Consider the following 839,732-nt stretch of genomic DNA (forward strand, 5'->3'; position numbering starts at 1 on the left):
CAACGCCCCAAACGCCAGCTGATGTGGGTAGCTCTGAAAGAAGAACCTGCCCTTTCGTTTCTCCCGACTGCATCATGTGTTTGAAATTGCCGTAGTGCTTGAAATCCTGCACCTGTGCGATGGCAGCCGAAGCCGCTAAAGCCATTGTGGCGATCAGTATTGAAAATGTATGACGCATGATAAGTCCGAGAGATGACTGAAATAATTGAATTGTCGCGTAAATCATGGCATCACCATAGTTGAAACGGATCACTCAGTACTTGGAACGATCAAAACGTTGGCAATCCCATCGAACGCACCAACAAAGCTCAAACCGCGCCGGTGTATTCTCCGCGAGCGGGATAGTCTTTATTAATCGAATAGTCGATCGCCAGCATGAGATCTCTAAAAGATGGACGGGCAAACGGCATGGTTTGCACGGCACCGTAGTAGAGCGTCTGATCGGGACGGATCAAAAACAATCCTGGCTCAATGAAGATGGCTGGTTCTTCAACACCCGCCGAGGTTAACCCTCTTCCAGTCGAGAGATACAAACCCCAAGCACGCGCACTCGCCAGTGAGAGGTCATACCCAAACCGCAGTTCAGGCATCGCTACCCTGTTAGCCATCTCGCGTGCTCTGCCTTCGTCGTCTGACGAGATCGCGATCACATTCACACCGCGCTCTTTCAATTGAGGTAACAAGACACCAAGGTCTTTTAGATACGTGACGCACAAGGGGCAATGCAGACCTCTGAAAAACACCACTAGGGTAAAAGTCTTGGGCTGATCCTTCGCCAAGCTAAATGGACCGTGATCGAGTGTGGGTAGCTCTAGGTTGGGGACGGCTTGACGTGGAATAAGCATTGATGGCTCCTGATTTAAGCGCATAAAGAATATGACAGCGTACAATCTAACGGTCCACCACGCTAGGAGGCAGATGTCATGACATGCATAAAGATTTTAAATTTTCTAAAAAAAGCATTGATATGCCAAATTTTAATCTTGCCGATCATGTCCGCAGCGTTTGGATTGCCTATTCTGGTTGTTGGTCACAAAAATCCAGATAGTGATGCGATTTTTTCAGCAATTTCACTCGCGTATCTGAAGTCACAGCAAGGACAGCCCTCACTTGCGATTGCATTGGGCAAGCCAAACCCAGAGACACAATTTGCATTAGATTTTTTCAAATTAAAAGCGCCAGAGGTCATGCTCAACGTGGCGAATCGAAAAGTCATTCTGGTTGACCACAATACATATACTCAGGCACCCGATGATATCAAGCAGGCAGAAATTGTAGGAATTATTGATCACCATAGTCTCGGTGACATATCAACGGATGAGCCCATAGAAGTGCTCATCAAGCCCGTTGGCTGTACCAACACAATCATCTGGCAACTTTACCAACAAGCAGGGATACCCATACCGCCCTCTATTGCCGGTGTCATGTTGACGGCAATCCTCTCAGATACCTTGGCTTTTCGGTCACCCACCTCAACCGAATCAGATGAGATTGCCGCCAAGAGCCTCGCATCGATTGCAGGCGTCGAAGATATCCAACGGTATGCTCAACAAATGTTTTTGGCTGGCGAAGTGGATTTAAAAACAGCATCCATTGACAGTTTGCTGCAAAGAGATTTTAAGAATTTTGAGATGAGTGGCAATAAGGTAGGTATCGCGCAGTTGTCTGCATTCAACTTTGAACTTCTGAAAAAGCGCAAAAAGGACTTTTACGAAGAGATGCAACAATTGCTGAACCAGCAAGGATATAAAGCGATCGTACTCATGCTGACAGACGTTCAATCCATGGGGTCTGAAGTCGTCTTAGCAGGCGCATATCAAGCTGATATTGCGAAAGCATTTAAGCTTGAATTAAACAACCACTCAGGGTGGGCTGCCGGCGTCATGAGCAGAAAGAAACAAGTCGTCCCATTAATGGAAAAGGTTTTCAAAAATAAATAACGACTTTCCTCTGATCTTTAGAGCGACTTTGATGTTACTTAATGATACGCAGAACCTTGACGTCGATTGCCATCGCAACCAAAACTCCAATGTAGACCTCGCCGATGATTTCGACCGTCGTTTTTTCATTCACTGGTTCCGCTGGCCACTCAGAGTGATCAATATCGACACGAATTTCCCCAGTACCATCGCTAAAAGCATACTTGTCGCCACCAATTTTTCGAATGATGTTACCCCTAAGAGTGACCTGCAGAGCATCAACTGGATTCCGCAAAATATCAGCAACAGTCATCGGATAATCAGACGCATTACCTGGTCCTTGAAAAGCACTGCTCGGTGCGGACGAACCCGTATATTGAGCCATGGCTGAGCTCGCTGCCAAGCTGACGCCAATTGATAATAATGCTGAGACAATGAATTTGCTTTTCATAAAATCTTCCTCGATTGAAACAAGAGATCCCTCAAATACATCCTAACATGTACCATAGTACAAGCTTAATTTAGGTGTTGAGTTCAAAAATGAAGTGCAATAAGGTAGGTATCGAAATTTGTCAGCATTGAACTTTGAGCTTTTCACAGAACGTAAAAGGGATTTTTACGAGGAGATGCAAAAACCACTCAGGGTGGGCTGCCGGCGTCATGAGCAGAAAGAAACAAGTCGTACCATTACTAAAAATGGTTTTTAAAAATATAACGACTTGCCTCTGATCTTTAGAGCGAATTTATGTTACTTGATGACGCGGAGGACCTTGACGTCGATTTCCGTCGGACTCATAAATTCAACGTCGACCTTGCCGATAATTTCAACCGTCGTTTTTTCATTCACTGCTTCTGCTGGCCACTCAGAGTGGTCAATATCGACACGAATTTCCCCAGTACCATCGCTAAAAACATACTTGTCGCCACCAATTTTTCGAATGATGTTACCCCTGAGAGTGACCCGCAGATCATCAACCGGAGTCCGCAAAATATTAGCAACAGTCATCGGCTGATCAGACGCGCTACCTGGTCCTTGAAACCCACCGCGCGATGCGGACGAACCCGTATATTGAGCCATGGCTGAGCTCGCTGCCAAGGTGACGCCAATTGACAATAATGCTGCAACAATGAATTTGCTTTTCATAATATCTTCCTCGATTGAAATAAGTGATCCCTCAAAATACATCCTAACAAGTGCCATAGTACAAGCTTAATATAAGTCTAAAAAACAGCTTTTTTCTGATCAAATCTTACGAATTACGACATTTTCAAAAAATCTTTTCTTTTAATGTCTTCAATCAAATGAACAATATCATCAACCAAAACAAATGGCCGGAACTCAACGAAGGTGATCCACTTGCAGATGCTGTCATTGCTGATTGGCTCAAGGCTTCGCCTGAGGGAAAAAATTGGTTACTTGAAGGAATAAGAAATGGCGCACACTCGATTCCTCAAGCCCCGGCCTCTTATCATGCTTTGCTCAGTGAAGCTGAAGATTTCTTAAGGGTCACTTCTTTTCTGGATCTTGCGCCGATGCCTTATCTGTATGCAAGTCCAATGTGGATCAGCGTATCCATGGGACCCGGTGCCCTGCTGCATACCTATACAGATCCTAACATAGCCAATATATTGGTTCAGAGTGGAAAACTTGTGAATGAAGCCGCGTCTAGACGTTTGTCTGAAACACAATTATGGCTCCTTAAGCTTTTACAAGCTGACGCGTGGCAAATAGGAGGCGCAGGCTATGTTCATACCCTGCAAGTTCGACTGATTCATGCCAAAGTGCGGGCGAGCATGAAAAAAAAGACGCCACATCACAACGACAGCCCGCCAATTGATCAGCGTCAAATGGTACATACGTGGTTGGGTTTTGCAATGGTCTCACCAAGCGCTCTTGAACGTCTTGGCATTGAATGGACCGCGGAGGAAAAGACCCATGTCGCTGCGCTCTGGCAAATTGTCGGAAAACTCCTGGGAATACCGTCAAGAATCATGACTGAACTTACACGTGACGGTTGTGCAGAATATTGGCTAAAAAATTTCAATCTGGCTCCGCCCTATCCTGATGAAAATGCGCGGGTACTGACTCGATCGATGTTAGAGGCCTTGGGTCAACGTATGTCTGTGGCGCTGAAACTTCCCAAAGATATTGCGATCGCGCTGATGCACGGCTTTGCCCGGCATATTCATGGTGAGGCCTTAGCGGATGCGTTCGGCGCTTCGGATGCATCACTTTCTGCGCTGATACCTACCTACGTCGATGCCAATCGCTATCACATGCAAAAACTTAGACAAGATGAGAGCTACAGACAATCTTTCATGAATCAGTCATCCATGCAGATCAAGGCAATTTGTGCCCAAATAGACGGATCGGCAGCCTATCAGCAGGACTAACTGACGACACCCGTTACAAGCCAGTCACGCCTCACGTCAACAAGCGATCTAACAAATACTTACGTAACGTCATTTGATTGAAAAAAGCTAATTTGTAATCAAAATAATAGTAAAACGCCTGATAATCTTAACAATAGAAATTCAATTCAAGAAAATCGGATTTAAATCATGTCACCAAAAATACTGATCGTAGAGGATGAGGATGATTTTAGAGACGGCATGGTTGAGCTTTTAAAACTTGAAAACTTTGACGCGATTGGTGTCGGGAGTATTGAAGAATATCTTGAGTGGACCAAGCAGAATCAATATGATATTTTGATTTTGGATAGAAATCTATCTGATGGCGATGGGTTGGATATCTTGAAAAAGTATCATAAACAATCTGAGGCGATCTCAATAGTCTTGAGCTGCATGGGTCAGCCACAAGATCGAATTTTAGGGATGAGTGTTGATGCTGACTACTATTTAGTCAAACCCTTTCCAAGCGACGAATTGCTAGCAATATTGCATCGTATCAAGCGCAGACAAAGCACGGCTCAATCGACAGAAGCTGAAGTCTGGCAATTGAATGTAGTCAAATGGGCACTGAAAACACCAAATAGACTAGAAATAGCACTGACAAAAAATGAGTTTGCATTATTAAATTGTTTTATCAATCAGTCTGGTCAAGTCATTACGCGTGACGCAGTCGTCAACGGACTAGGATTTAACCCCACTACTTACGATAACCGGCGACTAGAGGTGATGCTGCGTCGCTTGAGAAAAAAATCGAAGATGCTGGTGTGGTCAAGTTTCCGCTTCAAACGGTTTATGGTGTTGGATTAGTATTTAATGGCGTCATGAAGGCATCTCACTAAAGGCCTTCCCTTTCTAGGGTCTTAGCGCTTGGGAAATCTTATCAATAGATGTTTCTGGGAACCAGGCAATAAACTCAGCACCCTTGTCTAAGTCACTGATCAGTTGAATTTCACCACCATAAAACTCCATCACTTTCTTTACAAAGGACAGGCCTAGACCATAGCCTGTTTTATTTTTGTCAGACTGAACCTTCATAAATTCATCGAAAATTGCGTTGTGATTGAATGGGTCAATACCAATGCCTGAGTCTTTAATTGAAATTCCCACCTTGTTATTTTCTAAAAATATTCTAATCAGAATCTTTGACTGTGGGTCAGAGTACTTGCAGGCATTGTCTATAATATTTAGCACAACAACCTCAAGCATTTTTTCATCAATCACCAATGTTGAGACTTGTTTTGGCGATGCATATGTAAAGATATGATTGGGATGGTAGGCTTTACATTTCTCGATAACCTCCTCAAGCCATGTATCTAGTTGAATGATTTGCGGTCTATCTGTGTCGATCTGACTCTCGAGTCGGTCACCTTGAAGCCAGCGATCAAAGAGCAATGCCAGTCTATGTGTGGCGGAACTGATAATCGATAGTCTTTTTTTGTAAGAGTCACCCTCTATTTGACGACTGAGCAAGGCTATCTGGTTTTCGATGATGCCTAACGGGTTCCTGAATTCGTGTGAGATCTGCGATCCAAAGCGTACGTATTGCTCACGTAGTTTTTTCTCTCTTTCAAGCATTATTTTTAAATCATTGGTTCGATTGAATACTTGTCGCTCAAGTCTTTCTTCTGAATCACGAAGTGTTTGCACAAGAGTATTTTGCGAATACGAGACTTCTCGTTGTGCACACTCCCTTAAAGATATTTCGTGTTGAATTCGGCTTGCTAAAGCAAAGGATAACAACAACATCTCAATCGCCGAGGAGATTTGTAATACATAAGAGGTAAACCAATTGGTGGGGATGAGGTCAAGCTGACGCAGACTTGCCAAGAAACCTCCAACACACAAGGTGCCAAAAGAGATTAAATAAAACTTCGCGCTGTATTGACCCGCTTGATAGGCTCGCGCCCCAGCATATAAAACCATCACAATGACGGGCATCACAATAATGGGAAAAACTTGAAAGATCACGTTTTTCAATTTGTCGCTAAAGATCGTTGATACAACAATCGCTGCATATGCAAAGAGTACGATCACTAAAATATTAAAAACCTGGTTTACGCTTGGTTGTTCTTTTTTTGTATTTAAAAATTTAGTTGAAAAGATCAAGGCCATTGCCGTACCGAGAGTCAACATCACGATCTGTGAAATTTGATCCCAGTGAGGTGAATTCGGCCAAAGGAAGAGTCGTCCATAGCCGTTACCAGAAAAAATTCCAAGTCCAAAAAGTATCGCGAACGCGGAGTAATACAAATAGGTGCGATCTTTTAAGTAAAGAAAGATGAGAAAGTTAAAAGCTGCAAGTATTCCCAACCCTCCGTAATAAAAAGCTTGAATCAGCGTATCTGTTTGTATGTACCTATCAAAGACAGACTGTTCCCATAACTTCAACGGGACGCTCAAATTTTGCTTTGAATCGATGCGTAAGTAATAGTCTTTGGCAGTACTCTCAAGCACAACTGGAAAGGCGTAGTACCGATAAAAGACACCTCTTGTGTCCACAGGCCTCAGATTACCCGTTCGAATGACCTCGCCTTGAGGTGAGTAAAAGTTTATATGATCGAGTCCGAAATAAGGGATTTCTAAAATCCAGTTCGTTGAGTGAAGTTGCTGGCCAGACAGAGCGATTTTGATCCAGTACACAGAAGAGCTAAAACCAAAATTAAATTCCTCACCCCAATTAGAATCTTGCTTAAATTTCTCTTGATACTCAGGCAAGAGAATTTCTTGATAACTGAGATTGCCCGTTGGGTCAATCAACACGCTCGTGTAAGTAGTAGGACTTAATGGGCTTGCCTCTCGAGCGTCAGGTTGACTCAAACCTAAGCACTGAAGCCCAAAAAATATGAAGAGGCCATAGAATGCCCTCAAGAAAAATTTCTTAAACATCATTTTTATACAAGACAATTTTATGTTGCTCCACTGATACTGCCATCTCCTCAGGAAGCGATTGACCAACACCCTTCCAGATAGCGCTATTTAGCGCTACAAACGAGACCAAAGCACCCCCAGCAATCACTATGCATAGAAATCCTACTGAGGTTTTTTTCGTATTAGTTGTCATAGAAGCAGCTCTATCATTTAAAATCGTCTATACATAGTGCGTGCCATCAAAAATAAAAATTCTTTTCTGAGATATTTTACCTATGCTAAATCATTCAACCCCGCAAAATCCTCAGCGTCGTCTCACTTTGAAATTTCTGGTGGGCTCGCCTGCAATGGTGTTAATGCCCTCATTTATGTTAATGAGCTGTGGTGGTGAATCAAGCAGCTCCAATACCCCCGGCTTTCAATATGTATCGAATGCGGAAGAGTCTGCAGCGATCGCACTTTCGATGGCAATGTTAGCCAACAGTGAAAAAACATATGGGGTTGGTGGTGTAATTATTGAAAACTCCACTGGAAAAGTGATTAAGGCAATGCCCAATAGAGTGGTTCAAACACTTGGAGCAAATATTGGGTGATGTCAAACCGATCCTACACCAATGACCCTACTGCGCACGGCGAAGTTCAATTGGTTACTTGGTACTATGCCAATGCGCAAGCATTAGGTCTACCCCAACCGAATCAATTAACGATCGTATCCTCATTGGATCCATGCGCCATGTGTGCGGGAACGTTGATTACTGCTGGATTTAATGTTGCTGTCGTTGCTTACGATACAGTAGCGGGCATTAACTGGAATACTGATTTTACTTTTCTGGGTCAACCTCCTGCGTTACGCTCCAAACTGCTCAATCAATTTGGCTATTATGGAGTCGCGAATAGTACGCCCCCTCGCTCCTATGTTGGGGCAGCCTTTCAGATTCTGTGGTGAGTGCCCCGACTGCCAATGGGTGCTTAACGACGTTTACCGACAGCAGCACTAGCGTTAGAGATTCAATCGCTGGCAATGGCTTGGATCCAACAAACCCTGACGGTCAATTGCCCATGAGCAATCCGTTGTTGAATGCGGAACTTAAAAGTGCCTACCAGTTGCTTTGGCCTGATGCATTCTCAGTCAGTCTGCCATACTATCGAGCACCAACGACAGAACTCAAGCAGTACCTTGAAAATCTGATCAGCCAATCGCCGGGCGCAAGAAATGCTGTTGCCTTTGTTGACTATTATGGAAATTTGCTGATGGCAAGTGCTGACCGGTTTGATATCAGCCCCATCCAAACGGCCATGATGACGGTCATACAAAATTATTCAAAACTACTTTTTAATCTTGTGAATAATCCGCTGGTAAGTTCTTCGGCCGTACAAGGTCTCACGAATCCAAAATTTGGAACATTTATCTACTTATTTGCTCCCGATGGCAATGACACCACTACGTTAAAAGATATGGGCGCCTTTGGATCAAGTTTGGCGGGAAGTATTCCTGTGCCTGAGCCAAGCAATCTACAGTATTACGATGATCCAAATAACAATATCATCGGCCTAAGAGATCTGATTGCTGGGATGCCTCCGATTTATAGACTCGGTTACACCATTAACCCCCAGCAAGTCTGGGAATTCTGGCCAGTTTAGTACCAAAGCTTTTTTGGTTTGTTATCTCATAATCTGAAAGGGGGTTGCCAATCTAAAGCCTGTATCATCATCGAAATAAAACGGTAACTCGGCCATTGGTCCGTAGTCTCTGCGGATTGTTTTACGAAGAGGCGTGATTCCAGGACCCCAAGACCCTCCGCGGACAATTCGATTTGGCCCGGTTAATGGATTGGGATATGAGGCTTCGGTCCATTCCCAAAGTAAGCCGCCTTGATCACAGGTGCCGTAATAGCTTGCTGAATTATAAGTTTGGTCAATTGAAGAACAGTAAGCCCCTACCGGAGTCAACACACCAGCCTCATTTCCTATATAGACATTTTGGAAATTAGCCGCTGGTGCGAGTGGATTGTTTGAAGCCAAGTCAATTCGGGGTGGTTTATCGCTTTTTGCCGGATAATTCCAGTAAAGATTAACACCGCCTTTTGAGGGATCGTAATAAGCAGCTTTGTACCACTCATCTTCCGATGGAATAAAAAATTGTGCATCTTGATTGCGAGCAACAGCCCCCTGCTCTTGATAATTCACTAAAGTATATGCACCAGTTTCAGTTGACGCTCCCCTCAATGCTCCGTTGTGCATCCAATTTGCAAAGCGGGCGGCATCAAACCAAGTCACCCATGGGATGGGCCGATCGCCACTGCGCTGGCCCCAGCCAGTAGAAGTATCAACCGTATATTGATAGGGGTCGCCATCCGTTCCTGCTCCAGTGCGTTGAATTAAGACGCCAGAATCCTCACCTATGTCACCCATTTCATCCTTATAGAGGCCTTTAATCACCGGATTAGGTGGCACAGTTGCAACTGCATTTAAAAAAGCAACATACTGAGTAATGGTCACCTTGTACTTACCCATATTAAATGCATTGTTAACGGCGCCATAGCCCGTTGCTGGATCCGCTGCATTTCCTGGGTGTTCGACAGGAATAGTTTCGATGGACACTAGAGGTGCGGCGGCGATCGCATGGGGGGCAACGAAACCAAGCGCGAATGCAAGTACGGTTGCAGCCAAACTAAGAAAAGCTATTTTTTTAAACATGATTGATCTTCACTTACTTGAAGTTGCTATACGAAAACCGGTATCGTCGTCGTCATAAATCGGCTCATAATCACGCGGACCAAATTTAGAGACGTTGATAATACCCAGGCTCCAAGAACCGCCGCGCATTCCACGCGTAATGGGATTGTCGTCATAGCCGGTATACACTGCATCATTCCATTCCCACATCAAGCCGGCTTGATCATAGGTGCCGTAATAGCTTGAGCTAGCTGTATACGCACCAACAGGCGTAATTCTATTTTTTTCCAAGGATAAAGGACTATTGTAATTGGCAGAATTAGCGCCACCGATGGGCGCTTCTGAGGTAGGCACTTCATCATATCTTGTTGGGTATTTCCAATATTTATTCATACCCGGTTTTGTTGGGTCGTAATACGCAGCTTTGTACCATTCATCTTCCGACGGAATCCACCAACGTGCACCAGCATTTTTGGTGAACACTCCACTCGTGGCGTAGTTCAACGTGTAAGCACCTGTTTCTGTGCTAGAGGAAGCGGTGGCCCCATTGTGAAGCCAGTTTGCAAAACGCGCCGCAGAAAACCATGAGATATTTAAGATGGCTCGCTTGCTGGAACTTGCTCCCAAAGAAGCATCTACCTTTTCGGTATAAACATATGGTTGTTCAGAAGTGCCTGATCCGGTTCGTGCAATGAGTCCGGTGGTCGAGACATAGGATTTCGTCTTCCCCATGTCACGATTCCATAAACTAATGATCGCCTCTTTGTCGGTGACTGCGGCGACGGCATTTAGGAAGGTAACGTATTGACTGACCGTAGACTCATACTTACCAATAGCATATTGATCGTTCACAGCGCCAAAGCCGGTATCGGTATCAGCAGGATTACCGGGATCCCCAACATTGACTGTTTCGATACAAATCAAACCAAAACACGTGTTAACGCTTTGGGCGGCCGTTCCGCTTCCGGAGGGACTAGAATCAGAGCAGCTTGCCAAAAAAGGAGCTACACAAACAATAAAGGCTAGACTCACTAGCCCCCTAAACCGGCGACTCAATTGCATAACAACTCCATTTCAAGCCAATCAATTAGCAGTCTACATATGCCTAAAAAAACTACTGTAACAGATTCAGAGACGCGTTAATTCTGACGAATACTTACATTTAATACTCAATCGTCCTAAGCGCAATATTCCAGTATAGGGTTGTCATAGAATAAAAAATCTATAATTGAAAGCTAAGAGCATATTTAATTCAAGCTTCATTATCATTTGATACTGTAGCGGATAAATCTTTTCTATTTTCCATATTCAATCACAGCCGACATGATTAATCCAGCACTTAAAAAAAATTATTTTTCTCGCATTGGATTTCTTGCGCTGGTGATCACCGTTCTATCAGCATGTTCAGATGGTGGCAGAGAACAGACAGGGACTGCATATGAACTCAATATCGCCCATGTCAACGACACACACTCCAATATTCGTTCGCCAGATACCCAAGAACTATTGATAGATGGTCAGAGGGTATATTCTCCATTAGGGGGATTTAGTCAGCTCATTACTCTGTTTAAATCATTAGAGGGAACCAATAATCTTCTAAAACTACATACGGGTGATGCAATTACGGGCACGTATTTCTATCAACTTTACTAAGGAAAGACAGATGCCATTGCAATGAACCATATTTGTTTTGATGCATTTGTTCCGGGCAACCATGAGTTTGATTTTGGCGACTCAGGGCTGAAAAAGTTTCTAGACTTTTTAGCGATCAACCCGTCTAAATGTAATACTCCCGTTCTCGCTGCAAATATTCAACCCGGAAACACTCCGCCTCCAGCTTCGCCCTTGATCAGCAGAACTGATGGATCACCCTACTTTCTTCCCTACATCATTAAGACCATTGGCGGAGTGAAGGTGGGTCTTTTTGGTATAGATGTGGTTGGTAAAACTAAAAATGCCTCAAAACCAAATGCCTCGACTGTGTTTGAAGATGAAGCCACGGCCGCACAAAGAACGATTGATCAATTAAAAGCTCAAGGTGTTAAGCACATTGTGATGATGTCCCATATTGGCTATGAAAATGATCTCATCATCGCAGCAAAACTCACTGACGTAGACGTCATTCTTGGCGGGGACTCACACACCTTTTTAGGTGAATACTCACCCGTTGTCAGAAAAACACCGTCCGGCAAATACCCTACCGTGGTCACTAATAAATCGGGTGAACCAGTATGTATTGGTCAAGCATGGGAGTACACCAAAGTATTTGCTCGAATGAATATTAAATTTAATGGTGACGGTTCCGTTCTATCGTGTAGTGGTACTGCGTCAGTCATTGTTGGAAACACTTTTTACGCTGACAGAGCATTAACAAAAAAATTATCAACTGATGCAAACACTGCTGTTATAGAAAGACTCAGGACTGTCGCGGAAGTTGCTATGGCCACTGAAGATATTGCCTTTGAAAGTGAAATACTGCCCTTTAATCAGCAATATGATCAAGATACCCTTGCTCCTATTGGTACCCTAAAAGGGAATCAATCGCTTTGCTTAATCCGCGTTCCCGGAACCTCTAACCGCGGGGGAGCAATATGTGATTCGGTGGTCAATAAGGCCAGCGGCAGTGATATTGCTCAAGTGGTGGCGGAGGGCTACCGCAAAGCTGCTGAGTCAGCCTCGGATCCTTTTGTGGCTGATTTTGCGCTGACGAATGCAGGTGGCGTCCGTAAACAACTTGAAACTGACGGAACAACAGATCGAACCATAAGGATGGAAGACGTATTTACCATTCAACCCTTTCCAAATGAGCTGATCGTGATCAATATTAGCGGTGCAGAAATGAAAATGGCTCTTGAACAAGGTGTACAAAATTGGAAAGACCAACAAAATTCGGATGGGTCACACCCGTATGCGAGTGGTATTAGATGGGATCTTGATTTAACCAAACCCTTTGGCAGTAGATTTTCTAATTTAATGGTAAAAAACCATTCGACAGAGATCTGGTCTCCTTTAGTGAGCGACACGACTTACAAACTGGTCACCACAGACTACCTAAGGGATGGCTCAGAAAACTTCACAGTATTTAAAGATCTTTGCCTTTCAGCAGGAAGCACAAAATGCCTGCCGCTTGGGGGTATTTACGCAGCAGATAGCTTGGCTCACTACATCAAATCAATCGCGCCGGCCACGTTAAGCCTTCCAGCGTGTGGAGACTACTCTCACCAATCCGTTATCAAAGCGGATAGCTCTGCATTAGCACTATGCCAGCAATGAAGTGTCAACAAAAACCTACCTTCACCCGCTTTAGCTCATCCCTAAAGGCCATCAACTGTGCATAAAAACACCACACCACATAAATTCCTTTCAGTGATTGCACTCGCCGTCATCCTCTCCGCATGCGGAGGCAGTGGAGATCGCACGGAGCCAAAAGCCACGCTCAATGGTGGACTAGATTGCTTTGCTACAGGAGCAACAGTGGCTAATACAACGGAGGGAAGCGGCATCGCCCTGTTCTTTAATTCTTTACTGTATCCAAGCAATACCAATACCAGCACCCCTTGGACTTTTTTACTGCCCGCAGCACTCAATTTCACCAGCACCCCTAGTTACAACTACACGACCTGTACAGATAAATACGCAACAATTGTTGATACTGTTGTGGAACAGGATCGCAACAAAAGTGGCACCTACAGCGATGGCAGCACATTCAGCTATACCGCACTCAGGACAGCGATTGCTTCAAGCACTGCAAATTTTGTCGGGTTAGATAATTTTTATTATGCAGCCAAAGATCTTGGCTTGCCCAATCCAACCGGACTGACTGCATCTGCTTTTAAAACTGCTTTAGAAAATAAATGTAATGGTACGGTCACTGGAAACAATATATTGACGACCGGCTTATGCCCTAACAGCACCTTCATGAATGACTTTTTATGGAGAGCAAATGGACTATTTACAAATAATGGAAGTGCCAGCTTTGTCGGCGTTGTGCCAACCAGAGCGAGAGATGCTACCAGCCCCAATTACGCAACAAATCCTGGCTTGACTTGGACACGCGGCTATCTTCTAAACAAATATTCAAACCAAGCTAACGGGACACCACTACATACCGCTATTTTTGATGCGGGCAGCAGTGGAACGCGGATCTCCTTTTACGAGGTCACCCCTGGCAGTAAAGCAAGTATTGTTCTAAAAGGTTCGGTTGACTATGATGACAGTGGTATTAATGACTTTATGAGCGACAAGGGCACTATTGACATATCTGACCCCGCCTTTGGCGGACAGTTGCCAAATGGCTGCACCGGAACATCAAACCTAGGTCAAGAACAAGTCGGCCCATGCGTACTTCAGCCTCTTCTAGATTACGTAACAACCCAATTAGAGGGCATAGATGCCAGCAGCGTAAAGATTGAACTCTTTGCAACAGCCGGTATGCGCACTGAAGAAATTAAAAATGGAGGGGCTTTTACTGCCGCTCAAATTACTAATTTTTATGACAACATTATGAAACCCTATGTCAGTAACACTCCGCTGAGTGGTGGGGTCATTTACAGCAATGTCGGCGATTTCAAGACCATCAATGGCAATAGCGAAGAAGGTGTTTGGTCGTGGATTAACTTAAATGATGTTTTTTACGACACATTTGAAACTCAAGGTCGTTGCGGCAATGCGCCTATCGGTAACTTTGAGGTAGGTGGTTCCTCAATGCAAGTCGCCTTTCCGGTTGCAGATAATTCTATTGTGAGTGACGCAGATAATATTTATCAGATCAATATCAATGGCTGTGCCATCAAGGTTTATAGCAAAACCTTCTTGGGACTTGGTGCGGATGATGCGAGAAAGTATATGCGGGCATACAACTACTAAATCTTAGTTTCTGAATGAAAATGATCCGATAAAACCAGACAGGTCAAATCCTTGAACTTGCCTGACCGATCATGACATCAGTCAATACAAATTTATATTCGCTTTTTAAGTGCTGAAGTAAGACGGTCCAGTCCAGGGCTGTACCCTCTTTGTGGTACACAAGCGCGAATGATAAATAATTCATCCGTTTGAGTTGCCCGGCTTAAAGCTGAATACAACTCATCTTCTGTATTGCATAACAAGCCAACACCGACCCCAAAAGCCCTAGGCAGCTCCTCTGATCGTAAGGACGGAATATTGTTGAAGGGGCCGTCCGCCATGGGTCTTTGTGTGCCATATCCCGCATTATCAACAACGATCACAATCGGCTTGACCCCGTGAAATGCTGCGCTCAGCACCTCCAAACCCGTCATTAAAAATGCACCGTCCCCAACAAGGACCAGGGGTCTACGCGTGGGATCTGCTTTTGCAGCGCCTAAGGCCGCAGGTACGGCATATCCCATGGTGGCATAGTAGGCACTTGCCAGCATCAATGATTGGGCCGGCAATTCAACCGAACCAAAGAGACAATCACCTGGATCAACGAGGAGACGAATTTTTTCATTTAGAAAAGAGGCGATGCACTCCATCAATCTTTCAACAGACAGTTCCTTACCCTGAACGACCGTATAAGAAAATTGTTTGGGTGCGACCTGTCCATACTCCCGATAACCCGCATCAGAAGCCGCCTTGATCAGAGCCGGCAAAAAGGCCCAAAGAGGCACATCCTGATATGTGTGAAAGCCAATGTTGACATGCGTATCGGTACACTCAATCACTTGCCCTCTATCCAGATGATCCGTAAATCCGCCCATGACTAAATCAGCATACAAAACACCAAATGAAATCAGTGGCTTGGCATTCTCGACCTTCTGAACAACCGTCTCTGCACTGACTGCACCCATATAGACACCCAAGGCTAGCGGATGCGTTTCAGGCATGACACCCTTAGATAAGGAGGTAGTGGCCATAGGGACTTCAAAATTTTCCGCAAATGCCACTAATTCCTTTTGAAGGCCCCTTCTTACGGCCATGACGCCAGCGATTGCAACCGCATCTCCGGCACCTACCAGTAGTTCAAGCGCTTCAGACACGGCAAGCTCAAGACGTTTTGGGTGTACTTTCGGCAACTCGATAAGTAAATCAGCATCTCTATCGAGAACAGGGACATCAACCATATCTCGAGGAATCTCAATATACCCAGGTCGTTGGGTCGCAATCATTTCGGCAAGAACCCGATCGATTTCTTGTGTAATGGTTAAAGGATTTGTCAAAACAGCTTGAGCAATCGTGACATCCTTAAATACCTCAAGCTGGGTATCGAAATTTTTAACCTTGTGGTGAATCAAAGGATCACCCTTTCTCTCAGCTAACCCAGGCGCTCCACTCACAATCAGAAGCGGGACGTTTTCAGCCCAAGCCCCTGCAGATGCATTCACGACTTTAAACCCCCCAACCGAATAGGTCACTGCACAGACACCGAAGCCACGCAGTCGCGCATATGCCTCTGCTGCAAATGCACCACCCTGCTCGTCGGCCGTTACCAAGATTGGAAACCCTTGATGCGAAAGACGATCAAATAGTTTTAAGGCAAAGTCTCCAACAATACCAAAGCCTTCGTCTACGCCGAGTTGTTTAAAACGGCGAATGAGAAACTCTGGAATCGTTGTCATGTTAGGTGAGTGCATAGATGATGAACCTTTTGTTGCAATCTAGCATCAACCTTATCTTGTTTCTAATCTCAGTAATTTACCACCAGCAACGACCTGCTTTGTTTGCACCAAGTCCAACTTCAGACCGTTGGATTCACCCTCTAACCAAAGGCCTAGATTATTATCATTCGGATTAACCCTGCACGGCACAGTTTCACATGAGAGGTAAGTCCAAAAATTAATGCTGCCACCATATTCCTCGGCCTTTATCTTTGCAACAAACCAACGTTTAGGGTCGGCAGAAGGTACTTGAACCCAAATAGTTTGAAACGTCGGGAGCTCGAAGTATCCATTTGGTAATTTTGAGAGTGGGGTTGGAGAAAGTACGCCTGAATTAGAAAAGCCCCTGCCGAAATGGCGGGCTCTTGGTGCATCAAGGTAAAGCTTCCCATCAAAATCTCTTAGGTAATCGATCGGTTCAGAGCTAATATTGGCTGGCTTGTTAGCAAGTGGCCTATCGTTTTCTAGATAAATCGCTGCGATCGGAACACCCAACACATTAACAACATTATTGGGTGTCGCACCTGCCCCTTGGTCATTATGGTAGTAACGGGCCTCGAGTCGCTCATTAAGTGTGGGCACTTTACAAAATGTCTCAATGTAGCTTCTAGCTCCATCCGATGAGCCTGGGGCATACCAACCAACAATCGCAGGAAAATCCCGGCGACCACGATCCTCGCTTTGCTTGCACTCACGCTTCTGTAAGTTACCCGTTAACGTGGTATCGAGCCCTGCAAATGCATCAAAGTAACCACCTCCCGCACCAGCCGTGCGTGTTGTAGTTTCGTACTTGGAAATCATATCGACTTGCTGAGCTGTAAATTTCTTTTTAGCATCACTGTACGCAGTTGCGAAAGAAGTAAAATCGCTAGGTAGAGCATAAGTATTTTGATGATCCGACTGATATTTACTTAAAATCGCATATCAGTAGTGTCCCAACGTTTGCACGCCAAGAGCTTGTAAGTTAATGATTTTATTGCCTAATTCGGTCATTTTGTCTGGTCTCGATTTCAACTTTGATTTCGAGCAGACTGAGGGTTGTTCGCGACTTCTCGCGGGGAACCCTCATGCACCAAGGCAAACTCGTTTTCTCGCAGATCATGATGCATCTGCCACTGACAACTTTTCGGCGTTGCGTCGCCGCGCATCGAGGCGATCACAAGGTCAAGGACTTTACCTGCTTGGATCAGTTTCTCGCGATGGCCTTTGCTCAATTGACATATCGGGAGTCGCTTCGCGACATCGAAGTCAATCTTCGCGCACAGGCCAAGCGTCTTTACCACATGGGATTTCGTTGTGCGACGCTGTCTCGCAATACGCTGGCCAATGCGAACGCGACGCGTCCTTGGCAGATCTATGCCGATTACGCTCAGCATCTGATTGGGATTGCGAGGCCGCTTTATATCGACGAGCCTCTCGGTATCGATTTGGACGCAACGGTTTATGCGTTCGATGCGACTACGATCGATCTGTGCCTGTCGATGTATCCGTGGGCACCGTTTCGTCGAGCCAAGGGCGCGATCAAACTCCACACGCTGCTCGACCTGCGGGGCGCAATCCCAAGCTTTATCAGCATTACGGACGGCAAGACGCACGAGGTCAACGTGCTGGACGATCTTATTATCGAGCCAGGGGCATTCTATTTGCTGGATCGCGGCTACCTCGACTACCAACGGCTTTATGCCATTCATCAATCGCAAGCGTTCTTTGTCACGCGAGCCAAGTCCAACACAAAGTTTCAGCGGCGATACTCCCAACCAGTCGATCGCGCGAACACACAAATCATATGCGATCAGACCGGCGTGCTCACCGTCTACTACACCGCCAAAGAGTATCCGCAAGTGATTCGTCGCGTTGTAGCCAAAGACGAGAATGGCAAACGCTTGACCTTTCTGACCAACAACTTTGCGCTCAGCCCCGAGATGATTGCCGCACTCTATCGACAGCGATGGCAGGTCGAGTTGTTCTTCAAATGGATCAAGCAACACCTTCGAATCAAGACCTTTCTGGGTACCAGCGAGAACGCAGTCAAGACGCAAATTTGGATCGCGGTCTGCACTTACGTGCTGATCGCGATACTCAAAAAACGTTTGAAACTGCCCAACAGTCTTCACGAAATTTTACAAATCCTGAGTTTGACTATGTTTGAAACAACACCAATAAATCAACTACTTAACCCGCCCCACGAAAATTCAAGTATCGATTTCGAGCAAAATCAGCTTGATCTCCTATGAGAAACGTTGGGACACTACTGATATTTTTTGTATGTCTTTTTTTGCATGTCTTTTGTTCGCCCTAAAGGTACAAAACGCTACAGCATCTAATACATGTTTGACATACCGCTCGTTTGACATACCGCTCTAAGATTAACGCATAGCGAGCTTCTTTTTCATTTAAGGAGTCTACGTATTGAAACTTCAGCAACTTGAGTACTGATGCTGCTTAAGCAGGAACTGGATATCCTTTTGTTGCAACGCACCAATAACAGAATTGAATATTTTTCTACAAGACACCAAAGTTCAGGAACCAAAAGTATGGCCTGACTGTCAGAGCCAGTGAAGATCAGCTGATCTGGTTTTTCATCCACCCCATTTGTTCTTAGGATCGAGAGGTTCAGCAATGCAAAAGATGCTCAAGCTTTCCGCCTTCGTGGCGATCGTTCTCACAAGCGGGTGTGTCGCGGTAGCCCCGGGTCAGCCCAGGTACACCACCTATGGGGGAGGTGGTTACTACGGTGGCGCGACCGTCTACACGCCACCGCCTGTGCGAGTCTATCGCCCCGTCTACTATTCTCCTCCTCCTACGAGAGTCGTCGTGGTGCGAGACCGGCCTTACCATTCCAAGCCGTACCACAGGCCGTATCACCGGCCATATGGTCACGGCAATAACTAAAGTTTTATATTTGCATCATTGATAACTTTTTGCCACCGTACAAATTCAGATTGAATGTAAGCACCAAATTCAGTGGGTGAGTCTCCAACTGGATTGACGCCCAGCGAGGCGAGTGTTTTTTTCACATCTGGATCTTGTAATGCTTTGACGACACTTTGATTCAGGCGCGCTATACGCTCTGAAGATGTTTTAGCTGGCACTGCCATACCGAACCAGTTTGTAACGTTAAAACCAGCAATCGTTTCAGCCACGGTCGGAACATCCGGTAAAACATCTAAGCGTTGAAGACCCGTTGTGGCGACAGCGCGTAATTTTCCTGATTTAACGTGTGGCAAACCAATCGCAACAGCTTCAAAGGTTAATTGCACCTGTCCCGCTATTAAATCATTGACGCTTGGCGCGCTTCCCTTGTAGGGAATATGGGTCATTTTGATACCCGCAGTCGAGGCGAACATTTCAGCTGCCATATGGGGAAGGCCACCATTACCGCTAGAAGAAAAGTTTGTTTTCCCAGGGTTAGCCTTTGCATAGGCGATCAACTCAGTAACAGTCTTGATAGGTAATGCGGCATTCACGTAAAGCATAAAACCAGACGATGCGACTTGTGTGACAGGAGCGAAGTCTTTAGCGACGTTGTAGGGTAAGTCTTTTACCAGTGCAGGGGTGATACTGAAATTACCCATCGTACCCATGAAGACGGTATGGCCATCAGGCTCAGCGCGTGCAACGGATTGCATGCCGATCACACCGCCTGCGCCAGCTTTGTTTTCAATGACGACAGGTTGACCAAGATCAGCGGACATCTTGGGCGCCATGACACGCGCAATGGTGTCGATTGCCCCTCCAGGAGGGAAGCCAATCACAATATTCACAGAACGGTTCGGATAGGTCTGCGCTGCCACGATTCCTGTCACGCAGAGGCTTCCCAAAGCACAGGCAAATGAAACGAGCTTTCGGCGGCTGATTGAAATTTTAAATAAATGAGTCATTGGTAGTCCTCTCTGTTGTCTTGGAGTGTTCTGTCGGCGGATCTTCGATCACTGCTCTTGGCGAGTAAAATCGCGACATTATTATTAGTATTTCTTGAATAGTAGTATATTTTGATTGGATGACAATAAATAATTATTTGGAGTGTGGCATGACGTCAAACGTTGAGGTCTACGCCGGAACGGCTGGTCATTCTGCTTGGTTTAGCAATGACCTGGGACAGACATGGATCCATCCCAACAGTCATTCGGGGATGTATTTGGAGGCGCGTGTTTGGAGCTTTAGTAGTCACCCGAGTAACCCCAATGTTCTGTATGCAGGAACCGATATGGGTTTATTTCGTTGGGATGAACGTACAACGCGCTGGACACATTTACCATCTCCGATGAGCGATATTTGGGCGCTCATTCAAGATCCTGAAGATGAAAATATTTTGTATGCAGGTACGCGTCCTGCAGGGTTTTATCGTTCAGCCAATGGTGGACAGACTTGGGAGCATTTATCATCGCCAGGTATTCAGACATTTTCTGAAATCAATATGGGACCCACTCGGGTCACTCAAATGCTGTTTGATCCGATTGATCGTGACACGCTATGGGCTGTGGTCGAGATCGGTGGCGTTTACCGTAGTCAAGATAGAGGAAACTCTTGGGAACTTAAGACCGAGGGACTTGTTTCCGCTGATATGCACGGTATTGCAATCGTTCATGACACAGTGGGAAATAAAATTTTATATGCCACTACAAACCGAGGATTACATCGAAGCACTAATAATGGAGAGAGTTGGCTTTTTATTGAATTGAATTCACCTTGGCAGTATGTACGCGGGATTGTTGTTCGTCCGGACTCTGACGCAGTCCTTTTCCTGACCAATGGAAATGGCCCTCCTGGTAATACTGGAACTTTATGGCGAAGTCAGGATTATGGTTTTACGTGGAATCGGGTCAATTTACCCGGCGTGCTGAATAGTACCCCTTGGTCTGTCGTGACGCATCCAGACAATCCGATGCTGCTCTTTACATATACTAATCTTGGTCAAGTTTTTCGTAGCAATGATGGTGGTGAGAATTGGGTTCGTTTGCCTCATGAGTTTGGAGAATTAAGAGCGATGCATTGGAGGCCAATTACTTATGGTACTGATAGGCCGGCGCACTCCATTACCGTAAGGCCCCCTGTCGTTGTGACTGCTTAGTACGCATTTAATAAAAATTTCAAATTGGAGATATTCTTGGATCAAAAATTACGCTTTCCTGTTTTGAGTTCAGAACAGATGACCGAGCGACAGAGAGAAGTGGCAGACGCAATTGCTGGAGGACCTCGAGGGGGTATTCGCGGTCCATTTTTAGCGTTGATCCATCATCCCGACTTGGCCAATTGTGTGCAGCAACTTGGTGAGCATTTGCGTTACGGTGCGAAGATCGCGCCTGCGCACATTGAGCTGATCGTTTTAACTGTGGCGCGATACTGGAGTAGTCAGTATGAATGGTTTGCGCACGAACGTATTGCCCGTAATACAACAGATCTTGAGGACAGTATTATTAAGGCGCTTGCATTAGGCGAAACACCGAAAGAGATGTCAGAAGAGCAAAGTGTGCTGCATGCGCTCGCACAGCAATGCTTGACGCAAGGCAGTCCCAGCGATGATATTTATGAGCGTGCGATTGAATTTTTTGGACGCCCTGGCGTTTTAGATGCTATTGCACTGACGGGTTACTACAGCATGATAGCGATGGTTTTAAATACCGCAAAAATTCCATTGCCGGATGGAACTCCAATACCTCTTAAACCTATCTCAAAGTGAAGGTAACATGACGATCTCACAATCTTCCTTAGCTCATCAACCGCAGTCCCTCAAAGGGCGCTCAATCCGAGTGGGTTTGATGGTTCCGATCAATAATACGACCATGGAAGGCGAGATGCTTGGTTGGTTGCCGGCGGGCTCAACGGTACGTACTCTGCGTATCCCCCGTGGTAAGGGGTTGTTGACCCAAGAAACCTTACCCGCCTATAAAGAGGCAGCGATTGAGTTGGCGAAACAGTTTAATGAAGAGCCTGTCGATGTGATAGCGTATGGTTGTACCGCAGCTGGTTTTATTTTAGGTCCCAAAGGAGATTCTGAAATTGCACAAAAGCTGTCGGAGACAACGGGCAAGCCCGTCGTGACAACTGCTAGATCAATGGTGCTTGCTTTGCAGGCGATTGGCGCACAAAAAATCTCATTGCTCACACCCTATCAAGATGATGTCAATGTTCGATTACGCGCGTTTTTAAAATCTGGTGATATCGCGGTTGAGAACTTTGATAGTTTTTATGCCGCAGATGTGGTGGCATTGGGTCAAATCACCGAGGCGCAAGTCGATCATCGCGCGCAGCCTTTGTGTCAGGGTAATGTGGATGCGATGTTTATTGCTTGCTCGCAACTACCAACGTTGAATGTCGTCGCGCCTTTGACCCATGCATGGGGAAAGCCGGTTCTTTCCTCTATCCAAGTCACTGCACAGTACGCACTCGACGCTGTGAACGCGAGTTCTGCAAGCTGACGATATCGGTTTGACTGCGACTCGGCTGCATACCTTAGCCGAGTGCTCTAGCAGGAAGTGCTACGACATGTTGACTGGCTGCAATTTTGGTGTTGATGGCTGATGCTGCATCAACGACTTGTGATGCGTGTTCTTGAAAAGACGAGAGCTGAATCACAGTGTCTGAAGCTGTCAACGCTAGGCTTCCGAGAACTTCACCCTCGCGGTTAAAAAGCGGGGCGGCAATAGATATGATTCCGGGGTTATAGTCCCCTAGACTCGTTGAGTAGCCGCTTTGTCGGATTTTTTTGAGCATAATTTTAAACGTGTCCCAATCATTCCCGAGTCCAACGGCACCGATGGGCTCTGAATGGCGTGCATAAAGAATACGTAACTGATGCATCGGTAAGTGCGCCAAGATGCATTTGGCTGAAGCACCCGCCACAAGAGGGCGACGCTGTCCTCTATTAAATAAACCTGCTGGTGCATCCCTGCCACGTGCTTGTTGGACGCACATGATTGAGTCACTGAACAGAATGCAGAGAAGTGAGCTGTGTCCAGTGTCATGGGTCAGTCGTTGTGCGATCGGCGAACCTGCAAGATAGACGGGATCACTTTCCCGAGAGACTCGGTCGAGTTCCATGATGCGCGGGCCAAGGACGTATGAACCATTGGCCACGCGGGCGAGATAACCCGCGGTGTGTAAAACCTTTAGATAGCGATAGCAGGTTGAGGCAGGCGCACCGATATGATGCATGAGGTCTTCGGACGACCATACTGGACGATCGGTCGTAAAGACTTCAAGTAAGCCCAACATTTTTTCCAAACTACTCATAAGTCAATATCCAATCAATTGGCGAATCATAGTCTGTAAGTTTATAAATATTTCTCGTATTTATAGACAAATTGATGTTTAGAATACAGAATGTCATATGAAAATACAAAAAGGCGATGCAAGCAGATGTCGCTGAACTCATCCAACCAATGATCGGAGATAAGAGCATGAACAACAAGACAACATTCAACCTTTCAATCAAGACCTGTGTCATGGCGATCGGTGCCATCTCGGTGATGCTGTCCGGTGCGTTTAGTGCTTCTCATGCACAAGCGACATGGCCCACTAAGTCAATTCGTGTTGTTGTTCCTTTTGCGCCAGGATCATTCACGGATACTGCAGCCAGAACAGTGGGGGCCGAGTTGTCCAAGCAGCTTGGTCAGACTATTATTGTTGAAAACAAAGGTGGGGCAGGAAGTACTTTAGGGACTGACATCGTCGCCAAGTCAGCGCCAGATGGATATACCTTTTTAGTCACGGATAATTCTTTTGCTGTCTCCGCGGCACTTTATTCAAAACTGCCCTACCAACCTAAAGAGATCGCGCAAGTATCTCTAATCGCAGAAGGACCTGCCGTATTGGTCGGACGTCCGACACTCCCAACTAAAACACTGAAAGAAACAATGGCTTTCGCGCAAGCCAATCCAGGAAAGCTGACTTTTGGTTCTGGCGGTCAAGGTTCCTCTGCGCATCTGGCGATGGAAGCTTTTCTCATGCAAAACAATGCTCAACTCGTGCATGTTCCCTTTAAAGGCATTGCTGCAGCAATGGTAGATGTGGCAGCTGGGCGTCTTGATATCGCAATCGGAAGTGCTGGATCCACCTCTGCTTACATTAAAGACAACAGATTATTAGGGCTTGCTGTCAGCGGCGATAAGCGTCATCCTAATATGCCTGATGTGCCGACCTTTGCAGAAGCTGGGTTTCCTGGCTACAAGATGATGTATTGGTTTGGCATGATGGCGCCAGCAGGAACGCCGGCAGCTGTGATGGCACGCATGCAAAAAGAAATTGCCATCGCCGTGGCCTCACCAAAAGTCCAATCGGTTTTTAATTCTGCGGGTGTGATGCCTGTTTCGACGACTTCTGCCGTGTTTACTGAACTCGTCCAAAGTGAAATTAAGTTGTGGAAAGACGTCATCGTGCGCGCAAAAATCACAGTCGAATAATTTCAATACGGAAAATTAAAATGGAAAATAATTTAAAGCGTCGACTTGCTGCTGGGGAGGTTTCTCTCTGTATGGGCCTGAGACAGGCTCGGACAGTTGATATCGGGCCTCTAGTGGGAGCAGCGGGTTTTGACTGTCTGTATGTTGACATGGAACACAGTCCGATCGGTTTTGAAGCGACTTCCGCTATTTGCATTACTGCTATGACTTACGGGGTGACGCCGCTCGTGCGCGTGCCAGGTCATTTAGGGCAAGATATTTCTCGCGCCTTGGATGGCGGCGCACAAGGGGTGATTCTTCCTCACGTTAATACGGCTGCTCAGGCTGCTGAAATCGTTTCCTATGCAAAGTATCCGCCTCTGGGGCATCGTTCTGTGATGGGTGCCGGTCCGGCTACAGCGTATCGGTCGATGCCTTTAGCGAAAGTGAACGAATCAGGTAATGCCGATAATCTTGTGGTGATTATGCTTGAAACACCTGAGGGCATCGCGAATGCCGAGGCGATTGCCTCAGTGCCGGGTGTGGATATGTTGTTGATCGGTTCGAATGATCTGTGCACTGAAATGGGCATTCCCGGTCAGTTAAGGCATCCACAATTATTGGCTGCGTATCAGACCGTTGCACAGGCCTGTAAAAAACATGGGATTGCAATGGGAATCGGCGGTATCAGAGGTGATGCAGAGTTGCAGACTCAGCTGATCGAGCTTGGTGCCAAATTTCTAATTGCAGGCAGCGACACCACATATCTCGCTGCTGCCGCGAGCAAGGATGCCGCATCCTTGAGAGAGCTGATTGCTGGGTTGAAAAAGTAGTACTGTTTTCTAATTGGAGATTTAGACGTGTCTTTTGATTTAAACGAAAAAGTAGCATTTACCGCGCCTGCGAATGCCTGTGATTCACATTTTCATGTATTTGGACCAGCAGAAAAATATCCCTATGGATCGGATCAATTGCGCTATGCACCACCCCATGCGCCCTTGTCCGAATATCTCAAACTGGCAAAGCATCTCGGCTTAACGCGCTATGTGTTTGTTCAGCCGAGTGCTTACGGGCGTGATAACAGTTGCATGTTGGATGCAATGAAAGAAGTGGGGTTGCAGGCTTGTCGAGGCATTGTTGATATTGATGAAGATGCTCCCGACTCAATGTTGGCCGAAATGGACAAACTAGGTGTGCGTGGTGTGCGCATCAATTACAGTCCCATCCACCCATTTGAGCCCGGTTTATCTAAAAAAATGCAGCCGCGAATTGAAAAGATTGCAGCACGTTGCAAAGAACTCGGTTGGCATCTCGATTTTCTCTTGCCGGGTTGGTTGACGACGGAGATGATCCCTTTTATGAAAACGCTGACGATCCCGTTTTCGATGGCGCACATGGGCATGAACTTAGCCAAAGACGGGCTAGAGACCGATGGTTTCAAAGCGCTACTGGATCTGGTCAATCACGGCGATCGTTTGGCCTACGTTAAATTTACAGGTACGTATCGCATGTCAAAAGTGCCTCATTTCACTGATGCGGATCCGATGGCGACAGCATTAATCCAGGCAGCGCCTGATCGTTTAATCTGGGGAAGTGATTATCCCCACCTGTCCTTCGATGAGCACAGTTCAGTTGAGCTGTTTAATTTGTTGGCACGTTGGACGGACGATGCGAACGTTCGCAAGCTGATTCTGTCTGATAATCCAGCGCGATTGTTCGGCTTTTAATTGCCCCCAGTCGGTTGTGCCGCCCCGTGTTGTGGTGGTACGTGAGCGTCTTCGCGGGTCGTAACCAGATCGACGTAGACCCGATCATGGTCGCCATTAGCGTTGATGCACTGCAGCAAACTGCCTGAGCGCACTGAATATGGGTTCAGGCAACTCAAACCCCTGAAAGATTTGAAATTATCCGGGTTCGAAACTCTCACAATCCGGACAGAACTATTGGGTTTTTCAAGATAAAACCATTTCACAAGAGGTATCCTTGAACTAATTTCTAAAATATTGGAGATGGTATTCAATGAATTTCACATTTAATCCCGCAGAGGAACAGTTGCGCACCGAAGTGCGTGCGTTTCTAGTTGAGCATTTCACGGATCACGTGCGGGCTGAAAATGCTGCCGGTAAGCGAGGGGAGGGTTGGGGCGAAGCCATCCGCGACTTCTTTGAAAAGGTCAATCAAAAGCGCTGGTTTGCCTGGAGTTGGCCGACCGAGTTTGGTGGCGGTGGGGGCGACAGAACAGCCCAGTTTGTCATCGAAGAAGAGTTTTATCGCTACACCGGTATTACGCTTGGGGGTGGAACGGGCGCGCCCTCTATCTTGATGTTTGGTACTGCCGCTCAGAAAGAAGAGTTTGTACCGCGCTCGATTAAGCGTGAAATTATTTTTTGCCAAGGTTATAGCGAACCGGGCTGTGGCACAGACCTCGCAGGTATCCGTTGTCGTGCCAAGCGTGTCGGCGACAAGTACATCATTACAGGTCAAAAAATCTATACGACGAACGCGCAGAATGCGACGCATATCTATTTGATGGTGCGCACGGATCCGGAGTCCGTGCGTCATCGCGGCTTATCGATTTTGCTTGTTCCCATGGGGATGCCCGGCATGACGGTGCGTCCGCTTTGGACAGTGCAAAACGATCCGCCTGCGCCTTTTGGTACAACCTATGGAGAAGAGCGTACCAACGAGGTGTTCTTTGATGATGTTGAGGTCCCTGTTACGTGTCTGCTAGGCGATGAGGGCGGAGGCTGGGAGGTCGCTAGGCGCGGCTTGAATCTGGATCGCGTCGGTGCTTGGCGTTACTTGATTTCGGTCATGCGTGACGAAGATATCGTCAATTGGTTGCACACTGAGGGAGAGCTTCAGGATACCTTGCGTGATGACCCACAGGTGCGCGACAAGATCGCTGAAATGTGGACCGAGGCCGAGGTGTGTCGTTTGATGACAATGCGCAGCATCAGTATCGAGCAGCATGGCGGAAAATTTACGTATGAGGGCTCCGCTGAAAAAGTATTCGCACCTGAGCATAGTGTGCGCGCGACTGAAGCCTATAGTCAGATCTTGGGACCGTTTGCACAGCTGATGCAAGGCTCTCCGGACGCGATCGAAAAAGGTATTTTTGCCCACAATATTCTTGGTGCGTATCAGTCGACCATCAATCACGGGAGTGTGCAGGTGATGCGCGATCAGGTCGCCCGCATCGGTCTTGGTTTGCCGCGTGCCGCAAAATAATAAAGAGACAGGTGATTAAAAAATGGATATTTTGCTTGATGATCAAGAAGTACAGATCCGGGATGCTGCTGCTGAATTCTTAGCGGGCGAGTGCACGCCTGCGCTCGTACGTCAGGTTGAAACTGGCGCAGTGCAATACTCTCCAGAGTTGTGGTCAAAATTTGCAGAGAATGGCTGGTTACAGTTGTGCCTGTCGCATCAAGCGGGTGGCGAGGCGCTTGCTTTGCCTTACCTTGGTTTGCTGTTTGAGGTGGCTGGTTATCATATCGCTCCGATTCCGCTGCATGCAACGATGGTGCCTGCGATGATCATTGATCGCTATGGCCGCCCTGAACAGGTGGCGATGTTGCAAGCTGTGATTGCAGGTGAGTTGATCTTGAGTCATGCGGTCGCCGAGCAGACAGGACGCTGGTCAATCGATGAGATCGCGCTGCAGGGTCGTATCGAAGGTCATGAACTGGTGTTGAACGGATATAAAAATTTTGTTGGTAGTTATCGGGCGTCTCAGCAATGCATGGTGATTTATCGCGATGCGAGTGCGCCTCATCAACTCGGTGTGGTGCTGGTTCCTACGGAGACTAAGGGTCTGAGTAGTGAAGCTTTGATATCGATGGCTAAGGACGGCGAGTCAAAAGTTCAGTTTAATGCTGTGCGAGTACCTCTTGCCGCGCGCATCGGCAATGCTGATTCAGGCAATCTCATCGCAAGAGAATTGATGGACCTGTCCTCTGTTCTGTATGCTTCAATGATTGCAGGTGCTGCCCGTCGAACACTCGATATGGCGGTTGCGCATGCCAAGCAACGAGAAGCTTTTGGTCAGCCGATTGGAGCATTTCAGGCGATTCAACATTTGTGCGCAAATATGATGAATGCCATCGATGGCACTACCATGCTCTCTCGCGAAGCACTGTGGCGCATGCAAGAAAACCTCCCCTATCAGGTCAATGTCGCGCAGGCGAAATCTTTTGGCAATGAACAGTGCATGATGGTGGTACGTTCTGCTCAGCAGATTCACGGTGGTATGGGCTTTATCCGTGATTTTGATCTCAATCTTTGGTATCGACGCGTTGGTTCCTGGAGCCTGCGCGGAGGCACGTCTGCGGAGCATCGTAAAACGATTGCGGCTGCGTTGATTGATCAGCCTCAAAAAGTCCGAATCGGCGTCATTCCAACAACCTAAGAGCCTCCATTTGATAGAAATCCGCAATCTTGAAACCTTTGTTTGGGTAGCAACACTGCGGAGTTTTCGTGCAGCGGCGCAAAAACTCAATACGACACAACCTGCAATTTCTCAGCGCATCGCTTCACTAGAGACGACGCTCGGAGTCAAACTGTTAGAGCGCAATACTCGAGGCGTAGCGTTGACAGCCAAGGGTGGCGAGTTACTTGCACATGCTCAGGGCATGTTGAACTTAAAGCAGGAAATGTTGGATGCTGCGCACAGCAGCAAGAGCATTGCGGGTCAGGTTCGAATAGGCGTGTCGGAGACGATCGTACAAACTTGGCTACCTCGTTATCTTGAGGAAGTTCACGCTCGTTATCCTGATCTGAGCGTGGAACTCGAGGTCGATACATCTCCGGTGTTGCGCGAGCAAGTGATCTCTCATCATTTGAATGTGGCCTTTTTAATGGGGCCCGTGTTGGCTCCGAGTGTCAAGAATATCTCTCTTTGTCAATATCCATTGGCTTGGCTGGCCAGTCCTAAGTTGGGATTACACCATGCGCCAGTCACGCTTATCCAGATTGGCGCACGTCCCGTCATTACCTATCCTGCAACAAGTCAGCCGCATCATTTCGTCAGAGATTTATTGACTGACTCAGGTATTCATTCGCCGCGTATGTACGGCAGTGCTTCGCTTTCTGTTGTTGTACGGATGACCTTAGATGCGATCGGCGTTGCAGTCATCACCCCTGTATTTTTGCAGGAAGAAATTCGCACAGGAAGCTTGTGTCTTTTGGATGTCTCAGGCGTTGTGTTGCCAGATCTGACGTTTACCGCATCGTGGTGTCGTGGTCCCGATGAGCATATCGCAGCTATTCTTGCCAAGCTTGCTCAGCAGGTCGCTGGAGATCATTCAGGAGGTTGATGACTTCGGCGGTTTGGTGATAAATTTATTTTATCAGTCCTGATTGGAAAGCACGATTGGACAGGCGGTGATGACTAACGTCGAATAGAAGCTCCCGATTTTGCTTCTAGAGGCTTGTATGCTGCCGTCGCAACAGATTCGTCAACACATCCGCCAGGGCATCTTTACTCAGCCAACTGCAGGCGCTGCGCCTGGTTTTGTTCAAGCCAATCTGGTTGTCTTGCCCAAATCCTTAGCTGCCGATTTTCTGCTGTTTTGTCAACGTAATCCTAAACCCTGCCCACTACTATCGGTCTCTGATCCGGGTTGTACATTTTTCCCGGGCTATGGGGAAGATCTCGATATACGCACAGATGTCCCACGCTATAGAGTATGGCGTAATGGGGAGTTGCACGATGAGGTCACGAACGTGTCGTCATACTGGCGTGAAGATTTAGTGAGTTTTGCGATTGGATGCTCTTTCTCATTTGAAGAGGCACTAGTCGCTGAAGGTCTGGACGTGCGCCATATCTCCTGTGCTTCCAATGTTCCTATGTACCGGACCAATATTGCCACGCAATCCGCTGGGCCCTTTCACGGTCCTTTGGTCGTTTCAATGCGGCCATTTAAACCCGCTGATGCTATTCGTGCGATTCAGTTGACTTCAAAATTTCCTTCAGTGCATGGGGCGCCTGTCCATTTGGGTGATGCTTCACTGATTGGAATCGATGATTTAAATAAACCTGATTATGGCGACCCGGTTGAAGTGCGTGGTGGAGAGATACCGGTTTTTTGGGCTTGCGGCGTGACGCCACAGGCTGTATTAATGGCATCAAAACCTGAATTCTGCATTACGCATTCACCCGGGTACATGTTAGTGACAGACAAGTTTAATACTCAATTAGCCATCATTTAAAAATTTAAGGCAGTTGAAAACTGTGTCGATTGCATGCGGGAGATCGACACAGGCTCTACACCCCGTTATCTAGGAGACTCACTTATGAAGAAGATAATGCTTGCAGCGCTGAGCGCTGCTGTATTGATGACGACTAACGCAGTTGCGCAAGAGCTTCCACGCACCCAGCTAAAAATTGTCGGTGGTTTAAGCAATCTCACAGCATATAAAGATTTTGAACAGCCCTTTTGGACTAAGACGATTCCTGAATTATCTAAAGGACGTGTGACAGCTGAAATTCAGGGTTTTAACCAAATGGGTTTAAAAGGCCCAGAGTTGATGCGTCTGATTGGTCAAGGTGTGATTGAGTTTGGCACAGCGACTTTGTCTTATTTTGCCAGTGATAATCCAATTAACGAAGCGATCGATCTGCCAGGTTTAGCCCCAGATGTGAAGACCGCGCGTGAAATCACAAATCTATTCGAGCCTGTTTATGCCAAACTTTATGGTGGCAATAGCAACGTTAAGATTCTTGGCCTGTCTCCATATCCTGCTCAAGTCATTTTTTGTAATGCACCGATCAAAGACCTCGGCGACTTAAAGGGATTGAAAGTTCGCACAAGCAGTCGAACACAGGCCGAGTTTGTGCAAGCGCTGGGCGGTACAAGCGTCACGATTGCTTTTGGTGAAGTCGTGCCAGCATTGCAAAACAAAGTTGTGAACTGTGCGATTACGGGTTCACTTTCAGGTTACTCGGCCAAATGGTACGAAGTCTCAACACATTTGCTCGCGTTGCCAATTAACTGGAATCAGCAAATCCATGCAGTGAATCAAAAGGCGTGGGACAAGATTGATCCAAAGGTTCAGGCATTCTTGCAAACAAACATCAATAGTTTGATGAATACGATGTGGAGTGCTGCCAATGAGCAGACTGAGCAGGGTTACGCTTGTAATACAGGCAAAGCAAGCTGCCCATTTGAAGTAAAGGGCAAGATGACTCTGGTCACGCCTTCTGCTGCGGATAAAGCGATGCTTGATAAGCTACTCGTGGATGTGATTTTGCCGAAATGGGCGGCACGTTGTTCCGCTCAGTGCGTAGCTGATTTCAATGCGACCATTGGTAAAAAGTTGAATGTCGTAGCAAAGAAATAAGAGACTCACCATGGACACTCAACAGACGTCAGGACTCTCGTGTGCGCATCGCATTTCTCGTTGGGGAGTGTGGGGAGGGGGCATTCTGACGCTGTTGAGTGCAGGTTTAGTGTGCTTTGATGTCATCGTCAGAAAGCTTTTCTCCATTTCTATTGGAGGTGCGGATGAGCTTTCTGGGTACGCCTTTGCGATTAGCACCACATGGTCATTTGCATTGGTTGTTCTCGAGCGTGCGAATGTCCGTGTAGATGTTTTCTACCAGCATTTTTCTGTTCGAATCGCAGCGTTTCTCGACTGGTTGTCCCTTGTTGCATTGGCTGTATTTTTAACAATGTTGACGCGTTATGCGTATGAGGTGGTCGCGACTTCTTGGATGCAAAGTTCGACTGCCAACACGCCATTAGCCACGCCATTGTGGCTGCCACAGGGTTTGTGGTTCATGGGTCTGGCTTGGATGGTCGTGGTATTGGCGTTGATGCTTGAGCGCGCCAGTCGCGCACTTGTCACGGGTGATTATCGGATGGTGAACAAAATGGCGGGCGCACGCTTGTCACAAGAAGAAGCGAAAGAAGAAGCGATTGCTGGAAAGCGTCGTGTGATGGAGGATCGTGCATCATGATTGCAACTGCCTTGACAATCCTACTGGTTTTAATTGGTCTGAGTATTCCTGTCGGCGCGGCGCTTGGGGTACTTGGGATCGCGCTTGATCAAATATTTTCGATGCTGCCACTGTCACGAGCAATGGGTGAATTGGCCTGGACAACGAATACGGAATTTTTGCTTGTCGCGATTCCTTTGTTCATTTTGCTCGGAGAGCTTTTGCTTCGCGCGGGGTTTGCAGAGCGTATGTACTCATCACTGAGTCTATGGCTCTCATGGCTGCCCGGTGGCTTAATGCATGCAAATATTGGCGCTTCAGCGTTGTTTGCAGCGACTTCTGGTTCGAGTGTTGCCACTGCTGCAACGGTTGGCACAGTCGCGTTGCCTCAAATCGCAAAGCGTGGGTATAACGAATCACTTTTCTTAGGCAGTATTGCTGCAGGAGGAACGTTGGGGATTTTGATTCCTCCGTCAATCAACCTAGTGATCTATGGTGTGTTGACCAACTCTTCGGTGCCTAAGCTCTATCTTGCAGGAATTTTGCCAGGACTGTTACTTGCAGGCCTATTCATGCTGACGATTATTCTGGCTTGTATGTACAAGCCAGCTTGGGGTGGTGAGCGTATCCATGCAAGTTGGTCAGAGCGTTTGAAATCATTGGTGCACCTCGTGCCACCGATGGGAATATTTTTGTTGGTGGTGGGTTCAATTTATGCGGGTGTTGCGACGCCAACGGAAGCCGCAGCATTAGGTGTGCTGGGTGCGATGTTTTTGGCTGCGGCCTATCGTCGTCTGACTATCGCGATGGTGCGCGAATCTCTTGAAAATACAATGCGTTCTTCAGCCATGATTATGCTGATCGTCGTGGGCGCTAGTTTTTTAAATTTTGTGATGTCTGCAACCGGATTGACTACTGCGTTGACTAATGCAATTACCGAATTAGGTTTTTCGCCTTATGTCATGCTTTTCCTTTTAATTGTTTTTTATCTTGTACTAGGTTGCTTTATGGAAACCCTGTCCATGATGATTACGACAATACCAATCGTTGCTCCGGTGATGATAGCGCTTGGTTTTGATCCAATATGGCTAGGTATCATCATTATTGTTTTGGTTGAGGCTGCACTCATTACACCGCCCGTTGGCTTAAATCTGTTTGTTGTCCAAAGCCTTCGCACCAGTGGTTCGATGACGCCTGTGATTGTTGGTTCTATCCCGTTTGTCATGGCGATGATGTTATTGCTTTTGTTGCTCGCACTCTTTCCTGCTCTGGCACTTTGGTTGCCGAAGTTGTTCGCGATTTAGAGTGTTGAACGCTTGAAATTTATAAAAATTTTTCGGAAATACTATGGAATTAAATTTTGATCTTTTGGTACTTAACGGATCTAAACAATCAATCTCGATCGATATACATCAAATGGTCATCGCAGGATGGGCAGGGCGTGATCATGTTGCAATCGAGCATCATATTGAGGAGTTGGCTGCGATTGGTGTCCCCCGGCCAAGTTCTGTTCCGCTTTTTTATCGTGTCGCCAGTCAGACGTTATCTCAAGCTTCAATGATCGAAGTGGTTGGGCAAGAGAGTTCTGGCGAGGTTGAGGTATTTGTCTTTACCCATCAAGGTGAGTTGCTGCTTTCTCTGACATCCGACCATACGGATCGTGGGCTGGAGACGGTGAGCGTCGCCTTATCGAAACAGGTGTGCACCAAGCCAGTCGGCTCAGAAGCATGGCGTTTTCAAGATGTTGCAGCGCACTGGGATCAATTAAGGATTGAGTCTTACATCACTGAGGATGGTAAGCGGGTCCAATATCAATCCGGTCTCTTGTCTGCATTACTGCATCCTATAGATTTGATTGCGCGCTATGTCAAAAGTGAGATATTGTCAGCAGGAGTGGCGATGAGTTGCGGGACTGTTGGCACACAAGGTGCGATTCGTCCCGCTGCTCATTTTGAGATGCGTCTGATCGATCCTGTGTTGAATCGATCGCTCACGCATCATTATGATGTTGAGAACTTGCCCAAAGTAAGCTAAGTCCCTTATTGTGCTTACTCAGGTTTGATCCCGGCAGTCTGAATTGTTTTGCTCCATTTCTTGATTTCATTATCAAGAAATGCTGCAAATTCTTCGGGTGACATGGCGACAGGCTCTTGTCCAGCTTTGTTCATCATTTCGATCACTTGAGGATCTTTCAAGACCTTGTTGAGCTGAGCGTTCGCTTGTTTGACAGCTTCGGGTGGCGTGCCTTTGGGGGCAACAACGCCTGACCATGAATATGCTTCATAGTCTTTGACCCCAGCGGAGGCGATCGTTGGGAGGTCCGGAAAAAACACGGACGGCTCAGGATTGCCGACCGCGAGCGCGCGTACCCGACCTGACTTGATAAAGGGAATCGCGGAGGTTGAGTCGGCAAACATCAGTTGTACCTGGCCGCCTACGAGATCTTGCATGGCAGGGGAGCTTCCTTTGTAGGGAATGTGCTGCATCTTGACGCCCGTCAGGCTCGCGAAGAGCTCGCCTGCCAAGTGTGTGCCACCACCCGTGCCTGCTGAGCTATAGGACAGCTTGTTAGGATTGGCTTTTGCATAGGCAATGAGTTCTTGCACAGACTTGACTGGCAAAGAGGGGTGAACGACCAAAACGATTGGATAGCGCGCACCCATCCCGACGGGTACGAAGTCTTTTTGAATATCATAGGGGAGTTTAGTGTTTAAGCTTGGCAGCACCGCGTGGTGGATGGCAGCAAAAAAGAAATGATAGCCATCGGACGGTGCTTTGGCAGCTGTTTGAGCACCCACAATGCCGCCAGCACCCGCTTTATTGTCAATGACGGCCGGCGTTGACCAGTTTTTGGCCATTGCTTGCGTAGTCATTCTGGCGGTGGTGTCAACTGGGCCGCCTGGAGGAAAGGGCACGATAAACGTGACGGCCTTGTCGGGCCAGGTGGTTTGCGCCTGAGCTTGAGCCATTCCAATCGAGGTGAAACCAGCGAATGTTAGAGCACAGAGGTTAAAGAAATAGCCGAAGCGGCATGATGTGCGCATAGAGGTCCTTTTTAGAAATAAACTTGATTAATGGATATGAATATAACTTAGGCTTTAACGACCGTCATTCTGTTATTTCCCTTGAATCATAAAGCTGCTAAATTAAATAAAATTTTCTTTTCTTTCCTCCAACTTCCAGGAATGCTCCATGATCACTAGACTTAAATTTCTCGGTGCTGGCTTAGCTGCCGCGGCTTCTCTCGTATTTTCTCCAGTTTGGGCACAAGCCGCTCCTGATCTTGGGACGCCCACTTTACCCGCTCCAGGCTTTAAAAAACTGAAAGTCGGCGAGATGGAAGTGATTGCCTTAAATGATGGTATCGGACGTCGTACTTTAGTGGCGGAGTTTGTCAAAAATGCGCCCTTTGAAGAAGTAAAAGCCTTGCTTGCTTCGCAAAACTTACCGACCCACTATATCGATGTGCCTTTCACACCCTTTTTAGTCGTGAATGGAAATCAGCGTTATTTGATGGATACGGGCTTTGCCAATAACGGTGGACCTACGACGGGTAAGCTGATCGAGAACATGGCTGCGGCCGGTTACAAGCCTGAGGATATAAACAATGTCGTGATTAGTCATTTCCATGGAGACCATATCAACGGTTTACTCTTTAAAGATGGCACGCTCGTATATCCTAACGCCAAGGTGCATGTGCCTGCGAGCGAGTATGCGTTTTGGATGGATAAAGACCGTATGGAAAAAGCACCTGCCGGCTTGAAGGGTGCGATGACCAATGCGCAACGCGTATTCAACAAAATCCCCGTAGACCGCTTGGTCAAGTTTGAAGCCGGTTCTGAGGTGGCGCCAGGCATCACCTCGGTTGCCGCTTTCGGTCACACGCCAGGTCATTCACTTTTCACAGTGAAATCTGGCGGTCAGTCTTTTATTTATGTTGCAGACTTGACGAACGTGCCTGAGTTATTTGCGCGCAATCCTGACTGGGCTGTGACGTTTGATATGGATCCTGAAATGGCACGTCAAACGCGTCGCAAAATTTTTGACATGATCGTCAAAGAAAAGATGATGGCGGGTGGTTTCCATTTTCCCTTCCCTGCGATGGGCACCATCACACCTTCTGGTAATGGCTATCAGTTCAATCCGATGAAGTAAATGGAGTTTTGTCCGCTCAAGCGTCTTACAATCGTCAAATATGACATCTTGGGCGGGCATCAACCATGAAATTTTTGAATAGTCGATGGGCAGTATTGTTGTGGTTCGGCATTGCGACCAAAGGACTTTTCGCTGTGGGTTTGCTTTTGAGCGTATCTGCAGTCACTGCTCAAACGACTAGCTTTGATGCCTGTGTGAAGGAGTTGCGCCAATCGGTCGTTTCTCAAGGTATTCAAGGGGCGGTGTTTGATCGCGCGATGAAGGGGGTCGAGTCCGATCCTGATGTACTGAAGGCTTTTTCTTTTCAGCCTGAGTTCAGAACAGCAATTTGGGATTATCTTGCAGGTCTTGTGGATCAAGAGCGCGTGGAGGATGGGCGTGCCAAGCTCAAAGAATGGTCCAAAGTTTTAGCCGAAGCTGAGAAAAAATATGGGGTTGATCGCAATGTGATTGTCGCAGTCTGGGGTGTGGAGTCCAATTATGGACGCATCCAGGGCAAGCGCGAGATCGTGCGTTCTCTAACAACCTTAATTTGTGCGGACAAGAGGCAAGCATTTTTCAGAGGTGAGTTGCTCGCGACGTTGCGAATTTTGCAAAGTGGAGATATTGCACCAGAATTACTCGTGGGCTCTTGGGCGGGTGCGTTTGGTCAAACGCAGTTTATGCCGACGACATATCAACGACTGGCTGTTGATTTTGATGGTGATGGTCGCCGCGATATTGTGGGATCCGTCCCAGACGCTCTGGGTTCCACTGCAAATTTTTTGCAAAAAGCCGGTTGGGTTGCAGGTCAGCCTTGGGGTGTGGAGGTCAGGCTGCCGGCTAATTATTCCGGACCTTCGGGACGGCGCACCAAACAGTCTTTGGCGCAGTGGAAAAGTTTGGGCATTGAGCCGTTGAAAAACACAGGTAAGGCTGGACAAGTCACGAGTATTTCTAATTTGCCTGAGACGACACAGGCCGCACTTCTGCTTCCGGCAGGTGCTCAAGGTCCCGCATTTTTAGTGTTACGAAATTTTGATGCCATCTATAGCTACAACGCTGCGGAGTCCTATGCGCTAGCTATCGCGCACTTAAGTGATCGACTGCGCGGTGGTGGTATGTTTCAAACGGCATGGCCCACGGATGATCCAGGAACCAGTCGAGCTGAACGACGCCAAATTCAACAGGCATTGTTAGACCGCGGTTATGACATTGGTGAAGTTGATGGCTTAATCGGTGCGAAAAGCCGAGAGGCGATCAGCGCCTTTCAAAAGTCCAAGGGTATGACCGTCAATGGTCGTGCGGGGCAGCAAGTGTTGAAGGCGCTGCGTTAAAGGGCACCGATGTTAGTCACGCTCGTAGGCCTGGCCTTTTTATTTGGTTTGATACTCAAACGCGTGGGCTTGCCACCGATGGTGGGATTTTTGCTCGCGGGTTTTGTTTTTAACCTCTCGGGCTTTGAGGCGCCCGAAGGGTTGAGCATGATTTCGCAGCTTGGCGTGACCTTATTGCTGTTTTCAATTGGCCTGAAACTCGATTTCAAAAGCTTTGCGAACAACGAAATCTGGGGAGTTTCGTTCGCCCACATGATCGTTTCGACTTTGTTTTACGCGGGCGTATTATGGCTCGGTCAGACGTTAATTCCCTCAACGATATTTGACATTTCTCCAGCGGTCATCGTGCTAGTGGCATTTACTTTGTCATTTTCAAGTACTGTTTATGCCGTCAAAGTTCTTGAGGATCGTGACGATATGCGTGCCTTTTATGGGAAGGTCGCGATTGGAATATTGATCATGCAAGATATTTTTGCCGTCATTTTTCTAACGGTGAGTGAGGCGAAATATCCATCGGTCTGGGCGTTGTCGCTGTTGTTATTACCCGTGATTCGTAAAATTTTATTTAAGTTACTCGATGCGGCAGGACATGGTGAATTATTAGTACTGAGCGGACTATTTTTTGCGCTTGGTGCAGGGTTTGAGTATTTTGTTTCGATTGGTATCAAAGGTGATTTAGGTGCTTTGGTGTTTGGCGCTTTGTTAGCCAGTCATCCCAAAGCAAGCGATTTATCAAAGTCGCTCTTTAGTTTTAAAGAATTGATGCTGGTCGGGTTTTTTCTATCGATCGGTATGCAAGGACTGCCAACCCCCACGATTATTTTTGTTTCATTGTTCTTGTGTGCTCTGCTGCCATTTAAAACTTTTATCTACTACTTGATACTCGAATTTTTTGGCCTACGCGCGCGGACGTCTTTATTTGTATCCCTCAATCTAGCCACTTATTCCGAATTCGCCTTGATCGTGGCGGCTCTATGCGTGATGAAGGGATGGTTGCCTGTCGATTGGCTCATCATCATGGCGATTTGTGTGAGTTTTAGTTTCGCCTTGGCAGCACCCTTTTCGATGAGATCCGAAAATCTCTACAAACGCTATAAAAGATTTTGGAATTCTTTTCAAAAACCTGTGCACCATCCGCGAGATCAATTGATTCAGACGGGTGAGGCTCGTGTGCTCGTGATCGGGATGGGTCGTGTTGGATGCGGTGCCTATGACAATCTCTGTTCATATTTTGATCAAAAAATCATCGGTATCGAACATGATACTCAGCGCGTGAAACAACAAGGCAATGCAGGGAGAAATGTGGTGTACGGGGATGCGACCGACTCGGATTTTTGGAGCAAACTCAAAACAGGTACGACGCTAGAGATGATTATTCTGGCGATGCCTAACCACCGCAGCAATATTTATGCGGCCCACCAAATTGTCGGTAGTGCGCTAAGTTGCAAAATCGTTGCCATCGCTAAGTTCGAGAGTGAGGTTGACGAGCTTGCAGCCTTGGGTGTTCCATCGTTCAATATTTACTCCGAAGCAGGTTCTAGTTTAGCTAAACATGCGTTGGATGCGCTGCAAGATCGAGTCCGAGCGTAGTTTGTTGTCGAAAAGCATCGACTTTTAGGACTTGAATTGGATTGACCATCGATCTGCAAGGTGCGGTCAGGGTTTTGGAGTTTAATGAAGACAATTGCTGTCAATCCGCTCTCTTTTTTTGTTTCATCGCTGCTCACATGACCACTTCGCTCAAACCTCGACCTCATTCACTCGGTGAATTATTCAATACGTTCAGTATGCTCGCGATTCAGGGATTTGGTGGTGTCCTTGCTTTTATCGAGCGTGAGCTTGTCGATAAAAAGAAATGGATGACGCGTGAGGAGTTTGTCGAGGAATGGGCGATTGCCCGCGCAATGCCTGGCCCTCCAGCGCTCAATCTTTGCATCATGGTTGGCGCTAAATATTTCGGCTGGCGTGGGGCGCTGGTTTCTTTGGCGGGTATGTTTATGTACCCAACGATATTGATTTTGACGTTGGCGATTGCGTATGCACACTTCGGCAATCAGCCTAAGGTCGTCGATGCGCTACGTGGAATGGGTGCCGTCGCGGCCGGTATGATCGGTGCGACAGGGCTTAAGTTGTTGTCTGCGCTTAAAACCAATCCATTGGGTGTAAAAGTGTGTGCAGCACTCGTGATCTTGAGTTTTGTGGGTATCGCAATTTTGCAATGGCGGTTGTTGTATGTACTAATCGTACTAGGCGGCATTGGTTATGTTCTTGCTTTCTTAAAGCTCAAGGAGCAAGCATGAACGAGACCCTCACGCTCGCCATGCTGTGGACTGACTGGTTCAATTTATTCAAGCATTTCGCTTCGATATCGATCGCGTCAGTGGGTGGTCCCCTAGTGCTCCTGCCTGAAATCTATCATTTTCTTGTGGATAAGCAAAGCTGGTTGACCGATGCGCAGTTCAGCGCTTCGGTCGTGATTGCGCAGGCATCACCTGGACCGAATGTGATGTTCGTCGCATTGATGGGATGGAACATCGGCCTGAATGCGGGCGGTTTTGGCTGGGCCGCTTTTGCTGCATTGATTTGTATGGCAGGCATTTTGTTACCGAGCTCAGTGTTGATTTTCTTTACCGCCCGCTGGGTACAAAAACATCAAGAGCTTCGTGCTGTGCGTGCCTTTAAATTGGGGCTCAGTCCTGTTGTCATTTCTATGATGGTGGCCGCCGGGTGGCTATTGGCGACGGCGAATACGGAGGGTGTACGTGACTGGCCGATCTGGTTATTGGCGGCGGTTACCGCCTTTATCGTTTATCGTACCAAGATACATATGTTGTTGCTGCTTGCTATCGGTGCAGCGTTGGGTGCGAGTGGCTTGTTGGCGGGTTTTTGACTCCAAGGATACCAAGCAATAAAAAATCCGGACGTGCTCTTCTGAGCAAGTCCGGAAATTAAACGTGTATTTTTTAGACTGTTTAGTTGACTTCGAGCAACTCGACATCAAAGACGAGTGTGGCGTTGGGTGGAATCACGCCACCTGCGCCGCGCGCGCCATAGCCCATTTCGGGAGGGATGATCAGGGTGCGTTTGCCACCGATTTTCATGCCCGCTACGCCTTCGTCCCAGCCGCGGATGACATGACCGGCACCGAGAGGAAAATCAAACGGATCGCCGCGATCACGCGAACTGTCGAACTTAGCACCTTTGTTTTCAGGTGCTGTGGCCTCATGGAGCCAGCCTGTGTAGTGCACAGTGACGTGCGCACCTTTTGTGGCTTCTGTGCCGCTACCAGCAGCGACTTCAATGATTTCGAGTGAACTCATATTGTTTCCTATAGGATGAAAATCAAGCCGCGCTTAGCACGACAGGGGGTTTAGGGGTTTTGACGCGTAAGCGGTGCCAGAGTAGTCCAACGGTAAAGAGACCAAAGACGCCATGGACTAACCAGACTCCAATGCTGAATGAAAGCTTGCCGCTGATAATCCAGCCTTGGGAAATATTGATCAGGTTTAAATAAAGCATCGCAATCAAGCCCGCGATCAGCAGGTCACCGGAGCGTCCCATGCGGGGATTGACGGCACCAAGCGGGATCGCCATCAACGCGAGACTCAGTGCTGCGAGAGGAACGGCCAGGCGCCACATAAGCTGCCCGTAGGAAGCGGGAACCTTGTCCGTGAGGAGTAATTCGGTTGGGCGTGAACGGCGACTTTCTAGTGTTCGCTCGCGAGCGGTTTCCAGAGATTTTCCGCCGTCTTTACTTTCGATTCGAGCGCCGAAGGCGTCAAATTTTGAGAGTCGCATTTCAGGCGCTCCCGGTTTGATGTCGTAACGCTGTCCAGGCCCTAAGACAAGAAACTTGTCGCCATTCGCCTCGATGGCGGTATCGGCCGAAGAGGCCGTGATGAGCGTTAACCAGTCGGGATCGATGATGCGCATAAAAACTTGACCGAGGGGCCCATCGGGCACGCTAGGGCTTTCGACAAAAAAGACGCGGGCACCGCCTTCTGTTTCGAGAAACTGTCCAGGGGTAATTTTGGAGAGATCAGAACGCAACTCGAAATGGGCTCGGTACTCGCCGATCTGTCGATTTGCCCAAGGTGTGCCAAACAAGGTGAGTGAAGCGATCAGGACTGCGACGGGAATGGCCACGCGCATCACAGGATTGATCCAGTTTAGGAGCGAGAGGCCACTTGAAAACCACACCACCATCTCAGACTCCCTGAAATTGCGGGTAATGGTGGTGAGGACACCGATAAAAATCGAAACGGCCAAAATGATAGGAAGGGCGGCGATCGTGGTGAATGCGGCCAAACCAATCACGACATCCGCGCCAATGCGGCCCGCGGCGGCCTCTCCAAGCAGGCGTACCAATATGACGCTCAGCCATACAACAACGAGCGTCGACAGAACGACGCTGAAGTGGTTGGTGATTTCGGAGACGACGGAACGTTTAAATAAGGACATTGTGCGCGATGCAGTGTTGCATCAAAAAATGGTGCGGCGCAAACAACGCCGACACCATGAATTTAGCACAATGAGACTATCTAGACGCACGCTTTAAGTTCTAGGCGTTGGGTAGGCTGTCAATCAACTGGATCATCCGTTTACGCATCTCTGCATCTGGCAAGCGACCGATACCACCGGCCATGTTGTCAATCATGTTCGAGACGCGACTGGTCGCGGGTGTGATGCAGGTGACAGTGGGATGGCTAGCGACAAATTTCAAGAAAAACTGGGCCCAGGTTGTGGCATCGAACTCTTTGGCCCACTCTGGGACGGTTTGACCTTTGACGCGACTCCAGAGCCGGGTGCGACCAAAGGGAGCGTAGCAGAGCACGGCGATCCCGCGCTCTTGGGCCAGTGGCAAAATGGTTTTTTCAGCAAATAAATCATCGATGGCGTAGTTGGTGCCGATGAAGTCGATTTTTTGCGTACGCATGGTTTCGATCAAGCTGTCGTATTGATTGCTAAACGTCGTCGTCACCCCGAGATAGCGAATTCGGCCTTTTTCCTTGGCTTCGCGCAAAATAGGAAGTTGCGTCTGAACGTCTCCCATATTGTGGATTTGGATAAGATCGATGACGGGTTTGCCAATACGTTTGAAAGACGCTTCGAGTTGCGCACGTGCGGCGTTCGCATCGGCTGCGCCACCGCCACGAGGCGCGACGTTGAGTTTGGTCGCCCAAAATAATTTTGGAGCAATACCCAAGTCCTGCGCGATCTTGCCTGCGACTTCTTCGGAGGTACCATAGCTCGGGGCGGTATCAAAAACGGTGCCGCCAAGCTCAACCATTTTCGCTATGACATTTTTTAGAGCCTCGCGGTCCTCGGAGCTTGCGACTTGCGCGAACGTTGCCGAACTGCCAAGACCGATGATGGGTAGGCGTTGACCGCTCGAGGGAATGGCCCGTGTCAAGAGAGGACTACTCGTAGCCAATGCTTGTGCCCAAGCATTGGGTAATGCTGTGGTGCTGGCAGCTGCTAAAGCGGTTTGAAGCCAGGTTCGACGGTTCATCGTGCGAGTCTCCTAAAAAGATGCTTTAAAGTTTTAAGTCAGGGGTGACCGACTCACTGCGTTTGGCTTGCGTATAGCCAAGCCAAAGGCCCAGGCTCATCCAAACCACGGCGAGGGGCACGGCAAACCAGGCGAGACCTGCGAGCCCCATTCCCAGTCGCCCCAACAGCCCTTCGGTTTGAGAGCCAAGGGCATCACCACTCCGATATACAAAAGTATCGATGAAAGCTTTGGCTTTATAACGTTCGGCGCGTGGTACGGTTGTGAAAAGGGTTTCGCGAGCCGGGCGCATGATGCCACGTTGCACGGCGCGAAAAGCAGACTCAAAAGCAATGAGCGCGGCGAGCGATCCCAGTACAGCTAAACCGATAAAGCCAAAAGCAACAGTGATGGGTAGAAGTGCAAGCGTCAAGGCAATGCCGAAGCGCTTGATCAGATGGCTTGTGAGAAAGGCTTGCAGGACAAAGGTCGCGGCCTGGGTGTAGAGATCAATACGCGCGAACGCCGCGGTCCTCGTGTCGGTATCGAGCGCTAAGGCTGCAACCATTTGCAGTCGCGTGAAATAAAGCAAGGTCGCGACAATCGCCAAAATCAGTACATACGCCGCGATACCAAGCAGATAAGGTGAGCGGATCACCGCTGTAAAGCCTTCCCAGGCGCTGCCACCGATAATGGCACGCTCGGGGTCTAGCTCTGCAGTCTGTGTGACTGAGGCTTCATCGCTCTGGTTACTTGTCTCGACTTGGACCTTTAAATGAGTCAACCACCACGCACTCGCCACTGCGCACAACAAAAAACCAGCAGCGATCAGGAGCAGCAAAGGCGTGCCATAGGGTTTGGCCAGCATACTCGCGAGCCATGGCCCAAACATCGCACCGAGTGTGCCTCCAAGAGAAATGGCGGCAAAGAGACGCTGGCTCTGTTCTTTTGTAAAGCGGTCGGTCATCAATGCCCAAAAAAGCATCGTGGCGAAAAGATTAAAGACGCTGAACCATACGTAAAAAACCTGACCGCTCCAAAGCCCGATGTGTGCTGGCGCCAAGGTCAGTAGTGCATAAAAACAAAGGAGTCCAAAGGCAAAGAAAGAGTAAGTCGTGGTGATAAAGACCAATCGACGATAACGGCTTACCAGCAAACCAAAGAGCGGATTGACAAGTAAGGTCACCACCAGGGTTGCCATAAAGAGCCAGCGGATAGCCTCGATGCCACGCTGCATCCCCAAGGCTTCGCGTGCGGGTCTGACGACCATCAACGCGCTCAAAATGAAGAAAAAAAACAAGCCTGCCACCAGTGTGGGCAGCAACTCTTGTCGTTTGATATTGGTGAACGTCTGCAGCAGGCTGGTCATAGGGCAAGGAATTCAGATACTCGGCATCATCTTAATGAGTAATATTTGTTTTTTGTGTATTTGTTGTTCTTTAATCTCATCTGGACATTGAAAACAACACTAAATATAAGTTTGTTTTCAGTGTGTTTCATGACAGAGATAAAATAAAGCATCGCTAGGGTGTGTTGTCTTAGCTATTTTTGTTCCGTTTTTGAGAGAAATACCGTGCCACTGCTCCCAACTGTTGACCGTGAAGAGGTCCATCAACGTCAGATCGTCATGAAAGCCTATCGAAGATCAGATGGCTTGTATGACATCGAGGGTCGAGTGGTAGATACTAAAACTGAGCCTTTTCTATCGCCTTTAGCTCAGGCAGAGCGAAAACCAGGTGAGCCGGTCCACGATATCTGGGTGCGACTGGTCATCGATGAGTGGTTTGAAATTAAAGATGTGGCGGCGAGCTCTGATTCGACACCTTTTGTAGTATGTACCTATGCGCCACCCTCACTCCAAGCGCTGATTGGCTTAAAAATCGGTGCGGGCTGGTCCAAGTTGGTCAGAGAAAAACTCAAAGGTGCTGCTTGCTGCACGCATATGATGGAGTTGCTCGGACCCATGGCGACAACGGCCTATCAGGCCTTGTGGCCTATTACCAGCAAGCGACCGCAAGCGTTGGATGCTAATGGACGCCCAATCAAAATTGATAGTTGTTTTGCCTACGGCAGCGACAGGGAAATCGTGGCGAAATTGTGGCCCGAGCATTACACAGGACCCAAGGTCACAGCGCTTTGATACGACCCTGTTGGTAGAGCCGATGTGACAAGCACGAACCCTAAAACTTGTCACGCTATACTCGAAGCAGAAAATTAAAGGCATCTTGCGATGTCGAGACTCAATGACGGAGATGAGTGATGCGTTCTTTGCTGTTTGTGCCCGCCGATAGTCCACGCAAGCTGGAAAAGTCCTTGCAAAGCGGGTCAGATGTGCTGATTTTTGATTTGGAAGACGCAGTTTCTCCGTCCCGTAAACAAGAAGGCCGAGTGGAGTTGGTCAAATTTTTGACTGAGCTCAAACGCGCTGGCCTCAAGACTCCCGAGCTTTATGTGCGCGTCAATGCATTGACGACAGGCATGACACTGGCGGATTTGGCTGCGGTGATGCCTTGTCGCCCGGATGGCGTGGTCTTGCCCAAATCGACGGGCGCGCGCGATCTCAGTCTTTTGTCCGCTTATCTAGAGGCGTTTGAACACTTATATCCGCTTGAGTCCCCTGATACTCGGACATCGATTATTGCGATTGTGACGGAGACGGCTGATTCGCTTGCCGGGTTGAATGAGTATCGAGGAGCGACCCCGCGACTTGCCGGCATGATGTGGGGCGCGGAAGACCTCTCGGGTGATATTGGCGCGTTGACCAACAAAGAAGAAGGCTCCTCTGAATGGACCTCGCCCTTTAGTCTGGTGCGTTCGCTCTGTCTGTTTGCCGCCTCTGCCGCGGGCGTACCGGCCATCGATACCGTTCCCACGGATATTCACAACATGGAGGCTTTGAAGCGCGAAACACGCATGGCGTATCGCGATGGTTTTTCTGCCAAGGCGGCGATTCATCCTGGCCAGGTGCCGGTGATCAACGAGGCGATGACGCCCGATGCTGCAACACAAGAGTGGGCGGCGCGCGTGATTGCGGCATTCGCGGCCAGTGCAAGCGTCGGTGTCGCGACGATGGATGGAAAGATGTTGGATACACCGCATTTGCGCCTTGCTAAAAAAATTATCGCCGCAGCGCAGCTGGCCTAAAGGATAGATCGACATGACGAAAATAGTTGGTCCTTTGGATGGTATTCGTGTCATCGACATGACCTCGATTTTGATGGGGCCTTATGCAGCTCAATTGATGGGCGACATGGGGGCGGACGTGATCAAAGTCGAGTCTCCGCAAGGCGATATGGTGCGCGATGTCGGACCGATGTTGCATCCGCGGATGGGTTCTCTCTATTTGCATGTTAATCGTAGTAAGCGTGGCATGGTGCTCGATGTTAAAAAGCCCGAAGGTCTGGAGGCGATCAAAAAGCTCATCGCCACGGCTGATATCTTGCTCTATAACGTACGACCCCAGGCAATGGCACGGCTCGGCTTGAGTTATGAGGTCGTGAGTGCCATCAATCCCCGAATTTTGTATGCAGGTACTTTTGGTTTTGGTCAGGACGGACCTTATGCGCATAAGCCGGCTTTTGATGATTTGATTCAGGGTGCCATTGGTTTGCCCTCGTTAATCATGCAAGCGGGTTCAGATGTGCCGCGCTATGTGCCCTCCAATCTAGTGGATCGGACGGTGGGCTTGTACGCCACCTCTTCGTTGTGTGCTGCGCTCTACCATCGTGAAAAAACAGGACGTGGTCAGCGCATCGATATTCCGATGTTTGAAACAATGATTAGTCATTTACTGAGTGATCATATTGGTGGGAAAACCTTCGATCCGCAATTTGGACCACCTGGTTATCCACGCTTGTTGGCGTCAGAGCGCCGTCCTTATAAAACGTCTGATGGCTATGTCTGTGCCGTCATTTATAACGATAAACAGTGGGCATCATTTTTCAGCGCGATTGGTCGATCGGAAATATTTGAAAATGACCCACGTTTTAAAAACCTGAGCATTCGCACGCAGCATATCAATGATCTTCAAGGCTTGGTCGCTAAAATTTTTCTGGAGCGCACGACCCAAGCATGGCTGGACTTGCTTGAAAAGGCAGATATTCCCACTATGCCGTTGCATGACCTCGAGACCATTTTCGAAGATCCTCATCTTGAAGCGATTAACTTTTTTCAATGGGAAGACCATCCCTCTGAGGGTCGTATTCGTCGCGTGGATGTACCGACCACTTGGTCGGACAGTCAGCCCCAGGCGGGACGGCCTGCACCGATGCTGGGACAGCATAGCGAAGAAATTTTACGTGAGTTGGGTTATGACGAAGAGTCAATCGTTGCCTTGATCCGCGAGGGTGTCACACAGACTGCGTGAGTCCAAAAGCAACATCTTGGAGCTAGAGCTGGTTTCAATATGATGGCGACTCCATTTTGCTGTCTGGATTTAAACAAATGAGGAAGTGATCATGGATTTTTCTTTTTCACAAGAACAGCAGACGATCCGCGAAGCGATCAATAAAATCTGTGAACAGTTTGATGATCAGTATTGGCTGGAAAAGGATCGCCATGGTGGCTTTCCTGTCGAGTTGCATCAGGCGCTGGCCAAAGACGGTTGGTTAGGGATTTGCATCCCTGAGCAATATGGGGGGTCAGGTCTGGGGATCACCGAAGCGACCATCATGATGCAGGCCATCAGCGAGTCGGGTGCAGGCATGACCGGTGCCTCGGCTGTGCATATGAATATTTTTGGTTTGAATCCTGTCGTACAGTTCGCCACCGAAGAACAGAAAATGCGTATGCTGCCGCCCTTGGTCGCAGGTCGTGAGCGTGCATGTTTTGCGGTAACCGAACCTAACACGGGACTCAACACAACGCAGCTCAAGGTTAAAGCGGAGCGCAACGGAGATCACTATGTGTTGAGCGGTACTAAGGTGTGGATTTCAACGGCGCAGATCGCTGAGAAAATGTTGATCTTGGCGCGCACAACTCCTCTAGAAGAATGCACAAAACATACCGATGGTTTGAGTCTGTTTTATACCGATCTTGATCGCAATTTCGTGCGTGTGCATGAGATTGAAAAAATGGGTCGTAAAGCCGTGGATTCAAACGAGTTGTTTATCGATGGCTTGAAAGTCCCCGTCGAAGATCGCATTGGCGAGGAGGGCAAAGGCTTTCATTACATCATGCACGGGATGAATGCTGAGCGGATCTTGATCGCTGCTGAAGGGGTTGGGTTAGGGCGCGTGGCACTCAAGCGTGCGACGGCTTATGCCAAGGAAAGAATCGTTTTTGACCGTCCGATTGGGATGAATCAAGGGATTCAGCATCCACTGGCTGCGAACTGGATGGAGCTTGAAGCCGCGAATCTGATGGTCTTTCATGCAGCGTCGCTGTTTGATAAGGGCGAATCATGCGGTGCGCAGGCCAATGCAGCGAAATATTTGGCGGGCGAAGCCGGGTTTAATGCCTGTCAGCAAGCGGTCATGACGCACGGTGGATTTGGTTACGCCAAGGAATATCACGTAGAGCGCTATTTACGCGAGGTTTTGATTACGCGCATCGCACCGGTGAGTCCACAGTTGGTGTTGTGTTTTATCGCCGAGCGAGTGCTAGGCTTACCTAAGTCCTATTAGGAGGGTGTGATGGCTGGTTTGTATTACGAAGAGTTTGAAGTGGGGCAGGTGTTTAAGCATGCGATGACGCGCACGGTCACAGAAATGGACAACGTGCTGTTTTCAACGTTGACGATGAATCCGCAACCACTGCATCTGGATGCTGAGTTTGCGTCTAAAACAGAATTCGGTCGTATCTTGGTCAATAGCTTGTTTACCTTGGGTCTCGTGATTGGGATCTCGGTGGGCGAAACCACGCTAGGCACGACCATTGCCAATCTTGGCATGACGGATACACGCTTTCCAAGTCCCGTGTTTTATGGCGATACGATCCATGTGGAGACCACAATTGTGTCCAAGCGTCTAAGCAAGTCGCGCACGGATGCGGGCATTGTGGAGTTTGAACATCGGGGGATTAATCAACGCGGAGAGATTGTGTGTCTCTGCCGCCGTTCTGGATTTATGAAGTGCCAACCGGTTTGATGCAGTGCAAAATCTTTTGATTCAGACCTTTAGGCAACGCTGATGTGGCAATTAGGCTCAAGGCTGCAGTTGCCTGATGCCAAAATGGCATTGGTGGTGTTGTTGATTTGTTTTGTCTTCAACATGCTTGGGCGCGGGATCGGCGATACCTATGTGACGTTTCTGTTGCCGCTTGAGACGGAGTTTGGGTGGAGTCGCTCTGAGCTTTCAAGCGTCTACAGCATTTACATGTTAGCCAACGGGTTGTCGGCTCCTTTTGTCGGTGTACTGTTTGATCGCTGGGGTCCACGCGTGGTCTACCTGCTGGGTGTCGCCAGCTTAGGTTTAGGTTGTTTTTTAGCGGGTCATTTGACGCATCTCTGGCAGTTTCATTTGTGTATTGGGGTAGCGGGTGGAATTGGCATCTCAGCGATCGGTATGGTCCCGTCCGCCAGTTTGATTAGCCGATGGTTTCCAAACAGCACCAGCACCGCGATCGGGATTGCGTATGCGGGCTTTGGTGCCGGAACGCTTGTCTTGGTGCCCTTTGCGCAATATTTGAATCAAGCTGTGGGTTGGCGTGATGCCTATCAAGTGATGGGTGGCAGCTTGCTCCTTGCTTTGCCAATCGTCATGTTGCTGCCTTGGCGCGTGATCCGTACAGGATATGGAGCACGCGATAAAAAGAGTCAAAGTCAACGTGCTGTAGATATTTCATCTTCGAGGACAACAGGACCTGCCCAACCAAAGTCTTCACCCCTACGTGCAGCGTTGCGACACTCTGGCTTCTGGGGCTTGGCGCAGGCCTTCTTTTTTACCTCGGTGGTGGTCTATACCGTCTTGGTGCAGATGATTGCTTATTTGGTATCAACCGGCTTCACCCCGATCGAGGCCGCCAGCGCGTTTGGGTTTGCGGGTATGTTGTCTGTCCTGGGGGTCGGTTCAGCGGGACGCTTGGCGGATGTATTGGGCCCGAGGCGCACCGCGACACTCTCGTTTATGTGCACGACACTCGGCTTGGCAAGTTTGTTGGCATTAAGCTACTTTCCCTCCCACTGGTTTTTGATGTCGTTTGTGGTGTTCTTTGGGATTGCGCAGGGAGCGAGGGGCCCCATTATTTCTGGCCTGTGCTCCAAGCTTTTCCCGGGGCCCGGTTTGGCCACAATTTATGGGGTGACCTATACCTGTATGTCGGTTGGAGCCGCCTCTGGTGCCATGCTGTCAGGTCTTTTATATGACTGGACGGGGGGTTATCAGGCGAGCATCATTTTTTCTATGTTAAACGTCATTTTGGCGGTTTCGCCTTTTTGGGTTTATCGGGAACTCAGAAAATTTGGATGAGTTATGAACATGATCAAATCACTTTGGATATTGTTGCTGTCAGTCAGCGCAGCCTTTTTTACGTTGCCTGCGCAGAGTACCGCCCTTAGCGATGCGCTCAATGGTGGTCAGCATGTGTTGATGATTCGACATGCTGATGCCCCCGGCTTTAGTGATCCACCTAATTTAAAAATTGGCGACTGTTCAACACAACGAAATTTGGGAGATCTTGGTCGCAAGCAGGCCCAAGCCTTGGGCGTCTGGCTAAAACAGCAAGGGATCGACTCGGCTGACGTCTTGAGCAGTCCCTGGTGCCGTTGCGTGGATACAGCGACCTTGCTTGCAAAAGGCCCGGTGACGATCGCGCCGGCACTCGGTTCGTTTTTTCGGAACATGAGCGATTCAGAACAACAGACGGTGGCGCTGAGAACCTTATTGGCGCAGCGTCTAAAGTCTTCAGCCAATACGGCCAAACCTAACAAACCCTTGATCCTGGTGACGCACCAGGTAAATATTTCAGCGTATGCAGGTGAAGCTGTGGGTCAAGGAGGTGTGATGCTAGTCAAGGTCGATGCGCGTGGGCACTATGTTTCCCATCAGGTGATTCCAACGCCAACGTTTTAATTGAGTCCAACCAAGCGCAGTCGAGTCTAATTGCGGCGATAATATCGATTGTTTTGAGCCAGTATTAAGGGGCAGGGTCGGCATGACCGAGCAAACAATCTATTTATGGAAAGCTTTTTTTCTAGGCATCGTAGAGGGCATCACCGAGTTTTTGCCTATCTCCAGTACGGGTCATTTGATTCTCTTTGGTAACTGGATCAGCTTTGAGTCAAACGAGGCCAAGGTTTTTGAGGTCGTGATTCAGTTAGGCTCAATCTTGGCAGTGGTGTGGATTTTTCGTCATCGCTTGTTTCAGATGGTGCGCGGCACGATGCGCCTTGAGCCCGTCGAGGTCGCCTTTACGCGCAATTTATTGATTGCTTTTTTGCCCTCAGCCATTATTGGTCTGTTATTTATTAAGGCCATCAAGGCGTTATTTTTTCATCCTGGGGTTGTCGTGGTGACCTTAGTGCTGGGTGGGCTGATTATGCTTTGGGTGGAGCGCCGCCGCCCCGCCAACAGTGCTCAGGCACCTGCGAATCAAGTGCAAACGCTTGAAAAAATTACCTGGAAACAAGCGTTGATTGTGGGCTGTGCGCAATGTCTCGCCATGGTGCCAGGTACTTCTCGCTCAGGCGCCACCATCATTGCCGGCATGCTGTCGGGCATTCAGCGAAAGACCGCGACCGAGTTTTCTTTCTTTCTGGCCATCCCAACGATGCTGGCGGCGGCCGTCTACGATTTTTATAAACATGCGCATTTGCTCACACAACAAGATCTCTTGGCGATTGCGGTGGGGTTTGTGAGTGCGTTTGTATGCGGGTTGGTGGTGGTGCGCGCCATTCTTGTGTTTGTCTCTCGACACACCTATCGGGCATTTGCGTGGTACCGCATCGCGCTGGGTCTCGTGGTGGGCGCGTGGTTGTGGTTATAAGTCCTGAGGCATTTAGTTTTAGTTCAAGTTCAAATTTAAATTTAATATTTTGAAAATAATAAAGGAGATTGAGAATGCGTTTATTTAGCTATGTAGATCAGAACAATCAAAAACGTGTAGGTGGACTCAAAGCAGCAGATTCGCAAGAGTTCGTGGATTTGGCTGCAACCGATGCCACGTTACCCAAGAGTTTGCTGGAAATCATTGCGACGCCCGGTGCGATGGGTCGTGCGCAGCAAGCCCTTAAAAGCGCGTCTGCAGCGGTGCAAGCCCTCAAGGGTGTACGTTTCATTCCTTTGATTGATCGTCCAAGTAAAATTGTATGTCTGGGGTTGAACTACGCCGATCACGCTGCTGAAGGCGGTCACGCGCGTCCTGAGAACCCAAGCTTTTTTATGCGTGGACCCAGCTCAATGGTGGGTCACCTAGAGCCGATGATTCGTCCTAAAGTATCCGATAAGTTTGACTACGAAGCTGAGCTTGCTTTTGTTGTGGGTAAGACCGCTCGTCATCTTACCGCCGCAAATGCGCTTGAATATGTTGCCGGATATAGCGTATTCAACGATGGAAGCTTGCGCGACTATCAACGTAAATCGACTCAGTGGACAATTGGTAAAAACTTTGACGCCACAGGTGGTTTTGGGCCTTGGCTCGTTACGCCAGACGAACTGCCTCCCGGTGCTGACGGCTTGCGCATTCAGTCTCGACTGAACGGTCAGATTATGCAAGATGCCAACACCAAGAGCTTTCTATGGGGTGTGGTGGAGACATTGGTGCTGATTACCGAATGTATGACGCTTGAGCCAGGTGATGTCGTGATTACAGGTACCCCCGCAGGTGTAGGCTATGCGAGAAAGCCGCCTGTGTTTATGAAGCATGGCGATACGATTGAAGTCGAAATCGAAGGCGTTGGTTTGCTGAGCAATCCTATTGTTGACGAAAAATAAAAGGGGTTGCTTGCGCTTCGTACTTCAAGCCGCTATTTGCGTCTAAAAGTATAGCGATCAAAAAAGGAGACACCGAGGTGTCTCCTTTATACGTGCGCCTATTACGCTTGGCTTTTAGACCACACCTTGTTCTTGGAACTTGGCGATTTCTTCGGCCGAATAGCCAACTTCTGACAGAACCTCTTGGGTATGCTCACCCCATTGAGGCGCAGTGGTCACCACATCGGCAGGGGTACGGCTCAAGGTTGCAGGCTGGGTGATAAAGCCTTTTTCATTGCCTGCTTTGTCTTTGACCATTTTTGAGATGTTTGCTTGTTTGATGTGCTTGTCTGCAAACATCTGGGGCACGTTATAGACAGGACCGGCAGGCACGCCTGCATTGTTGAGGGCTTCAACCCAATATTCGACGGTATTGTTTTTAAAGACTTCACTCAACAGCTTATTGCAGCGTGTGCGATTCACGGTACGGGTTTTTTCGTTTGCAAAGTCAGGGTCGGCGATCCACTCTGTTTTTTGCACCAGTTCGCATAACCTAACCCAGTTGCCTTGGCCTGAGGCGCCAAGGTTAAAGGCGCCATCGCTTGCCTCAAACAAGCCCATGGGCGTAGAAGTAGGGTGATCGTTACCTGCTTGACCGGCGACATCACCCTCATTGAGGTAACGCGCGGCTTGAAAGTCCATCATCGCGATTTGGGCGTGCAGGAGCGAGGCATGCACCCATTGGCCCTTGCCTGAGCGCTCACGCTCCAGCAACGCCGTCAGGATACCGATGCCGGCGTATAGTCCTGCACTCATGTCAGCCACGGCGAGACCCGCACGAACGGGGCCTTGGCCTGGAATGCCCGTCACGGACATCAGACCACCCATGCCTTGCATGATCTGGTCAAAGCCTGGGCGTGATGCATAAGGGCCTTCTTGGCCAAAACCTGAGATGCTCGCCAAAATAATGCGAGGATTGATCTTGGCTAAAGACTCGTAATCGATACCGAGTTTCTTTTTAATGTCGGGGCGCCAGTTTTCCACCACGACGTCTGCGGTTTTGACGAGACGCATCATGATTTCCAGTGCGCCAGGTTTTTTTAAATTGAGGGTCATCGCCCGCTTGTTGCGGTTGAGGTTTTGAAAATCTCCTCCTTCACGATTGCCGGCAAACATCCCTTCGTTGGGGTCGACGCCTTTGGGAGGCTCGATACGAATGACATCCGCGCCGAAGTCGGCCAGCAGACGAACACAGTTCGGACCTGCGCGCACGCGCGACATATCGAGGACACGAAGATTGGAGAGCGCGGACGAAGCCTGGATTTTAGACATGGTTTTTTTAGGTTTTGAAAAGGACTGCCTGTTTTATATGTTGCTTTGAGAATTATTGCAAGAGATACTAGGCGGGTTAAAAATATAATGACAACAATGACCTAAAAGGATTGATATGGCTGAGTTATTGATTACCAAAAATGCAGCGGTTGGAACCATTACAATTTCCAATCCCACCAAAATGAATGCAATGTCTGTTCAGATGTGGGTAGATTTGCCTAAAGCAATTCGTGCCTTTGATGCGGATCCTGAGGTTCGCGTGATCGTCATTACGGGCCAGGGCGAAAAGTCTTTCGTATCGGGCGCGGATATTTCTCAGTTCGATACCTTGCGTAGCTCACCCCAAACGCAAAAAGACTACGATGACGCGGTAGCGGATTCGATGATTGCACCCCTTAAATGTTCCAAGCCCATCATTGCAAAAATTCGTGGTTTTTGTTTTGGTGGTGGATTGGGTCTAGCTGCCGCATGTGATATTCGGATCTGTTCGGATTACTCAACGTTCAGAATGCCAGCTGCACGTCTGGGTTTGGGATATGGACATACGGGTATCAAACGCTTCGTGGATGTGATTGGTTTGGCCAACGCCACAGATATTTTTGTGACTGCACGCCGCTTTGATGCCGCTGATGCTTTGCGCATGGGTTTCGTATCGCGAGTGTGTTCGGTTGAGCAAATCGATGACGTTGTCGCTCAGTACACTCAGGCGATTGCTGAAAACGCACCTCTTACCGTCGCAGCGAGTAAGTTCATCGTTCGTACGGTCTGCGCCCATTCTGCTGAGCAGGATCTCGCGCGCGCCGAGGAAATGGTCAAAATCTGTTTCGCCAGCGAGGACTTCAAGGAAGGGCGCACCGCTTTTATGGAAAAGCGGCCGGCCCAATTCAAAGGTCGTTGAGCAACCCGCCAGCGCCGATCAGGCCTAGTTTCTTTTTGGAAATTGCACTAACAAGATCGCGACACCATCAGCGCCCGCGCTGATGGTGGGTGCGGCTTGGTCCGGCGCGACAAAGACCAGCGACCGTTCGAATGCTTGCTGCCCGTTGATTTGACATTGACCGCGCATCACGAGCCAGTATTGACCTCGACCGGTGGAGGGGGCGGGACCGCTGATGGACGCCTCACCAGTGGTCTGAAACAGGGTGGACAGCAGACCGTCGTCCTCGGGTGCCACGATCATCTGCGTTAAAACGCCCTCGATCTGCTTGGGACCGTCGACATCGCCGATCAGAGCCGGAATCGCACCAAGGCCATGACGGTAGGCTTTGGTACGTCCTTTGAGTGCCTCTCGATGCTCGGGCATCCAGCGCGCACCAGGATCCCAGCCATTACGCAGCGTGTAGTATTCAATGCCGGTGTGGTCGGCATGAATCGGCGCATAGGGTGTAAAAGCCATGGCGTAATGGACCGTCAAGCCTTCTATAGGCTTGATTCCGAACTTGCCTTCGCCGGAGATGAAAACTTGAAATTGATCGGCTTGGTGATAGTGGCCGGGAATCATAGTGTTGGCGCCTTGCTTAACGAGAAAGGCAATCGGTTCGAGCGGCGGCGGAAAAGCCTCGGGTGTGCGAGCGGGCAGGCCTTTTGCGCGCCGTTCGACGGAATTAATGCCGACATACGATGAGATCCACGTATCCGTGCCGTTGGGTAAACGGTAGTGGTGGCGTTCGTTAAGTGCCTGCTCTTGCGTGACAACAGTTGTCATGTTTGAAAGATCTCCGACATGAATATTTAAAAAGTTTGCGCCGTGAGGCGAAAGCTTTCTGGAATCGCAACGGGTCGCTGAGATGCGCGGTTGACGCAGACATGGACGAACTGACCTTGTGCGGCCGCCTCGTCAGACTCGTCATTAAAGACGGCGACTTCGTAAGCGATCGAGCTGCGACCCATGCGACCGACGCGCACGCCTACTTGAATGGTTCCGGGTGAGGATACTTGACGAAAATACCGACACTCTGAAGCGACCACGAGCGTTTGATATTCACCTGCCAAGACCGAACGCATAGCATGGTGCATCAGAAAGCCATCGACCGCTGTGTCAAAAAATGAGTAGTAATGGGCATTGTTGATATGACCATAGGAGTCGTTATCCGCCCAACGCAGAGTGATCATTTCAAAAAAATTGAAATCGTTTTTTGAATAAGGGCCAATTCGTTGCGTATCAGGAGTTTGTTCGCTCATTGCCATGTTCTAAAGTCGTCAATTAAGTGGGACGGTATCTCGTGGAGATCATGCACAGCGCGAGAAACACGCTTAAACCCAAGCCCCAAGAAAGCCAAAGCACATTCGATCCCCATTCGGTCAGTGCGAGGCCAAATAAAAATGGCGCAGCGGCCTGCGCGAACTTAGAGGGCATCATCAGCCAGCCTTGTCGTTGTCCATAGCCCTTTGTACCAAAAATTGAGAGCGGCAGGGTGCCTCTGGCAATGATCAGAATGCCATTTCCAATACCATGCAACACGACGAAAGCCATCGCGAAGGGGACGCCAAAGACGAGCAGCAGAGCCCCGCCAATCGGGTGGGTAAGCGCGGCCAGTCGCGTGCTGACCAGTGGGTGCCATCGCCGCATAAAAAAGAAGTCGATGAGTCGGCCGAGTACCTGAGAGGGGCCCACCAACGCGCCGATGGTAAAGGCTAAGGCCAGAGGGACGCCCATGCCCTCCAGCATCCGAGGCATGTGAATCATCAAGCCCATGCCGACAAAAGCGTTGGCGGCAAAGACAAATGCCAGTAGAAAGGCGGTGTATTTGCTGGGAATTGGGGTAGGCTCTGTTGGTGTGGGTGCCGCGGATACGGCAGCAGAGACCTCTTGTTTGGCGGTCTCTGCCTTTAGAGCAAGTTCGGCGCTTGGGCTGAGCGGACTGGGCAAAAGGGCATTGAGGGGCAAACCGACCAATATATGGATACAGGCCCAAAACCAGCAGACGCCACTCCAGCCAAATTTGGATTCGACGTGAACGGAAACCGTCCACGCCACAAGGCTGGCAAAGCCGGCAATGAGCGTCACGCCGGTAATCGGGTTGCGCGAGCTTTTGCCAAAAAGGCGCACAATGGCCGAAAAAGCGACTTCTAATAGTCCAGTCGCCATACCGAGCCCAAGGACTGCGTAGCCCAAGAGGACGCTCCACATCCCCTCGGCAAAGCCAAGAAAGGTCAAACCTAAAGCGAAGATCAGATTGGACAGCATCAGAACGGGGCGGCCGCCAAAGCGATCCACCATCTTGCCTGCCAGAGGACCTGCCAGGGCGGATACGCCTAAGGCAATGGAGAAGCCTGCGAACAGGATGGCAGGGGCGAGTCCGAGATCTCGGCTGGCGGGGATTGCGATGACGGCGGGGAGATAATGCGCGCCGGCGCTTGCAATCACTTGAGCCGCGCCAGTGACGGTGACGGCGCGATAGATGCGGGAGGACATGCGGTTGTTTTGTCTGTCTCAGGGTTATTTTTACTTATTATCCACTTTAAATGACTTTTTAATTCTCCGCCAAGGCGAGGTTGTGCGATTGGGTGCCAAGCTTTAAGCTAAGGTAACCCTTTTTTTCTGCGAGCCCCCCATGAGTCGTCAACAAGCCATTGATTTAGCCACTGCCTACTTTGATCAGGGACAGTTTCAGTCCACCCTCGAGCGCCGGGTCGCCATTCCAACGGAAAGTCAGGAGCCAGGAAAAATTCCAGTGCTGACCTCCTATCTCACTGAAGAGCTGTCGCCTCTGTTGGTGAAGCTTGGCTTCGCTTGCAAAATCGTACCGAATCCCATTGAGGGCGGCGCACCCTTTTTAGTCGCGAGTCGTACTGAGCCCGAGGCAAACTTTACGGTGCTGACCTACGGGCATGGTGACGTGGTGCGCGGCTATGCACCGCAATGGAACGAAGGGCTGACTCCTTGGACCTTGAGTATTCGCGGTGACCGCTGGTATGGACGTGGCACGGCAGATAACAAGGGTCAGCACACCATCAACCTCGCCGCGCTCGAGCAAGTCATCACCGCGCGTCAGGGCAAGCTGGGCTACAACGTGACTTTACTGATCGAAATGGGTGAGGAAATGGGTTCGCCTGGTTTGCGTGAAATGTGCGCGCTACACGGTGATTTGCTCAAGGCCGATTTATTTCTCGCTTCGGATGGTCCGCGTGTCTCTGCCTCGCGCCCAACACTGTTCCTCGGTTCCCGTGGCGCCTTCAATTTTGAATTACGCTTGAATGTGCGTGAGGGTGCTCACCACTCCGGCAACTGGGGCGGTTTGCTGAAAAACCCGGGGATCCGTCTGGCGCATGCGATCGCCTCGATGGTCGATCCAAAAGGTCGGATTTTGGTGCCAAAATTGTTGCCTAGTTCCCTGCCAGACAATGTCCGTCGTGCTTTGGCCAATATCCAAGTTGGGGGTGGCCCAAATGACCCAGAGATCGATCCTGATTGGGCTGAGCCTGGTCTGACGCCGACTGAACGTGTTTTTGCCTGGAATACGTTTGAAACCTTGGCCTTTAAAACGGGTAATCCCGACGCCCCTGTCAATGCGATCCCAGGTTATGCCGTCGCCTTCTGTCAGTTGCGTTACGTCGTAGGCAGTGACAACGCAAACTTTTTGAAGCACATCCGTGACCACCTTGATGCGCATGGTTTTACCGATGTCGAGGCCAAGCCTAGTCGTGGCGAAGCAGCCGAAGCTACACGCCTCGATCCTGATAACGCTTGGGTGAAAATGGCTGCGGCTTCTATCACCCAGACCACGGGCAAAGAAGTTGATGTGCTGCCAAACCTTGGTGGTACTTTGCCAAACGATGCGTTTTCGAAAATACTGGCGCTCCCAACTGTCTGGGTACCGCATTCCTATGCGGCTTGTTCGCAGCACGCTCCGAACGAACACATGCTCGGTTCGGTGGCGCGTGAGTCCTTGCAGTTGATGGCAGGCTTGTTTTGGGATCTGGGTGACAAGGGCGCCAAGATCGCAGCGTGAGAGGTTATCGCAATCGCACCGCAGGTTTCAATCTATCAGGAGTTGTAAAAAATGAGCACACAGTTTGATTTGCTGATTAAAAATGCCCTCGTGATCGACGGCACTGGTGCAGACCGCTTTAAGGGCGATATCGGCATTAATGGTGACCGCATCGCCAAAATTGGTGATCTTGCGGGTTGCACAGGTAAGCAGGAAATCGATTTAAAGGGGCAAGTTGCCGCACCAGGTTTTATCGATGCGCATACCCATGATGATCGTATGATGCTGTCGAGTCCCGAGATGACGCCAAAGGTCAGCCAAGGTGTGACCACGATCATCGGGGGTAATTGCGGTGTTTCATTGGCGCCAATGCCTCGTCCTATTCCAGATCCCGTGACGCCGCCCCTTAACTTGCTCGATGATGAAGGGCATTGGTTTAAATATCGCAGCTTTACTGAATATCTGGACGCGTTACGCGCCGAACCTACAACGACGAATCGCGCGATGCTCGTGGGCCATACGACCTTGCGTGTCGCGACCATGGATGATTTAGAAAAGCCCGCGACGCCCGCTCAAATCGATCAAATGCGAGAGCTTGTGGTCGAAGCCATGCAGGCCGGCGCAATCGGTGTCTCGACAGGTTTGTTTTACGAGCCTGCGGTCGCGGCACCGACCGAGGAAGTCATCGAGATTTGTCGTCCTTTGAAAGAATATAACGGCTTGTATTGCACGCATATGCGCGATGAAGCCGACGGTGTGATGGACTCCCTCGAAGAGACCTTTCGCATCGGTCGCGAAGTCGGTGTGCCGGTGGTGATTTCTCACCACAAAGTCATTGGCGCTAAAAATTATGGACGCTCGGATGAGACGCTTGAGTTCATTCGCAAGAGCATGGCCAAACAGCCGATTTGTCTGGACTGTTATCCCTATGCGGCAGGTTCGACCGTCTTGTCGATGAGCCGTGCCGAGAACTCCGCGCGCGTCATCGTCACGTGGTCGAAAACTTTACCTGAATACGCAGGACAGGATCTCGACAAGATCGCCGAAAAAATGGGTGTGACGCTAGCCGAAGCGGTCGAGCGACTCTTGCCTGCCGGTGCGATTTATTTCCGTATGGACGAGGGCGATGTCCAGAAAATTATGCAGTTCGGTCCCACCATGATTGGTTCGGATGGTCTGCCACACGATACTTCGCCGCATCCGCGCTTGTGGTCAACGTTTCCTCGTGTGCTCGGTCACTACCGACGCGGTCTGGGTTTGTTCACGCTTGAAACAGCAGTACACAAGATGACGGGTCTGACAGCCGTGAACTTTGGCTTGACGGATCGCGGGGTCTTGAAAGAAGGCGCCTTCGCAGACTTGACCTTGTTTAACGAAGAAACTGTCGACGAAGTCGCGACGTATGACAACCCGATTGCCATGGCGCGCGGGATCAATACGGTGATTGTCAATGGTGCGGTGGTGTGGGATCAGGGCAAGGCCACTGGAGCAAGACCCGGTCGTGTGCTATCTCGCCCAGTTATTTAAAACACTCTAGGACACCACGCATGACCACGCTGCTGCCAACACTCGATCAAGCTCAACTTGCCAGGGCGATCAGCTTACTCGACGAGGAGTGGTTGCAGCATGATCCTGATCTTGGTCCTGTAATGCCCTTGGTGCTCGGCCGAGGTGTCGGACAGGATTGGCACAAAGCCGGCACTTTTCGGCATCACTTGATTGGCGTGACGCGAACGTTGACCTTGTGGCAGCAGCCTAAACATGTGCGTCAGCTTGGGCTCTTGCACAGCGTGTATGGAAACGCGCACGTCGATCTCATGAAGTTCGATCCAAAAAGCGAACGGGGTCGCTTGCAAGAAGCGGTCGGTGAGGATGCTGAGCGACTGATCTATTTGTTTTGTGTGATGTCGCGTACCGAATTTTTGGGTGAGTTATTTAAAGGTAATCTCAAGGCAGATGGTAGTCTGACCATCACGCTTCACGGCGCGCCTTTTGTGTTGCCCGCCCGCGATGTCGCGGCTTTCATTGTCGTGAGCATGGCCGATATTTGCGAGCAATGGTATAGCTGGCAAGATGATATCTACATGGGTTATCCGGACTACAAGCCACAACCTGCTCAACAACACTGGGCAGCCGCCTTGTGGCCGGGTCCGATGCGACCCACGACATATCGCTGGGGACAGATTTCACGCTTAGGCAATTTTCTTCAACAGCCTGAGTTAAAAAATCAGTTACCACAGCCTCCCGTATTTGATCATGGCAGACAAGTGATGGCACCTGGTGACGAAGCGGCGGCTGCGGCTTTGTATTGGTCGGTGATGCAACAAAGCCAACCACTGATGTCTCCAACTGCGACGGCGGCGGTACTCGAGCAGGCGATTAAACTCAATCCTTGGGTCGCTGAGCCCTATATGGTGTTGTCACAACTCCATATGACTGAGCGCAACTTTGATTTGGGTCGTCAGTATGCCGAAGCGGGCGTGCAAACCGCAGCTTGCTGGGGCAACTCTTGGGATAAACGTATTGGCTGGGATGGCTGGATGTCTTGGGGCAGGGTGTTGTTGCAATCAGCTCAAAAGCTTCAGTGGCCTGAGACGCTCAATAAGCTCAATAACGTGGCGTTGACGCCGGAGCTGTAGTGAATTTGTCTAGCTGGCATTAAAGCTCAACGATTTGCGCAGAGCCATTCATAATGGGTTTGCATAAAATTTTGTAGCCATCACTATCAAAGCCGGGCGCAGTCAGGTGTAAGGACCGCGCTTGTTCTATGGTCGGGACACTGCCCAGATAAAACCAGTTTTTGACGACATGAATTTGTATTTCGTCGTCCAAGCGTTCGATCAGTCCTATCGCGCCTGAGTAGGGCCAACAGATCACGCGACTTTGCGACAAACTCTCCAACAGTCGCGCGCGATGTGCAGTGAGAGTTTCTTGACCATGACAGGCGCCGGCGCAGCGCTTGAGCATCGCGCGAAAACAGGGTCGATCTCCAGAGAGTTTTTCTAGTCCGAGCACACTCAAGCAAAGTTGTTTCTCATCCGCGATGTTCTTCAGTGCTGCGATCGCGGCGTGTCGACTCGCATACAAACCATATAGATCAGACGTATTTGAAAAATCGATTTTATTGGAGTAAACCACCTCAGGTTGATCGCCTTGAACTCTGAGCGAACACATTTGACGTGTGCGACGTAACTTTTGATTAAAGAGAGGCTGTTGTTCTTTGATCAATCTGGCTTCGAGCAGGAGCGCGCCGATTTCACCCGTCGTACGAAGATAGGTAATTTTTTCCGTCTGTTTCAACATGCGGGCTTCATCGGCAGTGCGCAGATGCGACATGACGCGCGCGCGGATGTTGATACTTTTTCCGATATACAAGGGCAGATCACCCATGGCACCATGAAAAATATAAACACCCGGTGTTGTTGGTAAGTCCTCAATACTCTCACGTAAGTGAGTAGGATATTCGTAGTCAAGCGTGGTATCAAAGCTTGCGCGCCGCGTCACACGTTTCATGATGCGGCGTGCATCTAGGCGGACACGTAGCTCAGCGCCAGCGCCTCTGCGACACGAATGCCATCGACACCTGCGGATAGAATACCGCCGGCATAGCCTGCACCCTCTCCCGCGGGATAGAGGCCTTTGACGTTGAGGCTTTGGAAGTCTGTGCCGCGCGTCATACGCAGTGGGGACGAGGTCCGGGTTTCAACGCCGGTCAATATTGCATCGTGCATCGAAAAGCCTTTGATTTGCTTTTCAAACGCGGGAATGGCTTCGCGGATCGCGTCGATGGCATAGGCAGGAAGGCTAGTCGCTAAATCGGTCAGATGAACGCCAGGCTTATAGGACGGGATCACACTACCGAGTTCAGTGGAGGCGCGACCCATTAAAAAATCACCAACAAGTTGGCCTGGAGCTTCGTAGTTGCTACCACCCAAGATATAGGCGTGGGATTCGATTTGCCGTTGAAAGTCGAGACCTGCGAGAGGCCCGCCGGGATAGTCCGCGGGCGTGATACCCACCACAATACCCGCATTGGCATTGCGCTCATTGCGCGAGTATTGACTCATGCCATTGGTGACGACACGATTGGTTTCGGAAGTCGCTGCGACGACGGTGCCGCCGGGGCACATACAAAAGCTGTAGACGGCGCGACCATTGTTGGCGTGATGCACGAGTTTGTAGTCCGCAGCACCGATCAGCTTGTTGCCTGCATTGGGGCCGAGCCTTGCTCGATCAATCAATGATTGAGGATGTTCGATGCGAAAACCCACTGAGAACGGTTTGGCTTCCATGAAGACACCGGCGTCGTGGAGGACTTTAAAGGTGTCGCGGGCACTGTGTCCGAGGGCGACGATCACATGGTCAGCGGCAAGCGTTTCACCGCTTTCAAGCTGGACCGCCCGAATCTGCTGATGCGCGATCTCAAACCCCACCACTTTTTGGGAAAAGCGAATTTCGCCACCCAACGCGATAATTTCTTCGCGCATTTTTTCAACCACACCAACCAGGCGAAAGGTGCCGATATGCGGCTTGGCGACGTAGAGAATTTCTTCGGGAGCGCCTGCTTTGACAAACTCCCGGATGACTTTACGACCATAAAACTTTGGATCTTTGATCTGACTGTAAAGCTTGCCATCTGAGAACGTGCCCGCACCACCTTCACCGAATTGCACGTTTGACTCAGGATTCAAAATATTTTTTCGCCAGAGTTTCCAGGTGTCCTGAGTGCGTTCACGGACGGCTTTACCGCGTTCTAACACAATGGGTTTTAACCCCATCTGCGCCAATAATAAGGCGGCAAAGATCCCGCATGGGCCAAAACCGATCACGACGGGTCTGGGCCGAGTTCGTTGTGTGTCTCGCTCTACGCGTGCGACGAATTTGTAATCGGTGTCGGGTGTTGGGCTGATGTGCGGATCACCGCGAAATTTTTTTAACAGTACCTCTGGCACTGTGACCTTGGCATCAATCGTATAAATAAAGGTGAGGGCATTTTTTTTACGTGCGTCGTAGCTACGTTTAAAAATATCAAACGATAATAATTGTTCGGTCGTGATGCCGAGCCGTTCGATCACCGCGGCACGCAAGGCGTCTTCGGTGTGTTCGAGCGGAAGGCGGAGTTCGGTAATGTGAATCATAAAATATCGTCGGTGTGCTGCCCAAGCTTGGGGCTGGTCGCCATCGTATCAGGACTCAAAAAATGCGGGCTCAATGGGGTCGGCAGCGCGGATAGTACCTCACCATGACTGGTTTTTAGTTGTCGCTTAAAGACACCACGCTCTTGAAAGTGTTTGTCTTGTGTCGCTTGTTCGAGCGATACGATTTCAGCGACACAGACATCCTGGCCCTCAAAGAGAGCCATCCAGTGCGCGGCGGGGTGTGCTGCAAGGATGCGAGCGATGCTGGCTTTGACAAGGGCGGGTTGCTCGAGGTGAGTGAGCTCGGATGCCCCGATGAGCTCTAGAAAACGTCGCCAAAACTTGTCCTCTAGGGGCGCCGCTGACAGGTATCGATGATCGGAGGTTTGGTAGATCTGATAGCGTGGGCTACCGCCCGTTAAAAGTTCGTCACCCGCTTTGGGCCACTGGTTTGCGGCCCAGCCATGCCCAAGACCCCAATACATGAGCGGAAATAAGTTGTCGGCCATCGAGACATCCAAATGACAACCTTGCCCGGTGAGGTCACGCTGTCGTAAACCCAGCAAAATATTCATCACCGCTGGGTAGGCGCCCGCGGCGAGGTCCGCGACCAATACCGGCGGGACTTGGGGGGCGCCGTCCGCGCCAGCACCGAGTCCGACCATACCGGTTTTGGCTTGATAGTTCATATCATGGGCTGCGATTTGAGCATAAGGGCCTGTTTGACCAAAACCGGTGATCGAACAATAGACAAGCTTCGGATTCAAGGCGTGTACCTGCTCAAAGCCAAGGCCTAGGCGATCCATCACGCCCGGACGGAATTGCTCGACAATGACGTCCGCTTCGCGGATCAGCGCTTCTATTTTTTCGCGCGTGCTTGGATCCTTGAGGTTGGCGATAATGGATTTTTTGCCACGATTGAGCAAAGAAAAGTTGACGCTATCCTCGCCGAGCTTAGGTAGGTAGGCACGCATATCGTCGCCCTCGGAGCGTTCGATTTTGATGACGTCGGCACCGGCATCGGCCAAAATCAAGGTGCACATGGGACCAGGCAGCAGCGTGCTGAAATCAAGAATTTTTACGCCTTTGAGGGGTTGCATCGTGCACGGACCTGATTAGAGTTGGACAGAGACTGAGCCAATGCCGTCAAATTGGGCGACGACAAGATCCCCCGCTTGCGCGGCAGGTACGCCCGACCAACTGCCTGTGGTCACCACGGCACCGGCAGGTAGGGTTTGGCCACCAGATGTCGCATGCTGAACCCATGCTGGGATCACCCAGCGCGGATCCTGCATCGAGTGTGTGCCCACAAACTCCAGAGGTGCTTGCTCGCCAATTTTGACGGTACAGCGTTGTTTGGACCAGTCACGGCGTGCTTCTTGTTCGCCATAAGGTTGCCATTGTCCGATGACCAAGACACCGTGTGACTGCATGTCCGCGAGTTTGAGTAAAGCCTCGGTATCGATACCCTGTTGCCAACGGGAGTCGACCACCTCAATTGTGACCGTAAAAGCTTCGATCAATGCGTGACCTTGCTCTTGTGTCATGGCGCTTGCTTGCGCAGGCGTGACGGCATGCTTTGTTTTGAACCCGATCTCAATTTCGATCAGGCGAAGGTTGAACGGGTGGGCGCCCGCCTGAGCGGGACTTTTCAACATCCCTGTGTCTAACAGCGCCGTATTTAAAATCTCGGCGGTTCGAGAAGGACCGCCAGACTTCCAGTGCCGAGAAATCGGTGTCTGTTGAGGGGCCAACGCAGCGAGGATGATGTCTTGAACGGCCAGGGCCTCAGAGACGCTGTGCAATTGGCCTGCAAAAGGGCTGGCATCGGCCGGAGTCTGCGTGCGGCGAGCTGTCAGCAGGGTTTGAGCAATTACGTCGATCTGTGGGTTTGTCATGAAAATTCACTTAAGAGTTGGTTATGAAGGATAATCCAGAACTTCCCGTTACTTACTTTACTCACGTTACTCCCGTTATGACGCCTTTGCGTCAGACCGAACTTTAAGACGACTTATGGCCCTGCGCGCGACAATTTACAAAGCTGAGCTCAATGTGGCGGATTCGGACCGTCATTATTACGAGAGCCATGCCCTCACGTTGGCCCGTCATCCCTCTGAAACTGACGAAAGGATGATGGTACGCCTCTTGGCGTTCGCCTTGAATGCCCATGAGGATCTGGTCTTTACCAAAGGGATCAGCGATGCGGATGAGCCGGATCTCTGGCAAAAAGACCTCACCGGCGCCATCGATCTCTGGATCGAGGTGGGTCAGCCAGACGAACGTCGCATTTTAAAGGCCTGCGGACGCGCCACCAAAGTGGTGATTTATTGCTACGGCGGACACACCAGCAAAATCTGGTGGGACTCTGTTCAAAATAAGCTCGCCCGCACGCGAAATCTCAACGTGGTTTGTTTGCCCGCAGAGCAAACGAAAGAACTCGCGAACTGGGCTGAGCGCACAATGACGGTACACGTCAATATCCAGGATAGCGAGCTCTTTGTTTCTTCGGAAAAAGGCCAGATCACGCTTGAGCAGCAGATCTGGCGCTAACCCTACACACCCATCTGGGTAGCGAGATCCCGTATGTCCTTGGCCACGATATCAAAGTCATGGGCCGCGACTAGATTGGTTTTCTGCTCTGGACCGTGCTCGGTCGGACGTGGCCAAAACGCGGTCTTGAGTCCGACATTGCGGGCCGCAAGCAGGTCATCGTTGTGGGCGGCACACATCATCACCTCGCCGGGTTCAAGTTGCAGCGCCGCACAGACACCCAGATAGGATTGTGGCTGAGGTTTATAACAATGAAACACCTCGGTGGACAGATTCAAGTCCCAGGGTAAACCTGTGTATTTGGCGATGTCGGTCAGCAAGGAAATATTGCCGTTCGACAGCGGCGCGATGATGTATTTGCTTTTGAGACGCGTCAGACCACCCACCGCATCGGGCCAGCCGTCGAGTCTGTGCCAGACTTTGTTGACATACACGCGCTGGGCTTCGGTCATCGCATCAAAACCAAATTCCTTGATGAGGACTTCGAGTGATTCGCGATGTAAAACATCGAGAATCGTCCAAGGTCGCTTGCCGCTTCGTACGGCTTCCATCGAGGGCTGGTACATGCCACGCCATTTGACGGCAAAGGCTGTCCAGTCGGCTTGAAAGCCATTTTCCTGACCCCAGCGGGTCAAATCTCGGGTGATGCTGCCGCGCCAATCGACCACGGAGCCGAACGTGTCGAACACCATGGCTTTGACAGTGGTTGTGAGTGAGGACATCGTCTGTGCTCCCTGGCTTACATGACAGCGGACAAGCCGCCATCCAGATTCACGCTACTACCCGTGACGTAGCTGCCGCCCTCGGAGGCCAAAAAGGTCACGACATTGGCGACCTCTTCGGCGCGGCCGACACGTCCCAGCGGAATGGTTTTACCCATGGTTTCGTACATTTGTTCGACAGGGATACCGGCTTTTTCGGCTTTGCGCTCGTGCTGTCCGGCGCGGATCAAGCCGATACAGACACTATTGACCAAGATATTGTGGGGGGCGAATTCTTTTGACAGGGCTTTGGTCATCGCCAGACCCGCTGCACGCGTGACCGTCGTGGGCATAGATTTTTCTTTGGGCTGTTTGGCGCCGATATTGGTCACGTTGATGATGCGACCCCAGTTGTTTTTTTTCATCTCTGGAATGGCCAGGCGGGTCAAACGGATCGCGGCGAATAGTTTCAAATCAAAGTCGGCCTGCCATTTTTCATCCGTGACGGACTCAAACTCGCCTGTCGCGGAGGTGCCGGCGTTGTTAATCAAAATATCTAGGCGTCCGTGGGCTTTTAAAACCTCTTGTATGAGACGTGTGCATTCAGCGTCTTGTGAGACGTCGGCCGCAATCGCGGTGACCTTGCCGCCGGCGGCACGAATCTGCGCTGCGACTTCGTCAAGCAGGGCCTGACCGCGGGCCGCGATGACAACCGTGGCGCCTTCTTCGGCAAATTTCATGGCGACGGCTTTACCGATGCCCTGTGAACCACCTGTCACCAAGGCGACGCGATTTTTAAGTTGTAAGTCCATGTGATGTCTCCGAACTGAGGTACTCGAAATCTAGGTGATCGAGTTGTTGTTAAGTGGAAATAAATATAAAAAACGAATTAAACTTTTTCAGCGTTTTCAGCGGCGATCTGGCGCAGCGCTTGCTCAAAGGCCTCGGGCGGTTGAGCACCCTGTAGCAGATACTGATCGTTGATAATGATCGAGGGCACAGAGTGAATGCCCATGCTAGTGTATTTTTGCTGTTGCGCGCGGACTTCTACCTTGAATTCCTGGCTGTTCAAAATAGCTTTCGCACGCATGGCGTCAAGTCCCGCGCGTTCAACGGCAGCGATCAGGTTGTTATGGTCGTCGAGATCAACGGCCAACGTAAAATAAGTGATCAGGAGTTCGCGTTTAAGACGATGCTGCGCAGCGGGACCGTGCTCGAGGCCCGCCCAGTAGAGCAGACGATGCGCATCAAAGGTGTTGTAGACGTGCTTGCGACCTTCGGGATGAAAGGGGTAGCCGACTGCAGCGGCCCGAGCCTTGATGTCTTGCTGGGTCGCACGCACCTGGGCTTCGGTTTTGCCATATTTTTGTGTCAGGTGCTCAAACACCTCCTGACCACCAGGCGGCATCTGCGGGTTGAGTTCGAACGGTTGGAAATGAACCTCCACCGGAATCGCCTCGCCAATATTTTTTAAAGCAATCTCTAGTCCACCAAGGCCTACAGCACACCAGGGGCAAGCGATATCCGAGACGTAATCGATTTTGATGGCCATGTGTGTTCCTGTGGACGAAGACGGTTCTAAAAAGAGTGCAAGACTTAGATTCTGACATCGAATCATTGTAAACATATACTAAGGGTTCAAAAGACAAAGAGGCCAGAGTACGGATTTCTGGTCGGACTCAAAAATATGGGAGACGAGAAAGAGATGGCTAAGTACCAAATTGCAACGATTGAAGGCGATGGCATCGGTCCTGAGGTGTGTAGCGCAACGGTGAAGGTGCTCCAGGAGGCTCTGGGGTCGGGCGTCATGGACTTTAATCAGTTTCCCGGAGGCGCTTCGCATTTCGTAAAGTCTGGGTTTGTATTGCCAGAGGAAACGTACTCGGCCTGCCAGACCTCGCATGCCATGTTGCATGGTGCGGCGGGCTTGCCCGAGGTGACCTATCCTGATGGAACCGAGGTGGGTAATGATCTGCATTTGCAGTTGCGTTTCAAACTAGATCTATACGCCAATGTACGGCCTATTCGTCTGTATCAAGGCGATTTTTCGCCTCTCAAAAATCGTCAGGCGGGCGATATTGACTATATCATCGTGCGCGAAAACACGGAGGGACTGTATGCCAGTCGCGGTGCGGGTGTTTTGCTTCGCGGAGAAGTCGCGACAGATACCTTGGTTTTGACGCGCAAAGGCGTCGAGCGCATCGCTAAGTTTGCTTTTGAACTCTCTCGCAAGCGTGGTGGGGCGCCTTCGGATCACAAACGCCGCATGACGGTGTGCGACAAAGCCAATATTTTGCGCAGCTATGCGTTTTTCAGAGCGATTTGCGACGAAGTGGCGCAGAGCTATCCTGACGTGGCGATCGATTATTCCTATGTGGACGCGATCACGGTGCATTTGGTGAAGCGCCCGGAGTTTTACGACGTGATTGTTGCGGAGAACATGTTCGGAGATATTATTTCCGACCTAGGTGCCGCCACAGTAGGGGGGATGGGGATCGCGCCGTCGGGCGAGTTGGGCGATCACCATGGTTTGTTCCAAGGTGCACACGGCTCGGCCCCTGATATCGCAGGTCAAAATATCGCGAGCCCCTTGGCCACGGTGCTCTCAGGATCTTTTATGTTGCGTTGGTTAGGCGATCGTCATCAAGACGCGAATTTGACCGAGGCTGCGGGTCGAATCGAGCGCGCGGTGGAGTTAACATTGTCTCAAGGCAAAGTGATCCCACGAGACCTTGGTGGTCTGGCCTCTTGTACGGACGTCACGCAAGCGATTTGCCGCAATTTATAATAAATATTATTTAGCTTTTTCGGTGTGTTGGGCCAGTTTTCTAGGGAAATCTGGCCTTCGTTCTAAGATATCTGGGTTTACCCGTATAGAATCAATAAATTGACTGTAAGTTTGGGAATCCCACATGATTGGTGCGGTACACAAATTGGTACTCGGCTTTTCGACAAAAACGTTGCAATGTATCAGTGCGCAGCGTATCGGTAGGTTCGTTGCGGGACTTTCGGCGTTGTGCTTAGTGGGAGTTGGGGCTTTGCAGGCCCAGCCAGCTGGTCCACAGGGGCCGCTGCCCGTGTCGGTCATTGAAGCTCAGCCAACCAACATCCCCAATGTGCTTGAGGTCACAGCGCAAGCCGAAGGCGCCAAAGAAACCGAGGTGCGCTCCCGCGTCAACGGTATTTTGCTCAAGCGTCTGTATGAAGAGGGCAGCCCGGTGCAAGCGGGTCAGCCGCTGTTTCAGATTGATCCCGAGTCTTTCAAAATTACTCTCGAAGAAGCGCAGGCGCGTGCCAAGCAGACGGCCCGCGAGGCCGAGCGTCTAAAATTGCTCTACAGCAAACAAGCGGTGAGTCGTAAAGAGTTCGATGACGCCACCTCGGTCAATGAGATCGCCCAAGCGACCTTAAAGACTGCGCAGCTCAACCTCACATGGACCACCGTGACCGCGCCAGTCAGCGGTATATCCGGACGATCGCTACGTTCAGAGGGAAATTTAATCTCCAATACGGGAGATGCGGGTCTGCTGACTTCGATTTATCAAATCAATCCCATCTGGGTACGTTTTGGTTTGTCCAGTAGCGACACCGCCCAACTGCCTAGTGGTCGACTCGACCCCAAACAAAATACGGCCGTCGAGTTATTGCTACCCAATGGCCGTGTGTATGCCGAGTCAGGAAAAATTAACTTTCAATCAACCTTTATTGATCCAAAGCTCGGTACGCAGCAGATGCGCGCGGAGTTTCCAAATCCCAATAGTGAAATTTTGCCCGGTCAATTTTTGCGCATTCGGATCACAACAGGAATGCAAGAGAATGTGTTCTTGGTGCCTCAAGCGGCCGTGATCCAAAGTGAACGTGGATTTGCGGTCTGGACGGTCGGTCCTGAAAACAAGGTCGTCCCGACGCCGATCAAGGTTGGCAAATGGCTCGGAAAAAACTGGATCGTATTGTCAGGCTTAAAGACGGGTGATCGGGTGGTGACCGATCAGCTCATCAAAATACGTCCTCAGTCGGTGGTCAAACCCACGGTGGTGCCGCTCGGCCAAGCTTCGCCGGGTGCTTCTGTACCTAATGCGCAAAAGAATGTGGCCGCCCCAAAGGATGGCCGATGAGTTTCTCGAGTTTTTTTATCAGCCGACCAATTTTTGCGGCGGTGATTTCTATCACAATCGTGATCGCAGGTTTGATGGCGGCGCGAGGACTGCCCATTGCGCAATACCCACAGATCGCACCGCCAACCGTCATTATTACGGCGAACTATCCCGGGGCTTCGGCAGAGACGCTGACGCGAACCGTCGCGGGACCGATTGAAGAGCAACTGTCCGGAGTTGAAAATCTGTTGTTTTTCAATTCGAGTGCCCAATCGAATGGTACTTTAGCGATTACGGCGACCTTCGAAGTGGGCACTAATATCGACACGGCGACAGTCAACGTGAACAACCGGGTCAAGATCGCGGAGCCACGCTTACCGGATATTGTCCGTCAGTTTGGCGTGACGGTTCAAAAACGCTCGAATGATATTTTGTTGGTGACGGCGATCACGTCGCCTACCGAAGAGTTTTCGAATCTTTACCTTTCGAATTACGCGCTCGTCAATATCGTGGATGAGCTCAAGCGTTTACCAGGTGTAGGTGACGCTCAAATTCTAGGTGCCAAGGACTACTCGATGCGTATCTGGCTCAAGCCTGATCGCATGGCGCAACTTGGGATTACGGCGCCCGATGTGGCAGCTGCAATCGCTGCGCAAAATAAACAAAACGTCGCAGGAAAAATTGGACAGGAGCCCGCCCCTCTAGGACAGCAGCTGGTCTATACGGTGACGGCCAAAGGACGTCTTGTCACGCCTGAACAATTTGGCGACATCGTGATTCGTTCTGAAGGTGCGAGCGGTACGCTGCGCCTCAAGGATATCGCCCGCGTCGAGCTTGGCGCAGCCGACTACGATGCCAACACCAAGCTTGTCGGTCAACCTGTCGCACTCGTTGCGACCTATTTGCAGTCGGGCGCAAATGCCCTGGCTGTCGCTGAAAGTGTACGTAAAAAAATGCAGGAGCTTGAGAAAAAATTTCCTCCTGGCATCGAATATGTGATTCCGTTTGACACGACAAAATTTGTGACGGCTTCTATCAATGAGGTGATCAAGACCTTGTTCGAAGCGATGATCCTCGTGGGGCTGGTGGTTTATTTGTTTTTACAAAACTGGCGCGCGACCCTGATCCCGCTGATCGCGGTGCCAGTTTCGCTCATCGGCACTTTTGCGGGCTTGTGGGTATTTGGGTTTTCAATCAACACGCTGACTTTGTTTGCGATGGTCTTGTCGATTGGTATCGTGGTTGATGACGCTATTGTTGTGCTGGAGAACGTAGAGCGACTGATGGCCGAACGCAATCTTTCACCCAAGGAGGCAGCCTACGAGGCGATGCGCGAGGTATCGGGGGCGGTTGTCGCGATCGTGTTGGTGCTCTCGGCGGTATTTATTCCGGTGGCTTTCTTGGGCGGAATCGCCGGAACACTTTATCAGCAGTTTGCCGTGACGGTCGCGCTCGCGGTCATTTTGTCAGGCATTGTTGCTTTGACGTTGACACCTGCCCTCTGCGCAGTGTTGCTCAAGCCAGGCATGCATGCACCCAAAGGATTTGGATGGTTCAACCGAGGCTTTGCGGCGTTCACGACACAATATACAAAACTCGTCGATATCACCTTGCGTCATCGGGTGATAGGTGCGACAGTTTTCGGCGCGATTTTGATCGGGTGTGTTGCGATGTTTCGTTTAGTACCCGGTGGTTTCGTTCCGGCCGAGGATCAAGGTTATCTGATTAGTGCGCTGGTGTTACCAGATGGCGCAAGTTTGCAGCGTACAGAAGAGACGGGCGATACTTTTCGAAAACGTATTGTCGAAGACCCCGGCGTGGCGCGCGTGTTTGTGATTGCAGGCCGTGACATTATCGGTGGCGGCAACAGAGCCAACGCTGGTACGATTTTCATCCCCCTCAAGGATTGGGATGAGCGCACGTCTTCTTCTGTTGAGCTCGCCAAGAAATTCACGGGTGTCGGTATGAGCCTACCCGATGGCATGGCGCTTGTTTTTAATCCTCCGCCGATCCGAGGCTTGGGCTCTGCTGGCGGGTTTGAGTTCTATGTGCAGTCCAAGGGAGAGCCTTCGGTCACTGAGTTGGCGACTGTCGTCACCAACTTTACGGAGGAATTGAAAAAGCAACCCAAGCTCACCGGTATCAATACTTTTTTTAGACCGACAGCACCACAACTTTATGTAGAGGTCGACGAGGCCAAAGCACTGTCGCTTGGGATTCCCGTGGCGGATGTGTATCTCAGCCTTCAAGCGACGATGGGTGCGTTGTATGTCAATGACTTCAACTTGAATGGTCGTACCTATCGCGTGCAGATGCAAGCGGACTCCCAATATCGTACCGAACCGACCGATCTTGGGCAGATTTATGTGCGTGCCAATAATGGCAGCATGGTGCCAGTCTCCGCACTGATTTCCGTCAAACAAGTCGTAGGTCCCGAACAACTCGAGCGCTTTAATGGCTTTCTTGCGGCCAAAGTATTGGGGAGCGCCGTCCAGGGCGTTAGCTCCGGCGATGCCATTAATGTTGTGGCAGCCACTGCGCGTGCGACCTTGCCTCCAGGCTATGAGTTGGCCTGGGCTGGTCAGGCTTATCAGCAGATTCGAACGGGAGATGCTTCCGGTTTGGCATTTATGTTTGGCATTGTGATGGTGTTTTTGATTCTTGCTGCGCAGTATGAGCGGTGGTCGCTTCCGATTGCTGTGTTGTTAGCTGTGCCTTTCGCGTTATTCGGCGCCTTGCTTGCCGTCTATTTACGCGGCATGCCAAACGATATTTATTTTCAGATTGGCTTATTAGTGTTGATCGGACTTTCAGCCAAGAATGCTATTTTGGTCGTGGAGTTCGCATCGCAAAAGCGCGAGCAAGGGATGAGCACAATGGATGCGGCGCTGAGCGCCGCTCGACTTCGATTTAGGCCGATTGTGATGACGTCTCTGGCTTTTATTCTCGGCGTATTTCCTCTTGTGATCTCTACTGGAGCGGGCGCGGCAGCGCGTCAGTCCATGGGTACAGGTGTGTTTGGCGGGATGCTGGCATCGACCTTCATCGCGACTATTTTTGTCCCGATGTTTTTTACTTGGCTCTCACGAAATAAAAAAAATGAGAGTACTGAAAAAAATCATGATGCTTCTTAACGTGAGCCAAAAGCGCTTTTCCGTACGTCTGGCTGTGACGCTAGCGACAGTCGGGCTGTTGAGTGGATGCTTACTCGGTCCAGACTATGAACGCCCTCAAGTTTCCTTGCCAGAGAGCTTCCGCGCTGCATCTTCGGTCACGTCAACGGTGAGTGCCTCCAGCGAAGTCGTACTGACCGAGTGGTGGACTTTGTTCAACGACTCCGTTCTCAATGATTTGGTCGCGAGTGCCCAAAAGAATAATGCGGAGGTGCAAATTGCAGTCGCGCGTCTAGGTCAAGCGCAGGCGCTCGCGCGTCAAGCGGGTGCGGCTCTTTATCCGACGCTGAATATGACCGCCTCAGGAACGCGCGCATCCACCGGAACCTCTGTTTCTCCGTCAGGTGTAGGCTTTCAAACAAATACGACGCAAGTCGGCTTAGTGACTTCGTACGAGATTGATGTATGGGGTCGAGTTAGGCGCAATATCGAGTCAGCAACCGCAGTCGCGACTGCAAGTCAGTACGAGCAGGATAGTGTTCGACTGACACTCTCTGCGTTGGTCACGAACACGTATTTACGTTTGCGTGCTTTGGATGCTCAGCGAGATGTCGTGACGAATTCCGTGAAAACCCGTGAAAACTCTTTACGGATTGCGCAGGCAAAGCTCGATGGCGGTCTGGTGTCGCCGATCGATGTCAGTCAAGCACGCGCGGCCAAAGCGGCCTCGGAGGCGAATCTTTCCGAACTCACCCGTCAAAGGGCGATCGTTCAAAATCAGTTGGGAATATTGACGGGCCAATTGCAATTGACGCTTGCCCCCATTGATCTTCGGGGCTTGCCAATTCCGCCGGTTCCGCCCGCGGGTTTACCCTCCACGCTTCTCGAAAGTCGTCCAGATGTGAATCGTGCGGAGCAAGAACTCACTGCTGCCAATGCGCGTATTGGCGTGGCGACGGCTAATTTCTTTCCGACGCTGTCACTGACGGGTGTTTTTGGGGCGCAGAGCGTCGACTTTAGCGCCTTTCTTTCGGGGCAGAGCGCAGTGTGGTCGGCAGGGTTAGGTTTGCTTCAACCTTTGTTTTCCGGTGGCTCTCTGACCGCACGTCTGAATTTTGCTAATGCGCAACAGCAAGAAGTTCTTGGTAATTACGTTAAAGTTGTGAGAAACGCCTTTGGCGAGGTCAGCGATGCGCTCGTTTCAGTGAGTCAGACTTTCGAGACGGAGCGCTATCTGACAGAGCAGGTAGCCGCCGCGGCCAAGGCGCAAGAGCTGGCGACAGTGCGCTATGAGGCGGGGTATGTTGATTATCTGAATGTGCTGGAGGCACAGCGTATTCAAAATGAAGCGAATCTTGCCTTTGTGTTAAACCGATCGTTGCGCCTTCAAGCCGGGGTTGATTTATTTAAGGCCTTGGGCGGCGGATGGAAGAAAGAGAGCTTGGAATAAGTCCGCGCACTAGCTTTAGAATGAAATATCAAATATAAGAACAAGACAGACTAGAGGAATATGTGATGAATGACGCGATTGAAAAACAATACAATCCCCGCACGACGGTGACGCCTGAGCAATTGGTTTTTTTCAGCGATCTTGGCGCTCGTCTGAGCGAGCAGGCACGTGAAAAGTTTGTTGGACGTTACGACTTACGCTTTGGCGAAGGCCCGCTTGAAAATGCCGATTTCTTTTATTGTGGCAATCCTAATCGTCCTCTGATGGTGTTTTTTCACGGGGGTTACTGGCGTGCCCGTGATAAAAAAGATTATAGTTTTGTCGTCAATGGAATCTTGCCTCTTGACTGCTCCGTTGTCGTCATGAATTACGATCTGTGTCCTGCTGTGACGGTGCAGCAGATTGTGAGTCAGACCAAGCGTGGTTTAGAGTGGGTCGCAAACCAAGCGGCGACTTGGCAGATCGATCCTGAGCAAATTTACGTTTCTGGGCATTCTGCTGGTGCGCATATTATCGCGGCGACTCTGGCTCAAACAGGCGCTGCGTTTGAACTCAAACATCACAAGATTAAAAAGGCATATTTAATCAGTGGTGTTTTTGATGTCGAACCGGTTTTACAGATTTCCGTCAACGAAGAGATTAGACTCAAGCCCGAGGATGTTGAGGTGCTGAGCCCGCTTCGTCACCCTTTTTCCTCTTCGGTTGGTTATGAGGTGATTGTTGGAGGTGCCGAGCCCAAGGATTGGATTGGTGAGTCTGAGCGCATGGCCGCGCATCTTCGCACGCAGGGTTGCGAGGTGGGTTTACATATTCTTCCGGGTTTAAATCATTACACTGTGCTGCATGAGATGGATCGTCCAGAGGGTTTTGTCTCTAAGCTGTTCGCACGTGATATAGGGTGATGTATGGATAATGTTGATCAGCAAAGTATCGAGCAGGGAGACCCGATCGTCGCCTTGCGCGTGCAATTAGGTGGATTGTTGTCACGCGAGCGGCTAGATCAGCAAAAAGATGTCCTGGATGTCGCGCGACGTTTAATGTTGTCCAAACTTCAATTGCTTGCGATCGAAGCCGGTGAGGTGACCAGTTTTCATCATGAGCAAAGATATATCCAGAGTATCAAAGCCTATGTATTCTACATAGGACTTCATAGCAGAGCAGAGGTCAATGCCCTTGTGACGCAGATCGAAAATGGGTCTGCAGAGAGTCTGCGCTTCTCACCGGCAGAGGGTGTTGCCAAACTCCATCGTGTAGCAGCGACTTCGGCACCGAAAAAATCATATGCAACTAGACGTCCCCGTTACCTATACGTCGGAATTGGGGTGCTCTTACTAGGCGCGATTGTTCTCGCGATCACCGAAGGCTGGCCCTTCAGCGATGAAAAAGAAGACATCGTAACGGAGACCCCTGCTGAAAGTGCAAGTATCACTTCGGCTGCGGTTCCGATTTCGGCGCCTCAAGCGCGGCCAGCTCAAACCAATACTGCTTCTAGCGCGACAGCTCAGAGCCCTTCAGCGGCCTCCGTCTCAACATCACTCCCACTGGAAGCATCTACTCCGGCCGTTACGCCTGCCTCAGCACGATCGCCAGCAATAGTCGCACCTGCACCAACAGCCCCGCCTGCACAAGAGGGTAAAGCCACGCTGCGAATTGATTTCAAAGCGGAATGTTGGGTATCGCTTCAGACTGTAGATGGAAAAAGGGCCGATCGTATCTACAAACCGGGTGAAAGCCTCTCGGTACCAATCGCGAATGTGAGTGGGTTGATCTTGGGCAATGCCCCAGCTGCGAACGTTTTTTTAGCAGGTCGACAGGTTGATGTGTTGGTCAAAGGAATGACTCAGGGTAATGTCACGCGACTTGATCAAAAGAGCATACAACTCTTACAAAAAAACTAAGTCTCGCTTCAGTTTTTTTCAACAGTCGCTAAAGAAGGCTTCTCTTGGGAAGGTTGTGACAGAGTCAGTCCTTCCCAGCCTCCACCCAAAGCCTTGACTAAAGACACGCTGGCGATGAATTGGCCGCCGTGCATTTGCCATTTGATACGTTGGGCAGTGAGTTGATTTTGTTGGATTAACGCCAAGGTTTGAACGGTATCAAGGCCCTCACGATAACGGATCGCACTGATTTGATAAGCTCGGTTTAGATTGCGTACGGCTTCGTCCTGCATCGCACGGGCACGATCGAGTTGCGCGAGCGAACTCATGGCATCTTGTGTTTCTTGTATTGCCACCATGACGGATTGACGATAGTTGGCAAGAGAGACGCGATAGCCCGCTTGCGCAAAGCGATAATTAGCGCTGATACGACCGCCATCAAATACTGTTTGAGTGGCTGTCAGACCAATAGACCAGATAAGCGAGGGCGCATTAAATAGTGCGTTCAGAATGGTACTTTCTCCTCCAAAAAAAACAGGGGCGAGGGTGATTGTAGGAAAGAATGCGGCCTTTGCAACACCGATTTGGGCATTGGCGGCGACCATCGCGCGTTCGGCTGCCGCGACATCAGGTCGTCTTTCTAACAACGTAGAAGGCACTCCGACCGGGAAGGCAGGCACACGTGTCGGCAAGCTACCTGGGGCAAGGCTAAAGGCGGAGGCGGGCGTGCCGGTCAAGGTCGCTAATAGATTTTCTTGAACGTTGCGTAGCGACCTCAGGATTTCGAGTTGTGCGCCGCTCGATTGGGTGAGCGCTGTTTGTTGCGAGAGTTCAGTGCGTCCGGCGGCGCCCATGTCATAGCGCTTCTTGATGAGTGCCAGAAGCTTGTCCTGAATCTGTACGATGCCAGAGAGTACACGGATTTCTTCGTCGTATTGGCGCAAAAGAAAATACGAATTGGCGAGTTGCGCGGTAAGCAAGAGTTTGACGTTTTCCGTGTCGGCCGCAGCTTGTTGTGCGGTGCTGCGTGACGCCTCGACTTCGCGGCGAACCTTGCCCAACCAATCGATCTCATAGGTCATGACTGCGACAGGTCGAAAATTATTCTGAGTCGTAGACTGGTTGTTAGTGTTGTAATTGGCGCCTGGGCGATTGGCCGAGGTTTCAGTGCGTGCACCTGTGGCTCCGATAGATACCGTCGGCAACAGTGCGGCGCTACGCGCTTCGCTTTGAGCGATTGCTTGATCGAGTCGCGCGAGCGAGGCATTCAGAGTATTGTTGTTTGTAAGACTGGTCTCGACGAGTTGATCCAGTATCGGATCACCAAAAGCCTTCCACCACTTTTCTTTAGGTGCGTCATCAGCCGGCGCGGCAGGTTTCCAAAGCGCAGGATTGGCACCAGGAAGCGCTTTCCAATTTTCCGGAAACTCAACAGTAGGACGTTCGTAGTCCGGTCCGATGGTTGAACAGCCGACCATGAGGAGGGCGGACAAGCAGAAGGCTAGACTTGGTTTCATCATACGCTCAGGAACCACGTCGAGTCGAGGGTACGCGTGGCGCAGGCGACTGCGGTACAACGACTTGACCATTGACCAAAGAATCCATCGGATTCAAAATCAGTTGATCGTCAGCAGTAATCCCACTTCGGATCTCGACTTGATTACCAAAATCAACCCCAAGCGTAACTTTTTTCTTTTGAGCCCGCTTGTCCTGATCGACCACGGCGATGAAGGGACCACCCGCTCCAAAAATCAAGGTGTTGGTGGGAACAATCAAGCTATTACCCAGGGCGATTTGCATCGCCACTTCTACATAGGCGCCTGGCAATAACGCATTGTTCTCGTTCGGGATCTCGATATCGACTTGCAGAGTCCGCGTATTGATGTCGATCGCGCCGGCAGTACGTGCAATACGGCCCTTGATGATTTTTTCGGGCGCGTTGGTCTGGTACACCGAAACTTCGTCCCCGACCTTGACTTGAGACGTACGATCCTGAGGCAGATACACATAGACACTAAGGCGATCGGTGCGCGCCATGGAGAACATGGCTTGCGCGTTTCCTACGTTGCCGGCATTGACGAGGTCGCCGAGGTTGATATTGCGTCGCGTGATGCGACCTTCAAAAGGCGCGGTCACAGTGCCAAAACTTTGTACCTGCTTCAAGCGATTCAAGACGGCTTCGCTCTGTCTGTAGAGACCAGTTTTTTCGTCCATTTCTTGTTGTGAAACAGCGTCTTCGGCGCGTAAACGTCTCCAGCGTTCGAAAACCGTTTTGGCAAGATTGAAATTCGCGGTCGCTTCTTCGACTTGACGATTGATCTCCGGGATATCGATCAGCGCAAGCGTTTCACCTTGCTTGGCGATATCGCCAAGATCTTTGAACCATTGTTTGACATAGCCAGTCACGCGTGAATGAATTTGAGCTTCATTAATCCCACGCAACGTCCCAGGCAGTACTAAGCGCATATTGGGGTTGTTCTTGTCGGGGATTGTGGGCTTGACCACGAGAACGTGCATGAGTCCACTTTCGTCGGCGCGTTTGGCCAAGACCTCGGCAAAGGACCATCGCTCAAGCAAGGCCGTACCAAGACCAAAGAGCATTAACGCAAAAATTACGACAGCGACTAATTTCACTGTGCGCAATGTTTTTTTCAGTTTGATTGACGACTCGGCGTTGTCGGGGTGTCCGAGCGGTAAACCATGAGAATCGTGGAGCGTGTCCTTCATGCTGTTGCTTCCTTGGAGGCGCGGCGTTGATCAAGCCAGCCATGCAGACTTGCGAAAAGAACGGGTACGAATAATAAAGTCGAAACGGTCGCAAGAAGCAAGCCACCAATCACAGTTCGTCCGAGCGGGGCATTTTGTTCGGAGCCCTGACCAAAGCCGACCGCCATGGGAATCATCCCGATAATCATCGCCATCGCTGTCATCAAGACAGGACGGATTCGCGTGGCACCGGCCTCAAGTGCAGCAGCCAATGGCGAGAGTCCGTCCTTAAGGCGCTCTCGCGCAAAAGAAATGACAAGTACGCTATTTGCCGTCGCGACGCCCATGGTCATAATGGCGCCCGTCAAGGCCGGCACGCTCAGGTTGGTGCGCGTGATCACCAGCATCCAGGCAATACCAGCAAGCGCAGAGATCAGGGCGGCGATGATGATGAAAGGATCAAGCCACGATTGAAAGTTGACGACGATCAATAGGTAGACCAAGAGCACGGCACCCAGCAGACCAATCCCCAAGCCCATATAGGATTGCTTCATGGTTTCTATTTGACCGCGCATGGTCATGCTGCTGCCACGCGGGAGTTCAGATTTGGCCTCGTCCATAATGACTTGAATATCCATCGCGACTGCGGCGAGGTCACGTCCACGCACGTTCGCGTAAATATTGATGGAGGGACGAATGTTGTAGCGCGTCAAAATAGCGAATTCAGTCGTAGGCGTCGAACTCACTAGATTGCCAATCAACTGTGTGCCGCGACTAGCCGCTGAGTTTGCAGTCGCTGCTGTGGCGGAAGCCGCCGCATTAGCGGGTCCGACGGGAAGTCTGAGTAGGTCATCGAGTGAGTCGATATTATATTGAGGTGTTTGTGCTTGAATTTGATAGTTGATATTGTTGGCGGGGTTCAGCCAAAACGAAGACGTTGTTTGGGCGCTGCCTGACAAAGGCAGCAAGACGTTTTGAGCAAGATCCTGAGGCGTCAGACCCATGCCTTGCATCCTAGTTCTATCCATTTTTAAGGCAATGGAGGGTTGGTCTAGTCGTTGATGAATATGGACATCGGCGGCGCCCGGGATCGCTGCAATTTTACTCACGAGTTTCGCGGCGAGTTCATGATTGGCTCGGTAGCTGTTGCCGACGATCTGCACATCGATCGCCGCGGGTGTGCCGAAATTTAAAATTTGCGTCACGATGTCGGCGGATTGATAAAAGAATTCAATACCCGGAAAGCGCTCGCGCAGGATCGGGATCAGTTCGTCCATGTATTCCAAGCTTGGTCGATGACCGGGCTTGAGTGAAATCATGATGTCTGCATCAAATGAGCCAATCGTTCCCGAACTGCTATAAGACAGGTTAATTCCGCTGTTGGGTAAACCGACATTATCAAGAACGCCTTCCAAGTCTTTTTCGGGAATGACCTCTCGAATGACTTTTTGAATCTCATCAGCCAGAATCGCAGTACGCTCGACGCGTGTGCCCGTTGGGGCGCGCATATGAAGTTTGATCTGACTCGTATCGACAAAGGGAAATAAATCGCGGCCGAGAATAAAAAAGATGCTGCAGGACAAGAGACAAAAAGCGAGAAAGCCTGCGATAAATTTTTTACGGTTGCTCAAGAGGTGACCGAGTAACAACACGTAGCTCGCGCGAAACACCTCGAAGCGAGCGTTGAAGCGAACATGAACCTTGTGAATCCAGCGCCCAACCGGGCCTGGCTTGCCCGCATCCTTAAGCATGAGATAGGCGAGCGTAGGCACGAGCGTACGGGAAAGAACATAGGACGCGAGCATCGCGAAGCTGACCGCCTCGGCCAACGGCACGAATAAATAACGCGCGACACCACCCAGAAAAAACATCGGTACGAACACAATACAGATTGAGAGCGTGGCGACAAAAGTAGGAATCGCGATCTCGCCAGCGCCATCGAGCACGGCCTGATAGAGATCCTTGCCCATGTGAATGTGACGTTCGATGTTCTCGATCGTGACGGTAGCGTCGTCGACGAGAATACCGACGGCGAGCGCCAACCCCCCTAGGGTCATGATGTTGATGGTCTCACCGAGTAGATGCAGAGCGATCAACGAGGTAAAAATTGAGAGCGGGATCGAGATCGCGATGATCGAGGTGGTGCGCCAGTTTCCCAAGAACAGCAGCAGCATCAGTGCGGTGAGACCGCCTGCGATCAATATTTCATGGATCACGCCTGCCAGGGCTTTCTCGACAAAGATGGATTGATCGCCTAGCAGTCTGACATCGATGCCCTCGGGTAACAAGGGCAGGATGGAAGGCATCTTTTCCTTGACCTCTTGGACAATATCTAGCGTGGATGCGCCACCATTTTTAAGCGCTGTCAGGATCAAGCCGCGTTCACCATTTTGACGGACGATATTGATCTGTGGCGAGAATCCATCTCGGACGTGAGCCACCTCACGCATGTAGGTTGTTGCACCGTTGACGGTTCTGATGGGGATGTTGTTGAGCTCGGCAATCGAGGTCGGTGAGGAGTTCAACGAGATATTGAATTCGACATCGTCGATCTTTGCAGAGCCGGAGGGTAGGGTGAGGTTCTGTGCCGTAATGGCGTTAATGACGTCCGAGGAGGTCATTCCCTTTGCACGTAAAGCCTCTGGGTCGATATCGACCGAAACGGCACGCACTTTACCACCGAAGGGAAAGGGCACCGCAATGCCCGGAATGGTGACGAGCTGTGGGCGTACGATATTCAGTGCGGCGTCGAATAACTCTTTTTCAGAAAGCGTTTTACTCGACATACCAATCTGAATCACAGGAATCGATGAGGCCGTGTACTTGATAATCAGAGGTGGCGCCACGCCCTGAGGCATTTGTCTGAGCGCGGATTGCGAAATCGCGACGACTTGCGAAATGGCGGTTTGAATATTCGCTTTGGGTTGAAAGTAGATCTTGATGATCGTGATGCCGCCCAGTGAGCGCGACTCGATATGTTCGATATCATTGACGGTCGTTGTGATGGAGCGTTCATGATTTTGGGCAATCCGGTTGCCCATTTGTTCGGCAGATAGGCCGCGATAATTCCAAATGACGCTAATCACTGGAATATTGATTTCAGGTAAAACGTCGACGGGAGTGCGCTGGATCGCCAGTGGTGCAGAAAGCAAAATGAGAATAGCCATCACGATAAACGTGTATGGCTTATCTAGTGCGATCCGAACAATCCACATCCTGAATACCCGCGTTAAGCGCCTACGTTCTGCTAGCCAATATGGCTGTACTCGTCAGATCAGCACGCGAGAAGTATAGAGAAACTGCATTGTGGAGGATAGATGTATTTCAATATTGCAACGATACAGGCTGTAGAGAAGTCATTTTTAAGGGTTTTCCCTAGTTTAGATGTGTTGCAAGTACTCTTGTTCTAAGACTTCCATGAGTTGCTGAACCTTCATGGGCCGAGCCTGGGCATATGCGCGTCCGGCCCAGAGGCTTTGATGCTCGCCGTCATCATGTTGCACAGCGATTTGTCGCAAGGGGGTTGTCAGGGTGTTCTGCAGGGGGAAAGGCAAATGGGGCTGTCCCTGCATGGCATCGATGAACGCATTGCGCAGGCCTTGCGCACGCCTGCCGGAAAAGCCGTGGGTGAAGACGGTTCCCCGAGTCGGTTTAGTGAGTAAGAAATGCTTATGTGCTGGTGTTGCTCCTGATTCATCACAAACCAGAAACGCAGTGCCCATTTGTGCCGCCGCCGCACCGGCAGCCTGAGCCAGGGCAATGTCATTGCCCGACATGAGGCCACCGGCCGCGACGACGGGAATACGCAGCGCTGCCGTGAGTTGTCTGACGAGTACAAGGGTGGAGGTATCCTCATCAAGCGTATCGGGCTGAAAGGTGCCGCGATGACCACCCGCTTCGATCCCTTGTGCGACCACAAAATCGACACCTGCCGCCTCGATCGCTTGCGCTTCGGCTAAACAGGTTGCCGTGACGCCTACAGTGATCCCTGACAAGCGTGCGCGCTCCAGTATCTCTGTTTGTGGCAAGCCAAAGTGAAAAGTTAGTACTGCAGGCTGGTGCAGCCAAACAGGCTCAAGCATGGCCTTTAAGTCAGGAATAAAAGGGGGTTGGGGGCTGGCTAGTCTGAGGTCTTGGGTGATCTGCAGGCGCTTGAGCGCGGTAATAGCCTGGTGCTGGAGTTCAGCACTGGGCGTAGGGATTTCTTGAAAGACGAAAAAATTGGCATTAATGGGACCCGAGGTCAGACGCTTGGCCGCGGCAAGATCATCACTGATTCTTTGAGGAGGGCTGTAGGCAAAGCCAAAGCTGCCTAGGCCGCCCGCCTGTGTCACCCCGGCAACTAATGCTGGTGTATTGATCCCACCCGCCATGGGAGCTTGAATAATCGGCACACGTAATTGATTTAGAGCAAATGCCATGGTCGAGTCCGCCTTTTGAGGGTTGGTTGATCCATTCTATCCTCGGAATGCCGTATATCATTACTAATCAGAAAGAAAAGATGAAAGACTGAACTTTGGAATTCATTCAGATGCAAAGTATTGCTCACCTCAATATTGAAACATGTCACTATCAGGCCGTTCGTCAGGCATTATTGGATAAAAGCGAAATCGCTTTTTTGGATGTGCGCGAGGAAGATCCGCATGCCCAGTCACATCCTTTGTTTGCAGCCAATTTTCCTTTGTCACGATTGGAGCTTGATGCCTACAGCAAGTTACCGCGGCGTGATGCTTGGCTTGTGACACTCGACGAGGGCGATGTGCCACTCGACGATTCGGATGCGATGCGGGCGGCGCAAAGATTAGTGAGTCTTGGATTTACCCGCGTGAGTGTTTTTGCAGGAGGCGTGCGTGCCTGGGCCGCTGCGGGTGGAGAGCTCTTTAAAGATGTCAATGTGCCGAGCAAATCCTTTGGCGAGTTGGTCGAAGCGCGACAACACACACCCTCTCTGTCCGCACAGGAAGTCAAAGCACTGATCGATGAGAAAGCCGATGTGGTGCTCGTGGATGTTCGACGGTTTGACGAGTACAACACGATGAGCATTCCTACCGCCATTAGCTGCCCGGGCGCTGAGCTGGTGCTGCGGATCGCCGAGTTGGCCCCGCGACCCGAGACACGCGTCATTGTAAATTGCGCAGGCCGCACGCGCAGTATCATCGGTACGCAATCCTTAATCAATGCGGGCATCCCCAATCAGGTTTCTGCCTTGCGCAATGGCACAATTGGCTGGACGCTTGCCGAACAAGTCCTGGATAAAGGGCAAACCAGAAAGTTTTCCGAAGTCTCGCAGGTCACGATAAACAGCGCGGCCGAGCGTGCGCGACATGTGGCCGATCGCGCGGGCGTCAAACGCGCAACGCTTGAAGAGATACAAATCTGGCGCACTCAGGTTGAACGCACGACCTATTTTTTTGATACCCGCAATCCCGAAGAGTTTCTGGCGGGCCACCTAACAGGCTTTCGCTCGATGCCGGGTGGTCAGTTGGTACAAGAAACCGAGATGGTCGCGCCCGTACGCGGTGCTAGATTGGTGTTGACTGACTCTGATGGTGTACGCGCCAATATGACCGCCTCTTGGCTCGCGCAGATGGCATGGGATGTCTATGTGTTAGAGGGTGTTGACGCAAAGGCTTTCAGTGTCAAGGGTATTTGGCAGTCTGAGCTGCCAACGCTCCCAGAAGTTCCCATCATTAATAGTGAGCGCTTGGCAGCATGCTTTGCTGGGGCCCCTTCGGAGTCGGACACAATCGTGGTCGATCTGGGACGTCATGCGCAATACATTCAAGGACACATTCCCGGTGCGCATTACGTGTTGCGTTCGCAATTCAAAGAAGCCGTGACGCGGTTGCCGAAGGCCTCGCGCTATGTGCTGACCTGTCCGGATGGTGCGATGGCGCGGTTTGCATACGAGGAGTTTTCCCAAGCGCTGCGTCATGCGCAAGGTGATGCTGAGGTGCTCGTCTTGGAGGGAGGTACGCAGGCATGGCGCGAAGCGAGTCTCGCGCTAGAAAAAGGTCCGACGCATTTGGTGTCTCCAGCGCTCGATCGTTACAAGCGGCCGTATGAGGGGACAGACAATGCCCGCGAAGCGATGCAGGGCTATCTCGACTGGGAGTTCGGCTTAGTCGAACAGCTCGGACGAGACGGCACGCATCACTTTTGGGTTTTATAAAAATCCTGATAAATAGCAAAGGCTAGCGAAGTACTTTGCTGGCTTTTGCTTTTTCGATCAGCGCGGCAGCATCCACAGGTAATAAAAATCCTTCTTTTGTTGCGCGCTCAGAAGCCTTTATCACAGCTGCGACATAGCCCTCGTGATTGCCATAACGCTCCTCCAAAGACAAGCGCGGATCTTGATTTGCTTTACGCTCAGCCGCAGTGCGCGCAAAAGGAATCATTCCACCAACATAATTACAAATCTGATCTTTATGAAAGGGCTTTACTCCGTCAGCCGTGATGTTCCATCCCAAGTACGTTCCAAGAGGTGCATCGAGCAATACGACGGGCACACCACCTAGTTCGTTGCCATCTAGATTCACCTTAGGAGCGAACATTTTTATGACTTGTTTGATGGGTGGTGGGGCATTTGTCGGGATGCCAGAAACATCTAAGGCATTGAACTGAGGGCCCCAGTCATAATCCAACACACTCATGATGAAATCAGGTTCAGGAACCGTGGGACGTAAGCCTGGCAACGTGGGGAAACCGATATCTTTCTTGTTGGCCAAAGCGAGAGTGCCACTTTGTTCGCCTGGTTTTGGAGCCAGTGTTGGATAGCGGCTAGGAGGTGGTTCGGTACCTTTCATGACCCAATCTCGAAAATGTACGCGAATCGCATTGACCGTCTCAGTGTGCGGAACAGGATTGGCAGGCAAAATGCCAACCCCAAAATTATTTCCTGGACACACGGCTGGCGTTTTCGGCAAGCCGACACCGGGCAGACTTGTGTCAAAACCGCCTGCACCACCACCGTGATGACTGCTGGCAATGTAATACCGTCTGACGGTGTTTGGAAGCGGAAGGTCTTGTTTGCCATCGGTACCCACCCATTCCGGTGTGAGCTTGAGTGCCCAAACCTCGGCAGAACCGAAATGCTCAACAATTTTTGGACAGGTGTTGGATGCAGTGCAGCGATCTAGAATACCCGCAGCAGGTAAACCTCGGATGGGGTCTGGATGAGGGAGCCACCATTGCGGTCCTTCACTACCTGCTTGATAAAGTTCAAGCACGCCATCGGCTTGCGCCCAGCGAAAGTTCAGCGCGATGCGACGTCCGGCAATGATCGGCCACATTCCATCGTGCACAATGCCTCCGTGTTCAGCTTGATTAAAGCCAAGGTGAAGCCAGCCTCTTAGAAAATTTCCCGATTGAGAAACACCCCTGCCAATGCTGTGTTTAGATATGCCAGCAACTGGGTTAGTGGTTCCTGAATCATCTTTGGTTGCATTTTTGAAAAAGTCACCCACATCTCGCCAAGCGGCAAAGCCGATTCCTAAAACGTAAGGATCAGCAGCAGTAAAAACGACCTGGTACAGACGTTTGGGATCAAAGCCGTCTTTTAAGCAAATCTGCGTAGCATCGGGTGTGCCAGGAAATGGCGTTTTGTCATCGCATTTACCCCAAGCCCAAGCTGAGTCGGGGATGCGAATCTCATCCATGACTTGTCCGTGCATGCCTTCGCCGCCCCTCGAAGTCAGTTTTGATTTTGATGTGTCAAGTGAAATTGGCTTGTAAGGAACCGGATTGCTTTGCACGATCAGTGGTTGTGATGCCTTGCCTGAACGATTGACGATACGCCCAAATACTTCGCCCGTAACAGGATCACCATTGGGTAGGCGTGCGACGGGGACTTCAAGGAACTGACCCGTCTTGGCGGAATTGACAGGACGCACGCGAGTGTTGCCACTATTGTCACCTTGCCAAGCACTTGCTAGAAAAATGTCACCTAGCTCCTGTTCTCTCGGGGAAAAAGGATAGACACGACCGCGATTGGGTACATCATGCCATAGCAACCCACTTGCCTGACTCAGATCGACGGGTTTGTGCATCACAAAGGAGGCCACATATCGAACCTTGCCATCTGAACTCTTGGCGAGTTCGATATCTTGAATGAGTGCATTTTGCGGCAGCTTTGGATCAAGCTCGCCAAACGCTCGTCCGGCGATTGTTTCATAGGCAATAGGGCGGATCCCATCGACAGCAGGTTTAGCCATCGGCGTCACCTCATCAATCACAATTTTTGTGACGCGCGCCTCCGACGATGTAGCGCCTAATAGGCCAAGAGTGCTGGCGAGTAGTGCTGAAAAAAGTATTCTTTTTTTGCTTCGGGATTCCATACTGTCTCCTTGGTATTGTTATTTAGTGATTTGATGCAACTCCAACAGCTTTTCTAAAAAGAGTTCTTCGCCGTGGTTGACTTTCTCGTGCCACACCTGACCTGACACTTCGTTCGTAAAGTCAGTCACATATTTGTACGAGAGCCATGGCAGTCCGTGCGCATGGGCGACCGTGGCGATCGCGAAGAGTTCCATATCCACCACGTGGATGCCTTGCTCTTGGAACCAAGGATCTTTTGTGGTCACAAAGCTATCGCCTGTGCCACAAGTATGTGTGCCTTGGTGCGAAAAATATTCGTATGGACGTTCACAAAAGGGGACACGTCCACGAGGCGAGAGTGGCTCGGCGATCATGTCACGTTGCACCACGCGCTTGATCTCAAGCAAGCCCGAGACGTCTTCACTGACCGCACCGACTGTACCAAAGTTCACGATGAGTGATGGACGTGTGTGTGCGATCGCTTGCAGCGCAGTGATCGTGGCATTGATCTTGCCAATGCCTGTATAAAAAACCTGGACGCCTGAGGGCATGCTCGAATGATCAAGCTCGGCACGCAGCGCGGTCAGGACGATCAGGTGAGTGTGCATAAAGTCGGGGTGTGTGAGTATGGAATGCTTGGCCGGAGGTTCACGCGTCTTTCTTGGGCCAGAGTACCATTTGTGTGCAACGGAAAATCGCGATTTTCTTGTCTGTTTCAGCATCCGTGACCACCGCGTCCCAAACTTGGGTATTGCCGCCGAGGTGTTGCGCTGTTGCGGTGCAGCAAATGATGGCGCCTTCGCCTCGAACAGTCCCTAAATGGTTGCTTTTGAGCTCAATGGTTGTAAAGGACGCCGCACCCTCGGGCAGGTGGGCAACGGTGGCGTAGCCGCAGGTCGTATCGGCCAGGGCGATGACGCTTGCGGCATGCAGATAGGTATTGGGGGCGAAATGGACTTTGCGCAGCTTCATCTGGCTTTTGAGCGACCCCTCGGAGAGTTCCAGCATCTCAACCCCCATCAGGCCAGGTAGGTTTTCACCGCTACGTTGATTGAGTTCGTCGACAGTGATCGTGAGGCGAAGCTTGGGCATACAACAGATTCCTGAGGGTGAGAGGGTTGATTTAACGTAAGATTATGCCGTAACTGAACCTGACTGACTTAAGTGGACCGCTATGACATCGACTTCTGCAACTTCCGCGCGCCCTGGCCCTGAATACGAAGCGCATGTGCGCCAAGGTTTTTCGCAGTCCAGGCTCGAGCGTCTTGGCCTCTCCATCGAGGAGCAGATCGCCACCGGAATTTTCCCAGGCGCCGTCACAATGGTGCTGCGCAATGATGAGTGCGTTCATTTCGAAGCCTACGGACATCAAGACGCTGCCTGTACGATACCGATGGCACGCGATTCGATTTTTCGGCTCGCCTCGATGACCAAACCACTGGTGACGGTAGCAGCCATGATGTTGGTCGAGCGAGGACGTTTTAATCTGTATGACTCCATCACGAACTGGCTTCCGGAGCTTAAAGATCTCAAGGTTGAGACGCCCAATGGGGACGTGCCATTGATTCGTCCCATCACGGTTCAAGATTTGATGCGACACTCCGCGGGATTTGTGCATGGTGATCGGGCTCAGTCACCCCGGATCAGAAAGTTGTATGACGAATTGCAGATTGAAGCCAACAAGCAAGACATCCTTGGCGATCAGATGCTCAAAAATCTGGGTACTATCCCACTCGCGAGTCAGCCCGGCACGCACTGGGAGTATTCGATCGCAGTCGATGTGTTGGGACTGTTGCTCGAGCGGGTTGAAAACAAGACGCTTGAGGAGATTCTCAATACACTGTTGATTAAGCCTCTTGGCATGAAAGACACCTCATGGTGGCTGGAGCCTGAGCGGATCGGCAGACTCGCCGAGGCGCCTGACTCGGATCCGCTTAAAGCCAAAATGCTCATTGCGTATCGTCAAACCACAAACCCCGTGGGCCGTACCTATCTTCGAGGTGGGGCGGGTCTGCTTGGTACAGCTGCGGATTACATGCGATTTTTACAGATGATGCTGCGTGGAGGAGAGCTCGATGGCAGGCGCTACTTATCACGTCGCACGGTCGAATTCATGTGCGCTGAGCATACGGTGGGAATGACGGGCTCGACCCATGCCAATACCGGACCCGGTTACGGTTTTGGACTTGGCTTTGCAGTCAGGCTTAATCAGGGCATGTGCTGGGTTCCCGGCTCTCTCGGTGAGTCCCTCTGGTCTGGAGTTTGGGGGACCAGCTTTTGGCTGGACTACAAGGAAAACCTGACCGCTCTGATTTTGACGCAGGGACCGACACACAAAATTCAAAGTCGTATGCTTTATAAAACGCTTGTGTATTCGGCGCTGGTGAAGTGATCAAGATGAATCTGAACGAAAAAGAGTTCACGCTTAATCAACCTCTTGATCCCGAGCGTGTAAAAGCTCTCGCTGCCGCAGTCTATCGCAGCATCGGTGTGCCCGAGCAGGAAGCTTTGCTGGCTGCGGACACTTTGGTTCAGGCCGACTTATGGGGCCACCAATCGCACGGTATGTTGCGGCTAGGTTGGTATTACGCGCGTCTCGAGTCGGGCGCTATGAAAGCGCACACGCACACAACGCTCGAAGTCGACGCGGGTGCGGTTGCGGTGATGGATGGGCATGATGGCGTTGGTCAGGTCATCACGCGCCGCGCTGTTGATGAGGCTGTCACCCGCGCGCGTAAGCACGGTGTCGGGATTGTTTCGATACGCAATTCCAATCATTTCGGTACGTGCATGTACTACACGCGTATAGCGGCTGAGCAAGGCTGCATCATGATGTTGATGAGCAATGCAGGACCCAATATGGCGCCGTGGGGTGGTTTGAAAAAGAAGATCGGCACCAATCCCTGGTCGATCGCCGTGCCGGGTGGTGCCTATGGACCTGTTGTCATGGATATGGCCAACTCAGGTGTGGCCCGAGGCAAGATTTATCTCGCCAATAAACGGCGCGAGTCGATTCCGGACTATTGGGCGGTCGATGCGCGAGGTCGTCCTACGACGGATCCCAAAGAAGCCTTGGAGGGCTTTATCCTTCCGATGGCAGGCCACAAAGGCTATGTGATGGGCGTGATGGTGGATATTTTGTCTGGTGTATTGTCGGGCAGTCAGTTTCTCGATACGGTTCACGGACCGTACGATCCGACCAACCGGAGCGGTGCAGGTCACTTTATGGTGGCGATGAATGTCGCAGCGTTTCAGCCACTGACCGAGTTTGAGCAACGTATCGATGCGTATATCCGCTCTTTAAAAGACGTGCCTTTAGCCCAAGGGCATGAGCAGGTCTACTACCCGGGTGAAATGGAAAAGTTGGCCGATCTTAAGCATCGAAAGCAAGGGCTGATTTTGCCTGAAGATACGCTCTCAGATGTGCTCCGTGTGGCCAGACACGCAGGTGTACTGTAAGTAAAAAATATTTAAAAGTAATTGTTTAAAAATAAAGGTGTAGAGACAATGGAATTCAGTATTCAACACGCGAAGGACAAACCTTTTACGCACGATGGTTTGCGTGAGTATTTTGATTATCGTGACCTCGGAATCTTTGATTCAACCAAGGGGGCTGCAGTGATGCATGTCATCCGTGCGACCAAAGGTTGCAACGCGACAGGTGAATGGCATCGCCATGAGTTGGACTTTCAATTTGTATATGTACTCAAGGGCTGGGCCATTTTTGAATATGAAGGTCACGGCGAACATAAACTCGTTGAAGGGACTTGCGTGCATCAACCACCCCATATCCGCCATCGTGAAATCAGTCACTCGGATGATTTTGAAGTGCTTGAGATCGTCTTGCCAGGTCAGTTCAAAACGGTTGCAATGTGAGTGTGACGCGTCGGCGTTTGCTCGGCGCGCTCGGTGTTGTTGGTATCACGGGCGCGAGTGTGTTGGGTGATCCGCGTCGCAGTATGGCGCAAGTCCGTCAAGACCTAAAAGAGAACGCCACAACGTCTGACCCTGCGGTCGTGTCCATCAAAAACCCTAAAACAGGCCGTTCGATCAAGCTGCGCGCACGCTTGCCTGCGGCTCAGGTCCCGACAGGAATGATTCTCTACTCGCCCGGCCTGGGAAGCGGCGTCTCTAATGGAGGGGCGTGGTGCGAGGCCTGGCGTCAAGCAGGCTACCTTGTGGTGACGCTTGCGCATCCTGTGACCGATGATTCTCTTTGGCGAACCAGTGACAAGCAGAGTTTCAAAGCCAATATGCAACTGGCACTCGCCGGACCGCAATATGGTTTACGCGTGTCCGACTGTAGCTTTGCGTTAGACCACTGCTTGCAGTCTGCACAACTCGCCCCCTATATCGATCCAGAAAGGATTGGCTTAGCCGGTCACTCTTATGGCGCGCTCACAGCCCAAACGATTGCGGGACAGCCCCTTGGCGCAAATAGCATGCGGGATCCTCGGATCAAGGCAGTCATCGCGTTTTCGCCGGGAGCGACCTCGCTCGAGCGAGCGCGATCCATGTCCGAGGTCCCGATCCCTTTTTTTTGCATCACGGGTGATCACGATCAGTTTGTGACGTTTAAAAAGGATGGAGAGGCCATACAGCTTGGCGTGAGTTTGGCCAATCGAGAATCGGTGTTTGCTCATCTGCCTGTAGGCAGCAAGCTTCAACTCAAGCTACGTGATGCCGACCATATGAGCTTTGCAGGCGAAGTGGTGGATCCCAAGCGCTTCAGTCGAGACATTAAGGTGACCGAGCAAGGTAATCGGGCATTATGGGGGCGAGTCAGTCAGATGACGACTGCGTTTTGGGCATATTACCTAGTAGCGGAGGGACGTTCCGTGCCTGCGACAAAAGAGGCCTTTGAAGAAAGACTGCGCAATCTTCAAAGCCCCGGAGACGAATTAAAGTTTGGTTAAAAACCCCAGACTTTGCAGCGTTAGATCTTGTTTATTGACCTTTTTTCGCAGCTTCTAATTTGGCAAGGGCCTGACGCATTAAAACGATCGCCTCGCCTCTTGCTCCTTTGCAGCCCGCACCATCTTTGCCACCACCACCGCATTGAATGGCTTCGCTGATGGATGTTTTTAAAGAGGCGATTGCAATATCGAGATGCGATGTCTGGGCCGAAGCAAAGCTTGGAATTAAAATAGCAGAAGATAAAAGAGCGCTAAAAATGAATGTTTTCATGTTATTCCTTTGAGCAAAAAAGAGTATTCTCGGGCCAGATCAACATCGTTTTAAAAGAATCATTTTTAAAATGTACGCTAACTTATTATTTTTGTCAGCCAATTTTGAAGTAAAAAATTTTTTTTAGAGACCCATTATGAAAATTATTGTGCTGCCAGGTGATGGCATTGGTGTGGAAACAGTCTCGGTCGCGGTCGACGCGTTAGAGTTTATTTCTAAAAAACTCAAGCTCGACGTGTCGCTTAAGCACGATATCGCTGGTCACGAGAGCCTTAAAAAGCACGGCACCACGATTCATGCTGGCTTACTCGAGTCTGTTAAAAATGCTGATGGTTTGATTTTGGGTCCGATGGCCACCTACGATTTCAAAGACGAAGCCAAAGGTGAAATCAATCCATCAAAGTTTTTCCGTAAGAGCTTGGATCTGTATGCCAACATTCGTCCCGCAAAGACCTTTCCGGGTTGCGGCACCGCTCACAAGCCACTAGATCTCGTCGTTGTACGTGAAAACACTGAAGGCTTTTACGCTGATCGCAATATCGAGTCGGGTGGCAGCGAAATGCTGATCACACCAGATGTTGTGGTCTCCTTGCGTCGTATCACTCGCCTCTGTTGCGAGCGGATTGCACGGTCGGCGTTCGAACTCGCCATGACCCGCAGAAAGCATGTCACCGTGGTGCATAAAGCCAACGTGTTGCGACTCGGTGATGGCATGTTCATCGATTCTTGCCGCTTGATTGGTCAAGAGTTTCCTGAGGTGCAAATCGAGGAAATTATTGTTGATGCCATGATGGCGCATGTCGTCCGGACGCCTGAGCGCTACGACGTGCTGGTCACCACCAATATGTTTGGCGATATTTTGTCTGACTTGACCTCCGAGCTTTCTGGCAGTTTGGGGATGGCGGGTTCGATCAATGCAGGAGATCACTATGCCATGGCGCAAGCAGCGCATGGTTCGGCACCTGATATCGCAGGCAAAAACCTTGCCAATCCCTTTTCACAGGTCTGGTCTGTCGCGATGCTGCTGAATTGGTATGGTCAACGTCAAAATAAGCCCCAGTTCGTGACCGCTGCACAAGTGATGGAAACCGCGATGGCAGAAGCGATTGCCGCCGGTGAATCAACCAAAGATATTGGTGGCAAGCTCGGTACCAAGGAGACCGGTCAGGCTTTGTTGGAGCGCTTGGCCAAGGCATAAACAATAGCGTCGAGATACCCCTAGGTGCGTAGACCAATCCTAGGGCGCCCTTTGTGCTAACGTAACGCGCACCGCGATATCCTGTTGGATTGAATCTCTCAGGTAGTTAAAAAGACAAGGAATCACTGCAATGACAGCCAATACCTTTAACGAATCCGCCGAAGGCGTCTACCTGATTACCGTCACACCTTTCAAGGACAACGGAGATCTTGATTTAGCAAGTACCGATCGGATGGTGGATTTCTGCCTCGAGCGTGGCGTCACCGGTCTGACGATTCTCGGGATCATGGGCGAAAATACCAAGCTCACTGCCGAAGAGTCGCGCCAGTTCACGCGCCAAGTCCTCGCCCGCGTACAAGGCAAAGTGCCTGTCGTGGTCGGCGCTTCTTCCGCAGGTTTTGCGCCCATGAGTGAACTCACCAAGAGCGTGATGGATATGGGCGCGGCCGGCGTGATGATTGCACCCCCCTCGACCGTGCGCACCGATGACCAGATTTGCAGCTATTTCGATATGGTCAACGAGACCTTGGGATCCGATGTGCCCTGGTGCCTCCAGGATCACCCTACCTCGACCGGTGTGCAGATGTCGGCGGGCGTGGTGTTGCGTATCCTGAAGAACTCACCCACCTGTGTCATGCTCAAGCATGAGGATTTCCCCGGACTGGCCAAGCTCTCGGCCGTGCGTCAGGCAATCGAAAAGGGTGATCTGCGCCAGATTTCCATCTTGACGGGTAATGGCGGCGGTTTGTTCTTGCCCGAAGAAATGGTACGTGGCGCCAATGGCGCGATGACCGGTTTTGCTTACCCCGAGATGATGGTTGACGTGGTCAAGGCCTTTAAGGCAGGAAATGTCGAGCGCGCGTTCGATATTTTTGATTGCTACTTGCCTTTGGCAAAGTACGAACAACAGGCTGGCGTGGGCTTGGCTGTGCGCAAGCACATTCTGGCGCAACGCGGTGCGATCGCTTCAGCCGCGGTCAGAAAGCCTGGTCCTAAACTGTCCGCACCCGACTTGGCGGACATTGCCCGACTGATTACCAGACAAGAGAAAAAACTCGCTGCGTTGGGTTAATCCTGCGCGAATTCAAACCATTTATAAACACACACGCTTAGTGACCCGGAGAGTACTCATGGTAGATATGCAACTTGATCCCAAGGTGAAAGACATCCTCGCAGGGATTTCCACTGCAACGCTGACGACGATTTTGCTTAAGAAAGGTTTGCGCAATGTCTGGATGCGCGGTACCAAACCGATCCGTGCTGGTCAGCCGCGTCTGGTGGCGCGCGCGTTCACGCTGCGTTTCGTCCCGGCGCGTGAGGATTTGGCAACGCCCGAATCTTGGTCCTCACCTAAATCGACTCGCGGTGCGATCGAAGATATGCCCGAAGGTTGTATCGCCGTCGTGGACTCGATGGGAGTTCAAGACGCCGGTATTTTTGGCGATATTCTGTGCGCACGTATGGCAAAAAAGAAGGTCGCCGCGCTTGTGACAGACGGCGTGGTGCGTGATCTTGCGGGCGTGCTTGGGACAGGTTTGCCTGTCTGGTGCTCCGGTGCAGCAGCTCCCCCATCGGTAGCCGGTTTGACCTTCGTCGATTGGCAGCAGCCGATTGGTTGTGGTGGCGTCGCGGTGTTTCCCGGTGACGTCGTGGTCGTGGACGACGATGGCGCGGTGTTGATTCCCGCTGCGATGCTCGATGATGTCGTGACGAGCGCAGCGGCCCAGGAGAAACTTGAGACCTGGATTATGACTCAGGTTGAAAAGGGCCATGCTTTACCAGGCCTCTACCCGCCAAACGCTGAAAACTTGGCTCGCTACAAGGCTGAAACAGGTCTGAATTAAGAGACTGGGATACGGCTGTTATCGGGGCCTGCGTGGATGCGCAGGCCTTTTTCTATGTGGCCGAACGGGTTTTCTTCTCTGAGCGACCGGACTTGGTCGCGGTAAAAGAGCGCCAGGTAAACCACGCAATGCTGATGCTTGCTATGGTCGCCGCGACCCATTGGACGGGTTTGGCTTGCGGAAAATCAATGGTGGTCGTCAAGAGAATCACCACGCCAACGACACCCGCTGAACTGATGATCCGCATGAGCCATGATTGAGGAACTAAGGCGCGTGCCGGGATGGCTTGTGTGAGTCTGGCGCCCGCGATCCCGCTAAACAAACCAATGGTCGCACCTGCGCAGACGTCGGCGGGCCAATGCGCACCCACAGCAATACGCGCTAAACCGGCTAGAGTCGCAGCCACAAACAACCACCAATGCGCACCGCGTTTAGAAGGCTCTAGCGCAAAATAAAAGGCCGTCAGGATCGCAAAAGCGGTCAGGGTATGTCCCGAAGGCATCGAGAAATGCGTGAGTGTTTTACCCACGATATGAAAACTTGCGGGATCCAGTAGTGCAGCGGGACGCGGCATCTCAAGCGTGTGTTTAAAGAAATGAGAAAGAACAGCAGAGATTGCGCCACCCACCAGCGCCGCGGGGAGAAGACGTGGCGCGAGTAACAACAGAGGACAGGCTAGAGCGAAAATAGCCCAGCCGTTGCCCAGAATATTAAAACTCACCCAAAATAGTTCAGGCAAGGCTTGCGCGGCGTGATTGAGCTGCAAAAATAATTGAGGCTCGGGAGAAGCAAACAACCACAACGTCAGCCAGACCGCCAAGGGAACCAGACACCAAAGAAAATCTTTTGCTTGAACGGTCTTCATGGTGGGCACTTGAGTCATGCTCGCGCCGCATCGAATTGCACGGTGACTTTTTCCATCACCTGCGCGACAGAGATCGCCTGCATGCAAACATTGTCAGAGCATGGGGTCTTGCGGTGATTGGCTGCACTCACGCAGGGCGAGCAAGCGAGCTGTGCAGTGATAGGAATGGATTTGCCGAGTGAACCGTACAGCGCAGGGGTTTCGGGTCCAAACAGCACAACGGTGTGCAGGTCTGTGACAGAAGAAAAATGTCCGGGTCCCGAGTCATTCGTGACCATGACATCCGCTAGGCTATAGAGCGCGGGGAGCTCTGCAAAGGAAACTTGACCCGCAAAATTGAGTGCGTGACTTACCTGCGACCCAAGGCGGACGTTTTCAACATACTCAAGCTCGTCGGGTGAACCGGTCAGGAGGATCAAACTATCAGGCCATTTGCGTTGGAGCTCGACAATTAGGGCTGAAAAACGCTCAGGTGCCCATCGACGTTGAACCAAAAGTTCGCTGGCATTTGGATTGACTAGAAAAAGAGGCTGTGCGTCAAGCTTGAATGAACACTGGGCTTTCTCAGCAAGTCGTTCGATGCGACGCAGGACATCGAGCCGGACCTGTGGATCAATCACAGCCTGTGCAATGATGATGGCTGAATCAGGAATATTGATTTTGCTAAAGGGTGTTTCTTGAGTCGTCGCAAAGGCTGCGTGAATCAGCGATAGAAAGTTTTTTGCAATATGAATATGCGGGTTGTAGTGGACTTTATGGGTCAACATGTTGCCACGCCAAAGACCTTCGCCATGAAAAATGTGATAACCGACGCGACGTCTCGCACCGCTTAAGCCTGTGAGTAGCGCGGTAAAGCGCGAAAAAAGCTCAAGATCGATGACCGTATCGATCTTGCGCGCGCGTGACCACAGTAGAAACTTTAGCGTGTCGAGCGCGAGGCTCACGACGGAGCTTGAGTCGATCGTAAAGACGTTGTCAGGCGGCACCGTATTGAGCAAACTCAAGCTGGCCCGGTTGCTTTTAAAAATCAAAAAGAAGATCTCAGCCCCTCGTGCCTGCGTTGCGCGCATGGCTGGGTCAACGATGATCGCGCTTCCCATTTCAGAAAGCTCGATAAAAAGAACCTTGCGTGGCGAGGAAGATGTGCCACCAGCGAGCCGGGCGATCCAGTCCATCAACCATACGATGGGCGTAAAAAGGGCGCAAAGTGGTACACCGACCCTGTGGTCGATGGTGCGCATGGTGTCAACACTGAGGCTCATAAGCAGGACATTTTAATTATGTTTGGAGGATACGCGCATTGGATTTTGAGCATCCTCGCGCTTTCGCCTCAACAGTGACAAAGCACCCGGCAAATAGGTGACCAGCGTCACAATACCAAAGCTCACTGCCGCAAGTACGGTAATCCCACTGTCAATGCCCCAGAGAGCGAGTGTGGCTGACAGCGTGGCTTCGCGCAGCCCCCATCCTGAGATGCTGATGGGTAGCATCATGAGCAAGCCCAAGGCAGGCATGCCAATCATCAAGGCAGTAAAGGGTGCATCGATCCCGAAAGCCTTGAGGCAGCACCAAAAACTCGAAAGCGCCAACACATGTGTCAGAACGGAAATGACGACTTGAGGGGCAACGCTTGGCCAGCCTAGTCCGGCTTTCAGTGCAAGCATGGCATTGGGCATGCCGAGTTTGTTTAAGAGGCGTTGTATCAAATTTCTCGTCGTGTAGACTCTGAGCAAAATAGTGGCTAAGGCTGCGGCGCCGAGCATCGCACCCAAGATCCACCAACCCAGGGACTGCCCCCAGGGCGCGAGCATCGCGCCACCCACGATGAGGCCTAAGGCCCCCAAAATATTATTTCCAAGCAAACCTAGGGCACGGTCCAGTCCGACACTAAAAAATCCCAGCCTCAGTCTCGGAGGGGCGCGCTGTAAATCAACGGATTGATGAAGCTCTTGACTCAGCGTTTGTTGAGGGGGCGAGTGGACATGCGTATTGATGCCGACATGATAGGCGCGACTACCCTCGATGGCGCGGTAGCTGTCGCCACCAAGCGTGCTAGGGAGCCCTTGATTAATCAAACCGCCCGCAAAATAAAGAGAGATGTAGTCGCGGGCGGGGCGGTAGAGTTTGGCGCTGCGCATCAGCCAGCCCCAACGCAAAACGGCCACCAGATTGGTCAGCACCAGCAAAACAAAAGCCAAGCCGAACCAAAGTGGATTGATGGCGATGTTGGTGTCTCGCAGGGCTTGCCAGTCAATACTGCGCGTTGCGAGCCAAAGCAGGACAATGGAGAGCGCAACACGGATGTAGGGCCAAAGGTGTTTAAAAATATTTTTCAAAGGGGAATAGATCGCTTTATTGGGCATTTCGGGAGGTGCCCCATTGACGGCAGTGATAAAAATCAAAGCGTGAAACTTGACGACCAAAGCGTTTGGCCTCAAAGGTGTCCATCAGTCGACACTCTTTAAATTCGCCGGCTTTGGTCGGAAGCTCGAACTTAACTTGTGACCAGTTTACAAAAAGACTGTCGGTGCCGGGAGGAATTTGACCAAACCAGAGGTCGAATTGATCAAAACGGGTGTCCAACACATGGACAGGTAAGGGACGGGCATACCAAGCTAGACGACTCCCTAAAGTCCAGTTGCGCACAGAGAGCGAGTTTAAATGATGTATGCGAGCAAGCTCACGGGCCTTGAGGCCGGCCTCATCCCAACCCCACAGATCGGCGAGGGGGTTTTTGCGAATAAGAGGGTGATCAGGTGAGAGACCAGGGATGCCGACAAAAAAAAGTGCGGCAAAGGCCACTAAACAAACCACAACCTGCGCGCGTATAAAAGCCAGAAGCAGGGCCCGGCGCCCACTGGCCCAGCGCTGTGCCAAAGCCAGTGCGGCAAAAGGCGTCATGGCCAGCCAGGCTGGCGCCGTCCAGTGCGGCAGGCTCCCCCCACCGCCCGACATGAGGGCTGTCACTAAAAAGGGGATAAAGAAAAATAACAGCAGTGGTGCAAGTTGCCATTGCTTGCTTTGGATGACCTCACGGGTCGCAAGATACGCCCCAAAGACGAGTAGGGGACCGTAGGCGACCAGTTGAATGCCGGCAAAGGCCGCGAGTCTGCGCGCATGCCAAGTGCCACCGCTGCCGTGTTTGAGTTGGTAGACAAAGGAAATCCACTCATGCTGAGCGTTCCAGATGAGTACGGGACTAATGAGTAAGAGTGCCACAATCAAGGCAAGCCAGGGGCCCGGGGTCAGCAAGATCCTCAATCCTCGTCCCGCGAGCAATGCCACAATGACGGCCAGAGCAGGTAAGACGGCTGTGTATTTTGAAAGCCCAGCCAAACCGAACAAAAGACCAAGCGCGAGCCATTTTGACCACGCGTGGCGTTTGTTAAGGTCTCCAGAATCTAGGCGAGTCGCTGTGAGCTGCATTGTGACTTGCATCAACAGCAGTACTAAAATCATCAACAAGCTGTCGGGTAGCAAACCAACGGCCAGCACATGCATCAGGGGTGCGAGTAGCACCAGTCCGATCGCCCATAGTCCGACGGCCTCGCGCTCAACGCCAGCTTGCGACAAGCGCTCGTGTTGGCGGTCGTACAGATTGAAAGCAAGCTCTCGCGCTAAGAAACAGACTGCCAGCCAGAGCAGTTGTGGAATCAAACGAATGATGCTGTCGGGAGCATCGAGTGCCACCAAGGGCCACTGAATCCAGCCTACGAGAGGGGGATGATCGAAATAACTCCAGGCAGGAATCGCCGCATACATGACGTAGTGCGCTTCGTCTACGGAGAGCGTCAGCAAATACCCAAACCCGAAATGAATCAGCAGTCCGAATGCGAGCAGCGTTTTAACGTTCAGGTAAGACGTCGCCGAGAGCTTCTCGGCGGGGCGGGTATTGGGGATGGGCACGGTGCGCTTTGCGGCCGAGTTTGTTTACTTGACCACAACAGGAAGGATTCGCCAGGTCACCTGTTTCTTGCCATCTTCGGAAATCACTTTGGCGTTTGCGCGCGTGACAGTAAAGCCAGCGGGCAAATCGGTCGTACCGGTGATATGTAAGTAGTGTTTAAGTTTGACCTCGATGCGGGGCAGGGTCACGGTTTCCACGCGACCGTTGGCATAGCGACCCTCAAACGACAACTCAAGCCAGCCTTTAAACTCGGGTCTTTGTGCGTTTTCTTGTAGTAACCACACCAAATAGGAAAGCTTGGTGGAGTTTTTCTCTTGGGTGATTTGGCTTGTGCTGATCCCAATAGGGCCGAAGCGTGGATCAAACACGAGCGTTTTTGCAAAAACATCGAGCTGCTCGCGCAAAGGGACGATGATGCTCTCGGCTTGAGTCAGTTTTCCTGTGAGCTCTGCGATCTGGGTATCGCGTGTGCGCACCTCGGAATCGAGCACTTTCTGCGCTTCGTCCACACGTGTTTGTAACGTCTGTTTTTCGACCGACAGATTTTTGAGCTCTTCGGTCAGTTTTTGCGTTTCACCAGCGGATAGGCGCTTTTCACCATAGCTCGCTTGCAAGAACAGCACACCCCCGCCGCCCAGTAAAAGACCCACCATCAAGAGGATGAGCCACCCGGGCAAGCCACGCGAGCCTCGGCTAGTATCGTACGGCGCAGGTTTGAAAATCGCGCGTTTAGCTTGAACACGTATAACCATTTAATTCTCCGCGATGCGGGCCTCAATTCTTAAGCATCCATTCTAACGTGTTGAGACGCTCAGTGGTACCCACATCAACCCAAGAGCCTGTGTAAAGCTGACCTGTCACATATTTAAGCGCGAGGGCTTCGCGCAAAAGAGGAGCAAGTTTCGCGGGTTGTCCGGCAGGCGTGTGCGCGAACAGCGATGGCTTGTATACGCCGATGCCGGAGAAGGTGTGTTTGGGTGTTGTGACCTCTGTCACAAGACCGTTCTTGGTCAAGCCAAAGTCCCCGTTTGGATGGTGCGCCGGATTGGGAACCAATAACAACCAGGCTTGCTGCGTGCTTTGATGCATGGTGGCCGCGATGTTGAAGGCTTGCGCAGGATCCCAATCGCACCAGATATCGCCATTTATCACCAAAAAGGGTTCTGTTCCCAAAAGTGGTAGCGCCTTGGCAATACCGCCTGCAGTTTCGAGGGCGACGGTCTCGGCAGAGTAGCGGATATCAACGCCCCATTGACGGCCATTTTTGAGCGTTTGCTCAAGCAATGCACCTAGCCAAGCATGGTTAATAACGATGTCAGTGATGCCCGCTGCCGCTAGCTTTTCAATGTGCCACTGAATGAGTGGTTTGCCCGCGACTGGGATCAAAGGTTTGGGTAGGGTATCGGTGAGCGGACGCATCCGTTCACCGCGCCCAGCGGCGAGAATCATGGCGCGCATCAGAAGGTATATCCTACCTTGGTTTGGACTTGGTCGAGTTCATCCAGAATGCGTAACAAAGGTTTAAAAGCAAGATAACGTCCCGCGACTTGCCGCACATACTGGTTGACGCGCGGCATATGCGCCAGATAGGCGGCCTTACCGTCGCGATGGTTCAACCGGGCAAATACACCCAGGATACGCAGGTTACGTTGCAGTCCCATCCATTCATAGTCTTGGTGAAAATCCGCAAAATCTGTTGGCACCGGTAAGCCCTTGTTACGAGCAAGTTCCCAATACCGAATCGCCCAATCTAATTGTTGAGGTTCTTCCCAGGTTGTGCGCGCGTCCATGACTAGTGACGCCAGGTCGTAGGTGATCGGTCCTGACACTGCATCTTGGAAATCTAAAACACCCGGGTTGGCGCCGTGCTCTGGTCGCTCACAGAGCATGAGGTTAGGGGAGTGAAAGTCACGATGCACGAATACGCGAGGCTGCACTGCGTTGCGTTCGACGAGTAAATCGAAGACGAGGTCGAGTCCTGCTAAAGCAGTCGCTGCCAAGTTTACCTTGCAGTGCGCAATGACATACCACTCGATAAACAGACCCAGTTCTTGTTTGAGTCGTGTTGCGTTATACACAGGTAAGCCTGTCACCTCGGTGCCTTGCATTTGAACTAAAGCGGCCAGCGCATCTCGATACATCTTTTGCAAACTTACCTCATCGAGTCCAGCTTGAATGCGCTCGTAGTAGGTTGTGGGCCCCAGGTCTGTCAACAGTAAAAATCCCTGAGTCAGGTCTTGCGCAAGCACCCTGGGTACATTGAGTCCTGCATTGGCAAGTCTATCCGCTACATCGACGAAAGGTTTGCAATCCTCTTGAGGAGGGGGGGCATCCATGACGACGAGTGTTCCCTGCGCCGCCGTGATGCGGAAATAGCGTCTAAAGCTCGCATCACCAGAGGCGGGAACAAGGCTGGACAGGTCGAGTGCCAGAGACTGAGGGCAATTGCCCAGCCATGCGACAAGTTTTGCCATTCTGGGTTCTAAGTGTGTCATTGAAGTCATCGTAAAAATGTGATGAAAAGGTGAATTAAATAGACAGTTCAAACGATCTCAGCAAAGATGAGGGGCTTCTCTATAATAGCGGTAGGATGACTCATAATCTTAGAGGTTCTTTTTGGCTAAAAACCTGCGTTTTTGCTAAGTATCTGTATTAAGGTGACTTTTTAGAAAGTGCGACTCTTTTATTCGCTGTGGTGGTTGTTGGGGCTAGGGATTGCGGCAGTGCATGCTCAACCTGCTCCTGCGCCTGCGACCCCGGTCATTGTAGGCCCTGGGCTGCGCATTTCGCCTTTGCTAGAGCGCAGTACCGTCCCCGATAAAGAAATGCCCGCGTTTCTTGAGGCCACGCAAATAGAAGGCGATGGACTTGGTAATGCCAAGTTAAAAGGCAAGGCGGTGATTCGTCGTCAGGATGCCGTTCTCAAGGCCAATATCATTGATTACAACAAGCGCACAGGTGTGATGGACGCACAAATAAACGCGCGCTTGGTTCGGGATGGCAATGTCATCTCGGGTACCAGCATTGTTTATAACTCCGAAGACGGTACGGCCAGTGTGGATCAGCCTAACTTCTGGCTCGATGATGGTGGAGCGGGCTCCGGTTCTTGGGCCGATGTGTTCAACCGCGATCAAATGAGCATCTCGGACGTGACTTACAGCGGCTGTCCCTGCCCTCAGCCCTCTTGGTATATCCAAACTGAAAAACTCGACCTAGACTATGCCGCCAACGAAGGCGTGGCTCGTAACGGCGTACTTTATTTTAAAAACGTACCGATTTTAGCCTCGCCTTATTTGACCTTTCCGCTTAAAAAAGAAAGAAAATCCGGCTTCTTGTTGCCAACCTTCGGTAATACGTCAAATACGGGCTTTGACTATACCCAGCCTTATTACTTTAATATTGCCCCGAATTACGATGCGACCCTGCAAGCGCGCGCGATGTCCAAGCGTGGGGTGCAGTGGGGCGGCGAGTTCCGCTATCTTGGTAGAAGTTACGAAGGTTCGATAGCCGGTACATACTTAGACAAGGACCTTCAAACGGGCGAGCGTCGGTGGTTATATAGCGCACAACACAGCCAAAGCTTTGGTCGCGGTTTCTATGGCGCTTACAACGTCAGTGGCGTGTCTGATAGCAAATACTTCGACGATTTCGCGAGCTTAGGTATTAATCAGGCCGTTATTACGGCGCTACCTCGTCAAGCTGGCGGTGGTTGGGCCAATCAGTACTTCAGTACCAGCGTGCAGGTGTCGACCTTTCAAACGATTTCAGGCCTACCGCAGTACAACAAAGTACCTGAGTATGCGATCAATGCCGCACGCTATGATTTTGGCGGTTTCGATGTTCAGAGTTTAAATACCTTTACCGAGTTTCGCGCGCCTCTGGACAATCGTTATGCAATCGGTCCTGGTGGAAGTTTGCGCTTTCGTCCTGATGGCCAGCGACTTTTGTCCTACAACTCGATCGCTTACCCGATCGTGCGACCCGGTTGGTATATCACCCCAAAAATCGCGATGAGCCTGTCGCAGTACCAAACCAATTGGTATGGATTAGACCAGTTTTTTGGCTATGGAGAACCCTCAAATGGGCGCGCGCTGCCCATTATGTCGATCGACTCTGGCATGACGTTTGAGCGGGATACTTCCTTTTTCGGGAAAGCGGCACTCCAGACGCTTGAGCCACGCGCCTACTATTTGCGAGTTCCTTATCGTAATCAATCGCAGTATCCCGTTTACGACACGACCCTTGCCGACTTTAGTTTTTCCACGGCTTTCCAGGAAAATATTTACGCAGGTTTTGACCGGATCGCTAACGCAAACCAAGCAACTTTTGCGCTGAGCACGCGTTGGCTTGATGCAAGTTCTGGCTTTGAACGACTCCAGCTCGGTATCGCACAACAGTACTATTTCGAGGATCAGCAGGTCACCTTGCCCGGAGAGGTTCCACGTACTAATACCAGGTCTCAATTTCTATTTGGTGGTAGTGCGGCCTTGACCGACACGATCAACCTTTCCTCGCTGGTCCAGTACAACCCGTATGCAAATCAGATCAGTCGGGCTCAGTTGACGAGTCGCTGGCGCCCACAAAGGCTTGCCACTCTTGCATTATCCTATCGCTATCAGGTTAATCCACCACCGCTCTCCCTTTATCAGTCTCAGGGTCAAAATCAGCTTAGTGCAGCTTTCCAGTGGCCATTGACTAAAAAGTGGTACTCGATCGGTCGCGTGGATTATTCGCTGAATAATGTGACGGCCCCTAGCGTGATCGACCCTTCGCGGATTGTCGCGATCCCAAAAGTCACGCAGGCCGTGATGGGATTAGAGTACAAGGGTGATTGTTGCTGGACGGGTCGAGTTGTATTGCAGCGTTATGTCGTGAGTGTGGACCAAACCAATACAGGTGTATTTTTTCAGCTCGAACTTGGTGGCTTAGGTAATTTGGGTCAGAATCCCATGGGCGTGATTGGTCGCAGTATTCCGGACTATCAGCCGATCAATCCACCGACTCCGAGGGTGAGTAAATTTGAAAGGTACGAATGATGACGAGCACGACAAAAAGGACAATGATGGGCACGACTCACTTTAGGCGTTGTTTGGCTTTGCTGACGTTTTTGGGCCTGACGTCCTTTGCGCTGACCGCTTCGGCGCAGCTTGGTGCGCCTCAGCCTGCCGCCCGGGCGAACGCTGCGCAAAAAGCACCTGTTGAACGCGATGCTGATGGTATTGTTGCCGTGGTCAATCGAGAGGTCGTTACGCGTCGAGAGTTGGATGCGCGTATTCGGATCGCTAAACGCGAACTCGCCGCACAAGGTATTAAGGCACCTGCCGAGACCGTCCTCGAAGGCCAGATTTTGCAACGCTTGATCACCGAAGCGCTCGAGCAACAAGAAGCACGACGACTGCGCATTGATGTGACGGATACGATGTTGCAGACTGGTCTTGAGATTATCGCCAAGCGCAACAACACGACTGTCGCTGTGATGCGTAAACAAATCGAGAGCGTAGGGATTGGTTGGACTGATTACACCTCCATGATTCGTCGCGAAATCATGCTCGAGCAACTGAGACAGAGAGTCGCAGACAGCACCATTTTTGTTAGTGATGTAGAAGTCGATGCTTTTTTACGTGAACAAAAGGCGCGTAAGGACGGCAACCTTCCATTGTCAGTGCGTCCTGCGCCGCCACCGCCTCCTCCACCACCACCAAAACCGCAAGCAACTGCCCCTGCCATTATGGGGTTGGCGCAGATTTTAGTGCGCGTTCCTGAGGGATCGAGCGAAGAGGAAATCAAGGCCTTGCGTGCCAAGGCACAAGGCCTGCTGGCGCGGGTGCGCAAGGGCGAAAGTTTCGAAGAGGTCGCGAAAGCCTCCTCGGATGGACCAGAGGCGAGTCGTGGGGGCGAAATGGGCGTGCGACCCTTAAATGGATGGCCCGATCTGTTTCTCAAAGGTGTTGCTGGTGTTCAGGATGGTCGCATTAGCAATATCATTCAAAGTCCGAATGGTTTCCATATTCTCAAAGTGATTGGTCGAGCAGGTGGAGCGCCGCCCGCACCCAAACCTCAACCTCAAGCGGCTCCGACACCCGGCACACCTGGGGGACCTATCCCGCAGGGGCCCATGCCTGTTCAGCAAACACAAGCCAGACATATTTTGATTAAAACGACTGCTGTGGTGAATGACGAAAACGCGCGTAAGCGACTAGAGCAAATCCGCGAACGTATCGTTCAAGGCGGAGAGCCTTTCTCGGATATGGCTAAGCGGTTTTCAAATGACGCCTCGGCGCCTCAGGGTGGTGTGTTGGGTTGGCTTAATCCGGGCGAAACTGTGCCACCCTTTGAAAAGGCGATGAACGCTCTGAAAGAGGGTGAGATCAGTCAGCCTGTGCAGAGTCAATTTGGCTGGCACTTGATTATTGTTGATGGCCGTCGTACGCAGGATATGGCTGATCAATTCATCCGCAATCAGGCGCGTCAACAAATTTTCCAACAGCGCTCAAGCGCTGCATTTGAAACTTGGCTACAACAAATCCGAAGCCAAGCCTTCATCGACAATAGGCTTGAAAAGAGCCAACGTCAGTCAGGACGTTAACGTTTCGTGAGCAGCCGTAGCAATCAGGATCATCAGGCACGTAAGCGCTTCGGCCAGAATTTTCTGGTCGATGCTGCTGTAGTGGAATTGATCGTTCGTGCGGTTGCTCCACAAACGGCTGACAACATGGTCGAAATTGGTCCTGGCTTGTCTGCCTTGACAGCACCGCTATTAGAGCGTCTTGAGCGCCTGTCGGTCATTGAGATCGATCGCGATCTTGCGCAGCGACTGCGCGATCGTTTTTCCTCCGACCGACTCAATATTATTGAGGGTGATGCGCTTCAAATCGATTTTGCGCAGTTTGGGGACAAGCTTCGGATTGTTGGTAATCTTCCCTACAATATTTCAAGCCCGCTACTTTTTGCTCTAGTCAGTTGTGCAGAACAAGTGGTGGACCAACACTTCATGCTGCAAAGAGAAGTGGTGGATCGTATGGTCGCTCGTGCAGGTGAGTCTGATTACAGCCGTTTGTCCGTCATGCTTCAATATCGCTATCGCATTCAAAAGCTTTTCGATGTTTTGCCGGAGGCCTTTGACCCCCCGCCGCGCGTGACGTCATCCATTGTGCGAATGATTCCCTTGGGGGCCGAACGACTGCGTGCTCAAAGCGACGCGCTGTTTGCGCGAGTCGTCCAGCGTGCCTTTTCTCAGCGCCGAAAAATGTTGCGCGGTGTGCTGAGTGAGTGGACGACGCTGATCCCTTGGGAGGATTTGGGTATCGAGCCCACTTGGCGAGCCGAGCAGGTCTCGGTTGCCGGTTTTGTCGGTATCACCGATGCGCTGTGGCAAGCTGGCGAGCGCTAAATCCTGCGTTCTATCATTTTGAGACGTTTTTAGCTGAGAGCCAAAGTCTGAGAACGTCTTGCGCGCGGTCTTTTAAGAGTTGTTCAGTATTGGCGCATGCCTGCTCAAGTGACATCGGGCCTGATGCCAAGCTAAACGCCGCAACGATCCCGGTTTGATACAAAGCCTGATAGCCCTCTCCAAGCGAGCCTGCGATGGCGATGACAGGTACGCCCGCAGCTAGGGCGATTTTGGCGACACCCATGGGTGTTTTGCCATGTAGCGTTTGCGCATCCATCCGACCTTCGCCGGTAATGACTAACTGTGCACCCTCAAGCGCCGCTGCGAGTCCGCCAAGCTCAGCGACGACCTCTACTCCCGGACGAAAACGAGCTTGCATCCATGCACGAGCTGCAAACCCCAAACCACCTGCTGCGCCGGCGCCGGGTGCCAGACGATGATCCTCACCGAGTGCGTCGGCGCATTGATCCGCGAAGTGCTCCAGTGCTGCATCAAGTATCTGGACTTGTTCCGCTGTCGCACCTTTTTGAGGTCCAAAGATTGCTGAGGCTCCTTTTGGACCGCAGAGAGGATTGTTCACATCTGAAGCAATGGTGACTTGTGTGTCTTTGAGTCTAGCGTCTAAAAAGCGACTGTCGATGCGCGCGAGTTTAGTGAGCGCGGCACCACCCGGCGCGAGCGGATGACCTTGCACATCCAACAGCTCTAGTCCGAGCGCCTGGAGCATCCCTGCGCCCGCGTCGTTGGTGGCGGAGCCTCCCAGGCCGAGGACAATGTGTCTCGCACCAAGATCCAGCGCGTGGCGAATCAGTTGACCAACACCAAAACTGCTGGCTCGTAAGGGGTCGCGTTCAGCCACCGCGATATGTTCCAAGCCCGCTGCACAGGCCATTTCGATGATCGCGATCTTGCCGGGGAGCCAACCCCACTGTGCCTGGATCGGACGACCTAGCGCATCTTCGACAATATTGACGCGCAGCTCGCCACCCGTCGCGGCCAAAATCGCTTCGACCGTGCCTTCGCCTCCATCGGCCATCGGAATGCAGACGCAGTGCACTTCGGGGGCGGCTTGGATCAACCCCTGCGCGATCGCCGCGGCAACCTTGGGCGCAGACAGGGACTCTTTAAACGAGTCGGGGGCGATGACGATTTTCATGGCTTTAGGCAGCTGTCTTTTTTTGAATCAACTCGATCTTGTAGCCGTCTGGATCTTCGACAAAGGCGATCACGGTTGTGCCGTGCTTCATCGGACCTGCCTCGCGAGTGACTTTTCCTCCGCGCGCGCGAACGAGATCGCATGCTTCGTAGGCGTTATCGACAGAAAGGGCGATATGGCCATAGCCGGTCCCAAGATCATACGAAGAAGTATCCCAGTTGTAGGTCAGCTCTAGTGCGGGACCTTCACTTTCATCTTGGTATCCCACAAAGGTATTGGTAAAGCGCCCGCTTGGGTACTCGGTGCTGCGCAGCACGCGCATGCCGAGCACCTTTGTATAAAACTCAATCGAGCGCTCAAGATTGCCAACGCGCAACATGGTGTGCAAAATTCTCATGGATGTTCCTTTCTGAATATGATTCAAACCTGATGGATCAATGATAACAACAGTCTGACGTTGTCCGTCAGAGATCAGGGACGTGATCGGGTGTATGTTTTTGCAGCATTTTCTTGGCTTGTTGATAGTCCGGATAGAGTTGTTGCACCTCTGACCAGAAGTCCTGGCTGTGATTCATTTCTCTTAGATGCGCTAGCTCATGGGCGATCACATAGTCGATCACCATGGGTGAAAAATGAATCAGTCGCCAGTTAAGCATGATATTTCCATCGCTGGTACAGGACCCCCAGCGCGTTGCGGCAGACGAGAGCCTCCAACGGCTGATCGTGAGGCCTGTCTTATCCAGAAAATGTTTGATGCGCTGTCCAAACAAAATTTTGGCGCGTGTTTGCAACCAGGCCTGGGTCATGTCACGAATGCGGTGCATGTCAGCATCGTTGGGCAAGGCAAGCCATAGCAGTTGACCATGCTCGGGCGCATTAGGGTCACCCTCGAAATAAGCCGCACCATGCGCACCATGCGCGACGTGCGTGCCAGGCGTGCCGCTGCGTAAGATGATCTTACATCCCAGGTACGGAAGCTCGCCGCCAGATTGCCAGCGCGTATGCGACATTGCGAGACGTTCTTTACGTGCTTGCCAGTCTTGCAACTTGGCTAGAATCCAAGGCATTTTTTCAATAACGGCTTCGTCAATTTGACCGAGGGTGACCCAATTCGGTGCCGTCACGCGCAGGCCTTCGTCCTGAATCACAAAACCGATACTGCGCCGACGTGAGCGTAACAAGCTAAAGCCAATCGCTTGATCACCATGACGGACAATGCGCCATTTAGCACCGAGCGCAATGGTTTCAGGCGCGATGGTCCACCCGGGTTTGGGTGTGTCTGCATCTGAAAGCAAAAGCTCGAGCTGGCTCATGATTGCTGTGGATAGCGCTCGGGGTTCAGGCGCTGCATTTCGGCTTCGATCCACGCCTGCACGCGCTCATTGAGTTCCTCGGGCGTGAGACCGACAGATTCAATAGCTGGACCAATTGAGACGGTGATGCAGCCTGGTTTTTTGATAAAGGCATTGCGTGGCCAACACTCACCGGCGTTTAGAGCGATCGGGATCACCGGCGCACCCGTGCGTGTGGCAAGCAAGGCGCCGCCCATTTTGAAGCGGCCAGTTTTTCCTGGCGCAATGCGTGTGCCCTCTGGAAATAGAATAGGCCAGCGCCCTTCGTCTAAGCGTTGCTGTCCGACTTTGACGACTTGTTCGAAGGCATCGCGGCCTTTGCTGCGGTCGATGGGGATCATGGCGAGCAAAGCCAAACCCCAGCCGAAAAACGGCACGCGATGCAACTCGCGCTTGTAGACGAAGCAGACCTCGCGTGGCAGATACGCGGGCAAAAAAAGTGTTTCCCAGGCAGATTGATGTTTAGACAACACAATCCCCGGACCATCCGGGAGATTTTCCCAGCCTTTGACTTGCCACTGGACGCCACAGATCACGCGCGCGCCCCAAATCGCCATTCTTGGCCAGCCCATCGTCAGTTTGTAGCGCCAGTGCAAGGGTAAGGGCGACCAGACCATGCAAGCGAACGCGTAGGGGATCACCGTCACCACCAAGAGCAAGGTGAAGAGTGTCGCGCGGGTGACAAGAGCGAGTTTATTGAACATGAGAAAGAATTTTTTCTACTGCTTCGGCCAAGTTTTCAACGACCTGCGTGTTGGGCGGAAGCTTGCCTTGTTTGAGGGTTTTCGGACCATTGCCCGTTTGCACCAACCAAGGACGGCAACCGGCAGTTGCGCCTGCTTGAATATCTCTCAGCGAATCACCAACTGTGGGCACCTCACTGAGGTCGACATCGTAGCGTCTGGCGATATCGTGAAACAGCCCGGGTAGAGGTTTGCGACACACGCAGCCGTCCTCAGGCCCATGCGGACATACAAAGATCGCATCCACGGCGCCGCTCAACTGCGCGAGCTCTTTGCGCAATTTTAGATGAATCGCTGTCAATGCGGAAATGTCGAACAGACCTCGCGCAAGACCTGACTGATTGGATGCAATGGCCACGGTCCAGCCAGCCTGGTGCAGTCGCGCGATCGCTTGCAAACTGCCTGGGATCGGATGCCATTCTTCCGGACTTTTGACGTAGTCCGGACTATCCTGGTTAATCACGCCATCACGGTCGAGGATAATGAGTTTCATGGTGCCAGTCTGGAAATATCGGCGACTTGATTCATCAAGCGATGCAGTTGCGCGAGCAGTGCGAGACGATTCAAGCGTACGGCGTGATCCTCGGCCATGACCATGATGTCATTGAAAAACGTGTCGACGGCCGCACGCGTTTGCGCCAGCGTCGCCAAGGCTGCTTTGTAGTCCCCTGAGTCGAACTGTTTTTGCGCCACGGGTTGAACCGACGCGATACTTTTCGCGAGAGCTTGCTCGGCCGGCTCGCTCAGTAGCGATGAATTGACTGCAGGCAGGGCGCCTTCGACTTTTTTCAGTAAATTACCGATACGTTTGTTCGCTGCGGCCAGACTCGCGGCATCCGGGCTTTGAGCAAAAGTCTCAGCTGCTAGCACGCGGGCAGGAATTTGGTGAAGAGGTGGCGCAAGCGCCAGCACGGCTTCTACAGCATTGCGATCATAATGCGTAATGAGTTGATTGCGCAGTCGCTCGATGATAAAGGTTTGCACTTCATTAACGGTATCGACCTGAAGTGCGCCAGCGGCAAAGGTGTCCGCGGATGCTTGTAACAGACCATGTAGTGTGAGTGGACCGTCTTGTTGGATGTTTAGCACATTGCCGGCGGTGAGTTGCTCAAAGGCACTGATCAGACCGAGTGCGGCGCGGCGCAAGCCAAATGGATCGCGCTCACCCGTTGGCGCCAGGCCAATTCCCCAGATGCCGACGAGTGTCTCGGCGCGTTCGGCCATAAACAGCACCGTTGCGGTCAGGTCGTTTGGTTTGACGGGAGTGTCGAGCCTGATGCGATATTGTCCAGCCAGTGCTTCGACCACGCCAGGGGACTCGTTGTCACCCCGTGCATAGTAAGCACCCATGATGCCTTGCAGCTCTGGAAACTCACCGACCATGTTGGTATTGAGATCGGCTTTAGCCAGCAATGCCGCACGTTCGCATTCGGCGATATCTGCGCCAAGGGTTCGCGCCAGCCAGGCGGCGATCTTTTGCACCCGGGTCGACCGTTCAAGCTGGGTCCCTAGCTTGTTGTGATACACAATTGCGCTGAGCGGGTCGACGCGCGAGGCCAGCGTGATTTTGCGGTCAGTTTCGAAAAAGAACTCGGCATCGGCCAAGCGTGGGCGGATCACGCGCTCATTGCCCTCGATGATTGCCGCAGGTGTATCGGTTGGCATATTGCTGACAATCAGAAACTGATTGGTGAGCTTGCCTGTAGCGGGGTGAAAAAGTGGAAAATATTTTTGATTTAGACGCATGGTCAGAATCAGACATTCTTGAGGCACAGCAAGAAAACGTTCTTCGAAGGTCCCGACATACACGACGGGCGCTTCGACGAGTGCGGTGACCTCGTCCAATAAAGCAAGGACTTCTGGATCTTGACCGAGAGAAGCGTTGAGACGCGAGGCTTGTGCGTCGAGCAAGGCTTTGATTTGCGTACGACGCGCATCAAAGGATGCGACCACGCGGCCGGTCTGAGCAAGTTGAGTCTCGTAGCTGTCCGCGCTTGTGATCGCAATCGGACCAGGATGGAGAAAGCGGTGGCCATGCGTCACACGACCCGCGGTCAATCCCAGAATCTGGGCCGGAACGATCTCGTCACCAAACAGCGTGACCAGTGCATGCGTAGGGCGGACAAATTTGACCGAGGTCTGGCCATCGGCGAGCTGGTATTTCATGACCTTGGGAATGGGCAGTCCCGTGAGGGTCGTTTCAATAGCGGCTTGCAACACCTCAGCTAGTTTGGCTCCAGGTGCGGTACCGCTGGCGACGAGATAGTCTTGTTTGCCGTCGGATTCGCGTCCAAGCTGGCTGACATCCATATGCTCCCAGCCCTTTGCGGCGAGCTTTTTGAGCAGGGCAGGAGTCGCCGCGCCTGAAGCATCGAGGCCGACTTTGACGGGCATCAGCTTTTCAGAAAATGCTTGCTCGGGGGCCTCATTGTGAACTTGAGTCAGTCTGACTGCCATGTGTCGAGGGGAGGCAAAAGCGACGATCGTATTTTCTTTCCCAACCAGTCCATGCTGAGCTAAGGCGGCACAAAGGCCATCGGCAAAAGCCTGACCAAGCTTTGGTAGGGCTTTGGGAGGAAGCTCTTCGGTAAAGAGCTCAACTAGCAAGGGGCGCGTGATCATGGCTGTGTCCCTTTGGTTGAGTGCAACATGGGAAAACCTAATTTTTCGCGGGATTCGTAGTAGGCCTGCGCGACCGCACGAGACAGGTTGCGGATACGACCAATATAAGCAGCGCGCTCGGTGACGCTGATCGCGCCGCGCGCATCCAGCATGTTGAAGGTGTGGGCGGCTTTGAGTGTGGCCTCGTAAGCGGGCAGTGCCAGTGGCACCTCCATCAGGCGTTTGGCAAGCACCTCAAAATCCGTAAAGTGGCGAAACAGCGTCTCGGCATCGGAGTGTTCGAAGTTGTACGTAGACTGCTCGACCTCGTTTTGGTGAAACACATCACGATAGAGCACGCGTCCGTTTGAACCGTCTGTCCAGACCAAGTCGTAGACGCTCTCCACGCCTTGGAGGTACATCGCCAGGCGCTCTAGGCCATAGGTGATCTCGCCCGTTGTCGGGGTGCAGTCCAAGCCACCCACCTGCTGAAAATAGGTGAACTGAGTGACTTCCATTCCATTGAGCCAAACCTCCCAGCCCAAGCCCCAGGCGCCCAGCGTCGGGTTTTCCCAGTCATCTTCGACAAAACGGATGTCATGCTCGGTCGGGCGGATACCCAACGCCTCAAGCGACCCGATATAGAGGTCGAGAATGTTTGGCGGAGCGGGCTTGAGGACAACCTGATACTGGTAATAGTGCTGTAATCGATTTGGATTTTCTCCGTAGCGACCGTCTTTTGGGCGGCGCGAGGGCTGGACGTAGGCGGCGCGCCAAGGCTCGGGGCCAATCGCGCGCAGAAAGGTGGCGGTGTGAGAGGTGCCGGCGCCTACCTCCATGTCATAAGGCTGGAGCAGGGCGCATCCCTGCTGATCCCAGTACTCCTGCAGGCGCAGGATAATTTGCTGAAAGGTGATCATGAAAATTTGAACGCATTGAAGGCGAAATAAGCGTTCATTTTAGCTTGGGGGCGAGGTGTGTGCGCCTGTAAAGGGGGGTTCTGGAGACTGATTGGGCGTGAATCGCCTATGATTTAAGAAATTCAGCCATTTTTAACGAAAATTTCGCCTTTTCCCAAGGAGCCCCCATGTCCAGTTTGGTTAGTGTGGATTTCACCGACGGTATCCTGATCATTACGATCAATCGCCCTGAGGCGCGTAACGCCATCAGTTTTGAAACCGCTCAGCAACTTTCCGCGGCCTTTGATGAAATGGATGCCCGGGACGATGTCAAAATCGGGATCCTGACCGGGGCAGGCGGAACATTCTGCTCAGGGATGGACTTGAAGGACTTTGCCAAGACGCGCAAGCGTTCATCGGTGGAGGGTAAGGGTTTCGGCGGATTGAATGAGGCTCCCCCCAAAAAGCCGCTCATCGCTGCGATCGAGGGCTATGCAGTAGCAGGTGGTTTTGAGATGGTGTTGGCTTGCGATTTGATTGTGGCTGCCAATAATGCCAAATTCGGTTTGCCCGAGGTCAAGCGTGGACTGGTCGCGGGGGGTGGAGGTTTGGTGCGATTACCGCGCCAGATTCCCTATCATGTTGCGATGGAGGTTTTGCTGACGGGTGATATGTTTTCGGTCGAGCGCGCCTACCAGCTTGGTTTGGTGAATGTGGTCACTGATCCCGGCCAGGCCTTGTCCGAAGCGATGAAATTAGCTGCTCGAATCTGCGAAAATGGGCCTTTAGCGATTCGTACTGTCAAGGATGTGGTGGTCAAAGGGCTCGATTTTCCAGTGGCTGACATGTTCAAACGTCAGCGTCCTTTGACTGATCATATTTTCATGTCCGAAGATGCCCGCGAGGGCGCGACGGCGTTTGCGGAAAAGCGCAAGCCCGTCTGGAAAGGAAAATGAGGGTGATGAGTGCGTGAGTTGTACTCTGACTGATCTTTTAATTTTTCACATATCTTTTCACATATCGAAACACAGGTAGGGTTCTCTATGTCCATCACTATTCAAGAAGAAGATTTCGTTAATTCGATCGCTGATGCGATCCAGTTCATCAGCTACTACCATCCGGCTGATTACATCAAGCATCTTGCGCGTGCCTACGAACGCGAAGAAAGCCCTGCGTCCAAGGATGCGATCGCGCAGATTTTGACCAACTCGCGCATGAGCGCAGAGGGACGCCGACCGATTTGCCAGGACACCGGCATCGTGAATGTCTTTTTGAAAATTGGTATGGATGTGCGTTTCAACTCTAAAAAGAGCATTCAGGAGTTGTGCGATGAGGGTGTGCGCCGCGGCTACCTTAATCCGGAAAATCCTTTGCGCGCCTCGGTGCTGGATGATCCTATTTTTCTGCGTAAAAACACCAAGGATAATACCCCCTGTATCGTCAATGTTGAACTGGTTCAGGGCAACACAGTCGACGTTCAAGTTGCGGCGAAGGGTGGTGGCTCCGAAAACAAATCCAAGCTTGCGATGTTGAATCCAAACGATTCGATCGTGGACTGGGTCTTGAAAACAGTTCCAACAATGGGCGCTGGTTGGTGTCCGCCAGGCATGCTTGGGATCGGTGTGGGCGGTACAGCAGAAAAAGCTGTGCTGATGGCTAAGCACTCGCTGATGGAAGATCTGGACATGTACGAGTTGCTTGAGCGTGGGCCGAGCAACAAGCTCGAAGAGTTGCGGATTGAGATCTATCAAAAGGTCAACGCGCTTGGTATTGGTGCTCAGGGCCTGGGTGGTTTGACGACTGTGCTTGATGTAAAAATCGAGACTTTTGCTACGCACGCAGCCTCGTTCCCTGTGGCCATGATTCCAAACTGCGCCGCGACGCGTCACGCACACTTTGTGCTGGATGGTTCAGGCCCCGCGCACTTGCAGCGCCCTTCGTTATCGGACTGGCCGGATGTGCATTGGGCGCCAGACTATAAGTCGTCCAAGCAAGTGGATTTAAACAAGTTGACACGCGAAGAAGTCGCGAGCTGGAAACCTGGTCAGACCTTGTTGCTCAACGGCAAAATGCTGACGGGTCGGGATGCGGCACACAAGCGTATTCAGGATATGCTGGCCAAGGGCGAGCCCTTGCCTGTTGATTTCCACGGCAAGATGATCTACTACGTGGGTCCAGTTGATCCTGTTGGCGGAGAGGTGGTGGGACCTGCAGGTCCGACAACGTCTACGCGCATGGATAAGTTCACCGACATGATGCTCGAGAAAACAGGCTTGTTTGCGATGATTGGCAAGGCTGAGCGTGGTCCTGCTACGGTTGAGTCGATTCGTCAGCACAAGTCTGCTTATTTGATGGCGGTGGGTGGTGCTGCGTATTTGGTGTCCAAGGCGATTCGTGGAGCTAAGGTGATTGGCTTTGAGGATCTGGGTATGGAAGCAATTTATGAGTTTGATGTGGTGGATATGCCTGTGACGGTTGCTGTGGATTCTCAGGGTACTTCGGTGCATACGACTGGGCCTCGGGAATGGTCGGCTAAGATTGCTGGGATTCCTGTGGTGGTGGGGTAAGTGCATTGATTGGTGAAAGCCTCGCAGCGCTAAACGGTTCGGTGCGCTGGCTTTCTCGGCCTGCTTTGCAGGCTACCCTCAGACCCCTTGCGTTGACGGAGACGACCCCTAACTCGCTTCGCTCAAACAGGGGGTCGTCTTTTTTCCGTCAACGCTGCGGGGTTTCGGCTCGATAGACAGCGCTCCGAACCGTTTAGCGCTGCGAGGCTTTGGCTGGCATCTGCTCAAGCTATCAATACAGTTCCATGAGTTCAGTATTGTTACTGAAAGCTTCGGGTGAGCCTTCACGAATGATTTGGCCTGATTTCATGACGATGACTCGGTCTGAAATCTTGAGGGCTTCACGGACGTTCTGCTCGACAATCAAAATTGACATTTTGCGCTCTTGTTGAAGTGCGCGGAGTGGTCCCGCCAAGTCTTGAAATAATTTAGGCGCAAGACCAATCGAAGGTTCATCGAGCAGCAGGCAGCGAGGTTGACTCAAGAGTGCTCGGCCGAGAGAGACCATTTGTTGTTGCCCCCCCGAAAGCGTACCTGCGCGTTGTGTATAAAACTTTTTAATCATGGGCAGGACATTCATGACCCATTCGAGTCTGGCGGACTGTTCGCCGGTCGGGATATTGTTCGCCCAAAAGCCAAGTTTCATGATTTCGGCGACGGTCAATCCAGGAAATACGCCACGACCCTCAGGCACCAGCGCGATACCGGCAGCACTGAGTGCTCTTGGATCGGGTTTGATGATGGATTTGCCTTCAAGTGTGAGGGACCCATGCTCAAGAGGGACGAGCCCAAAAAGGGCCTTCAGAAGTGTGGATTTACCGGCGCCATTGTGGCCGATCAAACATAAGACTTCGTTATGTTGGAGACTGAGATTAAAGTCTTCAAGCACCGGTCTGCCGCCATAACCGACCCGCAGATTATTAGCTTCGAGAAATGGACCCTGGCTCATGAGCGGTCTCCAAAATAAATAGCCGCCAGATGCGGGTCTTTGAGAATATCTTGTGAGCTGCCCTGTGCCAGAAGTTTGCCCTGATCTAAAAAGGCGACACGGTCTGAGAGCTGGATCACGATATCCAGATTGTGCTCAATGATGCAGATGGTGATGCCGCGTTTGGCATAGTGACGCAATAGCGATACGAAGCGTTCAAACGAGCGTGGGTCAAGTCCGGAGGCAGGTTCGTCGAGTAACCAGAGTTTGGCTTCACTTGCCATGATGCGGGCCAGACTGAGGAACTTTCTTTCTGCATACGCTAGATCTACCGCACGTTCATTGCGTTTATCGCTGAGTTGGGTTTCCTCAAGAATCTCCGTGACTCTGCGCTCGGCCGCTTCTTTGCCTCCTTGCCACAGCCAACTGCTTCGCTCCATCACCGTCATAATGTTTTCTTCGACGGTCATTTGGTTAAAGAGACGCAAGTCCTGAAACGTACGTGCAATCCCCATGCGTGCAATCTGCCAGGGTTCAAAGCCTTTGAGCGGCTTGCCGAGCCAGTGCACGGATCCGCTTGTGGGCACGAGATGACCGGTAATGAGGTTAAAGAGTGTAGTTTTGCCTGCACCGTTCGGGCCGACGAGGGTTGTGATGACGCCAGCTGGCAAGTCCATGGTGACATCGGCGATCGCTTGAAGCCCACCAAAATTTTTATTAACAGCACGGATCTCAAGGAGAATTTCTTGAGGCGCATGAGGCACAGGCGCAGCCGGAGCGGCCGTATTGACAGAGGTGGATGGCGTTGCGGTCGTCATGCTGCCTTCCCCTTTGTCCGTCCACCGACAAGACCACCTGGTCTAAACATCATCAGTAGGACCATCGCAAGCCCATAAATGATTTGCTGAATCGTGCCAAGCTCAGAGGGCGGTAGAAAGGGAAGATAAGTCAGTGCGGCAGGCAAAGACATCAGGATGGCTGCGCCTACGATTGGCCCAAACAACGTGCCTGTTCCACCAATGATCACCATCGCCATCAATAAGATCGACATTTCCAACATAAAGCTTTCAGGATTAATGAAGCTCATATAAAACGCATAAAGCGAACCGGCCACACCAGCCAGTCCTGCTGAGACGGCCACAGAAAGTGTTTTGACGGCATTAACATGCTTGCCATAGGTCTGCGCGGCAGATTCGCTATCTCGAATCGCCATTAAGCTACGGCCAAAACTGCCTCGCACGAGTAATGCCGTGATAGCAAGAACCAACAAAAGAATCACGAATGCAAGTGCGAGAAAGGCAGTGTCGTTATTAAAGACGTACCCGAACAAGTTGGGCCTTGGAATACCAATCATGCCCCCAAGACCGCCCGTCACAGATTTCCATTCTGAAAAAATGGTGACGCCAATGACTTGCAAACCTAACGATGCGGCGACAAAGTATTCACCTCGTACACGTAAGGCTGGGAGTGCGAGCGCCATTGAGAGCACGGCGGAAATCATTGCCGAGGCAAGTAGACACAGCAAGAGTGAGTCGGAGAAGTTCAAGGCAATATAGGCTGTTGCATAGGCGCCTACACCAAAGAACACGGCGTGCGCAAGAGAAAAAATTCCTGCGTAGCCCATGATGAAGTTCAGCGTCAGCGCAAGGATGCCGTTGATGCAAAAAAGAACTGCGATATTTTGTAGGTAGGCAATCATGTTGTGTCCTTCCTTAAGAAACTGTGGCTCGACCGTACACGCCACCAGGACGGAACAGGATGAACAGGAACAAAATGATGAAGGTGACCGCTTCGCTCCACTGGGGATCGATAAAAGCCAAGCAAAGGTTTTCTGCGAGACCGAGTAGCATTCCTGCAACGGCTGCGCCTTTTAAGCTACCGACCCCGCCAACGATCGTCGCGGCGATGCTGATCAACATGACGTGATTACCCATGGATGGATTTAGGCCTGAGGTCGCCGCCGTCAAAATGGCAGCTGGGACGACTAAGACTGAACCGATCAGAAAAACATATTGAGAAAGACGGCGTGGTGTCAGACCGTACACTTCGATCAAGGCGGGATTTTCACCTAAGGCACGCAGTGCGATACCCAAATTGGTGCGTGTTAACAGCCATTGAAGCAGGGCAAAAGACACGATGGCACTGACAAGAACCGCTGCGGCGATGGGTGCGATAAAGAGACCTGGAATGATTTCAAGGCTCTTGCTCAGCGGGGTGCTGACCGTCACCATGCCACGACCAAAGACGATCGAGATGACGTTCTGCACCACAATGGCTGCACCAAAAGAGGCGACAAACACTGTAAAGAATGAGCCCTCGTGGCGTTGAATCACTGCATAGACCCAGCGATCTAGCAGGATACCAAACAAACCCGCTGCTGCTGCCGAGGCGAGTGCCGCAAGTGGCCATGCCCAGCCCAATACGACGTAACACTCATAAAAAATAAAGCCAGCGATCGTAAACGTGGCGCCATGCGCGGCATGAAAAATGCGGGTCATGCCGAAAATCAGCGAAAACCCGGCCGCAACGAGTGCGTAGAGCGCACCGGTTTGCAGCCCATTGGCTAACAATTGGGCAAACAGCATGGGGCAGTTTCCTATATAGACATCTGAAGGACGCGTGGACAAAGTCCACGCGTTGACCAACACGCTTGCTTATTTACCTGCGGCGATCACTTTGCTCGTGCCATCACCGACCATCTCATTGATTTGAATGGGTGACTTGACGGTGCCGTCCTCAGCAAAAGAGACTGTTGCGCCCACGAATTGGAAGTTTTTCGTGGCTTTGCGTTGTGCCAGCAGATTTTCACCAGTGACGGGTTTGCCCGCTTTTTCGAGTGCTGCTGCAAGGTCAGCGAAGGTCAATACGGCGTTGTAGTAGTTGAGTACGTACATATTTGGCTCTTTACCGTATTTCTTTTTGTAGTCCTCTTCAACGCGCTTGGTCAGGGGATCGTTTTTGTTTAACGAAATTTGCTGACTGGTGTAAACAAGGCCTTTCGCTTCTGGAAGACTCAGAATTGAAGGCAAGGACATGGCCGAATAACTTGCCAATGGTTGGCTCACACCATTGTCACGGAGTTGCTTAACCAATTGAACTTGCTGGTTGCCGTATGTTGCGATGTACACAGCATCAGGTTTTGTGTCACGCACGCGTGCAGCAACACCAGAGAACTGCTGCGCTGTAGTAGGAATCGAGAATGACCCCACAACATCACCGCCAGCGGCTTTAACTTCGCTAGTAAGATCTTTTAGGACGGCTTGTCCAAGCGGATCATCGACGTAAATCAGGGCGATACGCTTATAGCCTTTTTCCTTCACAAGATAAGGCGCCATTGCGGTGACTTCAAAGTTCGCCAATGGAATAGTGTTCCAGAAATATTCGCCGAGCATCGCTAAATCAGGACCTACGCCGCCACCGTTCACCATCACAGTCTTGGTGCGTGCACCGATCGGTGCCATGGCCTTTGAAACACCTGTAAAGGCGGAGAGGATGTAGGGTACTTTGCTCACATTGACGAGTTTATTGGCAGCAATGACGCCTTGAGCCGGCAGTGCTTGGCTATCCTCATATACGACCGATAGCTTGCCTGATAATTTTTTGTCCGCATTGATATGCTCAATGGCAAGGTTCACGCCTGAGCTAAAGACCTGTCCGTATTCGGCATTCGCTCCGCTTAGAGGAAATGCTGCACCAATGGCGTAGTCTTTGGCCAATGCGGGTGTGGCCAGCGCAGCATGCACTAGGGTCAGACCAATCAGTAGTTTTTTCATCTTTGTCTCCGAGTTTATAAATAGACTTCTAGTTAAATAGAATACAAATTTTTTATTGTGTTGTGACGATCATTGACAGGCAACGCTTTCTTAAGGTATTCGACCTAGCAACTCCTTCAAAATCTCCTCTGTATGTTGCCCCAGCATAGGTGCTGCCCGATTGTACTGAACGGGTGTCGCAGAAAAATTTATCGGGCTCGCCGTAGTAGGCGAAGTCCCGCCTGTCGGATGCGGAATATTTTTCCAGATTTCACGGGCTTTGACCTGTGGGTGATCAAATACTTGGTCAATTGTTTGAATCGGACCGCAAGGCACACCCACCGCTTCAAGCTTTGCAATCCACGCATCACGCTGACCTGTTGCCATGATTTTTTCCAAAACTGGAATCAATTCATTACGGTGAAGGATACGTTGACGATTTGTCACAAACTTTGGATCGGTTCCATATTCGGGGATGCCGATTGCGCCGCAAAAGGAACGGTATTGTGAGTCATTACCGACCGCGACGATCATAAAACCATCTGACGTCTTGAATACTTGGTAAGGCACCACGTTTTGATGGGCATTACCTGCCCGGACTGGCGCCTGTCCTGTTGTCATGTAGTTCAAGTTTTGATTGGCCAACATTGAAATGTGACAATCAAGCAGTGCAATATCGAGATGCTGACCTAAGCCGCTATGGTTGCGTTCTTGGAGCGCCGCAAGAATACCTACTGATGCATACATACCTGTGATGATGTCGGTCACTGCGACGCCCGCCTTTTGAGGACCGCCGCCTGGCAGGTCATCACGCTCACCTGTAATGCTCATCAGGCCGCCCATACCCTGGATCATAAAGTCGTAGCCTGGGCGCTCAGCATACGGGCCCGTCTGTCCAAAGCCCGTGATGGAGCAATAAATCAGGCTGGGGTATGCGTCCTTCATGCTCTCGTAGTCGAGACCATATTGCTTGAGGCCGCCTACCTTGAAGTTTTCAACCAAGATGTCGCAGTGTTTTGCGAGCTCTTTGACGAGCTTAATCCCTTCGGTACTCGCGAGGTCAATTTCAATTGAACGCTTGTTGCGGTTGGTGCTGAGATAGTAGGCAGCTTCGGTAGTGTCGTTACCGTCTTGATCCTTGAGAAACGGCGGACCCCACGCGCGGGTGTCATCGCCGAGCTTGGGGCGCTCAACTTTGATGACATCGGCACCTAGATCTGCGAGATTTTGTGTGCACCAGGGACCTGCCAATACTCGGGACAGGTCAAGGACACGTATTCCAGCGAGGGGTGCACGGCGTGCTTGTGGGTCTTGCGGTTTCACATCTGTGGTCATGCTTTGATTCCTGCGTAGCCATGGCTTAAAACAACAATGTCGCGCTCTGCGACCTTGGCTCTGAAGCGTACAGCATCCTGGCCATCGCGCCAAATCTCACACACTAAGGTTTCTCCAGGAAATACAGGCGAGGAAAAACGAGTGTGAAGGGCAGTGAGTCTGGAGGCATCGTTTTCGCAGACGGCCTGGACAATTGCCCGAGCTGCAACCCCATAGGTGCATAAGCCGTGCAGGATCGGACGTGGGTAGCCTGCGCGTTCGGCCACAGCAGGATCGGCATGTAGGGGATTGTTATCCGCGCACAGCCGATAGATCAGCGCCGCTTGTGGCAGCGTCGGCAAGGCGCACGTCATGTCCGGGGCACGATCTGGCGTTGCTTCAAGTGGTGCAGGACTGTCGTCAGAGTGACTGAGGCCTCCATCACCGCGACAAAAAGTTGTTGACCCGATCGTGACGAGAAGTGTGCCAGCAGCATCATGCAGCGTGCGCTCGGATAGCACTAACGCACCCTTGTCGGCGCCCTTGTCGATCACATGCGTGATGCGTGAGCGACCGATCACGCGACCCGCTGGCGGCAAGGGCTTGTGAATTGTCAGGCGCTGCTCGCCATGTACGAGTTTGACCCAATTAATTCCGGCTTTGGGGTCTTTCATCCAAAAGCCGGGATAGCCCAGCACGACCGCCATAGTTGGAAAGGCCTGCATGTCTTGCTCGTAGACATACTTCAAGTGATGTGGGTTAGTCGGCTCCTGACCGAAGCCTATGCCGAGCGCGTACAAAATACTGTCGTTCTCGGTATAGGTGCGATCGACCTCGGGAAACACCCAGTTTTTAATCAGCTGATAGTCCATGATTAGATCGGATCCCAGTCAATCGCGTCAGGTGAGCGCTCAAGCGCCATAAAGTGATGACGCATCGCGGGTGCGGCGATTTCGGCGATGGCCTCCGGCGTCCAACCGGTACTCATGTGCACAGAGCGGATAGGGCGCGGTTGGCTAAACAGCATGATTTCGTTGGCACGTACGCCAAAAATCTGGCCGGTCACTTCTTTAGCCTGATCACTGCCAAGGTAAACAGCCATGGGGGCGATTTTGCTGGCTTCCATTTTCTGTAGCTTGGTGACGCGCGCTTTTTCCTCGTCGGTATTGGCAGGGATCGAGCTGGTCATCCGACTCCAGGCAAAAGGGGCGATGCAGTTGGAGCGAACGTTGTAGCGCTGCATGTCCAATGCGATAGACTTGGATAATGCGGCAATGCCAAGCTTGGCAGCCGAATAATTTGCTTGACCCAAGTTACCAATCAAGCCCGAGGTCGAGGTCATGTGCACGAAAGCACCTGACTCTTGTTCGCGATAGTAGTTCGCGGCCGCGCGGCTGACAAAGAAAGTGCCGTTAAGGTGAACGTCAATCACTTGGGTCCACTCTTCTTCACTCATTTTGTGAAACACACGGTCGCGCAAGTTGCCGGCGTTGTTGACAACGACATCTATCCGTCCAAAAGTCTGGACAGCAGTTTCGATGATGTTGTGGGCGCTGACGCGCGTGGCTACGCTGTCAGTATTTGGCACAGCTTGACCACCTGCTTTAATAATTTCATCGGCAACTTGTTGTGCCGGTCCGGCTCCTGAGCCTTCTCCGGCGAGGCTTGCACCGATGTCATTGACGACGACTTTAGCGCCTGCAGCAGCCATCGCCAAAGCAATGCCACGCCCGATGCCACCACCAGCGCCGGTCACGACAACAACTTTACCTTCTAACATTCCACTCATCAAAAGCTCCATCTATTTAATTAAAGTACAGAATCGTAACCATCAATATCAGTGATTAATTCGGGTAGATATTGCCCTTTGTAATCACGCTTTCCCACATTTTGTATTCTCTGTCGATCGTAGCGCTCAATGCTTTGGCATCACCCTGATCAATTAAGTAACCGCCAGCTTCAATCGATTTGATGAATTCAGGATTACGCTTAACCTCCTCAACAGCGGCAGTCAGCTTGGCGACGATCGGTTGGGGCATGTTTTTAGGACCAATCACAGCAAACCAACCCACCACTTCGAAATCAGGGATGCCTGCTTCAATCATTGTGGGGATATTGGGCAAGCTTGGATTACGTTGCTTCGACGTCACGGCCAAGCCACGGGCTTTACCGCTGTCAATAAAGGCTTTTCCAGTGCTAGTAATGTCAAACATAAAGGTCACCTTGCCTCCCATCACATCGACCATTGCAGGTGCATTTCCTTTGTAAGGGACATGAAGCATTTCAGTCTTGGTTGATTGCTTGAGCAACTCAGCAGATAAATGATTGGATCCGCCAAAACCCGCTGAACCAAAACTGACTTTTTCAGGATTTTTACGTGCAAAGTCAACAAGCTCACCGACATTTTTTGCCGGAATTTGTGGGCCGATCAATAGAACGTTTGTATAGCTCACAACGGGACTGATTAATGTGAAATCAGTACGCGGATTAAAGAGTTTGCTGCGTTGAACGATGGGAGAAATCGTGAGACTTGGGCTTGCGACAAAGTTGAGCGTGTAGCCGTCTGGTGTCGCTTTTGCCGTTACGTCTGCACCGATTACGCCACTTGCTCCCGCTCGATTTTCCACAACAACCGTTTGCTTGAGTTCATCACCAAGGTAGCGCGCGAAGACACGTCCAGTGGTATCGACAGGTCCGCCCGGGGGGTAGCCGACGATCAGTTTGATCGGGCGATCCGACCAGTTGGCTTGTGCTTGTGCTGAGGCGGCGACTCCGAAGGTAAAAGCCAAGCCACAAACGACTTGCAATGCTTGCGAGATTTTTGTTTTGAATAATGAAGATTTCATTGAGCATTCTCCTTAAAGTTAATTAATTTTTGCGCCAGATTCTTTTACAGCCTTGTTCCATTTGGCGAGCTCAACTTCGATGTGCTTGCCAAAGTCGGCGGGTGTCGAACCCACCATTTCATAGCCATTTGCATTGAGTTGAGCTTTTATTTTTGGATCGGCGCCTACGTCGGCAAAGGCTTTGCTCAGAGTATTTAACGTGGCGGCTGGCGTACCCGCTGGGGCCAAAATGCCGTACCAGACGTTCACCTCAAAACCCGGTAACGTTTCAGCAACGGTAGGGACGTCTGGCAAGATCGAAGCGCGTTTCGCTCCTGTTACAGCGATGGCCTTGAGTTTGCCGGTTTTAACCTGCTGATACGAAGTTGAAATGCTGTCAAACATCAAATTGACTTCGTTACCGAGCATGGCGATGACTGCTGGACCACTGCCTTTGTAGGGGATGTGGGTCATTTGGGTGCCCGTCTGTGACTTAAAGAGTTCGACGGCAAGGTGACTCGTGTTGCCGTTGCCGGCAGAGGCATAGGACAGTTTGTCTGGATTCTTCTTGGCGTAAGCGATGAGCTCAGTAATTGTATTGGGAGGTGTTGCAAGCGGCGCGGCAACCAGCAAGGGAAGCGTTGCCACCAGTGAAACCGGGGCGAAGTCTTTGCGCGTGTCGTAGGGTAAAGAAGGGTACAGCGCATCGTTGATCGCATGCGCGGTCAGCACCATCAGGATCGTGTTGCCGTCTGGTTTGGCCCGCGCCAGGAACTGTGTGGCGATCGTGCCGCCTGCGCCTGCTTTATAGTCTAAAACGATCGTACGTCCCAGTTTCTTTTGCAGCTCCGGCAACATAGGACGCGCAAGCATGTCCGCGCTACCACCTGGTGGATAAGGAATGATCAGCGTGAGCGGTTGATTAGAAGCGCTTTGTGACCATGCCAAACTGTGTGCGACGAGCGTCGCCGCACCCAAGGCCAAACGCAGACCGATTGAAAATTTGTTGTGCATCGTTGTCTCCTCGAAAGTGACAGAGCCCAAATGGGTCCCTGCGCAAATGAGCGTGTTTCCGCTCTTTTAGGTTTATTTTCTTTATTGTGACCCAAAGAAGCGTCACTGCAATGGATGATTACACGTAGATTGGATGACCTTGTGCGTTGCGGCAAATGACGGCGAGTTTGGCCGACGCTTTCAACGGAGCTGCCGTTTTTTGTTGCAATGCCTCGAATGACAGCCCTTCGATGATTGCACGTACCTCAAAACCCGCTGGAGTGACATCGATGATCGCCAAGTCTGTGTAGACTCGGTCCACGACACCTGCACCGGTGAGGGGGTAGGTGCACTGCAGCATGAGCTTTGGAGTTTGGTCTTTAGTGACATGTTCCATCATCACGATGACGTTACGTGCGCCAATCGCCAAGTCCATCGCGCCGCCAATCGCGGCGATCGCATCGGGTCCGCCCGTGATCCAGTTTGCCAGATCACCATTGGCAGCCACTTGAAATCCACCCAGTACAGAGTAGTCAAGGTGACCGCCCCGCATCATGGCAAAGGAAATCGTGTGTTCGGTGATGGAGGCCCCGGCAAGAAGCGTAACGGGGGTGCGGCTTGCGTTAATGAGATCAACATCGATCTCGTCGCCGACGGCCGCACGACCCATACCCAAAATACCGTTTTCGCTATGCAGTAAAATTTCTCGGTCTTGAGGTAAATAATCTGCGACCTGCGTGGGCATGCCAATACCAAGATTGACGATCGAGCCATCTGGAAAATCGTTGGCCACAAGGTAAGAAATTTCTGCGCGCGAAAGCGGTTTAAAAGGGCTCGTTGTAGCTGCGCTCATCGCTCGCCTCCAATTGCAACGACTGCTTGAACGAAGATTCCGGGTGTCATGACGGTTTCGGGGGCTAATTCGCCTAACTGAACAACACGATTGACCTGAGCGATAGTATGTTTGGCGGCCATGGACATCACGGGTCCGAAGTTACGGGCGGCCCAGCGATAGGTCAGGTTGCCCCAGCGATCTCCTAAGTTTGCCCGAATCAGCGCGAAGTCGGCATGAAGGGGTTGTTCAAGTATGTAACCCTTGCCATTAATCACGCGTTGCTCTTTGCCCTCGGCAATGAGTGTGCCGTATCCTGTTGGTGTAAAAAAAGGACCAAGACCCGCTCCGGCGGCGCGTATTCTTTCGGCCAGCGTTCCTTGGGGCATGCATTCAAGTTCGACTTGGCCTGCTCTATAAGCATTGGCAAACACATCCGAATTGGCTGGACGAGGATGCGAACAGACGACTTTGCGCACGCGTCCCGCTTTGATCAAGCCGGCAATCCCGGTTTCGTGTGTGCCAGCGCTGTTACTAATGATGGTGAGTTCGCGCAGGCCTTTATCGAGCACTGCACGCATGAGTTCGAAAGGAATGCCTGCATCACCAAAGCCGCTGATCATCATGGCCGCACCATCTTGGATCGGCTCTACCGCTTCTTGCAGGGATGCTTTTACCTTGTCGAGCATGCTGATTCCAGAAAAGACATTCGGTCAAAAAAAGACGCAGATGCGCCTTGCATTAGGGTTTTCATCAATATAGTGACTGTCTATGTCATATTTTTCTTGATTGTAGGGGGATTTTTAAATGACGAAAGTCGGTGGGGATTTTCACTTGCGAAATGCGGTCTTCCAAAATGAAAGACGGTTTTCCAACTGGGAGGGCGTTAAGATTGCATGTACAGGAGAATACGCATGGACTTGACTTGGACCCCCGAAGAGCGCGCCTTTCGCGAAGAAGTGCGTGCATTCGCATTGGCAAAACTACCCGCTGATTTGCGGACCAAAACCTTTGCACATCATCGTCTCAAGCGCGACGACTATTTACGTTGGCATCGTATCCTTGCCGAAAAGGGGTGGGGAGCGCCGAGCTGGCCCAAGGAATACGGCGGCACGGGTTGGAATGCCGTGCAGCGCATGATTTTTGAAATCGAATGTTTTAAAGCGGGCGCGCCTCGTTTGTTACCTTTTGGTTTAGGCATGATTGGTCCGGTATTGATTAAATACGGCAGTCAAGCTCAAAAGGACCGTTATCTGTCCCGTATCATCAATGTCGATGACTGGTGGTGTCAGGGATACTCTGAGCCCGGCTCTGGCTCAGATTTGGCTTCGCTCAAAACACGTGCTGAACGTGTCGGCGATCGCTACATCATCAACGGTCAAAAAACCTGGACGACGCTGGCGCATTACGCCGACTGGATGTTTTGTTTGGCCCGCACGGATCCCTCTGCCAAAGCGCAACGGGGTATTTCGATGATCCTGATTGATATGCGTCAACCTGGTGTGCAGGTCAGACCGATCAAGACGCTCGACGGTGGTGCCGAGGTCAACGAAGTTTGGCTTGAGAATGTCGAAGCACCGTTGGAAAACCTCATCGGCGAAGAAAACAATGGTTGGACCTATGCAAAATATTTGTTAGGCCATGAGCGTAGCGGTATCGCCGGCATTGGACATTGCCATCGCGAACTGGCGATCTTGAAATCACTCGCAGAGCGTTCAGTGGAGAGCGGCGAGTCCCTCAGCCTAAACTCCAGAGTGCGAGACAGCATCAATCGTGTCGAGGCGCAAGTCTTGGCGCTTGAGATGATGGTGCTGCGTGTGGCGGCTGATGAATCAAGCGATCCCGGCCCCAAAGCCTCCATCCTCAAAATTCGCGGTTCTGAGTTGCAGATGGAGTTGGCCAAGTTGCAAATGCAAGTCGCCGGCGCGGATGCCTGGCCTTATGACCCACAATGGATGCAGGCCGAGTCAGAGTTTCATGGCCCTGGGCCTGAATACTCCGCAGCCGCAGCCGCTGCGTATTTTGATATGCGCAAGACGGCTATTTACGGCGGAACCAACGAGGTTCAAAAAGGCATTATCGCCAAGCAAATTATTGGGGTCTAGGAAACATCATGGATTTTTCATATTCAGAAGAGCAACGGATGTTGACAGACAGTCTGCATCGTTTGGTCGCAGACAATTGGACGCGGCCCCTGCGCCGGGCGCGTCAGGAAGCAGGGAAATTTGATGTGGCTGCCTGGAATAGCCTTGTCGAGCTTGGTATAGGTGGTTTGATGGTCGCAGAGGAGTTTGGTGGTTTTGGCGAGACACCAGCGACCATGCTAGCTGTTCATCAAGAACTCGGTCGCGGTCTGGTCAGCGAGCCTGTGATCTCCAGTGCCGTCATGGGCGTCACCCTGCTAGGTGAAAGCGATAATCTCGTTCTTAAGCAGCAATGGTTGTCCGCGCACGCTGAGGGCGAAGCGATTCTTGCAGTGGCCTGGCAAGAAGAGGGCGAACGCGATTCGCAACAACCATTATCGACGCGTGCTATGCCGACACAAGCGGGTTTTCAGCTTGATGGCAAAAAGATCTTGGTCTGGCATGGTGCAGGCTCCGATGCCCTGCTCGTGTCGGTCGTGCTCGATGGGGAAATGGCAGTGCTTTTAGTGCCAACAACAAGCGCGGGCATCCAGATCTCGGACTTTCCCACTTTTGATGGCGCGCGTGCGGCAACGGTGACGTTTGAGCGTGTGTCGGTTCCGGCTAATAACCTGATCGCCAAAGGTGCAGCTGCCCAAGCCGCGCTGCGTAAAGCGCTGGATTTCGGCATCGTGGCGCTGTGCGCGCAGGCCTGTGGCGCCATGGCGTATCTCACTGACAGCACGATTCAATATCTCAAAACACGCAAACAGTTCGGACAACCCTTAGCCAATTTTCAAGTATTGCAGCATCGCTTGGGTGAAATGTTGATCCAATCTGAAATGGGTTTGTCGATGACCTACGTGGCCACGATCGCGTTGAGCGAGAATGATGCAAACAAACGCAGTCGCGTAGTCTCGATGGCCAAAGTCGAGGTGGCCGCCGCCGCCCGTTTCGTAGGCGAGGCCTCGGTACAATCGCATGGCGGTATGGGTGTCACAGACGAACTCGAGGTCGGCGATTATTTCAAGCGCTTAACCTACCTCGAGATGTTATTGGGTGATACGAATTACCACCTGCAGCGCATGCAAGATCTTCAAGCATAAAAAGGAACGCATTAGATGTCGACGACAGACTTAAATTCTTGGCTAGGCAAGTCCCAGACCGTGGTGGATCGAATGGATCCTGGTCATGCCGCCTGTATTGCCGCTACGCTCGGTGAGTCCGCGCCTCAAGTCGGGCACATCGTTCCCCACCTCTGGCATTGGGCCTTTTTTCTGGAGACCGTGCCAATCGCGCAAACGGGTCTTGACGGTCATCCTGCTCGCGGAAGTTTTCTCCCTCCTGCAGACAATCGCAATCGGATGTGGGCGGGTGGGCGTGTGACCTTTAATGAGGGACTACGCGTCGGGATTGAGGCTCAAAAAACTTCAACGGTATTGGCGATCAAAGAAAAACAGGGCCGCACAGGTTCTTTGTTGTTTGTGACGGTTAAACACGACATCACTCAGGAAGGTAAGCTCGCCATCAGCGAGGAGCAGGACATTGTGTATCGTGAGCCAAGCCCTCCAAAGCTCCAAGGCACTGAGCCTGCGCCCGCGGCGCAATGGAGCGACTCGGTCGATCCCAGTCCTGTGTTGTTGTTCAGATACTCGGCCGTCACGTTCAATAGCCACCGCATTCATTATGACCATCCCTATGTCACACAGACCGAGGGTTACCCTGGGCTGGTGATTCACGGTCCCTTGATCGCGACGCTGATGTGTCGCGCTTTCGTCAAGGCGAACCCCGCCGCTCAAGTTCGACATCTTGCCTATCGTGGTTTGCGTCCACTAATTGCACCAACACCTTTTTCGGTTGCCGGTACGATCGCTGCGCCAGGCGAGGCCAAACTCTGGGCTGAACAAGACGGCACACTTGCTCATCAAGCAGAACTGAGGTTTGAAGTATGAAAAAAGCAGGACCACGCCCACTCGATGGGATCACGGTTGTCAGTCTAGAGCATGCGATTGCGGCGCCTTTTTGTACTCGACAACTTGCTGACAACGGCGCACGCGTCATCAAGGTTGAGCGTCCAGGTGTGGGCGATTTTGCCCGCAAATACGATGAACGTACCCGTGGTATGGCTTCGCATTTTGTGTGGACGAATCGTTCCAAAGAAAGTTTGACGTTAGATCTCAAGCATGAAGACGCGGGTCCGATTCTTAATGAGCTTTTGGCCGAGACTGATGTGCTCGTGCAAAATCTGGCGCCTGGTGCGGCTGCCCGTATGGGTTTGTCGTTCGAGGCTTTGCACAAGCGTTTTCCTAAGCTGATTGTGTGCGATATCTCGGGCTATGGCGAGGGCGGTCCCTACGAGACTAAAAAAGCCTACGACCTGTTGATTCAAAGTGAAAGTGGTTTTATTTCCGTGACAGGTTCGCCTGATGCACCCGCCAAAGCGGGTTGTTCAATTGCGGATATTGCCGCAGGCTCCTATGCCTATTCCAGTATTTTGAATGCCTTGTTATTGCGTCATAAAACGGGTCTGGGTAGTCATCTTGACGTCTCGATGCTTGAAAGCATGGTCGAGTGGATGAGCTTTCCTTTGTATTACGCGTTTGAGGGTCAGACGCCACCACCGCGGGCGGGTGCTGCGCACGCCACGATTTATCCCTACGGTCCCTTTCCGGTCGGCGACGGTAGCCACGTCATGCTTGGTTTGCAAAATGAGCGCGAGTGGCAAGTCTTTTCTGAAAAGGTTCTCAAGCAACCAGAGTTGGCGAAAGACCCCCGTTATGACTCAACATCCAAACGTGTCGCGAATCGGGATGGTTTGCGAGGGCTGATTGTTGATGCGTTTGCCAAGATGACGATTGACCAGGTCATCGAGGCGTTGGAAAAGGCTCAAATTGCGAATGCCCGCGTCAATGAGATGAAAGATGTCTGGGCGCATCCACAACTCAAAGCCAGACAGCGCTGGACTGAAGTCCAGACGCCCGTGGGCGCATTGCCTGCGTTGCTACCCCCTGCGACCAGCAGCGCCTTTGACGCACGCATGGATCCGATCCCGGATGTCGGTGAGCACACCCTGTCGATCTTAAAGTCTTTGGGTGTCAGCGATGAGATTATTGCCAAGCTTGAGGCGGCCAAGGCCATTTAAAGTAGAGCGATTGGACTCAAAGCGGCCAGAGTTTTTGGTCGCTGCATTGCGCGAGTAGCAACGCAATGTTGCCTTGCTTGAGAACAAACTCAGGCATGAGGTCATTGAGTGGTTTGAGTACAAACGCTCTCTCATGCATGCGAGGGTGCGGCAAGGTGAGTCGAGCTGTTTGCATCTCGACGTCCTCGTACCAGAGTAAATCCAGGTCGAGCGTGCGGGGTGCGTTGCGAAATGGACGCTCACGTCCATGTGTCCGCTCAAGTGCCTGCAAGATCTCAAGCAGAGCCAGCGGCGCGAGAGCTGTGTTGATGTGCGCGACCGTGTTCACAAAGGTCGGGCCCTGCGCATCGACCGGATCGCTGCCATAAAAAGGGGCAATTTCTAATACTTCGATGCTTGGCGTGCTGTTGAGCGCTTCGAGCGCACGTTCTATCGTTTCACGCGCTTGACCTAGATTCGCTCCTAAACCAATCAAGGCATGCATAGACATATTTTTCAACACCTAGCCGATATCAGCGGGTGGCGTGCTTGTTGCCCCCGAGGTTGCCCGCGGGCTACGTTTGCGACGGCTTCGTGTGCGAGGCCCTGTCGTGTTTGACTCTCGTGGAAGTCGGCTTAACTCTTCGAGCATTTCTGCGCGAGCATCGTCGTCGGCATTAGCCAAATCCATCCACCATTGCGCGAGAACGCTGTCGAATTGGCGTGCGGCCGCACGAAGCTGAAGGAAATCGACCGCAGCTCTAAAACGAGGTTGCTCAAACATACGCCAAATTGATTTAGGTAAACGTTTTTCAAAACGCGGTTGCATAAACCAAATTTCTCGCATGTCCGCACTAAAGCGTTTTTGGATGGCGAGTTTTTCTGTTTGTTCGTCAAGCACGGAGTCCGCAGCGTCCATCAGGCCTTGGATAGAGGGCTCGCCAGCGGCGATGCGTTTTTTCCAGCGTACATCCACTTGATACCAAAGCAGGGCGGCGAATAAGAAGCTTGGACTGACGGTTTTACCGCTACGCACGCGTTGATCTGTCCGTTCGAGCGCGAGCTCGATAAACTCCTCACCACCTGGTTGCTCGAGTACGACATCGAGTAGAGGGAGAATGCCTTGATGAAGACCATCTTGACGTAATTGCGTCAGACATTCCATTGCTTGGCCACAGGTCAGCAGCTTGAGCATTTCGTCAAACAGACGCGAAGCGGGGACGTTCTCAATGAGCTCGGCCATCGAAGCCAACGGTTCTTTGGTGTCAGGTTCGATTTTTCCCTTGAGCTTGACGGCGAAGCGGACGGCGCGCAGCATGCGGACAGGATCTTCGCGGTAGCGCGTGCGCGGGTCGCCAATCATCCGCACAATACGATGTTTGAGATCATCGACGCCATTGTGATAGTCGATGACTTCTTCAGTCGTGGGGTCGTAGTAAAGCGCGTTGATTGTGAAGTCACGTCGCGCGGCATCTTGCGCATGCGTCCCGAATTCATTGTCGCGTAGGATTCGACCATGACCGTCGGTGGATTGCAGTTCGGACGCTGGCGCTCTAAAGGTGGAGGTTTCAATGATCTCCTGACCAAACACCACATGAACAAGTTGGAAGCGTCGTCCGATGATGCGCGCGCGTCTAAAAAGCGGACGGATCTGTTCGGGTGTCGCATTGGTCGCGACGTCAAAGTCCTTGGGTTCGAGTCCAACGATCAGGTCACGTACGGCACCACCCACGATGTAGGCCTGATAGCCCTCGTGTTGAAGGACCTCGCACACCTTGATTGCATGGCGAGAAACGATGCGACGATCTATACCGTGTTTTTCTTTATTGATCCGTCTTAAACCTTGTGATCTCTGGCCAAACAACTGACCAACAAAGCGTTTAATGGTGTCTGTAAGCATTAGGATTTATCGTTGGCTAGCTTGTTAAAAAGATTGAGCACAGGCCAGTCGCGCTGTTGAGCCACGGCGAGCAAGCTCGCGCTCGGATTGGTCACGACCGGATGCGTGACGACTTCGAGCAAAGGAAGGTCATTGATGGAGTCGCTATAAAAGTAAGACTCTTCAAAGTCATCAAGACGTTGATGTTGTCCCGCTAGCCATTGATTAACCCGAACAACCTTGCCATGTTTGAAACTTGGTATACCCAAAATTTTTCCCGTATAGCGTCCAGCGATGAACTCGGGTTCCGTGGCGATGAGTGTCGGTACACCAAAAGCGCGTGCGATTGGCGCAGTCACGAAACTATTGGTAGCGGTTACAACGGCGCAGAGGTCTCCGGCCACCAAGTGTTGTTGCACCAATTCGATCGCGCGCTGCGTCATTGCGGGCCGAATGACCTGTTGCATAAACTCTTCGTGCCAGGCCGCGAGCAAGTGTGGCGGGTGGGCAGCAAGCAAACCCAACATAAATTCGGCTGCTTGCTCTGCGGTCAACTCACTCGCGTTGTAGCGGTCCATCAACTCTTCGTTGCGTCGCAAGGCTTCGGCGGGGTCGCCGGCGCGTCCGGACTTGGCCATAAAAACAGCCCATTGATAATCACTATCAAGAGGCAGGAGTGTGTGGTCGAGATCGAAAAGTGCAAGTCTTTTGGAGGTCATGATTGTAAAAATTCTCGGTCTGTCAGCATTTGGCGCACAAGCGGCAGCGTGACGCTGCGGTGTTTGGAAAGAGAGTACCGGTCCAAGGCGTCCACCAAAGCGAAAAGTTGCCGGATATCACGGGTGTAGTGCGTCAACATCCAGTCCAGTATGTCATCGGAAAGCGGCAAGCCAAGCCTAAGCGCATAAGCAGTGAGCGCTTCGAACTTTTCCTCATCCGAAAGCGGCTCAAGTCGAAACACCAGATCCCAGCCTAGGCGAGTGCGCAGATCTTCGCGCAAAGACATCATTATGGGCGCTCGATCCCCTGTCACCACAAGCCTAAAAGCTTGGTCTGTCGCAGCGAACTCGCGCCAGCGATTGTACAGGGCAAAGACCGCAGACTGTTGTTCAGCGTTCATTTCCTGGATATCGTCGACTGCGATGATTTCTGTGCGGTTCAGATCGGCGGGCAGGGTAGCCAACGCCATGATGTCCACCGAGGGGGTCGCGGTTTGGATGAGCTGGGCTTTTTTATCTTTGATCATTGCCTGGAGCAAATGACTGCGTCCACAGCCTGGAGGACCCCATAAATACAGCGCTCGACCCCGTGACAAGCCCTTGACCGCATCGAGGGCTGCGGCGTTCGCGCCCACGACCGTATTGTCCAAACTAGGACTTTGGGTGGGTGTAATCTCTAGAAGTAACTGCCGACTCATCGACTCATCGTAAAATTAGTAAATATACGGACGTAAGTCCACAATTGTCACACAACCACGGCTTTTTCCCATGACTCAACCTCAAGCACCTCTGACTTACCGCGACGCTGGCGTCGATATTGACGCGGGCGACGCCCTTGTAGACCGTATTAAGCCTCTGGCGGCGCGCACGATGCGCGAGGGCGTTTTGGCTGGTATCGGTGGTTTTGGCGCACTGTTCGAGGTACCAAAGCGTTACAAAGAGCCTGTCCTCGTATCGGGCACGGATGGCGTCGGGACCAAGCTCAAGCTTGCGTTTGACTGGCAGCGCCACGACACTGTGGGGATCGATTTGGTTGCCATGAGCGTCAACGACATTCTGGTCCAGGGCGCCGAGCCGCTCTTTTTCCTGGATTATTTCGCCTGCGGTAAATTGTCCGTGGATGTCGCGGCCCAAGTTGTGGGTGGCATCGCCAAGGGCTGCGAGCTGTCGGGTTGCGCCCTGATCGGTGGTGAGACGGCTGAAATGCCTGGCATGTACCCGGATGGGGAATACGATTTGGCCGGCTTTGCCGTCGGTGCCGCGGAAAAGTCTGCTTTGATCGATGGGAAGTCGATCCAGCCAGGCGACGTCGTCCTTGGGTTGGCCTCAAGTGGTGCGCATTCCAACGGCTACTCTCTCTTGCGCAAAATCCTGCAGCGTGCCAATGCGCGTCCAGAACAAGACTTTCATGGCCAGCCGTTGGGCGATGTCGTGATGGCGCCCACGCATTTGTACGTAAAGCCTGTCTTGGCTGTGCTCAAGGATTTTGGCAAACAAATCAAAGGTTTGGCGCACATCACTGGTGGCGGTTTGCTCGATAACGTCCCACGCATTCTTCAGCCTGGTTTGCAAGCGCGCTTGCACCGCGATGCTTGGCAAATGCCCAAGTTATTTAGTTGGTTACAGCAACAAGGGGGCGTTGCTGATACTGAAATGTATCGCGTGTTCAATTGTGGCGTGGGTATGGTTGCCGTTGTGCCTGCCGCTCAAGCAGAGGCGATCAGCCAGGCCCTCAGAGCACAGGGTGAAACGGTCTATCAAATCGGAGAAATTGCTGAGTGTGCTGCGACAGATGCGCAAACGGTCGTGCTTTAAGTCAATGCACTATCGTTCGGTCATCGATCAGTTGACTCACGATTCTTAAGGCTTGCTCGCATGCGCCAGGAGCATCCGCCTCAACGGTCATGCGCTCTGGCAAGCTACGCAACCAAGTCAGCTGTCTTTTCGCGAGTTGTCGGGTTGCCGCGATAGCTTGCTCTCTCGCTTGTTCCTTCGTGACAGCCCCGTCCATCATGGACCATAGTTGTCGATAGCCTACGCAGCGGATCGAAGGTAAGTCCGTATGGAGATCGCCTCGCGCGCGCAAAGCCTCGACTTCTTTAATCAATCCCTCTTCGAGCATCTGATCGAAACGTAACGCGATACGTTGATGCAAGTGGCTACGCTGCGCCGGCTCCAGGCTCAGCGTGACAGTCCTCAGTGGCTGATCTGTCTGTGCAGAGACGTTTAGTAATTCGGACATGGGCTTGCCGCTCAGATGCCAAATTTCAAGTGCCCTCTGAATACGTTGACTATCATTTGGAGAGAGCCTCGCTGCCGTGAGGGGATCGATGTTACCAAGTTGCGCATGCATTGCGGGCCAACCAATCGCTAAGGCGCGTGACTCCAACTCTTTTCTAAGCTTAGGGTCTGCTGTGGGCAAATCATTGAGCCCTTCACGCAGTGCTTTGAAATAAAGCATCGTGCCACCCACCAGCACTGGCAAGCGTCCGCGCGCACGGATTTGTGTCACGCACGCAAGCGCATCGCGTCGAAAAGCAGCAGCCGAATAAGCGTCGAGTGGATCCAAAATATCCAATAAATGGTGAGAAACCAGTGCGCGCTCTTCGCGTGAGGGCTTGGCCGTGCCAATATCCATGCCGCGATAGATGGTGGCCGAGTCGACATTAATCAGCTCGCATGGCCATGTTTCTGCGATCGCACGTGCGATCGCGCTCTTGCCACTGGCCGTCGGTCCTGCAATGCAAAGTAAGGCGGGCGCTGTCATTGACCGCGCAAAAATAATTTGTCCAAGTCCGATACGTTCCAATGAATCCAGGTCGGACGTCCATGATTGCATTGATCGGCGCGTTCGGTCAGCTCCATTTGGCGAAGCAACGCGTTCATTTCTTCGAGCGTTAATTGGCGATTGGCGCGCACAGCGCCATGACACGCCATGGTCGCGAGCAAGGTGTTGCGTTGTTCGGTTAATAGCTGACTCGCACCAATCTGTTCAAGATCGCGTAAGACGCCTCGCGCAAGCGCTTCAAGATCACCGCGCGCAAGCATCGCGGGGACGGCCCGCAGCGCCATGGTTTGTGGTCCCATGGCAGCCATTTCAAAGCCTAATTTTTCTATTTCTATTTGGTACTCTTGGGCGAGTGCGAGCTCTTTTTCAGTGACATGAAATACGACCGGGACCAACAGACTTTGTTGAGGAAGTGTTTGTTCATCAAGGGCTTTTTTCAACTGTTCATAGACCACTCTTTCGTGTGCGGCGTGCATATCGATCAGGGCAAGTCCTGAGCTGGTCTGGGCCAAAATATAAATACCATGCACCTGGGCGAGCGCGCGACCCAATGGCCAGTCCGGTGCGGGCTCGTCGAGAGGTGCGTAGAGAGTCTGCCATGCTTGGGGCGAGGTGGAGATGGCCTGACCTGTTTCGCGCAGTTGAAAAGCGCGCTGAGATGTGGCCTGCCAAGGCGTCCCGGTCGAGCCTGAGGGCGCGAACGCGGTGGGCACAAAGGCAGAATCGCCCGTCCGCCTGGCATCGTAAGAGACTTCGATCTCAGCCGCGGATACGCTCTGCGCGCCAGCGACACCCGCCAGCGCTTGCGTCACTGTTTGCTGAACAAAGCGATGCACGGCACCGGAGTCGCGAAAACGCACTTCGTGTTTAGCTGGATGGACATTGACATCGACGGCAGCAGGATCCACGTGAAGAAAAAGTACAAAAGCAGGCTGTCGATCTCCGTGTAGCACATCGGTATACGCACTTCGTATCGCATGCGAAACCGTTCGATCGCGTACATGACGACCGTTGACAAATAAAAACTGACGATCTGCGCGGGCGCGGGCCGCGGTAGGGCGGGTGACAATGCCCATCAGTGAGATCAAGCCGCCTTGGGCATTGACTTCGATGCCGTGTTCGTTAAATTCTGAACCCAACACATCGCTGATGCGTTTGAGGGCAGAGGTGGGAAGCCATTGGCGTACGGCACGGTCGTTGTGGAAGACGCGGAAGCTGACTTCAGGAAATGCGAGAGCAATGCGTTCAATTGCATCGATGCAGTGGCCAAACTCAGTGGCCTCCGCGCGTAGAAATTTACGTCTTGCTGGGACGCGATCGAATAAATATTTAACCTCAACCGTCGTACCCAGCGCACCAGAAGCAGCCGTAGCTTCGAGCGTGCCGGGCTCGAGGCACCACGCATGCTCAGCGTCTTTGGTGCGAGAAATCAGTGTGAGTTGGGAGACTGCGGCGATCGAAGCGAGCGCTTCGCCGCGAAAGCCCATCGAATGGACGGACTCGAGCTCTTCGAGTGAACTGATTTTGCTCGTGGCGTGACGCGTGAGCGCGAGAGCGAGTTCGTGTTTTTCGATTCCGCCCCCATCATCTATCACAGCAATCCGTCTGATGCCACCCGCCTCGAGTCGGATCTCAACGGTTTGAGCACCCGCATCAACGGCATTTTCCACTAATTCTTTGAGAACGGATGCAGGTCGTTCGATGACTTCGCCCGCAGCGATTTGACTCACGAGCAAATCGGGTAGGGCACGGATGGGGCGACGCGGCGACATCATTAGCCTGTGGTGGCTAGGTGCGGATTCGCTCGAAAAAATTGCTGAATGCCAGTGTTAATGGCAACGGCAAAGCGCTCTTGCGTTTGCGGACTGCGTAGCAGTTGTTCTTCGGTGGGGTTACTGATAAAAGCCGTTTCTACCAAAATCGAAGGCATATCAGGTGCGCGCAGGACTGCGAAACCAGCGCTTTCAACCTGTGGCTTGTGCAGGCGATAAACACCGCGCAGTTGATCCAGCATTGTCGAGGCGAGCTGCGTCGAGTCTTTGATTTGGGCCGAGGTCGACAAATCAAGCAAAATTTTTGCGACTTGATTATTTTGAGTTTGAATATTGATGCCGCCGATCAGATCGGCAGAGTTTTCTTTTTCAGCCAGCCATTTTGCAGCAGTACTTGAAGCGCCGCGTTCGGACAGGACATAGACAGAGCTTCCGCCTGCAGTCGGGCGCGGGAACGCATCAGCATGCACGGAAACAAAAAGATCCGCTTTTACTCGACGTGCTTTTTCAACGCGCACATGGAGGGGCACAAAAAAATCGCCATCTCGGGTCAGGAAGGCTCTCATGCCAGGCGTCGCATCAATGCGGGCTTTGAGCTTTTTGGCGATCTCCAGTACCACGTCTTTTTCTCGTGTCCCACCCTTGCCAATCGCACCTGGGTCCTCTCCGCCGTGCCCAGCATCGACAGCGATGGTGACCATGCGACGACGACCGAGTGCAGTCGGGTTTGTGCTCGGACCTCGGTTCGGGGCAATTGGGGGTGCGAAGGATTCGGGAATTACAGGTACAGCAGCCATACCCGTGCCCTTGGGATTTTTACTGAGTTCACTGAGTACGCGTGCAAGTGGATCTTCGTCCAATTTTTTTTGCGGCATTTTTTTCAGCAGCGCCGCGAGCGGATCTTGCGCGACTTTCGGGTACAGGTCTAGCACGAGGCGATACTTATATTCACCCACTGGCTTCAGTGTGAAAACCTGCGGTGCGATGGCCTGTTTTAAATCAAAAACAAGGCGAATCACATTGGCGCGATTTTGCGCGACGCGTAGAGAGCTGATAAAAGGATCGTCAGGGCGAACTTTGCGCACTAAGTCGTTGAGTGCGGGGTTCATTTCCATCCCTTGAATATCCACCACCAAGCGATTGGGGGTTTCGAGGGTGAAGTGTTCGGCGCGCAACTCGCTATCGAGCTCGAGCGTGACGCGAGTGTAATCATCCGCGGGCCAGGTGCGCACGGCAAGGAGCTTTGCTGCCATTGCGACGCGAGGGATCAAGGGTAAAAGTAAAATCGTGGCAGCGCCTAACAAACGACGACGGGCAGGCGCTTTCAGCGTTCCTGAGAGTCCTGTCCTATCTGAGGCAGTGCGTCGATCCATCGAAGTCCCTTCACTGTGTATGCACTTAGCGTTGCCCGTCGACCTTGGTCGGCGTAAAACAAATGGATTAATAAATCCGGATGTTCTAAATAGTCGCCCGCGCGCTCTGGCCATTCGATCAAAACAATTGCGCGATTATTGAGTAAATCCCGAAATCCCACATCTAACCAATCTGTGGGATTGCTAAATCTATAAAAATCAAGATGATACAAGTATAAGTTAGAAACTTCATAAGATTCAAGTAGTGCGTAACTTGGGCTCTTTATTCGTCCAGAAACTCCACACTGTCGCAAAAAAGCTCTTACTAAGGAAGTCTTACCCGCACCGAGGTCGCCTTGCAGGTGAATGCGCCCGCCGGCTTGAGTGCCGGGAGCCAAGCCGGCCGCGGTCGCTTGCAGGTCTGCCGCGACGAGGGCAAGTGTCTGGCCTAGCCGATCTGTGGCGGCCTCGTCGGGTAGATCGAGTATGAAGGTGTTGAGGGGCGACAAGGGCATCAAGAGCGTTTTTTTTGGTTGAGCACGGTCAAATTGCAATGGTGGTGAATGCTACTATTAATTTCTCCTTTCGCGTTATTGCATCCTTCATGCGTACTCAGGAATCAAGCGCTGTCAGCGCGTTTATCGACGCCGTTTGGCTCGAAGACGGGCTGGCGGCCAACACGCTCTCGGCTTACCGCCGGGATCTGTGTGCGTTTGAGCAGTGGTTGCAGCTCGAGCGTGGAATTGCGTTGGATGCGGTTATTGGCGCTGACATTGAGTCTTGGTTCGCCGCATTGCATGCGCATTCCAAACCGAGTACTGCGAATCGGCGACTCGCAACCCTACGCCGTTATTACCTCTGGGCCATTCGCCACCAGCGTGTCACGATCGATCCTTGTCTGCAATTGACGACAGCCCGTCAGCCTTTGCGTGTCCCCAAAACGCTCTCTGAAAACCAAGTCGAGGCGTTACTTAAGCAGCCCCCTGTGCATACGCCCAGAGGCTTGCGTGATCGCGCCATGCTTGAGGTCTTGTATGCCACTGGCTTGCGGGTATCCGAACTCGTCAGCGTGGGTGTCATGGAAATCAGCTTGTCTGACGGTGTGCTGAGAGTGGTGCAAGGCAAGGGAGGTAAGGATCGCCTTGTGCCTCTAGGCGCCGAGGCTGCGCATTGGATCACCACCTATATGAAAGAGGCGAGACCCGTTTTGCTCGGTCCCCGCACGAGTCCGGCGATGTTCGTGACTGCGCGAGGGGTGCCGATGACGCGTCAATCTTTTTGGTTGTTGATTAAAAAATATGCTTTGCTCGCGGGTGTACGGGCACCGTTGTCACCCCACGTCTTGAGGCATGCCTTTGCCACGCATTTGCTCAATCACGGCGCGGATTTGCGCGTTGTGCAAATGTTGCTTGGCCACGCGGATATTTCGACGACGCAGATCTACACGCATGTGGCGCGCGAGCGCTTAAAGAGTTTGCACGCGCAGCATCACCCGCGTGGATGAGGGACTTGCTAAACTACACAACACGCCGCCGTAACTCAGTGGATAGAGTACCTTCCTCCTAAGAAGGGAGTCGGACGTTCGATTCGTCTCGGCGGCGCCATTCCAGCCTTTTTCTGATTCGCTCATGACAACAACAAACAGCACGGCAACTGATTCAGGCAAACTGCTTGATAATCCGCTAGCGTTCAGAACGATCCTGATGGGCACCTTTATTGTGCTGTTGGCAATGGGGATTCGCGCCACGATCGGTTTGTTTATTCAGCCGATGGGACTGGAGAGAGGGTGGAATCGCGAAGTCTTTTCGCTCGCCTTTGCGATACAAAATCTCGTGTGGGGTTTCGGTGCGATTGGTGCGGGCATGATGGCGGATCGCTTAGGTTCGGGGCGAACGATTGCACTGTCCATTGTGCTGTATGCGCTTGGTTTAGTGGGCACTCGCTTGGCGAGCACTGAAATGGAGTTTTATCTGACTGCGGGTGTCATAATTGGTCTTGGTCAAGCGGGGACGACCTTCGCCGTGATTTTGCCAGTGATCGCGCGTACCGTGCCTTTGGCGCATCGCAGTACTGCGATGGGAATCGCAAGCGCTGGCGGTTCGCTTGGTCAGTTTTTGGTTGTTCCAGCGGGCCAACTGTTGATCGACACGCTAGATTGGACAGGCGCCTATTGGGTCATGTCTGCGGTGTTTGCAGCCACTCTTCCCTTGGTGTGGTTCCTGCGTGGTAAACCAGCAGCCGGCACGGGTCCACAACAGTCCATGTTTTCGGCGATTGCTCAGGCATTGCGTCATCCAACGTTTCACTTTCTGTTTTGGGGGTATTTTGTCTGCGGTTTTCACACCGCTTTCATCACGCTGCACTTACCTTCCTTTGTGGTGGATAAAGGACTCAATGCAGGAACAGGAGCGATCGCGATCGGCTTAATCGGACTGTTCAATGTTTTTGGTTCCTTTACTGCTGGCAAACTCGGCGGCGTCTATAGCAAAAAGAATTTATTGGCAGGCATTTACGCCATGCGCTCGGTGGGTCTGATTTGGATTTTGCTGATGCCTACCACACCCTATGTGCTGTATGTGTTTGCAGCGTGGATGGGTGTGTTTTGGCTCGGAACCGTACCACTGACTCAAGGTCTCATCGCGCAGATCTATGGTTTGCGGTTCGCAGCCACCCTGTCTGGTATGGTCTTTCTTGGACATCAACTCGGCAGCTTTATCGGAGTCTGGCTCGGTGGGCAAATACAGTCGAGTACGGGTAGTTATGATTTGGTGTGGTGGATGGCGATTGCTTTGTCGCTGGTTGCAGCGGCCTTGTGTTTACCCGTGCGCGAAAAACCTATCGCGATCAAGCTGCCTGGTATGACGAGTCCCCAGACGACTTAAACTTTTTCTGGGTAAGCCCTTGCACGATTCACTTTTGGAGATCTGACCATGACGCAGCACGTGCAGCAGTCTCAGCAGTCTCAACTGACGCAGCTTGCTCAGGTCAAGCCTCGTGTCTCACTGTGGCTCAGAGTCTCGCTCGGCGTCATGCTACTCGTTGTGCTGACGGTGGGTTTTATGGGGTATCTCACCCCCGCCATGCGCGTGAGTTGGGAAGCCGTCGCGTCCATGTGCGGCTTCTGATCAGGATTTATGATCAATCTCAATACTTATCCTCGGGTTTCCTTTTCCGAGCTCTCGCAACGCGAGGCGGCTCAGACCACTGTATTGACCGTCAATAACCGCCTAGCCAGACGGATCGTTCAAGATTTTGCGCTGCTCACGCGAACGCAGACCAAGGTGAGTGAAATTCCTTTGATCGTCCCGTTGTCGGGCTGGATTTCGCAGCAGCTCGTGCAGGCCAGCTTTCATGAGTCGCTCTATACGCATGCCATTCTTCTCGACGCCTTTGGCGCCCAGCTGTTATGGGGACGAGTGATCGACGAGATCGAAGCCGAAGAGCCGCTTCTTGATACGCAACAAGCTGCCGTCGCTGCGCAACAGGCGGACAAACTGATCGACGAGTGGAAGATCGAGGTCGATCCGTCATCGTCGACAGAAGAGCATGCGCATTTCATGTTGTGGCGCGAACGCTATCACCAAGAGCTCGAGCGCCTAGAGGCCCTTGATCCTAATCTTGCGCTTGAGCGGGTGATCGAGCATGTGCGCGAGGGGATTCCAGTGAGGCCGCAATTATTGTTGGCAGGGTTTTCTGAAATCACACCAAGAATGGCGGAATTACTCGAGGCCTTGAGCGAGCGAGGTGTAACAGTTTCTGTCTTTGAATCAGACACGCCAATACAAGCGCAATTGACGCGCGCGATGCTTGATACGGCCCAAGGAGAATGGGTGGCGGCTGCACACTGGGCGCGTTCCCAGCTGGAAAAAGACCCCGAGGGCCGCTATGCCATCGTCGCTGTCAGTCTTGAGGCCGAGGTTGCTTTTGCGCGCAGAACCTTGATGCGCGTGCTTCAGGGGCAGAGCGATGCTTCCGAGCCCGCTGCGCAACGGTTCTCTTTCAACGTGGCGGTGGCAAGACCTTTATCGGAGTGGCAGGCTGTGCGCGCGGTGTTGGCCTGGCTGCGCACTTTTGTGTTGTTTAAAGAACAACGCAAAGCGCGTGCGAGTGACCTCGGTGCAGCTTTGTTGGCAGGCTATTGCGCTGGCGACTTGTCTGAATTGGGTGAGAGAGCCAACGTCGATGCCGACTGGCGCCACAACCAAGTCAGCGAGATGGGTGTGATGGCGTGGTCTAAAAAGATTGAGCGCCTTAAATATCTATCCCCCGCATGGCAGCTTGCCTGGCAAGCCTGGGCTGCGCTGCCGCGCAAGGCGTCGCTGCGTTTTTGGTCGACGTCTTTTCGTCAAACCTTATCAACGCTTGGCTTTCCCGGACGTGCTCACCAAAGCTCGACCGAATATCAGGTCATTGAGGCGCTCGATCAACTCTTCGAGCGCTTCGATGCTTTATCTCCGCTTTTACCCTCAACCTCCGCTTCCGAAGCATTGAATATTCTGGCGCGTTTTGCGCGCAGTATTCCCTTTCAGCCGCAACGTGACCCAAGTGCAAGACTCGATGTGCTGGGTATGTTGGAGGCCGAAGGTGGCCGTTGGGATGGCGTCTGGATATTAGGTCTGACCGATGAGGTGTTTCCCGCTATTGCCAAACCCAATCCCTTTATTCCCTTGTCTGATTTGCGCCGAGTCGGTGCGCCTAGGGCGACGCCAGAGCGCGAACGCGAGTGGGCGGTGCACATGCATGGACAGTTATGCGCGCTCGCACCCACGGTCGTGCTGAGTTCGGCCATGCACGAGGGTGAGCGCGGCTTGAGACCTTCGCCTTTGATTCAAGGCATCGCCCTGAGCCATTTCGCTCAATCATCCATGATCGAGACGCCAGGTTGCGCGGCTCTTGAATCTCTCGAGGATGATCAGGCTCCGGTTTTACGGGCTGAGGAACACGTCAAGGGTGGTATTGCTTTGCTAGAAACGCAGGCGCGCAATCCCTTGTGGGCATTTGTGCGCTATCGCTTAGGTGCCTATGGACTTCCAGCCTATTCGGATCTCGTGCCCATATCCGCCCGTGGCATGTTTCTCCATGCGGTGATGGAGTTGGTTTGGTTATCCTTTCGCAGTCAGTCTGAATGTCAACGTATGACGGCGTCGGGTGAGCTGCGAGAAAAACTTCAAGAATTCATTCACCTTGCTGCAGAGCAGGAGTTGCTTGCTTTAAACCCTGCCTTGCGTGCGCTCGAAGAGAAGCGGGCCTTAGCGATTGTGACGGCCTGGTTAGTGCTCGAGTGTGAAAGAAAACCCTTTGTGGCGGTGCAGGTTGAGGAAAAGCACGCGCTTACTGCCGCGGGCTTGACACTCAATGTTCGCTTGGATCGCATGGATGAACTAGAGGACGGCAGTCGAGTCGTGATTGATTACAAAGGCGGCTCAAGCCTGCCAACAGTGCTCAACGATTGGCAACGTGAACGACCTGTTCAGCTGCAATTGCCTGCCTATGCCGCCGTGCTGGATAAACAAGGCGTTCTGGATACCGTCGCAGGTTTGATGCTAGTTCATTTGCATTCAGGCGCACAGCCTCCCGTGGGTCTAGTGAGCCGAGATATCGGACTCGAGGGGCCGACGCTGTTTGATCAAGCAGAATATCCTGACCCAGATTGGTCAGCAGCGATTATTCGGCTCAAAGACGTGGTGCATGCCTTAGCGTCCGAGTTCACCTCAGGTGTGGCGATCAACCAGTCTTGGTCGCGCACGGATTTAAAGTATTGCGATGTGCCGGCACTACTCAGGCGCTACGACGATGGTCAAGCGTTATACGAGGATGGCGCTGAGACTACCAACTCGTTCGATCGCGCGAGCGGAGCAATACATGGCCACTAAACAACCTAGCGATTGGGCTGTCAGAGAGCGTGCCACAGATCCACAATACTCTTTCCTTGTCCAGGCGCCAGCGGGCTCAGGCAAAACCGAGTTGCTCACGGATCGTATTCTTGCCTTGCTCGCGACCGTCGGACGTCCCGAGGAAATTGTTGCGATTACCTTTACGCGTAAAGCGGCAGCTGAAATGCACGAGCGGGTGTTGGAAAAACTTCGTCGCGCTGAAAATCCCATACAACCTGAGAGTGCGCACGAGCTGAAAAGTTGGCGGCTTGGACGCGCCGCGCTTGAACGGGATCAGAGATTTGGCTGGGCATTGCTAGAGCATCCCGCGCGCCTTTCCATCAGAACGATTGATGCGTTTTGCGCCTCGTTGGTGCGCAATATGCCTTGGCTTTCCTCCATGGGTGGGGTCCCCAATCCCGTCGACGATGCGCGGGTTCATTATCTCGAGGCTGCGCGTCAGACGCTAGAGATGGTGGGTGAGTCTGAGTCTGTCACGCGTTTGCTTGAGCATATGGATTTGGATGTGGCCCAAACCTGCGATGCCCTTGCGGACATGTTGGCTCAGCGGGATCAGTGGTTGCCCTTGTTGCCTGATGGGGATGATCGTCATGTCTTGGAGGAGAATTTTCAAGATGCAGTCAGTCAGGATTTGGTGGGTCTGAGAGCCTTGATGCCTGTCGGTTGGGCTGAACAGTTAGCGCCGCTTGCGCGCGCCGCTGTCGCGGTCTTGTCGCAAGACAACTCCTCGCACACCATATGGGCCCTACAAGACTGGGATGGCCAGGCTTTTGATGCGCAAGCCTTTGAACTGCCGCGTTGGAAAGCTCTTGCCGCTTTACTCTTAACTAGCTCGGGCGGCCTGCGTAAAACCGTCAATAAAAATCTAGGTTTTCTGCCTCAAACAAGAGAAAAAGAGCGAGTGATTGAATGGCTGCAAAGCCATGATTCACTTCAAACCACTGCTTGGGTCAAGCGTCTTTACGCGGTGGTCAACACCCCAGAGCCCGTGTTTACCGAAGATCAATGGGAGATTTTGCAAGCACAGCTCAGTTGTTTGCGGATCGCAGCGGCGCAATTGATGCTGAGGTTTATGGAAGCTGGCGAGGTCGACTTTATCGAAACTGCCCGGAGAGCCGATCAGGCGTTGGGTCGTGCCGAAGAACCTACCGAGCTGTTACTAAAACTCGATCAAAATATCCGACATCTCTTGATTGACGAATTTCAGGATACGAGCCAATCACAGATTTCCTTGATCGAAAAAATCACGTCAGGCTGGCAACAAGGCGATGGACGAACCTTGTTTTTGGTGGGCGATCCGATGCAGTCGATTTATCGCTTTCGTAAAGCCGACGTTGTACTGTTTTTGCGTGTGCGCGACGAAGGCTTAGGGACGATCCGTCCTGAGTGTTTGACGTTGACGGATAACTTTCGCTCTCAGCGTGGCATTGTTGAGTGGGTCAATGGCACCTTTTCTTCGCTCTTTCCTCAGAAAGACGATCCGTCCGCAGGTGCGATTGCTTATGCACCTTCAACAGCCTTCAAAGACGCGACGATCTCTCCTGCCGTACGATTTCACCCAGTCTGTCCTCAGTTGGGACACCGCTCCGAGGACGTGGTGCTGGACTTAGTCAGAGAGGCCCTCACTGCCTTTCCCGACGCGGAGCATCCTGTCGCGATTTTGGTGCGTGCGCGCTCTCATCTCAAGGATGTCACGCAATTGCTAGCCCAAGAGGGTATCGCTTGCCGTGCGGTCGAATTGGTGCCGTTGCATTTGCGTGCCTACGTGGTCGACCTGGTGCAAATCATTCGCGCCTTAGCGCATCCCGGCGATCGTGCTGCCTGGCTGTCGGTATTGCGTTCTCCTTATTGTGGTCTACGTTTGGAGAGTTTGCATCGTCTCTTCGGGATGGACCGAGAGGCTTCGATTCCCACGTTGCTCGAACGCGCATTGCGCCCCAAGGACTCGACCTCAAAGTGTCAGGCACAAACACTACTTTCGCCAGATGAGTATCAACGCTTGTGTGCGGTTGCGCCTGTCATGCTGGACGCTTTGGCGCAGGACGATCTTGCGCCTTTGGCCGCGCGTGTTGAATGTGTCTGGCGCTTGTTGGGAGGCGTTGCGCTCGCGCGGACTGCGACCGACTTGCAAGATGCCGAGAGTGTTTTTGCGCTGATTGAGAAAATCGCACCTTATGGTGGACTCGATGTGGATGTGCTTGATGCACGCCTCACGCGTTTATACGCCTCTCCCGAAGCGGGTGAGCGTTCGGTCGAAGTGATGACCATGCACAAAGCGAAAGGTTTGCAGTTTGAGTCCGTGATTTTGTTTGGTTTGCATCATCAACCTGTGTCTGATCGCACACCTTTAGTTCGCATCGAGCAAGTCGCGGATAAAGTCATGCTGGGGCCGATCAAGGCTCGGGCGACAGATGAGCAAGATGTGATTTCTAAATATCTTGCCCAGCGCGACAAGCGGCGCAGTGAGTTCGAAGTCGATCGCTTGTTGTATGTGGCGGCGACCCGAGCGAAACAAAGCCTGCACCTCGTCGCAGAGTTGCAGCGCGACGTTGATACAGGGGCGCCATTGGCGGCGCGCTCGGGTAGCTTATTAGCACGCCTGTTTCCCTATGTGCAGCTGCCTGAGCTTGCCGCGATGGTTGAAAAGGTTTTAATTTCAGAACAACCCGTCCCTGCATTTTTAATGTCGCATTTGACACGCCTCAAAGACCGGATCCCACAGCAAGGTCAAGCACCAGAGTCTCATAATCTCGCCTTCACTTGGCGCGCGCAATCGAGTTTCGAGCGTCTAACGGGTATTTTGGTGCATGGTTGGTTGGCGCACATGGGCGAGAAAGACTCCACGAAATGGTCTCCGGAGCGGGTCGCACAGCAACGCACCCGCATTGAACGGCAGTTACACCAACTGGGGGTCGCTGCAGAGGAGGGGGCTGCTGCTGCCACTGAGGTCATCGACACCTTGGTCGCGATGCTCAATAGTGAGCGAGGTCGGTGGCTACTGAACCATTCTCAGGCTCGGCGCGAATGGGCTTTGTTGGATGAAACCGGTCAGCTGTCGGTGCTGGACTATGCCCTTAAAGATGACAAGGGATGGCTGGTTGTCGATTACAAAACCGGACGACCCGAGCCGACTGAAACCACGCAAGTCTTTGGTCAGCGGATGATGTTGCGCTATCAGTCCCAGTTGGAGCGGTATTGCAATAAATTATCTGCTTTTGATGGCGCTCCGGCGCGCGCGGCCTTGTATTTTCCACGTGATCAGCTCTGGTTTGAATATGTTCCAGTGCAGTGAGGCAAGCCCTGCTAAAATCTAGTTTGGCGGGCCCCTTCGCATGGTTCGGCGGTCAATCTGGTCAGGTCGGGAACGAAGCAGCCACAGCCGTGCAGAATTAGTGCCGAAGTCAGGCTCGCCTCTTTCATTTCCGTCTGTGGTCGGTAAAACTTATGAGCTATTTGGTTCTTGCGCGTAAATGGCGCCCTCGCTCGTTCGATACGCTGGTCGGTCAAGATCACGTTGTTCGTGCCCTCACGCACGCACTGACCACCCAGCGCCTTCATCATGCCTGGTTGTTTACCGGCACGAGAGGCGTAGGTAAAACAACGCTTTCGCGGATTTTGGCCAAATCGCTCAATTGTGAAACAGGCATCACGGCGACGCCTTGTGGCGTATGTCAGGCTTGTACCGAGATCGACCAGGGACGGTTTGTCGACTATCTTGAGCTGGATGCTGCCTCTAATCGTGGCGTCGATGAAATGACCCAGTTACTCGAGCAGGCGGTCTACTCGCCGAGTGCGGGCCGCTTCAAGGTCTATATGATCGACGAAGTCCACATGTTGACAGGCCATGCGTTTAACGCAATGCTTAAAACACTCGAAGAGCCGCCTGCTCACGTCAAGTTCATTCTTGCGACAACGGATCCTCAGAAAATCCCTGTCACAGTGTTGTCCCGCTGTTTACAGTTCAATTTAAAGCAAATGCCTGGCGAGGCGATTGTGGGTCACCTCGAAAACGTTCTGGGTCAAGAACAGATCCCCTTCGAAGTACCCGCTTTGCGTCTGCTCGGTCAGGCGGCCGCAGGCTCGATGCGCGACGCCCTGTCGTTGACGGATCAGGCGATTGCCTACAGCGCCAGCAATCTGACTGAGGAGTCGGTGCGGGGTATGCTTGGTACCATTGATCAGCGGCATCTGGTTCGACTGTTGGATGCCTTGCAATCAGGGCAGGCATCTGCGGTGCTTGAAATCGCTGACGAACTCGCGACACGCGGTCTTTCCTACCGCGCGGCTCTGGCAGATTTGGCGGTCCTGTTGTCACGCATTGCGATTGCTCAGCGGGTCAGCGCAGCTGTTGACGAGGCCGATCCCGTCGCGCTCGATATTCGTCGGTTCGCGACCTCTCTGCATCCCGATGTGGTTCAATTGTTTTACACAGTCGCGGTCCATAGCCGTTCAGAACTTGCGATCGCTCCAGACGAGTACGCAGGTTTTGTCATGGCATGCTTGCGGATGCTTTCTTTGGGTGGGACCTCAGGCTTAGCAATGCCTGCCCCGGATGCTTCGGTCCAAGTTGCCTCGGCCCCGGCCTCCTCAGTGACACCCAACGTCACGGTCTCCGCTCAGCCAGCCCCCATTAAACCTCCGCCCTCTCTGCCAACGCCGCCTGTGTCCGCTCCCAAGGCAGTCATCCCGGCAGAAGCGCAAGCGCCTCCGCCAAAACCAGAGACTAAGCCAGAGCTTGATTCAGGGCCTGATGTAGCAACTGATGCAGCACTTGATACAGCACTTGATGCAGAACCTGTTGACGGCTTTGATTTTCAGGGTTCTGATGAGCAAGACGAATACACACTGACTGCCGCGGACTTCCAAAAAATGCATTCAGCAGACGCGGAGGGGCTTAACCAGGTGTTTATCACGTCCCCCGTGGCTTCTGCCAGCATCGGCATCATCGTCTTGCCCGAGCCATGGGCTACCTTCGCCGCCAAGTTACCGCTTTCTGGGATGGCCGAGCAGCTGGCCCGACAGTCTGAGTGCGTTGCAATCGTCAAGCAACAAATGACCTTGCGCGTTCCGAGCAAAGCCTTGTCGGAAGGCGTTCCAGTCGAACGCTTGCGTACCGTATTGAATGATTATTTTGGTTTCGAGATCGAGTTGCTGTTTGAGATCGGTGCAGGCGAAGGGGCCTCCGCGCATGCGCTTGATCTGGTGGCTCAACAGGCGCGTCAAGAGGCTGCAGAGGTTGCGATCGAGCAAGACCCTTTTGTACGAGCACTTATTCAGGACTTTGGTGCCAAGGTGGTCACCGGATCCATTAGACCCAGTCAGCGCAATTAGGATGCTGACCCGATTGACTCTTTAATTTTTTTTCAGGAAATCCAATCATGATGAAAGGACAAATTGCTGGTCTGATGCGTCAGGCACAGCAGATGCAGGAAAACATGAAAAAGGCTCAAGATGCTTTGGCCGATATTTTGGTCGAGGGTGCATCGGGTGGCGGCTTGGTCAAGGTCACCATGACGTGTCGACATGACGTCAAGCGAGTGACGATTGATCCTAGCCTGCTTGCCGACGACAAAGATATGCTCGAGGACTTGGTGGCTGCCGCCTTTAACGATGCCTTGCGCAAAGCCGAGGCGACTTCGTCGGAAAAAATGTCCTCAGTGACGGCGGGTATGCCTTTACCACCCGGAATGAAACTACCTTTCTAATTCATATGGAAAAAATCGGAACTGAACCGCAACCGTTACTGGCGCTGGTGGAGGCGCTCAAGCGTTTGCCGGGCGTGGGTATCAGGACGGCGCGACGTATGGCCTATCACCTGCTGCAGCATGATCTGCAAGCCGCCGAGCAACTCGGACAAGCACTGACCCAAGCGGTCGAATGTTTGCAGCACTGTGAGCAGTGCAATGGCTTTACCGAGGTGCCTGTGTGTGCGACGTGCGAGCACTCGGAACGTGACGAGACTTTGCTTTGTATTGTCGAGACGCCTGCGGATCAAAATTCGATCGAGGCGACCCACGGTTACACCGGTTTGTATTATGTGCTGATGGGTAGCCTTGCACCGCTTGAGGGTAGAGGCCCCGATGAGCTTGATTTTGGCCGTGTCTTAAAAAGAGCGGGTAATGGCAAAGTGGCCGAGGTGATTCTTGCGACCAACTTTACGGCCGAGGGTGAGACCACCGCGCATTACTTGTCAGAGTCCCTGCGCGCGCTCGGCATCAAGGTCACACGCCTTGCACGCGGCGTTCCCGCAGGTAGCGAAATAGAGTATGTGGATGCCGGGACCGTTGCCTGGGCATTGCTGGAGCGCCGTCCTACCTAAAGCACGGTGCTTCAAGGTCAGGGTGCTTGTCGCGCCCAAACCTGATCCCTCAACGCTGTGCGTCAATCAGTGCGTCGAGCTTGCGCGCGTCGGCGACAAAAGCACGAATGCCTTCGGATAGCTTTTCGCTCGCCATCGCATCTTCATTTAACAGAAAACGGAAGTTTTGCTCATTGCAGGGCAAAGCCTTTGGCTGACTGGCGTGCGCATTGTCAGGCGTGAGCGAAGCTACAAGACTGTCCTGAGCTTCGCTCAGACTTGCTAAAAGCTCGGGGCTGATCGTTAGTAAATCGCAACCGGCCAAGGCCAAGATTTGACCTGTATTACGAAAGCTCGCGCCCATGATTTCGGTCGTGATGCCAAAATACTTGTAGTAGTTGTAAATTTTGGTGACCGACAGGACGCCAGGGTCGTTGCGGCCGCTGCTCGCGACCTCGTTCCAGGCGCTGCCTTGCTGTTTTTTGTGCCAATCGTAGATACGGCCCACGAAAGGGGAAATAAGCTGAGCGCGGGCATCGGCGCACGCCACCGCCTGAGAAAGAGAGAACAGCAGGGTCAAATTACAGCGAATGCCTTCAGACTCGAGTACCCGGGCGGCCTGAATACCTTCCCAAGTCGCCGCGATCTTGATCAAAACGCGCGCTCGACCAAAGCCCTCGGTCTCATAAAGCGCCATAATTTGACGAGCCCGATCAATGGTGGCGCGTGTATCAAAGGAAAGACGGGCGTCAACCTCAGTAGAAACGCGCCCTGGCACAATATTAAGGATTTCTTTTCCAAACGCCACAAGCAAGTGATCCACGAGCGCCTCTTTGGAAGCCTTGGGGTGCGCCTTGACGCAACGCTCCAGCATGGGGCGATAAGCATCCTGCTGGACCGCCTTCAAAATCAGCGATGGATTGGTGGTTGCATCGGTGGGCTGATAGCGTTTCATGCTCTCAAAGTCGCCCGTGTCTGCTACAACGGTGGTGTATTGACGTAAAGATTCGAGAAGGCTGGCCATCGGGTTATACTTCCAAGGTTTGCTTACAAGATTTGATGCCGGGGTTCATTGTGCTTCCAAATATATTTACTGAGATAGAGCTTAAAAACCCAGGGTCTGGTGTTGAATCAACTGCCGCTAAAACGATTGCTATTTTAGCCTTGGCTGATGGTACCGTGTTTCGAGGCATCTCGATCGGTGCCCCGGGGCATACCGTCGCCGAGGTGGTGTTCAACACCGCTATGACAGGTTACCAAGAGATTTTGACGGACCCCAGCTATAGCGGCCAGATCGTGACGCTGACCTATCCTCACATCGGAAATACGGGTATCAACCTCGAAGACGTTGAATCCACCAAAATCCACGCCGCTGGTTTGATTGTCCGCAACTGCCCCGCTCGACTGTCAAACTTCCGTTCGACCCAGTCTTTACCGGATTACCTCAAGTCACAGGGTATTGTCGCGATTGCTGAAATCGACACCCGCAAGCTCACACGTATCCTACGCGAGGGTGGTGCGCAAGGTGGTTGTATTTTTGTGGGTGACGATGCGGACCAAGCGCTCAAGCTTGCCGCAGCCTTTCCTGGCATGTCTGGTCAGGATTTGGCCAAAGTTGTTTCCGCCACTAAAAATGCCACTTGGACGGAATCCACGTGGCAACTAGGCGTTGGTTATGGCAAAAATGATAGTCAGACCCCACATGTCGTCGCCTATGACTTTGGCGTGAAATCCAATATTCTGCGCTTGCTCGCCGAACGTGGTTGCCGCATCACTGTGGTGCCCGCGCAAACAACTGCCGAGCAAGTTTTAGCACTCAATCCGGACGGGGTATTCCTCTCCAACGGCCCGGGCGATCCAGATCCTTGCGACTACGCCATTGCCGCAACCAAGATTTTTCTAGAGCGCAAGTTGCCCACCTTTGGGATCTGTCTCGGACACCAGATCATGGGGCTGGCCCTAGGTGCCAAGACGCTCAAGATGAAAACGGGCCATCATGGCTCCAACCATCCTGTGCAAGACTTGGCAAGCGGACGCGTATTCATCACAGCCCAAAACCACGGTTTTGCCGTCGATGCTAAAACGCTTCCCGCCAATGCCCGCGTGACGCACATTTCATTGTTCGACGGCACCTTGCAGGGCTTTGAACTCACGGACCGCCCGGCATTTTGTTTTCAAGGGCATCCCGAAGCCAGCCCTGGACCGCACGACATCGTGGTCTTGTTCGATCAATTCATGAGCCTGATGGCCGGTAAACAATAAAGAGTCACCATGCCCAAGCGTACAGACCTAAAAAGTATTCTCATCATTGGCGCAGGTCCGATCATCATCGGTCAAGCCTGCGAATTCGATTACTCCGGCGCTCAGGCCTGCAAAGCCTTAAAGGCCGAGGGCTACCGCACCATTTTAGTCAATAGCAATCCTGCGACCATCATGACGGACCCAGAGACCGCCGATGTCACTTACATCGAGCCAATCACTTGGCAGGTCGTTGAAAAGATCATAGAAAAAGAGCGCCCTGATGCGGTTTTACCCACCATGGGTGGTCAGACCGCACTCAATTGTGCCCTCGATCTCGACAAGCACGGCGTACTCAAAAAATACAACGTAGAACTGATCGGTGCCAACGCGCACGCGATCGAAAAAGCCGAAGACCGCCAAAAATTTAAAGTCGCGATGAGCGCGATCGGACTCGAGTCCGCACGCTCCGGTGTGGCCCACACACTCGAAGAAGCGTGGGAAGTTCAAAAGCGGATTGGGATTGAAATTGGGACCTCAGGTTTTCCCGCCGTGATTCGCCCAAGTTTTACCTTGGGCGGCAGCGGCGGCGGTATCGCCTACAACGCCGAAGAGTTTGAAACGATCTGCCGCCGCGGTCTTGAGGCCTCGCCGACCAGCGAGTTGCTCATCGAGGAATCACTGCTCGGCTGGAAAGAATTTGAAATGGAAGTCGTGCGCGATTGCGCCGACAACTGCATTATTGTCTGCTCGATTGAAAACCTCGATCCAATGGGTGTGCACACTGGCGACTCCATCACGGTTGCGCCCGCACAGACCTTGACCGACAAAGAATATCAAATCATGCGTAACGCCTCGATCGCGGTGTTGCGCGAGATCGGTGTCGATACCGGTGGCTCCAACGTACAGTTCGCAGTCAATCCTGAAAACGGTCGCATGATCGTCATCGAAATGAATCCCCGCGTGTCGCGATCCTCGGCACTCGCTTCCAAAGCAACAGGATTCCCGATTGCTAAAGTCGCTGCGCGTCTTGCTGTGGGTTATACGCTCGATGAGTTGAAAAACGAAATCACGGGTGGTGCGACGCCCGCCTCCTTTGAACCGACGATCGACTATGTGGTCACCAAAGTGCCACGTTTCGCCTTCGAAAAATTTCCGACTGCGGATGCACGCCTGACCACACAGATGAAGTCGGTCGGTGAAGTGATGGCGATTGGCCGTACCTTTCAGGAGTCTTTCCAGAAAGCGCTGCGCGGTCTCGAAGTGGGTGTCGATGGTCTCAATCAAAAGACAACCGATCGCGAAAAAATCCAAATCGAACTCGGCGAGCCTGGCCCTGAGAGGATCTGGTACGTGGGCGATGCCTTCGCGCAGGGCTTTAGCCTTGACGAGGTGCACCAGCTCACCAAGATCGATCCTTGGTTCCTGGCACAAATCAAAGAAATTGTTGATATTGAATTGGCGCTCGAGCAGCGCACACTTGCAGATCTCGATGTGGAGACGCTCTTGCAGCTCAAGCGTCGCGGTTTCTCGGATCGTCGTTTAGCGTTTCTGCTCGACACCGTCGAAGCCGAGGTCCGCAAGTTGCGCCATCAGTTCAACGTGCGTCCCGTTTACAAGCGTGTTGATACGTGCGCGGCTGAGTTCGCGACCAATACGGCGTATCTCTACTCTACCTACGAACAAGAGTGCGAAGCCGCACCCACCGATCGTAAAAAAATCATGGTGCTCGGTGGTGGTCCCAACCGTATCGGTCAAGGTATTGAGTTTGATTATTGCTGCGTGCATGCGGCGCTCGCCTTGCGTGAAGATGGTTACGAAACCATCATGGTCAATTGCAACCCAGAGACCGTCTCGACCGATTACGACACCTCGGATCGTTTGTACTTTGAGCCCTTGACGCTTGAGGACGTACTTGAAATCGTCCACAAGGAAAAGCCGGTGGGCATTATTGTCCAATACGGTGGTCAGACGCCCTTGAAACTCGCCCGCGCACTTGAGGCGAACGGTGCGCCGATCATCGGCACCAGCCCCGAGTCGATCGACGTTGCAGAGGATCGCGAGCGTTTCCAGAAACTGCTCAACAAGCTCAACCTGCGTCAGCCGCCTAACCGCACCGCGCGCACTGAAAGCGAAGCGCTCAATCACGCCCAAGAAATTGGCTATCCCTTGGTGGTACGTCCAAGCTATGTACTCGGTGGACGCGCGATGGAAATCGTGCACGAGCAAATCGATCTCGAGCGCTATATGCGCGAGGCCGTCAAAGTCAGTAACGATTCTCCAGTATTGCTCGATCGCTTTTTGAATAACGCGATTGAAATCGACGTTGATTGCTTGTGCGATGGTCAAGAGGTGTTCATCGGTGGTGTGATGGAGCACATCGAGCAGGCGGGCGTGCACTCCGGTGACTCCGCATGCTCCTTGCCACCATACTCGCTGTCTCCCGAGATGACTGAGGAAATTAAGCGCCAGACCGCCTTGATGGCGCGTGCATTAAATGTGAAAGGCTTGATGAACGTGCAATTCGCCGTCCAAAACGGCGACGTGTACGTCCTCGAAGTCAATCCACGCGCATCGCGCACCGTTCCCTTTGTGTCCAAGGCCACGGGTTTGCAGCTCGCCAAAATCGCCGCTCGTGTGATGGCAGGGCAGACCTTGGCGTCGCAAGGCATTACAAAAGAAGTCGTGCCCCATTACTTCTCCGTCAAAGAAGCCGTCTTCCCCTTCGTGAAGTTCCCAGGTGTAGATACGATTCTCGGACCCGAGATGAAGTCGACGGGCGAAGTCATGGGCGTGGGCGAAACCTTTGGTGAGGCTTTCGTCAAATCCCAGATGGCTGCCAGCGTCAATCTGCCTGAGTCCGGCACGGTCTTTATCAGTGTGAAAAATGCGGACAAGCCCAAGGCCGTTCAAGTCGCGCGCGGTCTGCACGGGTTGGGCTTCAAGGTGGTCGCAACACGTGGAACGGCCGCTGCGATCCAGGAGGCTGGTATTCCCGTGATACTGGTCAACAAGGTCGCCGAAGGTCGTCCGCATATTGTCGACATGCTCAAAAATGGCGAAATTTCTCTCGTGATCAATACCGTCGAGGAGCGCCGCAATGCGATCACCGATTCGCGCGCGATTCGTACCCAAGCCTTGGCGGCACGCGTGACCTATTACACGACGATTGCGGGCGCGCTCGCGGCCGTCGAGGGCATGCAATACTTGCGCGAAGGTCTCGGGATCAAGGTGTACTCACTCCAAGACTTACACCGCTCGCTCGCTTCTTAACGACATTTAGGCAGACTGGCTGATGACGCTTCCCTACACAGGATTACGTGTTTTAGACATCAGCCAGGGCATCGCAGGACCTTATTGCGCGCATATTCTGTGGCAACAGGGGGCCGATGTCATCAAAGTCGAACCCCCAGCGGGCGACTGGATTCGCCATGTCGGTGTCACCAAGGATGATCACAGCGCCTATGGTATTCAGCATAGTGCCGGAAAAAAAGCGCTTGCTTTGGATGCACGGTCTTCCGAGGGTAAAAAAATCTTGCTCGACATGGCGATGCAAGCCGATGTCCTCGTGCAAAATTTTCGTCCTGGTGTGGCGCAGCGTCTGGGCGTTGGTTATGAAGCGCTTTCCTTGCTCAAACCTGACCTCGTCTACGTCTCGATTAGTGGCTACGGACCAGATGGTCCCTACGCCGACGCACCCGCCACAGACTCAGTCATGCAAGCCGACAGCGGACTGATGTTTTCCAATCAGGATGAGCACGGCATACCACGTCGCATCGGCTTGTTAGCCGCAGATGTGATGACGGGTTTGTATGCGGCACAAGGTGCTGCAACCGCCCTGTATCAACGGTTGGCGCGCCAGCAAGGCACGCATGTGGAAGTGAGCCTGTTCGAGGCCTGCGCCTCGTTTCAAGGCATGTGCTTTATCGAAGAAGCGATCGCAGGCAAGCGACCGTTTGGTTCGGTCAGCGCCCCAAACGGGGTCTTTGACAGCGCCGACGGTAAAATTTCTGTCGTGACGGTCCACACGGAGCATTTTCACAATATTTGCGATGCGATGGGTCACGAAGAGTGGAAGACGGATCCGCGTTTTCTCGATAACCATATTCGTTTTGAAAATAGAGCCGCTTTGCACGAGGCCATGCGTCTACAGCTGCGCCAACACTCCACCGAGTATTGGACTGCATTATTTAAAAAGCACGATGTCCTGCATGCCGTGGTGCGTGATTACCAGGGAGTACTCAATCATCCTCAGGCCCTTCACCTCAACTTGACGCAGCAGCTTGAGCAACAAGGTGTGGGCGTCCTTCCTTATATTGGTATTCCGATTCACCCCCATCGTCGCCCAGTTGAAAGTTCGCCGCGTATTGGCGAACATTCGATCGAGATTTTGCAACAACTGGGCTTGACTCAAGAGACGATCGAGCAACTACTCGTCTCGGGTGTCGTCAAGCAGGCAGGTCGTTAGCGGTGAGCGTTTTTATTACGGGTGCCAGTAGTGGTCTCGGCGCAGCCTTGGCACACCATTATGCGTCGCAGGGTCATGTGGTGGGCTTGCTCGCACGTCGCGGCGATCGTCTGCGAGAGCTCGCGGCCACGTTGCCGGGTACGCAACATCTTTACGTTGTGGATGTCTGCGATCGTCAAGCCTTGCATGCGGCCGCTGAAGACTTCATCCAAAAGGTAGGGCGCGTTGACATCGTGATCGCTTCAGCCGGAATCAGTGCCGGAACCTTGACTGAGCAAAAAGATGATTTTGCGGTATTCAAAGCGATCTTTGAGACCAATGTTTTAGCGACTGTTTCAACGTTTGAACCCTTTGTGCCACATATGAAGCAGGCTAGAGCAGGCACGTTGGTTGGGATCGCCTCGGTCGCCGGTGTGCGAGGTCTGCCGGGTGCGGGCGCCTATAGTGCTTCGAAGTCCGCCGTCACGACGTATTGCGAGAGCTTGCGCCTGGAGCTCAAGCCTTTTGAAGTGCGTGTCGTGACCATCGCGCCGGGCTACATCAAAACAGAGATGACTGCGAAAAACCCCTTCAGCATGCCATTCTTGCTAGAGGCAGAAGTCTTTGCAACACGCGCAGCTCGGGCGATCGCGCAAGAAAATTCTTATACCGTGATTCCCTGGCAAATGGGCGTGGTGGGGAAAATCATGCGCGTGCTGCCGAACTGGTTATATGACCGTTTAGCTGTCAATGCGCCTCGTAAGCCTCGCCAGAGGCCTTAGGGCGTGACGTCGTTTTGTGAGTCCTGACCGAGGTGATCAACCTCGCCCCACCCGAGAATCTTCCAAGACTCTGGAGAAACACTCAAGCGATTGAGGCTCGCGTTCAGCAACGGTGCTTTGCGATCAGCCTGTAATCCGACCTGACTGGCATGGCGCCAGATGATATCCATCGCGCCGCCATGACTGACCACCATGATCCGCTCGCCAGGATGTTTGACGGCGAGATTGTTCATCGCGCCTACGACTCTGCGATGAAAAAAACCTAGCGACTCTCCTTCAGGCATCTCTAGATCCGGATCTCGACTGCGCCAAATGCGGTAAGCCTCAGGCTGATGCTGCGCCATTTCACTGTAGATCAAGCCCTGCAGGACTCCAAAGTGACGCTCACGAATACCAGGCTCCAGTGCGAGTGGCAGGCCGATCGATTCGGCGACGATGCTTGCAGTATGCTGCGCACGCTTGAGATCGCTACTGTAGATCGCGTCCAGACGCGTGCCCGAGTCGCTTAGGAGTTTCATGTGGCGCGCCAGCGAACGCGCTTGCTCGATGCCATGTTCATTGAGTCCGATATCTTCCCAGCCTTGGACGCGACTCTCGACATTCCAGGGCGTTTCACCGTGACGAACCAACCAGATTTCAGTCATGCTGTGCATCAATCCTCAAAATAGAGCATTCAGTGTACTGCGCGCGCTTATTGCTCAGCAAAAGCCCTTTCAATCACAAAGTCGCCCGGTCGCGTTGTATTGCCTTCGTTAAAACCACGCGCTTCAAGTATGCCTTTGAGGTCACGCAACATCTCAGGACTGCCACAAATCATGATGCGGTCTTGCTCGCGGTCCAGACTGGGCACGCCCAAATCGGAAAAGAGTTTGCCGTTTTCAATCAAGGTCGTGATTCGACCTGTATGGGTGTAAGCCTCCCGCGTCACCGTGGGGTAGTAGCGCAGTTGCTTGCTCACCATTTCGCCTAAAAACTCGTGGCGAGGCAAGGTCTGTGTCAAATAGTCGTGATACGCCAGCTCGGCGATTTCGCGCACGCCATGGACCAGCACAACTTCTTCGAATTTTTCGTAGGTTTCTGGATCGCGGATGACGCTCAAAAAGGGCGCCAGACCGGTACCGGAAGCAAGCATATATAGACGTTTGGCGGGTAATAGATAATCGATCAGCAGGGTGCCCGTTGGTTTGCGACCGACCACAATCGAATCACCGACCTGGATGTGTTGCAGGCGTGAGGTCAGTGGGCCGTCCTCGACTTTGATACTCAAAAACTCAAGGTGCTCTTCGTAATTGGCGCTCGCGATACTGTAGGCACGCAAGAGGGGCTTATCATTGACCCGCAGACCGATCATGGTGAAATGACCGTTACTAAATCTCAGTGAGGGATCGCGCGTCGTCGTAAAACTAAAGAGGCGGTCTGTCCAATGATGCACACTCAGGACTTTTTCTTCGTTAAAAGCACTCATGCGGATTTTCTTTATGTCTGACAATGAAAAACTATAACAAATATGGCGGAGAATCTTCGCCAAGTTGACGGATAACTACGGTTAACGCTTATCTAGCGTTCAATTTGGTTAAAGTTTTGGGTCTGTAAGGCTATAGTGGCTATGCGCCACAATGCGCGATCGAGATGTTGAATGGTTGTAGGAGCTAGATTCATGAGTATGCAGAACCCGTTTAAATGGACCCGTGTGGTGTTGCAAAGCGCCGCGGTGTTGGCGTTTTCCTCTGCCGCGCTGGCACAGGGCACGATTAAGATCGGTGAGATCAATAGCTACAAAGCGCAGCCCGCTTTTCTCGAGCCTTACAAAAAGGGCATGGAGTTAGCCGTCGAGCAGATCAATGCCGCCGGTGGACTCAATGGCAAAAAAGTTCAACTCATCACACGTGACGACAATGCCAATCCTGGTGATGCCGTGCGGGTCGCCGAAGAGCTCATTTCCCGCGACAAGGTGGATGTGTTGACGGGGTCTTTTCTCTCGCACATTGGTTTAGCCCTAACGGATTTCGCGAAACAGAAAAAAGTATTTTTTCTCGCCAGCGAGCCGTTGACCGATAAGATTGTTTGGCAAAATGGTAACCGCTATACCTTCCGCTTGCGAACTTCAACCTATATGCAAGTCGCGATGTTGGTGCCCGAAGCAGCGGCGATGAATAAAAAGCGCTGGGCGATTGTCTATCCCAATTACGAGTATGGTCAATCCGCAGCGGCGACTTTTAAGGCGCTCCTCAAAGCCGCACAACCAGATGTCGAGTTTGTCGCCGAGCAGGCCCCGCCCTTAGGCAAGCTTGATGCGGGGAGTGTCGTTCAGGCCTTGTCAGATGCCAAACCCGATGCGATTTTTAATGTGCTTTTTGGCGCCGATCTCGCGAAATTTGTCCGCGAAGGCAACACGCGTGGCTTATTCAAGGGCCGTGAAGTGGTGAGTTTGCTGACTGGTGAACCCGAGTACCTCGATCCGCTCAAGGATGAATCCCCCAACGGCTGGTTGGTCACGGGGTACCCTTGGTACGGTATCAAGACGCCAGAGCATGAGGCTTTCCTCAATGCCTATCAGGTACGTTTCAAAGACTATCCGCGACTAGGTTCGGTCATTGGTTACAGCACCATCATGTCACTCGCCGAGGGCATTAAAAAAGCAAAAGGAACCAATACCGAGGCGTTGATCGCCGCCTTTAAGGGCTTGCAATTGATGACACCGTTTGGACCTATCACCTACCGCCCAGAGGATCATCAGTCGACAATGGGTGCGTTCGTGGGTCGAACTAAAAATGAGGGTGGCAAAGGCGTGATGGTGGATTTCCGCTACATGGATGGCTCCCGATTTCTACCCACCGCCGCCGAGGTGATAAAGCTTCGACCGGCTGATTAAACACGCTCACTCCACTGTATGGATCTTGCAAGTTTCATCGTTCAGCTTTTAAACGGCCTGGCCGGCGCCTCCTCGTTATTTTTGGTGGCCGCAGGCTTGTCGTTGATTTTCGGTGTGACGCGCATTGTCAATTTTGCCCATGGTTCTTTTTACATGGTGGGCATCTACGTCGCCTATAGCTTGGTCACGCATTTTTCCGCCACGATTGGCTTTTGGCCGGCGATCCTGGGTGCGGCACTCTGTGTAGGCGTATTGGGCGCTTTGGTGGAAATGACCTTGATGCGGCGTATCTACCGCGCGCCTGAGTTGTTTCAATTGTTAGCGACCTTTGCGTTGGTACTTGTGATCAAGGACGCGGTGTTGTGGTTCTGGGGGCCCGAGGAGTTGCTCGGCCCGCGCGCGCCTGGTTTTAAGTCCGCAGTACAGATTTTGGGACGAAGCTTTCCAAGTTACGACTTGCTGTTGATCGTGCTGGGACCGCTTGTATTGGGTTTACTGTGGCTGTTGCTGACGCGAACACGTTGGGGGACCTATGTCCGTGCCGCGACGCAAGATCGTGAAATGGTGGCGGCGCTGGGTGTCAATCAAGCATGGTTATTCACCAGTGTCTTCGCCTTGGGCGCCTTTCTGGCAGGGCTGGGCGGCGCGTTGCAACTGCCGCGCGAGCCTGCCAGCCTTGAAATGGATCTCAATATCATTGGTGCGGCTTTTGTGGTGGTCGTGGTGGGGGGGATGGGCTCGATTCCGGGTGCGTTTGTCGCCGCCCTGCTCATCGCTGAAATCAAAGCCCTCTGCATCTGGTTGGGCCTGGTAACGATTTTCGGCGTTGAGATTTCCTTTTCTAAGCTGACACTGGTTGTTGAGTTTTTAGTGATGGCCACGGTCTTGATGATTAGGCCTTGGGGACTGTTCGGTCGCCCGCAACCTCCCGCACGCCACGTCGGTCACATCGAAGCGCCTCTGCGCGCAGCAAGCGTCTGGAGCCTGCGATGTTGGGGCGCGTTGATTACTTTTTTAATCGTCTTGCCATGGCTGACGCAATCCTCGCCTTATGTCACGATCTTGAGTATCGATCTGCTCGTGGCTGCTCTTTTTGCAGCGAGTTTGCACTTCATCATGGGACCTGGCGGCATGCACTCTTTTGGACACGCTGCGTATTTTGGTTTGGGCGCGTATGGCGCCGCTCTGCTCTTGAAGTATGCGGGTATTCCGATGGAGGGCGCTTTGTTGTTGGCGCCTGTGGTGGCCGTTCTGGGTGCAGCGTTGTTTGGTTGGTTTAGCGTGCGCTTATCAGGGGTGTATCTTGCGATGCTGACGCTTGCCTTTGCGCAGATTACTTGGGCGGTGGTGTTTCAATGGGATGGCTTTACGGGCGGCAGCAATGGCTTGATCGGTGTCTGGCCTGCGCAATGGTTGACCGACAAGCAGCACTATTACTGGTTGACACTGGCCTTAGTGGTCGCTGCCGTATGGTTGTTGCGTCGCATGCTACACGCGCCGTTTGGGTATGCCATGCGTGCCGCGAGAGACTCCGTGTTACGCGCGGATGCGATTGGGATCGATATCAAGCGCATGCAATGGCTTGCCTTTATGATCGCAGGCGCTGTCGCGGGCCTGGCGGGTGCCTTATTTGCCTTTTCCAAGGGCAGCATCTCTCCCGAAGTTTTGCATGTGAGCAAATCAGTCGATGGACTGGTGATGGTGTTGCTGGGCGGCATCCAAACGCTAGCGGGTCCTCTGGTCGGCGCCTTGAGTTTTACTTGGTTGCACGATACCGTGGCTCGCAATACTGAATACTGGCGTGCGATGCTGGGTGGCATTATTTTGTTATTGGTGTTGCTGTTTCCCGAGGGTATTGCCGGCGCAGCACGACGTATTTTTGTGCGAGGTGCGCGATGAGTCTTCTTGTCGTGAGCGATCTCGGTAAATCTTTTGGTGGTCTTGCCGCGGTGGATGGCGTGAGTTTTTCAGTCCGCCCGGGCGAACTCCTTGCATTGATCGGTCCGAATGGCGCAGGCAAGACGACGACCTTTAATATGATCAATGGACAGTTGCGCGCAGATCGCGGCTCGGTTCGCTTGTCTGGCCAAGAGTTGCTTGGCAAAGCCCCGCGCGAGATCTGGCGTTTTGGTGTGGGTCGGACTTTTCAGATTGCCGAGACCTTTGCCTCGTTGACTGCGATCGAAAATGTGCAGATGGCCTTGCTCTCGCATCACCGTCGCTTGTTTTCCTTTTTGCAACCTGCGCGCGCCTTTGCCCTGGAGCGTGCAAGAGATTTGCTCGAGCAGGTGGGAATGGTAGGGCAGGCAGAGCGCGCCTGTAGCGAACTGGCTTACGGCGACGTCAAACGGATCGAACTCGCAATGGCCTTGGCCAATGAGCCGAAACTTTTATTGATGGATGAACCCACGGCGGGTATGGCACCCGAGGAGCGACATGCCTTGATGGCACTCACCAAGCGTCTGGTGGTCGAACACAACATTGCGGTCCTGTTTACGGAACACAGCATGGATGTCGTGTTCGCTTTTGCGGATCGCGTGATCGTGTTGGCCAGAGGGCGCTTGATTGCAGAGGGCTCTCCCGCTCAAGTCCGGAGTGATCCTTTAGTGCAAGAAGTGTATTTTGGCTCTGGGACGACCTTTTCAGAACGAAGTGGGTCACATGCCTAAGTCACGACATCGCACCTCTGAATGGCCGCTCTTGAGCGCCGAGGGCCTACGCGCTTGGTATGGCGCGGCGCAAATTTTGTTCGATGTTGATCTCGAGGTCAGGCAGGGCGAAGTGGTCGCCTTGATGGGCCGTAATGGTGCGGGCAAGTCGACGACAATCAAAACCCTGATGGGGTTGTTGGATAAAAAAGCCGGCCAAGTACGTTTTATGGAGCGCGATATTTCCCGTCTTGCGCCGTATGAAATTGCGTCACTCGGTCTTGGATTTGTGCCCGAAGATCGGCGCATCTTTACGGATCTAACCGTGCTGGAAAATCTTGCCGTTGGTCGCCAGGCCCCCCGACATTGGCCCGATGGCACACCCGCACCTTCGTGGAGCGTCGAAAAACTGTTCGACCTTTTTCCGAATTTGGCGCAGATGCCGCAACGACTTGGCGGAAAAATGAGCGGCGGAGAGCAACAAATGCTTACTGTCGCCCGAACTTTGATGGGTAACCCTTATCTTGTTTTGCTTGATGAACCCTCTGAGGGAGTGGCCCCCATTATTGTCGAGCAAATGGTGCGCATGATTCTCGCGCTCAAAAAGCAGGGCGTCAGCATTCTTTTGTCTGAGCAAAACGTGCATTTTGCGCGTTTAGTGAGCGACAGAGTGTATGTTCTTGAAAAGGGGTATGTCCGTTTTTCAGGCACCTTTGGCGAGCTAGATCAGCAGTTCAAACTCAAACAAGACGTCCTCACGCTATAAATCTCGGGCGACTTTCTTTTTGTGGCTTGCATTTGCCGCCAACTTTGACCACAATAGAGCCTTGATCACCACCCCGGCTTCGCATCGATCCGGGGTTTTGTTTTTTGGGAAAAATACGATGGCCACTATTCCTCTTACCGTGCGCGGGGCCGAGCGCTTGCAAGCCGAGCTGCATCGCCTCAAACACGTCGAACGTCCTGCCGTGATTACCGCGATCGCCGAGGCGCGCGCTCAGGGTGATCTGTCGGAAAACGCCGAGTACGATGCGGCACGCGAGAGACAGGGCTTTATCGAAGGTCGCATCAGCGAGCTCGATGGCACGCTCTCCAATGCCCAGCTCATCGATCCCAGTTCCATTGATGCTGATGGTCGCGCCGTGTTCGGTTCGACCGTTGAGATTGAGGATCTGGAGTCCGGTGACAAGGTCACCTATCAGATCGTGGGGGATGTCGAGGCTGATATTCGTGCGAACCTGATTTCGGTGTCGAGTCCGGTCGCGCGCGCGTTGATTGGTAAATACGAAGGCGATGTCGTCCAAGTGCAGGCGCCATCCGGCATTCGTGAGTTTGAGATTGTCAGCATTAAATACCTTTGATGTTTTCGCATCAAAGGTATTTGATTCAAACGTGATTGACTTAACTTTTGGCGGCAGGTCGTTTACGGACTGAAAGCCCAGGGGCGCCACGTCGCGCACCGGCCCGCAAAGACAGCGAGCTGCGACGCGGAATCCCATGTGCTGTATCCTTGGTACCAGAAGCACGTGTACTAGGGCGTGCCGGACGGTCACCTGAAAAGACGCGCGGACGATCCAGATCCTCATCGTGATCGCGTTCGGCGCGCGTGCGACGGGTAGGTTTTTCCAGCTTTTTTCCCTCGGCGGCGAGCTTTTTCGGCGTGTGGGGCTCGGAGGGTTTGCGTTTTGCAGGTGAGGCCGGTGCTGGAGTTGCTTTCAGGTAGGTGCCTTTAGCGCCGTATCTGTACAAAATCAGCATCTTGCCCAAATGATGCACGGCGGCGCAGGAAAGCTTTTCGCAGATCGAATTGAGCATTTCATCGCGGGTATCTCGATCAGCCGTCCCGGCGCGAACTTTAATCAGTTCGTGGGCCGACAGGTTCATGTCGATTTCTTTGAGTACTGCCTCAGTCAGGCCATTGTCGCCAATCAGGACAACAGGGCGCAATGGGTGGGCAGCAGCGCGAAGGGCGCTGCGTTCGCGTGGGGTGAGTTCCATAATAGTCATAAGGTAGATTGTACGGGAATGGCCAAAAACAAATTTTCTAAAGAGTGGGTGATGCAACACATCAACGACCCATTCGTCAAATTAGCCACTCAAAAGGGGTATCGAGCCCGTGCGGCCTTCAAGTTAACCGAAATCTTGGACGCCGAAAAGCTCATGCGTCGAGGGGACGTGATTGTGGACCTGGGTTCAGCGCCCGGTAGTTGGTCGCAGGTCGCTCGCGAGCGTTTGGTGGGCAAGGGAGGCGTGATCGATGGCAGGATTGTAGCCATGGATATTTTGCCGATGGAGCCCATCGCAGGCGTTGAGTTCCTTCAGGGTGATTTTAGCGATGACGAGGTGCTGAACACGCTGAACGCGACACTGGGAGATACTAAAGTAGATTTAGTTATGTCAGATATGTCGCCAAATTTGTCTGGGGTGGGGATGGCTGACGCCGCCCGAATTCAAATAGTGATCGATTTAGCCCTTGAATTTGCGCTGATGCACCTCAAACCTGAGGGAGCGCTCATCGTCAAGGCGTTCCATGGCAGTGGCTTTTCTCAGGTGGTTGAAAGTTTCAAGCGCCATTTCAAGCGTGTGGTAGAGCGTAAACCCAAGGCTTCGCGTGACCGATCTTCTGAAACTTTCTTGATCGCCAAGGGTCTGAAGAAAACCTGATGTTGATACGTATATGTTCAGGCGGGTACCAAAGAGGAAATTAAATGGCTCATATTTGATTTTGCTCAGCTTTTGATCCCTTTTGTATGTAGGGAATGCAGCGAGGGCAGTCTCAGAACAGAGTAGAATTACAAATAGCTGAATAGCGAAATTTCCCTGTGAAGGGTTAACGCTTGTGTGAATGACAAGCAGGAGATAGTCCTTGAATAACTCGTTTTCTAAAGTAGCCGTTTGGATGGTGATCGCGCTGGTGCTGTTTACTGTTTTTAAACAGTTTGACAGCCGTGCCCCCGCCCAAGACTCGGTCAGTTACACCCAGTTTATGGATGATGCCAAGGCTGGCAAAGTCCGCAGGGTCGACGTTCAGAGCGATGTGCTCTACGTCACGCCTGATGCTGGCCGTCCCTATACGCTGACTTCGCCCGGCGACCTCTGGATGGTGTCGGACTTGATGAAAGCCGGCGTGCAGGTTTCTGGCAAAGCCCGCGAAGAACCCTCGTTCCTGATGAGCATTTTCGTTTCCTGGTTTCCGATGTTGTTGCTGATCGGTGTCTGGGTGTTTTTCATGCGCCAAATGCAGGGTGGTGGCAAGGGCGGCGCGTTTAGCTTCGGTAAGTCACGCGCGCGCATGCTCGACGAGTCCACCAACTCCATCACGTTTGCGGATGTGGCGGGCTGCGATGAGGCCAAAGAAGACGTACAAGAACTGGTTGATTTCTTGCGTGACCCAACCAAGTTTCAAAAGCTTGGTGGACACATTCCTCGCGGTGTGTTGATGGTCGGTTCGCCTGGTACAGGTAAAACCTTGCTTGCCAAGGCGATTGCCGGCGAAGCCAAGGTTCCTTTTTTCAGCATCTCAGGTTCTGACTTCGTTGAGATGTTCGTCGGTGTCGGCGCATCTCGTGTGCGTGACATGTTTGAAAATGCTAAAAAGCATTCACCATGCATCATCTTTATCGATGAGATCGATGCAGTGGGTCGTCAGCGTGGTGCAGGTCTTGGTGGTGGTAATGACGAGCGCGAACAGACACTGAACCAGTTGCTGGTGGAGATGGATGGTTTCGAGACAGGTGTGGGTGTGATCGTGATTGCCGCGACCAACCGTCCCGATGTGCTGGATCCCGCCTTGCTGCGTCCTGGCCGTTTCGACCGTCAGGTGGTAGTGCCTCTGCCAGACATTCGTGGTCGCGAGCAGATCTTGCACGTTCATATGCGCAAGGTTCCTTTGGCGCAAAACGTCAATGCGCACGTCTTGGCCCGTGGTTGCCCTGGCTTTTCCGGCGCTGATTTGGCCAATCTGGTCAACGAGGCTGCTTTGTTTGCTGCGCGCCGCAATGGTCGTACAGTGGATATGTCCGACTTTGAAAAAGCCAAGGACAAAATCATCATGGGTGCCGAGCGCCGTTCGCTCGTGATGCCCGAAGAAGAGCGTCGCAACACGGCCTACCACGAGTCCGGTCATGCGATTGTCGCGCGCATGTTGCCTAAAACCGATCCTGTGCACAAGGTTACGATTATTCCTCGTGGTCGCGCGTTGGGTGTAACGATGCAGTTACCCGAAGGTGATCGCTACAGCATGGATAAAGAGCGCTTGCTTTGCACGATTGCCGTGTTATTCGGTGGCCGCATCGCTGAGGAGCTGTTCATGCATCAAATGACGACGGGAGCGTCCAACGACTTCGAGCGTGCGACAGCGATTGCCCGTGACATGGTGACGCGTTATGGCATGTCGACCGAGTTGGGTCCCATGGTGTATGCGGAAAATGAAGGCGAGGTGTTTCTTGGTCGCAGTGTGACCAAGACAACGAACATGTCCGAAGACACGATGCAAAAAGTTGACCATCAGATTCGCAAGATTATCGACGAGCAATATGCTGTCGCTCGCTCGATTCTTGAGGGCAACCGCGAAAAAGTCGAAATCATGACCAAAGCATTGCTCGAGTGGGAAACCATCGATGCGGATCAGATCAACGATATTGTCGAGGGTCGCCCACCGCGTCCTCCCAAAGTGCCCGAGGCACCGATGGATTCGACCGGTTCGCCACCCAGTGGCACAGCACCCGGCACGACGACTGATCCTGCCGCTGTGGTTTAAGTCGCTCGTGCTCGGCAAGATCGCTGATAGATGGGTATGTGGGCGCTTTGAGTTTCAACTCAAGCGCCCGATTCTTATGGGAATCGTCAATGTCACCCCCGATTCTTTTTCGGATGGTGGGCAGCACGCCCGGACAGAAGCGGCGATCCGTCATGCGCACAATCTGATTCAAGAGGGTGCCGATATCGTCGATGTTGGCGGCGAGTCCACGCGCCCAGGCGCATTGTCCGTTTCCGTGCAAGACGAGCTCGCACGCGTCATCCCTGTGATCAAGTCGCTCCTGCATAGCGGTGTCGCGATTTCGGTTGATACGTGCAAGCCCGAGGTGATGCAAGCGGCCCTCGATGTAGGTGCAGATGTCATCAATGACGTCACAGGGATGCGAGATCCTGCTGCGCAGCGGCTTGTAGCGCGTCACGGTCATTGCGGCGTATGTATCATGCACATGCAGGGCGAGCCGCGCACAATGCAGGTAGCACCCCATTACAACGAGGTCGTCAACGATATCAAGACCGTATTGCTTGAGCAGGCCCACGCGCTCGAGGCACTGGGTGTACAAGCTGAGCGAATCAGTCTTGATCCTGGTTTTGGTTTTGGCAAGACGGTCGAGCAAAACTATCAATTGCTCGCCAATCTGAAAATTATCGCTGAGACAGGTTATCCTCTCGTCTTGGGCGTATCGCGTAAATCCATGATTGGCGCTGTAACGGGACAGTCTGTGGATCAGCGTTTGACGGGCAGCATCACCGCCGCGCTCGCTGGCGTTCTTCGTGGTGCCCGCATCTTGCGGGTGCACGATGTGCGAGAAACACGGGACGCTTTGGCAGTTTGGCATACTGTACAGGATGCAGAAAAATAAAAATGTCTAAAAGAAAATATTTCGGTACGGATGGTGTGCGCGGTCTTGCAGGCGGACCGGTGATCAATGCTGAATTCGCCTTGCGACTCGGCTATGCCGCAGGCAAGGTGCTGACTCAATCACAAGACCGAACGAGCGCGAGTGGTCGCAGCGGTCGTCCGACAGTGCTGATCGGCAAGGACACACGTATTAGTGGCTATATGTTGGAGTCCGCCCTTGAGGCAGGTTTTGCTTCGGCCGGTGTCGAGGTGTTGTTGGCGGGGCCTCTACCAACACCTGCGGTCGCTTATCTAACACGTACGTGGCGCTTGGTCGCTGGCATCGTCATCAGCGCCTCGCACAACGCTTATCATGATAACGGCATCAAGTTTTTTTCCTCCAAGGGTATGAAGCTACCCGACGAGACCGAGGCCGCGATCGAAGCGGCGATCGATGAGCCCATGGTATGTGTATCCTCTGAAAAGCTTGGCCGCGCGCGTAGGATTGACGACGCACCAGGACGCTATATCGAGTTTTGCAAAAGTACCTTTCCTTCTGATTTGGATTTAAAGGGCCTCAAGCTCGTCATTGATGCGGCAAACGGCGCTGCCTATCACATCGCGCCACACGTGTTTCGTGAGCTAGGTGCCGAGGTTCACGCGATTGGTATTTCGCCCGATGGCTTCAATATCAATAAGGACGTCGGAGCCTTGCATCCAGAGAGCTTGGCCAAAGAGGTGCGCGCTCGCGGCGCAGACCTAGGCATCGCACTCGATGGTGATGCGGATCGACTACAAATGGTCGATGCGAGCGGTCGTATTTATAACGGTGATGAGCTCTTATACGCAGTCGTGCGAGAGCGTCTTGCTCGCGGATCTGTCGCGGGTGTAGTGGGGACGCTCATGACGAACTTTGGCCTTGAGAAACAGTTCAAGTCCTTGGGCATTCCTTTTGAGCGCGCCCAAGTTGGTGATCGCTATGTATTAGAACAATTGCGCAATCGTGGTTGGCTCTATGGTGGCGAGAGTTCGGGGCATCTCTTGTGTCTGGATTCGCATACAACGGGTGATGGCATTGTGTCTGCTTTGCAAGTGTTGGCGGCGCTTCAGCGCAGTGGCGAGTCGTTGCCGCAGTGGCTAGCAGCGCTCAAAATGTATCCCCAGACGATGGTCAATGTGCCTTGGATTCCTGGCAAGAGCTGGACTGAGCACGCTGGGCTTGTCGCCGCCAAGGCACAGGTCGAGAGCATGCTCGGAGAGCGGGGGCGTGTTCTGATTCGTGCCTCAGGTACGGAACCAAAACTGCGTTTGATGGTTGAGGCCGAAGACGACCGCTTGGTCGAGCAGGGCATTGCCATGCTGACGGCGGTCGATCTGAGCTAAACACGGCTCTGCACTCAGGCCGCAGCCGTTCAGACCAGGATCAACTCAAAGTCAAAGCCGACTTTGCTCCACTCGGACTCCTCGCCGTGCAACGAAAAATCGGTGAGCGGATGCGTGGCGAGCCATTTTTTATCGACCTTGCAGACGATGGTGTTGCCCTGGATGCCAATAGAAAGCGGCAGATGCGCCACATCCTCACGGCGACGACACAGCAGCACTGCCAGGCGCAAACATAAAATTGCCAGCCATTGATCGCGGTTTTTGACGAGCGACTGACCTTTGGCAAGTTTGCCAGTATGCACAAGTGCTAAGAGGCCGAGTTGTAATTGATCGATCCGTGAAAAACCCGGCATATCCGCATTATTCAAAATGTAGGCGCTGTGCTTGTGATATCCCGCCTGTGCGATCGACATACCCACTTCGTGTAGATCGGCTGCCCAGCTGAGTGTGTGTCTGAGTTCGTCTGGTTCGCCACGATTCGGGAACAGGCTTTCAAAAATACTTAAGGCGGTGCGCTTGACGCGCGCTGCCTGACGAAGATCGACGTGATAGCGTTTCATAAAAGCCGTCACCGACTCATCGCGACGATCATGTGCTTCTTCGCGCCCGGCTAAGTCGACCAAGACACCAAGACGTAACGCGCCGTCGCCCGTCGTCATGGTCTCGACACGCATTTCATCAAAAAAGGCAGTCATGATCGCCAAGCCACCAGTCAACACGTCGGTGCGATCCACCTTGATACCAGGCAGATCGTTGGCAATGACGCGGCCAGCGCGAATCAGTTTGGTTTTGAGACGTTCTAGGCCTTCGCGCGTGATGCCGCCAGTCGTTAGTTTTCCATCCGTCAAAATCGCAAGAAGTGCTTTGGCCGTGCCTGAAGAACCATAGGCGGTATCCCAACCCATTTTTCGATAGGGTTTGGTGATGACCTCGATTTCGCGACGGGCCGCAAGCTCGGCGAGTTTCATCCCGTGCGCATCGATACGACCATCAGGGAAAAACTTTTGACTAAAACTTACACAGCCCATGTAGAGCGAGGAGGTGAGAAGGGGTTCATCACCTCTGCCAATAATCACTTCGGTTGAGCCGCCACCGATATCGATCACCAGTCTTTTTTCAGCTGAAATGGGAAGGGTGTGGCTCACGCCGGTATAAATCAAACGGGCTTCTTCGCGACCGGCAATGACCTCAATGGGGAAACCCAGAGCGGCTTCGGCGAGCGGCAAAAAGTCCGCGATGTTGCGTGCGACACGAAAAGTATTGGTGGCGACTGCGCGCACACGATCAGGATCAAAGCTGCGTAAGCGCTCACCAAAGCGCTGCAAGACCTCGATGGCGCGGTTGATGGCTTCTTGATTGAGATTTTTGGAGGCGTCTAAACCAGCAGCTAGACGCACGGTTTCTTTGAGTCGGTCGATCTGATAGATGTGTTTGGCGCCATTTTGTTCGGCAACCCGTCCAATAGACAGCCTAAAGCTGTTGGACCCTAGATCAACTGCTGCCAACAGGTGTTTCATGACATTTAACCTAATTACAATTCAAGCATTATAAAAGGGTATCTTGTAAAAAGTTTGTCATATAGGCAGGATAAGCTTTAAACGCGAAAATGCCGCTAACATGTGCTCAAAAGCAGTGAATTGCGTCTCTCCACACCTATTACAGGTTTTATCCAAATGCCCGCCAGAAAGAAAGCCGAGCCCTTGTACTTCAATCGTGAGTTGTCGTTGTTGCAATTCAACGAGCGTGTGTTGGCGATGGCTGAACGCCAGGATACGCCTGCTCTGGAGCGCTTGCGCTACGTCTGTATCGTAGGCTCCAACCTCGATGAGTTTTTTGAAATTAGGGTCTCCAGCCTCAAGGCTCAGATCGCACAGCACCCGCATTTGGTCGGACCTGATGGACTGACGGCCGAGGATGCGTTTGAGCGTGTCCAGCAGGCGGTACATGTGCTGGTCGACCGTCAATACGCTTTGCTCAATGAGCAGGTTTTACCAGCACTGAGAGCCGAAGGCGTCGTGCTTCATCAGGCTGCGGAATGGAATGCGGCTCAAAAAAAGTGGGCCCGCGAGGTCTTTCGTCGCGATGTCATGCCCTTGCTGACACCGATCGGCTTGGATCCGGCGCATCCTTTTCCTAGGGTCTACAACAAGAGTCTGAACTTCATCGTGCCTTTATCCGGAGCCGATGCGTTTGGACGCAAGTCGACGATTGCGATTGTGCAGGCCCCACGTGCCTTGCCTCGTTTGATCAAGGTTCCTCCCGCCGTGTCTGGCGCACCACACGGTTTCATTTTGTTGACAGGGTTTTTGCGCGCCTTTGTCGGGGATTTGTTTCCTGGGATGCACATGGAAGGCTGTTACCAATGGCGCGTCACACGTAATAGTGACTTGTTTGTCGACGAAGAAGAAGTCACCAATTTGCGTCAGGCGCTACAAGGTGAACTTTCACAGCGCAACTTTGGTTCGGCCGTACGTTTGGAAATCGATCACTACACACCTGCACATATAGAGAGCTTTTTGCAAAAAGAGTTTTCGCTGACTGCTGCGGATACGTATCGTGTGAATGGTCCCGCAAACGTTGCGCGACTGATGCAGATCTGTAATGTGGTCAAAGCGCCTGATTTGCTGTTTCCCAACTTTAACGGACGTGTGCCTGCACCCTTTGACAAGCTGCCAGCAAAGTCTCCGAGGATTTTCGAGGCGATCGCCAAGCAGGACTATTTGTTGCATCACCCTTATCAGTCATTTCAGCCTGTGCTAGATTTCTTGACTGCGGCAGCCTACGATCCGGATGTGGTGGCGATCAAGCAAACGATTTACCGTACTGGCGAGGACTCGGAGCTGATGCATCTACTGCTCACTGCGGCCAAAGCGGGTAAAGAGGTCACCGTTGTGGTGGAGCTGATGGCGCGCTTTGATGAACAGACCAACATCAACTGGGCGGCCCGCCTCGAAGAGGTCGGCGCGCATGTCGTCTATGGCGTGGTGGGGCACAAAACGCACGCAAAAATGGCGTTGGTGCTGCGTCGGGAAAAAGGACGCATCCGTCGCTACGGTCACATGGGTACGGGTAACTACCATTTACGCACCGCGAGTCTCTACACGGATTTTGGTTTGCTGACGGCAGATCCAAAGCTCTGCGAAGACATGGATATGGTGTTCTCACAACTGACTGGACTTGGGGAACGTCGTAAATTAAAAATGCTGCTGCAGTCGCCCTTCACCATGCACAGCACCGTGATTAACATGATCCGTGCCGAAACGCGTGCAGCCCGAGCAGGTAAAAAGTCTCGCATCTTGGCGAAAATGAACTCTCTGCTCGAGCCTCTTGTGATCCAAGAGCTCTACAAAGCCAGTCAAGCAGGCGTGAAGATTGATTTGGTCGTACGCGGGGTCTGTGCGCTGCGTTCGGGCGTGGAGGGCTTATCTGAAAATATTACAGTCCGATCGATCGTGGGTCGTTTTCTAGAGCATTCGCGGGTCTTTTATTTCTATGATCAAGGAAAAGAGTCCGTTTATCTATCCTCGGCCGACTGGATGGATCGAAACTTTTTCCGCCGTGTCGAAATCGCCTTCCCTGTTCAGCAGCTTGCCCTGAAAAATCGCGTGATCGAAGAGGCATTTACCGATGCACTCAGAGATAACCAGCGTGCTTGGCTACAGCAGCCCGATGGGACCTACCAGTTGATTCGTAATCGTCGTGCGCCATTTTCCTTGCACCAGTATTTGATGGATAAGCTTGGTTGAATTTATAAGTCATTGATTTATATAAGATTAAACATTTAAAAGAAAAAAAGTTTAGAACTGTCACGAATCCGTCATTTTTGATCTCTAAGATATGTCTAGTAGTAAAGGAGTTTTATATCCATAGACATATTAAGGACTAAAAATGATTAAACGCGTACTGACTTCCGTAACAGCAGGCATCGCCTTGACTGTTGCAGCCTTGTCTGTGCAGGCTGCCGACATCACCGGCGCAGGCGCCACATTCCCTTACCCAATTTTTGCTAAATGGGCCGAAGTCTACAAAAAAAACGAGAACGTTGGTTTGAATTACCAGTCGATCGGTTCTTCGGGTGGCTTGCGTCAGATTCGCGCTAAAACTGTGACCTTCGGTGCGTCGGATGCGCCTGTGGCAGGTCCTCAGCTCGAAAAAGACGGCATGGTTCAGTTTCCAGTGATTCTGGGTGGTGTTGTACCAATCGTCAACATCGAAGGCTTTAAGCAAGCTGAACTCAAACTGTCGGGCCCAGTATTGGCCGATATTTTTATGGGTAGCATTACAAACTGGAATGACCCTAAGATCGTTGCACTCAATCCAGGTAAAAAATTGCCTAACCAGTCAATTACTGTTGTTCATCGTGCGGATGGTTCCGGCACAACCTTTATCTTTACTGATTATCTGAACGAAGTCAGCAAGCCTTGGGCAGACAAGGTTGGTAAGGGTGCCGCAGTGAAATGGCCCGCAGGCAGCTCAGTCGGTGGCAAGGGTAACGAAGGAGTGGCCGCGAACGTCACCCGCGTGAAAGGTTCAATTGGTTACGTGGAATACGCTTATGCCAAGAAAAACAACATTACGTACCTGCAAATGTTGAACAAAGATGGTCAGTACGTGGCCCCAAGCGAAAAGACTTTCGCTGCGGCAGCGGCTGGTGCCGACTGGTTTAGCGTTCCAGGTATGGGAATCTCTCTGGTTGAGCAAAAGGGTGCTGCAGCTTGGCCAATCACCGGTGCCTCATTTGTCTTGATGTACAAAGAGCCTGCCAACAAAGCAACTTCTAAAGACGTGATTAAGTTCTTTACCTGGGCCTTTAAAGACGGTCAGCAACTGGCGCTTGACTTGGACTACGTGCCACTGCCAGATGTCTTGACCAAGGCGATTGCTAGCAAAGTTTGGTCACAGATCAAGCACTAAGCTTTGAGATCTTAGATCTTAGTTTTTAAAACTTAGTATCAAAAACGATCTAAATTGAGATGTTTCGTAGAGTCTCAAATCAGTCTGTCCAGACCCTGTGGGTCTGGACATTCGGTTCTAAGGAGTAGTAGATGGGTACGCCCCCAACGACGAGTGGCATGATGGACCCGCGCATGGTTGCCGTGGTCAAAAAGCAGCGTATTCAGGACTTTTTGTTTCACAAAGTCACGATGTTTTTTGCAGTACTAGTGTTAGTCGCACTCGCGGCTATTTTAGTTTCGCTGATGATCAGCGCCTGGCCGGCTTTTAAAAAGTTCGGTATTGAATTTATTTGGACCGTTGAGTGGGACATCATCAACGAAGACTTCGGTGCCGCGATCGCGATCTACGGCACGCTTGTTAGCTCTGTGATTGCGCTCTTGATAGCAGTTCCCTTGGCCTTCGGTATCGCACTATTTTTAACGGAAATGTGCCCGCTCTGGCTGCGTCGCCCTTTAGGCACGGCTATTGAGCTGCTTGCCGCTGTGCCTTCCATTATTTACGGCATGTTCGGACTCTTTATCTTTGCGCCTCTTTTTGCCGAATATGGTCAGCCAGCCCTGCAGTCTACTCTTGGTCAAATGCCGTTGATCGGCCCCCTTTTCGGTGGTGCCATGAATGGTATCGGTCTATTAGCCGCAGGCATTATCCTGGCTTTTATGATCTTGCCGTTTATCGCTGCGGTGATGCGGGATGTGTTTGAAATTGTGCCTCCGATTTTGCGCGAGTCTGCCTATGGGGTGGGCTGTACGACGTGGGAGGTTGTGCGTTATATCGTATTGCCTTACACACAAAAAGGCGTGATCGGTGGCATCATGTTGGGTCTTGGTCGTGCCTTAGGCGAAACCATGGCGGTCACGTTTGTGATCGGTAACTCTCAACGTATCAGCGAGTCTTTGTTTGCACCCGGCACCTCGATTGCTTCGACGCTTGCCAACGAATTTGGTGAAGCGGACGATTTTCACCTATCGACATTGTTCGCGCTTGGTTTTCTCTTATTCGTGATTACCTTTGTCGTACTTGCTATCGCAAAGATCATGATTTTGCGCACTGAAAGAGCTCAAGGGGTAAAGACCTAATGGATAACAATCTGTATCGACGCCGTAAGTTCGTCAACAAGCTTGGTCTGTATGCCTCCTTTTTTGCGATGGTTTTAGGCTTGTTTGTCTTGCTGTGGATTTTGTTTATCCTTTTTAAAAATGGTTTTGCTGGCCTGAGTCTAGCGATCTTCACAGAGTCTACTCCCGCGCCTGGTACGTCTGGTGGTGGTTTGGCTAATGCGATCGTCGGTAGTTTGATGATGGTGGGTGTCAGCGTTTTGGTCAGCACACCTATTGGCATTTTTGCGGGTGTTTATTTGGCTGAGTTTGGTGACGACAACAAGTTGGCCTCGGTGACGCGTTTTGTGACTGATATTATGTTATCCGCGCCGTCCATCGTTTTGGGCTTGTTTGTGTACGCGGTGCTGGTGGCGCAGGTCAAACATTTTTCGGGCTGGGCGGGTTCGTTCGCACTTGCTCTGATCGCCATCCCGGTGGTGCTCAAAACCACGGAAAATATGTTGCGTCTTGTACCTGGTAGCTTACGTGAAGCCGCGTTTGCTCTAGGCGCTCCCCATTGGAAGGTCACCAATTATGTGACACTGCGTGCGGCGCGTTCAGGCGTCATGACAGGCCTTCTGCTTGCGCTTGCGCGGATAAGCGGTGAGACCGCACCACTGCTATTTACGGCCTTAAACAACCAGTTCTTCTCTACCAACATGAATGCACCGATGGCGAACTTGCCTGTGGTGATCTTCCAGTTTGCAATGAGTCCCTATGACAACTGGGTGAGTCTCGCCTGGGCTGGCGCTCTATTGATTACGTTGTCCGTATTGGTGCTTAATATTATCGCGCGCGTTTTGTTCCGCGAACGCAACGCTAGTTAACTTCCTGGATATCGCTATGAATAATCAAGTCAATGAATCGCCTTTGAAAAATGCACTCGAGGTGCGTGGTCTGAATTTTTTTTACGGCAAGTTCCAGGGTCTAAAAAACATTGATCTGGATATCGCCGAGCGTAAGGTAACAGCCTTTATTGGTCCCTCAGGTTGTGGCAAATCGACCCTCTTGCGCGCTTTAAATCGTATGTACAGCTTGTATCCTGGCCAGCGCGCCGAGGGACAAGTCAACTTTTATGGTGAAAACATCTTGGATCCTAAGCAGGATCTCAACCTGTTGCGCGCTCGCATCGGCATGGTGTTTCAAAAGCCGACGCCGTTTCCGATGTCAATCTACGACAACGTAGCGTTTGGTGTGCGTCTGTATGAAAACTTAAGTAAAGCTGAAATGGACGCGCGTGTCGAGTGGGCGTTGAGCAAGGCGGCATTATGGGGCGAAGTCAAGGACAAGTTGAGCCAAAGCGGTCTATCCCTCTCTGGTGGTCAGCAGCAGAGGCTTTGTATTGCCCGTTCGGTTGCGGTCAAGCCTTCGATCATCTTGTTTGACGAGCCGACTTCGGCACTCGATCCGATTTCGACCGGCAAAATCGAAGAATTGCTGCATGAGTTGAAATCTGATTACACCGTGGCGATTGTGACCCACAACATGCAACAGGCCGCCCGCGTGTCGGACTTTACGGCCTTTATGTATTTGGGCGAGTTGATGGAGTTTGGTCAGACGGATAAGATTTTCGTCAAACCCAAGCGTAAAGAGACCGAAGACTACATTACCGGCCGTTTTGGTTAATTGGCCTGAGTGGCGCTTGGCCTAGGCTGAATATTTCTGGTATATTAGCTGTCTTCGGGGCGTAGCGCAGCCTGGTAGCGCATCTGCTTTGGGAGCAGAGGGTCGTGAGTTCGAATCCCACCGCCCCGACCAGTAAAATCAACGGGTTACAGATCAAAAGTCTGTAACCCGTTTTAATTTGTATTTCATTTGTACTTTGATATTGCGACATCTTTTTTATATAGATCGAGCAAGTAGTTTTCGATGAAATGCTGCGCGGATTTGAATCCTTTAGATGAAAAGGATTTGAGTTGCTTGATGACGGATTGATTCACTCTGAGGATGACTTCAGCCAGCAGAATCAAAATTAAAAAACACGATATCGTTTTATTTTTTGGAATCAGAATTAGGTGTGAACGCCACCAAACAACTGCCCAACGTCTCTGTAGGACAGGGCTTTGATCCCATCGCTAAACTCAAGTGCTTGACCACTGTAGATCACGGCGCGGATGGCTAGCGCATTGAGGTGTTGGTCAAAATGCTGGAGTGTGCGCTTAAAACTCGCATTCCAAGTACTCGCTGCTTTGATCTCCACACCCATTAACTCGCTGCCTTGCTTGTGCAGCAGATCAATTTCATGGCCTTGGCTGTCTTTAAAAAAATAGAGATGGGATGTGAGCCCTCGGTTATAGCGGGCCTTGAGCGCCTCCAGTATCACCATGTTTTCAAAGAGATTACCGATCAAGGGATCCCGACCCACCTGCTCAACACGTTCTATACCAAGCAAATAACAGAGCAGACCTGTATCAGTGAAGTAAATCTTGGGTGTCTTGATGACACGTTTGCCGAAGTTTTCAAAATAAGGTGGTAGTAGAAAAATGACATAGGAGGCTTCGAGGATGGATAGTCACGCTTTGATCGTCATGCCATCGACACCAACGTCATTTGACAGAGACTGGTAGTTGATGACTTGGCCTACGCGACCTGCCAGGAGCTTCATGAATTTTTCAAATAAAATAACGTCTTTGAGTTTGATTAATTGTCTGACATCGCGCTCAACATAGGTCTGAAAGTAGTTGGCGTAGGCTGTGTGTGGTCGTTGTGCCTAATCGTGCCAATATTCGAGGCACAGCTATTATCCGCAGCCTTTTGGAACCACATTGAGCCTCAATCGTCCGTCTCCTGATTTCCCGATGCAAACCCGCTTTGTGCAAAGCGAGCGGGCGACGATTGAGATCTTTACGGTGGGAGAGGGGCCTTGGCTCGTGATGCTGCCCTCGCTTGGGCGAGGCGTAGAGGATATGGAGGAGGTGGCGCATCGTATCGCTCAACAGGGCTTTTCCGTGTGCTTACCCAATCCAAGGGGGATTGGGCGGAGTGCGGGGCCGGTGCAAAAACTGACTCTCGATGATCTGGCAGAGGATGTTATAGAGGTCATTCGCACCCTCACGCATCAACCTGTCTTCATTGCCGGACATGCGTTTGGAAACTGGGTTTCGCGTAATGTTGCGACGCGTGCTCCCGATCGCATCCGAGGCGTGATACTGATTGCCGCCGCACACAATACGATTCGACCTGAACTTACTCAGCACATTAATACCTGCATGGATATGCGCTTGAGCGATGAGGTGCGCTTGGCATCCTTGCAGGCTGCTTTTTTTGCGCCTGGACACGATGCGCATGTCTGGTTGTCTGGGTGGCATCCAGACGTGGCGCGGATGCAGAGAGAGGCGAGTCAAGCCTGTCCGCGTCATCGGTGGTGGCAGGCGGGGTCTGCGCCCATTCTGGATTTGCAGGCAGAGCAGGACCCCTTTGCCCCAATCGCCACCGCAAAAGATTTAGTAAAAGAGCTCGGCGCCGACCGCGTCCAGGTGTTGCGCATTCAGGATGCCAGCCATGCGCTGATCCCAGAGCAGCCAGAAGCCGTGAGTCATGGCATCATTCAGTTTATGCAGTCCATACTTGCAATAGCGAATAACAAAAAATAGTTTGATAAAAAATACTTTAAAAATACTTCGGGAGACAAAGATGTTGGGATTTTTTAAAAAACAAGGTCTGGTATTACTCGCCACGCTTGGCTTGGCCTGTAGTGCGCTTGCCGCCTATCCAGACAAGCCCATTCGCCTGGTGGTGCCTTTTCCACCCGGCGGCGCAGCGGATATCATGGCGAGGGGCATGGCTATCAAGCTGGGTCAAGAGCTGGGCCAGCCGATTGTGATCGACAATCGGGGTGGTGCGGGTGGCAGCACAGCCAGCGAACTCGTCGCTAAATCTCCAGCAGATGGTTACACGATTTTATTTGCCAATATGGGCACGATGGCGATCAATGTCTCGCTCTATCCCAATCTACGTTATGACCCTGTTAAAGACTTTGCTCCTGTGAGCTTGACGCACCTGACACCGCGCGTGTTGATGGTCAGCCCAGACGTGCCTGCCAACTCCGTTGCAGAGCTCATTGCGTTGGCTAAAAAAAATCCTGGCATGCTGAGCTACGGCTCGGCAGGGAATGGGAGTTCGAGTCACATCTCTGGTGCGCTTTTCAGCACCATGGCGGGTGTGGAGATGCTGCACATTCCTTACAAGGGCAGCGCGCCACTTGTGACAGACTTACTGGCCGGACGCGTCAATATGACGTTCGACTCCTACTCCGTGTATGAAAATCATATCCGCAACGGCAAGGTCAAAGTACTTGGAGTGACTGCACCTACGCGGATGGACGTGTTGCCGAACGCGCCAACGATTGCAGAGAGCGGACTCAAGGGCTATGAGGTGTTGAATTGGTTGGGCCTTGTGGTGCCCGCAGGAACGCCATCCCAAGTGATCAAGCGACTCAATCAGGCAACTGCCAAGGCCATGGTAGATCCTGAGCTGCGTAAACAACTGATTGGTCTGGGCATTGAGCCAACAAGCTCAACACCCGAGCAATTTTCTGCTCTGATTCTGACAGAGATTCCCAAGTGGAAGGCTGTTGTCAGCAGCACGGGTGCCACCAATAACTAACTCAATTTCGAAGCAAGGACTTTGTCGATCGTCTTTCTGTCCATATCCATGATCTCAAACTGCCAGCCTTCCCAAGCGACCTTGTCGCCTTCGATCGGAAGTTTGCCGCTCAGCAGCATAAACATCCCGCTCAGGGTGTGATAGCGGCCTCTTTCTTCTTCGGGCACGACAGACAACTCCAGGCAGTCTTTCAGTTCGGGGATCGGGATGTGGCCGTCGAGTAGCCACGTCCCATCGTCACGACGTACCGCCCAGGATTTTGATGGATCACGCGGGGTGAACTCTCCCGTAATCGCTTCGATTAAGTCTTGCAGGGTGACGATGCCTAACACTTCACCGTATTCGTCCACGACAAAGGCCATTTGTCGTGCCGAGGAGCGGAAGTTCGAAAGCAACTCCATGCCGGTGATCGTTTCGGGTACATAAAGGGCTTCTTCTATCCCTTGGGTTAATTCGTATTTTTCACCCTTGGCGATCTTGGACAGCAGTTTTCTCGCATTGAGCACGCCAAGCACTTGATTGAGTTCGCCATTGACCAGCGGAAACCGCGCGTGATCCGTCAGTTCGATCGTCTCAAGGTTTTTTTCGATCGAAGACTGGATATCGAGATAAATGATGTCCGCACGGGGCACCATTAACGAGGCAATTTGACGGTCGTCCAGTCTAAATACATTTTTGACCATGGTGTGTTCATCTGTTTCGATGAGTCCGGCCTCGGTCCCTTCTTCGAGCACCGCCTGAATCTCTTCTTGAGTGACTTCAGTCTGATTTCTTTCTTTGATGCGCAGGAGTCGAAGCATAAATTTCGTGGAGCCGGATAACAACTTGACGAAGGGCCGCGTCGCCAGGGCAAGAAAGGCGATCGGTCTGGCCATCAACCTGGCGATCGCCTCGGGATTGGACTGACCCAGGCGCTTGGGTACAAGCTCTCCGATCACAATCGAAAAATATGTGATCAATAAAACGACAATACCTGTACCAAGATAACCGGAATACACAGCATTAAGGCCAAGCTCTTGAAGCCAGAGCGCGAGAGGTTGTGCGAGCGCGGATTCACCCACGATACCGCTCATCACGCCAATCGAAGTGATACCGACCTGAACAGTGGAGAGGAATTGATTGGGATCGGCTGCGAGTTTGAGTGCTGCTTTGGCAGAAGCATCGCCCGCATCGGCGGCTTTTTGAAGTTTTGAACGTTTGGAGGTGATGAGAGCGATTTCAGACATCGCAAACAAACCATTCAGAAGAATCAGTGCAACAAGTATCAGTATGTCCATAGGAGGGCACGAGGGGTGTGCCACAAGTCATGAGAAGTGTTCATTCTAAATTAAAAAGGGATTTCTGCCCAAATGACATCATTTTGGGCGGTGATGCTCAGGGATACTTTCCTTTTGATACGTTTTTCGAATCAAATAGGTCGGTCGACGCTTGGCCTCCATATACGTACGACCGATGTACTCGCCCAAGACGCCGATACCAATCAGTTGAATACTGCCCAAGAATAAAACAGCAACAAATAAAGAGGGATAACCGGGGAGATCGACACCATAAATGAGCGTTCGAATCAAAATAAACGATCCGTATAAAACCGTGATGAAAGCGCCAAAGACACCTAGATAAGTCCAGATGCGCAAGGGGAGGGAACTAAAGCTCGTGATGCCTTCCAAGGCAAAATTCCAGAGTTTCCAGCCTGAAAATTTGGTGATGCCCGTCGTGCGTGATTGACGTACATAAGCAATCGTGACGGTCTTGAAACCCACCCATGCAAAGAGTCCTTTCATGAATCTTTGCTTTTCAGGAAGTAACTTCAACGCGTCGACGACAATACGCGTCATGAGGCGACAGTCACCCACGTTTGTGGGGATTTTGACATGAGCAAGATAGTTATAGGTGTCATAGAACGCCGCAGCGCTGAGTCGTTTACTCAGGCTATCACTTTGTCGATCGACCCTTTCGGCGAGCACGACGTCTGCACCGCTTTCTTCCCAGGCTCGAATCAGACGACCGATTAAAGAGGGCGGATCCTGCAGATCCGAGTCGAGCGGGATAATCAAATCACCTTGAGTTCGGTCTAGTCCGGCCGTCAGGGCGGCTTCTTTACCAAAGTTACGCGACAACTCTAAAACTTGAAAGCGTGGGTCTTTTTGAGTCAGCGCGATCAACTGTTCAAGAGTGCGGTCCTTGCTACCGTCATCAATGCAGAGCACTTCAAAATCAAAGGCATCTAGTTGCGAGAACTCGTGGGTGAGAGCTTTGTAAAAGGCGTCGACGCCCGTTTCTTCGTTATGAAACGGGCATACGAGACTGACTAAAAGCTTGTGATCCATAAGCCAAGTTCCTATTTACTTAGAACGAAACACCTCGACACCCACCGCCTCGCAGTCTGGATAGACATCAGGTTTTTCAGTCGAGACGCGGGTGGCGTAGACCAAGGGGTGTGCGAGCATGCGTTTGACGATCTCATCGCACAGGGTTTCTTGCAAGTGAATATGCCCAGTCGCGATGATGTCCGCGATGGTCTGGCGCATAAAGTCATAATCCACAACCTCGCTGAGATCATCCTTGCTGGGTGTGTTGTTTTGCAAAGGCACATACAAGTCGACATGGATCACGACACGCTGTTCCCCTTTTTTTTCGAACTCGTGCACACCGATGTTCATGTTGATTTCAAAAGCTTTTAAAAATAAGCGGCGGCAGTGTGTCAGATCGAGCTTTTGAATATTCGTAGGGGTCATTGTTGAGGTGTTCAGAGGTCAGGAAGTTAAAAACATCACATCGCGATCGGATGCTTTGAGGTGTTGGCCACCGTCTACATACAGTGTGGTGCCAGTCATGGCATGCGCACGGGCGAGATAGACTGCAGCGGCGGAAATGTCCTCGGGCGTAGAGGATTTGCCTAGAGGTGTCCTATTGTGTGCTTGCTTAAAACCTGTTTCGGTTTGATCTCCGGAGACCAGTGTAATTCCCGGTGCCAGACCAACCACCCGCACATGGGGAGCAAGTGCTTGGGCCAACAAGCGGGTCGCCTCAAGGAGAGCGGCCTTGGAGAGTGTATAGGACAAAAAATCTGGATTAGGGTTGATCAGCTTTTGGTCGAGCAGATTGATCACAACGGCGGGGTGCTGAAACGCATGGGTACTTTGACTGCGCGCGCGGTGCAGCTCGCGGGCGAGCAACACGGGCGCCGAGACATTGATGTGCATATGCGTATTGAGTCGCGCATAGCTAAAGCTCTGCGCCTCGTCGAAATCAAATAACGAAGCATTGTTGACAATACAGCTCGGCAATCCGAGCGCCTCGGTACAGCGTGTCACCAAGCTCGCCACCGACGACTCCACTGCAAGATCGGCCTGCAATGCCACCGCACGGCGACCGAGTGCCTGGATATCCAGGACAGTCTGCTGTGCCTCGGCAACTGAGGTCCCATAATGAATCGCCACATCCCATCCTGCCGTGGCAAGTCCCAAGGCAATGCTACGCCCCAGTCGCTTGCCAGCGCCTGTCACTAGAGCAATGTTTTCTGAAGGGACTGTCGACACGTTTATTTCGCCTGAGTGAGCTGTGTCGCCCACTAAAGGCGCCACGACAGCCAACATATTAACTTGCCTAGGTCCAATGAGACTTATGCGCCCTTGAGAAGTGGGCTTAATACACGTGAATACTGGCTCGCCATATCGTAAGCGTGCCCAAGCTGCAGAACGTCGAAGTCGTGCTGCAGGGGACCGATCACCTGAATCCCCGCTGGCATGCCTGTGGCACTAAAACCTGCCGGCATGCTCAGTGCGGGTAATCCGGCCATGGTAGCGGGGATGACGGACTGCATCCAGCGGTGGTAAGTGTCCATTTTTTGACCGGCGATCTCTTTGGGCCAGTGTTGCTCGGCTTCAAAAGGAAAAATCTGCGTGGTCGGCATCACAAGAAAGTCAAACGTCTCAAACATTCGACGTAGCTCTTGATACCAAGCCGTGCGGACCTTGGCGGCAGCAAAGACTGCCGGTCCGGTCAAGTTCAGGCCTTGTTCGATTTCCCAGACGGCTTCGGGCTTGAGCATGGCACGGCGTTCGGGCGACTCGTAGTGCTGGGCATTGCCCCCAGCAAAAGTAAAACTACGCAAGGTCAGCCAGGCGTTCCAGAGTTGCTCAAGATCAAAATTGGGTTGCGCGTCTTCTACAGTACAGCCGAGGGTTTTAAAATGTTCGAGTGCGCGCGTGGTAACGTTGAGCAACTCCGGATCCATGGGCAAGTGACCCTGCAGATTGCCGAGCCAGCCAATGCGTTTACCGCGCAAGTCGGTCTCAAGGGGTTGGGTAAACAAGCGCGGATCGTCTTGGCGACGGGTAAGCGGCAGGCGGGAATCAAAACCGGCCTGCACTGCAAGCAACATCGCCAAATCGGGGATGTTGCGCGCCATGGGCCCTGTGACGCTGAGCTGCTGGAAAAAAACCTCTTCGCCGGGGCCGTGCGGGACGCAGCCTGGCGAGGGACGAAAGCCAAAGACATTATTGAACGCAGCAGGTGTGCGTAAAGAACCCATCATGTCTGAGCCATCAGCGACCGGCAACATACGCAGGGCCAGCGCCACACCTGCACCACCACTACTGCCGCCCGCAGTGCGCGAGGGATCAAAGGCATTAAGCGTTGTGCCATAGACCTTGTTATAGGTATGCGCGCCAAGACCAAACTCGGGTGAATTGGTGCGACCGACAAAGATCGCACCACCGGCGCGCACGCGACCATTGGCGGCAGAGTCGACCTTGGTGACTTGGTTTTTGAAAATCAGTGAACCGTTGGTCGTGACCATACCAGCGACTGGTGCAATATCCTTGGGCGCTTGGGGAAAACCGTGCAGAGGCCCCATACTTTGATTGTGGGCGAGTTGTGCGTCACGCTCTTGGGCCTGCGCAAGGAGAGCACTGCGTTCAGGCATGGCAACAATCGCATTGACCGTTGGGTTTTGCATATCGATCTGGGCGAGAAAGGCCTCCATCACCTCAACGCAGGAGAGTGCGCGCCGGTGGAGCGCGCGCGATAAACTCGTTGCGTCCATGGAGACGATGTCCCAGTGGCTATCGTTGTTGTTGGTGGCGTGATGTTGGTATGGTTTGGAGGCAGGGGTTGTCATGATGTGATTGGGGCTCGGAGCCGCCGTGTCAAGAAAGTGAGCCCCTATTGTGCAATAAAATCCATGTCAACAAGCCTGCAGGGCGGATACAGGAATGAAATGAGTCTATTTTCTTTGCATGGCAAAACGGCGCTGGTGACCGCCAGTGTGCGTGGACTCGGTTTTGAGATTGCCCAGGGACTGGCCGATCAGGGCGCGCGCGTCTTGCTTAACGGTCGCGATGAGGCGACGCTTGCGATGGCTGTGGAGCAGGTGCGTGCCCAGGGAGGTCAGGCTCAGGCTGTGGCCTTTGATGCGTCGGATCTGTCGCAGTTTGATCGTGTCATGCGCGAGTTGGACCAGACGTTTGGCCCCATCGATATCTTGGTCAACAACGCAGGACTGCGCGATCGACGCGATGTCTTTGCCTTTGAGCTTGATGCTGTGCGGCAAATGTTCGAAGCGAACCTTGTCGCGCCTTTTGAGTTATCCCGCCAGGTGGCACAGCGTATGGTGAGCCATCAGCGTGGTGGACGCATCATCAATATCACCTCGATAGCCGGTCCGATTTCGCGCGCATCTGATGCGGTGTACACGACAGCCAAGGGCGGGCTCGCTGCGATGACACGAGCGTTAGCAGCCGATTTTGGTCGGTATGGCATCACGGTCAATGGGGTGGCGCCCGGTTTTTTTGCGACCGAGGCCAATGCCGCCATGGTTGCGGATACGGCCCTAGGCGCGATGCTTGAAAAGCGGACCTCGCTGGGCCGCTGGGGGCGACCCGCTGAGATCGCGGGCACCGTGGCATTTTTAGCTTCTGACGCCGCTTCTTATGTCACGGGCGAGGTGATCGCCGTCGACGGCGGTTATCTGGCACATTTTTAAATGAGTGGTTTTCTTCTGCTTGCCAAATTAGCCGTCCAAAACAGCACGGTTAACAATACCGCGGCACCAACCTGAGCGACCAACACAATATCGTAGGACTGATCAATCGCCCACAACCAGGCGGCCACCACAGGTCCGATGGCGCGCGCGATGATGGTGGGGACGGTAATCATGCCGTTGAGCGCGCCATACGCGTGTGCGCTTAACATTTCCGGTACGACTTGAGAGCGCACAATCGTAAAAATACCGTTCGTTAAGCCGTAAATACCAAAGAGCGCTGCGACAAGCTGAAAACTCAGCGAGTCCAGCAAAAAGGTCGCGAAGACAAACGGAAAAATACTCAGCATGATGGAGCCGAGCGTTCGCATCGAGACGCGCGCCGCAAAGCGACTGATGATAATGCGCCCGAGCACTTGAGCGGGACCGATAATCGAAAGGGCCCACACGACTTCGCTTGTCGGTAATTGCTTATCAAGCAGCATGGGATACATATGAAAAGTGAACACTGAAAACACCATGGAGTAGGTCGTCAGCGCGATCAATAAAAGCCAGAATACCGAGCTGTGGAGCGCTTCATGAATGATATTTTTGTCACGCGCGATGTTTTCTGCTTTGCTCGTTGTTTGTGTCGCATTCGCTGCATCCAGCTCGGGTTTAATCCAGTGCCAGTAACCCGCAGCGCAAGCCACGTTGACGAGGGCAAGCACCCAAAGCGATAGGCGCCAACCCCAACCATCGATTAAAAATTGTTCGAGTGGAATAAAAACGGTACTCGCAAAACCTGCCCAAAGCGTGATCGTGGTAATACCCGCGCGTGAGTGTTGTGGACCAACGCGTCGCGCCAGCAAGGCGAAGGCCGATTCGTACAGGATGGCAGCTTGCAGCGAGCCCATCGCCGCCGCGATTAAGTAAAAAATAAACAGACTCTGCACGAACGACCAGGCAATAAACAAGACGGCCGCAGTCAGTGAGCCCCACACCATGACGCGCTTGCCGTGCCCCCGATCGATCGCCAGTCCGACGGGATAGGCAAGGGCGGCCGCTAGCAACAGGCCAATTGTCAGCGCGCCATAGACGTCCGATTTGGACCACTCCAGTTCGCGCTGCATCGCCACGACAATGAGTGGAAATGCGTAGTAAATCGTACCGTAGGAACAGATTTGTGCGATGCCAAGAAAGTGAGCAAGTCCGTGGACTTGTCCGGTCGTGGTCACAGTTTCTTTAGTCATGCGCGTTGACTCTCAAGCGTTGAATCTCCATTAACCCAGTCTCACCAAACCATCAACGGCAAGGACGCGATTAGCCTGTACAAAAAGTGGGTTGATCTCGGCTTCAAGGACGTTGACTTCTTTGATAGCCGCCAGTTTGGAAAAAGCCACGACGGCTTGCGCCAACGCTTCGCAATCGCCTTTGGGCAAGCCGCGAAAGCCCTTGATCAGCTTGGTGATCCGCACCTCGTCAATCATGGCGTGCGCTTGTGCGAGCGTGACGGGGGCGAGCCGAATCGCAAAGTCTGGTGAGATCTCGGCGGTGATACCACCCGCTCCCAGGATGATCGTCGGGCCAACGAGCGGATCATTGCGGTAGCCGAGAATCAGTTCGAGCAGTCGCGACTCCATTGCCTGGACTAAAAACCCCTCCAGTTTCGCCTGTGGGGCATAGGCGTGGACGCTCTGGGAGATTTCCTTGACAGCCGTTTCAAATTCAGTCGTGTTGCCAACCCCAACCTTGACGCCACCGGCTTCGGTTTTGTGCGGAATGTCACGCGAGGAAACCTTGACCACGACAGGGTAGGGGACTGAATGCGTAGGATGCTTCTCACTAATAAGCTGGGCTTGTGCCGTCTGAACACCTAGCGTGTTAAAGACTTGTGCTGCTTCGTATTCGGTGAGTAAGCCCTTTTTGGGCAAACCTGGGGACCACGCAATATCAGCCAGAACGGGTGGAGCATTGTCTCGCGCTTGGAAAAATACTGACAAAGCATCCGCACAGGACTCCGGCGTACGAAACGCCGGGATACCGGCTTTTTGTAACAGCCCTAAAGAAGCCATGGCCTCGGGCGCTAAAAATACCGCGAGTGGTTTGGTATCTGGCTTGTCGGACTCGACCAGGGGCTTGACCGCCAGCTCGGGATGAAATTGCGCGGAAGAACCCACCACGCTCAGCACGGCATCACACCAGTCGGTACGTAACAGCTGCTCGAGCAGGTCTTTGTATTGCGCGCTGGTGGCCGCGAGCGTCAAATCGATGATGGTCGTTTCACGGATTTTCATGCCGCGTTGCGCCATCTGCGCAACGAACGCAGGCGGTGGGGCGACCGCCACCATGCCCATGAGGCCGAGGTTATCCACCACGGTTGCCGCACCACCTCCAGTCGTGGTGATCACCGCCACACGCGCAGGCTGTGGGTGGGGGGCTGTTTTACCCAAGTAGCGTTGGGCGAGAGGGGTAATCTCAAACAGGGTCTCGAGGTTGCGCACACGCAGCACGCCATGGGCGCGCAAAAAGGCATTTACGGCGACGTCATTGCCAGCCAGCGCACCCGTATGCGATTGTGCCAAGGCATCACCCTGCTCAGAGCGACCAATCTTGTAGGCGATCACAGGTTTGTTATGGGCGCGGGCACGTTCGAGCGCGCGCGCCATGGCAGGCGAGTCGCGTATGGTTTCAAGAAAGAGCAGGATGACGTTGGTGTGTGCATCGTCGACCAACGCGTCGATGACTTCACCTACGGTGACGTCACTTTCGTTACCAACTGAAACAGATTTTGCAAAACCAAATCCGCGCGCGTTGGCGCGTGCCATCAATGAGCCCATCATCGAGCCGCTTTGTGAGACCAAACTCAGTCCGCCCGCAATCAAAGTCTCAGCTTCGAAGGCCGCGTTGACCGACAAAATCATGCCACTATGCAGGTCCGCCAAGCCGATACTGTTCGGTCCGAGAATGCGAACGCCTAGCTCTTTGGCGCGCGCGAGCAGTGCTTCTTGGGCGATCATCCCTTCGGGCCCTGTTTCGCCAAAGCCATCCGAGTAAATCGTGATGACTTTCGCACCCGCTTTGGCGCAGGAATCAATCAAGGGCAACACAAGTTCGCTGGCGACCATGACAAACGCTTGATCGATCGGACCTGGCAAATCGGCGAGATCGGCATAGGCGGGCTCGCCCATGATTTCGGTCTGGGTCCGGTTGATTGGGTAAAGCTTGCCTTGAAAACCGTGTTTGCGCATAAAGCGCATCGGCCGTGCAGTGTTTTTTTGTAAATTGCCAGAGGCACCGACCAAGGCAATTGCCCGAGGCGAAAAAAGAGCTTGGGCAAAGTCGGAGGCAGAGACAGAGACGGGCTTGTTCATTAGATTCAGCGTGATAGGAGCGTGTTTTAAGAATGAAAGATCAGATTTCGCTACGATAACTCAAAGAATCGCACGGTTTTTTAACTGACTACCCTACAATCATTTGTAGGCATAAAAATCTGGTTACAAACGGAGGGGTTTGACCCATGAGTAAGGAAAGTAGCGCAAAGCACGTTAAAACGCCTGAGTCTCTGCGTAGCGCACGCTGGTTCGCGCCTGACGACTTACGTTCTTTTGGTCATCGTTCGCGCGCGATGCAAATGGGTTATGGTCCCGAGGATTGGGTCGGTAAACCCGTGATCGGCATCATCAATACGTGGTCTGACATCAATCCCTGCCATAGCCACTTTAAACACCGTGTCGAGGACGTCAAGCGTGGCGTACTTCAGGCGGGAGGTTTTCCGATCGAGTTGCCCGCGCTTTCGCTCGCAGAGCAGTACGTCAAACCGACCACCATGCTTTATCGCAATTTGCTCGCGATGGATGTCGAGGAATTATTACGCTGCCACCCGATCGATGGTGCGGTCCTGATGGGCGGTTGCGACAAAACAACGCCGGCCTTGCTGATGGGTGCGACGAGTGCGGGCTTACCTTCTATTTACGTGCCTGCAGGCCCGATGCTGCGTGGTAACTGGCAAGGCAAGGTGTTGGGCTCTGGTTCGGATGCCTGGAAATTTTGGGACGACCGACGTGCGGGTTTGATCAACCAAAAAGAGTGGATTGAAATAGAAGGCGGTATTGCGCGGAGCCATGGCACGTGTATGACCATGGGAACGGCCAGCACGATGACAGCGATCGCCGAGGCGTTGGGCATGACCTTGCCAGGCGCCTCCTCGATCCCCGCGCCTGACTCCAATCATTTACGCATGAGCGCTGAGTCGGGACGCAGAATCGTCGACATGGTCTGGGAAGACCTGACGCCCAACAAAATTCAGACCCATGCCGCCTTTGAAAATGCGATTGTGGTTGCCATGGCCATGGGCTGTTCGACCAACGCCATCATCCACGTGATCGCGCAAGCCAAACGCGCCGGCTGTGACATCGGACTCGAAGACTTTGATCGCTTTAGTCGTTTTGTGCCGGTGATCGCCAATGTACGTCCGAGTGGCGATCAATATTTGATGGAAGATTTCTTTTATGCCGGCGGCCTGCCCGGTCTCATGTCCCGCATCAAGCAGCACTTGCATCTTGACTCCATGACGGTCACGGGCAAAACGCTCGGTGAAAATATCGAGGGCGCAGCCGTCTTCAACGACGACGTGATTCGCCCGATCGACAATCCTATTTACGCCGAGGGCGCGCTGGCCGTGCTCAAGGGTAATCTAGCGCCGGATGGTTGCGTGATTAAGCCCAGCGCATGCCCACCGCACCTACATCGTCACACGGGACCCGCGCTTGTGTTTGACGACTATCCCTCCATGAAGGCCGTGATCGACAGCGACGATCTCGATGTTACGGCTGACCATGTGTTGATTTTGCGTAACGCCGGTCCTCAGGGTGGTCCCGGTATGCCTGAGTGGGGCATGTTGCCCATGCCGAAAAAGCTGCTCAAGCAAGGGGTGCGCGACATGTTGCGGATGTCTGATTCCCGCATGAGCGGTACGAGTTATGGCGCGTGCGTCTTACATATCTCCCCCGAGTCTTTTGTCGGAGGGCCTCTTGCACTCGTGAAAAATGGCGACATGATTTCCGTCGACGTACCCGCACGCACCATCAATCTTGATATATCCGAAGAGGAACTCGCCCGCCGAAAAGCCGCCTGGAAAGCACCCGAACCCAAGTACGAGCGCGGCTATGGTTGGATGTTTTCCAAGCATATCCAGCAAGCTAACGAGGGCTGCGATTTTGACTTTTTGCGAACGGACTTTGGCAAAGCGGTCTCAGAGCCCGATATTTACTAAGACACTCAATCTGACACTCAAGAGAGACTTATTCAATGAGCAAACTTTCCGCGGCAACACGCGACAAACTGATGGCGGTGAGTACTGCCACGTTGGCGACTTGCTTGTACAAGCGTGGCTTGCGTTCGCAATTTATCCAAAATGTGCAAAAACTTTCGCTCGCCAAGCAAAATATGGTGGGCGAGGCCTACACGTTGCGCTATATCCCGGCGCGTGAGGATTTGAATGGCATCGAGGTTTTTAAAGACCGCGCGCACCCTCAGCGCAAAGCGGTGGATGAGTGCCCCGCAGGTGCCGTGATGGTGATCGATAGCCGCAAGGATGCCCGAGCTGCTTCAGCCGGCGGTATTTTGGTCGGACGCCTGATGGCTCGAGGCGCGGCGGGTGTGGTGACGGATGGCGGTTTCCGGGATTCGGCGGAGATTGCTGAGTTGGGGATTCCTGCCTATCATCAGCGACCCTCTGCCCCTACCAATCTGACCCATCATCAGGCGATCGATATCAATGTGCCTATCGCCTGCGGCGACGCACCCGTGTTTCCTGGCGATGTGATCGTTGGGGATGCCGATGGTGTGCTGGTGTTACCCGCGCATCTGGCCGATGAGTTGGCCAATGAGGCGACTGAAATGACAGTGTTTGAGGATTTTGTGACCGAAACGGTCAAGACGGGTCGGTCGATCTTGGGTTTGTATCCCAACACAGAGCCTAAGACAACGGAGGACTTTCAGGCGTGGCGCAAGAAGGTGGGGCGTTAGAGCATTGGTAGTATAAAAGCATTGGAAAGTTAAAAAGCCCTGAAAGGCAGGGCTTTCCAAGAAAATCTGTACTGGGGTGAACGACGGGGCTCGAACCCGCGACAACCAGAATCACAATCTGGGACTCTACCAACTGAGCTACGTCCACCACAGAAGCAAAATTCTATCATGTTTGCGCGTTTGACGTGATCCGGAAACAGCATTTCTCTAATGAACTAGGTGGCTCCTTATGGCTCGGCTCGAAGAAATACTGATTGAATATTGGCCTCATCTTCTGTTTGTGATTTCGATCGCCGCCAGTAGCGTGGCGTCCGTGCATGCTGCGATGACCAAGAAAGATGTTCGTGCGGCGATTGCCTGGGTGGGTGTGATCCTGTTCTCGCCTATTTTGGGTGCTTTTCTATATCTGGTGGCGGGGATCAATCGGATTCGCAAGGACCGCGTGTTTGCCAGACGTGCGCACACGCTCTACGATCAGGAGTTGATCGACAAAGTCCTAGTGCATGACGTTGTTGACGTGTCGGGTCCTCAGTTTGCTTCGCTTAAAAAACTAGGCGATCACATCAGCGACTTTAAGGTCTTGGGCGCAAACCAGATCAAGATGCTCAATGGAGGCGATGAGACGTATCCCGCCATGCTTGAGGCCATCCGGCAAGCGCAGCGTTCGATCGCGCTGCAGAGTTATATCTTTGATCACGATATTGTTGGCAAGGAATTAGCTCAAGCGCTCATCGATGCGCATCATCGTGGAGTGCAAGTACGGGTATTGATAGACGCTGTTGGTGCCAAGTATTCACATCCGCCTATTACGGCACTGCTACGAAATGCCGGTGTGCATACTGCGTTATTCATGCAACCGGTCATTGGCATTCGCTTGGTCTATGCCAATTTGCGCAGCCATAGAAAACTCTTGGTCATTGATGGCTTGCATGGCTTTACGGGTGGAATGAATATCCGTGAAGGCTTTGTCACTGCGATCGCCAAAGAGGCTGTCACCCATGACACACACTTTCAGGTCAGTGGGCCGATTGTGTATCAGCTCATGACGAATTTTGCGCATGATTGGGCGTTTACGACCACGGAAAAGCTCACGGGCGACGTGTGGTTTGCCCCAGCCGCCGTGGAAATCAAAGAAACGGGTGTCGCTTTGCGCTGCGTCCCTTCGGGGCCCGATGCGACCTTGGCCAGCACACACAATATGCTGTTGGGGGCGCTCGCGGTCGCGCAAACGCATGTGCGGATGCAGTCACCATATTTGCTGCCGGATGTGGCCCTGATCGCGGCCCTGTCGACCACGGCAAGGCGTGGCGTGATTGTCGATATCGTGGTGCCAGGCGCCAACAACCTCAAACTCGTTAACGCCGCGATGATGGCACAGATCGATCAGCTCATCGAGACAGGCTGCAGAGTCTGGCGGGCTTCAGGAACCTTTGATCACTCCAAGCTTTTTACCGTCGATGGTGGTTGGTCCTATATTGGGTCATCCAATATCGATCCTCGAAGTTTGCGCTTGAATTTTGAACTTGATCTCGAGGTCTATGATCGAGGGATAGCAAAAGAAATCGAGACCAAGGTGGACGACATCATCGCCCACGCCGAGCGCATTACCTTGCGCACGTTACGCAGGGATCCATTTTGGATGCGCTTGCGAAACAAGGTGGTTTGGCTGGCCTCGCCTTATCTTTAAGCCCCGAGACTCAGAGAAGGTCGAGAGGGTCTTGGCTTGGGTCTGCCGCATGACCGACCCCAGCGCCTTGAATGCCATGACGTGTCATGGAGTCTTTGACCATGCCCGTGGCTTTCATTTCCTCGACAAAGGTACGCAAAAAAGTCGCTGCAGCCGGCCCCTTTGTTTTAGGTACGCCCATCGCTTGGTTGATGACCATAAAACGCTCACCAAGAATGCGTACGCCCAACATGCTCTGGGTGTCCGCTTCGAGTTGCTGTTTGACACCCGCGGCGACTTCAAGCTGCTGCGCCAAAAAGTCTTGCACGACCGTTTGCGAAGACGAGGCGCGCACGATAGGGGATTGTTTGAGGTGGCGGGTCAGAAACAAATCATAGGCACTGCCTTTGCCGACGACGACACGGTTGCCAGGCACGTCAACTTGCTCGTTATGCGTAATCGGAGAGTCCGTGCGGACGAGGTAATACCCCTCGATCAGTACGTATGCGGCCGTAAACGCGATGTCTTTGCCGCGCTCTGGGTCGACGGCAAAAAATCCGATATCGGCACGTCCAGACTCAACCGTGACGACAGACTTGCCCGCCGTTTCGTTGACGATCAGCTCGACCGGGACCCCTAGTTTTTTGCCTAGCGCCTGCGCCAGATCGATCGAGATCCCGAAAGGTTTGCCCTGGGCATCCAGATTGGCAAGAACGGGATTACCGATGTTGAGCGAGGCACGCAGCACTCCGGTCGGAGCAAAAGCCTTGATGAGGTCTGCGTTGAGTGAAATGGTAGTCATGCAAATTGCTCCAAAGACGACTTTTAATAGCGATTATTTGTCAACATAACAGAATCGCAAGCGCTTGACATTCGTGAGGCACCCGCTCGGAGGCCCTATTTTTCTGTGAATGCTCTACGCCTATAATGAATTGTCCTATATCTAAATAAACTTTAGCTTACCAATGGTTCAAACGATGAAATTTCCCATCCCTCAGTTGTCTGTCTTGTGCGCGACCTTTGTGTTGATAGGAACTGTTGCGCATGCGCAACCCAAAGCCAGTGCCGCTGCGAGCCCTAGCGCAAGTGCCCCCTTGGCAACGGTGAATGGCATCGCCATTCCAGAATCCTTGATGGAGCAAAATGTGCGCGCCAACGTCGCCCAAGGCCAGCGTGACACACCAGAGTTGAGACAGCTGCTCAAAGATGAGCTGATTAATCGCGAGATTTTGGCCCAAGAGGCTGCCAAACTGGGTCTTGATAAAACCGCTGAGGCTAAGACACAACTGGCTCAGCTGCGCCAGACCTTGATGGTAGAGCTGTTGCTGACCGACATGATGAAAAAGAATCCCATCACGGACGTCAAAATCAAAGCTGAGTATGACCGAATGATAGGAGCGCTGAAAGATCAGCAACAATACAAGGTCGGTCTGATCGTCACGTCAACCGAAGACGAGGCCAAGGCCATTTTGGCGCGGCTGAACAAAGGCGAGTCATTTCAGAAAATTGCTGAGCAATCCTCGATTGATCCTAGCAAGGCAAAGGGCGGTGACGTAGGTTGGGTATTGCCCGCACAGATTTTGCCAGCGATTTCAAATGTGCTGGTGAATTTGAAAAAAGGCAGCGTGGCGGTCGCGCCCATTCGCACACAAGCGGGCTGGAACATTATTAAACTTGAAGACCAGCGCAGCTATCAACCCCCTGGCTTGAACGAGGCCAAAAACGACCTTCGTCAAGGTTTGCTTCAGCAGCAGCGTGCAGATTTCGTCAAGCGCTTGCGTGAGGGCGCTAAGATTCAATAATCAAATCAATTATTTGAAACTGGGAAGGATGAGTAAAATCTTTTGCCATCAGGATCTACGTAAGCATTCACCGTGTATTGGGTTGCGTTATTGATGATGGCTACGCCCTGCAATACTCCAACAGGTTGGCCTAAAGCATTTCTGGCGACCGTACCATCGATCTCGACGTAAGTGACATAAGCCCCATCTTGAAGATGATTGGTAACGTTGACCGTTTGATCTGAGCTCGCGACTGTAAATGGACCTGCTGGGTTACTCGACGGATCATTACCAGGCCCGCCCGGATTAAAGACAGGTGAATATGCTCCAGAAGATGGCATGCGGATCGTGGTGAGTCTTGCAATAGCGGCAGCATCGCCTGAAAGAATAATGTCGTATTGATTGTCATGATCCTCAACGTAGGCCAAATTGTATGTTGACTGTAATGGCCCCGTGTCTGCAATACCCAATACCATAATGTTGCCGTAACCTGGGATGAGGTAACTCACTCCAGTTTGGGTAATTTGCACCGTATTATCTGAAGAGTCGTTAGCCGCCAGAATGAAGAATTTACTAAAGTCAGTCGGCAAAATACTGCTAATACCATCAGGTGAAAAACCTGCGCTGGTATATACACGTAGACGGTATTGCGCAGAAGAACCAAACAAATCCGAGCCACTATTGGCGTAGGAGGCATTTAACCACTTAGGATTGCTTTCTCCAAGACTAGAGAAAACGTTTAATTTAGCTGCAAGAATTCTAGGTCCGTTTCCGCTTACGTATGGATTTTTACTTTCTATGCTGAGTCCCACTGCAGAAACTATCCCTTTTTGCGTGATAAATTTTAACTCTGTGGGTGAGTCCACAATACTCACTGTAACGGGATACTCAGCATCAGGGTTACCAGGCAATATGCGATTTCCCCAATAACCGATGAGCACCACAGTTTGTCTCTCGTTGTATTCTGTATTAGGTAGAAAACTTGCAGACAAAGGAGTGACAACGGTCCCAGTATTCATGGTGACCTGAAAAGCTGCTGCGCTGATTGATGGTGGCCAAATGGGATGACTAAACACAACAGGAATGGTGTCACCGGCGGTTGCATCAATTCCGTAGATAGCTGAAACACTTTGTGTGCTTGAGGCGGAGTAGTAGGCTCTTGATGGCGCTTGCAGGCTCGGATCAATATTTTCAAAAGAGATATTGCCAGCGTAGGCCGCAGCTTGAGCGGCAGAGTCCGTGCCATTCAGATTGGGTACTCCCATATAACCTTCAAAACCATAATTAGCCGTCATGATTGAGGGTGTTGTTGCAAAGTAATCCGCACCCAAAATGATGCTGGTATTCACGGTACTTGCAGTGGAAGTCGTGACAGCTTGATCTGCCGCGATGTAATTGAGAAGCGGAGTTGCTAATGAGGTATACGTATTGGTAGTATCGGGCGCCCCACTATTAGAGTAGCTGTCAGAGCCATCGCCACAGGAAATAACAAACGTACAAGTTATAGTTAATAACAAGAGTAATTTGAATTTCATTTGTTTGCCTACCTCTTTACAGGGTGGTGCCCCCGGCGAGAATCGAACTCACAACCACCCGCTTAGAAGGCGGGTGCTCTATCCAATTGAGCTACGGGGACAACGCTTCGTTAGTTTAACTCTTCTATGTGGTCTGCGTTTTTATGGCACAACTCTTTGTCGTTCATCCTGATAATCCGCAACCTCGGCTGCTTAAGCAGGCGGCCCAGCTTTTGCAAAATGGCGGTCTGGTTGCGATCCCCACTGACTCAAGTTATGCGGTGGTCGCACGCCTTGATGACCGGGCTGCCGCAGAGGCCTTGCGCAAGTTGCGCGGCTTGGACGAGCGTCATCATTTGACGATTTTGTGTCGTGATATGACGGCGATTAGTCAGTTCGCCCGGGTCGATAACTCCCAGTTTCGCCTGTTAAAACAAGCCACACCCGGACCGTGGACTTTCATTTTAGAGGCGTCTCGCGAGGTGCCTCGCCGCGTTTCGCATCCTTCCCGTAAAACCATCGGCATTCGCGTGCCGGGACACCCTGTGACGCTTGCTTTTTTGGAAATGGTGGATGCGGCCTTGTTGTCAACGACCTTGATCCCTGAGGGCGAGGAGCTGCCACTCAATGAACCCGAGGATATTCGTACGCGTTTTCAGCATGCGTTGGCGGCGGTGATCGACGCGGGCGCGTGTCCTTTTGAGCCCACGACGGTCATTGATTTGACCGGCGCATCGCCCGAATTGATTCGACGCGGCCGCGGCGATCCAGCAGTTCTTGGGATCTCTTAGCATTTGACGTGCGATAAACCTCTACAATCCATCGCATGAACGAAATTATTCAGACCATCTCGCTTTATGCCTTGCCAGTGATGTTTGCCATCACCTTACACGAGGCAGCCCACGGCTATGTCGCGAGGTTGTTTGGCGATCCAACGGCCACGCAGCTTGGCCGTGTCACACTTAATCCCATCAAACATATCGATCCCGTGGGCACGATCGCTGTGCCGGTGGGTATTTTATTGATGTCAAAGTTGGTGGGCGGGCCGTTTTTACTCTTTGGGTGGGCCAAGCCCGTGCCCGTAGACTTTGGCCGTCTTCGCCGTCCCAAGCGAGACATGCTCTGGGTGGCCTTGGCCGGACCCGCTGCCAACCTGTTCATGGCGATTCTGTGGGGGATTTCCCTGCGCTTATTGTTTGAGACCGGTGATCGAAGTAGTTTTTGGTTTCAGATGGCTCAGATTGGAATCCAGATCAACTTGACCTTGATGGCCTTGAATCTACTGCCGATTCTCCCTCTGGATGGTGGACGCATGCTTTTTAGCTTACTCCCTAATCAATTGGCGTGGCAGTATGGCCGAATCGAACCCTTCGGCCTTTGGATTGTGATTGCATTGCTGGCAACGGGCTTGCTTGGCACCCTAATCGCCCCACTCATGTCCCTTGGTGAATGGGTGGTTCGATTAGTGCTCTAAGATCACACTATTCCGGTACACTTTTACTTAATTTATTAATGGCGCGACCGCGCCCCGTTCAGCGCTCTGGATTTCCTTTATGGCCACGCACTCATTTTCTAACAGACCCCAGTTTCAAGGCAGCATGCCCGCCTTGGTGACTCCGATGCATCCTGACGGCAGTTTGGACTATCAAAGCTTTCGAGCTTTGGTGGACTGGCATGTTCAGGAGGGCACAAATGGTCTCGTGATCGTCGGTACTTCTGGCGAGTCTCCCACTGTCAATGTCGACGAGCACGCCGAACTGATCCGTGTCGCAGTCGAGCATGCGGCAGGACGACTCCCCATCATTGCAGGAGTTGGCGCCAACTCCACGCGCGAAGCCATTCATTTGGCCGAGCATGCCCTCAAGGTCGGTGCGCAGGCAGGCTTATCGGTGGTGCCTTATTACAACAAGCCTTCCCAAGAAGGGATGTATCAGCACTTCAAAGCCATTCAAGAAGCGGTCGATCTCCCCACTATTCTCTATAACGTTCCGGGTCGTACCGTCGCGGATATGTCACATGACACAGTCCTGCGCTTGGCGCAGATCCCAGGCATTATTGGCATCAAGGACGCGACAGGTGATATTGGCCGAGGTGCCCTGTTGATCCGTGATGTGCCTGCGCATTTCCAAATTCTGAGTGGTGACGATGCGACAGCTGCTGCATTGATTTTGCTGGGTGGTCGTGGCAATATTTCCGTGACAGCCAACATCGCACCGCGCCAGATGAGCGATTTGTGCAAAGCTGCTCTGACCGGTGATGTTCAAAAAGTCAGGCAGTTAAATAATTTGCTGGGTCCTCTGAACAAACTTTTGTTTGTCGAAGGTAACCCGATTCCAGTGAAGTGGGCGTTGACGCAGATGGGTCGTATCCCCTCGGGCATCCGTTTGCCGCTTGTGGAGTTAGGTGCTCAGTTTCACGCTCCTTTGCGAGCTGCAATGGTTGAGGCGGGGTTGCTCTGAAATGAAAAGTGTATTGAGTCAAAAAAATGCGTTGATGGTGATGGCTTTAGTCTCAGTCTTGACCTTGAGCGGCTGTGCCTCAGTGCGCGAGATGCTCAGTGGCGATGACTCGGTTGATTACAAAAGTGTGGTTCGAACCGATCCTCTGAGCATTCCGCCCGACATGACTCAGGCTGCGAGTGACCCACGTTTCCGAGCACCGGACTCAGGCACGACGACTTTTTCACAGTTTCAGCAGACTGGACAGGCAAGCCCTGCAGCCAAAGCATCGACGGCCCAATCAGCGGTCTTGCCAACGCGCGCCGATATGCGTGTGATGCGCGATGGTGATTTGCGCTGGTTGTCGGTGGATATGCCGGCTGATCGCGCGTTTTCCTCAGCGGCTGATTTCTGGACTGAAACGGGTTTCACTCTAGATGTGACTGATCCCAAAGCGGGCTTGCTCGTGACCAACTGGGCGGAAAATCGCGCCAATATTCCAGATAGCTGGATTCGTCAGATGCTCGGTAAAGCGATTCCCGGTGCTTGGGACAGCGGTACGCGCGACAAATTTCGCACGCGTATCGAGCGTAACGGCAACCGAACAGAGATCTACATCACACATCAACGCATGACTGAGGAGGCACGAGGTCAGACCTCTGGCGGCGCAGCTGCAGAGATCCGTTGGACCATTAGCAAAGAAGACCCTGGTCTAAATGCCGCGATGCTCGCTCGAATGATGGCTTTCCTGGGCGAAGACGTCGATGGTGCGCGTAAAAAAGTCGCTCAGGCAAGCGCTGATCCACAGGGGCCTCAGGTCACGACGGGACCGGGTGGCGATAAAACCGCCTTGATCATTAATGAAACTTTTGACCGTGCCTGGCGCCGCGTGGGTGTGGCACTGGATTCGGGTGGCTTTGCTGTGGATGATCGCGACCGATCGACCGGTGAGTTCTATGTCCGTTACGTGGACGTAGACACAGGCATTAAGCGCGAAGATCCACACTTCTTGGCACGCATGTTTGGCGCAAAAAACACTGGTAAGGCGCCTACATACCGAATTCGTTTGACGACCAAGGGTACGCAGACCGAAGTTGTCGTCCTGGATGAAAAAGGAGTGCGTGATACGAGTGCAACAGCCCAGCGTCTCTTAGGCGTTCTGGCAGACAAAATCTAAACGGAGCACAAAGCACCGTCTTGGTGCTTTCCTGCTTTAATTTTCGCCCCATTTTGGGGCGTTTCTTTTTGGTGCAAGCCCCGCGAACGGTATAAGGCGCAATATCGAATTCGGGCATCATTTTTGCTTGTATTTAGGGTATGCACCCTTTAGAGTAGGTTATGCACCCTATAGAGACTTTCAGCCCCAAAGAATGGCTTGCTCGGCTTGATCTTGATTTTTTTGTCAGACCGGTTAATCATGCGCCTGCAACTGTCACTGCAACTGCGACTGTGGCTGAAGCTGCGTCTTTCCAAACGAATCTAAAACATCAGCATCTGGGACCGTTACGCATTCAAAAGGCGCTTTACCCAGAGGGCCCCGCACTTTGCCATGCCATCATTGTGCATCCACCGGGCGGGATCGCAGGGGGTGATCGCCTCGAGGTGCAAGTGCAGAGTCAGGCGCGCAGTCAGGGGTTGGTGACCACACCATCGGCGGCTAAGTGGTATGGGACGGACGGGGCCGTCCCCGCGACGCAAAAAATAGAGATTACCCTCGATGGACAGTTGGAGTGGCTGCCACAGGAAACCATAGTTTTTGATCGTGCATTGGTTGAATCTGAGATTACGATCAAGGCCGGCGCTACAGGCGCGATGTTGGGGTGGGATCATTTGATTTTTGGACGTCATGCTTCGGGCGAGTCTTTCAAGAGCGGTCGTTTTGCGCAATCTCTGCGCATCCATTTGTTCGAGGGACTGGTCTGGCACGATCGTATGGTGCTCCAAGGTGAGGATGCCTTGTTTGCTTCCCCGATCGGCTTGAGAGGGCAGCATGCCTGTGCAACGTTCTGGGCGATTCTGGCTGATCCAGATACTTGGACAGAGGCTCGGTTGGAGTCGCTCCGTACTCATAGTCCTGCGTTCTCCTGGACCGTGTTGCATCCCCGGTTACTTGTCGGACGCTTGCTTGTCGAGCCCTTAAAGCTCAAGGGTTTGCTTGAACAAGCCTGGACCATCTTGCGACCCATTGTTTTAAAGCGCCCAGCCCTCAATCCTCGGCTTTGGGCTACCTGAATAAAGGAGTTTCTATGGATCTCACCCCAAGAGAAAAAGATAAGTTGCTGATTTTTACAGCAGCTTTACTTGCCGAACGGCGTCTAGCACGTGGTTTGAAACTCAATGTGCCCGAAGCCATTGCCCTCATCACCGCAGCGATCATGGAAGGTGCACGCGATGGCAAAACGGTCGCAACACTGATGGCCGAGGGCCGCAGTATTTTGACGCGCGCAGACGTCATGGAGGGTATCGCTGAAATGATCCCGGACATTCAGGTCGAAGCTACGTTTCCCGATGGCACCAAACTTGTCACGGTTCACCAACCTATTCAGTGAGGAGCGGACATGCAAATAACGCCCATGATTCCCGGACAAATACTTGTCCAAGACGGTGAAGACCTTGAAATCAATGTGGGTCGAACGCTGCTTAGCCTCACCGTAGCCAACACCGGTGACCGACCCGTGCAGATTGGCTCCCACTTTCATTTTGCAGAAACCAATGCAGCGTTGCATTTTGATCGTGCTGCTGCGCGCGGCTTTCGCTTGAATATTTCTGCGGGCACGGCGATTCGTTTTGAGCCAGGACAAGAGCGTGTCGTTGAGCTTGTTGCGCTCAGCGGGGATCGGATCGTGTACGGATTTTCTGGGGCCGTCATGGGGAGTCTGGATCAATGAAAATTTCAAGACAAGCGTACGCCGAGATGTTTGGTCCGACGACAGGCGATCGCGTTCGCCTGGCCGATACTGCGTTGTTTGCACGCGTGGAAAAGGACTTTACGATTTACGGTGAGGAGGTCAAATTTGGCGGTGGTAAAGTGATTCGAGATGGCATGGGGCAGTCGCAGCGTATGAGCGCGGATTGTGTCGACACTGTCTTGACCAATGCACTGATCATCGATTACTGGGGCATCGTCAAAGCTGATATCGGCATTAAAAATGGACGCATCGCCGGCATCGGTAAGGCCGGCAATCCGGATATCCAGCCGGGTGTGACGATTGTGATTGGACCTGCCACCGAGGTCATTGCAGCCGAAGGCATGATCGTGACCGCGGGTGGTGTAGACAGTCATATTCACTTTATCTGTCCTCAACAAATCGAAGAGGCCCTGTGCTCAGGCGTGACGACCATGATTGGTGGCGGTACGGGCCCTGCGACTGGGACGTTTGCCACAACGGTGACGCCTGGTCCATGGCATTTGGCGCGCATGTTGCAATCGCTTGAGTCCTATCCGATCAATATCGGTTTGCTGGGCAAAGGCAACGTTTCTCTACCGGGCCCACTGCACGAACAAATCGAAGCTGGGGCAGTGGGCTTAAAGCTCCACGAGGACTGGGGCAGCACACCGGCTGCGATCGACAACTGCCTGACGGTTGCGGATCAGACCGACACGCAAGTCGCGATTCATACCGACACACTCAACGAGTCGGGCTTTGTCGAGGCGACACTCAAGGCCATCGATGGCAGAGTGATCCACACCTACCACACCGAGGGAGCGGGAGGCGGCCATGCGCCCGATATCATCCGCGTCTGCGGTGAGCAAAATGTCCTGCCATCCTCGACCAATCCGACTCGGCCCTACACCATCAATACGCTGGATGAGCACCTGGATATGTTGATGGTGTGTCACCACCTCGATGCCTCGATTGCCGAAGATATCGCTTTTGCAGAAAGTCGTATCCGTCGTGAAACCATTGCGGCCGAAGACATCCTGCACGACATCGGCGCGTTTTCGATGATTTCCTCGGATAGTCAGGCGATGGGTCGTGTCGGAGAGGTCATTATGCGGTCCTGGCAGACTGCGCACAAAATGCGTGAGCAGCGCGGTTCCTTGAGCGAGGCAGGTTTTTCTGATCCCTCGACGAGCGATAACGCGCGCATCAAACGCTATATCGCCAAATACACCATCAATCCTGCGCTCACGCATGGCATGGCGCATGAGATTGGTTCGGTCGAGGTGGGCAAATGGGCCGACCTCGTGTTGTGGCGTCCTGCTTTTTTTGGTGTCAAGCCCTCGACCGTCATCAAAGGTGGCCAGATCGCGATGGCGGCGATGGGAGATCCCAATGCGTCGATTCCGACCCCACAGCCTGTTCATTTTCGTCCACAGTTTGGGGCGTCTGCGCGCGGCATCGAAACGAGTTGCATCACCTTCATGTCCGGTATCTCGGTGCAGCGCGGTGTGCATCAGGAGCTCGGCTTGCGCAGGCAGATCGCGACCGTGCAGGGCACGCGTACGGTCACTAAGGCTGATATGAAACTCAATAGCACCACACCGCATATCACCGTCAGTCCGGAAAACTACAAGGTCTATGCCGATGGTGTGTTGCTTGACTGTCCTCCTGCGCAGGTGCTGCCGATGGCGCAACGTTACTTTTTGTTTTAGGAACGAAGATGGCGATTTTGTTGACCACGCGGATTCTTGCGCAAGCGCGCTCACAGACAGACGCAGCCGCCGAGTCCTTGCCCGTGCTCGAGTTGACGCTGGAGGATCGGCAGCGCTCGCGCTTGGCCGCCATGTTACCCAGTGGACGCGCAGTCGCAGTGATCCTGCCGCGTGGCGAATCCATGCAGCACGGCGATGTGCTCACCGGTGAAACAGGTGAACGTGTCTTGGTGCAAGCCGCCGCCGAGGAGTTGATGCTGATCCGTGCCCACAATCCTTTTGAGCTCATGCGTATTGTGTATCACTTGGCTAACCGTCACGTGCGGGCGATGTTGCTGCCCGATGCCGCCCTGATCGAGCCAGATCAAGTGTTGGCAGAGCTCGTCAGACGGTTGGGCGGAACAGTAGAAAATACGCATCAGCCTTTTATTCCAGAAGGTGGCGCCTACTCTGGGGGCGCAGGAGAACATGCGCATCACCATCACCAACATCCAAGCGAGTGCGGGGTCGAGCTGCAGGATGAGGCGATGGGTCAGATCGGTGAACAACTCTCTATCGCAGCCCATGCACGATCCAAAGCTTAACTCCCTCCTGTCGGCCCTGCATTTGGCGAGCCCGGCTTTGCCCGTAGGGGGCTTTGCGTATTCGCAGGGTCTAGAACAAGCGATCGAGGATCGTTGGGTCACAGATATGGAGCAAGCCTATGTCTGGATCCGAGATGGTCTGTTGCTCAATCTGGCTCGCCAGGAGTTGCCTTGGTGGTTGTATTGTTATGTGGCCGCCTCACAACAGCAATGGGATGCGCTCATCGAAGGAAATCAGCAGCTGAGCGCCATGCGTGAAACCGCTGAGCTACGACTCGAATCTGTACAGATGGGGTATTCGATGGCCAAGCTGTTTGCACAGTGGCCGTTGGCGCAGGCACTCGCCGACCTCAAAAATGTGACGTGGTCTTACCCTGCCGCGTATGCATCGTTGGCTGCATGCACGGGCGTTGAAAAAGAAACGGCATTGGCGGCTTATCTCTGGAGCTGGGTAGAAAACCAAGTCCTGGCCGCGATGAAAACAGTTCCCTTAGGACAAATCGAAGGTCAGCAACTTCTGCATCGTCTCAAACAAGACATTGCAAAGACTTGTTTGATCGCACAGTCAACCAGTACCGCCGAGGCGGGTTCAGCGCCTTTTGGCCTCGCCTTAGCCAGTACAAGACATGAAACGCAATATAGCCGCTTGTTTAGAAGTTAAAAAATAGGAATTACACCATGACACAACAATCCAATCCTTTGCGCGTCGGTATCGGCGGACCGGTGGGGTCGGGCAAGACCACCTTGGTCGAAGTCCTCTGCAAAAAAATGCGAGATCAGTACAAGCTTGCGGTTGTGACCAACGATATTTACACCAAAGAAGATGAACGCTTGCTGGTTGCAGCAGAGGCTTTGTCGGCGGATCGCATTATGGGTGTAGAAACAGGCGGCTGCCCGCATACGGCCATTCGCGAAGACGCTTCGATCAACCTCGAAGCGATCGATCGTATGCAAAAACGCTTCCCCGATCTTGATTTGATCTTTATCGAGTCCGGTGGCGATAATTTAGCAGCGACGTTTAGTCCAGACTTATCGGACTTGACGATTTATGTGATTGACGTCGCGGGTGGCGAAAAAATTCCCCGCAAAGGCGGTCCCGGTATCACCCGTAGTGATCTGTTGGTGATCAACAAGACCGATCTCGCACCCTATGTGGGCGCAAACCTTGACGTCATGCGCCACGACACTGCGCGCATGCGTGTGGACCGTCCCTGGGTGATGACGAATTTAAAAACCGGTGAGGGCCTAGACGAAGTCATCCGCTTTATTGAAAAAGCGGGATGCTTGATTCAGTCTTGAAGCGTTGATCCCATCTACTTTCTGACAAGATGGACCCAGCCATCGTCAATCCAGTCTGCTAACGCGTCGAGTGCCTCCTGTGACAGGCGTTTGGCAGAAGGGTCGGTACCCGCCAGTTCACGCTCATCCGCGAGTCGTTTAAGGCCTGTTTCGGCTTTGACCATTGCAGGCTCGCCATTGATAAAAAGCTGCTGGTCACGGTAGAGCATACGGCTGCGTCGATCGAGTACCCAGTGTGTGTAGGAGGATGCCTGATCGTGCGTCTCTGGGTCCTCATCCATCGCTAACGCAAGCGGGCTGTCAAAGACAGCGGCCTGATTGGGCTCGGTCAACCAGCAGCCCAGAAAGCGGGTGGCCAGCGCGTGGTCAAAGCGGATTTTGCTGGCGGCAGCGATCGCGGCCTCGGTCAGGCGTTCGGGGAGCTCGGCGGGATGTGCCACAGCGGGCTGAGCGGGGTCGCGGTAAAACTTATTGAGCGCGGGACCAGGCAAGGGAGGCTCGCCGTAGGGGCCGCTTGCGACACCTGCACGTGACAAGATTTGATCCGCGGCAGCTTCGAGCATGCCACGTGCCAGCGCCGCCTCGTCAGGTGCGCGAAAGCCAATCGAGATCGTCATGCAATCATCGAGCGCGACACCATCGTGTGCCGCTTGTGGGGGCAGGTACAACATATCGCCTGGCTCCAGTACAAACTCTTGCTCCGGTTCAAAGTTTTGCAAAATCTTGAGAGGTAAACCAGGTACCAAGGACAAGTCTTTTTGTTGACCAAATTTCCAGTGACGGCGACCCTCGGCTTGCAAAAGAAACACGTCATAGCTGTCGTAATGTGGACCCACACCACCGCCCGTCGTGGCCATGCTGATCATCAGATCATCGAGTCGCGCGTCCGGCACAAAGCGAAACTGATTCATCAGCGCACAGGCTGCATCATCATGGATGTCCACACTCTGCACCAATAGTGTCCAGTGTGTTTCCGACATTTTTGGCAGACGACTAAAAGGTCCAACCTCCATGTTCCATTCGTCTTTGTCACGCCAGATCAGTTTGGACTCAACCTCGTCACGCTTGCTCATTTTTTTGAGCGTTGCCATTGAAACGGGGGGTTTAAAATTCTTGAAAGCCTGGCGCACGAGCAGAGGTTTACGCTGCCAGTAGGTCTTCATAAATTGTGAAGGGGTGAGTCCGCCCAGCAGGGCGAGAGGTTGATCCGTGTGCATAAAAAGACCTAAGGCAATAAATTTTTGAGTTGATACAGCGCATCCAATGCTTCACGCGGGCTGAGCGTATCGGGGTCGAGCTCATTAAGGGCTTGGTGCAGTGCCGCCTGGGCATCCGCGAGTTCTGTGGCGATTTGTGTCATGCTTTCAGCGGCGACGACCTCTCCAAACAAACCGAGTTGAGGCGTGGGGGCGCCTTGTGACTCCAGTCGCTCTAGTTCGCGCGTCGCGTGTCTGATCACGGCTGCGGGCACTCCGGCGCGTTGTGCGACTTGTATGCCGTAACTGCGACTCGCGGGACCGTCTTTCACTTCATGTAAAAACACGATACCCGAAGGAGACTCGGCAGCCGCCAGGTGCACATTGGCCGTGTTGGGCTGTTCGTTCGGCATTCGGGTGATTTCAAAATAGTGTGTCGCAAACAGCGTCAGGGCGCGATTGTGCGTGACTAAGCGCTGAGCGATAGACCATGCAAGCGCCAAACCATCATAGGTCGAGGTGCCACGGCCGATTTCGTCCATCAACACCAAACTGTTCGCCGAGCTCGAAGCCAAGATCGCGGCTGCCTCGGTCATTTCCATCATAAAAGTCGAGCGTCCACCCGCCAGATCGTCGGCGGCGCCAATGCGCGTAAAAATACGATCTAGTGGACCGATGGCCGCTGCACGCGCCGGCACAAAGCTTCCGATTCGGGCGAGCAGGGCAATCAGGGCGACTTGACGCATGTAGGTGGATTTACCCCCCATGTTAGGGCCCGTGATGACAAGCAAGGCGCGGTGCGGATTGAGGCTGCAACTATTGGGTGTAAAGCGTTCGATCGAGCGCTCCACGACAGGGTGGCGACCCGCCGTGATTTCGATCGCGGTATGCTCGAGCAAGCCTGGGGCGACCCAGTCGTGATGCTGTGCGTGATGCGCGAGCGCGACCAGTACGTCGAGTTCTGCGCACACACTCGCACAGTGGGACAAGGCTTGCGCCATCGGCATGAGCGCTTGTAACACTTGTTCGTAAAGCCATTTTTCCCGAGCCAGTGAGCGGTCTTGAGCGGAGAGGACTTTATCCTCCCATGACTTGAGCTCAGGTGTGATGTAGCGTTCGGCATTTTTGAGCGTCTGGCGACGGCGATAATCCTCGGGCACCTTGTCGGACTGCGCGCGACTGACTTCGATAAAAAATCCATGAACACGATTGAACTCGACACGCAGCGTGGAAATCCCTGTGCGGGCGCGCTCGCGCGCTTCGAGCTCCAGCAAGTAGGTGCCGTTATCGGTAGAAATTCCACGCAGCTCGTCGAGCTCGGCATCATAGCCGTTCGCAATCACCCCACCATCGCGGACTTGTACGGCTGGCTCGGTATCGATTGCCGCACTCAACAAGCGCTCCATGTCAGGGGGAGGTAACAAGTGTTGAGCGATCTCTCGCAGACGCACACAATCCGCTGCGTCTTTAGACTGAGCCGAGGAAAGTAATATTTGTAATTGGGGTAGGGCGCTCAGCGCATCGCGCAAACTGGCGAGTTCGCGTGGCCGCACAGACAACAACGCAATGCGCGTAGCGATACGCTCTAGATCGGGTAATGCGTTTAATGCTCCACGCAGGGACTCTAAGACTGAGGTCGCATGCAGTAACTCAGTACTCGCGTCATTTGCTTGCATGAGCGCGGCGATCGCTTGTTGGCGTGCGAGGACAGGCGCATTGTCGCGTAAGGGATGATGGAGCCAGCGTCTCAACAAACGCGCGCCCATTGGTGTGCGACAACTATCTAAAATCGAAAAGAGGGTGGGTGCTTCCTCGCCAGACAGTGTGCGAGTTAGTTCGAGATTGCGGCGCGTAGCCGGATCCATCAATACGTATTGGCTGGCACGGTCCGCGCTGAGGCTCTGAATATGCGCAAGCCCTTGGGCTTGTGTGCGACCCGCATAGCGAAGCAAGGCACCCGCTGCGCAAATGGCATGCGGGAGATCGTCCACATCAAAACCAGAGAGCGATTGCGTTTTGAAATGCGCCAGAAGTTGTGCTTGAGCTTGTTCAGCCTCAAAGTGCCAAGGGGGTACGCGGGTGGTGGCACAGTTCAGGCTCACGTCGAGTTCGACATCGTCGGCATAAATGATCTCAGCGGGCTCGATGCGATGAAGCTCCGAGTCCAGTGCCTCGGGTGCGCACTCTGTGAGTTTGAATTCACCGCTAGCCAGGTTGAGCCAGGCCAACCCTGCGCGGGGTGTTTTGCCTTTGCGAGAGACAAAGACCGCCGCGACAGAGCGGTCTGATTTGGCGGGTAAGAGCGCCTCGTCTGTGAGCGTACCGGGCGTCACGATCCGAACAATTTTGCGGTCAACCGGACCCTTGCTGGTGGCGGGGTCACCGATCTGTTCGCAGATCGCGACTGAGACACCTGCGGCCACGAGTTTGGCTAGATATTGTTCGGCGGCATGATAGGGCACGCCTGCCATCGGGATCGGCGCACCGTTGGAGGTACCGCGACGCGTAAGCGTCAGATTCAGCAGACGCGCGCCGCGCTCGGCATCCTCGTAAAACATCTCATAGAAATCCCCCATGCGATAGAGCAGCAACAACGGGCCAGCCTCAGCCTTTAGACGCAAGTATTGCTGCATCATTGGGGTGTGTTGCTCATTGCTAGCGGGCGTCAGGGCATTGTCTTGCATAGGGTGTTTTAAGGATTGGTGCGGCGCATCTAGCGAAGCCTTTAGTGTAAGCCACGGTGATGTCAGAGTTCTCTATAATCGATCAAATAAATACACGACACGCAACAAGGTGAAAAAACATGATCTCTAAAATCGTGCCTGATTTGCAGGCAGCCATGGCAGGCATTCAGGACGGATCGACCGTGCTGATTGGAGGCTTTGGCGGCGCAGGGCAACCCCATGAGCTGATTGATGGCTTAATCGAGCAGGGCGCGCGTGAGCTGACGATTGTTTGCAACAACGCCGGTTCGGGTGATACGGGGATTGCAGCGTTGTTGGCTTCGGGTCAAGTGCGTAAGATCATTTGTTCGTTCCCCCGTCAGTCGGATTCTCATGTCTTTGACGGACTTTATCGCGCTGGCAAACTCGAGCTCGAGCTTGTGCCTCAGGGCACGCTTGCCGAGCGCATTCGCGCCGGAGGTGCAGGAATTGGTGGATTTTTTACGCGCACCGCAGTCGGTACGCAGCTTGCCGAGGGCAAAGAGGTCCGCACCATCGATGGTCAAGACTACATTTTAGAGGGGCCTATCAAGGCTGATGTCGCCGTGATCCGCGCGCATCGCGCCGACCGTTGGGGCAATCTTGTCTATCGCAAAACGGCACGTAATTTTTGTCCTGTCATGGCCACGGCCGCTAAGCTCACCATCGCGCAAGTCAATGAAATCGTCGAACTCGGCGAGCTCGATCCTGAGGCGATCGTGACACCCGGTGTCTATGTCAAGCGCGTTGTTTGCATTCCAGCCAAAGCAGTCAAAGCAGGTAAAGGTTAAATCATGAAACGTATCTCTAGAGATGAGATCGCCGCCCGCGTGGCGCGCGATATTCCAGAAGGCGCAATCGTCAACCTCGGAATCGGTTTGCCGACCAAGGTCGCCAATTATTTGCCCAAAGACAAAGACATTTTTCTGCAAAGCGAAAACGGTGTGCTGGGCATGGGGCCCGCTCCCGCCGCTGGCGAAGAAGATTGGGATTTGATCAATGCGGGTAAGCAGCCAGTGACCTTGTTACCTGGAGGTAGTTATTTCCATCATGCCGATTCGTTTGCCATGATGCGTGGCGGCCACCTCGATATTTGTGTGCTCGGCGCGTTCCAAGTTGCGATTAATGGCGACCTCGCCAACTGGTCTACCGGTGAGCCCGATGCGATTCCTGCAGTCGGCGGCGCGATGGATCTGGCCGCCGGTGCGAAAGACGTGTTTGTCATGATGGAGTTACTCACTAAGGAGGGTCAGAGCAAGCTCGTCAAGCAGTGTACGTATCCTCTGACGGGCCTTGCTTGTGTCTCTCGCGTCTACACTGACATCGCGGTCTTTCAGATCGAGCCAGGCGGAGTGGTGCGCGTGGTGGACGACGTGTCTGGCGCAGGCGAACAAGAGTTGCGCCGACTGACCGGACTGGGGATAGATCTATTGTTTTAAGCGACGGTATGGTTCAATAAAGCTATGAGACTGAATTTGGCCCAAATAGCGATGATTCGAGACACAACTTTTCGCGTGTTTGGAGAGCGTGCGCGCGTCACTTTATTTGGATCCAGAGTCAACGATGCAGCCAAAGGCGGGGACGTAGACTTAATGATTGAGGTACCCAATGCTGTATCAGAGCCCGCCCTTTTGAGCGCCCGCGTCGCCAGCCGCGTGTCACGTGCGATGAATGGGCGTAAAGTTGATGTTGTGCTGAAAGCGCCCAACCTCATGATTCAACCTGTCCATGACATTGCTGCTCGCACTGGAGTCGTCTTGTGAAGCTCGAAGAAGGCCTTCGCTTGCGTTTGCAATTCCTTTGCCGTGTGGTCCAAAAGGAATCGTACTACCTACAGGAAACCGATGCGCGTCTCTTTGCTGGTGCTTTATCGGCAAAGTCCCTTGAGGCGATCACCCAAGATCCGTTGCTGGCAGAAAGGCTTGATGCCTTTGTCAGTCGCTTTGGACGATTACAGGACACCTTGGCGGATAAGTTTTTGCCCACACTTTTAGATGCTTTAGCTGAACCCAAAGCATCGGCGATCGACAATCTAGATCGTGCTGAAAAGCTGGGATGGCTCGAATCCACGGATGACTGGTTGGAAATGCGTAAACTTCGCAATCAAATGGTGCATGAGTACATTGAAGATCTCGTGATCTTGTCTAATGCCCTTAAGGTGGGGCATGAATTTGTCGTGACGCTCGTGGACACCGCAGAGAGATTTGTCGTGCAGGCACAAAGACGTATTGCAATATCGTTAAGCTAATCAGGTTTGTCAAACCTTTAAGCACTCAGCCCTGCTTTAAGCACTCAGCTCCGTTTATTCATCCACAATCTTGGTGAGTTTCTTTGTATCCAGTGGCGGTGAGGCGTCCTGAATTTTGGAGCCCATCGCCTCAAGCGACTGACATAGGTTTGAGATCCGCTCATCTTGTCTGGCCACGTGCGTGATCAGCTCGTTTAAAACCTTATTCAAAGGATCTGCCGCACCTGGGTCGACCGCATAGGCGGCCATCAATATAGCGGGGATGACAGAGGAGGTCTGCTCCTCATCGTCTTTTTCAATGACGCGCGCGGGATTGCCCACCGCCGTCGCATATGCCGGTACCGGCTTGACCACCACAGCATTCGAGCCAATACGGGCTCCATCGCCCACGACAAAGCCACCTAGCACTTGCGCACCTGCACCCACCACCACGCCTTTGCCAAGCGTCGGGTGCCGCTTGGCGCCCTTGTAGAGGCGTGTGCCGCCGAGCGTGACGCCCTGATAGATAGTGCAATCATCGCCGATCTCTGCAGTCTCACCGATCACGACGCCGAAACCGTGGTCGATAAAGACTCGATGGCCAATTTTTGCGCCAGGGTGAATCTCGATGCCAGTCAACATACGACTTAGATGCGAAATAAAGCGTCCCAGCCAATAAAAATGAGCATTCCACAAGCGATGGGCCAAGCGATGCGCCATGAGGGCATGCAAGCCTGGATAGCACGTGAGGACCTCGAGCTTGCTGCGCGCAGCAGGGTCTCGCTCCAAAATGCAGGCTATGTCTTCGCGTAGATTTTTAAACATATCTTTGATGCTACCGCAGACGAGAATTTCGCCTGATAGTAACCAGCTTATGAAGATGGTTTGTTCATGCGTGCCGTCGCGATCATGGCGGTACAGACGCCGCGCATCATGTCGACTTCGTCTTTGCTCAAATCCGTTCGATTGAGCAAGTGACGCATGCGGGGCATCAGTTTTTTGGGGTGTTCGGGATCCAGAAAGCGCACGGCCTCGAGCGCCTCCTGCCAATGCGTGAGTAAAGCCTGGACCGCCTCGCCGCTGGCAGGCTGGCTGCCAGGGTGCTTGGCGGGTGGCTTGGGTTGAAGCAGCGAAACAGGAGGCACGCTGGTCTCTGCCGCAGGGTTGTTCTGCGCGTAGCTGCCTTGCAGCAGGGCGTAGCGCAATTCCCAGGCGCCAAGTTGCATGGCTTGGGACACATTGAGTGAGCTGTAGGCGGGATTGGCAGGGATGTGACAGACGCGATGACAGAGCGCGATATGCTCGTTGGTTAGTCCTGAGCGTTCTGTACCCACTACGAGGGCCACACAGCCCTCAGGATGCTCGCGCAGGTGCCTTTGGGCTAGGTGGGCAGCCTCGCGGATGTCGCAGACCGGCGGGCCAAGCTCGCGTTCCCGAGCTGTCAGGGCAAAAGCGAGCGTAACCGGCGCCAAGGCATCTTTAAGACTATTAAAGGTTTTTGCCCCCGCCAGCACATCGCCTGCACCACTGGCCAAAGCGATCGCTTCGGGCTGAATGTTGATTTCAGGGGTTTTCGGAGCAACGAGCACCAGGTTTTCAAACCCCATCGTTTTGATCGCACGCGAGGCCGAACCGACGTTTCCGGGGTGGCTTGGCTCGGTCATAATGAAGCGAACACGGGAAAAATCGGAAGTCATTTAAAATTCTGCTTTGCTTAATAGAAAAACTACGCTCATGCACCCGATGCTTAATACCGCCATTAAGGCGGCCCGGCGCGCCGGAACCATTATCAACCGTGGGAGTCTTGAACTCGATCGGTTACAAATCGCCCGTAAGGGCCCAAGAGATTATGTCACGGAAGTCGACCGTGCCGCAGAGGAGGCCATCATTGATGTGCTGCGTACTGCTTACCCTGAGCACGCCTTTTTGGGTGAGGAATCCGGGCATCAAGGTGGCGACACGCCAGAGGGTGCATTAGCCCCCAATGAATGGGTGATCGATCCCTTGGATGGCACGACAAACTTTATCCACGGTTTGCCCACCTACGCAGTTTCCATCGCCCTACGACAGTTCGGTCAGGTGACGCAAGCCGTCATTTACGATCCTTCGCGTAATGAGCTTTTTACCGCGAGCCGCGGCGGTGGCGCGTTTCTCAACGATCGCCGGATGCGCGTTTCAACTCAGCTTAAATTTCACGATGTGTTGCTGGGTGCTGCCTGGCCTGGTTCTATCGGACCCGATGAGCTGTCGCAGCCTCGCTTTATGGAAATGGCACGCGGTTGCGCAGGCGTGCGCCGTACGGGCTCTTCGGTGCTTGATATGGCGTATGTGGCGGCAGGTCGGATGGACGGTTTCTGCGGTCTGGGTCTCAAACAGTGGGATATGGCCGCTGCCAGCCTGATGGTCCTCGAGGCCGGCGGCTTAATTGGTGACCTGCAGGGTGAACAAACTTGGATGGAATCAGGCAACGTGATCGCCGCGACGCCTAAAATCTTTACGCAAATGCTGGGCTATTTGCGCGGCTAAGGTCTAAGGGTTTTAAACTAAAGGCCTCAGACTAAAGGAGACAGCCTAAAGCGCGATGCGCTTTAGGCCTGATCCAGATCAAACAGTGCCGGGCCTTCCTCATCAATCACCATCCAGCCCCCGCGCATCTTGCCCTGCGGTGCGGTTGGCTCGCAATCCCAGTCTGGCAGTACCCAACGTTCACAGATACGACCGTCCACGTTCAGTACATTACGACCGGGACGATGCGTGTGTCCGTGAATCACAAGGGAAACATTCGCGCTACGAATCGCTGCAGCCACGGCGTCGGCATTGACGTCCATGATCTCCATCGATTTGGTTTGGTTGGCGACCATGCTTTCGCCGCGTGCTTGAGCGGCCATGCTCAGCCGCTCGGGAATACTCTTGGATAAAAAACCAGATTGCCAGGCCGGGTTGCGCACCATGACTCTGAACTGCTGATAGGCCACATCGTCGGTACAATATTCATCACCATGGCTCAGCAGCATCGTGCGGCCACCGATCGTGACGAGTACCTGCTCAGGTAATAAATGTGCGCCTAGGCCAGCAGCGAGCGCGCCGCCCATTAAAAAGTCGCGGTTACCCCTTCCTAGCCAAACGGGAATCTGCGCCGCACAGGCTTTGATCGCCATCAAGTCCCGAGCGAGCCAAGGGGGTGCTACGACAGCGACATCGTCACCGATCCATGCATCGAAAATGTCACCCGGCAACAGCAAGGCCTTAGCCTCGCTGGCGGCGAGCTTTAGAAAATCACGGAAAGCTTCTGCGGTGCCGGTTGTGTACTGCCCCAGATGTACATCCGAGGCGAGCCAGACCGGTCCGTCGAGTTCGATCTTATTCAAGGACAACTGCCTTTGTAATCACAACATCGTTGGTCGGTACATTTTGATGAAAGCCGCTGTTAGCAGTTGGGACACCTTTCATTTTGTCGATCACGTCCTGACCTTCGACAACCTCGCCAAACACGGCGTAGCCCCAGCCCTGAGCAGTCGGCGCAGTGTGGTTCAGGAAGTCGTTGTTCGCGACGTTAATAAAAAACTGTGCAGTCGCTGAGTGAGGATCGCTGGTGCGCGCCATGGCAAGCGTGTACTTGTTGTTTTTCAGACCATTGTTGGCCTCGTTTTCTACGGTGGCCTTGGTGGGCTTTTGCTTAAGGCCTGGCTCGAAACCACCACCCTGAATCATGAAGCCATCGATCACGCGATGGAAAATCGTACCGTCAAAAAAACCGTCTTTGACATAGGCTAGAAAGTTCGCCACAGTCTTAGGGGCTTTTTCAGCGTTGAGAGAAATAATAAAGTCGCCCTGATTAGTGGACATTTTGACGCGTGGTGCTGTGCTCATGGAAGTAACGCCTTGTTTTTGAGTCGAGTTGGAAGGAGAGGCCGCTTGGGCCGATAAAGACACTAGCGGAATCATACCGACCAGTGCGAGGCCGCGCATCAAGCGCAACCCATAAGAGAAAATCGTCATTTCGGGGCATCCTCAAGTAGGTCTTTCACACGTTTAATTTTTGGCGCCAAGCCTGGGACGCCAGCCTGTGCCGCACGTTGGTAGGCGCGCAGTGCAAGATTTAGTTGAACGTCGCCAAGATTGGCGAGTGCAATGGGGTATTTTGGATTGATCATCACGGCCATCTCAAGCGCGCGCCTGGCTTGTTCAAGTTCGTTGCGCTTGACGTATAGCGCGGCGAGGTTGTTCCAAGGTTCTGGTAGCTCGGGAAAACGGGTCGTCATCTGAAGGTAGACGGCTTCGGCTTCGGTAGGGCGGTTCATTTCGGCCAGGATACGGGCATGCAAAAACATGAGCTGCACATCGGTGCCTGGTGTATGACGAAGGGCTTCAACAGCCTGACGCGCCTCCACCGTTTGGAGCGCTTCTTTAAGTCGACCTGCACGAATCAAACCATCGATTCGATGAGAAATTTCGGTCGGTGAAAGTGGAATGCTGGTGTCTACGGAGGGGGCCAGCGCCTCAAGAAGCCTGGCTAAGCCGTCCCAGCCGCCATCGGGGACCTTGTCTCCAAGGACTGTGTTGGCTGAGCTGGGAACCGCAGAGGGCATGGTGTTGCGAAGCGATTGATTGCCACCTCTCTCAGTCGGATCGCTTGCCAAAGGATTGAGCGTGGCAGGTGTGCCCCCACTCAAATTGATTTGGGCGAGCGCAACCCCTGGGATCGACACCGACAGGCACAATGCCATGGCTGTGGCGACCCATGCCGCCATGTTTGTGATCGAACGCGTACTTTTTGCCAACTTCAAGTCGTGGAACCCTCAATTGCTATACTTGTAGAACTACATTTTAGCCCTGCTTTTGACTGACCACACGTATGCTACAGATCTACGACTCATTGTCCCGCTCCAAGCGCCCATTTCGCCCGGTACAGCCTGGCAAAGTAGGGCTTTATGTGTGTGGAATGACGGTATACGACTATTGCCATCTGGGACATGCCAGGATGCTGGTCAGCTTTGACGTTGTGCAGCGATGGCTGCGCGTCTCGGGCTATCAGGTGCAATATGTACGTAATATTACTGATATCGATGACAAAATCATCAGACGCGCGGTCGAAACCAACCGCCGCTTGGGTGAAGTGACCTCCTATTTTATTGATGCGATGCATGCCGACGAGCATGCCTTGTCCGTGCAGTCGCCTGATGCGCAACCCCGCGCGACCGAGTATGTCGGCGATATGCTTGACATCATCGGCAAGCTCGAACAAAAAGGTCTGGCCTATCACGCAGTCGATGGTGATGTAAATTTCGCCGTCCGCGAGTTTCCGGAGTACGGCAAGTTGTCGGGCAAGTCGCTTGACGACTTGCGCGCCGGTGAGCGTGTGGCTGTTGCCTCTTCCAAGCGCGACCCGCTTGACTTTGTCCTGTGGAAATCCGCCAAAGAGCACGAGCCTGCCGACACGCGCTGGGACTCGCCCTATGGCTGGGGTCGACCTGGCTGGCACATCGAGTGTTCGGCGATGAGTAAAGCTCTGCTGGGTTTGCCCCTGGATATCCACGGCGGCGGTCCGGATCTCAAGTTCCCGCATCACGAAAACGAAATCGCTCAGACCGAGGGTGCTTTTGGCGGCACGCTGGCCAACAACTGGATGCATTGCGGTCCGTTGATGGTCGATGCTGAAAAAATGTCCAAGTCGTTGGGCAATTTTCGAACGATCCGCCAAACCATTGGCGTGCTGGACGAAGCCTCCAAGCAAGGACAGCCCGCCGTTACCGAGTCGGCTGCTTACGAGGTCAATCCGCGCGAAGCCGAAATGCTGCGTTTCTTTATCGTGCGTAATCACTATCGCAGTGCACAAAACTACGCACCGGACAATTTGATCGACGCGCAGCTGTCGCTTGATCGGCTCTATCAGACGCTGCAAAATTGCCCGCCTGCGGGTGGCGCGGTCGCCATTGACTGGCAAGCACCGCAGGCGCTGGCCTTTCGCGAGGCGATGAACGACGACTTTAATAGCGCGGGCGCTGTCGCGGCCTTGTTCGAGCTGGCCAGCGAGGTCAATCGCAATAAAAGCGCTGCTTTATCGGCGCAGCTTAAAACACTCGCCGAGCTGCTGGGACTCCTGCAAAAAGACCCAATGGTTTATTTTCAGAGTCCGACACGCTACACCCGTCGCGCGATCGAACAGGGTGCTGCGGGTGAGGACCCCAGTATTGCTGCCGCGCTTTCCGAGTCTGAGATCGAAGCTTTGATCTTGGCCCGGGCGCAAGCCAAGTCGGCGAAAAATTTCGCCGTTGCCGACCAGATTCGTGCGAAACTGAAAAACGCAGGAGTCGAGCTTGATGACAAGCCCGGTGGCCTGACTCAGTGGCGCCGTGCCTAAGGTCTATTCCATGCCTAGTTCTGATATCGCTCAAGGTAAACCTGATTACTGGGATTCGGCGACCGCTCAATTGATGCGGCGTGACCGGATCATGAAAAAAATTATTCCTAAGTACCCGGATATTTTTCTGACCTCACGCGGCAATCCTTTTGTGACACTCGCCCGCTCGATCATCGGTCAACAAATTTCTGTCAAAGCAGCAGAATCGGTTTGGCAAAAGTTTTTGCTCGAATGCGGCAAACGCCCAACCCCTTCAAGTGTCCAGGCTGCTGGCGTGGATCGCCTTCGTGCAGCTGGACTTTCTGGGAGAAAGTGCGAGTACGTCCTTGATCTATCAACACATTTTCTCGACAAGCTCGTGCGGCCTCAAAAATGGGCCAGTATGGAAGACGAGGAAGTGATAGTCGAGTTGACGAACATTCGTGGTATTGGTCGCTGGACTGCTGAGATGTTTTTGATTTTTAATCTTCAGCGGCCCAACATCTTGCCACTTGATGATGCGGGACTATTAAAAGCAATCTCGTTACACTATTTTAGCGGTGAGCCCGTCTCCCGCTTTGAAGCTCGAGAAGTGGCCCAGGGATGGCAACCGTGGTGCACGGTCGCGACTTGGTATTTATGGCGATGCTTGGATCCCACTCCGGTGGAATACTAAGTGCGCCTAGGATTAAATGAGCACATATAGACATGCGCAATACTTTTCTTGAATTTGAACACCCCCTCGGCGAGCTCGAGGGCAAAATCGAACAACTGCGCTATGTGCAGGCGGATTCGGCTGTCGATATTTCAGATGAAATCAGTCGACTTCAACAAAAAAGTCAGACGCTTGCCAAAGATATTTATTCAAAGCTGACACCTTGGCAGACCTCGATGGTCGCGCGTCATCCGCAGCGTCCTTATACGCTGGATTATGTACGTGAAATCTTTACCGATTTTCATGAGCTGCATGGAGATCGTATGTACGCTGACGATTTATCGATCGTGGGTGGGATGGCGCGTTTTAACGGTACGCCTTGCATGGTGATCGGTCACCAGAAAGGTCGCGATACCAAGGAGCGCGCCGCGCGCAACTTTGGGATGCCGCGTCCCGAGGGCTATCGCAAAGCGATGCGCTTGATGCGTCTCGCAGAAAAGTTCAACCTCCCCGTGTTTACCTTTGTCGATACCCCCGGAGCGTATCCAGGCATCGGTGCCGAAGAGCGCGGCCAGTCCGAAGCCATCGGTCACAACCTCTTCGCCATGGCCGAGCTCAAGGTGCCGATCATCTCTACCATCATCGGCGAGGGTGGTTCGGGTGGGGCATTGGCGATCGCGGTCGGTAACGTCGTGTTGATGTTGCAGTACTCAACTTACTCGGTGATTTCGCCCGAGGGCTGCGCGTCGATCTTGTGGCGCAGCCCGGACAAGGCTTCCGAGGCCGCGGCCGCACTCGCCATTACTGCTGATCGACTCAAAGATTTCGGTTTGATCGACAAGGTGGTCAACGAGCCCGTTGGAGGTGCGCATCGCGATCCTCGCGTGATGGCGCGTTTGTTGCGTCGTTCGTTGGCCGATGCGTTGCGTTCGTTGTCTGGCATGACACCTCAACAACTGATCGATCACAGGCTCGAGCGTTTGTTGTCCTATGGTAGTTTCCAAGAGGTGCGCGCCTAAGGGTGGTACCTCAGGTGCCCCCTTTCGCGCTTACTTGCTCCTCTTGATGCACAACGCCTGGCCTGACGCTCCCGTGCGAGCACTTCAGCAGGCGCTTGCAAAGATCCCCGCGGAGCAAGCCGTCGCTGTCGCACTGAGTGGCGGTATGGACTCTGTCGCGCTGGCCTTGGTTGCCGCGCAGGTGTGCGCGCAACGCGGGCAAGCCCTTTATTTTTTTCATATTCATCACGGTTTGATGCCTGAGGCTGATGCCTGGGCCGAACATGTGGACGTGTTTGCGCGTGTGCTCGCTGTGCCTTTGGTCGTGCGTCATGTACAGGTCGATCTGGCGCAGGGGTTGGGCACCGAAGCCTCGGCGCGCGAAGCGCGTTATCAAGCTTTAGCTGCACTCGCAGGCGAGCATCAAGTGGCCGCGCTTTTGCTCGCCCATCATCAGCAAGACCAAGCTGAAACCGTGTTGCTGCGTTTGTTACGCGGGGCAGGGGTATTGGGGCTGAGTGCGATGCAAGACGATGTGGTGCGTCAGGGAATGCGTTTGTTGCGTCCATGGTTGGACATTGAGCGTAAGGAGTTGGTCGCCATCGCGCAGGAGTTTGCGGATCGGACTGGTTGGCAGGCCGTCCAGGACCCCAGTAACACTGATCCGCACTACAAGCGGGGGGCGTTCAGAACGAAGCTCTTGCCTGTTTTAGAAAAACACTGGCCTGCGTGGTGCCAGACGCTGGTGCGCCATGCTAGACAGGCCGCCGAGGTGACGGAAATCTTGGACGAGGTTGCAGCCCTGGATTGGCTCACGCTCGAGCCTGCTTCGTCTGACCAGAGCTTTAGCCTTAAAGCCTGGCGGGACTTGAGCCCAGCCCGACAGGTCTTGGTGCTGCGCTACTGGCTCGAGCAGCAGCAGGTTGCCATGCCCGGAGAGCGACGACTGGCTGATTTAATGCGCCAGTTGAGGCAACTTCATGCCCTGGGACACGACCGGGAGTTATTGTGGCAACACGGTTCCCATACTGTGCGCTGTCTGCGCGGGCGTGTATTGCTGTCTTCGGGCTAAAATAGTGGACTTTGCATCTGCCTATCCGTTTTTACCCTAAATCATGTCACTGATCGTTCACAAGTACGGCGGAACCTCCATGGGATCCGTCGAGCGCATTAAAAACGTCGCACGCCGCGTCGCCAAATGGCATGCGGCCGGCCATCAGGTCGTTGTGGTGCCGTCTGCTATGTCGGGCGAAACCAATCGTCTGTTAGGCCTGGCCCGCGAGCTTTCTGATTCTGCCGATGGTCGCGAGCTCGATATGATCGCCGCCACTGGTGAGCAAGCTTCGAGTGGCCTATTGGCGATCGCACTGCAGGCTGCTGGTCTACAGGCCCGCAGCTACGCTGGCTGGCAAGTTCCCATCCGCACCGACTCCGCCTACACCAAGGCGCGCATCACCGCGATCGATGACAAGCGCATCCGCGCCGATCTCGATGCTGGTCGTGTGGTGGTGGTCACAGGTTTTCAAGGCGTGGATGACGACGGTCACATCACGACGCTCGGACGCGGTGGCTCGGATACCTCAGCTGTTGCCGTCGCTGCTGCTCTCAAGGCAGATGAGTGCCTGATCTACACCGACGTGGATGGTGTGTATACGACGGACCCACGCGTCGAGCCCGATGCGCGCCGCCTGAATGTGATCTCGTTCGAAGAAATGCTCGAGATGGCGTCCCTGGGTTCAAAGGTTTTGCAGATTCGCTCGGTTGAATTCGCGGGTAAATATCGTGTGCCCACGCGGGTCTTGTCCTCGCTGACTGACCCCGACATGCCGCTGGACGAGGAAATGCTCTCCGGCACCCTGATTACTTTTGAGGAAGACGAAAAAATGGAAGCAGCTGTTGTCTCGGGCATCGCCTTTAGCCGCGACGAAGCCAAGGTTACTTTGCTGGGCGTGCCCGACAAACCAGGCATCGCCTACGCAATCTTGGGTAAAGTCGCCGACGCCAATATCGACGTCGACATGATCGTGCAAAACCAGTCCGTGGCCGGTACGACTGACTTTTCCTTTACCGTTCATCGCAACGAGTTTGCACGCACGCTCGCCCTGTTGACCGGTCAGGTCGCACCCGCCGTGGGTGCCCGCGAAGTCGTGTCAGACGACAAGGTCGCCAAGGTCTCGATCGTCGGTATCGGCATGCGCTCACATGCGGGTGTCGCGAGCCTAATGTTTAAAACATTGGCCGCAGAAAATATCAATATTCAGATGATCAGCACCAGCGAGATCAAAACCTCAGTCTTGATCGAAGACAAGTACATGGAGCTCGCCGTCCGCGCGCTGCACAAAGCTTTTGGTCTGGAAACGGCTGCACCGACCAAGATTTAAGAACATAAAGTGATTTAAAAAGGCGCAATTCGTCATGCTAGAATAGCGCCTTGGTTTGGAGGCGTGCCCGAGCGGCTGAAGGGGCTCCCCTGCTAAGGGAGTATGTGCGCTAAAACGTGCATCCAGGGTTCGAATCCCTGCGCCTCCGCCAAGAAGTACTTTTAACTATTTGATTTATATAGAAAAAGTCAAAAATAATAAAAATAAAGATACATTCTAAGACACACTCTTGGCACTGTATGTAGCTGATTTAATAAGGACAATGCTGGACAACGCTTAAAGCTAAAGCGCTATACTATAAAATGGGCTATGTGTTTTAGCAGCTTTGACCCTCTCCGCTTCCCACACAGCTCTTGGGTCTTTCTGCCCCCACATCCTTCTAGACTCCAAACTATATTTCAAAGCTCTAACAGCTAATATGTATCCCTCAATCAAGGGACAGTTATGCCAACAATCCGTCAATATAAAGACACCACCGACCGAATTCAGGTTGTTGAACTCTGGAGAAATGTGTTTGGTTATGAAACTGCTCATAACGAACCGAACTTGGCTATTTCAAAAAAGATAGCGACAAATGATGGCTTGTTTTTTGTCGCAGTTGAAAATACTGACATCGTCGGTACGATTATGGCGGGCTACGATGGGCATCGTGGTTGGTTGTATTCAGTCGCAGTAGATCCAAAAAAACGACTCAGTGGTTTGGGTGGCTCACTCGTTCAACACGCTGAAAAAGCACTTGCTGATTTGGGTTGTATGAAAATCAACCTCCAGCTACTTTCTACGAATGAAGCAACTGCGGCTTTCTACAAGTCTATTGGCTACTCAGTTGAGCCTCGCTTGAGTATGGGAAAAGTGTTGTAAGAGACTGTGTTCGTTTCCCGTGAAATGTAACAACAACCATAGACTGAACGAGTAAGGTTAATCTTAATAAAATGCTTAATGAAATCACTGTCTGGATAGGCTACACGCTAACTAGATACCCTCAAATCATCAAAATAGTGTCAGTATAGGATGGTTTTTTAATTTATTGACACTTTGTAAATGTCCAATTTAGATCCTATTCATACACTTTTAGATTGCGAGGGTGAGATGAGCAAAGGACAACTTGTTGGTTACATTTGTGTGAGTACAGAGGCACAGAACACTGCCCGTCAGGAAGAGGCGCTTGCCGATCTGAAGTTAGATAAGACATTGACAGATAAAGCCTCGGGCAAGGAAACGGATCGTCCTTAATTAGCGGCAGCTCTTGCTCATCTGCTCGAAGGTGACACTTTCATAATCTATTCGATGGATCGCTTGTCTCGCTCACTGAACGATCTGATCACGACAGTCAAAGGACTGACTGCTAAAGGCGTAAAAATTCAGTTCATTAAAGAATCGCTTACTTTTACGGGCGACAACAATCCGATGGCAAACTTGATGCTCGGCATTATGGGGTCGCTTGCTGAATGGGAACGCTCAGTCATTCGTGAGCGTCAACTTCAAGGCATTGCTATTGCTAAAGCTAAGAGGGCGTATAGGCCGAAAGCAATCCCTCAATGAGATAGAGAAAAATGAATTGAGGGCGCTTGCTGCAAGTGGTACGACCAAGAACGCTCTAGCCAAACAGTTTGGAATTTTTCGCAAGAGGTTGTATACGTACTTGAGCTAAGAAAAGACAAGCACCAAGCACAACACTAACTTCATCAGTGGTTTGCGGTTAGAGTGCTCAATATCCCGAATTATGTAAAAATTTTGTATATAAATGTAAACATGTTAACAAAATAGTATATCTTCAATTGAAAAAAATTATCATTCTGGCTCTCATGACATGCGCTGCGCACGTCAGTTCAACATTCGCAATCGAAGCGCCAGAGGGTGTTGTTTTCTGCAGCCAACCGACCGTAATTGAGTTTAGATTCGATCGGACTAATTCCAACAATGATGTGTTTTTGACGATTGACGGTAAGACAGAAAAACTCATGTCTGCCTTTTCTTGGTTTGGGTCGAATCAGGTTGTGCCAGCCGATTTTAAGTTCGCAATATTAGGTAAAGGCAAGTTTGACCCTTTGCTAGTTTTTGAAAGTTATCTGCTAGATGCAAACCAGATTAAATATGTAAAGTGCAATTAACGATTGGAGTACGCAGTGAATTTTTTTCCGTTATGCCTAATCGCGTCTTTGTTGTGAGTGGGGCGGAGCGTCGTAAAACTGTGCAGTCAAATGGTTCTGCAATATATCAAGACAGTGTGCCGAGTTTCAGGATGGTTGCGACTGAGCTTGCTGACTTGCCTGCGTGGCACCTCATCGATTCTGATTGTGTTGTTTCAATTACGTATAAGAGGTAACAAGTGGACTTACTGGGTATGTTTACCGCCTTTAGCTTCTCAGGAATAGCCAGTCGCTTGTCAGGCCGCTGCTGCGTAGTTGCTTGTGTTCTATTCTTATCCGCATGCACCTCTGTTCGCTACGAGTACTACCCACCAACGACGGATGGTGGCCGTCAGTGCGTCGCTCAATGTTCTATTGCGCGTGAGGTCTGTGTTGGTAATGAGAATCAGCGTGCTGCGAATGATCGTCAGGCCTGTGAGCAACGAAATCGGTGGAGCTATCAAAACTGTATTCGTCGGGCGAACAATAAGGACGACGCAAGATCGTGCTCGCGCTATCAAAGCAGTTGCTGGGCGTCGCCCAATACATATCGTTGCGATGAGAACTATCGCAGTTGTTTTGTCGCTTGTGGCGGGCACATTAATGTAATTAAAGAGCAGTGACTTTTAGACCCATCAAACCGTGATCCTTTAAACATACTGATTCAAAAGCCAATTGCTTCGAGGGCATAAATTCGAGTCATGGTAATTCTATGTTCATGTCGCGCTTGTTTGGTAGCGTTGCTGTGCCGTTAGTTCAATAAGCCCAGCCTACCGCAGTCGCCTTAACCCGTCTCATATATATAAGAATGTACGGGGGCAGGGTGCTACCGTGGGTGTTTCGTAAACTTCTGGCGTTGATTTTTGCAGCTAGACTTTTCTTGCCCATGCCGTATTGCAAATTATCGGCAGTGACAGCACGGAAAGCTTCTTCCGTACCCATTCGTGGGCTCGCGTAAGATTACTTAATAGCGTGTAATCTCTATAAACATTACTCACGAAAATCGCCTAGGGTAAAGCAGCCGCGGTTGTGGTGAATGAATGGTTGATTGTCTAGCCCTATATTTTTTGAGTGATTTGTATAAAAGTAACGCTTGTTCCCATCTCGCCAACCCTCCTTGAGTTGACCCCATCATGGGCCTTCTCAGCCCAGACGAACTTGCTGCCTTAATCCCTGCCGAGTCATCGATTTTTCCTGCGCCCATACCAGTTCAGCGTGTCTCAAGTGATGAGTTTTTGCCGGGTGCGCAAACGCCTAAGCAAAAAGAGTACGAAGCGCGTGTGAAGGCGTTGGGTGCCGAGCTTGCAAAAAAACAGGGTCTGACACGCCGCAAGTTTTTTAAATCAGCCTCTGGGATGGCCGCCGCGTTTTTGGCGATGAGTGAAACGTATGCGGTGGTGGAGGTGTCAAAGGTGCGTGGGAACAATTTGAAAAAACAGGTCGGATCGACTGGGTGAGTGATTTAGCGGATATTCCCGGAAAATATGGCGTCAATAATGTATATGCCGATGTCGGACAGCTTTTTGCACAAAGTACGATTGCCGATCCACGCGTCTCGGCCGTGATGATGGGCCAGTTGGTCGCAGGCTTGGGCGCAGACCACGTCTGTTGGGGCACCGATGCCATCTGGACAGGCGCACCGCAATGGCAAATCGAAGCGCTGCGTCGCCTCGAAATCCCCGAAGACCTACAAAAGCGTTATGGCTTGAAGCCATTAGGCCCAGCAGATGGTCCGATCAAGCGCGCCATTTTTGGCGAGAATAATGCTCGGTTGTACAACTTTACGCCGGCCCAACGTGCCGCTGTCAGTGCTGATAAGATCGTCAGCGGTAAAGCAATTTATGACCGGCACGGTGACGGGCGCACCAACATGGCTTACGGGTATGTGAATCGCGGTGTCGCCTGACGTCTTAATAACTCTGGGCCTCTTTTTCACCTTCGTTTAGAAGTGCCCCGAGGTATTGCCTACGAAAGCTAAGCCGCGAACTCAACAAGTCTCGCGACAGGTATTCCTATAGGGAAAAAATCTAATTTTAAAAATCTTAACTGGAAGGGTTAACCCCAATATCTGGCAAAGGCGCAACTCGCCTAGGATTAAGGATTATATAAAGCCTTTGTAAATTGTGTTTGCTGCTAATTTTGTTCGCCCTCGAATCCACTTCAGTACCTTGATTTTGAGGGGCGTGGTTTTTTTGGTGTACGCGATCATGCTCTGCCCGCTCGTATTCGTGGTGTGGCTGAGTTTTTTTAAAGATGCAATTCTTTACTTCCCCCCCTCTGGCTACACCTTGGCTTGGTATGCCAATGCTTGGCAGAACCAAGCTTTTGTAAATGGGTTCATCTTCAGTCTCCAGGTCGCCTTGGTGTCAGCGTTTTTTGGTGTCATTTTGGGTGTAATCGCCGCCTTGGGGCTCATTCGCTACAAATTTAACGGCGGCAAATACTTCAATACACTGCTTTTATCCCCGCTGTTAATGCCAGGGATCGTGACAGGCATTGCGATTTATCTCTTTTATTTGCGCGCGGAAAATTTCTTTGATCGGGACCTGGTCGGAACATTGGGTGGCCTGGTGTTAGCGCACATTTGCCTAACAATCCCTTGGACGGTACGGCTCGTGTCGGCGAGCATGCATGGGTTGGATCCATCGATTGAGGAGGCTGCTCGCAACTTGGGCGCGAATGGTCGCACGGCATTTTTGCGGGTCACTCTGCCGATGCTGCGGCCCGCCATCGTTGCGGCCGCCTTGTTTAGTTTCATTGTTTCCTTTGAAAATCTTGAGGTGTCGCTTTCTCTGGTTGGGCCCGGCAAAACAACCTTGCCGATTGCGATCTTGCAATATCTTGAATTTAATCTTGACCCGACCATCGCGGCTGTGTCAACCGTTCAAATCATCTTGCTTGGCATCATCATGCTCATCACAGATCGATTTGTAAAACTCAGTCAAGTCGTTTAAGCATCATGGCCAAGGTTTCACTTCTTAATTTACGCAAACAGTTTGGCTCTGCAGTCGCCGTGTCAGACTTTTCCCTAGACATCGAGGACGGTGAGTTGGTGGCCTTTTTGGGGCCGAGTGGTTGTGGTAAGACCACGACCCTGCGAATGATTGCTGGCTTCATTGATCCGACTGCGGGACGTATCCTGATCGGTGATACCGATGTCACAACGATACCTGTGCACAAGCGCAATACGGGGATGGTTTTTCAGCGTTACGCTTTATTCCCGCACATGACTGTCGCGCACAACGTATCTTTCGGGCTTGAAATGAAAAAGGTCGATGCAGTCGAGCGTGATCGCAGGATCAACTTGGCTCTGGATATGGTCCGGATGTCTGAGTATCGCGATCGATATCCGAGACAGTTATCTGGCGGTCAACAGCAACGAGTCGCGATTGCGAGAGCATTGGCAATTGAGCCGAAAGTCTTTTTGCTGGATGAACCGTTGTCCAATCTCGATGCCAAGTTACGCTTAGAAGTCCGCGATGAAATTCGCGCCTTGCAGCAGCGCTTGGGTCTCACCACTATATTTGTGACGCACGATCAAGAAGAGGCTTTAGCATTGTCTGATCGCATGGCCATCATGCATGATGGCAAAGTGCAGCAAGTCGGCACACCCAAAGCCGTGTACGAGAAACCTGCCAATCTGTTTGTTGCCGATTTTTTGGGCAAAATGAGTTTTTTTGAGGGTCGTCCTTCGGCTGACTCCACCTTTCAAACCGTGGCAGGTACGACAATTCAGGTTGCTGGGCTCAGCGAGCAGGTGCGCTGTGTTGGCATTCGACCCGAACGCATTACGTTGTCCTCTGCGCCTGAGCTAGACAACAGCCTTCAGGCCACAGTCCAGTCTGTCGCTTATTTGGGCGCAAATATCGATGTGGTCTTAATAGACCAGCAAGGGCAGAAAATCTCTTGTCATTTACCAAACACTCAGGCTTATCAGAGGGGAGAACCCATCAAGTCGGGAAGCCTTCTCTTTGCCAATTTCCGAGGCTCGGACTGTGTCGTTTTTACTGACAAGGATCGAGCATGAGCCAGAGCCAGAGCGTGGCTACCTCTGAATCCTCCAGGCTAGGTTTTTCTCTTGCCTTTCCCGCTTCGATCGTTGTACTCCTCATCATCATGGTCCCAATTCTGTTGATGTTTAGATACAGTTTTAATGAGTTTGATCCACGTACGATGATGAAAGAAGGCTTTACCCTTCAAAATTACATCAATTTTTTTACTGACACGTATTACCGCAAAGTCTTCACAGACACACTTAAAGTCGCGGGGATCTGCACGCTTCTGGCTTTAGTCATGGGTTTTCCTGTAGCGTATTTCTTAGCGAAAACACAAACACGCTTTAAGAGTATCTTGATTATTTTGCTGGTTTTTCCCTTGATGGTCGGGAACGTTGTGCGCGCTGCAGGCTGGATGGTTGTGTTGGGTAATGCCGGGGCTGTGAATGCATTACTGCTCTGGATGGGCGTCATTGATGAGCCCATCAAATTGCTCTACACGCCTTTGGCCGTGGTGATTGGTACAACAGCGGTGGTATTGCCTTTTATGATTTTGACCTTGCAAAGCGTCCTTGAAGGGATGGACTTTGCCGTCGAAGAGGCCGCCCGCAATTTGGGTGCTAACCAGTTCACAACGTTTTGGAGAGTGGTCTTGCCCATCGCCGCCCCAGGAGTAGCGGCGGGCACGATGTTGGTATTTATTTTGTGTATGAATGCCTACGCAACCCCAGTTTTGCTTGGTGGTAGCGGCATCACCATGATGGCGCCATCACTGTACAGTCAAATCGCAAAGGCTTCTAATTGGCCTTTTGGTTCGAGCATGGCACTCATACTTGTTGTGGCTACCATGGCTATCGCGCTGACTTCTAGTTGGCTCATCCACCGACGCTACGTCAGAACCATGACGTCCTGAACATGTCCGGAAACTATCGCTCATGAGTAAAAATCTCATTCTCTTTCGTAATGGCAACTTGCTTGATCCTCTGGCTTCAGACCTGCAGGGGGAGCACGATGTGCTCGTCGAAGGCGGAGTCATTCGTGAAATTTCGTCGACGCCTATAAAGGTAACGGGTGCACAAGAAATTGATGTGAAAGGTAAAACAATCATGCCAGGTCTGATCGACCTACATGTCCATGTACTCGCGACGCAACTGAATTTAAGCACCCAGGGCGTATTGCCTGACGCGCTGGTGATGATGCGTTCAGTGCCGATCATCCAAGCCATGCTACAGCGAGGTTTCACAACCGTACGCGATGCGGGTGGTGCAGGCTGGGGATTAAAGTGTGCCATCAACGAAGGCACGATCAATGGCCCAAGATTGTTTATTTCAGGACGAGCGATCAGTCAAACGGGAGGCCATGGTGACCCGCGTCCTCGTTCAGACCATCTGCGTCCTATGAGTTTTTGTGGCTGCTGCTTCCGTGCCGGGGACATCGGACGTGTTGCTGATGGTGTCGATGAGGTTAGAAAAGCCGTCCGTCAAGAATTGCAAATGGGCGCCGATCAAATCAAAATTATGGCCTCTGGCGGGGTGGCGTCTCCGACAGATCCTATTGCCTCCTGGGGTTACTCCGAGGAAGAAATCACAGCAATGGTTCAAGAAGCAACTGCTAGGCAGACCTACGTCATGGCGCATTCATATACAGCCGAGGCCATCACGCGTGCTATTAAGTTGGGCGTTCGAACGATCGAGCATGGCAACTTGATTGATGCACCGACCGCGCGTCTGATGCATGAGCATGGGGCTTTTGTGATTCCAACCCTCATTACCTTTGAGGCGCTCAGTCTAGAAGGTGAGAAATATGGTTTTCCGGCCGATAGTATTGCCAAAATCGCTGACGTCAGCACGGCCGGACTTTCCTCTTTAGAGATTTATCGTCAGGCGGGTGTAAAGATAGGCTACGGCAGTGATTTGCTCGGACCGTCACAGCGGCTCCAAAGCGAAGAGTTTCGTATTCGCTCCGAGGTGATGCCGTTGCCCGAGGTCATTCGCAGTGCGACAACAACGGCTGCTGAAGTACTCAATATGCAGGGTAAGCTCGGTCGGCTTGAAGTCGGCGCGTTTGCGGACGTGCTCATCGTTGAGGGAAATCCAATGCGCGAGGTGAACTGTCTGTTAGGGCAGGGCGACCATATCCCTCTAGTGATGAAGGAAGGGCAAATTTTTGTCAATCGTCTCTAAGCGGGACATTAAAATACGCACCCACAAGAGCTCACGCCAGCAGACCCGTCATCCGGATCAATGCCGTGACTGTATCGCATGGATAAAGTATTAGGGAGCTAACATGATTGACACAAGTCTGATTGAAAATTTTGACGTAGGTGAAGAAACTCGGCTAATGAATGAGCCCAAAGGGTTGTTCCCAGCAACCCCTGCGACCTCTCGGAACGCGGGGATCGGCCCTTTCAAACGGTTGGTGCTGCGTGGCGCAACGATGATTGATGGTACAGGTGCCCCCCCGTCAGGGCCCTACGATATTGTGGTCGAGAACGGACGAATTTCTGAGCTCAAACTGGTCGGCGCGCCACTTAAAGCGATCAATCCAAAGATTCGTCCGGCACCGGGTGACCATGAGATAGATTGTCACGGCAAATTTGTTACACCCGGTTTGATTGATAGTCATGGACACGTGGGGACTCCATATCATTCAATGAGCGGTGTCGTCCCCCCAGCGGATTACATTTACAAGCTCTGGCTCGCTCATGGTGTCACGACAGTCCGTGAAATGGGCTCCATGAATGGGCTCAGCTATATGCTGCAGCAACGCGAGGCCGCTGAGCGCAATGATATTGCGGCCCCCCGGATGGTTTTGCATTCATACTTTCCTGCTGTGAATGAAAGAATCAAGACGATTTTCACCCCCGCTCAGGCGCGAGACTGGGTGCGCAAGATCAAAGCCAGAGGCGTCGATGGCATTAAGTTTTTTGGTGCGCCACCTGCGATTATGCAAGCCGCCTTGGACGAAGCAAAAGAGCAGGGACTCAAAACAGGTTGTCATCATGCGCAGATGGCCGTGACACAGCTCAATGCACTGACCTCTGCCCAATGGGGTCTGACGAGTTCAGAACACTACTACGGCATTCCTGAGGCACTTTTTGAAAATCGGGTCGTACAAAACTTTCCAACTGACTACAACTATGGGGACGAATACTTTCGCTTTTCTGTATCGGGACAGATGTTCGCCCAGGCGGCGTCGCCAGGCAGTCGCAAATGGAATGACGTGCTGCATCAGTTTCTTGAGTTGGGTCATACCTTTGTCCCCACCTTCAACATTTACGATGCCAACCGCGATTTGATGCGTGCCCGACGTGCTGACTGGCATGGTGACTATTGTTGGAAATCGGTTTGGCGCTATTTTCAGCCCCAACGTGGTGGTCACGGTGCCTACTGGTATCGCTGGAGTGCGACAAACGAAATCGAATGGAAGCGCAACTATCAAATCTGGATGCAATTTGTCAATGACTACAAAAATTTGGGCGGTCGGGTTTGCGCAGGGAGTGACTCAGGTTTTATTTATCAGATATACGGATTTGGCTTGATTCGTGAGCTTGAGCTTTTACAAGAGGCTGGTTTTCACCCGCTTGAGGTATTACGTAGTGCGACCTCACAGGGCGCAGAATTATTAGGCTTACAAGACGATACAGGCAGCATTGACGTGGGTAAGCGTGCAGACTTGTTGGTGCATGATTTCAACCCTTTGGAAGATTTTAAATTGATGTACGGAACCGGCGCGGTTCGTCTCAATGATGACACAGGCAAGGTCGAGTGGCATCGCAGTTTGCGCTATACCATCCGGGCAGGTCTTATTTACGATACGCAAGAACTGCTTGAACAAGTCAAGCAGATGGTCAATGAAAGCTGGCAGGAAGATTATGCAGATCGGCCACCCCGTCGTTGATATTTTCGTCCTTTGCGGATTTCTGGGCAGCGGAAAAACGACGCTGCTCGTGGCTTTGTTGGGCCAACAGTCTTTGGAGGACACCGCTGTTATTGTTAACGAGGCCGGTGAGATTGGTTTGGATGGCGCACTGATTGCAGAAGCTGGCGACGCCAGCTCAACAATCCTGTTGTCCAATGGATGCGTTTGTTGCTCCTTACGCAGTAGCTTGGTGATCACCATTGCAGAGTTGCTTGATGCCCCCCGCAAAATCGGTGCTCCACCTTTACGACGGATCATTTTGGAGACGAGTGGTTTGTCCCGCCCAGGTCCCATTTTGGCCTCACTATCTGACCCAGAGTTGTCATCCCGCAATCTGCGCGTATCTGTCGTGTGTACGTACGACGCTAGTCAAGAGCGGTTCCATGAAGATACGTTTGAAGAAGCAGCGGCTCAGCTGACTGCCGCGCAACGCATTGTGATGACTAAGGTAGATCTGGTTGATGATCACGGACAGATAGAGGCTGAGCAACGCGCGCAAGCGATTAACCCGTTGGCACGTATAGTAGGCGGCCGTGATCGAGATGTCGTGGTGAAAGAAGCATTTTTGGCTCAAGACTTCGCTTCAATCCCAGAACGCGCAGACCTGATTGACAGGGCGATTCAGGCCCTTGGTCAATACAGGCCAGAAGCGGCGCATGCGAGAATTCATGTGATGCGTGCCACGTTGACTCGACCTGTTGTGTGGGAGGAATTTTCTACTTGGCTCGATGATTTGGCAGGGGCGTGTGGCGAGCAGTTGTTGCGAGTCAAAGCACTGGTGCATGTCGAGGATTGCGAAGATCCTATTTTGGTGCAGAGTGTGGGCACGACCTACGGGATGCCCCGCAGGATGCAGCAGCTTCGACAGTCGCCCAACATCATCGTTGTGATTGCCAGAGATTTGAACGCAGAGGATATTGCGTTGCAGTTGCCCCATCCCTTTGTTAAGTTGCAGTCACTCGCAGTGCCCTCAGAACAAACGTTCGGAGTTCCTAGTTCATCACGTCTTTTTACTCAAAGGAGTACTCATGCAAAATACTAATGCAAAACGACGCACATTCCTGAAAACAGCCTCTGGACTGATGCTGGCACCAGCGATGCCGTTGGTAAGCAGTAATGTGTTTGCCCAAGAAAACAGCGTTGTTGTTGGCACTTGGGGAGGAGACTATCAAAACTTGTTGCAAAAAATTGTTAATCCCTTGGTGGATTCAAAAGTCGTCTTTGACACAGGTAATGCAGTCGCTCGCGCGACCAAAGTCCGCGCTGAACGCAGCTCACGGCGTGGTTCTATGGACGTGTGTTTGCTGCAAGATGTCGATATGTATGACGTTTCCCAGCTCGATGTTTTTGAGCCAGCAACGCCTAAAGAAATGCCTAACTTGGCAAATATCTTCGAGCAATTCAAAACGGGCTACTCGATCCCTCACATTTTTAGTGCGATGGTGCTTGTCTATAACAAAGAGAAAATCCCAACGCCACCAGACAGTTTTTCAGCTGCACTCGACCCAAAATATCGCGGCCGTGTAGGTTTCTCGGATATTCTTTTTGTGGCCAACACCCTGTTTGCCGGTCTGGCAAATAAAGGGAATACCTCAAGCTTTGAGCCTGGCATGAAATTCCTTGCTGAGATTAAGAAAAACGATCCTAAAATTTTCCCATCTAACGAAGCTGTAGCTGCCGCTTTGAAATCCGGTGAAATTTGGATGACGTGCATGTGGAAGGCACGCGCGCTTCAATGGCAGGATGCCGGTCTGCCCTTGGGTTTTGTGATTCCAAAAGAAGGAGCTATTGCTGTCACATTTGAAGGCGCTGTTCCAAAGAACTCCAGAAATAAGCCGGGTGCCTACAACTATCTCAACAAAATGCTTGATCCAAAGGGACAGCTTGAGTTCGCCAAGGCAATGGGGTATGCGCCGACGGTACGCAACGCGGACATGCCACCTGATTTACGTGAGCGTGTAGGCTTTACCGACAAAGAGCTCAAAAGTGTTTTTGCGTACGACTCTAAAAATCTTGTGGATGGCAAGGTTGCTTGCTTGGACTACTGGAACAAGTCATTTAAAGCCGGCGCTTAATGTTTGCAAAATTTAAAGGGGCTTGGTGCCCCTTTTTTTGAGGCAGTTTCTTTATTCATGAGAGTCGTGCTCCAAGGCACCCTTGAGCTGGTAGCTTTGTCATAAACGCCTGAAGCTTAGATCAAGTCTGAGCTGATGGTTTGAACTTAGGTGTTCAACCGGCGCCAACACCCAAGCTGATATTTTGTTGTTTGCCGTTGATTGTGTACCTAAAAATCCAGTATTTAGACTGACTGGAATTAACCCATAGGTGTAGCCCCTTGACTAAAGCATCTGTGTATCGGCCGGGTTTTTTAAGATTTTTAACGGTTTGAAAATCCAAGTTAGTCGTCATGTCGATTCCTTTCGTTACCATTTGAGTTACCAATTTCCGCGTCCATAATGAGTTGGACAGCTTTGGCGCAAAGTGTATGGATTTAGAAACGACACTGCACTCACAACACTTAAGAAGTGTGAGTTTTCTTTATATCTTCAAGGACTTGAGGAGTCTAAAAGTCTCTAAACAAACTTGTTAGTGTCCAAATCCATACATTCCTAGGTTAGGACTGCGCCTGCGCCAAGTAGTAAGTAAATACGCGCCTCCCGGGGCGCTTTTTATTTTTACCCACTAATTTACCCACCAATAAAATCGGCTGGTCACCTGCTGGGCATGTATCTGTTGTGACCGGTCGCTCTTAGCCACCTTTGGTTGGTCGCAGTGATGCCCCATCCCTTGTCGGCTACCAGACTCGCGCCCCACCGTACCACGACCCCAAAAGTTCATTTGGGTTCCATCCTGCTACCTTTACACCATGTTCTGCACGAACGACGACCATATTTTTGAACACATCCCGCATAGTTCTTTAAAGCACCGGTAATTTTTTATTTTTAAAATTTTTGAGCTAAGTTCCGGCCGGTACAGATCATTTTAAAAATCAGACTTTAGTACTTACTAAAATTTTTTTGACAGTACTGTGCAGCCATCTGGTTCCATACTGGATTCATTTTTTTGAAACCGTTTTCAATGTCCGTCGCCAACTGATTGTTTAGTAAGTCAGCAATGTAGGTCATCGTACAAACGCAGTATTGCTGCAAATGTTTATCAGATATGTCTTTATTTATGGGTCCTGCACGCTGAGTTTTGAAACTAACTATCGCCGAACCTTTTATGAAGTCAGCTCGCCACAGGCCAGTTATTTGGGCATTCGCTTGTAACGAACTCATCAAGGCTAATACTGCGATTGTACAGAAGCAATGCCAGTTTACTTTTCTCACTATCGACACTGCGAAATAGACTGGATTTTTTGGCATATCTGTTCGCCTAAATATTTATACCCTGATTTTCGATTAGCTCAATTCAGGTCAAGATTTAATGCAGATGGACAACGTTAGTTGCTGACGGTATCTTGCTTAATCAGTTGCGCTCATGTGCTATTGTTGCTTGGGCATTAAATACTAGACCTCGAAAAAGCCTCGGCTTTAAATGCCCTGCAGAACTATTTTTACCTGATACATTTAATGCTGCCGAATATTACCGCCGGCTTGTCGCACTTCACTCTTGCAACCGCCCCTAGTAAATTTCGAACTGCCTTATAGAATGTCATCTTGTAATTAAAAAATGGTGAAAAAAATTACTGCACAACCAAATCAATTTTTTATATTCTTTTGGAAAGAGATCGAAGTTGTTATTGAGTGCAACGAAGCATTGCTTATGTCAGATTGTGCGCGCCTGATGGCGCTGCACCCGTACCTTGTTAAACCAAGCGGATCTTTATTGATCCCTGATATCAAAATTACTCATGATCATGACACTGCCAACTGCACAGTAGAGTTTGCCCATTGGTCTATCAAGACCTTTACGCAAAGGGCAGATCTACTCTTATATTGCACCTTGGCAATCGGGGCAGCATTCCTCAGAAAAATCAAGACCCTAGTTCTTCATGCGGGAGGCTTTATTTTAGAGGGTCAAGCAATCGTCTTTGTGGGGGCAAGCAAGGTTGGAAAAAGCACTCTGGCTTACGAGGCACTCAAAGAGGGACTTCCTATTTTGGGGGATGACATGATTACCTTAAACCCTTTTACTCATGAAGTTGAAGCCTTCCCAAAACCCTTAAAGTTAAGACTGTCACATGCGCAGAATATCTTGAATTCTAACGAATACTTTACACGTTATGAGTATATTTGCGGCAACTTAGAGGGCGAAGAAAGAGTGCTCCTGAGCAGAAGCTCGGCTAGGATGCTTCCCTTAGAAAAATCCTATCCTATTGGGGCAATAGTTCTTTTAAAAAGAAACGATGAATACGAAACTAATATCAAAAAGTTAATGGGATTAGAGGCGATCGCCGCAGGCTTAAATCAACTGATTGGAACTCAAGGCGGAAGTGGTCTTGGTATCCTTAAAACACTTCGGTATTTACTAAATAAACAAAAAATTTATCAGCTCAATATTAGAAATTGGGATACAAAAAATGGTTTAAATTTATTGCTTGTGAATTTAAAAAATCAGTCCAAATAGCGGATCCCAACTTGAGCAAAAATTATTTTTTGACAATAAACTCATGCGTTAATAAAAGCTGTAAGACATCATTAATTAATAGTTCTGCGCCCTTCTGATCAGGCTGAGGAAACGCCTCCAAATAAAGATCTAATAGTTGAGCCAGGCTTTGTGGCCAGGCAAGGGCCTCCCATAAGACCGCTGCTACAGAATTTAATGCAACCGCTCTCCAACTTTTGGGATGCATCATGATTAACTCATCCTCAAAAGTCTCACTTTGCACGCCTGCTAACTGTTGATACTGACTGTTCTGATCGATTAAGGGCATATTCATAGGTTTATCAATGATTTTTTTTGGAGTCCAATTTAGGGCCAAATTTTGAATGTGATGCATTACTAACTGCGGATCACCACCCACCAATTCAAGCGGAAAGGTATAGAGCGAATCATACAATCCCAAGCGTAAGGTATCGCACAAAAATTGGAAGCGCTCTTGACTGATCTGTTTATGCTCAAGGAGCTCGTAAGCTAGCATCCCCAATTGGATCGGTACGATCAATGGATTTGAACTTAATACTTGTAAGGCAGGTGCACTATATCTTGCGGCTAGTAACATCAGTGCGGGTTCATGCCTAAGATCATAGCGATCGATGATGCCCTCATCTTGCGAAAATCGATATAGATAAACCCAGAGTAAGGCATTGAAATTTCCTCGAAAAGTTTCACTTCTTGCTAGGGCCAGTAATTCACCCCTAGATAGTTGTGATAAATCTTCCTTACGCTGAGCAATTCGGCGATTTCGCACATTTTTTTTTGTTAGAGTGCTCTTATCCTCATAGCCATTATGAACTAGCGCAATGCCAGGCGCTAATTTAGGGGAGCTTCGTAAAAGTTCATTTCCATCTAAGGTTAACTGCTCGTGGACCAAACCCTTCCAGGCAATATTTTTTTGGTGGCGATGAAGCCTAATGGATGCGCTTGGTAGCATCCCCGATTTCACCACCATTTGCACTGCATAGATGGGGTCACACATTGCACCCCAATTTAATCTGGGAAAGGAGAATAGATATTCGTCACTATCGATCCAGAGCACGAACTGAGAAGTGACGAAGTTCAAAAGTTGATTGCGTGCAAAAGCAAAATCATCAGTCCAAATAATTTGATGCTGATGCACTCCGGGCAATCCATGAAGTAACTCTCGGGGCTGATCAACACCCACATGAATAGTGAGGTTAAACCGACTCACAGACTCAATAGTTTTAAGAATAGACTCTCTTCGGTCTGCCCCTAGTATGCAAACGGAAAGGGATTCAATAGATTCAGGATGCAAAAGCTACGTTGGTGCTAGCATCAGTCAAGATGATCGCAGCAGGAACGACTAAGCCAGCAAGCGATATTTTCTTGACAAGATTTCGACGAACCTCATTTGGCATATCGCCTTGGACATCGTCATTGCCTACATTTTCAGTCATTCCATTTTCATTATTGTTTTTCATAGCTCACACTTGATCAGTATTTTAAAATTTCTAGGCAGATAAATTTAACATTGATATTTGCGTCTGTCAAAACGATCGCAACAGGCCCGCCACGGATGCAATGGATATTTCCTTAATCAATCCACGTCTTACGATATTGGTTAGGGCTACACTATCCTCCCCTACAACATGAAGTTAAGAATTTTGATTATCCTTGAATTTGATTCACTTGATCAATTGAGCCAATCCTTACTAATACTATCCTTATATTAGGATCTTTTTTAGCATTAAAGCATCCACTACTTTTAATAAATTAAAACTCGTATTTTTTAAAAAGTGAGGCAGGAAGAATCTTCGCCAAAATGGCAACAATCATATCTTGTTTATCAGAACGTCGCCATAACTGCCATAGACGAAGATACCTGCGCTCTAAACGCCCTACTCCCGCAGAAAATAGTTTTGGGTCACTTAAAAGAACTCTTGCTTCCCAACGCTCAAAAGCATCAATATGGATTTTTTTTAAAGCACTCAGAACCCAAATTGGCGCACCTAAATCATATTGAATGCGTAAATATTCCAATGCCCATAATATCCGCAGGGTAACTTGGTTCTCCTGCGTAAACCCAACAATGTAATTCCAGTCCAACAACGCCCCATCTTTTTGGATAATCATGGCCGCATCCATGATCCATCGAATGCTACTTTCTGCTGACCCTCTCATTCCGTGCAATAGAGTATGAATAAGCATATCTTCATTTGACAGCCTCAGGCAAGACTCTCCTTCCCAGGAAAAGTCGATAGCCCTATTCCAAAGTTGGTCGTTGACATTTTTTTTTGCGCAATCATGAAATAACTTCCAGTGAAGATCAAGCTTACCAAACAGCTCATGATTAAAAGTTAAAGAATTAGCCCCTGCTAATAAGGTTGACAGGCTCTTTTTTCCTCCCCCATCATCAATACAAACCCAACCATTGCTTCGCAATAATTCATAAGTTTTTTTAACATCTTCTCGATGAATCAAAATATCAACATCGCCTATCGGTCGATGAAAAGGTTTTTCATAGTAGTTCACAGCTAAGGGCAATCCTTTAGCCACCAAACTAGTAATGCTATGGATGTTAAAAAAAGAAATAATTTGCTTGGCGTGAATCAAACTGCGCTGAGAAAGCATCCAATGCATTTGGTACACATTTTTTAAAAAAAGTAACTCTTTTGATGGAACACCCCAAGATTGCAGGCGGGAATACAGTATCGGAATTAAGCGCAAGGTTGCAGAATCCCAACTATCTTGATTTCCTGCAATAACTCTCCATTGCTCAAAAGTCTCTAAAACAGAATTCCTATCGAGCAGCATTTTAAGAATGAAGGCTTGGGAAGCATTGGGGAAAACTTGATAACTATTTTTCATTAACTATCATTTTAGGTTAATGGTGCTTAGAGTGGATTTGCCCCCGCATTAAAGGACCGCGGGTATCAGTTAGTTAATTGACTACCTTTCACGGAACATCCTCGGTGAAAGATATTTCAATGCACTGTGAGGATGTTTTTGATTGTAATGCTCGAACCAAACTTTCAACCTATCCATATCGGTAGCCGAGTCCGGCCTGTTGGCCAGACGGACATAATCTCGTTTGAAGGTTTTAACAAAGCTCTCGGCCATGCCATTACTTTGAGGGATTTATACTGGCGTTGTATTCGCCAAGGCTGTGACCTGCCAAGAGGTCCCCGCCTTGTCCTGTGCTCGCTACCGCATCACGGTAGGCCATGGCGTTGACCGTAAAAAGTGCGGGTTGTGTGAATTGGGTCTGCCCAAGCTGTCGCGAGGGGTCTTTGAGGCAAAGTTCGCGAATAGAGTAACCTAGCACGGTATTAGCTTGCGCTTCTATTTCTGGGTAACGGTCAAACAGGCCTTCACCCATTCCGACGCGTTGCGATCCCTGTCCAGGAAAAACATAGGCGATTGAATTTAATTTCAGCATTGTGTTGCAATTCCTTTTGAAAATTCAACTCTACGAAAGTATAGGGCAGAGGTCAGTCAGGCAGCAAAATGGATGATTTTCTCGAGCGCAACTACCACTGTTGTGCGTCCAGGATGAACCAGTGCAAAGGATAGCTCTTTTGAGCAAAGCGAAATAAACCGGTATTGAGAAAAGTTTTCAAAGCCGCCTGACCACACAGGGTCACCAGCGGAGGGATCTGCCCGAAGCCTTAAAATAGAGAATGGCGTTGTGAGCCCACACTTTAAGATTTTGCTAAGCGATTCTTTGACTGTCCAGACGCGAGTGTAGCGCTCTGCTTCTGAGGCACAGAGCAGGGTAGGCGGCAATTCCTCTTGGTCGATATGCTGCTTGAGCGTCTCAACCAGTGTAGGATCCTTCCGCTCAAGATCAATTCCTAGTGGGTGACCTGTCGGGAAAGCGACTGCAGCCGCGAGGTTGCCACTGTGAGTGATGCAGATAGAGAGATCTTCACAGCCCGGACCGTTGACCAAAGGTTGCTGAAATATCCCAGGTTTGATCTGAATGGCTGGGGCAGAGTGTATGGTCGGGGCAGAGCGGGTGTCAGAAAGATAAAGGAGAGCACGCTTTGCCGAATAGCGTCCCAGCAAGTAGTCTTTTTTTCGTTTCAGGGCACTCAGCGAGTGAAAATATTTCAGTTCATCAGGATGCAGCACTGACTCTGGTCGTTTAGAAAGCGCTTCATACTTTGAGGCGTGGACCAAGTACAGACAGGCTGTCTGGCAGCCTGATATGCGTTGAAGCTCTACCTCGAGCAGCAGTTCTTGAGGGCGTGTCCCGGTTTTTTCTGAAAGGTACTCAGGTTTTTTTGGGAGCCAAGCAGGGCCTTGTTCATGCATGAGAGGCAATAAAGCTCGTATGAAATAGATCAAGAAATTTTTGACGAACGCAGCTATCACGCATACTATATATTACAGAATCCGCTGTATTGGCTGCAAAAGTTTATAAAGTCGCATGTTTAAAAGGTTCGGCAGTCATGATACTTGGTTTACCTAAAAAAATAATGCATCGTTTGTCTAAGTGGTTTCGACGTCACATTATTCTAATAATGATACTGTCAGTGGTTGCGGTAACAGGTAGAGGTGGTCTGACTACGTTGGACAGTCTTTCAAGGAAGATAAGTGAAAGTCATTGATCGGTCATGTCAAGCCGCTTCCTTCAGCCCGTTGTCTTTAAAGTAAACCTCATCTGGTGTCTGCTTGGCAAGCGATTGATGCGTTCTTTTTGTGTTGTAAAACAAAAAGTAGTCTTTGATGCCCTCGCGCAATGCCGCCATTGATTCGTACGCCCTAAGATAAACGTTCTCGTACTTTACAGAGCGCCAGAGTCGTTCAACAAAAACATTATCTACCCAACGGCCTTTTCCATCCATACTGATCCGAATACCGTTTTCTTTCAACACCCCCGTGAAGTCCTCGCTGGTGAATTGGCTGCCTTGGTCAGTATTAAAAATCTCTGGCTTGCCATACCGACCAAGGGCCTCTTGAAGCGCTTCGATACAAAAATCTGCTGTCAGAGTATTGGATATTCGCCAGGCCAAGACCTTACGGCTCGCCCAGTCCATGATGGCAACGAGATATGCAAAGCCTTTAGCCATAGGAATATAGGTGATGTCGGTTGCCCAGGCTTGGTTGGGGCGATCAATCACTAGATCCTTGAGCAAGTAAGGATAAATCTTATGACCTTTAAATGGAATACTCGTTCTGGGTGCCCGATAGATCGCGTGGATGCCCATCTTGCGCATCAGGCCGCGCACCCGATCACGGCACACGCTCATACCACCTCTGGCGAGTTGATCTTTAATGCTTCGTGACCCCATCCATGGAAACTCTAAATGCAACGCGTCAATCTTACGCATGAGCTCAAGCGATTTGCTATGGTCAGCCTTAGGTTTGTAATAAAAAGTCGACCGCTGCAGATCCAGCAATTCGCATTGGCGGCTGACCTTCAGGGCATGGGTGCGGTCAATCATCGCTTTGCGCTCGGCAATCCCGCCTTGGCGAACGCTCGTTCGAAAAAATCGACTTCCAGCGTCAATTGTCCGATCTTGGCGTGTAAATCTTTGACTTCATCCTCAGATACCGCGCCAACGGGTTCTTTGCCAAAGCTTGCAGCCATGTTGTCAATTGCTTGCTGGCGCCATTGCGAGATTTGGTTCGCATGCACTTCAAACTGTTCTGCTAACTCCGCGAGAGTCTTATCCCCGCGCAGCGCTGCTAAAACTACCTTGGCCTTGAAATCGGCCGTGTGATTTCTTCTGGGTCGTCTCATCATTACTCTCCTGAGCGCTCTGCGCCAAAAAGACCAATGACTTTTTATCACTTATCGGGCTGTCTAGTTTGGCCAGACCGGCTCTGATTGATGATTCCCTTGTGGAACCATTCAAGCATGCGCTGACGATATCGCTGAAATCGAACGACGCGACCGTGGTCTGTGAGTATGACAGTAAACCATAAGCGACTGAATGCCGTTATTCTTTTTCGAGCTGGATTCAAGTGAAGCGATCTCATAAAAGAAATATACAGCCTTCTGTTGTGTGCGTCAGATACCAGGCCATCTGTCTTGGCCTGCGTGGCTAAAAGTCCCTTTATCCTAAGTCCACTAGGCTGAACAACTTATTTGAGATATCCCGCGTAATTGTCTCAGCGCGATAGGGTGAAGTATTCAAGTCTTTACTCCGGCCAAGCGATTGACCGGCACGAAACAATCTGAATAACGTTACAAGCTTGTCAGCCAATGCTGCGGATGAGCCGGGCGCGAACGCCCACCCTAGGCCCGCACGACACAAGCGGTCAGTTTCGCTACCTGGTAACGCAATTGCCAAGATAGGTTTACAGGTAGCAAGATAGTCCACGATCTTCGAAAGTAGGAAATGTGGCAACAGTGGATTGTCCCCATCAGGCTCAATAGAAAGAAGCAGATCAGCTTCGGCCTGCAGTTGTTTTGCCCGGTCGAAAGACACCGGACGATGAACGAAACAGTTTGGTGACTTACTAATGGCTATCGCTATCTCGTCAGAAATGTTGCCATAAAAGTCGATCTGGATCTGGTCCACTATTTCTGGAGCTGTCTTACAAAGAAGACTCATTGCTTCAAGCAAAGTCTCAGGATTACGATCGCTATGAATTGCACCGGTATATACAATGAGCATTGGTCCTTGACAGCGAACAGTCGTTTGTAATGGGTGGATTGCGGGCATCATATTTGGGGTCACTGCTATAAATGGAGCGCGTGCAGGGTAGCGCCTGCGATAGTAGTCGGCCTGTCCCTCTGTCGTGAGAGAAATCATGTCCGCATCAGCAAAACACATAGTTTCCTGTGCTTGGTCAATTTTTTTGCGTCGACTTGATAGTGGCCGGTAAGGGCTTCCGAACCATGGATCACTGAGATGCATGAGCCACGGGCGACCCGTCATCGATTTAATCCGCCGTGCGAGCATGGCGGCGGAAAACGATCCTGAGCGGGAGTAAATGACATCTGGAATATCTGGCAGCCGGCGCAAAACATACTTCGCAAACCAAGTTATCCAGAAATCCCTATCAGGGCTGTGCAAAAAAGATAGGCGGCGATTTGCCAACACACGGTGTGTGACCTGATGGAATGGCAAAGCGGGCGTGATAACGTCAACCCTATGACGCATTATTGCTAGACTAGAGTCCTTCCAAGCCCACCCTGCGACAATCGGAGTAGTAACAAGGGTAACCCTGATATCTTGGTCGAGAGTATCGAGGAACCTGCTGACTTGCATTGACTCTGGGCTATTCTTTGGCGGGGCTGATGGCGCAATCAGCAGGATGTGAAGTGGACGAGTCATAGTTCAAGCTTTATATATTAATAAACACAGCCCCGAAAAATCGAATAGATAAACTGTCACCTTTTATCCATCCGTCCGAATTTCAGGAGCCCTCTCTCATCGAAGAAATCCAGCGCGGCATGACCGACTCCTCCCCTTTTTAAGGGTCAGTCAACTCAGAGCCTATGCGGCCATCGACCTCCCCGCAAAGCGTGCGGTAAAACCGTCCATGTCTCAAGGCCAGCACCTCCAAGTCATACTTGGTCGCTAAGAATTGGCGAGTATGCTCCAGTTCCCCGATACATAAATCTGGGGTATTTAAGACCTCTTCAATCGCCTTTGCCATTGCCGCCACATCTTTCGCTTTGACAAGTTTGACACAACCCGTCTCTGCCACTCCATCCCGTGTTCCTCCAACATCTGTTGCCACGCATGGGATTCCCATCGCCTGCGCCTCAATTAATACGCGAGGCACTGCCTCGGAGTAGCTCGGCAAAACGACCAGCTCGCTGTCTCGATAGCATTCACGCAAAGCGACCTGATCCAAATTTCCAACAAAACGAAAAGATATCGTACGCAGTACATGGTGAGACTTGATCTTCTTTTCCAGCCATCTACGATAGCTTTGGCTATTGGTCTGCCCTGCAAAAACCACCATCAGTTGACTCAAGACGCTTGAGGGCAAAAGCGCCAAGGCGTCAATCATATCGTGGATACCTTTTTGGTAAGTAATACGCGCTGGTACCAACAAAATGCGGCAACCGGTATCGACACCGATGCGTGATCTAAACCGCCCATGATCAACTTTTGCTGGATCAAAAAACATCAAATCAATACCATTTTGAAGTAGCGCGAGCTCCTCACCATTTGGCTCGATCAGCTCCCTCAATGGTAACGGACAATCTGTTAAAGTCACCGCGCCAAATCGGTACCGTTTAGCAATTTCAATCAGCAATCGATGATCCGCCTGCTCAAAGCCGCCGTGGTAGACCACCGCAGAAATTGCCCCAGCTTCTGTTGCCACTTTTAAGCGGGCATGGGCCAGTGGCTGATAGGGGCAGTGATCGATATACAAAATATGTTTATCAGGATAGTGGAATTTCACCTCACCGATAATGTCGCGTATAAAATCAACGACACGATCATTGAGTTTTATCTTGGCACGAATCCCCGGCACACAGCGCGCAAACCAACGATTTCTTGGAAAACACAAAACCCTAATGATCGATCGAATTGGCCGCATCAGAGCTAGCGCATTTTTTTCTTTCAGAAAACGTAACTTGTCGATCAACTCAGATGCAATGCGAAGACAAACAGTTTTTTCTTTAAAAGCCTCTGAGTGACCATGCGCAAAATCAGTTTGTCCAAGTGGATTAATGATGCCTAGACGAAGGATTCCGCGAGCATCGAGATAAACCTGATACGTCGTCAAATTCAGGGTAGATCCAAGCACTGCATTAAGGCCTTGCAGGTGAGCACTCAACCCACCACTGCCATAATAGCTTGCTGAGTAGCGCACCAAAACAACGGTTTTATGCAATTCAGCTAATGAGAGATCATCAGATTCTTTGTCAGTGAGCATAGCTGACGATATGGATTGATGATTCACTTGTGGAACCATTCAAGCATGCGCTGACGATATCGCTGAAATCTAATGACGCGACCGTAGTATGTGAGCATGACAGCGAACCATAAGCGACTAAAAGCCGTTATTCTTTTTCGAGCTGGTTTAAAGTGAAGCGATCTCATAAAAGAAATATAGTGTTCAGCCGTTTCATCGAAACGGGCTACCTTTATTCTATCGCCAGTTTGACCAAGCGCCTCAATTGCAAGGTTTAGGGTCGCTAAGACGTCGTTTTTGCCGTTGAACATAAAATTTGCATGCTGACTTTTTGCAAGAATCTCAGGGTTTGCGCCCGATCGGCGAGCCACACACGACAACCCACAGACTAGGGCTTCTAACAATGCATTTGAACAGGTATCGTCCTCAACGGCAGAGACGTAAAGGTCGCTGGCTTGTAACGCCTTTGACAAATCGGCGCTACGCATTGGTCCAAGCATCTTGATATGCTTGAATTTAACGGGTGAATGACCAATAAATAACATTTCAATTTGATTAAAGTCCAGGTGCTCGTCAAGATATTGCAAAATATCAAAACCCTTCTTTGGGTTTGTTGACCAACTCGACGCAACAAGTTTCACGATTCTGTTGTGTGCGTCAGGTACTGGGCTATCTATATTGGTCTGTGCGGCTAAAAGCCCTTTTGCACATCCAACTGAATCGTAATTTGAAATACTCTTGGGAGTAAATATATCCGTGTCTGGCGCATTCAGAATCACGATGTAGTCTGATTGCTTGGGGAATCCATAACGGATGTGGTTTTCCATGGACCAGACTGACTGAAATACCGTTGCATCTGAAATAAATCGGTTGGCCAAATATGAGATTTTGTCCTGTGTGACACCAGTGGTTTTTCTGTGCAACCGAAACACACCATCCATGCGATGAATAAATACAGCTTGAGGGTTTATTTTTCGAATTGCAGGCAGGGAGGCAATCAGGTCGATGCTATTAAACAGAATGATATCTGCTTGGCCAGAATCTGTTTCATAAATACCCTGATGAATGAAATGACGCCTTAACGCACTGAGGAATTGATTGCCGCCTCCCCAAGGGTGGTCCTTGAAGTCATAAAGTATGTGCACTTTCAATGGTTTGGCTCACTCATCAAGATAATCCACGATGCGCTGTGCATAGCGCGACAGAGAAAGCTCGGCTTCAGCCGTTTTTCTCAACAGGTCACTGCGTTGTTGCAAGGCCGTTGTGTCGCGTAGCTCGGCCTTGATAGTTCGTCGCAAGGTCGAATAACTACTATTAGTTGGAACAATAATGCTGGCTTTCGCAAAATACCGGGCAAACGCTGAATCATCGGGATGATCAGTGACCGGCACTGTGCCAACCATGGCCAATTCGACAAATCGAGCCAAATTGTATTTCATGACCGATGAGCAGCCAAGACCAAGCCGAGCATTAAGCAACTGCTGCTGATACGCGCTGTATTGTCTGGCAACTGACGCGTGATCGTTTAGCCGATAGCCTGGATGAACATAAATCTGACCAGGTAGCATGTGCAATCGAACCAACCATGAAAAGCGGTTTCGAAGCGGATAAATAGCCTTGTTCAGGTTACCCGTTACAAGACACGGAATTTGTCTGTCAACAATTGGAGGGTTAATCTCACAATGAGGTGCAGCATGTGGCATATGCCTTGCCAAAGGTATATCCAAACGCCACCGTTGATAGTCATTCTCATGGTGAAACACCACATGCGTTGGCCTGACATAACCCATCTCACGTCTAATGGCCTGTGCGTCATATGCCTCGTTAAAAACGAGCAGTTTAGGCAGTCGAAGTTCAGGCAAGTCGATATAGTCTTCGCCCTTGTAAACCCAAACGTGGGTCGGTTCCCAGCCGGGTTGGTGCGAGTTTTGCGCTAAGAAATGAGGAAGGTTTTGCTTGATATTTTGAGCGACTGTGAGTTTGATGTCATATGCAGGCCACCCTACTCCCCAAACTTTAAGCTCAACATCGGGGTGGTTTGCAAGTGCCTGACCGTAAAGCCAGCGCCCCATTGACATTTTGGTGTCATACCAACGTTTTGCAAAAAGATAAAGAATCCGCATCAGACACGTTGACCGTCTGGTAAATCCGACATGTTCAGGAGATCTGCATAGAGGTGCCAATGGGCCTGAGCAACCTGGCTCCAGTCATAGGCCGATAGGCATGTTGCCCGCTTCTGAGCGCGTTGAAATGCGGGCTCAAGATTCTGACAAACAACCTGCGCCTTAATCAACAAATCAGTGGGTCCGTCGGCAATCACTGCCTCATCAGCAAGCACTTCCTGCACCATTCCAACACGGGTTGACACCACTGGAACGCCACAGGCAGTCGCCTCAAGAACGGCCTTGGGCCCGCCCTCCTCCCTTGATGCAATGAGGTACAAATCTAAGCACGCGTAGCAATCTACAATATTTTCGTATCGATCTAAAAAAATGTGAGTGAAAGTAATGCCCTCCTGCTCAAGGCGATGCTTGACATAGCCACGTGAGGGTCCTGTAATGAAGCAGTGAACTGGGAAGGACTTCGCCAATGCCGTGACAGTATCAACAAAAACATCGGGCCCCTTGATCCATTTTGGCGAGTGCCCGTCTGGCCATCCTTCACTGTCCTTTTGAAATGAGCCAACACAAATAGATGTTTCGGGGATGCCAAAGCGAGCCCTCATTGATTGACGATGCGTGCTGCTCGTTGGCTGAAATAAACTGAGATTGACGCCGATGGGGATTTGCCTGATTTTTGACTCTGGAACGCCCCACCGAATAAGGCGTTCACGCATCGTGCCATTAGCAACCACCACACAAGAAAGGATTGGAACCAACTGTAAAAATCGCTCAAGCTGGCTATCCATCTTGTCAGAAATACCGAAGTCACCATGAAATATGGTCGACACAATCAAGTTTTGGTTACGTGCTGCAATTTCAGCAAATTGAAGTGTTAGCCCTAAACTGCCACAATGCACAATGGCTTTATGAATACTCCCGGCTCGATGCGTTGCAACACAATCGATACCAAGACGGCTAACGCCCTGACTGATATAGCGACCATCCCAGGTCACTGACCACTCAACACTCTCAACAATATAGTTCACGGGGCAAGAGCGCTGTCGCGTGAACAAATGCCATATATGTTGCGCCCTATCTAAAATATCTCTGCGTGACAACATCTAAACTTTCCCTTAAATATCTTGCACCGTGGTGGAACAACGGACTGACGCGGGTAGTCCTTCAGGGAAAAGCACTCGCTCGAGTTCGGCAAAATGTTTTTGCATCGAGTAACAGGTTTTGATGTGCAGAAAACTAGAGTTGCCCAGTTGACGGCGATATTGCGAGGAATGTAACACCCGAAGTAATGCGCTTACGAGGCTATCTACTGACCCTTTTTCAAACAACGCTCCTGCGCGACCATGATCAAGCACTTCCGCGATCCCTTTCGCATCCGAGCCGACACAGGGCAAACCATGTGCCATGGCTTCGAGCAAAGCATTTGGACAACCTTCATCATCTGAGGCCAAGACAAATACACTAGGTGACTGATAGATTAAATCAATCTGCCGCCTCGTTCGCTGCCCTAGAAACTGAACTCTGTTCGCACCGGGCTGCGAACGCGCAAGACTCTTCAGACTCGTTTCGGCTACACCTGACCCAATAATCAACAAATTCAATTCAGGAAACGCGTCTGATAAACGACCAAAAGCCTGAATAAGTAAATCGATTCGTTTGATAGGCCGAAGATTTGCAACCGTTACAAGATTGATAACTTCGGACTGATAATTGTCACACTGCTCTCTTTCTTTGACACCGTTGGTTAAGACAATAACCCGACTGGAACTCTGCAAAAAACTTTTAGGCATCGAGTCTTTCACCGCGCCAGACACTGCCACATATTGATCCACCAATCTACAAAAGATTTTATCTATCCACCTGTGGTGCCAGGGTTTGTAGTGATAGATCCTCGACTCTCTGACAATCAGTCTAAAGTTTCGGTTTAGCAGCTTTGCAAACAAGGCGATTTTGATTGAGCAATCTAAAGTGACATATAGATGAGAAATACCCTTTGCCCGAATGAATTGACTTAACTTGATAGCTGTTTGCAAAGAAGTTTCACGGCTTGAGCGCAAATTGTAGGCATTAATCTCATTGAGTGGGTGGCTCGATTCATCTAATGTGATGCCATAAACGGTGATCCCCAGTGCGCTCAGATAAGTCAAATCTGTAGCAAAAACTGTCTCGGCACCGCCGAGGTGAAGTGAATTGATCAAAAAGCCCGCGGCTCGACAATCAGCCATGACCTATTCCACGTTCATTGTGAACACGATAAAAGTTCAAGATAAGATCGATTCAAGTTCATAATGTAGTCGTCAGCTATGATGCGGGTTAGTGAGTTTCCCCTGAATGCGATAGCTGTGTCAAACTGATCGCTTTTATTTGGCCTTTTCTATCATTAGAATCTATGTCCTCTGTCAGTATCACGATTTTGACTGCAACCTACAATCGTGCAAATCTTTTGCCCCGTTTGTTCGAGTCTATATGTGTGCAAACCTATGAAGATGAAAAAATCGAATGGCTGATTATTGACGACGGCTCAAAAGACGAAACAACGACATTAGTTGAAAGCTTCATGCTTTCAGCCAACCTGCCCATTTCCTACATCAAAATTACTCATGGGGGCAAGCACAGGGCACTGAACGAGGGCTTTAAGCACGCTAAAGGAGATTGGATTTTTATCGTTGATAGTGATGACTGGTTTAACCCAAGGGGGCTAAATTTTATTCAATCTGCTGTTACGCAAGCTCAAAATATGGGTGCGAATATTGTTCAAATGACGTTAGTCGTGCCTAAAGCGCAAAAACAGTATTTATTTACTAAGCCTGGCCGAGCGCTGACGTTTGCTCAACGTTTTGTTCAGGAGCCAATCTTTGATCACTCAATCATTTTTAGCAAAGCAATGATGCGGTATCGATTTCCAGAATTCGAGGGTGAATTATTTATTGCAGAGTCAGCACTGATTTATCAAATGCTCAACGAGAAGGTCTATCTCTGTAACGATGCGGCAGTGTTTGCCGAGTACCAACCAAATGGTCTTTCAGCTAACATGCGTCGAAATCGCATGCAATCCTCTTTAGGCTCGTGCTACATATATCAACAAAAACTTCAATCAAATCCTTTAGCAAAGATTTACTTGCGCTCCTTGGCTAATTTTGGTCGATTTTGGTGGCATTCGATTTTAAGTGGCAAAAAGGCTTGCCCGCCAAAAAGCTTACCCCAATACTTAGTCATTCCTCTTTCATGGCCTTTTACGTTATTTGACATCTATAACTGTTTGCGCTGTGGCCATCACCCCTATCCCAGGGTTAAACACCACAAACCCTAAGTTAACCAGTCGTCCAATCGCTGCAAGCGAGCAAGCTCAGAGGTGTGTCGAGTAGTGATCGACTTAAGCATCTTTGGTAAACGATTTCGAAATAAATAGATCAAGTAATAACCGTAAACCTTTAAAGAACCTGTTGGTAGTCCATAAAAAGCAAAAATATATGCTCTTGTTGGAAAGACCTTATTAAATAGCAAAGAGATCTGTTGCAATATGCCATCTGCATTGACCAATCCACCTTTAAATCCAACCACACCTCTCAGTTTGTAATCGCGTAGCAGCAAGATTACCGCATCTTTTAGCATGGCATCAGAGGGAAATTTAACTGGCGTGCTTGGCCATATGATTAACGTTTGTGACCAATACCTCTCAACTATTTTAAGCACAAGAACACAGCCTGCTGTGATGTTTTCTCGTTGGGCAATCTCCCAGAACAATGGCCAATCTATATCTTGACCATCAAGCAGAAATGCAATGTCTGTGATCAATAATGGACCATTATCAAATCGATGATGATAAACAGCGTGACATATTAGATGTAACAGTAAATCTGTGGATGACTCGAAGCGAATTGCAACACTCGCAATGGGTCTTTCAATCGCTCTAGACCAGAATGCTTCATCTGCAGCCAAACCAAAGGCGGCATCATCTGAGCCAGAGAGGCTAGTGTGGATTTCTATGAGAATTCGAGAGGTCGGGTCGATCAACGCGGGTAAGTGATGCTTGTTTTTTGACGGGATCTTAGGGTTGTCTTGATACTCTAAAAGTCTTTGATATCCCTCATTTTTCAATAGTTCGTAAACTTCTAAAGCACGGTCTTCTGGCACCAAGATATCGAGATCACGCATCGGTCGTAATGCGCTCTGTGGGTAGGCATGAAACGCGAGGTAAGCACCTTTCAGAGCAATATAAGGCGTCTGATGTTGGCTTAACAGACGATGAATGTTGATGAGGCTCTGTTGTGCATTCAATGAACGAAAGGCTGCGGTTTTGAAGCTGGTGTCTATTGCTAGCTTTATGTGATCTGGCACGATCACGTCTTGGTGGTATTGGCTCAGCATATAGCGCAGAAGTGGGCCGAGCCGATGATCCTGCACTGACTGCAGAAAGGCGGCCTGAGCTTCTGGCTCCAAACAGGTCAACATTTGGGCGGATACATGCTGACTGGGTGACAACAGGTCGAGCAACAAGCTTTTAACCTGATCAGATTCAGTATCGTTCATTTTGTGTGATTCATAATATTTTGAATATCTTGCCATGAGCCTTGCTGAACGATGCGCCCTGCCTCTAGAACAATCACCTGATCGGCATGCTCCAGGGTGGGCAAACGGTGTCCAATAATGATCACGGTTAGATCACCATGTAGCTTTTCAATCGCATCACGCACGCGGGCCTCGTTATCTACGTCGAGGGCGCTTGTCGCTTCATCTAAAATTAGCAGGCTTGGGTGTTTGAGCAAAGCTCTGGCTAACGCAATACGCTGACGCTCTCCTCCAGAGAGTCGTACGCCACCGTCACCGACGACGGTATCTAAGCCCTGCGGAAGATTAAAGACGAATTCAGCGGCTGCCATTTGGAGCACACGCTGCATATCGTTATGCGTTGCGTTTGCATTTCCCCATAACAAGTTATTGCGGATGCTCTCGTGAAACAAGAATACTTCCTGAGGCACATAGGCAACCGAATGACGCCAACGCATACGTTCAGCGTCTGAAAGACTTATGCCATCAACCCGTACTTCGCCCTGATCAGGCGCTAATAACCCCATAACAACATCGGCTAATGTACTTTTACCAGCACCTGATGCGCCCATGATGGCCGTTGTTGTTTTGGCTGGAAAAGTCACTGAAACCTGGTTTAATGCGGGGGCATCTCGGCTTTCATAAGCGATTGTCACCCTCTCAAGGGTGATACCTTGCTGCACCGGCCAAGGGGAAGTTGACCCTATTTCGGGTTCAGCGGCAAGGCGGCAGTCTTTCAGCAAAGTCTGGGTTTCTTCGAGGGCTGGGAGTGCGTGCAAGCAATGATGAAATTGCTGCTGACCCGCGATGAAGAGCGGAATAATACGACTAAAAATCAGTACGAGCGTCAGCAACTCAGGAATGGGGGTTTGACTAAAATTCAAGCCGATATAAAGATAAGCGACCAGCAGAATAGCCCCACCGAGTTGGAAAAGTGCGCGAGACGCACTGGTACTCGACGCGAACCTAACATACTGATTCCGAACTTCGGAGACGGTATTTGCAAAGTGCGTTAGGTGAGTACGCTCGTTGCCGAGGATTTTAGAAAGCTTGATACCGCTGAGCGATTCCTGAACATAGCCTTGCAACGCACGGTTTGCTTGACCCATACTTTGCCCGAGATGAAGGGCAGCGCGACGTTGACCTGAAAGCAAGCCTAATACTATCAGGCCACTCACCAAGGCAAACAATGTCATTTGCCAAGACAAGGCAACCGCGACCGTAAGATAAGCTCCCAATGAAAAAAAGGTGACGAGCAAAGCCAAACCAAAATTAAGACCATTACCCACACGAGTAACGTCCGTTAGCAACAGACTCGCTTGATCGGATTTACGACTATTAATCAACCATCGCCATTCAACCCGCATAAGCGCAGCGAAACATTCCAAACGCAAGCGATCAACGATTTTGTGTTGCACCATCACGCTTAACTGGTCCCGCCCGTATTGAATTGCACTGCGCAAAGCAACCAGCACAATAAAGGCTGCTAAAACACCGCCGATGGACTGCGGAATGCCCAAGGTTTCAAAGACTTTCCAAAGTATCTGCCCGATACCTTGAGCCGAATGACCGCTGAGTAAATCTAGTAAGGGAACGAGTAATAAAATGCCCACGCCTTCAGTCAAACTAGCAAGCAGCATCAAGCCAAACAAGCTTAGCAACTGCCAAGGATTATGCTGTTTAATCAATGCGCCGTAGGAAAATAGAAAGTGCGTCAAGATTGTTCAGCATCTCGTTTATTTGATGCGAAACAACCCACAACGGTAAATTGCCCAAAGCTGTACCCGCCTGTAACGCGAATAGGCCCAGCTGCCACCCAAGCATGTGCTTTCATACCAACAAAGAATGTCAGCTACACGGCATTCGCACGCTTTACTCGGGTTTTGGTGGCGATGAAGTCGTGACCAACCCCGCGCATCACTTGCGATGGGAGCTGTTAGATCGGCATAGCTACGGTGCGCTATGGAACATATCGCCAGGCAACATGCTGACTCGTACTTTACGCACGGGCAGAACGGCGTTAATGAAACGCAAAAACCCTGCCTATAACCCGAATTTTCTGAAAGCATGGAACGCCCGCTGGCCCCATCAACTGCTGCAGCATCACATCGTTGAGCAGTTAAACTTGCATCAGGAGTACATGGAAACGGCTCGCTATGATGCCCCCTATCGCCGGATCAATGATTTTATTTTGAATCAATTACTCAAGATGCCCTATGTGGCGACACGATTCGAAAACTGCACGTTAATGGCAGCTGCCTATGGCGTGGAGTACCACTGGCCTCTGTGGGATGTGCGACTCGTGCAACAATATCTGTCAACGCCTAGCATTGAAAAAGTCGGCCCTAAAGGGATGGGCCGTTATCTTCACCGCCGCGCTATTAATGACATGGTTCCCAAAGCTGTGGCTTGGAAGCCGAGCAAAGATATGGGCTATGCTGCCACGATAAAAGATATGCAAACCAGAAATTTGCCCGTCATAGCTGAGCGTGCACGAGCCCTAGAAGCAGATTTACACAGTGACCTCCACTCGATCATTGATCGAGATAAGTTAAAAGCTCAAATCAAACAGGCGGTATCTGGTCAAACACAATTAGAGTTTGCCTTTACTTTTATGCGATCTATTAGCGCACTCCATCAGCTTGACCGCTGGCTTAAAAGTCACCCCTCTGATTCGTAGAGGCACCCTTGCCTACATATTTACAAAGTGAACGAGCAGATTCAGCCACTCGTCTTTAGAACGTGTTGCACTTCGTATTTGAAACCGCGAAATCGCGTTTGAGCTAAAGGGTAAGCTTACGCACCCTTCGCAAAAAAAATCTCGCGTATATTTCTCCACACCCGAGTCGGTAAGTCATGCCAAGGCCCGACTCGCCCTTGACGAATAGATTTCAAGACGCGCTGGTAAAAGTCTCGTGCTTTAGACAAACGCGCCAACGCTGGGTATCTAAGTCGGTCTTCGTAAAGAGTGTTTGTGTTGAAATCAGAAGCCACTCCAAACGCGCGCCCTAGATAGGTAAAGAACATGTTGGCCGGTTCAGACCAAGGCTTTTGATGCAAACATTGAAATGACTCTGACTTGAGGGCACTTGGCCCAGCTAGCATAAATCTTTCTACGAAATCATGTGTTTTCATCAGCGTCACTTGCCCAGCCAGAAACTGTTTTCCGCTCATGTACACGCATTGAATATAAGCATGCATGGCTTGATCGACTGGGTTAAGCACGCCTACTTTTTCCCCTTCCCACTCACGCCATTGAGTATGATTGAGCGCGGGACCCTCTGGTAGCAATGGTGAATATTTAGTCGGGACTACCGACGCATGAAACTCTAGGCGAGCTGACTCGCCATTTTTAAACAACGGAGGATAGTGATGCTCCCCTCCAAGCAATTGCCCGCCCTCCTCTGCCACAGACTCATAACCCAGTTCAGCAAGTTTTTTAAAGGCGGCATCATGTTGACCTCGATGCGGTATCCAAACATCTAGATCTAACATGGTACGAGGCGATTGCTGCCAATCGACGCGTAGTAAATGCGTGGCGCCTTTGAGCCACACGTGCACGATATCGTATCGATTCAAACATACAGTGACCGCCTTCACTTGCGCTCTGAGTCGGCTGTTTAACAGTACGTTAAGATCAAAAAAACCCTCTAGGGCTTGCCCGACTTCCTTTGGTACACAATCAAGCAATTGTTTTCGAATCAGTGCCCGATAAAGTAAGGGCAGCACCATACCCCGATGCGCTTGAGCCATGACCATATCCCAGTCTAATTGACCTGATTCGATCTCTTTGGCCACTGCTGCGCTGTCGACGAGCGGCGAGATAGCGGAGCACAACCAATAATGCGTCGCTAATTGATCGTCAGGTCTTTTAAACAAGCATTCACCTCTTCAAAGTGAGCGTACTCAATGGCGAAACACGGCAATCGGATTAATGCGTTTAAAGCATGGTCTATGGTTTGAATCGTGGGTGCGCCAAACATAGACAAACCCGCAGTGAGCAAACCTTGCAAACCCAAAGCAGGTCTTAAAGCCTGCACCTTGAGCGCTTGATCAGCCACAAAACGTGGCAGAATAATTGCATCCCAACTTGACGCTGTCTGATGGGTGGCAGTGTGGGCGATGGGTAAATATTTTGCTTCTTTTCCGCCATAGGTATAGGGAAGAACTGATAAATCAGCCAACTCAGAATAAAGTGGCAACAGTCTCGGCCAACTCCCTGACTTTAAACTGATTGCGGTCGGAAAGCGCAACAAACCTAACGACGGTGTTGACTGACCACCCTTGTTGAGCTCAATGGCCAGAATATCGTCACCGAGTAATTCCCAACCGGCCTTTGCCAACAAAGCTGAAAGCGTGCTTTTACCCACACCAGACACGCCCGCTAGGGCCAAACAACGCCCCTGCTTAACCCCTGCAGTATGTAGTGCCAACACCACGTCGCGCGCTGGATATGAGACGCCTATCATGGCTTCATACACCAGTCCCATTTCAAGACCTGCTTCAAGACGGCGCGATTGCTGATCACTACTGTCTTGCAAGACAATATGTTCATCCTGAATGGATACCGTCACCCAGCCAGCTCCCGAAGGCAGCTCGTCAAGCTTGGCGAAACCCTCACAAATAGCGATCAGTCGCGCAGCGAACCCTTGTGCTGAAGGATCAATCGCCACCTTAGTGGTAGAAGAGCGGATTTGAAGCTCAAACGCCTCATCTCCAAAGCAATAAAAACCTCGGTGAATCACGTGATCACACATGGGCTCATCGACTAATCTATTGATCGTATCTGAAGCGGGAGAAACCTGCTCATCAGGAAAAGAAAGACGCCACTTTTTCGTAGCATCACGAACGACCCAACCATACTTCAACCAGTTAGCCAAGCACACGTCGACATCACTTCGAGCCTGAGCCAGCGGCAAAGCGAACAATTCTGCATATTCTTTGACGATATTATCGTCACTGTTGGCGTCATTGGTGACGTCACTGAGCAATAACCAAATGGCAGCAGACGCAGGATTGTGCAACTCAATGTGTCTTTTTTTTAGGTCGCACGTCACGAGATGGTCGTCATACAACCAAGCACCGAAACTAGAGCTTTGCCCTAAGCAATGAAGAACCGAGTCATGTAAAGCGATACTCAAACTGTTAACCATCAGAAATTAGGCTAGGTGTAGGCATGAGCGGGTTTATGGGATAAAGCCAACACAGCGGGTATGGCGTATGCAGCGTACTTGCCAATTCGACTCAATGCCTTACGTCTGGCTTGCTTCTCATCTGCTATCGAGTCGTCAGACTCGTGTTCGGGTTGATTTAAATCAGTTTGATCAGTCGGTTGCATAAAATTAATCCTTAAGGTGGAACAGGGCCATCTGATGCAGCTGCTGGTTTGCTTGTCAAAGCCAAAACCGCAGGTATTGCGTATGCTGAGTACTTACCAATCCGGCTCAAGGCCTTTCGTCTGGCTTGCTTCTCATCTGCTAACAAGTCATCGGATTTCTGATCGGGTTGATTTGTGCCGGTTTGATCTGTCGATTGCATAAAATTAATACTTAAGGTTGAGTCTGAAGCCAGTTAACTGATTATCATTCTAACTGAACAGGCTGAACTAGGATCGCACCTATCTCCCCGCTTATGATCCTGAGTCAATTGGTTGTTAACCAGGAATTGAAGAAGGTCCTGCCTTGGCTGTCAAAGCCAAAACCGCAGGTACAGCGTATGCTGAGTACTTGCCAATTCGAATCAATGCGTTACGTCTGGTTTGCTTTTCCTCTGCTATCAAGCCATCGTATTTCTGGTCGGGGTGGTTTGTACCAGTTTGATCTGTCGGTTGCATAAAATTAATCTCAAAAGTTGTAAATTAAATATGGCTGCTATACCTAACTCCCATCTTAGCCTAACATGACACGTCCAATCGCTATTATCGGTGCCGGACTTACTGGCTGTTGTGTCGCTCTCGAACTCGCGCGTCGGAATCATGACGTTACCCTCATCGAACAAGACGTTTTACCAATGAGTCGCGCGAGTCTTCGCAACGAAGGCAAAATTCACTTAGGCCTTATCTATGCCAACGACAACACCCTTGAGACTGCTCGGCTTCAGCTAAGGGCTGCACTTCGCTTTAGCTCACTTCTTGAACTCTGGATTGGAGATCAACTGCAGTTGATCGGTGTTTCAACTCCTTTTGACTATCTCGTCGCGCAAGACTCTCTTCTTGAACCTTCTGCGCTAGCGTCTTTTTATGCACAAGTCGAAAATATCTATCAAGCTGAACTTGCCTCAGACGATTCCCTGACCTACCTGGGGCTTCGTCCCGAGCGACTGGCATATCAGCTTGCTCCGAATCAGATGGATGACGTATTTTCTCAATCGCTGATAAAGGGCGCGTTCCGCACGCAGGAGCGTGCAATTGATACAGAGGATCTTGCAACACAAATACGTCATGCAGTTTCTGCTAATAAAAAAATTACGTTTTTGCCCGAGCATGAAGTCCGTGGCATAGAACGTGCTGGCAGATCTTTCAACATTAAAGGAGTGGTGCACGATGTACCATTCTGCCTCGACGCGGAACAGGTGGTCAATGCATCGTGGGAACGACGCCTAGCCATAGATCAGACATTGGGCATCACCCCGCGGCCCAACGTGTTACACCGGCTCAAATACCGAGTGATTTGCCGAACTCCTGAAGCGCTTAAAAACGCGCCCTCGATGACCATGGTGATTGGACGGTACGGAGATATCGTCATCCGCCCTAATGGCACGTCCTACCTTTCGTGGTATCCCGCATGCCTGCAAGGTTGGACGCCAGAAGTGGCACCACCACGGACATGGGATGCGGCATGCCGCGGAGAACCCGATCCGAATGTTGCCGCAAGCGTTGGGGACGAAACAATCAGAGCGCTTGCCAGATGGGTACCAGCGATTGCTAGCGCCGAAGTACTAAAGGTGGATGCGGGGGCAATCGTTGCCGACGGCCGAACCGACGTCGACGACATATCAAGTGGCTTGCATCGTCGCGCGACCTCTGGAGTCTTTACCCTGGACGGCTATCACAGCGTGGACCCAGGTAAGCTCACAGCAGCCCCCCTCTTCGCGTACGAGGTAGCAGAACGTGTAGACCGCACAGCGCGTGGGGCGCACTAAATCATGAGCACAAGCGCTCCTCGCGTCACCGCCCTTGTAGCCGCCTACAACGCAAGCGAGTTCATCGAAGAGACGCTTCACTCCATCGCAAATCAGTCCTATTCCAACCTCGCTGTACTCATCTCCGTCGATGTCTCAGATGACGATACAGCGAGGCGTTGTGAGCAGTTCGCGCTTGCTGATCAGCGTTTTACAGTGGTGTGCCAAACGCAGCGTCTCGGATGGGTTCGTAACGCAAATGAACTGTTAAGAATCGCGCAGAGCGATCTATGCTTTTTCATTGGCCACGATGACCTGATCGATCAGGAATATGTGTCTACTTTAGTGACAGCTTTTGCTCAAAACGATCAGGCATCAATTGCGTACTCAGATATGACATTTTTTCATGCCGAAAGGCAAGAGGAGACCATTGTCTGCGAGGGCCTTGATGGCGTGACAGACCCTTTGACACGCGGGAGGGTTGTACTTCAGTGGATTCATGGTTGGTGGGCCAGTTACCGTGGCCTTTTCCGGCTGGACATTGCGCGGGCTGGGCCACCGCTACGCTCTCATCTCGGGGGTGAATATGCAGCAGACTGGCCATTCCTGATGTATTTCGCGCTACGAGGTGAGTGCATTAGAGTCCGCCGGGTACTTTATCGAAAGCGCTCGCATGCAGCCAGTCTTTCAAGTACTTGGAGTTACGGCCCTTTGCAACGGATGTGTGTATCACTATCCTGCGCTCAAGTCATTCTAGAGGCCGATCTCAAGAAAAAGACGACTGCAGTTCTACTGGCAATCCTTGCGGGTCGTTTGACTTACTTATTGCTGAGATTTTCTGCGGGGCGAGCGCTTCAACAATTACGAAAATTTCGAACAGCACTTGCAAGCTGGATAAGACATTGAACTGTCTGCGCCAAAAAAACTAATGTCTTTTATATCTTGTCGGGCTGTCTAATTTGGCACGGGAGGGTCAAGATCAAGAGTGCTTGCAGAAGCTGCCCTGTGCGTTAAAGCCAAAACCGCAGGTATAGCGTATGCCGAATACTTGCCAATTCGACTCAATGCTTTTCGTCTGGCTTGCTTCTCACCCGTTCTCAAGTCATTGGATGCCTGATCGGATTGGTTTGTACCAGTTAGATCTGTCTGTTGCATAAAAATAATCTCAAAAGTTATAAATTAAAGACAGCGAAACAACACGGACCACATCCTGCCTTAGCGGCTCGCGAATGATAAGTGCGAATTTGGGCACAGGAGTCATGGTTTATTTCAGATTCTATGTTGGGGTTGAAACCACCTAAATACGGATCATTGTTGCTTTAGAAAGTCGGCGTATGTTTTGGCCAGACCAGTAGACAAATGTTCTTGGGCTTGCCAGCCGAGGCTGTTCAGCCTTGAACTATCAATCAACTTGCGGGGGGTTCCGTCTGGCTTGGTGACGTCAAAGTCGATCTGACCGGTATAGCCCACCGTTTGGGCGATCGTTTGGGCCAATTCCGCGATGGTGACGTCAGAGCCGCTGCCCACATTGATGTAGCTTTGCATGGGCTGGGTGTGCTGCGCATACAAGGCTTGAGGTAGTTGCATGACATGCACACTGGCAGCTACCATGTCATCCACATACAAAAATTCGCGTCTAGGCGTGCCCGTGCCCCAAATTACCACGCGAGAAGCATTGGCCAATTTGGCTTCATGAAGGCGGCGTAAGAGCGCCGGAATAACGTGGCTGTTTTCTGAGTGGTAGTTGTCACCTGGGCCATATAGGTTGGTAGGAATGACACTGCGGTAATCCACACCATGGCTCTCACCATATTGGCGGTTGTAGCTTTCACAGAGCTTGATGCCTGCAATTTTAGCAATGGCATACGGTTCGTTGGTGGACTCTAGCGTACCAGTCAACAAGGCATCTTCGCGCATAGGCTGCTGCGCCATTCGGGGGTAAATACAGCTTGAACCTAAAAACAAAAGCTTTTTAACGCCGTTTTGAAAGGCGGCATGAATGACGTTAGCCTGTACCATAAGGTTATCGTAAATAAACTCAGCGGGGTAAGTATTGTTGGCATAAATGCCCCCCACCTTGGCCGCAGCTATATATACCTGATCGGGATTTTCTTGCTCAAAAAAAGCGTTCACTGCAGCTTGGTTGCACAGATCAAGCTCGGCATGCGTTCGACTGACGATACGCTCGGCAGGATGGCCTTGCGCCAACAGTTGACGCACGATGGCACTGCCCACCATCCCTCGGTGTCCGGCGACATAGATTTTGGGAAAGTTAGTCATTGGATAGAAACCTTTTGGCCATGGCCCATTCGTCAACTAACAAGAGTTTACAGATTGGACAATGAAACTCAGTCATTTCCATAATACTTCCTGAGTAGCCATGGAATAAGGTGAACATCGCAGTTTCCAGCAAAATGAATGGCTTTATTTTGCGCATAGAAATCAAGTAAGTTGATTGAATTATTTGGCGCTAGTTTTTGAAGCATCCAAATAGCATTCCAATCATTTGATAATTTCTCCCAGCAACTATTTTTTTGAAGTTCATATCCAATCATTGCTTGCTCAAAGTGGAACCCTCGTGGATGGTTTAATCCTTTCCTCACGGCTTCAATATAAATATCTTCTAGAATCCTTCTATGTATTTCAGGGTTAAAGATCATCAAACCTGTATTAAGGACGGATTTGGTTTTTAGATTTAGCCCCGCTAGAGCGTAATAATCCGTTGCCGATCTTTCCCAATTATTTAATTGCTGAATTTCTAATCTCACGTCTTGTGTCGGCTGCGAATATTCATCAGCAATATAAATATTTTCATTCTCAATCAAGAGATGAATTGGGGTCGCTGTTTTGATATTGAAGAGTATATCGGCGTCAACATAAACAATCTTTTTGTATTTTTGGCTAAAGTCTTGCGAGCACACAAGGCTTTTCTGAAGACTAATAAAAGAAGTATGTTGATTATTAATATCGAGAAAATCTGTTACGATTTTAAAATCGTACCCACATTTAGTAGCATAGGTTTTGTGATTTTCATAAAATAACGCCTTGTATCTTTTCTGATAATTTTCACCTATTGCAACTGTAATCAGTAAAGTGTCCATCGTTCAATCCTCGCGGATAGATTTAAATAAATTAAAAATTTTGAAAGCTGTCAAAAAATAGGGCTGTTGCACTCTGCTAATCGGTGACTCGGATCTTCCGGGGGAAACTGCAACCTAGAGCGTTAAGACTACTAGTGCCTTTTTATCAGATATAAATGACCAAAACGACATCTCCATCGATTCTGCACGTTTCAACCCATGCTGACATGGGTGGGGCTGCACGAGCAAGTGTCCGGATCGCGCAATGCCAAGTCCAACATGGACTCGATAGCGAACTATTATGCATGACCAGCACCGCCACTTCTGCTGTAGTGAAAAAATTTGAGCCGGTATCCATCAATGACAAACTGCATACCGCTCATAAGTTTTTACGAAGATCGAGAGCACCCTCTTACAAAGATTCATCGCTCTTGATTGGTGAGGATAGTGAGATGAGTGATGGTGTGCCTGGCTTGCTTTCACACATTAACGATTCAAGCAAACAAATTGTCAATCTGCATTGGATCAATGGCTTACTGTCCATCAAAGAGATCGGGGCCATTAATAAGCCTATCGTTTGGACTTTGCACGACATGTGGGCATTTTGCGGGTGCGAGCACTACACCACAGAGTCCCGATGGAGAGAGGGCTATAACGAGGGCAACCGACCTGCCCATGAACTTTCCTCCGATATAAACCGCAGAGCTTGGGATCAAAAACGTATGTACTGGTCAAGGCCGATGCATATCGTTACCCCGAGTCACTGGCTGGCCCAATGCGTCAGACAAAGTGCCTTGATGCGCGACTGGCCAGTATGCGTGATCCCCTACCCTATTGACACCGAATTCTGGACACCTCTGCCGCAATCCCTAGCCCGTAAACTGTTGGGCTTACCAGAGCGCGTTCCGATTGTGCTGTTCGGTGCCTTCGGCGCAGGCAGGGATCCACGCAAGGGCTTTGATCTTTTGCGGGATGCGCTAGAGAATCTGCGTGCCGACATCCCAGATCTGGAGCTAGCGGTCTTCGGCCAAGCTGGCGCTCACACCCTAACTGACCTTGGCTTACGCACACATTTCAGCGGTCATTTGAACGACGATACACGTCTGCGAGCCATGTATAGCGCCGCCGATGTCTTTGTGTTGCCGTCCCGCCAAGATAACTTGCCCAACACCGGTATTGAGGCATTGGCTTGTGGCACACCCGTTGTAGCCTTCAACACGGGCGGAATGATAGATATCGTGAAGCACAAAAAAACGGGCTTTCTATCAAATCCCTTTGACACAGACGATCTAGCAAAAGGAATCTCTTGGGTTCTTGAAAACTCGAAAACAGAAGGACTTAGAGAAAGGTCCAGAACTTTTGCGGTTCAGCAATTTTCTTGTTCATCAGTGGCTCCAAAATACGCATCAATATATCAAAGTGCTAGCCTTTGCCTATGATCTCAGCGCTGTCCCTAGCCCACCTGCATGCACGCCTGATGCACCTATACTTCGAATAGTCGGTAGAAATGCTTTTTTACTTTCAATCTAAACAACACGATACATCGACTAATAGGTTCTAGCGGAAAGCCAAAAACCAAACCAATTGCAAATCTCAGAGGCAAACGATTTTCTCTACATAAAAGAAATGGGGTGTAGATGTAAGTGGTTAACACATCCTTGATCAAATCTTTTTTGCTATAACGACCAGTGTGTGTAGAGTCGGTAATAAGTTTTCGATCAAGCAACCAAGTGGAGCCCCGAGACATAGGCCTGATTCGGTCTGCCGCAGCCAACAAAACATCGCGGTCAATCTGAATTTGTTCGGGCGTGTGCTGCGCGAGCAACCTGAGTCCGCTCTGAATTCGAGCCCGTCCCTGAACCTGATCTGTAAGGTCAACTATTCTGTCTTCAGAAAAGTCGAACCGACCTTGGAGCAACATCAAGACATCCACCACCCAACGCGCATCCATGGCCAAATGTCCATCAAACATCCCGTGACCGATCACATGAACTAAATGATGCTCAATACAAGGCACTCTGAACGCGACCTGTCTAAACGACAAACACTCCGAGCTATTTACCAACTGTTTTACAACGCTTGAAGAAACTGCCCAGTCACTCAAGTACCAATGGAAATCAAACTGAAATCCTTCAGGTGATTCGCCCGTCACAGAGCGAACGGTTGACCCCAGCGACTTCAAGTCATATTCCTTGAAGAAACTAAGAACCATGTCTGGTTTCAAGTGCATGTCTGGAATCAAGAGATCAACGTCAACCATCGGTCTAGACCCAATGCCGCTGGCAGACCTCAAACAGTTGGGAACACCTTTCAAAAACACTGGTTCCGCAAAACCCCGTTCGATCAACCTGCTGCGCAACACAGAAGCTCGGTTCAAAAGGACATGATTTCTGTAAAACGTATGCTTATAGGCGCTTTGAACTTTCGAAATCGACGACGGGCTTAAGCGCTCGAGGGCTGTCTTCCCATACATGAGCGGCAGGATTCTGTACTGTTCACCGGTGAGCAGATCCTCTTGAAGACACCGGTCAATCAGTCTAGAACTTTCGCTTGCCGGGTCTGGGCTAAAACAAAAATCAATCAGTGCTAGCAACTGATCTGGCTTTTTTAGGCCTAAAAGTGGAAACATTATTTGCCCTTTGAAAGGCGCTGCAGCGCCACTTTGCGCATGAGCTCAACACATCGGCGTTGCATCCCGGAATACAACAGGTATTCAACCCGCTCGTCGAAGTCTCGTGAGGCGGCAATTGCTGCCGGATGCTTCATCGGAAAGCCTAAACACTGATTGTTTTGTCGTGCAAACGGATGTTGCGAACTCACAGTGCTAGTCGCTTCCGGACCAAACCCGATATTCTTGATCATACTCACTGAAGGATAAATCGATAGCCCCCCACGTCTCCAACAATGATAAGCCCAGGTGAAATCCCAGAGATCCGCACCACGATGCGCAGAACTTAACTTATAAGCCCAATATCGTGCATAAGTGCCACTGCCCAGGTAAGACTCAAGCCATTTCATCGCATCCTCGTCTGACCAATCCGCCAAGGCAGTTCTGAAACCCGTCACGGCCCTACGCCACGTTGCCCAACCCCAGCTAGACGGGTACTTGGAAAATCCATACGAATACTCACCACTGAACTTCAACTGTTCAGCACGAAAGCCGCTAATCGACATGACTTCTGCACAGGCCTGATAACGGTCTAGCAATTGAGCGCAATAGTCAAAAAACGTCCGGTCTGGCAAACAATCGTCTTCGAGGATAATGCATTGATCAACCTGGTCAAAAACCCAATCCAGACCCGTCATCATTGATTGGCGGCACCCAACGTTCGCCTCTCTGTGCAAACTGACAACCTTGAACAAACTCTTGCACGATGCCAATAGACCTCGAACTGCATTAACCTTGCATTCATCGTCTTTGCCATTTTTGGGGCCGTCTGACACCACAAAAAGAGTCTCAGGCTGGTACTGAATGATCGCGTTCAGTGTCTGAGCTGTCACCGACGGCCGGTTATAGACAAATAGGGCAACCGGCTTTTTATTGTGTTGCTCCATTACCAATATGCCCCATTGTCCACAAGGCTAGCCGAATTTTCAGGGACGAACTGTTGCGGCATTCGTACCCAGTGCTCGTTGATATAGTGTTGCCTCCAAAACTCATCACGCAGCCACCGTTGACCTAATATGCCAAACAATACCTGAAGATGACCGCCGAGCGAAATGGCAACCTTGCCAGCGCTCTTGATGTGCACCGCCAGAGGAATCGCAAGCGAACCAGCAGCAATCAGTGCCACATCAAAATCAAGAGAATCAATCTGAGCGCAAATATGCTTCTTCAATTTTAGGCTGTCACCAAAACGCTCAAACGTTTTGACCTGACCAATATATCCATAAGGAATATCGATGGCTAGAACAGCTGCGGGTTCAAACCAGGGCACACCGATACGACTCCAGACCGATTCGAATATTTTCTTATCGGCCCTCTGTGCTGCGAAACTGGCAAACGGTGCAATCAGCAATATGCGCTGGCCACTTAACGTTGGCAGGTAACATAAGCTCGGGTTGTGCGGGATGGATCGATCCGGTTCTGTGTCTGTGAACTTTAACAATCCCGCTTGTAAGCCTAATCTTTGCACCAATTCACGCTCAGCAGGGTAGCCAAATAAACCAAGAAAGTCTGCTTGTGAAACTGCGCTGGCGTATTGCGTTGAATACCTTTGCAGGAACTCAAAAGATGTCGGAAAAATGCCAGTTTGTCGCTCTGCATGATATTTTAGGGCAGCAAACACTGGCCTGGCCCGATCAACCTCATGCGATTCATCAGACATCCCGGAGGCCAAATGAAAGCAAAGACAGACCTGTTCACTCCCACCGAGTTTGCCAGCTGCAAAGCCTCTTCGATCAGCGATAGCGCGCTGAATGGAATCGATAAAAGACCGCTTGGACGCCAGCACAAGATTGTCCATTTACAAACCCTTGCTCTTTAATCGGCGATAGATCACTCTTAACAATTCATAGCTGAAGGTACCCGTTTCACAAGACGTGTATGAGAGGTTCGACAAATGCACGCGCTTATTGAGGACATGAGCATCCAGTTCATACCGCCTCGCTGAACTGAGCTTTAAGTCATGAAACCACTGAATATCCAGCGCAACCGATAAGCTTTCATCGAACATGCCGATCGAATCAAACAGCGCTCTCTTTCCCACAAAACACCCCGGCATGAGTGCCTGATGCAGCCCCTCAAGCAACCTCGGCTTGAAACCATAAGGCAATGCGTCCGGGTCCTCAGCAAAAAACCGGAACATTCCTGTGCTGTAGTCAAGATTGGCGCCTGAGAGAAGCGCTGACATATGATCAGACAGTGCGGTTGGCTGCCACCAGTCGTCGCTGTCAAGAAATGCAACGTAGGGCGTGCTGCAGTGCGCAATGCCCTCATTCCAGGCAGCAGCGAGTCCGCGACCACTTTGTAGAACCAATTTTGCATTGGGCAACAACGACACCATCTGCAGGGTGCCATCTGATGAGCCGCCATCAACCACCACCACATCAAAATCAAGATAGCTTTGGGATAACAAGCTCTGAACACACTGCATAAAATATCGCTGCGAATTTAAGGTTGCGATCACGACGGTTACCAAGGACATTCAGAACCCCCCATTGATGAGGAAGCACAGAGCATCAAGCTGACGACTTTTAGGTTTGAACCGATCTTTCGGGTTGTGTTTTTGCCAAGGTTTGCGCTGCACTCTGCCCAATCTTCCAAAGCAGCGTGAATCTGAATCGTTTGATTGGACGGCACCGGCTTGGGAAAAAAAACCACCTGCAGCCTATTTTGATGGCACCAGCGATCATATACCTGAGCCTGATGAACCCACTCTTGACAGCTTATCGAGATCACCCCTGAATCGGCATCCGCGACAACGATCAGTCCAATGCATAGACCGTCTGAAACCTCGACATCAAAGTCATCACCTGCCTGCACACATACATACGGCAATGAAAGTCGGTATAGGCCAGTTTCGAAGCGCCCTCTTACCAAAAACTGGGTCACCGGCAGCAAGGGTTTGGCAATAATCGCGTCAGATTGCACACTAGGCAGTCTTTTTTGAGTCAACCTGTTCTCAAATCCCCCCTCGTTCATCACAATCTTGGCATAAAGTGCAGCACCTGCAGGCGTGGTGTGCACACCGTCATAGACAATAGTCGACGCATCCAATTGGCCATCGTCAACTAAGGACTTGACCGAGGCATAAACATTGATCGCTGATAGCCCATGGTTTTTTAGCACCTGCGTGTAAATATCAAGCACATCTTGGTATTGTTCTTCTTCAATATCGCTACGATATAGAAACAAGGGAATCACAGTGGCCTGAGACACTGCAGTGCATTGCAACAAACCGCCAAGTGCTGGCGCAATCAAATGCCTAGGTGTAGCCCCCCCAAGATCAGCCACAAAAGTATCCAACACAACGCAGTCAAATGCCTGCCCTTTTGCAAACAAATCAATAAAGAAGGCGATACCCAATGAACCGATTCCACCCAAACAGCAATTAACCACTGAAACCTCGACATCGCGCTTAGCGATTTGGGCCACGAGTAAATCCCTGTAAGAGTTCTTTTGTGCGCTGACGCTGTTTCCAATGAAGCAAAGTTTCATCATCCCGACCTTTGCTGTAGCTGCCGCGTGGCGAGCGCTCGCGGCACAGGACACTGCCTGTCATGACTAAGAGGTAGTGACACGACCTGCGCCTGTCGAAATGCTTTGCCCAGTATTGTCAGTCCTTCAAAGCCAGCATCTGGCAACAACTCACGTGTCGATCCCATCGTCAGACTGATCAGTGAGGCAACCGTCGGAACGGTTGCTTTCACACTACCTTCCTTGCAGGGTACAAAAATGGTTTGTAACTTACCTGAGCGACACAACTGAGTTTTAAGTCGCTCATCATGGGAAAAAAAATAAATTTCTTTGTGAAACTCATCAATACGCAAACCTGGTGGCAACGTCAACTTTTCTAACTGTGGCAAAAATTTCCACTCAGATTGATAAGTCTTACCCGACGAGTAAAGGCTGTGAACATAAATCAGGCCATCTTCACCCTGACCTAGGGCACAAAGATCATCGCCGATGTAATGCATGCCAGCTAATAAGCAACTGATCGCGGTTGTCGACTTACCTGCACCACTGTTTCCGATAATTAAATGTGCATTCCCATCCTCATCGGCAAGCGCAGCGCTGTGAATCATAGCCATACCGTTATAGCGCAAGACCCAAGACAAAATACCTCGTAATGGACACGCTAATTCAAAGGCGGGCAAGGCTTGTGCGTTGACCAGTGCCACGATGCCGTGCTTTTTGGATTGATCCAAAATTTGAACCATTCGTGCGTGCGCAAAGTAAGCAAAGCTTATTCCGTCACCACTGTATGCGGGCACTTCGCCTCTGGGCATCACGTCATCGATGTCATGATGGAAACGCGGAAATTGAACGCCCGAATGGCAACTATCCCATATGTCGATCACATACCCATCATCCAACCCAGCGTCAGCTAATGACGATGAGAGGTGACTAATCGCTGAGAGAAAGGGCAGCACGAGGCTTTCATGATGCAACCTCGCCCGGATGGTGATTCCAGCCACATCAAAAACATGGGTTGTTGTCCCTGCTTGAGCTGAAGCCTGTGTTGCAGCCAGCCATAGCGAGTAATTATCAGCTGGACGCATCAATCGGTATCCGAACCAGTTAAGAGTTAACGCTTATTCGCAACTGGCCACCCTGAATCGTCAACATCATGAACTGGATCTAACAAAAGTATCTCTTGCATGTCACTGAACACAGCAAACGTAGGGGCAACATAAAGTCCTTGAGGATGCTCTAGCAAGCTGGCAGAATCAGGCGGCCCATCGTTGGCCACCAGCAAACCTTCTTGAACCAACTGATGAATAAAATCATCAATTTGACTAAGGGTCAGCTTTTCATCAAGCTGATAATGTGCACTTAATCGCTGAGCGATCGCTTGACTAGACTGCTTTGCCATCATCGCGTTCCACACATAGGCAGCAGTGTCTTTTAAGCTGTAGTACTTTCCCGAGTCTAGGTGAACAGCCACGATCTCACCATCAAAAACTTCGAAAACAATGTTTACACCTGCCAACTTATACGCACTCATCTCGACCTCATCCTCGACTGGTTAAAATAAAATCTACGCTTAGAGCCACTTACTTAGAGCCCATTACTTAGAGCCCCTTAGCCAACTCATCTCGGAGAGCATGCACCCTAACTCTCTTTATAGCCAATCGCAATAAAGACTGCGCGCGAACCTCTCGATCTATGGAGTGATTAGCCCCATGCACCCTTCTTTTGGCGACTAAACTCGGCACGCAATGAAACTCGACACCTTGGCTACGTGCTCGAAACAGCCAGTCCACAAATTCACCAAACATCAGAGATTCGTCAAACCCGCCAGTCTCATTAAAGCACTCCTTGCTGATTAATAAGGTCGTGGCCATCGGCACTGACTGCACACCTGGCGGGAAACGCAACCGTTTTACCATTTGACTATCGAGAGATTGACACAGAAAATTTTCCCACTGGCCGACACAGGCCAATCCATTGGGTACCTGAGCGAGCAAGGCCCACTGCTCGGATAACTTCTTAGGCAACCACACATCATCAGCATCCAGAAATGCAATCCATTGTGTGCGAGCCAGGCTAGCACCCACGTTACGAGCCGCCGCTGCGCCAGACCTAGGCTGGCTATGACAATGAACGACAGAGCCATATCGAGATGCTATCGCGGCCGTATCGTCATCAGAACCGTCATCGATCACCCATATTTCTTCTACAGCGACATCGCGCTGAGCTAAGACACTTTCAATGGCTTGAAAAAGGAATTTGGCCGCATTGTGTGCCGGAATGATCACGCTGATATTGGACATGTGTTTGAAGAATGGAACGCTTTGCGACAAAATGTTTGTCCAAAAGTAGGCTTAATATCGCACTATCTTGACTGCTTGTCTCCATAATTTTCCTTAGCGCAGGTAGCGAGGCTCTGTTGTGATCCGACTGGTATGGATTTCGATACCAAAGTGACCACTAATTAAGCTGCTCTGATGTGGTGTCTTCACCGCTCATAATGCAACCTACCCTGCTCAACTCGATAAATCACATCGCAATGCTTTAACGCACTAGGCCGGTGCGAAACCATCACAATGGTAAGTTCCGGATGAAGTCTAGCCAATGACTGCGTGATCGCTTCTTCCGTTATAGGGTCCAGCGCACTAGTGGCCTCATCAAGTACGAGTAGGCTCGCCCTTTTATATAAGGCACGTGCAATACCAATACGCTGGCGTTGGCCGCCTGAAAGCCGTATGCCACGCTCACCGATTTCGGTATCAAGCCCTTGAGGCAAAGAATCGCAGAATTCAAAGAGATGCGCTTGCACAATCGCCAACTGTATTCTGTCATGATCGATTGCTTCAGATGGCAATCCAAAAGCAATGTTACGGGTGATGGATGCATTCGCCAGAAAGATATGCTGCGACACATGCGCAATATGTCTTCGCCAAGCGCCTGCGTCTGGGTTGCTATTGGCTGAATATTGAACCTTGCCGTCCACAAGCAATTGCCCAGTCGTCGGCTCAAGTAAGCCCATCAAAATATCGAGTAATGTGCTCTTGCCGCCACCCGTGGTTCCGAACAAACCAATAGTTTGTCCTTGATAAATTGTTAAGTTTATGTGGTTAAGCACCCGTGGCATGCTTGGCTGGTAGGCAAAGCTCACGTCATTTAACTCAATGAAAGCTTTGGAGACCCCAGGCTTTACAGGTTTTAACAAGGGCGTTATTGACATTGGTAGGGGCTGTGGTGATGGCTGTAGAGGTACCTGCTGTGGCACCTCCAATTGCAACCACTGTCGCACGATGTGCAGAGTGTCCGCCATGCCACGAATGCTGGTCCAGCCGGCATAAATCTGCTGCATCAGGGGCAATAAACGCTGTGCGGATAGGACCAGTACGCCCAACATAGGTACGATGCTGGTCAAACTTGGTGAGCCAGTTTGCGTATCTGGTGAGTGGGTGGCATAAGCCACCGCAAGCCCAGCCAAGAAAAGCGTACCCAACCCCTCAACCAAGTATTTTGGGCTGGCACTAATGATGGCATTTTGGCTTTGGGCATGTCGAAACACTTCGTCCGCCTGCTTAAAAGCATTAACGAAATATTCGTGTGTGCCATCAATATGAATATCGCGTATGCCACCCATCCCCTCTTGCAGCATTTTGTAGCGCTTGTCACCTACCTGCGACATGCTCTTACTGTTGGCGGACAAATACCAGCGACTGGCTCGGTATATGAGCAGGTACACCAGCCCAAAGCCGACCAGTGCCGTGCCAGCCAACTGTGGGTTGATCCACAACAAAACGCCAGCAAACGCCAGCACCATTACCAAACTGGTCAGCAACTGTAACCCCGCCATCAATACCGAGCTCACCAACATCTGCACCCGACTGGTAATCACATCGATGATCTCACTTGAGGTCTTGGTTAAATGAAAAGCATACGGCTGCAACAAAGCTCGCCTAAATATATCTTGTCCTATGAAGCCGCCTAGCTGATAGGTGTAACGAGAACACGACGTAAACAGCCACCAGCGAATGAGTGAAGCTGTCAATACAGCCATGCCGAACGCCAACCCCAAAAATACGACAATAATCTTGGCAGGTTGATGAGAACTTGGATCAGATGTTTGTAACCATTGACCAACAACCGGCCAATGAGAGAGTTGTTGTGGGTCTGTCAGTATGACCAGAAACGGCAGAAGCGAGCCTATCGATAATATCTCGCATGCTGAGGCGACCAACGACAACAGCATCAACCCCCAAAAACGCCGTCGCCAATTGCCACCGAGTAAACGCCATAATGCTCGTAAATCTGCGCTAATGCAGCTGTTCATTTTGTTGAAATTTTTGGTGCTAGTACTCGGTACAAAAATACCGGGCCACGCAAAAAAATCTTTTTGGTGAAATGCCACAAGGCATTTCTGTGGGTCCGCGGCGGAAATGCCTCAAGCCAACGGAAATAGTCTAAAAACGACAAACCTTGTCGTTTGCGCAGGTATCTGGGAACCCAGAAATAGCCTACAAGCATGGCCTTAATAGGATTTAATCGGGGTGATCTGGGGCGTTGCTCTGCAGGTAGATTTGGCTCGGGCGCTTGTTCATAAAGCCATGAAACGAGTTTCGGGTTAGTACTGACCGCGTCATATAGACGCCAAAGTTTTGCTCGGTCAATGGCGATGGTATCGGGCAGTTCCGTTGCAAGCGCCGAAAGCGCATCTCGAATCCGTTGCGGTGCCATCACGCGGTTAGCAAACTCGACAAACCGATCGATATCAATATTTTCAGCGCGTTTAATAACTGCAACAGTGTCAAAAACCCAGCGGGCATCATAGATCAAGGTGTTGGTCAGCACACCATGGGCAATGGTATGCGCCAAGTGATGCTCGACACAGGGAATGCGTAACAACTGCGACCCAAGTGATTGCGGTTTGGCGTATTCAATAATGCGATCAACCAAATCCTGACCAAGAGCCCAATCGTGAACATACCAATGAAGATCGAACTCAAGCTTATCCTGTGAGGTCATCGTCACAGATCGGAAACCACTGCCCTTTAGCTTGAAACCAGACTCATCTAAAATCGTAAAAGCCTGCTCAGGGCGCTCGTGGAAATGAGGAATCAACACATCAACATCAGCCATGGGACGCGCACCAATCCCCAACTGCACATAGGCAATAGCTGGCAACCCTTTGAGTCCAATCATTGGCGCAAAACCAGCCTGAGTGAATAGGGTTTGCACTTGCCCGAGCCGATGCAACATCAGGTTGTTGCGACAAAAGGTGTATTTGTACATGCCCACAACCTTACTAACCGATTCGGTGCTCATGCCATCCAAAGAGGTCGAGCGGTATAGCAGGGGCAACACCCGTAACTGTTCACCGGAGAGCACATCATCCTTGAGCGCTTGGTCCAATATGCTTAGACGGGGTTTTCTAAATAATGGGTCGATCGCTTCTTCACTGAAGCACAACTCCAATAAAACCTTCTGTAACACTGGATTTGCGTAACCAAAAACCAAACTCATTATTTTTGACTCCTAGCCAAATGACGCCTGATTACCTCTACATGTATTTTGTGTCCCCAGCCAAGTATCGCGAACATCTGAATGTTCAGCAAGATTTGAAGCCAATCGCGAGAAACCCGAATAACCGGTCCAACCGTTGCGCGAGACAGAGGGGTAATGAAGATGGTTCGCCCGAGACATTGCCAACAGGTCAACGAAAACGCGTTTGTTTCGCTCTACTCGTTCTGTTAACGCTAGGTGCCATTGATAGTGGGCAGGTCGATGATGAATTTGCCTGACGTCAAGTTGGCAAGGGGTTTGTTCGAGTGTGTTTTCGAAAGTAAAGACTTCGGATCCTGAGAGTTCATTCATAATATAACGAATCACATGAGGGTTATCACTGCAAACGAGTACGCGACGGCCAGCAAGTTGATCTTTCAAAGACTGTATGAAAGGTTCATAATCAGTTCGATAGTCAGTATGACGAACATGGATAGCATCAAAGTTGTTACCAAGTGCGTCAATCGTTTTGTGAATGTGTTTGCTCAGCCATTCCGTAGCTTTCATGAGTCCCAAACAATGAAAAGATTCTTCCCCTCCTCCGGAGCGGTGATGAACAACGATATCCGCCTCACAGGGCTCGTAGAAATGATAATCGGGTTTGGTGACTTTCATGCGAAGGCTAGCGAATACAAACGCAAGCTTACGCAATGGATCGTTCTCTTTAGACGGCTTCTGAAGGTATTGCCAAAGTCGCTGGAGGTGTAAAAGTTGCATACTCAGGCGTGTGCGGTTGGTCGCAACAAAATTCGGATCTGCAGTCAAACTTGCCAAAAAAATATGAGGCAAAAGGTCCAAGCAACCCTCAGCTATTTTAGGATAACAGGTCAATTGGTTGAGATGCGCCCAATGTGAATGATCGAGTTCGATCATGTCTGAACCCCATCCTTGCGCGGGCGTCATGTAGCGGCTAAGTCGATCAGCTAAACCAGATACGCGCGTGTCCACAAGGAGTATTCGATTTTGGGCCTTTGCGTACTGATAGGAGTGCCAAATCTGGCACAGAACATCATTCAAGCCGCAGCCGCGGGGCATGCATAAAACATAACGAGCGGCCCTCCGCTCCTCTAACTGACAAACTGGCGGCTCAATATTCAATTATATGTTTTCCAAATTCTTGTGTTCGCTCAATCTTAGATGATTTGTGCGAGTGAATTTTTGTAAGACGTAACGCCCAGTTTGCTATTTCTGCGTCATTGGGAAAGGTCTTGGCATAGTGCATCAACCCCCCTTCCCCGCGCAACAAAATATCGATATTCAAATTGAGGATTGGTGTCAGTCCGCTCACTCCCCTTTCAGTTAACTCAAGAAAAAACTTGGCTGCGTCTCCGAGGGATTGTAAAAAGCATTCTGCAGCAGAGTTTCCCGCACCAAGAATAGGAGGACGTTCTCGCTTAGGGCGACTCATCAAGTCTGAATAAACACGGGCCATCGTTGTTGCATTGGCAGCGGGATCAAAAAGCTTACGCGATGCGTTACGTGCAGCCTGACCGATACGACGGCGTAGACTTGGATCACTGGCCAAGCGTCTAAGCGTTGTGACGAAATCAGTGACGTTGTTGCAGATAAAACCTGTCACATTATGTTCAATCCAACCCGTCGCTGCAGTCCCAGCCATGAGTACAGGAGGGATGCCCGCCCACATCGCTTCTTGAAGAGCTTTCTCACTTGTGACATAACTGCCAGGGGCTAAAGGATAGGCAAAGATATCGGCCAGGGCAAAAGCGCCAGCAATGTTCTCTACATGGCCATGGAAACTGACACAATCTAAAACACCGCGGTTATTAAGATTTTTTTTCAGGTCCTCTAGAGACGCAGGGTCAGCATCGCCAAAAAGGTCAAAATGAATGTCAGGACTAGAGGCACCTGCCACGATGTCTGAAAAATCGGGGTGAAGTTTTGTCGTGGCGATTCCACCGAGATAAACAATGCGTACGCCATCGTGTTGTTTGGGTGCATACGAGTTTAGACGCGACATATTTGCAAGGGCTGGAATATGCGTGACATGTTCATGAGCCAAGAGGTGAGCCCCCAATCCAAGCGGCGCAGAGAGCACCCAGCTATCGGCAAAGGCGACGAGTTCATCAAAAAGCATGTGCGGCAGCGTATTCCCCGCAATCGCCGAACACATGAGCAGACGGGAGGGTGGCAAGGGCTTTCGGAGAAGATCAAGAAGGAGTGGATGATTCCAATAGGTGACTTCAACGATATCTGCCGCATCAAACTCACTTTCTAGCCGTTGCGCATCCAGCTTTGTCACCAAATCAATGCCAGCTCGACGAGCCATGGTAAAGAGTGGCGCGGATATAGGCTTATCCAGCACCAAGACCTTGCGCTGGATAGTCTCGCCCTGGCTACGGTCGTATTTTGCAATTTCCAATATGGCACGCTCAGGCCCTCCACCAATCCAGCGGGGAATAATATGAAGGATTTTCATGGATCAACTTTATGGCGAGTGCGTTCAATAAAGCGTCTAGCGATCAACATCATTTCCTGACGATAGGTCACAACATCGGTAGAAAGGCTGCCAGGCCTAAGCCCTTTTTCGAGGACAGTCTGAGGGATGATTAATGGCGGTCCAAGCATTTGCACTGCACGCATCATCCAGTCACTATCTGCGCCAATGCGCAGCGAGTTGTCAAAGGGTCCTACCAGTGAAAAAATTTCATGACGAATCAGTAGTGCACCTGGTGTGTAACCGAGATGCTCCGAACCAGCGCAACGGCGCGCATGCGCTGCAGAATTATCGCCTTGAACCGTTCGAAACGAAACTTGGCCGGTTACAGCCCACGCTGATGGAGTCTTATCGAGCGATTCATATTTCAGGGTAAGAGCATCGTGTGTCCACACATCATCCGCATCACAAAACCCAATCAACGATGATGTCGCAGCTGCGATGCCTTGGTTGCGGGCTGCACCTATCCCTCGCGATGTTTGATGAACTATGTTGAGATTTGCGATCTCATTGCGTCTGGCCGCAACGCGTCTGACGGTCCCATCTTGCGAACCTCCATCAACCAAAATCAATTCAAGCTCGTGATTGTTATCGGATTTAAACGCCGCGATGATGCTGTCTAAGGTTGCATCTATCGTTGGCGCAGCATTCAGGCTCGCAACGATGACTGAGATACTTGAGCGACCTGGGTACACAGGCATTATTTACTCTCCTGCGCTGATGGGTCATGACTATCAGCCAAAGCGTGCCGCCAATGCTTAACTGTCATGGAATCAACTGCCACTGAGGCGATGTGATCGATCCAATGAAGCGTTTCTTTATGATGGAGAAATGGCAGCAGATGCAATTTCGTAACGTCATCCAACGGAAGATGGGGGTGGCGTGCAAGCCGCTTAGCCATATTCGGATCTCGCGTCATCACCAGTAGTTCGATCAGCACCCGAGCTCGGTCAAAAGCCCTATCGTCAGTACCCGCGGGCAAAAGGCTAAGAGTAGTGGGAGAGAGTAATCTTTCCGTTGCAAAATCGGCCAACGCTAAGGGTCGCGCTGGGCAAAGTACTAAGTCGTCACCATCCTTAGTATGCGTCGCATCAGCACCAACTCCCAGATTATGGATGAGATTAATCGGCGAAATAATGGCGACCCGTCCAGACATGGCCATGCGTAATGTCCAATCACAGTCCCAAGAAAGATTTGGTACTTTACGCGCTGACTCAAGGTAGTGTGTGTAGAGTGCGCCAAGGCTCGGCTCGAAATCACAGCTCGCAACGTCATATTCAGAAAGTCTCGCGGCTCCTACGATTGAGATTTTTTGCACGGCGTGCCATGTGTGACGCCAAGTTCCCCACCCCCAAATGCCGCCACGACGGCTTGGGATTCCAGCGCTATTTTGAAGCACCTGTGGCCAGCGTACGAGAGGATTATGACCAGACACCATGGCCACATCGTCACGATCCTCATAAGCATCAAGCATATGAGTTGCCCAGTAAAAAAACTCTGGATGTGCGTCGATGTCATCTTCGAGGATGAGCGCCCTATCCACCAAACTGAAGGCCCAGTCCAAGCCGCTCACGATACGCCTGCTACACCCTAGATTACTATCGGCGTAATCGCGTTCAATGGTGCACTCCCAATCGATTCGTTCCACCTCGGCCCGTGCTAACTCACAGGCTTGGTGATCCTCGCTATTGTTACTAATAGGTCCGTCCGCAACGACGAGGATCCGGCGTGGTTTGATTGGACGTAACGTATTGATCAAATTACGTACGAACCGACAGCGGTTATAGATGATGCAAACGACCGGGGTATCGGCAGCGTCCAGAAGATCCAGTGTATTTTTGTTTGTCTGCATCGCTACAACACCCTACAACACAGTTCATGGGTTGTTTGTTTGCCTAGAAACCATATCCCGAAAAACTTTGTCAATCTGATCGAAATCCCAGTTGAGTCCCAAGCGCCAAGACACCACCTTATGTGACAAGTCTGACAGACCTCTGAGCAAGGCCGGTGATGGTCCGAGTGAATGAAGGGCGGGCGAGAGTGCCAATTGCCAGGGCACGAGCGCTTGGCGACGACTCAGAGGTTGGAGTTTGTAAAGGCTTTGAGCATCTGGCGATACCCAGATCCCGCCGACGAGATTAGCGGTCTCTGCGATTCGGGCAGTTGAAGGTAGGCTTCGCGCATGTTTGCCGTGGCGAGAGTCGCCCAAGTCTGGCCAATCACCAGCCTTTAGTCGTGACAAGGACTCAGAGGTCAGGAAAGTGGTGGCGTAAAGACTCGCCACCTTTATTTGGAGACCCTCACGATACAAGAAGCAACGGTCGTCACCTAGTAATTCCCAGCCCCTCTGAGCAAGTGCCAGTGCAGTTGTGGTCTTTCCACTACCGCCGACCCCGAGGAGGATTAAGGCTCGACCTTCAAGAGCAATACCGCTGGCGTGTATGGGTAGAATGCCTCGGTTCGCAGCCCATGCAGAAATGATGTCAATCCCTGGTCGAGTGCGAATACTGCCATCCAAATCCTTGATATCACCTAGAGTAAAAGACCCAAAAGCAGTGTTTCCTCCTGAAATGCCATCAAAAGAAAGTGTCTGTACATTAGGGGGAGTTGATGAAAGCCAAGCGAACTTGCCAGTCCTCCGATCGCAGAAAAGCCCGTTTTCGCTCTCTTTTAGGGCGCTCGTCACGAAGTGTTTATCTACGTCAAAAGATATCGTGAGTTCAGCTAATGATTGATCTTGGAAGCCTTTGTGGGCAAAAGCAGCAGCAAGCGGCTCAGTGCCTTTGGTAAAGGACAAATCTATGGCGTGACCGGCGAGCCAACTGCGGATTCGGGTCATGCCGTGCGAGCCTCCACCAGAACGTCAGCTATCGCGGCTGATGGGCCAGCCACGATCGGGATCGACATCATGTATGGGATCCATCGTGATGATATCAATCATGTCATCGTATTCGGTCAGCCGAAACTCGCCTATCACTGCAGGCCAACGTTCAGAATTTGCAGCGATCTCTACCTCTTGGCTGTTGCGGGTTTCTGTGATCAATCCTAATTCGCACAGACGCTGAAGGAAGGTCTCGCACCCCATGACAGCCTCTGAACCGTATCGAGAACCAAGCAAAGTAAGAAGTTCATCTCTTGCCACCCCTCTAACGATATTGTCCCAGACAGTGGCAGCACCCTCTTCCAACAGAAACAGTCGTCCCGCGACCATATCCATGATGATAGTTTCACCCTCTAACGGGTCACTGGCAAAACGCTTAGTATCAATTTCGAACCGTATCATGGGATTTTGCTCAGTCTCTAAGAAACCGCATACTGCGATAGACTAACTCATCAATGAGAAATAATATATCACTAGTCCTTTGCGTTGAGCAATAATAAAAGATTGTCGAAAAAGAGTTTTTGATGACACAGGTAGAGGTTTCGGTGATTGTTCCAACCTACAATCGAGCACATCGGCTGGCCCGCTGTCTGAACTCGATTCCGTGGCGCACACATCGCAATCTTGAAATAGTGGTTGTTGATGACGGATCGACAGACAACACGCGCGACGTTTTAAGTGCTTTCATCACGCAGGATGCACCGCTGCGACTCGTGGAATTTAAAGTCAATCGCGGCGTAGGTGCAGCTCGAGTAGCAGGACTTTCGCATGCTAGAGGTGGCATCGTGATGTGGCTAGACTCAGATGACGAGTGGCTGCCGGGCGCATATGAGTTGCTCCTAAGCACACTTAACAGCGCAAATCATATTGAAGTGGTGATGGGACAAACCTCACAACGAATAGAGCCGGAGCTAGCTTGGCCTGTTTGGGTCGCAAAGTCATTGCGTGATGAGGCAAGGTTTTGTCATGTTTTCGGTGCCATGGCAATGGATAAAAGCATTTTTTACAGATACCCTATCGATGGCTCTTTGCGCCAGTCGGAAGACACCGATTGGATATTTCGCTTACAACGCGACGGTATCACCATCACGCAAATTCCTAAGCAGATCCTGACTCGCTGGGTTGGACACGACAATTTATGTCACAATAAAGTTCAAGCAAAAAAATATATAAGACCGGTATTCCTCGCACATGCCCGCGCGCTAATCAATAAAAAGCGTCTTGGGGAAAAGGTGTAGAGCTCAGCTTAGAGGTTTTTACTTCGTCAATGTCCGAACGCATCGTATACCGAGCCGCATACTCCGTCTCAAAAAAAGAGTGATTTGAAAGTGCCGTAGTGCGCAAGATTTACCTCCTGTATTGCCACTGCAAGAGCCACTAACAAAAATGGACAAATTTTTCTCCATATACCACTCTGAAACTGCGTCATAAAAATGATAATGAATGGCAAAAAGTGGTACGAGTAAAGAAAAGGCGTGTCACCATATGCGCAATGAAGCATAAGCTGGAAAACAAGGAACCCAACAATAAGCATCAAACAGTTGTCATTAATTTTTTCTCGCCAAATTTTGAAAGTTGCTGACACAATTAGTAAGCTAACCAAAGCTAAAGACGAGTAAACCGCAACTTTTGATCTTAGCCCGATGTTTTCCCCGTAAAAAAACTCTAGCCAAACTGGCTTAGACATAATTGGAAGTGATTGGCGAGCCTGTATAGGCAAAACAAATCCAGAAAATATAAAATCAAAGATTCTGAATGGTATGTCGGACAATACTCTTTTGACGAACATGGCCTCGCCCTTCAAAAGTAAAAAGTCAAAAAAATGCACGGAGCTTGGGTAGATATTTCGCTGCAAGAGAGACAAAAACAAGCATATGAGGGCGGATGAAAAAACGAATAAGACGAGGTTTTTTGACAACTTAAACCTCTTGTATGCGTACAGCAAACCAAAGAAAACGTTTGTAATCGTGCCAGAGAGAGAAGTGATCGCTACAAAAATTGGATTCCAATTAAGCCGTGCTGCATTAAGTGCAATCATTAACGTAAAAAAACCAAATAGAAATGTTTCTGGTACTACGCTCCAAACTCTGACGGTCATGGTGGAGAGAAGTAAACTTAACGCCGCGAAAGCCGAGAGCGCATCCGTTTTTTTATATAGGTAGTACCAAAAGAAAAAAGCGCCAAGTGTTCCAAACACATTTCGATAGGTGCCAAATTCACTTCCTATGCCAAATAAAAAAGCGCCAAGTTGGGCAGTAGAAACTGCGAATAACGAAAAATAGGGATGAACATTGTCTCTGTGGTGCGATATTTCGTCAGTATCTTTAAGGTTCTCTAATACACGCCAAACATCCGCCCCGAAAAATTTATTCATAAATTCTCGTGTTGATTTTTCGGGATTCCATTCTAAAGAACTAAAAAAAACTAGAGGTACGAGAAACCCGATAGCTATTAGTCCCCATTCCAAAAGACTTTCTTTCTGAATTTTTATATTCATTTTTATCGTTCTCGCTAATTAATTTAGAAAGTTAGTTTTTTAAAAAATATCGTTTGTCTAGCTTGTACTTCATTAGAAAAATCAGCGCCAGGCCAATCGCTCCTGCTCCATAACCTACTCCTTGCGCAGCAAAATTAAAAATGAGCTTTTTGTCCGCTACATACTTAAATGGCAACACAATTGCAGCGGCTATGACAATTGATTGCTCATGCTAAAAGATGCTTGCTAATACGAAGCTTGCTGCTGTGAGTGCTGCAGCGAAGAGGCTTGCCTTATCTTTTATGGCAAACACTATAGGGTCGTCATGCATCTCGCCCCTATGCGCTTTCATCCATACCCAACTAATCCAAAACAATAGAGTTAGCACAGCGAACCAAATGAGAAATGGCGTTTTGTATAGCTGCACTACGGTCTCACCGTGTAAGTAGAGTGCCAACACGAGTACGGCCGCATATCCTGCCGTAATACCTAAAGTCTGAATAAGCGGCGCGTCTGTGACCGCATAGCCCCTGCCCTGTGCGTGGCTGTTACCCGCATCTGCTTGAACCTGAAGTTCTGCGTAACGCTTTACAAACGCAAGAGATAGGAAGATAAAGACAGAAAATGCCAATAGCCAAAATGACAAGGTGATGGCGACAGCGGCAGCACCCGCAATAATGCGCAGTGTATAGAGCGCCGCTAGCGTTAAGCAATCAATGAGGGCAAGGCGCTTTAGCCATAATGAATAAGCGCAAGTGAGTGAGAAGTAGACAACCAACCACGCTGTGAATGCAGCGCCTACTACAAGCCCCAATAGAAGACTAGCAACAGCGAATAGTGGTGCAAGCACTACCCCCACCTTAATGGGTACGGCAGCGCAAGCAAACGGACGATGGCGTTTGCGCGGGTGTTTGCGATCGCTTTCTAAATCCAATAAGTCGTTGGCCATGTAAACGGCAGATGCGCACAGGCTAAAGGACACAAACGCAAGAATAAGCGTGGATAGCGATTGAACATTACTAATTTGGTGTGCGGCAAACAGCGGAACAAAAAGCAATAGATTCTTTAGGTACTGATGCACCCGCAGCATCTTTAAACAATCCGAAAGTGTCACGGCTTGGGGCGGAAAGACTTTAGATACAGTGGCGACTTGGGCGGCTTGCTTGGTAATCGCATCGCTAGCATTCACCACAATAGCATGCCGTGCGCCTGCCCATACCGCTATATCTGCCGCTGAATTGCCTGCGTAGTCATAGCCCTTCGTCCCGTACTTTGCTTCTAATGCTGCCCGCTTGTTTATACCTGCGTTATTGGTTGTCCCATCGCTTGCCAGCACTTCGTCAAATAAACCTAAGGAGTCTGCAATGGCCTGCGCTACCCGCTCGTCTGCTGCTGTACACAGCACGATTCGTTTACCTGCTACCCGCTCTTCTTTTAACCACTCAATCAGCGCATTGTTATAGGGCAGCGTGGTTACATCTAAATTCACGTTTTCAGCCACTTTGGCTTTGAGTGCTGCTTTGCCCCCTAATAACCAAAATGGCAGAGCCAGGACATTTATGGGCTGATTACGCAGCAGACATAACGCCGATTCATGCAGCGTGTCGGTCAGTGTCACTGTTCCGTCCAAATCAACGGCGATGACTGAGTCTATTTTTGTGCGTGCTTCCAATGTGCGTCTGTGGTTGGGCTTTATATCTGCAGTTTATAGTAATTAGTTTGTATGAGTGCTTCTAACGTAAGGCTCCGGTTAATACCGTCTTGACTCAGCGGTACTAATAGCGAGTGTCGCTTTACGTTGAATTTATTTCATCCACACGCTGCCCTGTTACTTTCGCAGATTTGATTGCGTCCTCAAGCCGAGCAAGAATTGAGCATTAGAACGAACGAGTCTCGGTAGGACGCGATGATAAGGGTGTTGGTGCCGATTGAATACTGAACCCCCAGCCTGTAACAGCACATCATCACCCAGTGGATCTATTGCTACCAAATCGGGAAAGGCTCTCTGCGACGAGACACTGAGCCGACCAAGTCTCACCCCATCGATCGAGTTCGGTCTAAGCTTCTGGCCCAAGCTCAGGGCGCTTCCAATATGCACCTTGATAGTCTTGTGCATGTGCACAACAATAATGACTAGACTGACTAGTTGGAATTGACATCATGCACACTTGGCAACTACAAATGGCAAAGAGCCGCTTCAGCGAGGTGGTTGAGCGAACGATCAAAGAGGGCCCACAGCTCGTCACTCGTCGAGGCCAAGAGGCCGTGGTCATGGTTTCCGCTGCTGAATACCGTCGTTTGAGTGGGCAGACCCCACACCTGATGGTGTGTTAAACCGTGGCTCGAGCTTGGTCGCAGATGACGGTACAAGCTGAAGCCAACGGCAAACCCATGGCAGCATTTGACTCGATCATTGCAGCGACTGCGCGAGCGTACGACTGCAAACTGGTGACACGCAATGTTCGGGATTTTGCGCAGGCCGGTGTTGAGATCGTTAATCCTTGGTTGAGCTGATCGCTCACGGCTAGCCTTCCCTCAAGACCCCTTGCATCATTGCCTCCTCATCGGGTGTGGGCCTACGGAAGCAATGCAAGACTGTATGGCCGGGCAGGACCACACTGTGAAACTTTTTTTGAGCGCTGGTTGACGCCGTTTGGGCAAGCTTGAACTGTATTTAAGCTTTTGTGGTCAGCTTTTGTGAACCGCTTTTATGAACCGCGTTTGTTCAGAATCAACTCGGCGCCTAAACGCGGTCGTCAGCAAGCTTTCCATCACACGTGACAATGAGTTCCCCCACGCTCACAGAACATGCCGTCCACATCCTGCCATATCGAGGGATGAGGCATATCTGAAAGATCCCGATGTGCCGATCGACACCGCACGCAAGTGATGCTGAGCGGCGCGATCTGTTTCTAGGAACTTCCGCTCGTATTGCGTGCCGGTCGCGGCATCTATGTATTGCCCGTCGAAAGCCGCTTCGGCACCCGCGCGCCGTCGGCCGTCAAGATGGTCGAAGGCTTGGCAAAGCAGCGTGGCGAGACTATCGTGTCGCACGGCGCCGCTGCCGCCAACGCGCTGGGCCTGACCACGCAGATCCCAATGCGAGCGGTCTATCTCACGTCCGGCTCCAGCCGCCGCTTAAAATTGGGCGCTCAGATGGTCGAGTTCCGACACGCGCCAATTTGGCAACTGATTTTTTCCTGGGCGGGCTGCGGGCGAGGTAGTGCGGGCACTGGCTTGGCTTGGCCCGGAAAAAGCCGGGCAAGCGATCTGATCTTCGCCCGGGCGTGTTACGTAACGCGGTTGAGTTGGTCTAGTGCATGGGCAGTCGATAGCCCGGATCAATTGCCTGAATGCTGCCCCAGCTCAAATTGATTTCCGTTGTCGCCCAAAAGGCAGCGCAGCCAGGGTTCCATTTGGGAACCTTTTATGCTAAAATGAACCCTTACTAAGGAGTTCAAGATGTCTATCAATGTCAAATTGTCTGATGACTTGGTCGAAACCGCCAAGCGCTATGGCGCTATTGAGCACCGTTCGGTGCCCAAGCAGATCGAATACTGGTCACAAATCGGCAAAATCGCTGCAGAAAACCCTGATTTGCCGTTTAGTGTTATCCGCGATATCTTGATCGCTGACCAGGAAGAGCCTGTGGGTGAGTACCAGTTCAACTGATGCAAATCCTTATCACTCCCACTTTCGAGCGCGCCGTCAAGAAACTACACAAGCAACAAAAGATCGTGCTAGACGAGGCTGTCAGAACCATCGTCAGCCAACCTGAAGCCGGAGAAGCCAAAGTTGGCGATCTGGCCGGTGTGCAGGTTTACAAATTTCGAATGGGTCACCTGCTTTGCTTGATCGCCTACCGAGTGTTAGACGAGAGCACACTCAAATTGTTGATGGTGGGGCCGCATGAAAATTTTTACCGTGATCTCAAACGCACAGACCACTAATTAGGTGCAGTAGTTTCGATTTGATCTGACGGTTAGGCCTTGGTTGAGCTGATCGCTCACGGCTAGCCTTCCCTCAAGACCCCTTGCGTCATTGCCTCCTCATCGGTTGTGACCAGCGCCGCGTCCGCGACGCCATCGCACAACATGCTGACTGCTACTGACCAGCGTTTTGATCCACTACTGCCGAAGGGGCATTTCTCTCGTGTTGACAGCGCACCGCCGACTGTAGCAGCACCACAAGCGCTATAAATTAGAGTTCTTGCGCGTGCTTAAGTAAAACTTTGTGAGACGCACAAGGATTCAGTTTCCATGACCGCATCATCTTTGTCGTCTCGCCATGAGGCCGTACTTGCACTGGAACTTGCCGCAAGTTCATTCGTGCAGCCAGGCACCCTCGAACAAAGCTCTCAGATTCCCCGGCCGTCCCTTAACCGGATATTGAAAGACCTCCTCAACGCTGGATTGATTGCGGAACAAGGTGTGTCGCGTATTGACAACAGCTACACGCTCGGCTATTCTTCGTGTATCTATTGTGTATTCACTCAAAGGAGAAAACCATGCGCGACGCCGCGATTAATCTACGGGCACTGCCCGCGCAGCGAGACTTGATTGATCACGCTGCAACTTTGCTGGGCAAGAACCGTTCAGACTTCATGCTCGAGGCCGCCTGCGACAAAGCGCAGGCGGTAGTACTTGACCAAGTGTTCTTCAGCCTAAATGCCGAAAAGTTCCAGCAGTTCACAGCAATGCTCGACGCCCCGCCCAGCCACAATCCAGGGCTTGAGCGCCTCATGTCCGTGGCAGCTCCGTGGGTCACAGTCAAGGCATGAGCTTCAAACTCAACGCACCTCAGCCGCTCGCGGCCATCCACATTTTGGACGAATTTGAGTGCGGCGAGGCCGTTCTCGACGAGTGGCTCAAGCGCCGCGCAATGACCAACCAAATGAGCGGTGCCAGCCGCACGTTTGTCGTGACAGACCAAGATAGCCTTGTTTACGGCTACTACGCCATGGCCGCAGGCGCTGCCTCGCACCAGATGGCAACCAGCTCGGTGCGAAGGAATATGCCTGATCCAGTTCCGGTGATGGTGCTGGCTCGACTGGCGGTTGATCATCGAGCACAGGGTAGAAAGCTTGGCGCATCCCTCCTGCAAGACGCCGTTAATCGGGCAGTGGTGGTGTCTCAGAACGCCGGTGTCCGAGCATTGCTGGTACATGCGCTTCACGACCAAGCCAAGGCGTTCTACGAGCGCTATGGTTTTCAGTCGTCGCCGTTGCATCCGATGACACTGATGCTGCGATTGAATACCAGCAAGCCATAAGCGAGCACAGCCAAGCCATGCTTGTGAACTATATCCAGCAGTTTGAGGGCCATACCACTGGGCTTTTTAGTCCCTGCCTCCCACTTTTGAACCATTGATTCGCTCGTATTCAGATACATGGCGAAAATCGGCTGGCTGACCCTTGTCAATGGCGCTCACACTGTGCAAGGCCGGGGCAGATTCATAGATAGCCTCGAAGGCATCGGTATTAAACTTGAAACCGCCCTTTTTTTTCATCGACATGACAAATCTCCACAAGAAGTTTTCCCTCAATCAACTTCGTCAATTGAAACCTCGTCAACCCTTCATACCAACCGCCTACCCGGCCATCATTAATCCAATCCCAACTCTCGGGCATTGTCTGGTCACTTTACAGCAAGAACTGTGAATCTTTTTTTGAGCGCTGGTTGACGCCGTTTGGGTAAGCTTGAACTGTATTTAAGCTTTTGTGGTCAGCTTTTATGAACCGTGTTTGTTCATAGTCAACTCGGTGCCTAAACGCGGTCGTCAGCAAGCTTTCCATCGCGCGTGACAATGAGGTCCCCCACGCTCACAGAACATGCCGTCCACATCCTGCCATATCGAGGGATTGGTGACTGCAGTCCAGAATGTCGAAAAAGCATTCAGCTTCAAGCTCATAGGCCTTTGATTGACTTTGCACTCCAGAGATTTAGGACTTGAAAAGTGTCAGAAATCATGTCATACTTCTACCAGTCAGGAGATATTGCCATGCAGACCCTCGCCAAACAAGTCTTGGAGCACGCCGCCGGAGCGCCGGAGGGCACGCCTTTGGTCGCCAAAGAGCTGCTGCATTTAGGCAATCGTGCAGCCGTGGATCAAGTGCTGTCCCGCCTGGTGCAGCGTGGCACCCTATTGCGTGCCGGCCGCGGCATCTATGTATTGCCCATCGAAAGCCGCTTCGGCACCCGCGCGCCGTCGGCCGTCAAGATGGTCGAAGGCTTGGCAAACCAACGTGGCGAAACCATCGTGTCACACGGCGCCGCAGCCGCCAACGCGCTGGGTCTGACCACGCAGGTCCCAATGCGAGCGGTCTATCTCACGTCCGGCCCTAGCCGCCGCTTAAAATTGGGCGCTCAGATGGTCGAGTTCCGACACGCGCCAATTTGGCAACTGATTTTTCCTGGGCGGGCTGCGGGCGAGGTAGTGCGGGCACTGGCTTGGCTTGGCCCGGAAAAAGCCGGGGAAGCGATCCAGAAGTTGCGCGCCAAACTGCCACCGTCCGAACTGAAAGAAGTCGCTTCGGCGCGGTCGCGCCTGCCGACGTGGATGGCCCAAGAGGTCAGCGCCCTGGTGGCCTATGATTGAATTCTTCCAACTCCCCACCGCCGAACGCCTGCACGACGTGACGAGACTGGATGCTGCCGGCTTCGCCGCCGCAGCCATCGTGGACAAAGCTCTTGCACGCGCCGTTGCCGACCATAAGAGTGTGTTTTTTGCAGAAAAGAACACGTACGGCGACGCCATCGATTATCACGCAGCGGTCGCAGGTGGGCTCCAGCTTGTACCGAATGACGGCGCGTTGGCCAAATTGGCTACCGACTATCAACACATGGTCGATGACGGCTTATTCCTCGATGACGCCGAGCCATTCGAAGCTTTGATGGAGCGATGCCAAGCGATCCAGCAGAGGGCCAATGCTAAACAACCACCATAGAATAATGATTAGATTAGAGTTCTCGCTCGTACTTAAGTAAAACTTTGCGAGACGCATAAGGATTCAGTTTCAATGACGGCAACAACTCATCGACTTGTCGTGGTCATCATCGCGTCTAGAGGGTAATGGCAAAAGCCTAATCGACACCAAGGCGTTGTTTGATCTGGCTGAGCATGCAGGCCCTATCGATGAAGACACGGTCATGCTGCTAAACCACAAGAGCGCGATCGAATTCATGGTCGACGCCGTACCTACCGACGGCATCACGACCCCTGTGGTCATCGACGTTCAGGCCCTACTGATGCGAGACCTTCTAAGGGACTCCAGAGACATTGGAAGCATCCGCCGGCGCGTGGTAAACATTGATGGCTCTGTCTACAGCCCGAGTAACGTCCCCATGCTTCTTGAGCAAACACAGACAGTTGGCACAAACGTTCGAAGCCACTGATCAGACGTCTTCAATTTTCATAACTACCCCTAATTACAATACCCAATTTTCAAGCGCTAAATTTGGAACCCTTTTAAACTCTCGCAAATTGTTGGTTACTAATATGAGACCCTGGCTAATGGCATGAGCTGCAATATGAATATCATTCACACCAATGATTTCACCCTTCTTCTCTAGGGCTGCTTTGATTTGACCATAGTGTTGTGATGCCTTGGCTTCATAGGGGAGCACGTCGAGATGGCTAACAAACTCTTCAATTGCCTCTAAATTTTTATCGGGGTTTAGACTTTTTTCTGCGCCATAAATCAACTCAGATAAGGTAATGCTAGAAATCGCCATGCGACTGGCGTTCGTATTAAAAATTTCCAGCACTTCCTTAGGTCTGCGCTTTAGAACATAATTGACAATGTTAGTGTCAAGTAAATACTTGAGCATTACTAGCTTTCCCTCTCAACGGGTTTTTGTACTCCGCGGTCATTCATGAAGTCATCAGATACTAAGGGGCCATTTAAGAAAAAGTTATCCCATGTATTTTCAATCGGTGTAATGATCCGATCCCGACCTCGAATACGTACGATGACCTTTTTCACTTCATCAGGCAAACGGGCTTCAGCAGGCATTCTGACAGCTTGGCTTCGATTGTTGGTAAACACCGTGGTAATCGCTATTGTCATCACCTACTCCCATGTATATAGCATTGGTATATAGCATTTCGGTGAATACACAGTTGGACATCGTTATTGGTGGTACAGAGGCGACCCGTTTCAAACCAACCCTCATAGCTCCTGGATGATGCCGGGGTATCAGTGAGGAAAGATTCAGGTTAAGCGAGCACTGCCAAGCCATGCTTGTGAACGATATCCAGCAGTTTGAGGGCCATACCACTGGGCTTTTTAGTCCCTGCCTCCCACTTTTGAACCGTTGATTCGCTCGTATTCAGATACATGGCAAAAATCGGCTGGCTGACCTTGGCCTCTTCGCGGATTCTCTTGATTTGCTTCGCCTCGTAAATAGGCGTCTTGACGAGACAGGTCTCATCGAATTCACGCATGGTTGCCTTGTCAATGGCGCCCACACTGTGCAAGGCCAGGGCAGATTCATAGATAGCCTCGAAGGCATCGGTTTTAAACTTTTTTTTCATCGTCATGACAAATCTCCACAAGAAGTTTTCCCTCAATCAACTTCGTCAACTGAAACCTCGTCAACCCTTCATACCCCTTTGCAAGCGTTCTGAACATCACCAACTCGGCATCATCGATATTGTCTCGATCCTTCTTTGCAAACAGATATTCATAAATCCAATACTGACCACCCTTGGCGAGGATGATTGAGCGATGCTGGTTCTTGTTGAGCTTCTTCTTATAGACTCCGCCGCCCAAGTCAACCGCCTGCCCAGCCATGACTTCCTGAATAGCTTCGCACAATTCGGCATCCGAAATTTGTGCGTTTTTGGCGTTTTTACTGAACTTCTTTGTCTTGAACGCTCTCGACTTGGCTTTAGTAGGCATGAAGAAGTCTAGCACCCAGTGCTATCCACGTCAATCATCGAGCGTATTTCACCAACACCCACTTCTCGGCCATTAATAATTGCAGATAACACGTTCAGTGTGTCACCACGTCTTCGTCTTGCAGACTGCCGCGCCATTGGCCAAGGGACCCCTCGACCACGATCTTTTGCTGACTTCTGTCATTTAGTGCGTAAAAAATGGTTCCAGCAGATCAATCAATAACGGGTTCGCCAATTCTCGCGCATTCATTTGCATGACATGAGTCTTGCCGGTGCGCTCATCGAGGAGATGAGCCTCGTGAACTTTCCACAGCTGTTTGCGAACCTGCTCAACATGTGCCAGAGATCATGGTAATAGTCCACAACGTCTTGATCAGAGAGTTCGCTTTGCGCGATATTGGTGACGTACCTGTTCAGACCCTTTTCGGCAATGAGATCTGTTACGAGCAGTTTTTGACGCTCGCTAATTTTTTTCATAGATCAACACTCTATTGCCTAAACTAATCCCCTAGAAGGCAGATCTGCTTAGATCTGCTTAGATCCGCGCGGATGGTTTTGGGCATAGGGATTCAAGGCGAAATTGCTGTTGATTGGAATCAACATGATAACCCATCGCTCGGTAACCCCGTTGTCGCTTTTCCCACATCCTGTAGAGTTGCGGATGGTCCAATTCAACGTAGTCGTAAATCAAGATGTCGCTCTTGTTTGCGTGGTCACGATGTAGACGGCCGGTGTATTGCTGCAGCGTCCCTGTCCATGAGATCGGCAGCGTCAGGATAAGAGTGTCCAACGGCGCATGATCGAAACCCTCGCCGACCAATTGGGCGCTGGCTAACAGTATGTGCGGGGTGTCCTCCGGCAACTCCTCCAAGGCCTTGATGATCGCCTGGCGTTCCTTTACCTTCATGCGGCCGTGCAGCATGAAGCAAGGGTACTCGGCATTTGCCAATTGCGTGTGCAACAGGTCAAGGTGTTCTGTCCTTTTGGTAAGCAATAGCACCTTCCGCCCGTTCTTCAAGGAATTGGTCGCGTCGGAGACGATACGTGCGTTTCGATCATCGTCCTCAGCCAGCAGCCGGATGACCTCTTGAATGCTGGCGTGTGGCGGAATGGGCGGGGTCGGAAGATGGCGAATCCGGACCGTCAGCTGATCCGGGACGTGTGCCGGGCGCTTGGCGATATGCCTGACGGGACCCGACTGCATAAAGATGATCGGGTGGTGCCCGTTGCTGCGAACGGGAGTAGCGCTGAGCCCGAGGACGAAGCGTGCAGTAGCTTGCTTCAAGACCGCTTCGAATGTTTCTGCGGTTAAATGATGTGCCTCGTCAATGATCACCTGCCCGTATTGGCTGAACAATTCAGGAAGATCGTCGCGACGCGCCAGGCTTTGAATGATTGCAATATCGAGCATGCCGGTGGGTTTCTTTTTCCCGGCACCGATCAGGCCAATTTTTTGCTCGTCCAGTTCGACGAAACTGCCAAGCCGCTCCTGCCATTGCCGCATCAGGTCGGCGCGGTGGACAATCACCAAGGTACTGACCTTTCTTTTAGCGATAACGGCCGCTGCGGTGACCGTCTTTCCAAATGCGGTGGGTGCAATGAGCATGCCGAAATCATGTTTTGTGACAGCTTCGAGTGCTTCCTGCTGATCCGGGCGCAGCACGCCGTTTAACGTCGCGTTCATTCGTTGCCCCATCGAACGCGCGTCGTCTAAACGGAGCTCAATTTGATTTACGGCAAGCAATGCCTCGACATCGGTCAGGCAACCTCGCGGCAACGACAGAAATTTTTCGTGGTTTTCTGCGCGGCTGATGATCCGGGGGGTATTCCATGTGGACCTGAGCGTGGCCTGAAGTTTGTAGAAGTCCGGATTTTGGAACGCCGCAATCCGTATTAGCCGGTTCATCAAGGGTTGCGGTAAGCCGGCCTTCTCGATGAACAATTGGGAGGCGATTGTCGCCTTAACCGCTTTCGGCATGATACCGTTGAGTTTGACATCAGGCTTGGCCGGTCGTACCCATGGGGCGTCAGCATTCTCTTCCGGCACCTCGGCATAAGCGATGTCGAGCGGATGGCGGTCTCCAACCAGTTTGGTCAGCGCAGTTTCGATACGGCTTTGCGGAAGTGGCTTGATGTTTTCCAGGAACGCCCACTGGTCGGGGAGCTGCTGCAAGTTCGCGTCGACAAAGACGCTGCGTCCAAGTTCACGGGGCTCCTTTTGTAACGGCAAGGCGATCAGGTTGCCAAACCCGCCTTTCGGCATGCTGTCCTGATTCGGGAACAGGCGGTCGTACGATTTAAGGGCCAACTGCCTAGTGCGGGCGCAGGTCGCGCTGATCAGCGCCGCCCCTAGCCGCCGCACATCCCTTGCCAGCGTCGCGTTCGCAAAAAATAGCCAAAGATGTGCACCCGAGCCGGAGCGCGAGATTTCCAATGCTGCGGGGAGATCATTGTCGAGACAGGTTTGCAGTACTGCACGGGCGTCTTCGCGCCAATCCGTTTCATCAAAATCGATGGCGAGAAAATAGCATCGGTTGTCGATCAGAAGTGGATACACGCCGGCGGTGATCTCGCCCCTGAGATGCTGGCGAATGATGCTGTCGGTAACGGGCGCATAAAGGCTATGACTGCACTCGCTACATTTTATGGTCGGCAATTTGCAAATGCCCGGTCGCCATTTGTTGGCGCAGAGGGGCGAATACCCATGCTTTCCCGTCGTCTTGCTTATCCAGCGAACTGGATAGATATCCTCCCTCCCGCGAAAGAGTCGTCGGAAGAGTTTGACCTTCGCATTGGGTGACAACTCATTGGCATTGGGTTGCAGCGCGGAATCGCCAACGGAGCTAATGTCGGAATTTGATGGTTGCGGCACCGCGATACCGTGTTGTGCAAGCAAGGCCTTCAGCAAGCTATTCTCAGCACGTAACTGGATGAGTTCAGCTTCGGTCTTTGACATACACGGCTCGTTTTAAGATGATGGAAACAAACTAACCGCAGGCCGAAGATGGATAGTTTTCACTTTTTTGAACGTAGACAGGAATCAAGTCCTCGGGCGGGATGCGGGTCAGCGTGCTATTGCGCGTCATAATCAAGCCCAGGATAACTCAGACATCCTAAGCCTGAGAAGCTCGGCCTGCTGGATAAATTTCTTTTCATCGGTCTTTTGCAAACGCATTAGGTTGTGCAGCTTCCAGCGGATGCCTGGAAGGAGTTCAAGATGCTCAATCCCCAGCAGCGACCAATCTGGCGTACCTACAACAAGAGAGAGTAAGAAACTTCGCTCATGATGATCCAAACCCTTGCGGAGTTGGTTTATCAAGCTATCTCGCGCATTGAGTAGCGCTTCGAGTGGAACCGGTTCCGCCGTCATCCCTTGAAAACTGTGCTCGTAGTCGTGCCGAATGTCTCGCAGCGACGTGAATAAGACTTCATGGATCGGTCGATTGCAGCAGGCCAAATAGACCACGAACGCGCGACGGATGCAGGGTGTAATACCCTCATGCGCCAAGAGCTGCATCACATCGAAAAGGTCGCGTGGGTGCTGACGATCTAAGGCAGCCACCAGTTTGCCGGCATACACGTCCTCCAGCGATACAACCGGGATTTCGAGATCGGCCATCAATACCTCTCGGGCGACCGTCGTGAGCGAGGCGCGATGCACCGGCCGCACAGTCCCGCGCATGACGAAGTTAACTTCAATCTTTACCTGAGTCGACCCACGCCGCACCAACAACTTGGTCTCCCCTGCCGCCGCCACAGGCGTATACGTCTGGAAGCCTCGCTTTTTCAAGCGCTCGGCTGCCTGCCGGATAGACTCGTTGATGCGCAGCAGCGCTTCGTCTCGCGACAGCGTGTGATCGGGAAAGACCAAATCAAGATCCACCGATAAACGCGGCATGTCACGCACGAACAGATTGATCGCAGTGCCACCCTTGAGTGCAAAGGTGCCATCCATGAACACCAACGGCGCGATCTGCGTCAGCAGGCGCGCGGTTTCAAGATAAATCGGATTCATCACTTGAGCACCAAAAGGCCATCGGCTGAGCGAAACACCCAAGGGCGATCACTGCCCGTTGGCAGCGTAGCCGGGTCGAGCTTGACCGCCCAGGGCAGCGACGCCTCGCGGCCGAGTTGCAGACACAGCCGCACGGTCTTGACGCTCTTGCAGTGCTGTAATAATTCGCGCAGCACGTCTGCTCGCAAACTGTAGGCTCCCTCTACGAGTTCGCGTGCTTCCTGTAAAGGCTGGCGCACGCCGACATCGCTCAACAGTTCCAGCAGTGCGCGCTCCGGCGTCGAGACCTGCGCAGCACCACCACGATTTTCGAAGGGACCAACATGTAGCATGGCGCCCGGCTGTTCATCGAATAGGCGCTTGCGGTGGTACTCGGCCGGGAATCGCTCGGTAAACCACCCTGGCAGACGGCCAGCCGTCCAGCCGCAAAGATGCAGCACAGGTCGCTGGGACACGTACTGACGCAGGCCGTACCAGTCGAGCGCAGACTTGCCACCCACATGTAGGCCATCAAACCTACGCTGCAACAGCAGCAGGCTAGGATGCAGAGCCAAGGTGTCATTTGGGCGGTAGTACACGCCGCGAGCCAGGCGCGTGAGCCAACCCGCACGGACGTAGTGAACGGCCAAGTCTGCAGAGATACCCAACGCCGTTAGGTCCTTTGAAGTTAGCGGCGTTCCCGACGCCAACTGGGTATAGAGCGTATTTATTTTGCTTGCGCTAATCGTATTCATACTACGATTTTAACAACTTTTCCAAATCAAGTAAATTTAAAATAATACGACTAATCGTAGCCTAGCTACGACAAAACAAATTTATATAAACGATCGCCTTCAACATCCAGCGTTGTTTAACGACTCTGCTTTGGGTTTTCCGAGTAACCTCAATGCCAACTGCGTATTTCACGGAACGAGACCGCTGATTGCTGAAACCCGACTGAAGGAGGTTAAACATGCTGACGCATGATGAATTGATCAAAAAAATGATGAAGGATCCAGCCGTACGAACCGAGTACGATCGTATCGAACGCGAAGAAATGCCCATGCTGGACACTATGGCATATGAGCTTAACGTAACTTACGATTTTGAATAGCTACAGTTTTGTGTAGCTTTATGTGTAAGTGTAAACTCTGTGCCTAACAAAAACAAGCACTTACAAGAAGTGTGAAACTTTTGTGTAAGTAAGAAATCGTTATAAATCAATGACTTATGTTACAAAAACTACTCCCACTCAATCGTAGCAGGCGGTTTACTCGACACATCATAAACAACGCGATTAATCCCCCGCACTTCATTAATAATGCGCGAGGAAACTTTAGCCAGCAAAGGATAAGGCAAAGGCGCCCAATCGGCCGTCATGAAATCCGAAGTCTGTACCGCGCGCAACGCCACGACATAATCATATGTCCGGCCATCGCCCATCACGCCTACCGATTTGACCGGCAAGAACACTGCAAATGCTTGTGAGGTCAGGTCGTACCAAGACTGCTTGGTCTCTGGGTCGATGGTGTTGCGCAGTTCTTCGATAAAGATTGCGTCCGCGCGGCGCAGGAGATTCGCAAACTCTGTATTGACCGCCCCCAGGATGCGCACGCCCAAGCCTGGACCAGGAAACGGGTGACGATAGACCATGCCATGTGGCAGACCAAGGGCTACGCCTAGCTTGCGCACCTCGTCTTTGAACAACTCGCGCAAAGGCTCAAGCAATTTGAGATTCAAGGTATCCGGCAAACCACCGACGTTGTGATGAGACTTAATCGCGACCGCTTTGCCTGTTTTGGCACCCGCGGACTCGATCACGTCAGGATATATCGTGCCTTGCGCGAGCCATTTGGCTTTTTTGAGCTTGCCTGCCTCAGCCTGAAAAACCTCGACAAACTCGCGACCAATAATTTTACGTTTTGCTTCGGGATCTGAGACGCCCGCGAGCTTGCCCATGAACTGTTCGGTCGCGTCCACGTGAATAATACGCACGCCCATGTTTTGAGCGAAGGTCTCCATGACCTGCTTGCCCTCATCGAGGCGCAACAAACCGTGGTCGACAAACACACAGGTCAGACGGTCCCCAATCGCTTTGTGAATCAGCGCAGCCGCAACGGAAGAATCCACGCCACCTGACAACCCTAGGATCACCTCATCCTCACCCACCTGCTCTCTAATGCGTGCGACAGCCTCATCCACATAGCTGGGCATGGTCCAGTCACCGACACAACCGCAGATATCGTGGACGAAACGATTGAGCAGATCCTGACCCTTAACCGTGTGGGTCACCTCAGGGTGGAACTGCACCGCGTAAAAACCGCGTGCCTCGTCCGCCATCCCCGCAATCGGACAAGAGGCTGTGGAGGCCATGACTTTAAAGCCCTCAGGCAAGCGCGTCACCTGATCGCCGTGACTCATCCAGACCTTGAGCATGCCGTGGCCTTCGGCTGTGGTGAAATCCTCGATCCCGTTGAGCAAACGCGTATGACCGCGGGCACGCACCTCGGCATAACCAAACTCGCGGTGATCAGAAAAGTTGACCTCGCCACCTAACTGCTGCGCCATTGCCTGCATGCCATAGCAAATGCCGAGGACTGGCACACCCGACTCAAACACGGCATGCGGGACCTTGAGTGAGTCATCGTCGTACACCGACGCATGACTGCCGGACAGAATGATGCCCTTAAGCCCTTGTGCAAGCTGGTTTTGCAAAAAAGCGGCATCCACATCACCGGGGTGCAATTCGCAATAGACCCCTGCCTCTCGCACACGACGTGCGATCAGTTGGGTGACTTGTGAACCGTAATCAAGGATGAGAATGCGCTGATGCATGAGGGGTAAACCTATTATTCTTTGAGAGGAACTATTCGGCGCGGTAGTTGGGCGCTTCTTTGGTGATTTGCACGTCGTGTACGTGAGACTCGCGCATACCGGCAGCGGTGATCTGAACGAACTGAGGCTTGGTGCGCATCTCTTCGATCGAGGCGCAACCGCAGTAGCCCATCGACGCACGCACGCCACCCACCAGTTGGAAAATAATCGCCAAGACACTGCCCTTGTACGGGACACGTCCCTCGATCCCTTCGGGTACGAGTTTGTCTGCGTTGTTAGCAGGATCCTGGAAGTAGCGGTCGGCAGAGCCGTCCGTCATCGCACCCAAGCTCCCCATGCCGCGATAGGACTTGTAGGAGCGGCCTTGAAATAACACGACCTCACCAGGAGCCTCTTCGGTGCCAGCAAACATCCCACCCATCATGACGGAGGACGCACCGGCCGCGATGGCCTTGGCCACATCGCCTGAGAAACGGACGCCACCATCGGCGATCAACGGTACACCTGTGCCCTCGAGGGCTTTGGAGACATCTGAAATCGCTGTGATCTGCGGTACGCCGACACCCGCCACGACTCGCGTGGTACAGATCGAACCTGGGCCAATACCCACCTTGACCGCATCCGCACCTGCGTTGAGCAAGGCGCGTGCGGCATCCGCTGTCGCAATATTGCCGCCGATGACTTCGATTTTTGGATAGTTGGTTTTAACCCAGCGCACACGCTCGATCACGCCAGCGGAGTGACCGTGGGCGGTATCCACCACAATCACATCGACGCCTGCGGCCACGAGTTTTTCAACACGCTCTTCGGTGCCATCACCGACACCCACAGCGGCACCCACGCGCAACTGGCCGTGACTGTCTTTGCATGCGGCAGGATGCTCGGTGTTTTTAACGATGTCTTTGACTGTGGCCAAGCCACGCAACTCAAAGGCATCGTTGACGATCAGCACACGCTCAAGACGATGCTTGTGCATTAATGTTTGAGCCTCAGAGAGGGTCGTGCCCTCTTTCATCGTGATCAACCGGTCCTGTGGCGTCATGACCGTCGCAATCAGCGCGTCGAGCCGATCCTCAAAACGCAAATCGCGATTGGTGACAATGCCAACAAGCTTGCCACCCTGCACGACTGGCAAACCGGAAATACCGTGCTGACGCTGCAGGGCGATCGCATCGCGCACTTTCATGTCAGGCCTCAGCGTAATTGGGTCACTCACAATACCGAACTCATGACGCTTGACAAGCGCCACCTCATGGGCCTGCTGATCAGCAGTCAGATTTTTGTGAATGATTCCGATACCACCCTCTTGGGCCATCGCGATCGCGAGTCGGTACTCGGTCACGGTGTCCATCGCTGCAGAGACAAGCGGAATATTGAGGGAAATATTGCGTGTGAGACGAGTGACCAGCGAGGTGTCGCGTGGCAGGACCTGTGAAAAGGCAGGTACCAGCAAAACATCGTCGAAGGTGAGAGCAGTTTGGATAAGACGCATGAAAAGCTCCGGACGCAAAGCGTGATTATACGATGGGGAAACCCCTAGTTTTGGGGTCAAACTGGTGCTAAAAGAGGGAATCCTTAATTTTTTAATTTGGAAGCGAACTCAATATGAACACCCGCGACACCCTTGCACGCTGGATTGATGAGGAAAAGGTCCTGTTGGACGACATGAAAAACGGTCGCTCCTCGGGTTTTTTATCCCCAAAACAGATTTCGAGCATGACAGGACTCGAGATCATGCAAGCGGTCAGACGCGGTGCCTTGCCCTGCGGTCCGATGGCCGTCACGATGAACTATATGCTAATGGAAATTGAGTCAGGTCAAGCCGTTTTACAAGGTCACCCCACCGAAGCCGTGTTGAACGTTCAGGGCTCTGTCCATGGCGGCTGGTTTTCAAGCATTTTGGATGGGGCTCTCGGCAACGCGATTCATTCAATGTTGCCGGCAGGAAAGGGCTACACCACGCTGGATTTGAGTGTCAAAATGACACGCGCCATCAGCCCGAGTGTGGGCAGAGTGCGGGCGATTGGGACTGTGATCCAAGTAGGCCGCAAAGTCGCCACGGCCGAGGGGAAAATCCTCGGTCCCGATGGCAAGTTGCACGCCTTTGCCACAACAACCTGCATGATTTTGGATATCAACGCAGACTAGTACAAGGCTTAGCCCAGAGAGGCACGCGCATTTTGGAAAAAACGCATCCAAGGTGTGTAAGCCCCTTTGGTATCCTGGGGCCCCCATGACTCAGGCGCCCAAGACATCATGACATTACGGGTCACACGCTCGGGGTGCGGCATCATCACCGTAAAACGTCCATCCGCAGTCGTCACAGCCGTCAAACCACCGGGACTTCCGTTTGGATTGAGAGGATAGTTTTCAGTTGCCTGGCCGCGATGGTCCACATATCTGAGCGCACTCAACACCTTGGTGGCGTCGCCTTGGCGAGCAAAATTAGCAAAACCCTCGCCATGGGCCACAGCAACGGGAATGTGTGCGCCTGTCATACCCTTGAAAAAGAGCGAAGGTGATTCAAGCACCTCAACCATCGAGAAACGCGCCTCGTATTTTTCGGAAACGTTACGGGTGAAACGTGGCCAGTCTTGTGCACCAGGAATCATGGGGGCGAGAGCCGCCATCATCTGGCAACCGTTACACACGCCGAGGGCAAACGTATCTGAGCGAGCAAAATACTGGGAAAACTGATCGGAAAGCTGTGTATTGAACAAAATACTCCGTGCCCAGCCCTCGCCTGCGCCCAACACATCCCCATAACTGAACCCACCCACAGCGACCAAGCCCTGAAAGCCTGACAAGTCAGCCGAACCAGATTGCAAATCAGTCATATGGACATCCCAGGCCTCGAACCCGGAACGATCAAACGCCCAGGCCATCTCAACCTGGCTGTTACAGCCCTGCTCGCGCAAGATCGCCACGCGGGGCCGCACACCCTTGTTGATAAAAGGCGCTGCAATGTTTTCCTGAGGATCGAACCCGACAATCGGGGTCATACCTGGATCGGTGGTATCGGACCACGCCTCAAACTCAGCCTGCGCGCAAGCGGGGTTGTCACGCAGGGCAGCAATGCGATAGCTCACATCACTCCAAAGCTTGGCGAGTTCTGCGCGCGGTTTGCTCCAGATTTTCTTGCCATCGCGGTAAATTTCGATTTGGTCTGTTGGATTGAGGGATCCAATAACATGTGAATGCACAGACAGTCCTGCTGCGCGCAAGACTTGCATGACGGCATCACGCTCTGAACTTGGCACTTGAAGCACCCCACCCAACTCTTCATTGAACAAGGCTTTGATAGTGAGCTCTTTACGCTGAACTTCTACCTGCGCTGCACGAATGTTGTAAGCGTCCCAATCTTCGGCATTGGCGTCGATGGTCAACATATCGAGGTTCAAAGAAACACCTGTATGTCCGGCAAACGCCATTTCACAAACGGTCGCCAACAAACCTCCGTCAGAGCGATCGTGATAAGCCAGCAACACGCCAGACTCAGCCAAGGCACGAATTGTGACAAAAAATGTCCTCAAAGCCTCGGCATCATCGGCGTCGGGTGTTTGCTCACCCACTTGGTTACACACTTGTGTCAAGATCGACCCGCCCATGCGTTTTTTTCCGCTCCCCAAGTCAATCAGGATCAGCGAAGTCGGCCCGACATCCGTGCGCAACTGTGGGGTTAAGGTCTGTCGTACATCCTGTACCGGGGCAAACGCCGTCACAATCAAGGACACAGGTGAAATCACCTGGCGTTTTTCGTCCTCATGCGTCCAGCTTGTTTGCATTGACAGGGAATCCTTGCCCACAGGAATCGACAGTCCAACACGCTGACATAACGCGCTGACGGCAGAGACCGTATCAAACAGCGCGGCATCCTGCCCTGGAGCGCCACACGCTGCCATCCAGTTCGCAGATAGTTTGATGTCCTCTATACGGGCGACATCGGCTGCAGCCAGGTTAGTCAAGGCTTCGCCTACCGCCATCCGTCCAGAGGCAGCAGCATCGATCACAGCAATCGGTGTACGTTCACCCATCGCCATGGCTTCGCCGCGCGTACCGTCATGGTCTGAAAGCGTCACCGCACAATCTGCCACAGCGACCTGCCAAGGACCGACAAGTTGATCGCGACTCGACAGACCGCCCACGGTACGGTCACCAATCGTGATGAGAAAGCTTTTATTCGCGACGGTTGGGTGCTGCAAAACGCGCGTAACCGCATCATCCAAAGCAATCAAAGTCAAATCGAGAGGAACTGTTTGTGGTGCAACCCGTTTGACCTCTCGTGTCATGCGCGGAGGTTTACCCAAAATCACATCGATCGGCACATCAACGGGGCGCAAACCGCTCTGAGGCGACAGCGCATCGAGACCCGGCAAGCCTTCGCCTTGAACGACTTTTAACTGACGCGCCTCTGTCGCCACACCAATCACAGCAAACGGACAACGCTCGCGCTCGGCGATCATTTGAAAACGCGGCAAATCCTTGGGCAAGACCGAAAGCACATAGCGCTCTTGGGATTCGTTACTCCACATCTCTGCGGGCGACATGCCGGACTCTTCGAGGTGCACACGATTTAACTCAAAGGTCGCGCCTCGGCCTGCGTCATTGACAAGCTCTGGAAAAGCATTTGATAAACCACCTGCCCCGACATCATGGATCGCCACAATCGGATTGTTTGCACCTTGCTGCCAGCAGCGATCAATCACCTCTTGGCAACGACGCTCGATTTCAGGGTTTCCACGTTGTACGGAATCAAAATCTAAGGCTGCGGTATTGGTGCCAACCGCCATGCTGGAGGCAGCACTCCCACCCATGCCGATCCGCAAACCGGGTCCGCCAAGCTGAATCAGCAGAGAGCCTGGTTCAATGCGGTCTTTTTTAGTACAGCCCTCATCAATACTGCCCAGACCGCCCGCGATCATGATGGGCTTGTGATAGCCCCAGCGTGTTTGACCCGCAGTCTGCTCATAGGAGCGGAAATACCCCAGCAAATTGGGACGACCAAATTCGTTATTAAAGGCCGCTGCACCCAAAGGCCCCTCAATCATGATGGACAAAGGCGACGCAATCCGATCAGGTGCCCCGTGATGGTCAGACTCCCAACTGCGGGGCGCATCCTCGAATCTCAGGTGGGAAACCGTAAAGCCTGCCAGGCCCGCTTTGGGCTTGGAACCTCGTCCCGTCGCGCCTTCGTCACGGATTTCTCCACCCGCTCCCGTCGAGGCGCCTTCAAAAGGTGCGATCGCGGTTGGATGGTTATGGGTCTCGACCTTCATCACCGTATGGACGGTTTTAAGTTCTGTTCCATACACCGCAGCTTGGCCCTCATTGCCAGCCGCAGCTTGAAAGCGTTGAGCCTCGCCGCCCTCCATGATGGCTGCGTTGTCCGAGTAGGCCACCACTGTGCCTAAAGGCTGGGCCGCGTGAGTTTCACGAATCATGCCAAACAGGGTTTTGGACTCCGGCTGTCCATCAATCACCCACTGGGCATTGAAAATCTTGTGCCGACAATGCTCGCTATTGGCCTGCGCAAACATCATGAGCTCGACATCCGTTGGGTCGCGGCCAAGCTCGGTAAATGAATGCGTCAAATAATCAATTTCATCCTCGGACAGCGCCAGACCAAGCTTAGTATTCGCGTCTAGAAGCGCAGCCTTGCCCTGCGCCATCACCGCCACGGTCTGCATCGGCTTGCCGGGCAGTGAGCGAAATAACACCTCAGGGTCGAAATTAGCGTCTACGACTGTTTCAGTCATTCGGTCGTGTAAGCAACTGGCCGCCTGCGCCAACATCTCGGCATCCAGACGTTTACTTTTAAGCCAGCCACGCTCAGGGGTCAAGGTGTACTCGATGCCTCGCTCGATCCGCCGGACTCCGAGCAGACCGCAATTGTGTGCGATATCGGTTGCCTTGCTCGCCCAGGAAGAAATCGTGCCAAGTCGCGGAATGACGCGCAGCACAATCGCACCATCCGCCACTGAAGACCGATCGTGAGGCACTCCATAGTCCAGCAGTTGGGTCAAACGTGCTTTTGTTGTGGCATCCGGGGACACTTCACACCAGACAAAATGCTCATATCGGGCGTTGACCCCAGAAATAGGCAGACCAAGAGCACGCAGCTTTGCAAGCAAGCGTTCTAGGCGAAAACTGGATAAAACTGAGGAGCCGGGGATAAGCAGAATATGAGACACTTTGACGACCAGGAGGCAACGTAGGGGAAAACACGTATTTTAGCGTCCTGAGGCACCTTTAGGGACGATGAACGCTCAGTTCATTGCTATGATTGTTAACAATTAGAAAACCTTTGGAGACAAAAATGTCTATTACACGTCGCAAACTATTGACTGGCATGGGTGCAGGCGCTATTACCTTGGCCTCTCCTCTCAACAGCGCCTGGGCACAATCCAAAGCTGAATTTACCTACAAGTACGCCAACAACCTGCCCTTGACCCATCCGATGAATATTCGGGCCAAAGAAATGGTAGAAGCGGTTTTGAAAGAAACAAATGGTCGCGTTGAAATTCGTATTTTCCCAAGCAGCCAACTCGGCTCTGATACCGATATGCTCAGCCAAGTTCGAAGCGGCGGTGTTGAGTTTTTCACTTTGTCAGGCCTGATCTTGGCCACGCTCGTCCCTGCGTCTTCCATTACGGGCATTGGCTTCGCCTTCGGCAACTACAACGACGTGTGGAAAGCCCTTGATGGTGATTTGGGCGAGCATGTTCGCAAGGAAATCAATAAAGCCAACCTCGTCGTCATGGACAAAATCTGGGACAATGGCTTTAGACAGATTACCTCTTCGACCAAGCCCATCCAAACTGCCGCCGATCTCAAGGGCTTTAAGATTCGTGTGCCTGTGTCTCCGCTGTGGACTTCGATGTTCAAGGCGTTTGATTCAGCACCCGCCTCTATCAACTTCAACGAAGTTTATAGTGCACTCCAAACCAAGATCGTTGATGGTCAAGAAAATCCACTCGCCATCATTGATACTGCAAAACTCAATGAAGTCCAAAAATATTGCTCAATCACAAACCATATGTGGGATGGTTTTTGGTTCTTGGCTAACAAACGTGCCTGGGAGAGATTGCCAGAAAACCTCAGAGCAATCGTTGCAAAAAATATTAATGCGGCCGGCATGAAAGAACGCGAGGACGTTGCAGGCATGAACGCGACTCTGCAAAAAGGATTAACCGCAAAAGGCATGATCTTTAATCAGACAACTCCGGACTCGTTCCGCGATCGTCTGCGCGCCGGCGGCTTTTACACAGAATGGAAGACAAAACTCGGAAACGATGCTTGGTCCATGCTGGAGCGTTATAGCGGCAAGTTGGCCTAATGGTTGTAGCTTAAAGCAAAGTCACGACTCAAGCTTGAGAAATTCGGGCGCCCTTTTTGTGGCGCCCAAATTTTTACTGACACTGAATTAAGACCTTTTGCATTACCCGGAGTTTTAATGACAACCGAAGTCGCGCCCCAACCAGTCCCAGTTATTTCACGACTGATTAAACCGCTCGAGGTGCTCAGCGCAACGTTGCTTGTTACGATCATCGTTCTTCTTTTTGTTGGTGTCGTCGCGCGCTACGTTTTTTCTCTTCCGATCGTTTGGATCGATGAGGTGGTGTCACTTTCATTTCTGTGGCTGGCCATGCTCGGCACTGCCATTGCCATGCATCGCAATGAGCATCTAAGACTCAGTTTGTTTTTGGACATGATGCCCAAAAAAATACAAGGCTTTATCCATGCATTGGCGCTCGTTGCGATCGTCGCATTTCTTTTAGCGCTTATTCAACCCGCCTTCATTTATGCGCAAGAAGAATGGTTTGTGAAGTCACCCGCACTGAACATACCCAATACATACAGAGTCTCCGCACTTGCCTTTGGCATTTTGGCCATGCTTGCCATACTCGTCACCTACGCTGCCCGCACAGCGAGCCTGCGTAACCTTGCTGCAGCCGTGGCTGTTGTAATTGTATTGACGGCCCTCTGCTGGATAAGCTCAAGCGCGCTCATTGAAATAGGTTATTACAACATCGCTATTTTCATGGTTGTATTGGTCTCTCTTTGTCTTGTTGCAGGCGTACCGATTGGCTTTTGTTTCGGCATTGGCGCGCTGAGTTATTTAGCCTTCGCGACCAACGTGCCACTCATGGTGATTATTGGCCGAATGGACGAAGGCATGTCGAGTCTGATTTTGGTATCGGTCCCGATCTTTGTTCTTCTCGGATGCGTCTTGGATGCAACCGGTATGGGCAAAGCCATTGTTGACTTTTTAGCTTCGTTACTTGGACACATTAAAGCAGGCATGTCCTACGTACTTTTAGGTTCATTATTTATTGTTTCTGGTATCTCAGGCTCTAAAGTCTCAGACATGGCGACGATTGCACCCGCTCTATTTCCAGAAATGAAACGTCGCGGGCATAAACCGAAAGAAATGATTGCACTACTCGCAACGGGCGCCGCGATGGCTGACACCGTGCCGCCAAGCATCGTATTAATTGTTCTTGGCTCGGTTGCCGGAGTCTCGATTGCAGGGCTCTTTCAAAGCGGCGTCATCATTGCGATAGTGCTGCTGATCGCTCTGGCTATTTTGGCAAGATGGAAGGCGCGCCATGAAGTCATGGATCAAGTCAAACGTTCAAGCAGTTCTGTTATTGGGCGGGCCCTTTTAATTGCATCGCCAGCACTGGTTCTGCCGTTTTTAATACGCAGTGCCGTTGGTGGTGGCGTTGCAACCGCAACTGAGGTCTCTACTATTGCGGTTCTTTACGCCATGATTATTGGTCAGGTTTTATATGGCGGTTTGGGTTGGAATAAGATTTACAGCATGCTGGTAGAAACCGCGGCACTAAGCGGTGCAATATTGTTGATTCTAGGAACAGCCTCTGCGATGGCCTGGGCGATAACCCAAAGTGGCGTCGTACAAAATCTTTCGCAGTTTCTAACCACGCTGCCAGGCGGTGTCGTCACGTTCATGATTGTCACAATCCTGATCTTTTTAATCTTGGGATGTTTACTTGAAGGACTCCCCGCAATTTTAATCTTGGCACCTATTATGTTTCCGATCGCCAGAAAACTCGGGATACACGATATCCATTATTCAATGGTCGTCGTGACCGCAATGAATATTGGACTGATGATGCCTCCGATTGGCATCGGATTTTTTGTCGCCTGCCGTATTGGCAATACTTCGCCAGATGAAGTCATGGGTGCCATCTGGCCTTATATTATGGCTTTGATTGCAGGTCTTATACTCATCGCCGCAATCCCTTGGTTTTCAACAGTCGCGCTTTAAACGATGTGTGTTGCATTATAAAAAAGTCTGCCAAATGGGGCAGCCTTTTTTTAGAGCGGATACTTATTGACTTAGGCTTACTTTTTACGAACCGGTGGCAAGTCTGTGCAATGCCCTTCGGCCGCCTCTGCCGCGAGCCCGATCGACTCACCAAGCGTGGGGTGTGGATGAATCGTTTTACCAATATCCACAGCATCAGCGCCCATCTCGATCGCCAGGGCAACCTCACCGATCAAATCACCTGCGTGGGTGCCCACAATCCCACCACCCAAAATCTTGTGGGTCGTGGCATCAAACAACAGTTTAGTAAAGCCCTCATCACGACCATTGGCGATCGCGCGCCCAGAGGCGGCCCAAGGAAACACACCCTTGGTGATGGCAATGCCTTCTTGTTTGGCTTGATCTTCAGTCAATCCTACCCATGCAATCTCAGGATCGGTATAGGCCACAGAAGGAATGACACGTGCATCAAAATAACTCTTTTGACCCGCGGCGACCTCAGCGGCAACATGGCCCTCGTGCACAGCTTTGTGCGCAAGCATCGGTTGCCCAACAATATCGCCGATCGCGAAAATATTGGGCACGTTGGTCCGCATCTGTCGATCAACCTCGATGAAACCACGGTCGGTGACCACGACACCCGCACGGTCAGCGGCGATTTTTTTACCATTTGGCGTGCGACCAACGGCTTGCAGCACCAAGTCATAGCGCTGAGGCTCTTTAGGCGCGCCCTCGCCTTCAAACGTCACATAAATGCCGTCTTTTTTAGCGACGGCACCGACGGTTTTCGTCTTGAGCATCAAATTGTCAAAACGATGGCCGTTCATTTTTTGCCAGACTTTGACGAGATCGCGGTCCGCGCCCTGCATCAAACCGTCCTGCATCTCAACGACATCGAGACGTGAGCCGAGCGCGGAATAGACCGTCCCCATCTCAAGTCCGATAATGCCGCCGCCCACGATCAACATTTTTTTGGGAATACTGCGCAACAGTAAGGCGCCTGTCGAGTCCACCACACGCTCATCCTCAGGCATGAAAGGTAGTTTGACGGACTGACTCCCAGCTGCAATGATCGCCTGACCGAAAGCGATGGTTTGCACACCCTTGTCCGTTTTGACGCTGAGGTGGTTCGCCGTCACAAACTCGCCCAACCCTTGAATCACCATGACTTTGCGAGCTTTGGCCATGCCGGCTAAACCGCCTGTTAATTTACCAATCACGCCGTCTTTGAATGCGCGCAACTTATCCAGATCGATCTTAGGCTTCGCAAAAGAAATACCGTGGGCTTCGAGTGCCTGGGCTTCCTCCAACACAGCGGCGGTATGCAGCAAGGCCTTGGAGGGAATACAACCCACATTCAAACACACGCCACCTAGCGTGGCGTAACGCTCAACGAGCACAACGTTCAAACCAAGATCGGCGGCCCGGAAGGCTGCGGAATAACCACCGGGTCCCGCGCCAAGCACCAACAAGTCATACCGACCGTCTACGTTGCCAGCAAAACTAGCTGTCGCAGGCAAAGCAGCCGCAGTCGGTGCTGCGGTAGGTGCGGCTGCTGCAGCAGAACCAGCCGCCATTTTCATGATGACCGAGCCTTGCTTGACCTTGTCTCCGACCTTCACAGAAATGCTTTGGATCACACCCGCTTGCGCACTCGGGATCTCCATCGAAGCCTTATCTGACTCAACAGTGATCAAACCTTGATCCGCTTTGACTGCGTCTCCGACTTTGACGAGGAGCTCAATGACTTCAACGGTATCGAAATCACCAATATCGGGAACGACCACATCGATTGGATTGCTCATGGCAACTCCTTAAAGCGCGATACGGCGGAAGTCCGCCAGGAGGCTGCCAAGGTAGGCATTGAAACGTGCGCCTGACGCGCCATCGATCACACGATGATCATAGGAAAGCGAGAGCGGCAAGGTCAGCTGCGGCACGAAGGTCTTGCCGTCCCAGACGGGCTTCATATAGGAACGGGATACGCCCAAGATCGCGAGTTCGGGGGCATTGATAATGGGGGTGAAATGGGTGCCGCCGATACCACCGAGTGAGGAAATCGAAAAGCATCCACCTTGCATTTCAGCGGGAGAAAGTTTTCCGTCGCGGGCTTTTTTAGCAAGCTCGCTGCTCTCATTGGCGAGCTCGATGATGCCTTTTTTATCCGCATCACGAATCACGGGTACGACAAGCCCATTGGGAGTATCCGCCGCGAAGCCAATATGAAAATATTGTTTCATGATCAGCTGATCGCCATCAAGCGAGGCATTGAATTCGGGGAATTTCTTAAGGGCTGCCACGCACGCCTTGATTAGGAACGCGAGCATCGTGACCTTGACACCGGACTTTTCATTCTCTTTGTTGAGTGTGAGGCGCAAGGCTTCGAGTTCAGTGATGTTGGCTTCGTCATTATTCGTAACGTGCGGAATCATGACCCAATTGCGGTGCAGATTCGCGCCGGAAATTTTCTTGATGCGAGAAAGCGGTTTAGGCGTGACTTCGCCAAATTTGGTGAAGTCGATCTTCGGCCAGGGCAACAGGTCAAGCCCCCCCATGGAGGCGCCACTGGAAGCGCCGCTAGATGCGCCTGATCCACCCGCTGCACCGGCCAAGGACTGTTTCACGAAATTTTGCACATCTTCTTGGAGGATACGTTGCTTATTGCCCGTACCTGTCACAAGATTCAGATCAACGCCCAATTCACGGGCAAATTTGCGCACTGACGGTGAGGCATGGGCCATACCACCCGTCGATACGGGCATTTCCAGTTTGCCTGCTGCAGGCGCGCTGGACGGTGAAGTCGCCAGCGCGGAGACCGCCGCCGACACGCTAGCGGCGGACGCGGTTGCAGGTGCAGGGACAGCGGCAGGTGCAGGTACGACAGGTGCAGTAACAGGTGCAACTGCGGGCGCGGCTGTGGCGACTGCTGCGGGTGCTGCGGGTGCAGGCGCAGCGCCTGCGGCAGCGGCTTCAACGTGCATCATCACGCTGCCCTGCTTGACCTTATCACCCACCTTGACTTCGATGGACTTGACCACACCACCGATCGAGGTGGGGATCTCCATCGAGGCCTTGTCGGACTCGACGGTAATCAAGCTTTGTTCTGCTTTAACGGTATCGCCGACTTTGATCAGGATCTCGATCACCTCGACGGTATCGAAATCCCCGATGTCCGGAACTTGAATAGCTGTGACGTTGCTCATGTCAGGTCTCTTTATCAGGCGTATTGAGGATTGGCTTTGTTGGGATTGATGCCATATTTCTTGATGGCAGCCGCCACTTGGCTCACCGGTACCTTGCCATCGTCGGCCAACGCGCGCAACGTGGCCAACACGACAAAGTGACGATCGACTTCAAAATGCTCGCGCAACTTGGAACGGAAATCCGAGCGCCCAAAGCCATCTGTTCCAAGGACTTTATAGTCGCGACCACGCGGCATGAAGGGACGGACCTGATCGGCGAACAATTTCATGTAATCCGTTGAGGCAATGATCGGACCTTCGGTCTTTTCAAGCAGGCTTGAGACAAAAGGTGTTTGAGGTTTGCCGGTTGGATGCAACATATTGTGACGTTCGCAATCCAAACCATCGCGACGCAACTCCGTAAAGCTCGTCACGCTCCAGATGTCAGCCGAGACGCCCCAATCATTTTCCAACAGCTCAGCGGCCGCCATGACCTCACGCAAAATCGTACCGGAACCCAGTAGTTGAGCACGCAGTTTATTTTTACCGCCTTTTTTGAGGCGATACATGCCCTTGATGATGCCCTCTTCGTCGCCCTTTTTCAAACCGGGCTGCGCATAGTTTTCGTTCATTACGGTCAGGTAAAAGAACACATTTTCTTGGTCTTCGACCATGCGCTTTAAACCATGCTGAATGATGACGGCCAACTCGTGCGCAAAGGTGGGATCGTAGGAAACGCAATTAGGAATGGTCGAAGAGAAAATATGGCTATGGCCGTCTTCGTGCTGGAGTCCTTCACCGTTTAGCGTGGTGCGACCTGCAGTCCCTCCTAGCAAGAAACCTCTGGCTTGCATATCGCCCGCAGCCCAGGCCAGATCACCAATGCGCTGGAAACCAAACATCGAATAGTAGATATAAAACGGGATCATGATGCGGTTATTCGTCGAGTACGACGTCGCAGCGGCGATCCAAGAACTAAACGCACCCGCTTCGTTGATGCCCTCTTGTAAGAGCTGTCCATCGGCGGCTTCGCGGTAGTACATCACCTGGTCTTTATCGACGGGGGTGTACTTTTGTCCCTCAGGGGCATAAATACCAATCTGACGGAACAAGCCTTCCATACCAAAGGTACGGGACTCGTCTGCCAAAATTGGCACCACGCGTGGACCGAGATCCTTGTCACGTAGAACTTGATTGAGCACGCGCACAAACGCTTGTGTGGTCGAGATTTCGCGACCTTCGGCCGTTGGATCCAGGACAGGTCTCAAAACCTCAAGAACAGGCGCTTTGAGTGTCTCGTCAGCACGGGTCCGGCGCTTGGGCAAGTAACCGCCCAAGGCTTTACGACGCTCGTGCAAGTACAGCATTTCGGGAGAGTCTTCGGCAGGTTTGAAGTATGGGACTTCCTCAATCTTGCTGTCTGGAATCGGGATGTTATAGCGATCGCGAAACTCTCGGATGGTGTCCGTGTCGAGCTTTTTTTGTTGATGTGATGGATTTTTGGCCTGAACCATATGTCCCACGCCATAACCTTTGATGGTTTTGGCCAGGATCACGGTAGGTTGTCCCGTGTGCTTGGTGGCGGCAGAAAATGCGGCATACACTTTGTGCGGGTCGTGACCGCCACGATTGAGGCGCCACACATCCTCATCGCTCATGCGTGACACCATTTCAAGTAGCTTAGGATGCTTGCCAAAAAAGTGTTCGCGTACGAACTTACCGTCGTTGGCTTTATAGGCCTGGTATTCGCCGTCGACAGTGTCTTCCATGATCTTGCGCAGGATGCCTTCTTTGTCGCTGGCCAACAAAGGATCCCAGTAGCCACCCCAGATCATTTTGATCACATTCCAACCACTGCCCCGGAAGTCGCCCTCTAGCTCTTGAATGATTTTTCCATTGCCGCGCACAGGACCATCGAGTCGCTGCAAGTTGCAATTGATCACAAAAATCAGGTTATCGAGCTTTTCACGCGAGGCCAAGCTGATCGCACCCAAGGACTCGGGTTCATCCATCTCGCCATCACCGCAAAACACCCAGACCTTGCGCTGACTCGTGTCTGCGAGGCCGCGCGCATGGAGGTATTTGAGAAAGCGTGCCTGGTAGATCGCCATCAACGGGCCCAAACCCATGGAGACCGTTGGAAACTGCCAGAACTCGGGCATGAGCTTGGGGTGAGGATAGGAAGACAAGCCTTTGCCATCCACCTCTTGACGGAAATGATCCAGTTGCTCTTCGGTCAACCGACCCTCAAGATAGGCACGTCCATAGACACCCGGCGAAGAGTGCCCTTGGAAATACACCAAGTCCCCGCCTCGCTCAGGGGTATCCGCATGCCAAAAATGGTTTTGACCGCAGCCGATCATTGTGGCCAGAGAGGCGAAGGAGGCGATGTGGCCACCGAGGTCTCCGCCATCAGGCGGGTTGTGCTTGTTGGCCTTAACGACCATCGCCATGGCATTCCAACGGATGATGCTGCGAATACGCGCTTCGAGCTCAAGGTTGCCAGGCTGTGTGGGCTCTAAACCAACGGGAATCGTGTTGAGATAAGCAGTATTAGGAGAAAAAGGAATATGCGCACCAGAGCGGCGTGCCAAATCTGTCAGGCGCTCTAAGAGAAAATGCGCACGCTCTGGACCTTCGCGGTCCAACACGGCTGCCAAAGCATCTAGCCATTCTTGCGTTTCCAGCGAATCGACGTCGTTCGCGGCATTGAAACCGGCAGCTTGTGGTGCCATGTGAATCTCCTGATTCGTAGGTTCTTTTAAATGAGAGCCTAACTGTTTTTTGGGTATTTGCCGCATTCTAGGTATAACTTTTGGTTGCGGCAACAAAAATTTCACAAGGCGGTAAGTATTTTCGCATTATGAAACGAATAAGGGCAATCCCCTGTCATAACCTGACTAAAATGCACTAACCATCCTTTCGCGTGAAATATGTCCGCCCCCCCAAAGTCTGTCATTGCTGCGCCCTTTATAGATCAGGCTCGCCTTCGCCGGCGTCGCTGGTATTGGCTCACGCCAATGCTGATCCTGATCCTGTATGCGTGTGTGATGGGCGCCTTCTTTTGGCTTCAGCGCATCCAGGATGGCAGCGTGATGTTTATCACGATCGATCAGGAGATGCGCCAACACCGTTTAATTTGGGTGGTCATTGCACTGTCGGTGGTGATTGTGATCGCGCTGCTGATTTTGTTGCGCTACACGCGATATCGCTCAGAGGCCGAGGCCGCGTTAATCGCGGAGACGGGCTTTAGGCGTGCCATGGAAAACTCTATGTCAACGGGGATGCGCGTGTTAGATCTCGAAGGACGTATCGCCTATGTCAATCCGGCGTTTTGCCGCATGATTGGGTGGAATGAAGCGGACCTCATCGGCAGAATGCCGCCCTTCCCCTACTGGGTTCCTGGCATGCACGACTCGCATATTCAAACGTTGGAAAGCGTGTTAGCTGGCAAAGCACCGAGCAGTGGCTTAGAACTCGAAGCGCAACGTCGAGACGGTTCGCGTTTCAACGCGCGCATGTATGTCTCGCCACTCCTTGATCCACAAAACAACCAAATCGGCTGGATGACCTCCATGACCGACATTACAGAACCCAAGCGAATCAGAGAGGCGCTGACTGCAGCCCACGAGCGTTTTATGACGGTTCTTGAAGGGCTAGATGATGCGATCTCTGTGACCGCAGATACGAACGAAGGTCTTGAGCTCTTGTTTGCCAATCGTACTTACCGACGATTGTTTGGCGCACAGACCAATGGTCATGATGAATTGCTAGCGGGTCGCCGCGGACGTTATACCGACGAGTCTGTTGAGATTTTTTCGGCCTCAGTACAAAGATGGTTTGAAGTGCAGCACCGCATGCTGGCCTGGACAGACGGGCGACGCGTCAGGCTGCAGGTCGCCCGTGACATCACGGAACGTCGTCAGCACGAAGAAACCTCCCGCATTCAACAAGAAAAGATTCAAATTACCAGTCGCCTGACCACCATGGGTGAAATGGCTTCTTCATTAGCCCACGAACTGAACCAACCCCTGACCGCGATCGCCAACTACAGCATGGGCGCGGTCGCCATGGTCAAATCAGGCAATGCCAACATGGAAACCCTGCTGCCTGCTTTGGAAAAAGCAGCCGCTCAAGCGCAGCGCGCGGGCAAAATCATCAGCCGTATCCGGGACTTTGTGAAACGCAGCGAACCACGTCGTCAGGCGATCCAGATTCAAACCGTGATGGATAACGCCATCAGTCTTGCCGAAATTCATTCCCGCAAGCGCCAAGTGGCGATCAGTCACAAGGTGCCCGAGAATTTACCAGACGTCTTTGCCGATCCGATTCTGATTGAACAAGTGTTATTGAACTTGCTTAAAAATGGCTTGGAATCGATGGAGCACAGCGCGGTTGAAACCCTGGTCGTCGCCGTCACGCTGCATGACAATCAAATCGAAGTCGCCGTCACGGATCGTGGCCACGGACTTTCGGACCCAGAACGCCTGTTTGAGCCCTTCTTTAGCACTAAAACCGAGGGGCTTGGCATGGGTTTGAATATTTGCCGCACTATTATCGAGTCTCATCATGGTCGCCTTTGGGCGGTCAGCAATCCAGAAGGCGGAACAACCTTTCGCTTTACACTGCCTTGTGTTTCAAGCCTTGAAGCGCAAAAGCACCTTCAGTCCGAGGAGTTACTTACATGAATGCACCCCAAACCGCGAGCACCGTTTACATCGTTGATGATGACGAAGCTGTCAGGGACTCCTTGCGTTGGCTGCTCGAAGCCAACAACTATCGGGTTCGGGCATTTCCAAGCGGTGAAAGCTTTTTGGCTGAGTATGACGAGAAACGTCCTGGTGTGCTGATCGTGGATGTGCGTATGCCTGGCATGAGCGGTTTAGAGTTGCAAGAGCAACTGATCGCTCGTAAATCAACCATGCCAATCGTCTTTATTACTGGACATGGAGATGTACCGATGGCCGTGTCCACCATCAAAAAAGGGGCGATCGACTTTCTTGAAAAGCCCTTTGACGAAACCGACCTGCGTGAAATCGTTGGACGGATGTTCGAACAAGCCAATGAAAGGCTCTCGCAAGCACAAGCCCAGCGTGAGCATGAGGCCATGCTGGCACGCCTGACCGCACGTGAACAACAGGTGCTCGAGCGCATCGTTGCAGGTCGACTCAATAAACAGATCGCCGACGACTTAGGCATCAGCATCAAAACAGTCGAAGCGCATCGTGCCAACATCATGGAAAAACTACAAGTGACCACGGTCGCAGACCTGATGAAAGTCGCCCTCAGCAAACCCGAGATCTCCGCATGACGGCACGTGTCATTGATGGTGTCAAGCTCGCGGCCACGATACGCGAAGAAGTTGCTCAGCGTGCGGCGGCCTTGACTACCGCAGGAACAAAACCTGGTCTTGCGGTAATCTTGGTCGGTCAAGACCCGGCCTCGAAAGTGTATGTAAAAAACAAAGTGGCCGCCTGTGAAAAGGCAGGTTTGCACTCAGTCCTCGAACAATATGGTGCCGAGATGACGCAGGAGGCACTGCTCGAGCGTGTTCGCACACTGAACGCAGACCCTTCTATTCACGGGATCCTGGTGCAATTGCCTTTACCTGCGCACATTGACGCGCACCTCGTCATCGAAACCATCGCCGCCAACAAAGACGTCGACGGCTTTCACATTAGCAATGCCGGCTTGCTCATGATCGGTAAGCCGCTCTTTAGACCCTGCACACCATACGGTGTCATGAAAATGCTCGAGTCCGAACAAGTTTCTTTGAGAGGCGCAGTCGCTGTGGTGATTGGCGCAAGCAATATCGTTGGAAAACCGATGGCCATGCTGCTGCAAAGCGCAGGCGCGACGGTCACGATTTGTAACTCCAAAACAAAAGACCTGGGCTGGCATACTCGCCATGCGGATATTCTGGTTGTCGCCACGGGCAAGCCTAAAATGATTGATGCGAGCATGGTCAAAGATGGGGCGATTGTGATTGATGTCGGCATTAACCGCGAGGCAGATGGAAAACTCTGTGGTGATGTTGATTTTGAAAGCGTAAAAACTGTCGCCGGAGCCATCACGCCTGTGCCTGGCGGTGTAGGACCCATGACGATTGCGATGTTATTGGTCAATACGGTCGAGGCCGCTGAACGCGCTCAACAAAGGTAGGCTACAAACATGAATCCTCTTCTCGTCCCAATGGATACATTGGTCGATTACGCATCGATCACTCCAAACCACGTCAGCCAAGCCATCGAGCAGCTCCTGGCCAAAGCACGGACCGCAATCGATGTTGCCGCCGATCCCTCGCTCGCGCCCACTTGGGACGCGATCGTGACACCGCTTGATGATGCCTCGGAGCCTTTGTGGCGCGCGTGGTCAATCGCTGGCCACTTAAATGCCGTGGTCAACACACCCGAGTTACGCGATGTCTACAACAAGATGCTCGGACCGATCAGTGAGTTTTCAACCTGGGTCGGCTTGCACGAGGGTCTCTACAAGCAGTATCAGCGCTTGCGTGACGTCGAGGCGTTTCCAACATGGTCTGCAGCCCGTCGTCGGGTCATTGACCTTGCGTTGCGCGACTTCAAGCTCAGTGGCGTTGAATTACAAGGCGAGGCACGGGCGCTTTATGCCGCAAACTCAGATCGTCAATCTCAAGTTTCACAAAAGTTTTCTGAAAACGTCCTGGATGCGACCGATCGCTGGTCACTCGTCATCGAAGACCTCAAACGTCTAGACGGCATCCCCGAAGACACTCTGGCTTCGCTCAAGGACCCTTTGGCTGATCGCTGGACGCTCAACCTCAAAATGCCTTGCTATTTACCGGTAATTCAATACGCGCACGATCGCGAATTACGTCGCACGCTCTATCATGCCTATGCCACGCGCGCCTCAGATCAGGGCGATACGAGCTTGGACAATTCTCCGTTGATCGAACAAGCACTTTCTTTACGTGCCGAAGAATCCCAGCTCCTGGGTTTTCAGCATTTTGCAGACCTGCGCCTGCAAACACGCATGGCCGACAGCGCCGAAGAAGTCATGGACTTTTTGCGCCAGCTCGCCAAACGCGCAAAACCCTTCGCCGAACGGGATCTCACCGAGCTCAAAGCGTTTGCCAAAAGTGAACTGGGATTGACCGAGTTACATCCATGGGATGTCCCCTATGCTTCCGAACGGCTGCGTGAAGCACGCTACGCGTACTCAGAAGATGAAGTCAAGCAGTACTTTACCGAGCCTCGCGTCTTGAGTGGACTGTTTGAAGTCATTGAGACCTTGTTCGGCGTCAAACTAGTGCCCTACACACTGAACGGCTGGCATGAGGATGTTCGGGCAGCAACAGTTCTGAATCACTCAGGTGAAATCTTGGGTTATCTGATGTTGGATTTATACGCGCGATCCGGAAAGCAAGGCGGTGCTTGGGTCGACAGCGAACGCAATCGTCGTAAACGCTTGTCAACAGTTCAAACGCCCGTGATCTATTTGACGTGCAATTTTGCCCGTCCTCAAGGCGATCGCCCTGCGTTGCTCACGCATGATGACGTCATCACACTTTTTCATGAGAGTGGTCATGCCTTGCACGCGTTGCTCTCTGAGGTGGACGAGCCCGGTGTTTCAGCTTTTGCGGCCGTTGAGTGGGACGCCATCGAGCTTCCTTCGCAGTTTATGGAAAACTTTTGTTGGGAGTGGCAGGTGCTTCAGCGCTTGACCGCACACATCGACTCGAATGAGCCGCTGCCTAAAGACCTTTACGATCGAATGAAAGCCGCACGTAATTTCCAAAGCGGTATGCAAACCGTGCGTCAAATCGAGTTTTCACTGTTTGACATTCAGTTACATAATCGTCGTCAGGGTCTATCGATTGCCGAGGTTCTCACACAACTCGATCAAGTCCGAGAGGAAGTCGCGGTGATACGCCCTCCTAGCTGGCATCGGTTTCCGCATAGTTTTTCACACCTTTTCGCGGGTGGTTACGGTGCGGGCTATTACAGTTACAAATGGGCTGAAGTCTTGTCCGCCGATGCCTTTGAAGCCTTTGAAGAGGCGGCAGCGCGCAGTGCAGTCTCGGCTCACCAAGCCTCGGGACATCTTGGTACGCTCGATCCAGAGACAGGGATGAAGTTTCGTCGTGAAGTGCTGGCGGTGGGTGGCACACGCCCTGCGGCCGAGTCCTTCAATGCCTTTCGCGGTCGCCCCCCAAAGATGGATGCTTTGCTGCGTCATAGCGGTATGCTCGATGCGTCCAAGCCCGATGCGTCCATGCCGCTAGTGACTTAACAATGTTTCATCTTTTTCGCATGCCACTCAACGCCATCATCAAGCGCACCATGATGGGTCTCATGGCGTTGAGCATCATGTTTTTAGCGGGGTGTTCTGATCCCACTCAGAAATGGTCTCTCTATGATGTGTCCGGACATTTACCAGACTTAAGGTTTTCTCTGGTTGGTGAAGGCAATAAGTCCATCACTCAACACGACCTCAAAGATAAAACCGTCCTGATGTTTTTTGGCTACGCCAGCTGTCCTGACGTCTGTCCGACAACGATGGCACAACTCACCGAAGTCTTGGAAAAACTAGGTGACGACGCTAAAGATGTACGTATCATCTTTGTCAGCGTCGATCCGCACCGTGATAAACCCGATGTGCTGCAAGCCTACGTGAATGCCTTTAACAAGAACGCGATTGGTTTAACCGGGAGTGAAAAACAGGTTGCCGATCTTGCACGCCGCTATCGTGTTGCCTATCAAATTGAAAAACCCAAGCCGGGTGACGATGCAAAAATCTATGATGTGACGCATAGCCGTGGCGTCTTTATTTTTGATAAGACGGGGCGTGCACGGCTGCTTGCACCCGATACAGAAAAGGTCGATGTAGTCACTCAGGACCTGCGTCAACTGATTTTGATGGGCGTATAACCGGCCTGCTTGATCGCAAGCTCAACTTGCTGAGCATCATGCGCACCTGAAATCGTGACGGTATGGGTGGGGACATCGCATAAAACACTCGCCTCAGGCGCCACACTGTGTACACTAACTGTAATAGTCTTCACGCAGTGATTGCATGTCATATCACTAACTTGGAATGATGTCATGAGCATGATCCTTCATATTTAATGGCATCTGAATCGTTTGATGATTTCAGCATGGTAGTGCAAATCTCCCCCAAGGTGACAGAACGCCACATTGAGTTGGCGATCAAGGGGATGACCTGTGCATCCTGTGTGCTGCGGGTAGAAAAAGCACTTGAAAAAGTAGCTGGCGTCGCTCTGGCTCAGGTGAATCTGGCGACACATCGTGCCTCCGTTAGTGTTGATGCATCCGTCCAAGCGCCGCAGTCGCTGGTCAATGCATTGCTGGAGGCCTCAGAGAAAGCGGGATACGAAGCCTCCTTGATTGACGGTGCTCAAGCCACAGAGGATGGACTTGCGGCCGAGCAAGAACAAGAAGCCCATGCGCTCAATCGCGCATTGACACTCGCGCTGGTTCTGACTTTGCCTGTTTTTGTCCTAGAGATGGGCGCGCATCTGTTTCCCGCCATCCACCACTTGATTCACGACACAATCGGCCTGCAACGCAGCTGGTGGTTGCAAGCACTGCTCACCACCCTGATTCTGTTGGGTCCTGGGCGCAGTTTTTTTACCAGAGGCTTTCCCGCGTTGTGGCGGCTTGGTCCAGACATGAACTCTCTAGTCGCACTGGGCGCCTCGAGTGCTTGGCTGTATTCCATGGTGACGACGTTTCAGCCGGCATGGTTACCGCAAGGAGCTCGACACGTCTATTTTGAAGCGGCTGCGGTGATCGTCACACTTATTCTGTTGGGGCGACTCCTCGAAACACGTGCACGTGGACGAACGGGCACTGCAATTAAACATCTCATCGGGTTGCAACCTAGGCAGGCTCGCGTCATGGTCGAGGGCGTGCCCACAGATATCAATATCGACTTGGTCAAGCCTGGCGACTTGATCTTGGTGCGTCCGGGGGAAAAAGTGGCGACCGATGGCGTCGTGACTGAAGGACAAGCTTATGTTGACGAGTCTATGATTACTGGTGAGCCGATCCCTGTCACCAAGCACCTGGGTGAGCGCGTCACGGCTGGAACACTCAACACGACGACAAGTTTTACCTACCGCACCACCCACACCGGGGCGCAAACGGTTCTAGCCCGCATTATTCGCATGGTTGAAACGGCGCAAGGCGCGAAGCTCCCGATTCAAGCTGTCGTGGATCGTGTCACGGCGCGTTTTGTGCCGGTCATCATGCTGTGCGCATTGCTGACTTTTTTAACCTGGCTGGCGCTAGGACCCGCACCCAGCCTCAGTTATGCGCTCGTCAATGCTGTTGCCGTGCTGATCATTGCCTGCCCTTGCGCAATGGGACTGGCCACGCCGACCTCGATTATGGTGGGAACGGGTCGGGCCGCGGAGTTGGGCATTTTATTTCGACAAGGTGAAGCACTACAACGACTGCGCGATGTCACGGTGATCGCTTTTGACAAGACCGGTACGTTGACTCAGGGACGGCCTACGCTGACCGACCTGGTCGTTTTAGATCCCCACTATGACCGCGCAATGGTGCTTGCCTGGACTGCCGCCATGCAACTGCACTCTGAGCACCCTATCGCTCAAGCGATTGTCGCGGCTGCGAATACAGAAAGGCTGCCCTTGCCTGCCGCGCGTGATTTCAAGGCCACCACAGGTGCAGGGGTGGCGTCCACGGTTGGCAACAAATCTCTGTTGTCAGGTGCACAACACTTTATGCGGATGCATGGAATCAGCACTGAAACACACAACGCACTGACCGAACAATGGGCAGCACAAGGCAAAACGCCTATTTATCTTGCCGTCGATGGTCAACTGGCCGCAATGATGGCGGTTTCTGACCCGATCAAATCAAGTGCGGCGTTGGCGATCAGCGCACTCAAACAGCTTGGTCTAAAGACCGTGATGATCACAGGAGATCACCCACTCACCGCACAAGCAGTCGCTGCACAGCTTGGGATTGACGAGGTACATGCACAAGTTTTACCCGAGGGAAAGGTCGCTCTATTGCTGCAATTACGTGCCCAACATCAAACGATTGCTTTCGTGGGAGATGGGATCAATGACGCCCCGGCACTGGCCACGGCCGATGTGGGCATCGCCATCGGCACTGGGACCGACGTCGCGATCGAGGCGGCGTCCGTGGTGCTCATGTCCGACAATCTGATGGGAGTCGCCACTGCCGTCAAGCTTTCACGCCATACCTTGAAAAATATTCATCAAAATCTTTTCTGGGCGTTTGCCTACAACGTCGCGCTCGTTCCGGTTGCGGCGGGGGTGCTTTATCCGAGTTTTGGCGTGCTGTTGTCACCGGTTTTTGCGGCAGGCGCGATGGCCTGCTCCAGTGTTTTTGTGGTGGTCAACGCCCTGAGACTCAAGCGCATCCGACCGGCAAGCTAGTGACTTGCCGGGAGCCTTAGCGTGTTGTTAGGGCTGCCAAGTCGTTGTCAGCGCAGCAGGATCTGGACGCTGCGCAGGTGGCAGCTTGACGCTCGGTGTACCGACTGCAAGAAAACCGACAAAACGGTAATCCAAGGTATCCAGACCAAGTGCCTCAGGCACTTCGTCCGTGTACGTCCCTAGCCCAGTACTCCAGTAGCTCGAGAAACCCATCATGTGCGCGGCGTTTTGAATATTCATTACTGCGGCGCCCATAGAAAGAGTTTGTTCGATCTCGGGGACTTTTTCGTTATCGTGAGAAATCTTGTAGGCCAACCCAATCAGCAAAGGGACGGAAGACAACCATTTGCGTGTATTTTGTTCCTTTTGCTCAGTGACCTCCCGACCTGAGCGGCGTGTCGCACCGATCGCCAGATCAGTCAAGGCACCAATGTTTTGCTGTTCGATCAAGACAAAACGCCAAGCTCGCAGAGCCGAATGGTCTGGCGCGCACACGGCCGCGGCGAGCAACTGTTGTAATTGCTCGGCATTGGGACCAGGCGCCTGAACGAGCTTTTGTGAACGGCGTGTGGTGATGGATTGAACGCAAGCAGAGGACATAGGTTTTCAGCAAAAAAGAGGATGAGCATTAGTATAAAAAAACCCTGCACCACTTACGCGATACAGGGTTTTGATGACATGCGCCTGAAAAATCAGACGCTAGTCAGTACAGAATTACAGCACTTGAATGTTGGTCGCTGATGGGCCTTTTGCGCCCTGACCAATTTCAAAGCTGACTTTCTGGTTTTCTTCGAGGGTTTTGTAACCACTCGAACGAATTTCTGAATAGTGAGCGAACAAATCTTTGCCGCCGCCGTCAGGCATAATAAAACCATAACCTTTTTCGGCGTTGAACCACTTCACGACACCAGTTGCCATTTCGAACTTCCTTGATAAATATAAAAATCGGGCAAAAACGCCCAGCGTGCTAGATGATCAAGGAAGGGATAGACACCACTGCTTACCATTAAGGGCGACAGCCTAGGTACAAAAACCGCGTCGCTTGAGAATCTTGCTTATTTAGTTTACGTGCGAAACTTGCCACAGTCAAACAATTATTCCCAAAAAAGCAACAATTTATGTAATAAGTCACTTTTCTCTGGATAATCACACAAAAAACAACAAAAAAAGTGATTTGTTTATTTTTTTTGGAAAAAATCAAAAAAAAACACTGCTAGGCTAGCTCTAAACTTTAGTTATTCCCTGAATAACGAGGTTTCATCCATGAAAGTGATCGTTTTAGGTGCCGGCGTCATCGGCACGACAACCGCGTACTACCTGGCAAAAGCCGGTGCCGACGTGACTGTTGTCGATCGCCAGCCTTGCGCCGCAAACGAAACGAGCTTTGCCAATGCGGGCCAAGTCTCACCAGGATATTCATCCCCTTGGGCCGCACCAGGCATTCCACTCAAAGCCATCAAATGGATGTTCGAAAAGCATGCCCCTCTTGCGATTCGTCTAGACGGCAGTCTATGGCAACTGAAATGGATGGCCAGCATGTTGCGCCAATGCACAGCCAAACGTTATGTCATCAACAAGGAACGCATGATGCGGGTGGCTGAGTACAGTCGCCACTGCCTCGACGCTCTGCGCATTGATACGGGGATTCAATACGAACAACGGACCTCGGGCACGCTACAACTCTTTCGCACGCAGGCCCAATTTGATGCGGCCAGCCGTGACATCGAGGTCCTCAAAGAATGTGGTGTCCCCTACGAACTCCTTCATCAACACGAGCTGACCGCTGTTGAGCCTGGCTTAAAAAATGCCAGCCATTTACTGGTGGGCGGCTTGAGACTGCCCAACGACGAAACAGGCGACTGCAACCTCTTTACCACCCGACTCGCGGCGATGGCAGAAACGCTCGGCGTCAAGTTCCTCTATGGTAAAGACATTCATCAACTGATCAACGAAGGCAACGAAATCAAGGGCGTGCGCGTCGGCCGCGAGACGCTCGTCGCGGATCGCTATGTTGTAGCGCTTGGCAGCTATTCGCGTGACCTGCTGGGACCTCTGAACATCGACCTGCCCGTATACCCCGTCAAAGGCTACTCTCTCACGGTCCCCCTTATCGACGAAAGTCTGGCTCCCCAGTCAACCGTGCTGGACGAAAGTTTCAAGGTTGCCGTGACGCGGTTTGACAAACGTATCAGGGTGGGAGGCATGGCCGAACTCAGTGGCTTTGATCTCAGACTCAATCCACAGCGACGCGCAACGCTTGAAAAAGTCGTCACGGATTTGTTTCCAGGCGGCGATGTCAACAAGGCTTCATTTTGGACAGGTTTACGTCCGATGACCCCTGACAGCACGCCAATTATTGGCGCAAGCCCTCTGCGTAACCTCTTTATCAATACAGGCCACGGCACCTTGGGCTGGACCATGGCCTGTGGATCGGGCAAGCTGATTGCGGATATTTTGACTGGCAAAAGTCCAGAAATCAGCACCGAAGGTCTTGCGGTCAGTCGCTATCATGCAGCACACTCTGGTATGGCTGCGCGCGCCATCGCATTACCCGCTTAGGAGCCGCACAAACCCAACGATTGGTATATGACTGCGAATGACACGACCCTCGAAAGCCTTAATTGATCTGGCGGCGCTGCGCCAAAACTACCTCACAGCACAAACCCTGCACGGCGGCCGCGCACTCGCTGTGGTCAAAGCGAATGCTTATGGGCATGGCGCTGTGCATTGCGCACATGCGCTCGCTGACATTGCGGATGGCTTTGCCGTCGCGTTTATGGCCGAAGCACTCGAGTTGAGACAAGCGGGCATTACCCGCCCCATACTCATACTCGAGGGTTGCTTTGACACGGCCGAACTGCTGGCGGCCCACAACCATCAAATATGGTTTGCAGTGCATCAAGCCGCTCAGATTGACATGATTCAAGCCAGTGCGCTGGCCCCCGCGAGCTTACATGTATGGCTTAAAGTCGACTCAGGTATGCATCGCGCAGGCTTCGCCCTCGACGAAGTCACCCAGGCCTATCAACGGCTGGCCTCTTGCACTGCTGTCGCCTCCATCACCCTGATGTCGCACTTTGCCCGCGCAGACGAACCCGACGAGGATGCCACTGCAGCACAAATCCGGGCTTTTGAAATGGCCACGCAAGACTTACCTGGCGAACGCAGTCTTTGCAACTCCGCGGGCGTTTTAGCCTGGCCTGATGCCAGACGAGACTGGGCTCGGCCCGGCGTGCTGCTCTATGGCGCAAGCCCTCTACCCGCGGCGTTCTCAGCAAAACATCCTGAGCAAAAGCTTTTACCCGTCATGACCTTACAAAGCGAAGTCTTTGCTGTCAGAACACTACAACCTGGTGACGCCTTGGGCTACGGAGGCACTTTTATCGCTGAACGTCCAACCCGCGTGGGACTGGTCGCGATGGGTTATGCAGATGGATACCCGCGAGGCGTCCCCACCGGCACCCCGGTCGCCATCGACGGCAAGCCCTCCCGAATCGTTGGGCGTGTATCGATGGATATGCTCAACGTTGATTTAACAGAGCTCCCCGAGGCAGGCCTTGGCAGTCGCGTCGAGCTCTGGGGTCGCTACGTCGATATCAACGACGTCGCGCAACGTGCAAATACGATTGCCTATGAGCTCTTATGCAACGTAAAACGTGTGCCGCGCGAATATATATACAAATAGCAGTTTAGAATCTGGCTCAACGGCTTTGCGCCATTTAAAACTGTGCCATGCAACTCGCTACTTGGAACGTCAACTCTCTCAAGGTTCGCCTGCCTCAAGTCATCGATTGGCTGTCCGCTCATCCAGTCGATGCTTTATGTCTGCAGGAGCTCAAACTCGATCACGATAAGTTTCCACTAGAAGCTTTTACGGAAATTGGGTATCACGCCGCTTGGACCGGTCAAAAAACCTATAACGGTGTCGCAGTGATTTCACGCCAGCCTGGTGTACAAGTCGTGCGAAATATCCCTGGCTTCGAAGATCCGCAGCAACGTGTGGTTGCCGTCACCCTGCCCTTTGGTAATCAGACGATTCGCGTGATTTGTGCCTATTGTCCCAACGGACAAGCCGTTGACAGTGAAAAGTACGCGTACAAGCTTTCCTGGTACGAGGCACTCGAGCACTGGCTCGCCGACGAAAAAGAAAGTCATGAGTATGTGGCTATTCTGGGAGACTACAACATCGCTCCTGCCGATGAGGACGTTCACGACCCAGCAAAATGGGTGGGACAAATATTGGTCTCTCCCCCCGAGCGCGCGGCACTGACAGCGTTACTCAATCTGGGCTTTCACGATGCTTTTCGTCTCTTTGAACAAGCTCCAAAATCCTTTAGCTGGTGGGATTACAGGATGAATGGATTTAAACGTAATGCAGGCTTACGGATCGACCATGTGCTGTTGTCGGGCTCCCTGGTGCCACACTGCACAGCATGCGTGATCGATAAAGGACCACGCGCGCATGAGCAGCCTTCGGATCATGCTCCAGTCATTGCCACCCTAAAAGTCTGAGCCCCCTTTAGCGAGAGAACCTTAGCCATGTCCAAGACCCTAGCCCTCCCTCTTGATCACACTGTCATCAATGTGCACTTTGACATGGATCGTGCCCAAGCTGTTTTTGAATCTCTCGGATTCCAACTGACGCCAAGAGGCCGACACTCTCTGGGCTCCATCAATCATCTGATTGTCCTGAAAGATGATTATGTCGAGATCGTAGGTTTACCAACGGGTACGGACCTCTTGCGAAAAGAGGTCCTTGATACCCCGGTAGGCATTGACGGTTTGGTTTTTCAAACTCTAAGTGCTGACAATACGTATGCGTCATTGCACAAAGCAAAACTTCCCGTTCAAGCGGTCCAAGCTTTTTCTCGACCGGTTGACCTCGAAGGGATGACGTATTTGGCGAGCTTTCGCACCACACGCTTTGCGCCCGCCACCTATCCGGCCGGTCGCGTGTATTTTTGTCAACACCTCACGCCGGAGCTTGTTTGGCGCAAAGAGTGGCAAGCGCACGCGAACCAAGCCAGTCGTACCTCGGCCTTTTTAATCGTCGCCAACAAGCCTGCCCAAGAAGCAAAAAAATACCTGGCTGCCTCACAAGGCAAGCTGATCAAGGGCGCACATGGCGAGTATCGAATTCGAGGTCAACACTATGAGCTGGTTTTCGTGACGCCAAAACAATATGCTGAATGTTATGGCGCACTTGCCTGTCAGCAATCCCCGCAAGGCGAAATGCGAGAGAGTTTTTTTGGAGCAATCGCCTTGCACACCCATGATCTGACAAGTGTTAAAAACCGTCTCATGTTGACGCAACAACGCTTTCCAGAAATTCAGTGGCGTGAACAGCCGGGCCGCCTCACGGTCTCGATTCCTTTCTTTAATACACTGCTTGACTTTGTTCAGTAGATGTTGAAATGCGTTGAAATGCATTGAAATACCTTGAAATACATTCAAATACCTTGAAATAACAATCTATTTAAACAAGAGGATTTAAACCATGTTACGCATCTGGGGCCGCATTACTTCTATTAATGTCCGCAAAGCCGTCTGGACTGCACAAGAACTCGGACTGGAGTTTGAACGGATCGATGCGGGTGGCGCTTTTGGCATCACTAAAACCCCTGAGTACATCGCCATGAACCCCAACTCTGTTGTGCCAACCCTGGTGGATGGCGAATTCACGTTGTGGGAGTCCAACGTGGTCGTCCGCTATTTGTGCGCAAAACATGCGTTGGGACATTTATACCCCGTCGACTTGCAGGAGCGCTTTAACGCCGAGCGCTGGATGGACTGGCAACAAACGACCTTTAGTCCCTCAGGTCGAGATGCCTTCTGGCAGATCATCCGCATCCCGGAGCCTGAGCGTGACATGCAGAAAGTCGCGGCCTCCATCAGCAGCACCGAGATTTTGCTTGACCGCTTCGAGGCGCATCTGAGCACAACCGAGTATGTCGCCGGCAGCAAGCTCACTATGGCCGATATCCCAATGACCTGCGAAATTCATCGCTGGTTTGGACTCAATATTCCTTCAAAGACCCGCCCTTATATTGAAGCTTGGTACGCCAAGATGCTGGCGCGTCCAGGCTCCAAAAACGTCTTGACCTTGCCACTCTCCTAAGCCAAACAGGCAAGCACTGGCGCTTGCTGCTGATCTTAGGCATACTTGGCTAAGTTCAACAACAGATAAAACATCGGAGTAGACAATGCCCTTGATTCAATACTCAGCGCGAGCCGCAGCATTTGTTCTCGCCATGTTCTGCGCAGCTCCTGTTTTTGCCCAGTCATACCCCAACCGAGACATCACCTTCATCGTGCCTTACTCGCCTGGAGGATCGACAGACCCGATCTCTAGGCAGTTTGCAGGTCAACTCGCCAAAGAACTCAACGTCACGGTTAACGTTGAAAACAAGCCGGGTGGGTCTGCCACCATTGGCACCGGACAAGTGATTCGTTCCAAGCCAGACGGATATACGATTGGCCTGACCTCAAACAGCGTGCTGGCTTATCAACCACTCGTCAATAAAACACTGACGTGGAAAAGCCCTGAAGACTATCAATCGATTGTCTCGCTGGTCGATCTGCCTGCCATCATTACCGTCAGGGCAGACTCTCCCTACAAAACATTTGAAGACTTACTCAACGCTGCCCGCAAAAATCCAGGCAAGGTCCGCGTCGCGGTTTCCGGCTATCGAACAGCGCCTGATCTGGTCATACAAGAACTCAACAAGGTTGCGAAAATCAGACTTGCAACGGTCCCTTTCACGGGTGGCGGCGCTGAAGCACTGGTAGCCCTGCTAGGGGGGCGCGTCGAAGCCGTTTCAGGCTATGCCCCCACCGTCCTTGCGCATGTCGCAGCCGGCACGGTGCGTGTTCTGGCCTCTTTTTCCAAGGAAAAATATGCAATATTTCCTGATGCCGAATCCGTGGTTCAGGCAGGCTACAACGTCACGCTCCCTGCAGACTACAGCATCGTAGGACCCAAGGGAATGCCCAAAGAAGTCTTGGATAAACTCTTGACAGCTTCGCTCAAGGTCGCGAACAGCAAAGAATTTGCAGAGTTTGCTAACAAGATGGGGTTGATACTGGATGTCCGCGATGCCAAAGGCATGGATCAGGAGATGATCGATTATAAAAAGACGTTTAGTGACTTGATTGAGTTCATGAACAAGAAGGAGTAATGCGCCTCCACGCAATCTACAGCTCCTTGACTCAACCGACAACAACACTGCGCACAACGATACCTTCTGTCATCGTTGTGCGCTTTTTAATTTTTTCGGAATCGGTTGAACAGTAAGAATAAAAAAGTTCCAAAAAAAATAATACTTGCATATAAAAAGGCGGTTGTGAAACCTTCGATGATGGCATGTTGGGTGGCTTGATTCGATGCCAATTCTAATAATGCCTTGTGCGCTTGTGAGGGGAAATTCATGCTGAATATTGTTTCAAAAAAACCAATCCCTAGCAGGCTGCCCATATTGAGCGCGACAGGCAATAGCGCACTCGCCTCACCACGCTTGAGCTCCGGTAGGCTCGTCATGATGAGCCGATTATTAGGCGGTGTAAACAGCGCGCACACGATGCCAAAACTGAGCATGAACACGCAGAAGAACCAAATATTTAATTGCTCAAGAACGCCCACATAAAGCGCACAGATCAATGCGCCCATCCCAAAAGCAAAGAGAACGAGAGAGCGTGCGTCCATCCGGTCGGCCAAACGTCCGGCCCAAATGCCAGTCGGAGCGAAGGACAAGGGGAAAATCAGCATGAAAACCCCACTCATGAGCGCAGTCATCCCCATACTCAACTCAAGATAAAACGGCATCAAAAAACGTACGCCACTACTGACGAACTGAAACACAAACAATGTGAGTAATGCCAAGAAAAACCCGTGGTGTTGAAACAAATTTATCCAATGCGTTCCAGAGCGCTTGGGGAGGATATTTTGAAGTGGTTTTTCTCTCGGCAGATGCAGATATGCCATCGCAAACAACAATACAAATATCGGAATGGTTGCTAAAAAGATCCATTGCCAAACAAAATAGTGAGAAAGTATTCCACCCACGGGCAGGCCTGCGATCATGCCCATGCCTGCCCCAAAAGAAAGCATGCCATAGCCCCACCCAAGCCGCTTTTGTTCGATCCACGCTGGAATCATCGCGTAGCTGACAGCCACAAGCGCGCCCATTCCTACTCCCTGAATAAAGCGACTCGTCCAAAGCATGGGTAAATGCGTCGATAAACCACTCATCAAGGTCCCTAGGCACGACAGTAATGTGCCGAAGAGAAAGACCGTGCGTAAGCCATAGCGCACACCCATTCGTCCTGCAGGCAAAAACGTCAGGGTTGCAGCCAAGAGATACGCCATCACAACGAAGGAAATCTCAGTCGACGACGCGCCCATTTCCCTTGCCATATCAGGCAAGGCGACACCGACTAGAAAAGCTTCAAATTGAAAAGTAAAGGCGGCAAATGCCACACAACCCACTGTCCACTTTTCATGAGGTGGAATAGAGCGCTCTGGTGTGGAGTGCGCAGAATTGAGTGTGGACATTAGGTGTTTATGTCATCGGCAAACTGGGCAATCACGCCACATACAGGACGCTCCACTTCACCAAAAGTCTGAGTGCTAAAACAAAAACTATCCCTACAGACCACACTGTCTTCGGCGGTCAATAATGTCTCAACCCGAACAGGCTCTGAGCTTGTGTCCTTCAAGTGCTCCAACAGAACGTGCAGCAGCAACGCTTTATCTCGATCTGAACCCGTGTTCAACCTCAAGGTCTCATCTGGCATGGCGATACGATTTCGATCTTTAAAAATCGATAGACTGCCTGTTAGATTTTTGACAATATCGATCGCCTCTTGGCGAGACTTTAGCGCACGACCCAGCGCCAGACAGACCGGCTGATGGCGCGCGACCCAAAGATAGGGGCGTAAATCGTGCAAAGTGAGCGTGCGATAAGAATACAGTACAGGTAAAAGATGGGGGTCTGCCTGATCAAACAAATACCTGCGCGTGCGCTCAAGCGTCTGCGCATCGAGCAACGCTCTCAATACCGGTGCAAATGAAGAGGCCTCTTTTTTTTGGATCGATTTCGATAGTCCGGCGCTCACTTGATTTAAGCGCACACCAAAAAAACGATCCAGCTGCTCAACAATCTCAGCCATATGCTCGGTAGAAATCTCACTCTCACCCGTCATCAGATCGAAGGCACCCGTGACGCAGACGATACGCTCCATGTCTTTGAAGAAAAAATCGAACGCTTCTTGAGGATGACCGTCAAATTGCTGCGCAACAAGCTCAGACCAGTCTTGTTTGAAAAACAATTTATTTTTACCGTAAAACCACCAAGCTTGACCTGTATGCGTCCAACCAAAAGCGGTGTAGTGCGAGGCGCTTGTTAAGGCAATCATGTTCGCCATGCCTCCACCAGGCATGGTCATCGCCAAGGCAGAAAATATCGCGACCTCATCTAAGCATGAGGTCAAGCCTAAAGACGCACTAGACTTTCGACCTAACAAGCGCTTGTTCGCCAAGACCACATCGACATTGGCATAGAAAAAAGCGGGAAAAAATCCGAGTTTGATTCGCCTCTGAATGGGCTCTATCGCCTCGGGTGGAACGGCGCCCGAGGCGAGCCGCTGTTGAAAGTTCGCCTCGATTATTTCAAGCGCTCGGTCGACCGACTTAGACCCTAGACGCCGCCGCTCATCGGACAGATTGAGCTCGCCACAGATCTGAGCAACTTCACGTGGATGCAGATGCTTGAAGTGACGATCTAACTGCTTTTGAATCGCTTTGATATATTTGAGAGGATCTTGCTCTACACCGATTTCAGACGTATCGGATGCGAGCTTTGCTTGTATCCGCGCACTAAAGTCCCACAGATTTTGAGACAAAAGATTACCTAGTACAAGGGGCAGCAACAGTCCGGTCTCTGCGAAACTGTCAAAAATATTAGGTGCGATCGCGGCGTCAAGAGCACTCATGAGTAGGCAGATGTTTTCAGAGCTAACCCATCAAAGGCATTGAGCATCCGGGTGCGCCAATGTGCGATGGGCCCCTCAGATATACTAAAGCATTCTTTATCTTGATCATTTAGTTTCAAGTTCATTGACAACTCTCACTTCTACTTTAGCGCGATTTGGTAAAGTCTGACACTGTTCATGTTTTATTCACCTTCTGGAGTCGCTCTTGTCCTCAACTACCTCCAATAGTCCTGTCGCCGTTGTGACGGGTGGCGCCCGCGGGATTGGTCTTGCAATCGCCAAATGGTTTCTTGCACATGACTATAGGGTCGCGCTGTTAGATGTCGAGACTAGCACTCTAAAAGCGACAGAAGCTGAGCTCAATAGCCCGTCCCGCGTATTGGCCCTCTTCTGTGATATTTCAAAACCTGATCAAGTACAAACTGCCATCGATCTGATCGCAGCAAAATTTGGCCGCATTGACGCACTGGTCAACAATGCTGGAGTCGCGGTGTTTAAACCTCTGACTGAGACAACATTTGAAGAGTTTCGTTACGTGATGGGCACCAACTTGGATGGCGCATTTTTATGCTCTCAAGCGTGTATTCCCTATATGAAAAAGAACGGTAGTGGCTCGATTGTCAATATCGCATCGATTTCTGGTTTGCGTGCCAGCACGCTGCGTGTCGCTTACGGCACAAGTAAAGCCGCCATCATTCACCTTACCAAGCAGCAAGCCGTCGAACTCGGTACGATTGGCATCCGCAGCAACGTGGTCGCCCCGGGCCCCGTCGATACCGAAATGGCCAAACTCGTTCACAGTGTCGCGATTCGTTCGGACTATTACGACACGATTCCGATGAATCGATATGGTACGCCCGAAGAAGTTGCCGAGGCAGTCGGTTTTCTCTGCAGTCCAGCCGCCTCCTTCATCAATGGTCAGTGCCTCGCGGTCGATGGTGGTTTTGATGCCTCAGGTGTGGGCATCCCCACGCTACGCAAGAGCCAAGACGGCTCTATCTAAGGAGATTTCAATGAAACAACCTTATATCGTTGGCTGGGGACATACCCAGTTCGGCAAGCTCGACAACATGGATTTCGATCAACTGATCCGTGAGGCCGCATTGCCTGCTATTGCAAGCGCAGGCCTAGAACCCAGCGATATCGATGCCATTTTTGTCGGTCACTTTAACGCCGGCTTTGTGCAACAAGACTTCAGCGGCGCGCTCATGAGCGTCGCCATCCCAGAGTTTCGTCATACCCCGTCTGTACGGATGGAAAATGCTTGCGCGACAGGATCAGCCGCAATCTGGGCAGCCCTCGACGCCTTGGCAAGTGGTCGCATCCGACGTGCACTCGTCGTGGGTATGGAAAAGATGAACACCCTGCCCAACAAAGAGATTGGCGACATCTTGCTCAAGGCTTCCTACGTAAAAGAAGAAGGACATACGGAGGGTGGCTTTGCCGGTGTGTTTGGTCAGATCGCGAGTCAGTACTTTGAACGCTTTGGTGATCAGTCTGATGCACTCGCCGCGATCTCTGCTAAAAATCACGCCAACGGTATGCATAATCCTTATGCTCATATGCGTCGCGATTTAGGTTTTGATTTTTGCCGCAATCCTTCAGAAAAAAATCCCTTTGTCGCGGGTCCGCTCAAGCGCTCCGATTGCTCGCTGGTCTCTGATGGCGCTGCGGCCTTAGTGTTATCGAATGAACCTTTAGCCGGAGCCACCGTGCCTGCGGTGCGTTGGCGCTCGCGCACCCAGGTCAATGAGTTCCTGCCTCTCTCGCGTCGCGATGCGACACGCTTTGAGGGTGCGGCGCTGGCTTGGCAAAAAGGTCTTGCGGACGCAGGTGCCAGTCTCGATGATTTAAAGTTTGTGGAAACACATGACTGTTTCACAATCGCCGAAATGCTTGAATACGAAGCCATGGGCTTGGCCCCTCACGGCCAAGGCGCTCGCGTCATTCTGGATGGCGTGACGACAAAACAAGGCAAACTCCCCGTCAACCCCTCGGGCGGTTTAAAGTCCAAAGGGCATCCTATTGGTGCGACCGGTGTGTCCCAGCATGTCATGGCGGCGATGCAACTATCAGGTACGGCCGGAGACATGCAAATCCCGGGCGCGCATGCAGGCGCGGTCTTTAACATGGGTGGCGCGGCTGTCGCCAACTACCTGAGCGTGCTGGAGTCGACGTGAACGCAGCACAGTCGATGAACCTCGGGCGCTTGTTGACACATACCGCCCGCTTGTATCCACAACACACCGCTTTAATTCAAGGTGAGCAGCGCTGGACTTGGACGCAGATCAATCAACGCGTCAACGCCATGGTCAGTGCCTTGCGCGCGCTTGGCATCAAAAAAGGCGACCGCTTACTTTTGCAGTCCAGAAATAACCTGCAAACTTTTGAACATTGTTGGGTGGCCTTTAAGCTCGGCTGCGTCTGGGTGCCCACCAACTTTCGTCTGACCCCGCCCGAGGTCGCCTACCTGGGCGCCTCAAGCGGTGCCGTCGCCATGTTTGTCGAGGACTGCTTTCAAGCGCATACGGACGCGGTGCTGGCGGCTTCAGACACGCTCAAACACATCATTGTGATTGGTCAACCGCGCGCGGGTGAATGGTCTTATGAAACCTTGATCTCCCAGTATCCTGACGCCGTCGATGCAGAAGAAACGGTTGCCTATGATGATCCACTCTGGTTTTTTTACACCTCGGGCACCACGGGAAAACCTAAAGCAGGCATTTTGACGCACGGGCAAATGGCCTTTGTGGTCAACAACCACCTGGCTGATTTAATCCCTGGCACCACCGAGCAAGACTGCTCGATCGCAGTCGCCCCGCTCTCGCACGGCGCGGGAATCCATGCGCTACTGAATGTCGCCCGTGGTGCGGCGACGGTGTTGATGCCCAGCGAAAAGCTTGACCCTGCTCAATTTTGGCAGGCGGTGGAACGTCACCGTGTGACCAATATGTTCACCGTGCCGACGATCATCAAAATGCTGGTCGAACATCCTGCCGTGGATGAATATGATCACAGCAGCTTGCAGTTCGTGATTTATGCCGGGGCGCCGATGTATCGGGCAGATCAAAAACTGGCCTTGCAAAAACTCGGTAATGTATTGGTGCAGTACTTTGGGCTGGGAGAGGTCACCGGTAACATCACCGTCCTGCCCCGCGAGATGCACAGTGCGGAGGATACGGATCCAAACGCCAACATTGGCTCCTGCGGCAGGCCACGCGTGGGGATGGAAGTCGCGATCCTGAACGATCGACTTGAGCCTGTCGAGACGGGTGAAATCGGAGAGATTTGCTGTCGCGGTCCCGCCGTCTTTGCCGGTTATCACGGCAATCCCGAAGCGACCGCCAAAGCGTTGCGCGGTGGCTGGTTTCATACAGGTGATCTGGGTCGTCTGGACGCGCGCGGCCTGCTTTACATCACAGGTCGCGAATCGGACATGTACATCTCGGGCGGGTCCAACGTCTACCCTCGCGAAGTAGAGGAAGTCTTACTCACCCACCCCGGTGTCGCGGAAATCGCGATTTTGGGGATCCCCGATGAAAAATGGGGTGAAGTCGGCGTGGCCGTGGTCGTGCGACGCGAAGGTGCAAACGCGGTTGAAGCGGCTGAATTATTAGGACATCTCGAAGGACGTTGTGCCAAGTACCGCTGGCCCAGACACTTTGTATTTTGGGAATCCATGCCCAAATCCGGCTATGGAAAAATTGTTAAAAAAGATATCAAGGTCTTGTTGATCGAGCGCGGCGACATTACGCTGCCTCCAACTTGAGCACAACCCAATACCGCTTTCAGCCTTTACTTCATTCTCATGCAGCCACATATTGTTTTTCTCACACCGATGGCACCGTCCACCATTGAGGTGGTTCGCGCCTTGACGCCACCCTCTTTCACGATTGCCTTTGCGAAAACAAACGAACAAGCCGAGCATCTTGGTTTAGTGCGCAATGCCGAGGTCATCATGGCCGCCGGCACTTTTGTGACCGCTGAAATGATCGCGCAGGCGCCACGTTTGAAACTCATTCAAAAATGGGGAATTGGCGTCGATAAAATCGATCTCGAGGCAGCTCGACGGGCGGGTGTGACGGTTGCGATCACGGCTGGCGCAACCTCCATCCCGGTTTCTGAACATACGCTGATGCTTATTTTGGCCACTTCACGTCGCCTTCCCTTGGCGCACCGAAGCTTACAAGAGGGTCAATGGATCGCCTCGGATTTACGTACCGTCTGCTCCAAGCTTGACGGCAAAACAGTCGGACTGTTCGGCTTTGGCAATATCGCACGTTTTGTGGCTAAACGTCTGAGCGGCTTTGACGTCAACCTCATTTACCACAGCCGCACAAAACTCGATCCCGCTATTGAGCAACAATTCAACGTGCGATACGTCGATTTTGATACCTTGTTAGCGCAAAGCGACATCTTGAGCCTGCACGCGCCGCTCACTGAGCAGACCAAGCACCTCTTTAATGCCAAGACCTTTAATAAAATGAAACGCGGCGCGATGCTGATCAATACCGCTCGAGGCGAGCTGATTGATGAGGCCGCGCTCGTGCAAGCTCTGCGTTCGGGTCAGCTTTCCAGTGCGGGGCTCGATACCTTTGAAGGCGAGCCACCTCGCGCCGATCATCCCTTGCTCCATATGGATCAGGTTGTGGCGACGCCGCATTCTGCGGGAGGTGTGTATGACAATGTCCCGCATATCGTTGGTCATATGTTTCGAAATATTGAGCTCTATTTCAAGCAACACGCTTTGGATCCAGCCGACCTGATCGTGGCACCCCAAAGCTAGAGTAAGATTCCTCTAGAAAAAAACAGGAGAATATGGTGAGCGGCAAATTTTCAACACAATTCGAGCCCCTAAAGGGAAAAGTCAGTCCTGAGGAATGGGAGACGCGTGTAACCCTGGCCGCATGCTATCGCTTGATGGACAAGTACGGCATGACTGACATGATTTACAACCACATCACGGCCCGTATTCCTGGCACCGAGGACTTGTTGATCAATCTCTACGGGTTGCTCTACAAGGAAATCACTGCGTCTAGCTTGGTGCGCATCACCGTCGAAGGTGAAATTGTGCGTAAACCCGATACAGATTACGGAATCAACAAAAGCGGCTACGTCATCCATGGTTGTATTCACACAGCGCGTCCTGATATCGGCTGCGTGATTCACACGCATACCCGCGCAGGGATGGCCGTGGCTTCGATGGATTGTGGATTATTGCCGATGACACAAACCTCAAGCCGCTTTAACAACCATATTGGTTATCACGACTTTAATGGCCCCGCGATCGATCTCGCCGAGCGCGAGAGTCTTGTCAAAGACCTGGGCTCGCATAACGCCATGATTCTTCGCAACCATGGTTTGCTCACAAGTGGCGCCTCTGTGCCTCAGGCCTTTAATTTAATGTATCAGCTCGAGATGTCCTGTCGGGCGCAGGTCGACGCCATGGCGGCGGGGACTGCCCTCTCTCTTCCCCCAAAAGAAATTTTGGAGAAATCCGCACACCTGTATCAACCAGGTGTGCGTCGGCCTTACGGCGAGTTGGAGTGGCATGCCATGCTCAGGTTGTTAGATGCTGAGCCGGGCGGTTATCCACTTTACACCTCATAAACCCAGAGACGCATATGCTGACAAGCTCGTACAAACAAGCTCATCGCGCTTGTTAGCGTGCATCGTGCGAGTGAATTTGCAAGGCTTCCAAAAAGCGTGACACCATATTGTAGCCACCGATCGTCGCCGTCAGTTCGACGATCAAACGGTCGCTCAACAGCGCCTTGACTCCCGCAAAGACCTCCGGGGAGACTTGAATGTTTTTGGTCATCGCGTCTGCGTAGGCAAGCACGGCACGCTGCGTAGGATCGAATTGCTTGGATGACTCCCAGCTCGTTAAATCGTCGAGCTGAGCCTGTGTCACCCCTTCACGCAAGGCGAACGGGGCATGCTGCTCCGCCTCATAAGGCGCACCATTGACGATCGCAATTCTCATAATGACAAGCTCACGCAACGCGCCCGGCAAAGAGTTTTGCTGACGAATCGCTGTGAAATAATTTAGCCACCCGCTTGCAATCGGGGGGCTATGCAGCAGCATTTGATAAACATGCAGAACACTCCCTCGCTCGGCAGTGATGCGGTCGACCAAAGGTTTTGCTTCGGGATTGTTTAAGTCTGCGTAAGGGATGCGGGCCATAAGATGATCTCAAATATTAGAGTTTGTCGGTGGTAGGATTTTTTCGGCTGCTAGCGCACGCTCGTGTGCAGCCAGGCGCGCAGCCAGCTTGGCCTCGTGTTTAGCTTGACGTTTTTCAACCCAAGTCTGAATTTCAACATAAAAAACAGGTACGAGTGCAACAGCCAAACACGTCGAGGCGATCATGCCGCTAAACACGGTGATACCAATCGAGACGCGGGCAGCGGCGCCGGCACCAGAAGCCGTCAAGAGAGGCACCACACCAAGAATGAACGCGATTGAGGTCATCACAATGGGTCGGAAGCGCTCATGTGAGGCTTTGAGCGCGGCGTCGACCGCGTTGAGTCCTTTTTTCTGTTCTTCGAGCGCGACTTCAACAATCAAAATCGCATTTTTAGAGGCGAGCGCAATCATCAGCACCAAACCAATCTGCACGTAGATGTTATTGGCTAAGCCCGTCGCAAACAGAGCAATCACCGTCCCGACCAGCGCCAGTGGCACCGCCAAAATCACGGAGATCGGCGCAGCCCATGACTCATACTGGGCCGCAAGCACTAAGTAGACAAGAAGAATCGACAGTGCAAAAACCAAGACAACGGTGTTTCCCACCAACTTTTCTTGGTAGGACATCGCAGTCCACTCAAAACTCGCTGATTCAGGCAGGGTCGAGGTCGCCAAATCCTCAAGGACTTTAATGACCTGTCCTGAGCTAAATCCTTCTGACGCTGCGCCGAGAATCGCCGCGGTCGGATAAATGTTGTATTGGGAAGCAATGGCCGGACCGGTCGTCTCCGTGATCTCGATGAAAGACCCCATAGGCACCATATTGCCGGATTTATTTTTCACATACAGACGCTCAATCTGATCCGCGCTCACGCGACTTTTTCCATCGGCTTGCAAAAACACCTGATAGGTTTGACCGTACTTAAAGAACTGGTTCACATAGGTCGAGCCAATCGAGGACTGCAACACATCGTAGGCATCGCCCAGAGAAACTCCGAGTGTCTCGGCTCTAGAGGGGTTGAAGGTGAGCTTGAGTTGAGGCACATTATTTCTAAAGGGCGTGAAAACCACCATGATTTCAGGAAGCGCTTGCGCTTTTTGCAGGAAATCTTGAGTGATTTGCTCGAGCTTTTTAAAATCGTTGCTGCCGTCGATCAGCTGCAATTGCATCTGAAAACCACCGGACAAACCTAAACCGGGTATTGCGGGGGGTAACAAAACGTTCGCACTGACTTCTTGGATGCCCTTGAGCGCTTGGCTCATCCCAATATAGATTGATTTGAGATCTTCGCCCTTACCGCGGGCCTCCCAAGGTTTTAAGATGACGTACATCACGCCAGTATTGGACTGCGAGCTATTATTGCTCATCGCGTTGACGCCACCAATCGACACGACTTGTTGGACACCAGGGACCTTTTCAATGGCTGTGACGACCTTTGCCATGCCTGCTTGTGTGCGCGACAAGGCTGCCGCATCAGGCAGCTGTACGGCCACCACGAGATAGCCTTGATCCTCATTAGGAATAAACCCAGTCGGCAAGCGAATCAGTCCAACGATCGCGCCCACAATCAATACGAGTCCAACCAAAGAAGTGATTTTGCGATGGTCCATCAGGTGATGCATCAACCTGGCATACCAAGCGGAAATCTTTTCAAAGACCTGATCGAATTTGACAAAAAACCAATTCTTTTTTGCCCCAAGTAATTTGGGGGTAATGAATTGCGCCGCTTGTGTCGGCTTGAGCGTCACGGCGTTAATCCCGCTAATGAGAGCCGTCGCCGCAATCACGAGCGCAAACTGTCGATACATCTGTCCCGTGATACCCGCAATAAATGAAGCGGGCAAAAATACGGCCATCAAGACCAGCGTGATACCGATGATCGGACCCAGCAATTCAGTCATGGCATTAATCGCACCCTGACGAGGCGTCTGGCCAAGTTCAACTTTTTTGGCGACCCCCTCCACGACGACGATCGCATCATCGACCACGATTCCGATACACAAGACAATCGCAAAGAGTGTCAGCAAATTAATCGAAAATCCCATGGCTGCCATACAAGCGAAGGCGCCGATAATCGTCACGGGCACAGTCGTTGCGGGCACAAGCGTTGCACGCCAGTCCTGCAAAAACAACATGATGACTAACAGCACCAAAATGCCGGCTTCGAAGAGTGTGTGATAGACCTCTTTGATCGAGGCCGTCACAAACATCGTGGTGTCAAAGGGGACTTCCCACTTGATCTCTTTTGGAAAAGTCTTGGAGATTTTTTCCATCTCGGCTCTCACAGCCTTGGCGACATCAATCGCGTTCGCTGCGGGAAGCTGATAGATCGCAATACCGCCGGCAGGTTTATCCCCTAGACGGAAAAATTGACTGTAGTTCTGGCTGCCCATCTCGACACGCGCGACGTCTTTTAAACGGGTCAACTCGCCTTGATCGTTTGTTTTGAGCAAAATCTGCTCAAATTGCTCCGGCGTTTCAAGCGCGCTGGTGACATTCAGTGTCAGCTGAAAATCCTGCCCCAACGGGACGGGCGGTGCGCCCACCTGCCCTGCCGCCAACATCACGTTTTGGCGACTAATCGCCGCCGACACATCGGCCGGCGACAAATTACGCATCTTCAGTTGTGCAGGATCCAGCCAGATCCGCATACTGTAGTTCCCCACACCAAAAACGTTGGCGGCGGCAACGCCTGGAATGCGCGCCAAGCGATTTTGCAATTGCAAGTTCGCAAAGTTACTCAGGAACAGGGCATCGTGCTCTGGACTGCTTGAAGTCAGCGTGACAAATTGCAAAATAGAGGTTGACTGCACCTTGGTGGTCACGCCCTGCTTTTGCACAGCTTGCGGTAAGGCCGCTAAGGCGATGGCCACACGGTTTTGCACCGTGACTTGGGCCATATTGGGATCGGTGCCCACCTCAAAGGTCACGGTCAGCGTGTAGCGACCATCGTTGGTCGAGTCAGACTGCATGTAGAGCATATTCTCTACGCCGTTCACTTGATTTTCAATATTGCTGGCGACTAACCTCTGCACCAGACTGGCACTGGCGCCCGGCCACATTGTGGTGACTTGTACCGTCGGCGGTGTCATCGGAGGGTATTGCGCGATCGGCAAACCGAAAATAGAGACCGCGCCGATTAGCATCGTGATCAGTGCGATCACATTGCCAAGCACCGGACGTTCGATAAAAAATTTAGAAAGCATGGGGAATCCTGTTGCCTGACTATTTACGTGCAGGCAACGGCGCAAGCGTCGAGAGTTCTGGCTTAACCACCAGCCCGTCTCTGACGTTGATGAAACCGTTGATAATGACTGATTCCTTCGCCGTCAATCCACCCGTGACCTCGACCAAGGGGGGGAATCTCTGACCACGCTTAATATTGCGGCGTGAGGCTCTTTGGCCCTCATCAATCACAAACACATAATCGCCTTGCTGGTCTGTCTGCACGCTACTGTTCGGAATCAATACAGCATGTCTAGGCTCCCCATACTCGACACGGACTTTGGCGTAAAGACCGGGTATCAAACTGAATTTGCTGTTGGGCAGCTCCGCGCGAAGCTGCAAGGAACCCGTACTGGTGCTGAGAAGATTGGCGGCAAAATCCAAGGTCCCTGCGTGTGGATACCCCTCCTCACCTTGAAGCTGGACGTGGACAGGGAGCTTGTTGACTTGGGATTTACGATCGTTTTCATTGACGAACTGTTTTTGGTATTTGAGCAAATCGCGTTCGTTAATAGAAAAATAAACGTAAATAGGATCGATTTTTTGGATCGTCGCAAGCTTAACGCCCTGAGGGCTCGCCCCCAGATAGTTACCCACATCGATGAGATGTCGTCCCATCAGCCCATCGAAGGGGGCACGTACTTCGGTATAGCCATAGTTAATTTGAGCGAGCTTTAAATTGGCCTCGGCCTGTAAATACTGTGACGTCGCTTTATCGACAGCCGACTGTGAGGTTGCATTGTCTTTAAGCAAAGCCTGTTGACGCCTAATTTCAATCTTGGCCTCTTCGAAAACTGCTTTTGTCAAATTGACCTGTTGCGCGTATTGCTCTTGTTCGATGACAAAAAGCAGTTGATCTTTTTTGACTGGCGCACCGTCTTGAAAGGCTATCTTGGTCAGATATCCGGGAACGCGTGCTTCTAAATCAACGGACAAATAGGCCGCAACATTGCCATCAAAAATCTCAAAGCTGCGAACGTCTTGAGAGACCGGCTTGGCCACTGTCACCGCAGGAGGAGGAAGACTGGCTTTGGGAGGCGCCTTTTTATCGCAAGCAGTTAAAAACAAGAGTGCCATCACAGCAGTCACCGCAGACAATAGCTGTCTCGCATTGAGTGTATGTATCATCATGCTCATTGAATCTTCTCGGTAGACTTCACTAAACGTGGCTCGGCGGGATTGGTCAAAGCATCCCCCCAGTTGGTTCGGGCTTGCATCTGTCCGACCATCGCAGCGGGTAAAGAAGGCGTCTCCAGCGTCCCACTCCAACCACCTCCAAGGGCCTTGAAGGCTGCCACATAGCCCAACAGGTTATTCGTTTCTGTCTGCACCAGACTATTTTGCACTAGCAAGAGCTGCTGCTGCGCCACGATCACGGTGTTGTAATCATTTTGTCCCGCCTTGTAACGATCAAGCGCGAGTGCCGCAGCACGCTGAGCGGCCGTCACGGACTTTCTAAGATCCAAGGTCGAACTGCGGGTCGTTGAAATCGACGTCAGCGCTTGCTCGACCTCTTTTTGGGCTTGCAACACCTGATTTTGATACGCTAGAACACTGCTTTGAAAAACGGCGTCTTGGACACGAATCTGGTCAACGATCGCGCCGCGATAAAACAGTGGAAAGACAAAACTCCCGCCAATCGATGTCGTGCGGTTATCCCACGAAAATAGGCTGGACTGATTGAGGTTATTCATTGAGACATTTTGAAAGCCAAAATATCCGCTGAGCGAAAAACTAGGATACAAGGCCGCCGTATTGACGCCGATCAAGGCAGATTGGGCTGCCGCGGCGTATTCGGCCTGCAGGACGTCAGGACGACGACGCAGCAAGTCCTTGGGAATCCCGACCTGCAATGACTCAGGAGGTTGCAAGCGACTCTGCGTCTGGCCATAGGTTTTTTCATAAAAGTCGGGTAATTCCCCCAACAGGATACTCATGGCAAATTCAGCATTTTTGAGCGCAGAAATCAGGGTCGGAATGTCAGCTTTCGTCTGTTCGTATTGGGACTGAGCCTGACTGAGATCCAGCAAAGACGTCGCACCATTTTTAAAGCGCGAGGAGGCGATCCTTAAACTCTCGGCCTGCAGGGCGAGGTTCGTGCGTGCGACACGCAGCAATGCTTGGTAATTACGAATGGTGATGTAGGTGTTCGCGACATCAGCGGCCAAGGAGACATCGGCTGCGTAATACGCTGCAGTGGTTGAAAACAATGAAGACACCGTACTTTCGATGCCGCGCCGGTACTTACCCCAAAAGTCAATTTCCCAGTTGGCCTGAACCACCAAGTTTTGGGTCGTGGACAAGGAAGAGGCATTCAGAAACTGCGTCAAGGCATTGGGTTGATCGTTTCGCGTGACACCGCCGGCCAAAGCGACTGTGGGTAACAGGCTCGCATCCGCCACGCCGAGCTGTGAACGCGCCTGGTAAATACGGATCGCTGCGCGCTGCAGAGAAAGATTGTCTTTGGCTGCGCGGGCGAGTAAATCGGTCAGCGTAGGATCATCAAAACCCGCCCACCAATGCACAGGATTGGGCGCCGTTTCAAGCGACGAGGCAATGGCCTCTGTGAAAGCCGTCTTTTGTGGCTGGCTAAAGGCAGGCTGAAGCTTGGTTCCTGGCGCCTGAAAATTAGGCCCGACCATACAACCGGAAACAGAAATGGCCCCGCAAACAATTAAAAAATGTCTGTGGAGCCACTTTTTACAAATAAAGTGATGTGTTGAAAGCATCTGTGGATTTTAAAGTACTTTTACCTACTCCGTCGATGCTTAAAGCAGTTGAATTTAATCAACTTGAGCGCCAGATATTTTCACAATTTCCGCCCATTTTTTTATGTCTTCTTTGTGAATGCGTGCAAACGCAGCTGGACCAGGATCTGCAGCGGGCGTAATGCCCTGAGAGTCTGTGAGCCATGTTTTGAAAGCAGGCGTCGACACGATTTTCACCACTTCAGCACTCATTTTGCTTGAGATCTCAGGCGGAAGCTTGGCTGGGCCAAATAATCCGTACCACGTACTGCTCACAAAACCTGGCAAGTTACAGGCTTCGGCCATAGTTGGCACATCTGGAAGTGCGGCCAAACGCGTTGGACTGCTGACTGCCAAGGCAATAGTCCGCCCCCCTTTGACTGAGGCAATGGCCGGTGCGCTCTGATTAAAGAACATCTCGACATCTCCGCCAAGCAAAGCTGTCATCGCAGGTCCCTGACCGCGATAGGGAATGTGAACAATGTTGACCTTCGCCGCGTTCGCAAATTGAGCACCCACTAAGTGGGTGGACGCACCATTGCCGGTCGAGCCATAATTCAGCGCACCGGGTTTGTCCCGCATCAGCTTGAGCAAGTCTGCACAGGTCTTGACGTCAGGCAGCTTACTAGGATTGATCAAGAGGACATTGGGCACGTCACCCAAAATTGCGATGTGAGTAAAGTCTTTTTCAACATCAAAATTAAGTTTTTTATAGAGCGCTGCATTGATCGCATGCGTCCCTGCTGTGCCAAACAGGTAGGTGTAACCATCTGGCTGAGTGCGCGCGATTAAATCCGAGGCGATGTTGCCACCAGCGCCTGTTTTTGCATCCACCACCACAGGCACATTCCAAGACGCCGAGATCGCCTCAGCGAGTTTGCGTGCGTAAATGTCAGTGCCAGAACCATTTGGAAAGCCGCCCATGATGGTGATGGATCGCGTAGGAAACTTGGTATCCGCCTGGGCAAAAACTGCTGAACAGGTGGAAGCCGCAATCAATGCAACAGACAAGTGTGTAAATATTTGACGCATGGTGATCTCCTTAACGCAATGTGCCCTGCCCCGAAATTCGGCGGCAGTGGTTTAAAGATGCTTCGATGAGGTTGTCGCTTGCTTCGGGTGTACGAAAGGCCGAGTGCGCCGACAGCGTGACATTTTCAATTTTTGTAAAAGGGTGATCCTTGGGAAGCGGTTCAATTTCAAACACATCCAAGCCCGCATGGGCAATTTTGCCTGAACCCAAGGCCTCCATCATCGCTTGCTCATTGATCACGGCGCCTCGGGCAGTATTAATCAACATCACGCCATCTTGCATCTGGGCAATCCGTTCGCGAGAAATGAAGCCTTTGGTTTCGTCATTGAGCAATAAATGCAAAGAAATCACCTGACTCTGTGCCAACAGCTCGTCCAATGTGACAAATTTAACGCCTGGGTAAGACTTCGGCGTGCGATTCCAGGCAATCACCTGCATGCCAGCGCCAAGTGCCAAACGCGCCATTTCTGCCGCAATACCGCCAAAACCGATCAAACCCAGTATTTTTCCGGTCAGCTGGACGGCCTCGGTGCGCAGCCAATTTCCTGTGCGCATCTCACGGTCCATAGAGGCAAAACCTTTGGCAGAAGCCCACATTAACGCAAAGGCGCACTCGGCCACTGCCGTATCGCCATAGCCCTTGATAATGTGCACCTCAATACCGATCGCGGCTAACTCTTCGGGATTCATATAGGAGCGTGCGCCAGTTCCAAGAAACACGACGTGCTTGAGTCCCTTGCACTGCTTGGCAATGGCTGTGGGTACGGCGGTATGATCCACAATCAATATTTCTGCCTCCCCCATCACAGCGGGGATTTGCTCCGGCGTGATATCTACCTGACGATTGACCACCAACGCGATATCGTCAGGACGGTGTAACCGCTCCGCCACATCACCAAGCGTTGCACTGGCATCAATAAAAACAGCTTTCACTTGAATCAGTTCCCGAGTCAAAACCCCATTTAGGCACTTCAGAGGCGTCAATTAAAAAATAGATCATACCGGAGCGGCTAAAGACGCGAACAGCCCTTGATGCTACGATGGATTGACTATATATCCCAAATAACCTTGGGATATAAACTTATTTCTTATTATAGCGATCACCATGCCACAAACAGATCACGTTGTCATTATCGGGGCGGGCATTATTGGTGCAACGAGTGCCTACCAATGTCTCAGTGCGGGCTTGCGCGTCACCTTGATCGAGCCAGATCGCCCGGGAGACGAGCAAGCAGCGAGCTTTGGCAATGCGGGCTGGCTTTCTTCTCATTCAGTGCTGCCGCCGGCTGCGCCGGGCGTTTGGAAAGACGTCCCAAAATGGCTGGCCGATCCGTTAGGTCCCCTCGCGATTCGTTGGAAGTACTTCCCGCGCGCGTTCCCATGGCTGGTGCGTTATCTGAATGCCGCCTCCAATTACACCAAAATCGAACGCACAGCCGTTGCCTTGCGCACGCTGTTGGCGGGTGCCCCGGCGCTGCATCAAGAGATGGCGGAGCAAGCTGGCGTGGGTCACTTAATTGTCCGAACCGGTCTTTTGCATGCTTATCTATCGAAAGAGCACTTTGCGAAGGACGCAAAAGCCTGGGATATACGTAAAAAAGAAGGCATCCTCTGGAAAGAGTTCAACGCGGCTGAGCTCGCCGAGCTCGAGCCTGACTTGGATCGACGCTATACCTTTGGTGTTCTGGTACCCGAAACAGGCAGCTGTCGAAATCCGGGGGCTTATACCGCAGCGCTCATCGCCCATGCTCAAGCTCGCGGCGCGCAACTGATTCGCGCACGCGCGACGGGCTTTCGCATCGAAAATGGTGCCCTTAAAGCCGTCATCACCGACGCGGGTGAAATCTCTTGTGATAAAGCTGTCATTGCGATCGGAGCTCGCTCCAAAGAGCTTGCGCGCCTAGCGGGAGACAAGGTTTCCCTGGAGTCCGAGCGTGGCTACCATGCCGTCGTGGCTGCCCCCGAAGCAGGACCGCGCATCCCGACAATGTTTGCGGACCGTAAAGTGATCGTCACCAGTATGGAACGGGGCTTACGAGTCGCTGGCCAGGTCGAAATCGCACAAACAGACGACACGCCCGACTGGCGACGCGCCGAGATACTGCGCAAGCACCTGGTCGCGCTGTACCCAAAACTGCCGGCCGACTTACCCACCGAGCGCATCACGATATGGATGGGACGGCGACCCAGCACCCCCGACGGACTGCCTTGTATTGGCCTGGCCTCGGGTTGTGCGGATATCATTCACGCCTACGGTCATGGTCATGTCGGACTCGTGGGTTCGGCGCGCACGGGTCGACTTGTGGCGCAACTGGCCACGGGCACCCCGCCAGAAATTTCTTTAGCCCCCTTTAGTCCGCAACGGTTCCACTCCCAAGCGCAATGAAAACTTCTAAACTCTACGACGACAGCGAGGATACTGAGTTCACCCCTCAAGAGCGAGCGAGCGCGGCGAAACTCAGCACTTGGGTGAGCGTGGTGGTCAATATCCTGCTCTGCACGGCCCAAATACTGACAGGGATTTTTGCGAAATCTCAAGCCTTGATCGCCGACGGCATTCATTCACTATCGGATCTCATAGGCGATTTCGTTGTGCTGTTTGCCAACCACCATAGTCAAAAAGACGCCGACCAGGACCATCCCTATGGGCATCAGCGTTTTGAGACTGCGGCTTCGATGGTGTTGGGTACCTTGCTGATCATCGTTGCGCTAGGCATGCTTTGGGCCGCCTTTGAAAAACTTAAAAACCCCGAAGATATCCCCACCGTTCATGGTGCAGCGCTTTGGATCGTAGGCATTGCCCTCGTGTCAAAAGAGCTGCTGTTTCGCTACATGCTCAAGATCGCTAAGCGCGTCAAGTCAAGCATGCTGGTGGCCAATGCCTGGCACGCACGCTCTGATGCCGCCTCGTCGCTGGTGGTTGCCGTGGGTATTGTGGGCAACCTCGCAGGCTATCCGATTCTCGATCCAATCGCTGCGCTGTTTGTGGGGCTCATGATCGGAAAAATGGGCTGGACCTTTGGCGCCAGCGCCTTTCACGATCTGATGGATCGTTCTGCAGACGAACAAGAAGTTGCGGCTATTTCGGCAACACTCTTAGAGACGCCAGGCGTGCTCGGTGTCCATGATGTTCGGACTCGAAAGATGGGCGATATGATTTTGGTTGATGCCCACATCGAAGTGGATGCGCACCTCACTGTCGAGGTCGGTCATGATATTGGTTTGGCAGCACGTCATGCCGTGATGCAGAGACATCGCGTTTTGAATTTATTGACACACATCGATCCCGTTGCCTCGCGGACGGATAAGAACATCAAGGAAAACTGAGTGATGGCATCCCCAAACCCAACGTCAATGACGCTTTTCGAAAAAATTTGGCGTAAACATATTGTTGTCGAGCGCTCTAACGGGCCTTCTCTGCTGTATATCGATCGTCACTTGATTCACGAAGGGTCTTTTCACGCCTTCAGTGCCCTGCGCGAACGCGGCTTATCCTTGCGAAATCCCACTCAAATTTTCGGTGTCGCAGACCATTATGTGCCGACCATTAGTCGTCATCCTAAAGACGCGTCGTCTCCGGAAATCACTGAGATGATCACGCGTTTTGAAACCAATATGCAATGGAGTGGTGCCAACTACTTTCCTATCCATGATGCGCGACAAGGCATTATTCATGTCATGGGCCCGGAGCAAGGCATCACGCTACCTGGCATGACCCTGACGTGTAGCGACAGCCATACCTCGACACACGGGGCATTCGGCGCCCTTGCTTTCGGCATCGGACAATCTGAAAGCACGCATGTGCTGGCGACCCAGTCGCTCTGGCAGGCCAAGCCCTTAAACCTGCGTGTTGAACTCAAGGGCGTACGACACGCAGGCGTGACAGGCAAAGACATCATTCTCGCGGTGATCGCGCACATTGGCTCCTCTGGTGCAACAGGTCATGCGCTCGAGTTCACAGGCCCAGCACTGAGTGCGCTGAGTCTCGAGGATCGCCTGACCATGTGCAATATGACCATTGAGGCGGGTGCCCGCTTTGGCATCATGGCACCGGACGATCTGGTCTTTGATTATCTGCATGGTCGCCCTTTTGCCCCCAAGCAACGCAATTGGGATCGCGCGCTTGTGCAATGGCGCCAACTTTATTCTGATCCCGACTGCGGCTGGGATAAAGAAATAACGATCGACCTTGGCACCTTAGCCCCCATGGTGACCTGGGGGACCAGCCCAGAAGCCGCCCTACCCATTACCGGCATGATTCCAGATCCGGCACAGGTTTCTGATTCTGCCCTGCGCCAATCCATGATCGACGCCCTTGAATATATGGCCTTGACACCGGGGACCCCCCTCAATACCGTTCACATCGACCGGGTTTTTATCGGCTCCTGCACGAATGCCCGACTCTCTGACCTACGCAGTGCCGCCCAGATCCTAAAAGGCTGTCGATCCAAAGTTCCCGGTATCGTTGTACCAGGCTCTACGCAGGTCAAAAAAGCCGCTGAACAAGAAGGTCTCGATCAAATATTTAAGGACGCAGGACTCGAGTGGCGCGAACCTGGCTGTTCGATGTGCGTGGGAATCAATGGAGATACCGCACCTGCGGGAGAGCGTATCGCCTCGACCTCCAACCGCAACTTCGTCGGCCGCCAAGGTCCGGGCGTCAAAACACACCTCATGAGCCCAGCCATGGTCGCCGCGGCTGCGATCTCTGGTCATCTCACCGATGTTCGTCCATTGCTCTCAAGGATCTCCTAATGACACCCTTTAAGACTTTGAATGGCCTGGCGGCACCTCTTGAGGGCCGTAACGTCGATACGGATCAAATTATCCCTGCGCGCTTCCTCAAAAAGCGTCGTGGCGAATATGCGGACTACTTGTTTTATGACTTGCGCTTTGATGCTGAGCAACGTCCTCGTGAAGATTTCGTCTTGAATCGCGCTGTTTTTCAAGGCGCTCATATTCTGGTGTGCGACGAAAACTTTGGCTGTGGATCATCGCGCGAGGCGGCTGTCTATGCGATGGTTGAATTCGGTATTCAGTCAATTTTAGCCCCAAGTTTCGGCGATATTTTTTATAATAATTGTTTGAAGAATGGTGTGCTTCCTATCGTATTACCAACCGATACGCTCAAGGCGTTACGTCTTGCGTTGACGCAAGCGGCTCAAAACAATACACCCATCGCTGAGCGCCAAGCCGGGCTCAGCATCACGATTGATTTAAAAAACTGCACGGTTGCGTGTGGCTATTTCAAGCAACCGCTGCACTTTGAAATCGATCCCTTCTGGCAAGAATGCCTGATCAAAGGCGTCGATGAAATTGCCCTGACTTTGGGTTATAGCGACCAGATTCAACAGTACGAACAAAAAGCAAGAGAGAATCAACCATGGCTAGCACCATAAATCAGACAATGGCACTTCCACTGAGCGGTCTGCGCGTGATCGAACTGGGCCAATTGATCGCAGGCCCTTTCGCCTCGAAAATTCTCGCTGAATTTGGTGCGGATGTGATCAAAATCGAACCGCCTAAAACAGGTGACCCTCTGCGGACTTGGCGTCTCTTGCACGAGGGTACATCGGTCTGGTGGGCCGCGCACGCCCGTAACAAACGTTCAGTGACGCTTGATTTGCGGCAGCCCGAGGGACAAGAGGTCATCCGTAAATTGGCTGCCGATGCCGATATTCTGATTGAAAACTTCCGCCCCGGTGCGATGGAAAAATGGGGTTTGGGTTTTAAGGATCTGCATGCAATTAATCCAAAGCTCATCATGCTGCGTGTCTCCGGCTACGGTCAATCTGGCCCCTATCGAGACCGTCCGGGGTTTGGCGTGATCGGAGAAGCCATGGGAGGCTTACGCTACTTAAGCGGTGAACCAGGACGTCCTCCTGTACGGGTTGGGGTATCGATCGGCGACACCTTATCCGGACTGCACGGCGTGATCGGCGTCATGATGGCGCTGAGACATCGTGAGCAGCAAGGCGGTGTGGGTCAGGAGGTCGACGTCGCGCTCTATGAGTCAGTCTTTAATATGATGGAAAGTCTCTTGCCCGAGTACTCAAAATTTGGTGTGGTGCGACAGCCCTCCGGCGCGAGCATGCCTGGGATCGTACCGACTAATGCTTATTTGTGCCACGATGGTCGTTACGCCTTGATCGCTGGTAACGGTGACAGTATCTACAAAAGACTCATGGAGGCCATCGGTCGCGAAGACTTGGCGACCGAGCCAACTCTTGCCAACAACGTGGGACGTGCTGCAAATGCAGAGCGTATTGATGCCGCGATTTCAGCCTATACCGAGCAACATCCCCTGGACTTTGTGCTGGAGGCGATGAACAAGGCTGGCGTACCCGCTGGCAAAAGCTACGATGCCGCAGACATCGCGCAAGACCCGCACTATCAGGCTCGCGATATGATTTTGGATGCGACCCTGCCCGATGGATCCGTGGTGCAAGTGCCGGGCATTGTGCCCAAGCTCAGCCAAACTCCCGGACAAATTACCCGTACGGCACCTGAACTAGGCCAACACACTGCCGAGGTACTCGAGGAACTAGGAATCGGTGCCGCGCAACAGGCTGACTGGAAAGAGCGCGGCATTATCTAAGCCACTGACACGTTTAGCTTGATGACTTAAACATACACAGACACATACACATACACACAGAACATCATGACGCAAATTATCCGACCCAGAATTTACATGCAAGAAGTCGCCACGCGCGATGGCTTTCAAAACGAGGCTCAGTTTATCGAAACCGAAGATAAGGTTCGCGTGATCGACGCCTTGAGTCAATGTGGCTTTGCCAAGATTGAAGTCACGTCATTTACCTCCCCAAAAGCCATCCCTGCTCTGCGCGACGCAGAACGCGTCATGCACGAAATCACGCGTCAACCCGGCGTGGAATACACCGTACTCGTACCCAACGTACGCGGTGCTGAGCGCGCGCTGTCGTGCGGTATCGATGAAGCCAATCTCGTGATGTCCATGAGCGAAACCCACAATCGCTCAAATCTGCGCATGACGCGAGAGCAATCTTTTACTCAATTAGAGCAAGTGGTCTCGGCTATTTCTGGCAGCGCCGTCGCAATCAATATATCGCTATCGACAACGTTCGGCTGCCCGATGGAAGGCGATGTCAGCGAAGATGAAGTGATGCGCTGGGTTGAGCGCTTTGCCAATCTAGGCGTCAAACGTGCGACGCTTTGCGACACTACGGGCATGGCCTACCCTTCGCAAGTCCGTTCGATTACGACACGCGCAAAAGCACTATTTCCTGACATGGTTTTTACCCTGCATTTCCACAACACACGCTCAATGGCGCAAGCCAACGTTCTCGCTGCAATCAGCGCAGGCATTGATCGTTTCGATGCCTCGTTAGGTGGAATCGGGGGATGCCCCTACGCGCCTGGTGCGAGTGGCAATGCATGCACAGAAGACATGGTTCACATGCTTGAGCTCGAGGGCTTTGACACCCGCATCGATCTCGATCGACTCTTGAAGGTCTCCGCGATGCTGCCTGGTCTAATCGGTCACGATGTGCCGAGCCAGTTACTCAAGGCGGGCGCAAGAAACACGCTGCATCCCGCCCCGGCCTATGCTGCCGACATTGGCAAGCCCGTTTAAGGGCTCGCAGTCGACTTAAACGATATGAACTTCGAACTCACCGAGGCCGGCGATCTGACCCACGAGTTTGTCACCTTTGACGACCGCACCCACGCCCTCAGGCGTACCGGTAAAAATAAGGTCTCCGGCCTTGAGTTCGAACAAACCTGAGAGATAGGAAATACTCTCAGGAATATTCCAAATCATTTGTGACAAATCGCTGGTCTGTTTTTGCTGGCCATTCACATGCAGTGAAATATTGCCCTGCGCCAAAACACCCGTTGCAGACTTTGGGTGAAGCGGACCAATCGGTCCTGACTGATCAAAGCCCTTGCCCACTTCCCAAGGTCTGCCTTGTTTTTTTGCCTCACCTTGCAAATCACGACGCGTCATATCGAGACCCAAGGCGTAGCCAAAGACGCATTCGTTTGCTTTGTCCACAGGGATGTCACGTCCACCCCGGTCAAGCGCAACAACCAACTCCATCTCGTAATGCAAATTTGAAGTTTTTACTGGATAAGGCATCTTGCCCGCTTGACCTGCTGGAATAGGAATCAATGCATCGGCAGGCTTACAGAAAAAAAACGGATCTTCGCGGCCCGTAAAACCCATCTCTTTGGCATGCTCGGCATAGTTGCGACCGACACAGTACACACGACGTACTGGAAAAAGCTTGCTGCTGCCCACGACGGGTAAGCCGATGGTTGCCTGCGGCTCGAATACAAAGTCTGACATGTTGATTGACGTCCTGAAAGTTTGAATATGAAAAATTAAGACTTTTTTTCTGGCAACGGCGCAAGCGTGATTACCGGGGCGGGTTCACCCAATCCAGCAACAGGTGCGCTGTCGAAGTAGTCGTCGAGGCTATCGCGACCGGGCTGTAAAATCGATGTCTCGTGAGGCAAGCCAGTACTGATGGGGTTTGTTGACTGTGGTGCGCTCATCACATTGTCCTGAGCCTTCGCCTGAGCGTCCAAGGCGGACTCTCTATTCCAATTCGTTGGAAAACCGCTCTCCGAGAGATAGGCCAAACCTTCAGCGTGCAGGACACCCGGATCATCTGCCGTGTCAGCAATAGGCAAGAACGCATTCGAAGCCAATACGGGGAGCGCGGCACTCACTGCTGTTGCCATACGCCACTGCGCAGCAGCGTCCTTTGGACGATCAAGCTTGTCGTAAAGACTCCCTAACAAAGCATGTACCCGAGCATCCGCACGTTTTGACAAACTACGCGATAAATAATTTTCTGCTTGTCCCCAAATCTGTCCAACCAGACATAAATGACCGATAGCGGCCAATAAGTCAGGGTCATTGGGACGTGTTGGCACCCAGGCCTCGGCTTTTTCGAGTCTTCGTTTGACTTGAGAGGGCTCAGCGCGCGAATAAGCGGCCAGTAAGCGCGGATCAAAAGAGAGTGGAATGGACTGCTCGAGGGTTTTAGAAGCATCGTCCAACAGTCCATTCGCTTCAAACGCAGCCGAACCGGCCAAGGCAACCTCTGTCAGGGTACGCTCCTCGGACTTTAAGTTTTTCCAAAAAGCTTTCCAATCACCCGAATACGTCGTTTCGCGCAAGTGCGCAGCGGCAGCCGCCTCAATCATGTGTCGGGCTTCCGAGTCATGCAAGGCTCCACGGCGATTGAGCGTCCGCGCAAGCGTAAAGACCTGCTCGTTGCGATCGAGCTGCTTGTAAGCCCTGAGCAATAGGCGTAGGGTATGGATGTGGCGCGCACCACTTTCTTGCAAGGGCAGGAGTTCTTCGAGTGCTTGCGCAGCCATGCCTTGATCTAAATACAGATCCGCCGCTGCGGTTGCAATCGCTTCTTTGAGGGCTTGATCATCGGAAGCCTTTTCTTTGGCAAGCGTAATCATATGATCGCGTCTACCAAACTCGCCCAACGCATGGGCAGCTCTGGCTGCCGACAAAGCAGCCAACACCTGGCGGCTCGCATCCTTGCTACGACCAAAAAGCTTGGTCAAATCTTTTTCAGCGTGAGAGTACCGTCCCTCCAATAACTCGGTCCAGCCCTGTTCGAGCAGCTCTTGGTCTCGTCGAACCCGACGTCGCGTATTCCAGCCGCGCACACGTAAAGGAATCGCACTGAGCCATGCGGCTACGCGTATGAGCCAATACACCATCACAAACAAAGCCAACAAAGAAACGACGGCTAACGCCAACGAGACCTGAACGCGCCAGTCATTGACGAGAATTAAAACGTGACCGGTATTTTCTCTCAGGACAACGGCCAATAATACGGCAGCGGTCAATAATACGAGCGTCCAAAACCAAGTCCGCATAATTATTGTCCGCCCGCGGGACTAGGCTCTGAAGAGCGCACCGACTCAAGAGCAGACAAACTGTCTTTGATGCTTGGCAAGCTAACCGCGATTTGTATGGCCGCCAACTCCTGAACCAGGCGAAGTGCTGCGATCGTATCAGTTGCCTTGGGATCGAAACGCGAAACCAAACTCTGCTGAACTTGAGTAAGCTCCGCTCTCCAGACAGGGGCCTGATTCATCAAAAGCGCCATCTGCGCCGTCAACACACGCGTACGTAGATTCGCCCGCAACAGTGCCCCCTGCTCAGGTGACATCATGAGCGCGTTGGCGTCACTGACGCGCTGGATACTCACCACCCCAACGAATTCACGCGCCACCATTGCAGCAGCAGACTTTGACCACAAGAGGGATTGATCGAGCCCACGTTGCCACCACGGTTGTTGCGCAGAAGTCAACGCAGGGGATGGCGCTTGAGCAGTCCCGGAGGGCGTGGGTACGCGCTGGACTGATGGTGCCACGCTCGCGATCACGGGCGCCGCCGCATCAGGCAAAAGCAACGGCGCACGCGCCACCAAGGCACTGAGCGTCTCAAGTCGGCTGGACAATTGCGTCATATCGATCAAAGGAACGGCTCTCAACCGCTCAAGATCAAGAGTAATCGCACGCTGCACCCCGGCAAAGCGGGCTCGGTCGGCACGCACTAACAAAGACTGGGCGGCCTCTAGCGTGACAATCGCATTGTTGACATTGCCCGCCAAGCGGAGTTGTTGATGAGCCGTCGTTAAGAGGCGATCAACATCATTGGCGAGCATGACATCCTCCATGCCCTTGTTTGCACCCGCCCAAAGTTGCTCCAGGGCGACAAATTGGCTCTTGGCCTCGAGCTGCTCTTGTTCGAGCTGAGCGATACGACGGGCTTGGGACTGGGCGAGCCCTAAAGCTTGCGTAGAATCCTGGCGCGCCTCGTTAAGCTGAGAGGTCAGTCCCTGAACCTGCTTTGCGATCTCTCGACCTGTCTGTTCAAAACGTTTTTGCAAAAACCAAGCACCACCGGCCGCCACAAGCGCGACCAGCAAAAATATGATGGCAAGCAAAATCGGCCATGAAGGACCACTCGTGCGCTTTTTACCTTTCAGTAATGCAGCACTTGGCTGTGGGGGGCTAGGAGTATGGGCTTCAGTCATATGCTAATTGTAGCCGTAGCGCTAGAAAAAATCGTTCAAACTTGCGTACTTGGCGCCTGAACACGAGAAATCTGCTCGAATCCTGTCAAAATGACATCGTCTTCGGGGCTCGCCACCACACACTTCATCGTCGTGAAACCGCTTTTGAAATGCGGTTCTAACAACTTAAAAAGAAGAGATTTGAGTCTTTCGTGTGTCAGTACGAACGAACTCTCGGCGAACCATCCCAAAAGGCCCAAGGCTTCGAGATTTTTGTAAAGAGCCTCTACACCATGCGCACTCGTCAACAACCATGCGGGAAGTGCATTTTGGCGGCTCAGTGCGGCTAAATGCTCATTTAACGAAGTGGGCCATTGTGCGGACTGGCGTTGATAGGCCTGATGCAGCACAACGTTGGCGCCACGCTGGCTCAAACGCTGACTCAACCAATCACGACCGTCTTGTCCCCGCACAATCAACACGCGTTCAACAGGATGTTCAAGCGCAAACAAGATTGGCCATAATGACTCCGAATCCTGCGCAAGATCAGAGGCGGGATGGAGGACATCAAGGCCGTCACCAAACACTCTGCGTATCGCACTGGCTGTCACAGGCCCCATACAGGCGACTCGCGTTGACAGCGGCCAAGCTGCGATCCCCGCGCTGAGCAACTGACTGTGATAGCCCGTCACCGCGGCTCGACTGACGAACACCACCAAATCAAAAAGCTCCGGTCGAGGACACTCTCCGGTGACCGCGACCACTTCACGGATATCCAAAGCAGGACACTCCAACACAGACCAACCGCGTCGAAGCAGTTCGCGCATCACGACCGTATTGCGGCCCGCAGGTCGCGTCAGAATCGCAGTATGTTGAGGCTGAGCCATGGGGTATCAGGAGGGCTCGGACAAACGCGCCAAGATCTCACCTGCGCCTTGCGCCAATAAGGCTTGGGCGACAGTGGATCCCAAAAGCTCCGCTTGAGCCGAAGGCCCTGTAAGCTCAGCACGATAAATCGTTTGACCGTCTGGCGTTGCGACTAAAGCTTGCAACTTAAGCTGCGTACCTTCGAGCTGTGCGTAGGCTGCCAGTGGCACCTGACACGACCCACCGAGGGCACGGGAAACTGCACGCTCGGCAAGCGAACAGACCGTTGTGTCAGGACAAGACAGTGGTGCCAGCAGCTCTCGGAGATCCGAGCGTGTCGCCAAAATTTCTATCCCGAGCGCGCCTTGGCCTGCGGCAGGAAGCGAAGCCTCCGTTGTCATCCTGGAACGAATGCGGTGACCCAGACCCAAGCGCTCCAGTCCCGCTGCGGCAAGAATAATGGCAGCATATTGACCGCTATCGAGCTTGCCCAGACGCGTATCCAAATTCCCTCGTAAGGCATGAATCACGAGCGCAGGGAATCGTGCTTTGAGCTGCGCTTCGCGTCGCAAACTTGACGTACCGACGATCGCGCCGGGTGGCAAATCAGACAGTGCGACGTAATCATTTGATACAAAAGCATCGCGACAGTCCGCACGCGCCAGAACCGTTGAAAGCTCAAAGGGAGCTTCCATATCGACGGGAACGTCCTTGAGCGAATGCACCGCCAAATCGGCGCGTCCATCCAATAACGCATATTCGAGCTCTTTAATAAAGAGCCCTTTACCACCTACTTTTGAAAGACTCCGATCAAGGATCTGATCGCCACGCGTGCTGAGCTTGAGTAATTCAACCTGCATCTGTGGATAAATCGAGAGTAAGCGCGCCTGCACATGCTCGGCCTGCCACAACGCAAGGCGGCTGGCACGGGTTGCTATCACTAGTTTTCTAGAGGCCACTCGATCACTCTCAGCGCAAATAATTCAAGAGAATCGTCAGTGCGATTCCAATCACGCCGAGCAATCCGAGCCACTGCAATATTGTCAAGCTGCGCTTAGGCTTATTGTTTTCCATCATTTGTCCTGTCATTCATCCATGCAAAGTTTGAATTCAAACGTCTACGCATCCGATTTGAACACGGACAGCCGATTTATTCATCAAAGCGATGAATACCGCTTGATTTGGGATAACTCTTTAGAAAATAAAACGCCGGCACGTCTGAGACACGCCGGCGCTTTAAGGAGAGCGATTGTCAGTTAAAGCATTGTTTTTTTACAATACTGACTTAAGAAGCTTGCCCATTTCAGAGGGATTTTTCGTCGTACGAATGCCACATTCTTCCATGATTTCAAGCTTGGCGTCTGCTGTATCTGCTCCGCCAGAAATCAAGGCGCCAGCGTGTCCCATGCGCTTGCCAGCCGGTGCGGTGACACCTGCGATAAAGCCAACCATCGGCTTTTTCATATTTTCTTTTGCCCACAAAGCCGCATTGACCTCATCAGGACCACCGATTTCACCGATCATGATCACGGCATCGGTGTCAGGATCTTCGTTGAACAATTTGAGCACATCAATATGCTTCAGACCATTGATGGGATCACCACCAATGCCAACTGCGCTGGATTGACCGAGGCCGAGCTCAGTGACCTGTGCCACGGCTTCGTAGGTCAGGGTGCCTGAACGGCTGACAATACCGATGCGACCCTTGCGATGGATGTGTCCGGGCATGATGCCAATTTTGATTTCGTCTGGCGTAATCAAACCTGGGCAATTGGGTCCAAGAAGCAAAGTCTTGCTGTTCATTTTTGCCATACGATCTTTGATTTCGAGCAGATCGCGAACAGGAATACCCTCGGTGATACAAATCACCAAGTCCAATTCGGCTTCAATGCCTTCCCAGATTGCAGCGGCAGCGCCCGCAGGCGGGACATAGATTACGGAAACGTTGGCACCCGTCTCGGCCTTTGCGTCTTTAACTGACGCGAAAATCGGGATGCCTTCAAAATTTTCACCCGCCTTTTTGGGATGAACGCCGGCAACAAATGCGGCTTGTCCATTCGCATAGGCGCGCGAAGTCCGTGTGTGGAACTGACCGGTTTTACCGGTAATCCCTTGGGTGATGACTTTAGTATCTTTGTTGATCAGAATCGACATTTCAGAATCCCTGGCAGAATTATTTGGCTGCTGCGACGACGCGGGTGGCCGCATCGGCCATCGTGTCAGCGCTGATGATAGGCAGGCCAGAATCGGCCAACATTTTCTTGCCCAACTCTTCGTTGGTACCCTTCATACGCACCACAAGAGGCACGCTGAGGTTGACCGCCTTGCACGCGATGATGATGCCCTCGGCAATCACATCGCAACGCATAATGCCGCCGAAAATATTGACCAAAATTGCTTTGGTGCCCTTGTTTGCAAGCATGATCTTGAAGGCTTCGGTGACTCGCTCTGCCGTGGCACTGCCGCCCACATCCAGAAAGTTCGCGGGTTCGCCACCGAACAGTTTGATGGTGTCCATCGTCGCCATCGCAAGACCTGCGCCGTTGACCAAGCAACCAATATTGCCATCGAGCTGAATATAAGCGAGCTCATGCTTGCTGGCTTCGATCTCGGCGGGGTCCTCTTCATCAAAGTCCCGATACGCGACGATCTCTGGATGACGGAACAGAGCGTTAGGATCAAAGTTGAACTTGGCGTCGAGTGCGATGATGTCGCCCGAACCCGTCAAAATCAGAGGATTGATTTCCGCCAGTGAGGCATCCGTTTCCCAGTAGGCTTTGTAGAGTTTTTGAAACTCTGCGCATGCCTTGGCAATAGAAGCCTCAGGCACACCAATACCACGCGCGAGATCTGCGGCTTCTTTGTCTGTCAGGCCCTGACCAGGATCCACAAACACTTTGAGAATTTTTTCAGGGTGCTTTTCGGCGACTTCTTCAACATCCATGCCACCTTCGCTCGAAGCCATCACGCAGACACGCTGTGTCCCACGATCTGTCACGATCCCGACGTAGTATTCCTTTTTGATGTCTGCGCCCTCTTCGACCAACAGGCGGCGCACTTTTTGACCCTGGGGGCTTGTCTGATGCGTGATCAACTGCATACCCAAGATCTCTGACGAGATCTGCCGCACTTCGTCGATCGAACGCGCGAGCTTGACGCCACCGCCCTTTCCGCGACCACCTGCGTGAATCTGCGCTTTGACCACCCAAACTGGGCCACCTAGTTTTTTAGCAGCGTCTACGGCCTCGTCCACGGTAAACGCGGGAAAGCCTTGAGGAACAACTACACCAAACTTCCGAAGCAATTCTTTGCCTTGATACTCATGGATTTTCATGGGAATCCTGTCCGTCCAAAAAAACTAAAAAAAGCGATTGCCTGGAAAACTACGCATCAGGGCCCGGGGGTATTGCCTTTGAATCTACATACCACTGCGGATAATGTTCTTTGGTCACTTCGCCATCGGGTCGCCAGGCATAGCATCCTCCCATTTGGAAGGGCCTGCGGCCCGCTGACTCAGCCTCTGCGCGCTTTTGACCCGCCATGCTTTGAACAGCAGCGGTCGGCAACACTGAAGCGAGCTCGGTCATATGCGTACAGCCCGCAGTGCGAGCAAAACGTTCTTTGATCTGCTGACGGAAACTTTTCAGCAAATTCATTCCAACAAGATCTTGGTACGCTTCAGAAACCGCCGTACAGGAAGTCCCAAAGGGCGAGGCGTCATACATCGCGAACGCTTCTTTAATTTCAAAGCTAGTGTCTATCGTGATACGCAAATGCAGATGATGAACCGGCTGGCCTACAGCATGAACCGTTCCATTGCGCTTGGTGTAAGAATAAGATTTGTTGTCAATCAGTTCGGCCTCAATATCCCAGAGACCATCATCTCGCTCGAAGGAATGAACCTGTATCGAACGGTTGTGCATCGGTTTGCGAGAACTGGCTGGCGCTGGAAGCGGCATACTAGGTTGGGCGGTCAATTGACACATTGCAACAAAGGTTAAAAGTATAGCGCACCTAGTGCATATGACCTAGTGAAGCGCCTTATAAAGACTAATAACGTCTTACAACGCGCATTAACCATGAAACTAACACGGTCTAAAGGTGAACTTCAGCCTACTCCTCTTCGATATTTTCACCTAAAGAACGCGTTTGCTTGAGTACGCGATGGATCACTTCCATCGAAAACCCTCGTGACGCTAAAAATCGTCCCTGTTTCGCATACTCTGCTTGCGACAGGTGTGAAGAAATATGTGAGGAATGGCTCAATGCAGATTTTTTGCTCAAAAATTTGCGGGCCCAAACCGCCTGAGCACGCTCAAACTCAGTGGCCTTAAGGTCTAATTGCACGGCCGCGACGACTTCGGGAGTCATCCCATGTTGCTTGAGGTCTCGGACAATCCGTGCAGCCCCCTGCTCAGGGGCCTTACGATGCACCCATCCCTGGGTAAAACGCGCATCTGACTGCCATCCTTCGCGCGTGAGCGCGTCTAGAACCACGGCTAAGGACTCTGCGCTCTCGGCATGGGGCGTAAGCTTGCGCTCAAGTTCTTGTCTGCTGTGCTCTCGGCGAGACAGCAAACCTACGGCTCTGGCCTTGAGGGACAGGCCAGGCCGTGGTGCTGCAGGCTTGGGACCTACTTCGAACTCTTCATCATCCGCGTCTCTAGACACGATTTCTCTCACAGGCGTGCATTGGGTGACACGTTAGATACTTACAGGTCTTCTTCGGACTCGGGCTCGGACTCAGGCTCAGAGGCGACGAGCTTGCTGGCTTTTGCGGAGCTTGCTTTGGTTGTTGCTGCAGCGGCGGCCGCAGGAGCACCACCCACGCGAGGCACGACCCCTAATTTTTCGCGCACGCGATTTTCAATTTCAATCGCCATCGCAGGGCGTTCGCGCAGGAAATCACGCACATTGTCGCGACCCTGACCAATCCGCTCACCGTTATAGCTAAACCATGCACCCGCCTTGTCGACAATCCCAGCCGTCACACCTAAATCAAGAATTTCACCTTCGCGTGAGATCCCTGCACCATACATAATGTCGAATTCGGCTTGTTTGAATGGAGGTGCAATCTTGTTTTTAACGACTTTGACGCGCGTTTCGTTACCGACAACCTCATCACCCTTTTTAATGGCGCCAATACGGCGGATATCCAAACGCACCGATGCGTAAAACTTCAGTGCATTACCGCCTGTCGTCGTCTCGGGGCTGCCAAACATCACACCAATTTTCATGCGGATTTGGTTGATAAAGATCACCATACAATTGGTGCGCTTGATACTCGCAGTCAATTTGCGCAGCGCTTGACTCATCAGTCTCGCTTGGAGACCGGGTAGAGAATCACCCATCTCACCTTCGATCTCAGCTTTAGGCACCAGAGCAGCCACAGAGTCGATCACAATCAGATCAACAGAACCCGAGCGCACCAGCGCATCCGTGATTTCGAGGGCTTGTTCGCCAGTGTCAGGCTGGGAAATCAACAGATCAGTTAGGTTGACGCCCAGTTTGGAGGCGTATTGCACATCGAGGGCATGCTCTGCATCAATAAAAGCGCAAGTACCGCCAACTTTTTGCATTTCGGCGATCACTTGCAGGGTCAGGGTCGTCTTTCCAGAGGACTCGGGACCGTAGATCTCAACCACACGCCCCCGAGGTAAGCCGCCAACGCCAAGCGCGATATCTAACCCTAAAGAACCTGTGGAGACCACCTGAATGTCGTGCTCGACCTGATTATCGCCGTAACGCATGATCGAGCCCTTGCCAAATTGCTTTTCGATCTGGGAGAGCGCAGCAGCGAGTGCCTTGCCTTTTTCAGCGGCGCCGGCCTTGAGGGTTTTATCATCCATGTAAATTCCTTGAGTTGTGAGCTAAAGCTGAAAAACTGATACTGAAATTATTGCATTCAATTATACTGTATAAATAAACAGTATGACAACTTATTCCTGCTCTCCTCGACATTTTATTTTTCATATGACTAGGGTTTGTACGCATTTATGCAACATCCCATAGCGAGGATGCAAGGGGCTATGCAAGAATAGACTTAATTCTTCCCTTGTTGTTTATCAGAAAGACCCACCGGCCCCTGCACCCATGCGAATCCTGATTGCCGAAGATGACAGCATTTTGGCCGACGGCCTCACCCGCTCTCTGCGCTTAAACGGCTATGCCGTGGACGCCGTCAGCGACGGACTCTCGGCCGACTCTGCGCTCAGATCGCAGGAGTTTGACCTCCTCATCTTAGATCTGGGTCTGCCACGGATGTCCGGCTTGGAGGTATTGAGCAACTTACGCAGTAAAAACTCTCATCTGCCAGTCCTCATTCTCACTGCAGCCGATAGTGTGGAGCAAAGAGTCAAGGGGCTTGATCTGGGGGCTGATGATTACATGGCCAAACCGTTCTCCCTCTCTGAGCTTGAAGCGCGTGTTCGGGCGCTCGTGCGCCGAGGGGCTGGAGGAGGCTCTACGATTCTTAAACACGGCAAACTGGAATTTGATCAGACAGGTCGAGTCGCCATGGTGGATCAGCATGCACTCGAGCTCTCAGCCAGAGAAGTCAGTCTGCTCGAAATTTTGCTCACGCGCAGCGGGCGTATGGTGAGCAAAACACAAATCGTTGATCACTTGTGCGAATGGGGTGAAGAGGTCAGCTCCAACGCCATCGAGGTCTACGTGCATCGCCTGCGTAAAAAACTCGAACCTAGCGGCGTCAAAATCGCAACAGTTCGGGGCCTCGGCTACTGTCTTGAGCGAGACACGAGTGCGCTATGAGTCACCTTTGGCGTGGTCTGTACGACGTCAAATGCTTATGTGTCTCTAGGCTGTGGCATTGAAACACGCCCGCGTCAATCTCGAAGCACTGGCTGTACTCCAAACTGGAGCGGCAAAATCGACGGCCGAATCCTCAAGACGCTCGCTGCTCGGAGAGATTTTGGACTGGATGCTTGCGCCACTTTTCTTGCTGTGGCCGATGAGCATTGCCATTACCTATGTCGTGGCTCAAAACCTGGCCAACACTCCTTATGACCTCAACTTGGCCAACGCACTACAAGTCTTGGGTCAGCAAGTCGAAGCGACCGATGACGTCGTCGCGCTTCGCATGTCATCCTCCGCTCGACTCGCATTGCGCATCAGAGAAAATGACGGCGTTTTTTGGAAAGTGATCGGTCCAAACGGCGATTTGTTGGGAGGCGATGGAGAGCTCCCTACCCCAGAACGCACGCCAAGCGATCTGCCTAATACGATTTATTACGAAAACCATGCGCTTCGCGACTTTGAAATCCGTATCGCTTATACCTGGAGGGATCTCAGCGCGAGAGGCATCGGTCCTGTGCTCTTGGTCGCGGCGGAGTCCGTGGATCGTCGCACACAACTGGCCAATGACATCATCAAGGGCGTAATCATTCCACAGTTTATTGTCTTGCCGATCGCGGTGTTGCTTGTTTGGTTTGGTTTATCGCGAGGCGTGGCACCCATCAATGCCTTACAAAGAAAGTTACGCGCGCGAAGACCCGACGACCTGTCCCCCATTGACGAGCGTCAGGCGCCCTCAGAAATCGGTCCGCTGATCAAGGCAATGAATGATCTACTCAGCCGACTGGAAGCCACATTATTGGCGCAGAAACGCTTTGTCGCGGATGCAGCTCATCAGCTCAAAACTCCCTTGGCAGGTTTGCGAACACAAGCGGAACTTGCCATGCGCGAGGAGCCCACAGCAAACACGCAAGCAAGCCTAGAACAAATTATTGCGGGTACGGCGCGCGCAACGCGCCTCGTCAATCAGCTCCTTTTGATGGCGAATGCTGAAAACCCGAACACGACAGAAATGCCGCCGACTGACTTAACGCATTTGGCTAGGGAACAAATACAGAAGTGGGTGCATGTCGCGCTTGACCAAGGTATCGACCTAGGTTTTGAAGGACCTGAACACCCCCTCTATATCAAAGGACAGAGTCTGCTCTTAAGTGAGGCCCTGAACAATCTGATCGATAATGCCATTCGCTACACGCCAGCACCCGGTCACATTACAGTGGGCTTATACGAACAACGCGACGAAATTGTGCTCGCAGTCGAAGATTCCGGACTAGGCATCGCCGTCGATGAACGCGAACGCGTGTTTGACAGGTTTTATCGTGTCTTGGGTTCGGGTGTTGATGGAAGCGGACTCGGTCTGGCGATCGTGCGCGAGATCGCACATCGCCATCAGGCGCGCGTCATCGTGACAGAATCTCATCTTGCCAGTACTGACCCATCCGCCAAGGGCGCGCGTTTTGAAATTCACTTTCCCGCCATGCTGCAGCGCACACAAACAGCACTCAACAGCGCGGGTTAACCCTGTATTGAGGCGCTGAAAAAGTACGATTTTTGTCGATCTGCAACACTTACCATTGCTGGGGAAATTTTGTCAGAAAGCTGTCAGCAATCGGCCTTAAAGTTCGCCCATCTCAGCGCACGCATAACAAATTCGCTTTAAAGCGCATACACATCATTAGGGAGACTCGGGTTGCTGCCATTTCTCAATATTCTGCAATTGCTCTTGTACATCGGGCTACTCGCCCTTGTCGGTCAAGGCATTTTGTTTTTGATTGCTGGCGCAAAACGTGAAACAAATTTGTTTTATCAACTTTTTCAAGTCGTGAATAAGCCTTGGCTTATGTTAGCGGCATTGATCTCCCCCAAACAAATCGCCACGCGTCACCACGCGTTCGTGGCGTTTTGTTTAGTGGCTGCGCTCTATCTCGCAGCCACGGTTGCAAAAATCGAGCATTGTGTTTCGGTCGGAATGGTGGGCTGTAAATGAAACTTGATCTGAACTGGCAAAAATACAAATGGTGTGCGATCACACTGATTGTTTTTGGGCAACGGAAACGTGCCATCAGTTTGTTCGAGGATATGCTTCGCGACTACCCCGAAGATCGCTATGCTTTAGGCAGTATCGCCCATCTCAAAGCAGAGCTTGGTGACAAGGTCGGTGCGGTTGAAAGCTACCGGAGCTTGGTTAAACATCCCGATGCACCCGTCTATGCCTGGTTCAACCTTGGCTTTCTTTTGCAAGAGCTTGAACAACCTGTCGAAGCTGAGCGCGCCTTTAGGCATTCGCTAGACCTCGATCCAAAGTTAGATCAAGCATGGTATGGCCTCGGTTTGACACTGATCCAACAAAGACGCTTAGAAGAGGCCGTTGTGGCCCTCGAGCGCAACACCAAACTTCAACCTATGAGTCCATACGCGTGGTATCAACTCGCCCGTGTGCATATTGACCGTCAACAACCAGACGAAGCGACCAAAATTATTCAACATTTGAAAGGCTTTGAACCGAAATTCGCGCGTCAACTCGAACGAGAAACAGGACTCACTGGCTAAATCTTTTTTTTATGTTTTTGTTTTTGTTTTTGTTTTTTTCTTTTTGTTTTTTCTTTTTTTTCTTTGTGTTTCAAAAATCGATCCAGGGGAACCTGGCCTGATAACGATGAGGAGACGTAACCGTGCAACTAACCGAAAAACATCGGGTGTACTGGCAAAAAAACCTACGCATCACTTCAATTTTGTTGCTGATCTGGTTTGTTGTCACTTTTGTGGTGGGCTACTACGCCCGTGAGCTCAACTTTACCTTTTTTGGCTGGCCCTTTAGTTTTTGGATGGGGTCACAAGGCTCTCTGGTGGTGTATTGCCTGATCATTTGGTTCTACGCCTCATATATGAACAAGCTTGACGAAGAATGTGGCGTCAACGAAGAAGAGGAGGAATAACATGGCCGGAATGACACCAAACGAAGGCGGCATGTTCGCTTCAAACACCACGAACGCAGCCTTCAAAAAATCACTCAACAAGGTCTATACCTGGTACACAGGCGGGTTTATTGTTTTTGTGATCGCTCTTGCGATCGCCGAACAAATGGGTTTGAGTCGTGCATGGATCGGCTACATATTTTTGGCTGCTACTGTTCTCCTATATGCTGGTATTGGAGTCATGAGCCGCACAAATGATGCCGCTGAGTACTACGTAGCTGGACGACGTGTGCCCGCGCTCTACAACGGCATGGCAACGGGCGCTGACTGGATGTCAGCCGCATCGTTTATTGGTATGGCCGGAACGCTTTACCTGACAGGCTATAGTGGTTTGGCTTTTATCATGGGCTGGACTGGTGGCTACTGTTTGGTGGCATTGTTCTTGGCGCCTTATCTGAGAAAGTTTGGTCAATTTACGATTCCAGACTTTCTGGGTGAGCGCTATGACGGTAATATCCCCCGCCTGTTGGGCATTATTGCCGCGATTCTGTGCTCGTTCACCTACGTTGTCGCTCAGATTTACGGCGTCGGTTTGATTACGACACGTTTGGCGGGTGTTCCCTTTGAAATCGGTATTTTCTTGGGCCTTGGCGGCATCCTGGTGTGCTCGTTCCTCGGTGGGATGCGTGCGGTGACTTGGACTCAAGTCGCTCAGTACATCATTCTGATCATTGCATACATGATTCCAGTCGTTTGGCTCTCTGTTAAACAAACAGGTGTTCCCATTCCTCAGGCAATCTATGGCTATCAACTTGAAAAAGTGACTGCCAAAGAAGCAGAGCTGCTGAAGGATCCAAAAGAACTTGAAGTCATTGCGATCTATAAAAAGCGTGCAGAAGAAGCCGATGCCAAGCTGAAAAATATTCCAGCTGCGATGGCCAAGGCAAAAGCAGATGCAGAAAAGCGTGTTGCTGACTTAAAAGCAGCCAATGCGCCTAAAGCTGAACAAGATGCTGCACAAAAAGCACTCGCAGCTGTTCCCACAACTGAAGCTGCTGCACAGAAGCTCTGGACGCAAGAACGCACTGCAAATAACGCGCGGGCAGTTCCTTTGGCTGGGATGCCCCGACATGCGCAGCAATTTGCGGGGGATCCTAATGGTACAGATGCTCAAAAGATCGCATACGACACCTCCCGTCGTAACTTCTTAGCGTTGATTTTTTGTTTGATGGTCGGTACAGCAGCGCTTCCGCATATTCTGATGCGCTACTACACCACGCCTTCGGTCAAACAGGCGCGTGAGTCGGTCACATGGTCCTTGTTCTTTATTTTCCTTTTGTATTTCACCGCCCCTGCTCTGGCCGTACTGGTGAAATATGAGGTCTTCCACGTGCTTGTTGGTACGCCGTTCGACAAGCTACCGGCGTGGATTGGGCAATGGGCATCCGTTGACCCCTCCTTGTTGTCTGTTATTGACGTAAACAAAGATGGCATTTTGCAGCTAGGTGAAATGCGCATCGGTGGCGACATCGTTGTGTTGGCCACACCAGAAATCGGTGGTTTGCCTTATGTGATCTCTGGCATGGTTGCAGCAGGTGGTTTGGCAGCAGCACTTTCAACAGCGGACGGCTTGCTGCTGACAATTGCTAACGCCTTGTCCCACGACTTGTACTACAAGATGATCAATCCCAACGCTCCAACTGCGAGTCGGGTGTTGATTTCAAAAATCTTGTTGTTAGTGGTCGCGCTTGCAGCAGCCTATGTTGCCTCACAGAAACCGGCGGACATCTTGTTCTTGGTTTCTGCCGCGTTCTCCTTCGCTGCTGCTGCGTTCTTCCCCGCCCTAACCTTAGGGATTTTCTGGAAGCGCGCGAATAAGTGGGGTGCGGTTGCCGGCATGATCGGTGGTTTGGGCGTCACCTTTTACTACATGGCGACCACTCAAGTTTGGATGCGTGGAATTTTCGGCATCACCTCCCCCATCGAGCTCTGGTATGGCATTTTGCCAATCTCGGCCGGTGTCTTTGGCGTGCCGCTCGGCTTTGCACTGATCATCATTGTGAGCTTGCTGACCCCAGCGCCTCGCAAAGAAATCCAAGACTTGGTGGATCATGTGCGCTACCCCACACTGCGTGGCGATGCAGCACGTTCATAAAAATCAGTTCCCCGCCGTCTGAGACTGCTGCGCTCAAACGGCTTTTAAGCCCCTTCGGGGGCTTTTTTTTATTTTAATGTTTTGGAGTATTAAAAAAGGCTAGGCAGCTGTTGGGAGTGAAAGCTTGCGTCGGATCATGCGCAGAACAGAACCGAGCAGGGGAATTTTTTCGTAGACCTGCTGGGCTGCATCCCAATAGTCGCGATGCAAAACAATCAAGCCCTGATCGTTTAACTCAAACTGTGTGCAACCAGATATTTGCTGCACTTGACCGCGGCACTCGAAAAGAAAGTTCCATGTCATAAACGCTTGACGCTCATCGACCACCTTCGTCAAGATGACAAAACGTGGATGCTCAAGCGTATCGAACATGTGCTGGTACACCGCACGCACTGAGGCTAGGCCGGCAAGCTGATTAAAGGGGTCAATAAACTCAGCCTCTTGGGCATAAATTTCTCCCACACGCTCCAGCGTCTCTGGGCTAAGCGTTTGAAACCAATGTGCAATGTCTGAGAAGCGCGTGTTCATCGCTGACACCTTTAAAGCTTAGTAATTTTGTGCAAAAGAGGAAACCGCAAGTAATCCGGGAGAAAACTGATCCAGCGTAAGGCACCTGTAAAACCGCGCGGGAAACGAATTTCGAAATCGCCGCGCTCAAAACCTGCCACAATCGCCTTGGCGGCCTCGGCAGGCTTCATCAAACCAGGCATTTCAAAATCATTACCCGCAGTCATCGGTGTTTCAACAAAGCCAGGATTGATCAGGTAGACGGAAATCCCTTTAGGCTCAAGCTCAAAGTAAAGCGTCTGCGCCATATTATTCAACGCGGCTTTGGTCGCACCGTATATGACGGCCTTTGGCAAACCGGTATACGCAGAAATACTCGCAATGACGGCCAATCCGCCCTCACCTCTTTTTAAGAAATAAGGGACTAAAACAGACACGCCTCGATAAACACCCACTACATTCAAATCAAAACTCTTTTGTACTTGATCCAGATCCAACTCCCAACTGTGGGTCGGATCGTAGCGAGCGGCGCCAAAGACCACCAAATCGACATGTCCCATCGCAGCAAGGGTACGCTCGAATGCCTCTGGCCATGCGAGTGCGTCTCCCGCATCAAATGCTACGACATGCGCATTAGGATAAGGGTGAGCAAGTTCGAGCAAGGCCTCTTGCCTGCGCGCGGAAACGGTCACCCATGCGCCTGCCGTCAATAAAGACTGCGCTAAAGCCGCTCCAATCCCGCTAGAGGCACCGACTAACCAGACGCGTTTACCGGCCCAATTTTTAATCGGTGGATTGAGCGGTCGCATCACGAAGGACTACCGGGCGTGCGCTTGCGGAAAAATAAAGTGACCTCGCCTAAATCAATGCCAAACTTGGACATCACGGAGCGATTCATCATCGAGGCATCGTCCATCTGCCACATCCAATCGTCAAAATTCACCAAATACTCTTTGCCATCGACGGGTAAACGCAACACATAGGTCCAATGCAACGCATTGCCAGCAACTCTCCCCGTCGCGACACCCACCACATCATCTGCCGTACCCTGCCACGATCCGTCAGCTTGCCGTTTGAGGGTCCAGACGCGTCGTTGTTTTTCACCATCGGAGTAGGTAAACCGCTCGTCGAGGATTCCCTCATCTCTGCTTTTCCATTCGGTCAAGATTTCGACATGAAAGCGACGCGCGACTTCGCCGTTACGCTTTTGAAAAATCCCCCAGGCATCAATGGTGCCGGTAAAAAAACTCGACAACTCAAGCTTGGGCGTTTCCTTAGCGTACTGATCCACATCTACGCTACCGCAGGCCGTCATCAGCGCAGCGGTGGCGGAGGCAATAAGGGCTTTGAATTTCATGATTAAGACTCCTTGGGCTCTGACACCCGTGATGACTGCCGGCCACCGAGCTCAGGCAGTAACACCAAGATGGCGATGCCTTTAAACACAATGGGTAGAAAAACATAGAGCGCCGTTAGCCCGATCGTGGTCTGAAACTGTCCCGGGACATAACCAAAAACCTTCAGGCTCGGCAGCGCAAGACCTGCAGCGATTGCCAGGGCAAACTTACTAATCAACACCCAGATCCCGAAATAAAGCCCAGTACTTTTACGATGTTGCTCAGGAATCGCGTCGGCAAGCATGGCGGGGGGTAAGGCGACATCCGCACCGAGCGCGCTACCCGCCATGAAACAGATCACACCATAAGCAACAATATCGCCGCCCTCTATGAAGCCCGCGCAAAGTAAGGATGCTGTCGCAAGCACACTTCCAAGCATCCAAGCACGCGTCTTGCCAACGCGATCGGAGAGCGCGACCCAAAGCGGTAAAGTCAGCATGCCAGCAAGAAAGTAAATCCCCAAGAACACGCCAGCATGCTGAGGTGCTTGCACGACATCGTCTATAAAAAATAAAACCAGCGTGGCTGGAATCGCGACGGAGATTGCATTAAATAAATAAAACCACATCACGCGACGAACCGCAGGAGGTTTGAGTGCTACACGCCAGCCATCTAACGTGCCTGCAGCGGACACCTTTGGCGAAGGCGCCCAACGCAAAGTCGAAAATAACCCTACAAACAACACTCCGACAAAAACCCAGGCAAACCATTGATAGCCCTGTCTAGCCCCCCACTCTGCCACCCACACTGTCGGTAAGACCGAGGCGATCACCACGCCAATCAAACCAAAAGCTTCACGCCAGGCTGTCACGCGAGAGCGCTGAGACACCTCATCTGTCAGTCTGGCACCCCAAGTCAAATAGCAAATACTTAATAAACTATGCGCAAAATACACAAGCAATAAACTCAGCGCCAACCATCCAAGCAGACCAAGTTTGGACCATTCTGGCGGAGTAAATAGCAAGACAAATCCAACCGCCAGGATGACCCCAGAGACCACCATCAAGAGCAACCAACCATGACGCTTGCGCTGAAATGCATCGACAACACGTCCAAGAAAGGGATCCTGAACGGTATCAAACATACGCGTTAGAAACAAAACCGCGCCCAGCGCAGCAAGATCCACACCCAAACCATCACCATAGAATTTTGGAGAAATCATATAGATCGGTAACATGGCCATTGCCAAGGGCAAGCCCAACATCGCATAGGCAAGGAGGCCCGTCGTCCTCACTTCTTTTCTCCGAGCAAAGCTTGGCGAAGATTCGGCTCGCTCGTGCGCGGATCAAGCCAAACCCCAAAAAAACTCCGCGCTAACGCGTCGTCGATACGACCCGTTTCAATATCCTGCTGATAAAAAGTCGCTCCCTCACCGGGGCGATAAACGCCCGTTAACGTGACACCTTTGGTCACATTCGGCAACACTTGAGAAAGCGCCGGCCCCCACTCAGGACGCTCATCCACGGGGGCACCAAGCTTTCGCATTTCATCCAACGATGCCTGAACCAAGCGATCACCAGCAATCGTGCGCTCATACGTCAGCGACAGCACAAAGGGTTTGTTGGGAGCAAAGCGACCGTCAGGCGCATAGAGACGGGCTTCATAGATCGACCAACCAAAACGTTTGAACATCCCCTGTCCGACTTGTTGCGCACCTGGTAAAAAAGGCGTAAATACCGTGGCCGCGACAGCAGTCGACAATATCAAACTCAAAAAAAATGAAATCAAGATTTTGCGCATAATGTCCATTGTTTTACATCCGTTCGAGCTTGGCGAAATCCCACTTCGCAATAGGCAAGATACATTCTCCAGATACGTATAAAGGCATCGTCATAGCCTTGTTCACGAATATGGCTAAGCGAAGACTCGAAGCGCTGTGCCCAGCGTTTCAACGTCTCTGCGTAGTCTTGTCCAAAAGACAACACCTCAAGCGATTGCAGACCCGCCGACTCACATTCTTTTTTAAACCTCGAGGGACTTGGCAACATGCCACCCGGGAAAATAAATTGTTGAATAAAATCCGTCCCGCGACGGTAGGCATCAAAACGATCCTCTGTGATGTCGATGGTTTGCACAACCACTCTGCCGCCAGGTTTGAGGCAACGTGCCAACATCTGAAAATAACTGGGCCAATGCAATAAGCCTACCGCCTCAAACATTTCAATCGAGACAATATGGTCAAACTGCTCGGGCACATCGCGATAGTCCTGTAGGCGCAAATGCACGCGATCGCTCAGACCCGCGTCTTGCATGCGTTGTGTGGCCCACTCAAGCTGAGCGTCAGACAAGGTGATCCCCACGACGTTCAGACCACGCCGAGCGGCGCGTTCGGCGAAGCCTCCCCAACCACAACCCACTTCAAGAATCGTCTGACCTGGTTGCGCCTGAATTTGGTCAAGAATTCGGTCATACTTTGCATCTTGTGCCGATGCGAGATCTTTTGACTCATCTCCCTGAAACCAGCCAGACGAATAAGTCATTGAAGGATCAAGCCACAGCCGATAAAAACGATTACCAACATCGTAGTGGCTGAGAATATTGCGTCGACTGCCTGCGCGACTATTGTCCTTGAGGACCCAGTGCGACAAGCGCTTGAGTAGCAAAGCCCACCAATGTCCATCGACCGCCTCGGAGATCTGCTCATTACGTATGGCTAGCGTGAACAAAGCCACCAGGTCGGGCGAGTCGATCCAGCCCCGGCGCAAGCTTTCGGCAAAACCAACGTCCCCTTGGCGCATCATCAGTCCTGCCGCACGCCAGTCGGTCACCCTAAGCTCTGCGTGAAGGACCAACCCAGAAGGGTCAGAGGCATTTTGTCCAAGCATCATCTCAATGCCTGCGGGATCGATTAGTTTGAGAGAGCCGTAGGAAATTCGGCTCAATAAATTCACAAAAAGTCTACCCGCCCATGGCGTTTTAGCCATGACACCAGAGAGACGACTTTCTTTCAACCTCATGAGGAAACCTTTGTATTGTGAGTGACTTCGTCCTTGGGTAAAGGTGGCAGCGAGTGATATATCGCGCCTTTACGCCAAAGCTTGAATGCCTGTATATGAATCCGTAGCATGACTCCGATGGTCATCATTGGCATCGACAAGAGGCAGAGGAATAAACCGCTTTTCGAAAATACTTGCGCTTGAACAACGATCGCCGTTTTCAAGAGGGGTTGAGACTGTTCATTCGAAACGAAATAATCGATTGCCATCCGTTCTTGAATGCCGTGACGACTGGACTTAAAGCGATAAGCGCCTTGGACATCACAAAAGGGGGAGACATGGAATACCTTTTGACACTCCAAGAGTGTGTGTTCTTCGATGGGCTCGAAGCCAGGGGCACTCAAGATATATTGATGTCGTTGACCAAAAGTATTGTTGACCTCAGCTAATAAAACACGCAAGTGACCCTGCGTGTCATGCACATGCCAAAAACTCACAGGATTGAAAACATAACCAAATACCCGAGGAAAGCATTGCAACCAGACTGCGCCGAGCTCCATCCTGACACCACTCGCTCTGAGTGCCTCGGACAACCATGTCATCAAATTAGAACCGTCACGCGCGCCATGATCACGGCTGTGGAAACTCACGATACGTTTTTTATCGATGCCAAAAAGCCAGCTATTGAAAGCGCTCAGTTTGGACAACTGATCGATCCGCAAACGAATACAGAAGACGCGGTATACAAACCTGTGAACAAAAGGCCTCAGTCGTGCATGCATCACACGACCGCGACAAAGTTCGAGCAAGGACTCACGCATACACGGGCACCCAAGGAATCTCTACCTCAAAATCTCTAACCACTCGCAAAGCCGACTTCAACCCATCCTCATGAAAGCCATAACCTGACCAAGCGCCACAAAACCAAGAACGCTTGAGACCCTGGATCTCCGGCAAGCGGCGTTGCGACTGTTCCGCCTCCATGTTCATCACGGGATGTTCATAATCAAAAGTACGTAACACCAAGTCTGGGTTGGGCTCTTGATTGGGGTTCAGCGTCACAATCACAGGCGTTTTAAAGGGCAAGGGCTGTAATTGATTTAATAAATAACTGACCGCTACGGGGCGCTGCTGATCCTCCCCGGGAGAAGACATGTAATTCCATGCAGACCAGACTTTTTTTCGACGAGGTAACAGTTGGGTATCGAGATGGAGGATCGCCTTATTAGGCTGATAGCGAAAACTCTGTAGAACCTCTTTTTCGTGCTCGCTTACATCGCCTAACAAGGCGAGCGCGGTCGGAGCATGACAGGCAAAAATCACAGCATCGAAATGCTCAATGCCTTGTGCGGAGCGAATCACCACCTTTTCGCCCACGCGCTCTACTTTGTAAACAGGGCAATTTAAGCGTGCGTCACTGAGCTCGGTCACCAACGCTTTGACGTATTCGCGCGAACCGCCCACGACAGTCTTCCATTTGGGTCTGTCCTCAATTTGCAGTAAACGATGGTTGAGACAAAACGACAGAAAGGTGGAGGCAGGAAAACCTAAAATATCTTTCACTGATGAAGACCAGATCGCTGCGGCCATCGGCAGGAGGTACCAATCGCGCATGGCCTCGCCAAACCGCTCGCGATCAAGAAGCTCGCCAAGCGTCAGCGATTGCTCTCGACACTGATCCAAGTAGCGTTGCGCATTGCGGTTGAAACGCAAGATATCCCGAAGCATCCATAAGAACTTCGGTTTAAACGCGTTGCTGGGCTGCGCAAACACAGTGCTTAGATTGGTCCCCGCCCATTCGATATCGGGTTGAGAAATCGATACACCAAAAGACATATCACTTGAATGAACCGGGATATTCAGATGAGAAAAAAGCTGAATTAAATTGGGGTAAGTCAGATCGTTATGCACTAAAAAACCCGTATCAACCGGGTGTGTCATGCCCTCGATCGAAACATCAACGGTATTGGAGTGCCCCCCAAAATACGCACCCGCCTCGAACAGTGTGATGTGTGAGTGATTTCTCAACAACCAGGCAGAAGCGAGCCCGGAGATACCCGCACCGATCACGGCAATCCTACTATTGAGAGGGATCCTTGACACCTCGTTCATGCACCCACCTCGCCAGAAACGAAAGTTGAACTCTCAGGCGGCGCTAACGGCTGCGTACCAAGCAAGGCAAGACGCAGCTGAGGACTGCGTGTGCGCTCATCTAACCAGATGGCACTAAACATACGGACAAATTCTGGATCTTGAATATGTCCGAGTGATTGCGTCGCAGAGAAAAACTGGACACCACTTTCGGGTACAAACCATCCTAATAAACGATCTCCAAGAGAGACATTTGGAATCATGCCGTACAACGCCTCGGACCATGCTGAGCGGTGGTTCTCACTCAACTCAAATAATCTAGCGATTTCATCGATTGAAGTCGAAACAATTTGCTGCCCCGTCAAGGCCCGCAAATATTGAAGATCCAGTAAAAAAGGCTGGGTGCTGTCAAAAGCGCCAGTCTGGGTCAACAATCGCGCGCGGTAAAAACGAAACACACTCCAACTAAAGATGCCCTCGCCGCACAATTGCCAAAGAGCATCGCAATTTTGGCTAAAAGCCTCTGGTAATCCGCTGGCGCTTGTTGCTTGGCGAGAATGGTCGTTAGTTTTAACAGTGAAGGGCATAATTGAACTTTAGAGGCTTAAATATAACTATTGAGAGATATTTTTAACATATTAGTATGTTTTTAGACCAAATAGTAATATAATGAACTATTTAGATTAAATTCAATTAAACAAGCCGATGTCAGTCAGCCCACAGACCATTCGCAGTAATAAACTCACGTTTAAGCAACAACAGCTTAAGTTCCGTGAGAACGCAATTTTGGATGCGGTCAATAGACTCCTCGCTCAAAAGGGCTTTGATCTGATGACCATGGACGAAGTCGCCGCGGACGTTGGCATCGCCAAAGCAAGTCTCTACAAGCACTTTGAATCAAAAGAAGCCTTGGCTGCGGCGTCCATGACGCGGCTACTCGAAGAAACCATCGCGATCGCCGACGGCATGGCCTCAAAACTGTCTGCGCTCGACAAGCTGAAATCACTCGTCAGGTGGGCGATTAGATTGCACTTGAGTGGCACGATGCCACTGCTGCCCTCGACACGCTCTAGCATTCAGCAAGCCCTGCTCAACAATCCGCCTTATATGGCCCAACTCAGCACACTCACGGAAAAACTGGGCGAATGGATTGGACAAGCCCAAGACGCAGGCAGTTTGTCTCCCTCGCTTCCTGGCGAGGTCATTCTCTATACTATTTTTGCCCGCTCTTGTGACCCCGTCGCAGATTTTCTCAAAATGGGTGGCGCCTTTTCTGATGAGGATATTGTCGAACTTCTCATTCACACGACGTTTGAAGGCATGTTAGGGAGAACATAGCCTCTGCAGCAAATTTGCCACACTGACATCAGCTAGAATCCTTCCCTTTGGCAGGGTAAGTTATGTGGTTTAAAAATCTAAAGCTGTTTCGTCTCTCAAACACCTGGAACTGGACAGCCGAGCAAATCGACGCCTTTTTGGCTAAAGAGCAGTTTGTCTCGCCTGGCGCAGCGACGCCAACGGCTTCTGGTTGGACGCCTCCGAGAGAAGATGACGTACGCTTCGCCTATCGCGTCGATCGCCAAATTCTCTGCGCCTTTCGCTCTGAAAAAAAACTCTTGCCCGCGTCGGTGATCAATCAGTTTGTCAAACAGCGCGCCCTCGAGCTCGAAGAGCAGCAAGGCTTTAAACCTGGACGTAAACAGCTCAGAGATTTAAAAGAGGAAGTCACCAACGCGCTCATTCCACGTGCGTTTAGTTTGACACGCGATACACGCGTCTGGATTGACCCCCTTCATCACTGGCTCGTCATCGATACAGCGTCAACATCAAAAGCCGAGGAAATCTTGTCAGCACTTGGCAAGGCCATCTACCCTTTCCCTGTAGAACCCATCCAAGTCACATTAAGCCCGGCAGTCGCCATGACGCAATGGATTACGAGCGGTGAGGCACCTGCCAATTTCAGCATCGATCAGGATGCGGAACTCAGGGCAGGCGGCGATAAAGCCGCGACAATCCGCTATGTCAAACATGCCCTTGACATTGCCGATATTGAAAAACACATCCAGTCCGGCAAACAATGCACGCGTCTCGCACTCACCTGGCATGACAAGGTCTCTTTTGTCCTGACCGACACGCTTGATATCAAACGTGTCGCCCCGCAAGACATACTCGACGAAGCCGATCAGCTCGCACCTGCGAACGAAGCGGAAAAATTCGATGGCGAGTTTACCTTGATGACCGCTGAGCTTAACCAACTGTTAACCGGCTTGCTTGAGGCACTCGAAGAAAAAACACTGATAACAAAGGCTGCCTGAGCGTTGCGGCGAAGCACCAAGGAGATCAACATGGATTTGATGATTAAAAGTCAGCTGGCACAAGCTGTTGAAGGGGGCGTTTTGCTCGACGTGTCCGCTGACGCATTGACTGTCCGTGCCTATGTCGTGATTTCAAAGATCGATTTTTCGGTTGTTGAAAAACTCATACCTGCCGAGGTCTTTGCAAGCGGGGCTCAAATTCACGTGGCAGGTATTCAAAGCAATACTGATATCGCCGAGGAGGTGATTCAAATTTTAGAAAACATGTCACCGCAAGATATCGTCGTCTATCTTTGCGAGGACGCACTCACCTACGGAGAGTGTCTCGCGGTCCTTGGCATCAAACATTAACCGCCAAGGCTCTGAGATAGGAGCCTTGGTGATTGATTAGTTTATATTTTTAGTCGGGCCTTTGACCCCGCGCGTGAAAAACAAGGCAACGACACCAATCGCCATCACAACCAGAGAGATATGCACGGCGCCCTTACTCACTGCGTAGGTCACGCTCGAATACGTCAAGTATGCGCAAGTCAACACAAACAAAATCGGCGTCAAGGGATAGAGAGGCACTTTGAAAGGACGATCTGCGTTGGGATCTTTCACACGCATGACAAAGACTGAAATACCCACCAAAAATAAAAAGAACCAAAAGACTGGGGCAGTAAACTCCACCATCACACCGAAACCATCCGTCTGGAAAATACCAAAAATAACCAGAGCAAGACAAATCGTGGATTGAACCAAATAGCCACGAATCGGAGAACCTCGACCCCCTTCCCAATGGCCCATAAAACGTAGAGCGGGCCAATCTTTTCCTAAAGCGTAGTTGGTTCGGGCGCCCACGATCATGGTCGCGTTGATACTAGTCAAGGCGGCCACAGCAACAAAGATGCCTAGCGTACGTTCGCCCCAGGGTCCAAACGCTTTGCCCATCAGATCTGCGGCCACCGCATTACTCTTTGACAGTCCTTCTAAACCAAGTCCAGCCAGCAAAGCAATATTGACTAAGAGGTAAATCAGCGTCAGGATCAGAATACTCAGGAGGATCACAGGCACAATCGCGCGACGACCACCGCGCACTTCGGCGGAAATATACGCGGCCTCGTTCCACCCGCCATAGGTGAGCAATACGAAGACCATGGCTAGACCAAACATCCCTAAACTTGGTGTGGAGGAGAAAAATGCAGGTGAAGCCGGCGCATCTCCAGAGATGTAAAAACCAGCAATCGCCACCAAAATTAATCCCGTCACCTCAATGATGGTCAGCAGGGTTTGGACCCAAGACGACGCAGAGATACCAATCAAGTTAATCAGGGTGAGCGCCACCACCACACCAACCGCCCAGATCGCCGGGGAGTAAGGTCCGAGACTGATCGCCTTGGTCATGTAATCGCCAAACACAAAAGCAAGAAGCGCAATCGAACCCGTATTAATGACCGTTGCCTTGGCCCATGCGTACAAAAAGGAAATATCTTTACCAAAGGCACGCGCTAGAAAATGATAGTCACCGCCTGCATGTGGATACGTTGTCGCAAGCTCTGCATAACAAAGCGCACCTGCAAGAGAAATGAGGCCACCTAGAAACCAGGCCACTAACAGCCACCCCGCATCACCGGTGACACCTGCCACCATCGAGGGAGTTTTAAAAATACCTGCCCCAATGACAATCCCCACAATAATCGCGATCGCACTAAAGGCGGTCAGGCGTTGCGTTGGTTCATTCACTGTCGATGTTGGCTGAGTCATAGAGGCATAAAAAGGAAATAGTTTCGTGATGTATCACGCAAAGTCACGCCACAACCAGTGCATGAAGCACGGATTGTGGCGGAGAAAGGCAATAGATAGATTTAAGAACGAATCACTTAGTTTCGTGTACCAGTGATTTCGTAAAGATTAGAAGTTTCAAGGACATTTCCAGCGAACGTATTACCTTTTAAGTTCACATCGGCAATACGTGACTGTCCACCTTGGTCGATAAAGCTGAACTTCAAGCGATTACCCACCAAAGAAGGTCCAAGAAGGGGTTGTGCTTTGCCGTCGATCGACAGCGTGCCACCCACGCGTTGATAACGCTGGGTAATATCGAGGCTGGCTGACTTGCCCCCTTCGATGCCTTTAATCGTCCACTTGCCCGCGGCATTGCCAGGAACAACCCAGTGATAGCCTTGGGTATAGCCGTTGCCAATCAAAGCATCCGCTTCCCAGTCACCCATATGGAACGAGTTTGTCACCACGCGGGTGCCAGGCGTCATTTTGAGGATGGTGGGACGCAGTTTGAGGTTCAGGTCGGGCAACAGATACATGGTCAGGACGTTGGCTTTAGAAAAATCCTCGACGAAAATATCGCCATTGATAATTTTGACCTTGTCAGCCACACCTGCACGCTCCGCATTGCGGGTGGCAAGATCAGCCATATCTTTGTTGAACTCAATACCAACCGCAGTTGCACCGAAATTTTTAGCTGCTGCGATCGCGATCTTGCCATCTCCCGAGCCGAGGTCATAGACCAAATCGCCAGGTTTGACATTTGCCATTTTGAGCATGGCCTCTGCTACTGCATCATTGGTCGGGACCCAGATCACGTCTTTACCGCTCTGACCGACTGAAGGCTTGTACTTTTCATCGCCAATCTTGGGTGAATCCGTTCCCTGTGCAAAGGAGGTTGCAATAGACATGCTTGCAACGAGTGATGCTGCCGTTAAAGCCAGACGAAAACGCATGAATAACCTCTTGGATGTAATGTTAAAAGCAAGAAAAGGCAAACGAAAGTCTTTACTTCGATTGTTCGCAAAAAGCGTAGCATCTGGCAGCAGAAATTCCTAGTGCGATTGTCCCTAGTTTGGCAATTGTGCGCTGCAGCATGAACTTCTATATTCATCTCTGCAGGACGCACACTGAGAAAAATCAGCGCATGAGGAAAAAACGCTTTTTAGGAGACATCTGGCTCCTCACCAATCCAGGAAATACGCAAGAGGTTCGTCGAACCCGGCACACCAAAGGGGGTGCCGGCGATGATCAATAGTGCCTGACCGGGCATACCAAAACCATATTTTTTAGCAGCAAGATTCGCGTGCAATACGATTTCTTCTGCGCTATCGACATCGGCAGCCTGAATGGAGTGCACACCCCATACAAGTGATAAACGACGCGCGGCAGCGGCAACGGGGGTCATACTCAGAATAGGCGCGCGCGGACGCTCGTGCGCAACGCGCAAGGTCGTTGCACCTGAGGAGGTATAGGCAACAGTGGCTGCCACAGGTAAGGTTTCAGCAATCGTGCGGATCGCCGCGGAGATTGCGTCGCGGGCATCATTTTTCCGTCTTGAATGAACCGCGTCCATGGTCACGCGCTGTAGGGGATCTCGCTCGGTGCTGAGCAAAATCCTTTCCATCATTGTCACCGCCTCGATGGGATAAGCCCCGGAGGCAGACTCTGCCGAGAGCATCACAGCATCCACACCATCATAGACTGCAGTCGCCACGTCACTCACCTCAGCACGGGTAGGCACCGGAGAGGTAATCATCGACTCAAGCATTTGAGTCGCGACAATCACGGGTTTCCCAGCTTCGCGACAGGCACGAACGATCCGCTTTTGAAGCACAGGGACCTCCTCGGGAGGCAACTCCACGCCCAAGTCTCCACGCGCGACCATCACGCCATCAGAACTCGCCACGATCGCCTCGAGCGAATCAATGGCAGAGGGTTTTTCAAGCTTGGCCATAATCCAGGCACGATTGCCCACGATTTCACGCAACTCGATAATGTCTTCGGGGCGCTGCACAAAGGACAAGGCAATCCAGTCAACACCGATGCTCAGTCCGAAATCAAGATCTTCACGGTCTTTGGCGGTCATGGCAGACATGGGCAAAATCGCACCGGGTACGTTGACACCTTTGCGATCTGAGATGACGCCTGCATTGAGGGCTTGGACCTCTGCATGCTCTTTCGTGCAGGACAGCACACGCAGACGGACCTTGCCATCATCGATCAACAAGTCGTCACCAGGACGAATTGCAGCAAAAATCTCAGGGTGTAAGAGTGGCACCCGGTTGATATCTCCTGGCGTCGGATCCAGATCCAAGCGAATCTTTTGTCCTGTTGCTAGGGCCAGTTTGCCATCAGTAATCTTTCCAAGGCGCAATTTGGGACCCTGCAAGTCCATCAAAATCCCGACAGGGCGTCCTACATCGGCCTCAATCTGACGGATGGCGTCATAGCGCAATTTGTGGTCAGCATGCGTTCCATGACTGAAATTCAGACGAAAAACATCCACTCCCGCCTCAAAAAGCTGGCGAATCATAGCGGGATCGCTACTTGCAGGCCCTAGGGTCGCGACAATCTTGGTATTGCGGTGGCGGTGCGAAATCGCATCAAGTTTCATCTTTTAACCTTATCTAATTTAGATACGATCACGCATTGCGCGATCGCATGTCATCATTTAACCTAGTTATCACCTTAAGCGCAATCAATCTGTTGTTCAGCAGAGTCGCTTAATCACCACAAGATTCACGATCATTTCACGGAGTTAGATTATGACTGTCACTACCCTCGCCCCTTTGACTGATTTGCGCGTCAACGGGGAGCGCCTTTGGAAATCCTTGATGGAACTCGCCAAAATAGGGGCAACCAAAAAAGGGGGGGTATGCCGACTGGCTTTGACAGATCTAGATCGCCAAGGCCGTGACTATTTTGTGGCCCAGGCCAAGGCCGCAGGTTGCACCATCCGGATTGACGCTGTGGGTAATATTTTTGCACGCCGGGCAGGCCGAAACAACAACTTGCCGGCCGTGATGACCGGAAGCCATATTGATACCCAGCCAACCGGTGGCAAATTTGATGGTAACTATGGGGTATTGGCAGGCATTGAGGTCTTTCACACCTTAAACGATGCTGACATAGAGACCGAAGCGCCTCTCGAGGTCGTCGTCTGGACCAATGAGGAAGGCTCTCGCTTTGTCCCTGTGATGATGGGTTCGGGTGCCTTTATCGGCGAGTTCGAAACAGACTTTATCCTTGCGCAAAAAGACCGTGATGGTATTTCAGTTGGCGAAGCCCTCAAGTCAATCGGCTACAACGGTACGGACAAAATCGATCCTAAGAAAATCGGCGCCTATTTTGAGTCGCACATCGAGCAAGGCCCCGTCCTCGAGGCGCATGACATTACGATTGGTGTGGTCACGGGCGCGCTGGGACAACGCTGGTTTGACGTCGTCATCACCGGCTCCGAAGCCCATGCGGGCCCAACCCCCATGGCCTTACGTCATGATGCCCTGCTCGCCGCTTCGCACATGATTCAGTTAATCAACCAAACTGCATTGGATCATGCACCGAATGCACGCGGCACCGTGGGCATGTTGGACAACTACCCCAACTCGCGCAACGTCATCCCTGGCACCGTCAAAATGTCTGTCGATTTCCGCGCGGATAGCGATGAGACGTTGACGCGTATGGTTGAAAACCTGCATGCCAAAGCAAAGGAGATCGCAACAAAAGGCAAGGTCACCATCGATATCACGCAAGTCGTCTATTTTCCGCCTCAGGCTTTTGCTAAAGAGCTTGTGAATGCTGTGCGCAATGGCGCTCAAAAGATCGGCCTATCAGAAATGAATGTAGTGAGCGGCGCTGGACATGATGCCGTGTATCTGGCTCGGGTTGCTCCCACAGCGATGATTTTTGTCCCGTGTAAAGATGGGATCAGTCATAACGAGATTGAGGATGCCAAGCCTGAGCATCTTGAGGCGGGGTGTAACGTGTTGTTGCACGCAATGCTCGAAAGAGCCGGTACTTGACGCACTGAAAGCACGGAGGTCTTGCATGTCATGACCTACAAAAAAGGCCCGAATGATTCGGGCCTTTTTATATTTCAGCTCATTTAAGAGCGAGTTACTTGACAAGCCGCGCCTCGAAACTCGCTTTGATTTTGAGTAGATGCTCAGGCAAACCAAAGGAAAGCTTTTCAAACAGCTCGTCGTGGAGTTTGAACTCCTGTTGCCAGGCGACCACATCAATCGAGGTAATAGTGTTGTATTTTTCCTGAGAAAAATCCATACCTTCCCAGTCAATATCCGCAAACTCTGGGGTAATGCCAAAAGCGTGCTCGTTACCCTGAGCTTGGCCTTCGATACGACCCAACATCCACTTTAGGACGCGCGTGTTTTCACTAAAGCCCGGCCAGACAAACTTACCATTTTCATCGGTGCGGAACCAGTTGACGCAGAAAATCTTGGGCAGCTTGGCGCCTGAGGTTTGCAAGAAATTACCCAAGGACAACCAGTGTTCAAAGTACTCAGCCATGTTGTAGCCGCAGAAAGGCAGCATGGCGAAAGGATCACGACGCACGACACCTTGTTGGCCAACAGCAGCAGCCGTCGTCTCAGAACCCATGGTCGCGGCCATGTACACACCTTCAGCCCAGTCACGTGCCTCTGTGACCAAGGGAACCGTGGTGGAACGACGACCACCAAAGATGAACGCATCGATCACGACACCTTCTGGGTTGTCCCACTCAGGATCCAATACCGGGTTTTGCGTAGCGGAAACTGTGAAGCGGGCATTCGGATGTGCGGCTTTGATGCCTTTTTCCTTGGCCTGCTCTGGTGTCCAGTCGCGACCTTGCCAATCGATCAAGTGGGCGGGAGGAACCTTAGTCATCCCTTCCCACCAGACGTCACCATCATCGGTCAAGGCGACGTTAGTGAAAATCGTATCCCGCTTGAGCGTCGCCATACAGTTGAAATTAGACTGCTCGTTCGTACCAGGCGCGACACCAAAATAGCCTGCCTCTGGGTTGATCGCGCGCAGATTGCCTTTGGCGTCCGGCTTGATCCAAGCAATGTCGTCACCAATCGTGGTGATTTTCCAACCCTGCTGGGCTAAACCAGCGGGTGGGATCAACATCGCAAAGTTAGTTTTCCCACAGGCCGAAGGAAAGGCTGCTGCGACGTGATATTTTTTACCCCAGGGTGCTTGCACGCCCAGGATCAACATGTGCTCGGCCAACCAGCCAGGACTCTTTTCACTGGCTTCGCTGCGGCCCATGGTCGAAGCAATACGCAAAGCGAAACATTTCTTGCCTAACAAAGCGTTGCCGCCATAACCTGAGCCATAGGACCAGATCTCACGCGTCTTTGGGAAATGAACAATGTATTTAGTTGGATTACAGGGCCACAATACGTCAGCTTGACCTGCGGCCAAGGGTGCACCAACCGTGTGCACACAGGGTACGTAATCTCCATCCGTGCCGAGTACGTCATAGACCTTTTTACCCATGCGCGTCATCATGCGCATATTGACAACAACATACGGTGAATCAGAAAGCTCGATACCAATCTGCGCAATCGGTGAACCAAGCGGGCCCATTGAAAATGGTACGACGTAAAGAGTACGTCCAGCCATGGAGCCCTCAAACAATTCGTCCAACTTGGTGCGCATCTCGGCAGGCGCAATCCAATTGTTAGTCGGACCTGCGTCTTCTTTTTTGGCGCTACAAATAAATGTACGATCCTCGACTCGGGCGACATCATCCGGTGCCGAGCGGGCCAAAAATGAATTGGGTCGCTTTGCCTCGTTGAGCTTGATGAGCATGCCGGACTTGACCATTTCCGCGCACAAGCGGTCATACTCCTCCTGAGAGCCGTCACACCAGACAATACTGTCAGGCTTGACCTTGGCGGCGATGGAGGCGACCCATTGTTTAAGGCCTTCGTGACGGACGTAAGCAGGAGCGTTAAGTGGCAGATTCATGTAAATGTTTCTTTTAAAGCACTGAGTTCAAACTTCGCTAACCTGAAATAGTAGCACCGGATCTGCCTGAGAGAAAATCAAATCCCCTCTCATAAACAGGAACTAACACCACGATAGACTGCTTAAATCGGTCGCAAGAAACGTTCAAATAAAAGTTATTTTTAGTTTTCAGGCCTTTTTTAAAGCGTTTTTTGGATATGCATCAAAATTTCAGGTGCACGCTAGCGATTGATCGAGAACGTGTATATTGGAAGTTACAAATCCGAACTAAAAAAAACCAACCTAGCCTAGTAATACTTGGTCATAGGAGACAACTGTGAGCTTAACCTTCGAAAAACTGCATCCAAGCTTTATGGGGCTGGCCAGTCCGATTGATTTGTGCGCTTTGCATGACCAGAAAGTTCTGGAACAAATCAGAAACGCAATGAGTCAGTTTGGGGTTCTCGTTTTTCGAGATCAGCATTTTACGAATGAAGAGCAAATTGAGTTTGCCAGACGCCTGGATGGTGAGCTTCATGCCAAGACGTCGTCATCTGTCCTGTCTAAAAATCGCTTTGGCAACGAGGCGCTCACTGATATTTCCAACGTCGGCGGAGATGGCAACATTTTGGAGGCACAAGACCGGCGACGCATGAATGGTATCAGCAACCGTATCTGGCATACAGATGCGTCCTTTGAAAACCCTTGCGGCCGCTACTCGATGCTATATGCCCGCAATATTCCACCCGTTCGGGCGGATACCGAGTTTGCTGACATGCGTGCAGCCTACGATGCCTTGAGTGACGAACTCAAACAGACCATCGCACCGCTTCACGCCTATCACTCGATTGTCTACTCCAGGCACACGATGGGATTTGATTTTTCACCAGAAGAGCAAGCAAAACTTCCGGGCGCCACACATCCCTTGGTGCGTCAAGTCGAGGGCTCGGATCGCAAAGCGCTGTATCTTGCCTCGCATGCGGCGCGTATCGTGGAATGGGAAATTCCCGAAGGGCGTTTATTACTCAAGGACTTGATCGAGCACGCGACACAACGGGAGTTTTTAATCTCACATCAATGGAAGCTTGGCGACTTGGTGATCTGGGATAACCGAACCACCATGCACAGAGCTCGGCCCTTCGATGACAAAAAATATAAAAGGGAACTGACTCGGGTCACGACCCTTGATTTGCCGCGTCAGGCCCATGCTGCGAGTATCGCAGCGTAGGCCCGGGCCTTAGTACGGCTTAAGTACCAACTTTGAAACTGGACTTCATTTTGCGCAGCATCGCAATGACGCTTTGAGCCACGATTCGACCTGTTTTAGGATTTTCTGAAGGAATATTTTCCATCGTCATCGTGAACTTGGCAGAATCCGAGTCCACCACGATGGTGTGCGTATTGCGCACTACAGCTGGATCGGCCCAGATTTCCAAAAGGGTATTTTCTGGACCCACACCCGCCAGCGCTAACGCGACCACGACGTTCAGGTTCGCTGGAAAGCCTTTAGCGGCGTCACGCGCATTGCCCTCGAACACCTTTTTCGCTTCGGTCAAGCCTTCGATATTGATGTTGTTTTCAATTAAATGCGGCGCGCCTGCCAAGCCCTTGGGGGGTTTGCGTGTCACCATACGGACTGAATGTATCTTGCCCTCAGCGGCGGCGATCATCGCATCGAGGCCAATCAAAGCACCGGTCGGAACGTGAATCACCCCACCCTGCTCTTTGGCCATCGCAATCAGCTCTGGATGAAACAGCAACGCACCGACGGACAAGACGATGACTTGCTTTTGTGCTTTCAGAAAAGGTGTGGCGATTTCTGACAAGAGCGCGGCAGGCGCGCACTCGATCACGAGATCGGCTTCTTTTTCCAACTCAGCAATGTTCAGAACCTTGACGGGGTGCGCAAGCGTGCCGACAAACTCTTTGGCTTTGTCATGATTTTTAGCAGAGACCGCCGTCAACTCTACGCCTGGCACACCGCCTTTAGCTAAGGTCGTCGCAATGGATTTCCCAATCGCGCCTAAACCGGCGATCGCGACCCGTAGATTCTGTTTTTGAACTGCTTGCGTCATGATGATGAACCGAAAAGTGAGATGGATACGAGAGTTGGAAGATTATAGTGAAATCGAACGTTCAACCGTTTGCACGGGTCATATTGATGAGGCCGACTTGGCGTGTGCAGAAACAACCAGTTGGCGACCATAAATCACTTGATCGCGCATGGCATGTTCCCACACTTGTCGAACGCTCTCGATTTGCGCCTTGTCAAAGCGACGCTTGGCATAGCCTTTGGCCACCCAACCCAGCAAATATTCCCAACCATGGCGAGGTTTCTCCTCATCAACCTCGTGGACTTGCATATCCTTGAAACCATTCAAGCCAAGCAAAAGCCAGAGTTGAAACACACCCAGAGACAACCAAGGCATATGCGGCTCAGGCGACTCGTTTTGTTTGAACCACGAATAAGACCGAGGAAAACCCTGAATCAAATGGTTGACTCTAGCACCAGTGTAATTAGGGTTAGGAATAGACAAAATAAACATGCCGTCATCTTTTAAGTGTTTACGAACACTTTGTAAGAAAAGACCTGGATTTTGAAGGTAACCCATGGCTTCGCAGCATACGATCGCATCATATTGTTCCAAGTCACTCGGCAGACCTTGGTTAAAGTCAGCCACCATAAACTGATGATAGCCAGCGGGCGCTCCCTCAAAAAGATCTATCCCATGCAACTCAACATCTGGGCCAAGGGCATAGGGTAACCATCCGTCACCGCAGCAGATATCAAGGACTTTTTTGGGAGCAGCTGCAGTCAAAGCCCTAGCAACAGATGTGCGATACGCTTTTTCGTGCGTCATGAGAGGTTTAGATAACATTTAATTCTCGTCAACTAGAGGTTAAAGCTAGAAAACTCTTAACTCGCCAATGCTTTCATTTCAGCATATAGATCGGCTTTCCCTTCGAAACCAATACCAACAAGCTCAGGCAAGGTGACAATACTATTTTCAACCCGAGCACCATCCGGAAACCCTCCATAGGGTTGAAACAGATCTGGATAGCTTTCATTACCGCCAAGTCCCAAACCGGCGGCAATGGCCAGAGACATTTGATGACCACCATGCGGCACACAACGCGTCGGAGACCAGTCGTATTCAAGCAGCATATCCAGAGTGCGAAGATACTCGACCAAACCATAACTCAGCGCGCAATCAAACTGCAGCCAATCGCGATCGCGTCGCATACCGCCATAACGAATCAAATTACGTGCGTCCTGCATGGAAAAAAGGTTTTCGCCGGTCGCCATCGAATTCTCGTAATGATTGCCGAGCTCGGCCTGCAATTCGTAGTCGAGCGGATCACCTGCCTCTTCGTACCAGAACAAGTTGTATTGTGCGAGTTCTTTGCCATAAGCAATCGCGGTTTTGAGATCAAAGCGGCCGTTGGCGTCTACAGCTAAACGTTGACCAGGGCCTAGCAGCTTGAGCACCGCTTCGATGCGCTTGCAATCTTCGGCCAAGGATGCCCCACCAATTTTTTTCTTGACGACCGAATAGCCGCGATCCAGATAGCTCTGCATTTCGCGTGTCAGACCCTCGAGTCCCTGTCCCGGCCAGTAATAGCCCCCGGCAGCATAGACAAATACTTTTCGATTGGGTTGTCCGTTGCCGTATCGGTCCGCAAGCATCTGATAAAGCGGCACGCCTTCGATCTTGGCCACGGCATCCCAGATTGCCATATCGATGGTTCCGATCGCCACCGAGCGCTCTCCATGACCGCCTGGCTTTTCGTTATTCATCATCGTGGTCCAGATTTTGTGCGGGCACAAAATGCCGCGCTCATCCAGCAAGGTATCGGGTGCAGCCTCGAGCACGCGAGGAATAAAACGCTCACGCATGAGCGCGCCCTGTCCGTAGCGACCGTTTGAGTTGAAGCCATAACCAATCACAGGCTTGCCATCACGGATCACGTCCATCACGACCGCAACTAGACTCAAGGTCATCTTGGAAAAGTCGATGTAGGCGTTTCGGATATTGGATTTGATCGGGCGAGTCGACTCGCGAATTTCAACAATTTTCATTTTAAATAAATAGTTTTAAGATTGAAATGTAACAACCTGACGGTCATACTCATATTTAAAAAATTAACGTGGTATGAATTCTGACAAGCTAATCGTAGCAGACCCACCTCTAGATTGAGCATCAAATGCAAAGTAGAGTTTCCCGTTGGGACCATGCAAAACTGTTGCCATTCCACCGCTAGAGCTTACTTGCCCAGATAGTTCGGCTCTACCAGTATCAACAAACTTTCCATCAGCTCCTTTGATGAGCATGGCGGTGGAATGATTATCGCCAGTCCATTGCCCTTCGCTCATAAAGATATCAGTTCGTCCATCTCTATTAAGATCTATAAATACTGGTGTATACGAAACATTACTGTTGGTTTGATAACCAACAAGAATATCGGAAGTCACATCAACAAATTGACCACCACCATTGTTTTTCAGAAACTGAATTCTGGAGTTAACTGGCCATTGCGAACCGTTCCAGCTCTCCCGAGTAAAGACCAAGACATCCATTAAGCCATCCTCATTAAAGTCAAACGCTTTAGAGCGAACGTTATGTCCAATATCGCCAAGTAGAGGTCCTGGAGGTGTCGCGATTCGAGAAAAACTGTATCCTCCACTGCCGTCAGCGACTAGTCGCATCAATACTGAGTTTTGGACACGATCATTTCCGAAATCTACGATAAATGCGGTAGTGGTCCCATCATTAAGAAAATCTGCCATGGCAACACCGGAGCCTCCAGCATATGAAGTGTAGCTATGCGACGTCAATCCACTGGGTCCGCCCAAATAAACCCTAGACGAATCACCATACCCAACAGCAAAAACATCCATGTAACCATCCTGGTTGATATCACCAGCCGAAACGCCATGTTGCCAACCAACCACGCTTTCAATGGCGGTCTTTTCCAAATATCCACCTTTATTTATTAGCTGATAAGCATTTACATTAAAGGTCATGTCTGCATAGGCGCTCAAGAAGATATCCATGCGGCCATCATTATTGAAATCACCCACCGCTATATCGCCGACACCTTCGACTTGATCTGCATTGTTAGGAAGCCACTGACTGGTTAAGTTAACAAACTGTCCATTGCTCCAACCTAGTATTGAAATCCTAGTATTTTTATAATTTTCAGGTGTATTTGGTTGAGTTTCAAAGCCTGCAACAAGAAGTTCATCCACACCATCGTCATTTAAATCTATGGGATATAAATAATGGACGGCCAGAGAATATCCGGGAGCGGAACTAAAACTATAAGTCGCCGCTAATGCTGGTGTTTCAAATGAACCTGCGCTAGTTTGAATCCAAACCTTCTCGTTTCTGCCGCCCCCTCCTCCGCCACCATCCCCACATGCCACAAGACCAATCATAGAAATCAACAAAAGGAGAGGAAGTGATAATTTATTCATATGAGTAATCCATATCCGGTTCTGATATATGTAAGCCACCAATGAGATCAACCAGGAGTTTGGTCAGTATTCAACGGCGCTAACAGTAGCCATATCCATGCCGCGTATCTGGCAGTGATTAACGTAGAGCGAGCGCATTAAGTTCGTTTTCGTTCATATTTAACGCGGTCTTTATGAGTGCACAAGTAGCCCGAAGCGCTTGACGCAACTCTGACTCTTTAATGATTGCTGGTATGTCACCAGGTGAAAGTATGTTGTTTACTCTGGAGTCAGGCCTATCGAAGCCGGCTACAAGACGGAACGCAGGAATACCGTGTCTAGCGAAGTTTGCGTGATCGGAGTTAGACATAAGAGGCAGCCACGTTGAGATAGGCACCTGAGCCATTTTACTGGCTTGGTCGACATACTGTTTCAGCGCTGGGAAGTCGCTAATAAGCGCTGTCAAGCTATCGTCACCTGCCACAGTATCTAGATTGATATTGAGCTTAATGCGATTACGTTCTAGGGGTGACATTTGATCGAGATATTTGGCTGAACCTGCGAGCGCCCACTCCTCTGCACAGAAAAAGCACACTCTTAAGCTTGGTGTTTGCTCGGATACGTGCGATGCGAGAGCCCGAGTTGCAGCCAAGGCGACTGCAACTCCCGTAGCATTATCTAGAGCGCTTTGCCCGAGATCATGTCCATCCATATGGGCGCTAATCACGACCGTACCTTCCTGTCCACCGCTAATATCTAGAATCCCTACGCCAGCTTTAGCATTTGGTTGTTCCTCACCAAGGATTAACAAATTTATGACTGCCTTGCTTGAGGTAACAGCCTTGCGCAATGTCTGCCCGGACTCGAAGTCCAAATATGCTGCAGGAATACCGCTCTGCTCGTAGCCTCGCCCAGATGATCCTGAAAGCAGTCCGCCGCCTGCCCATGGGCTAGCAATAAGAAATGCCGCCGCCCCTCCGGCAACTGCTAGGTCGTATTTCTTTCTGCGGTGCATATGATTAGGTGAGAAAGGATATTCGTGTTCCACCAGCACTGCGCGACCCCTGATGCTTTCCCCGGCGCTTTTAAAATCTTCGGTACGTCCTTTCCCAAGATCGACTACTTCGAGTTTGATCCCTTCGGGGGGTGTTGAAGCAGAACGCAGCAAAGGGTTGCACTGCAGTTGTATTGCATGATTGATGAGGAGCAGGCTTGACTTGACGCAATGCCACCCTGCATAGGGTACGTCAACACGCTTCGCATTCGTTGCAATTTCTTGAAGACGTCCCAACGCCCAATCCAGTGCCTCACTATCCTGTCCAGACCCCGAACGCCTACCCCCGAAAGAACAAATCTTAATAAAATCATCCATGAGGGCCGCGTCGCCTGCGGCTTCAATTAACAAGCGTTCCATTTGTTCTTCCGGTATTGAGCGTTGCTGAGCCATGACTTGCTTCTTATTAGTTCAAACTGATGTTCGCTTCGCGAACTAGTCTATTCCAACGCGTAAAATCTTCTTCAAGAAAGCGTTGTAAAGTTTGAGAATCAGTTTGCTCAGCAACTTCCACGCCTAAACGAGACATACGCTCTTTAATCACAGGTTCCTTCAGTACTTTACTTAAGGCCGTATTCAATTTATTCCGAATATCCAAAGGTGTCTTTGACGGCACCATTAAACCCCACCAACTTTGTATGGTCATACCCTCAAAGCCACTTTCTTTTAAAGTTGGTACGTTTGGAGTGTCGCGGTGACGAGTGGGTGAGGAGGTCGCGATGGGAATAACTTTGCCGGCTTGGAAGAGTGCTGCTGCGCTGGGCATTGTGCTAAAACTTACGTTGATTTGACCGCCGGCCAAGTCTTGCATAGCCGCTGCTGCTCCTTTGTAGGGCACGTGTACGAGTTTGGTTTTTGTCTCCCGCATGAATAATTCAGCCATCATGTGCGTAAAAGAGCCGTTTCCACCTGATCCGATCGTAATTGTTCCGGGGGATTGTTTAGCAAGCTTCGCGAGTTCTTCTAAATTCTTACCCTTAAAATCGGGATGAATGAATAAGTACATAGGGGACGTGCCTAAAAGAGCAACTGGTGCGAAGTCTTTTTGTGCATCGTATTTAATTCGACCGGCATATAAGCTAGGCACGATCGTGAAGGGGACATCGGCCAAGAGCATTGTGTAGCCATCAGGAGCGCTTTCTGCGACATAAGCAGTACCAATCATGCTGCCTGCTCCGGCACGATTCTCCACGATTATGGACTGGCCAATCTCTTTGCTAAGAAAATCGCCGATCATACGAGCCATAAGATCTGAACTGCCGCCAGTGGAGTAAGGAACGACAATCTTAATTGGTTTGTCAGGGTAGGCTGCGAAAACCGAAGTCGTGCTTATACCGACGGCTACTGAAAATACCGCCATACTTATTAGCTTCTTGAGTTTTTTCATTTTTCTACTTCCTGAGTTCAGTGTTTTAGGTAACCTACAGTCTATGCAGTGCGGATATTGTTAGGAGTGACGATCATATTATGAATGCGGTTGGCTATTTTTGTATACATCTCAATTTTTAGCTATACCAAACCTATCGACTGACAACACAGAAGCAAGTACGACCAGCTGTTTTCAAAGTACTTAAGCCTGCTTGGTGTACTTCATCCTTTAAACTGCCTTTAATCTTCTAGGTCACATTCGAAATACATTTTATTTCAGACCAACTATTTTAAAAAAACAGAGCCATGGCCACTTCCTTGACCAGTAGCACCCCTCTTTTAATCAAAATGCATCCCAACGACAACGTCGCCATTGTAGGCAATGACGGAGGACTTCCTGCGGGTACTGTCGTTTTGGACGGACTGATCCTCAAGGACAAGGTGCCGCAGGCACACAAGGTGGCTTTAGTCGACTTTAAGACGGATGCGCCTGTGACACGCTATGGCGTCACGATCGGCTTTGCCCTCAAAGACATTCCTGCCGGAAGCTGGATTCATGAGCGACTGCTCAGGATGCCTGAGGCGAGAAACTTTGAAAATCTTCCCATCGCGACCGTCAAACCGGATCTAGGCGGTCCTCTCGAAGGCTACACCTTTGAAGGCTTTCGTAACGAGGATGGCTCGGTGGGCACCCGTAACTTGCTCGGAATCACGACGACCGTTCAATGTGTAGCAGGCGTGGTTGACTTTGCAGTGCAGCGCATCAAAAGCGAGCTATTACCCAAATATCCCAATGTCGATGATGTCGTTGGACTCGATCACGCCTATGGCTGCGGTGTGGCGATTGACGCTCCCGAAGCAATCATTCCAATTCGCACTGTGCGTAACATTAGCCTGAATCCAAATTTTGGTGGCGAAGTCATGGTGGTGAGTCTTGGCTGCGAAAAGCTTCAGCCCGATCGCTTGATGCCACCTGGCAGCTTTCCCATCAAAGACGATCGCTCGACCGGTGTCGACACGGTCTGCCTCCAAGATCCTAAGCACATTGGCTTCATGTCGATGATCGATGCCATCATGCAAGAGGCAACCGTGCATCTCAACAGGCTCAATCAGCGTAAACGCGAAACCGTCCCCGCTAGCGAGCTCGTGGTGGGTATGCAGTGTGGCGGCAGTGATGCGCTGAGCGGCGTGACGGCCAACCCCGCACTCGGTAAAGCAGCAGACCTTCTGGTGCGTGCCGGTGCGACGGTCATGTTTAGTGAAAACACAGAAGTACGCGATGGCGTCGACCAACTGACCTCACGCGCGGCCACGCCAGAAGTCGCACGCGACATCGTGGCCGAGCTCGACTGGTACGACCGTTATCTAGCGCGCGGCAACGTTGACCGCAGCGCCAATACGACCCCAGGTAACAAGGCAGGAGGTTTAGCTAATATCGTTGAAAAAGCGATGGGCTCGATTATTAAAAGCGGCTCCGCACCCATTTCAAGCGTGCTTTCACCAGGCAACAAACTCGCTCGAGATCAACGTGGGCTGGTGTACGCCGCAACACCTGCCAGCGATTTTATCTGTGGCACGCTTCAGCTCGCAGCCGGTATGAATCTGCATATTTTTACAACCGGCAGGGGGACGCCTTATGGTTTAGCCCACTGCCCTGTCATCAAGGTCGCGACACGCACGGATCTCGCCCGTCGCTGGCATGATCTGATGGATGTCAATGCAGGACGCGTCGCAGACGGCGAACTCACGCTTGACGAGTTAGGTTGGGAAATTTTTCACTTGATGCTCGACATCGCGAGTGGCCGTAAAACCTGGGCAGAGCATTGGAAGATTCAAAACTCGCTGGTGTTGTTTAACCCAGCGCCGATTACTTGATCCGATTGCTTGATCCGATTACTTGATCCGATTAGGAACCGATCCGATGCGCTCCGAACAGACACCATCATTTTGCGCGATTTTGCTCGCGGCGGGAGAAGGCTCTCGTCTGGGACGCCTCCCTAAAAGTTTGTTCCGACTCGAGCATGAAAGCTTGCTTGTACGGCAACTTTTAGCACTGACTGCTGCGGGCGCCGAGGATATCGTTCTTGTGACAGGGTATTTTCATCAGGCGATCGAAGCTGAAGCACAAGCTGCAATCCACACCTTGAATCATAAGCTGGCACGCATCCATCTGGTCAGAAACCATGAGCCGCAGCGCGACCAACAATCATCCGTTCTTCTGGGTTTGCAAGCAACTCAAGATTTGCAATGCATCGCAGCACCCAATATGCAGGTCCAAGACGAAAAATCTGTCATGATTGCTTTAGCCGATCAACCGCTCATGCAGGCAAACGACTATCGAGCGTGCATCCGCTTCTTTCATGATCGAACGACAGGCCGATCGATGATCTATCCAGTTGTCGCTAAAAGTCGAGGCAATCCCGTTGTTCTGAGCGGTCATACGGTGCGACATGTTTTAGAAAGCGGTCAGAGTTGTAAAGCTTATATCGATGCGCATCCAGAGCAGGTCCAGCACTTTATCACCGATAACGATCACTACATCGTTGATATTGATGCACCATGCGATCTTCAGACCTTTCAACAGCGCACCGGGTTCACTTTGATTGCGCCGCTGGAGTTTTAACCTTGAGACGAGGCGCCAGCCAAACCACGCCGGCCGTCACTATAAACATCAACGCCACAAAAAGCATAATCTCGTTCGTTGCCAGCATCACACTTTGACGTTGCAACTGCTCTTCCATATAAGTGAGCGCCGCCTGTCTGTCCATGCCTTGCGCGAGCAATCGAGACATCATGATGTTGTCCGCATCTAACAACGCAACGTTTTCAGCGTGATGAACGACGGCACGGTGATCCCAAACTGTCGTGACCGAAGAGACGGCAAACGCTGCTGACACCGCTCTAAAGAAACTGACCAGTCCAGCCGCGGAGGCTGTCTCCTCCGGGCTCACACTCCCAAGTGCCAAGCCCGTAGAGGAAATAAAAAACATTGGCATGCCAAATCCCATGATCATGATTGGAAAGGCAATATCCCAGTAGGTCATGTCCGTATTGCTAAACATCCGTAATCCAGTCACCAGTGCTAACCATAAAGCCCCCGCACTAATCAACCGACGACGATCCACCCTATTGGCAAACTTTGTCACCAACGGTGCCATACAAATAGAAAATAATGCAGTCCAAGCGGTGGTGTAACCAGACTGACTAGGGGTGTAGAGCATATTGGTTTGTAGCCATAGCGGGGTCAGAACATTTAACGCAAAAAAGCATGCATAGCCCATACTCATCGTCAAGACCGCCACCGCAAAACCGCGATGCCTGAATACCCTCAGATTGACAATAGGATGCTCATGGGTCAACTCCCAGATCAAAAACACAGCAAAGCCGACAAGAGCCAATAAGGAAAGCATGACTATTTCAGTGGAGGCGAACCAGTCTAAATCCTTGCCCAGATCAAGCATCAGCTGCAAAGAACCGACCCAAATCACTAATAAGCACAGGCCCACCACATCCATAGGAACGCGCTTAAGGCTCAGTTCGTATCGACCCAACAACTTGGCTCCAAAAAAACAGCCCAGCAACACCAATGGTAAATTGATATAAAAGATCCAGGGCCAAGAAAGATTGTCACAAAGTACACCTCCCAAAATGGGGCCAATAATCGGTGCGATCAGTGTTGTCATCGCCCAGATCATGATGGCGAACCCTGCCTTTTCTGGAGGAAATATTCTTAACAGCAAGGTTTGGGACAAGGGCATCAACGGGCCACCTGCAATCCCTTGGAGCGTTCTAGCAAAAACCAGCATTTCCAGTGAGGTGGCTAAACCGCAAAAAGCGGACGTCAAACCGAACAGTCCCATCGCCCAAATAAACGCACGCACTGCGCCAAAGCGCGCGGCAAGCCAGCCCGTCAAAGGGACAATGATCGCCTCGGCCACCGCATAGGAGGAAATGACCCACGTGCCCTGATTGACCGTGACCCCGAGGCTACCCGAAATAGTTGGAATGGAAACATTGGCGATTGTCATGTCTAGAACAGACATAAAATTCGCACTCGCGATCAGAAACGCAGCAAACCAAAGTCTGCCGCCCTTGAGCGGCTCCATACTTTCGAGATTGGACTTGTTCGCAAACATCAACCCACCTAGGGTCGTTCTAAATGGATACGCACCGTCATCGACAGACCCACCCCAAGGGGGTGAGCCTGCAGCTGCTCAGGATCCAACGCGATACGAACGGGTACGCGTTGAACAACTTTAATCCAATTGCCCGTCGCGTTTTGAGCGGGAATGACGGCAAAAGAAGCACCAGACCCTCCCGCGAATCCCGTCACCGTGCCACGATATTGCACTGCATTTCCATACCAGTCGGAGATGACTTCAACAGACTGACCGACACGAACTTTTTTGAGTTGTACCTCTTTGAAATTTGCATTCACATAAATACGTTCAGTTGGTACGATGGCCAACAAGGTTGTCCCCGCCTGCACCCGCTGACCAAGCTGTACCTGTCGCTTAGCCACAACACCTGAGATTGGAGCGCGTATGACCGTACGCTCTAGATTCAGCTGCGCCTGTTCTTTTCGTGCTTGAGCCAACTGAACTTCGGGATGCGCTTGCACGCTCGTATTTGCTGTGAGCGCTTGATTGATACGTCGCGCACCTTGCGCACTCTCAACGTTTGCGCGCGCAAGAGCGACATTCGCATGCGAGGCCAACATATTTGCCTGAGCCGCATGCCAGGCATTTTCAGCACGCGTCAACTCATCGGCGGAAACAGAGCCAGAGTTCGACAGTGCGCGTCGACGTTTGAGATCAATCGCAGCGCGCGCATCATCGGCTTGTGCGGCCTGCAACTCAGCTAAGGCTCGCTGCAAGTCCGCCTCTCTGGCCAACACCTGTGCGGAAAGCGTTTGATCATTGAGAAAATATCCCTCGACCCTACGCACCGTTTTCTCAAGCTCCGCTTGCGCCTCGATCAAAGACAATTTTGCATCAGCAGGATCGATTTCAACCAATACATCGCCTTGCTTCACCGCTTGGGTATCAATCACGTTGACCCCCTTGATCGTACCGTCGACCGCTGCAGCGACTTGAGCGACTTCAGTGGCGGTGTAGGCATTGTCTGTCGACACGACACGCGAACCAAGCAACCACCAATACGCGACAAAGAGTACAAAAAGAAAGATCACAACGAACAATAAGCGCTGCAGCCAGCGTTTCCTTTGCTGACTGGCGTTTACTTTTGAATTTTCAGACGAAGGCATAGTTGGACCGGATTGCATCATCACTTGGACAAACGAAGGGGTTCGATTTGATTGGAATGGTAACCGCCACCTAACGCGCGTGCGAGGGCGACATCCAACAGGAAGTTTCTAGCGCGCAACTCTGTGACGACGCGCAGGCTCGTCAACATGATGTCCTCTGATACCAAGACCTCGAGGTAGCTGGAGAGCCCGCCTCGATATCTTCCCGAGGCAAGCTGGTTTGCCTGCAAAGCCGCTGTCAACCCGCGCTCAGCTTGCATGAGCTGCCCTGTGAGGGCTCGATAGCTGGTCACAACATCTGCAACATTTTGCAATGCATGGATCAGAGTGTTGTTGTAGACGGCCACAGCCTCATCAAACTCGGCGCGCGCACCAAGGAGCTCTCCCTGTAGACGCCCGCCCGTAAAAATCGGCAAAGAGATCGCCGGACCTACCCTGCCATACGTCGAACCGCTTTGTCCAAGAACATTCAATCCTAATGACTGCAAACCAATGATCGCAGCTAAATTCACATTGGGATAAAAATCAGCCTCACTTCTTTTGACCAGATTAGACTGCGCCTGCGCTTGCAGACGCGCAGCCACCACATCCGGCCGTCTTCCTATTAAATCTGCCGCCAGCTCTGCGGGCAAACTTAAGCTTTTTTGCAACACAGCACCTGGACGACGAATCTGCAAACCTCGATCAGGTCCTGCACCTAGCAAACTGGCCAATCGATTTTTCTGAAGCGCTATTTGCTCCGCTATAAAAAGGTCTTCGGTCTGAGCTTGTGCTTCTTTGGCTTGCGCTTCCAACACACTTGCCTTGGTCTCAAGTCCGTGTAATTGCCGTTCGGCAAACAAGGACTGTGTTCGGGCACGGACTTTAACAGCACGTTCGGCCGTATCTTTGAGCGCATACAAACGCGCCAGCTCTGCGTAGCTTGAGGCCAGCGAGGTCGTCAAAACAAGCTCTGCCTGTGCCAATTCGGCGCGACGCGCCTCGATTTCAGAGGTTGCCGCCGCTAGACTAGCCCGATACTTTCCCCAAAAATCGATCTCCCAACGCATATCCAAGGCGACCTGACCCACATCATTCCAACCACGCACAACACTCTGGGGCGCTGTCAAATAGTTATAACTCAACCGCTGCACGCCTGCCGCAGCCTCGAGACCCACTTGCGGTAATAAAGGCGCTCCGGCGACTTGACCAACCGCTTGCGCTCGTCGAACCCTAGCTTGCGCCACCTTGAGGCTCGGTGAATCTCGCAACGCTTCGGTCATTAACTGGTCAAGTTGGGAATCGTCGTATTTTGCCCACCACCGATCAGAGGGCCAGCTCCCGCTCGTCGCTGAAAACGCCTCTTTAGAGGCAAGCGTCTGAACGCCCACCTCAGGCTCGGGCGGATCAACATTGGGGAAAGGGGCACAGCCTGCAATCAGCAGGCTCAACAAAAAACCCAGGTAACAACCTAGGGACGTATGCAACCGAGTCATCTCCTACCCAGATTTATTCATGTTATTAGCATTAGATATTACGCTGTTTACCCCACCCCTAAGGCGCCTTATGGTATTTTTCTCAAAACGTCTAAATGGAATTTTCATGCTTAAGCTCAACTTTCACCCTACTGGTCGTCATTTTTTACAAATTCCAGGCCCCAGCCCTGTGCCGGATCGGATTTTGCGTGCGATCAGTCTACCCACCATCGATCATCGCGGACCAGAGTTTGGCGCGCTGGGTCGCAAGGTGCTGGAGGGGATGAAAACTATTTTTAAGACAGAGCATCCGGTCGTGATTTACCCCGCCTCGGGAACAGGCGCTTGGGAGGCTGCACTTGTGAATACGTTGAGCGCAGGCGATCACGTTTTGATGTTTGAGACCGGTCAATTTGCCTCGCTTTGGAACAAACTCGCGACCCGTATCGGCCTCAAGACTGAAATACTGTCTTGGCAAGGCCAAGACGAACACCTACCCAATGCGCCTGGCTGGCGTCGTGGTGTTCAAGCCGATATGATTCACGCCCGACTGCTTGAGGACAAATCGCACAGCATCAAGGCCGTCTGTGTCGTGCACAACGAAACATCGACGGGTGTGACTTCGGATATTGCTGCAGTGCGCAAAGCGATTGACGAGGCTAAGCACCCTGCTCTATTAATTGTTGACACGATCTCTGGCTTGGCGAGTGCGGATTTCAGGCACGATCAATGGGGGATCGATGTCTCGGTCAGTGGTTCCCAAAAGGGCTTGATGCTGCCCCCTGGCATCAGCTTCAACGCCTTGTCGCCGCGCGCGATCGAAGCCTCCAAAACAGCGAATTTGCCACGCTCCTTCTGGGCTTGGGACGAAATCGTCGAAATGAACAAGGATGGCTACTGGCCCTACACGTCGAGTACCAACTTACTGTATGGTCTATCCGAAGCGATCGACATGCTGGCCGAGGAAGGCATGGAAAATGTATTCGCGCGTCATCAGCGTTGGGCAGCAGGTGTTCGCGCAGCGGTCAACGCTTGGGGCTTGCCCATTCAGTGCGCAGACCCAAGTGTGTACTCCCCAATTTTGACGGGTGTCATCACACCCGTCGGTATCGATGCCGATGCGATCCGCAAACTGGTGCAGCAGCGCTTTGACCTTTCCCTCGGAACCGGGCTTGGCAAACTTAAGGGCCGCATGTTCCGCATTGGGCACTTGGGTGATAGCAATGATCTGACCTTGCTTGCTACGCTCGCTGGCATCGAAATGGGTCTCAAACTTTCCGGTGTCAAACTCGCGGGTAGCGGTGTGGCGGCGGGCATGGATTATTTCGCAAACGCATCATGAATGCCGTTGTCTCCCCAGCGATCCCAAAACCCATTCTTTTCGCACCGACCAAGTCAGGTACACACTCCCCCCTGGCACAGCTTTTAGCTAAAGAGTTGCGAGGAGATGTATTGTTCGATGGCGCAAGCCGAGGACGTTATTCAACCGACGCCTCGATCTATCAAATCAGACCGATTGGTGTTGTAGTGCCGCGGGATCAAGCGGATGTTCTGCGTGCACTCGATATCGCGCGAGATCAAAAAGTCGCGGTATTGTCGCGAGGCGCGGGGACGAGCCAGTGCGGTCAGACTGTGGGTGAGGCGCTGATTATCGATAACAGTCGCTGGTTGTGCAATGTTATAGATTTTGATGCACAAGCACGCACTGTCACCGTTGAACCCGGTATTGTGTTGGATCATCTCAATGCCTGGCTCAAGCCTTATGGCTTGTGGTTTCCTGTCGATGTCTCCACCAGTGCGCAGTGCACGATTGGTGGGATGACAGGGAATAACTCCTGTGGTTCGCGCTCGATCGAATATGGCAACATGGTGCACAATGTACTTGGCATTGATGCCGTACTCGCGGATGGAACACAGGCGCATTTTGGCTCACTCAAAGCACCCGTTCAAGGTGCGAGGCTTGAGGGGATTTTAGAGACACTCAAAACGATTGCGACGCGTGAACGCGTTGAGCTCGCCGAACGCATTCCAAAAGTGTTGCGACGTGTCGCGGGCTACAACATCGACTTATTCGACTGCCAAAATCCGCGCGTCTATACGGACGACGGCTACGCCAACCTTTCCCACTTACTGGTGGGCTCAGAAGGCACCCTTGCCTACAGCCGACAAATCATACTTAAGCTGTCTCCGCTGCCCGAGCACAAAACACTGGGTGTCGTGAATTTTCAAAGCTTTTATAAAGCAATGGAAACCGCTCAGCATATTGTCAAACTCAAACCAACGGCTGTCGAACTCGTCGATCGGACGATGATTCATTTGGCGATGGAAAACCCATCCTTCAGACCCGTCATCGAAAAGGCCTTGGTCGGTTCGCCTGCCGCAATTTTATTGGTTGAATTCGCAGGTCAAGACCAAGCTGAGTTAATTAAAAAACTAGATGAGCTCAATACGCTCATGAGCGATCTGGGATTGCCTGACTGTGTGGTCAAAATGCCTGAACCCAAAGCACAAAAGGCGCTTTGGGATGTTCGCAAGGCCGGCCTGAACATCATGATGAGCATGAAAGGCGATGGCAAACCGGTTTCTTTTGTCGAGGACTGCGCCGTCCCACTCGAACACTTAGCGGACTACACAAGCCGACTGACCGAGGTCTTTAATCGCTACGGCACCGAGGGGACGTGGTATGCCCATGCGAGCGTAGGCACCCTCCACGTGCGTCCTATTTTAGATATGCGTCGAGAAGGTGCTTCGCAAATGCGCGCGATTGCCGAGGAAACGGCTGCGCTGGTGCGTGAATACAAAGGCGCGCTGTCGGGTGAGCACGGTGATGGTCTTTGCCGTGGTGAATGGGTATCGTGGCAATACGGCCCTCGCATTCATCAAGCCTTTGCTGAAATCAAAACATTGTTCGACCCCGACAACAGGTTCAGCCCTAACAAGATGATTCATCCTCCCAAAATGGATGATCGCAGCAACTTCCGTTTTGCACCGGGCTATACCGTCGCCTCAACGCCAACAGCACTGGACTGGTCCGCCTGGAACGTCTTGCGCGATCCGATGACGGGCGTGGAAACTGCGCCTGGCACAGGTGTCGATGCCAGCGGCGGCTTGGCCTCTGCCATCGAGATGTGCAATAACAACGGACATTGCCGCAAGTTTGATGCCGGCACGATGTGTCCGAGCTATCGCATTACCAAGGACGAGCAACACCTGACGCGTGGACGTGCGAATACGCTGCGCTTGGCGCTTTCTGGTCAACTCGGTACTGAGGGTCTCGCGAGTCCAGAGGTCAAAGAAACGCTGGATCTGTGTGTATCTTGCAAGGGCTGTAAACGAGACTGTCCGACGGGCGTCGATATGGCCAAGATGAAAATCGAGGCCCGTGCAGCTTGGGCCAAATGTCATGGTACGACGCTGCGCGAAAAGCTGATCGCTTACATGCCACGTTACGCCGGTGTTGCGAGTCGTGTCGGTGGCCTGTTGAGTATGCTGGAGCACACACCTGTTTTGGGTGCTGCGACCAAGCGCGCCCTCGGGTTGGCCACTGAGCGTTCTCTGCCACGCTTTAAAACAAGTTTTCTGGGTCGTCAGACAGAGCAAAAGCCCTTGGTTTCGACTTCCGGACGTGAGGTTTTACTCTTTGTCGATACGTTCAATAACTATATCGATACGCAAAACGCTCTAGCCGCTCAGCAGGTATTACAAGCGGCGGGATATACTGTTCATCTGAATCAACGCGCTGGCGAGCGTCCCCTGTGTTGTGGTCGTACGTTCTTGTCTGCGGGTATGGTCGATCAAGCCAAAGCTGAAGCAAGGCGTACCCTCGATGCCTTAGTCCCCTTTGTCAAACGCGGTGTGGCGATCGTGGGACTTGAACCCTCTTGCCTGCTCACGCTTCGTGACGAGTTTTTAGACTACGGTTACGGTGAAGAAGCCAAGCTGCTTGCGCGACATGCCTTTTTATTTGAGGAATTTTTAGTCCAGGAACAAAAAGCTGGGCGATTGACTCTTGAGCTTAAAGCCCTTGAGACCAAAACCGCAATGCTTCATGGACATTGTCACCAAAAAGCGTTTGATGCCTTGACACCGGTCCAGACTGTATTGAGTTGGATTCCCGGACTCAACGTCTCGACGATTGAATCTTCATGTTGCGGTATGGCTGGAAGCTTTGGCTACGAAGCAGAGCACCATGCCGCCTCCATGGCGATGGCTGAAATGTCCTTGCTGCCGGCGATCCGCAACCGCACAGAAGGCACGGTCGTGGTCGCGGACGGCACAAGCTGTCGCCATCAAATTCAAGACGGCGCTGACACTAAAGCGACGCATACCGCTGTACTTCTCGCGCAAGCCCTGAAATAACATCCATTTTTTATAGAGCATAGATTTCATCATGATCAATACCGTTAAAGAAGCAATCGAGCAACGCATCTCTGCCAATATGTTCGATCCGACCAAAAGTCTGACGACCGCGCAGGTCGAAGAGCTGATCCGCTTAGCCACGTGCGCTCCGACCGCATTCAATTTTCAAAATTGGACATTCATCGCAGTTCAATCCAAACAAGCCAAAGAGCGTCTCAAAGCCGTTGCCTATGGCCAGCAAAAAATCGTCGACGCAGCAGTGATTTTTATCGTTTGCGGAAAGCTTGAAGCGCACAAAGGTTTAGCGCATGCACTCAAGCCTTCGATCGCGTCGGGATTACTCGAACAATCCATGGCGGATGCCTGGGTACAAATGGCGCACGACGGGCACGAGAACAACCCTATCAGACAGCGTGATGAAGCGATCCGCTCCGCCTCGATGGGAGCGATGACTCTGATGCTCGCAGCGCAGGGAATGGGTTTAGTCAGCGGCCCCATGATCGGCTTTGATCCAGCCGGTGTCTCCAAAGAATTCAAGCTCACAGCCAACGACATCCCTGCGATGCTGGTGGCAGTGGGTGTCGCTGCACCCGGAAATTGGCCACAAAAGCCTCGCCTGCCTGTCCGCGAAGTACTGACTATCGTTTAAAAGAACATTCACAGATCGTCGCAACCAAGGTTTCTCATGTCCCTGCACCCCATGCAAGACTATGCCGAGACAGCACGAAACTTTGTTTTGGCGATCCCTGAAACTTTTAATTTTGGACACGACGTCGTGGATGCGCAAGCCGCACGCCGTGACAAACCTGCGTTGATTTGGTGCAATGCGCAGGGGCATGAACGGCGCTTTAACTTTTCAGATATTCGTCGCATCTCAAATCAATACGCAAACTTACTGACTCGTCATGGCTTAAAAAAAGGCGATCGCGTCATTGTGATGTTGCCCCGCATCCCTGAATGGCAACTCGCCATCGTTGCATGCATGAAAATTGGCGCTATTCCGATTCCCTGTATTGAAATGCTCACGTCAAAAGACGTCGAGTTTCGCGTCAAGGACTCAGGTGCTATCGCAGCCATCACCACGGCGACGAATATAGAAAAATTTTCTGGATGCGATGCGCTCACGATACGTTTGAGTGTCGAAGAAACAAACGCAGCCCATTGGATGCCTCTGAGTCTCAGCGAACAAGAATCCTCTGACTTTACCTGCGCGGCCCTCACGTCCGAGGAGCCTGCCCTTCTCTATTACACGTCTGGCTCTTCAGGCCACCCCAAAGGCGTTTTACATGCCACGCGTGGCATTTACACTTGGCGCTTATCCGCGGCGTGGTGGCAGACACTTGTCGAGGACGATATCAAATGGTGCACAGCGGATACAGGCTGGGCAAAAGCGGGGACGGGTATTTTGTTTGGTCCCTGGAGTCGTGGGAGTTGCGTCTTTTTTTACGATGGTAAATTTGATGCCCGTGAGCGTTTACAGCTTCTTGCGCGGTATAAAGTCTCCGTTTTTTGCGCTCCCGCGACCGAGTTCAGGCACCTCGTCAACGAAAATCTCGCTGAGGTTGATCTCAGCGTATTGCGCTTGAGTGTTTCCGCAGGTGAGACCGTCAATCCTGAAATTGTGCACCAGTGGAAAGCGCATTCTGGATCCGAGTTGCTAGACGGCTATGGACAAACCGAAACACTGATGACGGTGCTTAATTACCCCTGCCTGCCAGTCAAGCCTGGCTCGATGGGTCAACCTATTCCTGGCACGCATTTTGAAATATTAAGTGATGACAATGTGATACTTGGACCTAATCAAGTCGGTCAATTATCCATGCGCCTACCCAATCCCCAGTTCATGTTGGGCTACTGGAATAATCCGGCCCGTACACGTGAGAGCATCCGAACCATCGACGGCATTGACTACTGGCTGACAGGGGATCTTTCATCTCGCGATGCACAAGGCTACCTTTTTTATGCGGGACGCAGCGACGACATGATCAGCTCAGCAGGCTATCGCATCGGACCGACCGAAGTTGAAAATGCGTTGATCGAACATCCTGCCGTCACCGAAAGTGCCGTTGTAGCCAGCCCGGATGCTGAGCGCGGAGAAGTCGTGAAAGCGTTCGTCGTACTTCATCCTGACTACATACCTAGTGAGGCCCTCATCAAAACATTACAACAACACGTGCAGCGACACACAGCGCCATATAAATATCCGCGACGTATTGAGTTTGTCGCGAGTCTTCCAAAAAATCCCTCTGGGAAAATTATGCGTCGCGTCTTGCGCGATCAGGAATTTAATCGCAGTCATGGAAACCCCATATGAAAACGTACCGTCTAGAAAAAACAGGTAGCTTGGATCATCTCTCTCTCAATCACGAACCCGACCCCACCCCAGGTTCACGAGAAGTCGTCATTCGAGTCAAAGCAAACGCACTGAACTACCGTGATTTGATGGTGATGCGTGGCTCGTATCGAGTTCCGCCACGTCCTCGAGTGATTCCCTTGTCTGACGGAGCTGGCGAAATTGTCGCCGTTGGCGCAGACGTGAAACGATTTAAGGTCGGCGATAGAGTCGCGGGGGCATTTTTTCAAGGTTGGATGGGTGGGCATCTCGCAGCGGAGCATCTCTCCACCGACTTGGGCGGCAGTATCGATGGCATGCTGAGCGAGTACGTCGTCCTCAATGAACAAGGTGTCGTCAAAATTCCCTCACACTTATCTTTTGAGGAAGCAGCCACCCTACCCTGCGCCGCGGTCACGGCCTGGTGCTGCCTAACGGATCTGCGTCAACTCATGCCGGGCGATACCGTGCTCACACTCGGGTCGGGCGGAGTTTCAGTTTTTGGCATTCAATTAGCGCGATTATTTGGCGCACGTGTGATCGCCACCACCTCAAGCGACTCAAAAGCCGAAAAGCTCCGCGCCTTAGGTGCACACGAAATCATCAACTATGCGACCCATCCCGATTGGGACAAGGAGGTCATGCGTTTAACGGGAAGACGTGGCGCGGATTTTGTCATCGAGGTCGGTGGCCCTGGTACCTTGGCTTGTTCACTCAAGTCTGCAGCAATCGGAGGTCATGTGGTACAGGTTGGCAATTTAGGCGGTGTTGGGCAACAACTCGATCCCACCCTCTTTCGAGGACGGTCGATTACAACCCGTTCAATCACGGTAGGGAGCCGACAAAGCTTTGAATCCATGCTTCGCGCTATCGAGGTCAATCAAATGCGCCCAGTCATCGACAAAGTATTCGCTTTTGAAGATGCAAAACTCGCTTACCAGCATCTTCAAGAACAAAAACATTTTGGCAAGGTGGTGATCAGTCACCCTTAGTGCACGAACCTTAGTGCATAAAGGAGTCAATCACATGACCCGGACCTTCGGCAAGCTTTACGTAGTCCTTGCCATCGTGCACCATGCACCCATTGACCCAAACGCCATGGATGCCTGTGCCTGAACGCACCTTGCGCGCCCCGCCACCCGGCAGATCGTGCAAGGTTTCAAGTTTTGACATCCCAACCTCTTGGGGGTCAAACAACAACATGTCCGCAGGTGCTCCCTTGACCAATCGACCACGATTAGGGATCTTAAAACGATCTGCCGCATGACTCGTGAGGCGTCGAATGCCCTCTTCGAGAGAAAACTCACCTGTTTTTCGTACCCAATGTCCGAGGAAATGCAAACCAAAGGCCGCATCGCACATATAAATCAAATGCGCACCGGCATCAGACAGTGTGACGACAGAAGAAGAATGCTTGAGTAAGGGAGCAACACCCTCATCAATATGATTGAAAAATTTACCAATCACATGGTTTTTTAGATTCTCTTTGATGGCCAACTCAAAGAATGCATCAAGTGGATCCATTCCCCATTTTTTTCCCAACGTAACGAAGGTCATCCCCTCAAGCTCGACATGCTCAGGCATTGAGACCTCACCAACTTCGAGATAATTCCAGTCGCCGAGAAACAAAATACCAGGTTTGAGATGATTGAGATCATTTCTGAACTGCGCGCGGAATGCAGGATCCTTGTAAGCGCTCAGGATTTCCTCTGCGGGACGGTTTTTAACCCGATCAAAAGCAGAGTGACTATAAAGCGGATAAGGCTCCTCGAGCGTGAAATCAAATGACAAGGGCTGGCAACTCGACAAGATATAGACCTCGTTGCCACGCGCACGCGCCTGCTCGGCTTTTTCATAATACGTGATGGCTAAATCGGGAGTCGCTGGGTTGTACATTGACAGAACAGTCGAAATAAAAGCAGGTCGACCACTATTAGCCGCGACTTTTTCAATGACCTCGGGCGTCGCACGCGCGCCCGTCGCCATCATGAATACACCCCGATCAAACTCCTTCATCACACCAGACAACGCTAATAATTCCTCTTCGGTCGCGATGGTCGAGGGCATGGGGATGCCGCCATAGCCGCTATGGTTAGGCGAAAAAGAAGAGGCAAAACCAATCGCACCGGCTTGCATAGCCTCGCGCACCAATTGACACATCGCCTCAAGCTCTTGAGGGGTCGGCGTCACTTTATGCGAACCCGCCTCACCCATGACAGCCGTACGCACCACCGAGTGACCTGCAAATAGAGCCGTATTCAGATAAGGCTTTGTTGCCCGTAACTGATCCATATACTCTTTGAAGGTTTCAAAATTCCAGTTGATGCCGTTCAGCAAAGAATTGAGATCCATCCCCTCGACAACAGAGAGATTCTTCATCATGGTTTCACGATGCTCTGCTGGACATGGCGTAATACCAAAACCACAGTTTCCCATCACAACAGTCGTCACACCTAAAGCAGGAGATGGCGACAGCGTAGGATCCCAAGTCACTTGAGCATCAAAGTGCGTGTGCAAATCGACGATCCCAGGCATCAAGGACAAGCCCTTGGCATCGACCTCTTGTTTTGCCGCACCGGTTACACCACCGATTTCAGCGACAACACCGTTTTGAATGGCCACATCCGCGATGACGCCTGGATTTCCCAGTCCATCGAACACCTGAGCTTGTCTGATGATTAAATCGTACATGCAATATCCCCTTTTATATTTTTTAGTACCAATTTTTTGATCAATGGCAGACTACACAATACCCTTCGTCTTGAGCGAAGTGATCTCATCCTGTGATTTTTTTAATACTGACAGCAAAATTTCGTCTGTATGTTGACCCAAAGCCGGTGGGGGAATCTCATGCTTGATCGGCGTATCGGAAAACTTCATCGGACTGCCGACCAATGGCACCGTACCAGCCACGGCATGCGGGAGTTCAATTTTCATGCCCCGCGCCAAGACCTGAGGTTCCTCGAATACTTGGGCAATATTATTAATCGGACCATTCGCAACGCCGGCTTCATCCAGCATCTTGACCCATTCACGGGTCGAACGCTTAAGAAAAATATCATTCAAAATATTAGTGATCGCTTCACGATTTTTTACGCGCGCGCCGTTTGTGGAATACAACGGATCTTTGGAAAGATGTACGCAATCAGCAATTTCGCAAAACTTATTAAATAAATTGTCATTTCCACAGGCTAAAATCAATGCACCGTCAGCAGTTTTAAAGGTCTGATAGGGAACGATATTGGGATGCGCATTACCGATTGCCTTAGGCGGCTCACCAGTCGCGAAATAGTTCATTGCCTGATTCGCGAGAAAGGCCACACAGGAATCGAGCAAAGAAACATCAATCCATTGTCCCTTGCCGGTCACTGCGCGGTGCGCGATCGCGGCACAAATAGCGATGCTTGCATACATCCCCGTTGTCAGGTCGATAATCGGCACGCCGACACGCTGTGGCCCGCCACCCGGCAGGTCATCGCGCTCGCCAGTGATGCTCATCAAGCCACCCATGCCTTGAGCCATGAAGTCATACCCTGGGCGGTCCTTTTCGGGACCCGTTTGACCAAAACCAGTCACTGAACAGTAAATGACGGCAGGGTTGATGGCTTTGATATCCTCGTAGCCGAGTCCGTAGCGCGCAAGATCACCCACTTTATAGTTTTCAAGGATCACATCAACGTTTTTTGCGAGCTCGCGAACCAGCTCTTGCCCTTCGGGCTTGGAGATATCAATCGTGATAGAGCGTTTGCCGCGATTGGCCGCACAAAAATAAGCCGACTCGCGTGTCGTATTGCCCTGCTCATCCTTGAGAAAAGGTGGCGCAAAGGCGCGGGAATCGTCGCCTTTTAGAGGGCGTTCAACCTTGATGACATCCGCACCTAAATCAGCGAGATTTTGAGCAGCCCACGGCGCTGCGAGTACGCGAGATAAATCGAGAACTTTGATGTGCGAAAGTGGACCAGACATATTTGAATTCCAATTCATTTAGACAGTTTTGTATTGTAGAGCGTTATAAATATCAAGATCTCTTACCCAAAAGGAGCAGATGACAGGAATTGTGAGGTACGAACCTAAGGTTCAACCCTAGAATCCGGCTTGAGTAAAAACTCTCAGAAAAGTCATCATGGTAATCACACAGTTCTTTGCAACGTATCAATTTGACTTTCCAAGGTTCGAACACCATGCGGCTCAAACTTGTGACGAGTTTCAAGCGCTCTCTTCCCACATACCCGGAACGCGAAACAAAAATCTCTTTTTGCGCGACAAAAAAGGGATCCGCCACCTTCTTGTCATTGTTCCACCCTATCTGACTGTCGATCTGGTCTCCCTTAGCAAAATTCTAGGCATTAAACGTTTGGGGTTCGCCTCAAAAGAACGCTTAAAAAAATTTCTGAGCGTGAGCTCTGGTAGTCTCAGTGTATTGAGCCTCATGAATGACACGCTTAACAACGTAGAGCTCGTGATAGACCGATCCATCTGGCATGCTGAAGCTATTCAAGCCCATCCGCACATCAACACTCAGACGGTCATTATCTCGAAGTCCGAACTTGAAAGATTTCTTTTAAAGACCCGGCATCAACCCACGATTATTGATATACCGGGAAGCCCGAGTGCGCTAGAAGCCCTCGGGACTTAACTGAAAAATCATAAACTCAAGCTTACTGATCGAGCTTGATGTTGAACTCTTTTGTAACACGCTGCCATTTGGCTAACTCAGCGCGCCGAAACTCTTCGAGCTGCTGTGGTGAGGATGCAATGATTTCACCACTAAACGCATCGATACCGGCTTTGACCGAAGGTTGCTGCATGACTTTAACCAGTGCCTTGTTGAGCCGATCAATGACGGCTGACGGTGTGCCTCCGGGAGCGAAGATCGCATTCCACTCATAGCTTGAGTAACCCTTGACACCACTTTCGGCGATCGTGGGTACGTCCGGTAAAACAGCAGAACGCTTGTCACCGCCCGAGGCGATCACATTCAGTTTGCCAGCTTTGATCTGTGGCAGAGCCGTACCGACCGTTGCGAAGGCCAAAGGTACTTGCCCAGACATCACGTCCGTAATGGCTAAGCTACCTCCTTTGTAATGGACCGACTCCAGATGGGTCCCAGCCAGGGCGTTAAATAACGCTCCAGCCAAATGTTGGGCGCTTCCCGCACCCGAGGTCGCATAATGTACGACCGGTGCCTTAGGAGTCGTCAGCTTAATAAGCTCCTGAACCGTTTTTACGGGAAAGTTGGGGCTCGACACCAAAATATTTGGGACGCGCTGCAACAACATCACTGAAGAAAAGTCTTTGAGGGTATCGAACTGCATCTTACGCAGCGCAGGATTTTGCGTATGGTTGGCGGCGTCCAGCATGATGGTGTAGCCGTCCGGAGCCGCCTTAGCGACATAGGCTGCGCCAATCATCCCGCCCGCACCACCGCGATTGTCCACAATCACGTTTTGCCCGAGTTCTTTAGCCAGCTCAGGTGCGATCAAACGAGCAACTCGATCAGCCGTTCCGCCCGGAGGGTACGTCACGACCAACGTCACGCTACGATCCGGATAGGCGGCATGCGCCAAAGTCGTGCCAAGCAACAGGGCAGCAGCAAGCAAAGTACGAGAAAAATTTAAACGCATTTTTAGTCTCCAAAATTGCATATTTAGCCTGTAACTGTAAACCATCGCTACAATCCTCGCATAATAATTCCGAGGGGACTCTAAAATGGATTTACTGCAAGGCATCAATTCGCGTCAAAGTATTCGGGCCTTTAAATCAACCCCAGTCCCAGAGACGCTGCTCAGAGAGGTTTTACAAGCCGCGGGACGCAGTCCCTCCTATAAAAACACCCAACCCTGGGAGGTTTCCATCGTCACCGGTGCGAAACGTGACGCCTTGGCCGAAGTGCTTTTTAAGCTTGCCAGCGACAACACACCTCCCAAGTACGATTTTCCTGCCCCAGAATCCTGGCCCGCCGCCCTTGATTTTCGCTCCAAAGATCACGGCACGCGCCGTTTTAACGCGCTCGGCATTGGTCGCGACGACCAAAAATTACGAAATGATTTACGTCTGCAAAATTTTAAATTTTTTGGTGCGCCGTGTGCGGCCTTCTTTTTTATGGATGCGTCCCTGGAGCATTGGTCCACGCTGGACATGGGATTATTCCTTCAGTCCTTTACTCTCGCAGCGCACGGGGCCGGACTAGGCACCTGTATGCAGGCCTCCGTTTCGGGCTATCCAGATGCCATCCGTCAATGTTTAGAAATCCCCTCCAGCAAAAAACTCATCGTGTCGATGTCTCTGGGTTATCCAGATATGGAAGCCCCCATCAATAGCTATCAAAGTACAAGAATGGACGTCGACGAATTTACAACATGGCATCGCTAACTCGCTGTGAGCGAGGCATGACACGGATACTTAAAAACCCCTCAGGCAAACCGAGCATTAAGCTGCTCCTGCACGTAAGCCAGCGCTTCGACATCAGCGGACTTCATATCCATATCGAATAGATTGGCCTGATGGGCCTGAGGACTGCGATCGCCGCACGCCTCTTCGACCACGATGACTCTGAAATTATGCGCAAAAGCATCTGACACGGCACCGCGCACACAACCAGACGTAGAGATGCCGCACACAACAATCGTGTCGATGCCGTCGTAGCGCAAAAATGACTCGAGTGGAGTACCAAAAAAACAAGAGGGTTTATTTTTGAGGACAATGCGATCCATCGGACGCGGTGCATACGCTTCTGGCCATTGATCCGCACGCGGATCGCTGTGGTACTGAAACGCATCAGGATTGGCTAGTTTGTAATTCCAGACACCTCGATAGGTGGGGTGGCTGCGATCATCGCGACGGCTGTAATAAATCGGCAAATCAAGCGCGCGAAACTGTTGAGTCAATGCCGTGACAGCATCGGTGACGGAGGTCATATCCCGTCCACACATCGAATAAGAAGGATCGACGAACATATACGTCGTATCTACGTTGAGCAGAGCCACACGCGCGCCCATGCCGATGCGCTCTCCAAAACCACCCTTTTTGTAGGTTTCAAGTTCCGCATCAGGCACATAACCACGCCATTTTTCCAACTTATCCATCTGAATATCCTCTTTCTTTTAACTTCTTAGTAAACTGCAACAAGGTGTTTTAACATCAAGCCTATTCATCATAAAAGAAAAGACAAACTCACATGACGATGCTCAAACCAAATTCTCTTAAAGCAGCCCTTTACAACAAACAAATTCAATTAGGACTGTGGTGTGCGTTATCAAGCAGCTACTCGACTGAAATTGTGGCGAGTTCTGGATATGACTGGCTCACACTTGACATGGAGCATTCCCCCAATGATATGCATACTGTCTTGACTCAAATTCAAATGCTTGGAGGCTACAACTTAGAGCCTGCCGTGCGCCTGGTTAAATTTGACAAAGATTTAGTCAAACAATATCTGGATATGGGCGTGCGCACCCTTATTTTGCCCAACGTAGAATCCGCTGACCAAGCGCAGGAAATTGTCCGCTCAACACGCTACCCACATCGCGGCATTCGAGGTGTCGCCGGTCAACAGCGTGCCAATCGCTGGGGACGCGTTGCCAACTATGCGCAAAACGCAGACGAACAACTCTGCGTACTCGTTCAAATCGAATCCGCTGATGGTGTGAAATATTTTGATTCGATCATTCGTGTTGAAGGCGTCGATGGTGCCTTCATTGGCCCCAACGACATGGCTGCTAGCATGGGGTTTCTGGGTCAGCAACATCATCCTGAGGTACAAAAAGCCATCCAGTCGCTGCCTGCGATTGCCGCCAAACACGGCAAGTCAATCGGCATCCTTGCAGCCAACGAAGCCGATGCGCACCGCTATATCGAATGGGGCTACAAAATGGTCGGGCTAGGTTCAGATCAAGGCTTGCTGGCCAAAGCCAGCGATACCTTGCTCTCCAACTGCCGTCAATTTGTCAGTGGCCGCAGTGCGTAAGCGTCACACACTTACTCAGCATCACTGAGATGCATCTAAGACGACCTTGTCACGCACAAGGTCGTTGATTTCTCCATCTTTAAATCCAAACTCTCTCAAGACTTGAACCGTATGCTCGCCTAATTCAGGGGCAGGTAGAACGGCAGTGCGAGGCAGCTCAGAAAACTTGATCGGAAATCCGACGCCTTTCACGAGACCCGCCTTGGGGTGCACGGACTCCACCACCATTTCTCGAGCAATGGCCTGAGGATGACTGAAGGCCTCTTCGATCGTATGGACGGGCCCTGCAGGCACACCCGTCGCATCAAAAATCACGATCCACTCCGCAGTCGTCTTTTTACGTAATTCAGACTCAATTAAACCCTCAAGTGCCTCACGATTGGCCAAACGAATCGTATTGGTCTCAAAACGAGGATCGGTCTTCCACTCGGGATGCCCTAGCGTCTCCGCGACACGCTCCCAGTTGGCTTGATTTGCACCACCAATGTTCAGGTAACCATTCGCTGTTTTAAACGCCTGATAGGGTGCGGTCAAAGGATGCGCCGATCCGCCTGGGCCTGCTGAAATACCTGTCGCAAAAAACATGGCGGCTTGCCAATACGTTTGCTGCATCGCCGCTTCCATCAAAGATGTATCGACCACCTGGCCCTGCCCGGTTTTGCCACGATGCACCAATGCGGCCAAGATGCCCACGCACGCCAAAATACCGGCATTGATATCAGACACCGGATTTCCCGTCTTAGCGGGAGGACCGCCTGGGTGACCTGTGATACTCATCAATCCACTGAAACCTTGCGCAATCAGGTCAAAGCCACCCTTGTCGGCCAAAGGTCCCGTTCGACCATAGCCCGACACCACGCTATAGATCAAACCAGGATTGAGCTGTCTTAGGGTTTCATAGCCAACGCCGAGTTTTTCCAGCGTGCCGCGGCGATAGTTCTCAGTCAGCACATCGGCCTTGAGCACCATGCGCTTGAGAACGTCTGCGCCTTTGGGACTTTTAAGATCGAGCGCCACACCGCGCTTATTGCGATTCAACACCAGAAATGGTGCGGATACACCATTGATACGGGGATCTTGATAGCCCCGCGAGTCATCGCCTTTTGGGATTTTCTCAATCTTGATGACATCGGCGCCCATATCGGCCAACATCATTCCGCAGGTAGGACCCGCCATGATCTGTGAAAGCTCAAGAACACAAACGCCCGCGAGCGGCCCCGTGGGCATGGGGAAAGACTTCTCTGTTTGACTCATTGCGCTCAACTCAACTCGATGTGAAAAAATAACTGACAACGTTTTTAATCAAACAACCTAGCGTCCTACAAATTTAGGCGTTTGTTTAGCTAAAAATGATTTGTAGCCAATGCGGAAATCTTCGGTATCAAAGCACTCGAAACATTCCTCACGCTCTTTATCCGTCAAGGGGGTGTCGTCTTTGAGACGACGAGCAAATTGCTTGTGCCAACGCGCAACCAAAGGTGCACCTGCAGCAATGCGCTGCGCGGTCGCGAGCGCTTCTGCCGCGACTTGATCATCGGCCACTACGCGCGAAACGAGTCCGATGCGCAAGGCTTCTTGTGCATCAAAAATACGCCCTTCAAGCAAGATCTCAAGTGCTTTTGAAGCGCCGATCAGGGAGGCAATCGGCTCCATTTCGTCATAGGCCATCACCAAACCCAAATTTTTGATCGGTGCGCCAAAGCGACTTGAGGTCCCGCAAATCCGCATATCGGCCAAGGCGGCGATCTCCATGCCACCACCCACGCAAATACCGTGAATTTGCGCGACGATCGGATGACGACAACTCTTTATTTTTTTAACCGTCTGATGCATAAAGTGTCCGTACTCAGTCGCCTGAGCCTTGTTGGAACGCTGCGTTTCAAACTCACTGATGTCATTACCAGGAGAAAAGGCTTTTTCTCCGGCACCGCGCAATATGATGCAACGCACATCGTCCTGCGCGGACAAGGCGACAATCGTATCGCCTAGCTCGCCCCACAGGGGCTTGGTCATCGCATTGAGCTTTTCTGGACGATTAATCGTCAAGGTCACGATATCGTCAGCACGGGACTGCAACAAAAGTTCAGACATGATCAATCAAACTCCAATTAGTTATAAAAATAATTGACTAAACCCATACCTGTAATAGGCACGTAGGTTACAAGCATCAACACGGCAAACAGAACGCCGATGAAATAAATATTGACGCGCGTGGTTTCCCATACGCTGCATTTCGCGATCGAACTCGCCACCATCAAGACACTCGCGACTGGCGGCGTCTGCTGACCGATACCAAGATTAATCGTGACGATCAAGCCGAAATGCACGGGATCAATGCCAACCGCTAAAACAAGAGGCATCACCACAGGCACCACTAAGATAATCGCTGCTGCGGAGTGCAAGAAAACGCCTAAGAAAAGAAAAAGTACATTCAGCAAGGCAAGCACGGCGTACTTATTGGAAGTGAACTCGGACACATGTGCCGCCAGTTGCTGTGGGGCGGAGGCCTCGGTCAAATATGTTCCAAGCAAACCGCTGGCCGCAACAAGTAGCATCACGGTGGCGGTCTGCACCCCACCTTCTATGACAGACGCTTTTAAGTGCGCCCAGTCGAGTTCGCGGTAAATCACCAAACCAATAAAGAGTGCCGCCACCACTGCGAGTGCTGCACCCTCGGTCGCAGTCACCACGCCACCAAAAATACCCCCCAAAATAATGAAAGGTAGCAACAATGCCCATCCGGCACCGAGCATCGCCTTCCACACCCTTCGGCCAGAAAACTTGTCTTCGATCGGCAAGTTATAGCGTTTAGCGAGAAAGTAAGACAGCACCATCATGCCCAAACCGCCAATCAGACCAGGAATGATACCCGCGACAAAGAGCTTCACAACAGAAGTTTCGGCCATGACCGCATAGAGAATCATCGGAATCGAAGGTGGAATAATCACCGCCAACGTCGCCGACGATGATGTCACCGCAGCACTAAATGCCGCGGAGTAACCCTTACGTTTCATCTCTGGAATCAAAACCGAGCCTATCGCAGCGACGTCAGCGACCGCAGAACCAGAGATCTCGGCAAAGAACAAGGAAGTACCAATATTGACATGCGCCAAGCCGCCGCGGATCCAACCAAACAGCGCAGAAGCCAACTCGACAAGACGATGTGAAATCCCTGAGGAGTTCATGATGGCGCCAGCCAGAATGAACAAAGGTATCGCCAACAAAGGAAAATTCGTGGCGCTTTGATACATCACAACCGGCAGGTTGGGCATGATGTCCGGACCACTTGAGAGCACCATCGCAATCGTCGCGACGACCCCCAAGGAAACAGCGATCGGGACATTGATAAAGACAAGCGCTAAGACAGCGCCGAAAATCAAGATAATGGTTTGCATGATGCGGCCTCAGTCCTGAATCGGTTTGATGACAAGATCATAAAGAGCCAGAAACTCTCCGATCAGAATCAGTAAAGCTGAGATCGGAATCACCGACTGAGCAACCGCCATCGACACATCCGGAAGACTCGACATAAAGTCAGTCGCCAGGATAGGCATAATATCCATGCCATACCAACCCAGCATGCCGAAAAAAACTATCACAATGATCTGTGAAAAGATACCTAGTGCGCGTCTGTATTTCGGCGCACACATGTCGATAATTTCCGGACAACCGATATGGGCTCGATTGAACGAGGCAAGTGCCGAGCCATAAAACGTTAGCCACGCCAACAATATGGAAGCCACCTCGTCGTACCACACCAGTGGCTGACCAATTGTCCGAAAAATGACGCCCAAAGTCACCTCGACAAACAAGGTCACCATCAACACACTGACCACTAGCGTTAGAAAATGACCATAGGCGGTGCGGAGCCGCCCGAAGTCCGAAGGCATCGTTGCCGCTTGAGACATGATTGAACACTCCTGTTAAATGGATAAAGAGAAAGGGCGCCCATCACAGGCGCCCTCATCAGGCCTTAACGAAGTGAATTAACCTTGTTGATCAAGACTGGAGCACCGTTGACCTCTTTACCGAAATCAGCATAAATCTGTTTGCTAGCCTCGACAAATGCCTTTTTATCTACATCATTAGAAGCAGTCCTGCCACTCGCGGTGATTTTTGCGAGCAACTCGTTATCGCCTTTAGCACCCATCTCGTAGGCATAATCTTGCACCTCGATCGCGGTTTCCTCCAAAATCTTGCGCACATCAGCTGGCAGCTTTTCCCACTTGCGTGAGCCCGCAGTCAAGTAAGCAGGGACGTATACATGACCCGACATCGAGATATATTTCTGTGCTTCGTTTAGCTTAGAGGAGTAAATCTGCGTCAATGGATTTTCTTGACCATCCATCACACCTGTTTGCAGGGCGGTGAACAGTTCGGAAAACTTCATCGGGCTTGGATTGGCGCCGTAATCTTGGAACATGCGCACGCGCCACTTGCCTTCAGGCACGCGCAACTTGATCCCCTTGAGATCCTCAGGTTTGACGATGGGTTTTTTGTTGTTGGTGATATGTCGATAACCGTTTTCCCAGACTCCGATCACGCGCAAACCTTTTTTCTCGGCGGCAGGAACGAGTGTGGGCCAAACGACCTCTTTCGAAATACGCTTCATGTGCTCGCGATCCTGCACAAGATAAGGCAATTCAAAAATACCGAACAAATCCGACTCCGAACTCATGACACTCGAAGGAATCGAGAGATCGAGTGTGCCGAGCTTGAGTTTCTGAACCATTTCTTTGTCGCCACCGAGTTGGCTTGAACCAAAGATCACGACTTTGGCCTTGTTGCCAAGTTTCGCATTCGCACGCTTGGCAAACTCTGTCGCCGTCAAATCATATAAAGAGCCAGGCGCACTTACGTGTCCAAGCTTGATCTCGATCGGTTGCTGCTGCGCAAGCGCCTGAAAAGATGCACCCATGCCAGCCGTTCCGAGCGCAGCACATAGCAAACCTGCATTGAAAGAACGTCGTGTGATGAAACTATTTGTTTTTTTGCTCATCGTTGTCTCCTTAGCCCTACCTGATGTTGGATTACATATATTTAATAAACCGCCTTTGCCTCATTTGTTAATAACACACTCACTTTTACACTAAAAATAGATGAATGAGAAATCCTACCTATATGCCAATACTGGTAAACCATTAGGCAATACGGTTGTCACTTACGTGGCCAGCCGGTACATTGAAGGGCGTTACTACTTTGATCTGGGACCTATGTCATGACTGCGTCAAAATCACAAAAATTCGGTATGAATCCAGTGCGCCGGTTGTTAGTCGGTGCTTCCTTAGCCGCCTCTATTGCCTTGACCGCTTCTTGGTCGACAGTTTCCTTTTCTCAGGAAATCAAAGACCTTTCGATCGCGCTGTCGACGCCTGTGACAACGGTTGACCCCCATTTCCATAATCTGACGCCCAACAACGCAATGGCTGCCCATGTCTTTGAGACCTTGGTCAAAACGGATGCGGCGCTTAAAACTTACCCCGGATTGGCTGAGTCTTGGAAAGCCTTATCCGACACCGAGTGGGAATTTAAACTCCGCAAAGGTGTGAAATGGCATAACGGCGAACCCTTCACCGCACAAGACGTTGCTGCCACGATTAAACGCATTCCTAACGTGCCGAATAGCCCGGCTTCCTTCGCTGTGTTTGTCCGCGCGATTACTGACGTCAACATTGTCGATGATCACACCATCCGTTTCAAAACTAAGACACCCTATCCTCTGCTGCCCTCCGATATGGTGTCCGTTGCGATTGTGCCCAAAGCGATCGCAGAAACAGCCAAGACCGAGGATTTCAATTCTGGCAAAGCGATGATCGGTACAGGTCCATTCCGTTTTCAACAGTATGTCTCGGGCGACCGTGTCATCATCACACGCAACAATGACTACTGGGGCGATAAGCCCGACTGGGACAAGGTCACCTTTCGCATCATTACAAGTGCTCCTGCTCGCGTCGCGGCCTTGCTTTCTGGTGATGTACACATGATCGAGGGCGTACCGACTGCGGATGCTGCCAAACTCAAGAAAGATAAGCGCGTCGAGGTGTCCAATGCTGTCTCGAATCGCATGATTTATCTGCACATGGACAGTGATCGCAAAACAAACACGCCGTTCGTGACTACGGCTGATGGCAAACCTCTCGAGGCAAACCCTTTTACAGATGCGCGCGTTCGCCGTGCTCTGAGCAAGATGATTGACCGAAACGTGATTGTTTCGCGCGTCATGGAAGATCAGGCGATTCCTGCCGGTCAGTTGCTAGACGAAGTGTTTTTTGGTACGAGCAAAAAACTCAAACCCGATGCCTACGACCCAGCTGGTGCTAAAAAACTGATGGCCGAAGCAGGCTACCCGAATGGTTTTGGTGTGACCCTGCATTCACCCAACAACCGCTACATCAACGATGGCGCGACTGCTCAAGCCGTGGCACAGTTTTTGTCACGCAATGGCATTCCGACCAAAGTCGACACCATGCCCTCCAATATCTTCTTTTCACGCGCCAGTAAAATGGAGTTCTCCTTCATTTTGGCGGGTTGGGGTGCCGCTTCGGGTGACACTTCTTCCCCTCTGCGCGCCTTACTCGCCACCAATGATCCAAAGGCTGGCATGGGCGGTGCAAATCGGGGACGGTTCTCAAGCCCCGAGTTAGATTCACTCATTGCGCAAGCGGTTGTGATTATCGATGACGAAAAGCGTGATGCCGCCTTGGCGCTTGCCAGCGAAAAAGCCATCGAACTCATGGGTCTGATTCCTCTGCACTATGAAGTCAGTACTTGGGCTTCACGCAAAGGCGTTACGTACCCAGGTCGTGCGGATCAATCCACACTGGCTCACGACGTTAAACGTGCCAAATAATTGACGCCCAACGTTTCACCTCACCAACAAAGGACTTGTAACCAGTGACCGCTTTTATCCTTCGTCGTTTGGCACAGTCCTTGTTGGTGTTGTTTGTTACGTCAATTTTGGTGTTCGGGGGTCTTTATCTTGTTGGAGATCCCATTGAGATTTTGGTCCATCCTGAGGCGGATCAAATTGAGAAAGAGCGCGCTCGGGTCGCGCTTGGTCTCGATAAGCCCGTCGTCGAGCAATACTACCTGTTTCTCAAAGGGGCCCTGACCGGCAACCTCGGCAACTCTTTTGTTTACGCAAAACCTGCGCTGGAAATCATCTTCGAAAGAATGCCCGCCACCATGGAGCTCGCCGTTCTGGCGATGGTGATTTCGGTGTTTCTCGGCATACCGCTTGGTCTTTATGCCGGACTGAGGCCAAACTCTCCCTTTTCTAGAATCATCATGACGAGTTCGATCGTCGGCTTTTCTTTACCGACTTTCTGGGTGGGCTTACTCCTGATCCTGTTTTTTGCTGTCACCTTGGGATGGTTACCCTCGACAGGCCGTGGTCCCACCACCGATGTTTTTGGCCTGCAATTATCAATATTTAGCTGGGAAGGTCTCAAATACGCATTTCTCCCTGCGCTGAACTTGGCGCTTTTAAAACTCGCGCTGATTATCCGGCTGACTCGAGCCCAGACCCGCGAGCAAAGCCTGCTTGACTACATCAAATTCGCGCGCGCCAAAGGGCTCAAATCGAGCCGTGTGGTCGGTGTTCATCTGTTGAAAAACATCCTCATCCCGCTGGTCACTGTCATTGGACTGGAACTAGGCTCTGTGATTGCTTACGCAATCGTGACCGAAACAATTTTTGCGTGGCCTGGCATGGGCAAGCTTGTCATCGACTCCATTTTCCAATTGGATCGTCCCGTAGTCGTGGCTTACCTTCTGGTCGTGGTCGCGATGTACATCATTATTAATTTGGTGGTTGATATTCTTTACTCTCTTTTAGACCCAAGAGTACGCATTGCGGAGCAAAACTGATGAGCGAAGCTATTATCCCGGTCATCAAGGTGCAAACGCCTTTCAAGCGTTTATGTTCGCAATTCGCCGAAAGTCCTGTCGCGATGGTCGGTCTTGTGATGTTGGTCGTGGTCATGTTCACTGCGCTCTTTGCGCCTTGGATCTCACCCCAAAACCCGTATGATCTCGCGTCTCTGGACCTGATGGATGCACGTCTGGCACCTGGAGAAAAAGGCCTGAACGGACAGACCTATCTGCTGGGTACGGACGGTCAAGGTCGGGATATGGTTTCAGCCATCTTTTACGGGTTGCGCGTTTCTCTCTATGTCGGCTTGACCAGCGGCATCATTGCGCTCGTGATCGGTAGCGTTCTAGGCGTGTTGGCTGCGCACTTGGGTGGTCGCTTCGAGCAAGTCATCATGCGCCTGGTGGATATTCAGCTTGGTTTTCCCGCCATTTTGGTTGCGTTGGTCCTGCTCGCCGTCCTAGGCAAAGGGGTGGACAAAATCATCATTGCTTTGGTCAGCGTCCAATGGGCCTACTATGCGCGTACCGCTCGATCGGCCGCCTTGGTCGAACGCGGCAAAGAATATGTCGAAGCCGCCCGCTCCCTGGGTTTAAAGGGCTCACGCATTGTCTTGCGTCACCTGCTCCCCAATGCCATGGCGCCACTCATCGTCGTGGGGACTGTCCAAGTCGCGCATGCGATCGCACTCGAAGCCACCCTCTCCTTTTTAGGCTTAGGTTTGCCAGCGACCGAGCCCTCACTCGGCTTGTTAATCTCTAATGGTTACGAATATCTGCTTTCCGGTAAATACTGGATCAGCGTCTACCCCGGTATTGCACTTCTCCTGACGATTTTGGCGATCAATTTAGTCGGTGACCAAATGCGTGACATCTTGAATCCGAGGTTGTCACGATGAGCGCGCTTTTAACAGTCAAAGGTCTTCGTACGGAGTTCGCCACGAGGGACGGCATTCTTCCGGCTGTTGCGGACGTATCGTTCGAACTCAAGCGTGGTGAAGTGCTTGGTTTAGTCGGTGAATCAGGCTCTGGCAAGTCTGTGACGGGCTTCTCCATCATGGGGCTCGTGGATGCCCCTGGAAAAATTGCAAGTGGCAGCATCGTTTTTGACGGTCAAGAACTTGTCGGTGCCGATGATGAAACACTCCGACGCCTGCGTGGACGTCGAATCGCCATGATCTTTCAAGATCCAATGATGACGCTCAATCCTGTGTTGACCGTGGAAACGCAGATGATCGAAACCGTGCTCGCGCACGAGTCCGTCAGACGAGCCGTCGCGCGTGAACGCTGTGTCGAAGTATTGGGTAAAGTCGGCATCGCCTCGCCAAGCGAGCGTCTGGGTCAGTATCCCCATCAGTTTTCAGGCGGGATGCGGCAACGCGTCGCAATCGCGATCGCCATGCTGCATAAACCTGATTTGATTATCGCGGATGAACCCACTACGGCTCTCGATGTCACCGTACAAGGTCAGATCCTATATGAAATGCAACAACTCGTCAGTCAGTCTGGTACGGCGCTCATCTGGATTACGCACGATTTGGCTGTTGTCGCAGGGTTGGCCGATAAAATTGCCGTGATGTATGCCGGTCGTATCGTCGAACAAGGACCAGCCGAAGATGTGCTAAATGATCCGACACATCCCTACTCCCGTGGTTTGCTCGACTCGGTACCCGCCACCACGATACCAGGACAGCGGCTGCGACAGATTCCAGGCTCGACTCCTTCGATCATGCAACTAGGAGCGGGCTGTGCTTTCGAGGCACGCTGCACGCATGTCACCCCGGCATGCGCACTAATGCCAGAGATGGTTGCGATCGGCTCGCGTACGACTCGCTGTTGGAATCCTATCGTTCAGCAGCCTTCCACGGCTTCCTCGGAGAGCGCAGCGTGACCGAATTATTAGCTTTTGATCGAGTCTCAAAACGCTTCGGCAAAAAACTCGATATTTTTGAAAAAATCGCCAATGTCTTTGGTTCAAATATAAAAGAACAGACTGTCCATGCCGTGGACAACGTGACCTTTACGATCAACCAAGGCGAAGTGGTCGGACTCGTAGGCGAATCCGGATGTGGCAAGTCAACGCTAGGTCGCCTAGGATGCGGACTCCATACGCCCACTGAGGGCACAGTACGTTATCGCGGTCAGCCGCTCGAAAGCGAAAGTGGCGTGCGTCGCCCCGTACAACTGATTTTTCAAGATCCCTTCGCCTCACTCAATCCGCGCATGCGCGTCATCGATATTGTCGGTGAAGCACCCCGCGTGCATGGCCTTGTCGATCGCGCGCAACAGAGTGAATATACTGCCGCGATGCTGACTCGCGTCGGACTTGATCCAACTTACATGCAACGCTACCCACATCAATTTTCAGGGGGGCAGCGTGCCCGGATCGGTATCGCCCGTGCCTTGGCTGTCAAACCTGAGTTTCTGGTGTGTGACGAGGCCGTCGCGGCTCTCGATGTATCGATTCAAGCGCAAGTCCTCAACTTATTCATGGATCTACGTGATGAGCTGGGTCTGACCTATCTTTTTATCAGTCACGACCTGGGCGTCGTCAGACACTTGTCCAACCGTGTCGTGGTGATGTACCTGGGTCGGGTGGCAGAAATCGCCCCAACGGAAGAGTTATTTGCCGCGCCGAATCATCCCTATACGCAAGCTCTGCTCGAGGAAATTCCCAGGATCGACAGAAAGCATCGTACCTTTGTACCGATTAGGGGTGAGATTCCCTCTCCCCTCGCCCCGCCGCCAGGCTGCCATTTCCATCCACGCTGCCCCAAAGCAATGCCGCGATGCTCCGTCGAAGCACCCTTGCTGAGAGAAATCAGTCCCGGCAGGCACTCCGCCTGCCATCTCAACGATCCCAACTAATCTAAATCTCTTTCAAAAAGTTACAAAATGAAACTACCCTACCCGATCGAAATCCAAGCGCCCGACATCAGCGCGTGGGAAAACGGCAACACGGGTGTCCCCTACGTGTGGAGCTTTGATTCAGGTCGACCTGGTCCACATGTCATGGTTCAGGCGCTGACGCATGGCAACGAGTTTTGTGGTGCGATTGCCATGGACTGGTTTCTACGCCAACAAGTCAAACCTCTTGTCGGTCGTCTGACGATCGCCTTTGCAAACGTTCTTGCCTACGCCCGCTGGGATCCAGAAAAACCAAGTGCGAGTCGTTACATCGACGAGGACTTTAACCGTGTCTGGGGCGATGATGTGTTGTTCGGCTCACGTGACTCTGCGGAGCTACGCCGTGCACGCGTCCTTCAGCCTTTTGTTGATGCTGCGGACTATTTACTCGATATTCATTCTATGTCCGAGCCCTGTGCTCCGATCATGGTGTGTGGCGCGACCGGTCAGGGTGGAGAAAAAAGTGCTGCGCTGTCAAAACGCCTGGGCATTCCTGAGTATCTGTTGATCGATACGGGACATCCTGCTGGTCTGAGGATGATTGAACGTGGAGGTTTTGGAAAACCCGATGACCCACGCACTGGCATCTTGATCGAGTGTGGTCAACACTGGGAAAAGTCTTCTGCGGATGTTGCGAACGACACCTTGCTGCGCTTTTTGCGACTCTTTGATATGGTGGACGATGCTTTTGTCAAGCCTGCGTTACGCCTACCCGTATGCACTCATCAACGCATCGTGCGCGTGACCGAAGCCGTTGTCGCCAAGTCTACGGGATTCCGTTTCAACAAGGACTTCAAGGGCTTGGAAGTCGTGCCTAAAAAAGGCGACATCGTGGCGACGGATGGAGAACATACCATTCGCGTGCCCTACGACAACACCGTGTTAGTGATGCCCTCAACCTCGAATGTCAAGGTCGGTTCAACGACCGTTCGTTTTGGGCAATTTGAGGACTGATTAGGTCTCTGCATGTATGACCCCACTCAACAAAAAGGCGATGCTAGCATCGCCTTTTTGTTATCCGAGCGGATGTGATTAGAAACTCAACGATTAATTGTCAATTTTAATGTTTCGATCCTTAATGATTTTGCTCCAAGTATCGGACTCTTTAGCAATGTACTTAGCCAAATCATCTCTGGAACCAGGCTCAAGCGTCAGCCCGTGAGAGTGCAATGCAGCGGTCACTTCCTTGTCCGTAATCACTTTGACGATTTCCTGATTCCAACGATCTAAAATCGCAGGAGATGTTTTGGAGGATGCGACGAAGGCATACCAATTTCTCGCATCAAATCCTGGATATCCCGACTCGGCAATCGTAGGGATATCAGGAAAGATATCAGCACGGGTATCACCTGTCACGGCCAAAGGAATCAACTTACCCGAACGGATGTGGGGTGCTGCCGAAGGCAATGCGGAGTAGTACACCGTCACACGATTACCGATGACATCAACAGTCGCCGCACCGCCACCCTTGTAAGGGACGTGCACAATATCCACGCCCGCGCGCTGATTAAACAACTCTCCCTGGAGATGGGATGCAGAGCCTGCTCCCGTCGATGCGTAGGTGAGTTTGCCAGGTTCTTTTTTGGCGCGATCCACCAAGTCTTTCAGCGTTTTAATGCCAGAATCCGGAGACACTAACAGCACATTTGGAAAACTACCACCCATTGCGAGTGGAGCCAAATCCTTGACAGGGTCGTAAGGGATTTTCATCAAATGTGAAGCAATGGACAGGGGGCCAATCGAGCCCAGCAAAATGACCGATCCATCAGAGGGGCCATTCGCCACTAACGCAGTCACGATATTGCCACCCGCGCCCGGTTTGTTATCAACAACAATTTTTTGTCCAATATTTTCTGAAAGCTTTTTGCCAATAATACGCGCGGCGATGTCATTCGCACCCCCTGGAGGGAAGCCGACATACAACGTCACGGCCTTAGTGGGTGGAAACTCTTGGGCCAAGGCAACAGCACCTAGGCTGCTCAGCAACACGGCACTCGTCAGAGCCGCAAGTGTTTGTTTAATTTTCATTAATTTCTCTAAGAAGGGATGAAGAATGATTGGTAGATATCTTAGCGCCGATATGCAGTTGACGGCGCGCCTTGGCTAATTCGTACTGTTTTTGACGCTCACGTGCGCGCTTTTTTTGCTCATCGTCTCCCTTGGCAAAACAGCGCGGGCAACTCACACCCTTTTCAAACTCGGAAGACTGCATCGCACCGTCAGGCAGAGGATCGCGACAATTGTGACAGAGCTGACGTCCAGAACGCTGGAGAGAATGATCGACAGACACACGATCATCAAAAACGAAACACTCGCCCCTCCATTGGCTTTGCTCCGGAGGAATTTCCTCGAGGTATTTGAGAATCCCCCCTTCGAGGTGATAGACCTCGTCAAAACCCTTGGCACGCATGAGCGCAGTGGATTTTTCACAGCGAATTCCACCCGTGCAAAACATGGCGACCTTAGGTTTTTTACCGGTTTTTTCCGCGAGAACCTCAGCCTGCTCCACCCATTGCACGAGCTGCGTGAAAGTTTTGATCTTGGGATCGATCGCACCCTCAAAGGTCCCCAGTTCGACCTCGTAATCATTGCGTGTATCGATCAACACCACAGACGGATCACGAATCAGTGCATTCCAATCCTGCGGTTTCACGTAAGTCCCAGCCATCACTGCTGGACTAATTCCGGGTATTCCTAGCGTCACGATCTCTTTTTTGAGACGGACTTTCATACGGTGAAATGGAGGCAAATCAGACCAGGACTCTTTGTGCTGCAAGGCAGCAAATTTCGGGTCGGAACGAAGATACCGCAATACGGCATGAACATCAGCCGGAGCGCCCGCAATCGTACTGTTTATCCCTTCGCGCGCCAACAGAATCATGCCTTTCACATTTTGCTGTTCACAATGCTCGAGAAGAGCTTGCTTTCGGTCAATAAAGTCAGGCAGATCCACAAACAAGTAGAACGCTGCGGTTAAATAGGTAGATGTTGGCATAGAGTGATTGTGCCTTTTTGGCCTGCATCAGTAAAGTCAATCGCTTGTCAATACGCTTATTGATCCTGCGTATGCTAGGGAAGATCCTCTCAAGATTTTTGACTCGACGCCGCCCCATTATGCTAAAAAGAAATCCCCTTTAGGAGCTTGGATAAAATCAATGAAGAAGTTACAAACTCTACTTGGCATTGCCACCCTCACTTTATCGGTAAGCGTTTTTGCTCAAGCCTACCCTAACAAACCCATTACGCTCGTGATTCCTTTCGCAGCGGGCAGCGGCACAGATGGTGTCGCCCGTAACGTTGCACAGAAATTGTCAGAGCGCCTCAAGCAGACAGTTATTGTTGAAAATAAAGCCGGCGCAAGCGCACAGATCGCCGCCCAGTATGTGGCCAAAGCAGCACCCGATGGCTACACGCTCTTCATGACAACCAACACCTCGCACTCAGCGAACCCATGGATGTTTAAAACCCTCAGCTACGATCCGATCAAGGACTTCACCCCGATCGCTCGTGTCGGTGAGTTGCCTTTCGCCATGGCGATCAATCCAAAACTGCCTGTCAATAACTTGCAGGAATTGATTGACTATGCGAAAAAGAATCCAGGCAAGCTCTCTTATGCAACGCCAAACAGCACCTCCATGGTGACGATGGAAACGATTAAACGTATTGCAGGCCTTGATATTGTCGGTATTCCATACAAAGCCAGCCCCCAAGCGATGACAGATCTCATCTCAGGCCAGGTCCAGGTGTATGTCGTGGACTTAGGTTCAGGTATGGGTGCGCTCAAGTCTGATCGTGTGCGCACGCTCGCCGTCACAACAGCCAAAGGTTCACAAAGCTTTCCCACCGTACCCTCCATCGCAAGTACTGTGAAGGGCTTTGATCTGACCTCCTGGAATGGTATTTTTGGACCTGCCAACTTGCCACGTCCAATCGTGGACAAACTCAATACTGAACTGCAAGCTGTATTTGCTGACAAAGACTTTCAGCAAAAACTTGCCGCAACCGGATTTGAGCTCGATCCAACAAAAACTCCCGAAGAGTTTGCCAAATACGTGGAATTTCAACTCAAGCATTGGGGCGAGATGCTGCGCGGTGCGGGTGTCAAACCTGAATAAAAAGGAAATACCGGCATCATGACCTCAAAATATCTGATCAAGGAGGCGAGCGTTCAACCCTACTCGCCTGCCAATCATCATGAAACCAGCAATCGTCGACTGATTGGTGCCGACAATGTCGGCGCCAAACATATCGAAGTCGTCTTGGGAACCATTGCGCGCGGGGGTGGTGCCCTACCTCACGCGCATCCGGGGCTTGAACAGGTCTGTTACTTGCTCGCGGGCTCAGCACATGTCGAAGTCGACGGTGAAGCCTTTGAGATGGAGGTCGGAGATACTTGTTTTTTCCCGGCCGACAAGATGCATGTCTTTTCTGTGACAAGTGCCGAGCCTGCCCGAGTATTAGTCATGTACGGCCCACCTTATGGTGAACATCCCGAGCGTGTCAGACGATAACGTACTGATCTTTTTTGTAGATGAAAAAAGCCGCCTTTCAATCAAGGCGGCTTTTTTTATTTTGAAACAGTTTATTTTGAAACAGCGCAGTGACCACCGCTCGAAGGCTTTCCTGAGCCAGCCGCGATTAAGGGCGGCTCATTACGCAGATCTACAGGGGGGGACACCGCGATATCCCAAACCAGAAACGAAATCAAACACACCCAAAAAATCGTTTGATATTTTGTTGACGAGGGGATCATTTTTACCGACTCTTAGAATTGGTAGTGACGGCGGATACGCACACCGATCAATGTGCCTGCAAATGCCAGAGGCACCCAGATCCAACCGTGCACGCTACCTGTTGAGATCCCGCTGAGCATGGCACCAATGTTGCAACCAAACGCCAGACGCGAGCTATAGCCCATCAGAAAACCTGCCACTAAACCAACCATCCACTGCGTGGAGGTCAAAGGTTTACTGTCGGAAGAGGCGCGTGCCGAAATCCATAGAGCGCCACCTAAGATACCAATGTTGGTGATGGACGTAATGTCCATCAACACCATTTCATTGAGACGCTGGGCATTGCCCGCCTGACTCCAAAATGCATTCGCTGCAGGATCAAATAAACCCGCAGCATTCACAATCTTTGCGGCCCACAGACCAAAACCATACACCACGCCCCAAGGCTGACCTGCGATGATCAAGTTAAGCGCGGCGAGGATGGACAACGCAAGTGCACCGATCAGCCATTTGCGATCCCACCATGTTTTCCCCTGACCGACCCACAACCTGACCGCCAGGGCCATGATTGCCAAACCAAGCAAGGTGATCAATATGGCCTGCGAACTACCAAATTTTGTTACCAAACCGATGGGCTCGATTTGACCCAGTTTGAGCCAATCACCGACTTGCACGGAGCCTAAAAAGCTCCCCAGCGCAAAGAGCGGCAAAATACCCATGTTGAGTGGGATACCGAGACCCGCTTTGTACAAGGTACCAGACCCGCAACCATCGGCAATCTGCATGGTCAGCCCGAACACAAAGGCACCAACGAGCAAGCTGATACTTGGAGGACCCAGTGCTGCAGTCAACTCGGGATATTGTCCAAGCAAGGTCAGAGAAAACACTGAAGCCAAGGCAAGCAAGACTAACTGTCCCATCACGCCTCTTGGGTCTCGCTGCTCAATCAGTTGACGCCACCCCGTCGTAAACCCAAACCGAGCCCCTGCCAAGGCAGCCCCCATACCAAGACCAACCGCAAACAACGCGGCTTGACGAATGGACACTGTCCAAGCCAAAAAAATAAAGAACAAAAACAGCAATACACTCAGGGGGAGGCGTTTCATATTAGTGTGTTGCTTGGCTGAAGCTTATTTTTGAATAAAACTTATTTATTAGCGAGCTTCAACTGGGCATCGATGTACAACTGCTTTAAACGGTTGGGCACGTTATCCATGGGGAGCGCACCCTCAGCCTGTGTCCAGTCAACCATGGAGCCGGCATAAAGCTTCACGTTTTTCTGGCCGACTAACTCAGACAAGACAAACCAGTTTGTAGCGGCCCAGTGACCTGTATTACAAAAAGAGACCGTTTCTTGGTCTAATTTAACAGGAGTTGAAGAGACCAGCTTTTTTGCTTCGCCCGCGGAAACAACCGAGGAGCTGTTTGGCTCAAACCACTTGGAATGCTCAACGTTGATTGCGCCTTTAAGCGTGCCAGGTACTTTGGCAGCGGTATGGCGGGTCGAACCATCAAAAAATGCAACAGGACGCGCATCGACCAACTGAGCTTGACCCGCGTTAACCTTAGCCACAACCTCTTCGCGTGTCGCAATCATATTTTGATTGATTGTTGGAACAAAAGAACTGGCCGTCGCAGTGGCAGGCTTGTTGTCCAAGGAAAAACCCGCTGCTTGCCAAGACTTGAGACCACCATTCAAGATGGAGAGGTGTTGCAGACCCAATACTTTGAGTGTCCAGTACACGCGTGCAGCCGCACCAAAATCGGTATCGTCTTTACCCGAGGACGTCACGATGACATGGGTGTCAGGCGTCAAACCCAAACGTTGCACGAGTTTGGTCAAGTTTGCTTGCGCAGGAAGCTCACCTGGGTTGCTCGCAGGACCACGCCACGTCCCATAAGGCGCATTCAAGGCCCCAAGAATATGACCTTCGGCATAAGACTTTGGATCGCGAATATCGAGGATGACCGTATTGGGTGCGCTCAGACCTGCTTGTACAGCTTGCGCGGATAAAAGAGGTTCGGCTGCAAACGCATGAACAGACAGCAGTAAACCCAAGAAATATGCAGCTATTTTTTTCATGACCGAAAATGCCTGTGAAAAATGGTTGAGGAGCACATTTTGCACCTAGGCTCCCTAAAGCTAAAGTACATATTTCCTATCTTTATATAACCAAAAAGAATATAGAGTCAAAATAAAGGCAGTATTGGCAAAACATTCTACCAATCAATCGCCTGCCCTTTGTAGTCAATAAAAAAAGCACCTTGATGCGCCTGATCTAAACCCAGCACGTCCAACGCTTGCAACAAACCACTCGCAGACTCAAAGGGGGTCAAAATCCCCTCTTGACCTACAAAGGGCTTAGTGAGGTTTGATTGCACGGTGCCTGGCTGTAGAGCGGCAATCACTGCAGACGGATTTTTACGGGCAAACTCAATCGCCGCTGACTGTAGAAACATATTGACCGCAGCCTTAGAGGCACGGTAACCATACCAGCCCCCTTTTTTATTGTCGGCAATACTCCCGACGCGTGCGGAAAGCTTGGCATAAATCGCGCGCCCCGAAACCAAGCGCGGCAAGAAATGTTTCAGTAACAAAGCCGGCCCAATCGCATTGACTTGAAAACTCCGCATCAAGTGCGCTGAGTCTAACGCGCCCAAATGCTTTTCAGGACCCTTGCCATCGATCGTCAAGGCGCCCGTCGCATCCACGATCAGCGCAAAAGGACCTCGCTGACTCACCTGCGTGGATACCTGAATTATCGATGCTTCGTTTTCCAAGGCAAACTCAGGGAAATGCACGCGTGAAACTTCAACAACCTCGGCACAATTGGGATCGCTTCGCAGAACCGAAACAAAACCAGAACCAATCGCGCCGGTCGCACCAATCACCAGCGCGCGATAGCCCTCTCCCAGACTTTTCATTCAGGTAGACGCGCTTTTGATTTTAATTTGAGCCTAAGTGCCGCCTGTGAAAGCAAATGTGCACTGACAGGCGCGGTCACAAACACGAACAAGGTAATGATCAACTCGTGAATCAACACGCTCTCGTTCAACGCATAGACCATAGAGGCGAGTAAGACACCCCCCACGCCTAGCGTCGAAGACTTGGTTGGGGCATGCAGTCGCATAAAAAATTCAGGCAAGCGAACAAGACCAATCGAACCCATCAGGATAAAAAAAGCTCCGATCAACAACAATACAGAGGTTATGACTTCAAGCATGATCGTCTCCAGTCCTCAATCCATCACATCGCCGCGCGCAATATAGCGTGCAAGTGCGACGGTCGCCACAAATCCCATCAGCGCAATCAGCAACGCCGCCTCAAAATAAATAGAACTATTGTCATAGATCCCTAACACAACCAGCAAGGCGACAGCATTGACATACAGCGTATCCAACGCAAGAATCCTGTCTGGTGTATCAGGACCTTTGATGAGCCGATAAAGAGTCAGCGCCATCGATACTGCGATCGCGACCAAAGCAATTTTGATTGAAATGTCTAGCATCCGAAAATCTCCAAGAGAGGTTTTTCGTAACGTTGTTGAATATCCGCGATAAGCGCCTCAGGATCACTGCAATCCAGCGCATGCACGATGAGGATCTTGTTGTCATGCGATAAATCCGAGGAGACTGTTCCTGGCGTCATCGTAATAATACTTGCGAGCAAGGAAATAGACATCGGCTGCGTGAGTGTGAGCGGCACAGAAACAAAGACAGGCTGCAAGCGAGCTGTCGGACCCAAGATTAAACGTGCCACCACAATGTTTGCCATGACAATATCGTAGGTGACTAGAGCCACTAAACGCAACGTCGCAAAAGCATGATGAACGGGGGGCAAATCTTTTAAAAATGGTCTACAAAGCATAGGGATGCCCCACGCTAGAAAAAACGCCAACAAGACATGCGCGACGGAAACTTCTGCGACAAGCAGCAGCCAAGCCACAAACAGCAAAAGCGACAGAACGGGATAAGGAAACCAAGCTTTCATTATTTTGCCTCCACAGGCAGAGGGCGTGGGGCACGATCTGTCGTTTGACCAATGACTGCCTTGATGTATTGGCTTGGTGTGCTGAGTTGTTGCGCGGTAGCATCCGTAAAACGCTTTAGAGGCGCGGCATACACCACCATCAAGAGGCTGCAACCCAACAGACCCATAACCGGCAGCCACCGCAAACTGTCCGGCGCCACAGCCTGTGAGGAGGTCTCGTGAGAGGTTTTCCAAAAAATCATGCTTCCCGCGCGTGACAGCGCAATCAGAACTAACAGGCTTGAAACCAAAATTGAGCCCCAAACCCAGGGCATCGAACTGCTTTGCATCGCACTTTGCAAAATCATGAGTTTGGCCAGAAAACCAGAGGACAACGGCAAGCCCGCAACAATCACCGCACCTACAAGAAAGACTATTCCGAGCGAAACAGGTTTTAAGAGCATCGGTCCCTGATGGAGCTGATCCTGAGCCTCTCCTCGCGCCTGCCCAATCATTTCAGCCAACAAAAAGAGCGCCGACATAATCAGCGTGCTGTGTATCAAATAAAACAGCCCACCCGAAAGACCCGCCACCCCTCCCGCCGAAACAGCAATCAAAATCGTACCCACTGAAGCGATCGTGAGATAGGCAAACAACTCAAGCAAGCGTTTAGCCGCAAGCGCACCGAGAGCCGCAAGAATCAGTGTGACGATTGCCACGGGCAAAAGCCAAGGGGTCGTCAAATCCGCCGCAGGACCTGTGTTGTCTGGAAATATCAAGGTTGTGAAGCGCAAGATGGAATACACCCCAACCTTGGTCATGATGGCGAATAAGGCCGCCACGGGCGCCGAGGCGCTTGAGTACGCGGCAGGTAGCCAGAAATAGAGGGGAAATAATGCAGCCTTGATACCAAACACAGCGAGCAACATCAGGCCAGAGGAGCGAATCAGTGCAATATATTCGGGTGCGGACTGTGCAACCACCTCAGCAAGATGCGCCATATTGAGCGTACCCGTCACGCTGTAGAGCAAACTGACTGCAATCAAAAATACGGCAGAACCCGTCAGGTTGATCGCCACGTAGTGAACCGAGGCACGCAAGCGTCTTTCGCCAAACCCATACATCAGCAAACAATAAGACGCGATCAGCAGGACTTCAAAAAACACGAACAGATTAAATAGATCGCCCGTCAAAAAGGCGCCATTAATACCCATTAACTGAAACTGAAAAAGCGCGTGAAAATATTTTCCACGCGTGTCCCAACCCTGCATCGCGTAAAACAGGGCAGCGAGTGCGACGACCGCTGTCAGCAACACCAATAGACCGGACAGACGATCCAATACGAGCACAATACCGAAGGGTGCGACCCAATCACTGAGCGCATAGGTCTGAAAAGCGCCTGTTTCTGCATCGAGGAACAAAGACACGCACACAGCGAGTAATAAGGCCGTCGATAACAAACTCAGCACACGAGTCAGCCCGAGTTGACGTCCACAAAACAATAACAATGCGGCCGTCAATGCCGGAAGAATGATCGGCAGAACAAGAAGATGATTCATGCGCTCTTGCCTTCCTGTTGCGGCTCAGCCTCGTGACCGTCAACATGGTCAGACTTGGTCTCATGCCGTGTTCTCAACGCAAGCTCAACGATAAATCCCGTCATCCCGAAACCAATCACAATCGCTGTGAGCACTAAAGCCTGGGGAATAGGATCGGCGTACGACAAAGCCTGCTCAGAAATCACAGGAGGACGACCCGCCACCAAGCGACCCATCGCAAAGATGAACAGATTGACGGCGTATCCCAAGAGTGACAGTCCCAGTACCACTGAAAATGTCCGACCACGCAACATCAAATAAATCCCGCATGCCGTCACAATACCCAGCGCGGAAGACAGTAGTAATTCCATTATTGAGTCACTCCTGCAACAGGACCGGGACGTTGACTCGCCCCGGACAAGGCCGAAATTGTCAGCAGCGTTGAGCCGACCACAGTCAAAAATACGCCCAAATCAAAAGCGGCCGCACTTGCTAGCGGTACCTCTCCGATCAAGGGCAATACGGGATGGCCAAAAGTACTCGTCAAAAATGCTGAGCCAAAAATAAAACTACCCAACCCAGTGAGCCCGGCAATCAAGACCCCGCTTCCAATCACCTTTGGAAACTCGATACTCAGTGTTTTTGACGTCGCCAACAGACCTCCCGCCATATACTGCATCACCAGTGCGACCGAGGTGATCAGACCCGCGATGAAACCTCCACCAGGTAAGTTATGTCCGCGCAAGAAAATGTAGACACTGACCAGTAAGGCAAACGGCAGCAAAATGCGTGCGGCAACAGAAAGCATCACGGAATTGAGCACAGCGGGCGAGAGCTTGCGCTCCATACTCAAACCATCCATCAAACTCAACGCACCAATCGCGGCGATTCCCAACACCGTAATTTCACCAAACGTATCAAAACCACGGAAGTCGACCAAGATCACGTTTACGACGTTTGAGCCACCTCCCCGCCCAACGCTTTCAGCCAAGTAGTACCAGGCAATCGAATCAAGCGGTCGTGTCAACACAGCCCACATCAATGCCGTCACACCAGCACCCGCCAAGACGGATAAAAGAATATCGCGACTACGACGCGACAAACTTGACTCCTTGGGACCCGTAAGCGGCAACAAAGCCAGGGCCATCAACAGCAACGCTGTACTCACGACCTCGACCGCAAGCTGGGTCAGCGCTAAATCAGGCGCTGAAAAATAAGCAAAAGTCAGCGCGGTCGCCAAACCCACGACACCGATCAAGATCACGGCCACCAAGCGTTGACGATGAAACACCGCTGTCGCAAGAGCACCCACCACGGCAATCACCCAGACAATGACCGCCAACGGACTCGCATCCGTCAACGGTGCATCACCGGTCGTGTAGCCAAACTGCATAAAGGGCCACGCACCAAGGACAATGACGCTCACGATCAAGAGCGCTAAATAACGTTGCAGAGAACCATTTTGCAAACGTGCGGTCAGACTCCGCGCAAAAGCGAGTAAAGATTCAATCGTATGAACAAAAATCCGATTTGCATTGAGCTCTTTAGGCGTCATCAGATGCAAGTTAAAACGATTTTGTAACAACCAGAACACCAGCACGCCACCAAACAATGCAATCACACTCATCAGCAAGGGGATGTTAAAGCCATGCCAGATCGCAATCGTATAGGAGGGAATCGGTCCGCCAAATACATCAACAGCAGCCAAAAAGACAAGCGGAGCAACCGTCAGCGCAGGTAGCACACCAATCAAGATACAAAGAACAACCAAGAGCTCAACCGGTACCTTCATAAAACGGGGAGGCTCATGAGGCGTGTGGGGCAGATCCGTCGCAGTACCGTTAAAGAAAACGTTGTGTATAAAGCGCGTGGAGTATGCGACGCTGCATATTCCACCAAAAGTCACCACCCAGGGCGCCACCTCACCGAACCAACCGAGATGAGACAGGGCGAGCGACTCGACAAAGAACATTTCTTTGGACAAGAAACCATTGAACAAAGGCACACCTGCCATCGACGCTGCTGCGACCATGGCCAGCGTGGCGGTATAAGGCATGAATTTGAACAGGCCCCTTAAACGGCGCATGTCCCGCGTGCCGCATTCGTGATCAATGATGCCAGCGACCATAAATAAAGAGGCTTTGAAGGTCGCGTGATTAATAATGTGAAAGACCGCCGCCACAGCCGAAAGCGGCGAACTCAAACCAATCAAAAACATAATCAGACCAAGATGGCTAATCGTGGAATAGGCCAGCAAACCCTTGATATCATGCTTGAAAATCGCAACATAGGCTGCAAAGGCCATGGTCGTGAGCCCAACGACCGAGACGATGATCTCAAAGTCGTAGGTCCCACCCAGCACCGGGTACAAACGCGCCAGCATAAACACACCTGCTTTGACCATGGTCGCGGAGTGTAAATAGGCCGAGACTGGCGTGGGCGCTGCCATCGCCTGGGGGAGCCAGAAATGAAAGGGAAACTGTGCCGACTTCGTAAAGACACCGAGCAAAATGAGAAGCAAAATCGGTAAATACAGAGGACTTGCCTGAACGATGTCGCGCGCCGCAAAAATCTGCGTGAGTTCGTAGCTTCCCGCCACATGACCCAGCAAAAGAAAACCCGCCAACATCGCTAAACCACCACCACCCGTGACGGTCAGCGCCATCCGAGCACCCCGGCGCGACTCGGCCTTGTGGTTCCAATAGCCAATCAGCAGAAAGGATGACAGGCTAGTGAGCTCCCAGAAAACGAAGGTGAGCAAAATATTTTCAGTCAATACGATGCCCAGCATCGCCGCCATGAACACCATAAGCATGGCGTAAAACTTACCAATCGAATCAGATTCAGCCAAATAATATTTGGCATACAGAATGATCAGCAAACCGATACACAAAATCAGGAGCGTAAACAGAAATCCGAGACCATCCAGCCTGAATGCGAAATTAATCCCGAGCCCAGGCATCCATGGAATGCTGGTGACTATTTTTTGGCCGCTAAAGATGGCATCACTAAAACCAAGTAGTAACCCCAGGCTAGCGAACGTCACGGCAGCGACCGCCAAGGCGGAGGCTAAACGGCTCACCCTCGCAGCGAGAAGCGCAACCGTCGACCCGGCAAGCAGTGGTAACAGAATAATCGTCAGTAGTGTCATAACATTAATGTCACAGTTGTGGCGTTGCATGTGAATAGACAAGCAGCCGTCATGCCCTCATGAGCATCCCTACGTGCAGGCTCGCCTACTGCGCTTTGCATGATAACAAAGTCTCAGAATCTGGGCTGATTTAGCCGGTTGCGTCATTGACCTGCGCCGCTACAAATTCCAAATCACCATGATGTGCATCCGGCACAAAGGCGCTGTAACGCGAGCGCATGAGACTTTCTGGATCTGGGGCAGATGTGATTTCAAAGTGATCGAGATACTGATCACAGCATTGCTTTATCTTCCGTACCAGTCTTTCACAGCCGCGACGTAACGCTCAACGCCCTCTGAGACGCTAGCGGCCTGCAGTGCACCATAAGACAAACGTTGATAATTTGCGTCTTGTGTATTGGTCAAGCCAAAAGCAAAACCTGGAATGGAGACCACTTTGTGCTTCTGCGCCATGGCGCGATTAAAGGCGAGCGGATCCTGCTCATCCTTGAGCCCAGGCATTTTCATCAAAACATAAAAAGCACCCTGTGTTTTGGGAAACTGCACTAGATCACCGAGCTGACTCAGCGCCGCGTACACATTTTCTCGAACAGCAGCTAGCGCCTCTATCTTGGGCGCAACCCATGCGCGACCATATTTCAGCACCTGCAGCGCCAACAATTGTGAGGGCAACGGTGCACAAATCAAATTGGTATCCTGCGCCTTGTTCATGGCATCAAATAAATCAGCCGGGAAAACCACATATCCTAGCCGCCAACTCGCCATGCCGTAATTTTTAGACATCGAGTAAAACGAAAAAGTGTGCCGAGCCGCACCGGGCAAAGACGCTGGTGAAAAGTGTCTCGATCCATCGTAGGTAAAGTACTCGTACGCCTCATCGCTAAAATGGTAAAGCCCCTTTTCAGCACAGAGTTTGTTGACGGCAGTCAAGGATGCCTCGGAGTACACAGCCCCTGTCGGGTTGTTAGGGGAAACCGTGATAATGGCACGCGTGCGCGGCGTAATGGCGGCCGCCAGCGCCTCGACATCGAGACTCCAGTCCTCGTTGACGGGGACTGTCACGGGCACGCAGCCAGACATCCTGATCGCCATTTCCTGATTAAAGTAAAACGGCATCGGCAAAATAAATTCATCACCCGGATCGCCTACAGCCATGACACAATTTAAAAATGCCATATTGCTGCCCGCAGTCACCATCGCGAGTGACTCTGAACCGGGTTGAATATTGTTTTCAGCGCTGAGTTTTTGAGCGAGCGCTTCGAGAAGACCTGCATGCCCTAGAACGGACTGATATTTATGAAGTTGCGTATCGCCCATCAGTCCCGGAAGCGCTTTGATCGCGTCCTCTGGGGGGCCATAATTAACAACGCCTTGCCCCAGCGAAATCGTACCGGGGTTGCTGCGAACCAGTTCAGCGATGGCGGGAATGATGGGGGCATCGACCGCCGCCATCCGAGAGGAATACCGTTTCATGGATGAGTCATTCAAAAAGAAGTGGTGCCCACCCGTAAGTCGAACACGGCACCAACGAATTATGAGAAAATTAAGATATGTTTAAAGCTTTAAAATCAAGGCGTTACAAAGATAAATTTGAAATATAGAAGCGAGTGTAAAAGCTAAAAACGGGCTTTGGGGCCTGTCACTTCAGTTGGTTTTTCGTGCACCCCAGCATCACAAGACATTGTCAAATTCTAAACCCAAAATGCCACCTTGTTTTGCTCTGGGGTGATGTCGATCACTATTTCACTATTTGCAATATTTACTCGTTTATCATGCACACCAGATTTATCTATTGTTCATGAACTCGCGCTCTGCCGAGGTTCAGATGCACCAATAAAACAGGCATGCGTGCACTTACAACCTGGGACGTTACGTCTGCTGGCATCGGCCTTGTAAGAGAACCACACGCGACCGAAGTCATACCCATGATCTCTAACGTTACCAACAATGGGAAATTCCTCACACAAGCGCAAACCACCATCAGGCTCAAGCACACCAATCAAACGCCCAGCTTGGCAGGTGTTTGGCAACGGCCCTCCGCTGAGCACATCAAGCCAAGTTTGATGTCGTCTTTGACGGCGAGTGTGAATGACTTCTTGCTCGGCGGAGTCACTGATGCTGCGCTTTGTGTAGTGATCAAAAAATGGCGCTGCATCATCGAGTAATTTCCGAAATACGCTTTGCGAAGGTGGGCTTAGGCTGTTGTCTTTGGGCATGCCACGAAGCGGTGAGAGGAAATGGGAATCCACTAACATATTATTTTTTACGTAGTCCATAAGTGCTGGCACTTCATGTACATTCCGATTTGAGACTACTGTGTTTAGCAAAATTCCAAAAGTGCGACCACTTTTTAGTTGACGAGCTCTCAAGAAGTGCAATCGATTAATCGATGACTTAACTAATTCAAAAGCACCCGTCACACCATGGGTGTCATCATGAGCAGCCTCCAATCCCTCCAAAGAAAACATAATCGTGAGTCGTACTCCTGGCATACGATCAAGTAATGCTTGAACCGCAACCTCAATCTGATGGGGCTGTGAACCGTTAGTTGGGATAAATACATGCTGCAGGGGATTTTTATCAAAAAATGCTCCACAGACTTCAGCCAAGTCACGCCTCAAGAAAGGCTCACCGCCAGAGACCCACAATATATTAAGGGTCCCCATGCTTGCTGCAATTTTTTGATACTCATTCAGCGTCAAGACGGAGACTTTTTGATTCAGACTCTCATGGTAATAACACATCGAGCAGCGATGATTACAAACATCAGTCACAGTCAAGATCAACTCACGAATCTCCAGCTTGTCCTCGACAATTTGGTTGATGAGACTAAAACGCTTAACCTTTTCGATCACCGCATCGCTTAAACCTGCGCTTTTCAGCATATTTCGTCCATGCCGGATGAATGGCCTGCATTCCCATTTACTCTCAAAGTAAGCAATGTCTTTGAGGAGCTTTTGTATATCATTGCGAATTTTCTTGTACTCGTCAGACGGTCGAGCATTGTGGTGTATGACTGTCGTCTCCGGCGTATAAAACAGGCGATAACCCGCTTGCCTCAGTGACAATCCTAGATCCTTGTCTTCTTCGCACCGCAAAAAATGCTCATCAAATCCGCCAACCATCGAAAATGCCTCTTTGCGCACCAGTAGGCACGTAGTTGGATACCAATCCACGAAGCCGGGCATCACCACGCCTGCGTCAGTAGGGTCCAACTCACCAAGAAATTCCATACCGATTTTGACTAGCCTTCCTTGAAGAAATTCTGTTTTGACTAAGGCAGGAGCGCAGATCACGGCTCCTTTGGGGCTAACAATCTTGCAACCTACAGCAGCCACATCGACTGATGAACCGATCGCCTGAAGCAACGGTGGCAGCCATCCAGCGGTGACCTCAGTGTCGTTATCCAAGAACACCACATACTGACCTTTAGCAGCCCTTACAGCTAGGTTGCGACCAACACTCACACCAGGATTGTCTGTATTCCGAATAAGCCGCAATTGGGGCAAGGTCAGTTGCAACTGCTGCAAGCTTTGAACAACCTCTTGCCCGGAACCCATATCAACGACAACGATCTCATAGGGGCCTTCCGTGTGAGCCACAATACTGCGAATACAGCTTTCAGTCTGCTCCCAACGCAGGAGTGACAATAAGATAACAGACACAGATACGTCAGAAATTTTTACAGAAGTATTCATGGGAGCTGTCAGCGAGGATATCGGCATGCCGCGCAGCCAACGATTAGCAGGTAGGTGTGATTCATATTTAGCCTAGCTCAAATGTAGTCATGCCATATGTGTCATCTAAACGCACGTCCCCTACACTTCCTGTGTACATCCTAGCAGTCTCAAACATAGGCTGCATATGATGACGGCGAACAAGTGACATTGCCCCTGCATTGCACTCAGGGATATCCAGAAAGACCGGGGTATCGTTTGCTAAAAGAGCGCAAAGGGATATGAAAAGCTTTTCAGCAACCAACTCAGAATTAGCAAATAGAGGTCCAATTTTAAAACCAACCCGACAGGGGCGGATGACGCCATAACCAGAGATCTCACCCTCTTGAATTAAACCAAGCGCGTAGCTGCCAGGTTGCCGGATCCATTGAGATATAAAGAATGCTCTGTCTTCTGGAAAGAATGACCTGTCGAAAGCCTGAATCTTTGAAAGTGGTATCTGATCTAGGGGGACAGTCGATATATTAGAAAAATCTGACTCTAATCCAACCCCTCGTGAGCGGCCTTCAAATCGTATATGACGGTGAGAAAGTTGAAACCCAGATTTTTGATAATTGCTTTGTTGTGCAAGAACGCCATCTAAGCCAATGACTCGGCCATGTAAATGACGCATGCCCACTTGCCAAAGGTCCCAGCCAAAGCCACGTCCGCGAAAATCTGGGTGAGCGATATAAAGACCAATAAATCCAAACTGCTCTCCGTATCGTACAGCCGACATGACAGCGACAGCTTGATTGCCCATTTTCGCGATAAAAAAGCCTCTGGGATCTGCTACCCGAAATGACGATGCATCTGATATGCCAGGATTCCAACCCTCTTGCGCAGCCCATTCAATGGCCATCGCTACCTCAGCTTGCGACATGTTTTCAATCGAAAGCATCATGATTTACTTTTTGTTGTTTGAGAACTCATAAAGATAATTCTATGACAGTTTGAGCGCCTCGAATTGAATGGTTGGCCCAAATAAATCCATATCTCCAATCTTATGACTCGCTTTAACTTTACCGGCAAAGTTGTGAGCCTATGAAGCTTAAATATCTTGCCAGAGCATGCGAGTAGATAATGCTGCAAAGCACCATTACTTTATTGTTTTATCCCTTACCCAAAATGCGCGTAAGAATCACGCAAGTTCAAGCCGTTTCAATGGCAAATGATATATAAAGACAACTGCTTGCATGAGACAAAAAGGTTATTTACGCATGTCTAGCCAGCCCCAAGAAAATCTCGACTTAACGCGCGATCCAACGTTTCCTCGACTATTACTGTCGCACGCACGGTTGCGGCCAACGCATCCTGCTTATCGCGAGAAGTTTCTTGGTATTTGGCAGACGGAGTCTTGGGCTGACGCAGCCAAGACTGTGCGTGAACTGGCCGGCGGACTCGCAAGCAAGGGCTTTGGTCGCGGCATGACCCTCGGCATCATTGGTGACAATCGGCCTCGCTTATATCAGGCAATGCTTGCTGCACATGCACTTGGCGGTATAGCTGTACCGTTATATCAGGACGCAGTCGCAACAGAAATGACATACGTGTTGCAAGATGCGGAGATCGGTTTTGCGTTTGCAGAAGATCAGGAGCAAGTCGATAAGCTGCTTGAAATAGCAGATCAGACTCCAGCACTACGCCATATTTTTTATCTCGATCCAAGGGGGATGCGGAGCTATGACGATGCAAGGCTTTGCTTTATTGATGAACTTTTGGAGACGGGACGCAGTTTCAATCAAGCAAAGCCAGACTACTTTGATGCGCAAGTTGCAATGGGTCACTCCAGCGATGTAAGCGTCATTCTCTACACGTCGGGTACGACGGGCAAGCCCAAAGGCGTTTGCCAAACACATGCATCGATGATTGGTGCCGGCAGAGGTGCCTGTGAGGTTGATGCGCTGTCACCTGCAGATAGTGTGATGGCGTACCTTCCAATGGCATGGGTAGGCGACTTTTTGTTTTCAATGGCCCAGTGTCTGGCCTCAGGATTTACAGTCAATTGCCCTGAGTCGCGAGAGACCGTTAGTACGGATATGAAAGAGATCGGTCCAACTTATTACTTCGCACCACCACGCGTATACGAAGGACTACTGACTTCTGTCACGATTCGCATGGAAGATGCTGGTCGTATCAAGCGCAAGATGTTTGATTACTTCATGGGTGTTGCTCGGCAATGCGGCTCCAATCTATTAGATGGCAAGCCGGTGTCATTGGGCCAGCGCCTGTTGTACGCCTTGGGCAATATGTGTGTGTATGGTCCGTTACGTAATACCTTGGGCATGAGTAACATTCGTGTTGCCTACACAGCGGGTGAAGCGATTGGTCCGGACTTATTCAGATTCTATCGGTCTATCGGTGTGAACTTGAAACAGCTATACGGACAAACGGAAACATGTGCGTATGTCTGTATCCATCGAGACGGTGAGGTTAAATATGACTCGGTTGGAAAACCTTCCCCCGGCGTTGAGATTCGTATCGGAGACAACAGCGAGGTATTAGTGCGCGGCGTGTCGATGATGGATCGTTATTACAAAAACGAAGAAGCGACCAATGAGGCGTTTGACGCAGAGGGCTACTTCCACACTGGAGATGCTGGTGTCATCGATCGCGACGGAGATCTTCGCATTATCGATCGCGCAAAAGATGTCTCCACGCTCGCCAATGGAAAAGTGTTTGCGCCTAAATACATAGAGAATAAGCTGAAGTTCTTTAGCTTTGTTAAAGAAGCCGTTGTGTTTGGTTCGGGACGCGAAACGATCAGTGCATTTGTGAATATCGACCTTGAAGCAGTTGGAAATTGGGCTGAGCGCCGTAACATTGCCTACAGTGGCTATGTGGATCTGACGGGTAATCCTGCTGTGGCTGAACTCATCCGTGGCTGTATTGAAAAGATGAACGAAGAATTATCTCAAGAATCAATGCTCGGGCATGCGCAGATCTCTAGGTTTTTGGTGTTGCACAAGGAGCTTGATCCTGATGACGATGAGCTGACGCGCACACGGAAGGTAAGGCGTGGATTTGTTGAGAGCAAGTATGCTCCGCTTGTAAGTGCGATATACGGCGGTTTGTCCGAACAGTTCATTGAGACTCAGGTGCGCTTTGAAGATGGGCGCGAAGGCAAGGTCTCGGCAACGTTAAAGATGCACGAGGTCCCCACGTTTATCGTGGGAAAGGCATGACGACCGTTTAACGGACTGTCAATCACGTCGGACCTGTATCTTTAAGAAAACAAGGATCGTAAATGGCAAATCGGCAAATTGGCGATGTCATCTTAGATGTTGAAAATATTAGTTTGCGCTTTGGAGGAGTCAATGCGCTGACTAATATTTCATTTAATGTAAGAGAGCATGAGATTAGAGCGATCATCGGTCCAAATGGAGCGGGTAAGAGCTCGATGCTGAACTGCATTAATGGGGTGTACACGCCCCAAGCAGGTTCAATCTCATTTCGTGGCCAGACCTTTAGTCATATGAATAGTCGTCAAGTTGCCAAAATGGGGATCGCACGCACCTTTCAGAACTTGGCGCTCTTTAAAGGTATGAGCGTCATCGACAACATTATGACGGGTCGTAATTTGTTCATCCGAAGCAATATTTTGCTTCAAGCGCTTCGTCTCGGACCTGCAGAGCGCGAAGAAATCGCCAATCGCGAGAAAGTTGAGCACATCATTGATTTTTTAGAGATTCAGGCCTACAGAAAGATTTCAGTAGGTCAGCTTCCGTATGGCTTACAAAAACGAGTCGATCTCGCGCGTGCGCTAGCAATGGAGCCCCAGGTGTTGTTGCTCGATGAACCCATGGCGGGGATGAACGTCGAAGAAAAGCAGGATATGTGTCGCTTCATCATGGATGTTAAAGATGAGTTTGGTACAACCATCGTCCTGATTGAGCACGACATGAGTGTGGTGATGGATATTAGTGATCGTGTAGTGGTTTTGGACTACGGTAAAAAGATTGGTGACGGTACGCCAGATGAGGTGCGTGCCAACGACGAAGTGATTCAAGCCTATCTTGGCACATCGCACTAAACACGGAGATATAGATGGCTTTTTTCCTGGAGACCACGCTTGGCGGCCTAATGGCGGGAGTGCTGTATTCAGTGGTTGCTCTTGGATTTGTGCTGATATTTAAGGCCTCAGGCGTTTTTAATTTCGCTCAAGGTGCAATGGTGCTGTTTGCCGCGCTCGCCATGGCGCGTTTCTCTGAGTGGGTGCCAGCTTGGTTAGGTTTTGAAAGCTTGCTGCTGGCCAACATCATTGCATTTGTGTTGGCAGCAATCTGCATGTTGATTTTTGCTTGGCTGGTAGAGCGTCTGGTGTTGCGTCATCTGGTCAATCAAGAAGCCGTCACACTTTTGATGGCAACACTTGGCATTACGTATTTTATTGATGGCTTTGGTCAGACCGTTTTTGGTAGCGCGGTCTACCGTATCAATGTTGGTATGCCCAAAGAGCCGATTTTTGTCTTGGACAACATATTTCAAGGGGGCTTGCTGGTCAACAGAGAAGATCTAATTGCTGCCTTGATTGCTGCGACTCTAGTGGCTGTGCTTTCGCTGTTCTTTCAGAAGACTACAACTGGGCGGGCGTTGCGAGCTGTTGCAGACGATCATCAGGCCGCCCAATCCATCGGTATTCCTCTTAATCGAATGTGGGTCATTGTTTGGTTTGTTGCAGGCATCACTGCGTTAGTTGCGGGCATCATCTGGGGTTCTAAGATTGGCGTTCAGTTTTCCTTGACGACGGTCGCACTCAAAGCTCTTCCGGTCATCATTCTCGGGGGATTGACGTCCGTACCTGGGGCCATCATAGGGGGTTTGATTATTGGTGTTGGCGAGAAACTCTCAGAGGTTTATTTAGGGCCGTTGGTGGGTGGCGGTATTGAAATTTGGTTCGCTTACGTTTTAGCGCTTGTGTTCCTGCTGTTCAGACCGCAAGGTTTGTTCGGTGAAAAAATTATTGATCGAGTGTAGGAGGACTAGCATGTTCTACAGAGAAAACGGCCAGTTCAAAATCGCCTACCGAGCCGACCAACAGATTTTTCCGATTGCGCAAGATCGCTGGGCTGTTTTAGCGTTAATTGCGTTTGCGTTTATCGGCGTCCCCTTTCTTGCCGATGGCTATCTTTTCCGAGCGATTCTGATCCCCTTTGTGATCTTGTCCTTGGCGGCCATCGGTGTAAACATCTTAGTTGGCTATTGTGGACAGATTTCATTGGGATCGGGCGCTTTCATGGCTGTGGGCGCCTACATGGCCTATAACGTTTTTGTTCGAATCGAGGACATGCCGTTAGTCTTAGCATTACTCGCGGGTGGTTTTTTCGCGATGCTGGTCGGAATCGTATTCGGTGTTCCGAGTCTACGTGTCAAGGGGCTTTATCTCGCGGTGGCCACCCTCGCAGCACAGTTTTTTTGCGACTGGGCCTTTGCTCGAATTGGTTGGTTTACCAACAGCAGTTCTTCGGGATCTGTTGCCGTCTCTAATCTCAGTTTTTTGGGTTGGACAATCGACTCACCGGTTGAGAAATATCTATTTTGTCTGACGTTTACTGCGACGTTTGCACTCTTAGCCAAGAACTTGGTGCGCGGTGCGATTGGCCGTGAATGGATGGCAATTCGCGATATGGACGTGGCGGCTGCGGTCATTGGCATTCGACCCATGTATGCCAAACTCAGCGCCTTTGCGGTCAGTTCGTTCATTATCGGAGTCGCAGGCGGCTTGTGGGCTTTTGTACACCTAGGCTCTTGGGAGCCGGCTGCGTTTTCGATTGACCGATCGTTCCAACTGCTCTTCATGGTGATTATCGGAGGGATGGGTTCCATCATGGGTAGCTTCTTTGGAGCGGCTTTTATTGTGATTTTGCCGATATTTCTAAATCAGGCTCTGCCTTGGGTTGGCAGTCTTATTGGGGTCACTGTTTCGACCGCAATGATTTCTCACGCTGAGTTCATGATCTTCGGCGTGTTGATTGTTTGGTTCCTTATCGCCGAGCCGCATGGGTTAGCCAAGCTTTGGAGTATCGGAAAACAGAAGCTGCGTCTTTGGCCATTCCCACATTGATTTCTTGTACCTCAGTACTCTGACGACACCCAGAGAGCTAGGGCTTTCGCTGCTTTAACCGGTGTTTAATGCAATAGGAGATAATCCATGAAATTTCGACAGATTGCTTTAGGACTCGCCCTCGCAACCGCAGGGTTGACGGGAGTGGTGGGCACATCGGTAGCTACCGCGCAGGAAAAGGTACAGTTCTTTCCTAGCCTGACCGGTCGTACGGGTCCCGTCGCACCCAATGCAACACAATTTGCCAATGGCTACGCCGATTACATGAAACTTGTAAATGCGCGTGGTGGGATCAATGGCGTGATGACGCTTGTCGAAGAGTGTGAAACCGCGTATGCGACTGACCGAGGCGTAGAGTGTTACGAGCGGCTGAAAGGAAAGCATGGTGGAGCCACAGTGTTCCAGCCACTGTCGACTGGCATCACTTTTGCGTTAACTGAGAAGATTCCTGCTGACAAGATTCCAATGATTACCTCTGGCTATGGTCGTAGCGATTCGGCCGATGGAGATATCTTTAAGTGGAACTTCCCTCTGATCGGACATTATTGGGTTGCGGGCGATACTGTGTTGCAGCACATCGCCAACAAGGAAGGTGGTTGGGACAAACTGAAAGGCAAGAAAATTGCCGTCGCCTATCACGATAGTCCCTTTGGCAAAGAGCTGTTGCCAATCATGGAAGAGCGTGCCAAAAAGCACGGTTTTCAATTGCAGTTGCTTCCAATCCCTGCACCAGGTGTTGAGCAAAAGGCTATCTGGCTACAAGTGCGTCAACAAAGACCAGACTATGTCGTTTTGCAAACGTGGGGGGTCATGACGCCGACGGCGATCCGTGAAGCGATCGCGGTGGGTTACCCTCGCGAGAAGATGTTTGGTACTTGGTGGTCTGGTGCTGAGCCTGATTTAAAAGATGTTGGTGCTGCCGCCAAAGGTTACAGCGCAGTCATGATGCAGCACGGCGCTGAACCACAGTCAGATGTGGTCAAGCAAATTCTTTCTATGGTGTATGACAAAGGACAAGGAGTCGGGCCGCGTAACGAAGTTGGTCAAGTGCTCTATATGCGTGGCGTAGTCGGTGCGATGCTTTCAGTAGAAGGTGCCCGTACCGCGCAGGCGAAGTTTGGAAAAGGTAAGCCTGTCACGCCAGAACAAGCTCGCTGGGGCTATGAAAACCTGAACCTGACTCAAGCCGATCTGGATGTGTTAGGTTTCAAAGACGTTATGCGCCCGGTGGCTACGACTTGTAGTGATCACATGGGATCGGCGTGGGCACGTGTTCACACTTGGGATGGTACGAAGTTTGTGTGGGCGTCCGATTGGCTTCAAGCAGACAAGACTCTGATTGATCCGATGGTCAAAGCGTCAGCTGAAAAGTATGCCGCTGAAAAGAAGATGGCTCGTCGCTCTAAAGAGGACTGCCAGCGCTAAGACTGACCCCGCTGGTCCTCATCGGACCAGCGGGGATAGATTCCACACTTCATGAAGAGATGCTGTCCATGAATAGTCCTGCAATCGTTTTAAATGTGAACGGCATCGAGGTGATCTACAACCACGTGATTCTCGTTCTCAAGGGCGTGTCGCTGCAGGTCGCTCAAGGCCAAATTGTTGCCCTTCTGGGTGGTAACGGTGCTGGTAAGACTACGACCTTGCGTGCAATCTCTAATCTTTTACGTGCTGAGCGTGGTGAGGTGACCAAAGGTTCCATCGCTTTGAGGCAAGAGCGTATCGAAAACCTGACACCTGCTGATCTTGTTAAGCGCGGAGTGGTGCAGGTCATGGAAGGCCGACATTGCTTTGCGCATTTAACGATTGAGGAAAATTTGCTAGCTGGGTCATACATCTTAAAAAATCAAGCTCAAATCAGTGCGAACTTAGAGAAGGTGTATACATATTTCCCCAGGTTAAAGATACGACGCACCTCGCAGGCGGCTTACACCTCAGGCGGTGAACAGCAAATGTGTGCGATAGGTCGTGCGCTCATGTCAAACCCTAGTGTCATGCTATTGGATGAGCCCTCGATGGGCTTGGCGCCACAAATTGTTGAAGAAGTGTTTGAGATTATTAAAGATCTCAATCAAAAAGAAGGCGTCACTTTTTTAGTGGCTGAGCAAAATACCAATATGGCGTTGCAGTACGCTGATTACGGTTACATCATGGAGAGTGGCCGTATCGTGATGGATGGAGTCGCCGCAGATTTGCGGAGCAACGAAGATGTAAAGGAGTTCTATTTAGGGATGGGCGGCGGGCAGCGCAAATCGTTTAAGGAAGTCAAGAGTTATAAACGCCGAAAGCGTTGGCTCGCATAAATTATCTCGCTATATTTAAATATAAGGTTGACTTGCTTGAATACCACCCTCACGCCATTAGAGCTACGCACACCGAAGCAACGGGATGCCGACCTAGTGCTCGCATTACAAAGTGCATTGACGCACGCAAAAAAAAACGCATCCTATTACGCTGCATCACTCGCGTCTATTGAAGTCAACCAAGTGGACAGTCTGCAGGCGCTTTCCGCGCTTCCCGTTCTTCGAAAAGCAGATCTGCTTAACATTCAAACGGCGAATCCGCCACTCGGTGGACTGCTAGCCGTCTCTGTTGACCAGATTCGCCGAATTTTCCAATCACCCGGACCGATCTATGAGCCCCAAGGCCTGGGAACAGACTATTTTCGCTCAGCCCGAGCCTTGCGTGCCGCAGGCTTTGAATCGGGTGATATCGTACATAACGGTTTCTCTTATCACGGTACCCCAGGTGCATGGATCCTGGAGGGCGGACTGCACGAAATCGGATGTACGGTGTTTCCCGGCGGTGTCGGACAAACTGAACAGCAAGTTCAGGCGATGTTACAGATAAGGCCAAACGGCTATGTCGGGACTCCCTCGTTTCTTAAAATACTGATTGAGAAATGCCTAGAGCAAGGCTCACCCGATGCCATCGTGAGCAAAGCCTTAGTCTCAGGCGAGGCCCTTACACCCTCGCTGCGCGGGTGGTTTGCTCAGCATCAGGTTAAGGTGAGTCAAGCGTATGCGACTGCCGAGCTCGGTGTGATCGCGTATGAGGGCTTAGACCCAGCCGAGGGTCTGATTGTGGATGAAGAGGTTATTGTTGAAATTGTCGAACCCGGTGGTTCAAAGCCGATGCCTTTTGGTGAGACCGGAGAGGTGGTGGTGACGCATTTCGCTAAAGAATATCCGATGATTCGTTTTGCAACAGGTGATCTATCGGCTTTCCAGCCCAACTCGTTGAGTATGGCTGCAGCGTGCGGTCGCACTAATCTAAGAATCAAAGGATGGTTGGGACGTGCCGACCAAACGACAAAGGTACGAGGGATGTTTGTACATGCAGGGCAAGTCGCTCAAATTACTAGTCGCTTTCCGCATATCAAAAAAGCCCGTCTTGTTCTGACGGGTCGAATCGGCAAGGACAAGATGGAGGTGCGCTGTGAACTTGTCCCGGGATCATCGTCGGCGGGCCTTGCGCTGCAGGTGGAAGAGGTTGTGCGCGAGGTCACGCGCTTGCGTGCCGAAATTCAGTTTGTCGCACCCGGTGCACTACCCGAAGACGGAAAGCTCATTGAAGATGCACGAGACTACAGCTGAGATGTCTTGCAGCGCGCTGGCTCTCTAGGTCAGCATAATACGATCATCACGTTCAGTTAAGTGTCCGCCAGCAATCAGGCTATCTATCGCCCAGTCAATGGCTTGCAATTGTGGCATTTCGCTCAAAGCACAGATGCTGCCAATCAGCTTAGCATCGTGAAGACGAAGCGCTAAGTCCTCTCGTGTGGTCGACTCGAGCTCTAGCATTAAAAATTGTATTAACGCCTTTAAGCTGTGACGCGCGTGTTTGATCGGCTCAGCATACAGCGCTGCAAGTCGTGTGCGGGCTCGCCTAAGCGCCGCGTCGACCTCGGTAAATATCTTCCCATGTCCAGGAATCACAACTCGGGGCGAAAGTTTTTCAATGAGATCTAACATTGCTTGTTGCTCAGGAAATCCACTTTGCCCGTCAAGTTCGGGGAAGATAATGCCAAAGCCGTTTTCCCAAAGTGCATCAGCAGAAATGAGGATTTTTTCAAGCGGTTCGAAGAGGATAATTGAGTCTGGGTCATGCCCAGGTGCAGCATGAATTTCCCAACGGCGTGTGCCTAGTGAAATCGAGCGCCCAGGCTGCAGTGTCGCCGTAGGTGTAAAGCGCTCACAGCGCTGGGCGACTGAGGCAAACTCAGCTGCGAGCAGGCTCCATTGTTTTGCCGCTTCAAAGGATGCGCTCGGACATAGTAGGTCTGCCCCGTAAGTCTTGATTAATAACGCGTTGCCGCCACAATGATCCGCGTGCAGATGCGTATTCAAAATTCGCGTTAAATGACGTCCGCCCAAGGCTTCACGGATCAAGGCCAGGGTCATCTCTTGATGTTTGATGTACCCAGTGTCGACAACGCTGCCTTCTAGGTCAGAGTCATAAAAAACGATCTGATTGGCTGAGAGCCAATTACGTTCAATCACGCGCAGATGAGCGCGTTCGAATAAAGTTTGCGGACTAAACACGAATGATCGCACCTTTACGTTCGAAAATAGAGGGGCTTGAAGGATTGTTTAGTATGCCATCCAGACCGCGCGCTGACGATCAGTATCGCCGAGCGGCCTAAATCATTTTCTTGACCAAATCCTGCGTTGCCGCAACAAACCGATCGATCTGCTCACGATTATTCCAAACGCAGGCATTGACGCGTTGTGGGTGATCCATGGGCGCAGGCGCCAGCGTGAGGGGGTCGCGATTTGGGATTGTTCCGGGTGAAAACTGAGCGGCCTCTGGGTCAGGCTTGCGAGTCAACCCGTTATTGCCAACACCGAGTCCCGAAATCCTAAAGCTATATTCTTTCAACATACGCGCGCGAAACTCGATATTCAACTTCTCATCCCAGCGTTGCTGCTGTGAAGGAAAAGGATTAAAGGCGATTATTCCAGACTTAAGCGCAGGATCGCGCTGAGCACCCAACACCGCAGACTCTCCAAAAGCCGAGACGAGTTGATCACGAAAATAGTCGCCCAAACGCACATGCCACGTCTCAATGCGTTGACGTCCAATCTGATCCCATAACTCACAGGCCTCGCCCAAGGCACGCCAATCAGCCGACTCAGGAAATCCATACATCGAGAGCGCTGCGCCAATATCCCAATCGCCGCGCGAGCCATCAAAGGGCACAATACGAGATTGCGAGCGACTAATAAAAAACTTAGGTAACTCGGTGGCGTTCGAAGCCAGCTTTTTGTTGCGAATGTAAAGCACCCCCGTACCACCGGGGCCACATTGCCACTTGTGACCGCATAAAGCAAAAAAATCGATCCCGGTTTCATCAAGTTGTGGATCAAACATGCCGTTGTAATGCGCACCATCTACAATGGTAATGGCTCCGGCTTTTTGGGCCAGCGCAGCAATACGACGCTCAGGCAGGCGTTGACCAATCGGCCATAACGGTGACGAAAAGAAAATCGCCTTAGTTTTACCCGGCACCACTTGTCGCTCAAGCGCAGCGACAACCTCGTCGGCGGTCGCGTTGGCGTGTACCGGCACGCCCCACTGCTTAATCACGACGCCGTAACGCGCAGCTGTGCGAAGCGCCAAAGTGATACCTGTCGGATGTTCGAGAGGGGTCATCAGTATTTCGTCACCAGGCTTCCAGTCAATGCCGTTGAAGATAAGCGACAATGCATCAGTCGTGTTGCGAGTGATCGCGATCTGATCAGGTGTGGTGCCATAGCACTTTGCAATCTTCGCACGTGTCTTTGACGAGGGCTCAACGTACACCGGAAACGGATCGCGCGCGACTTGATCAAGCCCGTCTTTAAGGTGCGACAACACACTTTTGGGCATCGAACCTTTTTGCGCCGCCATAAAGTACACAACGTTCGGGTCAAGGGTGAACTCTTGCGCGAACTGTTTAAAAAAAGGCTCTTGCTCAGTGAAATACGCTTTTGCGTCTGCCGTCAGCGCGCCCGATATGGGCACGGTCGCCCCAGTTTTACCAAGGGCGGTGGTCTGGGCCATCGCAGCCGCAGGGGTTAACAGCGCCGTAGCCAGACCAAGAGTCATGGCACGCCTGGAGGTATCAATTGACTCTGTCATAAAAGCCTCAAAAAATATCGTTTGTGCGGGGCACAGCGTGTGAACAACTGATCTTAGTGCCTAGACAGCTAAAACAGTACATTTTTAACTTCATAATTTGCCGCCAGCAGGATGACCACCTCTGCCTTTCACATTTAAGAACCACCATAATCCTACATCTCTGTAGCGAGCCTTTTGGACAATAAGACGAAATGCTTTAATCACAACTAAAATCCGTCCGCATGAAGATATAAATATTGAAAGATATTAATATGATTTTTGAAGTTTTCGATATTTATCAATAATGGGTTTTTCGAAAAAATGCCAGCTCATTGAAGCGGCAAGTATCGAAGTGATTAAAAGAATAGCAAGCTGGTAAGTAGGAGGAACGCCTACAACCCTATTAATGGATGCAAGTATTGGCAAATGCCATAAATAAATTCCATACGAAATTGTACCCAAATAGTAAAGTGGGCTGAGGGCTACTCTGTAAATACCGGTTACCTGCAGGCTACAAAAACATAGTATCAAAAGTCCAAAACTGATTGCCAGTAAAGTTTTTAAAAAGGTATACGGACTAATACTTCCATAGTAATCAGGAATACTCCAATAAAAAGATTGGCAAATATATCCTACGATTAAAGTCAGGGATAGCCAAAGCGTTAGATTGAAAGGGTTTGATTTAAACAGCTTCTCCCCCCAAGGGGTAAAGTAGATTCGAGACAAAATGAATCCAATCCCAAACTCATCAATGACCCCAAAAATATTTGTACTAGCACTCCACAAAGTAATTGCAGTTGTAAATTGCGAAAATAGTCCAGCGCGAAAAAACCATGCGACTCCAATAAACACTATCAACAAAATACCAATCTTTGCCCTTAAGAGCAATGGCGCAAAAAATAATAAAATAAGATAGAACTGCACCTCAGGAGCAAGACTCCACGTAACCCCATTGAGGGAATCACGATACTCTAGAAACAAATTCTGTAAGAAAAATACGTGTAAAAAAATATTTTTGAGTAAGTGATCAAAAATAAGATTAGGATTAACGAAAATTAGCGATATGGAGAGTGTGAGGAGATAGAGCGGGAATATTCTTGCAAATCGATTTATAAAAAATTTTCTTTTGTAATTATTATCCGATCCCTTAACAGTAGAATTAATATCGTAAAAAATAGCTAATCCGACAACAAAACCAGAAATCACAAAGAATAAATCTACCGCCATCCATCCAGCTCTAAACCATACCAGCAGTCCAGACGTAGGAAATTCTAACCATTTATTGATTTCTATGAAATGATAAATTACTACTGTGATAGCAGCAAAACCACGAAGTAAATTAATATTATCGAAATATTTTCTTATGGGCACGGCTCAATACCATCCTCTTTAAAATTCAAGTCATTTTTGCATTTCAATATTGTTTGGTCGTATACCTGATAAATATTGATACAGGCGCCACTTTGAAGATCGGACTTTTTGAACCTCGCTAAGAAACCTACATTCAATAATTTCTTATTCTTAAAATGGTCAGCAACATCAGACCGATCCTGCTTTTGTGCTAGTCCAAATCTGACAGAATTATTTACATCTACACTTATTAAATAAGTCCGTGCAACCGATGAAGCACTAATAGAGGGAATTGCCCAACCAATGAAACTATAGTCACCATTTAACTCTTTAGTAATCCGCTCAAAATTGCATTCACCACCTACATCTCGTTTCAAATGTCGGTAGTCCAGGGGAACCGCAGAAAAGAGAATTACTCTATGTAAATTAATATCATTAGGTAAATCATCTTTTTGGCTACATCCAGAAATGATGATTAGCAGTATTGCAGCTAGGCATTTGAATGATGTGCCTTTCATTGATGATTACTCCAATACCAGATCGGATGCACTGGATCTAAAATAAGGCCACTTCGCTGTGAGCCGCTTAAAAACTGGTGCCCCCCCCGTGAGTCGAACACGGCACCAACGCATTATGAGTTCATTTTATGAATTTTTTTCTATATAAATCTATATCTTGAAACTGGTGTGTCGCAAAATGTGTAAGCCATATTCATGTTGGGGGGTGCGGCTAAACGTTAAGCGGATATGAATATACTCAGTTGACTGCATCATGGTTAAGGAGAATATGGCGAGCGATGGGGTCGTAGTGAACAATCGTTTTGTCGGGTTCGGGTTTATTGCGGATACTGTCCTTAGTAGGGAAGAGGATCGTAGGGTAGTGACTGAGGTGTTCCCTGGCGGGCCGGCAAGCGGCACTCTTAAGGTTGGCGACGAATTCATATCAATCGGCGCAATACCAGTCATCAAAGAGAGCATACAAGGCGATAAGCTTCCCACTCGCGGGAAGATCGGCGAAGCTGTCGCCGTAGTGATCAAGCGCGATGGAAAGGAGATGCCAATCGAGATGACTCGCGGAAAGGTATCAGGGGCTTTGACTACGAAGAATCGGCTACTAGAGGATTTAAGTCGAGGTAAAGCTGATGAATGGTATTGGAAAAATTCGAAGATACAAATTGAAGAAGTGATCGGCGACGCTAACGTTCTTTATGTATACGAGGAACGCTTCCAACTCGAGCACCGTCGACTTTTTTCAAGTCATCTGTTAGTGTGATACCGGAATCAGGCGCCAGCCAAGGTTCGCGCTCTTGAACTTAGTTCAAGTCTTTTGAAAACCAATAAATGCCCCAGCGCTTTAAAAAATTACCTGAGAATGAACGACGCCACATCACATACGAGCATCGCCGAGAACCCTATGAATAAAAAAATAAACTTACCTTTGTTCGGACTGGTGATTGCGCTCTTTGCGCTGTCTCTTTATATACTCTTGCCCTTTTCAGGCGACGTGCTCTGGGCTGCCGTCATCGTTTGCACCACCTGGCCTCTTTTTTTAAAAATTAACAAGTGGTGTAAGAATCGTCGTTCTCTGGCGGTCACGTTCACTACGCTGCTCATGATTTTAGTGGTCGTCGCACCGCTGGGTGTTGGCTTACTGCTATACGCTCAAAATAGTCACGTTTTAATCCATGCTCTTCGAGAGTTATTCTCTATACAAACGATCGCAGTACCTACTTGGATGCTAGACCTTCCATTCGCAGGAGAATCTTTAACTCATCTATGGCAGCAGTTGGTGCACGGAGGGATTCCAGGAATCATTGACCGTTTTGAATCTTTTCTTTCGAGCAATAGCGCAGCGGTCATAAAACAAATTCAAGGTTTCAGCGATATTCTGCTTCACTTGATCTTAACGATCGTCGTAGCCTCATTTTTCTATAGCATCGGAGATCGCGTCATCGCGACGGTGCATGACCTCATTCGTCGAAACCTGGGTGTTGAAGCTAGCAATTGCGTCAAAGTAATTGGCGATGCGACCCGTTCGGTAGCCTTTGGGGTCGTCGGCTCTGCGGCTATCACTGCATGCGTCGTTGCAATTGGCCTCTCAATCGCCGGAATACCGCACGCACTTGCCCTGTCGAGCGCGGCATTCGCTTCTGCACTTCTCATGATTGGCCCCTTATTGATACTGATCCCTGTCATCATTTGGGTAATATTTCAAGGGAGCATCGGCTGGTCAATATTTATCATTGCTTGGACCTTGTTCACCGTTTTTTTCGACGAGTGGATCACTGCTGCGCTCATTAAAGGCGGTACAAAAATGCCGGGCGTCATGACTTTTTTTGGGATAATGGGCGGTGTCACCTGCTTTGGCGTCATTGGGGTCTTCTTGGGGCCCGTCATTTTAGAAACAACCTATGTTGTCTCTAGCATATTGATCAAAAAAAATCTTCAACCAGACGCTAACACGTAAAGAAACGCCGCCTAATCTGTGTAATCTATAGTGAATTATTTAATCAAAAATAGCTAAATAATTTACGAATTGTCTTACCAATCTTTAAAAAAATAGAGTACTGAAAAAGTCTGTTAAATATCTTACTAAGAATAGGTATCAAAAATTGAATAGCAACATTAGTTACATTCAAGTTATGCCTAGGCAATATTGGCCGAAAACTTAATTCAAACCAGCGCATTCTAGATGCTAATTTATTAATCTTTACATTTTGTGTTGCAATCAACAATTGTTCTAAAACTTCCTCGGCAGATCGCTTCCAGCCTAAAACTTCACCCTCAGCAGTGTCGCCCCTCCAAATTGGTATTCCCTTGGAAAGTTGATTGCTAAGATCTTGATTGTCGGTATACCAATAAATATTATCTTTACCTTTAACAATTTTTGAGACTATCTCTATAAAGGGAGGTAAGGGTCTTAAAAAAATTGGAGTTCTAGAGGCCAGGCAATTCATTAATGGAAACCCAAAACCCTCATAATAAGTAGGAAATATTGCTATCTTAGAATTTATATATAGAGAATTTATTTCACTTGTGGATAAATTTCCGACTGATAAATAATTCACATTTTTTATTTTTTTTTCAGAGTGAGCCATTACAACAATTTGCAGATCTCCAAATGTATTTATCAAGAGATTCACACATGACTCAACTCCTTTATGCAAAAATTTATTGCCTATGACCAGTATATCGTGTGTATAAGTTCGCTGGTCTGAAGAGCTATTTTCGCTAACGTACTCGGAGGGGTTTGTAGAATGTAATGTAGGATATATTAGTGTATCTAAACCTATTTCATATCTTCTTCTAAACTGTTGGGCAGTAAAATTTGAATTCGTAAAAATAATATCGAATGACTTCATGACAAAACGCCAAAGATTGACATCAAACTTAAGGCTTAATTCACCGCAATCATCTGAAATGGTATCGAGCATAAAGCAAGAAACTACTGGCGCTAAAGACAGCAACCTATCAATATCACCAGTTAAAAATGGTTGACCTATTCTTACAACTGCACCCATAGGAGCAGAAGCATCTAAAGGATTAAGCCATTCAATACGAGTATTTTCTGAAAATTTGTGAAAATTCCAAGCCTCTAAGGACATCATCACTTTAATGCGAATATTATTTGGCCAATACTTAGCTGCTGAAAAAATTAATTCTCTGGCTGCTAAGGCCGTTCCATTAAAGTAAGTGCCTATATTTCTACAATCAAAACCAATGATGAATTTTCCCTGTCTATCGGGCATTAAGCCCGCAACAAGTTTTTCAGCTCGAAATTCCGGTGAGTCAAAGTAACGAAAAATTAAGGGCTCATATTCTGGGTATCTTTTATTCAACAGCACTTCATTTTCAGCTTTGATTACGCTACCTTCATCGAGTCCAAAACTGGCGCTACCCTTATGCCAGACAAATGCATGGTTCGCTAATGCTGCCTTATAACCACATTTATTTGCACGCATAATCAAATCATTTTCTTCGCTGTATCCATATCCATAAATTGGGTCTAGTACCCCAAAATTAAGCAAAATTTCAGATTTTATAAACATACAAAATCCAACCACTGTTGGTACATAAGAAGTTCTATGGAAATAATTCTTCAACAACAAAAAATCTTTATAGTATTCAATTGGGGAGTCTTTTAACCCCCCGTTACTAGGCAGGGTGCACAATGTTGCATTGTTAGAGCGTGGACTTACGAATCCAATCATGGGATCCGAGTAAGCAACTTCAGATAACTCTCTTAAAGCCTCAGGGAAAATATATGTATCTGAATTTAGAAGCAAAACATCATCTTTAGCTTCAATGACAATCTTGAGGCCTTGATTAATACTTTTTAAAAATCCAAGGTTTTTTGAATTAGTAATGAGCCTTAAATTTAAACGAGTATTACTTTTTAGCCACTTTTCTAATTCGGCAGAAAGTTGGGGATCATCAGGGCTATCATTGATCAAAATAAGCTCAGCACCAAGAGAATTAAACTCTGAAGCACAACTCACTAGGGACTCAAATAGGGAATCAACAAGATGAGAATTTTTATAGAATGGAATGATTACCTTAAGGCGTTTTCTTTGTAAAATTTCCATATTTTCTAGATCTCTATTCATAAGATTATTATTTTCTGGAAGCTCCTTATTCAAAATATTAAGTAACTTAAAGGAGCGGTGGTCTAACTCTGTTGGACAGCATTTCGAGGAAGATAAGTGAAAGTCATTGATCGGTCATGTCAGGCCGCTTCCTTCAGCCCGTTGTCTTTAAAGTAAACCTCATCTGGTGTCTGCTTGGCAAGCGATTGATGCGTTCTTTTTGTGTTGTAAAACAAAAAGTAGTCTTTGATGCCCTCGCGCAATGCCGCCATTGATTCGTACGCCCTAAGATAAACGTTCTCGTACTTTACAGAGCGCCAGAGTCGTTCAACAAAAACATTATCTACCCAACGGCCTTTTCCATCCATACTGATCCGAATACCGTTTTCTTTCAACACCCCCGTGAAGTCCTCGCTGGTGAATTGGCTGCCTTGGTCAGTATTAAAAATCTCTGGCTTGCCATACCGACCAAGGGCCTCTTGAAGCGCTTCGATACAAAAATCTGCTGTCAGAGTATTGGATATTCGCCAGGCCAAGACCTTACGGCTCGCCCAGTCCATGATGGCAACGAGATATGCAAAGCCTTTAGCCATAGGAATATAGGTGATGTCGGTTGCCCAGGCTTGGTTGGGGCGATCAATCACTAGATCCTTGAGCAAGTAAGGATAAATCTTATGACCTTTAAATGGAATACTCGTTCTGGGTGCCCGATAGATCGCGTGGATGCCCATCTTGCGCATCAGGCCGCGCACCCGATCACGGCACACGCTCATACCACCTCTGGCGAGTTGATCTTTAATGCTTCGTGACCCCATCCATGGAAACTCTAAATGCAACGCGTCAATCTTACGCATGAGCTCAAGCGATTTGCTATGGTCAGCCTTAGGTTTGTAATAAAAAGTCGACCGCTGCAGATCCAGCAATTCGCATTGGCGGCTGACCTTCAGGGCATGGGTGCGGTCAATCATCGCTTTGCGCTCGGCAATCCCGCCTTGGCGAACGCTCGTTCGAAAAAATCGACTTCCAGCGTCAATTGTCCGATCTTGGCGTGTAAATCTTTGACTTCATCCTCAGATACCGCGCCAACGGGTTCTTTGCCAAAGCTTGCAGCCATGTTGTCAATTGCTTGCTGGCGCCATTGCGAGATTTGGTTCGCATGCACTTCAAACTGTTCTGCTAACTCCGCGAGGGTCTTATCCCCGCGCAGCGCTGCTAAAACTACCATGGCCTTGAAATCGGCCGTGTGATTTCTTCTGGGTCGTCTCATCATTACTCTCCTGGGCGCTCTGCGCCAAAAAGACCAATGACTTTTTATCACTTATCGGGCTGTCTAGTTTGGCCAGACCGGCTCATTGCTACAGGGGACTGAAAATAGGCGTCCAAATTGTCTAAGCTTAAGACTATCGCGTATCTTCTTTGAAAGACTGTCCAAGATAGTCAGACCACTGCTAATATCACTTAGCATTTTCCACGGGTATCGCATTTTCAATGACGCAAACGCCTTTTTTAATCACGCAAAATTTTCAGGTAAAAAATGACTTATTCAGCACCCACCTTAGCGGAGTATGTCCTCAATAGACTGGCTGATCTGGGTATTGATCGAGTCTTTGGTGTGCCGGGCGATTATGCGTTTCCTTTTGATGATGCGATTGAGGCGAGTGAGCGACTTCAGTGGATTGTCTGCGCCAATGAACTCAACGCTGCATATGCGGCAGATGGTTATGCGCGTATCAAAGGCGTTTCGATTCTTTCGACCACGTATGGTGTCGGTGAACTCAGTGCGATCAACGGCGTGATGGGTGCGCGTGCCCAGCGATTGCCGGTTTTTCATATTGTGGGTGCCCCAAGTTCACGGATTCAAAAGCAAGGCCTGATCACGCATCACACGCTCGGCGATGGGGTATTCAATAACTTTCAGCATCTTTCTGCGTCCGCCTGTTGTGTGACCACTAACTTGACACCCGATAATGTTGTGAGCGAGATGGAGAGAGTGATCAGTGAAGCGCTGCGTCTAAGTGCGCCTGCTTACATTACAGTACCGATGGATTTGGCGAAAATGCCCATCATTGGCACGCCTATCAAAGGCCAGGCTCTGGCTGAGATTAAACGGGCCAAAAGCGATCCGGAAAGTTTGAGTGCTGCATTAAATTTTGTAATCGAAAAAATCAATGCAGCTAAAAGTATTGTGGCGTTGCCAACCTATCTTGTTGGTAACTATGGGCTCCGAGAGTCATTGCTCGCTTTCCTGAGCCAAACCGAAATATCTTTCGCGACCACGCCGATGGATAAAGGAATTGTCTCCGAATCTCATCCTCAGTATTTAGGTATTTATAGTGGCGCATGGTCCAATCCAGCTGGCCTGAATGTTGCGGTAGAAGGGGCAGATTTAGTGCTCGATATTGGCGGCGTCATATTTGAGGATTTCAATACGACTTTCTGGTCTTCCAACATCAGTTCACAAAAATTACTCACTCTTGGTGATCATTTCGTCAGGCTGGGCGACACTATTTTTACTGGTGTAGCGCTTGAAGACATGCTAAGAGGGCTCACCGAAAATTTAAAAGCACTCCCTCAATTAAAGTTTTCATCATCTTTATCACCCTTGTCTATTCAGGTCGAACCGAGTCAGCCGACTTCTTCGGAAAATCTGTATGCGCGTATTCAAAAAATGCTTCGTCCAGGTGATGTGTATGTGGTTGAGACTGGCACATGTACGATTCACTCTACCCCGATGTTGTTGCCCAAGGACGTTGGGTTTCAGACGCAGACGCTTTGGGGGTCGATTGGTTGGGCGACACCTGCTGCAATGGGTATCTGTATGGCCAATCAACAAGGCCGTACGGTTTTAATCACAGGTGACGGTTCACATCAGCTGACGGCAAATGAAATCGGGGTGATGGGACGGTATGGCATCAAGCCGATCATTTTTGTGCTGAACAATGGTCTGTATGGGGTAGAGATTGTGCTGAGTGAGAAAGGCCCATCATATGATGATCTCGCGTCTTGGAATTACGCACAAATCCCTGCTGCGATGGGCTGTGATAAATGGTTTAGCGCACGCGTCTTCACGGTGGCTGAGCTCGACGCTGCGATTGCGCGTGCACAAGCCCATGATGGTGGTTCGTACATAGAAGTTATGATTGCAGCAGAAGAAAGTCAGCCTCTGCCAGAAAGTATTCAGCAACAGATTTATCAATCTACTCTTAATAAATAATCAAGAGGTCAGAATAATGCGAGCGCGAACTTCAGTTGTATTAAGCACATTTTGTTCAGCTTTTTTATTGACTCAGAGTGCTCTGGTCTATGCGGCAGCAGATACAATTTTTCTGGGTGGGCCGATCGTGACAGTCAATGCCAACAATGAAGAGGTGGAGGCGCTCGCCGTCAAAGATGGCAAAATCGTCGCGCTCGGTCAGCAAACGGAGATCAAGAAAAACTGGTCTAGTTCAAAGACGAACGTGATCGACTTGAATGGTCGCACGCTGATGCCAGGGTTTGTAGAACCGCATGTTCATATCGTTTTAACTTCAATGGTCGAGGGTCTGTGGTTAGACTTGTCTAACTTTACCTTGCCCTACGATACCTTGGATACGATCAGCACTAAGCTGCGTGCAGCGCTTAAAAATGTGCCACCTGGGGGATGGTTGGCGGGGTTCGGTGTGGATCCCTCGCGGACTTCGCCTTTTATGGCGGAGCTGACAACAGAGGTGCTTGATAAAGTCTCGACCGATGTTCCAATTTTTATCGTCAATCAATCCGGCCATATTGCCTATGTCAACACCAAGGCTTTCGAAGTCGCTGGTGTGACCAACAAAACGCCTAATCCCCCCGGTGGCGGTATTTACGTCAAGGATGCTAAAGGTAATCTGACCGGCAAGTTGATTGAGCCGCCGAGTTATCTGCCTTTCCAAGCCAAGATGCCCGTGCCTACGCAAGCTGAGTTGATTGAGGCGATGCGCAAGACGACCAAGAGGCTTGCGACGAAGGGCATCACAACTTCGGCTGAAATCACTGTTGGCGCGAACCTTGGTCTGGATCATGAATTGGGCTTATATCAGTACCTGATGGCCAATGGCGGTTTGCCTGTCAGAGTGCGTGCTTATTTATATGGCAGCGCTATTCCCAAGGGGTTTAATGCGATTAAGCCCAATCAGGGGGATGATCGCTTGCGCTTTGTGGGTGTGAAATTTTTGGCCGATGGATCAACTCAGGGCTTAACCGCAGCGTTGAACGAACCGTACACATACCCCTCTGGTACCGAAAACAAAGGGAGTCTCAACTATCAAACTGAGACATTCTTAAATGATATACGGCCTTTTTTTGATCAAGGCTGGCAGATTTCAATCCATGCCAATGGTGATCGCGCGATCGATCAAGCGTTGGAAAATTACAGCACGCTGCTCGCCGGTGTCGCGCAACCCGAGAAACGTAGACTGCGTATCGAGCACTTCACAATTACTAAGCCTGAACAACTCATCCAAACCAAAAAACTGGGCGTTGTTCCAGGATTTACGATCGGTCATGTTCATTACTGGGGCGAACCGTTTCATAACCAAATCGTTGGACCTACACGTGCGAATCGAATCGATGCGTCCGCCTCGATGAAGAAAGAGGGTATTCGGTTTGCGTATCATAGTGACTCTCCTGTTTCTCCCTATGGTCCACTTAAATACATCACACAGGGTGTCACACGCGTGTGGCAAAGTCCCCTTGAACGAGTGCTGGGTCCTCAGCAGAGAGTCTCTGTCGATGATGCAATCCGCGCAGTGACGATTGATGCAGCCTATCAGATGATGTCGGATCACGAAGTGGGTAGTCTGGAAGCTGGAAAGTTAGCAGACTTTGTGGTGCTTGAAAAAAATCCACGCACGACTGCCCCTGCTCAAATCGCTGACATCAAGGTGTTAGAGACATGGGTCGGTGGACAGCGTCAGGCATGGTGATGCAGCGACGGGGATCTTTGATTCTTTTGATCCTTTTGATCCTTTAGCAAAAGAAAAACGCTGAGGATACTGTTAAGCTCAACGTATCGTATTGAGAGTATTCCGAGACCAAAATGCATCATGCGACAGCCAAGCCCCTCGTTGAGCTAAGAGAAGCGTCAAAACGTTTTAAATCCGGAACGCTTGCTCTACGGGAGATCTCACTGTCTATCGAGGCAGGTGAATTTGTCACCTTACTGGGACCTTCTGGCTGCGGAAAAAGTACAGTCTTGCGCATGGTCGCGGGTCTTGACAGCCCTTCGGTTGGCAGCGTGCACGCCCCCGCTCTCACGACCGATAAAGACTCAACAGCCTTTGTATTTCAAGAAGCCACCTTGATGCCTTGGGCGAGTATCTTTGACAATGTTTATCTGCCGTTACGTTTGCAGGGATTTGCGCAGCGAGCGGTCAAGTCACGCGTGTTTGCCGCGCTAAAAAGTGTAGGGCTAGAGGATTTTGCATATTCATTCCCCTCACAGCTCTCGGGCGGGATGAGGATGCGTGCCTCTATTGCGCGCGCGCTCATCAATGATCCTAAAATTTTGCTCATGGACGAGCCTTTTGCCGCGCTCGACGACTTTACCCGACAAAAGCTCAACGATGATCTGCTACGTTGGCAACAAGAACGCGCTGTTGCAACGCTCTTTGTGACACACAATATCGCCGAAGCCGTATTTTTGAGTCAACGTGTCCTTGTCATGCAGGCACGCCCAGGGAAAATTATGCATGCATTAAGAATTGATGAGCCCTATCCTAGAGAACCTGCTTTCAGAACTTCTATGACTTTTTTGAATTATTGTCGAGAACTCTCTGTTGCACTCGAGCGTGCAATGCTAATGGAGACCTCAGCGCGATGAAGCAGCTGACGGATGTCATGCTTCCAATCGCCACACTCGTCATCTTTGCGATGCTTTGGGAGTTCGGTGTGCGCTGGGCGGATATTCCTCCTTACACCTTGCCAGCTCCGTCTGTGATCTTACACAGTCTCATTGCGAATTGGCCTTCGCTCGCAGCGAGCTGGTGGTTTACCCTCCAAATCACCTTCGGTGCGTTGCTGCTGGCCTGTAGCGGCGGAATCTTGATTGCTTCCGTTTTTTCCCTTTCTCCCGCTTTAGAGCGTGCTTTTTTTCCCATTGCGGTTGTGTTGCAAGTGACACCGATTGTGGCGGTCGCTCCCCTGATCCTCATTTATGTCGACAGCACCACCGCCGCGCTTTTATTATGTGCATGGATTGTCGCCTTTTTCCCAATTCTTTCAAACACAGTGACTGGACTGCGGATGACGGATCGCAACCTCATGGATCTTTTTAGGCTTTATCGGGCAAGCCCTTGGCAGCGCCTAAGGTTACTACGTGCACCCTCAGCCTTGCCGTATTTTCTGGCCGGGCTGAAGATTTCTGGCGGACTCAGCTTGATTGGCGCAGTCACCGCAGAAATGGTGGCGGGTGCCGCCGGCAGAGAGACAGGACTGGCTTCGCGCATTCTGGAAGCCAGTTTCAGAACCGAAACACCCAAAATGTTCGCCGCACTGGCATTGTTGGTATTAACGGGTGTGTTGATCTTTATGTTGTTTACTGCACTTTCACGCGTATTGCTTGCGCATTGGCATGATGCTGAGCAATTGAACGACACCAGTCGTACCCTTTAGGAGAGCAGCATGGTCTGGCGATTCATTCAATCTTTGATGCTGATGGTCACGCTATCGGCAATTTCTCACGCTCAACAAGCTGTCACGTTTGCGACAAACTGGAAAGCGCAAGCGGCTCACGGAGGCTTTTATCAAGCGGTCGCGGATGGTACATACAACAAATACGGTCTTGAGGTGACGATCCGTCAAGGTGGCCCTCAAGTCAACAACAGGCCACTATTGCCCGCGCGGCGGGTTGATTTTTTAATGACCGGCAATCTTCTGCATAGTTTTGATAATGTAAAAAATGGTATCCCGGTGACAGTCGTGGCTGCGATGTTTCAAAAAGATCCGCAAGCGCTGATGGCGCATCCCAATCAGGGTTATGAAAATTTTTCCGCACTTAAAAATGCACCGATTGCACTGATCGCCAAGGATGGACAGTTCTCTTGGTGGCAATGGCTCAAGGTTGCGCATGGCTTTAAAGATGAAGCACTTAGACCCTACAACTATAACCTCGGCCCCTTCCTTTCACAGCCCAAATCAATCCAACAGGGGTATTCGGTGGCGGAGCCTATCTATATCGAGCAGCAGGGGAAATTCAAACCCGTTGTTCATCTTTTAGCTGATCATGGCTTTTCAACTTACAGCACCTTGATTGAAGCCAGGACTGAAACCGTTAAGAACAATCCTGATCTCGTCCAACGTTTTGTCGACGCCTCCATCATTGGTTGGGTCAATTTTATGTATGGTGATCGCACAGCAGCCAATACTCGCATGCTGAAAGACAACCCTGAAATCACAGTCGCTGAAATTGAAGCGTCGGTGGCGTTAATGAAGCAGCAGGGAATTGTGGACTCTGGGGACGCGAGCGCTGACGGAATAGGCGCAATGAAGCCTGCGCAGATAGCTGACTTTTACGCGCAAATGGTCAAGGCCGGTCTGTATCAAGCCAAGGATGTTGATTTGTCTAAAGTTGCAACAACCCAATTTGTAAATAAACAAGTGGGCGTTGAACTAAAGAAAATACTGACCAATGTTCAAGCTATGTCAAAAAATTGATAAAGCCGAGTTGGATTTTCGCAAAGAATTTTGTCTCTCAATAGTGCATCAGGCACCCAATCAAGCAGCAAATCTAATAAATCAGCATCATTTGGCATCGAACCTTTTACCATCACATGCGGCCAATCGCTGCCCCATAACAATTGATTGGGATTTGCTTGGACTAACGCTTGGGCAAATACTTTTGTATCAGGATAAGGTGGTTGATCAAAAGATGAGATGCGATACGGGCCGGTTAGTTTTACCCATGCACGTCCCTCACGCATTAAAGCCAAAAGATTTTGAAAGCCACGATCAAGAACCCCGTGCTGCGTTTTAATGTAGCCCAGATGGCCCAATACAATCGGCACTGGAAAATCTTTCAACATTTGGTTGAGCTCAGGAAATTCATTCGCATGCATGAGGAATTCCATATGCCAACCAAAAGGTGCGATTTTATCGGCAAGGTAACGTAAATCATCAATCGGTAAAATGCCTTTAGCATCTGCCAAATCTACGATGTTGCACCTGACTCCCCGAACGCCCGCCAGATGTAGTTGCTCAAGGTAGTCATCTGTGATATTTGCATTCACGACCGCCACCCCTCGGAGATGGCTGGGATCTGAAACTAGCGCATTGAGCAAAGCACGATTATCGTCCCCATAAATACTCGGCTGAACCAGCACAGCCCGATCAATGCCTAAGGTCTTTAAAAGGCTTTGATATTGAGGGAGTAGCGCATCTGGTGGCGTGTATATTCTCTGGGGTGAAAAAGGATAGATCGCGTCTGGCCCACAGATATGCGCATGACAATCGGTTGCGCCCCGACCAACACGTAGAGCCGGTTTTTTTAGAAGCGGATCTGGTGCTTGGCATGCTGGCGCTTTATCTTGGTTCGATTTCAATTTGTTTAGCATTTTTATATTTAACTAAAATGGCGGTTTCAAGTACGAAGCGCAACTTTGATTAATTAGGCGGGTTGGCTGAGAGTGTTCTAGCATCTCAGATTTCCCGACCGCCAAGTCAAAGTCACCTTATGAGCTATAAACATCTCAGCCAAACTAAACGTTATCAGATTTATGCACTTATTTTGGTGCGCAACCAACTAGGGTATACGTCTACTCCCCAATGGTCAATATTGAATCGGCGCCAACAGTCAGTTCATTCGAGGCGTTTTTTTTACAAAGCTAATTCATCCTCAAAAAAATCACGTTCGACCTCGATTGAGGGGAAAGTAGCAAAATGCATCAACGACCTGTCCGGTGGCGTGAAAAGGTCATTGGATATTAAACAAACAACTTATCTGCCTAACATGAAATTGTTACTTATTATGCCCAGCCCTAGCTTTTTCTATTTGTGACTTGATGGACTTATTGGTTGCCCAGCTATGCACCATATTGCGTGGACCGATCGTGTCCTTTAATTTCTGGGGATAGGTGCGATGCGATGGATCTTCTATCGCATTCAGGTGGTACAAGTAACCGTAAATATGGCGTTACTCTTTTGAAGCGTGATGGCATAGCGCTTGGACGAGACCGTATCGCTCTGATCCGGGCAAAGCACGGACTGACCGCCAGAAAAAGACTTGAAACCCTACATCCCTAGTCAGCGGTTGTTAACCCAGTTTTCTACAACCAGACCAGCGTAGTTCACAAAGTCTGCTTCGTTGTTGGTGACTAGCGTCACGTCAAGAGCAACGGCATGTGAGGCGATGAGCTTATCGAGCGCATCACGGTTGCGATCTTTGTACGCGGCACGAATCGGTCCGTAGGCTTTGGCCGCCTGAGCTTCAAAGGGCGCCACCAAAATGTCTTCGAGCAAACTGTCGAGCGCCGAGCGATTGGCTACTTGCGCTGCGGCACTTGTGCAAGCAATGCCGAACTCAAGCTCTGCCAAGGTTACAGCGGATATGACAACGTCACCGACGAAGCAGGCAGCAAAGCGCTCCCTGACCTCGGGTGGCTGATGCTTCATGAGGTAGATGCAGATGTTGGTGTCGAGCATGTACTTTGGGCTCATAACGCCTCACGCTCGCCTTCAATGTTCTCGCCGCGCCCGTGAGCCATGAAGTCAGGTGAAAACTTCGCAAGTTTTCCCAACACATCGCCCATGCGCCGTTGGGCCGGGCGAATGCGTAACTCGTCACCCAGTCGCTCGATTACAAGCTCTACGTCCCAAGAACTGTAGGCCAGTTCTGCAGGAATGCGAACGGCTTGTGAATTGCCGTTCTTGAATAGTTTGGTGTTAGCCATAGCGAGTCTCGTTGGATGTACGTGTACATCTTAACGTAAAATAAACTCAATGTATAGACGTGGATGTACGTGAGACAAAATAGTTATTATTCTATGCAGCCGCGGTTGGGGTGAATGAATGGTTGATTGTCTAGCCCTATATTTTTTGAGTGATTTGTGTAAAAGTAACGCTTGTTCCCATCTCGCCAACCCTCCATGAGTTGACCCCATCATGAGCCTTCTCAGCCCCGACGAACTTGCTGCTCTCATCCCTGCCGAGTCATCGATTTTTCCTGCGCCAATACCAGTTCAGTGTGTCTCAAGTGATGAGTTTCTGCCGGGTGTGCAAACGCCTAAGCAAAAAGAATACGAAGCGCGTGTAAAGGCGTTGGGGGACGAGCTTGCAAAAAAACATGGTCTGACACGTCGCAAGTTTTTTAAATCAGCCTCTGGGATGGCCGCCGCGTTTTTGGCGATGAATGAAACGTATGGCCCAGTGTTTGGCGTATCGCGGGCCGAGGCCGCAACGCCCGAAATGGCCAACGAACGAGCGCAGTCGTTGTCTGGGCAGTTCATTATGGATATGCACACGCACTTTTTGCGTGATGACACGAGCCTTGCAGGTTTTGTGCGCAGCCGCGAGGCGGTGGGTAAGGCAGGCTGGAATCCGGGCTTGGTGGGCAAACCCCAAACGCTTGAAGACCTTAAGTTTGCCAACTATTTAAAAGAAATATTTTTAGATAGTGATACCAAAGTTGCTTGCATTAGCGGTGCACCCTCAGAAAAAGTGTCAGACTGGTTTTTAACCAACGATATGAAAAACCAGGCACGTGCCACTATCAATTCAATTGCGGGCTCAAAGCGAGCGTTTGCGCACGCCATCTTTACACCAGGCTACGCTGGCTGGCTGGACGAAATTGATCGTGCGATTGAGGTGCTAAAGCCCGATTCGTTTAAAGGCTACACGATTGGCGATAACACCAACAAGCAGTTGTCTGTGCACCCTTGGCTCCTAGATGACGAAAAACTTGTGTATCCCGCCTACGAAAGATTTGTCAAAGCCGGGCTTAAAAACGTCTGCATTCACAAAGGTTTATTTCCACCTTCGGTCGAAAAGAATTTCCCAAACTTACTGAAATACGCCAGGGTCGATGATGTGGCAAAAGCAGCCAAAGATTGGCCACAACTGAACTTCATCATCTATCACGGTGGCTACCGCTATAGCGGTGGTGGAGGTGCCAAAGGTGCGTGGGAACAATTTGAAAAAACAGGCCGGATCGACTGGGTGAGTGATTTGGCGGATATTCCCGGAAAATATGGCGTCAATAATGTGTATGCCGATGTCGGACAGCTTTTTGCACAAAGTACGATTGCCGATCCACGCGTCTCAGCCGTGATGATGGGCCAGTTGGTCGCAGGCTTGGGCGCAGACCACGTCTGTTGGGGCACTGATGCCATCTGGACAGGCGCACCGCAATGGCAAATCGAAGCGCTGCGTCGCCTCGAAATCCCCGAGGACCTACAAAAGCGTTATGGCTTGAAGCCCTTAGGCCTAGCAGATGGCCCGATCAAGCGAGCCATTTTTGGCGAGAATAACGCCCGGTTGTACAACTTTACGCCTGCCCAGCGTGCCGCTGTCAGCGTCGATAAGATCGCCAGTGGTAAAGCAATTTATGACCGGCACGGTGACGGGCGCACCAACATGGCTTACGGGTATGTGAACCGCGGTGTCGCCTGACGGCTTGATCACTCTGGGCTTCTTTTGCCCCGATCAGCGCGGGTCTTTGTGCTTCTGGCTCTCCCTAGTTGTAGCCGCGCTAACGTTTCCCTTTCGATTTGATCTGACTTTAATCCCTTGATGCTTGAGGGAAAATTAAAGGATAAAAAATAAAAAGAAACCATTTAGAACTGCGAGGATTCCAAAAGCTCCGATGAGAACCCCCCCAAGCATCAAGCCTACGATCGATGAAATGATCGACGTGGACACCAAAATTATCGCGATCTGAAGTAGGGCCTCACCATATTCAAAGGAATTGTTTTTGGATTGAGCTAGTTTTTTTTCATGTCGAATTTTTGACAGTTTTAATTCAAGCTCTTTTTTCCCATCCTGTTTATCCGCATTAGATTCAAGCAGTCGAATATCTTTCTTTTTGCTTTCAATAATTTTTTCAACATTATTTTTTTCAACCGATGTTAGAGAAGAGTTTTTCCATAATCCCATCTCCATTTGCTCAATACTGTCCTGTAATATGGACTGCCTTAATAATCGAAATTCTGCAATGGTTTGATAATTAGAATCGATCATATTGCTAGAGGAGATGATTTTAAGTTCTTCGCCTCCACCTAAGCCGGCAAGCGATAGCACTAAGGCAAAAAGAGAAATGATTAAGGCTTTGATCGCATGCGGGCTTTTCTCGCCACCACCAGCCTTTATGATGTCTTCAGACGTTTTTTCGGCTTCCATAAAATCCTATGAATATTCAATGATTGATGTGATGAGACTTATTTCAAATTTTTCCGGCATTTTAAGCTGAGATACGGTCCAATCGTATTGTAATATTAGCTATGTATCGGAACCTGCACATCCGATTGGTTTGAATGAATAACATTGATATATAAAACGAATCGGGATCATGCAAACAATTATTTTAATGGCTCTATTCTTTTTACTCATCGTGCTTATAAGCGCTGGCATCGCCTATCTCATCATGCGTTGGTGCTTTTCCCCCAAAAGACACGCCGAGTTGGTTCATAAATTCGATGGTATTAATATTTCGGGATTGAACGCTGGAGCCATAGTTTTGCTCTCATTGGGCATCGCTTTTGTCTTCAGTGACATCTCAAATGTCCATATCCGTGCAAAGACCTCATTAATGCAAGAGGCGGACGCGCTCCGTACACTTGGACGTATATCACTCAATATCGAACCAGAAGTCGGAGCACCTCTCATGGACGCAACACGTGCTTACGTTTCAGACGTTTTGCAAAAAGAGTGGCCAGCGATGCACCAAGGCGATGCGCTCTCCATTCGTCAGGGTACTCGAAGCGCCCTCACACCACTCACTCTGATGTCAGACATCGTTTACGACCCATTCAATTTTACTAAGCTTCAACCACTCACAGCTTCGCAACTCGGCAATCTTGTCGCGCGAGTTCGGGAGTATCGGCTCGTCAGAATTGAAATAAGTGAATACAGAATTGGTTCTCGCGGGCTCATTCTTGCCATCCTCACGCTAGTCGCTTCGACTGTCATATTATCTATGGCGATGCTTAAAAAGCCAGCGTCTCAATTTCTGTGTATTTTTTCCTTTTTTGTGGTCAGTCTATTTGCGCTGTATCTGGCTTACGCTTCTCAAAATCCTTTTTCTGGCTTGGACGCGATCAGTAATGCGCCCTTGCAAGAGGCCTCTGATCGCCTCAAAATCATGAAGTTAAATTGAAACTAATTAAGAATAATCTGATTTTCTAGAGGACTGATTGAGTCGATATTGATGATCTGAAATATTTTTTTCTAAAGATCACTGCACTCTTTTCACAGCAGTCTCAAGACGCAGTTGTCTGATCAAAAAATCAGAGGCCCTCAGGCTCAATGCTGCGATGGTTAAGGTTGGATTGGCATTTCCGCCCGTCGGAAAAACGCTCGATCCAACAATCATCAAATTTTTGTGATCATGACTGACAAGGTTGGCATCAACCACAGAGGATTTTGCATCGTGGCCCATGCGAGTCGTTCCGATGATATGACCCGCACCTTCGTATTCTTGCTTGTGCTGAATCTCAGTGGCCCGTATGTGACCAAAAATCTCCGTGTGAGCCGTTTGTGCGGCGTTCAAGCCTTTTTGCACGTAGTCATCTACACGATAATGTAATTTTGGTCTCGGTACTCCGTAAATATCTAACTCTTTCGGATCGAGCGTGACTCGATTTTCGGGGTCAGGTAATTGCTCCATGAGCGAGGCTAGACGAATGTGGCGCGAGGTCTGATTGGAGATGGCCTGATCTAAAACCTCGCCACGCAAACCGGCTCGGGCAAACTGTTGGGCAGTCGATGTTGGCGCCCCAGTGGGCCATCCCCATCCATCATTACCGATTTCGATCCGAAATGCTGCTCGATTTTTTCGGAACGCGCCGTCGCGCATATTTTCGATGCCAGAGGTTGCCTGAGGCCCTCTGTATGGGTAGACAGGCGCTCGCGATAGAGCCCAGGAGAGTTGCACGGGGTGATCCATGAGATTGCGACCAACCTGATCAGAGCGATTGGCCAGTCCCTTGGGGTACGTGCTTGATTTCGAAGCCATCAACAGTCGTGGAGTTTCAATCGCATGGCATGCCAAGATAAACTGTTTAGCCTTGATGAAGCCCTCTGACTGATCCCAACGCTTGAATTTGACGGCTTCGATTTGTTGGTCTTTGCCTACAAGCAATTGAACAGCCGTTGATTCAGTTATCAACGTGGCACCGGCAGCGAGGGCTTTTTTAATATGAACCGTGGCATCGTATTTCGCTTGAATCGGGCAGACAGGAATGCAACTACTACTGCCACAGCAGGCGGGACGGTTGTCATGTGCAACCGAGTTGCGTGCCTGTGGAGTGGGGGTCACCTCGTAGGGTGTTTGGGCTAATGCTTTGATGTATGTTTGATCGCAGTAGGATTGTCCGATCGCGGGCAAGGGATAGGCGCTCTGACGAGGAGACCCTTGATCTTGCTTTGCATCACCTGAGACCCCAAGCTCATTTTCGGCTTCGGTGTAATAAGGCTCTAGGTCACTGTAATTGATTGGCCAATCAATCCCTTGGCCGAACAGTGTTTGAGTATTGAAGTCGCTGGGGATGAGACGTATTGCCGTTCCTAGCCAATGCCAGGTGGTTCCACCCAGCACTTTCAGATAAGTACTTTTAAAAATATCAGGACCCGCTTGTACGTACCACTGATGAGGTTCGTCAGTGCGTGGGAACATCGCCTGCGGGGTTTGGGTGTAGGCAGATTCTGGAACCTTGATAAGAGCATTTTCGAACGTATTGACGGCTTGGGCTCGCTCAACGGTCTTGCCCGCCTCGAGGATCAAGACTTTAATGCCTTGCTTAGCCAGGCGGTGAGCCAATAGCGCCCCCGACACGCCAGAGCCGATGATGACAACATCTGTCGTGACAGTGTTTTCCAAAGTCAATGTCCTTAAGTTGGGGGTGGCAATGCCCAGTAGTTGGTGGGACCGCCACAGTTAGCTGACGTATGTAAAAAGGGAGCTGCACGCCACATCAGAGCATTGTTGTAAGTGATGAGCTGAGGGCCCTGCAAGGTTTGCGCAATCCCGCTATACCACGAAGCTACAATTTCGTTACCGAGCTCTAGGTCAGACTCGGGGTTGGCCAATAAAGCCTGCAAGCGGTGTATGAACCCTCTTTGTGCGTAAGTTTCAAGCATCTTTTGGGCATCGACGGGCAAAAAGAGATTGGGTGACTTTTGGGTGAGTTTTGCTGATAGCAAGATCATCTCATTGACTGAAAATCCTCTTGCAACAGACCAAGCCGGCACCGACAGGACAGAGGCAGCGATTGCCGCTGAGATGATTTGGCGGCGACTGATGGAGTGATTGCTTTTTAATGTATCGTTCATCGTTTTGACGCTAAAGGATAAGGGCAACTTAGCAATAACTTTAGGCTCTAGACAACACTAGAATTTATAACCTAAATCCACCCAAAAGCTATAGGCATTAACGTTTGGATTGGAGGCTGTCTACCGCTGTTGCAAGCTGTGATGCGATCATTAAAGGTGGGTTTGTTAAGAAAGATGGTTCGCATGCACATTCCTAAGTTAAGCTAAATGTAAAGCCTTTTGATTAACAATGCATTTTGAAAACCTACTTCACGATGGCGCTGGAGCGGGCTAGACGAGCTCGTACTTTAATTCCATCACTCTGTCGGGTCGAACCTTAGCTGAATTTGGCGAGCACGGGTATCTATTTTTGAGACAGCTATAGATGGGTGGATATACACATAGCACCCAATTGATATGTATTTGAGTGGCTATAGATGTGAGCTGTGGGTGCAGATGCTTGCCCGCCATTTAACGTGCGCAATGGAATAGCCACCAAGGGTTGGCTAAGGTCGCGTGGCTTGGTACTGGTGCATTCCTCTAAGGTAATGCTCTTTTCAATTTTGCGATCCGTTTTTTAATTCCTGAGATTCCTTCTTCGCGCAGTATGGTGTGCAATTTGACATAAGTATGGTGATGTAGGAATTTTTTGGCGATCCATTTGATGATGCTGAATTTAACCGAGAGTATGGACGCCTCTACGAGCTTCGCCATGGCGGTAGCGTCCTTTGGGCTGTGATCGATATGAAGTTTTTGTATCACGGTTTGCCAGGCATCGCCTGCCTGGTCCGCTAAATACGAGGAGATGACATACTCGCGTGCAGCTTGGGCGAGTGCTTGTCGTTTTGCGGTGGATTGTATGAGTGACTCAATTGCGTTGATCCACGCCTCGGTGGTGTTCTCTACAAGCAGCCCTGTTTGATCATGCACGACGTAGTCCGAATAGGGCGGTACGTTTGAGCAAATCGCGGGAATAGACGCCGATGCATAGTCAAAATATTTGATCGGACTTTTGCACGAGCTAAAGATTGAGTCGTCGAGTGGGATCAAACCGATGAGGTTGACGAGTGTTTGCAAAAGCTCGACAAACTTTGGATAGGGCAGAATGGGGGCGCGTTCAAACTGAATGCCGCCTTGCTCGAGTGCTCGATCAATAGGGCCCACGACGACGAGTTTGATCTGGTCTCCGTATTTGGCTTGGATATGTTTAAGAGGGGCGATAAGTTTGTCGACCAACACGGTGTCACTCGCGGCGACGATCAGCGTGGCTTTAGGTGCCCATGCATCTCCGTGTGCCTCACGTGCGGGGGGCATATCTTTAATGCAGTTGGGCACGCACATGACCTGAGGGTTTAGGGTTGCGAGTCGAGCGGCCAGTCTGGGTGTGGTGGTGGTGATGAGATCGGCCTGTGTGATGGCGTTTTTGAGGGACTGTTGAGTCGCGGGGTTGCCCCGATGATGTGCTAGAAAGTCCGGTAGTTCGGTCAGCAGGTCGTCGATCTCAAACACAACGCGTTTGCCGTATTGTTTGAGTAGTTTGATGAGGTGAAGCGTGTAGGTGCCTGCTATACGTTCAAAGACAAATACATCGCCCCATACGAGATCCTCTGGTCGATGTTCGCCCAAGACACGATAGCGCACAGCACCGCCATGTCGTCGTGCCCAGTTGTCTAGAGGGTCTTTTACGCGAAAGCCAAACAGGTTGCTTCCAATTTCTGGCACTAGGCACACGACGCGTGGTACATCGGACCGGAGCTGCGCCATCGTGACGTACTGAAAGACGGTGGCGGAGTCATCGTCACCCGCAGCTTTTTTAGCGAGGTCGACGAAGGTGGGGTTGAGTTTCATGCCGCACATCTCGTCTACGGTTTCAACAGGCAGGTTGGTTGTGCGCATGTCGACGGCATCAAAACCTGTGTCGTGAAACAATTGCTCGATCGTCTTGCGGGTAAAAAACCGGACATGATCACGATCGAGCAGGCCTAGGTTGGCGTACTCCCAGCGTCCCTCGAGCAGCATGGCGCGCACGGCCAGATGGCTGACGTTGGGGATCGAGGCGATGACGCGGCCGCGGGGTTTTAGGATTCGAGCGGTGAGTTTGAGGACTTCGTCGGCATTTGTGACATGCTCAAGTACATCTCCAAAGATCACCACATCAAAGCGGCGTTCGGGATGTGCTGCAAAAAAGTCTTCTACTTTCATGCAGTGAGCTTCGTTTAGAAACTCGGCAGCTTTTTCGATGGCTTCAGGCGTGATATCGATACCGGTTACGTGATGACCCTGGGCGCGTAGGTACTCGCCGAGATAACCCGCGGAGCAGCCGACATCTAGTATGTCGAGCGACTCGCCACCCGTTGCCTCGGCGATGAAATCAATCGTCAAGGAGTGCGAGTTGTTTTTGTTACTAGGATCAATAATGGTTTGGTAGCGCATAGGTATCAGGAGCCAGTGTTCGCGACAGCGTAAAGATAGGTTTAATCCAGCGGCTTGAGTTGATACTTAAGTCGCGAGTGCAACGTTATGTACGTTAAGGCGCGTGATTTCTTGGCGGGCGAGGAGTAGTTGGTTTTTCTCACCTCTGCGACATATTGGTGCGAGCAGGTATTCGTCTTGCCTTTGTCTCTGTTGTCATATAGTACACCCGAGAGGACAAAAGGTCTCAATACAGAGGATACGAAATGCCCGACACATCAATCTACGCAAACGGCGACTAGAGTAAGAAGTTGGATATTTTGGAAGAGCTAGACGGAACTAGCCGGACGCTTACGATCAACCAAAAAAACTGACCTCACTTGATCAGGACAGAGGGCGCTGCCGGAATTGCACCTGGCACCTTGGTAACCATCAAGAAGTTTTGCAACATTGATACGGTTTTTGTACTCAAACCAGCATTTTCAGACGGAATCGTGTAAGTGTCGCCTTCATATTCAGTTTCTACAAATGGCTTAAGCGATCGCTGATTTTTCTTTACAACCAAGATGGGAATACCAGTCGTTTTTTGATCATTCGTTCTAGAACCATCACTACCCGTTACACTTGAATATACCGGAGGATCAAGCTGTTGCGCCGCCAGCACATTTCCTAGAAAAATAAATATCTCTCTAACAGAGCGGACTTTCATCACAACTTGTTGTGATGTCATTGTTTTTTTAGTTCTAGTTGACAGATCTTTAGTATCAATGGGGTCGTGACAAACGGCTTGTGCCCCATAAAAACGTGTGGCTTGAGCTGCGTGCTCAGTTCGGTTGAAACAAAATCTAGAAGTATGCACTTCCTGATAAACTTGAAAATCATCTTCGCGACCCATCTTTGAGGTGCGTCGAACGGACAGTTTCATGTTGTTTTGAGCATCAAAAAACTTAAACATCATTTCATTTATTTGAGTACCAGACATTGGTCCCCCAAACGGAACCTCTCGAGAAAAATTCTCTACCATCAATCCTAAGTGGATCATCTGCCGTAGTTCATTCTGAAAATCAAGGTAGCCATTAAATAATGGGTTGTTCCTGAGAATGCGAGTGCGGCCTGCCGAGTCGGTCAATTCAATTGAATCGATCAACAAAGACAGCACCAACTCTACAGGACCGCTACCCTCTGCTACAGCTTGAGCCTGAGCGAGCGCAGTCTGGACCATGTCTAATGGAAGGGTCGCACCAAATGCTTTAGCAAAGGCCGCGTTATCCAGTGAGGATTGTGTGAACGTAAAACCGCTGCTCAGAGCGATGCTCAATCCAGGCGTGTAACCTGAACCAATCCCTGGCGAAATGAAACCGATTGCTGAGCTCGGAGTGGTCGCGATAAGATTGCCAGTCAGACCTACGGTTTCGACAGCCGACCCAGAGCCGGTAATACTGGGGATTGTGACGAAATTGAGTGGATACGATTTGGATGCACGGACTATATTCAGTAGAGTAGAGTCTCGTTCGGTCCGTTCGATGACTGTTTGATATGCCTTGGACATCGTACCAATGCTCGGCGTAAGCTGACCACAGCCTGCTAAGATCCAAGTAAACGCGAACAAGAAAAAGCCGCTAGATATGCGGCGCATGAAGAAACCTCTCTCAGTCGGACTCAAGATATCTCCTTTTTAGGCCGCTATAGTTTTGCTAACCTCGGCTCGCCTCACGCACTAACTCTGTTTTGCACACTGCTAAGAAAAATTCCTAGTGAGTGTACACTGATGCGGATGGTTTTTAGTTTTAGGGGCTGCGAATTTTGAAAAGTTCGCGTTGAATCACTTACGTGAAGCAGAAAATCAATGTCATCATACACTCTTGTCTCCCTTGGGGTAGTCCAGTACGCATATTTTTTTGTTGGGTTTAGTGTTCTCCTGCTTATGTCGGCAGGCTGGTTCTTAGGTACGTTTAATATAAAAAAACGTGCAAAACCAGTCGTTCTTCAAGATGGCTTGATCGGAGCTATTTTTGGCCTGTCAGCGTTAGCTTTGGGTTTTACTTTTGCAAGCGCAACAAGTGGTTTCACCGCGCGAGTGGAGGGAAATCGAACTGAGGCGAGTGCCATAAAAGCACTCTACAACTCGGCCAAGTATTTGGAGCCGGCAGATCAAGAGCATCTTGAAAAATCCTTGCGACAGCTTTTGGATCTCCGTGTTAACGGTTACATCAACATAAGCAGGATCGCTGACGTTGAACCGATCACTGACAAAATCAACTCTTTCATCATAAAAATCAACGAAGATACATTGATCGCTGCACAAAAAACAACCACAACAAATCAACTGCTGGTTGATCAAATTCTTAAGCCGCAACTCGCGAACCTGACATCTGTTTTTACCACTGGCACCATCAAAGTCACAAGACATCCTCCAAGGTTAGTCATGACTTTTTTATTTATTTTGCTGATGATTGGTAGCGTCTTGACTGGCTTCACTATGGCTGTCAAAAATGAAACTAACTGGATTTTATCTATCCTATACGCGCTCTTAATAAGTTTTACCTTTTATGTCATCCTTTCACTTGAGTATCCTAACTTATTCATGTCGTCCCAAGAATTTAATCGGGATCTGTTAAATGTCAGGGACTATTTCACGCAGTCTGCTCTCAAGTAATGAATGAGAAGGTATCCATCTAGGTCAAGCCCTGATCCCTATTCGTAGCCTAGGGTCAGGACATTCCCCGCATCAATTTGTATTTATACCGGCGCTCTTGACGACCTCTCCCCATTGACGCACCTCTTCCAGCATCACCTTCTGCGCTTCATTTGGATCCAAGACATAGGGGCTTAAACCGGCCGTTGCGAATTTCTTCTGGACCTCCTTGTCTGCCAGGACAGTGGCTAAAGCCTCCTTCCATTTCGCTTTAGCAGGTTCAGGTGTGTCTGCAGGAATTAGCAAGGCGAACCAATAGCTGACATCGAATCCTTGTACGCCACTCTCGCGGAACGTGGCCACATTAGCGAAGCGCTTATCCCGTTGCTCTCCAGTCTGAGCGAGCGTGATAATTTGGTCTCCCTTCAGTAGCGGCGCAGCCGAAGCGGGATTCGTGAAGACCAAGTCGATATGGCCAGCCAGCAAATCGTTGAGCGCCAGGGATGCACCCTTGTAGGGAACGACTGTCAAGTTCACGCCGGCCTTGGAGTTAAAAAATTCAGTGATCAAATGGCTCGGAGAGCCAAGTCCTGTGCCTACCGTGACAGTCCCGGGTTTTGTTTTAGACAGCGTGATCAAGTCTTGAACGTTGTTGATGCCCAATTTTTTATTGGCAAATAGCATGACTTCGGCACGACTGACAAAGCCTACGACGGAAAAGTCCCTCACCGAGTCGTAAGGAAGTTTTCTATAAAGCGCTGGCGCAGTGGTCTGTGCATTGTCCGCCAAAAGCGCCGTGTAGCCCTCTTGACCTTTTTTTGCAGCTAGACCGGTGCCGATGGTGGCACCTGCACCTGCGCGATTCTCCACCACGACCGTTTGACCAAAATATTCACCAAGTTTCTGAGCGAGCACCCGCGCCACGAAATCTGATGATCCCCCGGCAGCGTAAGGAACAATCATATTGATCGGTCGCGAAGGAAACGTGTTGGCATAACTTGCGGCCGCCAGTGCCATAGAAAGCACACAACCCGTGAAGATTCGTGTCAAGTTACCTTTTCGGTTTACCATGTTTGTATTCTCCAAGTTTTCATATTTAGAATTTTTCTTAAGCTTCTTCAGCATAAAGGCTGCTCCTTAGTATCACCATTGACTAATCGGACGGTTTGCTATGACTGCATCGAATACCAACGTTCTTTCGCGCATACCGTCATTGCGGTCGCTCCTGTTTTTCAACGCGGCTGGACGACATCTGAATTTGGTCAGGGCTGCCGAGGAGCTCCGCCTCACGCAGAGCGCCTTGAGCCGCCAAGTCAAGGCTCTGGAAGACCACCTCGGTGTTCAACTCTTCGAGCGCGGGCCACGAGGGTTGCGCTTCACCGAAGAAGGAGAGCTGCTTTACGACTTCACATCGCGGGCATTCCTACTGATGGATCAAGGGGTAAGCAAACTGTCGGCTACTGCCGGTCGGCACACACTAGTTGTGTCCGTCGCTCGCAGCTTTGCACAACGAGTTCTGGCTCCGCGTTTGGGGGAATTCACCCTGGCAAATCCAGAAGTTGATATACGCATTGACGTACACCGGTATTACGCAGACCTGGAATCGTCGGGGGCCGACATTTCGATTCGGTTAGGTAAGGGCGATTGGCATGATTACCAGTCCCTAAAAATCACCAATGATGTGTTAATTCCAGTCTGTGCCCCTAATGTCGCCGCAAACATTGACAATCCTCGCGCTATACCTGGCCACATCATTTTGCTTCGGAACCGGGACAGAGATTACGTAGACTATTGGGAGCAGCACTACACTGAGACGCCCCTAAGTTCAGATCAGCGCGCGTGTATCGACTTCAACGATTCAGCAACGGTGATATCGACGCTCGAAAGCGGCGTTGGCATCACAGTTACACGATCCTCGTTGGTTGCAGACGCACTCGAACGAGGTTCTTTGGTGCGTCCTTTCTCCGGCGAAGTCACTGACGGACTAAATTATTATGCGGTGGGATTGCAACGATCGACAAAAAACCTTGTGGTGCAGCTTTTCATGCAGTGGCTCGCCTCGAAATTTGAAGGCGACTTTTGAGAGACTGCACCGCAGACTCGTTGAGTAGCAGCTTTCTCTCGGAGCGCTTAAGCCGCCACGCCTATCCTTTGTTTCAGGAACATACTCGTCAGCTCGAGGGTTCGGGTGACGTCCGTAGCGTCGTTATACAGATGCATCGAAAACCTGAGCATCCCTTTGCGCATGGACAGTTTTACGTTGTTCGATAGCAGATACGCGTAAAGTTGCTCGAGGTATTCGGCGGTACTCCCGTCGCTTTCGTCTGCGCTGTAAAGGCCAACCGCAACCGTTTGCGCTGTATGCGCGCCGGGTTTGCCTCCGCAAACGGGAATGCCGAGACCTATGAATCCGTTAGCTAATTGGTGTGCCAATGCGATCACATGGCTCTCGATACGCATAACACCCACGGAAGTAATAAACTCCAGAGATTCTCTAACAGCTCGAACGCCCGCAAAATTGTAGTTGCCCAAGTCAAAACGCCGGGCGCCGGGACGAAGGTTGAATTTAGCGCCACCGAAATCGTACTCGAGCGCACCCTCATTCCCCAATTCGATGCCGAAGCGGGCAATATAGGTGGGACTCATCTGTTCGGCGATGGCCTTCCGTATGTACAAAAAACCCATTCCATACAGACCCAGCAAGCCTTTTTGAGTCGAAACAGCCAGTGCGTCAATATGCATATGCTCGACATCTGTATGCAGAACGCCAACCGACTGAGTCCCGTCTACCAAGAACAATACGCTGCGATCGCGACATGCCCGTCCCAGTTTCGCTATGTCAGTGCGAAACCCGGGAATAAACGACACGCTGGATATGGTCAAGAGGCGGGTCTTAGCATCCATGGCGTTAATCATGTCATCGATCGGCATGGCACCATCCCTTGCTGCGACCATTCGGACTTCGACACCCTTTTGCTCGAGGTTTAACCAAAGGTATATGTTGTTTGGGTGCTCCAGTTCTGGGCAGAAGATCACATTATCGCCAGCTTGCCAGTCTATCCCAGTGCAGACGATGTTCAGCCCTTCCGAGGTATTCTTGGTAAACGTAACTTCGTCGGACGCAGCATTGATTAAGCTTGCGAATTGGCTGCGCACTTTCTCGGTTTCTTTGAACAAGGCGTCCTTATCCACTCTTCCGAATACGCAGTCATCTAGATAGGAGTCCACCGCCGCTTTGACTGCAGAAGAAAGTGGGGCTCTTCCACCTAGATCGAGATAAGTACACTCTTTCATAATTGGGAATAACTGACGGATCTTTTCACTTTCGTTTTGGGGCAACGTATTCATATGTAGGCTAGATATAGGGACCGGTAAAGTGTCAGACAGAGGAATCCGCTGAAGGGAACAAAAATTGATGATATTGATAATGTGGCAACCCGGCAATTGAAAACCCGGCGCTTGGGTATGAGGAAACAGCATATCGACCGCCTGTTGACAGCGCGCTTCAACGGTGGTGCCGTCTCAGAGGGTACCTAGGGTTTCCGCTAGGTAAAAAAAACGTAATTTGTATTACAAATACATTAATGAATACATTAATGTCGCGCTCGAACACCCTTGTTGATGATGCTTACGAGCAAATCAGGCGTCGAATTTTGGATAACCATTGGCCGCCAGGCCATCGTGCGCTCGAGCAGGAAATTTGTTTGGCGTTGGGAATGAGCCGAACCCCTGTACGGGAGGCTTTAGTTCGTTTGCAGGTCGAGGGGTTAATTGACTTGATTCCTCGGCACGGCATGCATGTGCTGCCTGTGTCAGCAGCACAAATGGCAGAGATCTATGAGGTGCTCACCGCCCTTGAAGGTGTGGCGGTTGAAACTCTCACAAAAAGAAAACCTAATTTTCAAGCTATCGCGGCGTTGATTCACGCAACGGATGCAATGGAGCGTGCCTTAGCCGCCAATAATCGTGATGAGTGGGCACAGGCGGATGAGTTATTTCACGCAGAGCTGATTGAGCTCGCTGGTAACAAGACACTTAAAAGTGCTGTCATGAGTGTGTGGGATCGCGCGCATCGCGCTCGTATGTTTTCGCTTCAAGCTAGACCGTTGCCGATTAACTCGACGCGTGAACATCGCGCGCTTGTGGAAAAAATTTTGGCCGGGGACGTCCTTGGTGCAGTTCAAGAAAACAGAGCGCATCGCGAACGCGCAAGTAAAGAGTTGTTAGAAATTTTTGCACGTTTCAATATTCCGCATATGTGAGGTTCAAGTGAAAAGTTATGAAATTGCAGTTTTACCAGGAGACGGCATTGGGGTCGAAGTCACTATGGTCGCCTTAGATGTTCTCAAAGCATTAGGTCCCAACATTGACAGAAACTTCAACACGGTGATTTATCCTGCTGGGGCGCAGCATTACTTGGATAGTGGAGATGCCTTACCGGAAAAAACACTAGAGGCGTGTAAACGTGCAGACGCCATCCTGTTTGGTGCAATGGGTTTAGCTCATGTGCGAGGGGCGGATGGTACGGAAATCATCCCGCAACTAGACTTGCGTTTCGCCTTAGATCTGTATGCAGGGGTGCGCCCGATTCGCACCTGGCCAGGACTACCTGTCCCATTGAGTAGTCCGCGCGCAGCAGAGATTGACTTGGTGCTCATTCGCGAAAACACAGAGGGTTTGTTTTATTCCAGAGGTCGCGGTTATATCGAGGGATCAGGCGCACAGGCTGCAGCGTTTGATCAAATGAAAATCACGCATTCCGGAACTGCGCGTATTTGTGATTTTGCGCTTGCTCTGGCACGCAGCAGAAAGGCGCAAGGCAAAAGAGGGCATGTCACCAGTGTTGACAAGGCGAACGTCTTTGCCTCGATGGCCTTTTGGCGGCAGGTATTTGAAGAGCGTGCAGACGCCTTCAAGGACATCACGATTGAAAATGCCTATGTTGATGCGATGGCACTCAATTTAGTCTTGAAACCTTGGCAATACGATGTTCTGGTCACAGAAAATATGTTTGGTGACATCTTGTCCGATTTGATCGCTGCTCTAGTGGGCGGCATGGGGATGGCTCCTTCAGCTGATATCGGCGATCACTATGCTGTATTCCAACCATCGCATGGGACAGCGCCAGACATCGCCGGGCAAGGTATTGCCAACCCGAGCGCGATGTTTCTATCTGCGGCAATGATGCTTGAATGGCTTTCGCTTAGACACCAAGATCCGATTTTGCTTGAAGGTGCTCGTTTGATAGAAAAGGCGCTTGAGGGCGCATTCCAAAGTGGAGAAGTGTGCCCTTACGATTTCGGCGGACGTAGTAATACACAAGATATTGCGCGCGCTGTCATCAAGCGCCTTTAGCTTTAATTGCAAGATCAAAGAATGTTTTGAATAACAACTGGAGACAAGCATGACTTTAAAAAATACAACACGTAGACAGTTCATCATGGCCCCCGCGGCGGTTGCAGGGCTCTCGGTGTTCGGATTGCCCGCGTTTGCGCAGGCCTACCCGACTAAGGCGATCAAAATTGTTGTGCCATCGCCTCCCGGCGGAAGCACAGACTTTCTGGCCCGCATTATTGGCGCTAGGCTACAGACAGCTTGGGGGCAGTCTGTGGTGATTGAAAACAAGCCTGGAGCAGGGTTGCGTCTGGGTGCTGAACTTGTGGCTAAGGCGGCGCCTGATGGCTATACCCTGCTGATGGGTGCAGTGCATCATTCGATTGCTCAAGCGGTCTACAACAAACGCAGCTATGAGTTGGAACGCGACTTGACGCCCATTGTTGTTATAGCGACTGTTCCAAACGTTTTAATCGTACCGACCACGATGTCAGTTAAAAATGTTCAGGAACTCATCGCCTTGGCAAAAGCCGATCCAGGCAAGCTTGCCTATGGCAGCACAGGAACAGGAACGGCGCATCACATTATCGGTGAACAGTTCAATGACATGGCGGGTACCAAGTTGCTCCATGTTCCTTACAAAGGCAGCGCTCCTGCGCTTGTCGATCTGATCAGTGGCCAGACTCAGGTGATGTTCGACACGATTCCTTCTTGCTTGCCTCACATTAAGTCAGGAAAGGTTCGTCCACTCGCTGTCACAACGCCCAAAAGATCGGTTGCATTGCCTGATGTACCGACACTTTCCGAATCGGGACTCACTGGTTTTGATGTGAGCACATGGTTTGGCTTGATGGCACCTGCCGGAACGCCTAAGCCGATTATTGATAAGATTCAAAAAGAAGTGGCTGCGATTTTGAAAATCCCAGAAGTCCGTGAGCAACTGTTGGGTTCAGGCGCTGAGCCTGAGGGTGGAACAACTGAGCAGATGCGTCAACAAATTAATGCTGAAGTAAAAAAGTTTTCTGCGCTTGCGAAGAAAATAAATTTACAGCTTGATTGATACTGTAAATTATCGTTTTCACGAAAAGGCTACGGATTAAACAAATTTTGTTTCGTAGCCTTTTTTTCTTTTCAGGTAAAGGCAAACTCATGAGTGTCAACCACTCACCCCTCCCAAGTGAATCTCGTGAAGGCCTAAAATTCCCCGTGTTTCCGCTCATCGCCACTCTTGCCACGCAAAGCCTGGCGACGATGGCGGCCTATTCGTTTCCGGTGGTAGCGCCCGTGATTGCTCAGGACCTTGGGGTGCCAGGTACGTTGGTGGGTTTTTTCATCTCTATCATCTATGGTGTGGGCATTATTTCGGCCTTGCTGTCGCCACGCTTTATTCGTCGCTTTGGGGCGGTCCGGGTCAGTCAACTAGTTTTAATCGCCACACTTGCGATGCTTTTCGCGTGCGCTGTCGGGAGCGTCACCTCCGTGGTTCTTGGGGCTGCGCTGTTGGGCTTGGCCTATGGGGCGACGGCTCCCGCGAGTGCTCATCTGTTGGTGCCCCGTACCCCTTCGCGTGTCATGAACCTGGTGCTCTCAATCCGCCAGATTGGCGTGCCTCTGGGAGGGGTGTTGGCGGGGCTGGTGATGGCGCCGCTGACCTTGAGTCTGGGTTGGCAAGCGGCTTTGCTGTGGCAGACGGTGCCGGTGTTGGCGGCGGTGTTGTTGCTTGAGTGCGTGCGTCGTTCATGGGATATTGATCGAGAGCCTTCGCGTCAAATTTTGAGCAAAGGTTTGTTCGCGCCGGTGCAAATTTTGTTCGATCGGCCTGAGTTGCGACGTTTAGCGTTTGTCAGTTTTGTCTATAGCGGCGTACAGCTTTGCTTTATCGCTTTTATTACCGTACACCTGACGAGTAAAACGGGGTTTAACTTAGTACAAGCGGGTTGGGCTTTGGCGGTTTATCAGTTAGCGGCCGTGGTCAGTCGTCCGCTATGGGGCTGGTTGGCGGATAAGTGGTTCTCTGCGCACACCTTGTTGGCTTGGCAGGGTTTCATTATGGGTATTACGGCATTGCTGACAGGTCAGTTCGGAATGAATTGGGCACCTTGGCTGGTGCTCTCGCTTTGTGCTGTTGCCGGCGCTTCCGCGAGCGGATTTACAGGCTTGGCCTATGCCGAGTGGGCGCGCTTGGGTGGTTCGCAGAGAACGGAGGCAACGGGCTTGGGTTCTGGGTTGATGTTTGCCGGTGTGTTGCTGCTGCCCTCGCTATTTTCTGTGACGGTAACGTCGTTAGATGACTATGGGGTGTCTTATGGTGTCATTGGTGTCTTGGCTGCGCTAGCCGGGTGGAGGTTGTTACGACAGAAAAACGCATAAATTTACTGATGCTTTCATCTCAACACCTTGATTTAGCGAGGATTTTAATAGACCTGGTGACATATTCGTTATAAGCTCATTCCATTCATCCAATTGAGGAGTCCTCATGACAAACCCAATCAAAATCTCACGCCGCAATCTGCTTGGCGCCACTGCCGGTTTGCTTGCCACCGCTGGGCTTAATCCAACGCTCGCCTCTGCGCAGCAAGCCGCTGCGGCTGCAGCAGCCCCGGCCGCGTCTAAAGCAAAGCCTTTGCCGGCCTATGTCAGTTGGAAAGATGCTGACAGCATGATCATTCATACCCCGACAACGATTGAAACCAAACGTGCTGCAATCGGCTCGAGCATCATCACACCGACTGATCGTCTTTTTATCCGAAACAATCTGCCCGCCCCTTCAGCGGCCGATATTGGTGACGTCAATGCCTGGAAAATAAGCATCCAAGGCGTTGGCAAACCACAGACGCTCTCTTTGGGCGATCTCAAGCAGATCGGACTCGACACAATGGCGACGGTGCTGCAATGTTCCGGCAACGGTCGCGCGTTGTTTCCTGGCAAGCCAAGCGGCACAAGATGGCAGACGGGCGCTGCGGGCTGCGTGATGTGGACCGGTGTTTACGTGCGCGACGTCATCAAGGCCTTGGGTGGCGTTTCTGCCGGCATGGTTTATATGACAGGTACTGGTGGTGAAAAGCTTCCCGAAGGCATTGACCCCTTGGCTGTCGTCGTCGAGCGCTCTGTTCCGCTGGCCGCCATGCAAGACGCCATGTTGTCTTGGGAAATGAACGGTGAGCCGATGCCTTTGGCCCACGGTGGTCCCCTGCGCTTGGTCGTGCCTGGCTACAGTGGCGTTAACAATATTAAATACATCAAGCAGTTAGCGTTTACCAAAGAACAAACTCAAGCCGCCATCCAAAAAACAGGCTACCGGATGTCGCCGGTCGGTCAAAAGGGCGATCCAAGCCAAGCTGCGGTTTGGACGATGGATGCCAAATCTTGGGTGACCTCGCCTTCACCTGACAGTGGTCCAGTCAAAGCGGGTGTTGTTCAAATCACCGGTGTGGCCATGGGTGGGTCAGAGGACGTCGCCAAGGTCGATGTATCGCTCGACGGCGGTAAAACATGGCAGGCCGCGCGCTTGATGGGTCCAGACTTGGGCAAGTATGCTTGGCGTCAATTTGTCTTGGCTGCAAATCTGAAAGCAGGTCAATACGATGTCGCCTGCCGCGTCACCACCAAGTCTGGTGTGGATCAGGTCGCGCTGTCGGTGGAAAACGCAGCTGGCTATCTGAATAGTGGCTGGCAAGCACACGTTGTCAAAATCACTGTGGCTTAAACATGCAGAAAACAATCTTTACTCATTTTGCTGGGGTAATCGGTGCAGTGGCACTGGTCTCTGGTGCAGCATTGACTCCGGTTGCTTCGGCAAATGATGAAGAAGGTAAGCTTTTATTTTTAAAAGGGGCAGCGCCAGCCTGCGCGATTTGTCATACCCTTGACGCAGCGGGCGCAGCGGGTGCGGTGGGCCCATCAATGAACGATCTCCAGCCTGACGCTGCGCGAGTCATGAATGCTCTTAAAAACGGCATCGGTCAAATGCCTGCGTACCCAGGCTTGACGCCCGAACAGATGAAAATACTGTCCGAATACGTCGCTAAGGCCAGTCGCGAGTAACATCGGATCAACTGAGCTTAAACACGTGCATGTTGCATAAGTGAAAAATAACGAATACAAATATTCTTAAGACATATTCAGTCAAATTTATAGGAGATTGCTTCATGATGCAGATCCAATTAACGGTGAATGGTCAAGCAGTGACCCTCACCGCAGCACCTAATACTTTGCTAGTCCAGGCTCTGCGCGAGCATCTCCATTTGACGGGTACGCATGTTGGGTGTGATACCGCCCAGTGTGGTGCATGCACGGTTCTCATGAACGGCAATGCGATCAAGTCCTGTAATGTTTTGCTTGCACAGGCTGAGGGCGCGGAGATTGACACCATCGAGGGCTTGGCGCAACCCGATGGCACCATGCATCCGATGCAGGCGGCCTTTAAAGACTGCCATGGCTTGCAATGTGGTTATTGCACACCGGGCATGGTGATGAATGCAGTGGATATTTGCCGAAAGCACCCTGATCCTAGCGCACAACAGATCCGCGAACATTTAGAAGGCAATATTTGTCGTTGTACTGGGTATCAAAACATCGTCAAGGCTGTGCAGCAAGGTGCTGCCGCCATGAAAGCATAAGGAGGCGACCATGGGCGCAAACGAATTCGCAAAATTACCGCATATCGGTGAGTCAGTTTTACGTAAAGAAGACTACCGATTTCTGACGGGTGCAGGGCAATATACCGACGACATTACCCTTGCTCGTATGACGCACGCCGTATTTGTGCGCTCACCTCACGCGCACGCGCGGATTAAAAGCGTGGATACGCGCGCCGCGAAAAGCGCGCCTGGTGTGATTGGTGTACTCGAGGGTAAAGACGTTGCCAACGACAAGATCAACGGTTTACCCTGTGGATGGCTGATCACCAGCACGGACGGTCAACCCATGAAAGAGCCGCCTCATCCTATTTTGGCTCTGGATAAAGTGCGCTACGTGGGTGACCACGTGGTGATGGTGGTGGCAGAGACGCTTGAACAAGCAAAAAATGCAGCTGAGCTCGTCGAAGTGGATTACGAGCCCTTGACCGCCGTGGTGGATGTACGTGATGCAAAGGGCGGGGCAGCACTGCACGATATTGCGCCAGACAATCATTGCTACAAATGGGCGATTGGTGATAAAGCGTTGGTGGATGCCGCCTTTGTGGGTGCCGCCCATGTCACTAAGCTTGACCTCATCAACAATCGCTTAGTGCCCAACGCGATGGAGCCTCGCGCCGCGATTGGTTCTTATAGTCGTGCGAATGACGACTACACCCTTTACGTTTCAAATCAGAACCCTCACGTTGAGCGCTTGCTGATGACAGCCTTTGTCATGGGTCTACCCGAACACAAAGTTCGAGTGATTGCCCCTGATGTGGGCGGCGGTTTTGGTTCCAAAATCTATTTGTATGCAGAGGATGTGTGTCTCACCTGGGCATCCAAAAAACTGAACCGTAATATCAAGTGGATATGTGAGCGAGGCGAGGCCTTTTTGTCAGACGCACATGGTCGGGATCACTCAAGCCACGCTGAGCTTGCGTTGGACAAAGACGGAAAATTTTTAGCGTTGCGCGTGCATACAGACGCCAACCTAGGCGCTTATCTCTCTACGTTTTCAACCTGTGTGCCGACGATCCTTTATGCAACCTTGCTGGCCGGGCAGTACACCACGCCGCTCGTCTATGCTGAGGTAGATGCGTGGTTTACCAATACTGCGCCTGTCGATGCGTATCGCGGTGCAGGTCGTCCCGAGGCAACTTATCTGGTGGAACGTATTGTGAGTCGTGCGGCCTTTGAGCTTGGGCTTTCTCAAGATGACATTCGCCGACGTAATTTCATCACCCAGTTCCCTTATCAGACACCTGTTGCACTCCAATATGACATCGGTGACTATGTTGCCTGCATGGATGCTTCGCAAAAGTTGGCAGATGTTGCAGGATTTGCAGCGCGTCAAGCTGCCAGCAAAGTAGAAGGCAAATTACGCGGTATTGGGTATTCAAGCTATATCGAAGCTTGCGGTCTTGCGCCAAGCAATATCGCAGGTGCCTTGGGTGCTCGGGCGGGCTTGTTTGAGTGTGGCGAGGTGCGTGTGCACCCGACCGGTAGCGTGACCGTATTTACGGGTTCGCATAGTCATGGCCAAGGTCACGAAACAACCTTTGCCCAAGTCGTGGCTTCGCGCTTAGGAATCGCGGTCGATGCGGTCGATATCGTGCATGGCGATACGGGTCGAGTGCCTTTTGGGATGGGCACCTACGGTTCGCGTTCGATCTCAGTCGGTGGTGCGGCGATTATGAAAGCCTTGGACAAAATTGAAGCTAAAGCTAAAAAGATCGCGGCGCATTTGCTCGAGGCTTCTGATACAGATATCGACTTTGCAAATGGTGAATTTACTGTGCGAGGAACCGACAAAAAGATTCCTTTTGGCACGGTGGCACTCACCGCGTATGTCCCCCACAATTATCCTTTGGATACCCTAGAGCCCGGGTTGAATGAAACCGCGTTCTACGATCCCACTAACTTTACCTTCCCTTCGGGCACCTACATCGCGGAAGTTGAAGTCGACCCCGAAACGGGCGTGGTGCGTTTGGATCGTTTTACGGCAGTCGATGACTTTGGCACCATCATCAACCCCATGATTGTAGAAGGCCAGGTGCACGGTGGTCTCGTGCAGGGTATCGGACAAGCGCTGATTGAAAACTGCGTGTATGACCGCGAGACTGGGCAGTTATTAACCGGGTCCTTTATGGACTATGCCATGCCGCGTGCTGATGATTTTCCAGAGTTCAAAATCGGTCATGTGTGCACGCCTTGTACGCATAATCCGCTTGGTACCAAAGGGTGTGGTGAGGCAGGTGCGATCGGTTCACCTCCTGCCGTGATCAATGCAGTACTCGATGCCTTGGCGCCCTTGGGTGTCAAGGATCTTGACATGCCTGCGACGCCACACCGCGTGTGGCAAGCCATTCAATCGGCTAAAGCCTAAGGAGAACTGAATATGTATGCATTCACCTATGAGCGTCCAAAAACCCTTGCAGACGCAAGCAAATTCGTCCAAGCGGGTGGGCAGGCTTTAGCGGGTGGTCAAACGATGCTGGCCTCGATGAAGCAACGTTTGATGCAGCCTGAGCAGTTGATTGATTTGCGCGACATTCCCCAGCTTGTGGGGGTCCGCAAGGACGGCGAGCAGATTGTGATCGGTGCGATGACCAAACATTGCGATGTTGAGCATAATGCGCTTGTCAAGCAGCACATCCCAGCGTTATCGGCCTTGGCCGGTGGTATTGGTGACCGACAAGTGCGTGCAATGGGGACCCTCGGTGGGTCCGTTGCGAACAACGATCCCTCGGCGTGCTACCCCAGCGCTTTGTTGGCCTTGAATGCGACGATTCATACCGATGCACGCACCATCAGCGCTCAGGATTTTTTTCTTGGGATGTATGCCACCGCTTTAAATCCCGGAGAGCTCATCACTGCCGTGAGTTTTCCTATTCCTAAGCGCGCGGCCTATGCAAAGTTTAAGCAAGGTGCTTCACGCTTTGCGATGGTGGGAGTGTTTGTGGCGGATACGGCTCAGGGAGTGCGTGTGACGGTCACGGGTGCTTCGAGCGGTGTGTTTCGTCACGCTGGACTAGAAGCTGCACTGACTAAAAGCTTTGCACCTGAGTCGGTCGCCGGAGTCGAGGTCGATGACACAGAGCTCAATAGTGACATCCATGCCTCGGCAAGTTATCGCGCCCAACTCATCAAAGTGCAGACGCGCGTGGCTGTGCAGATGGCGCTTACATAGCGCACAACGCCCCAGTAATGGGGTGTTTTTTGGAAGTTTTCATGGCAGATACGCTCAGCGTTGATTCAGTCCAGGCGTTAACGTCAGCGCTCGCATCCGTTGGTTACTTGGCCGAGCGACGTTTAGTCACAGCCGTGTATTTAAGTCTGACTTTGCAGCGACCTTTGCTACTCGAAGGTGAACCTGGAGTAGGCAAAACAGAGCTCGCCAAGGCATTGGCAAGTGTGTTGAAACGCCCGCTGGTGCGCTTGCAGTGCTACGACGGCATGGAGCAGCGCGAAGCGCTGTATGAATGGAATCACGCTGCACAACTGATGCATATGCGTGCGCAACAAGATCACGCCACACCCGAGCAGCTTGAGCATGCAATTTATCAAGAAAAGTATCTGTTGCGCCGACCGATGTTGCAGGCTTTGCAAACACCTGCACCTGGCGCGGTGCTGTTGATTGATGAAGTCGATCGAGCCGACGCGCCCTTTGAGGCCTTTTTATTGGAGTATCTTGGTGAATACCAAGTCAGTATTCCGGAGCTTGGTACGATTCGCGCGACTATTCCGCCGGTGACGATCCTAACCAGCAATCGAACGCGTGACCTGAATGATGCGGTCAAGCGTCGCTGCTTATATCACTGGATGGACTACCCCGATCGTGAGCGTGAACTTGCAATCGTGCGTGAGAGAGTGCCTCAGGCAAGTCAAGCACTAGCAGAGCAGGTTGCCGCTTTTGTGGAGCGTCTACGCCGTGCGCCTTTTGTCAATGCCTTGAGTCGCTCTCCCGGTATCGCTGAAAGCGTTGAATGGGCCAAGGCTCTCGTGGCGCTCAATACCTTGCAGCTCGATCCCGAAGTGATTCAAAGCACAGTCGGGATCTTATTCAAACAGCGCGAAGATCTTGCTGCACTTGAACCGATGCTTGATGCATTGCTTGCGCCCGATTCAGACATTTAGCGTATTTGTATGCAACTTGGTGATGCGCGCGTAGGAAAAATGGCTGACAACATCGTCGGCTTTGCGCGCACCTTACGACGTGCTGGTTTTCCGATGGATAGTGGTCGTATAGGCTTGGCGCTCGAGTCTGCCTTATTGATCGGGCTCGACAATAAGCAAGATTTTCGTGCGGGTTTGGAGGCCACCTTGGTTTGCCGCCAGCAGGATCTGGAGGTGTTTGATCAGCTGTTTGAGGCTTATTTTCGTAATCCAGAATTTACACAACAATTGTTAGCACAAATGTTGCCTAAAGCCACCGAAGCTGCGCCTGTGCCTAAACGCCGCGCACGCGCCCAGGAGGCCTTGGCCGCTATCGCGTCAAACGCCCCACGCTCTCCTGCGCAAGAGGACTCTGTTGATTTTGATGCCGCGATGACGGCTAGCGATCGAGCAAAACTCCGGCACGCTGATTTTGAAAGCTTGAGCGCAAGCGAGTTTAAACTTGTGCAACGGCTTGCCAGCGAGATCCCACTTTCTTGGCCGCAAGTCCCTGCGCGGCGGACACAACGCAGCCTCTCAGGCACTCGGGTGGATTGGACGCAGACGCTCAGAGAGACGGCACGCTTAGATGGCGAGTTGTTATCTTTGCCCCATCTAGCTCGACGCACCCAAGCCTTACCCGTATTGATTTTGGTCGACGTGTCGGGCTCGATGGAGCGGTATGCCAGATTGATGCTGGCTTTTTTACATCAAAGTACACGTGGACGATCGCGCTCGGTCTACGCCTTTGGTCATCAGCTGACGGACTTAAATCGTGCATTTCGGCATACAGAGACTGACCTGATGCTCTCTAGCGCGAATCAGCTGATTCAGGATTTTGCGGGCGGTACGCAGATCGGACGCTCGCTTGAGCAGTTGCGCTTAACCCAGCAGCGACACGTGATCGGTCGTCGGACAGTCGTGCTGCTGATTACCGATGGTCTCGATACCGGCGAGCCAAGTGTCTTGGCTCGGGAGCTCGAATGGCTCAAACGCAACTGCCGAAGCTTATTGTGGCTCAACCCCTTGCTGCGCTTTGAGCACTATGTCCCGAGTGCGAGTGGCGCAAGCGTCATACATCAGCACGCGGACCGCTTGCTTGCCATACATAATCTTGCACATTTGGAGCAATTAGCGCAGTCTTTGGCAGAGTTAGTTAAACAGTAGGTATTTAAACGAGAGAACCCTATGGATATGCAAGGAAATCGCCAACTTGGTGTTTCACAACAACAAGCTTGGGATGCACTCAACGATCCCATGATCTTAAAAGCCTGTATCCCTGGATGTGAAAAGTTTGAGCTGATTGCAGACAACCAATACGCAGTGATTGTCGCTGTCAAAATCGGTCCTGTGGCGGCAAAGTTCAACGGCAAAGTCACCTTGGCAGACATTCAAGCACCCGCGTCCTACTCTCTGCAGTTCGAGGCTCAAGGCGGTGTGGCAGGTTTTGGACAGGGCGAGTCAAAAGTAGAGCTTGTGGCCAATGAGGGTGGCTGCGAACTACGCTACGCCGTGCATTCCAAGGTCGGAGGCAAAATTGCCCAACTTGGCCAACGATTGATCGACGGTGTCGCGAAATCGTTGGCCGAGGATTTTTTCAAACGTTTCGAGCTTGCTCTACAAGAGAAATATCCAGAGGCTGCAAATATTTTGTCGTCCGAAGATCAGGAAGGAGGCGCAACCCAAGAAGTTAAAGACTCAGCCCCCAAGTTCCTTGGAATACCCAAGTGGCTTTGGCCTTATTTGTTGGGCTTTATAGCAGGATCGTTTGTTTCTTGGGTGATGCGCTAGTTGAGGTTAGTGAAAATTAAGGTTTTTCCGGGGAAATTATCAATGAATTCATTTCATCGGTGTTGTGAAATCTAAATCATTGATTACTTGTTGTCACGCAGATAAGGTAGTGAGGGATCTGCTTGGAGCTTGATGTCTGAATGATTGGACGTACACGTGTGATGCCCTCGGTCGATCTGGATGTAGGCTATCCCGCTCGGCGACCGACTGTCATCAAGATACAGCTGCGTGATGGACGCAGGCTTGTCCAGTCTTTGGGTCAGTGGCTGAGCAGATTGAGGAAATGGTTTTTTCACTCGATCAACATACCAATATTGACATATTGGCGCAATTACTTCGCGTCTCTGTCGCGAATGAGGGGGTTTCTACATGATGTTATCCGAGCAAAATGGAAACCTGCCTGATTATGAAATTATTGCGTTGAAGTACGCGAGTAGGCCGGCTTTGCGTGCTGCGAATTTTGGTGGCGGAGATCCGCATGATGGTCCGATGCCTTTGGATTATTACGTGTGGGTTGTACGAAACAAAGACGATTTTTTTTTGATTGATACGGGATTCGCCGAAGACATGGCGATCAAGCGTCACCGCACTTTGCATCGAACCCCCATGGAGGCGCTTAGTCTGATTGGTATTACACCGGAGAGGATCAAGGATATCGTCATTACTCATCTTCATAATGACCACATCGGGACCTTTGACGCCTATCCAAATGCAAGATTTCATCTTCAGGACTCAGAGGTTGAGTTTGCGACGGGTCGTCATATGGCATGTGTGTTGCATAGCCGGCCCTACGAGGTCGATCATGTCGCTGGAGTCGTGAGGCTTGTCTACAAAGATCGCGTGGTCTTTCACAACGGTGACGGGGTGATCGCCCCTGGCTTGAGTGTGCATCGCGTGGGGGGACATACAGCAGGCATGCAAGTGGTGCGTGTGCACACTGCCAGAGGCTGGGTTGTTCTAGCTTCTGACGCAAGTCATTTTTATGAGCACTTTGTGACCAGGCGGTTCTTTCCGCTTGTCTTTCATGTCGGTGAGGTGATGCAAGGCTATCAGCTGTTACATACTCTCGCCGAGTCGCAGGATCACATTATTCCAGGTCATGACCCGTTGGTGATGGATTTATATCCAACCTGTTCTAAAGCGCTTGAAAACATCGCCGTGCGTCTTGATCTGCCTCCCAAGGCCTCCATCGCGGAAACCTTGGCAGCAAGAAAATTTTAACGATCCCAGTCCGGATTGTCAGTGATGTATTGTTTTAGAAAATCAATAAAGACGCGGACCTTTGCGGACAAATGCCGATTGGGTAGATAGACCACGGATACCGGCGGTCCGATGGCGCGGTAGTCATTGAGAATGGTTCGAAGCTTTCCGGTCCTGATTGCTTGACCTGCAATAAAGTTGCTAATCATGACGATGCCGACCCCGGAGCACGCCGCCTCCAGAAGGGATTCGGCATTGTTGATGTTGAGGCGGCCCGAGACGGTCTTGCTGAAAGTGTGCGTGCCCTTTTGAAAGTGCCACTCTCGATATCGACCTGAGTTCATCATCACATAAGAGAGGCAATGATGCTGATCGAGATCGTCCGGTGTTTGAGGCTCTCCACGCTTTGCCAGATACTCTGGTGAGGCGCACGCGACGAACTGCAAATGACAGAGATGTCGGGCGATGAGGCGATTGTCTGCAGGCTCTCCAATCAATACCGTTGCATCAATGCCCTCGTAGGCTAAGTCCACGCTTCGGTCGCTGAGCTCTGCGTCGACAATCAGATCCGGGTAAAGGTCGATGAATTTGCTCAGAGCCGGAACGATGACTTGTCTTCCAAAGCCTACCGGAAGATGAATCCGCAGTCGACCGTTTGGCGTCGATGTCGCTCGACTCAAGGTATTTTCGGCATTTTCAATATCCAACAGAATCTGTTGGCATTGCTCGAAAAATCGTGTGCCCTCGTTTGTCAGGCTCACAGAGCGTGTGGTGCGGTGCAGCAGTTTGACCCCAAGCTCTGACTCTAGCCTCGTAATCGCCTTACTGACGGCCGAGGAAGTGAGACTGAGTCTGTTTGCTGCAACCGTAAAGCTTTTTGTTTCCGCTACGCGAAAAAAAACACGTAGCGCATTAAGGTTCTCCACTTTTGCTTGCCTCTTTATGCCATTATTTGTGAATTTATTTCAATAGTATTCTGAATTTTTGCCGATTGATCGTTTTTTTATAAGCTATTAGAGTCTAAGGAGATGAGGAAAGATCGTCAAGGCAGTCCGGAGATTATTGAAAATGCTGATACAGCAACCAGGCAAAATCGGAAGCGTGCGGATTAAAAATCGCATTGCTATGGCACCGATGGGAACGAATTACAGCACGACAGACGGGCTTTCAACTGAGAGAGATAAGCAGTACTACGCTGAGCGTGCGAAGGGCGGCGTTGGAATGATTATGACCGAAGCAATGGTCGTGACAGCTCAGGCTCGACCCCATCACAATTCATTGTGTTGCTATCACGACAGGTTCATCCCTGGTCTGGCCAGTTTGGTCGAAGCGATCAAGGAACATGACTGTGCGGTGTTTGGGCAACTCAATCATCGGGGTGCCTTACTGCGTCGTTCAGTCCTAAATATGGAACCTGTGGGGCCGTCACCTTGGCACAATCCAAATACAGGTGACGCAGTCCGACCTCTCACTATTCCTGAGATACGCGAGATTCAGAAGCTATTTGTGACTGCTGCAAAACGTCTGTGGATCGCAGGTTATGACGGTGTCGAAGTGCATGCCGCGAATGGTTATTTATTTCAACAGTTTTTTACGCCTCGCTTGAATCATCGAACAGATCAGTATGGCGGCTCTATTGATAATCGAATGCGTTTGTTGTTGGAAACAATCGATCAGTTAAAAGATGCGATTCCCGAGCTTAGTTTGATTGTGCGCTTAAGTGTGAGCGAATTTATCGAAGGGGGATATTCCACGGAAGAGGCGGTTCATTTAGCTAAAACGCTGGAGCAATACGGGGTGGATGCAATTGATTTGTCAGGGGGTAGCAATGAGAGTCCTCAGCTATCAAAGTACTGTATCCAGCCCCCGTCCTTTGCGCGCTCATTTTTGGTTGATTTGGCTAAGCCGTTCAAGCAGGTGCTCAAGATCCCTGTCATGGTGGCTGGTCGTATTGTCGATCCCGCGGATGCGGAGAGGATGCTGCAAGAGGGAAGTGCGGATTTTGTCTCTGTAGGGCGTGCCCTGTATGCCGATCCCCACTGGTGCAAAAAAGCGTTTGGACAGTTAAACGTACCGATCCGCTCCTGCATTGCCTGTAATGTATGTTTTGAAAGATTGACGCTCGAGAAAGATGTATCTTGCGTACAAAATCCAATGATCGGCACAGAGTTTGAAGCGCTTGAGTTTGCAGAACCACAGTTATTCAACACACATCGTGCGAAGTCTGCACGCGTGTTGGTGTTAGGTGCTGGAGTATCAGGTATCGAAGCCGCGCGCGTGCTCGCCGCACGAGGGCACGAGGTTGAAGTTTGGGAAAGCGCCAACCGTCCAGGCGGTCAGATTCATCTCGCAGCCGCTGCACCAGACAAGACTGAAGTATGGCCAGTCTGGACCTATCGCTGGGAGTCGATACAAGCGCTTGGTGTGCCTGTACGTCTTGGTACTCAAGCAACTGAGGCTGGGATTAAGGCTTACAACCCTGATTTCATCGTGGTGGCAACGGGAGCGAGTCCTGCTCCGCCACCGATCAAGGTCGATACGCTGGATCGCAGCGTCAAGGTCATTCATGCATGGGACGCGCTTAGCATGCTTGAACAGTTCACGCCTGAGCATACGGTTACGATCATTGGCGGCGGCATGGTGGGGGCTGAAGTCGCGGATAGTTTGCGAATCATCGGGTGTGAAATCAACCTCCTGGAAATGCAGCCCACGATTGCAAATGGCATGGCGAGAAACAATCGATTCGAGTTGATCGAGCGACTTCAGGCGGATGGCGTCAATATTGTCACGGGCTGCCATATCGATAGCCTTGTGGATAAGTACTGCAACGTAACTTTGTCGGATGGAAAAAAGGACAAACTCGAGATCGGTCAGTACTTAGTCTTTGCGACGGGACCACGTCCAAATTTAGATGTGATGGACGTTGTGACGCATTCTGGTGTCGCTCATGCACGTATCGGCGATTGCAATGTGCCAGGCGATTTTTTAACAGGGATCAGGGATGCGGGAATGGTGGCGATGAGCGTTGACAATTACGCACGTCGTCAGGTATTTGACAATGTTTTAAAAGTATAGGGATCGAGATGGTGGATCAAAGTCAAAAAATTACTCAAGATATATATGAAGTTTTTGCGATTCGATATGCAACGCGGAATGCAAAACGTACTAATCATTTCATTGGTGGCGATCCACACGATGCACCGATGCCAATGGATTATTACGTGTGGCTGATTCGCAATCATGAACGCACGATCGTTGTCGATACTGGTTTTGGTCCAGAGGTGGCAGCAAAGCGCGGACGAACCTTTTTACGGCAGCCTCGCGAGGGACTGGCTCTTCTTGGCGTCGATGCAGACACTGTCAAAGATGTCGTGATTACCCATTTGCACTACGACCATGTCGGAACGTTTACTGACTTTGCTGTCGCAAAATTTCATTTGCAGGATGATGAAATGTCTTACGCGACCGGCCGTCATATGCGCTATCGTCAATTCAATCATGGCTATGAGGTCGATGAGGTTGTTGGTATGGTGCGGATGGTTTATAAAGACCGCGTGATCTTTCACAAAGGTGATGAAGTCATCGCTCCTGGCGTTTCACTGCATCGCATAGGGGGACATACGCACGGTCTCCAGTGCGTGCGGGTCAAGACACAGCGCGGCTGGGTTGTGCTGGCCTCGGATGCAAGCCATTACTACGAGCATTTCGAAGAAAAAAGGCTCTTCACCACAATGTTTAATTTAGGTGAGGCCATGGAGGGTTACGAAACACTTCGCCAGTTGGCAGATTCGCCCGAACACATTATTCCAGGTCATGATCCTTTGGTTATGACGCGATACCCAGCAGAAAGCGAGTCGTTGAAAGGAGTGGTTGTACGTTTGGATGTTGCACCTATTGCGTCTGAAAAGTGATCGGACGCCAAACAAGTCTAATTATTCAGGAGAAATAAAATGAAAATAAAAAATGTATTAATGGCAGTAGTCGCAGGTCTATTTGTTCAGGCTCCCGTCCTTGCACAAACCTATCCAAATAAGCCTATTCGTATGCTTGTGGCATTTCCTGCAGGTGGGAGTGCGGATATCGTGGCAAGACAGGTCGTGGAGGAGGTCAGCAAGTCCACAGGTATGAACTTCATTATTGAAAACCGTACAGGCGCGGGTGGCAATATCGCCTTTGAGGCGATCACAAAAGCTGATCCTGACGGCTATACCTTGTTGTTCAGTACGCCGGGACTTGCGATTAACCAAAGCCTCTATACCAAGGTGAATTACAAAGCTAATGATGTCACAGCGATTTCACTCGTGGGCGAAGCGCCCTTGCTGTTAATGGTTCGCCCATCACTTCCCGCCAAAACAGTACAGGAGTTGGTTGCGGCAAGTAAGGCTTCGCCCGATGCGATTCGTTTTGGGAGCGCCGGTAGCGGAAGTTCCTCTCATTTAGCAGGCGAGGTATTTCGCGATTTGTCTGGGATGCAATATCTGCACGTACCATATCGTGGGGGTGGTCCAGTTTTTGTAGATATTGTGGGTAATCGAGTCGACATGACCTTTTTACCGATCGCTGAAAGTCTGCCCTATGTTGTAGATAATCGCCTGCGTGCAATCGGCCAGACAGGCACGAAACGTGCCTCGATCGCACCAAATATCCCGACTCTTGCTGAACTTGGTGTCAAAGGCTATTCAGTCAGCACGTGGTACATGCTGGTGGGGCCACCAAAGCTACCTAAAAATGTCGTCGATACGCTTTACAAAAATTTCAGTGCTGCTTTAAATCAGCCTGAGCTTCGTAAAAAATTAGATGATCGAGGTGTCACGATTTTGAATGAAGATCCCGCTAAGACTACCGCGTTTTTAAAAGCGGAAACAGAAAGCTGGGCCAAGATAATCAAGTCCGCCAATATCAAAGTGGACTAAGCCTTAAAGGAAATGATGCATGAGTAGCTCGAAACCACCCCTGCTCGAAAACGCCACACGTGATCTGGCAAAGTTTGCGGTAGATATCCGCTTTGAATCGATTCCAAAAGAGGTGATTGATCGATTGAAAACGAGTGTGCTGGACAGCATTGGTTGCTGTCTGTTTGGTGCGACGCTACCTTGGACACAACGTGTTCAAGCCATGGTGGAGCGGGAAGGGGCAAGACCCGTGGCAGCAATATTTGGCACGGGTCGTCAATCTTCCATCGCGGGGGCCGTGCTCGTCAATGCGACGGCCGGCCATGCCTTTGAGTTAGATGATATTCATAAAGAGTCGATTGTTCATCCCGGTTCGATTGCATTACCAGTTGCTTTGGCGTTTGCGCAGGAGCAGTCTGGTCGCAGTGGACGAGATGTGTTGACTGCGATGGCGGCAGGCTATGAAATTGGTGTCCGCGTGGGTAATGCAGCAACGATGTCCTTGTTCTTTAGGGGCTTTCATCCACAAGGAACCTCTGGTGTCTTTGTTGCAGCCGCGACGGCAGGTCATATGCTTGGGCTTAATGCCTTGCAGATGCAGCATGCGTTAGGTATCGTTGGATCTCAGGCAGGTGGGCTGATGGCGGCTCAAGAGGGAGCCATGGTTAAGCGTTTTCATTCTGGGCGCGCAGCACAAAGTGGCGTGTATTCTGCACAACTTGCTTCAGATGGTTTTACAGGTATTTTGGATGTGCTTGAGGCAAGCTACGGTGGCTATCTCAGCTCATACTCCGAGACACCTAACGCTGCGAGGCTGACGGACGACTTAGGGTCCGTATGGGAGACAGGAAAGATTGGTTATAAGCCTCATGCAAGCGTCACGAGTATTCATGCGGCATTAGATGCACTCGTGCATCTGATGAAAACGCACACTTTACAGCCAGAGGATATCGCTCAGGTCAAAGTCGGTGTGAGTCATATGACGTATGTGCATTGCGCCTGGGATTACAAGGCCCAAGGCGTCACCGCTGCACAGATGAATCTGTATTACGGCTTGGCAGTCGTGGCTTACGATGGTGTGGCCTTTGTCAGGCAGTATCGAGAGGATCGTTTGACTGATCCGAAATTGCTGGACTTTATTACGCGTATCACTGCTTATGATGATCCTGAGATTAATGCGATGGGTGCGGCATTCCGTCACGCTGCACGTGTTTCAGTGACAACAAGGAGCGGAGCCACGCATAGTCATGAGATTCTTAACAGGCGTGGTAGTCCCGAAAATCCGCTCTCAGCCGATGATGTGGAATACAAGTTTCGTAACGTCGTTGAGTCATGCTTGAGTCCTTCGCAGATCAATCATGTCGTCGATCTAGTGGATGAGATGGACAGGAAAAATAATTTATCCGAACTGATTTCATTGCTTGCTGCGCAGCGGCAAGTTTGATCAATATTTAATTTTAATTGTTAATGATTGGAGACGTAGGACATGAAAAAAGATTCAGCAACCATTTCGGAAATCATCGCCCCACATTATTGTGGAATGACATATGAAAAATTACCTAAGGCCACGATTGAGTCCGTCAAGCATTTGCTGCTTGATTACCTAGGTGTTGCCGTTAGTGGAAGTCAGACTGAGAGTGGGCGTGTTGCGCGCGAATTCGCTGCTAGCACAGGCGGTCATCCTCAGGCGACACTGATTGGTGATGGCCGACGTGTGCCTGCGATGTCAGCGGCATTTGCGAATGCGATTTCTTCACATAGCGTAGAGCTTGATGATATAGATGTTTTGGCGCTGTTTCACTTTAGTCCACCGGTTTACTCCTCTTCGATTGCTGTTGCTCAGCAGGTGAGTGCCAGTGGTCGGGATCTTGTGACAGCTTTAGCTGCCGGTTGTGAAATGATGGAGCGTGTCAGCAAAGCGGCAAATTCGTCTTTACGTAACCGAGGATTTCATACCACACCTACTTGCGGAACCTTTGGTGCAACAGTCGCTGCCGGTCGCCTTCTCAAACTCTCTCCTGAAGTGATGGTGTCTGCGTTAGGTCTGGCAGGTGCCCAGTCTGCGGGCTTAATGGAGATGTATGGCCCATCGATGCAAAAGCGTTTTAATCCAGGTCCTGCTGCACGCAGTGGCATTACAGCAGCTTCGATTGCACAATTAGGCTTTACTGGTGCAGCAACGATATTTGATGGAGAGCGTAGTTTTTTGAATGCGTTTACGGATGAACAGCATCCAGAGCAGTTGACAGCAGACTTAGACAAGCCCTACCAACTTGACATCGAATTCAAACCTTACTCTTGTGCGCGTCCGATTCATAATGCGATTGACTGTGCATTGGAGATTCGTAATAAGCACGCGCCTAAACTGGCGAACATCAAGCACATCAAGATGGCACGTCACCCCGACTGGGCCCACTATCATCAAAATCCAAACCCATCGACCTATCACGAAGCACAAGTCAGTCTTCCTTACTCAGTGGCTGTCGCTCTGAAAGATGGACAGGCTCTTTTTGCTCAATACAACAATGCACGTCTTAAAGAAGATGATTTGATGCGAGTCTCCAATCTCGTTGAATTCGTTGTGGATGCTTCATTGCCAAGAGGTGTTTCTTGTCTAATGACACTGACAACAAACGATGGACAAGTATTTTCATCTCAAGTCGATTATCCAAAGGGCTCGATTCAGAACCCGATGAGTCCTGCTGAGTTACGTGTGAAATTCGATAGTTTGGTGATTCCGACGCTTGGCGAGGAGCGCGCCAAGAAGATTGCCGATACCGTAGCCAATATTGAGGCGTGTTCAGATATTAACCAGTTGATGGCACATCTTGGTTGATCTATTAGTTAAAACGGCATTTTATGCATGTTCATTCTTATCTAAAGGAACATCAAATGACTCAAACACTACGCAGGAATAACAACAGACGACACGTGATGAAAACGGGTCTTTATGGATTTGGTTTGGTGATTGTCACGGCGTGTCTGTTTGGCACGCCCTCGCCATCTTTTGCTCAGGGCAAGTTCCCTTCGCAGCCAATCACAATTGTTGTTGGATTCCCCCCGGGCGGATCCAATGACATTGTCGCGCGCATAATTGCCCCCAAGCTTTCATCCATTTTGGGTGTGCCAGTGATCGTTGAGAATCGTGCAGGTGCCAATGCAACGGTTGGTACGGATTATGTTGTGCGTTCAAAACCTGATGGTTATACCCTGACGCTCGGCAGTGCTAGTCCGCTTGCCATTAGTCCTCATACTTATAAAAACCTTCCCTATACACCGCTTAAGGATTTGGTGACGATCAATACTGTTGCGTCGACTCCTGAAGGTATTGCCGTTCACCCCTCTGTTCCTGCAAAGAATATGGCGGAGTTAGTGGCACTGTCAAAGAAACAAGATATTACGATGGCTTCAGCGGGTGCTGGTGGCCTTCCACATCTTGCAATTGAGTTGCTTAAGAATGAATCTGGCGGTCGTTTTGTACACGTGCCTTATAAAGGTGCGACACCGGCCGTGACGGATACTGTTGGTGGACATGTTAATGGTGTCATTATGGATCTTCCTGTACTCATTCCAATGATCAAGGACGGTCGTCTCCGCGGCTTGGCAGTGGCGGATGTTAATCGTGCCGAATTAACCCCTGATCTCCCAACCACCAAGGAGGTTGGATTACCTGGCGTATTAGCTTTTAATTGGTTTGCACTGATGGCGCCTGTTAAGACGCCTTCGACCATTGTTGAAAGGTTGCATGCGGCAGTTGTCGAAGCGGCCAACAGTCCAGATGTCAAGAAAAGGCTGATCGATGTCGGGATAGCGCCATTGACGCAGTCTTCGGTTAAAGATGCAAATGCGTTTATGCAAAGTGAAACAGAAAAATGGGGCAAAGTCGCAAAGGGAGCAGGAGTCACCGCTGATTAGTTCATTCTTTTTTAATTTTCATAAAGGGGACATCGTGAATAATTTTTGCGTTCGTATGTTGAGTATTTCGCTAGGCTTATTGAGTTTGTTAGGTCTGAATGTTCAGGCTGACACATACCCAAACAAATCTATCAAGCTCGTTGTCCCCTATACGCCCGGTGGTGGCACCGATATTCTCGCACGGATGTTGAGTCGGGACTTATCTAAAGCGCTTGGCGTGACGGTACTGATCGACAATAAGCCAGGTGCAGATGGCATCATCGGTACGGATATTGTGGTGAAGTCTCCTCCAGACGGCTACACACTCCTGATTGATGGAACGAGCCAAGCCTACAATGTGGCTTTTGGAAAAAAACTTCCTTATTTATCATCAAGAGATCTTGAACCTGTCGCTCAGACTGCGATTCAACAAGTTTTATTGGTCGTGAATACCAGTCTTCCGATCAATTCGGTCAAGGAACTCATTGCTTATGCCAAAGCGAATCCTGGAAAATTGAGTTATGGATCTAGTTCAAACGCCAATACGTTGCCGATGGAATTATTAAAGATATCAACGGGTATCGATGTGGTGCATATCCCCTACCGCGGTTCTGGCCCGATGTTGACTGACCTGCTCGGTGGTCAGGTGCAACTTGCAATGAGTGGTGCGGCAGCGCCCTTGCCGCATGTCAAGGCAGGAAAGTTAAGAGTTCTAGGTATTGGCGACTCCGTGCGCTCCTCTTCGCTACCAGAGTTTCCAACGATTGCTGAGGCGGGTGTGCCGGGCTTTCAAACCATTCAGTGGAGTGGCATCTATGCCCCAAAAGGAACGCCTACCCCAATTATAGAAAAGCTCAACCAGGAAATTGTAAAAATTTTAAAAACGCCTGAATTTAAAAAACAATTAGCGGCAGCTGGTTTTGATGAGGTGGTTGGTACCAATACTCCAGAGGCATGGAGAAAATTGGTTGCAGATGAGGTCATCAAGTGGTCTAAGATCGTTGATGAAGCGAAATTGAAACCACAATAATTTTAAATATAAGGATGTTGACGTGGATAACTTCAATAGTGACTGCTGCGTATTTGGCTTTGAGTGGCATTGAAGGTCCTCGACAAATTTTAGAAGCCGAGGACGGAAGTTTTTTTTGCAATGTCAGATACTTCAAGACCCGTGCGGATAGAGCCTTGTAAGCCTCTCCTCTTTATCGCTTTTTTGACTGCATTAATTCAACTGAACATTCGCTTCTCTTGCGACTTTGCCCCATTTGTCTACTTCATCCTTGACATACTTTGAAAACTCAGCGGGTGAACTGCCTACGGGGGTCGCAGAGATCGCGGCAAAGCGATCTTTGATCTCTTGCGTTTTTAGGATCGCGATCGTTGCGTCAGCGAGTTTGTTGATGATGGCGGGCGGTGTACCGGCGGGTGCAAACAGTCCATTCCAGGAGTCGGCTTCGATGCCAGGCATGCCTGCTTCGGCCATGGTGGGGACGTCCGGTAATTGAGCCAAGCGATGACTTCCGGCGACAGCGATCGCACGTACTTTGCCCGATTGAATCGCAGGCATGACGCCGCTGGCGGTTTTAAAACCCATGCCTACGGTTCCACCTATGACATCTGTTAGAGCCGGCGCCGCACCTTTATAGGGAATATGCAAAACGTCGATACCAGCGCGTAGTTTGAGCATTTCACCCGCATGGTGTTGCATGCCACCGGCACCCGAAGACGCGTAGTTCAATTTGCCGGGTCTGGCTTTGACATAAGCGATGAGTTCATCAAGCGTTTTAACAGGCAGATCTGTATTGACGACTAATACGCTCGGCGAGGACATGATCTGAGTGATCGGTGCAAAATCTCGCACCGTGTTGTAGCCGAGATTTTTGTAGATCCCCATGTTGGTGGTGTTGGCGACCGTACCGACTAAGAGCGTATAGCCATCAGGTTTGGCTTTGGCGACAAATTCTGAGCCGATGTTGGAGCCGCCTCCCGGTTTATTTTCAACAATAATGGGCTGACCGAGTTCTTTTTCTAGCTTGGAGGCGATCAGGCGCGCAAAGACATCCGTGGGGCCACCGGCCGCAAAGCTGACAATTAAACGAATAGGCTGGGCAGGGTAGGCGGGCTGGCTGGATGCTGGAGCGGCAAGTAAAGCAACAAAGAAAGCGAAAGAAAGCCCGAGGTACTTCTTTATTTCGACTAAAAAAAAGTGCATGAAGTGACTCCATTTTTTAAGTTATTCTGTTTAGATTAACGGGCAAACAAAAAAAATGATAGAAGAGACATGACGATGAGTGAAAAAATCACGATCGCGCAGTTGTTGGTGCATAAACTTGGGCAAAAGGGCGTTAAAAAAATTTTCGGTCTTCCTGGTGGGGGTTCCTCGCTTGACGTGATCGCTGCCGCCTCTGCTCAAGACATCGAATTCATCCTCACTAAAACTGAAAACGCAGCGGTCATGATGGCGGGTGCGCTTTCTGAGACGACGGGTGTGCCGGGTGTCGCACTTATGACCAAAGGTCCAGGGCTCACCAACAGTGCTAACGGCGTGGCGTATGCGAGTTTGGATCGTGCACCAGTCGTGGTGTTGACAGACGGGTTTACCCCCAAACAGTTGTCCTATATCACGCATCAGGTATTTGATCAGAAAGCGGTCCTGGCACCGATCGTCAAAGCCGTCAGCCGACTCGAGTCTGAAGATCCAGAGGCTGAAATTGAGGCTTTGCTCGCTTTGGCTTGTGCCGGCCCCATGGGACCTGTGCATATTGAGTTGACTTCGGAGACTGCTCGCAAGCTTGTCTCAATGTCTTCTGAAAATCGCGTCAACGCGACGCGGACTAAGCTTCAGACTGACGAGCATGGGGTCTCGCCGACGATACAGCTACAAGAGCTTCAGGCAAGATTAAGACTGGCGCGTCGGCCTATTGTTGTTCTGGGCTTGGAGGCGCGCGCTCATGCAGAGATCATCAGAAAGTTTGTCGATGCGTTGGGTTGTGCCGTACTGACGACGTATAAAGCCAAAGGTGTGATACCTGATTCGGATCCCCGCGTAGTGGGTATCTTTACGGGTGGCTCGCTTGAGCAAGAGGCCATTGCCGCCTCTGATCTGATGATTTTGATCGGCATGGATCCCGTCGAGTTGATCTTGCAGCCTTGGCGCTACGACACTCCCGTGGTGGATATCGCTGCGTGTGTGCATCCCGTCCATTATGTGGTGCCTGAGATACGTGTGGTGGGGGTTTTGACGGATATCCTGCAGACGTTGATAGCGTCGCAGGGCTATGAGCAAGGCGGCTGGAGTGCGTCTGCGCTTGATGCTTTACGCGAAAGTGCGCAAAAGCAGTTGACGTATTCTCCTGTGCAATACGGAGTCGCACCTGATCGGGTTGCGCAATTAGCCGCACTTTGTTGTCGTGAGGCAGGGGTTAAGCCCATGTTTTCGATTGATGCGGGCGCACACATGTTTTCCGTGGCGGGATTTTTTCCTGCGGAGCGTGCGGGGGATGTCCTCATCTCTAATGGCTTGGCGACGATGGCTTTTGCTTTGCCGGCTGCGATTTCAGCCGCGGTGCAAGAGCGAAATACGTCGGTCTTGTGCTTTACCGGGGATGGTGGTTTGATGATGTGTCTCGGTGAGCTCTGCACCGCGGTTGAGCAACAGGCTCAGGTCATCGTGATCGTTTTTAATGATAGTGCCTTATCTCTCATTGATATCAAACAACAGAGTCGTTCGATGAAACCGGAGGGAGTGCGTTGGCGTCACCACGACTTTGCGGCGACGATGGAGGCACTCGGTGGTGTGGGTATCCGCGTCTCGAATGAGCAAGAATTTGTAGAGGGGATGCAACGGGCCCTAGCTTGCGATGGTCCATCATTGCTCGATGTTTCGATCGATCCGTCCGGGTACCCAGAGCAACTCAAGGCAATGCGGGGTTAAATTCAATCTAGGAGGCTGAGGATCATGATTCACGTTTCAACAAAGCAGGAGTCCTTGAGTAACAGACGACTATCGCGCATGGAGAGCGGCGAGGTGCACTGGAGGACGGATTTTCTGCGCCCTTCGGATGCGGTGTCACACGATAGTAAAGCCGTCTCTCCGCAAGCGTTTTTGATCGAGATGACGCCTCAGGAAATCATCCACCCGCATTTTCATGAGGTGGAGCAGTTTCAGGTGTTTTTTGAGGGGGAAGGGCAGATGGGGCGTACCGAGGGCAAGCTTGGCCCTGCGGTGGTGCATTACACGGATGCCTATACAGGCTACGGACCCATCACGGCGAGCCAGCAAGGACTTTCTTATTTCGCCTTGCGTCCGCGCAAAGATCCTGGGGCGATTTATCTACACAAGGAAGGCTATCGTGAAAAACTCCGTCCTTCGAAAAAACGGCACTTTTCCATTCCTTTTGTGAAAAGTACGCAGGCCGTGCTGGGTCATCTGGATCATCCCGTTGTGGAGCCACTTTTTGACGATAGTCACTACGCGCTCGATGATGGTTTGTCTGCGAGTTTGGTTAGACTTGGTCCAAACAAATCTTTTACGATTCACTCCAGTACTCAGAGTGGTGGTCAGTATCTCGTCAATATTCAGGGTGTTCTAAAGTATGGCGATCGTGATTTCGCGGAGTCGTCTGTTTTTTTTAGCGAACCATCCGACTTTTCCTTTGCGGTCGAGTCAAGGGAGGCAGGTGCAGAGTTTTTAGTTTTACAGTTTGGTCGTGATCTGTGCTTGGAGTGCTAAATGCTTTCTTAAGAGCTAGAAGGATGGCTGTTTTTTTTTAATATATTGAGCAGGTCTAAGCGAACGGATTCGATATGTTCTGCAAGCATTGAACATGCAGCTTTAATATTTTTTTTCTTTGCAGCATTAATTAGGTTTGCATGTTCTTTCTCTGCCCGCTTTCTAGCCTCCTTGGATGAAAGCTGAACCCTAGTGTAACGATCGCTTTTTTGCAGAAGTCCTGCGACGACGGAAACTGTCTGTGGAAGCTCGGCGCGAGAATACAGTGTGGAGTGCAAACTTGTGTTGAGTTTGCCCCACTGTGTTAAGTCCCCGCTTCTGATTGCTGCACCAAATTCATGTTGGATTTCATCTAGAAGTGCAAAATCGACCTCTGTTAGTTTCGGAATTGACTCTTTAAAGAGTCTTGTTTCTAAAATAAGCCGTAAATCGAAAACGTCATTGATTTCTGCTTTGGAGAGGCTGGTGACGACGGCCCCTTTGTGGGGAATCATTTTCACAAGCCCTTCTGATTCCAATTGAATGAGGGCTTCTCTTACTGGAATCCTGCTGGCGCCAAATGCCTTTGCAAGTGCATCTTGGCGGAGTTGCGTTCCGGCTGAGTAGTGGTCACTCAAAATTTCTTGACGCAACTTGTCAGCAATGGCGTTGGCGAGTGTTTTATGTTCCATGTTTTTGTAGAGGATGAACTTTGATCATTCTACGGGAAATCCATTGACTTGCATATTTTATACAATATACAATTATTTGAATAAATTAAAAACCTAGCCATGCAAGGTATGTGATGCTAGAAAAAAATGTGACAAAAGAGTTTACACATCCAAGCCAGTCGTCCTTTTGGACACGTTGCGTCATTACTGCCTCAAGTGCCACGCTTGGGGTAGAAAAAAAATGTATTACAGGACTGATGTTCCTGCTGACTTTTTTGATATTACTAAATGTTGTAACCCGCTATAGCGGTGCACCGATATATTGGATTGATGAGTCGGCTGTTTATTCTGTAGTGTGGCTCACGTTTATCGGTGGTTCAGCCATGACTCGTCTAAGAATGGACTTTGCAGTCAGTATTGTGACGGACAGATTGCCTCAGACTTATAAAAAAACCGCCAAGGTTTTGGCAGGTACAGGTGTCACTTTTTTTGCAATTGCTTTGACATGGATGTGTGTGCTCTGGTTTGATCCGGTCGGATATTTCCAATCGGGTTTTGATGCTAAGGCGCTAGCTGGTAAAACATTTAATTTTCTTTATACGGAAAGAACCCAAACACTAGGGTGGCCCACATGGGTGATCTACCTCATCATTCCCATATTTTCAGTCACTATGATCATTCACAGCCTTGCAAATCTTTTAGAAGACCTTGGATGGATTGAACCGGCGTCGAGCGTGGATATCAATCTTGGTGGTGCTGAGGGAATTAACTAATCATGATGACCACCGCAATCTTTATTGGACTGATGTTTGTTGGTTTGCCCATCGGAATATGCTTGTGCTTGGGTGCGCTTGTGTACATCATGGATTCTGGCAATCCATTATTGTTTATTAATTACCCTCTACAACTATTTGGTGGTGTGGATAGCTATGGGTTGATTGCAATTCCATTGTTCATATTGATTGGTGAAATTATGAACGGTGGTGGTATCACCAAACGGATCGTGAATCTTGCTATGGCATTTGTAGGTGCCATAAAGGGTGGTCTAGCCTATGTCAATATACTTGCGAACATGCTGGTGTCCTCGATACTTGGCTCTTCCACTGCGCAAGTCGCAATCATGTCTCAAATCATGGTTCCCGAAATGGTGAAGAAGGGGTATGACAAGACATTTTCTGCTGGCCTGACGGCTTATGGTGGCATGCTCGGGCCGATCATTCCGCCGTCCGTTATGTTTGTTGTTTACAGCACGCTCGCACAAGTTGCTGTTGGAGACATGCTGATTGCAGGAATCATTCCAGGCATTATTTTGACTGGAATGTTTTTTCTGATCATTATGGTGATGGGCTTTTTCTATAACTACCCAAGAGCGGACAAGCAATCGATTAAGGCGCGTCTTGCGATCGTCCTGAATGCGGCTCCGACCTTGCTGATTCCAATAGTCATTATTGGTTCTATTTTGGGTGGCTTAGCAAATCCGACCGAGTCTGCGGCTGTTGGCTCGGTCGTTGCTGCATTGATAGGTCGTTACTGGACTCGGGAATTTAAATTTTCTGATCTGCCTAAAATGATGTTTCGCGCCGGTGTCTACTCTGCCATTGTGTTGTTTCTAGTTGCTGCAGCAGTCGTTTTTTCCTGGGTATTGGTCTATGGAAAAATTCCTCAAATGCTTGCAGAAAGTATCAAATTGATTGCAACGGATCCGATTGCTTTCCTGTTGATTGCAAGTCTCGCGATTTTGTTAATCGGTACCATCATTGATGGAATTCCTGGATTAATCATGATTGTGCCGATCCTCCTTCCTATAGCAACGGAGGTTTATGGCATTGACCCACGACATTTTGGTGTGGTTGTTGTGATCAATTTGGTATTGGGTTTATTAACACCTCCGGTCGGATTGAGTTTTTTTGTGGCATCCGCTGTGACGGGTGCTAAACCAGGTGCGATGTTCCTTATCACTTGGCCTTTTTTTGTCGTTTCTTGCTTATTGTTGGTACTGCTTTGCTTTTTTCCGAGTCTCTCAACAGCCTTGTTGAAATAACTATATCCACAAAGGAGTTCATATGAAAGTTACTCGTCGTCAAGTGATTATTGGTGGTGCATCTTTGGTCTTGGGTACTCCTAGCCTCTTGTTCGCCCAAACAAAGCAATTAAGACTAGGCATCATTACCCCGAACGGTCATCCTTGGAACGTTGCTGCTCAAAAAGTAGCGGACACGCTTAAACAGGAAACAAATGGTCGACTAAGTATGACTATTTTCCCTTCGGGACAACTCGGTAATGAAGCCGCGATGTTGCAGCAAATGCAGTCCGGCGCCCTTGATATGGGCTGGATCATGGCTGCGGAACTTGGTTCGCGTGTCCCATCGATTGCCGCAATTACTGCTCCTTATGTGGTGGACTCTACCGATAAAATTGCAAAACTTGTGCGACATCCTGTTGCTGTCAGTCTGCTAGATGTATTGCCCTCGACCACTGGAACGATAGGTTTAGCCTGGGGTATAACGGGCATGCGTGCGATTTTCTCTGCCAAAGATATTACAAAGATTTCTGATATCAAGGGAATGAAGTTGCGCATTAATCCTACTCCTGCTTATCGCGACTTTTATCAATTGCTCGGAGCCGCTCCAACGCCAGTCGCGACGCCTCAGGTTTTTGATGCGATGTCGAATGGTCAGGTGGATGGGCTCGAGGCTGATTTAGAGTTTTCTTGGAATCAGCGCTTTGATAAAGTTTCAAAGTCAATCTTGCAGATGAATGCAATCTTTATGCCGGTTGCGGCACTGGTATCTGGTCGGGTCTGGCAGAACACGACACCTGCTGATCGAGATTTAATCACACGAGCTGTGCGTGCGGCGTTGGATACTCAGATTGATCAATTGGCGGGTAATGAACCAAAATTGATCGAGCAATTCAAAGCTACCAAGATCCCATTCCGAACCGCTAATAGCGCTGATGCGCAAGCCGTTATTGCCGACTATGACAAGATTTGGTTACCTAAAGCACCTGTCTTGGCAGAGTTACGTAAAGTCGGACAAACCTTGTAATTTAGCCTTTAGAGAAGACAATAATGAATAAAAATGTATTTGCAGGCGTTGTGCCAGCTTTGATGACGCCGTGTAACGCTGCTAGACAACCTGACTTTGACGCGCTAGTCAAAAAAGGTGTTGAATTAATACAAGCAGGTATGTCTGCCGTTGTGTATTGCGGCTCTATGGGTGATTGGCCACTTTTGACCGATGAACAACGCATGCAGGGCGTTGAGTGTTTAGTCAAAGCGGGAATCCCCGTGATTGTCGGAACGGGTGCTCAGAGTCCTAAGCGCGCTGCTGCTATTGCCGCACATGCTGCAGCGTGTGGGGCGAGTGGCTTGATGGTCATCCCCCGAGTTCTTTCACGAGGAACGTCGGTAGCTGCTCAGCGCGCACATTTTGAAGGTATTTTGGAAGCTGCTAAAGGTCTACCTTCCGTCATTTATAACAGTCCTTACTATGGGTTTGAAACGCGTGCTGACTTGTTTTTTGAGTTGCGAAAAAAGTATCAAAATCTTATAGGTTTTAAAGAGTTTGGAGGAGCGGCCTCACTCAGGTATGCCGCTGAACACATTGTGGGTAATGATTCTTCAGTTTCGCTGCTCGTTGGTGTGGACACGCAGGTGGTGCACGGTTATATCAATTGTGGTGCTGTAGGTGCAATTACAGGTATTGGAAACATCCTACCCAAAGAAGTTTTGCACTTGGTTGATTTGTGCAAGCATGCCTGCGCTGGTGATGCTTCGGCTCGTGTACGCGCAGGTGAGCTGGAGGATGCGTTAGGGGTACTTTCCTCATTCGATGAGGGTGTTGATCTGGTTCTTTACTATAAGTACCTGATGGTTTTGGAGGGCAATTTAGAGTACGAATTACACTTTAATGAAACAGACACTTTATCTTTGAGTCAAAAACGTTACGCTGAAACTCAACTTAATTTATTTAAAAGCTGGTATCGCTCATGGCTTGTAAAAAAGTAGTCTTCAACATCTAAACTGATTGCTTGTCCATAAAATTAGTTGAAAAATCTAGTTTTATGGATTTTATGAGACACGTCTATAGCGATTTTGATCGCTTGTATTTAAGTTTGACAATCTTTCGAATAAATCGAATATAAACTCATAAAAAGTTCGATTGACTTGAGGTCTTTTTCCTTCAATATTCCCTCCACTAAGTTCGCCTCTTGCGACTATTTAACGGAGTGGTTAAATGATTGTCTTGCTTTGGGGAAGCGTCTCTTTTCTTCCGATGCTTTGGACCAGTTGCGCTGCCTTACTGTCGCAGGGCGTGGTGTGGACATCTCGGCAGATATCAGGGGGTCCAGCCCTCACTCGCGACGCGGGCACAGCAAGCTCGATCATCGTTCCTGTGCGGATGACATCATGAAATTTTTTTAGCGCTGTATGATGAAAACTCAATATTGTTACAAAATTCATAGCGATCAAATCGCACCTAGGAGACAACATGAAAGCAAAAGATGGTTACCTCGAAATCCCGTCACTTGAAGGCAAGGTTTCTGATGCCGAGTGGCAAGCGCGTGTCGATCTGGCAGCCTGCTATCGACTCGTGGCGATGTTCGGCTTGTCGGACATGATCGCTAATCACATTTCCGCGCGCATTCCGGACGAAGAAGGTGTGTATCTCATCAATCCCTACGGCATGATGTATGAGGAAATTACTGCGTCGAGTCTGCTAAAGATCGACTTTTCCGGCAAGGTCCTGGGAGGCCCTGATTTTGGCAGTCTGGGCTATGGCGTCAATCGCGCAGGTGCAGTGATTCATAGTGCTATTCACGAAGCGCGCCACGATGTGGGGTGCGTCGTGCATACGCACAGCTGGGCCTCGATGGCGGTCTCTTCTCTTGAATGTGGCGTGCTACCGCTCAATCAAACTTCGATGCGCTTTCTAAAGATCGCATACCATGACTACGAGGGTGTGGTTTTGCTTGATACAGAAAAAGCATCCTTGGTGAAAGATCTCGGCACAAACAACGTACTGATGTTGCGTAATCATGGTGCACTCGTTGCGGGTGTGACAATCGGAGAGGCCTTTAACTGGTTGCATCGCTTAGAGCTTTCCTGTTATGCGCAACTTGCCGCCATGGCGTGCAACTCACCCATGGTCAAGGTGTCAGAAAGAGTGTTAGAAGAAACGTGGAACAACTATCAAGCCAGTACGCGTCGCCGTTTTGGTGATCTAGAGTGGCCCGCCTTGATTCGTAAACTGGATCGCGCAGATCCGACTTACAAGAACTAATCTAACCAAGTTAAAGATTCATATGACTAGAGTCGTGTCGCTGAGACATTTACGTGCCTTTTCTGAGCTCGCCACCACGGGTTCTTTTACTACAGCAGCTGCTCGCTTGTTCATTACCCAGTCGTCGCTCACTGCGACTATTCAGCAATTTGAGTCAGCTGTTGGCTTTAGTCTTTTTGATAGAACGACACGAAGTGTAGTCATGACGGATGAAGCTCAACGCTTCAAAAGCAAAGCTGATCAGATTTTGCGTGATTTTGATACGGCAATTTCAGACCTGCAAGCATACTCTCAGGGGCAAGTAGGGCATATTAAGATTGCCTGTGCGGCATCTTTTTTGTATCAAGTCATGGTGACAGTCATTGCTGACTTTCGCTCTTCATATTCAGGGATTACTCTGTCACTTAGAGATACTGGGGCAGGTCATGTTGAGCAATTGGTCATTGACGGAGAAGTTGATTTTGCTATTGCAGATCGCCCTAAAAACACAGATGTTTTGGATTATGTGCCACTTTTGATGGATCGGTATGGTGTAGTTTGTAGATCTGATTTTCATCTTGCCGGTTCATCAAAGTCACTTAATTGGGACAGTCTGACTTCTAAAGGTTTTATATCGCTTACACCCGACACAGGAATAAGCAAATTCCTTCGTGAGAACGTCAATCAACTAGAGGTTTTTCAGGGGAGGCACGATGAAGCCTCAAGTACAACTTCTTTGTATCCACTCATTAACCAAGGCAATTGTTTTTCAATACTACCTGCGCTTGCAGCAAATCTGACAGGATTTGCAAAGTTTGCATATCGCCCGCTGAAGGGGCCTATTCTGTATCGAGAAATTGGTCTTATTTCTCGCCGCCTACGCTCCATGGCCCCAAGCGCAACACATCTTGTAGATTCGATTTTAATTTCCATTGATCATCATAAATTTCCTTTGGGTGTCAAAAAGATTCCTCGTGTTAAATAAACCTGTGCGAGTTTCAAAAAAATGCTGGATTAATGTATTTATCGCTAAAAACGATAAATCTATCTTTTTATTTGATTTGAATTTTTAGGGCTCAACATCTAAGGTCATTTAGAAGTGTGTAATTTTTTTCATCAGCAAATAAAAAGCGAACAAATGATCCATATTTCTAAAAGACTAGGCCGTATAGAGCCCTCGCCAAGTTCTATGGCGGGTCAGCGCGTTAGAGAATTGAAGGCGTTAGGCCGTGACGTCATTGGTTTAACAACAGGTGAGCCTGATTTTGATACGCCAGAACATATCAAAGAGGCCGCCATTCTTGCGATGCATTCTGGCAAAACCAAATACACCGACGTAGGCGGCACGGTTGAGCTTAAAGAGGCGATTAAAGAAAAGTTCAAACGAGAAAACGAGCTTTCTTATGAGCTGAATCAAATTGTTGCCTGTAGTGGTGCTAAGCAGGCTATTTTTAATGCGTTGATGTGCACAGTAGACTTCGGTGATGAAGTCATTATTCCTGGACCTTACTGGGTGTCTTACCCCGATATTGTGCGTCTTGCTGGTGGCAGTCCGGTCTTTATTGCTTGCGACCCTAAAAAGGGTTTCAAGATGTCACCTGAACAACTCGAACGTTCAATCACACCCAAAACACGCTGGTTGATTTTGAATGCACCCGGGAACCCTAGCGGAGTTGTATACACGCGCAGCGAGCTCAAAGCACTCACGGAAGTTTTACTGAGGTTTCCTCACGTAAGTGTGTTGGCAGATGACATTTATGAACATTTAATTTATGACGGACGAGAATTTGTGACTGTGGCTCAAGTTGAGCCCGCTCTGATGGAGCGCACATTGACAATTAATGGCGTTTCAAAAGCGTATGCAATGACAGGCTGGAGAATTGGCTATGCGGCGGGTCCTGCGACACTCATTAAAAATATGATAAAACTTCAGTCACAGAGCACATCGAATCCCTCTGCCATAAGTCAGGCCGCAGCCACTCAAGCCTTGACTGGCCCTCAGGATTTTGTTGAGACGAGTCGATCAATTTTTCAAAGTCGTCGGGACAAAGTTGTTAGTCTACTCAGTCATGTCCCTTGCTTAATTTTTCATCAGCCAGAAGGCGCATTTTATTTATTTGCATCCTGTGCAGAGGCGATCGGAAAAAAAACAAAAGAAGGAAATGTCATTCGCGATGACACGGACTTTGTAAAACATCTTCTCGAATCGCAAAACGTAGCCGTCATTCAGGGGGCCGCGTATGGTCAGTCGCCGTTCTTTCGATTATCTTTTGCTACAAAAGATGCTGTGCTGGAAGAGGGGTGTCGTAGGATTCGTTTGGCATGCGAAGAGTTGGTGTGAGCAAGTTCATCGTGCTACTTAGCACGATGAAAATAACTATTTTTGTTGGAGATCATTTGTGAGTGATTGGTCAATCAGTATTGATATTGGCGGCACTTTTACTGATATTGTGGCACTTGAGTACTCTGCCGGTAAGCTATACAGCTCAAAAGTATTGACTACACATGGGGATCCAGCTCTGGCAGTCACAAACGGTGTCATTGAACTCATTGAAAAATGGGGAATTCCCCCCTCTAAAATTAAACGAGTCGTTCATGCAACAACACTGTTTACTAATGCGCTGATTGAGCGCCGAGCGACCGGCATTGGAATGCTGGTCAATGATGGTTTCAAAGATATCATTGAAATCGGTAATGAACGAAAATTTGATCTCTACGATTTAACGATAGAGCGGGCTCCAGTTCTTGTTCCACGCAATCTTCGCGCTGAGATTCGCGGTCGTGTTGACTCTAAAGGTCATGAGTTAGAGCCACTCGATGAAGAAAATGTCCGATCGGCTGTTTCTTATTTGGCTGATCAAGGCGTGAGTTCCATCGCAGTCTGTCTGCTTCATTCGTACGCTTTTTCAGGTCATGAGAGAACTGTTGCAGAGTGGATTAAACGTGATTTTCCTCAAATGGAAGTCACGCTATCTTCGAATGTCGCGCCCGTTATACGCGAATTTGAAAGAATGTCCACCACACTAGCAAATGCTTACATCAAACCCATGGCGAGTCGCTACCTGACTGCGCTCGAGGATAGGTTGGCAAATTTAGGTATCGAGTGTGGTGTCCTGATGATGCTCTCGAATGGTGGTTTATCCCATATTTCTCAAGCAAGGCGTAATCCGATTGATTTATTGGAATCTGGGCCAGCTGCAGGCTCAATTGCGGCAGCACACTACGGAATACAGGATGGATTCCCGAATCTCTTGGCATTTGACATGGGGGGGACAACAGCTAAGTTGAGTCTGATCGAGAATGGACAACCGTCAATTTCATTTACCTTTGAAGTCGCTCGTCGCAAAAGATTTTCAGAGGGAAGTGGATTACCAATTCGAATTACGACAGTCGACCTAATTGAAATCGGTGCTGGGGGTGGGAGCATCGCGCATCTGGATCAATTAGGATTGTTAAAAGTGGGTCCGGAAAGTGCCGGCTCAGAGCCTGGCCCAGCATGTTACGGTCTCGGAGGTGTCAAGCCGACAGTGACGGATGCAAACTTAATTCTTGGCTACCTTAACCCTGAATATTTTGCTGGTGGTTCTTTATCTATATATCCTAGTCGTGCTGTCGAAGCCTTGTCTCAAATGGGTCAGTCACTTGATCGGAGCTTGATCGACGTGGCTTGGGGTATTCACGATGTCGTTGCCGAAAACATGGCCGGCGCTGCCCGCGTACACGTTGCGGAGCGTGGACGTGATCCAAGGGATTTTGTCTTGGTGTGCACGGGAGGTGGTGGCCCTCTTCACGCTTATTATGTTGCTCAGAAAATAGGTGTTTCTAAAATTATCTGCCCCCCCTCTGCGGGTGTGGCCTCAGCATTTGGTTTATTAATGGCCTCCGCTCGGTCAGACTTGTCAAGAACATTGAATTTTAAATTTTCTTCAAATGAGTTGAGTCCTCTTGAAAATGCTTACCGCGAATTAGAAGTTGAGGCGCGGTCAACCTTAGAAACGCTTTCGTATGCGTTTGGTCCCATATCGATAAAGCGGCAAGCGGACGGTCGATTTGTCGGTCAAGGTTTCAATTTATCCGTTGAGTTACCCGAGGGACCTTACTCGGATGACACCGTTCAATCTGAAAATAATATTCGCATCAAACTTGTTCAAGCTTTTGAAAGCGCATACAAGGAAAAGTTTGGTCGCACACCGCCTGATGTGCAAGTTGAGTTTGTCAATGTCCGGATCTCAGGTGATGCGCCACCTCATACCCAATTTGTGCCAGAGTTAATGCGCATAGGTCACGATGTTGGACCCAAAGGATTTCGTGAGGTGTATTTTAAGGAGCTCAATGCCTATATTGAAACCCCGATTTTCGAGCGAGCTGAGCTCTCAACGGGTTTTTCTGCAAGGGGACCACTGCTGATTGAGGATGTGAGCTCTACGCTTGTTGTCGGTCCTAAAGGACGTGTTGAACAGCTAGCTAGTGGCAATTTGGTGATTACGATTGGGGATGTTGAGCAATGAGCCTAATTAATAAATCTATTATTACAAACCGAGCAGCGGATCCAATTTTTTTAGAGGTATTTTGGACGCGTATTCGTTCGATTGCAGATGAGGCGGCAAAACTAATCGTACGTACTTCATTTTCAACGCTTTCAACTGAAGCGAATGATTTTGCAGTAGTCATTACTGATTCTCAAGGGCGTGCACTTGCCGAAAACAGTGGAAGTATTCCTTCTTTTATTGGTACCTTACCCCGAACGGTCAGGGCCGCGATGTCACTGATTGGTATCGATGAGATCCGCCAAGGTGATATCTACATTACTAATAATCCATGGATTGGCACGGGGCATCTCAATGATGTTTGCTTGGTGAAACCAATTTTTTATCAAAATAGCCTGATTGGTTTTGCGGCAACTGCGGGTCATGTGCCTGATATTGGAGGAAAAATCCGTTCTGTTGATTCTCGCGAACTATATGAAGAGGGTTTTCATATACCAATGATGAGATTTTTAAGAGCGGGAGTGCCTGATGAAACATTAATCACGTTAATCAAGACTAACGTTCGGACTCCAGAACAGACTATTGGCGATATCTGGTCTCAAGTTGGGGCTGTTGAACTCGTTGCAGATCGCATAGGCGATGTTCTGCGGGAGTATGCGCTAGATGGTGTGGATGAGCTTGCTGAAGCTTTATTTTCTCGCGGTGAATCTGCAATGAGGCAAGCGATCCATCAAATAAAAGACGGCTCATATCAATATGAGATGTGTACAGATGGCTTTGAAAATAGGTTTCGCTTTTCTGTATTGGTCAATGTTAAAGGGGGTGAAATTGATTGTGACTTTTCTGGAACCTCCTTACAACAGCCGCGTGCAATAAATTGTGTCTTGGCTTATACCTATGCGATGACTGTCTATGCAATTAAGTGCTTGTTACTTCCAGACCTTCCTAACAACGATGGTTTATTTCGACCGATCCGTATTTCAGCGCCTGAGGGATCATTACTAAATCCAAAATCTCCTGCACCGGTAGGTGGACGTTCTTGTACGGGTCATTACGTTCCAATATTAATTTTTGGAGCCCTCCACTCAGTTTTACCTAAGCGAGTGATGGCTGGTGCTGGCTCTCCACTTTGGATTGCCAATCTCAGCGGGACTCGCTCTGACGGCAAACCTTTTGCGACTGTTCTTTTCTACAACGGAGGTATGGGTGCTACAGCGAGTAAAGACGGTTCAGCTGCAATGTCTTGGCCAAGTAATATTTCACCTACTCCTATTGAGATCGCTGAGAGAGATTCACCGGTATTTTTTAAATATAAACGCTTGCGACCAGGGTCGGGCGGTGTAGGTTGTATGCGTGGTGGACTGGGTGAGGAAATCTGTTTCACTAATAGTCACGATGGCCCCTTGTCGATTGTATTTCTGACAGAAAGAATCCAAGTCTCTGCGCCAGGTCTCGGAGGTGGTGGAGAGGGTGCTTGCGGCGAGGTATTGATAAATGGTGTTGCTATTGATAGCCGGCGTCCACACATCCTAGCTCCGGGTGACGAAGTTATTTTGCGTACACCTGGAGGAGGCGGTTATGGACTGCCAAGTGAACGTCCCGCATCACTTACAACGCTTGATGCTTTATATAAATATGTTTAGTGCTTGTTGTCACTTATCCTGAATGCCTAAAAAATCATGACACATATGTGATGCTTAGGATTTTTAATCTATTACATTTAAAAGGTATTGATATGAAAAAGATTGTGGCTAAAGTTCTTGCAGTCGTGCTGTTTGGTCTTTCAAGCGTTGGTGTAGTGTCGGCCCAAGGCGCTCAAAAGGAGTTTCCGAATAAGATAATGAAAATTATTGTGCCTTACGCGCCTGGAGGATCGACGGATCTCCTTGCCCGCACAATGGCTAAAGCGGTGGGTGAGAAACTTGGTCAAACTATTATTGTAGAAAATATTCCTGGAGCGAGCGGCAACATCGCAGTGAGTCATGTTTTAAAACAGCCCGCAGATGGTTACACCATATTTCTCGGGACTTCGGCTGCGCTAGCGGTTAATCCGCTCCTCTACAAGGAAAAGTCACCATACAACCCCCTTACTGACCTTGAGCCTATCATTCTGGCAACCGAACAAGCGAGTCAGGTTCTCGTTCACCCATCTGTTCCTGTTTACACGATGCAGGAACTGACTGCATATCTTAAAAGCAAACCAAATCAGAGTAATTACGCAACGGCAGGAAATGGTTCGCCGGGACATCTTGGTACTGAAATGTACAAAATGATGGCAGGAATCGAGATGTCTCATATTCCATACAAGGGAGGTGCTCCTGCGCTTGCTGGATTAGCAGGGGGACAGACAACAATGTCTATCGCCATTCTTCCTGAGTCAATGGCTCTGGTCAACGCCGGCCGTCTGCGGGCACTGGCTATTACAACGCCTCAGCGTTCACCCCAATTTCCCAATCTACCTACAGTTAGTGAGTCGGGCGTGCCGGGTTTTGAATTGATCTCTTGGTATGGATTTGTTGTGCGCGCAGGGACGCCAAAAAATATTGTTGCAATACTCAATGATGCCTTTGAATTTGCGTTGAAGGAGGCCACGTTAAATAAAGGTCTTGTGGATATGGGATTTACTGTTGTTGGTGGCAAGCCTAAAGTCTTGAAAGACATGATGGTTTCGGAGACGGCAAAGTGGGCTCGTGTCGTGACAGAGGCAAAAATTGTTCTTAATTAATCTTTGACCGCTATTTGCTAGAGCAAAAAATATGTTTTATCAAAGTGATAAAAGTATTGCTTGCTTTGGCATACTGGCCGTATATTGAATGTATTGAAGATTATAAAAGCACTTAAAAAGGAATTCCTGATGTCTCTTCGAAAAGTTAAAGCTTGTTCCGTTGCGGTCTTGTTGAGCGTGTTGTGTGCGCCAAGCTATGCGGCGTGGCCCGAAGACCAAGCAATCGAATTAGTCGTTGGTTTCGCCCCGGGTGGCGGCACGGACCTGATGGCCCGAGCGCTTGTGCCATTTCTTGAAAAAAAACTTGGGGGAAAGACCAGAATTGTTGTGGTAAACAAACCGGGTGCAGGTGGTGAGATTTCAACAACCTATCTTGCACGTGCGAAACCTGATGGCTACACCGTTGGCTTTATTAATGTGCCAGGTTTTGTATTTATTCCGATGTACAAGCAAGCGACCTATAAGACGGATGACGTTCGTATTATTGCCCGTGTCGTCGATGATCCCGCCGTATTGATGGTTCGTGATGATGCTAAGTTCAAAACAATCCCTGCGATTATCGGTGCCCTCAAAAAGGAACCTAAATCCTTGTCGTTTGCGACGAGTGGACGAGGCACAAGTGGTCATCAGGCCTTGCTCAAGCTCGAGGCTGCTGCGCAGATCAGTGGCACTGACATTCCATTTAAGGGCGCGGGTGAGTTTAAGAGCGCTCTAATCGGTGGGCACGTTGATTTCGCTATTGCGAGCGTGGGTGAATATCTGGCAGGGTATGGAAATATGAAAAATATCATACCTGTTGCAGTCATGAATCCAACGAAAGTTTCAGCTATACCCGACGTGCCATCAATTTATGAGTTCGGCTACAAAATCCGTGTGACATCAGAGCGAGCCATCGCTGGTCCTAAAAGCTTACCTGATAGTATTGCCAATCGCTTTCAACAAGCGATAAAGGACACGATTGCCGATCCTGCTTTTGTTGCGACTGTCAAAAATGATGCGGCTGTGCTGGCGTATATGCCCGGAGCGGAATTCACCAAGTCGCTTGAGTTAATTCGTGATGAGCTCAAGCCATTTGTCGCTGCAATGCAATGAAATTTTCCAGCGTGTGACGCTTCGTTGCGTTACTTGATTGATTCAAAATACTGGTAGACCTCTTGGACATTGACGACGTCAGCAAATTGTTTGTCCATATCAAACAAACTGATGGCATTTGAAATAGGGAAACGATCGAAGACTGCTTCTTGAGGAATGATGACGCGATAGTTATAAGAAGCAGCGTCAAACACAGTGGCGCGTACACAATTACTTGTCGAGCCACCTACGACAATGAGAGTGTCAATCTGTCTGTCGATGAGATATCCCAACAAAGGCGTGCCATGAAAGCAGCTTGGCTTTTTCTTAACAAACTCAATATCGTGACTGGTTGGTGTGAGCTCATCCACGAGCTCTGAGCCAACCTCTCCCGCGAGACACCAGTGCGGAGAGTGCAGCAAGTCTCGTTTGCGTGCGTAGACCCCCATATCGACACCAGATGACGCGATCTCAAAGCGCGTAAAAAAAACAGGAATCTTATGCTTTTGTCCTTGGCTGACTAGAGAGACGATTTGTGCCATCGCATCATGTCCTTGTTGTCCGCCGCTTGAGGGCCATTCAGATTCTTGGCCGGGTACGCCAACCATAAATTTTTGTGCGTCGACGACAATGATTGCAGGCTTTTTACCAAAGCCCATTCTTCTGGCAAAACGGCCACGCTCCAACACTTTTTTGTCTTGTTCGCCTAAATACTGATCCCATGGTTTTGTTGTCATAGTTCGCTCATGATTGAGTGATTCATAAAAGGAATGATGTTTTTAAGCACTCATCGTTTGAGAGATGAGGTGTGCAAACGAGAGGATTCTAGCCTCAGCTAAGGGTCGACCAATAATTTGCGCCCCAACCGGCATGCCATTTGCATCGCGTCCAATCGGCATGGTCAGGGCCGGTAGCCCGAGATAGTTAAAGGGGCGGGTGAGCCGCGTTAATGCAACCACAGTATTAAGCGTCACCTCTGGTCGTTCAAGATCAATCTCGCTTCGAAGTGGTGTTGGGATGGGGATGGTTGGACAAACCAACAAATCAACATCGCGCAATTGTTCGCGTATGAAGGATTCCAATATATCCAGTCGAAAGATAAGCGATTCCATGTAACGAACGGCGGGTATGTGCAAGCCTGTCTCAGTTCTGGTGAATACGGCTTGTGAGTAAGCCTGAGGATTTTTTCGCATCCATTGTCCGTGGACGGCTGCAGCCTCGACTTTTGAGATCACTTCGCTTAATGCATTGCAGCGATTGACTTCTGGATAGGTCACATGACTAACCTCGCCAAACTGACCTTGTATATGGCTGATGAAATTTTCAAAAACTTGGTTGATTTGCGGGTCGTAACGTTCATCTTTAGCAAAGCTGAGTGTTGCGACTCGACTTCCAAGTCCCGCAACATCTAAGAGGCCTAAATAATCTGGCACCTCAGTTGATAAGGTAGACGGGTCATCGGGGTCATGTCCAGCAACGGCTTGGAGCAACGCAGCGCAATCTTGTGCAGATCGCGTGAGCGGGCCTGGACAATCTACTGAATATGCGCGTGGAAAGCAGCCAGCACGAGAAATCCTTCCATAGGTAGGCTTCAGTCCGAACAAGCCATTGACGGAGGCTGGGATGCGGATGGAACCCCCAGTATCGCTACCCATTGAAGCAAATACTGCACCCGAGGCAACAGCCGAGCCTGAGCCGCTTGAGGAACCGCCAGAAATTCTGTTTGGATCTATAGCATTGCAGCAATCACCAAAGATAGGATTTTGTCCTGTTGGTCCTGCAACCATTTCGCTCAGATTAAGCGTACCAATATTGATAGAACCTTGCTGATCAAGCAGTTCGATGACGCGGGCATTATCTTGGCTAGGAGCTGACTTGCGAGCTTTGGAACCAATCGTTGCCGAGTGCCCAATGATGTTGAAACAATCCTTGTGCGCGAGCGGAATGCCATGAAGCAATCCGCGGTCATGACCTGCTTGTAATTCTTTGTCTCTGAGATGCGCGGTCTCTAGTGCTTTTTCAGCCCATATTTCAAGAAATGCATTGAGAGCTGGCTGAGTTTGTATGGCTCTGCTGACCGCGTCTTGGGTCAGTTCCGTGCTTGTGACTTGACCATCACGCAAACGTTGAGCAGTCTCAACAAGAGAAGGAAAATTAGAGGAATGTTGTGGTGAGCTTGTTGTTTTTCTTTGGTTGAGGGCGGGGGAACCGACGCGTAGAACGTCGGCCTCTTTTTTCAATACACTCTGAAAACTAGTTGGCTGATAGAACGGATTGATCCCCGCATCTGTTGCAAGTCTGGCGTCACGATTCAGTCGCATCGCTTCATTGGCCAAAATTTTGGGATCTGTTCTTGAAGTTATGCCATGCATTTTGGCAGTACTTTCGGAAATATACTCGCCGACAAGACTTAAAAAATCCTCTTGTTCATTTTGTCTACTGGTGGTCATGTTAGTTTCCAGAGTGTTTGTTCACGGATTTTTATTTTGGACGAATGCCGATGGCTTCAGCCGTTGCAGTCCAGCGATCGACGTCCTTGGCTAAAAGCGCACGTAGTTCGTCAGGCGATGAAGTGGAAGGTTGAGCGCCGAGAGTTTCGAGAAACTTTTTAAACTCGGGTGTCGATACCGCTTTTTTAATTTCGACATTCAGGATGTCGCGAGCTTTTTTATCCATCCCTGCTGGACCAAAGGCTCCCCACCAGATCGTGACGACGTAGTCCAATCCTGTTTGTTCTTTGACGGTAGGGATATTGGGAAAATCTGGGTCGCGTGAAGCGCCTGTAAAGGCAATCTTTGGTAGTGCGTCTGCTGACGTGCCTTTAATTGAAGCAATAGTCGTAAAGAGAAAGTCGATACGACCAGCGACGAGATCAAGCTGCGCTGGGCTAATGCCCTTGTAGGCGATGGATTGCATTTTGAGTCCACCTACTTCTTTAGCAAGTAACTCCGTCATCAGTTGAGCATTATCGCCAATGCCAGCTGTTCCATAATTGACTTTGCCAGGGTTGGCTTTGATATACGCGATGAGTTCTTTGACATTTTTAGCTGGAAGGCCCTCGCGGGTCAGCAATACAAAGGGTGAATCAGCCACAGTGGTGATTGGTTCGAACGCGACTTTGGCATCATAGGGTGTTTTTTGAGCGCCTGCTGTTGTGGCAAGTGAACCTGACACAAATAAAATCGTATAGCCATCCGGAGCAGATTTTGCAACATAGTTTGCACCGACCACGCTACCAGCACCTGGTTTGTTCTCAATCAGAAAAGGTTGCCCCAAGCTTTGTCGCAAGTTTTCGGCTAATCGTCTGGCAATAATGTCATTACTGCCACCTGGGGCAAAAGGGACCACGATTCGAACGGGTTTATCGGGCCATTTGGTTGCTTGTGCGAAGGCTGAGCTCATTCCGACAATACTGCCAATAGCGCCGATCGCGCACAAGGCTGTAATCGATTTTAGTGTACGGCGTTTAGTGTGCATGATGAACCTCTTCTGACGGTTGAAATGAAGGAAGTCACTGATGACATCTTTACTCACAATAGTAATGAAAACTTCTATTGTGCGCGTACTTTTATATCATCAAAAGATAAAATTTCTATCATTAGCAGACGATGTATCACTCGGTTGGCACACGCCGAATGGGGTCAGATGAGCATGGCATCGTGGATCACCGCTTGCGCGTCAAAGGGCTTGGTGGGCTGCGCAATCCCCGTCTTAATGTTATACACATATAAATTAAAAATCCAACCAGGAGCCATGCGATGAAAGGGATTGTATTTGCGGGGGATAGCAAAATTGAGTATCTGGATTTTCCAGATCCTTCACCGGGTCAAGATGAGGTTGTGCTTGAGATCAAAGCCTCAGGCATGTGCGGAAGCGACCTTAAGTTTTATCGTTCCCCGCGTGGTGAGGCGATCAGGGCGCTCGGCTATGGTGATGCGCCTCCAGTGGTAGCGGGACATGAACCTTGTGGCGTGGTGGTTGCTGTTGGATCCGGGGTCAACCCGAAGCGGGCCTATTTGGGCCAGCGTGCCATGGTGCATCACTATCGGGGTTGTGGCGCGTGCCCCCATTGTTCGACTGGATGGATGCAGCTTTGTGACGAAGGCGTTAAAGAAGTCTACGGCGTCACTGGTCATGGCTCACATGCTAAATACATGAAATGCCCAGCAAGCACGATTGTTGAATTGCCTGAAGAGTTGACGTTTGAAACGGGCGCTGCGATTGCTTGTGGCACTGGGACTGCTTGGGGGGCTCTACATCGTCTTGATTTAAATGGCGATCAAACGATCGCGATTTTCGGACAAGGCCCTGTTGGACTGTCGGCGACGCAGTTGGCCCATGCTTTGGGTGCGCGGGTGATTGCGCTGGACGTGAGTGAGGAGCGTTTGGCGCGTGCCAAAGAGTTAGGTGCGGATGCTGTGATCAATCCCTCCAAAGATGACCCCGTGCAGGCGATTAAGCAGTTGACGCATGGGTTGGGTGCACATGCTTCCATCGATGCTTCCTCTTCCCCTTTGGCACGAAAACAGTCTGTTCAGTGCGTGCGAACGTGGGGCAAGGCTTGCTTTGTGGGTGAAGGTGGTAGCGTATCGCTTGATGTGAGTCCAGACTTGTTACGCCGCCAAGTGACGATCATCGGCTCATGGACGTTTTCAACGGTTGGTCAAGGTGACTGCGCAAGATTTGTTGCCGATCGTGGCTTGGATGTCGATGCTCTTTTTACCCATCGCTGGGGGTTTGAGGATGCAGTCCAGGCATATCAGCTTTTTGACAAGCAAACGTCGGGTAAAGGTGTATTTTTATTTTGAAGAGTACTGACGCAGTATTGAAAGTGCTGGGAGCTAGCCGAGATTAGCCATGGATTGGTCCAGTTCATCAAACAGCCATTCACGGAAAGCTTTCATTTTTTGCACGTGCCCTTTGGACTTGAGGTATGTCAGTTGATGGCAGACGATTTGAGGGCCCTCTGGTCCAAAGGGCATGACGAGCTTTTTACTTTCCAGTTCTCGTTCGATGAGTAGTGTGCTTTCCAACGCAACACCGAGGCCGTCTACTGCACAGTTAATTGCCATAAATGAACGATCAAAACGTGGGCCTCGTTCAAGATCCAAACTGTGTTCTGGATGTTCCTTGGACCAATCTCTCCAAGTGTATTTGTTTACTTCTGTGTGAATCAACGTTTTACCATTAAAGGTAAACGCCCCTTTTGATTGAAGACGACCTGACAGCATTGAGCGAGAGCAATTCACCACGATTGTTTCCGCAGGGAAGGGTTCGACCATCACGCCAGCATCGGGAAAAAAATGTCCGTAACGGATATCGAAATCTGCCTCTCCTGCGGCAAGGTCAACGGGTGCGGACGATGCGTTCAAGCGCACATCGATATCCGCATGCATGGCGGAAAATCTGGAAAGTCGTGGCATGAGCCACTGAGCCGCGATGCTGGGAACGCTATGAATCGTCAGGATATCGCTTTTGCCAGCTCTCTCAATGCTGCGAGTACTAGACTCGATTAGATTGAGTGCTTCAGAGACTGACTCTGCGTAACGACGTCCGATATCGGTTAACTCTACGCTGCGATGCGCACGATGAAATAAGGCGATCCCTAGCCTCTGCTCAAGCGTCCGAATTTGGTGGCTGATCGCAGAGGGGGTCAGATGCAACTCGTCTGCAGCGGCAACAAAAGATCCAAGGCGTGAGGCGGCCTCGAACGCTTGTACGGATTTAAGCGGGGGAATTTTTCTCATTGTTCGTTTTTAACATGAATTAAATTCACCTATAAGACTAAATTATTCATTTGTTTTCGTTCTGTCGAGTTGGTAGTATTAACATAAAACACGATTGCACTGAGATAACTCAGACAAGCAAACGGAGACAAGCAAGCTCAAACGAATCCCTTTCATGGTGGCCATGGCCGTATAACGGCGATCGCTCTCTAAAGGTAACCAGCGACTTGATTGAAAGCTGTAAAGAGCTCTGCTAAAGATGTGTAAATGACGAGGAAGTCTAATCGCGATGAAGCAAAAACCAACTGATCACGCTTTGGCTGATAGCGCTTATAGGATTCGGCGATATTCAGTCCAAATGGGTGAGATTCAAGGCCAGGGTTATGTGGGTCAAGCGCTCGGATATGCGGATGTGCTTGCCGTAGCGTATTGTCATGCCATGAAATTCAGACCTGATGATCCAGATTGGGAGCACCGCGACCGATTTTTGCTTTCTCATGGTCATTATGCGATTGCGCATTACGCAGCGCTTTTAGAGGCAGGGATCATTTCCGCAGAGGAAATGGATACGTATGGTGGAGATGACAGCCGACTCCCAATGTCTGGAATGGCGACTTACACGCCCGGCATGGAAATCTCCGGTGGCTCTCTTGGTCAGGGCCTAGCGATAGGAGTGGGGATCGCACTTGGCTTGAGACACCAAAAAATTGATGCCTTTGTTTATAACTCCATGTCGGATGGTGAGTTGGACGAAGGTGCGACTTGGGAGGCTGCGCTCGGTGCCAGTCACCATCAGCTTTCCAATTTGATCTGTCTGGTCGATATCAACAATCAGCAAGCTGACGGTCCCTCTACAAAGATAATGGGTTTTGAACCGTTGGTTGATAAATGGCAAGCTTTTGGATGGCACGTTCAGCGTGTCGATGGCAATGATCTTTTCGCGGTACGTGATGCATTTGATGTTGCACGTGCACTGACTGAAAAAAAGCCCCGTGTCATTCTTTTTGATACGCTCATGGGTAAGGGCGTTCCTTTTCTTGAGGCGCGTGAAAAAAATCACTTCATACGTGTTGATCCCCCCGAGTGGCAGCAAGCACTGGATATTTTGGATTCAACCTATGGACCCGGAGAGCGGTCATGAGCGCTAATGTACCCACTAAACCGCGGTTGACCACCTCCGCCATGATTGCCTCAATCGCCTCCGAAGGTCAGCGCGTGCGCGCGGCGCCCTTTGGCAAGGCGCTCGCCGCTCTCGCCGAGTCGCGGCCTGATATTGTCGGGATGACGGCGGATCTGAGTAAGTACACAGATCTACATATTTTTGCGCAAGCCTATCCCGAGCGGTTTTTTCAGATGGGCATGGCAGAGCAGTTGTTGCTTGCCGCAGCAGGTGGTATGGCCAAAACAGGGCTGACACCATTTGCGACGAGCTATGCTGTGTTCGCAACCCGTCGTGCGTATGATTTTATTCATCAGGTGATCTGTGAAGAAAATTTGAATGTCAAAATTTGTGCGGCATTGCCAGGCTTGACGACAGGTTATGGTCCCAGCCACCAAGCGACAGATGACATTGCCATGATGCGAGCGATTCCAGGCTTGACCATCATCGATCCTTGCGACGCCTTGGACATTGAGCAGGCAGTGCCTGCGATGGCGGACCATCAGGGGCCAGTGTATATGCGGTTGCTCAGAGGCAATGTGCCGCTCGTGCTCGATGAATACGACTACAAGTTCGAGTTGGGCAAGGCCAAGCTGCTACGCGAAGGTAAAGAGGTCTTGATTATTTCCTCTGGAATTATGACGATGCGCGCATTAGAGGTTGCTGAGCAACTTCAAAAGGACAGCATCGGGGTGAGCGTCTTGCATGTGGCCACCATTAAGCCTTTAGATGAAGAAGCGATTCTCCGCGAAGTCAAGCGTTCTGATCGTCTAGTGGTTGTTGCAGAAAATCATTCGGTGATTGGTGGTCTGGGTGAGTCGGTTGCAAGCTTGTTGTTGCGTTCACGCCTCGCACCCAAGTATTTACCTATTGCATTACCGGACGCTTTTCTGGATGCTGGTGCATTGCCGACGTTGCATGATCGTTATGGCATTTCAACGGAGTTGATGTCACAACGTATCCGTAACGAACTCTAAAAGACCTAAGTAAAGGAGGAAAACCCACACACGCATGAATCATATTGATCAAGCCTAATGACGTACTGAGCCTGTCAGCCCAGTGCAATCAAACAATAAAGCTATTTTGGAGACACAACATGAAAAAACTTCTCGTCGCAGCTATTGCAGGTTTAGCGCTTTCAGTATCCGCAGCTTCTGCACAAACAGTACTCAGACTCTCTCATAATGCGGCCCCAGGTAATCCCAAGGCGGTCGCTTCTGATAAGTTTGCAGAGTTGGTTGCACAAAAAACAAATGGTCGCGTCAAGATTAACGTAGGCGGCAGTGCGCAGTTCGGAGATGATGCAGAGTCCATCACAAACTTGCGTTTGGGTACGCTGGCCTTTAGCGCGAACTCTCAAGGTACAACTTCGGCTGCAGTACCTGAGTTTGCGGTGCTAGGTCTGCCATTCCTGTTTAAAGATCTGCCACATGCATACAAAGTTGTAGATGGTCCTGTTGGTAAGCAACTGGCTGATGCTGCAGACAAAAGAGGTCTGGTTTTGTTGGCGATGTGGGATAACGGTATTCGCCATACCAGTAATAATAAGCGCGCGATTAACAAGCCCGAAGATCTGAAAGGTATTAAGGTCCGTACGCCACCCGATCCAATGACCTTGGATATTTTTAATGCGTTAGGCGCTAATCCCGCTCCTCTCGCTTTCTCCGAGCTTTACATTGCTCTGCAACAAGGTGTGTTTGACGGTCAAGAAAATCCGCTCGTGAACATCTACTCCTCAAAGCTGTTTGAGGTTCAAAAGTTCATTTCTTTGACGGGCCACAAATACGAAGCAACACCTTTGTTAGCAAGTAAGTTGGCATGGGCCGGGATCTCCAAGCAAGATCAACAAGCTATTCGCGAAGCTGCCGCAGAGTCTGCCAAGCTGAATCGTGAGCTTTCATTGGCTGCTGATGCGGATCTAAAGGGCAAGTTGACATCGGCCGGTATCCAGATTAATGCCGTTGATCAAGCTCCCTTCATCGCTGCGACCAAGCCTGTTTACGACAAATGGCGTAAAACTTTTCCTCAGCTTGTTGATGTAGTTGTTGCAGAAGCTGCTAAGCCTTAACGAACTGGAAATCATCCATGAGCGCAAGAGAACATCATTTAACAATGCATCTAGTGAGTGGAGTTGATCGGATCATTGAAGTCATCAGCATGATCATCGCTGTGATCACAATTACCGTGATGTTTATCTCGCTCATGGCAGAAGTTGTTGTTCGTTACATCACCAACCAGGGAATGGGCTGGCCGACTGAAATGCCAAACCTACTCTTTCCATGGTTGATGATGAGCGGTATCGTGCTTGCTGCCCAGTTAGGCAAGCATATCGCTGTTGAGACCATTAACGGTTTTCTAGGTAAGAATGTCAATCGAGTGGTGATGATGGTCTTGCAGTTGCTAGTGATTGCAACGTTCTTTTATCTCGCTTGGGTTGGCTTGTTTGTGATTGAAATTACAGGTTCAGAGCTCTACCCTGTGACAGGTGTTTCAGCAAAGTGGGCATATATGTCTGTGATCGTTGGCTTTGCAGCACTTGGTGTTACCGGCATTACTACCTTCTTTCGCCTGCTGTTTGCCGACGACCCTTTGACAGTACGATCAAACACACTCGAGGACAGCATATGACTATTCTGATGCTCGCTATCTTTTTCGCACTGCTTGTACTGGCCTTCCCAGTCGGCTATGCCCTCATCGTGAGTTCTGGAATCGCTGCCGTCACAGCGGGAGGTATGCCAAGCGCAACGATTGTTGTCAAGATTTTTCAACCCTCTCAAAGTTTTCCGCTCTTAGCGATTCCATTTTTTGTGCTGTCTGGCAATCTGATGATGGGTGGTACGCTTGGTAAAAAACTGATTGAATTTGCTACCGCTCTCGTCGGACGCATGCATGGTGGGCTCGCTCAAGTCAGTGTGGTGGGTTCTACAATTTTTGGTGGTGTCTCTGGCTCCGCAGTTGCTGAGGCTTCTGCACTAGGATCGATGCTGATTCCCTGGCAAAAAAAGGAAGGTTATCCGGCACCTTTCGCAGCCGCTACGATCGCCTCCTCTTCAGTGATTGCAGGGTTGATTCCCCCCTCTATTCCATTAATCATTTATGCAAGTGTTTCTGATCAATCCATCGCATCGTTATTTTTAGCGGGATTCGTACCAGGGCTGATGCTTTGTTTTGGATTTATGTTGGTCTGTTATCTTTCTGGCAGATTACGTAATTTTCCAAGACTGATGAATAAAATTACTGCACGTGAATTTGCCAAAATTACTTTTTATGCATCACCAGTATTGGCGATGCCGTTATTTATTGTGATTTTGCTGAGAGCCGGTATCGCCACGCCAACCGAGGTGAGTGTGATGGCCGTGTTCTATGGCCTTGTCATCAGTTTATTGATTTATCGTGACATCAATCTAAAACGTTTGATAGATGCGCTGGTACATACTGCAATTACGACGGGTATCGTGATGTTGGTGATATCCGCATCGAATATGGTCGGGTATGTATTGACCGTTGAAGCGATCCCTAAAGCGGTTGCAGAGTGGGCTCTTGAAACTCTCAAAAATCCGCTCATGATTCTTTTGATGTTGAACGTGATCATGCTTATTGTTGGTATGTTCCTTGACCTCCCCGCGGCCATCCTGCTCCTGGGTCCTACTTTTGTTGCAATTGGGAACGCAATTGGTTTTGACTTGATTCAGCTTGGGATCATGATGGCTGTCAATCTGAGTATCGGGCTCTTTACCCCACCAGTGGGTACCACACTCTTTGTCGCGGCGGCTATTTCAAGAGAGTCAATTGGAGCGATTGTTCGAGAGCTTTGGCCTTTTTACTTGGTTGCGCTCGCCGTACTCATGCTTATGACATATGTTCCATCACTGACAATATATTGACATGAAAAAAATTGCTTTTGCAGGGTTGGGAGCCATGGGGCTTCCCATGGTTAAAAATTTAATCACAGCAGGATATTCCGTCCACGGGATTGATATTAATCCCGCCTCTCTCACTGTACTGAGTGGTATGGGCGGCAAGGCTTTTACGAATGCTAAAGAGGCATGCGCGGGCGTCGATCTGTTGTTGATCTTGGTGGTGAATGCCTCACAGGCCAAGCAGGTGTTATTTGAATCTGGCGCGATAGATGTGTTGCCAATGGGCGGGATCGTCTGCCTAATGTCGACGTGCCCGCCTGCTGAGGTAGAAGACATTGCCAAGCAGGTTCAGGCTAAGGGTCGTCGTCTTGTCGACGCGCCGTTGTCTGGCGGCGTTGTTGGAGCGACCAATGGGTCTCTGACGATTATGGCGGCTTGCGATCAAGAAACCTTTAAAGACATTCAAGATGTATTCCAAGTCGTTGGCGAGCGTATTTTTCATGTCGGTCATCAGCCTGGCCAAGGCGCGATGTGTAAAACGGTCAACCAACTCTTGTGTGGCTTGCATATCGCTGTCGCGGCAGAAGCATTTTCTCTGGCGAAAAAAAGCGGTCTCGATTTAACCATGCTGCTTGAGATTATGAGCGGTTCTGCAGCCTCGAGTTGGATGCTCAAGGACAGGGGTTCACGCATGCTTGAGTCGGATCCTATCGTCACGAGTGCCGTCGATATTTTTGTCAAAGATCTAGGGATTGTGATGCAAGCGGGTCGCGATGCTAAAGCAGCGTTGCCTCTGACCGCTGCGGCATATCAGTTATTTCTATCTTCTTCTGGCAGAGGTGATGGTCGACTCGATGATAGTCAAGTGATTCGAAGCTATGACCTACTGAATGGGTTGGAGAAATAAGATCTCCTCTTCCATTACAAGTTTTTTATCCTGAGTGTCTGACACAACACACTCATTTATCACATCAGATTCAACGGAGAATTTAATCATGCTGTTAAAAGATAAAGTGGCGATCATCACGGGCGGTGCGGGCTTGAATGGGCTAGGCTTCGCTTCGGCACGAATGATGGCAGCACAGGGAGCACGTGTGGTCATCCTTGATCTTGAAAAGGCACAGCCTGCTTCTGTTGCAGCCACACTTGGTGCGCAACATATGGGTGTGGTCGCTGATGTGACCAACAAGGCTTCGTGTGAAGCCGCAGTTAAGGCGGTATTGGCCAACATGGGCCAGATCGATATTTTGTTTAACAACGCCGGTATTACCCAGCCCCGCAAAACGATGGAAATTACCGCAGCAGATTACGATGCCGTGCTGGATGTGAGTTTGCGTGGAGCGCTGTTTATGTCACAGGCAGTTTTGCCTGCCATGCGTGAGCGTAAGCAAGGCTCGATCATTTGTACTTCCTCTGTTTCCGCTCAGCGAGGTGGAGGCATTTTGGGTGGTCCCCATTACTCTGCTGCAAAAGCTGGCGTCTTGGGTTTGGCGCGCGCCATGGCGCGAGAGTGTGGTATCGACAATATCCGAGTCAACTGTATTACCCCAGGATTGATTGAAACAGACATCAATAAGGGTTTGATTCCAGAGGATCGCCTGTCTGATATTTTGTCTGGCATCCCTATGAATCGAATCGGCGAGCCTAACGACGTGGCTGGTTGTGTCGTTTTTCTAGCGAGCGATTTGTCAAAGTATTGCACGGGCATCACGCTGGATGTTAATGGTGGCATGTTGATTCATTAATTCAGACTGAGTGATATGACAACTGTAATGACAACTGCAATGACAACTGCAATGACAACTGTACCCGCGGCACCCCATCCTCAGTCACTTGCCAACGCGATTCGGTTTCTTTCAGTTGATGCCATCCTTCGTGCTGGCGAGGGTCATCAGGGTGTCCCTCTGGGCATGGCAGAGATCGCGACAGCGTTGTATATGCATCATCTCAAGCATGATCCTGAGCACCCAACTTGGTGGGATAGGGATCGCGTGGTGCTGTCTAACGGTCATGGCTCAATGTTGTTGTATTCCCTTCTGTATCTCACGGGATACCAAAAGATCTCGCTCGAGCAAATCAAATCCTTTCGTGAGCTTGGATCGCACTGCGCAGGCCATCCGGAATTCGACCCTGAGGCAGGTATAGAAGTCACTACCGGTCAGCTTGGTCAAGGCATCGCAAACGCGATGGGTATGGCGGTTGCCGAAGCATTTTTACGAGCACGATTTGGGAGTGATCTCGTCAACCATTTCATCTATGCTTTTGTCGGTGACGGATGTTTGCAAGAGGGCGTTGGACAGGAAATGATCAGTTTGGCCGGTCATCTCGGCTTGGGCAGGCTGATTTTGTTGATGGATGATAATGCCATCACGGATGATGGCAGTACCGAACTCTCAATTAGCGAGGATGTTGCCAAACGTTTTGAAGTCGCTCACTGGCACGTTCAGCGCGTCGATGGTCATGACATGCAGTCTGTCTCTGCCTGTATCGCAGCGGCAAGGCAGGATGGTCGGCCTTCAATTATTTTGGCCCGCACAACGATCGCCAAAGGTATTGCTCGGCTTCAGGGGCAACGTGGCGGGCATAGTGCCAAGCTGTTTGATACGGACGCTGCTCAGATGCGTCAGGATCTAAACTGGCCTCATCCTTCTTTTGATGTGCCTGAGGCGATTTTAAGCACGTGGAGAACGAGTCCCGTTGCGGGTCAGTCTGTTAGATCGCAATGGTTAGAGAGGCTCGCCGCACTCCCTGCAGAAAAACGTGCTGAATTTGAACGTGTGATGAGAGGGGAGTTGCCGCCTGCGCTTGAGCATGCTCTTGATGGGCTGAAGGAGACGCTTCTTGCCGAGCCTGCGCGCGGTGGCATCAATTTATCTGCTGCGATTAATGATTGCATGACAGATTATTTACCCGAGCGTGTAGTGGCCTGTGCCGATCTTGAGGCGCCTACTGATCATAAAAGACGGTTGCTTGCTTTTTCTGCTTTGGATCAGAGCGGTGCTTATGTTCATTGCGGTGTACGTGAACATTTGATGGGTTCTATGTGTAATGGCATGGCCGCGCACGGTGGCACTATTCCTGTGAGTGTGACGTATTTGGCGTTTTCAGATTACATGCGTCCTGCCTTGCGCAACGCTGCCCTCATGAAGCTGCCTGTGAAGTTTGTGTTTAGTCATGATTCGATCGGGATAGGTAAAAATGGCCCGACACATCAGCCTGTCGAGATTTTGGCGTCCTTACGCGCCATGCCGCATATGTTGGTGATGCGTCCCGCTGATGCAGTTGAGGCGGTAGAGTGCTGGCAGGTGGCGCTTTCTCATAAGCAAGGGCCAGTATCTTTTATTTTTTCGAGACAAGCGCTTCCTCATCTCCGTACGCTCTCTGTCGCAACAAATCTTTCCTCACGTGGTGCCTATGTGTTGATTGAGGGGGGCTCCTTGCCGCGTCAAGCGACCCTCCTTGCTACAGGCTCTGAGGTTGATATTGCTTTGAAAGCCCGTGAACAGTTAGAAGCTCAAGGCATATCTACGGCCGTGATATCGATGCCATGCTGGGAATTATTTGACGTACAGCCAGAGTCTTATAGAAATCAGGTCTTATGTCCAGAGACTAGAACTGTCGCCATAGAAGCCGCAGTTAAATTTGGCTGGGAGCGATATCTTGGGAGCAGGGGTAGATTTGTCGGGATGAGTGACTATGGGTTGTCAGGTCCGGCAGATGAACTGTACCGACATTTCGGCATTACACCCGAAGCGGTCGTGTTGGCTGTGATGGATATTGAAAAGGGGTGATGTGCACTTTTCTCTCGCCTGCCATTTGCCAAACATTTGGCATCAGACAGGCGCGAGACTTGACTGATGCTACTGCAGGGTCAAGCCGATTTCCGTCACAAGCTTTTTATAAGCATGGACTTGATCGGCGATTAACTTTGCAAAGGCTTGAGGGCTGTCCGGAGTCACCGCAAAACCCAAATTTTCAATTTGTTTTTTCACAGAGGGATCAGCCAACACAGCAACAAATTCTTTATTGAGTTGATCCACAATAGGCTTGGGCATGTTCGAAGGTCCTACGATTCCGGCCCAAAGAAGTACTGGAAGTTCTCCTAAGCCAATTTCTTTAAAAACTGGGACGTTAGGAGCAAGTGGCGAGCGCTCTGGTAGCAGACTGACGAAAACATTTAGTTTCCCTTCCTTGACGAACGGCAGACCAGCAGCTGTTCCGATCATTGCTTGCACTCTTCCAGCTACCAGATCTGTCATGGCAGGAGGCTCGCCTTTGTAAGGTACGTGTACCAAATCGATGCCAAACTGTTGTTTAACTTGAGCGAAAATCAACACACCCGTATTGTTACCGGATCCATAGCTCATTTTTCCTGGATTTGCCTTTGCATAGCTAACAAAATCTTTAAAGTTTTTAACGGGAACTTCTGGGTTCGCGTATAGAAAAAATGCATAACGACCAATATCCGCAATGGGTGTGAAGTCTTTGACAACATCATAGGGAGGCTTGATACGCATCGCAGGTAAAGCAGAAAGGTTACCAGATGTCACCAGACCGATCTTATACCCATCGGGATTCGCTTTTGTGATTTCTTGAGCAGCGATCTGCCCTTCAACGCCTGGTTTGTTTTCTACAATTATGTTCACCCTCATTCTTTCACCGACATTTTTGGCTAAGATTCTGGCGAGCAAGTCAGAGGTGCCGCCTGGAGGGAAAGGAACGACCATGGTGATGGGCCTTTCTGGATATTTAGCGTGAGCGACTCCTCCACACAAGCTAAGTACAATTGATAAGCTTGAAATCAATAGTTTATTTATCATTATCTGTCTCCGTTTGTTTTTAATTATTAACTCGATTTATGTGTTTAATTTAGTACTACTTTTTAATGCGTGGATCCATGGTTGAAAGAATTGTATTTCTTTGCATCTGCGAGCTACCTGCTCCTATCGTTGTGCTTCGGGCGTCTCTAAAGTGCCGCTGCATCGGATATTCCATGCTATAGCCATAGGCACCCATAATTTGCATACCTTGATTTGCAACCTTGACATAGGTTTCGGAGCCGAATAATTTGGCCATAGAGACTTCACGTAAAGCGTTCATTTCCTGTGCAAGTCGACCAGCGGAATCATAGGCAAGTAAGCGTGCTGCGGTTACTTCTGTTTGCATATCTGCGAGCATATGACCAATAGCTTGAAATTCGATTATTCGTTTGCCAAATTGTTCTCGATCGGATGCATATTGGGTGGCAATATCTACAACACTCTGACTTGCACCGACGTACGCAGATGAAGTTAATGCTCTTTCTAGCTGTAACCCAGATAACAGATATTTCCATCCTTCATTAAGTTCTCCGAGAATACGGGTATAAGGAATTCGGACTTCATCAAAAAAGACCTCATAGGTGCCTACACCTCGGCGACCAAGCATTTCATTTTTTTTCAAAGTAACACCAACTGTATTGTTATCGATCAAAAAAATAGAGATACCTTCTTTTTTTGGAACATTTGGATTTGTGACAGCATAGACTTGAAGAATTGTATTGTTGGCTCCAGCTGCGGTTGTCCATAGTTTTTGACCAGAGACTACCCACTCATCACCATCACGTGTTGCTTTTGTTTGTATTGCACTGACATCTGAGCCAGCAGAGGGCTCACTAATGCAGACGGACATTCTTAATGTTCCATTAATCAATTTTTTAAGGAACTCATTCTTTTGCTCGAGTCGACCGTGCTTAAGAAGAGTTTGACCAGTAAAAAGAGGAACCATGTACGCAGTTGCAAGGTCGTAACTAAAATATCCAAGTTGTTCGGAAACAAGAGCGAGGTCTTCCATCGTTCCACCGTATCCACCGTATTCCGGATCGAGTCCTAATCCGGTTAAACCGAGTTTTACCCATGCCTCATAAGCTTCGTATGGGTAGTGACCTTCTTCATCCATGCGTCGCAAATATTCAGGCGTAATGATCTGCTGCATGACTCGTTCGATGCTTTCACGTAAATGTCGCTGATCCTGATTTAGTTCAAAACACATAGTCATCGTACGATCTCCATTATTTCTCACATCGTATAGAGTCGCTTAATCTCCATCAAGACTTTATAGGTCTTAATTATTGCTAATTAAGTTGTAGCGACGATGGATTTAAATACCGATACTAGTGGCTAGCGATCAATCATTAATTGACAAGCGTTGAAGCAGTGCTCATCGGGAGATTAGGTTGTGTTTAAAGAAGACTTATTTAAAGGTCATCGTATTCTTGTGACAGGCGGGGGTACTGGTCTGGGAAAGGAGATGTCAGAACATCTTTTGTCACTCGGTGCCGAGATTTACATTTGTGGTCGAAGAAAGAGTATTTTGGATGAAACGGCCAGTGAGTTGATAGAAAAACATGGTGGTCGGGTCAAAACAATAACTTTAGATCTGAGGGATTCACATGCAGTTGATGAACAAATTGAAGAAATTTGGAAGGAAGGCGCACTAACTGGCTTAGTCAATAATGCAGCTGGAAATTTTATTAGTCGAACAGAGGATCTTTCCCCTAGAGGATTTGATGCTGTTGCAAACACCGTTATGCATGGTACGTTCTACGTTACCCATGCCGTAGGTAAAAGGTGGATTTCGTCTGGGACTCCTGGCTCAGTTGTCTCGATTGTTACTAGTTGGGTGAGAACCGGTTCCCCTTACGTTGTCCCGTCAGCAATGGCAAAGGGAGCAATCGATGTTATGACGAAATCCCTTGCAGTCGAGTGGGGGCGCTACGGTATTCGGCTCAATGCAATTGCCCCGGGAATCTTTCCAACCGCTGGAGCGACTGCAAGACTTCGCCCTGCAGAAAATCCGCACCAAAAGGAGACTAGTGAAAATCCAATGCAACGGCTAGGCAAGATGAAAGAACTAACGAATTTGGTATCGTTTTTACTTGCCGATGGTTGTGAGTGGTTAACAGGTGAAACGATTGCAATTGATGGAGCCTATCATCTTGCACAGGGTGCGTATTTCACTCACTACAACAGCTGGAGCGATACTGAATGGAAAGAAGCCCGTGAGCGGATTCAGTCGCAGAATGCAAAGGACAAGCAGCTAAGATCAACGATTCGTCCACAACATGAGAATACTGGGGAGTGAAGGATGAACAGTGAGTTTTTCAATCCATCCTATTGGCTCGAGAAACGCGCGCAGCTGCAACCGGATCATGTCTGTCTTTCTTTTTGGCTCGACAAGGAGGACTGTGAGCACTGGACCTATCAAGAGTTGTTTCAGGCATCTCTCGCGTTAGCAGCTGAGCTGAACAATCGGGGAATAAAACCAGGTGATCGCGTTGCTTACATGGATTTTAATGACGCGCGTTATGCAATTATTATGTTTGCAACGGCGCGCATTGGTGCGATTTTTGTTCCAATTAACTTCAGGCTTACAGCTTCGGAGGTTTTGGATCAGGTTCAAGATTGTGAACCAAGTATTTTTATTCATGGTGGTGATTTCCCATCAATTAGTGATGCATTAAAAGTCCAATTTCCTAATATGTGGGTGGTTGAGTCGAACAGAAAGAGTGCTGATCAATTGGGTCAAATAATTAATCATGTTCGATACGATGAACTGAATTTTTTTAATTCATCAGAAGGCGATGTGGCTTGGTTAATGTACACATCAGGTAGTACTGGGCGTTCGAAGGGTGTCATTCATACCTACAGTAATTTATTTTGGAACACCATCAATATGATTTTGCTGCAAGGAGGATTTGCATCTGATCGAGTACTTATTTCAGCACCACTTTTTCATGTGGCTCCAGCATCGACTTTCATGGATGCTTTCCTGCGTGGAGCGTGTACGCATCTTGAGCGTTCGTTTGATATTGATAAGATTTTGAATCGTATTCAGCATCAAAAAATTTCAGTTGTCGCAGGTGTTCCCGCTATGTACAAGATGATGGCCGCAGCATCTAACTTCGATGAATATGATCTCTCCTCCTTGCGGGCAGTGTTGGTGGGAGGCTCACCCGTTCCAGAAATACTTATTTCTTTTTATACACAACGCGGTATTTCAGTTGTACATCGTTATGGATTAACTGAAGTGACTTCACTTGCGGCGGCACTATCGCCTACTGCTCCATCAAATAAACAAATGAGTGCAGGTTTGTCACCTCTTTTTAGCGATCTGAGAATTATGAAAGCTGATGGTGGCATTGCTGATGCAGATGAGATTGGAGAGATCGAAGTAAAAGGACCCAACGTTACATTGGGGTATTGGAAAAATCAAAATGAAACTGCTGCAGCTATTCATAATGGCTGGCTACGAACAGGTGATTTAGGACGACGTGATGCTGAGGGTTATTTGACTGTAGTGGGACGCATCAAAGATATGATTATTAGCGGTGGAGAAAACGTCTATGCAATGGAGGTTGAGGCGCGCCTTGTTGAAAATCCCAACATTTTAGAAGCGGCAGTGATTGGAGTTCCAGATCCAAAGTGGGGTGAAGCTGTTTGCGCTATTTTGAGTTTGAAGCCTAATCACTTCACCACAATGACTGAAATTCTTGAGCGTCTAAATAATAGTCTTGCAAGGTATAAACAGCCACGATACATATACTTTAAAGAGTCATTGCCAAAAAATGGCGCTGGAAAGATCGATAAACTTGCTCTTCGACGTGAATTTTGCAAGACATAAACCTTTGTAAACAGAGCCGTTTTAGAGGAAACTACAGTATCTTCAAAAGTATTTAGGGTTATTTGATGGAGCTGCGTCAATTACGGTACTTTTTAGCTGTTGCCCAAGAGCTTCATTTTGGTCGCGCAGCCGAGCGTGTCCATATCGCTCAGTCGCCCTTATCTCGCCAAATCAAACAGCTGGAAGAGGAACTCGGTGCTCCTTTGTTTATTAGAAACAAACATCGCGTTGAATTATCAGAAGCAGGGAAAGCACTCATCCCTGAGGCGGAGTCGATTCTAAGTGCAACGGGTCGAATTAGAAATACGATTTTGCGGGCTCAAGAAGGAATGATCGGTAAACTGATCATTGGATATACTAATTCTGCTATTTATTCTGATTTGCCTAGAATACTCATGGTCTATCGTCAGAGCTATCCTATGGTAGAGATCGTGCTTCGAGATAATCTACTCACTCCAACACAAATTGAGGAGCTTGATGAGCGGCGTATAGATATTGGCGTTCTCAGGCCTCCAACGCGTTCACCTAATATTGAATTACTGACTATCACCCGAGAGCGCCTTATTGTTGCCCTGCCGACATCACATCCTCTCGCAAACCAGAAGCAGATTGATCTCTCCCTGCTCAAGGGAGATGGATTTATTTGTTTTTCGCGTAGTTTGGACTCTGCGTTACAAACCCAGATCTTTCGTTCTTGTCAGGATGCCGGCTTTTCGGCGCAGGTGATTCAGGAAGTCGGGGATATACCCTCGATGTTGATGTTGGTCTCAAGTGGTATGGGGGTTGCTTTAGTACCAGCTTCTGCGAAAAATATGAAGCTTAAAGGGATAACGTTTCGCTCTCTAGCTGGTGGTGGTCCGCAATTGGAGTTAGCCTTAGCTTGGAACAGGGATCAACATTCAACATTAGTCGATGGATTTATTAAAATAACACGCGAAACGCTTGGTTGCCCGTAAAAAGTAATTTTTTGCGGTTTCAATTAATCAGTCACGTTTAAGAGAATCAAAATGAAAATTGTAAAAGTAGTACCTTGGCATGTGGGGCAGTTTATGTTCGTGCGGGTTGAGACGGACGAGGGTATTACTGGCTTTGGCGAGGCCGGAACCTGGGGGCATATTGAAGCTGCCGGGGCATGTATCAAGAGATTCGCTGAGTACTTAGAGGGCAAAGATCCATACCCTATCGAGCATCACTGGAATGTGATGCATCGCTTCAGCTATTTTCAAGGTCTAGCGGAAAATGCCGCGATCTCGGCCATTGATATGGCGCTTTGGGACATCAAGGGTAAAGCATTAAATGTGCCTATTTATGAGCTGTTAGGTGGAGCCGCGAGAACTAAAGCGCGTGTCTATGGCCATATCTACGAGAGCACCATCGAAAAGATGCTTGTGGAGTGTGAGGTAAAAATGAATTCCGGCTTTACCGCATTTGGGCACCTGAATCCTTTTCTGGACGAGGGCGACGATCAGGTGTACTTCAAGACCCACATCAAGAAAATGCGCGATGCGATCGAGAACACAGAGCGCATGCGCGAGGTGGTGGGCGATCGCGTTGATTTGCTTCTGGAGATTCATCGTCGTTTGACACCTGCGGAGGCGATTGTTTTCGCACGTGGCATTGAGCATACGCATCCGATGTTCATTGAAGATCCGATTCGTCCTGAAAGCCATGACGCGATGGCGCGTGTCGCAGAAAAAATTCATGTTCCTATTGCGACAGGTGAACGTTTCTCCAACATCTATGAGTTCCAAATGTTGATGGCCAGAGGAGGGGTGGAGTACGCACGCGTCGATTTATGTCTCTGTGGCGGTATCACAGGCGCAAAAAAGGTCGCAGCGATCGCCGAAGCGTATCAAGTGCAAATCGTCCCGCATAACCCTTTGTCACCGATCGGTTTGGCGGCATGTTTACAGCTTGCGGCCGCCATTCCAAATTTCGCGATTCAAGAATATGCGACTGGTTTTGAGTCTGGTAAGTTTGAGTCTCTACCGATTCACTTGGGCAGTAACGTGGTCGACAAGGTGCCGTTACCCAAAGATGGCTTTGTCGACATTCCTAACGGTCCTGGTTTGGGAATGAACATCTTGCCAGATGCTCACAAGATCAGACCCCCCCTCGTCAAGCCAATCTCAATGCGTCCGCATTTCGATGGCTTCATTGTTGATCAGTAGGTTTGACTGGCGCTTTTTCGTCTTTTGCGTACTCGGCACGGATTGCGTCCCACTCATCTGCACCAAATCTTCTAAAATTTTGATGCGGGGAGACCTTATTCAAAGCCTCAGGTACGGCATGTGTCGAAAGAATTGTTTGTAGAACGTGATCGAAGGCAGGGATCGCGGCGCGAAGCATAATACCGGGAAGAATCGCTAGTTTGTACCCCATTTTCTCTGCATCCTTGAGGTTTAAAGGAGGTGTCTTTCCTCCTTGAACAACGTTCAACATGCAGGGGCCCTTTACTCTTTTTGGAACCGCTTCTACTTCTTGTAGAGACTGTGGGGCCTCTACAAAAACCATATCCGCGCCGGCTTCCAATGAAGCATTGGCTCTTGCTATAGCCTCCTCAAAACCCATCGATGCGCGGCAATCAGTTCTGGCGATAATCACAAAATCAGGATCTCTTCGTGCGGCAACGGCTGCGCGTATCTTACTGAGATATTTTTCCAGTGGCTCAATTTCCTTTCCATCTAAATGGCCGCATCGTTTTGGAGATACTTGGTCCTCAATGTGAATGCCTGCAACGAATCTTGCTTCAAACTCTCTGACAGTTCGAGTGACGTTGAGCTCATTGCCATAGCCAGTATCTGCATCGGATATCACTGGGATGTTGACAGACCTGGCGAGAATGCCGGCGTTCTCGACCATTTCCGACATTGTGACCAAGCCATAATCGGGAAATCCAAGGGATGCGGCAGTGCCGGCTCCTGTCATATAAACAATGGGAAATCCTGCTTGCTCAATAATCTTAGCTGTTATGCCATCGTAGGCGCCAGGTGCGATTTGCATACCTGGACTCGACAAGAGTTGTCTGAGTCGTTGTGAAGGTCTCATTTCTTTGCCTCTTTCTTTTCATTTTCTGGTAAGAGATATTTTTTAAGCAATGGCTCAACGGCATCAAACTCTTCTTTGGCCTCTTTTTCGAAAGAGGCGGATGAGCTGAATACCGGCATGGCACCCTCTTGTTGAATAGCAGCAATGACTTTCGGATCTTTTGATGCGAGTTCAACTGCTTTAACAATCGTTTTTAAAGCTTCGTCGGGCGTCCCTTTCTTGATCATCAGACCGTACCAAGTCATTGCGACCATGTTGAGCCCTTCTTGGTTCAGCGTGGGGACTTCCGGTATGGAGTCCAGACGTCCTTGCGCACCTGAGGCGAGTATTCTGAATTTGCTATTTTTATAGTGTGGCATCGCGACTGATAAAGACGGCATTCCCATACTGACGTGACCGCCCAATGCATCGACCATCATTGGTGCGGTTCCTTTGTATGGAATGACCTGAGCATTTTTGATACCACTCAACTCAATAATTTGTCGAGCCATTATTTCACCATGCCGCGTGGCTGCACCAAAAGAGCAAGCCGCATCTGTTTTTTTGCAGTCTACAATAAATTCTTTGAATGATTTTGCGGTCGATGCTGATGGGACGCCAAACACCATCGCATTTTGCTGAATTTTAGAAACAAGTGTGAAGTCTTTAATAATGTCTACCTTGGCATTCGGTAGAGTGATTGGGTAAAAAAGTGCTTGATTCACTTGTAATAAGATGGTGTGACCATCCGCTGGAGCCTGAAGCACTGCTTGACTCCCTATTACACCATCGGCTCCTGTTTTATTGACGACGACAACTGTTTTTTTCCATTCCTCAGACCATACCCGCGCAAGATTTCTAGCCACAGTATCAGTCCCACCTCCGGCGCTGTAGGGGACAACGATCGTCACAGTACCCGTTGGAAATTTGCCTTCTTGCGCCTGAGCGGAGAAGATTCCAAGTAGAGGGAGTAATACAAGCGACGATTTTTTTATCAGGCTTGAGTATTTTTTATATTTCATCTTGGATGTCCCTCATAGTATTCATTATTCATGTCATGAAACTTCGCTATCTTTGCTTCAAACCTAAGGAATTCGTCAGACATATTATTTCCGCGTAGGCCTCCCCTTACGGCATTCGGAGCCGTATTTTTATAAGGTTCTAGCCACTCGTCTGGCAATGGTTGACAGCCCGGAATCGCGAGCCATAATCTAAGGAGATGCCTTTTTAAATCCTCAGAATCAAAATCTTCAAAAGCCGTTCTTGAATGAATCACTGCGTAATTATTAACGAACTGAAGATCACCTGCTTCAAGTTGCATCGAGTAGCAAAATTTTGGATCTCGGTAGAGTATTTCTAGTAAATCCAGGAGTTTGAGTTGATGGACGGTGAGTCTGGGTACTTCTGGAAAGTCCCGCTGTGCGGCGATAATATTTTTTAAATTTGACCTGAATGCGAAATGTGCGTTCTTGAATCCAGCTAGCGTACATTGGTTGTACTCATGATCTTCCAGACCGGACGCACCTTGCCAACTGAAATAAAACGGTTCGTGCAGCGTCTCTTTTAGTTCCGGATGCGTTCGTATGATTTCCTGATAGATCGCCTTGGTGCTGGTAATTAAGCTGTGTCCTCCTGACTTTGCTGTTCTTCGGCACAGAAGTGTCACCACGTCACCAAAATCAATATGAAAATCCAAACTTGCGTTTGTGTTGTATCCACGGCCACCTTTGCCGTAATAGTTTGATTGGTCAACGACACTGCGTACATCATTCAAAATGTCACTGGCCTTATTTTGAGGGCGGGCGACCCCCATGTGCATCCCCATTCCCCAATAGGCCAACCTTGTATCCGCTTCGCTCCATTCAAAGACGGGAAAGCCCTTCATGAGACAGAAGCCCCATTTTGATTGCGTCATCTGTATTGCCCGCTGCAGTGCCGCTTTTGAGCGATCGGGCAATGGATAATCCTCTGGCGACATACTTAAAAGAGGTTTATTCAGTTGCTTTGCATGCGTGAGGGCGCGTTTAAATCCGCTTATCTCTTGTGCATTGAGTTGAATCACCCAAGAGTTGTCGCGCGTGACCTCTTCACTTAACCATCCCATCGGCATAGGCGCTAACGTTGAGGTCAAGGCCATCTCCATTCTTATAAGTTTTCAAAAGTATATACAAATTCGCGGGAGTAGGGGATAAAGAATTTCCTGACGCACGCATTGCGGCGATGGTGATTCTCAGTGATGTCACATGACTAGAACATATTGAAACCAACCGCCGTCAGTAGGGCGAGTAGCATTCCGTAAAACAAAGCGCCCGCGAGGATTGAGAGGCTAGCAATTTTGAGTGCATGTATCTCGTTTTGAGGGTTTAGCTTGAGTAACACGGGACGACCGCCGATCGAGACCAGTGCGAGGCTATACAGGAGGCAAGCAACATTCAATATGTCCGGATCCCTCAGTGCGAAACCCAGCATAAAGACGGCCGTGCCGACAATAAAGCTTGGTAGGCCGACGACATAGCCGAGCGTACGAAACAATGTCACACCCGCGAGGTCCCAGGTCTTGGAAGCTTCCTCGGGGTGAGCGTTATCATTTGGGTCGTTGGGGGGTTTCACTCAGTCAATCGACGATCAGTATGATCCCATATAGTCTTTCTTGCCGATCTCTACGCCGTTGTGACGTAGCAGGTTGTAGGCGGTTGTGACGTGAAAGAAAAACTGTGGCATGCCGTATTTCAGCGCATAGTCCTCGACAGTTAGCGTTTTCTCTTTTGGCGTACCGGGGCGCAAAACGACTTCTTTGACGGCACTGCCATTGAGCTGCTCTGCGGTCATCCCTTCGATGAGTGCGAGTGTTTTGGCGATGCGTTGCTGCAATTCGGCAAAGCTTTGCTCGCTGTCTTCGTAGGCGGCGACTTCTACGCCCGCGATACGTGCTGGGACGCTTTTGGCAAAGTCACAAGCGATCTGGACTTGGCGCACTAGTGGCAGCATGTCGGGAAACAGGCGCGACTGCAACAACACGGCAGGATCAAATTTACGGTTTTGCGCGTGTTCTTCGCCTTTTTTGAGCACGTCACTCAGTGCTAACAGCATTTGTTTGAAAACGGGGACGGTCGCGGTGTAGAGGGAAATTGACATGATTTTCTATCCTGTGTGAGCTGCGTTGAGATTGATTAAAGCATGATCTCACTCAACGGAAAGTTTCATTTAGTGTGACTTAGTGTGGAGTGGTCGTAGGTGGCTTTGTCTTGGCGAGCCCTAAAAGATTTCATTTGGTTGTATCCAAATGTTAATCGTATACTGTATTTATGTACAGTATATTAAAACATCAATCTCCGCCCTCCAACGTGGAGACAAACTTAAGTCAAACGCCAGTTGACATGGCGTCAGAGCCGGTTGCGCGCGATTTGCCGCTCTTGGCGCATCGCATCAGCGCGGGATTTCCTTCGCCTGCAGCCGATTACATCGAAGTCGGACTCGATCTCAACGATTACCTAGTGCGTAATAAACCTGCAACCTTTTTGTTTACGGTCAAAGGGGACTCGATGTCGGGCGCCAGTATCGAGGAGGGTGACAAGGTCATTGTGGATCGCGCCTTGACACCCAAGCACCGCGATATCGTGGTGGCGGTGGTGGATGGCGATTACACGCTCAAGCGTTTATTCAAGCATCGGGGACGCGTCGAATTGCGCGCTGAAAACCCTGCGTATCAACACATTGAGTTTAAAGACGGTAGCGAGTTGTTAGTGTGGGGTGTGGTGGTGGGGGTGGTGCGTCGTTATTCCGTGCGAGGCGGGTGATGTCGACGGTCTCTACACCCGCCCCACAGTTCGCGCTGGTCGATGTCAATAATTTCTACGTGTCGTGCGAGCGTGTGTTCAAGCCCGGGCTCGAAGGCATCCCGATGGTGGTGTTGTCTAACAATGATGGCTGTGCGGTGGCGCGTAGCAATGAGGTCAAGGCGCTGGGCGTCAAAATGGGTACGCCCTGGTTCAAGATGAAAGACTTGGCGCGTGAACATCATATTCAGGCTTTCTCCTCCAACTACACGCTCTACGGGGACATGAGTAATCGTGTCGTGCAGATTTTGCGGGACTTTTCGCCGGACACCGAGGTCTACAGTATTGATGAGTCTTTTTTACGTATCGAGACCGTTGCGCACCTTCACGGGGGCGCAGTCGCGATGGGACACCAGATGCGTGAGCGTATCAAGCAGTGGACGGGATTGCCTGTCTGTGTTGGTGTGGGGCCGACTAAAACACTCGCAAAATTCGCCAATCATCTGGCCAAGAAAAATCTCGAGTTCGACGGCGTGTGCGATCTGCATATGATTCCGCGTCCGGAGCGTGTGCGCTGGATGAGTCGTATTGAGGTGGGTGAGGTCTGGGGGGTGGGCGGACGCATCGCGCGCCGGCTTGAGGTGATGGGGATTCATACAGTGCTGGATCTGCGCAATGCCGCGCCCAAAGAAATGCGCAGGCACTTTGGTGTGGTGATGGAGCGCACCTGTAATGAGTTGCGAGGGATTTCTTGTTTGGCGCTTGATGATGTGGCGCAGCCAAAACAGCAGATTATGTCCTCGCGCAGTTTTGGTCGACCGGTGGAAACCATCGAGGAGTTGCGCGAGTCGCTTGCGAGTTATCTGTCGCGTGCTGCTGAAAAGCTACGTAGGCAACAGTCCGTCTCGGCCGCAGTCTACGTGTTTATTCAGACGAATCGCTTCAATAAGGATGAGCAATACAACGCGGGTCTCACGGTGCCGATGCCTGAGCCGACTGACGATACGCTCACGCTCACGGCAGCTGCACTCGCGGGGCTTGAGGTTATTTATCGTTCGGGGTATCGCTATAAAAAAGCGGGCGTGATGCTGACCTTGTTGTCAGATAAGCAGGCGCGGCAGATGAGTATTTTTGATCATGCGGCTGTCACGCAGCGTTCGACCCAATTGATGGCTGCGCTCGATATGATTAATCGTGATTACGGGCATGGCACAGTACGCTCGGGCGCGAGTGGTTTTACACAACGTTGGTCGATGCGCAATGAAAATCGCTCACCGAGATATACAACACGGTGGGATGAGTTACCGCTCGTGTATTAGAAACGCGTGAGTGCGCTTAGCGCCGTCCGCCCGCCATCTTGATCGCCTCGGGTTGTCGTCGCAGCGTCATCATGCTGAGTGCGCCGAGCAAGGGGCCAATGGCCAGCACGATAAAGGCATAGCGCCAACCAACTGCATCTGCCATGTGCCCGATGAGCCAGATCGAGACCGCCGTGAGCAGAAAACCAAGACTCGTTTGTAGTGTCAACACGGTGCCAATCAAGCGAGGCTCTGCGAGTTCGGCCATCGCCGCTGAAAATTGCGCGGAGTCTGCCACGACGGTCATACCCCAGATCGCTGCGATGACGATGACGACCACTGGACCCGCATCGACTGAAAAGCCGATCAGGAGTGCGCAGCCACCACTCAAGACCAGTGCACCGATGGTGGTGAAGGTGCGGCCAATGCGATCGGCAAGCAGACCCGCCAGCAAGCATCCAATAGCTCCCGCCGCCATGACGAGAAAAGTCACCAACGAAATCGTAGCGTGCCCTAGTTTGATCTCAAGGCCGGAGGCGGGGAGCGCCCACATCAGGAAGCTGCCCAGCCACGCCCACATGGCATAGAGCTCCCACATATGTCCGAGGTAACCGCCTTGAGCGAGAAGGATGGGTTTGTTGCGCATGAGCGCTTTCAGGTCCGTCCAGTGGAAAGAGATGGATTTGGCATGTTTGGGACCGAGCGCTACAAAATGAATAGCGGCTGCGGCTGCGATCGCGCAGCCACTCGCGAGCGCGATAGGAATTTCCCAGCCGATGCTGACAAAGGCGTAAAAAAGATGGGGCATGGCCGACCCTAGGGTGACTGCGCCGACAAGAGCTCCCATGAGCAGCCCCATATTGCCTGTTGACCAGCCTGCGGCGAGCTTCATCCCGACGGGATAGACGCCAGCCATGCATACGCCTGTCGCAAATCTCAGCACAGGTGCCACAGGGTGATCAAAACCAGACAGCAAGAGCGCTCCATTAAAGAGCGCTCCAAGAAGTGCTGCGGCCGAAAACAATACGCGGGAGTCAAAACGGTCGGCAAGACCACATGCCGCGCTTGCGAGCGTCCCGACTACAAAGCCGATCTGGACGGCCGAAGTGAGCGCAGCGGCGGCATCCGTTGAGAGTTGACCACTATCGAGCAGACTCGGTACCGCTGCAGAGGCGGAAAACCACAACGCCATCGCTGCGATCTGGCACACGACGATCAGAAAAATGGATAAGCTGCGTTTGTGTATGCTCATAAAAGCCCAAATACAGACTTATACCGCGAAGTCAGTCTTTTTTTTCTGAGTCTTTTTTCATTTTAGTGAACTCAACTACTGTATAAATCAACCCAATCACCAACACTGAGAAAATTATAATTGCTGGGATGAGGAGATAGTTTTCAGTCATTTTCTCAATCCCATGAGTGCACACAATTTAAAGTAAATGCCAAAAGTGAAAATTGAAGGGATCCAAATAGCAGTAAAGATTGCTTGTTGCTGATCTTTAACTACAAACCATAGATAAGCCGAGATGATGAAGGAAAGCATCACAGCGGTAATGATAAAAAAATCTGAACGCTTAAACATTTTTTGCTCCTATGGGTTACTTGCTTTTAAGATAATCGGAAACGCCATATCCAATTGCACTCAGTAAACATCCTAAAATTGCTACAGTACCGATAACACGTACGCCAGAGGACAAACCAAACGAGAATTTGTCCATGTCGAACATTTCTAACACACCAAAAAGTAACGCTAAGCAGCCGAAAACTGTAAGCGTATTACCAATCAAATAAGTAATTTGGCAGAGTCTTGAAGTCACATCTTTTAAGTTGCGCACGATGGTCATTGAGTTCATAAGTATTTCTTGAGCGCGTAAAATCTATATAAAAATTGCGTGAGATGTAAGAAAAAATCTCTAATGCAAATCCAGATAAATATTACTGCATCAGCTGTTGGAACAACCCTAATTTCAGTAAGGTTGAGTGTATTGAATAGATTATTTGCGTGAAATCCAATACGGATCACATACGCTACAGTTGAATAGGTTAACACTCAAAATAGAGTTTCTTAATAGATGAACTTGCTTCAAATCGAAGGCCTATCAAGGCGGGTCACACCTTAGCGCTGATTGTCTTACACTAGACCACTATGGCGACAAAACTCAGTAGTCTGACACGGTGGTTACGCGAATACCGAGTGCTCTCTCGGTATAAAACACAATGGTTCTTAGCGGGGCTTTTCTTGCTTTTGGCGGCAGCAGCGACGCTCGCCGTGCCTTTGGCCTTTCGTGATCTGGTAGATACGGGTTTAACAAGCGAGGCGATTGACCTCAAGTTCATCAATCTGCTGCTCTTGGCTGTGGTGTTGGCCTTGATGACGGCCAGTCGTTTTTACGTGATGTCATGGCTCGGTGAACGCGTGGTCGCCGATATCCGTCAGCGCGTCTTTGAAAACGTCCTGCGGCAGAGTCCCGCCTATTTTGAAACACTTCAAACGGGTGAGGTCTTGTCACGGATGACGAGCGATACGACCTTAGTCCAGACCTTGGTGGGATCAAGTATTTCGATTGCGCTACGTAGCTTGGTGATGTTGCTGGGTGGCATGACGATGATGCTGGTGACGAGTGCTTGGCTGGCGGGTGTAATGATTGTGTTGTTGGTGATGATCGTGCTGCCTCTGTGGGCCTTGGGTCGACGGGTACGCAAGATGTCGCGCGCCAGCCAGGACAAGGTCGCGGATACCAGCGCGATGGCCGGAGAGGTCTTGAATGCGATCACGACGGTTCAGGCGTTTGTGCGAGAACCACATGAGCAAAAACGTTTTAATGCTGCAGTAGAAATGGCTTTTTCCGAAGCAAAAAAACGGATCAAAATGCGCTCGCTGCTGACAGCGGCGGCGATTGTGATGGCTTTCGCGGTGATTGTGTTTGTGCTTTGGATTGGTGCGCGGCAGGTGACAGCCGGTGTGATCTCTCTAGGTGAATTGACGCAGTTTGTGTTGTACGCGGTGTTCATCGCAGGTTCGATTGGTGCCTTGTCCGAGACCTGGGGTGATTTGCAACGCGCAGCGGGTGCGACCGAGAGGCTCGTAGAGTTGATGCAGGCCGAGCCCGCGTTGACGAATCGACCCAAATTGACAGGACACTCGGATGACGTAACGCTGAAAAATCTTTCCGTGAAGGGCGTATTCGATACGCAACACCCCTCTGAGGCCGTGGTGTTCAGAGACGTGACATTTACATACTCCTCGCGCCCAGATTTTTTGGCGATCAATCATCTGACGCTCTCCGTGCCCCAGGGTGCACGTTACGCCCTAGTCGGTCCTTCGGGTGCTGGCAAGAGTACGTTGTTTGCGATGTTGTTGCGCTTTTATCAGCCCAGCACTGGGCAGATCGAGGTTTTTAGTCGCGATCTGACGCAATGGCCGGTAGACACTTTAAGAAATATGATTGGGATCGTTCCGCAAGAGCCCGTCATTTTTGCTTCAAGTGCGATGGAAAATATTCGCTACGGCAGACTCGATGCGACGGATCAAGAGGTCGTCGCGGCAGCTAAGGCCGCGCACGCCCACGGATTTATTTCTGACTTGCCGCAAGGGTATGGCAGCTTTTTAGGTGAGCGTGGGGTGCGCTTGTCGGGTGGGCAAAAGCAACGCATTTCAATCGCGCGCGTGATTTTGAAAAATCCACCGCTCTTGCTGCTTGACGAGGCTACCAGTGCCCTTGATGCCGAGTCAGAACGCGAGGTTCAGCTTGCTTTAGAGAGCGTGCTGCCAGGCAGAACGTCGTTGACGATTGCGCACCGTTTAGCGACCGTACTGCAAGCCGATCGCATCCTCGTCCTGGAACACGGTCGCGTGGTCGAACAGGGTAGTCACGCAGCGCTGATCGCTCAGGGCGGACTGTATGCGAGACTCGCAAAGCTGCAATTTACGTAAAGTATCGTTTGATCAAGGAATTTTTATTTCCTGTCAGACGTTGTCGTAAAACGGGTTGAGGCGTGCCACAGCTTAGAAACTGACCCCTTCCGAGACTGGCCGAAAGGTTTCCTTGATCAATGATCACCTCACCTCGACTAATAACTGTTGTTGGCCAGCCTGTGATGTTCATCCCCTCGTAGGGTGTATATCCAGTTCGATCATGCAAATCACTGGCTCGGATGGTTATTTTTTGTGCAGGATCCCAGATCGCAATATCGGCATCGCTGCCGACTGCGATGGTCCCTTTGCGCGGGTAAAGGCCATAAGTTTGTGCATGGTTAGTCGCCGTCAATGCAACAAATCGCTCGATGCTCATACGACCGGTCATCACACCCTCTGAAAATAACAATGGCATTCGTAATTCTAGTCCTGGCAGACCATTAGCAAGCTCATCGAAACGTGTTTGATCTCCCTTTGGTAGTTTGCCCGTTGTATCGAAACGATAAGGCGCATGGTCAGAAGAATAAATTTGGACAGTACCATCCAACATGCTTTGCCAGACGGCTTGTTGAGAGGATGGATCGCGTGGGGGTGGGCTGCAACAATACTTGGCGCCTTCGAGGCCAGCTCGATCGAGATCCGTTTCGGTTAAAAACAAATATTGCGGACAGCTTTCCGCCAGAATATTGGCGCCTAAAGTTTGCGCGGAATGAATCACTTGAAGGGCTTCTTTACCCGCGACATGTACGATCAAAATGGGAACGTCAATCAGTCTGGCCAGAGCGATCGCACGATGGGTCGCTTCGGACTCGGCGAGTGGGTCGTGCGCGACCCCATGAAACTTGGGAGACGTATGACCATTGGCGATAAGCTTGCGTGTGAGCCAGCGGATCATGTCATGATTTTCCGCGTGGATCATCACGAGCGCACCTTTTTCACTGGCTAACAAAAGGATATCTAAAATCTGTTCATCGCTGACCTTGAGGGCATCGTAGGTCATGTAGATTTTGAAGGAAGTGATGCCATCACGAATGGCCTGTGGTAGATGTGTGTTGAGCGTCTGTTCGTTCGGATCGGTGACAATCAAATGCATCGCATAGTCAATGACTGCCCGCGCCCGAGCCTTTTCGTGATAATCCCGAATCACTTCTGGCAAACGCATGCCGCGGTGTTGTGCAGCAAACGGAATGATGGTCGTTGTTCCCCCAAATGCGGCAGAAATCGTGGCGCTTTCAAAATCATCCACAACTGCCATGCCGAAAGGTGATTGCTCATCGACATGGCAGTGACTATCGATCCCTCCGGGTAGAACCAACTTGCCTAGCGCATCGATATCTTTTCGGCCTGGCGGTAAGTGTTTACGGATTGCCGCGACTTGTCCTCCCATGACGCCGATATCGGCCTCGAACGTATCACCTGCGGTCGAAATTCGACCATTTCGAATGGTCAGGTCAAATTGAGGATGACTCACGAGCTTGACTCCTATTTTGGCAAAATCGAAGCAAAGCGCTCATTAGGGTCAAGCGCCGCATGGAACTTCTGAACGCAGGAACAGAACAGTAAATGATCGATCCAATCATATCAATTTCTCTTTGATATCGTTGAAAAAATGGAATATGTTCAGTTGTGATCCGACTTACAATCCATTAATCTTTAAATTCATATATTGATTCCTCTGGATTTCAAATGGCAAGCAACATTCAAGTCACACCAGTCATTCTCTGTGGCGGTTCTGGCACAAGGCTTTGGCCGCTTTCTCGTGGCGGCTTTCCAAAACAGTTTCTATGCCTGACGGGGGATAACAGTCTATTTCAGCAAACAGCGGAAAGAATGCAGGGGCTCGGTAGTGCGCAAGCGCAAGCGACTCCACCTCTCATCGTGTGCAACGAAGAGCATCGCTTTCTGGCGCTGGAGCAACTTCGTGAAAGCGGTATCAGTGGTGCCCAGTACTTGCTTGAGCCTATCGCACGCAACACAGCGCCCGCGCTCACGCTAGCGGCTCTGGCGGCACGCGAAGGCGGGGCTGATCCTGTCTTGGCGGTGACGCCGGCGGATCAGGCTGTTTCTGATGTGGCGACATTTACCCAAGCCTTGCAGGCTGCGACGATCGAAGCTGCAACGGGCAGTATTGTGATCCTGGGGATCCAGCCTGACCGTCCTGAAACCGGTTATGGCTATATCAAAGTAGCTGATTTAGCCAAGACACAGGGGACAGTTAAAAGTGTTGAGCGTTTTGTTGAAAAACCGAATCTCGAGACTGCTCAGGCCTATGTGAACGAAGGCTGTTATTTCTGGAACGCCGGTATTTTTGTTTTAAAGGCTTCCGTTTGGTTAAAGGCCATGGAGACTTTCCAGCCTGAGATGCTCGCCAAGGTCAAACATGCTTGGGAGTCTAGACAGCCTGACAGCCAGTTCTTGCGCCCCGGCAAGGCGGAGTTTGCACAGGTTTTAGGTGAGTCGATCGATTATGCCGTGATGGAGCGCTGTCCTGGCAGCACGTTTACCACCAAAATGGTCAGTCTCGATGCGGGCTGGAGCGATCTCGGCGCGTGGGACGCTGTCTGGAATATTCAGGAAAAAGACGCCGACGGTAATGCGCACAAAGGCGATGTCATTTCCAAAGATTGTCGTGATACTTTTGTGCATGCCTCTAGCCGTTTAGTGAGCTTGGTTGGTGTCCAAAATCTCGTTGTGATCGAGACCGCCGATGCGATTTTGGTCGCAGATAAGTCTCGTGGTCAGGACGTGAAAAAAATTGTTGATACGCTCAATACTCAGAAGCGCGAAGAGCAAAACCTCCATCGCAAGGTCTATCGCCCTTGGGGGTGGTATGACAGTATCGATGGTGGTGAGCGTTTTAAGGTCAAGCGGATTCTCGTCAATCCTAAGGCGAGTCTAAGCTTGCAGATGCATCATCACCGTGCCGAGCACTGGGTGGTGGTATCAGGTACAGCAGAAATCACCAATGGTGACAAGGTCACCATTTTGTCTGAAAACCAGTCCACTTATATTCCCCTTGGTCAAACGCATCGCCTGTCCAATCCAGGCACGATTCCCCTTGAAATCATTGAGGTGCAGTCTGGTAGCTATCTGGGTGAGGACGATATCGTGCGCTTTGAGGATAAGTATGGCAGAACGGTTTAATTTCAAGATAAAAGAGGTACGCATTGAGGGTTGTTACGGGGATTGACAAACGTCTTCGCGATGTATGATGGTAACTACCTACCTTAATGCAAAGGAAGTCTCCATCATGGTCTCAACTCGTGCGTTCGCAAAGCTTGCCAAACTTTCTCTAACGGCTTGTCTTTTTTCTTGGCTTTCACTCGCTGCAACAACGGCTTCTGCACAAACAAATTACCCAAATAAACCCATCAAACTGATCGTTGGTTTTGCGCCAGGTGGTGGATCAGATCTGATCGCACGTTTAGTGGCTGCTAAGCTGGGCCCCGTGCTGGGTCAGACAGTGATTGTAGAAAACAAGCCCGGTGCGGGCGGTAACCTTGCCTCTGAACTTGCCCTGAAGTCTCCCGCGGATGGTTACACCTTATTTCTGTCTGCTGCGAGCTACACCGTTAACCCTAGTTTTTACAAGTTACCTTTTGACTCTGGTAATGACATGACTCCGATTGCACTGTTGGCACGGGGTCCTTTTATTATCGCGGCGACAAAAAACTTCCCTGCTAATACTTTGCAGGAGCTTGTGACCTTAGCAAAGGCGAGCCCTGGTAAATACAGTTTCGCGACCTCGGGACAAGGCAGCATCACCCAGATGGCCACTGAGTATTTCAATGAAACGTCTGGGATTAACTTACTGCATATTCCATACAAGGGCACTTCGCCGGCATTGACCGATACCGTCGCGGGCCACACCGATATTATTTTTGGAACGGTTGCCTCAACCTTGCCGTTGGTGGGTACAGGGCAGCTCAAGGCCTTGGCTGTGACGACGCCCAAGCGGTTAGCTGCATTGCCGAATGTGCCGACAGTCATGGAGTCAGGTTACCCCTCTTATGAAGTCACAAACTGGCATGGCATCATCGCCCCTAAAGGCGTACCGGTCGCGATTCAGGACAAGCTAAATAAAGCGATCAATCAAGTTCTTCAGGACCCAGAGATGGAAAAGACTTTGACGAGCGATGGCTTAACTGCGGCTGCAATTTCTCCTGATGCGTTTGGTGTGCTCCTCAGAAGCGAAATAGCCCGTTGGGGTGCGCTGGCGAAAAGTCGCGGATTGTCTATCAAGTAAAAAATCAATAGAAATGATCCTCCATTTCTGGAGGATCATTTGTTAATACTTTCTTTGGTCACGTTCTTGCGTGATCGAACCTTTGATTCAGCTTGATTTTTTGCTTTAGTCAGCTTTTGCTCCAGACAGCTTAATCAGATCTGCCCATTTTGGAATTTCAGCATCCACCACCTTTTTGAAGTCGGCAGGACTACTGCCGATAGAGGTTGATCCTTGTTCGGCAATTCTTTTCAAGACGCTTGGGTCTTTCATCACAGTTTGTATGGCGCTACTCAGTTTATTGATAATCGCTGGTGGTGTCGCAGCGGGTGCAAAAACGCCGTTCCACAAGACGATTTCATAGCCTGGGAGGATCTCTGCGATTGCCGGGGTATTTGGAATTCTGGAAGAGCGAGTTTGAGTGGTGACGGCGAGGGGTCTGAGCTTGCCGCTGTCCAAATAGCCTAGGACTTCAACCATTGGGGAAAAAACGGCTTGTACTTGTCCAGCTAACAAGTCATTGTTGGCTAAGGAACCCCCTTTGTAAGGGACATGCACCATTTCGCCACCCACCATGTTGTTAAACAACACACCCGCGAGATGGTTGGAGGCACCGCTGCCCGAGGAGCCGTAGTTGATTGGCACTTTTTTCTGCTTCACGATTTCCACAAACTCAGCAAGCGTTTTAGCTTGAAAATTGCTGTTCACCATGAGGACGTTCGGGATCAGCGCGACTTGCGATACTGGGACCAGATCTTTCTGGACGTTTAACCCCATGTTTTTGTAAAGAGAAACGTTTGCGGTGAGCGTGCTGGTATGCAAGAGTATGGTGTAGCCATCGGCTTGAGCTCTCGCAACAAAGGCAGCGCCAATATTGCCACCGGCACCTGGTTTGTTTTCGACCACGACGTTTTGACCGAGGATGGGACCGAGCTTTTCAGCCAGCATGCGAGCTGTGATGTCGGTGCTGCCACCTGCAGCAAAAGGAACGACCATCGTGACGGGGCGCGTGGGCCATTGAGTGGGTTGCGCGATGGCACACGTGCTCAAGGCGATCATCGAGCTTGTTAAAACAAGTTGTGATATTTTTTTTGTGATCATGGTTTGTCTCCTGATTTTTATAGAAATATGCTTATTTAGTTTTTATGAACGATTTTTAAGACTGACTTCTACAACGCCAGCGTCCGCATCAATATCGACGAAGTCGCCTGTTTTAATCACTATTGTCGGGTCTTGGTCTAGTCCCGCAACCACAGGGATATTGCCGATAATTGCGCCGATGGTGGTGATAGGTTCTGGATTGACCTGAATAAAAGCGACGGGTGCTGTACCACGGGATACCATGTCGTAAATCTTGTAAGAGCCGCCTGTCGACCCTTTGCCAGTTAAAAAAACAAGGACTTTACCCGAGATATTCATCCCTTCGATTTCGTGGCCGGGTTCTGTCACGATGCCTGTCATATTATCGACACCACCATTAAAGCTGATGGCTTCCCGTGTCACGATCGCTTCGCCTTGCGCTTTGCCAGTGACAATTTTTCGACCTTGGAGTCGTAATGTGTTTGCAGTCATATTTATTATCTCCAGACGCCATTGAGAGCGGCTTGCATCACACGCTGCAGATTGCCGTAGTGGGCGGGCAGTCCGAATTGACCGGGCGCATAAAAAGCCATCTTTGCTGAATTCGTCGTCAAGGTTTTGTAGCCTTTCGAAGGCGCGATGACTCGACTTCTCGCTAAAAAGGGACAAGTCTCTCTCACCACGACGCCACCTGCATCTTTGATCGTTTTGATGTATCCCATTTCATCGGCCATTGCGTACATCGCGCCGGCGGTGGTGACCCACAGCGACACTTCAGGATGTACTTTTTTTCCTTCGAGTGCTTCGGCGACCTCTCGAATTTCCTGCACGGAGGCGTTGGGGCATCCGACGAGTATCCAGTCAACGTGATCCGAGGGCTCTTTGTTGAGTGCGTTCTCGGCGTCTTGACGCTCTTGTTCTCCAAAAACAAGTGTTTTAGCTGGGGGGCGACCGCCAAAGGCCGCCTCAAGTGTAGGAGCCTCTGGCGTCACACCTATAGCGTGAAACATGCTGACAGCGCCCGAAGCTGCGAGTGCCGCGCTTAATGCTTTGAGATCTTCTAGTGTGGGATTGTTGGGGAGCCCTTCAAACACAGGGGTATCCTGACCGGCGATTTTTCCGGCAAAGTATCCAAGTGTTCCGTAGTCGGTCATGTCGCGCATCGGCGTCTCGACCTTGATCAAGAAGCTTCCATAGCGATTTTCTTTTAGGTGGAATCCATATTCCGGAGTTCTTCCGGTGAGCGCAGTTGCAAGCGCGCTGGGGCCACCTTCACGATTCGTCCGGGCGCCGCACACTGAGTTGGCAAACACGACGGCAGAGGATTCGCCCCAAGCCATATGCTCACCAAAGCGGGGCATATTACCGACCAAATAGGGGATGCAAGTATTGCAGGTGTTCGCTCCCATCCCCGCATACGCACCGGTCAGGCGTTTTTGTAGGATCTGATCAGACTCTGGAATGCCGATTTGCTCCCATTGTGTAGGATCCACCGCTGTCGGGTTGGTGGTCACCCGCGTGACAAAAGTGCCGCCTTGTTTGCGCATATCCTCCACAAAGCGTGTGCCAGCTTCTTCGGCAACGAGAACGGATGAGCCCGCCATATGAACATTATTGACAGAAAGAAGCTTCTGCGCTCCAAAGCTTTCTCCAAGTGCGACGAGGATTTGCATCGCTTTTTGGACTGCAGGGCCTTTATCGCCCGACAGCATTTTTGTCTCTTCATCTGTCAGAAACATCTATCTCTCCCTTTATCACCAAAATAACATTCACGACCTAGTAGGATTCTGGGCAATTAAATAAATCATGAAAAGCGATAAATAGGAATTAATATATATTCCAAATTGTGATCTATTTATATAAGAAGAAACCGGAATGATGACCTTTAAACAGTTGGAGGCGCTCTTTTGGATTGTTCAGGCGGGCGGTTTTTCTCAAGCGGCTACTCGCCTGCACACAACGCAATCCGCGGTTTCCAAGCGCGTGCATGAATTGGAGGCAATGTTCGAGACGCCCCTTTTTGATCGAACCCAGCGCTCGGCAAGATTGACGCCAAAGGGCGAAGAGATGTTTTTGGTCGCTAAACGCTTGTTGGAGCAAAGGGACACGGCCATCGAGCAGTTTCAGCGCCCAGAAATTTTGGTGCGCCGCATCAGAATTGGCGTGACGGAGCTCACCGCAATGACATGGTTGCCTCGCTTAGTCAGTGCGATTCAGGCCTGTTATCCGCGAGTTGTAATTGAGCCGTATGTGGATGTGAGTCTCGCATTGAGAGACAAGTTGTTGACGGACGAGGTCGACTTGATGATTGTTCCACAAGCCTTCGAAGATCAAAGATTGGTGGTAAAAAAAGTTGGCGTTGTGGAGAATGCCTGGATGTGCAAGCCCGGTCTGGTGTCGATTGGGCGACGCTTGCAGATGCAGGATCTTGCCAAGCACAGGCTTCTCACTCAAGACGATCGTTCAGGCACGGGGCAGCTTTACAATCGATGGATGCAATCCATTGGTATCAAGCCTGAAAACACAATCTTGAGTAATAGCCTGGTGACCTTGATCGCACTGACGATTTCTGGCATGGGCGTCAGCTATTTGCCTAAAAATTGTCTGCAACAGATGATTCACGCTGGCTCGCTTCAGGTGCTTTCCGTGACGCCTGTCTTGCCGCTTGCCTCATATGCCGCCGTGTATCGTGCTGAACAAAAGAGCGCCTTTATTTCAGCTGTTGCCACACTCGCGCAAGATCACTGCGACTTCGGTACGATCTTTCAATCCGCTTAATTGATATATTAGTAACTGTATAAAAGAAAAAGTACATTAAAAAATCTCAAGGAGATAGGCATGAAAGTAGGTTTAATTGGCGCAGGTAATATCGGACAACATTTTGCGACACGCATTCTGGCCGCAGGCCATGAACTCGTGATTTTCGATTTGAACAAAGAGGTACTTTCTCGCTTCAAGGCTCTTGGTGCTGAAGTCGCTGACGGAGTCTCTGATCTCGCTTCTCGCGTCACGGATGTGTATTTGTGTTTGCCAGTGCCTGCCGCTGTCAAGTCTGTGGCTGCGGAAGTCTTGGCAGGTTCAACGGTCAAGATGTTGATTGATCTTTCCACAACAGGCCCCTCAGTCACAAAAGAAGTGCATGATATTTTGTCTCAGCGCGGAATCGCATTTGTAAGCGCTCCAGTCAGTGGAGGTACTGTTGCTGCCCAACACGGCACATTGGCAGTCATGGCCGCAGGAGATACAGAGGCTTTTAAAAAAGCCGAGACTATTTTGAAAGTCATCGGCAAAAATATTTTCTTCCTTGGCGAGGATCCTAGCTTAGGACAAACGATGAAGATCATTAATAACACCCTATATGCCACAAGCATGTTGGCGAGCTGCGAGGCTTTGGTCTACGGCGTGAAAGCGGGCCTGGATTCTAAAACGATGTTGGACGTGCTAAATGTTTCCAGCGGTAGGTCCTTTGCAACGCTTGAAAGAATTCCACAGGGTGCCCTAGACAGAAACTTCACTGTACGTTTCACAACAGAGTTACTGCACAAAGATATCAAAATGTGTCTGGATGAAGCAGAGAAAATTGGGGCGCCGATGTTTATCAATCAAAATGCCCGACAGTTCTTGGCTTTTGCCATGACACAAGGTGATGGGCCAAAAGACAATCTTTTTCCAATCAGACATTTTGAGGAATGGGCAGGCGTTCAATTCGGCAAAAAACCTGAATAATGAATTTGATCATTTTGCTGTGACGAAGGATGTGTGAAGATGTTTCAAAAGTCTGTTCTTTTAGTGCTCGTATATTTGACAGAGGAGCATCGCACTCTTTTGTCCGAACATGTTGATTTGATCTACATGCCTTATGAAAAATATGCTGGTGATCGATCATTTTTAACGCAAACCATGCTTGAACATGGCGCGCGCATCCATTTCGTTCTGACTAACGGTGCTTTTGGTTTGAAAGAAGCCGAAATGGCGCTCATGCCTAAACTCGAATTCATCAGCACCTTGGGTGTGGGTCACGAAGGCGTAGATCTTGCCGCGGCACGCAAAAGAGGGATCGTCGCCTGTAACGCTGCTGGAACGAACGCCGAGGTTGTTGCGGATCACACCATGATGCTGCTTTTTGCCACGGTCAGGCGACTACCTTTTCTCAATCGTGAAGTTCGAAAAGGTTTATGGCGTGACGAGTTACCGAGACCGAGACATATCTCAAGAAGAAAAATAGGCATTTTCGGTTTGGGTGCTGTTGGACAAAAGCTCGCAACCCGTGCACTCGCTTTTGATATGCAGGTGGGCTATCACAGTCGAACGCGTAAGGATGAGTTTGGGTATGCCTATTTCTCGAATATCGAGGAGTTGGCAACATGGTGTGACTTTCTGGTGATATGCGCACCTGCCGGTCCTGAGACTTTCCATATCGTCAATCGCACAGTACTAAATTTATTGGGCTCTGATGGCATATTAGTCAATGTGGCGCGAGGAAGCCTTGTTGATACGGTTGCGCTGATCGAAGCGATCAATCATAAAGTGATCGCGGGTGCGGCACTCGATGTGTATGAGGGTGAGCCAACGTTACCACCTGGGTTGATTGATCTTGACGATGTTGTCATTACCCCTCACATAGCAGGTCTCTCACCTGAGGCGATGCAAGAGGCAGTTGAGCGGGTGCTTGAAAACTTAAAATGCCATCGCGCGGGCCAGGCGTTGATATCGCCTATTTAGCTTTTTTCTTTTAGAATTGCCCCATGTCATGCTGAGGCTCTAAGCTTTTAAAGTAGATGTAGTAACCATCCCGCTGCACCACCGGCAATCACCACGAGCCATGGCGGGAGTTTCCAGAACATCAGTGCGACAAAGGCGACGAGCGCTAGTCCGAAATCCTGCGCGCTCAAAATCGCGCTGGTCCAAACGGGTTGGTATAGGGCAGCGAGAAGGAGACCCACAACAGCGGCGTTGATGCCCATTAATGCAGCTTGTGTACGGAGGTTTTGGCGCAGTTGCTCCCAAAACGGTAACGCACCAACGACCAACAGAAAGGACGGGATAAAAATCGCGATCAAAGCGATCATGCCACCGATCCAACCACTTGGCGCAGAGGTCATAGAGGCACCTAAAAAGGCGGCGAAGGTGAAAAGAGGGCCGGGCATCGCTTGCGTCGCACCATAGCCTGCGAGAAAGACATGCTCGTCGACCCAGCCCGTTGGCACCACTTCGGTCTGTAGAAGTGGAAGCACCACATGACCTCCACCAAATACGAGGGAGCCCGCACGATAAAAGGCATCAACGATTGCCAGTGCCTGATTGGGTAAGGCCTCAGAAGCAATGGGCAAAGCGATCAATACAATAAAAAAAAGTGCGAGCCAGAAAGCACCCGCCCGCTTAGAGAGCTGTATGGGAAGTGGCTCATGAGACACGAGGGGTGTGGGCTTGAACAAGGCGAGCCCGGCGAGCCCTGCCGCAAGGATCACGCCGACTTGTGACCAGACTGAAGGCATTAGCAGCACGGCGCATGTGGCCAGCACCATGATGGTGATGCGCTTTGCATCTGTGCAGAGGCTACGTGCCATGCCCCAAACCGCTTGGGCGACCACGGCGACCGCGACGATTTTCAGGCCTTGCAGCGCGCCAGCCGAAAAGCTCGTGCCGACGCTGGAGATTCCGATTGCAAACAATATCAACGCAATCGCCGAGGGTAGGGTAAAGCCAGTCCAGGCCGCCAGCGCACCCGAGTAGCCCGCTCTGGAAAATCCCAATGCGATACCGACCTGACTGCTTGCGGGTCCAGGTAGAAATTGACAGAGCGCCACGAGATCGGCGTAGCTGCGGTCGCTGAGCCATTGACGACGCGTCACGAACTCTTCTCTAAAATATCCTAGATGCGCGACGGGCCCTCCAAAAGAGGTCAGCCCTAGACGCAGGAAAATCCAAAAGACGGTCCAAGGGCTTTGATCGCGGTGTGTCGTCGAGGCTGTCATCGTGGCTCATATCGCCTAAAGGGTGTGAGTGATTATGCCTCAGCTCGGATCCCAAAGACCTATGTTGCAAGGCAACGTGTTAAGGTTTCGATCATATTTTTGAGTTGCCCGGAGCAGGTGAATGACCCAGAAGACCCCGAGTTTTTACAACACCTTCGAGATGGACCCGCGCAAGGTGGCCACGGAATTGGAGCTCGGTTTGACTGCGCCGCGTGCGCACTGTTCGCCAAAATATTTCTACAACGCCTTAGGCTCGACCTTATTTGAGGCGATTACCCATTTGCCCGAGTACTATCCAACACGTACCGAGGCTAGTATTTTGCTTGAGCATGCCTCTGCCATTCATCAACACATTCCAAAACAAGCGGCTTGGGTTGATCTGGGTGCAGGGAGCTGTCAGAAGGCGGCCAGTCTGTTTGCGGGTACGACTCCTAGCGTATACGTTGCGGTCGATATTTCGCTCGACTATTTGATCGATACACTGGTCAACCTCCAGCGGGTGCACCCGGGCGTTGAGATGGTGGGTGTCGGCATGGATTTTTCCTCAACGCTTGATTTTCCTGCAGCTTTGGCGCGTCAAATCACGCAACACCCAGTCTTTGCTTTTTATCCGGGTTCGAGCCTGGGAAATTTCACACCCGCGGAGGCGCTTACGTTTTTAGGGCGTATCTCTAGACTCTGTCAAAACGCTCAGCCGGGCTCGGGTTTATTGATTGGCATTGATTTAGTTAAAGCCACCGACACGCTCGAGCGCGCCTATGACGATGATCTTGGGGTGACGGCGGCGTTTAACCTCAACGTATTAAGGCATATCAACAGCTTGTTAGGGTCGAATTTTGATGTGCGTGATTGGCGGCATCAGGCAGTATTCAATGAGGTCGAATCTCGGATTGAAATGCATCTGATTGCCCGCAAGGCCGTCACGGTCCGCTGGGGTGAGCGTTTACGAGTTTTTCTTGAGGGCGAGGCTATTCATACGGAAAACTCTTACAAATGGACGATCCCGAGTTTTACGGAGCACCTCAAGCGCGCTGGATTTTCGCAGACACAATGCTGGACAGATCCGCAGGCACAATTTGCATTGTTCTGGGCGAGTTGATGTCCAAAGAGGCTAGACACACACTCTAAAGCCAGAGTAGATATCCCGGCGCTCGGGAGTGAAAAAGTTACGGTAATTGACATTGCGCAAATACGGATGCGTCGCTGATGCCGCACCACGTAATACTTTGCGTGAGCCAAACCAGGGTGCGGAGTATTCGACGTAGGGGTGGGGCGTAAATCCCTCAAAAGGCTCAAAGGTGTCAGCTGTCCATTCCCATACTTCTCCCCAGTGGAAATCCTGTTGCGTGCGTGCCGCATAATCCCACTCGGCCTCGGTCGGAAGTCTGCATCGTGCCCAACGGCAATAGGCTTGCGCATCATCCCAGGAAATATGGGTGGCGCATGCATTAGGAGGGATGGACTGCCAAGCATCAAAGACTCGGATTTCAAAGGGACAGAGCGCCTGGGGTGACAAGGCAGGACGGACATAAAGAGGTAAGCGGTGTCCCGTGGCCTCAATAAAGGCGAGATATTGTGACCAGGTTACGGGCTCAAGCGCAATGGAAAAAGCTTCAAGCCGTGTCGCGCGATGACCGACTTCGTTGTCGAAACAAAACCTTTTATTTTCAAGCTCTTGCCACCGTGTTCCTAGTGTCCAAGTTGAGCTGGGTAGTGATCTAAAAGTTGGTAAGGCATCAGGCTTGGTGGACTGCGTGCCATTTAAAGAAGGCTTCCAGCTCACCTCAAAAGGGATCCCCAAAGACTGGGCCATGTAGGTACTCGCTTCGAGATGCATGGCCTCGTGTTGCAGTGCAAGCCAATAAAAATACAATGCAGGCGAGCCGTCCACCTCGTGCTCCAATTGGTCCAGTGTGGCGGCAAGTGTGTTTTGCAGATATGCCAGGCAATCGGTTGTTTGCAACAGGGGCAGACTCCATCGTTGCTTGTGTGCAACCCGTGCGCTGTCATACCAGGTATCGGCTGAGGCAAGCATCGAGGCTAGCCTGGGGTGGGCAAGGTCTTGCCAAATGCCGAGGTCGCGTTGCTGGTTGCGCCCCACCCAGTATTCCTGAAACCAGGCGAGATGCCCCAACTCCCATAGCGGCGGATTAAACTCATCCTCCAAAGGGACCGCCAACGCTCCCGCACGCTGATAGTGCGCAAAGGCCCCCAGGGTGTGAGTCCGTAGGGACTTAAGCCCTTGAGCCAATATGTTTACTTCAGCCTGTCGCATGATTCTTGGTAACCTTTGGTTATGTCTATTTTACCCACGCCCACCCCTTTGAATGTTGTGATTGTCAGTCCCGCTCTTGCCGCTGCGAATAACGGCAATTGGCAAACGGCCAAGCGCTACGCAAGCATGCTTCGTCATTTTTGTCGGGTCAAGATTGTGCAGCAGTGGGATGGTAGCGAGCGTGATCACGTCATGATCGCGTTGCATGCACGCAGAAGCCATGCGTCGATCGCTGCTTGGCATGCGCGTCGCGGGACGCGCGGTTTGGTTGTGGTGCTCACGGGAACAGACTTGTATCGGGATATTCAGAGCGATCCTGCAGCTCAGCTGTCCCTGCTGTGGGCGCACACCTTGGTGGTGTTGCAATCTGAGGGTGTTCTAGCCGTGCCTGAAGCCTTTCGAACCAAAACAGTCGTGGCCTTTCAATCCACCACGACGCGTCAAACACTCCCTAAATCCCAACGTCGTCTTCGTGCCGTCATGGTGGGACATTTGCGTGCCGAGAAATCGCCTCGAACTTTTTTTAAAGCGGCTCAACAGTTGGTCGCTCATCCAGAGATTGAGCTACAGCATGTGGGCGGCGAGCATGACATGGAGCTTGCCCAAGAAGCCCATCAGACTGCGGCAGCCTGTCCACATTACACGTTTTTAGGCGCGCGTTCGCACGAAATGACGCGTCGGTTGATTCAGCGTGCTCACGTTCTGGTGCATCCAAGCGTGATGGAAGGTGGGGCGCATGTTGTCATGGAAGCGATTTGTAGCGGTGTGCCGGTGATCGCCTCTCGCATTTCCGGCAACGAAGGCATGCTGGGTCAGGATTATGCAGGTTTTTTTCCCACAGAAGATGCAAATGCCTTGGCAGAGCTTTTATTGCGTCTGCGTCGCGAGCCATCTTTTTATGCGCTGTTGGAGAGCCAGTGTGCACTGCGGGCACCATTATTTGCCCCTGCCCAAGAACAAGAGCGTTTGATTACAATCGTTCAACAATCTATTTCGTCTTAATCCCTAAGGAATCTCATGAAAACAATCGAGCCACGCCTAACTTCGCTGTCACATGGTGGCGGTTGCGGTTGCAAAATTGCGCCAGCCGTCTTACATGAGATTTTGAAGGGTACGCTGCAGATGCCGATCCCCAAAGAATTGATGGTTGGTATCGCGACAGCCGATGATGCGGCGGTCTATCGTTTAAATGATGAGCAGGCCTTGATCGCCACGACAGATTTCTTTATGCCGATCGTGGATGATCCGCATGAGTTTGGTCGTATCGCGGCGACCAATGCCATCAGTGATGTCTACGCCATGGGCGGGCGTCCGATCTTGGCCTTGGCGCTCGTGGGAATGCCTATTAATGTTCTGTCGACTGAAACCATTGGCAAGGTCCTTGAAGGAGGGGCTTCTGTGTGTCGTACGGCCGGTATCCCGATTGCCGGAGGTCACACGATTGACTCCGTCGAAGCCATTTATGGGCTCGTCGTGCTCGGTCTCGTGCACCCCGACCGTGTCAAGCGTAATGATGGTGCGCGTAAAGGCGATGTGATGATTTTAGGTAAGCCGGTTGGCGTGGGTATTTTGTCCGCAGCGCTCAAAAAAGAAGCGCTTGACGCCGCAGGCTACGCCTCAATGTTGCACAACACCACCAAACTCAACACACCTGGACCAGAGCTGGCTGAGCTAGAAGGTGTGCATGCGCTGACCGATGTCACGGGTTTCGGGTTGGCCGGACATGCGTTAGAGATCGCTCGCGGCGCGGATCTGACGGCCCAGATTAAATGGGCGGACGTGCCTTTATTGCCCGGTGTCGTTGACTTGATCAAGGCAGGTATGGTCACGGGCGCCTCGGGTCGCAATTGGGACGGCTACGGCCAGGATGTGAGTTTGGCGGTAGGCTTGCCCGACGAGTGTCAGACCTTGATGACGGATCCACAGACAAGCGGTGGTTTGCTCGTGTGCTGTGCACCAGAGACCGTGCAGGACGTACTCGCTATTTTCAAGAAGCATGACTTTGGTCACGCCAGTGTCATCGGTCATATCGGTGAAAAGCAAGCCGCGCGACTCGTGGTGGTTTAAACGCGATGCGGCGTTCTTTGCGCATCTTGATGCTCGCCATGCTTTGCCTGTTGAGCACGCAGTTCGCGTCAGCTGCGCCGTTTGTGGTGGGGTCCAAACGTTTCACCGAGTCTTTTATTCTCGGTGAAATCATCGCTCAGGTGGTGCGCGAGGCGGGCGACACTCAGGTGCAGCTTAAATCTGGCATGGGAAATACCAGCATTTTGCTCTCGGCACTGAAAAGTGGCGAGATCGATGTTTATCCCGAGTACACCGGCACCATTACACGCGAAATCCTCAAGACCGAGCAAGCGCTGACGCTCGAGGAAATCAACGCCGGACTCTTGCCAATGGGTTTGCGAGCCGGAGTGCTACTCGGCTTTAACAACTCATATGTGTTGGCGCTGCGCAGTGACCTTGCTCGCTCACTGGAGATCAAGACTATTTCAGATTTAAGGCGTCATCCAACGCTCGTGTTGGGTCTGTCCCATGAGTTCATAGGTCGCGCTGATGGCTGGCGAGGCTTAGTGAATGCCTACGGCTTGGAGGCGCTCAAGCCTCGGGGACTCGACCATGGTCTCGCCTATGAGGCCATCGCTGCTAAAAAAATTGATTTAGTCGATGCCTACGGAACGGATTCCAAGCTCTCGCGCTATGCGCTCACCGCACTCGAAGACGATCGCCAATTTTTCCCCAGCTATCAAGCGCTATTGCTGTTTCGAGCTGATGTGCCTGAGCGTTTTCCGGTAGCCTGGCAGGCCTTGCAACAGCTTGAAAACTCAATTTCGCAAAGTACCATGCTCGCCCTCAATACGCGTGCTGAAATTGATCAACAAAGTTTTTCTCTTGTGGCCAAGCAGTTTTTGCAAGATGCAACGACTGTGACGCGTCCGGATAGCGCAGCCCGCAACAGCTTTATGACTGTTCTGTTTGGCCCGGATTTTTGGCGCTTGTCTGGGCAGCACCTGTTTCTCGTTTTGAGTTCTCTTTTCTTAGCTGCGTTAGTTGGTATTCCAATGGGAGTATTGTGTTTTTATGCACCTAGGCTCGGACAGGTCGTGCTCGCAGTCACAAGCGTGATGCAAACGATTCCCTCTCTAGCCGTATTGGCTTTTTTGATTACAGTGCTTGGGACCATTGGTACCGTGCCAGCGATCGTGGCGCTTTTTTTATACGCGTTACTGCCAATCGTACAAAGCACGCATACGGGGCTCAAAGAGATCCCTTCCTCAATGCGTCAAGCCGCAACCGCGCTCGGGATGAGGACGGCTCAGCGTCTCTGGTTAATTGAATTGCCCTTGGCGCGTGCCATGATTATTTCGGGAGTCAACATTTCAGCTGTGCTTTGTGTCGGTACGGCCACGATTGCGGCCTTTATCGGTGCGGGTGGCTTCGGTGAGCGCATTGTGCAGGGACTTGCGCTCAACAACACGTCATTGTTGTTGGCGGGAGCCATTCCTGCCGCCGTGTTGGCACTATTGATGCAAGCTGGATTTTTTCTTTTAGAAAAATACTGGACTGTGCCGCGCGCCGCTCGCTAGGTTTTTACACAACAACTACAACCACTGTGCCGCATGGCGCTTGAGCGGCCCTGCACCCAAGGGCCAGTGCATGGTGACACCAGAGACGGTGACAGGCCACTTGATACGTTTGGCCAATCCCCAGCCTGTCTGTTCCACCTCATCGCTTAAATCTTCTGGCGTTTCAGGTAACAGCCTGGGACGCTCAAGCCCCAGAGGATCCAGCGTTGTGAGTAAGAGCGCGCCTGTGCGTGCGAGGGAGGCGCGTGCGATCAACCCCTGACCTGTTTTGATGCGAGTCTCGAGTCCTTTTAAGACGGCGGTCGCCAATAAATAGCCTGTTGCGTGATCGAGCGCTTGAACAGGTAAAGGCTCAGGGCGGTCGTAGTGACCGAGCTGTTGGCCGGTCTGGGCAATACCCATGCTCATTTGCACCAGGCTATCGAAACCACGACGGTTGTGCCAGGGTCCGGTAAAGCCATAGGCGTCAAGCGACACATCGATCAGGCCCGGTCTGAGGCGCTGTCGTGTCTGAGCATCAAGGCCCAACTTCGCCAACGCGTCACTCCGATAGCCATGCACCAGGATATCCGCTTCGCTCAAGAGCTTGGCCCAGTGCGCACGATGCGAGACTTGACGCAGATCGAGTTCAGCGCAGTATTTGCCGAGCGTCATTTCTGGGGCGTTTGATTCCTCCCAGATCGGCGCATCCAAGCGTAGGACCTGGGCGCCAAGTCCTGCCAGCATGCGCGTCGCCGCTGGGCCAGCCAGTACGCGCGTCATGTCTAGGACTTTTAATCCTTTGAGAGGTTGAGTGACTTCGAATGGCCAAGGTCCAGACAACCCTTTGGTGCCAGGAGTCCAGTCGATCAAGGATTCCTGGCTGATCGCTTTGCCTTGCGGCTGTTTTAACCATTGTTCAGTGGTCAGCATGGTGGCTGCGCAGCCTCCCTCAACGAGAATGCGGGCCTCGAGTGCATCTCGCTGCCAAGTCGATACGGCGCGAGCAATCGCTACAGGCGTCGCCTCGCATTGAAGCACTCTGAGTGCAGCCGATAAATGGTGTGCGGCATTCGTGTGCAAGCGCAACCAACCGTCTTGCGCCAGATAATCTGCGGCGGCGACTTCGCGATGTGTGGGCGCCAGCCAGCCGTCGGGCCTGAGCGTGGAGCCAAACCAAAAAGAGGCTAGACGTCGGTCGACGATCACAGAAGGGTACATCTCAGACTTTCGGCCTGAGGCTTGATTGAGGGTGTCGATCATGCTGGCAAGGGCTAAACCCGCAGCACCCATTGACGCCGCTGCGAGCTCGGTGACGGCAAAAAAAGAAGCTAGGCTGCCATGGCCCGTCAGAGATACTTGTGAGGTTCTTCCTGGCTCACCGCCGGCTGCATCCCAAACACGATGTAGAAGTGACCGAATTACACCGGCTGAGTCGTCGTTTGGAGAGGATAAAGGGGTTTGCATGGAACAGTCATCGTATCAAAGGTGAGCTAATTGATTATAGAGAGGCCAAGATCCACACTTTTTTAAAAACTGATATAATTTCTGACTTTACAGCGCCCGTAGCTCAGTTGGATAGAGTACTTGGCTACGAACCAAGGGGTCGTGGGTTCGAATCCTGCCGGGCGCACCAAAAAATCAGGGGCTTACAGATTTATTCTGTAAGCCCTTGTTCATTTGGAAAGCTTTTGTGTCACAAATCCCTGTTTTGTCAGCCTAATTTTGTAAGCTTTTTAGTGCATTCAGATTGCCATAATTTTTAATTTGGCGCCAGTAGTGTCCCAACGTTTGCACGCCAAGAGCTTGTAAGTTAATGATTTTATTTGTGTTGGGTGTCGCACTCGCGTGGTTTGCGCTGTTTCAATTGAATAATTGGCTGTTTTCCAGGATTCACCTTACAGGTTTTATTAGTTGGATCTTTTTGCCTGCAGCGATTCGGATGTTTGCGGTCATAGTCGGGGGGTGGGCCGGAGCTCTAGGTTTGTTCTTTGGTGCAATTTTGACCAATCTCAGCTTACTGAAGTACGAGCCGTTCAATATCGTCATGCTCGCCGGGCTTTCTGCGCTAGGTCCCCTCGTCGCTTTCAATCTTTGCACGCGTTGGTTAAAACTACCCCGAGATTTAGCTGGATTACAGCATTCGCAACTGTTGGTATTTGCGGTAGCGGGGGCGATTTTTAACTCCTTTCCCCACAACTTGTACTTTTATTTCAAAGGACTATCGCCTGATGCGTGGTCTGGTGTTGTTCCGATGTTTGTCGGTGATCTTGCCGGTACGCTCATTGTGCTTTACCTTGCGAGCTTAGCTATCCGGCTATTTACAAAGGATGCGCGGGGATATAAAGCAGGACCAACAGGCTCCTAATCCACCCAGCCTTGGCGCCAATGCCGTTGATCCCTGAGTGTTCTCCAAGGTAATCTGAGGGTGCGTCCCGTCATCGCGGCTTCTAGCTCGATTTCAACGACGGGAGCACCAATCATCTCAGGTTCGATCACTTTCACGACCAAAAAATGCTTTTCCTTATGCGTGGGCTCAACAGCTGTCCATTTGCTTAACAAAAGTTTTTTGGGGTGAACGTGATTTTTAGCGGTGACTGAATGATTTTTCAATAGGCCTACTTTGAGTATTCTTTGATACTCAATTGTTGAGCGAGCTCTTGCGGGACCTCGATCGGCATATCCATCATCCAAAAGGACAGGCCTTTACCATGGGTGTCCAAGTTGAGCGCATCGTTGACGCCACCATCCAAAATGCCTTCGAGCACGAAATTCATCGCCAGCAGCTTGGGCAACACGTAGCGCGTCACCTTGCTGGGGTGACGATAGCCAAACCACTCGGCGACTTTGCCTTCCGTAGCCTGCGAAACAAGGAGCTCAAAACAGCTTGGACTCCAAGCGATGACGCTGATGTTGGAGGTGTTGCCTTTGTCACCCGCACGTCCATGGGCGAGCTGATAAAGAGGTAATTGAACGGTTTGCTGAACGATTGAGGTCATGCGTGCTGCTCCTCGACAAAGCGATAGCCACAAGGGACGGATTCACGTGGAATGGTGCAAGATAGGGTGTCAAGGCGAGGACGCAGTGAGGTGCGAACGCCCCCTCCGCCCGCTGGGCCGCAACAATACAAAGAGGTGACTTCGCGCAAAATCTTTTCTGCGATGGATTTATCAATATGCACGCCTGCGACACGCAGACGAACATCGCGGGACTCGGGCAGGCCTTTGCCCATGAGCTCTCCAGCATCATCGCCAAAGATACTAATCGCACCAATCAAGTCGATGCGCAATGGTAAAAGATGTCCGATGCGTTTGCGCACCGTTTCGCCGGCAAGTGCCGCGCGTTCTCTCGCGCGAAAACCGGCGTAGGAAATTTCGGCTTCGGCGAGATAACCGTTGTCGTAGCAGACGTTGACTTTGAGTTCGGCTGGGCGGGGATGCCCTTGAATGCCCTCCACGCGGATACGATTCGGACCTTCTTCAGTGATGCTGGCCTCGGTAATATCCGCTGTGACATCGGGTGTGAGATAGCGGGCGGGGTCATGCACTTCGTAGAGAATCTGTTCGCGACCCGTGCGGTCATCGACGAGTCCGCCAGTGTTGTTTGCTTTGAAAACGGAGAACGTGCCATCTGCCCGAATCTCTGCGATGGGAAAACCAATCTGGTCCATACCAGGGACGGATTTTTGACCGGGTACGCTGTAGTAGCCCCCCGAGACTTGCGTCCCACACTCAAGCATATGTCCAGCCATCGTGCCACAACCCATTTTGTGCCAGTCATCCATCGCCCAACCAAAATGTGCGATCGCTGGGCCAAGGGTGAGCGAGGGATCAGAGACGCGTCCTGTGACAACGATATCCGCGCCATCGTTGAGGGCTTGAGCAATCTCATAGGCGCCGATATAGGCATTGGCGCTGACAACACGCGCAGGATCAATATCGGTACCGAGTTTTTTGAGTAAAAATTTCAGTTGCTCTGGTTCAGTCAGATCATCGCCATACACCACTGCAATGCGCGGAGTACGCAATTTTTGTTCTCGAGCGATCGCAAATATTCTTTGCGCGGCGGCCAGCGGATTGGCAGCACCAAAATTGCTCACGATCTGAATTTTGTGGTCGAGACAACGCTTGAGAACAGGGCCTACGAGATCAGCGAGCAGAGGCTCATAGCCCATTTTCGGATCTTTGCGTTTTTCGATTTGCGCCAGCGCCAAGGTTCGCTCGGCGAGTGTTTCAAAATTCAGTACGCCACCACCTAAGGCGATCAGTGTGTCGACAACGGGGCCAGCGCCATCCGTACGATCACCTGAGAAACCGGTTGCGCAACCTACATAGAGCGGGCGCTGCGCAGATTGGGATGTAGATAAAGTGCTCATTTATTTGCCTGATGAGTGAGAGTGACGCCTACTTTGTTCCAGCTGTGTGAAGGGGCGGCGAGATGGTAGTCAAGCTCAAGGACGTCTCAGCTCACGACGTTGATGGGTTTACCTTGAGAAAAAGCGTTGAGATTGCCTGCGATACCATCCATGAGGCTGCGCATACCATGTTCGTTTGCCCAAGTGATGTGTGGGGTGATGATCAAATTAGGTAGATGCAGCTCAAGGAGTGTATTTTCGGCGGGAGGTGGCTCGACTGCCAGCACATCGAGTGCCACGCCGCCCAATTGACCGCTGAGCAAAGCGTCGGCGACCGCTTGTTCATTGATCAGAGGGCCTCGCGCGGTGTTAATTAACATGGCGCCAGGCTTCATATGGGCGATCTCCGCCTGACCGATCATGCCTCGGGTGGCTTCGGTCAGCGGGCAGTGCAGTGTGATGACATCGCTCTGAGCCAACAGAGTTTCAAAGCGGACATAACCAGGACGCACATCGGGACGGTGACGGTGTTCGCCAAAAATCACGATCATGCCGAGTGCTTGAGCAAGGGTCGCGACCTCATTGCCAATAGCGCCACGACCAAAAATCCCTAGGGTTGCGCCCCGCACATTGAGGATGGGTGCACCATGAACACAAAAATGAGAAGAGCCAGGCCAAGCCTGACGTGCAGTCGTTTGGTAATAAGGGAGGGCGCGACGAAGCGAAAAAATAAAGCCAATCACGCCTTCGCCTACGCTCTGCCTGGAGTAGCCCGGCACATTGGAGACGACGATCCCGTGTTCGCGACAGGATTGCAGATCGACGCAGTCGTAGCCAGTGGCGGCGACGCAGACAAACTTTAGACGGGGCAAGCGCGCCAAAATGGCTGGGGTGAGTTTGATCTTGTTTGTGATGCAAATATCAGCCTCTGCCAGCGCTTTGACGACAGCGTCAGGATCTTGGGGTGTGGCAGGGAGATTGACCCATTTGGTCGCCCAATCAGGGACGGGTAAAGGGGTTGTAATAGTGTCGCTGTCAAGAAATACGATCTGCATGGTTAAACTTTACCCAGATGTGGTCTGATGTCTGTTGCCGTCGATACGGTCATTTAGCATTAAATCATGTTGGCGGTTAGTTTGAACTTAGTGCAAGATTGATGCTCAAAAAGCGCAAAGCTTTGCTTCGGGTCGTTTTGGATGCATCAAGCGGTATTTATGGAACATTTGATCAATTTTTACATATAAATCAATCATTTAAATGAAAAACAATAAACGAATCAGCGGTGCTTTTTTTGGGATCCTTGCGGCGGCACTGGCCTTCCTGGGCCTCTGTGGGTCACAAAATCTGCTCCTACAACTTGTCCCGACTGCACACGCGTCAGGCGCACCTTATAAGCTGACCGGTAAAGTCGTCCGGGTGTCAGATGGAGACACCATCAACCTGTTGATAGACAACAAACAGGAGCGGATCCGGTTGGCGAGTATCGATGCCCCTGAAACGGCGCACGGTAGCAGTCAGCCTGGCCAACCCTTTGGTGAGGCGTCCAGAAAAAATTTAGCAAATTATGTGGCTGGCAAAACAATCACGATCACTTGTTTTGAAAAGGATCACTACGACCGCCATATCTGTGACATCCCGGTTGACGGCACCACCGCCAATCGGTTGCAAGTCGAGCAGGGATTCGCCTGGGCGAATCAACAGGCCAAAGGAAAGTTTCTGCGCGATAAATCTTTGCTGGAGTTAGAAAAGTCTGCGCGTCAGAAAAAGCTTGGACTTTGGGCTGAGCCCGCTGCTGTCGCGCCTTGGGAGTGGCGAGTGGAGTGTTGGAAAAATAAAAAATGTTCTTAAGCCGTCTAGGCATCCTGCAAAAAACGATTGCGCTTTGCGCAATCGTCATTCTCGCTGGTTGTGACCCAGTGACTGAGTGGAGTCGAACATCCTTGACTTCACCCATTAATAGTCCTTATGTGGCGGGCGCAGAAAAGCAGAACGTGCTTTACACGGCTTTTACGCAACGTTCCCCAAAGTATCTCGATCCGGCGCGTTCATATTCAACCGATGAAACACCCTATACCTACAATATTTATGAGCCGCTGTATGGTTATCACTACCTTAAACGCCCCTACGAGCTGATTCCGCGAGCGGCGACCCATGTGGCAGAGCCAATATTTCTCGACTGGCAAGGCAATACACTGGATGCAGAGGCCCGACCCTCGGAGATTGTCGAGAGTATTTATGACATTAGCCTGCGTCCCGGTATTTTGTTTCAACCGCATCCCTCTTTCGCCCGCAAGGAGGATGGCCGCTTTCGTTATTGGCCGATCGATGTGCAGGAGTTTGAAGGTAAGTTTGCGATTCCCGACTTTCCATTGACGGGAACGCGCGAATTAACGGCATATGATTACGTGTATGCCTTGCGCAGGCTCGCGAGCCCGCGCGTCGCTTCACCGATTTTCTCGACCTTGGCGCAACACATCATTGGCATGGAAGCCTATGGCAAGCGTTTGCGTGAAATTGATGCGGATTTACGCAAGGACATGCCCGCAGGTGCACGCGACTTGCCTTGGCTCGATCTGCGCAATGCGGGCTTTTCTGGTATCGAGGCGCTCGATGAGCACACCTTGCGTATCCGGGTGAAAGGCCTATATCCGCAGTTCAAGTATTGGCTCGCCATGACGTTTGTCGCCCCCATTCCATGGGAGGCGGATCGGTTTTATAGCCAGCCAGGGATGGCTCAGCGCAATCTCTCATTGAATCACTGGCCGGTTGGCACGGGCCCCTATATGCTGACCGAGTCTTTGCAAAACCGACGTCACGTGCTCTCGCGTAATCCGAATTTTCGTGGCGAGCCTTATCCTTGCGAGGGAGAGCCAGGCGATCAAGCCGCGGGTCTGTTGGCCGACTGCGGCAAAATGACGCCTTTCATTGATCGGATTGTTTTTAATATTGAAAAAGAAAGTATTCCTCTGCAGGGAAAGTTCATGCAGGGTTACTACGATATCCCCCAGGTTGATCGCGGTGATACGGGCGTGGCCATGTTGGTGGCCGCCAGCGACTCGACAGAAAAAGCAGCGTTGTACGCCAAGCACGGGATTCAACTTCCCACCACGGTCGAAGCACAAATGCAGTATTTTGGTTTTAATTGGCGCGACCCAGTCGTGGGGCAGGGAGACACGCCAGAACAGCAGACGCGTAATCGCAAATTGCGTCAGGCACTCAGCATCGCCTTTAATTGGGAAGAGTTTGTCGCGATCTTTCAAAATGATCAGGCGCAGGTCGCCTATGGTCCCATCCCGCCCGGCATCCTCGGTTATGTGAGTGGCGAGGCGGGGTTCAATCGCGTGGTGTACGACATCAAGGATGGCAAGCCACAACGCAAGTCGCTCGATGAGGCCCGTCGCTTATTGGCCGAAGCGGGCTATCCAAACGGCAGAGATGCAAAAACGGGCGCGCCGCTCGTCTTGCATTTTGACTCGGCAAGTGGTGGGGGTGGTTCGAGCCCCACGCTCGATTGGATGCGCCGTCAGTTCGCTAATATTGGCGTCCAGCTTGATGTGCGCTCCACCGACTACAACCGTTTTCAGGAAAAAATGGCGCGAGGCGTTGCCCAGATGTATATGTGGGGCTGGGTCGCTGATTATCCCGATGCGGAAAACTTTTTGTTTCTGCTCTACGGTCCAAATGTGAAAGCAGGCAAGGGCGGTGAAAATGCCTCCAATTATGTCAATCCAGAGTACGACGCACTCTTTGAAAGAATGCGAGATCTGCCGGATGGTGATGAAAAAGCGCAAGTCATCGCTCAAATGGTAAAAGTCCTGCAAGAGGATGCTCCTTGGATGTTTGGTGCTTTTCCAAAGTCAGGCGGTGCCTTTCAGCAATGGGTCGGTAATGCCAAGCCGACTCAAATGGTGCGTAATACCCTGCAGTACATGAAAGTCGATCCTGAACTTCGAGCCAAGAAGATTGCCGAATGGAATCCCCCGATTTGGTGGCCATTGGGGGCGCTGATCGCTTTGTTGGTTGCCGTTGTCTGGCCTGCGTGGAGAGTGCTGCGTAGGCAGGAGCGTCTCAATGCGTTTGGCGAGCACGTCTTGCATGATCAAGCGAAATCAGATCACTCGCAGGAGATGCGCAAATGATCGCTTATATTTTTCGACGGTTGATGTATGGCGCGATGATTTTGATCGGCGTCAATGTGTTTACTTTTGTGTTGTTTTTTGCAGTGAATACGCCCGATGATATGGCCCGTCTCGCGATTGGCGGTCAGCGCGTGAGTGCCGATGCTGTCGAAAAATGGAAGGCCGATCGTGGCTACGACAAACCCCTCTTTTTAAATACCGAGGCCTCTGGACTCAAAAAATATACCGACACTATTTTTTATCAACGCTCAGTCCCGCTATTGAAATTCGATTTTGGTGCTTCGGATGAGGGTCGTGATATTGGACGTGAAATTGGTGTGCGGATGTGGCCAAGTCTTGCACTGGCGATTCCGACTTTTATTCTCGGACTGCTCGTCAGTATCGCGTTTTCCTTGTCATTGGTGTTTTTCCGCAGTACGCGCCTTGATTTTTGGGGTGTCGTCTTGTGTGTGTTTATGCTCTCTATCTCTGGGCTGTTTTACATCATTGCGGGACAGTGGTTATTTTCAAAAATATTACGTCTGGTGCCTTACTCAGGTTTCGCTTGGGGGTTGGATGCGGTTAAGTTTTTAGCTTTACCGATTTTGGTTGCGATCATCTCTAGACTTGGGCCCGAGGCGCGGTTTTATCGCAGTTTGTTTCTCGAGGAAATGAGCAAGGACTATGTGCGTACCGCGCGGGCTCGCGGCTTGAGCGAGCGTGTGGTGTTGTTTAAGCATGTGCTGCGCAATGCGATGTTGCCGATCTTGACTGGCACGGTTTCCGCCCTGCCGTTGCTGTTTATGGGCAGTCTCATCGCTGAGTCGTTTTTTGGTATTCCAGGCCTAGGGAGTTACACCATCGATGCGATCGGGGCTCAAGATTTTTCAGTGGTGCGTGCCATGGTTTTTTTGGGTGCGAGCCTCTATATCGTCGGTTTGATTCTGGCGGATATTTCCTACACGCTCGCGGATCCGCGCGTGCGTTTTGAGTAGCCGCCATGCCTAAAATCATTTTCCTCTGGACCGATATCGCGATCTTCGTACTATTTTTTGCGACCCTGGTCTATGCCTGGCATGTCTCGCGTTCCCGCAATTTGCGCGCCACGTGGTCGAGAGTGGCGCGCAGTGCGCCTGCGATGTGTTCGGCGGTGGTGTTGTCCGTCTTTGTCGTGATCGGCTTGCTCGATTCCATGCATTTTCAGCCGCGCTTGCCGCCTCTTGCAGGTGCGCCTGCGAATGCCGCACCAGTTTACGCGCCTAAGGTTGTTTCAATGCTGGATGTGCTGCTTGAAGACACCGCCTTTGTTAGGCCAGAGAAAACGTACTCAGAGCCCTTGGCTTGGCTGCAATTCACCAAAGAGTCTGTGTTGCAAGAAGGGGGCACACCTACACGAGATTTTCCGCGTCTGCGCTTTGGTGGTCGACATCTCGTTGATCCTGCGCAGGACTGGGGCAGTGACGTGATGCGCCGCGCGGGTTTAGGCTTGTTAGCTGGTCTTTTGGTCTCGCTATTGCTTGCTGGCGTGACGGTATTGTGCGTGGGGCAGGGGTCACGCACGGAGGTCTTCAAACAGATTGTTCAAGGAGAGACCGAGCTCCCCTGGCGCGCGATGCTGAGTACGGTCTTTGTGCTTTGCCTGTTGTTGGGCGTGGTGTTTGGTTTAGCAACGGGGTATCACGTCCTCGGTACGGACCGCACGGGCAACGATGTGTTGTGGCAAGCATTAAAAAGTATTCGTACAGCTTGGATCATTGGCAGTCTGACGACAGTCGCGATGCTGCCGCCTGCGCTAGTTCTTGGTATATCTGCGGGATATTTCAAAGGCTGGATCGACGATGTGATTCAGTACGTCTACACGACACTCACCTCGATTCCGGGCGTGCTGTTGATCGCTGCCTGTGTGTTGATGATGCAGGTCTATATTGATACTCATCCAGGTTTGTTTCCGACGGCCGCTCAGCGTGCTGACCTGCGCCTCTTTTTGCTCTGCATGATTTTAGGTCTGACGGGCTGGGCGGGTTTATGTCGGCTTCTGCGTGCCGAGGCGCTTAAGCTGCGTGAACTCGAATACGTTCAGGCTGCGCGTGCGTTCGGGATTTCTAATTGGCGCATCATGGCGCGTCACTTGTTACCTAACTTGATGCACATCGTCTTGATCACGGTGGTGCTGGAATTTTCCGGTTTGGTGTTGTACGAAGCGGTGTTGTCCTACCTCGGTATTGGTGTCGATCCGAGTATGAATTCTTTTGGTTCCATGATTGAAAAATCACGCTTCGAAATGTCGCGCGACCCCATGATTTGGTGGAACCTGCTCGCGGCTTTTATTTTTATGTTGGCTTTGGTGTTGGCCGCGAATTTATTTGCCGATGCAGTGCGTGATGCGTTTGATCCTCGCTCGAGGATGTTTCGCCCGAGACGCTTTAATCTTTTTAATGGGAACAGTGCGACTCAGACTGGCGTAGCGGTATCAAACGCCTCTTCATCCAGAGGTCAGCACGCCGAGATTGCGATCCTCAAGGTGCAAGAGCTTGATGTAGTGATTGATACCGGCGAGGCCTGGCGTCATGCTGTACAAGCCTTGGCACTGACCGTGCATCGTGGTGAAACCTTTGCCCTCGTGGGCGAGTCTGGTTCTGGAAAGAGTATGACAGCGCTTGCGTTGATGAGACTTTTGCCAGAGGCCTTACGCGTGACGCAAGGCAGTGTTGTCCTAGGCGGCGTTGACATCAACACGTTATCTGAGTCCTCTATGCGGACGGTGCGGGGCGGTCGCGCGGGCATGATTTTTCAGGAACCTGGGACGAGTCTTAATCCTGTTTTGCGAGTGGGCGATCAGTTGTGTGAGGCGATTGTCACGCATACGGATTTGCGGGGCGCTGCGGCGCGTAGTCGAGCGGTGCAGTGGTTGCAGCGCGTGGGGATTCCTGAGCCTGAGCGGCGAATTGATGATTATCCTTTTCAATTTTCCGGTGGACAAAAGCAGCGCATCATGATCGCGATTGCCTTGGCTGCAGAGCCGGAACTGTTGATTGCTGATGAACCTACAACGGCGTTGGATGTGACCGTGCAGGCACAGGTCTTGAGCTTGATTCGCGATATTCAGCAAGAGTTTGGTATGGCGGTCTTGTTGATCACGCATGATTTGGCTGTGGTGCGTGATGTGGCCGATACCGTGGCCTTGATGCGTGATGGTCAAATTGTTGAGACCGCGCCTGCTGATCAGTTTTTCAACGCCCCTAAACATCCCTACGCGCTAGAATTATTTGCCGCGATCCCGACGTTTGCAAAACGTGGACAGCCTTTGAGCCCTTCGGTGACTAAAGCTGGCATACATCGTGCTCTCATATCGGGTACGGGTTCGCGTGCTGTTGACGCTTCGGTCAAATCTTCTGCGAACCTCGGTAGGCAGGCGCCCGCGCTTGTGGTGGAGCAATTAGAGATTGGATATCCCATTCGCAAGGGCTTGTTGCGCAGACAAGTGGGCATGAATCAAGCTGTTCAGGGAGTGAGTTTCTCCCTTCAGCGAGGCGAAACACTGGCACTTGTCGGTGCCTCAGGTTGCGGCAAGACCACGGTTGCCAAGGCGCTGTTGAGATTGATTGATTCATCAGCCGCGATTTCTGGTGTCGCTCGGCTCGGTGATCAGAATCTCTTGACGGCCTCTCGCACAGAGATGAAAGCACTGCGCCGCCGCATTCAGATTGTGTTTCAAGATCCTTTCGCCTCCCTTGATCCTCGCATGCGGGTCCGGGAGATTTTGCAAGAAGGGATCGCGGCCTTACGTCCCGAGTGGAATGTCGCAGAACAGTCCCAGCGTATATCTGCACTGTTAGCGCGAGTCGGTTTGCCCTCAGATGCCGCAGATCGTTATCCACATGAGTTTTCTGGTGGTCAGCGACAGCGCATCGCGATTGCCCGTGCGTTGGCGGTAGAACCAGAAGTCTTGATTTTGGATGAGCCTACGTCGGCACTCGATGTCTCGGTGCAGGCCCAAATCCTTGATTTATTGACAGATTTACAAAAAGAAACAGGCATGGCTTACTTGTTTATTACGCATAACTTCGGCGTGGTGGAGTATTTAGCCGACCGCGTAGCAGTGATGGAGGCAGGCAGGGTCGTGGAGTTTGGCGATGCGTCGCAAGTCCTTCAGGCGCCCAAGAGTGCTGTCACCCGAGAGTTACTCGCTGCTGTGCCTCGTTTAGGGTGATCGTCTGGTAAACAGAGTGAGTCCGTTATACTTTGTAATACTTGTAATTTTCAATATTGCCCTCAGATTAAGTGTATGGGACTCAAAGTTTTCGATTTGCAGTGTGAGCATGGTCACCTTTTTGAAGGTTGGTTCGGCTCGCACGAGGATTATGACGCGCAGCAAGCCCGTGGGCTGCTGACCTGTCCGATGTGTCACAGTGCCACCATTGAAAAGCGTTTGTCAGCCCCAAGGTTGAATGTGGGACATTTTGATGTTGAGTCTCGCGTCTCAGACGGTGCAGGCGCTGGTGCAAATGCCTCACGTGAAACCGTCGTGGCATCTTCGCCGGAGGCTCTCCAGTTGGCTCAAATCCAGGCTGCCATCATGCAACAGATGCGAGAATTAGTCCGCAATACTGAAAATGTCGGCTCGGGTTTCGCCGACGAAGCCCGTCGCATTCACGAAGGTGAGTCCGAAGAGCGCCCGATCCGTGGAACCGCCACCCCCGAAGAGCGAGAGGCGCTGGTCGAAGATGGGATTTCCGTCGTGGCCTTGCCTGACTTTCTTGATGCCGATCGTTTGCAGTGACAGGCATTGCGGTGCCTGTTGCATCGCCCCTTCCATTACGAGTCCGATTCCAGGGATGCCGCACGGCAAGCCCGCGGGTGTCCCGTGTATTCATTTACAAGCAGACTTCCGCTGCGCGATCTTTGGTCTGCCGGAGCGCCCCGCGTTTTGTGGCGGACTGCAGCCATCAGAAGAGATGTGCGGGACGGATCGCCTCTACGCGCTACGTTGGCTGGATGAACTCGAACGCGCGACGCGATGACCCCCCCCCGTGGATCTGTGCAAACGTGTTAGTACGGATTCCTTAGTGTTATTGTTATAAGTATCTTGAGCGGCATCATCCACAGCATAAGGTCATCATCATTCATGAGTACGGTGTCTGCAGTCATCATCGTCAAAAACGAAGAGGCCCATCTCGCTCAGTGTCTCAGTACCTTGCAGTGGGTCGATGAATTGCTTGTGCTTGACTCTGGAAGTACAGATGCGACTTGTCGCATCGCTGAGTCTTTTAATGCACGGGTTGAACAAGCTCACGACTGGCAAGGTTTTGGGATACAACGTCAGCGCGCCCAAGCGCTGGCCCGTTGCGATTGGGTCTTGATGATTGACGCCGATGAGCGAGTGACGCCTGAGTTGAAAGCTTCGATTCAAGCCCATATTCAGGGTGAACCTGCCATTGGCAGAATGTCACGCTTGAGTTGGTGTTTCGGAGGGTTTATTCGTCACTCAGGCTGGTATCCGGATCGGATTGACCGGCTCTATCCGAGAGAGGCCGCGCATTACAACAGTGACCTAGTTCATGAAAAGCTAATGTATCCCAACAGTCTGCCAGTCAAAAGACTGCAGGGCGATTTACTTCACTTTACGTATGACAGTATGCGGCACTACCTCGTTAAATCTGCCCATTATGCCGAGCTGTGGGCTCAGGGACGGCAACGGCAGGGTAAAACAACTCGTCTCAGCGTCGCTTTTTTGCATGGGTTGAGTTGCTTTGTGCGGATGTATATATTAAAGGCAGGTTTTCTGGATGGTCGACCGGGCTTGTTACTCGCTGTCTTGTCTGCGCACTCTACCTTTGTTAAATACGCTGATCTTTGGGTCAGGGGAACCACGCAACGGCAGCAGGTGGATCAAGGCGCTTCATCTACGAAGCATCCCCCAAGCGCATGAAGCTCTTACGGATATTGGTCGTTCGCAACGATAAGCTGGGCGATTTCATGCTGGCCTGGCCTGCCCTGGCACTTCTCAAGCGCTCTTTACCCCAATGTCAACTCAGTGTGCTGGTGCCTGCCTACACCCAGTCGCTTGCCGAGGTCTGTCCCTGGGTGGATCATGTACTGACGGACCCTCAAGATCTTGATCAAGTGACCCGTCAAAATTTTGACGCTGTGTTGACGTTATTCTCCACAGGAAGGATAGGATGGCAGGTTTTTAAAGGTCGAATTCCTATCCGGTTTGCCCCAGCAACAAAGTGGGCTCAGGTTTTTTATAATCGCACTGTGGTTCAAAGGCGCTCTCGTTCAGAGAGACCTGAGTTTATCTACAATCTTGAGCTAGCCTCGGCTTTAATTGAATGTTTAGGTCACAAACCGGCTCAGTCTTCACCACCTTACTGGTCGATGAATTTAGACGAAAAGACTGCGTTGCGCGATCAGTTAGCCAACATGCTCGGACTCGATGCTGCTAGGCCGTGGTTTTTTTTACATAGTGGCTCGGGTGGCTCGGCCAATAATCTCTCGATTGAGCAATATGCGCAATTGGTGATTTCAATGCATCAACAGTTGCAGCAAGAGCAGCGAGCATTGCCCCAGTGGGTCTTGACGTGTGGCCCGGGCGAGGAGCAGAGCGTTGAGTCTTTGCACCAGCGTATTCCAGAATATATCGAAAGTGTGGTCTATCGTTCGACTGAGGGACTTGCTGCTTTTGCAAAAAGTATTGCGACTGCCGATTTGATGGTTGCTGGTTCTACCGGACCACTGCATGTTGCGGGAGCGCTCGATGTACCAACCGTTGGTTTTTTTCCCGCCAAACGTTCGGCGACCCCTCTGAGATGGCGTCCCTGCAATAGCGAAGCACGCACGCTCAGCTTTAGTCCAGAGTTACAGGGTAAAGAGCTGTCAAATATGGCCACTATTGATGTGAGTCTTTGTGCACAGCGGATCGTGAGCTGGCTAGAATTAAATAAATTCTGTTAATCACATTATTTCATTAAATGGTTTAACTATACTTTCGATTCGAAAATCTAGATCGCTCAGTTCTGACTCTTTTTTGAAATGAATTAAGGTGTGTCTATTGATTAAGTTTTTAATTCCTATATTGATTTTTAATTGCTCAAGATAAACTTTTTTCTTGGTTTCCATTGATATCTCAGAGTTCTTATTTATATTTCTAAGATATACAAAGCATGAGTTTATTAAAATAAGAGGGTATAGGAATGGGAGTAATAGCAATGAGCCTTTGCTGATCCTGACATATTTTATTTCTTCAATTTTGAAGCCAGAGAGCTTGGCTAATGTTCGAAGTTTTTGCAGTCCGATTAAAAAAATATGCCCATAATAAATTTCATTTTTATTTTTTGAGGACATCCAGATATCGTTAATCTCATTGGGTGGCATTGAGCGATTGGTTTCGCTTTCGAACAATAGATAACTTAACTTTGCAGAAAGACTTGAATAAGAGGGTGTCGTGACAATCAGATGACCATCCTTCTTTAATACCCTGTTAAATTCTTTTAGTGCTTTCAGTTGATCGCTAAAGTGCTCAATGCCTTCTTGACACACAAGCCAGTCTGCGTGGCGACTCTCAAGAGGTATCTCTTTCATCGCGTCTGCAAAGTGACAGGTGACGCCATCCAGCATGAAATACTCTGGAAATAAATCAAAAGCTTTTACCTGTGCCCCGAAGTTCAACAGCATTTCTGCTGTGACTCCGTTCCCTGCAGGAATATCAACAACGATCTTGTTTTTTAAGTCAATTTTTCGATTTTCAAAAAATCGTTTTACATGATATTTTGGACTTGCCTTGTTGTTGATATTCTCATCGATCATTATGTTTAGCTAATTTTGCGACAGCAAAAAGATTTACATCACGCGGCTACGGTATTCGCCAGTGCGTGTGTCGATCTCGATCTTATCGCCAATCGAGCAGAACAAGGGCACAGGCAATTCGTGGCCTGTATTGATCTTTGCTGGCTTCATGACCTTGCCGGAAGTGTCACCGCGCACGGCGGGCTCGGTGTAGACGATTTCACGAACAAGCATCGTGGGCAATTCGATAGAAATTGCACGGCCGTCATAGAACACAACCTCAACTGGCATGCCTTCTTCGAGGTAGTGCATGGCGTCACCCATACTTTCTGCTTCGATTTCGTACTGGTTGAAATCAGCGTCCATGAACACATACATGGGGTCGCCAAAGTACGAGTAGGAGCACTCTTTACGATCGAGTACGACTAATTCGAATTTTTCGTCTGCTTTGCAAACGTTTTCTGCGGCTGAGCCGGTCAGCAGGTTTTTGAATTTGAATTTGACGACAGAGGCGTTACGGCCTGACTTGCTGTACTCGGCACGCTGAATGACCATCGGGTCTTTGCCGATCATGATCACGTTGCCGACGCGCAGCTCTTGTGCTGTTTTCATTCGAATAAACTCCGGTTGCTATAAGTCTCCGGGACAGTATAAGCCGGAGTTAGGGATAGAAAAGCCTTCTATTTTAGCCTTTCTTGGGCAAATTTGCTTTGCTCTTGGCCTTGTTTGCTCTGGCAGAACGTCGTAAGCGCTGTCGCAAAGTCGATCTGGGCTGTTTGATTGGTGCAGAAGCGGTGTGCATGCTGCTGCCAGGCGTAAAAGTTTTCTGGTTTGAGTTGTCGTTGCAGTGCGCTGCCGAATGCAGTGCAGTCTTCTGCGGCAGCAGAACCAATCTGCGCACTCTCTGGATTCCAGCTCATCATGACATTGCAAATATCCTCAGGCAATCCCGTTTGCACGAACCATGCCCGTAATTTCACCAAATGGGTGTTCTCTGTCTGGGGGTAGATCTGCCAGATCAGGGGCTTGCCGGCCCATATACCACGGACAATGGAATCCTCACCACGGACGAAGTTCAGATCGGCGGTCCAGAGGACTTTATCGTATTCGGTTTGAGGTAAAAACGGCACACGTTCTATCAAGAGCTGTCCCTGTTGTCCGGACGCATATTGCGGGAGAATGCCTTCGGGGATGAGTAAGACCGTTTGTCGTGGGTCTGTGCTAAATGCCTTGATCAGTGCAGCGACAGGCGCGTTGTTGTAGCAAAATAAATTGACGAGTCTGGCTGCTGGGTTGTCTCGTATGGCAGGAAAAAGCGCAGCGATCGCAGCTTGACTTAAGCCCAGTTTTTCCAAAAATGCGCGTTGTGCTGCACGATCTTTTTGCCAAGTATCGCGCTGGGCAATCAACGCTGATTCACGCAATAATCCACCTGTTTGCTTCGTGAAACCTGGGAAGAAAAAATGTGAAGATAATCCGTCAGCGCGCAAGGATGGGAGTCCATGGCAGCCTTCGACCCAAGCCTCGGCACTCAGGTATTCAAGATTGATCCACAGGCTTTCGGGTCTTGCCGTTGGATGATTGTGCTGCGCACGCATGTTTTCTAAATACTGGTCTGGCAAATCACAAGAAAAAGTTGCAATCACGATTGGCGCGGGTGTGAAGTCGGTTGAGTGCGCCCAATGGATGATTTCTATACCATCGATGTGTTGAGTGACAGCAACGGATACGCGCGGCTCAAGTCGCTGAAAACTATTGAGGTCATCAACCCATAGTCGTAGCAACCACCCGTGCTCTTGTTGAAGTTGCCGCGCCAGTCGCCAGGTCACGCCGATATCGCCAAAGTTATCGATCACTCGGCAAAAAATATCTGCGCGCATGGCTAGTGAAAGTGCGGTGGCGCTGTTTCTGCGTCTTCGGGGAGTTCGGCGTGCACCATTTCACCATTGGGATTGGGAAAATAGGGTGCGCCACAGTCTTCGCAAAACTCGGGCATCATCATACCGGGTAAGCGTCGGATATCGTTGACGCCACACTCTTTGAGCAGAGCGGCGATTTCTTCTATGGTTTCAACTGGAGGGGGCTCATGTTCGAGCAACGGTTGATCATCTTCACGCCCATAAAGTGGCCACAGGCAGCCATAGACCACTTCGTTTTGATTCTTTTGGGTAAAGCCAATACGATATTCGTCGATACGACGCTCACCACAGCCTGCCACGACGGCGCGCAGTTGGGCGGGCTCGATATTGAGCGCAGCACCTAGCCAAGAAACCGCTGCCTTGACGGACAAGGGTCGTACGCGTCGATCGGCATCCCGATTACTCACGTAGTAGGCGTCGGGCGTGAGAATTTCAAAGCCACAACCCGGCAGGAGATTCGTCATGTGTGGCTTGGTCTCTGCGGCCCAGCGCTCCAGACAGACTTCACGACCTAGACCGAGTTCACCAGGCTCTTCTTGCCAGCGAAACAACGGCTGCCCTTCGGGGACGGCGACAGCTGCTACAAGGTAGCGTGTGTCGGCCAACATATTAAACGCTTCGGGCTCGGTGTTTAACTTCGGCGCATTAAAAGAGGTACCTAAAGCCGCCAAACCAAGTTTTTGCAGCCAGTCCCACGTTTCGCAAAAGGTGCGTGGCATTTGATCCAGGCTGACCAGATGAGGAAAGAGTGCGACCTGAGTATCGTTGGCTAGGATATGGGCTTGGAGGTGCTCACGCAAAGCCTGTGCCATGGCGGTGGGGACTTCGCAGGAGGGAATACTGTAGCGTGTCCACGCCACCAAGGGCGCGACAAGCAGCAGCACATCAAAGCGCTTGCCATCTTTTTTACCCTCTGCGGTTAGGATGCATGATTCAGAGAGCGTCTCGGCTTGTTCAATCAACACCTCGTAACCACCTAAATGGGTTTGAGAAAGATGTTCGAGCGCTGCATCGATCGCGGCGTCATTATGTGTGCGCAGCAGCTTGAGCAAGACCGTCGCAAGCTCGGCTTCCCAATAACGGTCCTCGACACGACTGCCAGAGCTATGAAGCGCGAGCGCAAGCGCCACCAGACGCGAAGCATCTCGCGTCAGGCGGGTAGAAGTAGAGCTCGAACGAAGACGTGCCATGAGTTTGCGTGCCTGCCGACAAAAGGAGTCTAGTGTAACGAACTATCTAGACTCCTCGACGTGCTTAGGCGGCTAAGAGTTGCCTCAGTACAAAGGGCAGAATCCCGCCGTGTTGATAATAGTCAACCTCAATGGGCGTATCGATGCGTAATAAGACTGCGATGCGCGTGCTCGAGCCATCCGGACGATGAATCACGAGGGTCACGTCTTGCTGCGGAATGATGCCTGTTTCAAGCCCTTCTATATCGAAGGTTTCTGCACCGATCAGGCCCAGGGAGGCCGCGCTGTCTTGGCCTTTGAATTGCAAAGGAAGCACGCCCATGCCAACCAGATTACTCCGGTGGATCCGCTCGAAACTGCGAACAATCACTGCTTTGACCCCTAAAAGCTGAGTGCCTTTTGCGGCCCAGTCGCGTGAGGAACCTGAGCCATATTCTTCGCCACCAAAGACAACGGTAGGAATACCCGACGAGACGTAGCGCATGGCAGCCTCATAGATTGAGATCTGCTCGCCATCGGGTTGCATCAAGGTTTGCCCACCCTCAACGCGAGAGCCATCGGGGCGGGGTGGGATCATCAGGTTCTTAATGCGGACATTGGCAAAGGTACCTCGCATCATGATTTCGTGATTACCGCGGCGCGAACCGTAGCTGTTGAAGTCCGCCTTTTGGATGCCATGATCGAGTAGCCATTGACCTGCAGGTGTTGCATCGCTGATCGAGCCTGCCGGTGAAATATGGTCGGTCGTCACGGAGTCGCCAAAAATACCCAGGATACGAGCGCCTCTCACCGCTGGCATCGGTTTGGGTTCCATGGTGAAGCCGTCAAAAAAAGGTGGCTCGGCAATATAGGTGGAGCTTGGCCAGTTGTACAAGTCTCCCATGACGCCTTCAATGTTTTGCCAAAGTTTGCCAGGCTTTTTTTCCACCTTGGCATAGTTGGCTCTAAACACCTTGGGATCCATCGCAAACTTCATGAGCTTTTCGACTTCTTTGGCGGTGGGCCAGAGATCGCCAAGATAGACATCGCCTTTTTTGCCACGACCCACAGGTTCTGTCATTAAGTCACGGGTGATATTGCCTGCCAAGGCGTAGGCAACAACCAGAGGCGGTGAGGCGAGAAAGTTTGCTTTGAGATTCGGGTGAATCCGCGCCTCAAAGTTTCGGTTGCCTGAGAGTACGGCTGCACAGATCAAGTCATTGTCCAGGATGGCTTGATTGAAATCGGCCACCAGATCGCCGGCATTTCCAATGCAGGTTGTACAGCCGTAGGCGGCGACATCAAAGCCGAGTTTGTCCAGATAAGGCAAGAGCCCCGCACGCTCAAGATACTCTGTGACGACGCGCGAACCAGGGGAAAGGGAAGTTTTGACGTGGGCGGGGACAGTGAGCCCGGCCTCAACTGCCTTTTTAGCGAGCAAACCCGCCGCAAGCATGACGCTCGGATTAGAGGTATTGGTACAAGAAGTAATTCCCGCAATCAGAATGTCGCCGTTGTTCAGTGTTCTGCCCGAGGCTGTCTTAAAAGGTTTGTTGAGTTTTGCAGCGGGTTGATTGAACCCATTGGCGGCGATGGGTTTTGAAAACAGTGATTTAAAGGTCTTTTTAACATTGCCAATTTCAATGCGGTCCTGAGGGCGCTTAGGGCCCGCCAGAGAGGGTACGACGGTGCCCAGATCAAGTTTGATCACGCGGGTGTAATCAATATCGGTGGCCTTGGGGATGCCAAACATCCCTTGCGCCTTAAAGTAGGCCTCGAGCGCCTTGACCTCGTCCTTGGTGCGACCGGTGCCCTCGAAATATTCGATTGTGCGTGCATCGACCGGGAAAAAGCCCATCGTGGCACCATACTCTGGGGCCATGTTGCCAATGGTTGCACGGTCAGTGACAGACAGTTTCGCTGCACCCGGACCACAAAATTCGACGAACTGGCCCACGACCTTTTGTTTGCGGAGCAACTCTGTAATGGTGAGCACCAAGTCAGTCGCGGTGACGCCGCCCCGCAGTTCGCCTGACAACTCCACGCCGACCACGTCAGGGGTCAAAATATAGACAGGCTGCCCCAGCATGCCAGCCTCGGCCTCGATCCCTCCCACGCCCCAACCGACTACGCCGATCCCGTTGATCATGGTGGTGTGACTGTCGGTGCCGACGAGCGTGTCAGGATAATAAACATCATTTTTTTTGTCGTGATGGACACCGCGCGCCAAGTACTCTAGATTGATTTGATGCACGATACCAAAGCCGGGAGGCACCACGCCAAACGTATCAAAGGCCTGCATTCCCCACTTTAGAAATTGATAGCGTTCCTTGTTGCGCGAAAACTCAACCTTCATGTTGAGATCTAGTGCGTCCTTCGTGCCGAAGTAATCAATCATGACGGAGTGATCGACCACGAGGTCGACTGGCACGAGTGGCTCAATCGACTTGGCATCCTTGCCCATTTTTTGAGCAACACCACGCATCGCAGCGAGATCGGCGAGCAAGGGCACACCTGTAAAGTCTTGGAGCACTACGCGTGCGACCACGAAGGGGATTTCAAGCTCGCGTTTGCTTTTTGGCTTCCAACCAGCGAGTTCGCGAATATGCGACTCAGTAACTTTTTTTCCATCACAATTTCGCATCACCGATTCGAGCACGATGCGAATAGAGACCGGCAGACGAGAGACATCCACGCCTAGCGCTTCACCGAGCGCCGGGAGTGAGTAAAAGTTCGCTTGTTTTTTCCCTATTTTGAATTTTTTAAGCGTGTTCAGTGTGTCGTGTTTCATGATGTACGCCCCTTGGTGTGGATCTCTTTATCCTACACCAGACGCACAATTCACGCAAAATAAAAAAGCCACCTGTGGGGTCAAACACAGGTGGCTTGAAGAGCTCGAACCTCTCTAACGATGTGCTCCGGCTGTTCCAACCGGAGTACTGGATTTAGATGGCGTCAGCGACATCCTTGTAATCAGGGATCTGATCAAAATTGAGGTACTTGTAGATTTCGGCGCTGCTGTCTTTAAGCACGCCCATGTCTGTCATGTACTCTTCTTTGGTTGGGATACGACCAAGTTTCGAACAAATGGCTGCCAATTCGGCAGAGCCCAAATACACATTGGTATTTTTGCCCAGACGGTTGGGGAAGTTACGTGTGCTGGTGGACATCACCGTCGCACCTTCGCGGACCTGAGCCTGGTTGCCCATGCACAGCGAGCAACCTGGTGGCTCGGTGCGTGCACCGGCCGAACCAAAAACGCCATAGTGACCTTCTTCGGTCAGCTGTGCGGCATCCATCTTGGTGGGTGGTGCGATCCAGAGTTTGACGGGCATATCGCGCTTGCCTTCGAGTAACTTCGAAGCCGCACGGAAGTGACCAATATTGGTCATGCAGCTACCGATAAATACTTCGTCAATCTTGGTGCCAGCGACATCTGACAACATTTTGACGTCATCAGGGTCGTTCGGGCAGGCCACGATGGGCTCATGAATGTCGGCCAGGTCGATCTCAATCACGGCGGCGTACTCGGCATCTGCATCAGGCTGGAGCAACTGGGGATTAGCCAACCAAGCTTCCATCGCCTGAATACGACGCGTCAGGCTGCGCTCGTCCTCATAGCCATTGGCAATCATCCACTTCAACATCACGATATTGCTGTTGATGTACTCGATGATGGGCTCTTTATTCAAACGAACAGTACAACCTGCAGCGGAACGCTCAGCCGACGCGTCTGACAATTCAAAGGCCTGTTCGGCTTTGAGGTTTGGCAAACCTTCGATTTCGAGGATACGGCCAGAGAAGATGTTGATCTTGTTTGACTTACTGACAGTCATGAGGCCAGCTTTGATCGCATACAAAGGGATCGCGCTGACAAGGTCACGCAAGGTGACACCAGGTTGCATTTTGCCCTTAAAACGCACCAACACCGACTCAGGCATATCCAGAGGCATCACGCCAGTCGCAGCAGCAAACGCTACCAAACCAGAGCCAGCCGGAAAGCTGATGCCGATTGGGAAACGTGTGTGCGAGTCACCGCCTGTGCCGACTGTATCGGGCAACAACATACGGTTGAGCCAGGAGTGAATCACACCGTCACCGGGACGTAGTGAAATACCGCCACGGTTGCTCATAAACTCAGGCAGTGAGTGATGCGTTTTGACGTCCACTTTTTTAGGGTAGGCCGAGGTGTGGCAGAAGGACTGCATCACCAAGTCGGCAGAAAAGCCCAGGCAAGCCAGATCTTTCAACTCGTCGCGTGTCATTGGGCCAGTGGTGTCCTGACTGCCTACGGAAGTCATCGTTGGCTCACAGTACGCACCGGGGCGTACGCCCTGGCCTTCAGGCAAGCCACACGCGCGACCCACCATTTTTTGCGCCAAGGTAAAGCCCTTGGCGGAGGCTGCAGGATTTTGTGGAAAGCGGAACAAGGTCGAAGCTGGCAGACCGAGTGCTTCGCGTGCTTTGCCAGTCAGCCCACGACCGACGATTAGCGGAATACGTCCGCCGGCACGTACTTCGTCAAATAGAACTTCTGACTTGACTTGAAACTTTGCAATGACCTTGCCATCTTTTAATGCTTCGCCGTCATAAGGACGCAACTCGATCACGTCACCCATGTTCATGTTGGAGACATCGAGCTCGATGGGCAGTGCGCCAGCATCTTCCATTGTGTTGTAGAAAATCGGGGCAATTTTATTGCCCAGGCAGACGCCACCAAAACGCTTGTTTGGGATAAAAGGAATGTCTTCACCGGTAAACCACAACACGGAGTTTGTGGCGGATTTGCGTGAGGAGCCCGTTCCCACCACGTCACCCACATAAGCAACGAGGTTGCCTTTTTTCTTGAGGTCGTTGATGAATTTAACAGGGCCAATCTTGCCGGCTTCTTGAGGCTCGATACCAGGACGTGGATTCTTGAGCATCGCCAAGGCGTGCAAAGGAATATCAGGACGACTCCAGGCGTCAGGCGCAGGAGACAGGTCATCCGTATTGGACTCGCCTGTCACTTTCAACACAGTAATCTTGAGGCTCTTGGGGACTTCGGGGCGGCTCGTAAACCACTCGCCGTCGGCCCAGCTTTGCATCACTGATTTTGCATTGGCATTACCTTTTTCAGCTTTTTCTTTGACGTCGTGGAACGCGTCAAACATCAATAATGTTTTCTTGAGGCCGTCCGCAGCGATCGTGCCGACTTCTTTGTCGTCGAGCAGCTCAACCAGCGGTCCGATGTTGTAACCACCCAGCATCGTGCCCAACAACTCAGTGGCCTTGGCACGCGAAATCAACGCACACTTTTCTGAGCCTAGCGCGACCGCAGCAAGGTATGAAGCCTTGACTTTGGCGGCATCATCGACGCCCGCTGGTACGCGATATGTCATCAGTTCGACGAGTACATCGCCTTCACCTGCCGGAGGTGCTTTAAGCAGCTCGATAAGGTCAGCAGTCTGATGCGCCGAGAGCGGAAGGGGTGGAATACCAAGGGCTGCGCGTTCGGCAACGTGTTGGCGATAGGCTTGTAGCATGTGAGCGCCTTTCTATGTGGTGAAGGATGAAATGATTGTAGAGCGAAGATCTTGGTGCTGCAAGTGTCTTATATCTTATATAAGACATGAAAATAAAATGGTTGTTTGATGAATCTGTTATTTAAGATAGTTTTAGTGCGTTGTTTGAGCGATGTTTCACCTCAAGTGGATTGATTCATTGCTATTGCTTTAATAATCATTATTCAACATAAACAATATTCAACTTGACATTCTTGTTACCGCACGCTTAGTCTTGGTCGAACGAAAATTTTAAAAAAGTGTTCCCCTAATTCGTAACCACTGTTTCTGATTTTTGGAGAAATGAAATGCGACTAACAAAAATATTTGCTGCCGGAGCAATCTTCGCTGCCTTCGCCGCAGTTTCAACAACCGCCGTAGCACAACCAGTAGTCAAATTGCGACTTGGGCACGTCACCACTGCCGTATCAATTGCCGGGCAAGGCGCGCAGGCGTTTGCAAAAGCAGCCAAAGAATTATCCAACGGCCAAGTTGAAATCGAACTCTTCCCAAACTCACAGCTGGGCGGTGAGCTGGAAATGCTGTCTCAGGTTCGTTTAGGGACGCTTGATATTGCAATGAACGGAGCTGGTATTGTCGCGGCAATTGAGCCCACATTCAGTATCACTGAGCTGCCATTTATCTGGAAGAACCGCGACACCGCTTGGGCAACGTTGACAGGTCCGATTGGATCCAAGCTGTTAGGCTCGCTTGAGTCAAAAGGCATCAAAGGCCTCTCGTGGGGTGTTTGGGATTTTCGTGGTTTCTTGATGAATGGAACCGTCATTAATACCCCGGCAGACATGAAAGGCAAGAAAATCCGCATTATTGAAAATCCACTTTATGTCAGAACCATTCAGGCACTTGGCGCGAACCCCGTTCCAATGGCATGGCCCGAGGTCTACACGGGTTTGCAGCAGCGGACCATCGACGGTGTAGAGACCAACTATCACGGTATGTCTGACGCGAAGCTGTATGAAGTTGCCAAGAACTTGGTGGTGACAGACCACATCTTCACAGCAACGGTTTACCTGATGAACATGAAAAAGTTCAGCTCACTCTCTCCCGCTCATCAAGACGTTGTTTTGAAGGCAGCGCGCGTTGCTGGGGAAACGATGCGGGCTGGTGCGGCCAAGGCCAATGCAGATGCAATCGCATTGATGGAAAAGAACGGTGTCAAAGTCACACAGCCTAATCGCGCTGCGTTTGAAAAAGCCACAGAGCCAGTGATCAAGTACTTCTCCACCATCGTGGGGCCCGATCTTGTTCAGCAAGTGATGAATAGCCAGAAGTAATCGCTTAAAACTCTGACCGGGAGCCAGCGATGCCAACCCTTGCCGTCAATGATGTAGATATTTACTATGAAGTGACGGGCCAAGGTGTACCGCTGGTGTTACTGCATGAGTACGCGACTGATATGCGAGCCTGGGAGTCCCAGGTCCGTTTTTTTAGCCGCTTTTATCAAGTAATAAGCTTTAACAATCGCGGGTATCCGCCATCTACGGTTCCGACTGACGCCGGGTCTTATTTGCATGATCGCCTGATCGAAGACATAGACGGCTTGTTAGATGGGTTGGGTATTCAACAAGCCCATTTGGTTGGCATTGCAACGGGGGGCAACCTTGCGTTGAATTTTGCGCTGCGTCGACCCGCGAAAGTCCTCGGACTCGTCGTCGTGGGGGCGGGTGCGGGTACGTCTAATCGCCAAGCGTGGTTGCAAGCAGCAACCGATCTTGCGGACGGAATTGCCGCTGGAGGTGTCCAAGCTGTGGTCGATTCGGTTTCAACGGCACCTCAACGGCTCTCCTTGAAACACAAAGACCCCATCACATGGGCAATGTTTTTGAGACTCATGAGTCAACTTGACCCCGTCGGGGCCGAGCATGTCATGCGCACGACTTTAACAAGCCGAGCACCCATTACGGATCTGGAAAAAGCACTGCGTGATTGCAAATTGCCAATTCTTGTCATGATCGGTGACCAAGACACTCCGGCAGAGGAAGCCTGCCGCTTTATTGCCAAGCAAGCGCCTCACGCTGGACTGGCGGTGCTGCCCAATTGTGGCCACACGCTAAACCTAGAAGAGCCTGCTATGTTCAACCAACTTGTTGCTGACTTTCTTGTTGCAGTCAGTGCCGGGCGCTGGGGCACTTGGATTAAAAATTAAGGATAACCTGCCATGATGATGCCAATACCGATTGGATTGACGATAATTTTTTGGATGTCACTGGCACTTGCCGCTTGGTTGGTATTTGTGATTCGCGATGACTATTCTAACGAAAAGGGGGCGACCAAACTTTGGCTTTTCCTTGAGGATGGAATCAGCCAAGCCTTAATCTTAATGATGCTTTTGACTGCAACCTTGCAGGTGCTTGCACGCCACATATTGCCCTCTGAGATTTCAATGCCGTGGACTGAGGAGGGTGGGCGTCTGATGATGGTCTGGTTAGCGCTCTGGGGAGCGGCCGCTTTACAGAGAGTAGATGACCACATCTGCATGACGGTGCTCTATGACGCGCTTAGTAATGTTGGAAAGCGCTTAATGCTTATTTTTAGTGACATAGTGACCCTCGCTGTGCTGTTGCCTGTGGTCTATTGGGGCTGGCAGAACGCTCGCGTTTTGGACATCATGACGTCCATCTCTCTGGGTCTTCCCCTATCTATTTTTGCTTACTCGGTGCCTGTGACAGGCGCCGTCATGATTGTCTACACCGCCAAGCTTCTGACTGATCGGCTACGCGGCATCATGCCGACGGTTCGTCAAGAAGTGCAAGACGTTTAAGAGGGGTTGAACATGGACGGGTTGACGCTAATCACTATTACATTTTTTGTTTTATTTCTCATGAGGGTACCGATTGCTTTTGTGTTGATTGGAGCGTCCGCGGTGGGGATCTTGTTTGCGCCTTCGCCGATTCCCATCTCTACCTTGCCGACGACCATTTGGCAGGGGCTTAACCATTTCGTGCTGATGGCGATTCCATTTTTTGTGCTCATGGGTGACTTAGCGCTGGTATCCGGTGTGACACAGCGTTTGGTCAATGTCGCAAAAGCATGGATTGGCCATATTTCTGGTGGACTAGCCCACGTGAGCGTTACGGTGAATATGGTCATGGCGGGAATGTCAGGCTCTGACCTGGCTGATGCTGCAGCAACCGGAAAGCTTCTGATTCCCGCGATGAAACGCGCTGGTTATCCCGTCGCGTACGCCGCATCGATCATCGCTGGTGCGGCCATGATCGGGCCACTGATCCCGCCGTCAATCGCCTTCATCTTGTATGCGTCAGCCACAGAGGCTTCGGTCGGTCGCCTCTTTCTGGGAGGCGCTGTGCCTGGCGTGCTATTGGGCATCTTTTTGATGTGCCAGGCGTATTTTGTAGCCAAGATCAACAACTATCCGCGAGAGCCCAAGGTGCCAACGGCACAACGCTGGCGTGATACGGCAATCGGGCTTCCGGTTCTGTGTATCCCAGTGGTCGTTTTGGGCAGCATGTTGACGGGCATCGCCACCCCGACTGAGGCGGCTGTTCTGGGTGTTTTGGCTGTGATCTTGGTGGGGGGGGTGATCTACCGCGAGCTTTCTGCCAAGGCGTTCTCACGGCAAATCTTATCCACGGCACGCACGGTCGGTTCGGTCTTTCTGATTATCGGTGCGGCAGCAATTTTCGGGCGCGTTTTGACGCTGTATGGCGCTGCGGATGGCTTGGCAACTTGGATGACCAGTATCACCAATGACCCGGTGGTCTTTTTGTTCGGCGTTGCTCTGCTGTACTTATTACTGGGTGCGATGCTGGACACAGTGCCGATTATTCTTGTCTTTGTACCCCTGATGATGCCAACGGTGGTTGCCTTGGGAATCAACGAAGTTCACTTCGGCGTGATCACGGTGTTCACCTTGTTGATCGGACTGGTGACGCCACCCTACGGTCTAACGATGTTCTTGCTATGTCGAATGTCGAACATTAGCATGATGAGTTTTTGGCGAAAGCTCTGGCCCATATTCCTCACTATGCTCTTTACGCTGATCCTGTTGATTCTGTTCCCTGAGCTGACGATTTGGCTGCCCGACCTACTTATGCCTCTTAAATGAGTTGGGTCGAGTCCATGAGCAAAGATAGCGTTCTGGTGACAGGGGTCGGTGGGTTGATTGGGGCTGCAGTCGCGAGTCGTTTCGCACAGAGGGGCTGTGCAGTCGTGGGGATGGATAGATCGCAGCCGCTTGGGTTTAAGCTGCCTTTCGTGTCTCACGACCTTCCGGACCCACATCGTTGGTATCAAGTGATTCGGGAGCATCGCGTCAATAAAATAGTGCATGCTGGGGGGGTTTCTGGGCCGATGCTGCTCAATGACTCACCCAATAGAATCGTTCAAATTAACTTGGACGGCTTAACTGGATTGCTTGAAGCTGCGCGTATTGAGGGCATAGAGCGCATCATTGGGTTTTCATCGGTGGTTGCCTATGGCGACCACCCTGACTTGAGTGAGATCACCGAGAAGTCGTGGCTTAATCCCTCAAGCATCTACGGTGCAACCAAAGCCGCGGGAGATGCCTTGGTCAACGCCTATTTTCTGAGTCATGGCGTTGACATGGTCACGTTTCGTGTCGCAGGCGGTTATGGTCCCGGTCGCATCACACCTTGTCTGATACGTCTGCTCATTGAGGACGCCTTGGCGGGCTGCAGGAGTCTTGTCTGTGAGGATCCCCATCGGACTCGCCAGTACATCTTTGTCGATGATGTGGTGGATGCGGTGATCCAGGCCATGGACCAGCCAAAATTGCCTCAAAGAACCTATAACATTGGACCGGGCGTGATCCACACGGCACGTGATGTGATTAGCGCGCTCCAAGCTTGCCTACCCAACGCTCAGGCTGAGATTGATCCGGCTGGGATGCGTTGGAACAGTTTTGGGGTCGGTTTGCTCAACATTGAGGCAGCCAGACGTGACTTTGGTTTTGAGCCCGCGACTGACCTCGTTGAAGGCGTGCGAAAGACCATGGAGTGGGTTTTGCAAAGGCAGGCACCACGGTGAAAATGGATAACCTTCTTGACTTCAGCGGGCGACGTGTGCTGATCACGGGCGCTGCCAATGGTTTTGGAGAGGCAATCGCCCGAAAGTTTCACGCCTATGGCGCCTCCTTGCTGTTAGCTGACATAGAGTTAGAGCGTGTGCAATCCTTGGCCTCTGAGCTTGGGGGGGTAGGCTATCAGTTCGATCAGTCTGACCCCGCGTCGGTCGATCGCTTGTGCCAGGTGGTTGGTGAGGTAGACATTCTTATTAACAATGCGGGCATTCTCATCGCAAAACCACTGCTTTCAATGTCCGTACAAGACGTGCAGGCCTTGGTCGCCACTGACTTTGTCGGCGTTTGGCAGTTGATGCGAGGCGTGGGCGAGGCAATGGTCAACCGCAAGAAAGGTGTGATTCTGTCGATTGGTTCTCAGACGGCTTTTTGTGGTGGAGAGAATCGCGGAATCTATGCCTCGATGAAGGCGGCTGTCTCACAGTTAACACGGGCGGCTGCCGTCGAGTGGGGCCCTTCAGGTGTGAGAGTCGTCTGTTTGGCGCCTGGGCGCTCCCTGACCCGCATGACCCAAACAACAGCAGCGACAACCTATAAGGGCGACCGCGGCTTAGAGCGCGTGCCGCTAGGTCGATGGGGAACCACCGATGAAGTCGCCAACATGACCCTGTTTCTTTGTTCGGATGCGGCGAGCTATGTGACCGGTGAGACCCTGATTGCGGATGGAGGTTACGTATTGGGGTAAGGCACTTGACTGCGATCCCGATACTGGTCGTAGACCACGTTTTGATCGAACAGTGCGCTAATTTCAGCCTCACTAAGGCCGACAGAATTCAAGACATCGGCGGTGTGTTGTCCCAACCACGGCGCAGGTAAGCGGATTTTGGTGAACTCGCCGCTAGACTTAACAGGCGACCCAAATGCCTTGGTTTTACCCATGATCGGATGATCAATCTCCACAATCATGTTGCGCGCCAAAATATGCGGATCTGAAAGTGCCTGGTCAAACGTGTAGACCGGTCCTGCAGGGATCCCAGCCGCGTCAAGTTTGCTTACCCAGTGAGCCGTCGGCTGAGTCTGAAAAACGCCTTCAATCAACGTTTCTAGTAAATCAGCGTTTTTAACGCGTTCGGAATTGTTCACGAACCTAGGGTCAGCAGCCCATGTAGGTTGTGCGACCACGGAATCACAAAACGCTTGCCAAGCCTTCTCCGTGTTGGCTCCAATGGTGATGTATCCATCAGCGGTCCTGTAAGCCTGATAGGGAGCTGTGCGACGATGGCGGGTACCCATCGGTAAGGGCAGTTCACCAGACCCAAAAAAGGCAGCAATTTCCCAGAAAGACCAGGCTAGGCCTGCTTCGAGCAGGGATGTCTCAACGTACTGCCCTTTGCCAGTCCGCAAGCGCGAAATATAAGCACCCAAAATCGCGTACAAGCCCGTCACGCCGGAGGCGATGTCATTCATTGAGATGCCGACCTTTGTAGGTCTACCATCGGGTTCGCCAGTCATCGCCATGATGCCGCTCATGCCTTGGGCGATGATGTCGTATCCACCCTTGCTGCTGTAGGGGCCGGTTTGCCCGAATCCGGAAAGGGAGCAATAAACAAGACCAGGGTTTAACTCTTTCAAACTCTCGTAATCGATACCGAGTCGTTTAGCCACGCCAGGGCGGAAGTTTTCTGTCACGATATCAGCCCGCTTGGCGAGCGCCATCACAATCTTCTTGCCTTCGGCAGACTTCAGGTCAATGGCTAGGCTTCGCTTGTTGCGGTTGATGACAGCAAAACAATACGACTCGCCGTTGATCTTTGGGTCAAACGCACGAGATGTGTCGCCACCGGGAAACGCCTCCACCTTGATCACATCGGCGCCCATGTCTCCAAGAATCATTGAGCAATAAGGGCCAGCAACGAAACTGGTGAAATCTAGGACAGTGACACCTTCGAGTGGTAGCGGCATGATTAACTCCAAAAACATTAAAAAACATCCGATCACTCTATCAGCTAAATCCGCGTTCTAGGTAGTGGTTTGCAATCGTTTTCTGTTATGGATTAAGCCGAACCTTGCATGATGGAAAGCGATTCGAATTTGTCATCGAACTCTGAAATATCGGCCCCTGAAACATGGAAAAGCTAATGGCGTTATGGCGATCAGGGTTGTTGAAAACAATCCAACCAACATGATCTGACTTTCCAAACAAAATCTTTGGGGTCAAAGGATGCTCGGTGAATGTCATTTACTCATCCCGGTAATGGAAGTCACCATTGCGCGTGGATCACGCTGAGGCCAGCGACCGCTGTCTACCCATCCAATAAAATCGCCTAACTCGCGATTAAAGGCGTCTGCGGCTTCTAGATTGATCGTGTGACCAACGTTGGGTAGCACCACCAACGCAGCTGAGGGGATTGATTGCTTCATCAGAAGCCCCGGTAACAGACAAGGCCAATCTTCATCACCATTGACAATAAGAGTCGGCACCGTCATTTTCTCAAACTGATCCTTGAGCTCATATAGAGAAGGGCGTTCCCTTTGGACACCTAATTGGGTGTTGCCTGAGCCCAAAGCCGAATGCTCTTTAAACATTGCCTTAAACTCTTCAAACCCTCGAGGGTCTTTATTCTCGAACTGCACACGGGTAGGACCCTTGGAGTACATCTCCACGAATGCCTCCATCCCTTGCTCAAACAGAACAGCGGCTGAGTTTTCATTCTCTATGCGGAACTGGGCACGCTTTTCGGGTTCGGCACCGTACCCGCAACCAGCAACACAAATTGAAAGCGTTCGCTCTGGATAATTAAGCCCTAAGTGCAAACTGGCAAAACCGCCCATGGATAGGCCCGCCACGTGTGCTTTTTTTGAGCTCACCGCATCCATGACGCACAAGATGTCTTTGACCGCCCGCATCTGCGAGTAAGAAGACACCTCTGCTGGTACGTCCGATGGAGGCCAGCCCCTAGCGTTAAATGTGATGCAGCGATAGCGACGCGCAAAGTGTCGCACTTGTGGCTCCCAGCTTCGGTAGTCGGCGCCAAATTCATGCACAAAAACGAGGTCTGTACCAGAACCTGTCACTTCATAGTAGAGCTTCACGCCATCATCTGTTAACGCGTACGACATATCATTATCTCCAAAAGAAAATTATCTAAACTAACCCATATAACTGCGTCGACCATAGTCGCGCAAGAAGATTCTGATCAGGTGCCGCTTTTTGTCGGGCTCATCGTAGTCAACGTAGTTAGACCGCAGGTGAGCCATTTTAAAATTATTGACGAACTGCATCTGTCCGGCGACAAGCGTGAACGTTAAATGGTTCTCGGGCTCAGCCAAGATCTCTGAGATGGCATCAATAGCCGCACGTCCTTTGTCATCAAGTTTCTTGCCTTCTAGCTCGTAGCCCACCGGAATGAGCGAACGGTTATAGCGTGCGCGAACGTCCTTGCCATCAAATTGAAACATAGAATGCCAATGCGTCGGATGTTCATTTTTGGCGTGCTCACCTTGCCTGTTCCAGTAGAAGGGCTCGTAGAGCCGCTGCATCAGGGCTGGGTCTCTTTTGCGCAATTCATTATGTGCGTTCAAAAGACTACCTGCCTGACTGATGCCACCTTCCTTAGCGGTCCTCAGAACCAGCAACCCGAGGTAAGGAGGCGCAAAATTAAACCCGTAGTCGCTATGCCAAGACAGCTCTTGGTTCGTCAGGTCACCTCTGACTGTGACATCCGTTTTCTTACCCGTGTCTTTAACATCGTAGAGCAAGCGGCCATCATAGGCCTGAGCCACAGGACGAGCAATTCTGCTCGACAGTAACCAATAAATTTGGGTCAGGCTTTCTTTGCTATATTTCTCGACGTCGAGTTTGTCGACGATCGCAAATCCCACTCCCTCATCGAGAATGGCTTTTACTTTTGCCATTAGCGCATCCGAGTGTGGCATCGGGTAGTCCGATAGGCATAACGCTGTCGTCTCTACCGGATTTTTACTCAGAACCTCAATGGTCTGGTCAATCTCTTCAAGCAAGGCATTGGTGACGGGGATCAGGTAATCCGATTCGTTGACTTGAGCGTTTTTCCACGCGATCTTACCCTCAATTTGCCGGTCTAACATATTGGTTTGCGCGTCGTATTTGATCATCGCTGTTTTGCTCCGTGTGGTGACCGACAAGGGTGTTTACTTTTGCAATTGTTTTTCAATCCAGCTACCCATCTCCAGCAATTGGTGATGGGTGCCTGTGCCCACCACCTGCATCCCCATCGGTAGTCCCGAGGGGCCCTTGAAAAAGGGTATGTTCAATGCAGGCAGGTAGGTTGAGGTCCAAATGAAATTAAAGGTCACTGGCCCCGTATCCTGCAGACCGACTGGAGCTTCGCCAGGCGAGGAGAGACTGACAACGCCGTCAAACTCAGCCAAGGTTAAAGAGATTAATGACCGGGCCCTTTCGAAGACGGCTCTTGCGGCTTGGTAATGATCAAAACTGATTTCCAGTCCCTCTTGAACCAGCGCACGGGCGGCTTCGGACATAAGCTCCGGGCTTGTCAGTGCGTCTTGCAGGAAATACCGACTGCCTTCGAACTTATTGATCGTCCATGACGCAGTCAACATCTCTTTGTCCAGACTGTCGAGCCTGACTTCATGAAGTTGTGCTTTGCTTGCACTGAGTGTCGTGAGCATCTTCTCAAAGCTTTCAACGGCAGCAGGCTGAGCTTGATCCCAAAAAGCAGTTCGATAAATTGCAATGTTGGGTGCATCAATCAATGACGTATCAATTTTTTGATTCGGAGTCTTTTGCAGGGCACAATAAAAAAGCGACAGGTCTTCAAGGCTACGTGCCATGCAACCCAGAGTATCAAAGGAGTGCGCAAGATTCTTCACACCCGCAAAACTTAGGTCACCGTAACGAGGTTTTAGCGCATAAACACCGCAATAAGCTGCGGGTCGGATCACAGAGCCAGCCGTTTGAGTGCCGATTGCGAGAGGAACCATTTGTGCAGCAACGGCAGCTGCAGAGCCCGAAGAAGATCCGCCAGGTGAGTGCGCAAGGTTGTGGGGGTTTTTGCAGCTGCTGGGAGTGCGATAAGCAAATTCGGTGGAAGCGGTCTTTCCCATAATGATGGTTCCCGCTTCTTTGCACAACGTCACACACACTGCATCTTGCGCGGGAAGGTGCCCCTTGTAAATCGCCGACCCATAAGTAGTTGGAAAATCGATTGTTTCAATGTTGTCTTTGAGCCCGATAGGGATGCCCGTCAGCGGCTGGGTTGACGGCTTTTCATCCGCACGTTTTGCTGCAGCAATCACTGCATCTGGATCCAACGATGTCCATGCTTCTATGGATTTGTCTAAGGACGAAATACGTTCTAGACAGTCGACCACTAAGTCGATCGCTTTTATCTTTTTCTGGTTAATCATTTCAACCGCTTCGGTCGCGGTTAATTCAAAAAGATGCCTAGTCATTTTGCAGCTCACAAGTCAGATGTGGTGATTCATTCGATTTGTGTAACAGAAAAATATGCATTTGACAAGAACGCAGATACAGAACGCAGATACACAGATACACAGATACACAGATTACGCTAAGTAATTTATATGGTGAATTAACTTGGCGTCAAAGTGGTGGGATGCCTATTGTTATCGGGGCATGCGCGTGACATTTGTCCCCTTTCTTCTTGAATATGAGTCAGTTCAAAAAAATGGGGTGCTTTTTGATATAGGCCGCCACATAGCTGCATTGAGGGATGACCTTCCAGCCTTGTGACTGAGCATGTTCTAGCGCAAACTTGGTAATCTCAGCAGCTAGACCGCGTCCGCCGAGCTCGCTTGGAACGCCTGTATAAGTGATGGTCATCACCTTATTGTTCAAGGTGTAATCGAGCACGCAGCGATGACCTTCAAGCCTGAGCTCAAAGCACTTGCCTATGACATTGTGTTCAATCGTACTCATCAATTAAGACCCTATGATCAAAAGCGCCCAAAGTCCCAACATTGCGACAATTCCCACTGCGCAGCTACCCCACAGACCAACAATGGGCCAGCGCACACTCATCGGTAGGTTTACGGGATCAACGTGCGACAACAAACGGTTCGCGTTACTGGCAAACGAGGCGGTAGATTTGTGAAAAAGGATACGTAAAAAGTAGTCTAGCGTAATCGTCAATCTGATGCTGATAGGCAGGTCTGCGAATCTGCGCTCTTTAAGATAGGGATGTTTAAAACGGGCGTTGACTTCGTTGATCTTAAAAAACCACAAGTACGCGCCTGAAATGAAAAACACAAAGGAGCAGGTGACGAAAAACGTAAAAGTCAGAACGAGTGCGTGAGAAAAATATTGTTGCATAGTGCCTGCTTAATCGTTGATAAGTGTTCGCGCGGATTAGCCCGGAACGCGAACCCAGCCTTCCATGAGGACACGGGCGCTGCGACTCATGATGGCTTTGGTGACTTGCCACTCTCCGTCGACTTGGTTGGCCTGCGCGCCGACTCGCAAGGTACCAGACGGATGTCCAAAACGAACGGAGTCCAAGTTGCCGCCACCTGCAGCAAGATTGACAAGCGTGCCAGGAATAGCTGCTGCAGTGCCAATGGCTACAGCCGCTGTGCCCATCATGGCGTGGTGGAGTTTGCCCATCGACAACGCGCGAACCAAGACATCGATATCGGATGCGGAGATTGCTTTGCCACTTGAGGCAATGTAATCAGCAGGCTTGGCCACAATCGCGACTTTAGGCGTGTGTTGACGTTTGGCGGCTTCTTCGAGCTGACTGATCAGGCCCATGCGCAGCGAACCGTAGGCACGAATTTTTTCAAACATTTCAAGCGCTTTGGGATCGCTATTGATATCGTCTTGAAGTTCGGTGCCTTTAAAGCCTACGGATTCCGCGTTGATAAAAATCGTAGGAATGCCGGCATTGATCATGGTGGCTTTGAGTGTGCCCACGCCAGGAACGACCAAATCGTCCACGATATTGCCTGTGGGGAACATCGCGCCACCACCACCTTCTTCTTCCGCTGCGGGATCCATAAACTCTAGCTGAACTTCAGCGGCGGGGAACGTCACGCCATCGAGCTCGAAATCTCCCGTCTCTTGTACAGCACCATCTGTCATCTGTACGTGAGAAATAATAGTTTTACCAATGTTTGCTTGCCAGATCCGGACGGTCGCAATGCCATTTTCCGGAATGCGACCAGGGTCAACTAAGCCATTGCTAATGCTAAAGGGGCCCACAGCAGCGGACAGGTTGCCGCAATTGCCACTCCAGTCGACGAAAGGCTTGTCGATTGAGACTTGGCCAAACAAGTAGTCCACGTCATGCTCTGGGCGAGTGCTTTTAGCCAGGATGACGGTTTTACTGGTACTCGAGGTCGCAGCACCCATGCCATCTGTTTGCTTGCCATAGGGGTCTGGACTGCCGATGACGCGCATCAGCAACGCATCGCGCGCAGCACCAGGTACCTGCGTGGCGGGCGGCATATCCTGCAAGCGAAAGAAAACGCCTTTGCTTGTGCCGCCACGCATATAGGTGGCGGGAACTTTAATTTGAGGGGTGTGCGCCATTTGAAAATTTCCTAAAGTAAATGGCTCTCAGTGGAGCCAGGCCAAGCCCTCCGTGAGGGCCCGCTTGTGTCGTTAAGCCGCTGCGGTCGATTCTAAAAAGTCTTGGGCGAAACGCTGCAAGACGCCGCCCGCTTCGTAGATTGAAACTTCTTCGGCTGTGTCGAGACGGCATGTCATTGGCACTTCAAGTCTTTCACCATTTTTACGCGTAATGACAAGAGTCAAGTTCGCAAGTGGTGTCGGTTTACCAAGCACGTCGTAGATCTCAGTACCATCGAGCTGCAAGGTCTTGCGATTGACGCCAGTTTTAAACTCAAGCGGCAACACGCCCATACCCACCAAGTTGGTGCGATGGATACGTTCAAAGCCCTCAGCCGCGATCGCTTCAACGCCTGCCAGGCGAACGCCTTTGGCCGCCCAGTCGCGCGAGGAGCCCTGGCCATAGTCTGCGCCTGCCACGATGATCAATGGCTGTTTACGCTCCATATAGGTCTCGATCGCTTCCCACATGCGTGTGACTAGACCCTCTGGTTCAATGCGTGCCAGCGAGCCTTGTTTGATTTGACCGTTTTCCAGCACCATCTCGTTGATGAGCTTGGGGTTGGCAAACGTCGCGCGCTGCGCCGTCAGATGGTCACCGCGATGGGTCGCGTAGGAGTTGAAATCTTCTTCGGGCAAGCCCATTTTTTCAAGATATTCGCCAGCCGCGCTATCCAGCATGATGGCATTCGAAGGAGATAAATGATCTGTTGTGATGTTGTCACCCAGGACCGCCAGTGGACGCATGCCTTTTAATTCACGCGCACCCGCAAGTGCGCCTTCCCAGTAGGGCGGGCGACGAATGTAGGTGCTTTGAGGGCGCCAGTCATACAGTGGACTGAGCTTCTCACCTGTGTCCACCGTCGCGGCGAACATCGGCTCATACACTTTGCGAAACTGTTCGGGCTTGACGCTGGCCTTGACGATGGCATCAATTTCGTCGTCCGAGGGCCAGATGTCCTTGAGCATGACGGGTTTGCCCTGCTGGTCGATACCCAGCACATCGCGCTCGATGTCAAAGCGAATCGTGCCCGCGATCGCGTAGGCCACCACTAAGGGGGGCGAGGCCAGGAATGCCTGTTTCGCATAGGGGTGAATACGACCGTCAAAGTTACGGTTGCCGGACAACACAGCCGTGGCATACAAATCGCGATCGATGATTTCCTGTTGAATCACAGGATCCAGTGCACCGCTCATGCCGTTACAGGTCGTGCAGGCAAAACCTACAATTCCAAAACCAAGTGTTTCGAGTTCAGCTAACAACTTCGCGTCATTCAAGTAAAGCTCAACAGTTTTTGAGCCAGGTGCGAGTGAGCTCTTGACCCAAGGTTTGCGGGTCAGTCCGCGTGCATTGGCGTTGCGGGCTAACAGACCTGCAGCAATCACATTACGTGGATTGCTGGTATTGGTACAACTGGTAATCGCCGCAATAATCACAGCACCATCAGGCATCAGGCCGGGCTCATTCTCTACTTTGCCGGAAATGCCCTTGGCAGCGAGATCAGTCGTGGCGACACGGCGATGTGGATTGGAAGGGCCTGCGATATTTCTGACGACCGAGGACAAGTCGAAATGTAAGACGCGCTCATACTCAGCGGTCTTGAGGCTATCGGCCCACAGACCCGCTTGCTTGGCATAGGTTTCAACAAGTTTCACTTGCTCGGCTTCACGACCTGTCAAGGTCAGATAATCGATGGTTTGTTGATCGATATAAAACATGGCCGCCGTCGCACCATACTCGGGCGTCATATTTGAGATCGTGGCACGATCGCCGAGTGTCAGGTGCGCCGCACCTTCACCGAAAAACTCAAGATAGGAGGACACCACTTTTTGACTACGTAAATACTCTGTGAGTGCCAATACCAAATCAGTGGCGGTGATGCCAGGCTGCAATTTGCCGGTCAGTTCCACACCAATGATGTCAGGCAGTCTCATCCACGAAGCGCGACCGAGCATCACGCTCTCGGCCTCGAGGCCGCCCACGCCAATCGCGATCACGCCAAGGGCGTCCACATGCGGTGTGTGACTGTCTGTGCCGACCAAGGTATCCGGAAACGCGACACCCTCTTGGGCATGCACAACAGGCGACATGCGCTCCAGATTGATTTGGTGCATGATGCCGTTGCCGGGAGGAATCACGTCAACGTTTTTAAAGGTCTTTTTTGTCCAGTTAATAAAATGGAAGCGATCTTCGTTTCGTCGATCTTCGATAGCACGGTTTTTTTCAAACGCGTCCGGATCGAAACCGCCACACTCGACGGCCAAGGAGTGATCGACAATCAATTGTGTCGGCACCACCGGATTGACGAGTGCGGGATCTCCGCCTTGCGCTGCGATCGCATCCCTCAGGCCTGCCAGATCCACCAGAGCAGTTTGCCCAAGAATGTCATGACAAACTACCCTGGCAGGAAACCAGGGAAAATCCAGGTCGCGTTTGCGTTCGATGATTTGAGTCAACGAAGCGACAAGTGTCGCAGGATCGCAACGCCGCACCAAATTTTCAGCCAATACACGCGAGGTATAAGGCAGCTTGTCATACGCACCAGGTTTGATGGCATCGACCGCCGCACGGGTATCGAAGTAATCAAGCTTGGTACCTGGAAGAGGTTTGCGATTCGCAGTATTCATATTGTTGATGCTGATTAACGACGTTTGGCGAGAGGAACGAATTTCTGATCATCAGGGCCGGTGTAATGAGCCGCCGGACGAATGATCTTGTTATCGATACGTTGCTCGATGATGTGAGCAGACCAGCCTGCCGTACGTGCGATCACGAATAACGGTGTAAACATCGCTGTTGGTACGCCCATCATGTGATAAGAAACGGCCGAGAACCAATCGAGATTCGCGAACATTTTTTTCGCATCCCACATCACACCCTCGAGACGATCGGCGATGTCATACATCTTGGTCGTGCCGGCTTTCTTTGACAGACGCAAGGCGACATCTTTGATGACCTTGTTACGTGGATCAGAGATCGTGTAGACAGGGTGACCAAAGCCGATGATGACTGCTTTGTTTTCAACGCGCGCACGAATATCCGCTTCAGCTTCGTCCGGAGTTTCGTAGCGTTTCTGAACTTCAAAGGCCACTTCGTTTGCGCCGCCGTGCTTGGGGCCGCGCAGCGCGCCGATGCCGCCGGCAATCGCAGAGTACATATCAGAGCCTGTGCCAGCGATCACGCGGCAGGCAAAAGTCGAGGCATTGAACTCATGCTCTGCATACAGAATGAGTGAGGTGTGCATTGCACGCACCCAGTCTGCATTGGGTTTTTTTCCATGCAACAGGTGCAAGAAATGCGCACCGATCGAGTCGTCATCGGTTTGCACGTCGATGATGCGACCATTATGGCTAAAGTGATACCAGTAGAGCAGGGCAGAGCCGAGGTTGGCCATGAGACGATCTGCAATGTCACGCGCATCAGGCGTGTTGTGATCTTCTTTTTCTGGCAGGATGCAGCCCAGTGCCGAGGCGGCGGTCCGCATCACGTCCATGGGGTGGCTGGCAGCAGGTAGCGATTCCAGAACCGTTTGCAGCTGGGCGGGCAGGCCGCGCATGGAGCGCAGTTTTTCTTTATAAGCGGCTAACTCAACCTTGTTAGGCAGTTTGCCGTGAATCAGCAGGTGGGCGATTTCTTCGAACTCGCTTGTATCGGCGAAATCAAGAATGTCATACCCGCGGTAATGCAAGTCGTTGCCGCTGCGACCAACTGTACATAGGGCTGTATTACCCGCAGTCACGCCTGATAATGCAACAGATTTTTTTGGTTTAAAGACCGGTGCTGCAGTCTCAACAGTTTTGACGGGAGCGGCGCGCTTCACCGTTTTTTTGGTCGTGGCCATATAGAGCTCCTCAGTCAATTATTTGGATTTGCCTTGGGCAAACAGCGCATCGAGCTTGCCTTCGAATTCATGATAGTTGATGCGATCGTAAAGCTCATCACGTGTTTGCATGAGGTCAATCACATTGCGTTGGTGACCGTCGCGGCGGATGGCGGTGTATATCGTCTCTGCAGCTTTGTTCATGGCACGGAAAGCGGAGAGTGGGTAGAGCACCATGCCCACGCCTGAGCTGCGCAATTCTTCGACTGAAAAAAGTGGAGTTTGACCAAATTCAGTGATATTGGCGAGCAAGGGTACGTTGACTGCTTTGGAAAATTTTTCAAAGGTGGCGAGGTCATAGGCGGCCTCGGGAAAAATCGCATCCGCGCCAGCTTCAACGCAAGCAATCGCACGTTCAATCGCTGCGTCCACGCCATGCGAGGCGATCGCATCGGTGCGTGCGATCAGGTAGAAACTGTCATCAGTGCGTGCATCGGCTGCTGCCTTGACGCGATCGCGCATTTCTTCTGTTGACACGATTTCTTTGCCAGGGCGATGACCGCAGCGCTTGGCGCCGACTTGGTCTTCGATGTGGCAGCCGGCTGCGCCGAATTTGCTCAAGCTTTGAATGGTTCGAGCGATGTTAAAAGCGGAGGGGCCAAAACCAGTGTCGATATCGACGATCAACGGTGTATCGCATACGTCTGTAATGCGGCGCACATCAGTCAGTACGTCATCCAGCGTGTTGATACCCAGGTCGGGCAAACCCAAAGAGCCTGCCGCGACACCACCACCGGAAAGGTAGATGGCCTTGAAGCCGGCGCGCTTAGCAAGCAGAGCGTGGTTGGCGTTGATGGCGCCGATGATTTGCAGAGGCGTCTCGGCCGCGAGTGCTTCGCGAAACCGTTGACCAGCAGGGGCTTGTTTGGACATGATGTTCTCCGAAATGAGTTTGTATTTTTTAAAAGGGAATGTGATGAAAAAATGGACCCTTGTGGGGCCCATTAACTCGGTGCTTACTTGAGTAAATGAGCGACTGCGTCGCGCTCTTCTGTCAGCTCTTTAAGCGTCAGGTCCATACGCTCACGTGAGAACGCATCAACCTCAAGCCCTGTCACACGGTGATATTCGCCGCCTTGGCATGTGACGGGTACACCATACATGATGCCTTCGGGTATGCCATAGGTGCCATCTGAAGCAACGCCCATCGTGACCCACTTGCCATGTGTGCCCAGCACCCAATCACGGACGTGATCGATGGCAGCATTCGCGGCTGAAGCGGCGGAAGACAAACCACGCGCTTCAATGATGGCGGCGCCCCGTTTGCCAACGGTTGGCAAGAACACGTCGCGGTTCCAGGCTGCATCGTTGATGAGTTTTTCTACGCTCTGGCCGCCGATCGTCGCGAAGCGATAGTCAGCGTACATGGTGGGTGAGTGGTTGCCCCAGACCGCGAGTTTTTGAATGTCGGCGACAGGCTTGCCCATTTTTGTGGCCAACTGCGACAAGGCGCGGTTGTGATCCAGACGCAACATGGCTGTGAAGTTTTTGGCCGGCAGGTCGGGTGCTGATTTCATTGCGATGTAAGCATTAGTGTTGGCTGGGTTGCCGACGACTAATACCTTGACGTTGCGATTTGCCACGGCGTTCAGGGCTTTGCCTTGAGCTGTGAAAATGGCGGCATTCACGGCTAGCAGATCCGCACGCTCCATGCCGGGACCACGAGGACGTGAACCCACCAAAAGTGCGACCTCGACGTCTTTGAAGGCTTCGAGAGGGTCGCTGTGGGCCGTCATCGATTGCAGCAAAGGGAAAGCGCAATCATCGAGTTCCATCATGACGCCCTTGAGCGCCTTTTGAGCTTTTTCATCAGCGATCTCAAGCAGTTGCAGGATCACTGGCTGGTCTTTGCCAAGCATTTCGCCTGAAGCAATACGGAATAAAAGGGCGTAACCGATCTGGCCTGCTGCACCAGTAACCGCAACACGCACGGCGGGTTTGGACATAACGATCTCCGATAGAACTGAGAGGATTGTGAGAAAAAGTAATAAATGAGTTTAGCTTTTTTGTGGAACGTCTTTTAAAAGAGGCGATGTGCAAGAAAATCAACCTTGCAATGCTAATGCAATTGCAGTCGTTTCGTCAACGATCTTATATCTTATATAAGACACAAGAGTGATGGACTTTCGCCTTGTGCTGTGCCATAATATAGGATGATTTTTAAAAGCCATTCCGATGTCTGATAGCGCTCAATCTCGTACCGCCTTAGCCGACTCTGAAACGAGCACGGCTGCAGCATTTAGCCCGCTCTACCAGCAGATCAAAGCTTTGCTGGTCAAGTCGCTTGATGCCGGCGAGTGGAAGCCCGGAGAGTCCATTCCGAGCGAGATCGAATTAGCCGCACGCTTTCAGGTGAGCCAGGGTACGGTAAGAAAAGCAGTTGATGAACTGGCTGGTCAAAACATATTGTTAAGGCGACAGGGTAAGGGCACCTTTGTCGCGACGCATCGAGAGCCGCGGGTTCGTTTCAGGTTTTTGAGGCTTGCACCTAACGAAGGGGCGCCTGAGCCCGCACAAAGCAAGGTGTTGGATTGCCGTCGTATCCGCGCGAACGCGGAAATTGCACGTGCGCTTGAAATCAAGTCGGGCGATCCTGTGGTGGCGATTCGACGTATGTTGTCTTTTTCAGATATTCCGACTGTCATCGATGATATTTATCTACCTGGTGCTTTATTCAAGGGTTTGACAGCCGATTTGCTTAATGATTACTCGGGGCCGCTTTACGGTTTGTTTGAGTCTGAGTTTGGCATCAGTATGGTACGCGCAGATGAAAAGTTGCGTGCTGTCGTAGCACCGGATGACATTGCCCACGCCCTTGGTTTGGCGGCTTCAATAGCCCTACTCTGTGTAGAGCGAATTTCCTTCACCTACGGAAACCGTCCTGTAGAATTACGTATCGGTCATTATGTGACTAATGAGTATTATTATCGTAATAGCTTGAATTGATTGATTTTTTTTACCGTTTTGCACGCAGTCACTACATGAGCGAAAATAGAGTGTTTTCCCTTATTCAACAGTTCTTAGTTCGAGGTCGTTATGTCTGACACAGCTAACAAGCCGCGTCCTCAATTTCGTAACATTCATGTTACTGATTTGATGAAGTATCGCTTGCCGATGGCCGGAAAAGTATCCATTCTTCACCGAGTGAGTGGGGCTTTACTCTTTTTGTGCTTGCCTTTCCTGATTGCATTGTTTGCAATGAGTTTCGTGAGCCAATCTGGGTTTAATGCTCTGGCAATGGTCATTGGTCACCCCCTCGTTAAGTTGATTCTTTTAGTCCTGATTTGGGGCTATTTGCATCACTTCTGTGCTGGCATTCGTTACTTGATTCTTGATTTGCATATCGGATTGGACAAAGAATCTGCAGCAAAAAGTGCAAGTCTCGTCATCGGCGTGAGCTTGGCGCTTACTTTGGTCTTTGGCCTCAAATTATTCGGAGTGTGGTGATGGTTCCCGTTGATAAAATCGGTCCTAAGCGTCTGGTCGTTGGCGCACACTACGGCACGGGCGAGTTTATTGCTCAACGCGTCACGGCCATTATTCTTGCTGTCTACACACTCGTATTGTTGGTCGGTATCCTCACGATGTCGGGCTTTACGCATGAGGGATGGAAGAATCTCTTCACGTTTACAGTGCTTTTTATGCCTGTGGGACAGATTCTCGCTACGCTCGCAATGTTTTCGCTTGCTTGGCATGCTTGGATCGGCGTGCGCGACATTTGGATGGACTACATCAAACCAGTAGGCCTTCGCATCTTGTTGCTTGTGTTGACTATTTTGTGGTTAGTTGGATCGGTCGTGTACTTCGTACACATCCTTTGGAGAAATTAAGCCGTGGCATCAGTCAAATCAAATTTACCGCGCCGTCAATTTGACGTAGCGGTCGTGGGTGCCGGCGGAGCTGGCATGCGTTGTTCGCTTCAACTCGCAAATGCGGGCCTGTCCGTTGCTGTGCTTTCAAAGGTCTTTCCAACACGCTCGCACACCGTGGCGGCGCAAGGTGGTATTGGTGCTTCTTTAGGCAACATGAGCGAAGACAATTGGTACTGGCACATGTACGACACCGTCAAGGGTTCGGATTGGCTTGGCGACCAGGATGCAATCGAGTTCATGTGTCGCGAAGCACCCAATGCGGTGTACGAGCTTGAGCACATGGGTATGCCTTTTGACCGCAACCCTGACGGCACGATTTATCAGCGCCCGTTTGGTGGTCACACCGCCAATTTTGGTGAAAAGCCCGTCCAGCGCGCCTGTGCAGCTGCCGACCGCACAGGCCATGCCCTTTTGCACACCCTTTATCAGCGTAACGTGGCTTCACGCACGCAGTTTTTCGTTGAGTGGTTGGCGCTTGATCTCATCCGTAACGAAGCTGGCGATGTGCTAGGTGTCACTGCTCTCGAGATGGAAACGGGCGAAATCTATATTTTCGAAGCCAAAACGACAGTGATCGCTACGGGTGGCGCGGGCCGTATTTGGGCTGCATCGACCAACGCCTTTATCAATACAGGCGACGGAATGGGTATGGCCGCTCGTGCAGGCATTCCCATGATGGATATGGAATTTTGGCAGTTTCACCCCACGGGCGTAGCCGGTGCGGGCGTGCTGATTACTGAAGGTGTGCGCGGTGAAGGCGGTATCCTTTTAAACAAGGATGGCGAGCGCTTCATGGAGCGTTATGCGCCTACCTTAAAAGACTTAGCTCCGCGTGATTTTATTTCGCGATGCATGGATCAGGAAATTAAGGAAGGACGTGGTTGCGGACCGGACGGAGCATACGTTCACCTCAAGCTCGACCACCTCGGCGCCGATGTGATCAACAAGCGTTTGCCTTCGATTCTAGAAATCGGACACAAGTTCGCCAACGTTGACGCCACCAAAGAGCCCATTCCTGTTGTGCCAACCATTCACTATCAAATGGGTGGTATTCCTTGTAATTACAATGGCCAAGTCACCACTTGGGATGGCAAAGAGACCAAGATCGTCAATGGTCTGTATGCGATCGGTGAGTGTTCGGCAACATCCGTTCACGGTGCGAATCGTCTGGGTACCAACTCTTTGTTGGATTTGATTGTGTTTGGTCGTGCTGCAGGCAACCATATCGTTGCAGCGCATCCCGAGCGCCAGCAAGCACATCAGCCTTTGCCCCAAGAGTCAGTCGACTTCTCCCTGGACCGCGTCAACAAACTCGAGCAGCGCAAAACCGGCGAAAAGGCTCAGGTCGTGGGCAACGAAATCCGTAATGCCATGCAACAGCACTGTGGCGTGTTCCGTACGATGGATTCCCTCAAAGAAGGCGTGGCAAAGATCGATGCCCTGGCCGAGAAAGTCGATAACATCGCTTTCCAGGACAAGTCCAAGGTCTTTAATACGGCACGTATCGAGGCGCTCGAACTGAGCAACATGATCGAAGTGGCACGTTCGACGATCCATTCCGCCGCAGCACGTACGGAAAGCCGTGGCGCCCACGCGCTGGATGACTTCCCGACACGTGATGATGACAATTGGATCAAGCATACGCTTTGGTACTCTGAAGGCAATCGCCTAGATTACAAGCCTGTGCAGATGCAGCCACTCACAGTCGAAAGCTTCCCGCCCAAGACCCGTACATTCTAAGTCAGGATATCTGGAATAAATCATGAGCAAAAAACGCATCGTGAAGTTTGAAATTTACCGCTACGATCCTGACAAGGATGAGCGTCCATATATGCAAAAACTCGAAGTCGAGTTGCAGCCCACTGACAAGATGCTGCTTGATGCGTTGATCCGCATCAAGATGGATGTCGATGACAGCTTGGCACTGCGCCGTTCATGTCGCGAAGGCGTGTGTGGCTCGGATGCAATGAACATCAATGGTAAAAATGGACTTGCCTGCACAACCAACATGCTCGAGCTCAAAGAGCCCGTGGTTTTGCGTCCGCTTCCAGGTCTGCCAGTGATTCGCGATTTGATCGTCGACATGACGCAATTCTTCAATCAATACCATTCCATTCGCCCTTACTTGATCAACGACACGCCGCCGCCCGAAAAAGAGCGTCTGCAGTCGCCTGAGGCGCGCGAAGAGCTTGATGGCTTGTATGAGTGTATTTTGTGCGCCTGTTGCTCGACCTCGTGCCCATCATTTTGGTGGAATCCTGACAAGTTTGTGGGTCCTGCAGGGTTGTTACAAGCCTATCGCTTTATTGCGGACGACCGCGATCATGCCACGGCAGAGCGCCTCGATAACCTCGAGGATCCATACCGCTTGTTCCGTTGCCACACGATCATGAATTGTGTGGACGTGTGTCCAAAAGGTCTGAATCCATCGCGCGCGATTGGTAAGATTAAAGAAATGCTTGTGCGTCGTACGGTTTAAATAAGAACTCACATGGGAACGCTATCAGATCAGGATCGAGTCAGGTTACGTTGGCGTGCCAGACGTGGCTTGCTCGAGAATGATCTAATTCTTACCCAGTATCTCGATACTTTCGAGAAAGAGTTGACGGATGTCGAGGTCGGTGCCCTGACTCAACTATTTGAACTCGGTGATAATGAGCTGTTAGACTTACTATTAGGTCGCATCGAGCCCGAGGGGGTGCTTGACCGGCCCGCAGTCAAGATGGTGCTTGCGCAGATTCGCGCGGCATAGACAGCATGTTGATTGGCTAACCAAAATTAAACGAAGGAATTACGTATGAAACTGTCCGATAAAAAAGCCACGCTCTCGTTCTCAGACGGTAGCCCCTCGGTCGATTTCCCGATGTATGACGGCAGCGTCGGCCCGCAGGTCATCGACATTCGCAAGTTGTATGGACAGACAGGTCTGTTTACGTACGACCCAGGTTTTTTATCGACAGCATCTTGTACGTCAAATATCACCTACATTGATGGTGACAAGGGTGAGTTGCTTTATCGTGGCTACCCAATTGAAGAGCTCGCGGTCAATTGCGACTTTATGGACATTAGCTATCTCATTTTAAATGGTGACTTACCTGATCCTAAACAGAAGACTGATTTTGATTATCTCGTGTCCCATCACACGATGGTCAATGAGCAGATGCACTTCTTTCTCCGTGGTTTCCGTCGCGACGCGCATCCGATGGCGGTGTTGACGGGTTTGGTTGGTGCTTTGTCCGCGTTCTATCACGACTCGACTGATATCAGTAACCCACATCACCGTCATGTTTCAGCGATTCGTCTGATTGCCAAGATGCCAACGCTTGTGGCGATGGCATACAAATATTCACAAGGCCAGCCTTATATCTACCCACAGAACAACCTGTCATACACGGGTAACTTCCTGCGGATGATGTTCGCGACACCTTGCGAAGAGTACGTGGTTAACCCTGTAGTTGAGCGTGCGCTTGACCGTATCTTTATTTTGCACGCTGATCACGAGCAAAATGCTTCGACATCTACGGTGCGTTTATGCGGATCGTCAGGAACGAACCCGTTCGCTGCGATCGCTGCAGGTGTTGCTTGTTTGTGGGGCCCCGCACACGGTGGTGCCAACGAAGCATGCTTGCAAATGCTCGAGGAGTTGCAGGCCAAGGGTGGCTTGTCCAAGGTCGGCGAGTTTATGGAGCAGGTCAAGGACAAAAACTCAGGCGTCCGTTTGATGGGCTTTGGTCATCGGGTGTATAAAAATTACGATCCCCGTGCAAAACTCATGCAACAAACCTGCAAAGAAGTCTTGGCGGCCCTCGGTCTGGAAAATGATCCCTTGTTTAAACTCGCGATGGAAGTCGAGCGTATTGCACTCGAGGATCCATACTTCGTAGAGCGCAAGCTGTATCCAAATGTGGACTTCTACTCTGGTATCGTTCAGCGCGCCATTGGCGTTCCAACTGCGTTGTTTACAGCTATTTTCGCTTTGGCGCGCACTGTAGGCTGGATTGCGCAATGGAATGAAATGATTTCTGACCCAGAGTACAAGATTGGCCGTCCACGCCAGCTGTATCAAGGTGCTGTGTCACGCTCGGTTCCAAAGCGCTAGTCATAAAAAATACGTCTTTAAAAATACGTCTTTAGTAAAAAAAGCCTGAATATATATTCAGGCTTTTTTTTCTAACCTTGCTCGGCTTCCATTTGCGCATCAATCACGGCCAAGGCCGTCATATTGATGACGCGGCGCACTGTGGCGCTATTGGTCAAGATATGAACCGGACGTGCAGCACCTAACAATACAGGCCCCATCGCAATGCCGTTGCTACCGGTCATTTTTAATAGGTTGTATGTGACATTGCCGGTATCGAGATTCGGGGTCACGAGCAGATTGGCACTGCCTTTTAAAGTGCTATCCGGATAGTTGGCGGTGCGGATCGATTCCGAGAGCGCGGAGTCCGCGTGCATTTCACCGTCTACTTCCAGGGAGGGCGCGCGCTCACTGATGAGTCGGCGTGCTTGAGCCATTTTGCGTGACGAAGCCGTTGGGCGGCTGCCAAAATTCGAATGCGAGAGTAGGGCGATTTTCGGAACGATGCCAAAATTTCGCATTTTATGCGCAGCCTGAATGGTCATGTCCGCCACTTGTTCCGCGTTCGGATCTTCGTTGACGTGCGTGTCGCAGATAAACAATGTCTGGTCCGAAAGCATCAGCACGTTCATCGCTGCAAACGTTGACGCGCCTTTTTGTAGACCAATGACGTCTTCGACATATTTGAGCTGATTGTCGAAACGGCTGCCAATGCCGCAAAGGACGGCATCGGCATCGCCACGCTTGAGCAGCAACACGGCGATGAGTGTGTTGTGCTTACGCACCATCGCTTTGGCGACAGTCGGTGTCACACCTTCGCGACCCTTAATGCGGTAATACTCCTGCCAGGACTCGTTGAAACGAACGTCATCCTCAGGATCCACAATCTCGATATTTTTGCCGACCTCAAGGCGAAGCCCCATTTTTTTGATCCGCATATTGATCACGGAAGGACGACCAATCAAAATCGGGAAAGCAATTTTTTCGTCAGAGACCGTTTGCGCGGCACGCAGGACGCGTTCGTCTTCGCCGTCTGCATAAATGACACGCTTAGGTGCGCGCTTGGCTTGCGTAAACAGCGGACTCATCAACTGGCCTGAGTGATAGACCATCGCCTGGAGTTTTGCTTTGTAGGCCTCCATGTCTTGAATGGGTCTGCGCGCCACACCTGAGTCGGCAGCGGCCTGCGCTACAGCGGGCGCTATTTGAACGATCAGACGGGGATCGAAAGGCTTTGGGATGATGTAGTCAGGGCCAAAGCTCAACTCTTGACCTGCGTAGGCCTGAGCGACCTCGTCGCTTTGTTCTGCCTCGGCCAGCTCGGCGATCGCCTTGACACAAGCGAGTTTCATTTCTTCGGTGATGCTACTAGCACCCGCATCGAGCGCGCCACGGAAAATAAAGGGGAAGCAGAGAACGTTATTGACCTGATTTGGGTAATCGGAGCGACCCGTCGCGATGATGCAGTCGGGACGCGCCGCTTTGGCGATCTCGGGCCTGATTTCGGGCTCTGGATTGGCCAGTGCCAAAATCAATGGTTTTGTGCCCATGCTTTTGACCATCTCGGCATTGACCACGCCAGGTGCTGAGCAGCCTAGAAAGACATCGGCGCCGACCATGGCCTCTGCGAGTGTTCGAAGCGCGGTCTTTTGTGCATAGCGCTTCTTGTTTTCCTCCATTTGCGCATCCCGGCCTTCGTAAATCACGCCGCGAGAGTCGCAAACAAAAATATTCTCTTTTTTGATACCCAGGTGGACGAGCAAATCCAGACATGCGATCGAGGCGGCCCCCGCGCCTGAAACAACGAGTTTGACTTCGCCCATGTTTTTGCCTACGACCTTCAAACCGTTCATGATCGCAGCAGAAGAGATGATCGCCGTGCCGTGTTGGTCGTCATGAAAAACGGGAATTTTCATGCGCTCGCGCAGTTTTTTCTCGATGTAAAAGCACTCAGGTGCCTTGATGTCTTCGAGATTGATACCGCCAAGCGTCGGCTCCAAGGCCGCAATGATTTCGACAAGTTTGTCGGGGTCCGTTTCGGCGAGCTCGATATCGAAGACATCGATACCTGCGAATTTTTTAAATAAACAGCCTTTGCCTTCCATCACAGGCTTGGCTGCCAGAGGACCAATATTGCCCAGGCCCAACACAGCCGTCCCGTTTGTAATGACAGCAACGAGATTTGAGCGGGACGTGTATTTGGCTGCAGCCTCGTCGCCTTGAGCATAAATCGCCATACAGGCTGCCGCCACGCCCGGCGAATAAGCCAGAGACAAATCGTCCTGATTGGCCAGAGGCTTGGTAGGCGTGACAGAGATTTTCCCGGGGGTGGGGTAAGCGTGGTAATCGAGGGCTAATTTCGAGAGGTTTTCGTCCATGGATCTTTTTGAGGCAGAAAGAGGGAGTCGGTAGCATTAAGCTTACAGGCAAGTGTCCCTGCTGACATCTAATAAGGGAATGTTTCGATTTTGCGACGCAGCATATTTGTGCATCGCAGCATTTAAATGTGTATTTGAATATGTGCCGCGCATCTGACGTCTTGAGGCGTCTGGAACGTTTTTTAGTTTGAATATCCAAAACATTTAAAAGCTTAGGGTTATACTTATGTGCCGGCTATTAAGGCTTTTAAACAACCGCCTTCTGCCCCGCTATCCGCAAATCGGTTTGGCCGAGAAAACGGAAGGTATTCCTGCATCGTAACGGGTGAAGCACCCGAATAGGTGAAGCGCTAAAATGTCATCAGAACTCGAATCTCTACAGAACTCTTACCTTTTTGGGGGCAATGCGCCCTACGTAGAAGAACTCTACGAAGCCTATCTGGATAATCCAGGTTCGGTTTCAGATAATTGGCGAAATTATTTCGACCAGTTGCAGCACATGCCGGCAACGGATGGCCAAGAAGCCACACGTGACCAGGCCCACGCACCCGTTATCGAGTCCTTCGCCCAGCGCGCAAAGGCTAATGCCTTTGTTCAGCGTGGTCAGGAACCCGATCTTGCGGTGGCGATGAAACAAGTGCACGTCCAGTCGCTGATTGCCGCGTATCGCTCTCTCGGCTCGCGTTGGGCTGAGCTCGATCCGCTCAAGCGCCAGGATCGTCCGAGTATTCCCGAGTTGGACCCCGCTTTTTATGGTCTGACCGAGGCGGATCTGGATCAGGTTTTCTCCGCAACCAATACATATTTCACAAAAGCGACAACGATGACGTTGCGCGAGATCTTGAAAGCCTTGCGAGACACGTACTGCCGTTCGATCGGCGCAGAGTTCATGCATGCCTCGGATCCGACCGTCAAGCGCTGGGTACAAGAGCGGCTCGAGTCCACACTCGGAGCACCCACTTTCGCAGCCGACCGCAAACGTCACATTTTGCAGCAGTTGACCGAGGCCGAAGGTCTTGAGCGTTACCTCCACACAAAATACGTTGGTCAAAAGCGCTTCTCACTTGAGGGTGGTGACAGTTTTATCGCGTCAATGGACGAGGTTGTCAATCACGCGGGTGATTTAGGCGTTCAGGAAATCGTGGTGGGTATGGCTCATCGTGGTCGTCTGAATATGCTCATCAACATCATGGGCAAGATGCCTGGTGATTTGTTTGCCGAGTTCGAGGGACATCATGCCGAAGGTCTGACCGATGGCGACGTCAAGTACCACAATGGATTTTCAAGCGATTTGTCGACGCGCGGTGGTCCAGTCCATTTGTCGCTCGCCTTTAACCCTTCCCACCTTGAGATCGTTAACCCCGTTGTCGAGGGGAGCGTGCGCGCGCGTCAAGAACGACGTGGTGCTGACGGTTACAAGCAGGTCTTGCCCGTGTTGGTGCACGGCGACGCGGCCTTTGCAGGTCAGGGCGTTGTGATGGAAACACTCAACCTCGCTGAAACGCGCGGTTACGGTACGGGTGGTACCTTGCATCTGGTCATTAACAACCAGATCGGTTTCACGACGTCTGATCCACGCGATACACGTTCGACTATTTACTGTACTGATGTTTCCAAAATGATCGAGGCACCGGTGTTCCATGTTAACGGTGACGATCCTGAGGCTGTTGTCTTTGCAACCCGTTTGGCGCTGGACTTCCGCACGCAGTTTGGTAAGGACGTCGTGGTCGATATCGTCTGCTTTCGTAAACTCGGTCACAACGAGCAAGACACACCCTCGTTGACGCAGCCGCTGATGTACAAAACCATTGGTGCGCACCCCGGCACACGCAAGCTCTATGCAGACAAGTTGACGGCTCAGGGTGTTCTAAAAGAGGGTGACGGAGATCAACTCGTCAAAGACTATCGCCAGTACATGGAAGACGGTCGTCGTACGATTGAGCCTGTGTTGACAGACTACAAGAGCAAGTATGCGATCGACTGGTCGTCTTACCTCAATGCCAAGTGGACTGACCAGGCCGACACCGCTGTGCCAATCACCGAGCTCAAGCGAATCGGTGAAAAGCTCACGGTCTACCCTGAGGGCTTTGCCCCTCACTCACTCGTCACCAAGTTGTTAAACGATCGTCGTGCGATGGCGCGTGGTGAGATGAATCTCGACTGGGGCATGGGCGAGCACTTGGCTTTTGCAACACTGGTTGCCGCGGGCTACGCGGTTCGCATCACAGGTCAAGACTCTGGTCGTGGCACGTTTACGCACCGACATGCTGTGCTACACGATCAAAATCGTGAGCGTTGGGACGATGGTACCTACATTCCTCTGCAACATGTTGCAGAAGGTCAGGCACCCTTCACGGTGATCGACTCTGTGCTGTCCGAAGAAGCCGTACTTGGTTTCGAATACGGTTACTCGTGCGCAGATCCCAAGACTCTCACCATTTGGGAAGCCCAGTTCGGTGACTTCGTCAACGGTGCACAGGTTGTGATTGACCAGTTCATCGTCTCCGGTGAGGCCAAATGGGGTCGTCAGTCTGGTTTAACCATGATGTTGCCACATGGCTACGAAGGTCAGGGCCCTGAGCATTCCTCCGCGCGTATTGAGCGGTTCTTGCAGCTTTGCGCTGACAACAATATCCAAGTGGTTCAGCCCACAACAGCCGCTCAGATTTTCCATCTGTTGCGTCGTCAGATGATTCGCCAGTTCCGCAAGCCTCTCGTTATTTTGACGCCTAAGTCCTTGCTCCGTAACAAGGACGCTGGTTCGCCTTTGTCTGATCTGGCAACGGGTCGTTTCCGTCCAATCATTACCGAGGTCGATGAGTCTATTAATCCCGCTTCGGTCAAGCGTGTATTAGTCTGTTCAGGCAAGGTTTATTACGATTTGGTGAACGGTCGTCGGGAGCGCAAAGACAACACGGTTGCGATTATTCGCGCCGAACAGTTGTATCCCTTTGCGCACAAGACCTTTGAAACCGAATTGCGCAAATACCCCAAAGCAACTGAAGTGATTTGGGTTCAGGATGAGCCGCAGAATCAGGGCTCTTGGTTCTATGTTCAGCATCACTTGTATCAGAACATGTCTAGCGGTCAAAAGCTTGGCTACGCAGGTCGTGCAGCCTCCGCCTCGCCAGCCGTTGGCTATCTGGCCAAACACCTTGAGCAGCAGAAAGCGCTGGTCGAGCAAGCGTTTGGCAAGTTCAAGACCTTTATGCTGACGAAATAATCACAGAGAAACGTATTCATCCCATTACGGAAAAAAATATAATGGCAATCACAGATGTTGTTGTTCCGCAATTATCCGAATCAGTGTCCGAAGCCACGCTTCTGACGTGGAAAAAGAAACCCGGCGAAGCCGTTCAGGCCGACGAGATCCTGATCGAAGTCGAAACAGACAAGGTCGTCCTCGAAGTGCCCGCGCCTGCCTCCGGTATCCTGTCTGAAATCGTCAAGGGCGATGGCAGTTTGGTCACTTCCGGCGAGATCCTCGCGCGTATTGATACGGATGGCAAGGCCGCCGCCGCACCTGCCGCCGCTGCAGCTGCGCCAGTTTCGGCGTCTGCTCCGGCTGCAGCAGCACCGGTCGCCGCTGTCGCGTCCGCCTCAGCGGCGGGCATTGCTTCGCCAGCTGCGTCCAAGATTCTTGCTGACAAGGGCGTTTCAGCCGCTTCAGTTGCCGGCACGGGCCGCGACGGACGCATCACTAAGGGTGACGCGCTTGGGGCGTCTGCCGCCCCCGCCGCGCCTTTAGCAGCACCAAAGGTCGCATTAGCGAACCCCACTGTTCCAATGACGCAGTCACTCGACGGTCGTCCAGAGCAGCGCGTGCCGATGAGCCGTTTGCGTGCCCGCGTGGCTGAGCGTTTGTTGCAGTCGCAACAGGACAATGCCATCTTGACGACGTTCAACGAAGTCAATATGCAGGGTGTGATTGATCTGCGCAACCTCTACAAAGACAAGTTCGAAAAAGAGCATGGCGTCAAGCTTGGCTTCATGTCCTTCTTCGTCAAGGCCGCGGTCGCTGCACTCAAGCGTTATCCTATTTTGAACGCCTCGGTCGATGGCAAGGACATCATCTATCACGGTTACTTTGACATCGGTATCGCTGTGGGTAGTCCACGTGGTTTGGTCGTGCCAATCTTACGTAATGCAGACCAACTGACGATCGCTGAAATTGAAAAAACGATCGCTGATTTTGGTAAGCGCGCTTCCGAAGGCAAGCTCGGCATCGAAGAGATGACGGGAGGTACCTTCTCGATCTCTAATGGTGGAGTGTTTGGTTCGATGTTGTCGACACCGATCATCAACCCTCCTCAGGCGGCGATCTTGGGCGTGCATGCGACCAAAGAACGTGCTGTAGTTGAAAAGGGCCAGATCGTGATTCGTCCGATCAATTATCTCGCGATGTCTTACGATCACCGCATTATCGACGGTCGCGAAGCGGTTCTGGGCTTGGTTGCCATGAAAGAGGCGCTCGAAGATCCGCAGCGCATGCTGCTCGAAATCTAAGCTGGAAAATCTATGTCTTCGACTCAATTTGATGTAGTGGTAATTGGTGCGGGTCCAGGTGGATATATCGCCGCGATCCGCGCGGCTCAGTTAGGCAAGACCGTCGCGTGTATCGATGCCTGGCAAAACGGCCAGGGTGGCCCTGCACCAGGTGGTACGTGTACCAACGTAGGTTGTATCCCCTCCAAAGCGCTGTTGCAGTCTTCTGAGCATTACGACCAAGTCAATCATCATTTGGTTGATCACGGCATCGAGGTCAAGGGTGTTTCGCTCAAGCTCGACAAAATGCTCAGTCGTAAAAATAACGTCGTCAAGCAAAACAACGATGGCATCCTCTATCTGTTCAAAAAGAACAAGATCACCTTCTTCCATGGCAAAGGCTCTTTCGCGGGTCAAGTCGATGGTGGTTGGGCGATCAAGGTCACGGGCACCACAGAGGCGGATATTGTCGGTAAACACGTTGTGATCGCAACGGGATCTTCGGCACGTGAATTGCCAGGCCTGCCGTTTGATGAGCAGCAGATTTTGTCCAACGACGGCGCGCTCAATATCGGTGCCGTACCCAAGAAATTAGGTGTGATTGGTGCTGGCGTGATCGGCCTTGAAATGGGCAGCGTCTGGCGTCGTCTGGGTGCAGAGGTTACTGTGCTCGAAGCAATGCCTGAGTTTTTGGCTGCTGTCGATACACAAGTCGCCAAAGAAGCCCACAAGATTTTTACCAAGCAGGGCTTGAACATTCAGATGGGTGTCAAACTCGGTGAGCTCAAGTCTACGCCCAAGCAAGTGACGGTTTCTTATACGGATGCCTCAGGCGCTGAGCAGCAACTGGTCGTGGACAAACTGATTGTTTCAATCGGTCGTGTGCCATACACAGGTGGACTGAATGCTGATGCGGTAGGACTCAAGCTCGACGAGCGCGGTTTCATCGTGGTGGACGCTGACTGCAAAACGAACTTGTCTAATGTGTGGGCGGTGGGCGATGTGGTGCGCGGTCCCATGCTGGCGCACAAAGCCGAAGAAGAGGGCGTTGCTGTCGCCGAGCGTATCGGCGGACAACATGGTCACGTTAACTTTGACACGATTCCTTGGGTCATCTACACCTCTCCAGAGATTTCCTGGGTGGGTCAGAACGAGCAACAGCTCAAAGCTGCAGGCCGTGCTTATAAAGCCGGCAGCTTCCCCTTCTTGGCCAATGGTCGTGCCCGTGCTTTAGGTGATACCACTGGTTTCGTCAAAATTTTGGCGGATGCGGCGACGGACGAGGTTTTGGGTGTACACATTATCGGTCCGATGGCCTCCGAGCTCATTGCCGAAGCAGTGACCATCATGGAGTTCCGTGGTGCCGCCGAAGACATTGCCCGTATCTGTCATGCTCACCCGACATTGTCGGAGTCCATGAAAGAGGCGGCCTTGGCGGTTGATAAGCGCACACTCAATTTCTGAGGCACTTGTTGTGCAACTTTCTTGAACGTACTTCAACATTACGAGAGCAGTCTGGCTGAACGCGGTTATCAGCCAGACCCCGCTCAACGCATCGCCATTGAGCGGTTGCAAAAGTACTTTGACGACTGGATCACATTCAAAGGTGATCGCTCCAGTGCCGTCAAACGCTTGTTCAAACGTTCTGAGGTGCCAAGAGGTGTCTACCTGTGGGGTGGTGTGGGACGCGGCAAGAGCTTTTTGATGGACGCGTTTTACGCGACGGTGCCGGTCAAACGTAAAACTCGTCTGCATTTCCATGAATTCATGCGTAGCGTGCATCGCCAGCTTGACGAAGTCAAAGGCATGCAGGATCCGCTCGATGAGGTGGCCAAGCGCATCTCCAAGCGCTATCGCCTCATTTGCTTCGACGAGTTTCATGTCTCAGATGTAGCCGATGCCATGATTTTGTATCGGCTATTACTCAAGTTTTTTGAGCATGGGACGTCTTTTGTTATGACGTCGAACTACGAACCCTCATTGCTTTATCCTGATGGCTTACATCGCGATCGCATTTTGCCTGCGATTGCTTTGCTCAAAGACCGCATGGATATTTTGAACGTGGATGCAGGCATAGACTACCGCCGACGGACACTCGAGCAGGTCAAGTGCTATCACACCCCTCTTGGTGTACAAGCTGATCAGGCTTTACAAGAGGCCTTTGTGCAACTGTCTGATACCCCTCCGCAGGATCCGGTGCTACGCATTGAGCATCGCGAGATCACTGCTAAAAAACGCGCGGGTAGTGTCGTCTGGTTTGACTTCGCGACCTTGTGTGGTGGACCGCGTTCGCAAAATGATTATCTTGAGATCGCCAGCCGATTTCACGCAGTGATTCTCTCGGACGTCCCTAAAATGGCTGCGAAACATGCCTCTGAGGCCAGGAGATTCACTTGGCTGATCGATGTTTTCTATGACCATAAGGTCAAGTTGATCATGTCTTCTGAGTGTGAGCCAGAGGAGATCTACACCTCTGGTCCCATGTCTAACGAGTTTCATCGCACTGTTTCCCGCATCCTTGAGATGCAGTCCAAAGAGTATCTGGACTCCGAACAACGCGATACCGTCAGTCTCTAAGGTCAATATCATGAATACGCGCGTTCTCACCGGCATTACGACGTCGGGCACTCCGCATCTGGGCAATTATGTTGGTGCGATTCGTCCCGCGATTCAAGCGAGTCTTGAAAAAAATGTCGATGCTTTTTTCTTTTTGGCTGACTATCACGCCTTGATTAAGTGCGAGGATGCGGACCGTATTGCGCGTTCGCGCTTGGAGATTGCTGCAACGTGGTTGGCCTCCGGACTTGAACCAGAGCGCGTGACTTTTTATCGGCAGTCCGATGTGCCAGAAATCCCTGAGTTGTGCTGGATGCTGACGTGTGTCACGGCAAAGGGCTTGATGAATCGCGCGCATGCCTACAAGGCGTCTGTTGATCAAAATGTTGCCAAAAGTGTGGATCCTGACGATGGCATCAATATGGGGTTGTTTTCTTATCCCATTTTGATGGCGGCCGATATTTTGATGTTCAATGCGCACAAGGTGCCTGTGGGTCGTGATCAGACTCAGCATCTTGAGATGGCACGTGACATTGCCCAGAGATTCAATCATTTGTATGGGCAGGGTAAAGACTTTTTCGTACTGCCTGAGGCCGTGATTGCCGAAGATGTGGCGACCTTGCCAGGTTTGGATGGTCGCAAAATGTCCAAGAGTTACAACAATACCGTACCGTTGTTTGAAGGAGGCGCGCGGGCACTCAAGTCAGCCGTTGCCAAGATCGTCACAGACTCTCGCGGACTCGGTGAACCCAAGGATGCAGACGCTTCGCATCTTTATCTGATCTACAAGGCCTTTGCCGAGCAGTCTGAGACTGCTGAATTTCGTCAGGCACTCGCAGCTGGAATGGGCTGGGGTGATGCTAAACAGACATTGTGTGAACGCATCGAGCGAGAGCTTGAGCCGATGCGCGACAACTACGAATCATTGATGGGCCACCCTAATCGTATCGAAGAAATCCTTCAGGAAGGTGCTCGCAAAGCACGTGCGATTGCGACCCCCTTTATTCACGAATTAAGACAGGCGGTCGGCTTACGTACCCTCGCGACGCAGGCAGGACCTCGTTCGACTAAAGAGTCAAAAGCGGGCGGTAAAGGTGCTCGCTTTGTGAGTTTCCGTGATGAGGCGGGACAGTTTCGCTTTCGCTTTCTCGGCTTGGAAGGTGCAGAGCTTTTTTCCTCGGTGGCTTTTGCAGATCCTAAAATGGCAGGTGCTGCCATGCGTGCTCTGCAAAACGGCGCTCTCGATACCATGCTGACACTCCAAGGCGAATTGGACTTTAGCTTGACACTAGAGGGGGTTGTCGTGGCCTCTGGTTTGAAGAGCGCCTCAAGTGCTCAGCGAGCTGAGCGCATTGAGGCGCTGCGTGCGAGTTTGCGACCCGCTGAGTGAGCGGAGATTTTGCGTTTAAGTTGCTTGAGCGTTTGAGTTGCGCCTTAGCGTTTAAGTTTCGCGAAGGCGGCTGCCATGGCGCCCCCAGTGGGTTCAGGAGTATTGCCACGGTTTGGCTTGGCGCCTCCTAGGCTCCCAGAACTACCCGAGCGATTTTTCCCAGTGGCCTGACCACTACTGTTTGCAGCGGCCCCCAGTGAGCGAGCAGGCGGTGCCTCGTCATTTAAACGCATGGTGAGTGCAATACGTTTGCGTGGAACATCGACCTCTTGAACACGCACTTGGACGGTTTGTCCAACGCGCACAACATCGCGCGGATCAGAGACGAATTTTTCAGCCAGTGCAGAGATATGTACCAGACCATCTTGATGCACGCCGATATCGACAAAGGCGCCAAAGTTGGCAACGTTGGTGACAACGCCTTCGAGAATCATGCCGGGCAGAAGGTCGTTCATTGTTTCGACACCTTCTTTAAACGTGGCGGTCTTGAACTCGGGCCGTGGATCGCGACCGGGTTTTTCAAGTTCTCCCAAAATATCTCGAACCGTTGGAACACCAAAGCGCTCGTCGGTGAATTCAGAGGGTGAAAGACCTTTGAGTTTGTCCCGGTCGCCAATGACTTCCTTCATGTTGGCGGAAATTTTCTTGAGGATGCGTTCCACGACAGGGTAGGCTTCGGGGTGAACCGACGAAGCGTCGAGGGGGTTATTGCCGTTGAGAATGCGCAGAAAGCCTGCGGCTTGTTCAAAGGCTTTTTCCCCAAAGCGCAAAACTTCTTTGAGTGCGACACGGTTTGGAAAAGCACCTTTTTCATCACGGTAAGCCACAATGTTTTTAGCGAGCGTACTGTTCAGACCAGAAACGCGTGCGAGCAGAGCGGCCGACGCCGTATTGACATCGACACCCACGGCGTTGACGCAGTCCTCGACCACGGCATCTAGCGAGCGTGCTAGTTCGCGCTGGTTGAGGTCGTGTTGATATTGACCAACGCCAATGGCTTTTGGTTCGATTTTTACGAGTTCGGCCAGAGGATCTTGCAGACGCCGAGCGATCGAGGCTGCACCGCGCAGACTGACGTCGAGGTCTGGAAACTCAAGCGCGGCCAGCTCAGAAGCGGAATAGACCGAAGCACCTGCCTCAGACACGACAACACGCGTGAGTTTGAGGTCAGGCTGTTCGGACATGAGATCCGCCACCAGTTTTTCTGTTTCACGCGAGGCCGTACCGTTGCCGATCGCAACCAATTCAATCTGATGGCGGCGTGCAATCGCAGCCAGTGTTGTCAGGGATCCTGCGCGGTCACGCCGTGGTTCAAACGGGTAGACTGTTGCAGTCTCAACCAGTTTGCCGGTGTGATCGATCGCGGCAATCTTCACGCCGGTTCGAATGCCTGGGTCAAGGCCTAGCACCGCTTTAGGCCCTGCGGGTGCAGCAAGCAAGAGATCTTTGAGGTTGGCGGCAAACACACGAATGGCTTCGGTCTCGGCGCTTTCGCGCAGTCGGGTAATCATCTCTGTCTCGAACATCGTCAACAACTTGACGCGCCAGGTCCAACGCGCGACATCTGCCAGCCATTTCGCTCGAGGCGAGGGCGTCGCATCAAACAGATCGCGGCCCAGCTTCAGGAATTGAGCAACGCGTTCGACACAAGGGTGCGGGACCAATATGTCTTGGCTCGCCTCAAGGCCGATCCGTAACTCAAGGATCCCTTGTTGGCGCCCACGGAGCATTGCGAGCACACGATGTGAGGGGAGTGTTCGTAAGGGCTCACAAAATTCGAACCAGTCTCGGAAATTCGCGCCCTCGGCTTCTTTTCCTTCTGAGACCTTGGAATAGAGGTAGCCCTTAGACCACAGGTGAGTGCGCATGTCTGCAAGCAAATCCGCATTTTCAGCATAACGCTCTGCAAGGATGTCGCGTGCTCCATCCAATGCAGTCTTGGCTTCCGTGATATTTGCATCCGGATTTAAATATTTTGTGGCAAGCGTAATTGGATCGCAGCTTAGGTCAGCAAGATTGGCATCGGCGAGGGGTTCGAGTCCGGCCTCGCGGGCAATCTGCGCGCGCGTTCGACGCTTGACCTTGAAAGGGGTGTACAAATCTTCGAGCCGCTGTTTAGTGTCGGCTTGTTGGATGGATTTCTCAAGTTCGGGGGTGAGTTTTTGCTGCTCAGCGATCGACGCCAAAATCGCCGCCCGACGCTCCTCTAGGTCGCGTAGGTACAGCAAGCGTGTATCTAGGTTGCGCAGCACGGTATCGTCGAGTCCCCCCGTGGCTTCTTTGCGGTAACGTGCGATGAAAGGCACGGTTGCGCCATCTTTGAGCAACTCGATGACGGCCGTGACCTGTTGGGGCCTGATACCTAGTTCTTGGGCCAGTTGGGCCGTGATGCGCAGTTCGGCTTGTGCGGCTGTGACAGGCGCGGCAAAGGTGGGGGATGGTGTTGTACTTGAATCGCTCATTGTTTCCAGAACTTTATAGATGGCGGCAAACGGACGATTTTGCCACAAGACAGGAATGACCTCTGTTTCAACGGGGTATGATCCGGCTTGCCCTTTGGTGTCCTCTATGCACGAACCTACGATTTCCGAGCTTTTCTCCCTTGATGGTCCCCTGGCCGCGATGTCCCCTGGCTTTCGTGTTCGGCCGTCTCAGATCGAGCTGGCACAAGCCGTCGAACGCACAATTGCCGAACGCTCAACCTTGGTTGCTGAGGCTGGTACCGGTACAGGCAAGACCTGGGCCTATTTAGTCCCCGCATTGCTTGGGGGAGGCAAGGTATTGGTTTCGACAGGGACCCGCACGCTCCAAGATCAGCTTTTCTCACGCGACTTGCCCAGAGTACGAGAGGCCTTGAGCCTGCCGGCATCGATCGCCTTGTTAAAAGGACGCGGCAATTATGTTTGTCACTACCACCTTGAGCGCTTACAAGGCGAGGATCGTGCGCTGCATTCGCGGGCGGAGGTCCAACAGTTACGACATATTCAAACATTTTCTCAGCAAAGTAATACCGGTGATCGCTCTGATCTGCCGTCCGTTCCCGAAGACGCCGAGATCTGGCAACGCGTCACCTCTACGCGCGAAAATTGTCTCGGTCAGGACTGCCCCAACGTACGGGACTGTTTTGTGTTAAAGGCTCGTCGTCAAGCTCAAGAAGCCGATGTCGTCGTCATCAATCACGCTCTTTTCATGGCGGACTTGATGTTGCGTGACGAGGGCATTACGGATTTGTTACCCGTAGCTGATACGGTCATTTTTGATGAGGCGCATCAGCTACCCGATACAGCAACGCGCTTTCTTGGGACAAGTGTCTCCACGCATCAGTTACTGGATCTAGCTAAATTGCTCGAGATCGCAGGTTTGGCGCACGCGCGTGAGCTCACCAATTGGTCTGAGCAGGCGCGTCGTATCGAGCACGCGACCAAGGAACTCAGGCTGAGTTGCGCCGCTCTCGAAAAACTACCATCGCGCCGTGTGACATTCGAGGCGTTTCCAAAACCCGAGGGTTTTGATGCGGCGCGCGAGGTGTTGCAAACAGCGCTTGATGAGATCGCAGGCTTTTTATCCAGTGTTGAGGAAAAACACCCGGATTTGGCCGCTGCCGCCCGCAGCGCCCATGAGCTCGCAGAGCGTCTATCCCAATGGGGGAGACCGACGCGTTCAAGCCGCGCGCCAATCGAAGATCATCAGCAGATTGTGCGGTGGGTCGAGTTAGGCTTGCATCATGTTCGCTTACATGCAGCACCGTTGTCGGTGGCCGAGGCTTTTTCGCGTTACAGGCAGGGTGGGCAAGCCTGGGTATTTACCTCTGCGACCCTCTCTGTGCACGGAGACTTCTCTCACTTTACGTCACGCTTAGGACTTGAAAAGGCCGAGACCATGCGCATGGAGTCGCCGTTCGACTATGCCAATCAGGCTCTATTGTTCGTACCTAGGACACTTCCTGCGCCTCAGTCCCCTGAGTTTTTGCCTGCCTTTGTCGAGACGCTCATGCCGCTTATTCAGGCAAGCCAGGGAGGTGCGCTGGTGTTATGTACGACCTTGCGTGCCGTCGAGAGGGTGGCCGGACTTTTGGCCGATGCGTACGATCAGTTGGGTTTGACTTGGCCGATCATGCGTCAGGGCAATGGGACGCGCCGGGACTTACTGGAACGTTTCCGAACCCTTGATCACGCAGTCCTAGTAGGCAGTGCCAGTTTTTGGGAAGGGATTGATGTCGCGGGTGATCGCTTAACCTTGGTGGCGATTGACAAGCTACCCTTTGCACCACCCGATGATCCTGTACTCGAGGCGCGCCTAAAGGCCTGCCGCAGTCGCGGCGGCAATCCTTTTATGGAATATCAGCTTCCTGAAGCAGCCATTGCGCTCAAGCAAGGCGCGGGTCGTCTCATTCGCACGGAGACGGATTGGGGTGTATTGATGGTGGGTGATACCCGACTTGTGGACAAGCCTTATGGCAAGCAACTTTGGCGAGGTTTACCGCCCTTTGCAAGAACACGCGACGTCGAAGAAGCCTTAGCTTTTTATCAACGTCACAACGCGTCTTCGGATTGAATTTACCTCTTTAGAACAGACGTAGCGGATTCCAGGCACTGTATTTGTTGGGGAAGCCTTTACTGATGAGCGTCGTGTCGGGAAAGTTTTGCAGCAACACGCGTTCGGAGTCGTTACGCAAGTCTGTCATGCCAAGTTTTTCATATGACATCATCATGATGTAGAGGGCGGCCTCCGAGGCGGGGACACCCTGATAGTCTGTGATGACGCTTTGAGCGCGATTGATGGCCGCTACGTAAGCATAACGATCATAATAAAAACGTGCGATAGACAACTCATTATCCGCCATGGTGTTTACCAGCCAGCCTAGACGCTTGCGGGCATCAGGCGTATAACGGCTCTCCGGAAACTGCTGGATGAGTTCGCTGAACGCCGCAAAGGACTGCCGTAGGGCGCGGACGTCTCGTTCACCGGGATTTTGGCGAGTCAAGCCCGAAAAAACAGCGCTTGGTGGCGTGAAGTTTACCAATCCTTTGAGGTAGAGAACGTAGTCCATCGAGGGATTGCCGGGATATTGTTGCTGAAACCGGTTGAGAGTCGCAATGGCAAGCTCGGGCTCTTTGTCTTTCCATTGGCAATAGGCTAGGTTGATCTGAGCCTGCTGGGCGTAGACGCCAAACGGAAAGCGAGCCTCGACCGCGGCGAAGCGCTCTTTTGCGATGCGCCAGTTGGCGGCATTCATTTCAGTTTTGCCGTCTTGGAAGAGTCTTTCCGCATTCCAGTTGGCCGTCGGATCGTATTCTGGTGCTTTTGTGCCACAGCCAGCGATCAGCACAAGCGCGGCAAGTATTAATAAAAGCCGGCTGGCAAGCTGACCCAAAGGGGGGGCAGAAGGAAAAGAAATGGTGGTGCGACTCATCACGAGATGATCCTTGGTGTTAGCATTCTTTACTGATTATAAGACGAGTCCAAATGCCTGATAACCCTATTTCTGAAGAAGTCTTGTCGGACGATGAGCCGCAGACCTTTCTAGTGACCGACGAGATGCCGCTAGAGCGTCTGGACAAGGTCCTAGCCCAACTCATCCCTCAACATTCGCGCAGTCGCATACAGACCTGGATCGAGCTTGGGCACGTGCTTGTCAACGGGCAGGTTGCCCGCGTGCGGCAGACGCTTCGGGAGGACGATGTCATCACTGTTTATGAACAGCCCTCTCCTGAGGATGGGGCGTTTAAACCTGAGCCAATTGAGTTTGAGGTGTTGGGCGAAAGTCCTGATTGGATCGTCGTAAACAAGCCGGTCGGACTGGTGACCCATCCAGGAGCGGGTAACTGGAGTGGGACGCTTTTGAACGGCTTGTTGCACCGCTATCCTGAGTTGGCGCAAGTGGCCAGAGCGGGGATTGTGCATCGTCTCGACAAGGACACCTCTGGTTTACTGGTGGTAGCTCGAAACGAAGTGGCTCAAACGCACCTCGTGAGACAGTTACAGGCACGGTCCATGGGGCGAGAGTATTTGGCCTTGGCGCACGGGCGTATGCTTGGCACAGGGACGGTAGACCGTCCGATTGGTCGCGATCCAAGAGTGCCGGTCAGAATGGCGGTAGAACGCCCGAGCGCGCCCAAGGCCGCGGTGACTCATTATGAGCTGATGCGTGTGGGTGAGTATCACGGCTCCAATATTTCTCAGGTGCGTTGTCGTTTGGAAACGGGACGGACGCATCAGATTCGTGTCCATTTGGCCAGTCTGGGTCACCCCTTGCTGGGTGATACGCAGTATGGCGGCCGGATATTGGGGGATGCCAATCGTCAAATGCTTCACGCCTACCAGATTCGGTTTGAAGATCCAGGCCATGAAGGTAAAGAGGTGAGCTTTACCGCTGCGCCTGCGCAAGATCTTTTATGCGTTCAAGAAAATATTCTATGGAAATAAACGGCAAATTCCCTTTTCCTGTTGTGCGACCCCAAAAAGCTTGGTCAGGCGTTCAAGCGTTTTGCACCACTCGAATCGGCGGAGTGGGGGTGGCACCTTATGACACGTTCAATCTCGGCCTAGGCGCTGGTGATATGCCGCAAACTGTTTTGGTAAATCGACGCTTACTTGGCAGTATCGTTCCTGGCCAACCTGCCTGGCTCAAACAGGTGCATGGTGTTCGGGTCGTTGACGCGGATCATGTTGAAACATTCAGCACTGAGTCTGAGCCACCAGAGGCGGATGCCTCGGTCACAATCTGCTCTGATCGTGTGCTGGCAGTGCTGACCGCGGATTGTTTATCTGTCGTGTTGTCTGACCGGAGTGGGACTGTCTTGGGCGCGGCACATGCGGGCTGGAAAGGGCTGGCCGCAGGTGTTCTGGAGCAAACCTTGATTCTGATGCGTCATAAACAACCCTTGGCGGCTGGGTGGCGTGCTTGGATTGGGCCCGGTATCGGTGCGACGTCATTTCAAGTGGGGGCAGACGTATGCGAGGCGTTTGCGGCAGAGCTTGCGGCTCAACCGCAGTTATGTTTCCCTGATCCAGCTGTACCAGAGCGCTGGCGGCTTGATTTGGCGGGACTCGCACAATATCGTCTCGAAAAAATGGGGGTGATGGAGGTCGAACTCAGTCAGCAGTGCACCGCTACAAATCCTAAGCAATTCTTTTCATATCGCAGGGATCGTCTAACGGGAAGAATGGCGACGTTGGCCTGGCTGTCTTGCGCCCGTTTCCCCTGATTGACAATATTTGCATTGCAGCGCAGGATTGAACCGCTGCGTGCTTATAAAGGTCACGATTTGAATTTCCCTTTCCCTGATGGTTGGGCTCCACCCGCCGGTATTTCGCCCGAAGATCTCGTCAAGATTCAACATGATTTTTTCGAAGGGTGGCAACGCATTGCCAGCGATGCCACCGATGGTCATTTGACGCCTCTTAAGGACCGACGTTTTGCGGCACCTGCTTGGGAGGGGAGTCCACCGCATTTGCTGATGGCGCATTTGTATTTGCTTTCGGCCGATGTGATGAGCCGCATGGTGTCGGCTTCTGCCGCAGCGCCAGAGGTTAAAAACCGGTTAGAGTTTTCAATCAGTCAATGGCTTGATGCATTGTCTCCCGCTAATTTTCTGGTGACGAATCCCGAGGCGCAAGTCGCGCTTGTAGAGTCGGGGGGCGAGACTCTGATGGCGGGGATGCAAAACCTATTGTCTGATTTGCAAAAAGGTCGCATCACTCAATCTGACGAATCTAAATTCCAGATTGGTGTGAATGTTGCGACCACCGCGGGCGCCGTGGTGTTTGAAAACTCTTTCTTTCAACTGATTCAATACGCGCCTGCAACGGCTTCGGTCTTTCAAAAACCTATTTTGTTGGTACCGCCGTGTATTAATAAATTTTATATTCTCGATCTACAGCCAGAAAATTCCTTCGTTCGATATCTTGTGGGGGAGGGTTTCTCTGTATTTCTGATGTCATGGCGTAATCCTTTGGTCGAAGAGGCCGATGGTATGGAAAAGGCCACTTGGGATGATTATCTTGAGCACGGAGTCCTCAAGGCGATCGAAGTCACTCAAGCCATCTCTAAACAGAAACAAATCAATGCGCTTGGTTTTTGTGTTGGAGGCACAATGTTGGCCACCGCACTTGCTGTTGCGGCCGCGCGTGGCGACGAACCTGTGTCTGCGGTCACAATGTTGACGGCCATGATCGATTTTCACGACACTGGCACGATGGGTGTATTTGTTGACGAGCAACATGCGCGTCTGCGCGAGCAGCAGATCGGTCAAGGCGGTTTCATGTCCGCGCGAGAGCTGGGTTCCACATTCTCTTTCTTGCGCCCCAATGAGCTGGTATGGAATTATGTCGTCTCAAATTATTTAAAAGGCCAAACACCGGTCGCCTTTGATTTACTTTTCTGGAACAGTGATGGGACGAATTTACCCGGTCCGTTTTTCACTTGGTATTTTCGCAATACCTATCTTGAAAATAAGCTCTCCCAGCCCAACGCACTGATTTGCTGTGGCGTACCGATCGATATGCGCAAAGTCAAGATTCCCGCATTTATTTATGCTTCGCGCGACGATCATATTGTGCCTTGGCGTTCTGCGTTTTCGACGCTTTCCTTGTTCGGTGGTGACAGCACGTTTGTGCTCGGTGCATCGGGACATATTGCTGGTGTGATTAATCCGCCCGCAAAAAATAAGCGTAGTTTTTGGATAAGTGGAGCCAAGGCGGATCACAACAATCCTGAGAAATGGGATCAACAGGCACTCGAACAACCCGGGAGTTGGTGGCCAACGTGGACCCAGTGGCTCGGTCAGCACAGTGGTAAGCGTATCCGCGCCCCTAAGTCATTAGGCGGAAAGGGTTTCAAGGTGCTTGAGGATGCGCCAGGTGCATATGTGAAAGTCAGAGCGGTTTAACATTTAGTTCAACATCGATGCAGGACAACAAGGAGATAAACATGAGTGCAAAAATTGCGTACGTCACGGGTGGTATGGGCGGCATTGGCACCGCGATTTGTCAGCGTCTGTCCAAAGATGGGATGACAGTGATCGCTGGATGTGGTCCAAGTCGTGACCATCAGCAATGGATCGATGAGCAGACCTCGCTGGGCTACACTTTTTATGCCTCGGTGGGCAATGTGTCTGACTGGAACTCTTGCGAAGCTGCATTTAAAAAAGTCGTGGCAGAGCATGGTCCAATCGATGTACTGGTCAACAATGCGGGTATTACACGCGATGGCGTATTCCGTAAAATGACTTCCGATGATTGGCGCGCTGTCATGGATACCAACTTGAATAGTCTGTTTAATGTCACCAAACAAGTCATTGACGGCATGGCTGATCGTGGATTTGGGCGTATTATCAACATCAGTTCCGTGAACGGGCAGAAAGGTCAGTTTGGTCAATGTAATTACGCAACAGCGAAGGCCGCGATTCATGGTTTTACAATGTCACTGGCACTTGAGGTCGCAAGCAAGGGCGTGACGGTCAACACCGTGTCTCCAGGTTATATCGGTACAGATATGGTGCGTGCGATTCGTCCTGATGTACTTGAGAAAATTATTGCGACTATTCCTGTCAAGCGTCTCGGAAGACCAGAGGAAATCGCCTCCATCATCGCGTGGATTGCGTCTGAGGAATCCGGGTTTTCGACTGGAGCAGACTTTTCGTTGAATGGCGGCCTGCACATGGGTTGAGTCAGTGGGCAGCCTAAAAGATGAATATTTAAGTTCAGTGGTTAAATAGATAATAGATTTGGGGACAGTCATGACTGAAGCAGCAACGGGCGCAACTGTACGTCTGATTAAAAAATATCCTAACCGTCGTTTGTATGACACGCAGACCAGCACCTACATCACGCTTGCGGATGTCAAGCAATTGGTGTTGGAAAACGAGCTATTCAAGGTGGTCGATGCCAAATCGTCGGAGGATTTGACTCGTAGCATTCTTTTGCAAATCATTCTCGAAGAAGAAAGCGGCGGTATGCCCATGTTCTCCTCGACGATGTTGGCCCAAGTGATCCGCTTTTATGGCCATGCCATGCAGGGCATGATGGGTTCGTATCTTGAAAAAAATATCCAGGGATTTATGGAGATTCAGGAGCGGATGGCGGATCAGTCAAAGGGGCTGTACGGGTCCAATCAGTTTGCGCCAGAAGCCTGGACACAGTTCATGTCGGCTCAGACACCGATGGTGCAAAACATGATGAACAGTTACGTCGAACAAAGCAAAAGCCTGTTTTCCCAAATGCAGGACAAGATGCAAGACCAATCGCGCGCGATGTTTTCGACATTTCCTTTCTCGCCAGGATCGCCTGGCGAGAAAGGCAAAACCTAAAAATCAATCGTTCAACGCGTTAGCCTTGCCCGACACGCAGGGCGATATGATCCAACGCCTCCTGCACCTGATCGATCAAAATCAAACACAGATCGCCGGGTTGCAGTTTGGCGAGTGCGGTATCAATCGCCAGAAATTCTCCTCGTATTTCCTCGATTTCTTTTGTGCGAGAGACGTTTTGCAATCCTTGTTGTAAAAGCGCAAGAACTTCGCCATCTTCGCGGCCGCGCTGGCATTGGTCTTGATACAAAATCGCTTGGTCAAAGACCTCGCCTAGAATCTCGGTTTGACGAACGATATCCTCGTCTCGACGATCCCCCGCGCCGCTGATGACCACCATGCGTCGCTTGGCAGGCATCGTTTCGATGGCTTGAATCAATGCCTGAATCGCATCAGGATTATGTCCGTAGTCAGCCACCACCGTTGCGCCTCTGTAATCGAACACGTTAAAACGACCGGGTGCTGTTTGGGCATCGTTGACAAAGGTCGATACGCCTGTCGCGATCGTATGCCAATCAAGGCCCAAGGCCCACGCCGCTGCGATCGAAGCCATCGCATTCTCATTTTGGAAGGTAATGCTGCCATTGCGAGTCAGAGGGATCGACTTGAGCGCAATACGTTGCTCGGTTGAACCTTCGGCGGCCACAACATGATCGCCATCGATAAATATCACACGTTTACCTTGGGCTCGATGTGTATTGAGCGCGTGATTGTGTCGGTCACTCGAAAATAGTGTGACAGCTCCAGGGCATGCTTCGACCATTTTTAAAACCATCGGGTCCGAAGCATTGAGCACTGCAGTGCCATGGGGCGCCACGTTTTGAACAATGACGCGCTTGACTAGGGCAAGATGGTCAATAGTCGTGATGAAGTTCATTCCAAGATGATCTCCCACGCCAAGGTTGGTGACGACTGCGACATCACATTTGTCAAAACCAAGTCCTTCTCTCAGAATGCCGCCTCGAGCTGTCTCAAAGACCGCGGCATCCACATCGGGATGCATGAGTACATTGCGAGCGCTCCGAGGACCGCTACAGTCACCAGTGTCAATGCAGCGGTGTTCGATGTAAACACCGTCCGAGTTTGTCATGCCGACGCGCTTGCCGCTTGTTTTTAACAAGTGCGCGGTTAACCGGACTGTCGTCGTTTTTCCATTCGTGCCCGTGACGGCGACTACTGGAATGCGCGCATTGTCCCCGTTCGCGAACATGGTCGAGATGATGGCCTCGCCAACGGGGCGTGCTCGGCCAAAAGATGGGCTTAAGTGCATGCGCAAGCCAGGTGCGGCATTGATCTCTACGATGCCGGCGCGCTGCTCTTCCATGGGTTTGATGACAGTTTCGGCGACTAAGTCGACGCCTGCGATATCGAGTCCGACCATTTGCGCCGCAGTGATCATGCGGGCTGCCAACTCGGGGTGTACCTCGTCGGTCACGTCGGTCGCGCTTCCACCTGTACTCAGGTTGGCGTTATTCCGTAACAAAATACGATGACCACGCTCGGGAACGGATTGTGCATTGAGTCCTTGGTTCGCCAGCGTCGCCAACGCGATTTCATCCAGGCGGATTTTTGTCAATGCGGTGGCGTGTCCATCGCCCCGAAGCGGGTCAAGATTGACGGTATCAACCAGCTGCGCAATCGTATGTTGGCCATCGCCGATGACGCTTGGCGGATCGCGTCTTGCCGCAGCGATCAGTTGATTTCCGATCACCAGCATGCGGAAATCATGCCCGGGAATGTACTGTTCAACGATGACATCGCGGCTAATGGTGCTGGCGACCTCGAAGGCCTTGTTGAGTTGTTCACGCGTCTCGATGTTGACGGCGACCCCTTTACCTTGGTTGCCGTCGCGCGGCTTAACGACCACGGGTAGGCCGATTTGAGTAGCGATTTCCCAAGCTTGTTCCTGGTCGTGGGCGACATGACCTTCAGGTACAGGAACGCCGGCAGCCTGCAGCAACATTTTTGTGAGATCTTTGTCCTGCGCAATGGCCTCGGCGATGGCACTCGTGCTGCTTGTTTCCGCAGCTTGAATGCGTTTTTGTTTGCTTCCCCAGCCAAACTGAACCAAGCTGCCTGCAGTCAGACGGCGATATGGAATTCCTCGCGCTACTGCGGCATCCACGATCGAACCCGTGCTCGGGCCCAAGCGGACGTCTTCGTCAAGATCGCGCAATTCGGCAAGCGCTTGCTTGACGTCGAAAGGGCGATCGTCAAGCGCGGCCTGGCAGAGATTTTCGGCTAATTCAAGCGCGCGTCGACCAACGGGTTCTTCGCTGTACTGGAACACGATCTGAAAGACATTGAGTTCTGGTGTCGAGGTCGTTTGACCAAATGCGACTGAGCAGCCCGCGGCAGCTTGAAGCCCGAGCGCAATGGCCTCTAAAGCGTGCGCAACGGTAATCGGTTCCTTATGTCCTAGGGGGCGCAAGGGTTTCATTTCAGGAAAGCGCGCGCGTAATCGTGTGACAAAACTGGGCATCTGGTCTAAATCAGCTTCGTGACCCACACACGTCACAACAGCCTCGATGGCGGTGTGACGACTCCACAAGTTAGGGCCGCGTAGCGCACGAATTCTAGAAACTTCCATTTGGATTCCTGAAGTGATAAGGGGGCGTAAGGGTCAGTGGTTCTATATTTATGGTGATTCGAATGAGATTAAACCCGCCTCGATGAGCTCGGGTGTCACGCCGAGCGCCCAGGCGGCGGCCGCCGCAGCCAAAAGGCTGGTGAACTGCTCGTGGCGGGGACCTGCTTGCGTCATCGGAATTGAGGCGATTGTGCAGAGATTTCGACGCAAAGAGCCTTCGGCCAAGATGAGTTGTCCGTGCTCGATAAACACGGCGCGATGGCCTTGTGCAACGTGGCTGGTGAGGCTCGCGAGGTTGGCCTGACGGCTAAAAAGCGTGACGGCGCCGTCGCAGAACTGAGCGAGTTCCATGACGCGCGTATCTTCGGCGTTCAGTATGGCCATGCCATGAGGCAAAACAACATCCATCTGCGTTCGATAAATATTAACGAGATCGTTTTCATCAGAAATTTCGTAGGCCGCTAAGTCCTCGGTCCAGTCTACGTTCGTGATGATGCCGACTTCGCAGCGTTCGTAGGCAAGGCCTTCGGTGAGTATTTGTTTGCAGCCGTTTTCGATAATGACAGCCTCGACTTCACGGTTGAGCAAGACGCGCCGGCCATTGGCATGATCCGCGCAGTTGCCAGCACGAAGCCTTCGGCGATTGACAAACAAACCTTCACTACACGCGAGTCCGCTATTCCAGCCATGAAGTGTGAGTAGTCTACAGAGCAGTTTGCTGGTGAGCGTTTTACCACTTGTGCCTGTGATGCCTACCACCGGCACTCTGGCCATATCTCCGGGTGGAAAGGTATAGCCAACGATGTCTTGACCGACTTGACGCGCCTTGCCCAAGGCTGGCTTGAGATGCATCAGGAGGCCGGGGCCGGCATTGACTTCGACAATAGCGCCTTGTTGTGCCGCAAGAGGGGCTGAGATGTTCTCGGCGACGAGGTCGATCCCTGCGATATCCAAGCCAACTATGCGAGCTGCCGTGCAGGCAATAGCGGCGATATCGGGATGTACCTCTTCGGTACAGTCAAAGGCCACATTGCCGTTGCGCTGAATAGTGATCTCTCTGCCTTTGTCCGGAATGTCCTCGGCGACGAAACCTTGTCTGGCGATTTCCAATACGACAGCAGCGTCGAGACGCACATAGTTAAGAGGTTGATCTTCTTCGTGCCCTCTGCGGGGATCCGCATTAAGTTGGGTGTCGATCAGGGCGCGAATGCTCTGTTGGCCGTCACCCGTGATGACGGCGTTTTGCCCCTTGGCGGCGGCGATGAGTTTGCCGCCCACAACCAGCAGACGATGTTCATTGCCGCGAATAAATTGTTCGACGATGACGCTCGAGCCTTCTTCGATCGCGACCGAGTAGGCCTTGTTTATTTCGTCTTGCGATGTCAAATTGGTAAAGACACCGCGGCCGTGATTGCCGTCGCTTGGCTTGACAACAACAGGCAGACCGAGTTCCTGAGCGGCCTCCCATGCGTCTTGAGCACTGTGTACTTCACGCCCGATCGGGACCGGAACACCACAGGCTTGGAGTAAGCTTTTAGTGAGATCTTTGTCGCGGGAGATGGTCTCTGCGATCGCGCCAGTATTGTCGGTTTCGGCCGTCCAGATGCGGCGTTGATTGACGCCGTAGCCAAGTTGCAACAAATTTCCCGCACTGAGCCTGATCGCAGGAATGTCGCGGTCATCCGCGGCATCGACGATGCACGCAGTGCTTGGGCCCAGGCAATAACGCTGTCGCAGGTCATGGAGTGTCTGGATCATCTCCTCCACATCGACAGCTTGATTGTCGACTGCGCGCAGTATCAATGTGCGTGCGAAACGCATCGCTTGTCGCGTGACGAACTCGTGCCAGGCGCGCACCACGACTTTATAAAGACCTGGCTTGGAGGTTGCCTTGGTCTGCCCAAAACCGCCAGACATGCCAGCGCGCTGTTGCAATACAAGGGTGAGATGTTCAAGCAGGTGAGGGGACCAAATGCCTGCTGTGAGTAAAGAAGGGGTGTCCTTGGATGCTTCGATCCCTGGTCCGGGGTGAACCAAGGCCGGTAAAGTCTGACAAATTCGGGTGTAAGCATCCCGCAACGTTGAAGCAGGCAGTGCCTGAAGTCCATCAAACTGCATCCATGCCTCGATGACGGGACGGTATGTCCATATATTCGGTCCGCGCAAGTGGATGCTGCGCAGAGTCGAGATGTCACATGTGCTCATAAGAAACAGGTCGGCTGAAAAGACTTTGTTGCGATGCACAATGGCGTGCATGTGTCATTATCGCAGCAAAAAGGTGGTTTGGTAGCATCGGTCTTGGACGAGGTCAGATATCCGAGCCATATGATCGTTATACTTGCGAAGTGAACAGCATATCGAGTCAGCCAAATTTTCTCCATGAACAGCTTTCTGTTGCAGTCGGCTTTTCTGACTGACGAGCCCCTTCTGCCGCAGCAATGACAACTCTCTCAACACCTGAGACCAAACTCAGCCCAACAATGCCCAGCGACTGGTCGGTCGCATTAACGGCGTTGCTTGAGCCTGGGGAGCAGGTTCTTGCCTGGCTTGAGCCAGACTTGGACGAGCATTTGTTTTTTGCCTCGGGTGCGGTGGTGTTGTCTACGCATCGCATCTTTTCAAGAGCGCCCGGGACAACCGACTGGCTTGTTTGGAATGTCTCAACGTCCCAGTCATTGCAGCATCGTGATCACGCCGGTGTTGGAGCGCTTGAGCTCTTTGCCGGAACGACGCGATTGGGTATCTGGCGCCATACGTTGGGGATCGTTCCTGCTGTCGCGCGCATGATTGAACTGTTCGGTCATTTGCAAAAAAAGTTGCGTGATCCCGATGCTGAAATCGTCGTCGATGAGGCTTCCTGTGCTGCATGCGGGACCCCCTTCGCACCCGATCAGGATGAGTGTGCCGTTTGCGATGCTGCGCCAAAGGGGCCGAGCGACACATGGGCCTTGCTGCGTCTAGCGCGCTTTGCCCGGCCTTACCGCTTTCCACTACTGGTCGGTATGTTGCTGACCTTGATGTCGACGGCTGCTTCGCTGGTGCCGCCTTACCTCACGATGCCCTTAATGGACGACATTCTGATTCCTTTTCAGAATGGTAAGCCCATTGACTATGACCTCGTGACGTTTTATCTGACAGGTTTGGTCGTGGCGGCTCTGCTTGCCTGGTTGCTCGGTTGGGCGCGTACATATTTGTTGTCTTGGGTGAGCGAGAGAATCGGCGCGGATTTACGTACGACAACATTCAATCACTTACAAACCTTATCGTTGCAATTTTTTGGAGGCAAGCGTACGGGCGATCTGATGGCCAGGCTTGGGAGCGAAACGGATCGCATCAATATCTTCTTGTCTTTGCATTTTCTGGATTTCGTCAACGATGTATTGATGATTGTGATGACGGCCGTCATCTTGTTGTCCATCGATCCTTGGCTGGCCGTGACGACCTTGGTGCCTTTGCCTATCATCATCTGGATGATTCATTTGGTGCGTGACCGCTTACGGTTTGGGTTTGAAAAAGTAGATCGTTCTTGGAGTGAGTTGACCAACGTCTTGGCAGACACGATTCCCGGGATCCGAGTAGTCAAGGCTTTTGCCCAGGAAAAACGCGAGGTCGCACGTTTTCGCGAAGCCAATGATCGCTATCTCGGTGTCAACGATCGGATCAATAAAATTTGGGCGCTTTTCGCACCGACTGTGACTTTTTTGACTGAAATTGGCCTGTTGGTGGTCTGGATTTTTGGCATCATGCAAGTCGCTTCCAGCGCGATCAGTGTGGGCGTACTGGCTGCTTTTCTAGCCTACATTGGTCGGTTTTATACACGCCTTGACTCCATGAGTCGTATCGTCACCTATACGCAACAGGCGGCGGCGGGTGCGAAGCGCATTTTTGATATTTTGGACCATGTTTCAAGCGTACCTGACGCGCAACGTCCCATTCCGATTGTGCGGATGGAAGGGCGGATAGAGCTGCGCAATGTAGGCTTTCGTTACGGCAGTCGGACCGTGTTGCGCGAAGTGAATTTGAATATTAGGGCTGGTGAAATGATTGGCCTAGTCGGACATAGCGGCTCGGGTAAAAGCTCGCTCGTCAATTTGATTTGTCGTTTTTACGATGTCACCGAAGGAGGCATTCGCGTCGACGGTGTCGACATTCGCTCCTATTCTCTGAACTCTTTTCGAAGCAATATTGGTTTGGTGCTGCAAGAGCCATTTTTGTTTTTTGGCACGATTGCTGAAAATATCGCCTATGGCAAACCTGGCGCGTCACGCGAAGAAGTGATCGCAGCGGCGCGCGCGGCGCGGGCGCACGAGTTCATCTTGAGGCTCCCGCAAGGCTATGACTCCTTGGTGGGTGAGCGTGGTCAGGCGCTCTCGGGCGGTGAACGTCAACGTATTTCAATTGCGCGTGCGTTGCTGATCGACCCACGGATCCTGATTCTCGACGAAGCGACCTCCTCGGTCGACACCACAACAGAAATGGAAATTCAGGAGGCCTTGGACAACTTGATTCAGGGCCGTACGACGATTGCGATTGCACACCGACTCAGTACACTTCGTAAAGCAGATCGTCTTGTGGTGTTAGATCGTGGTCAGGTTGTGGAGATCGGTAACCACGAGGATTTGTTAGCCCGTGGTGGTGCTTATCATGCGCTTTACGAGGCACAGACTCGGCAGGTTGATGCCGAAGCACCGCTGCCAACGCCTAGCGAGACTAACAATGGATGATTTTCAACTGACTCGCAACCTCGCTGGACGCTTAGTGTTGCGTCTGTTCGATGGAACGATGCATGAAGGTGTCACTCCGGTGCGTGCTTTTCCTGTTCAGTCGCCTCTAGAGTTTGTGGCGTTGATGAGTACCGAGGGTAAAGAGGTGCTCTGGATTGATCGTCTGGCAGATGTACCGGAGGATGTACGCATGCTGATTCACGAGGAGATTGCTTCGCGTGAGGTGATGCCGGTGATTCAGCAACTTTTAAAAGTGTCAACGTACTCCACCCCAAGTAACTGGGAAGTCATGACGGATCGTGGCGCGACAAAATTTGTGCTTAAAGGCGAAGAGGACATTCGCCGTCTCAGTGGTGGGACGCTCATCATCACGGATAGCCACGGCTTACGTTTTTATGTGCCTGACATGCAGCAACTCGACAAGCATAGTCGCCGTATTATGGATCGCTTTCTCTAGGCTCTGTCACGCGCCTCGTTGATCTCAGCGCGTTTATCTCAATTTAATCAGCTGCTTGCCAAAATTTTCACCTTTGAGCAGACCGACGAAGGCTTGCGGTGCATTGGCTAAACCATCTGTCACGGACTCGCGAAATTTAAGTTTCCCCTGGACAACCAAGTTGTAAAGATTTTCTCTGATGCCAGGCCAGGTTTCGAGCTTGTCCGAAACGATAAATCCCTGCACACGAATACGATTGATCAAAATGGAACGCAGCGTGCGATAAGCGTGCGGTTCACGATTGAACTCGGAGACCATGCCACACAGGGCGATACGCGAACCGACATTCATATGCGTGAGGATCCTTTCAAAAATCGCGCCACCTACGTTCTCAAACAAGCAATCGATGCCCGCTGGCAACGCGGCAGCAAGTTTGTCGGCAAAGTCTGCGGCACGATGATCGACACAAACATCAAAGCCGAGCTCTTGCGTGACATAACGACATTTTTCTGCCCCGCCGGCAATACCCACCACACGACATCCTTGAAGTTTGGCGAGCTGACCCACGACGCTCCCCACTGCACCTGAGGCCGCATCCACCACCACGGTTTCGCCCTCCCGGGGCTCGCAGATATTGATGAGCCCAGTCCATGCCGTGATACCTGGCATGCCAAGAACACCTAGATAAGCTGAAGGGCTGACCCTGTCGGTCTTGATAGGGGTGACTACGTTTGCATCCATCGCGGCGAATAACTGCCAGCCGGATGCAGCCAGGACGGTATCCCCGACACGGAATGCAGGAGCGTTGGAGGCGATGACTTCGCCGACGGCACCTCCGACCATGACGTCGCCTATATTGACGCTACGAGCATAAGACTTCGCCTCTGAGATCCTGCCTCGCATATAGGGGTCCAGTGACAGCCATTGGTTCTGAATGAGCACTTGTCCTGGTCCAGGGGAGGGTATTTCTGCCTCCTGAAAGCGAAAGTTAGCAGGCGACACCCAACCCTCGGGTCGGCTAGCGAGAACGACTTGCTGGTTCATCATCATAGCGATATGTTCCGTGAAATATAGGGTATGCACTAGGCACTATTCATGCCCGTGGAGTAGTAACTTTATACCTTGAGAATGATGAATTCGTCGCAACTCGTTTCGAGATAATTAAACACCGTACTGGGAGCACCCAAATGGCTATAAAACTCACTGTTAATGGCACACCGCACAGCATTGATGTGGATCCAAATACCCCTTTGTTATGGGCGATCCGCGAGCAGGTAGGCCTCACTGGCACCAAATATGGCTGCGGCGTCGCGCAGTGCGGAGCCTGTACTGTGATGCTCGAGGGCCAAGCGATTCGCTCTTGCGTCATTCCTGTGAGTGCCGCTGCAGGTAAAAGCGTCCAGACGATCGAAGGACTTGCTAAAGACGGCAAGCTGACAAAACTGCAACAGGCTTGGATTGATCATCAGGTCCCTCAGTGCGGTTTCTGTCAGTCAGGCATGTTGATGGCTGCGACAGATTTGCTGGCTAAAAAACCAAAGCCCACCGATGCTGACATCGATGCGGCGATGACGAATATTTGTCGTTGCGGAAGTTTCCAAGAAGTTCGCGCCGCGATTCACTCAGTTGCTAAAGCTTAAGGGGTCCTAACATGAATGCACGCGTCCCAAATCCATCCCGCAGACACTTTATCGTCGGCACGACTGCCGTCAGTACCGGTCTGGCCCTGGGCTTGCAGTTTCCCTTTAGTAGCCTGGCACAGTCTGCAGGCGCCACACCTGAGATTGGTGTTTGGGTGGTGATCAAGCCCGATGAAAAAGTCATCGTGCGCGTGGTCCGCTCCGAAATGGGCCAAGGCACCATCACTGGGCTCGCGCAAATGGTGGCCGAAGAACTCGAATGCAATTGGAAAAATGTCACCATCGAGTATCCGACACCTGGCGAAAGTCTCAAGCGTAAAAATCCTTGGGGCTCGTTTTCAACAGGTGGTAGCCGTGGTATCCGCACCTCCGAACAGTATGTTCGTCAAGGCGGTGCCGCAGCACGCATCATGCTGGTCCAGGCCGCTGCCGACGGTTGGAAAGTGCCAATAGGCGAGTGCCAGGTTGCCGAAGGCGTCATTACCCACAAGCCGACAGGCCGCACAACGACCTATGGCAAGGTTGCCGATGCTGCCTCCAAGATCGCGGTACCAAAAGATATCCCGCTTAAGGATCCGAAAGACTGGAAACTGATCGGTAAGTCCGTACCTCGTATCGATACTTTCGAGGACAAGGTGACCGGCAAGCAGGTCTATGGTATGGATTTGGTCCTGCCAGGTATGTTGGTCGCGACGATTAATGAGTGCCCTGTGTTTGGTGGCAAAGTCAAAAGTTTTGACGCCAACAAAGTGATGGGAATGAAGGGCGTCAAAAAAGTCGTCCAGGTCGGTGATACTGCCGTGGCTGTTGTCGCGGATACCTTTTGGGTCGCCAAGACGGCGATGGATGCCGTGCCAATCGTCTGGGACGAGGGTCCAAATGCCAAGGTTTCAAGCGCTTCTATTGCTGCGATGCTCAAAGAAGGTCTGACAGCTGAACAGGCCTTTGTGGGTAATCAGCGCGGCGACACCAAGGCCGCCCTTGCAGGTGCTGCCAAAAAGATCGAGTCAACCTATTTTTATCCATTCTTGAACCATGCACCCATGGAAGTCATGAATGCAACCGCCAAGTGGACACCAGAGCGCTGCGAAGCCTGGGTGCCGACTCAGGACGGTGAAGCCTCCTTGGCGGCGGTCATTGCGGCTTCGGGTTTATCTGCGGACAAGTGCGATGTTTACAAAATCAACTTGGGCGGCGGTTTTGGTCGTCGTGGTGCGTTCCAGGATTACACCACTCAGGCTGTCAATATTGCCAAGCAAATGCCAGGTGTGCCGATCAAACTGATCTGGACGCGCGAAGAGGATATGACGCAAGGTCGTTACCATCCCGTCATGATGTGCAAACTGACGGGTGCGTTCGATGCCAACAAGAACTTGACGGGCATTCATATGCGTTTGTCGGGTCAATCTATTCTCGCGGCTGTGCGTCCTGCGATCGTTGAAAAGGACAAGGGTCGTGATGCGCTGGTCTTCCAGGGCGTGATGGATGGCGGTGAGCATGGGATCAGCTACGAATTTCCTAATCAGCTGATTGATCATGCCATGCGCAATACCCATGTGCCGCCTGGTTTTTGGCGCGGCGTGAACGTCAACCAAAACGCGATTTTTATTGAATGTTTCATGGATGAGCTGGCCGAAGAAGCTGGCATGGATCCTGTTGAGTTCCGTAGAAAGTACATGGCGAAATATCCACGCAATCTGGTCGCACTCAACGCCGTGGCGGACGGGATTGGTTGGACCAAGCCTGCGCCCAAGGGCGTTCATCGCGGGATTGCCCAGATGATGTCGTTTGGTAGCTATGTGGCGGCAGCTTGCGAGTTGTCAGTCACAGACGGTAACAAGGTCAAGATCCATCGAATCGTGGCCTCAACGGATTGTGGTTATGCCGTGAACCCTGCTCAAATCGAACGCCAAGTATCTGGATCTTTCGTGTACGGATTGTCTGCACTGTTCGAAGAGGAGTGCACGATCAAAGACGGACGCGTCGAGCAAAAGAACTTCGATACGTTTGGTTCAATTCGTCTGGGGCAGATGCCTAAAGTCGAAACCATTATCATCCAAGGCGGCGGTAAGGCTTGGGGTGGGATCGGCGAGCCAACGATCGCGGTTGCCGCACCCGCTGTGCTAAATGCGATTTATCGCGCCACCGGCAAGCGTCTGCGCGATGTACCTTTGAAGAAAAGTGGTTTTGTCTTGGTATGACGCTAGGAGTGATAAATTGGTTGCTAGCAGCATGTTTTGTGTTGACGGCACCAACGATCACTCTGGCTCAACAGGTCGATAAAAAAGTCACTGAAGGGGAGGTCATTGTTGACTCCCTGTCTGGCGCCTCCGGTGATCCTGCGCGGGGGCGTTTGATTGTCTTGAGTCGTCAGAGCGGTTTGTGTATTTTGTGTCATAGCGGACCTTTCCCCGAAGAACGTTTTCAGGGAAATCTGGCGCCTGATCTGGCAATAAGCGCGGCGAGACTTTCAGCCGAGCAACTGCGGGCGCGTATTGTTGATGCGAGTCGCTTTAATCCAAACACGATCATGCCACCGTATTTTCAAAAGAATCACGGTTCTCGGGTTGCGCCTCAGTTCGCGGACAAGACCATTCTGACCGCGCAGGAAATCGAGGACGTCGTGGCATTTTTAGTGAGCTTAAAACCATGAGCACAAGTCGTAGAAGTTTTATCGTGGCACTCGGGTCGGTGAGTATCGTGCCTTGGTTAAATGCCCAGGCGACGACGAGCGAGGCCGTCGAGACCATCAAAAAGATCGTCGGTCAAGCCGATCCTCGCGTGGGTCGAGTCACGCTAGAGATCGCGCCACTTGTTGAAAACGGCAATTTGGTGCCAATGACCGTCTCGGTGGAAAGTCCGATGACATCGGCGGACTTCGTGAAAGTCATTCACATCATTTCTGAGAAAAATCCGCTACCCAATATTGTCAGTTTTAATTTCGGAGCGCGCGCGGGTCGTGCTCAAGTCAGTACAAGGATTCGATTATTGACATCGCAACGCCTGTGGGCGATCGCTGAAATGAATGATGGATCGTTCTGGCAAGGCCATGCGGATACAGTGGTCACCCTTGCGGCCTGTACGGAGGATGTACTGATATGAGCAAAACCTCCCGCACCGTCGTTTCGATGCCCAAGACTGCGACAAAGGGCGAGATCGTTCCGATTCGCGTGATCGTGCAGCACGATATGGAATCAGGTTTTAGGCACACCGAGCGCGGCGTGCGCGTGGAGCGTGACATCATTCGCGATTTTGTATGTATCTATGATGGTGTGGAAGTCTTTCGCGCTGAGTTACATCCCGCGATGGGTGCGAACCCCACCTTTAGTTTTTTTACGATGGCGACGCAAACCGGCAGACTCGAGTTCAAATGGACGGGTGACAACGGCTACGCCTCCAGTGTGACAAGTACGCTTACGGTGACATGATCTCGTGAGAGCGTTTTCTTGTTGCGCGCTTTTCTTTTGGTTTGTCGCGCACATCTCCTGGGCACAAACATCGACGGTTTCAGAGGCTCCTCAAGCCAAGCGACAATCGAGCTACGCATTGATGTCGCCTGAGACGCGTGCGATGCAGGATGACGAGACCCTCAATCCTGCGACATTCTGGGTGTTAGATGGACAGACATTATGGAGTGCGCCAGCAGGAAAAAAAAATGTTTCGTGCGCGCAATGCCATGGTGATGCCTCTGCCTCGATGAAAGGTGTAGCAGCAAGCTTTCCTAAGGTCGTTCATCACCAGCTATTGAGTCTCGAAGGACAGATCAATATGTGCCGCGAGACCAAGCAGCAAGCTGCGCCGCTCGCGATGGAAAGCAAGCCCTTATTGTCTTTGGCGACGTTTATCGGCCACGCCTCCAAAGGCATGCCCATCACGGTGGCGCGTTCGCCGCTCAACGCGCAAGACCTCGACGCCGGACAACGACTCTATGAGCAACGGATCGGGCAGCTCAACTTGTCCTGCGCCCAATGTCATTCGGAGCGTGCTGGACTCAAGCTTGGCGGTAATTTGATCCCCGAGGCGCATCCTACTGGGTATCCGATTTACCGGCTTGAATGGCAAACCGTGGGGTCGTTGCAACGCCGTCTGCGCAACTGCATGACAGGTGTGCGCGCCGAGCCTTACGCCTTGGGTTCTAAAGAGCTGGCACAGCTTGAGCTGTTTCTGATGTGGCGCGCGCGCGGCATGCCGCTCGAGACGCCAGGCGTGAGACCCTAGGCCCGTCTCTAGCCGCCAGAGAGGCTGTGAGTGTCTTCTGCAAGTCCAGTGCCCTGCAAATGGATCGTGCAGTTCACCAACTCGGCGCGGTGAGGCGCCTCTGCGCTGATGGCCGTGAAGGCGGTATTGCCGATGCGCTCAGGGATCGTATGCTCGCCGAGTGCGATATTATTTTCTAGCAACGCGCGAATCACTAGACCATGACAGACCACAATAAGCGAACCCTCGAGAGAGGCTCTCAATTGCGCGGCATAAGCCAGGGCTTCTGTGACCCTCTGATGAAAGGCCTCCATCGATTCGCCGTTAGGGGGCGCCTCGATCATTTCCATGGCGTTAAAACTCAAGGTGTCGTAGGGTCGCCCTCTCAAGTCTCCGAAGTTGCGCTCCCAAAGCAGTGAGGTACTGATCGGGGTGAGTCCGGTGCTGTTTCCAATGGCTTGTGCGGTTTGCCAGGCACGTGGCATATCGCTTGCGAGAATGGCCGCAGGCTTGAGCGCGCGAATGCGTTCTGCGACGCGTTCGGCTTGTGCATGCCCTCGGGGCGCGAGCGGTGTATCCGCGGGTTGAATGGTGCGTGCTGCGTTGAGCAGTGTTTCGCCGTGGCGGATCAGGATAATTGACATGGTGCTCCCTTTGAGCCGGTCTTGTAGTGATTTAAGGCGTAAACATACCGATAAAAATAGCCGGATCGACCCGCACATCATTGAGGCTGACATTCCAGTGTAAATGTGCGCCCGTGACGCGTCCTGTCGCACCGACCTGCCCTAGGACTTGACCGCGGGCGATGGACTCCCCGGGTTTGACACCGATGACGGAGAGGTGGCAGAACATACTGATCATCCCCTGACCGTGATCGATAAAAACGGTTTTACCGTTAAAAAAATAATCTCCGACCAAAATGACACGACCTGCGGCCGGGGCCTGGACGGGGGTACCTGTCGGGACGGCGAAATCGAGTCCAGAATGGGGCGCACGTGGCTGATCATTAAAAAATCGTTTGAGACCAAAGGGACTCGACAAAGGACCTTTAACAGGACGGTCCAGCAGCAGATTGCTCGGTAATCGTGCGCTGAATTGCTGATAGGCGTCGTCTTGAAGTTTTTTCTCACGCTCAAATCTCGCCAGGTCCTCGGGACTGAGGTCGACGTGCTTGTTTGTTTTGAGTGTAATGCGTTGTTCCCGATATTTTTTGTCACGGATCGGAAATGTTTGGGTCGTTTTTTTTGCGCCGAGCGTGACCTCAAGCACTTGCGGCTCAAGAGCAGCAGTCAGCGCAATACCCACAATCGCGACCCATTGACCCTCATCTGTTTGGGTCACGAGCACGGGTTTGTTTTGATAACGCGCAGTAGGCGCCTTGTCCTGTCTTTTAGGCACTCCGACGATGTCGATGACGGCAACCCCACCGGGGACAGGTTGATGTAGAGTCTTGAGTTGCGCTACCGTGTAAAGCGTTGCGCTCGTTGGAGCCGATACGATGAGTATTGCGAGTGTCATGAGCGCGAAAAAAAGACGCCGCGCGTAATCTTGAGAAAAGTGAAGGAAACTCAAAACTCAAACTTCCAGAGATATTCGGTCGGGTTATCTGGGCAGGAACCAAACTGACAGACCATGAGTGCGCTGATGAGGTTGGCGAGAGTAATGAGCAAAAAGAGACCCATCAAGAGTATGGCAATACGCGCATTTGCTTGAGTACGATTAGAGAGTTGTACGCGCGGCGTCGAGAGTTGATTTCTGTCGATGCATAGCATCACGGCGCAAAACACCAGCATCATGACAAAAGAAACAAAGGCCCAGGTATAAAAGTGCAAGCCAAAAAGCGTTGAGCCGTAGCCCGCGTCACCGGGCTCGATATGCAAGAGAACCTGACGCACGGAGGCCGTCGCCCCTCCAAGCGCGGAGGCAAGGACGATGGCATAGTGCACGGCGGAGGGGCCAAAGCGAACGTTGAGCATGATGCCAATACCGGCCAGCGTGAGGGCGATGCGCTGCAGTTGGCAGAGCGGACAGGGCAATTCGTTAAAAACGACCTGCCAATAAAACGCCATCAGCAGCGAGGTGCAAACGCCTAGCAAAGCCAGGGCGTTGAACCAGAACGAGATCCCTTGGCCGTTTACACTGTGTGTGCGACTTGAATAGTCCATGACCGACCTCAGAAAGAAAGATTGAGTTTGTCTGTCATGTGGTACTGCAACCACACCAGAAAGATGATAAAGGTCACACCCCAGCCAATGATGGCAGGTATTCTCTCGCCGCGTATCGTGAGGACGATTGCGACGAGTGCGGTTAAAAAAGGTAGCATCATGATCATGGGTGTCGCATCCTAGAAGGGCTGTGCGTAAAGCAAGCGAGACAAGCTTAACATTGTGTGGCACCTTGCAAGATGACGAGGCGCAGATCAGTCAAATAGCCAGCTGCGCTTCAAAAGGTTGACCGACGCGAATCATTTGTCCTTCACCTGTCAAAACAATGCCATTCATACCGAAACAGATCGCATCGTGCATCCGAGATAAGCGGCGGTAGGCGGAAAGTGTTTCCATGACTTCGGGCGAACTTGTCGCGGTATAGGGATCGATATTGGGAATGGGGCAGCGTCCACAGGGCTTGACCAGTTTGAGGTCGATCAGTCCGCTCGCGGTATGGAGCATCATGTTGGCGAGTTCGTCCTCGGCGTGCGCGTCTAGGCCTTCGAGCACGAGATTGGGCCGAAAGCGCAACATATCAACCGGTTCATGGCTGTGTTCCATGAGTCGCTCATTCAACACCTCTAAAGCGTGTTGCGTCACAACAAGAAGCGCAAAGCCATCGCTAAACATATTGTGCGCCACGATGTCACCGGTCCATTCTCTCTGGGAGGTCCGGCTTGACGTTGGAGAAAACCGAATCAAGCGATAGTGTTTGCCTGGCACAGCTAAAAAAGCATCGAGCCACGCCGCGACTTCGTCTCCCATGTCGTCGCCGATCAGAGTGTCACGCCAAACGGTGACTTGTCTGGAGGTGCCCGCGGTACTGAGAGGTATCCTGACCTCTGCATGTTCGGGGGCGCTCAGATATAAAGCGTCTGTAGTCAGTCGGGGCGAGATCCAAACCATGTGTGGAATCTGGCGCTGAGTCACAAACGCACCGTCTTGGTCGACGATCATCCATTCACGGTCATAGGAAAGCCCCGTTTTGTATAGGATGGCTTCTGAAACTTCGATACCCGCACAAGACTTCACTGGGTATATAAACATCTGGCTGATGACGCCAGTACAGTCTGCCATGCTGGTCTTCCTGCGTATCTGTAGTCGTTGTATTCTAAAATGAACTTCTTACTTTTGTCAGGATTTCGTTATGCCTTCTTTTGATGTGGTTTCTGAAGTCGATAAACATGAGTTGACTAACGCCTTGGATCAAGCCAATCGCGAGCTCTCGACCCGTTTTGATTTCAAGGGTACGGACGCTAAATTTGAGCTTGAGGGTTTTGTCGTGACCCAGGTCGCCTCGAGCGCCTTTCAGCTCAAGCAGATGCTGGATATTTTGCGCAGTCGCCTGAGCGCGCGCGGGATCGATGTTCGCTCGATGGATATCGCGGACCCCCTAGAAAATTTGGGAGGCGCACGTCAAAAAATTACGATCAAGCAGGGTATAGAGCAGCCGATCTCTAAAAAACTGATTGCGGCCATGAAAGAGGCCAAACTCAAGGTCGAGTCGCAAATCACAGGTGAAAAATTACGCGTGACAGGTAAAAAACGCGACGACCTCCAAGAGGCCATCGCGTTGCTGAAAAAAGTGGATGTCCCGCTGCCGCTTCAGTTCAATAATTTCCGGGATTAACGTCCACCCGTTTTTGCATCACCAAACAGCGTGGTCAAACCGCGAGGCTGTGAACGCCAGTATTGCTTGGGTGCCTGAATCGAGGCACCCAATTCGGCTGCAGCGTGCCAAGGCCATCGCGGGTCATACAACATGCCGCGTGCCAGTGCGACCATATCGGCTTCGCCGCTTGCGATGATGTCCTCGGCTTCTTTGGCCGCGGTGATCAGCCCCACCGTCATCGTGGGTAGCCCCGTTCCTTTTTTAATGGTGGTCGCCAGAGGCACCTGATATTTTGGACCTAAAGGGATTTTTTGCTGGTGGGAAACTCCGCCGCTCGACACATCGATAAAGTCGCAGCCGCGGGCTTTCAACATATTGCAAAACTCAACGCTTTCTTCTGGGGTCCAGCCACCCTCGGCCCAGTCTGTCGCTGAGATGCGGATCCCTAAGCTGATTGTTTTGGGGGTGATGGCACGTACTGCATCGAATACCTCGAGCGGAAAGCGCATGCGGTTGGCCAGCGAGCCACCGTACTCGTCGGTTCGCTGGTTGGCGATCGGAGATAAAAACTGGTGCAAGAGATAACCGTGCGCACTGTGTAATTCGATACCATCGAAACCGATGCGAAGGGCGCGTTTGGCTGAATCGACAAACGCCTCGCGAATACGGGCCAGACCTGCCTTGTCAAGCGCCAGCGGGGGTGTTTCCGTTGGCAGTTGAGGGAGGGCGGAGGGGCCGACCGATTGCCAGCCTCCGTCCTTGAGCGCAATCAGTTGGCCACCTTCCCAGGGGCGGGCGCTAGAGCCCTTGCGACCCGAGTGCGCCAGCTGAATCATGATGGGCATTGACGCGTATTGCCGCACCACGTCAATCGTCTTTTTGAGGGCGGCTTCTGTTTCGTCAGAGTACAAACCCACGCACCCGTGGGTAATGCGGCCGATGTCTTCTACCGCCGTGGCTTCGATAATGAGCAGGCCAGCGCCTGACAAGGCCATGTGTCCGAGGTGAATCGTATGCCAGTCGGTGGTTTTGCCCTCTTGCGCGGAGTATTGGCACATCGGGGCGATCACGATGCGATTGGGTAGTTCAAGAGGACCGATATTGGTAGGCGTAAACAGCTGACTCATGTGTCTGTGTCCTTGTCTTTGTAAAATTGTGGCCAAATGCTAACGGGCGGCGTTCGAGTCTGCAAGTTGGCGGGCTTCCCAGGCCAGCATCTGCGCTTTTCGCTCGGCCCCCCAGCGGTATTGGCCGGATTCGCCCGACGCGCGAATCACGCGGTGGCAAGGCACGACATAGGCGAGCTGATTCGCGGCTAGGGCGGTTCCGACCGCGCGTGCGGCACCGGGATGACCGAGCGCTTCGGCGAGCTCGCCATAGGTACGGACGTGTCCCAAGGGGATCTCTTGCAGCCCTTGCCAGACTTTGAGCTGGAAAGGGCTGCCATTTAACACGAGCTTAAGTCTGGTATCAGGCTCGCCTGGCTCGCCAAACGGCTCTTGCTTGAAAGCCTGTTCAAGCAGCTCGCGCGCGTGCGAATCGGCGCGCTGTAACGTACACCCTGAATACTGTCGTGCCAAGATTTCCCTAGCCTCAGGATCGTCCGCTTGCAGCAGATGTAAGAGCACAATGCCTTGCGCGTTCCAGCCAATCAATCCCGGACCGAAAGGCGTCGGCGCTTGACCATAATAAATCGTGGCGACTTTAGGCATGATGACCGAAGCCTCTATAAAAAAAGGGCTAACCCATAAAAAAGTGCTAACCCATGAATCGGGTTTCATGGCAGTGTAGTAGGTCTGGTCTCCAAGCGAAACCCTCTGTGCGCAGGCTTATAATTTAACGACCAACCAGATGGTTGGGCGATCTTCGGATGGGTCAATCATGAAGCAGGTGTTGTTAGGGTGCATTGCCGATGACTTTACCGGCGCTACCGACTTAGCGAACAATTTGGTGCGGGCGGGAATGCGTGTCCTGCAAACAATCGGAGTGCCTGAGACAGCTGTGGACGCAGAGGTCGACGCCGTTGTGGTGTCTCTCAAAAGCCGCACGACCGCCCCCGCTGAAGCGGTCGCGCAGTCTTTAAAAGCCTGTGCCTGGCTGCGTGCACAAGGCGCCCGTCAAATTTATTTCAAGTACTGCTCAACCTTCGACTCGACAGCGCAGGGCAATATTGGTCCGGTCATCGATGCGCTGATGGACGCGTTAAAGACGGATTTTACAATCGCCACGCCCGCCTTTCCCGATGTTGGTCGTACCGTCTTCAAAGGCCATTTGTTTGTGGGCGATGTACTGCTCAGTGAGAGTGGCATGCAAAACCATCCGTTGACGCCGATGAAGGATCCCAATTTGTCGCGGGTGCTCGCGCCACAAACCAGGCATACCGTTGGTTTGATTGATTATGCTGTGGTCGCACAGGGAGCCGACGCCATTCGTACACGCATCGCTGCGTTGCGCCAACAGGGCATAGGGATCGCGATTGTCGATGCAATCAGCAATGCCGATTTGTATCGCTTGGCTCCAGCTTTAGCTGACATGCCTCTTGTGACGGCAGGCTCAGGGGTAGCGATCGGTTTGCCCACCAACTTTTCGATCGAGCCCAATTCTCAAGCGGCTGCGTTACCGCCTGTTTCTGGTGCCAAGGCGATTCTGTCCGGCAGTTGTTCGCGTGCCACCAATGCGCAGGTGGCTCATTTTGTCGCACAAGGCGGGGCCAGTTATGCGCTCGATCCCTTGCGCTTGGCCAAGGGGGCTGAGGCGCTTGATGCCGCGGCACAACAAGCTCTTGCGTGGGCGCGACCCAAATTAGGCGAGCAGCCGATCCTGATCTATTCAACAGCGGCGCCTGAGGTGTTGCAAGTGGTGCAGGGGCGTCTCGGGGTCGAGCAGGCAGGTCAGATGGTCGAAGCCGTTCTCGCCAAGATCGCTCAGGGTCTGATCGAAGCAGGTGTCGGACAGCTCATTGTCGCCGGTGGTGAGACCTCTGGCGCCGTGGTACAAGCCTTGGGCATGACGCAACTACAAATCGGGTCCCAGATCGACCCGGGAGTGCCTTGGTGCGCGGGGCGCGCACAGGCCTCGGGTCAACTGCTGCATATCGCCTTGAAGTCGGGTAATTTTGGTCGCGAAGAGTTTTTCACCCATGCATTTAAACGGATGACGCCTCAATGAGTACCTCGCGACAGAACACCGAGGCTCACTTACGCGAAGAGGTGTGTCGCGCCGGACGTAGCTTGTTTGAACGCGGTTATGTGCATGGCACCACAGGAAATATCAGTGTCAAACTACCGGGTGATGAGGGCGGTTTTTTGATTACCCCGACGGATGCTTGCCTCGGATTTCTCGAGCCAGAAAAACTGGCGCTGGTCGACGCGCAGGGAGAACAGCGCTCTGGCGAACGCGCCAGTAAAACCTTGACTTTGCATCGCCGAATTTATCAACATGCTCCCGAGGCCAGTTGTGTCATTCATACACACTCCTCTTGGTTAGTGGATTTGACGCTTAGAGGGGTCTGGCGCGAGCAAGACATCGTACCGCCATTGACGCCTTATTTCGTCATGAAAGTCGGGCATGTGCCGCTCGTTCCTTACTTCCGGCCGGGGGATGTCCGGGTGGCCGAGCATGTTGCGCAGTTGATCGACACGCATCGTCAACGCGGACTGATATTGCGAGCGGTGATGTGCGATCGCTTGGGGCCTCAGGTATGGGGGTCAAGCACCACAGCGACCATGGCAGTGCTCGAAGAGCTCGAGGAGACTGCACGGCTCTGGCTGCGCAGTTTAAATAGTGGTCATCCAGTCGCGCCTCTGTCAGAGGATGCGATCGAGGAATTACGTCAACACTTTAAGGCGTCCTGGTAAAAATGAATATTTTGATCACTGGTGGTGCAGGTTTTTTAGGTACCTTGCTCGCAAGCGAGCTTTTAAAGCGTGATGGGCTGCGAGGCCTGTCCTTGTCAAACTTGACCTTGACCGATCTGGTTGCACCGTCCCGTCAGGCACTGACGAGCCATCCTAAAGTGCGCATCGACACAGGCGATTTGCTTCTGCGCCTCCCTGACTTGCTTCGCAAGAACTACGATGCGGTTTTTCATTTGGCCTCGGCCGTCTCAGGCGAGTGCGAGACGGATTTTGAATTGGGGTTGCGCTCCAATCTTGAGGCGACACGCGCGTTGCTCGAAGGCTTACGTGCGCAGCACGCACGCTCAGGCCAGGCGCCGTTGTTGTTCTTCGCAAGCTCAGTGGCGGTGTTCGGTTCAGACTCGGCGATCCCGTTGCCGGCTGTCGTCACCGATACGACCTTGCCGACACCGCAATCTAGTTATGGCATCCACAAGTTCATCTGTGAGCAGTTGATTGCCGACTACACGCGAAAGGGCTATATCGATGGGCGGGTCGCTCGACTGATGACCGTCTCGGTCCGTCCCGGTCGTCCTAACGGTGCGGCCTCCAGTTTTCTATCCGGGATCGTGCGCGAGCCCCTCGCGGGTATCGCAACGCGTTGTCCCGTCAGTCTCGACACGGCAGTCGCACTGTCTTCGCCTCTGACCTCCATCGCGGGTGTGCTCGCGGTGGCGGAGGCTTCGCGTGAGGCCTTTGGCGGTCGAACTGCACTGAATTTGCCCGCATTGACGGTGACGGTCGGTGAGATGTTGCAGGCTTTGCGTGAGGTGGCAGGCGAGCAAGTCGCCGCCCTCGTCACAGTCGAACCCGATGAACAAATCAAACGCATTGTGGGAGGTTGGCCTGCACGCTTTGATTGCCAACGCACCCACCGCTTTGGTCTTAAGGCCGACGCATCCTACCAGGACATCATCAGACAATATCTTGAGATGATGCGGACCTTAAAGTAGCCTAAAAGTGGCCTACACCACGACGGGATGTGCCGCGCCATCCATGGTGATCACCGTGCCTGTGACATAGCTTGCACGGTTAGAGGCGAGATAGACCACGGTATCGGCAACCTCCTCGGGGCTCGCGAGTCTGCCCATCGGGACTTGAGAGGTCATGCGTTTGAGGACCTCTTCGGGACTGATGTTCTCGTGATCGGCATTGACTTTCAGTCCTTCAATCAGGCGGTCGGTGAGTGTGCCTGAGGGGTTGACGGCATTAATGCGCACGCCTTTAGGTCCATAAGCGACCGCCAGTCCAGCGGTGGTGAGCATCAGTGCCGCATTGGCGCTACCGCCCGCGATATGCACGGTACTGGGTACCTTGCCCCCTGCGCCAACGACATTCACAATCACCCCTTCGCCACGCGCACCCATACGTTTGATCACTGGATCAATCATATTGATATAAGTAAAAAACTTGGCATCCATGGCTTCGCGAAAAAACGCGGGTGAGAGGTTGTCTGCCGGCGTGCGTTTAGCTGCACCCGCAGAGTTGACTAAGATATCGAGTGCTCCAAAGGCTTGTTCAGCTTCATCAAGCGCGCGCTCGGCAGAGTCCGCTTTCTGGAGTTCTGCAGAAAATAAAGCGATGCGCTCTTGACTACCGGGGACTTGTGTCGACAGCAGTTTTTTTGCTTTCTCAAGGTTGACTGGGTCGCGCGAGACCAAGCTGACCTTGCAGCCTTCTTCGAGAAACACCTTGGCGCAAGCTAGACCAATGCCTCTGCTGCCACCCGTGATCAACACGTGCTTGTTGGTGAGGTTTAATTCCATGTGACGACTCCGTTGTCTTTGAGGGCTGAGATTTCTTCTTGGGTGTAACCAATGCTTTGTAAAAGCGCAATCGTATCGGCGCCAATTTTAGGGGGGGCTTTGCGAACCTGCAGGCGCTCACCCTCAAGCGCAATCGGTAGCAGGGCGACGCGGGTTTCTATTTCACGCCCAGCGCCGGTATTGTCGGCAGCGATGGTGACGGGCGCGAGACCGCCTGTGGCGAGTAGATGTGGATCGTCAAACAAGTCATGGGGGCGCGTAATCGGCGCATAAGGTAGACCACATTGCTCGAAACGTGTGCTGAGTTCTTTTGCACTCAGTGCTCCAAATCTTTCACGCAAGATTGGGATGAGCCAGCTACGTGCTTTGACGCGATCATTATTCGTCACCAGTCTGTCGTCTGCCTTGAGGTCATCAAAGCCGAACTCTTTACACAAGATAGCCCACTGGGTATCGCTGACAGCTGATAAAAATATTTGCTCACCATCCTTGACGGTAAATACATCGTAGACGGCCCAGGCGCTGAGGCGGTTGGGCATTGGATTAGCAGGCACGCCTGTCACGGCAAATTGCATCATGTGTTGCGCCACTAAAAAGACATTGTTTTCAAACAAGGCGCTCGCGACCTCTTGACCTTTGCCAGTGCGATGCCGTTTTTGTAGCGAAGCCAAAACACCGATCGCACCAAACATGCCACCCATGATGTCATTGACGCTCGAACCCGCGCGCAAAGGCTGTCCGACAGGACCTGTCATGTAGGCGAGTCCGCCCATCATCTGCACCACTTCGTCGAGTGCCGTACGGTGTTCATACGGTCCAGGCAAAAAGCCTTTGTGCGACACATAAATCAGAGCAGGGTTAAGTTTGGAGAGCGCCTCATAGCCAAAGCCAAGTTTCTCCATCGTGCCGCTTTTGAAATTCTCGCTAAACACGTCTGCGGAACCAAGTAGTTTTAGGACGATTTCCTTGCCTGCTGGGTGTTTGACGTCGACCGCGATGCTTTTCTTATTGCGGTTAAACATCGGGAAAAAACCTGAGCCTGAGCCCAGTAGTTTGCGCGTGTTGTCACCCGCAAGCGGTTCGACTTTGATCACCTCGGCGCCTAGATCTCCTAGGATCATCCCACAGGTCGGGCCCATGACCATATGTGTAAATTCAACAACGCGAATGCCTTCAAGGGGCAGGGAGTCGGACATCGTGTACCTTCGATTTGGGTCTGCAAACGAGTTGTTATACCATCGGACATGGGGCGACAGGCGCGTGAGCTTGTGCCAGGCTTGAGGAGCGATTTTCATGCAGTGCAACATTGTCGTAAAAGTCGTGAATTTTCTTGACCCGGGTGACCGTCAGGCCCTCCTAGCCATGCTTGACATGTATGCCAGAGACCCCATGGGGGGCGGCGAGCCTTTACCTGAGGACACCCAAATACGTTTATGTGACGATTTGGCTAAGTTTTCTGGAGCGATCAGTTGGCTCGCGTTCAAGGACGGTAAGCCTGTCGGGTTGTTAAATGCCTTGCCTGGATACTCGACCTTTAAAGCCCGCCCTCTGCTCAATGTGCACGATATTGCCGTGGACCCAGATCATCGCGGCCAAGGCGTCGGCCAGGCGCTTTTGACGGCGCTGGAGGCGTATGCGCGCGCTTCAGGGTGTTGCAAGGTGACGCTTGAGGTCTTGAGCGGCAACACCCAAGCACAGCGCACCTATCAAAGGTTTGGCTTCGAGCAATATTCCCTTAGTGCGTTAACAGGTCAGGCGCTCTTCATGCAGAAGTGGTTGTAGAGTGGTCTTTATGGACAACGCCCTTGTAAAAGCAAATAATCAAGTGACTGTGTATTTTGATGGCGCCTGTCCGCTGTGTCGGCGTGAAATCGGCTTTTATAAAAACAGCGCAGGTTCGGATCAGATCCTTTGGCAGGACGTCAGTCGCGTTTCTGACGGACAAGTGGCCGGCGATTTGAGTTGCCAGCAAGCGATGGCGCGTTTTCATGTGCGGGGCGCTGATGGCAGCCTCAAAAGCGGAGCGGCTGCCTTTGTCGAGCTCTGGCTGAGTCTAAAATATTGGCGTTGGTTCGGGCGCTTGTTTGCGCACCCACCCGGAATATGGTTTTTGGAAAAATGTTATCTTGGGTTTCTTCGCATTCGCCCAGCGATACAGCGTCGAATTAAGTAGTACTTAGCCCACTAGTCCTTATCGTTAGTGCTTGAGCTAGGTAGTGCTTAAGTTAGTCTTTTATTTTGAGTTTCCACATTACAAGACACTCACACCACGATTACACTGACTCTTATGAATCTTAAAGACCAAGACGCAGGCATACCCATTTCGGTATCCATCCGCAATCGCTTGAAAATAGCTCGCAAGCGCTTTCATGCCAATGACAATATTTCCGACTTTATCGAGCCTGGCGAACTTGCCCTGTTGCTCGACGAGGTCGAAGGCAAAATGAAGGGTGTATTGGAAAGTCTGGTGATTGACACCGTATCCGATCACAACACCAATGACACCGCGCGACGCGTGGCCAAAATGTACCTCCAAGAGGTGTTCGGCGGACGTTATCGTCCCCAGCCAGCGATTACAGAGTTTCCCAACGTCGAGCATCTGAGCGAATTGATGATCGTCGGACCGATCACCGTGCGCAGCGCGTGTAGCCATCACTTTTGTCCTGTGATCGGCAAGGTTTGGATTGGCATCATGCCCAACGAGCACACTAACGTGATTGGCCTCTCCAAATACGTCCGCCTCGCCGAATGGATCATGAGCCGTCCCCAGATCCAAGAAGAAGCGGTGGTCCAGCTCGCCGATTTGATTCAAGAAAAAACCCAGCCTGATGGCTTGGCTGTGGTCATGAGCGCGACGCACTTTTGTATGTCCTGGCGCGGTGTCAAGGACATGGATAGCCGTATGATCAACTCAGTGATGCGAGGGGCCTTTCTAAAGGATCCTAATTTGCGTCGTGAGTTCCTGTCCTTGATTCCTCGAGAGGTATAGCCATGTTGGTACGTTTGTTATATGTCAGCCGTGCAGTGGATCTAAAAGAGAACGAAGAGACGGACTCAATTTTAGACTCTTCGCGTCAGCACAATATTGCCAACGGGATTACCGGCATTCTTTGTTATGGCGGGGGAATTTACCTGCAGGCCATCGAAGGCGGGCGCAAGCAAGTCAATGAGTTATATAGTCACATTGTTGGTGACGTACGTCACAAAGACGTCGTGTTGCTCTACTATGAAGAGATCACTGAAAGACGTTTTGGTGGCTGGACCATGGGCAAGGTCAATCTTTCCAAACTCAACACCTCAATTGTTCTCAAGTACTCTGAAAAGCCTGAGTTGGATCCTTATTCCGTTTCTGGGGTCGTTTCACTCGCCCTCCTCGAAGAGTTAATGTTGACAGCCTCCATTATTGGTCGCGCCTAAACCCCAAGGAATTCAAATCAAATGAGCGCAACCGACACCACCTCACCTTCACAAGACCACCCTTTGGCTGTTCGGTTGTTGCTCAATGTGGGACATGGTTTGGATCACATGTTCTTGTTGATTTTTGCAGCCTCGGTTGGGGTCATTGCGATCGATTTTGGCTTCGACAGCTGGGAGGACCTCATGCCTTATGGTGTCGGTGCTTTCGTGCTGTTTGGTTTGGGCTCAATTCCCTCTGGTCGCCTTGGTGACCTATGGGGACGCCGTCGCATGATGATAGTATTTTTTGTCGGGATTGGAGTGTCTACACTGATCGCTGCCTTGAGCCAAAACGCCTGGCAGCTTGCCATAGCGCTGACGCTGGTGGGGGCATTCGCCTCTATTTATCACCCTGTCGGTATTCCTTTATTGGTGCAAAAGTCAGTCAATCCTGGCTACACCATTGGCATCAATGGTCTGGCGGGCAATTTAGGTTTGGCTTTAGCGGCTGTCGTGAGCGGATTTTTAATCCAATGGCTAGGGTGGCGCGCAGCTTTTGCAATTCCAGCCGTGTTGTCAATTGGTTGCGGCGTGTGGTTTGCGTATATTTGTCCGCCCGAGTCAGAGGCGCCGGCCAAGCGTAAAACGTCCGCCAAGGTCAAGTTTCCACCTGCCTTGATTGCACGGGTGTTGGCTGTCATGACAGTGAGCGCTGCGACTGGAAGTGTGTTGTTCAACTTTACAACCAATGGCAATGGCCAGCTGTTGCTCGAACGCTTTAAAGGGATCGTCGAGGATCCTGCGACGCTCGGAATCATGTTAGCCATCATCTACGTCGTGGCATCGCTTACGCAGGTGGTCGTTGGGAAATTGCTCGATCGCTTTGCTATCCGTCCGATTTTTCTTGGGATTGTGTTGTTGCAGATCCCGCTCTTCTTACTCGCTTCGCATGCACAGGGCTGGTGGCTGTTTGCGGCGTTACTCGGCGTGATGGTGTTTATTTTTGGTGCTGTACCTTTCGTCGACGTGATGGTGGTGCGCTATGTTGATGATCGCATGCGTTCACGGGTGGCGGGTATTCGCTTGGCCGTCTCGCTGGGGCTGAGTTCGATTGCTGTGTGGGCGCTCGGCCCTGCGGTCAAGAGTTTCGGTTTTGATGTGATGTTGTTAGTGATGGCTGGTTTTGCAACATGTACCGCTTTAGTGGTGATGTTGCTCCCGAGCGAGTCCAGCCCGTCTAATACACAGATTTCCTGATATAGGGGGATTACTGATGAGCATTGCCCGATTACAGTCTAGTGAACTTGAGGCGGCCTGCGCGACCTGCCCAGCATGGCAATTCGATGCAACAGCTGGAGGACGGCTGTCTCGCACCTGGCATTTCAAGGACTTTAGTGAGGCCTTTGCCTTTATGACGCGTGTCGCGATTCTGGCAGAAAAATTAGACCACCATCCTGAGTGGTCTAACGTCTATAACAAGGTCTCTATCGTGTTGACCACACATGACGCGAGTGGACTATCGACACGCGACATCATGATGGCCTGCGCAATTGATCGCCTCAGTACGTATTGAGCGAGGCTTTGATTTCCTGAGCTTTTTCTTTGATGCCCTCGACGGCGGCATCACTCATTTTTTCAATATTTCTGTACACCATACCGAGACGGAAATTCTTTGAGAGTTTCTCTTCATGCCGGATAAAAAAGTCCCAGTACAAGGCATTGTAGGGACATGCACGCGCGCCTTCGCGAAGTTTTTTGTCGTAATGGCAACCCTTGCAATAGTCGCTCATCCGATCGACGTAGGCGGCGCTCGACACATAGGGTTTGGTGGCCAATAGTCCATCATCGGCAAACTGACTCATACCAATCACATTGGGCAACTCTACCCACTCAAACGCATCGATATAAATCCCAAGGTACCAGCGATGCAAGGCAGCGGGATCGAGTCCCGCGAGCAGAGAAAAATTCCCAATGACCATGAGACGCTGAATGTGGTGCCCATACGCATGTTCCAAAGATTGGCTAATAGACTCGGAGAGGCAACGCATCTTTGTTTGGCCGGTCCAAAACCAGTCTGGTAGCGGTGTGGTGTGGTTAAACGTATTGTGCTGTTCATAGCCTGGCATGTGTTGCCAATACATGCCACGGATGTATTCGCGCCAGCCCAGTATTTGCCGGATAAAGCCCTCGGCCGTTGCGATCGATACTTTGCCTGCTTGCCACGCCTGCTCGGCGCGACTCACCACCTCTTGCGGTTTGAGCATCTTGGTGTTGAGCGAAAAGGACAGGAGCGAGTGAAACATCCGCCAGTGTCCTGTACGCATCGCGTCTTGAAAGTCGCCAAAGTTTGGCAAAACATGTTCGATAAAACGCTCCAGATCGGCGAGAGCCTCCTGGCGGTTCAAGGGCCAGGCAAAGTCGGCGGCATGCGGCTCGCCCATCGTTTGGACGCCTGATGTTTCAATGACCTTCCACAAGGCAGAGTGATCGTGTTGGGTGCGCTGGTCTTTAGGCTCGGGAGGTGAGCCCGTCCAACGCTTGCGGTTTTCATGATCAAAATTCCATTGCCCCTCGACCGGACGTTTGGCGTCGAGCATGAGGACTTTATGTTTAGTCCGCATCTGACGATAAAAGCGTTCCATCAGCCAGCTTTTTTGGCCTTTAAAGAGCGCTCCTGCTTCGTGACGGGTAGTGAAAAAATGTTCACTGTCGCACATTTCCACCGCGATCTTTAAACCTTGACGCCATGTTTCAAGTTGCGCATCCAAGCGCCACTCATCAGGCTGTTGATATTCAAAACGTGTACAGGCGTATTGCTTGATCAACTGCTCAAGGTTGAGCGTGAGGGACTGCGTATTTTTAGGATCATTGATGGCAAGGTAGTGGACTCGATGGCCTTGAGACTCAAGCAGCGCCGCGAGATCGCGCAGACCTGCAAAAATCGCGATCACCTTTTGCGCATGATGCACCACATAGTCAGTTTCTTGACGCATCTCCATCAAGGTGTAGATGACGTTTTGGTCTACTTTTGAAAACCAGCTGTGCGTGGGGTTGAGTTGGTCACCCAGTACTAAACGAAGTGTTGTCATGGTGATGCCCATTGTTTGCGATAGAGCCCCTCGGGGTCATGTTCTAGCGCTTGTTTGTCCAAATTCATTCGACGACCACCTCTTGGATCCGTACCCAAGCCTGCGATATAGAGCCAGTTTCCCTGATTACTATAAACGTCGTAATCCAATAGTTGTGACTCAAACCAAGCCGCACCCGCTCTCCAGTCGATTCTCAAGTCATAAATCAAATAGCTTGCAACGATTTGACGCATCCGGTTAGACATCTTTCCAGTCGTGGCGAGCTCGTTCATCCCCGCATTGACGAGGGCATTTTTTGTTCTGCCTTGCGTCCATTGCTCAAAGAGTTTACGCGCGATGCCACTCGTGGGCTCGGCGAGGCTTGGCGCCTCACTGCAAGGCTCAGGCTTGCGCAGGCCTTGACGTAAGTAAAGTGCACGACCATATTTCAGATGCAAAAAACGGAAGTAATCCCGCCAAACCAGTTCAAACCAGATCCAGTAAGTGCCATCATTTGCACCTCGGGTCGCTTCGTACTGCGTGAGCCGCTCAACAATCATGGGTGCAGAGAGTGTGCCGTTCGCTAGCCATGTTGAAAAGTGGGTCGAATAGTCTGCGCCAGAGAGCTGATTGCGGGTTTGCTTATAGGTGTGCGGGAGTTCGCCCGCAAAGTAATGGTTCAGATGTTGAAGCCCCTGAGGGGTTCCTGCCTGCGCTTGCGTGTTTTTTGTTGAGTTTGACCCCAGACGATCGAGCCGCTGTTCCAAGGATATGCTTTCAACCAGAACGTTCTCAGGCAGACTGGGTATGCGCTCAGGTCTTGGTATCACTGACCGGGCGCGTAGCCCTTTGGCTTCGAGCTTTTGTCTAAATTGCGTAAACACGTCCGGCATTTGCTGTGGCGTAAAGGGCAGCGTGGTCAGATCAAGCAGGGTGGATTGCCACAAGCAATGGACGGTGATGCCTTGCGTCCTGAGTTGCTCGACTACAGATGCTTCTTCGGGCGCGGCGATTTGCTCACAGACAATCCCTTGCGCGTGGGTGGCTTGCACCAATGCGGCGAGAGTCGTCGCTGCATCGCCTTGCAACACAAGCAGTCGACTCCCCAGTGCTCGACATTGTGCATCGAGTGCAACAAGTGTTTCAGTTAAATACCCTTTGCGCTGGTCACTTTCGCGTGCAAAGCCCCAGCGTGTCAAAGCTTGCTCTGGCGCCAGCACATAGACCGGAAGGAGATGCGTCGCCTCGCGACAGGCTTTGTTGAGTGCGGGCGAATCCAGCAATCTAAGATCGTTTCGAAACCAATAAATCAAGGTGCTCACTTGGAGGTTCCCGAAGATGTTCTACAACGGTCGGAACAAAATTTCACGTTTTCCCAGTCGCGCTCCCATTTTTTTCTCCAAGTAAAAGGGCGTGCGCAACGCTGACAGACTTTGCTGGGGAGGTCTGCTTTTTTGCGGCCACGCATGGAGGACGGTGCAGTCATGAGAAATCCAAGGCGTGCTGAGTAGGGGGCGGCGTGTGTGTGGGGCGATTGGTGCGCTTACGGTTTGAGGTCTGTGTGTGACCCGAATGCTTTCGTGAGGCGTGTTTTTCAACAATGGCTTTTTTTACCTGCTTTGACGTCCGTATCACTCCGTCTGTCGTATAACCGACGTTTTGAGTCACGCGTGGCGTTTTCCAGATCCACGACAGGGACTGGGAGCATGTTCTGCGCACATATACCAAACTGTTTTTGCATGTCAGGCGTTAAATGCCAAGGTTCAAACAACCACGTATCAGGTACTTGTCGCAGCGCGGGAATCCAGCGTCGGACAAACACGCCATTTGGATCATGGTCGCGCGCTTGTTTGATTGGGTTGTAGATGCGTGGAATATTGATGCCTGTGGTGCCTGCTTGCATCTGCATCTGGCTCCAGTGAATACCCGGCTCGTAGTCGAGAAAATGCCTGGCTAGCCATTGACCCACCCCCCGCCAGTGCAACCAGAGCGGGTAAGCCGCGGTCGAGACAATCATCGCCCGCATTCGAAAATTAATCCAACCCGTGTCTTTGAGCATCAATACGCAGGCGTCGACCAGTGGCCAACCCGTTCGACCCTCGCTCAGCGCTGCGAAATGGGCCTCGTTCCAGTCTTCTTCACGTAGACCATCGTAGCCGCGGTGGACGTTTTGATACTCAAGCTCAGGTTCTGACTCCAGCTTTTGAATAAAGTGACAGTGCCAGTACAAACGACTCATCAGCGCGCGCAGCCCTTTCGATTTGCGGCTCTCCCTGGAGCTTTCGCGATCCATGACCTCTACCATCGCATGGACAACTTCGCGCATGCTGAGGCAGCCATAAGTAAAGTAGGGCGAGATCCGAGAGCATGCCGTAGGCGCCGATAACGGCGAAGATATTCCGCCACGGTATTGCTCGCTTCGAACTTCCAGAAAATCATTGAGAATTTCTAGACCAAGCGTGCGACCCCCTTTTTGTCGGTGAGGGGGGTTCAGTGGATCAATACCAAGCTGCGCCGCACTCGGTGGCCGCGGCTCAGTCCACGGCAAGGGGAGCGCGTCGATCCGGGCAGGGGCGGGCAGGCAGTCTTGCTGCATGTGCTCTTCCCAGGCGGCTTGCCAGAGATTTCGATTGTGTAGTCGTCGCACCACGCCAAACTGGATTGGTTCGTGCCAGGCAACGCCTTGTTGACGGCACCAGTTACCGACAGCAATGTCGCGCGTATAGCTCGGTGCGTTACCGGTTTCCTGATGCGAATACAGTGCATCAAAAGGCATCAGTGCATGTAACCGTTGCAAGACGTCAAGCGCCTCGCCTGTTACAACGTGTAGTTGACCTCCAAGGCGTTTAATCGCGACATAGAGATCACGCAGACTTTCGATTGTAAATTCGTAGTGTTGCGTCGAGGCATCCAGGCTGCGCCAGAGACTTGGCTCGATGATGTAAAGACAACAAACTCGACCACGTTTGACAGCGGCAGTCAACGCAGTGTGATCATGGACGCGTAAGTCCTTTTTAAACCACACTACGCTTTGATTCATTGCGCTCCGTCGACTAGTTCATTGGCGCCTGCAGGACTATTGACCAAATAGACTTTGCACGCTGGGGAGATTCTCTAGGCCCGCGATGCGGTCATAGAGGCCGGCATCCGCGCCGTGCATCGCCGGATTTTCGGCTTTGCCCGTCGCGACACAATCCATAAATTTTGCCTTTAAACCAGCGGCATCGATGGGATTTTTTGCATTACCCAGGGGGAAACGAATTTCTCCTGAGTCAAACTTTTTCCCACCCGTTGTTTCGATGACGACGCGATCTGTCAACGCAAAGGCGGGCTCGAACGGACAGACCGTGTTCACCGTCGTCACGCTCACCTTTCCGTAGAGTGCAGATACATCAGGGCGTGTGGCAAACGCGTCTGTTAATTGGGATAAGCCGACCTGACGCGCCACCACGGCGGAGGCTACGGCAAACTGGGCACTGAATTTTGCCTCAAGCCCCGTCACGGGATGTTTGTTACGCAACATCGAAGCTTGAGCGTGGCCCATCGTCACATGGACCTTGCTAATGTCTTCGGCCTTGAGGTTTTCACGCTCGACAATCGCCAACACGCCATCGATCGTGCGGTGACTTGAGTAGCAGACCGGATAACGTTTGATTGATAAACCACTATCCAAAATCCGCAAGGTCTTGCCTAAGGTATCAGCGGGACGCTTGAGGTCTGCGCGACCGGACAAAGAAAGCGCAAACAAATAGCCAGCTGGGTGTTCAAAGACATCGGTCGCCGAAGTCATGCCGAGTTTAGACAAGCGCACCGCATCAATACCGTGCGAGGCTGCTCGTCCTGCATGGAAAGGCTTGGTCATCGTGCCAAAATTCGCGACCAGACCGCTGGCGAGACTGGCGGAGATCGCAAGGGCTTGACGCGCCTCGTCCACGGAAAGCTTGTTGAGATAGGCCACCGCAGCGGCAGCACCCACTGCACCAAAAACGCCTGTTGGATGCCAACCTTTAAGATGATACTGCTCAGGTTCGCGACTCAAAAGCTCAGCCCAGACTTCGTAGCCAACGATATAGGCACGGACGGCATCGAGCCCAGAACTGTTGAGCCTGTGACCTTCGGCCAAGATAGCCGGAACTAAGACGGTGCTAGGGTGGCCTGAGATTGCGACATCGTCATAGTCCAGCGCATGGCCTGCGACGGCATTGATAAAGGCCGCTTGTGCCGCTGGGTGCATGGTGCCTAAAAAGGGCACGGGTGCTTCGGCTGGGGTCGTCGCTTGCGCAAAAAACTGTCGGACGACGTCAACCACGGGCTCGCGATGACCAGCCATCATGGTGGCAATCGTGTCGATAAAACCAGTTTTAGCAATGGTATAGGCCGCCTGTTCTTGGCCGCCGAAGGTCGGCTTTGCTACAAACTCGGCGAGTGCTTTGGTTAATCCTGTGGTCATCTTTTTGTCTCCGGCACAATTTTATTTTGAGTGTTTAAAACGAGCGAGGCATGCCCATCATGTGTTCGCCGATATAGGACAGTACCAGATTGGTGGAGATCGGCGCGATCTGGAATAAGCGTGTTTCGCGCCACTTGCGCTCAACGTCGTATTCTTTGGCATAACCAAAGCCACCATGGCTCTGCAAGCATGCCTCTGCGGCATGCCAGGTGGCATCAGAGGCGAGCAACTTACCCATATTAGCCTCATCCCCACAAGGCAGGCCCGCATCAAACAGCGCGGCCGCACGGCGCAACACTAGGTCAGCCGCTTCGGTCTCCGCGTGTGCGCGCGCGATCGGAAACTGGACCGCCTGATTTTGACCAATCGGGCGGTCAAAGACGCGACGCTCGCTCACATAGGCGACCGCTGTTTTCGCAAACCAGCGGGCATCGCCAATCGCCTCGGCCGACACCAAAATACGCTCGGCGTTCATGCCGTCAAGGATGTACTTAAAGCCTTTGCCCTCTTCTCCGATCAAATTATCCGCGGGAATTTTTAGGTTGTCGAAAAACACTTCGGTTGCATGATGATTGACCATGGCCTTCAGTGGACGAATGTCCAAACCTTTGCCCAGGCCATCGCGAATGTCGAGGAGGAACACAGACAAGCCTTCGCTCTTTTTCTTGCACTGATCGAGCGGCGTTGTTCGTGCTAACAACAACATCAAATCAGAGTGCAATGCGCGCGAAGTCCAGACTTTTTGGCCATTAATCAGGTAATGATCACCTTGTCGCTCTGCACGTGTTTTGAGTTTGGTCGTGTCCGTGCCGGAGGTGGGTTCGGTCACGCCAAACGCTTGCAGACGGACTTTTCCAGAAGCGATGTCAGGCAAGTACTTTTTCTTTTGTGCTTCGCTACCATGACGTAATACTGTGCCCATTGTGTACATCTGTGCGTGACACGCACCAGCATTACAACCTGAAGAATGAATCGTTTCGAGAATCACGGCGGCTGCGCGCAGAGGCATGCCGCTGCCACCATACTCTTCGGGGATGAGCGCGCCCAGATAGCCGGAGGCCGTTAAGGCCTGAACGAACTCAGTCGGGTAGTCTAAGTTTTCTTCAAGACCACGCCAATATGAGCCGGGAAAGTCCGCACAGACACGTTTGACGCCTTCGCGGATTTCCGGATAGTCCTCACCAGTTTCGATGCTGATATTTTGTTTTGGATTTGCCATGTGATGCTCCGCTTAACAGCCTTTGAAGTTCGCTTTACGCTTTTCGTTAAATGCCGCGACACCTTCCATACGGTCTTCGGTATCGATCAGGTGGTTATAGGCCTCGATTTCGAAACGGAAAGCGGTACGCAACTCCATTTGACCGCCATAACGCACAGATTTCTTGATTTGGCGGACAGAAAGTGGGGCATTAGCAGAAATGACTTCGGCCGTTTCGATGGCTTTGGCTAGCACCTCAGCGGGCTCCAGAATGGCGTTAATCAAGCCATACTCGCTCGCTTGTTGCGCGCTAAAGGGCTTGCCGGTCATCAAGATCTCTTTGGCGCGGCGCTCGCCAATCGCACGTGGCAAGTTTTGTGTGCCGCCAGCGCCCGGCATGATGCCGAGCGTGACCTCGGTCAGCGCAAAGCGTGCGGCATTGCTGGCATAAATAAAGTCGCAAGACAGTGCCATTTCCAGACCGCCCGCGTAGGCGTGACCGTTGACCGCCGCAATCACAGGAACAGGCAGGTCCACGAGCGTCCAGTACATGCGTTCAAATAGCTCGTGTTGCAGCGTCCACTGGCGTTTGGTCATGCCGTTGCGCTCTTTCAAGTCACCACCCGCACAGAAAATCTTTTCGCCCGCACCCGTCAGGACGATGCAGCGGACTTCGCCGGCATCTGCAGTGAGTCGGTTCCAAAGGTCCAGCAAGTCGTGGCCAGTTTGGGTATTGATCGCGTTGCCGACTTGTGGGCGATTGAGGGTGATTTTGAGCACATGCGTGCTGACCATTTCAGTCGCAATGGTTTCGTAAGTGGGAAAAGTACTCATGAGGCTTTCCTTTTGATGATCAATGTAGAGTGTTCGCCGAGTTTGGGCGGTGCGGCGTAGGGCTTGGGCCTGACGCCGTCAAAACTAATCGGCAGACCGATAAAGCGCATCCCTGTACCAGGAACGTCTTGCATCAGACCGAGTGCCTGGGTTTGTGGATGAGCGACCATTTGCGCGAGATTATTGACTGGTGCGCAGGGCACGCCCGCTGCCTCAAGTTGCTCGACCCAATAGTCGGTGGGTTGTGTGGCAATGATGGCGTCGAGCATGGCGTAGAGCGCGGTTTGATTTTCAACGCGCCGCGGGTTATCAGTAAAACGAGAATCGGTGGCCCATTCAGGCTTGCCGACCGTATTAGAAAGCGCTTTGAAAAGTGCATCGCTACCCGCGGCGATGACCAGCTCGCCATCGCTTGTCATGTAGCCTTTATAGGGAACAATGCCTGAGGCTCCCGAGCCTTGTTTGACGGCGAGTTCACCGTTCGAGAGATATTGTGCGGCGAGTAGCGATACCCAAGTTGTGGCTGTTTCATAAAGCGAGACGTCGATGACTTTACCGACACCTGATTGTTGACGCTCAAGCAGGGCGGTCAGGATGCCGATGATGCCCCACATGCCCGTACCCATGTCAACGATCGAGGCGCCAACGCGAACCGAAGGGCGACCAGGCTCACCTGTCGTACTCATAATCCCGCCGAACGCCTGCATCAGCGGGTCGTAACCTGGGCGATCCTTGAGCGGTCCTACCTTGCCAAATGCACCGAGGTTGCAATAAATGAGACGAGGCTGTGCGGCCAAGAGGCTCGCGGCATCCAGGCCAAGTTTCTCAACATGACCAGGGCGCAGATTTTGAATGACAATGTCCGCATGTTCGCAGATGTATTGCTTCAGCTCTGCGATTTGCTGAGAATCGCGCAAATCGCACACCACAGATTTTTTGTTGCGATTCAAGGCCTGAAAAAAAGGAGAAGCCCCTTCCCAGAAAGGAGGTCCCCAGCGACGGGCATCGTCACCATCGGCTTTTTCAATTTTGATCACACGGGCACCGAGTTCGCCGAGAATCTGACCCGCAAACGGCGCGGCAACGCTATTGCCTAGTTCAATGACCACGAGACCGGCAAAAGGACCGGTCCCAAGACTTTCTTGCTGCGTAGGCTCAGACATTGTTGATTGACTTTTTGAATGGATTGTCCCTTCAAAATTATGTCACGAATTTCTCCACGTTTCGTCCCGCCCAGCCCTCTAATTGAGTGAATCTAGCGCAAAATCAGTTCGATCGAAGGCGGTTTGTCCCAGATCCATTGCCGACCGCGACAGAAACGCCTTTTAAAAGGTCCAAGTTTTGACAATCATTAGCCGTTCAGCTGGTCGCAAATCGCAGCAGTCACTTGCGCGGTTGTAGCTAGGCCACCCAGATCGCGCGTGTGAAGACGTGGATTGGCGGTGACGGCTTCAATCGCTTTCATCAAGCGATCCGCGGCAGCTTGTTCGCCCAAGTGCTCTAGCATCATGACCACGGACCAAAAGGTGCCGATCGGATTGGCTAAACCTTTGCCCATAATGTCAAAAGCAGAACCGTGAATGGGCTCAAACATCGAGGGGTAACGTCGCTCGGGATCAATGTTGCCGGTGGGTGCGATGCCAAGACTGCCAGCCAATGCTGCTGCCAGATCGCTCAAAATATCGGCATGTAAGTTTGTCGCGACAAGGGTGTCGAGCGTAGCGGGGCGGTTGACCATCCGCGCGGTGGCGGCGTCGACCAACTCTTTGTCCCATTTCACATCAGGAAATTCTTTGCTGATCTGAACGGCAATCTCATCCCACATCACCATTGCGTGGCGTTGCGCGTTTGATTTCGTCACAACCGTCAACAGCTTGCGAGGACGCGACTGCGCGAGCTTGAACGCGTAGCGCATGATGCGCTCGACGCCCGCACGGGTCATCATACTCACATCGGTGGCGACTTCAATGGGATGGCCTTGGTGGGCGCGACCGCCTACCCCGGAGTATTCGCCTTCTGAGTTTTCGCGCACAATCACCCAGTCGAGTTGTGCAGGCGTGCAACGCTTAAGTGGTGCGTCGATACCAGGCAGGATGCGTGTCGGACGCACGTTGGCATATTGATCAAAACCCTGGCAGATTTTCAGACGCAATCCCCAGAGCGTAATGTGATCCGGAATATGTGGATCACCCGCCGAGCCAAATAGAATCGCGTCTTTATCGCGCAGCGCATCCAGGCCATCCTCAGGCATCATCACGCCATGTTGACGATAGTAGTCACCCCCCCAGTCAAAAATTTCAAACTCAAATTTGAGCGATTGATCTTTGGCAGCGATGGCTTGAAGCACTTTTTGACCTTCGGGGATCACTTCTTTGCCAATGCCGTCACCTGGGATCGCGGCGATACGATAAGTCTTCATGGAAATGTCCTTTATTTTTTTTAAGTGAAATATTCTTTGGAGATCAGGGTTTGTGACCAGCACGAAAAACGTTGGCGGGCTCATCAAACCAGTTTCGATTCTTGCGCAAACGACTTGTCATCTCCAGCGCATAAGGCGCGGCTTCGCAGAGCACGTCCATCAGAGTGTCATCTAGCTTGAGTCCTGCATTGGTTGCCATGCGCGCGGCAAACGCACGCGTTTGAGCATCGCAATGCGAGGTGTCGGGAGTTAGATCTGGCGCCACGAGCGTGGGTGCGGTTTGACCCGATGTGAGTGTGGGGCGTTTGTCGCGTAAACCAATCGCTTGCTCAAACGCATGCCCCGCTTTCAACACAAGCACATCGGCTTGAGGCGCGCCCACAATCTGCAATCCCATCGGTAAACCCGCCGAGTTAAAGCCACAATTGACAGAAACAGCTGGGCCACCCGTAATATTGGCAAGTACTTGCGCATTAGGTTTGCGCCAAAACGTAATCGGTCGATGCGAAGTAATCGGCTGGGCAGGGCCAAAGCCTGGCATCAAGAGCAGATCAAACTTTTCATAAATTGGTTTCATTTCCTCAAGCATGCGCCTGTGCTCACGCGTGGCCGCGAGGAAGTCGAGAGATTGAAACATCACCGCCGGCAAAATACGCGTCAGAAAGTCACGTCCATAATCATGCGGACGTTCGGTAAGTCCCTGCTGTTGCACGCCAAATATTTCTGTCTCAGCCAAGACGACTTTGACGTCCATATATTCTTGCATCGGACGCAAGCGACAATCTTGCACAGAGGCGCCGAGTTTCTTGAAAGTCTCAACCGCATGCTCGAGCGCCTGACGGTGCTCCTCGTTGGCGACAAGGTCCTCTTCCCAGACGTAGCGCAACACCCCTACGCGTAAGCCTTTGAGATCTGAACCCAAACTCTCTGCATAGTGTGGGATTGACTGCTCAAAACTATTGCCATCGGCGGAATCATGCCCGGCGATCGCTTGCAGCATCAGGGCGCAGTCCTCGACAGTCCAAGCCATCGGGCCACAGTGATCGAGCGTAAAAGAGTTTGGCATCACGCCGACGCGACTCACCAAGCCGGAGCTCGGCATAAACCCTGCGATGCCGCACAGAGAGGCCGGACCTCTGATCGACCCTCCCGTATCGGTGCCCAGTGCTGCACCCACCAAACCCGCAGCAACAGCCGCACCTGAACCACTGGAAGAGCCGCCACTAAAGCGCGCCAGGTCCCAAGGGTTGCGCACAGGAGGCCAAGGCAGATCCAGCGAAGGTCCGCCGTGCGCGAACTCATGCGTATTGAGTTTACCCAGCAAAACTGCGCCGGCTTCATACAGTTTTCCCACGACAGCACAGTCATTGGTCGGTACATGCTTTTGACCAATCCGCGAACCGCCTGTCGTCAAAATGCCCGCCGTTTCGTAGATGTCTTTGGCACCAAAAGGAATACCGTGCATGGGACCCAGATAACGTCCAGCCATGATTTCGCTTTCCGCAGCCTTGGCTTGCAGACGCGCCAGCCCGAACGTTGGTGTGATAAAGGCACTGAGTTGGTCATTGAGCGACTCGACCCGCGCGCTCAGATGATCGACATACTCAACAGGGGAAAGCTTTTTAGCTTTGATCTGCCGTCCTGCCTCGGCAATCGTGAGGAAATGCAAATCATTTTTCATACGGGATCCAGTCCTTGTTGCTTAAAGGTGCGCAGGGCGTCGCTGGTTTGCAGAAATGTCACCAACGACTGTATGGCGGCCGTTTGGGTGCTTTCTTTGAAAATGCCAGCGGAAAATACGGTGGATTGCTGCACGGCCGGCGGGAGTTTGGCAAAAATATTGATACCTGTTACTTGCATGAGTTCGCTCATCTGTTGAACGGCAAGCTCGACCTCGCCCTTTGCCACGAGCTCGCCCGTGAGACCTTCTGCGAGCACGACTGCTTTGGCGCGCACTTCTTCATCGAGTCCAAGACGCTTGATTAGGCTGGCAAAATACATACCGCTCGCACCTTGCTTGGAAAACGTAATGGAGCGTGCCGCTTTAAGCGTTGCGACAAAGGCTTCCTCTGTGGAAATATCGGGAACAGGAGCGGACAGTCCAACGGCCATCGCCACATCGGAGCTCGCCAGATCTACTCGACTGCCTGTGTTTAGAATGCCTTCGCGCGTCAGGTCGTCAATTGAACCCGCGACTGCAAGTAGAACGTCCCCGCGGGCCCCGGCGCGAATCCGCTCGCCAAGGTGAGCCGTTGCACCATACTCAATCTTGATCTGGATCCCGGAGGCCGCAGTGAAAGCAGGAATGAGTTCTTTCAAGGCGTTGCGCAAGGCCATGGTCGACAGAATGTTGAGGCAGGGTACAGACTTCGATTGTGACGTGGACGGGTGATTTGTCATGGGTGCAGTGTCTCTTTGATGGATGAATCTGATCGCTTTTCGTGTTTAGCTTTATTGATTTATTAATGCTCTGTTTTGCTGAGGGCTTGTGGGTCAATATCTTCAATGATGCTTTTCAGATAGTCGACCAACACGCTCACTTTTGCCGCCAACGTACTGCGCGGCAGGTGAAGGACGGATACTTCAGGTCCTGCGACAACATAGTCGGACAAGATGCGTTGGATTTTTCCCGAACGCATCGCATTGCCCGCGATAAAGTCGCTCACCATCACAATACCTGCGCCGGCAACCGCGGCCTCGATCAGCGATTCAGCATTGTTGATATTGAGGGCACCCGATACCACTCTAGAATAGTCTTGACCGTTTTTAGTAAATCGCCACTCACGATGATCGCCGGTCAGCGGTAAAAGATAAGCCAAGCACTGATGCTGCTCGAGATCATCGGGTGATTGAGGGGTTCCGTTTTTGGCTAAATATTCTGGTGAAGCATAGGCAGCAAAACTAAGATTACAGAGCCTGTGCGAGACCACCCGGTCGTCTGTCACAGGACCGATATGGACAACGGCATCGACTGCTTCGTAGGTCAAATCTACGAGCCGATCACTCAATTCAATGTCAACACTGAGTTCAGGGAAGCGCTGTGTGAACGCCCACATTTTTGGGACAATTACGCGGCGACCAAATCCAACAGGCATCTGCAGCCGCAAGCGGCCTTTGGGTGTTGCCGTGGCAGCGGTTACGGCTGTCTCTGCATCTTCGATTTCAGTCAGAATCTGTCTGCAACGCTCAAAAAAACTTGCCCCTTCTCCCGTCAGGCTGACCAGTCGCGTGGAACGGGTGAGTAGTTTGACACCAAGTTCTTGCTCTAGACGGGCAATGGATTTGCTGATCGCCGACGAAGTCAGGCCAAGTCGTTGCGCCGCAAGCGTAAAGCTGCGTGTTTCAGCGACTTTGACAAAAACGAGTAGTGCATTGAGGTTTCGCATGGCGGGAGTGTACTCATGAATCAAATTCAGTAATAGTCATTTATTCTAGCGAATTGACCCGAGTCACTTCAGTCGTTAGCATCAGGACTTCTACTAAGAGAGGAAAACAGCGAAAACTATGGAAAATCATCCCGCCTCCTTGTTGCCTGCAACACAAAGCAAATGATCATGTTGAAAAAAATATATGCAGGGTGCTTACTCGTCATCGCGCAATGTCTGATGATCCCCACTGCGCTTGCACATCCTCACATTTGGATCGAAGGCGCGATAGAACTTGTTTTTAATAGTCAAGGACAAGCGACGGCCGTTCGTCAGAGTTGGCTTTTCGACGAGCTTTTCTCTACCTACGCGCTACAAGGCATGCCCCGCGACAAGGCGGGTCAAGTGCCTAGCGCTGAGCTCGGCAAAATCACGGGGGAGTGGATGACCGCGTTAGCTGATCCAGAGTCGCACTTTTTTACAAAAATCACGCTTGGTGGAAAATCGCTTGCTTTTGGTGCGCCCCTCAACGCTCGTTCGACTTGGGATCCTAAAGCCAGCAAGCTCGTCTTGTCTTTTGAGTTGCCGCTTGAGTCGCCCGTTAAGATCGATGCAAAGGGACTCGAGGTCGACATCCAGGATCCCGGTTATTTTGTTGCGTTTGAGTACAAGGGTGGGGCGCGCGCCTTCAAAGGTATTGATGCACCCGAACAATGTAAATTTGGGTACATGCCACCTAGGCCTCTTGATCCTAAGACCGAGCGCCTGTTGTGGTCCATTCCTCCTACTCAAAAAGAGCTACCAGAGAATTTACGCGAGGCCGTGCGGCAACTCTCTCATCAATTTACAGTGAAGTGTCCTTGAGCATAGAAAAAATGACCATGATGCGCAGCGGCTTTCTTTTTCTCGCGATTCTGGCGCTAGCCTTCGGATTTTCTGATCTGACCATTGCGCAGTCCGCACACCCCTTTGCGACGCCAGAGCAACGACTCAGCATCCCAACCTCGGGCTGGTTTGCTGAGTTCACGGGCCAGATGGCCTCCTGGCAAGGACAGTTTTATCGCCAACTGACGGGTGCTGTACGTGCGTGGAAACAAGATGGCTGGGCTGCCTGGCTATTGCTTGGACTCTCGTTTGGCTATGGCGTTTTTCATGCCTTGGGGCCAGGCCACGGCAAGGCCGTCCTGACAGCTTATGTGTTGGCGAACAAGGAAACCATTCGTAACGGTGCCGTCCTTGCGATGCTTTCCGCATTTTTACAGGCGCTTGTGGCGATTGCTTTGGTTGCGATTGCAGCGGGTGTCTTGCAGGTCTCGGGTGTCGCGATGAATCGAGCGACGTGGTGGCTAGAGATCGCATCCTACGGCTTGATGGTGGCGTTGGGTGCTTGGCTTGTGATCAAGCACGTCCTACAACCTGTACTGAGCGCACTCCGGGAATGGAGGTCCGCACATGCTGTCAATGCACAGCACACCCACGCGCACCATTCACATACACATCTTCACCATACACCTCACCAACACACCCACGTCCACGATGAAAGCTGTGGTCATGTGCATATGCCGGATCCTGCCTTGATCGCGGGCCCGCTTAATTGGTCCAAGGCCCTTTCAGCGATTTTGGCCGTTGGACTTCGACCTTGCACGGGAGCGATTTTTGTCTTGGTATTTTCTTTGGCGCAGGGTTTTTTCATCGCAGGTATTGCGGCGGCGCTCGCGATGGGCTTAGGTACGGGATTAACTGTCGCTGCTTTAGCCTGCTCATCTCTGTGGATTAGTCAGGTAGCCGCCCAGTCTGACAGCGCCTCTCAGCGATTTTGGCAAAAGGCACTCATGCTGGTACTGCAGGCATTGGCCTCAGTGGCGGTCTTGGCGCTTGGGTTGTTACTGCTCAGCGCAGCACTCAGCACAGGAACGACTGGCCATTAATCAGCAGTCTTTGCAGCGCCCGTAGAGCGTCAGATCATGGTCTTCGACTCTGAACCCTTTGGGTGCCAGCATTGCAAGATTAGAGGGGCAGGAATGTATGTCAAACACCTTCTGGCATTGATTGCACTGAAAGTGATGATGATGCCCGTGATTGCCGAGTTCAAACCTAGGATTTTCACCTGGTAAGACGACTTGTCGTAGTGTGCCATCCTCGACCATGGCTTTGAGGTTTCTATAAACCGTCGCAATACCAAGCCCCGGCACACTTTGACCAGCCAGATCGAGCACCTCCTGCGCAAGCAAGGGCCGACCGGCATTTTGCAGGGCTTGTTTAATCGCTGAGCGTTGACGAGTAGAGCGTTCCATTGAGTCTAATGATAGTGTATTATCATTATCATTGCGAGTTATTGAATCCAACCCTCAATTTACACTTGTTTACGAGCTTTGCATGTCCTCCGACTCATCATCACCGCGTCAGTCGCCTCAGCACACCCACGCGCATGCGCATAATCACGCGCATAATCACGCGCATGATCACTCGCATGACCATTCGCCTGTCGTAGGGACTGAACACGCCTCTGGGCCAGTGACAGACCTCAAAAGCCCGGTTTTGATTGGCGTGTTTCAGCGACTGTTCTGGACAGGCGTCATGCTCGTGGGCTTATGGTTGGTTGTTTTCTGGGCGTTGCATACATGAATGATACGCACGCATTACATTCTAGTACCAAGGCGATCGAAATTCGTAATCTGACGCTTGCCTATCAAGGGCATCCGGCCGTGCATCACCTCAGTGGCGCCTTCGAAGCAGGATCCTTGACTGCGATTGTCGGCCCGAATGGGGCTGGTAAAAGCACCTTGCTCGCTGCCTTGTCGGGTCAAAAGAGAGGGACAGAAGGAACAATCGATTTTGCGCCTGCGATTCAAACCACGCAAGGCCGTGCCTCCAAGCTCGCGTATCTACCGCAGCAATCCGCCATTGATCGTGAGTTTCCAGTGCGCGTGTTGGATGTTGTCGCCCTTGGTGCTTGGCGCGAGTTAGGGAGTTTTCGTCCCGTCTCAGTTGAGATCCGCGCGCGAGCTTCGGAAGTACTCGCAGCAGTGGGTTTAATCGGTTTTGAGCGACGTTACATCGGCGAACTTTCTGTCGGTCAACTGCAACGTGTCTTGTTTGCCAGACTCCTGATGCAGGATGCTCAGATCATTTTGCTCGACGAGCCTTTTAATGCGCTGGATACGCGTACGGCTGAGGATTTATTGGGCGTCGTACTCAACTGGCATCGTCAAGCACGTACGGTCATCGCTGTGCTCCACGATATCGACATGGTGCGTCAATATTTCCCACAGACCTTGTTACTCGCCCGAGAGGTCATCGCCTGGGGAGGGAGCGCCGAAGTCCTGACACCAGAAAATCTAACACGCGCACGTCAGACTGCCGAATACTGGGACGATCGGGCACCTTGGTGCATTCGTCCCCCCGAGAGCGGGAGCAGAGGTTGATCATGCTCGAATGGGGAACATTGCTCTATAGCTGGGTCATCGCGCCTTTTGCGGATTATGGCTTTATGAAGCGTGCCCTAATCGCCTGCGTGGCGATTGGACTGGCCTGTGGTCCGATCGGTACGATCCTTGTGTTACGGCGCATGAGTCTGGCCGGTGATGCGATTGCACATGCGGTATTGCCGGGTGCAGCCGTTGGCTTCATCTTTTTTGGCTTGTCTTTGCCGGCCATGACGATAGGTAGTTTTATCGCTGCGGCCTTGATGGCCTTGATGGCCAATTTTGTGACGCGCTGGACCAGTCAAAAAGAAGACGCCAGTTTCGCCTCGTTTTATTTAATTGCGCTCGCCTTAGGGGTGCTGCTGATCTCTACTTCAGGCAGCAAAGTTGACCTGTTGCACTTCTTGTTTGGAAGCGTGCTGGCCGTCGATGCGGAATCTTTGTTGATGATTGTGGGCGCTTCGACTGCCTCACTATTGCTCATGACTGTGATTTGGCGTCCCTTGATGCTGGAGTGCTTTGATCCTGGCTTTCTGCGCTCTGTCGGTGGGCGTGGGGCCGTGGTCCATCAGCTTTTTATGCTGATGGTGGTACTCAATTTAGTGTCTGCTTTTCAGGCGCTCGGCACATTGATGGCGGTCGGCTTGCTGATGCTGCCGGCGACTGCCGCAAGATTTTGGTGCTTTGGCGTCGTCGCCCGTTCATTGCTTGCAGCTGGCTTCGGTGGGCTCAGCGGCGCCTTTGGGTTGTTGGTGTCCTACCACGCCAACTTTCCTTCAGGGCCGTCGATTGTTTTAGTCGCAGGGGTCTTTTATTTGGTTTCGCTTTGCTTCGGTACGCGCGATAGCTTCCGATTAATCCTATTTCCCACGCCTCAGCACAAGGAATCATGATGCTCAAGACGCTTCTCGCCAAAGTACGATTTTTAACGACGTTGGTTCTGATCGGCGTCATTGCGCCCGTCATGGCCAACGAACCACTCCCTGTCGTCGCGAGCTTTTCTATTCTCGCGGATATGATCAAGCAAGTCGGCGGACCTCACGTGGCGGTCACCAGTCTGGTTGGACCCAATTCGGATGCTCATGTTTTTGATCCTACCCCCGCTGATGCGAAACGGTTGGCGTCCGCTAAACTCGTCGTCGTCAATGGACTTGGTTTTGAAGGATGGATGAGTCGCCTCATTCAGTCCTCCGGCTATAAAGGGCCTGTATTGACCGCTAGCAAAGGCGTCAAGACCATCCCGATGGCTGAAAGTGATCATGGTCACGGCCATAGCCATTCGCATGCCGCCCCCGATCCGCACGCATGGCAAAGCTTGCTCAACGCGCGGCAATACGTTGAAAATATCCGAGTCGCTTTGAGTGCCGCCATGCCCGCGCACTCCGCAGACTTTCAGTCTCGCGCGACAGACTATCTCAAGCAGATTGATGCGTTGGAGAAAAGCACTCAGGCGCGCATTGCCGCTGTGCCAATGGAGCGTCGCCGCGTGATTACTTCTCATGATGCGTTTGGATATTTCGCGCGCGCTTACAAGGTGACTTTTTATCCACTTCAAGGTTTATCAACGGCGAGTGAGCCCTCTGCCGCAGATGTTGTGCGCATCGTCAATGAAATTAAAAAGAACAAAGTCACTGCGATTTTTGCGGAAAATATCTCTGATCCGCGTGTCTTAGAGCGTGTAGCTAAGGATACAGGCGCCAAAATTGGCGGTACGCTTTATGCCGATGCCTTGTCTGTACCTGGCACGCAGGCTGATACCTATTTGAAAATGTTCGAACTCAATGTGTCGACAATCGTAGCGGGTATTTCGGCTCCAATCAAACCCTAAGCGGGTGAGTGCGGCATTAGCATTTTGTTGCAATTAAATCCTTCAGATGAGAATCATTATCGTTTAGAATGCTTGCATGGATAAACGATCTTCTCCTCTGTCTCACACGTCTGCGTTGCAGCAGTTCCGTCTCCCAGCACATTCAGTGTCCAACGCTTATTCCTCGGCCAAGGACGTGTTGCGTATGACGAGTCAGCAGTTGTTTGCGGGCGCTTCTGAGCTGGAAATTACGCACCATGGTGCTCAGTATCGGTTACGTCAGACCGCTCTAGGTAAGTTGATTCTGACCAAATAAACTCTTTTTGTTGCACAAGCCAGCCATCGCCAGCCAGTGCCTAAATTCATTTAGGACACACGTATGCTGCGCTGTCATGATGCTCGAGCCCTTAGTTTTCGCCCCGTTCATTTCACACGTCGTTTCACCTCAGACCTTTTTGTCGGACTGACATGCAGTCTGTCAGCGGGCCTTTATTCCGCGGCAGCGATCGCTCAGAGCCCAGGACACTCCCTCACTCAACTCAAAGAAGTGACGGTGAGTGCTTCGCGGGGTGAACGTCGCGTTGATGAGGTGCCTGCTTCGGTCACCGTGATCACTGCTGAGACGATTGAGCGAGAAGGCGCGCGCGATTTAAAAGAAATTTTCCGCCATGAGCTCGACGTCACGGTCCCTTCGGGGCCAACCCGTTTTAGCAATGCGGGTACCTCAACAGGGAGGTCGGGTAACGCGGGTGTCAATATTCGAGGGTTAGGTGGCAATCAGGTGTTGATGTTGGTGGATGGGATTCGCGTACCCAATGGTTTTTCGTTCGGATCGTTCACGACAGGGCGTGCAGATTATCTGGATGTGGATGGGCTCAAATCCGTTGAGGTCCTCAGAGGACCTGCCTCGACACAGTATGGGAGTGATGGGCTCGCGGGGGCGGTGAGTTTTCGCACACTTGATCCTTCCGACCTGTACCAAAAAAATACCAAACAGGGCGGCTTTGCGCGAACTGGATATGCCGGTATCGACCGCTCTTGGTCCAACACCTTAGGGCTGGCAGGAGAGCGCGGTTCCTGGCAGGGGATGATTCTCGGCAGCTTCCGTTTAGGACATGCCACCAGCAACCAAGGCACGAATCAGGCACTCAATATCGACCGTACCGCCCCTAATCCTGTTGATTACAACAATCGGTATTTGCTGGCCAAGGCGATATTGACGATTGATCCGCAGCAACAGCTTGGGCTCACTCTCGAATCACAGCGTCGCACACAAGCGACCGAAGTCTATTCGGCCCGTGCAGTGACGCCCATCCGACCACTGGGGACCTTGGGTTTCTCGGCCTTGGATCGCATCAATCGCGATCGTGTCTCGGTCGAGCATCGTTATAGCAATCTGAGTGCAGCTTGGATACAAAAGGCAGAAACGCGCGTCTATTGGCAGGATGCGCAGATCAATCAGTTTGCAACCGAAGATCGCTATCGCGCCCGCCCAAGAACGCGTGACAATACCTATCAGACGTCTGTTATCGGTGCTGCAACGCAATTTGAAAGCAACTTGACGACCGTCCTAGACCAGCGGCTCACGTATGGTGTGGACTGGAGTCAAGCAGATATCAGGGGCATCCGCGACGGTACCGTCCCTGCTTATGGAGGCGTTTTTCCCGACAAACCTTTTCCGGACACACTCTACACGCTCAGTGGTGCTTTTTTGCAAAGTGAAATTGAGCTCGGGGATGTCACTATTACGCCGGGGGTACGTTTTGACTATTACCGCATTGCGCCCTCTTCAAACCGGTTGACGCAGGGCGCGCAGCGCGGTGGACCGCAGCACCCCATCCAAAACCACCCCAACCACCCCAATCAACCAACCCCACCAACCACTTCAACCGGCCAGGCCGTCACTCCACGTCTCGGTGCCGTATGGTCCTTGCACCCTATGTTTGCACCCTATGCACAATATGCGCAGGGGTTTCGTGCGCCCACGCCAGATCAGGTCAACAACGGATTTAGAAATTTAGCCTCAGGCTATACCAGTATCGGCAATCCTAATCTACAGCCTGAGTACGCCGACAGTATTGAAATTGGATTGAGAGGCTTTGACGAGTCAATCAGCTATTCACTTTCAGCTTTTGATAACCACTACAAAAATTTCATTAGTCAGCAAATCGTAGGTGGAGCAGGGCGGCCTTCAAATCCAACCGTCTATCAATACGTCAACCTGACACGCGCACATATCCAAGGTGTCGTTGCCAGAGCGGATTGGCGTTTTGATAAAAACTGGGGATTCGAGACGGGTTTTGCTTATTTAAAAGGGGACTCCACGATCAAGGGTCGCAAGCAGCCTCTTGATTCGATCCAGCCTCTCAAAGTCTTGCTCGGGCTGCGTTATGACGAGGCAACGTGGGGCGCACGTGCGGACTGGGTATGGAATGCAGCGAAAAGCTCCTCCCGTATCGCACTGTCTTCACCAGAGCAATACGCCACGCCAGCATACGGCACCTTGGATCTAGGTTTGTATTGGAAACCTGCAGCGCATTTCACACTCAATGCCAATGTCAACAACGCGTTTGACACCAAATATTGGCGCTGGTCCGACGTGAGTGGTTTAGCGGCCAACAGCAACATCAAAGATGCCTACACAGCACCAGGTCGCAATATTCAAGTTTCCATCCGATACGACTTTTGATTCAAGAGATTGTTGAGTACGACGTCCACACAAGGAGAATTTTTATGTCCGAAGCCAACCAGACAGTCCGCGCAGCGTTCGCCACGATGCGTCGTGAGGGCCCCCGCAGACATCGCGATATTGCCAAGATCTTGTCGATATCAGAAGCTGAACTACTTGCAGCGCATTGCGGTCCCATTGACCCCGAAGAAGCCCTCACACTTGAAGTGACCCGTTTAAATACGCAGTGGCCAGAACAAATATCAAGCATTGCGTCTCTAGGATCTGTGATGGCCTTAACCAGAAATACCTCATGTGTTCATGAAAAGATTGGTATTTACAGTCCTGTTAGTCAGGCTGGTGACATCGGACTTGTGGCGGGCGAAGCGATTGACCTGAGACTATTTTATAAAAATTGGTATGTGGGTTTTGCCGTGATTGAGCAAACGGCTCGGGGTGTGCAACATAGCCTTCAGTTCTTTGATCGAGGTGGAGTTGCGATTCACAAAATATTTTTACGTCCCGAAAGCCAGAGCATTGCCTTTGAAGAGATCAAACATCGATTCGCTGCAGCGCTGCAGACTCCCATGATCTCAATGTCCCCACGTGTCGGGGCTAAACCAGAACGAAACGATGCCGAAATCGATATACCTGGATTACAAAAGGATTGGACCGCCATGCGCGATACTCATGATTTCTTTTTGATACTCAAAAAACACAATGTCTCAAGACTTCAGGCATTTCGTCTGATTGGGGCTGCTTATACGCAACAGGTCAAGACAGGTGATTTTCGGCGGGTATTGGGTCTTGCCTCGGATAAAAAAATCCCAGTCATGGTGTTTGTCTCCAATTCTGGGGTGATTCAAATTCATACTGGGATTGTTAGCAATATCTCTGTGACGCAAGGTTGGCTCAATGTGCTTGATTCAGATTTCAATTTACACCTCAGGCAGGATTGCATTTCTAGTGCGTGGATTGCTCGAAAGCCAACCGTAGATGGTGTGGTGACATCGCTAGAGTTGTTTGATCATGGTGGTGAGGTCATCACCATGATATTTGGTCAGCGCAAACCTGGTTTTCCTGAAAACATCCAATGGCGTGCGTTACTAGATGAGTTGTCGATAGGGGGACGTGTATGCGCCGCATAACACCTGCCCGGCTTCCTGAAACGCTGGCTTTTTTAATGCGTCGTCGCGCACTTAGCCGTCTCGGTACCATCGGCGTCTTGGCGATGAGTCAAAAAATTCATGCGAAAAGTATGAGTGTTCGACCCCCAAGGATTGTCTCGGTGGGCGGTGCCTTGACTGAGATTGTCTATGCCCTAGAGGCGCAGTTCTGCCTCGTAGGTGTGGACTCGACCTCAAGCGTCCCACAGCAAGCGCAGCTTCTCCCGCAGGTCGGCTATGCACGCCGACTATCCGCAGAGGGTGTTTTGGCGTTATCCCCCACCTCTGTTTTGGTCACTGAGGAGGCAGGTCCGGCAGAGGTGCTTCGTCAAATTTCTGCTGTCGGCGTACCTGTTGAGGTCATGGATTCTGGATACCGCTTCGAGGGACTGGTTCAACGTATCGCTCGTATCGGCAGACTCTTATCTTGTGAGGCGGAGTCTGTTGCGTTGATTGAGCGTCTGAGTCTGGAGTGGAGCGAGGTTTGCGCATCGGTCTCTCACCAAAGTACAGTGCGCCCTCGCGTGCTCTTTCTTTTTGCGCACAGCACAAGTCGTCTCATGGCTGCAGGCATGCAAACGGGTGCCCATGCGATGATCGAGTACGCAGGTGCGATCAATGCAACTTCAGGTTTTACAGGTTTTAAGCCTCTCACACCCGAGTCTTTGATCGCTGCACGGCCAGACGTCATTTTACTGACAGAACATGGATTTCGTAGCTTGGGAGAGCGCTCGTCCGTCCTCAAGCTTCCTGGATTCAGTCAAACGCCAGCGGGTCGTCATCAACGTATCGCGGTGATGGACGCAAGCTTGTTGCTCGGTTTTGGTCCAAGGTTACCTATGGCCGTTCAAACATTGAGTGAACAGTTCAGGACTTCGGTTATTGCATGAGTGCTCTTAAAAATCCAAGGACCTTGGTTTTTCTGCTTTCTTTCATCGCACTTTTTCTAAGCATTCTGGTTGCACTACAAACGGGTGCTTTTCCGATCAATGCTGAAGTTTGGTTCTCAATGCTCAGAGGTGATCACACAATATTCACCGCATCTCAACACGGCGATATGTATGTTCTTTGGTATTTACGTATTCCGCGCGTGATGCTTGCCGTATTCATGGGGGCCGCCTTGGGTCTGGCGGGCACCTTGGTGCAGGGCTTGTTTCGTAATCCCTTGGCAGATTCGAGTTTGCTAGGGGTGACAACGGGGGCAGCCTCAGCCGCAGCTCTCACGATCGTGCTGTGCTCAGGGGATCGTATTGCCATGTTTGGGATTGCCAAAATCTGGCTATTACCCATCATGTCGTTTTTGGGTGCTTTTTTAACGTGTATGACGCTCAATATAAGTTCGAAATGGCTTGCGCCAGGTTCAATTTCTGGACTGCTTTTGTTAGGCATTGCTTTAAATGCACTAGGTGTTTCGATCATCGGTTTGTGTACGTATCTCGCGACTGACGAGCAATTACGGAGCCTATCCTTTTGGACACTAGGTTCATTGGCCGGTGCCAATTGGACGATGGTTGTGATAATGAGCCTCTTGATTGTGCTTGTTTATGCCTGTTCAAGTCGCATGGCACAGCATCTAAATGCCCTGAGCCTGGGTGAAGTCACGGCGGCGCATCTCGGCATTGTTGTGAGTAGGTTGCGTTGGTCTATTTCTGTGATGGTTGCGTTATTGGCTGGACTGTCGGTCGCCTTTTGTGGGGTGATCGGCTTTGTTGGTCTCCTCGCACCCCATCTCGCGCGAGCCCTTATTGGCGCGGACCAGCGAGTTTTGTTGCCTCTTTCAATGGTCATGGGCGCATTGTTGATGCTGACGGCTGACACCATCGCACGGACGATTGCCATTCCCGCCGAAGTGCCCGTAGGTATTTTTACTGCTTTATTGGGGAGTCCTTTTATGATCGTGTTGTTACGTGCCCGTCGGCATCGAATTGGGTCATGACGATGCTTCTAGTCGATGAGGTGGTTAAGAAACTGGGGAGGCGCTCTTTTGGTCCCTATTCACTTTGCATTCATCACAAAGAGTGTGTCGCCATCGTAGGTCCGAATGGTGCTGGCAAGTCAACACTCCTAAAGCTCATATCGGGTACCTATCCACCAAAGAGCGGACGTATTTTTTTCAATCATCGACCCCTTAGCTCTTGGACCGCACAGGCGCTGAGCCAAAATCGTGCTGTTTTGTCACAGTCTCAAGATATTGCGTTTGCGCTCCCCGCTCGGATTGTGATCGGTTTAGGTCGCGTCGCGCGCAAAAACGACCCTCAACATCATCAGATTATTGCTCAAGCGGCTGACTTGCTCGAGGTCACGCATCATTTGGATCAGACGATTGATACTTTGTCAGGTGGTGAGTTGGCGCGCGTCCATCTTGCGCGCATTGTGGCGCAGCTCTGGGATGTTGAGCAGGGTTTGATATTGATGGACGAGCCGATGGCCGCCATTGATCCAGGGTGTCAAGATTTTTTATTGGAAACCTTGATGCGTTTTGCACACATCCGCAAGCATGCGGTGATTGCCGTCATGCACGACCTCAATCATGCATTGAGATATTTCAATCGACTCGTGCTGGTGCATCCAGCAGGAAAATTAGAGACGGTAACAAGTGGCATAGAGGCAAAAAATGCCTTAGAAAATTTATTTAAGGTGCGTTTATCTTGTCTCAGAGATGAACAAGGCGATCATGTGATGCTACCGCTGAGATCAACGCATATGAAAAGAGTTGAGTCGCCTCTGTCGTTAAAACTGCCAGGTCACACCTGAAATGATAGACCAGTTGTATTCTCGACTTGGGCTGCCTAGAGCCCGACTTCCGATGACACCCAAACCGAGTTGTACATTTTTAATGGGTGCATATACTGCGCCAATTTGGGCATAAGCAACTTGAGCACTTGTGGCATTTGGATTTGTATCGAGTCCTGCATCTAAGCCAAGCTTCCATTGTTGGTTCAATACCCAGACGGGTGCGACAGAGACTCCCCACAGATTCTGGGCCTGTTGTTCCTCAGCGCCGCTGTAGGAAAAGTTGCTGGTGTAGCGTGCATTGAGGTGAATTTCATAGGTTGGCTGCAGGTAGGAGCTGATCAGCGACACGGTGCCATTTGTTTTGCCGTTACCGAGTCCAGAGGCTTCCATGCTGCGCGAGACAGGCGTTAAAAGTGCCGGTTTTATAGCGAAGCTCCAGCCTTCTTCGGCATTTCCTGCAAAGCGCCATTTAAGACCAATGGCTGAGTTCATCCAGCCATTAGTCGGTGAGGTTTGTCGAACGATCCCAACGAACACGTCAAGGTCGTCTGTTAACCCACGTGTGTAGGTGATGGGAAAAGCGTTGCTCGTGCCGTAGTCACCAGGAAAGTACGTTCCGTCCGCTGCAACACCCACGCCTCGCTCTTTGGTAAAGACGTAGTTCAGTTCGAGCTGATTACCACCTTCGCCTTGTGTCCCTGTGTCATCGGTCACAAAGGGGAAGTAGGCGTGAGAAGGTAATGATAAAAAAAATGACGCTGAAGTCATGAGCGAAAAAACGAATGCGCGCAAACTAAGACTTGAAGCACAGAGGGTCACAAGCGACTCCAAAAGATGACATTGACAGATGTCATATTTTAGATGATCGCTCGCTGCTAAAGTAAAAAATTACTGCGCCTTAATACCTGCGGCTTGAATGACTGCGCCCCATTTTTCAAGCTCTGCATTTAAATGCGAGGATAATTTTTCTGCAGATCCGCCTAGCGTAGTCGCACCAATGGCGGCGAGCTTCTTTTGGAAATCAGGATCTTTTAAAACGGCATTGATTTCAGCATTCATCTTGTCGACAATGGGTTTGGGTGTGCCTTTTGGGGCTAGCATCGCGAACCATGTTGAAGATTGCAGTTTTGGAAAGCCTAGCTCGGTCGTGGTAGGAACATCCGGTAAGGCTGGTGAGCGCGTATCAGACAAAATTGCGAGAGCTCTGACTTTTTCCGCCTTAACCTGACTCGCGATACCGGGCACGAGCTGGAACATAAGTTGGATATCATTTGCGATCATGTTGGTGGTGGCGGTACCCGGCGCGTTGTAGGGTACGTGAACCATTTTTGCACCGGTCTGCGTCATAAACAACTCTCCCGCTAAATGCATAGAGCTTCCGATTCCTGTTGAGCCAAAGTTCAGCTTTCCAGGATTGTTTTTGGCGTACTCAACGAATTCTTTAAGTGTTTTGACTGGCTGCCCATTGTTGACGACCAGAATATTCGGGACATCACAAATCAATGCGATAGGCGTGAAATCTTTTTGCGAGTCAAAGCCTGGCGTGCTGTAGAGCTTGGGGCTGACAGCCAAGGTACCTGCCCATGAAAATAAAAAGCGATAGCCATCCGGAGCGCTTTTCGCAGCAAATGTCGCGCCAATATTTCCGTTAGCGCCAGGTTTATTTTCAATGATAAAACTTGTTTTGAGTCTGGTGGCTAATTGTTCCGCCAACATCCTGGCGATGGTGTCGCCTGTGCCACCGCCTCCTGGTGCGGGGACAACGATGTGAATAGGTTTTCCAGCCTCAGGCCATGTCTGCGCCGAAGTGGGCGATGAGAATATTGCCGCCAGCAAGGCAGCACCGGTGAGTGTTTTAAGCATGGATTGCATAGATTTCTCCTGATTGAGAATGTCAAGCTGAGGGAAAGACAGGTTCGCCGAGATTGAGCATCAAGCGATTTGCCCAAGCGAAAATGGCGACAGAGTGAATCAGGTCCAGAATTTCAGCATCGTCTAAGCCGACATTTTTAAGCGCTTGGATATCAGAGGCAGATACTGTGTCAGGTTTTTCAGTTAGCAGAATACTGAACTGAACAATCGCCTTTTCTCGGTCAGTCGTTCCAGCCGTACGAGGATCCGTGAACACTTGTTTGATACTGTCATTTCTTTTGGCGAGTTGCTCGAAACGCTGAGCATGCACTGAGGCGCAATACACGCATCCGTTGATACGGGATACTACTGCGGTGGAGAGTTCACGCTCGGCACGGGGCATCCCACCGGGTGCATACATGATGGCATTGAACGCGGCGGAGCGCTGTCGCAAAATATCAGGCTGGTGCGCGAGAAAAAGGTAATAGTCAGATTCTTTTGCCTTGGGGTGGCTTTCTTCGAGGATCGCGATCTGTTCGGCGCTTGCTTCGCTGATCTTGACGACGTCGAGCCATGCTTTCCAATCCAGTGTTTCGTTGGTAAAGCCTTTGATGCGGATGACTTCGCTCATGACTGTGCTCCTTGCGTATTCAAGGCTTTCAGGGCATGAAGTCCTGCATAGACTCTTACCTGGTACGACACGAAAGCAACTAACTGGGACAGTGCGGTAATCTGAGGCGTGGTGAGCCCCGAGGCCTGCAGGGCAAGTAGTGCTTGTTTGTCTGCTTTGATGGGATCCGTGATCAGAGCTGCGGTAAATATCAGTATCTGTTTGAGACGCAGATCCTCGAGTTGAGCAAGTTGAGCGCTTGCCACAACTTGGATCGTATGGTCTGGTACGCCTAAGGCCGAGAGTCTATTCGCGTATTCATGTTTCAATGCCTGCGACGGCGTGAGGGTACAGGCAAGCAAGGCCACGAGGAGTCGATCACTGACTGACAGTCCCTCTACAGGACCACCAAGCAGCAGATCCTCGCTTGCCTGTGTCGCATCCACTACTTTTGTGCGCTGATGCCTGATCTCGTAGGTCTGTGAGCCAGGGACGAGTTCGAGCAGACGATCTAGCGTATCCGGTTTATTTTGCAATGCTTCATGATTTGACATGTCTCTTCCTGTTCAATGATTGCAAGTGATCGTTAGTGAGTGTTTTTAAGGATCTGCGGTGGCAGGGCGGCAGACCACTCATCACCCATGATCTCAGGTTCTGCAAAGTTTTTGATATTTTCAAAGTGCTCAGCGACATCCTCTCTATAAAACAAACTCACGATGCCTTGAGCGAGCCTCTTGGCCCCATCGCTGATCGCGGGAATATCACCCGAGACGGTGCCGTGGGAGAGGGTGGCCGGATAGCAAAACACATGAATCCGCTCAAGGCCGGGACATTGACCTGGATTCTTTTCTTTTAAGTCAAAAATTGTCCCCAAGTCGGGGGAGTCTTGGAGCTCCCTATCCTCGAGACCGACTTCATGCTGGTAGCGGTCACCCCACGTGCGCAGATGTTTGGCAATCACTGCGTATTCAGGGCGGGCGAGCCAGTCTATTTTGAATCCCGTCGCAAAAATCAGAAAGTCGAGTTCGAACACGCCTTTGGGAGTACGAATCGTCAAACTACCCTCGGCGTTGACGGTGATGTCATCGATGGGACATCCTAGATTGAAACGTGCATTGGCGTGTTGGGATACGCGCAAGGTGCTCCCGCGCGGAGGCGGCACTTGTTGCGCATTGATGTAGTGACGAATGCGCCATTTCCATTCATCTGGCAAATCAATATGACCATGTGTCAGTCCCGGATTGCCAGCGCCCTTGCCTTTATTGATTCGAGGTAAGTCTGAGCGTCTGATTAGCATGTCGACGCTCTTTGCGCCGCACTCGAGCGCGGTCGCTGCGCTGTCCATGGCCGAGGCACCTGCACCAATCACGCCCACGCGTTTTCCCTTGAGTGCGTGATAGTCGAGGGAATCTGAAGAGTGTGCTTTGAACTGAGGGGGGACTTTGTCTGCAAAGTGGGGGAGTGACGGACCACCGAGACCATCCCGTCCAGAGGCGATAACGACTCGTCTCGCTAAAATCTTTTCAATGCCCTTGGGGTGTTGCACTAAGAGCTCGACGAGTTGATCCGCTCTAGGATTGACTTCTAGCACCTGATGTTCATTTCTAATATCGAGTTTGGTGACCTTGCGATACCAGCGCAGATATTGCATCCATTGCGTGCGTGGGATTTTGTCGAGCTCAGTCCAGGCCTGTGTACCAAACTGGGCCTCAAACCAGGCGCGAAAGGTGAGGGCAGGCAAGCCGAGTGCTGGACCTGTTAATTGCTTGGGCGATCGCAGTGTTTCCATGCGTGCAGTGGTCACCCACGGTCCTTCATAGCCCTCGGGTGCGCGATCAAACAAGACGGGATGGAGTCCCAAGAGATTGAGTGCCATACCTGCTGCGAGTCCCGCCATCCCCGCGCCAATGACGGCGACTTCGATGACAGGTTGTCCCTCGTGCGATTTTTTAATCATCCAGGGCTTAGATGGAAGTTCTAGCCACGAAAGATCTTGCCTAAGTCTTGCTTCAAGCAAATCAAGGCCATGTTGAGCGTGTGCTTGCATGAGGAAGAGAGCCGAAATCAGAAGGGTCTGAAATGAAATGTTACTTTTTATTGTCTACTACTAATGGACTTAAAGGCAAATGTTTCTTCTTTATAAGCAAATAAGCTCAGAGCTAACGCCACCGTTCTGGAAGGGCTGATTTTCTATTCCTAGATTCAAACCAGCCATCAATCAGCATTTTCGGGATAATCAATCCCATCGTCATTGCCATCACAATCAGAAAGATAGTGGTGCCATTAAAGACAACACTCGTCAACATTGCGAGAGTGGCGTCAATGTCCGCGCGATAAACCTCGACCAGACCACTGGCGAGTTTTAAAACAAAAATACCGGGCATCATCGGTACCACAGCACCAAAGGCGAGGGCGGCAAAGGGGAGTTTCAAGTATCTCGCCAAAATTGCGGTGATGGTGCCCGCGATCAGGCAGGCGACGAATGCACCAAGCACCACTCCACCACCGTTTTCCAATATGAGCCAGCGAATCGCATGGCAAAGCATGCCCACCAATAGCGGTGCAACGAGGATTCGCCAGGGGAGAGAATATAAGGCACCAAAGGCTGAGATGACGACCCCCGCAGAAACGATGTCAAGCCATAGCGGAACTTCATCTGGCGGCATGCTATGGGTTAATGAGCCGTTTGTGATCATGAGACCCACCAGAAGTCCTGTGCAGATCACCAAGAAAATCATGAGGCTATATGTAAAGCGCGCGACACCCAGGCTAAAGCGACCTCTCGCTAAATCGAGTGACGCATTTAATACATGCGCGCCCGGCATGAGCATCATGCAGGGAATGATGTCTACAAATTGTAGTGGCATACCTGCAAAGAAATGTCGCGAAGCTCCACCTATCAGGCCCGCGACCGACGCTGCAACAAGAGGCTGTACAAATAGATTTTCACCTGCAAGAGCGCGGCGCAAGATCGCGCCTAACGCAGCAGAAAAAAATATTAAAGCAAGCGCGAGTGAGCTTGTGACGCCAAAAATCAAACCAAGCGCTGCAGCCCCCAAGCCTGTCAACATCACAAAGCGCAGATAACTACTGGGTTGGAGGACTTCGATCGCCATGATTTCAACTTCCGCGCGAGAAACTTCCTCCTCAGTTAAAGGCGAGGGCAGGGCGGATACGCGATCAATCAAATGGATCGTTTCAGAGACCTTGTTCATCGCAACGCCAGTGGGCCGAATATGAACAGATACCTCACGCCATGGCGTGGATGCCGCCGCAGACCAAGGTCTAAAACGCAGAAGAATAAAATCCCATTGTGGCAAGACGACTACCTCGTAACCAAACGCACGCGCCAATCGCGTTGTCGCCTCAATGACGCGTTGAGTCGTTTGGCCATTCGCATGAAGTAGTGCCGCTGCCCGAAGGATGCACGCGATGCGGTCAGTCACCATAGACGGGTTTGTAGGCTATTTCTTTGATGTGCGCAGCAATATCCGTTGGCCGATCGACGCTCGCTAAGCCCTGATCAAAAACGTAAGTTGCAACTTTCGCAGCGGTATGTAAGGAGGCTGCAAGGATTTGCGACTGAGGCGGATAAATGAGACCTGAGTTCAGATCCTCTTGCGTGACCTGTTCAGCAACAGCCTTGGCGGCCACGATAAACATTTGTTGAGTCACACGCTTGGATTGTGTGGCGAGTACCGCCATCCCCATGGCTGGAAAGATGTAAACGTTATTGCCTTGACCGGGAATAAACGTTTTTGCACCTAAGGTCACAGGATCAAAGGGGCTACCACTGGCAAAAATTGCCTTACCGTTTGACCATTTGTAGGCCTCTTCGGCCGTACATTCTGAGCGCGAAGTCGGATTGGAGTAAGGGAAAATGATAGGCTGGGCATTGACCTTGGACATGGCCTCGATCACAGCCTGATTAAAGAGTTTGGGGACTGTGCTGACGCCGACGATTCCGTTTGGTTTGATGGCGTTGATTGCATCGACAAACGACTTGCATGGTGCATGTTGATGCGCAAAAGGCTTCTGAAAATCCGCTAAATCGGTGCGTGTGGATTCCACCAGTCCGTTGATGTCAAACAACCAGTTTCGACCGCGCGCTTCTTCGATGGTGAGCCCCTCCATAACCATGGCTTCGCTAATCAGCTCGGCAATGCCTGTGGCGGCAGAGCCAGCTCCCATAAAGAGAAAGCGCTGCTCGGTCAGTTTTTGACCGGTGATGCGAAGGGCTGCATACAGACCTGCAAGCGCAACACCTGCAGTGCCTTGAATGTCATCGTTGTAAGTACAGATCTTGTCTTTGTACGTTTCTAAAATTGGGACAGCATTAAAGTTTGCAAAATCTTCCCATTGCAAACAACATTTTGGATAAAGTGTTTGTACGGCATCGACAAACTCAGCGATGAACGCGTGGTATTCGTCGCCCCGCACACGCTGCTGACGCAAGCCGAGGTAGAGCGGGTCATCCAGTAGGGTCTGGTTGTTGGTGCCTACATCAAGCGTGATCGGAAGTGTGAGCTCAGGAGGAACGCCAGCGACTGCGGTGTAAAGCGCCAATTTGCCGATCGGGATGCCCATACCGCCCACACCTAGGTCGCCCAAGCCGAGAATACGTTCGCCGTCCGTGGCCACGATAAAACGAATGTCTTTTTGCGGCCAGTTCGACATCAACTCTTTCAAACGCCCTTTGGCACTGATAGGCAGATAAAGTCCGCGTGTCGCGCGGAAAATATGATCGAACTTTTGACAGGCCTCGCCAACCGTTGGCGTATAAACGAGAGGCATGAACTTGGCGGCATCAGACATCAGCACTGCATAAAAAAGTGTCTGATTACGACTTTGCAAGTCCATTAAAAACAAATAGCGCTGCAAATCTGTGTCGAGCATGTCAAGCTGGGCGTGAACCCGAGCCACTTGAAGCTCAAGGGTATCGACGCCAGGAGGTAAAAGCCCCTCCAGGCCTGCTGCTTTTCTCTGCGCTGCGGTAAACGCCGTACCGCGGTTCACGAGCGAGTCGTGCAGAACGGAATAACCTGTGTTTTGAATAGAGATCGACATCTTTGCAGCTCCGAGCGCAACGTTTTTATTTTCAACAAAATGTTAAATAAAAACCTCTTTAATGCTAGCAGAGTTTAACGTCGGTTTTTAACGAATAAACGTTAAAGTTTCGTTAGTGCTGGCCACCTGACAATAAATCCAGTTGATGGTCTTGAGTTCATTGTCGTGTAACTCGTCTGTCGCAGCAGCGCAGGCATCATGACAGACGATGACATCAAAACTTTCGTCAGCGAGACTACGAACCGTGCTCGAGACGCACTGATCCGTAAAAATACCCACACAAATGACATGCTGTACACCTAGGTTATTGAGCATGAGCCGCAGATTCGTGCCTGTCAGGGCACTGTCGGTCGTTTTTAACACGACGATTTCTTCGGGCTTTGGCGCGAGGGCATCGATGATTTGACTCTCCCAATCATTTTTGGGCAGCAGCAAATTATTGAAACCTGGCTTGCGTTGTGAGAGTGAGCGATCGCGCCCATCAGGGGTTTGACAAGCGATGCGCGCATGCAGCACGTTCATATCCTTTGACCGACATGCCTGGATCAAGCGTTGAATGTTGGGAATGACTTGTTGGTGCATGCGCGTCATGAAGGGCGCCCAACGAGCACGCTCTATGGGATCCTTAGATTCAGTGAGATAGGTATTTTGCACATCGATGACAAGCAAAGCGGTTTTAGCAGCAGCAAACTCAAGGTCGTCCGGAATAGGCGCCTGTTCGTAATAAAAAGAGCGGTAAGCCGTTTTCCAACTTTCTTGAGCCATACTGTTCTCCTGGTGTTTAAGCGTGTCACACTATTTACTATGGTTGAATATTTTTACTACGAATCAGTCGTTCCCATTTCGCTGTGTCTTGGGCTAATAACTCCGCCAATTGCTGCGGTGTCGAGGCAGCGGGTTGTGCGCCAGAATTGGCTAAACGCGTTTTAACCGCATCATTGGCTAGGACGCGCACGATTGCTTTATTGAGGCGATCGATTTCTGCGGGAGGCGTGGCTTTAGAGGTAAAGATCGCATACCAGTTATCAGAGTCTACGCCCTTGATACCCATTTCTTCAAATGTTTTGATATCCGGCAAAAGTGGATGACGTTGTGTTGCCGCTAGGCCAACAGGTTTGAGCTTACCTGCTTTGACGTTGTTGATCAGACCGGGGATATCTCCAAAAAATCCATCCACATGGCCTGCCATCACATCTGTAATCGCAGGTGCTGCGCCTTTGTAAGGGACATGGACTAAATTCGCACCGGTTTTATCGACCACTTGCTCCATCGCCAAGTGAGGCACGCTGCCAGCGCCCGAGGACGCCATCGTGGTACGCTGCTTTTTGGCATTGGCAACAAACTCGGCTGGATTGTTCGCTGGATTGTTTGGGTGAACGACCAGCAGCTCTACGTTATTGACCACAAGCGAGACAGGCGCCAGATCTTTTTGTGGGTTGTATGACAGTTTGGGGTAGAGGCTGGGATTGATGGCGACTGCGCCGACACTGGTCAGCCATAGGGTATTGCCATCGGGTGCGGACTTGATCACATAGTCGGCCGCTATCGCGCCGTTGGCTCCCGCTTTATTTTCAACAATGACGAGTTGACCCAGTTCCTTGGACAGTGCCTCGCTGATGCTGCGTGCGACAAAATCGACAGGACCTCCAGGAGGAAAGGCGACAATTAGTTTGGTGGTTTTGGCTTGTGCCATGGCAAATTGCGGTGCGGCAGCGATCATCAGGGTGCCGAGAAACGTATAGGCTATTTTTTTAATGGTGTTCTTCATGCTGTGTCTCCAAAAGAAATTGATTGTGATTGATAGCATTCATTAAAAAATTAACCACAGCGTACAGACATTCCGCCATCGACAACAATCTCAGTACCGGTAATGAATCGTGCCTCGTCCGAAGCGAGAAATACGGCTGCATTGGCAGTGTCTCGCCCGTCGCCCATAAAGGGTAAGGGTATGCGAGCTTGTCGCTGTTCGAGTAATTTTGCGACATCTCCGCCTGATCGTTGGCCCGCGAGCCTGACCTCAACCATGGGTGTGTGGAGTTGGCCGGGGACGATGGTGTTGACCCGAATGCCCTTCTTGGCATACTGAATCGCAACCACTTTGGAGAGCTGAATCACACCCGCTTTCGTCGCCGCATAGGCGACCTGTGCGGAACCCGTCCAGCGGGTGCCCGAGGTGGAAGACATATTAATGATCGCACCGCTACCTTGCTTTTCCATGATGGGCAAAACATGTTTACAGCTCAGAAAGACGCTTTTGAGATTGCTGTCGACCTGTGCGTCCCAAACGTCCTCGTCGAGTTCGACCGGTCCGCCAGAGGCTGAGCCACCCACGTTATTAATCAAGATATCGATGCGTCCCCATTTTTCAATGCACTGACGAACGATGTCGGCGATTTGGGCGCTCTGTGTGACGTCGCAGTGGGCAATTTCAATGTCACCACCGATCGCCTTGATGCGCTCAACGGTCTCGTCCATTCGGGCTAGATCCTTATCGACGCCAAATACTTTCGCACCTTCTTCGACGAAACGAACCGCCATCGCCCGACCATTGCCCCAGCCAGGTCCTACGGACCCTGCGCCCAAAATAAGGGCAATTTTTCCTTTTAATCTAGCTGTCATGTCATCCTCGGGTATTTGTTTTGATTGAGTTTAAAAGTGGCCATGCTTGTACAGTGCGCAAATTGTATTGGCTGGCAGAGTGATATTGTTTGTTAGAAATTCGAGTGTATGACCTGTTTCGCAATAGCGGTAAGATTTTGTGTTTTAGCTGAATGAATCCCCGACCCCCATCCCAGCTGGTAAGTCCCTGGATCATGCGTACCCGTAATAATAATTTCAGCTAATTTTCTATCTTTGAGTAAAGAATGAATAGCTCAGTCATTTTGTCAGTATTTGTCGGTATTAATAAACATTCTTTAATATAAAATATTCGGTAATATCATCCATAAATACTCATATTAAAGATTTATTATGACGATCAAAACCTTACTTGTTTTCTCATTGATATCCGTATCAATTGCACTTTCAGGATGTGGCGGATCAAACTCTAGCACTGCTGATTTAAACAGTAATACTACGGTCGCCTTTGCTAATCAAAGTGCGTTTAATTATGCTCAGGTTTCGATAGTCAATAGTGAGGGCAGAGAAACCTTTGTGATTGGGGACGTGCGCTGCCCATCTGGCGCAAAGAACTGCTATATCAATACTGATGTGACGATCAATGCAGGTGATGCGCTTTTATTTAAAAACTCCTACGGAGTCATGGTTGGCGCAATCACTGCTGCAGAATCATCGAGTGGTTATACACCACTGAGCCCAAGCTCGTTGTCTACCGGTTTCTATTTGGCCCAACGTCTATCGTCTGAGCTATTGAACGAGTCAGGTATCTCTTGGCAAGAATTTAACCAACGCACCCTCACTTTTTTTACAAACTACGATAGTCCCGATGGTAGTGCGGACCCGTTTGAGGAATTGGGCGATTATTATGCTAGTCAAATTACTAAGACCGCTGCTTCAGAAAGGGCTTTTTTAGATGCGCTAAAGGCTCGTCTTCTGGATTGGGAGATCGTTGACCCGAATGTTTTCCCAGGCACTCGAACCGCTGCAGCCAAATCCTTATTAAAGTACAAAGCTCTTTTTGCTAACAGTCATTTCACTTTGATATCTAAAGCCCATGCTCAAGAGGCTCCTTGTAATGCAGCCCTCACAACATTCTTATCTTTTGCTGGCGCTATTGGTCAGGTCCTCCCGATTGTGGGTGATGGAGTTCAAGCCGCCAGTGACTTGGGCGCGAGTTATTGTGCGGGGACCTCATCAGACACCACATTGATTTTGTCACAACTAAGTAATTTACAAACAAGCGTCAATAACATATCTAAAACGCTTGCTACCCTAAGCAATTTTGTTTTCACAAGAGAGGTCAACCTCAAGACTACAGAGTTTCAAGATCTTGCTCAAGCAGCTCGTCAATTAGACAAGGACTATCAGGGATTTCTAATTGCTAATAATAGCGCGAGCCTCGAGCAGTTTTTTGCGAATGCTGGCGGCTGGCAAGCTGGAGTGGCAAAGGGTAAGAGTCAACTACAAGCAATCTTGAATGCACCTTACACAAATGATGGTAGGGGGATCTATACACGCATCATACAAACTACAGCTAATGCTGACTTTGATACTTATCTGGCTGCGCTTTCGAATAGTTGTGGTCAATTAACGCTATCTTCACCCGAAAATTTTTTAGTTAGGCGTCAAATTTGCAATAACGCCATTATCGCAAATTCCGGCAGGTTGGTTGCGGCACAGTCAGTCTCTTTGCTCATTTTTAAAGATATATATGCGATCAGTAGTGTCCCAACGTTTCTCATAGGAGATCAAGCTGATTTTGCTCGAAATCGATACTTGAATTTTCGTGGGGCGGGTTAAGTAGTTGATTTATTGGTGTTGTTTCAAACATAGTCAAACTCAGGATTTGTAAAATTTCGTGAAGACTGTTGGGCAGTTTCAAACGTTTTTTGAGTATCGCGATCAGCACGTAAGTGCAGACCGCGATCCAAATTTGCGTCTTGACTGCGTTCTCGCTGGTACCCAGAAAGGTCTTGATTCGAAGGTGTTGCTTGATCCATTTGAAGAACAACTCGACCTGCCATCGCTGTCGATAGAGTGCGGCAATCATCTCGGGGCTGAGCGCAAAGTTGTTGGTCAGAAAGGTCAAGCGTTTGCCATTCTCGTCTTTGGCTACAACGCGACGAATCACTTGCGGATACTCTTTGGCGGTGTAGTAGACGGTGAGCACGCCGGTCTGATCGCATATGATTTGTGTGTTCGCGCGATCGACTGGTTGGGAGTATCGCCGCTGAAACTTTGTGTTGGACTTGGCTCGCGTGACAAAGAACGCTTGCGATTGATGAATGGCATAAAGCCGTTGGTAGTCGAGGTAGCCGCGATCCAGCAAATAGAATGCCCCTGGCTCGATAATAAGATCGTCCAGCACGTTGACCTCGTGCGTCTTGCCGTCCGTAATGCTGATAAAGCTTGGGATTGCGCCCCGCAGGTCGAGCAGCGTGTGGAGTTTGATCGCGCCCTTGGCTCGACGAAACGGTGCCCACGGATACATCGACAGGCACAGATCGATCGTAGTCGCATCGAACGCATAAACCGTTGCGTCCAAATCGATACCGAGAGGCTCGTCGATATAAAGCGGCCTCGCAATCCCAATCAGATGCTGAGCGTAATCGGCATAGATCTGCCAAGGACGCGTCGCGTTCGCATTGGCCAGCGTATTGCGAGACAGCGTCGCACAACGAAATCCCATGTGGTAAAGACGCTTGGCCTGTGCGCGAAGATTGACTTCGATGTCGCGAAGCGACTCCCGATATGTCAATTGAGCAAAGGCCATCGCGAGAAACTGATCCAAGCAGGTAAAGTCCTTGACCTTGTGATCGCCTCGATGCGCGGCGACGCAACGCCGAAAAGTTGTCAGTGGCAGATGCATCATGATCTGCGAGAAAACGAGTTTGCCTTGGTGCATGAGGGTTCCCCGCGAGAAGTCGCGAACAACCCTCAGTCTGCTCGAAATCAAAGTTGAAATCGAGACCAGACAAAATGACCGAATTAGGCAATAAAATCATTAACTTACAAGCTCTTGGCGTGCAAACGTTGGGACACTACTGATTCGCGCAGACGAATAAATCAAATGTTTCAGGCTTGACTAGGTCAGCCTAGATACAAGAAAAAGCCGTCAGCAGACCAACAGGATGGAGACGCTGGATGAGCAAGTTGAGTGGCATTCGTGTAATCGACATGAGCCGAGTGTTGGCAGGGCCGCTCGTTGGCCAGATGTTGGCTGATCTAGGTGCCGAGGTCATCAAAGTGGAGCACCCAAAGACTGGGGACGAAGCCCGACAGTATGGCCCGCCCTTTCGCGGGGATGATGCCGAGGGAGAAACCGCATTTTTTCTAGCGGCCAACCGCAATAAACGCTCCATCGCTATCGACTTTTCCACCCCAACTGGCAGCCAGATCATTCGCGATCTTGTTCAGCAATCTGATGTTGTGATTGAAAACTTCCGAGTCGGGACACTAAAGCGCTACGAACTGGACTATCCGCGACTCAGCGCCAACCATCTTGGGTTGATCTATTGCTCGCTGACGGGATTTGGTCAAACGGGCCCGTATGCCGAACGCCCGGGCTATGACGCGATCTTTCAGGCGATGGGTGGGCTGATGAGCAGCATCGGCTATCCGGACGAGCACCCGGCCGGCGGCCCCTTGCGCTCCGGGCTGTCCATCACGGATGTGATCACAAGCCTTTATGCCAATGTGGCGATCCTTGCTGCCTTGCAAGCCCGTCATCACAACGGCGGAGCAGGCGACTACATTGATATCGCTTTGATGGACTCCACCGTTGCCACCATGTCGCACTACGCCATGCACTACCTTATAAGTGGTCAAATGCTGCCGCGACGTGGCAACTCAGGCAACGGCGGCACTCCCTCCCAAGTTTTTCACTGCAAGGACGGCGCCATCATGTTGACTGTTGGCAACGATGGGCAATTCAAAAGATTCTGTCAGGCGCTTGGCCAGCCTCAATGGGCGACTGACGAACGGTTCGCGACCAGCGTGGCGCGCATTCGTAATCGTGACACCTTGGTTCCCATTCTAGAAGCATATTTCGCTGGGTGCGTTACCAAAGACTGTCTTCAGGCGCTGATCAATGCAGACATTCCCACTGGACCCATCAACAATATTGCCCAGGTGTTTGCCGATCCGCAGGTTGTCTCAAGGGATCTGCACAAAAGCATCCCTGATCGGACGGGCGATCCGATGGACATGATTGCCAATCCGATCCGTTATGCACGAGAGCCCATCTCCTCCTACTTACCACCTCCCAGGCTTGGTGAGCATACCGACGAAGTGCTGCGTGAGAGGCTGTCCTACTCCGACGCACAACTTGCACAACTGCACCTTGCGGGTGTGATTCATCGAGGTCAACCATCTTGATGCCATCATCTGCCACTGACCAAAAACAAACACCCCTCCCTGATCCCCAGGCCATTGCCAAGGACCCCTCATGACCATTCGACACACCCAACAACAACAGGAATTGATCGAGCAGATCAGACTCTTTGCTCAGCGCGAAATTATTCCATTGGAAAAGCGTGCGAAGAACGATCCCTCGCTAGGATCACAGATGTTGGCTGCACTCGGGTCTGCCGGATTGTTGGGTCTGAACATTCCAGAAAACTATGGCGGGATCGGGCTTCCTCATCTGGATGCGGCGATGTGCATCGAGGAAATGGCTCGCCACAGTCTAGACGCCGCAGGATACATGTCATGCGCAAGCCTAGGACAGGCTTATTACATCTACGCATTCGGGACGGAGGAACACAAACGCAAATATCTACCCGATATCTGTGCTGGTAAGTACTCGGTCGCGATCGGTATCACCGAGCCAGGTGCTGGCACTGCGTCAACGGCGTTGCTCACACGCGCAACCCTGGGTGAGGAAAAGATCGTCATCAACGGGCGCAAGCACTACGTATCCAACACCGCCAACTCCAACCTTTTCATTATCTATTGCCGACTCAGCAACCGCCCTCGCGCCAAAGGTATCGGCGCAATTCTGGTGGAGCGTGGCACCAAGGGATTCAGCATAGATCGACTCAGTGAAAACATGGCTGGCCATTACCAGGCCGACCTGCTGTTCGATGATTGCGAGGTCCCCGCCACCAACCTGCTGGTCGGCGAGGGGGGCTTTGCCGAGCTCACCCATTGCTACAACCTCGAACGTTGCGGTGGGACCGCGCTTATCATTGGCACGGCTATTGGTGCTTACGACAGTGCGCTTGAGCACGTCTCGAGCAGAGAGCAATTCGACCGCACACTCGATTCTTTTCAGGCAGTACAAATGCGCCTAGCCAACATGGCTATCCTTATTTACGCCGCCCGCGTCATGCTCTACAACACACTCAACGATACCGATGGGTGGCCCAATGCTCTAGAGTCGTCCATGCTAAAGGTCTTTGGGAACGAAAGTGCGCGCAGCATTTGTGATGATGCGATTCAGGTCATGGGCGGTGCGGGCTACCTCAGGGAGATGGGGGTGGAGAGACGTTATCGATTTGTACGTGGCTATTCCATTGCCGGCGGCCCTTTGGATATTCACCGCAGCATGATTGCTGGATGGCTGACCAATAAGCGGTTCAGTCAGTGGGCAGAAGCTGGTAAGACCAATTGACTATTCATTCTTTACTCTTTCCGTTGTAAAACACTATCAAGATTGCACAGACAATCCAAACAAACACAGGAGACCCACCATAATGACCATCCAAAAGACCAGGAAAATGGCGATCACTATTGCCGCCACGTTGCTTGCTGGGCAATTTGCACTTGCCCAAACCCCACAAAAAGTGACAATCGCAATCGGCACCAGTGTGATTGATGCCTCACAGGCCAACAATACCTCTGTCCCACTCTACACTGATTGCTGGAAGCGTGAAGGCCTGAATGTCACCATTCAGCCTACCAACTCTTCTGCTGCGATGCAGGCTGTCCTTTCCGGCCAAGCACAATTTGTCAACATGGGACCGGGTGCCGCAATCCTGGCCCGTGCCAAGGGTGCACCTATCAAGGCCGTGTACCTGAACATGCGCCGCAATTTTCAGTTCCCTGTTGTCCTTGAGACCAGCTCGATCAAATCCATTCAGGATTTCAAGGGAAAAACGATTGGCGTGATCTCCTACGGTGCACAACTGGTTGAAATCATCAAGGGCATGATTGCCGAGGCCGGTCTCGATCCTAACAAGGACGTAACCTTTGTGGAGACGGGTGCAGGAGCCCAAGCCATTGCTGCGCTCACAAGCGGTAGGGTCGATGTCTGGGGCACCTGGGATTCACAAATCGCAACCGCAGAAAACATGGGCATCAAGCTCCGGCGATTTTCCACCCCTGAGGCTGAGAAACTCGTCTTTGGCGGCTCCTACTTTGTTCGTGATGACTATATTGAAAAGCACCCGGACGTAATCGCTAAAGTGTTACGGTGCGTAGCACAGGGATCAGCCATGGTGCTTGAGAACCCCGAGGGTGCAGTCAAAGCCCACTGGAAAATTTACCCAGCTTCCAAGCCGACCAACTTGAACGATGCGGATGCCATGAAGCAAGCGCTAAACCTCATCAAAGTGCGCAGCGAGTTCATCTCGCCAGAGGCGGGCGCCAAATGGGGGGAGTTTCCTCCGCAGGCCGCCGCGGTAATGGTCGACTTCATGCGCAACAACAAGCGGCTTGATGCACCCCTTGACCCCAACTCTCTTTACACCAACCAGTTCGTCAACGCGATCAACCAGTTCGACCCTGCGGTTGTCAAGAAACAGGCCACAACGCTTGGCAACTAGCCGATCACCTTAACCAGTCTAACCAACATTGACCTCGAATCCAGCCATGAAACCAGCACCCGAGCAAGTTACCGCCCCCGCGCAACTACGACATCTGCTTGAAAAGCGTTGTGCGGTGGCGACGCCGGGTTGCCATGATCCACTAGGAGCAATGCTAATCGCCGAGGCGGGATTTGAGGCCATGTCGATGTCCGGCTATTCGTTTGCGGCGAGCCTGGCCAAACCGGATATTGGGTTAATTTCGAGCACACAGATGACGGAACAGTCCACGACCATCGCCCAGACAGTCGCACTGCCCTTGCTGGCAGATGCAGACACAGGCTATGGTGGGATCAGCAATATCGCTGAAACCGTACGTGCGTATGAACGCGGTGGCGTGGCTGGCCTGCACCTAGAGGATCAGGTCAATCCTAAACGGTGTGGTGCCATGGCCTCCAAGGTCTTGGCTTCTGACGAAGAAATGCGACATCGCATTCGCGCTGCCATTGCGGCTCGCAACGAATTGCTGATTGTTGGGCGCACCGATGCACTTAGCATCGCAGGGCTGGACGAAGCCATCCGACGCTGCAAGTTGATGGCCGATGCCGGTGCTGATGCTGTAATGGTCCCCTCGCTTTCCAGTCTTGAAGACATCGAGAAAGTCGTACGCGCTTCACCTGTCCCTGTGGTGCACACCGTGGCCGAAACAGTACGTCCGCTTTTTACTCAGGCACAACTGGCCGGGACAGGTCTCGGAATGGCGATGTATCCGATCACCCTCATTCAGGCGATCACCCAACTGCAGCGAACCATTCTTTCCGAGCTCAAGACAACAGGTACCACCACACGCTTTGTTGAATCCATGATACCGTTACCCCAGCTCTCGGCATTGCTGGGCGCCAGCCGATACGAGGCGTTCGAGTCCTCAATCCTGGACCGTAAGGAGTAAATGATGCCCATGACATTGGTGCAAAAAATCCTTGCTCGAGCCAGTGGCAAAGAATACGTGGAAGAAGGTGAGATCATCTGGGCCAAGCCCGATCTCATCACCGTCCCCGAGGTCTCTTTTCCCGCCTACGTTAAGCGACTGGGCGATATTGGCATCCACCAGTTCGCAACTCCCAACAAGATTGTGGTCGCGATTGACCACGAGGTGCCGGTGCACAGCCAGGCGGGAGCGACACGCAATCTTCAGACCAAACAGCTTGCCGTATCGACTGGCATCGGGCATTTTTTTGATGGCGAAGGCATCACGCATCCACTGGTGGTGGAGCAAGGGCTGGTGGCGCCCGGGATGTTCGTGGTGGGTGCCGATACTCACACCTCTGGTATCGGCGGGGTCGGAGCCCTCGCAGTGCCATTTGGCATGGAGGTCACCATGCCCATGGCTCGTAGTGACATCTGGATCCGGGTGCCAGGCACAGTGCGTGTCCATGTCCATGGCGAGCTTAGACCGGGGGTGGGTGCGCGTGATATCGTCTTGGCCACCATCAGCCAGATTGACGAAGACTTGGCCTGTTACCGTGTCATCGAATATACGGGGGATACAATCGAACGACTCACGATCCCAGAGAGGATGACCATTGCAGGCCTCAGCATCGATTGTGGAGCTGAGTCCGGGATCATTCCAGCGGACGAGACATCAATCCGGGCGCTCAGATCGCTAGGAGTCAAAGATCCTCAAATACTAGTTGGCGATGCAGATGCCAACATCTACCACCATATTGAGATTGACGCGAGCCGCTTGTCCCCGCTGGTAAGCATCCCACCCTCCCCCAATCATGTAAGAGACGCCGCGGTACTCCATGATATAAAGATTCAGCATGCCTACATTGGTAGTTGCGCCTCGGGAAGTCTCGCTGAGCTTCAGGCCGCAGCGCGATTGCTGGCTGGTAAAAACATTCATCCGGATGTGCAGTTGCTGGTAATTCCGGCTACCCGCAAGGTTCACCAGCAAGCATTGCAAGATGGCACGCTCAACACCCTGATGCTGGCTGGCGCCCAGATTTCACCGTCCACGTGTGGGCCCTGCTTTGGCGGACTCGCACAACTAGCAGCTGGAGAAGTGCGAATAAGCACCAGCACCCGCAACGACCGAGGGCGCATGGGTAGCCCCGATGCCACCATCTATCTGGCCAGTGCACTGACCGTAGCGGCTTCAGCACTGACCGGCCACATCACCGATGTACGCCAACTCATCGACTTATATGGAAACACCTGACCCATGTCTGACATGAGCCTCATTTACCAAGGACGTTGCTGGAAGCTGGGCGATGATGTCTCCAGCGACGAACTAATTTCTGCACAGCATGTGTTTGAATATGACCCGCAGGTGTTACGCAAGCACTTGCTCGAAGAGCGACTCTCACAGTTTGCATCGCAGGCTCAGTCAGGGGATATAGTGCTCGCCGGCAAGCGCTTTGCTCACGGTAGCCAGCATACTCACCCCTTTTTGGCAATGAAGGCCATCGGCGTGGGGCTAATCGCGGAACAGATGCTACGTCCTACCTTCCGACTCGCCATCTATAGCGGCATCCCCTTACTGGAAATCGATCAAAACGTCCAGAACATGCTGGATGATGGGGACCAAATCCGCGTGGATTTCAACAAAGGAGTAATTAGCAATCTAACTCAAAACACGACGACACAGGTCAAACCGGTCCCTGACTTTTTGCTAGATATCATTCAGGCCGGAGGGGGGCTAGGATACATGCAGGCTACTCTGGCTAACCACATCGTGCAGAAGAACACCTCGACCACCACCAAGGAAACATCCCATGGGGTCTGACGCTCAGAAGCATGAGTCAGCCCACCCAGCAACACTAGGCAAGGATGATCCAGCTTTTATACAGATTGACGGCCTAGAAAAATCGTACCGGTCCCGCGATGGAGGCATCGTGCGAGCACTGGGTCCGGTCTCGATCAATATCCGCAAGAGGGAGTTCCTTACCGTCGTTGGTCCCTCTGGTTGTGGAAAATCGACGTTGCTCAAGCTCCTAGCAGGACTGATTGAACGAAGTGAAGGTAGCATCTGCATGAACGGAAAGGAGATACAGGGCCCGCAACTCGACATTGGTGTCGTATTCCAGTCGCCCGTTCTCCTACCATGGCGGACAGCAATTGAAAACGTGACCCTGCCAGCCGAGATTCACAACACCCTAGATCGCAAGGCATCCAACGACCGTGGACTGGCATTGCTATCCATGGTGGGGCTCAGTGATTTTCACGGTAAATACCCCAACGAGTTGTCGGGTGGCATGCAGCAACGCGTGGCAATCGCCAGGGCACTGATGCATGAGCCCTCAACGCTCCTGATGGATGAGCCCTTTGGCGCGCTGGACGCCATGACCCGAGAAAACATGAACGTGGAGATCCGTCGATTGTGGGCGGAAGCCGGTAAAACGATTATTTTTGTGACCCATTCGATTCCAGAGGCGGTATTTTTAGGCACCAGAGTTCTAGTGCTGTCCAGCCGTCCTGGCCAGGTTGCTGAAATCGTCGATGTGGATCTCGATAACAGGCGCACATTGGATATTGTCACCAGCGATGTGTTTGGCAACTACACCCGCCGCATCCGCAGACACTTCAACTCGAACGGAGCAATCGAGTGATGAAAACCCTCAACCCCCAACAAAGAAACTGGCTCGAGCTTGCCTGCATTCCGCTGCTGTTTATTGTCGCGGTGGGAAGCTGGGAGGCGATCATCGCCTGGCTCAAGGTACCACCCTACGTTGTGCCCGCACCCTCAGCGATCTGGGCTTCACTCGTGCGAGGGCTTACGAGTGGCCTGCTCCTCAAAAACGGATTTGTGACGCTGAGTGAAGCTTTGATGGGTTTTATGGGTGCAGCCGTGCTGGCTATTGTGCTGGGTAGCCTGATTGCACAGTCAAGGTTTGTTGAGCGGGTGATTTACCCCTATTTGATTGTGATTCAAACCACACCCAAGGTGGCTATTGCGCCACTTTTCATCATCTGGTTCGGCTTTGGCATGACATCAAAAGTGATCATAGCAGGGATCATTTCGTTCTTTCCGATTTTGGTGAACGTAATCGCGGGTCTGAGATCAACCGATCCACAACGCATTGAACTGATGCGGTCGCTGCGCGCAACACGTTGGCAGATTTTCAAGATGGTGATGCTGCCAAGTGCGTTGCCGATGATTTTCGCGGGCCTTCAAGTTGCGATTATTTTCAGCTTGCTAGGCGCTATCGTGGGAGAGTTTGTGGGCTCAAAAGAGGGGCTGGGCAATCTCATCATGCAAATGAACATCAACCTGGACACCGCTGGCGTATTTGCCGTGCTGGTCTGCCTGTCTTCGATCGGCATATCCCTGCACCTCATTATGAGCTGGATCCAGCGCAAGCTTCTCTTCTGGGCGGAACAGAATAAAGTCCCTGAAATCTGACCTATCTAGAGTCCCCGCATGCCAATCCTTATTCGCACACTCAATGCTTCCCTGTCTGCCGAGATAAGCGGCCTAGATATAACCGCCGAGCTCTCTTCAGAGACAATCGCGGCCTTGCATGCCGCCTGGTCGCATCATCTTGTGCTCGTGTTTCGTGATCAGCCACTCACGCCCGAGCAGCAGATCAGATTCAGCAGATATTTTGGTGATCTGGACGACCACAGATCAATCCCGAAGTTTAGACATGTCGACCATCCCGAGATCCTCATGGTCAACAACCGCGAGGCCGCCACCAACAAGAAACTCTCTGTTGGCCGGCAATGGCACTCGGATCTGTCCACCACGATAACCCCTGCCAAGGGATCCCTACTGCATGCAATTCAATTACCCAACGTCGGTGGCGACACGATGTTTTGCAATATGTACCGCGCTTGGGATGATCTCTCACCCAGATTGCAAACATGGCTATCCGGCGCAGATGCTCTGCATGATATGACACTGGCTCAGGAAACCCGCAAGCAACGCACCCCGGCCGAGCTCGATGACATCCGCAAACGTAACCCACCAGTTTTTCAGCCCATCTGTCGCGTGCACGAGGTCACAGGAAAAAAAGCTCTTTATGTCAGCGAGATGACAACCTCACGGATTGATGGACTGACAGAGGAGGAGAGCCTGCCCATCCTCGAATACCTATTTAAACAAAGCACCGCGCCAGAAAACGTCTATCGACACATATGGAGAAAAGGCGACTCTATACTTTGGGACAACCGCTGCGTGATGCACATCGCACTCGCGGACTATGATGAGTCAGAGATTCGCACCATGCACCGCACAACGCTCAGGGGTGCACCTAGCGGCAGGCTGAGCACCTAACAGTAAACAAGATCAATAATCTTCCAATATGAACATCAGAGAAATCGCCAGTGGATTAAGTTTTCCAGAAGGGCCTGTCGCGATGGAGGATGGGTCCGTGCTGTTGGTCGAAATCGCCAGTGGCATGCTCACCCGGATCACGGCAGAGGGCAAAGTTCAGCGGGTTATCGATCTCGGCGGGGGACCGAATGGCATCGCACTTGCCCCGGATGGAAGCATCATCGTTTGCAATAACGGTGGCATGCAGTTCAGCACGATGGAAGATGGTACCGTGCGGCCTGGGCCTCAGCCGACCAACTATTCAGGAGGGCGGGTCGAGCGCGTAAACCTAACCACCAATAAAGTGGAACGATTGTTTGACGCAGTGGATGGTGAGCCCCTCAAAGGACCGAACGACTTGGTGTTCGATGCGAATGGGGGCTTTTATTTTACCGATCTGGGCAAAATCCGTGCACACAGTCTCGACTGGGGCGGTGTCTTTTACGCACCCAGCATCAGCGCCCCACCCCAAATTGTCGCCTACCCTGTCATGATGGCGAACGGCGTGGCATTGTCACCGGATGGGAAAGAACTCTATTTCGCCGAAACCGAAGGGGCGAGACTTTGGGCACTGGAGCTCACCGCCCCCGGACAAGCCAATCGCAACCCGTGGCCATCGATCCACGGGGCCAGACTTGTCACTGCGGCCCCTGGTGGCTATTACCAACGGTTTGACTCAATGGCATTGGATGCGCTTGGCAACATCTATGTCGCCACCTTGCTCCATGGGGGCATCACCATCGTATCTCCTGATGGCAACATCACCCGACACATCCCGCTGCCGGACAAATACCCAACCAACTTGTGCTTCGGCGGTAAAGACATGCGCACAATCTATGTCACGCTCAGCGGGACGGGAAAACTGGTGGCGATAGACGACTGGGCAGTGCCGGGATTGAGGCTGAATTGAATGAAAGATATTGGGATTGTCCGACATCACGCGCAGGCTCGCTCCAGAATTCAGGGTTCGCCTAAAGTTAGTCCATTACATAATTTATTAAAATGTAGGGTAATCACCTTGACTATTATCTGTGCAATGGTCAATACTAAATTTCAGTCAGTTGCTGAACCCCGCCCCCACTTTGCGTAAATTCTGAAATTTCACTTAACCAATCTGGAGAATTGTATGTCTGTTGTGCACACAAGCAATGCTTCAAATTTGTTGCAACATTCAAATCATCTCTTGGTAAAAAGTCCAACTTTATAGGGGCAGTCGGTGCAATCTCGATACTGGAGGGGCTGGATGGGATGCTCCGATTCTTCAATGCCTTCTGCTCCTAACCCTGTCGCAATGACATGCGACGATTCGATGAAACTAGCCTTTAATCCACGCGGCCCTTCATAGGATCTATCATTCTTTTCGGAGTTCATCATGCTGCAATCCAAGGCTCTCATTTTTATTAATGCGTTCGTCGCGGCCTTCTTTATCGGTTCGACGGCGGCTCTCGCGCAATACCCGGACAAACCAATCCGAGTAGTCGTGCCTTTCCCTCCAGGAGGGATTACTGACTTTGTCGCGCGCGCGGTGACCCCCATTGCCTCCAAGCAATTGGGGCAAGCCATCGTGATCGAAAATAGAGCGGGTGTGGGCGGTGTCTTGGGTACAGGGCAAGTCGCCGAATCCAAACCCGACGGCTATACGATCATGCTAGGTACTATTTCGGTGTTGGCGATCAATGCCGCTTTGTTCAGTAATCTGCCCTACGATCCTGAGAAAAGTTTTGACATGCTGACGCTGGCGACACGCGCGCCCAATGTCTTGGTTGTCCATCCCGAGTTTGACGTGAAGACGGTGGATGACTTGATCAAGTACCTGAAGACAAACCCTGACAGGGTCGCCTTTGGCAATTCCGGCACCGGTTCGTCCGATCACCTGAGCACGGAGCTGTTTTGGCAAAAGACGGGCACTCGCGGAGTGCACGTTCCGTTCCAAGGTAGTGGTCCGAGCGTTACAAGCTTACTTGGCGGACACACACAAGCATCCTTCAGGAATCTGGCAGAGGTGACAGCGCATATCAAGGGGGGAAAACTCAGACTGATCGCGGTCGCGACAGACAAGCGCTTGACCGAATTTCCGGACACTCCCACTCTGAACGAAACGGGCGTTACGGGGGCGGAAGTATATTCGTGGCAAGGATTTGTGGCGCCCAAGGGTCTTCCACCGGACATCCGAAAGAAGGTGCACGATGCTCTGGTTTACGGGTTGAATGATGCAGGTGTAAAAAAAGCGCTAGCGGACCGCGGCGTCGAAGCAGTGCCTTCAACGTCCGAAGAATTTGCACAATTTCAACGAGATGAAATAGTACGTTGGAAAGCGGTCGTCAAGGCCGGCAACATTACAGGAACGCGATGACGATGCGAGCCAATGCTTCCGTCAGAGAACTGGCCCAGCAATTCCTGGGTATATCGACAAGTACGATAGGCAATGTACTGGACAGCCTGCGCATCAACGCCATCATGCCGGGCCTGCGTCCGGTCGTGCTGCCCATGCGCATGGCCGGCGTAGCCTTTACAGTCAAGGCGGTCGTGGGCAAGTTGGGTGATTACATGCCCGGCGACTTTTCCCTGGGAGATGTTATCGACAACCTGCAAGCCGGTGACGTCGTCGTCATCGACCTAGGCGGCCAAGAGGTCGCGAGTTGGGGAGGACTCGCCGCGTTGGCTGCAAAATTGCGGGGCGCCGCGGGTCTTGCGGTGCATGGCGGAGTCCGGGACATAGACGAAATTATGAACTGCGGATTCCCCGTATACAGTAGGCATGTCACGCCGCTTTCGCCGCGGACGCGCGTGAAAATTGTCGGGTTGAATTTGGAGATTTGCATCGGAGATGTGCAGATACTCCCGCAGGACATCATCGTCGGTGATAGCACGGGTTTGGTCAGGGTGCCCGCAAACATCGCTCGGGAAGTGTTGGATGAGGTATTGGTGCTGAATAAAAAAGACGACGAAGCAATGCGTTTGATTCGTGATGGCGGAAGCTTCAAGAATGCATTGAGCGCCATACGAAACGGGGGTGCTTCATGACAAATCCCGTTACTGCGTCAGGCCAAGGCGGTGAAAGCAGCCAGGTCACCCGTGAATTCGTCAGCGCAGTCCTGACTCAGCAAGGCTTGAGATGCTCAGCGGAGGACTTGCGGAACATTACCGCGGCCTACATCCTCTTGGAGAAGAAGATCTTGAGTTTGCGTGAGCTGCATCAACATGATTCCGACTCGGCGATCCAATTTCGGGCGAACAGATAATCAACAATGATGAATGAAGACATTGCCTTGCTGTCAATCAGCGAGATGAATGCGCTATTGCGTGGCAGGGAGATTTCACCTGTGGAATTGATCCAGTCGTCGCTGGATCGTATTGCGAGATTCGAGCCTCGCATACGCAGCTTTATCCAGGTCACCGCAGAGCTCGCCATGGCGAATGCAAGGACGGCAGAGCGCGAGATCATGAAAGGCACTGTGCGCGGTCCATTGCATGGCATCCCCTTCTCGCTAAAGGACATTTTTGAAACTGCCGCCATTCCCACCACGGCAGGTTCACCGTCTTTGATCGACAACATTCCAGCCGCAGATGCAACGACCGTCCGCTTGTTGATTGACGCCGGGGCAATATTGATCGGCAAGAACATGACGCATGAATTTGCGCATGGTGGTCCGGCATATGATTTGCCTTGGCCGAATCCTGGAAATCCCTGGAAGAAGGGCTATTTTACGGGCGGATCGAGCAGCGGCTCGGCCGCTGCCGTAGCGGCAGGATTTTGCGCAATGTCGATGGGCTCGGACACCGGCGGCTCCATACGTATTCCCGCATCTTATTGTGGCGTGGTGGGTCTCAAGCCGAGCTATGGACTCGTCAGCAAGAAAGGGGTGATTACAAACGCATTTTCGTTGGATCACGCCGGACCCTTGACCTGGAACGTTCGCGATTGTGCGTATGTGCTGCAAGCCATTGCAGGATTCGATCCGCAGGATCCTTCGAGCGCAAATGTGAGGATACCCGATTACTTGGCGAACTTAGATCGGGGTATCAAAGGCAAGAAGATTGGAGTGATACGGCATTTTTACGAAAAGGATGTTCAAGCCGACGCTGAGCAAGTCGGCGCATTCGAAAGAGCGCTAGATGTCCTCGAACATTTAGGCGCACAAGTAGTGGATGTCAGGCTTAGTCCTCTTGCCGTTTACAGTGGAGTGAAATTGGTGATTTCCGCGTCAGAGCTGTATGCGGCTCACTGCAGCAATCTCCGTCAGCATCCGGAACGGTTTGGTTCGGTCTTCAGGTATCGTGCGATGACAGGTTCGCTGATTAGTGCTCAGGATTACCTGATCGCCCAACAACAAAGAAAGAAACTCATGCTGGAAGTCGAGAACGTGATGGGTACAGTTGACGCCTTGGTGATTCCCAGCACGAACGGGCCCGCCGGATTGCTCGAGGACGTGAGCCCGATGGCTTATTTTGGCCCTCCCTCATTGAACGCAGCATTCAACGTGACTGGGCACCCTGCGATTTCGATGTGTTCGGGTTTCAGCTCAGATGGTTTGCCTCTAGCGTTACAGTTCATAGGCAAGCTTTTCGCGGAAGACGAATTGCTTCGGATCGCACAGGCTTACGAATCGTCAACGCCATGGCGCCAAAAGCGCCCCGATTTGTCGCAGTTTCAGTCTTGACAATCCTATCGGCCAAGCCTTTGGATGCGAGCTTGAGGGAGTATCCTGGTTTCTGTGTTTGATGCGCGTAATAGATTATTTTCAGTGTGGCGGGGGTCGCATCGCGACGAAACGGGTTAGTTTTAAGCGATTCTCAAGAACTTGCCAAGCGATGCGTGATGGGTGACACACCAAAGCACTTTTTGTAGGCTCTTGAAAACGCAGCTGAGGATGCAAATCCAGACAGTTCAGCAAGTTCTTCAAACCCTAAGTTACTATGAAAAACAAAAGATTGTGCTCTTTGTAATCTTAAATGATTCGCGAATGCGAGAGGTGACTTTCCAGCATGACGATGAAAGAGCCTAGCCAGATGCCTAGGAGAGATTCCGAGTTCTTGAGCGACTTCGTTGATATTAATTCTGAAGCCCGTTCTGCGTTGCATAATTGATATCGCTGCACGCAGCTCAAGAGGCGTATGTTCATTGTCGGTCGGTAACAGCACTTTTTGCATATCCTTAGCTTTACGCACGCGACCGTGAATGAACATATCAGACACTGCCGTAGCCAACAAAGGGTTAGTGTGCTTTGAAATCAAATCCGCCATCATATCCATTGCGGCGATGCCACCGCTGCATGTGATACGGTGATGACCGATTTCGTACAAATTTGAGGTTACTTGGATACGTGGAAACTCTTCGGCAAAGCTTGCAGCGTACTCCCAATGCATAGTTGCTTTTTGTCCATCTAGTAACCCAGCACGCGCAACATGATATGTGCCCGTACCCAATCCACCGATAACTGCGCCAGCACTGCTGCGCGATTTTAGGACCTCGATCAACCAGCGTGGAGTTTTGACTAGTGGCTCAAAACCACCTGTTACGAAAATGTTCGGATAATCAATTAAATCCTTCATATTTCCGATAGCTTGAATCTCGATTCCATTTCCCGCTAGTACTGATTTTCCCTTTTCAGAAAAATATCCGCGTTGAAAAAGGTCTTTTTCAGCAATTCGGTTTGCCATACGCAGTGGCTCTGTTGCTGAAATAAATGGCAAAAGAGAAAACCCGTCTACTAGGATAAAAGCGATCATAATTGGTCGATCAGGCTGCGTGTGTATGAACACAGGGTATTCCCCATCATTGTCTGAAACAGTTAAATATTAGTCTGATTTGATCAAATGAATAACACCCTTGAGTGATAACTTCATTGGGTGAGTGCGTTTGTGTGGGGTTGAGCTAAGTTCTGTTCACCACCTCACACATCTGCAATAGCGATGTGTCGTAAACCTTTTATATTTTTAGGAGTAATGCATGAGCAAAATTTCTAAGCAAGGCATTTTGGGGGCAGCACTTCTAATTGCAACATGCCAATATGGTGCAACTGCAAATGCACAGCAATGGGTAATGGCGACTCCATATCCTGATGGCAATTTTCATACAAAAAATATTCGTCAGTTTGCGGATGATGTGAAAGCTGCAACGAACGGAAAGTTAACGATCAATATTCATAGCGGCCAATCATTGGTGGCAATGCCGCAAATAAAAAGGGCGATTCAGTCAGGCCAATTGCATTTAGGAGAAATTCTTTTATCTGCCTATGGTAACGAAGATCCGTTTTTTGAAGTGGATGGCGTTCCAATGATCGCGCCAGGATTTCAAAACGCAAAGAAATTGTGGGAAGTATCCAAACCTTACGTGGTGCAAAAGTTTGAGGCACAAGGATTAGTGCCTTTGTTTTCAGTACCGTGGCCACCACAGGGTTTTTACACGAAAAGTCCAGTTAACTCTTTAAATGATTTTAAAGGCGTTAAGTTTCGTGCTTACAACGCAGTCACTGCAAGAATGGCAGAACTAATGGGGGCAATTCCCACCACTGTACAACAAGCTGAGGTTCCACAGGCTTTTGCGACAGGAGTCGTAGACGCTATGGTCACCTCAGCTGCAACTGGTGTTGATGTAAAGGTATGGGATTTTGCAAAGTATTACTACGACGTAAGAGTGATCAATAACAAAAATATTGTTCTTGTCAGTAAACGCGCTCTTGATGCATTGGATCCAACTACACGTCAGGCTGTTTTTAAGGCTGCCGCTAATGCTGAACTTAATGGATGGATCGCCAGTGAAAAAACAATGGATGAAACCACTAAAAAACTTGCTCAGGAAGGTATGAAGGTTGAGGCGGGCACTGAGCTTATGACCCAGCAGTTAGACAAGATTGGGCTTGAAATGTCGCGCGAATGGCTAAAAAGAGCGGGTGCTAATGGAGAAAAAATGCTGCAGGGTATGAAGTAAAAGAAATGATTGTATTTACAAAGAGTCAGAGAAGAGGCACAAATGTTTAGAAAATTTCTTGATACCCTTTATTTGGTATCTGGTATTTTGGGTGCCTCTTTTCTGGTGCTAATTGGCGTCATCATGCTGCTTCAAATGATTGCTAGGGCAGCTGGTTTTCAAATTAGAGGTGCGGATGATTTAACAGCATGGTCAGTTGCCGCGACAGCAATGCTTTCCTTGGCTTATGCCTTTCGTCACGGCGCTCACATTCGGGTGACAATCTTAATTGGTAGTTGCAAGGGAAAAGTTCGGAAATATAACGAGACAATATGTTTAATGGTTGCTGCTGTGATGGCGTCAATACTTACCTATGCGTCCATCAGATTGACCTACGATAGTTGGCAATACCATGAGATTGCACACGGGTTGCTCAAAATTCCGCTCTGGATTCCGCAGTTATCAATGAGTGTAGGTGCAGTGATTTTTTTTATTGCAATTGTCGATGACTTAATTGAAGTAATTTGCGATAGAGAGCCTTCATATAACGGGTATAGCGATGGCATCTGATCTAAGCACAATCATTTTATTTCTTATCGTTTCCTTGACTCTGATTCTTGGCGCTGGTGTATGGATCGGTGTGGCGCTCATGGTAATCGGATACCTAGGCTTATCTTGGTTTACGGCCATACCGGCTGCCAATGTTCTAGGAACAGCTATATGGACGAGTTTGTCATCTTGGAATTTGGCAGCACTACCTCTGTTCATATGGATGGGGGAAATACTCTTTCGCACGCGAATATCTGAGAACTTGTTTCGAGGGTTGGCCCCTTGGGTTAATTGGTTACCCGGAAGACTTTTACATGTGAATGTAATTGGCTGTGGAATTTTTGCGGCGGTTTCAGGTTCATCGGCGGCAACGACAGCAACTGTTGGGAGGATGTCACTGCCTGAGTTACAAAAACGCGGTTATGACTCGGGAATGTCAATTGCCAGCCTGGCGGGGTCAGGGACGCTTGGCTTACTGATACCGCCATCGATCATTATGATCGTCTACGGTGTCGCAGCTGAGGTGTCGATTGTTCGTCTCTTCATAGCCGGCGTGATTCCGGGTGTTTTGTTAATGATCCTATTTTCCTCTTACATCGTGGTATGGGCGCTGATAAATAAAAACCTTGCGCCTATGCCTGAACCATCAATGCCGTTTTTTCAGCGTGTCAAAGCGACAGCTGAGCTGATACCGATAGTATTGTTAATTTTGACGATTATTGCCTCGATATATCTTGGATTGGCAACTGCAACTGAGGCTGCTGTAGTAGGTGTTGTGGGATCTCTTGGAATTTCCTGGATGTCCAAAACGCTTACATGGAGCAGTTTTAAAGAAAGTATTATGGGAGCGACAAGACTATCCTGCATGATTACTTTAATTATTGCTGGGGCCGCTTTTTTGACATCAATGATGGCGTATACCGGCGTACCTAAAAGTCTTGCGACTGCTGTCATAGATATGGATGTCAATCGCTATGTACTCCTAGCTTTTCTTGTCGTTTTGTATCTCATTTTGGGCTGTTTTATCGATGGTATATCGATGATCGTATTGACGACAGCGGTCGTACTTCCGGTCATTCAAGCTGCTGGATTTGACTTAATTTGGTTTGGAATTTTTATAGTAATTCTGGTCGAGATGGCGCAGATCACTCCGCCAGTGGGTTTCAACTTATTTGTACTTCAGGGCATAACTAAAAAAAATATTTTCTATATTGCAAAAGTTAGCAGCCCATTTTTTATTTTGATGATCCTTTTAGTTGCTTTAATTACTGTGGTGCCTGAGACAGTGACTTGGCTCCCCTCAAAAATGCTCGGACGCTAATACTTTTTTATATCTGCAGGAGAAATAAATGCCTAAAGCGAGAATAGGTCTCGATATTGGGGGGACGTTTACGGACGTCGTCCTTGAAACAGGGGTCGAACGATTCACTGCAAAAGTTCTTACTACCCCGGCAGAACCAGAAATAGGTGCGATGTTGGTCCTTGATGTGATTTTGGCGCAATCGGGAATTAAGCCTGGTGACGTTGTCGAAATGATTCATGGCACTACACTCGCCACTAATGCACTCATCGAACGCAAGGGTGCTAAAACAGCGTTGCTGACGACGCTCGGTTTTCGTGATGTGATTGAAATTGGAACAGAAGGTAGACCTGATCAATATGATGTTCAATTGATTAAACCAGAACCACTTGTCCCTAGAATGCTGCGATTTGAAGTGAGTGAGCGTCTTGATGCTAGTGGAAATGAACTTATTGCAATAGATCGATCACAAGTCAAATTAATCGCTGAAAAATTACGACAACAACAGGTTGAATCTGTCGCCATTGGCTTTCTCCACAGCTATATGAATCCGATCCATGAGGAAATAGCGGCTGAGATTATTAGGGAACTTATTCCAGATGTGCCTATTACGCTTTCGGCTCAGGTTTCGCCGGAGTTTAGAGAGTTTGAGCGATTTTCTACGGCTTGCGCAAATGCTTATATTCAGCCCTTGATGGAGGGTTATCTTAAGCGCTTCGAGGTGCTGCGGCGTGAGAAGGGATTTAATTGTCCGATGCTTTTAATGCTGTCAGGAGGCGGACTCACGACAATTGAAACAGCACAACAATTTCCTGTTCGACTTGTTGAATCAGGACCTGCAGGTGGAGCAATATTTGCTTCTGTCGTAGCTCAGCGTTGTGGACTCAAAGAAGTTTTGTCATTCGACATGGGGGGAACAACTGCGAAGATCTGCATGATTGATAATGGCCACGTCCAAACTAGCAGAAGCTTTGAGGTGGCTCGTGTCTATCGATTTAAAAAAGGAAGTGGTTTACCTCTGCGCGTCCCGGTAGTTGAATTGGTCGAAATTGGCGCAGGAGGTGGATCGATTGCACATCTTGACGGTTTGCAACGTATCGCTGTTGGACCAGAAAGTGCATCGGCAGTCCCAGGGCCTGCATGTTACGGGCGAGGTGGTCTACAGCCGACCGTCACAGATGCAAACCTCGTTATGGGGAGAATTGATCCGGTGAAATTTGCTGGAGGTGAAATTATGCTTTCAACGGAAGCTGCTTTTAAAGCTTTTGAGTCAGTTCTTTCTTCACAACTTGAAATATCAGATCAAATCGCTGCCTACGGAGTCAGCGAAATGGTTGATGAAAATATGGCGGGTGCCGCACGAGTTCATGCAATTGAGAGTGGCAAGAGCATTCCTGCTCGAACACTTGTTGCATTTGGCGGATGTGCACCCCTTCACGCCGTTCGCATCGCTGAAAAGCTTGATATCGCGAGAGTGATCATTCCATCATCTGCAGGAGTTGGATCGGCTGTAGGGTTTTTAAGAGCGCCCATATCATATGAAATAGTAAAAACACAATATCAGCGTCTGGGGAATTTTGATTTTGATTTAATTAATAGCACTTTAGAGAAAATGGCTAATGCGGCCTCTTCGATTGTTCAGCAGGCAACTAAAGCTCTGACCCATGTTGAACGACGCGCTTACATGCGATACGTTGGACAAGGTCATGAGATTTTGATTGATATCGGCATCGAGATTTTCGACTCTTTGTCTGCTGAAATGTTGCGAGAGCTTTTTGATCAGGAATATGAAAGAGTCTACGGTCGCTCCTTGAGTGTCTTGGCAGACGTAGAGGTCGCAAGTTGGGTGGTGACAGTCGCTACGCAGCCAACACCCGATATTATTGCTGAGTGTCGGGGCGACGTGACATCGTCTAAGTCCTCTTCTTTAGGCAAACCTCTCACGCGTGATGTATTTGACCCAGGGCAAAAAAAGTGGCTTCCTCATTACTTGTATAACCGCTCGGATCTCGTGACCGGGTTCAATATCCAAGGTCCTGCAGTCATCGTTGAGAATGAAACTTCAACAGTGATTAGTCCTGCTTATGACGCAAAAATCAATGCCTTTGGTGACATTGACATCACTAGGAGATAGTCTCTAATGAATACCCTTCAATTTGACATTGGCGCGATTGCGCGCCAGATCATGTGGAACCGCCTAATTGGTCTCGTAGAGGAGCAAGCACAGACACTTATTCGAGCGGCGTTTAGTGCAGCGGTCAGAGAGTCAGGTGATTTGTCTGCAGGATTTTTTAATTGTAAAGGTGAGATGGTCGCGCAAGCGACAACCGGCACGCCTGGTCACGTCAATTCAATGGCGATTTGCGTAATTCACTTTTTAAAGCGCTATCCCATTGCTGAGATGAAGCCTGGGGATGTTTTCATCACAAATGATCCTTGGCTTTCAGTAGGTCACTATCATGATGTGACGGTTGTTTCTCCTGCGTATCATCATGGCAAGGCTGTTGGATTATTTGCAAATACAATTCATATTATCGATATGGGTGGCCGTGGGTTCGGCCCAGATTCAAGACAAGTTTTCGAAGAAGGCGTCAATATTCCAATTATGCATCTCGCGCGTGCGGGTGTTTTAAATGAGGATTTATTGGAGTTGCTTCGAACGAATGTCCGTCAACCAATTGAAATGGAAGGTGACTTACATTCACAAATGGCTTGTAATGCGGAGGCTGGTCGACGACTTTCTCATATGCTTGTAGAGTTTGAACTGGATAACGTTGATGAACTCTCACACTATATTATCGAGCAATCTCGTCAAAGTGTGCGCGAACGTATTCGTGCCTTGCCCAACGGAAATTTCAAAAGTCAGTTAACTATTGACGGATATGACACCCCGATTGACCTAGTGGCTAATGTTTCTATTCAAGGCGATCATTTGCACGTGGACTATGAGGGTACGTCGCCCGCAAGTCCTTACGGTATTAATGTAGTTCTAAACTTCAGTACAGCTTACAGTGTGTTTGGCATTAATTGCATCATTGCACCTGATGTGCCTTGTAATGCTGGGTCTTTATCTGCCATTTCCGTTTCTGCTCCTGAAGGCTCAATACTTAACGTCTTGCGACCTTACCCTGTTTCTGCCCGGCACACTGTGGGGCAGATGCTTCCAGATTTGATGTTCGGTTGTCTGGCGCAAATTCTTCCAGACCGTGTTCCCGCCGAGGGGGCTGGCACCATGTGGAACCCAATGATTCGTGGCGGAAAATCTGCAGTGGATCCGGAGTCAGCAGCAAGCGGGCGCGTCACTCGTGATTTTGATTACATTCTCTTTAACACTGGTGGAACAGGAGCTCGACCTAATCTAGATGGGTTGTCGACTGTTGCATTTCCATCCGGAGTTAAGACTGTTCCGACAGAAGTAGTTGAAAGTACTACCCCAATTATTATTTGGCAGAAAAAATTTCGAGAAGGATCTGGAGGTGCTGGCAAGTATCGAGGCGGGTTTGGTCAAGTGCTTGAAATTGGTATGCAACAAGAAGCTGCTTTTTCTCTCGCGGCGATGTTTGAACGCACTGGTCATCCCGCGAAAGGTCGTTTTGGTGGCAAAGATGGTGCGGCTGGCGAGGTCAGAACTACAAAAAATCGAACTTTGCCTCCTAAAGGGCGTCAGTACATCACACCCGATGAGAGAGTTATCTTGAAACTTCCTGGAGGTGCGGGAATTGGAAATCCTTTCACGAGGGCTGTAGACCTTGTTAGAGAGGATGTTGTCAATGAGTTGATCACATCGGAACAAGCCCTAAGCGAGTATGGCGTTGTGTTGAGTGCGCAAGGGGAAGTTGACATTGCGTTGACTCAAGCAAATCGTTTTGGAGCAAGGGGTAATGAAACATGAAAAAATTCATTTATCTAAATAATTGGCATCAGGATCAGCCAAAAACACGGTTTGAGGATGCGCTTGCTCAGAGTGGACTGTCTGTGGCAATTTATCGGACTAACGCTGGTGAATTCCCAGACCAATCTGCTATTGATAATGCAGCTGGTGTTTTTGTAAGTGCAAGTGTGTCAGGCGCATATGATGGTGATGCTTGGATAGATTCTCTTTCCGAATCATTAAGGGCTTTTGCCGCTAGCAATGTGCCTATGCTTGGACTGTGCTTTGGTAGCCAAGTTTTAGCATGGGCACTTCTGGGTAACGATCAGGTATTTAAAAGAGGTGATCGTGAGACGGGGTATTCCGAAATTGAGTTCACGGCCGACGGTCAACGGGATGAGTTGACTAAAAACTTTTCACCGCGCGTAAGAACCTTTCACTGGCACGGAGATGAGGTACGTGCGGATCACTCTGACATCATTATCCTAGCTAGAAACAGTGCATGTGCGAATCAAATTTGGCGCTGGAAACACGGACCTGTCTGGGGTATTCAACCCCATCCTGAAATGGATCAGAGTCAGATTTGTGACTTTTTGAATCAAAACAGAGAATGGTTTGCTGCCGAAGGTAAGGATGCCGATGCGCTAATTCGTGCTGCTGAGGCAAACGATGAGTTGAGCCCTATTTTCAACAGGTTTTTATCCTTGGTCAAAAATAACATGATTTGAATTAAAGTCCTGTAGATAATTTTTTAGGTTGGCGATTTGGAGGTGCGGCTAAAAATGTGGACTGTTTTACGCTATAAGACCGAGACTTTGTCGTTCTTCTAAAGGACTAAGTGATCTAAGAGACATATGGATTCGCTTTCAGTTGTGCTATCGAATATACGAATTGACGGTCTAAATAAATTGTTCAATAGTTGTTGGCACGAAGGTCTGCAGAAAAGAAAAAACCTAATAGCGGAGTTGGGCGAAGTCATTGATTAATTTTGCTCTACAGCCTGAATTCGAACCAGCGACCAGCAGGATTAACAGAAAAGTTAGCTGTTTGGCTTCTTCACTTAAAAAACTTAGCTCAAAAATGACCATCGTGTCAGACGAGAAGAAGTGCTCGCGAGTCCAGCTCGCCGATTGGACCAACAAGCACGCGATAAAAAGTTTCGATTGTTTTGGTCATTGGCTGCCAGTTCGCTGTCACCACCCGTTCCGATCATGGTACAACTGGAAAAGCTTCAAACACTGACGGACATAAGGCCATTGTTGGCTCGACTCACCGCCAGCAACGATTAAGGGGAAATCACATGCCATTACGCGGTAAAGGAATGCTCATCACCTCGATGAATATTGATGAAGTCCACGAGGATGAGTTTAATTTATGGTACGACCGCGAGCACTTGGCTGAGCGGGTGGCAATAGACGGGTTTTTAGAAGCTCGCCGCTGGGTGGCTGAGGATGCTGACCCCAAGTATTTCGCGACTTACAGCACCGCTACATTCGAAGACTTGAGCAGTCCCGCCTACGCCACGGCCCTGGCCAACCAAACACAATGGTCTAAAGAGAATCTGGCACGTTTTAAAAACATGATCCGTGTTGTTGGTCGCATCACTGACTCTCAAGGTCAGGGTAGAGGCGCGGTGCTTGGCGTGGTTAGACTAAGACCCAAAGAGGCAACTAGTCAGTCGCGAGAGACGCTCAAAGCCGCCATGGCGCCGGGTGATCAGCTTCACATCATATCCATGCACTTGATTGAAAGTGATCCCGAATTATCAAAATCATTAACAGAGCCAGACAAGCCCAACCCAGGTGCAGGCGATTGGTTCGTTTTGATTGAGGCAACGACTCGATCGGCCGTGGTTGCGTTAATGGAAACGCGTTTTAAAGCGCTTGGCATCCCCGTTGCCTCTATGGGTACCTATCGTTTGTTGTGGGACCTCGCTAAAAGCGATTTGTGAAAAATCTGCGTAAGCAGCTGATCTCTACCATACATAGAGCGACCATGAAAACAACAGATAACGAAGATACTTGATTGCTAGCTGGTGCAGCTTTACACTCAATTGACTTTTTAGCTGCTTAAGGTTGGTTAAATCGAACACATGAATTGGATGCCTTGAGTGCCGCGACACTACCAGTCGTGAACTCAGTGTTAACGCCGTCAATAACGCTAAGTTGAACTGAAACTATGCCACCTATGCGACGCATTTCAGTTGTTGTGCCTGTTTATAACGGCGCTGCGACTGTCCCCAAACTCATCGAACAGCTTGACAAACACCTGAGACCACAAAACGCGTTAGAGCTCATTTTGGTCAATGATGGAAGCACGCGTGACAATTCCGATGAGGTTTGTGAGGTTGCAGCGCAACAAAACGACTGGATTGTTTACATAGAACTTTCAACAAATTTCGGTGAACACAATGCCGTCATGGCAGGGTTGAACCACTGCACAGGTGACTACGTCGTGATCATGGATGATGATCTACAAAACCCGCCTCATGAAGTCATTCGACTGGTTGATGAACTCGACAGAGGAGACTACGACGTCGTTTTTTCTTACTACAAGGAAAAAAAACATGGGATATCTAGGAACTTGGGGAGTGCTTTTAATAACTTGATTGCAAGTTATGTCCTAAAGAAACCAAGAGATCTCTACCTTTCCTCATTCAAGTGTATCCGTCGGTCGGTGGTTAAACAGGTCATCAAGTATGACGGTCCTTACCCCTACATTGATGGCCTGGTCCTTAGAAGCACCAGCCGTTACGGTCGACTAGAGGTGGAGCATCACAGTCGAGAGATTGGACGCTCGGGTTATTCGCTGCGCAAACTTGTGAGCCTTTGGCTCAATATGTTCACAAACTTTTCTATCTTGCCGCTGCGCATTGCCAGTGCCATTGGATTGCTGCTTGCCACCTTAAGCGGCTTAGCGGGGATTGTTGTCATGATTGAAAAAATCATGAATCCTGATCTCCCCACGGGTTGGGCATCCGTTTTTGTTGCAATCTTATTTATGTCCAGCGTGCAGCTTTTAGCGATCGGTTTGCTGGGCGAGTACCTAGGCAGGGTACTGATGAAGCTTAATAAGATACCTCAGTTTGTGGTGCGAAGAACTATCCGCAACAAGGAGCAAGCCTAATTGGTTTATGACGAAAGCTGGTATTTTGGTCGATCAGTGCTCATCACTGGGGGACTCGGATTCATCGGAAGCTCATTGGCCATTCGCATGGTGGACCTTGGGGCGAAGGTCACTTTATTAGATGCCATGATTAAGGACTTCGGCGGCAACTGGAAAAATATCGAGCCCATCCGTGAGCAAGTCAGTGTCTACCAAGATGATATGCGTAACTTTCATGCCTTATGTCAGATTGTCAAAGGGCAAGATGCAATATTTCATTTAGCAGGACAGGTCAGTCACGGCGACAGCATGCGCGAGCCCTTGACTGACTTGGGGGTGAACTGCGTATCAACCATGAATTTGGTTGAGGCTTGTCGGATACACAACCCTAACGCCCGCATTGTCTACACCTCGACAAGGCAAGTCTATGGCACGCCACAGACGCTTCCCGTTAAGGAAAATCACCCAGTATTACCCATTGATGTAAACGGCATCAACAAACTCGCCGCAGAGTATTACCACCTGCTGTACCACCGAGTCTACGACGTCAAGTCAGCGGTTTTACGGCTAACGAATACTTATGGACCCAGACTTCAAATTCAGAACGACCGACAGGGGTTTATCGGTGTATTTCTCAAGCGTTGCCTAAGCGGAAGAGAGATTCATATCTTTGGCGATGGGATGCAGGTGCGCGACTTCAACTACGTGGATGATGTGGTGCAAGCGCTGGTCCTAGCACTGCTTCATGATCAATGCTTTGGACACGTGTTTAATCTCGGCTCCCCAGATCGATACGGTCTCTTAAATTTTGTACAAACGCTGGCCTCTCTAACTGAGGTAACCTACCAACTCGTCCCGTTCCCCGCAGACAAGCAGCTGATCGATATTGGCGACTATTATGGCGACTACTCTGCATTTTCTGACATGACTGGCTGGCAGCCCAAGATAAATCTTCGCGAAGGCTTGGCCAAGACGTTGGCTTATTACCAAGCCCACCGCATCAACTACTTAACCCCATGACGACACAAACCATCAAGATGTTTGATTATCGGGATCAGTATCTTGATCTTGAAAACGAAGTGCTCGGTGCGGTGCAACGCGTGCTGCGCTCAGGCGAATTGATTCTTGGATCGGAAGTTGAGAAATTTGAGTCAGGCTTTTCAGATTTTTTAGGTCATGGTACCCACAGTTTGGGCGTTGCCAATGGCACGGATGCCTTGGTTATTTGCCTGATGGCGCTCGGCGTTGGACCGGGTGATGAGGTCATCACGGTAGCGAATACCGCTGTACCTAAAGTCAGCGCAATACGGATGGTCAGGGCGACGCCTGTATTTGCCGACGTGGACCCCGAAACCTCTCTCATGGACTTAAGTCTCGTGCCAGGGCTTATTACGTCAAAAACCCGCGCGATCATCCCTGTCCATTTGTTTGGCAATGCTGTCAATATGCCATTACTTTTAGACATCGCGCGACCCTACAATATCCCTGTTGTAGAAGATTGCGCGCAAGCTCACGGTACTCTGATCAATGGGCGAGCAGCTGGAACGTTTGGTCACGCGGCTGCATTTTCGTTTTATCCAACGAAAAACCTTGGTGCCTACGGTGATGGTGGGCTGTGCGCAACTGCAGATGCATCGCTCGCCAAAGAAATGCGGCGAATTCGTAAGTATGGTTTTGATGACCTGTATTACGCGGAACGCGAGGGAATTAACAGTCGCCTCGACGAAGTACAGGCGGCGATCCTAAACATTAAACTCAGGTACCTGCCTGCACAATTACAAAAACGACGAGCACTTGCTGAAGTTTACAAGGCTGGTCTGCCGAGCTCTCTGAGACACATGGCAGCGACATCGAACATTGAGCATGCCTATCACTTGTTTGTGGTGCGCGCAAAGGAACGTGATGCCCTCAGGACAGCGCTTGCAAGTCACAATATTCAGACTGGCATTCACTATCCTTTCCCGATTCATCGAATGAGAGGCTACACTTTTTTAGGCTATCAGGACCAAAGCTTACCCATCACAGAGACTCTTGCCAACGAGATCGTTTCTTTGCCTCTATATCCAGAATTACCTTTAGAAAGCGCTCATCGAGTGCTCGATACATTGCATGAAATCCTGGATTGAAACTTTTAAAACATCTAGGGTGTTTCAGTCGTGATCGATAATCGCCGCGAATATGAAGTCATGGCTGAAGTGGAGATCCAGCACTGGTGGTACCGAGCTCTGCATAGCCTCGTTTTGAACAGCATCGAACACGAATGTATGTCAACGAACATTCATATATTGGATGCAGGATGCGGGACTGGCGGCCTCATTCATAGTCTTAAAGCAGCTGGCTATCGACAGGTTAAGGGATTTGACCTTTCTCCCATTGCGGTCGACCTTTGTCAAAAAAAAGGGTTTGATGTTGAATTAGGTAACCTGAACGATATTGCAACGATCCAAGCGCCCTCAAAGTTTGATGTCATTATTAGCAATGACACGCTCTGCTATTTGTCTTCCGACCAACAGTTGGCCTTCATTAAAAATGCCTATATGCGCTTGAACAGGGGTGGGCTTCTGGTGATGAATTTGCCCGCACTTGCGGCATTTCGTGGCACACATGACCGAGCTGTTGGACTTCTTCATCGCTTTAATCGGCTTGAGATGAAAGCGCTTATTCATTCAGTTGGTTTTGAAGCACTCACGCTACGTTACTGGCCCTTTAGTCTTTCGCCCGGTATTTTTGGTGTTCGGGCATGGCAAAGACTCAAATACGACCCTGCCAGTTCAATCAAACCGTTGTCCGACCTAAAAACCCACAGTATGTTGCTCAACGCCCTACTCTTTCGCTTAATTAGACTCGAAATACGCTTAGCCAGAAACGCACCGTTTGGTAGTTCTTTGTTTACTGTCCTTCGGCGTACTTAATGGTCACTCAGTTCTGCGATCCGCAGTATTTCGGCGAAGCTCAGTGAAGCGCGTCTGCGGACATGCAGCAATAGCTACCGAATCCTATTGCTCGTGAACGGTCCGACTCTGGAATGTTAGTGCAAAGGCCTACTAGGCCCTGGACGCGACGCTTGCGAAACGTATCTCGGACATGAGACTCCGCAGCCCACCAGCCCGATGCATAATCAAGAAAAATCGGCTGCTCGTGGTTCCAAAACGCTTGATAGGTGTCTTTATCCAACACCAGGCGTTGCGCGTTGTCTTCAATACCACACTCCTTTCGTGCAAAGTCGCGCAAGCCTTGGTTTTGGTGGTCAATCATCTCCACTTGCTGCAAACGAGCTTGGCGCCAATCTGATACGAACTCACCGAACCTTTCTTCACGCAAAATACCCGAAAGTAGTGCCGCAAGCATCAGCACGGCAATGATGATGCGAACACCCCCACGGTTTGATTGACTGACCGGCCGACCAAAACTAAAGATTACGAGTAATAGCACGAGTGGCCAGACGATTGAGACTTCATAAAAGTTCTTTTGCGTTTGCAACACAGCGATAGAAGCCAATGAGAGCAAAATTGAGAACCACAGTAAGTGGTCAACGCGCCCTCTTGGTCGTCTGTCAAAAAGCCAATTTAAAGCTATGACCAGCACAGCGACTAAAAGCGGTGTCCATAAAAGAATGTTTGCTATTGAACGAGCCTGTGAACTCATCACGCCACCCTTTCTCGCAGGTAGCCAATCAACAAAGTATTTATCTTGAAAATGAAGACTTCTGACGTAAACACCAAAATCAAGAACGTTACTCCAGTCTTGTTGAATAAATGTTAGGGGATTGGATAACAGAACACCTGGTTGTAGCGTGAGCCCTCTAAGAACTGCCATCAATCCAGGAAACTCTGGGCATGTCGTTCGCAGCTGCCAGACTTGTGAGGTGTCGTAGGCAGTCCACCCTAGGATCAAGACTAGTAGGAGCAACAAGGGCCATGATTTCAATTGTCGCCAAGCCAGCACAAGTAAAGCGGGAAATAAAAACATGCCCTTGGGGTGAATCGCCGCTAAAAGCGTTGCCACTAGCGCAAAGCTCAAGGCCACCAGAAAGCCAATTGGCCAACTCAAACGATTTGCAGGTGCTTTATACAAAGTCACCAGAAGACTGAGCGTGATTAGAAGTAAAAGGGGTTGCTCGGGCCGCGCGTAAACCAAGAGAAACGGCAGCACGCCAACTGACAGAAATGCACTGACTGCTAAGAATGCGTCTTTCACTGCAAGGCCAGCGCGGTGTTTCAGCAACCAAGTCCAAAGTGCTAGTAAAACCAAAAAAAAGAACCAGCCGTGAACACGAAGACGCCAGGGATGGCTGGCATCCTCATAAAGCCATGAATGAATTAACATGGCAGGGTACCAAGTTAGAGGTGCATCGATCCACTGACCTTCACTGCATTGTGCAAATAAGTAAACGAGCTTACCGTGATCGGTTTCAAGCCGAGCGATCATCAGCTTCCAAAAAATCTCATCTGTGTATACCGGGAAATAAAAAACCATCCACAGTGTCGACAGAAATGACAAGACAAAAGCAAGCGCAAGCAGAGCGTAGAGCGCGCGAGGTAAATATCCAAATAATAATTGAGGCTGCATATCGTTTTCGCGTTTATCGTTCTATTAATAGAATCATATCGCCTGCAAAATTATTGACCACTTAGGCAATTTAATTAGTTGCTGGGCACACAAATGATGTCCCCTGAGGTTTTGCCCTTCAAGGTGAGATCATTAAGTTCCTGACGGCGATGATTCAGGAAAAACTCATCTCGGGGGTGTAGGTCAGTCAAAACAAGGTCATCGGACTGAGCCACTGGCAAGGGCTTAAAGTCGATTGTCCGATGAACGAGTGACGCATAGTCAGTGAAGTCAGGGTTACCACGCAGCAAGTGATCCGACACGGAACGCTCTTTTAGGCGCGAAATAATCATCTCGGCGTTGACATCAATCGGCGTCTCACTGCCTAACATGATGCGCGCAGGCATAATCAAAACCGAATGCGCAAAGGCCGATCGAAACGTCTCCGCACTTCGGCAGGTGGGCGTCCATTGAATGTAAATCCCCTTAGGCGCTAAGCGGGCACGTGCTAGTCCCAAAAACTCTTGGCTATAGAGCATGCCGCTCAAAGAGGCTTCTGGCAGAATCGCATCCGCTTCAATAATGTCGTAGCGGCGTGGCTCCTTCGCCAACAAACGCCTGCCATCCGCATACTCCATCGTCCAGCGGGCATTGGTCATCATCTGTCCAACTGGGCCGTCTGGCAGCACTTTGGCAAGTGCAGCGTGAACCCCGATAACCGGTTCAACGAGCTCAACCGCACGGACCCGAGTCTGTGGCAATACGGCAGCTGCCCAAGGCGTGCCGCCGCTGCCAACGCCAATGACCAAAACATCGCGTGGGTCTGGATGTACCAAAGGCCCTACAGCGCCAAGCAATTGGTGAATGGATAGGAAGGGAACTCGTCCCTGAGAAAATCCTTGAATAAAGAATGGCCCTTCTAATAAACCGTCCGCGCGGCGGTCAGCCCGAAACAAAGCCACCCCAGAACGGTCCTCAGCCCACGACACGTGATGGCCATCGCTTTGCAGGTGTGTACGAGACCAAAAAGCAGCATTCCCCGGCAGAACAATCAAGGCCACCAAGCAGACTGTACCGACCGCGATTTCTGGCCATCGGCGCCATCGACTGGTTGCCAACCACCCAAGGATCAAAAGGATCGACAACACGGCCAGTGCCTGCAACGTACCTGCCGTTCCAAGCCATTGAAGGGTAAAAAGCCCCGTGCCGATCGCACCGAAGGCATTACCCGCAATATTGGCCAATTGAACCCATCCCACGCGGGCACCCACCTGAGAAAGATCTTGTTGCACGGCGCGTTGAACAAACGGAAAAGTCATGCCGATCAAAAATGCCGCTGGCCCCACAACCACGCCCGTCAACAAGAACATGGCTACCAGGGATTGGGGACGCATGCGTTGCTGGTCAACCGACAAGTAAGTGGTTAACGGTTCATAGGGCAATGCCCACCAAGCCAGCAGCAAGAAGACCGCACCAACCGCAAACCCACCGGCTTGAGCCATAAAGAAAGCAGGCCTAGGATCCGCATAACGCTGCACCAACCTCGAAGCAAGCGCCATACCCAAGCCATCAGCCAATAGAAAAACGCTCAGCACAGTTGGAAACAAATAGGCGTGAAACATGCCGACTTGCCCAATAAATCGCACCCAGACGATTTCAAGGGCAACGATCACATATCCCGACATAAAAACCAACACACACCACAGACCCAACCGACCAAAGGGATCTGGCGCAGCGATTTTGGTCTGAACCACTTTTTGGGGGCGTTCGCGGCTTGTCGTCGACAACATCGTGAGAACGATCATGACCGCCAATACATCCAACGCAGCAGCCAGCATCAAGGCACCAACAAACCCCAACTCGCCCACCAAAATCCAGCCTCCCAACAAGGCCCCGAGACCAGCGCCTAGTGTGTTTAGGCTGTACAGGCGGCCAATGCGCTGGGCGGCGGTTTCAAGCGACGTGGCAACGGCTCTTGAAAGCAGGGGCAAAGAGGCGCCCATCAGTGTGGTTGGCAGCAATAGTCCAGCAAAGCACAAAACAAAGATCGCCGTTGGGCTATCAATCACCCCAGCCAAATCGGTTGCCAAGAAGTCGTACAAAAAGAATTTTGAGGCGAGCGCGAAGGCGGCCACCGCCGTTTCAGCCACAGCAAATCCAATCAGCGCCCCTCGAGGCGAGAGTCGATCTGCGAGCCACGCACCGAGAATGGAGCCCACCCCTAGGCCTGCGAGGAAAGCGCCCACCACGAGCGAGGCCGAAACTGTATCGGATCCGGCGAATACACCGAGCATGCGTTGCCAGATAATCTGGCACAAAAGCGCAGCAAATCCAGAGACGAAAAATGCAAGGGTTAACTTTGCCATGGGCAATGTGGGCGGTACTGATTGACTGAAATCGGTGGGTGTGACCAAATCGTCAGAGCGGCTCATATTTACTTTTAATGATAATTGTTCACTAATGAAGATAGTGAAAACAGTAACTTATCTTCAAAAAAGATCTACGTGTAATATTTCGGCTAGTGCCAGTGTAGTTTTTTCATCCTTGCAAGTTTTTTTTGGTTGCAGGGATGGCTTGCCAAAAAGCATTAGCGGCAGCCGATTGAATTTCTGACTGGCGGTATAGTCTCACCTCTAGCTCGATGTCCCAGGACGCGTCCGCGGCATGGACTATGCTCCCCGAAACGAGCTCCTCTTCGATGAGGCCTGTTGGTAACCAAGCAAGCCCCCGCCGCTCGAGAACCATCGTTTTAAGTACGGTTGCCAGGTCCGCGGTGAACACCGGATCGACAGCACAGTTAGTGGGTGCAACCTCTTTCATTGCTCTGACAATTCTGCCTAGGCCTGAGCCCGCACTGTAGGCGAGCAGCGGGACAGGCGCCTGCGCATCGGCGATTAGGCTAAACAAAGGTCTCTTATCATCAAAGTTCGGAGCAGAAACAGGAATTAACGCCTCTGTCCCAATCGTTATGGATGTAAAGTCGGGAGTGTCAAGAGTTGAAGGAACCGATGCGTGCGCGTGCGTCAACAGAAAGTGCGTCTTGCCTTGTTGCATTAAGGACTCGCACCGTTGAAATACATCGGAGACGAGCTCGATCCCTCCAAAAGTGATCTGAGACTCCATTGCTCGGAGCCATTTGGGTAGGAACGTAAAAGATAATGCATGCGTGGAGGCAAAGCGTAGTTTGTTTGAGTGCGCCTGGGAAATGGCTTGAGCTTGCGCTGGCAAATTTTCAATATCTACTAACACTCGTTGCGCCACGCTCACAAACCAAAGACCTGATGGGGTTAACCCGAGTGGTTGGTGTGTTCGGTCTAATAGTTCTACCCCAAGCCACTCTTCGAGTGCGCGAATACGTCGGCTAAATGCGGGCTGTGTCATGTGCCGCTCTTGAGCCGCACGAGAAAAATTTCCGGACTTCGTCAGAACAAGGAAGTCCTCTAACCAGATCGGGTTCATAGACCGTGCTTTTTCGGCATAGAAGTCAAAGTAAATAGCATTGGAAATCAGGCCTCTTTTCAAGCATAGTATGACGTATACACATTAACGGGCAAATTTTGCCGTCAACGACTAAGGAGCTACGCGTGCCGTCCATTAGTAACTATAAAGGAATCATCCCCGCGATTGCGTGTCCGTTCACCGTCGATCATCAAATCGACGAGCCAGGCTTGCGGAAACTAGCGTCTTGGTTGTCCAAGCAGCCCGGCGTTGTAGCCGTGATGACTAACGGACATACCGGCGAAGTATTTTCACTAACTCCCGATGAGCGAGCCCATGTTACTCAGATTGTTGCGAGTGAGATTGCCCATCGTACGCCTGTTGTGTCATCGATCGTGTGCGAAGGGTTGAAAGATGCCCGCGTGCATGCCGAGATGGCAAAAAAGGCAGGTGCAACAGCCTTGGACGTCATGCCACCCCATCATTGGTTGCGTTTTGGCTTTCGCGCGAGTCATGTCAGAGAATATTTTGAGGCTATTGCCGAGGTTGATCTGGATCTGATTGCACACGTCTATCCTGCGTGGACACGCGCCTCGTATTCGACTGCGACGATGGCCGAATTAGCCAAACAGCCCTATCTTCAGGCATTCAAGGTTGGTCAGCGAGATATGAACAAGTACGCGGCTGACGTAAAAGCGGTGCGTGACGCTGATCCGACAAAAGCGATTCTTACTTGCCACGATGAATACCTTCTAGCATCGATGGTGCAGGGTGTAGACGGTGCACTGGTAGGTTTCGCGACATTTATCCCCGGGTTGATTAATGACTTGTGGCAAGCCGTGCAAGCTGGTGACTTAAAAAAGGCAATGCAAATACAAGCAGTGATCACGCCATTGAAAGATGCGGTTTATGGCGGTGGGGAACCCACGGGTGAGGCGCATGCTCGAATGAAAATGGGGATGTATTTAGCTGGTGTGATCGATACGCCGACGGTTCGCCCACCCACTGAGATGCCGAGCGATGCCGAGACGAATCAGTTACGTGCAGCGGTGGCAAATGCAGGTTTATTGAAACGTTAATGCAGGCTAATGATTTAATGACTGGAGACTCACATGCAATTTAAAAAAACATTAAGAGTAGTTCTGGCTGCATCGGTGGCTATGTTATGCGCGACCGCTAGCGCACAAACCTACCCAACGAAGTCCGTCAATATCATTATTCCTTTTCCTCCTGGAGGGACTCTTGATATTGTTGGACGTATGCTGGCTCAAAAGCTCACTGAGCAAACCGGTCAGTCTTTTGTTGTTGAGAACAGGGCGGGGGGCGGCGGTACGATCGGAGCTAATGCAGTGGCGAAAGCTTCCCCCGACGGTTACACACTTTTGTTTAGTGCCTCTACATTCACGATTGCTCCTATGCTAGTTAAAGGCGTGCCGTACGACGTCGAAAAAGATTTCATCCCTGTATCTATGATCGCGAAAGCGCCACTTGCTGTCGCAATTGGTAATCATGTCCCTGCAAATAATGTTAAAGAATTAATTGCTTACGGCAAAGCGAATCCAGGCAAGCTGTCATTCGCGATTGGATCTTCTGGATCGGCTGGTCACCTTTCAACAGAGCTCTTGAAAAAAGCGGGAGGAGTGTCAGCTGTTGTGATTCCATATAAGGGCTCGTCACCGGCTTATATTGATTTGGTGGGTGGGCGCATTGATGGTTTCATCGATCCGATCTTGGGTTCGCAACCTTTTGCGAAAGCCGGCAAACTGAAGGTGATCGCGGTCACGTCAAAAGACAGATTAGCAAGTATGCCTGGCATCCCAGCCGTTTCTGAGTCTGTTCCTGGTTATGAGTTTTATAGTTGGTACGGGCTTTGGGCACCGGCGGGCACGCCAGCCGCTGTCGTGACTAAGCTTAGCTCAGAGGCCTTGAAGGCGTTGACGGGTGATATGGCGAAGAAGCTTATCGAGCAAGGACTGATCGTAGAGCCGGGTACGGCTGCTGATTTTGCCAAGTTTCAAAAGGCGGATATGACAATGTCACAGACCATTATTAAAGAGGCCAATATAAGTGCACAGTAAGTTCAGTGCGCTTGTCACTGGGACGAGTTCCGGAATAGGTCGCGCGATTGCGCACGACCTATTGTCTGACGGTTATTCGGTGCACGGCCTTGATATTGCTGGTGCAACAATCGATCATCCACGTTTTATTCCCCATGTCGTTGATCTGAGCGATGTATCGGCCGCGCAAGCCGTAGCAGCGTCTTGCGCATCGATTGGCGTGTTCGTTCACGCGGCAGGTTTGCTCCGGGTTGCACGTCTAGGCGCGCTCTCTGCAAGCGATTTGGAGCTTATGTGGAAAGTGCATGTTGCAGCTGCGAGTGCAATTGGTAATTGTTTAATTCCAAAAATGACAGAGCAACAATTCGGACGTGTGGTGTTGCTTGGCAGTAGAGTTTCGGCTGGTATCGCAGGTCGGAGCCACTACGCTGCGACCAAGTCCGCATTGAACTCGCTCTCGCGCAGCTGGGCTGCTGAGGTTGTGCGCGCGGGTGTCACAGTGAACGTCGTATCACCCGCTGCGACCAATACCGGGATGCTGACACAACTCGGACGCACTGCTGCGCCGCCTGTGCTACCACCCATCGGCCGGTTAATTGAACCACAAGAAATTTCATCACTTGTTCGCTATCTGATCGGCCCTAACGCTGCTGCCATTACCGGTCAGAATATTCAAATCTGCGGCGGATCTTCACTCACTTGAACAAAAAATTTTCGCTATGAAAATCGTAGAAATCCGAGAGTCAACACGTCCCATCAAATCTGATATCCGTAACGCGTACATCGATTTTTCCAAGATGACGCTAAGTTTGGTCGCCGTCGTGACCGATGTCATCCGCGACGGCAAGCCGGTTGTGGGTTATGGCTTTAATTCGAATGGGCGCTATGGTCAGGGTGCGTTGATGCGTGAGCGGTTTATTCCGCGCGTAATGGAGACAAAACCTGAGACACTGCTCGACGCTCGAGACATCCTCTGCCCCCACAAGGTTTGGGAAAGCATGATGCGTAATGAGAAGCCCGGCGGCCATGGTGAGCGCTCGGTTGCGATCGGTACCATCGATATGGCGGTTTGGGATGCGGTGGCCAAGATTGAAGAAAAACCTTTGTATCAGATACTCGCCGAGCGCTACGGCAACGGTCAGGCTAACCCAAAAGTCTTTGTGTATGCCGCAGGGGGTTATTACTACCCAGGCAAAGACTTGGATGGGCTGAAGTGTGAGATGTTGAGCTATCTTAATCGGGGTTACTCGGTCGTCAAGATGAAGATCGGTGGCGCTTCACTTGCGGAAGACTGTACGCGGATTGAGTCGGTCTTGAAATTACTTGGACCGGGTCAGCGATTGGCGGTCGATGCGAACGGGCGCTTTGATTTGAAGACAGCGATTGCCTACGCCAAGGCTCTATCGCCCTACAATTTGTTTTGGTATGAAGAGGCGGGCGATCCGCTTGATTACACCTTGCAAGCGGAGCTTGCTAACCACTACCAGAACCCCATGGCGACCGGAGAAAACCTATTCTCGATGCAGGATGCACGCAATCTGATTCGACATGGCGGGATGCGTCCGGATAAAGACTGGTTGCAGTTTGACTGTGCGTTAAGTTACGGCCTAGTGGAGTATTTGCGCACGCTCGAGATGCTTAAGGAATACGGCTGGTCTGCAACGCGGTGTATTCCCCACGGCGGACACCAGATGTCCTTGGCGATTGCAGCAGGCCTGGGGTTGGGTGGAAACGAGTCTTATCCAGACTTATTTCAACCCTACGGTGGCTTTCCGGACGGCGTAAAAGTGGACAATGGCTATGTGACCTTGCCTTCCCTGGTCGGTATTGGCTTTGAGGGCAAGTCAGACCTGTATGCAGAGATGAAAAAGCTCTCGTCCTGAGCGCCGGGATGGGGCGGCCTCCCTAATGTGTAAGTGATAGAAGAACCACTAACGACCTATTTGACGCCTGAAAGACTCCGATCGCCTCGAAGCAATTGAGGCCATCGAGACTGCATCACTTCGCAACGTATCGAGGTGCTTAGACATACAACTCGCTGCAAGCTCTTGGTTCATTTCTAATATTCCACGCAATACCATTGCGTGCTCTTGAATCGAAATTGCCATTAATCCCGCGTGGAATGTAACCTCTTTACGGTACGCCTCTAGGCGATTGCGTAATCCTAAGGTTTGTTCTTGTAGATGACGATTGTGACTGGCTCCATAAATACACTCGTGGAATTTTGCGTTCGCGCGATAGAAAGCCTCAGGGTCATCTCGATCTGCTGCATCAATACACTCTTGGTGCGCTTGTGTTAATGCCAGTCGATCTTGAGCGTTATGTCGACGCGCAGCTAGACTTGAACACGCAGCCTCTAGAAACCCCATTACTTCAAACATTTCGATCACAAGGGCTGTACCAAGCTGAATAACAAAAGCACCTTGTCTTGGTTTGATTTCGATTAAGCCTCGCGCTGCGAGTTGTCGTAACGCCTCTCGAACAGGCGTACGAGAGGCACCAAAACGGTTACAAAGCCACTCCTCTTCTAGGTGCATGCCCGGGGAAAGTTTTCCATTACCAATCTCAAGCGAAAGCGTCTCGACCATAGAAATCGACAAAGGCTGCTTAGAGCTCTTAGGCTGTTTCAAACCATCAGACTTAGGCATGTCTACATCAAAGGCAGAGGTGGGTTTAAACATATATTGTGCGTTTGTTTAGGCACCAGTGCGGTGCATTTTTAAAAGTACAGCAAAAAAAATAGTCATTTGTGCTCCGACAATGTGCGTTATGTATTTCCATCGCAGTCAGCAATCAAAAGCATAAGCAATATTTCTCTTGACGTATACATGATATTTGTTAGTGTAAAGGCGTACAACCCCTTACCTTTCCCTGCTCAAAAGGAATGCTCATGTACCAAACACGTCGAAGCTTCATTAAATTAGCTGGCACTAGTAGCGCAATTGCGGCTCTCGGTATTTCAGCACCGAGTATTGGTCAAAGTGCAAACAAGATTACTTTCACGACCTCTTGGTTACCCGAAGGACCAAACCTTTTCGCCTATGTCGCTCGAGATAAAGGGTTTTGGAAAAGCAATGGGCTTGATGTCACTGTCGCACGTGGTTCGGGCTCGGGCCCAACCGCACAAGCCGTGGGAGCAAACACTTTTATGTTTGGAATGGGCGCGACACCAACGGTCATGGTCCAAGCTGCAAAAGGGCTACCCATCACGTCTATTGCACAACTCAATTACGACGCTCTCATGGGTGTCGGTGTATTAGCTAATTCGCCCATTAAAACGCCAAAAGACCTCGAAGGAAAAAAACTTGGCGCAAGCGTCGGATCCGGTGAGTATCCATTCTTACCCCTTTACGCCAAAAAAGCAGGTTTCGACTTCAGCAAAGTCACGCTCGTACAACTAGACTCTAAAGTTCGAGATAGATCGCTGATTGAAAAACTTGTTGATGGAGTTGCTGCCTTCGGATCGAGCACTATTCCCTCCCTTGCCGCCAATGGAGTCGATGTACGTTTTATGCTTTTTAAAGCGGTAGGACTTGAGTTTTATGGACAGTCATTAATCACTCAAACAGCGCGCGTTAAAGCCGAACCTGCAATGTGCCAAGCTTTTGTAAATGGTGCGATGCAAGCTATTCAGTTTGTGATGACCAATCCCGAGGAGGCCTTGGCTATATTTCTAAAAGCAAATGATGAAGTGGCAATGACCTCGTCTGGCAAAAGATACGCACAAATTGGTCTTGGCTTGACCAACTTAACGAATATTGTCCCTGAAGTAATCAATAACGGACTGGGCTGGGCAGACCCAGCGAAAATGAAAAGTCAGGCAGAGATCGTACTCGAGTTTGCAGCCGGTCAAGGTGCAAAACTACCAGAGATGAGTTCGCTATTTACAAATCAGTTCGCTGGGAAAATCAAACTGTCGGAGGCGCAGCTTACGCAAGCTAGAAAAATGATTGAACCGTACCGCAAATATGTTGCGTAATCGAATTGCGTTTAACGGCAAGATCTTTCGAAGCTGATGAAGGCGTCCATGCATTACATCTCTGCAACTGATGTTGAAAAGACCTACCAAACTCCCAGCGGCCCCGTACACGCGGTAGCTGGGGCTACTTTTAGTGCTTCAGAAGGTGAATTTATCTCGCTTCTCGGGCCTAGTGGTTGTGGGAAAAGCACTTTGCTCATGATGCTTGCGGGGCTGGAACAACCTACAAGCGGCAGTTTTTATTTGGCTGGGCGTGATGTGGTCGGACCTCGCCGGGAGACTGGAATTATTTTTCAGGATGCAACGTTGCTTCCATGGAAATCAGTCTTGGAAAACGTTATGTTCCCCATCCAGATATTAAAACTATCAGAGAAAGACTTCATTGATCGAGCAAACGAACTACTCAACCGAGTGGGTCTGTCTAATTTCTCTGCAAAAAGACCTCATGAATTATCTGGCGGAATGCGACAACGTGTGGCCATCTGTCGCGCACTGATTCACGATCCAAATATTCTATTAATGGACGAGCCCTTTAGTGCTTTAGATGCGATCACCCGCGATCAAATGAATATAGTCTTATCTGAACTACTCGAGCGCTATCGCAAGACTGTCATATTTGTCACGCATAGTATTCGCGAAGCAGTCTATTTATCTGACCGAGTACTCGTGATGGGTGGAAAGCCCTCCTCCATCATCTTGGACTTAAAAATTCCATTCAAACGCCCCCGTCAATTTGACATCGAGGAAACTGCGGAATTTGGCGCCTTGTGCCGCGAACTACGCCTAACGATAGAGCGTGCACATCATGAATAAAAATAAAAACAAGATGGGAGTCGGAACCGAAACGGGGGCGCTCGTCGGCGGCAACCCAAAATCCGAGGCTTTCTCGCGCGATAGCTTGACAGCGAATGCTCGCAGTATATTCTTACCGATCCTACTGGCTCTTGGCGTGCTAGGGTGCTGGGAACTCGCTGTGCGCATGAGCAATATCCCACAGGTCATTCTTCCCGCACCGACAGCAATTCTAGAAATTATTGTTGCGCAGCACGAGATTCTGCTGCGACATGCTATTCCAACTGTCCTAGAGGCAGCAGCCGGCTTTCTGATTGCCTCCACACTCGGTATTTCACTTGCAGTGTGGCTAAGCTACTCTCGCCTTGCGCGCGAAGCACTGTATCCAAATCTTGTATTTTTTCAATTAATCCCAAAAATCGCTCTTGCACCGCTCTTCATCATTTGGCTCGGTATCGGCTCAGAGTCTCGTTTAGCATTTTCTGTATTCATTAGCTTTTTCCCAATCGTCATTGCCACGACAGCAGGTTTTTCTAATGTGGATCGCAATATGATTAAGCTGTGTAAGTCACTCACTGCGACAGAGTGGCAAACGTTTACAAGCGTTAAATTCCCAAGCGCACTACCCTACATCTTTAGTGGGATGAAAGTTGCGATGACACTGGCGATTATCGGCGTCATCATTGGTGAATTTATCACTGCACAACGTGGATTAGGGTATCTCATCGTCTTTGCGACCGCGCGAGCAGAAACAGGTGTTGCTATGGCAGCTATCGTTATTCTTTGCGGCGGCGGACTGTTACTTTATGGCGTTGTCGCGCTTGCTGAAAACCTAGCGAATCGCCGTTATGGCGTGCCACGCGGTTAATAATTTTGCAAAAAATTTAATTTCATTAAAGAGACAATAATATGGACCTTCAGCTAAGAGGCAAGTCAGTTCTCATTACAGGCGCATCCAAGGGCATAGGGCTTGCAACAGCCGAGTCCTTTGCTGCTGAGGGCTGCGAACTCCATCTGACGGCGCGCTCAGCGGATGCGTTGGACGCTGCCAAGCAAAACCTAAGTCAAAAATATGGGGTAACAGTTCATATTTATCCTTTGGATTTATCTCAGTCTGAAAATATTAATGTCTTAGCTAATCAGGCACCGAACGTCGATATTGTCATCAACAATGCTGGTGAAGTTCCATCAGGACCCATTGAGTCACTATCAGAGGATGACTGGCGCCGTGGATATGACCTTAAGCTTTTTGGCTACATCTTCCTCACCCGCGAAATGTACGCTCGAATGAAAGCTCGACGCTCAGGCGTCATCATTAACGACATTGGAAATTCAGGTGAAAACTGGGATGCAAACTACATTGCCGGAAGCACAGGAAATGCTGCACTGATGGCATTCACTAAAGCCCTTGGTGGACAGAGCCTAGATTACGGCGTACGTGTGGTCGGAGTCAATCCTGGTCCCGTGGAAACCGATCGAATGATAAAGATCAACAAACGACGTGCTTTAGATCTGTGGGGCGATGAAAGTCGTCACATAGAGCTACGAGCCAAATACCCGGGAGGACGTCCAGCGAGCTCACAGGAGGTGGCTGATCTGATGGTCTTCTTAGCATCACCCCGTGCTGCCTACATCACAGGAAGTATCGTGACGATTGATGGTGGCATCTCGTCCAGAGGGTCAATCATTAAAGAAAGTGCATTTAGTTCTGATTGATAGGGATACCTTGCCTGATCACTCGTCAAATCATAAAAAACTTTAACTTAAGAGGCCTCAATATGAGCTGGGCTACAACATCCGACAATATTCGTCTGTACTACGAAGAAGCAGGTACTGGCACACCTATTGTCTTCGTTCATGAGTTTGGCGGGGACTGGCGCAGCTGGGAGCCCCAGATGCGTCACTTTTCTCGGCGACATCGTTGCATGACCTTCTCCGCGAGAGGCTTCAAACCCTCGGACATCCCGCAAGAGGTCAAAGCATATTCTCAAAGACAAGCTGTTCTTGATATTCTTTCTGTCATGGATGCAGCAAAAATCGAGCGTGCGCACACTGTTGGTCTATCAATGGGAGGCTTCGCTACCTTACATTTCGGATTAGTTGCTCCACAACGCGCTCTATCGCTCACTGTGGCGGGCGCAGGATACGGCGCAGAAAAACACACAGAAGAGTATTTTCGTAAGCTTTCACTAGAAGTTGCCGATCAGTTCGAAACCTTAGGAAGCGAGACATTCGCTAAAACCTATTCACTCGGAGCATCGAGGGTTCAATACCAGAACAAAGATCCCAGAGGCTGGCAAGAGTTTGCTATTCAGCTCGGTGAGCATGACAGCACCGGTTGCGCAAACACGATGCGTGGCGTTCAAGCCGAACGCCCCTCCATCTATGACTTAGAGGCTGACCTAAAAAAGATGACAGTGCCCACTTTAATCATGGTGGGAGACGAAGATGACCACTGCCTTGCGCCAGGCATCTTCATGAAAAAAACAATCCCCACGAGTGGTTTAATTATCATGCCCAAAACTGGTCATACTTTAAATCTCGAAGAGCCAGATCGCTTTAATCGTGATTTGAGTGAGTTTATAGACACTGTTGAGGCGGGTAGATGGCTGTCGCGAGATCCTCGTGCTATTGGCTCAGAAATTATGAAAACATCATAGTTTTGTATCAATAGTTGCATGAAGATGTAGCCCATTTGTATACCGACAAAGTCTCGGAGTTAAGGCATAAACCAGTCCAAGTTTTTAGCCGCACCTCTCTTGAAATTAGCGCTAGTTGATACCCCATTTTTAGTGCTAGTATGGGATCAAAGGAGATGCCATGAGTACGCCACGGTATTGATTTGATATTGAGCTAGAGCTTGCCAAGTTTGCTTCATTTGGCATACGCTCAAATCGGTATCCGTCAAATCGACTACCGCACAGAAAACGCCGGCGGCTACATGGCAGACGTATACGTATGAACCAATCGAATCTGCCTTTGTCCGGCAAAGTGGCTTGGGTGACCGGGGGCTCAAGTGGTATTGGGCAGCATTGCGCCATCGGACTCGCGCGTGCTGGTGCACGGGTGATTATCTCGGGGCGTCGCATTGAGTCAATCAATGCCACTATTGCGGCAACCACCGCCACAAACACTGCTGATCACCCTAGCGTTGACATTTCCGGGATGGCCGTTGATGTTTCAGACAAAGAAGCAGTACAAGCCGTGGCCACTGAGATCGCAGATAAATATGGGGCAATCGATATTTTGGTTAACTCAGCCGGTATCAACGTCCCCAATCGTTCATGGGCCACACTGGATACTGAGGCTTTTGATCGTGTCGTGGCGATAAATTTAAATGGCAGCATGTACTGCATGTTGGCTGTTCTCCCTGGCATGCGGGCCAAGAAAAACGGTCTTATTATTAACGTCGCCTCTTGGGCAGGGCGGTATGTGTCTGGCCTGACTGGTCCCGCTTATACCGGGGCCAAACACGCATTGGTGGCCACGGCTCAATCATTAAACATGGAAGAGTGTGTCAATGGCATTCGTGCCAGTACCATTTTGCCCGGCGAAGTGGCAACACCCATTATGCAATCTAGGGCCGTGCCGCCAAGCCCTGAGGAGCTGGCCAAGATGCTGCAGCCCGAACAAGTTGCCCAAGCGGTGCTGTTCGTAGCCCAAATGCCGCCATCTGTTTGTGTGAACGAAATCCTCATCAGTCCCACTTGGAATCGTTCATACCCGAGCGTTCAGGCGATGAGTCGCTGAACGCTCGGGATGTGATAACACTGAAGCTTGACCGACTCACCACATAAGGAAAAACACCACAGGTGAAGGACCAAATCCAACGCACGAGGAGACATACAATGAAAGAAGCAGACGCTGCAACCGTTGTTAAATCTGACTTACCTGTGTACGCAAACAGGCAAGCTTGGTACGGCCCTGATATGCAAAAAAAAGGGGGCTGGATTCATCACTTTTCGCCACAGGAATTGAACGAAATCGATGACTGTGTGCACCGCGCTGACGCGACCGGTAAAGACATTTTGGCGTTCACAAAGGACGAACTTGCCCTGCCAAGTCTTGAGAAACGACTCAACACGGTCAGAGAGGAGTTACTCAATGGCACGGGATTCTTTGTTTTTAAAGGTATTGCTGTCGATCGCTACACCATCAAGCAAGCAGCACTGGCGTATTGGGCCATTGGTTTACAACTTGGCGTGCCAGTTTCACAAAACGGCAAAGGCCATGTACTGGGGCATGTGGCCAATCTAGGAGTGAATTACGCCGACCCTGAAGTGCGCGGTTATCAAACCTCGGCAAGATTGGGATACCACACCGATTCGTCAGATCTAGTGGGGCTATTGTGCTTGCACACCGCCAAATCAGGAGGCTTGTCTTCGATTGTTAGCTCAACCACGCTTTGGAATGAGTTGGTTAAGCGCCGCCCAGACCACGCTCGCCTTTTGATGCAGGCGTTCAACCGGACCCGCTGGGGTGAAATACCCGGCAACATGCAAGCATGGGGTGCAAATCCTATTTTTGCGCCCCTTGATGATCGTGTCATTTCGTCGTACGTAAGAAGCGCCATCAAAAAAGCTCAAGACATGCCCGAGGTCCCTAGGCTAGCCCCCGAGCAAATTGAGGCGCTTGATCACCTCGACGCGCTCGCAGCAGACCCAACCATTCACCTTGACATGGTGCTTGAGCCTGGTGACATCCAATTGGTCTCTAACCACAGTATTTTCCACTCGCGAACGGCCTACGAGGACTGGCCAGAGCTCGAGCGGCGACGACATTTATTGCGGCTGTGGCTGGCCTGTGATGATGGACCCGCCCTGCCTGCAGCCATGTTTGGGCGCTTGGGGCTGACTGACCGTGGCCGGCCCAATGGCATCTGTGTGCCAGGAGTTGAGTTTGTGGCTGAACTCAATCCCAGCTGAGTAAAGGTTTTGGGTTGATTTGATTTCACGTTGTCTTTTAATCGATATTAGGATTGAAACATGAAAGCACTGATTCGTCTTTTGGCTACAGTCGTCTGTCTAAGCCCCATGATTGCGGCAGCCTATCCTGAAAAAACCATTCATGTTTTGGTACCTTATGGCTCGGGAGGTGCGGTTGATTCCCATGCGCGCATCATCACTGAGCATATGTCGCAAACCCTAAGACAACCGATTGTGGTCGTTAACCGCCCAGGCGCTGGCGGGAACATCGCGCATAGAGAAGTGGCAATCGCTGCCAAAAACGGTTACACGTTACTGGCGAGCTCAAGCGCAACAGCCTTAAACCCGTTGATCTACAAAGCCCCTGGCTGGCAAAGTGATGACTTAGCTCCGATTGTCAGAACAGGCACTTCACCGAATTTGATCGTGGTGTCGAGCAAGTTGGGCGTTAACAACCTGAAGGCATTGATTGATTTGGCGAAGTCCAAACCAGGTGAGTTGCCCACACCAGTCACCGGTCTGGGATCTTCCCAAGCGATGGGCCGAGAAAACTTCTCTCATGCTGCTGGTATTCATCTCCTAGACGTGGGTTACAAGGGCGGCACCACATTCATGACCGACCTCATTGCAGGGCGTCTGGCGTTATCGGTATCGCCCCTGAGTGTGGTGATTCAGCAAGTCGAGCAAGGTTCGCTAGTGGCCCTGGCCAACACCGGCGAGAAACGCTCACCGCTGGCACCCAACATCCAAACTGTTGCTGAACTGGGGTTTCCCGAGGCCACATCGGAGAGTTGGTTCGGTCTACACGCGCCCGTTGGCACGCCCGCACCTGTTCTTCAGGCACTGGCTGACGCTGCACAAAAAGCAGTTAACGATCCAGCCGTGCAAAAAAGAATCCGTGATGTTGGCGCCGAACCAGCCTACCAACCCACGGGGGAGTTTGTGATCTTTCTCGGGGAAGAAAAGGAACGAGGTCAACGTTTTCTGAAAAATATTGGACACGTTCCACAATAGTTTAAATTATTGCTGCGAAGTTCATTGGTAGATAGTGATGAATCTCTGCACTGTTGCAATTCTGCCGGTATAAGCTTGATCGATGGATCACGCTCATGCTCACTCCGCATGTGCGCTTTGCTGTCGGGAAAGGTAAGATATGCGGAATTCTCGGGTTTCCTCAAAAACCTGTGGCAGCAGACGTCCATTGGGAAGCGTAAGCCAGGTGCGCAGTAAGTGTCGCTTGGGGGCAGGATCTGCGTAATCCTGATATTTCGTTCTCGAATGCAAAATGCCGTAGTTGTTCCCCACCTGAATATCACCTGGCTGCATACTAAAGCTCAACTGCACCTGTGGGTCTCTGCAAATGCTCTCAAAAAGATCCAACGCCTGTACCTGCTCCTCAGTCAAACGGGGAACATCGTCAAAACGCTGCGCGGTGTTGATGTAGCGCCGCTTGTACAACGCACTCACCTTTGCGTCATGCACGTTCATGACAGGGATGCTCTGAATCTTGAACCCCAGCGGGTGCTGCTCCCGGGTATCAAAGTGAAAGGGTTGTTGCAACACATCGATCATATCGGGGCGGGTTCGCAGAATCTCGTTAAAGATAGTGGCCACGCTAACCAGCTTGCTCACCCCTCCATGCTCAGCTGTCCGAAGGCAAAGCAACATGAACGCATCACCCCCATCGTTGTGAAACGTCAGCTCATCGTCGGTCTGAAAACCGCGAACCTCTCCAGCAGCAGCTACCTGTTGACCAGTGTTGGTCACATCATGAAGCAGGCTCCCTGCCTTGTCTTGTGGCTGAGGCGTACCCATGTGCACGGATAATGCCCAGAAAACCATTCTGGCCTGAGCAAGCGAATAGTTCTGTACCGGCACACCTCGTAAAACCGCAAACCCTCTGCCGCCCTCGAGATGCTCTCGAATGTCATTGAACTTTGCCGAGATTCTGGGAAGATGGAAGTCATCCTTGGTCATCTGTAGCAACTCAGGGAAAGGGACTTCGGGTTTCTGTGCAATCGCATTGATCTCGCGGATTTCGTCTTCCGAGAATAAGCTCATCCACTCGCTCTCGTCCTTAAAATCCGTTACTTTCCAAGCCTGTAATCCCGTTAAGATTTCATTCATCATTCATGTCTCCAGTTCTTTTAAATTGAATGGTTTAAACCCGATGCGCTTAGCTACCCTTTCTGACCAGGGAAGGAATTTTTTGAACAAGCTGCTTCCACATATCGATCGAGGCGTCGATTTCCTGATTCGTAGCTGGACCGTCGGACCAGTCTGCCTGAGCACCAAGTTTTGAGACTCGCTCGGCAAAGTCAGGATTCGAAACCGCGATCTTGGTCGCCGCGCTGAGCTTTTTGACGATGTCAGCTGGTGTACCTGCAGGGGCAAAGAGCGAGAACAAAGAGGACAGCTCAAACTCGGAACCGGCTTCCACAAAAGTGCCTACATCTGGCATCGCAGCAAGACGACCTTTCGAAGTCAGACCGATCGCCTTGAGCGAACCCGACTCTACCAGAGATTTGAGCAGTGGCGCTAGCGCGAAGACCATATCCACCTGACCTCCGATCGCGCCATTGGCTGCCTCACCACCACCTTTGTAAGGCACATGAAGAATCTCAAAATCGGCCTGACTAGTCATGAGCGTAACGTAGTTCTGAAGCTGCGCGCTCGCGACCGTGTACTTGCCCGGATCTTTGCGAGTCATCTCGAGCATCTTAGAGACATCCGAAAAAGGGGCTGCAGGATTGGCTGCCAGAATAAAAGGCATTCGTACGATCGAGGCCACCGGTTTTAATTGGGTGAAAGGATCAAATGTTGGTTTAGGCCCAAGAATGGTGTTGAGGAAAGGTCCAAGGGTTCCAAACAACAGTGTGTACCCATCAGGACTCGCCTGAGCAACAGTGCCTGACCCGATGTTGGTCGCTGCCCCGCCTTTATTCTCGACAATGACAGGCTGCTTGAGTTCAGCCGACAGCCGCTCTGCATATAACCGCGCGATGAGGTCAGTAGTGCCACCTGCCGGATAGGGCACAACGAGCTTGACATGCTTATCCGGGTAACGGTCCGCTGCATGAGCGCCAGTCGAGACCAGGCAAGTGGCAGCGATGAGCCCTGAAACAAGACCTCTCTTGGTGTTGAACATTGTTATGTCTCTAGATTATGTTTTTTGTGAAGCAAATAGACCCTTACTGAAACTGTAGACTCCAGATATAACTCGGTCAAGCGAATAATTTCAATGAATTTATTTACTCAATGATAAACATTACACTTAAGCAACTTCGAGCACTGGTTGCCATGGCCAGCGAGGTTTCGCTCACACGGGAAGATGCTCTTTTTTCTGCCGATCGTAAAAAGAACTCTGAACGAGCTCGAGAGCGCCATAGATGGTGCGGTCGATCATCGCTTTGCGCTCGGCAATCCCGCCTTGGCGAACGCTCGTTCGAAAAAATCGACTTCTAGCGTCAATTGCCCAATCTTGGCATGTAAATCTTTGACTTCACCCTCAGATACCGCGCCAACGGGTTCTTTGCCAAAGCTTGCTGCCATATTGTCGATTGCTTGCTGGCGCCATTGCGAGATTTGGTTCGCATGCACTTCAAGCTGTTCCGCCAATTCCGCGAGGGTCTTATCTCCGCGTAGCGCAGCTAACACTACCTTGGCCTTGAAATCGGCCGTGTGATTCCTTCTGGGTCGTCATCATTACTCTCCTGGGCGCTCCGCGCCAAAAAGACCAATGACTTTTTATAACTTATCGGGCTGTCTAGTTTGGCCAGACCGGCTCTGCCTGTGACTGGTATGACGAGGCACGCTACAGAATGCGTTCAGGGCTTACACCAGAAGTTAAACGCATTGGCGACATTGCACGTGAGACATTCCGAGACCTTTCAGAGTTTGAAGCGTGGTGTAATGAGCGTTTAGGTCGAACACCTGCAGCATCTAAGCTGCTGACCTTTGCTGCAGCGTGGCAACGCATACAGACAACAGCAAACATCTAGTTGCGTGGGATATCTAATGTAGTAACCCGAGTCAGCTCTCGCTTGTAAACAACATCATCAAATGGGCGGGCTCTGTGCATAGTGGTACGGTTATCCCAAATCAAAAAATCACCCAGTGTCCATTCATGATAGTGGACAAACTGAGGCTGAGTGGCATGCTCCATCAAATCCTTAAGTAACAAGCGACCCTCAGGTATTGGCCATTCAACCACGTAATCAGCATGAGAGGCTAAGTAGAGTGCTTTACGCGTTGATCCTTCAATCATTTTTACTAATGGTTGGATTGCCCCAGGGAGCTTAACCCTCTCCTCTTCGGCAAAATCAAATCCCATGGTATGGCGTGAATACACAATTGAATGAAATACATGTAAATCAGCAATAGTTTTTTTAGCTCCCTCGTCCAACTCATCATATGCCGCACGCATATCAGCAAATTCAGTATCTGCACGCACAGGCGGAATATTACGAGCATAAAGCATTGAATAACGTCCAGCCGGATTCACAAATGAGGCATCCGTATGCCAAATACGATTACTAATATTATTCATGCGGCGCCGATCATTCGACGACATAATGTCACCTTCTTGAGTCACATTTGAAATGTCAGTTAATGCATCATTGCCAAATCGATTCTTTCCTACTGCCGAATTAGATGTTTTTGAATGCAGTTCACCATCGAAGCGTTTAGCAAAATCAAGTTGATCCTGATGTGAGAAGTGTTGACCCTTAAACACTAAAACGCCATACTCATTCATACCCTTGCGAAGTTCTTCAAACGTCGCCTCATCACTCACTTCACGTAGATCGATAGGACTAATCTCAGCCATGAAATTTGGATGTAATTTTTTAAAAGTGATTGACATATTCTATCTCGCTCGTATATTTTATTTTCATCACTTTTAGATTAATGCGTGTGATACCGCTAAATCTAGTCTAGTGTTACGTTGTTATCTCGCGCTACTTTCCCCCATTTAGCGATCTCAGATTTGACATAAGAATCAAACTGCATTGGCGTAGAACCTACAATTTCAGCACCCAAACCTTTGAGTCTTTCTGCCACTTCCGGAATCTTCAATATTTTTAAGATTTCTGCATTGAGGCGATTAATAATTGCGGGGGACGTACCAGCGGGAGCCATAATGCCACCCCAGGAGACCGCTTCAAATCCGGGAAGAGTTTCGGCAACTGTTGGAACATCAGGGAAAGATGGTAGGCGTTTATTACTTGTGACGGCGAGCGCTCGCAATTGTCCTGAACGCACATGAGGAGCTGCTGCTATTGCCGTTGGAAGCGCTACAGTCACCTGCCCCGACATCACATCCACAAGGCCTGGGGCATCTCCCTTGTAGGGCACGTGCACCATCTTAATACCAGCCATTGAATTAAAGAGCTCGCCAGAAAGATGGTTTGATGAGCCATTTCCAGCTGAAGCAAAAGTTACTTTTCCAGGATTGGCTTTCGCGTAGGCAATCAATTCGGCAAGCGAATGAATTGGTTGTGATTGCGCCACCACGATAAATTGCGGAACGATGGTGGTTAACGTAATCGCTGAGAAATCTTTAACAGCATCGTATGGCAGCTTTTTGTATACGACTGGATTAATTGCGTTGGGTCCTAAATTCGCCATCAAGAGGGTATAACCATCAGGCGCTGCACTAGCAACATATCTAGTTGCAATAATGCCGTTAGCTCCGGGTTTATTCTCAACTACCACTGACTGGCCCATTGACTCAGAGAGCTTTGATGCAATTATTCTCGCAGTCACATCAGAAGCACCTCCTGGCGGATATACAACAATAATTTTAATGGGCTGTTTTGAGGGCCAAGACTGCGCACTTGCAGTTAGCGGCAGGACTGCAGCAATACAGGACAACACCACAAAGCGAATAATCATGTAAAAAAGATTCATTTTGGTTTAGCCTTATTAAATTCCACAGATCCGAATAGCATCAAGGATTCTGTACAATTAGTTTATAAAAAAATTCAAATTGCTAATTTACTCTTACAGCTTTTATCAAAATAGTTAAAAATACATTAACGGTCAAAACACGCTGAAAAGGGGTTGCTACTTAGCTTTTCTGAAAGCCCATAAAGTAGTTTCTAGCTTGAAATTACTGCGGCACTTTATATCTGTCATATTTAAACTTCCAAGATTGCACCATTAGCTACTAGCTGTTTTTGAAGGGTATTGATTTGAATTTCATGAATGCCAACTTTTGTAGTGACTGCAATGGCAGCTGCCTCTCCAACCGCTTGTCCCATAGCAAAACACTGAGCTGTTACACGAATTGAGGCTTGAGCTGCATGCGTTGCTGAAGCGCAGCGCCCTGCGACCATTAGATTGTCAAATCCAGGGATAGTGAGCGAGCCAAAAGGAATTTGGAAATAACTGCCTGGCTTGAGCCAAATCCACTTTGTTGCCCGTCCTGCTGCGTGATCCTCCATAGGCCATGCACAGCATGCAATTGCATCTTCAAATCTTGCCTCACCTAAGACATCCTGTTCTGTTAGAACGTAGTCTCCGAATGCTCGCCTACTTTCCCGGATTCCAATTACCGCTCCGGTATCGATCACATAAGCATATTCAAACCCAGGCACATATTGTTGAAATGCTTTTAGGTATGTTTGCACCTGCTCCCGACCCATTGCTTCAGCTCTTGATATCTGACTAACATCAAAAGGATTGGGGGGCACTCCGTCGATGGAAACTTTTGTAATATTCAGGTGCGCTAGACCTGGACGCTCAGTAAATACCCCGCCAGCAGTCCGAGGAAGATCAAAACCATTTTTGACAGCCGCCTCGAGACTCTCACGAAGATCTGATCTATTTAAGGTATCCAGCGTTTTTGTGTCCACACCGGCAAAACGAACCATAGTAGTAGGAAACTGAAGATCGCCCAGGCTTAGCTCGTAAGGCACCTTTGCATGATGAAGAAGATCTGCATCTCCGGAGCAATCAATAAATATCTTTGCCTTAATAGCAAGCCGTCCTTGCTTAGTCTCAATAAGAACCGCCTCTACCTGGGACCCCGCTACCTGAGCCCCAACTAAGAGTGAATGATAAAGCACTTCCAATTTAGAATCACTAACTAGCTGATCCAATGCTACTTTCATTAGGAATAAGTCATATGGCAAAGAGGCTGTCTCAAGCCAGCGCTTTGGTTGCTCATCGACCCCGCCGAGCACTTTTAGACGCTCAATGATTTCTGAGCAGATGCCGCCAACCACTTGCGTAACAGCATCTTCAGTAACGGTATAAAGACCACAAATACTTCCTAGGCTAACCGTGGTTAAGGTTCCACCTAGAAATCCCTCTCGCTCAAGTAGCAAAACCCTCATTCCCGCCCTGGATGCACTAACAGCAGCAGCCACTCCAGCAGGGCCACCGCCTACAACACATACATCCACATTGCGAATGACTTCAGTCTCGCGTTGAGGCTCATGAATGCTTGATGTAAATACCGAAGGCATAAGAAATGATAAAAAATGGTTACGTGTTTATTCTAGCAACAAAAATAATAAATTCAATTAAATTGTAGTACCTCTGGTAATCAACTTATTAAGAAGGACCTCATTCTTAGGCTCTAGGCTCGGATCGTTAATGCGGTCTAAAAGTCGCTCAACTGCAAAGTCGACCATCTCTTGTATTGGCTGACAAACAGTGGAAAGGTTGATGCAATCCCACCCTGCCATGGGTATATCGTCATATCCAATAACCCAAAGATCTTTTGAAATTTTTTTCCGAATTTCTTTGCAACATCTAGCGCTCCAATTGCAAAAATATCGTTTGTACAAAACACAGCATCTAGATGAGGATTATTGTTATGCAGCTACATCATCCCGTCATATCCAGTCTCGTATAAAATTCTGCATTTTTCGGCCGATGTCGCGAGCTTCAAATTTGGTATGTGCCGCAATAGCTAACTGCGGAAGTCTCTTTCGCGCTCTCGAATGTTGCTTGCATTCGAATGGGCTGAACGTAAACCAATATTCATACGCTTACGATTAATAAAATATTGAGCGACCATCTCGCCGCCTGCGAAATTATCACTAACGATAGCGGACTTTTCTGACTTGCCGCTCAGCAAATTGCTGACACTTCTCTGCGCTACTTCCAAACGCTCTGTAACTTGAGACTGAGTCAACCCACTCAATCTGCAATCTGCCACAAAAATATTACAAAAATAAAGCACCGAATCAGACCACGAAATCCTCATCTAACTCATCAAAACTTGTAAATCAGGCGTAACTCGATAACTGATATGAAATATTTATGAGCCTATAATGCAGATAAGTGTAGTTAATATTTAAAAAATTAAAATAATGGAAACTCCAAATGACAAATCTACATACACTTAAAAAAACATCACTTTTGAAGAGTGCACAAGCCACCACATTCAAATCTCTTACCCACTTGAGCCTACTAGGAATAGTTTTTTTTGCCTGCTTCTCTGCTGGACAAGCGAGCGCCCAAGATAACTATCCAAACAAACCAATCAAAATAGTTTTAGGCTTCTCTGCAGGTGGTGGAACCGATGTCATTCTCAGATCTATTGCAGGCAAGCTCACTGAGAACCTCGGTGTACCCGTTATTGTCGAGAATAAGCCTGGTGCGAACGCTAATATTGCAGGCGAATATGTAGCCAAAGCCGCACCCGATGGCTATACCTTTTTGTACAACACATCGTCTCTTGTTCTGAGTCCACACCTCTATAAAAAGCTGAACTACGACTTTAGGACGCAGCTCACACCAGTCGCACTTACGGCAAATATTCCATTTGTATTAGCAGCCCACCCCTCAGTGCCCGCTAAAAATATTCAAGAGTTCGTAGCGTATTTGAAAGCAAATCCAGGCAAAGTTAATTATGCCTCGGCGGGTGAAGGTAACGTCACACATTTGGCTACCGTGCTATTTTTAAAAGGTATCGATGCTCAAGCCACACATATTCCTTACAAAGGTGAAGCACCCGGATTGATTGATTTACTAGGTGGTCAAGTGCAATTTATGTTGGGTAACTCAAACACCCTCATACCAAATATTCAACTGAAAAAACTAACTGGACTCGCCGTTGCTAGTCAGCAAAGAATTAGTTCGATTAAGACAGTCCCAACTTTGTCAGAAACAGTGCTGCCCGGCATAGAGTACGGTGCTTGGTCAGGCGTGATGGCACCCATGAACACTCCCAAACCAATCGTTGAAAAAATTAATGCTGCGTTAAATAAAGCACTTAAAGACCCACAATTACGCGATCAAATTATTAAGTCTAGTGCAGAGGTCCGTGGCTCGACCGTTCAAGAGTACGACGCATTTTTAAAAGCCGAATACACACGCTGGGGCCAAGCGATACAAGCTTCAGGTTTAAAACCTGAGTAGAGCTTGCATACACCGTATCTGTTCGATCGTCTCTCCATGCGAGTGCAACACAGAAGCATGGAGTGATTTCCAAGAATTTACGCTTCTCCAAGAGTTGCTCTTACATTAAAAAAACAAAAGCCGAGGCCCGCTCGGGCAGCTGGTCACCATATTGGTAGTCTGCAGCAAACGACAACAAAAACAAGATCAGGATATTTCCCACCAGATGTCCAAGATCTGGGCAAATTTCGCAAAAAAAGGAATCATAGTGTTTCAGGACTGCCTGAATGGCCAAACTACACGCTCAAAGAATATGTCATGCGAGAGTTCATTTCCCAACTCTTGGGCACTTGGGTCCGTTTTTACTCATCACACAAACCTGTTCCTAACATTGAAAAAAGAATCAAGTATCCAAGGTCTTTGTCTATTACAACTCAATCATTAAACATAGATTTATTCTTGTTGCGTAGTTTAAGGAATATATCTGCAGTACTGTGAATTATTGTGAAACTGTGCAAGACTGTGCTTTACTACAGCACACTGACCTGCTGCGTGCGGGCTGCGGGCAAAGGCGTAGGGTCGCCTGACGCAATAAAAACTTGGGAGGTCCTATGACCGATACACGTATGAAACTTCGGCGAGGGTTGCTTGTGAGCCTGCTTGCCATGTCGCTCACCGCTTGTGCTGCACTGCCCGGCGGGACTGCTGTGCCCGATCAAGTCGATGCGGCGCAGCGACGCGCACGCGCGACGGCTGACGCTCTGGATGCATGGGTTGAGCGCATTGCCATGTTGCCGCTGGGTACGTCCATGCGTCAGCAGGTCCAAGGTGCTGAACCGGATGGCAGGCTCATCGAGTACCTCGCCGCGATCCTCAACGAGATCCCTCCCAAAGACGTCTATGGCGTCTATATCGCCTTTGAGAACAAGCAGTGGACTGCGCCCTTGTCGATGCCTTGGGTCGACCGCAAGAGCTGGCCCAAGGGAACGGTGGTCACCTATGACTACCACGACCCGAAGCAGGAGTGGTACAGCGGGCCCAAGCGCACGGGCGCACTCTACATCACCGAACCGTATTTCGACGAAGGCGGCTCGGACATCACGATGGTCAGCATCACGCGGCCTGTCAAAGACCGGACCGGGCGATTCATCGGTGTGGCGGGGGCAGACATTTCCTTAGAGGACATTGGCACACGCCTGCAATCCTCAGACGGAGACATGTTTCTCGTGAGCAAGGACGGCAGGGTCATAGTGCACCCGGAGGCACGATTGATGCTCCGAAAAGGCTATGCCGGGGAGAGTCTGGTGAATCTGCCCGCAGGCGCGGTGATCGCCGCGCAGGCTTCGGGTAGCACGAGGGCCGTGGTGAATGGCACCCCTCGCACATTCGTGTGGCAGACGGCCCCGGTTACGGGCTGGCGGGTTGTGATCGGTCTGCCCTGACAACGGGCAGCGGATGATCATGCATTTGGATACGGCCATCGTCGATACCCTGGCCGTTGCGACCCGCATAGCGCCCACGCCCGGTCAATTCGTGCAATTAATTCAATCAAAATTTCACAGCAGTGGTCGACCGCAGTGGTTGTTACAAATTCAGGGCGTCAAGCCGACCAAAGCCATTGCAAACTTCAGTCGACCTTTATTCCAGCATCTTTCACCACTTTTGCAAAACGACTAGTTTCAGAAACTAATAGTTTCGAAAATTGTTCTGGTGTACTGGGTAAAGGAAACATTCCACTCGCCTTAAATTTTTCTAAAACTTCTGGCTCATTTAATGCACGAACAAGCTCGGCATTTAAGCGTGCAATGATTGCTGGGGGTGTTCCCTTTGGCACAACTAAGCCACCCCAGTTGGTGGCTTCTAATTGAGGGTATCCAGCTTCGCGTACAGTTGGAACATCCGGTAATGCAGCAACTCTCTCAGGCGAGGTTACGACTATTGCGCGTACTTTTCCACTCATTGCAAATGGCGCAATTTCAGTAACGTTTGTAATAGCAGCAGTAACGTGACCACCAGCCGTAGAAGTTACCGCAGGAACACCTCCCTGATAGGGTATGTGCACGGTATTGATATTTGTGGCAAGTTTAAGCATCTCACCAAATACATGATGAATCGTACCAGTACCTGATGTCCCATAAGAAATTTCGCCAGGTTTAGCTCGAGCAAGCGCGATGAGTTCGGGTAAAGAGGTAACCGGTACTGTAGGATTAACAGCAACTCCCATTGGCAACCACAGTACTTGACCTACCGGGCTGAAATCTTTTATGGGATCGTATGATAATCCGGTTCGAATAGACGGATTGATAACGAAGCTCGGAAAGACCATCAGCATCGTATATCCATCAGGTGTCGCCCGTGCTCCCGCTTCATAACCAATGACCGCACCAGCACCTGGACGGTTTTCAACAATCACCGGTTGACCCATTCCCTTTGACATGTTCTGCGCCAAAATGCGTGTGGTTATATCACCGGCTCCGCCAGGTGGAAATGGCAGAATAATTCTAAGAGGTTTAGATGGAAAATTATTAGCTTGCGCGACGTTAACTAACCCTAGAACCGATGTGATAAATAGCGTCAAGATAATTTTTATGCTCATTGCAATTCCTTTTATTATTTTCAGAACGAAAAATCTCAATAGCCCTAGATCTCCCTAAGAAAAGAACAGAGCTCTTTACCATGCTGTTAATTTAATACTAACTCATATGCTACGATGATTTAGATATAAAACATTAAAAACTGATAGTTCGCCAAATGACATACGCGGAACAGTTTCGCGTGATGACTTTTGCCAAGCTGACTTAGCGCAAGAATCTGGGCGATATCGAAGTGACGCTGAAGGCCAACGGGAGCAAACTTTATGCGGTGGGATTGTGTCACAGCATTCATCGCTCGATATTGGCCGGACACTACTGACGTAAATTAACCCCTAAAAATTTCCATTTAGTCGCTTTACCCACCCAATCTTAAATTGATTTCTCTTGAGTAAATTCTCTTTTTCTTTTAACGCTACGCCAAGGAGCCTATAAATGATTATTGGAATGCTAATTTTTCAGGATATGACGCAACTTGACTTTACAGGTCCACATGAGGTTTTTTCTCGATTCAATGGGTGTCAAGTCAAAGTGATTTCCAAGACAATGGATCCCGTGATTGCTAGAGGCGGACTAAAATTTATTCCCGATACCACTATTGATGACCCCCAGCTTTATGACTTAATTTTTGTGCCCGGTGGTCCCGGCACCAGCGCACTCATGGAAGACCCGCAGGTACTCAAGTTTTTACGAAACCAAGCTGATCAGGCTAAATATGTAACATCAGTTTGCACGGGTGCATTAGTTCTTGGTGCGGCGGGGTTACTGCAAGGCTATCGTGCTACGACACATTGGTTATCTGTAGACCTATTGCCAATTTTTGGTGCGATCGTCACTCAAGATCGTGTTGTATTTGATCGAAATCGAATAACGGGAGGTGGAGTGACGGCAGGCATTGACTTTGCATTGACTATTGCGGCTGAGGTATTTAATGAGGATGTCGCGAAAACAATTCAACTCTCGATCGAGTACGACCCCGCACCACCTTTTGCGGGTGGTCATCCTGATACATCTGACGTCCGGATTGTTGAAAGTGTTCGCACAAAACTAGCGCCTTTGCAGGCTAGCCGGCTAGAACAAGCAAAACGGGCCTCAGTTCTATATTGTCAATAGCGCTCTCACAATACTAACTGGCAAGGAACTGATTAAGTAAACTTGCTGGCTCTTATTTCGCGCAAACAAGATAACTGCTTTTGGAGTTTATATTGGCTTCTGAAGGCAACCAGCTCTAGAGCAAACGCCAGCCATATGTCAATCTGCGCTTGCATTTTATAGGCATGAAGATTCATGTCACGCCTTCAGTCGCAGTCACATTTCAAAACAAAGAGCCCAACCTTGTAGGTTGGGCAATCTGTCTGGAACGAACCTAGTATTCTTTGCTCCCCGAGCTGGGCTCGAACCAGCGACCAGCAGGATTAACAGAAAAGTCGGTTGTTTAAATATCTTTAAAAAACAGTAACTTATCTTCAAAAAAGATCACCGTGTAATAATTCGTGTAATTAAATCAAGAGTTGCATTATGCAACTCTTGGGCACTTGGGTCCGTTTTTTGATCATGACAAAAGAACATATCTAACGCAAAGACGCTAGTAAAAATTAATTCAATTGAATTGTTGATAAAGGTTTATCTAATTTAATGTACTTAATTTCTTTGGCATTAACGTCAATCTTCTTTAAATCAAAAGAATAGATATTGGTTGTTTCAAACATCTTTAGGTTATAGGTCATGTTTTTATTATCAGCCACGACTGACCACTCAGTAATTTCAATGCCACCAGCACCGCCTCCGTAGGCATTGGTTGCCGGTAAACTAATTGCACCCGGAGGAATATCAAAGCTACCCAAAATATGCCAAGCGGTATTATTTTGCTGCAAAGTAGAATAAGTTGTTGGTACAGACTTAGTCAAAAATAATGCTCGAATGAAGCGGCTCGGGCTGAGATAGTCACCAGGTAGTCCTTGCAGACCACTGCCAGAGCTTGGAGGTGCGTAGGTAGCGCCATTAATGACTAATGGACTTTTCTCAACACTGGTGAGGTTTGCGTAATTGCCAATGTTGTTAAGCTGATCCCTGAATGCCGGATCATTAGTCATGACACTAGTAGGATTATCGGTGATGACCATCTCACCTTTAAGATACTCAACGACGATACTCCTGCCTTTGGCATCATGCAAAGTCATGCGAACTGGTGCAGACTGGTTGTTGTAGGCGGGAATCGTCGAGCGATTAATTTTGATCTTCTGAAAACCTGCTTTAACTTCGTCAACAGTAGCAAAATTGGTCAAAGCGTACATGAGCATCTGGATAGAGGCGATGCTATTTGCAGAATCAGCTGACGTCACAACTTGATACTCAGCGGTATTCGGGGCATTTAACAGGCCGCCAACCAAACCTTTTTCATTCATGCCGTCTACCAGGACTGGCATACCTAAGCCATTCATGCCAGCAGTAGCGTACTTAGTGGTCCAATTCAAACCAGTACCTGGCTTACCATCTACCCCGACGCCCGGAACCTGTAAATTTCGAGGAACTATTGTTAGCTCAGACTTTAGCGGTAAGCCAAACTCTAGCGTTCGACCATATACAAAGCCGCCATCGCTGCCTTTTAATAAGAAGCTAGTGCAAGCATGGCTTAGAATCGGCGCGATTGCCAATGTCAAAGACAGGGATGCTGCCATCATTGATGTAACTATTTTTTTATTCATTTGTGATTCCCTATTAAAAACAGGTACTTATATTAAAAAAATACCACCATGTAATAGTTAGTGTAATGATTTGAGCTGAATCGTTCGAAGTTCGAATGTCTTTTGTATTCATATATCACGCCAGTCAAGAAGCTTTGGTGTCATACCAGAGTGATCGTAAAGCATCCAAGAATCAACTGCATAGTGATCATGTTGGTTAAAGTTTTTTAGACCAGCCTTAAAGGCAGCAGACTCTGGATTGAACGGTGCTAAGCCGGACGCAATTAAATCTGTATGAATGAATACTTGGATTCGAACCAGCGACCAGCAGGATTAAGCGCCAATCTTTTCATGTAGGGCGATGTTCACTTGTCATCTGGACGACATCTTTCACTAAATCGGTGCATATGCGAATAACAATGTTACGTTTTGTTGCATAAAAGCTGAAATATCACGCCTTTTAATCGACTATGACCCTGTAAATCACGCATAGTTGATTTGGCACGATCTTTGCTTTATAAAGAATGCTCTTACCTGTAAACCTTCTTACGGAGAATTAAATGAGAAGACTTCACTCAGCATTCGGCTTGCAGAAATTGGCGGCCATCACTTCTTTGCTTATTGCTAGCGCCTCTGTCAGTGCTCAAGAAGTAATCAAAATTGGTATCCCGACTGGCCTATCAGGCGCAAACAGCGTCGTAGCGCCTTCAGTGGTTCAGTCAGCAGAGTTAGCCGTCGACGAAATAAACGCCGCAGGTGGAATTTTAGGTAAAAAGGTTGTGTTGGAAATTGCGGATGATGGATCAGGTGCCGCGGGGGCTCAAAAAGCCGCAGACTCACTGATTTTCCAGAAAAAAGTTGATGTTCTTATTTCAATGCAAACAAGCGCGGCGCGCAATGGCATGCTGCCCATCGTGACACGAGGTAAAACACCTTATATCTACACCTCGCTTTACGAGGGTCGCTCATGCAACAACTTCCTTTACGCAAATGGCGCTGTTCCAGAGCAGATGGTTGCTCCAATCGTCGATCACTTCATGAAAGCAAACAACGCAAAGACCTTTTTCTTGGTTGGTAGCGATTATGCTTTTGGACGTGGAATGCTTGCCTTTACACGCAAATACATCGAATCAAAGGGTGGCAAGGTCGTGGGTGACGAATACCAGCCTATGGATGCAACCGACTGGACAGCGATTATCAGCAAGATGAGATCAACAAAACCAGACGCGGCCATTTTTTCAACTGCTGGCGGTGCACCCAATGTCACGCTTCAGAAGCAATTTAAGGCAGCTGGCATCACGGCACAAGTTGGAAACCTAAGCGTGGACGAAGGTACGGCCAAAACAATGGCTGCTGATGCAGAAGGCACCTTTATTTCTGCCTCTTACCTAACAAACATTGATTCGCCGGCAAACAAACAGTTTCTGGCTGCAATGAACAAAAAATTTGGAGGAAAACTACTGACCCCGAATGATTTGTCCGTGCCTCAATATGATGCCATTTACCTATACAAAGCTGCTGTAGAAAAAGCAAAGACGACAAAAGCAGAAGATGTTGTCAAAGCACTCTCAGAAGTTTCGTATGACGGTCCCCGTGGACGCGTTCAGATGAACGTTCAAAGACATGCTCCCCTCAACATGTATTTGGGACAGGTCCAAAAAGATGGCTCTGTAAAAATAGTTCAAAGTTTCCCGGCTGTTGATCCTGGTCCACAGTGCCCCAAACTTTAAGTAGAAAAAGTCTGTTTAAGCAAGAATAGACTGAATGCAATTATCGAGTAGAACGGAGTCGCCATCTTAAGGTGGCGACTCCGTCTCCGGGGCAATAAATGAACTTAGTTCTTGACATCATCACAACGGCTGCAATTTTGTTTTCTGTGGCTTCAGGTTTATTGATCGTTTTGGGTGTTCTCAAAATCATCAATTTCGCGCATGGGGCATTTTTAACGGTTGGTGGCTACGCAGCTTTTGTTGCAACCCAGAACCAAATCAATCCATGGCTCGCCTTCCCTTTGGCATTTCTGGCAGGGATCGCTTTAGGCGCCATAGTTGAGCGGCTTATTATTCGACCAATATACGATCGACCCTTGGATGCCATCCTCGCCACTTGGGGGCTTGGCATCATTATCAGTCAAGTCATCACTATCATATTCGGCAGAGAAATACAGTTTGCACAATCGCCTATCTCTGGTGCAGCAGAAGTATTAGGGGTTGCCTATTCGCAATACCGCATATTCTTCATTTTCGCTGCGATTTCAATTGCCGCGTCAATTGCCTTATTGTTAAAAGGTACGCGACTTGGTCTTGAAGCCAGAGCAGTCATCATGAATGAGCCTCTCGCCAGAGCATTAGGAATTAATGCTGCACGGGTTAGGTTTGTGACATTTATTTTTGGTGCAGGTCTCGCTAGCCTCGGAGGGGCTTTAATCACGCCCCTTGCGAGTGTTGATCCGAATATGGGAGTTCCATGGCTGGTCAACGCGTTCATGTTGGTTTTAGTATCTTCTATTTCTTTAAAAAGTCTCGCATTCGCGTCGCTCGTTTTAGGTGGAGCCCAAGTGCTGGTTTCGACCTTTGTGAGTCCGGTCATCGGTGGCCTCACCATCGTGGCGCTGGCAGCAATCATTTTGCGCTTTAGGCCTCAGGGGTTTGCAAATGATTAACGATAACAGCCCGTTAACGTCAAACAACAGCAACACGTCAAAACGCAAAGAAGCAGGAGTTTTTGTCTTAGCGGCCGTGGCGCTAGTCCTTGTTTTTTTGGGTCCTTACGTTTTAGACGCCTACACAGTGAACATACTCGTTCGCGCTTTTGTTTATGCCGCCACGGCGCTCACTGTGAATATCCTTTGGGGTTACGCCGGAATACTGACCTTTGGACAGTCCGCCTTCTTTGGCGTGGGAGCCTATGCTGCAGGTCTACTATTTACACACTTTGGATTTTCAATTGGTATCGCCGCTCTAGCGCTCATCATTGGCATTCTGGTGTCAGGAGCGCTTGCCTGGCTGCTAGGCTGGATATCTTTTTATCAGGGCGCCTCACCACTTTATGTCGCCATCGTTACGCTCGCGTTTCCAATTGTCCTTGTTCAGCTTTTATATTCAGGAGGAACATTCACGGGCTCCTCCAGTGGACTCGTTGGTTACGAAACCTTTGATCTGAGCGTGAATGCCTGGTTTTCAATCGCTGGTGGCTTTCTGGTTTTGGTGACCTATTGTTCTTGGTTTTTTGTTAACTCTGACTTCGGCAGAGTTTTAACTGCCATTCGTGAAAACGAATCACGTTGCGCGTATTTGGGTATCAATGCACCAAGAATAAAAACGCTGCTTATGATAGCCATGGCAATGATCGCTTCCGTTGCGGGATTTATCTATGCCGGATATACGGTCGTTGTAGCGCCTGAGATAGCAGGTTTCGTCTTCGGAACTGAATTAGTCATCTGGGTCGCTTTAGGAGGTCGCGGTACACTTATGGGGCCCGTCATCGCCACCTTGGGCATTGATGTCATCACGGCCTATTTATCTGGCAGCTTTCCCTATATTTGGAAAATGTTTGTAGGCGTATTATTTGTAGCAGTAATTGTCTTGCTCCCTCAGGGTATTTTTCCCCCGATTTGGAATTTTTTCCGCCGCAAGTTCCAACAACGAGGCGATGTTGAATTTATTCCTCAGGTGACTTCTGCTGAGCAAAACACTTTAATAAATATTCAAGACATCAGTGAGCGGCCTATGGTCCTAAACGTTCGCTCGCTGGGCAAAAGTTTTGGAAGCTTAAAAGTTCTGGAGGACATCACTTTTTCAGTTAGACAAGGAGAGCTCCTTAGTATCGTAGGCCCTAACGGAGCAGGTAAGACAACGCTGATGCGCTGTCTCTCAGACGGCACTGAAAGAAGCTTTGGGGAAATAGAGATTGAACGTCATGCGGTCAGTCGTGATGCCCCTTTTGATCTTGTATCACTCGGCCTTGGGCGCAGTTTTCAAACAACCAGTCTTTTTGAAACCTTAACTGTCTACGAATGTCTTAGGCTTGCACGCTATAAATCTGAAAAACCATCACTGAAAATGATGTCGACAAGTCTTCAGCTCCCTGCACCCGCAATGCGCGTCATGGCTGCAACAGGACTTGTTGCTGACTTGACAACAGCGGCCAAACATCTGTCCCATGGTAAAAAACGTGCACTCGAGTTGACGATGGTGCTTGCTCTTGAACCTAAAGTGCTCCTTCTTGATGAGCCAACTGCCGGACTCACCAAGCCTGAGAGAACCATGATTGGTTCAATACTTACTGACTTATCATCCAATCACGGAATCAGTGTCGTGCTTATTGAACATGATCTGGATTTTGTAAAAGAGATTTCCACTCGAATCATGGTCTTGACCCAAGGGAAAATTCTTCTTGATGGTCCTGTTGAGGAAGTCGTTCACTCGGACTTAGTTAAAACTGTTTACTCGGGCCACGGGTGAGTTAAAAGATGAAGAATACGATGACACCTGAGTTAAACATTTCAAAATTAGCGAGTGGTTATGCGGGAGCTATGGTAATCCGCGATGTGTCGCTTGAAGTCAGACCGGGCGAGATATTTACACTTCTCGGAAAAAATGGGATGGGGAAAAGTACTCTCCTTAAAACGGTTTTTGGATTTCTCACTCCAATGCAAGGAAAAATTGAAATACGAGGTGTCGGAGTGAACGGTCAGCCTCCTCACAAAATTGCCAAGCATTCCATTGCCTATTGCCCCCAAGAACAAGCAATTTTTCAAGACCTGACTGTCAAAGAGAACCTGAGACTTGGCGTATCGGATGAGTTAGGACTTGATCGTTCGATTGACTTTATATCGACTTACTTTCCGATTATCAAAGGTCGACTGGGGCAAAAAGCGGGAACCCTTAGCGGTGGGGAGCAAAAAATGCTTGTCCTTTCGCGCGCATTTATATCTAAACCAAGTTTGATTCTTATTGACGAAATATCAGAGGGACTTCAGCCCTTAATGATTGAACGGGTCTCTGACATGCTGACCTCAGCTCGAGCAACGACCGGTGCCGCAATTCTGCTTGTTGAGCAAAACGTTAGCTTTGCCTTAGGTGTTGCGGATCGCTACGCAATCCTTAAACTTGGCGAAATCGCTGAAACGGGCGATGCTAAAAACTCCGGAACCTTGGAAATGGTTAGGGAACATCTCTCTGTATGAATACTCCTCTGAACTTTAATACATTTTCCATTGTCGCTCGCTGTGAAAAATCGGGAGCGTTTGGCGTGGCTGTTGCCTCAGCGGTTCCTTCCGTCGGCTCAATGTGTGTCTATTCCCGGTCTAATGTAGGTGCAGTCTCAACGCAATCATGGGTCAATCCATATCTGGCAATTGACGCACTTGATTTTCTTGCTCAGGGTGCGAGCGCCCCCGAAGCACTTGCAAAAGCGCTCAAACGCGATCCCGACGCAGCACTTCGTCAGATTGGGCTGATTGACTCGACAGGGCGAGCGGCAGCACATACCGGAGAACTCTGCACGACATGGTGTGGACATCTTTTAGGTTCTCATTTTTCTGTTCAGGGAAACATGCTGACAGATGAGCATGTTTTAGCTTCGATGGCGGCCGCTTTTCAAGAAAATACTGATTTTGCGGATGCACTTTTATCGTCTCTAAAAATGGGACAGGCTGCTGGAGGCGACAAGCGGGGTAAACAATCCGCAGCACTGCGAATCCACGGAAAAGAAAAGTATCCGCTACTTGATTTACGTGTGGATGATCATGTCAATCCAATTGATGAACTTGGACGAATTTTACAAATAGCAAAAGCGCAGTACTTGCCTTTTGTCGAATCGATGCCAGCCCGCTTCGGCCAAGGCAAGCCACTTTCAGCTGAAACTCGGGCGCTCTTGATGCGCTCACCACAGAATCGCTAACGACATACTTTGAACATGCGGAGAAAAAAATGTCCGAAAAGGAACATCAGTTAAATATTTTGTTTAACGCCTTAGGCGCTTATTTAAGTCCTGAACGCAGAGAACAAACTTTTAAATCTCTTGAAAATATTACAAAGGAATTAGAAAAGCTCAGATCACTTGACTTGCACGACGTGCATCCAGCGATCGTTTTTCGGCCTGAAGAAATCATAACTGGGGATAAAAATGAGTTTTGATGCACGGTTTGCTTCTGCTTCTGAAATATCAACGGCGATCAGGTCCAAAAGAACCACTACCGTAAAGGTTGTCGAAAATGTTTTGCAAGCCATCAAGGATGATGATCCTAAGTTTGATAGTTTTGTGACAATTTCAGATCAAGCTTTAGAGGCAGCGAGTGCGGCTGACAAGGCTTTTAGCAAAGGTGAAATTCTAGGACCTCTTCACGGCGTACCCATCGCTATCAAAGATAACTACCTCACCTCAGACATGCCAACCCACGCGGGGAGTGACGCAGAAGTTTTTAATTTTCCGCGAAAAGATTCAACGGCAGTGGCTCGACTCAAAGCGGGTGGTGCCGTGATCATTGGCAAGACGAGAATGCATGAATTTGCCTGGGGTAATGTCACACCTCCTACAAAAAATCCTTGGTGCTTATCGCGCGTACCTGGAGGCTCAAGCGGCGGATCTGGGGCTGCCGTTGCAGCAGGCTTTGTTCCAATTGCACTTGGATCAGACACCGGTGGTTCGATTAGAATACCCGCTAGTTTATGCGGCACCGTAGGATTAAAACCGACTTTTGGCAGAGTTAGCCGAGCTGGTATCGTGCCGCATAGTTGGTCCCTTGATCATGCCGGCCCCCTCTCCCGCAGTGTCGCTGATAGTGCGATCACTATGGATGTGATCAGTGGCTTCGATGAAGCAGACCCTGCGACCATACGCATGCCTAGAACTGACTTCACCAAAGCACTTGGTCAGAGCATCAAGGGTTTACGCATTGCGGTTTGTAGAAATTATTTCTTTGATTCAAACGAACAGCAGGTCAATGCGTCTGTTGAACACGCAATTGACTACTTCCGACAAGCCGGTGCAATTGTCTCTGATGTCCATATTCCATTACTCGAATTTAGTTTAGGTGCGATTTATGCAATTGAGCTCGCGTCCTCTTCGGCCTATCACGCAGAAAATATTCGAAAAGGATTAGTAAGTCGCTTTACAGATGACGTTCGATTACTGGTCGAGATGGGACAGTTAGTCAGCGGGACAGACTATTTGAAAGCTGAGCAGTACCGGCGAGTTCTGGGCGAAGCGCTGCAGAAGACTTTTTCAAATGTTGATGCAATCGTGACGCCAACCTTACCCCTCACGGCTTGGACAATTGGAACTTGGAATGTCTCTATCCAAGACCATAAACAAGAGAGTGTTCTCGCTGCATCTTGGCGCTTGACGTACCCATGGAACCTTGTCGGCTTACCCGCTATCTCAGTGCCCTGCGGTTTCAACAATTCAGGTTTACCCATTGGCTTACAGCTTGTAGGACGCCCCTTTGATGAAGCTACCGTTTTGCGCTTGGCAGACTCTTATGAAAAAGCGCACGACTGGATCACCCAGAGACCCCTTATTTAACCTACTCTTAACATGAGGCTTTATGACGTCAAAAAGAGTCCAAGAGGCATTGATCAAGGTCGCTTGCGTCCAGATGGAGCCCATTATTGGCAAAAAGCAAGAAAACCTTGAAAAAAGTCGCCTACTGATTGAAGAAGCCGCTCGCATGGGGGCTCGCTTGATTATCCTTCCTGAGCTTGCCAACACAGGCTACGTATTTGAAACACGAGCAGAAGCCTTCGTGCAAGCTGAAGAGATACCGTCTGGCGAGTCCAGCAATTTCTGGTCTCAACTCGCTATTCGCCTAGGCGTCACTATTGTGGTTGGAATCGCTGAACGAGAGCAGGATAGACTTTTTAACTCAGCAATTGTGACAGGCCCAAAAGGCTTTATTGGTAAATTTCGTAAAGTACATCTTTGGGGAGAAGAAAATCTATTTTTTGAGCCAGGTAACCTTGGCTTCCCCATTTTTCATACCCCTCTTGGAAGAATTGGGGTAATGATTTGTTACGACGGATGGTTTCCTGAGTCCTACCGTTTACTTGCAATGCAGGGAGCAGATATTGTCTGTGTACCAACTAATTGGATACCACTCTCAGGGCAAGATCCCTCTCGGGAAGCCATGGCAAATATTCTTGCAATGGCTTCGGCTCACTCAAACTCACTCTTTGTAGCTGCCGCCAACCGAGTTGGGACAGAGAGAGGTCAGCCTTTTATTGGTCAGAGTTTGATTGTGAGTCACACCGGCTGGCCAGTTGCAGGTCCAGCATCGTTTAAAGAAGAAGAAATTATTATTGCAGAGATTAATTTATCAGATGCTCGTAGAAAAAGAAATTGGAATGCTTTCAATCAGGTACTTCGGGATAGAAGAAATGATGTTTACGATGAGATGCTTGGCACGCAAATAAACCCTGGCTGGTATTGAGTGCGCTGTTTATCCTAGCGCAGAGTGACAGCCACCACCTGATCACCCGGATTGATCTCATCATGCGCAATCTCACGACCCAATTCGACTAACGCCATACGGCCTTTGCAGGAGCCAGTTTGATTTCCACCCTCAAACTCAGCACAGTGCTTTGGCTCAACGGCATGCTTTTAAAGTGTATTTGGTACCCCGAGATTGCTCGGACCAAGGACCAGCAGGATTAACAGAGAAGTCGGTTGTTTAAATGTGTATTAAAAACAATAGGTTATCTTCAAAAAAGATCATCGTGTAATAATTCGTGTAATTGAATCAAGAGTTGCATAATGCAACTCTTGGGCACTTCGGTCCGTTTTTAATTATTACAAAAGAACAGAAATTTTGGTACTACGATAAAGCAAAATATCGGGACAAAGTATCATTCCTCGCCCATCACAAAAGCATAAATCTTATCGCGATCGTGAGGGGTTTGCAGGTCTGAGTTAGGTGGGCGATACCAACGCGCTTCGAGGTCAAGTGAACTCAAGACCAGTTTGCTGAGCCTGCTGACGGGCATCAAATCGGTCACAGTATTTAACCAAAGCGTAAAAATACACTTTAAAGATTACCGAACGATATGTTATTGATAATAAAATATCAATAACATATCACTCAGGATTAAGACCATGAACAAAATCCCCGTCACGATTCTGACTGGTTTTTTAGGTAGCGGTAAAACAACTTTACTCAACCGGATCTTGAAAGAACAACACGGTCAGCGCATCGCTGTGATTGAAAACGAATTTGGTGAGGCAGGCATCGATAATGAACTATTGGTTCAAGATCGTGATGAACAGATCATAGAAATGAACAACGGTTGTATTTGCTGCACTGTGCGAGGAGATCTGGTTAGGATCCTTGGTGAGTTACACGCCAAAAAAGAAGCAGGGACACTCAATTTTGATCGCGTCATCATCGAGACTACCGGTTTGGCAGACCCTGCTCCCGTCGCGCAAACATTTTTTGTCGATGAAAACATTACTTCGCAATATCTGCTTGACGCCGTCGTCACGATGGTCGATGCTAAACACGCCGACCTCCAGCTTGATGAGCATCACGAAGCGCAAGAACAAGTCGCTTTTGCTGATCGCATCCTGATCACGAAAACTGATCTCGCAACGAGCCAAGCGCTCTCTAGCCTCAGGAAGAGACTGATTCAAATGAATCCTCGTGCCAAAGTCGCCGTTTCACAGCATGGCCAGACAACGATTGACGACCTTTTGGATATCCGTGGTTTTAATTTAAATGCCATCCTTGAAATCGAGCCTGATTTCTTGACCGATGTTGATCATGAGCACGACGATGATGTCACTTCTTTTGTGTTCCGTGAAACCAAACCGCTTGATTTAGAGCCGGTCTGGCCAAACTAGACAGCCCGATAAGTGATAAAAAGTCATTGGTCTTTTTGGCGCAGAGCGCCCAGGAGAGTAATGATGAGACGACCCAGAAGGAATCACACGGCCGACTTTAAGGCCAAGGTAGTATTAGCACCACTACGCGGAGATAAGACCCTCGCGGAGTTAGCAGAACAGTTTGAAGTGCATGCGAACCAAATCTCGCAATGGCGCCAGCAGGCAATCGACAATATGGCTTCTAGCTTTGGCAAAGAACCGGTTGGAGCAGTATCTGAGGATGAGGTGAAGGATTTACATGCCAAGATTGGGCAATTAACCTTAGAAGTCGATTTTTTCGAACGCGCGGGCGGCTTGGCGGGATTGCCGAGCGCAAAGCGATGATTAACCGCACCCATGCCCTGAAGGTCAGCCGCCAATGCTCGTTTAAATACCATTGATATCGAACCCTTCGTTAGCCACGAGAATATGCTAGACAAAAACGAGCAGTAATATTGAGCTAATTATCAAAGGGACGCCATGAATATATTTGAGAGTTCGCGACAGATCACAAAAGTGATTGTTGGCGCGGGCTTAAGGGCTAAACTTTTTTTGGGCTTTGCATCGCAATTTCTCATAGTTTTTTGAAAGAGAGAGTTTGCACTTTACGGGTTGCAAATACTAAAACTGCGTTCAGTTACCGCTTACCCCAAAATGATGTCAGTCGAGATGCACTGCCGCAGACTAGGTCGCCCTAGTCGTTTTATTGCGCTACAGCGATTTTTAGATCAAGTCACTAAACACGATCGAGTGTGGGGCCATAGCCGTAAAAGTCTCTCATGGCATCGCTTTCTTATTCTTTAAACCGCGCTGGATACGTGCCGGCAGGTAATGCCATTTTCAAGCTACGTTTATACACCTCTTCCATCGCGACGCGCATGGGGCCCATCGAGGCTTCAGCTTCATCAAATTGAGGGCAGAGTTCTTCGTAGGCCGATTGAATCTCGCGCAGTAACGCAGACTCATTGACTAGAGTCAATTTAGAATTAAACAATACTGCTTCGCCATTTACAAAGCTGGCATCAACAGCTTGCCCTCGTTCTGCGTACACTAACTGTCGCACAGGGTCGCCCAAGGGCGTAAAGCTTGGTGAGGCGAGTTTATACAACACCAGATCTGCGGTCATGCCAGGTGCAAGCACACCCAGTCTATCACCTAAGCCCAGAGCGTTTGCACCACCCACTGTGCAGGCGTTTAAGGTTTCCGTTGCGCTTAACCAGCGGTTGTAATCATCCCCGCGAATCTTCGATAACCCGGCCGCTGTACCCATCACATTTAACATGTTGCAGGTATAGGTTGAAGAGCAGCCATCTGCGCCCAAACTCAAATTGATACCCGCATCGAGCACCGCACGTACAGGCTGAGAACCCGAACCCAACATCAGATTGCTCCACGCATTGTGCTGCACGGTCGCGCCTGAGTCAGCGATCATCTGCAACTCATCAGGATTGAGCCAGACCGCGTGAATTAACGTTGTGTTGGGCTTCAAAAACCCAAGCTCTGCCAAGCGCGCAATCATCGTTTTTCCATAGAGCGCCATACCGGTGACGACCTGCAGCCTAGTCTCTTGCGCATGAATGGCCGCAGGCAAATCAAGCTCATCGGCCAGGGCCCTGCACTGTTTTATAAATTCGGGCGTGCAGCGATGCGGTGCCGAAGGCGACACCATGAGACCCACGCGATCTTGCTTTGGATGATGCGTTTGTGCCAACTTGCGAATGAACTGCATCAGCGCTGCCGGATCAGGTCGCGGTAAACCACGCAGTTGCGTCACGAGTTCTTTAGAAAAAATCTGATCCACATCGACATAGTTATCGACGATCGGACGATCCATCATTGAAAAGCCAACTACCGCGCGCAAGCCAATATCTTTATAGGCCTGAAACACCGCTTCAATCACTTCAGGGTTCAGCACGGCTCCCGGGCTCATGTCATCCACAATGGTGGTCGTCCCTGTGCGTAAGGCTTCAATCGCACCGATTAACGTTCGAAGATAAATTTGCCTGGGCGTTAAGGCCACGGGTTTGATGGTGCGGACATAGTTCATCCATAGTTCAAGCGGAAGATTTTCAAATCGTCCTTTTTGAAAATGTTCATGCGAATGTAGATGCCCATCGATCAGACCTGGCACTGCAAGTCGGCCCGCGAGTGGCATCACCTCTCCATCGGTTGCTGTTTCACCGGGTAAGATCGCTGCGATCTTCGTACCCTCGATGACTAGATCAACCGGTTTAGCGTCAAACTTTTGTGAGGCCCCGTGCAGCGCTTGCACGTTTTGCAAAATTATTCTTTTCATTTTTTTTCAAAACTCAGTAGCAGTGTGGCTAAAAGCAATGCCCCTGACGCGGCGTCAGCTCGTACATTCAGACTATCTTCAATAATATGCCAAAGTCTGAGTCGCAAAACTTCAGAGCGCGCATCAAACAAAAACAGGGATAACGCCACATTATTTAGAGATGACATAAAGGCAACAAAAGCACCGGTCATAATCCCCGGCAAGAGCGCTGGCAATTCAAGGCGTTTAAACGTAAACCAACCCGATGCCCTCAAACTATGCGAGCAGTCAAGCATCACTGGGTCAAGCTGCGCATAACTCGCTAACGCGGTGCGCAATACATCAGACGTACAAATGGCAACAGGGCCCGCCACGAGTGTCGAAAACTACAAACCCTTTTCCATCAATTATAAAGACTTGTCCCCTCTTTTATGCAAAAATACTCTAACTAAGCTAACGCTCCAAAACAGGTTACGGATATCAGATGCGCAATAACAAAGATCATCAAAGTCGCTTCAACATCCTAAAAATGCTGCTCGATTCCAAGCATTGCCAAGTCGCCTCAATATGACCCGCTCTGCTTATACGGTCATACGCGGTGGATTAGTGCTTTCAAGCGATGCGTCTACGACTAGCCATCAAGACATTCTTATCAAAGGAGACACGATTTCAGAGCTTCTAGCCCAAAATGCGCCCGCGCCTGAAGGCGCTGCTCTCATTAATGCCAAAGAGCGACTGCTGATTCCCGGCCTAATCAATACTCACGCACATGGACACAACACTCTCGCTAAAGGCATGGGTGGTTTATGGAACCTCGAACTGCAACTGGCCATGTCACCCTGGATTAGCGGTGGGCGCGAGCGCGAAGACAAGTACATCGCAGCTCTGCTAGGTGCTGCAGAAATGATACGTAAAGGCTGCACAACTTGTTATGATCTTTATCTTGAATTGCCGGGTCCTACAATCGATGGAATGCAGGCAGTCGGTCAAGCATACGTCGATGCCGGCATGCGGGCGGTCGTGGCACCGATGATGTCTGATCGTAGTTTTTACGAAGTTGTGCCGGGCCTGATAAACGCATTGCCCCATGATCTACAACTGCAAGTTCGATCGCTACAAGCGAACCCCTCAGGTCAAGGCCTGAAAGTTGGTCGTGAGCTATTACACCATTGGCCGTTCGATATAGACCGCGTTCGTCCCGCCTTGGCGCCCTCGATTCCTTTGCACTGTAGCGACGAGTTTCTATCTGCAATCGTACGTATGTCACGTGAGTTCAACGTTGGTCTTCATACGCATTTAGCTGAGTCACGCTTTCAAGCCGAAGTCAGTTTGACGCGGTTCGGTCAAAGTATTGTTGCGCACATGGCGAAGCAGGGCTTTCTATCATCAAATTTAACTGTCGCCCACGCCATACACATCACCGATGAGGATCGTCGCCTACTTGCAAAACACAGCGTATCCGTGGCCCATAATCCTTCTGCCAATATGCGACTAGGTTCAGGGCTTGCAGATATACGGGCCATGCTCGACGCTGGCATTAATGTAGGCATTGGTACCGATGGGTCAGTTTCTTCAGATAATCTAAACATGTTTGAAATGTTACGGCTCACTTCTTTTATTTCAAGAATAAAAACATCACCTCCCGAAGCTTGGTTGACGGCGACAGAAATCCTGACGATGGCCGGAACTAACGGTGCACGAGCGCTAGGCATGCAAAATCTGATTGGGCAAATCAAAGCTGGTTATAAAGCCGATATCGTGTTCTTAAATCTAACTAATCTGAACTATGTGCCACTCAATGATCCCGTCAACCAGATTGTTCACTGCGAGGATGCTACCGGCGTTGATCGGGTCTTAATCGGAGGAAAAATTGTCTTCGAAAATGGCCAGTTAACCCAGATCGATGAAGCTAAGTTACGCGAACGCGTAGAGCAAACTATGCAGGCCGTCAGAGCTCGGCGCGATACTGTGTATCCAACAGTCAAACGTACCGCTGACATTGTGGGACTCTATTGCGCTTGCCTAGGTGGCTCATCCCCTAGTCACAACACGAAACTCTTTACTTAAGAGAAGCCAATCATTCAAAGTGCGACGTTGAGTAGCGTCACTAATATAAATGGCAGGCAACTCTCGAGCCTTCGACCAAAGTATCTGTCGGACGACTTTGCGAGCATACGCTTATCGCCTGACTACATCGGGGATGAAATGCGCAACCCGTTGGCGGATTTAAAGCATTGGGATAGGCTAGCCCGAGACCCAGCTCAGGCATCCCTAGACCTGGCTCAGGCGTTAACACCGAGCGCAATAGCGCCTGAGTATACGGATGCTTGGGACTCTTAAAGACCGATTCCACAGCACCCTCTTCGACGATGCGCCCCAAATACATCACTGCAACACGCTGAGCCATATGCTGCACAACGGCCAGATTATGTGAAATCAAAACATACGTCAGCTTGAACTCGCTTTGAAGATCAAGCAACAGGTTTAAGATTTGCGCTTGAACCGATACGTCTAGCGCTGAAGTTGGCTCATCGCAGATCAGCAGATCAGGACGTACAATTAATGCTCTTGCAATTGCGACCCGCTGACGTTGACCTCCAGAAAGCTGCATTGGATAGCTGTCAAAAAATCGTGCCGGCAAGCCAACGCGCTCCATCATGTCGATGGTCTGGCGTCGTCGCTCAGCACTCGTTCCAATACTATGAATCAGAAGCGGCAAACCGATTGTCTCACCAATCTTCTTACGCGGGTTCAGCGATGAATAGGGATCTTGAAATACCGGTTGAACTCTGCGAGCTAATTCAAGGCGATTGATATCTTTTATTGGGATATGATCAATTAAAATTTCACCTTCAGTGCTGGGCAATAGTCCCACTAGCATTTTTGCAAGAGTGCTTTTTCCACAACCCGACTCGCCCACCAAGCCGAGCACTTCGCCGCGCCTTAAGTTCAAGGATATATGGCTAACTGCTTGTAGTATTTTATTTTTCTTTAGAAGTCCATTGCCAAGAATAAACGAACGTGAAACGTTGACAGCCTGCAAGATAAAGTCGTTCATGTGTTAACGGGCCTCTCTTGCATAATTCTCTGAACTCGTCGCTTCCGGCAGCATGCACCGGTAGGCATGCTGCTCTGTTTCAACCAACTCAATCCTAGGTTGCGAGCACGATTGCATCGCATAAGAACATCTATTTTTGAAGGCACAACCTACAGGCTCGCCTAACAAGCTAGGTACAGTACCCGCCATCACACCTAGAGGTTTACCCGCAGAAGTCTTTCCCGGAATAGGGATGCAGCGTAAAAGGCCCTGTGTATAAGGGTGTAACGGCCGCGAGAACACCTCAGCTACTGTCCCCGTCTCTACCACCTCGCCTGCGTACATGACCGCCACACGATCTGCGACACGTGCGACAACGCCTAAATCATGCGTAATCAGGATCATTCCCATTTTCAGGTCACGTTGAAGATCACGCAATAGATTCAGAATTTGTGCTTGAATGGTGACATCAAGCGCCGTTGTCGGTTCATCCGCTATTAACACATCTGGAGAACACATTAACGCCATCGCAATCATGACGCGCTGGCGTAAACCGCCAGACAGTTGATGTGGAAACTGATTTAGTCGCTCAGCAGCCGCCGATATGCCTACTTTCTCTAAAAGATAAATAGCCCGATCACGCGCTTGAAGCTTAGTCAATCGCTGGTGCCGTCTGGCAACTTCTGTCAGTTGGTTACCAATCGTATAGACCGGATTGAGTGAAGTCATGGGCTCTTGAAAAATCATGGCTATACGATTTCCACGTAAATCGGACATCGCTTCATCTTTAATCGTCAGCAGATTGCAATCGGCATAGGCCAATCTTTGCGCGGTGCGCTTCGCTTTTTTTGGCAGTAGCCCCATCAACGCCAACGAGGTTAAAGATTTACCACAACCTGATTCGCCGACGATCCCAAGGGTTTCGCCGCGTTGCAATGTCAAGCTAACGTCTCGCACGGCGTTCAAAGTACCCTCGCCAAGCGCTATGGTGACACTGAGTCCTTCTGCGTGCAGAATCGGCTCGGCCAACATCAGTTGCGCCCCTCGGGTGACAATACATCCCGCAGTCCATCACCAAAAAGATTAATACTCAAGACCAACCCAAATAGCGCACATCCTGGGATCGCAATAATCCAAGGACTAAAATACATTTGCTCCTTCGCCTCGGCGATCATTAGTCCCCAGGACGGCAAGGGTGGCTGAACACCAAGCCCCAAAAACGATAAGGCCGCTTCAAGTAAGATCGCATTGGCCATTTCGAGCGTTGCAATGACAACAAACGCAGGAAAGACATTTGGAAATATCTCGCGCGCAATAATTCTAAAATCGGTGCAGCCGATCGCTTTTGCCGCCGCGACGTAATCCAGTGACCGCTCGCGCATCGTCACCGCGCGCAGCACGACCGTAAATCGATCCCACAGTAAGCAGCCTAATACGCTAATGACCACCGTTAATGACCCCCCTACCAGAGCCACCACACAAAGCGCCACTAGCACGACGGGCATACTCAGTCTGGTCGACAGCATAAAGGAAACAACCATATCCACACGACCACCGAAATAGCCCGCAGCCATACCCAAAGTCCCACCTATTACGGCAGAAATGATGGTTGCCACAAATCCAATTGCTAATGACACACGCGAACCATAAAGTATTCTGCTTAGATAGTCGCGACCCAAATGGTCGGTTCCTAATGGAAATAGCCAAGTCCCATCTTCATGCCAGAACGGTGGTATCAATCGACGCGTCAGTACTTGCTCATACGGATCATACGGCGCTAGTAATGGTGCGAAAAGAGCCATTACTAGCACAATCGCAAGTCCGATCGCCCCAATAATAAAGCCCTTGTGTTGATACAAACGGCGACGGGCTATCTCTCGAGGCGTCAAAAAGCCGCTTAAGTTAACCACGACAGGATTGTTCATAGCGCTTCACCCTGTATACGCAATCTTGGGTCTAGCACGGCTATCAAAAGATCGGCAAACAAATTCAAACCGACATATACAAACGCCAAAATCAAAACAATCGCTTGCACCACTGGAAAATCAGAGCGCGAAATCGCCTCCCAGGCAAAGTGTCCGATACCGCGAATTGCAAAAACTGTCTCAATCACCACAGAACCGCTGAGCATGAAGCCAAACTGTACCGCCGACACTGCCACGATAGGGATCGCAGCATTACGCAGCGCGTGTTTGAAAATGATAGAGTACGATCGCAAGCCTTTTGCTCGCGCAGTACGGATGTAATCCGAATCTAGCGCCTCAAGCATTCCAGCCCGAGTTAAACGCATCAGTGCCGGCGTTGCGTAGTAACCCAAGGCAATTGCAGGCATCACGTAGTGTTGCCAACTACCGCTACCAGAAACGGGCAACCATCTTAGTGTTACACCAAAAAAAATAATCAACATCAACGAAAACCAAAAGCTTGGCAAAGCCTGACCCACTACCGAAACGCTCAAACACAGTCTATCTATCCACGAATTAGGTCTGGCGGCTGCTGCGACCCCAAGCGGAATAGCTAAACAAAGTGCAAAGACAATCGCGCTCAAAGCTAAAGCGATCGTGACAGGGAAACGATCGGCCAATAGTTCCGTCACAGGCTTGCGAAAATAGAACGATTCGCCAAAATCACCTGTCAATGCCTTACCCGCCCACGAAGCATACTGAACCAAGAGCGGACGATCTAGGCCATACTGCTGGCGAATACGCTCGACGTCGGCAGCTTTTGCATCGGCACCGGCCATCGCTTGCGCTAAATCACCTGACAGATGCAAAGTTAAGAAACTAATGAATGACACCGTTAGTGCCACTAAGAGCGTTAAGCCTATTCTTTTTATTGTGTAAGCAAACATGCAACGGGATTAGACCCTATTCAAAAAACCCGCGAACTCGCTCTAATACCTGCGAGGGGTGCATTCGTTTTTTCACAGCGATGCAAAATCAGTCTGACTATTGTGATTAAGACCCAAACTCGCTGTACACGTACCGCCATTTAATTCAATACCTAGGCGCTATACGCAGCGAAGTTATCGAATTATTTCCATTTAGCCAAATAGAATTCAGGCAACTCATTTGGCAACGGCGTAAAGTCCAAATCCTTCGTGAACGCGTAGTTCATCGTGTACGTGAACATCGGCAACCAATATGCCTCCGTGGCAATTTTCTGTAGTGCTTTTTTATAATTATCGGCCCGCACTTTCTTATCAGAGGAAGTATCCGCAATCTCTAGCCAATCGCGCACCTGCGGATCGCGGGCCAAATCTGAGCCCTCAAACTTAAAGAACTGGCTCGTTGAAGCGTAAACGTCATAAATTGCACTGGAGCCCCAGGTCATATGATAAAACGCGGTTTTACCAGCATAATTTTTATCCCTTAAGGCGGGATATTGCATCCAAACCAGATTGGCCTTAATCCCTACCTCTCGAAGATAACCGATGACAGCCTCGGTGTAGGGTCGTTCACGATAACCGTGCAATTCTATTTCAAAACCATTCGGATAGCCGGCTTCAACCAATAGCTTTTTGGCCTTAACTGGATCATATTCATATTTGAGCAAATCGTCTGTACAGCCGAACTGTTCTGGATAACAGGCTGCGTGGATAACTCGCGCGTCTCCCTTAATCAAATTACGCACAATCGCCTCGCGATCAATGGCATGCGAAACAGCTTGACGAACCAACTTGTTTGTCAGTGGATGGTTAGTTCCGGTACGGTTGGCTACATCAAAACCGATATAGCTAAAACGTACAATGCCAGCTTGCTTTACCTGCAAATTTGGAATTTTTGCAAGTTTTGCAACTTGATCTGAAGGAACGCGCCAAATCCAGTCAACGCCGCCGGATAACAGTTCAGCCAATTGCGTGCTGAACTCTGGAATTGTGCGATACACAATACTCTTGAAATTTGGCTTGCCTTTCGGGCTACCAGAAAAATAATCTGGATTCATTTCGAACACTACAGACTTACCCGTGTCAAACTTAGCAACTTTATAGGGACCTGTTCCGATCGGCTTATCGGACATACCCTGAGTCCCGACTTTTGAGTAATACTCGTGGGGGTAAATGGGGGTGCAACACGCCAAATAATCTAGTGCAATCGGAAACGGACTACGTAGATGGATACGAACTTTATAGTCGCTGATTTTTTCTGCGCTCTTCATCCATGTGTATTCGGACGCCGAGGGCAGCTTACTCTTGGGATTCACTGCAAAATTAATCGTATACACCACATCATCGGCAGTAAATTTTTGCCCATTATGAAACTTAACATCGTCGCGCAAATCAAATTCCAGCGTGAGCTCATCTATCCAACGATGCGCCTTTGCCAACAAAGGTTTGAACTCAAGAGACACTGGATCTTGATAAACCAACATATCCCATATATAGAAACTAAGAATCGTCCCTTCCCGAGTCGTCTCATAATATCTATCGCCAGTGTTCACCTCTAGGTTCGACGCCCACGTCAAAGTGTTATTAGCCTTACCCGCATGCGCTTGAAATGCAGAGGAGAGCACGAACAATAAGATCGCACAAGCGACCAACGCAAATTTTAAATAATTTGAATGAAAAAAAGTCATGATGCGCATACTCCTGAGAACCGAAGAGATACTCCAAGCGGTGCCACACCGGGCATTGAGAAGGCACTAGCTCTGTTGGCACTACCAAGTTAAAGTGATCGCGTTATTTCTGTTCAAAAACTACTTAAACAAAAAGTGTCACTGGTGTTAGGACCATGATCACTCTTTGCCGAGCCAACGCGACTGATTTTTTACTTTTTTCTTTAAACAATAAAACCATCGATGCTTCCAACCACTTTTACTATAACTCCTTCGATGTGTCAACATCTGTTGACGCCGGTTGAAAATTGACCGTGCGGGGGTGCGACTAAAAACTTGGACTGGCTTGCGTCATAAGTCCGAGACTTTGTCTGTATCCTAGGGGACTAAGTGATCCAAGAGATATCTTGATTCATTTGGCTCCCCACCCTTGATTTGAACCAAGGACCAGCAGGATTAACAGAAAAGTCGGTTGTTTAAATAATGTTTAAAAACAGTAACTTATCTTCAAAAAAGATCACCGTGTAATAATTCGTGTAATTGAATCAAGAGTTGCATTATGCAACTCTTGGGCACTTGGGTCCGTTTTTGCTCATTACACAAACTTGAAAATCTTTATATCGCAAAACTCGATAAGATTAACCACCAATTACCTTACCCCCCTACGCTTACATCTAAGATGTTCTGAATCGACTTCCGACACACGAAGCCAATCAGATCGAAGAGTTATTGCCACATCGCTGGCAGGCACCTCAAGGTTGCTAAAAGTTGCGTCCTAAATTGTAAGCTAATTGTATGGCTACCGTTAAAAAATCTCGTCTTCATACGCATGTTTACCAATTACGCATTGAGCTTGCGAATATCGAGCAATGCAACTGGCGAACATTATCAGTTCCTGACACTCTTAAACTCTCAAAACTAGATCGCGTCACCCAAGAAGCCTTTGGGTGGACGAATAGTCATCTGAATATGACATACGCAGCAGCGTGATATCTTGGAAAATGGGCTGGGCCAAGGAATACATGCTGACACACGCTCCAGGCCAGTACATCCGTAAAGTGTTTCAAGCCACGATCTTGTACCTGGAGGACAAGGGCGACTTTATGTCCACGGTCAAGCACTTCACCTTTGGTACCGATAGCCCTGTGCCCAAAGACCTGCAGACCAAGTTGCTGAAAACCGCCTTCACCGCCATTAGCTTTGGCGCAAGGGTCAGCAGCACGGGTTGGAAAAACGACTCCGGCCAGTGGACCAATCCCGCTATCGTAGACATCCTTAAAAACTCGGAAGATAGGAATCGGTTTTTGGCAGATGGCCGTATTGGTCGTTTGGCAGTCCTGGCAGAGCGTCGAGCCACCGGGGTTGGCAAGCGGGTCTTGCAGGCATTGATTGATCGGGCGCACGTTCAGGGCATGACGCGTTTGCATCTTCATGCACGGGTGGATGCTCAGCCTTTTTACGAGAAGTTCGGATTCAGTGCCCGCGGGCCTGTGTTTGATGAGGCTGGCAGCCCCCACATCGAGATGGTGCGCGAGAGAGTGAGCTCAATGGGTGGATCTGGGGGTTAGTCTCAAAGTTACGTCTAGAAAGCTAGCTGCGGGTGAATCACCGCACATTGAATAGAGCTAGCATGGATTGGCTTAGAACCTTGGCCTACGCTGTGGTCGATGCCGGTGACGGTACGTTTGGAACAAAGCAGATGGGGCTGGCTACCAAATATCGCCGCGCGGATCAATTCTATGTTTACCCAAAACCGATCTAGGTCTTGCTTCAATGCTGGAGGCAATAAAACGAACAGGAAATCAAGCGAAAGTGCTCGCTAAGACTTTGTGCGAGTTTGAGGCTCAACTAAGCTCTTTGAGTAGCAAAGGTTCCCTCGCGATCGAAATCGTCGATGAGGAACTTGAAGCCATCGAAGCTGAAGCGATCCTTTTCGAAGGAGACGCAGATCAATTGATTGCACTACAGGACAGTCTGGCAAATCGTACGGGAGCTATTGTGCCTATATCAGCCATGCGCACAAGCCAGATTCAAGGCGCAGAGACCTGGCCGTTACACCACTTAGTGCGCGAAAAATCAGTTTGCATAAATACAGCTGCAGCCGGAGGTAACGCGAGTCTGATGGCCTTAGGTTAAAACTGATAATCGCTGGGTTAAGCAGCACGCGGTGACGCATACATTTAATTTCCGCATCAAGCCCAGATACCCTTGATCATTCACTAGCTGAAAGTTGAAGGGTTGCTTTTTGTGTTTTTAAAAGAGAACACACCCCTGAGTATGTGGATTTATCGTCAAGCCACATTCAGCTGTCAGACCACTCACCTGCCGTTTAGGGTAGTGATCTGACCACGGCCCGCTCTTAGCACCTTTTATCGAGGATCATATACACTGCCTTAGCTGCTGTCAGCATCAAACCCAAAGTCAGCTCCATTTGGGGTTTCGTTAATCACTAAACAGCTGGAAAAAATGCAACAAAAAATAACGCCAGAGCCACCTGAGGACAAGCTTTTCATTGCTTCAGTCGAAAAGGCATTCAGAGTGTTGGAGTGCTTCGAGAGCAGTCATAGGCGGGTAACCCTAACCCAACTCGCAGAGTTAACAGGTCTAGACAACAGTTCGTTGCAAAGGTTACTGCACACCTTACTGAAACTAGGCTACTTGCGAAAAGACGCAAATCGGCAATATTCACTCACTCCCCGGGTGTTAAATCTTGGGACCAATTATCTTAGGACTAATGATCTAGTCGAACGTGCAACGCCATGCCTCCAGGCTGCTCACGCGTCCTCTGGTGAAACCATCAACTTGATAGAACTTGACGACACAGATACTGTGTTTGTGATTCGCTTTTTGGCTGCCCACCCCACAGGCTTATCCATATTACTGGGCTCGCGGACACCGGTATTTTGTAGCGGTGCTGGTCGTGCAATTCTTGCCCACTTACCGGAACAGGAAGCAATTTCGATCCTCGATCGTACAGTTAAAAGAAAATTTACAAAAAACACATTAACTTCGACCAAGGCAATCATGGCGCAAGTACGAAAAGTTCGCGACCTTGGTTACTCCATCAGCAATGAAGAATTTATGGTGGGTGATGTGTCGATTGGTGCCCCTGTTTTTGATCATACGGGCTCGGTCGCAGCGGCGGTTAGTGTTCCTGTATCTAGCGTCCGTTGGCAAAATCCTGAAGTCCGAGAGCAAATCGTATCTCTCGTTATGAACACAGCACGTTCAGTGTCTAATAGTTACGGAAGATCTAAACAATCATGGTTAGCCACAACTAATTAGCAGAATTGAAAACAAGCTATAGCACCTCGAGGTTGGTTTACTTCCGAACCTTCGCCTTTTAGCAAATCAATTGCAGTTGCGTTCGAGACGTCGTAACACCTCACGCTGTTCAGTAATAGACAGCTAGGCCTATGTTGATCCGATCGGTAAGAGTCAGCGATCAAGTGTCTTTCCCAACTCACGCGCTCTTGACTTCTCATATATAAGATTAGCGATCCCCAAATCAGCCAAACTGAACCCTCGAAAAGCAAACACGGCGCGATCTTTATACGGGTCAAAGGCTATGCGCTTACCCGCAGCAATGTCCGATAGGTCTGCATCAAAACTTCCATAGGGTCCTAAGGTGCTGGATATTGGCGCCAATTGTGCTTGTTGTTTGTGATCATCTGTAATCTTCAATTCGAAGGAACTGAGGCCTTCCGTATACCAGGGGCGCGCAAGATCCACGGCTAGCACTACGGCTCCGGGCTTCACCAGATCTGGCAACAAAAATGGGCGCATATCTGGGCCGAGCGGTATTGAAGTCACGATCACCTGACTGCCAGTAATGACCGCCTGTGGGTCATCTAGGACTTTTGCGGTTATACCGGACAAGTGTGCCTCGTTAGCGAGGGCGTTAGCCGAGACAACCGAACGGCTGTAACAAAGCACGCTCGTTAGCTCCGGAAATAGTGAATGAATCATCTTCAGATGAAAACTAGCCTGTAAACCACACCCAATAAAACCAACTGTAGGGGGTGGATCCGTTAAGATGGCGCGCAGCACAAACGCAGACATCGAGGCAGTGCGTATGCCCGTTAATTGATTGGCTGATATCACAGCTAACGGTACGCCAGTGCCATAGTCGTTAAGCAGGTAAAGTGCTTGCACGCCAACCCCTCGCTGGCCTGGCATCGTTGGGCGAACTCCAAACCACTTATTTCCGGCGATGTTCCTGCCAGGCCATGCGGCACATAAAGAACGAAATCCGCGCCCCGGGGAAATATCAAGGTGAACGGCAGGTAGGGCAAAAGCGCTCTCACGCGAGTATGCAAGAAATATCTCCTGCATGACATCACAGCACTCGTGTGCGCTTAAATTAAGTTGCGAAACATCGAATTCACTTATAAATAACAAGTGATCGACCTGGGTCACTTGGGGCTCATCTCTGGGAGAAGTCATGATGGGTTTACTATCAAAGTCTGCTCTGTAGATTTAAGGTGAAAATTAAATTCCTCATGAAAGTGACATGCAACGGAATGGTCTAACTCCACAGTTTTGAGTTCAGGCGACTCATGTGCGCAGAGTTCACGTGCGAAAGGACAGCGCGTATGAAACCGGCAGCCCTTTGGGGGATTAATAGGCGATGGAATGTCTCCTGCCAACGAACTATCCTTAAACCCACCACCCGCCCTCGTTGTAAGCGAAGCAGCATTGATCAGAGCATGCGTATAAGGATGTCGTGGCCTTCGATATAACTGCTTTGTCGTTGCCGTTTCAACTATGCGGCCAAGGTACATGACACCAACACGATCTGACATATATTCAACGATCGCAAGATCGTGGGCAATAAAAAAATAAGTCAATCCGAGTTGCTCTTGAAGGTCACGCAGAATGTTCAACACTTGTGCCCTGATCGATACATCAAGTGCTGAAACAGGCTCATCGAGGACTATTAGTTTTGGACGCACCGAGATCGCTCGTGCGATCGCAAGCCTTTGTCTCATGCCGCCACTAAACTCATGCGGGTATTGGTCAACCGCATCACGGTGCAGTCCGACCATAGTCAAAAGCTCCTGAACCTTGGTTCGCAATTCACGACCTGATATCTTGTAGTGAATACGCATTGGCTCGCCCACAATTTCAAGCACCTTGTGGCGGGGGTTCAGCGATCCATAGGGATCTTGAAAAACAGCCTGCACATCCCTTCGAAATCTAATCCCTTCGACTCTGGAAATTTTCGAAATGTCTTGCCCCACAACGGACAGGCTCCCACCAGTGAGTCGATCGAGATTTAGGATCAATTTACTAACAGTAGTCTTCCCACAACCAGACTCTCCGACAAGTCCAAATGTTTCACCTTCGCGAACATTAAAACTCACACCATCTACAGCCTTAATAAGGGCACCCGGTCTAAATATATTGGCAGTTCGAGGCAGACGAAAGTAACGCGTTATGTTCTGCGCAACTATTAAATCCTTGCCTGACATCGCGTCTGAGATCTCAACGATTGTCATGATAGACGGCACCAATTGGGTTACCTTTTGACAGCCAGCAACGGACGGTTCGTTGTTGATTCGTATCAAATAGTGGAGGCGTTTCGACAGTACACCGCTCCATTACTTTTGAACAACGACTGCTAAAGGCACAACCGGAAATATGTTTACTCATATCAGGCAAGGATCCTTCGATAGAGGTTAGGCGGTGTTTTTTCTGACCGATACGAGGGATTGAATCAATCAACGCTTGGGTATAGGGGTGTTGCGGCGAGCTAAATACTTCCTCCGTGTCACCACTCTCTACAACGTGTCCGGCATACATGATGATGACCCGGTCAGTAAGACGTCGGACTACACCCAGGTCATGGGTGATCAGAATAATGCTGGTCTTTTGAACATTTCTTATTTCACCTAACAAGTTCAATATTTGTTCTTGCACCGTGACATCTAGGGCTGTCGTAGGCTCATCCGCCAACAAAAGACTAGGCCGCAAGGCAGTTGCACAGGCTATTAAAGCTCTTTGTTTCATACCTCCACTCATTTGGTGTGGATAACTTTTCAACCGCTCTTGAGGCGACGGTATATAAACCCTGGTTAGCATATCCACAGCAGTCGCTCGTCGCTCTGAGCGAGTCAACGAAGAATTGGCCGCCAGTATCTCGTCAAACTGTTGACCAACTGTAAATAACGGGTCCATCGCAGTCATGGGATTCTGAAGCACTGTGGTAATTTCGCGTCCTCGCAAGCGCTTAAGTTCCTCTTTGCTTGCTCGCAAGACATCCTCACCTCTGAAATAAATCGAACCTGAGGTGTAGGCGCTCGAGGGTAAGTTGTTCACCAGCGCTGAACACAAAGTTGACTTGCCACAACCAGACTCCCCAACCACACCGAGAATTTCGCCTTGTGATAGCTCGAACGAAACACCTGAGACCGCCCGTACATCACCTCGTTTCGTTCTAAAACTCACGCTCAGGTCGTTGACAACGAGAAGCGCAGGCTCAGACCGTTTTCGGGGGATCTCAGCTTGGTTCGGATAATCTGCAAATTGCGTACTCATAGCACCTTGGTATATGGTTTCAATTATTGATGGTCTTGCCGAGGATCGAATCTGTCACGCAACCAGTCGCCCAAGACATTTACACACAGCACCGAGATCAAAATTGCAACACCTGCCATGACGGTCAACCACCAGGCAACCCCCATGTAAGAGCGCCCATCTGACAGCATTAGTCCCCACGAAACATCCGGTGGTTGGATGCCTACGCCAAGAAATGAAAGCGAGCTTTCCAGAATGATGACTCTACCAATATCCAATGTTGCGAGCACCAGTATGCTGTTGGATATATTAGGTAAGATATGTTTGACAGCAATTTTCCATGCTGGTAGTCCGGCGACGCGAGCGAGCAAGACAAAGTCCGTTTGCTTAAGGCTCAACACCTCTCCACGCACGAGTCGGGCATAACGTGGCCAGTTAGTAACAGCCATGATGACAATAATATTGAACGTGCTTGGCCCAAGTGCCGCCACAATCGCTAAGGCCATCAGGATAAACGGCATCGCCAAGAAAGCATCCACCACGCGCATAATTAAGCTATCGGCTATTCCGCCGAGGTAGCCTGCCAGCAGCCCTAAGGCAATACCGATGGTTCCGGCAAGCAGTATGGCAAATAGCGCGATTGTTAAAGAAAGACGCGCCCCGTATATCAATCGAGAATATATATCTCTACCCAAGTTATCGGTACCCAGCGGATGAGACCAAGTGCCACCATCCTGCCAAACCGGAGGCTGCAACGAAACGATGAAGTTCTGAAAACTTGGATCATGCGGGACAATCCATGGTGCAAATATCGCTGCAATCACCATAGCCAACACCACTAGTGCAGAAAAAACAGGTATCCCTCTAAGCGCGCTTAATCGGGGTAGTTGGATAGCGGAGAGTGATAGGTTCATGCGCTGCATCCTCAGGCACTCGTCGAGCTGAAGGCGATTCTTGGATCTAGCCACGCGTACAAAAGATCGACTAGCAGATTAAGAATCAAAATCAAAAAAGCGGAAACCAAAACCGCCGCCTGTAGTACAGGATAATCTCTTGTATTGATTGCCTCAATAACAATTCGACCTATTCCAGGCCAAGCGAATACGGTTTCAGTGACTACAGCGCCAGACAGCAAAACGCCGAACTGCAAAGCGACAAATGTCACGATCGGAATAGCTGCATTTCTCAATGCATGTCGAGTGACAACGCGCCACTCACTAACACCTGAAAGTCGTTCAAATCGAACAAAATCGCTGCGCATAGCTTCAAGCATATTAGATCTAGTCAGCCGCGCTATAGCACCAGCTGTAAAGAAGGATAAAGTTATCGCCGGTAGAACCAAATGCTTAAGCTCGCCGTGACCAGAGGTTGGAAACCAGCCAAGATAAACCGCAAAAAACATGATCAAAAGCAAGCCCAACCAAAAGCTCGGAGTAGACTGCCCCAAAGCAGCCATCCATCGAACGGATTGATCGATCCATGTATCGCGACGAATAGCCGAAAAAATACCCAGTGGCAAAGCAATAAGTACCGCCAGTATCATCGCTGTTACACCCAGCGTTAGCGTGGCCGTCAACCCATCGAGCACCAGCTCGAACGCTGGCTCTCGATACTTAAACGAAAGTCCCAAATCACCTTTCAAGACATTTTTTGCAAACGTAAGGTATTGCAGATACAACGGCTTATCCAAACCGTACTGATTTCGAAAAAAATTCCTATCGTCCACCGTCGCCTCGGTCGGCAACAATGTCAGCGCGGGATCACCGGTCAAACGCGCCAATCCAAACACAATCATGCTGACAAAAACAGCAGTGATTAATGTTTGCCCAAGTCGGATGAGTGTAAATCTCAACATCGCTAGATACCTCGTTGTGTGAAGCTCAACCGACCCAGGCCTCTATTCTATTATTTTTTTTTAAGCATGATAAATTCAGGCCAAGAAACCTTCGCACGCGGCTCCCAGTCAATATTATTTCTCATTGCGTAGGCTTCATCAGTGGTCCACAGGAATATGGCGGGTGGATTGTCGTACACATGCGTAAAGAGTCGCTGCATATGCACTTCCCGAGCTTTTGGATCAACAATTGCGTTAGCTTGGTCGATCATCTCGTCAAGGACTTTGTCGTTTTGCCATGAGAGCGCACCGTTGGAATGCAGGTTTCTTGGCAAGCGACCCATGGCTTCGTTATTAAAGTCAGTCCATCCCATCCAGAACATATCTGCGCTTTTAAAGTCTTTTGCAGAGATGCGTCCTAGGAACGTACCATACTCAAGCAACTCCAATCGAGTCTTGATTCCGATCTGGGAGAGATAGAAGAAAACTGCCTCTGCCACTTCTTTGCTCTGAGCCACGCGGCCCGGTGCCAAACCAAATACATTGTATGTACGGTTGAAGTCGAAGCCGGCCTCTACCAACAACGCCTTGGCTTTTTGAGGGTCGTAAGGGTATGGGTCACGCTCTATGTTGCAACCAAAGATATCGCGATGACATAACGTGGTCGACTCAGTTGCCTTACCAAACATCACTCTGTCGATCAAGGTCTTTCTATCGATTGCCATGTTGAGAGCTCTACGCACTCTGGGATCGGCAAACGCCCCATGCGCAGCTTGTGGATTCAAAACAATAAAAATATTCTGATAACTCGGGCGGGTAACGACTTTAACGTTCGAATCCCGCTCGAGCGCCCTTGCAAGTTGAGGAGGGACATTCGCGATTGCGTCGACCTCGCCAGCGCGAAGCATTGCAACCCGAGTTTGAGGATCAGTAACGGTCTTAATGATTAAACGATCATAGGTCACGGGATCTCCCCAATAGCCATCGTTTTTTTCAAAGATGGACTCTTGCCCAAGTCGACGACTTACAAACTTTAGAGGACCGGTTCCGATTGCTGCTTGCGCAAATCGATTGTCACCCAACTCTTCAACAGTTTTTTTATTAACGATATAAAAATTCTCGCCTAAGTTGGCCAGTATGGTCGCATCTGGTTTGGCAAGAATGAGTCGAACAGTTTGATCATCAACAACCTCAACGTTTTTTATATTTTTCGTCAGTATCGGTGATCGTGGATTTTTTATGTTGGGGTTGTTGGATCGAGCCCATGAGAAACGTACATCCTCTGAGGTAAACGGTTCTCCGTTGTGAAACACAACATTAGGGCGTAATTTGAAAGTGTAAACGGTTCCATTGTCAGACACTTGATGCGACAAGGCTAACTTTGGGATCACGTCCCCTGATACATCGTGTCCGTAAAGCCCTTCATAGACATGATTGATGAACTGAAAGTCACCTGCCCCGGAAATCTTGTGTGGGTCGGTTGTGGTCGCATCAATCCCTGTCACTGTCACGTTAACTTGCGCGACAGCCGGTCCAGTAGCCCAGAGGGAGCCCAAGACCACAAGGATAGCAAGTAAATCTTTTCTACTTTTCATGGTTTTCCTCCAACACATTGCAATAATGTTTACTCCCCCCGATCCCAGCAATCGGTGGTTGAGCGAGAGAGCTTGTGTTTCATGATGCGCTGAGTGGGTGTCTTGGGAAATCCCTCGACAATTTTGACAAAACGGGGAATCTGAAAACGTGCCATCTTTCCTTTGCACCACTCGATGAAGCTCTCAGAGTCAAAGTTTTCGGTTCGCGGTTTCACAAAGACCTTGATTTCCTCATCACCAAATTCGTTGGGTACAGCGATAACTGCGGACTCCTCTATTTCAGAATGAGTACCTATAATTCGTTCGACTTCCCAAGCCGAAATGTTCTCACCCCTTCTCCGAATACTGTCTTTTTGCCTTCCAACAAAGAAATAAATCCCGCGTTGATCTTGACGAACTAGATCACCGGTGCGAAACCATCCGTCCTCATACGCGGCTTCGGTGGCTTCGTGGTTCTTGAAATAGCCCGGCGTGATTAATCCTGGCTCTAGTGACCGAAGAATCAGTTGACCTGTTTCGCCTCGCTGCACGTCAAGACCACTCTGATCAACAATTCGGGCCTCGTAATAGGGTAGGGGTCGACCTAACGCTCCAGGCTCACCTTCGATATTTACTATGTTCAAACTGGATGTCTCTGTCATCCCAAAGCTGTCACGCATTTGGAGGCCAAATCTAGCTTCGAATGAGCGCCACAGATCGATTGGACACCCACCCCCCCATGCAATCCTTACCGTGTTATCGCAGTCATCGTGACGCACGGGTTGCTTCATAAGCAGCTGGGGCACTCCACCGACATAATGGATGTGCGTTGCTCCGAAGTGTCTCGCTTGATCCCAGAACTTGCTTGCACTGAATCGATCAACCATTCCAAGTGTGACGCGCTTCATGGTTGCGAGCACCAACACCTCGATGCCAAATAAGTGATACATTGGTTCCCAAAACAAGAGCACGTCATCATCTTCAACGCCAGATAGAATCAACGAGCTCACGGCAGACGCTCGATACATTTTGTCTGTGACTAGTGCGCCCTTTGGAACACCTGTTGTGCCTGACGTATAACAAATCGCTAGTATGTCGTTCGTTTTTGGACGTGTCTGCGGTGCCGTATCCACAGCAAACTGACGCACTCTTTCAAACGACTCAATCCGTGGACAATCCGGCGATTGCCTCTCGCGCTCAGGTCTTCGATCTTCTGGCTGCTCCGCGTCACCACGAGAAACTAGGGTGAAACCTGTTTGCGCATTTGGCGATGCTCCGTCAGTCTGTCCAAACCATGCCTCAGTCAGTCGGGTTATGTAGCTTGCCTCAGCGATCACACAGCTAGGCTCACTGTGTTGCAACAGGAATGACAGCGGCGCACCAGTTAGATGTACGTTTACCGGAATCAACACAGCACCCAACTTAGCCAGCGCAAAGAATGTGACTATGTGGTCAATGTGATGATCGAGCATCACAGCTATTCGATCGCCTGGCTTGATGGCTAGATCCAAGAGTCCATTGGCAAAACAATTTACTGCTTTATTAAGCTCGGCGTAAGTGAGGTCTTTGTTGTTGTGACGCAGGACAACGTGCCCTCCATCCTCGGCAGCCCTTGTCTCAAGCAAACTTTTTACAGTTACCTCTGAGGATATGTGCTCCTGACTGCGATTGCCCTGAAAATGAGTTTCCGCGGTTAGTCTCTCTCTCACCATAGCCATCTACCCGTGTCTTTGAGGTCCCATAACTCGACAACGTCACCGTGCCGACCAACTTGCACACGCCGCGAGATTTCCACACGCCCGTTAAGTACACGAGTGGCCATGGCAAAGAATTGAAAGAAGGCCGAACGAAGATCCTCCGGCGCATCCGAACCAAATGGCTCGAACGTTTCAAGGGCAATTTGAACGTGGTTCTCATTCAGTTGCTGGCTTGTATGCACCTGGGTGCATCCGGTAAGAATTGATTCGAACACCTGAGAGATACTTTGTACTGATTTATTAGCGATGTCGAGTTCCGAGCGGAAATGGTCTGCATATTGAATCGCTAGCCCACGCATGACTTCAGCAATGATGTAGTTTGCCGTGTTTTCGCCGTACATCAGCTGCAGCTGTTCTACGGTTGTTTTTACATAACCTTTTGACCAGTTTCTGTGAGCCTTCAGTTGTCTAGCTTCAGGCCACAGCGCTGGGTCGAGGACTGGCAATTGCCTTCGATCGCACTCTGGCGTTTGTTGCACTACCTCGTAGCGCATTTCCTCCCCTGGCGCAAGGTCACGATCGTATTCAATGAAATATCCCTCGTCATATGGGTAACCTTCCGTGACAAATTTTGTAGCAACCCATCCTAGACGCGGGCATCCCATAAGCTTGCCGTTATAAGGGTGCCATCCTGAAAAGCCAGTGCGACGAATATTTGTTGGAACCGCAAGCATCGACACGCCCGGGTATGTCCACATGGGCGATAGGTACCTTATCCATACCTTTTTCGGGGACTCCTCCACATAGTCCATCTTTAGACCACCCATGATGTTTGTGAAGTAGTGGTACTTCGCCGCAACGACCGCGGGTGGTTCGCTCTCTCCAATTCCCAGCTTGCGCAAGCCCTCTTGATACTTTTCACCTTGATGCGCAGCTAGCAATCGCAACCATAGCTTGTGCAGTGCCGGATCTCCTTTTTCACGCAGGGTAACGATGTGGAGACCCGACCAAATTAAGCCTAAGAATCGGTTACCAACATCGCATTCACGACGCAATCGTTCAATATCAGACATTGACTTCATCACTCCATACGATGCGAAATTAGTTATCGCTATGCGATAACTATTATTTATTTGTACATTGATTATGTTCTATTGAATTTTTCTTGTCAATATCTTTTTTTGCCGCAGCCTCTTTCAAAACCAATAACAGAATTGTTGACGCCGGTTGAAAATTGACCGTGCGGGGGTGCGGCTAAAAACTTGGACTGGCTTGCGTCATAAGTCCGAGACTTTGTCTGTATCCTAGGGGACTAAGTGATCCAAGAGATATCTTGATTCATTTGGCTCCCCACCCTTGATTTGAACCAAGGACCAGCAGGATTAACAGAAAAGTCGGTTATTTAAATATCGTTTAAAAACAGTATGTTATCTTCAAAAAAGATCATCGTGTAATAGTTCATGTAATTGAATCAAGAGTTGCATTATGCAACTCTTGGGCACTGGGGTCCGTTTTTACTCATTACACAAACCTGGACTGTTGGGCATCTCTCTCCTCGGGGAGTATGTGTTTCATCGCGAAACCCTATTATTAACTTTGCACCGAGCGCGTAGATCGATTGTCAAGACCGGCTTTAGTCATCGCCACAATACCAATGCCAACGGCAAGCCATAACGTGAGACTCTGACTTGACTCGCGGCGTTTGAATCACGCGCAGCGCCACAAACTGACTATCGGTTGAGCCGGGCTTGACGCCGCCAGCCCTTTTTAACTTACTGCTCCAGTGATAGAACGTGTTGAGTCGTAGGCCGTGTTTGCCTGCATACGCCATCAACGACAGGCCTTCTCGCTTAACACCGGCTAAATGCTCGGTCCAAAACTGCACGCCTTTGCTATTTTTCATCTGCATCTCATCTTACGTTTGGAGATAGAGATGATCGCGCAGCTTTTACCGCGTGACTAGGTTGGGGTTTATGGATCGCTTACCGTTATCTGACGCACCCAGATGGCAGCAACATCTTGGCGGTCACTCGCTAGGGTCGTGTGGCGGGGCCTAAGCATCTGCTGCTTGACGAGGCGTACCTGTCAAGCTTTGGGCACTTGCGCTTGCCGCAATATCTTTACACGGCGCTGCAACGTTTTGACGCGTGGATCGAACCGGCCTTGCTGGCTGAGTGGGCGCGGCTAATCAAAGGATATGCGCTGCGCCAACACCGCACGGTTGACGAAAATACCTTAGTGGCTGCGTTGGCCTGGTCAGACCCCGCACGCGACGTCACCCTTGCTCGTGGGCAGGCGCTGCAACTGCTGCAAGGTGATGGCTTGCAGTGTGTTTATAGCGGCAAGCGTTTAACTGCAAACACGCTCGACATCGATCACTGTTTGCCTTGGTACGCCTGGCCCTGTAGTGACTTATGAAACCTACTCCCCGCATCGTCGCAACTCAATCGCCAAAAGAGCGACCGCGTACCAAGCGAGGTCATGCTCTCTGGCGCGCAAACCCGTATCCAAGACTGGTGGGCGCAGGCGTATGACGGAGTGCTGGGCGAAAGGTTTAGGCTAGAGGCGCAGGCAAGATTGCCGCTGGTGGGTGATGGTGCGGGGGTTGAAGAGGTGTAAGCGGGGGTACGGGTGCAGCTCCGTCCCATGCCATACCCAAAACTCTCACCCCTCTGCAAAGATCATTGCAATTTCATAATCACGACGCTATTTTTGTTGTAACCCAGCGCGCCGGGCAGTGTCGCCCCATCGAATGACTTCGCTGGTCAGTAGCGCCTGGAAAGCCGACGGGGTGGAAGAGGCGGGTAGCGCGCCGCTGTTCTTGAGGAAGCGGGCAAATTCTGATGTAGCTACGATCTTGTTGATTTCAACATTAAGTTTATTCACGATCGCAGTCGGTGTATCCGCTGGTGCAAAGACACCCCACCACAGATCCGCGATATAGTCGATTCCCTCGTCGCGGACCGTGGGCACGTTTGGAAAATCCGGATCCCGTTTGGCACTAGTAAATGCCATTTTCGGTAGGTTTTCAGCGACAGTACCTCGAATCGATGCAATTGAGGTAATAATTAAATCGGTACGTCCTGCCATCAGATCGATGAGCGCCGGAGCGATACCTTTGTAGCTAATCGCAGTCATTTTAATACCAGTTGTCGTTGCGAGCAGCTCTGTTGCCAAATGTGTGTTGTCACCTAGACCGCTTGTTCCGAAGTTGATTTTTCCCGGGTTGGCCTTCGCCATCGTGACAAGCTCTGGCACGGTCTTGGCCGGGAAATCTTGACGGGTGATAATCAAAAACGGCGCTGAGGCCACCTGTGCGACGGCTCTGAATGCCTTGATCGGATCGTATGGCGTCTTTTGCACAGCCGCCGATGTCGCTAACGAACTCGAGACGAAGAGCAACGTATAGCCGGTGGGCTCCGACGAGGCGACGGATTGCGCACCAATCGTGCTGCCGCCACCTGGCCGATTTTCTACCACGAACGATTGCCCGAGGGATTTAGTCAACTGGCTGGCAAGTTGACGCGCGATGACATCATTGCTCGCGCCTGGGGCAAAGGGCACAATGATCCGAACCGTTTTATTGGGCCAATTGTCGTCCGCGTGCGCCGGAACTGCCGCGCAAAGCAAAGCCATAATTGCTATCAGTATCGTGACGCTCATCGTTGCAACGCGGTCAAAAAAACGGCTGCGGGAGCCGTTACATACGTCGTTGAAAAAGCTATTGAACTGGCGGTTAATCAAAGAATCGGTCATCAAAAATCTCCTCTCAGTGTAAACATTCGTCTCAATTACCCGAACAGCAGTTCGCGAGTAGCATCCGGATCAGATAAGAGCTTGGCGACCCCATTGAGAGCCGATTTTGTACCCTCAATGATCGCGCGCTTGCCCAGGCGTTCACCGTCTGGGTAGGCCATGATCCGATAAACGCATGCAGAGCCCGGCATTCCAGAAACTGGGATGGTGAATGCTCCAGTTTCCTTCAAAAGGATCATCGCAGCTGCTGCAGTAGCTTCGATGGGCACAATCCGAGGGACGGAAACGCCACTTTGACGAAGGGCGAGTTCGAGAAAATCCTCGCCGTGGATGGCCACCCCGGGGCCGGCTCGATACGCACGCCCGTCAAGTACGCCTTGAAGTTCCTCGCGGATCGAGTCCGCAAAAGCGGCCGCCCGGACGATGGGTTCGGGGTCGAAGGATTCGAGTGCGTTGTAACCGGCCACGATCGAACCAAGTTGTGCCTCAAGCCCAAACATGAAGGCCTTAGCGCGAATTTCCCTGATGAGCTCCTTACGGCCGGCCACAATGCCTGAGCGTGGACCCGTGACGTGTTTATCGAGCGACCAAACTGCAACGTCTGCACCCAGCGCGAGCGCTGGGTGCTCGCCGTAAATAGAAACGCGCGCGGCCATATGCGCATCATCAATCATGATTTTCGCGCCTAACTGGCGCGCGATCTTGATGACCTTCACGGCTTCGGTTTCTGGAAAGTGATGCTTGGAGGGCGAAATCGCTGTAACGCACACCATGGAGGGACGCTCGGTGAGCGCGGCAACAGTTTGCTCGAAGGCGGCAGCCCCGATGACCTCGACAAAACGTCCTCCCATCTGAAGGACAGAGTTCTTCAGCGATGGATGACAACGATCCGCAGGAACCACCGATAGGACCAGGTCACCGGGCTTGATCATCGCCATCATTGTGGCGAGGATCGCAGCACTCACACGATTGCAGAGAAATGCGTCGTCGCGGTTGAGCGTACCACCGAGCCGCTCAATTGCAAGCGGAACAAGCCTATCATGATCGAGTACACCGAAGTGAATGTAGGAGCGCATTCCGGCCAGGTCTTCTGGCTTGAACCGAAAACCCCGAATCAGCCCAGTCAGGTTATAGGCGGAGTCAGGGCCTAGTGCGGCGCAGCGCTCACGTCCAAGATCGTAGGCGTGGCGCTGTCGCATGATCTCGTCGGCGTTATTGCGAAGGATTTCTCCGCGAGCATAGGACACGGTCGGATCAATTCGGTTGCCGAATCGATCTTTGACAAGCGCCTTGGACGCCGTAGCAGGTTGCTCTATCGCGATATTATTCAATGGATTTTTTCCTTGTGGTTAAGCCATATCTCAAATACTTATAGAGGCGATTCACACACAGCATTGAGGCATAAGTAACATGCTGCAAACTACAGTTTCATGGTGAGAATTTCACGGACTGAAATCGACATACAACAACTGACTATTTTCTTATCAACGATTTACACGTATTTTTTTAACTATAGGCTTATTTACCTTACCACATGAATACGCTAATAGACTTAAACCTGACAAAAGATACATAATCGCGAAAGACTATCCGTTCCACCTTATAAAGCGGGCACAACAATCAGCCAAATTCAATACTAACCCACTAAAAGAACCCCCCAAAAAAAGTAAATTTAACAATGCATTTTTTTCTCTGAACGTCAAACTGTAATTTGAAACCCATCGCACGAAAAACTCAAATCACGCGACCGGGGTGCAGACCGGGTGGTTACCAAAGTACTACTCGAAGCAGGAGAATCCTTCATGGATTGAAGCAAACGCCAACACCATCTTTGCGCAAGCTGCGGGCTCAAGGGACATGATCGTATGAGTCGAGTTCTTCATTCGTACCAGCTTGAAGTTTGGCACAGTCTTGCAAAGCAAATCAATTTGCTCATTGTCCGCAACCTTAGCTTCCGCTGGATAAAGCCCGAGAGATGGCGCCTTGATACCAGGCAAAGCAGCACTGAGGTCTACAATTTCGGCCAGTTCGGACAAGGCAATCATCGCCTCGACCGAGGACTTACCAATTTCCTCAGCGTAGAAATCCTTCAGACCTTGCTCTGTACCTGGTGGGAAGCGCAAGTCATTGTTGGCTGCTGCTGACCAAGCTTTTGGCCCCATTTTTCTGAGTGCTTCCTGCCATGAAGCGTACCCAAAAGAAAATGTCTCTGTAACATATTTATTATGCCAAACCCCAGAGGCAACGCAGGTCAAGGTGCGCACCCTTTCAGGATGATACGAGGCCAAACCCATGCCAATCATTCCACCGAGCGATTCGCCACAATAATGAACGCTATCGATTTGCAAGTGGTCAAGAAGATCGACTAGATCACCCAAAAATCCTTCAACTGTATATCCAGTCCTGGGGTCGAAGTCCAATGGCGACTGTCCCAAACCCCTTAAGTCTGGGCGTATCACCTTGAAATATCGCGACAAATACGGGATCCAGTTGAACCAAAACTTCCCAGACCGGGAGTAACCGTGCTGCAGTATTAAGTAGGGACGGTTTTTCCAGGGATCAGTGAAATCATCGATGGAATAGTGAATTGTCGGTTTGTTAGGTCTTTTCAGAAGAGCCACGTCGGTTCCTTATCGTTATTGCTTCGGTTTAATGCCAGCGCGTTCCGCAGAAACAGCCCACTTCTTAAGTTCCACGCCAATAAACTCGTCAAAATCTCTGCCGACAATCAATAACGGTTCCACACCGAGGTTAGCGATTGCGTTCATATATTCTTTGTTTTTTGAGACTTGAGTCATTGCATCACCAAGTCTCTTTACAATAGCGGCAGGGGTTCCAGCGGGAGCCAGGATTCCGTACCAAGCCAACGCCTCATAGCCCGGAATAGATGCGCTTATTAGAGGAACGCCCGGCAAAATTTTCTCAGCCCCTTTCCCCGTTAACCCAACCGCCACCAACTGCCCCGATTTAATGAAAGACATTGATGAGGTCAAGTTGTTAACGATGAAGTCAACCTGACCTCCCAAGAGGGCTTGTGTCGCAGGGGCTGCTCCATTGAAGCTAACTTGCTCAAAAGGAATACCAAAACTGTCAGCTAGCATCTGAACTGCTAAGTGGTTTGCAGTACCAGATCCGGGAGTGCCATAAAACATCGGTTTATCACGTTTTCTTGCAATGGCTCTAAGGTCGTCAACCGTCTTAACGCCAAGTTCAGGCCTCGCGACAAGCACGTATGGAGCAACTCCAATCGTTCCAATACCCATAAAGTCCTTTTGCGGATCAAATGGAAGGTTCGCTGTTGTGCTGGGAAGGATGGCGTGACCGTTCGCGACTAACAGCAACGTATAACCGTCTGGTTTTGCTTTGGCCACGTAGGTAGAACCCACGATGCCACCCGCACCAGCTCTGTTCTCAACAAGAAAAGGTTGACCTAAATCGGCCTGCAGGTACTTCCCAAGTGCACGCGCGAGCAGGTCTGTCGGCCCACCAGGTGCGAAGGGAACAACAATTTTTACTGGACGATCTGGGAAACTGGAGGCCTTACCAAGTAGCGGCACGCAGGCCATAATTACGGCAGATGCAAAAGCCAAAATAGTTTTCATACTATCTCCATAAAAGCAGTAGCCGTTATAAAAGTATCCAAGGTCAAACTTTAGCTTTCTCTGATGCAATTCCATCAACATCTATGATGTGTGGAACCAATTCCCTAATCAATGAACTCGCACAAGTTTCTGCAAACATCGCACTCTCTCCGGCCGCTCCTCTTGCGGGAATACGGATGGCCAAGCGGTGTAGCTGACTTCTCCGACATAAATGTCACCAAACGAATCCATAACAACGCCATGGGGAGCTATGAACTCGCCGAGGCCTGTGCCTGCCCCACCAGTTGAACCGAGCCTTGCCAAGAGACTCCCATCGCTGTCGAACAAGCTAAGCCTCGGACCAATGTTTGGGTGATTAGCATTCACCTGCATGAAAGGACCGAGTTCACCAACGATCAACACAGGTCGCTTTCCTCGGCAACAACAAAACAAGCCACAAGGACGATGTGTATTGCTCCACTGGGTTTCAAAGCGCCCATTTTGATCGAAAACTTGTATGCGATGATTCTCACGATCGGCAACATAAACCCAACCGTCCCTATCTGTCGCTATGTTGTGAACAATGTTGAACTCCCCCGCCCCGGTTCCAGGGCCTCCCCAAGATAGCAGATGCTTGCCATCAGGCGAAAATTTGTGAACCCGAGCGTTTCCATATCCATCCGACACAAAAATGTCACCGTTAGGAGCCAACGCAGTGTGGGTGCATCTGTGAAAAGGCTTGCCACTCATGTAGGGTGCTGGCTTGCCGGGAGTACCTATCTCAAACAGAACCTTCCCATCGATCGAGCATTTTCGGACAAAATGCCCCCCGTCATCAGTCAAATAGACATTGTCTTCATCATCAATTGAGATCCCATGCGCGCGGGGATACTCGCCCTCCCCCCACGACCTGAGAAAATTTCCGTGTCGATCAAAAACGACGATCGGGTGATCTCCTCGATTGAAGATGAAAACATTGTCCTTACTATCGACAGCGACGCCACCAACTTCCCTCAAATCCCAACCATCTGGCAAGTTTCCCCAACTCTCTGAAACGCGAAAGCGAAAATCGCCTTCTCCAATGATCGCGTCCATGGCCTCCTCCGAACACATTGAACAACCAAATTTATTGCTTATTTGTTTTCATTTATCTGGAAACTCTACTCCTTAACGCCCATTTGTCAAGGACCTCACCGATTCACCTCACCGATTCAATCGCAGCTTCGGAACTGAAGTGCTAGACGCGAATTTGTTCAATTCCGTCTTCTAGCTTACGTACAGACTAAACAGGCACAAGCATGGGCTTTTTCATCATGCCGCCGACACAAACTTTACCGACAAAATTTACCGAACAACTTGACTTAATCACTTTTGCATGATTAAGTCGACGTTGACTTCATTCACGAAGGAGACGGTCGTGCACGTGTTCATGGCAGGTCGCTTGCCTCAAGCTGCATTTAACAGACTCGAAAACGAACGCGGACTAACCGTTCAAGTGATTGACACCCCTGACACGAAAGAGATGGCAGCTGGACTTAAAGATGCTGACGTTTTGTTGCTTCGCGCAACGCCTATCCTAACGGCTCAACACATAGCTAACGCCGGCAAGCTCAAGGTTGTATCTCGTTACGGGGTTGGCTATGACAACGTAGATGTACCGGCGCTGACCAAGGCGGGAATCCCATTGATGGTGGTTGGAGACACCAACAGCACATCAGTCGCCGAAGGAGCGTTTTCACTACTGCTGGCAGCAGCTCGTCAATCAATCCACTACGATCAAGCTGTCCGGTCGGGCGACTGGCTTTTCCGTGATAGTTTCAACGCTGTAGAAATCTCCCGAAAGAATTTACTCGTGATTGGCTTCGGCAGAATTGGCCGCAAGATGGCGAAAATGGCACTCGCCTTCAACATGGAAGTACTGGTCAACGACCCTTTTGTATCCAACGACTCGGTAGTGTCTGAAGGATGCACGCCAGTTTCTGACTTGGGCAGCGCATTGGCCGTGTCCGACTTTATCAGCCTTCACCTCGCATTATCAAGATCAACGACACATCTGTTGAATAATGATCTCCTTCGAAAAATCAAACCTGGTGCAATTATCGTAAACACATCACGGGGTGGCCTTATCGACGAACACGCACTTGCAAATCACTTGAAATCTGGCTTGATAAAGGCAGCTGGCATAGATGTTTTCTCACAAGAGCCCGTTCATAAAGATAATGTGCTGCTTGGCTATCCTAACGTGATTTTGAGCCCTCACGCAGCAGGACTGACCAAGGAAGCGGCCGACCGAATGGCGATCGCATGTGTAGAAAATGCACTCCGAGCAATCGCAGGAAACTTGGATGTGACCTGCTTAGTGAACCCAGATAGCGTAGACGTCTAGGATAATTCCAAATTATCAAGGTGCGACAAAGCCTTACTTGTACCGCTTCAGCGGTCATCAAACCATCGACAAACTGATCAATCACCTCTTTGGGTATCTCAGGCAGTGGCCACTCGGGTGACCCGGCAATGGGGGCTTTCCTCTTGCTGGGTGTTGGCGGCGTTTTCTGTCGTGTCATAAAAGGCTTTGATTCGCAGATGCTGTTTGATGCATTTGAAGATCAGCTTTACTTGCCAACGTTGCTTGTACAGCGCCGCAAAACTGCGAGTGTGCCCATCAAACTCACATTGCACCAATATAAAGCAGCCTTTCATTGACAGGCGCATTGAAATATGCAAGTGTGACTGTTGTTCACTGTAAAATAATTTAAAGCGAGCACCTTGTGGCAAAGACGCTATACCAGAAAATACTACAGTCTCGTACCATAGCAACGCGCGGGCCACACGAACAATTACTGTATGTCGACCGGCATTATATTGATGAGACCTGCTTCACATGCTTTGACGCCTTGTTGGCACGCCAACACCGAGTAAGGCGCCCGGACCTGACCTTTGCCTTTGCCGACCACACTGTTCCGACCCGCGGCGGTCGCGCCGCAGTCAAGGACACGGAGATATCCACGGCGCTCGACCGACTGATTCGCGATACCGGCCAGTGGGGAATTGAATTATTTGGGATGGATTCGCCGTTCCAGGGAATTGCACATGTATCAGCGCCCGAACAGGGACTCTCGCTTCCTGGTCTGGTAGTAGTAGGTAGTGATTCACATATGCCCACTCATGGCGCCCTGGGAGCGCTCGGCATTGGGATCGGACTCAGCGAACAGACACACGTGCTCGCAACGCAGACAATATGGCACAAGACATTGACTGATTTACTGATCCGCATCGAGGGTCATCTATCGCCAGTCATCACTGCAAAGGACATCATCCTAGGAATTATCGGTGAAATCGGGGCTTCCGGAGCGGCAGGCTGTGCGATTGAATTCGGCGGTGATGCAATCGCCGACATGTCCATGGAACAAAGGATGACTTTGTGTAATATGGCGGTCGAGGCGGGGGCCCGTGCGGCGCTGGTCAGCCCCGACAAGGTGATGCTTGAGTATCTTGCCAATCGGGTCCGCACACCTAAAGGCGAGGACTGGGACCATGCCGTAGCCCAATATGAGTCACTCAGGAGCGATCCAGACGCCTTCTACGATAAGGCGTTCTGTTTCAATATTGATGAACTCGCGCCAATGGTGACCTGGGGGAACAGTCCCCAGGATGTAGTGGCAATCACGGGCCGCGTGCCGGACCTCGAGTTCCTGCGTTCTTCGCCAGATCGACAGAGGATAGAACATTCGCTGGAATATATGGGCATTGCACCGGGCCAAACCATATCAGGCCTGGCAATCGACAAGGTATTTATAGGTTCATGCACTAATGGCCGCATCGAAGACTTGCGGCTTGCTGCGTCCGTAGTCTGCGGGCGCCAGGCGCGTGTCCCGACCCTTGTAGTGCCGGGTTCCCAGGCCGTAAAACGACAGGCCGAGCACGAGGGACTCGATCAGGTCTTCTTGCAGGCTGGCATGCAATGGCGTGATCCCGGCTGTTCAATGTGTGTCGCAATGAACGGGGACAAAGTGCGCGCGGGTGAGCGATGCGCGTCGACGTCAAATCGTAATTTTATGGGGCGCCAGGGCGCTGGCAGTCGAACGCACCTCATGAGTCCGGCGATGGCGGCCGCCGCTTCGATCGCCGGATATATTGTTGATGTCAGGGAGCAGTTGTGACAGGAATCAAACAAGTACACGGCTATGCCGTGAGTATGGATGCGCCCAACATCGACACAGACCAGATCATTCCAGCGCGCTTTCTCTTACGATCACGTGATGCAGGATATGGCGAACTGCTATTCCGGGATAGCCGATTTGATAAAACCGGACGCAAACTCTCCGGACACGTCCTGAATTATCCGAGCGAAGAGACCATATCGATTTTGGTCGTCAACCAGAACTTTGGCTGTGGTTCGGCCCGGGAACAGGCCGCCTATGCTTTGTATGATTACGGGATTCGCGCCATCGTTGCGCCCAGCTTTGGGGAGATTTTCCGACTTAATTGCGTACGGTCCGGAATAATCCCGGCAATAGTCAGCGATGAAGACTCCGAGACATTGCATTCCTTACTCGATTCAAAAGGCAGGTTCATGAGCATTGATCTTCAAAACCGCCTGGTGACCGCCGACTCGGTGCATGTGAAGTTTGACATTGAAGATGTAAACGCGGAAAGACTGATAAATGACCGTGACGAAATCGAGGAAACGCTTGCACTCGAACGTGAAATCAGTGCGTTTGAGCTACGCATGTAGCCCATTCATTTCAAGAGACTGTCAACCGCAAAACGGGCATCAAGCACATTGACATCTTCAAGTCCGATCATGGTGTTGAAATCGCCCAGCGGCATCATGTCGACAGTATGGTCGCCGTATCCCTTGCCTGCCGCGATGTCGCCATAAAGTCCCGAGAGCATCTTGGCTACCGCAAACAGGACATCGGTAAACAAAATCATGGAGTATCCGAGTTGCTTTACCGAGGCGACATCGGGGGTCGGTGAAAGGCCACCGTGACACCAATTGAACAGGGTCGGTGCTTGTATGAGCTTTGGAATCTGTGCGACTTCATGATCCGACCTTGGAGCCTCCACGAAAAGCATATCAGCACCGGCCTCTTGGTACGCCTGCGCCCGGTCCATAGCGGCCTCGAAACCCTCGACCGCGATCGCGTCGGTGCGCGCAATGACGACAAAATCGTCGTCGATTCGTGTATCGACGGCAGCCTTGATCTTCTGCACCATTGCCGCAACTGGAACGATGCGCTTGCCTACCATATGTCCGCAGCGCTTAGGAAAAACCTGATCCTCTATGTGTACACCAGCCACGCCGCCGCGCTCCAGTTCCCTGATCAAGCGCGCAACGTTCAGGTGATTGCCATAACCATCATCGCCGTCGGCAATGACCGGTGCTTCGACCGAACCGGCGATACGGCAAACCGCATCGGTATTCTCGGATAAAGTCAACAAGCCCACATCGGGCAGACCCAGTTTCACGGCAGACAAGTTAAAGCCTCCAACGTGAATCACTTGGCAACCTGCCTGTCCAGCCAGGCGCGCTGACACCATATCGTATGCACCCGCAATACTGGAAAAGGCACCTGGCTGCAGTAATGAGCGCAAGGTTTGACACTGGTTACGCATAGCATTCCTTGTTGAAATGGTTCCTTAAACGGTCTGATACAAGCGTTCAACTCGAACATAGTATTGTCGTTTAAAAAAGCTAGACAGATTGTTTGTACAGTGTACAATAAATTCTTGAAGCCTAAAAGCTGAAAATTAGGGCTACGCTTTATTACTCATGGATCAACATGACAGACCGCATGGAGATTGACGAGGCTACGGCCTCCCAGGCCGCTGTGACTTTCAGCAAAGTATCAAAATGGTTTGGCGAAAGCCAAGTACTAAGGTCGGCCACGTTTAGTATTGCACCTCAGGAAGTTTGCGTCATTTGCGGCCCCAGCGGCTCTGGGAAAAGCACGCTATTGCGTTGTATAAATGGCCTGGAACAGATTCAGGAAGGCGTTATCACGGTCCTTGGCAAGCAGCTCAGCGACCGCGTATTGGCGTCGTCGACATTTCGCGCCAAGATTGGAATGGTGTTCCAGAAATTCAGTCTCTACCCTCACATGAACGTTCAAGATAATATGATCTTGGGCCTTAAAAATGTTCTCAAGATGGATGCCGCGGAAGCTGAGGACCGGGCGCTGCGGCTGCTAGCAAGAGTAGGGTTAGAAGGACGAGCGAAAGCCTATCCTTCTGAGCTGTCGGGCGGACAACAGCAGCGTGTTGCCATCGCCCGCGCATTGGTGATGGAGCCAAAAATAATGTTGTTCGACGAACCCACTTCGGCGTTGGATCCAGAGATGATCCGGGAAGTCCTAGATGTCATGCGGGAACTTGCGCAGCGCGGCATGACGATGATTACTGTCACCCATGAAATGGAATTTGCCCGAGAAGTTGCCGATCGGGTAATTTTTATGGATGAGGGCGCCATCGTGGAAGACGCGGCCACCGAAGAGTTTTTCGATCATGCAAAATCAGTACGGGCACAAAATTTTTTAGACCGAATACTTCGTCACTAAACATTAAATCACCACTGGAGAGGAAAATGTTTCAATTTAAATTTGATTTGAAGGGCCTACTATTAGGTATAGTTAGTCTGGCATGTCTGGTAGCTTTCGCGGGCCCCGTGAAGGCGCAGGTACCCAAAGATACTGTCGAGGCAATTAAATCGAAAGGCGAGATCCTGATAGGCGTGCGCAACGATTTCCCTCCAATCGGGTCTGTAGACGGTAGAGGAAATCCTATAGGTTTTGGCATCGACCTTGGAAACGCGATTGCAGATGCACTTGGCGTAAAAGCGAAATTTGTTGCAGTAACCTCGCGCACGCGGTTTCCATTGCTCAAGCAAGGATCCATCGATATCGAAATTGGTGTGACCACGCCTACGGTAGAACGAGAACAGGCCGTTGATTTTTCAATCCCGTATATTTGGGATGCCGTCAACATGATTATCAAAAAAGGTGCGAGCACCAAGCTCGCGGATTACGCTGCTCCCAAGAAAATCGCTACGACACAGGGAAGCTTTGTAGTCGACGTAATCAAGCAGGCGCTGCCTAACGCCGATATGGTACTTTTTCAAGAATTCCCCGAAGCGGTCGTTGCGCTTCAAAACGGCCGGGTTGATGCCGTGGGCATCAATCGTGCAAGCGCAGTCGCTTTCCTGAAGCGAGATCCAGATCGTCTCGCCATGTCCGAGGACTTCTTCAAAGACCCGTGGGCGATCATGGTGCGGAAGAACGATTCATCGATGCGCGTGACGGTCAACACCCTCCTTCAAAAGCTCTGGGCCGATGGAAGCTATCAAAAACTCTATATGAAGCACTTTGGTGCAGCGCCGGATTTTTACCTGTGGTCTCCATACCGCCTACAGCCGGGCATTGAAAAATAGGTTCTCGCCTTATGCACTGGTCGGTTATCCTTACATATCGCGATGCATTGATTAATGGGTTGGTGGTAACCGTTCAGATCACCGTTTGCGCAGCAATCGGTGCGTTTGTACTAGGCGTTATATTGGCCTTTCTCCGACAGCTTCCAGTTTATGTCCTTAAACGACTGGTAGACGCCTACGTTGAATTCATACGCAATATTCCCGCGATTGTGAAGGTCTTCTTCCTTTATTTCGTGATGGGCTGGGAAGGATGGCAGAGTGCGGTGGTTGGGCTGGCAATTCACCAAAGCGCCTATATATGCGATGCGCTCGATGCAGGATTCCGCTCTGTTCCGCGCGAACAGAGCGAAGCCTCTTGGGCATTGGGGCATAGTCGTTTCGCTACATTTCGCTTTGTTCTGTTGCCGCAGATATGGGTGGTTTCACTCCCCTCGATCACAAATCAGTTGATAGAAGTGTTGAAAAACTCGTCAATTGTGATGCTGATCGGCGTTCAGGAGCTGACTTTTCAGGCTCAACAGATCGAGGCAGACACGTTTCGCGGATTTGAAGCGGCAACGGTGGTTACGGCTATATATATTATGTTGGCGTTCGGCATTGCAGGCGGCGCCAGTTGGTTTGAAAGGAAGGTAGCTCGGCGATGACCAATGGTTCCACTTATTCATCGCGCATCCAGACTCGTCGACGCCGAACCGAAGTTGTATTGCTGCTGGTTGCTTTAGCCATTTTCATCTTTATCGTAAAGGATTATCGCTGGTCGGTCGTAGTTGATGCCGCGCCCTTGCTGGCCCAAGGCCTAGCGTTTTCCTGGTTCTTGACAATCGCATCGGTCTTGATCGGTCTACCGATGGGTATAGTTCTGGCAATATTACGTACGCAGAAAATAAAGCCGATACGGATAGCCGCGGTGGCGATTGTTGAGATTATCCGCGCAACGCCTCAGCTTATGGTTATATTCTGGGTTTATTTTGCTCTGCCTTCGCTCACGGGTGTACGGATACCTTCATGGCCGGCCGCAGTTTTCAGTTTGTCGATAATAGCAGCGGCGTACCTGGCTGAAGTCGTACGAGGCGGGCTGAATGCCGTGCCACATATTCTGATTGAAAGCGGATACGCTACCGGTCTTTCCAGGTTTCAGATCCTTCGGCATATCGTGATACCGCAGGCTTTGCGTACGATGATCCCTTCCCTGATCTCGCATATCGTTATGATGTTCAAATTGACCTCACTGATTTATATCGTGGGCATTACCGATTTCTTCCGTGCAGTGATCTTGATCAATAATCGCGTCTTCGAACCACTTCCGCTGTATACGATGCTGGCTATCGGCTATTTCGTATGCTGCTACGCCTTGTCACGCTTGGTTCGTCGTTTTGATGTGGAAGCAGCTCGCGCGGTGTAGTGATCCGTTTCCCCAAGTTGGGCTTTGAGCCCAAGGATTAATGCGTCGCCGAAGCTCTCGAACGCCGCGTCCAATGGGGCCGATTTCCCGCTTACCCAGCGAATGACGAAAGCCCGGTTTCCCATTTCGCCGGCTAATCGAGCAATGGTCGGAAACCGCTCCGGATCGGCCTGGCTGAAACGGCTCCGCAAGTCAATTACCCACTGCTCATCTGCGGGAGTAGCAGATAGCTCCAGCGTGACAAAGCCTATCATCCCCGCCATGACCGAGTTATAGGCGTTCATCAGCGAATCTCCGCTGAAGCCGGCCTTTTCAAGTACACGGAGCAGTTTGTCGACCACGTTGATATCGACGCCGAGGTTGGATGCCAAGTCTGCGCCGAGAAGTGGCGCGATATTCGGGTGCCGCATGACGGCCGACCGATAGGATTGCATCAGAGTGAAAACCCAGGCCTGCCAATCAAGTTCTTCTGCGTCGGGAAGAATATCCGCAAGCACATGCTCCACGATGGCCGCTAGCAAGCCGCTCCGGCTTTGCACATACCAGTAGATCGCGCTGGGGTAGACGGAAAGCCGTGATGCGAGCGTCCGCATGGAAAGGCTGGACAGTCCCTTTTCATCGATCAGGGCAAGAGCTTCAATCACTATTCTCTCACGGCCCAATTCAGTCTTGGGAGACCTTCCAGATTTACTCAGCTTACTCATTTGATACCTTAAGTATGTAAATCGCTCTAGAGTTCAAAGTGAAACTTTATAAGCAACGATAGATGCGCACACTGCTTGTACGACGTACAATTAGACATGGTGAATTAACCATTGGTGGATAAATTCTATGCAAATATCTCTATACTCGCTCGCAAATTCAGTTGAAGAGGCACGCGCCTCGTACATAGAACGCCATCCCAAATCGCGACAAATGTCGCAAGCCGCCACCCAGGTAATGCCCGGAGGGAATACTCGTACCGTACTTTACTACTCTCCCTTCCCCCTTTATTTCGAACGAGGCGAAGGTGCGTATCTGTGGGATAGCGAAGGGTTCCAGTATCTCAATTTACTGGGCGAATTTACTGCCGGCATATTCGGTCATAGCCATCCCATCATACGCGAAGCAATACAAGAAGCGCTGGCTCAGGGACTAAACCTTAGTGGACATACACCGGGAGAAATACGCCTAGCACAGTTGATCCATGACCGTTTTCCTTCCATGGAGTTGATGCGTTTTACAAACTCGGGAACCGAAGCGAACCTCATGGCTATCTCAGCCGCCAAGCTCACAACCAGACGCGATGCGGTCATGATTTTTTCGGGCGCATACCACGGTGGCGTACTGAGTTTCAGTGCAGGCCAAGAGTCGCTCAACGTTCCGTTTCAATTCATCAAGAGCAAATACAACGACATCCAGACCACCCGGGATCTGCTGAGGTCTCATGGTTCTGAGCTCGCTTGTGTGCTGATCGAACCCATGATAGGAGCCGGAGGCTGCATTCCCGCTGATATTGAATTCCTGAAGATGTTACGCAGCGAAACGCAACTCTGTGGGGCCGCGCTGATATTTGACGAAGTTATGACCTCACGGCTTTCAATAGGCGGCGCCCAAGCGCTGCACAATATCGTTCCTGATCTTACCACACTGGGAAAATACCTTGGCGGCGGCATGTCGTTCGGAGCATTCGGTGGAGCGCGGCACTTGATGGAGCCGTTCGACCCGAGCAGGCCTGGGTCCGTGGCGCACGCCGGCACATTCAACAATAACGTGCTCTCGATGGCGGCAGGCAGTGCGGCGCTAGAACGGATTCTGACGAAAGACGTACTCGAGAAGCTGAACCTTCGCGGCGACCGTCTGCGGAAAGGCCTAAACGAGGCGTTCTCGTGCGCAGATGTCCCATTGCAGGCCACGGGCCAGGGCTCCTTGCTAAACATACATGCAATGCGTAACTCAATACGATGCCCTGAAGACCTCGCGGCGAACAATGAATTGATCAAAGAGCTGTTTTTCTTGGACATGCTCGAGAGTGGCTACTATATGGCCCGACGCGGATTCATCGCCTTGAACATCGAAATCAGCGATATTGAGATAGACCGATTTCTGCAAAGTGTCTCCAATTTCTTGGAAAAACGCCGTGACGTGCTGGTCGGCGTCTGAATCTCATCATTGAGAACTTGATTTCTGCGGTGTCGATAATACTTTTTTAACGATCTATGTCTTGCTGTAGGAAATTGACGAAGTACTGCGGCTGCTCGACAATGGGCTCGATACCTAGAGTAGTAAACATCCGGCCTGCAACGTGGGTGTTCAAGTCATTAGAATAGTTGACGCCTATATTCGATGGTGTATGAAAAGAATGTGCGGCCAAAAACCTCGACTGGTTCAAGCTGTAAGTCCGAGACTTTGTCTGTATCCTAGGGGACTAAGTGATCCAAGAAATATCTTGATTCATTTGGCTCCCCCACCCTGGATTTGAACCAAGGACCAGCAGGATTAACAGAAAAGTCGGTTGTTTAAATATCTTTTAAAAACAGTAACTTATCTTCAAAAAAGATCATCGTGTAATAATTCGTGTAATTGAATCAAGAGTTGCATAATGCAACTCTTGGGCACTTGAGTCCGTTTTTACTCATTACACAAACAATAAAACACCAATCTCTTTAATCAATACATCCAGAAATCTGCAGGATAGGCAGCTTCCGAGTTGCCCGATTGTTTCCCCATCATATTTTTGCGCTGACCTTTTCTGGTCGTAATTTTTGTCGACTTGCGTTAGTTTGTACTCAAAAACTTTAATCAAGGTGTAGTTGTGGTCCGAAACTCAGTTTTGAGCGCAGTAATAAAAGCCATTAGCGCTGGGAATGTATCTCGATCGTTGCGAGTTATAAGGCCAAGCTTTGCCATGGGTAGAGGTAGTTTTACTGAAAATACATTCAATAGACCAGCTTTAGCATAGTGCTGGGCTACATCTGATGGCAGAACTGACAGTGAATCGGTTTTAGAAATAATCGACGTTGTAGCGAGTATCGATGAGGTCTCTAAAATATGAGGGACTAAGGTGATGCCTGCGACTTGAAATACCTGCTGGATGCGACGACGCATCGGACTACCGTCCGGATGCAATATCCATCGGTACTGGACTAAATCACCTAGCGTAACTTTTTTCTTTTTCATCATCGGATGCCCTGGGCGTCCAACGATGCACATGGGCTCGCCCTCAAGAGGATCGATTTGAAGATTTGCGTTCTGAAAGTCATCAGGTAGTCGTCCCAACACAATATCGAGCTCGCCCCCGGCCAACGCGGGGATTAGCAAATCACTCGTCTCAACCAGAAGCGATACATGGACATTTCGATTGGACTCATGGAAAGTGGTTAACGCGTTGGTCAGTATGATTGGAACCGCCCCCATCACGCTACCGATGCGCAGTAGTCCGCTTGCACCACTTGCAAGCGCATCGATTTCCTTGATGACGTGCTCAAAGTCGTGCAATACGCTTCGGGCGTACCGAATCATGGCTTCACCATAGGTGGTTGGAAGCATGCCACGGGCTTGTCGATAAAAAAGACTGACACCAAGGCGCTCCTCTAGCTGCTGAAGTGAGGCGGTAGCTGCTGGCTGCGTAGTATGAATAGCCGCTGCTGCGCGATGCAGGTTGCGATGCTGGTCAAGAGCGACCAGGAGCATCACTTGCTGGCTTTTTAAGCGCAGTTGTCGGAACTGATTGTCAGATAGTTGCAGGCTGTTTTTCATCATTACAAGTAATATAAAAAAACATATCGGTTAATCAGATATAACGATTATACGTTTATCGATCAAGAATCTACGATTAATAGCCTGCAAATATTATCAACCACTTGTCAACATGAAAATAACTTCTATTTCTGTCAAAGATATTCGGTTTCCAACCTCCCGCACCTTGGATGGGTCAGATGCGATGAACGCAGCGCCTGACTACTCAGCGGCCTATGTTGTGTTGCACACCGATAGCAAACAAGGCCTTGAGGGGCATGGGTTGACCTTCACGATTGGGCGTGGAAACGAAATATGCGTGGCCGCGATCAAGGCGTTGCAACATTTTGTAATCGGGCGAACGCTGGGTGAGTTGACAGAAAATATGGGAGCCTTTTGGCGCGAAATCACGACAAGCGATAGTCAATTGCGTTGGCTAGGTCCAGACAAAGGAGTGATGCATTTGGCGACGGCTGCGATTGTTAACGCCGTTTGGGATCTGTGGGCGAAGTCAGTTAATAAGCCCGTCTGGAAAATGTTGGCAGATATGACACCTGAAGAGTTGGTGGCGTGTTTGGACTTTAGATTTGTGACCGACGCCATTACACCAGAAGAAGCCCTAGCGTTGTTACGAAGAAACCTGGCCGGCAGGGCTACTCGCGCAAATGAAATGCAGGAAAAGGGCTACCCAGGCTACACGACTTCAGCAGGATGGCTTGGCTACACAGAAGAGAAGATTCGGCGTTTGGCACGCGAGGGAGTTGCTGAGGGTTGGACACACTTTAAACAAAAGGTGGGTGGCAATTTAGCCGATGATATGCGTCGCGCTAGCATTTTGCGAGAAGAGATTGGCTGGGATAGAAAGCTCATGATGGACGCTAACCAAGTGTGGGATGTCGACGAGACTATCACCAATATGCGCAAGCTCGCCGCATTTGATCCTTGGTGGATCGAGGAGCCCACAAGCCCAGATGACATCCTAGGCCATGCAAGTATCCGAGCGCGTGTAAAGCCAATTGGTGTAGCCACCGGGGAACACTGTCACAACCGAGTGATGTTCAAGCAGTTGCTTCAAGCAAAAGCGATCGATTTTTGTCAGGTTGATGCAGCACGGTTAGGCGGTCTCAATGAAGTTCTTGTTGTGCTTCTAATGGCAGCAAAGTTTGGTGTTCCCGTCTGCCCGCATGCAGGCGGAGTGGGTTTATGCGAATATGTGCAACATATATCAATCTTTGATTACATAGCCGTTTCAGCATCACTCGATAATCGTGTTTTGGAATATGTAGATCATTTGCACGAGCACTTTGTAGAGCCTGTTGTGATTCGAAGAGGCCGTTATATGCCACCACAACAGCCTGGTTACAGCATTGAAATTCACAAGAATAGTTTGGATAAATATTCTTATCCTGACGGCGAAGCTTGGCTCTAGAAATGGAAAACTTCTCATCGCAAAATTATCTTCCAATAGACGGATTGGCAGGCACCTTGGTGGGCCGAGTGTGGAGTACCGAAGTGACCAGCCCACCAAATGGCGGACCTTGTGTGGTGGCGTTACGCCAAGACGGCGTATTTGATTTGACTGCACATTGGCCAACCATGAGCGACTTGTTGGAAGAGCCGAATCCAGCGGAAAGCGTCGCTAGGGTGCCAGGCAAACATATCGGCAGTATCGAAGCAGTCTTGCAACATACGTTAGATTCAAAAGTATCTGCTCGAGGCATAATGCAACCGCATTTTTTGGCACCTTGTGATCTTCAGGTAATCAAGGCGGCTGGCGTTACGTTTGCTTCGAGTTTGATCGAACGTGTGATCGAGGAGCGAGCGAAAGGCAATCCTGCGCTCGCGATGAGTATACGCACGCAAGTGTTAGACGTATTAGGCGGTTCGTTAGCAGATATCGTGCCTGGCTCAGAAAAGGCGCAAGAGGTAAAGGCCTTTTTGATTCAGCAGGGAATGTGGTCGCAATACCTTGAAGTCGGAATCGGTCCAGATGCTGAGGTATTTACTAAAGCTCCGATACTATCAGCTGTCGGTCTAGGCGCAGAGATTGGGATTCACCCTAGTTCGTCTTGGAACAATCCTGAACCGGAGATTGTCCTTGCTGTTGATAGCTCGGGTAGGATCAAGGGAGCAACCTTGGGTAATGATGTCAATTTGCGTGACATTGAAGGACGTAGCGCTTTACTTTTGGGTAAAGCAAAAGATAACAACGGCTCGTGTGCGATCGGCCCGTTTCTACGCTTGTTTGATAACACGTTTGATTTGGATACGATTAGACGTTGTGTAGTGAAATTAGAGGTGCGTGGTCAAGACGGTTTTGTTATGCGCGGAGAAAGTTCAATGAAAAAAATTAGCCGCGATCCAAGCGAACTTGTCGCGCAGACGATGGGTGGACATCATCAATATCCTGATGGATGCATGTTGTTTTTGGGAACAATGTTCGCACCTGTACAAGATCGTGGTGCCCTTGGCAGTGGCTTTACGCATCGAATTGGCGACAGTGTTCGCATTGAAACCGATGCGCTCGGCGCCCTATTAAATCACGTCAATTACTGTGACCAGATAAAACCTTGGACGTTTGGAATCCGTGCGTTACAAAGAAACTTGACGGAACGACAAATGTGGCAAGCAACAACTTTTGAAAGGAAGCAGGTTTTATGAGCAAGCCTCGAATTGCACTCGTTTTGGGTGATCCTGCCGGAATCGGTCCTGAGCTTGTTGCACGTTTGCTTGCTGACCCTCGCACACTGAAGATGGCCAACATACTTTTGATAGCTGATTCTAAAGAGGTTGCAAAGGGCATGCGCCTTGCGGGCCAACATACTGCGTTTGTTCGGGCTGATTCTTTGGCATCGGTTTCCTATGCGCAAAGCCTAACGCTGCTTGAATTCGATACGAGTCGAACGACAGAATTTCGATCCGGCGAGTGCAACGAAGCGTCGGGTCGCTATACGATACAAACTTTGCAAATTGCGCTAGATGCTGTATCGCAAGATCTAGCTGACGCAATCGTTTTTGCACCCTTAAATAAGCATGCCTTGCATTTGGCTGGAATGCACACCCCCGACGAAATGCACTGGTTTGCAGAACGATTGAGTTTCACTGGAGCGATCAGCGAGTTCAATGTGCTGGATGGTCTGTGGACTTCGCGCGTGACCTCTCATATCGCCCACAAAGATGTGGCAATGCAGCTAACGATTCCGGGGATAGAACAAGCCATCACCTTGCTGTATAGCGCCATGCGCGACTGCGGGGTATTGGCGCCGCGTATTGCGGTGTGTGGTCTGAATCCTCACAATGGTGATAATGGATCCTTCGGACGCGAGGAGATTGACGTCATTGCGCCGGCAGTTCAAAGCGCGAAGGCTAAAGGGATCCCTGTACAAGGTCCGTTTGCTGCGGATACATTATTTTTAAAAGTACAAGGTGAACAGCGTCAATTCGATGGCATTGTCACGATGTATCACGATCAAGGTCAAATCGCCATGAAGCTAATGGGCTTCTGGCGTGGCGTCACCGTTCAGGGAGGGTTACCCATACCAATTCTTACGCCAGCCCATGGGACGGCTGTGGATATTGCTGGGCAAGGGAAGGCAAACCCAGGTGCAATGCAGCAAGCTTTTGAACTAGCGTGCCATATGGTGCAAAACCACCGCTAGAAACATTTTAAAAACGGAGATGATGCTATGAATCGCAAAAACTTTATTGCTTGTAGTTTGCTTAGCGCATTATGCGTAACCACCGCTTATGCGCAAGACTATCCTTCGGCTAAACCAGTCCGAATTATGGTTGGTGCGTCGGCGGGAGGCGGTACCGATATCCTCGCGCGGCTATTAGCCGATAAATTTGGGCAGTCAATGAAGCAGTCGTTTGTGGTCGAAAACAGACCTGGAGCCGCAAATACGTTGGCAGCTGATGCAACCGCTAAAGCTCCGAGAGACGGCTACACACTATTGGTTGCAACTAATACTGGTCAGGCAATAGCGCCACATCTTTTAAAACTTGCTTACGACCCGATGAAGGATTTACAGCCAATTGGCATGGTCGTCGTTGTACCGCATTTACTGCTTGTGGGCCCTAACGAAACAGCCAAAGATATTAGAGCGCTTGTGGCAGCTATGAAAAGCAAGCCTGCGGGTTATAGCTACGCCTCGTCTGGTATTGGTAGTACGCAGCACATCGCTGGCGAAGCACTCAACATGTCTGCAGGAACTAAAGCGTTGCATATTCCTTACAAAGGTAGCAGTGCCGCGCATACGGATTTAATTAGTGGACAGGTTCAAATCATGCTTGATACCACCTCATCGTCGATGGCGCTGGTGAAAGCGGGAAAGCTACGGCCCTTGGCTATCACGACAGCCAATCGCTCTCCAGAGCTGCCAGACGTACCGACAATGCGCGAAATCGGGTTTCCTGCAGTTGAAATTAGCACTTGGTACGGCCTTTACACAACGGCAGGCACTCCAAAGGTTGTCGTAGATAAACTAAGTGCTGAGTTAAAAAAGACGTTGCAACTACCTGATGTTCAACAGCGCCTTAAAGCGCTGGGGGGTAGTTCAATTGATATGACCACTCAGCAATTCACTGAATTCAATATTAATGAATTCAATCGCTTCGGTAAAATCGTCAAAGAGGCGAATATCAAAGCTGAATAGCTTAAACGCCTAATTATTGGCGCCGGTTACCGACGCCAACAATTCAACAACTGCGTATGTACCTTTTGGGCACTCAAATCGGTTTTGACAAGGTCAACACACAACTACTTAGCCTCAAGAGATCGCATTTTCTTTAAATCTTCAGCGGTAAGGCGACGATCAACACCATCAATAGACACGATTAAACAGGTATTTGTTTTAATTGCTAGATCTTCGGCAGCCCGAGCGGCGCGCATCATTGCAGCGTAAGAGCCTGCCAAGTCGGGATCAGATGACTCACGTATATCCTTAGGATTCATCATTTACTCCAATCGATCAGTTTAGGTGGGTAAACATAGCTGTCATACATGGCCCACGAGTCAACAACTTTACTGTAGTTTTTATAAAAGTTCTCAAGACCCGCTTTAAATCGTCTACGAATCACATCCTCAGGAATGTTGTGGCCGCCCTGCATCACGCGTTGCGCGACACGAGAAACAGCCAAGTCACCACTAGGTAAAGACAAAAACCACAATTTCACCTGATAACCAAGTTTCTGCCAACACTTAATTTTCCGCAAATAACTCAAACCAGATAACGTAGTTTCAAATGCAAAATCATGACCGGCCGCGACGCACACATCGATTTCTTGCAACATCAAACGCCCAGCCTTAAAGGCAACAGACTCGGGATTGAACGGTGCTAAGCCGGCAGCAATTAAATCGGCATTAATAAATCTAAGCGTTTGGGCTTCAGAAGGTAAAAAGTCACGGGCAAACGTTGTTTTGCCAGCACCATTAGGTCCTGCAATGATGATGATTTTTTTCAAACAGTCTACCCTTGAAAAGAACGCAACATGTGCAAGGGGAATCCTTAAAACCCGCTATAAAAACAGATGCTAAACATCTACGCTTGCTCTCATTTTATGGGCATGAAGGTTCGATGTCACGCGCATCGTTACTGTCGGAGCAAAAAACAAAAAGCCCAACTTTGTGAGTTGGGCAATGCGTCTGGAACAGACCAAGTATTCTTGACTCCCCGAGCTGGGCTCGATCCAGCGACCAGTAGGATTAACAGAAAAGTCGGCTGTTTAAATATTGTTTAAAAACAGTAACTTATATTCGAAAAATATCATCGTGTAATAATTCGTGTAATTGAATCAAGAGTTGCATTATGCAACTCTTGGGCACTTGGGTCCGTTTTTACTCATTACAAATAAATGCTCCTAACGCAAAGACATTCCAATAAATATCCCGATCAATAGAACGATGGTTATCACCAATATCGATGAAAATCTCGAACCGCTTGATTCCGACTTAGCTGCTAGACAAATTAAGAAGACAGTGAGCAGTTAAGATTGTCAACAACAACCACCGTGATGTTGTTGAGCCAGGCGAGTAAACTGCGACTTTCCACCTTTTGAGACTTGATGTCATGTCGCAAGCTTTTTTTGTTGATGCACACCATCTAGATTGGGCAGACTGCGCTCTAGCGATGACTCGAGAATACTTCACCTGGTTGGACGAGCAGATTCAAGAAACTTGTCATTTCTCTATTGAAGAACTTGTGGGAATGCCGCTGAGCACGTATGTCACGCTCTCGATGAACGTCATCACCCCTAGGGATGGAGTCGATGCTGTGTTTTATATCCTTGCGACTGAAGCTGGCGCTGTTGCGATGGGCGGTTTGCGGCGGTTACCCAGCGGGCATGGCGAGGTGGTGCGAATCTATACAAAGCCCGAGCATCGAGGGCAGGGCTACGCAAGCACTGTGCTTAAAAAACTGATTTTCGAGGCGAAAATCCGCGGCTTCAAAACACTGAATCTCGATACCGCTGTCTTCATGAAAAATGCTCAATTGATGTATGCCTCGAATGGATTTGAGAAGTGTGAGCCATATGAGGGGGCGGAGCCGCCCGCCCATTTGTTGCCGTACTGGTATTTTATGAAGCTTAAGCTTGGGTAAATTTGTATTGATCGCGCATTGGTATCGTCGCCTAAGGCCTTTGCCGAGCCGGAAATCACAATGGGGATAGGTAAGCGTACGGCTGTCCAAAGAGTCTTCGGTGTTGGCGCCAGCGGCGCCAACATATCAGCGCTTAAGAGCTGCATAGACATCGCTGCAAGTGGCACCCAAGTGGCACGAAAGACTGCAGAAATGAAAAAGCCCAATATTGGAGTTGGGCGAAGTCATTCTTTAATTTGGCTCCCCACCCTAGATTTGAACCAAGGACCAGCAGGATTAACAGGGCGTTTTATATTCTGAGTAGTATTCCGGCGTTATTTGTAGTTTATTAGAGAGCTCTGGAGTTTTGGGAACTTTAAACTTTCTACTCCAGTTTGAACGGTCCGACCACCTATCCAATACCGCACTCACTTAAGCTTTGAGCAACATTAAAGACAAAGCCCCCTTTTGTCTTTTGTATAAGAAATCGAGGGTGCATATATTTTTTTATCGAGTTTTAAATGCACCGTAACAATGATTACTACCTAATGTAGTTTTTAAAAAATGAACTTACCCTACTGCTCAAGGGGTAAACTCCAAAAATATATCTTTCACTGATTCTGTCAGGCGATTTAAGCTCCATCTTATTGCTGCACTCGCTATCACGGCTAACTCGTGCATTACCTACGCTCAATCAAGCGGGAAGGCTTTTATTGTCGCCCCTGGGTTGTTGGTTACAAATCATCACGTGATCGATGGATGCGGTGCTATCGAGGTAGTCGCAGCAGATGGGCGTCGACCAGTCACGGTAGTCGATTCAGTTGAACAAATAGATCTGGCTCTTCTGCGTGTATACCGGCTAAGAGGCGGCGTGGTTGTCATCCTTTTGAAGGACAATTAGGTACTTCATTATCCAAATACTAAAGCTCAAGTTTTACTGAAAGTATTCCAGCTTTGGGGTTGCTACAACTTATTGCCATCGATTCCATCCGCGTCTCACCACTCATGACGGTGTTAGAAACTTAAGTCCTCAGAGTCACTCAATTATGGCGGCTTGAACCATAGACCGGAACTGATTCCGCAACGCTATCCGGTCAGGATCGCTCACCTGCACCATATAGATCGCAATCAATTGCTCCTTCGGGTCGATCCAGAACAGAGTACCTGCATTGCCTGCCCAACCATATTCACCTGTTGTGCCCGGTAGCCCGGCATCGCCTGTACGTTGACGCACCTCGAAGCCAAGACCAAATCCAAGTCCCGGCGGACGCCCAGGGCGATTGAGTGTGTGGTCAGCCGTCATGAACTCAAGCGTCTTCTTTCCGATGATCCTGTTGCCTTGAAAAGAACCGCCATTCGCAAGTGCTGAAGTAAATCGCAGATAGTCCTCAACTGTACTAACCATGCCACCACCACCTGACTCGTATTTGGCACCATCATCAACCTTGAATCGCGGTGTTATTGGCTGTCCGTTAGGACGAGGTCCAGGTTGTGCCACTCGTGCAAGCTTTTCTGTTGGCACCTGAAATGCAGTGTCTTTCATTCCTAAAGGCTGGAGTATGCGTTCTGCAATAGCCTCACTCAGCTTTTTGCCGGTAATAACTTCGATCAATCTGCCCTGAACGTCCACTGAGACACTGTATTCCCATCTTTCGCCTGGGTTGAACTTAAGCGCAAGCTTTGAAAGACGTGTCACCATTTCCTCGGCGTTCACAGTGCGATCGCCGATCTTGGCTTCGACGTAGGACGCGTTGATTTGCGATCCGCCACGGCGGCCATAGGTGAGCCCCGACGTGTGGCGCAGCAGATCTTGAACGGTCATAGGGCGTGTTGGATCGCTAAGTTGAACCACCGGCCTGCCATCGGGCCCAGCCACCTCGGTTCCGACCTTCATCTTTCCGATTTCTGGCAAGTATTTGGACACAGGATCGCTTATCTGCAACCGACCCTCCTCAACGAGCTGCATCAAAGTCACGCTGACAATTGGTTTTGTCATTGAATAGATTCGAAAGATCGAATCAAGCTTCATGGCTTCTGGTGATGTTGAATCAAGTTTGCCTTGAACGGATACCCACGCGACTTTGCCGCGCCTAGCCACCAGCATCACTGCTCCAGGCATCAACCCATCGTTGATATGCGCCTTAGTCACTGCCTCGATTTTCTTGAATTGCGACGAGGACAATCCAACCTCTTCAGGTGAAGCCGCCATAGGCATCGGGAGTTGAGCGTGAGCAGTGCAGGTAAGACTAGCAAACGCTAAAACAGCAAGGGTGAATTTAAATTTCATCATGCAGGTTTTTCCTATCGCTGAGTTTGATTGATCGTACGCAGCAAACAGTTGATGCCTAAAGATTGACGAAGTCAATGGATTCAATGTTGAATTCTTAAGTGATTACCCTATTGGCTCCGTATTTAAACCACCTCGATCAATACTTGTATTGTTAGAACTTTTGAAAAAAGTTTCTCGCCAGAAATTGAATTTGCTTCGGTCTCTATCGAGTGGTGCGTATAAAAAGTGGGGGTAGGTTTAAGTTCGGCGGGTGAATCGTACTGCTGGCTCATCCCCCGTTAATGGGGTAGAGCCGATATTAATGGCTCCCCGACCTGGACTCGAACCAGGGACCTGCGGATTAACAGAAAAGTCGGTTGTTTAAATGTCTATTAAAAACAGTAACTTATCTTCAAAAAAGATCACCGTGTAATAATTCGTGTAATTAAATCAAGAGTTGCATAATGCAACTCTTGGGCATTTGGGTCCGTTTTGTTCATCAGAAAAAACTGAAACCTTAGTGTCGTGACAGTCGTATAAGTTGCCAGCATTGTCTTGACATTGTGCGCGTCAAAACAAGCCGTCTAAGGCTAGACAGCATGACACTGAACAAATGGTCTACAAAGCCCCTGGTCAATATTCAACCGGTACAGGGGCGAGGTTGCACCATGAGGGCCATCGCTTTGAGCCTGGATCACAGCGCCAGCTCCATCAGTCGCGAGCTTGCGCGTAACGTCTCGCTTGAGTTTGACATTTTCATCTTTAAGCTCGCGTAGCTCACGCCCGCTAGGGACGCTCTCTTTGCCTAGCGCACAAAACGCAGTCTTCCAACTCGTTAAGTGATGGGGGTAAATGCCTTTCTCGCGACACCAAGCCTGCAACGCCTCGCTGCTCAGACCGTACGTCTCATTTAAGGCAGCGAGAGCTGCTCCTCGCCCGTCCAGTCTTGAGGCCTGCGTTCGGAGCTCCTGACGGGGATACTGCGATCAATACCAGTTCTGTTTTTCATCCAGTATCTTAACGTGTGAACGCTGATACCTAGATCGTCAGCGACAGACATAATGGATCGGCCTTCACGGTTGTATGTTTTAAGCAAAGCTTGTTCTACAAATGCAGCGAGATATCGAATGCCCCGTTGGCCGGTCAAATTCCCCCATCTCTGGCCAGGTCAAACTCCCCCAGCTGAGCGGGCTGTAAATTAGGGCCAATCGCCCAAGTTTTAGCCGCAGTTCAGCCCCTGGCAGGACGTTATCTTTACCCCTCGACTGAGGGGAACTGGATTGAACGTCTTGAAACCGCACTTACAAACGACGATTTACACCTTGCTGGCCGCTAAAACGAGCCAGTATGAGATTGCGCGCGTCACCGGTATCGACCGCAAAACAATCCGAGGCTATGCACAACGTTGGCTGGCCGGGGATTCAAATTCCCCCGGGGTGGCCACCGGCTCCGAAGTTCAAATTCCCCCACCCCGGCCACCGGCTCCGAAGTTCAAATTCCCCCACCCCGGCCACCGGCTTTGGCGGGCTCTGGTTCGAGCTCGGCGTGCGAGCCGTACCGCGAGTTCATCACCGCGCAATTGCGGCTACGTCGCAATTACACCGCCATCTATCAAGACTTGGTCGATCAGCTTGGGTACACCGGTGGCTACAACAGCGTC

At 50.9% G+C, this 839,732-nt stretch carries 771 protein-coding genes, 6 tRNA genes, 1 other RNA gene and 15 pseudogenes (1 of these 793 running past the window's edge); 432 read left to right on the top strand and 361 right to left on the bottom strand.

All coding sequences use genetic code 11. The features are described 5' to 3' along the window. On the bottom strand, window positions 1-178 hold the beginning of the coding sequence (locus AC8GE9_RS06675) for an acetolactate decarboxylase (RefSeq protein ID WP_506676382.1). 599 nt of this gene lie to the left of the window's left edge; the window shows 178 of its 777 coding nt (coding positions 1-178); the start codon lies at window positions 176-178; the stop codon falls past the left edge of the window. A gap of 130 nt (window positions 179-308) precedes the next feature. Further along, a complete protein-coding gene (locus AC8GE9_RS06680) occupies window positions 309-845 on the bottom strand; it encodes a peroxiredoxin-like family protein (RefSeq protein ID WP_506676383.1) in 537 nt (178 codons plus the stop codon). A gap of 165 nt (window positions 846-1,010) precedes the next feature. On the opposite strand from AC8GE9_RS06680, the gene AC8GE9_RS06685 reads away from it, so the two are divergent. After that, window positions 1,011-1,940 (top strand): manganese-dependent inorganic pyrophosphatase, encoded by a 930-nt coding sequence (locus tag AC8GE9_RS06685; RefSeq protein WP_506676384.1) that lies wholly within the window; start codon window positions 1,011-1,013, stop codon window positions 1,938-1,940. Window positions 1,941-1,974: 34 nt separating this feature from the next. On the opposite strand, the gene AC8GE9_RS06690 is transcribed toward AC8GE9_RS06685, so the two are convergent. Together AC8GE9_RS06690 and AC8GE9_RS06695 are read right to left on the bottom strand one after the other, a co-directional pair. Beyond that, window positions 1,975-2,370, bottom strand: a complete 396-nt coding sequence (locus tag AC8GE9_RS06690) for a YgiW/YdeI family stress tolerance OB fold protein (RefSeq protein WP_506676385.1) — start codon at window positions 2,368-2,370, stop codon at window positions 1,975-1,977. A 297-nt stretch (window positions 2,371-2,667) separates the two neighbouring features. Further along, the gene (locus tag AC8GE9_RS06695) at window positions 2,668-3,063 is read right to left on the bottom strand and encodes a YgiW/YdeI family stress tolerance OB fold protein (protein WP_506676386.1); all 396 of its coding nucleotides are present in this window, start codon (window positions 3,061-3,063) and stop codon (window positions 2,668-2,670) included. Between the two features lie 158 nt (window positions 3,064-3,221). On the opposite strand from AC8GE9_RS06695, the gene AC8GE9_RS06700 reads away from it, so the two are divergent. Further along, window positions 3,222-4,313: an oxygenase MpaB family protein gene (locus tag AC8GE9_RS06700; RefSeq protein ID WP_506676387.1), complete on the top strand. Its 1,092-nt coding sequence runs from the start codon at window positions 3,222-3,224 to the stop codon at window positions 4,311-4,313. A gap of 168 nt (window positions 4,314-4,481) precedes the next feature. After that, on the top strand, window positions 4,482-5,138 hold the full coding sequence (locus AC8GE9_RS06705) for a response regulator transcription factor (protein WP_506676388.1): 657 nt from the start codon (window positions 4,482-4,484) through the stop codon (window positions 5,136-5,138). A 45-nt stretch (window positions 5,139-5,183) separates the two neighbouring features. Here AC8GE9_RS06705 and AC8GE9_RS06710 read toward each other — a convergent pair whose 3' ends face one another. Next, window positions 5,184-7,148 (bottom strand): sensor histidine kinase, encoded by a 1,965-nt coding sequence (locus AC8GE9_RS06710; RefSeq protein WP_506676389.1) that lies wholly within the window; start codon window positions 7,146-7,148, stop codon window positions 5,184-5,186. 326 nt (window positions 7,149-7,474) lie between these two features. Here AC8GE9_RS06710 and AC8GE9_RS06715 point away from each other — a divergent pair, with 326 nt between their 5' ends. The 3 genes from AC8GE9_RS06715 to AC8GE9_RS06725 are packed head-to-tail and all read left to right on the top strand — an operon-like array spanning window position 7,475 to window position 8,840. Continuing rightward, a complete protein-coding gene (locus tag AC8GE9_RS06715) occupies window positions 7,475-7,792 on the top strand; it encodes a hypothetical protein (protein ID WP_506676390.1) in 318 nt (105 codons plus the stop codon). Then, a complete protein-coding gene (locus tag AC8GE9_RS06720) occupies window positions 7,792-8,145 on the top strand; it encodes a cytidine/deoxycytidylate deaminase family protein (RefSeq protein WP_506676391.1) in 354 nt (117 codons plus the stop codon). The genes AC8GE9_RS06715 and AC8GE9_RS06720 overlap by 1 nt, the downstream gene beginning before the upstream one ends. Next, window positions 8,142-8,840, top strand: coding sequence for a hypothetical protein (locus tag AC8GE9_RS06725; RefSeq protein ID WP_506676392.1), 699 nt, complete (start codon window positions 8,142-8,144; stop codon window positions 8,838-8,840). The genes AC8GE9_RS06720 and AC8GE9_RS06725 overlap by 4 nt, the downstream gene beginning before the upstream one ends. A gap of 21 nt (window positions 8,841-8,861) precedes the next feature. On the opposite strand, the gene AC8GE9_RS06730 is transcribed toward AC8GE9_RS06725, so the two are convergent. Beyond that, complete coding sequence (locus AC8GE9_RS06730; RefSeq protein WP_506676393.1) at window positions 8,862-9,896, bottom strand: formylglycine-generating enzyme family protein; 1,035 nt, start codon at window positions 9,894-9,896, stop codon at window positions 8,862-8,864. Window positions 9,897-9,905: 9 nt separating this feature from the next. Then, window positions 9,906-10,937 carry a formylglycine-generating enzyme family protein gene (locus AC8GE9_RS06735; RefSeq protein WP_506676394.1) on the bottom strand — a complete coding sequence of 344 codons (1,032 nt, stop codon included), beginning with the start codon at window positions 10,935-10,937 and terminating at the stop codon, window positions 9,906-9,908. Window positions 10,938-11,198: 261 nt separating this feature from the next. Between AC8GE9_RS06735 and AC8GE9_RS06740 the strand changes: the two genes are divergently transcribed. Genes AC8GE9_RS06740 through AC8GE9_RS06750 form a run of 3 tightly spaced genes read left to right on the top strand, consistent with a single transcriptional unit; the run spans window position 11,199 to window position 14,741 of the window. Continuing rightward, complete coding sequence (locus AC8GE9_RS06740; protein WP_506676395.1) at window positions 11,199-11,528, top strand: hypothetical protein; 330 nt, start codon at window positions 11,199-11,201, stop codon at window positions 11,526-11,528. Window positions 11,529-11,549: 21 nt separating this feature from the next. Next, the gene (locus AC8GE9_RS06745; protein ID WP_506676396.1) at window positions 11,550-13,148 is read left to right on the top strand and encodes a bifunctional metallophosphatase/5'-nucleotidase; all 1,599 of its coding nucleotides are present in this window, start codon (window positions 11,550-11,552) and stop codon (window positions 13,146-13,148) included. Window positions 13,149-13,205: 57 nt separating this feature from the next. After that, entirely contained in the window at window positions 13,206-14,741 is a 1,536-nt protein-coding gene (locus AC8GE9_RS06750) for a hypothetical protein (RefSeq protein ID WP_506676397.1), read from the top strand. 92 nt (window positions 14,742-14,833) lie between these two features. On the opposite strand, the gene AC8GE9_RS06755 is transcribed toward AC8GE9_RS06750, so the two are convergent. Continuing rightward, complete coding sequence (locus tag AC8GE9_RS06755) at window positions 14,834-16,468, bottom strand: alpha-keto acid decarboxylase family protein (RefSeq protein ID WP_506676398.1); 1,635 nt, start codon at window positions 16,466-16,468, stop codon at window positions 14,834-14,836. Window positions 16,469-16,504: 36 nt separating this feature from the next. Continuing rightward, window positions 16,505-17,293 carry a hypothetical protein gene (locus AC8GE9_RS06760; protein ID WP_506676399.1) on the bottom strand — a complete coding sequence of 263 codons (789 nt, stop codon included), beginning with the start codon at window positions 17,291-17,293 and terminating at the stop codon, window positions 16,505-16,507. 266 nt (window positions 17,294-17,559) lie between these two features. On the opposite strand from AC8GE9_RS06760, the gene AC8GE9_RS06765 reads away from it, so the two are divergent. Then, entirely contained in the window at window positions 17,560-18,726 is a 1,167-nt protein-coding gene (locus tag AC8GE9_RS06765) for an IS4 family transposase (protein WP_506676400.1), read from the top strand. Window positions 18,727-19,380: 654 nt separating this feature from the next. On the opposite strand, the gene AC8GE9_RS06770 is transcribed toward AC8GE9_RS06765, so the two are convergent. Continuing rightward, window positions 19,381-20,373: a Bug family tripartite tricarboxylate transporter substrate binding protein gene (locus AC8GE9_RS06770; protein ID WP_506676401.1), complete on the bottom strand. Its 993-nt coding sequence runs from the start codon at window positions 20,371-20,373 to the stop codon at window positions 19,381-19,383. Window positions 20,374-20,522: 149 nt separating this feature from the next. Between AC8GE9_RS06770 and AC8GE9_RS06775 the strand changes: the two genes are divergently transcribed. Genes AC8GE9_RS06775 through AC8GE9_RS06785 form a run of 3 tightly spaced genes read left to right on the top strand, consistent with a single transcriptional unit; the run spans window position 20,523 to window position 22,911 of the window. Then, window positions 20,523-21,563: a WD40/YVTN/BNR-like repeat-containing protein gene (locus AC8GE9_RS06775; RefSeq protein ID WP_506676402.1), complete on the top strand. Its 1,041-nt coding sequence runs from the start codon at window positions 20,523-20,525 to the stop codon at window positions 21,561-21,563. A gap of 36 nt (window positions 21,564-21,599) precedes the next feature. Further along, the gene (locus tag AC8GE9_RS06780) at window positions 21,600-22,172 is read left to right on the top strand and encodes a carboxymuconolactone decarboxylase family protein (RefSeq protein WP_506676403.1); all 573 of its coding nucleotides are present in this window, start codon (window positions 21,600-21,602) and stop codon (window positions 22,170-22,172) included. A gap of 7 nt (window positions 22,173-22,179) precedes the next feature. Beyond that, on the top strand, window positions 22,180-22,911 hold the full coding sequence (locus AC8GE9_RS06785; RefSeq protein WP_506676404.1) for a maleate cis-trans isomerase family protein: 732 nt from the start codon (window positions 22,180-22,182) through the stop codon (window positions 22,909-22,911). A 34-nt stretch (window positions 22,912-22,945) separates the two neighbouring features. On the opposite strand, the gene AC8GE9_RS06790 is transcribed toward AC8GE9_RS06785, so the two are convergent. Beyond that, a complete protein-coding gene (locus AC8GE9_RS06790) occupies window positions 22,946-23,725 on the bottom strand; it encodes an IclR family transcriptional regulator (RefSeq protein WP_506676405.1) in 780 nt (259 codons plus the stop codon). Window positions 23,726-23,892: 167 nt separating this feature from the next. Between AC8GE9_RS06790 and AC8GE9_RS06795 the strand changes: the two genes are divergently transcribed. The 11 genes from AC8GE9_RS06795 to AC8GE9_RS06845 all read left to right on the top strand — a co-directional run bounded on the left by AC8GE9_RS06795 (window position 23,893) and on the right by AC8GE9_RS06845 (window position 34,849). Beyond that, complete coding sequence (locus AC8GE9_RS06795; RefSeq protein WP_506676406.1) at window positions 23,893-24,894, top strand: tripartite tricarboxylate transporter substrate binding protein; 1,002 nt, start codon at window positions 23,893-23,895, stop codon at window positions 24,892-24,894. Between the two features lie 20 nt (window positions 24,895-24,914). Then, window positions 24,915-25,706 carry an HpcH/HpaI aldolase family protein gene (locus AC8GE9_RS06800; RefSeq protein WP_506676407.1) on the top strand — a complete coding sequence of 264 codons (792 nt, stop codon included), beginning with the start codon at window positions 24,915-24,917 and terminating at the stop codon, window positions 25,704-25,706. 27 nt (window positions 25,707-25,733) lie between these two features. After that, the gene (locus AC8GE9_RS06805; RefSeq protein WP_506676408.1) at window positions 25,734-26,600 is read left to right on the top strand and encodes an amidohydrolase family protein; all 867 of its coding nucleotides are present in this window, start codon (window positions 25,734-25,736) and stop codon (window positions 26,598-26,600) included. A 292-nt stretch (window positions 26,601-26,892) separates the two neighbouring features. After that, window positions 26,893-28,104: an acyl-CoA dehydrogenase family protein gene (locus AC8GE9_RS06810; RefSeq protein WP_506676409.1), complete on the top strand. Its 1,212-nt coding sequence runs from the start codon at window positions 26,893-26,895 to the stop codon at window positions 28,102-28,104. Window positions 28,105-28,126: 22 nt separating this feature from the next. Further along, entirely contained in the window at window positions 28,127-29,284 is a 1,158-nt protein-coding gene (locus AC8GE9_RS06815) for an acyl-CoA dehydrogenase family protein (RefSeq protein WP_506676410.1), read from the top strand. 10 nt (window positions 29,285-29,294) lie between these two features. Then, entirely contained in the window at window positions 29,295-30,191 is an 897-nt protein-coding gene (locus AC8GE9_RS06820; RefSeq protein WP_506676411.1) for a LysR family transcriptional regulator, read from the top strand. Between the two features lie 118 nt (window positions 30,192-30,309). Beyond that, entirely contained in the window at window positions 30,310-31,086 is a 777-nt protein-coding gene (locus AC8GE9_RS06825) for a putative hydro-lyase (protein ID WP_506676412.1), read from the top strand. An 84-nt stretch (window positions 31,087-31,170) separates the two neighbouring features. Next, window positions 31,171-32,217, top strand: a complete 1,047-nt coding sequence (locus AC8GE9_RS06830) for a TRAP transporter substrate-binding protein (protein WP_506676413.1) — start codon at window positions 31,171-31,173, stop codon at window positions 32,215-32,217. A gap of 10 nt (window positions 32,218-32,227) precedes the next feature. Then, complete coding sequence (locus AC8GE9_RS06835) at window positions 32,228-32,836, top strand: TRAP transporter small permease subunit (RefSeq protein WP_506676414.1); 609 nt, start codon at window positions 32,228-32,230, stop codon at window positions 32,834-32,836. Then, window positions 32,833-34,119: a TRAP transporter large permease gene (locus tag AC8GE9_RS06840; protein WP_506676415.1), complete on the top strand. Its 1,287-nt coding sequence runs from the start codon at window positions 32,833-32,835 to the stop codon at window positions 34,117-34,119. The genes AC8GE9_RS06835 and AC8GE9_RS06840 overlap by 4 nt, the downstream gene beginning before the upstream one ends. A 43-nt stretch (window positions 34,120-34,162) precedes the next feature. Beyond that, a complete protein-coding gene (locus AC8GE9_RS06845) occupies window positions 34,163-34,849 on the top strand; it encodes a DUF2848 domain-containing protein (protein ID WP_506676416.1) in 687 nt (228 codons plus the stop codon). Window positions 34,850-34,863: 14 nt separating this feature from the next. On the opposite strand, the gene AC8GE9_RS06850 is transcribed toward AC8GE9_RS06845, so the two are convergent. Further along, window positions 34,864-35,859: a Bug family tripartite tricarboxylate transporter substrate binding protein gene (locus AC8GE9_RS06850; protein ID WP_506676417.1), complete on the bottom strand. Its 996-nt coding sequence runs from the start codon at window positions 35,857-35,859 to the stop codon at window positions 34,864-34,866. A gap of 148 nt (window positions 35,860-36,007) precedes the next feature. Between AC8GE9_RS06850 and AC8GE9_RS06855 the strand changes: the two genes are divergently transcribed. From AC8GE9_RS06855 to AC8GE9_RS06875, 5 genes are all read left to right on the top strand, one after another. Next, window positions 36,008-36,970, top strand: coding sequence for an MBL fold metallo-hydrolase (locus tag AC8GE9_RS06855; RefSeq protein WP_506676418.1), 963 nt, complete (start codon window positions 36,008-36,010; stop codon window positions 36,968-36,970). Between the two features lie 65 nt (window positions 36,971-37,035). After that, complete coding sequence (locus tag AC8GE9_RS06860; protein WP_506676419.1) at window positions 37,036-38,286, top strand: lytic murein transglycosylase; 1,251 nt, start codon at window positions 37,036-37,038, stop codon at window positions 38,284-38,286. Window positions 38,287-38,295: 9 nt separating this feature from the next. After that, window positions 38,296-39,876, top strand: a complete 1,581-nt coding sequence (locus tag AC8GE9_RS06865; protein WP_506676420.1) for a cation:proton antiporter domain-containing protein — start codon at window positions 38,296-38,298, stop codon at window positions 39,874-39,876. A gap of 137 nt (window positions 39,877-40,013) precedes the next feature. After that, entirely contained in the window at window positions 40,014-40,586 is a 573-nt protein-coding gene (locus AC8GE9_RS06870; protein WP_506676421.1) for a chromate transporter, read from the top strand. Further along, window positions 40,583-41,176, top strand: a complete 594-nt coding sequence (locus AC8GE9_RS06875) for a chromate transporter (protein WP_506676422.1) — start codon at window positions 40,583-40,585, stop codon at window positions 41,174-41,176. The genes AC8GE9_RS06870 and AC8GE9_RS06875 overlap by 4 nt, the downstream gene beginning before the upstream one ends. Before the next feature lie 82 nt (window positions 41,177-41,258). Here the strand turns inward: AC8GE9_RS06875 and AC8GE9_RS06880 are convergent, their stop codons facing one another. The 4 genes from AC8GE9_RS06880 to AC8GE9_RS06895 all read right to left on the bottom strand — a co-directional run bounded on the left by AC8GE9_RS06880 (window position 41,259) and on the right by AC8GE9_RS06895 (window position 45,146). After that, window positions 41,259-41,606, bottom strand: a complete 348-nt coding sequence (locus AC8GE9_RS06880) for an FKBP-type peptidyl-prolyl cis-trans isomerase (RefSeq protein WP_506676423.1) — start codon at window positions 41,604-41,606, stop codon at window positions 41,259-41,261. A 22-nt stretch (window positions 41,607-41,628) separates the two neighbouring features. Beyond that, on the bottom strand, window positions 41,629-42,747 hold the full coding sequence (gene lptF, locus AC8GE9_RS06885; protein ID WP_506676424.1) for an LPS export ABC transporter permease LptF: 1,119 nt from the start codon (window positions 42,745-42,747) through the stop codon (window positions 41,629-41,631). Window positions 42,748-42,847: 100 nt separating this feature from the next. Continuing rightward, window positions 42,848-43,798, bottom strand: coding sequence for an aldo/keto reductase (locus AC8GE9_RS06890; RefSeq protein ID WP_506676425.1), 951 nt, complete (start codon window positions 43,796-43,798; stop codon window positions 42,848-42,850). Between the two features lie 25 nt (window positions 43,799-43,823). Then, window positions 43,824-45,146 carry an NTP/NDP exchange transporter gene (locus AC8GE9_RS06895; RefSeq protein WP_506676426.1) on the bottom strand — a complete coding sequence of 441 codons (1,323 nt, stop codon included), beginning with the start codon at window positions 45,144-45,146 and terminating at the stop codon, window positions 43,824-43,826. Between the two features lie 204 nt (window positions 45,147-45,350). Between AC8GE9_RS06895 and AC8GE9_RS06900 the strand changes: the two genes are divergently transcribed. From AC8GE9_RS06900 to AC8GE9_RS06940, 9 genes are all read left to right on the top strand, one after another. Further along, window positions 45,351-45,917 (top strand): DUF2889 domain-containing protein, encoded by a 567-nt coding sequence (locus AC8GE9_RS06900; protein WP_506676427.1) that lies wholly within the window; start codon window positions 45,351-45,353, stop codon window positions 45,915-45,917. Between the two features lie 119 nt (window positions 45,918-46,036). Further along, entirely contained in the window at window positions 46,037-46,921 is an 885-nt protein-coding gene (locus AC8GE9_RS06905; RefSeq protein WP_506676428.1) for an HpcH/HpaI aldolase/citrate lyase family protein, read from the top strand. Between the two features lie 22 nt (window positions 46,922-46,943). After that, entirely contained in the window at window positions 46,944-48,143 is a 1,200-nt protein-coding gene (locus AC8GE9_RS06910; protein WP_506677127.1) for a CaiB/BaiF CoA transferase family protein, read from the top strand. A gap of 91 nt (window positions 48,144-48,234) precedes the next feature. Beyond that, entirely contained in the window at window positions 48,235-49,401 is a 1,167-nt protein-coding gene (locus AC8GE9_RS06915; RefSeq protein WP_506676429.1) for an acyl-CoA dehydrogenase family protein, read from the top strand. A gap of 9 nt (window positions 49,402-49,410) precedes the next feature. Further along, complete coding sequence (locus AC8GE9_RS06920; RefSeq protein WP_506676430.1) at window positions 49,411-49,863, top strand: MaoC family dehydratase; 453 nt, start codon at window positions 49,411-49,413, stop codon at window positions 49,861-49,863. 42 nt (window positions 49,864-49,905) lie between these two features. Next, window positions 49,906-51,183, top strand: coding sequence for an MFS transporter (locus AC8GE9_RS06925; protein WP_506676431.1), 1,278 nt, complete (start codon window positions 49,906-49,908; stop codon window positions 51,181-51,183). Window positions 51,184-51,192: 9 nt separating this feature from the next. After that, complete coding sequence (locus AC8GE9_RS06930) at window positions 51,193-51,786, top strand: histidine phosphatase family protein (protein ID WP_506676432.1); 594 nt, start codon at window positions 51,193-51,195, stop codon at window positions 51,784-51,786. 82 nt (window positions 51,787-51,868) lie between these two features. Then, the gene (locus AC8GE9_RS06935) at window positions 51,869-52,699 is read left to right on the top strand and encodes an undecaprenyl-diphosphate phosphatase (RefSeq protein ID WP_506676433.1); all 831 of its coding nucleotides are present in this window, start codon (window positions 51,869-51,871) and stop codon (window positions 52,697-52,699) included. A gap of 74 nt (window positions 52,700-52,773) precedes the next feature. Beyond that, window positions 52,774-53,646, top strand: a complete 873-nt coding sequence (locus AC8GE9_RS06940) for a fumarylacetoacetate hydrolase family protein (protein ID WP_506676434.1) — start codon at window positions 52,774-52,776, stop codon at window positions 53,644-53,646. A gap of 114 nt (window positions 53,647-53,760) precedes the next feature. Here AC8GE9_RS06940 and AC8GE9_RS06945 read toward each other — a convergent pair whose 3' ends face one another. Beyond that, window positions 53,761-54,957: a CaiB/BaiF CoA transferase family protein gene (locus tag AC8GE9_RS06945; protein WP_506676435.1), complete on the bottom strand. Its 1,197-nt coding sequence runs from the start codon at window positions 54,955-54,957 to the stop codon at window positions 53,761-53,763. A 115-nt stretch (window positions 54,958-55,072) separates the two neighbouring features. On the opposite strand from AC8GE9_RS06945, the gene AC8GE9_RS06950 reads away from it, so the two are divergent. Next, window positions 55,073-55,855, top strand: coding sequence for an enoyl-CoA hydratase (locus AC8GE9_RS06950; RefSeq protein ID WP_506676436.1), 783 nt, complete (start codon window positions 55,073-55,075; stop codon window positions 55,853-55,855). A gap of 24 nt (window positions 55,856-55,879) precedes the next feature. Here the strand turns inward: AC8GE9_RS06950 and AC8GE9_RS06955 are convergent, their stop codons facing one another. The 3 genes from AC8GE9_RS06955 to AC8GE9_RS06965 are packed head-to-tail and all read right to left on the bottom strand — an operon-like array spanning window position 55,880 to window position 58,372. Beyond that, window positions 55,880-56,662, bottom strand: coding sequence for a hypothetical protein (locus tag AC8GE9_RS06955; RefSeq protein ID WP_506676437.1), 783 nt, complete (start codon window positions 56,660-56,662; stop codon window positions 55,880-55,882). A gap of 26 nt (window positions 56,663-56,688) precedes the next feature. Further along, window positions 56,689-57,138 carry an acyl-CoA thioesterase gene (locus AC8GE9_RS06960; protein ID WP_506676438.1) on the bottom strand — a complete coding sequence of 150 codons (450 nt, stop codon included), beginning with the start codon at window positions 57,136-57,138 and terminating at the stop codon, window positions 56,689-56,691. Window positions 57,139-57,160: 22 nt separating this feature from the next. Then, entirely contained in the window at window positions 57,161-58,372 is a 1,212-nt protein-coding gene (locus tag AC8GE9_RS06965) for an MFS transporter (protein WP_506676439.1), read from the bottom strand. Between the two features lie 139 nt (window positions 58,373-58,511). Here AC8GE9_RS06965 and AC8GE9_RS06970 point away from each other — a divergent pair, with 139 nt between their 5' ends. Genes AC8GE9_RS06970 through AC8GE9_RS06980 form a run of 3 tightly spaced genes read left to right on the top strand, consistent with a single transcriptional unit; the run spans window position 58,512 to window position 62,527 of the window. Next, window positions 58,512-59,909 carry a M20 family metallopeptidase gene (locus tag AC8GE9_RS06970; protein ID WP_506676440.1) on the top strand — a complete coding sequence of 466 codons (1,398 nt, stop codon included), beginning with the start codon at window positions 58,512-58,514 and terminating at the stop codon, window positions 59,907-59,909. A 51-nt stretch (window positions 59,910-59,960) separates the two neighbouring features. Further along, window positions 59,961-61,415, top strand: a complete 1,455-nt coding sequence (locus AC8GE9_RS06975) for an N-acyl-D-amino-acid deacylase family protein (protein ID WP_506676441.1) — start codon at window positions 59,961-59,963, stop codon at window positions 61,413-61,415. 20 nt (window positions 61,416-61,435) lie between these two features. After that, window positions 61,436-62,527 carry a DUF6817 domain-containing protein gene (locus AC8GE9_RS06980; RefSeq protein WP_506676442.1) on the top strand — a complete coding sequence of 364 codons (1,092 nt, stop codon included), beginning with the start codon at window positions 61,436-61,438 and terminating at the stop codon, window positions 62,525-62,527. A gap of 19 nt (window positions 62,528-62,546) precedes the next feature. Here AC8GE9_RS06980 and cho read toward each other — a convergent pair whose 3' ends face one another. From cho to AC8GE9_RS07000, 4 genes are read right to left on the bottom strand one after another with little or no spacing between them, the layout of a single operon-like run. Further along, window positions 62,547-63,401, bottom strand: a complete 855-nt coding sequence (gene cho, locus AC8GE9_RS06985) for an excinuclease Cho (protein WP_506676443.1) — start codon at window positions 63,399-63,401, stop codon at window positions 62,547-62,549. Between the two features lie 14 nt (window positions 63,402-63,415). Continuing rightward, complete coding sequence (locus tag AC8GE9_RS06990; protein ID WP_506676444.1) at window positions 63,416-65,026, bottom strand: NAD(P)/FAD-dependent oxidoreductase; 1,611 nt, start codon at window positions 65,024-65,026, stop codon at window positions 63,416-63,418. Next, entirely contained in the window at window positions 65,023-66,126 is a 1,104-nt protein-coding gene (locus AC8GE9_RS06995) for a CaiB/BaiF CoA transferase family protein (RefSeq protein ID WP_506676445.1), read from the bottom strand. The genes AC8GE9_RS06990 and AC8GE9_RS06995 overlap by 4 nt, the downstream gene beginning before the upstream one ends. 15 nt (window positions 66,127-66,141) lie before the next feature. After that, the gene (locus AC8GE9_RS07000) at window positions 66,142-66,924 is read right to left on the bottom strand and encodes a fumarylacetoacetate hydrolase family protein (protein ID WP_506676446.1); all 783 of its coding nucleotides are present in this window, start codon (window positions 66,922-66,924) and stop codon (window positions 66,142-66,144) included. 115 nt (window positions 66,925-67,039) lie between these two features. On the opposite strand from AC8GE9_RS07000, the gene AC8GE9_RS07005 reads away from it, so the two are divergent. Beyond that, on the top strand, window positions 67,040-67,576 hold the full coding sequence (locus AC8GE9_RS07005) for a YaeQ family protein (protein WP_506676447.1): 537 nt from the start codon (window positions 67,040-67,042) through the stop codon (window positions 67,574-67,576). A 2-nt stretch (window positions 67,577-67,578) separates the two neighbouring features. Here the strand turns inward: AC8GE9_RS07005 and AC8GE9_RS07010 are convergent, their stop codons facing one another. From AC8GE9_RS07010 to AC8GE9_RS07020, 3 genes are all read right to left on the bottom strand, one after another. Beyond that, window positions 67,579-68,298, bottom strand: a complete 720-nt coding sequence (locus AC8GE9_RS07010) for a haloacid dehalogenase type II (protein WP_506676448.1) — start codon at window positions 68,296-68,298, stop codon at window positions 67,579-67,581. A 17-nt stretch (window positions 68,299-68,315) separates the two neighbouring features. Beyond that, window positions 68,316-69,089, bottom strand: a complete 774-nt coding sequence (locus AC8GE9_RS07015; RefSeq protein WP_506676449.1) for an SDR family NAD(P)-dependent oxidoreductase — start codon at window positions 69,087-69,089, stop codon at window positions 68,316-68,318. A gap of 77 nt (window positions 69,090-69,166) precedes the next feature. Beyond that, window positions 69,167-69,829, bottom strand: a complete 663-nt coding sequence (locus tag AC8GE9_RS07020) for a DsbA family oxidoreductase (RefSeq protein ID WP_506676450.1) — start codon at window positions 69,827-69,829, stop codon at window positions 69,167-69,169. Between the two features lie 153 nt (window positions 69,830-69,982). On the opposite strand from AC8GE9_RS07020, the gene AC8GE9_RS07025 reads away from it, so the two are divergent. The 6 genes from AC8GE9_RS07025 (at window position 69,983) to AC8GE9_RS07050 (ending at window position 78,832) form a co-directional block, all read left to right on the top strand. Then, window positions 69,983-71,065 (top strand): isocitrate/isopropylmalate dehydrogenase family protein, encoded by a 1,083-nt coding sequence (locus tag AC8GE9_RS07025; protein ID WP_506676451.1) that lies wholly within the window; start codon window positions 69,983-69,985, stop codon window positions 71,063-71,065. A gap of 124 nt (window positions 71,066-71,189) precedes the next feature. Continuing rightward, window positions 71,190-72,392 (top strand): efflux RND transporter periplasmic adaptor subunit, encoded by a 1,203-nt coding sequence (locus tag AC8GE9_RS07030; protein ID WP_506676452.1) that lies wholly within the window; start codon window positions 71,190-71,192, stop codon window positions 72,390-72,392. Continuing rightward, entirely contained in the window at window positions 72,389-75,505 is a 3,117-nt protein-coding gene (locus AC8GE9_RS07035) for an efflux RND transporter permease subunit (RefSeq protein ID WP_506676453.1), read from the top strand. Before AC8GE9_RS07030 ends, AC8GE9_RS07035 begins: the two co-directional genes overlap by 4 nt. Then, entirely contained in the window at window positions 75,492-76,934 is a 1,443-nt protein-coding gene (locus AC8GE9_RS07040; RefSeq protein ID WP_506676454.1) for an efflux transporter outer membrane subunit, read from the top strand. The genes AC8GE9_RS07035 and AC8GE9_RS07040 overlap by 14 nt, the downstream gene beginning before the upstream one ends. Before the next feature lie 65 nt (window positions 76,935-76,999). Continuing rightward, a complete protein-coding gene (locus AC8GE9_RS07045) occupies window positions 77,000-77,836 on the top strand; it encodes an alpha/beta hydrolase (protein WP_506676455.1) in 837 nt (278 codons plus the stop codon). A 3-nt stretch (window positions 77,837-77,839) separates the two neighbouring features. Then, window positions 77,840-78,832 carry a RodZ domain-containing protein gene (locus tag AC8GE9_RS07050; protein WP_506676456.1) on the top strand — a complete coding sequence of 331 codons (993 nt, stop codon included), beginning with the start codon at window positions 77,840-77,842 and terminating at the stop codon, window positions 78,830-78,832. An 8-nt stretch (window positions 78,833-78,840) separates the two neighbouring features. On the opposite strand, the gene AC8GE9_RS07055 is transcribed toward AC8GE9_RS07050, so the two are convergent. From AC8GE9_RS07055 to AC8GE9_RS07070, 4 genes are all read right to left on the bottom strand, one after another. Next, entirely contained in the window at window positions 78,841-80,400 is a 1,560-nt protein-coding gene (locus AC8GE9_RS07055; RefSeq protein WP_506676457.1) for an efflux transporter outer membrane subunit, read from the bottom strand. Beyond that, window positions 80,336-81,538 carry an efflux RND transporter periplasmic adaptor subunit gene (locus tag AC8GE9_RS07060; protein WP_506676458.1) on the bottom strand — a complete coding sequence of 401 codons (1,203 nt, stop codon included), beginning with the start codon at window positions 81,536-81,538 and terminating at the stop codon, window positions 80,336-80,338. Before AC8GE9_RS07060 ends, AC8GE9_RS07055 begins: the two co-directional genes overlap by 65 nt. Then, window positions 81,535-84,732 (bottom strand): efflux RND transporter permease subunit, encoded by a 3,198-nt coding sequence (locus AC8GE9_RS07065; RefSeq protein WP_506676459.1) that lies wholly within the window; start codon window positions 84,730-84,732, stop codon window positions 81,535-81,537. Before AC8GE9_RS07065 ends, AC8GE9_RS07060 begins: the two co-directional genes overlap by 4 nt. A gap of 165 nt (window positions 84,733-84,897) precedes the next feature. After that, window positions 84,898-85,938 (bottom strand): NAD(P)H-dependent flavin oxidoreductase, encoded by a 1,041-nt coding sequence (locus AC8GE9_RS07070; RefSeq protein ID WP_506676460.1) that lies wholly within the window; start codon window positions 85,936-85,938, stop codon window positions 84,898-84,900. Window positions 85,939-86,048: 110 nt separating this feature from the next. Between AC8GE9_RS07070 and AC8GE9_RS07075 the strand changes: the two genes are divergently transcribed. Continuing rightward, window positions 86,049-87,689: a rhodanese homology domain-containing protein gene (locus AC8GE9_RS07075; protein ID WP_506676461.1), complete on the top strand. Its 1,641-nt coding sequence runs from the start codon at window positions 86,049-86,051 to the stop codon at window positions 87,687-87,689. Window positions 87,690-87,711: 22 nt separating this feature from the next. On the opposite strand, the gene AC8GE9_RS07080 is transcribed toward AC8GE9_RS07075, so the two are convergent. The 3 genes from AC8GE9_RS07080 to AC8GE9_RS07090 are packed head-to-tail and all read right to left on the bottom strand — an operon-like array spanning window position 87,712 to window position 90,925. After that, a complete protein-coding gene (locus tag AC8GE9_RS07080) occupies window positions 87,712-89,853 on the bottom strand; it encodes an alpha/beta hydrolase domain-containing protein (protein WP_506676462.1) in 2,142 nt (713 codons plus the stop codon). 18 nt (window positions 89,854-89,871) lie between these two features. Further along, window positions 89,872-90,441 carry a phosphorylase family protein gene (locus tag AC8GE9_RS07085; RefSeq protein ID WP_506676463.1) on the bottom strand — a complete coding sequence of 190 codons (570 nt, stop codon included), beginning with the start codon at window positions 90,439-90,441 and terminating at the stop codon, window positions 89,872-89,874. A 40-nt stretch (window positions 90,442-90,481) separates the two neighbouring features. After that, window positions 90,482-90,925 (bottom strand): PaaI family thioesterase, encoded by a 444-nt coding sequence (locus tag AC8GE9_RS07090; RefSeq protein WP_506676464.1) that lies wholly within the window; start codon window positions 90,923-90,925, stop codon window positions 90,482-90,484. Window positions 90,926-91,007: 82 nt separating this feature from the next. On the opposite strand from AC8GE9_RS07090, the gene AC8GE9_RS07095 reads away from it, so the two are divergent. From AC8GE9_RS07095 to AC8GE9_RS07110, 4 genes are read left to right on the top strand one after another with little or no spacing between them, the layout of a single operon-like run. Then, complete coding sequence (locus tag AC8GE9_RS07095; RefSeq protein WP_506676465.1) at window positions 91,008-92,225, top strand: serine hydrolase domain-containing protein; 1,218 nt, start codon at window positions 91,008-91,010, stop codon at window positions 92,223-92,225. Window positions 92,226-92,230: 5 nt separating this feature from the next. Beyond that, window positions 92,231-93,292, top strand: coding sequence for an Ldh family oxidoreductase (locus tag AC8GE9_RS07100; RefSeq protein WP_506676466.1), 1,062 nt, complete (start codon window positions 92,231-92,233; stop codon window positions 93,290-93,292). Window positions 93,293-93,340: 48 nt separating this feature from the next. Further along, complete coding sequence (locus AC8GE9_RS07105) at window positions 93,341-93,709, top strand: cupin domain-containing protein (RefSeq protein WP_506676467.1); 369 nt, start codon at window positions 93,341-93,343, stop codon at window positions 93,707-93,709. After that, window positions 93,706-94,749 (top strand): alpha/beta hydrolase family protein, encoded by a 1,044-nt coding sequence (locus AC8GE9_RS07110; protein ID WP_506676468.1) that lies wholly within the window; start codon window positions 93,706-93,708, stop codon window positions 94,747-94,749. Before AC8GE9_RS07105 ends, AC8GE9_RS07110 begins: the two co-directional genes overlap by 4 nt. 31 nt (window positions 94,750-94,780) lie before the next feature. On the opposite strand, the gene AC8GE9_RS07115 is transcribed toward AC8GE9_RS07110, so the two are convergent. Then, a complete protein-coding gene (locus AC8GE9_RS07115; protein WP_506676469.1) occupies window positions 94,781-95,020 on the bottom strand; it encodes a hypothetical protein in 240 nt (79 codons plus the stop codon). A 136-nt stretch (window positions 95,021-95,156) separates the two neighbouring features. Here AC8GE9_RS07115 and AC8GE9_RS07120 point away from each other — a divergent pair, with 136 nt between their 5' ends. From AC8GE9_RS07120 to AC8GE9_RS07130, 3 genes are all read left to right on the top strand, one after another. Beyond that, window positions 95,157-96,218, top strand: coding sequence for an isocitrate/isopropylmalate dehydrogenase family protein (locus AC8GE9_RS07120; protein ID WP_506676470.1), 1,062 nt, complete (start codon window positions 95,157-95,159; stop codon window positions 96,216-96,218). A gap of 130 nt (window positions 96,219-96,348) precedes the next feature. Continuing rightward, window positions 96,349-97,290 carry a dihydrodipicolinate synthase family protein gene (locus tag AC8GE9_RS07125; RefSeq protein ID WP_506676471.1) on the top strand — a complete coding sequence of 314 codons (942 nt, stop codon included), beginning with the start codon at window positions 96,349-96,351 and terminating at the stop codon, window positions 97,288-97,290. Between the two features lie 58 nt (window positions 97,291-97,348). Next, entirely contained in the window at window positions 97,349-98,062 is a 714-nt protein-coding gene (locus AC8GE9_RS07130; RefSeq protein WP_506676472.1) for a ribonuclease activity regulator RraA, read from the top strand. A 52-nt stretch (window positions 98,063-98,114) separates the two neighbouring features. Here AC8GE9_RS07130 and AC8GE9_RS07135 read toward each other — a convergent pair whose 3' ends face one another. The 7 genes from AC8GE9_RS07135 to AC8GE9_RS07165 are packed head-to-tail and all read right to left on the bottom strand — an operon-like array spanning window position 98,115 to window position 105,308. After that, window positions 98,115-98,945 (bottom strand): phosphatase PAP2 family protein, encoded by an 831-nt coding sequence (locus tag AC8GE9_RS07135; protein ID WP_506676473.1) that lies wholly within the window; start codon window positions 98,943-98,945, stop codon window positions 98,115-98,117. Continuing rightward, on the bottom strand, window positions 98,942-100,189 hold the full coding sequence (locus AC8GE9_RS07140; protein WP_506676474.1) for a glycosyltransferase family 9 protein: 1,248 nt from the start codon (window positions 100,187-100,189) through the stop codon (window positions 98,942-98,944). The genes AC8GE9_RS07135 and AC8GE9_RS07140 overlap by 4 nt, the downstream gene beginning before the upstream one ends. A 12-nt stretch (window positions 100,190-100,201) precedes the next feature. Beyond that, complete coding sequence (locus tag AC8GE9_RS07145; protein WP_506676475.1) at window positions 100,202-101,290, bottom strand: lysylphosphatidylglycerol synthase transmembrane domain-containing protein; 1,089 nt, start codon at window positions 101,288-101,290, stop codon at window positions 100,202-100,204. Then, window positions 101,280-102,833 (bottom strand): glycosyltransferase family 39 protein, encoded by a 1,554-nt coding sequence (locus AC8GE9_RS07150; RefSeq protein ID WP_506676476.1) that lies wholly within the window; start codon window positions 102,831-102,833, stop codon window positions 101,280-101,282. Before AC8GE9_RS07150 ends, AC8GE9_RS07145 begins: the two co-directional genes overlap by 11 nt. Window positions 102,834-102,857: 24 nt before the next feature. Beyond that, window positions 102,858-103,586, bottom strand: coding sequence for a hypothetical protein (locus AC8GE9_RS07155; protein ID WP_506676477.1), 729 nt, complete (start codon window positions 103,584-103,586; stop codon window positions 102,858-102,860). A gap of 22 nt (window positions 103,587-103,608) precedes the next feature. Then, entirely contained in the window at window positions 103,609-104,292 is a 684-nt protein-coding gene (murU, locus tag AC8GE9_RS07160) for an N-acetylmuramate alpha-1-phosphate uridylyltransferase MurU (RefSeq protein WP_506676478.1), read from the bottom strand. Then, entirely contained in the window at window positions 104,292-105,308 is a 1,017-nt protein-coding gene (locus AC8GE9_RS07165; protein ID WP_506676479.1) for an aminoglycoside phosphotransferase family protein, read from the bottom strand. The genes murU and AC8GE9_RS07165 overlap by 1 nt, the downstream gene beginning before the upstream one ends. A gap of 198 nt (window positions 105,309-105,506) precedes the next feature. Between AC8GE9_RS07165 and AC8GE9_RS07170 the strand changes: the two genes are divergently transcribed. From AC8GE9_RS07170 to rsmA, 3 genes are read left to right on the top strand one after another with little or no spacing between them, the layout of a single operon-like run. Then, window positions 105,507-107,870, top strand: coding sequence for an LPS-assembly protein LptD (locus AC8GE9_RS07170; protein ID WP_506676480.1), 2,364 nt, complete (start codon window positions 105,507-105,509; stop codon window positions 107,868-107,870). Between the two features lie 23 nt (window positions 107,871-107,893). Further along, a complete protein-coding gene (locus tag AC8GE9_RS07175; protein ID WP_506676481.1) occupies window positions 107,894-109,420 on the top strand; it encodes a peptidylprolyl isomerase in 1,527 nt (508 codons plus the stop codon). A gap of 6 nt (window positions 109,421-109,426) precedes the next feature. Next, window positions 109,427-110,224, top strand: coding sequence for a 16S rRNA (adenine(1518)-N(6)/adenine(1519)-N(6))-dimethyltransferase RsmA (gene rsmA / locus AC8GE9_RS07180; RefSeq protein WP_506676482.1), 798 nt, complete (start codon window positions 109,427-109,429; stop codon window positions 110,222-110,224). Window positions 110,225-110,237: 13 nt separating this feature from the next. Here the strand turns inward: rsmA and AC8GE9_RS07185 are convergent, their stop codons facing one another. The 7 genes from AC8GE9_RS07185 to glyQ form a co-directional block, all read right to left on the bottom strand. Then, window positions 110,238-111,380, bottom strand: a complete 1,143-nt coding sequence (locus tag AC8GE9_RS07185; RefSeq protein WP_506676483.1) for a glycerate kinase — start codon at window positions 111,378-111,380, stop codon at window positions 110,238-110,240. A 4-nt stretch (window positions 111,381-111,384) separates the two neighbouring features. Further along, a complete protein-coding gene (gloA, locus tag AC8GE9_RS07190) occupies window positions 111,385-111,777 on the bottom strand; it encodes a lactoylglutathione lyase (protein ID WP_506676484.1) in 393 nt (130 codons plus the stop codon). A 67-nt stretch (window positions 111,778-111,844) separates the two neighbouring features. Continuing rightward, window positions 111,845-112,693, bottom strand: coding sequence for a M48 family metallopeptidase (locus AC8GE9_RS07195; protein WP_506676485.1), 849 nt, complete (start codon window positions 112,691-112,693; stop codon window positions 111,845-111,847). Then, on the bottom strand, window positions 112,690-113,436 hold the full coding sequence (locus tag AC8GE9_RS07200) for a lysophospholipid acyltransferase family protein (RefSeq protein ID WP_506676486.1): 747 nt from the start codon (window positions 113,434-113,436) through the stop codon (window positions 112,690-112,692). The genes AC8GE9_RS07195 and AC8GE9_RS07200 overlap by 4 nt, the downstream gene beginning before the upstream one ends. Then, window positions 113,426-113,968, bottom strand: coding sequence for a D-glycero-beta-D-manno-heptose 1,7-bisphosphate 7-phosphatase (gene gmhB / locus AC8GE9_RS07205; RefSeq protein ID WP_506676487.1), 543 nt, complete (start codon window positions 113,966-113,968; stop codon window positions 113,426-113,428). The genes AC8GE9_RS07200 and gmhB overlap by 11 nt, the downstream gene beginning before the upstream one ends. Further along, window positions 113,965-116,097 carry a glycine--tRNA ligase subunit beta gene (glyS, locus tag AC8GE9_RS07210; RefSeq protein WP_506676488.1) on the bottom strand — a complete coding sequence of 711 codons (2,133 nt, stop codon included), beginning with the start codon at window positions 116,095-116,097 and terminating at the stop codon, window positions 113,965-113,967. The genes gmhB and glyS overlap by 4 nt, the downstream gene beginning before the upstream one ends. After that, the gene (gene glyQ, locus AC8GE9_RS07215) at window positions 116,094-116,996 is read right to left on the bottom strand and encodes a glycine--tRNA ligase subunit alpha (protein WP_506676489.1); all 903 of its coding nucleotides are present in this window, start codon (window positions 116,994-116,996) and stop codon (window positions 116,094-116,096) included. Before glyQ ends, glyS begins: the two co-directional genes overlap by 4 nt. 167 nt (window positions 116,997-117,163) lie before the next feature. Between glyQ and AC8GE9_RS07220 the strand changes: the two genes are divergently transcribed. Together AC8GE9_RS07220 and AC8GE9_RS07225 are read left to right on the top strand one after the other, a co-directional pair. Continuing rightward, window positions 117,164-117,931, top strand: a complete 768-nt coding sequence (locus AC8GE9_RS07220) for a crotonase/enoyl-CoA hydratase family protein (protein WP_506676490.1) — start codon at window positions 117,164-117,166, stop codon at window positions 117,929-117,931. 87 nt (window positions 117,932-118,018) lie between these two features. Continuing rightward, window positions 118,019-119,542 (top strand): fumarate hydratase, encoded by a 1,524-nt coding sequence (locus AC8GE9_RS07225; protein WP_506676491.1) that lies wholly within the window; start codon window positions 118,019-118,021, stop codon window positions 119,540-119,542. A gap of 232 nt (window positions 119,543-119,774) precedes the next feature. On the opposite strand, the gene AC8GE9_RS07230 is transcribed toward AC8GE9_RS07225, so the two are convergent. From AC8GE9_RS07230 to AC8GE9_RS07285, 12 genes are all read right to left on the bottom strand, one after another. Next, window positions 119,775-120,491, bottom strand: coding sequence for an ABC transporter ATP-binding protein (locus AC8GE9_RS07230; RefSeq protein WP_506676492.1), 717 nt, complete (start codon window positions 120,489-120,491; stop codon window positions 119,775-119,777). Beyond that, a complete protein-coding gene (locus AC8GE9_RS07235) occupies window positions 120,488-121,288 on the bottom strand; it encodes an ABC transporter ATP-binding protein (protein ID WP_506676493.1) in 801 nt (266 codons plus the stop codon). Before AC8GE9_RS07235 ends, AC8GE9_RS07230 begins: the two co-directional genes overlap by 4 nt. Then, entirely contained in the window at window positions 121,285-122,169 is an 885-nt protein-coding gene (locus tag AC8GE9_RS07240) for a branched-chain amino acid ABC transporter permease (protein ID WP_506676494.1), read from the bottom strand. Before AC8GE9_RS07240 ends, AC8GE9_RS07235 begins: the two co-directional genes overlap by 4 nt. Window positions 122,170-122,182: 13 nt before the next feature. After that, complete coding sequence (locus AC8GE9_RS07245; protein ID WP_506676495.1) at window positions 122,183-123,055, bottom strand: branched-chain amino acid ABC transporter permease; 873 nt, start codon at window positions 123,053-123,055, stop codon at window positions 122,183-122,185. A 69-nt stretch (window positions 123,056-123,124) separates the two neighbouring features. Next, window positions 123,125-124,243 (bottom strand): ABC transporter substrate-binding protein, encoded by a 1,119-nt coding sequence (locus AC8GE9_RS07250; protein ID WP_506676496.1) that lies wholly within the window; start codon window positions 124,241-124,243, stop codon window positions 123,125-123,127. A 90-nt stretch (window positions 124,244-124,333) separates the two neighbouring features. After that, on the bottom strand, window positions 124,334-125,557 hold the full coding sequence (locus AC8GE9_RS07255; RefSeq protein ID WP_506676497.1) for a CaiB/BaiF CoA transferase family protein: 1,224 nt from the start codon (window positions 125,555-125,557) through the stop codon (window positions 124,334-124,336). Next, a complete protein-coding gene (locus AC8GE9_RS07260) occupies window positions 125,554-126,408 on the bottom strand; it encodes a MaoC/PaaZ C-terminal domain-containing protein (protein WP_506676498.1) in 855 nt (284 codons plus the stop codon). Before AC8GE9_RS07260 ends, AC8GE9_RS07255 begins: the two co-directional genes overlap by 4 nt. Before the next feature lie 2 nt (window positions 126,409-126,410). Continuing rightward, window positions 126,411-127,325 carry an SDR family NAD(P)-dependent oxidoreductase gene (locus AC8GE9_RS07265; protein ID WP_506676499.1) on the bottom strand — a complete coding sequence of 305 codons (915 nt, stop codon included), beginning with the start codon at window positions 127,323-127,325 and terminating at the stop codon, window positions 126,411-126,413. A gap of 55 nt (window positions 127,326-127,380) precedes the next feature. Beyond that, window positions 127,381-128,382 carry a Bug family tripartite tricarboxylate transporter substrate binding protein gene (locus AC8GE9_RS07270; protein ID WP_506676500.1) on the bottom strand — a complete coding sequence of 334 codons (1,002 nt, stop codon included), beginning with the start codon at window positions 128,380-128,382 and terminating at the stop codon, window positions 127,381-127,383. An 18-nt stretch (window positions 128,383-128,400) separates the two neighbouring features. Next, window positions 128,401-129,375, bottom strand: a complete 975-nt coding sequence (locus tag AC8GE9_RS07275) for a tripartite tricarboxylate transporter substrate binding protein (protein WP_506676501.1) — start codon at window positions 129,373-129,375, stop codon at window positions 128,401-128,403. A gap of 118 nt (window positions 129,376-129,493) precedes the next feature. Continuing rightward, window positions 129,494-130,207: a 3-oxoacid CoA-transferase subunit B gene (locus AC8GE9_RS07280; protein WP_506676502.1), complete on the bottom strand. Its 714-nt coding sequence runs from the start codon at window positions 130,205-130,207 to the stop codon at window positions 129,494-129,496. Then, the gene (locus AC8GE9_RS07285; RefSeq protein WP_506676503.1) at window positions 130,204-130,875 is read right to left on the bottom strand and encodes a 3-oxoacid CoA-transferase subunit A; all 672 of its coding nucleotides are present in this window, start codon (window positions 130,873-130,875) and stop codon (window positions 130,204-130,206) included. The genes AC8GE9_RS07280 and AC8GE9_RS07285 overlap by 4 nt, the downstream gene beginning before the upstream one ends. Before the next feature lie 225 nt (window positions 130,876-131,100). Between AC8GE9_RS07285 and AC8GE9_RS07290 the strand changes: the two genes are divergently transcribed. Genes AC8GE9_RS07290 through AC8GE9_RS07305 form a run of 4 tightly spaced genes read left to right on the top strand, consistent with a single transcriptional unit; the run spans window position 131,101 to window position 135,451 of the window. Next, entirely contained in the window at window positions 131,101-132,291 is a 1,191-nt protein-coding gene (locus tag AC8GE9_RS07290; RefSeq protein ID WP_506676504.1) for an acyl-CoA dehydrogenase family protein, read from the top strand. An 8-nt stretch (window positions 132,292-132,299) separates the two neighbouring features. After that, window positions 132,300-133,415 carry an acyl-CoA dehydrogenase family protein gene (locus AC8GE9_RS07295; RefSeq protein ID WP_506676505.1) on the top strand — a complete coding sequence of 372 codons (1,116 nt, stop codon included), beginning with the start codon at window positions 132,300-132,302 and terminating at the stop codon, window positions 133,413-133,415. Between the two features lie 15 nt (window positions 133,416-133,430). Further along, entirely contained in the window at window positions 133,431-134,261 is an 831-nt protein-coding gene (locus AC8GE9_RS07300) for an HTD2 family dehydratase (protein ID WP_506676506.1), read from the top strand. Then, window positions 134,258-135,451 (top strand): CaiB/BaiF CoA transferase family protein, encoded by a 1,194-nt coding sequence (locus tag AC8GE9_RS07305; protein WP_506676507.1) that lies wholly within the window; start codon window positions 134,258-134,260, stop codon window positions 135,449-135,451. Before AC8GE9_RS07300 ends, AC8GE9_RS07305 begins: the two co-directional genes overlap by 4 nt. Before the next feature lie 16 nt (window positions 135,452-135,467). Here AC8GE9_RS07305 and folK read toward each other — a convergent pair whose 3' ends face one another. Genes folK through hda form a run of 4 tightly spaced genes read right to left on the bottom strand, consistent with a single transcriptional unit; the run spans window position 135,468 to window position 138,726 of the window. Continuing rightward, window positions 135,468-135,941 carry a 2-amino-4-hydroxy-6-hydroxymethyldihydropteridine diphosphokinase gene (gene folK / locus AC8GE9_RS07310; RefSeq protein ID WP_506676508.1) on the bottom strand — a complete coding sequence of 158 codons (474 nt, stop codon included), beginning with the start codon at window positions 135,939-135,941 and terminating at the stop codon, window positions 135,468-135,470. A gap of 12 nt (window positions 135,942-135,953) precedes the next feature. Continuing rightward, window positions 135,954-137,330 carry a polynucleotide adenylyltransferase PcnB gene (pcnB, locus tag AC8GE9_RS07315; protein WP_506676509.1) on the bottom strand — a complete coding sequence of 459 codons (1,377 nt, stop codon included), beginning with the start codon at window positions 137,328-137,330 and terminating at the stop codon, window positions 135,954-135,956. Next, a complete protein-coding gene (locus AC8GE9_RS07320) occupies window positions 137,330-138,028 on the bottom strand; it encodes an HAD family hydrolase (RefSeq protein WP_506676510.1) in 699 nt (232 codons plus the stop codon). Before AC8GE9_RS07320 ends, pcnB begins: the two co-directional genes overlap by 1 nt. Next, on the bottom strand, window positions 138,025-138,726 hold the full coding sequence (gene hda, locus AC8GE9_RS07325; RefSeq protein WP_506676511.1) for a DnaA regulatory inactivator Hda: 702 nt from the start codon (window positions 138,724-138,726) through the stop codon (window positions 138,025-138,027). Before hda ends, AC8GE9_RS07320 begins: the two co-directional genes overlap by 4 nt. 70 nt (window positions 138,727-138,796) lie before the next feature. On the opposite strand from hda, the gene purM reads away from it, so the two are divergent. After that, window positions 138,797-139,843: a phosphoribosylformylglycinamidine cyclo-ligase gene (gene purM / locus AC8GE9_RS07330; protein WP_506676512.1), complete on the top strand. Its 1,047-nt coding sequence runs from the start codon at window positions 138,797-138,799 to the stop codon at window positions 139,841-139,843. Between the two features lies 1 nt (window position 139,844). Here the strand turns inward: purM and miaA are convergent, their stop codons facing one another. From miaA to tsaE, 4 genes are read right to left on the bottom strand one after another with little or no spacing between them, the layout of a single operon-like run. Further along, entirely contained in the window at window positions 139,845-140,795 is a 951-nt protein-coding gene (gene miaA, locus AC8GE9_RS07335) for a tRNA (adenosine(37)-N6)-dimethylallyltransferase MiaA (RefSeq protein ID WP_506676513.1), read from the bottom strand. Next, complete coding sequence (mutL, locus tag AC8GE9_RS07340; RefSeq protein WP_506677128.1) at window positions 140,792-142,588, bottom strand: DNA mismatch repair endonuclease MutL; 1,797 nt, start codon at window positions 142,586-142,588, stop codon at window positions 140,792-140,794. Before mutL ends, miaA begins: the two co-directional genes overlap by 4 nt. A gap of 2 nt (window positions 142,589-142,590) precedes the next feature. Beyond that, entirely contained in the window at window positions 142,591-143,961 is a 1,371-nt protein-coding gene (locus tag AC8GE9_RS07345) for an N-acetylmuramoyl-L-alanine amidase (RefSeq protein WP_506676514.1), read from the bottom strand. Next, a complete protein-coding gene (gene tsaE, locus AC8GE9_RS07350) occupies window positions 143,913-144,455 on the bottom strand; it encodes a tRNA (adenosine(37)-N6)-threonylcarbamoyltransferase complex ATPase subunit type 1 TsaE (RefSeq protein ID WP_506676515.1) in 543 nt (180 codons plus the stop codon). The genes AC8GE9_RS07345 and tsaE overlap by 49 nt, the downstream gene beginning before the upstream one ends. Before the next feature lie 77 nt (window positions 144,456-144,532). Here tsaE and xerD point away from each other — a divergent pair, with 77 nt between their 5' ends. The 10 genes from xerD to recR all read left to right on the top strand — a co-directional run bounded on the left by xerD (window position 144,533) and on the right by recR (window position 156,153). Then, window positions 144,533-145,444: a site-specific tyrosine recombinase XerD gene (gene xerD, locus AC8GE9_RS07355; RefSeq protein ID WP_506677129.1), complete on the top strand. Its 912-nt coding sequence runs from the start codon at window positions 144,533-144,535 to the stop codon at window positions 145,442-145,444. A 24-nt stretch (window positions 145,445-145,468) separates the two neighbouring features. Beyond that, window positions 145,469-145,544 (top strand) — tRNA-Arg (locus AC8GE9_RS07360). Window positions 145,545-145,643: 99 nt separating this feature from the next. Next, on the top strand, window positions 145,644-146,822 hold the full coding sequence (locus tag AC8GE9_RS07365; RefSeq protein WP_506677130.1) for an MFS transporter: 1,179 nt from the start codon (window positions 145,644-145,646) through the stop codon (window positions 146,820-146,822). A gap of 48 nt (window positions 146,823-146,870) precedes the next feature. Then, the gene (locus AC8GE9_RS07370; protein ID WP_506676516.1) at window positions 146,871-147,065 is read left to right on the top strand and encodes a hypothetical protein; all 195 of its coding nucleotides are present in this window, start codon (window positions 146,871-146,873) and stop codon (window positions 147,063-147,065) included. 9 nt (window positions 147,066-147,074) lie between these two features. Next, window positions 147,075-149,813, top strand: a complete 2,739-nt coding sequence (locus AC8GE9_RS07375; protein ID WP_506676517.1) for a PD-(D/E)XK nuclease family protein — start codon at window positions 147,075-147,077, stop codon at window positions 149,811-149,813. Beyond that, complete coding sequence (locus AC8GE9_RS07380; RefSeq protein ID WP_506676518.1) at window positions 149,803-153,126, top strand: UvrD-helicase domain-containing protein; 3,324 nt, start codon at window positions 149,803-149,805, stop codon at window positions 153,124-153,126. The genes AC8GE9_RS07375 and AC8GE9_RS07380 overlap by 11 nt, the downstream gene beginning before the upstream one ends. Window positions 153,127-153,151: 25 nt before the next feature. Next, window positions 153,152-153,249: signal recognition particle sRNA small type (gene ffs, locus AC8GE9_RS07385), an RNA gene on the top strand. Between the two features lie 29 nt (window positions 153,250-153,278). Then, window positions 153,279-155,165, top strand: coding sequence for a DNA polymerase III subunit gamma/tau (dnaX, locus tag AC8GE9_RS07390; protein WP_506676519.1), 1,887 nt, complete (start codon window positions 153,279-153,281; stop codon window positions 155,163-155,165). Window positions 155,166-155,212: 47 nt separating this feature from the next. Then, window positions 155,213-155,539 (top strand): YbaB/EbfC family nucleoid-associated protein, encoded by a 327-nt coding sequence (locus tag AC8GE9_RS07395; RefSeq protein WP_506676520.1) that lies wholly within the window; start codon window positions 155,213-155,215, stop codon window positions 155,537-155,539. 5 nt (window positions 155,540-155,544) lie between these two features. After that, a complete protein-coding gene (gene recR, locus AC8GE9_RS07400) occupies window positions 155,545-156,153 on the top strand; it encodes a recombination mediator RecR (RefSeq protein ID WP_506676521.1) in 609 nt (202 codons plus the stop codon). A 49-nt stretch (window positions 156,154-156,202) separates the two neighbouring features. Here recR and tal read toward each other — a convergent pair whose 3' ends face one another. After that, window positions 156,203-157,156 carry a transaldolase gene (gene tal, locus AC8GE9_RS07405; protein WP_506676522.1) on the bottom strand — a complete coding sequence of 318 codons (954 nt, stop codon included), beginning with the start codon at window positions 157,154-157,156 and terminating at the stop codon, window positions 156,203-156,205. A gap of 35 nt (window positions 157,157-157,191) precedes the next feature. Between tal and carA the strand changes: the two genes are divergently transcribed. From carA to AC8GE9_RS07425, 4 genes are read left to right on the top strand one after another with little or no spacing between them, the layout of a single operon-like run. After that, a complete protein-coding gene (gene carA, locus AC8GE9_RS07410) occupies window positions 157,192-158,394 on the top strand; it encodes a glutamine-hydrolyzing carbamoyl-phosphate synthase small subunit (protein WP_506676523.1) in 1,203 nt (400 codons plus the stop codon). Window positions 158,395-158,403: 9 nt separating this feature from the next. Further along, window positions 158,404-161,643, top strand: a complete 3,240-nt coding sequence (gene carB, locus AC8GE9_RS07415) for a carbamoyl-phosphate synthase large subunit (RefSeq protein WP_506676524.1) — start codon at window positions 158,404-158,406, stop codon at window positions 161,641-161,643. A gap of 22 nt (window positions 161,644-161,665) precedes the next feature. Next, window positions 161,666-162,838, top strand: coding sequence for a CaiB/BaiF CoA transferase family protein (locus AC8GE9_RS07420; protein WP_506676525.1), 1,173 nt, complete (start codon window positions 161,666-161,668; stop codon window positions 162,836-162,838). Between the two features lie 2 nt (window positions 162,839-162,840). Beyond that, on the top strand, window positions 162,841-163,599 hold the full coding sequence (locus tag AC8GE9_RS07425) for an SDR family oxidoreductase (protein ID WP_506676526.1): 759 nt from the start codon (window positions 162,841-162,843) through the stop codon (window positions 163,597-163,599). Here the strand turns inward: AC8GE9_RS07425 and AC8GE9_RS07430 are convergent. Next, complete coding sequence (locus AC8GE9_RS07430; RefSeq protein ID WP_506676527.1) at window positions 163,596-164,243, bottom strand: histidine phosphatase family protein; 648 nt, start codon at window positions 164,241-164,243, stop codon at window positions 163,596-163,598. The genes AC8GE9_RS07425 and AC8GE9_RS07430 overlap by 4 nt on opposite strands. Before the next feature lie 47 nt (window positions 164,244-164,290). Beyond that, the gene (locus tag AC8GE9_RS07435; RefSeq protein WP_506676528.1) at window positions 164,291-165,064 is read right to left on the bottom strand and encodes a ferredoxin--NADP reductase; all 774 of its coding nucleotides are present in this window, start codon (window positions 165,062-165,064) and stop codon (window positions 164,291-164,293) included. A 192-nt stretch (window positions 165,065-165,256) separates the two neighbouring features. On the opposite strand from AC8GE9_RS07435, the gene AC8GE9_RS07440 reads away from it, so the two are divergent. The 5 genes from AC8GE9_RS07440 to greA all read left to right on the top strand — a co-directional run bounded on the left by AC8GE9_RS07440 (window position 165,257) and on the right by greA (window position 170,480). Beyond that, window positions 165,257-166,471 carry an ABC transporter substrate-binding protein gene (locus tag AC8GE9_RS07440; RefSeq protein WP_506676529.1) on the top strand — a complete coding sequence of 405 codons (1,215 nt, stop codon included), beginning with the start codon at window positions 165,257-165,259 and terminating at the stop codon, window positions 166,469-166,471. Window positions 166,472-166,489: 18 nt separating this feature from the next. Then, on the top strand, window positions 166,490-168,370 hold the full coding sequence (locus tag AC8GE9_RS07445; protein ID WP_506676530.1) for an ABC transporter permease: 1,881 nt from the start codon (window positions 166,490-166,492) through the stop codon (window positions 168,368-168,370). After that, the gene (locus tag AC8GE9_RS07450; protein WP_506676531.1) at window positions 168,367-169,140 is read left to right on the top strand and encodes an ABC transporter ATP-binding protein; all 774 of its coding nucleotides are present in this window, start codon (window positions 168,367-168,369) and stop codon (window positions 169,138-169,140) included. The genes AC8GE9_RS07445 and AC8GE9_RS07450 overlap by 4 nt, the downstream gene beginning before the upstream one ends. Next, window positions 169,133-169,885, top strand: a complete 753-nt coding sequence (locus tag AC8GE9_RS07455; protein WP_506676532.1) for an ABC transporter ATP-binding protein — start codon at window positions 169,133-169,135, stop codon at window positions 169,883-169,885. Before AC8GE9_RS07450 ends, AC8GE9_RS07455 begins: the two co-directional genes overlap by 8 nt. Before the next feature lie 118 nt (window positions 169,886-170,003). Beyond that, window positions 170,004-170,480 (top strand): transcription elongation factor GreA, encoded by a 477-nt coding sequence (gene greA, locus AC8GE9_RS07460; RefSeq protein ID WP_506676533.1) that lies wholly within the window; start codon window positions 170,004-170,006, stop codon window positions 170,478-170,480. 40 nt (window positions 170,481-170,520) lie between these two features. Here the strand turns inward: greA and AC8GE9_RS07465 are convergent, their stop codons facing one another. Next, window positions 170,521-171,126, bottom strand: coding sequence for a YhbY family RNA-binding protein (locus AC8GE9_RS07465; RefSeq protein ID WP_506676534.1), 606 nt, complete (start codon window positions 171,124-171,126; stop codon window positions 170,521-170,523). 18 nt (window positions 171,127-171,144) lie between these two features. Here AC8GE9_RS07465 and AC8GE9_RS07470 point away from each other — a divergent pair, with 18 nt between their 5' ends. The 4 genes from AC8GE9_RS07470 (at window position 171,145) to glmM (ending at window position 176,098) form a co-directional block, all read left to right on the top strand. Beyond that, the gene (locus AC8GE9_RS07470; protein ID WP_506676535.1) at window positions 171,145-171,783 is read left to right on the top strand and encodes an RlmE family RNA methyltransferase; all 639 of its coding nucleotides are present in this window, start codon (window positions 171,145-171,147) and stop codon (window positions 171,781-171,783) included. 202 nt (window positions 171,784-171,985) lie between these two features. Beyond that, window positions 171,986-173,878: an ATP-dependent zinc metalloprotease FtsH gene (ftsH, locus tag AC8GE9_RS07475; RefSeq protein WP_506676536.1), complete on the top strand. Its 1,893-nt coding sequence runs from the start codon at window positions 171,986-171,988 to the stop codon at window positions 173,876-173,878. A 19-nt stretch (window positions 173,879-173,897) separates the two neighbouring features. Further along, on the top strand, window positions 173,898-174,737 hold the full coding sequence (gene folP, locus AC8GE9_RS07480; RefSeq protein WP_506677131.1) for a dihydropteroate synthase: 840 nt from the start codon (window positions 173,898-173,900) through the stop codon (window positions 174,735-174,737). A gap of 2 nt (window positions 174,738-174,739) precedes the next feature. Beyond that, entirely contained in the window at window positions 174,740-176,098 is a 1,359-nt protein-coding gene (gene glmM / locus AC8GE9_RS07485; protein WP_506676537.1) for a phosphoglucosamine mutase, read from the top strand. Between the two features lie 29 nt (window positions 176,099-176,127). Here glmM and ppx read toward each other — a convergent pair whose 3' ends face one another. Next, complete coding sequence (ppx, locus tag AC8GE9_RS07490; protein ID WP_506676538.1) at window positions 176,128-177,615, bottom strand: exopolyphosphatase; 1,488 nt, start codon at window positions 177,613-177,615, stop codon at window positions 176,128-176,130. 156 nt (window positions 177,616-177,771) lie between these two features. Here ppx and ppk1 point away from each other — a divergent pair, with 156 nt between their 5' ends. The 6 genes from ppk1 (at window position 177,772) to AC8GE9_RS07520 (ending at window position 183,909) form a co-directional block, all read left to right on the top strand. After that, the gene (gene ppk1 / locus AC8GE9_RS07495; protein ID WP_506676539.1) at window positions 177,772-179,844 is read left to right on the top strand and encodes a polyphosphate kinase 1; all 2,073 of its coding nucleotides are present in this window, start codon (window positions 177,772-177,774) and stop codon (window positions 179,842-179,844) included. A 142-nt stretch (window positions 179,845-179,986) separates the two neighbouring features. Further along, window positions 179,987-181,012, top strand: a complete 1,026-nt coding sequence (pstS, locus tag AC8GE9_RS07500; protein ID WP_506676540.1) for a phosphate ABC transporter substrate-binding protein PstS — start codon at window positions 179,987-179,989, stop codon at window positions 181,010-181,012. 131 nt (window positions 181,013-181,143) lie between these two features. Next, window positions 181,144-182,130 (top strand): phosphate ABC transporter permease subunit PstC, encoded by a 987-nt coding sequence (pstC, locus tag AC8GE9_RS07505; RefSeq protein ID WP_506676541.1) that lies wholly within the window; start codon window positions 181,144-181,146, stop codon window positions 182,128-182,130. After that, a complete protein-coding gene (gene pstA / locus AC8GE9_RS07510) occupies window positions 182,130-182,978 on the top strand; it encodes a phosphate ABC transporter permease PstA (RefSeq protein WP_506676542.1) in 849 nt (282 codons plus the stop codon). The genes pstC and pstA overlap by 1 nt, the downstream gene beginning before the upstream one ends. Window positions 182,979-182,994: 16 nt before the next feature. Further along, window positions 182,995-183,777, top strand: a complete 783-nt coding sequence (pstB, locus tag AC8GE9_RS07515) for a phosphate ABC transporter ATP-binding protein PstB (RefSeq protein WP_506676543.1) — start codon at window positions 182,995-182,997, stop codon at window positions 183,775-183,777. A gap of 55 nt (window positions 183,778-183,832) precedes the next feature. Then, window positions 183,833-183,909 (top strand) — tRNA-Pro (locus AC8GE9_RS07520). A 253-nt stretch (window positions 183,910-184,162) separates the two neighbouring features. Here the strand turns inward: AC8GE9_RS07520 and AC8GE9_RS07525 are convergent. Together AC8GE9_RS07525 and AC8GE9_RS07530 are read right to left on the bottom strand one after the other, a co-directional pair. After that, window positions 184,163-184,516: a DUF4143 domain-containing protein gene (locus AC8GE9_RS07525; RefSeq protein WP_506677132.1), complete on the bottom strand. Its 354-nt coding sequence runs from the start codon at window positions 184,514-184,516 to the stop codon at window positions 184,163-184,165. Window positions 184,517-184,537: 21 nt separating this feature from the next. After that, window positions 184,538-184,831, bottom strand: a pseudogene (locus tag AC8GE9_RS07530) (DUF4143 domain-containing protein); the annotation flags it as partial. A gap of 85 nt (window positions 184,832-184,916) precedes the next feature. On the opposite strand from AC8GE9_RS07530, the gene AC8GE9_RS07535 reads away from it, so the two are divergent. After that, window positions 184,917-185,744 carry an alpha/beta fold hydrolase gene (locus AC8GE9_RS07535; protein WP_506676544.1) on the top strand — a complete coding sequence of 276 codons (828 nt, stop codon included), beginning with the start codon at window positions 184,917-184,919 and terminating at the stop codon, window positions 185,742-185,744. Between the two features lie 40 nt (window positions 185,745-185,784). Beyond that, window positions 185,785-186,756 (top strand): Bug family tripartite tricarboxylate transporter substrate binding protein, encoded by a 972-nt coding sequence (locus AC8GE9_RS07540; protein ID WP_506676545.1) that lies wholly within the window; start codon window positions 185,785-185,787, stop codon window positions 186,754-186,756. On the opposite strand, the gene AC8GE9_RS07545 is transcribed toward AC8GE9_RS07540, so the two are convergent. From AC8GE9_RS07545 to AC8GE9_RS07565, 5 genes are all read right to left on the bottom strand, one after another. Continuing rightward, window positions 186,753-188,033, bottom strand: coding sequence for a hemolysin family protein (locus AC8GE9_RS07545; protein ID WP_506676546.1), 1,281 nt, complete (start codon window positions 188,031-188,033; stop codon window positions 186,753-186,755). The genes AC8GE9_RS07540 and AC8GE9_RS07545 overlap by 4 nt on opposite strands. A gap of 78 nt (window positions 188,034-188,111) precedes the next feature. Continuing rightward, window positions 188,112-189,083 carry a glycosyltransferase family 2 protein gene (locus AC8GE9_RS07550; RefSeq protein WP_506676547.1) on the bottom strand — a complete coding sequence of 324 codons (972 nt, stop codon included), beginning with the start codon at window positions 189,081-189,083 and terminating at the stop codon, window positions 188,112-188,114. 15 nt (window positions 189,084-189,098) lie between these two features. Then, the gene (locus AC8GE9_RS07555) at window positions 189,099-189,491 is read right to left on the bottom strand and encodes a dihydroneopterin aldolase (protein WP_506676548.1); all 393 of its coding nucleotides are present in this window, start codon (window positions 189,489-189,491) and stop codon (window positions 189,099-189,101) included. Window positions 189,492-189,509: 18 nt separating this feature from the next. After that, window positions 189,510-190,352 (bottom strand): SDR family oxidoreductase, encoded by an 843-nt coding sequence (locus tag AC8GE9_RS07560; protein WP_506676549.1) that lies wholly within the window; start codon window positions 190,350-190,352, stop codon window positions 189,510-189,512. Window positions 190,353-190,378: 26 nt separating this feature from the next. Beyond that, a complete protein-coding gene (locus AC8GE9_RS07565; RefSeq protein WP_506676550.1) occupies window positions 190,379-191,878 on the bottom strand; it encodes an amidase in 1,500 nt (499 codons plus the stop codon). A gap of 99 nt (window positions 191,879-191,977) precedes the next feature. Here AC8GE9_RS07565 and AC8GE9_RS07570 point away from each other — a divergent pair, with 99 nt between their 5' ends. Continuing rightward, window positions 191,978-192,742, top strand: coding sequence for an SDR family oxidoreductase (locus tag AC8GE9_RS07570; RefSeq protein ID WP_506676551.1), 765 nt, complete (start codon window positions 191,978-191,980; stop codon window positions 192,740-192,742). Here AC8GE9_RS07570 and AC8GE9_RS07575 read toward each other — a convergent pair. Together AC8GE9_RS07575 and AC8GE9_RS07580 are read right to left on the bottom strand one after the other, a co-directional pair. Then, the gene (locus AC8GE9_RS07575; RefSeq protein ID WP_506676552.1) at window positions 192,739-193,971 is read right to left on the bottom strand and encodes an MFS transporter; all 1,233 of its coding nucleotides are present in this window, start codon (window positions 193,969-193,971) and stop codon (window positions 192,739-192,741) included. The genes AC8GE9_RS07570 and AC8GE9_RS07575 overlap by 4 nt on opposite strands. A 30-nt stretch (window positions 193,972-194,001) precedes the next feature. After that, on the bottom strand, window positions 194,002-196,092 hold the full coding sequence (locus tag AC8GE9_RS07580; RefSeq protein ID WP_506676553.1) for an acetate--CoA ligase family protein: 2,091 nt from the start codon (window positions 196,090-196,092) through the stop codon (window positions 194,002-194,004). A gap of 146 nt (window positions 196,093-196,238) precedes the next feature. Between AC8GE9_RS07580 and araD the strand changes: the two genes are divergently transcribed. Beyond that, on the top strand, window positions 196,239-197,993 hold the full coding sequence (gene araD / locus AC8GE9_RS07585) for an L-arabinonate dehydratase (RefSeq protein ID WP_506676554.1): 1,755 nt from the start codon (window positions 196,239-196,241) through the stop codon (window positions 197,991-197,993). A 35-nt stretch (window positions 197,994-198,028) separates the two neighbouring features. Then, window positions 198,029-198,748 (top strand): ribonuclease activity regulator RraA, encoded by a 720-nt coding sequence (locus AC8GE9_RS07590; RefSeq protein ID WP_506676555.1) that lies wholly within the window; start codon window positions 198,029-198,031, stop codon window positions 198,746-198,748. Window positions 198,749-198,820: 72 nt separating this feature from the next. On the opposite strand, the gene AC8GE9_RS07595 is transcribed toward AC8GE9_RS07590, so the two are convergent. Beyond that, window positions 198,821-198,896: transfer RNA gene (locus AC8GE9_RS07595), tRNA-His, on the bottom strand. A gap of 81 nt (window positions 198,897-198,977) precedes the next feature. On the opposite strand from AC8GE9_RS07595, the gene cls reads away from it, so the two are divergent. Beyond that, window positions 198,978-200,435 (top strand): cardiolipin synthase, encoded by a 1,458-nt coding sequence (gene cls, locus AC8GE9_RS07600; RefSeq protein ID WP_506676556.1) that lies wholly within the window; start codon window positions 198,978-198,980, stop codon window positions 200,433-200,435. Between the two features lie 10 nt (window positions 200,436-200,445). On the opposite strand, the gene AC8GE9_RS07605 is transcribed toward cls, so the two are convergent. Then, entirely contained in the window at window positions 200,446-201,216 is a 771-nt protein-coding gene (locus tag AC8GE9_RS07605; protein WP_506676557.1) for an ABC transporter substrate-binding protein, read from the bottom strand. A gap of 175 nt (window positions 201,217-201,391) precedes the next feature. Between AC8GE9_RS07605 and AC8GE9_RS07610 the strand changes: the two genes are divergently transcribed. Beyond that, complete coding sequence (locus AC8GE9_RS07610; RefSeq protein WP_506676558.1) at window positions 201,392-202,216, top strand: peptidylprolyl isomerase; 825 nt, start codon at window positions 201,392-201,394, stop codon at window positions 202,214-202,216. A gap of 5 nt (window positions 202,217-202,221) precedes the next feature. Here AC8GE9_RS07610 and AC8GE9_RS07615 read toward each other — a convergent pair whose 3' ends face one another. Beyond that, complete coding sequence (locus AC8GE9_RS07615; RefSeq protein ID WP_506676559.1) at window positions 202,222-203,730, bottom strand: hypothetical protein; 1,509 nt, start codon at window positions 203,728-203,730, stop codon at window positions 202,222-202,224. A gap of 24 nt (window positions 203,731-203,754) precedes the next feature. Beyond that, window positions 203,755-203,831: transfer RNA gene (locus tag AC8GE9_RS07620), tRNA-Arg, on the bottom strand. 42 nt (window positions 203,832-203,873) lie between these two features. Between AC8GE9_RS07620 and AC8GE9_RS07625 the strand changes: the two genes are divergently transcribed. The 11 genes from AC8GE9_RS07625 (at window position 203,874) to ureG (ending at window position 212,627) form a co-directional block, all read left to right on the top strand. Continuing rightward, window positions 203,874-204,500, top strand: a complete 627-nt coding sequence (locus AC8GE9_RS07625) for an L-threonylcarbamoyladenylate synthase (protein ID WP_506676560.1) — start codon at window positions 203,874-203,876, stop codon at window positions 204,498-204,500. Between the two features lie 35 nt (window positions 204,501-204,535). Next, entirely contained in the window at window positions 204,536-205,183 is a 648-nt protein-coding gene (locus tag AC8GE9_RS07630; protein ID WP_506676561.1) for a site-2 protease family protein, read from the top strand. A gap of 79 nt (window positions 205,184-205,262) precedes the next feature. Next, the gene (gene dapA, locus AC8GE9_RS07635) at window positions 205,263-206,168 is read left to right on the top strand and encodes a 4-hydroxy-tetrahydrodipicolinate synthase (RefSeq protein WP_506676562.1); all 906 of its coding nucleotides are present in this window, start codon (window positions 205,263-205,265) and stop codon (window positions 206,166-206,168) included. A 1-nt stretch (window position 206,169) separates the two neighbouring features. Then, window positions 206,170-207,324, top strand: a complete 1,155-nt coding sequence (bamC, locus tag AC8GE9_RS07640) for an NlpB/DapX family lipoprotein (RefSeq protein ID WP_506676563.1) — start codon at window positions 206,170-206,172, stop codon at window positions 207,322-207,324. A gap of 161 nt (window positions 207,325-207,485) precedes the next feature. Next, the gene (locus AC8GE9_RS07645; protein WP_506676564.1) at window positions 207,486-208,379 is read left to right on the top strand and encodes an urease accessory protein UreD; all 894 of its coding nucleotides are present in this window, start codon (window positions 207,486-207,488) and stop codon (window positions 208,377-208,379) included. Between the two features lie 14 nt (window positions 208,380-208,393). Then, the gene (locus AC8GE9_RS07650; RefSeq protein ID WP_506676565.1) at window positions 208,394-208,696 is read left to right on the top strand and encodes an urease subunit gamma; all 303 of its coding nucleotides are present in this window, start codon (window positions 208,394-208,396) and stop codon (window positions 208,694-208,696) included. A gap of 24 nt (window positions 208,697-208,720) precedes the next feature. Then, window positions 208,721-209,035 (top strand): urease subunit beta, encoded by a 315-nt coding sequence (locus tag AC8GE9_RS07655; RefSeq protein WP_506677133.1) that lies wholly within the window; start codon window positions 208,721-208,723, stop codon window positions 209,033-209,035. Continuing rightward, entirely contained in the window at window positions 209,032-210,744 is a 1,713-nt protein-coding gene (gene ureC, locus AC8GE9_RS07660) for an urease subunit alpha (RefSeq protein WP_506676566.1), read from the top strand. The genes AC8GE9_RS07655 and ureC overlap by 4 nt, the downstream gene beginning before the upstream one ends. An 8-nt stretch (window positions 210,745-210,752) precedes the next feature. Further along, the gene (locus AC8GE9_RS07665) at window positions 210,753-211,328 is read left to right on the top strand and encodes an urease accessory protein UreE (protein ID WP_506676567.1); all 576 of its coding nucleotides are present in this window, start codon (window positions 210,753-210,755) and stop codon (window positions 211,326-211,328) included. Then, on the top strand, window positions 211,285-211,989 hold the full coding sequence (locus AC8GE9_RS07670) for an urease accessory protein UreF (protein WP_506676568.1): 705 nt from the start codon (window positions 211,285-211,287) through the stop codon (window positions 211,987-211,989). Before AC8GE9_RS07665 ends, AC8GE9_RS07670 begins: the two co-directional genes overlap by 44 nt. 17 nt (window positions 211,990-212,006) lie before the next feature. Next, window positions 212,007-212,627: an urease accessory protein UreG gene (ureG, locus tag AC8GE9_RS07675; protein ID WP_506676569.1), complete on the top strand. Its 621-nt coding sequence runs from the start codon at window positions 212,007-212,009 to the stop codon at window positions 212,625-212,627. A 14-nt stretch (window positions 212,628-212,641) separates the two neighbouring features. Here ureG and AC8GE9_RS07680 read toward each other — a convergent pair whose 3' ends face one another. Both AC8GE9_RS07680 and mutS read right to left on the bottom strand, forming a co-directional pair. Further along, the gene (locus AC8GE9_RS07680) at window positions 212,642-213,844 is read right to left on the bottom strand and encodes a JmjC domain-containing protein (RefSeq protein WP_506676570.1); all 1,203 of its coding nucleotides are present in this window, start codon (window positions 213,842-213,844) and stop codon (window positions 212,642-212,644) included. An 8-nt stretch (window positions 213,845-213,852) separates the two neighbouring features. Further along, window positions 213,853-216,507, bottom strand: coding sequence for a DNA mismatch repair protein MutS (mutS, locus tag AC8GE9_RS07685; protein ID WP_506676571.1), 2,655 nt, complete (start codon window positions 216,505-216,507; stop codon window positions 213,853-213,855). A 119-nt stretch (window positions 216,508-216,626) separates the two neighbouring features. On the opposite strand from mutS, the gene AC8GE9_RS07690 reads away from it, so the two are divergent. From AC8GE9_RS07690 to AC8GE9_RS07705, 4 genes are read left to right on the top strand one after another with little or no spacing between them, the layout of a single operon-like run. Further along, window positions 216,627-217,316 (top strand): 3-oxoacid CoA-transferase subunit A, encoded by a 690-nt coding sequence (locus AC8GE9_RS07690; protein WP_506676572.1) that lies wholly within the window; start codon window positions 216,627-216,629, stop codon window positions 217,314-217,316. Between the two features lie 3 nt (window positions 217,317-217,319). After that, window positions 217,320-217,964, top strand: coding sequence for a 3-oxoacid CoA-transferase subunit B (locus AC8GE9_RS07695; protein WP_506676573.1), 645 nt, complete (start codon window positions 217,320-217,322; stop codon window positions 217,962-217,964). Window positions 217,965-217,988: 24 nt separating this feature from the next. After that, entirely contained in the window at window positions 217,989-218,288 is a 300-nt protein-coding gene (locus tag AC8GE9_RS07700; RefSeq protein ID WP_506676574.1) for a nucleotidyltransferase domain-containing protein, read from the top strand. After that, window positions 218,285-218,773, top strand: coding sequence for a hypothetical protein (locus tag AC8GE9_RS07705; protein ID WP_506676575.1), 489 nt, complete (start codon window positions 218,285-218,287; stop codon window positions 218,771-218,773). Before AC8GE9_RS07700 ends, AC8GE9_RS07705 begins: the two co-directional genes overlap by 4 nt. A 54-nt stretch (window positions 218,774-218,827) precedes the next feature. Here AC8GE9_RS07705 and cysE read toward each other — a convergent pair whose 3' ends face one another. Then, window positions 218,828-219,577, bottom strand: coding sequence for a serine O-acetyltransferase (gene cysE / locus AC8GE9_RS07710; protein WP_506676576.1), 750 nt, complete (start codon window positions 219,575-219,577; stop codon window positions 218,828-218,830). Between the two features lie 47 nt (window positions 219,578-219,624). After that, on the bottom strand, window positions 219,625-220,449 hold the full coding sequence (locus AC8GE9_RS07715; RefSeq protein ID WP_506676577.1) for an RNA methyltransferase: 825 nt from the start codon (window positions 220,447-220,449) through the stop codon (window positions 219,625-219,627). A gap of 37 nt (window positions 220,450-220,486) precedes the next feature. On the opposite strand from AC8GE9_RS07715, the gene AC8GE9_RS07720 reads away from it, so the two are divergent. Then, complete coding sequence (locus AC8GE9_RS07720; protein WP_506676578.1) at window positions 220,487-221,278, top strand: inositol monophosphatase family protein; 792 nt, start codon at window positions 220,487-220,489, stop codon at window positions 221,276-221,278. Between the two features lie 62 nt (window positions 221,279-221,340). Here the strand turns inward: AC8GE9_RS07720 and AC8GE9_RS07725 are convergent, their stop codons facing one another. Genes AC8GE9_RS07725 through AC8GE9_RS07735 form a run of 3 tightly spaced genes read right to left on the bottom strand, consistent with a single transcriptional unit; the run spans window position 221,341 to window position 223,539 of the window. Next, the gene (locus AC8GE9_RS07725; protein ID WP_506676579.1) at window positions 221,341-222,120 is read right to left on the bottom strand and encodes a UDP-2,3-diacylglucosamine diphosphatase; all 780 of its coding nucleotides are present in this window, start codon (window positions 222,118-222,120) and stop codon (window positions 221,341-221,343) included. Next, entirely contained in the window at window positions 222,113-222,721 is a 609-nt protein-coding gene (locus AC8GE9_RS07730; RefSeq protein WP_506677134.1) for a peptidylprolyl isomerase, read from the bottom strand. Before AC8GE9_RS07730 ends, AC8GE9_RS07725 begins: the two co-directional genes overlap by 8 nt. Before the next feature lie 26 nt (window positions 222,722-222,747). Continuing rightward, entirely contained in the window at window positions 222,748-223,539 is a 792-nt protein-coding gene (locus AC8GE9_RS07735; RefSeq protein ID WP_506676580.1) for a tetratricopeptide repeat protein, read from the bottom strand. A 68-nt stretch (window positions 223,540-223,607) separates the two neighbouring features. Between AC8GE9_RS07735 and cysS the strand changes: the two genes are divergently transcribed. From cysS to AC8GE9_RS07830, 19 genes and pseudogenes are all read left to right on the top strand, one after another. Next, window positions 223,608-225,113 carry a cysteine--tRNA ligase gene (gene cysS, locus AC8GE9_RS07740; RefSeq protein ID WP_506676581.1) on the top strand — a complete coding sequence of 502 codons (1,506 nt, stop codon included), beginning with the start codon at window positions 223,608-223,610 and terminating at the stop codon, window positions 225,111-225,113. Between the two features lie 10 nt (window positions 225,114-225,123). Beyond that, on the top strand, window positions 225,124-225,768 hold the full coding sequence (locus AC8GE9_RS07745; RefSeq protein WP_506676582.1) for a DNA-3-methyladenine glycosylase family protein: 645 nt from the start codon (window positions 225,124-225,126) through the stop codon (window positions 225,766-225,768). Between the two features lie 32 nt (window positions 225,769-225,800). Continuing rightward, window positions 225,801-226,766 carry an acetyl-CoA carboxylase carboxyltransferase subunit alpha gene (locus tag AC8GE9_RS07750; protein WP_506676584.1) on the top strand — a complete coding sequence of 322 codons (966 nt, stop codon included), beginning with the start codon at window positions 225,801-225,803 and terminating at the stop codon, window positions 226,764-226,766. A gap of 46 nt (window positions 226,767-226,812) precedes the next feature. Beyond that, a complete protein-coding gene (tilS, locus tag AC8GE9_RS07755; RefSeq protein ID WP_506676585.1) occupies window positions 226,813-227,817 on the top strand; it encodes a tRNA lysidine(34) synthetase TilS in 1,005 nt (334 codons plus the stop codon). 43 nt (window positions 227,818-227,860) lie between these two features. Further along, on the top strand, window positions 227,861-229,126 hold the full coding sequence (locus tag AC8GE9_RS07760) for an aspartate kinase (RefSeq protein ID WP_506676586.1): 1,266 nt from the start codon (window positions 227,861-227,863) through the stop codon (window positions 229,124-229,126). 57 nt (window positions 229,127-229,183) lie between these two features. Beyond that, window positions 229,184-229,277: transfer RNA gene (locus tag AC8GE9_RS07765), tRNA-Ser, on the top strand. A gap of 293 nt (window positions 229,278-229,570) precedes the next feature. After that, window positions 229,571-229,987, top strand: a complete 417-nt coding sequence (locus AC8GE9_RS07770) for a GNAT family acetyltransferase (protein ID WP_506676587.1) — start codon at window positions 229,571-229,573, stop codon at window positions 229,985-229,987. Between the two features lie 228 nt (window positions 229,988-230,215). Further along, window positions 230,216-230,668 (top strand): annotated as a pseudogene (locus tag AC8GE9_RS07775) (recombinase family protein). Continuing rightward, window positions 230,595-230,777 carry a helix-turn-helix domain-containing protein gene (locus tag AC8GE9_RS07780; protein ID WP_506676588.1) on the top strand — a complete coding sequence of 61 codons (183 nt, stop codon included), beginning with the start codon at window positions 230,595-230,597 and terminating at the stop codon, window positions 230,775-230,777. Before AC8GE9_RS07775 ends, AC8GE9_RS07780 begins: the two are co-directional and overlap by 74 nt. A gap of 693 nt (window positions 230,778-231,470) precedes the next feature. Further along, window positions 231,471-231,878, top strand: a complete 408-nt coding sequence (locus AC8GE9_RS07785) for an Aq_678 family protein (RefSeq protein WP_506676589.1) — start codon at window positions 231,471-231,473, stop codon at window positions 231,876-231,878. Window positions 231,879-232,388: 510 nt separating this feature from the next. Beyond that, entirely contained in the window at window positions 232,389-232,712 is a 324-nt protein-coding gene (locus tag AC8GE9_RS07790) for a hypothetical protein (protein ID WP_506676590.1), read from the top strand. Continuing rightward, complete coding sequence (locus AC8GE9_RS07795) at window positions 232,709-233,161, top strand: hypothetical protein (RefSeq protein ID WP_506676591.1); 453 nt, start codon at window positions 232,709-232,711, stop codon at window positions 233,159-233,161. The genes AC8GE9_RS07790 and AC8GE9_RS07795 overlap by 4 nt, the downstream gene beginning before the upstream one ends. Before the next feature lie 301 nt (window positions 233,162-233,462). Further along, a complete protein-coding gene (locus tag AC8GE9_RS07800) occupies window positions 233,463-234,209 on the top strand; it encodes an ABC transporter permease (protein ID WP_506676592.1) in 747 nt (248 codons plus the stop codon). A 5-nt stretch (window positions 234,210-234,214) separates the two neighbouring features. Then, window positions 234,215-235,282, top strand: coding sequence for an ABC transporter ATP-binding protein (locus AC8GE9_RS07805; RefSeq protein WP_506676593.1), 1,068 nt, complete (start codon window positions 234,215-234,217; stop codon window positions 235,280-235,282). Beyond that, window positions 235,279-236,163 (top strand): ABC transporter permease, encoded by an 885-nt coding sequence (locus AC8GE9_RS07810; RefSeq protein ID WP_506676594.1) that lies wholly within the window; start codon window positions 235,279-235,281, stop codon window positions 236,161-236,163. Before AC8GE9_RS07805 ends, AC8GE9_RS07810 begins: the two co-directional genes overlap by 4 nt. A 22-nt stretch (window positions 236,164-236,185) precedes the next feature. Continuing rightward, entirely contained in the window at window positions 236,186-237,433 is a 1,248-nt protein-coding gene (locus AC8GE9_RS07815) for a metal-dependent hydrolase family protein (RefSeq protein ID WP_506676595.1), read from the top strand. A 103-nt stretch (window positions 237,434-237,536) separates the two neighbouring features. Beyond that, window positions 237,537-239,150 carry an amidohydrolase family protein gene (locus tag AC8GE9_RS07820; RefSeq protein ID WP_506676596.1) on the top strand — a complete coding sequence of 538 codons (1,614 nt, stop codon included), beginning with the start codon at window positions 237,537-237,539 and terminating at the stop codon, window positions 239,148-239,150. Continuing rightward, a complete protein-coding gene (locus tag AC8GE9_RS07825; RefSeq protein ID WP_506676597.1) occupies window positions 239,125-240,213 on the top strand; it encodes a CobW family GTP-binding protein in 1,089 nt (362 codons plus the stop codon). The genes AC8GE9_RS07820 and AC8GE9_RS07825 overlap by 26 nt, the downstream gene beginning before the upstream one ends. Beyond that, window positions 240,200-241,246 (top strand): ABC transporter substrate-binding protein, encoded by a 1,047-nt coding sequence (locus tag AC8GE9_RS07830; protein WP_506676598.1) that lies wholly within the window; start codon window positions 240,200-240,202, stop codon window positions 241,244-241,246. Before AC8GE9_RS07825 ends, AC8GE9_RS07830 begins: the two co-directional genes overlap by 14 nt. 154 nt (window positions 241,247-241,400) lie before the next feature. Here the strand turns inward: AC8GE9_RS07830 and AC8GE9_RS07835 are convergent, their stop codons facing one another. Further along, window positions 241,401-241,601: an Arm DNA-binding domain-containing protein gene (locus tag AC8GE9_RS07835; RefSeq protein WP_506676599.1), complete on the bottom strand. Its 201-nt coding sequence runs from the start codon at window positions 241,599-241,601 to the stop codon at window positions 241,401-241,403. 566 nt (window positions 241,602-242,167) lie between these two features. Beyond that, window positions 242,168-242,536, bottom strand: coding sequence for a hypothetical protein (locus AC8GE9_RS07840; protein WP_506676600.1), 369 nt, complete (start codon window positions 242,534-242,536; stop codon window positions 242,168-242,170). A 125-nt stretch (window positions 242,537-242,661) separates the two neighbouring features. Between AC8GE9_RS07840 and AC8GE9_RS07845 the strand changes: the two are divergent. Together AC8GE9_RS07845 and AC8GE9_RS07850 are read left to right on the top strand one after the other, a co-directional pair. After that, window positions 242,662-242,799: pseudogene (locus AC8GE9_RS07845) on the top strand (IS30 family transposase); the annotation flags it as partial. Window positions 242,800-242,843: 44 nt separating this feature from the next. After that, a complete protein-coding gene (locus AC8GE9_RS07850; protein WP_506676601.1) occupies window positions 242,844-243,740 on the top strand; it encodes a hypothetical protein in 897 nt (298 codons plus the stop codon). Window positions 243,741-243,762: 22 nt separating this feature from the next. On the opposite strand, the gene AC8GE9_RS07855 is transcribed toward AC8GE9_RS07850, so the two are convergent. The 13 genes and pseudogenes from AC8GE9_RS07855 to AC8GE9_RS07915 form a co-directional block, all read right to left on the bottom strand. Continuing rightward, window positions 243,763-244,893: a PqqD family peptide modification chaperone gene (locus tag AC8GE9_RS07855; RefSeq protein WP_506676602.1), complete on the bottom strand. Its 1,131-nt coding sequence runs from the start codon at window positions 244,891-244,893 to the stop codon at window positions 243,763-243,765. A 145-nt stretch (window positions 244,894-245,038) separates the two neighbouring features. Then, window positions 245,039-245,215, bottom strand: a complete 177-nt coding sequence (locus tag AC8GE9_RS07860; RefSeq protein WP_506676603.1) for a hypothetical protein — start codon at window positions 245,213-245,215, stop codon at window positions 245,039-245,041. 292 nt (window positions 245,216-245,507) lie between these two features. Further along, window positions 245,508-246,602, bottom strand: a complete 1,095-nt coding sequence (locus AC8GE9_RS07865) for a nucleotidyltransferase family protein (RefSeq protein WP_506676604.1) — start codon at window positions 246,600-246,602, stop codon at window positions 245,508-245,510. Window positions 246,603-246,683: 81 nt separating this feature from the next. After that, window positions 246,684-246,869, bottom strand: a pseudogene (locus tag AC8GE9_RS07870) (integrase core domain-containing protein); the annotation flags it as partial. Between the two features lie 10 nt (window positions 246,870-246,879). Then, window positions 246,880-247,173: pseudogene (locus tag AC8GE9_RS07875) on the bottom strand (acyltransferase domain-containing protein); the annotation flags it as partial. A gap of 56 nt (window positions 247,174-247,229) precedes the next feature. Further along, a complete protein-coding gene (locus tag AC8GE9_RS07880; RefSeq protein WP_506676605.1) occupies window positions 247,230-248,051 on the bottom strand; it encodes a 4'-phosphopantetheinyl transferase family protein in 822 nt (273 codons plus the stop codon). 305 nt (window positions 248,052-248,356) lie between these two features. Next, window positions 248,357-249,486, bottom strand: a protein-coding gene (locus AC8GE9_RS07885; protein WP_506676606.1) for an IS3 family transposase whose coding sequence is annotated in 2 segments (ribosomal slippage) — window positions 248,357-249,219 and window positions 249,219-249,486 — 1,131 coding nt in all. Because the reading frame shifts where the segments join, the coding sequence is not laid out codon by codon here. Between the two features lie 313 nt (window positions 249,487-249,799). After that, on the bottom strand, window positions 249,800-251,026 hold the full coding sequence (locus tag AC8GE9_RS07890) for a glycosyltransferase (protein WP_506676607.1): 1,227 nt from the start codon (window positions 251,024-251,026) through the stop codon (window positions 249,800-249,802). Window positions 251,027-251,165: 139 nt separating this feature from the next. Continuing rightward, window positions 251,166-252,587, bottom strand: a complete 1,422-nt coding sequence (locus AC8GE9_RS07895) for a glycosyltransferase family 4 protein (RefSeq protein ID WP_506676608.1) — start codon at window positions 252,585-252,587, stop codon at window positions 251,166-251,168. Window positions 252,588-252,610: 23 nt separating this feature from the next. After that, window positions 252,611-253,711 (bottom strand): glycosyltransferase, encoded by a 1,101-nt coding sequence (locus tag AC8GE9_RS07900; RefSeq protein WP_506677135.1) that lies wholly within the window; start codon window positions 253,709-253,711, stop codon window positions 252,611-252,613. A gap of 15 nt (window positions 253,712-253,726) precedes the next feature. Next, window positions 253,727-254,689: a hypothetical protein gene (locus tag AC8GE9_RS07905; RefSeq protein WP_506676609.1), complete on the bottom strand. Its 963-nt coding sequence runs from the start codon at window positions 254,687-254,689 to the stop codon at window positions 253,727-253,729. Continuing rightward, window positions 254,689-255,714 carry a glycosyltransferase gene (locus tag AC8GE9_RS07910; RefSeq protein ID WP_506676610.1) on the bottom strand — a complete coding sequence of 342 codons (1,026 nt, stop codon included), beginning with the start codon at window positions 255,712-255,714 and terminating at the stop codon, window positions 254,689-254,691. Before AC8GE9_RS07910 ends, AC8GE9_RS07905 begins: the two co-directional genes overlap by 1 nt. An 87-nt stretch (window positions 255,715-255,801) precedes the next feature. Beyond that, complete coding sequence (locus tag AC8GE9_RS07915) at window positions 255,802-256,911, bottom strand: glycosyltransferase family 4 protein (protein WP_506676611.1); 1,110 nt, start codon at window positions 256,909-256,911, stop codon at window positions 255,802-255,804. Window positions 256,912-257,075: 164 nt separating this feature from the next. Between AC8GE9_RS07915 and AC8GE9_RS07920 the strand changes: the two genes are divergently transcribed. Then, on the top strand, window positions 257,076-257,996 hold the full coding sequence (locus AC8GE9_RS07920) for a glycosyltransferase family 2 protein (protein ID WP_506676612.1): 921 nt from the start codon (window positions 257,076-257,078) through the stop codon (window positions 257,994-257,996). Here AC8GE9_RS07920 and AC8GE9_RS07925 read toward each other — a convergent pair. Further along, window positions 257,993-259,216, bottom strand: a complete 1,224-nt coding sequence (locus AC8GE9_RS07925) for a nucleotidyltransferase domain-containing protein (protein ID WP_506676613.1) — start codon at window positions 259,214-259,216, stop codon at window positions 257,993-257,995. The two genes, AC8GE9_RS07920 and AC8GE9_RS07925, sit on opposite strands and share 4 nt — an antisense overlap. Further along, window positions 259,213-260,952, bottom strand: coding sequence for an ABC transporter ATP-binding protein (locus AC8GE9_RS07930; protein WP_506676614.1), 1,740 nt, complete (start codon window positions 260,950-260,952; stop codon window positions 259,213-259,215). Before AC8GE9_RS07930 ends, AC8GE9_RS07925 begins: the two co-directional genes overlap by 4 nt. Window positions 260,953-261,056: 104 nt before the next feature. Here AC8GE9_RS07930 and AC8GE9_RS07935 point away from each other — a divergent pair, with 104 nt between their 5' ends. Then, window positions 261,057-261,914 (top strand): asparagine synthase-related protein, encoded by an 858-nt coding sequence (locus tag AC8GE9_RS07935; protein WP_506676615.1) that lies wholly within the window; start codon window positions 261,057-261,059, stop codon window positions 261,912-261,914. Between the two features lie 116 nt (window positions 261,915-262,030). Here the strand turns inward: AC8GE9_RS07935 and AC8GE9_RS07940 are convergent, their stop codons facing one another. The 4 genes from AC8GE9_RS07940 to AC8GE9_RS07955 form a co-directional block, all read right to left on the bottom strand. Continuing rightward, a complete protein-coding gene (locus AC8GE9_RS07940) occupies window positions 262,031-263,113 on the bottom strand; it encodes a nucleotidyltransferase family protein (protein WP_506676616.1) in 1,083 nt (360 codons plus the stop codon). Further along, complete coding sequence (locus AC8GE9_RS07945; protein ID WP_506676617.1) at window positions 263,086-264,375, bottom strand: hypothetical protein; 1,290 nt, start codon at window positions 264,373-264,375, stop codon at window positions 263,086-263,088. Before AC8GE9_RS07945 ends, AC8GE9_RS07940 begins: the two co-directional genes overlap by 28 nt. 23 nt (window positions 264,376-264,398) lie before the next feature. Further along, on the bottom strand, window positions 264,399-264,572 hold the full coding sequence (locus AC8GE9_RS07950) for a hypothetical protein (RefSeq protein WP_506676618.1): 174 nt from the start codon (window positions 264,570-264,572) through the stop codon (window positions 264,399-264,401). A gap of 315 nt (window positions 264,573-264,887) precedes the next feature. After that, complete coding sequence (locus AC8GE9_RS07955) at window positions 264,888-265,067, bottom strand: hypothetical protein (RefSeq protein WP_506676619.1); 180 nt, start codon at window positions 265,065-265,067, stop codon at window positions 264,888-264,890. A gap of 65 nt (window positions 265,068-265,132) precedes the next feature. Between AC8GE9_RS07955 and AC8GE9_RS07960 the strand changes: the two genes are divergently transcribed. Then, complete coding sequence (locus tag AC8GE9_RS07960; protein ID WP_506676620.1) at window positions 265,133-266,374, top strand: NAD(P)/FAD-dependent oxidoreductase; 1,242 nt, start codon at window positions 265,133-265,135, stop codon at window positions 266,372-266,374. Window positions 266,375-266,377: 3 nt separating this feature from the next. After that, the gene (locus AC8GE9_RS07965; protein ID WP_506676621.1) at window positions 266,378-267,259 is read left to right on the top strand and encodes a glycosyltransferase family 2 protein; all 882 of its coding nucleotides are present in this window, start codon (window positions 266,378-266,380) and stop codon (window positions 267,257-267,259) included. A gap of 402 nt (window positions 267,260-267,661) precedes the next feature. Here the strand turns inward: AC8GE9_RS07965 and fcl are convergent, their stop codons facing one another. After that, the gene (fcl, locus tag AC8GE9_RS07970; protein WP_506676622.1) at window positions 267,662-268,633 is read right to left on the bottom strand and encodes a GDP-L-fucose synthase; all 972 of its coding nucleotides are present in this window, start codon (window positions 268,631-268,633) and stop codon (window positions 267,662-267,664) included. Window positions 268,634-268,701: 68 nt separating this feature from the next. Continuing rightward, window positions 268,702-269,454 carry a glycosyltransferase gene (locus AC8GE9_RS07975; protein WP_506676624.1) on the bottom strand — a complete coding sequence of 251 codons (753 nt, stop codon included), beginning with the start codon at window positions 269,452-269,454 and terminating at the stop codon, window positions 268,702-268,704. A 155-nt stretch (window positions 269,455-269,609) separates the two neighbouring features. Here AC8GE9_RS07975 and AC8GE9_RS07980 point away from each other — a divergent pair, with 155 nt between their 5' ends. After that, window positions 269,610-270,872: a glycosyltransferase gene (locus AC8GE9_RS07980; protein ID WP_506676625.1), complete on the top strand. Its 1,263-nt coding sequence runs from the start codon at window positions 269,610-269,612 to the stop codon at window positions 270,870-270,872. Window positions 270,873-270,916: 44 nt separating this feature from the next. Here the strand turns inward: AC8GE9_RS07980 and AC8GE9_RS07985 are convergent, their stop codons facing one another. The 16 genes from AC8GE9_RS07985 to AC8GE9_RS08060 form a co-directional block, all read right to left on the bottom strand. Beyond that, window positions 270,917-272,062, bottom strand: a complete 1,146-nt coding sequence (locus AC8GE9_RS07985; protein ID WP_506676626.1) for a nucleotidyltransferase family protein — start codon at window positions 272,060-272,062, stop codon at window positions 270,917-270,919. Then, a complete protein-coding gene (locus AC8GE9_RS07990) occupies window positions 272,062-272,988 on the bottom strand; it encodes a hypothetical protein (RefSeq protein WP_506676627.1) in 927 nt (308 codons plus the stop codon). Before AC8GE9_RS07990 ends, AC8GE9_RS07985 begins: the two co-directional genes overlap by 1 nt. Then, window positions 272,988-273,899, bottom strand: coding sequence for a GT-D fold domain-containing protein (locus AC8GE9_RS07995; protein WP_506676628.1), 912 nt, complete (start codon window positions 273,897-273,899; stop codon window positions 272,988-272,990). The genes AC8GE9_RS07990 and AC8GE9_RS07995 overlap by 1 nt, the downstream gene beginning before the upstream one ends. Further along, entirely contained in the window at window positions 273,900-274,580 is a 681-nt protein-coding gene (locus AC8GE9_RS08000) for a glycosyltransferase family 2 protein (protein ID WP_506676629.1), read from the bottom strand. Then, window positions 274,568-275,530, bottom strand: a complete 963-nt coding sequence (locus AC8GE9_RS08005) for an SGNH/GDSL hydrolase family protein (RefSeq protein WP_506676630.1) — start codon at window positions 275,528-275,530, stop codon at window positions 274,568-274,570. Before AC8GE9_RS08005 ends, AC8GE9_RS08000 begins: the two co-directional genes overlap by 13 nt. 62 nt (window positions 275,531-275,592) lie before the next feature. After that, window positions 275,593-276,657: a hypothetical protein gene (locus AC8GE9_RS08010; RefSeq protein WP_506676631.1), complete on the bottom strand. Its 1,065-nt coding sequence runs from the start codon at window positions 276,655-276,657 to the stop codon at window positions 275,593-275,595. A gap of 26 nt (window positions 276,658-276,683) precedes the next feature. Continuing rightward, a complete protein-coding gene (locus tag AC8GE9_RS08015) occupies window positions 276,684-277,103 on the bottom strand; it encodes a PqqD family protein (RefSeq protein WP_506676632.1) in 420 nt (139 codons plus the stop codon). A gap of 67 nt (window positions 277,104-277,170) precedes the next feature. Further along, a complete protein-coding gene (locus AC8GE9_RS08020; RefSeq protein WP_506676633.1) occupies window positions 277,171-277,872 on the bottom strand; it encodes a glycosyltransferase family 2 protein in 702 nt (233 codons plus the stop codon). A gap of 185 nt (window positions 277,873-278,057) precedes the next feature. Continuing rightward, window positions 278,058-279,806 carry an ABC transporter ATP-binding protein gene (locus AC8GE9_RS08025; RefSeq protein WP_506676634.1) on the bottom strand — a complete coding sequence of 583 codons (1,749 nt, stop codon included), beginning with the start codon at window positions 279,804-279,806 and terminating at the stop codon, window positions 278,058-278,060. A gap of 77 nt (window positions 279,807-279,883) precedes the next feature. Next, window positions 279,884-281,077, bottom strand: a complete 1,194-nt coding sequence (locus tag AC8GE9_RS08030) for a nucleotidyltransferase family protein (protein ID WP_506676635.1) — start codon at window positions 281,075-281,077, stop codon at window positions 279,884-279,886. Between the two features lie 12 nt (window positions 281,078-281,089). Beyond that, window positions 281,090-281,989, bottom strand: coding sequence for a hypothetical protein (locus AC8GE9_RS08035; protein WP_506676636.1), 900 nt, complete (start codon window positions 281,987-281,989; stop codon window positions 281,090-281,092). A gap of 214 nt (window positions 281,990-282,203) precedes the next feature. After that, the gene (locus AC8GE9_RS08040) at window positions 282,204-283,553 is read right to left on the bottom strand and encodes a glycosyltransferase family 4 protein (RefSeq protein ID WP_506676637.1); all 1,350 of its coding nucleotides are present in this window, start codon (window positions 283,551-283,553) and stop codon (window positions 282,204-282,206) included. Further along, the gene (locus AC8GE9_RS08045; RefSeq protein WP_506676638.1) at window positions 283,550-284,272 is read right to left on the bottom strand and encodes a glycosyltransferase family A protein; all 723 of its coding nucleotides are present in this window, start codon (window positions 284,270-284,272) and stop codon (window positions 283,550-283,552) included. Before AC8GE9_RS08045 ends, AC8GE9_RS08040 begins: the two co-directional genes overlap by 4 nt. Continuing rightward, entirely contained in the window at window positions 284,272-285,423 is a 1,152-nt protein-coding gene (locus tag AC8GE9_RS08050) for a hypothetical protein (RefSeq protein ID WP_506676639.1), read from the bottom strand. Before AC8GE9_RS08050 ends, AC8GE9_RS08045 begins: the two co-directional genes overlap by 1 nt. A gap of 24 nt (window positions 285,424-285,447) precedes the next feature. Next, window positions 285,448-286,410, bottom strand: a complete 963-nt coding sequence (locus AC8GE9_RS08055) for a hypothetical protein (protein ID WP_506676640.1) — start codon at window positions 286,408-286,410, stop codon at window positions 285,448-285,450. A gap of 24 nt (window positions 286,411-286,434) precedes the next feature. Beyond that, window positions 286,435-286,854, bottom strand: a complete 420-nt coding sequence (locus AC8GE9_RS08060; protein WP_506676641.1) for a hypothetical protein — start codon at window positions 286,852-286,854, stop codon at window positions 286,435-286,437. Between the two features lie 122 nt (window positions 286,855-286,976). Here AC8GE9_RS08060 and AC8GE9_RS08065 point away from each other — a divergent pair, with 122 nt between their 5' ends. Then, window positions 286,977-287,690 (top strand): glycosyltransferase family 2 protein, encoded by a 714-nt coding sequence (locus AC8GE9_RS08065; RefSeq protein WP_506676642.1) that lies wholly within the window; start codon window positions 286,977-286,979, stop codon window positions 287,688-287,690. 68 nt (window positions 287,691-287,758) lie between these two features. Here the strand turns inward: AC8GE9_RS08065 and AC8GE9_RS08070 are convergent, their stop codons facing one another. Then, window positions 287,759-288,949 carry a hypothetical protein gene (locus tag AC8GE9_RS08070; protein WP_506676643.1) on the bottom strand — a complete coding sequence of 397 codons (1,191 nt, stop codon included), beginning with the start codon at window positions 288,947-288,949 and terminating at the stop codon, window positions 287,759-287,761. A 211-nt stretch (window positions 288,950-289,160) separates the two neighbouring features. After that, window positions 289,161-290,600: a UbiA family prenyltransferase gene (locus AC8GE9_RS08075; RefSeq protein WP_506676644.1), complete on the bottom strand. Its 1,440-nt coding sequence runs from the start codon at window positions 290,598-290,600 to the stop codon at window positions 289,161-289,163. 488 nt (window positions 290,601-291,088) lie between these two features. Between AC8GE9_RS08075 and AC8GE9_RS08080 the strand changes: the two genes are divergently transcribed. Beyond that, on the top strand, window positions 291,089-291,262 hold the full coding sequence (locus AC8GE9_RS08080) for a type II toxin-antitoxin system Phd/YefM family antitoxin (RefSeq protein ID WP_506676645.1): 174 nt from the start codon (window positions 291,089-291,091) through the stop codon (window positions 291,260-291,262). Between the two features lie 3 nt (window positions 291,263-291,265). Beyond that, window positions 291,266-291,442, top strand: a complete 177-nt coding sequence (locus AC8GE9_RS08085) for a PIN domain-containing protein (protein WP_506676646.1) — start codon at window positions 291,266-291,268, stop codon at window positions 291,440-291,442. Between the two features lie 285 nt (window positions 291,443-291,727). Here AC8GE9_RS08085 and AC8GE9_RS08090 read toward each other — a convergent pair whose 3' ends face one another. Next, window positions 291,728-291,982 (bottom strand): hypothetical protein, encoded by a 255-nt coding sequence (locus tag AC8GE9_RS08090; protein WP_506677149.1) that lies wholly within the window; start codon window positions 291,980-291,982, stop codon window positions 291,728-291,730. Between AC8GE9_RS08090 and AC8GE9_RS08095 the strand changes: the two genes are divergently transcribed. From AC8GE9_RS08095 to AC8GE9_RS08115, 5 genes are all read left to right on the top strand, one after another. Then, window positions 291,887-292,303, top strand: a complete 417-nt coding sequence (locus AC8GE9_RS08095; protein ID WP_506677136.1) for a DUF6088 family protein — start codon at window positions 291,887-291,889, stop codon at window positions 292,301-292,303. The two genes, AC8GE9_RS08090 and AC8GE9_RS08095, sit on opposite strands and share 96 nt — an antisense overlap. 87 nt (window positions 292,304-292,390) lie before the next feature. Further along, entirely contained in the window at window positions 292,391-292,600 is a 210-nt protein-coding gene (locus tag AC8GE9_RS08100; protein ID WP_506676647.1) for a TA system antitoxin ParD family protein, read from the top strand. Beyond that, the gene (locus AC8GE9_RS08105) at window positions 292,600-292,878 is read left to right on the top strand and encodes a type II toxin-antitoxin system RelE/ParE family toxin (RefSeq protein ID WP_506676648.1); all 279 of its coding nucleotides are present in this window, start codon (window positions 292,600-292,602) and stop codon (window positions 292,876-292,878) included. Before AC8GE9_RS08100 ends, AC8GE9_RS08105 begins: the two co-directional genes overlap by 1 nt. A 557-nt stretch (window positions 292,879-293,435) precedes the next feature. Then, window positions 293,436-293,708 (top strand): type II toxin-antitoxin system TacA family antitoxin, encoded by a 273-nt coding sequence (locus AC8GE9_RS08110; protein ID WP_506676649.1) that lies wholly within the window; start codon window positions 293,436-293,438, stop codon window positions 293,706-293,708. Beyond that, window positions 293,705-294,199 carry a GNAT family N-acetyltransferase gene (locus AC8GE9_RS08115; RefSeq protein ID WP_506676650.1) on the top strand — a complete coding sequence of 165 codons (495 nt, stop codon included), beginning with the start codon at window positions 293,705-293,707 and terminating at the stop codon, window positions 294,197-294,199. The genes AC8GE9_RS08110 and AC8GE9_RS08115 overlap by 4 nt, the downstream gene beginning before the upstream one ends. 66 nt (window positions 294,200-294,265) lie before the next feature. Here the strand turns inward: AC8GE9_RS08115 and AC8GE9_RS08120 are convergent, their stop codons facing one another. Then, window positions 294,266-294,442 carry a hypothetical protein gene (locus tag AC8GE9_RS08120; RefSeq protein WP_506676651.1) on the bottom strand — a complete coding sequence of 59 codons (177 nt, stop codon included), beginning with the start codon at window positions 294,440-294,442 and terminating at the stop codon, window positions 294,266-294,268. A 486-nt stretch (window positions 294,443-294,928) separates the two neighbouring features. Between AC8GE9_RS08120 and AC8GE9_RS08125 the strand changes: the two genes are divergently transcribed. From AC8GE9_RS08125 to AC8GE9_RS08135, 3 genes are all read left to right on the top strand, one after another. Continuing rightward, on the top strand, window positions 294,929-295,525 hold the full coding sequence (locus AC8GE9_RS08125; protein WP_506676652.1) for a DUF6088 family protein: 597 nt from the start codon (window positions 294,929-294,931) through the stop codon (window positions 295,523-295,525). Continuing rightward, on the top strand, window positions 295,518-295,874 hold the full coding sequence (locus AC8GE9_RS08130) for a hypothetical protein (protein WP_506676653.1): 357 nt from the start codon (window positions 295,518-295,520) through the stop codon (window positions 295,872-295,874). The genes AC8GE9_RS08125 and AC8GE9_RS08130 overlap by 8 nt, the downstream gene beginning before the upstream one ends. 94 nt (window positions 295,875-295,968) lie before the next feature. Then, the gene (locus AC8GE9_RS08135) at window positions 295,969-296,322 is read left to right on the top strand and encodes a hypothetical protein (protein ID WP_506676654.1); all 354 of its coding nucleotides are present in this window, start codon (window positions 295,969-295,971) and stop codon (window positions 296,320-296,322) included. A gap of 33 nt (window positions 296,323-296,355) precedes the next feature. Here AC8GE9_RS08135 and vapC read toward each other — a convergent pair whose 3' ends face one another. The 8 genes from vapC to AC8GE9_RS08175 form a co-directional block, all read right to left on the bottom strand. Continuing rightward, window positions 296,356-296,757, bottom strand: a complete 402-nt coding sequence (gene vapC, locus AC8GE9_RS08140; RefSeq protein ID WP_506676655.1) for a type II toxin-antitoxin system tRNA(fMet)-specific endonuclease VapC — start codon at window positions 296,755-296,757, stop codon at window positions 296,356-296,358. Between the two features lie 2 nt (window positions 296,758-296,759). After that, a complete protein-coding gene (gene vapB, locus AC8GE9_RS08145; protein WP_506676656.1) occupies window positions 296,760-296,996 on the bottom strand; it encodes a type II toxin-antitoxin system VapB family antitoxin in 237 nt (78 codons plus the stop codon). A 149-nt stretch (window positions 296,997-297,145) separates the two neighbouring features. Next, complete coding sequence (locus tag AC8GE9_RS08150; protein ID WP_506676657.1) at window positions 297,146-297,469, bottom strand: helix-turn-helix domain-containing protein; 324 nt, start codon at window positions 297,467-297,469, stop codon at window positions 297,146-297,148. Next, entirely contained in the window at window positions 297,447-297,830 is a 384-nt protein-coding gene (locus AC8GE9_RS08155) for a type II toxin-antitoxin system RelE/ParE family toxin (RefSeq protein WP_506676658.1), read from the bottom strand. Before AC8GE9_RS08155 ends, AC8GE9_RS08150 begins: the two co-directional genes overlap by 23 nt. Before the next feature lie 245 nt (window positions 297,831-298,075). Beyond that, window positions 298,076-298,306 (bottom strand): hypothetical protein, encoded by a 231-nt coding sequence (locus AC8GE9_RS08160; protein ID WP_506676659.1) that lies wholly within the window; start codon window positions 298,304-298,306, stop codon window positions 298,076-298,078. Window positions 298,307-298,364: 58 nt separating this feature from the next. After that, complete coding sequence (locus AC8GE9_RS08165; RefSeq protein ID WP_506676660.1) at window positions 298,365-300,785, bottom strand: TOTE conflict system archaeo-eukaryotic primase domain-containing protein; 2,421 nt, start codon at window positions 300,783-300,785, stop codon at window positions 298,365-298,367. Window positions 300,786-300,917: 132 nt separating this feature from the next. Continuing rightward, window positions 300,918-301,844, bottom strand: coding sequence for a nucleotidyl transferase AbiEii/AbiGii toxin family protein (locus tag AC8GE9_RS08170; protein WP_506676661.1), 927 nt, complete (start codon window positions 301,842-301,844; stop codon window positions 300,918-300,920). Further along, on the bottom strand, window positions 301,844-302,578 hold the full coding sequence (locus AC8GE9_RS08175; RefSeq protein ID WP_506676662.1) for a type IV toxin-antitoxin system AbiEi family antitoxin domain-containing protein: 735 nt from the start codon (window positions 302,576-302,578) through the stop codon (window positions 301,844-301,846). Before AC8GE9_RS08175 ends, AC8GE9_RS08170 begins: the two co-directional genes overlap by 1 nt. Window positions 302,579-302,796: 218 nt before the next feature. On the opposite strand from AC8GE9_RS08175, the gene AC8GE9_RS08180 reads away from it, so the two are divergent. Next, window positions 302,797-302,937 carry a hypothetical protein gene (locus tag AC8GE9_RS08180; protein ID WP_506676663.1) on the top strand — a complete coding sequence of 47 codons (141 nt, stop codon included), beginning with the start codon at window positions 302,797-302,799 and terminating at the stop codon, window positions 302,935-302,937. A gap of 128 nt (window positions 302,938-303,065) precedes the next feature. Here the strand turns inward: AC8GE9_RS08180 and guaA are convergent, their stop codons facing one another. Next, complete coding sequence (gene guaA / locus AC8GE9_RS08185; RefSeq protein WP_506676664.1) at window positions 303,066-304,658, bottom strand: glutamine-hydrolyzing GMP synthase; 1,593 nt, start codon at window positions 304,656-304,658, stop codon at window positions 303,066-303,068. A 31-nt stretch (window positions 304,659-304,689) separates the two neighbouring features. Beyond that, window positions 304,690-306,150, bottom strand: coding sequence for an IMP dehydrogenase (guaB, locus tag AC8GE9_RS08190; RefSeq protein WP_506676665.1), 1,461 nt, complete (start codon window positions 306,148-306,150; stop codon window positions 304,690-304,692). A gap of 113 nt (window positions 306,151-306,263) precedes the next feature. Between guaB and AC8GE9_RS08195 the strand changes: the two genes are divergently transcribed. After that, on the top strand, window positions 306,264-306,806 hold the full coding sequence (locus AC8GE9_RS08195) for a PaaI family thioesterase (protein ID WP_506676666.1): 543 nt from the start codon (window positions 306,264-306,266) through the stop codon (window positions 306,804-306,806). Between the two features lie 8 nt (window positions 306,807-306,814). Here the strand turns inward: AC8GE9_RS08195 and purL are convergent, their stop codons facing one another. Next, window positions 306,815-310,849, bottom strand: coding sequence for a phosphoribosylformylglycinamidine synthase (gene purL / locus AC8GE9_RS08200; RefSeq protein ID WP_506676667.1), 4,035 nt, complete (start codon window positions 310,847-310,849; stop codon window positions 306,815-306,817). Window positions 310,850-310,974: 125 nt separating this feature from the next. Between purL and AC8GE9_RS08205 the strand changes: the two genes are divergently transcribed. Then, window positions 310,975-311,994, top strand: coding sequence for a TRAP transporter substrate-binding protein (locus AC8GE9_RS08205; RefSeq protein WP_506676669.1), 1,020 nt, complete (start codon window positions 310,975-310,977; stop codon window positions 311,992-311,994). Window positions 311,995-312,111: 117 nt separating this feature from the next. Then, window positions 312,112-313,950: a TRAP transporter large permease gene (locus AC8GE9_RS08210; protein WP_506676670.1), complete on the top strand. Its 1,839-nt coding sequence runs from the start codon at window positions 312,112-312,114 to the stop codon at window positions 313,948-313,950. A 77-nt stretch (window positions 313,951-314,027) separates the two neighbouring features. Here the strand turns inward: AC8GE9_RS08210 and lpdA (AC8GE9_RS08215) are convergent, their stop codons facing one another. Genes lpdA (AC8GE9_RS08215) through aceE form a run of 3 tightly spaced genes read right to left on the bottom strand, consistent with a single transcriptional unit; the run spans window position 314,028 to window position 319,867 of the window. Next, on the bottom strand, window positions 314,028-315,755 hold the full coding sequence (gene lpdA, locus AC8GE9_RS08215) for a dihydrolipoyl dehydrogenase (protein ID WP_506676671.1): 1,728 nt from the start codon (window positions 315,753-315,755) through the stop codon (window positions 314,028-314,030). A gap of 9 nt (window positions 315,756-315,764) precedes the next feature. Further along, window positions 315,765-317,153 carry a dihydrolipoyllysine-residue acetyltransferase gene (aceF, locus tag AC8GE9_RS08220; protein WP_506676672.1) on the bottom strand — a complete coding sequence of 463 codons (1,389 nt, stop codon included), beginning with the start codon at window positions 317,151-317,153 and terminating at the stop codon, window positions 315,765-315,767. Window positions 317,154-317,167: 14 nt separating this feature from the next. Further along, on the bottom strand, window positions 317,168-319,867 hold the full coding sequence (aceE, locus tag AC8GE9_RS08225; protein WP_506676673.1) for a pyruvate dehydrogenase (acetyl-transferring), homodimeric type: 2,700 nt from the start codon (window positions 319,865-319,867) through the stop codon (window positions 317,168-317,170). Between the two features lie 198 nt (window positions 319,868-320,065). Between aceE and AC8GE9_RS08230 the strand changes: the two genes are divergently transcribed. From AC8GE9_RS08230 to AC8GE9_RS08250, 5 genes are read left to right on the top strand one after another with little or no spacing between them, the layout of a single operon-like run. Further along, a complete protein-coding gene (locus AC8GE9_RS08230) occupies window positions 320,066-321,820 on the top strand; it encodes a PAS domain-containing sensor histidine kinase (protein ID WP_506676674.1) in 1,755 nt (584 codons plus the stop codon). After that, a complete protein-coding gene (locus AC8GE9_RS08235) occupies window positions 321,817-322,443 on the top strand; it encodes a response regulator transcription factor (RefSeq protein WP_506676675.1) in 627 nt (208 codons plus the stop codon). The genes AC8GE9_RS08230 and AC8GE9_RS08235 overlap by 4 nt, the downstream gene beginning before the upstream one ends. Further along, window positions 322,440-323,294: a bifunctional methylenetetrahydrofolate dehydrogenase/methenyltetrahydrofolate cyclohydrolase FolD gene (gene folD, locus AC8GE9_RS08240; RefSeq protein WP_506676676.1), complete on the top strand. Its 855-nt coding sequence runs from the start codon at window positions 322,440-322,442 to the stop codon at window positions 323,292-323,294. Before AC8GE9_RS08235 ends, folD begins: the two co-directional genes overlap by 4 nt. Window positions 323,295-323,303: 9 nt before the next feature. Continuing rightward, window positions 323,304-325,403, top strand: coding sequence for a M3 family metallopeptidase (locus AC8GE9_RS08245; RefSeq protein ID WP_506676677.1), 2,100 nt, complete (start codon window positions 323,304-323,306; stop codon window positions 325,401-325,403). A 20-nt stretch (window positions 325,404-325,423) separates the two neighbouring features. After that, a complete protein-coding gene (locus tag AC8GE9_RS08250) occupies window positions 325,424-326,041 on the top strand; it encodes an SCO family protein (protein ID WP_506677137.1) in 618 nt (205 codons plus the stop codon). Here the strand turns inward: AC8GE9_RS08250 and AC8GE9_RS08255 are convergent. Continuing rightward, window positions 326,017-326,175 carry a heavy-metal-associated domain-containing protein gene (locus AC8GE9_RS08255; protein ID WP_506676678.1) on the bottom strand — a complete coding sequence of 53 codons (159 nt, stop codon included), beginning with the start codon at window positions 326,173-326,175 and terminating at the stop codon, window positions 326,017-326,019. The genes AC8GE9_RS08250 and AC8GE9_RS08255 overlap by 25 nt on opposite strands. Before the next feature lie 93 nt (window positions 326,176-326,268). Here AC8GE9_RS08255 and AC8GE9_RS08260 point away from each other — a divergent pair, with 93 nt between their 5' ends. Then, window positions 326,269-328,563, top strand: coding sequence for a heavy metal translocating P-type ATPase (locus AC8GE9_RS08260; protein ID WP_506676679.1), 2,295 nt, complete (start codon window positions 326,269-326,271; stop codon window positions 328,561-328,563). A 27-nt stretch (window positions 328,564-328,590) separates the two neighbouring features. Here AC8GE9_RS08260 and AC8GE9_RS08265 read toward each other — a convergent pair whose 3' ends face one another. Together AC8GE9_RS08265 and AC8GE9_RS08270 are read right to left on the bottom strand one after the other, a co-directional pair. Next, window positions 328,591-329,163, bottom strand: a complete 573-nt coding sequence (locus AC8GE9_RS08265; protein ID WP_506676680.1) for a nitroreductase family protein — start codon at window positions 329,161-329,163, stop codon at window positions 328,591-328,593. Window positions 329,164-329,277: 114 nt separating this feature from the next. Continuing rightward, window positions 329,278-329,481, bottom strand: coding sequence for a cold-shock protein (locus tag AC8GE9_RS08270; protein WP_028816786.1), 204 nt, complete (start codon window positions 329,479-329,481; stop codon window positions 329,278-329,280). A 345-nt stretch (window positions 329,482-329,826) separates the two neighbouring features. Here AC8GE9_RS08270 and AC8GE9_RS08275 point away from each other — a divergent pair, with 345 nt between their 5' ends. The 6 genes from AC8GE9_RS08275 to AC8GE9_RS08300 all read left to right on the top strand — a co-directional run bounded on the left by AC8GE9_RS08275 (window position 329,827) and on the right by AC8GE9_RS08300 (window position 335,741). Next, a complete protein-coding gene (locus AC8GE9_RS08275; protein ID WP_506676681.1) occupies window positions 329,827-331,122 on the top strand; it encodes a D-amino acid dehydrogenase in 1,296 nt (431 codons plus the stop codon). Between the two features lie 37 nt (window positions 331,123-331,159). Then, the gene (gene alr / locus AC8GE9_RS08280; protein WP_506676682.1) at window positions 331,160-332,248 is read left to right on the top strand and encodes an alanine racemase; all 1,089 of its coding nucleotides are present in this window, start codon (window positions 331,160-331,162) and stop codon (window positions 332,246-332,248) included. A 47-nt stretch (window positions 332,249-332,295) separates the two neighbouring features. Then, the gene (gene xth / locus AC8GE9_RS08285) at window positions 332,296-333,075 is read left to right on the top strand and encodes an exodeoxyribonuclease III (protein ID WP_506676683.1); all 780 of its coding nucleotides are present in this window, start codon (window positions 332,296-332,298) and stop codon (window positions 333,073-333,075) included. Between the two features lie 27 nt (window positions 333,076-333,102). After that, window positions 333,103-333,969: a VOC family protein gene (locus tag AC8GE9_RS08290; RefSeq protein WP_506676684.1), complete on the top strand. Its 867-nt coding sequence runs from the start codon at window positions 333,103-333,105 to the stop codon at window positions 333,967-333,969. A gap of 91 nt (window positions 333,970-334,060) precedes the next feature. Continuing rightward, the gene (locus AC8GE9_RS08295; protein WP_506676685.1) at window positions 334,061-334,681 is read left to right on the top strand and encodes a glutathione S-transferase family protein; all 621 of its coding nucleotides are present in this window, start codon (window positions 334,061-334,063) and stop codon (window positions 334,679-334,681) included. Window positions 334,682-334,766: 85 nt separating this feature from the next. Continuing rightward, window positions 334,767-335,741 (top strand): Bug family tripartite tricarboxylate transporter substrate binding protein, encoded by a 975-nt coding sequence (locus AC8GE9_RS08300; RefSeq protein WP_506676686.1) that lies wholly within the window; start codon window positions 334,767-334,769, stop codon window positions 335,739-335,741. An 86-nt stretch (window positions 335,742-335,827) separates the two neighbouring features. Here the strand turns inward: AC8GE9_RS08300 and AC8GE9_RS08305 are convergent, their stop codons facing one another. Both AC8GE9_RS08305 and AC8GE9_RS08310 read right to left on the bottom strand, forming a co-directional pair. Continuing rightward, the gene (locus tag AC8GE9_RS08305; RefSeq protein ID WP_506676687.1) at window positions 335,828-337,114 is read right to left on the bottom strand and encodes an MFS transporter; all 1,287 of its coding nucleotides are present in this window, start codon (window positions 337,112-337,114) and stop codon (window positions 335,828-335,830) included. After that, window positions 337,114-338,553 carry a hypothetical protein gene (locus AC8GE9_RS08310; protein ID WP_506676688.1) on the bottom strand — a complete coding sequence of 480 codons (1,440 nt, stop codon included), beginning with the start codon at window positions 338,551-338,553 and terminating at the stop codon, window positions 337,114-337,116. Before AC8GE9_RS08310 ends, AC8GE9_RS08305 begins: the two co-directional genes overlap by 1 nt. A gap of 205 nt (window positions 338,554-338,758) precedes the next feature. On the opposite strand from AC8GE9_RS08310, the gene AC8GE9_RS08315 reads away from it, so the two are divergent. From AC8GE9_RS08315 to AC8GE9_RS08335, 5 genes are read left to right on the top strand one after another with little or no spacing between them, the layout of a single operon-like run. Beyond that, a complete protein-coding gene (locus AC8GE9_RS08315; protein WP_506676689.1) occupies window positions 338,759-339,556 on the top strand; it encodes an SDR family NAD(P)-dependent oxidoreductase in 798 nt (265 codons plus the stop codon). A 10-nt stretch (window positions 339,557-339,566) separates the two neighbouring features. Beyond that, a complete protein-coding gene (locus tag AC8GE9_RS08320) occupies window positions 339,567-340,733 on the top strand; it encodes an acetyl-CoA acetyltransferase (RefSeq protein ID WP_506676690.1) in 1,167 nt (388 codons plus the stop codon). Window positions 340,734-340,747: 14 nt separating this feature from the next. Further along, entirely contained in the window at window positions 340,748-342,322 is a 1,575-nt protein-coding gene (locus AC8GE9_RS08325) for an acyl-CoA synthetase (RefSeq protein WP_506677138.1), read from the top strand. 39 nt (window positions 342,323-342,361) lie between these two features. After that, complete coding sequence (locus tag AC8GE9_RS08330; RefSeq protein ID WP_506676691.1) at window positions 342,362-343,339, top strand: 2-hydroxyacid dehydrogenase; 978 nt, start codon at window positions 342,362-342,364, stop codon at window positions 343,337-343,339. A 35-nt stretch (window positions 343,340-343,374) separates the two neighbouring features. Next, window positions 343,375-344,163: a class II aldolase/adducin family protein gene (locus tag AC8GE9_RS08335; RefSeq protein ID WP_506676692.1), complete on the top strand. Its 789-nt coding sequence runs from the start codon at window positions 343,375-343,377 to the stop codon at window positions 344,161-344,163. A gap of 52 nt (window positions 344,164-344,215) precedes the next feature. Here AC8GE9_RS08335 and AC8GE9_RS08340 read toward each other — a convergent pair whose 3' ends face one another. From AC8GE9_RS08340 to AC8GE9_RS08365, 6 genes are read right to left on the bottom strand one after another with little or no spacing between them, the layout of a single operon-like run. After that, window positions 344,216-344,740: a carboxymuconolactone decarboxylase family protein gene (locus tag AC8GE9_RS08340; protein ID WP_506676693.1), complete on the bottom strand. Its 525-nt coding sequence runs from the start codon at window positions 344,738-344,740 to the stop codon at window positions 344,216-344,218. 9 nt (window positions 344,741-344,749) lie between these two features. Next, on the bottom strand, window positions 344,750-347,950 hold the full coding sequence (locus AC8GE9_RS08345) for an efflux RND transporter permease subunit (protein WP_506676694.1): 3,201 nt from the start codon (window positions 347,948-347,950) through the stop codon (window positions 344,750-344,752). A gap of 19 nt (window positions 347,951-347,969) precedes the next feature. Then, on the bottom strand, window positions 347,970-349,106 hold the full coding sequence (locus tag AC8GE9_RS08350; protein ID WP_506676695.1) for an efflux RND transporter periplasmic adaptor subunit: 1,137 nt from the start codon (window positions 349,104-349,106) through the stop codon (window positions 347,970-347,972). Beyond that, entirely contained in the window at window positions 349,103-350,698 is a 1,596-nt protein-coding gene (locus AC8GE9_RS08355; RefSeq protein ID WP_506676696.1) for an efflux transporter outer membrane subunit, read from the bottom strand. Before AC8GE9_RS08355 ends, AC8GE9_RS08350 begins: the two co-directional genes overlap by 4 nt. Window positions 350,699-350,752: 54 nt before the next feature. Next, entirely contained in the window at window positions 350,753-351,748 is a 996-nt protein-coding gene (locus tag AC8GE9_RS08360) for a Bug family tripartite tricarboxylate transporter substrate binding protein (protein WP_506676697.1), read from the bottom strand. A 10-nt stretch (window positions 351,749-351,758) separates the two neighbouring features. Further along, window positions 351,759-352,682 (bottom strand): NAD(P)-dependent oxidoreductase, encoded by a 924-nt coding sequence (locus AC8GE9_RS08365; RefSeq protein WP_506676698.1) that lies wholly within the window; start codon window positions 352,680-352,682, stop codon window positions 351,759-351,761. Between the two features lie 172 nt (window positions 352,683-352,854). On the opposite strand from AC8GE9_RS08365, the gene AC8GE9_RS08370 reads away from it, so the two are divergent. From AC8GE9_RS08370 to AC8GE9_RS08395, 6 genes are all read left to right on the top strand, one after another. After that, window positions 352,855-354,135: an NAD(P)/FAD-dependent oxidoreductase gene (locus AC8GE9_RS08370; RefSeq protein WP_506676699.1), complete on the top strand. Its 1,281-nt coding sequence runs from the start codon at window positions 352,855-352,857 to the stop codon at window positions 354,133-354,135. Beyond that, window positions 354,132-355,076: a cation diffusion facilitator family transporter gene (locus AC8GE9_RS08375; RefSeq protein WP_506676700.1), complete on the top strand. Its 945-nt coding sequence runs from the start codon at window positions 354,132-354,134 to the stop codon at window positions 355,074-355,076. Before AC8GE9_RS08370 ends, AC8GE9_RS08375 begins: the two co-directional genes overlap by 4 nt. 3 nt (window positions 355,077-355,079) lie before the next feature. Continuing rightward, window positions 355,080-356,504 carry a 3-isopropylmalate dehydratase large subunit gene (leuC, locus tag AC8GE9_RS08380; protein WP_506676701.1) on the top strand — a complete coding sequence of 475 codons (1,425 nt, stop codon included), beginning with the start codon at window positions 355,080-355,082 and terminating at the stop codon, window positions 356,502-356,504. After that, complete coding sequence (leuD, locus tag AC8GE9_RS08385) at window positions 356,504-357,148, top strand: 3-isopropylmalate dehydratase small subunit (RefSeq protein WP_506676702.1); 645 nt, start codon at window positions 356,504-356,506, stop codon at window positions 357,146-357,148. Before leuC (AC8GE9_RS08380) ends, leuD (AC8GE9_RS08385) begins: the two co-directional genes overlap by 1 nt. Before the next feature lie 8 nt (window positions 357,149-357,156). Continuing rightward, window positions 357,157-358,347: a CaiB/BaiF CoA transferase family protein gene (locus AC8GE9_RS08390; RefSeq protein ID WP_506677139.1), complete on the top strand. Its 1,191-nt coding sequence runs from the start codon at window positions 357,157-357,159 to the stop codon at window positions 358,345-358,347. A 66-nt stretch (window positions 358,348-358,413) separates the two neighbouring features. After that, window positions 358,414-359,367, top strand: coding sequence for a hydroxymethylglutaryl-CoA lyase (locus AC8GE9_RS08395; protein ID WP_506676703.1), 954 nt, complete (start codon window positions 358,414-358,416; stop codon window positions 359,365-359,367). A 15-nt stretch (window positions 359,368-359,382) separates the two neighbouring features. Here the strand turns inward: AC8GE9_RS08395 and AC8GE9_RS08400 are convergent, their stop codons facing one another. From AC8GE9_RS08400 to recA, 10 genes are all read right to left on the bottom strand, one after another. Next, window positions 359,383-360,081: a fumarylacetoacetate hydrolase family protein gene (locus tag AC8GE9_RS08400; RefSeq protein WP_506676704.1), complete on the bottom strand. Its 699-nt coding sequence runs from the start codon at window positions 360,079-360,081 to the stop codon at window positions 359,383-359,385. Window positions 360,082-360,116: 35 nt separating this feature from the next. Beyond that, entirely contained in the window at window positions 360,117-361,643 is a 1,527-nt protein-coding gene (locus tag AC8GE9_RS08405) for a heme biosynthesis HemY N-terminal domain-containing protein (RefSeq protein WP_506676705.1), read from the bottom strand. Window positions 361,644-361,645: 2 nt separating this feature from the next. Beyond that, window positions 361,646-362,809 (bottom strand): uroporphyrinogen-III C-methyltransferase, encoded by a 1,164-nt coding sequence (locus tag AC8GE9_RS08410; protein ID WP_506676706.1) that lies wholly within the window; start codon window positions 362,807-362,809, stop codon window positions 361,646-361,648. Window positions 362,810-362,844: 35 nt separating this feature from the next. Then, window positions 362,845-363,675 (bottom strand): uroporphyrinogen-III synthase, encoded by an 831-nt coding sequence (locus AC8GE9_RS08415; RefSeq protein WP_506676707.1) that lies wholly within the window; start codon window positions 363,673-363,675, stop codon window positions 362,845-362,847. A gap of 6 nt (window positions 363,676-363,681) precedes the next feature. Then, window positions 363,682-364,635 (bottom strand): hydroxymethylbilane synthase, encoded by a 954-nt coding sequence (hemC, locus tag AC8GE9_RS08420; protein ID WP_506677140.1) that lies wholly within the window; start codon window positions 364,633-364,635, stop codon window positions 363,682-363,684. A 292-nt stretch (window positions 364,636-364,927) separates the two neighbouring features. Continuing rightward, window positions 364,928-365,809 carry a succinate--CoA ligase subunit alpha gene (sucD, locus tag AC8GE9_RS08425; RefSeq protein WP_506676708.1) on the bottom strand — a complete coding sequence of 294 codons (882 nt, stop codon included), beginning with the start codon at window positions 365,807-365,809 and terminating at the stop codon, window positions 364,928-364,930. 19 nt (window positions 365,810-365,828) lie between these two features. After that, entirely contained in the window at window positions 365,829-366,989 is a 1,161-nt protein-coding gene (gene sucC / locus AC8GE9_RS08430) for an ADP-forming succinate--CoA ligase subunit beta (protein WP_506676709.1), read from the bottom strand. Between the two features lie 49 nt (window positions 366,990-367,038). Beyond that, window positions 367,039-367,614, bottom strand: coding sequence for a DUF2889 domain-containing protein (locus AC8GE9_RS08435; RefSeq protein ID WP_506677141.1), 576 nt, complete (start codon window positions 367,612-367,614; stop codon window positions 367,039-367,041). A 154-nt stretch (window positions 367,615-367,768) separates the two neighbouring features. Then, a complete protein-coding gene (gene recX / locus AC8GE9_RS08440) occupies window positions 367,769-368,326 on the bottom strand; it encodes a recombination regulator RecX (RefSeq protein WP_506676710.1) in 558 nt (185 codons plus the stop codon). Between the two features lie 41 nt (window positions 368,327-368,367). Beyond that, the gene (recA, locus tag AC8GE9_RS08445) at window positions 368,368-369,504 is read right to left on the bottom strand and encodes a recombinase RecA (protein ID WP_506676711.1); all 1,137 of its coding nucleotides are present in this window, start codon (window positions 369,502-369,504) and stop codon (window positions 368,368-368,370) included. A gap of 244 nt (window positions 369,505-369,748) precedes the next feature. Here recA and AC8GE9_RS08450 point away from each other — a divergent pair, with 244 nt between their 5' ends. From AC8GE9_RS08450 to AC8GE9_RS08475, 6 genes are all read left to right on the top strand, one after another. After that, window positions 369,749-370,426, top strand: coding sequence for a response regulator (locus AC8GE9_RS08450; protein ID WP_506676712.1), 678 nt, complete (start codon window positions 369,749-369,751; stop codon window positions 370,424-370,426). 169 nt (window positions 370,427-370,595) lie between these two features. Continuing rightward, window positions 370,596-371,987 carry a sensor histidine kinase gene (locus AC8GE9_RS08455; protein ID WP_506677142.1) on the top strand — a complete coding sequence of 464 codons (1,392 nt, stop codon included), beginning with the start codon at window positions 370,596-370,598 and terminating at the stop codon, window positions 371,985-371,987. A gap of 171 nt (window positions 371,988-372,158) precedes the next feature. Then, window positions 372,159-372,455: a hypothetical protein gene (locus AC8GE9_RS08460; RefSeq protein ID WP_506676713.1), complete on the top strand. Its 297-nt coding sequence runs from the start codon at window positions 372,159-372,161 to the stop codon at window positions 372,453-372,455. Further along, entirely contained in the window at window positions 372,452-373,018 is a 567-nt protein-coding gene (locus AC8GE9_RS08465) for a tetratricopeptide repeat protein (RefSeq protein WP_506676714.1), read from the top strand. The genes AC8GE9_RS08460 and AC8GE9_RS08465 overlap by 4 nt, the downstream gene beginning before the upstream one ends. Before the next feature lie 122 nt (window positions 373,019-373,140). Next, window positions 373,141-373,404, top strand: coding sequence for a DUF4212 domain-containing protein (locus AC8GE9_RS08470; protein WP_506676715.1), 264 nt, complete (start codon window positions 373,141-373,143; stop codon window positions 373,402-373,404). A gap of 1 nt (window position 373,405) precedes the next feature. Beyond that, entirely contained in the window at window positions 373,406-375,538 is a 2,133-nt protein-coding gene (locus AC8GE9_RS08475) for a sodium:solute symporter family protein (RefSeq protein ID WP_506676716.1), read from the top strand. Between the two features lie 99 nt (window positions 375,539-375,637). Here the strand turns inward: AC8GE9_RS08475 and AC8GE9_RS08480 are convergent, their stop codons facing one another. The 9 genes from AC8GE9_RS08480 to AC8GE9_RS08520 are packed head-to-tail and all read right to left on the bottom strand — an operon-like array spanning window position 375,638 to window position 383,056. Beyond that, window positions 375,638-376,066, bottom strand: a complete 429-nt coding sequence (locus AC8GE9_RS08480) for a nuclear transport factor 2 family protein (RefSeq protein ID WP_506676717.1) — start codon at window positions 376,064-376,066, stop codon at window positions 375,638-375,640. Window positions 376,067-376,077: 11 nt separating this feature from the next. Then, complete coding sequence (locus AC8GE9_RS08485) at window positions 376,078-376,854, bottom strand: SDR family NAD(P)-dependent oxidoreductase (protein ID WP_506677143.1); 777 nt, start codon at window positions 376,852-376,854, stop codon at window positions 376,078-376,080. Beyond that, window positions 376,854-377,402: a DUF3833 domain-containing protein gene (locus AC8GE9_RS08490; protein ID WP_506676718.1), complete on the bottom strand. Its 549-nt coding sequence runs from the start codon at window positions 377,400-377,402 to the stop codon at window positions 376,854-376,856. The genes AC8GE9_RS08485 and AC8GE9_RS08490 overlap by 1 nt, the downstream gene beginning before the upstream one ends. 2 nt (window positions 377,403-377,404) lie before the next feature. Next, entirely contained in the window at window positions 377,405-378,676 is a 1,272-nt protein-coding gene (locus AC8GE9_RS08495) for an MFS transporter (protein WP_506676719.1), read from the bottom strand. Next, entirely contained in the window at window positions 378,673-379,143 is a 471-nt protein-coding gene (locus AC8GE9_RS08500; RefSeq protein WP_506676720.1) for a chalcone isomerase family protein, read from the bottom strand. The genes AC8GE9_RS08495 and AC8GE9_RS08500 overlap by 4 nt, the downstream gene beginning before the upstream one ends. Window positions 379,144-379,166: 23 nt before the next feature. Further along, window positions 379,167-380,399: a class I SAM-dependent methyltransferase gene (locus AC8GE9_RS08505; RefSeq protein WP_506676721.1), complete on the bottom strand. Its 1,233-nt coding sequence runs from the start codon at window positions 380,397-380,399 to the stop codon at window positions 379,167-379,169. Then, on the bottom strand, window positions 380,396-381,199 hold the full coding sequence (locus AC8GE9_RS08510; RefSeq protein ID WP_506676722.1) for a DUF1365 domain-containing protein: 804 nt from the start codon (window positions 381,197-381,199) through the stop codon (window positions 380,396-380,398). The genes AC8GE9_RS08505 and AC8GE9_RS08510 overlap by 4 nt, the downstream gene beginning before the upstream one ends. Next, on the bottom strand, window positions 381,192-382,490 hold the full coding sequence (locus AC8GE9_RS08515; protein WP_506676723.1) for an NAD(P)/FAD-dependent oxidoreductase: 1,299 nt from the start codon (window positions 382,488-382,490) through the stop codon (window positions 381,192-381,194). The genes AC8GE9_RS08510 and AC8GE9_RS08515 overlap by 8 nt, the downstream gene beginning before the upstream one ends. Continuing rightward, on the bottom strand, window positions 382,487-383,056 hold the full coding sequence (locus AC8GE9_RS08520; RefSeq protein ID WP_506676724.1) for a chalcone isomerase family protein: 570 nt from the start codon (window positions 383,054-383,056) through the stop codon (window positions 382,487-382,489). Before AC8GE9_RS08520 ends, AC8GE9_RS08515 begins: the two co-directional genes overlap by 4 nt. 118 nt (window positions 383,057-383,174) lie before the next feature. On the opposite strand from AC8GE9_RS08520, the gene AC8GE9_RS08525 reads away from it, so the two are divergent. From AC8GE9_RS08525 to AC8GE9_RS08535, 3 genes are all read left to right on the top strand, one after another. After that, window positions 383,175-383,807, top strand: coding sequence for a TetR/AcrR family transcriptional regulator (locus AC8GE9_RS08525; protein WP_506676725.1), 633 nt, complete (start codon window positions 383,175-383,177; stop codon window positions 383,805-383,807). Window positions 383,808-383,869: 62 nt separating this feature from the next. Then, window positions 383,870-384,784, top strand: a complete 915-nt coding sequence (locus AC8GE9_RS08530; RefSeq protein ID WP_506676726.1) for a recombination-associated protein RdgC — start codon at window positions 383,870-383,872, stop codon at window positions 384,782-384,784. 30 nt (window positions 384,785-384,814) lie between these two features. Next, window positions 384,815-385,135, top strand: coding sequence for a hypothetical protein (locus AC8GE9_RS08535; RefSeq protein WP_506676727.1), 321 nt, complete (start codon window positions 384,815-384,817; stop codon window positions 385,133-385,135). A 36-nt stretch (window positions 385,136-385,171) separates the two neighbouring features. Here AC8GE9_RS08535 and AC8GE9_RS08540 read toward each other — a convergent pair whose 3' ends face one another. The 3 genes from AC8GE9_RS08540 to pyk form a co-directional block, all read right to left on the bottom strand. Then, window positions 385,172-386,530 (bottom strand): APC family permease, encoded by a 1,359-nt coding sequence (locus AC8GE9_RS08540; protein WP_506676728.1) that lies wholly within the window; start codon window positions 386,528-386,530, stop codon window positions 385,172-385,174. Between the two features lie 116 nt (window positions 386,531-386,646). Beyond that, window positions 386,647-387,504 (bottom strand): SAM-dependent methyltransferase, encoded by an 858-nt coding sequence (locus AC8GE9_RS08545; protein WP_506676729.1) that lies wholly within the window; start codon window positions 387,502-387,504, stop codon window positions 386,647-386,649. A gap of 209 nt (window positions 387,505-387,713) precedes the next feature. Then, entirely contained in the window at window positions 387,714-389,165 is a 1,452-nt protein-coding gene (pyk, locus tag AC8GE9_RS08550; protein ID WP_506676730.1) for a pyruvate kinase, read from the bottom strand. Window positions 389,166-389,316: 151 nt separating this feature from the next. Between pyk and AC8GE9_RS08555 the strand changes: the two genes are divergently transcribed. Beyond that, on the top strand, window positions 389,317-390,573 hold the full coding sequence (locus AC8GE9_RS08555; RefSeq protein ID WP_506676731.1) for a Zn-dependent hydrolase: 1,257 nt from the start codon (window positions 389,317-389,319) through the stop codon (window positions 390,571-390,573). Window positions 390,574-390,667: 94 nt separating this feature from the next. Here the strand turns inward: AC8GE9_RS08555 and AC8GE9_RS08560 are convergent, their stop codons facing one another. Continuing rightward, entirely contained in the window at window positions 390,668-392,527 is a 1,860-nt protein-coding gene (locus AC8GE9_RS08560; protein ID WP_506676732.1) for a phosphoenolpyruvate carboxykinase (GTP), read from the bottom strand. Window positions 392,528-392,843: 316 nt separating this feature from the next. Between AC8GE9_RS08560 and AC8GE9_RS08565 the strand changes: the two genes are divergently transcribed. Next, a complete protein-coding gene (locus AC8GE9_RS08565; protein ID WP_506676733.1) occupies window positions 392,844-393,734 on the top strand; it encodes a TauD/TfdA dioxygenase family protein in 891 nt (296 codons plus the stop codon). 19 nt (window positions 393,735-393,753) lie between these two features. On the opposite strand, the gene AC8GE9_RS08570 is transcribed toward AC8GE9_RS08565, so the two are convergent. The 6 genes from AC8GE9_RS08570 to AC8GE9_RS08595 form a co-directional block, all read right to left on the bottom strand. Beyond that, complete coding sequence (locus AC8GE9_RS08570; RefSeq protein WP_506676734.1) at window positions 393,754-394,581, bottom strand: aspartate dehydrogenase; 828 nt, start codon at window positions 394,579-394,581, stop codon at window positions 393,754-393,756. A 78-nt stretch (window positions 394,582-394,659) separates the two neighbouring features. Then, window positions 394,660-395,385, bottom strand: a complete 726-nt coding sequence (locus AC8GE9_RS08575) for a class I SAM-dependent methyltransferase (protein ID WP_506676735.1) — start codon at window positions 395,383-395,385, stop codon at window positions 394,660-394,662. A 38-nt stretch (window positions 395,386-395,423) separates the two neighbouring features. Then, window positions 395,424-396,587 (bottom strand): mandelate racemase/muconate lactonizing enzyme family protein, encoded by a 1,164-nt coding sequence (locus AC8GE9_RS08580; protein WP_506676736.1) that lies wholly within the window; start codon window positions 396,585-396,587, stop codon window positions 395,424-395,426. 63 nt (window positions 396,588-396,650) lie between these two features. Further along, window positions 396,651-397,985, bottom strand: coding sequence for an FG-GAP repeat domain-containing protein (locus AC8GE9_RS08585; RefSeq protein ID WP_506676737.1), 1,335 nt, complete (start codon window positions 397,983-397,985; stop codon window positions 396,651-396,653). A gap of 118 nt (window positions 397,986-398,103) precedes the next feature. Further along, window positions 398,104-399,411: a M28 family peptidase gene (locus AC8GE9_RS08590; RefSeq protein WP_506676738.1), complete on the bottom strand. Its 1,308-nt coding sequence runs from the start codon at window positions 399,409-399,411 to the stop codon at window positions 398,104-398,106. A gap of 13 nt (window positions 399,412-399,424) precedes the next feature. After that, a complete protein-coding gene (locus tag AC8GE9_RS08595; protein ID WP_506676739.1) occupies window positions 399,425-400,405 on the bottom strand; it encodes a Bug family tripartite tricarboxylate transporter substrate binding protein in 981 nt (326 codons plus the stop codon). A 287-nt stretch (window positions 400,406-400,692) separates the two neighbouring features. On the opposite strand from AC8GE9_RS08595, the gene garD reads away from it, so the two are divergent. Together garD and AC8GE9_RS08605 are read left to right on the top strand one after the other, a co-directional pair. Further along, entirely contained in the window at window positions 400,693-402,261 is a 1,569-nt protein-coding gene (gene garD / locus AC8GE9_RS08600) for a galactarate dehydratase (RefSeq protein ID WP_506676740.1), read from the top strand. A 46-nt stretch (window positions 402,262-402,307) separates the two neighbouring features. Beyond that, window positions 402,308-403,009, top strand: coding sequence for a nucleotidyltransferase family protein (locus AC8GE9_RS08605; RefSeq protein ID WP_506676741.1), 702 nt, complete (start codon window positions 402,308-402,310; stop codon window positions 403,007-403,009). On the opposite strand, the gene AC8GE9_RS08610 is transcribed toward AC8GE9_RS08605, so the two are convergent. Genes AC8GE9_RS08610 through AC8GE9_RS08620 form a run of 3 tightly spaced genes read right to left on the bottom strand, consistent with a single transcriptional unit; the run spans window position 402,981 to window position 407,118 of the window. Beyond that, window positions 402,981-404,522: a DHA2 family efflux MFS transporter permease subunit gene (locus AC8GE9_RS08610; protein ID WP_506676742.1), complete on the bottom strand. Its 1,542-nt coding sequence runs from the start codon at window positions 404,520-404,522 to the stop codon at window positions 402,981-402,983. The two genes, AC8GE9_RS08605 and AC8GE9_RS08610, sit on opposite strands and share 29 nt — an antisense overlap. A gap of 8 nt (window positions 404,523-404,530) precedes the next feature. Further along, entirely contained in the window at window positions 404,531-405,652 is a 1,122-nt protein-coding gene (locus tag AC8GE9_RS08615) for an HlyD family secretion protein (protein ID WP_506676743.1), read from the bottom strand. 20 nt (window positions 405,653-405,672) lie between these two features. Continuing rightward, window positions 405,673-407,118, bottom strand: coding sequence for an efflux transporter outer membrane subunit (locus AC8GE9_RS08620; RefSeq protein WP_506676744.1), 1,446 nt, complete (start codon window positions 407,116-407,118; stop codon window positions 405,673-405,675). Between the two features lie 115 nt (window positions 407,119-407,233). Between AC8GE9_RS08620 and AC8GE9_RS08625 the strand changes: the two genes are divergently transcribed. From AC8GE9_RS08625 to AC8GE9_RS08645, 5 genes are read left to right on the top strand one after another with little or no spacing between them, the layout of a single operon-like run. Then, window positions 407,234-408,448, top strand: a complete 1,215-nt coding sequence (locus AC8GE9_RS08625) for a pyridoxal-phosphate-dependent aminotransferase family protein (RefSeq protein ID WP_506676745.1) — start codon at window positions 407,234-407,236, stop codon at window positions 408,446-408,448. Next, window positions 408,445-411,465: an FAD-binding and (Fe-S)-binding domain-containing protein gene (locus tag AC8GE9_RS08630; RefSeq protein ID WP_506676746.1), complete on the top strand. Its 3,021-nt coding sequence runs from the start codon at window positions 408,445-408,447 to the stop codon at window positions 411,463-411,465. The genes AC8GE9_RS08625 and AC8GE9_RS08630 overlap by 4 nt, the downstream gene beginning before the upstream one ends. Before the next feature lie 31 nt (window positions 411,466-411,496). After that, complete coding sequence (locus tag AC8GE9_RS08635; RefSeq protein ID WP_506676747.1) at window positions 411,497-412,114, top strand: nitroreductase family protein; 618 nt, start codon at window positions 411,497-411,499, stop codon at window positions 412,112-412,114. Between the two features lie 36 nt (window positions 412,115-412,150). Further along, the gene (locus AC8GE9_RS08640) at window positions 412,151-413,779 is read left to right on the top strand and encodes an acetate--CoA ligase (RefSeq protein WP_506676748.1); all 1,629 of its coding nucleotides are present in this window, start codon (window positions 412,151-412,153) and stop codon (window positions 413,777-413,779) included. Beyond that, entirely contained in the window at window positions 413,776-414,789 is a 1,014-nt protein-coding gene (locus tag AC8GE9_RS08645; RefSeq protein WP_506676749.1) for a zinc-dependent alcohol dehydrogenase family protein, read from the top strand. Before AC8GE9_RS08640 ends, AC8GE9_RS08645 begins: the two co-directional genes overlap by 4 nt. Window positions 414,790-414,799: 10 nt before the next feature. Here AC8GE9_RS08645 and AC8GE9_RS08650 read toward each other — a convergent pair whose 3' ends face one another. Together AC8GE9_RS08650 and AC8GE9_RS08655 are read right to left on the bottom strand one after the other, a co-directional pair. Next, on the bottom strand, window positions 414,800-416,488 hold the full coding sequence (locus tag AC8GE9_RS08650; protein WP_506676750.1) for an N-acyl-D-amino-acid deacylase family protein: 1,689 nt from the start codon (window positions 416,486-416,488) through the stop codon (window positions 414,800-414,802). A 51-nt stretch (window positions 416,489-416,539) separates the two neighbouring features. Beyond that, a complete protein-coding gene (locus tag AC8GE9_RS08655) occupies window positions 416,540-417,763 on the bottom strand; it encodes a CaiB/BaiF CoA transferase family protein (RefSeq protein ID WP_506676751.1) in 1,224 nt (407 codons plus the stop codon). Between the two features lie 157 nt (window positions 417,764-417,920). Here AC8GE9_RS08655 and AC8GE9_RS08660 point away from each other — a divergent pair, with 157 nt between their 5' ends. Next, window positions 417,921-418,433: a YbaK/EbsC family protein gene (locus AC8GE9_RS08660; RefSeq protein WP_506676752.1), complete on the top strand. Its 513-nt coding sequence runs from the start codon at window positions 417,921-417,923 to the stop codon at window positions 418,431-418,433. A 22-nt stretch (window positions 418,434-418,455) separates the two neighbouring features. On the opposite strand, the gene AC8GE9_RS08665 is transcribed toward AC8GE9_RS08660, so the two are convergent. Continuing rightward, window positions 418,456-419,421: a tripartite tricarboxylate transporter substrate binding protein gene (locus tag AC8GE9_RS08665; RefSeq protein WP_506676753.1), complete on the bottom strand. Its 966-nt coding sequence runs from the start codon at window positions 419,419-419,421 to the stop codon at window positions 418,456-418,458. A gap of 85 nt (window positions 419,422-419,506) precedes the next feature. Here AC8GE9_RS08665 and AC8GE9_RS08670 point away from each other — a divergent pair, with 85 nt between their 5' ends. Beyond that, window positions 419,507-420,169: a nitroreductase gene (locus tag AC8GE9_RS08670; protein WP_506676754.1), complete on the top strand. Its 663-nt coding sequence runs from the start codon at window positions 419,507-419,509 to the stop codon at window positions 420,167-420,169. Between the two features lie 41 nt (window positions 420,170-420,210). Here AC8GE9_RS08670 and AC8GE9_RS08675 read toward each other — a convergent pair whose 3' ends face one another. Further along, the gene (locus AC8GE9_RS08675) at window positions 420,211-420,882 is read right to left on the bottom strand and encodes an isochorismatase family protein (RefSeq protein WP_506676755.1); all 672 of its coding nucleotides are present in this window, start codon (window positions 420,880-420,882) and stop codon (window positions 420,211-420,213) included. Between the two features lie 92 nt (window positions 420,883-420,974). On the opposite strand from AC8GE9_RS08675, the gene AC8GE9_RS08680 reads away from it, so the two are divergent. Further along, window positions 420,975-421,763, top strand: coding sequence for an HpcH/HpaI aldolase family protein (locus tag AC8GE9_RS08680; protein ID WP_506676756.1), 789 nt, complete (start codon window positions 420,975-420,977; stop codon window positions 421,761-421,763). 21 nt (window positions 421,764-421,784) lie between these two features. On the opposite strand, the gene AC8GE9_RS08685 is transcribed toward AC8GE9_RS08680, so the two are convergent. The 5 genes from AC8GE9_RS08685 to AC8GE9_RS08705 form a co-directional block, all read right to left on the bottom strand. Then, window positions 421,785-423,017, bottom strand: coding sequence for a CaiB/BaiF CoA transferase family protein (locus tag AC8GE9_RS08685; protein ID WP_506676757.1), 1,233 nt, complete (start codon window positions 423,015-423,017; stop codon window positions 421,785-421,787). A 57-nt stretch (window positions 423,018-423,074) separates the two neighbouring features. Beyond that, on the bottom strand, window positions 423,075-423,854 hold the full coding sequence (locus AC8GE9_RS08690; protein WP_506676758.1) for an enoyl-CoA hydratase/isomerase family protein: 780 nt from the start codon (window positions 423,852-423,854) through the stop codon (window positions 423,075-423,077). Between the two features lie 17 nt (window positions 423,855-423,871). Then, window positions 423,872-425,158, bottom strand: a complete 1,287-nt coding sequence (locus AC8GE9_RS08695) for a TRAP transporter large permease (protein WP_506676759.1) — start codon at window positions 425,156-425,158, stop codon at window positions 423,872-423,874. 9 nt (window positions 425,159-425,167) lie between these two features. Next, window positions 425,168-425,671, bottom strand: a complete 504-nt coding sequence (locus AC8GE9_RS08700; protein ID WP_506676761.1) for a TRAP transporter small permease — start codon at window positions 425,669-425,671, stop codon at window positions 425,168-425,170. Between the two features lie 65 nt (window positions 425,672-425,736). Continuing rightward, window positions 425,737-426,762 carry a TRAP transporter substrate-binding protein gene (locus AC8GE9_RS08705; protein WP_506676762.1) on the bottom strand — a complete coding sequence of 342 codons (1,026 nt, stop codon included), beginning with the start codon at window positions 426,760-426,762 and terminating at the stop codon, window positions 425,737-425,739. 219 nt (window positions 426,763-426,981) lie between these two features. Between AC8GE9_RS08705 and AC8GE9_RS08710 the strand changes: the two genes are divergently transcribed. Genes AC8GE9_RS08710 through AC8GE9_RS08735 form a run of 6 tightly spaced genes read left to right on the top strand, consistent with a single transcriptional unit; the run spans window position 426,982 to window position 433,496 of the window. Further along, window positions 426,982-428,613, top strand: coding sequence for an ABC transporter substrate-binding protein (locus AC8GE9_RS08710; protein WP_506676763.1), 1,632 nt, complete (start codon window positions 426,982-426,984; stop codon window positions 428,611-428,613). Window positions 428,614-428,657: 44 nt separating this feature from the next. Continuing rightward, complete coding sequence (locus tag AC8GE9_RS08715) at window positions 428,658-429,632, top strand: ABC transporter permease (RefSeq protein WP_506676764.1); 975 nt, start codon at window positions 428,658-428,660, stop codon at window positions 429,630-429,632. Next, the gene (locus tag AC8GE9_RS08720) at window positions 429,632-430,534 is read left to right on the top strand and encodes an ABC transporter permease (protein ID WP_506676765.1); all 903 of its coding nucleotides are present in this window, start codon (window positions 429,632-429,634) and stop codon (window positions 430,532-430,534) included. The genes AC8GE9_RS08715 and AC8GE9_RS08720 overlap by 1 nt, the downstream gene beginning before the upstream one ends. Continuing rightward, window positions 430,531-431,526: an ABC transporter ATP-binding protein gene (locus AC8GE9_RS08725; protein ID WP_506676766.1), complete on the top strand. Its 996-nt coding sequence runs from the start codon at window positions 430,531-430,533 to the stop codon at window positions 431,524-431,526. Before AC8GE9_RS08720 ends, AC8GE9_RS08725 begins: the two co-directional genes overlap by 4 nt. Continuing rightward, window positions 431,523-432,503: an ABC transporter ATP-binding protein gene (locus tag AC8GE9_RS08730; RefSeq protein WP_506676767.1), complete on the top strand. Its 981-nt coding sequence runs from the start codon at window positions 431,523-431,525 to the stop codon at window positions 432,501-432,503. Before AC8GE9_RS08725 ends, AC8GE9_RS08730 begins: the two co-directional genes overlap by 4 nt. Window positions 432,504-432,530: 27 nt before the next feature. Then, window positions 432,531-433,496, top strand: coding sequence for a M14 family metallopeptidase (locus AC8GE9_RS08735; RefSeq protein ID WP_506676768.1), 966 nt, complete (start codon window positions 432,531-432,533; stop codon window positions 433,494-433,496). 93 nt (window positions 433,497-433,589) lie between these two features. On the opposite strand, the gene AC8GE9_RS08740 is transcribed toward AC8GE9_RS08735, so the two are convergent. Both AC8GE9_RS08740 and trhO read right to left on the bottom strand, forming a co-directional pair. Beyond that, the gene (locus AC8GE9_RS08740) at window positions 433,590-434,570 is read right to left on the bottom strand and encodes a Bug family tripartite tricarboxylate transporter substrate binding protein (RefSeq protein ID WP_506676769.1); all 981 of its coding nucleotides are present in this window, start codon (window positions 434,568-434,570) and stop codon (window positions 433,590-433,592) included. Beyond that, entirely contained in the window at window positions 434,560-435,537 is a 978-nt protein-coding gene (gene trhO, locus AC8GE9_RS08745) for an oxygen-dependent tRNA uridine(34) hydroxylase TrhO (protein ID WP_506676770.1), read from the bottom strand. The genes AC8GE9_RS08740 and trhO overlap by 11 nt, the downstream gene beginning before the upstream one ends. 160 nt (window positions 435,538-435,697) lie before the next feature. Between trhO and AC8GE9_RS08750 the strand changes: the two genes are divergently transcribed. Further along, entirely contained in the window at window positions 435,698-436,657 is a 960-nt protein-coding gene (locus AC8GE9_RS08750; protein WP_506676771.1) for a Bug family tripartite tricarboxylate transporter substrate binding protein, read from the top strand. Window positions 436,658-436,675: 18 nt separating this feature from the next. Further along, window positions 436,676-437,053, top strand: a complete 378-nt coding sequence (locus tag AC8GE9_RS08755; RefSeq protein ID WP_506676772.1) for a cupin domain-containing protein — start codon at window positions 436,676-436,678, stop codon at window positions 437,051-437,053. 254 nt (window positions 437,054-437,307) lie between these two features. Here AC8GE9_RS08755 and AC8GE9_RS08760 read toward each other — a convergent pair whose 3' ends face one another. The 12 genes from AC8GE9_RS08760 to AC8GE9_RS08815 all read right to left on the bottom strand — a co-directional run bounded on the left by AC8GE9_RS08760 (window position 437,308) and on the right by AC8GE9_RS08815 (window position 450,554). Continuing rightward, on the bottom strand, window positions 437,308-438,381 hold the full coding sequence (locus AC8GE9_RS08760) for a YeeE/YedE thiosulfate transporter family protein (protein WP_506676773.1): 1,074 nt from the start codon (window positions 438,379-438,381) through the stop codon (window positions 437,308-437,310). 41 nt (window positions 438,382-438,422) lie between these two features. After that, window positions 438,423-439,358 (bottom strand): sulfurtransferase, encoded by a 936-nt coding sequence (locus AC8GE9_RS08765; protein WP_506676774.1) that lies wholly within the window; start codon window positions 439,356-439,358, stop codon window positions 438,423-438,425. Window positions 439,359-439,495: 137 nt separating this feature from the next. Then, complete coding sequence (locus AC8GE9_RS08770) at window positions 439,496-440,200, bottom strand: SDR family NAD(P)-dependent oxidoreductase (protein ID WP_506676775.1); 705 nt, start codon at window positions 440,198-440,200, stop codon at window positions 439,496-439,498. Then, window positions 440,197-440,499 carry a Na+/H+ antiporter subunit G gene (locus tag AC8GE9_RS08775; protein WP_506676776.1) on the bottom strand — a complete coding sequence of 101 codons (303 nt, stop codon included), beginning with the start codon at window positions 440,497-440,499 and terminating at the stop codon, window positions 440,197-440,199. Before AC8GE9_RS08775 ends, AC8GE9_RS08770 begins: the two co-directional genes overlap by 4 nt. 15 nt (window positions 440,500-440,514) lie before the next feature. Beyond that, entirely contained in the window at window positions 440,515-440,784 is a 270-nt protein-coding gene (locus AC8GE9_RS08780; RefSeq protein ID WP_506676777.1) for a K+/H+ antiporter subunit F, read from the bottom strand. Next, window positions 440,778-441,266: a Na+/H+ antiporter subunit E gene (locus AC8GE9_RS08785; RefSeq protein WP_506676778.1), complete on the bottom strand. Its 489-nt coding sequence runs from the start codon at window positions 441,264-441,266 to the stop codon at window positions 440,778-440,780. Before AC8GE9_RS08785 ends, AC8GE9_RS08780 begins: the two co-directional genes overlap by 7 nt. Beyond that, window positions 441,266-442,804, bottom strand: a complete 1,539-nt coding sequence (locus AC8GE9_RS08790; protein ID WP_506676779.1) for a monovalent cation/H+ antiporter subunit D — start codon at window positions 442,802-442,804, stop codon at window positions 441,266-441,268. The genes AC8GE9_RS08785 and AC8GE9_RS08790 overlap by 1 nt, the downstream gene beginning before the upstream one ends. After that, window positions 442,801-443,154 carry a Na+/H+ antiporter subunit C gene (locus tag AC8GE9_RS08795; RefSeq protein ID WP_506676780.1) on the bottom strand — a complete coding sequence of 118 codons (354 nt, stop codon included), beginning with the start codon at window positions 443,152-443,154 and terminating at the stop codon, window positions 442,801-442,803. Before AC8GE9_RS08795 ends, AC8GE9_RS08790 begins: the two co-directional genes overlap by 4 nt. Continuing rightward, window positions 443,154-445,934 carry a monovalent cation/H+ antiporter subunit A gene (locus tag AC8GE9_RS08800; protein ID WP_506676781.1) on the bottom strand — a complete coding sequence of 927 codons (2,781 nt, stop codon included), beginning with the start codon at window positions 445,932-445,934 and terminating at the stop codon, window positions 443,154-443,156. Before AC8GE9_RS08800 ends, AC8GE9_RS08795 begins: the two co-directional genes overlap by 1 nt. Before the next feature lie 285 nt (window positions 445,935-446,219). After that, complete coding sequence (locus AC8GE9_RS08805) at window positions 446,220-447,407, bottom strand: aminotransferase class I/II-fold pyridoxal phosphate-dependent enzyme (RefSeq protein WP_506676782.1); 1,188 nt, start codon at window positions 447,405-447,407, stop codon at window positions 446,220-446,222. Between the two features lie 323 nt (window positions 447,408-447,730). Then, window positions 447,731-449,632: a glycosyltransferase gene (locus AC8GE9_RS08810; protein WP_506676783.1), complete on the bottom strand. Its 1,902-nt coding sequence runs from the start codon at window positions 449,630-449,632 to the stop codon at window positions 447,731-447,733. Between the two features lie 67 nt (window positions 449,633-449,699). Next, complete coding sequence (locus AC8GE9_RS08815; protein ID WP_506676784.1) at window positions 449,700-450,554, bottom strand: GNAT family N-acetyltransferase; 855 nt, start codon at window positions 450,552-450,554, stop codon at window positions 449,700-449,702. Window positions 450,555-450,870: 316 nt separating this feature from the next. Between AC8GE9_RS08815 and AC8GE9_RS08820 the strand changes: the two genes are divergently transcribed. The 7 genes from AC8GE9_RS08820 to AC8GE9_RS08850 all read left to right on the top strand — a co-directional run bounded on the left by AC8GE9_RS08820 (window position 450,871) and on the right by AC8GE9_RS08850 (window position 459,310). Next, window positions 450,871-452,835 carry an AMP-dependent synthetase/ligase gene (locus tag AC8GE9_RS08820; RefSeq protein ID WP_506676785.1) on the top strand — a complete coding sequence of 655 codons (1,965 nt, stop codon included), beginning with the start codon at window positions 450,871-450,873 and terminating at the stop codon, window positions 452,833-452,835. Between the two features lie 62 nt (window positions 452,836-452,897). After that, entirely contained in the window at window positions 452,898-453,683 is a 786-nt protein-coding gene (locus tag AC8GE9_RS08825; protein ID WP_506676786.1) for an ABC transporter ATP-binding protein, read from the top strand. Between the two features lie 14 nt (window positions 453,684-453,697). Then, entirely contained in the window at window positions 453,698-454,627 is a 930-nt protein-coding gene (locus tag AC8GE9_RS08830) for a branched-chain amino acid ABC transporter permease (protein ID WP_506676787.1), read from the top strand. Between the two features lie 10 nt (window positions 454,628-454,637). Continuing rightward, the gene (locus AC8GE9_RS08835) at window positions 454,638-455,714 is read left to right on the top strand and encodes a branched-chain amino acid ABC transporter permease (RefSeq protein ID WP_506676788.1); all 1,077 of its coding nucleotides are present in this window, start codon (window positions 454,638-454,640) and stop codon (window positions 455,712-455,714) included. Between the two features lie 87 nt (window positions 455,715-455,801). Continuing rightward, entirely contained in the window at window positions 455,802-457,139 is a 1,338-nt protein-coding gene (locus tag AC8GE9_RS08840; protein WP_506676789.1) for an ABC transporter substrate-binding protein, read from the top strand. 68 nt (window positions 457,140-457,207) lie between these two features. After that, window positions 457,208-458,017, top strand: a complete 810-nt coding sequence (locus AC8GE9_RS08845) for an ABC transporter ATP-binding protein (protein ID WP_506676790.1) — start codon at window positions 457,208-457,210, stop codon at window positions 458,015-458,017. Between the two features lie 36 nt (window positions 458,018-458,053). Then, the gene (locus tag AC8GE9_RS08850) at window positions 458,054-459,310 is read left to right on the top strand and encodes a phenylacetate--CoA ligase family protein (RefSeq protein WP_506676791.1); all 1,257 of its coding nucleotides are present in this window, start codon (window positions 458,054-458,056) and stop codon (window positions 459,308-459,310) included. Between the two features lie 24 nt (window positions 459,311-459,334). Here the strand turns inward: AC8GE9_RS08850 and AC8GE9_RS08855 are convergent, their stop codons facing one another. The 4 genes from AC8GE9_RS08855 to AC8GE9_RS08870 form a co-directional block, all read right to left on the bottom strand. Further along, the gene (locus AC8GE9_RS08855) at window positions 459,335-460,258 is read right to left on the bottom strand and encodes an MBL fold metallo-hydrolase (RefSeq protein ID WP_506676792.1); all 924 of its coding nucleotides are present in this window, start codon (window positions 460,256-460,258) and stop codon (window positions 459,335-459,337) included. Window positions 460,259-460,355: 97 nt separating this feature from the next. After that, window positions 460,356-461,837 carry an aminotransferase class V-fold PLP-dependent enzyme gene (locus AC8GE9_RS08860; protein ID WP_506676793.1) on the bottom strand — a complete coding sequence of 494 codons (1,482 nt, stop codon included), beginning with the start codon at window positions 461,835-461,837 and terminating at the stop codon, window positions 460,356-460,358. 246 nt (window positions 461,838-462,083) lie between these two features. Further along, window positions 462,084-463,187, bottom strand: a complete 1,104-nt coding sequence (locus AC8GE9_RS08865) for an acyltransferase family protein (RefSeq protein WP_506676794.1) — start codon at window positions 463,185-463,187, stop codon at window positions 462,084-462,086. Further along, on the bottom strand, window positions 463,178-463,684 hold the full coding sequence (locus tag AC8GE9_RS08870; protein ID WP_506676795.1) for a hypothetical protein: 507 nt from the start codon (window positions 463,682-463,684) through the stop codon (window positions 463,178-463,180). The genes AC8GE9_RS08865 and AC8GE9_RS08870 overlap by 10 nt, the downstream gene beginning before the upstream one ends. 289 nt (window positions 463,685-463,973) lie before the next feature. On the opposite strand from AC8GE9_RS08870, the gene AC8GE9_RS08875 reads away from it, so the two are divergent. Together AC8GE9_RS08875 and AC8GE9_RS08880 are read left to right on the top strand one after the other, a co-directional pair. Continuing rightward, window positions 463,974-464,438, top strand: coding sequence for a hypothetical protein (locus AC8GE9_RS08875; RefSeq protein ID WP_506676796.1), 465 nt, complete (start codon window positions 463,974-463,976; stop codon window positions 464,436-464,438). 141 nt (window positions 464,439-464,579) lie between these two features. Continuing rightward, a complete protein-coding gene (locus AC8GE9_RS08880) occupies window positions 464,580-465,632 on the top strand; it encodes an AI-2E family transporter (protein ID WP_506676797.1) in 1,053 nt (350 codons plus the stop codon). A 43-nt stretch (window positions 465,633-465,675) separates the two neighbouring features. Here the strand turns inward: AC8GE9_RS08880 and AC8GE9_RS08885 are convergent, their stop codons facing one another. Both AC8GE9_RS08885 and AC8GE9_RS08890 read right to left on the bottom strand, forming a co-directional pair. Then, a complete protein-coding gene (locus AC8GE9_RS08885) occupies window positions 465,676-467,805 on the bottom strand; it encodes a glycosyltransferase (RefSeq protein WP_506676798.1) in 2,130 nt (709 codons plus the stop codon). 86 nt (window positions 467,806-467,891) lie between these two features. Further along, a protein-coding gene (locus AC8GE9_RS08890; RefSeq protein WP_506676799.1) for an IS3 family transposase occupies window positions 467,892-469,021 on the bottom strand; the annotation gives its coding sequence in 2 pieces (ribosomal slippage) (window positions 467,892-468,754 and window positions 468,754-469,021; 1,131 coding nt in all). Window positions 469,022-469,285: 264 nt separating this feature from the next. Between AC8GE9_RS08890 and AC8GE9_RS08895 the strand changes: the two genes are divergently transcribed. The 5 genes from AC8GE9_RS08895 (at window position 469,286) to AC8GE9_RS08915 (ending at window position 475,422) form a co-directional block, all read left to right on the top strand. Continuing rightward, window positions 469,286-470,965 (top strand): alpha-keto acid decarboxylase family protein, encoded by a 1,680-nt coding sequence (locus AC8GE9_RS08895; RefSeq protein WP_506676800.1) that lies wholly within the window; start codon window positions 469,286-469,288, stop codon window positions 470,963-470,965. A 16-nt stretch (window positions 470,966-470,981) separates the two neighbouring features. Next, window positions 470,982-472,694, top strand: a complete 1,713-nt coding sequence (locus AC8GE9_RS08900) for an amidohydrolase (RefSeq protein WP_506676801.1) — start codon at window positions 470,982-470,984, stop codon at window positions 472,692-472,694. 113 nt (window positions 472,695-472,807) lie between these two features. Continuing rightward, window positions 472,808-473,590, top strand: a complete 783-nt coding sequence (locus AC8GE9_RS08905; protein WP_506676802.1) for an ABC transporter ATP-binding protein — start codon at window positions 472,808-472,810, stop codon at window positions 473,588-473,590. Beyond that, window positions 473,587-474,381 carry an ABC transporter permease gene (locus tag AC8GE9_RS08910; protein WP_506676803.1) on the top strand — a complete coding sequence of 265 codons (795 nt, stop codon included), beginning with the start codon at window positions 473,587-473,589 and terminating at the stop codon, window positions 474,379-474,381. Before AC8GE9_RS08905 ends, AC8GE9_RS08910 begins: the two co-directional genes overlap by 4 nt. Window positions 474,382-474,390: 9 nt before the next feature. Beyond that, on the top strand, window positions 474,391-475,422 hold the full coding sequence (locus AC8GE9_RS08915) for an ABC transporter substrate-binding protein (RefSeq protein ID WP_506676804.1): 1,032 nt from the start codon (window positions 474,391-474,393) through the stop codon (window positions 475,420-475,422). On the opposite strand, the gene AC8GE9_RS08920 is transcribed toward AC8GE9_RS08915, so the two are convergent. Further along, complete coding sequence (locus AC8GE9_RS08920) at window positions 475,401-476,306, bottom strand: amidohydrolase family protein (protein ID WP_506676805.1); 906 nt, start codon at window positions 476,304-476,306, stop codon at window positions 475,401-475,403. The two genes, AC8GE9_RS08915 and AC8GE9_RS08920, sit on opposite strands and share 22 nt — an antisense overlap. A gap of 541 nt (window positions 476,307-476,847) precedes the next feature. On the opposite strand from AC8GE9_RS08920, the gene AC8GE9_RS08925 reads away from it, so the two are divergent. Next, window positions 476,848-477,006 (top strand): hypothetical protein, encoded by a 159-nt coding sequence (locus tag AC8GE9_RS08925; protein ID WP_506676806.1) that lies wholly within the window; start codon window positions 476,848-476,850, stop codon window positions 477,004-477,006. Here AC8GE9_RS08925 and AC8GE9_RS08930 read toward each other — a convergent pair whose 3' ends face one another. Continuing rightward, window positions 477,007-477,420, bottom strand: coding sequence for a type II toxin-antitoxin system VapC family toxin (locus tag AC8GE9_RS08930; protein WP_506676807.1), 414 nt, complete (start codon window positions 477,418-477,420; stop codon window positions 477,007-477,009). It lies immediately after the preceding gene. After that, entirely contained in the window at window positions 477,417-477,653 is a 237-nt protein-coding gene (gene vapB / locus AC8GE9_RS08935; protein ID WP_506676808.1) for a type II toxin-antitoxin system VapB family antitoxin, read from the bottom strand. Before vapB (AC8GE9_RS08935) ends, AC8GE9_RS08930 begins: the two co-directional genes overlap by 4 nt. Before the next feature lie 211 nt (window positions 477,654-477,864). On the opposite strand from vapB (AC8GE9_RS08935), the gene AC8GE9_RS08940 reads away from it, so the two are divergent. Further along, window positions 477,865-479,370 (top strand): amidohydrolase family protein, encoded by a 1,506-nt coding sequence (locus AC8GE9_RS08940; protein ID WP_506676809.1) that lies wholly within the window; start codon window positions 477,865-477,867, stop codon window positions 479,368-479,370. Window positions 479,371-479,505: 135 nt separating this feature from the next. Here the strand turns inward: AC8GE9_RS08940 and AC8GE9_RS08945 are convergent, their stop codons facing one another. Continuing rightward, window positions 479,506-480,096, bottom strand: a complete 591-nt coding sequence (locus AC8GE9_RS08945) for a DUF4337 family protein (RefSeq protein WP_506676811.1) — start codon at window positions 480,094-480,096, stop codon at window positions 479,506-479,508. 169 nt (window positions 480,097-480,265) lie between these two features. On the opposite strand from AC8GE9_RS08945, the gene AC8GE9_RS08950 reads away from it, so the two are divergent. Beyond that, window positions 480,266-481,072, top strand: coding sequence for a bestrophin-like domain (locus AC8GE9_RS08950; protein WP_506676812.1), 807 nt, complete (start codon window positions 480,266-480,268; stop codon window positions 481,070-481,072). A gap of 78 nt (window positions 481,073-481,150) precedes the next feature. Here the strand turns inward: AC8GE9_RS08950 and AC8GE9_RS08955 are convergent, their stop codons facing one another. The 4 genes from AC8GE9_RS08955 to AC8GE9_RS08970 form a co-directional block, all read right to left on the bottom strand. After that, window positions 481,151-482,794, bottom strand: coding sequence for a GMC family oxidoreductase (locus AC8GE9_RS08955; RefSeq protein WP_506676813.1), 1,644 nt, complete (start codon window positions 482,792-482,794; stop codon window positions 481,151-481,153). Window positions 482,795-482,805: 11 nt separating this feature from the next. Further along, entirely contained in the window at window positions 482,806-483,246 is a 441-nt protein-coding gene (locus AC8GE9_RS08960) for a sugar dehydrogenase complex small subunit (protein ID WP_506676814.1), read from the bottom strand. Window positions 483,247-483,765: 519 nt separating this feature from the next. Further along, window positions 483,766-485,658, bottom strand: a complete 1,893-nt coding sequence (locus tag AC8GE9_RS08965) for a methyltransferase domain-containing protein (RefSeq protein WP_506676816.1) — start codon at window positions 485,656-485,658, stop codon at window positions 483,766-483,768. 355 nt (window positions 485,659-486,013) lie between these two features. Beyond that, window positions 486,014-487,186 carry a hypothetical protein gene (locus AC8GE9_RS08970; RefSeq protein ID WP_506676817.1) on the bottom strand — a complete coding sequence of 391 codons (1,173 nt, stop codon included), beginning with the start codon at window positions 487,184-487,186 and terminating at the stop codon, window positions 486,014-486,016. A gap of 297 nt (window positions 487,187-487,483) precedes the next feature. Here AC8GE9_RS08970 and AC8GE9_RS08975 point away from each other — a divergent pair, with 297 nt between their 5' ends. Further along, entirely contained in the window at window positions 487,484-488,293 is an 810-nt protein-coding gene (locus AC8GE9_RS08975; protein WP_506676818.1) for a hypothetical protein, read from the top strand. A gap of 72 nt (window positions 488,294-488,365) precedes the next feature. Here AC8GE9_RS08975 and AC8GE9_RS08980 read toward each other — a convergent pair whose 3' ends face one another. Next, window positions 488,366-489,343 carry a Bug family tripartite tricarboxylate transporter substrate binding protein gene (locus AC8GE9_RS08980; RefSeq protein ID WP_506676819.1) on the bottom strand — a complete coding sequence of 326 codons (978 nt, stop codon included), beginning with the start codon at window positions 489,341-489,343 and terminating at the stop codon, window positions 488,366-488,368. A 100-nt stretch (window positions 489,344-489,443) separates the two neighbouring features. On the opposite strand from AC8GE9_RS08980, the gene AC8GE9_RS08985 reads away from it, so the two are divergent. Next, complete coding sequence (locus AC8GE9_RS08985; RefSeq protein WP_506676820.1) at window positions 489,444-490,355, top strand: LysR substrate-binding domain-containing protein; 912 nt, start codon at window positions 489,444-489,446, stop codon at window positions 490,353-490,355. A gap of 47 nt (window positions 490,356-490,402) precedes the next feature. Here AC8GE9_RS08985 and AC8GE9_RS08990 read toward each other — a convergent pair whose 3' ends face one another. Further along, window positions 490,403-491,620, bottom strand: a complete 1,218-nt coding sequence (locus AC8GE9_RS08990) for an aminotransferase class V-fold PLP-dependent enzyme (RefSeq protein WP_506676821.1) — start codon at window positions 491,618-491,620, stop codon at window positions 490,403-490,405. 248 nt (window positions 491,621-491,868) lie between these two features. Here AC8GE9_RS08990 and AC8GE9_RS08995 point away from each other — a divergent pair, with 248 nt between their 5' ends. From AC8GE9_RS08995 to AC8GE9_RS09055, 13 genes are all read left to right on the top strand, one after another. Beyond that, on the top strand, window positions 491,869-492,534 hold the full coding sequence (locus tag AC8GE9_RS08995; protein ID WP_506676822.1) for a GntR family transcriptional regulator: 666 nt from the start codon (window positions 491,869-491,871) through the stop codon (window positions 492,532-492,534). 7 nt (window positions 492,535-492,541) lie between these two features. After that, window positions 492,542-493,627, top strand: a complete 1,086-nt coding sequence (locus AC8GE9_RS09000; RefSeq protein ID WP_506676823.1) for an isocitrate/isopropylmalate dehydrogenase family protein — start codon at window positions 492,542-492,544, stop codon at window positions 493,625-493,627. A gap of 49 nt (window positions 493,628-493,676) precedes the next feature. After that, entirely contained in the window at window positions 493,677-494,666 is a 990-nt protein-coding gene (locus AC8GE9_RS09005) for a Bug family tripartite tricarboxylate transporter substrate binding protein (protein ID WP_506676824.1), read from the top strand. Between the two features lie 89 nt (window positions 494,667-494,755). Continuing rightward, window positions 494,756-495,976 carry an MFS transporter gene (locus tag AC8GE9_RS09010; protein ID WP_506676825.1) on the top strand — a complete coding sequence of 407 codons (1,221 nt, stop codon included), beginning with the start codon at window positions 494,756-494,758 and terminating at the stop codon, window positions 495,974-495,976. Window positions 495,977-496,082: 106 nt separating this feature from the next. After that, on the top strand, window positions 496,083-497,312 hold the full coding sequence (gene sorT / locus AC8GE9_RS09015) for a SorT family sulfite dehydrogenase catalytic subunit (RefSeq protein WP_506676826.1): 1,230 nt from the start codon (window positions 496,083-496,085) through the stop codon (window positions 497,310-497,312). 2 nt (window positions 497,313-497,314) lie between these two features. Next, window positions 497,315-497,650 carry a SorU family sulfite dehydrogenase c-type cytochrome subunit gene (gene sorU, locus AC8GE9_RS09020; RefSeq protein ID WP_506676827.1) on the top strand — a complete coding sequence of 112 codons (336 nt, stop codon included), beginning with the start codon at window positions 497,315-497,317 and terminating at the stop codon, window positions 497,648-497,650. 107 nt (window positions 497,651-497,757) lie between these two features. Beyond that, entirely contained in the window at window positions 497,758-498,225 is a 468-nt protein-coding gene (locus AC8GE9_RS09025; protein ID WP_506677144.1) for a (2Fe-2S)-binding protein, read from the top strand. A gap of 10 nt (window positions 498,226-498,235) precedes the next feature. Beyond that, entirely contained in the window at window positions 498,236-500,611 is a 2,376-nt protein-coding gene (locus AC8GE9_RS09030; RefSeq protein WP_506676828.1) for a xanthine dehydrogenase family protein molybdopterin-binding subunit, read from the top strand. A gap of 12 nt (window positions 500,612-500,623) precedes the next feature. Next, window positions 500,624-501,415 (top strand): FAD binding domain-containing protein, encoded by a 792-nt coding sequence (locus AC8GE9_RS09035; RefSeq protein WP_506676829.1) that lies wholly within the window; start codon window positions 500,624-500,626, stop codon window positions 501,413-501,415. A gap of 41 nt (window positions 501,416-501,456) precedes the next feature. Further along, the gene (locus AC8GE9_RS09040) at window positions 501,457-502,362 is read left to right on the top strand and encodes an AAA family ATPase (RefSeq protein ID WP_506676830.1); all 906 of its coding nucleotides are present in this window, start codon (window positions 501,457-501,459) and stop codon (window positions 502,360-502,362) included. 9 nt (window positions 502,363-502,371) lie between these two features. Next, the gene (locus tag AC8GE9_RS09045) at window positions 502,372-503,547 is read left to right on the top strand and encodes a vWA domain-containing protein (protein ID WP_506676831.1); all 1,176 of its coding nucleotides are present in this window, start codon (window positions 502,372-502,374) and stop codon (window positions 503,545-503,547) included. Between the two features lie 21 nt (window positions 503,548-503,568). Continuing rightward, window positions 503,569-504,171, top strand: coding sequence for an SRPBCC family protein (locus tag AC8GE9_RS09050; RefSeq protein WP_506676832.1), 603 nt, complete (start codon window positions 503,569-503,571; stop codon window positions 504,169-504,171). Window positions 504,172-504,540: 369 nt separating this feature from the next. Next, window positions 504,541-505,392 (top strand): N-acyl homoserine lactonase family protein, encoded by an 852-nt coding sequence (locus AC8GE9_RS09055; protein ID WP_506676833.1) that lies wholly within the window; start codon window positions 504,541-504,543, stop codon window positions 505,390-505,392. Here the strand turns inward: AC8GE9_RS09055 and AC8GE9_RS09060 are convergent. After that, a complete protein-coding gene (locus AC8GE9_RS09060) occupies window positions 505,389-506,297 on the bottom strand; it encodes a LysR family transcriptional regulator (RefSeq protein ID WP_506676834.1) in 909 nt (302 codons plus the stop codon). The two genes, AC8GE9_RS09055 and AC8GE9_RS09060, sit on opposite strands and share 4 nt — an antisense overlap. Window positions 506,298-506,439: 142 nt before the next feature. Here AC8GE9_RS09060 and AC8GE9_RS09065 point away from each other — a divergent pair, with 142 nt between their 5' ends. The 7 genes from AC8GE9_RS09065 to AC8GE9_RS09095 are packed head-to-tail and all read left to right on the top strand — an operon-like array spanning window position 506,440 to window position 515,187. Continuing rightward, a complete protein-coding gene (locus AC8GE9_RS09065) occupies window positions 506,440-508,446 on the top strand; it encodes an NAD(P)/FAD-dependent oxidoreductase (RefSeq protein ID WP_506676835.1) in 2,007 nt (668 codons plus the stop codon). 8 nt (window positions 508,447-508,454) lie between these two features. Continuing rightward, entirely contained in the window at window positions 508,455-509,282 is an 828-nt protein-coding gene (locus AC8GE9_RS09070; protein WP_506676836.1) for an N-acyl homoserine lactonase family protein, read from the top strand. A gap of 39 nt (window positions 509,283-509,321) precedes the next feature. Beyond that, the gene (locus AC8GE9_RS09075) at window positions 509,322-510,284 is read left to right on the top strand and encodes a Bug family tripartite tricarboxylate transporter substrate binding protein (protein ID WP_506676837.1); all 963 of its coding nucleotides are present in this window, start codon (window positions 509,322-509,324) and stop codon (window positions 510,282-510,284) included. Between the two features lie 19 nt (window positions 510,285-510,303). Continuing rightward, window positions 510,304-511,707 (top strand): MmgE/PrpD family protein, encoded by a 1,404-nt coding sequence (locus tag AC8GE9_RS09080; protein WP_506676838.1) that lies wholly within the window; start codon window positions 510,304-510,306, stop codon window positions 511,705-511,707. 42 nt (window positions 511,708-511,749) lie between these two features. Further along, window positions 511,750-513,099: an MmgE/PrpD family protein gene (locus AC8GE9_RS09085; protein ID WP_506676839.1), complete on the top strand. Its 1,350-nt coding sequence runs from the start codon at window positions 511,750-511,752 to the stop codon at window positions 513,097-513,099. Between the two features lie 56 nt (window positions 513,100-513,155). Beyond that, complete coding sequence (locus tag AC8GE9_RS09090; protein WP_506676840.1) at window positions 513,156-514,178, top strand: Bug family tripartite tricarboxylate transporter substrate binding protein; 1,023 nt, start codon at window positions 513,156-513,158, stop codon at window positions 514,176-514,178. A 34-nt stretch (window positions 514,179-514,212) separates the two neighbouring features. Beyond that, window positions 514,213-515,187 (top strand): Bug family tripartite tricarboxylate transporter substrate binding protein, encoded by a 975-nt coding sequence (locus tag AC8GE9_RS09095; RefSeq protein ID WP_506676841.1) that lies wholly within the window; start codon window positions 514,213-514,215, stop codon window positions 515,185-515,187. A gap of 192 nt (window positions 515,188-515,379) precedes the next feature. Here AC8GE9_RS09095 and AC8GE9_RS09100 read toward each other — a convergent pair whose 3' ends face one another. After that, window positions 515,380-516,369, bottom strand: coding sequence for a Bug family tripartite tricarboxylate transporter substrate binding protein (locus AC8GE9_RS09100; protein ID WP_506676842.1), 990 nt, complete (start codon window positions 516,367-516,369; stop codon window positions 515,380-515,382). Window positions 516,370-516,444: 75 nt separating this feature from the next. Between AC8GE9_RS09100 and AC8GE9_RS09105 the strand changes: the two genes are divergently transcribed. Further along, window positions 516,445-518,091: a thiamine pyrophosphate-binding protein gene (locus AC8GE9_RS09105; protein ID WP_506676843.1), complete on the top strand. Its 1,647-nt coding sequence runs from the start codon at window positions 516,445-516,447 to the stop codon at window positions 518,089-518,091. Window positions 518,092-518,115: 24 nt separating this feature from the next. Beyond that, entirely contained in the window at window positions 518,116-518,889 is a 774-nt protein-coding gene (locus tag AC8GE9_RS09110) for a hypothetical protein (RefSeq protein WP_506676844.1), read from the top strand. A gap of 8 nt (window positions 518,890-518,897) precedes the next feature. On the opposite strand, the gene AC8GE9_RS09115 is transcribed toward AC8GE9_RS09110, so the two are convergent. Next, window positions 518,898-519,560 carry a GntR family transcriptional regulator gene (locus tag AC8GE9_RS09115; RefSeq protein WP_506676845.1) on the bottom strand — a complete coding sequence of 221 codons (663 nt, stop codon included), beginning with the start codon at window positions 519,558-519,560 and terminating at the stop codon, window positions 518,898-518,900. Window positions 519,561-519,673: 113 nt separating this feature from the next. Here AC8GE9_RS09115 and AC8GE9_RS09120 point away from each other — a divergent pair, with 113 nt between their 5' ends. From AC8GE9_RS09120 to AC8GE9_RS09170, 11 genes are all read left to right on the top strand, one after another. Further along, window positions 519,674-520,312 (top strand): TRAP transporter small permease, encoded by a 639-nt coding sequence (locus tag AC8GE9_RS09120; RefSeq protein ID WP_506676846.1) that lies wholly within the window; start codon window positions 519,674-519,676, stop codon window positions 520,310-520,312. A 2-nt stretch (window positions 520,313-520,314) separates the two neighbouring features. Continuing rightward, complete coding sequence (locus AC8GE9_RS09125; protein WP_506676847.1) at window positions 520,315-521,580, top strand: TRAP transporter large permease; 1,266 nt, start codon at window positions 520,315-520,317, stop codon at window positions 521,578-521,580. A 22-nt stretch (window positions 521,581-521,602) separates the two neighbouring features. Next, a complete protein-coding gene (locus AC8GE9_RS09130) occupies window positions 521,603-522,586 on the top strand; it encodes a TRAP transporter substrate-binding protein (protein ID WP_506676848.1) in 984 nt (327 codons plus the stop codon). Between the two features lie 23 nt (window positions 522,587-522,609). Beyond that, the gene (locus AC8GE9_RS09135; RefSeq protein ID WP_506676849.1) at window positions 522,610-523,548 is read left to right on the top strand and encodes a dihydrodipicolinate synthase family protein; all 939 of its coding nucleotides are present in this window, start codon (window positions 522,610-522,612) and stop codon (window positions 523,546-523,548) included. Between the two features lie 484 nt (window positions 523,549-524,032). Further along, a complete protein-coding gene (locus AC8GE9_RS09140) occupies window positions 524,033-524,824 on the top strand; it encodes a class II aldolase/adducin family protein (protein ID WP_506676850.1) in 792 nt (263 codons plus the stop codon). A gap of 22 nt (window positions 524,825-524,846) precedes the next feature. Continuing rightward, on the top strand, window positions 524,847-525,788 hold the full coding sequence (locus AC8GE9_RS09145) for a LysR family transcriptional regulator (RefSeq protein WP_506676851.1): 942 nt from the start codon (window positions 524,847-524,849) through the stop codon (window positions 525,786-525,788). A 153-nt stretch (window positions 525,789-525,941) separates the two neighbouring features. After that, on the top strand, window positions 525,942-527,144 hold the full coding sequence (locus tag AC8GE9_RS09150; RefSeq protein ID WP_506676852.1) for a pyridoxal phosphate-dependent aminotransferase: 1,203 nt from the start codon (window positions 525,942-525,944) through the stop codon (window positions 527,142-527,144). A 58-nt stretch (window positions 527,145-527,202) separates the two neighbouring features. After that, complete coding sequence (locus tag AC8GE9_RS09155; protein ID WP_506676853.1) at window positions 527,203-529,311, top strand: hydantoinase/oxoprolinase family protein; 2,109 nt, start codon at window positions 527,203-527,205, stop codon at window positions 529,309-529,311. Next, entirely contained in the window at window positions 529,308-530,933 is a 1,626-nt protein-coding gene (locus AC8GE9_RS09160; protein ID WP_506676854.1) for a hydantoinase B/oxoprolinase family protein, read from the top strand. Before AC8GE9_RS09155 ends, AC8GE9_RS09160 begins: the two co-directional genes overlap by 4 nt. Window positions 530,934-531,025: 92 nt before the next feature. After that, window positions 531,026-532,015, top strand: coding sequence for a Bug family tripartite tricarboxylate transporter substrate binding protein (locus AC8GE9_RS09165; RefSeq protein ID WP_506676856.1), 990 nt, complete (start codon window positions 531,026-531,028; stop codon window positions 532,013-532,015). A 129-nt stretch (window positions 532,016-532,144) separates the two neighbouring features. Next, a complete protein-coding gene (locus AC8GE9_RS09170; RefSeq protein WP_506676857.1) occupies window positions 532,145-533,107 on the top strand; it encodes a tripartite tricarboxylate transporter substrate binding protein in 963 nt (320 codons plus the stop codon). 29 nt (window positions 533,108-533,136) lie between these two features. On the opposite strand, the gene AC8GE9_RS09175 is transcribed toward AC8GE9_RS09170, so the two are convergent. The 3 genes from AC8GE9_RS09175 to AC8GE9_RS09185 are packed head-to-tail and all read right to left on the bottom strand — an operon-like array spanning window position 533,137 to window position 536,563. Then, a complete protein-coding gene (locus tag AC8GE9_RS09175; RefSeq protein WP_506676858.1) occupies window positions 533,137-533,823 on the bottom strand; it encodes a cysteine hydrolase family protein in 687 nt (228 codons plus the stop codon). 42 nt (window positions 533,824-533,865) lie between these two features. Further along, a complete protein-coding gene (locus AC8GE9_RS09180) occupies window positions 533,866-535,536 on the bottom strand; it encodes an amidase (RefSeq protein WP_506676859.1) in 1,671 nt (556 codons plus the stop codon). 31 nt (window positions 535,537-535,567) lie between these two features. Continuing rightward, window positions 535,568-536,563: a Bug family tripartite tricarboxylate transporter substrate binding protein gene (locus tag AC8GE9_RS09185; protein ID WP_506676860.1), complete on the bottom strand. Its 996-nt coding sequence runs from the start codon at window positions 536,561-536,563 to the stop codon at window positions 535,568-535,570. Window positions 536,564-536,694: 131 nt separating this feature from the next. Between AC8GE9_RS09185 and AC8GE9_RS09190 the strand changes: the two genes are divergently transcribed. Beyond that, window positions 536,695-536,817 carry a GMC oxidoreductase gene (locus AC8GE9_RS09190; RefSeq protein ID WP_506676861.1) on the top strand — a complete coding sequence of 41 codons (123 nt, stop codon included), beginning with the start codon at window positions 536,695-536,697 and terminating at the stop codon, window positions 536,815-536,817. Between the two features lie 27 nt (window positions 536,818-536,844). After that, the gene (locus tag AC8GE9_RS09195) at window positions 536,845-537,894 is read left to right on the top strand and encodes a zinc-dependent alcohol dehydrogenase family protein (RefSeq protein WP_506676862.1); all 1,050 of its coding nucleotides are present in this window, start codon (window positions 536,845-536,847) and stop codon (window positions 537,892-537,894) included. 33 nt (window positions 537,895-537,927) lie between these two features. On the opposite strand, the gene AC8GE9_RS09200 is transcribed toward AC8GE9_RS09195, so the two are convergent. After that, the gene (locus AC8GE9_RS09200; RefSeq protein WP_506676863.1) at window positions 537,928-538,833 is read right to left on the bottom strand and encodes a LysR substrate-binding domain-containing protein; all 906 of its coding nucleotides are present in this window, start codon (window positions 538,831-538,833) and stop codon (window positions 537,928-537,930) included. 268 nt (window positions 538,834-539,101) lie between these two features. Between AC8GE9_RS09200 and AC8GE9_RS09205 the strand changes: the two genes are divergently transcribed. From AC8GE9_RS09205 to AC8GE9_RS09240, 8 genes are all read left to right on the top strand, one after another. After that, on the top strand, window positions 539,102-539,953 hold the full coding sequence (locus tag AC8GE9_RS09205) for a transketolase (RefSeq protein ID WP_506676864.1): 852 nt from the start codon (window positions 539,102-539,104) through the stop codon (window positions 539,951-539,953). Continuing rightward, a complete protein-coding gene (locus tag AC8GE9_RS09210) occupies window positions 539,950-540,948 on the top strand; it encodes a transketolase family protein (protein ID WP_506676865.1) in 999 nt (332 codons plus the stop codon). The genes AC8GE9_RS09205 and AC8GE9_RS09210 overlap by 4 nt, the downstream gene beginning before the upstream one ends. A gap of 119 nt (window positions 540,949-541,067) precedes the next feature. Then, on the top strand, window positions 541,068-542,039 hold the full coding sequence (locus AC8GE9_RS09215) for a DctP family TRAP transporter solute-binding subunit (protein ID WP_506676866.1): 972 nt from the start codon (window positions 541,068-541,070) through the stop codon (window positions 542,037-542,039). 17 nt (window positions 542,040-542,056) lie between these two features. After that, entirely contained in the window at window positions 542,057-542,599 is a 543-nt protein-coding gene (locus AC8GE9_RS09220; protein ID WP_506676867.1) for a TRAP transporter small permease, read from the top strand. After that, window positions 542,596-543,855: a TRAP transporter large permease gene (locus AC8GE9_RS09225; protein WP_506676868.1), complete on the top strand. Its 1,260-nt coding sequence runs from the start codon at window positions 542,596-542,598 to the stop codon at window positions 543,853-543,855. Before AC8GE9_RS09220 ends, AC8GE9_RS09225 begins: the two co-directional genes overlap by 4 nt. Window position 543,856: 1 nt before the next feature. Beyond that, window positions 543,857-544,738 (top strand): NAD(P)-dependent oxidoreductase, encoded by an 882-nt coding sequence (locus tag AC8GE9_RS09230; RefSeq protein ID WP_506676869.1) that lies wholly within the window; start codon window positions 543,857-543,859, stop codon window positions 544,736-544,738. Window positions 544,739-544,826: 88 nt separating this feature from the next. Next, window positions 544,827-545,576, top strand: coding sequence for an SDR family NAD(P)-dependent oxidoreductase (locus tag AC8GE9_RS09235; RefSeq protein WP_506676870.1), 750 nt, complete (start codon window positions 544,827-544,829; stop codon window positions 545,574-545,576). 51 nt (window positions 545,577-545,627) lie between these two features. Then, window positions 545,628-547,622, top strand: coding sequence for a transketolase family protein (locus tag AC8GE9_RS09240; RefSeq protein WP_506676871.1), 1,995 nt, complete (start codon window positions 545,628-545,630; stop codon window positions 547,620-547,622). A 69-nt stretch (window positions 547,623-547,691) separates the two neighbouring features. Here AC8GE9_RS09240 and AC8GE9_RS09245 read toward each other — a convergent pair whose 3' ends face one another. Continuing rightward, entirely contained in the window at window positions 547,692-548,651 is a 960-nt protein-coding gene (locus tag AC8GE9_RS09245) for a Bug family tripartite tricarboxylate transporter substrate binding protein (protein ID WP_506676872.1), read from the bottom strand. Between the two features lie 55 nt (window positions 548,652-548,706). Beyond that, window positions 548,707-549,867 carry an acyl-CoA dehydrogenase family protein gene (locus tag AC8GE9_RS09250; protein WP_506676873.1) on the bottom strand — a complete coding sequence of 387 codons (1,161 nt, stop codon included), beginning with the start codon at window positions 549,865-549,867 and terminating at the stop codon, window positions 548,707-548,709. 180 nt (window positions 549,868-550,047) lie between these two features. Between AC8GE9_RS09250 and AC8GE9_RS09255 the strand changes: the two genes are divergently transcribed. The 4 genes from AC8GE9_RS09255 to AC8GE9_RS09270 all read left to right on the top strand — a co-directional run bounded on the left by AC8GE9_RS09255 (window position 550,048) and on the right by AC8GE9_RS09270 (window position 554,663). Further along, complete coding sequence (locus AC8GE9_RS09255) at window positions 550,048-550,953, top strand: SDR family oxidoreductase (protein ID WP_506676874.1); 906 nt, start codon at window positions 550,048-550,050, stop codon at window positions 550,951-550,953. Between the two features lie 3 nt (window positions 550,954-550,956). Continuing rightward, window positions 550,957-552,492 carry an AMP-binding protein gene (locus AC8GE9_RS09260; RefSeq protein WP_506676875.1) on the top strand — a complete coding sequence of 512 codons (1,536 nt, stop codon included), beginning with the start codon at window positions 550,957-550,959 and terminating at the stop codon, window positions 552,490-552,492. 65 nt (window positions 552,493-552,557) lie between these two features. Beyond that, complete coding sequence (locus AC8GE9_RS09265) at window positions 552,558-553,448, top strand: LysR family transcriptional regulator (protein ID WP_506676876.1); 891 nt, start codon at window positions 552,558-552,560, stop codon at window positions 553,446-553,448. A gap of 51 nt (window positions 553,449-553,499) precedes the next feature. Next, the gene (locus tag AC8GE9_RS09270; protein ID WP_506676877.1) at window positions 553,500-554,663 is read left to right on the top strand and encodes a mandelate racemase/muconate lactonizing enzyme family protein; all 1,164 of its coding nucleotides are present in this window, start codon (window positions 553,500-553,502) and stop codon (window positions 554,661-554,663) included. On the opposite strand, the gene AC8GE9_RS09275 is transcribed toward AC8GE9_RS09270, so the two are convergent. From AC8GE9_RS09275 to AC8GE9_RS09295, 5 genes are all read right to left on the bottom strand, one after another. Then, a complete protein-coding gene (locus AC8GE9_RS09275) occupies window positions 554,647-555,495 on the bottom strand; it encodes an isocitrate lyase/PEP mutase family protein (RefSeq protein WP_506676878.1) in 849 nt (282 codons plus the stop codon). The genes AC8GE9_RS09270 and AC8GE9_RS09275 overlap by 17 nt on opposite strands. Before the next feature lie 41 nt (window positions 555,496-555,536). Further along, window positions 555,537-556,541: a Bug family tripartite tricarboxylate transporter substrate binding protein gene (locus tag AC8GE9_RS09280; protein ID WP_506676879.1), complete on the bottom strand. Its 1,005-nt coding sequence runs from the start codon at window positions 556,539-556,541 to the stop codon at window positions 555,537-555,539. After that, window positions 556,538-557,650 (bottom strand): TauD/TfdA family dioxygenase, encoded by a 1,113-nt coding sequence (locus AC8GE9_RS09285; RefSeq protein WP_506676880.1) that lies wholly within the window; start codon window positions 557,648-557,650, stop codon window positions 556,538-556,540. The genes AC8GE9_RS09280 and AC8GE9_RS09285 overlap by 4 nt, the downstream gene beginning before the upstream one ends. A 116-nt stretch (window positions 557,651-557,766) precedes the next feature. Beyond that, window positions 557,767-558,129: a hypothetical protein gene (locus AC8GE9_RS09290; protein WP_506676881.1), complete on the bottom strand. Its 363-nt coding sequence runs from the start codon at window positions 558,127-558,129 to the stop codon at window positions 557,767-557,769. A gap of 15 nt (window positions 558,130-558,144) precedes the next feature. After that, window positions 558,145-558,654 (bottom strand): DUF1993 domain-containing protein, encoded by a 510-nt coding sequence (locus tag AC8GE9_RS09295; RefSeq protein ID WP_506676882.1) that lies wholly within the window; start codon window positions 558,652-558,654, stop codon window positions 558,145-558,147. Between the two features lie 242 nt (window positions 558,655-558,896). On the opposite strand from AC8GE9_RS09295, the gene AC8GE9_RS09300 reads away from it, so the two are divergent. Beyond that, the gene (locus tag AC8GE9_RS09300) at window positions 558,897-559,316 is read left to right on the top strand and encodes a LexA family protein (RefSeq protein ID WP_506676883.1); all 420 of its coding nucleotides are present in this window, start codon (window positions 558,897-558,899) and stop codon (window positions 559,314-559,316) included. After that, window positions 559,316-560,614, top strand: coding sequence for a Y-family DNA polymerase (locus tag AC8GE9_RS09305; RefSeq protein ID WP_506676884.1), 1,299 nt, complete (start codon window positions 559,316-559,318; stop codon window positions 560,612-560,614). The genes AC8GE9_RS09300 and AC8GE9_RS09305 overlap by 1 nt, the downstream gene beginning before the upstream one ends. A gap of 16 nt (window positions 560,615-560,630) precedes the next feature. Here AC8GE9_RS09305 and AC8GE9_RS09310 read toward each other — a convergent pair whose 3' ends face one another. The 3 genes from AC8GE9_RS09310 to AC8GE9_RS09320 all read right to left on the bottom strand — a co-directional run bounded on the left by AC8GE9_RS09310 (window position 560,631) and on the right by AC8GE9_RS09320 (window position 562,446). After that, entirely contained in the window at window positions 560,631-561,845 is a 1,215-nt protein-coding gene (locus tag AC8GE9_RS09310) for an MFS transporter (RefSeq protein ID WP_506676885.1), read from the bottom strand. Window positions 561,846-561,992: 147 nt separating this feature from the next. Beyond that, complete coding sequence (locus AC8GE9_RS09315; protein ID WP_506676886.1) at window positions 561,993-562,175, bottom strand: hypothetical protein; 183 nt, start codon at window positions 562,173-562,175, stop codon at window positions 561,993-561,995. A 16-nt stretch (window positions 562,176-562,191) separates the two neighbouring features. Beyond that, window positions 562,192-562,446: a hypothetical protein gene (locus AC8GE9_RS09320; protein ID WP_506676887.1), complete on the bottom strand. Its 255-nt coding sequence runs from the start codon at window positions 562,444-562,446 to the stop codon at window positions 562,192-562,194. Window positions 562,447-562,739: 293 nt separating this feature from the next. Here AC8GE9_RS09320 and AC8GE9_RS09325 point away from each other — a divergent pair, with 293 nt between their 5' ends. Beyond that, window positions 562,740-564,527: an ABC transporter transmembrane domain-containing protein gene (locus AC8GE9_RS09325; RefSeq protein WP_506676888.1), complete on the top strand. Its 1,788-nt coding sequence runs from the start codon at window positions 562,740-562,742 to the stop codon at window positions 564,525-564,527. Here the strand turns inward: AC8GE9_RS09325 and hydA are convergent. Next, on the bottom strand, window positions 564,520-565,980 hold the full coding sequence (gene hydA / locus AC8GE9_RS09330) for a dihydropyrimidinase (protein ID WP_506676889.1): 1,461 nt from the start codon (window positions 565,978-565,980) through the stop codon (window positions 564,520-564,522). The genes AC8GE9_RS09325 and hydA overlap by 8 nt on opposite strands. A gap of 215 nt (window positions 565,981-566,195) precedes the next feature. On the opposite strand from hydA, the gene AC8GE9_RS09335 reads away from it, so the two are divergent. Next, window positions 566,196-567,653, top strand: coding sequence for a mannose-1-phosphate guanylyltransferase/mannose-6-phosphate isomerase (locus AC8GE9_RS09335; RefSeq protein ID WP_506676890.1), 1,458 nt, complete (start codon window positions 566,196-566,198; stop codon window positions 567,651-567,653). Window positions 567,654-567,759: 106 nt separating this feature from the next. Beyond that, window positions 567,760-568,755, top strand: coding sequence for a tripartite tricarboxylate transporter substrate binding protein (locus AC8GE9_RS09340; protein WP_506676891.1), 996 nt, complete (start codon window positions 567,760-567,762; stop codon window positions 568,753-568,755). 105 nt (window positions 568,756-568,860) lie between these two features. On the opposite strand, the gene AC8GE9_RS09345 is transcribed toward AC8GE9_RS09340, so the two are convergent. Genes AC8GE9_RS09345 through AC8GE9_RS09355 form a run of 3 tightly spaced genes read right to left on the bottom strand, consistent with a single transcriptional unit; the run spans window position 568,861 to window position 571,553 of the window. After that, window positions 568,861-569,835 (bottom strand): tripartite tricarboxylate transporter substrate binding protein, encoded by a 975-nt coding sequence (locus AC8GE9_RS09345; RefSeq protein WP_506676892.1) that lies wholly within the window; start codon window positions 569,833-569,835, stop codon window positions 568,861-568,863. A 42-nt stretch (window positions 569,836-569,877) separates the two neighbouring features. Further along, window positions 569,878-570,306, bottom strand: a complete 429-nt coding sequence (locus tag AC8GE9_RS09350) for an aconitase X swivel domain-containing protein (protein WP_506676893.1) — start codon at window positions 570,304-570,306, stop codon at window positions 569,878-569,880. Between the two features lie 5 nt (window positions 570,307-570,311). Beyond that, complete coding sequence (locus AC8GE9_RS09355; RefSeq protein ID WP_506676894.1) at window positions 570,312-571,553, bottom strand: aconitase X; 1,242 nt, start codon at window positions 571,551-571,553, stop codon at window positions 570,312-570,314. A 136-nt stretch (window positions 571,554-571,689) separates the two neighbouring features. Here AC8GE9_RS09355 and AC8GE9_RS09360 point away from each other — a divergent pair, with 136 nt between their 5' ends. The 3 genes from AC8GE9_RS09360 to AC8GE9_RS09370 are packed head-to-tail and all read left to right on the top strand — an operon-like array spanning window position 571,690 to window position 574,536. Further along, complete coding sequence (locus tag AC8GE9_RS09360; RefSeq protein WP_506676895.1) at window positions 571,690-572,592, top strand: LysR family transcriptional regulator; 903 nt, start codon at window positions 571,690-571,692, stop codon at window positions 572,590-572,592. Between the two features lie 60 nt (window positions 572,593-572,652). Next, window positions 572,653-573,540, top strand: a complete 888-nt coding sequence (locus AC8GE9_RS09365; RefSeq protein ID WP_506676896.1) for an NAD(P)-dependent oxidoreductase — start codon at window positions 572,653-572,655, stop codon at window positions 573,538-573,540. Window positions 573,541-573,579: 39 nt separating this feature from the next. Beyond that, window positions 573,580-574,536, top strand: a complete 957-nt coding sequence (locus AC8GE9_RS09370) for a 2-hydroxyacid dehydrogenase (protein ID WP_506676897.1) — start codon at window positions 573,580-573,582, stop codon at window positions 574,534-574,536. A 47-nt stretch (window positions 574,537-574,583) separates the two neighbouring features. On the opposite strand, the gene chrA is transcribed toward AC8GE9_RS09370, so the two are convergent. Next, window positions 574,584-575,789: a chromate efflux transporter gene (gene chrA, locus AC8GE9_RS09375; protein WP_506676898.1), complete on the bottom strand. Its 1,206-nt coding sequence runs from the start codon at window positions 575,787-575,789 to the stop codon at window positions 574,584-574,586. A gap of 121 nt (window positions 575,790-575,910) precedes the next feature. On the opposite strand from chrA, the gene egtD reads away from it, so the two are divergent. Then, entirely contained in the window at window positions 575,911-576,888 is a 978-nt protein-coding gene (gene egtD, locus AC8GE9_RS09380) for an L-histidine N(alpha)-methyltransferase (protein ID WP_506676899.1), read from the top strand. A gap of 12 nt (window positions 576,889-576,900) precedes the next feature. Here the strand turns inward: egtD and senA are convergent, their stop codons facing one another. Further along, complete coding sequence (senA, locus tag AC8GE9_RS09385; RefSeq protein WP_506676900.1) at window positions 576,901-578,064, bottom strand: selenoneine synthase SenA; 1,164 nt, start codon at window positions 578,062-578,064, stop codon at window positions 576,901-576,903. 21 nt (window positions 578,065-578,085) lie between these two features. Here senA and senB point away from each other — a divergent pair, with 21 nt between their 5' ends. The 3 genes from senB to AC8GE9_RS09400 are packed head-to-tail and all read left to right on the top strand — an operon-like array spanning window position 578,086 to window position 581,651. Beyond that, the gene (gene senB, locus AC8GE9_RS09390; RefSeq protein ID WP_506676901.1) at window positions 578,086-579,066 is read left to right on the top strand and encodes a selenoneine biosynthesis selenosugar synthase SenB; all 981 of its coding nucleotides are present in this window, start codon (window positions 578,086-578,088) and stop codon (window positions 579,064-579,066) included. Window positions 579,067-579,081: 15 nt separating this feature from the next. Continuing rightward, window positions 579,082-580,131, top strand: a complete 1,050-nt coding sequence (gene selD / locus AC8GE9_RS09395; RefSeq protein ID WP_506676902.1) for a selenide, water dikinase SelD — start codon at window positions 579,082-579,084, stop codon at window positions 580,129-580,131. 5 nt (window positions 580,132-580,136) lie between these two features. Continuing rightward, entirely contained in the window at window positions 580,137-581,651 is a 1,515-nt protein-coding gene (locus AC8GE9_RS09400; RefSeq protein ID WP_506676903.1) for a glycine betaine ABC transporter substrate-binding protein, read from the top strand. Window positions 581,652-581,666: 15 nt separating this feature from the next. Here AC8GE9_RS09400 and AC8GE9_RS09405 read toward each other — a convergent pair whose 3' ends face one another. Further along, window positions 581,667-583,097, bottom strand: coding sequence for a CoA transferase (locus AC8GE9_RS09405; RefSeq protein WP_506676904.1), 1,431 nt, complete (start codon window positions 583,095-583,097; stop codon window positions 581,667-581,669). A 92-nt stretch (window positions 583,098-583,189) separates the two neighbouring features. Here AC8GE9_RS09405 and AC8GE9_RS09410 point away from each other — a divergent pair. Beyond that, window positions 583,190-583,266 (top strand) — tRNA-Arg (locus AC8GE9_RS09410). A 180-nt stretch (window positions 583,267-583,446) separates the two neighbouring features. Beyond that, window positions 583,447-583,998 carry a hypothetical protein gene (locus AC8GE9_RS09415; RefSeq protein ID WP_506676905.1) on the top strand — a complete coding sequence of 184 codons (552 nt, stop codon included), beginning with the start codon at window positions 583,447-583,449 and terminating at the stop codon, window positions 583,996-583,998. Here AC8GE9_RS09415 and AC8GE9_RS09420 read toward each other — a convergent pair. The 4 genes from AC8GE9_RS09420 to AC8GE9_RS09435 form a co-directional block, all read right to left on the bottom strand. Continuing rightward, window positions 583,995-584,243, bottom strand: coding sequence for a TIGR02450 family Trp-rich protein (locus AC8GE9_RS09420; RefSeq protein WP_506676906.1), 249 nt, complete (start codon window positions 584,241-584,243; stop codon window positions 583,995-583,997). The two genes, AC8GE9_RS09415 and AC8GE9_RS09420, sit on opposite strands and share 4 nt — an antisense overlap. A gap of 5 nt (window positions 584,244-584,248) precedes the next feature. Beyond that, window positions 584,249-584,629, bottom strand: coding sequence for an AtuA-related protein (locus tag AC8GE9_RS09425; protein ID WP_506676907.1), 381 nt, complete (start codon window positions 584,627-584,629; stop codon window positions 584,249-584,251). Next, window positions 584,626-586,005: an acyclic terpene utilization AtuA family protein gene (locus AC8GE9_RS09430; RefSeq protein ID WP_506676908.1), complete on the bottom strand. Its 1,380-nt coding sequence runs from the start codon at window positions 586,003-586,005 to the stop codon at window positions 584,626-584,628. The genes AC8GE9_RS09425 and AC8GE9_RS09430 overlap by 4 nt, the downstream gene beginning before the upstream one ends. A gap of 86 nt (window positions 586,006-586,091) precedes the next feature. Continuing rightward, window positions 586,092-587,039 carry a D-2-hydroxyacid dehydrogenase gene (locus tag AC8GE9_RS09435; protein ID WP_506676909.1) on the bottom strand — a complete coding sequence of 316 codons (948 nt, stop codon included), beginning with the start codon at window positions 587,037-587,039 and terminating at the stop codon, window positions 586,092-586,094. A 202-nt stretch (window positions 587,040-587,241) separates the two neighbouring features. Here AC8GE9_RS09435 and AC8GE9_RS09440 point away from each other — a divergent pair, with 202 nt between their 5' ends. The 8 genes from AC8GE9_RS09440 to AC8GE9_RS09475 all read left to right on the top strand — a co-directional run bounded on the left by AC8GE9_RS09440 (window position 587,242) and on the right by AC8GE9_RS09475 (window position 597,056). Then, on the top strand, window positions 587,242-587,832 hold the full coding sequence (locus AC8GE9_RS09440) for a thermonuclease family protein (RefSeq protein WP_506676910.1): 591 nt from the start codon (window positions 587,242-587,244) through the stop codon (window positions 587,830-587,832). After that, entirely contained in the window at window positions 587,823-590,123 is a 2,301-nt protein-coding gene (locus AC8GE9_RS09445) for an ABC transporter substrate-binding protein (RefSeq protein WP_506676911.1), read from the top strand. The genes AC8GE9_RS09440 and AC8GE9_RS09445 overlap by 10 nt, the downstream gene beginning before the upstream one ends. Next, complete coding sequence (locus tag AC8GE9_RS09450; protein ID WP_506676912.1) at window positions 590,120-591,097, top strand: ABC transporter permease; 978 nt, start codon at window positions 590,120-590,122, stop codon at window positions 591,095-591,097. The genes AC8GE9_RS09445 and AC8GE9_RS09450 overlap by 4 nt, the downstream gene beginning before the upstream one ends. A gap of 5 nt (window positions 591,098-591,102) precedes the next feature. After that, window positions 591,103-594,312 carry a dipeptide ABC transporter ATP-binding protein gene (locus AC8GE9_RS09455; RefSeq protein ID WP_506676913.1) on the top strand — a complete coding sequence of 1,070 codons (3,210 nt, stop codon included), beginning with the start codon at window positions 591,103-591,105 and terminating at the stop codon, window positions 594,310-594,312. Between the two features lie 75 nt (window positions 594,313-594,387). Further along, window positions 594,388-594,882 carry a DUF1178 family protein gene (locus tag AC8GE9_RS09460; RefSeq protein WP_506676914.1) on the top strand — a complete coding sequence of 165 codons (495 nt, stop codon included), beginning with the start codon at window positions 594,388-594,390 and terminating at the stop codon, window positions 594,880-594,882. Then, window positions 594,863-595,123 carry a YkgJ family cysteine cluster protein gene (locus tag AC8GE9_RS09465; protein ID WP_506676915.1) on the top strand — a complete coding sequence of 87 codons (261 nt, stop codon included), beginning with the start codon at window positions 594,863-594,865 and terminating at the stop codon, window positions 595,121-595,123. The genes AC8GE9_RS09460 and AC8GE9_RS09465 overlap by 20 nt, the downstream gene beginning before the upstream one ends. Before the next feature lie 104 nt (window positions 595,124-595,227). Beyond that, window positions 595,228-596,031 carry a glycosyltransferase family 2 protein gene (locus AC8GE9_RS09470; protein WP_506676916.1) on the top strand — a complete coding sequence of 268 codons (804 nt, stop codon included), beginning with the start codon at window positions 595,228-595,230 and terminating at the stop codon, window positions 596,029-596,031. After that, on the top strand, window positions 596,028-597,056 hold the full coding sequence (locus tag AC8GE9_RS09475; protein ID WP_506676917.1) for a glycosyltransferase family 9 protein: 1,029 nt from the start codon (window positions 596,028-596,030) through the stop codon (window positions 597,054-597,056). Before AC8GE9_RS09470 ends, AC8GE9_RS09475 begins: the two co-directional genes overlap by 4 nt. Here the strand turns inward: AC8GE9_RS09475 and AC8GE9_RS09480 are convergent, their stop codons facing one another. From AC8GE9_RS09480 to acnB, 6 genes are all read right to left on the bottom strand, one after another. After that, the gene (locus AC8GE9_RS09480; protein ID WP_506676918.1) at window positions 597,057-597,908 is read right to left on the bottom strand and encodes a class I SAM-dependent methyltransferase; all 852 of its coding nucleotides are present in this window, start codon (window positions 597,906-597,908) and stop codon (window positions 597,057-597,059) included. 33 nt (window positions 597,909-597,941) lie between these two features. Further along, window positions 597,942-598,499: an elongation factor P gene (gene efp, locus AC8GE9_RS09485; RefSeq protein WP_506676919.1), complete on the bottom strand. Its 558-nt coding sequence runs from the start codon at window positions 598,497-598,499 to the stop codon at window positions 597,942-597,944. A 68-nt stretch (window positions 598,500-598,567) separates the two neighbouring features. Continuing rightward, window positions 598,568-599,767, bottom strand: coding sequence for an elongation factor P maturation arginine rhamnosyltransferase EarP (gene earP / locus AC8GE9_RS09490; RefSeq protein ID WP_506676920.1), 1,200 nt, complete (start codon window positions 599,765-599,767; stop codon window positions 598,568-598,570). A gap of 2 nt (window positions 599,768-599,769) precedes the next feature. Beyond that, entirely contained in the window at window positions 599,770-600,996 is a 1,227-nt protein-coding gene (locus AC8GE9_RS09495) for a DUF2863 family protein (protein ID WP_506676921.1), read from the bottom strand. A gap of 64 nt (window positions 600,997-601,060) precedes the next feature. Beyond that, window positions 601,061-603,766 carry an aconitate hydratase AcnA gene (gene acnA / locus AC8GE9_RS09500; RefSeq protein ID WP_506676922.1) on the bottom strand — a complete coding sequence of 902 codons (2,706 nt, stop codon included), beginning with the start codon at window positions 603,764-603,766 and terminating at the stop codon, window positions 601,061-601,063. A gap of 154 nt (window positions 603,767-603,920) precedes the next feature. Then, entirely contained in the window at window positions 603,921-606,500 is a 2,580-nt protein-coding gene (gene acnB, locus AC8GE9_RS09505; protein WP_506676923.1) for a bifunctional aconitate hydratase 2/2-methylisocitrate dehydratase, read from the bottom strand. A gap of 326 nt (window positions 606,501-606,826) precedes the next feature. Here acnB and AC8GE9_RS09510 point away from each other — a divergent pair, with 326 nt between their 5' ends. Genes AC8GE9_RS09510 through AC8GE9_RS09535 form a run of 6 tightly spaced genes read left to right on the top strand, consistent with a single transcriptional unit; the run spans window position 606,827 to window position 612,283 of the window. Beyond that, window positions 606,827-607,813 (top strand): TRAP transporter substrate-binding protein, encoded by a 987-nt coding sequence (locus AC8GE9_RS09510; protein WP_506676924.1) that lies wholly within the window; start codon window positions 606,827-606,829, stop codon window positions 607,811-607,813. A gap of 29 nt (window positions 607,814-607,842) precedes the next feature. Then, on the top strand, window positions 607,843-608,685 hold the full coding sequence (locus tag AC8GE9_RS09515; protein WP_506676925.1) for an alpha/beta fold hydrolase: 843 nt from the start codon (window positions 607,843-607,845) through the stop codon (window positions 608,683-608,685). Window positions 608,686-608,697: 12 nt separating this feature from the next. Continuing rightward, the gene (locus AC8GE9_RS09520; RefSeq protein WP_506676926.1) at window positions 608,698-609,300 is read left to right on the top strand and encodes a TRAP transporter small permease; all 603 of its coding nucleotides are present in this window, start codon (window positions 608,698-608,700) and stop codon (window positions 609,298-609,300) included. A gap of 12 nt (window positions 609,301-609,312) precedes the next feature. Beyond that, on the top strand, window positions 609,313-610,605 hold the full coding sequence (locus tag AC8GE9_RS09525) for a TRAP transporter large permease (protein WP_506676927.1): 1,293 nt from the start codon (window positions 609,313-609,315) through the stop codon (window positions 610,603-610,605). Between the two features lie 14 nt (window positions 610,606-610,619). Beyond that, window positions 610,620-611,546 carry an NAD-dependent epimerase/dehydratase family protein gene (locus AC8GE9_RS09530; RefSeq protein ID WP_506676928.1) on the top strand — a complete coding sequence of 309 codons (927 nt, stop codon included), beginning with the start codon at window positions 610,620-610,622 and terminating at the stop codon, window positions 611,544-611,546. Window positions 611,547-611,548: 2 nt separating this feature from the next. Next, the gene (locus tag AC8GE9_RS09535) at window positions 611,549-612,283 is read left to right on the top strand and encodes an SDR family NAD(P)-dependent oxidoreductase (RefSeq protein ID WP_506676929.1); all 735 of its coding nucleotides are present in this window, start codon (window positions 611,549-611,551) and stop codon (window positions 612,281-612,283) included. Here the strand turns inward: AC8GE9_RS09535 and AC8GE9_RS09540 are convergent. The 11 genes from AC8GE9_RS09540 to AC8GE9_RS09590 all read right to left on the bottom strand — a co-directional run bounded on the left by AC8GE9_RS09540 (window position 612,268) and on the right by AC8GE9_RS09590 (window position 624,956). Beyond that, window positions 612,268-613,500, bottom strand: a complete 1,233-nt coding sequence (locus AC8GE9_RS09540; protein WP_506676930.1) for a CaiB/BaiF CoA transferase family protein — start codon at window positions 613,498-613,500, stop codon at window positions 612,268-612,270. The two genes, AC8GE9_RS09535 and AC8GE9_RS09540, sit on opposite strands and share 16 nt — an antisense overlap. Before the next feature lie 273 nt (window positions 613,501-613,773). Then, window positions 613,774-614,658, bottom strand: coding sequence for an alpha/beta fold hydrolase (locus tag AC8GE9_RS09545; protein WP_506676931.1), 885 nt, complete (start codon window positions 614,656-614,658; stop codon window positions 613,774-613,776). Between the two features lie 30 nt (window positions 614,659-614,688). Further along, complete coding sequence (locus AC8GE9_RS09550) at window positions 614,689-615,672, bottom strand: TauD/TfdA family dioxygenase (RefSeq protein ID WP_506676932.1); 984 nt, start codon at window positions 615,670-615,672, stop codon at window positions 614,689-614,691. Between the two features lie 36 nt (window positions 615,673-615,708). Continuing rightward, window positions 615,709-616,992 carry an amidase gene (locus AC8GE9_RS09555; RefSeq protein WP_506676933.1) on the bottom strand — a complete coding sequence of 428 codons (1,284 nt, stop codon included), beginning with the start codon at window positions 616,990-616,992 and terminating at the stop codon, window positions 615,709-615,711. 223 nt (window positions 616,993-617,215) lie between these two features. Beyond that, window positions 617,216-617,479, bottom strand: a complete 264-nt coding sequence (locus AC8GE9_RS09560) for a GNAT family N-acetyltransferase (RefSeq protein WP_506676934.1) — start codon at window positions 617,477-617,479, stop codon at window positions 617,216-617,218. A 3-nt stretch (window positions 617,480-617,482) separates the two neighbouring features. Continuing rightward, complete coding sequence (locus AC8GE9_RS09565; RefSeq protein ID WP_506676935.1) at window positions 617,483-617,872, bottom strand: hypothetical protein; 390 nt, start codon at window positions 617,870-617,872, stop codon at window positions 617,483-617,485. Window positions 617,873-617,908: 36 nt separating this feature from the next. Beyond that, window positions 617,909-619,090: a 2-methylaconitate cis-trans isomerase PrpF gene (gene prpF / locus AC8GE9_RS09570; RefSeq protein ID WP_506676936.1), complete on the bottom strand. Its 1,182-nt coding sequence runs from the start codon at window positions 619,088-619,090 to the stop codon at window positions 617,909-617,911. Between the two features lie 72 nt (window positions 619,091-619,162). Further along, the gene (gene acnD, locus AC8GE9_RS09575; protein ID WP_506676937.1) at window positions 619,163-621,757 is read right to left on the bottom strand and encodes a Fe/S-dependent 2-methylisocitrate dehydratase AcnD; all 2,595 of its coding nucleotides are present in this window, start codon (window positions 621,755-621,757) and stop codon (window positions 619,163-619,165) included. Window positions 621,758-621,771: 14 nt separating this feature from the next. Further along, window positions 621,772-622,971, bottom strand: coding sequence for a bifunctional 2-methylcitrate synthase/citrate synthase (gene prpC / locus AC8GE9_RS09580; RefSeq protein ID WP_506676938.1), 1,200 nt, complete (start codon window positions 622,969-622,971; stop codon window positions 621,772-621,774). Between the two features lie 18 nt (window positions 622,972-622,989). After that, window positions 622,990-623,883 carry a methylisocitrate lyase gene (gene prpB / locus AC8GE9_RS09585; protein WP_506676939.1) on the bottom strand — a complete coding sequence of 298 codons (894 nt, stop codon included), beginning with the start codon at window positions 623,881-623,883 and terminating at the stop codon, window positions 622,990-622,992. Between the two features lie 83 nt (window positions 623,884-623,966). Then, window positions 623,967-624,956 carry a malate dehydrogenase gene (locus AC8GE9_RS09590; protein ID WP_506676940.1) on the bottom strand — a complete coding sequence of 330 codons (990 nt, stop codon included), beginning with the start codon at window positions 624,954-624,956 and terminating at the stop codon, window positions 623,967-623,969. Window positions 624,957-625,185: 229 nt separating this feature from the next. Between AC8GE9_RS09590 and AC8GE9_RS09595 the strand changes: the two genes are divergently transcribed. The 7 genes from AC8GE9_RS09595 to gltA all read left to right on the top strand — a co-directional run bounded on the left by AC8GE9_RS09595 (window position 625,186) and on the right by gltA (window position 630,981). Continuing rightward, the gene (locus tag AC8GE9_RS09595; protein ID WP_506676941.1) at window positions 625,186-625,956 is read left to right on the top strand and encodes a GntR family transcriptional regulator; all 771 of its coding nucleotides are present in this window, start codon (window positions 625,186-625,188) and stop codon (window positions 625,954-625,956) included. A 90-nt stretch (window positions 625,957-626,046) separates the two neighbouring features. Continuing rightward, window positions 626,047-626,457, top strand: a complete 411-nt coding sequence (gene sdhC / locus AC8GE9_RS09600; RefSeq protein ID WP_506676942.1) for a succinate dehydrogenase, cytochrome b556 subunit — start codon at window positions 626,047-626,049, stop codon at window positions 626,455-626,457. Further along, the gene (gene sdhD, locus AC8GE9_RS09605; RefSeq protein ID WP_506676943.1) at window positions 626,457-626,840 is read left to right on the top strand and encodes a succinate dehydrogenase, hydrophobic membrane anchor protein; all 384 of its coding nucleotides are present in this window, start codon (window positions 626,457-626,459) and stop codon (window positions 626,838-626,840) included. The genes sdhC and sdhD overlap by 1 nt, the downstream gene beginning before the upstream one ends. Window positions 626,841-626,843: 3 nt before the next feature. Further along, entirely contained in the window at window positions 626,844-628,622 is a 1,779-nt protein-coding gene (gene sdhA / locus AC8GE9_RS09610; protein WP_506676944.1) for a succinate dehydrogenase flavoprotein subunit, read from the top strand. Between the two features lie 22 nt (window positions 628,623-628,644). Beyond that, a complete protein-coding gene (locus AC8GE9_RS09615; protein ID WP_506676945.1) occupies window positions 628,645-629,361 on the top strand; it encodes a succinate dehydrogenase iron-sulfur subunit in 717 nt (238 codons plus the stop codon). A 12-nt stretch (window positions 629,362-629,373) separates the two neighbouring features. Continuing rightward, entirely contained in the window at window positions 629,374-629,634 is a 261-nt protein-coding gene (locus AC8GE9_RS09620) for an FAD assembly factor SdhE (RefSeq protein WP_506676946.1), read from the top strand. A gap of 45 nt (window positions 629,635-629,679) precedes the next feature. Then, window positions 629,680-630,981, top strand: a complete 1,302-nt coding sequence (gltA, locus tag AC8GE9_RS09625) for a citrate synthase (protein ID WP_506676947.1) — start codon at window positions 629,680-629,682, stop codon at window positions 630,979-630,981. 71 nt (window positions 630,982-631,052) lie between these two features. On the opposite strand, the gene AC8GE9_RS09630 is transcribed toward gltA, so the two are convergent. Continuing rightward, window positions 631,053-633,338 carry an NADP-dependent malic enzyme gene (locus AC8GE9_RS09630; protein WP_506676948.1) on the bottom strand — a complete coding sequence of 762 codons (2,286 nt, stop codon included), beginning with the start codon at window positions 633,336-633,338 and terminating at the stop codon, window positions 631,053-631,055. A 355-nt stretch (window positions 633,339-633,693) separates the two neighbouring features. On the opposite strand from AC8GE9_RS09630, the gene AC8GE9_RS09635 reads away from it, so the two are divergent. From AC8GE9_RS09635 to AC8GE9_RS09655, 5 genes are read left to right on the top strand one after another with little or no spacing between them, the layout of a single operon-like run. Next, window positions 633,694-636,561 carry a 2-oxoglutarate dehydrogenase E1 component gene (locus AC8GE9_RS09635; protein ID WP_506676949.1) on the top strand — a complete coding sequence of 956 codons (2,868 nt, stop codon included), beginning with the start codon at window positions 633,694-633,696 and terminating at the stop codon, window positions 636,559-636,561. Between the two features lie 41 nt (window positions 636,562-636,602). Then, window positions 636,603-637,844 (top strand): 2-oxoglutarate dehydrogenase complex dihydrolipoyllysine-residue succinyltransferase, encoded by a 1,242-nt coding sequence (gene odhB, locus AC8GE9_RS09640; RefSeq protein WP_506676950.1) that lies wholly within the window; start codon window positions 636,603-636,605, stop codon window positions 637,842-637,844. Window positions 637,845-637,856: 12 nt separating this feature from the next. After that, window positions 637,857-639,287, top strand: a complete 1,431-nt coding sequence (gene lpdA / locus AC8GE9_RS09645) for a dihydrolipoyl dehydrogenase (RefSeq protein ID WP_506676951.1) — start codon at window positions 637,857-637,859, stop codon at window positions 639,285-639,287. A gap of 21 nt (window positions 639,288-639,308) precedes the next feature. Then, a complete protein-coding gene (zapE, locus tag AC8GE9_RS09650) occupies window positions 639,309-640,400 on the top strand; it encodes a cell division protein ZapE (RefSeq protein ID WP_506676952.1) in 1,092 nt (363 codons plus the stop codon). Between the two features lie 10 nt (window positions 640,401-640,410). Next, window positions 640,411-641,769 (top strand): tryptophan--tRNA ligase, encoded by a 1,359-nt coding sequence (locus tag AC8GE9_RS09655; protein ID WP_506676953.1) that lies wholly within the window; start codon window positions 640,411-640,413, stop codon window positions 641,767-641,769. Between the two features lie 44 nt (window positions 641,770-641,813). On the opposite strand, the gene AC8GE9_RS09660 is transcribed toward AC8GE9_RS09655, so the two are convergent. Further along, a complete protein-coding gene (locus AC8GE9_RS09660) occupies window positions 641,814-644,231 on the bottom strand; it encodes a Tex family protein (RefSeq protein ID WP_506676954.1) in 2,418 nt (805 codons plus the stop codon). Between the two features lie 106 nt (window positions 644,232-644,337). Here AC8GE9_RS09660 and yoaA point away from each other — a divergent pair, with 106 nt between their 5' ends. After that, window positions 644,338-646,323 carry a DNA repair helicase YoaA gene (gene yoaA, locus AC8GE9_RS09665; protein WP_506676955.1) on the top strand — a complete coding sequence of 662 codons (1,986 nt, stop codon included), beginning with the start codon at window positions 644,338-644,340 and terminating at the stop codon, window positions 646,321-646,323. 10 nt (window positions 646,324-646,333) lie between these two features. Here the strand turns inward: yoaA and AC8GE9_RS09670 are convergent, their stop codons facing one another. Further along, window positions 646,334-647,182, bottom strand: a complete 849-nt coding sequence (locus tag AC8GE9_RS09670) for an outer membrane protein assembly factor BamD (protein ID WP_506676956.1) — start codon at window positions 647,180-647,182, stop codon at window positions 646,334-646,336. Window positions 647,183-647,235: 53 nt separating this feature from the next. Here AC8GE9_RS09670 and AC8GE9_RS09675 point away from each other — a divergent pair, with 53 nt between their 5' ends. The 5 genes from AC8GE9_RS09675 (at window position 647,236) to phaR (ending at window position 652,079) form a co-directional block, all read left to right on the top strand. Then, complete coding sequence (locus AC8GE9_RS09675; RefSeq protein ID WP_506676957.1) at window positions 647,236-648,195, top strand: RluA family pseudouridine synthase; 960 nt, start codon at window positions 647,236-647,238, stop codon at window positions 648,193-648,195. Continuing rightward, window positions 648,186-648,977: a peptidoglycan editing factor PgeF gene (gene pgeF / locus AC8GE9_RS09680; RefSeq protein WP_506676958.1), complete on the top strand. Its 792-nt coding sequence runs from the start codon at window positions 648,186-648,188 to the stop codon at window positions 648,975-648,977. The genes AC8GE9_RS09675 and pgeF overlap by 10 nt, the downstream gene beginning before the upstream one ends. Before the next feature lie 60 nt (window positions 648,978-649,037). Beyond that, window positions 649,038-650,660, top strand: coding sequence for a class I poly(R)-hydroxyalkanoic acid synthase (phaC, locus tag AC8GE9_RS09685; protein WP_506676959.1), 1,623 nt, complete (start codon window positions 649,038-649,040; stop codon window positions 650,658-650,660). A 41-nt stretch (window positions 650,661-650,701) separates the two neighbouring features. After that, the gene (phbB, locus tag AC8GE9_RS09690; RefSeq protein WP_506676960.1) at window positions 650,702-651,439 is read left to right on the top strand and encodes an acetoacetyl-CoA reductase; all 738 of its coding nucleotides are present in this window, start codon (window positions 650,702-650,704) and stop codon (window positions 651,437-651,439) included. A 70-nt stretch (window positions 651,440-651,509) separates the two neighbouring features. Next, window positions 651,510-652,079 carry a polyhydroxyalkanoate synthesis repressor PhaR gene (phaR, locus tag AC8GE9_RS09695; RefSeq protein WP_506676961.1) on the top strand — a complete coding sequence of 190 codons (570 nt, stop codon included), beginning with the start codon at window positions 651,510-651,512 and terminating at the stop codon, window positions 652,077-652,079. 19 nt (window positions 652,080-652,098) lie between these two features. Here the strand turns inward: phaR and cphA are convergent, their stop codons facing one another. Continuing rightward, window positions 652,099-654,669, bottom strand: a complete 2,571-nt coding sequence (gene cphA, locus AC8GE9_RS09700; RefSeq protein ID WP_506676962.1) for a cyanophycin synthetase — start codon at window positions 654,667-654,669, stop codon at window positions 652,099-652,101. A 48-nt stretch (window positions 654,670-654,717) separates the two neighbouring features. After that, complete coding sequence (locus AC8GE9_RS09705; protein WP_506676963.1) at window positions 654,718-656,874, bottom strand: cyanophycin synthetase; 2,157 nt, start codon at window positions 656,872-656,874, stop codon at window positions 654,718-654,720. A 233-nt stretch (window positions 656,875-657,107) separates the two neighbouring features. On the opposite strand from AC8GE9_RS09705, the gene AC8GE9_RS09710 reads away from it, so the two are divergent. Both AC8GE9_RS09710 and AC8GE9_RS09715 read left to right on the top strand, forming a co-directional pair. After that, the gene (locus AC8GE9_RS09710; protein ID WP_506676964.1) at window positions 657,108-659,393 is read left to right on the top strand and encodes a cyanophycin metabolism-associated ABC transporter; all 2,286 of its coding nucleotides are present in this window, start codon (window positions 657,108-657,110) and stop codon (window positions 659,391-659,393) included. Next, entirely contained in the window at window positions 659,386-659,850 is a 465-nt protein-coding gene (locus tag AC8GE9_RS09715) for a cyanophycin metabolism-associated DUF1854 family protein (RefSeq protein ID WP_506676965.1), read from the top strand. The genes AC8GE9_RS09710 and AC8GE9_RS09715 overlap by 8 nt, the downstream gene beginning before the upstream one ends. 33 nt (window positions 659,851-659,883) lie before the next feature. Here AC8GE9_RS09715 and AC8GE9_RS09720 read toward each other — a convergent pair whose 3' ends face one another. Then, the gene (locus AC8GE9_RS09720; RefSeq protein ID WP_506676966.1) at window positions 659,884-660,879 is read right to left on the bottom strand and encodes an NADP-dependent oxidoreductase; all 996 of its coding nucleotides are present in this window, start codon (window positions 660,877-660,879) and stop codon (window positions 659,884-659,886) included. 143 nt (window positions 660,880-661,022) lie between these two features. On the opposite strand from AC8GE9_RS09720, the gene AC8GE9_RS09725 reads away from it, so the two are divergent. The 6 genes from AC8GE9_RS09725 to soxA are packed head-to-tail and all read left to right on the top strand — an operon-like array spanning window position 661,023 to window position 665,687. Continuing rightward, window positions 661,023-661,469 (top strand): (2Fe-2S)-binding protein, encoded by a 447-nt coding sequence (locus tag AC8GE9_RS09725; protein WP_506677145.1) that lies wholly within the window; start codon window positions 661,023-661,025, stop codon window positions 661,467-661,469. 11 nt (window positions 661,470-661,480) lie between these two features. Further along, window positions 661,481-663,670 carry a xanthine dehydrogenase family protein molybdopterin-binding subunit gene (locus AC8GE9_RS09730; protein ID WP_506676967.1) on the top strand — a complete coding sequence of 730 codons (2,190 nt, stop codon included), beginning with the start codon at window positions 661,481-661,483 and terminating at the stop codon, window positions 663,668-663,670. Window positions 663,671-663,690: 20 nt separating this feature from the next. Further along, entirely contained in the window at window positions 663,691-664,122 is a 432-nt protein-coding gene (gene soxX / locus AC8GE9_RS09735) for a sulfur oxidation c-type cytochrome SoxX (RefSeq protein WP_506676968.1), read from the top strand. Beyond that, window positions 664,119-664,571 (top strand): SoxY-related AACIE arm protein, encoded by a 453-nt coding sequence (locus AC8GE9_RS09740; protein ID WP_506676969.1) that lies wholly within the window; start codon window positions 664,119-664,121, stop codon window positions 664,569-664,571. The genes soxX and AC8GE9_RS09740 overlap by 4 nt, the downstream gene beginning before the upstream one ends. Then, the gene (locus tag AC8GE9_RS09745; RefSeq protein ID WP_506676970.1) at window positions 664,568-664,897 is read left to right on the top strand and encodes a thiosulfate oxidation carrier complex protein SoxZ; all 330 of its coding nucleotides are present in this window, start codon (window positions 664,568-664,570) and stop codon (window positions 664,895-664,897) included. The genes AC8GE9_RS09740 and AC8GE9_RS09745 overlap by 4 nt, the downstream gene beginning before the upstream one ends. A gap of 4 nt (window positions 664,898-664,901) precedes the next feature. Then, a complete protein-coding gene (soxA, locus tag AC8GE9_RS09750) occupies window positions 664,902-665,687 on the top strand; it encodes a sulfur oxidation c-type cytochrome SoxA (protein ID WP_506676971.1) in 786 nt (261 codons plus the stop codon). A gap of 8 nt (window positions 665,688-665,695) precedes the next feature. Here soxA and AC8GE9_RS09755 read toward each other — a convergent pair whose 3' ends face one another. From AC8GE9_RS09755 to AC8GE9_RS09775, 5 genes are all read right to left on the bottom strand, one after another. Continuing rightward, complete coding sequence (locus AC8GE9_RS09755; protein WP_506676972.1) at window positions 665,696-666,310, bottom strand: histidine phosphatase family protein; 615 nt, start codon at window positions 666,308-666,310, stop codon at window positions 665,696-665,698. A 31-nt stretch (window positions 666,311-666,341) separates the two neighbouring features. Further along, on the bottom strand, window positions 666,342-667,238 hold the full coding sequence (locus AC8GE9_RS09760; protein ID WP_506676973.1) for a peptidoglycan DD-metalloendopeptidase family protein: 897 nt from the start codon (window positions 667,236-667,238) through the stop codon (window positions 666,342-666,344). Then, window positions 667,235-667,831, bottom strand: coding sequence for a disulfide bond formation protein B (locus tag AC8GE9_RS09765; RefSeq protein ID WP_506676974.1), 597 nt, complete (start codon window positions 667,829-667,831; stop codon window positions 667,235-667,237). The genes AC8GE9_RS09760 and AC8GE9_RS09765 overlap by 4 nt, the downstream gene beginning before the upstream one ends. A gap of 8 nt (window positions 667,832-667,839) precedes the next feature. Further along, window positions 667,840-667,998, bottom strand: coding sequence for a DUF5993 family protein (locus AC8GE9_RS09770; RefSeq protein ID WP_506676975.1), 159 nt, complete (start codon window positions 667,996-667,998; stop codon window positions 667,840-667,842). Between the two features lie 91 nt (window positions 667,999-668,089). Next, window positions 668,090-668,950 (bottom strand): MOSC domain-containing protein, encoded by an 861-nt coding sequence (locus AC8GE9_RS09775; protein WP_506676976.1) that lies wholly within the window; start codon window positions 668,948-668,950, stop codon window positions 668,090-668,092. Window positions 668,951-669,020: 70 nt separating this feature from the next. Here AC8GE9_RS09775 and AC8GE9_RS09780 point away from each other — a divergent pair, with 70 nt between their 5' ends. Further along, the gene (locus tag AC8GE9_RS09780; protein ID WP_506676977.1) at window positions 669,021-669,503 is read left to right on the top strand and encodes a YajQ family cyclic di-GMP-binding protein; all 483 of its coding nucleotides are present in this window, start codon (window positions 669,021-669,023) and stop codon (window positions 669,501-669,503) included. On the opposite strand, the gene AC8GE9_RS09785 is transcribed toward AC8GE9_RS09780, so the two are convergent. Together AC8GE9_RS09785 and AC8GE9_RS09790 are read right to left on the bottom strand one after the other, a co-directional pair. After that, complete coding sequence (locus AC8GE9_RS09785) at window positions 669,500-670,612, bottom strand: NADH:flavin oxidoreductase/NADH oxidase (RefSeq protein ID WP_506676978.1); 1,113 nt, start codon at window positions 670,610-670,612, stop codon at window positions 669,500-669,502. The genes AC8GE9_RS09780 and AC8GE9_RS09785 overlap by 4 nt on opposite strands. 39 nt (window positions 670,613-670,651) lie before the next feature. Continuing rightward, entirely contained in the window at window positions 670,652-671,197 is a 546-nt protein-coding gene (locus AC8GE9_RS09790; RefSeq protein WP_506676979.1) for a methylated-DNA--[protein]-cysteine S-methyltransferase, read from the bottom strand. Window positions 671,198-671,366: 169 nt separating this feature from the next. Between AC8GE9_RS09790 and otnK the strand changes: the two genes are divergently transcribed. From otnK to denD, 3 genes are read left to right on the top strand one after another with little or no spacing between them, the layout of a single operon-like run. Continuing rightward, complete coding sequence (otnK, locus tag AC8GE9_RS09795; RefSeq protein WP_506676980.1) at window positions 671,367-672,653, top strand: 3-oxo-tetronate kinase; 1,287 nt, start codon at window positions 671,367-671,369, stop codon at window positions 672,651-672,653. Then, the gene (locus tag AC8GE9_RS09800; RefSeq protein WP_506676981.1) at window positions 672,650-673,342 is read left to right on the top strand and encodes a class II aldolase/adducin family protein; all 693 of its coding nucleotides are present in this window, start codon (window positions 672,650-672,652) and stop codon (window positions 673,340-673,342) included. Before otnK ends, AC8GE9_RS09800 begins: the two co-directional genes overlap by 4 nt. A gap of 2 nt (window positions 673,343-673,344) precedes the next feature. Further along, on the top strand, window positions 673,345-674,334 hold the full coding sequence (gene denD / locus AC8GE9_RS09805) for a D-erythronate dehydrogenase (RefSeq protein WP_506676982.1): 990 nt from the start codon (window positions 673,345-673,347) through the stop codon (window positions 674,332-674,334). A gap of 12 nt (window positions 674,335-674,346) precedes the next feature. Here the strand turns inward: denD and AC8GE9_RS09810 are convergent, their stop codons facing one another. Together AC8GE9_RS09810 and AC8GE9_RS09815 are read right to left on the bottom strand one after the other, a co-directional pair. Then, window positions 674,347-675,147: an SDR family oxidoreductase gene (locus AC8GE9_RS09810; protein ID WP_506676983.1), complete on the bottom strand. Its 801-nt coding sequence runs from the start codon at window positions 675,145-675,147 to the stop codon at window positions 674,347-674,349. A 2-nt stretch (window positions 675,148-675,149) separates the two neighbouring features. Beyond that, window positions 675,150-676,343 (bottom strand): annotated as a pseudogene (locus AC8GE9_RS09815) (CaiB/BaiF CoA transferase family protein); the annotation flags it as partial. Window positions 676,344-676,440: 97 nt separating this feature from the next. Between AC8GE9_RS09815 and AC8GE9_RS09820 the strand changes: the two are divergent. The 6 genes from AC8GE9_RS09820 to AC8GE9_RS09845 all read left to right on the top strand — a co-directional run bounded on the left by AC8GE9_RS09820 (window position 676,441) and on the right by AC8GE9_RS09845 (window position 680,116). Then, the gene (locus AC8GE9_RS09820; protein ID WP_506676984.1) at window positions 676,441-676,929 is read left to right on the top strand and encodes a GNAT family N-acetyltransferase; all 489 of its coding nucleotides are present in this window, start codon (window positions 676,441-676,443) and stop codon (window positions 676,927-676,929) included. Between the two features lie 10 nt (window positions 676,930-676,939). Beyond that, a complete protein-coding gene (locus AC8GE9_RS09825) occupies window positions 676,940-677,320 on the top strand; it encodes a thiol-disulfide oxidoreductase DCC family protein (protein WP_506676985.1) in 381 nt (126 codons plus the stop codon). Between the two features lie 114 nt (window positions 677,321-677,434). Next, window positions 677,435-678,136 (top strand): GTP cyclohydrolase I, encoded by a 702-nt coding sequence (gene folE, locus AC8GE9_RS09830; protein ID WP_506676986.1) that lies wholly within the window; start codon window positions 677,435-677,437, stop codon window positions 678,134-678,136. Window positions 678,137-678,138: 2 nt separating this feature from the next. Then, entirely contained in the window at window positions 678,139-678,564 is a 426-nt protein-coding gene (locus tag AC8GE9_RS09835) for a BLUF domain-containing protein (RefSeq protein WP_506676987.1), read from the top strand. 21 nt (window positions 678,565-678,585) lie between these two features. Then, window positions 678,586-679,800 carry an MFS transporter gene (locus AC8GE9_RS09840; protein WP_506676988.1) on the top strand — a complete coding sequence of 405 codons (1,215 nt, stop codon included), beginning with the start codon at window positions 678,586-678,588 and terminating at the stop codon, window positions 679,798-679,800. Between the two features lie 16 nt (window positions 679,801-679,816). Continuing rightward, a complete protein-coding gene (locus AC8GE9_RS09845; RefSeq protein WP_506676989.1) occupies window positions 679,817-680,116 on the top strand; it encodes a 4a-hydroxytetrahydrobiopterin dehydratase in 300 nt (99 codons plus the stop codon). Here AC8GE9_RS09845 and AC8GE9_RS09850 read toward each other — a convergent pair. The 12 genes from AC8GE9_RS09850 to AC8GE9_RS09905 form a co-directional block, all read right to left on the bottom strand. After that, window positions 680,103-681,632 (bottom strand): cryptochrome/photolyase family protein, encoded by a 1,530-nt coding sequence (locus tag AC8GE9_RS09850; protein ID WP_506676990.1) that lies wholly within the window; start codon window positions 681,630-681,632, stop codon window positions 680,103-680,105. The two genes, AC8GE9_RS09845 and AC8GE9_RS09850, sit on opposite strands and share 14 nt — an antisense overlap. Further along, a complete protein-coding gene (locus AC8GE9_RS09855; RefSeq protein ID WP_506676991.1) occupies window positions 681,629-682,933 on the bottom strand; it encodes a DASH family cryptochrome in 1,305 nt (434 codons plus the stop codon). Before AC8GE9_RS09855 ends, AC8GE9_RS09850 begins: the two co-directional genes overlap by 4 nt. After that, window positions 682,930-683,097 carry a DUF2256 domain-containing protein gene (locus AC8GE9_RS09860; RefSeq protein WP_506676992.1) on the bottom strand — a complete coding sequence of 56 codons (168 nt, stop codon included), beginning with the start codon at window positions 683,095-683,097 and terminating at the stop codon, window positions 682,930-682,932. Before AC8GE9_RS09860 ends, AC8GE9_RS09855 begins: the two co-directional genes overlap by 4 nt. Before the next feature lie 108 nt (window positions 683,098-683,205). Continuing rightward, the gene (locus AC8GE9_RS09865; protein WP_506676993.1) at window positions 683,206-684,651 is read right to left on the bottom strand and encodes an FAD-binding domain-containing protein; all 1,446 of its coding nucleotides are present in this window, start codon (window positions 684,649-684,651) and stop codon (window positions 683,206-683,208) included. A gap of 36 nt (window positions 684,652-684,687) precedes the next feature. Then, a complete protein-coding gene (locus AC8GE9_RS09870) occupies window positions 684,688-686,061 on the bottom strand; it encodes an MmgE/PrpD family protein (protein ID WP_506676994.1) in 1,374 nt (457 codons plus the stop codon). 34 nt (window positions 686,062-686,095) lie between these two features. Then, window positions 686,096-687,280: an acyl-CoA dehydrogenase family protein gene (locus AC8GE9_RS09875; protein WP_506676995.1), complete on the bottom strand. Its 1,185-nt coding sequence runs from the start codon at window positions 687,278-687,280 to the stop codon at window positions 686,096-686,098. 12 nt (window positions 687,281-687,292) lie between these two features. Next, complete coding sequence (locus AC8GE9_RS09880; RefSeq protein ID WP_506676996.1) at window positions 687,293-688,093, bottom strand: enoyl-CoA hydratase/isomerase family protein; 801 nt, start codon at window positions 688,091-688,093, stop codon at window positions 687,293-687,295. Continuing rightward, a complete protein-coding gene (locus AC8GE9_RS09885) occupies window positions 688,090-689,256 on the bottom strand; it encodes a CaiB/BaiF CoA transferase family protein (RefSeq protein WP_506676997.1) in 1,167 nt (388 codons plus the stop codon). Before AC8GE9_RS09885 ends, AC8GE9_RS09880 begins: the two co-directional genes overlap by 4 nt. Before the next feature lie 188 nt (window positions 689,257-689,444). Beyond that, the gene (locus AC8GE9_RS09890) at window positions 689,445-690,512 is read right to left on the bottom strand and encodes a tartrate dehydrogenase (RefSeq protein ID WP_506676998.1); all 1,068 of its coding nucleotides are present in this window, start codon (window positions 690,510-690,512) and stop codon (window positions 689,445-689,447) included. A gap of 43 nt (window positions 690,513-690,555) precedes the next feature. Beyond that, the gene (locus AC8GE9_RS09895) at window positions 690,556-692,193 is read right to left on the bottom strand and encodes an amidase (RefSeq protein ID WP_506676999.1); all 1,638 of its coding nucleotides are present in this window, start codon (window positions 692,191-692,193) and stop codon (window positions 690,556-690,558) included. Continuing rightward, complete coding sequence (locus tag AC8GE9_RS09900; RefSeq protein WP_506677000.1) at window positions 692,190-692,912, bottom strand: substrate-binding domain-containing protein; 723 nt, start codon at window positions 692,910-692,912, stop codon at window positions 692,190-692,192. The genes AC8GE9_RS09895 and AC8GE9_RS09900 overlap by 4 nt, the downstream gene beginning before the upstream one ends. 62 nt (window positions 692,913-692,974) lie before the next feature. After that, window positions 692,975-693,898, bottom strand: a complete 924-nt coding sequence (locus AC8GE9_RS09905) for a LysR family transcriptional regulator (protein ID WP_506677001.1) — start codon at window positions 693,896-693,898, stop codon at window positions 692,975-692,977. A 168-nt stretch (window positions 693,899-694,066) separates the two neighbouring features. Between AC8GE9_RS09905 and AC8GE9_RS09910 the strand changes: the two genes are divergently transcribed. Both AC8GE9_RS09910 and AC8GE9_RS09915 read left to right on the top strand, forming a co-directional pair. Next, window positions 694,067-694,741: a DUF1007 family protein gene (locus AC8GE9_RS09910; protein WP_506677002.1), complete on the top strand. Its 675-nt coding sequence runs from the start codon at window positions 694,067-694,069 to the stop codon at window positions 694,739-694,741. 11 nt (window positions 694,742-694,752) lie between these two features. After that, window positions 694,753-695,805, top strand: coding sequence for a nickel/cobalt transporter (locus AC8GE9_RS09915; protein ID WP_506677146.1), 1,053 nt, complete (start codon window positions 694,753-694,755; stop codon window positions 695,803-695,805). Here the strand turns inward: AC8GE9_RS09915 and AC8GE9_RS09920 are convergent, their stop codons facing one another. Further along, complete coding sequence (locus AC8GE9_RS09920; RefSeq protein ID WP_506677003.1) at window positions 695,806-696,171, bottom strand: Fur family transcriptional regulator; 366 nt, start codon at window positions 696,169-696,171, stop codon at window positions 695,806-695,808. 82 nt (window positions 696,172-696,253) lie between these two features. On the opposite strand from AC8GE9_RS09920, the gene AC8GE9_RS09925 reads away from it, so the two are divergent. From AC8GE9_RS09925 to AC8GE9_RS09970, 10 genes are all read left to right on the top strand, one after another. Next, entirely contained in the window at window positions 696,254-696,502 is a 249-nt protein-coding gene (locus AC8GE9_RS09925) for a hypothetical protein (protein WP_506677004.1), read from the top strand. Continuing rightward, window positions 696,499-697,302, top strand: coding sequence for a metal ABC transporter ATP-binding protein (locus AC8GE9_RS09930; RefSeq protein ID WP_506677005.1), 804 nt, complete (start codon window positions 696,499-696,501; stop codon window positions 697,300-697,302). The genes AC8GE9_RS09925 and AC8GE9_RS09930 overlap by 4 nt, the downstream gene beginning before the upstream one ends. Next, entirely contained in the window at window positions 697,266-698,195 is a 930-nt protein-coding gene (locus AC8GE9_RS09935; RefSeq protein WP_506677006.1) for a metal ABC transporter permease, read from the top strand. Before AC8GE9_RS09930 ends, AC8GE9_RS09935 begins: the two co-directional genes overlap by 37 nt. Next, window positions 698,195-699,130, top strand: coding sequence for a metal ABC transporter substrate-binding protein (locus tag AC8GE9_RS09940; RefSeq protein ID WP_506677007.1), 936 nt, complete (start codon window positions 698,195-698,197; stop codon window positions 699,128-699,130). Before AC8GE9_RS09935 ends, AC8GE9_RS09940 begins: the two co-directional genes overlap by 1 nt. A 76-nt stretch (window positions 699,131-699,206) precedes the next feature. After that, complete coding sequence (gene hemP / locus AC8GE9_RS09945; protein WP_506677008.1) at window positions 699,207-699,425, top strand: hemin uptake protein HemP; 219 nt, start codon at window positions 699,207-699,209, stop codon at window positions 699,423-699,425. Window positions 699,426-699,488: 63 nt separating this feature from the next. Then, window positions 699,489-701,798, top strand: coding sequence for a TonB-dependent hemoglobin/transferrin/lactoferrin family receptor (locus AC8GE9_RS09950; protein WP_506677009.1), 2,310 nt, complete (start codon window positions 699,489-699,491; stop codon window positions 701,796-701,798). A 44-nt stretch (window positions 701,799-701,842) separates the two neighbouring features. Continuing rightward, complete coding sequence (locus AC8GE9_RS09955; protein ID WP_506677010.1) at window positions 701,843-702,925, top strand: hemin-degrading factor; 1,083 nt, start codon at window positions 701,843-701,845, stop codon at window positions 702,923-702,925. Continuing rightward, window positions 702,913-703,833, top strand: a complete 921-nt coding sequence (locus AC8GE9_RS09960; protein WP_506677011.1) for a heme/hemin ABC transporter substrate-binding protein — start codon at window positions 702,913-702,915, stop codon at window positions 703,831-703,833. The genes AC8GE9_RS09955 and AC8GE9_RS09960 overlap by 13 nt, the downstream gene beginning before the upstream one ends. Then, the gene (locus AC8GE9_RS09965) at window positions 703,830-704,879 is read left to right on the top strand and encodes a FecCD family ABC transporter permease (RefSeq protein ID WP_506677012.1); all 1,050 of its coding nucleotides are present in this window, start codon (window positions 703,830-703,832) and stop codon (window positions 704,877-704,879) included. Before AC8GE9_RS09960 ends, AC8GE9_RS09965 begins: the two co-directional genes overlap by 4 nt. Beyond that, on the top strand, window positions 704,876-705,697 hold the full coding sequence (locus AC8GE9_RS09970) for an ATP-binding cassette domain-containing protein (RefSeq protein WP_506677013.1): 822 nt from the start codon (window positions 704,876-704,878) through the stop codon (window positions 705,695-705,697). The genes AC8GE9_RS09965 and AC8GE9_RS09970 overlap by 4 nt, the downstream gene beginning before the upstream one ends. Here AC8GE9_RS09970 and AC8GE9_RS09975 read toward each other — a convergent pair. The 10 genes from AC8GE9_RS09975 to AC8GE9_RS10020 all read right to left on the bottom strand — a co-directional run bounded on the left by AC8GE9_RS09975 (window position 705,674) and on the right by AC8GE9_RS10020 (window position 715,826). Continuing rightward, window positions 705,674-706,447, bottom strand: coding sequence for a transporter (locus tag AC8GE9_RS09975; RefSeq protein WP_506677014.1), 774 nt, complete (start codon window positions 706,445-706,447; stop codon window positions 705,674-705,676). The genes AC8GE9_RS09970 and AC8GE9_RS09975 overlap by 24 nt on opposite strands. Window positions 706,448-706,567: 120 nt before the next feature. Beyond that, the gene (locus AC8GE9_RS09980; protein WP_506677015.1) at window positions 706,568-707,551 is read right to left on the bottom strand and encodes a Bug family tripartite tricarboxylate transporter substrate binding protein; all 984 of its coding nucleotides are present in this window, start codon (window positions 707,549-707,551) and stop codon (window positions 706,568-706,570) included. A 22-nt stretch (window positions 707,552-707,573) separates the two neighbouring features. Beyond that, window positions 707,574-708,161, bottom strand: a complete 588-nt coding sequence (locus AC8GE9_RS09985) for a peroxidase-related enzyme (RefSeq protein ID WP_506677016.1) — start codon at window positions 708,159-708,161, stop codon at window positions 707,574-707,576. After that, window positions 708,158-708,694: a CMD domain-containing protein gene (locus AC8GE9_RS09990; protein WP_506677017.1), complete on the bottom strand. Its 537-nt coding sequence runs from the start codon at window positions 708,692-708,694 to the stop codon at window positions 708,158-708,160. The genes AC8GE9_RS09985 and AC8GE9_RS09990 overlap by 4 nt, the downstream gene beginning before the upstream one ends. 32 nt (window positions 708,695-708,726) lie before the next feature. Further along, window positions 708,727-710,187 carry an NAD(P)-binding domain-containing protein gene (locus AC8GE9_RS09995; RefSeq protein WP_506677018.1) on the bottom strand — a complete coding sequence of 487 codons (1,461 nt, stop codon included), beginning with the start codon at window positions 710,185-710,187 and terminating at the stop codon, window positions 708,727-708,729. A 112-nt stretch (window positions 710,188-710,299) separates the two neighbouring features. Beyond that, window positions 710,300-711,589, bottom strand: a complete 1,290-nt coding sequence (locus AC8GE9_RS10000; protein ID WP_506677019.1) for a threonine/serine exporter family protein — start codon at window positions 711,587-711,589, stop codon at window positions 710,300-710,302. After that, window positions 711,579-713,207 (bottom strand): NAD-dependent malic enzyme, encoded by a 1,629-nt coding sequence (locus AC8GE9_RS10005; RefSeq protein ID WP_506677020.1) that lies wholly within the window; start codon window positions 713,205-713,207, stop codon window positions 711,579-711,581. The genes AC8GE9_RS10000 and AC8GE9_RS10005 overlap by 11 nt, the downstream gene beginning before the upstream one ends. An 87-nt stretch (window positions 713,208-713,294) precedes the next feature. Then, window positions 713,295-713,972: a cysteine hydrolase family protein gene (locus AC8GE9_RS10010; RefSeq protein ID WP_506677021.1), complete on the bottom strand. Its 678-nt coding sequence runs from the start codon at window positions 713,970-713,972 to the stop codon at window positions 713,295-713,297. A gap of 37 nt (window positions 713,973-714,009) precedes the next feature. After that, window positions 714,010-714,975, bottom strand: coding sequence for a Bug family tripartite tricarboxylate transporter substrate binding protein (locus tag AC8GE9_RS10015; RefSeq protein ID WP_506677022.1), 966 nt, complete (start codon window positions 714,973-714,975; stop codon window positions 714,010-714,012). Window positions 714,976-715,025: 50 nt separating this feature from the next. Next, the gene (locus AC8GE9_RS10020; protein ID WP_506677023.1) at window positions 715,026-715,826 is read right to left on the bottom strand and encodes an SDR family NAD(P)-dependent oxidoreductase; all 801 of its coding nucleotides are present in this window, start codon (window positions 715,824-715,826) and stop codon (window positions 715,026-715,028) included. 351 nt (window positions 715,827-716,177) lie between these two features. Here AC8GE9_RS10020 and AC8GE9_RS10025 point away from each other — a divergent pair, with 351 nt between their 5' ends. After that, the gene (locus tag AC8GE9_RS10025) at window positions 716,178-717,626 is read left to right on the top strand and encodes a hypothetical protein (protein WP_506677024.1); all 1,449 of its coding nucleotides are present in this window, start codon (window positions 716,178-716,180) and stop codon (window positions 717,624-717,626) included. Here the strand turns inward: AC8GE9_RS10025 and AC8GE9_RS10030 are convergent. Next, window positions 717,565-718,731, bottom strand: coding sequence for an IS4 family transposase (locus AC8GE9_RS10030; RefSeq protein WP_506676400.1), 1,167 nt, complete (start codon window positions 718,729-718,731; stop codon window positions 717,565-717,567). The two genes, AC8GE9_RS10025 and AC8GE9_RS10030, sit on opposite strands and share 62 nt — an antisense overlap. A 239-nt stretch (window positions 718,732-718,970) precedes the next feature. On the opposite strand from AC8GE9_RS10030, the gene AC8GE9_RS10035 reads away from it, so the two are divergent. The 14 genes from AC8GE9_RS10035 to AC8GE9_RS10100 all read left to right on the top strand — a co-directional run bounded on the left by AC8GE9_RS10035 (window position 718,971) and on the right by AC8GE9_RS10100 (window position 732,550). Continuing rightward, entirely contained in the window at window positions 718,971-720,203 is a 1,233-nt protein-coding gene (locus AC8GE9_RS10035; protein ID WP_506677025.1) for a CaiB/BaiF CoA transferase family protein, read from the top strand. 70 nt (window positions 720,204-720,273) lie between these two features. Beyond that, window positions 720,274-721,440 carry an acyl-CoA dehydrogenase family protein gene (locus AC8GE9_RS10040; protein ID WP_506677026.1) on the top strand — a complete coding sequence of 389 codons (1,167 nt, stop codon included), beginning with the start codon at window positions 720,274-720,276 and terminating at the stop codon, window positions 721,438-721,440. 82 nt (window positions 721,441-721,522) lie between these two features. Beyond that, window positions 721,523-722,593, top strand: coding sequence for an ABC transporter substrate-binding protein (locus AC8GE9_RS10045; protein ID WP_506677027.1), 1,071 nt, complete (start codon window positions 721,523-721,525; stop codon window positions 722,591-722,593). A gap of 46 nt (window positions 722,594-722,639) precedes the next feature. Continuing rightward, window positions 722,640-723,521, top strand: coding sequence for an isocitrate lyase/PEP mutase family protein (locus AC8GE9_RS10050; RefSeq protein ID WP_506677028.1), 882 nt, complete (start codon window positions 722,640-722,642; stop codon window positions 723,519-723,521). A 3-nt stretch (window positions 723,522-723,524) separates the two neighbouring features. Then, a complete protein-coding gene (locus tag AC8GE9_RS10055) occupies window positions 723,525-724,793 on the top strand; it encodes a 3-isopropylmalate dehydratase large subunit (protein ID WP_506677029.1) in 1,269 nt (422 codons plus the stop codon). A 3-nt stretch (window positions 724,794-724,796) separates the two neighbouring features. Then, entirely contained in the window at window positions 724,797-725,360 is a 564-nt protein-coding gene (locus AC8GE9_RS10060) for a LeuD/DmdB family oxidoreductase small subunit (RefSeq protein ID WP_506677030.1), read from the top strand. Then, the gene (locus AC8GE9_RS10065) at window positions 725,350-726,183 is read left to right on the top strand and encodes an ABC transporter ATP-binding protein (protein ID WP_506677031.1); all 834 of its coding nucleotides are present in this window, start codon (window positions 725,350-725,352) and stop codon (window positions 726,181-726,183) included. The genes AC8GE9_RS10060 and AC8GE9_RS10065 overlap by 11 nt, the downstream gene beginning before the upstream one ends. Continuing rightward, entirely contained in the window at window positions 726,183-726,977 is a 795-nt protein-coding gene (locus tag AC8GE9_RS10070) for an ABC transporter permease (RefSeq protein ID WP_506677032.1), read from the top strand. The genes AC8GE9_RS10065 and AC8GE9_RS10070 overlap by 1 nt, the downstream gene beginning before the upstream one ends. A gap of 18 nt (window positions 726,978-726,995) precedes the next feature. Beyond that, complete coding sequence (locus AC8GE9_RS10075; RefSeq protein WP_506677033.1) at window positions 726,996-727,850, top strand: TauD/TfdA dioxygenase family protein; 855 nt, start codon at window positions 726,996-726,998, stop codon at window positions 727,848-727,850. 28 nt (window positions 727,851-727,878) lie between these two features. After that, window positions 727,879-728,799 carry an SMP-30/gluconolactonase/LRE family protein gene (locus AC8GE9_RS10080; protein ID WP_506677034.1) on the top strand — a complete coding sequence of 307 codons (921 nt, stop codon included), beginning with the start codon at window positions 727,879-727,881 and terminating at the stop codon, window positions 728,797-728,799. 462 nt (window positions 728,800-729,261) lie between these two features. Beyond that, window positions 729,262-730,242, top strand: coding sequence for a Bug family tripartite tricarboxylate transporter substrate binding protein (locus tag AC8GE9_RS10085; RefSeq protein WP_506677035.1), 981 nt, complete (start codon window positions 729,262-729,264; stop codon window positions 730,240-730,242). Next, on the top strand, window positions 730,239-730,913 hold the full coding sequence (locus AC8GE9_RS10090) for an RraA family protein (protein WP_506677036.1): 675 nt from the start codon (window positions 730,239-730,241) through the stop codon (window positions 730,911-730,913). Before AC8GE9_RS10085 ends, AC8GE9_RS10090 begins: the two co-directional genes overlap by 4 nt. Then, on the top strand, window positions 730,910-731,131 hold the full coding sequence (locus AC8GE9_RS10095) for a hypothetical protein (RefSeq protein WP_506677037.1): 222 nt from the start codon (window positions 730,910-730,912) through the stop codon (window positions 731,129-731,131). The genes AC8GE9_RS10090 and AC8GE9_RS10095 overlap by 4 nt, the downstream gene beginning before the upstream one ends. Before the next feature lie 6 nt (window positions 731,132-731,137). Then, complete coding sequence (locus AC8GE9_RS10100) at window positions 731,138-732,550, top strand: amidase (RefSeq protein ID WP_506677038.1); 1,413 nt, start codon at window positions 731,138-731,140, stop codon at window positions 732,548-732,550. Window positions 732,551-732,683: 133 nt separating this feature from the next. Here AC8GE9_RS10100 and AC8GE9_RS10105 read toward each other — a convergent pair whose 3' ends face one another. After that, entirely contained in the window at window positions 732,684-733,619 is a 936-nt protein-coding gene (locus AC8GE9_RS10105; RefSeq protein ID WP_506677039.1) for a GlxA family transcriptional regulator, read from the bottom strand. A gap of 220 nt (window positions 733,620-733,839) precedes the next feature. Between AC8GE9_RS10105 and AC8GE9_RS10110 the strand changes: the two genes are divergently transcribed. From AC8GE9_RS10110 to AC8GE9_RS10160, 11 genes are all read left to right on the top strand, one after another. Next, entirely contained in the window at window positions 733,840-734,820 is a 981-nt protein-coding gene (locus AC8GE9_RS10110) for a TRAP transporter substrate-binding protein (RefSeq protein ID WP_506677040.1), read from the top strand. 42 nt (window positions 734,821-734,862) lie between these two features. Continuing rightward, the gene (locus AC8GE9_RS10115; RefSeq protein WP_506677041.1) at window positions 734,863-735,369 is read left to right on the top strand and encodes a TRAP transporter small permease; all 507 of its coding nucleotides are present in this window, start codon (window positions 734,863-734,865) and stop codon (window positions 735,367-735,369) included. Next, window positions 735,359-736,669 (top strand): TRAP transporter large permease, encoded by a 1,311-nt coding sequence (locus AC8GE9_RS10120; protein ID WP_506677042.1) that lies wholly within the window; start codon window positions 735,359-735,361, stop codon window positions 736,667-736,669. The genes AC8GE9_RS10115 and AC8GE9_RS10120 overlap by 11 nt, the downstream gene beginning before the upstream one ends. 28 nt (window positions 736,670-736,697) lie before the next feature. Further along, entirely contained in the window at window positions 736,698-738,782 is a 2,085-nt protein-coding gene (locus AC8GE9_RS10125; RefSeq protein WP_506677043.1) for a hydantoinase/oxoprolinase family protein, read from the top strand. 6 nt (window positions 738,783-738,788) lie between these two features. Next, entirely contained in the window at window positions 738,789-740,540 is a 1,752-nt protein-coding gene (locus tag AC8GE9_RS10130; RefSeq protein WP_506677044.1) for a hydantoinase B/oxoprolinase family protein, read from the top strand. Further along, on the top strand, window positions 740,537-741,247 hold the full coding sequence (locus AC8GE9_RS10135) for a type 1 glutamine amidotransferase (protein WP_506677045.1): 711 nt from the start codon (window positions 740,537-740,539) through the stop codon (window positions 741,245-741,247). The genes AC8GE9_RS10130 and AC8GE9_RS10135 overlap by 4 nt, the downstream gene beginning before the upstream one ends. Before the next feature lie 572 nt (window positions 741,248-741,819). Beyond that, on the top strand, window positions 741,820-742,470 hold the full coding sequence (locus AC8GE9_RS10140) for a hypothetical protein (RefSeq protein WP_506677046.1): 651 nt from the start codon (window positions 741,820-741,822) through the stop codon (window positions 742,468-742,470). Window positions 742,471-742,706: 236 nt separating this feature from the next. After that, on the top strand, window positions 742,707-743,645 hold the full coding sequence (locus tag AC8GE9_RS10145) for a glycosyltransferase family 2 protein (protein ID WP_506677047.1): 939 nt from the start codon (window positions 742,707-742,709) through the stop codon (window positions 743,643-743,645). Beyond that, window positions 743,646-744,644 carry an NAD-dependent epimerase/dehydratase family protein gene (locus AC8GE9_RS10150; RefSeq protein ID WP_506677048.1) on the top strand — a complete coding sequence of 333 codons (999 nt, stop codon included), beginning with the start codon at window positions 743,646-743,648 and terminating at the stop codon, window positions 744,642-744,644. Then, window positions 744,641-745,750, top strand: coding sequence for a DegT/DnrJ/EryC1/StrS family aminotransferase (locus AC8GE9_RS10155; RefSeq protein WP_506677049.1), 1,110 nt, complete (start codon window positions 744,641-744,643; stop codon window positions 745,748-745,750). Before AC8GE9_RS10150 ends, AC8GE9_RS10155 begins: the two co-directional genes overlap by 4 nt. Before the next feature lie 30 nt (window positions 745,751-745,780). Further along, the gene (locus AC8GE9_RS10160) at window positions 745,781-746,536 is read left to right on the top strand and encodes a class I SAM-dependent methyltransferase (RefSeq protein ID WP_506677050.1); all 756 of its coding nucleotides are present in this window, start codon (window positions 745,781-745,783) and stop codon (window positions 746,534-746,536) included. Window positions 746,537-746,576: 40 nt separating this feature from the next. On the opposite strand, the gene AC8GE9_RS10165 is transcribed toward AC8GE9_RS10160, so the two are convergent. The 3 genes from AC8GE9_RS10165 to AC8GE9_RS10175 form a co-directional block, all read right to left on the bottom strand. Continuing rightward, window positions 746,577-748,193, bottom strand: coding sequence for a hypothetical protein (locus tag AC8GE9_RS10165; protein WP_506677051.1), 1,617 nt, complete (start codon window positions 748,191-748,193; stop codon window positions 746,577-746,579). Between the two features lie 74 nt (window positions 748,194-748,267). Then, entirely contained in the window at window positions 748,268-750,604 is a 2,337-nt protein-coding gene (locus AC8GE9_RS10170; protein WP_506677052.1) for a fused MFS/spermidine synthase, read from the bottom strand. A gap of 106 nt (window positions 750,605-750,710) precedes the next feature. Next, window positions 750,711-751,631: a LysR family transcriptional regulator gene (locus tag AC8GE9_RS10175; protein ID WP_506677053.1), complete on the bottom strand. Its 921-nt coding sequence runs from the start codon at window positions 751,629-751,631 to the stop codon at window positions 750,711-750,713. Window positions 751,632-751,756: 125 nt separating this feature from the next. Between AC8GE9_RS10175 and AC8GE9_RS10180 the strand changes: the two genes are divergently transcribed. From AC8GE9_RS10180 to AC8GE9_RS10195, 4 genes are read left to right on the top strand one after another with little or no spacing between them, the layout of a single operon-like run. Next, window positions 751,757-752,689, top strand: a complete 933-nt coding sequence (locus tag AC8GE9_RS10180; RefSeq protein ID WP_506677054.1) for a dihydrodipicolinate synthase family protein — start codon at window positions 751,757-751,759, stop codon at window positions 752,687-752,689. A gap of 33 nt (window positions 752,690-752,722) precedes the next feature. Next, complete coding sequence (locus AC8GE9_RS10185; protein ID WP_506677055.1) at window positions 752,723-753,688, top strand: Bug family tripartite tricarboxylate transporter substrate binding protein; 966 nt, start codon at window positions 752,723-752,725, stop codon at window positions 753,686-753,688. Then, window positions 753,678-754,370: an SDR family NAD(P)-dependent oxidoreductase gene (locus tag AC8GE9_RS10190; protein ID WP_506677056.1), complete on the top strand. Its 693-nt coding sequence runs from the start codon at window positions 753,678-753,680 to the stop codon at window positions 754,368-754,370. The genes AC8GE9_RS10185 and AC8GE9_RS10190 overlap by 11 nt, the downstream gene beginning before the upstream one ends. A 16-nt stretch (window positions 754,371-754,386) precedes the next feature. Further along, on the top strand, window positions 754,387-755,550 hold the full coding sequence (locus tag AC8GE9_RS10195; RefSeq protein WP_506677057.1) for a mandelate racemase/muconate lactonizing enzyme family protein: 1,164 nt from the start codon (window positions 754,387-754,389) through the stop codon (window positions 755,548-755,550). Between the two features lie 48 nt (window positions 755,551-755,598). Here the strand turns inward: AC8GE9_RS10195 and AC8GE9_RS10200 are convergent, their stop codons facing one another. Next, window positions 755,599-756,348 carry a GntR family transcriptional regulator gene (locus tag AC8GE9_RS10200; protein WP_506677058.1) on the bottom strand — a complete coding sequence of 250 codons (750 nt, stop codon included), beginning with the start codon at window positions 756,346-756,348 and terminating at the stop codon, window positions 755,599-755,601. 209 nt (window positions 756,349-756,557) lie between these two features. Between AC8GE9_RS10200 and AC8GE9_RS10205 the strand changes: the two genes are divergently transcribed. The 8 genes from AC8GE9_RS10205 to AC8GE9_RS10240 all read left to right on the top strand — a co-directional run bounded on the left by AC8GE9_RS10205 (window position 756,558) and on the right by AC8GE9_RS10240 (window position 764,377). Beyond that, complete coding sequence (locus AC8GE9_RS10205; RefSeq protein WP_506677059.1) at window positions 756,558-757,646, top strand: ABC transporter substrate-binding protein; 1,089 nt, start codon at window positions 756,558-756,560, stop codon at window positions 757,644-757,646. 48 nt (window positions 757,647-757,694) lie between these two features. Continuing rightward, window positions 757,695-758,459, top strand: coding sequence for an ABC transporter ATP-binding protein (locus AC8GE9_RS10210; protein ID WP_506677060.1), 765 nt, complete (start codon window positions 757,695-757,697; stop codon window positions 758,457-758,459). Then, complete coding sequence (locus AC8GE9_RS10215) at window positions 758,452-759,306, top strand: ABC transporter permease (RefSeq protein WP_506677061.1); 855 nt, start codon at window positions 758,452-758,454, stop codon at window positions 759,304-759,306. Before AC8GE9_RS10210 ends, AC8GE9_RS10215 begins: the two co-directional genes overlap by 8 nt. 41 nt (window positions 759,307-759,347) lie before the next feature. Continuing rightward, the gene (locus tag AC8GE9_RS10220) at window positions 759,348-760,154 is read left to right on the top strand and encodes an SDR family oxidoreductase (RefSeq protein ID WP_506677062.1); all 807 of its coding nucleotides are present in this window, start codon (window positions 759,348-759,350) and stop codon (window positions 760,152-760,154) included. 62 nt (window positions 760,155-760,216) lie between these two features. Next, the gene (locus tag AC8GE9_RS10225; protein ID WP_506677063.1) at window positions 760,217-761,098 is read left to right on the top strand and encodes an alpha/beta fold hydrolase; all 882 of its coding nucleotides are present in this window, start codon (window positions 760,217-760,219) and stop codon (window positions 761,096-761,098) included. Window positions 761,099-761,396: 298 nt separating this feature from the next. Next, window positions 761,397-762,188 carry an SDR family oxidoreductase gene (locus AC8GE9_RS10230; protein ID WP_506677064.1) on the top strand — a complete coding sequence of 264 codons (792 nt, stop codon included), beginning with the start codon at window positions 761,397-761,399 and terminating at the stop codon, window positions 762,186-762,188. A gap of 98 nt (window positions 762,189-762,286) precedes the next feature. Further along, complete coding sequence (locus AC8GE9_RS10235; protein WP_506677065.1) at window positions 762,287-763,363, top strand: TauD/TfdA family dioxygenase; 1,077 nt, start codon at window positions 762,287-762,289, stop codon at window positions 763,361-763,363. Between the two features lie 60 nt (window positions 763,364-763,423). After that, a complete protein-coding gene (locus tag AC8GE9_RS10240; protein ID WP_506677066.1) occupies window positions 763,424-764,377 on the top strand; it encodes a Bug family tripartite tricarboxylate transporter substrate binding protein in 954 nt (317 codons plus the stop codon). Window positions 764,378-764,476: 99 nt separating this feature from the next. Here AC8GE9_RS10240 and AC8GE9_RS10245 read toward each other — a convergent pair whose 3' ends face one another. From AC8GE9_RS10245 to AC8GE9_RS10255, 3 genes and pseudogenes are all read right to left on the bottom strand, one after another. Beyond that, window positions 764,477-765,424 (bottom strand): TauD/TfdA family dioxygenase, encoded by a 948-nt coding sequence (locus AC8GE9_RS10245; protein WP_506677067.1) that lies wholly within the window; start codon window positions 765,422-765,424, stop codon window positions 764,477-764,479. A gap of 115 nt (window positions 765,425-765,539) precedes the next feature. Continuing rightward, window positions 765,540-766,511 carry a Bug family tripartite tricarboxylate transporter substrate binding protein gene (locus tag AC8GE9_RS10250; protein WP_506677068.1) on the bottom strand — a complete coding sequence of 324 codons (972 nt, stop codon included), beginning with the start codon at window positions 766,509-766,511 and terminating at the stop codon, window positions 765,540-765,542. A gap of 246 nt (window positions 766,512-766,757) precedes the next feature. Continuing rightward, window positions 766,758-767,020: pseudogene (locus AC8GE9_RS10255) on the bottom strand (transposase); the annotation flags it as partial. A gap of 164 nt (window positions 767,021-767,184) precedes the next feature. Here AC8GE9_RS10255 and AC8GE9_RS10260 point away from each other — a divergent pair. Beyond that, entirely contained in the window at window positions 767,185-767,364 is a 180-nt protein-coding gene (locus tag AC8GE9_RS10260; protein WP_506677069.1) for a hypothetical protein, read from the top strand. Here the strand turns inward: AC8GE9_RS10260 and AC8GE9_RS10265 are convergent. The 4 genes from AC8GE9_RS10265 to AC8GE9_RS10280 form a co-directional block, all read right to left on the bottom strand. Continuing rightward, entirely contained in the window at window positions 767,361-768,227 is an 867-nt protein-coding gene (locus AC8GE9_RS10265; protein ID WP_506677070.1) for a TauD/TfdA dioxygenase family protein, read from the bottom strand. The genes AC8GE9_RS10260 and AC8GE9_RS10265 overlap by 4 nt on opposite strands. A gap of 65 nt (window positions 768,228-768,292) precedes the next feature. Continuing rightward, window positions 768,293-769,273 (bottom strand): Bug family tripartite tricarboxylate transporter substrate binding protein, encoded by a 981-nt coding sequence (locus AC8GE9_RS10270; protein WP_506677071.1) that lies wholly within the window; start codon window positions 769,271-769,273, stop codon window positions 768,293-768,295. A gap of 230 nt (window positions 769,274-769,503) precedes the next feature. Then, the gene (locus tag AC8GE9_RS10275) at window positions 769,504-770,835 is read right to left on the bottom strand and encodes an FAD-dependent oxidoreductase (RefSeq protein ID WP_506677072.1); all 1,332 of its coding nucleotides are present in this window, start codon (window positions 770,833-770,835) and stop codon (window positions 769,504-769,506) included. Between the two features lie 57 nt (window positions 770,836-770,892). Further along, on the bottom strand, window positions 770,893-771,159 hold the full coding sequence (locus AC8GE9_RS10280; RefSeq protein WP_506677073.1) for a substrate-binding domain-containing protein: 267 nt from the start codon (window positions 771,157-771,159) through the stop codon (window positions 770,893-770,895). 541 nt (window positions 771,160-771,700) lie between these two features. Here AC8GE9_RS10280 and AC8GE9_RS10285 point away from each other — a divergent pair. Both AC8GE9_RS10285 and AC8GE9_RS10290 read left to right on the top strand, forming a co-directional pair. After that, window positions 771,701-772,738, top strand: coding sequence for a Bug family tripartite tricarboxylate transporter substrate binding protein (locus AC8GE9_RS10285; RefSeq protein ID WP_506677074.1), 1,038 nt, complete (start codon window positions 771,701-771,703; stop codon window positions 772,736-772,738). 590 nt (window positions 772,739-773,328) lie between these two features. Beyond that, on the top strand, window positions 773,329-774,159 hold the full coding sequence (locus AC8GE9_RS10290) for a PDC sensor domain-containing protein (RefSeq protein ID WP_506677075.1): 831 nt from the start codon (window positions 773,329-773,331) through the stop codon (window positions 774,157-774,159). A gap of 185 nt (window positions 774,160-774,344) precedes the next feature. Here the strand turns inward: AC8GE9_RS10290 and AC8GE9_RS10295 are convergent, their stop codons facing one another. Further along, window positions 774,345-775,313, bottom strand: coding sequence for a Bug family tripartite tricarboxylate transporter substrate binding protein (locus AC8GE9_RS10295; protein WP_506677076.1), 969 nt, complete (start codon window positions 775,311-775,313; stop codon window positions 774,345-774,347). A gap of 430 nt (window positions 775,314-775,743) precedes the next feature. Here AC8GE9_RS10295 and AC8GE9_RS10300 point away from each other — a divergent pair, with 430 nt between their 5' ends. After that, on the top strand, window positions 775,744-776,421 hold the full coding sequence (locus AC8GE9_RS10300) for a DJ-1/PfpI family protein (RefSeq protein WP_506677077.1): 678 nt from the start codon (window positions 775,744-775,746) through the stop codon (window positions 776,419-776,421). Between the two features lie 482 nt (window positions 776,422-776,903). Here AC8GE9_RS10300 and AC8GE9_RS10305 read toward each other — a convergent pair whose 3' ends face one another. Continuing rightward, window positions 776,904-778,013, bottom strand: coding sequence for a linear amide C-N hydrolase (locus tag AC8GE9_RS10305; protein WP_506677078.1), 1,110 nt, complete (start codon window positions 778,011-778,013; stop codon window positions 776,904-776,906). Window positions 778,014-778,552: 539 nt separating this feature from the next. On the opposite strand from AC8GE9_RS10305, the gene AC8GE9_RS10310 reads away from it, so the two are divergent. The 8 genes from AC8GE9_RS10310 (at window position 778,553) to AC8GE9_RS10345 (ending at window position 786,423) form a co-directional block, all read left to right on the top strand. Next, on the top strand, window positions 778,553-779,722 hold the full coding sequence (locus AC8GE9_RS10310) for a substrate-binding protein (protein ID WP_506677079.1): 1,170 nt from the start codon (window positions 778,553-778,555) through the stop codon (window positions 779,720-779,722). 98 nt (window positions 779,723-779,820) lie between these two features. Beyond that, entirely contained in the window at window positions 779,821-780,654 is an 834-nt protein-coding gene (locus tag AC8GE9_RS10315) for a branched-chain amino acid ABC transporter permease (RefSeq protein ID WP_506677080.1), read from the top strand. Further along, window positions 780,647-782,455, top strand: coding sequence for an ABC transporter permease subunit (locus AC8GE9_RS10320; protein ID WP_506677081.1), 1,809 nt, complete (start codon window positions 780,647-780,649; stop codon window positions 782,453-782,455). The genes AC8GE9_RS10315 and AC8GE9_RS10320 overlap by 8 nt, the downstream gene beginning before the upstream one ends. A 20-nt stretch (window positions 782,456-782,475) precedes the next feature. Then, window positions 782,476-783,180 carry an ABC transporter ATP-binding protein gene (locus tag AC8GE9_RS10325; protein ID WP_506677082.1) on the top strand — a complete coding sequence of 235 codons (705 nt, stop codon included), beginning with the start codon at window positions 782,476-782,478 and terminating at the stop codon, window positions 783,178-783,180. Continuing rightward, window positions 783,177-783,896: a DUF1028 domain-containing protein gene (locus AC8GE9_RS10330; RefSeq protein ID WP_506677083.1), complete on the top strand. Its 720-nt coding sequence runs from the start codon at window positions 783,177-783,179 to the stop codon at window positions 783,894-783,896. Before AC8GE9_RS10325 ends, AC8GE9_RS10330 begins: the two co-directional genes overlap by 4 nt. A gap of 29 nt (window positions 783,897-783,925) precedes the next feature. Then, window positions 783,926-784,132, top strand: coding sequence for a hypothetical protein (locus AC8GE9_RS10335; protein ID WP_506677084.1), 207 nt, complete (start codon window positions 783,926-783,928; stop codon window positions 784,130-784,132). Further along, a complete protein-coding gene (locus tag AC8GE9_RS10340) occupies window positions 784,122-785,519 on the top strand; it encodes an amidase (protein ID WP_506677085.1) in 1,398 nt (465 codons plus the stop codon). Before AC8GE9_RS10335 ends, AC8GE9_RS10340 begins: the two co-directional genes overlap by 11 nt. 22 nt (window positions 785,520-785,541) lie before the next feature. Next, the gene (locus AC8GE9_RS10345; protein ID WP_506677086.1) at window positions 785,542-786,423 is read left to right on the top strand and encodes a nitrilase family protein; all 882 of its coding nucleotides are present in this window, start codon (window positions 785,542-785,544) and stop codon (window positions 786,421-786,423) included. A gap of 415 nt (window positions 786,424-786,838) precedes the next feature. Here the strand turns inward: AC8GE9_RS10345 and AC8GE9_RS10350 are convergent, their stop codons facing one another. Further along, the gene (locus AC8GE9_RS10350) at window positions 786,839-786,988 is read right to left on the bottom strand and encodes a hypothetical protein (protein WP_506677087.1); all 150 of its coding nucleotides are present in this window, start codon (window positions 786,986-786,988) and stop codon (window positions 786,839-786,841) included. Window positions 786,989-787,085: 97 nt separating this feature from the next. Between AC8GE9_RS10350 and AC8GE9_RS10355 the strand changes: the two are divergent. The 3 pseudogenes from AC8GE9_RS10355 to AC8GE9_RS10365 form a co-directional block, all read left to right on the top strand. Further along, window positions 787,086-787,805 (top strand): annotated as a pseudogene (locus AC8GE9_RS10355) (CobW family GTP-binding protein); the annotation flags it as partial. An 84-nt stretch (window positions 787,806-787,889) separates the two neighbouring features. Continuing rightward, window positions 787,890-788,230: pseudogene (locus tag AC8GE9_RS10360) on the top strand (transposase); the annotation flags it as partial. Between the two features lie 268 nt (window positions 788,231-788,498). Next, window positions 788,499-788,654: pseudogene (locus tag AC8GE9_RS10365) on the top strand (allantoinase); the annotation flags it as partial. Here the strand turns inward: AC8GE9_RS10365 and AC8GE9_RS10370 are convergent. Continuing rightward, window positions 788,644-790,146, bottom strand: a complete 1,503-nt coding sequence (locus AC8GE9_RS10370; RefSeq protein WP_506677088.1) for an amidohydrolase family protein — start codon at window positions 790,144-790,146, stop codon at window positions 788,644-788,646. The pseudogene AC8GE9_RS10365 and the gene AC8GE9_RS10370 overlap by 11 nt on opposite strands. Next, window positions 790,143-790,499, bottom strand: a complete 357-nt coding sequence (locus AC8GE9_RS10375; protein ID WP_506677089.1) for an ABC transporter permease subunit — start codon at window positions 790,497-790,499, stop codon at window positions 790,143-790,145. The genes AC8GE9_RS10370 and AC8GE9_RS10375 overlap by 4 nt, the downstream gene beginning before the upstream one ends. A gap of 193 nt (window positions 790,500-790,692) precedes the next feature. Between AC8GE9_RS10375 and AC8GE9_RS10380 the strand changes: the two genes are divergently transcribed. Continuing rightward, a complete protein-coding gene (locus AC8GE9_RS10380; protein WP_506677090.1) occupies window positions 790,693-792,192 on the top strand; it encodes an amidohydrolase family protein in 1,500 nt (499 codons plus the stop codon). 40 nt (window positions 792,193-792,232) lie between these two features. Here the strand turns inward: AC8GE9_RS10380 and AC8GE9_RS10385 are convergent, their stop codons facing one another. The 5 genes from AC8GE9_RS10385 to AC8GE9_RS10405 form a co-directional block, all read right to left on the bottom strand. Beyond that, window positions 792,233-793,183 carry an ABC transporter ATP-binding protein gene (locus tag AC8GE9_RS10385; RefSeq protein WP_506677091.1) on the bottom strand — a complete coding sequence of 317 codons (951 nt, stop codon included), beginning with the start codon at window positions 793,181-793,183 and terminating at the stop codon, window positions 792,233-792,235. A gap of 3 nt (window positions 793,184-793,186) precedes the next feature. After that, window positions 793,187-794,194, bottom strand: coding sequence for an ABC transporter ATP-binding protein (locus AC8GE9_RS10390; protein ID WP_506677092.1), 1,008 nt, complete (start codon window positions 794,192-794,194; stop codon window positions 793,187-793,189). Continuing rightward, the gene (locus AC8GE9_RS10395; protein WP_506677093.1) at window positions 794,194-795,087 is read right to left on the bottom strand and encodes an ABC transporter permease; all 894 of its coding nucleotides are present in this window, start codon (window positions 795,085-795,087) and stop codon (window positions 794,194-794,196) included. The genes AC8GE9_RS10390 and AC8GE9_RS10395 overlap by 1 nt, the downstream gene beginning before the upstream one ends. Further along, the gene (locus tag AC8GE9_RS10400) at window positions 795,084-796,013 is read right to left on the bottom strand and encodes an ABC transporter permease (RefSeq protein ID WP_506677094.1); all 930 of its coding nucleotides are present in this window, start codon (window positions 796,011-796,013) and stop codon (window positions 795,084-795,086) included. Before AC8GE9_RS10400 ends, AC8GE9_RS10395 begins: the two co-directional genes overlap by 4 nt. 182 nt (window positions 796,014-796,195) lie before the next feature. After that, entirely contained in the window at window positions 796,196-797,737 is a 1,542-nt protein-coding gene (locus AC8GE9_RS10405) for an ABC transporter substrate-binding protein (RefSeq protein ID WP_506677095.1), read from the bottom strand. Window positions 797,738-798,370: 633 nt separating this feature from the next. On the opposite strand from AC8GE9_RS10405, the pseudogene AC8GE9_RS10410 reads away from it, so the two are divergent. The 6 genes and pseudogenes from AC8GE9_RS10410 to AC8GE9_RS10435 form a co-directional block, all read left to right on the top strand. Beyond that, window positions 798,371-798,481: pseudogene (locus tag AC8GE9_RS10410) on the top strand (transposase domain-containing protein); the annotation flags it as partial. Between the two features lie 30 nt (window positions 798,482-798,511). Beyond that, window positions 798,512-798,706 (top strand): IS1096 element passenger TnpR family protein, encoded by a 195-nt coding sequence (locus AC8GE9_RS10415; RefSeq protein WP_482675966.1) that lies wholly within the window; start codon window positions 798,512-798,514, stop codon window positions 798,704-798,706. Continuing rightward, window positions 798,703-799,284 (top strand): GNAT family N-acetyltransferase, encoded by a 582-nt coding sequence (locus AC8GE9_RS10420; protein ID WP_506677096.1) that lies wholly within the window; start codon window positions 798,703-798,705, stop codon window positions 799,282-799,284. The genes AC8GE9_RS10415 and AC8GE9_RS10420 overlap by 4 nt, the downstream gene beginning before the upstream one ends. Before the next feature lie 62 nt (window positions 799,285-799,346). Next, window positions 799,347-799,478 carry a hypothetical protein gene (locus tag AC8GE9_RS10425; RefSeq protein ID WP_506677097.1) on the top strand — a complete coding sequence of 44 codons (132 nt, stop codon included), beginning with the start codon at window positions 799,347-799,349 and terminating at the stop codon, window positions 799,476-799,478. Between the two features lie 95 nt (window positions 799,479-799,573). Continuing rightward, window positions 799,574-799,852, top strand: coding sequence for a hypothetical protein (locus AC8GE9_RS10430; protein ID WP_506677098.1), 279 nt, complete (start codon window positions 799,574-799,576; stop codon window positions 799,850-799,852). A 330-nt stretch (window positions 799,853-800,182) separates the two neighbouring features. Beyond that, window positions 800,183-801,001 carry an IclR family transcriptional regulator gene (locus tag AC8GE9_RS10435; RefSeq protein WP_482675969.1) on the top strand — a complete coding sequence of 273 codons (819 nt, stop codon included), beginning with the start codon at window positions 800,183-800,185 and terminating at the stop codon, window positions 800,999-801,001. Between the two features lie 153 nt (window positions 801,002-801,154). On the opposite strand, the gene AC8GE9_RS10440 is transcribed toward AC8GE9_RS10435, so the two are convergent. The 9 genes from AC8GE9_RS10440 to tnpA form a co-directional block, all read right to left on the bottom strand. Next, a complete protein-coding gene (locus AC8GE9_RS10440; RefSeq protein WP_482675970.1) occupies window positions 801,155-802,162 on the bottom strand; it encodes a hypothetical protein in 1,008 nt (335 codons plus the stop codon). Next, a complete protein-coding gene (locus AC8GE9_RS10445) occupies window positions 802,159-803,217 on the bottom strand; it encodes an ABC transporter ATP-binding protein (protein ID WP_506677099.1) in 1,059 nt (352 codons plus the stop codon). Before AC8GE9_RS10445 ends, AC8GE9_RS10440 begins: the two co-directional genes overlap by 4 nt. After that, window positions 803,204-804,256 (bottom strand): ABC transporter ATP-binding protein, encoded by a 1,053-nt coding sequence (locus AC8GE9_RS10450; protein WP_482675972.1) that lies wholly within the window; start codon window positions 804,254-804,256, stop codon window positions 803,204-803,206. Before AC8GE9_RS10450 ends, AC8GE9_RS10445 begins: the two co-directional genes overlap by 14 nt. Before the next feature lie 23 nt (window positions 804,257-804,279). Next, the gene (locus AC8GE9_RS10455; protein WP_482675973.1) at window positions 804,280-805,149 is read right to left on the bottom strand and encodes an ABC transporter permease; all 870 of its coding nucleotides are present in this window, start codon (window positions 805,147-805,149) and stop codon (window positions 804,280-804,282) included. An 11-nt stretch (window positions 805,150-805,160) separates the two neighbouring features. After that, window positions 805,161-806,090, bottom strand: a complete 930-nt coding sequence (locus AC8GE9_RS10460; RefSeq protein WP_482675974.1) for an ABC transporter permease — start codon at window positions 806,088-806,090, stop codon at window positions 805,161-805,163. Window positions 806,091-806,140: 50 nt separating this feature from the next. After that, on the bottom strand, window positions 806,141-807,664 hold the full coding sequence (locus AC8GE9_RS10465; RefSeq protein ID WP_482675975.1) for an ABC transporter substrate-binding protein: 1,524 nt from the start codon (window positions 807,662-807,664) through the stop codon (window positions 806,141-806,143). A 29-nt stretch (window positions 807,665-807,693) separates the two neighbouring features. Beyond that, entirely contained in the window at window positions 807,694-809,361 is a 1,668-nt protein-coding gene (locus tag AC8GE9_RS10470; RefSeq protein WP_506677100.1) for an AMP-binding protein, read from the bottom strand. Further along, complete coding sequence (locus AC8GE9_RS10475; protein ID WP_482675977.1) at window positions 809,349-810,413, bottom strand: hypothetical protein; 1,065 nt, start codon at window positions 810,411-810,413, stop codon at window positions 809,349-809,351. The genes AC8GE9_RS10470 and AC8GE9_RS10475 overlap by 13 nt, the downstream gene beginning before the upstream one ends. A gap of 560 nt (window positions 810,414-810,973) precedes the next feature. Next, window positions 810,974-811,243 carry an IS66 family insertion sequence element accessory protein TnpA gene (gene tnpA, locus AC8GE9_RS10480; RefSeq protein ID WP_506677101.1) on the bottom strand — a complete coding sequence of 90 codons (270 nt, stop codon included), beginning with the start codon at window positions 811,241-811,243 and terminating at the stop codon, window positions 810,974-810,976. Window positions 811,244-811,383: 140 nt separating this feature from the next. Between tnpA and AC8GE9_RS10485 the strand changes: the two genes are divergently transcribed. After that, on the top strand, window positions 811,384-811,758 hold the full coding sequence (locus tag AC8GE9_RS10485) for a DUF8808 domain-containing protein (RefSeq protein ID WP_506677102.1): 375 nt from the start codon (window positions 811,384-811,386) through the stop codon (window positions 811,756-811,758). 63 nt (window positions 811,759-811,821) lie between these two features. Further along, on the top strand, window positions 811,822-811,959 hold the full coding sequence (locus AC8GE9_RS10490) for a hypothetical protein (protein ID WP_506677103.1): 138 nt from the start codon (window positions 811,822-811,824) through the stop codon (window positions 811,957-811,959). An 87-nt stretch (window positions 811,960-812,046) separates the two neighbouring features. Here AC8GE9_RS10490 and AC8GE9_RS10495 read toward each other — a convergent pair whose 3' ends face one another. The 5 genes from AC8GE9_RS10495 to AC8GE9_RS10515 form a co-directional block, all read right to left on the bottom strand. Then, window positions 812,047-813,096 carry a Bug family tripartite tricarboxylate transporter substrate binding protein gene (locus AC8GE9_RS10495; protein WP_506677104.1) on the bottom strand — a complete coding sequence of 350 codons (1,050 nt, stop codon included), beginning with the start codon at window positions 813,094-813,096 and terminating at the stop codon, window positions 812,047-812,049. Between the two features lie 35 nt (window positions 813,097-813,131). Continuing rightward, window positions 813,132-814,427 (bottom strand): PLP-dependent transferase, encoded by a 1,296-nt coding sequence (locus AC8GE9_RS10500; RefSeq protein ID WP_506677105.1) that lies wholly within the window; start codon window positions 814,425-814,427, stop codon window positions 813,132-813,134. A gap of 447 nt (window positions 814,428-814,874) precedes the next feature. Beyond that, complete coding sequence (locus tag AC8GE9_RS10505) at window positions 814,875-815,717, bottom strand: alpha/beta fold hydrolase (RefSeq protein WP_506677106.1); 843 nt, start codon at window positions 815,715-815,717, stop codon at window positions 814,875-814,877. 15 nt (window positions 815,718-815,732) lie between these two features. Continuing rightward, window positions 815,733-816,698, bottom strand: a complete 966-nt coding sequence (locus AC8GE9_RS10510; RefSeq protein ID WP_506677107.1) for a Bug family tripartite tricarboxylate transporter substrate binding protein — start codon at window positions 816,696-816,698, stop codon at window positions 815,733-815,735. Between the two features lie 108 nt (window positions 816,699-816,806). Next, the gene (locus tag AC8GE9_RS10515; protein ID WP_506677108.1) at window positions 816,807-817,772 is read right to left on the bottom strand and encodes a peptidyl-alpha-hydroxyglycine alpha-amidating lyase family protein; all 966 of its coding nucleotides are present in this window, start codon (window positions 817,770-817,772) and stop codon (window positions 816,807-816,809) included. Window positions 817,773-818,094: 322 nt separating this feature from the next. On the opposite strand from AC8GE9_RS10515, the gene AC8GE9_RS10520 reads away from it, so the two are divergent. Further along, entirely contained in the window at window positions 818,095-819,063 is a 969-nt protein-coding gene (locus AC8GE9_RS10520) for a hydroxyacid dehydrogenase (protein WP_506677109.1), read from the top strand. Window positions 819,064-819,209: 146 nt separating this feature from the next. Here the strand turns inward: AC8GE9_RS10520 and AC8GE9_RS10525 are convergent. Beyond that, a pseudogene (locus AC8GE9_RS10525) lies at window positions 819,210-819,506 on the bottom strand (transposase); the annotation flags it as partial. On the opposite strand from AC8GE9_RS10525, the gene leuC (AC8GE9_RS10530) reads away from it, so the two are divergent. Continuing rightward, a complete protein-coding gene (gene leuC, locus AC8GE9_RS10530) occupies window positions 819,446-820,837 on the top strand; it encodes a 3-isopropylmalate dehydratase large subunit (protein WP_506677110.1) in 1,392 nt (463 codons plus the stop codon). The pseudogene AC8GE9_RS10525 and the gene leuC (AC8GE9_RS10530) sit on opposite strands and share 61 nt — an antisense overlap. After that, complete coding sequence (gene leuD, locus AC8GE9_RS10535; protein ID WP_506677111.1) at window positions 820,834-821,412, top strand: 3-isopropylmalate dehydratase small subunit; 579 nt, start codon at window positions 820,834-820,836, stop codon at window positions 821,410-821,412. Before leuC (AC8GE9_RS10530) ends, leuD (AC8GE9_RS10535) begins: the two co-directional genes overlap by 4 nt. 5 nt (window positions 821,413-821,417) lie before the next feature. On the opposite strand, the gene AC8GE9_RS10540 is transcribed toward leuD (AC8GE9_RS10535), so the two are convergent. Beyond that, entirely contained in the window at window positions 821,418-822,296 is an 879-nt protein-coding gene (locus AC8GE9_RS10540) for an isocitrate lyase/PEP mutase family protein (protein ID WP_506677112.1), read from the bottom strand. Window positions 822,297-822,475: 179 nt separating this feature from the next. Between AC8GE9_RS10540 and AC8GE9_RS10545 the strand changes: the two genes are divergently transcribed. The 4 genes from AC8GE9_RS10545 to AC8GE9_RS10560 are packed head-to-tail and all read left to right on the top strand — an operon-like array spanning window position 822,476 to window position 825,508. After that, complete coding sequence (locus tag AC8GE9_RS10545; RefSeq protein WP_506677147.1) at window positions 822,476-823,237, top strand: amino acid ABC transporter ATP-binding protein; 762 nt, start codon at window positions 822,476-822,478, stop codon at window positions 823,235-823,237. Window positions 823,238-823,263: 26 nt separating this feature from the next. Next, the gene (locus AC8GE9_RS10550) at window positions 823,264-824,106 is read left to right on the top strand and encodes a transporter substrate-binding domain-containing protein (protein ID WP_506677113.1); all 843 of its coding nucleotides are present in this window, start codon (window positions 823,264-823,266) and stop codon (window positions 824,104-824,106) included. 11 nt (window positions 824,107-824,117) lie between these two features. Further along, the gene (locus AC8GE9_RS10555) at window positions 824,118-824,750 is read left to right on the top strand and encodes an amino acid ABC transporter permease (RefSeq protein WP_506677114.1); all 633 of its coding nucleotides are present in this window, start codon (window positions 824,118-824,120) and stop codon (window positions 824,748-824,750) included. Further along, window positions 824,747-825,508, top strand: coding sequence for an amino acid ABC transporter permease (locus AC8GE9_RS10560; protein WP_506677115.1), 762 nt, complete (start codon window positions 824,747-824,749; stop codon window positions 825,506-825,508). The genes AC8GE9_RS10555 and AC8GE9_RS10560 overlap by 4 nt, the downstream gene beginning before the upstream one ends. Here AC8GE9_RS10560 and AC8GE9_RS10565 read toward each other — a convergent pair. Next, the gene (locus AC8GE9_RS10565) at window positions 825,451-826,152 is read right to left on the bottom strand and encodes a TetR/AcrR family transcriptional regulator (protein ID WP_506677116.1); all 702 of its coding nucleotides are present in this window, start codon (window positions 826,150-826,152) and stop codon (window positions 825,451-825,453) included. The genes AC8GE9_RS10560 and AC8GE9_RS10565 overlap by 58 nt on opposite strands. A 187-nt stretch (window positions 826,153-826,339) precedes the next feature. On the opposite strand from AC8GE9_RS10565, the gene AC8GE9_RS10570 reads away from it, so the two are divergent. After that, a complete protein-coding gene (locus AC8GE9_RS10570; protein WP_506677117.1) occupies window positions 826,340-827,650 on the top strand; it encodes an aspartate aminotransferase family protein in 1,311 nt (436 codons plus the stop codon). 639 nt (window positions 827,651-828,289) lie between these two features. Here the strand turns inward: AC8GE9_RS10570 and AC8GE9_RS10575 are convergent. Continuing rightward, entirely contained in the window at window positions 828,290-829,180 is an 891-nt protein-coding gene (locus tag AC8GE9_RS10575) for a LysR family transcriptional regulator (RefSeq protein WP_506677118.1), read from the bottom strand. A 178-nt stretch (window positions 829,181-829,358) separates the two neighbouring features. Between AC8GE9_RS10575 and AC8GE9_RS10580 the strand changes: the two genes are divergently transcribed. From AC8GE9_RS10580 to AC8GE9_RS10595, 4 genes are read left to right on the top strand one after another with little or no spacing between them, the layout of a single operon-like run. Beyond that, window positions 829,359-830,654, top strand: coding sequence for an L-fuconate dehydratase (locus tag AC8GE9_RS10580; RefSeq protein WP_506677119.1), 1,296 nt, complete (start codon window positions 829,359-829,361; stop codon window positions 830,652-830,654). Between the two features lie 2 nt (window positions 830,655-830,656). Continuing rightward, a complete protein-coding gene (locus tag AC8GE9_RS10585) occupies window positions 830,657-831,886 on the top strand; it encodes a fumarylacetoacetate hydrolase family protein (RefSeq protein WP_506677120.1) in 1,230 nt (409 codons plus the stop codon). Beyond that, window positions 831,883-832,884 (top strand): 4-hydroxythreonine-4-phosphate dehydrogenase PdxA, encoded by a 1,002-nt coding sequence (locus tag AC8GE9_RS10590; RefSeq protein ID WP_506677121.1) that lies wholly within the window; start codon window positions 831,883-831,885, stop codon window positions 832,882-832,884. The genes AC8GE9_RS10585 and AC8GE9_RS10590 overlap by 4 nt, the downstream gene beginning before the upstream one ends. A 27-nt stretch (window positions 832,885-832,911) precedes the next feature. Continuing rightward, on the top strand, window positions 832,912-833,880 hold the full coding sequence (locus tag AC8GE9_RS10595) for a Bug family tripartite tricarboxylate transporter substrate binding protein (RefSeq protein WP_506677122.1): 969 nt from the start codon (window positions 832,912-832,914) through the stop codon (window positions 833,878-833,880). A gap of 104 nt (window positions 833,881-833,984) precedes the next feature. On the opposite strand, the gene AC8GE9_RS10600 is transcribed toward AC8GE9_RS10595, so the two are convergent. Together AC8GE9_RS10600 and AC8GE9_RS10605 are read right to left on the bottom strand one after the other, a co-directional pair. Next, window positions 833,985-834,182, bottom strand: coding sequence for a hypothetical protein (locus tag AC8GE9_RS10600; protein ID WP_482675964.1), 198 nt, complete (start codon window positions 834,180-834,182; stop codon window positions 833,985-833,987). Continuing rightward, window positions 834,179-834,688 carry an ATPase gene (locus AC8GE9_RS10605; protein ID WP_506677123.1) on the bottom strand — a complete coding sequence of 170 codons (510 nt, stop codon included), beginning with the start codon at window positions 834,686-834,688 and terminating at the stop codon, window positions 834,179-834,181. Before AC8GE9_RS10605 ends, AC8GE9_RS10600 begins: the two co-directional genes overlap by 4 nt. 605 nt (window positions 834,689-835,293) lie before the next feature. On the opposite strand from AC8GE9_RS10605, the gene AC8GE9_RS10610 reads away from it, so the two are divergent. Beyond that, window positions 835,294-835,824 (top strand): GNAT family N-acetyltransferase, encoded by a 531-nt coding sequence (locus AC8GE9_RS10610; RefSeq protein ID WP_506677124.1) that lies wholly within the window; start codon window positions 835,294-835,296, stop codon window positions 835,822-835,824. Between the two features lie 691 nt (window positions 835,825-836,515). Further along, window positions 836,516-836,704 carry a trypsin-like peptidase domain-containing protein gene (locus tag AC8GE9_RS10615; RefSeq protein ID WP_506677148.1) on the top strand — a complete coding sequence of 63 codons (189 nt, stop codon included), beginning with the start codon at window positions 836,516-836,518 and terminating at the stop codon, window positions 836,702-836,704. 135 nt (window positions 836,705-836,839) lie between these two features. On the opposite strand, the gene AC8GE9_RS10620 is transcribed toward AC8GE9_RS10615, so the two are convergent. After that, window positions 836,840-838,093: a serine hydrolase domain-containing protein gene (locus AC8GE9_RS10620; protein WP_506677125.1), complete on the bottom strand. Its 1,254-nt coding sequence runs from the start codon at window positions 838,091-838,093 to the stop codon at window positions 836,840-836,842. Between the two features lie 635 nt (window positions 838,094-838,728). Here AC8GE9_RS10620 and AC8GE9_RS10625 point away from each other — a divergent pair. Continuing rightward, window positions 838,729-838,806, top strand: a pseudogene (locus AC8GE9_RS10625) (helix-turn-helix domain-containing protein); the annotation flags it as partial. A gap of 60 nt (window positions 838,807-838,866) precedes the next feature. On the opposite strand, the pseudogene AC8GE9_RS10630 reads toward AC8GE9_RS10625, so the two are convergent. After that, window positions 838,867-838,953 (bottom strand): annotated as a pseudogene (locus AC8GE9_RS10630) (transposase); the annotation flags it as partial. 399 nt (window positions 838,954-839,352) lie between these two features. Here AC8GE9_RS10630 and AC8GE9_RS10635 point away from each other — a divergent pair. Further along, window positions 839,353-839,732, top strand: a pseudogene (locus tag AC8GE9_RS10635) (IS21 family transposase); the annotation flags it as partial.

Origin of the sequence: Zwartia lucis (assembly GCF_965234455.1) — a bacterium.
Classification (GTDB): domain Bacteria; phylum Pseudomonadota; class Gammaproteobacteria; order Burkholderiales; family Burkholderiaceae_B; genus Zwartia; species Zwartia lucis.

Bases quoted from the DNA above. Each gene is read 5' to 3' on its own strand.
- AC8GE9_RS06720 (WP_506676391.1), top strand. From the start codon at position 7,792: ATGTCAAACCGATCCTACACCAATGACCCTACTGCGCACGGCGAAGTT.
- AC8GE9_RS08160 (WP_506676659.1), bottom strand. From the start codon at position 298,306: ATGAAAAAAATTAGCGAGCGTCAAAAACTGCTCGTAACAGATCTCATT.
- AC8GE9_RS08805 (WP_506676782.1), bottom strand. From the start codon at position 447,407: ATGAAACGGTATTCCTCTCGGATGGCGGCGGTCGATGCCCCCATCATT.
- AC8GE9_RS07130 (WP_506676472.1), top strand. From the start codon at position 97,349: ATGGTAGATATGCAACTTGATCCCAAGGTGAAAGACATCCTCGCAGGG.
- AC8GE9_RS10095 (WP_506677037.1), top strand. From the start codon at position 730,910: ATGACAAATCCCGTTACTGCGTCAGGCCAAGGCGGTGAAAGCAGCCAG.
- AC8GE9_RS07455 (WP_506676532.1), top strand. From the start codon at position 169,133: ATGCCTAAGTCACGACATCGCACCTCTGAATGGCCGCTCTTGAGCGCC.
- AC8GE9_RS08235 (WP_506676675.1), top strand. From the start codon at position 321,817: ATGAATGCACCCCAAACCGCGAGCACCGTTTACATCGTTGATGATGAC.
- AC8GE9_RS10250 (WP_506677068.1), bottom strand. From the start codon at position 766,511: ATGTTCAACACCAAGAGAGGTCTTGTTTCAGGGCTCATCGCTGCCACT.
- AC8GE9_RS10175 (WP_506677053.1), bottom strand. From the start codon at position 751,631: ATGAACCCGATCTGGTTAGAGGACTTCCTTGTTCTGACGAAGTCCGGA.
- AC8GE9_RS08540 (WP_506676728.1), bottom strand. From the start codon at position 386,530: ATGACTCAGCCAACATCGACAGTGAATGAACCAACGCAACGCCTGACC.
- AC8GE9_RS07590 (WP_506676555.1), top strand. From the start codon at position 198,029: ATGAGCAAACTTTCCGCGGCAACACGCGACAAACTGATGGCGGTGAGT.
- AC8GE9_RS07760 (WP_506676586.1), top strand. From the start codon at position 227,861: ATGTCACTGATCGTTCACAAGTACGGCGGAACCTCCATGGGATCCGTC.
- AC8GE9_RS09125 (WP_506676847.1), top strand. From the start codon at position 520,315: ATGATGACCACCGCAATCTTTATTGGACTGATGTTTGTTGGTTTGCCC.
- vapB (WP_506676656.1), bottom strand. From the start codon at position 296,996: ATGACAATAGCGATTACCACGGTGTTTACCAACAATCGAAGCCAAGCT.
- AC8GE9_RS08010 (WP_506676631.1), bottom strand. From the start codon at position 276,657: ATGCGTCCAGCTGATAATTACTCGCTATGGCTGGCTGCAACACAGGCT.
- pstA (WP_506676542.1), top strand. From the start codon at position 182,130: ATGGATAACAATCTGTATCGACGCCGTAAGTTCGTCAACAAGCTTGGT.
- AC8GE9_RS09065 (WP_506676835.1), top strand. From the start codon at position 506,440: ATGCTGATACAGCAACCAGGCAAAATCGGAAGCGTGCGGATTAAAAAT.
- AC8GE9_RS08915 (WP_506676804.1), top strand. From the start codon at position 474,391: ATGGTCTGGCGATTCATTCAATCTTTGATGCTGATGGTCACGCTATCG.
- AC8GE9_RS09930 (WP_506677005.1), top strand. From the start codon at position 696,499: ATGAATGATACGCACGCATTACATTCTAGTACCAAGGCGATCGAAATT.
- AC8GE9_RS10285 (WP_506677074.1), top strand. From the start codon at position 771,701: ATGACAAATCTACATACACTTAAAAAAACATCACTTTTGAAGAGTGCA.
- phbB (WP_506676960.1), top strand. From the start codon at position 650,702: ATGAGTGCAAAAATTGCGTACGTCACGGGTGGTATGGGCGGCATTGGC.
- tsaE (WP_506676515.1), bottom strand. From the start codon at position 144,455: ATGCCCTTGTCGCCCCTCAACACCTTCATACTCGATCTACCCGACGAG.
- AC8GE9_RS09080 (WP_506676838.1), top strand. From the start codon at position 510,304: ATGAGTAGCTCGAAACCACCCCTGCTCGAAAACGCCACACGTGATCTG.
- AC8GE9_RS09985 (WP_506677016.1), bottom strand. From the start codon at position 708,161: ATGAGCGAAGTCATCCGCATCAAAGGCTTTACCAACGAAACACTGGAT.
- AC8GE9_RS07040 (WP_506676454.1), top strand. From the start codon at position 75,492: ATGATGCTTCTTAACGTGAGCCAAAAGCGCTTTTCCGTACGTCTGGCT.
- AC8GE9_RS10085 (WP_506677035.1), top strand. From the start codon at position 729,262: ATGCTGCAATCCAAGGCTCTCATTTTTATTAATGCGTTCGTCGCGGCC.
- aceE (WP_506676673.1), bottom strand. From the start codon at position 319,867: ATGGCACCACAAGCTGCCGGTTTCAATGCCGCGAACGACGTCGATTCG.
- AC8GE9_RS09175 (WP_506676858.1), bottom strand. From the start codon at position 533,823: ATGACAACAAAACCATGGGATCAGTATTTAGGCGAACAAGACAAAAAA.
- AC8GE9_RS07605 (WP_506676557.1), bottom strand. From the start codon at position 201,216: ATGACTACCATTTCACTCAACGCAGACCTCATCAAGGCTTTTGCTCCG.
- AC8GE9_RS09140 (WP_506676850.1), top strand. From the start codon at position 524,033: ATGAAAGCAAAAGATGGTTACCTCGAAATCCCGTCACTTGAAGGCAAG.
- garD (WP_506676740.1), top strand. From the start codon at position 400,693: ATGGCCACTTCCTTGACCAGTAGCACCCCTCTTTTAATCAAAATGCAT.
- AC8GE9_RS10005 (WP_506677020.1), bottom strand. From the start codon at position 713,207: ATGTCGATCTCTATTCAAAACACAGGTTATTCCGTTCTGCACGACTCG.
- AC8GE9_RS07435 (WP_506676528.1), bottom strand. From the start codon at position 165,064: ATGAGTGCTTTTAACGAAGAAAAAGTCCTGAGTGTGCATCATTGGACA.
- AC8GE9_RS08320 (WP_506676690.1), top strand. From the start codon at position 339,567: ATGAAACAACCTTATATCGTTGGCTGGGGACATACCCAGTTCGGCAAG.
- AC8GE9_RS09810 (WP_506676983.1), bottom strand. From the start codon at position 675,147: ATGGAATTAAACCTCACCAACAAGCACGTGTTGATCACGGGTGGCAGC.
- AC8GE9_RS08395 (WP_506676703.1), top strand. From the start codon at position 358,414: ATGACGCAAATTATCCGACCCAGAATTTACATGCAAGAAGTCGCCACG.
- AC8GE9_RS09555 (WP_506676933.1), bottom strand. From the start codon at position 616,992: ATGACTAGGCATCTTTTTGAATTAACCGCGACCGAAGCGGTTGAAATG.
- AC8GE9_RS09660 (WP_506676954.1), bottom strand. From the start codon at position 644,231: ATGAGCGATTCAAGTACAACACCATCCCCCACCTTTGCCGCGCCTGTC.
- AC8GE9_RS09615 (WP_506676945.1), top strand. From the start codon at position 628,645: ATGAGCAAAAAACGCATCGTGAAGTTTGAAATTTACCGCTACGATCCT.
- AC8GE9_RS08510 (WP_506676722.1), bottom strand. From the start codon at position 381,199: ATGCGTGAGTCCTTGCTCGAACTTTGTCGCGGTCGTGTGATGCATGCA.
- AC8GE9_RS08770 (WP_506676775.1), bottom strand. From the start codon at position 440,200: ATGAAAAGTCTGGGAGAGGGCTATCGCGCGCTGGTGATTGGTGCGACC.
- vapC (WP_506676655.1), bottom strand. From the start codon at position 296,757: ATGCTCAAGTATTTACTTGACACTAACATTGTCAATTATGTTCTAAAG.
- AC8GE9_RS08940 (WP_506676809.1), top strand. From the start codon at position 477,865: ATGAGCCTTCTCAGCCCCGACGAACTTGCTGCTCTCATCCCTGCCGAG.
- AC8GE9_RS10260 (WP_506677069.1), top strand. From the start codon at position 767,185: ATGCGTTCAGGGCTTACACCAGAAGTTAAACGCATTGGCGACATTGCA.
- AC8GE9_RS08750 (WP_506676771.1), top strand. From the start codon at position 435,698: ATGAAGAAGTTACAAACTCTACTTGGCATTGCCACCCTCACTTTATCG.
- AC8GE9_RS08655 (WP_506676751.1), bottom strand. From the start codon at position 417,763: ATGTCTGGTCCACTTTCGCACATCAAAGTTCTCGATTTATCTCGCGTA.
- AC8GE9_RS06950 (WP_506676436.1), top strand. From the start codon at position 55,073: ATGGCTGAGTTATTGATTACCAAAAATGCAGCGGTTGGAACCATTACA.
- AC8GE9_RS09475 (WP_506676917.1), top strand. From the start codon at position 596,028: ATGAAGCTCTTACGGATATTGGTCGTTCGCAACGATAAGCTGGGCGAT.
- mutS (WP_506676571.1), bottom strand. From the start codon at position 216,507: ATGCAAGACAATGCCCTGACGCCCGCTAGCAATGAGCAACACACCCCA.
- AC8GE9_RS08595 (WP_506676739.1), bottom strand. From the start codon at position 400,405: ATGAAAAAACTCAAGAAGCTAATAAGTATGGCGGTATTTTCAGTAGCC.
- AC8GE9_RS10170 (WP_506677052.1), bottom strand. From the start codon at position 750,604: ATGAGCCGCTCTGACGATTTGGTCACACCCACCGATTTCAGTCAATCA.
- AC8GE9_RS09465 (WP_506676915.1), top strand. From the start codon at position 594,863: ATGCCGATCGTTTGCAGTGACAGGCATTGCGGTGCCTGTTGCATCGCC.
- AC8GE9_RS06800 (WP_506676407.1), top strand. From the start codon at position 24,915: ATGGAAAATAATTTAAAGCGTCGACTTGCTGCTGGGGAGGTTTCTCTC.
- AC8GE9_RS08520 (WP_506676724.1), bottom strand. From the start codon at position 383,056: ATGCCCTTCACTGTTAAAACTAACGACCATTCTCGCCAAGCAACAAGC.
- denD (WP_506676982.1), top strand. From the start codon at position 673,345: ATGAATATTTTGATCACTGGTGGTGCAGGTTTTTTAGGTACCTTGCTC.
- AC8GE9_RS08375 (WP_506676700.1), top strand. From the start codon at position 354,132: ATGAAAACTTCTAAACTCTACGACGACAGCGAGGATACTGAGTTCACC.
- AC8GE9_RS06850 (WP_506676417.1), bottom strand. From the start codon at position 35,859: ATGCGCACATCATGCCGCTTCGGCTATTTCTTTAACCTCTGTGCTCTA.
- AC8GE9_RS07960 (WP_506676620.1), top strand. From the start codon at position 265,133: ATGACACGTCCAATCGCTATTATCGGTGCCGGACTTACTGGCTGTTGT.
- AC8GE9_RS07465 (WP_506676534.1), bottom strand. From the start codon at position 171,126: ATGACTATTATGGAACTCACCCCACGCGAACGCAGCGCCCTTCGCGCT.
- AC8GE9_RS09035 (WP_506676829.1), top strand. From the start codon at position 500,624: ATGTATGCATTCACCTATGAGCGTCCAAAAACCCTTGCAGACGCAAGC.
- AC8GE9_RS09520 (WP_506676926.1), top strand. From the start codon at position 608,698: ATGATGATGCCAATACCGATTGGATTGACGATAATTTTTTGGATGTCA.
- AC8GE9_RS08785 (WP_506676778.1), bottom strand. From the start codon at position 441,266: ATGAAAGCTTGGTTTCCTTATCCCGTTCTGTCGCTTTTGCTGTTTGTG.
- AC8GE9_RS10060 (WP_506677030.1), top strand. From the start codon at position 724,797: ATGTCTGACATGAGCCTCATTTACCAAGGACGTTGCTGGAAGCTGGGC.
- egtD (WP_506676899.1), top strand. From the start codon at position 575,911: ATGACCCAGAAGACCCCGAGTTTTTACAACACCTTCGAGATGGACCCG.
- AC8GE9_RS09210 (WP_506676865.1), top strand. From the start codon at position 539,950: ATGAGCGCTAATGTACCCACTAAACCGCGGTTGACCACCTCCGCCATG.
- AC8GE9_RS10070 (WP_506677032.1), top strand. From the start codon at position 726,183: ATGAAAACCCTCAACCCCCAACAAAGAAACTGGCTCGAGCTTGCCTGC.
- AC8GE9_RS08070 (WP_506676643.1), bottom strand. From the start codon at position 288,949: ATGAATATAAAAATTCAGAAAGAAAGTCTTTTGGAATGGGGACTAATA.
- AC8GE9_RS08080 (WP_506676645.1), top strand. From the start codon at position 291,089: ATGCACACTTGGCAACTACAAATGGCAAAGAGCCGCTTCAGCGAGGTG.
- AC8GE9_RS08330 (WP_506676691.1), top strand. From the start codon at position 342,362: ATGCAGCCACATATTGTTTTTCTCACACCGATGGCACCGTCCACCATT.
- AC8GE9_RS06730 (WP_506676393.1), bottom strand. From the start codon at position 9,896: ATGTTTAAAAAAATAGCTTTTCTTAGTTTGGCTGCAACCGTACTTGCA.
- AC8GE9_RS07140 (WP_506676474.1), bottom strand. From the start codon at position 100,189: ATGAGCCTCAGTGTTGACACCATGCGCACCATCGACCACAGGGTCGGT.
- AC8GE9_RS08480 (WP_506676717.1), bottom strand. From the start codon at position 376,066: ATGAACACGCGCTTCTCAGACATTGCACATTGGTTTCAAACGCTTAGC.
- AC8GE9_RS10055 (WP_506677029.1), top strand. From the start codon at position 723,525: ATGCCCATGACATTGGTGCAAAAAATCCTTGCTCGAGCCAGTGGCAAA.
- AC8GE9_RS08670 (WP_506676754.1), top strand. From the start codon at position 419,507: ATGGATTTACTGCAAGGCATCAATTCGCGTCAAAGTATTCGGGCCTTT.
- AC8GE9_RS06745 (WP_506676396.1), top strand. From the start codon at position 11,550: ATGAACCATATTTGTTTTGATGCATTTGTTCCGGGCAACCATGAGTTT.
- AC8GE9_RS07165 (WP_506676479.1), bottom strand. From the start codon at position 105,308: ATGGCAAAACTTGTCGCATGGCTGGGCAATTGCCCTCAGTCTCTGGCA.
- AC8GE9_RS10075 (WP_506677033.1), top strand. From the start codon at position 726,996: ATGCCAATCCTTATTCGCACACTCAATGCTTCCCTGTCTGCCGAGATA.
- AC8GE9_RS07265 (WP_506676499.1), bottom strand. From the start codon at position 127,325: ATGAGTGGAATGTTAGAAGGTAAAGTTGTTGTCGTGACCGGCGCTGGT.
- pcnB (WP_506676509.1), bottom strand. From the start codon at position 137,330: ATGCTTACAGACACCATTAAACGCTTTGTTGGTCAGTTGTTTGGCCAG.
- pyk (WP_506676730.1), bottom strand. From the start codon at position 389,165: ATGAAACTTGATGCGATTTCGCACCGCCACCGCAATACCAAGATTGTC.
- AC8GE9_RS08065 (WP_506676642.1), top strand. From the start codon at position 286,977: ATGACACAGGTAGAGGTTTCGGTGATTGTTCCAACCTACAATCGAGCA.
- recA (WP_506676711.1), bottom strand. From the start codon at position 369,504: ATGGATGATAAAACCCTCAAGGCCGGCGCCGCTGAAAAAGGCAAGGCA.
- AC8GE9_RS09040 (WP_506676830.1), top strand. From the start codon at position 501,457: ATGGCAGATACGCTCAGCGTTGATTCAGTCCAGGCGTTAACGTCAGCG.
- AC8GE9_RS09130 (WP_506676848.1), top strand. From the start codon at position 521,603: ATGAAAGTTACTCGTCGTCAAGTGATTATTGGTGGTGCATCTTTGGTC.
- AC8GE9_RS10165 (WP_506677051.1), bottom strand. From the start codon at position 748,193: ATGCAGCCTCAATTATTATTTGGATATTTACCTCGCGCGCTCTACGCT.
- AC8GE9_RS08370 (WP_506676699.1), top strand. From the start codon at position 352,855: ATGCCACAAACAGATCACGTTGTCATTATCGGGGCGGGCATTATTGGT.
- AC8GE9_RS09775 (WP_506676976.1), bottom strand. From the start codon at position 668,950: ATGGCAGACTGTACTGGCGTCATCAGCCAGATGTTTATATACCCAGTG.
- AC8GE9_RS06980 (WP_506676442.1), top strand. From the start codon at position 61,436: ATGACCACGCTGCTGCCAACACTCGATCAAGCTCAACTTGCCAGGGCG.
- AC8GE9_RS09885 (WP_506676997.1), bottom strand. From the start codon at position 689,256: ATGTCTGAGCCTACGCAGCAAGAAAGTCTTGGGACCGGTCCTTTTGCC.
- AC8GE9_RS09400 (WP_506676903.1), top strand. From the start codon at position 580,137: ATGCGGCGTTCTTTGCGCATCTTGATGCTCGCCATGCTTTGCCTGTTG.
- AC8GE9_RS08150 (WP_506676657.1), bottom strand. From the start codon at position 297,469: ATGACGATGAAAAAAAAGTTTAAAACCGATGCCTTCGAGGCTATCTAT.
- AC8GE9_RS07095 (WP_506676465.1), top strand. From the start codon at position 91,008: ATGACATCGACTTCTGCAACTTCCGCGCGCCCTGGCCCTGAATACGAA.
- AC8GE9_RS06930 (WP_506676432.1), top strand. From the start codon at position 51,193: ATGATCAAATCACTTTGGATATTGTTGCTGTCAGTCAGCGCAGCCTTT.
- AC8GE9_RS07065 (WP_506676459.1), bottom strand. From the start codon at position 84,732: ATGTGGATTGTTCGGATCGCACTAGATAAGCCATACACGTTTATCGTG.
- AC8GE9_RS07860 (WP_506676603.1), bottom strand. From the start codon at position 245,215: ATGAAAAACAATAATGAAAATGGAATGACTGAAAATGTAGGCAATGAC.
- AC8GE9_RS10470 (WP_506677100.1), bottom strand. From the start codon at position 809,361: ATGGCTATGGTGAGAGAGAGACTAACCGCGGAAACTCATTTTCAGGGC.
- AC8GE9_RS08400 (WP_506676704.1), bottom strand. From the start codon at position 360,081: ATGTCAGACTTTGTATTCGAGCCGCAGGCAACCATCGGCTTACCCGTC.
- AC8GE9_RS09470 (WP_506676916.1), top strand. From the start codon at position 595,228: ATGAGTACGGTGTCTGCAGTCATCATCGTCAAAAACGAAGAGGCCCAT.
- recR (WP_506676521.1), top strand. From the start codon at position 155,545: ATGGAAAAAATCGGAACTGAACCGCAACCGTTACTGGCGCTGGTGGAG.
- AC8GE9_RS10270 (WP_506677071.1), bottom strand. From the start codon at position 769,273: ATGAATCTTTTTTACATGATTATTCGCTTTGTGGTGTTGTCCTGTATT.
- AC8GE9_RS06970 (WP_506676440.1), top strand. From the start codon at position 58,512: ATGAGTCGTCAACAAGCCATTGATTTAGCCACTGCCTACTTTGATCAG.
- AC8GE9_RS09730 (WP_506676967.1), top strand. From the start codon at position 661,481: ATGAATGCACGCGTCCCAAATCCATCCCGCAGACACTTTATCGTCGGC.
- AC8GE9_RS07815 (WP_506676595.1), top strand. From the start codon at position 236,186: ATGAGTAAAAATCTCATTCTCTTTCGTAATGGCAACTTGCTTGATCCT.
- AC8GE9_RS08515 (WP_506676723.1), bottom strand. From the start codon at position 382,490: ATGAACGAGGTGTCAAGGATCCCTCTCAATAGTAGGATTGCCGTGATC.
- AC8GE9_RS07695 (WP_506676573.1), top strand. From the start codon at position 217,320: ATGAAACGTATCTCTAGAGATGAGATCGCCGCCCGCGTGGCGCGCGAT.
- AC8GE9_RS06840 (WP_506676415.1), top strand. From the start codon at position 32,833: ATGATTGCAACTGCCTTGACAATCCTACTGGTTTTAATTGGTCTGAGT.
- AC8GE9_RS10015 (WP_506677022.1), bottom strand. From the start codon at position 714,975: ATGAAGAACACCATTAAAAAAATAGCCTATACGTTTCTCGGCACCCTG.
- AC8GE9_RS09550 (WP_506676932.1), bottom strand. From the start codon at position 615,672: ATGATCAAATACGACGCGCAAACCAATATGTTAGACCGGCAAATTGAG.
- AC8GE9_RS07200 (WP_506676486.1), bottom strand. From the start codon at position 113,436: ATGTTCAATAAACTCGCTCTTGTCACCCGCGCGACACTCTTCACCTTG.
- AC8GE9_RS08815 (WP_506676784.1), bottom strand. From the start codon at position 450,554: ATGATGCTTTCGATTGAAAACATGTCGCAAGCTGAGGTAGCGATGGCC.
- AC8GE9_RS07720 (WP_506676578.1), top strand. From the start codon at position 220,487: ATGCACCCGATGCTTAATACCGCCATTAAGGCGGCCCGGCGCGCCGGA.
- AC8GE9_RS07175 (WP_506676481.1), top strand. From the start codon at position 107,894: ATGATGGGCACGACTCACTTTAGGCGTTGTTTGGCTTTGCTGACGTTT.
- AC8GE9_RS06700 (WP_506676387.1), top strand. From the start codon at position 3,222: ATGAACAATATCATCAACCAAAACAAATGGCCGGAACTCAACGAAGGT.
- AC8GE9_RS06795 (WP_506676406.1), top strand. From the start codon at position 23,893: ATGAACAACAAGACAACATTCAACCTTTCAATCAAGACCTGTGTCATG.
- AC8GE9_RS08930 (WP_506676807.1), bottom strand. From the start codon at position 477,420: ATGAGCCCAAAGTACATGCTCGACACCAACATCTGCATCTACCTCATG.
- AC8GE9_RS10045 (WP_506677027.1), top strand. From the start codon at position 721,523: ATGACCATCCAAAAGACCAGGAAAATGGCGATCACTATTGCCGCCACG.
- AC8GE9_RS08295 (WP_506676685.1), top strand. From the start codon at position 334,061: ATGTTACGCATCTGGGGCCGCATTACTTCTATTAATGTCCGCAAAGCC.
- AC8GE9_RS08455 (WP_506677142.1), top strand. From the start codon at position 370,596: ATGCTTGCGCCACTTTTCTTGCTGTGGCCGATGAGCATTGCCATTACC.
- AC8GE9_RS08610 (WP_506676742.1), bottom strand. From the start codon at position 404,522: ATGTTTGCGAACAAGTCCAATCTCGAAAGTATGGAGCCGCTCAAGGGC.
- AC8GE9_RS09325 (WP_506676888.1), top strand. From the start codon at position 562,740: ATGGCGACAAAACTCAGTAGTCTGACACGGTGGTTACGCGAATACCGA.
- selD (WP_506676902.1), top strand. From the start codon at position 579,082: ATGAAAACAATCGAGCCACGCCTAACTTCGCTGTCACATGGTGGCGGT.
- AC8GE9_RS09090 (WP_506676840.1), top strand. From the start codon at position 513,156: ATGACTCAAACACTACGCAGGAATAACAACAGACGACACGTGATGAAA.
- AC8GE9_RS08710 (WP_506676763.1), top strand. From the start codon at position 426,982: ATGACTGCGTCAAAATCACAAAAATTCGGTATGAATCCAGTGCGCCGG.
- AC8GE9_RS08035 (WP_506676636.1), bottom strand. From the start codon at position 281,989: ATGATCGAACTCGATCATTCACATTGGGCGCATCTCAACCAATTGACC.
- AC8GE9_RS08795 (WP_506676780.1), bottom strand. From the start codon at position 443,154: ATGGAATTACTACTGTCTTCCGCGCTGGGTATTGTGACGGCATGCGGG.
- AC8GE9_RS10130 (WP_506677044.1), top strand. From the start codon at position 738,789: ATGAATACCCTTCAATTTGACATTGGCGCGATTGCGCGCCAGATCATG.
- AC8GE9_RS10245 (WP_506677067.1), bottom strand. From the start codon at position 765,424: ATGAGCTTATTCTCGGAAGACGAAATCCGCGAGATCAATGCGATTGCA.
- greA (WP_506676533.1), top strand. From the start codon at position 170,004: ATGGCCACTATTCCTCTTACCGTGCGCGGGGCCGAGCGCTTGCAAGCC.
- efp (WP_506676919.1), bottom strand. From the start codon at position 598,499: ATGAAAACAGCACAAGAGCTGCGCGTCGGCAACGTGATCATGATCGGC.
- AC8GE9_RS10265 (WP_506677070.1), bottom strand. From the start codon at position 768,227: ATGTCAATCACTTTTAAAAAATTACATCCAAATTTCATGGCTGAGATT.
- lptF (WP_506676424.1), bottom strand. From the start codon at position 42,747: ATGTCCTTATTTAAACGTTCCGTCGTCTCCGAAATCACCAACCACTTC.
- AC8GE9_RS07840 (WP_506676600.1), bottom strand. From the start codon at position 242,536: ATGCCAAAAAATCCAGTCTATTTCGCAGTGTCGATAGTGAGAAAAGTA.
- AC8GE9_RS10240 (WP_506677066.1), top strand. From the start codon at position 763,424: ATGAAAGCACTGATTCGTCTTTTGGCTACAGTCGTCTGTCTAAGCCCC.
- cho (WP_506676443.1), bottom strand. From the start codon at position 63,401: ATGAAACGTGTGACGCGGCGCGCAAGCTTTGATACCACGCTTGACTAC.
- AC8GE9_RS10290 (WP_506677075.1), top strand. From the start codon at position 773,329: ATGACCGATACACGTATGAAACTTCGGCGAGGGTTGCTTGTGAGCCTG.
- hda (WP_506676511.1), bottom strand. From the start codon at position 138,726: ATGAGTCGGCAGTTACTTCTAGAGATTACACCCACCCAAAGTCCTAGT.
- acnA (WP_506676922.1), bottom strand. From the start codon at position 603,766: ATGAAACACGACACACTGAACACGCTTAAAAAATTCAAAATAGGGAAA.
- AC8GE9_RS08665 (WP_506676753.1), bottom strand. From the start codon at position 419,421: ATGCGTTTAAATTTTTCTCGTACTTTGCTTGCTGCTGCCCTGTTGCTT.
- AC8GE9_RS08765 (WP_506676774.1), bottom strand. From the start codon at position 439,358: ATGAAAAAAATAGCTGCATATTTCTTGGGTTTACTGCTGTCTGTTCAT.
- AC8GE9_RS09165 (WP_506676856.1), top strand. From the start codon at position 531,026: ATGAAAAAGATTGTGGCTAAAGTTCTTGCAGTCGTGCTGTTTGGTCTT.
- sucC (WP_506676709.1), bottom strand. From the start codon at position 366,989: ATGAAAATCCATGAGTATCAAGGCAAAGAATTGCTTCGGAAGTTTGGT.
- AC8GE9_RS10465 (WP_482675975.1), bottom strand. From the start codon at position 807,664: ATGAAAAGTAGAAAAGATTTACTTGCTATCCTTGTGGTCTTGGGCTCC.
- AC8GE9_RS10585 (WP_506677120.1), top strand. From the start codon at position 830,657: ATGGAAAACTTCTCATCGCAAAATTATCTTCCAATAGACGGATTGGCA.
- prpB (WP_506676939.1), bottom strand. From the start codon at position 623,883: ATGTCCAAACAAGCCCCTGCTGGTCAACGGTTTCGCGAAGCACTCGCG.
- AC8GE9_RS10330 (WP_506677083.1), top strand. From the start codon at position 783,177: ATGAATACTCCTCTGAACTTTAATACATTTTCCATTGTCGCTCGCTGT.
- AC8GE9_RS07680 (WP_506676570.1), bottom strand. From the start codon at position 213,844: ATGCACACGGATCAACCTCTCGCCCTGCTGGGCGGACTCACCCCTTCA.
- murU (WP_506676478.1), bottom strand. From the start codon at position 104,292: ATGCGCGCCATGATTCTCGCCGCTGGGCGCGGTGAACGGATGCGTCCG.
- AC8GE9_RS09050 (WP_506676832.1), top strand. From the start codon at position 503,569: ATGGATATGCAAGGAAATCGCCAACTTGGTGTTTCACAACAACAAGCT.
- glyS (WP_506676488.1), bottom strand. From the start codon at position 116,097: ATGATCACGCGCCCCTTGCTAGTTGAGCTCTTTACCGAAGAGCTTCCT.
- araD (WP_506676554.1), top strand. From the start codon at position 196,239: ATGAGTAAGGAAAGTAGCGCAAAGCACGTTAAAACGCCTGAGTCTCTG.
- AC8GE9_RS09770 (WP_506676975.1), bottom strand. From the start codon at position 667,998: ATGATCATGATGCTACCTTTTTTAACCGCACTCGTCGCAATCGTCCTC.
- yoaA (WP_506676955.1), top strand. From the start codon at position 644,338: ATGCACGAACCTACGATTTCCGAGCTTTTCTCCCTTGATGGTCCCCTG.
- guaA (WP_506676664.1), bottom strand. From the start codon at position 304,658: ATGCATCAGCGCATTCTCATCCTTGATTACGGTTCACAAGTCACCCAA.
- AC8GE9_RS08645 (WP_506676749.1), top strand. From the start codon at position 413,776: ATGAAAACGTACCGTCTAGAAAAAACAGGTAGCTTGGATCATCTCTCT.
- AC8GE9_RS07290 (WP_506676504.1), top strand. From the start codon at position 131,101: ATGGACTTGACTTGGACCCCCGAAGAGCGCGCCTTTCGCGAAGAAGTG.
- AC8GE9_RS06755 (WP_506676398.1), bottom strand. From the start codon at position 16,468: ATGCACTCACCTAACATGACAACGATTCCAGAGTTTCTCATTCGCCGT.
- AC8GE9_RS10455 (WP_482675973.1), bottom strand. From the start codon at position 805,149: ATGAACCTATCACTCTCCGCTATCCAACTACCCCGATTAAGCGCGCTT.
- AC8GE9_RS09120 (WP_506676846.1), top strand. From the start codon at position 519,674: ATGCTAGAAAAAAATGTGACAAAAGAGTTTACACATCCAAGCCAGTCG.
- AC8GE9_RS08355 (WP_506676696.1), bottom strand. From the start codon at position 350,698: ATGCTTTCAACACATCACTTTATTTGTAAAAAGTGGCTCCACAGACAT.
- AC8GE9_RS09460 (WP_506676914.1), top strand. From the start codon at position 594,388: ATGGGACTCAAAGTTTTCGATTTGCAGTGTGAGCATGGTCACCTTTTT.
- AC8GE9_RS06760 (WP_506676399.1), bottom strand. From the start codon at position 17,293: ATGATTTCCAAGTACGAAACTACAACACGCACGGCTGGTGCGGGAGGT.
- AC8GE9_RS09370 (WP_506676897.1), top strand. From the start codon at position 573,580: ATGTTTCAAAAGTCTGTTCTTTTAGTGCTCGTATATTTGACAGAGGAG.
- AC8GE9_RS08155 (WP_506676658.1), bottom strand. From the start codon at position 297,830: ATGCCTACTAAAGCCAAGTCGAGAGCGTTCAAGACAAAGAAGTTCAGT.
- AC8GE9_RS07380 (WP_506676518.1), top strand. From the start codon at position 149,803: ATGGCCACTAAACAACCTAGCGATTGGGCTGTCAGAGAGCGTGCCACA.
- AC8GE9_RS07810 (WP_506676594.1), top strand. From the start codon at position 235,279: ATGAGCCAGAGCCAGAGCGTGGCTACCTCTGAATCCTCCAGGCTAGGT.
- AC8GE9_RS07610 (WP_506676558.1), top strand. From the start codon at position 201,392: ATGAAATTTCCCATCCCTCAGTTGTCTGTCTTGTGCGCGACCTTTGTG.
- AC8GE9_RS07020 (WP_506676450.1), bottom strand. From the start codon at position 69,829: ATGGCCATCAAAATCGATTACGTCTCGGATATCGCTTGCCCCTGGTGT.
- AC8GE9_RS09940 (WP_506677007.1), top strand. From the start codon at position 698,195: ATGCTCAAGACGCTTCTCGCCAAAGTACGATTTTTAACGACGTTGGTT.
- AC8GE9_RS07990 (WP_506676627.1), bottom strand. From the start codon at position 272,988: ATGGAGCAACACAATAAAAAGCCGGTTGCCCTATTTGTCTATAACCGG.
- pstB (WP_506676543.1), top strand. From the start codon at position 182,995: ATGAATAATCAAGTCAATGAATCGCCTTTGAAAAATGCACTCGAGGTG.
- AC8GE9_RS07365 (WP_506677130.1), top strand. From the start codon at position 145,644: ATGGGCACCTTTATTGTGCTGTTGGCAATGGGGATTCGCGCCACGATC.
- AC8GE9_RS08245 (WP_506676677.1), top strand. From the start codon at position 323,304: ATGAATCCTCTTCTCGTCCCAATGGATACATTGGTCGATTACGCATCG.
- AC8GE9_RS09205 (WP_506676864.1), top strand. From the start codon at position 539,102: ATGAAGCAAAAACCAACTGATCACGCTTTGGCTGATAGCGCTTATAGG.
- AC8GE9_RS10415 (WP_482675966.1), top strand. From the start codon at position 798,512: ATGGCTACCGTTAAAAAATCTCGTCTTCATACGCATGTTTACCAATTA.
- AC8GE9_RS07850 (WP_506676601.1), top strand. From the start codon at position 242,844: ATGGTGAAAAAAATTACTGCACAACCAAATCAATTTTTTATATTCTTT.
- AC8GE9_RS09990 (WP_506677017.1), bottom strand. From the start codon at position 708,694: ATGTCAAATCATGAAGCATTGCAAAATAAACCGGATACGCTAGATCGT.
- AC8GE9_RS10040 (WP_506677026.1), top strand. From the start codon at position 720,274: ATGACCATTCGACACACCCAACAACAACAGGAATTGATCGAGCAGATC.
- AC8GE9_RS07575 (WP_506676552.1), bottom strand. From the start codon at position 193,971: ATGACTAAAGAAACTGTGACCACGACCGGACAAGTCCACGGACTTGCT.
- AC8GE9_RS06790 (WP_506676405.1), bottom strand. From the start codon at position 23,725: ATGAGTAGTTTGGAAAAAATGTTGGGCTTACTTGAAGTCTTTACGACC.
- AC8GE9_RS10145 (WP_506677047.1), top strand. From the start codon at position 742,707: ATGCGACGCATTTCAGTTGTTGTGCCTGTTTATAACGGCGCTGCGACT.
- AC8GE9_RS10450 (WP_482675972.1), bottom strand. From the start codon at position 804,256: ATGAGTACGCAATTTGCAGATTATCCGAACCAAGCTGAGATCCCCCGA.
- AC8GE9_RS07395 (WP_506676520.1), top strand. From the start codon at position 155,213: ATGATGAAAGGACAAATTGCTGGTCTGATGCGTCAGGCACAGCAGATG.
- AC8GE9_RS07055 (WP_506676457.1), bottom strand. From the start codon at position 80,400: ATGGTCAAGTCGTTGTACCGCAGTCGCCTGCGCCACGCGTACCCTCGA.
- AC8GE9_RS08250 (WP_506677137.1), top strand. From the start codon at position 325,424: ATGCCACTCAACGCCATCATCAAGCGCACCATGATGGGTCTCATGGCG.
- cysE (WP_506676576.1), bottom strand. From the start codon at position 219,577: ATGTTTAAAAATCTACGCGAAGACATAGCCTGCATTTTGGAGCGAGAC.
- AC8GE9_RS07260 (WP_506676498.1), bottom strand. From the start codon at position 126,408: ATGGACTATCAGCTGATTAAAAACTGGGTGTTTCCCGAGGTCGATCGC.
- AC8GE9_RS09150 (WP_506676852.1), top strand. From the start codon at position 525,942: ATGATCCATATTTCTAAAAGACTAGGCCGTATAGAGCCCTCGCCAAGT.
- AC8GE9_RS09445 (WP_506676911.1), top strand. From the start codon at position 587,823: ATGTTCTTAAGCCGTCTAGGCATCCTGCAAAAAACGATTGCGCTTTGC.
- AC8GE9_RS08990 (WP_506676821.1), bottom strand. From the start codon at position 491,620: ATGAATACGTTGCCCCAAAACGAAAGTGAAAAGATCCGTCAGTTATTC.
- AC8GE9_RS08580 (WP_506676736.1), bottom strand. From the start codon at position 396,587: ATGAAAATTGTTGAAATTCGCGAGTCGACTCGCCCGATCAAATCCAAT.
- AC8GE9_RS08130 (WP_506676653.1), top strand. From the start codon at position 295,518: ATGATTGAATTCTTCCAACTCCCCACCGCCGAACGCCTGCACGACGTG.
- folD (WP_506676676.1), top strand. From the start codon at position 322,440: ATGACGGCACGTGTCATTGATGGTGTCAAGCTCGCGGCCACGATACGC.
- AC8GE9_RS09415 (WP_506676905.1), top strand. From the start codon at position 583,447: ATGATTTTATTTGTGTTGGGTGTCGCACTCGCGTGGTTTGCGCTGTTT.
- AC8GE9_RS09745 (WP_506676970.1), top strand. From the start codon at position 664,568: ATGAGCAAAACCTCCCGCACCGTCGTTTCGATGCCCAAGACTGCGACA.
- AC8GE9_RS07980 (WP_506676625.1), top strand. From the start codon at position 269,610: ATGACCAAAACGACATCTCCATCGATTCTGCACGTTTCAACCCATGCT.
- AC8GE9_RS07075 (WP_506676461.1), top strand. From the start codon at position 86,049: ATGCAAAGTATTGCTCACCTCAATATTGAAACATGTCACTATCAGGCC.
- AC8GE9_RS08560 (WP_506676732.1), bottom strand. From the start codon at position 392,527: ATGAATCTGCCACTTAACGCTCCTGCTTACGTCCGTCACGAAGGCCTT.
- AC8GE9_RS07865 (WP_506676604.1), bottom strand. From the start codon at position 246,602: ATGAAAAATAGTTATCAAGTTTTCCCCAATGCTTCCCAAGCCTTCATT.
- AC8GE9_RS10140 (WP_506677046.1), top strand. From the start codon at position 741,820: ATGCCATTACGCGGTAAAGGAATGCTCATCACCTCGATGAATATTGAT.
- AC8GE9_RS10395 (WP_506677093.1), bottom strand. From the start codon at position 795,087: ATGAACAATCCTGTCGTGGTTAACTTAAGCGGCTTTTTGACGCCTCGA.
- AC8GE9_RS07950 (WP_506676618.1), bottom strand. From the start codon at position 264,572: ATGCAACCGACTGATCAAACTGATTTAAATCAACCCGAACACGAGTCT.
- AC8GE9_RS08000 (WP_506676629.1), bottom strand. From the start codon at position 274,580: ATGTCCTTGGTAACCGTCGTGATCGCAACCTTAAATTCGCAGCGATAT.
- AC8GE9_RS08475 (WP_506676716.1), top strand. From the start codon at position 373,406: ATGGCCGGAATGACACCAAACGAAGGCGGCATGTTCGCTTCAAACACC.
- AC8GE9_RS09865 (WP_506676993.1), bottom strand. From the start codon at position 684,651: ATGAATCAAAGCGTAGTGTGGTTTAAAAAGGACTTACGCGTCCATGAT.
- AC8GE9_RS09670 (WP_506676956.1), bottom strand. From the start codon at position 647,182: ATGAGTCGCACCACCATTTCTTTTCCTTCTGCCCCCCCTTTGGGTCAG.
- AC8GE9_RS08345 (WP_506676694.1), bottom strand. From the start codon at position 347,950: ATGCTTTCTAAATTTTTTATCGAACGTCCGGTGCTTGGCAATGTGATC.
- AC8GE9_RS10460 (WP_482675974.1), bottom strand. From the start codon at position 806,090: ATGTTGAGATTTACACTCATCCGACTTGGGCAAACATTAATCACTGCT.
- AC8GE9_RS08675 (WP_506676755.1), bottom strand. From the start codon at position 420,882: ATGGATAAGTTGGAAAAATGGCGTGGTTATGTGCCTGATGCGGAACTT.
- AC8GE9_RS09190 (WP_506676861.1), top strand. From the start codon at position 536,695: ATGTATCACTCGGTTGGCACACGCCGAATGGGGTCAGATGAGCATGGC.
- AC8GE9_RS06975 (WP_506676441.1), top strand. From the start codon at position 59,961: ATGAGCACACAGTTTGATTTGCTGATTAAAAATGCCCTCGTGATCGAC.
- AC8GE9_RS09085 (WP_506676839.1), top strand. From the start codon at position 511,750: ATGAAAAAAGATTCAGCAACCATTTCGGAAATCATCGCCCCACATTAT.
- AC8GE9_RS09710 (WP_506676964.1), top strand. From the start codon at position 657,108: ATGACAACTCTCTCAACACCTGAGACCAAACTCAGCCCAACAATGCCC.
- AC8GE9_RS06835 (WP_506676414.1), top strand. From the start codon at position 32,228: ATGGACACTCAACAGACGTCAGGACTCTCGTGTGCGCATCGCATTTCT.
- AC8GE9_RS09425 (WP_506676907.1), bottom strand. From the start codon at position 584,629: ATGACCTCAATCGTTCAGCAAACCGTTCAATTACCTCTTTATCAGCTC.
- AC8GE9_RS07025 (WP_506676451.1), top strand. From the start codon at position 69,983: ATGGCTAAGTACCAAATTGCAACGATTGAAGGCGATGGCATCGGTCCT.
- AC8GE9_RS07000 (WP_506676446.1), bottom strand. From the start codon at position 66,924: ATGACAAACCCACAGATCGACGTAATTGCTCAAACCCTGCTGACAGCT.
- AC8GE9_RS06765 (WP_506676400.1), top strand. From the start codon at position 17,560: ATGCACCAAGGCAAACTCGTTTTCTCGCAGATCATGATGCATCTGCCA.
- AC8GE9_RS09840 (WP_506676988.1), top strand. From the start codon at position 678,586: ATGAGCGCAACCGACACCACCTCACCTTCACAAGACCACCCTTTGGCT.
- AC8GE9_RS07770 (WP_506676587.1), top strand. From the start codon at position 229,571: ATGCCAACAATCCGTCAATATAAAGACACCACCGACCGAATTCAGGTT.
- AC8GE9_RS09295 (WP_506676882.1), bottom strand. From the start codon at position 558,654: ATGTCAATTTCCCTCTACACCGCGACCGTCCCCGTTTTCAAACAAATG.
- AC8GE9_RS09160 (WP_506676854.1), top strand. From the start codon at position 529,308: ATGAGCCTAATTAATAAATCTATTATTACAAACCGAGCAGCGGATCCA.
- AC8GE9_RS08555 (WP_506676731.1), top strand. From the start codon at position 389,317: ATGACTGTCACTACCCTCGCCCCTTTGACTGATTTGCGCGTCAACGGG.
- AC8GE9_RS09480 (WP_506676918.1), bottom strand. From the start codon at position 597,908: ATGATCGATGAGAATATCAACAACAAGGCAAGTCCAAAATATCATGTA.
- AC8GE9_RS06735 (WP_506676394.1), bottom strand. From the start codon at position 10,937: ATGCAATTGAGTCGCCGGTTTAGGGGGCTAGTGAGTCTAGCCTTTATT.
- AC8GE9_RS09335 (WP_506676890.1), top strand. From the start codon at position 566,196: ATGGCAAGCAACATTCAAGTCACACCAGTCATTCTCTGTGGCGGTTCT.
- AC8GE9_RS10100 (WP_506677038.1), top strand. From the start codon at position 731,138: ATGATGAATGAAGACATTGCCTTGCTGTCAATCAGCGAGATGAATGCG.
- AC8GE9_RS07785 (WP_506676589.1), top strand. From the start codon at position 231,471: ATGTTTACCGCCTTTAGCTTCTCAGGAATAGCCAGTCGCTTGTCAGGC.
- AC8GE9_RS08015 (WP_506676632.1), bottom strand. From the start codon at position 277,103: ATGAGTGCGTATAAGTTGGCAGGTGTAAACATTGTTTTCGAAGTTTTT.
- AC8GE9_RS08230 (WP_506676674.1), top strand. From the start codon at position 320,066: ATGTCCGCCCCCCCAAAGTCTGTCATTGCTGCGCCCTTTATAGATCAG.
- AC8GE9_RS09800 (WP_506676981.1), top strand. From the start codon at position 672,650: ATGAGTACCTCGCGACAGAACACCGAGGCTCACTTACGCGAAGAGGTG.
- AC8GE9_RS06690 (WP_506676385.1), bottom strand. From the start codon at position 2,370: ATGAAAAGCAAATTCATTGTCTCAGCATTATTATCAATTGGCGTCAGC.
- AC8GE9_RS09845 (WP_506676989.1), top strand. From the start codon at position 679,817: ATGAGCATTGCCCGATTACAGTCTAGTGAACTTGAGGCGGCCTGCGCG.
- AC8GE9_RS08405 (WP_506676705.1), bottom strand. From the start codon at position 361,643: ATGCGGACTTGGTTTTGGACGCTCGTATTATTGACCGCTGCCGTATTA.
- AC8GE9_RS09275 (WP_506676878.1), bottom strand. From the start codon at position 555,495: ATGCAAATCGCACCTGGCGCCTACGATGGCATAACAGCTAAGATTATT.
- AC8GE9_RS09435 (WP_506676909.1), bottom strand. From the start codon at position 587,039: ATGCAGATCGTATTTCTTGACAGCGACACTATTACAACCCCTTTACCC.
- AC8GE9_RS08450 (WP_506676712.1), top strand. From the start codon at position 369,749: ATGCGAATCCTGATTGCCGAAGATGACAGCATTTTGGCCGACGGCCTC.
- xth (WP_506676683.1), top strand. From the start codon at position 332,296: ATGCAACTCGCTACTTGGAACGTCAACTCTCTCAAGGTTCGCCTGCCT.
- AC8GE9_RS06990 (WP_506676444.1), bottom strand. From the start codon at position 65,026: ATGATTCACATTACCGAACTCCGCCTTCCGCTCGAACACACCGAAGAC.
- AC8GE9_RS06715 (WP_506676390.1), top strand. From the start codon at position 7,475: ATGCTAAATCATTCAACCCCGCAAAATCCTCAGCGTCGTCTCACTTTG.
- AC8GE9_RS09010 (WP_506676825.1), top strand. From the start codon at position 494,756: ATGAGTGTCAACCACTCACCCCTCCCAAGTGAATCTCGTGAAGGCCTA.
- AC8GE9_RS06965 (WP_506676439.1), bottom strand. From the start codon at position 58,372: ATGTCCTCCCGCATCTATCGCGCCGTCACCGTCACTGGCGCGGCTCAA.
- AC8GE9_RS09705 (WP_506676963.1), bottom strand. From the start codon at position 656,874: ATGAGCACATGTGACATCTCGACTCTGCGCAGCATCCACTTGCGCGGA.
- AC8GE9_RS09970 (WP_506677013.1), top strand. From the start codon at position 704,876: ATGACGATGCTTCTAGTCGATGAGGTGGTTAAGAAACTGGGGAGGCGC.
- folE (WP_506676986.1), top strand. From the start codon at position 677,435: ATGAATCTTAAAGACCAAGACGCAGGCATACCCATTTCGGTATCCATC.
- AC8GE9_RS09900 (WP_506677000.1), bottom strand. From the start codon at position 692,912: ATGACAAATCACCCGTCCACGTCACAATCGAAGTCTGTACCCTGCCTC.
- AC8GE9_RS08820 (WP_506676785.1), top strand. From the start codon at position 450,871: ATGTCTAGCCAGCCCCAAGAAAATCTCGACTTAACGCGCGATCCAACG.
- AC8GE9_RS09785 (WP_506676978.1), bottom strand. From the start codon at position 670,612: ATGAGTCAGCTGTTTACGCCTACCAATATCGGTCCTCTTGAACTACCC.
- AC8GE9_RS09740 (WP_506676969.1), top strand. From the start codon at position 664,119: ATGAGCACAAGTCGTAGAAGTTTTATCGTGGCACTCGGGTCGGTGAGT.
- AC8GE9_RS07370 (WP_506676516.1), top strand. From the start codon at position 146,871: ATGACGCAGCACGTGCAGCAGTCTCAGCAGTCTCAACTGACGCAGCTT.
- ureC (WP_506676566.1), top strand. From the start codon at position 209,032: ATGAAAATTTCAAGACAAGCGTACGCCGAGATGTTTGGTCCGACGACA.
- AC8GE9_RS09220 (WP_506676867.1), top strand. From the start codon at position 542,057: ATGAGCGCAAGAGAACATCATTTAACAATGCATCTAGTGAGTGGAGTT.
- AC8GE9_RS07955 (WP_506676619.1), bottom strand. From the start codon at position 265,067: ATGCAACCGACAGATCAAACTGGTACAAACCACCCCGACCAGAAATAC.
- AC8GE9_RS07145 (WP_506676475.1), bottom strand. From the start codon at position 101,290: ATGCCCAATAAAGCGATCTATTCCCCTTTGAAAAATATTTTTAAACAC.
- AC8GE9_RS07450 (WP_506676531.1), top strand. From the start codon at position 168,367: ATGAGTCTTCTTGTCGTGAGCGATCTCGGTAAATCTTTTGGTGGTCTT.
- AC8GE9_RS09980 (WP_506677015.1), bottom strand. From the start codon at position 707,551: ATGCAATCCATGCTTAAAACACTCACCGGTGCTGCCTTGCTGGCGGCA.
- AC8GE9_RS09595 (WP_506676941.1), top strand. From the start codon at position 625,186: ATGTCTGATAGCGCTCAATCTCGTACCGCCTTAGCCGACTCTGAAACG.
- tal (WP_506676522.1), bottom strand. From the start codon at position 157,156: ATGGCCAGCCTTCTCGAATCTTTACGTCAATACACCACCGTTGTAGCA.
- AC8GE9_RS09850 (WP_506676990.1), bottom strand. From the start codon at position 681,632: ATGACAACACTTCGTTTAGTACTGGGTGACCAACTCAACCCCACGCAC.
- AC8GE9_RS08410 (WP_506676706.1), bottom strand. From the start codon at position 362,809: ATGACTGAAGCCCATACTCCTAGCCCCCCACAGCCAAGTGCTGCATTA.
- AC8GE9_RS08045 (WP_506676638.1), bottom strand. From the start codon at position 284,272: ATGCCTGTGTACCCAGGTCGCTCAAGTATCTCAGTCATCGTTGCGAGC.
- AC8GE9_RS08115 (WP_506676650.1), top strand. From the start codon at position 293,705: ATGAGCTTCAAACTCAACGCACCTCAGCCGCTCGCGGCCATCCACATT.
- AC8GE9_RS06995 (WP_506676445.1), bottom strand. From the start codon at position 66,126: ATGCAACCCCTCAAAGGCGTAAAAATTCTTGATTTCAGCACGCTGCTG.
- AC8GE9_RS08615 (WP_506676743.1), bottom strand. From the start codon at position 405,652: ATGCCTTCGTCTGAAAATTCAAAAGTAAACGCCAGTCAGCAAAGGAAA.
- AC8GE9_RS08965 (WP_506676816.1), bottom strand. From the start codon at position 485,658: ATGCGCTACCAAACCATTATTGATCCTAGTAACAAAAACAACTCGCAC.
- AC8GE9_RS10230 (WP_506677064.1), top strand. From the start codon at position 761,397: ATGAACCAATCGAATCTGCCTTTGTCCGGCAAAGTGGCTTGGGTGACC.
- AC8GE9_RS07155 (WP_506676477.1), bottom strand. From the start codon at position 103,586: ATGGTTATACGTGTTCAAGCTAAACGCGCGATTTTCAAACCTGCGCCG.
- AC8GE9_RS09950 (WP_506677009.1), top strand. From the start codon at position 699,489: ATGCTGCGCTGTCATGATGCTCGAGCCCTTAGTTTTCGCCCCGTTCAT.
- AC8GE9_RS07375 (WP_506676517.1), top strand. From the start codon at position 147,075: ATGATCAATCTCAATACTTATCCTCGGGTTTCCTTTTCCGAGCTCTCG.
- pstC (WP_506676541.1), top strand. From the start codon at position 181,144: ATGGGTACGCCCCCAACGACGAGTGGCATGATGGACCCGCGCATGGTT.
- AC8GE9_RS09235 (WP_506676870.1), top strand. From the start codon at position 544,827: ATGCTGTTAAAAGATAAAGTGGCGATCATCACGGGCGGTGCGGGCTTG.
- AC8GE9_RS08650 (WP_506676750.1), bottom strand. From the start codon at position 416,488: ATGTACGATTTAATCATCAGACAAGCTCAGGTGTTCGATGGACTGGGA.
- AC8GE9_RS08900 (WP_506676801.1), top strand. From the start codon at position 470,982: ATGCGAGCGCGAACTTCAGTTGTATTAAGCACATTTTGTTCAGCTTTT.
- AC8GE9_RS06875 (WP_506676422.1), top strand. From the start codon at position 40,583: ATGAACGAGACCCTCACGCTCGCCATGCTGTGGACTGACTGGTTCAAT.
- AC8GE9_RS09960 (WP_506677011.1), top strand. From the start codon at position 702,913: ATGCGCCGCATAACACCTGCCCGGCTTCCTGAAACGCTGGCTTTTTTA.
- AC8GE9_RS08585 (WP_506676737.1), bottom strand. From the start codon at position 397,985: ATGAATAAATTATCACTTCCTCTCCTTTTGTTGATTTCTATGATTGGT.
- AC8GE9_RS08895 (WP_506676800.1), top strand. From the start codon at position 469,286: ATGACTTATTCAGCACCCACCTTAGCGGAGTATGTCCTCAATAGACTG.
- AC8GE9_RS09310 (WP_506676885.1), bottom strand. From the start codon at position 561,845: ATGAGCATACACAAACGCAGCTTATCCATTTTTCTGATCGTCGTGTGC.
- leuC (WP_506676701.1), top strand. From the start codon at position 355,080: ATGGCATCCCCAAACCCAACGTCAATGACGCTTTTCGAAAAAATTTGG.
- AC8GE9_RS08860 (WP_506676793.1), bottom strand. From the start codon at position 461,837: ATGACAGAGTCAATTGATACCTCCAGGCGTGCCATGACTCTTGGTCTG.
- AC8GE9_RS10335 (WP_506677084.1), top strand. From the start codon at position 783,926: ATGTCCGAAAAGGAACATCAGTTAAATATTTTGTTTAACGCCTTAGGC.
- AC8GE9_RS08415 (WP_506676707.1), bottom strand. From the start codon at position 363,675: ATGGCTCAGCCTCAACATACTGCGATTCTGACGCGACCTGCGGGCCGC.
- AC8GE9_RS09835 (WP_506676987.1), top strand. From the start codon at position 678,139: ATGTTGGTACGTTTGTTATATGTCAGCCGTGCAGTGGATCTAAAAGAG.
- AC8GE9_RS10540 (WP_506677112.1), bottom strand. From the start codon at position 822,296: ATGCGTAACCAGTGTCAAACCTTGCGCTCATTACTGCAGCCAGGTGCC.
- AC8GE9_RS10325 (WP_506677082.1), top strand. From the start codon at position 782,476: ATGACACCTGAGTTAAACATTTCAAAATTAGCGAGTGGTTATGCGGGA.
- AC8GE9_RS08830 (WP_506676787.1), top strand. From the start codon at position 453,698: ATGGCTTTTTTCCTGGAGACCACGCTTGGCGGCCTAATGGCGGGAGTG.
- AC8GE9_RS07880 (WP_506676605.1), bottom strand. From the start codon at position 248,051: ATGCATGAACAAGGCCCTGCTTGGCTCCCAAAAAAACCTGAGTACCTT.
- sdhC (WP_506676942.1), top strand. From the start codon at position 626,047: ATGTCTGACACAGCTAACAAGCCGCGTCCTCAATTTCGTAACATTCAT.
- AC8GE9_RS09240 (WP_506676871.1), top strand. From the start codon at position 545,628: ATGACAACTGTACCCGCGGCACCCCATCCTCAGTCACTTGCCAACGCG.
- AC8GE9_RS08325 (WP_506677138.1), top strand. From the start codon at position 340,748: ATGAACCTCGGGCGCTTGTTGACACATACCGCCCGCTTGTATCCACAA.
- AC8GE9_RS06860 (WP_506676419.1), top strand. From the start codon at position 37,036: ATGAAATTTTTGAATAGTCGATGGGCAGTATTGTTGTGGTTCGGCATT.
- AC8GE9_RS09070 (WP_506676836.1), top strand. From the start codon at position 508,455: ATGGTGGATCAAAGTCAAAAAATTACTCAAGATATATATGAAGTTTTT.
- AC8GE9_RS07975 (WP_506676624.1), bottom strand. From the start codon at position 269,454: ATGGACACTTTACTGATTACAGTTGCAATAGGTGAAAATTATCAGAAA.
- AC8GE9_RS08050 (WP_506676639.1), bottom strand. From the start codon at position 285,423: ATGCAGACAAACAAAAATACACTGGATCTTCTGGACGCTGCCGATACC.
- AC8GE9_RS08980 (WP_506676819.1), bottom strand. From the start codon at position 489,343: ATGGTAAACCGAAAAGGTAACTTGACACGAATCTTCACGGGTTGTGTG.
- AC8GE9_RS09590 (WP_506676940.1), bottom strand. From the start codon at position 624,956: ATGTCCAAACCCGCCGTGCGTGTTGCGGTTACTGGTGCAGCAGGCCAG.
- AC8GE9_RS08810 (WP_506676783.1), bottom strand. From the start codon at position 449,632: ATGAATACTTCTGTAAAAATTTCTGACGTATCTGTGTCTGTTATCTTA.
- AC8GE9_RS08575 (WP_506676735.1), bottom strand. From the start codon at position 395,385: ATGTTATCTAAACCTCTCATGACGCACGAAAAAGCGTATCGCACATCT.
- AC8GE9_RS07255 (WP_506676497.1), bottom strand. From the start codon at position 125,557: ATGACCACAGATGTGAAACCGCAAGACCCACAAGCACGCCGTGCACCC.
- AC8GE9_RS07320 (WP_506676510.1), bottom strand. From the start codon at position 138,028: ATGACCTCCAAAAGACTTGCACTTTTCGATCTCGACCACACACTCCTG.
- AC8GE9_RS10560 (WP_506677115.1), top strand. From the start codon at position 824,747: ATGACCAATGGTTCCACTTATTCATCGCGCATCCAGACTCGTCGACGC.
- AC8GE9_RS09110 (WP_506676844.1), top strand. From the start codon at position 518,116: ATGATTCACGTTTCAACAAAGCAGGAGTCCTTGAGTAACAGACGACTA.
- AC8GE9_RS08175 (WP_506676662.1), bottom strand. From the start codon at position 302,578: ATGAATACGATTAGCGCAAGCAAAATAAATACGCTCTATACCCAGTTG.
- glmM (WP_506676537.1), top strand. From the start codon at position 174,740: ATGTCTAAAAGAAAATATTTCGGTACGGATGGTGTGCGCGGTCTTGCA.
- pstS (WP_506676540.1), top strand. From the start codon at position 179,987: ATGATTAAACGCGTACTGACTTCCGTAACAGCAGGCATCGCCTTGACT.
- AC8GE9_RS07430 (WP_506676527.1), bottom strand. From the start codon at position 164,243: ATGACTGAAATCTGGTTGGTTCGTCACGGTGAAACGCCCTGGAATGTC.
- AC8GE9_RS08100 (WP_506676647.1), top strand. From the start codon at position 292,391: ATGTCTATCAATGTCAAATTGTCTGATGACTTGGTCGAAACCGCCAAG.
- AC8GE9_RS08790 (WP_506676779.1), bottom strand. From the start codon at position 442,804: ATGAATCATCTTCTTGTTCTGCCGATCATTCTTCCGGCATTGACGGCC.
- AC8GE9_RS07715 (WP_506676577.1), bottom strand. From the start codon at position 220,449: ATGACTTCCGATTTTTCCCGTGTTCGCTTCATTATGACCGAGCCAAGC.
- AC8GE9_RS08695 (WP_506676759.1), bottom strand. From the start codon at position 425,158: ATGCAAACCATTATCTTGATTTTCGGCGCTGTCTTAGCGCTTGTCTTT.
- AC8GE9_RS10080 (WP_506677034.1), top strand. From the start codon at position 727,879: ATGAACATCAGAGAAATCGCCAGTGGATTAAGTTTTCCAGAAGGGCCT.
- AC8GE9_RS08350 (WP_506676695.1), bottom strand. From the start codon at position 349,106: ATGAGCATGATGATACATACACTCAATGCGAGACAGCTATTGTCTGCG.
- alr (WP_506676682.1), top strand. From the start codon at position 331,160: ATGACACGACCCTCGAAAGCCTTAATTGATCTGGCGGCGCTGCGCCAA.
- AC8GE9_RS08590 (WP_506676738.1), bottom strand. From the start codon at position 399,411: ATGGCTCAGCAACGCTCAATACCGGAAGAACAAATGGAACGCTTGTTA.
- AC8GE9_RS09655 (WP_506676953.1), top strand. From the start codon at position 640,411: ATGAATACGCGCGTTCTCACCGGCATTACGACGTCGGGCACTCCGCAT.
- AC8GE9_RS09495 (WP_506676921.1), bottom strand. From the start codon at position 600,996: ATGGCACGTCTTCGTTCGAGCTCTACTTCTACCCGCCTGACGCGAGAT.
- AC8GE9_RS07820 (WP_506676596.1), top strand. From the start codon at position 237,537: ATGATTGACACAAGTCTGATTGAAAATTTTGACGTAGGTGAAGAAACT.
- AC8GE9_RS07240 (WP_506676494.1), bottom strand. From the start codon at position 122,169: ATGATTGCCTACCTACAAAATATCGCAGTTCTTTTTTGCATCAACGGC.
- AC8GE9_RS08210 (WP_506676670.1), top strand. From the start codon at position 312,112: ATGACAACCGAAGTCGCGCCCCAACCAGTCCCAGTTATTTCACGACTG.
- AC8GE9_RS08705 (WP_506676762.1), bottom strand. From the start codon at position 426,762: ATGAGCAAAAAAACAAATAGTTTCATCACACGACGTTCTTTCAATGCA.
- AC8GE9_RS09755 (WP_506676972.1), bottom strand. From the start codon at position 666,310: ATGTCAATTATCCTGATCCGCCACGGCGAAACACTGCTCAACGCAGCA.
- AC8GE9_RS07965 (WP_506676621.1), top strand. From the start codon at position 266,378: ATGAGCACAAGCGCTCCTCGCGTCACCGCCCTTGTAGCCGCCTACAAC.
- AC8GE9_RS07890 (WP_506676607.1), bottom strand. From the start codon at position 251,026: ATGACTCGTCCACTTCACATCCTGCTGATTGCGCCATCAGCCCCGCCA.
- AC8GE9_RS10235 (WP_506677065.1), top strand. From the start codon at position 762,287: ATGAAAGAAGCAGACGCTGCAACCGTTGTTAAATCTGACTTACCTGTG.
- AC8GE9_RS07570 (WP_506676551.1), top strand. From the start codon at position 191,978: ATGAGTCTATTTTCTTTGCATGGCAAAACGGCGCTGGTGACCGCCAGT.
- AC8GE9_RS06960 (WP_506676438.1), bottom strand. From the start codon at position 57,138: ATGAGCGAACAAACTCCTGATACGCAACGAATTGGCCCTTATTCAAAA.
- purM (WP_506676512.1), top strand. From the start codon at position 138,797: ATGACTCAACCTCAAGCACCTCTGACTTACCGCGACGCTGGCGTCGAT.
- AC8GE9_RS08390 (WP_506677139.1), top strand. From the start codon at position 357,157: ATGGCACTTCCACTGAGCGGTCTGCGCGTGATCGAACTGGGCCAATTG.
- AC8GE9_RS08845 (WP_506676790.1), top strand. From the start codon at position 457,208: ATGAATAGTCCTGCAATCGTTTTAAATGTGAACGGCATCGAGGTGATC.
- AC8GE9_RS09145 (WP_506676851.1), top strand. From the start codon at position 524,847: ATGACTAGAGTCGTGTCGCTGAGACATTTACGTGCCTTTTCTGAGCTC.
- AC8GE9_RS09170 (WP_506676857.1), top strand. From the start codon at position 532,145: ATGTCTCTTCGAAAAGTTAAAGCTTGTTCCGTTGCGGTCTTGTTGAGC.
- prpC (WP_506676938.1), bottom strand. From the start codon at position 622,971: ATGGCCACGACCAAAAAAACGGTGAAGCGCGCCGCTCCCGTCAAAACT.
- AC8GE9_RS09180 (WP_506676859.1), bottom strand. From the start codon at position 535,536: ATGACCACCAGTAGACAAAATGAACAAGAGGATTTTTTAAGTCTTGTC.
- AC8GE9_RS09955 (WP_506677010.1), top strand. From the start codon at position 701,843: ATGTCCGAAGCCAACCAGACAGTCCGCGCAGCGTTCGCCACGATGCGT.
- AC8GE9_RS08625 (WP_506676745.1), top strand. From the start codon at position 407,234: ATGCTTAAGCTCAACTTTCACCCTACTGGTCGTCATTTTTTACAAATT.
- AC8GE9_RS07015 (WP_506676449.1), bottom strand. From the start codon at position 69,089: ATGGACTTACAACTTAAAAATCGCGTCGCCTTGGTGACAGGTGGTTCA.
- AC8GE9_RS10030 (WP_506676400.1), bottom strand. From the start codon at position 718,731: ATGCACCAAGGCAAACTCGTTTTCTCGCAGATCATGATGCATCTGCCA.
- AC8GE9_RS06890 (WP_506676425.1), bottom strand. From the start codon at position 43,798: ATGAACCGTCGAACCTGGCTTCAAACCGCTTTAGCAGCTGCCAGCACC.
- tnpA (WP_506677101.1), bottom strand. From the start codon at position 811,243: ATGAAAAATAGCAAAGGCGTGCAGTTTTGGACCGAGCATTTAGCCGGT.
- AC8GE9_RS09100 (WP_506676842.1), bottom strand. From the start codon at position 516,369: ATGCACTTTTTTTTAGTCGAAATAAAGAAGTACCTCGGGCTTTCTTTC.
- AC8GE9_RS07300 (WP_506676506.1), top strand. From the start codon at position 133,431: ATGTCGACGACAGACTTAAATTCTTGGCTAGGCAAGTCCCAGACCGTG.
- AC8GE9_RS09360 (WP_506676895.1), top strand. From the start codon at position 571,690: ATGATGACCTTTAAACAGTTGGAGGCGCTCTTTTGGATTGTTCAGGCG.
- AC8GE9_RS08635 (WP_506676747.1), top strand. From the start codon at position 411,497: ATGATCAATACCGTTAAAGAAGCAATCGAGCAACGCATCTCTGCCAAT.
- AC8GE9_RS07920 (WP_506676612.1), top strand. From the start codon at position 257,076: ATGTCCTCTGTCAGTATCACGATTTTGACTGCAACCTACAATCGTGCA.
- AC8GE9_RS08040 (WP_506676637.1), bottom strand. From the start codon at position 283,553: ATGAAAATCCTTCATATTATTCCCCGCTGGATTGGTGGAGGGCCTGAG.
- AC8GE9_RS08735 (WP_506676768.1), top strand. From the start codon at position 432,531: ATGAAACTACCCTACCCGATCGAAATCCAAGCGCCCGACATCAGCGCG.
- AC8GE9_RS08910 (WP_506676803.1), top strand. From the start codon at position 473,587: ATGAAGCAGCTGACGGATGTCATGCTTCCAATCGCCACACTCGTCATC.
- AC8GE9_RS07305 (WP_506676507.1), top strand. From the start codon at position 134,258: ATGAAAAAAGCAGGACCACGCCCACTCGATGGGATCACGGTTGTCAGT.
- AC8GE9_RS06810 (WP_506676409.1), top strand. From the start codon at position 26,893: ATGAATTTCACATTTAATCCCGCAGAGGAACAGTTGCGCACCGAAGTG.
- AC8GE9_RS08360 (WP_506676697.1), bottom strand. From the start codon at position 351,748: ATGCGTCAAATATTTACACACTTGTCTGTTGCATTGATTGCGGCTTCC.
- AC8GE9_RS06770 (WP_506676401.1), bottom strand. From the start codon at position 20,373: ATGACTCATTTATTTAAAATTTCAATCAGCCGCCGAAAGCTCGTTTCA.
- AC8GE9_RS10340 (WP_506677085.1), top strand. From the start codon at position 784,122: ATGAGTTTTGATGCACGGTTTGCTTCTGCTTCTGAAATATCAACGGCG.
- AC8GE9_RS08640 (WP_506676748.1), top strand. From the start codon at position 412,151: ATGTCCCTGCACCCCATGCAAGACTATGCCGAGACAGCACGAAACTTT.
- AC8GE9_RS07645 (WP_506676564.1), top strand. From the start codon at position 207,486: ATGCACCCTATAGAGACTTTCAGCCCCAAAGAATGGCTTGCTCGGCTT.
- AC8GE9_RS08685 (WP_506676757.1), bottom strand. From the start codon at position 423,017: ATGAGTCAAACAGAGAAGTCTTTCCCCATGCCCACGGGGCCGCTCGCG.
- AC8GE9_RS09565 (WP_506676935.1), bottom strand. From the start codon at position 617,872: ATGCAACAATATTTTTCTCACGCACTCGTTCTGACTTTTACGTTTTTC.
- AC8GE9_RS07650 (WP_506676565.1), top strand. From the start codon at position 208,394: ATGGATCTCACCCCAAGAGAAAAAGATAAGTTGCTGATTTTTACAGCA.
- AC8GE9_RS08945 (WP_506676811.1), bottom strand. From the start codon at position 480,096: ATGGAAGCCGAAAAAACGTCTGAAGACATCATAAAGGCTGGTGGTGGC.
- AC8GE9_RS10295 (WP_506677076.1), bottom strand. From the start codon at position 775,313: ATGAGCATAAAAATTATCTTGACGCTATTTATCACATCGGTTCTAGGG.
- AC8GE9_RS08265 (WP_506676680.1), bottom strand. From the start codon at position 329,163: ATGTCCTCTGCTTGCGTTCAATCCATCACCACACGCCGTTCACAAAAG.
- bamC (WP_506676563.1), top strand. From the start codon at position 206,170: ATGAAAAGTGTATTGAGTCAAAAAAATGCGTTGATGGTGATGGCTTTA.
- AC8GE9_RS10620 (WP_506677125.1), bottom strand. From the start codon at position 838,093: ATGATGAAATTTAAATTCACCCTTGCTGTTTTAGCGTTTGCTAGTCTT.
- phaR (WP_506676961.1), top strand. From the start codon at position 651,510: ATGACTGAAGCAGCAACGGGCGCAACTGTACGTCTGATTAAAAAATAT.
- AC8GE9_RS07045 (WP_506676455.1), top strand. From the start codon at position 77,000: ATGAATGACGCGATTGAAAAACAATACAATCCCCGCACGACGGTGACG.
- AC8GE9_RS07665 (WP_506676567.1), top strand. From the start codon at position 210,753: ATGGCGATTTTGTTGACCACGCGGATTCTTGCGCAAGCGCGCTCACAG.
- AC8GE9_RS08490 (WP_506676718.1), bottom strand. From the start codon at position 377,402: ATGAAATTCAAAGCCCTTATTGCCTCCGCCACCGCTGCGCTGATGACG.
- AC8GE9_RS06870 (WP_506676421.1), top strand. From the start codon at position 40,014: ATGACCACTTCGCTCAAACCTCGACCTCATTCACTCGGTGAATTATTC.
- AC8GE9_RS09780 (WP_506676977.1), top strand. From the start codon at position 669,021: ATGCCTTCTTTTGATGTGGTTTCTGAAGTCGATAAACATGAGTTGACT.
- AC8GE9_RS09315 (WP_506676886.1), bottom strand. From the start codon at position 562,175: ATGTTTAAGCGTTCAGATTTTTTTATCATTACCGCTGTGATGCTTTCC.
- AC8GE9_RS06740 (WP_506676395.1), top strand. From the start codon at position 11,199: ATGATTAATCCAGCACTTAAAAAAAATTATTTTTCTCGCATTGGATTT.
- ppx (WP_506676538.1), bottom strand. From the start codon at position 177,615: ATGAAACACCTGTTGGCAGCAGTTGATCTAGGGTCCAACAGCTTTAGG.
- AC8GE9_RS07125 (WP_506676471.1), top strand. From the start codon at position 96,349: ATGACAGCCAATACCTTTAACGAATCCGCCGAAGGCGTCTACCTGATT.
- AC8GE9_RS10065 (WP_506677031.1), top strand. From the start codon at position 725,350: ATGGGGTCTGACGCTCAGAAGCATGAGTCAGCCCACCCAGCAACACTA.
- AC8GE9_RS07625 (WP_506676560.1), top strand. From the start codon at position 203,874: ATGGCACAACTCTTTGTCGTTCATCCTGATAATCCGCAACCTCGGCTG.
- leuD (WP_506676702.1), top strand. From the start codon at position 356,504: ATGACACCCTTTAAGACTTTGAATGGCCTGGCGGCACCTCTTGAGGGC.
- AC8GE9_RS08300 (WP_506676686.1), top strand. From the start codon at position 334,767: ATGCCCTTGATTCAATACTCAGCGCGAGCCGCAGCATTTGTTCTCGCC.
- AC8GE9_RS06935 (WP_506676433.1), top strand. From the start codon at position 51,869: ATGACCGAGCAAACAATCTATTTATGGAAAGCTTTTTTTCTAGGCATC.
- AC8GE9_RS08700 (WP_506676761.1), bottom strand. From the start codon at position 425,671: ATGTCTCAAGCGGCAACGATGCCTTCGGACTTCGGGCGGCTCCGCACC.
- AC8GE9_RS10110 (WP_506677040.1), top strand. From the start codon at position 733,840: ATGAGCAAAATTTCTAAGCAAGGCATTTTGGGGGCAGCACTTCTAATT.
- AC8GE9_RS09340 (WP_506676891.1), top strand. From the start codon at position 567,760: ATGGTCTCAACTCGTGCGTTCGCAAAGCTTGCCAAACTTTCTCTAACG.
- AC8GE9_RS09875 (WP_506676995.1), bottom strand. From the start codon at position 687,280: ATGGCAAATCCAAAACAAAATATCAGCATCGAAACTGGTGAGGACTAT.
- odhB (WP_506676950.1), top strand. From the start codon at position 636,603: ATGGCAATCACAGATGTTGTTGTTCCGCAATTATCCGAATCAGTGTCC.
- sucD (WP_506676708.1), bottom strand. From the start codon at position 365,809: ATGTCGATTCTGATCAACAAAGATACTAAAGTCATCACCCAAGGGATT.
- AC8GE9_RS06830 (WP_506676413.1), top strand. From the start codon at position 31,171: ATGAAGAAGATAATGCTTGCAGCGCTGAGCGCTGCTGTATTGATGACG.
- AC8GE9_RS07100 (WP_506676466.1), top strand. From the start codon at position 92,231: ATGAATCTGAACGAAAAAGAGTTCACGCTTAATCAACCTCTTGATCCC.
- senB (WP_506676901.1), top strand. From the start codon at position 578,086: ATGTCTATTTTACCCACGCCCACCCCTTTGAATGTTGTGATTGTCAGT.
- AC8GE9_RS08260 (WP_506676679.1), top strand. From the start codon at position 326,269: ATGGTAGTGCAAATCTCCCCCAAGGTGACAGAACGCCACATTGAGTTG.
- AC8GE9_RS09450 (WP_506676912.1), top strand. From the start codon at position 590,120: ATGATCGCTTATATTTTTCGACGGTTGATGTATGGCGCGATGATTTTG.
- AC8GE9_RS06680 (WP_506676383.1), bottom strand. From the start codon at position 845: ATGCTTATTCCACGTCAAGCCGTCCCCAACCTAGAGCTACCCACACTC.
- AC8GE9_RS10370 (WP_506677088.1), bottom strand. From the start codon at position 790,146: ATGAAAAGAATAATTTTGCAAAACGTGCAAGCGCTGCACGGGGCCTCA.
- AC8GE9_RS08465 (WP_506676714.1), top strand. From the start codon at position 372,452: ATGAAACTTGATCTGAACTGGCAAAAATACAAATGGTGTGCGATCACA.
- AC8GE9_RS10555 (WP_506677114.1), top strand. From the start codon at position 824,118: ATGCACTGGTCGGTTATCCTTACATATCGCGATGCATTGATTAATGGG.
- glyQ (WP_506676489.1), bottom strand. From the start codon at position 116,996: ATGATCACCTTTCAGCAAATTATCCTGCGCCTGCAGGAGTACTGGGAT.
- aceF (WP_506676672.1), bottom strand. From the start codon at position 317,153: ATGAGCAACGTCACAGCTATTCAAGTTCCGGACATCGGGGATTTCGAT.
- AC8GE9_RS07555 (WP_506676548.1), bottom strand. From the start codon at position 189,491: ATGACCCCTACGAATATTCAAAAGCTCGATCTGACACACTGCCGCCGC.
- AC8GE9_RS07090 (WP_506676464.1), bottom strand. From the start codon at position 90,925: ATGCCCAAGCTTCGCCTCACGATCACTGTCGACGAACTCAATCAACGT.
- pgeF (WP_506676958.1), top strand. From the start codon at position 648,186: ATGGAAATAAACGGCAAATTCCCTTTTCCTGTTGTGCGACCCCAAAAA.
- AC8GE9_RS08660 (WP_506676752.1), top strand. From the start codon at position 417,921: ATGGTAATCACACAGTTCTTTGCAACGTATCAATTTGACTTTCCAAGG.
- AC8GE9_RS09245 (WP_506676872.1), bottom strand. From the start codon at position 548,651: ATGATAAATAAACTATTGATTTCAAGCTTATCAATTGTACTTAGCTTG.
- AC8GE9_RS08310 (WP_506676688.1), bottom strand. From the start codon at position 338,553: ATGAGTGCTCTTGACGCCGCGATCGCACCTAATATTTTTGACAGTTTC.
- AC8GE9_RS09880 (WP_506676996.1), bottom strand. From the start codon at position 688,093: ATGAGTACTTTTCCCACTTACGAAACCATTGCGACTGAAATGGTCAGC.
- AC8GE9_RS08435 (WP_506677141.1), bottom strand. From the start codon at position 367,614: ATGCCGCTTCCAGCGCCAGCCAGTTCTCGCAAACCGATGCACAACCGT.
- AC8GE9_RS07185 (WP_506676483.1), bottom strand. From the start codon at position 111,380: ATGAAAATCGTCATCGCCCCCGACTCGTTTAAAGAGTCCCTGTCTGCG.
- AC8GE9_RS08110 (WP_506676649.1), top strand. From the start codon at position 293,436: ATGCGCGACGCCGCGATTAATCTACGGGCACTGCCCGCGCAGCGAGAC.
- AC8GE9_RS07700 (WP_506676574.1), top strand. From the start codon at position 217,989: ATGAGACTGAATTTGGCCCAAATAGCGATGATTCGAGACACAACTTTT.
- AC8GE9_RS10580 (WP_506677119.1), top strand. From the start codon at position 829,359: ATGAAAATAACTTCTATTTCTGTCAAAGATATTCGGTTTCCAACCTCC.
- AC8GE9_RS08825 (WP_506676786.1), top strand. From the start codon at position 452,898: ATGGCAAATCGGCAAATTGGCGATGTCATCTTAGATGTTGAAAATATT.
- AC8GE9_RS09820 (WP_506676984.1), top strand. From the start codon at position 676,441: ATGCAGTGCAACATTGTCGTAAAAGTCGTGAATTTTCTTGACCCGGGT.
- AC8GE9_RS09630 (WP_506676948.1), bottom strand. From the start codon at position 633,338: ATGGACGAAAACCTCTCGAAATTAGCCCTCGATTACCACGCTTACCCC.
- AC8GE9_RS08525 (WP_506676725.1), top strand. From the start codon at position 383,175: ATGTCAGTCAGCCCACAGACCATTCGCAGTAATAAACTCACGTTTAAG.
- AC8GE9_RS07445 (WP_506676530.1), top strand. From the start codon at position 166,490: ATGGATCTTGCAAGTTTCATCGTTCAGCTTTTAAACGGCCTGGCCGGC.
- AC8GE9_RS10220 (WP_506677062.1), top strand. From the start codon at position 759,348: ATGGACCTTCAGCTAAGAGGCAAGTCAGTTCTCATTACAGGCGCATCC.
- AC8GE9_RS09515 (WP_506676925.1), top strand. From the start codon at position 607,843: ATGCCAACCCTTGCCGTCAATGATGTAGATATTTACTATGAAGTGACG.
- AC8GE9_RS07545 (WP_506676546.1), bottom strand. From the start codon at position 188,033: ATGGACATACTGATACTTGTTGCACTGATTCTTCTGAATGGTTTGTTT.
- AC8GE9_RS08570 (WP_506676734.1), bottom strand. From the start codon at position 394,581: ATGACGCAAGCAGTTCAAAAACAGAATCTACGGGTCGCGATCGCCGGT.
- AC8GE9_RS09365 (WP_506676896.1), top strand. From the start codon at position 572,653: ATGAAAGTAGGTTTAATTGGCGCAGGTAATATCGGACAACATTTTGCG.
- AC8GE9_RS07825 (WP_506676597.1), top strand. From the start codon at position 239,125: ATGCAGATCGGCCACCCCGTCGTTGATATTTTCGTCCTTTGCGGATTT.
- ppk1 (WP_506676539.1), top strand. From the start codon at position 177,772: ATGCCCGCCAGAAAGAAAGCCGAGCCCTTGTACTTCAATCGTGAGTTG.
- AC8GE9_RS07285 (WP_506676503.1), bottom strand. From the start codon at position 130,875: ATGCTCGACAAGGTAAAAGCATCCCTGCAAGAAGCGGTAGAGCCGATC.
- AC8GE9_RS07295 (WP_506676505.1), top strand. From the start codon at position 132,300: ATGGATTTTTCATATTCAGAAGAGCAACGGATGTTGACAGACAGTCTG.
- AC8GE9_RS09715 (WP_506676965.1), top strand. From the start codon at position 659,386: ATGGATGATTTTCAACTGACTCGCAACCTCGCTGGACGCTTAGTGTTG.
- AC8GE9_RS10020 (WP_506677023.1), bottom strand. From the start codon at position 715,826: ATGACAGCTAGATTAAAAGGAAAAATTGCCCTTATTTTGGGCGCAGGG.
- AC8GE9_RS07005 (WP_506676447.1), top strand. From the start codon at position 67,040: ATGGCCCTGCGCGCGACAATTTACAAAGCTGAGCTCAATGTGGCGGAT.
- AC8GE9_RS08060 (WP_506676641.1), bottom strand. From the start codon at position 286,854: ATGATACGGTTCGAAATTGATACTAAGCGTTTTGCCAGTGACCCGTTA.
- AC8GE9_RS10200 (WP_506677058.1), bottom strand. From the start codon at position 756,348: ATGTTTAAACCCACCTCTGCCTTTGATGTAGACATGCCTAAGTCTGAT.
- AC8GE9_RS08305 (WP_506676687.1), bottom strand. From the start codon at position 337,114: ATGTCCACACTCAATTCTGCGCACTCCACACCAGAGCGCTCTATTCCA.
- AC8GE9_RS10320 (WP_506677081.1), top strand. From the start codon at position 780,647: ATGATTAACGATAACAGCCCGTTAACGTCAAACAACAGCAACACGTCA.
- AC8GE9_RS09280 (WP_506676879.1), bottom strand. From the start codon at position 556,541: ATGAAATATAAAAAATACTCAAGCCTGATAAAAAAATCGTCGCTTGTA.
- AC8GE9_RS10445 (WP_506677099.1), bottom strand. From the start codon at position 803,217: ATGACAATCGTTGAGATCTCAGACGCGATGTCAGGCAAGGATTTAATA.
- AC8GE9_RS10225 (WP_506677063.1), top strand. From the start codon at position 760,217: ATGAGCTGGGCTACAACATCCGACAATATTCGTCTGTACTACGAAGAA.
- AC8GE9_RS07565 (WP_506676550.1), bottom strand. From the start codon at position 191,878: ATGACAACCCCTGCCTCCAAACCATACCAACATCACGCCACCAACAAC.
- AC8GE9_RS07750 (WP_506676584.1), top strand. From the start codon at position 225,801: ATGCGCAATACTTTTCTTGAATTTGAACACCCCCTCGGCGAGCTCGAG.
- AC8GE9_RS09905 (WP_506677001.1), bottom strand. From the start codon at position 693,898: ATGCGAAACCTCAATGCACTACTCGTTTTTGTCAAAGTCGCTGAAACA.
- AC8GE9_RS09790 (WP_506676979.1), bottom strand. From the start codon at position 671,197: ATGCCTAAAGTCGCCACGATTTATTATGGTCAAGCGCCGACGCCTTTC.
- AC8GE9_RS09030 (WP_506676828.1), top strand. From the start codon at position 498,236: ATGGGCGCAAACGAATTCGCAAAATTACCGCATATCGGTGAGTCAGTT.
- AC8GE9_RS06925 (WP_506676431.1), top strand. From the start codon at position 49,906: ATGTGGCAATTAGGCTCAAGGCTGCAGTTGCCTGATGCCAAAATGGCA.
- AC8GE9_RS09320 (WP_506676887.1), bottom strand. From the start codon at position 562,446: ATGAACTCAATGACCATCGTGCGCAACTTAAAAGATGTGACTTCAAGA.
- AC8GE9_RS08535 (WP_506676727.1), top strand. From the start codon at position 384,815: ATGGATTTGATGATTAAAAGTCAGCTGGCACAAGCTGTTGAAGGGGGC.
- AC8GE9_RS06905 (WP_506676428.1), top strand. From the start codon at position 46,037: ATGCGTTCTTTGCTGTTTGTGCCCGCCGATAGTCCACGCAAGCTGGAA.
- AC8GE9_RS10570 (WP_506677117.1), top strand. From the start codon at position 826,340: ATGCAAATATCTCTATACTCGCTCGCAAATTCAGTTGAAGAGGCACGC.
- AC8GE9_RS10385 (WP_506677091.1), bottom strand. From the start codon at position 793,183: ATGAACGACTTTATCTTGCAGGCTGTCAACGTTTCACGTTCGTTTATT.
- AC8GE9_RS07630 (WP_506676561.1), top strand. From the start codon at position 204,536: ATGAACGAAATTATTCAGACCATCTCGCTTTATGCCTTGCCAGTGATG.
- AC8GE9_RS09995 (WP_506677018.1), bottom strand. From the start codon at position 710,187: ATGCAAGCACACGCTCAACATGGCCTTGATTTGCTTGAAGCAAGACTT.
- AC8GE9_RS06775 (WP_506676402.1), top strand. From the start codon at position 20,523: ATGACGTCAAACGTTGAGGTCTACGCCGGAACGGCTGGTCATTCTGCT.
- AC8GE9_RS07120 (WP_506676470.1), top strand. From the start codon at position 95,157: ATGAAAATTATTGTGCTGCCAGGTGATGGCATTGGTGTGGAAACAGTC.
- cls (WP_506676556.1), top strand. From the start codon at position 198,978: ATGGCTCGGCTCGAAGAAATACTGATTGAATATTGGCCTCATCTTCTG.
- AC8GE9_RS08725 (WP_506676766.1), top strand. From the start codon at position 430,531: ATGAGCGCGCTTTTAACAGTCAAAGGTCTTCGTACGGAGTTCGCCACG.
- AC8GE9_RS09345 (WP_506676892.1), bottom strand. From the start codon at position 569,835: ATGATCACAAAAAAAATATCACAACTTGTTTTAACAAGCTCGATGATC.
- AC8GE9_RS08960 (WP_506676814.1), bottom strand. From the start codon at position 483,246: ATGAACGATACATTAAAAAGCAATCACTCCATCAGTCGCCGCCAAATC.
- AC8GE9_RS08290 (WP_506676684.1), top strand. From the start codon at position 333,103: ATGTCCAAGACCCTAGCCCTCCCTCTTGATCACACTGTCATCAATGTG.
- AC8GE9_RS10275 (WP_506677072.1), bottom strand. From the start codon at position 770,835: ATGCCTTCGGTATTTACATCAAGCATTCATGAGCCTCAACGCGAGACT.
- AC8GE9_RS08760 (WP_506676773.1), bottom strand. From the start codon at position 438,381: ATGAAACGCCTCCCCCTGAGTGTATTGCTGTTTTTGTTCTTTATTTTT.
- chrA (WP_506676898.1), bottom strand. From the start codon at position 575,789: ATGACAGCCTCGACGACACACCGCGATCAAAGCCCTTGGACCGTCTTT.
- AC8GE9_RS10025 (WP_506677024.1), top strand. From the start codon at position 716,178: ATGACGATCAAAACCTTACTTGTTTTCTCATTGATATCCGTATCAATT.
- AC8GE9_RS06785 (WP_506676404.1), top strand. From the start codon at position 22,180: ATGACGATCTCACAATCTTCCTTAGCTCATCAACCGCAGTCCCTCAAA.
- AC8GE9_RS10125 (WP_506677043.1), top strand. From the start codon at position 736,698: ATGCCTAAAGCGAGAATAGGTCTCGATATTGGGGGGACGTTTACGGAC.
- AC8GE9_RS09765 (WP_506676974.1), bottom strand. From the start codon at position 667,831: ATGGACTATTCAAGTCGCACACACAGTGTAAACGGCCAAGGGATCTCG.
- AC8GE9_RS09355 (WP_506676894.1), bottom strand. From the start codon at position 571,553: ATGTTTCTGACAGATGAAGAGACAAAAATGCTGTCGGGCGATAAAGGC.
- AC8GE9_RS10495 (WP_506677104.1), bottom strand. From the start codon at position 813,096: ATGACCGATTCTTTGATTAACCGCCAGTTCAATAGCTTTTTCAACGAC.
- cysS (WP_506676581.1), top strand. From the start codon at position 223,608: ATGCTACAGATCTACGACTCATTGTCCCGCTCCAAGCGCCCATTTCGC.
- AC8GE9_RS10515 (WP_506677108.1), bottom strand. From the start codon at position 817,772: ATGGACGCGATCATTGGAGAAGGCGATTTTCGCTTTCGCGTTTCAGAG.
- AC8GE9_RS09925 (WP_506677004.1), top strand. From the start codon at position 696,254: ATGTCCTCCGACTCATCATCACCGCGTCAGTCGCCTCAGCACACCCAC.
- prpF (WP_506676936.1), bottom strand. From the start codon at position 619,090: ATGGCGCACACCCCTCAAATTAAAGTTCCCGCCACCTATATGCGTGGC.
- AC8GE9_RS07275 (WP_506676501.1), bottom strand. From the start codon at position 129,375: ATGCACAACAAATTTTCAATCGGTCTGCGTTTGGCCTTGGGTGCGGCG.
- AC8GE9_RS10155 (WP_506677049.1), top strand. From the start codon at position 744,641: ATGACGACACAAACCATCAAGATGTTTGATTATCGGGATCAGTATCTT.
- AC8GE9_RS08340 (WP_506676693.1), bottom strand. From the start codon at position 344,740: ATGGCCCGCATCCCTTACGCAGACTTAAACAATCCCGAAGCAAAACCT.
- fcl (WP_506676622.1), bottom strand. From the start codon at position 268,633: ATGACTAACTTTCCCAAAATCTATGTCGCCGGACACCGAGGGATGGTG.
- senA (WP_506676900.1), bottom strand. From the start codon at position 578,064: ATGCGACAGGCTGAAGTAAACATATTGGCTCAAGGGCTTAAGTCCCTA.
- AC8GE9_RS08680 (WP_506676756.1), top strand. From the start codon at position 420,975: ATGACGATGCTCAAACCAAATTCTCTTAAAGCAGCCCTTTACAACAAA.
- sdhD (WP_506676943.1), top strand. From the start codon at position 626,457: ATGGTTCCCGTTGATAAAATCGGTCCTAAGCGTCTGGTCGTTGGCGCA.
- AC8GE9_RS08975 (WP_506676818.1), top strand. From the start codon at position 487,484: ATGTCATCATACACTCTTGTCTCCCTTGGGGTAGTCCAGTACGCATAT.
- AC8GE9_RS10425 (WP_506677097.1), top strand. From the start codon at position 799,347: ATGGATTGGCTTAGAACCTTGGCCTACGCTGTGGTCGATGCCGGTGAC.
- AC8GE9_RS10090 (WP_506677036.1), top strand. From the start codon at position 730,239: ATGACGATGCGAGCCAATGCTTCCGTCAGAGAACTGGCCCAGCAATTC.
- AC8GE9_RS06865 (WP_506676420.1), top strand. From the start codon at position 38,296: ATGTTAGTCACGCTCGTAGGCCTGGCCTTTTTATTTGGTTTGATACTC.
- AC8GE9_RS10300 (WP_506677077.1), top strand. From the start codon at position 775,744: ATGATTATTGGAATGCTAATTTTTCAGGATATGACGCAACTTGACTTT.
- AC8GE9_RS06955 (WP_506676437.1), bottom strand. From the start codon at position 56,662: ATGACAACTGTTGTCACGCAAGAGCAGGCACTTAACGAACGCCACCAC.
- sorU (WP_506676827.1), top strand. From the start codon at position 497,315: ATGCAGAAAACAATCTTTACTCATTTTGCTGGGGTAATCGGTGCAGTG.
- dnaX (WP_506676519.1), top strand. From the start codon at position 153,279: ATGAGCTATTTGGTTCTTGCGCGTAAATGGCGCCCTCGCTCGTTCGAT.
- AC8GE9_RS08165 (WP_506676660.1), bottom strand. From the start codon at position 300,785: ATGTCAAAGACCGAAGCTGAACTCATCCAGTTACGTGCTGAGAATAGC.
- mutL (WP_506677128.1), bottom strand. From the start codon at position 142,588: ATGTCGCCGCGTCGCCCCATCCGTGCCCTACCCGATTTGCTCGTGAGT.
- AC8GE9_RS09115 (WP_506676845.1), bottom strand. From the start codon at position 519,560: ATGGAACATAAAACACTCGCCAACGCCATTGCTGACAAGTTGCGTCAA.
- AC8GE9_RS08030 (WP_506676635.1), bottom strand. From the start codon at position 281,077: ATGAGTTTGGTTTTTGGTTACGCAAATCCAGTGTTACAGAAGGTTTTA.
- AC8GE9_RS07195 (WP_506676485.1), bottom strand. From the start codon at position 112,693: ATGAGCCAGCTCGAGCTTTTGCTTTCAGATGCAGACACACCCAAACCC.
- AC8GE9_RS07895 (WP_506676608.1), bottom strand. From the start codon at position 252,587: ATGCTCACTGACAAAGAATCTGATGATCTCTCATTAGCTGAATTGCAT.
- AC8GE9_RS08740 (WP_506676769.1), bottom strand. From the start codon at position 434,570: ATGAAAATTAAACAAACACTTGCGGCTCTGACGAGTGCCGTGTTGCTG.
- AC8GE9_RS09260 (WP_506676875.1), top strand. From the start codon at position 550,957: ATGAACAGTGAGTTTTTCAATCCATCCTATTGGCTCGAGAAACGCGCG.
- trhO (WP_506676770.1), bottom strand. From the start codon at position 435,537: ATGCCAACATCTACCTATTTAACCGCAGCGTTCTACTTGTTTGTGGAT.
- AC8GE9_RS10595 (WP_506677122.1), top strand. From the start codon at position 832,912: ATGAATCGCAAAAACTTTATTGCTTGTAGTTTGCTTAGCGCATTATGC.
- AC8GE9_RS08020 (WP_506676633.1), bottom strand. From the start codon at position 277,872: ATGTCCAATATCAGCGTGATCATTCCGGCACACAATGCGGCCAAATTC.
- AC8GE9_RS09635 (WP_506676949.1), top strand. From the start codon at position 633,694: ATGTCATCAGAACTCGAATCTCTACAGAACTCTTACCTTTTTGGGGGC.
- AC8GE9_RS07935 (WP_506676615.1), top strand. From the start codon at position 261,057: ATGTGCTTTCATACCAACAAAGAATGTCAGCTACACGGCATTCGCACG.
- AC8GE9_RS06920 (WP_506676430.1), top strand. From the start codon at position 49,411: ATGGCTGGTTTGTATTACGAAGAGTTTGAAGTGGGGCAGGTGTTTAAG.
- AC8GE9_RS10105 (WP_506677039.1), bottom strand. From the start codon at position 733,619: ATGATCGCTTTTATCCTAGTAGACGGGTTTTCTCTTTTGCCATTTATT.
- AC8GE9_RS07580 (WP_506676553.1), bottom strand. From the start codon at position 196,092: ATGAACAAGCCCGTCTCTGTCTCTGCCTCCGACTTTGCCCAAGCTCTT.
- AC8GE9_RS08755 (WP_506676772.1), top strand. From the start codon at position 436,676: ATGACCTCAAAATATCTGATCAAGGAGGCGAGCGTTCAACCCTACTCG.
- AC8GE9_RS07135 (WP_506676473.1), bottom strand. From the start codon at position 98,945: ATGACTCAAGTGCCCACCATGAAGACCGTTCAAGCAAAAGATTTTCTT.
- AC8GE9_RS09860 (WP_506676992.1), bottom strand. From the start codon at position 683,097: ATGACTGCACCGTCCTCCATGCGTGGCCGCAAAAAAGCAGACCTCCCC.
- AC8GE9_RS09910 (WP_506677002.1), top strand. From the start codon at position 694,067: ATGTTGAAAAAAATATATGCAGGGTGCTTACTCGTCATCGCGCAATGT.
- AC8GE9_RS09915 (WP_506677146.1), top strand. From the start codon at position 694,753: ATGACCATGATGCGCAGCGGCTTTCTTTTTCTCGCGATTCTGGCGCTA.
- AC8GE9_RS07790 (WP_506676590.1), top strand. From the start codon at position 232,389: ATGGGCCTTCTCAGCCCAGACGAACTTGCTGCCTTAATCCCTGCCGAG.
- AC8GE9_RS07235 (WP_506676493.1), bottom strand. From the start codon at position 121,288: ATGACGACCGCAACGCCATCCACCTCTGTCAATACGGCCGCTCCGGCT.
- dapA (WP_506676562.1), top strand. From the start codon at position 205,263: ATGGCCACGCACTCATTTTCTAACAGACCCCAGTTTCAAGGCAGCATG.
- AC8GE9_RS10210 (WP_506677060.1), top strand. From the start codon at position 757,695: ATGCATTACATCTCTGCAACTGATGTTGAAAAGACCTACCAAACTCCC.
- AC8GE9_RS09430 (WP_506676908.1), bottom strand. From the start codon at position 586,005: ATGAGCACTTTATCTACATCCCAATCTGCGCAGCGCCCGCTCTATGTA.
- AC8GE9_RS07560 (WP_506676549.1), bottom strand. From the start codon at position 190,352: ATGTTGGCTGTCGTGGCGCCTTTAGTGGGCGACACAGCTCACTCAGGC.
- AC8GE9_RS09525 (WP_506676927.1), top strand. From the start codon at position 609,313: ATGGACGGGTTGACGCTAATCACTATTACATTTTTTGTTTTATTTCTC.
- AC8GE9_RS07345 (WP_506676514.1), bottom strand. From the start codon at position 143,961: ATGGATCGACGCACTGCCTCAGATAGGACAGGACTCTCAGGAACGCTG.
- AC8GE9_RS10590 (WP_506677121.1), top strand. From the start codon at position 831,883: ATGAGCAAGCCTCGAATTGCACTCGTTTTGGGTGATCCTGCCGGAATC.
- AC8GE9_RS08105 (WP_506676648.1), top strand. From the start codon at position 292,600: ATGCAAATCCTTATCACTCCCACTTTCGAGCGCGCCGTCAAGAAACTA.
- AC8GE9_RS08195 (WP_506676666.1), top strand. From the start codon at position 306,264: ATGAACACCCGCGACACCCTTGCACGCTGGATTGATGAGGAAAAGGTC.
- folK (WP_506676508.1), bottom strand. From the start codon at position 135,941: ATGTCTATGCATGCCTTGATTGGTTTAGGAGCGAATCTAGGTCAAGCG.
- AC8GE9_RS08545 (WP_506676729.1), bottom strand. From the start codon at position 387,504: ATGCGTTTTCGTCTGGCTTTAACGGCAGCATCACTCGTTGCAAGCATG.
- AC8GE9_RS10510 (WP_506677107.1), bottom strand. From the start codon at position 816,698: ATGAAAACTATTTTGGCTTTTGCATCTGCCGTAATTATGGCCTGCGTG.
- AC8GE9_RS08630 (WP_506676746.1), top strand. From the start codon at position 408,445: ATGAATGCCGTTGTCTCCCCAGCGATCCCAAAACCCATTCTTTTCGCA.
- AC8GE9_RS09895 (WP_506676999.1), bottom strand. From the start codon at position 692,193: ATGAAAAATGATTTGCATTTCCTCACGATTGCCGAGGCAGGACGGCAG.
- AC8GE9_RS06895 (WP_506676426.1), bottom strand. From the start codon at position 45,146: ATGACCAGCCTGCTGCAGACGTTCACCAATATCAAACGACAAGAGTTG.
- AC8GE9_RS07925 (WP_506676613.1), bottom strand. From the start codon at position 259,216: ATGAACGATACTGAATCTGATCAGGTTAAAAGCTTGTTGCTCGACCTG.
- AC8GE9_RS09890 (WP_506676998.1), bottom strand. From the start codon at position 690,512: ATGAAGACTTATCGTATCGCCGCGATCCCAGGTGACGGCATTGGCAAA.
- cphA (WP_506676962.1), bottom strand. From the start codon at position 654,669: ATGGAAGTTTCTAGAATTCGTGCGCTACGCGGCCCTAACTTGTGGAGT.
- AC8GE9_RS08605 (WP_506676741.1), top strand. From the start codon at position 402,308: ATGCGCTCCGAACAGACACCATCATTTTGCGCGATTTTGCTCGCGGCG.
- AC8GE9_RS09825 (WP_506676985.1), top strand. From the start codon at position 676,940: ATGGACAACGCCCTTGTAAAAGCAAATAATCAAGTGACTGTGTATTTT.
- AC8GE9_RS07905 (WP_506676609.1), bottom strand. From the start codon at position 254,689: ATGCGGATTCTTTATCTTTTTGCAAAACGTTGGTATGACACCAAAATG.
- AC8GE9_RS09455 (WP_506676913.1), top strand. From the start codon at position 591,103: ATGCCTAAAATCATTTTCCTCTGGACCGATATCGCGATCTTCGTACTA.
- AC8GE9_RS10115 (WP_506677041.1), top strand. From the start codon at position 734,863: ATGTTTAGAAAATTTCTTGATACCCTTTATTTGGTATCTGGTATTTTG.
- AC8GE9_RS09535 (WP_506676929.1), top strand. From the start codon at position 611,549: ATGGATAACCTTCTTGACTTCAGCGGGCGACGTGTGCTGATCACGGGC.
- AC8GE9_RS10050 (WP_506677028.1), top strand. From the start codon at position 722,640: ATGAAACCAGCACCCGAGCAAGTTACCGCCCCCGCGCAACTACGACAT.
- AC8GE9_RS10405 (WP_506677095.1), bottom strand. From the start codon at position 797,737: ATGACTTTTTTTCATTCAAATTATTTAAAATTTGCGTTGGTCGCTTGT.
- AC8GE9_RS08505 (WP_506676721.1), bottom strand. From the start codon at position 380,399: ATGAGGTTGAAAGAAAGTCGTCTCTCTGGTGTCATGGCTAAAACGCCA.
- AC8GE9_RS10545 (WP_506677147.1), top strand. From the start codon at position 822,476: ATGGAGATTGACGAGGCTACGGCCTCCCAGGCCGCTGTGACTTTCAGC.
- AC8GE9_RS06825 (WP_506676412.1), top strand. From the start codon at position 30,310: ATGCTGCCGTCGCAACAGATTCGTCAACACATCCGCCAGGGCATCTTT.
- AC8GE9_RS09135 (WP_506676849.1), top strand. From the start codon at position 522,610: ATGAATAAAAATGTATTTGCAGGCGTTGTGCCAGCTTTGATGACGCCG.
- AC8GE9_RS10010 (WP_506677021.1), bottom strand. From the start codon at position 713,972: ATGGCTCAAGAAAGTTGGAAAACGGCTTACCGCTCTTTTTATTACGAA.
- AC8GE9_RS09215 (WP_506676866.1), top strand. From the start codon at position 541,068: ATGAAAAAACTTCTCGTCGCAGCTATTGCAGGTTTAGCGCTTTCAGTA.
- AC8GE9_RS09055 (WP_506676833.1), top strand. From the start codon at position 504,541: ATGATGTTATCCGAGCAAAATGGAAACCTGCCTGATTATGAAATTATT.
- AC8GE9_RS07080 (WP_506676462.1), bottom strand. From the start codon at position 89,853: ATGGAATCCCGAAGCAAAAAAAGAATACTTTTTTCAGCACTACTCGCC.
- AC8GE9_RS10610 (WP_506677124.1), top strand. From the start codon at position 835,294: ATGTCGCAAGCTTTTTTTGTTGATGCACACCATCTAGATTGGGCAGAC.
- AC8GE9_RS10440 (WP_482675970.1), bottom strand. From the start codon at position 802,162: ATGACTTCTCCCAGAGATGAGCCCCAAGTGACCCAGGTCGATCACTTG.
- miaA (WP_506676513.1), bottom strand. From the start codon at position 140,795: ATGACAGCGCCCGCCTTACTTTGCATTGCAGGACCGACGGCCAGTGGC.
- acnB (WP_506676923.1), bottom strand. From the start codon at position 606,500: ATGCTACAAGCCTATCGCCAACACGTTGCCGAACGCGCAGCCCTTGGT.
- acnD (WP_506676937.1), bottom strand. From the start codon at position 621,757: ATGAATACTGCGAATCGCAAACCTCTTCCAGGTACCAAGCTTGATTAC.
- AC8GE9_RS08880 (WP_506676797.1), top strand. From the start codon at position 464,580: ATGAATAAAAAAATAAACTTACCTTTGTTCGGACTGGTGATTGCGCTC.
- AC8GE9_RS09720 (WP_506676966.1), bottom strand. From the start codon at position 660,879: ATGATGATGAACCAGCAAGTCGTTCTCGCTAGCCGACCCGAGGGTTGG.
- AC8GE9_RS07225 (WP_506676491.1), top strand. From the start codon at position 118,019: ATGTCCATCACTATTCAAGAAGAAGATTTCGTTAATTCGATCGCTGAT.
- AC8GE9_RS09185 (WP_506676860.1), bottom strand. From the start codon at position 536,563: ATGCACACTAAACGCCGTACACTAAAATCGATTACAGCCTTGTGCGCG.
- AC8GE9_RS09270 (WP_506676877.1), top strand. From the start codon at position 553,500: ATGAAAATTGTAAAAGTAGTACCTTGGCATGTGGGGCAGTTTATGTTC.
- AC8GE9_RS09005 (WP_506676824.1), top strand. From the start codon at position 493,677: ATGACTTTAAAAAATACAACACGTAGACAGTTCATCATGGCCCCCGCG.
- AC8GE9_RS08950 (WP_506676812.1), top strand. From the start codon at position 480,266: ATGCAAACAATTATTTTAATGGCTCTATTCTTTTTACTCATCGTGCTT.
- AC8GE9_RS07540 (WP_506676545.1), top strand. From the start codon at position 185,785: ATGTTGGGATTTTTTAAAAAACAAGGTCTGGTATTACTCGCCACGCTT.
- AC8GE9_RS10185 (WP_506677055.1), top strand. From the start codon at position 752,723: ATGCAATTTAAAAAAACATTAAGAGTAGTTCTGGCTGCATCGGTGGCT.
- AC8GE9_RS09230 (WP_506676869.1), top strand. From the start codon at position 543,857: ATGAAAAAAATTGCTTTTGCAGGGTTGGGAGCCATGGGGCTTCCCATG.
- AC8GE9_RS09025 (WP_506677144.1), top strand. From the start codon at position 497,758: ATGCAGATCCAATTAACGGTGAATGGTCAAGCAGTGACCCTCACCGCA.
- AC8GE9_RS09920 (WP_506677003.1), bottom strand. From the start codon at position 696,171: ATGGAACGCTCTACTCGTCAACGCTCAGCGATTAAACAAGCCCTGCAA.
- AC8GE9_RS08905 (WP_506676802.1), top strand. From the start codon at position 472,808: ATGCATCATGCGACAGCCAAGCCCCTCGTTGAGCTAAGAGAAGCGTCA.
- AC8GE9_RS08055 (WP_506676640.1), bottom strand. From the start codon at position 286,410: ATGACCCGAATCCGCAGTTGGCTCGCCGGTCACGCCATAGATTTGTCC.
- AC8GE9_RS09530 (WP_506676928.1), top strand. From the start codon at position 610,620: ATGAGCAAAGATAGCGTTCTGGTGACAGGGGTCGGTGGGTTGATTGGG.
- guaB (WP_506676665.1), bottom strand. From the start codon at position 306,150: ATGCGTCTTATCCAAACTGCTCTCACCTTCGACGATGTTTTGCTGGTA.
- AC8GE9_RS10575 (WP_506677118.1), bottom strand. From the start codon at position 829,180: ATGCTCCTGGTCGCTCTTGACCAGCATCGCAACCTGCATCGCGCAGCA.
- AC8GE9_RS07470 (WP_506676535.1), top strand. From the start codon at position 171,145: ATGGCCAAAAACAAATTTTCTAAAGAGTGGGTGATGCAACACATCAAC.
- AC8GE9_RS08205 (WP_506676669.1), top strand. From the start codon at position 310,975: ATGTCTATTACACGTCGCAAACTATTGACTGGCATGGGTGCAGGCGCT.
- AC8GE9_RS07805 (WP_506676593.1), top strand. From the start codon at position 234,215: ATGGCCAAGGTTTCACTTCTTAATTTACGCAAACAGTTTGGCTCTGCA.
- AC8GE9_RS08530 (WP_506676726.1), top strand. From the start codon at position 383,870: ATGTGGTTTAAAAATCTAAAGCTGTTTCGTCTCTCAAACACCTGGAAC.
- AC8GE9_RS07060 (WP_506676458.1), bottom strand. From the start codon at position 81,538: ATGAAGGACACGCTCCACGATTCTCATGGTTTACCGCTCGGACACCCC.
- AC8GE9_RS07655 (WP_506677133.1), top strand. From the start codon at position 208,721: ATGATTCCCGGACAAATACTTGTCCAAGACGGTGAAGACCTTGAAATC.
- AC8GE9_RS09965 (WP_506677012.1), top strand. From the start codon at position 703,830: ATGAGTGCTCTTAAAAATCCAAGGACCTTGGTTTTTCTGCTTTCTTTC.
- AC8GE9_RS08780 (WP_506676777.1), bottom strand. From the start codon at position 440,784: ATGCTAGACATTTCAATCAAAATTGCTTTGGTCGCGATCGCAGTATCG.
- AC8GE9_RS09200 (WP_506676863.1), bottom strand. From the start codon at position 538,833: ATGAGAAAAATTCCCCCGCTTAAATCCGTACAAGCGTTCGAGGCCGCC.
- AC8GE9_RS09545 (WP_506676931.1), bottom strand. From the start codon at position 614,658: ATGTCGTACGCGTTAACAGATGATGGCGTGAAGCTCTACTATGAAGTG.
- carB (WP_506676524.1), top strand. From the start codon at position 158,404: ATGCCCAAGCGTACAGACCTAAAAAGTATTCTCATCATTGGCGCAGGT.
- AC8GE9_RS10550 (WP_506677113.1), top strand. From the start codon at position 823,264: ATGTTTCAATTTAAATTTGATTTGAAGGGCCTACTATTAGGTATAGTT.
- AC8GE9_RS07550 (WP_506676547.1), bottom strand. From the start codon at position 189,083: ATGGATCACAAGCTTTTAGTCAGTCTCGTATGCCCGTTTCATAACGAA.
- AC8GE9_RS07280 (WP_506676502.1), bottom strand. From the start codon at position 130,207: ATGAGCGCAGCTACAACGAGCCCTTTTAAACCGCTTTCGCGCGCAGAA.
- AC8GE9_RS09075 (WP_506676837.1), top strand. From the start codon at position 509,322: ATGAAAATAAAAAATGTATTAATGGCAGTAGTCGCAGGTCTATTTGTT.
- AC8GE9_RS07070 (WP_506676460.1), bottom strand. From the start codon at position 85,938: ATGGCATTTGCTCTAAATCAATTACGTGTGCCGATTATTCAAGCTCCC.
- tilS (WP_506676585.1), top strand. From the start codon at position 226,813: ATGCACAACGCCTGGCCTGACGCTCCCGTGCGAGCACTTCAGCAGGCG.
- AC8GE9_RS07440 (WP_506676529.1), top strand. From the start codon at position 165,257: ATGAGTATGCAGAACCCGTTTAAATGGACCCGTGTGGTGTTGCAAAGC.
- AC8GE9_RS10390 (WP_506677092.1), bottom strand. From the start codon at position 794,194: ATGTTGGCCGAGCCGATTCTGCACGCAGAAGGACTCAGTGTCACCATA.
- AC8GE9_RS10135 (WP_506677045.1), top strand. From the start codon at position 740,537: ATGAAAAAATTCATTTATCTAAATAATTGGCATCAGGATCAGCCAAAA.
- AC8GE9_RS06695 (WP_506676386.1), bottom strand. From the start codon at position 3,063: ATGAAAAGCAAATTCATTGTTGCAGCATTATTGTCAATTGGCGTCACC.
- AC8GE9_RS10205 (WP_506677059.1), top strand. From the start codon at position 756,558: ATGTACCAAACACGTCGAAGCTTCATTAAATTAGCTGGCACTAGTAGC.
- AC8GE9_RS07220 (WP_506676490.1), top strand. From the start codon at position 117,164: ATGTCCAGTTTGGTTAGTGTGGATTTCACCGACGGTATCCTGATCATT.
- AC8GE9_RS10435 (WP_482675969.1), top strand. From the start codon at position 800,183: ATGCAACAAAAAATAACGCCAGAGCCACCTGAGGACAAGCTTTTCATT.
- AC8GE9_RS10400 (WP_506677094.1), bottom strand. From the start codon at position 796,013: ATGTTTGCTTACACAATAAAAAGAATAGGCTTAACGCTCTTAGTGGCA.
- AC8GE9_RS09250 (WP_506676873.1), bottom strand. From the start codon at position 549,867: ATGACTATGTGTTTTGAACTAAATCAGGATCAGCGACATTTACGTGAA.
- AC8GE9_RS08025 (WP_506676634.1), bottom strand. From the start codon at position 279,806: ATGCTGTTGTCGTTGGTCGCCTCAGCATGCGAGATATTATCGATAGGC.
- AC8GE9_RS09300 (WP_506676883.1), top strand. From the start codon at position 558,897: ATGGCGTCAGAGCCGGTTGCGCGCGATTTGCCGCTCTTGGCGCATCGC.
- AC8GE9_RS08170 (WP_506676661.1), bottom strand. From the start codon at position 301,844: ATGAATCCGATTTATCTTGAAACCGCGCGCCTGCTGACGCAGATCGCG.
- ureG (WP_506676569.1), top strand. From the start codon at position 212,007: ATGACACAACAATCCAATCCTTTGCGCGTCGGTATCGGCGGACCGGTG.
- AC8GE9_RS08835 (WP_506676788.1), top strand. From the start codon at position 454,638: ATGTTCTACAGAGAAAACGGCCAGTTCAAAATCGCCTACCGAGCCGAC.
- AC8GE9_RS09195 (WP_506676862.1), top strand. From the start codon at position 536,845: ATGAAAGGGATTGTATTTGCGGGGGATAGCAAAATTGAGTATCTGGAT.
- vapB (WP_506676808.1), bottom strand. From the start codon at position 477,653: ATGGCTAACACCAAACTATTCAAGAACGGCAATTCACAAGCCGTTCGC.
- lpdA (WP_506676951.1), top strand. From the start codon at position 637,857: ATGTCTTCGACTCAATTTGATGTAGTGGTAATTGGTGCGGGTCCAGGT.
- AC8GE9_RS07985 (WP_506676626.1), bottom strand. From the start codon at position 272,062: ATGTTTCCACTTTTAGGCCTAAAAAAGCCAGATCAGTTGCTAGCACTG.
- AC8GE9_RS09305 (WP_506676884.1), top strand. From the start codon at position 559,316: ATGTCGACGGTCTCTACACCCGCCCCACAGTTCGCGCTGGTCGATGTC.
- AC8GE9_RS06880 (WP_506676423.1), bottom strand. From the start codon at position 41,606: ATGAGTTCACTCGAAATCATTGAAGTCGCTGCTGGTAGCGGCACAGAA.
- AC8GE9_RS10315 (WP_506677080.1), top strand. From the start codon at position 779,821: ATGAACTTAGTTCTTGACATCATCACAACGGCTGCAATTTTGTTTTCT.
- AC8GE9_RS06915 (WP_506676429.1), top strand. From the start codon at position 48,235: ATGGATTTTTCTTTTTCACAAGAACAGCAGACGATCCGCGAAGCGATC.
- AC8GE9_RS06845 (WP_506676416.1), top strand. From the start codon at position 34,163: ATGGAATTAAATTTTGATCTTTTGGTACTTAACGGATCTAAACAATCA.
- AC8GE9_RS08970 (WP_506676817.1), bottom strand. From the start codon at position 487,186: ATGTCCAAGGCATATCAAACAGTCATCGAACGGACCGAACGAGACTCT.
- gltA (WP_506676947.1), top strand. From the start codon at position 629,680: ATGAAACTGTCCGATAAAAAAGCCACGCTCTCGTTCTCAGACGGTAGC.
- AC8GE9_RS08485 (WP_506677143.1), bottom strand. From the start codon at position 376,854: ATGCGACCGCTCAATCCACCGATTAAAAATTGGGCCGGTAAACGCGTC.
- hemP (WP_506677008.1), top strand. From the start codon at position 699,207: ATGGATAAACGATCTTCTCCTCTGTCTCACACGTCTGCGTTGCAGCAG.
- AC8GE9_RS10000 (WP_506677019.1), bottom strand. From the start codon at position 711,589: ATGGTGACTGACCGCATCGCGTGCATCCTTCGGGCAGCGGCACTACTT.
- AC8GE9_RS09105 (WP_506676843.1), top strand. From the start codon at position 516,445: ATGAGTGAAAAAATCACGATCGCGCAGTTGTTGGTGCATAAACTTGGG.
- AC8GE9_RS09350 (WP_506676893.1), bottom strand. From the start codon at position 570,306: ATGACTGCAAACACATTACGACTCCAAGGTCGAAAAATTGTCACTGGC.
- AC8GE9_RS08120 (WP_506676651.1), bottom strand. From the start codon at position 294,442: ATGTCGATGAAAAAAAAGGGCGGTTTCAAGTTTAATACCGATGCCTTC.
- AC8GE9_RS07085 (WP_506676463.1), bottom strand. From the start codon at position 90,441: ATGCACACTCACCTGATCGTCCTGACCGCGCTGCGTGCCGAGCTTGAT.
- AC8GE9_RS09560 (WP_506676934.1), bottom strand. From the start codon at position 617,479: ATGAGTACGATTGAACACAATGTCATAGGCAAGTGCTTTGAGCTCAGG.
- AC8GE9_RS08125 (WP_506676652.1), top strand. From the start codon at position 294,929: ATGCAGACCCTCGCCAAACAAGTCTTGGAGCACGCCGCCGGAGCGCCG.
- AC8GE9_RS07030 (WP_506676452.1), top strand. From the start codon at position 71,190: ATGATTGGTGCGGTACACAAATTGGTACTCGGCTTTTCGACAAAAACG.
- AC8GE9_RS08925 (WP_506676806.1), top strand. From the start codon at position 476,848: ATGGATCTTCTATCGCATTCAGGTGGTACAAGTAACCGTAAATATGGC.
- gmhB (WP_506676487.1), bottom strand. From the start codon at position 113,968: ATGAAACTCATTATCCTCGACCGTGATGGCGTGATTAACCAGGATAGT.
- AC8GE9_RS07050 (WP_506676456.1), top strand. From the start codon at position 77,840: ATGGATAATGTTGATCAGCAAAGTATCGAGCAGGGAGACCCGATCGTC.
- AC8GE9_RS08180 (WP_506676663.1), top strand. From the start codon at position 302,797: ATGCTGACGCATGATGAATTGATCAAAAAAATGATGAAGGATCCAGCC.
- AC8GE9_RS09620 (WP_506676946.1), top strand. From the start codon at position 629,374: ATGGGAACGCTATCAGATCAGGATCGAGTCAGGTTACGTTGGCGTGCC.
- AC8GE9_RS07420 (WP_506676525.1), top strand. From the start codon at position 161,666: ATGACGCTTCCCTACACAGGATTACGTGTTTTAGACATCAGCCAGGGC.
- AC8GE9_RS10215 (WP_506677061.1), top strand. From the start codon at position 758,452: ATGAATAAAAATAAAAACAAGATGGGAGTCGGAACCGAAACGGGGGCG.
- sorT (WP_506676826.1), top strand. From the start codon at position 496,083: ATGACAAACCCAATCAAAATCTCACGCCGCAATCTGCTTGGCGCCACT.
- carA (WP_506676523.1), top strand. From the start codon at position 157,192: ATGCCGGGGTTCATTGTGCTTCCAAATATATTTACTGAGATAGAGCTT.
- AC8GE9_RS07105 (WP_506676467.1), top strand. From the start codon at position 93,341: ATGGAATTCAGTATTCAACACGCGAAGGACAAACCTTTTACGCACGAT.
- AC8GE9_RS06940 (WP_506676434.1), top strand. From the start codon at position 52,774: ATGCGTTTATTTAGCTATGTAGATCAGAACAATCAAAAACGTGTAGGT.
- AC8GE9_RS08995 (WP_506676822.1), top strand. From the start codon at position 491,869: ATGTCGCGCTCGAACACCCTTGTTGATGATGCTTACGAGCAAATCAGG.
- AC8GE9_RS09870 (WP_506676994.1), bottom strand. From the start codon at position 686,061: ATGACCACAGGATTAACCAAAGCACTCGCCGAGTTTGTAGCAAAGCCG.
- AC8GE9_RS08720 (WP_506676765.1), top strand. From the start codon at position 429,632: ATGAGCGAAGCTATTATCCCGGTCATCAAGGTGCAAACGCCTTTCAAG.
- AC8GE9_RS09975 (WP_506677014.1), bottom strand. From the start codon at position 706,447: ATGACTTCAGCGTCATTTTTTTTATCATTACCTTCTCACGCCTACTTC.
- AC8GE9_RS08690 (WP_506676758.1), bottom strand. From the start codon at position 423,854: ATGTCTGAACTTTTGTTGCAGTCCCGTGCTGACGATATCGTGACCTTG.
- AC8GE9_RS08985 (WP_506676820.1), top strand. From the start codon at position 489,444: ATGACTGCATCGAATACCAACGTTCTTTCGCGCATACCGTCATTGCGG.
- AC8GE9_RS06855 (WP_506676418.1), top strand. From the start codon at position 36,008: ATGATCACTAGACTTAAATTTCTCGGTGCTGGCTTAGCTGCCGCGGCT.
- AC8GE9_RS10345 (WP_506677086.1), top strand. From the start codon at position 785,542: ATGACGTCAAAAAGAGTCCAAGAGGCATTGATCAAGGTCGCTTGCGTC.
- gloA (WP_506676484.1), bottom strand. From the start codon at position 111,777: ATGAGAATTTTGCACACCATGTTGCGCGTTGGCAATCTTGAGCGCTCG.
- AC8GE9_RS06945 (WP_506676435.1), bottom strand. From the start codon at position 54,957: ATGTCTAAAATCCAGGCTTCGTCCGCGCTCTCCAATCTTCGTGTCCTC.
- AC8GE9_RS07010 (WP_506676448.1), bottom strand. From the start codon at position 68,298: ATGTCCTCACTCACAACCACTGTCAAAGCCATGGTGTTCGACACGTTC.
- AC8GE9_RS08840 (WP_506676789.1), top strand. From the start codon at position 455,802: ATGAAATTTCGACAGATTGCTTTAGGACTCGCCCTCGCAACCGCAGGG.
- AC8GE9_RS07745 (WP_506676582.1), top strand. From the start codon at position 225,124: ATGCCTAGTTCTGATATCGCTCAAGGTAAACCTGATTACTGGGATTCG.
- AC8GE9_RS10380 (WP_506677090.1), top strand. From the start codon at position 790,693: ATGACCCGCTCTGCTTATACGGTCATACGCGGTGGATTAGTGCTTTCA.
- AC8GE9_RS07830 (WP_506676598.1), top strand. From the start codon at position 240,200: ATGCAAAATACTAATGCAAAACGACGCACATTCCTGAAAACAGCCTCT.
- AC8GE9_RS09540 (WP_506676930.1), bottom strand. From the start codon at position 613,500: ATGCCGCTACCACTCGAAGGTGTCACTGTCCTAGATTTCACCAGTTTC.
- AC8GE9_RS07250 (WP_506676496.1), bottom strand. From the start codon at position 124,243: ATGAAAAAACTACTGATTGGTCTGACCCTAGTGCATGCTGCGCTGGCC.
- AC8GE9_RS07035 (WP_506676453.1), top strand. From the start codon at position 72,389: ATGAGTTTCTCGAGTTTTTTTATCAGCCGACCAATTTTTGCGGCGGTG.
- AC8GE9_RS10600 (WP_482675964.1), bottom strand. From the start codon at position 834,182: ATGATGAATCCTAAGGATATACGTGAGTCATCTGATCCCGACTTGGCA.
- AC8GE9_RS08800 (WP_506676781.1), bottom strand. From the start codon at position 445,934: ATGACACTACTGACGATTATTCTGTTACCACTGCTTGCCGGGTCGACG.
- AC8GE9_RS07245 (WP_506676495.1), bottom strand. From the start codon at position 123,055: ATGCTGTTTGCCCAATTGTTAGCCAATGGGCTGCAAACCGGTGCGCTC.
- AC8GE9_RS07115 (WP_506676469.1), bottom strand. From the start codon at position 95,020: ATGAAAACATTCATTTTTAGCGCTCTTTTATCTTCTGCTATTTTAATT.
- AC8GE9_RS09265 (WP_506676876.1), top strand. From the start codon at position 552,558: ATGGAGCTGCGTCAATTACGGTACTTTTTAGCTGTTGCCCAAGAGCTT.
- AC8GE9_RS07615 (WP_506676559.1), bottom strand. From the start codon at position 203,730: ATGAAATTCAAATTACTCTTGTTATTAACTATAACTTGTACGTTTGTT.
- AC8GE9_RS10120 (WP_506677042.1), top strand. From the start codon at position 735,359: ATGGCATCTGATCTAAGCACAATCATTTTATTTCTTATCGTTTCCTTG.
- AC8GE9_RS07995 (WP_506676628.1), bottom strand. From the start codon at position 273,899: ATGGACAATCTTGTGCTGGCGTCCAAGCGGTCTTTTATCGATTCCATT.
- AC8GE9_RS09675 (WP_506676957.1), top strand. From the start codon at position 647,236: ATGCCTGATAACCCTATTTCTGAAGAAGTCTTGTCGGACGATGAGCCG.
- AC8GE9_RS10305 (WP_506677078.1), bottom strand. From the start codon at position 778,013: ATGAATAAAAAAATAGTTACATCAATGATGGCAGCATCCCTGTCTTTG.
- AC8GE9_RS08775 (WP_506676776.1), bottom strand. From the start codon at position 440,499: ATGCTTGAAGTCATAACCTCTGTATTGTTGTTGATCGGAGCTTTTTTT.
- AC8GE9_RS10195 (WP_506677057.1), top strand. From the start codon at position 754,387: ATGAAAATCGTAGAAATCCGAGAGTCAACACGTCCCATCAAATCTGAT.
- AC8GE9_RS10490 (WP_506677103.1), top strand. From the start codon at position 811,822: ATGCTCTCTGGCGCGCAAACCCGTATCCAAGACTGGTGGGCGCAGGCG.
- otnK (WP_506676980.1), top strand. From the start codon at position 671,367: ATGAAGCAGGTGTTGTTAGGGTGCATTGCCGATGACTTTACCGGCGCT.
- AC8GE9_RS09045 (WP_506676831.1), top strand. From the start codon at position 502,372: ATGCAACTTGGTGATGCGCGCGTAGGAAAAATGGCTGACAACATCGTC.
- AC8GE9_RS07800 (WP_506676592.1), top strand. From the start codon at position 233,463: ATGCTCTGCCCGCTCGTATTCGTGGTGTGGCTGAGTTTTTTTAAAGAT.
- AC8GE9_RS10475 (WP_482675977.1), bottom strand. From the start codon at position 810,413: ATGTCTGATATTGAACGATTGCGTCGTGAATGCGATGTTGGTAACCGA.
- AC8GE9_RS06705 (WP_506676388.1), top strand. From the start codon at position 4,482: ATGTCACCAAAAATACTGATCGTAGAGGATGAGGATGATTTTAGAGAC.
- AC8GE9_RS08870 (WP_506676795.1), bottom strand. From the start codon at position 463,684: ATGAAAGGCACATCATTCAAATGCCTAGCTGCAATACTGCTAATCATC.
- AC8GE9_RS09225 (WP_506676868.1), top strand. From the start codon at position 542,596: ATGACTATTCTGATGCTCGCTATCTTTTTCGCACTGCTTGTACTGGCC.
- AC8GE9_RS07915 (WP_506676611.1), bottom strand. From the start codon at position 256,911: ATGGCTGATTGTCGAGCCGCGGGCTTTTTGATCAATTCACTTCACCTC.
- AC8GE9_RS08270 (WP_028816786.1), bottom strand. From the start codon at position 329,481: ATGGCAACTGGTGTCGTGAAGTGGTTCAACGCCGAAAAAGGTTATGGT.
- AC8GE9_RS07730 (WP_506677134.1), bottom strand. From the start codon at position 222,721: ATGCGCGGCCTCGCACTGGTCGGTATGATTCCGCTAGTGTCTTTATCG.
- AC8GE9_RS07270 (WP_506676500.1), bottom strand. From the start codon at position 128,382: ATGAAATCTTCATTATTCAAAACAAAAATCTCGCAAGCATTGCAAGTC.
- earP (WP_506676920.1), bottom strand. From the start codon at position 599,767: ATGCGCGCAGATATTTTTTGCCGAGTGATCGATAACTTTGGCGATATC.
- AC8GE9_RS10310 (WP_506677079.1), top strand. From the start codon at position 778,553: ATGAGAAGACTTCACTCAGCATTCGGCTTGCAGAAATTGGCGGCCATC.
- AC8GE9_RS08275 (WP_506676681.1), top strand. From the start codon at position 329,827: ATGAAAGTGATCGTTTTAGGTGCCGGCGTCATCGGCACGACAACCGCG.
- AC8GE9_RS06815 (WP_506676410.1), top strand. From the start codon at position 28,127: ATGGATATTTTGCTTGATGATCAAGAAGTACAGATCCGGGATGCTGCT.
- AC8GE9_RS07230 (WP_506676492.1), bottom strand. From the start codon at position 120,491: ATGAGCCAGGGTCCATTTCTCGAAGCTAATAATCTGCGGGTCGGTTAT.
- AC8GE9_RS09405 (WP_506676904.1), bottom strand. From the start codon at position 583,097: ATGCAAACCCCTTTATCCTCTCCAAACGACGACTCAGCCGGTGTAATT.
- AC8GE9_RS07835 (WP_506676599.1), bottom strand. From the start codon at position 241,601: ATGGTAACGAAAGGAATCGACATGACGACTAACTTGGATTTTCAAACC.
- AC8GE9_RS09440 (WP_506676910.1), top strand. From the start codon at position 587,242: ATGAAAAACAATAAACGAATCAGCGGTGCTTTTTTTGGGATCCTTGCG.
- AC8GE9_RS07690 (WP_506676572.1), top strand. From the start codon at position 216,627: ATGATCTCTAAAATCGTGCCTGATTTGCAGGCAGCCATGGCAGGCATT.
- AC8GE9_RS09510 (WP_506676924.1), top strand. From the start codon at position 606,827: ATGCGACTAACAAAAATATTTGCTGCCGGAGCAATCTTCGCTGCCTTC.
- lpdA (WP_506676671.1), bottom strand. From the start codon at position 315,755: ATGAGCAATCCAATCGATGTGGTCGTTCCCGATATTGGTGATTTCGAT.
- AC8GE9_RS10035 (WP_506677025.1), top strand. From the start codon at position 718,971: ATGAGCAAGTTGAGTGGCATTCGTGTAATCGACATGAGCCGAGTGTTG.